We start from the raw sequence: 890131 nt of genomic DNA, 5'->3' as shown, positions 1-890131 counted from the left end.
GGAGGACAGCCCGGAGCTGCTCGGCACTGCGCCACCTCCGTCCTGTACGCGGTGTGCGACGCCGGTCGCGACCGGTACGGCGTCGTCGTGACCCACGAGGTCGAAGGCTCGACATCATCGGGCTGGAGCGAAGCGGCCGTGTGTTCGACCCGAACGCCGGGTACGGTTCACCGCCGACATCTACTCGTCTCAAGCGTGAGGTCCTGGAGTTCCGCAGCGCCGAGGACCCCGCTCGTCCCGGTGCTGCAGGAGATCGTGAAGGGCCGCGTCGCCGAGTGCGGCTCGACCCGCGAGTACTTCCGCGACGTCCTGGACCACCTGCTGCGCGTCGACGAGCAGGTCGACTCGCACAACGAGCTGCTCAACAGCGTCCTGACCGCCCACCTGGCGCTGCTCGGCAAGCGGCAGCAGAACGAGGACATGCGCAAGATCTCCGCCTGGGCCGCGATCATCGCCGTCCCCACCGCGATCGCCGGGATCTACGGCATGAACTTCGACCACATGCCCGAGCTGCACTGGACCATCGGCTACCCGCTGGTCGTCGCGGTGATGGCCGTCGTGTGCGTGCTGCTGTTCCGCCGCCTCCGCAAGAGCGGCTGGCTCTAGGCGTTCTAGGCGCTCTGGTCGCGGGGAGGCAAAGGGGCGGCGAGGAGCACCGCCCAGAGGTGGGACTCGGCGCCCCGGGCCTCGAGGCGCCGCCGCATCCGCTCCACGCCCGAGCGCGTGGGCAGGGCCAGCCAGACCAGCAGCGGGTAGCCGAGGACGAAGCCCACGACGAAGACGAGCTCGCTGTGGGCGACCATCGCGAGCGGGAGGCCGAGGAGGATGACGCCCTCGGCGAGGGCGAACCGCAGCAGGACCGCCTGCCGGAACATCATCAGCGCGGTCAGCGCCGCCGCGCCCTGGTCGGCGCCCGGCGCCATCGGGCGCGGCGCGCGGGGCCCGGCGAGCAGCGCCAGCAGGGCGGCGGCGGCGAGCGGGAGGTGGATCCACGGCGGCGGTCCGCCGTGGCCGTCCTCGACGATCAGCGGCATGATCGCGAGGATCAGCACGGGGGCGGCCAGCAGCGCCAGCATCATCGTGCGCATCCGGCCGAGCTCGGTTCCGCCGCGCAGCGAGGCGAGGTAGCCGGGGTCGTCGCCGGGGCCGGCGCCGAACACCGGCGCCACGCTCGGCCCGCCGTCGCCCTCCGGCGTCTTCGGCGAGTACATCGAGAACGGGGGTGGCGCCATGGCTGCGAACTCTAGCCCGGCGGGGCCCGGCCGCAATAGATCCTCACCAGGATCTTCGTGCCGCCGGCGCGTGCGGCCCGAGCGGTCGCTCGCTTTCCGCGCGGCTCGCGCGGACCGATAGATTGGCCGCCTATGAAGGAGCGTCACCTCGGGCGGAGCGGGCTGCTGGTGTCCCGGCTGGGCCTCGGCACCATGACCTGGGGCCAGGACACCGACCCGGACGAGGCGGCGGCGCAGCTCGTCGCGTCGCGTGGAGGCCGGGGGCACCCTGGTCGACACCGCCGACGTCTACAGCGACGGCGACAGCGAGCGCATCCTCGGCCACCTGCTGCGCGAGCTGGTCGACCGGGACGACCTCGTCGTCGCGACCAAGGCCGCGATCAGGCCGAACGGGCGCTACGACGGTTCCCGGAGGCACCTGCTGCGCGCCCTCGACGCCTCTCTCGACCGCATGGACCTCGACCACGTCGACCTGTGGCAGCTGCACGTCTACGACCCGGCCACGCCGCTGGAGGAGACGCTGTCGGCGCTGGACGAGGCGGTCTCGTCCGGCCGGGCCCGGTACGTCGGGGTCTCCAACTACGCCGGATGGCAGGTCTCCAAGGCGGCGGCCTGGCAGCGGGCCTGGCCGGGCCGCGCGCCGATCGTGTCCGCGCAGCTGGAGTACTCGCTGCTGCGCCGCGACATCGAGCGGGAGGTCGTGCCCGCCGCGCTGGACGCCGGAGCCGGCCTGCTGCCGTGGTCGCCGCTCGGCCGGGGCGTCCTCACCGGCAAGTACCGCACCGGCATCCCCGCCGGGTCGCGCGCCGCCGCCCCGCACTTCGCCGACTTCGTCCAGCCGTACCTGGACGAGGAGTGCGCCCGCATCGTGGAGTCGGTGGTGACCGCCGCCGAGGGCCTCGGCTGCTCCCCGCTCGCCGTGGCGCTCGCGTGGGTCCGCGACCGGGCGGGCGTCGCCGCGCCGATCGTCGGCGCCCGGACCGCCGCGCAGCTCGGCGCGATCCTCGCGAGCGAGGAGGTCACGCTGCCGAACGAGATCCGCGGCGCGCTGGACGACGTCTCCGACGTCTCCGACACGACGTCCCACCCGTGAGCGAACCGCCCGTGAGCGATCCGTCCGCGCGTCTTCCGTCCGCGCGTGTTTCATCCGTGAATCCCAGGACCGTCCGTGGCACCCTCTGGACGGTCCACCGCCGACCGCGACCAGCCGTGACGGGAAGCCCGTGACCGACACCCCTGACACACCACCCCCTCCCCCGCCGAGCGCAAGGCGCGCGCCGAGGCCGCCATGCGCGCCGCCGAGGCCGCCGCCGGCGCGCTCGACGTGCGGGACGCCCCCGAGCCCGCGCAGGCGCCGCCGCCCGAACCCGGCCGGACCCCGGAGGAGGGCCTGCGCGCCCTCGAGGCGCTGCTCGCCGAGACGGGCGCGCCCGCCGCGCTCGCCGCCCGGACCGCGGCGCGGCTCGGCCCGTCCGCCGCCGGCCGGCTGCGCGAGGACCCGTGGCGGCTGCTGAGCGTCCCCGGCGTCCGGCCCGAACAGGCCGACCACTTCGCCCGCGCCCTCCTCGGGGACGGCGCCCGCCCCGACGACCCCCGCCGCGGCGGCGCCCTGGTCCTGCACCTGCTGACGGAGGCGGCCCGCCAGGGCCACACGGTCACGCCCGCCGCCGACGTGCTGTCCGCGCTGGAGCGCCTGCGCTACCCCGACCCGCCGCGCGCCGTCGAGGCGGCGCTGGACGAGGCGGAGGTCCTGTCGCTCACCGAGGAGCCCGAGTTCGACGAGGAGGCGTTCGAGGAGGACGCCGAGCCCGCGGAGCCGGAGGAGACGCTCGGCCCGGCGCGGTGGGCGCTCGCCGAGGAGGCGGCGGCCGAGGGCTTCCAGCGCCTGACGCTCACCGCCGCGCCGCTGGGACGACACGGCGCTGAAGGAGCTGCGCGACGGGGCTCGCCGAGGACCGCTCCCTCGCCCTCACCGCCGCGCTGCGCACCGGCGTCAGCATCCTGCGCGGCACGCCCGACGGGCTCGCGGGCACGGTCGCCGCGATCGCCTCCGCCGCCGCGTCCCAGGGCGTCCGCACGGCGGTGGCGGCGCCCACCGACCGCGCCGCGGCCGACCTCGCCGCCGGTCTCGGCGAGGGCGTCGCGGTGACCAGCCTGCACCGGCTGCTGGAGCCCCGCGAGGACCCCTCGGCCGCGCCCGGGGCCGTCGGCTACGGGCGCGGCGAGCAGCGGCCCTTCGAGCTCGACCTCGTCATCGTGGCCGACGGCGCGGCGCTCGACGTCGAGCTGTGCGCGGTGCTGACCGAGGCGTGCCCCGACGGCGCCCACCTCGTGCTGTGCTGCGAGCCGGACGCCCCGCCGCCCGCCGGTCCCGGCCGGCCGCTGGACGACCTGGAGGCGTCGGAGACCGTGCCCGTCGTGGCGCTTGACGACGGGCCGCCGGCCGGCCCGCTCGGCGAGCTGACCGAGTCGGTGCGCGGCGGCGGGCTGGCCGCCGTGGACGCCCCGGGCCGCGAGGTCGTCATCGTGCCCGCCGAGGGCGCCGCGGAGGCGGTCCACCGGGCCGTCCAGCTCGGTCGCCGACTCGATTCCCCGCGCCCTCGGCATCCCCGTCGAGGACGTCCAGGTCGTCGCCCGGCGGGCGGGCGGCGACGACGCGGGCGCCGGCGCCCTCAAACGCCGCGCTCAAGGCCCGCCTGAAACGCCGGCCCCGGCGCGTTCGGCGGCATGGACCCCGGCGACCGGGTGGTCGTCGCCGCGCCGCTCCCGCACGCCCGCTCGGCGAGGACGGGCGTGGTGGCGGGGCGGCGGCCCGCACGGGCTGGAGGTCGACTTCCCGGGCGGTGCCGCGGGTCGTCTCCCCGGCGGAGGCGTCCCGGCTGCGGCACGGCTGGGCGGTGCCGGTGGCGCTCGCGCGCGGGACCCGGCGTCCCGCCGTGGTCGCGGTCCTGGCGGCGGACGGGCTGTCGCGTCCGCTGGTGGCCACCGCTTTCGGGCTCGCGCGCCGCCACCTGTCGGTCGTGCAGGCGGCCGGACCCGCGCTGGCCAGGGCCGTCCGCGAGGACGGGGCCCCGGCGCGGCGCACCAGGCTCGCACGGCTGGTGGCCCAGTGAGGTACTGACAGGTAAAGAAACCCCGTGTCGCGGTTTACGGGCGGCCCCGTATGGGACACGATGTCAACAAGGGTCAGGGAACGGCATCGGGTGGGTGGAGGAGCGACATGCCCCAGCGGCTCAGGCGGCTAGGTACGGCATCGGCGACGGTCTCGGCGGGGGCGCTCGTCCTGGTGCTCGCCGCCCCGGCGGCCGGCGCGGCGGCGGAGACGTGCAAGAAGGGCGTCGATCCCCAGAGCACGATCGAGAACTGGAAGTGCAACCTCGGCAACCTGCGCGAGGGGCTCACCCCGAAGCCCACTCCGACGCCGGCGCCGACGAAGACCGTGAAGCCCGCCCCGCAGAAGACCTCCAAGAAGACGAGGACGCCGGCCAAGGCGCCCGCCAAGGCCCCGCGCAAGCCGTCCTCCGCGCCGAGAGGCGGCCAGGGGGCGGCCCCGTCCGGGCCCGCCCCGATGACGGCGCCGGGCAGCCTCAAGCCGTACAAGGGGCAGGCCCCGTCCACCGCATCGGGGCTTCCCGGCGTGCTCCCCACGCCGGAGATCGCGGCCGACCCGTACGCGAACGCGGCCGGCGGGACGGCCGCCGCGCCGCAGACCCGGCTCATCTCCCCCGTCGCCGCGTCCGGCCAGGACAACGGCCAGCTGCTGCTGGTCGCCGCCGCGGCCGGGGCCGCCGGCGCCGTGGGCGCGCTCCACGTCAGCGTCGCGGGCCGCGCGCTGCGCCGCCGCCGGGCACGCTGAGGCCGTCGCGGGCCGCGGTCCGCCGCGGCCCGCCGGGCGTCACGCGGACGCGCCGCCGATGGAGTGCAGGCCGCCGTCCACGTGGACGATCTCGCCCGTCGTCGCGGGGAACCAGTCCGACAGCAGCGCCGCGCAGGCGCGGGCCGTGGGCTCGCTGTCCTTGATGTCCCAGCCGAGCGGGGCCGCCTTCGGCCACATGTCCGTCATGCCCTCGAACCCGGGGATGCTCTTGGCCGCCATCGTCGCGAGCGGACCCGCGGCGACGAGGTTCACCCGGATGCCCTGCGGGCCCAGGTACTTGGCCAGGTAGCGGGCGCACGACTCCAGGCCGGCCTTCGCCACGCCCATCCAGTCGTACACCGGCCACGCCTTGGTGGCGTCGAAGTCGAGGCCGACGACGGAGCCGCCGTCCTTCATCAGCGGCAGGCACGCCATCGTCAGCGACTTCAGCGAGTACGTCGAGGCGTGCACGGCGACGGCGACGTCCTCCCACGGCGTCTCCAGGAAGTTGCCGCCGAGCGCGGTCTGCGGCGCGAAGCCGATCGCGTGGACCACGCCGTCGAGGTGGTCGAAGCCGCTGTCGCGCAGGTTCCCGGCGAGGGCGCCGAGCTGGTCGGCGTCGGTGACGTCGAGCTCCAGCACCGGAGGCGGGTTGTCGGGCCCGGACGGCAGCCGCTTGGCGGTCCGCTGGGTGAGGGTCGGCCGCGGGTAGGCGGTCAGGACGACCTCGGCGCCCTGCTCCTGCGCGATCCGCGCGACGTGGAAGCCGATGGAGGCGTCGGTGAGGACGCCGGTGACCAGGATGCGCTTGCCTTCGAGGATTCCCATGACTGTCAGTGCCCCATTCCCAGGCCGCCGTCGACCGGGATCACGGCCCCGGTGATGTAGGCGGCGTCCTCACTGGCCACGAACCGGACGGCCTTGGCGACCTCCTCCGGCTTCGCGATGCGGCCGAGCGGCACCGCGGCGGTGATGGCCTTCTGCTGGTCCTCGCTCAGCACCGCCGTCATGTCGGTGTCGACGAAGCCGGGCGCCACCACGTTGACCGTGATGCCCCGCGACCCGAGCTCGCGGGCGAGCGAGCGCGCGAACCCGACCATGCCGGCCTTGGACGCGGCGTAGTTGGACTGCCCCGGCGAGCCCATCAGCCCCACGACCGAGGAGACCAGCACGATCCGCCCCGTGCGCTTGCGCATCATGCTCTTCACCGCGCGCTTGGCCACCCGGAACGAGCCCGTCAGGTTGGTGTCCAGGACGGAGGTGAACGACTCCTCGCTCATGATCGCCAGGAGGGTGTCCTTGGTGATCCCCGCGTTGGCGACGACCACCTCGACCGGGCCCTGCTCCGCCTCCACCTTGCCGAAGGCCGCGTCGACGTCCTCGGCGCTGGTCACGTCGCACCGGACGCCGAACAGCCCCTCGGGCGGCTCTCCCGACCGGTAGGTGACCGCGACCGCGTCGCCCGCCGCGGCCAGCTCGCGGGCGATGGCGAGGCCGATGCCCCGGTTACCGCCGGTCACGAGGACAGAGCGACTCATCAGGACCCTCTCGTTGTACTGCTCGTTGGCTGCTGCCCGACACTAGCGGCCCCGGCGCCCGCTGCGGATGTGCCGAACCGACAAGATCCCGTCACCTCCCTTTGTTCGGGCGCCTCGCGGCCCGCCGGGACGGGCGCGGACCGGTAGGTTGCGGAGGGTGCATGACATCGATCCCGCCTTCACCGCGCTGCCGCTCCGCGCGCTGGCCGACGCGGCGCTGTCCCGCGCCAGGGAGCTGGGCGCCGAGCACGCCGACTTCCGCCTGGAGCGCATCCGCAGCCAGACACTCCGCCTGTACGACGCCGCTCTGGAGACCGCCCTGGACGCCGACGACGTCGGGCTGTCGGTGCGGGTCGTCAAGGACGGCACCTGGGGCTTCGCCGCCGGCATCGACCTGACGCCCGAGGGCGCCGCCCGCGTCGCCGCGCAGGCGGTGGAGGTCGCCGCCGTCGCCAGGGCCGTCAACCGGGAGCCGATCGAGCTGGCCCCCGAGCCCGTCCACGGCGAGCGCACCTGGGTCTCGGCGTACGAGACCGACCCGTTCGAGGTGCCGACCGCCGACAAGGTCGCGCTGCTGGCGGACTGGAGCCGCCGGCTGCTCGGCGACGACCGCGTCGACCACGTCGACGCCACCATGCTCCAGATCAAGGAGAACAAGTTCTTCGCCGACCTCGGGGGCACGGTCACCACCCAGCAGCGCGTCCGGCTGCACCCCGTGGTGAACGCCGTGGGCATCGGCGACGGCCTGTTCGACACGATGCGCACGCTGGCGCCGCCCGCCGGGTACGGCTGGGAGTGGCTGTCGGGCGCGCACTGGGACTGGGACGGGGAGCTCGCCCGCATCCCCGAGCTGCTCGCCGAGAAGCTCGCGGCGCCGTCGGTGGAGCCGGGGCCCTACGACGTCGTCGTCGACCCGTCCAACCTGTGGCTGACGATCCACGAGTCGATCGGCCACGCGACCGAGCTGGACCGCGCGCTCGGCTACGAGGCCGCCTACGCGGGCACCTCGTTCGCCACCCCCGACAAGCTCGGGAGCCTCCAGTACGGCTCCAAGGCCATGAACGTCACCGGGGACCGGACGACCGAGCACGGCCTGGCCACCATCGGCTACGACGACGAGGGCGTGGAGGCCCAGTCGTTCGACATCGTCTCCGAGGGCGTGTTCACCGGCTACCAGACCGACCGGCGCATCGCCCGCCTCACCGGCGCCGAGCGCTCCAACGGCTGCGCCTTCGCCGACTCCTCGTCCAGCATGCCGATCCAGCGCATGGCGAACGTCTCGCTCAGGCCCGCCGAGGGCGGCCCGTCCACCGAGGAGCTGATCTCCGGGGTCGAGCGCGGCATCTACATCGTCGGCGACAAGAGCTGGTCGATCGACATGCAGCGGTACAACTTCCAGTTCACCGGGCAGCGGTTCTTCCGCATCGAGAACGGCCGCCTCGCCGGGCAGCTGCGCGACGTCGCCTACCAGGCGAGCACCACCGACTTCTGGAACTCGATGGAGGCCGTCGGCGGTCCGCAGACCTACGTGCTCGGCGGCGCGTTCAACTGCGGCAAGGGCCAGCCGGGGCAGGTCGCGTCGGTCAGCCACGGCTGCCCGTCGGCGCTGTTCCGCGGCGTCAACATCCTCAACGCGCTGAAGGAGGCCGGCCAGTGAGCACGATCAGGCCGCAGGAGGCCGTGGAGCGGGCCCTCTCGCTGTCGCGCGCCGACGACTGCGTCGTCATCGCCGACGAGTCGAGCACCGCGAACCTGCGCTGGGCCGGCAACACCCTCACCACCAACGGCGTGACCCGGTCCAGCCGCCTCACCGTCATCGCGCTGCGCCACACGGCGGACGGCGTGGCCGCGGGCGTGGTGTCGCGCTCGGCCGTGGGCGCGGGCGACATCGAGGAGCTGGTGCGCGCCGCCGAGGCCGACGCCGCGGGCAACGAGGCCGCCGAGGACGCGCGGCCGCTGGTCGCCGAGGGGCCGCCCGCCGGCGGCGCCGGATGGGACGACGACCCCGCCGAGACCGGCATCGGGGTGTTCGAGGGCTTCGCGCCCGCGCTCGGCGAGGCGTTCGCCGCCGCGCAGGCCGGCGACCGGCGCCTGTACGGGTTCGCCAACCACGTCCTCACCTCCACGTTCCTCGGCAGCTCGGCGGGCCTGCGGCTGCGCCACGACCAGCCGACCGGCCTGCTGGAGCTGAACGCCAAGGGCACGGGCGGCTCGGCGTGGGCCGGCGTCGGCACCCGCGACTTCACCGACGTCGACGTCCCCGCCCTCACCGGCGACCTCGCCCGGCGGCTGGACTGGGGAGAGCGGCGCGTGGAGCTGCCCGCCGGTCGCTACGAGACGATCCTGCCGCCCTCCGCCGTCGCCGACCTGATGATCTACCTGTACTGGTCGGCGGGCGCCCAGGACGCGCAGGACGGCCGGACCGTCTTCAGCGCTCCCGGCGGCGGCACCCGCGTCGGGGAGCGGCTCGCCGGCCTGCCCGTCACCCTGGCGAGCGACCCGGCCGCCCCGGGCATGCAGTGCGCCCCGTTCGTGATCGCGCACTCCTCCGGCCGCGAGTCGTCGGTGTTCGACAACGGGCTCGCGCTCGGCCCCACCGACTGGATCGCCGACGGCGCCCTCGCCTCCCTCACCCAGACCCGGCACTCCGCCGAGCGCACCGGCCTGCCGGTCACCCCCGCCGTCGACAACCTGGCGATGAGGGGGCCGGAGGGCGGCGCCTCCCTGGAGGAGATGGTGGCCCGCACCGAGCGCGGGCTGCTGCTCACGTGCCTGTGGTACATCCGGGAGGTCGACACGCAGAGCCTGCTGCTGACCGGCCTCACCCGCGACGGCGTCTACCTCGTCGAGAACGGCGAGGTCGTGGGGGCGGTGAACAACTTCCGGTTCAACGAGAGCCCGGTCGACCTGCTGTCGCGGCTCGCCGAGGTCGGCGAGACCGGCCCCACGCTGCCGCGCGAGTGGTCCGACTACTTCACCCGCACCGCCATGCCGCCGGTCCGGGTCCCCGACTTCCACATGTCGACGGTGAGCCAGGCGACCTGACCCGCCGCGGCACCGGGACGGCGGGACGCCCGCGGGCCGGGAGCCGGACCCCGCCGAGGGGCCCCGCCGTCCCGTGGCCGTGAAGGTCCGGACGGCGGGCGCCCCCGGCGCTAGGCCCTCCGCGGGCTCACGCGTCCTCCAGGCGGAAGCCCACCTTCATGGTCACCTGGAAGTGGGCCACCTCGCCGTCCTCGATGTGGCCGCGGACCTCGGTCACCTCGAACCAGTCCAGGTGGCGCAGGGTCTGCGAGGCGCGCCGGACGCCGTTGCGGATCGCGGCCTCGACGGTGTCCGGCGAGGTCCCCACGATCTCGGTCACGCGGTACGTGCGATCGGTCATTCGCTCCTCCAGAAGTTTTGCCCGGTACCGCCGGTGCGGGTCGGACTCCATGGGCTTACCGTGGAATGGTGAAGGTCAATCCCCGCCACCACCGCGAGCCGGCGGTCTACACGGTCACCGACGCTCCCCGCCCCATGTCGGAGGACATCGGCCACCGCCAGCGGCGGTACCTCGTGTCCATGGCCGTCCGCACGCTCTGCTTCGTCGGCGCCGTGGTGGCCGCGGTGGCGGGCGCGCCGTGGTGGCTCGCGGTCCTCATGGTGGTCGCGGCCGCGATCCTGCCCTACGTCGCCGTCGTCTTCGCGAACGGGGGGCGCGAGCCGACGGCCCGGGCGGCCTTCGACGACCGCGCCGGCAGGGAACACAAGCCGGTTTCCGGACAGCGTCCGGAAATCCGGTCGTGACATTCTCTTGACTAACCGCGGGGGGTTTCGGTGTACGATTTGTACCGGCGCTCTGGTCCCCCGTCGGAGCGCCCGTGCCGGTGTTCCGGGCCCCCGTCGGAACACCGATGATGCGGCGCCGGGTGGATTGCCCCCGTATCCACCCGGCGCCGCTTTTCAATGCCCGGGGCGTCCCATGAAGCCGCGCGGTGCCGCGGATGACCCTCCGCGGACCGGCCGTTGACCGCCCTCCCGGGCCGAAGCACATCCTCGCGGAAACGCAAGCGGTCCCGGCTGGCCTGCTCCGGCCAGGGTCCCGAAACCGGGCCCTCCGCCCCTTCCCGCCCTGATCCGCGCGGGGCGCGGCGCCTCCCCCGGCCCCTCCCCGCCGGGACGTCCCGGTCCCCGGCCGATCCCCTCCCCGGGCCCGCCGCGTACTGCTGAGCGGCCTCACCCCGACGCTCCGAAGAGTGGGCCGCCCACCCCTTGACGGAGGGGGACGTTGAGACGAACATCACGTCTGCCCCATTGAGACACATCCGTTCTGTGTCTCACCCGGCGGGCCGTCGACCCACGGCGCGACGCGGCCCGCACCCCCGCCCGGGAAACGGAGACCGGCCATGAGCGCATTCGACGACGTTCCTGAGTGGGCACCCCGGACCCCACCGGAGCCGGGCGGCCCGGAGTCCCCCCACGTCTTCCTCGGCGCCTCCCACCCCGGCCCGCTCCCGCGCCGCGGCAGGGGCGGCTCCGAGGGGGAGCCGTTCGACGCCTTCAAGCGGCCGGGCCGCACACCCCGCCCCCAGGGCCCGGCGCACGCCGCCGCCAAGTCCGCCCGGGGGCCCTGGAGCCTCGGCGGGGGCCGGCCGCCGAGGCGCGTCGGCGGCATCCTGCTCGGGCCGCTGGCCGGCGCGGTCGGTCTCGTGCTCCTCGGCGGATTCGGCGCCTACGCCCTCGCCTCGGCGGGCGGCGGGTGCTCCGGCGGCGGCGCGGTGACGCTCGACGTGGCGGTGGCGCCGGACGTCGCGGCCGCGGTGGCGCGGGCCGCGGACCGGTTCAACGACGCCGGGCACGAGGTGGACGGGCGGTGCGCCCGCGCGCGGGTGCGCGCCACCGATCCGGCCGCGGTCGCGACGCTGCTGTCCGGAAAGGGCGTGGCCGGGGTCGCCCGGCGGCCGGACGTCTGGATCCCCGACTCCTCGCTGTGGACCAAGCTCGTCGAGGGGCCCGCCCAGGCGGCCCCGGCCCCGGGGGACCCGGGCCGCCTGGGCGGGATCGCCTCGACCCCGATCGTGCTGGCGATGCCGCGCGGCCTGGCGACCCAGCTGCGCAACCTCGGCGCGCCGGAGCGGCCGTCCTGGAAGGACCTGCTCGCCGCGGCCGGGACGGCCTCGGACGCCGAGCAGGACCCGGCCGCCGGGCAGGGCGGCGGAGTGATCCCGCCGCGGCTGCTGCGGCTCCAGGTCCCCGATCCGGGCCGCAGCTCGACGGGCATGGGCTCGCTGATCCTGGCCGGCGCGCTGCTCGCGGACGCTCCGGAGGGCGAGGCGTCCTTCACCGGCGTGGTCCGGACGATCCGGGAGGGCGTGGCGCCCTCGGTCGAGGCCGAGCTCGCCGCCTTCACGGCCTTCGACCAGGGCAGGTCCGACCGCTACCCGGTCGCCCTGGCACCCGAGCAGGCGGTGTTCGCCTACAACGCGCGGCGTCCGGCCGAGCCGGCGGTCGCGGTGCACCCGGCGGAGGGCACGGTCTACCTCGACCACCCGGTCACCGTCCTGGCGGAGGACCGGGCCAAGGCCGGCGCCGCGCGGTCGCTGGCCGCGGCGCTCACGGACAGCGCCACCCGCGACGACCTCCAGCGGCTGGGCTTCCGGACGCCCGGCGGGGCGGCGCCCTCGTCGTTCTCCGCGCGGACCGGCCTGGACCCGCGCCCGCCGCGGGCGCTCCCGGACGCGCCCGCCGCGGACGTGCGGCGCACCATGCAGTCGTGGGCCCAGCTGTCGCTGAGCATCCGGATGCTGAGCGTGATCGACGTGTCGGGCTCGATGGACGAGGGGGTCGCGCCGGGGGTGACGCGGTTGCAGTCCACGGTCCGCACGGCCCAGGGCGGGCTCGCGCTGCTGCCGGACGACAGCGAGCTCGGCCAGTGGGTCTTCTCCACCGAGCTGGAGGGCGACCGGGACTGGCGCGAGCTCGTCAGCGTCGGGCCGCTCAACGAGCGGCTCGGGTCGGCGACCCGGCGGCAGCTCGTGCTGAGCGCGTTCGCGCGGATCCGGGTGAAGAAGCACGGCGACACCGGCCTGTACGACACGGTCATGGCCGCGTTCGACTACATGAAGCGGACCTACAAGCCGGAGTACGTGAACTCGGTCCTGCTGTGGACGGACGGCAGGAACGAGGACCCCCGCGGCCCGTCCCTGGAGGAGACCCTCGACCACATCCGCCGCGAGTACGACCCGGAGCGGCCCGTCCAGGTCAACATGCTGGGCTACGGCTCGGGCGTGGACGTCGAGGAGCTGCGGCGCATCGCGGCGGTGACGCACGGGGACGCCTACGTGGCCGAGACGCCCGGGCAGATCCAGAAGATCTTCCTCAGGGCCGTCTCGCGCCGGGTCTGCGAGCCCGGCTGCTGACCGCGCAGGCCGCCCGGCCCCGGCGGGGCCGCCCCTTCCCTCTCGTATTTGATTCTAGAACTCTGTTCGAGTTAACTTAGCGTTCTGTTAGTAACGCAGGCGAGAGGGGCACGGCGTGCGCCGCACCGTTTTCAACGAGGACCACGAGGCCTTCCGGGAGACGATCCGGGACTTCATCGAGGCCGAGGTGGCCCCGGTCTACGAGGAGTGGGAGAACGCGGGCCATCCCCCGCGCGAGTTCTACAACAAGCTGGGCGAGCTCGGCGTGTTCGGCATCCAGGTGCCCGAGGAGTACGGCGGCGCGGGCGAGACCAGCTTCAAGTACCAGGCCGTGGTCTCCGAGGAGTGCGCCCGCGCCGGGGTGAGCTTCGGCGGCTACGGGGTGCACGTCAACCTCGTCCTGCCCTACCTGCTGAAGTACGGCTCGGAGGAGCAGAAGAAGCGCTGGCTGCCGCCGTTCGTGTCCGGCGAGATGATGACGGCCATCGCGATGACCGAGCCCGGCACCGGCTCGGACCTCGCCGGCATGCGGACCACGGCGAAGCGGGACGGCGACCACTACGTCCTGAACGGCGCCAAGACGTTCATCACCGGCGGCGTCCTCGCCGACCGGGTGCTCGTGGTGGCCCGGACGTCCGAGGCCACGCCGGAGAACCGCCGGGCGGGCCTGTCGATCCTGGCCGTGGACACCCGGAGCGAGGGCTACGCGGTCGGACGCAAGCTGGAGAAGATCGGTCTGCGCAGCTCCGACACGGCCGAGCTGTCGTTCAGCGACGTCCGGGTCCCCGTGGAGGACCTGCTCGGCGAGGAGGGGCGCGGGTTCGAGTACCTGACGCACAACCTCGCGGAGGAGCGCCTCGGCATCGCGACCAGCTCCTACGCGTCGGCGGCGGCCGCCGTGGAGTTCGCCCGCCGGTACGTGCGGGAGCGCACCGTCTTCGGCAAGACCGTCTCGTCGTTCCAGAACACCAAGTTCGTGCTGGCCGAGTGCGCCACCGAGGTCGAGGCCGCCCGCTCACTCGTCGACCGCTGCATCGAGGCGCTGGACGCCGGCGAGCTCACCCCCGCCGACGCCGCCGTCTGCAAGCTGTTCTGCACCGAGGTGCAGGCCCGCGTCGTCGACAAGTGCCTCCAGCTGCACGGCGGCTACGGCTACATCCTGGAGTACCCGATCGCGCGCCTGTACGCCGACGCCCGGGTCACCCGGATCTACGGCGGCACCAGCGAGGTGCTCAAGACCATCATCGCCAAGGACATCCAGGTCTGACGGAAGGGCTCGCGCACATGACCGGAACCCGGGTCGCCATCGTCACCGGCGCCGCGCGCGGCATCGGCGCCGCCACCGCCGTCCGCCTCGCCAGGGAGGGCTTCGCCGTCGCCGTCTGCGACCTCGACGAGGCCGCCTGCGCCGGCACCGTCGAAACGATCACCAAGGACGGCGGCACCGCGCTGGCCGTCGGCGTCGACGTCGCCGACACCGCGCGGGCGAACGCCGCCGTCGCGCGCGTCGCCGCCGAGCTCGGACCCCCCGTCGTCCTGGTGAACAACGCCGGCATCACCCGCGACAACCTGCTGTTCAAGATGTCCGACGACGACTGGGACTCGGTCCTCTCGGTGCACCTGCGGGGCTCGTTCCTGATGACCCGCGCCGCGCAGGAGCACATGACGAAGGCCGGATGGGGCCGGATCGTGAACCTGTCGTCGGTGTCGGCCCTCGGCAACCGCGGCCAGGTCAACTACTCGGCGGCCAAGGCGGGCCTCCAGGGCTTCACCAAGACGCTGGCGATCGAACTCGGGAAGTTCGGCGTCACGGCCAACGCGATCGCGCCGGGGTTCATCGCCACCGAGATGACGGCCGCGACCGCCGCCCGCGTCGGCGTCGGCTTCGAGGACTTCAAGGCCGCCGCGGCCAAGGAGATCCCCGTCCGGCGCGTCGGCGTCCCCGAGGACATCGCGGGGACCGTCGCGTTCCTGGTGAGCGACGACGCGTCCTTCGTGTCCGGGCAGGTCATCTATGTGGCCGGTGGTCCCCGCGCGTGACGGGGCGGCCCGCGTGCGGGACCGGGAGGGGACCGAGGAGTCGCTGCGGGCGGCGGCGGTCGCGCTGCTGCGGCGCGGCGGCGTCCTCGCCGGGCTGAACCTGCGCCAGGTCGCCGACGAGGCCGGGGTCAACCGCGGGCTGGTCTACCAGTACTTCGGGTCGCGCCGGGCGCTGCTGCGCTCGGCGCTGTTCCACCGCTCGCGGCCGAACGCCGAGGACGCGGTGGAGGCGGCCGGGCTGCCGCTGCGCGAGCGGCTGGCGCGGCTGTTCTGGACGAGCCTGCGCCACCCCGAGCCGGTCCGGCTGGCGACGCTGCTCGTGCTGGACGGCGACGACCGGCCCCGCGTCCTGCTCAACCGGGGCGCGGGCCGCGAGGACCTCGCCGCGGAGGCGGCGCGGGGGGACCTGCCGGTCGAGGACGTGGCGGCCGTGCAGGCGGCCATCGCCTCCACGATCTACGGGTACACGCTGCTGCGCGAGCACCTGGCGCGGGAGATCGGCGTGCCCGCCGACGAGCTCGACGAGCGCATGGCCCGCTGCGTGGAGGCCATGTTCACCCGCCGCCCCGGCTAGCGGGGGCGGGCCGCGGCGAGCCGTCCGGCGAGAACGGCCGGGGCCTCGACCAGGGACGGGCCGTACCAGGTGAGGAGCCGGCCGCTGACGAGCGCGGCGTCGAGCCCGGGGAAGCACTCCGGGCCGTCGTCCTCGGTGAAGCGGTACGGCTCGTCCGGCAGGACGACGAGGTCGGCGCCGGCCGCGTTCAGCTCGTCCAGCGGGATCTTCGGGTAGCGCTCGGGATGCCCGGCGTAGACGTTGGAGACGCCCAGGCGGGACAGGACGTCGCCGGTGAAGGTGTCGCGCCCGACGACCATCCACGGCCGCCGCCAGATCGGGATCACCGCCGCCCGGGGCTCCCCCGGCGCGACCCGCGACCAGACGCGGGACGCCTCCTCCAGCCATCCGGGCGCCGCAGGCACCCGGCACGCCTCGGCCAGCATGCGCCGCAGCGACGCCAGGGCCTCCTCGACCGTGCGGATCCGCGTCATCCACACCGCGACGCCCGCCGCGCGGAGCGCCTCGACGTCGGCGGGACGGTTCTCCTCGGTGTTGCCCACGACGACGTCGGGCCGCAGCGCGATGATCCGCTCCAGGTCGGGGTTCTTGGTGCCGCGCACGCGCGGCACGTCGAGGCCCTCGGGATGGGTGCACCAGTCGGTGGCGCCGGCCAGCAGCTCCGGCGCGGTCGCCGCGACCGTCTCGGTCAGGGACGGGACGATCGACACGACGCGGCGCACCCGGTCCGGCAAGCGGACCGGGGCGCCGGTGTCGTCGCGGGCGGCCATCGGCGGACGGTCCTCAGACGTTGCGGCGGTACTGGCCGCCGACCTCGAAGAAAGCGTCGGTGATCTGCTGGAGGCTGCACACGCGCGCCGCGTCCATCAGCACCGCGAACACGTTCCCCCCGGACCGGGCCGCGTCCTTGAGCGCGGCGAGCGCGGCCCGCGCCTCGTCCCCGTGCGCCCGCTGGTAGCCGCGGACGCGGTCGAGCTGGGACCGCTTCTCGTCCTCGGTGGCGCGGGCGAGCTCGATCGTCTTCGGGGTCCCGTCGCCGGACTCCGGGGTGCGGAAGGTGTTGACGCCGATGATCGGCAGCGAGCCGTCGTGCTTGCGCTGCTCGTACAGCATCGACTCGTCCTGGATGCGGCCCCGCTGGTAGCCGGTCTCCATCGCGCCGAGCACGCCGCCGCGCTCGCTGATGCGGTCGAACTCCGTGAGCACGGCCTCCTCGACCAGGTCGGTCAGCTCGTCGATGACGAACGACCCCTGGAGGGGGTTCTCGTTCATCGCGAGGCCCCACTCGCGGTTGATGATGAGCTGGATCGCCAGGGCCCGCCGCACCGACTCGGCCGTCGGCGTGGTGACCGCCTCGTCGTAGGCGTTGGTGTGCAGGCTGTTGCAGTTGTCGTAGATGGCGATGAGCGCCTGCAGCGTCGTGCGGATGTCGTTGAAGTGCATCTCCTGCGCGTGCAGGGAGCGCCCGGACGTCTGCACGTGGTACTTGAGCTTCTGGCTGCGCTCGTTGGCGCCGTACCGGTCGCGCATGGCCACGGCCCAGATGCGCCGGGCCACGCGTCCCAGCACGTTGTACTCCGGGTCCATGCCGTTGGAGAAGAAGAACGACAGGTTGGGCGCGAAGTCGTCGATGTCCATGCCGCGCGCCAGGTAGGACTCGACGTAGGTGAAGCCGTTGGCGAGGGTGAACGCGAGCTGGCTGATGGGGTTCGCCCCGGCCTCGGCGATGTGGTAGCCGGAGATGGACACCGAGTAGAAGTTGCGGACCTTGTTGGCGATGAACCACTCCTGGATGTCGCCCATCATCCGCAGCGAGAACTCGGTGGAGAAGATGCAGGTGTTCTGCCCCTGGTCCTCCTTGAGGATGTCGGCCTGCACGGTGCCGCGCACGGTGGACAGCACCCGCGCGCGGATCCGCGCGGCCTCCTCCTCGGACGGTTCGCGCCCGTTCTCCTCGTAGAAGGCGTCCAGCCCCTGGTCGACGGCGGTGTTCAGGAAGAACGCCAGGATCGTGGGCGCGGGGCCGTTGATGGTCATCGACACCGAGGTGGTCGGCGAGGACAGGTCGAACCCGTCGTAGAGCGCCTTCATGTCGTCCAGCGTGGCGATCGACACCCCGGACGTGCCGACCTTGCCGTACACGTCGGGACGCTCGTCGGGGTCGCGCCCGTACAGGGTGACCGAGTCGAACGCGGTGGACAGGCGCGTCGCGGGCTGGCCCTCCGACAGCAGCTTGAAGCGGCGGTTGGTGCGGAAGGGGTCGCCCTCCCCCGCGAACATGCGGGCGGGGTCCTCGTTGTCGCGCTTGAACGGGAACACCCCGGCGGTGAACGGGAACCGCCCGGGCAGGTTCTCGTTGCGGAGGAAGCGCAGCAGCTCGCCGTGGTCGGTGTAGCGCGGCAGGGCGACGCGGGGGATCCGGGTGCCCGACAGCGACTCGCGCGCGAGCGCGGTGTGCAGCTCCCGGTCGCGGATCCGCACGACCTGCTCGTCGCCGGAGTAGGACTCCACCACCGCGGGCCAGCCCTCGACCAGCTGGGCGTTCCCCGGCTCCACCTCGCGGCGCGCCTTCTCCAGCAGGGCCTCGACCTCGGAGGCGTCCGTCAGCTCGGCACGGACCTCGTCCAGCCGCTGGACGCGCCGCACCGCCTCCATCTGCCTCACCGTGTCGGCGTGGTAGCCCCGGACGGTCTCGGCGATGTCGGACAGGTACCGCACGCGGTTCGGGGGGATGACGGTCGCGGCGCCGGTCGGCACCTTGGTCGCGACCTCGGGGAGGGCACCGTCCTCCAGGCGCAGGCCGTGCTCGCCCAGCAGCCCCCCGAGGTGCTGGTAGAGCGCCGTGACGCCGTCGTCGTTGAACGTGGCGGCGCTGGTGCCGAACACCGGCATGTCGTCGGGGCGCCGCCCGAACGCCTCCCGGTTGCGCACGAGCTGGCGGCCCACGTCGCGCAGCGCGTCGGCCGCGCCGCGCCGCTCGAACTTGTTGATCGCCACCACGTCCGCGAAGTCGAGCATGTCGATCTTCTCGAGCTGGGACGCGGCGCCGAACTCCGGCGTCATCACGTACAGCGACACGTCGACCAGCGGCACGATCGCGGCGTCGCCCTGCCCGATGCCGGGCGTCTCCAGGACCACCAGGTCGTACCCGGCGGCCTTGCAGGCGGTGATGATGTCCTCGACGTTCTCGGGCAGCTCCCGCGCACCCCGGGTCGCCAGGGAGCGGAAGAACACGCGGTCGCCGTCCAGGGAGTTCATCCTGATCCGGTCGCCGAGCAGCGCGCCGCCGCCGCGCCGCCGCGTCGGGTCAACGGCGAGGACCGCGACGCGCAGCCGGTCGCCCTGGTCGACGCGCAGCCGCCGCACCAGCTCGTCGGTGAGCGAGGACTTCCCGGACCCGCCCGTCCCGGTGATCCCGAGCACGGGGACGCGCCGCCCGGCCGCAGCCTCGGCGAGCCGCGCGCGGTCGTCCGCGGGCAGGTTCCCGGCCTGCAGGCAGGTGACGGCCCGGGCGAGGGCGCGCCGCTCCCCCGCCAGCACGTCCTCGACCGGCACCGGCTCGGCGGCCAGGTCGACGTCGCACTCGCGGACCAGCTCGTTGATCATGCCGGGCAGGCCGAGCCGCTGGCCGTCCTCCGGGGAGAAGATCCGCACGCCGGCGTCCGAGAGCCGCGCGATCTCCTCGTGCACGATGACGCCGCCGCCCCCGCCGAACACCTTCACGTGCTCGGCGCCGGCCTCCTTCAGGCTGCGCGACAGGTACTCGAAGTACTCGACGTGGCCGCCCTGGTAGGAGCTGATCGCCACGCCCTGAGCGTCCTCCTCCAGGACGGCGTCGACGACCTCCCGCACGGAGCGGTCGTGCCCGAGGTGCACCACCTCGGCGCCCTGGGACTGCAGGATGCGCCGCATGATGTTGATGGCCGCGTCATGGCCGTCGAACAGCGCCGCCGCCGTCACGAAGCGCACCGGGTGCACCGGCGCGTGCAGCTCCCCCGTCACCGTCTCCACCTCAACCCTTGGACATCCAATATTTGGAAGTTAAAGTAGTTTCCGTGCGCGACGCAGTCAAGACGTCATACGGTGGGCCGGTGCCCGACATGCCCGATCCCATCGCCGAGGCCCACCGCCAGTGGAGCGGCCGCTGGCCCGAGCACGCCGACCGCATGGCGGCCGTCACCTCGGTGATGCGGGCCCAGCAGGTCCTGCTCAGCCGGATCGAGGCCGTCCTCAAGCCCTACGGGCTGACGTTCGCCGCCTACGAGGCCCTGCGCCTGCTCGCCTTCACCCGCACCGGAACCCTTCCCATGGGCAAGATGGGCACCCGCCTCATGGTCCACCCGGCCTCGGTGACCAACGTGATCGGCCGCCTGGAGCAGCGGGGCCTCGTCGGCCGCCGCCCCTCCCCCGACGACCGCCGGGTCGTCCTCGCCACCATCACCCCCGCGGGCCGCGACCTCGCCGAGGAGGCCACGCTCGCCCTCAACGAGTCCGGCTTCGGCATCGCCGGCCTCCCCGAGGCCGAGGCCGCCGAGATCACCGCCGCGCTCCGCCGCGTCCGCCTGGCGACCGGCGACCTCGACTGATCCGGGGGACCCGGCGCCGCCGGGACGTGTGACACCTTGGGGGCATGACGAGCGAGACGGTCTTCACCTACGGGGCGCCGCAACTGAAGTTCGGCAGCGGGGCGGCGGACGAGATCGGGTTCGATCTGGCGCAGTTCGGGGCGCGGCGGGTGCTGGTCGTCACCGACCCCGGGATCGCCGCGACGGGCGGGCCGGCGCGGATCGCCGAGGCGATGGGGGCGTACGGGGTCGAGGCCGCCGTGTTCGACGGCGTGCGCGTGGAGCCCACGGACGCGAGCATGCGGCAGGCGGTCGAGCACGCCCGGGAGACCGGCCCCTACGACGCGTACGTGGCGGTCGGGGGCGGGTCGAGCATCGACACCGCCAAGGCGGTCAACCTGCTCACGACGAACGAGGGCGACCTCGCCGACTACCTGAACCCGCCGGTGGGCGCGGGGCGCGCGCCGGAGCGGCCGCTGCTGCCGCTGGTGGCCGTCCCCACCACGACGGGCACGGGCGCGGAGAGCACCACGGTGTGCGTCCTCGACGTCCTGGACCTGCGGGTGAAGACCGGCATCAGCCATCCGCGGCTGCGGCCGGCGCTGGCCGTGGTGGACCCGGAGCTGACGATGTCGCAGCCGCCCGGGGTGACCGCCTCGGCCGGGATGGACATCCTCTGCCACGCCCTGGAGAGCTACACCGCGCGCCCCTACGACGCGTACGAGCGCAAGAGGCCCGAGCAGCGGGTCCCCTACTGCGGGGCCAACCCGGTGTCGGACATGTGGGCGGAGAAGTCGCTGAGCCTGCTGTCGCGGTCGTTCCGCAGGGCGGTCGAGGACGGGGAGGACCGGGAGGCGCGCACCGACATGGCGCTCGCGGCGACGTTCGCGGGCCTCGGGTTCGGCAACGCCGGGGTGCACATCCCGCACGCCAACGCCTACCCGATCGCCGGGCAGGTCAGGGACTTCCGCCCGGACGGCTACCCCGCCGGGGAGGCGATGGTCCCGCACGGCATGTCGGTGTCGCTGACCGCGCCGGAGGCGTTCCGGTTCACCTTCGAGGCGTGCCCCGGGCGGCACGTCCGGGCCGCCGAGCTGCTCGACCCTCGGACGGACCGGCCGGACGAGGCGTCCGAGCACCTGCCGCTGGCCGTGCTGCGGCTTATGCGCGACATCGGCCTCCCGGAAGGGATCGGCGGAGTCGGGTACACCGAGGGCGACGTCCCCGCGCTGGTGGAGGGCGCGATGAAGCAGCAGCGGCTGCTGGCGACCGCGCCTCGCGCGGTGGACGAGGAGGCCGTGGCCGGGATCTTCACGCGGTCGCTGCGCCTGTGGTGAGGCCGCTGTGGTGAGGCCGGTGGTGAGGCCGCTGCGGTGAGGCCCCTCAGCGCTCGCGGACCCAGGCGTCGACGAGGTCGGCGGCCTCGGGCCGGGAGTCCGGCAGGTAGTGGGTGTCCCTGATCCGGTGGAGGGTCCTGTCCGGCGCGGCGAGGGCGTCGAACACCGCGCGGGCGTCGCTTTCGTAGACGCCCTCGTCCGCCGTGGCGTGCACCACCAGGGACGGGGCGGTGATGCGCGCGAGGTGCGGGGCGGCGGCGCACTGCGAGGTGCGCAGGCTCCACATCGACAGCCAGGAGCGCAGCGTGCACAGCGAGCCGATGCCGAACACGCCGTAGTTCGCCTTGGCGGGCTCGCCGAGGTAACAGCGGTTGGGCCGGCGGTCCGACGGCTCGATGGAGGGGTCGATCATCCTCAGGTCGGCCCAGGTGCGGTGGACGGTGAACAGGGTGTCGCGGGCGCGGGTGCCCTTCAGGGCGTCCAGGCGGGCGAGGACGCGGTCGGTGATGCGCTCGTTGCGGGCGCGCTGGGCGGCGCGGTACCGGGCCTGGAACTCCGCGTCGTACGGGGGGCCGTTGCGGGGGTCGAAGGGGTCGAGGGCCGGGTCGACCGACAGCGGGTCGGTCTCGTCGGTGACCGACGGGTCCATCCAGGCGGTGAGGACCTCCGGGCGGCCGGCGTGGGCGGCGAGCGCGACGAACAGGTCCCCGGCGGGCAGGTCCTCGATCGCAGGGACGGGGCGCATCCCCGCGACGGGCGTGATGTTGGGCTCGACGGCCTGCGACTGGTAGGCGGCCATAAGCGAGCCGCCGCCGGAGTTGCCGAGCAGGACGACGCGCTCGGCGCCCGCCCGCTCGCGGAGCCAGCGGACCCCGGTGCCGATCTCGGCGAGGGCGTGGTCGAGCAGGAAGTACGCCTCGTTGCCCCGGAAGCGCGTGTTCCAGCCGAGGAAGCCGTGGCCGCGGGCCGCGAGGTGCTCGGCGAGGTAGTGCTCGGAGAAGTCCACGTTGTAGTGGGCCGCGATGAACGCGGTCTTCGGGGCGGCCCCGGCGGGCCGGTGGTAGACGCCCTGGCACGGGTGCCCGCCCGCGCCCGCCCTGCCCGCGAGCGGTGACGGCAGCCCCACGAACTCCCTGACGATCTCACCCATCCGGCGCCTCCCGGCTCGCTACCGAATCAGGTTCTGATCGTAGGGGGATATGGACTCCGCACGACCACCCAACGCCTGGTCGTACAGATCCATCCCATATGCTGCGGATCACATCCGTTGTGTCGCAAGGAGGCGTGATGGCGGATTCGCCGACGATGACGTACGGCGGCTATCTGAGGCTCGACGACCTGCTGTCCTGCCAGGAGCCGAAGACCCGGGCGCACGACGAGCTGCTCTTCGTGATCATCCACCAGGTCTACGAGCTGTGGTTCAAGCAGATCCTGCACGAGGCCGCGCTGCTCCAGGCCCGCCTGGAGGAGGGCAACAGCGCCGGGGCGCTGCACACCGCCCGCCGCATAGCCAAGATCCTCAAGACCGTGGTCGGGCAGCTGGACGTGCTGGAGACGATGACGCCCCGGCAGTTCGCCGCGTTCCGCGACGAGCTCGGCAACTCCAGCGGCTTCCAGAGCGAGCAGTTCCGCGAGATCGAGGCCGTCCTCGGGCGGCGCTCCTTCCCCGCCTCGGACCTGCGCGGCGACGAGCGGCTCCAGGCGGCCGTGTCGCGCCCGTCGGTGTTCGACTCGCTGCTGCGCTACCTCGCCGGCCGCGGCCACGCCGTCCCGCGGGGGGCCCTGGAGCGCGACTTCTCCCGGCCGTGGGAGCCGGACCCCGGCGTGCAGAAGGCCCTGCTCGCCGTCTACGCGGACGAGACGGGCCCCGCCGCCGAGGTCTGCGAGGCGCTCGTCGACGTGGACGAGGGCATCCAGGAGTGGCGGTACCGGCACCTGAAGATGGTCGAGCGGACGATCGGCGCGAAGATCGGCACGGGCGGGTCGGCCGGCGCCGACTACCTGCGCAGCACCCTGTTCGCCCCCGCGTTCCCCGACCTGTGGGAGGTCCGCTCCCAGACCGAGGAGGTCCCCGTCCATGGCGGCTGAGGCCGGGGAGCGGGTCGCGGTCGTCGGCGCGGGCCTCGCGGGCTGCCTGCTCGCGGTGCTGCTCGGCCGGCGCGGCATCGCGGTGACGGTGTACGAGCGGCGCCCCGATCCGCGCGTGGCGGGCGCCGAGCGGGGGCGCTCGATCAACCTGGCGATCTCCGCGCGCGGCCTGGCGGCGCTGGAGCAGGTGGGGCTGCGCGACCAGTCCCTCAAGCAGGCGCTGCCCATGCACGGCCGGATGGTGCATCCGCTCGCGGGCGCGCCGAACTTCCAGCCCTACAGCGCCGACGGCGAGCGCGCCATCAACTCCATCAGCCGCGCCGAGCTGAACCGGTCGCTCCTGGACACCGCCGAGGGCACCCCGGGCGTCACGCTGCGGTTCTCCCAGCGCGTCACCGGAGTGGACGTCGAGGCCGGAGCCGTCCTGCTGGAGGGCGCCGCCCCCGAGCCCGCCGGCATCGTCCTGGCCGGGGACGGCGCGTACAGCGCCGTCCGCCGGTCGCTGCGCCTGGACGAGGACGCCGACTTCCTGGAGCACGGGTACAAGGAGCTGACCGTCCCGCCGAGGGACGGCGGGTTCGCGCTCGACCCCGACGCGCTGCACATCTGGCCGCGCGGCACCTCGATGATGATCGCGCTGCCGAACCTGGACCGCTCGTTCACCTGCACGCTGTTCTGGCCCAAGGCGGACTTCGCCGCCCTCGACACCCCGGAGGAGGTCACCGCCTACTTCGAGCGGCACTACCCCGACGTCGCGGGCCTGATGCCGGACCTCGCCGGCGACTACGAGCGCAACCCGGTGGGGTCGCTGGTGACCGTCCGCTGCTGGCCGTGGACGCGGTACGGCAAGGGCGCCCTGGTGGCGCTGCTGGGCGACGCCGCGCACGCGATCGTGCCGTTCTTCGGGCAGGGCGCCAACTGCGCGTTCGAGGACTGCATCGAGATCGACCGGTGCCTCACCGAGACCGGCGGCGACTGGGCCCGCGCGCTGTCGCTCTACCAGGAGCGGCGCAAGGCCAACACCGACGCGATCGCCGAGATGGCGCTGGACAACTTCATCGAGATGCGCGACCGGGTGTCGTCCCCGGTGTACCGGGCGAAGCAGGCGGCGGTCCACGCGCTGGAGCGGCGCCTGGCCGGGCGCTATGTCTCCCGCTACGAGCTGGTGTCGTTCTCGACGGTGCCGTACGCGCGGATCCCGGCGCGGATCAGGCGGCAGAACCGGGTGCTAGCCGCGGCCGCCGCCGGCACCGCGGCGGCCCTCGGCCTGGGCCTGCGCGCCCTCCTCCGGCGGCGCTGAGCCCCGGCGGCCGGCGGCCAGGTCGGCCAGGGCCGCCGCCAGCGCCGCCAGCACGAACCCGAGGACGACGATCAGCCCGTGCCGGAACGCGGCGGCCCAGTCCCCGCGCGTCCCGGCGATCGTGGCGAAGAACACCGACCCGACGGCGGCGACCCCCATCGCGGTGCCGACCCGCTGGCCGGTCTGCAGGACGCCGGCCGCGCTGCCGCCCTCGGTGTAGTCCACCTCCGACAGGGTGATCGTCTGGTTCGGCGAGATCACCAGGCCGCTGCCCAGCCCGGCCAGCAGCAGCGGCGCCGCGGTGGCCCAGGCGACGCCCGCGCCGGGCTTCAGCTCCACCGCGAGCCACGCCGCGCCGAGCCCGGCCAGCACCAGGCACAGGCCTCCGGCGACGAGTTGGCGGCCGTACCGCGAGACGGCGCGGCCGCCGAGGGTGGACCCGACCGCGGAGCCGAGCGCGAACGGCGTGATCGCCAGGCCCGCCTCCAGCGCGCTGAGACCGAGGCCCGCCTGGAGGTAGAGCGTGAAGATGAAGAAGACCGCGGTGAATCCGGCGAAGTACAGCAGCGCGATCGCCGACCCCAGCGAGTAGGAGCGGAGCCGGAACAGCGCGAGGTCGACCATCGGCGCCCGGGCCCGGCGCTCCCAGGCGGCGAAGGCCGCCAGCAGCACGGCGCCCGCCAGGACGAGCAGCCACTTGAGGTCGCCGCGCCACTGCTGCTCCTGGACGAGCGGCAGCAGCACGCACAGGACGCCCGCGCCCAGCAGCAGCACGCCGAGGGGGTCCAGGCCCTGCCGCTCCCCGTAGACCGGGGCGGGCAGCAGCCGCCACGCCAGGAACAGCGCCACGACGCCGACCGGGATGTTGACGTAGAACACCCACCGCCAGCCCTCCGCCGGACCGGCGATCGCGATCAGCCCGCCGCCGAGCAGCGGCCCGACGGCGGTGGCGATCCCGATGACGGCGCCGAGCGCCCCGAACGCCCGTCCCCGCTCGGGGCCCCGGAACAGCTGCTGGATGAGCCCGGCGACCTGCGGGTTGAGGATGCCGCCCGCGACGCCCTGCACGAGCCGGGCGAGGACGAGGAACAGGATCGTCGGGGCGATGCCCGCCCCCGCGCTCGCCGCCGTGAACAGCGCGAGCCCGAACATGAACACCGCCCGGCGGCTGCGGGCGTCGCCGAGCCGCCCGGCCGGGACGAGGACGAGCCCGAACGTCAGCGCGTACCCGGACAGGATCCACTGGAGCTGCGCGTCCGACGCGTGCAGGCCCGACCGGATCGACGGCAGCGCCACGTTGACGATGCTGACGTCCAGCAGCGTCATGAACGCCGCGACAAGGCAAACCGAGAGCGCCTGCCACCGCCTTGTCATTGCCTTTGCTCCTCCTTCGGGCCCGGAGGGCCCTCCATCGTCGACAAAGGCGGGCGATCGCTGGCATCGCTCCGTCTCGCCTTGCGGCTCGCTTCGCGATCAGGTTCTCGCTTCGCTCGAACCTGCCTTCGGACGCGATCGCGACCATTGAGGTTGTTGCGTGGTTGCGGCGGTGGTTGAGGTCGGTGTGGGACGGTGCCTTCGGGTCCGGAGCAGAGCACTGCTGAACACAGCAATGCAATAGATTCCCCTGATGAGCGATTCCGACTCGGGGACCGGCCCCGAAGAACTCCAGTGCTCCGCCAAGGGCTGCCGGGCGGACGCGGTGTGGGCGCTGCGGTGGAACAACCCGAAGATCCACACGCCGGACCGGCGGAAGGTCTGGCTCGCCTGCGACGAGCACCGCGAGAGCCTGTCGGCGTTCCTGTCCCGCCGCGACTTCCTGAAGGACGTGGTGCCGGTCGCCGACCGCGACGAGCCCGCCGGGCGCGGTTAGGCCTCGTCGAGGACCGGCGCGCCGCCCTGCTCGGGAGCCCCGCCCTGCTCGGGGACCCCGGCCTGCTCGGGCGCCTCGGCCGGCCAGCCCTCGGCCATCTCCGTCAGCCGGGCGGCGGCGTCGCGCGCGGGCACGCCGCGGCCGACCGCGAGGCCGAGCAGGTAGGCCGTCACCGGCGCGCCGGGCCGCGCGACGTTGTGGGCGACGTCGCGGGCCAGGTCGAGCACCAGGCCCTGGTCGACCTCGCCGCGCTCCAGGCCCAGTTCGAGGCAGGCCGCGTTGATCCAGTCCTCGAGGACGGACATGGTTTCCCCCTTCGAGCGTGGTGCCGGTGGTCTGCCCACTCTCGCACGATCAAAGCAGTCGCTCGGCCGCGGCCAGCTGCTCGGGGGTGTCGCAGTCGAACCACGCCGGACGGACGCCGGCCGGCAGCCTCACCGGCACCGGATCCAGGGGGCCGAGGAACCCGCGCAGGGAGGCGCCCTCGTAGGCGGCCAGCGCCGTCCGCAGGGCGCCCGCGCGCCAGCACCCGGCGAGCCACTGCTCGCGGCCGTCCTCGTCCACCAGGACGGCCCCGTCCCGCTCCCCCATCGCCTCGAGCAGCGCGGCGACGTGGGCGGGGCGCAGGAACGGCAGGTCGGCGGCCAGCAGCGCCAGGACGGGCGCGCGGACCTCGGCGAGCCCGGCGCGCAGCGCGGGCACCGGCCCGGCGCCCGGCGGGTCCTCGCGGACGACGACGGCGTCCGGCAGGACGTCGCGGCGCGGCCCCACCACGACGAGCCGGGACGCCCCGGACGCGGCGGCCGCCGCCCATTCGACCAGCGGGCGTCCCCCCGCGGGGGCGGCGGGCTTGTCGGCGCCGAACCGCCGCGCGCGCCCGCCCGCGAGCAGCACGGCGTCGAACGACGCGCCGGCGCCCACCGGCTCAGCCGCCGATCGCCGACATGGGGCGGGCGGGCTGGAGGAACGACGGGTCGTCGATGCCGTGCCCGGCGCGCTTGGCCCGCACCGCCGCGCGCCAGCGGTCGGCCAGCTCGGCGTCGGCGGCTCCGGCGCGCATCGCGTCGCGCAGGTTGGACTCCTCGGTGGCGAACAGGCAGTTGCGGACCTGTCCGTCGGCGGTGAGCCGCACCCGGTCGCAGGCGCCGCAGAACGGCCGGGTCACCGAGCCGATCACGCCGACGGTCTCAGGGCCGCCGCCGACGAGGAACGACTCGGCGGGGGCGCTGCCGCGCTCGTGCCCGCTGTCGGGCGCGAGGTCGAACTTGGCCGACAGCCGGTCCAGGATCTCGTCCGCGGTGATCATGTTCTCGCGGGTCCAGCCATGCTGGGCGTCCAGCGGCATCTGCTCGATGAACCGCAGCCGGTAGCCGTGCTCCAGGCAGTACCGCAGCAGCGGGACGGCCTCGTGGTCGTTGATCCCGCGCATCAGCACGGCGTTGATCTTGACGGGGGCGAGCCCCGCGCGCCGCGCGGCCGCCAGCCCCGCCAGCACGTCCCCCAGCCGGTCGCGGTGCGCGAGGCGCCGGAACGTGTCGCGGTCGAGGGTGTCGAGGGAGACGTTCACGCGGTCGAGCCCGGCCTCGGCCAGCGGCGCGGCCAGCCGGTCGAGCCCGATCCCGTTGGTGGTCAGCGAGATCTGGGGGCGCGGCGCCTGCTCCGCCGTCCGCCGCACGATCTCCGGGAGGCCGCGCCGCAGCAGCGGCTCGCCGCCGGTGTAGCGGACCTCCGTCACGCCGAGGTCGCGCACGGCGAGGCCGACCAGCCGGGCCACCTCGTCGTCGGTGAGCAGTTCCGGCTTGGGCAGCCAGTCCAGCCCCTCGGGCGGCATGCAGTACGAGCACCGCAGGTTGCAGCGGTCGGTGAGGGAGACCCGCAGGTCCGTCGCGGTACGGCCGAAGGTGTCGACCAGCACGGGCACCCCTTCCTGTCGCGGTCTGGCTCCCCAGCCTATTCCGGTGGTTGACGAACTGATCCACGCGGGAGACGGTGGCCTTCCGCCGATGATCTGTGGAGGGCGCGGTGGCGACGGCGCGGGAGTGGGAGTTCGCGGGCACGCGGGGGGCGGTCACGGCCCGGATCTGGGCGGACGGCGAGCCGCGCTACGTCGCGGTGCTCGTGCACGGCTACGGCGAGCACCTCGGGCGCTACGACCACGTCGCGGCCGTCCTGGTGCGGCACGGGGCCGTCGTCTGCGGCCCGGACCACCTGGGCCACGGCCGCTCGGCCGGCGAGCGCGTGCTGGTCGAGGACTTCGAGGACCTCGTCGCCGACCTGCACACGGTCGTGGAGGCGGCCCGCGGCGACCACCCGGGGCTGCCCGTCGTCATGATCGGCCACTCCATGGGCGGCCTGATCGCCACCCGGTACGCCCAGCTCCACGGCGGCGTCCTCGCCGCGCTGGTGCTGTCCGGCCCGGTCCTCGGCCGCTGGCACGTCGTGGAGCAACTGCTGCCCCTCGACGAGATGCCGGACGAGCCGATCGACACCGCCACGCTCTCTCGCGACCCGGCCGTTGGGAAGGCCTACACCGAGGATCCGCTGATCTGGCACGGGCCGTTCAGGAAGCCCACCGTCCGGGCCCTCGACACCGCCCTCCGCCGCGTCGACGAGCACGGCTCCCTGGGGGCGCTGCCCACCTTCTACGTCCACGGCGACGCCGACGAGCTCGTACGCCCGCGGGACACCCGCGTCGGCATCGAGGCGGTCCGCGGGGACGACCTCACCGAGCGCCTCTACCCCGGCGCCCGCCACGAGGTCTTCAACGAGACCAACCGCGACGAGGTCCTCGCCGACGTCACCGCCTTCATCGACCGGGTGCTGCCGGAGGCGTGAAGCGCCGGTCCGCGCCGCGCCAGGGCCGGTAGCGGATTCGCCTCGCACGGCCCGCTTCGCCTTCTGGGCGCACCTCGTCCTGGTGCGGCCACGAAGTCCTGACCAGGGCGGACACCCAAACAAGGCCGTCCGAAGCATGGCGACTCTCCGTGAAAAGTTCTTTACTTTAAGACATCATTTCCTGGTTCAAGGGGGGACGTACACATGAACCGGATCCAGATCGACGACCGGGCGACCACGACCGGGCACCGCGACCGCGCGGTCCCACCCGAGGGAGGCGGGTCATGACGGTCCTCTGGCCGCTCGTCGGCGCGGCCGTCATCCCGACGAGCGGCCAGACGTGGCAGCAGGCGATCAGCGCGTTCGAGACGCTCACCGGACGGCCGCTGCCGGTCCGCCGCTGCTACGACGGCGCTCCGCCGTCCACGGTGGCCACCTCGCAGATGCGCTACGACCTGGGGGTGCGCAAGAGCGTCTACAGCATCAAACCGACGATGTCGACGCCGCTGGCGACGCTGCAGTCGCTCGCGAACGACATCATCACCACGGGCGCCAAGGCCGACGTGATCATCTACCACGAGCCGGTCGACAACATGAGCGGTCCCGACTTCATCAACCTCTACAAGCGGTCGGCACCGCCGTTCCGCTCGGCCGGGGTGAAGGTGGGGGTCTGCTACACCAACTACTCGTGCAACCTCCCGTACTCCGATTCGCGGTCGGCGCTGAAGTACTACTGGCCGCCCACGGGCCTGGTCGACTTCATCGGGATCGACGAGTACCCGATCGGCGAGATCTCCGCCACCTCGGACGCCCCTCCGATGGACGTGCGCACGCGGCGGGTGTGCCAGTTCGCCGACTCCCTGGGAGTCCCCCTGGGGCTCGCCGAATGGGGCGTGGACGCCTCCTGGCCGGTCACCAAGTCCGTCCAGTGGATGCGGTCGGTCACCGACTGGGGCCGCCAGCGCACCCTGCTCGGCGTCCCGCTGCGGTGGTCGTGCTATTTCAACATCGCGCCCTACGCCATGACGCACGCCGAGTACGTGGACGCCTACGACAACCAGTCCGACCTGCTGATGTAGGGGGACGGCGGGCCCGGCGCCCCGCCTGAGCGGGGCGCCGGGCCCGCGCGCCTTCAGCCCTTGACGCAGATGAGCTGGCGGAGGTGCGCCACGACCTCGACGAGGTCGGACTGGGCCTCGATCACCGTCTCCAGGTCCTTGTAGGCGCCGGGGATCTCGTCGATGACGCCGCTGTCCTTGCGGCACTCGACGCCCCGGGTCTGCTCGACCAGGTCGTCCACGGTGAAGCTCTTGCGCGCCTTGTTGCGGCTCATCTTCCGCCCCGCGCCGTGCGAGGCCGAGTTGTACGCGGTCTCGTTGCCGAGTCCGCGGACGATGTAGGTGCCGGTCGCCATGGACCCCGGGATGATCCCGAGGTCGCCGCTCCCCGCGCGGATCGCGCCCTTGCGGGTGACGAGCAGCTCGACGCCGCCGTACTCCTCCTCCGCCACGTAGTTGTGGTGGCAGGAGATGACCTGCTCCCACCGGCAGCGCTTCTCCCCGAACCGCTTCGTCACGACGTTCTGCGCGAGGGCCATCATGACGGCGCGGTTGCGGCGCGCGTACTCCTGCGCCCAGAACAGGTCGTGCCGGTAGGAGTCCATCTTGGCGGTGCCGGACAGGAACACGGCGAGGTCGTTGTCCGGCAGGTCCTGGTTGTGCGGGAGCCTGCGGGCGGCCTCGATGTGCTGCTCGGCCAGCTCGTTGCCGATGTTGCGCGACCCCGAGTGCAGGACGAGCCAGATCGCGCCGTCGTCGTCCGCGCACAGCTCCAGGAAGTGGTTGCCCCCGCCGAGCGTGCCCATCTGCGAGCGGGCGCGGCCGAGGCGGGACCGCACCGCCGGGTGCAGGTCCTCGAACGCCTTCCAGAAGTCGTACCAGCCGCGCTCCTTCAGGCCGGGCAGCGCGGACGGGTCGACGGCGGTCTTGTGGGAGCCGCGCCCGACGGGGATCGCCCTCTCCAGGCGGCCGCGCAGGCCGGCCAGGTCGTCGGGCATGTCCTCGACGGTGAGCGAGGACTTCGCGGCGGTCATCCCGCAGCCGATGTCCACGCCGACGGCCGCCGGGGACACCGCGTCCCTCATCGCGATCACCGAGCCGACGGTGGCGCCCTTGCCGTAGTGGACGTCGGGCATCACCGCGAGGCCCTCCACCCACGGCAGGGCGGAGACGTTGCGGAGCTGGTCGAGGGCGAGGTCCTCGACGGTGGACGGGTCGGTCCACATCCGGATCGGGACGCGGCCGCCCTTCAGGGTCTGGTACGGCATTTCCCTCTCCTTGATCGACGGAACCGAACCGCGATCTATGACGCCAGAGTCACCCGTCCCGGTTCAACCGGTTTTCGCCCTGGCGGCGCTCGGTCAGGCCGAGGCGGTCGAGGTGGCGCAGCAGGGCGACGGCGGTGTCGCGGCCGGTCCCGAGGGCCTCGCCGGCCTGGGCGGGCGTGAACGGCTGCGGCAGGGCGGACAGGACGCGCAGCGCCTCCTGGTCGGCGCCGGGGAGCAGCACGATCGCGTCGCCGATCCGCAGGAGGGCGCCCGCGTTCTGCGCGCCGGCGAGGATTTCGCCCGTGAGGCCCAGCTCCTCGAGGCGCTCGGCGCTGGGCGGCCGGAAGGGGGTCTCGGCCAGCTCGGCGCGGAGCCGCTCCACGGCCTCGGCCCAGGGCGGCGGCGGTTCCGCGGCCACCGCCGCCCGCGACGGCTCGGCGGCCCGCGCCGGGGCGGGGCCCGGAGCAGGGCCGTAGACCCGCCCGGCGTCCACGCGCAGCGGCGGCCGGACGAGCGCGGCGACGAGCTGGCGGGCGGGCAGGCCGAGCCGCAGCCGGACGGTCTCCAGGGGGATCCCGGGGGCGCGCGGGCTCTGCGCGGCGTGCCGGGCCGTCTCCTCGGCGAGCCGCTCGAACAGCGACCGCCAGTGCGCCGGGTCGGCGACCCAGTCGCCGTTCAGGGCGACGGCGTCCGGCGGTGGCGCGCAGCCCATGACGGACAGCTCCGACCTGCGGAGCACGCCGTGCCGCCGCAGGACGAGGGCGCCGTCCGGGCGGTCCGGCCAGGACGCCAGCTCCCGGGCGCGGGCGGCGCCGGCGCCCGGCCGCACGAGGGTCGGCGGCCGGACGTCCAGGACGCTCACCCCGGCGATCGAGCGGCGCTCGGGGTCGCGCAGGAGCCCGGTGTCGCCGAGGTGCAGGGCGAGCCGGGTGTTCAGGGTCAGGCGCGCGGTGTCGGGGCCGAGGGGCCGCAGCCGGACCGGGACGGCGGCCGACCCGACGTGCAGCGTCATCCGCCGCGCGAGCCTGCCGGACGCCTCGCCGAAGCGGGTGCGGACGTCGACGCAGGTGGTGTGCGTCCAGGCGCCGGGGGTGACCAGGGCCATGCCGGCGTCCACGCGCCCGGCGTCGCGCAGGGTCAGCACGACGCGGGAGACGCCGCCGACCGATTCGCGGGGCTCGCCGGCGCAGCCGATCGTCCGGACGCGGACGCGCTCGCCCGCGGGCATGAGGAGCAGCTCGTCGCCCACCGCGACCGTTCCGGCGGTGAGGGTGCCGGCGATGACGCTCTGCCGCCCGGCGGTGAACGCCCGGTCGGCCCACAGCCGCACCGGGGCGTCCGGGTCGGGCACGGGCAGCCGGGCGGCGAGGCGGTCGAGCGCGGCGGCCAGCTCGGCCATCCCGGCGCCGGTCTCGGCGCTGACCGCGACGGCCTCCGCGCCCCCCAGCGCGCTCCCGGCGAGCCGCTCGCGGATCTGGCGCAGCGCGGGCTTCGGGTCGGCGGCGTCGGCCTTGGTGACCGCGACGACGCCGAACCGGGCGCCGAGCGCGCCGAGCGCCTCCAGGTGCTCGCGCGTCTGCGGCATCCACCCCTCGTCGGCCGCGACGGCGAGCAGGACCGCGGACGCGGGCGCCGCCCCGGCGAGCATCTCCGGGACGGACCGCTCGCCCCCCGGGGCGTCGACGAACGCGACGCGGCGGCCCGAGGGCAGCTCCGTCCAGGCGCCCGGTTCGCCGGGCTCGCTGCCGGTGAGGGCGCGCACGAGCACCGACTTGCCGTGCCCACCGTGACCGGCGGTGGTGACGACCTGCATCAGCGTCCTTTCCGGGCCTGAACGCCGATGGCCGCGCGAGGGCCGGCCGTGCGGGGGATGGCGGTGCGGGGGTTGCGCAGACGAAGGTCCACGAAAGGCAACCCTATGGAGGCCGGGGCCAGGGGCAAACCGCGACGCGCGGGCGCGGCCGGTTCGCCGGCGACACCGCCCCGGACGGTGGGGCCCCGGCCCTCCCCCTGGCTCAGGCGAACCGGCGGAGGGCCGGGAGGTCGCGGACAAGGGGCGCCAACGCGTCGAGTTCGCGGGTGCGGGCGGGCGGTGTGCTGCCGAACCGTTCCGTCTCGGCTTGTCGCCGAGCCCACGCGTTGGCGAAGACCAGGGCGCGCACCGGCGCGGGGGCCGCGGCGAGGCGCTCGGCCCTTGCCGAGGCCTCGGGGGTGTCCGTCTCGGGCTCGGCGGGGCGCGCCGTCCTCGCATGGGCGCCGGCCGGGGACCGCCACAGCGGGGAGCCGTCGTCGACGAGAGTGTCGGCGGGGGCCGTGCCGCAGGCGGCCAGGAGGGCCGCCGTGAGCGGTTCCGGGTCGGCGCAGCCGGTGCCGGCCAGCAGCCCTACCGTGTGCCGCCCGGTCTGCCAGGCGCTGAGGAATTCGGGCCAGGCTTCCGTGGTCAACACGCTCGCGTAGCGTTCGGTGATCTCGCGCATAACGGGTCCGAGCGCGGTGTGCAGCGGCTCCGGCAGCAGCGTGGCGAGGTCGGCGGCGAGACCGTCCGCGACCGCCGGCCGCTCGCCCGGCCGGCACCCGGGCGGCAGCGGCGTGGCCCAGAGGCGGGACAGGTGGAGCCGCCGCAAGTCGACGGTCTGGACTTCACGGCTGACCCTGTCATCACGCGCGCCTCCCGGGCTCCGTGCCCGACCAGGATAGGGGGCGCGTCGGGCCGTACCGGGGCGTCGCGGGGTGATTCCCCCGCTCTACACTTACTTAGGTTAAGTAAGTACATGCCGTGCGCCGGGCTCCGGCGACCGGCCGATGCGGGAGGTTCGCATGACCGGCGCCCCGGCGGCTCGAGGGACAGGGGTCCCGGCGGTGCGCGAGGCGCGCGCCGCGGTGGTCCCCGGAGCCGGCGCCCCGGCCGCACGGCACACTGGCCCCACGCTGCTCGCGCTCTCCGTGGCGGGGATGGTCGTCTCGGTGCAGCAGACGCTCGTGCTGCCGCTGCTGCCGCAGCTCATGGCCCGCTTCGACGCCCCCATCACCGACGTGACATGGGTGTTCACCGCGTCCCTGCTGGCCGGCGCCGTCGCCACCCCGCTGCTCACGCGGTTCGGCGACATGTACGGCAAGAAGCGGATGATCCTGCTGGCCCTGGTGCTGCTGCTGGCGGGCTCGGCGGTGTGCGCGGTCTCCGGCACGCTGCCGGTGCTGATCGCCGGACGCGCCCTGCAGGGCGTCTCGGTGGCGATGATCCCCCTCGCCATCGGCATGATCCGCGACACGTTCCCGCCCGAGCGGGTCACCACGGCGATCGGCATCGTCAGCGCCACCATGGGCGTCGGCGGCAGCGCGGGCATGATCGTGACCGGGCTGATCGCCGCCCGGACACCGAGCCACCACCCGGTCTTCTGGATCGCCGCCGCGCTGGCGGCGGCCGGGCTGGTGCTGGTCGCCGCCACGGCGCGCGACGTCGGCGTCCGCGCCGGGGGCCGGCCCGACCTGCCGGGCGCGGCGCTGCTCGCCTGCTGGCTGGTGTGCCTGCTGCTCGCCATCAGCCAGGGCAACGCGTGGGGCTGGGCGTCCGCCGGGGTCCTCGGCCTGTTCGGCGCCGCGGCCGCGCTGTGCGCGGTGTGGGTCGCGGTCGAACGGAGGGTCCGCGCGCCCATGGTGCGGCTGAACCTGCTCGTCGGCGCCCGGTCGCTGTCGGCCAACGTCGTCTCGGCGCTGCTCGGCTTCTCGATGTTCGCCGCGTTCACGCTCATCGCGGGCTTCGTGCAGGCGCGGCCGGAGGAGGTCGGGTACGGCCTCGGCGGCTCGGTGCTGGACGTCGGGCTCTACATGCTGCCGAGCACCGTGACGATGCTGGTCTTCTCGGCGATGGCCGGGCGGATCGCCGCCCGGCTCGGCCCCGCCCACACCCTCGCGATCGGGTCGGCGTTCGCCGGGCTCTGCTACGCGTGGCTCGCGGTGTCGAACACGCACGTGTACGACATGCTCGCCTTCAGCGCCATCCAGGGCATCGGGTTCGGGATCGCCTACGCGGCGCTCGGCACCCTCGCCGTCCGGCACGTCCCGATGGACCAGAGCGGGATCGCCAGCGGGATCAACTCCCTCGTGCGGACCACGGGCGGCAGCGTCGCGGGCGCCGTCACCGCGTCGATCCTGGCCGGACGGGCCGCCGCGGGCACCGGCGCGCCCGGCCTCGGCGCCTACGAGCTGTGCTTCTGGATCGTCTCGGCGGGCGCCGCCCTGGCCGCCCTCATCGCCGTCGCGCACGCCCTCCGCCACCCCGGGTAGACCTCCGGCGGCGGCGCGGGCCCTTGACGAACCGGCCCCGCGCCATGCCCTATAGGGGTGCGGCCCGAATCGCGGAGACGCCGGTCCGGGCCTCCGCGCAGATCCGGGCCAGGACCCGTCACCGGGAGGACGACATGGGCGCCTACGCGGCCGCGTACGAACGCAGCATCGCCGATCCGACCCGCTTCTGGGGGCTGGCGGCGCGGGACGTGCGGTGGCTCGTCCCGCCCGACCGGGTGCTGGACGACGGGGCCCCGCCCTTCTACCGCTGGTTCACCGGCGGTGAGCTCAACACCTGCGACAACGCCCTGGACCGCCATGTCGAGGAGGGGCGCGGCGAGCAGGCCGCGCTGATCTACGACAGCCCCGTCACCGGGACCGTGCGGACCTACACCTACCGGGAGCTGACCGAGCTCGTCGCGCGGTTCGCCGGAGCCCTGCGCGCGCAGGGCGTCGAGCGCGGCGACCGCGTGGTGATCTACCTGCCGATGGTGCCCGAGGCCGTCATCGCGATGCTGGCGTGCGCCCGGCTCGGGGCGGTGCACTCGGTGGTCTTCGGCGGGTTCGCGGCGCGCGAGCTGGCCGTCCGCATCGACGACGCCCGCCCGAAGGCGGTCGTGTCGGCGTCCTGCGGCATCGAGGCCGGCCGTGTCGTCCCCTACAAGCCGCTGCTGGACCGGGCGCTGGAGCTCGCCCGGCACAAGGTCGAGCGGTGCGTGATCCGCCAGCGCGAGCAGCTGCACGCCGACCTCGTCCGGCCGCGGGACGTGGAGTGGGACGAGGCCGTCGCGGCCGCAGAGCCCGCCGGGTGCGTTCCCGTCGCCGCCACCGACCCGCTCTACATCCTCTACACCTCGGGCACGACCGGGCGGCCGAAGGGCGTCGTCCGGGACAACGGCGGGCACGCGGTGGCGCTGCGCTGGTCGATGGAGAACGTCTTCGACGTGGGGCCGGGCGACGTCTTCTGGGCGGCGTCCGACGTCGGCTGGGTCGTCGGGCACTCCTACATCGTCTACGCGCCGCTGCTCACCGGCTGCACGACCGTGCTGTACGAGGGCAAGCCGGTGGGGACGCCGGACGCGGGCGCGTTCTGGCGCGTCGCCGCGCAGCACCGTGTCAAGGCGCTGTTCACCGCGCCGACCGCGATCCGGGCGATCAAGAAGGAGGACCCCGAGGGCGCGCTGCTCGCCGGGCACGACCTGTCCGCCCTGGACACGCTGTTCCTCGCCGGCGAGCGCCTCGACCCCGACACCTACCGGTGGGCCTCGCGGGTCCTGGAGCGGCCGGTGATCGACCACTGGTGGCAGACCGAGACCGGCTGGCCGATCGTGGCGAACCTGCGCGGGCTGGAGCCGATGCCGGTCAAGGCGGGGTCCCCCTCGGTGCCGGTGCCCGGGTACGACGTGCGGGTGCTCGGCCCGGACGGGTCGCCCGTCCCGCCGGGCGCCGACGGCGACATCGCGATCCGGCTGCCGCTGCCGCCGGGCACGCTGCCCACGCTGTGGCAGGACGACGAGCGGTTCGTCGAGTCGTACCTGACCAAGCACCCCGGCCACTACCTGACCGGCGACGGCGGGCACATCGACGAGGACGGCTACGTGTGGGTGATGGGCCGCACCGACGACGTGATCAACGTCGCCGGGCACCGGCTGTCCACCGGGACGATGGAGGAGGTCATCTCCGCCCATCCGGCCGTCGCGGAGTGCGCGGTCATCGGCGTCCAGGACGCGCTGAAGGGGCAGGTGCCGCGCGGGCTCGTCGTGCTCAAGAGCGGGGTCCTGGCCGAGCCCTCGGAGGTGTGCGCCGAGCTGGTCGCGATGGTCCGCGAGCAGGTCGGGCCGGTGGCCGCGCTCAAGGAGATCTCCGTCGTGCCCGCGCTGCCGAAGACGCGGTCGGGCAAGATCCTGCGGGGCGTGATGCGGGGCATCGCCGACGGGCAGGAGGTGCCGGTCCCGTCCACGATCGAGGACCCCGAGGTCCTGGACGGCCTGCGCCCGGTGCTGCGCCGGCCCTAGGGCTCTTCAGGGGGGCGGCGGCCGGTGTCGCGCGTCGCGGCCCCGCGCTCGGGCCAGAACGCCGCCACCAGGAGGATGGCGGCCACCGGAAGGGCGGACTGGAACAGCGCCTCCCACACGTTCCAGCCGCCGTCGCCGAGGTCGGACAAGTGGACCAGGCCCGTCCCGGCGAACGCCGCGACGACGCCGACCGTGGCCAGCAGCCATGCCGGCACGCGCTTGCGGCCCGCCAGCACGAACCGGCTCAGGACTCCGATGGCCGCGCCCAGGACGACGGCGGCCACGATCCCGCCGATGGTCATGCGTCGCCTCGCCTCCCCCCGTCCCCATGAGGCCAGCCGGGGACCTACCCGCGACCTTGATCGGCGACACGGGGCGGCGCGGGCGGCTAGCGGATGACGAGGGTGTACCGCTGCCGGCCGACGAGCTCCCCGATGACGGGGGCGCCGGGGATCTCCCCGGCGACCAGCAGCCCGCCGGAGGTCTGGGCGTCGGCGAGCAGGAGGCGCTCCTCCTCGGCGATCCGGCGGAAGTCGGTGTGCGGGGAGACCCACCTGAGGTTGCGGCGGGTGCCGCCGGGGACGAACCCGTCCCGCACCGCGGCGCGCGCGCCGTCCAGGTAGGGGACGGCGGAGGCGTCCACGACGGCGGTGACGCCGCTCGCCCGAGCCAGCTTGTACAGGTGGCCGAGCAGCCCGGGTCCGGCGACGTCGGTGGCGCAGGCGGCGCCGCGCTCGAGGGCGGCCAGGCCAGCCGCCGCGTTCAGCTCCGTCATGGCCGCGACCGCGTGCGCGAACACCTCGCCGGTCGCCTTGTGCCGCGCGTTCAGGACGCCGAGGCCGAGCGGCTTGGTCAGCGTGAGCGGGACGCCGGGGCGGCCCGCGTCCAGCCGCAGCAGCCGGTCCGGGTCGGCGATCCCGGTGACCGCGAGGCCGTACTTGGGCTCGGGGTCGTCGATGGTGTGGCCGCCGGCGATCGCGACGCCGGCGAGGGCCGCCGTGTCCCGCCCGCCGCGCAGCACCTCGCGGGCCAGCTCGGCGGGCAGCGCGTCGGCGGGCCAGCCGAGCAGGTTGAGGGCCATCAGCGGCACTCCCCCGACGGCGTACACGTGCGAGAGCGCGTTCGCGGCCGCGATGCGGCCCCAGTCGTAGGCGTCGTCGACGACGGGGGTGAAGAAGTCGGCGGCCGACACCACGGCCCGGCCGCCCTCGATCCGCAGCACGGCGGCGTCGTCGCCGTCGGGACCGCCGACCAGGAGCGCGTCGTCCCCGCCGGTGAGGCCGGCCACGATCCGCTCCAGCTCCCCCGGCGGGATCTTGCACGAGCCGCCGCCGCGCGCGTACTGCGTCAGGCGGGCCACCGGGGCGAGTCGGGTCACCGCAGAATTTAACGCACAACTACCTCAAATGATCAACAAACGGACGGTATGCACTCGGTCACCGATCGGCGACCGGTCCCGCGACCAGCACGGAAAAGCCTCCACCCCCTTGTCCGAACCCTGTTCGGCATGATGCGATCTCCCCTCTGCAAGTCATCACTTACTTCGGTGACCAACGACCACGAGGGGCGACATGGGGATCCAGGAACAGCGGGCCGACCTCGACCGGGCCGTCGCGGGGCAGACGATCTGCACCGCCCTCGCCGCGACCGCCGAACGGCACGGGGGCAGGCCCGCCTATTCCGACCGGATCGACGGCGAGTGGCAGACCCTCACCTGGGCGGAGACGAGGACCCGCGCGCTGGAGACGGCGGCCGGGTTCGCCGCGCTCGGCCTGGAGGCCGGCGACGTCGTCGCGCTGATGATGCCGAACCGCTCCGAGCACGTCCTGGCCGACCTCGGCGCGGTGCACGCCGGCGGGGTCCCCACCACCGTGTACGCGACGCTCGCGCCCGACCAGGTCGCCTTCGTGGCCGGCCACTGCTCGGCGAAGTACGCCGTACTGGACGGCATCGACCAGCTGGGCCGCTGGCTGCCCGCCCTGGACCGCCTGCCCGGCCTCCGCAAGATCATCGTGGTGAACGCCAAGGCGTGCCCGCCAGGCGACCGCTTCCTCAGCTGGGACGCCCTCACCGAGCTCGGCCGCCGGGAGCTGGCCGCCGACCCGCTCGCGATCGACCGGCGCTGGCAGGCGGTCAGGCCCGAGGACACCGTCACCCTGCTCTACACCTCCGGCACCACCGGCGACCCCAAGGGCGTCCTGATCACGCACTCGATGGTGCTGCACGAGGCCGAGATGGTCGAGCGCAGCTCGGTCCTGCCCGAGCACCCCGCCGGGATCTCCTACCTGCCGTTCGCCCACATCGCCGACCGCGTGCTCAGCTACTACCTGCCGGTCCGGCTGGCCTCGCACGTCCATTTCTGCCCCGACCCGGCCCAGCTGACGTCGGTCCTCGGCGCGGTCCGGCCGCACTCCTTCTTCGGCGTCCCGCGCGTCTGGGAGAAGATCATGGCCGGCATCCAGGCCGTGCTGTCGGCCGAGCGGGACGAGGCGAAGAAGCGGGCGGTCGCCGCCGCCCTCGACGCGGGCCGCGCCTACGTGACGGCGCAGGAGCACGGGGGCACGCTCACCCCCGAGATCGCCGAGGCCTTCGAGCGCGCCGACCAGGCCGTCCTCACCCCCATGCGCGCCCTGCTCGGCCTGGACCGGGTCCTCCAGGCGTCCAGCGCCGCCGCGCCGCTGCCCGTCGAGGTGGCCCGGTTCTTCGCCGGCCTCGGCCTGAAGATCTTCGACGCCTACGGGATGACGGAGACGACGGGCGCCATCACCGCCAACCTGGCCGACTCGTTCAAGCTCGGCACCGTGGGGCGCCCCTTCCCCGGCGTCGAACTGAAGCTCGCCGACGACGGCGAGATCCTCGTCCGCGGGGCCACGTGCACCCCCGGATACCTGGACCGGCCCGACGCCACCGCGGACCTGATCGACTCGGACGGCTGGGTGCACACCGGTGACGTCGGCCGCCTCGACGGCGACGGCTTCCTCACCGTCGTCGACCGCAAGAAGGAGCTGATCATCACCGCGGGCGGCGAGAACATCGCGCCGTCCCTGGTCGAGAACCGCCTCAAGGAGCACCCGCTCATCGGCCAGGCCCTCGCCTTCGGCGACCGCCGCCCCTACGTCATCGCCCTCATCACCCTCGACGGCGAGGTCGCGCCCGTCTGGGCGGCGGCCCACGGGATCGAGGCCACCGACCTCGCCGCCCTCGCCGACCACCCCCTCGTCCTGGAGGAGGTCGCCCGGGCGGTCGAGGACGCCAACGCCCGGCTCGCCCGCGTCCAGCAGGTCAAGAGGTGGCGGCTGCTCACCGCCGAGTGGACCGCCGAGAGCGAGGAGCTCACCCCGACCCTCAAGCTCAAGCGCCGCGTCGTGCACACCAAGTACGCCGCCGACATCGACGCCCTGTACACCGGCTAAGATCACCGCCGGAGGCGTGTGAGCGCCTGGTGGCCTCCCCGGCCTTCAAAGCCGACGGTCCCGAGGATCTCGGGACGGCGGGTTCGATTCCCGTACGCCTCCGCCACCCCGCCCCCAGGCGGGGGCGGGGGCGGGGCGAGCCGGTTCGGGCGCGGCGTAACGTGAGGGCATGAGGCGTCGCAAGCTGGCCTACGGGATCATGATGGGGACCTGCCTCACCCTGTTCGTGCTGGCCTGGGCGGTGGTGCGGCTGTACTCGCACACGGCCGCGATCGCGATGACGGTGGTCGCGCTGGTGATCCCCCCGTTCGCCGCGATCGTGGCGAACTGGAACATCGACCGCCGGGACCGGCGCGATTGAGCGGCCAGGGTGTCGCCTGGCTGCTCGACCTCGCCGGGATCTTCGTCTTCGCGGTCTCGGGGGCCCTCGCGGCCGTCCGGCAGCGGCTGGACGTCGTCGGGATGGTGGTGCTGGCGGAGATCACCGCGCTCGGCGGCGGGATCCTGCGCGACCTGCTCATCGGGGCCGTCCCGCCGGCGGCCTTCACCGACCTCGGTTACGTGCTGGTCCCGTTGGCGGCCTCGGCGCTGGTGTTCTTCTGGCATCCGCAGGTGACGCGGCTGCTGCCCGCGGTGCTGCTGTTCGACGCCGCCGGGCTCGGGCTGTTCTGCGCCACCGGGACGGTCAAGGCGCTCGCGTACGGGCTCTCGCCGGTGCACGCGGTGCTCCTCGGGATCGTGACGGCGGTCGGCGGCGGCATCCTGCGCGACGTGCTGGCCGGGCGGATCCCCGCGGTGCTCTACGACCGGCAGCTGTACGCGGTCCCCGCGCTGCTCGGCGCCGCCGCGACCGCCGCGGCAGACGCCGCCGGCCTGCACGGCGGAGCCGTCACCGCGGGCGCCGCCGCGATGGCGTTCGGGCTCCGCGTCCTCGCCATGCGCCAGGGGTGGCGGGCCCCCCGCCCCCGCGGAGTACCGGACTGACCCGCGCGGAGCCCGCGCCCTTCGTTTGCGGCGGGTCGTCGGGGTACCGTCAACGTTCATGGGGCGGATCACCGTGCGCAGGCCCGTACTGCGGCTGAGCGCGTCCGGCGCGCCGGTGCGGCGGCCCGACACGCTCGCGGCGGAGGAGCCGCTGGAGATACGCGTCGCCGGCAAGCCGCTCACGATCACGATGCGCACCCCGGGGCACGACTTCGACCTCGTCGCCGGCTTCCTGGCGGCCGAGGGCGTGGTCGCCCGGGCCGCCGACATCGCGACGATGCGGTACTGCGCGGACACCGAGGAGCAGAACACGCTCGACGTCGTGCTGTCCCCGGGCGTTACACCGCCCGACGACTCCATGACGCGGGCGTTCACCACCACCAGCGCCTGCGGGGTCTGCGGGAAGGCGAGCATCGAGGCACTGCGCTCCGACCGGCCCTACGAGGTGGCCGCGGACCCGGTGCGGCTGACCCCTGCCGTGCTGGCGACGATGCCCGAGCGGCTGCGCGGGGCGCAGCGTGTTTTCGACCGGACGGGCGGCCTGCACGCCGCCGGGCTCTTCGACGCGGACGGCGGGCTCCTGGCCGTGCGGGAGGACGTCGGCCGGCACAACGCCGTCGACAAGGTGATCGGCTGGGCGCTGCGGCAGGAGAGGCTGCCGCTGGCCGGGACGGTCCTCATGGTGAGCGGGCGCGCGTCGTTCGAGCTGACCCAGAAGGCGATGACGGCGGGCGTCCCGGTGCTGGCGGCGGTGTCGGCGCCGTCCTCGCTGGCGGTGGACCTCGCCGAGGACGCCGGGATGACGCTCGTGGGCTTCCTGCGCGGCGAGAACATGAACGTCTACACCGGGGCGGAGCGTATCGCCCTCTGATCGGGGCCGTTTGTCATAAAGGATCGAAAACCGAGCGGTAACTTGTTGGGTTGCCCTCAAGAAACCGCGGGTCCGGCAGGAGTTGACTGCTCTGCCAATGACCAACGCGGCGGCGGGGGCTCGCCGCGCCCGGCGCCCGGACGCGTGGAAGGCGAGGACCGAATGACGAGGCCCCAGGTGAGCGGCGGAGCGGCGCCCATCGACGAGCGCCACCCGCCGATCAAGCCGCGGCGCGTCTCCTTCGACTGGTCGCGGACTCCGCTGCACTGGGTCCCGAACGACCCGGTCGCCACCCACATCATCAACTCCTTCCACATCGTCCTGCCCGAGGGCGAGAAGTGGTTCATCCAGTGCGTCAAGGACGCCCGCCCGCACATCCGCGACGAGCGGCTGCTGGAGGAGATCAAGGGCTTCATCGGGCAGGAGATGGTGCACGCCCGCTCCCACCAGGGCGTGCTCGACCAGATTCTGGAGCGCAACGGGATCGACGTCTCCAAGATCACTGACGCGGCGGGGCGGGGGAACGCCGAGCGCCCCGCGCAGATGGCGGCGCTGAAGGAGCGCAACCCGCGGGCGTGGCGGCGGCGGCTGCGCTTCGAGCTGGCCGCGGTCGCCTCGATCGAGCACTACACCGCCGTCCTCGGCCAGTGGATCATGGACAACGACCGGCTCGACAAGGCCGGCGTCGACCCGACGATGCTGGACCTGCTGCGCTGGCACGGCGCCGAGGAGGTCGAGCACCGCTCGGTGGTGTTCGACGTCTACAAGGCCGTGGGCGGCCGGTACCCGACCCGCGTCGCCGCGTGGGTGGTGTCGCTGTTCTTCCTGTACTGGGCGCTGATCGGCGGTTCGCTCTACCTGCTCAAGCAGGACCCGACGATCAAGGGGCGGGTGAGCCCGCTGCGCGTCTACCGGTCCTACCGGCGCTCCGTCCGGCTCGGCCACGTGCCCGGCATCTTCCGTCTCCTGCTCGGCGAGGCGCCGGTCTACCTCAGGCCGGACCACCACCCGTCGAAGGTGTGCTCCACGCCCCGCGCTCTGGAGTACCTCATGCAGTCGCCCGCCGCGAAGGCCGGGGGCTACGACCCGTACTAGAAGCACGGGATTCCACCGATGCGCGTGGGATTCTCATTCGGTGTACGGTTCCTCCAGACCATCGGCGGCGGACCGGTCAAGGGGCGCCTGGAGGGGCGCTCCCCGGTGGGCCCGACGGGAGACGACCGCATGAAACACCCCGCCCCACCCGCCATCCGGCGGCGCGTCCGCGGCGACGGCGTCGACCTCGCCGTCTACGAGCAGGGCGACCGGTCGCGCCCGACCGTCCTGCTGGTCCACGGCTACCCCGACACCCACGCGGTCTGGGACGAGGTGGCCGCGCGGCTCGCCGAGCGGTTCCACGTCGTCCGGTACGACGTGCGCGGCGCGGGCGCCTCGTCCCGTCCGTTCGGGCGCAGACGCTACACGTTCGAGTACCTGATGGCCGACATGCAGGCGGTGCTGGACGCGACCGCGCCCGAGCGCAGGGTGCACCTCGTCGGGCACGACTGGGGCTCGATCCAGTCGTGGGAGGCGGTCTGCACCATGCAGGACCGCTTCGCCTCGTTCACCTCGATCTCCGGGCCGTGCCTGGACCACGTCGCGCACTGGACGCGCCGGAACCTGGCGCGCCCCACCCCGGGCAACCTGCGGCGGGCGGCCGGGCAGGCCGTCCGGTCCTGGTACATCTACTTCTTCCAGACGCCGGTGCTGCCGGAGCTGCTGTGGCGGGCCGGGATGGCGAAGCCGTTCGCCAAGGCCCTGGAGCTCGGCGAGGGCGTCCCGCCCCGGCACGGCCACCCGGCGAGGACGATGGCGGGCGACGCCGCCGCCGGCGTCGGGCTGTACCGGGCCAACATGCTCCAGCGGCTCCGCCGCCCGCGCGACCGGCGCACGGACGTCCCCACGCAGGTGATCGTCCCGACGAGGGACCTGTTCGTCTCGCCGCACCTGGTGGGCGGGCTCTCGGCCCGCGTGCCGAACCTGTCGCTGCGGCCGATCAAGGCCGGGCACTGGGTGCCGCGCAGCCACCCGGACGTCGTCGCGCGCTGGATCGCCGAGCACGTCACCGGCGTCCAGGGCGGCCCGCTCGGCACGGCCGAGACGCGCGCGCTCAGGCGCGCCCGGGTGTCGCGGAACCGGCGGCCCTTCGACGGGTCCCTCGTCGTCGTCACCGGCGCGGGCAGCGGGATCGGCCGCGCCACCGCGCTCGCCTTCGCCGAACGCGGCGCCGAGGTCGTCGCGGCCGACCTCGACCTGGAGGCCGCCGGGCGCACCGCCGAACTCGCCGGTTTTCTGGGCCCGGCCGGGCACGCGGTCCAGGTGGACGTCTCCGACCGCGGCGCGATGGAGACCTTCGCCAAGACCGTGATGCACGAGCACGGGGTGCCCGACGTCGTCGTCAACAACGCAGGGATCGGCATGGCCGGGCCCTTTCTGGAGCACGACACCGACGACTGGCGCCGGGTCCTGGACGTCAACCTCTGGGGCGTCCTCCACGGCTCGCGGCTCTTCGCCGAGCAGATGGTCGAGCGGGGACAGGGCGGCCACATCGTCAACACCTCCTCGGCGGCCGCGTTCATGCCCTCCCGAGCACTCCCCGCCTACGCGACGAGCAAGGCGGCCGTCCTGATGCTGTCGGAGTGCCTGCGCGCCGAACTGAAGGGCAAGGGGATCGGGGTCAGCGCCATCTGCCCCGGGATCGTCGACACCGACATCACCCGGACGTCCCGCTTCGTCGGCCGGGGCCGGGAGGACGAGGCCCGCAGCCGGGAGCGGGCCGCGCGCGCCTACGCCCGCCGGGGCTACGGGCCCGACCGCGTGGCGAAGCAGATCGTCGCGGCCGTCCGCGACGACCGGGCGGTCGTCCCGGTGACGCCGGAGGCCCGGCTCGGCTACCTCGGGTCGCGCGTGGCGCCGGGCGTGATGCGGCTGCTGGCCCGCCTCGACCTGGGCTGAGCACCGCCCCCGGGGACCCGTAGGGTGATCAAGGGGAGGGATGCCGCATGGCCGATGCCGTGGTGGTCGGGGCGGGGCACAACGGGCTCGTCGCCGCCAACGTGCTGGCCGACGCCGGGTGGGACGTGGAGGTCCTCGAGGCGCAGCCGGAACCGGGCGGTGCCGTCCGCAGCGACCGGGGCGTCCACCCCGACTACGTGAGCGACCTGTGCAGCGCGTTCTACCCGCTCGGCGTCGCGTCCCCCGCGATGCGGGCGCTGGAACTGGAGCGGCACGGGCTGCGCTGGCGGCACGCGCCCGCCGTGCTCGCCCACCCCCTCCCGGACGGGCGCTGCGCCGTCCTCGAACGCGACCGCGACGCGACCGCCGCGGGCCTGGACGCGCTCGGCGCGGGCGACGGCGAGGCGTGGCTGCGGCTCTGCCGCATGTGGGACGAGATGGGAGAGGACGTCCTGCGCGCCCTGCTCGCCCCGTTCCCGCCGGTCCGGGCCGCCCTCCCGCTGCTGGCGTCGGCGCGCCGGGCGGGCGGTCTGCGCGCCCTGCGCACCCTGCTGGCCCCCGTCCGCACGCTCGGGGAGCAGGAGTTCGGCGGGCCCGGCGGCCCCCTGCTGCTCGCCGGGTCGGCGCTGCACACCGACATGTTCCCCGAGTCGGCCGCCGGGTCGATGTTCGGATGGATCCTCGCCATGACCGGCCAGCGGTACGGGTGGCCCGTCCCCGAGGGCGGCGCGGGCGAGTTGACGGCGGCGCTCGTGCGGCGGCTCGAGTCGCGCGGCGGTCGCCTGCGCTGCGGCACCGCGGTCTCGTCCGTCGTCGTGCGCAACGGCCGCGCGCTCGGTGTCCGCACCGCGGCGGGCGAACCGGTGCGCGCCGCGCGGGCCGTCCTCGCCGACGTCTCGGCCCCCGCCCTCTACGGAGGCCTGGTCGGCTGGGCGGACCTGCCCGCCTCGCTCCGCGCGGACATGCGCCGCTTCGTCTGGGACCACGCGACCTTCAAGGTCGACTGGGCGCTGTCGGGGCCGATCCCCTGGGCGTCGGACGGCGCCGGACGCGCCGGGACCGTCCACCTCTCCCCCGGCATGGACGCGATGACCGACTACAGCGCGCACCTCGCCACCGGCCGCGTCCCGGCCGAGCCGTTCGCCCTGCTCGGCCAGATGACGACCGCCGACCCCGCCCGCTCCCCCGCCGGAACCGAGTCGGTCTGGGCGTACACGCACGTCCCGCACCGTGTGAGGGCCGACGCGGGCCCGGACGGCATCACGGGTGCCTGGGACGAGCGCGAGAGCGACGCCATGGCCGGCCGCCTCGAGAGCGTCGTGGAACGCCTGGCCCCCGGTTTCCGCTCCCGCGTCCTCGACCGCCGCGTCACCGCCCCGCCCGCGTTCGGAGACCACAGTGCCAACCTGCGCAACGGAGCCCTCAACGGCGGCACGGCGATGCTCCACCAGCAACTGGTGTTCCGGCCCGTCCCCGGCCTCGGGCGCGCCGAGACGCCGGTCGCGGGCCTGTACCTCGCGTCGGCGTCCGCGCATCCGGGCGGCGGCGTGCACGGCGCGTGCGGCGCCAACGCGGCCCGGGCCGCCCTCGCCCACGCCGGGCCCGCGGGGCGCGTGCTCACCCCGGCCCTGAATGCGGTGACGCGCCTCCTCGCCCCGTGACGGGGGCGAGGAGGCGCGGCGGGACGAGAGGCGGTCAGGGGGGCGGCGGTCAGGCGGGCGCGGGCTCCTCCGCCGACAGCGGCCTGGCCACGTCCTCCAGGGACCGCTGCGCGGCCTCGACGCCGATCGCCAGCTCCACCAGCCCGGCGGCGATCATCAGCCCGGCGCCCAGGTAGTAGCCGTTCACGACGTTGGCCACCTTCTCGGTCTCCACCAGGCGCCCGAACAGCGCGGGGCCGATCACGCCGCCGAGGCCCGTCCCGACCGCGTAGAACGCCGCGATCGCCATCGCCCGGGTCTCCATCGGGAAGATCTCGCTGACCGTGAGGTAGGCCGACGACGCGCCGGCGGAGGCGAAGAAGAACACCACGCACCAGCAGGCGGTCAGCGTCCAGGCGTCGAGCAGGTCCGCGCGGAACAGCAGCCCGGTGCCGATGAGGAGCACGCCGGAGGCCACGTAGGACGCCGTGACCATCGTCCTGCGGCCGACCGTGTCGAACAGCTTGCCCAGGAAGAACGCGCCCAGGAAGTTCCCGACGCCGATCGGGATCAGGTAGTAGCCGATCTTGGCGTCGGGCACGTCGAAGAACGTGCTGAGCACGAGCGCGTAGGTGAAGTACACGGCGTTGTAGAGGAACGCCTGCCCGATGAACAGCGAGAGTCCGAGGACGGTCCGGCGGGGGTAGCGGCGCACGGCCGTCGAGGCGATCTCCCGGAAGGAGACGACCCGGCGCTGCCGCACCCGGATGCTCCCGCGGGGCTCCTCCAGCGCCTCGCCGGTCTCCTCGGTGATCTCGCGCTCGATGCCGCCCACCACGCTCTCGGCCTGCTCCTCGCGCCCGTGGATGAACAGCCAGCGCGGGCTCTCCGGCACCATCCGGCGCACGAACAGCACGCCGAGGCCGAGGACCGCGCCGAGCGCGAACAGGGCCCGCCAGCCGAGGTCCTCGGGGACGAGGTCGCCGTTCAGCACCGGGATCGACAGCGCCGCCGCGATGGAGGTGCCGATCCAGAACGAGCCGTTCACCACCACGTCCACCCGGCCCCGCACCCGCGCCGGGATCAGCTCGTCGATCGCCGAGTTGATGGCCGCGTACTCGCCGCCGATGCCGGCCCCGGTGAGGAAGCGGCAGGCGTAGAACCACATCGGGTTGAACGAGAACGCGGTCGCGACGGTGGCCGCCAGGTACAGCGCCAGCGTGATGATGAAGAGCTTCTTGCGCCCGAACCGGTCGGTCAGGTGCCCGAAGAACAGCGCCCCGAGGCACGCGCCGATCACGTAGATGGACGCGGCCATCCCGACCTGGCCGTCGGTCAGCCCGAGCCCGCCGGAGGCGTCGGTGAGCCGCGGGCCGATGACGCCGACGACGGTCACCTCCAGCCCGTCCAGGATCCAGACGGCGCCGAGGCCGAGCAGGACCGTCCAGTGCCAGCGTGACCACGGAAGGCGGTCGAGCCGCCCCGGGATGTCAGTTTCGATGGTTCGATCCGACGTCATCGTCATGCATCCCTTGGTTCCCGATCTACGGCTTTTATGCCGCCTTTATGTCACCACCTGACCGGGCGGTTCCCTGGCCGGGGGTTTCGCCGGACGCCGGAACATGCGATTTTGGCAGGACCAAGACCCGGCGAGCGGCCCGCCCCCGGCGGCCGCCGCCCCCCGGGTCCGAGACCGGCACCGGGAGCGTGAGGCATGAGGATTCGCGACATCCTGCGGAGGAAGGGAGACGCGGTGGCCACGGTGCGGCCCGACGCCACCGTGCGGCAGCTCCTCTCCGTCCTGGCGGAGCACAACATCGGGGCCTCGGTGGTCTCGCCCGACGGCGCGTCGATCGCCGGCATCGTCTCCGAGCGGGACGTGGTGCGGCGGCTGCACGAGCACGGCGCGGCGCTGCTCGACCGCCCCGTCTCGGAGATCATGACCGCCGAGGTCCGCACCTGCGGCCCCGGCGACCAGGTCGAGGACCTGCGCCGCGCCATGACCGAGCACCGGTTCCGCCACGTGCCCGTCGTCGAGGACGGCCGGCTCGTCGGCATCGTCAGCATCGGCGACGTCGTCAAGAGCGCCATCGACGAGCTGGAGAGCGAGCGCGAGCACCTCGTCGACTACATCCAGCGCGCTCCCTGAGCGCTGTGGGGCGCGGCCCCCGCCCCCACCGGGCGGGGAGGCGTCAGACGTAGGCGGGCAGGGGCCGGGCCGCCGGCGCCGCCTCGGCCTCCCGGTGGGCGAGGGCCAGGCGCCGCACGGCCAGGCGGAGCGTGTCCGGCGGCAGCACGTAGGGCAGCCGCACGTAGTCCTCCAGCACGCCGTCGGCACCGAAGACCGGGCCGGCGACGACGCGGACGCCGAGCCGCTCGGACGCCTCGGCGACCCGGGAGGCGATGGGCGCGCCGATCCTCGCCCACAGCGACATGCCCCCGTCCGGGAGCCGGAACTCCCAGCCGGGCAGCTGCTCGCGCAGCGCCTCGGCGAGCGCGTCGCGCCCGCGCAGCAGGCTCGCGGCGCGTTCGGCGCGGACCTCCTCCACGCGCAGCAGCAGCTCCTTGACGATCAGCTGGTCCAGGGTCGGGCTCGCCATGTCGAACGGCTCGCGGGCCAGCACGATGCGGCGGGCCAGCGGGGCGGTGGCGCGGATCCAGCCGATCCGCAGCCCGCCCCACAGCAGCTTGGAGGCCGACCCGATCGTGACGACCCGGCCGCCGGAGTCGAAGGCCGCCAGCGGCGGCTCGCGCGGCGCCTCGGGGTCGTGGGCGAGCTCGGCGAAGGTCTCGTCGGCGACGAGGAACGCGTCCGCGCGGCGGGCGGCGTCGACGAGCGCGGCCCGCTCGCCGGCCCCCATCAGGTACCCGGTCGGGTTCTGGAAGTCGGGGATCGTGTAGGCCATCCGGACGGCGGCCTGCCGCATGGCCCCGGCGGCGAGCTCGACGTCCCAGCCCTCGTTGATCCCGACCGGGACGAGCCGGGCGCCGCGGCGGCGCAGCGCCCCGAGCGCGTGCGGGTAGGTCGGGCGCTCGACCGTCACGGCGTCGCCCGGCTCCACCAGCAGCTGGGTCAGCAGCGTGAACGCGTGCTGCGCGCCGGTGGTCACGACGATCTGGTCGGCGCGGGTCGCGACGCCGCGCGCGGTGTAGCCGTCCGCGATGACCTCCCGCAGTCCCGCGAGGCCCGCGGGCGCGTAGCCCGGACCCGAGCTGTAGCGGGGCAGCTCGTCGACGGCGGCGGCGACGGCCTCCTGGAAGATCTCGGGCGCGCCGGGAGCGGCGCAGCCGAGGTCGATGAACGAGGGGTCGTCCGGCGCGGGGTGGGCCCTGCCGTACCGGCGGCCCGCGGGGACGGCGTCGCCCGAGGCCCCGCGGAGCCCGCCGTGCGGCTCGGCCGAGGCCATGCGCACCGTGGGCAGCGCCGTCCAGCTTCCCGCGCCCTGCCTGCTCTGGACGTACCCCTCGTCGCGGAGCCGGTCGTAGGCGGTCGTCACGGTGGTGCGGCTGACGCCCAGGGCCGCGGCCAGGTCGCGCTCGGCGGGCAGCCGCGTGCGCAGGGCGAGCCTGCCGTCCAGGACGAGTGCGCGCAGCGACCTGGCCACCGCCGCGTAGACGGGGCGCTCCCCTGACACGTCCCCCAGCAGCCGGGCCAGATGCGGGCCGCTCACGTAGCGCGTGCTCATACGGGCCACTTTCCCATATTGGCTCTACTGATACCAGTCCACTTGCCGCAGAGTGGTCCGTGATGATGGGGACAAATCGAGGGGAAGCGCAGTAATGGCCCTGCTGGTGCGCCGTTTGGTGCAGCTCTACGTCGGATTGGCCTTGTACGGGCTGGGCATCGCCCTCCAGGTGGCGTCCGGGCTCGGCAACGACCCCTGGGACGTCTTCCACCAGGGGCTCTCCCGGCGCTTCGGCCTGTCGATCGGCGCCTGGATCATCATCGCGGGCGCGGTCGTGATGATCGCGTGGTTCCCGCTGCGGCAGCGGCCCGGCATCGGGACGATCAGCAACGTCGTGCTCGTCGGCGCCTTCGCCGACCTGTTCCTGTGGCTGCTGCCCGCCCCGGACGCGCTCGCCGGGCGCTGGGCCTACCTGATCGCGGCCGTGCTGGTGGGCGGCTTCGCCACCGGCTGCTACATCGGCGCCGGTCTCGGCCCGGGCCCCCGGGACGGGCTGATGACCGGTCTCGCGGCGCGCGGCCACTCGATCCGGGTGGTGCGGACGGCGATCGAGCTCACCGTGCTGGCCGTCGGCTGGCTGCTCGGCGGCACCGTCGGCGTCGGAACCGTCCTGTACGCCGTGGCGATCGGGCCGCTGACCCACGTCCTCCTGCCCAGGTTGACCATCGCGCCCCGCGTGCCCGAGCCCGCCCCGGAACCCGAGCCCGCCTGCGCCGTCTAGCGGCGGAAGAGGCGCACCGCCTGCTCGGCGACCGCCTCCAGCAGGGGCGCGGCGCCCGCCTTCAGCTCCTCCAGGGTGCGGGGCCCGTCGGCGAGGCTGAACGCCGCGGTCAGGCCGAGCGCGTGCAGCTCGTCCAGCGGCCCGGCGACGCCGCCGGCCAGGGCGACGCACGGGACGCCGCGGCCGCGGGCGAGAGCCGCCACCGCGGACACCACCTTGCCGCCGGCGCTCTGCCCGTCCACGCGGCCCTCCCCCGTGACGACCAGGTCGGCGTCCTCCAGCGCGGCGGGCAGCCCGACGGCCTCGGCGACGAGCGCGGCGCCGCCCGACGGCTCGGCGCCGAGCAGCCCGACGAGGCCGCCGCAGGTGCCGCCGGCCGCGCCCGCTCCCGGCAGGTCGTGGACGCGGGGGCCGCCGCGCGCGGCGACGGCGTCGGCGAACACGGTGAGCGCGGCGTCGAGCTCCGCGACCTCGGCGGGCGAGGCGCCCTTCTGCGGGCCGAACACGGCGGCGGCGCCGTCCGGCCCGACGAGCGGGTTGGTCACGTCGCAGGCCACCCGGAACCGGGTCGCGCGGACCTCCTCCGACACGCCGGAGTCGTCGATCGACGCCAGCCGGGCGAGAGCGCCGCCGCCCGGCGGCAGCTCCTCGCCCTCGGCGTCCAGGAAGCGGACGCCGAGGGCGCGCAGCAGCCCGGCGCCGCCGTCGGTGCTGGCGCTGCCGCCGATGCAGACCAGGACGTCGCGGGCGCCGCGCCGCACCGCGTCGGCGATCAGCTCACCGGTGCCGGCGGTGCCGGCGTTCACCGGGTCGGGCGGGACGTCCTCGACCAGCGGCAGCCCGGAGGCCGCGGCCAGCTCCACCACCGCCGAGCGCCCGTCGCCCGACAGCGCGTAGCGCGCCTTGACCGGGCGCCCCACCGGGTCGGTCGCGGCGACCTCGACCGCGTCGCCGCCGCGGGCGCCGAGGAAGCAGTCGAGGGTTCCCTCGCCGCCGTCGGCCATCGGCACCGCGGCCACCCGCGCGTCCGGCGCGGCGCGCCGGACGCCGGCCGCCACGGCGGCGCAGACCTCCGCCGCCGAGAGGCTGCCCTTGAACGAGTCGGGCGCGACGACGACCCGCATCAGCGCTCGGCCGCCAGCGTCGCGATCACGGAGGCGAACTCCTCCGGCAGGACGAGCGTGTCGCCCTCGTAGCGGGTCTCCAGGCAGGTCAGCTCGCCGGCGCGCCACCAGTACAGGTACGGGCTGAGCGATCCGGGGCCCTCCTCGTAGGCGCGGTGCGCCTGCGCCTGCAGCTCGGTCGCCGCGGCCACGGCCTCGCGGTAGCGCGCCCTCGGGTGGCCCTCGGCGATCCGGAGCGGGTGGGCGACGATGAGGCTGCGGTTGGGCGCGATGACGAGCGCGCCGTACGGGCCGATCGGCAGGTACTCCTCCAGCCACGCCAGGTGCGTGACGGCGTAGAACGTCCACCCGTGCAGGACGGAGACGCGGACGCCGCCGAGGTCCTGCTCGTCCAGCTGGAGCGGGCCGTCGGCGCGGACGTTGGCGCGCCCGAGCATGAACAGCGCGTCGCCCGACACCGGCCAGCCGCCCATCTCCTCGGTGGTGACCGTGCGGACGGTGGTCGGCGTGTCGACCACCACCACCTCGATCAGGCCGGGCGCGAACGGCCGTGCCGCCAGCACCCCGTTGTCGGCCTCCGCCGGGTAGATGCGGGTGCGCAGCAGGTGCTGGGCGAGGTCGAAGTCGCTGAGGTCCAGCGGCTCCTCGATCGCGGTGACGATCGTGGTGACGTGGTCGGAGACCAGCGCGGGCCAGTCGTCGCGCGGCACGAGCCGGGCGAGCTGCCGCAGGTCGCGCAGGCTGACGTGCAGCCTGTTCGCTCCCTCCAGCAGCATGACCTCGCCGGGCACGCGGCTGCATCGGTAGCCGAGGCTCTCGGCCACGAGGACGAGCAAGGAGTCGAGGGTCCCGTCGTCCCATGGGTCGGGACGGGCATGGCGGCCGCTCATCGCGCACCTCCCGGGGGCGCTTCGAGGGTGAGCGCGCCGGTTTCCGGCACGGCGGGGTGCGGATCTGCGGGGTCGTGGCCCGGCGGGGCCGGGGCGTGCAGCACGGCGGGGGCGCCGAGTTCGAGGGTGTGCTGGCGCGGCCCGTGCCCGGCGGGCAGGCCGGCGAGGACGGGGACGCCGAGCGGGCCGAGCCGAGCGGTGAACACGGCGTCGAGCTCGGCGGGATCGCCGCAGTCCTTCCAGGTGCCGAGCGCCACCCCGGCGGCGCCGTCGAACCAGCCCGACTGGAGCAGCTGGACGAGCATCCGGTCGACCCGGTAGGGCGCCTCGGTGACGTCCTCCAGGAAGACGACGCGGCCCGCGGCGGGCGGCGGCGCGTACGGGGTGCCGAGCAGCGCGGTCAGGAGCGAGAGGGTGCCGCCGGTCAGCGGGCCCTCCGCGCGTCCGGGCCGCAGCGTGTGCGTGCCGGGCAGGGTGACCGCCCCGCCGAACAGGGCCGCGCGCAGGCTCTCCAGCGAGTCGTCCGGGGCCGCCGGGTCGAGGTCGGCGATCACCCCGGCGGGCATGGGGCCGAAGGAGGTGGTGACGCGCAGGCGCGTTCCAAAGGCGCAGTGCAGCGCGGTGACGTCGCTGGAGCCGTGCAGGATCTTCGGCCCGCCGGAGGCGAGGGACGCCTCGGTCGCGGCGCGCAGGGCGTCCCAGTCGAGGTGGTCGAGGACGCGGGTGGCCCCGTAGCCGCCCCGCGCGCAGACCACCGCGCGGACCCGCGGGTCGCACCAGGCGGCCTGGAGGTCGGCGGCTCGGTCGGCGTCGGCTCCGGCCAGCCGGTGCCAGTCGCCGCGCACCGGTCCCGCGGGGCCGAGGTTGACCCGGTCGAGGGCGTGCTTGCCGACCACGACGTCAAGGCCGAGGTCGCGCAGGACGGCGCAGCCGGCCTCCAGCCGCGCGGGCTCGGCGGGGCCGCTGGGCGCCACCACCGCGACGCGGTCTCCGGGCGCCAGGCGCCGGTACCCGCGGGCCTCGCGCGCAGGCTCGCGCCCGCCGGGCGTGCCGACGGCGGGCGCGTCAGGCGGCCCGCCGGCCACCACCGCGCGGGCGCCCCCGCTGTTCAACCCGATCCCTCCTCGCACCGCGACGGATAGAGCTTGTCAGGATCCGGTCGCCAGTGGAAGGGGCGACCGGTCACGACCCGCCAACAGATCATCGACCCGTGCCGAGCGCGAGGCCGGCGAGGCGCGGCAGCGTCTCGCCGATCGGCCGGCGCAGCACCGCGTCGGCCAGCCCATCGTACGGCGTCTGCTCGGCGTTGATGATCACCAGGCGGGCGCCGTGGTCGACCGCCTCCAGGCACAGCCCGGCGGCGGGCTGGACGGTGAGCGAGGTGCCCACCGCCAGGAACAGGTCGCAGGCGCGCGCGGCGGCGACCGCCGCGTCCAGGACGTCCTGGTCGAGGGCCTGGCCGAAGGAGATCGTCGCGGCCTTCTGGATGCCGCCGCACTCGGCGCAGGGCGGGTCGTCCTCCCCGGCGTCGACGCGGGCGATGATCTCCGGCATCGGGGTCCGCAGCCCGCAGGCCAGGCAGACCGCCTCGCGCATGGTCCCGTGGATCTCGATGACCGCGCCGTCGGACGAACCGGCCCGCTGGTGCAGGCCGTCGACGTTCTGCGTGATCAGGGCGCGGAGCCGCCCGGCCCGCTCCAGCTCGACCAGGGCGGCGTGCGCGGCGTTGGGCTCGGCCTTCCAGACGGGGTCGTCGCGCCGGGCCCGCCAGGCGCGGCGCCGCACCCCGGGGTCGGCGAGGTAGGAGCCGATCGTGGACATCGCCTCCGCCGAGGGGTCGCGCGTCCAGACGCCGTTCGGGCCGCGGAAGTCGGGGATCCCGCTGTCGGTGGAGATGCCGGCGCCGGTGAGCACCGTGATCGCCTCGGCCTCCGGCAGGAGGCCGGCGAGCGTCAGGGGAGCTTCCACCCGCCCATGGTAGGTCCAGGGCGGCGCCGCGCGTCCCGGCGGCGGCCCGTCCCCGGCCGAAGCGCGGTCCGCGGCTGTTAACGGATGGGTATCGGCCCGGTCGCACGGAGGGTCAGGGACCGACCGACCCTCAAAAGGTGACAAACTTGCCCCGGTATGAGGTCGACGCCGCACATCCTGGTGATCAACGGCACCAAGGTCCGCCGCCCGGTGTTCATCCTGGGCGCTCCGCACTCGGGTGCGGAGCTTCTGGCGCGCGCGGTCAAGCGCTCCCCCGGGTTCCACCTGACCACCGGCCGGCCGGACGTCCTGCGCGTCACCTACGCCTTCGCCCGGCAGCCCTCGATCGCCGAGCGCGGGGAGGGCGCCGCCCGCGTGCTGCGCGACGCCTACGCGCAGGCATGGCTGGTGTCGGCGCGGGCCTGCGAGGAGTGCCCGGACGAGTGCCGGGAGATGGGCGGGCTCCCGCCGCGCCCGCCCGGCCGGCCGGAGGGGCCCGCGCCCGCCTCCGAGCTGCCCGGCCCGTGCGTGCGCGCCCAGGGGCTCGCCCGGTTCGCCGACGCCTCCCCCGACCTGATCTACAGCGCCGACGTGCTGCTGGACGCCTTCCCCGACGCCCAGCTCGTCCAGGTGATCCGGGACGGCCGGGACGTGGTCGCCGACATGCTGGCCGACGAGCGCTGCCTGGCCTGGTTCAAGCCGGGGCTGGCCAACCTCGACACGGTCTTCCCCAACCCGTTCTTCGGCGTGGAGGACCACACGGACCGGAGCCGGTGGCCGCGCGCCGCCGCAGCCGTCAAGTGCGCCCTGCGCTGGCGGGGGTCGGTGCGGCTCAGCGCGAAGCTCCGCCTCCAGGTGCCGGAGGAGCAACTGGCCACGGTCCGCTTCGAGGAGCTCATCGCCCGGCCGCGGCGCGTCGGCGCCGAGCTGTCGGAGTACCTGGACGCGCCGCTGTCGAAGTCGGCGCTGTCGGGCCTGGTGCGCGCCGGGGCGCGGGACGCCGCGGAACCGGAGGTCGGCGTGTGGCGCGAGCGCCTCACGCCGCGGCAGGCCGCCCAGGTCGAGAAGGTCGCGGGCACCGAGCTGCGGCGGCTCGGCTACCCGGTCGGCTCGGACGCCTGAGCGGCCCCTACTCGGCCCCGAGCGGCCCGGCCCCGAGCGGCTCGGCCCGGAGCTCCCCCTCGGGACCGCTCTCGCGCTGCTGCGAGAACTGCGTGCGGTAGAGCTCGGCGTAGAGGCCGCCCTCCAGCAGCAGCTCCTCGTGCCGGCCGCGCTCGGCGACCCGGCCGCCGTCGATCACCAGGATCTGGTCGGCCTCCCGGATCGTGGACAGGCGGTGCGCGATCACCAGGGAGGTCCGGCCGGCCAGGGCGGTGCGCAGGGCCCGCTGGACGGCCGCCTCGGACTCGGAGTCCAGGTGGGCGGTGGCCTCGTCCAGCACGACCACCGAGGGGGCCTTGAGCAGCAGCCGGGCGATGGCGAGGCGCTGCTTCTCCCCGCCCGACAACCGGTAGCCGCGGTCGCCGACGACGGTGTCCAGCCCCTCGGGCATCGCGGCGACGAGGCCGCCGATGTGCGCCGCCTCCAGCGCGGCGAGGATCTCCTCGTCGGAGGCGTCCGGGCGGGCGTAGCGCATGTTCTCGCGGATCGAGTCGTGGAACAGGTGCGCGTCCTGGCTGACGACGCCGATCTCGGCGCGCAGCGACTCCAGCGTCACGTCGCGGACGTCGACGCCGCCGATCCGGACGGCGCCGTCCGACACGTCGTACAGCCGCGACACCAGGTGCGTGATGGTCGACTTGCCCGCGCCGGAGGGCCCGACGAGCGCCACCAGCTGCCCCGGCGCCGCGGTGAAGTCGACGTCGTGCAGCACCTCCCTGCCGGGCGCGGTGTCGGTGCGCGCGATCGACTCCAGCGAGGCGAGCGAGACCTCGTCGGCCGACGGGTAGGCGAAGCGGACGTGGTCGAACCGGACCGACGGGGCCTTCGAGAGCACCGGGCCCGAGCCGTGGCCGGACGGGGCGCGGGCCTCGGCCAGCTCCCGGGCGTCCTCGCGGTCGCGGACCAGCGGCTTCAGGTCGAGCACCTCGAAGACCCGGTCGAAGCTGACGAGGGCGGTCATGACGTCCACGTGCACGTTGGACAGCGCGGTCAGCGGCCCGTACATCCGCGTCAGCAGGGCGGCGAGCGCGACGAGCGTGCCGAGCTCGAAGGTGCCGTCCACCACGAGGTAGCCGCCGACGCCGTAGACCATGGCGGTGGCGAGCGCGGCGACCAGCGTCAGCGCGGTGAAGAACACCCGCCCGTACATGGCGGCGACGACCCCGATGTCGCGGACGCGGGCGGCGCGGCCGGAGAAGTTCTCCTCCTCTTCTTCGGGGCGCCCGTAGAGCTTGGCGAGCATGGCCCCGGCGACGTTGAACCGCTCGGTCATCAGCGAGCCCATCTCGGCGTCCAGCACCATCTGCTCGCGGCTGACCCGCTGCAGCCGCTTGCCGACCCACTTGGCCGGCAGGATGAAGATCGGGAGCAGCAGCAGCGCGATCACCGTGACCTGCCAGGACAGGATGAGCATCGTCACCAGCACCAGGACCAGGCTGATCACGTTGGACACCACCGACGACAGGGTGGTGGTGAGCGCACGCTGCGCGCCGATGACGTCGTTGTTGAGGCGGCTGACGAGCGAGCCCGTCTGCGTCCGCATGAAGAACGCCACGGGCTGCCGCTGGACGTGCGCGAACACCTGGCTGCGCAGATCGTAGATGAGCCCCTCGCCGATGCGCGCCGAGTACCAGCGCTGCATGAGCCCGAGCACGGCCTCCACCAGGGCCAGCCCCGCCACGGCGCCGGCGAACCAGAGGACGACGCCCGACCGGCCCGGCACGATGCCGCGGTCGATGATCCCCTTGAGCAGCAGCGGGTTGGCGACGACGATCAGCGCGGCCAGCGCGTTCAGCGCCAGGAACAGCGACAGCTCGCGGACGTAGGGGCGGGCGTAGCCCGCGATCCGCCCCACGGTGCCGGGCGCCAGCTTCTGGTGGGTGACGGAGCTGTCCTTGCGGAACGAGGCCATCACCTGCCAGCCGTTGCCCGGCATTCCCGGCATTCCCACGAGCGCCTCCCGGAGCCTCGACGTGACCAGTACGTAATCAAGTAAGCATGTCAGTTCCGGCGGACACAACGCGGCCGCGGCCGCCCGTCTTCCCGGCTCCGCTCACGGCGTAACCCGCCTCTGGACAAGCCGGTCCCGGGGTGTAAGCGTGATCTCCACTTCCAGGCTCACACCCCTCAGGAGCCCCTATGAGACGACGCCTCACCGGCGGCGCCGGCGTGATCACCCTCACCGCCGCGCTCGCCGCGGCCACCGCGCTGCCCGCCGCGGCGGCCGGGCCCACGAAGCCCGAGCCCCGCCCCACCGGCGCCCACCAGGTCACGGTGAAGGACGGGGAGACGCAGCCCGTCTTCTCCCGCGCCGACGCCGTCACCCAGACCGTGAACATCGAGACGACGGCCGACAGCGACCGCGACGGCGTGCGGGACCGCGTGCAGCTGCGCGTCATGCGGCCCAAGGAGACCGACGGCGCGGGCCTCAAGGTCCCGACGATCCTCGAGCCGAGCCCCTACTGGGCGGGGATCAAGGACGTCCCGAACCATCCGGTCGACATCGGCGACGCCAGGGCCCGCTCGCTGACCACGACCCGGCGCGACCTCGCCGAGGTCTTCCCCGGCTACTACGACAACTACTTCCTGCCGCGCGGCTACGCCGTCGCCGACCTCGACAGCATCGGGACGGGCGGCTCGACGGGCTGCCCGACCTCCGGGGACCGCAGCGAGCAGGCGGGCGCCAAGGCCGCCGTGGACTGGCTGAACGGGCGCGCCCGGGGCTGGGCGCCGGACGGCACGCCGGTGCGGGCGACCTGGTCCACCGGGAACGTCGGCATGATCGGCCAGTCCTACAACGGGACGCTGCCGAACATGGCCGCCGCCACCGGGGTCGAGGGCCTGAAGGCGATCGTCCCGATCGCGGGCATCTCCAGCTGGTACGACTACTACCGCGCGGGCGGCGGCGTGGTCGCGCCAGGCGGCTTCCAGGGCGAGGACCTGGACGTCCTGGCCAAGGCCGTGCTGACCCGCCAGAACCCCGAGGTCTGCGCGAAGGTCATCGACGACATCGAGGCGGCGCAGGACCGCGAAACCGGCGACTACTCCAAGGTGTGGGCCGAGCGCGACTACGTCGGGCAGGCGCGCAGGGTGCGCGCCGCCGTCATGGTGGTGCACGGGCTCAACGACTGGAACGTCAAGATCAAGAACTCCGTGCAGTGGTGGAACGCCCTGAAGGAGGCGGGCGTGCCGCGCAAGCTGTGGCTGCACCAGGGCAACCACTCCACGCCCTTCCGGTGGCGGGTCGAGGAGTGGCTGCGCCAGACGCTGCACTGGTTCGACCGCTACCTGTACGGCGTCCGCAACGGGATCGAGCGCGAGCCGAAGGTCGACGTCCAGCACGCGGACGGGACGTGGGAGACGGCGAAGGACTGGCCCGTCCCCGGCACCCGGACCGTGCCGCTCGCCCTCAACGCCGGCCCGTCCGGGCAGCCGGGCGACCTCGGCCCCCGGCCGCGCCCCGGCGCCGCCCAGTCGTTCACGGACGCGGGCAAGACCCGCACCGCCGAGCAGCTCCTCGTGAACGAGGACCGGGCCGACCCGAACCGGCTCGCCTACCTCACCGGGCCGCTGGCGGCGCCCGTCCGGGTGGACGGCGTCCCGTCGGTGTCGCTGCGGGCCTCGCTCGACGGCCGGTCGCCGTACCTGACGGCGCTGCTGGTCGACTACGGCACCGACACCCGTCCCACGGGCGCGCGGGTCACCACGGGCGAGCAGGTCTGCTTCGGCGAGAGCGTGCCGGGCGACTCCGGCTGCACGACGCGGCAGGTGCTGCAGACCGAGACCGCTCCCTACAAGATCATCACGCGGGGGTGGCTCGACGCGCGCAACCGTCACGACTTCGCCCGGACCGAGCCGATCGAGGCGGGAAGGACCTACACCTTCCGCTGGGACCTCGAGCCGACCGACTACACGGTGAAGGCCGGCCACCGGCTCGGAGTGGTCCTGCTGTCGACCGACTACGACTACACGCTCCGCTACCCGGCGGGGACCGAGGTCGCCGTGCGGCCGGGAGTCAGCAAGGTGCTGCTGCCCCTCGCGCGGGGCGGCCGCGAGTCGCTCCGGTAGAGCGGCGCGGCGGGCCGGGGGCCTCCCCCGGCCCGCCGGGCGTCACTTTCCGAAGACCTCGCGCAAGCGGCCGATCTGCTCGCGGCGCTCGGCCGCGCACTGCTCGTCCAGGGTGTTCTCGGCGGCCTGCCACAGCAGCCGCTTGGTCGCGGCGGCCGCGCCGGGGTTCACCGCCAGCAGGGCGCCGGCGAGGTCGCGGACGGCGCCGTCCAGGCCGTCGCGCGGGACGAGGATCTCGGCGAGCCCGATCCGGGCCGCCTCCTCGGCGGGGACCGTCCGGGCGGTGAGGCACAGCTCCAGGGCTCGCCCGATCCCCACGATCTCGACCAGCGGCTTGGTGCCGGTCAGGTCGGGGACGAGGCCGAGCGCGGGCTCCTTCATGCAGAACTTGGCGTCGTCGGCGACGACGCGGATGTCGCAGGCCAGCGCGAGCTGGAATCCGGCCCCGATCGCGTGGCCGTGCACCGCCGCGACGGAGACGATGTCGGGGCGCCGGAGCCAGGTGTAGCCCTCCTGGAGCCCGGCGATGAAGCGGTCGGTCCCCTCGGCGTCGGCGCCGTCGGTGAACCCTTCGCCGCCCCCGCCGCCGGAGAACATGCCGAGGTCGATGCCGGCCGAGAACGAGGGGCCCTCCCCCCGCAGGACGACGACGCGCACGTCCGGGGGCAGGGAGCGCCCGATCGCGGCGAGCCCGCGCCAGGTCGCGAACGTCATGGCGTTGCGCCGCTCGGGCCGGTTCAGGGTGACGGTCGCGACCGCGCCGTCGACGTCGAGCCGCAGGCCCGCCTCGTCGAGGCCGGGTGGAGCGGGCTCCGCCGCCTGCGCCGCCGTGGCCGTTTCCGGCCCGCCGGCCGTGGTCGCGTCCCCCATGGGTCTTCCTTCCGATGAGCGTTCGGGTCCCGCCCCGCCGTCCACAAGACGGGACCCGACAGAACCTGTCCGCCGCCGCGACCGAACCTTACTCGGTCGGTCGCGGCGCCGGGTCAGGCGGTGCGCTCATCCGGGGGCCGGTGTCCGGTCAGGACTTCTTGCCCCGGGTCGCGCCACCGCGACCGCGCAGGTTGACGCCGGACTCGGTCAGAATCCGGTGGATGAAACCGTACGAGCGGCCGGTGGCGGCTGCCAGGGCGCGGATGCTCTCGCCGGAGTCGTACCTCTTCTTCAGGTCCGCCGCCAGCTTGTCGCGCTCGGCACCGGTCACGCGGGTGCCCTTCTTCAGGGTCTCGGCCACGAGTACCTCCCGTAGTGATGTGGTGACCGCTGCGTTATCCCCCGCCATGATCAGTCATTCCCGCCGGTTCGGCTACCCACTCGGCCAGAAAAGATCTGCGGAAGTCACTGCGCAGGTCACGCGAGCGCCACCAGATCGGCAAACTCGTCACTCCAGATGTCTTCCACACCATCTGGGAGCAAAATCACTCTTTCCGGCGCCAGCGCCTCGACCGCGCCCTCGTCGTGGGTCACCAGGACGATCGCTCCGGCGAACGTCCGCAGCGCCGCGAGGATCTCTTCGCGGCTCGCCGGGTCGAGGTTGTTGGTGGGCTCGTCCAGCAGCAGCACGTTCGCGCTGGAGACCACGAGCATCGCCAGTGCCAGCCGGGTCTTCTCGCCGCCGGAAAGCACCCCGGCGGGCTTGTCGACGTCGTCGCCGGAGAACAGGAACGACCCCAGGATCTTGCGGACCTCGACCGGCGCCATGCCGGGTGCGGCGGACTGCATGTTCTCCAGGACCGACCGCTCGACCTCCAGGGTCTCGTGCTCCTGGGCGTAGTAGCCGAGCCGCAGCCCGTGCCCGGCCACGACCGCCCCGGTGTCGGGCTTGTCGACCCCCGCCAGCATCCGCAGCAGGGTCGTCTTGCCCGCGCCGTTCAGGCCGAGGACGACGACGCGGCTGCCGCGGTCGATGGCCAGGTCCACGTCGGTGAATATCTCCAAAGATCCGTACGATTTCGACAAACCCTCCGCGGTGAGGGGGGTTTTGCCACAGGGTGCCGGGTCCGGGAAGCGAATTTTGGCCACCTTGTCGGACTGCCGCTCGCCCTCGACGCCCGCGAGCAGCTGCCGGGCCCGCCGGTCCATCTGCTGGGCCGCCTTCGCCTTGGTGGCCTTGGCGCGCATCTTGTCGGCCTGCGACAGCAGCGCGGACGCCTGCCGCTGCGCGTTCGCCGTCTCGCGCTTGCGCCGCCGCTCGTCGGTCTCGCGCTGGTCGAGGTACTTCTTCCAGCCGACGTTGTAGATGTCGATCACGCTGCGGTTGGCGTCCAGGTGGAACACCCGGTTGACCACCGCGTCCAGCAGCTCCACGTCGTGGCTGATGACGACGAGGCCGCCCTGGTGGCCCTTCAGGAAGTCGCGCAGCCAGACGACCGAGTCGGCGTCCAGGTGGTTGGTGGGCTCGTCCAGCAGCAGGGTGTCGGCGCCGGAGAACAGGATCCGGGCCAGTTCGACCCGGCGGCGCTGGCCACCCGACAGCGTGCCGAGCGGCTGGGTCATCACCCGGTCGGGCAGCCCGAGGCTGGAGGCGATCGAGGCGGCCTCGGCCTCGGCGCTGTAGCCGCCGAGGACGTGCAGCCGCTCCTCCAGCCGCCCGTACCGGCGGACGGCCTTGTCGCGGCCGGCGCCCGTCGCGGTCGCCATCGCCTCCTCGGCGGCGCGCAGGTCGCGGATCACCTCGTCCAGCCCGCGGGCCGACAGGATCCGGTCGCGGGCCAGCTCGGCCAGGTCGACGCCGCGGGGGTCCTGCGGGAGGTAGCCGATCGTCCCGGAGGACGTCACGGCGCCCTGCGCGGGCAGCGCCTCGCCCGCCAGGACCTTGGTGAGCGTGGTCTTGCCGGCGCCGTTGCGGCCGACGAAGCCCACCCGGTCGCCGGGGTTGACCCGGAAGCTGGCGGCCTCGATCAGCAGCCGGGACCCGGCGCGCAGCTCGATGTCTTTCGCGATGATCACAGTGACAGGGCTCCCCTGACGGACGGCTCGGTGGACAGGCACGAAGAAGCGCGCCGCGCGGTCCTGTGACCGGGGCGCGCTGGGCGGCCTGTCAGTTCGGGAGCGGAACCATCCACCAAGTGTACGTGACGACGGGCCGGTCCCGGCCATCGCGGGGCGCGGGCAGGCCCGATGTGTAGACGCGGAGGGTGCGGCCAGGATGGGGAGTGGCGGCGCGTGCGGCGGGACGGCACCGGGGCCACGGTCCCAGGCACGAAGGAGTGTGAGGCAGATGACCCACGTCACGGGCAACGCGCCGGACGGGACGCCCAACTGGCTGGACATCGGCGTCCCCGACCTCGACCGCGCCAAGACGTTCTACGGGACCCTGATGGGCTGGCAGTTCGAGGACACCGGGGAGGAGGCGGGGCACTACCACCTGTGCAACCTGCGCGGCGAGCCCGTCGCCGGGATGATGCGCAACCCCGAGGGCGAGGCGGACGTGTACTGGTGGAGCGTCTATTTCGCCGCCGACGACTGCGACGGTGTGCTCAAGCGCGCCACCGACGCGGGGGCGCAGGTCGTCGTCCCGGCCATGGACGTCATGGACAGCGGCCGCATGGCCGTCCTGCGCGACCCCCAGGGGGCCCACTTCGGCCTCTGGCAGGGCCGCTCCCATCCGGGCTCGCGGATCGTCAACGTCCCGGGGTCGTTCGTGTGGAACGAGCTGGTCACGCGCGACTCGGCCGCGGCCGGGAAGTTCTACAGGGCGGTGTTCGGCTACGAGCTGGAGCCGATGCCGGGCGGCATGGACTACACCGTCCTGCGGCGGGCGGGCGACGGCCGCTACGTCGGCGGCGTCCTCGGCGGCTCCGGGATCGCGCTCGGCGGCGGCGACGATCCCGTCCCGTCCTGGACGACGTACTTCGCGGTCGACGACGCCGACGAGGCGGTCCGCAAGGTCCGCGCGGGCGGCGGCACCGTCGAGTCCGAGCCGGAGGACACCCCGTACGGGCGGTCGGCCACCGTCCGCGACCCGTTCGGGGTCCCCTTCCACGTGATGAAGCCGGCGCCCGAGCCTCAGTCGTGACCCGCCGGGGGGCCGGACGCGCCCGTCCGGCCCCCCGCGGTTCAGCTCTGGCGCTCGGCGGCGAGCCGCTGCGTGATCGTCTGGTGGAGCCGCTGGAGGCCGGAGGTGCCCACCAGCCCGATCTGGCCCTCGAGGTCGCGGAGGAGGACGTCCTCGTTCATCACGACCTCCGACGACTGCATCATCACGGTGCCCTGGCCGGTGAAGTCGAACTGGTGCTCCTCGCCGGACGAGCCGCCGATCCCGAAGATCATCCGGGCGGCGCCGAACGCGCCGCGCATGTAGGAGTGGTCGTAGTGGTGGCAGGGCGAGGGGCAGTCGGCCCAGCCGAGCAGCGCCTGCGGGTCGACGCGGATCGGCGGCTCGACGAAGTGCACGGGCCCGTTGGAGGCGGCGACGAACCGCCCCGTGCCGATCAGGGTCAGGAACCCGGGGATGATCGACTGCTTCAGCTCCAGGCCCGGCTCGAAGGCGAGCAGGTTCCCGGCCCGGACGGTGAGGTTGCCCTCCTCCAGGTCGAAGGAGTTGACGTCGAACCCCCGGTCGGCGAGGACGAGCTTGCCCTGCCCCTGGGCGACGATCCAGTCCTGCGCGTACAGCGGGGAGTTGAACGTGTGCGCGACGAGGGAGTCCAGCGGGCCGGCCGACAGCGCCTCGAACCTGATCTGCCCGTAGTAGGCGATCATCTTGCCCTTCTGCGCGAACCACTGGCCGTTGAGGTCGACGCTGAAGGCGTAGGGGTTGACGTTGTCGTTGGACGGCAGGGTGAAGGCGTTCCAGGTCTGCGTCCCGAACGTGCTCACGGTCAGATCTTCCTCTCGCTGGCCTGGACGTAGACGACGCCGGAGCCGCTCAGCTCCAGCTGGAAGCCCTCGCCGGAGCCGCGCCCGATCAGGTCGCGCAGCCCCACCGCCGTGGTGAGCTTGTTCTGCACCTGGCCGCGGTGGGCCACGTACGCCTGCGGGTCGACGTGGACGGGGCGCTGCGGGGTGATCGGCAGCTCCATCACGCCGCCGTGCGACAGCAGCGCGCACGCGCCGTGCCCGGTGAGCGTCGTGGTGAACAGGCCCTGCCCGGTGACCGCGCCGCGCACGATGCCGCGCACGCCGCCCTGCTCGCCCATGAACATGGTCCCGACCTGCAGGGTCGCGTCGTGCACCAGCAGCCGGTCGGCCTCGGCGTACAGGGTGTCGGCGCCGTTCAGCTCGACGACGGACACGTGCAGCCCGCCGTGGCCGAACATGACGCTGCCCTGGCCGGTCACGTGCATCATCGCGCTGTGCTCGCCGGCGACGGCGCGCCCGAGCGTGCCGCCGATGCCCTGCCCCGCCGTGGCGGTCGGGGCGAACGACACCGGGCCGGTGTAGGCCAGCATGGCGCCGCGCTTGCTGTAGACCTCCTGCCCCGGCCCGATCGGGACCTGGAGCATCTTGGAGTTGATCGACTGGTAGCCGGGCATCAGATCTCCAGAATCCCGCCGCGTTCGGCCGGCTGGACGTAGACCAGCCCGTGCCCCTGGTACCGGAACTGCACGCTCTCCCCCGATCCCTGGCCGATCACCGTCCGCCAGTTGACGTCGGTGACCACGTCCTGCTGGAGCTGCCCGTGGTGGCAGACGTAGGCGTGCGGGTCGACGCACAGCGGCGTCTGCGGGGTCACCTCCAGCGCGATGGCCGGTCCCTCGGACAGGACCGCGACCGTCCCGTGCCCGTCGACCTTGGTGGTGGCGAGGCCCTGGCCCGTGCCCATGCCCCGCAGTCCCACGAACTGGACGCCCGTCTGGAGGCTCCCGTCGAGCGCCAGCAGGCTCTCCGACTCCACGAACAGGGTGTCGCCCGTGAGCTGGACGAGGGTCACCTCCGTCGCCTCGCTCGCCAGGTAGACCGTCCCCTGCCCCGTGATCTCCATGAGGGTCATGCCCTCGCCCGCGATCCTGCGCTTGAGGGCGCCGCGCAGCCCCTCGCCGCCCGTCATGCCCTGCCGCTTGAACGCCATCTGGCCCTCGTAGGCCACCATCGAGCCGTTCAGCGCCCGGATCGTCTCGCCGCCGAGGTCGACGGCGAGCATCTTCGAGCCGTTCATTCGAAATTGCGCCACGAAGCGAGAAGATACAGCCCGGCGCGTTGCCGGTCCCCCTCGTGCGCCGATCGGCAAGGATGAGCACATGTGGATCGCTCCCGAACGCCGCAGTCTCAGCCGGTGGGCCGTCCCAGGGCTCGTCCTGGGCGCCGGTGTGGTGGTCGGGGCCGTGCTGGCCGCCGACGGGCGGTCGGGAACGGCCCTCATCGCACTGGCGGCGCTGGCCGGGTACGCGGCGTACCTGGCCTACCGGCGCAACGAACCGGCGCTGCCGCTCAGTGAGGGGTTCGGGTCGGGCACCCGGGCCCGGGCGCACCTGCGGGCCGCCGCGATGACGGGCGACGTGCTCACCGTCGCGGTGGTCGGCGGCCTCGTGGTGCAGGCGCTGCGCGGCGCCGACATCACCGCCTACGTGTGGCTGGCGGCCGTCGCCGGCGTGACGTACCTGCTGTCGGCCGTCGCCGGCGGGCGCGGGCTCTGACCGGACGCCCGGCCGGCGGTCGCCCGGCGGGCCGGCGCCCTCGACGACGGGGCGCCGGGCGGCCGTGAGCTGGGGAACTGTGGGTTAACTTCTCCCGACAGGTCTGGTTTGCCCGGTCCGCGAGCGGCATGATGCGCCTGTGTCCAGCACCGGCACCCTCGATGCGCTCGTCCCGGCCCGGGCCGTGTTCCACCCCGTGGTCGACCTCGGCACGGGCGCCGTCGTCGCCGTGGAGGCCCACGGCGGCCCGGCCGGCCCCTCCGGCGCGCCCGTGGCGCCCGACCCGGCGTCCGCGGACGTGCGGCGCGCGGTCGAGGCGGCCCGCGCCGCCGCCGGCCTGGGCACGCCGCTGCCGCTCCAGATCGTGCTGCGCGCCGAGACCCTCGCGAGCGGCGATGACCTGCTGGACGAGCTCCACCGCGGCCTCGGCCGCACGGGCCGGCGCCCGCAGGAGATCATCCTGTGCGTCGGCGGGGGCTTCCCGCCCGCGCGGCGCCCGGCCCTCGCCGCCGCGCTTTCGGCGCTGCGCCGCGCCGGATACCTCGTCGGGCTCTCCGGCCTGGGCTCGGCGCACACGCCGCTCGACCTGCTCGTGGAGGGCGCCTCCTACCTGCTCAAGCTCGATCCCGCGCTGGCCCGCGCGGCGGCCGCCGACCCGCGCCGCGCGGCGCTCGTCGCGAGCCTCGTCGAGCTGGCGCACCGGCTGGAGACGCACGTCCTCGCGCCCGGCATGGCCGCGCGCGACCAGGTGCTGCACATGCGCGACACCGGGGTCCGGCTCGTCCAGGGGCCGGCCCTCGCGCCACCGGAGTGGCGCCCGGGGATGCCGGTCAGCATCCCCGTCACCGGCGAGGCCCCGGCCCCCGCCCGGCCCGGTGCCGGGCTCGGACCGCGCGTGTCGGAGTTCACCCTCCCCGCGGTCACGCTGCCGCTGACGGCGACCGCCGACGAGGTGCTCACCGCGCTCACCGCCGAGACCGGCGCCACCAGCGTCGTGCTGGTGGACGAGCGACAGCGGCCGAGCTTCACCGTGGACCGGACGCGCTTCCTGCTCCAGCTGTCGGGCGCCTACGGGCACGCCCTGCACGCGCGCCGGCCCGCCGCGCGTCTCGCCGATCCGCCGCGGCCGGTCCCGCGCACGGTCCCGGCGATCGCCGCGCTGCGGGCCGCCGGGGCGGCGGACGAGCGCGTCTACGACGACCTGGTCGTGGTCGACGAGCTCGGCCGCTGCCTCGGCATCGTCCGGGTGGCCGACCTGATCCGCGCCATGTCGCGCTGAGACCGCCCGTGCGGGCCTAGCCGGCCCCGGACGATCCTCCATGTGGATCAAGCCCGGAGGGCCCCGTGGCGGCCGCCTCCTGCGCGAGGATGGCCGCCTGCACCCGGCTGGCGAGCCCGAGCTTGCCGAGGATGCGGCTCACGTGCGTCTTGGTGGTCGTCTCGGCCATGGCGAGCCGGGCGGCGATCTGCCCGTTCGACAGGCCCTCCCCGAGGCAGGCGAACACCTCGCTCTCGCGCGGCGTCAGCTCCGCCAGCCCCGGCACCTCGGCCGGGGCCGCGGGCCTGGCGGCGAAGGCCCCGATCAGCCGCCGGGTGACCTTGGGGGCGATGATGCCCTCGCCCGCGGCGACCGTCCGCACGGCCTCCACGAGGCTGTCGGCGTCGACGTCCTTGAGCAGGAACCCGGCGGCGCCCGCCCGCAGCGCGCCGAACACGTACTCGTCCATGTCGAACGTCGTCAGGACCAGGACGTCGGTGAACCCGGCGATCTGCCGGGTGGCGGCGATCCCGTCCAGCACGGGCATGCGGACGTCCATGAGCACGACGTCGGGGCGCAGCTCGCGGGCCAGCTCCACGGCCCGCGCCCCGTCGGCGGCCTCGCCGACCACCCGGACGTCCGGCGCGGCTCCGAGGATCAGCACCAGCCCCGCCCGCACGGCCGCCTGGTCGTCGGCGACCAGCACGCCGATCGGGCCGCCCCGCCCCGCGCTCACGCCGCCCCGCTCAGCGAGTCGACGGGCAGCTCGGCGTGCACCCGCCAGCGGCCGCCGTCCGGCCCGGCGTCGAACCTGCCGGCGAGCATCACGGCGCGCTCGCGCATCCCGACCAGGCCGCTGCCGGTGCCGGGCAGCCGGGAGCCCTCCGGGCCGAGCGGGCTGAGCACGTCGATGACCACGTGCCCGGCCGCGTACTCCACCCGCACGTCGGCGCGCCCGGACCCGGCGTGCTTCAGCGCGTTCGTCAGCGCCTCCTGGACGATCCGGTACGCGGCCAGCTCGACCGCCGCCGGCAGCTCGGGCTGCTCGCCGGCGACCTCCAGCCGCGCCGACAGGTCGGGCCGCGCGGTGTGCCGGACGAGCCGGTCCAGCTCCGCCAGCCGCGGCCGGGCGGCCGGGTCCCCGACGTCGCCCTCCCGCAGCAGCCCGATCATCCGCCGCATCTCGGCGAGCCCCCGCACGCTGTTCTCCCGGATGACCTCCATGGCGCGGTTCACCTCCTCGCGGTCGAGGCCCTGCACCTTCAGGACGGCCGAGGAGTGCAGCGCGACCGCGCTCAGGTGGTTGGCGATCACGTCGTGGAGCTCGCGGGCCATCCGGGCGCGCTCGGCGGTCACGGCGGCCCGCCGGTCCATCTCGGCCAGCCGCGCGACCTGCTCGGCGCGCTGCCGCTCGGCCTCGGCCCGGGACCGGTGCTCGCGGACGGCCATCGCGGTCAGCACCGGGGCCACCCACACCACCCCGGCGAGCGACGCCGCGAGCACGCCGACCGCGACACCGCGCAGCAGGAGCGCGGTCGCGGCCGCCACCGCCAGGCTCGCCGCGAGCGTCGTCCCGAGCAGCCACTCCGCCGTCCGGCGCCGGCCGTACAGGCTCGCCGCGTACAGCGCGTCCCCGTAGATCATCGCGGTGGCCAGGCTCGGCCCGAAGGCGACGTCGACGAAGTTGAACGGGGTCGCCAGCAGCAGCCAGGTGAGCGGCGCCGTCCGCCTCAGCGGCATGGCCGCGCACAGCCCGAGCAGCGGGACGAGGCGCACCGCGAACGGCGGGTTCCAGCCCTCGGACCAGACCGTGTGGCCGCGCGCGGCGAGCACCGCGAGCCCACCCGCGAACGCGGCGGCGGCGATCAGCGCGTCCTGGCGGGTGGTGAGACGTCGGAGCCTGTGCACGCGTCCATCTCAGCATCCCGCCGGGGTCCGCACTTCCGTCCGGGTGAGGAGCGCGCGTACATCCTTCGGACGACCCGCGGAACCTCACCGAAGACGACGATCGGCCGCCTCGCCGGGCGGACGATGGAAACCCCGTCGAAAAGGGATTCCCATGCTCCTGGCGGTCATCGCCGCATGCGAGATCGGCTTCTGGGTCCTCCTCGCCGCGGGCCTGCTCGCCCGCTACGCGCTGCGCCTGCGCCGCACCGGCGCGGCCCTCCTGCTGTGCGTCCCGCTGGTCGACCTCGTGCTGCTGGCGGCCACGGCCGTCGACCTGCGCGGCGGCGCGACCGCCGGCACCGGCCACGGCCTGGCGGCCGCCTACCTCGGCTACTCGGTCGCCTTCGGCCACAGCATGGTGCGCTGGGCGGACGAGCGCTTCGCCCACCGCTTCGCCGGCGGCCCGCCGCCCACGCGCAGTCCCAAGTACGGGACGGCGCGGGCCCGCCACGAGTGGCGGGAGTTCGCCAAGGCGGCCCTCGCCACGGCCGTGGCCTGCGGGCTGCTGCTGGCGATGATCGCGCTGGTCGGCGACGCGGAGCGCACGCGGGCCCTGGACGCCTGGCTGGGACGCCTCGGAGTCGTCCTGGCGATCTGGTCCCTCTGGCCGATCACCACCACCATCTGGCCCCCCAAGCCCCGCGACGGGGCCGCCCCCGGCTCCGCCGAGCACGCACGGCCGGAGTGACGGGCAAGCCCTTTCGGAGCGGCCGATCGCGGCCACGTCCGCCGCCCCGCTTGCCCGCCGCCGCGCGGAGGTGTCCCATGGCGGTGATCGAGCGGAAGGGACCGGGATGGACCCACGAGCGCTGCCCGCGGCCGGTGGGCGCCGCTGACGCGGGCGGGCGCGGCGGCCTGACCCAGCGCGCCTCGGCGGGGCCGTTCGGCCGGGTCTTCCAGGCGGGCCGCGACATGGTCGTGTACGGGGCCGAGGACCCGTACCGCCTCAGGTGGTGGCGGCCGCGGGGCTCCCCGCCCTCGGCGGCCGAGGCCCGGGCCCAGCCGAGCCTGCTGCTCCGCGTGTCGAGCGAGACCGTGCCGTTCACCGGGCGCGAGGCCGAGCTGGCGGGCCTGCGCGAGTGGCGGGACCGGCGGGCGGCACTGTCCGTGCGGCTCGTGCACGGACCGGGAGGGCAGGGCAAGTCCCGCCTGGCCGCCCAGGCGGCGCGGCTCTGGAGCGCGGACGGCTGGACGGTCCTCACCGCGCTGCACCGCCACGATCCGGCTGCGCCGCCGGAGTTCGCGCCGGGCGACCTGCGCGGCGCGCGGGGGCTGCTGGTCGTCGCCGACTACGCCGAACGCTGGGACGTCGCCGACCTGCTCAGGATGCTCTCCGACCTGCGCGGCGCGGAGGGGCCCAAGGTGCGGGTGCTGCTGCTGGCGCGCCCGGCCGGCACCTGGTGGCAGACCCTCGCGCACAGGATGGACGCCGATCTCGGGCTGGAGGCCGGGGCGAGCGCCCTCGACGCCCTCGAAACGGGTGCGCACGGCCGCGGCAGGCTGTTCGAGGAGGCACGCGACCGGTACGCGGCACTGCTGGACGTGCCCGGGGCGCACCTCGTCACGGCCCCCGAGGCGGTCATGGAGGACGACGGCTACGGTCAGGTGCTCGCGGTGCACATGGCCGCACTCGCCGCGGTGCTCGCCCATGAGGAGGGCGCCCGGGCGCCGCGGTTGCCCGCGGAGGTCTCGATGTTCCTCCTGTCGCGCGAGCGCGTCCACTGGGAGGAGCTCCACCGCGGCCTGCTGAGCACGGGCGCGGACGTGATGGGCCAGGCCGTCTACACGGCCGCCCTGACCGGCGGCCTTCCGCGCGCGGAGGCGGTGGAGGCCCTGGTCCGGGCCGAGGTGGAGTCCGCCTCGCACCCCGGTCAGATCATCAAGGACCACGCCGTCTGCTATCCGCCGCCGCCCGGGTCCCCCGGCGTCCTGCGGCCGCTCTACCCGGACCGGCTCGGCGAGGACTTCGTCGCGCTGACGACCCCGGGCCACGGCCACCCGTACCCGAGCGACCCCTGGGCCGCCGACGCGGCCGAACGCCTGCTCGGGGCGGGCGGGCAGGCGTGGACCCGCTCCGCCATGACCGTGCTCGTCGAGACCGCGCGGCGCTGGCCGCACATCCGGGACGGGCAGCTCTACCCCCTGCTCAGGGTGCGGCCCGAACTGGCGGTCCAGGCGGGCGGCGCCGCACTCACCGCCCTGGCCGAGCTGCCGGAGCTCGATCCCGTGCTGCTGGACGAGGTCGAGGCACTGCTGCCAGAGCGGCGAGACGTCGATCTGGACCCCGGCGTCGCCGCCATCACCCGCCGCTGGGCCCGGCAGCGGCTCGGCCGGGCGCCGGAGGGTGACGGCGTCCTCGCTGACCGCGCCCTCACCCTCACCAAGCTCACCAGCCGGCTGATCAAGGCCGGGCTCTACAAGGAGGCCGGGGAGTCCGCACGGGAGGCGGTCGCCGCCTACCGTCGGCTGGCGGAACGGCGTTCGGGCGAACACCTGTCCGACCTCTCGGGCGCGCTGGTCAACCTCGGCATCTGCCAGGCGCACCTGGGCATGCGCCCGGAGGCGCTGGAGGCCACCGAGGAGGGGGTGGAGATCGACAGGCGCCTCGCCGAGAGCGGTTCGGCCGCGAGCCTGGAGAACCTCGCCTCCTCGCTGAACAACCTGGGGAACCGGCTCGCCGATCTGGGGCACCGCGACCGCGCTCTGGAGGCGGCCTGGGAGTCGGTGCGGATCCGGCGACGGCTCGCCGAGCATGCTCCGCCCCGCTACCTGGCGAAGCTGGCCGGGGCCCTCGACAACCTGGGCAACCGCCTCGCCGGGCTGGGCGGCACCGAGGACGCCGTCGCCGCCACGGGCGAGGCGGTCGAGCTGTACCGGCGCCTCGCCGCCGACGACCGCGCCGCCCATGTGACCGACCTCGGCATCGCGCTCACCAACCTCAGCGCCCTGCTGGAGCAGACGGGGAAGGCGGAGGAGGCCCTGGAGGCCGGCGACGATGCCGTCCGCGTCCGCCGGGAACTCGCGGAGGCCGACCCGGCCGCCTTCAGCGCCGGGCTGGCGGCGGCGCTGTGCACCCGGTCCGACGCCCTGGCCGCGCTCCGGCGGCACAGCGAGGCCATGAGGGACCTCGAGGAGGCCTTGGAGCTGTTCCGATCGGCCGCGCCGGCCGATCCGGCGGCGGTCAGACGGGACCTCGCGGCCGCCCTCTGCAAGTTCGGTGTGCGGCTGATGGAGAAGGGCCGCCATGCGGAGGCCGCGAACGCCCTGGACGAGGGAGTCGGGCTGTACCGGCCCATCGCCGCGGCGCATCCCGGCGTGTTCGGGGGCGAGTTCACCATGGCCCTGCGCATGCGCCTCGCCGCACATCTGGACGGCGGCGCGGACGGGGAGGCGCTCCGCTGCGCCGCCGACTACGCCGAGCATCTGCTGCCCCTCGCGCGGCGGCTCCCCTGGCGGTTCCGCCGCGAGCTGGACGAGACCCTCGCGGCCGCCGTCCTCCTCCTCGGCCGGACCGGGCGGCTGCGCGAGACCGTCACGATGCGGCAGCGGCTCGGCAAGGCCAGGCGCACCGGCGATCACGCGAATGCGGTCGAGATGCTCAGGCGGATCGCCGGGCCCGGGGACGCGTGAGGCCGCGCCCCGAACGGGGCGCGGCCTCATCGTCCACGTCGAACGGCGCCGCCCGGGCGCGGACCGGGTCCGCGGGCGGGTCAGACGTTGAAGCCGAGGGCGCGCAGCTGGTCGCGGCCCTCATCGGTGATCTTGTCGGGGCCCCACGGCGGGAGCCAGACCCAGTTGATCTTGACGTCCTTGGCGAGGCCCTCCAGGGCGCTGTGGGCCTGGTCCTCGATGACGTCGGTGAGCGGGCAGGCCGCGCTGGTGAGGGTCATGTCCAGGGTGGCGACCTCGTCGGCCAGGTCGACGCCGTACACCAGGCCGAGGTCGACGACGTTGATGCCGAGCTCGGGGTCGACGACGTCCTTCAGGGCCTCGAGGATCTCCTCCTCCGCGGCGGAGAGGGCGGCCTCGGGCGCCTTGGCGGGCGTCTCCTGGGCGGGCGTGTCGGTCGCGGGCGTGTCGGTCATGGTGCCTCTCCGATTGCGCGGGCGGTCGCGTCCTTCCACGCCATCCAGGCGAGCAGGGCGCATTTGATCCGGGCGGGGTACTTCGAGACCCCGGCGAAGGCGACGGCGTCCTCCAGGACGTCCTCGTCGGGCGCGACGTCCTGGCCGCGGGACTGCATCAGCGCCAGGAACTCCTCGCCGACGGCCATCCCCTCCTTGACGGACTTGCCGATCAGCAGGTCGGACATCACCGAGGCGCTGGCCTGGCTGATCGAGCAGCCCATGGCGTCGTAGGACACGTCGGCGACCGTGGCGTCCTGGCCCTCGCCCTCCAGGTGGACGCGCAGCGTCACCTCGTCGCCGCACGTGGGGTTGACGTGGTGCGCCTCCCCCTCGAACGGCTCCCGCAGCCCCTTGTGGAGGGGGTTGCGGTAGTGGTCCAGGATGACCTCCTGGTACATCGCCTCCAGCTGCATGGCGTCCTTTCCAAGCCTTTCTCGCTACAACCCGGACGCGGCGGGACGTGTTCCTCAGGCGGTCCCGAAGAACTTCTGCGCCTGCCGGACCCCGTCGGCGAGCGCGTCCACGTCGGCGAGGGTGTTGTAGAGGTAGAACGTCGCGCGGGTGGTCGCCGGGATGCCGAAGCGGCGGCAGATCGGCCACGCGCAGTGGTGGCCGACGCGCACCTCGACGCCCTGGTCGTCCAGTACCTGCCCGACGTCGTGCGGGTGGATGCCGTCGACGGTGAACGACACGGCGCCGCCGCGGGCCTCGGTGGTGCCGGGGCCGATCACGCGGACGCCGGGGATCTCGGCGAGCCGCTCCAGCGAGTAGCCGACCAGGGCCTCCTCGTGGGCGTGCACGCGGTCCATGCCGATCTCGGCGAGGTAGTCGCAGGCCACGCCGAGCCCGACGGCCTGCGCGGTCATCGGCACGCCCGCCTCGAACCGCTGCGGCGGCGGCATGAAGGTGGTCTCCTCCATGTGGACGACCTCGATCATGGAGCCGCCGGTGATGAACGGCGGCATGGCCGCCAGCAGCTCGCCGCGGCCCCACAGCACGCCGATGCCGGTCGGGCCGAGCATCTTGTGCCCGGAGAACACCAGGAAGTCGGCGCCGAGCCGGGCCACGTCGACGGGCTGGTGCGGCACCGACTGCGCGGCGTCCAGCAGCACGAGCGCGCCGACCTCGCGGGCGCGCGCCGCGATCCGCTCGATCGGCGGGACGGTGCCGAGCACGTTCGACTGGTGCGTCAGCGCGACGATCTTCGTGCGCTCGTTGACGATGCCGTCGAGGTCGTCGAGGTCGAGGCGGCCCTCGTCGGTGATGCCGAACCAGCGCAGGGTGGCGCCCGTCCGCCGGCACAGCTGCTGCCACGGGACGAGGTTGGCGTGGTGCTCCATCTCCGACACCACGATCTCGTCGCCGGGGCCCACCGCGAACCGCTCGGCCTCGGGCCCGGCGGTGGCCGCGTTGCTCATCGCGTAGGCGACCAGGTTGATGCCCTCGGTGGCGTTCTTGGTGAACACGATCTCGGCGGGCGTCGCGCCGACGAACCGGGCGATGGACGCGCGGGCGTTCTCGTAGGCCTCCGTCGCCTCCTCGGCGAGCAGGTGCGCCCCGCGGTGCGGCGCCGCGTTGTGCCGCTCGTAGAACTCCCGCTCCGCGTCCAGCACCCGCACGGGCTTCTGCGACGTCGCCCCCGAGTCGAGGTACACCAGCGGGCGCCCGCCGCGGACCGTGCGCCGCAGCAGCGGGAAGTCCTTCTTCAGCTCCTCGGGCAGAAGGCTCCCAGTTCCGCTCATGCTGTGCCTCGGTGGGGGGGCGACCCCCCACTCCCCCCGGTTCGCTTCGCTCATAGGGACGCGCCCGCCTTCACGTACTTCTCGTACCCCTCGTTCTCCAGCTCGTCGGCCAGCTCGGGACCGCCCTCGGCGACGACGCGGCCGCCGGCGAACACGTGCACGAAGTCGGGCTTCACGTACCGCAGGATGCGCGTGTAGTGGGTGATGAGCAGCACGCCGGTGTCGCCGGACGCGAACCGGTTGACCCCCTCGGAGACGACCTTGAGCGCGTCGACGTCCAGGCCGGAGTCGGTCTCGTCCAGGACGGCGACCTTCGGCCTCAGCATCTCCAGCTGCAGGATCTCGTGCCGCTTCTTCTCGCCGCCGGAGAAGCCCTCGTTCAGGCTGCGCTGCGCGAACGCCGGGTCGATGGACAGGGCGTCCATCGCGGCCTTCATCTCCTTGGAGAACTCGCGGAGCTTCGGGGCCTCGCCGCGCACGGCGGTGACGGCCGAGCGCAGGAAGTTGGAGACCGAGACGCCGGGCACCTCGACCGGGTACTGCATCGCCAGGAACAGCCCGGCGCGGGCGCGCTCGTCGACCGACATGGCCAGGACGTCCTCGCCGTCCAGCGTGACGGAGCCGGAGGTCACCTCGTACTTCGGGTGGCCGGCGACCGCGTAGGCGAGGGTGGACTTGCCGGAGCCGTTCGGCCCCATGATCGCGTGGGTCTCGCCGGCCTTCACGGTCAGGTCGACCCCGCGCAGGATCTCCTTCGCGCCGTCGGAGCCGTCGCCGACGGAGACGTGGAGGTCGCGGATCTCAAGCGTGGCCATAGTGCGTACAGTCCTTCGTGGTGCGGTCAGTCGTCGCCGGCGAGCGAGACGTAGACGTCGCCGCCCTCGACCTTGACCTTGTAGGTGGCGACCGGCTGCGTGGCCGGCGGGTTGGTGGGCTTGCCGCTGCGCAGGTCGAAGCAGGACCCGTGCAGCCAGCACTCGATGGTGCCGTTGTAGATCTCGCCCTCGGACAGCGAGACCTCGGCGTGCGAGCAGATGTCGTTCAGCGCGAACACGTCCTCGCCGCTGCGGGCGATGACGACGGGCGTGCCGTCGACCTCGGCGCCGAGCGCCCCGTCGGCGGGGACCTCGTCCAGCGCGCACACCTTGACGTAGGTCACTTCGCCGCTCCCTGGTCGAGTTCCGCCTCGATCGCCTCGCGCACCTTCTCGCGCACCTCGGCGACCTCGATGCGCTCGACGAGCTGCCCGAGGAAGCCCCGGACCACCATGCGGCGCGCCGTGTCGAAGGTGATGCCGCGCGCCTGGAGGTAGAACAGGTGCTCGTCGTCCAGCCGGCCGGACGCCGAGGCGTGCCCCGCGCCGGCGACCTCGCCGGTGAGGATCTCCAGGTTCGGCACGGAGTCGACCCGCGTCCCGTCGGTGAGGACGAGGTTGCGGTTCAGCTCGTAGGTGTCGGTGCCCTCGGCCTCCGCGCGGATGATCACATCGCCGATCCAGACGGCGTGCGCGTCCCTGTCCTGCAGGGCGCCGCGGTAGTCGACGCGGCTGCGGCAGTGCGGGACGGCGTGGTCGACCAGGAGGCGGTGCTCCAGGTGCTGGCCGCCGTCGACGAAGTACACCCCGTACATCTCGGCGTCGCCGCCGGGCCCCTCGTAGGCGACCGACGGGGAGATCCGCACGACGTCGCCGCCGAGCGAGATGTTGTGCGAGACGAACCGGGCGTCGCGGCCGAGCCGCGCGTGCTGGTGGGAGACGTGGACGCCGTCGTCGGCCCAGTCCTGCAGGCTGATGACCGACAGGCGGGCGCCGTCGCCGACGACGAACTCGACGTTGTCGGCGTAGGTCGCCGACCCCCGGTGCGTCAGCACGACGGTGGCCTCGGCGAACGGCTCCAAGACGACGGTGGTGTGCCCGTAGGCGGCGGCCGAGGCGTCCTCGCCGCGCAGCCGCAGCACGGTCGGCGCCGAGGCGGCGGTCTCCTTCGGGACGGTCACGACCGTGGCCTGGGTGAAGGAGTTCCACGCCTGGGCGCTGACGCGGTCGGCGGGGACGTAGGCCTTGCCGAGGCGCTCGTCGTCGCGGCCGACGGTCTCGACCGACACCTCCGGCGCCGCCTCGACCTCCAGCAGGACCTTGTCGCCGTCCTGCGCCGTGCCGTTGTGCAGGCCGCGCAGGCGGCGCAGCGGGGTGAACCGCCACTCCTCCTCGCGGCCCGTGGGCACCTCGAAGTCGGCGACGTCGTAGGACGCCTTCTCGTGCAGCGTCGAGAGAGGCTTCTGCTCCAGCCCCATCAGCCGACGGCTCCTTCCATCTGCAGCTCGATGAGCCGGTTCAGCTCGAGGGCGTACTCCATGGGCAGCTCGCGAGCGATCGGCTCGACGAACCCGCGCACGATCATCGCCATCGCCTCGTCCTCGGTGAGGCCGCGGCTCATCAGGTAGAACAGCTGCTGCTCCGACACCTTGGAGACGGTGGCCTCGTGGCCCATCTCCACGTCGTCCTCGCGGACGTCGACGTAGGGGTAGGTGTCGGACCGGCTGATCTGGTCGACGAGCAGCGCGTCGCACTTGACCGTGGACTTGCTGTGCTCGGCGCCCTCCTGGATCTGCACCAGCCCGCGGTAGGACGTGCGGCCCCCGCCGCGCGCCACCGACTTGGAGATGATGCTGCTGGAGGTGTTCGGCGCGGCGTGCACCATCTTCGCGCCGGCGTCCTGGTGCTGGTCCTCGCCCGCGAACGCGATCGACAGCGTCTCGCCCTTGGCGTGCTCGCCGAGCAGGTAGATCGCCGGGTACTTCATGGTGACCTTGGAGCCGATGTTGCCGTCGACCCACTCCATGGTGGCGCCCTCGTAGGCGACGGCGCGCTTGGTCACCAGGTTGTAGACGTTGTTCGACCAGTTCTGGATCGTCGTGTACCGGACGCGGGCGTCCTTCTTCACGACGATCTCCACCACGGCGGAGTGCAGCGAGTCGGACTTGTAGATCGGCGCGGTGCAGCCCTCGACGTAGTGGACGTAGGAGCCCTCGTCGGCGATGATCAGCGTCCGCTCGAACTGGCCCATGTTCTCGGTGTTGATCCGGAAGTAGGCCTGGAGCGGGATCTCCACGTGCACGCCCGGCGGGACGTAGATGAACGAGCCCCCCGACCACACGGCCGTGTTGAGCGCGGCGAACTTGTTGTCGCCGACCGGGATCACCGAGCCGAAGTACTCCTGGAAGATCTCCGGGTGCTCGCGCAGGCCGGTGTCGGTGTCGACGAAGATGACGCCCTTCTCCTCAAGGTCCTCGCGGATCTTGTGGTAGACGACCTCCGACTCGTACTGCGCGGCGACGCCGGCGATGAGGCGCTGCTTCTCCGCCTCGGGGATGCCGAGCTTGTCGTAGGTGTTCTTGATGTCCTCCGGGAGCTCCTCCCAGGAGGCGGCCTGCGCCTCGGTGGAGCGCACGAAGTACTTGATGTTCTCGAAGTCGATGCCCGTCAGGTCGGAGCCCCAGGTGGGCATCGGCTTCTTGCTGAACAGCCGCAGCCCCTTGAGGCGCAGGTCGAGCATCCACTCAGGCTCGTTCTTCTTGGCCGAGATGTCGCGGACGACGTCCTCGTTCAGGCCGCGTCGCGCCGAAGCGCCGGCCTCGTCGGAGTCGGCCCAGCCGAACTTGTACCTGTCGAGCCCTTCGAGCTCCGGGTGGGCTGCCGTAGTCATAGGGAGGTCCCTCCGGACTCCTCGTCACTGATCAGATGCTTTCCGGCGGACGCCCCCGCGTCCGCCGCACCCCCGCCGGGGCCGGCGTGGGCGGCCTCGCCGCCCTCACCGGTCTCGCCCGCCCCGCACAGCGAGCGCGAGCTGACGTGGGTGGTGCAGATGCCGTCGCCGTGCGCGATCGTCGCGAGCCGCTGGACCGGGGTGCCCAGCAGCCGGCTGAACGCCTCGGTCTCCGCCTCGCACAGCTGCGGGAACTCCGCGGCGACGTGCGCGACCGGGCAGTGGTGCTGGCACAGCTGCTCGCCGCCGCCCGGCTGCGGCGCCTTGGCCGCGGCCGCCGCGTAGCCGTCGCCCGAGAGGGCCTCGGCCAGCGTGCGGACCCGCTGGTGGGGCGGCGCGTCCTGCACGACGGGCCGGTAGCGCCGCTCCAGGTCGGCTATCTGCCGCCGGGAGAACTCGGCGACCGCGTGGTCGCCGGCGGTCTCGGCGAGGAACCGCAGGGCGCTGGTCGCCAGGTCGTCGTAGGCGTGCACGAAGGCGCTGCGCCCGGCGTCGGTGATGGCGAACCACTTGGCGGGCCGGCCCCGGCCGCGCCGGGACTGCGGGACCCGCGCCTTGCGGACCTCGATCATGCCCTCGGCCAGCAGCGCGTCCAGGTGCCGCCGGACGGCGGCCGGCGTGAGGCCGACGCGCTCGCCGAGCGTGGACGCGGTGACCGGGCCGTGTTCCAGGATCAGGCGGGCCACCCGGGCGCGGGTGTCGCGCTCGGTGCGGCCGGACGGCACGCCGAGAGGGCGCGCTGCGGCGCCCGGCATGCTCGTCTGATCCTCGCCCACGTTTTTCACAACATCAGTGTGCCGTAATTGCTTCCCGCGAAACACCGGATTCCCGATGTCGTAGCTCACGCAGGTAAGCCTTACCTAAACTGGACGTCCTCCCCGGCGGCGGGCGCCCCTGCCCCGCGCGGCAGCACCAGCACCGGGCACGGCGCGGCCCGGACGATCTTCCCGGACCTCTCCCCCAGGAACACCTTGAGCAGCGGCCCGTGGTGGCCGGACAGGCAGGCGAGGATCTCGCCCGGCAGCATATCGACGGCGCCGAGGGTCCCGGCGACCCCGCTCCCGACCTCCGCGAGGCGCTCCACCGGCATCCCGTCCCCGAAGCGCGCGCCGAGCAGGCCGGCGGCCTCCCGCAGGTCCTCGTCGGCCTGGGCGGCCTGCCGGCCCAGCACGCCGTCGACCCCGCCGAGCCTCGACGCGAGGCCGGGCGGGCGCAGGACCAGCGTCAGCAGCCGCACCGGCAGCCCCAGCCTCGCCGCGAGGTCGGCGGCGGCCGTCAGGTCCTCGAAGCCGCGGGGCGGCCAGTACGCCACGGTCATCCGCTCCAGCCGCCGCGCGGGACGGTGGGGGTGCACCCGTCCGTGGTGCGGTGAGTCCTCGGCGTACCCGCGCGGCGCCAGCAGGACCGGCACGGGCGAGTCGTGCAGGAGGCGGTCGGCGGTGCTGCCGAGGGTGATCCGGCCCGTGGGCCCGCCCGGCGCCGAGCCGACGACCACGACGTCCGCGCCGGTCCCGCGGGCGGCCTCGATGAGGCCGCGCCCGCTGCCCTTGTGGGCGTGCACGCGCAGGTCCAGCTCCGTGCGCGGCACCTGGAGCTCGGCGAGCCGCGCGGCGGCCCCGGCCAGCGCCTCCTCCGCCTGGCCCCGGAGGTAGGCGACCCATTCGGCGTCCACCGAGGCGGGGCCGTGCGCGGGCCAGGCGGGCGGATGGACGTTGACGACGGTCAGCGGCGCGGGCCGCCCCGCCCGGTCCGCCGCCCTGACCAGCGCGGCCAGCGCGAGGGCGTCGTCGCCGCGCTCGTCGGGCGAGTACCCGACCAGCACGCGCAGTGCGCGGGGTTCACCGGTGTCCGGTTCGCTCGTGTTCGGTTCGCTCGTGTCCGGTTCACTCGTGTTCGGTTCACTCATGTGGGCTCCCTCCGATGGCCCCCGCGTTCCGGGCCGCCAGGCGCGAGTGGCGGCGGCCGTACAGGAAGTAGGCGGCCAGGCCGACGGCGATCCAGATCGCGAAGACGGTCCAGGTGACGCCGCCGAGGCCGACCATCAGGTAGACGCACAGGGCGACGCCGACCAGCGGCGTGACGGGGTACAGCGGCGTGCGGAAGCTGCGCGGCAGGTCGGGGCGGGTGCGGCGCAGCACGATCACGCCGACGCCGACCAGCGCGAACGCGAACAGCGTCCCGATGCTGGTGGCGTCGACGAGCCGGCCGAGCGGGATCACCGCGGCGAGGAGCGCGATGAACCCCGCCACGATGACCGTGTTGGCGACCGGCACGCGGCGCCGCGGGCTCACCTTCTGGAAGACGTCGGGGACGAGCCCGTCGCGCGACATCGCGAACAGGATGCGGGTCTGGCCGTACATGACGGTGAGGACGACGCTGGCGATGGCGACCACGGCGCCGAGGGAGAGGATCATCGAAGGCCACGCCTGCCCGCTCACCCTGTCCAGCACCTGCGCCAGCGAGGCCTCCGAACCGCTCAGGGAGAACTCCGTCCACTTCATGGCACCGACCGCGGCGAGCCCGACCAGGACGTACAGGGCCGTCACGATGGCCAGCGAGTAGACGATCGCGAGCGGCAGGTCGCGGCGCGGGTTCCTGGCCTCCTCGCCGGCGGTGGAGGCGGCGTCGAAGCCGATGTAGGAGAAGAACACCTTGGAGCCCGCCGCGCTGATGCCCGCCCACCCCATCGGCGCGAACGGGGCGACGTTCCCCGTCCGGAACGCCGTGAAGGCGATCGCGCAGAAGAACAGCAGCACGCCGATCTTCAGCAGGACCATCACCGTGTTCGCGGCGGCGCTCTCGGACGTGCCGCGCAGCAGCAGGAAGGCGGCGAACACCACCACGATCACCGCGGGGACGTTGACCAGCCCGCCCTCCCACGGCGGGTTGGCGACCCGCTCCGGGATCGTGACGCCCAGCGCGCCGTCGAGGAAGGCGTTGAGGTAGGAGCCCCAGCCCACCGCCACGGCCGACACCGACACGGCGTACTCCAGGAGCAGGCACCAGCCGCAGACCCACGCGACCAGCTCGCCCAGCGTCGCGTAGGCGTAGGAGTAGGACGAGCCCGAGACGGGGATCGTCCCGGCCAGCTCGGCGTACGACAGCGCCGAGAACAGGGCGGTGACCGCGGCGAGGACGAACGACAGCACGACCGCGGGCCCGGCGAGCGGGACCGCCTCGCCGAGGATGACGAAGATGCCGGTGCCGAGGGTCGCGCCGACGCTGAACATGGTGAGCTGCAGGAGGCTCATCGTGCGCTTCAGCTCGCCGCCCTCGCCGTGCCCGCCCTCGGCGACGATCCGGTCGACGGGCTTGGTCCGCAGCAGGCTGCGCCCGAAGGACTCCGGCGCGGTCCCGGTGGTCACAGCGTGCTCGCCAGCGGCCAGGTGGCGTTCGGGGTGACGATCGTCCCCGCGGTCCCCTCCAGGATGCGCTCGCACTGGTCGAGCAGCCCGATCGCGGCCATGTCGCCCGTCCGCTCCACGAAGCTCACCGCGGCCTCGACCTTCGGGCCCATCGACCCGGCGGGGAAGTGCTCGCCGCGCAGCTCGTGCGGCGTCGTGTGGGTGATCTCCTCCTGCCGCGGCGTGCCGAAGTTCCGCATCACGCGGGGCACGTCGGTGAGGATCAGCAGCGCGTCGGCGTCCATGCTCTCGGCCAGGACGGACGCGGTGAGGTCCTTGTCGACCACCGCCTCGACGCCCTCCAGCCGCCCCACGTCGTTGCGGAAGACCGGGACGCCGCCGCCGCCCGCGCACACCACCACCGTGCCGAGCCGCACCAGCTCCCTGATCAGCCGGGTCTCGATCACCCGCTGCGGCCGCGGCGAGGGCACCACGCGGCGCCAGCGGTCCCCGTCCCGGCGGACGGTCCAGCCGTACTCGGCGGCGAGCCTGTCCGCCTCCTCCCGGTCGTAGACCTGGCCGACGAACTTGGTGGGCTCCTCGAACGCCGGGTCCACCGCCGAGACGAGCGTCTGGTTGATCATGGCCACCACCTGGCGGCCGGGCAGCGCGTTCTGCAGCGACTGGAGCATCCAGTAGCCGATCATGCCCTGGGTCTCGGCGCCGATCGTGTCCAGCGGGTAGGGCCGGGTCAGGTTCGGGTCGTTGACGCTCTCCAGCGCCAGCACCCCCACCTGCGGGCCGTTCCCGTGCGTGATGATCAGCTCGTGCCGCTCGGCGAGCGGCGCCAGCGACCGCACGGCCCGGTCCACGTTGGCGCGCTGCGGTTCGGCGTCGGGCGTCTCACCCCGCTTGACCAGCGCGTTCCCTCCGAGCGCGACGACCACGCGCATGCTGCCTCCCCCTCCCCGGCGGTCCGCCTCCGGGCTTCAGGCGTCCCGGACGAGCGGGCAGCTCATGCACCGGGGCCCGCCGCGCCCCCGGCCGAGTTCGCTGCCGCGGATCGTGATGACCTCGATCCCGTTCCGGCTCAGGTGGTTGTTGCTGGTGGCGTTGCGCTCGTAGGCGATGACGACGCCCGGCGAGACGGCCAGGACGTTCGCGCCGTCGTCCCACTGCTCGCGCTCGGCGGCGAACACGTCCTGCGTGGGGGTGAGCACCTTGATGTCGCCGGTCCCGGCCGCGGCGGCGATGGCCCGGTGCATGTCCTCCGGCGGATGGTCGGTGATCTTGAGTTCCTTCTCGTTGTCGCCGGGCTCGACGGTGTGCGACGGCAGCATGCCCATCCCCGCGTACTTGGTGAACACGCCGTGGTCGACCATGGTCATGACGGTGTCCAGGTGCATGAACGCCCGCTTGCGCGGCATCCGCAGCGCGACGATCCGCTCGCACGAGCCCGCGGCGAACAGCGACTGGGCCAGCATCTCGACCGCCTGCGGCTGCGTGCGCTCGCTCATCCCGACCAGCACGCTGCCGTTCCCGAGGACCAGCACGTCGCCGCCCTCCAGCGTCGCCGGCGCCATCGCGGTGCCGCGGTTCCACACGTGGTAGCCGCCCTCGGCGGGCCGGTCGTGGCCGGCGGCGAACAGCGGGTGCCAGCGGTAGATCGCCTCCATGTTCACCGTCTCGCGCATCCGGGCCTTCATGCGCATCGTGTTGATGGAGACGCCGTCGTAGATCCAGCAGGACGTGTCGCGGGTGAACAGGTGGTTGGGCAGCGGCGGCAGGACGAACCCGTCCGTCTCGACGGAGTGGAAGGCGATCGACGCCGGCTCCGGCATCCGCTCCAGCATCTCCCGCTTGGTGATGCCGCCGACCAGGAACGCGGCCAGGTCCGCCACGTCCATGGCGTCGAAGCAGTTGCGGATCGCGTCGGTGGCGAGGGGGCCGAACCAGTGCGGGTCGACGACGCGGTCGAGGATGTGGCGGCGCGCCTCGGGGATCGCGACGGTCTCGGTCAGCAGGTCCATCAGCAGGTGCGTGCGCACGCCCTGGGCGCGCAGCACGTCCTCGAACTCCTCGTGCTCCTCCACCGCGCGCCTGACCCACAGCACGTCGTCGAACAGCAGCCCGGCCGCGTTGGAGGGGGTGAGGCGCTTCAGCGAGAGCTCGGGCCTGTGCAGCAGCACCTCCCTGAGCCTGCCGACCTCCGAATCGACGCGGAACGCCATCCCACCTCCCCCGGGGCCCGGCCGCGGCGCCGCTGCTCCCAGATCGCGGATTCCCCGGCGGGCGGCGGCGAAACTAGATCGACTTCCACCGGACGCCTTTGCCGCTCCTTCACGCGGTCCCGGCCGGGACCGGGCGCGGACCTGTCCTCCCCCGGACCTAAACTCGTGAGCATGACACCCCCCGGAGACGGCGCGGTCGAACTGCGCTCCCTCGCCAAGCGCTACGGCGCGGTGACGGCCGTGGACGGCCTGTCGCTCAGCGCCGCCCGGGGCGCGGTCACCGGGCTGCTCGGCCCGAACGGCGCGGGCAAGACCACCACGATCGAGATCTGCGAGGGGTTCCGGCGGGCCGATTCCGGCACCGTCCGCGTCCTCGGGCTGGACCCCGCCGCCGACGGGCGCGCCCTGCGCCCCCGGGTCGGGGTGATGCCGCAGTCCGGCGGCGTGCCGGGCACGGCCCGCGCCGGCGAGTTCCTGCGGCTGGTCGCCTCGTTCCACGCCAGGCCGCTCGACACCGCGGCCCTGCTCGAGCGGCTCGGCCTCGCCGAGCACGCGCGCACCCCGTTCCGGCGGATGTCGGGCGGGCAGCAGCAGCGGCTCTCGCTGGCCGTCGCGGTGGTCGGGCGGCCCGAGCTGGTCTTCCTCGACGAGCCCACCACCGGGCTCGACCCGCAGGCCAGGCACGCCACCTGGGACCTGATCGGGGAGCTGCGCGCCGCGGGGGTGTCGGTCGTGCTCACCACGCACAACATGGACGAGGCCGAGCGCCTCTCCGACCACGTCGTGATCGTCGACGGCGGCAAGGTCGTCGCCGAGGGCGCCCCCGAGGAGCTGACCGGCGCCGAGCGGCAGCTGCGGTTCCGCGCCCGCCCCGGCCTCGGCCTCGAGGAGCTGCTCGCGGCGCTGCCCGCCGGGAGCGCCGCCAAGGAGTCGCCCGCCGGGCACTACCTGATCGAGGCGGAGGTCCGGCCCGAGTTGCTGGCCACGGTCACCGCCTGGTGCGCCTCGCACGGCGTCATGACCGAGGACCTGCGCATCGAGCGCCGCACGCTGGAGGACGTCTTCCTCGAACTCACCGGACGGGAGCTGCGCTCGTGACGACCCCGCCGACCCCGCCGGCCCCGCTGGACCTCGCCCCCGCGCCGGGCGCCGCCCCGCTGCCGCGGATGATCATGGCCCAGGCCGGCTACGAGTTCCGCGCCGTGCTGCGCAACGGCGAGCAGCTGCTGCTCACGCTGATCATCCCGGTGGTGCTGCTGACCCTGTTCAGCGCCACCTCCCTGCTCGACCTCGGCACGGCCCGCCGCGTCGACTTCCTCACGCCCGGGATCCTCGCCCTCGCGGTGATGTCCACCGCGTTCACCGGCCAGGCCATCGGCACCGGGTTCGAGCGGCGCTACGGCGTCCTCAAGCGGCTCGGCGCGACCCCGCTGCCGCGCGGCGGGCTCATCGCCGCCAAGACGCTCAGCGTGGTCGCGGTCGAGGCCGTGCAGGCGGCGGTCGTCTGCGCGGTGGCGCTGGTGCTCGGCTGGCACCCGCATGGCGACCCGCTGTCCGCGGTCGTCCTGCTGCTGCTCGGCACCGCCGCGTTCAGCGGCTTCGGGCTGCTCATGGCGGGCACGCTGCGCGCCGAGGCCACCCTCGCCGCCGCCAACCTCGTCTACATCCTGCTGCTCGCCCTCGGCGGCGTCGTCTTCCCGCTCGACAGGTTCCCCGGGGCGGTGCGCACGGTCCTGGAGCTGCTGCCGATCTCCGCGCTGGCCGAGGGGCTGCGCCAGGTCCTCCAGCACGGCGCCGCGTTCCCCGCCGGGCCGCTGGCGGTCCTCGCCGTCTGGGCCGCCGCGGGCCTCGCCCTGTCCGCCCGCTTCTTCAGGTGGGAGTAGCGCATGGCCCTGTCCGAGGCGCCCGGCTCGTTCGGCGGCGCGTCCCGCCGCGCCCGTTCCCCGCGGTCGCGGGCGCTCTCGCTCGGGTCGGTGCCGCCGCCCGCGCTGATCCTGCTCGGCATCATCTCCCTGCAGGTCGGGGCGGGCCTGGCCAAGCACCTGTTCGACCGGCTGCCGCCGAGCGCCGTCGTGACGATGCGGCTGCTGACCTCGGCGATCGTGCTGGGGTTCCTCGCCCGCCGGGCGCTGCGGACCGTCCTTCGCGACCACTCGCGCTCCAGCCTCGCCATCGCCGCCGGATTCGGGCTGGCGCTGGCGCTGATGAACTTCTCGATCTACCAGTCGTTCTCGCGGATCCCGCTCGGCGTCGCGGTCACGATCGAGTTCCTCGGGCCGCTCGCGGTCTCGATCGTCGCCTCCCGGCGCCCCCGGGACGCGCTGTGGGTCGTGCTCGCCGGGGCCGGCGTCGTCCTGCTGGCCAGGGGCGGCAGCGGCCCGCTCGACCCGGTCGGCATCGCGTTCGCGCTGCTGGCGGGGGCATGCTGGGCGGGTTACATCGTGCTCACCGCCGCGACCGGCAAGCGGTTCTCGGGGACCACCGGCCTGGCGCTCGCCAGCATCGTCGGGACCGCCGCGATCCTCCCGCTCGGCGTGGCGTCGGCGGGCTCCGCGCTGCTCGACCCGCGGCTCCTGCTGATCGGCCTCGGCGTCGGGCTGCTGTCGTCGGTGATCCCGTACTCGCTCGAGCTGGAGGCGCTGCGGCGGATGCCCGCCCGCGTCTTCGGGATCCTCATGAGCCTGGAGCCCGCCGTGGCGGCGCTCGTCGGGGTGGCGCTGCTCGGCGAGATCCTCACCGGGCGCCAGTGGGCGGCGATCTGCTGCGTCATCGTCGCCTGCGCGGGTGCCACGAGGAGCCGGAAGGAGCCGCTCGAGGCGCCCGAGGCCTGACCGGTGGCGGCGGGATGTGGCAGCGTGGAAGGATCGGGACGTCGCGATCATCGAGCCGGAGAGGAGCCGCCGTGATCGGCCGGAGCGAGGACCAGGGGATTCCGCCCGAGTTCTTCGAGGCGGGGTCGGCGTCGTTCGTCGACTTCCTGCGCCTGCACTCCCCCGAGCTGCTGCCCGTCAACCGGGTGCCGGAGGGGGACGCGCCCGAGCTGCCGCACGGGACGACGGTCCTGGCGCTGACGTTCCCGGGCGGCGTCATGATGGCCGGCGACCGGCGCGCCACACAGGGCAACCGCATCGCCTACCGCGAGCTCGACAAGGTGCAGCGCGCCGACGAGCACTCCGCCGTCGCCTTCGCGGGCACGGTCGGGCTGGCGCTGGAGATGGTCCGGCTGTTCCAGGTGGAGCTGGAGCACTACGAGAAGATGGAGACCGTCCCGCTGTCGCTGCCGGGCAAGGCCCGCCGCCTCGGCGCCGTGATCCAGGCCAACCTCGCCCAGGCCCTCCAGGGGCTGGCGGTCGTCCCGCTCTTCGCCGGCGTCGACCCCGAGTCCGGCGAGGGGCGCATCTACACCTACGACATCACCGGCGCCCCGCAGGAGGCCCGCGGCTTCCACGCGGACGGCTCCGGCTCCCCGTACGCGAGCGGCGCGCTGAAGAAGCTCTACCGCGACGACCTGTCCCTGGAGGACGCCGCCACCGCGTGCGTCCAGGCCCTCTACGACGCGGCCGACGACGACACCGCCACCGGCGGCCCCGACCCGACCCGGCGCATCTACCCGACGATCGCCGTCGTCACCGCCGACGGCTACCGGCGGCTGCCGGACGAGCAGGTGGCGGCGATCGCCGACGAGGTCGTGCGCGGCCGGACCGAGCGGCCCGGCGGCCCCGTCGCGCCCCTGCGCTGACGCCGGAAGCGTCGTAGGCGGCTTCTAGACTCGGCCCATGGCACGGGCGAACGACGAGGCTGCGGCCCTCATCCAGGAACTGGCCGACCTGCTGTCCATCACGGGCGGGGACGCGTTCAAGATCAGGGCGTACGAGAAGGCGGCGCGGGCGGTCGCGGGCCACCCCGGCGACATCTCCGGCCTCGACCTGGCCGGGCTGCGCGGGATCCAGGGGGTGGGCGACGCGATCGCCAAGAAGCTCCTGGACTACAACACCACCGGCACGATCCGGCAGGTCGAGGAGCTGCGCACGCAGATCCCGCCCGGGGTCCGGTCCCTCACCGCCATCCCCACCCTCGGCCCGAAGAAGGCCCTCGCCGTCTACGAGGCGCTCGGCGTCTCGTCGGTGGACGAGCTGGCGGCCGCCGTCGAGGAGGGCCGCCTGCGCGGTCTCAAGGGCTTCGGCGCCAAGACCGAGGAGAACATCCTCCGCGGCATCGAGCTGATGCGCGGCGCCGGCGACCGCGTCCTGGTCGACGCCGCGGCGGGCGTGGCCGACGAGATCGTCGCGGCCCTGTCGGAGCTGCCGCAGGTGGAGCGCTGCGCCCACGCCGGCTCGCTGCGCCGCATGCGCGAGACGATCGGCGACGTCGACGTCCTCGCGGCCTCCCGCGACCCGCGCCCCATCATGGAGGCGTTCACCGCGCTCCCGCTCGTCGCGGAGGTCATCGCGGGCGGCGACAAGAAGACCTCGATCCGCACCACCGCGGGCCTGCAGGTCGACCTGCGCGTCGTCCCGCCCGAGTCGTGGGGCGCCGCGCTCCAGTACTTCACCGGCTCGCAGGCGCACAACATCCGCACCCGCGAGATCGCCGTCAAGGCGGGCCTCAAGCTGTCGGAGTACGGGCTGTTCGACGCCGGGAGCGGCGAGCTGGTCGTGTCCAGGACCGAGGAGGAGGTCTACGAGCGCCTCGGCCTGCCCTGGGTCCACCCCGCCCTGCGCGAGGACTCCGGCGAGATCGAGGCGGCGCTGAAGGACGAGCTGCCCCGCCTGGTGACCGTCGAGGACCTTCGCGGCGACCTGCACAGCCACACCGACCTGACCGACGGCGTCGCCTCCCTGGAGGACATGGCCGCCGCCGCGCGGGCCCGCGGCCTGGAGTACTACGCGATCACCGACCACGCGCCGAACCTGGTCATGCAGCGCATGACCGACGAGAAGATGCTCGCCCAGCGGGCGCGGATCGCCGAGTTGCGCGACCGGTACCCCGGCCTCACGCTCCTGCACGGCACCGAGCTCAACATCGACCCCGACGGCGGCGTCGACTGGGACGCCGACTTCCTGTCCGGCTTCGACGTCTGCGTCGCCTCCGTCCACTCCCACTTCACGCAGGACGAGGCGAGCATGACCCGGCGGCTGGTCCGCGCGTGCGAGAACCCCCACGTCCACGTGATCGGCCACCCCACCGCCCGCAGCATCGGCCGCCGCCCGCCGGTCGACGCCGACTGGGACGAGGTGTTCCGCGCCGCCGCCCGCACCGGCACCGCGATGGAGGTCGACTCCTTCCCCGACCGCCTCGACCTGCCCGCCGACCTGATCCGGCGCGCGAAGCGGTTCGGCGTGAAGTTCTCCGTCGACACCGACGCCCACTCGGTCGGCCACCACCGCAACATCCGCTACGGCGTCGGCACCGCCCAGCGAGGGTGGCTGACCCCGGACGACGTCATCAACACCTGGCCGCTGGAGCGCCTGCGCGCGTTCCTGCGCAAGAGCTGAGCGGCGGCCGGGGGCCGCGCCTCAGGCGGGCTGGGGCGCCTCGGCGGCCCGCGGGGCGGCCGGGCCCGGCTCCGCGGCCGCGCGCCCGGGTGCGGGGCCCCGGTCGCGCAGGGCGAAGAACAGGCGGAACGCCGCGATCCACATCAGCACCGAGCCGAGCATGTGCAGCAGGACCAGCCCGGCGGGGACGCCGAGGAAGTACTGGGTGTAGCCGACGGCGCCCTGGAGGACGATCAGCCCGGCGAGCTCGCGGGCGCGCCGGCGGGCGGCCGCGGGCGCGCCCGTGCGGTGCAGCGCCGCGAGGGCGAGCACCGTCAGCGCGATGGTGAGCCACGCCAGCTCGCCGTGGATCCGCGCGACGTCGGTGATGTCGAAGCCGTAGCGGCGCGACTCGGCGTCGCCCGCGTGCGGGCCCGTCCCGGTGACGACGGTGCCCGCGACCATCACGGCGGCGCAGGAGACCAGCAGCGCGGCGGCCAGGCGCCGCGTCCAGGGCCCGGCGAGCGGCCGGGGCGGCGCGTCGCCCTCCCCCGCGCGGACCCACAGCGCGACGCAGAACACCAGCAGGGCGGGCGAGACCAGGAAGTGCAGGGACACCGCGGCCGGATGCAGCTTGGTCAGCACGACGATGCCGCCGATGACCGCCTGGGCGACCACGCTCATCGGCTGGGCCAGCGCCCACCAGACGAGGCTCCGGCGGCGCGGCCGCAGCCGCAGCGCGGCGACGAACACCAGGATGCCGACGCCGAGCACCACGAAGGTGATCAGGCGGTTGCCGAACTCGATCGACATGTTGAGCACGTGGTGCTCGGGGTCGTGGGTGGGCACGAGGCTGTCGCCGGAGCAGCGCGGCCAGTCGGGGCAGCCGAGGCCGGACTTGGTGACGCGGACGGCGCCGCCGCTGACGACGATCACCACGTTGCCGATGACGCCGAGCAGCGCGAGCAGCCGCAGCGACCCGGGCGTCGGGCGCCACACGGCGTTCCAGGTCCGGATCAGGGGGTTGGACGACTCTCGCTCTGCCACGGCACCAATCGTATGGCCGGGTCCCCGCGACCGTGACCCGGCCCCCGCCCACGCGCGTCCACGAGGCGCCCGGCGGCGGCCGGGCCGCGGGCGCCCGGCCGGGTCAGGGCCCGTAGGGGCCCGGCGGCTGCGGCGGCACGAACCCCGAAGGGCCCTGCCGCGCCCACGGCGGCCCGGCCGGAGGGCCCGCGACGGGGCTCGGCGCGGTGCGCAGGAACGCCTGCCTCGCCAGCGCCATCAGCTGGAGCAGGGAGTCGCGGCGGGTGACGAACCAGCGCTGGTCGGCGACGCCCCGGTCGGCGCGCTTGTGCAGCAGCGCCAGCTCGGTCGCGGCGAGCTGGTAGTCGACCATGGCGCGCCCGGCGGGTGCGCCGCCGACCGAGCGGGCCCAGCGGCGGGCCGCGCGGCGCGAGGGGATGGAACGCAGCATCCGCACGTCCTGCGGCGTGACCAGGCCCGTCCCGGCGTACATCGGCAGGTACGCCTCGATGCGGCGCACGGTGCCGCGGCGCTCGACGAACACGATGACGATCAGCGTGACCAGGACGCAGAAGTCCAGCAGGTAGACGACGCCGAGGCCGCCGAGCCCGAACGCGGCGGCGCCGTTCCACAGCCCGTGCAGGACCATCGCGCCGAGCAGACCGGCGAGCGGGGCGGCGATCTGGCCGCGCCGGTGGGTGGCGGCGTAGGCGACGCCGAGCCCCGTCATCGCGGTGAACAGCGGGTGGCTGAGCGGCGCGATCAGGCCGCGCAGGATGAACACCGCCTGGAGCTGCTGCGCGCCGCCGTCGTCGAAGGCCCGCATGTAGTAGGTGATGTTCTCCATCATGGCGAAGCCGAGGCCGACCATCGCGGCGTACATGATCCCGTCGGCGAACCCGTCGATCTCGTTGCGGCGGAACCACAGCATGCCGAACAGGACGGCGCCCTTCAGCGTCTCCTCGATGATCGGCGCCCCGATGGCGGCGCTGACGAAGTGGCCCTCCGTCTCGCCGAAGATGGGCACGGTCACGTACAGCAGTCCGAGGGTGTTGAGCACGAGGGCGCCCAGCACGGCGACCCCCGCGCCCCACATGAACGAGAAGGCGAGGGCGCGCGGCGGCTCGGGCTCCAGCCGGTCGAGGGTGAGCGCGAGGGCGATCAGCAGCGGGATCGGCAGGATCGCCAGGAGCGCCCCCACCCAGAAGCCCGCCCCGCCGAGCACGGCGTAGGTGCCGAGCGCGATGACGGCGCACAGCCCGGACACGGTCATGCCGAGGATCAGCCCCACCGGAGGCCGTCCGGGGACCCGGCCCTCGAGCACCGCCTTGGGATCCATGCTCGCCATAACGCGAAGGGTAACGGCAGGTCGGACCGATCGCTAAAGCGCCGTAAAGCCGTCAGCGCAGGAGCGGGTCGACCGCCACGGCGGTGAACAGCAGCGCCAGGTAGACGTTCGAGAGGTGGAAGAAGCGCATCGGCCGCAGGTGGACACCGGTGACCCCGGCGCGGACCGCCTTCAGCAGGCGGTGCCCCTCGGCGAGGAAGACCAGCCCGAGCACGACGGCGACGGCCCCGTACACCGGGCCCATCCCGGCGACGGGCCACAGGGCCAGCGAGCAGGCGACGGTCGCGTAGGTGTACACCAGGCTCTCGACGACGACGCGGCGCTCGGACGCGACGACCGGCAGCATCGGGACCTTGGCGACGGCGTAGTCCTCGCGGTAGCGCATCGCGAGGGTCCAGGTGTGCGGCGGCGTCCAGAGGAACACCACGCCGAACAGGACGAGCGGCGTCCAGGCGACGCCTCCGGTGACGGCGGCCCAGCCGATGAGGACGGGCATGCACCCCGCGATCCCGCCCCACACGACGTTCTGCGACGTGCGCCGCTTGAGCAGCAGCGAGTAGACGAAGACGTAGAACAGGATCGCGAACAGCGACCCCGCCGCGGCGACCGGGTTCACCGCGAGCAGGAACCCGAGGGTGGACACGGCGGCGAGCGTCACCCCGAAGACCAGGGCGCGGGCCGGGGTCACCTGGTGGCGGGCCAGGGGGCGGCGCCGGGTCCGGCGCATCTTGGCGTCGATGTCGCGGTCGATGTAGCAGTTGATCGCGTTGGCGGCGCCCGCGGACATGGTGCCGAACGCGAGCGTCAGCAGGACGGTGGACAGCGGCGGCACGCCCCCGGCCGCGAGGAACATCACCGGGATGGTGGTGATCAAGAGCAGCTCGATCACGCGCGGCTTCGTCAGCGCCACGTAGGCGCGCACGCTCGCGCCGGGCGTGCGCCGGGCGGCCCGCTCGGCGGGAGGCGGCGCGAGCGGGGACGGGGGCGCCTCCGGCACCTGCTCGTCCAGCTCGATCCCGCGCTTGTTACTGAGCACCGTCACAATCGGGTCCACGTCTGACTAGGGATGAGAAATCGGTACCACCTCGGCGGTGCCCCCGCGATCCGGGCCGGCCTCGGCTGGGTGCGACTTCGGACTGGTCGTCTTGCCGCGGCCTCTGGCCTCAGCCGCGCAATCACTGTAGTCCGCCCCCTCCCGGGGGCGCGCACCGGGTCGCCGGACGCGGCGCGCCGCACGTCCGGCGCCCCGCCGGACCCGGGCGGCCCGGATCACCCGCCGGATCACCCGCGCGGGGGGTTAGTCCGCGAGCCCTTCGGGCAAGGGTGCATGAAGCGTCGCGGCCCGATGCCCGGCGCGCGGCGCCGCGGTCCCCCCGCTCCAGCCTGCGGCGGCCCTCCCGCGCGATAGGCTCGCGGCCAGGGGCGCGGCACGATCTTCGAGGCCGCTCCCCGCGGGCGCACGGGGCAGGGGAAGAGGCGCCGCACCGCCGGACGTTGCCCTTAAGGGGGTTCGCGCGGGCAGTCGGCGCACGAGATTGCAGAGTGTTCTATGACATCGGTTCGAGAGGAGCCTGGCGTTTCCGTGAGCAGGGACAACAGCACGTTTGAGTGGTCCGACCAGGACCGGCGCGCGGTGGACGCGATCCGCGCCCTCGCCATGGACGCGGTCGAGGAGGCGGGCTCCGGTCACCCCGGGACCGCGATGAGCCTCGCCCCGGCCGCCTACCTTCTCTTCCAGCGCTTCCTGCGGCACGACCCGACGGACCCGCAGTGGCCCGGGCGGGACAGGTTCGTGTTGTCCTGCGGCCACTCCAGCCTGACCCTTTACATCCAGCTGTTCCTGTCGGGCTACCCGATGACGCTGGACGACCTGAAGTCGCTGCGCAAGTGGGGCAGCCTCACCCCCGGCCACCCCGAGTACGGGCACACCGCGGGCGTGGAGACGACCACCGGGCCCCTCGGTCAGGGCGTCGCCAACGCCGTCGGGATGGCGATGGCGGCCCGCCGCGAGCGCGGCCTGTTCGACCCTGACGCCCCCGAGGGCGAGTCCCCCTTCGACCACACCATCTGGGCGTTCGCCTCCGACGGCGACATCGAGGAGGGCATCAGCCACGAGGCGAGCGCGCTGGCGGCCCACCAGCGCCTCGGCAACCTGGTCCTGCTCTACGACGACAACCACATCTCGATCGAGGACGACACGGCGATCGCCCTGTCGGAGGACGTGCGCGCCCGGTACGCGGCCTACGGCTGGGACGTCCACCACGTCGACTGGACGCAGGACGGCGACTACGAGGAGAACGTCGCCGCGCTGGCCGCCGCGTTCGCCGCGGCGAAGGCCGAGACGTCCCGGCCCTCCTTCATCGCGCTGCGCACGATCATCGGCTGGCCGGCGCCGAACAAGAAGAACACCGGCAAGATCCACGGTTCGGCGCTCGGCGCGGACGAGGTCGCCGCGACCAAGCAGGTCCTCGGCATGGACCCGGCCGAGAGCTTCCACGTCCCCGAGGAGGTGCTGGCCCACGCCCGCGCCGTGTCCGACCGGGGCCGCGCGGAGCACGCGGAGTGGAGCCGGACGTTCGAGGCGTGGCGGGCCGCGAACCCCGAGCGGGCCGCCGAGTTCGACCGGATCTCGACCCGCACCCTGCCCGCGGGCTGGGAGGACGCACTCCCGGAGTTCGAGGCCGGCAAGGAGATCGCGACCCGCGCGGCGTCCGGCGAGGTGCTCGCGGCGCTGGCGCCGGCGCTGCCGGAGCTGTGGGGCGGCTCGGCCGACCTCGCGGAGAGCAACAACACGACCATGAAGGGCGAGCCGTCCTTCATCCCCGAGGAGTTCCAGACCAAGGAGTTCCCCGGCCACCGCTACGGCCGGACGCTGCACTTCGGCGTCCGCGAGCACGCGATGGCCGCCATCTGCAACGGCATCGCGCTGCACGGCGGCACCCGCCCCTACGGCGGCACGTTCCTGATCTTCAGTGACTACATGCGCCCGGCGGTCCGGCTGGCGGCGCTGATGAAGCTGCCCGTCACCTTCGTCTGGACGCACGACTCGATCGGCCTCGGCGAGGACGGTCCGACCCACCAGCCGGTCGAGCACCTGTGGGCGCTGCGGGCGATCCCCGGCCTGGACGTCGTGCGCCCGGCCGACGCCAACGAGACGGCGGTGGCCTGGCGGACGGTGCTGCGCCACACCGACCGGCCGGCCGGCCTCGCGCTCACCCGGCAGAAGCTGCCGACGCTGGAGCGCGGCGGCGGGCTCGCGTCCGCCGAGGGCGCAGCCAAGGGCGGCTACGTGCTGGCCGACGCCGAGGGCGGGCGGCCCGAGGTGATCATCATCGCGACCGGCAGCGAGGTGGCGCTGGCACTGGAGGCGCGCGAGACGCTCCAGTCCGGCGGCACTCCGACCCGCGTCGTGTCGATGCCGTGCGTCGAGTGGTTCGACGAGCAGAGCGACGCCTACCGGCAGGAGGTCCTGCCGCCCGGCGTGCGCGCCCGGGTGTCGGTCGAGGCCGGCGTGGCGCTCGGCTGGCGCTCCTACGTCGGCGACGCCGGCGAGTCGGTGAGCCTGGAGCACTTCGGCGCCTCGGCCGACTACAAGACCCTGTTCCAGCAGTTCGGCATCACGTCCGAGCGGGTGGTGGCGGCGGCCAAGTCCAGCCTCATCAAGGCCGGGGTGCGCAACGCCGGGCAGGGTGACACGACCGGCAACTGAGCCGCGGCCCATGAGGGCGGGCGGCGCCCTGGCAGGGGCGCCGCCGCCCGGCCCCCCGCGGGGCGACGCAGACGACGTGAAGACGACGAGGAGAAAAGCGATGAGCGAGATTCTGAAAGAGCTCTCGGGCGAGGGCGTGTCGATCTGGCTGGACGACATCAGCCGCGAGCGGCTGCGCTCGGGCAACCTGGCGGAGCTGGTCAAGGACAGGCACGTCGTCGGCGTCACGTCCAACCCGACGATCTTCGCCAAGGCGCTGAGCAAGGGCGACGCCTACGACGAGCAGGTCCGCGACCTCGCGGTGCGCGGCGTGGACGTCGAGGAGGCCTCCCGGGCGATCACCACCTACGACATCCGGTGGGGCTGCGACGTGCTGCGCCCCGTCTACGACCGGACCGACGGCCTGGACGGGCGCGTCTCGATCGAGGTCGACCCGCGCGTGGCCCGCGACACCCGCCGGACGGTCGCCGAGGCCCGCGCCCTGTGGTGGATGGTCGACCGGCCCAACCTGCTCGTCAAGATCCCGGCGACCGAGGAGGGCCTGCCGGCGATCACGGCGGCGCTGGCCGAGGGCATCAGCGTGAACGTGACGCTGATCTTCTCGCTGGAGCGCTACGGCAAGGTCATCGACGCGTTCTTCGAGGGCCTGGAGAAGGCCAGGGAGAACGGCCGCGACCTGTCGACGATCGCCTCGGTGGCCTCGTTCTTCGTCAGCCGGGTGGACACCGAGATCGACAAGCGGCTCGACAAGATCGGCTCGGACGAGGCCAAGGCGCTCCGCTCGAAGGCCGGCATCGCCAACGCCCGGCTCGCCTACGCGCTGTTCGAGGAGAAGTCCGCCACCGACCGGTGGAAGGCGCTGAAGGACGCCGGGGCCCGTCCCCAGCGGCCGCTGTGGGCCTCGACCGGCGTGAAGGACCCCGACCTCAACGACACCCTGTACGTGGACGAGCTGGTCGCGCCGGGCACGGTCAACACGATGCCGGAGGCGACGCTCGAGGCGGAGGCCGACCACGGCCAGGTCCGCGGCGACACCGTCCGGGGCGCCTACGACGACGCCCGCGCGCACATGGCGGCGCTCAAGGACGCCGGCGTCGACTACGACGACGTCGTGCGGGTGCTCGAGGAGGAGGGCGTCGAGAAGTTCGAGGCCTCCTGGAAGGAGCTCCTCGACACCATCACCAGCGAGCTGGAGTCCAAGAAGGCCGGCGCGTGACCTCGGTGGTGACCGCCGGGGGGATCTCGGTCACCATCCGCGGCGCCGTCGTCGACGAGAGCGAGACGGTCCTCGACCGTCTCGTCTCCGACGGCGTGCCGGGTTCGCTGGCGTCCGGCAACGCCAAGCTGTGGGGCCCGGACGCCGCCCCGCTCGCCGCGCGCAGGCTCGGCTGGCTCGGCCTGCCGGAGGCGTCGCGGTACCTGAGGGACCGGCTGGCCGGCCTCGTGCGCGAGGTCCGCTCCGCGGGCCTCGACCGGGTCGTGCTGGCCGCCTCCGGGGGCCCGGCCCTCGCCGCGGAGGCGATCTGCCGGACGGCGGGCGCCGACCTGACCGTCCTGGACACCACCGACCCGCACGAGGTGTCCGCCGTCCTGGCGGGCGGCCTGGACCGGACGCTCGTGGTCGTCGCGGACGAGGGCGTCGAGGCCGACGCGCTGCGGCGCGTGTTCGGCCGCGCCTTCTCCGAGGCGGGGCTGGCGGGCGAGGATCTGGCGCGCCGCTTCGTCGTGGTGGCCGAGGAGGGTTCCGACCTCCAGCGCACGGCTCGCGAGGCCGGGCACCACTTCGTCCCGGCCGAGCCCTATGTCGACGGCCGCTTCGGCGCGCTCGGCGCCCGGGCGCTCGCCCCCGCCATGCTCGCGGGAGTGGACGCCGAGCCCCTGCTGGACGAGGCGTCCCGGCTCGGGGCGGTGCTGCGGCAGCCCTACGACAACCCGGCGCTGGCGCTCGGCGCCGCGCTCGCGTCCTCGGCGCTCGGCGACCGCGACAAGCTGGTGATCGCCGATCTCGGCTCCGGGCAGGACGGCTTCGCCGCGTGGGCCGAGCAGCTGGTGGCCGGGGCGATGGGCAAGGACGGCAAGGGCCTGCTCCCAATCGTGGTGGAGGGCGTCGACGCGCCCGGATTCGAGCTGACCGGCGAGCTGCGCCGGGTCATCCTCGGCCGCCGCCCGGACGAGCCGGGCCCCGGGCGCGAGGCGGGGGTGAGCGTCGCCGGGCCGCTCGGCGCGCAGTTCCTGCTGTGGGAGTACGCGGTCGCGGTGGCATGCCGGGTGATCGGGGCCGACCCGTTCTCCGAGCCCGACACCGGCGAGTCGCGGGACAGCACGGCGGCGCTGCTGCGCCCCGAGGAGGGCGCCGCGCCCACGGTGGTCCACCGGCCCCCGGAGCTGGTCGAGGGCGCGGTGGAGGTCCACGCGCCCGAGGGGGCGCTGCGCGGCGCGCAGACCCTCGCCGAGGCGCTCGACACCGTTCTGGAGGACGTCCAGGACGGCGGCTACCTCGCGCTCCTGGTCTACCTCGACCGGGCGGGGGACGCGGCGGCGGCGGGACTGCGGCCGCTGCTCGCGGCGCGCGGCGCCAAGGTCCGCAAGCATCCGGCCCCCGTCACGTTCGGATGGGGTCCCCGCTACCTGCACGGCGCCGGGCAGTACCACAAGGGCGGCCCGGCGAACGGCGCGTTCCTGCAGGTGACCGGAGCGGTCGGCGGCGACGTGCCGGTTCCGGACACGCCCTACAGCCTCGGCGAACTCCAGCTCGCGCAGGCGTTCGGCGACCTGCGGGTGCTGCGCTCGCTCGGCCGTCCCGCCTTCCGGATCCACCTGCGCGACCGCGCCGAGGGCCTCGCCCAGCTCGCCGCGGCGCTCGGCTGAGCCGGCCCGGGTCCGGCCGTGTCGCGACGAGTCGACACAAAGCGACCGGCCGGATCCGGGACGCGACCAAGAAGATCGACGGAGATGGTCGCGAATGCCCTTTCTCTCCTGAAACGATGGGGGCCGGGAGGGAACGGTGTCCGGATTCGACGTACTGACGCGCGGTGACGTGCTGGACTCGGCGCTGCAGGCGCGAGACTACCTCGTGAGCTGCGGCGTCCCCGGCGCGCTGGCCGCCAAGGACCCCCGGCTGTGGGGGCGGCGGGCGGTCGACCACAGCCGGCTCGGCTGGCTCGACCTGCCGTTCGCCTCCCGCGGCCTGCTGAACCAGGTGAACGGCCTGGTGTCGGAGGCGCGCTACTCGGGCCTCGACCACATCGTGCTGATCGGCGTCGGCGCGGAGAGCCTCGCCGCGCAGGCCGTGATGGAGGCGCACGCGCCCGCGCTGGCGGGGGCCGGCGGCACGCCCGAGCGGCCGTCCGGAGAGCTGACCGTCCTGGACGGCGGCGACACCGCCGCGCTCGCGTTCGCGATGGAGCGGCTCGACCGCACGCTGGTCGTGCTGGCCAGCAAGGCGGGCGTGTCCCTGGAGGGCGACGCCTACCGCCGGATCTTCGCCGCGGCGTTCCGGGAGCGGGGCCTGTCGGAGCGTGAGATCGCGAGCCGGTTCCTCGTCATCACCGACCACGGCAGCCCGCTGCACGACTTCGCCCGCCAGTGCGGGTACCGGATCGGGCTGACCGACCCCTACCTTCCCGGGCACTACGGCGCCCTGTCGGCGTACGGGCTCGTCCCGGCCGTGCTCGCGGGCGCGGACGCCGACCGGCTGCTGGAGGAGGCGGCCTCCCTGGTGCCCTCGCTGTCCAAGGACGAGGACAACCCGGGCCTGCTGCTCGGCGCCGTCATCGGCGGCTGCGCGCAGCAGGGGCCGGGCGGCCTCGCCCGCGACAAGGTGCTGCTGCGCGAGCCGGGCGGGCCCGGCGCGCTGAGCGCGTGGATCTCCCAGCTGCTCGCGGTCGGCACCGGCAAGCGGGGCCGCGGCGTGCTGGCCTTCGAGCCGCCCGGCGCGCGGGGCGAGTTCCCCGACGTGCACGGCGTGTCGGTCAACCCGCGGTCGGCGGCGCAGGACGAGTCCGACACCTCGGTGTGGGCGCCGCTCGGCGCGCAGTTCCTGCTGTGGGAGTACGCGACGGCGGTCGCCGGGTGGCTGCTCGGCGTGAACCCGTTCGAGGCGGGCAGCACGGTCGTCCAGGAGGCCGAGGACGACGCCGCCACGCTGCTGCGCACGGTCGCGGGCGGGTCGCTCACGCAGGAGCGGCCGGTGTACGTCGAGGACGACATCGAGGTGCACGCCGACTTCCCGTGGCCCGCCGGCGCCGAGCTCCAGACCGTCCTCGGCGGGCTGGTCGCCTCCGTGCCCTCCGACGGCTACCTCGCGGTGATGACGTACCTGTCGGGCGACTTCTCGGGGCGCTACCTCGCGCCGTCGCTGGCCCGCGCCTCCGGGCGCCCGGTCGCCTACGGGCCGGGGCCCGGCTACCCGCACGCGACGGGGCCGGTGCACAAGGACGGCCCGGGCAACGGCGCGTTCCTCATCATCACCGGCGAGCCCGCGCCGGGGGACGCGCTCGCCGCGCACCCCGTCCCCGGCCGCCCCTACAGCCTGGCCCAGCTGCAGATCGCGCGCGCCCTCGGGGAGCTGCGGGCGCTGCGCGCGCGGCGGCTGCCGGTGATCCGGCTGCACCTGCGCAACCCGGTGGAGGGCGCGGGGCGGCTGACCGAGGCGGTCCGCGCGGTGGCGGGGGCACGCAGGCCGTGAGCTTCACCGCCGTCGTCTCGGGGGAGACGGCCATCACCGCCCGCGGGGCGCTGAAGGAGGCAGCCGAGCGGGTGCTGGGCCGGTTGTGGATCGACCAGGTGCCCGTCCGGCTCGCCTCGGAGGACGCCTCGCTGTGGCCGTCGGCCGCCACCGCCGGCGTGGAGGGGCGGCCGCTGTGCTGGCCCGGGCAGCCGGGCCCCGGCCGCGCGGTGTTGGACCGTGCCGAAGAGCTGCGCGGGCGGGCCCGCTCGGACGGGCTGACCGAGGTGGTGCTGCTCGGCGGCGGCCCCCCTGCCCGCGCCGCGGAACTGATCGTCCGCGCCCGCGGGCCCGAAGCGCCGCACGGCCGCGGCGGGCTGGCCGTGCTGGACGGCCCGGACCCGGGTCCGCCGCTGCGCGTCCGGGAGGACCCCGACCGGCTGGGCCGGACGGTCTTCGTGGTGACGGGCGACGACCCGGCGACCGAGGTGCTGCGGCAGGTGTTCGCGGAGGCGCTGCGGGAGGCGGACCTGTCCCCCGCCGAGGTCGCGCGGCGGTTCGTGACGGTCGCCGAGCCGCGCGCGGCGGCGGCCGAGCACGCGACGGCGGCGGGGCACGCGCTGGTGGAGGCGCCGGCGCCCACCGCGTTCGGCGCGCTGTCGCCCTACGCCCTGGTGCCCGCCGCGCTCGCGGGCGCCGACGTCGCGGCGCTGCTCGAGGAGGCCACCGCCGTCCTGCCGTCGCTGACGCGGCCGGAGAACAACCCGGGCCTCGTGCTCGGCGCCGTCCTCGGCGGCGCGGCCAGGGCGGGGCGGCGGACGGCCGTGCTCGGCGGCTACCCGGCCGCGCTGCCGGGCGTCGCCCGGTGGGCCGCGCTGCTCCTGGAGGAGGCGGCCCGCGGCCTGCTGACGCCGGTCGTCCAGGACGGGGGCCTGCCGTTGCAGCCCGCCGACGACCTGTTCCTGCTGACGTTCGACGGCCGCCCCCACCAGGACGACGCCACGGTGGCCGGTCCGCTCGCCGCGCAGCTGGTCGTGTGGGAGTACGCGGCCGCGGTGGCGTCCTACCTGCTGGGAGCCGACCCGCTGGTCTCGGCGGAGCGGCCCGCGCCGATGACGCTGGACGACGGGACCGGCGAGCCGCTGTTCGCCGACGGCGACCCCGGCCGCGCCGTCGAGGCGCACACGACCGTCCCGGCGCTGGCGGGCGCGGCCGGGCTCACCGGGCTGCTGGACGCGCTGACCGGTATGGTCGGACCGCGCGAGCACCTCTCGCTCGCCGCCTACCTCGACCCGGACGAGGCGCGCGGCCAGGGCGCGCAGGTGCGCCGGCTGGCGGCGCTGCTCGCCGCCCGCTGCGGGCGCCCGGTCCAGGTGGGCTGGGGCGCGCGGCCGCCCGCGAGCGGAAATGATCATCCGGACGGATGCGTTTACCTTCTGGTGACCGGGAACGTCGTCCGCGACGTGCCGGTCCCCGGCCGGCACCACGGGCTCGGCATGCTGCAGCTCGCGCGGGCGCTCGGGGACGCCCGCGACGCGCGCGCGGCGGGCCGCCCGGTGGTACGGCTCCACCTGCAGAACCGCTGGGCGGGGCTGGCCCGGCTGCTCGACACCGCCAGAGGGGACATATGAGGGCCGAAGCCGGGGACCGGAGACCGCGGCCGGACGGGGGCGGTTCCGAGTCGGGACCCGCGAAACGAGTTGGGGCAGGATGCTTGCAGCAGTAGTCGGACTAGGCGCAGTGCGATCAGAGGCAGTGCGAACAGAGGGGGCCACGTGACCAACCCAGCCAATCCGCTCCGCGACCCGCGGGACAAGCGCCTGCCGCGGGTGGCCGGGCCATGCGTGCTCGTGCTGTTCGGGGTCACCGGGGACCTGTCGCGCAAGAAGCTCCTCCCGGCGATCTACGACCTGGCGAACCGGGGGCTGCTGCCGCCGGGCTTCTCCCTGGTGGGGTTCGCCCGGCGCGACTGGGAGAACGAGGACTTCCGCCAGATCGCCTACGAGTCGGTCAAGGCCCACGCGCGGACCCCGTTCCGCGAGGACGTGTGGACGCACCTCATGGAGGGCATGCACTTCGTCCCCGGCGAGTTCAGCGACCCGGGCGCGTTCGACGCGCTGGCGATGGCGGTCAAGGAGCTGGACGAGAGCCGCGGCACGGGCGGCAACTACGCGTTCTACCTGTCGATCCCGCCGAAGTTCTTCCCGGAGGTCGTCGAGCAGCTGCAGCGCAGCGGGCTCGCCGACCGCGAGGAGGGCTCCTGGCGCCGGGTCGTCATCGAGAAGCCGTTCGGCCGGGACCTGAAGACCGCGCTGGAGCTGAACGACACCGTGCACCGCGTGTTCCCCGAGGAGGCGATCTTCCGGATCGACCACTACCTCGGCAAGGAGACGGTGCAGAACATCCTGGCCCTGCGGTTCGCCAACACGATGTTCGAGCCGATCTGGAACCGCTCCTTCGTCGACCACGTGCAGATCACGATGGCCGAGGACATCGGGATCGGCGGCCGGGCCGGGTACTACGACGGCATCGGCGCCGCCCGCGACGTCATCCAGAACCACCTGCTGCAGCTGCTGGCGCTCACGGCGATGGAGGAGCCGACGTCCTTCGGCGCCGACGCGGTCCGCGCCGAGAAGGCCAAGATCCTTTCCTCGGTCCGGGTGCGGGGCGACCTGGCCCGCTCCACCGCGCGCGGGCAGTACGCGGCGGGCTGGCAGGGCGGCGTGAGCGTCCGGGGCTACCTCGAGGAGGAGGGCATCCCCGCCGACTCGCGCACCGAGACCTACGCCGCGGTCAAGCTGGACATCGACAACCGCCGGTGGGCGGGCGTGCCGTTCTACCTGCGCACCGGCAAGCGGCTGAGCCGCCGGGTGACGGAGGTGGCGATGGTGTTCCAGAAGGCGCCGCACCTGCCGTTCTCGCACACCGACACCGAGGAGCTCGGGCAGAACGCCCTGGTGATGCGGGTGCAGCCGGACGAGGGCATCACGGTCCGGTTCGGCTCGAAGGTGCCCGGCACCTCGATGGAGATCCGCGACGTGAACATGGACTTCGCCTACGGCGAGTCGTTCACCGAGGCCTCGCCCGAGGCGTACGAGCGGCTGCTGCTGGACGTGCTGATCGGCGATCCGCCGCTGTTCCCCCGGCAGGAGGAGGTCGAGCTGTCCTGGAAGATCCTCGACCCGATCGAGGAGTACTGGGCGAGCCGCGGCGGGCTCGACCAGTACAAGTCCGGCGGCTACGGGCCCGACAGCGCCGACGAGCTGATGGCGCGGGACGGCCGAACCTGGAGGCGGCTCTAGATGAACATCGATCTGACCGGCACGACGACCCGCAAGATCCAGGACGCGCTCACGCAGTCGCGGCACCTGATGGGCGGCCCGGCCGTCGGCATGGTGCTCACTCTGATCATCGTGACGGACGAGTCGGCGCAGTACGACGCGGTGCGCGCCGCGACCGAGGCGGCGCGCGAGCACCCCTGCCGGGTGCTGACCGTCATCTCCCGCGACCCGCGGGGCGGCTCGTCGCGGCTCGACGCCGAGATCCGCATGGGCGAGACCGGCCCCGGCGAGACGGTGCTGCTGCGCATGTACGGGCCGCTGGCCGAGCACGCCGACTCCGTCGTCGTGCCGCTGCTGATGCCCGACACCCCGGTGGTGACGTGGTGGCCCGGCGGCAAGGTGCCGAAGGTCCCGGCCAAGGACCCGCTCGGCCGGCTGGCGCAGCGCCGGGTGACCGACGCCTACGCGGCGCGCGACCGGCTCGGGACCCTGGCCCAGCTCGCCGAGGGCTACCGGCCCGGCGACACCGACTTCACCTGGACGCGGCTGACCTCCTGGCGCTCGCTGCTGGCCGCCGCGCTCGACCAGGAGCACGACGAGATCACCGCCGGCGAGGTGATGGCCGAGCCGGACTCCCCGAGCGCGGAGCTGCTGGCCGCGTGGCTGTCGGTCCGCCTCGGCGTCCCGGTGGACCGGACGGTCTCCGAGGGCCCCGGCATCACCGGCGTCCGGCTGGTGACGACGAGCGGCGACCTCGTGATCGACCGCCCGGACGGCCGGGTCGCGACGCTGTGCCGTCCGGGCCAGCCCGACCGGCAGGTGTCGCTGGTGCGGCGGCCGATGGCGGAGCTGCTGGCCGAGGAGCTGCGGCGCCTCGACCCCGACGAGGTCTACCGCGACGCCGCCGCCCGGTTCGCCAAGGACCTCGCGGGCGGGACGCAGAAGCCCGGCGTGGCGAGCGAGCCGGTGTCGGCGACGCCCGACGCCGCCAAGACCGAGACGGCCAAGTCCGAGACCGCCAAGTCCGAACCCGCCAAGAAGCAGGCGACGGGCAGGCAGCCGGCGCGCAAGGGGCGCGGCAAGTCGGGGGACTCGTGACTCCCCCGGCCGTCCTGGTCCACCGCGACCAGGCCCTGCTCGCCGAGGCGGCCGCGGCCCGGCTGGTGACCCGGATCGCCGACGCCCAGGCGGCGCGGGGCTCGGCGTCGGTGGTGCTCACCGGCGGCGGCGTCGGCACGGCGGTGCTCGCCGCGCTGGCCGCCTCCGGCGCCCGCGACGCGGTCGACTGGGGCCGGCTCGACGTGTGGTGGGGCGACGAGCGTTTCCTTCCGGCGGGCGACCCGGAGCGCAACGAGACGGGGGCGCGGGAGGCGCTGCTCGACCGCGTCCCGCTCGACCCGGCCCGGGTGCACGCGATGCCGGCGGCGGACGGCCCGGACGGGGACGACCCCGACGCCGCGGCCGAGCGCTACGCCGCCGAGCTCGGGGCCGCCGCCGGCGGCGGCCCCGTGCCGTCCTTCGACGTGCTGATGCTGGGCGTCGGGCCCGACGCGCACGTGGCGTCGCTGTTCCCGGAGATGCCGGCGCTGCGCGACGAGGGCGCGGTGGCGGCGGTGCGCGGCGCCCCGAAACCGCCGCCGACCCGGCTCTCGCTCACGTTCCCGTCCCTGCGCGCCGCGGACGAGGTGTGGGTGCTCGCGGCGGGCGAGTCCAAGGCGAAGGCCGTCGCGCGCGGGCTGTCCCCTGACGCGGACCCGTTCCAGGTCCCGTGCGCCGGGGCCCGCGGGAGGAGCCGGACCCTCTTCCTGCTGGACCGGGCCGCCGCGTCCGAGCTGCCGCCGGATGCGGGGGGCTTCACCTCCCCGTGAACCCGGCATGAGGAAAGGCCCGTACACCTGGGAGAAGACTGAACGGCAGCGGTGCTTCCGCATGCCCCGCCCGAAAGCGTGCATACCCTAACCAAGGGAAAACCCGCGTCGAGCGTGAGGAGTTCTCAGGTGCTCAAGGGTCGGACCGGGACGGCGAGTGCGGCGGTCATCGGGGCGGCGATGATCGCCGCGGCGGGCTGCTCCTCCGGGGGCGGTGGCGGGAAGGGCGACGGCGGCGGCAGAGCCGAGGACGCGGTGAAGCTCGCCATCACACCCGCGACCGGGACGAAACTGGCAGCTCCCGACAAGCCCGTCACCGTGACGGCGGAGAAGGGCAAGCTGACCAGCGTCACCCTCACCTACGGCAAGAAGGGCGCGAAGGCCGAGGGGAAGCTCGCCTCAGACGGCAGGTCGTGGAAGTCGTCGTGGAACCTGCGGCCGTCCACGACGTACACGGTCACCGCGAAGGGAACCGGTGACGGCGGCAAGGAGACCACCGCGACGTCGACGTTCACGACCCTGACGCCGCAGAAGAAGCTGGAGAGCGGCATGTCGCCGCTGGACGGCGAGACCGTCGGCGTCGGCATGCCCGTGCAACTGCTGCTGTCCAGGCCGGTCGCCACCAAGGACGGCAAGGCGGCGGTGGAGAGGGCCCTCGAGGTCCGCATGTCCAAGCCGGTCGAGGGCGCCTGGTACTGGGTCAGCGACAAGGAGGTCGACTTCCGGCCCCGCGACTACTGGCCGTCGGGGCAGAAGGTGAAGGTCGTCGCGCACCTGGCGGGGCTGAAGGCGGGCGAGGGCCTGTACGGCATGAAGGACCGCAGCGTCGGCTTCACCGTGGGGCCGCGGCACATCACCACCGTCGACGCCAAGAAGCACCGCGCGACCGTGACCGACGGCGGCCGGACGGTCCGCACGATGAAGGTCAGCCTCGGCAAGCCGGGCCACGACAGCTACAGCGGAACGATGATCGCGCAGGAGAAGGCGGCGCACATCGTGATGGACTCGGCCACCACCGGCGACCCCGGCGAGTACCGCATTCCGACGAAGTGGAACGTCCGCCTCACCTACAGCGGGACGTTCGTCCACTCGGCGCCGTGGTCCACCGACGCGCAGGGCAACGACAACGTCAGCCACGGCTGCGTGAACGCCTCCCCGAGCGACGCCAAGTGGTTCTACGACTTCACCAACCGGGGCGACGTGGTGAAGGTGACGGGCACCACGCGGCAGCTCCAGTTCGGGAACGGACCGACGCCGTGGGCGAAGTCCTGGGACGGCTGGCTGGCGGGCAGCGCCCTGGGCAGGCCGGTGACGGGCGCGCCGCTCACCTGACCCGGCGGCGCCGCCGGGGACGCCGCTGGCACACTTGGTGCCATGCAGAAGCTCTCGCTGGACGCACGGGTACGGGACCTGATGAAGCGCGCCGCCGCGGCCTCGACCGGCCGCAGCGCCGACACGGTGTACGGCGGGCACGAGCACGTCCTGCGCCAGACGCTGATCGCCATGACGGCGGGCACGGCGCTGGCCGAGCACGAGAGCCCGGGCGAGGCGACGGTCCTGGTCATGCACGGGCGCGTCCGGCTGGTCGCCGGCGAGGACGCCTGGGACGGCATCGCCGGCGACCTGCTGATCATTCCGGACGCGCGGCACGGCCTGGAGGCGCTGGAGGACTCGGCCGTGCTGCTCACCGTGGCCAAGTCCGGCTGACGGGACCGCGACGGCGCCGGGCCGGGCCGCCCGCTCCTCGGGTGGCCCGGCCCGGCGCCTCCGGCTGGAGAGCGCGCCGCCTCAGTCGCAGGTGAAGTCCCGCGCGGGCAGGCGACCGGTCAGCAGGTAGTCGTTGACGGTCTCCATGACGCAGGAGTTCGGGTAGCCGCGCTGGTAGGGCGCGTGGACGTCGGCGTCCAGCGTGACCATCCGCGATCCGCGCAGCAGCCGGTGCAGCGCCTGGTTGCTGGGGTAGGTGGTCCGCGTGTCACCGGTGGCGGCCACCATCAGCGCGGGCAGGCGCCCCCCGACCTCGGTCGGCCGCTCGGCCGGCCGTACCGGCCAGAACGCGCACGGGTTGACGTTGCGGGTCAGCGGCGCGAACAGCGGGCTGGCCGCCCGGTTCCGCTCGATGTCGCGCCGGTACGACTCCGGGTCGCGCGGCGCGGCGGCGTCGCCGCAGATGATGGCGCTCTGGCCGCTCCCGTACACCGACTCGGCGCCGGTGAGCAGGAACGCCAGTTCGTCGTCCAGTTCCTCGGTCGGCTGGACGCTCTGCCCCGCCGCCGCCTTGGCGAAGACGCGCAGCGACCGCGCCAGCACGTCCCTGGGCTGGTCCTCGTCGGTGCCGAGATTGTCGAACAGCACGTCGGGCAGCACCGTGTCGTCCACGCGGTACTTCCCGACGGCGAGGGGCTTCTCCGCGGCGGCCCTGACGAGCGCGCGCACGGTCCCGAGGACCTCGGCGCGAGTGCCGCCGAGGCCGTAGGCCGCGTCGCGCCTCGCCGCCCACGCCGCCCACGCGCCGAGCGCGTGGTCGTTGGCGCCTTCGGCGCCCGCCAGCAGCCGCGGGCCGTAGCCGGTCGGGTCGACCGAGCTGTCGAGGATGACGCGGTCGAGGCGGCCCGGGAACATCGTCGCGTACACCGAACCGAGGTAGGTTCCGTAGGACGCGCCGTTGTAGGAGACCTTCCGCTCGCCGAGGGCGCCCCGGACGATGTCCATGTCGCGGGCGATGTTGCGCGTGCTGACGTGCTGCAGGACGCCGGAGTCCGTCCGCGCGCACCGGCCCGCCAGGTCCTTGGCGAACGCGGTGGCCCGGTCGAAGGAGCGGCGGCTCTCCCCCGCCGACCTGATCCAGGTCCCCGAGGGCCAGCCGCAGTCGACCCCGGCGCTGCGCCCGAGCGAGCGGGGGTCCATCCCCACCAGGTCGTAGCGCGGGCCGGCCTTCCCCATGACGGAGCGCATGTAGGGCGGCATGTCGATCGCCGGTCCCGGGCCGCCGCCGTTGAGGATCATCGTCCCGATGCGGTGGGCCGGGTCGGAGGCCTTCAGCCGGGAGATCGCGATGGTGATGGTGCGGCCGTCCGGGCGGCGGTAGTCGAGCGGGACGGTGACGCCGGCGCACCTCGCGCCCGCCTCGTCGAGCTCCTTGCCGGTCCCGTCGCCGGGGCCGAGCGTGCACGCCTTCCAGTCCAGCCGCTGGCGGTAGAAGCGAGCGAGTCCGCCCTTCCCGGAGGTGTAAGCGGCCGGTGCGGCGGAGAGCCCGGCGGCGGGTGCTGCGCCCGGCTTGGCGGCCCCGTCGCAGAAGGCCGTCTCGACGAGCCTCATCTGGTCGTCGAACGCCTCCTTGGTGGACGGGTTCTCGTTGAGGTCGACCGTCACGCGGCGTCCGGACGGGGCGACCCCCGAGACGGTGACGTAGCTCTCGATGCCGCCGGCGTGCCCCCACCAGGTGCCGCCGCAGCGCAGCGGGGTCCCGATCAGGCCGAGGCCGTAGGCCGCGCCCTCCCAGATGCGGTCGGGGTCGGCCGGAACGGTCTGCTTCATCTGGGCGAGCATCGCCGGGGGCAGCAGGCGGCCGCCCATCAGCGCGCCGAAGAAGGCGTTCAGGTCCCGCGGGCTGGAGATCAGTGCGCCGCCGGCCCAGGCCACGGTCGTGTTCATCTCGGTGAAGTCGTCCCACCGGACGGCCCCGTCGCGCTCCTCGCGCACGTAGCCGCGCGCGTGCGCTCCCCTGATCCGCGTCTCGTCGCCCGGCCAGTACGTGTCGCGCAGCCGCAGCGGCCGGACGATCCGGCGCCGGACCTCGTCCTCCAGGCTGTGGCCGCTCGCCTTCTCCGCGATGAGCCCGGCGACGACGTAGTTGGTGGTGGAGTAGTGCCACCCGGGGCCCGGGTGCGGGAGCGTCAGTGCCCGCTCGACCAGTTCCTCGGGCTCGAAGTGCTTGTCGCGGAACTCCTCCGGCCCCGCGAAGGTGTCCATGTGGTCGGGCAGGCCGCTGGTGTGCCGCAGCAGGCTCCGCACGGTGATCTTGTGGCCGTCGTAGCCGCCCCGGTCGATCAGGCCCGGCAGGTAGCGCTCGACCGGGGCGTCGAGCGAGACGCGGCCCTCCCGGGCCAGCTGGAGCAGGGTCACCGCCGTGAACGTCTTGGTGACGCTGGCGACCCGCACCCGCAGGTCCGCCCGCATCGGGCGCCCGGTGCGGCGGTCGGCCACCCCGCTCCCGGCCGTCCACGTCCCGCACGCCGGGTCGTCGACGCGCACCGCCGCGCCGGTGAGCTCGTGCGTCCCGGTCATGCGTTCCAGTGCCCGCCGCGTCGCGGTGCGGTCGGCGCAGCCCGCCGGCGCGCGGTCGGCCCGCGCGGGCGCCGGGACGGCGGCGCCCGCGGCGATCGCGGCGCCCGCCGCAAGCACCGCGACCGCCCGCCTGGCGGCCCGGCGCCGCCTCGAATGTGTGGTCGTCATGGTCTCCGACGCTAGGCAGCGGCGGGCGCGGGCACACTGCGGCGCCCACCCGGACCGGCACTACGGCCAGCACGCACCGGCGAGGTGGGGCCAGCCCCACCGGCGCGTGCCGACCAAAGTCGACGGGGCCGCCGACCTGCGGCCGCTGACCGGACCCGGCGGCATGGCTACCGTTGGGCGGGTGGAGCACTTCCGGCGGTCGTGGCGCGAGTGGCTCGGCGACCTCGGCGCCGCCGGGGCGGCGATGGCGCTCGGCTGGGTGCTGCTCCAGGGCACCCTGCAGGACCTGCCCCCGGGTGAGACGATCGCGGTCCGCCGGGACGTGCTGGTCGGCGCCGTCGCCTGCGTGTTCCTCATGCTCTTCCGGCGCCGCCACCCGGTGGGCCTCGCGGTCGTGATGGTGTTCGCTCAGTGGACGGCGACGACGACGCTCGGCGTCGCGGCGATCGCGATGTACTCGCTGGCGATGCTGCGCCCCTGGCGGACCGCCCTGCCGATCGCCGCCGCCAGCCTGGCGCTGATCATCGCCCTGTTCCGGGTCTCGGCGTCCGAGGACGACTTCCTCCAGGGCAGCGTCATCTTCGCGCTGATCTACGCGGTCCTCATCACGACGGGGATGCTGGTGCGGTCCCGGCGGCAGCTCATCGCGTCGCTGGAGGAGCGGGCCCGCGCCGTCGAGACCGAGCAGCGGCTGCGCGTCGAGGAGGCCCGGCTGCTGGAGCGCGAGCGGCTCGCCCGCGAGATGCACGACGTCCTCGCGCACCGCATCTCGCTGCTGGCCGTGCACGCGGGGGCGCTGGAGTTCGGGCCGGGCACGCCCGCCGGCCAGCGGGAGGCCGCCGGGATCATCCGGCGCAGCGCCTACGAGGCGATGGAGGACCTGCGCGAGGTGATCGGCGTGCTGCGCGACGACTCCCCCGGCGCCGATCCCGAGCGCCCGCAGCCGACGCTCGCCGACGTCCCCGGGCTCGTCGAGGAGTCGCGGCGGGCGGGGGGCCGCGTGACCCTGGAGCAGGACGTCCCCGACCCCGGGCTCGTCCCCTCGCGCGTCGGGCGGCACGCCTACCGGATCGTCCAGGAGGGGCTGACGAACGCCCGCAAGCACGCGCCGGGCGCGCACGTCCGGGTCCGCCTCGAGGCGGGGGACGAGCTGGACGTCGAGATCGTGAACGCGATGCCGGACGGCCCGCCGCCCCTGCCGCTGCCCGGTTCCGGCACGGGCCTGGTCGGCCTCGCCGAGCGGGTGGCGCTGCTCGGCGGGACGCTGGAGCACGGCCGCACCGGGGACGGCCGGTTCCGGTTGCGCGCCCGCCTTCCGCTGCGGTCCGCGCATGGCGCCGGGACCGGTGGGAAAGGTGATACCCATGGCAGCGAACTCCTCTGACGGGCCCGTCCTGGAAGAACTCGACCGCGACGAGTGCATGAAGCTCCTCGCCGGCGGCACCATCGGCCGGGTGGCCTTCGACGACGGCGAGGGGCCGACCGTCGTCCCGGTGAACTACGCCGTCGAGGGCGACTCGGTGATCTTCCGCACGTCGGCGTCGGGCCGGCTGAACCGCAACCTGCTGTCGGCGGTCCTCGGCGGGGAGGTCCGCGCGGCCTTCGAGGTCGACAGGTTCGACGAGGCCGACCACGCGGGCTGGAGCGTGCTGCTGCGCGGCGGCGCGCACCCCCTCTCCGAGGCGGAGAAGGCGGAGGTCGCGCAGGTGCGGCCGTGGCCGGGCGGCGACCGGGAGGCGTGGTTCCGGCTGGCGGCCTCGAGCGTCACCGGGCGCCGCCTGCGCCGCCCCTGAGGCGCCCGTAGGGTGGCGGGATGGACTCCCCTCCCGTCCGCGTCCTGATCGTCGACGACGACGCGCTCGTCCGGGCCGGCCTGTCGATGATGCTGGCGAGCGCCGACGACCTGGAGGTGGTCGCGGACGTCGCCGACGGCGCCGAGGTCGTCGCCGCCGTCAACCAGCACCGGCCCGACGTGGTCCTGATGGACATCCGGATGCCGCGGCTGGACGGGCTGGCGGCGACCGCGCTGCTGCGCGGCCGCCGCGAGCCGCCCGAGATCATCATCCTGACCACCTTCGACACCGACGACCACATCCTGCGGGCGATGCGCGCCGGCGCGAGCGGCTTCCTGCTGAAGCACACCCCGCCACCGGAGATCGTCCGGGCGATCCGCCAGGTCGCGGCGGGCGAGCCGATGATCTCGCCCGCGGTGCTGCGCAGGATGATGGCGTACGTGGCCGAGAGCGGCGCCGACCCGCGCCGGGCCCGCGCCCGCGAGCTGCTCGGCCGGCTGAGCGAGGGCGAGCGGGCCGTGGCCGCACTCGTCGGGCGCGGCCGGACGAACAGCGAGATCGGCCGGGAGCTGTCGCTCAGCGTCGCCACCGTCAAGGCCTACGTTTCGCGGCTGCTGACCAAGCTGGAGCTGAACAACCGCGTCCAGATCGCTCTCCTCGTCCACGACGCCGCCCTCGACGACTAGCGCTCGTCGCGCCGGGCCAGCGGGACGTGGCGCAGCAGCAGCGCCGCCGCCAGGCCCGCCGCGGCGAGGGGCAGCGCTGCGACGAACAGGGTGGAGAACGCGTCCGCGAACGCCTCGGCGACGCCGTCGCGCACCGGCGCCGGGAGGGTCGCCAGCACCTCGGGGCGGACGGCGTCCCCGAACTCGGGGACCCGCCCGTCCGGGACCCGCCGGACGACCTCCTCGGCGAACCGGTTCGACACGACGGCGCCGAAGACCGCCATCCCGGCGGCGGTGCCGAGCATCCGGCTCGCGAAGACGCCCGAGCTGGCCGCGCCGAGGTCGCGGCGCGGCGCGGCCTGCTGCGCGATCAGCATGACGACCTGCTGGGAGAGTCCGGCCCCGAAGCCGAGGACCGCCATGTAGCAGCCCGCGGTGACCAGGCCGGTACGGGTGTCCATGGTCGCCAGCAGCGCGATCCCCGCCGCGCTGACCGCCATGCTCGCCGCGGGCAGCCGGTGGTAGCGGCCGGTCCGGTGGATGTGCTTCCCGGCGGCCACGGAGGCGGCCAGCAGGGCGAGCATCATCGGCAGCAGGAGCAGGCCCGACCTGGTGGCGTCCACTCCCCCGACGACCTGGAAGAACATCGGCAGGTAGGTGGCGAGCCCGAACCCGGTGGCGCCGCCGACGGCGGCGACGGCGCAGGCCACGCCGAACGAGCGGTCGCGGAACAGGCGCGGCGGGATGACCGGCTCGGGCGCCGCCCGCTCGGCGAGCACCCACGCGGCGAACAGCACCGCCGACGCCGCAGCCAGCGCGAGGAGCGCCGGCGAGTCCCACGCGTACCGGGTCCCGGCCCAGCTGGTGAACAGGGTGAAGCAGGTGACCGCCGCGCCGAGCAGGACGATCCCGGCGTAGTCGATCCGCGGCCTGCCCTCGGGCGCCGGCAGCCGCAGGAACAGCGCGACCACCGCGGTCGCGGCGATGCCGAGCGGCAGGTTGAGGTAGAACACCCACCGCCAGGACGCGTGGTCGGTGAGGATCCCGCCGGCCAGCGGGCCCGCGATGCTCGACACCGCGAAGATCACCGCCGAGTACCCCTGGTAGCGGGCGCGCTCGCGCGGCTCGAACAGCTCCCCGGTGAGCGCGAACATCGAGCTCATCAGGCACCCGGCGGCGGCGCCCTGGACGGCGCGGAAGACGATCAGCCAGGTCATGCCGGGTGCCGCGCCGCACGCCGCCGACCCGGCGAGGAAGCCGAGCAGGCCGGTCAGCAGGACGCGGCGGCGCCCGAACAGGTCCCCGAGCCGTCCCGACAGCGGGACGGTGATGCTGGTGGCCAGCACGTACGCCGTCGACACCCAGGCGAGCCGGTCAAGCCCGCCGAGGTCCCCGACGATCGTCGGCAGCGCGGTGCCGAGCACGGTCGCGTCCAGGGAGGACATGAGCCCGGCGAGCATGAGCCCGCCGAACACCAGCAGCCGGTGCCGGCCGGTCATCGGCGCGGTCGACTCGATCATATGCACCTCGCAGATCTATGCTTTGAACATATAAATGCTAAGCACACTTAGATGAGTCGCGCAATCCAACTACACTGGCCGCCATGAGCGACGAGGCACTGGATGCGGTCGAGCGGAGCATGGTCAGGCTGCGCCGGGGCATGTCGCGGCAGCGGCTGGGCAAGGCGGCGGTCCGGGAGCACAACCTCCCCGTCGACGTGCAGGTCCTGCACGTCGTCGACATCGTCGACGAGGGCCCCGACCGGCCCGGCGAGGAGATGAGCGTCGGCCTGGTCGCCGCCCGCCTGGGCGTGGACGCCTCCCGCGGCAGCCGGATCGTCGCCGAGGCCGTCAAGTCGGGCTACGTCCGGCGCGTCGCCTCGCAGGAGGACGGCCGCCGCATCCACTTGGAGCTGACCGAAGCGGGCAGGGGCGTCGTCGAGGCCACCCGCCGCACCCGGCAGGAGCACTTCGCCAAGGCGATGAGCGGCTGGACGGACGAGGAGCGCTCGGCCTTCGCCCGCCTGCTGTCCCGCTTCGTCCACACCTACGAGGACTGAGGCCCTCCGGCCGCGGCGACCGGATCGCCGCCGGTTCCGCGCCCGCCGGCGAGGACCGGCGCCTCCGCCTCTGGTAGCAGACCGCGGACGTCCGGATGCGCCCGGAGTTGCGGGTGCGGCCCGGAGGGTGCCGCCGAGCGGAGGAGAGCGCCGCGGACGCCGCCGCCTAGGCTGTGCGGCATGGATCGTCGCCGTGGTCCCGCCCCGCTGCGCGGCCGCGCAGGGGACGCGGCCCTGGCCGGCGTCGTGCTGCTGCTCGTGGCCGCCAGCAGCGTGAGCTCCCTCATCGACGACCGCGCCGAGCCCTGGGGGGTCACCGCCCTCGGCTGGGTGCTCCTCACGGCCACCTGCGGAGCGCTGTACTCCACCCCCCGCCACCCGGTGGCCGTCGGGTCGCTCGTGCTGGTGCTCACGTTCGGCTACTACGTCCTCTCCGCCTACGACGGGGCGCTGATGATCGCGCTCACCGTGGCGCTTTACCAGGTCGCGGCGGCGGGGCGGCTCCAGGCGGCCGTCGCCCTCGGCGCGCTGACGGTGATCGGCACCGGGGCCGGCACGCTCCTCGGCAACAGGGACGTCAACAGCGTCGCGCTGTTCATGCTCTCCGGGTGGGTGGTGGCCATGGTCGCGCTGGGCTGGGTCCGGCACAGCCGCCTGGCCTACCTGCGCGAGGCCGAGCGGCGCGCCGCCGGGGAGGAGCGGCTGCGCATCGCCCGCGAGCTCCACGACGTCGTCGGCCACCACATCTCGCTCATCAACGTCCAGGCGGGGACGGCCCTGCACCGCTTCCACCGGGACCCGGCGAACGGCGAGGCCGCCCTCGCCGCGATCAAGGCGTCGAGCCGGGAGGCGCTGCGCGAACTCCGCGCGACGCTCGGGGTGCTGCGGCAGGCCGACGAGGAGGCGCCGACCGCCCCCGCGCCCGGCCTGGACCGGATCGGCGAGCTGGTGGCCCCGGCGCGGTCGGCGGGCCTGACGGTGCACGTCAGCGTGGGCGACGCCGCCCCGCCCGCCGAGGTCGGCCTGGCGGCGTACCGGATCGTCCAGGAGTCCATCACCAACGTGGTGCGGCACGCCGCCGCCTCCGAGGTGACCGTCAACGTCGAGACCGGCCGCGGGGAACTACTCGTCGAGGTCGCCGACGACGGCCGCGGCCCGGCCGCCGGCGGCGGGCCCGGCAGCGGCGTCGGCGGCATGCGCGAGCGTGCCCGCGCCCTCGGCGGCGAGCTGACCGCGGGCGGCCGCCCCGGCGGCGGCTACCTCGTCCGCGCCCGCCTTCCGTACCCGAACGAGGACCCCTCCTGATGATCAAGGTTCTGCTCGCCGACGACCAGGGGCTCGTGCGGGCCGGGTTCCGGTCCATCCTCGACGACGAGGCCGACATCACGGTGGTCGGCGAGGCCGCCGACGGCGAGCAGGCGGTGGCGGCCTGCCGCCGGCTGCGTCCGGACGTGGCGCTGCTGGACGTGCGGATGCCCCGGATGGACGGCCTGGAGGCCGCCCGCCGGATCACCTCCGACCCCCGCCTCGACGCGGTCAGGGTCGTCATCCTGACCACCTTCGACCTGGACGAGTACGTCTACGGCGCGCTGCGCGCCGGGGCCACCGGCTTCCTGCTCAAGGACACCGAGCCGGAGGAGATGATGCACGCGGTCCGCGTCGCGGCGCGCGGCGACGCGCTGATCACGCCGTCCGTCACCCGCCGGCTGATCGGCGAGTTCGCCGGGCGCGTCGAGGCGCCGGTGCCCGGTGCCCGGCTGAACGCCCTCACCGACCGCGAGCGCGAGGTCATGCTCCTCGTCGCCGGCGGGCTGAGCAACACCGAGATCGCCGGCAGGCTCGTGCTCAGCCCCGCCACGGTCAAGTCGCACGTCAGCCGCATCATGACCAAGCTGGACGCGCGGGACCGCTCCCAGCTCGTCGTGCTGGCCTACGAGTCCGGGATGGTCAACCCCCGCTGGATGCGACCGGAGCGGTAACCGGCCCGCTCCGCCCGCAACCGCTGGGGTGCCCCGGATACCCGCCGCAGGCCGATGCCGCGCGGCCTGCCGCGTCCCGATGCTGGGGCCATGAATCTTCCGGGTGCCATGCTCGGGTTCCTGGTCGGCGGGGCCGCGGGCTTCATGCTGACCGAGGCCGTGGGCGTGTTCTTCCATTTCGTCCTTGACCGGACGCTCGACGTGGGCGGGACGCCGGTCCTGCTCACCGCCTTCATCTCCGTGCCGATCCTGTGCGCCGTGGCCGGCGCCTTCGTCGGCGCCCGCATCAGGACGCGAGGTTGACGTTTCCATGTCCACTCCCCCCGCGGGGTCCGCGCACGCGGCCCCCGCTCCCCCGCCGGGCCGGTTCGGGCGCCTGGCCGCCTGGTCGCAGCGCCGCCGCTGGGCGGCCCTCCTGCTGTGGGTGCTGGTGGTCGCGGCGATCACGGTCGGCTCGCAGGCCGCCGGCGCCGCCTACCACAACGACTTCTCGCTGCCCGGAACCGAGTCGCAGGCCGCCGCCGACCTGATGGAGGAGCACGGCTCCCGCCAGGCGGGCGCCGCGGTCCAGATCGTCGCCGAGGCCCCGGCCGGTTTGAAGGCCCGGCAGCAGGACGTCGGGCGGATGCTCGACGAGGTCCGCCGGCTGCCCGCGGTCGCCGACGTCGGCGGCCTGTCGGTCTCCAGGTCCGGCACCATCGGCTACGCCACCGTCACGCTCGACGGCACGTCGGAGGACGTGCCGAAGGAGCGGGTCGCCAAGATCATCGACACCGCGCAGGCGGCCTCCGGGGACGGGCTGCGCGTCGAGCTCGGCGGCGACGCGGTGCGCGGCGCCGAGGAGGGCGGGGGCGGCGGCGCCGAGGGCGCCGGGATGCTGGCCGCCCTGGTCATCCTCGTGTTCCTGTTCGGGTCCCTCGTGGCCGCGGCGCTGCCCCTGGTCACCGCCGTGTTCGCGGTGGGCGGCGCGGTCGGGCTGATCGCGCTCGCCTCGCACGTGTTCACGGTCGCCGACTTCACCCCGCCGATCATGATGCTGATCGGGCTCGGCGTCGGCGTGGACTACGCGCTGCTGATCTTCTACCGCTACCGGCACGAGCTGGCGAACGGGGCCGACTCGCCGGCCGCGACCCGCATGGCGCTGGACGCGGCCGGGCGCACCGTCTTCTTCGCCGGCTGCACGGTCATCATCGCGCTGCTGGGGCTGATCGCCCTCGGGCTCGGCTCCCTGCAGGGGGTGGCGCTCGCCGTCGCGCTGACCGTGCTGGTCACGATGGCCGCGTCGCTGACGCTGCTGCCCGCGCTGCTGGGAGTCTTCGGCGGCCGCATCCAGCGGCACGTCCGCAAGCGGGCCGCGAAGTCCCGGCCGCGCGAGGGCGGCTGGCGGCGGCTGGCCTCGGCCGTCCAGCGCCGCCCCGTCCCGGCGCTGCTCGCCGCGGTGGCGGCGCTGCTCGCCCTCTCGGCCCCGGCGCTGGACATGCGCCTCGGTTTCGCCGACTCCGGCAACGACGCCCCGTCCTCGACCAGCCGGCAGGCGTACGACCTGCTGGCGAAGGGGTTCGGCCCCGGCTTCAACGGCCCGCTGATCGTGGTGGCCAAGGGCGACGCGGGGCCGCTCCGGGAGACCCTCGCGCGGACCGAGGGCATCGCCGCCGCGACCCCGCCGTTCCCGTCCAGGGACGGCGAGGTGTCGGCAGTGATCGTCTATCCGGCGACCGCGCCGCAGGACGCGCGCACCACGGACCTCGTCCACGAGCTGCGCGACGACGTGCTCCCCGCCCTGTCCGACCGCACCGGCGTGGAGTACCTGGTGGGGGGCACGACGGCCGCCACCCAGGACTTCGCGGACTCGGTCTCGGCGCGGATGCCGCTGTTCGTCGCGGTCGTGGTGGGGCTGTCGGCGCTGCTGCTGATGGTGGTGTTCCGATCGGTCCTGATCCCGGTCAAGGCCGCGCTGCTCAACCTCCTGTCCATCTCCGCGGCGCTCGGCGCGATCGTCCTGGTGTACCAGGACGGCCGGTTCGGCGCGCAGAGCGGGCCCATCGAGGCGTTCATCCCGGTGATGATCTTCGCGATCGTGTTCGGGCTCTCCATGGACTACGAGGTGTTCCTGGTCGCGCGCATCCACGAGGAATGGGAGCGCACCCGGGATCCCTCCCGCGCCGTCCGCGAGGGCCTGGCCGCCACCGGCAAGGTCATCACGGCGGCGGCCGCCATCATGATCGTGGTGTTCGCCGCGTTCATCCTGAGCCCGGACCGGATGCTCCAGCAGTTCGGCCTGGGCCTGGCGGTGGCCGTCCTCCTGGACGCGCTGGTCATCCGCTGCCTGATCGTCCCGGCGGTCATGCAGCTCCTCGGCAGGCACGCCTGGTGGCTCCCCGCGCCCCTCGCGAAGCGCCTCCCGAGGGTGGCTCTGGAAAGGCCCCACGCCTGACCCCCTCCGGCACCGCCCGGCGTGCGGGCTGGAGACGCTCTGGGCCAGAAGCGGGTCGCGGCAGCGCCAGGAAGCCCGATCCTCACGGTGAGTCATCCACCCGTCGCGCACGGGAATGGTCGTGACGTCCGGTCAGACCGGTGCGAGCACGGTGCAGAGGGCGTCCAGGGCGGCCGGGTAGGCGGCGCCGACCGGGGTGCTGTAGCCCACGACGAGGCCCTGCGGGCGTCCGTCCGGCTCCTGCCAGTGGTCGCGCAGAGGCATGAGGGCGAGGTCATGGAACGCGGCGCGGCGCATGATCTCGCCCTCACCCTGCCCGCCGTCCGGGAGCAGGGCGAGGGCGTGCAGCCCGGCGGCGATCCCCTGGACCCCGACATGCGGCGCGCGTTCGCGGAGCGTGGCGACCAGCAGGTCGCGGCGGCGCCGGTAGCGCAGGCGTGCGGCGCGGACGTGCCGGTCGTAGGCGTGGGTGTCGATGAGGTCGGCGAGGGTGAGCTGGGCGAGCGACTGGGTGTGGGCGTCGGCGAGGCGCTTGGCCTCGGCGAAGGGCTCCACCAGGCGCTCGGGCAGGACCAGCCAGGCGAGGCGCATCGCGGGCGCGAGGGTCTTGGACGCGGTGCCGCCGTAGACGACGTGGTCGGGCGCCGTCCCCTGCAGTGCCCCGACCGGCTGGCGGTCGTAGCGGAACTCGCCGTCGTAGTCGTCCTCGACGATCGTCGCGCCCGCCTGGCGGGCCCAGGCGGTGAAGGCCCGGCGGCGGTCAGGCCGCAGGGTCGCGCCGGTGGGGTACTGGTGGGCCGGGGTGAGCACGGCCGCGCCCGCCCGGTCGAGCGGGCCCGGGTGCGCGCCCCGCTCGTCCACGGGGAGCGGGACGATGCCGAGCCCGGCGCGCCGGACGATCTCGCGGTGGAAGAAGTGCCCCGGCTCCTCCATCGCGAACGCCGTCGTCCCGAGGTCCCGCAGGACGGCGGCCAGGAGGCCGAGGGACTGGGCGTAGCCGGAGGTGACCACGATCCGGGCGGGGTCGGCCTGGACGCCCCGGGCACGGCCGAGGTAGCCGGCCAGCGCCTCGCGCAGCTCGGGCCGCCCGCGCGGGTCACCGAGCGCGTGCACGTCGGGCGGGGCGGACGCCAGCACCCGGCGGGTCGAGCGCAGCCACGCCGCGGCCGGGAACGTGCTCGCGTCGGGCCGTCCGGGCAGCAGGTCGTGTGCCGCCGCCGCGGGCGACGGCTCCGCGGCCGGCGGGACGGGTGCGGCGGGGCCGGGGGCGGGACCCGCCGCGACGCGCGTGCGCGAGCCGGGCACGGCCGTGAGGTAGCCCTCGGCCGTGAGCTGGTCGTAGGCGGCGGTGACCGTCCCGCGCGCCAGGCCGAGCTCGGCGGCCAGCGCGCGGGTCGACGGGACGACGTCGCCGGGGGCCAGGCGCCGGGACCTGATGGCGTCGCGGAGCGCGCGTTCGAGCCCGGCGCGGCGGCCACCGGAAGGGTCGAGGTCCAGATGCAGGTCGATCGAACCGGTCCAGTCTTCGCGCATGCGACTGGATCTTAATCCTGGTCCGGTGACCGCCTAGATTCGCGGCATGATTGTTTTCGCGCAGCTCAGCGACACCCATCTGGACGGCGGCGACCACCGGGCCGAACGCACGGCACGCGTCATGGACCATCTGAACGGCGTGCCGCTCGACGCCGTCCTCGTCACCGGGGACGTCGCCGACCACGGCGAGCCCGCCGAGTACGAGCAGGCCCGCAAGGCGCTCGCCTCGCGGCACCCGGTGCTCACCTGCCCCGGCAACCACGACGTGCGCGGCCCGTTCCGCGAGGTCCTGCTGGACGAGCCGCCGAGCGGTGGTCCGGTCAACCGCGTCCACGAGATCGCCGGGGCGACCTTCCTCATGTGCGACTCGACCGTCCCCGGTGCGGACCACGGGCGCCTCGACGACGAGACGATCGGCTGGCTCGACCGGAGCCTGGCCGAGGCACCGGACGCGCCCGCGTTCGTCTGCTTCCACCATCCGCCCGCGACGCTCCAGGTCCCGTACGTCGACGGGATCCGGCAGTTCGGCGAGCGGCGGCTGAGCGAGGTGGTCCTGCGCCATCCGCAGGTCGTGGCCGTTCTCTGCGGGCACGCCCACACGGCGGCGGCCACGACCTTCGCGGGCCGGCCCCTGCTCGTCGCGCCGGGGGTCGTGTCCACGCTCCGGCTGCCGTGGCAGGAGGGCGACATCGCTGACATGGACGCCCCTCCAGGCGTCGCCTTCCACGTCCTGGACGACGAGGGCCGCCTCACCACGCACTACCGCACCTTCTAGGGGCGCCCCGGACCCGGCGTCAGACGTGCTCCATCAGGAAGATCGCGGCCGTGCCGGGGACGAGGGCCTCGAAGACGTGCGGGGCGTCGCCGGGATAGGTGAGGTAGTCGCCGGGGCCCAGTTCGACCGGCTCGGACGAGGGGCCCGCCAGGGCGCGTCCCGCGCCGAGGACGAGGTGCTCGACCGTCCCCGGCGGGTGGGGGTCGGAGACCCGCGGCTCGCCGGGCTCCGCCGTGACGCGGTAGAGGTCGCGGCGGGCGTTGGGCGGGGAGGAGGCCAGCAGCGTGGCCGTGTAGTCCGCCCGGTCGGAGTGCGCGGCCGGCCCCTCCCCCGCCCGGACCACCCGGACGGCCGGGCGGGGCGGGTCCACCAGGCGGCTGAAGGGGACGTTCAGGGCCGTCCCCAGGGCCCACAGCGTCTCGACGCTCGGGTTGCCGGCGCCCGACTCCAGCTGGGAGAGCGTCGACTTGGCCAGGCCCGCGCGCCTGGCCAGCTCCGTCTGGGACATCCCGGCGCGCTCGCGCTCCCGCCGGATCGACGCCGCGATCACCGCGATCAGGTCCACTGGCCGACTCCCGCACCTCGACGATAGTGTTCATCGTAACGGACGATTGTTCGCCACAACGAACAGGACTGAGCATGAGACATCTCGGCATCCTCGCCCACAGCGCCGAGGGCGCGGCACTGTGCCTGCGGGCCTTCTGCCAGGAGGGCTTCCGCGAGCTGGGCCCCGACGACCACCCGGACGTGACGCTCGACCTCATCGCGATGGCGCGCAGCATGCCCGCGTGGGACGCCGGCGACCACGCCCCGATCAGGAAGACCCTGGCCGAGAGCGTCCGGCGGCTCGCCGCGGCCGGCGCGGACTTCTTCGCCTGCCCCGACAACACCGCGCACCTCGCCCTCGAGCACCCCGGCGACGATCTCGCGCTCCCCGGCCTGCACATCGTCCGGGTCGTCGCCGACCAGGCGGCCCGCGAGGGCCGGACGCGCGTCGGCGTGCTCGGCACCCGCTACACCATGGACGGCCCCCTCTACCCCCGCGAGCTGGCCGCGCGGGGCATCGGCGCCGAGGTCCCGGACCCGGCCGACCGGGAGACCGTCAACCGGATCATCTTCGACGAGCTGGTCAACGGGATCATCACCGAGGAATCGCGCCGCCAGTACCTCCGGATCATCGAGGGGCTCGCCGCGCGCGGATGCGACGCCGTCGCGCTGGTGTGCACCGAGATCCCGCTCCTGGTCACGCCCGAGGTGTCGCCGCTGCCCACGCTCGACTCCACCCGCCTGCTGGCCCGCGCCGCCTTCGAGGTCGCGGCGGACCGCGCCCCGCTTCCCACCTGGCGCGGGGGGCGCCTCGACGGGCGCTGAGGCGCCGCGGCCGGCGCTCGTCAGTGCCCGGTGATGCGGTCGGCGAGGCGGGCCAGGCCGGAGGTGTTGCCGGTCGGCGCGGACGCCTCGCGGGCGTCGGCGGCCCGGTAGAGGGCGTACATCGCGTGGACGCCGAGCCACCGCAGCGGTTCGGGCTCCCAGCGGCGGACGCGCCGGTCCACCCACGGCAGCGCGGTCAGGTCGGTGTCGCGGCGCAGCACGAGGTCGCGGAGGGTCCGGCCGGCGAGGTTCGCGGTGGCGACGCCGTGCCCGGTGTACCCGCCGGCGTGGCCGAGCCCGGTCGCGTGGTCGAGGACGACCGTCGCGCACCAGTCGCGGGGGACGCCGAGGACGCCCGACCAGGCGTGCTCCACCCCCACCTCGCCCCCCTCCGCGACGGCGGGGAACATCCCGGTGAGCATCGTCCAGAGGGCGTCCACGGTGGCCGGCTCGGTCCGGCCGCCGTCGTCGACGCGCGAGCCGTACCGGTATGGGCGGCCCCGGCCGCCGAAGGCGATGCGGTCGTCGGCGGTGCGCTGGGCGTACATGTAGTAGTGCGCCATGTCGCCGAGCAGCTCGCGGCGCTCCCACCCGATCGCCTTCCAGGCGCGGGGCGGCAGCGGCGTCGTAACGATCATGGAGCTGTTCATCGGGAGCCAGTCGCGGCGGTGGCCGGGCAGCGCGGCGGTGAAGCCCTCGGTGCCGCGCAGGACGTACTCGGCGGTGACGGCCCCGAACGGGGTGATCGCCCGCGCCGGCCCGTCCGGGCCGCGCGGGTCGATCCGGACGACGGGCGTGCGCTCGTAGATCTCCACGCCGAGCCGCCGGACCGCCCCGGCGAGGCCGCGGACCAGCGCGGCGGGCTGCACGCGGGCGGCGTGGGGGCTCCACGCCGCGCCGGTCGCGCCCGCGACGCGCAACCGGTCGTCGCGTTCGGCGGCGGGCAGCGGGACGAGGTCGTCGTCGCTCCAGCCCCAGTCGCGGGCCTCGTCCACCAGCGCCGCGAGGCGGGCCCGCTGGGCGGCGTTGCGGGCCACGTGCAGGACGCCTCCCTTGACCACCCCGGCGTCGATGTCCTCCGCGTCGGCGACGCGGACGACCTCGTCCACCGCCCGGAACATGGCGTGCTGCAGCGCGACCGCGGCGGGACGCCCGTGGCGGGCGGCGTAGCGCTCCCGGGACCCCGCGATCTCCCCCAGCACCCAGCCGCCGTTGCGCCCGGACGCGCCGAACCCCGCGAACTCGCGCTCCAGCACGATGACGTGCAGGTCGGGGCGGGCGCGCTTGAGGTAGTAGGCCGTCCAGAGCCCGGTGTAGCCGGCGCCGACGACGCACACGTCGGCGGTGCGCGGGCCGGGGAGGCGGGGGCCGGGGGCGGGGCGCCCGGCCGCCCGGTACCAGTGGGAGACACCGCCGTTGGCGAAGCCGGGCGCCAGCGGCGCCCGGCCCGGGGAGGAGCTCATGCGCTCATACTGCTGCATTCCGCAACAAAAGCACCAGTAGGCGACGGATTCTAAGGTACGGCGTCCGCGATTCGACGGGATCCGATCCAGCGCGAGCGTTCGGCCGCGTAGTAGGCGGCGCCGTCGGGGCCGGCGGGGCCCTCCCGCCACCGCCGCATCCCGAGCTGCAGGGCGATGTCCGACGACGCGGGGTTGGCCGTGTCGATCTCGGCGGTGATCCGGTGCACGCCGACCACCCCGAACGCGTAGTCGAGGACGGCGCGGGACGCCTCGGCGGCGAGCCCCCGCCCCCAGTGGTCGGGCTCCAGGCTGTAGAGGATCTCGACGTCCACCCCGTGGCCGAGCGGCCCCTCGTGGTGGCTGAGCCCGGCCACGCCGACCAGCGGGCTGCCGTGCGCCGCCGCGCCGGCGCCCGGGGACCACGAGGCGGGGCGCAGCGCCCACAGCCCGTAGCCCTCGGTCGCGAAGTCCCGCTCGCTGGCCTCGATGATCTCGCTGACCTGCACCGGGGTGACCATCCGGTCGTCGAACAGGTGCCGCCGGACGAGGGGACCCGTCCAGTGCGTCAGCAGGGCGCCGTGGTCGCGCATCGACACCGGGTGCAGGGCCAGCCGCACCGTGCGCAGGACCTCACTCATCCCCGTCCCCCGAAGGGGGCCACTCCGGGGCGTCCTCGCCGTCCGGGACGCCGACCCGGAACACGCGCAACTGGAGCGCGAGCGCCTGGTAGTAGCCGACGAGCGCGACCAGCTCGACCAGGGCGGTGCGGCCGAGCGTCGCCACCGCCTCGGTGTAGACGGCGTCGGCGAGGTCGCCCTCGGCGACGAGCTGCCGCGCCGCCTCGTGCACGACGCGCTCGCGGACGTCGGCGAGCATCGGGGCGCGGCCCTCGCGAAGCGCGTCCATCTCCTCGTCGGCGAGCCCCTGCCGGCGCCCGATGCGCTCGTGGGCGTACCACTCGAAGTCCGAGCGCAGGTGCGCGGCCACGACGAGCGTCGCGATCTCCCGCTCGCGCTTGGTGAATGCCGTGCGGAAGCGCAGCGCCGCGCCGAGGTCCTGCAGCGGAAGCCCGACGGGAGGGCTGTAGAGCATCGCGTTGAACGGGCCCTGGAGGCGCCCGATGTCGTCGGCCAGGGAGAAGGGCGGGTCGCGGTCGACGGCGCGGGGCCCGCCCGTCACCGCCTCGTAGACGGCTCGCTGCTCGTCGCTGAGCGAACCGGGGAGGAGCAGCGGGAGCCTCGTCGGGGACGGGCCGCGCCGCGGTCGGTCGTTGACGCGCTCACCGGTCACGGGGTCGATCACTCACCGCACGCTAGGCGCTCGGCGCGGGCGGCTCAACCCCCGTCCGGAATGTGAAACCCCTGGCACATGATGACGTAGCGGCCGCGTAACACGCGTCGGCGAGCCTTGTCGGCGACCGCACCGGACACGAGCGGGCACTGCCCCGGAGGGAACGTCCCATGCCGCTGCTCCGCATCCGCACCGAGATCGAGGACCGGCCCGGCCGCCTCGCCTCCCTCACGGCCGCGCTGGCCCGGCGCGGCGCCAACATCCTCGGCCTGTCCGTGCAGCTCGATACCGAGGGGGTGGTGGACGAGTTCATCGTCGACGTCCCGCGCGGCGGCCCGGACGCGCGCGCCCTCGCCGAGGCGCTCGGCGCGGCGGGCGGGATCCGGACCGCGGTGCTGCCCGCGCGCCCCCACGAGCTGGTCGACGAGCCGACCCGCGTCCTCGCCCTGGCGGCCCGGCTCCGGGCCGAGCCGCACGCGGTGCCCGAGATCCTCGGGGAGCTGCTGCGCGCCGACGACGCGCGCTGGGACGCGCCGGGCGACGAGGACCCCGACCGGTGCGACCTCCTCGTCCCGGTGCGCGGGCGGTCGGTCCGGCTCAGGCGCGTGGGCCTGCCGTTCACCGCGACGGAGGCGGCGCGGGCCGACGCGCTGGTGCGCGCGGCGCTCCCCACCGTGCCGCGCCCCCGCGCGTCCCGGCGGATCGCGCTGCGCGACGGCACGCAGGTGGTCGTCCGGCCGATCGAGCGGCGCGACGAGGGCGCCGTGCGCGCGCTGCACGAGCGCTGCTCGCTGGACAGCCGCAGGATGCGCTACTTCAGCCCCATGCCGTACCCGCCGCGACGGGCGTTCGAGCGGTTCTGCGATCCCCTGCGCGGCCTGACGCTGGTCGCCGAGGGCCCGGACGGGTCGCTGCTGGCGCTGGCGCACCTCGTCCTCGTCCGCGACCCGGGAGCGGCGGAGGTGGCGTTCCTGGTCGAGGACGCCTGGCAGGGCCGCGGGCTCGGCCGCGGCCTCGCCGGGCTGCTGCTCGAACTGGCCCGCGACCGCGGCCTCGTCGAGGTGCGCGCGACCGCGCTGAGCGAGAACGCCCGGATGCGGCGGCTGCTCACCTCGCTCGGCGGCCGGACGCGGCGCACCGAGGACACCGCCGTCGTGGAGATCAGGCTGCGGCTGGACGGCCGTCCCGCCGAGCCGGGGGCGCTGGCAGGATGGGCGGGTGAGCGGCGTATATGACGACCCCTGGGCGTACGAGCTGGCGTGCTCGTTCCGCGACGTGCCGGCCGAGGTGGAGGTGCTCCTCGGCTGGTGCGCCGAGCGGGGCCTCGCCCCCGGCACGGTGCTGGAGCTGGCCGCCGGGCCCGCCGAGCACGCCCGCGAGTTCGCGCGCCGCGGGCTCGCCGCGACGGCGCTCGACCTGAACCCGCGGATGTGCGCCCACGCCGCCCGCGAGGCCGAGCGCGCCGGCGTCCGGCTGGAGGTCGTCGAGGGCGACATGACGCGTTTCGAGCTGGGCCGCCGGTTCGACCTCGTCGTGACCATGCTGGACTCCACGTCCCACCTCATGACCCTGGACGCGTTCGTGGCGCACCTGCGCCGCGCGGCCGAACACCTGTCCCCCGGCGGCCTCTACGTCATCGAGATGTCGCACCCCCGCGACCGGCTGAGCGACGATCCGAGCGTCAGCACCGGGTGGACGGTCGAGCGGGACGGCGTCCGGGCGAGCGTGCGCTGGGGCGAGCCGTCCGACCGGCTGGACCCGGTCACCCAGATCGCCGACGACCACGTCACGCTGGCCATCAGCGGGGACGGGGCGCGGGCGCGCGTCGTCCGCGACGTCGTGCCCTACCGGTTCTGGACCGCCACCGAGCTGGACGCCGCGATCCGGCTCGCGGGCGGTCTGGAGGTCGCGGCGCAGTACGGCGACTTCGGGATCGGCGAGGAGGCGGTCCCCCTCGCCGATCCCCGGGCCTGGCGCATGATCACACTGCTGCGCCCGCGCTGAGCGTCAGGGCTCCGAACGCCAGCCCGGCATCGGGTAGGCGGCGAGCAGCTCGCGGACCTGCGCGGCGACCCCGTCCAGGACCGACTCGTCCTGCTTGGCGGCGGCCCCCACGACCTCGTCGATCCACGCCGCGATCCGCGGCATGTGCTCCTCGCCGAGCCCCCGGGTGGTGATCGCGGCGGTGCCGAGCCGCAGCCCGGACGGGTCGAAGGGCTTGCGCGGGTCGAAGGGGACGGCGTTGTAGTTGAGCTCGATGCCGGCGCGGTCGAGGGCCTGCGCGGCGGGCTTGCCCGCCACGCCCTTGCTCGTCAAGTCGATGAGGACCAGGTGGTTGTCGGTGCCGCCGGAGACCAGGTCGTAGCCGCGCTCCAGCAGCGCGGCGGCCAGCGCCCGAGCGTTCGCGACGACCTGCCGCGCGTACCCGGCGAAGTCCGGCTGGGCCGCCTCCTTCAGCGCGACGGCGATCGCGGCCGTCGTGTGGTCGTGCGGGCCGCCCTGCAGGCCGGGGAAGACGGCCTTGTCGATCGCCTTCGCGTGCTCGGCCGTCGACATGATCATGGCGCCGCGGGGGCCGCGCAGCGTCTTGTGCGTGGTGGTGGTCACGACGTCGGCGTGCCCGATCGGCGACGGGTGCGCGCCGCCGGCGACCAGGCCCGCGATGTGCGCGATGTCGGCGGCCAGGACCGCGCCGGCCTCCCGGGCGATCTCGGCGAACGCCGGGAAGTCGATGGTGCGCGGGACCGCGGTGCCGCCGCACCAGATCAGCTTCGGCCGCTCCTTCAGGGCGAGGTCGCGCACCTGGTCCATGTCGACGCGGCCGGTGTCGGCGCGCACGTCGTAGCGGACGGGGCGGAACCACTTGCCGGTGGCCGACACCGACCAGCCGTGCGTGAGATGGCCGCCCATCGGCAGCGACAGGCCCATGACCGGGTCGCCCGGCTCCAGGAAGGCCAGGTAGACCGCGAGGTTGGCGGGCGAGCCCGAGTAGGGCTGGACGTTGGCGTGCTCGGCGCCGAACACGCCCTTCGCCCGCTCGATCGCGAGCAGCTCGATGGGGTCGACGTTCTGCTGGCCCTCGTAGTAGCGCTTGCCCGCGTAGCCCTCGGAGTACTTGTTGGTCAGGACCGTGCCGGCGGCCTCCAGCACCGCCTCCGACACGTAGTTCTCGGAGGCGATCAGGCGGATCTTCTCGTACTGGCGGCGGGCCTCGGCCTCCACCAGCGCCGCGATCTCGGGGTCCTGGCCCTGCAGGTGGGGTACGGCCGGTTCGTGCATCGTGAGCCTCCGCGCTGTTCGCGCCGGGACTCGGGCGCCCCGGCGAAGGGGGCCCGTACACCCAGGCGCGCGGTGTGCGGACTACTTTCGCTCCCCGGTGGTCGTCTCCACCTTGACTGCGCCAGTCGCGTGGACGCCATCATACCGGGCGGCCCCTCGCCGCCGCCGTGTTCGCGCCGGGACCGAGACCACGAAGAGCCCGCCCATGAGCAGCACCGACCCCGCCGCGACCGGCGGCGCCATCCGCTCGCCCAGGACGGCGACGGCGAGGCCGGTGGCGACGAGCGGCTCGGCGAGGCTGAGCGTCCCGGCGGTCGCGGCCGCCACCCGGCCGAGGCCGGTGACGAAGAACATGTACGCGGCGGCGGTGGCGGCGAGCCCGAGCCAGGCCACCAGCGCGGCCGAGCGCGGCGCGGCGAGCGCGGGCAGCTCCGGCACCGTCCAGGGGAGCAGGGCCGCTCCGCCGGCGAGCAGCGTCACCGACACCGCGGCCGCCATTCCCGTGCCGGACGTTCCCGCTCCGCGGCCCGTCAGGACCTTGGCCGACACCGTGTAGACGCCGAAGCACGTACCGCCGACGAGGCTCAGCGCGATCCCGGCGGGGTCGGCGTGCACGTCCTCGCCCGGCACCATCAGCAGCGCCACGCCGCCGACCGCGCAGGCCGTCCCGGCCCACCAGCGGCGGCCGAGCCCGGCGCGCAGGACGACGCGCTCGCAGAGGCCGGTCGAGACGGGCGCGAGCCCGAACACCACGGCGGTCGCGACGGCGGCGCCCGTCCGGTCGACCGCGCTGAAGAACGACGCCTGGAAGATCCCGGTCGCGGCCGAGGCCGCCGCGACCGGCGGCCAGGCCCGCCGGGTCAGGGCGCGGAACGCCCGGCGGTCCGCCGCGAGCACGAGGGCGGCGAGCACGAGCCCGCCCGAGAGGATGCGGGCGCCGCCGACGGCGACCGGGCCCGCCGGCGGCCCGGCCAGCACCTGTGCCGGCCCGACCGTCCCCCAGAGCACACCGGCGGCGAGCACCAGAAGCACGCCGGAAGAATGGTTTCGTCGGTCCATGCCGCTGAAGCTAGGCGAACATGCGGGTTTGTACGCTCAGAGCCGTCGTTCATTCGACTCACCGACGCGAGCCCGTCATTCCTTCGGCGTCGGCGAGAAATGACACCGGTCAGCTGTAGCTCGTTCGCCCTTCCTGCCGGTGCGCCGCCGGAAGTTCGGACTGCTCGGCCGGCTGGACGTAGTCGTAGACGACGATGGTGCGGACGTCGACGTACTCCTTGCGCCGCGCCAGCCGGTCGAGGACGAAGTCGCGGAGGTAGGCGGTGCTCGGCACGGCCACGTGGACGAGCAGGTCCTCGTTCCCGGTCACGACGAAGACCCCGATCGCCTCGGGCATCGAGGCCATGCTGTCGCGGGCGGACTCGATGGCCTCGCGCGACTGCGGGCGGATCCTGATGGAGATCAGGGCCTGCACCCCGCGCCCCAGCCGCTCCAGGTCGACCGCCGCGTGGAACCCGGTGATGACGCCCCGCGAGCGCAGCGCCCGCGTCCGCTCGAGGGCGGTGGACGGCGCGATCCCCACCGCCTCGGCCAGTTCGCGGTTGGTCTGCCGCCCGTCCCGCTGCAGGCGCCGCAGGATCGCCTGGTCGACCGCGTCCATGGGGTTCCTCCGAACTGATCGGCGGACGCCGAACTCCCGCGCGGGAACCGCGCCCGGACGTCCCGTTCTCCGAAGATTATTCGCCCCGGGCCGGACCCGCCACCGTGCCCGCTTCCATGCCCCCGGCCCTCGCCGTGCCCGCCAGGGCCAGGAGCGCGCAGGCGCCGACTCCGGCGAGGGCCCACACCGCGCCCGCCGGGCCGAGGTCGAAGAGGCGGCCGATCACCAGGTCGCCCGCGAAGGAGAACATGCCGGCGCAGAACGCCATGACGCCGTAGTAGGAGCCGAAGCGCTCCGGCGGGGCGCGCCGCGCGGTGCGCTGGAAGACCGCCGGCTGGACGAGGCCGTTCGCGATCCCGTTGAGGACGGCCGCGATCATCAGCGGGCCGGGCCGCGTGCCGTCCAGCGCCGCGAGCACGAAGAACCCGGCCGCGGCGCACAGCAGGCCGAGGCGCAGCACCCACGGCCGCTCGCCGCGGCGCCGGACGGCGACGAACGGCTGGACCGCCGCCGCGACCATGGCCAGGAGGGAGAAGGACAGCGTCGCCACCGCGGGCTTGAAGCCGAGGAGCGGCACCGCCGTCATGATGTGGGTGGCGAGCAGCGTCGTGGGCGCGGTCAGCAGCGCGAAGTACAGGAACGCCCGGTCGCCGAGGACCGCCCGCACGCCCGCGAGGACGTCGCACGGGCGCGCCGGCGCGCTCTCGCGGCCCTTCCGCGGCACGAGCAGGAACAGGACCCCGGCGACCGCCCAGAGAGCGGCGGCCGTCCCCGTCAGAAGGGCGAAACCGGGTCCGAAGCCCAGCAGGAGCAGCCCCATCGGCGGTCCCGCGACCGTCGCCAGGTGCTGGGCGACGACATAGGCGGCGAAGCCGCCGGACCGGCCGCCGGGGCCCACGGACGCCAGCAGGCTGTGGGCCGCGGGGTTGTAGAGCGCGCCGCCGGCCGCGAGCGCGACGGCCGCGCAGAGCAGCGCCCCCACGCTCCCGGCGGACCCGAGCAGCACGAACCCGAGGGCGCGCACGGCGCAGGAGATCATCCCCGTCCGGCGCGCGCCGAGCAGGTCGGTGACCGTCCCGACCGGCAGGAGCAGCGCGAACTGCAGGCCCACCCGCACGCCGAGGACCAGCCCGACCGTGCCGGCCAGCAGCCCGAGGTCGTGCCGCAGGTGGGCCACGAGGTGGGCCATCACCGAGAAGAAGCCGAGGCTGGCGGCGAGCTGGATCGCCACGACCGCCGCCACCACCCGGCGGTCGGAGGGGCCGGCGGCGGGCGCGGGCGGCGGGCCGGAGGGCGCGGGCCCGGACGCCGGGGCGGGCGCGGGGACGGAGACGGTCACAGCCCCGCCCGGGAGAGGTCGGAGGCGACCAGCGCCGCGGCCTGCGCGATCAGCGCGTTCTTCGGCGGGGCGCCGTATCCCCGGCGGTCGGACATGACGGCCACCACGAGGGGACCGCCTCGGGGCGGCCACACGACGGCGATGTCGTTGGCCCGGCCGTAGTCGCCGGTTCCAGTCTTGCTCGCCGCCTTCCATCCCCGGGGCAGCCCCGCCTTCACGCGTCGGGCCCCGACGGCCGTGGCGCTGCGTTCGAGCCACCCGCGGACCAGAGCGCGCTTGGCGGGCTCCAGCGCGTCCCCGAGGACGATCGCCCGGTAGTCGGCGGCGATCGCCCTGGGGGTCGTGGTGTCGCGGGGGTCGCCCGGGCGCACCCTGTTCAGCTCGGGCTCGTAGTCGTCCATGCGGCTGACGGTGTCGCCGAGCCCCCGCAGGTAGGCGGTCAGCCCGGCCGGGCCGCCCGCGTCGCGCATCAGCAGGTTCCCCGCCGTCCCGTCGCTGTACCGGATGGCGGCGTCGCACAGCTCCCGGACGGTCATGCCGGTGGCGACGCGGTCCCTGGTGATCGGTGAGATCGAGTCCACGTCGGCCCTGGTGTAGGTGACGCGGTCGTCGAGATGGCCGAGCGGGTTGCCGTGCAGGACCGCCGCGGCCGCGAGCGCCTTGAAGGTGGAGCAGAACGCGAAGCGCTCGTCGGCGCGGTAGGCCACCTCGGCTCCGGTCCCGGTCGCCAGCGCGTACACGCCGAGGCGGGCGCCGTGCCGGCGTTCGAGCGCCGCGAACCGCGCCGGGTCCGGCGACGCGGCCGATCGTCCGGCGGGCGAGGGCGTCGTGAGGGAGGGCGTCGCGGAGGACGGGTGATCCGTCTCGCCGCATCCCGCCAGCGGCAGGAGGGCCGCGGCGGCAAGCAGCGCCCGCCGGGACGGGCCCGACTGCTCGGACGGCATGCGGAGGCACCTGCTTTCCCGGGCGGAGGGCGGACGCCGCCCAGCAGACCAGAGCCGCACTCGCGGCGTCCAATATGGATATCCCTCGTGCCGCCATACCGATGCGGATATCAGAGCTGGTCAGGGCCGGTCCGTCGGGGCGCCGGCGCGGAGACCGGCGATTCCGCCGATGCCGGTGGGGCGCGTGGGTCCGACAATTGGCGGCTCACAGAACCCGGCGGGGGCGGTCGCCGCCGGAGGGCGCCAGGGTCGGCGGGGAGGCGAGGTCGGACGTGAGCGGAGCGCATCGAGGGAACGTACGGCGGGGGCGCCGGTCCATGACGGCCGCGGCCGGGGCGGTGAGCGGGGCGGTCCTCGCGGCCGTGCTCGGGACCTCGGTGTACGCGCTCTCGGAGACCCGGAGCTGCTCCGGGCCCGTGCGGACGCTGGACGTCGCCGTCGCGCCCGAGATCGCCGGGGCGGTGTCGGCGGTGGGCGCCGGGTTCAACCGCCGGGGGCACCGGGTCCAGGGGCGCTGCGTGCGGATCGCCGTGCGGGCGGCGGGCCCGGCCGGGGTGCGGGCGCTGCTGGCCGGGGAGATCCCGCCCGACGCGGGCGTCCGCCGCCCGGACGTGTGGGTGCCCGACTCCTCGCTGTGGCCGCGCATGCTGGCCGCGCCGCCCGCCGTCGCCGGGTCCGCCGCGCGCTCCCCGCTGGTGGCGGCGCTCCCCCGCGCGGAGGCCGCCCGCGCGGCCGGGTCGTGGCGCAGGGTGCTGGACGCGGCCGTGCCCGGCACGAGGGAGTCCCGGTCGTTCCGGCTGACGGTGGCCGACCCGGCGCGCACGGGGACGGGCCTGGCGTCGCTTCTCATCGTCGACGCCCGGTACGGGAGGGCCGCCGCCCCGTTCGCGGCGTTCGCGCGGGACGTGCGCGAGCACGTGGCGCGGGACCCGGAGGCGCAGTTCGCCGCCCTCGCGCGCCGCGGGTCCGGCCGCGTGCCCGTCCTGCTGACGTCGGAGCAGGCCGTGTGGGCGCACGACCGCTCGAACCCCTCGGATCCCGCCGAGGCCGTCTACCCCCGCGGCGGCACCCTCTCCCTGGACTATCCGGTCACGCTGCCCTCCGCCGACCCGGCCGCACGGCTGTTCGGGCGGGCACTGCGGTCCGGCGCGGCCCGCGAGGCGTTCCGGGCCCGCGGCTTCCGCGACCCGGACGGCGCCCCTCCCCCGGCGTTCGGCGGGGCCGGGGGCGTGGCGGCGCGGCGTCCGCCGGAGCTGCCCGCACCGGACGGAGCCGACGTGGTGCGGGTCGCGCAGGCCTGGGCGCGGCTGGCGCTCGCCTCGCGGATGCTGTCGCTGATCGACGTGTCCGGATCCATGGCGCGGCGCGTGCCCGGCACCGGCCTCACCCGGCTGCAGGCGATCGCGCAGGCGTCGCAGCGGGGCCTGGCGCTCCAGCCCGACGACACCGAACTCGCCCAGTGGATCTTCTCGACACGGCTGGACGGCGCCCGGGACTGGCACGAGAACGTGCCGATGGGGCCGCTCGGAGGCCGGATCGGGTCCGCGACCCGCAGGCAGCGGATCCTCAGCGCCCTGGCAGCGCTGCGCCCGATGCCGGACGGCGGCACGGGCCTGTACGACACGCTGCTGGCCGCCGTCCGGTACATGCGCCGCACGTACCGGCCCGAGATGGTCAACACCGTGCTGGTGTTCACCGACGGCCGCGACGACGACCCCGGCGGCCCGGCGCTGCCCGCGACGCTGTCGGCCCTGCGCGCGGAGCGCGACCCGGCCCGCCCGGTGCAGATCATCGTGATCGGGTTCGGCCCGGACGTGGACACCGCCGAGCTGCGCGGGATCGCGGACGCGGCCGGCGGCAGCGTCTACACCGCGCACGCCCCCCAGGACATCCTGCGGATCTTCGGGCAGGCCACCGCCCGCCGCCTCTGCGCCCCGGACTGCTGATCACCGGCCGCGGGAGCGCCCCGGCCGGGAGGGCTCCCGGCCGGGAGGGCCGGAAACGAGGCACGGCCCGGCCCCTGGTCGGGGACGGGCCGCACGGTGCCGCCGCGGCGGGCGTCAGCGCGCCGCGGCCTCCATGGCCTGCCGGACGGCGGCGCGCTTCTGCCGGAGCTTGGCGAGCGCCTCCTCGAGGATGGCCTCGCCGTCCTCGTCGCTGCGCCGCTCCTTCACGTAAGCGAGGTGGGTCTTGTAGGGCTCCGTCTTCGGCGGAGCCGGGGGGTTCTCGGAGTCCTGGCCGGCGGGGAACCCGCAGCGCGGGCAGTCCCACGTGTCGGGGACCGCGACGTCCGTCGCGAAGCTGGGGCGGGTCTCGTGCCGGTTGGCGCAGTAGAAGGTCACCCAGACTCGGGGGGCGGCGTCGCCGCGCTCCGCCTCTCCCATCGGACCGGCCCCGACACGGCTGCCCCGAATCGCGTTGCCACTACCCACGGATTACTCCTCGCTTGGTGTTCCGCCGCCGCCCGTGACCTTCGAGGACGGCGCGGCGCTCGCATGTGTTGGACGGGCGGCTCAGCCGACGCCCTTGTGCTTGAACAGCAGCCCGAGCACGATGACCGCGGCGAACCAGATCACGCCGACGCCGATGGTCAGCCGGTCGAGGTTGCGCTCGACCACCGACGACCCCCCGAGGGACGAAGAGACGCCGCCGCCGAACATGTCGGACAGGCCGCCGCCCTTGCCCTTGTGCATCAGGACGAGGACCACCATCAGCAGGCTCGTGACGATGAGCACGATGGACGTTGCGATGATCACGTTTCTTCAGCGCCTTGTCTGTAGTTCAGGACAGGGGGTCGAGCCGGACCGGGCGTTTACCCGTCAGCTACGAAGGGTACGACGAAGTCTCCGCTGGTTCGGCAAGAACCCCTGGTTCCCCACGGAATTGATCAGTTTTGATCAGACCGGCAGATCCCGGTACCGGCAGATTTTGACGAACTCGCCCGGGTCCAGGCTGGCACCACCGACCAAGGCGCCGTCCACGTCGGACTGCGCCATGATCCCGGCGACGTTGCCGCCCTTGACCGAGCCGCCGTACAGGATACGCGCCTCGTCGGCCACTCCGCCGTCGTACAGCTCGGCGAGCCGCGTGCGGATGGCGGCGCAGACCTCCTGCGCGTCCTGCGGGGTGGCGACCTCGCCGGTGCCGATGGCCCAGACCGGCTCGTAGGCGATCACGGTGCGCCGCACCTGGTCGGCGGGGATCTTCTCCAGACCGCCGTCGATCTGCGCGAGCACGTGCGGGACGTGCGCGCCGGCCTTGCGGACCTCCAGCCCCTCGCCCACGCACAGGATCGGGGTGAGGTCGGCGGCGAGCGCGGCCTTGGCCTTGGCGTTGACGACCGCGTCGTCCTCGGCGTGGTACTGGCGCCGCTCGGAGTGCCCGACCACGGCGTAGGTGCAGCCGAGCTTGGCCAGCATCGCCGCGGAGATCTCGCCGGTGTAGGCGCCGGAGGCGTACTGGGAGACGTCCTGCGCGCCGTACTGGATCGAGTACTTGTCGGCCTCGATCAGGGTCTGCACCGAGCGGAGCGCGGTGAACGGCGGGATCACGGCGACGTCGACGGCCTGGAAGTCGGCCTCCTTGAGCGCGAACGCCATCTTCTGGACGAGCGCGATCGCCTCGAGGTGGTTGTTGTTCATCTTCCAGTTGCCGGCCATCAGCGGCTTGCGGCCGGTCTGCGGGGTCGCGGGGGCCATCGGTCAGTCCTCCAGGGCTTGCAGGCCGGGCAGCGTCTTGCCTTCGAGGTACTCCAGGCTCGCGCCGCCGCCGGTCGAGATGTGGGAGAAGGCCGCCTCGTCGAAGCCGAGCCGCCGGACGGCCGCGGCGGAGTCGCCGCCGCCGACCACGGTGAAGGCTCCGGAGTCGATGAGGCCCTGAGCGACGGCGCGGGTGCCGTGCGAGTAGGGCTCCATCTCGAAGACGCCCATGGGGCCGTTCCAGAACACCGTCTTCGCATCGGCGAGGCGGGAGGCGAACAGCTTGCCGGACTCGGGGCCGATGTCCAGGCCCAGCCGGCCGGCCGGGATCGCGTCGGCGGGGACCACCGCGTGGTCGGCGTCGGCGGCGAACGCGTCGGCCGCGACGATGTCGACGGGCAGCACGAACTCGACGCCGGTCTCCTCGGCCCGCCGCAGGTACTCGCGGACGGTGCCGAGCTGGTCCTCCTCCAGGAGGCTTTTGCCGACCTCGTGGCCCTGCGCCTTGAGGAAGGTGAACACCATGCCGCCGCCGATCAGGATGCGGTCGGCCTTGCCGAGCAGGTTGTCGATGACTCCGAGCTTGTCGGACACCTTGGACCCGCCGAGGGCGACCGCGTAGGGGCGCTCGACGTCCTCGGTGAGCTTGCGGAGCACCCCGACCTCGGAGGCGATCAGCCCGCCGGCGGCGTGCGGGAGCCGCTTCGGCACGTCGTAGACGGAGGCGTGCCTGCGGTGCACGGCGCCGAACCCGTCCCCAACGTAGAGATCGGCGAGGGCCGCGAGCCTGTCGGCGAAGGCGCCGCGCTCGGCGTCGTCCTTGCTGGTCTCCCCCGGCTCGAAGCGCAGGTTCTCCAGCAGCGCGACGCCCCCGTCGGCGAGGCCCTCCGCGGCGGCCCGCGCCGAGTCGCCGACGACGTCGGACGCGAACGCGACCTCCGCGCCCAGCAGCTCGCCCAGGCGGGCGGCGACCGGGGCGAGCGAGAACTCGGGCTTGACCTCGCCCTTGGGGCGGCCGAGGTGGGCGCAGACGATGACCTTGGCGCCCCGGGCCCGCAGCGCCTCGATCGTCGGCAGGCTGGCCCGGATCCGCCCGTCGTCGGTGATCTGGCCGTCCTGCAGAGGGACGTTGAGGTCCGCTCGCAGCAGGACGCGCCGACCGGCGACGTCGAGATCGTCAATGGTGCGCATCGGGATGCGGTGTCCTTCCGTACACGGCCGCGCCGTGGCCGCGCGGACGCGCGGCCACGGCGGTGGCGGCTTCGGTTACAGCTGCGAGCCGACGAGCTTGACGAGGTCGACGAGGCGGTTGGAGTAGCCCCACTCGTTGTCGTACCAGCCGACGACCTTCACCTGGTCGCCGATGACCTTGGTCAGGCCGGAGTCGAAGATGCAGGACGCCGGGTCGGTGACGATGTCGCTGGAGACGATCGGGTCCTCGGTGTAGGTGAGGTAGCCCTTCAGCGGGCCGTCGGCGGCGGCCTTGAAAGCCTCGTTGACCTCCTCGACCGTCACCTCGCGGGACAGCTCGGCGGTGAGGTCGGTGGCCGAGCCGGTCGGCACCGGGACGCGCAGGGCGTAACCGTCGAGCTTGCCCTTCAGCTCCGGCAGCACCAGGCCGATCGCCTTGGCCGCGCCCGTGGAGGTGGGCACCACGTTCAGCGCGGCGGCGCGGGCGCGGCGCAGGTCCTTGTGCGGCGCGTCCTGCAGGTTCTGGTCCTGCGTGTAGGCGTGGATCGTCGTCATCAGGCCCTTCTCGATGACGAAGTTGTCGTGCAGCACCTTGGCCAGCGGGGCCAGGCAGTTGGTGGTGCAGGACGCGTTGGAGATCACCGTGTGGTTCGCCGCGTCGTACTTGTCCTCGTTGACGCCGAGGACGACCGTGAGGTCCTCGTTCTTGGCCGGGGCGGAGATGATCACCTTCTTGGCGCCGTTGTCGGCGTGCACGCGGGCCTTGTTCGCGTCGGTGAAGAACCCGGTGGACTCCACGACGATGTCGGCGCCGACCTCGCTCCACTTGAGGTTCGCCGGGTCGCGCTCCTCGAAGGCCTTGATGGCCGTGCCGCCCACGACGATCTCGTTCTCGGTGGCGCGCACGTCCTCGGGGAAGCGGCCGAGGATGCTGTCGTACTTCAGCAACTGGGCAAGGGTGGCGTTGTCCGTCAGGTCGTTGACCGCCACCACCTCGATGTCGGCCCCGGAAGCCTTCACCGCGCGGTAGAAGTTGCGGCCGATCCGGCCGAACCCGTTGATGCCTACTCGGATGGTCACGGAACGGCTCTCCTCGTACGTCGTATCGCCCGGTGCCAGCCGGGCTGTTACCTACGGTCGATCCGGGGTTCGATCCCCGTCTCAGACCCTATCCAATGACCCGCGGGTAGCCGGACACCGGTTTCGTGGGATCCACGGGTGAGCCGGGCTTCCCCCGGTCGGGGGATCGCCGGCCGGGCTCCGCTTTCACCAAAAAGGACGGTCATCACTACACTCCGGGCCATGTGGCGCGGATGGGCGGTTCTCCTGACGGGGCTGGTGGGAGCCGTGCTCCTCGCCCGTCCGGCCGGCGCCGCGCCCTCGCCGGCGCCCGCCGGAGCGGCGGGCCGCGCCGACGCCATCGCCGCCGCGCTCCGGCGCGATCCCGTCTACGTCACCGACCACGCGCCGCGCGCGCTGCCCCCCGACAGCGCCGCGCGCATCAGGGCGTCCGTCGCCCGGCTCGGCGCACCCGCGTACGTGGCGGTCACGCCGACCGTGGGCATCGGCCGGGAAGACCCCGCCGAATCCCTCGCGGCACTGCTGCGCGACCGTCTGGGCAAGGACGGGGTCTACATCGTGGTCGCCCCGTCCGGCGGCGACGGCGAGGTCCGGCAGTTCGGCGGTGCCCGCCGCCTCCCGCTGGAGGACGCCTGGCAGGCCGCCGAGTTCGAGACCTCCTACGACGCGAGCGCCCCGGAGGTGATCGCGCGGTTCGTGGACATCGCCCTGTCGGGGCACGCCAGGGAGCGCCGCGACCATCCGCGCCCGGCGCCGAAGTCGAAGGTCCGCGAGGCGCTGGACGCCGACGACGCGGCGGACCGCCGCGCCTCGCGCGTCGAGTGGGGCGTGTTCGGCGCCGGCGCCGCACTGAGCGGGGGCTCGATCCTCGCCCTGCTGGTCCGCCACCGCGTCCGGTCGGCCGACCGCGCCCGGCGGCCCGGGAAGAACGCAGCGAAGGCACGCCGATGAAGCGGTTCCCGGCGGCGCCCGCCGCCCTGGCCCTCGCCCTCTCGGGCCTCGCGGCGCCGCTCGGCACGGCCGCCGCGGACGAGCCGCCCCCGCACGCCTACCACCGGCTCGACCGGGTGAGCGCCGCGCTCGCGAAGGACCCCCTCTTCGTCGACCCGGACGTCGCGCGGGCGCTCGGTGAGGCCGACCGCGCCCGGCTCCGCTCGGCCGTCGCCGCGACCGCGAAGCGGCTCGGCACGCCGGCGTACGTGGTGGTGCTCCCGAACCCGGACACCTCGGAGTCGCAGGGCCGCGACGACGCGTTCCTGTTCATGCTGCACGACAGGTCCCGCCGCGACGGCCTCTACGTGATGGCCGACGCCCACGGATGGCTGGAGTCCGAGGCGTTCAACGTGCCGCGCCGCACCCCCTCCCCGCTGGACGAGGAGCCGGGCGAAGCGGGTCCGGCCGACGGCGAGCGCCCCTTCGACGGGCTCGCGGGACGGATCGCCCGGCGGCTGGACGGCTACGCGGCGGCGCCCTCGGCCTCCCCCACCCTGCCGAGGCTGTACTCCAGCCCCGACCCCTTCGGGCAGGAGAACACGCTGACGCCCGCCGAGCCGGAGATCAAGGCGCCGCTGCTGACGGGCCTCCTGCTGGCCGGACCGGCGGGGGCGGCGGTCCTGTACTGGCTGGGCCTCGGCGTCCTGGCGCTGCGCCGCGGCCGGCGGCCGCGATTCCCGAACCGGCACAAGCCCGGACGGCACGCCCCGGCGCGGACCTCACCCGGCACGCGCTGGCTGCGCCGCCACGGGTCCGGTGAGCTGGAGGCGCTCCGCCGCCTGCTCCTCACGGAGGGCGCCGAGCGAGGACGCCCTTATGCCGTCTCCGCCTACGACGCCGCCCAGATCCTCTACGACGACGCCAAGGACGACGACACCAAGGCGGTGGATCTGGTCGGCGCGATCGTCCTGGCCCGCCAGGGACGCATCGCCCTCGCCCGGAACGTCGCCTCCCCGCCTTCGCCGTGCCTGGTGAACCCGCTGCACGGCGGATCGGTCGTGCACTGGCGCGTCCCCAAGCTGGCGAAGGGGAACGACGCGCTGCCCAAGAAGCTGCCGCTCTGCGAGAGCTGCCGGCGGCTCGCCGAACGGGGCGCTCTGGGCGATCGGCACCTCCTGCGGATCCCGGGACCGGAGGGGCACCGGCCGCACACCCTCGTCCCGGGCGTGTGGCGCGACACGGCGTGGGGCGCTCGCGGCGGCAAGACCTTCCTCCCCCGTGTGATGAGGTACCTCGGTGTCGACTGAACCGTCCCCCGGCGAGCGGCTGGCCGCGGCGCTGCGCCGCTCCCCGATCCACGTCGACCCGTCGCTGGCCTCCGCGCTCCCCCCTGGGGAGCGCCGCGCGCTCATCGCCAAGTTCCGCAAGGCGCCCGCGCCGGTCTTCGTCGTGCTGGTCCCCCTCGTCAAGGGCGGCACGTGGACGGACGCCGAGCAGCTCGCGACCGTCGTCCACGACCGCCTCGGCCGCGACGGGATCTACATCACCTTCGACGACGACACCGAGGACCTGAGGGCGCGCGAGTGGGGCGGCGACCATCGCGCCGACCGCGCCGCCTGGGCGGTCACGCTGGACCGCGCCATGGACGACGCGCCGCTCGCCGCCCGGCTGTCCCGCGTCGTCGACCTCATCGTCTCCGGCAAGGGCCAGCAGGAGTACGACCGCGTCTCCGCCGAGATCGACAAGCGCTACAAAGCACGCCACGGCACCCACCCTCCCGCGGCCGGGACAGACGGGGGCGGGCTCGCCCTCCCGCTAGGCGCGGGCGCGGCCGCGGCGGCGGGCGTCGCCGGGCTCCTGCTGTGGCGGCGCCGCCGGATGGCGTCGGTCCGCCGCGAGGGCGAGGGGCTGCTGATGCCCCGCACGGTGTTCGCCACGGCGAACCGCGCCACCGAGGACCAGCTCCGCGAGCAGGCGTCCCGCGAGGTCATCGCGTTCGGGGAGCTGCTGGACGAGAGCACCGTCCCGACCTCGGACGAGCGGACCCGCGCCCTGATGGCCCGCGCCCTCGACGCCTACCAGGCGGCGGGCAAGACCCTGGACGCGGCGCGGGGCGTCCCCGACCTCGCCGGCGTCCTGGTCCTGCTCGACCAGGGCCACGACGCCCTCGCCTCCGCGCAGGCCGTCGCGAAGGGGCGGCCCGAGATCCCTCCCGTCCCTCTCTGCTTCTTCAACCCGCTGCACGGCGACGCGACGAGCGAGCTCGACTGGCGCCCCCTGGGCTCCCGCAGGCGCCTGCACGTCCGGACCTGCCGCCCGTGCGCCCGCGCCGCCCGCGAGAAGCGCCCCCCGGAGGTCCTCACCGACCGCCGAGACGGCCGCGAGGTCCCCTACTATGAGGCCGACCCGTCCCAGAGCATCTGGGCCGAAACCGGCTACGGCCAACTCCGCGAAGACCTGATCCACCGCGTACTGCGCGGCGACAACACCCAGCCCTGACCGTCGCCGGATGTTCACCCGCCCTTCACCGGCGGCGGACCGTCGCGAGAGCGCCTCACAACGGCCTCGACGGGCTGAACCCGGCGGCGCAGGTGCGCACGGGGCGGTTCGCCGCGCCGGGCACGGCCCCCGTCCGCGTCGTCCGCGGAACGCACGCGGACGTCGACCCGGACGGCGACCGGTCGTGGCAGCTCTGGTTCCACTCGCTCGAATGGCTCGGCGGCCTCCTCGGGGAGTACGAGCGGACGGGAGACCGCGCCGCGCTGGACACGGCCGCGGGCATCGCGAAGGACCGGCTCGCCGGCCACGCCCGTCCCGAGCGGTTCGACGCGCACCGGCGCGAGGCGGTCGCCGAGGCGGCCAGGTTCCGCCTCGGCGCCCTCGTGTGCCTCCGGCGGCACCTGGCCGCCCGGTGGCTGGACGAGGCGATCGCCTCCACGCGGAGTGGCCGGCCCGCCCGGAGCACTACTCGGGGCCCTGGAACCACGGCACCGACGAGTCGATGGCGCTCATGACGGCGGGCTGCGGCATCGGGCGGGAGGACCTCGCCCGGCTCGGCTACCGGCGCCTGCTCGACGCGAGCCTCGCCCCGCCCTTTGACGCGCGCCCGGCCGTCGACGAGGAGGGCGCCGGCAACGAGCAGTCCGCGCACTACGCCGTCTACGACCGGGCCCGGTGGCGGCTCGCGCTCCGGGTGATGCGCGCGTGCCGCCGCTCCGTCCCCGCCGAACTCGCCCGCCGGCTCCGGCTGCTGGACGAGTTCATCGCGTTCCAGATCACGCCCGGCGGGGACCTGCTCCAGATCGGCGAGTCGTACGCGGCCAGGGCGTCCGGGATCGGCTCCCCCGGAGCGGGCCCGATCAGGTACATGTCGACGCGGGGCGCGGAAGGCGCCCCGCCCGGGGAGCGGGCGCGGGTCTATCGCGCCGGGTACGTCATGGGCCGGTCCGGCTGGGGCTGGGACGGCCGCCCGTTCACCGAGGAGATGTCCTATACGGCGCGGTTCGGCCCGGGCCGCTACGCGCACGGGCAGAACGACCAGATGGCGCTGACCTTCCACGCGCTCGGCCGGGACGTCCTCGTTCCGAGCGGTCACATCGGCTACAGCGCCACGTCCTGGCGGAGATGGCCGGCCTCGCCGGAGGCGCACAGCACCCTCGTCGTGCGGGGCGTCCCGTCCGCGACGGCGCCGCGACGGCCCTGGTCGCGCACGCCTTCCGGCACGGCGCCGACACGTTGAACAGGCCATACCCAACGCTCTTGGACGTGCCACGCCATAGACCCTCTTGGAGTGGACCTGAGCTGGGACGCGGGTCGGGCGGCCGGAAGGCGCTCTAAGCGCCTGGAGGTCGCCCGACCCGCCGAGCCGGGCGACCGCAGCGCCACGCACCAAACCCGCACGGGCACAACAACCCGCACCGTGGCGGGAGGATCGCCCGGCTCGTAACGGGGGGTTCCAGGGGGGTCGCTCCCCCTGGGTCAACCGAGCATGTCGGCCGTCAGATTCGCCTCCGTGCCCGGGACGCCCTGGTCGCCGGCGCGCTTGTCGGCCATGGCCAGGAGGCGGCGGATGCGGCCGGCGATGGCGTCCTTGGTGAGGGGCGGGTCGGCGAGCTGGCCGAGTTCCTCCAGGGACGCCTGCTTGTGCTCCAGGCGGAGGCGCCCGGCGTTGACGAGGTGCTCGGGGGCGTCGTCGCCGAGGATCTCCAGGGCGCGGGCGACGCGGGCGCCGGCGGCGACGGCGGCGCGGGCGGAGCGGCGCAGGTTGGCGTCGTCGAAGTTGGCGAGCCGGTTGGCGGTGGCGCGGACCTCGCGGCGCATCCGGCGCTCCTCCCAGGCGAGGACGCTGTCGTGGGCGCCGAGCCGGGTGAGCAGCGCGCTGATCGCGTCGCCGTCGCGGACGACGACGCGGTCGACGCCGCGGACCTCGCGGGCCTTGGCGTGGATCTTCAGGCGGCGGGCGGCGCCGACGAGGGCGAGGGCGGCCTCGGGGCCGGGGCAGGTCACCTCCATCGACATGGAGCGGCCGGGCTCGGTGAGGGAGCCGTGCGCGAGGAACGCGCCGCGCCAGGCCGACTCGGCGTCGCAGGCGGCGCCCGAGACGACGTGCCGGGGCAGCCCCCGGACGGGCCGGCCGTTGTTGTCGATGAGGCCGGTCTGCCGGGCGAGGGACTCGCCGTCGCGGAAGACGCGGACGACGTAGCGGTTGCCCTTGCGCAGGCCGCTCGGCGCGAGCACGACGACCTCGGAGGTGTGCCCGAAGACCTCCGCGATGTCCTTGATCAGCCGCCGGGCCGCCACGCCGGTGTCGATCTCGGCCTCGATCACGATGCGGCCGCTGACCAGGTGCAGGCCGCCCGCGAACCGCAGCAGCGTCGAGACCTCGGCCTTGCGGCAGCACGGCTTCAGCACCGTGAGCCTGCTCAGCTCGTCCTTGACCACACCGGTCATCGCCATCTGATGAACCCTCCCCCTATCGGACTTCCAGCAGTGTGGCCGATCCCGGCCGCACCGGTCGTCAGTCGGTGAATATCTGTACGAAGGCTTGGGCCAGACGGGCGGGTTCATGACGCGGCGAGCCGTCGTCGGCGGCGACCTCGGCGAGCACGAGGCGTCCGCCGAGGTCCTGGACGGCCTTGTCGAGGGCGTCCGGGTCGTCCACCACACCGCGGTCGGCGAGGACGACGTCCACGCGCAGGTCGGGCGCGTGCGCCTGCAGGACCTCCAGGTGGGTCTGCGGAGAGAAGTCGTCGGTCTCTCCCGGCTGCTGCGCGAGGTTCAGCGCGACGACGCGGCGGGCGCGGGACGTCGTGAGGGCGCGGGCCAGCGCGGGCACCTTCAGGTGCGGCAGGACGCTGGTGAACCAGGAGCCGGGGCCGAAGACGATCCAGTCGGCGTCCTCGACGGCGGCGAGGGTCTCCGGGCAGGCGGGCGGGTCGGCCGGGACGAGCGAGACCCCGAGCACGCCGCCGGGCGTCCTGGCGCACGCCACCTGGCCCTTGACGTGGGTGATCTCGTCGGGTCTGGCCGGGTCGGCGCCGCGTACCTCGGCGACGATGTCCATCGGGACGGCGGCCATCGGCAGCACGCGGCCGTGCGCGCCGAGCAGCCGGCCGACCCAGTCGAGCCCGGCGACGGTGGAGCCGGGGGAGGCGCCGTCGCCGCCGAGCAGCTCCCACAGCGCGACGATGAGCAGGTTGCCGACGGCGTGGCCCTGGAGGTCGCCCTCGCTGCGGAAGCGGTGCTGGACGACGTCGCGCCAGGTCTGCCCCCATTCGTCGTCTCCGCAGAGGGCGGCGAGCGCCATCCGCAGGTCGCCGGGCGGCAGCACGCCGAGTTCGCGGCGCAGCCGTCCGCTGGAGCCGCCGTCGTCGGCGACGGTGACGATCGCGGTCAGCCGGTCGGTGACGCGGCGCAGCGCCGACAGCGACGCGTAGAGGCCGTGGCCCCCGCCGAGCGCGACGACCTTCGGGCCGAGGGGCTTCACCGTGCCGTTTCTCTCCTCGTCCGAGACCCCCGCCGGGTCCCGGCGCGGGCCGTCATTCGCGGCCGAGGTCACGATGGGCGACCTGCACCTCGATGCCCTCGTCCCGCAGCCGGGCGGCGATCTGTTCCGCCATGGCAACACTACGGTGTTTTCCACCGGTACATCCCACGGCGAGCGTCACGTAGTGCTTGCCCTCGCGTTCATACCCGTCGGCGAGGAGCCGCAGCACCTCGGAGTAGGCGTCCAGGAACTCCTTGGCGCCGCGCTGCCCGAGGACGTAGTCGCGGACGGCGGCGTCGCGCCCCGTCTTCGGACGCAGGTCGGGCACCCAGTGCGGGTTCGGCAGGAACCGGCAGTCGACGACGAGGTCGGCGTCGACGGGCAGGCCGTACTTGTAGCCGAACGACACGACGGTCGCGCGCAGGCTGGACTCGCCGCTGTCGGTGCCGAAGAAGCCGATGATCTTGTTGCGCAGCTCGTGCACGTTCAGGCCGCTGGTGTCGATCACCAGGTCGGCCTCGGCGCGGACCTCGCGGACCAGCTCGCGCTCGCGGGCGATGCCGTCCACCAGGCGGCCGTCGCCCTGCAGCGGGTGGGGGCGGCGGACGCTCTCGAACCGGCGCACGAGGTCGGCGTCGCCGGCCTCCAGGAACACCACCCGCGGGTGGACGCCGCGGGCCTCCAGCTCGGCGATCGAGGAGTGCAGGTCGTCGGTGAACGCGCGGCTGCGGACGTCCACCACGACGGCGATGCGCGGCACCGCGTCCTTCACCCGGCCGCCGAGGTCGGCCATCGTGGCCAGCAGCCCGGGCGGCAGGTTGTCGACCACGAACCAGTCGAGGTCCTCCAGCGACTTGGCCGCGGTGCTGCGGCCCGCCCCGGACATGCCGGTGACGATGACGATGTCCGGAATCTTGGTATCGCTGGTCATTCCCGTCTCCCCCTGTGCTCCCCGCCGTCCCCGCCGGGTCCCTCGCCCGCGCCGCCCGCCGGGGCGGCGCCGCCGTGCAGCGCCGCGACGATGCTCTCGGCGCTGCGCATGCCGATGCCCGGGACCTCGGCGACCTGCGCGGGCGTCGCGTCCTTCAGCCGCTTCAGCGAACCGAAGTGTTTCAGCAGCGCCGCGCGGCGCGCCGGGCCCAGACCCGGAACGTTATCGAGTTCGCTGACCGTCATGGACCTGGACCGCCGCTGCCGGTGGAAGGTGATGGCGAAGCGGTGCGCCTCGTCACGGACCCGCTGGACGAGGAACATCCCCTCGCTGTTGCGCGGCAGGATCACCGGGTCGGCCTCGCCGGGGAGCCAGAGCTCCTCCAGCCGCTTGGCGATCCCGCACACCGCGATGTCGTCGACGCCGAGCTCGTCGAGGGCGCGCTGCGCGGCGGCGACCTGCGGCGGGCCCCCGTCGACGAGGACCAGGTTGGGCGGGTAGGCGAACTTGCGGGGGCGGCCCGTCTCGGGGTCGATCGGCTGGTGCGCGCCGTCCTCCTCCGGGTCGCCGAGGGCGTCGAGCTCGCCGGTCTTCTCGCTCTCGGCGAGGTACCGCTTGAACCTGCGGGTGATGACCTCGTGGATGGAGCGGACGTCGTCCTGGCCCTCCACGGCCTTGATCGTGAACCGGCGGTACTCGCTCTTCCTGGCCAGGCCGTCCTCGAACACCACCATCGACGCGACCACGTCGGTGCCCTGAAGGTTGGACACGTCGTAGCACTCGATCCGCAGGGGCGCGTCGTCGAGCTCCAGGGCCTCCTGGATCTCCTGGAGGGCGCGGCTGCGGGTGGTGAGGTCGGACGCGCGGCGCGTCTTGTGCTGCTTGAGCGCCTCGTGGGCGTTGCGCGCGACCGTCTCCAGCAGGGCGCGCTTGTCGCCGCGCTGCGGGACGCGCAGCCGGACGGGCCCGCCGCGCTGCTCGGCCAGCAGCTCGGCCATGGCGTCCTCCTCGGGGGGCAGGGCCGGGACGCAGACCTCGCGCGGCACCGACTCGCTCTCCCCGTAGATCTGGATGAGGAAGTGCTCGACCAGGTCGGCGGTGGTGACGTCCTCGACCTTGTCGACGACCCAGCCCCGCTGCCCGCGGATGCGGCCGCCGCGCACGTAGAACACCTGGACGGCCGCCTCCAGCTCGTCCTCGGCGAAGGCGATCATGTCGCAGTCGGTGCGGTCGGGGAGCACGACCGCCTGCTTCTCGAGGGCGCGCTCCAGGGCGCGGATGTCGTCGCGGAGCCGGGCGGCGCGCTCGTACTCCTGGGAGCCCGCCGCCTCGCGCATGTCGCGTTCGAGCCGCCTGGTGAACCGGCTGGTGTTGCCGGCCATGAAGTCGCAGAAGTCCTCGGCGAGCAGGCGGTGCTCGGCGGGCGAGACGCGGCCGACGCACGGCGCCGAGCACTTGCCGATGTAGCCGAGCAGGCAGGGGCGGTCGAGCTGGTGCTGCCGCTTGAACACCCCGGCGCTGCACGTCCGGACGGGGAACACGCGCAGCAGCTGGTCGACCGTCTCTCGGATCGCCCACGCGTGGGAGTACGGCCCGAAGTAGCGAACACCCTTGCGCTTCGCGCCCCGCATCACCATCACCCTCGGGAAGTCCTCGTTCAGGGTGACGGCGAGATAGGGATAGGACTTGTCGTCGCGGTAGCGGACATTGAACCGGGGGTCGAACTCCTTGATCCAGGAGTACTCCAGCTGGAGGGCCTCGACCTCGGTGCCGACGACCGTCCAGTCGACCCGGGCGGCGGTGCTCACCATCGTCTGCGTGCGGGGGTGCAGGGCGGAGAAGTCGGCGAAGTAGGAGTTCAAGCGCGAGCGCAGGTTCTTCGCCTTGCCCACGTAGATGACCCGGCCGTGCTCGTCGCGGAACCGGTACACCCCCGGGGATTCCGGGATGGAGCCGGGTGCGGGTCGGTAGGTCGCCGGATCTGCCACGTTCAGAAGCCTAATGGGCGGCACCGACACGCCGTGTCCCCGCGGGCCGGACCCGCCCGGCAGGGCCGCGGAGGGTGACGTAGATCTCTCCCGCTCACCCGGATGTTCGCAAAACGACCGGAAAGGGAGGTTCAAACGGTTACCCGGATCCGAGAAGGGGGTCGTCGCGCAGGTGTCCGCACTCTGGGCATGGATCGTCCTGGCCGCCGTCGTCGGCACGTCCGTCATCGTCGTGGAGGGGGGACGCCGGCTCATCGCCGACCGGTTCGCGCACCGCTGGCCGGGCGCCGGCCGGGTCGCCCGGCGGTGCACCGCGCCCGCCTTCGCGTTCGCGGTGGTGGTGAGCTCCGGCGCCGCGATGCCGTACCAGTTCATCGGCGGGCACGCCGAGGACGCGGTCCGGCACGCGATGCGCATCGCGGCGATCGGCGCCTCCACGTGGCTGGTGCTGCGGATCGCCTACGCGCTGAGCGACCCGCCGCTGGCGCGGCTGATGCGCGTCGAGGGCGACCGCAACCGTCGGGCCAGGCGGGCCCGCACGCAGATGCTGCTGCTGCGCCGCATCGCGGCGGTGATCATCGTGGTGCTCGCCGTCGGCGCGGCGCTGTTCACCTTCCCCGCCGTGCGCGCGGTCGGCGCCGGGGTGCTGGCCTCCGCGGGCGTCGCGGGCCTGGTGGTGGGCATCGCCGCCCGGCCGACCCTCGGAAACCTGCTGGCCGGGCTCCAGCTGGCGTTCAGCGACGCGCTGCGCCTGGACGACGTCGTCGTCACCGAGGGCATCTGGGGCCGGGTGGAGGAGCTGACGCTGTCCTATGTCGTCCTGCAGCTCTGGGACGACCGGCGCATGATCTTCCCGGTGTCGCACTTCACCGAGCAGCCGTTCGAGAACTGGACCCGGCACTCCAGCCGCCTGCTCGGCTCGGTCGAGCTCCACGTGGACTGGGCGGTCCCCGTCGAGGAGCTGCGCGCCGAGCTGTACTCGGCGCTGAAGGAGAACCCGCTGTGGGACCGGCGGGAGTGGATGCTGCAGGTGGTGGACGTGCAGCCGAGCGGCCTCGTCACGGTCCGCGCCCTGATGAGCGCCGCCGACTCGGCGAGCACCTGGGACCTGCGCTGCGACGTGCGCGAGCACCTGGTCTCCTACATCCGCGACCGCCATCCCGAGGCCCTCCCCCGCCTCCGCATCGGCCCCGAGGCGGTCGTGGACGGCGCCCAGCCGGTGGTGGACGGCGCCGGCACCGCGGCGGGCGAGCGGGGATCGGCCGCGGAGGAGCAGGTCGCGGAGGGGCGGCACGCGGACGGCGCGAGGGCCGTCCCCCGCGAGGACGGCCCGGTGCACGCGAAGTCGCTCAGGCGGGCGTGACGCCGCTCAGGCGGGCGTGACGCCGCTCAGGCGGGCATGACGCCGCTCAGGCGGGCGCGGCCCCTCCCGTACCGCTGATCAGGTGACGACGATGCCGTCGCCCTTGGCCTGCACGGGGTACTCCTGGAGCGGCTTCTTCGCGGGGCCCTTCTGCACCGACCCGTCGGCGATCCTGAACTCGCTGCCGTGGCAGTGGCACTTGATCAGCCCGTTCGACACCCCGCCGACCGTGCAGCCCTGGTGGGTGCACACCGCCGTGAACGCCTTGAAGGCGCCGGGGCTCGGCTGGGTCACCACGACCTGCTCGCTCCCGTTGACCTTGCCGCCGCCGACCGGGACGTCGGCCGCCTTCGCGACCTCCTTGCCCCTGAGGTCATCGACGGACTTCGCCCCGCCGCCACCGGACCCGCACCCGGCGAGCGCCGCGGCGCCGACGGCCCCGGCCCCGCACAGCACCGCGCGCCGGCCGATTACTCCGCCCTCAGGGGCCTCGGCGGCCCCGGGCGTCACTTCGTCTGCCATGCCTCCATCTTGGTGGACGGGCCGGACCGCCTCGCACCGGCCCGCCCCCGGCGGCTATTCGAGGATCTTCTTGAGGAACTGGCCGGTGTGGCTGGCCTCGACCTCGGCGACCTCCTCGGGGGTGCCCGTCGCGACGACGGTGCCGCCGCGGGAGCCGCCCTCGGGGCCCATGTCGATGATCCAGTCGGCGGTCTTGATGACATCGAGGTTGTGCTCGATGACGATGACCGTGTTGCCCTTGTCGACCAGGCCGTTCAGCACCCCGAGGAGCTTGCGGATGTCCTCGAAGTGCAGGCCGGTCGTCGGCTCGTCGAGCACGTAGACGGTGCGGCCGGTGGAGCGCTTCTGGAGCTCGGAGGCCAGCTTGACGCGCTGCGCCTCGCCACCGGACAGGGTCGGGGCGGGCTGGCCGAGCCGGACGTAGCCGAGGCCGACGTCGTTCAGCGTCTTCAGGTGCCGGTGGATCGCCGTGATCGGCTCGAAGAACTCGGTGGCCTGCTCGATCGGCATGTCGAGCACCTCGGAGATCGTCTTGCCCTTGTAGTGGACCTCCAGGGTCTCCCGGTTGTAGCGGGCGCCGTGGCAGACCTCGCACGGGACGTAGACGTCCGGCAGGAAGTTCATCTCGATCTTGATGGTGCCGTCGCCGGAGCAGTTCTCGCAGCGGCCGCCCTTGACGTTGAAGGAGAACCGGCCGGGCTGGTAGCCGCGCACCTTCGCCTCGGTGGTCTGCGCGAACAGCTTGCGGATGTGGTCGAACACGCCGGTGTAGGTCGCCGGGTTGGACCGCGGGGTGCGGCCGATCGGCGACTGGTCGACGTGGACGACCTTGTCGAGCTGGTCGACGCCGTTCACCCGCTTGTGCTTGCCGGGGACGGTCTTCGCCCCGTTCAGCTTCTTCGCCAGCGAGTTGTAGAGGATGTCGTTGACCAGCGTCGACTTGCCGGATCCCGAGACACCGGTCACGGCGGTGAGGACGCCGAGCGGGAACGCGACGTCGACGCCGCGGAGGTTGTTCTGCTGCGCGCCCTTGACCGTCACCTCGCGGCCCTTGGTGCGGGGCCGCCGGATCTGCGGGACGGCGATCTCGCGGCGCCCGTCCAGGTAGGCGCCCGTCAGGGAGCGCTCGGACTTCCTCAGGTCCTCGACGGTGCCGGAGACGACGATCTCGCCGCCGTGCTCGCCCGCGCGCGGGCCGATGTCGACGATCCAGTCGGCGGCGGCGATGGTGTCCTCGTCGTGCTCGACGACGATCAGGGTGTTGCCCATGTCGCGCAGCCGGAGCAGCGTCTCCAGCAGGCGGTGGTTGTCGCGCTGGTGCAGGCCGATGGACGGCTCGTCCAGGACGTACAGGACGCCGACCAGGCCGGAGCCGATCTGGGTCGCCAGCCGGATGCGCTGCGCCTCGCCGCCGGCGAGCGTCGCCGACGCCCGGTCGAGCGTGAGGTAGTCGAGCCCGACGTCCAGCAGGAAGCCGAGCCGGGCGTTGATCTCCTTGAGGACGCGTTCGGCGATGTGCCGCTCGCGCTCGTTCAGCTCGAGCGCGAGCAGGAACTTCGCGGCCTCGCCGATCGGCATCGCGGCGACCTCGGCGATCGACATCCCGCCCATGGTGACCGAGAGCACGACGGGCTTGAGCCTGGCCCCCTCGCACGTCGGGCAGGGGATCTCCCGCATGTAGCCCTCGAAGCGCTCCCGGCTGGAGTCGCTCTCGGACTCGGCGTGGCGCCGCTGGATGTAGGGGACCACGCCCTCGTAGGCCGTGTAGTACGACCTCGTGCGGCCGTAGCGGTTCTTGTAGCGGACGTGGACCTGCGTCTCGTGCCCGTTCAGGATCGCCTTGCGCGCCTTGGCGGGCAGCCTGTCCCAAGGGGTGTTCAGGTCGAAGCCCATGGCGTCGCCAAGGGCCGACAGCAGCCGCAGGAAGTAGTCGCTGACGTGGCCGCTGGACCACGGCTGGATCGCGCCCTCGCCCAGCGACAGCTCACCGTCCGGGACGACGAGTTCGGGGTCGACCTCCATGCGCGTGCCGAGGCCGGTGCAGTCGGGGCAGGCGCCGTACGGCGAGTTGAACGAGAACGACCGCGGCTCCAGCTCCTCGAACGACAGGTCGTCGTAGGGGCAGTAGAGATGCTCGGAGTACATCCGGGTGCGGTGCTCGTCGTCCTCGGGGAGGTCGACGAAGTCGAGGACGATCGTGCCGCCCGCCAGGCCGAGCGCCGTCTCCACCGAGTCGGCGAGCCGCTGCCGGGCCGAGTCCTTCACCGAGAGCCGGTCGACCACGACGGAGATGTCGTGCTTCTCCTGCTTCTTCAGCTTGGGCGGCTCGTCGAGGCGGACCATCTGCCCGTCGACCAGCGCCCGGGAGTAGCCCTTGGACTGGAGCTCGCGGAACAGCTCCAGGTACTCGCCCTTGCGGCCGCGGATCACCGGCGCCAGCACCTGGAACCGGGCGCCCTGCTCCAGCTCCAGCACCCGGTCGACGATCTGCTGCGGCGCCTGCCGGCTGATCGGCCGCCCGCACTCGGGGCAGTGCGGGTGCCCGATCCGCGCGTAGAGCAGGCGCAGGTAGTCGTAGACCTCGGTGATGGTCCCGACCGTGGACCGGGGGTTCTTGCTGGTGGACTTCTGGTCGATCGAGACCGCGGGCGAGAGCCCCTCGATGAAGTCGACGTCGGGCTTGTCCATCTGGCCGAGGAACTGCCGGGCGTAGGCCGACAGCGACTCCACGTACCGGCGCTGCCCCTCGGCGAAGATCGTGTCGAAGGCCAGGCTGGACTTCCCGGAACCCGACAGACCGGTGAACACGATCATGGCGTCCCGCGGGAGGTCGAGCGAGACGTCCTTCAGGTTGTGCTCGCGTGCTCCACGCACGATGAGTCGGTCATGCACGGCGTTCTTCCGGTTCCTCTTCTGGGCGCGGCGATATGCGGATGCGGCTCGGTATCAAGGCTAGCCACGGGGTGCGACAGGCTCCCCCGAGTCCTCAACAGCGGCGCGCGCCGCTGCATTTCATGACGCTACCCGGCCGTCCGAGCGGTACGGACGGGACCATCGCACCGTACACGTGTTCGAACGGCCCCCGCCACCGGAACCCCACGGGAACCACCGCGCCCCCGACCACCGGGATCTTCATGATCACCCGTCTGGCGCGGGCCGGGCCGGTGCGACAGGATGGAGGGTCCTTTTCGCCGAGGAGGGTCCATGGACTGGCGCGACGTGATCGACGAGGTGGACGCGGGCGTGGAGCGCCTCGCGGGGACGCTCGAGCGGCTGAGCGACGACGCCCTTCGCGGCGCGTCGGCGCTGCCGGGGTGGAGCCGCGGGCATGTGGCGACGCACGTCGCGCGCAACGCCGACTCACTGTGGAACCTGCTCGAAGGGGCGCGCACGGGGACGGAGATCCCGCAGTACCCCAGCCTGGAGCGGCGCAACGCCGACGTCGCCGCGGGCGCGGGACGCGGCCGGGAGGAGCTCGCCGCCGACGTCCGGGCGACCCAGGAGCGGTTCTCCGAGCAGGCCAGGTCGCTGCCCGAGAGCGCCTGGAGCGTGCCGGTCCGGGCGATGATGGGCTGGCCCCATCCGGCCTGGTACACGGTGTTCCGCCGCTGGAACGAGGTGGAGGCCCACCACGTCGACCTCGCCGCCGGGTACGGCCCCGCCGACTGGCCAGAACCCTACGTCCGCTGGTCCGCGGCGGCCACGCTGGCGGACCTGGCGGCGCTCACGGGCGGGTCCCTCGGCGAGCTGGCCGGGCTCCGGATCACCGCGACCGACTCCGGGGAGACGGCCGATCTCGGCTGGAGGCCCGGTAGCCCGGAGGCGTCCGGCTCCGCGCGGGCGCTGCTGGGCTGGCTGAGCGGCCGGTCGGACGGCGCGGGCGTGCACGTCCGCCCGGACGGGCCGCTCCCGGTGCCGCCGCCCTGGCCCCACGAGCCGTCGGGGTTCCCGGAGGAGCCGGGGCTCTGAGGGACTAGGGGAGGTCGTCGCCGGCGAGCCGGTGCAGGGCGTCCGCCGAGCGGACGGCGATCGCGCTCCGGGCGAAGGTGACGCTGCCGCGCACGGGCTCGGCCGCGAGGATCTGCGCGACCTTGCGGCGGCCCATGCCGGCCCAGCGGCCGAGGTCCTGCTGGGTGACCGGCACCCGGACGAGGACGGCCTCCTCGGTCACGCCGTCGGGGCGCTCCCGCTTGCCCGGGGAGCCGAACCTCGCCGCCAGGCGCAGGATGCGGCCGGCGAGGCGCCGCTCGGGGTCGTCGGGGAAGTGCGCGACGCGCAGCTCGTTGGCGTCCCGGAGCCGCTCGGCGAGGACGGCGGCGACGGCCCACACCGAGCCGGGCTCGGCGTCCAGCACGCCGCGGAAGCGCGCGGCGGGCAGCACGAGGGCGTCGACCCGTGTCATGGCCTCGGCGTTGGCGTGCCGGACGCCGCCGTCCACCGCCTCCAGCTCCCCCACGAGGTCGCCCGGCCCGAGGACGTCGAGGATCGCGATGTCACCCTCCCGGTCCACCCACACCTTCACCGCCCCGGAGCGCAGGACGAAGACCTGGGAGGCGCGGGTGTGCTCGCGCGTCAGGAACGCGCCTGGTCTGATCACCACCGGGGCGCCCGCCCGCCGCAGCGCCTCGCGGGCGCGGGGGCTCAGCGCGTCCCAGAAGCGGGTGGTGTGCATCTCGCCTCCTCACCGGCCCCGGTTCCGGCCGGGCCGCTCCCCTCCATGACCGGGTGCCTCGCGGTCCAGTGAACGCGGCCCCGCGCGCCCCGACCACGTCGTTCGTCACATGTCGAGCGATGTCCGCGACATCTCCGGGGTCGTGCGTCACATGTCGAGGGACCTTTCGGAGGCGAGGAGGCCGTCGAGGGCGCGGACGCGCCGCCCGCAGTCCGCGGCCGCGGCGGGGTCGCCCAGGGCGAACCGGGAGTCGCGCAGCAGTTCCAGCGCCCGCCGCAGCCCCCGCTGGTCGCCGGTGTCGCGGCGGATCGCGATCTCGGCGGTGACGTGCTCCACCGCGCGGTCGTGCGCGCCGACCAGCTGGGACGCGCGCGCCATGCTGTGCAGCGCGTGGGCCTGCTCGCGGGTGGCGCCGAGCTCGGCGGCGAGGTCGAGGGCGCGCCGTCCGGCCGTCAGGGCCTCGCCGGCGCGGCCGAGGTCGAGGTGGATGGCGGCGAGGTGGACCAGGCCGACGGCCTCGCTGTGCCGGTCGCCGACCTCCCCGAGGATCCGCAGCGCCTCCACCTCCCGCTCCAGGGCCTCCTCGGGGCGGCCGGCGCGGCGCAGCACGGCGGCGAGGGTGTCCATGCCGACGCCGAGGCCGTACCAGTCGCCGCCGGCCTCGCGGATGCCGAGGGCCTGCCGCGCGGCGCGCTCGGCGTCCTCGGCGAGGCCGAGCCGCGAGTACGTGCGGGCCAGGCTGCCGAGCGTCCCCGCCATCGCGCTCCGCGCGCCGAGCCGGTGCCACAGGTCCAGCGCCTCCAGCCCGAGGACGAACGCCTCCTGGTGGCGTCCGAGGCGCCGCATCACCACCGAGAGGTGCTCCAGGTCGTGGGCCTCGCCGTGCTGGTCGCCGATCTCCCGGCGGATCTCCAGGGCGCGCAGGAGGTGCTCGCGCGCCTCGCGGTACCGTCCGAGGCGCCAGTGGACGATCCCGATCTGAGCGAGCGTCTCGGCCTCGCCGTGACGGTCGCTCGTGTCGCGGTGCAGCCGCAGCGCCTGCCCGCAGTAGGTGAACGCCTCGGCGAACCGCGTCGCCTCGCACATGAGCATGCCGAGGGTGGTCAGCGCGCGCGCCTCGCCGTGGCGGGCGCCCAGGGCGCGGTAGGTGCGCAGCGCCTGCTCGGCGTCCTGCTGCGCCAGGTCCCGCAGGCCGAGCGCGGCGTTCATCCGCGCCAGTTCCGTCAGCGCCTGCGCGGCACCGTGCATGTCCGCGAGCTCCTGCCGGATGGCGAGCGCCTCCAGGGCGTGCGAGACGGCGCCATGGACGTTCCCCCGGCGGCGGTGCACCTGGGCCACGGTGAGCAGGGTCTCGGCCACGCCCGGCTGATCCTCGGCCCGGCGGCGGACGCCGAGCGCCTCCGCGGCGTGTTCCAGGGCGGCCTCGTAGGCGCCGAGGCCCAGGTGCGCCCGGGCGAGGATGTCGTGGCCCTTGGCCGTGCCCGCGTCGTCTTGCAGCTCCCCGTGGATGGCGAGGGAGCGCCGGGCGTGGTCGATCGCCGTCGGGTAGCGGCCCAGCACCACGTGGACGTCGGCGAGGGTCGCGAGGGTCGCGGCCTCCCCGTAGCGGTCGGGCGGGTCGGCGGCCCGGAAGCCGCGCAGCGCGTCCTCCCCGTAACCGATGGCCTGGACGGAGTCGCCGATCCCGAAGTGCGCCATCGCCAGGTTGTGGAGGATGACGGCCGCGGCCGCCCAGTCCTCCTCGGTGCGGGCGGAGTGCAGGCCGGCCCGGTGGACGGCGACGGCGTCCTCGCTGTAGCGGCGGAACTCCTGGAAGTCGAACAGCGCGTCGGCGAGCTCCCAGCACGTCCGGTGCAGGCCGAGCCGGGCGGCCTGGTGCACCGCGGCGACCAGGTTGCGCCGCTCCGCCTCGAACCAGGCGAGCCCCGCGGCGCGCTCGGCGGCGGTGGAGGGGCGCCGGCGCCTCTCCCCCGGGTGCGCCCTCGGACGGGACCGCCGCGCGAGGGCCTCCCCCGCCGCGCGCGCCTCGGCGAGGTAGCCGGCGAGCAGCCGGCGCTGCGCCGCCTGGAGCTCGCCGTCGGAGTCCTCTCTCAGTCCCCTCTCGCGGGCGAAGTCGCGCAGCAGGTCGTGCATCCGGTAGCGGTCCGGCCCCACGTCGTGCACCAGGTAGGCCTGGCGGAGGCCCCCCAGGCATTCGCGCGCCTCCTCGACCGAGCCGTCCCGCAGGGCGGCGAGGGCGGTCGGCGTGAAGTCGGGTCCGGCGACGAGCCCGAGCCTGCGGAACGCCTCGCGCTGCCCGCGGCGCAGGCTCCGGTAGGCGACGTCGAACGTCGGGCTGAGGACGGCCAGCAGCGCCGTCCCGGACGAGCCGGGCGCCGCGCCGTCGCCCAGGCCCGCCCCCGCGAGGCCCGGCCCGTACGGCGCGGCGTCCTGCCCGTCCCGGGCCGCCAGCTCCCGGACGGTCCCGGCGATCGACTCGCCGGGGTTCTCGGCCAGCCGCCCGGCCATGACGCCGAGCGCGAGCGGCAGGTGGCCGCATTCGCGGGCGAGCCGCTCGACCGCCTTGTCCTCCTCCCGGAGGCGCGGGTCGCCCGGCCCGAGGACGTTGGAGATGAGGTCCACGGCCTCCTGCGTCGCCATCTCCCGCAGCTCCAGCGTCCGCACGTCGGCGCCTTCGAGCAGGGCGGGCAGCCGCCGCCGGCTCGTCACGACCACCAGCCCGGAGGCCATCGCCGCCAGCAGCGGCCTGATCTGCTCGGGGCGCGCCGCGTTGTCGAGGATCAGCAGCATCCGGCGGTCGCCGAGCAGCGACCGGCACTGCGCCGCCAGCTCCGCCTGCGTCCGCGGGACCTGGTCACCGGGCACGCCCGCCGCGCGCAGCACCTGCCCCATGGCCTCGGCCGGGGTGACGGGGTTGCGGGACGTGCCGCGCAGGTCGGTGAACAGGACGCCGTCCGGGAAGCGGTCAGCGACCCGGTGCGCCCAGTGCAGCGCGAGCGTGGTCTTGCCGACGCCCGCCATCCCCTGCACGACGACCGCGCGCGGCCACACCGACTGCCCGACCAGGAGGTCGAGCTTGCCCAGGCTGACCACCCGGCCCGCGAAGTAGGGGTCGTCGGCGGGGAGCCGCACGGCGGGCGGCCCGTCCGGCGCCTTCAGGCGCACCGGTTCGCGCGCCGCGATCCCGGCTCCCGCCTCCCCGGCCGGCGCGTCGCCGGGCGGCCGCTCCGGCTCCGCGGCCGGCCACTCCTCGCCCCAGGGGCTCGCGGCGCGGCGGAGCCGTTCCATGTCGAGGACGGTCAGCGGGCGGGCCCGCCGGTCGAGGATGCCCTTCGCCCGCCACGTCCGGAACCACCGGACGAGCGTCTCGCGGGAGATCCCCGCCCAGTTCGCCAGCTCCGCCTGGCTGAGCCGCAGGGGGATCCGAATCCCCTCGCCGGCGGCGGGCTCGCCGAACCGGTGCGCCAGCTCCAGCAGGTGGTAGGCGAGCCGCTGGGGGTGGTCGGCGGCCCGCACCGCGTGCCGGCGGCCGCCGTAGGTGACGCTCTCGGAGATCGCGTGCATCATCGCCTCGGCGACCGGGGGGCTCGCCGCCAGCAGGTCTCGGAACTTGCGGCGGTCCACGCGCAGCGCCGCCACGTGGTCCAGGGCGGCGACCGTGCCGCGCTGCGGATGCCCCCACGGGCCGAGGACGCCGACCAGGTCCCCCGCCCCGAACAGCTCGATGATCGACTCGTCGCCGTCGCTGGAGTCCACGAACTCCTTGGCCACCGCGTTGCTCGCGGCCCGCGGCGAGGCCTTGAACACCACGTAGACGGCCGGCGCGACCGTCCCCTGGTGGCACAGCATGCCCCCGGGCGGGATGTCGGTGCGCCGGCCCATGGCGCGCAGGGCCTGCCGGTCGCTGGGGGCGAGCCGCTCCCAGAAGCTGCCCGGCCGGACGCCCGGACCGTCGCCGATCATCCGGTCGCCCTCCCGCCATCGCCGGCGGCGCGCCCGGGGAGGTCCTCCGGCCGCTCCCTGCCCGGTCCGGGACGGAACGCGGTCACCGACGCCTCACCGCCCTTCGGGGGTCGAACCTGATCTTCCAGTTCCCATGGTGCGGGGAAGAGGAGGGAAATTCCGTCCGGCAGCGCACGGTTCGGCTGAGTCTGGTGACTCATTTCCGGCACGCGCCCGGGTCGCGGGTGATCGCGGCCCCCGATGATGGAAGATGGCCTTCGGACGATCTACGGGGAGGACCCATGACCTACACCGGCAACGTCGAGGCCGGGGGTCGCCCCGACGTCCGCGAGCTGCCCGGGCTGCGGGTGACGAAGGTGGCGGTCGGCCCGTACGACAACAACGCCTATCTCCTGCGGTGCACCGCGACCGGCGAGCAGCTGCTGATCGACGCGGCGAACGAGGCGTCCCGGCTGCTGGAGCTGATCGGCGACGGCCCCCTCGCGCGGATCGTCACCACGCACCGGCACGAGGACCACTGGATGGCGCTGAGCGAGGTGGCGCGCGCCACCGGCGCGCCCGTGGCCGCCCACCCGCGCGACGCCGGCCCCCTCCCCGAGCCGGTGGCCGAGCCCGTCGAGCACGGCGACACCGTCGCGGTGGGGCGGGCGTCGCTCGAGGTCATCCACCTGCGCGGCCACACGCCCGGCTCGATCGCGCTGCTGTACGACGCCGGCGGCGAGCTGGCCGACCGGCCGCACCTGTTCACCGGCGACAGCCTGTTCCCCGGCGGGGTCGGCAACACCTGGGGCGACCCGACGCGCTTCAGGCAGCTGCTCGCCGACGTGGAGGAGCGCGTCTTCGACCGCCTTCCCGACGCCACCTGGTTCTACCCGGGGCACGGCAAGGACTCCACCCTCGGCCGGGAGCGCCCCTCGCTCCCGGAGTGGCGCGCCCGCGGCTGGTGAGGCTCCCGGTCCGGCCCGGAACAAGCGGTGGGGGGTGTTCGTTTGCCCCAACACACTTCCGGCCCGAGCCCAGGAGTCGACCATCCCCCAACCCCACGAGGCGGACCCGGGTCCCGCGCTGCGCTACCCGGCGGGTTCCCTGGTGCTGGTCGCCGGCCTGCCCGGGGCCGGCAAGAGCACGCTGCTCAACCGCCTGTACGGGCTGCGCGGCGACGAGACGGCCCCGGTGCGCGCCGGGGACGTCCAGGTGATCGACTCACGCCAGTCCCGCAACTGGTGGGCGCGGTTCCTCGGGCCGCTGCCCGTCCGGCTGCGGACGCCGATCGTCCACGCCACCCACGTCTGGCGCATCGGCCGCGCTGTGCTCGCCGGGCACGGAGTCGTCGCCCACACCCGCGGCACCTGGCCGCACATCCTGCACTGCTTCGCCTGGCTGGCCCGCCGCCGCGGCGGGCGGCTGCACCTGATCCTCATCGACGTCGCGCCGGAGACCGCCCGCGCCGGCCAGTACGCCCGCGGCCGCGTCGTCACCTCGACCACGTTCGCCCGGCACTGCCGCCGCTGGCACCCGCTGATCGCCCGGGCCCGCAGCGGCGACCCGCTGCCGCCCGCCGCCGGCGTCACCGTCCTCGACCGCGACGCCGCCGACAGGCTGCGGGCCATCCACTTCAGCTGAGCCCGCCGAACCAGCGCACGATCCGGGCGGTCCCCGCGAGGTTGGAGCCGAGGTGGCGGGAGCCGCCGTAGAGCCGGTCGCCCACGTCGACGACGGGCACGCGGGCGCCGCGGTCCCGGAACCACGCGGCGCAGTGGTCGGTGTTGGCGGTGACCGCCTGCTCGTCACCGGCCATCTTGTAGAGGCGGACGGGGACGCGCGGCGTCCAGCCCTTGCAGACCTCCGCGTCCACGCGCAGAGCCTCGGCGAACGTGCCGGACGGGTGGCGCAGCAGCTCGAAGCCCCGCGGGGTGAGCAGGTCGCCGAGCTCGTCCGGCAGACCGCCGAGCATGACGTCGCCAGGCGTCGTGCCGTCGAAGTACTTCTCGACGCGGCTCGCGTAGGGCTCCTGGAAGACCTCCGAAGGCTCCTTGTAGATGCCCCCGTGGATCCGGTTCCAAGAGGTGAGCAGGTAGGAGGTGTAGGCGACCGACAGCTTCGGCGCGACGTCCCCGTTCAGCAGGGCGGGCAGTTCCGCGCCCTGGAAGTCGTAGGCGCCGCTGATCGGGGCCACCGCGCGGACCCGGAAGTACGGGTCGGCGCCGCCCTGGAGCGCCCGCGCCAGGCCGAGGGCGGACGAGGCGCCCTGCGAGAAGCCGGTGACGAAGACCCGGCCGTCCAGGACGCGGCCCGCGCGCGGCGCGAATTCCCGCGCGGCGCGGAGCATGTCGAGGGAGGCGCTCGTCTCGGACGGCACGTCCTTCCAGGGATGGACGCCGGGCCCCTCGCCCAGGCCCAGGTAGTCGGGGGCGACCGCCGCGAACCCGGCCGCCGCGTAGGTGACGGCCGCGCCGGGGCCCCACACGTCGTCCGCCATCGAGGGGGCGTCCGGCTTGTAGCTCGTGGTGCCGTGCGTGTAGGAGACGGTGGCGAGGCGGCGATCCCGGCTGCGGGGCAGGACGAGCAGGCCGCTGGCGGTCGTCGCGCGGCCCCGGGTGTCGACGGTCCGGTAGACGAGCCGGTAGGTGTCCACGCCGTGGCGGACGGACGCGGTGTCGAAGTCCTCGGACGCGAGCCATGTCCTGACCCGGTCGGCGGGCATGGCGGCGAGGCGGGTGGCGGAGACCAGCCGTCCGCGGGCCGTGCCCTGCTCGGCGGCGGAACCGGCCTGGTGACCGGCGGCCGGGCGCCCGAGCACGCCGGCCGACGCGGGCGCGACCCCGGCGGCCGTGATCGCGGCGGCGGCGAGCACCCCGGCGGTGACGCGGGTCGCGGTGCGTGCGCTGGAGGCGGTGCGCGCCCAATCGATGATGCACGCCCTGTCGATGACGCGTGTCCTGGAGGTGGTGCGTGTCCTGGAGGTGATGGGTGCCATGACGGCAGCCTCGTCCGCGGCCGCCCGGACCCGCATCGCGCGCGGAGGTGATCTCCCGCCCGCTACCTGAGAGGGGGTCCCGCCGGGCGGAACGGAAGCGGGAGGCGGGTGGGGCGTGGGTAGGGTCGGGGGAGGTCGAGACGACGAGAGGCGGCAGCATGGCGCAGCAGGTACGCGGGGTCGTCGCACCCGGCAAGGGACAGCCGGTGCGGATCGAGACGATCGTCGTTCCGGATCCGGGCCCCGGGGAGGCGGTCGTCCAGGTCCAGGCGTGCGGGGTCTGCCACACCGACCTCCACTACCGCGAGGGCGGGATCAACGACGAGTTCCCGTTCCTGATCGGGCACGAGGCCGCCGGGGTCGTCGAGTCGGTGGGCGAGGGGGTGACCGAGGTCGCGCCGGGCGACTTCGTGGTCCTCAACTGGCGCGCGGTGTGCGGCCAGTGCCGCGCCTGCACGCGGGGGCGCCCCTGGTACTGCTTCGACACGCACAACGCGAAGCAGAGGATGACCCTCGAGGACGGGACCGAGCTGTCGCCCGCGCTCGGCATCGGCGCGTTCGCCGACAAGACCCTCGTCGCGGCCGGGCAGTGCACGAGGGTCGACCCGGCGGCGCGGCCCGAGGTCGCCGGGCTGCTCGGGTGCGGCGTGATGGCCGGGCTCGGCGCGGCGATCAACACCGGCGGGGTCGGGCGCGGCGACTCGGTCGCGGTCATCGGCTGCGGCGGCGTCGGCGCGGCGGCCGTGCTCGGCGCCCGGCTGGCCGGCGCGGCGCGGATCATCGCCGTCGACCTGGACGAGCGCAAGCTCGCCACCGCCTCCTCGCTCGGCGCCACGCACACCGTCAACGGAGCGGAGAGGGACGTCGTCGCGACGGTGCAGGAGCTGACCGGGGGGTTCGGCGCGGACGTGGTCATCGACGCGGTCGGCCGCCCGGAGACCTACGAGCAGGCCTTCTACGCCCGCGACCTCGCCGGGACGGTGGTGCTGGTCGGGGTGCCGACCCCCGAGATGAGGCTGGAGCTGCCGCTGCTCGACGTGTTCGGGCGCGGCGGGTCGCTGAAGTCGTCGTGGTACGGCGACTGCCTGCCGTCCCGCGACTTCCCCATGCTCATCGACCTGTACCTGCAGGGGCGCCTGGACCTGGACGCCTTCGTCTCCGAGACGATCGAGCTGGACGGCGTCGAGGCCGCCTTCGAGAAGATGCACCGCGGCGACGTGCTGCGCTCGGTGGTGGTGCTCTGATGGCGGCCCGCATCGACCACGTCGTGACGTCCGGGACGTTCTCGCTGGACGGCGGCACCTGGGACGTCGACAACAACGTCTGGATCGTGGGCGACGACAGCGAGGCGGTCGTCATCGACGCGGCGCACGACGCCGAGGCGATCGCGGCGGCGGTCGGCGGCCGGCGGCTGGTGGCGATCGTGTCCACGCACGGGCACGACGACCACATCGACGCGGCGCCCGACCTGAGGGCCCGCACGGGCGCGCCGATCCTGCTCCACCCGGACGACCTGATGCTGTGGAAGCAGAGGCACCCTGACGCCTCACCCGACGGGGAACTGTCCGACGGGCAGGTGATCACCGTCGCGGGCACGGACCTGACCGTCCTGCACACGCCGGGCCACAGCCCCGGCGCGGTGTGCCTTCACGCGCCGGGCCTCGCGACGGTCTTCTCCGGAGACACCCTGTTCAGCGGCGGTCCGGGCGCCACCGGCCGGTCGTTCTCCGACTTCCCGACGATCATCGCCTCGATCCGGGAGCGGCTGCTGACGCTCCCCCCGGAGACGACCGTGCGCACCGGCCACGGCGACTCCACCACCATCGCGGCGGAGGCCCCGCATCTGGAGGAATGGATGGCCCGGGGCCACTGACCGGGATAGGGTCCCCGGTGGCGGGCGGTCGTCCAGAGCCGGGAGGGTGCGATGCGGCGCAGGGCACCGCTCGCGCTCCTGCTGTGCGGGGCCGTCGCGGGGTGCGGCCAGAACGCGCGCGGCGCGGACGTGCCGCCGCCGGTCGCGCCCCCCGCATCGGCCCCGGCCGTGAGCGCGCCGTCCGCGACCTCCGTCCCCACGGCCACCGGCGGAGCCGCGCCCGGCGATGCCCCGGCCGACGGTGCGCCGGCCGGCAACACCGCCCCGCTCGGACGGGTCCGGGGGTGGCGCATCACCACCTACTACACGGCGCGGGAAAGCCTCTACCACGGCGAACGCGAGGCGGTTCGCGGCTGCGCCCGCTTCCACTGCTCGCACGGCAAGGCGCCGCTCGGCTCGTACCCGAAGGACTTCCTCAAGATCGTCCAGACCGAGGGCAGCGGGCGCATCACCGAGGGGCCCCGGGCGGGCCGCTACCTGAACTGGTCGCACAGCGTCGGCTTCTGGCTGGACGACACGACCCGCGACTCGCGCGGCCGCCCGCTGCGGCCGTGGGCGTCGGCGGCGGCCGACAGGTCGGTCCTCGCACGGGGGCAGCGGTTCGCGATCGTCGACTGCGGCAGGGAGGGCAACGGCCGCGCGGTCGAGGACGAGGTGTGCGCGGCGTTCCGGAAGGCGCGCTGGACGGTCACCGACCTGTTCCGTCCCGGATACGGCGGCGAGGACCACGCCGACGTCTACATCGGCGAGGAGAAGGGCTCGCGGCTGGCCGATTCGCCCTTCTACACGACGCTGAGCCGCGCCACCCTCGGGCCGGCCTAGGAGGCGGCGCGCCGCAGCGCCCGAGAGCCTAGGACGGGACGCGCTCGGCCGGGCGCGGTGAGGCGAGGCGCGTCGCCTGAGTCCTCCCCCGGAGGGTGACCTCGTCGCCGAGCGACCAGTGCGCCGCCTCCTCCGGCCCCGCCTCGGCGAGGAGGGAGCCCGCCGCGAGCACGCGCCCGGGGGTGTTCTTGGCCAGGTCGGTGAGGCGGGCCGCCTCGTTCACCGGGTCGCCGATCACGGTGTACTCGAACCGCTCCTCCGCGCCGATGTGCCCGGCGACGGCCTCGCCCGCCGAGACGCCGACGGCGGCGCTCAGCGCCGGGACGTCCGCGCGCAGCCGGCGGGCCAGCTCGCGGGACGCGGCGAGCGCGCGGGCGGGCGCGCCGTCCAGCGCGAGCGGCGCCCCGAAGATCGCCAGCGCGGCGTCGCCCTCGAACTTGTTGATCCAGCCGCCGTGGTCGCCGACCACCTCGACGACCACGGCGAAGAAGTCGTTCAGCAGCCGGACGACCTCGGCGGGCGGGCGGTCGGCCGCGAGCCGGGTGGAGCCGATGATGTCCACGAAGAGGACCGCGACCTCGCGCAGCTCGCCGCCGAGGTCGATGCCGCGCTCCACCGCGACGCGCGCGACGTCCGCGCCGACCTGGCGGCCGAACAGGTCGCGCAGCCGCTCGTGCTCGCGCAGCCCGGCGGCCATGTGGTTGAACCCGGCCTGCAGCAGCCCGACCTCGCTGGCGTCGTAGACGGGGACCTCGACGTCCAGGTCGCCGCGCTCGATCCGGGCGAGGCCGAGCCGCACCGACTCGACCGGGTCGGCGATGGCGCGGGCGGCGCCGTAGGTGATGCCGAGCCCGACGACCAGCGCGATGCCGCCGAGCGCGAGGACGGCGACGGCGAACTCCCGCACGGTGATCCGCGCGATGAGGAAGGAGCCGACGGCGAGGGTGATCAGTCCGAGGATCGGTACGGCCGTCCCGAGGCCCCAGGCCAGCACCGAGCGGGCGACGACGCCGGGCAGCCCGGTGCGGCGCGGCATCTCGCTGCGCAGCGCCGTGGTCACCGCACGCCGCAGCAGCCGCTCGGTCAGCAGGTAGACGACCGTGCAGGTGGTGAGGCCGCCGAGCAGGCTCGTCAGGCCCAGCTTGACGGCGAGCAGGCCGGAGAACGGGGCGTTGATGACGACCCAGCCGACCGTCCCGATCCCCCACAGCGTCAGGTGCAGGGCCATCAGCCGCAGCGGCCCGTACAGCAGCAGGGAGCGCTCGTGCCGGTCGGGCTCGTCGTGCCGCTCCACCATGCGCCGGACGCGGCGGAAGAACCGCTCGCCGAGGATCAGTCCGACCGGCACCGCGGCGGTGACGTACAGGGTGAACACGACCAGGTTGATGAGCCGGAGCCGCTCGGACACCGCGCCGACGGGGTCGGGGACGACGACGGCGAACGCGAGCACGACCAGTGCCCCGCCGAGGTTCGCCAGGCCGGTGGAGATCCGGACCAGCACCCTGGCCCGGTGGGCGATCTGGGCCCGGGTGTCGTCCGGGCCGCCGTCGATCAGCCGCCACAGGGGACCGAGCATGCTCCCCGGGCGGCGCCTGGTCCGGGGATCGGGCCTCGCCCATTCGGTCGTCATGAGCGAGGACATTATCCGGTCGAAACCCTACAAACCTCACCGCCGGCGAACGACCCGGGCGAGGGATTGCTCACTCAGGTGCGGATAGGCTCCAGCAGCCGGTGCGGTTTGCGCAGGACCATGCTGACCGGGTCGGTGCGGCGGCGGACGCCGGGCCCGGCGTGGATCTCCAGCTCCTCCGGCCGGACCTGCCTCCCGCACACGGCGCAGTGCCCGTCCGGGCCGATCTCGGCACCGCAGGCCAGGTGGACGAAGACGCGGCACGGCTCGGCGGACAGGTGGTCCTCCGCCCAGCGGGCGAGGGTGTGGACGACGGGCCACAGCTCCTTGCCCATCGCCGTCAGGACGTAGTCGTGGCCGTCCTTGACCAGGACGCCGGCGTCCACGAGCGACTGGAGCCGCGCCGACAGCACCGCGCGGGGGATGTCCAGGTGGACGAGGAAGTCGCTGAAGCGGCGCACTCCGTAGAAGGCGTCACGGACGATCAGCAGCGTCCAGCGCTCCCCGACGACCTCCAGCGCGCGGGCCAGCGAGCAGTCCTGCGCCGCGTAGTCCTTGCCGAGTGCCATGCCCACACAGTACCCGCCCGGGGGTTCATTGACTGAACCCCTTCGTGCTACGGTCGGCCCGGTCAGTTCGTTCAATGAACTTGGAGAGACCGCATGACGACTCTGGCGACCCCCCGCACCGCGCGCAGCGCGCCGGGCACCGCCGCCGCGCTGGCACTCCCGGCCGCCGCCACCCTGCTGGCCCTGATGAACTACTGCGCCCCCGCGGCCACGCTGGCCGACACCGCGCGCGGGCTGCACGCCGGGGCGTCCGCGCAGATCTGGCTGATGAGCTCGATCAGCCTCGGTCTCGCGGCGGCGCTGCTCGCCGCCGGCAGCCTCGCCGACGACCACGGCCGCAAGCGCGTCTTCGTGGTCGGCGCGGTGGCGCTCGCCGCCTCCAGCGTCGCGTGCGCCCTCGCGCCGAACTCCGCGGTGTTCATCGCGGGCCGCGTCGCGCAGGGCGCGGCGAGCGCCGCCCTGCTGGTGACCGGGCTCGGCATCATCGGCGCCTCGTTCGCGCCGGGGCCGCGGCGCGCGCGGGCGACCGGCATGTGGGGGGCGATGGTCGGGCTCGGCATCGCGCTCGGTCCGATCGCGGCGGCCGTGCTGACCTCCGCCGGAGGCTGGCGGCTGTGGTACTGGGCCACGGTCGCCGCGTCCGCGCTGCTCGCGGCCGCGGCGGTCCGCGCGCTCACCGAGTCGCGGGCCGACCGCCCGCGCGGCGTGGACGTGCCGGGCCTCGCCACGATGAACCTCGGCGTGGCGGCGCTGGTGGCCGCGATCACCTGGGGCCGCACCGGCTGGACGGCCCCGGGCGTCCTCGCGCTGTTCGCCGCCGCGGCGGTCCTGCTGGCCGCGTTCGTCCTCGTCGAGTCGCGGCGGCGGGAGCCGATGGTCGACCTCGGGCTGTTCCGGCGCCCGGCGTTCCTGCTGTCGGTGACCGGGGCGCTCGTCACCGGGCTCGCCGTGATCGGCGTGATGACCTACCTGGCGACGATGATGAGCCTGGTGATGGGCCTGTCCCCGGTCTCGGCGGCGCTGGTGCTGGCGGTCTGGTCCGCGCTGTCCTTCGTCGTCGCCCTGCAGGCGCACCGCCTCCCGGCGCGGCTGCCCGTCCGGCGCCTGCTGGCCGCCGGGTTCGCGCTCGCCGCCGTCAGCGAGCTCGCGATGGTCGCCATGTCGCCGGACGCGCCCTGGTGGCGGCTCGTCCCGGGCCTCGCCCTCGCGGGCGTCGCGAGCGGCCTGACCAACGCGATGCTCGCCCGGCTGGCCGTGGAGAGCGTCCCCGCCGACCGCGCGAGCATGGGCGCCGGAGCCAACAACACCGCCCGCTACATCGGGGCGTCGCTCGGCGTGGCGATCGTCGGGGCCATCGCGACCGGCTCCGGGCACGATCCGGCGTCGCTGGCGCACGGCACGAACGTCGCGATGGGCGTCTCGGCCGCCACCGCCCTCGCCTACGCCGTCCTGGCCCTGGTGATCCGGGAGCGCGCCCGCTGAACCCGCTAGGCCAGTTCCTCGATGAAGGCGGCCAGCTGGGTCAGGTTCCGGCACTCGTACATGGGGATCAGCTCGCCGTAGCGGGACGCGGCGGAGTCGCCGGTGTCCCACTGGGCGCGCGGCTCGGGATTGAGCCAGTACGCGTGCCGGGCCCGGTCCGCCATCGACCGCACCACCGGCAGGGACAGCTCGCCGTAGTTGGAGCGGGCGTCCCCGAGGACCAGCAGGGACGTCCTGGAGGTGACGGCGTCGCGGTACCTGTCGTCGAACACCTTGAAGGCGTGGCCGTAGTTGGACCGCCCGGTGATCCACACGAGGTCGGCCTCGGCGGCCAGGCGGGTCATCGCGTCGGCCACGTCCGCGCCCGGTGCGAAGTACTTGGTGATCTCGTCGGTGGCGTCGATGAAGGCGAACGCGCGGACCTTGCTGAACTGCTCCCGCAGCGCGAACGTGAGCAGCAGCGTGAAGTGCGCGAACGCCGACACCGAGTCGCTGGCGTCGCACAGCACGACCAGCTCGGGCCGGTGCGGGCGGCGCGGCCGGTGGTGGGTGGTGAGCGGCACTCCCCCGCTGGCCAGGGACGCGCGGACCGTCCGGCGGAAGTCGAGCCTGCCGCGCCGCCCGTGCCGCTGCTTCTGCACGAGCCGCGACGCGAGCTTGCGCGCCAGCGGGTACACCTCGCGGCGCAGCGCCTCCATCTCGGCGCGGGTCGCGCCGGCGAAGTCGAGCCGCTCCAGCGGCGGCCGGACGGCGATGCGCGCGGTCCGCTCCACACCGGTGTCCTCGGCGATGCGGCGCCGGACCTCGCCCGCGACGAGGTCGGAGAAGCGCGCGATGCGGTCGCGGAACGTCCGGCGCGCGACGCGCTCGGCCATGCCGCCCCGCTCCCGCCCGGTCAGGACCGCCTCCAGCAGCCGCGCCATCAGCGTCTCCGGCGACAGGGCGCTCAGCACGCCCGAGGAGAACCACGACTCCTGCCCCGGCGTCCGGCCGTACTCCGCGACGGCCAGACGCGCGAACTGCCGCAGTCCGGCGTCGTCCCCCGCGAGCAGGAGGTCGGCCAGCTCGTCTCGGCGCCGCTGCACCCGCGGGTCGAGCGCGGCCGGGACGGGGCGGCCCTCGCCGTCCACCGTCCGGGCCGGATCCTCGGCGTCCCGCGCCGCTCCCGTGCCGTCCCCGACGGCCGCCGGAAACCACAGGTCGAAGAGCGTGTCGAACGTCGGTCGGTGCTGGGGCCTCTTGACGACCGTCGCCGCGTAGGCGGCGCGCAGCGACTCGCGGTCGAGCAGGTCGACGGCCTGCAGGGCGCGCACCGCGTCGAGCCCCTCGGCGACCGACACCGGCAGCCCGGCCCGCCGCAGCTCCGCGACGAAACCGGTGTGCCGGTCGACGAGTGAGGCCATGTCAGCCGCGCAGCCCGAGTTCCTTGGCGGCGCGCTCCTGGTCGGAGACGTGCTTGAGGACGACGCCGAGCGTGCGGCCCACGGCGGCCTCGTCCAGGTCGTCCAGGCCGAGGGCGAGCAGGGTGCGCGCCCAGTCGACGGTCTCGGCGATCGACGGCGCCTTCTTGATCTCCAGGTCGCGCAGCGTGCCGACGGTGCGGACGAGCTGCTCGGCCAGCTCCGCCTCGATGCCCGGCACCTGCGCGAGGACGATGTCGCGCTCCCGGTCGGGCGCCGGATAGTCCAGGTGGAGGTACAGGCAGCGGCGCTTGAGCGCCTCCGACAGCTCCCGCGCCGCGTTCGAGGTGATCAGCACGAACGGGCGGCGGACCGCCGACACCGTCCCGAGCTCGGGGATCGTCACCTGGAAGTCCGACAGGACCTCCAGCAGCATGCCCTCGACCTCGACGTCGGCCTTGTCCGCCTCGTCGATGAGCAGGACGGTCGGCTCGCTGCGCCGGATCGCCGCCAGCAGCGGCCGCTCCAGCAGGAACTCCTCGGAGAAGATGTCGTCGTGGGTCTCCTGCCAGGCGCGGTCCGAGGGCGCGGCCTGGATGGCGAGGAGCTGCTTCTTGTAGTTGAACTCGTAGAGCGCGCGGGCCTCGTCCAGGCCCTCGTAGCACTGCAGCCGGATCAGCTCCGCGCCGGTCGCCGCCGCCACCGCCTTCGCCAGCTCCGTCTTGCCGACCCCCGCCGGCCCCTCCACCAGCAGCGGCTTGCCGAGCGCCTGCGCCAGGTACACGGTCGTGGCGATCGACTCGTCCGTGAGGTAGCGGACCTCGGCGAGCCTGCGCGCCGCGTCGGCCGGCGAGGCGAACATCGCGTCGGTCATCCCTTGCCCTTCCGTGCGACGGCCTTCTTGTAGGTCTGGTTGGTCCCGGCGAAGACGAACGACGCCTTGTCCTCGCTGAGCGCGACGCCCCAGTAGGACGCGGTCTTGGGGTCGCCGCCGTTCCACGAGAACCGGTACTTGCCCGCCCCCTCGGGAATGGCCGTGCCGCTCCACAGCTTCTGCCTGCCCCGCACCCACACGCCGCTGCCGTCGGCCCGGAACTGGAAGTAGTCCTTGGACGTGCTGATCCAGCGCCCCACCAGCGGCTTCACGTCGGCGGGCCGCACCGCCGGCAGCGGCGCCAGCGTCGTCGGCGACGCGGACGGCGCCGCGTCCGCGGCCTCCTTCTCGCCGCCGCAGCCCGCGAGGGCCAGCCCGGCCGCGGCGGCGCAGGCGGCGAGGACGGTCGAACGGGCCCGCACTGTCACGGAGACCTCCGGATTTCCTGGGACAAGAGCGGAATCCTACCCGCGCGTCCGCTCACACCTGAGGGGTAGCCCGCACATGGCACCGAGGGGTGACGCCTCCGCCGGGTGATTCCGCCTATAACGGTGTCATGACGACCCCACGACTGCCGCGCGAGGACCTCACGGCGGCCATGGCGGCCCGGCGCGAGTTGGGGCCCGACTACGACGACGCCTTCCTCGAGACGGTCGTCGACCGCATCGAGCAGACCCTCGACGCCCGCGCGGCCGCCGCGCCGCGCCCCCGGCGCAGTGCCCAGGCCCCCGAACCCCGCCGCGGCGAACGAGACCACAGCCTGGCCCTGGCGATCCTGTCGCTGCTCGCCGCGATCCCGCTCAGCGCGATAGGCGTCGTCAACGCGGGCCTCCCCGGCCTCATCTTCGCCCTGGCAGGCGTCGTCCTGATCAACTTCACGTACAACTTCCGAAGGTATTAACCCAGGGGGCTGTGTCTTCCCAGGGGGGCGACCCCCTGGAACCCCCGTTGCGAGCCGGGCTGTGCTTGCCCAGGGGTAGCGACCCCCCTGGAACCCCCCGTTGCGAGCCGGGCGATCCTCACGCCACGGTTTCGGTTTCCGTGCCCGTGCGGGTTCGCGCGTGGCGCTGCGGTCGCCCGGCTCGGCGGGTCGGGCGACCTCCAGGCGCTTAGAGCGCCTTCCGGCCGCCCAACCCGCGTCCCAGCTCAGGTCCACTCCAACAGGGTTTTGGAGTGGCACGTCCAAGAGCGTTGGGTTGGTTACTTGCCCGGTTCGGGGTCTCTTGGGAGGCCCAGGATTCGTTCTCCGATGATGTTCAGCTGGACCTCGGTGGTGCCGCCGTAAATGGTCATCGCGCGGCTGAACAGCATCGCGCGGCCGACGATGCCGCTCTCGGCCATCGGGACCTCGGTGGCGGCGGCCGCGCCCTGCGCCGCCCAGCAGTAGTCGGCGACGTCCTGGTTGAACTGGACGCCGAGCAGCTTGCGGACGCTGGCCTCCGCGCCCGGCTCCACGCCGTTCAGCTGCTTGAGCGTGGTGCGCAGGCCGAGCAGGTCGATCGACTGGCCCTGGGCGACGAGCCTGCCGACCTCGGCGGCCGCGACCGCGTCGAGGTCGCGGTCGGCGAAGAACCGCAGCAGCTCGTCGACGCCCATGCCGAGGCCGCCGCCGGTCGACAGCGACACCCGCTCGTTGGACAGGGTGTTGCGCGCGACCTGCCAGCCCCGGTTCACCTCGCCCACCACGCGGTCGTCGGGGACGAAGACGCCGTCCAGGAAGACCTCGTTGAACAGCGCGTCGCCGGTCAGCTCGCGCAGCGGGCGGACGTCCACGCCCTCGGACTTCATGTCCACGAGGAAGTAGGTGATGCCGTCGTGCTTGGCCGCGGAGGGGTCGGTGCGGGCGATGCAGAAGCCCCACTCGGCGTGGTGGGCGAGCGAGGTCCAGATCTTCTGACCGGTGAGCCTCCAGCCGCCCTCGACGCGCTCGGCCTTCATCGACAGCGACGCGAGGTCCGAGCCCGCGCCGGGCTCGGAGAACAGCTGGCACCACACGATCTTCCCGCGCAGCGTCGGCCGCAGGAACCGCTCCTTCTGCTCGTCGGTCCCGTAGCGGACGAGTGAGGGCACCAGCCAGGCGCCGATCCCGAGGTTCGGGGTCCTGACCTTGGCGGCCCTCAGCTCCTGCTGGATGAGGATCTGCTCGACCGGTCCCGCCTCGCGGCCCCACGGCTGCGGGAAGTGCGGGACGGTCCAGCCCTCGTCGCCGAGGCGCTCGGCCAGCGCGTCCTTGTCGTCGATCGCGGCCAGCTCGGCGATCTCGGCGCGGATCCGCTCGCGCAGCGGCTGGGCGTCCTCGTCCAGCTCCAGCACGACCTCGCGGCGCCCGCCCGCCAGCGCCAATGAGGCGATCTTGGCGGCCCAGCCCTTGGACGAGCCGAGCAGCGACCGCAGCGTGAGGGCGCGGCGCAGGTAGACGTGGGCGTCGTGCTCCCAGGTGAAGCCGATGCCGCCGAGGATCTGGATGGCGTCGCGGGCGGTCTGCACGCCCGCGTCGAGCGCGATGACGGCCGAGACGGCGGCGGCGAAACCGGCTTCCTCGGTGCCCTCGTCCAGGGCGCGGGCCGCGTCCCAGGCGGCGGCGCGGGCCTGCTCCAGCGCGATCAGGCTGCGGGCGGCCTTGTGCTTGACGCCCTGGAACTGCCCGATCGGGCGGCCGAACTGCTCGCGGACCTTGGCGTACTCGGCGGCGGTGCCGACCAGCCAGCCGGCGAGGCCCGCGGCCTCGGCGCCGAACAGCGCGGCGGCCAGGTCCTTGACGCGGCCGGTGGTGAGGCCGTCCAGGACGCGGTCGGGGGCCACGGCCGCGCCGGACACCTCGACGGACGCCACGCGGCGGACCCGGTCCAGGCTCGGCACCGGGGTGACGGCGAGGTCGCCGGCGTCGACCGCGACCCACTGCTCGCCGTCGTCCACGGCGACCGGCAGGACGAGCACGTCGGCGAGCGCGGCGCCGAGGACGGTGCCCGCCGTCCCCGTCACCACGAGCGAGTCGCCGTCGCGGCGGCCGGTCAGCTCGCCGTCCAGCGCGACGGCCGCCGTCCGCGAGCCGTCGGCGAGGCCCGGGAGCAGCTCGGCGCGCAGCTTGGCGTTGCTGGAGGCGTCGATGACCGTGCTGGCGAGCACGGTCGGCAGGAACGGCCCGGGCGCGGCGGCCCGGCCCAGCTCCTCCAGCACGACCGACAGCTCCAGCAGGCCGAAGCCCTGCCCGCCGTGCTCCTCGTCCAGGTGCAGGCCCATCAGGCCCTGCTCGGCGAGGGCGGGCCAGAAAGCGGGCCTGGCCTCCTCGTCCGCGTCCAGCGCGGCCCGTACGGCCGCCGCCGGAATGTTGCGCTCGGCGAAGCCGCGCACCGAATCGGCGAGCGCCTCGTGCTCCTCGGTCAGCCCGATGGCCATGCGTCAACCCTCTCTCGACCGTTTTGACCGAGATTCTAGAACAGCATTCGGATGTTGTGGGGACGCGGTCCCGCTCTCAGCCCTCGCGTGTCGCCCCGGTCTCCGTCTCGGCGGCGGGTTCGGCCTTCGCGAGCGGCTCGCCGGAGCGCTTCGGCCCGGCGGCGAGGCTGGCGACGGTGGTGGCGACCAGGGTCCCGGCGATCACGGCGAGGGACAGCCAGATCGGAATGTCGGGCGCCCAGCCGACCCCGTACTCGTGGAGCGCGTGCAGGACCAGCTTGACACCGATGAAGCCGAGGATGAACGCCAGCCCGTGTCCGAGGTAGACGAGCCGGTCGGTGAGCCCGCCGAGCAGGAAGTACAGCTGGACGAGGCCCATCAGCGCGAACGCGTTGGCGGTGAAGACCAGGTAGGGCTCGGTCGTCAGCCCGAAGATCGCGGGGATGGAGTCCAGCGCGAACAGCACGTCGGTGGAGCCGATCGCGATCATCACGATGGCCATCGGGGTGACCACCCGGCGCCCGCCCTTGCGGGTGGTGAACCGGCTGCCGTCGTACTCCTCGGAGGTGGGGATGACGCGCTTGGCCCAGCGCAGCAGCGCGTTCTCCTTGAACTCGTCCTCGTCGCCGCCGCGGACCAGGCCGATCGCCGTCCAGATGAGGAAAGCGCCGAAGATGAAGAAGACCCAGGTGAAGGTCGAGATGGCGGCGGCGCCGACCGCGATGAACGCGCCGCGCAGCACCAGCGCGATCACGATCCCCGCCATCAGCACGGTGTGCTGGGCGTGCTTCGGCACCGCGAACCGGGCGAGGATCACCATGAACACGAAGAGGTTGTCGACGCTGAGGCTCTTCTCGGTGACGAAGCCGCCGAAGTACTGCGCGGCGTACTCCCCGCCGGAGAACAGCCAGACGCCGAGGCCGAAGAGCACGGCGAGGCCGATGTAGACCACCGACCAGAACGCGGCGCGGCGGGTGGTGAACTCCCGCGTGTCGTTGCGGTGGATCAGGAAGAGGTCGGCTGCGATGATCGCGAGGATCACCGCGATGGTGGCGCCCCAGACTAGGGGTGAGACTGACAACGTGAACACCTCCGGCGGACATGAGACGAGCGCCGGAGGTCTCTCCCGCCCTGGACTCGGAACGGGCCGCGGAACCCGGGCCGGCATGGGCCGGCCGTATTGACGAGAACCGCGCGCAGGGATACTCCCCTCCGTTACCTGCTTCAACGCGGCCCGCGCGGGGCCGGTTCCCCGGCCCGTGATTTTTTCGGTCCCGTCCCGAACCTGGGCCCGGGAGGCCGCGTCTAAGGCGCGGTCAGCTCCAGGTACAGCTCCGCGAGCTGGTCGACGGCCTCGTCCTCGCCGGGCAGCAGCGCCGACCGCCGGGCGGCGGCCGAGCCCAGCCTCGCGGCGAGCGCCGGATCGTCCAGGACGCGGCTCACCGCGCGGCCGAGCGCCTCGGCGTCGTTCGGCGGCACCAGCAGCGCCGCGTCGGACTCCGGCCCCTGGAGCAGCTTCCCGCCCTCGGGCCGCTCCTGCGCGCCCAGCATGCCGGGGATCCCGCCGACGCGGGTCGCGACCAGCGGCCGGCCCGCCCGCAGGATCTCCTGGACGACCAGCGGCTGCCCCTCCCACACGCTCGGCACGACCGCCACGTCGCAGGCGGCGAACAGCCCGGCGACGTCGGAGCGGCGGCCGAGCAGCCGGACGGGCAGGTCCTCGGCCTCGATGCGGGCGCGCAGCTCGTCCTCCAGCGGCCCGTCGCCGGCGATCGCGACGAGCGGCGGCGGCGTCCGTCCCGCCCACACCGCGGCGGCGTCCAGCAGCGTCGGCAGGCCCTTCTGCGCGGCGAGCCGGGCCACGGTGACGACCAGCGGCCGCTCCCCCGCGCCGAGCTCGGCCCGCAGGTCGGCGCGGACGGCGGGGCCGGGCGGGGCCTGCGGCGCGGGCGCCGGGACGATCGCGTGCCCCACCGAGCGGGCGCCGAGCGCCCGCATCCGCTTCTCCAGATCGGGCGAGACGCCGAGGACGCGGGTGGCGCCGCGCGCCACGACGCGTTCCAGCGCCCCGTAGACCGCGGCCGTGAAGCCGCCGGTGATGACGGCGTTGTGAAGCGTGACGACCAGGGGCGGCCCGCCCCGCGCGAACCGCAGCGGGCCCGGCACGACGCGCGCGCACGCCGCCGCCGCGAGGGCCCCGGCGCGCAGGCCGTGGGCGTGGACGACGTCGGCGCCGCGCAGCAGCCGGCGAAGCCGGGCGACGGCCCTGGCGTCCCCCGCGGGGCGCGGCCGGTCGGCCAGGTCGACCTCGGCGAACCGGGCGCCGACGGCGCCGAACCCGAACAGCTCCTCGGTGGCCGCGGGCCCGCACACCGCGACGCGGGCGCCGCGTTCGACCAGGCCCTCGGCGACGGACCGGACGTGGCGGCCGACGCCGCCCGCGCTGGTGCCGAGGACGAGCGCGACGCGCAGCCCGTCCAGCTCCTGCCTGTCAGACATTGCGGACGACCTTCCGGCTGAGGACGGCCCGCAGGTCCCGGCCGTCGATCACGAATGCGATGATCAGGAAAACGGCGCCGGCGACCAGCGCGGCGAGCGCCCCGGTCCCGACGTTGCGCAGTTCCCCGGCGGGGCCCGTCCCGCCGAGGCCGAGCAGCGCGGCCGTCGCGTACCCGGCGGCCCCGCCCGCGGCGCCGCCGAGCACCCCGGCGGCCAGCGCCCGCGGCAGGCCGCGCACGGCCGCGGCGCCCCTCGCGCGCACCAGCGTCACGACCAGCAGGACGCCGGCGACGGTCATCCCGGCGGCGTTGCCGACGCCGAGCGCCGCGACGACCCACTGCCGGTCGACCGACAGCACCAGCGCGACCTCGGCGACCATGACGACGGTCCAGCCGGTGACCACGGCGGCGGCGCCCATCCGCCCCCGGTGGCAGGCGTACAGGACGCGGCCGAGGTGCGCGACGAGCCCGTAGCCGAGGAGGCCGGGCGCGAACGCGAGCACCGCGCGCGACAGCACCTCCTGCTGGTCGGGGTGGCCGGGGTTGAACACCGCCGCGACGGGGACGGCGACGGCGGCCAGCGCGGCGGCCCCCGCGCACGACACCAGGACGACCGCACGGGTGGTGGAGGCGGTGACCTGGTCGAAGCGCTCGTGGTCGGCCGCGCTCATCCGCGCCGACAGCAGCGGGAACGCGCTGGTCGCGATCGGCACCGCGAGGATCGCCCACGGCAGCAGGTAGACCGCCCACGCGTACTGGTAGTTGGCGAGCGCGCCGCGGGTGCCCTGCGAGCTGAGCCGGACGATCAGCAGCGTCGCCAGCTGCTGCGCCGCGACCGTCGCGACCCCGGCCACCGCGAGGCGCCGCACCCGCCGCGCCACCCCGTCCGGGAAGCGCAGGGCCGGCCGCAGCCGCAGCCGCAGCCGCCACGCCGCGACCGCCGCCGTGGCGGCCATCGCGACGCCGCCGAGCGCAGTCCCCACCGCGAGCGTCAGTTCGGCTCCGAGCGGGAGCCCGGCCAGGTCGTTCTCGTGCCCCCTGCCGAGCGGGGCGTAGGCGACGTAGGCGCCGATCACCACGACGCTGGAGACCAGCGGCGCGAGGGCGGGCGCGACGAACCGGCGGTGCGACTGCAGCAGCCCGTAAAGGACGACCGCGATCCCGTACATCACCATCTGCACGGACTGGATCGCCAGCATGTCGCCGCCGACCCGCACGACCTCGCCGCGCGAGCACCCCTGCGGGTTCTGGGCCACCGCCAGCTCCATCAGCGGATGGGCGAGCAGCGCCATCAGCACCGACAGCGGCACCATCAGCACGACGATCCAGGTGAGCAGCGCCGAGGCGATCCGGCGGACCTCCTCGCGGTCGCCGCGCTCGGCGGGGCCCGCGAGGACGGGGACGACCATGCTGGCCAGCGCGCCGCCCGCGACGATCTCGTAGACGCTGCTCGGGAGCTGCGTGGCGCTGAAGTACGCCTGGCTGAGGCAGGAGGTGGTGACCGTCTGGGAGAAGGCGTAGGTGCGCCCGAACCCCGCCAGCCGCGCCAGCACGGTGATGACCGCGATGACGACGGCGGCGCCGGCGAGCCCGCCGGCGAGCCGGCGCACGCCCGGCCGCCGCCGGGCCGGCGGTGGCGCTTGTGAAGGGGGCACGGTAGGCGAAGGCACGCTCGTCGAGGTCTGCGGGGGGCCGGGGCGGCTAGGCGGGGTCGGCGACGCCGTCGCCCGCCGGGCCCGCCTGCGGCGGGACGGCCGGACGGTACGCGTCCTCGGTGCGGGGCTTGCCGGCGTCCGGCCCGACGGCGGCGGCCTCCACGTGGCCGGCCTCCACGTGCCCGGTCTCCACGTGGCCAGGGTCCGCATAGCCGGATTCCGCCTGGCCGGATTCCGCGTAGCCGGGCTCCGCCTGGCCGGGCTCCGCCTGGCCGGAGTTGGCGGCCTCCGCGTGGCCGGGCTCCGCCTGGCCGGGGTTGGCGGGCTTCGCGTGGCCGGGCTCCGCGTGGCCGGGGTTGGCGGCCTCCGCGTTTGCGGTGTCCGGCTCCGTGTCGCCGGCGGGGGTCGGCGCGGGGACGGCGGCCGGGCGGCGGCCCAGCATGTCGACGCGGTTCAGCACCGGGCTGCCCGCGATGACCTTGGTGAAGCTGACGAACTCGCTGGCGGCGTTCAGCCCGGCGATCCCGGCGAGGACGGCGAGCCGCGGCCCCCGGCCGAGGCGGGTCGCGGCGAGGCCGAGCAGCGCGCCGAGCGCGTTGGCCCCGGTGTCTCCGAGCATCGCGCGCTCGCCGAGGTCCTCGGGCAGCAGCGCGGCGGCGGCCCCGAGCGGCGCGGCCGCCACGGCGGAGCCGGACCGCGTCAGCGCCAGCGGCGTCCCCGCGATGAGGCCGACCTTCACGGCCCGCCCGGGCCGCAGGTCGAACAGGTTCATCAGGTTCGCGGACCCGGCGATGAGCGCGCCGTTGAGGAGGGTGTCGAACGCGCGCCCGGTGCGGGTCGGGGCGGGCGAGCCGGCGACGGCGGCGGCGGCGAGCCCGGTCGCGCCGATGCCGAGGATCTTCACCGCGCCGCTGGTCACCTCGCCGCGCGCGAGCGCGGTCAGGTGGCCCTTGAAGCCGCGGGAGGACGCCGAGCCGGCGAGGTCGTCGTAGCCGCCGAGCGCGCCGGACCCCGCGCCCGCGAGCAGCGCGGCGGCGCGCATCCGGGCGGTGGCGCCGGGGGCGAGCAGGCCGGCCGCGGCGGCGCCCGCGACGAACGCGGGGCCCTCCAGCAGGGTGACCGGCTCGCCGCGGTGGTTGGTGCGGCCCCAGACCTGCTCTCCGGGCAGCCCGTTCAGGCCGGGGGGACGGCTCGTCAGCGCGGCGTAGGCGGCGCGCGCCGCCACCGCGCCGAGGCCGGCGCCCGCCGCCAGCCGCGTGCCCCTGGCGATGCCTCGTCCCATCAGGTCACCCGTTCTTCCCCGCCGTGGGCGCGGGCGAGGGCAGGTAGCCGCTCACGCCGGCGCCCGTGCCGTACTGCCCGGACTTTCCGCCGATCTCGTTCTGCAGCGCCAGGATCGTGACGACCTGGCCGGACGCGGTGTCCACCACGTCGACGGTGGAGACCGAGTCGGCGGCGTCGGAGTCGCGCAGCGCCGCGATCAGCCCGCCCTCCTGCGCGGAGGTCGACGGGCCACCGACGACGGTACCGCGCCCGGCGCCGTCGAGTGCGGAGGCCAGCGAGATCAGTGCCTTGTTGTCGTCGCCGCCGCCGTCGTAGGCGTACGGGGCGGCGGGGGCGACCATGACGGCGAGGGTGGCGTGCTGGCCGGGCTTGCCGCTGGTGGTGATGTACCCGGCCTGCTTGAAGCCGTTGAGGACGGCGCCTCCGGCGGCGTCCTCCCGGCCGGACTTGGCGGGGTCCTTGGTGACGAGGGCGGCCGCGAGGACCGCGCCCGCCTTGCCGTAGGCGCCCGCGTTCTCCGGGAACTCCACGTCGTCGGTCTTGAGCTGCGTGGCGAGCTCGTCGACGGTGGCCTGCTGGTCGTCCTTCAGGAGCTTGCTCTGGATCGTGACGCGCCCGGTGACGGCGGCGCCGGAGTCCTTGGCCAGCCGGCTGACCTGCTCGATGCTGTCGTTGCCGGCGCCGGGCGTCTCGACCAGCACCACGGACTGGCCCTTGAGCCGGTCGGCGACGATCTGCGGCGAGAGCGCCTTGGTGAACTGCTCGTCGCCGTTCAGCTGGTGCTGGAGGTCGCGCTGCGCCAGCCGGGCCTGCTGGGCCGTCTTGGCGGCCGAGTTCGCCTGCTGGCGCAGGGTGTCGCTCACCGAGTTGGACAGCGTGGTGGAGCCCAGCACGATGCCGAGCGCCAGCGCGAGGAAGATCGCGACGATGGAGACGAGGTGGTATCGGAAATCGATCACGTGAAGAGTCCGGTCAGCCAGAAGAGGAAGGCGTGCCAGCGGTCGGCCAGCAGGGGACTGATGACGTCCCCCGCCGGGGACATGGCGACGGCGGTGACGATGGCGATGAACGCGCCGAGGACGAGGAACAGCAGCGACCAGGTGGAGATCCGGCTGCGGTAGAGCCTGCTGACGCCCTTGGCGTCGACGAGCTTGCTGCCGACGCGGAGGCGGGTGAGGAACGTGCTGGCCATGCCCGCGCGCCCCTTGTCGAAGAACTCCTCCATGTTGGCGTGCGTGCCGACCGCGACGATCAGGGTCGCGCCCTTGTCGTCGGCCAGGAGCATGGCGATGTCCTCGCTGGTGGCGGCGGCGGGGAACACGACGGCGTCCTTGCCCAGCTCGTGGACGCGCTTCAGGCCCGGGGCGCGGCCGTCCCGGTAGGCGTGCACGACGAGTTCGGCGCCGCAGGTGAGCGCGTCGTCGGAGACCGAGTCCATGTCCCCGACGATCATGTCGGGGCGGTAGCCGGCCTCCAGCAGCGCGTCGGCGCCGCCGTCCACCCCGATCAGCACGGGGCGGTACTCGCGGATGTAGGGGCGCAGGGTGGCGATGTCCTCGCGGTAGTGGTAGCCGCGCACCACGATCAGGGCGTGCCGCCCGGCGATCTTCGTGGCCACGTCGGGGACGCCGACGCCGTCGATGAGCAGGTCGCGCTCGCGCTTGACGTACTCCATCGTGTTGGCGACGAACGCCTCCAGCTGGGACGCGAGCCCGGCCTTGGCCTCGGTCAGCGCCTCCGCGATGGTCTCGGCGGTCTGCTCGGTGCCCTTGGCGACGACCTCCTCGCCCCGGTGCACGGCGGTCCCCTCGACGCGGACCTGGTCGCCCTCGTGCAGCTTGCTGAAGATCTCCGGGCCGACGTCGTCGAGCAGGGGGATGCCGGCCTCGATCAGGATCTGCGGGCCGAGGTTCGGGTACCGGCCGGAGATGCTGGGCGCGACGTTGACGACGGCGCCGACCTCGCGCGACACCAGCGCCTCGGCGCTGACGCGGTCGAGGTCGACGTGGTCGATCACCGCGACCTCGCCGGGCTGGAGCCGCTTGGTCAGGTCCTTGGTGCGGCGGTCGAGCCGGACCGTGGCGCTGACCCCTGGCCGCCCGTCGTCGCGCCCGCGACCCAGCGTGAGCACGCGCCGGGGCAGTCTCTGGGCCAGCCGGACGCGTCGCTCTGCGGTGGGTGACGACTCGTTCATCAACTGCCATCCTGCCAGAGCACGGGAGCGGACACCGGAAAGGACGACCTTCCAGGCGTGTTCGTTCAAACACTCTCTGCAATCTTCGCCGGGGCCGACCGGGGCCCGCTCCGGCGCTGACGTGGGGCCTTCGCCCGCCGCTACCGCTCGTCGGCCGCCATGGCGAGCAGTTCCTCGGCGTGCGCCCGGCCGAGCTCGGAGTCCTCCAGCCCGGCGAGCATCCGCGACAGCTCCCGGACGCGGCCCTCCCGGTCCAGGGCGGTGACGCCGCTGCTGGTGACGGTGCCGTCGTCGGACTTCTCCACCAGCAGGTGCTGGTCGGCGAACGCGGCGACCTGCGGCAGGTGCGTGACGACGATCACTTGGGCGTTGCGGGCCAGCCGCGCCAGCCGCCGCCCGATCTCGACCGCGGCCTTGCCGCCGACGCCCGCGTCGACCTCGTCGAACACGAACGTCGGGACGGGGTCGGCGCCCGCGAACACGACCTCGATCGCCAGCATCACCCGGGACAGCTCGCCGCCGGAGGCGCCCTTGTGCAGCGGCAGCGGCGGCGACCCGGGGTGCGGGGCGAGCCGCACCTCGACCTCGTCGACGCCGTTGGGGCCGTAGTCCCCGGTCGGTTCGACGGTGACGACGACGCGGGCGTGCGGCATGGCCAGCGCGGTCAGCTCCTCGGTGACGGCCTCGGAGAACCGCTCGGCGGCCCGGGTCCGGACCGCGGTCAGCTCCGCGGCCTCGGCGGAGAGCCGCTCGGTCAGCTCGGCGTGCTCGGAGCGCAGCTCGTCGATGCGGTCGTCGTCGCCCTCCAGCTCGGCGAGCCGGGCCGCGGACCTGCGCGCCCACTCCAGGACCTCGGTGACCGTCCCCTCCGTCCCACCGTACTTGCGGGTCAGCGCGGTCAGCTCGGCGCGCCGCTCCTGGACGGCCGCGAGCCGCGCCGGGTCGGCGTCCACGGACTCGGCGTAGGACGCCAGGTCGGTGCCGACGTCGGAGACCAGGTAGCCGGCCTCGGTGAGCCGGTCGGCGAGGGCCGCCAGCTCGGGGTCGTGGTCGCGGACGGCGTCCAGCGCGTTGCGGGCCTGGCCGAGCAGGCTGGTGACGTTGGCGGCCTCGAACGCGGCCGCGGGGTCGCCGAGGAGGGCCTCGTGGGCGGTGTCGGCGGCGCCGCGCAGGGCGTCGGCGTGCCCGAGGCGCTCCTCCTCGGCGGCGAGGTCGGTGTCCTCGCCGTCCTTGGGGTCGACCTTCTCGATCTCCTCCAGGCCGAAGCGGAGCACGTCGGCCTCCTGGGCCCGCTCGCGCGCCCGGGTGGTCAGCTCCTCCAGCAGCGAGCTGACCTGGCGGTGCCGCTGGTAGGCCTTGGTGTAGGCGCGCATCGGCTTGGTCAGCGAGCCGCCCGCGTACCGGTCGAGCGCGGCGCGCTGCCGCGACGACTGCAGCAGCCGCTGCTGGTCGGACTGCCCGTGCACGGCGACCAGGTCGTCCGCCAGGGTGATCAGCACGCTGACGGGGACGGACCGGCCGCCGAGGAAGGCGCGGGAGCGGCCCTCCGCCGACACCGAGCGCGTGACGATCAGCGCGCCGTCGTCGAGCTCGCCGCCGGCGTCCTCGACCCGCTCGACCACGCGGCCGCCCGGATCGACGACGATCCGGCCCTCGACCGTGGCGCGTCCCGCGCCGGGCCTGACCCGCTGGGGGTCGGCGCGGCCGCCGAACATCAGCCCGAGGCTGGTGACCACCATGGTCTTGCCCGCCCCGGTCTCCCCCGTCACCACGTTGAAGCCCGGCGACAGATCGAGCACGGCCTCGTCGATCACCCCGAGGCCCTGGATCCGCACCTCATCGACCATCGGACGCACCAGCGTCACAACCCTCCGCAACCAGATCCCCGATCAGCGCCTGTGGAGATTATCCCCTCTGCCCGCCCGCCGCCTCCCCGTCCGGCCCCGGGGCCGCCCCCTCGGGCGGGAAGCCGGGCCCCGGGTAGCCGGCGATCCCGCCCGCCGCGGGGGCGTCCCCGACCTGGGAGTCCCCGAGCGGCGGGGACGGCCGGGACGGCTGGCGGACCCGCCCGCGCCAGCCCGTCACGGGCAGCCCGAACTTCGTGACCAGGCGGTCGGTGAACGGGGTGAGGTGCAGCCGCGCGAGCCGGACCGGCTCGGCGCCGCGGCGGACCTCCACCCGCGCGCCGGGCGGCAGGTCGAGCGTGCGGCGCCCGTCGCACCACAGCACCGCCCGGGGCGTGCCGGGCAGCACCTCGACCGCGACCGACGAGCGCGGCGACACCACCAGCGGCCGCGCGAAGAGCGAGTGCGCGCTGAGCGGCACGACGAGCATCGCCTCCACCTCCGGCCACACGACCGGGCCCCCGGCGGAGAACGCGTAGGCGGTGGAGCCGGTCGGGGTGGCGCACACCACACCGTCGCAGCCCCAGTTGGACAGGGGCCTGCCGTCGATCTCGGCGACGACCTCCAGCATCCGCTCCCGCTCGGCCTTCTCGATGCTGGCCTCGTTCAGCGCCCACGTGGTGCCGAGGACGGTGCCGTTGCGGCGGGCGGTGACGTCGACGGTCATGCGCTCCTCGACGTCGTAGCGGCGGGTCACGACGCGGTCGACGGTGGCGGCGAGGTCCTCGCGCTCGGCCTCGGCGAGGAACCCGACGTGGCCGAGGTTCACGCCGAGCAGCGGGGTGCCGGAGGAGCGGGTGAGGTCGGCGGCGCGCAGCAGCGTCCCGTCGCCGCCGAGGACCATCACGACCTCGGCGCCGTCGGCGGCCGCGGCGCTGCTGGGCATGACCTCCACGCCCGTGCAGCCGATGTCGTCGGCCTCGCCGTCCAGGACCCGCACGCAGATCCCGGCCTCGCTGAGCCGCTCGATGACCAGCTGCGCGCTGCGGACGGCCTCGGGCCGCCCGGTGTGCGCCACGACCAGCACCGACCTTCTGCTCATGCTCTCGCCCCACTCCCCGACGCCCTCCGGTGTACGGACGTCTCGACGAACGCCCACGCGCTGGGCGTTCCCGGTTCGGACGCCCTCTGTACGCGCGGCGCGCCGCCGCCGCTCACTGAGGGCCCTCCGCGATGGCCTTCGCCAGGGCGTCCTCGTCCAGCGGCGGGGCTCCCGCCCGCAGCCACAGGAAGTACTCCACGTTGCCGGACGGCCCTGGGAGCGGGCTGGCCGCCACCCCGAGCACGCCGAGGCCGAGCGTCGCCGCGTGCGCGGCCACGCCGCGCACGGCGCCGGCGCGCAGCTCCGGGTCGCGGACGACGCCGCCCGCGCCGACCCGGTCCTTGCCGACCTCGAACTGCGGCTTCACCATGACGGCGTAGTCGGCCTCGGGGGCCGCGCACCGCTGGACCGGGCCGAGCACGAGCTTCAGCGAGATGAACGACAGGTCGCCGACGACCAGGCTCGGCGGCGCCCCGCCGAGCATCCCGGGCTCCAGATCGCGGATGTTGACCCTCTCCATGACGGTGACCCGGTCGTCGGTGCGCAGCGACCAGGCGATCTGCCCGTACCCGACGTCGACCGCGTACACGTGCGCGGCGCCCGCGCGGAGCAGGACGTCGGTGAACCCGCCGGTGGAGGCGCCCGCGTCGAGGCAGACGCGGCCCTTGGCCTCCAGGCCCCGGAACGCCTCCAGCGCGCCCGCGAGCTTGTGCCCGCCGCGCGAGACGTACTCGGGGCCGCCGCCGTCGTCGGCCACGACGATCGCGGCCCCGGCCTCGACCTGGGTGGCCGCCTTCACCGCGGTCTGCCCGCCGACGCGGACCCGGCCGCCGGCGATCAGCTCCCCGGCCTGCTCGCGCGAGCGGGCCAGCCCGCGGCGCACCAGTTCGGCGTCCAGACGGCGCCGGCTACTCACGGGGGCGCAGGGCGTCGGGGAAGGCGGGCCGGGGCGGCGGCACGGGCCGCTCGTCCTGGCCGGCGGAGGCGAGGAGCTCCTGGAGCCGCTGGTGGACGTCCTCGAAGACCTCCACGTGCGCGGGGACGGACCGCCCGCCCAGCTCGCCGAGGAGGGCGACCGCGGCGTCCACGCGCGGGTCGCCGGTCGGGTCGGGCGGCGGCGCGGCCGGGAACTCCGGCTCCTCCGCGGCCTCGTCGGACATCACGTTTACCTCCCGTTGCCTCCGGAGCGCACGCGACGGGTCGCCTCCGGCTCAACATGAACGCTACCGTCCCTGGACGACATCGATGCCGGACGAACGGGGAACGGCCTGACCATGGCGAACGAGGAGGAGTGCCGTGCGGCGCTGGAGCGTATCGCGGCGCGCCTGGGGAATGTGGACGCCGACCGGCTCGCCGAGCACGTCGTCGAGCGGACGATCAGCTGCCGTGTCGCGGACCTCGGGCTGGCCTACCGCACCCGGCTCCACGAGGGCGGCCTCGACCCGTTCGAGCCCGACGACGACCCCAAGGCCGCGCAGGTGCGCCTCACGGTGGACAGCGACGACCTCGTCGCCATGGCCTTCGACGAACTGAACCCGGCCAAGGCGTGGACCGCCGGGCGCCTGAAGATCGAGGCGAGCATCTTCGACCTCCTCCGCCTGCGCAAGCTCCTCTGACCGGGGGCCGTGCCACGGTCGGCCGTGGCGGATCCCCCGGCCTTCAGAGCGAGAGGGTCTCCAGAGCCGCGGTGAACGCCTCCGGCGGCGGCGGCTCCTCGCTCTCCCAGGCGGCGGAGGCAAGGGCGCGGAGGCCGTCGTAGGGGTCGCCGGATCCGCTGAGCGCGAACGCGCCGTCGTCGCGGCGCGCCGTCCAGCCGCCGCAGCGGTGGGCGCCGTCCTCCAGGACGGTCTCCGGGTGCGGGACGAGCAAGCCGGACAGGTCGGGCGCGAGGTAGGTGGGGCGCCGGTGGGGCGGGGCGGTGAGCGCCTCCAGGTGGGCGGTGACCCCGGTGAAGACGAGCAGGCTGTCGGCGTCGCCGTTGTAGGCGCCCTCGATGTCGGTGTCGAGCCGGTCGCCGACCACGAGCGGGCGCTCGGCCCCGGTGCGCAGGATCGACTCCTGGTGCAGCGGCCGCTCGGGTTTGCCGGTGATGATCGGCTCCACGCCGGTGGCGGAGCTGATCACGCGCAGGAGGGCCCCGTTCCCGGGGTTGGGCGGCCCCTCGTCGCCGGGGATGGTCAGGTCGCCGTTGGACCCGACGAACAGGGCGCCCATGCTGACCGCCCGGGTGCCCTCGGACAGCAGCCCGTAGCCGATGTCCGGGTAGAACCCCTGGACGACGGCCGCCGGCCGCCGCGACGCCGTCGACACCGGGCGCAGGCCCCGCTGGTAGAGCGCGTGGCGCAGCCCCATGCCGCCCACCACGAGCACCTCGGACCCGGCGGGAAGGCGTTCGGCCAGCAGGCGGGCGGCGGCCTGCGCCGAGGTCACCACGTCCTCCGCCTCCGCGGGGACGCCGACCTCGTTGAGCAGCGCCGCGACCGCCGACGGCGTCCGCGACGCGTTGTTGGTCACGAACGCCAGGCGCTGCCCCGCCGCGCGGGCCTTGGCGAGCGACTCCGCCGCCGCGGGGACGGGCCTGCGGCCGACGTAGACGACCCCGTCCAGGTCGAGCAGGGCGACGTCGTACGCCTCGCTCAGGGGACGGTCGCTGCCTTTCATCGCGCTCCTCATGCCTGGGATCGTACGGGGGTTATTACCGGCGGGTAAGGGGCGGGTCAGCGCCGGGCCGCCAGCGTGGCCCTGGCGTGCCGCAACGCGCGGGCGTAGTCCTGGTTCTCCGGGCGCATCGCCGCGGCGAGCGCGAGATGCTCGACGGCGGCCTCGAACTCGCCCATCCGGCTGAGCGACAGCCCGAGCCCGAACCGCGCGTAGTCCTCGGCGGGCTCCTCCTCCACGATGCCGCGAAAGCTCTCGGCGGCGGCGCCGAACTGCCGCGCCCCGAACTGGGCGCGGGCGAGCGCCTCGCGGATGCTGTGCGACTGCGGCTCGGCCTCGGCGGCCCTGGCCAGCAGCTGGAGCGCCGCCGCGGCGCTGCCCGCCCGCAGCAGCTCCAGGCCCCGCGTGTACCACTCGTAGACGCCGCCCTGCGGCGAGGCCGCGTCCCCGTCCGGGTCGTCGCCTGGGGAATCCTCCGGCCGTCCGGGTCCTTGAGTACTCATGTGGACCTCCCCTCGGACATCGATCACTACGACCGTACCCGCCGCGCCGCCGGACGCCATGCGCTGAATAGCATGCCCAGCGTGGACGACGACCTCTCCTCCGGCACGGACCCGGAGGAGTTCAGCGCGCGGATCTTCGGGACGGCGGCTCCGCGGACGGGCGGCGGCCTGGAGCTGGCCCCGTTCCGAGGCGTCCGCTTCGTCCCGGAGGTGGCCGGCGACCTCGCCTCGGTGACCATGCCGCCGTACGACCTGATCGACGAGGCGGCGGCGCTGCGGCTGCTGGCGGAGGGCGGCCACAACATCATCCGGCTCAACCTCCCGCGCGCCGCCGGGGAGACCTACGCCGAGGCGGGCCGGCGGCTGCGCCGCTGGCTGGACCGCGGCGCGCTCACCGTCGACCCCGACCCGGCCCTGTACGTCTACGAGGCGGCCCGCGGCGCGACGGTCCTGCAGCGCGGCCTCATCGGCGGCCTCGGGCTGCGCGCGGAGTCCGAAGGCGTCGTGCTGCCGCACGAGAACGTGTTCCCCGGCCCGGTCCGCGACCGCCTCGCGCTGATGTCGGAGGCGAACGCCAACCTGGAGCCGATCTTCCTGGTGTACGAGGGCGGCGGCGACGCGGCCCGCGTCGTCGACGACGCCGCGGCCGGGGCACCGCTGATGGAGTTCGACGCCGACGACGGGCTGACGCACCGGCTGTGGCGCGTCACCGACCCCGCCCTGCACGCGCGGGTGGCCGCCGACCTGCGCGGCAAGCAGGCCCTCATCGCCGACGGCCACCACCGCTACGCCACCTACCGCGCCCTCCAGGCGCGCCGCCGCGCGGCGGGCGGCGGTCCCGGCCCCTGGGACGCGGGCCTCGCCCTGCTGGTCGACTCGACCCGGTACCCGCCGCACCTCGGCGCCATCCACCGCGTGCTCCCCGGCCTCCACCCGGACGCGGCGCTGGACAAGGCACGCCAGGTCTTCCACGTGTCCTCCTTCCTGAAGGAGGAGGCCGCCCTGGGCGCGCTCGCCCGCACCGAGGGCCCCGCGTTCCTCCTCGGCGGCGGCGACTCCCTGCACCTGCTCACGGGGCCGGACCCGGACGCCCTGCGCGACGCCATGCCGTCCGGGCACTCCCCGCGCTGGCGGGCGCTCGACACCGCCGTCCTCGACCATCTCCTGATCGGCGGCGTGTGGGGCGTCCCGGAGGACGAGAACACCGTCGAGGTGGTCCACGACGACCCGTCCGCGGCCGTCGCCCGCGCCCGGCGCACCGGCGGCACGGCCGTGATCCTCAACCCGCTCCAGGTCGAGGACGTCCTGGCGGTCGCGGGCGGGGGCGAGCGCGTGCCCCGCAAGTCGACCTCGTTCGGCCCCAAGCCCCGCACGGGCCTCGTCCTGCGCCTTCTCGACCCCGACGGCCCGCAGGGGCCATGATCGGGTGATGGACACCGCGACCACCATCACGCCGCTCGGCGGGGACGTCTACGAGATCGACACGCGGATGGCCGGGTACACCGGCATCACCGCCGGATATCTGATCCTCTCCGACCGCCCATGCCTGGTGGAGCCGGGCACGTCCGGGTCGGCGCCCGTCGTGCGGGCCGCGCTGCGCGAGCTCGGCGTCGGGCCCGACGACCTGGCGAGCGTGGTCGTGACGCACATCCACCTCGACCACGCGGGCGGCGTCGGCGACATCGCCGGGACGTACCCGCGGGCGGAGATCGTCGTCCACGAGAAGGGCGCGCGCCACCTGGCCGACCCGTCCCGCCTCATGCGCAGCGCCCGCATGGTCTACGGGGACAGCCTCGACACCCTGTTCGGCGAGCTGAAGCCGACGGACGCGGCCCGCATCCGGGCCGTCGAGGACACCGGCGTGATCGACCTCGGCGGCGGGCGCCGGCTCGAGTCCCACTACTCCCCCGGCCACGCCAAGCACCACGTCGGGCTCATGGACTCGCACACCGGCGACCTCTACGTGGGCGACGCCGCCGGGATCTACATCCCGGAGACGGCCGACGTGCGGCCCGCGACGCCTCCCCCCGACTTCGACCTCGACACCGCGCTGGAGTCGCTCGGCAAGTTCGGCTCACTGGGCCCGCAGCGCCTGCTGTTCGCGCACTACGGGCCCGTGCAGGAGGTCCAGGACACGCTGGAGCGCTCCGCGGAGGAGCTGCGGATCTGGGTGGACGCCGTCCAGGACGCGCACGACCGGGGCCTCGACCTCGACCACGCCGTCGCGATGGTCGTCGACCGGACCCGGGACCGCTACGCGATCACGAAGGACGACGTCGACCCGGAGCTGGCCGCCAAGTACGAGGTCCTGAACAGCACGGAGAGCAACGTCGCCGGCATCATGCACGCCCTGAGCAGGCACGCCTAGCGGCGGAACGGGCCGGTCACCTCGAAGGTGCAGCCGTCCGTGCCCGCGATGAAGCCGCTCTTGCCCCGCTGGGAGGAGAAGTACAGGCGCGACCCGTCGGGGCTGAACGCGGTTCCGGTGATCTCCGACTCGTCGTGGCCGAGGACCCGCAGGAACGGCGTCACGATCCCGTCGGTCGTGATGAGGTTGATCTCCATGTTGTCGCCGTCCTCGGCGACGTAGAGGTCGCCGGACGCCGTGGCGGTCACGGCGTCGACACCGTGCAGCGGAGCCTCGCCGGTGGTGACGAGGTCGTCGTCGTAGGCGATGTCCAGCCGCCCGCCGGCCGCGTCGTAGGCCCACACGCGGTTGTCGCCCTTGGTGGTGAAGTAGCAGACGCCGTGCGTGTAGTAGCAGCCTTCACCCCCGTCGAAGCGCATGGCACCGCTCACCTGGTTCCGGGTCGGCGTCAGCCAGACCTCGGGGTTCGGCACCTTGGCCCACTGGACGGGCCCCGTCCCGGAGCCGACGAGCACTTCGAGCGTCCCGGACGACAGGTCGCCCCACGTCCGGGGCCGGAACCTGTAGAAGCAGCCGTCCTGCTGGTCCTCGGTGAGGTAGACGACCTTCCGCTCGGGGTCGGAGGCCGCCGCCTCGTGTTTGAACCGCCCCAGCGCAGGGCGGGCCACGGCCCCCTTCTGACCGCGCGGATCCGTCTCGTGGACGAGGCCGAGGTCGTGCTCCTCGCACGACAGCCACGTGTCCCACGGCGTCGCGCCGCCGGAGCAGTTCAGTGTGGTGCCGTTCAGGATCCGGTACGCCGAGACGACCTTCCCGGACGCGTCGAACCGCAGGGCCGACACCCCGCCGACCACGGGCACCTCGGAGTTGCTCACGTAGATCCAGCCGTCGCCGTCGCGGAAGCACGCTCCCCCGTCCGGGGCGGGATGCCAGGTGTACCTGGTCCCCTCGACGCGCTGGAGCGAGCGTGCCACGACCCGGCTGGTGAACCCCTGCGGCAACTGCACCCCGTTGCCGTCCGCGGCCAGCAGCGGGCCGTACGGGCTCGGGCCCGGCTGGGCCGGACCCGAGGCGAAGGCCCGCTGCCACAGGGCGCCCGAGAAGGCGGTCGTCCCGCCGGCGACGACGGTGGCGCGCAGGAACGTGCGTCGGTCCAGGGGCATGGCAACTCCAAAGAGTCGATCACCGCCGGACGCGTCCGACGGCCCCCCGAACGGCGCGGTCCCGTGAATATCCGGGAAACCTACCCGCCAGTCAAGTACCGGCCGTCACTCCGCCGGCGGCGGCCGCTCCTCGTCGGCGGGCTTCGGCTCCAGGAACAGCATCGGTGCCTGCGGCGCCCCCTCGTCCGAGGTGTCGCGCACCTCGGGCTCGGCGGGCCTGAACTCGATGTCCGTGGCCGATGCCTCGACCGGCTCAGCCTCCGGCGCCTCGACCGCCTCCGCCTCCCGGCCGGACTCCGTCTCCGGCGCCTGGGCGGACTCGGTCTGCGACGGCCCGGCGGACTCCGGCCCCGGCACTTCGGCCGGCTCCGGCCCCGGCACCTCGGGAGTCTCCGTCTCCGCGAGGCCGGCGGACCCGTCCGCGGGCTCCTCCACCTCGACGGCGTCCTCGTCCTCCTCGGTGTCGAGGATGTGGAGGCCTTCGAGCTCGGCGTACCGCTCGGCTGCGTCGGTCTCCCCGTCCCGGTCGGCCGCGGCGGCCCGCGCGAACCAGTCCGACGCGTCGCTCTCGCGTCCCGCCTCGGCGAGCGCGTCGGCGTAGGCGTAGAACAGCCGCACCGACCACGGGCGGAGCCGCCGGTCGCGCAGCTCGGGGATCTGCAGGGTGACCACGGCCGCGTCGGTCTGGCCCATGTCGCGCCGCACACCGGACTCCACGATGCGCAGCTCGACCCGCCCCATCGGGTCGAGCTTCTCCGCCTCCGGAGACTTGATCAGGTCGAGGGCGCGTTCGGGCCGCCCGAGGCCGCGCTCGCAGTCGGCCATCACGGGCAGGTAGGAGTGGTCGCCGGCGCCCAGCCGGCGCGCGGCCCGCAGCTCGGCGAGCGCCTCCGCCCACTCGCCCGCGTGGTACGCCGCGATCCCGGCGGCCTCACGCACGATCCCGACGCGGGACGCGAGCCGCCGCGCAGCCTTCGCGTGCCGGTAGGACTGCTCCGGCTCGTCCTCGGCGAGGCGGCCGGCCATCACCAGGTGCCGGGCGACCTTCGTCGCCAGGTCCTTCGGCAGGGTGCGCAGCTCCTCGCGGGCCTCCGCGTCCAGCTCGTCCCCGGTCACGTCCTCGGGCAGCAGCGGGTCGTCGTGCTTGGGCGCCGGACGCTCACGCTCCTCGAACCGCGCGGGCCGGTCCCTGCGGTCGCGAGGCGGCCCGTAGGAGCGTCCGCCGTCCTGGGGACGCCGCGGCCCTCCGCGGCCCTTGAACGGCTTGTCCCGGTCACCTGGGCGTCCTTCGTGCCTGCCTTCGAACCGCTGACCTCCAGGACGGCGCTCGTCGCGGTCGTCGCGGCGGCCGCGGAACGGACGGTCCTGCGGACGACCCTCGCCGCGCCGCTCGCCCTGACCGCCACGGCCCTGGAACCCGCCTGGACGCCCGTCCCGGCGCGGCCCACCGCCACCCTGCCCCGCGCGGGGCCTGTCAGAGGACCGGCCTTCCCGGCGCTCGCCGCCCTGGCCGGAGAAGCGGCTGTCTCTGCGCTCGCCGCCCTGACCGGAAAAACGACCGTCCCTGCGTCCACCGCCCTGGCCGGAGAAACGGCCCTCTCCACGCTCGCCGCCTTGGCCAGAGAAGCGACCGCCACGGCGCTCCCCACTCTGACCGGAGAAACGGCCCTCGCGACGCTCACCGCCCTGGCCAGAGAAACGGCCCTCGCGACGCTCACCGCCCTGGCCAGAGAAACGGCCCTCGCGACGCTCACCGCCCTGGCCAGAGAAACGGCCCTCACGGCGCTCACCGCCCTGGCCGGAGAAACGGCTGTCTCTACGCTCGCCGCCCTGCCCAGCGGGCCGACCGTCTCTACGCTCCCCGCGCTGATCCGAGGGCCGGCCTTCCCTGCGGCCGCCGCCCTGACCGGAGAAACGACCGTCCCTGCGCTCGCCGCCCTGGCCGGGGGGCCTGCCCTCTCTGCGCTCACCCCGCGGGCCGGAGAAACGACTCTCTCTGCGCTCATCGCGCTGGCCGCCGAAACGGCTGTCGGAGCGGCCTTCGCGGGATTCTGGACGTCCGTCGTCGGAACGCCTGAACGGACGGCCCGGCTTGCGGTCGTCGCGGTTGCCGCGCGCGTCCCGCTCCTGCCTGCCGCCGGGACGGCCGCGTCCGCCCTGCGGGCTACCGGCGCGGAACGCCCCGCCGCGAGGACCACCGCCCTTGCGGGCTCCGGGCCCTCCCTGGCCGCCGCGCGAGTCGCCCCCACGACGGCCCGGCGTGCTCCGCCGCCCGCTGTCGCCCCGCCGCTCGCGGCTGTCGTCGCCTCGGCCGTCCTCTTCCGCGCTCATCACGTCCGTCACTGTTCTTGATGGTGGTTCGGTCGGTGGACTCTTCACCCTACTTCGGCAGGTCCACGACATGCGTCGAGGGCCGCCCCGCACAATCCGGGGCGACCCTCGACCAATTCAAGTCCGGCGGCGTCCTACTCTCCCACACGGTCCCCCATGCAGTACCATCGGCGCTGAAGGGCTTAACTTCCGGGTTCGGGATGGGACCGGGTGTTTCCCCTTCGCCAAAACCACCGAACGCCTCAACGCACCACCCCGACGGGGCGGGCAAATCAACGTCCGAGCCTTCGACTCGGTATATCCAGTTATCAAGTGACCGCGGTCACCCAGGTTGTTTTCTGGGAACCACACAGGGACGCGAACCATCTCTCGCAGCGACATGCTTTGAACGTTCAGTGTGTTCAAGCCACTCGGCCTATTAGTACCGGTCGACTCCACACGTTACCGCGCTTCCATCTCCGGCCTATCAACCCGGTCGTCTACCGGGAGCCTTACACCCACAAAGGGGTGGGAGAACTCATCTCGAGGAAGGCTTCCCGCTTAGATGCTTTCAGCGGTTATCCCGACCGAACGTAGCCAACCAGCCGTGCCCCTGGCGGGACAACTGGCACACCAGAGGTTCGTCCGTCCCGGTCCTCTCGTACTAGGGACAGACCCTCACAATTCTCCTACGCGCACAGCGGATAGGGACCGAACTGTCTCGCGACGTTCTAAACCCAGCTCGCGTGCCGCTTTAATGGGCGAACAGCCCAACCCTTGGGACCTACTCCAGCCCCAGGATGCGACGAGCCGACATCGAGGTGCCAAACCATCCCGTCGATATGGACTCTTGGGGAAGATCAGCCTGTTATCCCCGGGGTACCTTTTAGCCGTTGAGCGACACCACTTCCACACGTAGGTGCCGGATCACTAGGCCCTGCTTTCGCACCTGCTCGACACGTCCGTCTCACAGTCAAGCTCCCTTGTGCCCTTGCACTCGCCACCTGATTGCCAACCAGGCTGAGGGAACCTTTGGGCGCCTCCGTTACATTTTGGGAGGCAACCGCCCCAGTTAAACTACCCACCAGGCACTGTCCCCCACCCGGATACACGGGTGCGGGTTAGACGCTCAAAACGACCAGAGTGGTATTTCACCAATGACTCCACCCAAACTGGCGTCTGGGCTTCACAGTCTCCCACCTATCCTACACAAGACGCTCCAAGCGCCAATGCCAAGCTGTAGTGAAGGTCCCGGGGTCTTTCCGTCCTGCTGCGCGAAACGAGCATCTTTACTCGTACTGCAATTTCGCCGGGCCTGTGGTTGAGACAGCGGGGAAGTCGTTACGCCATTCGTGCAGGTCGGAACTTACCCGACAAGGAATTTCGCTACCTTAGGATGGTTATAGTTACCACCGCCGTTTACCGGCGCTTAGATTCTCAGCTTCGAAGGAACAAGTCCCTCTAACCGGTCCTCTTAACGTTCCGGCACCGGGCAGGCGTCAGTCCGTATACAGCGTCTTACGACTTCGCACGGACCTGTGTTTTTAGTAAACAGTCGCTTCCCCCTGGCCTCTGCGACCCCACCCAGCTCAGACAGAAAATGCCATCACCAGGCAAGGTCCCCCTTCTCCCAAAGTTACGGGGGCAATTTGCCGAGTTCCTTAACCACAGTTCACCCGATCGCCTTGGTATTCTCTACCTGACCACCTGAGTCGGTTTGGGGTACGGGCCGCCGGTACACTCGCTAGAGGCTTTTCTCGGCAGCATGGGATCACTCACTTCACCTAAAACGGCTCGGCATCAGCTCTCAGGATACGTGAGAGACGGATTTACCTATCTCTCTCCCTACAGCCTTACCCCGGGACAACCACCGCCCGGGCTGAGCTACCCTCCTGCGTCACCCCATCACTCACCTACTACCCCCTCGGGCCCCACGCTCCCCGTGAAACAGGCCCGAAGGCCCGAACCACGGTTCGGGTGGTTAGCATCAGAGGGTTCAGCGTTGGCGCATACCAGCGGGTACGGGAATATCAACCCGTTGTCCATCGACTACGCCTGTCGGCCTCGCCTTAGGTCCCGACTTACCCTGGGCGGATTAGCCTGCCCCAGGAACCCTTGGTCATCCGGCGCACACGTTTCTCACGTGTGATTCGCTACTCATGCCTGCATTCTCACTCCCGCAACCTCCACCCCACGATCACTCGAAGGCTTCACCGGTTACAGGACGCTCCCCTACCCATCAACACCCCCGAAAGGATGTCAATGCCACGGCTTCGGCGGTGTGCTTGAGCCCCGCTACATTGTCGGCGCGGAATCACTTGACCAGTGAGCTATTACGCACTCTTTCAAGGGTGGCTGCTTCTAAGCCAACCTCCTGGTTGTCACAGCAACTCCACATCCTTTCCCACTTAGCACACGCTTAGGGGCCTTAGCCGATGATCTGGGCTGTTTCCCTCTCGACTACGAAGCTTATCCCCCGCAGTCTCACTGCCACGCTCTCACTTACCGGCATTCGGAGTTTGGCTGACGTCAGTAACCTGGTAGGGCCCATCAGCCATCCAGTAGCTCTACCTCCGGCAAGAAACACGCGACGCTGCACCTAAATGCATTTCGGGGAGAACCAGCTATCACGGAGTTTGATTGGCCTTTCACCCCTAACCACAGGTCATCCCCCAGGTTTTCAACCCTGGTGGGTTCGGGCCTCCACACCGTCTTACCGGCGCTTCACCCTGCCCATGGCTAGATCACTCCGCTTCGGGTCTACAGCATGCGACTAAAAACGCCCTATTCAGACTCGCTTTCGCTACGGCTACCCGCCACCGGTTAACCTCGCCACACACCATAACTCGCAGGCTCATTCTTCAAAAGGCACGCCATCACCAACAACAAAGAACAAGTCCTTCGCTGAGGAGGCTCTGACGGCTTGTAGGCACACGGTTTCAGGTACTATTTCACGACCCCTCACCGGGGCACTTTTCACCTTTCCCTCACGGTACTGGTCCGCTATCGGTCATCAGGAAGTATTCAGCCTTACCACGTGGTCGTGGCAGATTCACACGGGATTTCACGGGCCCCGTGCTACTCGGGAACACACCCAGAAGCCACTGAAATTTCGTCTACCGGACTCTCACCGTCTACGGTCGGCCATCCCAAACCATTCGACTATCCCAGCGGTTTATAACTCCTCGGTCCAACGGCAGCTGAACCAGGGTGGTCCCACAACCCCGCACACGCAACGCCTGCCGGCTATCACACGCGCACGGTTTAGGCTCCTCCGCTTTCGCTCACCACTACTCACGGAATCACTATTGTTTTCTCTTCCTGCGGGTACTGAGATGTTTCACTTCCCCGCGTTCCCACCAACCTGCCTATACATTCAGCAGGCGGCGACACCCCATGACGAGTGCCAGGTTTCCCCATTCGGAAATCCCCGGATCAAAGTCTGGTTGCCGACTCCCCGAGGCATATCGCAGGCTCCCACGTCCTTCATCGGCTCCTGATGCCAAGGCATCCACCGTATGCCCTTAAAAACTTGAACACACAAAACGATCAAAACAAATCGCAGATAAACAACAAAAACAACCCGACAGGAAACCCCGAAAGACTCCCCACCAGGCGGCTCTCATCGTTCACCAGAGATGCTCGCGTCCACTGTGCAGTTCTCAAAAAACAACCGGGCCCACCGAGGCCACACGACCCATAACGGAGAAGTGTGGCCAACGGTCCCGCAGTCCGAGGTCACCTGGGCTTGCGCCCGTTCCCTCAGGACTCAACAGCGTGTCCAACCCACCACCCGCCTGAAACCGCCGTTCCCACTCCCCTGGGTTGCCCCGGGGCGGTACTTGCCGGCTCACACGAGCGGTGAGCTGAGTAACCAGTGCTCCACATCTATGAGCAGCCACCTGACAGACATTCGCTGCCAACGGTGGCCACCGACCAGATCCCTCACGGAGAGGCGACCTGGCCAGTTGGTGCTCCTTAGAAAGGAGGTGATCCAGCCGCACCTTCCGGTACGGCTACCTTGTTACGACTTCGTCCCAATCGCCGGCCCCACCTTCGACCGCTCCCCCCACACAAGGTGGTTGGGCCACGGGCTTCGGGTGTTGCCGACTTTCGTGACGTGACGGGCGGTGTGTACAAGGCCCGGGAACGTATTCACCGCAGCGTTGCTGATCTGCGATTACTAGCGACTCCGACTTCACGAAGTCGAGTTGCAGACTTCGATCCGAACTGAGACCGGCTTTAAGGGATTCGCTCCACCTCACGGTATCGCAGCCCTCTGTACCGGCCATTGTAGCATGTTTGCAGCCCAAGACATAAGGGGCATGATGACTTGACGTCATCCCCACCTTCCTCCGAGTTGACCCCGGCGGTCTCCCATGAGTCCCCACCCGAAGTGCTGGCAACATGGAACGAGGGTTGCGCTCGTTGCGGGACTTAACCCAACATCTCACGACACGAGCTGACGACAGCCATGCACCACCTGTCACCGGCCCAAAAAGGACCCACCATCTCTGATGGTTTTCCGGCGATGTCAAGCCTTGGTAAGGTTCTTCGCGTTGCGTCGAATTAAGCAACATGCTCCGCCGCTTGTGCGGGCCCCCGTCAATTCCTTTGAGTTTTAGCCTTGCGGCCGTACTCCCCAGGCGGGGCGCTTAATGCGTTAGCTGCGGCGCGGAATCCGTGGAAGGACCCCACACCTAGCGCCCAACGTTTACGGCGTGGACTACCAGGGTATCTAATCCTGTTCGCTCCCCACGCTTTCGCTCCTCAGCGTCAGTACAGGCCCAGAGAACCGCCTTCGCCACCGGTGTTCCTCCCGATATCTGCGCATTTCACCGCTACACCGGGAATTCCATTCTCCCCTACCTGCCTCTAGTCTGCCCGTATCCACCGCAGACCCACGGTTAAGCCGTGGGCTTTCACGACAGACGCGACAAACCGCCTACGAGCTCTTTACGCCCAATAATTCCGGACAACGCTTGCGCCCTACGTATTACCGCGGCTGCTGGCACGTAGTTAGCCGGCGCTTCTTCTGCAGGTACCGTCACGTTAGCTTCGTCCCTGCTGAAAGAGGTTTACAACCCGAAGGCCGTCATCCCTCACGCGGCGTCGCTGCGTCAGGCTTCCGCCCATTGCGCAATATTCCCCACTGCTGCCTCCCGTAGGAGTCTGGGCCGTGTCTCAGTCCCAGTGTGACCGGTCGCCCTCTCAGGCCGGTTACCCGTCGTCGCCTTGGTAGGCCATCACCCCACCAACAAGCTGATAGGCCGCGAGCCCATCCCCAACCGAAAAACTTTCCACCACCACGCCATGCGACCAGTGGTCATATCCGGTATTAGACCCAGTTTCCCGGGCTTATCCCAGAGTCAGGGGCAGGTTGCTCACGTGTTACTCACCCGTTCGCCGCTCGAGTACCCCCGAAGGGGCCTTTCCGCTCGACTTGCATGTGTTAAGCACGCCGCCAGCGTTCGTCCTGAGCCAGGATCAAACTCTCCATTAAGGTCCAAACGACAGACCAGGGGGCGAACCCCGACCCGCCAAACCTTGGAAACAATCCCAGCATCACCACCCCCCAAGAGGGGCGGCATTGCCTCAAAGAAATCCCCACCACCCCACGAATGGAGCGGCACGGGGCGACCCGACCAGAAAACCGGCCGAGCCGATAAAGGCACTGGCTTTTAACACGCTGTTGAGTTCTCAAGAAACGGACACCCACCGCGCTGGACCCGCTTTCGCGTTTCCCGCTCCGGGGCGACTCGACTTACTTTATCGGATCCGTCCCGACTGTCAATTCGGGGCTTCTCTGATACGCCTTTCCAATCCCGCTTGCGCGGCACCTTCCGGGCGGTGGAGCTATTTCATCAGATCCGGTCCGATTGTCAAAACCGAGCCTTTTCCGACCCATGACGGCAGCGCAGGCACGGCAAAGCCGTGTCGGCTCGTTCGTCAGTGGTTTCCCCGTGCTTCGGCCGGCCGCCATGCGGGCGTCCTGCATCCGTGAGGGGACGAGGGGTTAACTTACGCGGTCGGAGTGCCCGCGTCAAATCAGCGCCCCGGCAGGGCGCGCGCGGCCAGGTTGCGCCGGATTGAGGGGAACCCGGCGTGCCTGAGCAGCATCTACCCTAGGTAGCTTTCCCCTGCCCAGCCACGAAAGGTCTCACATGGCGTACCCACCTGCCCCGCCTCCGCCCCCGCAGTCGAGCCCCGGCACTCCGCCCCCCAACCACCTCCCCTGGGCGATCGCGACCACGATCCTGTGCTGCCTCCCGGCCGGTGTCGTGTCCATCGTCTTCGCCGCCCAGGTCAACTCCAAGTGGCAGGCCGGCGACCACGCGGGGGCGCTCAAGTCCTCCAAGAACGCCAAGACCTGGGCGATCGTGTCCGCGGTCCTTGGTCTGATCGTCGGTGTCATCTACGGCGTCCTCGCCGCGGTCGGCGCCAACAGCAGCTGACCGATGACGCACGAGTCCCGGCCCGCCCCGCAGCTGCGGGGCGGGCCGGTTCCCGAGGCACCGGACGGTGTGCGACGACCCGTCGCCGGGCTTGCCGTCCGCCTGCTGCGGCCCGGCGGAGTCCTGCTCCTCAGCGTCGCGGCCGTCTGCTACGTCGCGGTAGTCGACCCCAACGAGTCGGGGCACTATCCGACCTGCCCCTTCCTCGCGCTCACCGGTTTCCAATGCCCGGGCTGCGGGTCGATGCGCACCGTCCACGCGCTCGCCAACGGCCACGTCCAGGAGGCGTTCGGGCTGAACGTCCTCACCATCGCGATGCTTCCGGTTCTCACGTTCTTCTGGCTCCGATGGGCGAGGGCGAGCGTCCTGGACGAGCCCGTCCGGACGAAGGTGGCGCACCCTGCCCTGATCTGGGCACTGTTCGCCGTGGTGCTGCTCTTCTGGTTGGTCAGGAACCTTCCCGTCGGGTCGTTCCTCGCCGCCTGACCGCGGACACCGGGGTCCACTTCTCCTCGGGCCGCCCTGACGAGCCCGTCTCATCCATGATCACGGACAGCCTCAGCGCGCCGGATCGGGCAGACTCGACCGCGCGCCGTCCACGGCATGTGCGCCGCGTTCGACGACGGCCGCTCGGGACGTCAGGCTGGATCGGTGAAGGCGGGCGGCCGCTTGTCGAAGTAGGCGCGGACGGCCTCGACCTGGTTCGGGCTGCCGCGCAGGGCGCCGAGCGTCCGGGACTCCTCCAGGAACTGGCCGGCCAGGTCGTTGTCGCCGGCGCGGTTGAGCAGGCGCTTGGCCCCCCGGACGGCGTCGGGGCTGTTGCCGGCGATCTCGCGGGCCAGTTCGGTCGCGGCGGCGTGCGGGTCGTCGGCGGCGCGGGTGGCGAGGCCGATGCGGGCGGCGTCCGCTCCGGAGATCATGCGTCCGGTGAAGGTGAGCTCCTTCGCGACGTCCTCGCCGACGAGGCGGATCAGCGCGGCGGTGCCGGTCATGTCGGGGACCAGGCCCCAGCGGATCTCCAGGACCGACAGGCGCGCGTCCGGGGCGACGATCCGGATGTCGGCGCCGAGCGCGATCTGCAGGCCGCCGCCGAGGGCGTGCCCGTGGACGGCGGCGATGACGGGCTGAGGCAGTTCCCGCCACACGTGCACGGCCTGCTGGCCGAGGTTGGTGATGCGCCCCGGCTCGCGCGCCGTGATGTCGCCGGCGCGCCGCCCGTCACCGTCGCCGGCCATGGCGGCGAAGCTCGCGAAGTCCAGGCCCGCGCAGAAGGCGCGGCCCTCCCCCGACAGGACCACGGCCCGGACGGACGCGTCGGCGGCGAGGGCGTCCCCGGTCCGGGCGAGCGCCTCGAACGTCGCGAGGTCGAGGGCGTTCAGCTTGTCGGGGCGGTTGAGCCGCACGTCGGCGACCCCCTCGTGGACGTTCACGGTGACGCGGTCGGTCATGCCGGGGTCCCTCCATCCTCACGGTCGTCTCCCGGGGACGATTCCACGCGGCGCCCCCGCCGGTCGAGGGCGAGGGTCAGACATCCCTGGAGGTTGGATGTCAAGCGGCGAGGTCGTGGTCGTGGTGTGACCAGGCGGTTGCTTGGTCGTAGATGCTGCCGGTTTTGAGGCAGCCGTGGAGGATGCCGACGAGGCGGTTGCCGACCTGGCGGAGGGCGGCGTTGTGGCTGATGTCGCGGGCTTTGAGCTGGTCGTAGTAGGCGCGGACGTGCGGGTCGTGGAGGATCGCGCACGAGGCTTGATTGTGGAGGGCGTCGATGAGCCGGTCGTTGTGGACGAACCGGGCCTGGACGGTCTTGGTCTTGCCGGACTGGCGGGTGATCGGGGAGGTGCCGGCGTAGTTCTTGCGTGCCTTCGCCGAGGCGTAGCGGCCGGGGGCGTCTCCGAACTCGGCGAGCACCCGGGCGCCGAGGATCACACCCAGTCCCGGCTGGGAGAGGATGATCTCAGCGTCCGGGTGTCGGCCAAAATGGGCCTCGACCTCGCCTTGGAGGGTCTTGATCTCGCTGTTGAGGACGGTGATGATCGCGACCAGTGACTTCACCGTGGCCGCGTAGGCGGTCGTGACCAACGGCGCTTGCCCGAGGTGCTCAGCGCGCAGGACGTCCTGGATCGCTGCGGCTTTGTCCGGGATGCCGCGGCGGCCCTTCAGACAGGCCGTGATCTGAGAGATCGTCAGCTTCGCCGCGGCCTCGGGCGTGGGCGCCTTGACCAGCAGCCTCAGCACCGCGTCGCTGGTGAGGTCCAGGGACTTGTAGGCGGCCAGGGCGGCGGGGAAGTACTCCCGCAACGCCGCCCGAAGGCGGAGCATGTGGCGGGTCCGTTCCCAGATCAGTGTCTGATGCGCCCTGGTGACGACCTTGACCGCCTCGGCGATCCCGGAGTCCCCGGCGACCTCGCGCAACTGGTGGCGGCGGGTGCGGATCATGTCGGCCAGGGCGTGGGCGTCACCCTTGTCGCTCTCCGACGCCTCAGCGTCGTCAGCGACGAACCGACCGAGGAGGTCGTGGAACCGGGCGATCCCGGCCATCCCCTCGGCCAGCCGAGCCCGCTTCAACACCCGGCCCGTCTCGTCCTGGACCTCGATGTCGTGGTGGTCCTCAGCCCAGTCATCCCCGACCAACAGCACCCAGACCTCCAACATCGACAACGGGACACAGCAGCCCGCAGGAGCGCGTCGGCGACCTAATGGACCAGTGCTCACCCCAACGTTCGGGGGGCACGACATCCCATCAGCGATCAACAGCCCCTGACCACCGGTGAAGGCACGCTCTGACCCCAGGACTCGAAGTCCAGGTGGCGGAAGTGCTCACTCACCAGCGGCTACCAGGCACCGAGTCTGCCTGAACGGCAACCCCGGCACTTCCCATTAGGTGACGGGGACGATCCGCGCCGCGGTGAGCCTGCCGTCGTGGATGTCGAGGAGACCGAGGGTGCCGTGCGGCTGGCGCCGCCTGTCGGTCGGCGAGCCGGGGTTGAAGATGCGGACGCCGTCGCCGGTCTCGTCCAGGGGGATGTGCGAGTGCCCGAACACGACGAGGTCGGCGCCGGGGAACCAGCGCCGCATCCGGGCGGTGCGGCCCCGGGCCTGCCCGCTGTCGTGGACCATCGCGACGGCGAGACCGTCGAGGTCGAGTTCGAGGCGTTCGGGGGCGCCCCATTCCGCCACGTCCGGCCCGTCGTTGTTGCCCAGGACGGCGTGGACGGGCGCGTACTCGGCCAGCTCGTCCAGTACGGAGGCGACGCACACGTCGCCGGCGTGCAGGATCACGTCTGCGCCCCGCAGGTGCTCGGCCACCCGCGGCGGGCACGACTTCCAGCGCCTGGGCGCGTGGGTGTCGGAAACGGCCACCGCTCTCACATGTCCCATTGTCCCGCAGGGAGCACAATGGGGCGGATGCGGATCGACATCGGCGGCGTGCGCCTCTACTTCGACGTCGAGGGGGCCGGGCTGGTCCCGGACGGTGCGGCGATGGCCGAGCGGCCCGTGATCGTGGCGCTGCACGGCGGTCCGGGGGCCGACCACTCGCTGTTCAAGCCGGTGCTGGGGCGGGCGACCGAGTTCGCGCAGGTCGTCTACCTGGACCAGCGCGGCAGCGGCCGGTCGGACGTGAGCGAGCCCGCGCTGTGGACGTGGGAGCGCTGGGCGGACGACGTCGTCGACTTCTGCGACGCGCTGGGCATCGACGACCCGGTCCTGCTCGGGACGTCCAGCGGGGGGTGGGTCGCGCTGACGATCGCGCACCGCCACCCGGAGCGCGTTCGCGGGGTGGTGCTCGACAGCGTGATGCCGGGGCCCGCCGAGGAGCGGCTGGCCGTCTTCGAGCGGCTCGGCGGCGCGGAGGCCCGCGACATCGCGCGCCGCTACTGGGACGGGGAGGACGTCCACGACGACTGGGAGCGGGTGTGCCTGCCCCTCTACTCGCGGCGGCCGGACGGCGACCCGGACGGGCGGGACAGGCTGGCCCGCATCCGCTGGAACCGCGACGTCATCGAGCATTTCCGGCGCTCGCTCGCCGGCTCGTTCGACCCGTGGCCGCACCTGAACCGGATCGTCCGGCCCGTCCTGATCCTGAACGGGGAGGACGACCCCGTCGCGACGGTCTCGGCCGCGCGAGCGCTCGCGGGGGCGCTGCCGGAGCCGGCGTCCGAGCTGCACGTGCTGCCCGCCACGGGCCACGGCGTCTTCAGGGAGGACCCTGACCGCGCCATCGCCCTGCTCCGCGATTTCGTCGCGCGGGCCACCGCCCGGGGATGAGGCGGCGGGAAGCCGGGCGGCGGGCGCCCACCGGAAGTCGGGTGATTTTGCCACGGCGAGCCTTCGACACACGTGGGAAACAACTGTAAGCACGCTGTCATTACCAAGGACTGACCTGCGGAGTTACGCTCGAATTCCTCGCGCTCGTCCCGAAAGGATTCCGACCGTACGCCCCCGGTCGCTTTCCCGGCACGGCGACCCACCACCGCGAGGGCACAGTGAGGGCGGCCGGGCCCCGAGGAGGATGGACACTCCCTTGCACCGGCCCCGGGATCCGGCCGCCTCTCCGCACGCTCCGCCGGGACCTATGAGGTCAGGTAGAGCTTGCGGTCGAACACCCCGGAGCCCGGCGTGCTCTCACCGCGGGCGATGGCGGAGCCGCTGCCCTTGCCGTTGGAGGGGCACAGCGCGCTGCTGCCCGACTGGCGGACGAGCGTGATGTCGTCGGACCTGCCCTGCGCGTCGTCCTGGGCCGGCAGGGGGCGGTTCGGGTTGTCGCGGTTGTAGACGTCGAAGCGAAGGCCGTCGGTGCTCCCCGTCCGGAAGCCGTAGTAGCAGGTGACGGTGATACCGAGGATCTTGCCTTCCATCTTGAAGCGCAGGCCGCCGTTGATGGACAGGACGCCGTCCCGGCCGCCCGCCACCGGGTCGTAGGCGACCTGGCCGCTCTTGTCCTGCATCTCGCTGAGGTCGAGGTCGGAGGCCGGGGAGCTGAGGCCGTTGGAGGTCCGGCACGCGCCCATCGACGCGGCGGTCAGCTCGCCCGCGCCGGTGGACTGGACGGTGCCCTGGAGCCGGGCGCTGTCGCACGTGCCGGTGATCTTCGCGCCGAGGTAGTCGACGGAGAACTGGAGCGCGCCGACCGTCGCGACCTGCCAGTTGCCGGAGTAGGGCGCTCCGGTGGCGGTCTCCTCGCGGATCGTGGTGGTGGCGGCGGAGGCGGCGGGCACCGCCAGGGCCAGCGCGGCGGCGGCGGCCGTTAAGGGGGCGGCCAGCCTGATGGGAGCCTTCACGGGGTTTCCTCCTCGGGAAGAGGGATTTGATTTTTTCTACCCGAGTGACCGTGAAAAGCAAGGCCTGTGCAGCCGGATATCCACAGTCTAGAGAATTCCGATAAATGTCGGCCGCCGGATACTAGCCGACCGATATACCAATCGCGGAGTCGAGTACTTCCCACACGGACCGGGAGGGCGCGCGGCCGGGCGGGAGGTTATGGACGGATCCCGGCCGCGCGCCTGGCCTGTCAGTGGAACACGGGCTTCATGGCGTACACGCGGTTCGGCTTGTTGTAGCCGAAGAAGACGCGGGTGCCGCGGCCGGCGGGCGCGACCGCCAGCCCTTCGCTCTCCCCGGTCAGCGGTATGGCGATCGCGTCCAGGATGTTCCCCGCGCGGTCCAGCACGGTGATCGTGTCGTTGGTGTAGTAGAGGACCTTGTCGCCGGCCATCTCCAGGCCCTGCGGGACGCCGTGGTAGCCGAGGTCGAAGGTCGAGCGGACGGTTCCGTCGAGACCGGTGAAGGCGAACACGAACGGGCCCTGGTCGCCCGGTCCGGCGTGCACGAGCAGGCCGTCGCGCCGGTTGTCGACCGCGACCAGGCCGGAGTTGCCGAGCGAGGCGAAGTCGATGGTGCGCACGACCTCGGGCTCGCCGCTCCAGTCCACCACGTTGACCTTGGTGGGGTTGGTGCCGCCGCCGGTGGCGACGTAGAGCAGGCCGTCGCGGTCGCGGACGCTGATCTCGGCGGCGTGCCCGACGGCGAGCGGCGCGCTCTCCTTGAGCGTGTTGCCGTCGCGGTCGTACTCGCGGATGACGCCGCGGCCGCCGCCCACGTCGAACCCGACGTAGAACCGGCCGCGGAGGTGGGCGAGGCCCTGCATGTTGTCGGTGTGGGGGACGTCGAAGAGCAGGTCGAAGGTGTATCCGGCGGCCGCGGCGGGGCGGGCGCCCGCCAGGGCGGCGGCTCCGGCGAGCGTGGCGGCGCCCGCGAGGCCGAGGACTCTGCGGCGGGTGGGAGCGGCCTCGCCGAGTCCGGGTCCGTGCATTCGTGCCTCCTTGTTGGGGGGTGGCGGGGAGGAAGGTCAGGGGCGGGCCGGGCGGGGGGCCTCCAGCACCTCGGGGTTCGCGCAGTGGACGAGGGGCTCGCCGCGCAGGTGGCGGCCGACGTCGCGGGCGAGGATGCGGGCGGCGTTGGCGGCGGTCTGCTTGCTGGCCCCGGCCAGGTGCGGCGTGACGATGATGTTCGGGGTGGTCAGCAGCCGCGACCCGGCCGGGATCGGCTCCTCGGGGAACACGTCGAACGCGGCGGCGAACAGGTGCCCGGACTCGGCGGCGTCGCAGACGGCCTCGTAGTCCAGCAGCGACCCGCGCGCGCAGTTGACGATGATGGAGCCGGGCGGCATCGCGGCGATCTGCGCGGCGCCGATCATCCCGGTGGTCTGCGGCGTCGCGCGGGCGTGCAGGGAGACGATCTGCGCGCGCGCCAGCAGTTCGTCGAGCGGGACGAGTTCGGCGATGCCGGCCAGGTCGCCGAGGTCGTCCAGGTAGGGGTCGTGGACGAGGACGCGGGCGCCGAGCGCGGCGAGCATCCGGGCGACGCGGCGGCCGACGGCGCCGCAGCCGACGAGCCCGGCGGTGGAGCCGAGGATCTCGATGCCGACGTCGTCGTAGCGGTAGTAGTCGCCGCGCCACTGCCCCGCCATCAGGTCGACGTGCGTCTGCGGGATGCGCCGCACCGCGGCGAGGATGAGCCCGAGGGTGTGCTCGGCGGTCGCGCCCGCGTTGCGTCCGGGCGCGAAGCAGACGGCGACGCCGTGCTCGGTCGCCGCCTCCAGGTTGGCGTTGACGGGCCCGCCGCGGCTGATCCCGAACAGCCGCAGGTCCGGGGAGGCCTCCAGGATCCGGCGGGTCAGCGGGGCCATCTGGGTGACGCAGACCTCGGCGCCGCGCAGCGCCTCGATGAGCTGATCCTCGGTCCCGGACGCCTCGTCCACCTCGGCGACGCGGCCGAACGGCTCCACCGGCCACGGCAGGGTGACCTCCGAGAACGCCAGGCCGCCGGGCGCCTCGGCGCGCAGGGCGGCGACGAGCAGTTCGTTGCGGACGAAAAGGTCACCGGCCGCGAGCACGCGGGTAGTCATTCATCGCTCCAGTGGGGTGTTGAACTCCAGGAGGGCGGCCTCGCCGCCCCGGAGCCGGATCTCGGTCAGTGCGCAGTTCCCCAGCGACGGGAACCGCCGCCGGTAGTCCTTGAGCGGGATCCCCAGCAGCCGGCACAGCGCGAGCCGGATCGCCGTGGAGTGCGCGACGACCAGGACGCGGCCGCCGTCGTGCTGGCGGGCGATGTCGTCCAGGCACGCGGTGAAGCGGTGCGCGGCGGCGGCCGGGTCCTCGCCGCCGGGCAGGTGCCCGGCGACGGGGTCGGCGAGGAACGCGCGCAGCTCCTCGGGGAACTTTCGCTCCATCTCCGCGCGGGTGAGGCCCTCGCCGTGCCCGAAGTCCAGTTCCCGGAGCCGCCGGTCGACGTGCAGCCGGGCGCCGACCGCCGCGGCGGAGGGCGCCGCGGTCAGCCGGGACCGCGACAGGTCCGAGCACCACACCGCGTCCGGCCGGGCCGCGGCCGCCCAGGCGGCCAGTGCGCGGGCCTGGTCCAGGCCGCGCGGGGTCAGCGCGACGTCGCTGACCCCGGCGTAGCGGTTCTCGGCGTGCCATTCGGTCTCCCCGTGCCGGACGAGGATGAGGCGCGTCATCGGGATGTCCTCTCGCGTGCGTGGGCGGCGGTCTCGGCGGGCAGCCACCCGCGCCTTTCCAGCTCATCGACCAGGCGCAGGTAGGGCGCGTCGAACACGCCGGTCTTTCCCGGACGCGGGTCGATCACCGTCTCGACGGCGACCATCCGCCCGGCGGTCTCGGCGATGTCGCGGCCGGGCGCGGCGGCGAGCACCGCGGCGCCGAGCGCGGGCTCGGCCTGCCGGGGCAGCACGACCGGGCGGCCGAGGATGTCGGCGCGCAGCTGGCACCAGTACCGGCTGCGCGCGGCGCCGCCGGTCAGGGTCAGGTCGCCGCCGGTGGGCGCGCCGAGGAGGTCGAGGTGGTCGAAGCAGAGCCGCTCCAGGTAGCCGACGCCCTGCAGGACGGCGGCGAAGTCGTCGGCCTCGTCGCCCGTGCCGTCCAGCAGGAACCCGCGGGCGTCCGGTGCGAGGAACGGGAACCGCTCCCCCTCCGGGACGAGCGGGTACGCGAGCGCCGCCGCCGGTTCGTGCCGGGCGGCGCGCCGGTCCAGGCCGGCGAGGTCGCGGCCCGGGAAGTCCCTGGAGATCGCGCCCGCGCCGGTGCTGGACGCGCCGCCGGGCAGCCACCGCCCGTCGGGCGCCTTGTGGGAGTAGACGACGCCGAACGGGTCCTGGACGAGGTCGTCGCTGACGCCCTTGAGGACGAGGGTCGTGCCGAGGACGGAGTTCCACGACCCGACGGTGAGGCGCCCCGTCCCGAGCTGGGCGGCGCACCCGTCGGTGGCCCCCGCGACGACGGGGGTTCCCTCGGGGACGCCGGTGGCCTCGGCGGCCGCCGCGCAGACCGTCCCGAGCGGCGTGCCGGACCGTTCCAGCGGCGGGAGCAGGCCGGCGGGGACGCCCAGCGCGTCGAGGACGACGGACGGCCAGTCCTCGGCGACGAGGTCCGCGCCGGTCTTGAGCGCGTTGCTGAGGTCGGCGGCCACGGGATGGCCCGTCAGCCGCCGGTTGACGAAGTCGGCCTGGTGGGCGAGGCGGGCGCCCTCGCTCGGGTGGTCCTCCAGGAGCCAGAGCAGTTTCGGCAGGGCCCAGGCGGGCTGCATGCGCTGGTAGCCGAGGGCGCGCCACACCTCGCCGCCGGCCTCGTTCACCCGCTGGACGTGCCCGGCCGCGCGGGTGTCGTCGTACATGAGCGCCGGGGTCAGCGGGCGCCCGCCGTCGTCGGTGAGCAGGATCGTCCCGGACGTGGCGTCGACGGCGACGGCCTGCACCGCCCCCGCCGGGACGTCCCTCAGTGCCTCGTGGCAGGCGGCGCCGACCGCCGTCCACCAGTCCTCCGGGTCCTGCTCGTGCCGGGGGCCGTCCCGCCGCCCGGTGAGCGCCCGGCTGCCGGCCCCGGCGACGTCGCCCGACGCGGTGACGGCGAGCGCGCGCACGCTCTGCGTCCCCAGGTCGACCCCCACCCAGACCGGCTCGTTCAGGTCGGTCACCGGTCGCCGCCGTCCAGGCCGGTGCGGGCGCGGGCCGCCGCGAGGGTCGGCCAGGCGGGCGCCGTCGCGGAACGGATCGCCAGGAAGTCCTCGTAGGTCCGGGCGTAGTGGTCGGCGCGGCCGGGGTCGGGCGCGTGGGTGTCGCCGGGACGGACGTGGGCGCCCGCGGCCTCGCGGGCGCCGGCGGCCCGCCCGGTGGACAGGAGGCCGACGATGAACGCGCCCCGCGCGCCCGCCTCGGTGTCGGCCGACCGGACGACGGGGACGCCCGTGACGTCGGCCAGCATGCCCAGCCAGACGGGGCTCGCCGAGCCGCCGCCGCTCACCCGCAGCTCGGTCGGGCGGGTCTCGGCCGCGGTCAGGCAGTCGCGCACGACCAGGCTCAGCCCTTCCAGCACGGCGCGGGCGATGTGCTCGCGCTCATGGTGGACGGTGAGGCCGTGGAACGCGCCGCGCGCCCGCGGGTCGAGGAAGGGGGCCCGTTCACCGGCGGGCGACAGGTACGGCAGGAAGACCAGCCCGTCGGCGCCCGGCGACGCCTGCGCCGCCAGCTCGGCGAGCGCGGCGGGGGCGGGGAGGCCGAGCAGGCGGCACGCCCAGTCGACGACCTGGCCGCCCGCCAGCGTCGGGAAGGCCCGCAGGTAGCGGCCCGGCAGGCCCATCGCGACGGTGAGGCCGGACGGGTCGCCGGTGAGGCGCGGGCCGTCCACGACCGTCTCGGTGCACAGCGTGGTGCCGAGGATCGTGCAGGCCTGGCCGGTGTCGACCGCGCCGACGCCGATCGCGGTGGAGGCGATGTCGTAGGGGGCGAGGACGACCGGCAGCCCTTCGGGGAGGCCCAGTTCGTCCGCCGCGTCCCCGGTCAGGGGCGCCGCGCGCCGGTCGTCGCCGCGCAGCTCGGGGAGCAGCCTCGCCGCCCACTCCATGTCGTAGCGGCGCAGGAGGTCGTCGGAGTAGCGCAGGGCGGCGATGTCCAGGAACGGCGCGGACGCGTCGGAGCCGTCCACCGCGATCTCCCCGGTGAGGCGGGAGAAGATCCAGCCGCCGCAGGTGAGGGACGCCGCCGAGCGGGCGATCCGGTCCGGGTCGTGCTCGCGCAGCCAGGTGAGGATCGCGTTCGGCAGCCCCGCGAAGTGCAGCGACCCGTTGACGCGGAACGCCTCCTCCAGCACGCCGGAGGCCGCCCACCGCTCGACGGCCGGGGCGGCGCGGCCGTCGTTCCACAGGATCGCGGGGCCGGTGGGGGCGCCGTCGCCGTCCACCAGCCAGCAGCCGTCGCCCTGCGCGGTGAGCGCCAGGAAGTCGGGGTCGCCGCCGACCCGGGCGAGCACCTCCCGGACCGCGCCGGCGACGGCCCGCCACACCGCGGCCATGTCCTGCTCGGCGTGCCCCGGCGCGGGCCGGGTCACCTCGGTGGGCCGCCGGGCGACGGCCAGTTCGGCGCCGTCCGCGGCGTACCCCACCGCCTTGATCATCGTGGTGCCGGCGTCGACGCAGACGACCGTCATCGGCTTCCCCGTCCCTTGCGTAGCGGTCCCCGGCGCCGTCTCGTCGACGGCGCCGGCCCATCGGTCCCATCAAAGCGTGCGCCGGTCAGGCGCGGCCGTGCGAGGCGCGCGAGCGGCGGGCGACCGAGTCCAGCGCCACGGCGAGCAGCAGCACGGCGCCGGTCACCATGAACCGGTAGGAGGAGTCGAGGTTCAGCAGCGTCAGCCCGCTGGAGATCGACTGGATGACCAGGATGCCGAGCAGCGCCGCGAACGCGTTGCCGCGCCCGCCGAACAGGCTCGTCCCGCCGATCACGGCCGCCGCGATCGCGTTCAGGTTGACGTCGCCGCCGCCGCTGCTCTGGTTGGCCGCCGCGAGCCGCGCCGCCGCGAGGACGCCGCCGATCGCGGCGAGCGTGGTGCACATGACGAACGCCGAGGCGTAGACGGTCCTGACGTTGATCCCGGCGCGGCGCGCCGCCTCGACGTTGCCGCCGACCGCGTACACGGACTTGCCGTACTTCGTCCGGGACAGGACGTAGTGCGTCACCAGCACGAGCGCGAGGAACAGGACGAACATCCAGCCGACCCCGCGGTCGCGGTTCAGGTACCAGACCGCCACGGCGAGGCCGGCCAGCAGGGCGGCGCTGCGGAGGATCAGTGTGCGCTCCGTCGTCGCGGGCAGGCCCGCCCTGCGGCGCTGCGCGGCCCGGCCGTGACCCGTGAGGTACAGCGCCGCCGCGCCCGCGACCACCAGCGCGTAGGCCAGCCACGGCGGGAGGAAGTCGAGCTGGGCGAACGTCACCAGCCGCGAGTCGAACGGCAGGTTGATCGAGCCCTTGGGGCCGAGGATCCACAGCTGCAGGCCGAGCCAGCCGAGCAGCCCGGCCAGGGTGATGACGAAGCTGGGCACGCCGAGCCGGTTGAACACCTGGGCGTAGAACCAGCCGAGCGCGACCGCCAGCACCACCGCCGCCGCGATCGCCAGCCAGGACGGCCAGCCGTGGTCGACGAACAGCACCGCGACCACGGCGGCGCTGAGCCCGCTGACCGACCCCACCGACAGGTCGATCTGGCCGACCAGCAGCATGAACACCACGCCGAGCGCGATCACGCCGACCGGCACGCACTCCAGCGCCAGGTTGACCAGGTTGGCGCTGGACAGGAAGACCGGATTGAGGATCTGCATCACGGTCCAGATCACGATCAGCCCGCCGACCACCGGCGCGACGCCGAGGTCGCCGCCGCGGACCCGGTCGGCCGCCGCCGCCAGCGCGGCGCGCACGCCCCGGCCCCCGGAGTCGCCCGGCAGACCGGTCCTCGCCTCCGGCGGCGCCATGAGGTCACTCATCGCCCGCTCCCTTCCTCAGGCCGCCCGGTGCGACCCGCTCGGGCCGGTCGTCGTCCGGCTCCTCCACCGCGTCCGCGTCCTGTGCTCCCCCGGCTCCGGCCCGCCCGCCCTCCTCGGCGGCGGCGCCGGTTCCGGGGCCCGCCCTGCCCGCGCGGCGGCTCACCACGTTGTCGGCCGCGCCGGTGATGGCGGCGACCAGCTCCTCGGCGGACGTCGTCCGCGCGTCGAAGACGCCGTTGTTGCGGCCGAGGCGCAGCACGGCCACGGTGTCGGCGACGGCCTGGACGTCCGCCATGTTGTGGCTGATCATGAGCACGCCGTGGCCGCGCTCCTTGAGCCGCTCGATGAGGTTGAGCACCTCGGCGGTCTGCGCCACGCCGAGCGCGGCGGTCGGCTCGTCCAGGATGATGACCTTGGGGTCGCCGAGCAGCGACCGGGCGATCGCCACCGTCTGCCGCTGGCCGCCCGACAGCGCCGCGACCGGCACCCCCACCGAGGGGATCTTCGCCGAGAGCTGGGTGAGCAGCTCGCGGGACCGGACCTCCATCGCGACGTCGTCCAGGCGCAGCGCCCGCATCTCGCGGCCGAGGAACAGGTTCTCGATCACGTTGAGGTTCTCGCAGAGGGCGAGGTCCTGGAACACGGTCGCGATGCCGAGCTGCTGCGCGGCGGCCGGCGTCGGGATGCTCACCTCCCGCGACTCGAAGGTGATGGTCCCCGCGTCCGGCGCGTGGACGCCGGACAGGACCTTCACCAGGGTGGACTTGCCGGCGCCGTTGTCGCCGACGAGCGCGACGACCTCGCCGGCGGCGACGTCCAGGTCGACGCCGGTGAGCGCGGCGACGGCGCCGAACGACTTGCTGACGCCGCGCAGCGACAGCAGCGGGCCCGCCGCGCCGGCCGGTGGAGTGGGCGATGGTGACATGACGAACCTTCGGGAGATCGCTACTTGATGCCGAGCTTCGCGCAGGCCGCCGCGTACTCGGCCGTGCAGACCTTGTCGGTCTTGAGGGCGCCGTCCGGTCCGAGGAGGACCTTGCCGATGTTGTCCTGCGTCACGACGGTCGGGGTGAACAGCTCCGACGGCGTGCCGAACAGCGTCGTGTCGCCCTTCGGGCCCTCACCCTGGACGAACTCGTACGCGGCGTTCGCGGCCGCCTCCGCGACGATCTTGATGGGCTTGGAGATCGTGTTGTACTGGTCGCCGGCGATGATCCGCTGGGCGGCGGCGAGCTCGGCGTCGTTGCCGGTCACCGGCGGGACCTCCACCCCGGCGGCCTTGAACGCGGCGACGGCCGCGCCGCCGGTGCCGTCGTTCGCGGCGACGACGCCCGCGATCCGGCCGCGGAACTTGCTGATCTGGCCGCTGACCCACTCCTGGGCCTTCGCGGGCTCCCAGCCGGGCGTGTCGTACTCGGCGAGCAGCTCGAAGCCGCTCGGGTCGACGGAGCTGTGGATGCCCTTCTTGATGAGGTTCGCGGCCGCGTCGGTCGGCGAGCCGTTGACCTCGAGGATGCCGCCCTCGGCCTTGTCCTTCTTGAGGTGCTCGACGAGCGACCGGCCGATCATCGCGCCGATCTTCTCGTTGTCGAAGGAGACGTAGTAGTCGGCCTTGGCCGCCGGGATGGGGCGGTCGTAGGCGATCACCTTCACGCCCCGGGACTGCGCCATCCGGACGATCGACGCCGCCGCGGCCGAGTCGACCGGGTCGATCACGATGGCCTTGACGCCCTGTGCGAGCACCGAGCTGGCCTGCTGCTGCTGTTTGGAGGCGTCGGCGCCGGCGTTCTGGTAGAGCACCGTGCAACCGCCGCACAACTGCTTCATCTTCGCCTTGAACAGCGGGGCGTCGTAGAGCTCGTAGCGGGTGGAGGCGATGTCGGGCATGAGGAACGCGATCTTGGCGTTCTTCGCGTCGCCGCCACCGGACCCAGCGCTCTTGGAGGAGCACGCCGCGGCGGGCGCGAGCACGGCCAGCGCCGCGGCGGCCGCGGCGGCCGTCCTGAGGGAGGGCTTCTTCACAGAGTTCTCCTCGGGGGTACGCCCGTGAAGGGGGCGGGGGAGCCGATGCGGCGGCCGCGCGGCCGGGACCGCCCGGCGACCGCGGTGAGAACGTAACATCACGAACGTTAGAAGTGTCAATACATGGGCGTTAACTAACACGGATGATCGTGAAGAAGGGCGCGAAACGTGGCGGTAAGCCCAGGTCACAGCTCAGCATCGATCCCGTGAGCGCCCTAGGCGCGCACGGGACAGGGGATGTTAGTTTTAACGTCCGTTTCGCCCGGAGGGTCAGTGGCGCGGGCGCGCGGCGACCTCGTGGTCGACCTTGTGGCTCGCCAGCTCGGCCAGCGCCGCCGGGCTCGCCCCGTCGTCCACGACGACCCGCTCGAAGTCGCTCAGCGGCGCGACCCGGTGCAGCGCGGTGCGGCCGAGCTTCGTGTGGTCCACCAGCAGGACGTTGCGGACGGCGCTGCGCAGCATGGCGCGCTTGACGACCACGACCCGCTGCTCCTGGTGGCCCGCGTTGCCGGCCGACACCGCCGACGTCGACACGAAGCACAGGTCCACCTGCAGCGACTCGATCATCTCGACGCACGAGACGCCCATGAACGAGTTGTGCAGCGGGTCGTAGTCGCCGCCGAGGGCGATCAGCCGGATGCCCTGCGCCGGGGCCAGCAGGTTCAGGCCGTCCAGGAAGTTGGTGACGACCGTCAGGGGGCCGATGCCCGGCAGCCGCCGGGCCAGGGCGAGGGCCGTCGTCGAGTCGTCGAGCATGATCGCCATGCCGGGCTCGACCAGCTCCACCGCCCTGGCCGCGATGGCCTCCTTCTCCTCGCGCATCGTCTTGGCACGGTAGGAGACGCTGCTCTCGAAGACCCCGGACCGCTGCGCGGTGACCCCGCCGCGGTACTTGCGCACGATTCCCTGGCGCTCCAGCTCGTCCAGGTCGCGGTGGATCGTCATGAGGCTGACCCCGAAGCGCTCGGCGAGCTCCGCGGCCGTTCCCGACCCCGCGGCGAGGACCGCCTCGGCGATCGCGTCCTGCCGCTGCGCGGGACCTCGCCGCTGCCGGTCGCTCATGACCCGCTCCTCCGTCCGGACGCCAGGCCAGAAGTTAACACCAGGAATGTTAAGAGCTCAACTCACCGGGTCACCGGGCGGCGCCGCCCGACGTCGGCAGGCCGGCCGCGCGCCACGCCTTGAACCCGCCCACGATGTCGGTGGCGCGGGTCAGCCCGAGGTCGTGCAGGGAGGCGGCGGCGAGGCTGGAGGTGTAGCCCTCCGAGCAGAACACGATGACGCGCAGGTCGTGGTCGGTGGCCTGGGGCAGCCGGGCGTCCGAGGCCGGGTCGAAGCGCCACTCCAGGACGTTGCGCTCGACGATCAGCGCGTCCGGGATCTCCCCCTCCTCCGCGCGCTGGGCGGCGGGGCGGATGTCGACCAGCACGGCGCCGTCGCTCATCTCGGCATGGGCCTTGTCGGGCTGGACGCGCGCGAGCCGGTCGCGCGCCTCGGCGAGGATCTCATCAATGGTGCGTGCCATGGATCCAAGCATGGCAGCTCACCGGACCGGTCCGGTCAGCCGGTCAGCTGGGCCTCGGCCGAGGCGAGCACCTCCTGGATGCGCAGGCCGTGGGCGGCGTCCAGCGCCGGGTTCGTCCCGCTCCGGACGGCGGCGGCGAACTCGGCCACCATCGTGGCGAACGCGTCGTCGCCGAGCTGCGACCAGTCGAGCCGCCCGTGGCCGCCGCGCCCGTAGACCTCGACGTGGGCGGGCGGGAGCTCGCCCGTGCCCGCCATCGACACCGACGCCTGGCTGATCGCGCCGCCCTCGTGCTCCAGCGTCAGCCCCAGCCAGCCGAGGGGGTCGCCCTGCGCGCGGACGCCGGTGACCCGGCCGAGCGCGGCGTCCAGCATGTCGACGATGTGGGGGCCGAGGTCGAGCAGGGCCCCCTTCTCCAGCCGCCACGGGGTGGCGAAGGGGCCCCCGCTCAGCACGGAGGAGACGAACGAGCCGTAGCCGCCGAACGGCTCCAGCTCCCGGGTCCGGTCGAGGAAGTCGCGGGCGGCGCGCGAGTAGCGCAGCGTGAGGACCATCTGCGAGACGACGCCGGCCTCGGCGATCGCGCCCGCGAGGCGGCGGGCGCCGTCCAGGTCCATGCCGAGGGGCTTCTCCAGCAGGACGGCCTTGCCCGCCCGGGCGGCCCGGGCGGCGAGGTCGGCCTGGACGTCCGGCGGGACGGAGAACGCGACGGCCTCGCAGGCGTCGAACAGCTCCTCGATCCGCTCGAACGAGGGGGCGCCGTGCTCGCCGGCCAGCGCGGCGGACGCCTCCGGCCGCCGCGCCCACACGCCCGCGAGCCGCGTGGCGGGCCCGGCCGCCAGTGCGGGCGCGTGCACCATCCCCGCCCAGGGTCCCGCCCCGACCAGCCCCACCGCCACCGAATCGCTCATGGGACAAACCTAGACGATCTAGCAGCTTACCGACGTAGTTCCCGGGCGGGGCGCCGCGGGCCGGTCGCGGCCCTCAGCCGAGCTGGACGCCGAAGAACAGGGCGAGGAGCGCGCCGAGGGCTCCGAGCGCGCCCCAGACCGCGAGTCCGGCCTTGGACGTGGCGCGGGTGTGCAGGAAGGCGGCCGCCCCGGACAGCAGGACGAAGACCAGCTTGACCTCCAGGGTCCGCTGCGCGGGGCCTCCCAGGTCGCCCGCGGTGATGTTCCAGATGCCGGTGAGGACGAGGACGGCGAAGGCGGGCCAGGCGATCGTGTTGAACCGGCGGGCGGCGGCCTTGGCGACGCCCTCGTAGCCGCGCAGCGCGGGGACGAGGGCGCCCAGCGTGATCTGCCCGCCGACCCAGATCGTCGCGGCGAGCACATGCAGGAAGATCCGCACGTCGGCGGTGGTGACGGCGAGCACGAGGGGCCTCCGAGGGGCGTGCCTGACGGTGATCGGAAGGGGACGTCCCGGACGTTACCGCCCGCCCCGGCGGCGTCCGGCACCACCCCGGGTCTCAGGTGGCGCGCTCCCACCCGCGGCGGGGGCGGTGCATGCCGAGCTGCTCGTCGCGGCTGCGGTAGACGATGTAGGGGCGGGTCAGGTAGCCGACCGGGGCGGTGAGCATGTGCACGAGCCGGGTGAACGGCCAGATGCCGAACAGCACGAGCGCGCTGAGCGCGTGGAGCTGGAACAGGATCGGCACACCCGTCATCAGGCCGGGATCGGGCCGCAGGTAGAAGATCGACCGGAACCACGGGGAGACCGTCTCGCGGTAGTCGTAGCCGCCGCCGATGATGTTCGCGACGACGGTCGCGGACAGGCCGAGGACGATGGTCAGCGTCAGGACGGCGTACATGAGCTTGTCGTTGCGGGTGGTGGCGGAGAACACCGGTCCGACCGTGCGGCGCCGGTAGACCAGGATCGCCAGCCCGGCCAGGGTGCAGAAGCCGGCGGCGGTGCCGAGCACCACGGCGACGACGTGGTACATGTCCTCGCTGATGCCGGCGGCCCGCGTCCAGCCGTCGGGGATCAGCAGCCCGCCGACGTGGCCGAGCGCCACGAGGAGGATGCCGAAGTGGAACAGCGGGCTGCCGATGCGCAGCAGCCGCCGTTCGTAGAGCTGGGACGAGCGGGTCGTCCAGCCGAACTTGTCGTAGCGGTAGCGCCAGACGTGTCCGAGGACGAACACCGCCACCGCGACGTAGGGCAGGGCGACCCAGAGGAGGATGCCGGCGACGCCGGGGTCGCCGCCGTCCCCGGCGGCGAGGGCGGGCAGGTCACTGGTCATGAGCGGGCTCCAGGAACGGGATCGGGCAGGAAGACGGGCCCCATGGCGGTCGCGTCGGCGCCGTAGGGGGCGAGGCCGACCTCCTCTTCGGGCGGGCCTTCGGCGATGAGCCGGGCGACGGCCTCCTCGGCCCGCCCGGTCAGCGGCGGCAGCGTGGCGGCGACGGCGTCCAGGACGGCCAGCCACGGCGATCCGGACTCGGTCAGGGACAGGCGCAGGAGTTCCAGGCCGGCGCGGTGCTCCAGGAGCAGCCGGCGGCCCTGCGCGAGGTCGCCGGTGGCGGCGAACTCCAGCACGACGGCCAGGTGGTCGGGCAGTTCGCCCTCGTCCAGGTCGAGCCCGGCCGCCTGGTACGCCTGCTTGAACCGCACCAGGGCCATCCCGCGTTTGCGGGTGTCCCCGTACGCGTAGTACGTGAGGTACAGGCAGCAGCGTTTGCGGTGGTCGAACGTGGCGACGTAGTCGGCGGCCAGCTCGCGCGGCGGGGTCGCGTCCAGATGGTCGAGGACGCGGCCGAGCGGCTCCGCGACGGGCGCCGGCAGGCTCGCCACCGCCTCGCGCAGCAGCGGTCGCCGCCCGAGCAGTTCCTCGTCGGGGTAGCCGAGCAGCAGCGAGGCGACCTGCCAGGCGGTGGCCAGCTCGGTGTCGGTGAGGCCCGTTCCGCTCCCGGGCCTGGTCTTCGCGGGCCTGATCCTCATGGCTTGGGCTCCGTCCCGGCGTCGCCCGAATCCGCGGGCGGGTTGGCGCCGTCCGGCCCCGGGCCCTCGCCCCTGCGGGCGGGGAACAGGCCGGAGGGGGCGCCCTTGCCGTCCCAGTTGAGCAGGTTGACGCGCTTGTGCTTGTCGGCCGGGTCGACCGGGTTGTCGGAGGTCTGCCGCTCCTTGAGCATGTGGAAGTTCTCCACCGCGATCGGGCTGGCCCCGCCGGACGCCTCGCCGAACGGCCCCGAGCCGCCGCCCAGGCCCGCTCCGCCCATCCCCGGCCCGCCCTCGTAGTCGAGCGAGCACTCGGTCGCCAGTTCCTCCAGGCCGTGGGCCTGCTCGGCGTGCGCGGTCGGGATCACGTACCGCTCCTCGTACTTGGCCAGCGCCAGCAGCCGGTACATGTCGTACATCTCCTCCCCCGACATCCCGACCCCCTCGGGGATCGCGTCGTCGGGTTCGCGGCCGAGGTTGATGTCGCGCATGTAGGACCGCATCGCGGCCAGCCGCCGCAGCACCGCGTCCACCGGGGCGGTGTCCCCGGCGGTGAACAGCTCGGCGAGGTACTCCACCGGGATGCGCAGCGCGTCGATCGCGGCGAACAGGTTCCCCCTGTCCTCGGCGTCGTGGCCGGTGTCGCGGACGACGTCCACGACCGGCGACAGCGGCGGGATGTACCAGACCATCGGCATCGTCCGGTACTCCGGGTGCAGCGGCAGCGCCACCCTGTAGGTGTTGATCAGGGCGTGGATCGGGGAGCGCTGCGCGGCCTCGATCCAGTCGGCCGGGATGCCGTCGCGCTCGGCGGCCGCCACGACCTCCGGGTCGTTCGGGTCGAGGAACACCTTCCGCTGCGCCTCGTAGAGGCCGGTGTCGTCCGGGGTGGACGCGGCCTCCAGCACCTTGTCGGCGTCGTAGAGGACCAGCCCGATGTAGCGGAGCCGCCCGACACAGGTCTCCGAGCAGACGGTGGGGATGCCGACCTCGACGCGCGGGAAGCAGAACGTGCACTTCTCGGCCTTGCCGGTGCGGTGGTTGAAGTACACCTTCTTGTACGGGCAGCCGGACACGCACATCCGCCAGCCGCGGCAGCGGTCCTGGTCGACCAGGACGATGCCGTCCTCGGTGCGCTTGTAGATCGCGCCGGACGGGCAGGACGCCGCGCAGCTGGGGTTGAGGCAGTGCTCGCAGATCCGCGGCAGGTAGAACATGAAGGTCTTGTCGAACTCCATCTTCACCTTGTCGGAGATCTCCTTGAGCAGGACGTCCTTGCCGCCGTGCTCGACCGAGCCGCCGAGGTCGTCGTCCCAGTTCGCCGACCAGGAGACCTTCATGTCCTCGCCCGACAGCAGCGACTTCGGCCGCGCGACCGGCGTGTGCTCCTGGAGGGGCGCGTTGGTGAGGGTCTCGTAGTCGTAGGTCCAGGGCTCGTAGTAGTCGTCGATGCCGGGCAGCTTGGGGTTGGAGAAGATCGTCAGGAGCTTGCGGAGCCGGCCGCCGCCCTTAAGGGCGAGCCGGCCGCGCCGGTTCAGCGTCCAGCCGCCGCGCCAGCGCTCCTGGTCCTCGTACCGGCGCGGGTAGCCCTGCCCCGGCCGGGTCTCGACGTTGTTGAACCACACGTACTCGACGCCGCTGCGGTTCGTCCACGCCTGCTTGCAGGTGACCGAGCAGGTGTGGCACCCGATGCACTTGTCGAGGTTCATCACCATCGACATCTGCGCCATGACCCGCATCAGTACTGCACCTCCTGGGAGCGGCGGCGGATGACCGTGACCTCGTCGCGCTGGTTGCCGGTCGGGCCGAGGTAGTTGAACGCGAACGACAGCTGCGCGTAGCCGCCGATGAGATGGCTCGGCTTGATCAGCAGCCGGGTGAGCGAGTTGTGGATGCCGCCGCGGCGGCCGGAGGTCTCCGAGCGCGGGACGTCGATCAGCTTGTCCTGCGCGTGGTACATGTACACCGTCCCCTCCGGCATCCGGTGCGACACGATCGCCCTGGCGACGACGACGCCGTTGCGGTTCACCGCCTCGATCCAGTCGTTGTCGCGCACGCCGATCTTCGCCGCGTCCACCCCGCTCATCCAGACCACCGGGCCGCCGCGCGACAGCGACAGCATGAACAGGTTGTCCTGGTACTCGGAGTGGATCGACCACTTGTTGTGCGGGGTGAGGTACCGGACGGTCAGTCCGAGCTCGCCGGTCTCGCCGAGCTCCGGCTCGCCGAACAGGGCGGACATGTTGAGCGGCGGCCGGAACACCGGCAGCTGCTCGCCCAGCTCGGCCATCCAGTCGTGGTCGAGGTAGAAGTGCTGCCGCCCGGTCAGGGTGTGCCACGGCTTGAGCCGCTCCACGTTGATCGTGAACGGCGAGTACCGGCGCCCGCCGGCCTCCGACCCCGACCACTCCGGGGAGGTGATGACGGGCACGGGGCGCGCCTGGGTGTCGGCGAACGTGATCTGCTTGCCCTCGTGCTCGGCGGACAGGTCGGCGAGGCGCTGCCCCGTGCGCTTCTCCACCGCCCGGAAGCCCTGGGTGGCCAGGTGCCCGTTCGTCGTCCCGGAGAGCGCCAGGATCGTCTCGCAGGCGTGCACGTCCCGCCGCAGCGACGGGCGGCCGTCCGCCGGGCCGCCCCGCACCGTGCCGTTCTTGTTCCTGAGGTAGTCGACCGCGCCCTCCAGGTCGAACGTGACGCCCTTGGTGGTGGCGCCGAGCCGCTCGGCGAGCGGGCCGAGCGCGGTCATCTTCGCTGCGACGGCCGGATAGTCGCGCTCCACCGTCACGAGCCTCGGCATCGTCACGCCGGGGACGGGCTCGCATTCGCCCTTCGCCCAGTCGGCGACGCGTCCATGGGGGGTGGCCATCTCATCGGGGGTGTCGTGCAGCAGCGGCACGGCCACGATGTCCTTGCGGACGCCCAGATGCCGCTCGGCGAGCCGGCTGAACTGGGCCGCGATGTCCTGGAATGCCCGCCAGTCGCTCCGGGTCTGCCACGGCGGCGCGATCGCGGGGTTGAAGGAGTGCACGAACGGGTGCATGTCGGTGGTGTTGAGATCGTGCTTCTCGTACCAGGTCGCGGCCGGCAGCACGATGTCGGAGTAGACCGTGGTGCTGGTCATGCGGAAGTCCAGCGACAGCAGCAGGTCCAGCTTCCCGGCCGGGGCCTCGTCCCGCCAGACGACCTCCTTGGGGCGCTCGCCCTGCGGCGTCTCCTCCGCCCGGACGGCGTCGGCGGCGCCGAGCAGGTGCTTGAGGAAGTACTCGTTGCCCTTGGCGGACGAGCCCAGCAGGTTGGACCGCCATACGGTCAGGACGCGGGGGAAGTTCTCCGGGGCGTCGGGGTCCTGGCAGGCGAACCTCAGCCGGCCCGCCTTCAGCTCGTCGACGATGTACTCGCCGGCCGGCCTGCCGGCCGCCTCCGCCTCGTCGGCGAGGGTGAGCGGGTTGCGGTCGAAGGTCGGGTAGGACGGCATCCAGCCCAGCCTGGCCGCCTGCGCTATCACGTCGGCGGTGGACCGTCCGGCGAGCTGCCCGCCGCCCGTCGCCGCCGCCAGGGTGCCCGCGTCGAACTGGTCGTAGCGGAACTGGTCGGTGTGCAGGTACCAGAAGGCGGTGCCGATCATCTGCCGGGGCGGGCGGGACCAGTCCAGCCCGAACGCCAGCTGCGCCCACCCGGTCACGGGGCGGCACTTCTCCTGCCCGACGTAGTGCGCCCAGCCCCCGCCGTTCACGCCCTGCCCGCCGGTCAGCGTGGTCAGCGCCAGGAACGTCCGGTAGATGGTGTCGGAGTGGAACCAGTGGTTGGTGCCCGCGCCCATGATGATCATCGACCGGCCGCGGGACTCCTCGGCGTTCGCCGCGAACTCGCGTCCGATCCGCTCGGCCGCCTGCGCCGGAACGCCGGTGATGGACTCCTGCCAGGCCGGCGTGCCCGGCTCGGAGGGGTCGTCATAGCCGGACGGCCACGAGCCGGGGAGCCCGTCCCGTCCCACGCCGTACTGGGCGAGCAGCAGGTCGAACACGGTCGTGACCAGGTGGCCGCCGACGTTGCGGACCGGCACGCCCCTGCGGAGCGTCCCCGGCGCCCCGTCGACGCCGTCGAACCGGGCCAGCTCGATCTCGACCATCCCGCCGCTTTCGACCGGTCCGCCGTCCTCGAGGGACAGCAGGGGGTCGGCGTCGCCCAGGTCGAGGTTCCACTTGCCGACGCCGGCGTCGCCGTACCGGAATCCGAGCGAGCCGTTCGGCACCAGCGGATGCCCGGTGTTCGCGTCCAGGATCACGGTCTTGAACGCGGCGTGCTCGGACTCCGCCTCGGCGCCCGGCAGGTCGGCCGCGGTGAGGAACTTGCCCGGCACGTGGGTACCGTCGCGCTCCTCCAGACGCACGAGGAACGGCAGGTCGCTGTAGCGCTTGACGTAGTCGGTGAAGTACGGCACCCGCCGGTCGACGAAGAACTCCTTGAGGACGACGTGGCCCATGGCCATGGCCAGGGCGCCGTCCGTGCCGGGCTGGGCGGCGAGCCACTCGTCGGCGAACTTGACGTTGTCGGCGTAGTCCGGGGAGACCGCCACGACCTTCTGGCCCCGGTAGCGGGCCTCGGTCATCCAGTGCGCGTCCGGCGTCCGCGTCACCGGCACGTTGGAGCCCCACATGATCAGGTAGCCGGCGTCCCACCAGTCGCCCGACTCGGGCACGTCGGTCTGGTCCCCGAACACCTGCGGGGAGGCCACCGGAAGGTCGGCGTACCAGTCGTAGAACGACAGCATCGTCCCGCCGATCAGGGAGGTGAAGCGCGCGCCGGACGCGTGCGACACCATCGACATCGCCGGGATCGGGGAGAACCCGGCGACCCGGTCCGGGCCGTACTCGGAGATCGTGTGGACGTGCGCGGCGGCGATCATCTCGGTCGCCTCGTCCCACGACGCCCGCACGAGCCCGCCGCGGCCCCGCGCGCCCTTGTAGGCGCGGGCCTTGTTCGGGTCGGAGACGATCTCGCGCCACGCCGCCACCGGGTCGCCCGTGCGGGCCCTGGCCTCCCGGTACATCTCCAGCAGCAGCCCGCGCACGTAGGGGTAGCGCACGCGCGTCGGCGAGTAGGTGTACCAGGAGAACGACGCGCCCCGGGGGCAGCCGCGCGGCTCGTACTCGGGACGGTCGGGGCCCACCGAGGGGTAGTCGGTCTGCTGCGCCTCCCAGGTGATGATGCCGTCCTTGACGTACACCTTCCACGAGCACGACCCGGTGCAGTTCACCCCGTGCGTGGAGCGAACGACCTTGTCGTGCGACCAGCGGTCCCGGTAGAAGGCGTCCGCCTGCCGCCCGCCCTTCTTGGTCATGGTCCGCAGATCGGGTGAGACCTGCGCGCGGGTGAAGTACCTCCGGGTGCTGACCAGTGCGTCTTCCAGCGGGCCGTCCAGTCCGGGCCGGCCATCGGTCGAGCTCAACTGCGCTTCCCTTCCTCTGCGGGTGTCCCTGCGGGGCATCTGCGGCCTATCCCTGCACGGCCTGGCGGCTCAGCACGGCGCGCCGGACGACCGTGGCGGTGAACACCGCCGCTGCCGCGGCCACGAGCGCGAGCAGCACGAGCCCGGCGGCGTACGAGCCGTAGCTTCCGTAGACGAAGCCCATCACCAGCGGGGGGACGAACCCGCCGAGGCCGCCCGCGGCGCCCACGACGCCGGTGACCGCGCCGACCTTGCTCACCGGGGTGAGCTGCGCGACCAGGGCGAAGGTCGCCCCGCTGCCGGCGCCGAGGGCGGCGGCCATGGCGAGGAACGCGATCGTCCCGACCGGCATCAGCGGGGGCGCGAACGCCTGCGCCGCCGCGCCCGCCACCGTGACGGCCAGGGCGACGACCATCACCCGGGCGGCGCCGACCCGGTCCGACAGCCATCCGCCGAGCGGGCGCATCACCACCGCGAGCAGGACGAAGCCCGCCATCCGGTTCGCGGCGTCCGCCTGCGACAGCCCGTACTCCGTCTTCAGGTAGGTGGGCAGGTACACCGAGAAGGCGACGTATCCGCCGAACGCCACCGCGTACAGCGCCGACATCTGCCAGGTCACGCCCATCCGGACCGTCGCGGCGAGCCTCGCGGTGAGCGGCTCGGCCGGCGCGGTGCGCCCCGGAGCCTCCCGGAGGACGAGCCAGGCGGCCGCCGCGTACACGGCGAGCAGGACGGCCATCACCACGAACGGGAACTCCATCCCGTACCGGTCGACCTCCTTGACGGTCGTCAGCGCGCTGATCGCGGTGCCGCCCATCCCGGCGCCGAAGATCCCGACCGCGAGCCCGCGCCGCCGCGGCGGGAACCAGGCGTTCACGAACGGCACGCCGACCGCGAACGTCGTCCCGGCGACGCCGAGGAAGAACCCTCCCGCGAGCAGCGACGCCAGCGACGAGTGACCGGCCAGGCCCAGGTACAGGACGGGGACGATGGTGAACAGCGAGACCGCGGGGAACATCACCCGCCCGCCGAACCGGTCGGTCAGGGCGCCGACGGGGATCCGTCCCAGCGATCCCACGACCACGGGCACCGCCACGAGCAGGGACTGCTGGAACGACGACAGCTCCAGGGCGTCCTTGAAACGCGGCCCCAGCGGGCTCAGCAGCGCCCATGCCCAGAAGTTCACCGCGAACCCGATCGTGGCCACCACCAGCATGACCATGGGTCTGCCGCCGCCGACCGCCCCGGCCTGCGCGGGGTCCGACTCCGCTGCCCGACGTGTCCCAGTCACCGTGCCCTTGCCTCCGTCAGCCCGATTTCGGTGGGCCTTCCCGGTGCGTCATCCGGATAACCATGATCGGTTTCCGCCGCACCACACTCGTGGAGCGCGGTGACGCGCGGTAGGGACCTTGGTCCCGACGAAGGCCCCGCGGGGGCGGCGGGCGCCCCCGCGACGGGCGGCGCCTCCGATGACCTACCGTGGGGACCGTGACCGACCATCGTGAGCACGGGGAACTGGTCGAGGCGCTGCGGGCCGCCGGGGTCGGCGGGGTCGACGGCTCTCCGCTCGCGCGCTCCATGTACTCCTCGGACGCCTCGCTGTACCGGGTGCCGCCGCGGGTCGTGGTGACGCCCCGTGACGCCGGCGAGCTGCCGGCCGTGCTCGCGGTGTGCCGCGACGCCGGGGTGCCGCTCACGATGCGGGGGGCCGGGACGTCCATCGCGGGGAACGCGGTCGGGCCCGGGGTGGTCGTCGACGTGAGCCGGCACCTGAACCGGGTGCTGGAGATCGACCCCGAGGCGGGGACGGCGCTGGTCGAGCCCGGCATCGTCCAGGCGCGCCTGCACCGGGTGGCGGCCGGGCACGGGCTCCGGTTCGGGCCCGATCCCTCGACCCGGACGCGCGCCACGCTCGGCGGGATGATCGGCAACAACGCGTGCGGCTCGCGGGCGCTCGGCTACGGGCGGACGAGCGACAACGTGCTCGGCCTCGACGTCGTCACCGGATCCGGAGAGCGGCTCCGGCTCGGCGACGTGCCGGGGGCGCGCGCGGACAGCGTGCTGCTGGAGCGGCTGCGGGGCTTGGTGGGCCAGAACCTGGCCCTCGTGCGGACGGAGTTCGGGCGGTTCGGGCGGCAGGTCTCCGGATACTCGCTGGAGCACCTCCTGCCGGAGAAGGGGTTCGACGTCGCCCGCGCGCTCGTGGGCAGCGAGGGGACGCTCGCGCTGACGCTCGCGGCGCGGGTGCGGATGGTCCGTGAGCCGGCGCACCGGGTGCTCGCGGTGCTCGGGTACGGGTCGATGGCCGAGGCGGCCGACGCCGTCCCGGCGATCCTGCCGCACGGTCCGGTCGCGTGCGAGGGCCTGGACTCGCGGATCGTGAACGTCGTGCGGGAGCGGCGGGGCGCCGGCGCGGTGCCGCCGTTGCCGTCCGGCTCGGGGTGGCTGCTGGTCGAACTGGCCGGTCCCGAGCCCGGGGCGCTGCGCTCCGCGGCCCGCGAGCTCGTCGCCGCGTCCGGCTGCGCAGACTCGGCGCTCGTCGAGGACATGGCGCTGGCCGACGCGCTGTGGAGGATCCGCGAGGACGGCTCCGGGCTCGTCGCGCGCACCCCCGCCGGCGAGCAGGCCCACGCCGGGTGGGAGGACGCGGCCGTCCCGCCCGAGCGGCTCGGCGCGTACCTGCGGGAGTTCGAGGCGCTGCTGGCCGGCTACGGGCTGTTCGGCGTCCCGTACGGGCACTTCGGCGACGGGTGCATCCACGTCCGGATCGACTTCCCGTTCGGGCGGGCCGGTGGCACGCGCGTCTTCCGGGACTTCCTGAACGACGCGGCCGTGCTGGCGGCCCGGCACGGCGGCACCATGTCCGGCGAGCACGGCGACGGGCGGGCGCGCAGCGAACTGCTGCCGCACATGTACTCGGCCGAGGCGCTGGCGCTGTGCTCGGCGGTCAAGGACGTCTTCGATCCGGACGACGTGCTCAACCCCGGCATCGTCGTCCGTCCGGCGGCCGTGGACGGCGACCTGCGCGCCGTGCAGACGATCCCGCTGAACCGGGGGCTCGGCCTCGCCTACCGCGACGACCGCGGCGACCTGTCCCGGGCCGTGCACCGCTGCACCGGCGTGGGCAAGTGCCGCGCCGACAACACCGGCGCGGGCGGCGTGATGTGCCCGTCCTACCTCGCGACGCGGGAGGAGAAGGACTCCACGCGCGGGCGGGCCCGGGTCCTCCAGGAGGTCGTCAGCGGCAAGCTCGGCCCGGACGGCTGGCGTTCCGAGGCCCTGCACGACGTCCTCGACCTGTGCCTGTCGTGCAAGGGCTGCGCGTCCGACTGCCCGACCGGCGTCGACATGGCCTCCTACAAGGCGGAGGCGCTGCACCGGCGGTACCGGAGGCGGATCCGGCCGCGCTCCCACTACGCGCTCGGCATGCTCCCCCGCTGGACGCGGCTCGCCGCCCGGGCGCCCGCGACGATCAAGGCGGTCAACGCGGCGCTGCGGTCGCGCGCGCTGAGGCCGCTGCTCGCCTGGGGCGCCGGCATCGACCGGCGGCGGACGCTCCCCGCGTTCGCGCCCGTGACGTTCCGGCGCTGGTTCGCCTCCCATCGCAGCCCCGAAGGGCGCCACGGCGACGTCGTCCTGTTCGTGGACAGCTTCACCGACGCCTTCTCCCCCGAGGTCGGCCGGGCGACCGTGCGGGTGCTGGAGCACGCCGGCTACCGGGTGACGGTGACGGAGCGGCCCGTGTGCTGCGGGATCACATGGATCTCGACGGGGCAGCTGGACGGGGCGCGGGCGCAGGCTCGGCGCACGGTGCGGGCGCTGCTCCCTCACGTGCGGCGCGGCGCCAGGGTCGTCGGCATGGAGCCGTCCTGCACGGGGGTGCTGCGATCCGACGCCGAGGAGCTGCTGCGGGGGGTGGACGCGGCCGCCGCGCGCGAGGTGGCCGCCGCGACCCGCACCCTGGCCGAACTGCTCGCCGAGACCCCGGACTGGACGCCGCCCGACCTGTCCGGCGTCACCGGGATCGCGCAGCCGCACTGCCACCACCACGCCGTCATGGGCTGGGCGAAGGACGCCGACCTGCTGAGGGAGGCGGGCGCCGACGTCCGGCGGCTCGGAAGCTGCTGCGGGCTGGCCGGGAACTTCGGCGTCGAGAGGGGCCACCACGAGGTGTCGGTGGCCGTGGCCGAGCAGCAGCTGCTCCCGGCCGTCCGCGAGACCGGGGACGGCGGCGTCGTCCTCGCCGACGGGTTCAGCTGCCGCACGCAGCTGCGCGAGCTGGCGGACCGCGACGGCGAGCACCTCGCCCAGCTCCTCGCCCGCCGCCTGCCCGAACCCTGACCGCTCGGCGCGGCTAGCCGCCGAGGGTGCGCGACAGGGTGAGCGCGGCGGTGTGGACGGCGGGGGCGACCGCGGCGAGCCGCATCCGGGTCGCCCAGCCCGACACCGAGAGGGCGCCGAGGGCGAGGCCGTCCGGGCCGAGGACGGGGCTGGCGGCGCAGACGATCCCGCGGCCCGACTCCTCCCGGTCGTAGGCGACGCCCTCGCGCCGGATCGCCTCCAGCTCCCGGGCGAGCAGCCCCGGCGCGGTCACGCTGCGCTCGCTGGCCTTGACCAGATCGGACTCCAGGACCCGCTTCACCGCCTCCGGCGGGGAGAACGCGAGGATCGCCTTGCCGACCCCGGTCACGTGCGCGGGCAGCCGCCCGCCCACCTGCGAGGGGAGCCGCGGAGCGCCGGGGGAGCCGAGGATCTCCACGTAGACGACCTCGCGGCCTTCCAGCACCGCGAGATGGACGGTCTGCCGGGTGGCCTCCCGCAGGTCCGACATGTACGGGACGGCGGCGTCCCGGAGCACGCGCTGGCGCGGCACCCGCTGCCCGATCTCGAAGAGCCGCAGCCCGAGCCGCACCCGCGTGCCCCGGCGCTCCAGCAGCCCGGCGTCCACCAGGTCGAGGGCGATGCGGTGCGCGGTCGACCTCGGCAGGCCGCTGCGGCGGGCCAGCTCGGCGGCGCCGAGGCCGTCGTCCTCCGGCCGGAACGCCGACAGCACCGCGACGACGCGGCGCAGGAAGCCCTCGCCGGGCGGGGTCGCCGGGGCGGGTCGGTCGGTCGGCATGGAAGAAGTGTCCCACCACGCGGGACGGGCGCGTTGCCCGCGGTGCCCCCGGCGGGAGAGGCTCGGCCTGCCCATACGACGAAAGGACGGCCCCATGGACCCGGGTTCCGTGGAGAAGGCCGCGGCCGCGCTGCTCGACGCGTACGCCACCGGCACTCCCATCTCGCCGCTGACGAAGGACCATCCGGACATGTCGGTGGTCGACGCCTACGCGGTCCAGCTCGCCCAGGTCGAGGCGTGGAAGGCCGCCGGCGCGCGGATCAAGGGCCACAAGGTCGGGCTGACCTCGGCCGCGATGCAGCGCCAGATGGGCGTGGACCAGCCGGACTTCGGCGTCCTGCTGGACACGATGTTCCTGCCGGAGAGCGCCCCGATCGACACCGGCCGGTTCCTGCAGCCCCGGATCGAACCGGAGATCGCGTTCGTGCTGGGCCGCCCGCTGGCGGGGCCCGGCGCCACCGCGGCCGACGCCGTCGCGGCCGTCGAGTACGTGCTGCCCGCGCTCGAGGTCATCGACTCCCGCATCGCGGACTGGAAGATCACCCTCCCGGACACGATCGCGGACAACGCCTCCAGCGGCGGCGTCGTGCTCGGCACGCGGCCGGTCCGGCTGGACGACCAGGACCTGTCGCTGATGGGCTGCCTGCTGCGCCGCGACGGCGACCTGATCGACACCGGCGCGGGCGGCGCCGTGCTCGGATCGCCGATCAACGCGCTGGTCTGGCTGGCCAACGTCCTCGGCGAGCGCGGCGTGAGCCTGGAGGCGGGGCACGTGGTGCTGCCCGGCTCGATCACCGCGGCCGTGCCGGTCGCGCCCGGGGAGACCCTGACGGCGACGTTCGCCGGGATCGGGTCCGTTACCGCCCGGTTCGGAAAGGAGGAGCTGACATGAGCGAAGCGAACCGGGGGGCGCGGGGGGTCGCCCCCTCGCAGAGAGAAGGCATGAGCAAGCTCACGGCGGCGATCGTCGGGCCCGGCAACATCGGCACCGACCTGCTGGTCAAGCTGAAGCGCAGCGAGCTGATCGACGTCCACTCGATGGTCGGGGTGGTGCCCGAGTCCGACGGCCTGGAGCGCGCCCGCAAGATGGGCGTCCCCGCGTCGGCCGAGGGCGTGGACTGGCTGCTGAAGCAGCCCACGCTGCCCGACATCGTCTTCGAGGCGACGTCGGCGAAGGCGCACCTGGCCAACGCGCCCCGCTACGAGGAGGCGGGGATCACGGCGATCGACCTGACGCCGGCCGCGACGGGCCCCCTCGTGTGCCCGCCGGTGAACCTGGACTCGCTGTCGGACGCCCCCAACCTCAACATGATCACCTGCGGCGGGCAGGCGACGATCCCGATCGTGCACGCGGTCTCCTCGGTGGTCCCGGTGCCGTACGCGGAGATCGTCGCGTCGATCGCGTCCCGGTCGGCCGGGCCCGGCACCCGGGCGAACATCGACGAGTTCACCGAGACCACGGCCCGCGCGATCGAGCAGGTCGGCGGCGCCGGGCGGGGCAAGGCGATCATCATCCTGAACCCGGTGGACCCACCGATGATCATGCGGGACACGGTGTTCTGCGCGATCCCGTCCGACGCCGACACCCGGGCCGTCGCGGAGTCGATCGAGAAGATGGTCGCGGAGGTCGCCACCTACGTGCCCGGCTACACGCTGCGCGTCGAGCCGCAGTTCGACGAGCCCCGCGACATCTGGAACGGGATGGCCCGCGTCGCGGTGTTCCTGGAGGTCCGGGGCAACGGCGACCACCTGCCGCCGTGGGCAGGCAACCTCGACATCATGACCGCGGCCGCAGCCCGGGTGGGCGAGCAGCTCGCGCGCAGGAAGGCCTCAAAATGAGCGAAGCGAACCGGGGGGTGCGGGGGGTCGCCCCCCCGCAGGGAGCAGGCATGAGCGACGTCACCGAGAAGATCCGGATCACCGACTCCACGCTGCGGGACGGCAGCCACGCGATGGCGCACCGCTTCACCGAGGAGCAGGTCCGCGGCGTCGTGCACGCCCTGGACGACGCCGGGGTCGAGGTCATCGAGGTCACCCACGGCGACGGCCTAGGCGGGTCGTCCTTCAACTACGGCTTCTCGCTGGAGGACGACGTCAAGCTCGTCGCCGCCGCCGTGGACGAGGCGACCCGGGCCAAGATCGCCGTGCTCCTGCTGCCGGGCCTCGGCACCGTCAACGACCTGAGGATGGCGCACGACGCGGGCGCGTCCGTCGCCCGGGTCGCGACGCACTGCACCGAGGCGGACGTGTCGCTGCAGCACTTCGCCGCCGCGCGCGACCTCGGCATGGAGACCGTCGGGTTCCTCATGCTGTCGCACCGGGTGGGCCCGCAGGAGCTGGCGCGGCAGGCCCGGATCATGGTGGACGGCGGCGCGCAGTGCGTCTACGTCGTCGACTCGGCCGGCGCCCTCGTCCTCGGCGAGGCGCAGGAGCGGATCAGCGCGCTGGTCAAGGAGATCGGGCACGAGGCGCAGGTCGGCTTCCACGGCCACCAGAACCTCTCGCTCGGCGTCGCCAACTCCGTCCTGGCGCAGCAGAACGGCGCCCGGCAGATCGACGGGGCGCTGTGCGCGCTCGGCGCGGGGGCGGGCAACTCCCCCACCGAGGTGCTGGTCGCGACGTTCGAGCGGCTCGGCGTCCCGACCGGCGTGGACGTGCAGGGCGCGATGGCGGCGGCCGACGACGTGGTGAAGCCGTTCCTGCACCGGCTCCCGTTCGCCGACCGCGGCGCGATCACGCAGGGGTACGCGGGCGTGTACTCCAGCTTCCTGCTGCACGCCGAGCGGGCCGCCGAGCGCTACGGCGTCCCGGCCCACGAGATCCTGCAGAAGGTCGGCGAGGCCGGCTACGTGGGCGGCCAGGAGGACATGATCATCGACGTGGCGCTCCAGCTCGCCGCCGAGCGCGACCGCAAGTCCTAGCGCCCGCTCGGATCAGGGCGCGAGCGGGCTGCCGTCCAGGTCGTCCAGGAGGGCGCGGGGGTCGTCGTAGACGGCCGCCGCGCCCGCCTCCTCCAGCTCGGCGCGGCTCCACCCGCCGGTGAGCACGCCCACGCACGGCATCCCCGCGCGCTGGGCGGCCTCGACGTCCCAGCGGGTGTCGCCGACGAACACGGCCCTGTCCGCGGGCACACCGGCCCGTTCCAGGGCGAGCTGGACGAGGTCGGGCGCGGGCTTGGTCGCGTCCACCTCCGAGCCGGAGGTGGCCTCGTCGATCGCGTCGTCGGCGTCCAGCGCCGCCCGCAGCGCCTTCAGCTCGGGGGTGGCGGCGGAGCTGGCGAGCACGACGCGGCTCCCCTTCCCGGAGCAGGCCCGCAGCAGGTCGGCGGCGCCGTCGAACGCCCGCACCCGCGACCAGTACTGCGCGTACAGGGCCGTGTGCGCGGTGCGGATGCCGTCGTCGGCGTCCCGGTCCCGGTCGCCCGGCAGCAGGTGGTCGAGCAGCTTGTCCGAGCCCATGCCGATCGCCCGGTGCACGTCCGCCATGGGAACGGTGTGCCCGTGCTGGAGGAAAGCCTGCCACCACGTCGTGGCGTGCAGGTAGTTGGTGTCGACCAATGTGCCGTCGACGTCGAAGAGCACCGCATCGATCATGCAGCCGCCCCTACCCCGTCAGCCCTCGGGGAACCGGGGCCCGCGCCGATCTCGATCGGTTGCACGGTGCAAGCGTTGGGATAGCGTGGCGTGATGACCCATGAGGAGCCCCGCGCGTCGACCCCCCGAGGCCTGGCACGCCGGGAGCAGCTCGTGGGGATCGGTCTCGATCTGCTGGCCGAGGGCGGCTGGGCCGCGCTCACGGCCCGGGCCGTGGCCGACCGGGCCCGGATCCGGCCGGGCCTGCTCCACCACTACTTCAACGGGCTGCCGGGCCTGCACGTCGCCGTCGCGCAGCGGGCCAGCGAAACGATCATCGATCCGGTGGTGGACGCGCTGGTCGCGGCGCCGGACGCGGCCGCCGCGCTGCGGGTGCTGCGCGAGCGCGTCCTCGCCATGCTGGCCGGGGAGCGCAACCTCAGGCTCGCCGCCGAACTGCTGGTCCGGGCGCTGCGCGACCCGCGGATGGGCGCCGAGCGGCGGGACTGGGCGCGGGACGTGCGGGCCCGCGTCGCCGGGCGGCTGGAGCACCTGCGCCCCGGCTGGCCCGCCGAGCGCCGCGAGGGCACCGCCATGCTCTTCACCGCCGTGCTGGACGGCCTGATGCTCCAGCTGATCCTCGACCCCGACCTGCCGGCCGACCCCGCCCTGCACGCGACCGAGGCCCTCGTCGCCGACCGCTGACGCGGGGCCGGGGCTCAGTCGTGCCGCGCGGGGACGATCGCGACGGCCCGGCGGGCCTCCCGGAGGATCGCCGTGCTGGTCGAGCCGAGCGGGGCGAGCCCGGCGCCGCGGTCGCCCAGCACCAGCAGCCCGGCCTCGTCCGCGGCGTCGAACAGCGCCCGCATGGGCGGCTCCAGCAGCAGCGAGACCCGGATGTCGAGCTCCGGGTACCGCTCGCGCCACGGCGCGACGGCCGCCTCCAGCTCCGCGGTGCGGGTCTTCTCCAGCAGCTCCCTGTCGTGGAACAGCGCGAGCTCGGCCGCGTCGACCGCGGCGGGCTCCCAGCACGCGTACAGCACGCGCAGCTCCCAGCCGCGCAGCGCCGCCTCGGCGGCGGCGAAGCCCAGCGCCTCGTCGCACCACGCCGACCCGTCGGCGCCCGCCACGACCCGGCGCGGGCCCTCCCCGTCCTTGACGACGACCACGGGGCGGGACGCGCCCGCCGCGAGGTCCAGCACGCCCGCGCCCTCCTCCAGCCGCTCCGGCGCACCGATCACGGTCAGCTCCGCCTCACGGGACTCGCGCAGCAGCGCCTGCCGGGCCGGGCCGCGCAGCAGCCGGCCGTGAACCGTGCCGGTCGCCCCCAGCTCGCGGGCCCGCCGCTTGCCGCGCTCGAGCAGGTTCTCCCCCGCCCGCATCATGACCGCCTCGGCGCGCGGGTCCTCGTGGCCCTCCGGGTAGGGCCAGTGCCAGCAGTGGCACATCACCAGGTCGATGCCGCGCAACCGGGCCTCCTCGATCGCCCAGCGCAGCGCCGTGTCGTTCTCCGCCGTCCCGTCGTAACCGAACAGGACGTGCGCCTGCTCGTTCCTTTGCGCGCCCTCCATGTGCCTGCCCTCCTCCTGCCAGTGTGCGCGCTCGACCGCGCTCACCTGAAGAGCTCGCTCCTACCCACCTGAAGAGCACCATCGCGCACACCATGGGAGCACCGCCTTATCCCGCCCCAAAAGCCCCACCATGCACACCTGGAAAGGCGCGTGCCCGACCGCTCCCGGGAGCGATTACTGTCACGGGCGAAGGAGGAGGAAATGAAAAGGCTTGGACGGGTTCGCCGCCGTTTCGGCTTCGACCACAACGAGCTGCGACGGGGGGTCGACCGCCGCCAGCGGGCGGTCGGCGTCGTCGCCGCACTGCTGTTCACGGTGCTCGCCCCGCCCGCGTGCGTGCTCCTGGCCGCCGACGCCTACCGCAGCGGCGTCCGGGCCGAGCACCAGAACGTCCACCGCATCACGGCACAGATCATCCATACCGACTCCCAGGGCGGGCCCGGTGTGCACCACACCTACGCCGAGCTGGCCTGGACGTCCGTGGACGGCCGGACGCGGACCACCGTGGTCCCGGCCGACAAGTCCGTCCGGTCGGGCATGGGGCAGCGCATCTGGGTGGACGCCGCGGGCAACCCGGTCCAGCGTCCGCAGACCCACGCCGCCACCGTCGCCACCACCGCCGTGGCCGCCGCGGCGGCCGCCGCCACGGCCGGGGTCCCCCTGCTGGCCGTCTACCTCCTCGTCCGCCGCCGCTGCGACCGCCGCCGCCAGGACCTGTGGGACGAGGGCTGGACGAGACTGGCGCAGCACGCCTGATCCGTTCCCCAAGCGGCCCCCATTTCTGGGTCACGGCGACCACCGCGAGACGATCTTCAGCGCCCCCGGGGGTAGGTCGACGGCATCAGACCTCGGGGGAAGGGGAGACCGTGTTCCGGAGGATCGCGGCGGAGCTCGTCGGCACGCTGCTCCTGGTCTACTTCGCGGTGGGCGTGGCGACCCTGTCGTTCGGGTTCGGCGTCGCCGGCCGGAGCCTGTCGGCGGGCGTCGTCGCGACGGCGCTCGCCTTCGGCCTGGTGCTCCTGGTCCTCGTCTACGCGATCGGGCCGATCTCCGGGTGCCACGTCAACCCGGCCGTCACGCTGGGCGTGCTGCTCGCCCGCCGGATCCAGCCGATGGACGCCGTCGGCTACTGGATCGCCCAGTTCGCCGGCGGCATCCTGGGCGCGCTGCTGCTCTGGGCGACCTTCTCGGCCTCACCGCTCTACGACCGCTCCGTGACCGGCCTCGGCGCGGACGGGTGGGGCGCCGCCAGCCTCATCCGCATCGACATGGGCGGCGCGTTCCTCACGGAGGTCGTGCTGACCGCGCTGTTCGTGTTCATCGTGCTGTCCATGACGAGCACGGCGGCCATCCCGTCCGTCGCCGGGGTGGGCATCGGCCTCGCCCTCTCGACCGTCCACCTCGTCGGCATCCCGATCACGGGGACCTCGGTCAACCCGGCCCGCAGCCTCGGCCCCGCCGTGGTCGTGGGCGGGACGGCCCTGTCGCAGGTGTGGCTGTTCATCGTCGCCCCGCTGGTGGGGGCCGTGGTCGCCGCGGCGCTGCACAGCTTCGTCGGGCCGCCGGAGAAGGAGACCCCCCTCCCGCCCGTCGAGGAGGAGACCCCCTAGCCCGGCCGGGTGGACCCCGACCCGGCCGGGGGCGGGCTCAGCCGGTCGGACGCCGAGCCGGTGGAAAAGGCTCAGTCGGTGCCGGATTCCATGGCGGCGCGGTCCAGGAACTCGGCGTCCCCGGAGTCCTTGCCGCGGGACGCGATCATCTCGGCGCCGCCCGCCGGCATCGCGCCGATCAGCCCGGTGGAGGCCGCCTGCGCGGCGCCGATCAGGGCCGGGTGCGAGCTGCCGACCATGCCGAGCCCCGCGTACTGCTCCAGCTTGGCGCGGGAGTCGGCGATGTCGAGGTTGCGCATGGTCAGCTGGCCGATCCGGTCCAGGGGGCCGAAGGCGGAGTCCTCGGTGCGCTCCATGGACAGCTTGTCGGGGTGGTAGCTGAACGCCGGACCGGAGGTGTCGAGGACGGAGTAGTCCTCGCCGCGCCGCAGCCGCAGGGTGACCTCGCCCGTGACCGCCGTCCCGACCCACCGCTGGAGGGACTCGCGGAGCATCAGCGCCTGCGGGTCGAGCCAGCGCCCCTCGTACATGAGCCGGCCGAGCCGCCGCCCCTCGCTGTGGTAGGTGGCGAGGGTGTCCTCGTTGTGGATCGCGTTCACGAGCCGCTCGTAGGCCGCGTGCAGCAGCGCCATGCCGGGCGCCTCGTAGATGCCGCGGCTCTTGGCCTCGATGACGCGGTTCTCGATCTGGTCGGACATGCCGAGGCCGTGCCGCCCGCCGATGGCGTTGGCCTCCAGCACCAGGTCGACGGCCGACCCGAACTCCTTGCCGTTGATCGTCACCGGGCGGCCCTGCGCGAAGCCGATCGTGACGTCCTCGGCGGGGATCTCCACAGCGGGGTCCCAGAACCGCACGCCCATGATCGGCTCGACCGTCTCGATGCCGGCGTCGAGGTGCTCCAGCGCCTTGGCCTCGTGGGTCGCGCCCCAGATGTTGGCGTCGGTGGAGTAGGCCTTCTCCGTGCTGTCCCGGTAGGGCAGCCCGCGGACGAGCAGCCACTCCGACATCTCCGTGCGGCCGCCGAGCTCGGTGACGAAGTCGGCGTCGAGCCAGGGCTTGTAGACCTGCAGTGACGGGTTGGCCAGCAGCCCGTAGCGGTAGAACCGCTCGATGTCGTTGCCCTTGAACGTCGAGCCGTCGCCCCAGATCTGGACGTCGTCCTCCAGCATCGCGCGGACCAGGAGGGTCCCCGTGACGGCGCGCCCGAGCGGGGTGGTGTTGAAGTAGCTGCGGCCGCCGGACCGGATGTGGAACGCGCCGCACGCCAGCGCGGCGAGCCCCTCCTCCACGAGGGCGGCCCGGCAGTCGACCAGGCGCGCGACCTCCGCCCCGTACTTGGCGGCGCGGCCGGGCACCGAGGCGATGTCGGGCTCGTCGTACTGCCCGATGTCGGCGGTGTAGGCGCACGGAACCGCGCCCTTGTCGCGCATCCACGCGACGGCCACCGAAGTGTCGAGACCGCCGGAGAAGGCGATCCCGACGCGCTCACCGACGGGCAGGGAGGTCAGCACTTTGGACATGAGCACAAGTATGCACGCTTCTGCATGAACATGCAACGTCCCCCGTCCGCGCACGTCAGCCCCCCTGCCGACCGCCGAGCCCAAGCCCTTCAGCATCACGCTGCCGCCTCCGGCACCCCCGAGGTGAAGCGTCGGCGCCGCACCAAGGGCCATGCCCACCGGCCACCAGTGCGGGACGCCTCGCCCGGAGGCCGTTCCACCACCCGCACCGCCGGCGGCATCGACATCGCCCCTTCAGGGCCGTTCAACCACACGCCACCGGATTCGCTCCGGTTTCGCACTCGCGGCATTCGCCTCCCGCACTTCTCCATGAACAGGGCGACCGCCGCGAAAGCCCGCACCCCGAGTGGCACCGACTCGAACGGGAATATGCGGCACTCTATTGATGCCCCATTCGTCGCGACTAGAGACAGGACACCGGTACGGCCCGGTTTCATTATCAGCGACCGTGGCACCAACATTTGCCGCGCAAGTTGCACGGCCGGAATGGGAATGACCGTAATGTTCCGCCATGTAGCGGGAGAATGACCGATTGTGGCCGATGATTTTCCATTCCGCGCGGTCTCGCGTTCCCTGGTTCATGGCAGCGACGGCGGTCTGCCGCAGGAGCGGAGGAAGCGTTCCGTCGTGGATCTGCCCGAGCCGGTCCCGCTCGGCCGATCCTCGGGAAGTGATCCTCGGCATGCCGAGCCCGAACGAAATTGTCCGGTTACTCCGGATTGCACAGAAGGGAAGGAGACGCGATGAGGTCGGTTCGGCAAACAGGCGTTACCCGCCAAAGCAGTCGAGAGGTCGTGGAACGCCCGCGCTGCGCGCCGGCGGGGACGGGAAACCCGGGGGGCCCGAAAGCGAAGTGGTTTCTAACGCCGCCGAGAGCTTTCCATCTGTTGGGCTCCCCCCTCTTCCAAAAGACGACCCGGTCACGGGAAGATTGGGACCGGTAACGCAGAGCCACCACCAACGGAAGCCAGAACTGATCATGGACACGCCCGTCAACCCCGCTGACCAGGCGTTAGCCCGTCTCCGCGAGGACTTCCAAGGCCACCGGATCTGGCGCGCGACGCGCTACGACGGAAAGCTCGGCGACTGGGTCGCCACGCTGCACGACCCAAAGGCCGGCATTGACCCGACCGTTATATGCAACAGCGCGGACGAACTCCGCAAGGCGCTCACCAACGAGCTCAGTCGGGCGGCCTGCCGGCCTGCGCACGTGCCCGGTAAGTGGGGGCGCCGGTAATGGGGTGGATCGAACCGAAGAATCTCCACACCGACGCCTCGACAACCTCCATAACAGACCATCTTGACCGACTCGCGCAGGAAGTCGTCCGGCAGGGGTGGGCGGCCGTACCGCGCTACGAGGGGCCCTGTCCGCTCCTGCGCGTCTTCGACCCGGCCGTCCCGGGCTTCGGCGAGAGCATCATGCTCGTCCCCGGGGCGGCGCCGGATCTCTGGCGGTACCGGTCGAGCGCCGGCGAGGATCTGGGCCCGCACACGGATCCGGCCCGCGCGGCCGGGCAGGTCACCCGGATCCTCACGCCGTTCGTGACGGCCGCGCGCGGCGCCTGGGCCCGGCGCACGCCGCGCGGCGCCACGGCGGCCGGCCGTACGGTGTCGAGCCGCACGGTGGTCGGCTGCACGGCGCCCGGCCGCACGGCGCCAAGTCATGCGGTACCCGGCCATACGGGTCCGAGCACGGCCGGTCGTCCGGCGCGTCCCGTGCTCCCGGCGCCACCGCCCGACCCCGATCCGTCCCGGACGCGGACGATCGCCGACCTCCACGCCCGCTTCGGGGTCATCTGCTGGTGGGGCGCCCACACCAAGGAGTGGTGGGCCCTCGTCCCCGGCGCGGCGCGGTGGAGGCTGGTCAGCGCGACCGCGTCGGAGGAGCTCGCCGAGACCATCATCGCCGTCCACGCGGTCTCCCAGTGATCCGGCGGCCGGGGAGGCCGTGCCCCTCCCCGGCGCCCGGAGTCACGTCGAGACGGGGCGGTCGCCCTCCTTGAGGAGGGCTTTGTGGATCTTGCCCACCGGGGTCAGCGGAACGTCGCCGGTGATGACGAACTGGCGCGGGACCTTGTAGTCGGCCAGGCGGTCGCGGCAGTAGGCGGCCAGCTCGTCGGCGGTGGGCGGCTCGGCGTCCGGGCGGGGGACGACGTAGAAGCGCCCGACCTCGCCGAGGACCTCGTCCGGGACGCCGATACCGGCGGCCATCGCGACCTTCGGGTGGGTGGTCAGGACGTTCTCGACCTCGACCGGGTAGACGTTGAAGCCGCCCTGGATGTACATCTCCTTCTTGCGCCCGCGGAGGACCAGGTGCCCGTCGGGCTCCATGGCGACCATGTCCCCCGTGGCGAGCCAGCCGCCCCGGAGGAAGACCTCGGCGGTCTCGTCCGGCATGTCCCAGTATCCGGCGGCGACGCAGGCGCCGCGGATCTGGAGCTCGCCCGTCTCGCCCGCGGGCAGGACGGTGCCGTCGGGCCCCGTCACCCGCGCCTCGAAGTCGCCGATGATCGCACCGAGGGTCCGGGAGACCGTCTCGGGGTCGTCGTCCATCGGGGACAGCACGCAGGCGCCGGAGGACTCCGACAGCCCGTACAGCCCGTAGAGGGGCGCGCCGGGGAATGCGCGCCGGATCGCGTCGGCGAGCGCGGGTTCCACGTTGGAGCCGCCCGCCATGCACAACCGCACGGACGACACGTCGTGCTCGGCGAAGTCGGGCCGGCCGAGCATCAGCACGTACATCGTCGGGACGGCCCCGAGGAACGTCACCCGGTGGCGTTCGATCGCGCGCAGCGCGGCGTCCGGCGAGAACGCGGGCAGGAGCGCGACCGAGCCCCCGCTGACCAGCGCCGCCATGATCGTGCAGGTGATGCCGCCGACGTGGTTGAACGGGAGGTGGCCGAGCAGGACGTCGTCGCCCCTCATCCCGAAGTGCTCGGCCTGCGCCGAGGCCGAGGCCAGGACGCCGCGGTGGGTGATGACCGCGCCCTTCGGACGTCCCGTGGTCCCGGAGGTGTAGAGGATCATCAACGGATCCTCCGGGCCCACACCGGCGCGGGCCGCGGAGAGGGACTCCGGGGCCGGGTCCGTGGCCAGGGCGTCGAAGCCCGCACCGAAGTGCACGGCGGGGAGCCCGGCCGACTCGAAGTACGCCGCGAAGTCGAAGCCGGGCACCGACTCGACGCTGATCACCATCCGGGCGCCGCTCTGGCCGAGCATGTGGGACAGTTCCCGCTCCCGGTAGCGGACGTTGAGCGGGACGACGACCGCGCCGATCCTGGCCGCCCCGAAGAACGCCGCGAGCCACTCGGAGGTGTTGGGGCCGAGGAGGCCGATCCGGTCGCCCCGGCCGATGCCGCGGGCCAGCAGGCCGGCCGCGACCCGGTCGGCCAGCTCGTCGAACCCGGTGAACGTGATGGTGTCGTCGCCTTCGTGGAGGAACGCCCCGTCCCGCGCCGCCGCGGCCTCGAGCGCCCCTCCGACCGTCACTGCCCGCATGTCGCCTTCCCTCGTCCCGGTGGCATCTCATCAGGGAGCGGTCGTGCACACACCTCAGAGCTTGCGGCCGACTCCGGCGTAGAACCAGATCGGCAGGGCCTCCTCGAGCGTGACCGGACGCTCGGGCCGCCACAGCGGCGCCCAGACGATGCCGGGGTCGACCAGCTCGAAGTCGCCGAACAGGCCCGTGACCTGTTCGAGAGTTCGCGGCGTCCCGGGCGCGTTCGTCCGCTTGTAGACCTCCACGACCTTCGCGACGATGTCGGGCACGCCGTCGGCCGAGGCGTGGGTGATCGCCATATGGCTGCCCGGGGCGAGCGCGTCGCGCAGCTCGGCCATGACGCCGGGCGGGTCGTCCTCGTCGGGGATGAAGTGCAGGGTCGCGATCGTCAGCAGCGCGACCGGCTTCCCGAGGTCCAGCAGCCGGGAGATCTCCGGGTGCTCCAGGATCTCGCGGGGCCGGCGGATGTCGGCCTGGACCATCCGGGTTCCCGGCGAGTCGGCGAGGATCGCCCGGCCGTGCGCGACGACCTGGCCGTCGTAGTCGACGTAGGCGACGCGGGCGGCGGGGTTCACCGACTGCGCGATCTGGTGGACGTTCTGCTGGGTGGGCAGCCCGGTGCCGATGTCGAGGAACTGGTCGATCCCCTGCTCGGCCATGTACCGGACGGCGCGGCCCATGAACGCCCGGTTCTCCTTGATCAGGGTGGTCAGGGTCGGGTCGGCGGCCTTGGCCTCCTCGGCGCGGAGGCGGTCGGCCTCGTAGTGGTCCTTGCCGCCGAGGTAGTAGTCGTACATGCGAGCGATGTTCGGAACGCTCGGGTCGAATCCGCCTGGCCGAAGCCGCTCGCCTGCCACCGCGCCTCCCTCGACGACCCGCCCCGTGCTGATCTTCACACGCCACCCTACGGTCTGCAATCGCCCCACCGGACCGGTCCACACCAATGACCGATCACGATTCGGTCCGGCGGCCCGGACGGGGCTGCGGGCCTCCGCCGCGCCGCGGCCGCCGCCCGGGAGCCAGGGCCGGCGAGAGGCCCGTCCGGCGAACCGGACAAGGCCTGCCGCCGCGGCTAGGGGACTGTCTCGAAGTGGCCTCGGCCACGCACGCGAACGCGTGACCTGCCCGGTGAAGCGACGCCGGAGGCGAGCGAAACCGGGCAGATCGCGAAGCGATGCCGCGTTCGCCCAGGCACGGTCACGCAGCGAGCCGCCAGGCGAGCGAAGTGGGCCGGGACTGAGTCAACACAGCTCAGAGCTTGGGGGTGCCCTGAAGGCCCCAGGTCTTGTTCCCGTCGCCGTCGTCGTTGACGTTGGCGACGACGTGCCCGTCGGCGCTGTTGCCGCTGATGTTCACGTAGGAGGCGGAACTCGGCAGCCGGCAGGTGCGCGAGCCGGAGGAGCTGCCGTTGATCGCCGAGGTGAAGTCGCAGGTCCTGGTCTTGACGTCGGCGTCGTTCTGCTCGATCCGCACCTGGACGTCGAAGTTCTCGAACTTGCCCGACCCCGAGTCGCCCCAGCTGACCTCGGCGGTCGCCCACTTGTAGCTGTCACTGCCTCCCGAGCCGCCCCAGTTGCGGTAGATGCAGAGCTTGACCGTGACGTCGGCGTTGAAGCCGTTGGTCGGATACTCCTTGGAACTCGACGCGCACCGCGTGTCGGTCGCGTTCGCGGGTCCCGCCAGCGCCAGCGTCCCGAGACCCGCCAGCGACGTCGCCGCCAGCCCGGTGGCCAGGATCCGGCCCATCCGCTGCTTCACTTGCCCTCCTGTCCTGGAGAGGCCGCGAGGCTCTCCTTGATCACCAACGACCTTACGGACGACCCCAAATCAAGATCAACTTTTTCTCCGACGGCCGCGCCGGACGCCGCCGCGGAGACGCGGGCGACGGCGAGCCAGGCGCACCATGTCAGGCGCTCGTCCAGGAGCAGGAGCCCGGCGAACGCCCCGGCGGCCGGTTCGAGGCTGACCATCACGGCGACCGTGCGCGCGGGCAGCCTGCGCAGCGCCGCCATGTCCAGCGACCAGGGGACGACGGCGGACAGCAGCGCGAGTCCGAGGCCCGCGAGCAGCACCTCCGGTCGCGGCGGCGTCCCGGACGCGGGCGTCGCGAAGGGCATGGCGAGCAGCGCCGCGAACGCCACGGCCCAGGCCAGCCGGGGCACCGTCCAGCGCCCCGGCGGGCTCGTTCAGGACGAGGTAGGCGGCCATGCAGGCGCCGGAGGCCGGCGCGAGCAGGACCCCCGGCGGCCGGCATCGCCGAGCCGGAGGGGCTGTGGAGCAGGAGCACCCCGGTGGCCGCGAGGGCGGGCCCACGGCAGGTCGGCCGGGCCGCGCGCCCTCACGAGCGCCAGCGTGAGCGGCCCGAGGAACTGCAGTGTGGACGCCACCCCGACCGGCAGCCGCGCCATCGCCGGGTAGATGAGGTGCATCCCGGCGATCGCCGCTCCGAGCGCCGCGACGAGGGCCGCCGACTCCCGGGGCGGAGGGCCGGGGCGCTGGACGAGCAGCAGGACGAGGGCCGCGAACGTGGGGCGACGGGTGCTGCGGCACGCCGACGTCCTGGCCGCGCAGTGGGAGCGGGCCCGTGCACATGAGCGAGAAGGAGAGCGAGGACGCCGCCCACCTGCTCCTCGCCCGGCACTGCGACATCGCCGTGGTCATCCCCACCGAGCGGACTCCGGCTCCCGTCGACGCGCGGTTCGCGCAGTGGCCGGTGCTCGACGCGCCGCAGGACCTGCTCGTCCCGGCCGGGCATCCGCTCGCCGCGCGCGGGGCGGCCCGGCTCGCCGACCCGGCGGCCGAGCCCTGGATCGCCTCACCGGACCGTCTCGACCAGGACCAGCTCATGCTCGCCGCCTGCGCCGCCGCCGGATTAACGCCGCCCGTCGCCCACGAGGCCAACGAGTGGTTCGCCGTCTCGGCCCTCGTCGCCCGCGGGTTCGGCGTCGGCCTGGTCCCCCGGCTGGCGCCGCTGCCACCGGACGACGCCGTCGTCCGGGTGCCGCTGCGGGGCCGGCCGTGCCGTCCCGGCGCATCATCGCGATCGTCCGCCGGGGCAGCGAGGCGCAGCCGCCCATCGCGTGCGGTCTGGAGGCCCTCCGCGCGGCCGCGACCTTGAAGATCGAAATGCGTGCGGCCCTACCTTGAGTAGGGCGGGCATACCGGAAAGTAGCGTGCCATACTGGGCGATTCCCCGGTGGCCGCGCGTCACCGCTCGGATGTCAGCTGATTGGAGCAGCCCATGCCCTTCCCCGCGGGGCACGAGCCGCAGGCCTTCGATCCGACGGCGCCCAACGAGAGCCGGATGCACGACTACTTCCTCGGCGGCAAGGACAACTACGCCGCGGACCGGGAGGCGGCGCTCCAGGCGATCGAACTGGCACCGGAACTGCCCGTCCTCGCGCGGGAGGGCCGCAAGTTCCTCGACCGCGTCGTGCGGTTCCTCGCGGGCGCGGGGATCCGCCAGTTCCTGGACCTCGGGACCGGCCTCCCGACGCAGGGGAGCGTGCACCAGATCGCCCAGGCGGTGGCGCCGGACTGCCGGGTCGTCTACGTCGACAACGACCCCGTGGTCCGCGTCCACGCCCAGGCGCTGCTGGGCCGGGATCCCCGCACCGCGGTCGTCGAGGCCGACATGCGCGATGCCGAGGCGATCGCCGGCGATCCCGCCCTGCGCCGCCTGATCGACCTCGACCAGCCGACGGCCCTGCTGTTCTTCCACGTCCTCTACACGATCCCCGACGACGACGAGGTGGCGCAGTGCGTCAGGCGGCTGGGCGAACTGACGGCCCCGGGCAGCTACATGGCGATCTCGCATCCGGTCAGCGACCTGTGCCCGGAGGTCACGGCGCGGCTCGCCTTCCTCTACCAGCAGCAGACCCACGCGATCCGCGGCACGCCCCGGTCCAACGTCCGGACCCGGGCGGAGGTGGAGCGGCTGTTCTCCGGCTGGGACCTGATCGAGCCCGGCATCGTCTACCTGCCCCTGTGGCGCCCCGAGCACGAGACCCTCGAGACGTCCCGGCCGATCTGGAGCGTCGGGGGCGTCGGGCACAAGCCCTGACGCCCGTCACGCCACCGGCGCGCTCCCCCGGTAGCCGACATGCGAAATCCACGCCATTGCCGACGGTTATTTCACTATCAGCTGGAAGTTCACCGGCCGGTTGCCAGGGAATGCCACCGCGCCATTGCCGTCGAGCATCTTGAAACGCACGAAACAGAAGGCCGGGCCGGGTGGCGCGGTCACCTGGGTCCGGATGTCGACGACGCCGCCGGGCGGTGTCTCCGGGATCGGGACGTCCACGATCGTCTGGCACTGGCCGCGGCTCTGCGGCAGGTCGACGCGGTGCAGGGAGTAGCCCCGCCACGCGACGGTGCCGCCGTTCCTGAACCGCCACACCTTCTCCGCCCTGGCACCGCGGACGACGCGGGAACAGTCGGGCAGGGTGACGTCCGCCATGAACACCGCCTGGTCGCCTTCGTGGGCGGGGGCCCTGGGCGGCGGGTTCCGCTGGCGCACGGGGCAGTCGGACGGGGCGACCGGCGGACTGGCGGAGGTCGGCCGGCGGACGACGGTGTTGCCGGTGGCGTCCGGGATCAGGGAGTCCCCGATCAAGGCGGCCGCGGCGACGACGGCGGCCAGGACTCCCAGCGCGGCGTACCTGCGGCGCGACCGCGCTAACCGTCGCGCGCGCCCGGGCTCGACCACGTACGGGACGGCGGCGCTGCCGGGAAGTCGCACCAGCTCGCCGCCCCGGCGCCGCTCGTCCTCAGGCTGCGGGCCCCGGTCCCGTGCGCGTCGGGCGCCCGCCGTCGGCCCGGTCGGCACGGTCTTCTCGGTGGCCGGCCCCGCCTCGACGACGTCGCGCGGAGCGACCGGATCGTTCGGCGCCGCGTCGGCGGACGGCGGCGCCTGCCCGGCGGCGCCCGCCGCGCGGACCAGCCGGTTCGCGGCCGTCCAGCGCTCGCGGTAGACCTCCGGATCGGCGCCGCATGCCTTGACGAACTCGCCCGTCGTCGCCCAGCTGGGAAGCCGGTTCCCCTGGGCGGCCTCGTGCAGGGTCGTGTGCGAGATCGCCCGCGACCGGCCCGCCATCTCGCGGAACGACGGCGTGCCCACCGAGGCGCGCAGTGCCCGCAGCTCCGCGGCGAAGTCCTCGATCGCACGGGCGCGATCGTTCTGCGACCTCCCCGGTGCGCCCGACACGTCCAGCTCCCTCGTCTACCGCACATAGGCGCGACGGCGGCGTCGCGTGGCCCGCAGATTACCGGGCTCCCGGGGTTCTGGGTAGCTTGCCGTAATGTCGGAACGACGTCATTCGGAAGCGGTCATTCGGAAATGGTGTCGAAGAGGTTGGGCAGGCCGGCGCGGTGGCGCCGGGCGTCGAGCCGCTTGAGGCCGTCCAGTTCGGGCGGCTGGTAGAGCCGCCACACCGGGACGCGCTCCGCCTGAGAGCCGGCCGCGTCCAGCAGCGCGTTCACGGCGGCGCGCCCCGACTCGTTGGCACCCTCCATCGTGGCGAGGTCGACGTTCGTGCGGACGTAGTCGCCGGCCATGAACAGGTTCGGGATCCGTGTCCGGGCGCCCGGCCGCTTCTCCCAGCTTCCGACGGTGTTCACCATCAGCGGCTCGTCGTTGGCGTTGCTCCCGGACGCGGGCCGCCAGGTGATCGCGGGATCCAGGAACCACGAGTGCAGCAGGTCGTCCGGGAGGACGGAGCGGCCGGTGTCCTCGAGATGGTCCTTCATCTGCGCCCAGCACTCCTTGGCGATCTGGGCCCGCGTGCACTTCTTGGCGGGTTTCCCGTAGACGATCCCCGGGGTGTCCCAGTCGGAGATGTCCAGGGACAGGCAGTCGGCCACCCGGCCGTCGCCGTAGTCGCGGGTGAAGTCGCGGTCCCAGAGCCTGCTCTGCAGGACCGCCGTGATCTGCCACGGCGAGTCCATGAAGTTGACCTCCTGGTCGAGGCCGCGCGGGGAGCGGCGCAGGAAGAACTGCAGCCCGTTCATCCACTCGGTGCGCAGGTCCCGCATCGACGCCAGGCCCGGGTCGAGCGCGAGGACGTCCGGGGACAGCAGCGCCAGGGCGCGCTCCACCGGCATCGCGCAGACGAACCAGTCGGCGCCGGCGGTGCGGCGGCGGCCCGCCGCGTCCACCAGCCGGACGGAGCGGACGCGCCCGCCGCCCGCCTCCAGTGCCTCGACGGTCTGGCCGACCTCGAAGCGGACTCCGCGTTCGCGCAGGTGGCGCACCCACGGATCGATCCACGCCTCGTTGGTGGGGGCGTTGAGCATGCGGGCGAGGCCGCCGTCGGCGCCGAGCCCGAGCCCCGACAGCAGGAACGCCTCGCCCATGGCGCCGACCGTCCGGGTGCTGGCCACCTCCTCCTTCACCGCGACGAGGCCCCGCGTCAGGAACCGCGCCACGATCGCGCGGTAGTCGCCGGACTTGCCCTCGGCGCGCACGTACTCCCACCACGGGACGTGCTCCCACTGGCCGAGCCTCCGCTCGTCGCTGCTGGTGAGGTAGACGAGGTAGCGGTTGACGAACACCGCCAGCTCGGATGCGGGGATGGCGGCCGCCTGCTGGACGAGGCCGGTCAGCGTCTCCTTCAGGACGTCCAGGTCCACTCCCCCGCCGGGCCCGGACAGCTGCGGGACGATGATGTCCGAGCGGCCGGCGTTGCGGGAGATCCGCGTCGACGAGAGCGCGATCAGGTTGTCGTGGACGCCGCCGGAGTTGCCGGGGAACGGGATGCGGCGCATCGTGTCCGGCACGTGGCGGTAGAAGCCGGGGAAGAACCGGAAGCCGTGCTCGCCCGGCAGGTCGCGCCGCCCGCCCGCGCCCGTGCCCGCGACGGGGATGCTCCGCGCCTTGCCGCCGAGCGCCCGGCGTTCGAAGACGGTGACGGCGAACCCCCGTTCGGCCAGCTCGTGGGCGGCGGCCAGCCCGGCCATGCCGCCGCCCAGCACGGCGACCTCGGGTCGCTTCCGCCCGGCCGCCGCATGGGCGGCCGGGGCGGCCAGCACGGTCGCCGCGCCGGCGGCGGCCGTGCCGTACAGGACGCGGCGCCGGGTGACGCCGCTCGGGTCGCGCGGCTGTGCCGCCGGGCCGGGGGTGTTCTGCTGCGCGTGCGGGCTGGCCATGGTCGCCGTCTCCTCGGGGTGGGTGAACGTGCGGATGAGCGCGCCGGGCGGGAGGGTCCGCCGGTCGGACCGCGGGGACGTCCGCGGGTCAGGACTGCGGCAGCCGCGCCCGCAGCGTGCGGATGTGCTCGATGAGTCCCAGCGAGCCGGGGACGGTGCGCCCGAGCGACTCGGGCAGCGCGAGCAGGCCGGAGTCGAGGACGAACGGGTCCACGACGTGGAAGCTCGTGCGGAGCCCGGGGCGGGTCCCCTTCAGCCCCTGCGGGGTCGCGAGCAGCGAGGACGGGCAGCTGAGCGCCGTCGTCTCCGGGTAGGAGAACAGCCCCGACACCCGCCAGTCCGACAGCTTGATCGTGCTCATGCACCCGTAGGTCTCGCGGGCGGTGACGCGCCCCACCACTCCCTGCCAGGTGCCGTCGCCCTTCACCACGCCGCCGAGGAGGGTGGCCGTCCCGTCGGGCTCGTGGGAGACGCCCCACTCCCAGCCGGAGTAGCGCTGGTCGACGACGCTGAACCGGCCCCAGTTGTGGTCGTGGTAACCGCGCCACCCATTCACGCTGACGCGCGCGGACGCGCCCGGCGGCCGGAGCCAGCCGCGGACCCGGCTCGTCGCGACGGGCGCGCTCCAGTACATCGTCTGGTCGCCGTCGTAGCGGATGGGCCCCCCGGTGACGCCGGGGAGCGCGCGGTCGAACCAGATGTCGGCCTTGGCGAACGTCCCGTGCCAGCGCAGGTGGTAGGCGCCGCGGCCGCGGTCGAAGACCAGGCTCCCGGCGCTGCTCTCGACCACGGGGCCGTCGGCGGCGGTCACCCGCGCGGTCGGCTCCGGCAGGACGGTCTTGGCCCCCCTCTCCGGGTACCAGAAGATCACCGCGGTGGGGACGGGCGCGGTGAACAGCATCGCGATGAAGGTGCGGTGCGTCGACGGATCCATCACGTGCACGTACCACCACTCGGTGGTGGAACCGGGGTGCGGCCCGTCGTCGGACGGTTCGGCGAGCTTGCCGGGCACCTGGGTGAGGTCGGAGCGCTTGATGTCGGTGCGCGGGATCCAGGAGTCCGGCCCGGCCGTGGGAGCCTCCGCCGGCGGAGCGGCCGCGGCCGGGCGGGCCGCGCCCGGGACGAGCGCGGTGGTCGCGAGCGCCAGCGCCGTGGTCGAGAGTGCCAGCGCCGTCGCGGCGCGTTGGACGGTGGAGCGGATCACGTTGAGCCTCCTCGGCTGAACCCCCGTGACGTCCGGCCCCCGCTGCTGTGCGGTGGAAACCGAGTGTGATTCGGTTACCGGAGGCTGTCAAGCACTGTGTCGACACAGTGTCCGATCGGACGCTGTCCGCTCGCGGCCCGCGGGCGTACGCTGCGACCATGGCGACCACCACCCAGCCGCGCAGGAAGGTCCGGGAGCGGCGCGACGACGTCCGGCGCCGCGTGCTGCGGACTGCGGCGGAGATGATGGCCGACGGCACGCCCTACACCGAGCTGCCGATGCAGCGCATCGCCGAGCGCGCGCAGGTGGCGCGCTCCACCCTCTACCTGCACTTCCCGGACAAGAGCCGCCTGCTGCTGGCCCTGGCCGACGAGGCGGTCGACGCGCTGTTCGGCGAGGCCGTCATCTGGTGGCGGGCCGACCATTCGGACGGGGTCGACGGCGTGGCCCGCGCCATGCGCCAGATGATCGCCGCGTACCGCGAGCACCGCCGCGTCCTGCACGCTCTGGGCGAGGTCGCCGGGTACGACCCCGAGGTCGCGGAGTTCTGGCGCGAGCGGATACGGCGCTTCGCCGCCGTCGTGCAGGACCGCCTCGAGGAGGAGCTGCGCGCCGGCAACGTGGACCCGGAGCTGGACGTCCGGACGACGGCCCAGGTGCTGATCTGGACCGTTGAGCGGACGATCTCCGCGCACTGCCACCACGACGAGGGCTCGGGAGACGAGCGGATCGCGCGCACCCTCGCCCGGACGATCTGGCTGACGGTCTACGGCACATCGCCCGCCCCGCCCCCGTGAAACGCCCCGCCCCCGTGAAGCGACCGGCGCCGGTGAAAGGACCGGCGCCGGTGTCGCGTCAGGCGGGGCCGCCGAAGCTGATCTCGTTGCCCTCCGCGTCCCGGAAGATCACTTTGGCCACTCCGTCGTACTCCTCGCGCTTGGCCGGCGTGATGCCGCGCTCGGCGACCGCGGCGACCCGTGCGTCGAGGTCGTCCACGAACGAGAGGACGAGGGCGTTCCCCGCACGCTCGGGGTCCTGGACGATGTAGACGTACCGGTGATCGGCCACCTTCCACACGGCCTCGACGTCGTTGGGCAGGAAGGACGGCTCGCCGCCGAAGAGCCGCTCGTACCACGGCCGCGCCGCCGCGTAGTCGGTGACCGGGATGCCTGCGAAAAGATCGAGTGACATGTCCCTCCTCGCGCGTCGTCGATGCGTCGCCAGTATCGACCATGCGGACCCCGCGAACTCATCGCCCCGCCGGAGGCGGCGGGCGGGCCGCACGACCGTCCCGGCCGGTCGGGCAGACTGGCCACGCGGCCCCCCGAGGCCCGGCCGCGAAGTCTCCGCCTCTCGGAAAGGGATCTCCATGCGCGTTGTCTCGGAGGAGCATCTGGCACGGGTGCTCGCAGGACTGCCGGGACGGCCCCGGATCGTGGCCGGCGGCAACTTCGCCGCCCCCCGCCGGGCCCTCGGGATCGTGGACGCCTCCGTCGGCGAGTACCGGCTGTTCATGCTCAACGCCCAGGCGGGGCTTCCCGACCGCGAGGGGGTGGACCTGGAGACCCCCTTCGTCGGCGCCGGGATGCGCGGCCGATCGAACCTGCGCTACTTCCCGTCCCGGCTGTCGCTGGTGCCGAACCTGCTGAAGGACTCGCTGCCGCCGGACGTGGTGGTCGTGCAGACCTCCCCGCCGGTCGGCGGCACCGTCTCGCTCGGCATCGAGGTCAACATCCTCCCCGCGGCCATCGAGGCGGTCCGCGCCCGCGGCGGCCTGGTCGTCGCCCAGATCAACCCGCGCATGCCCTACACGTTCGGGGACGCGGTCCTCGCCACCGACGAGATCGACCTGGCGATCGAGGACGACGAGCCGCTCGCCACCCCGGTCCCCCGGCCGCCCGGGAAGGTCGCCCACGAGATCGGCGAACGCGTCGCCCATCTCGTCCCGGAGGACGCCACCCTCCAGCTCGGCATCGGGGCCATACCGGACGCCGTGCTCTCCTCCCTCCTCGACCGGCGGGGGCTGCGCGTCTGGTCGGAGATGTTCAGCGACGGCGTGCTGGCGCTGGAGAAGGCGGGCGCGCTCGACACCGGCAGCCCGATCACCGCGTCGTTCGCGTTCGGCGGCCCGGAGCTCTACGCCTGGGCCGACCGCAACGAGCGGATCCGGATGCTGCGCACCGAGAAGACCAACGACCCGAGCCTCATCGCCCGGCAGCCCCGCATGGTCTCGGTGAACTCCGCGCTCCAGGTCGACCTGTTCGCCCAGGCCAACGCCAGCCGCGTCCGCGGGGCCATCTACTCCGGCTTCGGGGGGCAGACCGACTTCGTCGTCGGCGCGCTGCACTCCCCCGGCGGGCACGCCATCATCGCCCTGCCGTCCTGGCATCCGCGCGCCGACGTCTCGACCGTCATCCCGCGCCTCGCCGGCCCCGTCACCTCCTTCCAGCACAGCTACATCGTCAGCGAGCAGGGCGCCGCCACCGTCTGGGGGAACGACGCCGCCTCCCAGGCGCGGCAGATCATCGACGACGTCGCCCACCCCTCCGCCCGCGACGAACTGCGCGAGCAGGGCCGGGAGCTCGGCTTCCCGCTGAACTGAGGACCCTCGCGCCGACCGGGCCCGAGCACACCGCCCCGTCCTCGCGCGCCCGCCCTTTCCGACGGCGCGCACCCCGCTCGTCCTCGCGCGCGACCGCCTATTGGCAGATCGCCAATAAGGGTCTAGGGTTCCGGACTAGCTCAGGAAACCCGGGAGTGTCCGACATCGCGTTCGGGGAGGGCGCTCCCGGCCCGAGGAGGAGCGAGGGCATGGACAGACCCACCAGACGCAACGTGTTGATGACGGGCGGGGCGCTCGGAGCGCTCGGCGCGCTGAGCGTCGCCTCACCCGCGCAGGCGTCCTCTCTGTGGACGTGGTCGCCCAAGGGCTCGGTGGCGGGCGCGGGCAGGGGCGCCGACCCGCGATGGGTCTGGGACCCCGAGGCCGACGAGCTGGTCGCCTCGCTGCTCGACCGCGGGGACGTCCCCAAGGTCAACGAGCTGCTGCGCAAGTGGACCAAGAACGGGCAGCCGCTGCCGGACGGGCTGCCGGCGGATCTGCGCGACTTCATGGAGCGCGCCCGGCAGCTGCCGTCCTGGGCCGACCGGGGCAAGCTGGCCACCGCGTTCGAGTTCAACCAGAAGCGCGGCCTCTACCTCGGCGTCACCTACGGCTTCGCCAGCGGGATGATGAGCACGGCCATCCCCAAGGAGGCCCGCGCGGTCTACTACTCCAAGGGCGGCGCGGACATGAAGGACCGCATCACCAAGACCGCCAAGCTCGGGTACGACATCGGCTCGGAGAAGGCCTTCGAACCCGACGGCGAGATGATCGTGACCTGCGTCAAGACGCGGCTGGTGCACGCCGCCGTGCGGCACCTGCTGCCGAAGTCGCCGTACTGGTCCAAGGCGGCCGACGAGAAGATCCCGATCAGCCAGGCGGACATGATGGTCACCTGGCACAGCCTCCCGACGACCGTCATGAAGAACCTGGTCAAGTGGAAGGTCCCGATCCCGGACGCCGAGTCCGAGGCGTTCCTGCTCTCCTGGCAGCTCGCCGGGCACATGCTCGGCATCCAGGACGAGTACATCCCGAAGTCGTGGGCCGAGGCCGACTCCCAGGCCGAGCAGGTGCTGGACCCGGTGCTCGCGCCGACGCCGGAGGGCGTCAAGCTGGCCGACATCCTGCTCAACCTCGGCTCCACGATCGACGGCGGGATCCTCACCAAGCCCATCCTCGGCTCGCTCACGCGCTACATGCTCGGCGACGAGATCGCCGGGTGGCTGAAGATCTCCCGTGACCCGCTGTGGGACCCGCTCATCCAGACCCTCTGGCCGCCCTTCGTCGCCGTCCGCGAGGGCGTCCTCGACATCACGAAGGCGCCGAAGGAGCTCCGGCAGCTCTACTGGGCCTTCGACGAGATCCTCCGCCAGGGCGCCCTGCTCTACCTGTCCGGATTCAAGATGCCGATCAGCATCGAGATCCCGCAGGCCAACAACCCGCACTACTGACCCGCGGCGCCCTGGACGGTACTCGCGGTCACAGCGGCCGCCCCGTCCCGCTCCCCCATGGTGTGAACGCACGACACGGGCGCCGGGCCCGGAACCCGAGAAGGTTCCGGGCCCGGCGCGATGCCGGACGCCGCTCGCCTGGCGCCCGTGAACCCTCCGGAATCCCGCAGCGGTAAGGCTTCCCCGAGCGGTACAGTCGGCGCTCCAGCGTGGAGGCCATCGACAACGGGAGCCCCCTGATGATCGCCAGAATCTGGCGCGCGACCGCCACCGCCGAGGGCGCGGAGGCCTACCGCGACCACTTCACGGGTTCGGTGCTCCCGGCGCTGCGTTCCGTGGACGGCCATCGGGGCGCGTACCTGTTCCGCCGGGACGAGGGCGACCGCGTCGAGCTGGAGGTGATGACGCTGTGGGACTCCCTCGACGCCATCAGGGCGTTCGCGGGGGCCGACATCTCGACGGCCGTCGTGGAACCGGAGGCCCGGGCCGCCGTCCTGACCTACGACACGACGGTCACCCACCGGACGGTCATGGTCGACACCGTCACCGACCCGCAGTAGGGCGCCGGACTGAGCCGCCCCAGCGGAGGAAACCGCCCCCCCCCGGAGGTTAGGACGCGCTGCGGACGAGGTCATGGACGGCCTCGCTCATGGTGACCGGGTCGACTCGGCCGAGCGGCACCGAGTCCTCGGGTGAGCGGGCCGGGGCCGGTCCCGCCCAGAGCGCGGCGATCTTCTGGTTCTCCCCGTCGCCGTACATGTAGTGGCTCAGACCGGGGCTCAGGACCGCCACGACGTACAGGCCCGCCGGGTCGCGCCGGGCAAGCCACCACCCCGCGAACCCGCCGTCGGCGTCCAGGGACTCCCAGCGCCCCTGGGAGTGGCCCTTGGCCTTGCCGTAGGGCAGGACGAGCCCCTCCACTCGGGCGAGACGATGTGCCGCGCGCTCCTCCTCCGTGAGGCGGTGGACGGGGCGGCCGAGCTGCTCGAACGGCTGGAGGATCTCGTAGTCGGCGAAGAGTCCGGCCCAGGTGCCGACGTCGTCGCCGAGCAGGACGGGATGGGCGATGCTGATGCGGGCGTCCGGCGCGGGAGTGAACGGGTCGTCGTCGACTCCGGCGTAGGCGCGGCTCTCGTCGACGCGGAAGGCGGTCCCGGTGTCGGTGGTCCACACCAGCCGGCGGACGATGTGGCCCAGCAGCGGGTGGGCGACGAACAGGGTGGCGAACTCCTCCGGCGTCCAGCTCCGGCGGGTGATCATGGCCAGTTCCAGGCGCTTGATCTCCTGGTCGGCGATCGTCCGCAGGTCCTTCTTGAGACCGGTGAACAGGGCGTGGGCGGCCGGAGCCAGGGCGGGATCGTCCTTGGGGCCGGGCTTCGGCGCGCTCTTGCGCAGCCCGCCGTTCGGCTCCGCGACCAGCGGCACGAGCTGCTCGTCGAACGCGACGGTGAACCGGCGCGGGCCGTAGTCCAGGACGAGGGTGCCCCGCTCGTCCAGTCCGAAGTCGGGGACGGCGCGGTCGGCCAGCGCGTCACGCGTCAGCCCGCGCTTCGCGGCGATCTGGTCGATGGTGCGGCTCGCCCTGCCCTTGAGCCCCTTGTACTTCCCACGGCGGGTCAGCTCGAACAGGTGGGTGAGCGCCACGTCGGAGCCGATCGCGGCGAGGACGTCCAGCGCGGCCCCGGCCCGGCTGCTGAGGCCCTGGCCCGGCCAGGCCTTGATCAGCGGGCTGAGCCGCCGCACGGTCGTGTCGTCGCCGATGAGCCCGAGCTGCGCCAGCGCCCAGCTGTGCCGGCTCGGCGCGCCGAAGGCGTGCCAGCGCTGGAACACCGCCCAGGAGAACTCGGCCAGCGAGTGCCGGTCGCAGTGCGCGCGGAGCTCCGCCGCCTCGGGGGCCTTCCTGGCGAGCAGGCTCAGCAGGCGCGCGGTCGCGCTCGCGGGCAGCGCCCGGTCGCGGCCGCGGGTGAGGATCCGAGGCAGCAGCGCGGGGTCCGCCCAGTCCGTCTTCGCGCCGCGGGCGGGCTTGCCGGCGAGCATGCGGGGCAGGTCGTCGGCGTCCGGGACGGCCGGTCGCGGCAGTAGTGCCTCGACGCCCGCCGAGGGCAGGGCCTCGGCCAGGCCCGGGTGGGCGTAGAGCAGCCCGCGTACCGTGCCCGCCGCCGCCAGGCCCCTCACCGTGTCGTCGCCGACCAGCGGGGCCAAGGCCCGGAACGCGTGCTCCGGGTATCGTTCGGCCGCCTCCCGCAGAGCGGCGGGCACCCCCTTCAGCCCCATGTGGTCGAGCAGAAGCGGGAAGACCGCCTCGTCCGGGATGCTCGTGAGGGCCTTGAGCAGGATCGGGCGCGTCGCCTCGGCTTGGGCGTACTCCACCTGGAGCTCCCTGCTGAGCAGCGGGAGGGCCCCGGCGCCGAGAGCGTCGAGGAGCGTTCCCAGGACGGCGGGGGTGACCGGGACCGAGGCCCAGCCCACCTTGTCGATCTGTGCCGCGCTGGACAGCGAGCACACCAGGTATTCGCGGCCGAGTCCCCGATGCCCCAGCCCGAAGGAGTCGCCGAAGGCCTCGTCCAGCCAGGCCGTCTCGGCCGGAACCAGGTACACGGCCACGCGCCGCCTCCAAGCGTCGCCGCGATGGCGTGACAGGCGCTCGACGGCCTCGCCGTACTCGCCCTCGGGCGCCGCGGCCAGCATGGTGCGGAGCCGCTTGAGCACCGAGCGGTCACCGACCCACCTGTTCGACGGGAAGGTGTCGTGGGAGGTGACGCGCCGGATCTCGCCCCGCCATCCCCTGGACGCGCCGGCGTGACCGTAGGCGACGAGCCGGACGAGACCGTCAGGGCCGGGTGTCGCGGGCCGCGGCACCGGGCCGAGTCCGACCGAGTAGAGCTCGGTCACGGCGCAGGCGGCGAAGGCGAGCCCGTGGTCCAGCACCCACGCGTCCAGGAAGGCCGGGCCGTGGGTGCCTTCGAGGTACTTCACCGCGACGGCGGCGACGGCCGCCGCGCCCGCCGGATCCGCCTCCCCGTCCAGCCAGGCCCGCGCGGCCCGGCCGAGCTCCGGGTCGGTGCGCTCGTGCTCCAGCATCTCCTCGGCGATCGGACGGGCCTCGCGCAGCAGTTCGCGCGCCGACCGCGCCGCGTCCTCGTCCGGGACGACCCGCGGGCCGGGGACGCCGCCGCGCCTCGGATGGATGTGCTCACGCCACTCGACCGGGATCTCCACCGTCTCGACCATGGCACCGCAAACTAGCGGCAGCGGCCGACATCCTGCCCCGCCCCGTTGCCCCGCGGCGGCCGGGGCCTTCGGTGGTGGCTTCGGTCAGGCTCCCTCGCGGGTCTTGTGGGCCCACCGTTCCGGGTCGGCCTCCAGCGACGCGCGGTCCCAGCCGGCCAGGTCGGCCGCCGCCTCGTAGGTGCCCTGCAGGAACTCCAGGAGGGCCCGGTCGGGGTCGGGATGCTCCCGCACCGCCTCGTAGGGCAGCAGGAACTGGCCGTTCTCCCTGCTGTAGAAGGCGCCGTCGGGTCCCACCGGACGGTCGGCGAAACCGGCGGGCTCGGGGTAGGCGTAGGCGTAGAAGGCGCCCTCCTCGCCCCCTCCGGGCCAGAAGCCGCAGCTGCTGAGCTCCCGCGAGTACCCCTCGACCATCACCCAGTCCCCGCAGTTCGGGGCCCCGCCCGGGTGCTCGGGCGCGTCCCGCCCGGAGAAGCGCGTGCAGGCGAGGTCCATGGCGCCCCAGAAGAAGTGCACGGGGCTGACCTTGCCGATGTAGCGGGACCGGAACTCGCCCAGCACCCGCGCGGCCTGGAGCAGCTGCTGCCAGAAGAGTTGCGCCGCCTCGGGGTCGTACGAGGCGTGCTGGTCGTCCTCCGCGAACGGGATCGCCGGTTCGACCTCGTTCGGATGCGCCTGGATGTGCGTCTCGATCCCGAGATCGTGCAGGGCTTCCATCGTCCGGGCGTAGAACCGCGAGACCGGCATGGGCGCGAGCTCGAACTCCCGGAGGCTGCCGTCCGAGGACCGCATCCGCAGCCGGTGGTCGACGAAGTCGAACTCGATGTCGAACACGCCCCCGTCGTAGGGGATCGCGGACGTGGTCAGCCCGCGCGGGCTGACGTACAGCGTCACGTTCCACCAGTGGTTCAGCAGCGGCGCGTGCGCCAACCGGATCTTGCCGACGATCTGCGTCCACATGTGCAGCGTGTCGCGCGTCTGCGTCCAGTCGGCGACGCGCAGCCGTGGCCAGGACTGTCGCTCCACCAGGGCCCCCTTCCATCCGGATCACCCATGGTCATGCCCCGGATCGGACCGCCGCAACAGTGCGGCGGCCCGGTCGCTAGGCTGAGTTTAGACCTAAACACGAGAGCACCGGGAGGGTTCGGCATGGCGCGCACGATCGTGGTCAGCGGCGGCGGCACCGGCATCGGCAGGGCGGTGGCGGCGCGTTTCGCGGACGGCGGGGACCGCGTCGCCGTCATCGGCCGCCGCGCCGGCGTGCTGGAGAGGGCGGCCGGGGAGATCGGCGGCACGGCGCTGCCGGCCGACCTGGGCGACCCGGCCGAGGTCGAGCGCGTCCGCGCCGAGCTGGCCGAGCGCTTCGGCTCGATCGACGTGCTGGTCAACGGCGCGGGAGGCAACGCCGAGTACCACGGCGGCCCGGACGGCGTCGCGGAACGGTGGACGAGCAACTTCCGCGCCAACGTCCTGACGTCGGTACTGCCGACCGAGGGGTTCCGCGATCTGCTGAACCCCGCCGGGAGGGTCGTGTTCATCTCGTCGGTCGCGGCGCTGCGCGGCTCGCGCGGCACGTCCTACGGCCCGATGAAGGCCGCCCTGCACCCCTACGCGTTCGATCTCGCCGCCGCGCTCGGCCCGCGCGGCATCACGGTCAACGTGGTCGCGCCGGGGTTCATCGAGGACACCGAGTTCTTCGGCGGCTCCATGAGCGACGAGCGCCGCGCGATGCTGGTCGCGCAGACCCACACCGGGCGGGCCGGGACGCCGGGGGACGTCGCCGAGACCGTGCACTGGCTCGCCTCGCCCGGCGCGGGGCACGTCACCGCGCAGATCATCCAGGTGAACGGCGGCGCCGAGCGTGGCCGCTGAGGCGCCGCGCGACGGCGCGGACGCCATCCAGGACGCCTGGCGGCGCGAGCTGCCGGGCGTCCCGGTGGAGTCGATCGGGGTCGTCACCAGGATCTGGTGGGCCGCCAAGGTCTTCGGCGACGAGCGCCGCCGCCTCCTGGCGCGGCTCGGGGTGGACGTCGCGACGCTCGACCTGCTGTCCACGCTGCGCCGGTCCGGCCCGCCCTACCGGATGAGCCCGGGCGAGCTGGCCGAGGCGTGCATGGTGACGCGCGGGGCGATCACCCAGCGCGTGGAGCGGGCGGCGGGGGCCGGGCTCGTCGAGCGGACCACCGCCGGGTCCGGCTTCCACACGCGGGCCGTCACCCTCACCGGGGACGGCAGGGCCCTGCTCGACCGCGTCGTCGCCGACCTGCTCGCGGCCGAGGACCGCCTCATCGGCCATCTCGCCCCCGACCGCCGCGAGCAGCTCGCCGGACTGCTGCGCGAGCTGCTCGCCGGGCTCGGCGGCCCGGGCCCCAAGGGCCAGGTCGGGGACTGACCCGGGCCCCGGCCTGGGTCAGGCGCTGGTGAGGACGACCAGCTCCCGGGTCGCCCGGGTCATCGCGACGTAGCGGTCGACCGCCCCCTCGATTCCCTCGCCGAACGCCTCCGGGTCGACGAGCACGACCAGGTCGAACTCCAGCCCCTTGGCCAGCTCCGGGGTCAGCGACCGGACGCGGGGCGTCGCCGGGAACGCGGGATCGCCGATGACGCAGGCGATCCCGTCGTCGTGCGCGGCGAGCCAGGCGCCGAGGACCGAGTCGAGATCCGCGACCGTGCCGTGGACGACCGGAAGGCCGGTGCCGCGGATCGACGTCGGCACGTTGGCGTCCGGGAGCGCGGCCCGGATGACCGGCTCGGCCTCCGCCATGACCTCCTCCGGCGTCCGGTAGTTGACGCTGAGCGAGGCGAGTTCGATCCGGTCGAACCCGACCCTTTCGAGCCGCTCCCGCCACGACTCGGTGAACCCGTGCCTGGCCTGGGCGCGGTCCCCGACGATGGTGAAGCTCCGGGACGGGCATCGCAGCAGCAGCATCTGCCATTCCGCGTCGGTCAGTTCCTGCGCCTCGTCCACGACGATGTGCGCGAACGGGCCGGCGAGCAGGTCCGGGTCGGCGCCGCCCAGCGCGCTCTCGTCGACGAGGACGTCGTGGAAGTCCTCGCCGCGCAGCATCGTCACCAGCCCGGTGCCGTACTCGTCGTCGGCCACCTCGATCAGGTCGTCCACGACGCGGGCCATGCGCTCGCGCTCGGCGGCGACGGCGGCCTCGTGGCGGCGCCTGCGCAGCGACGCCTCCGGGTCTCCGAGCCGCCGGCGCGCGGCGTCCAGGAGAGGGAGGTCCGACACCGTCCAGGCCTGGGGGTCCTCGCGCTGCAACCCGCGGATCTCGTCGGCGCCGAGCCAGGGGGCGCACAACCGCAGGTAGGCGGGCACCGACCACAGGTCGCCGACGAGGTCGGCCGCCTCGATCAGCGGCCACGCGCGGTTGAAGGCGGCGCGCAGCTCCCGGTCCTGCCGAAGCGACCTGCGGACCAGGTCGGGTGAGGCGTCGCCCTCGTGCTTGTCCGCCAGGATCGTGAGCAGCTCCGCCCAGATCTGGTCGCGCGCCTCGTTGTGCGGCGTTCCGGGCTCCGGCGCCTCGAACGCCTCGGCCCAGTCGGCGGGGCTCAGCCACACGTCTGACCAGTGGGTGGCGATCTCCATCCCCTCGGTGGGCGGGTTCTCGTAGAACCCGACGGCCTTCTCGATCGCCTTCACCATGTCCGCGGACGACTTCAGCCGCGCCACGACCGGGTCGGCCTCGACGGCCGCCTCGGCCCCTTCCGCGACGAGGTCCCGCAGGATGCACGTCTGCACGCCCTCCTCTCCGAGGCTGGGGAGCACGTCGGACACGTAGGCCAGGTAGGGCTGGTGCGGGCCGACGAACAGTACGCCGCCGCGGTGGCGGCCGAGGCGCGGATCGGAGTAGAGGAGGTAGGCGGAGCGGTGCAGTGCGACGACCGTCTTGCCCGTGCCGGGTCCGCCGTCGACGACCAGCGCGCCGCGCGACCCCGCGCGGATGATCGCGTCCTGGTCGGCCTGGATGGTGCCGAGGACGTCGCGCATCCGGTCGGAGCGGTCGCCGCCCAGGCTCGCGATGAACGCGGACTGGTCGTCCAGCGCGGCGTGCCCGGCGAACCCGTCCGCGGTGAACACCTCGTCCCAGTAGTCGCTGATGCGGCCGCCGGTCCAGCGGTACCGGCGGCGGCTCGCCAGCCCCATCGGGTCGGCGTGGGTCGCTCCGAAGAAGGGTTCGGCCGCGGGCGAGCGCCAGTCGAGCAGGAGCCGGCGGCCGGCTGCGTCGGTGAGGCCGAGCCGGCCGATGTAGACGGGCTCGGAGCCGTCCGCGCCGACCATGTGCCCGAGGCAGAGGTCCAGGCCGAAGCGGCGGAGCGTGCGCAGGCGGGCGGTCAGCCGGTGGATCTCCATGTCCCGGTCCATCGCCCCCTGCCCGATGCCGCCGGGCGCCCTGCGCTCGGCCTCGAGGCGGTCGGACAGGTCGCGGACCGCCCGGTCGAGGCTCTCCGCGACGGCCGCGAAGTGCCGCTCGTCACGCTCGATCAGCGCCGGGTCGGCCTTGGGGGACAGGCGCTCCGGGAGGTCGAACACGCTGGCGGTCAAAGGATTCACGTATCGGCTCCGGCTCGTGATCGCTGGTCGTGGTCCCGGCGGGTTCCCGCGCCGCCCCGGGGACGCGCCGGGACACCGCCGCCCCCGCGCGACTCGCATGAATCGCACGGCGACGGCGCCCACCCGCACCACGCCCCCGGTTTCCGCAGGTACCGGCCTCGGCCGACGATTCTGAGGCACGACCCGGGTCTTGCCGCAAGCCCCCCGGTGCGCTATACGTTGAGAGTGGCGGGGAGAGTCGTCCTCCCGCGCACCCGCTGCCCCCGAGCCGCCGGTGCCCTCCGCCTCCGGAAGACGCCCACCCGCTCCCGCGCGCGAAGACCGCGTGACGCGACCGCGCGGCTCGGGCCCTCGGCTCAGACCATGTACTGGTCGTGGCGGTGGTAGAGGTCGTTCCACTCCTGCTCGCTGAGCTGCCGTCCGCTTCCCACGATGTCCGCCAGCTCCTCGAAATAGGACTCGCGAGGCGCGCCGGGGGCGAACAGGACCAGCATCGACGCGGCCCCGTGGGGGTTGTCGAAGGCATGGATCCCGCCGGGCGGGACGAACAGGAAGTCGCCCGGCGCGGCGTCGGTCCAGCGGTCTCCGTCATAGAGGGCGACGGTGCCGTCCAGGACGAAGAACGACTCCGACATCGTCCTGTGGAAGTGCGCGCCCGAGCCGCGACCCGGCTCGCTGCTCATGTCCCACCGGTAGAGCCCGTACTGCCCGCCGGTGGACTCGCCCGTGGCCAGGTAGTGCACCTTCGAGCGCGTGCCCACCAACAGGTCGGGCTCGGACTCGTTCTTCCACAACCTGCCGCTGACCTGGCCCTTGTCCCCGTGGAAGAGCTCTTTCGGATATGACATGCCCGCCTCCTGTTTCGTTCGTTCCCACCTGCCCGCCGAGCCGCGGCGCCGGGCAGAGCCATACTGACCGGGCTGCCGGTCAGTCCGCCAGGGGGCGAACATCCCGGGCTCGTAGGAACCGCCCTGCTGACGGACGATCACGCCGAGCCGGTTGGCCGCGTTGACCATGGCCACCAGGCAGACCAGCGCGGCGATCTGGTCGTCGTCGTAGTGCGCGCGCACCTGCGCCCAGGTCTCGTCCGAGACGCCCTGGTGGGCGTCGGCGAGCCGGGTGCCCTCCTCGGCCAGGGCCAGCGCGGCCCGCTCGGCCTCGGTGAAGACCGTCGACTCGCGCCGACTTCCACACCAAGGAGGGCGCGGCGGCCGGGGCGGCAGCGGTCCGGCTGCACCTGGTCGCCGCGTGGTTCACGGCGGACACACCCGTCGCCGTCGTTAGACACGGGCGAGGTCGGGTAGCCGTATGCGAAGGCCGGAGGAGCCGGCGACTCATTCGACACCGAGGGGGGCGGAGTTGACCACGCCTGAGGAGAACGCTCCGAAGACCGACGACACCGATCAGGTCGAGGCGAAGCCGGGCGGCAAGCCGGGCAAGGACTCCGGGCGGAAGTCCGAGCGGCGGCCGGACGTGCGCACCGAACTGGGCGCCGAGCTCGAGGAAAAGATGTCGGAGAAGGGGCTGTCGCGAGACGACTTCGCCGAATCCTGAGCCGCTCCCCGGGAGCCGGCAGCCTCGCCGGGCCGATGGTGCTCAGTGAGCCCGGCGGCGGTGGACGACGTCAGGACCGGGGAAAGACGAGCCCCGGAGGAAGTGAGGATCCGCGTGATCGCCGAGTTGTACGAGCGGTGGCTGCTGGAGATGTGGGCCGGGGACTTCGACCTCGCCCGCGAGCTGGTCGCCCCGGAGTTCACCGGTCACTGGCCGGGACGGGACGTGCACGGGGCCGAGGAGCTCATCGACATGCTGCGGCAGGGACACGCGCCGTTCGATGACGTCACGGTGACGCTGGACGTGGGACCGATCGTGGACGGCGACCGCGTCGCCGCGCGCTGGACGTTCGGCGGACGGTACAAGGGCGGCATGCCGGGAGCGACCGCCGCCGAGGGGACGGAGGTGTCGTTCAGCGGCCACGACGTCCTGCGCGCCGAGAACGGCCGTTTCACCGAGTACTGGGTGATCTCCGATACCCAGTCCCTCGCCCGCGCCCTCGGCATGGAGTGACCCTCCCCCGCCGCGCGCTCGCTCGCGATGCTCCCGGGTCTCGTCAGTCGGGCACGGGTTGGATGTCCGGGTCGCAGAGGCGGCAGCCGAGCATCGCCAGGTCGAGGACCCGCAGCAGGAACGCCTTCTCGGCCCGCCAGTCCGCCGTCCAGAGCAGCTCGTTCAGGTCGAACCCGGACAGGCCGCGGCCGATGCGGTGCCCGTCCGCGAACAGCAGCACGAGGTTGCGCCGTGTTGCCCACGACCTCGGTTCCCTCGTCAGAGCGTCCTGGCGTTCATCCCGGCAGGACGCCGTCGACAGCCTACGATCCCAGCCGGGCAAGCGGTTCCCACGGAGAAGAGGGCCGCGGGCGCCGCCGTACTGCCGTCGCGACACCCGCGGCCACTCCGTCCACCGGCCGCACGCGGCCGTCTCAGCCGTCTCTGGCGGCGGACCGGCCGGTCTCCACAGCGCCGGGATCCCGCGGAGCCTGGGCGAAGCGGGTGGGCCACCACACCTTGGGGCCGATCATCCGGACGAGCGCGGGGACCAGCAGCGACCGCACCACGAGGGTGTCCAGCAGCACGCCGAACGCGACGATGAACGCGATCTGCGCCAGGAACGACAGCGGGATGACGACCAGCGCGGCGAACGTCGCGGCCAGCACGACGCCCGCCGAGGTGATGACACCGCCGGTCGCCGTCAGTCCCCGCAGCACGCCCTCCCGGACGCCCCAGCGCCGCGTCTCCTCGCGGACCCGCGACATCAGGAAGATGTTGTAGTCCACGCCGAGGGCCACCAGGAACACGAACCCGTACAGCGGCACCGAGGCGTCCAGGCCGGTGAAGCCGAACACGTGCCGGAACACCAGGGCCGCGACGCCCAGCGTGGCGACGTAGTTCAGCGCGACGGTGGCGATCAGCAGGACCGGGAGCGGCAGCGAGCGCAGCAGCAGCACCAGGATGACCAGGATGATCGCCAGGACGACCGGGATGATGAGGTTCCGGTCGTGGGCGGCGGTCTGCTGGGTGTCGTACTGCTGGGCCGTGTAGCCGCCGACCAGCGCGTCGGCTCCGGGGACGGCGTGCACGGCGGCGCGCAGCCGCTTGAGGGTGCTCTTCGCGGCGTCGCTGTCGGCGGACGCCTTCAGCGTCGCGTCGATCCGGACGCGCCCGTCCACGACCTTCGGCGGGCCGCCGGGGCGGCCGGACGCGCCGACCGGAGCGGCCCCCGCGACGCCCTCGGTGCGGGCGGCGGCGTCGACCACGGCCTTGGCCTGCGCCGCGTCGGCGATGATGACCGCCGGCTGGCCCGAGCCGCCCGGGAAGTGCTTGGACAGCGTCCGCTGCGCGGCGACCGAGGGCGCGTCGTTGATGAACGTCTCGTCCAGCGGGACGCCGTGGGCGCGCAGCCCGGGGGCGAACGCGGCGCAGGCGACGAGCGCGATGGCCGTTCCCGCGACGACGCGGCGCGGGTGCAGGTCGACCAGGCGGGCGACGCGGGTCCAGATGCCCCTTCCCCCGCCGGCGCCCTCCCCCGCCGGTCTGGGTTTCGCGGGCCAGAAGGCGACCCGTCCGAAGACGACGAGGGCCGCCGGGAGGAACGTCAGCGCGCTGAGGATGGCGCAGGCGATGCCGATCGCGCCGACCGGTCCGAGCGCCCGGTTGTTGGTGAGGTTGCTGAGCAGCAGCGCGAGCAGGCCGAGCGCGACGGTGGCGCCGCTGGCGACGATCGCGCCGAACGATCCGCGCACCGCCGCCCAGCCGGCGGCGAAGCGGTCGCCGTTTCCGGCGATCTCCTCCCGGAAGCGGGACGCCAGCAGCAGCGCGTAGTCCGTCGCGGCGCCGATGACGAGGATCGACAGGATGCCCTGGACCTGGCCGTCGACCCGCACGATGTCGTTCTTGGCCAGGACGTAGACGACCGCGCACGCCAGGCCCAGCGCGAACACCGAGCCGAGGATGATGACCAGCGGGAGCAGCACGCTGCGGTAGACCAGCAGCAGGATGACCAGCACGGCGACGAGCGCGACGCCCAGCAGGATCCCGTCGATTCCCGCGAAGGCGTCCGACAGGTCGGCCTGGGTGGCGGCCGGCCCGCTGATCTGCGCCTTCGTCCCCGGGACGGTCTTCGCCGCCGAGCGGACCCCGTCCAGCACGGTCGGCAGTTCGTCACCGAGGTCGGGTCTGAGCGGGACGACCCCCTCCAGCGCCAGCCCGTCGTCCGACCGCAGGGCCGGGGACGGCGTTCCGAGCGTTCCGGGCGCGCCCCGCAGACCGGCGAGCGCGCGGGTCGCGGCGTCCCGCTGGGCGTCCGTCACGGGGCCGTTCGCCGTCCACACGACGATGGCGGGGATGGTCTCCTTCTCGTCGAAGGCCTGCTGCGCCCGCAGGACCTGGGTGGACTCGGCGCTGCGGGGCAGGAAGGCCGCCTGGTCGTTGGTGGAGACCTCGCCGAGCTTGCCGGCGTAGGGGCCGAAGGCGCCGCCGACGGCGAGCCAGACCAGGAGCAGCACCGCTGGGACCACCCAGCGGATCGGGCGCGGCGGTGTTCGCATCGGTTCCTCCCCCAGCGAGTTCGACTGCCGCTGCATACCCACAAATACCTCAATCATTAACTATCTCAATGATTGAGTTAATGTAATCTGATCCGCATGGCCGACGGAGCGGAGGGCACGGAGGCGGCCGAGACGCCGCCGGGTCCCGCCGGCCTCCGGTCGTTCGCCGTCGAGCTGCGCCGGATGAACGCCGAGTTCAACCGGATCGCGCACGAGTTCGCGCACGCCAGCGGGCTGCACCCCACCGACGTCCAGGCCCTGGTCGCGATCATGGACGCGCCGCAGCGCGGTCCCGGCCGGCCGATGACCCCCGGCCGGCTGCGCGAGGAGCTGAACGTCACCTCGGGCGCGGTGACCGCCTGCCTCGACCGCCTCGAACGGCTCGGCCACATCAGCCGGGTGCGCGACCCGGCCGACCGGCGGGTCGTCCACCTGCGGTACGAGCCGTCCGCGATGACCATGGCCCGCGACTACTTCCGCCCGCTGTCGGAGAGCACCGAGGCGGCGCGGAGCGGCTTCGCCGAGGAGGAACTCCGCCTCATCCTGCGCTTCCTCCGCGCGATGAACGACGAGCTGTCGGCTCTCCGGGCACGCGGTTCCGAAGGCTGACCGCGGTCACCCGCCCCGCCGCGGAAGCGGGCCGCCGGTCCCGCGGGCACTCCTTCTAGGCGGGGCCGAGCAGGTCCCAGCGGTTTCCGGCGATATCGAGGAAGACGGCGACGCGTCCGTAGGGCTCGGTGCGGGGCGAGGTGACGAACTCGACGCCCGCGGCCGACATGCGTTCGAAGGCGGCGCCGAAGTCCTCCACGCGCAGGAAGAACCCCACGCGTCCGGCGACCTGGTTCCCGACGGCGGTCGCCTGGCGGGGGCCGTCCGCGCGGGCGAGCAGGACGCCCGTCTGAGCACCCGGCGGCCTGACGACGACCCATCGCTTGGGCCGTCCGTCGTTGGTGAGCGAGGGCGAGTCCTCCACCAGGTCGAACCCGAGGGGGCCGGTGAAGAACTCGATGGCGTCGTCGTAGTCGTCCACGACGATCGTGATCAGGTCGAGCCGCATCCTCGCGATCGTACGACCCGCCGCCGCCCGCGGGCCACGGGAATGCGCGATGATCGGGGGCGCCCGCCGCGCACTCGGAGCGCGGGGCGGCGGAGAGGATGGGAGACCCGGCATGGAGGAGACAGAGAGCAGCCGGACCGCCGTGCTCGTCTGCCAGGCCCGGGCCGTGGCGCACGGCCGCCTGGCGCCCGGCCGGTTCGACGACCCCATCGCCTCGGCCCTGCTCCGTCCCGACGAGAGGGCCGCGGTGGAGCGGGTCCGCTCGGACGAACCTCCCCGGGGAATGGGCCCCCGGCTGGAGTTCGAGTTCCTGCGCGCCACGGCCGAGGGACTGGTGCCGCGGACGGTCGCCATCGACGACGCCGTGAGGGAGCGCGCCAGGCCGCAGCTCGTGATCCTGGGCGCCGGGTTGGACGGACGCGCCTGGCGGATGCCCGAACTGGCCGACACCGCCGTGTTCGAGGTCGACCACCCCCGTTCCCAGCAGGACAAGCGGGAGCGCGCCGCGGCCCTGCCCCCGCCCGCCGGGAAGGTCGCCTTCGTCCCCGTCGACTTCACCGCCGACGACGATCTCGGCGAGGCCCTGGAGTCGGCCGGGTACGGGACCGGCAGGCCCACCACCTGGATCTGGGAAGGCGTCGTCCCGTACCTGACCCGCGCCGAGGTGGCGGCCACGCTGCGGGCCCTCACCGAGGCCTCCGCCCCGGGGAGCCGGCTCGTCGTGCACTACCAGGCGCCGTCGCTGGCCGCCTCGATCGGACGGCCGGTGGCCCGGGCGATGAGGCGCCTGTCCCGGCAGCCCGACCCGATGGCGCACGAACCGTGGCGCTCCGCCTGGACCCCGGCCGCCATGCGCGACCTGCTCGCCGGACAGGGCTACACGGTGGCCGACGACACCGACCTGCTCAGCCTGGCCGAGGCGCTCGGCATGCCCGTCCGCACCCCGCGCTCCCTCAGGTCCGGCCGCGTCCTCATCGCCGACCGCTAGACCGGCCGACGTGAGGTTCGGGCCCGTCCGGCACCTGTTCCGGGCCGGCTTTCTCAGGGCGGGTGACACATCGAGGGGCTGTGGCGCTGACAGAGATGTCGGCGGTCATTCGCGTGGCCCGCCGGCGCGGGCCCCGTCTTCGACTCCGCCGGTCACCAGGGCGGGGCCCGCTCGCCCGCCGCATCCCGCGCCTGGCGCCTCCCCGGTCTCCTGATCACTTGGGACCTTCGCCCCCGTCCCGCGGACTTCCGTCCATGCCCTAGGTCACGCCGCCGGCGGAGAGTGGAGGTGGCGCGCCGGGCCTTCGGGGCGCGGGACCCGATGGAGGGGCGATGACGGTACTCGAAACGGGGCGGGACGCCGCGGCGGCCGCGTGGCGCGGCTTCCGGGGAGGCGCCTGGCGCGACGGGATCGACGTGCGCGACTTCGTCCAGCGCAACCACTCCCCCTACGAGGGGGACGCGTCCTTCCTCGCCGGACCGACCGAGCGCACCCGCGCGGTGTGGGCGAAGGTCAGCGGGCTGTTCCCCGAGGAGCGGCGCCGCGGGATCCTCGACGTGGACGCGTCGACGCCGTCCTCGATCACCTCGCACGCGCCCGGCTACATCGACCGCGACCGCGAGCTGGTCGTGGGCCTGCAGACCGACGCGCCGCTCAAGCGGGCGATCATGCCGGCGGGCGGCCTGCGGATGGTGGAGGCCGGGCTCGCCGCCTACGGCCACGAACTCGACCCGGCCGTCCGGAAGGTCTTCACCGAGTACCGCAAGACCCACAACGACGGGGTCTTCGACGCCTACACGCCCGAGATCCTCAGGGCTCGCAAGGCCGGCGTCATCACCGGCCTGCCCGACGCCTACGGGCGCGGGCGCATCATCGGCGACTACCGGCGCGTCGCCCTGTACGGCGTCGACCGCCTCATCGAGGCCAAGCGCGCCGAGCGGGCGCGGCTGGACACCCGTCCCTCGGTGGAGGACGTCGTCCGCGACCGCGAGGAGCTGGCCGAGCAGATCCGCGCCCTCGGCGAACTGAAGCGGATGGCCGCCTCCTATGGGTTCGACGTCTCCGGACCGGCCCGCACCGCGCACGAGGCCGTCCAGTGGCTGTACTTCGGCTACCTGGCCGCGGTGAAGGAGCAGAACGGCGCGGCCATGTCGCTGGGACGCACGTCCACGTTCCTCGACATCTACCTGAGCCGTGACCTGGACGAGGGCCTCATCGACGAGGAGCGCGCCCAGGAACTCGTCGACGACCTGGTCATCAAGCTGCGGATCGTCCGCTTCCTCCGCACGCCCGAGTACGACGAGCTGTTCTCGGGCGACCCGACGTGGGTGACCGAGTCCATCGGCGGGATGGGCGAGGACGGCCGGACGCTGGTGACCCGGACGTCGTTCCGCTACCTGCGGACCCTGTACAACCTCGGGCCCGCCCCCGAGCCGAACCTCACCGTCCTGTGGTCGCCGCGGCTGCCGGAGCCGTTCAAGCGGTTCTGCGCCCAGGTGTCGATCGAGACCAGCTCGCTGCAGTACGAGAACGACGACCTGATCCGTCCCCGCTTCGGCGACGACACCGCGATCGCCTGCTGCGTGTCGGCCATGGAGGTCGGCAAGCGGATGCAGTTCTTCGGAGCCCGCGTCAACCTCGCCAAGGCCCTGCTCTACGCGATCAACGGGGGCCGGGACGAGGTCACCGGCGTGCAGGTGGCGCCCGCGCGCCCGCCCATCACAGGGGACCGCCTCGACTACGAGGAGGTGCGGGCCGCCTACGACGCCATGCTGGACTGGCTGGCCGCCACGTACGTCGACGCGCTCAACGTCATCCACTACATGCACGACAAGTACGCCTACGAGCGCGTCGAGATGGCACTGCACGACCACCCGGTCGCGCGCTCGCTGGCATGCGGGATCGCCGGCCTGTCGGTCGCGGCCGACAGCCTGTCGGCCATCAGGCACGCGAAGGTCACCGCGGTCCGCGACGAGACGGGCCTCGCCGTCGACTACCGCGTCGAGGGCGACTACCCCGCCTACGGCAACAACGACGACCGCGCCGACCGGATCGCCGTCGAGCTGGTCGAGTCGTTCCTGGACAGGATCCGCCGCCGTCCGTCGTACCGGAACGCCGAGCACACCCTGTCGGTGCTGACGATCACCTCGAACGTGGTGTACGGGCGGCACACCGGCAACACCCCGGACGGGCGGCGGGCCGGGGAGCCGTTCGCGCCCGGCGCGAACCCGATGAACGGGCGCGACCGCCGCGGCATGGTCGCCGCCGCGCTCTCGGTGGCCAAGCTGCCCTACGACAAGGCACGGGACGGGATCTCGCTGACCGAGACCGTGACCCCGCTCGGCCTCGGCCGCACGCCGGACGAGCGGATCGGCAACCTCACCGGCATCCTCGACGGCTACACCGACGCGGGCGGGTTCCACATGAACGTCAACGTCCTCGACCGCGCCACCCTGCTGGACGCGATGGAGCACCCGGAGAGGTATCCGCAGCTGACCATCCGGGTGTCCGGGTACGCCGTGAACTTCGTGCGACTCACGCGGGAGCAGCAGCAGGACGTCGTCGACCGCACGTTCCACGGCTCGCTGTGAACGCCCGGGAACGCCTCCTGCGCGAGGCCGACGCCGAACTGCTCGCCGCGGCGGCGCCCGCCCCGGCTCCGCCCGTCCCGGATGAGCGCGCCGGGTTCGCGGGCGCGGTGAGCTCCTGGGACCTGTCGACGGGCGTCGACGGTCCCGGGACGCGGTTCGTCGTGTTCACCGGTGGATGCCCGCTCCGCTGCCTCTACTGCGAGAACCCGGAGACGTGGCGGATGCGCGGCAGCCCCCGCGTCACCGCCGACGAACTCATGGCCGAGATCGCCAAGTACCGCCGCTTCATCTCGGTGGCCGGCGGCGGCGTGACGGTCAGCGGTGGGGAGCCCCTGCTCCAGCAGGCCTTCACCGCCGAGATCCTGCACCGCTGCCGCGGCCTCGGCCTGCACACGGCGCTGGACACCTCCGGGTACCTCGGCGCCCGCGCCGGCGACCGGCTGCTGGCCGACACCGACCTGGTGCTGCTCGACATCAAGGCGGGGACTCCCGCCGTCTACCGCGGGCTCACCGGGCGCGATCTCGCACCGACCCTGCGCTTCGCCGAACGCCTCGCCGAACTCGGCACGCCGGTGTGGGTGCGCTACGTCCTCGTCCCCGGCATCACCGACGCCCCGGAGGAGGTGGACGGCGTCGCGTCGTTCGTCGCCGCGCTGCCCAATGTCGAGCACGTGGACGTGCTGCCGTTCCACCGCCTCGGCGCCGCCAAGTACCGGCGCCTCGGCATTCGCTTCCCGCTGGCCGGGGTGGAGCCGCCCACCGCCGACCTCGTCGCGCGGACCCGGGCGAGATTCGAGGCGCACGGCGTCACCGCCCGCTGACCCCGCACCCGCGGATCCTCAGCGGGCCGCTCGCGGCGGCTCGACCCGGCCCCGCCCCTCAGGCGTGGGACAGGGCGAACGCCGCCAGGAACCCGACGACCATGATCAAGCCGGTGAACAGGTGGGTGTCCTCGTAGGCTTCGGGGATCATCGTGTCAGCGATCATGGTGAGGATGGCGCCGCCGGCCAGCGCGGTGATGCCGGCGAGGAGGTCGGCCGGAGCGCCCCCGAGCGCCGTGCGGCCCAGGACCGCCGCCAGCCCGCTGATCACCGCGATGCCGCTCCACAGCCCGAAGACGTATCCGCGGCCGCGTCCCGCGCGGCGCATCCCCGAGGCGCTCGAGAGCCCCTCGGGCACGTTGCTGATGAACACCGCGACCACGGTGACCAGGCTGACCGCGCCGCCGCCCAGGAGGCTCGTGCCGATCACGATCGACTCGGGCACGCCGTCCAGCAGGGCCCCCAGCGCGATCGCGCTCCCCGATCCGGGCTGCTGCTCCTCCGAGGGCTGCTGTCCTCCCGAGCGCTTGCGGTGCCGCGCGCCCCGCCAGGCGAGGACGGCGTTGGCGCCGGCGTAGAGCACCGCGCCCGCCACCGCCCCGATCGCGGTCGGGGCCAGCCCGCCCTGGTCGTGCGCCTCGGCGATCAGGTCGAAGGACACCGCCGACAGCAGGACGCCGCTGCCGAACGCCATCACGCTCGCCACCACCCGCGCCGGGACCGGGACCAGGAAGCCGACCAGGGCCCCCATCACCAGAGCCGACCCGGCCAGCAGGCCCCACCCTCCGGCCTGCAACGCTCCCTGCACGACTCTCCCCTCCGCCACCCGCCGGCTTTCCGACCACGCCCACTACCCGCCGGTTCCGTCTGAAACGTCCCGGACTGGGAGTCCGTCGCGTCCAGACTGGCATGCCGCGTGATGGTCCGCGAGGCGAGTGAGGTCGGCTAGTAGGGTCGGCGCCATGCCCGCTCGTTCCGCGCCTTCCTCACCGGTGAGAGAGCCCAGACCGCCGCAGATCCCCCGCAGGCTCACGCCCGCCGGGAAGGTCGAGCGGCACATCCGCCACGACGGGAAGTACCTGTCGCTGGAGTACGGCGCGGACGCACTCTCCATGGACGACCCGGACGGGGTCGAGGACGTCGATTTCGAGCGCTGCCGGTTCGTGCGGACCGGCTTCTCCGGGGTCGTGCTGCACCGGGCCGGGTTCGCCGAGTGCGCGTTCGCCGACGCGGACCTGGCGAACCTGCGGGCGTTCGACTCGCGCATGTCCAACGTGCGGATCATGAACGCGCGGATGACGGGGATGCAGCTCGCCGAGGCCGGGCTGCGGGACCTGCTGGTCGAGGGGTTCGGCATCACGATAGAAGACTGACCGGCCGCTCCGGGGCGCGGCGGACCGGACGTTCACCGCTCGGCGGGCCGGTTCATGTCATGCGAGGGCCAGGAACAGCTTCTCCAGCTGCGCGCGGTCGACGGCGGCCTGGTCGGTGCCCGCGTTCTCCGGCATGGCGCAGCGCTCCAGGCCGGTAGCGATGATCTTGAAACCGGCCCGGTGCAGGGCGCGCGAGACGGCCGCCAGCTGGGTGACCAGGTCGGCGCAGTCCCGTCCCTCCTCGATCATGTTGACGACGCCGCCGATCTGGCCCTGCGCCCGCTTCAGCCGCACCACGACGTCGTCGAGCGCGTCCCTGTCCAGCTCCATCCCGCTCCCCCGCTCTCGGCCTGATACCCCTATGGGTATAGGAACCCGTGCCCAGACCCGCCTATTCCTGGGCCGAGACCACCGGCGGGCACCCCAGCGGACGTATGTGATGGATGCATGACAAACCGCCACACGATGAAGCCGCGCAGCCGTGACGGGACCGAACGGTCGCAGGGCGCCCGCGTGGGCGCGGGCCTCTCAGGGAAGGCATCCCCCAAGGGGGGAGCATCATGGACTACGCGATCAGCCTCCGGCTGCACCGGCCGTTCGGCGAGACCGTCCAGCAGGTGCGCGCGGTCCTGGACGACCAGGGCTTCGGCGTGCTGACCGAGATCGACGTGCGGGCCACCCTGCGCGAGAAGCTCGGCGAGGCGATGGAGGCCTACCTGATCCTCGGTGCCTGCAATCCGGGGCTCGCCCATCAGGCGCTCGGCGTCGACCGGCAGATCGGCCTGCTGCTGCCCTGCAACGTCGTGATCCGGACCGACGGCGACGAGACCGTCGTCGAGGCGCTGGACCCGCAGGTCATGGTGTCGGTCAGCGACCGTGCCGACCTGGGTCCGGTCGCCGACGAGGCCAAGGAGAGGCTGGCCACCGCTTTGAGGCGGCTGGACTCCTGACGCCCGTCCTCGCGCGGCGCCATGCCACGCGGAGAGCACTCCTCCCGCGGTGCGCCGCGCTCAGCGGGCCGGAAACTCGATCTCGGCCGTCTGGCCGGCGCCGAGGAGGAAGTACCCGAGGAACGTCACACCCTCCTCCTCGGCGTCGAAGCGCGCGACCCGGGCGCCTTCGGGCTCGTAGAACACGTCCCCGGGGCCGAGGACGGCCGCCGCTTCGCCCTCGATCTGGTAGACCGCCGAGCCGGTCTCGATGCTCCCGAACACCGGACCGTTGTGCACGTGGAGGCCCGCCTCCCGGCCGGGCGCGATGGTGATGCGACGGACCTCGACCCTGTGCGTGCCGCGAGGCGGCGCCAGCACCTGATCGAGGAGCACCGTACGAGTGATCGGCGGGACGCCCCGCGCCGCGTCACCGCGGTACTCGCCGTCGCCGACCGGCTCTCCCGCCTCGGCCGGGTCGCCTTCGGCCGGTATCGGCTCGATGGCCAGATGCGTCATCGGGCGGTCGGGCGCGGCGCCGTGCCAGTGCCATTCGCCGGGAGCGATGCGCACGACGTCGCCGGTCTGGATCGTCTCGACCGGCCCGCCGCGCCGTTGCACGCGCCCGGTCCCCTGGGTGACGACGAGCACCTGTCCGAGCCGGTGCCGGTGCCACACGGTGCGGCCTCCGGGGGCGAAACGGACGCTGTCGATCTGCGTCGGCGCCCCTCCACCGGGCTCGGCCAGCGGCGCGATCCACGCGTCACCGGTGAACCATTCGGGTGGAGCGGCGGCGCCGCCGACGGGTGCGTGGGTTATCTGCATGGCATTCCTCAAGGGGTCAGCGGACGGTACGCGCGTCGAGCAGAGCGAGGATTCCCGCGATCGCCTGCTCGAAGGGCTCGGAGGCACCCGCGGCGCGGGCGAGCACGTATCCGCCCTGGAGGGTGGCGACGATCGCGGCCGCGGTGGAGTCGGGGTCCACGGAGGACTCCAGCTCTCCGTGGTCCGCTCCCTCCTGCACCACCGCCGCGAGCCGGGCGCGCAGCCAGGCGAAAGTCTCCTCGACGGGCCCGCGGAGCGTGGGCGTGGCCATGACGTCGGGGTCCTGGGTGAGCCGTCCGATGGGGCACCCCCGCAGGACGTCCCGCTCCCGGCGCAGGTATGCGGCGATACGCCCGACGGCCGGCCCGGGCCCGGACAGCTGGGCGTCGACGGCCTCGCGCATCTCCTCGGCGGTGCGGTCGATGGCGGCGCGAGCAAGGTCCTGCTTGCTCGCGAAGTGGTGGTACATGCTGCCCTGGCCGGCTTCGGCCCGCTCCTGGATGGTCTTCGGGCTCGTGCCCACGTAGCCGCGCTCCCACAGCAGCTCCCGCGCGCTCTCCACCAACCGCTCCCGTGCACTCACCCCCGCAGTGTACATACCAATAGGTACAGACGCATCACCTGCTCTCCCCGGCCGGCGCCGCGCACCCCGTTCCCGGCGCACTCACTCCGTCGCGGCCGCCCTCGGCGTGGACCGGCCGGACACGATGTCGTCGGCCAGCGGCATCAGCACGGCGGCGATCTCGCCGATGGTCCGCTCCGGGACGCCCGCCGCGGCGAGCGAGGCCGCCAGGTGCTCGACGACCCGGTCGAAGTGGGCGCGCTCGATCCCGAGCCCGAGGTGGACGTCCTTCATCGTGCCGCCCTGGTAGGCCATCGGTCCGCCGAGCGCCTCCCCGAAGAACTCGACCTGGCGGCCTTTCAGCCTGTTGAGCTTCGTGCCGACGAAGAAGCCGCTCAGGGTGTCGTCGGCGAGGATCCGCTCGTAGAGGTCGTCCACGACCGCCGTCAGGGCGGCCTCGCCGCCGATCGACTCGTAGATGCTCATTCCGTCCCCTCGGGTCAGGTGACCAGGCCAACCCCCGTGTGCGCGACTCGCCGCTCGGCCGGATCGCGCACCGCAACCCTAGACCCTTATTGGCGCTGCGCCAATAGATGACGGCCGATGGCGCGATCACTGGCGCGGCCGCGGCTCCTCCTGGGAGACGGCGCTGCGGGCGGCGAGCCAGCGGTCGAGGCCGCGAAGGGGGACGTCGGCTCGGACGACTTCGAGCAGCGTGATCGTCAGGCCCCACTCGCCGACGGCCTCCGCCAGGTCGGGGGTCAGCGGGTCGGTCCGGCCGGAGGCCAGTCCGCCCACCTCGCCCAGGTCCCGGTCGGCGACGTGCCGGCGCAACCGGCCCTCCACGATGACGCTGACCGCCGCCGCCTGCGGAACCGGCCGCAGTGCGTAGCGGGCCGGGTCGGACACCGACACGAGGACCATCGCCTTCAGCCGCAGGAGAACCCCGTCGCGGGTGGGCGCCTCGACCCACACATCCAGCGGGGGCCATCGCAGAGGGACGCGGATCCACCGGTCGACGCCCGGCACCGCCAGCACGCGGCCGGGCCCCCGCACCGTCGGAGGACCGCCGAGCCGGGTGACGACCAGGCGCTCCCCTTCGGGAACCACGCGCAGCGACGCGATGACCAGCATCGTGATCAGGACGAGGAAGGCCAGGGCCGCGAGCGACGTCCAGGTGAGGAAGCCCGGCAGCAGCTCGCCCCGAGGGGACGGGGCGGCGGCCGCCGCGTCGCCCCTCAGGAGGGCCCTGGCCATGTGTCCTCCCCCGCCGGTCCCCGCACGCAGGTCAGCGATACCGATGACCTGAGGTTCCACCATGACCGCCGTCCGGGCGCCCTGCCATCGGGCCCGACCACCAATTCGGCGAAACCGACCGTGCAGACGACCTCCGGAAGGGCCCGTGGAAGCGCTCAGTCGGGGCGGTGGCGGCCCTCGGGAGGGGACTCCGGCGGGACGGGGCGGTCCTTGCCGTGGCTGATGCGGTCCCGCCAGGCGGCGACCCGGTCGATGATCAGCGGATCGGCGAGATCGGATTCCGGCGTGTCCTCGCCCGCGGCGGCGGGCGCCTCGGTGGACGGCGTCGCGGACGGGGTCCCGGGCGGCGTCCGCGGTCCGGACGGCGGGCGGCGGGCCGGCAGGGTGAGGACCATGGTCAGACCGCCGCCCGGCGTCTCCTCCGGCGTGAGGGAGCCGCCCATGGCCTCGGCGAGTCCGCGGGCGAGGGCCAGGTCGACGCCGGTCTCGTCGTCCCGGGCGCCGAGGCGCCGGAGCGGCGGGAAGGGGCGGTCGGCGGGCCGGATGGCGGGACCGCGGTCGACGACCCGGACCTCCACGCGGTCACCGAGCGCGCTGGCCGTGACGAGGACGGGTCCGCCCGGCGGGTTGAAGCGGACGGCATTGGCGATGAGGTTGGCGAGGGCGCGGTCCAGCAGCGCCGGGTCGGCGACGATCTCGGGCAGCCCTTCGGCGATCTGGAGTTCGACGGCGTCCCGGTCTGCGGAGCCGCCGGGGACGGCGCGGGAGACGGCCTCCCCGGCGGCGACCCGGCGCGGGAAGACGCCGAGCGAGCCGGATCGCAGGCGGCTCATGTCCAGCAGGTCGGCGACCAGGTGGTCGAGCCGGGCCAGGGAGCCGGCGGCCGTGGCGACCAGTTCGTCATGGCGTGCGCCGCCCGGAGCGGCGTCCGGGCCCCGCAGGCCGTCGAGGGCTGCCCTCGCGGAGGAGAGCAGAGCGCGCAGATCACGGCTGACGACGGTGAGCAGCGCCGTGCGCAGCTCGTCGGCGGCCTCCAGCGGCCGGACCTGCCGGGCCTTGTCGGCCAGCCGCTGATGGTGCAGCGCCACGGCGGCCTGGGCCGCGAAGGCCTCCAGGACGCGCCGGTCCGAGGCGGGCATGGTCCGGCCCCGAAGGACGAGGGACAGCGCTCCGTCCTCGACGAGGATGTCGGTCTCCCCGGCGTCCGGGCTGGTGCAGGGGTCGCCCCCGGTGCTGGCCACGACCTCCCAGCAGTGCGGGTCGCGGAGGGTGTCGGGCGTCAGCGGCGCGTCGGGGTCGCGCTCCAGCAGCGTGACCGTGGTCAGCGCGAAGGTCTCGCGGAGCCGTTCGAGGATGCTGCCGAGGGCGCCGTAGGGGTGGCCGCGTGCGGTGGCCGCCCCGTGCTCGCCGCGCAGGATGTCCCCGGCGAGGGTGGACAGCACCTCGGCGTCGGCGCGGGCCCGCGCCGCCTCCCGGCCGCGGCGGGCCGTGACGTCCACGACCACGCTGACCGTCACCCCCACCACCACGAAGACGAGGAGCTGGAGCAGCGACTGGGGCCGCTCGACGATGAACCGCCCGATGGGAGGGGTGAAGTAGTAGTTCAGCAGCAGGGAGCCGCCGACCGCCGCGAACAGCGCCGGAAGCAGCCCGCCCACCAGCGCGACCCCGACCACCGCGGCCTGGAAGAGCAGGATATCGCTGGCCAGCGGCACCTGCACGCGCATGTGCGCCAAAAGGACGGTCAGCAGCGGCAGCCCGGCGGCGGCCAGCGCGAACCCGGCACAGCGGCGGACGGCCGGAAGCGCCGCCGCGCGCCGCGCCCTCCAGCGGCGCCCCTGGCCGATCTCCTCGTGCGTCACGAGGTGCACGTCGATGGAGCCGGACCGCGCCGTCGTGGCGACGCCGACCCCCGGCGAGAACAGCTGGGCGGTCTTTCCGCGCCGGGACGCGCCCAGGACGAGCTGGGTGGCGTTGACGCCGGCGGCGAAGTCGAGCAGCGCGTCCGGCACGTTGGAGCCGACGACCTGGTGGTAGCTGCCGCCGAGGCTCTCCACCAGGGCGCGCTGCCTGGTCAGGTGCGCGGGACCCACGTCGGCCAGCCCGTCGCTGCGGGCGACGTGCACGGCGAGCAGGTCGGCGCCCTTGGTGCGGGCGGCGACGCGGGCGGCGCGGCGGATCAGGGTGTCGCCCTCCGGGCCGCCGGTGAGCGCCACGACGACGCGTTCGCGCGCCTCCCACGTCCCGGCGATGCCGTGGTCCGCGCGGTAGCGGTCGAGCTGGTCGTCGACCTTGTCGGCCAGCCACAGCAGGGCCAGCTCGCGCAGCGCGATGAGGTTGCCGGCCCGGAAGTAGTTGCCGAGCGCGGCGTCGATCCTCTCGGGCGGGTAGATGTTGCCGTGCGCCATCCGGCGGCGCAGCGCCTCGGGCGTCATGTCGACCAGTTCGACCTGGTCCGCGCGCCGGACCACCTCGTCGGGGACGGTCTCGCGCTGCGGCACCCCGGTGATCTGCTCGACGACGTCGTTCACCGACTCCAGGTGCTGGATGTTGACGTTGGAGACGACGTCGATTCCGGCGTCCAGGATCCGTTCGATGTCCTGCCACCGCTTGGTGTCGCGGGAGCCGGGCACGTTGGTGTGGGCCAGCTCGTCGATCAGCGCGACCTGGGGGCGCCGGGCGATGACGGCGTCGGTGTCCATCTCGGTGAAGGCGGCGCCGCGGTAGGTGAGGGCCGCGCGCGGGACGATCTCCAGGCCCTCCAGGAGCGCGGCGGTGCGGGGCCGGCCGTGGGTCTCCACGAAGCCGACCACCACGTCGGTCCCGCGTCCGGCGCGGCGCCCGCCCTCGGCGAGCATGGCGTAGGTCTTGCCGACGCCGGGCGCCGAGCCCAGGTAGATGCGCAACCTGCCGCGCCCCATCACACCTCCAGTCGCCGCGTCCGCCGCAGTGGCGCCCGGCGGGACGGCCCCCGCCCGGAAGCGAAGTCCGCGCCTGAGACCGCGGGGCCGGGCCTTCGCGGTCTCAGGCGCGGACCGGGTATCTCCGGTCCAGCACGATGTTCAGTTCGAGGACGTTCACCCGCGGCTCGCCCATGAAGCCGAGGTCGCGCCCATCGGTGCCGTCCTCGACCAGCCGCCTCACCCGGTCTTCGGCGACGCCGCGGGCCGCGGCGACCCGGCGGACCTGGAGGGCGGCATAGGCGGGCGAGATGTGCGGGTCCAGGCCACTGCCACCGGCCGTGACGGCGTCGGCCGGGACGACCGGATCCGCGGGCGCTCCGCCCCTGATCGGGACGACCAGGCCGTCGGCGTAGTCCTCGCCGAACCGGGCCGGTTCCACGGGAACGCCCTTGTAGGTGGCGAGGAACGGCGCCTTCACCATGCCCTGCTCCTCGTTCAGGCTGACCACCCGGGTCGGGTGCGGGACGGTGCCGTCGGGCGTGCGTTTTCCGAACACCGCCAGCACCGCGCCGACCCCGCCCGGAGTGCAGAAGGGACGCGCCCCGCTGACGCCTTCGAGGTCGCCCACGGCCTTGCTCCGTGAGCAGACCCGGGTGAGCAGGCTCTGCCTGCCGCCCCCATCCGCCGGGGGCGGCTCAGCGCCTGGCCCCGTAGTCGGTCTGGGGGCGGGGAGGGTGTCCACGGTGTCCTCGGGTCCCAGGTTACTCGCGGCGGTGGCGGTGGGGTCGTAGCCGCCGCCGGCCTCGGACGGACGGCTCTGGAAGTACCGCCTGAGCGGCGCGCCGTCCCGGCCGGTGAACGACTGGCCGATCAGAGCGCTGCCGACCGTCCGGCCGTGCAGGGAGACGGTCGAGCCGTCCGCGCGGTGCCTGAGGCCCGGCACCTGGGCGACGGCGTACACGGCGAGCGGGTAGGCGACGCCGCACAGGACGGTCAGCACGAGCAGGGCGCGGAGCGCGGCCAGATGCCGCCGGACCCAGATCGGGTTGAACATGTCATGACATCCCTGGAATCAGTTGGATGACGAGGTCGACGAGCTTGATGCCGGCGAACGGCGCGGCGATGCCGCCGAGGCCGTAGACGCAGAGGTTGCGCGAGAGCAGCCTGGAGGCGCTGCTCGGCCGGTACCGGACGCCGCGCAGCGCGAGCGGGATCAGCGCGACGATGATCAGCGCGTTGAACACGACAGCGGACAGGATCGCCGACTGCGGGCTGGGCAGCCGCATGACGTTGAGCGCGTCCAGGCCCGGGTACAGGCCGGCGAACATCGCCGGGATGATCGCGAAGTACTTGGCGATGTCATTGGCGATCGAGAAGGTGGTCAGGGCGCCGCGCGTGATGAGGAGCTGCTTGCCGATCTTCACGATCTCGATGAGCTTGGTGGGGTCGGAGTCGAGGTCGACCATGTTCCCCGCCTCCTTGGCGGCGGAGGTGCCGGTGTTCATCGCCACCCCGACGTCGGCCTGGGCGAGGGCGGGGGCGTCGTTGGTGCCGTCGCCGGTCATGGCGACGAGGCGGCCGCCCTCCTGCTCCTTCTCGATGAGGGCGAGCTTGTCCTCGGGCCGGGCCTCGGCGAGGAAGCCGTCCACGCCCGCCTCGTCCGCGATGGCCTTGGCGGTGAGCGGGTTGTCGCCGGTGATCATGACGGTGCGGATGCCCATCCGGCGCATCTCCTCGAACCGCTCCCGCATCCCCGCCTTGACCACGTCCTTGAGGTGGATGACGCCCAGGACCCTCGCCGCGCCGTGCGCGGCCTCGCCCACGACCAGCGGGGTGCCGCCGGAGGCGGAGATGCCGTCCACCACGCGGCTCAGCTCCGCCGGGGCCGTCCCGCCCCGCCCGCGCACCCACTCGGCGACCGCTCCGGCGGCGCCCTTGCGCAGCATCCGGTCGGGCCCGCCACCGCCCCCGGGTGCGCCCTCCCCGGACTCGCCGTCGCCGGAGGCGCCCAGGTCGACGCCGCTCATCCTGGTCTGCGCCGAGAACGGCACCCAGGTCGCCCGCGTCAACTCCCCCGGGGCGCGCTCCCGCAGGCCGTAGCGCCGCTTGGCCAGGACCACCACCGAGCGGCCCTCGGGGGTCCGGTCGGCGAGGCTGGACAGCTGCGCCGCGTCCGCCAGTTCGTCCTCGCCGACGCCCTGGACGGGCAGGAACGCCGCCGCCTCCCGGTTCCCGAGGGTGATCGTGCCCGTCTTGTCCAGCAGCAGGGTGTTGACGTCGCCCGCGGCCTCCACCGCGCGTCCCGACATCGCCAGCACGTTGCGCTGGACGAGCCGGTCCATTCCCGCGATGCCGATCGCCGACAGCAGCGCCCCGATCGTCGTCGGGATCAGGCACACCAGCAGCGACACCAGCACGATCCCGGTGACACCGTGCGCGTCGAGTGCGGGGGTGTCGCCGACGCCGGGATTGATGGCCCTGGAGAAGATCGCCAGCGGCTGGAGCGTCGCCACCGCCAGAAGGAAGATGACCGTCAGGGCGGCCAGCAGGATGTGCAGCGCGATCTCGTTCGGCGTCCGCCGCCGGCTCGATCCCTCGACCAGCGCGATCATCCGGTCGATGAACGACTCCCCCGGCCGCTGCGTGATCTTCACGACGATGCGGTCCGACAGCACCCTCGTCCCGCCGGTCACCGCCGACCGGTCCCCGCCCGACTCCCTGATCACGGGCGCGGACTCGCCGGTGATCGCCGACTCGTCCACGCTCGCGATGCCCTCGACCACGTCCCCGTCGCCCGGAACGACCTCCCCGGCCTCGATGACGACGTGGTCGCCCTCCCGCAGTCCGGGGGCGGGGACCGCCTCCTCCCGGGCGCCTTCCCGCCCGGCCGTCCAGTCGAGCAGGCGGCGGGCGACGGCATCGGTCTTCGCCCTGCGCAGCGAGTCGGCCTGGGCCTTGCCGCGGCCCTCGGCGACCGCCTCCGCGAGGTTGGCGAAGAGGACGGTCAGCCAGAGCCACACCGTGATCAGCCAGGCGAAGGCGCTCGGGTTCAGCGCGGCCAGGACGGTGGTCCACACCGCGCCGACCTCGACGATCAGCATGACGGGATTGCGCCACAGCGTGCGCGGGTCGAGCTTGGCCACCGCGTCCGGGAGAGAGCTCACCAGCCGCCTCGAGTCGACCAGTCCGCCCCGTCCCCTGTCAGCGCGCTGGCGTTCCGGTGGCCGCGGCGAAGTCTTCCGGAGGCGTGCCTTCCCGAGGTGGGGGCCCCTGGAGCCTGGGGGCCGGCGATCAGGGGGCGGCGCGGTCACGTGTGGAGGCCTTCGGCGAGCGGCCCCAGCGCCAGCGCGGGCAGGAACGTCAGCGCGACGAGGACGACCGTGACGCCGACGACCAGGCCGACGAACTGCGGCCGGTGCGTGGGCAAGGTGCCCTCCGACGCGGGGGCGTGGCCCTGCCGCGCCAGCGATCCCGCCAGGGCGAGCACGAAGACCATGGGCAGGAAGCGGCCGAGGGCCATGCACAGCCCCAGCGCGGTGTTGTACCAGACGGTGTCGGAGGTGAGGCCCGCGAACGCCGAGCCGTTGTTGTTGGACGCCGAGGTGAACGCGTAGAGCACCTCCGACAGCCCGTGCGGCCCGGGGTTCAGGATCCCGGCCCTGCCCTCGCCCGTCGCCATCGCCGCGCCCGCCCCCACCAGGACCAGGACCGGTGTGATCAGGAAGTACAGCGCCGCGAACTTGATCTCGCGGCCGCCGATCTTCTTGCCCAGGTACTCGGGGGTGCGCCCCACCATCAGCCCCGCCACGAACACGGTGATGACCGCCAGGATCAGGATCCCGTACAGGCCCGAGCCGGCGCCGCCGGGCGCGACCTCGCCGAGCATCATGCCGACCATCGTCATCATGCCGCCGAGGCTGGTGTAGGAGTCGTGGGAGGAGTCCGTCGCGCCGGTCCCCGTGAGCGTCGTGCCGGCGGCGAACGCGCCGGAGTCGGGGACCCCGAACCGGACCTCCACGCCCTCCGCCGCGGCGCCGGCCGCGGTCGGGACGGTGCCGTGGTGCATGAGCTGGAAGACCTGGACGAGGACGACGCCGACGATCGCCAGGGTCGCCATCACCGAGACGATGGCGTAGCCCTGCGCGTCGGCGCCGACCATCCGGCCGAACGTCCGCGGCAGCGAGAACGCGATGGCCAGGAGCAGGAAGATCTGAAGCCAGTTCGTCCAGGCGGCGGGGTTCTCGAACGGGTGGGCGGAGTTGACGTTGAAGAACCCGCCGCCGTTGGTCCCCAGCAGCTTGATCGCCTCCTGGCTCGCCACCGGCCCGCCGGTGATCGCCTGGTGCCCGCCCGCGATCGTCGGGGCGACGTGGTCGCCGGCGTTCCAGAAGTTCTGCACCACCCCGCCGGCGACCAGGACGAGGGCCGCCGCGAACGCGATGGGCAGCAGGATCCGCAGGGTGCCGCGGACCAGGTCGACCCAGAAGTTGCCGAGCCGGTCGGTCCGCCTGCGGGCGAAGCCGCGCACCAGCGCGATCGCGACCGACATGCCGACGGCGGCGGACACGAAGTTCTGCACCGCCAGCCCGGACATCTGCACCAGGTCGCCCATCGTGGACTCGCCCGCGTACGACTGCCAGTCGGTGTTGGTCACGAAGCTGACGGCCGTGTTCCACGCCTGGTCCGGCTCGACCGGCGGGAGGCCCAGGCTCAGCACCAGGTGGTTCTGCAGGCGTTGCAGCCCGTACAGGAACAGGATGCCGACGGCCGAGAAGGCGAGGGCGCTGCGCGCGTAGGCGGACCAGGTCTGCTCGGCGTCCGGGGCCGCCCCGATCAGGCGGTAGGCCGTCCGTTCGACTCGCGCGTGCCTCGTCCCGTTGTAGACGCGGTACATGTGGTCGCCCAGCGGCCGGTACGCCAGCGCCAGAGCGACGACGAGGGAGCCGATGAAGACGATCCCGGCGACGGTCGAACTCATCTAGAAGCGCTCCGGGAACAGCAGGGCGACGACCAGGAGGACGGTCAGGAGCACGGCCAGAACGAGCCCGATCGTGTTCTCGACCGTCACAGCCTCTCCAGGCCCTTCACCACGAAGCCGAGCAGGACGAACACCGCCACCGTCAGCAGAACGAACACGACGTCGCCCAAGGCGGCTTTCCCTTTCGCTCCCCGGCGCCGACCACGGCCGCCGCCCCCTGGCCTACCTCCCCCAGGGTTCTTCCAGTGGCAGGCGAAGCAAAGCGCCTGTTGAGGGAGTTTTGGTCGAACTTGGCGAGCACTTAGCGGCCCCGGTCGCCGTGGCCCGCGATCAGGCGCAGGCGAGCGCCGTCCTCGCGCTCGCGCTCCTCCAGGGCGACCTCGATCCGGCCGAGCGCGGCGCGCAGCGTGGGGAGGCGGCGGCGCTCGACCGCGCGGATGCGCTGCCGCGTGGCGGCGACCTCGGCATCGACGGTGGCCGCCGCGGCGGCCGCGGCGGCGTGGGCGCAGGCCGCGTCGAGCGCGGCACGGCAGGCCCGCCGCGCCGGCGCCAGGGCGATGCCGGACGGGGACGGCGCGGGCCGGTCGGCGACCTCGAAGCGGATGCGCCCGGGGTAGCTCACGCCCATGAGCGTCGCGTGCTCCACGGTCAGGCCGGCCTGCTCACCGGTCGCGGCCAGGGGCAGCACGCGGCGTCCACCCAGCAGCGCGGCGCGCACCAGCAGCCTGTCGGCCTCCCGGCAGCGGCGCCGCCATTCCCCGCCCGTGCGGTCGGCGAGCCGGTGGAGGCGGCCCTGCTCGTCCCGGAGGATGGCGAGCTTGCGCTCCAGCAGGTCGAGGGCGGCCTCGGCGGCGGTGATGCGCTGCCGGAGCCAGAGCCGCCCAGCGCGCCCCTGCGGTCCCGTGCTCACGGCTCCCGCCCCAGGTGGTCGTCGATCATCTCGCGCGGCAGCATCGTGAGTTCGCGGCGAGGCAGGGCGGAGAGCGCCCGCCACGCCCTGTCCAGGGTCCGCTCCAGTGGGCGGGACTCCGTCCTCTCCTGGGCGATGAGGGTCTGGCGGCAGGCGCGCTCGAAGTCGAGGTAGTGGCGGTCGGTGTCGCTGAGGGCGTCGGCTCCGATGAGCTCGCCGAGTTCGCGGGCGCGGCGGGCGCCGGCGAGGGCCGCAGTCGTCTGCGCGGCGACGTCGAGGTGATCCCCGCGCGTGCGGCCGGGCCCGGCGGCCTTGCGCATGAGCCGCGAGAGCGATTCCAGCGCGTCGACAGGCGGGTACACGCCGAGCGCGTGCAGCTCGTCGGACAGGACGATCTGGCCTTCGGTGATGTAACCCGTCAGGTCGGGAACGGGGTGCGTGATGTCGCCGCCCGGCATGGTCAGCACGGGGACGAGCGTGACGGAGCCGGGCCGCCCCCGGACGCGCCCGCACCGCTCGTACAGCGAGGCGAGGTCGCTGTAGAGGTAGCCCGGGTAGGCGCGGCGGGCGGGGATCTCCCCGCGGGCGGCGGACACCTCGCGGAGCGCCTCGCAGTAGGATGTCATGTCGCCCATGACGACCAGGACGTGCCGCCCCTCCTCGAAGGCGAGGTGCTCGGCCACCGTCAGCGCGATGCGGGGCGTGAGGGTCCGTTCGATCACGGGGGCGTCGGCGAGGTTGAGCAGCAGCACCAGCTCGCCGGAGGCGGAGCGGCCTTCCAGGGTCTCCCGGACGGCGGCGGCGTCGGTGTGGGTGAGGCCCATCGCGGCGAACACGACGCAGAAGGGCTCGTCGCCCGCGGACGCCTGCGCCGCGATCTGGGCGGCCAGCTCCAGGTGCGGGAGCCCGGCGCGGGAGAAGATCGGCAGCTTCTGGCCCCTTGCCAGCGTGGTGAGCGCGTCGATGGCGGAGACGCCGGTCAGCACCGGCTCGGCCGGTGGTTCGCGGTGCACGGGGTTCAGGGGGACGCCGGCCACCGGGGCGTCGGCGCCGCCCAGCACCGGCGGGCCGCCGTCGAGCGGCTGCCCCATCCCGTCGCAGACCCGCCCGAGCCACGCCGTCCCGACCGGGACGCGCAGCGGCGCGCCGCTGAAGGTGACGCGCATGCCCTCCGCGCGCAGGCCGCCGGTGCCCTCGAGCACCTGCACGAGCACGCGGTCGCGCGCGGTGTCCAGCACAAGCCCATGCCGCTCGCCGCCCGCGGCGTCGTCGGTGTCCGCGGGCTTGCCGGTGTCCGCGGGCTGGGTGGTTCCGGTGGGCTCGTCAGGCGCGGCCACCTGGATGTCGGCGAACTCGTCCCATCCGACGGCGCCTGCGCCCGTCACGACCACGAGCGGTCCGCGCACCCGCGCTATCCCGGTGTAGGAGGGCCTCGGCCAATCGTCGTGTCCCGCCGCCCCTCGCGGCGGCCTGGAGGGTTCTTCCGTCACGAGAGGCCCTCGAGCCTGCTCAGGATCGTGTCGCGGCGGTCTTGGACGTCCGCCACGGTCGGGGCGTCCTCGCGGGCCCGCACGAGGGGCGAGTAGTCCAGGTCCTCGATGGCCGGGACGGCGACGCCCCTCCCGGCCAGGTCCTGGCACCGGTCGGCCACCGCGAGGACGGCGTCGGTCAGCGCGGCGGTGCGCTCGGGAGTGCAGGACGCGTCGGTCGGGCTGAGGGCGCTCTGCTGAAGGACGCCTTCCCGCAGCAGGCGCCCGGCCACGAGCGCCACGCGTTCGGCGGCCGGCAGGGTGCCGGTGCCGACGAGTTCGGCGAGGGCGGTCAGGCGGTCCGCCTCGGCGAGCAGGCCCGCCGTGCGGGCGCGGCGGGCCGCCCACTCCGGGTCTCCGGCGGCGGCGTGGCCGCGGGCCAGGACCGGGACGTCCCGGGCGAAGGACCCCGACCAGGAGACCGCCGGATAGTGCCGCGAGTACGCCAGGTCCTTGTCCAGGCTCCAGCGCGCCCGCACGAAACGTTCGGTGTAGGCGGTGACGGGCTCGGTCATGTCGCCGCCCGGCGGGGACACCGCGCCGATGACGGTGACCGAGCCCTCGGCGCCGTCCCGCGTGCGGACCCGTCCGGCGCGCTCGTAGAAGGCCGCGAGCGCGGAGGGCAGCGCCGCCGGATAGCCCTCCTCGCCGGGCAGCTCCCCTGCCCGGGAGGCGAACTCGCGCAGGGCCTCGGCCCAGCGCGATGTCGAGTCGGCGATGACCACGGCGTCCCTGCCCTGGTCGCGGAAGTACTCGGCCACGGTGACGCCGCTGTGCACGCCCGCCTCGCGGGCCATCATCGGCATGTTGGAGGTGTTGGCGATGACGACGGTGCGCTCGGCGAGCCGGCCGCCCGTCCGCGGGTCGTCGAGCTCCGCGAGTTCCTCGAGCACGTCGGACATCTCGTTGCCGCGCTCGCCGCACCCCACGTAGACGATCACGTCGGCGTCGCACCACTTGGCGACCTGCTGCAGCAGCATCGTCTTGCCCGTCCCGAAGCCGCCGGGGACGGCGACGGTCCCGCCGAACGGCACGGGGAAGAGCAGGTCGATGACGCGCTGGCCGGTGTGCAGGGGCCTGTCCGCGTCGAGCCGCTCGGCGTAGGGGCGGGGCCGCCGGATCGGCCAGTACTCGGCCTCGCGCGCGTCCGCCCGCAGGGCACGGGTCGACGGGTCGAGCCAGACCCCGGCGGCGCTGAGCGGGCGCAGCAGCCCGTCGAAGACGCCGCCGAGCAGGTGGGGGCCCAACGGGGCGGACAGGGCGCGGCCGGTCGCGGCGGCCGCCGCGCCGGGCGCGAGCCCGCCGGTGTACTCGTAGGCCTGGACGGTGGCCGCATCGCCCTCCAGCGCGACGACCTCGCCGGGGAGGCGGGCCGGGCCGAGCTCGACCACGTCGTTCATCGCCGTGCCGCGCAGGCCGGACGTCTCCACGAGGGGGCCGTTGACGCGGGTCACCTCGGCGCCCAAAGCTCCGCCACCTCCGTCCCCAGGGCCGCCATCGCCCGGTCGGTGAGGGCGTCGGCGGACAGGTCCACCTCCGCGTCGGGGACGCGGGCGACAAGACCGCCGCCGCCGGCCCGCCCGATCAGCGCTCCGGTTCCGAGCAGCCCGCGGGCCCTGGCCGTCAGCGCCCGCTCGTTCGCCGGGGCGTCAGGGCCGTCGAACAGGGCCCGGACCTCGCGGCGGATCCGGCGGCGCAGTTCGTCGTAAGCCTGCCTGCGCGCCCGCAGGACGATCGCGCGCGACGCCGCTCGCGCCCGGGAGCGCGCCACCGCGGCGGCCAGTGCCCCGTCGGCGCGTCCGGCCGCCTGCGCTTCCGCCAGGATCCGGGCCGCCTCGGCGCGGGCCCCGCCGGTGGTCGCGGCGGCGTCGCGCTCGGCGTCGGCGACCAGCCGGGCGGCCTCGGTTCGGGCTCTGTCCGCGAGGGCCCCGCGCACCGGTGCGAGCGCGTCCACGATGTCCCGGGCACCGGTCACGGCGGCATCACCACGGTCAGGGTGCCGGGACGCCGGCGGGGTGCGTCCTCCAGGACCGCGGCGGCGGCCGGCGTCAGCACGACGACGGCCACCCGGTCGTCGAGCGACTCCCAGGCGGACCGGACCTCGGCCGGGCCGTCCGCCGGGCTGACCAGCGCCCCGCCGAGACCGTAGCCCTCCACGCGGGCGCGCTCCCCCAGCACGGCGATCCGACCGCGATCGGCGGGCGCGGCGCCACCGGCGGCGCGGTCCGGGCCACTGCCCGCCCCACCGCCTGTGACGCGGTCGGCGGGGCTCATGCCTTCCCGATCAGGATGATGCCGATGATCAGTCCGTAGATGGCGATGCCCTCGGCGAGCCCGACGATGACCATCGCGCGGCCGAACAGCTCGGGGCGCTCGCTCAGCGCGGCGAGCGCCGCGGCGCCGGTGTAGGCGACCGCGACGCCGGCGGCGATCGAGGCCCCGGCGACCGCTATCCCGGCGCCCACGTACGGGGCCCAGTTCGAGGCCGCCACCTGCCCGGCGGCCATCACGCCCGTGGACATGGGGCGTCCACCTCCTCTGCCGTCATGCGAATGTGCCAGGGCCGGAACGGCCGCCCCTGCGCGTTGAAGAGCCGGGAGAACAGCTCGTAGTACTCCAGCCGCAGCGCCTGCACGCCCGCGACGAGCGCCTCCAGGGCGAAGGTCACCTCCGTCCCGAGGACGAAGAGGGCGGCGGCGAGGACCTGCATGACGCCGCCGTGGCGCCACAGGGCGGCGGTTCCCGTCCAGACGACCGCCGCCAGCGCGGCATGCGTCAGGCCGAACGCCGCCAGCCGCGCGAACGAGACCACGTTGGCGCCGAGCCGCACGACCAGGTCGAAGAGCTCCACCCCGGCTTCGACGGCACCCGCGCCGCCGCCGCCCGACCTGGCCAGGAACCCGGTGAAGGCCAGCACCAGGCCGAGGACCGCGACGGCGGCGCCCGCGACGGCGAGGACGGCGCGGTGGAGGTGGAGGCCGCCCGCCGCAGCTCCCAGCCCGAGGAACACCGACGCGCCGGAGATGCCCGAGGGCTCGTACAGTGCCGCGGACCAGCCGCCTTCTCTCCAGCGGTTGACGATGCCCAGCACGTAGGCGCCGGCCAGCAGCGCCGCCCCGAGTCCCACGGCGAACACCATGAGCTCGACCGGGCTGTCGAGCGGCGACAGCCACAGCCGGGGCACGACGTGTGTCGGCCCGAAGAACTCCCCGTACAGGACTCCGAAGACCGTGCCGGCCGCCCCGGCGCCCAGCACGAACGGCCATGCCCGCCGCCACCGTGCCAGCGGGCGGGGCCGTCCCGCCGCCAGCGCCGCGGCGAGCGCCAGCAGCATCAGCCCGTGGCCCGCGTCGCCGAACATGATCCCGAACATCAGGACGTAGGCCGCCCACGCGAGCGGGGTCGGATCGAGGTCGGCATACGGGACGGGTCCGTAGGTCTCCACCAGTGGCACGAGGGAGCCGCGCAGGCTGTCCTTCCGGTCCTCCCCCCGCAGCAGGGTGGGCGCCTCCACGCCGCGCGGGTGCGGCAGCCGCACCAGAGCGGCGCCGACCTCGGCGAGTCTGGCGGCCAGCCCGGCATGGGCCGCACGGGGCATCCACCCGACGACCGCGGCCACGTGCCCCTTCCGGACGGCGGCGGCGGCGTGCTCCTCCAGCCACGCCTCGCCCTCGACCACATCCGGGCGGCTCCGCTCGGCCAGCCACCGCGGATCGGGAGCGAACGGGAGAACGGCCGGTCCGGGTCCTCCCCCGCCCTCCCGCTTCGGTGGGCCGGGGTCGGGCTCGACCACTCCGGCGTCCGCCACCCGCGCCAGGGCGTCGCGCAGCGACTCGGCGGGGGCCACGACCGCGACGCGCGCCATCCGGACCGGCAACAGATCAGGCCACCTCATCGTAGGCCTCCACCGATCCGCCACCGAGCGTCGCCGCCTCCAGCGCCGCGCGGACCCGCCGGACGTCGGCGGCCATCACGGCCACCGCCCCGACGACCTGGTCGACGCCGAACGCCGAGCCGCGCAGCATCGACTCGCCGTCCTGCTCCAGCCGCCGCCAGCACCGGCTCTCGGCCCGCCAGAGGCCGGCGGCGTCCTCGATGCCTTCGAGGGACCAGCGGGCGTTCCGGCCGAGGCGGCCGGCCATGGCGGGCAAGGTGGGCGCCTCCAGCGCGGCCCGCCCGAGAAGCCGCGCGGCCCGCCCGGAGGACCTCTCGGGGAGCCCCCTGCCCTCGCCGAACCGCTCTCCGGCGACGAGCACGGCCGCGGCGCCCGCCGCCCAGTCGCCGGCGCGCGCACCGAGGGAGGAGACGCGCGAGGCCCACGACAGCCTGAGGAACAACCGGATGCCGTACGGGTCGGCCGCCCCGGGGTCGCCCCACGGTGTGGCGGCCAGGCGTTCCCGCACCGACGCCGTGTCCGGCGCGTCCGCCAGGACGGGCCACGCGGTGGCGAGCGCCCCGAGCGCGTACGGCTCCTCGGCGGGACGGCCCGCCAGACGCTGGAGCAGACCGTCGATGTTCGCGACTTCGAACCATCCGGCCATGGTCCGCATGGCGATCACGGCCCGGGGCGGCAGCCAGCCCGCCAGGACACGCAGGCGCCAGAGCAGCGAGCCGGCGACCGCGTGCTGCGCGGCGTCCAGCTCCGGTGCCGCCGGCAGCCCCTTCCCATAGGGCGTCGCCGACAAGCCGGCCAGAGCCTCCGGCAGGGAGCCCGCCTGCGCGACCACTCTGGCCCGCTCCGCGCCGAGCACGTCGCGCGCGAGTGCCCGGGCGCGGACCTGTCCGGCGACGAAGCCCGCGCTCATGGCGCCGCCCTCGTCTCGTCCAGGAAGTCGCCGACGAACCCCATGGCGCGGTCCACCAGACCGTCCAGCCGGGCCGCCGCGGCTTCCCGGATCCGTCGTGCCTCGTCCTCCGCGGAGGCCCTCAGGGCCCGCTCCTCCTCGTCCGCCGCCTGCCGTGCCTCGGCCGCGGCCGACGCCCGCCGTCCGGCGGCCGCGGCCCGCGCCCGCTCCACCAGGCCGGCGGCCTCCTCGCGAGCCGCTCCGGTGAGGGCCCGCGCCCGGTCGCGCGCCGCCGCGACCACGCGCCGCCGTTCCTCCTCGGCCTCCTCCAGGCGGGCGAAGACCGGTTCCAGCTCGTCCTCCACCGGCCGGCGCTCCGACGGGGCAGCTCCTGCGGGCCCTGGCGCCCCCGCAGGACGGAACCGTTGCAGAACGTCGTGGAGTGCCGGCACCCTGCCTCCCCTGGACTCGCCTGCTCGGTCTCCCCATCGGCGGTGAACGCGTCGCAAGCCGCCGCGGCCGGATGACTCCCCTCGCAGCACGGAAGTCCCCTCCACGCGTCAGCACAAACAGCGACCGGCCGATCACTGTCGGCGATCAACGCCGGCCCGACCGGTGATCACGCCGCGTCGGCGCCGGCGCGGTCGCCCGCCGGGGCACCGAGGACGTCCTCCGCGAGGAGGTCCTCCAGAGCGGCCACGTTGCCCCTCTGGGCGGCGTCGAGGAAGACGGCCACGAAGCGCCGGTACTCGGCGACGTCGATCGGTTCGCGCCGGGCGGTGTTCAGGTGCCTGCGGGCGCGGCTCACCAGCTGGCGGACGTTGACGGGGCTCAGCTGGATGATCTCGGCGATCCGCTCGTACGGGTAGACGAAGGCCTCGCGCAGGACGTAGGCCGCCCGCTGGGCCGGGGTGAGCGTTTCCAGCAGGACCAGCAGGGCGCGTTCGAGCGCCTCGCCCCGCTCGGCCCCGGCGGCGGGGTCGGAGCCGGCGTCGACGAGTTCGGGCAACCGGGGGCCCAGGGGAGTCACGCTGCGGACGCGGGCGGACCTCGCGGTGTTGATGGAGAGCCGGGTCGCGATCAGCGCAAGGAACGCCGGCGGGTTGACGATCGTCGCGGGATCGGAGCCCTGCCAGCGCAGCCAGGTCTCCTGGACGATGTCCTCCGCCTCCGCCGGGTCGGCGAGCACCCGGTAGGCGATGCCGAAGAGGCGCGGACGCACCTCGGTGAACGTCGCGGCGGCCTGGTCGAGAGGGTCCGTCCGGTCTCGATCTTCAACGACGATGCTCATTCCAACCTCACGACGAAGGTGTCCGCTTCCGGCTTCCTGACCGGTCTCAGATGGGCCGTTTCCGGGGCGCGAGATTCTCATGCGTTCACCTTCTCGCTTTGGTTCGACCAAGGCATGACATGAATGCATGAGATTGAAGAAGCTCAGGTCAGAGGGGTAGCTCGACAACCGATTCGATTAAATTCCCAGGTACGCGGAAAGGTCGGAACCGCACCGAGAACACGGTTCCGACTTTGTCCTGTTGAATGGTCAGGCCGCGTCGTTCTCCAGGTATGACCGAGCCAATTCAACGCGCGAGTTCACGCCGAGTTTTCGGAAGGCGTGCATGACGTGCGTGCCGACCGTGGCGGGTGACAGGAAGAGCCGTTCGGCGACCTGGCGGTTGGTCGCCCCCTCCGCCACGAGCACGGCGACCCGCCGCTCGGCGGGCGTGAGCGCGCTCCAGCCCTCCGCCGGGCTCGCGGTGGGCGGCCTGCGCGACCTGCGACGCACCGCGGCGGACCCCAGGTCGGGCACCGCCTCGGAGACCGTGTGGGGCAGCGTGTTCGACGCTGCCTCGCGAAGGGCTTCGCGGACGATGTCGTGCCGGAACGTGAGGGGCTCCGTGGGGAGGACGAGACCGGCGTCCACCGCTTCCTGGAGGGCCCCCACGACCTCGGCGAGCGTGCGCCCCGAGAGGTCGGCGAGCCGGCGGGCCTCCAGCTCGCGGCCGCGCGCCGACGCGTGCCGGAGCACGTCCTGGGCGGTCGGGGAAAGATGGCTCAGGAGGCGTTCCACCGAGCCGTACGGGCAGACCGGGGTGGGTGGACCGGTCAGGCCGGCGACCGGGCCCTTCCTGGTGACGGCGTTCTCGCGGAGCAGGCCGCGGACGGTCCCGGTCACCAGGAGCGGCAGGCCGTCGGCCTGCCGGAGCAGGTCGAGGACGTCGCGGCCCGGTTCGGCGCCGAGCAGGTCCCGGGCGATCTCGGCGACCGCGTCCTCCGGCAGCCGGTCGAGGCGCATCGTGCGGGCGCCGGCGTCGGCGAGCCCGCGCAGCGCCGCCCGCACGCCGGAGCCGAGCGGCCCGGTACGGACGGTGATCAGCCAGAGGATCGGGTGGGAGCGGAGCCGGGCCGGGAGGATGCGCAGCGCCAGGAGCGTCCCGGGGTCGCACCGGTGAAGGTCATCGATGACGACGAGGAGCGGTCGCCGCAGAGCCGCCCGCCGCAACCGGTCCTCCACCGTCCGGACGAGCCAGAAGCGCAGCTCTTCCGGTTCGGACAGCGCCCGGAGGTCATCTGCGTCGGGAAGGGAGGGTCCGCCGGAGGCCGGCGCGCCCGTCAGCGCGCTGAACGGGCCGCGCTGCCGCTCCCGCTCCCCCGTCCCGCCGAGGACGTGGATCCCGAGGTGCCTGCCGAGGGACCGCGCCTCCTCCGCGAGGCGGCTCCTCCCGACGCCCGGAGGCCCCTCGACGAGGAGGACGCCGCCGCGTCCGGCGCTCGCCCGCGAGATCCGTCCGGCCACTTCGGTGATCTCGGCTTCGCGACCGCGCAGCGTTCCCGCCTTGCCCTCGACCGCCATGCCCCCTCCGTTCCGCCTCTCGACGGCACCTCTGCCGCCGCCATCACCCACTGTGGCCGGGGCCGCTCGGCGCGCGCATCGGGGAGACCCGTGCCCGACTCCCTAGTGAGTCCCCGGGGGCATCCCTGGTGTGTCCCTGGGGGCCCCGGGACCCCCAGGGACACACCAGGGGTGCGACACTGCGTTGGATGCCAGCTTGTTCGTGGAATCTCCCCGGTGATGTCCGATACGGAGGCAGGGCGGGATGGCGGAGGACGCTGACGCGGGGCGCGGGGGTCCTGCCGCCGGAGCGGGCCTTGGCCTCCCGCGATCACGGGCGGGCTCGGGCGCGCTGATGGTCCCGGGGTCGCGGGTGGGTCCGGGGTCGCTGGTGGGTCCGGGGTCGCGGGTGGGTCCGGGGTCGCTGGTGGGCAGGGACGCGGAGTGCGAGCGGCTCGACCGGCTGCTGGCGGACGTCCGCGGCGGCGAGAGCCGGGTCCTGGTACTGCGCGGCGAGGCCGGGATCGGTAAGACCGCCCTGCTGGACCACCTCACGACGGCCTCGTCCGGCTGCCGGGTCCTCGCCGCCGCGGGGGTGCAGTCGGAGATGGAGCTGCCCTTCGCGGCCGTCCACCAGCTGTGCATGCCCCTGCTGGACCGCCTCGCCTCCCTGCCCGAACCGCAGCGTGACGCGCTCGCCTCGGCGCTCGGGATGCGCACCGGTCCGGCTCCCGACCAGGTCCTCGTCGGTCTCGCGGTGCTCGGCCTGCTGGCCCACGCGGCCGAGGAGCGTCCGCTCTTGTGCGTCGTCGACGACGCCCAGTGGCTCGACCGCGCCTCGGCGCAGGTGTTCGCCTTCGTGTCCGGCCGCCTCCTGGCCGAGGGCGTGGCCTGCGTCTTCGCCGCACGGGACACCGACGACGTCCTTCCCGGCCTGCCCGGTATGGACCTCGGCGGGCTGCCGGACGCCGACGCGCGGGCACTGCTGGGCCGGGCGCTCCGCGGTCCGCTGGACGAGCAGGTGCGCGACCGGATCCTCGCGGAGTCGCGCGGGAACCCGCTCGCCCTGGTCAAACTGGCCGGCGCGGCCTCGGCGGGCGGATATGCGGCGAGCACGACAGGACGCTCGCTGCCGGACCGCATCGAGGACGCCTTCCAGCGGCGCCTGGAAAGCCTCCCGGCCGACGCCCGGATGCTCCTGCTGCTCGCCGCCGCCGACCCTCTCGGCGACCCGGCCCTACTGCGGCGCGCCGCCGCCGTGCTCGGCGTCGACGCCTCGGCGATCGACACGCCGGAGGACGCCCCGGTGGCCGACGCCCCGGTGGCCGGCAGGTCGGTGTCCGACGACCCGGCGGCCGGGGGGCTGATCGACGTCGGCGGGCGGGTGCGGTTCCGGCATCCGCTCGTCCGGTCGGCGGTGTACGCCTCGGCCATGCCGAGCGAGCGCCGGCGGGCCCACAGGGCGCTGGCGGAGGCGACCGACGCCGCGACCGACCCGGACCGCCGGGCATGGCACCGCGCCCACGGCGCCTTCCATCCCGAAGAGGACATCGCCGCCGAACTCGCGCGCTCGGCGGGTCGCGCCCAGGCCCGCGGGGGTCTGGCCGCCGCCGCGGCCTTCCTGGAGCGGGCGGCCGAACTGACCCCCGATCCAGGCCGGCGCGCCGTACGCGCGCTCGACGCGGCCCAGGCCAAGCACCTGGCCGGGGAGCCGGAGCCGGCGCTGGCGCTGCTCGCGGCCGCCGACGCGGGGCCGCCGGACGAGGTGCTCCGCGCCAGGGCCGAATCCCTGCGCGCCGCGATCGCCGTGGCCGGGGCGGGCGACCCGTCCGCGCCCCGGGCCCTGCTCGCGGCCGCCGAACGGCTCGAACCGTTCGACCTCGAACTGTCTCGGGACACCTATCTGGAGGCGCTGCTCGCGGCCATCGGCGTCCTGCCCGACTGGGGCGGGATCATCGACGTCGCGGCGCTCGCGCGGGAGGCGCCTCCCGCGCCCGACCCGCCGCGCGCCGCGGATCTCGTCCTCGACGCCCTCACCCGGTTCTACCTGCGGGACACCGTGACGGCCGAGCCCGCGATGCGGCGCGCCATGGCCGCCGCCACCGACGAGGGGGCCTCCCCCAACGAACGTCTCCGGTGGCTCTGGGTCGTCAACCTCTTCGCCATGGCCCTGTGGGACGAGGACGCCTGCCGAGAGCTGAACGAGCGCCACCTCCGCCTCGCCCGCGAGTCCGGCGCGCTGGTCCTGCTGCCGCTGGTGCTCGGCATGTCCGCATTGCTGCTCCTTTTCGAGGGCGACCTGGTGGAGGCCGAGGTCCTGACCGAGGAGGCGAAGGCGAGCGCGGGCGCCGCCGACCACTGGACGGCCACCGGAGCCATGGCGGGCGGCGGCGACCTCGGCCTCGCCGCGTGGCGGGGGGACGAGGCGGAGACCGAGCGGCTCGCGGGCGCCATCGCGAGGAGGGGGGAGGCGCGCGGGGAGCGGCGGGCGGTGGAGATCGCCCACTGGGCCCGGTCCGTCCTCCACAACGGCCTCGGCCAGTACGAGAAGGCGCTGCAGGCCGCGCTGCGGGCCGGCGTGCACCACCAGGCGCCGGGAGGCTGCGGTGTCATCTGGGCTCCCCTCGAACTCATCGAGGCCGCCGCGCGCACCGGACGGCTCGACCTGGCCTCCGGCGCGCTGGACCGGCTCTCCCTCTCCACCCGGGCGGGCGGCGCGGAGTGGGGTCTCGCCCTTGAGGCCCGCTGCCGGGCGCTGCTCAGCGAGGGAGAGGAGGCCGACCGCCTCTACCGCGAGGCGATCGACCGCCTCGGCCGCACGCGGATGCGCGTCGACCTCGCCCGTGCCCACCTGCTCTACGGCGAATGGCTCCGCCGCGAGCGCCGCCGGGTCGAGGCGCGCGAGAACCTCCGCGCCGCGTTCGACCTGTTCTCAGGGGTCGGAATGAGGGCCTTCGCCGACCGGGCCGCGCGCGAGCTCCAGGCCACCGGGGAGACCGCCGCCCGCGGGCGGGACGCCGAGCCCGCGGGCCGGCTCACCCCGCAGGAGGCGCAGGTGGCCAGGCTGGCCCGCGCCGGCCTGACGAACAAGGAGATCGCCGCGCGCCTGTACGTGAGCCCCCGCACCGTCGAGCACCATCTCCACAAGGTCTTCACGAAGCTCGGCGTCGCCTCGCGGCACCAGCTCGGCGAGGTCCTGTGACCCCGCCTTCAGGGCGCGGAACCGCCTGATTCGTGTGCCAGCACGAGGCGCGCGAGGTCCACGCGGGAGCGGATGCCCCATTTGGCGAAGACGCTTCGCAGGTGGGTGTTGACCGTGTGACCGGACAGGAACAGCTGCTCGGCGACCTGCCGGTTGGTCGCGCCCTGCGCCACCAGCCGGGCCACCCTCACCTCCGCCGCCGTCAGCCCCCATCGGCCGCCCTCCCCCCCGTCGCGGAGGCGAGGTGCCCGGCGCACGCCGAGCAGGCGCAGCCGCCGCCGCACGCGGGCCGCGTCGCGGGCCGCGCCCGCCCGCTCGTAGAGGTCGAGGGCGGAGTCCAGGAAGTCCCGCGCGGAGGGGTCGCCGTCCGCGGCGAGCGCACGGCCCGCGTCCTCGGCCGCCGAGGCGTGGACCAGCGGACGCTCGGCGTCCTTGAGCAGCTTGACGGCGTGCTGGAGCAGGTCCGGGTCGTCGTCGACGATTCCGCGCGCCTGGGCGGCGAGCCCTCGAAGCAGGGGCTCCGCCGGGTCGGGGCCGGTGGAGAGCTCGGCGGCGCGGTCCGCGGCGGCGGCAGCGAGGCCGGGGAGCCCGGCGGCCAGGGCGAGGCGCGCGAGCACGACGTGGTCCGCGGGGTCGGGCGGAGCTCCGGGCGCCGGGCCTGCGGCGTCCGCGCCCTGCCAGGCGTACTCGACCAGCTCGGCGACGCGGGCCGTGTCCCCGAGGGCGTCGGCCGCCAGTGCGGCCAGCCACGCGCCGGTGCGCCGCACCGCCGGCGTCCCGGCGTCCATCATCCGCGCGCCGTCGGCGGCGCAGCGGCGGAGGCCGTCCCGGTCCCCGAGGTGCACGGCCGCCCGGCCGAGCGCGTAACGGGCCGTGATGTCGAAGCCTCCCGGCCCCGGGTCACCGGCGGTGGCGTCCGCCCCTTCCACACCCCGCGCGGCGTCCGCCGCCTGGTTCGTCAGGGAGCGGCGCAGTGCCGCCGGGAGCGCTTCGCAGAGCGCCTCCCGGACCAGGTCGTGCCGGAAGTCGAGGAGAGCGCCCGTCCGGACGAGGATTCTCGCGCCGACCGCCTCGTCCGCCGCCGCGGCGATCTCGCCGGCCGAGGCCCCGGTGAGCGCGGCCAGCTCCTCGGCGGTGAAGGCCCGGCCGAGCACCGAGGCGGCTTGCAGGACGTGACGAGTGAGCGGAACCAGGAGGTCGAGCCGGCGCCGGGCCAGGTCGTGGAACCGGCGAGGGATCGCCTCGGCCGCCGACCGGGCCGCGCCCGCCCGAACGTCGATGAGCCCTTCCTCCCGCATGCCGAGGAGGAGCTCGACGACCAGCTGCGGCAAGCCCCGCGCACGCCGAACCACTCGCATCACGTCGATGTCGGGCTCGGCCTGGAGAAGATCGGCCGCCAGCGCTCGCACATCGCGCTCGTCCAGCGGCCCGAGGACGATCCGATGCGGCCCGTCCCCGCGGGCCCGTTCCAGCAGTGAGATCGTTTCGGCAGCGCCACCCTGGTCGGGGTCAGCTGCGAGCACCCAGAGGAGCGGGGCGTCCGCCAGGCTCACTTGCAACGCGGCCAGGGCCTCCAGCGTCACCGGATCGCACCACCGCACGTCGTCGAGGCAGACGACCAGCGGCCTTCGGCCCGTGCTCCGCGCCAGACCGGCCCGGATCTCCCTCAGCGTCCACGAACGCAGGCCCTTCGCGCCGGCGGCACGCGGCGTGAAGGGGTCCGGCAGTGGATCCGGACCGGTGGACAGGGCCTCCAGCAGCGGGCCGAAGGGGACCGGGAGAGCGCCGGGCACACCGGCGCCGTGCCGGCAGGGCAAGTCCGCGGCGAGGGCAAGCGCTCGGACCTCCGCGAGGAACCTCGTCCTTCCCGAGCCCGGCGGGCCCTCGACCACCAGCACCCCGCCCTCTCCCGCCGCCAGCGCGGCGAGCCGCTCCCGCAGCAGCCGCACCTCGGCCTCGCGGCCGCGCAAGGGAAGATCGTTCCGCCTCGGCACCGGTTCCTCGACCGCCATGACTCCTCCGTTCGCACCACCGCGAATCACCCGTCGGCACGAGCCCGGCGATCCGGCCCTGCTCGTCCGGCCCTGCTGACACGTCACACTGTGGCCCCGCCCGTGGCGCGGTCGCATCGGGGACCTGCCTAGTCCCGGGCCCTGGGGAACACCCGTGCCCCCGGGAGGGGGCCCCGCCCCCGGTCGCAGTGGTCGAAGGCGCTATACCGGTAGTCCAGACCGGCCGCCGCTCGCCGGTTCCCGTTCGCGGAGACGTCGCGCGGAGCCGGGGGGGCGCCCGGCGCCGCGCGGCGCGTCCGCTCCGCTCAGCCTTCCTCGCTGTCGACGGCCTCCAGGATGGAGGCGGCGACGGCGTCGGGCTGGGAGGCGGCGACGGCGTGCGAGGCGCCGGCGATCTCCCGCGTCCCGCGCGAGGAGGCGCGTTCGGCCATGAACCGGATCACCTCGGCGGGGATGTTGCGGTCGCTCTCACCGAAGACGAACCAGGACGGCTTGGTGCGCCAGGCCGGCTCGTCCGTTTCCAGGCCGTCGGTCAGGGCCCGCTCGGTCACCGGGCGCTGGGTCGCCGCCATCAGGGCGGCCTCTCCGGCGTCCAGGTCGGCGCAGAACTGGCCGTGGTACTTCTCGTCGTCGATCCGGAACTCGTTGCCGCCGGAGGCGACCGGGTAGGCGGCCAGCGCGTCGCCCAGGGTGCTGCCCTCGAACTTGGCGGACAGCTGCAGGGCGCTCTCGCCGGTGCTCGGCGTGAAGGCGCCGACGTAGACCAGGGATCGGACGGCCTGGAGGCCGGCCGCCGCCTGGGTGATCACCATGCCGGCGTAGGAGTGGCCGACCAGCACGACCGGCCGGTCGATGCCGCGGATCACGTCCCGCACGTAGGCGGCGTCGCCCGCCAGGTCGCGCAGCGGGTTCGCCGCGGCGACGGCGCGCAGCCCCCGGGCGTGGAGGCGTTCGATGACGCCGTTCCAGCTGGCCGACTCCGCGAAGGCCCCGTGGACCAGGACGACGACGGGCTTGTCGGTATTGGTCATGAGCTTTCCTTTCCGATGTTCAGCGCGGCCTTGAGGGTCGCGATGGCCTGTGCGGTCGCGGCACGTGTGGCGTGGGTGTCGCGGACGGGGTTGAGCATCATGAAGTCGTGGAGCGTGCCGTTGTAGCGGACGCTGGTGGTGGGGACGCCGGCCTGGGTGAGGCGGCGGGCGTAGGCCTCGCCCTCGTCGCGCAGCACGTCGTTCTCGTCCACGATCACCAGCGCGGGCGGCAGGCCCGCCAGGTCCTCCAGCGCGGCCCGCAGCGGCGAGGCGGTGATCTCGGCGCGCTCCTCGGGGCCGGTGGTGTAGGCGTCCCAGAACCACGCCATCGCCGCCGCGGTCAGGTGCGGGCCGTCGGCGAACTCGCGGTAGCTGCCGGTGTCCATCGCGGCGTCGGTGACCGGGTAGTACATCGACTGCTGCACGAAGGTCACATCGCCGCGCCGTTTGGCCAGGATGGCCAGCGCGGCGGTCATGTTGCCGCCCACCGAGTCGCCCGCCACCGCCATCCGGGCGCCGTCGAGGTCCTCGGCGGCACCGTTGGCGATGATCCACTGCGCGGCGGCGTAGGCCTGCTCGATCGCGACCGGGTAGCGGGCCTCGGGCGAGCGGTCGTACTCCACGAACGCCACCGCCGCACCGGTCCCCACCGACAGCTCGCGCACCAGCCGGTCATGGGTGCCGGCGTTGCCCAGCACCCATCCGCCGCCGTGGACGTACAGCACGACCGGCAGCACCCCGGTCGCCTGCGGCGGACGGACGAGGCGGACCCGCACGTCGCCCACCGCGGCGGGCACCGTGATCCACTTCTCGTCCACCTGGGGCATCTCCACCGGCCCGGCCTGGACCTCGTCCAGCAGGTCGCGGGCGCCCTCCACGCCCCGCTCGTACAGCAGCGGCGGCTGCGCGGCCGCCTCGGCGAACCCCTGCGCCGCCGGCTCCAGAACGTGATCACTCATGATCGCCTTCCCTTCTCGGTTGCGCTTCCGCCGTCGGCCGGGCCTGACCGGCCCGTCCCGTCCTCACGGAAGTCGATCTTTCGGTGGGTCCCGTCGCACAGCGGCTTGCCCGCCGAACGGCCGCAGCGGCACAGCGTCACCCGGTTGCGGGTCTCCAGCGGGCGCCCGTCCGCACGCTGGACCGGGACGCCTCCGGTGACCCAGAGCGCGCCGGCGAGCCCGTCCTCCTCCTCGAGGACCGAGACGGCCCGCGGAAGGTCCGGCTCGATCGACTCGCCGCCGCGCCGCAGGGCGTAGGTGTAGGACCCGGAGGGGCAGTGGTCGATCCGCCCCATGATGTTGGAGCGCACGTCGCTGTCCCCGGTGTCGGCGAGCATCGCGGCGATCGGCCTGGTGCGCCCGATGCAGAACGCGGCGTGGATGCACAGCTCGCCGACGCGCTGAGCCGAGATGCCCACGCCGTCGTGCACGTGCTGCAGTTCCCTGTAGGGGCGGACGTCGGCGGACTCGGTGCCGTCGAACCCGATCCGGGCGTGCGTCCCGTCGCAGAACGGCTTGGCGCCCGACCGGCCGCAGCGGCACAGCGCGTAGGTGTCCTCGGTGGCGATGGTCTCGCCCGTGTGCCAGGTCAGCGCGTCGCCCTCGGCCGAGACGATCTTGCGTTTCCGCCTCAGCGGCACCTTGCCGTCGACGAGATAGGGGCCGTCCGGGAGCACGACGATCCGCTGCCGGCCGTCGGTGCTCCACCGGCGCAGTTCGGGCGGCACGTAGGTGAATGCGGGACCGGCCGTCGCGCCCTCCCCGTCCGGCATCCGCATGAGGGCCTGTGCCTGCGACTTGAGCCGGTACATGGTGGCGGTGGCCACCGCCAGGAGCCTCGGGCTGCCGTCGAAGGCCAGTTCCAGCAGGTTCAGGACGGTGCAGTAAGTCTGGTCGAACTCCTCCTGGGCCGTGCGGATCGCGCTGCCCGGAGCGTTGTCGGCGAGTCGCGGGTCGCGCCTCATCGGCAGCACGCCCGCGGGGTCGACGGCGATCGCCTCGCCGGTGGGCCCGGACCGCGGGGTGTCGCCACGCCGGTAGCGCCGCCCGGACCTGAGCTCCTGGAAGCGGTAGTAGTGGGCGACCGCGTCGCGCTCGGGATGGTGGACGTCCCGGTCGCCGTCCCAGACCGCGCCGCCCGACGCCCCCTCCCCCTCCTCGACGATCTCCCGCAGCGCGGTCAGCGCCGAGGCCAGGTCGGCGACCTCGACCAGCCGGCCGGCGGTGTGCCAGAAATGACCGGCGTGCACCTGGCGGGCCGGGTCGCCGGTGAAGACCGCCGGCTCGCCGAGCCGGTCGCACAGGTCGCGAAGCCCGTCCTCGACCGCGGCGTAGAACTGCCCGATCGTCTCGTAGGCGTCGCCCTCCGGCGGGGCCCCGGGAGGGGCGGGCTGTTCGAGCCTGAGGAACATGTCGAGCGCCTCCGGGCCGAACGGAAGCAGCGACAGCTCCAGCGAGGGGTCGGCGTGGGGCAGGCGCCGGGGGTGCGGCGGCAGCATCCGCGGCGTGTCCAGCCGCGGGCGGCCGCCGACGGCGTTGAGCAGGTTCGCGGCCAGCGCCAGGTGGAGCATCTCCTCGACGAAGACCCCGGCCACGAGCTCGGCCGCCTCGGGATTGCGCTCGGCGTCGAGCGAGTAGAGCGCGCAGAGGTAGGGCGGCAGGGTCGCGTGCTCCAGCTCGATCGCCCACTGGAGGTGCTCGCGGAGGTCGTCGAGCGTGGCGATCCGCGGGGACCGGACGGGCGAGGCGGCGTGCTCTCGCGGTACGGAGCCGTCCATGGGCTGTACGGGGTTGTTCATAGCGTCTCGTCTCGGCTGTCGTCGGCTTGCAGTTCCTCGGCGGCGCCGAGGAGGTTGCGGAGCTCGACCTGTTCGCGTTCCGCGTCGCCCGGGTCGAACAGCCACTCCGTCACCGGCTGACCGGCGGCCCGCTCGGCCTCGCTCGACTCGACCAGGTCCAGCTCGGCGCGGACCTCCGTCTCGAACTCGACGAAGAACTCGTTGTCACCGGGCGGCGTGCTCATGGCTCCTCCGTACGTGGCGGGGCGGGAGAAGGCCCCGGGCGGACGCGTTTCCTCGTGGATCGGTCGGGTCGTGCGGATCACCCGCACCGCGCGGAGCGCGCGTCGCGTGGATCACCTGCGTCGAGAGTGGATCAGTCGCATCGAGATCTCTCCGGCGGCGAGCAGACGGGTGAGGCTCTGGCCCTGGCGGACCGCCAGCGAGTGGGCGCGGTCGGTCCCGTGCGCGGCGGCCACCGTCGCCGCGGCCCGCTCGGCGCGCCGTGTCCAGGACAGCGGGGCGCCGCCGGGCCGGTCGATCCGCTCGATCAGGTCGAAGCCCGTACCGGTGAGCAGCTCGGCGAGCTCCCGCCCCGTGGGGAAGAGATTCCCCTCTGGAGCCGGGAGGACCGTCGGGTGCCGGGCGACGACGGCCAGGAGCCCCAGGGGTGCGCCGGGGCGCAGCACCCTGTGGATCTCGCTGAGGACGGCGGCCTTGTCCTGGACGGTGTCCAGCACTCCAAGGCACCACGCGGCGTCGACCGACCCGCCGCGCAGCGGGATCCGGCCGCCCTCCGCCGTGACGACCGGGAGCCCGAACAGCCGGGCGGCGGCCCGGCAGGCCGACGGCATCGGTTCCAGCAGGAGCGGCCGCACCCCGAACCTCTCGGCCGCCCAGGCCGCCGGACCGCCGACCCCGGCGCCCACGTCCAGCAGCCTGGTCCCCGCCGTGAGCTCGCACGCCTCCGCCAGCCAGGCCAGCCCGGCCGGATCCGCGCTGCCGCGGCAGGCCGCCGGAATCGCGTACCTCTCGCCGAGGTGCTCGACGGCGTCGGCGGTCCATCCGGCGACGTCGTCGAACTCCGCGGCCATGGCCGGTGCGATCATGGTGAACTCCCCCGTCCGGTCCCCCTCACCGGCGCGCGCGCCGGCTCCCGGGTCGTGGTGCGGTCGTGCCGTGCGGTTGTCAGGGGCGCCGGGGCGCCCGCAGGTGCGAGCGCCGGGCGAGCTCCGCCTCGTCGACCAGGGCCACCATCGGCTCGCCCGGTTCGCAGAGCATCGTGACGATGAAGCGGAGCGGGAGGTCGTCGCGGTTGTTGCCGTCCTGGTAGTGGACGACGTCGCCACCCGGCTCCCAGAACGCCTCGCCTGCGGGAACGGGTCGCGGCGGCTCCCCCTCGATCTCCAGCAGCATCTCCCCCTCGAGTACGTACCCGAAGGCCGGGCCCGGATGCCGGTGGGGCGGGGCGCCGGGATCGCCGGGCGGATATTCGACGATCAGGATCATCGCGTGCGCGCCCGCGGGGATGAAGGGCGGCCGGGCCTCCTGGACCGTCCTGAACGCGGTCTTCCACGCGGTGGACCGCGCCTTCGGCTCGGCGGCGGCCGGATCGGTGCCTTGCATGGGCGTGTCTCCTTGGCTCTTCTCATGGCTCACGGGCGGGCGAGGGCGGGCCGGGGTGTCACGGGGCGGGGTGTCACGGGGCGGGGTTGGCCGCCAGCCAGTCGGCGTACTTGATCTCACCGAGGGTCGCGCCGCCGTCCGGGACGAGGTCGCGCTCGCGCATCTCGGCTCCGAAGTAGGGCGCGTGCGGGTCGGTGACCACCTCGCGCGGGTCGCCCCAGGCCGCGAGGGCGCCGCGGAAGAACTCGTCCATCCGGAACTGCTCGGGGCCGGCGATCTCGGTCCTCCCGTTCAGCGGGGCGCCGGCCGCGGCCCTGCCGACCGCCTGGGCGACCTCGTCGCCCGCGAGGGGCTGGAACAGCACCGGCGGCATCCGGACCGTGCCGCCGCCCGTGGCCTCGTCGGCGATCCTGCGCGCGAACTCGAAGAACTGCGTCGCGTGCACGATCGAGAACGGGATGCCCGAGTCCTCGATCAGCTTCTCCTGGGCGAGCTTCGCCCGGAAGTAGCCGACGTCGGGACGCCGGTCGGTGCCCACCACCGACAGCGCGACGTGGTGCCCGACCCCCGCCTCCCTCTCCGCGGAGAGGAGGTTGCCGGTGGAGGTCCGGAAGAAGTCCAGCACCGCGGCGTCCTCGAAGGACGGGGAGTTCGACACGTCGACCACCACCGACGCGCCGGCCAGCACCTCGGCGAGCCCCTCGCCGGTGAGGGTGTCGACCCCGGTGTTCGGCGCGGCCGGCACCGCCTCGTGGCCGTGCTCGCCCAGCCTCGCCACGAGCTTCGACCCGATCAGGCCGGTACCGCCGATGATCACGATCTTCATGCCATGCCCTCCTGGTTCCCGGGAATCCGGTTCCGCCCGGTCGGCAGCTAAGACAGGGCATCCGTGCGGCCTGTGACAGCATCCGCGAGGAAACCCGCGGAAGCGCCTGGGCGGCGTTCGCTGTCACAGCCGGGTGCGCTCGCCTGTCTTTGGCGTCAGGACGGGTCCTTCACGGCAGGACGGGCCCACGCGAAGACGGGGGTGAGACCGTGCCGCCAGAGGGTGCCGGATGCCGCATCCGGGTCCGGATGACCGCGCGAGCGATCGACGAGCCGCACCGCGCCTCGAGTCAGCTCGAGCTCTTGTTCGATCTCACGTTCGTGGTGGCGGTGGCGGCCGTCACCGCCGAGTTCGCCGACCACATCGCCGAAGGGCGCGCGCTGGGCGGCCTGGTGCCGTTCCTTCAGGTGTTCTTCGCGGTGTGGTGGGCGTGGATGAACTTCACCTGGTTCGCCTCGTCGTACGACACCGACGACGTCCCCTACCGGCTGCTGACCATGGTGCAGATGGCCGGCGTCCTGGTCACCGCCGCGGGCGTGCCCGCCGCGGCCGACCACGCCGACTACCGTGCCGTCGCCGTCGGCTACCTGGTCATGCGGGCCGCGCTCGCCGTGCAGTGGCTGCGGGCCGGCGCCGAGTACCCGGACGGCCGCCGCACCGCGCTGCGCTACGCCCTCGGCATCACGGTCGCGCAGGCGGGATGGCTGCTCTGGCTCGCCGCGTCGCAGGCGGGCGCCGTCCCGTCGGCGGCACAGGTACCGTGCTTCGTCGGCCTGGCCGCCCTGGAGCTCGCCGTCCCGCGGTGGGCGGAGCGGGCCGCTCCCACCGCCTGGCACCCGCACCACATCGCCGAGCGCTACGGCCTGTTCACGATCATCCTGTTCGGGGAGAGCGTCCTCGCCGCGTCCAACGGGGTCGGCGGGGCGCTCGAAGCGGCCGAGATCGGCGGGCCGCTCGTCGTCATCGCGGGGTCGGGCCTCGTCCTGCTCTTCTCCCTCTGGTGGCTCTACTTCCTCGCTCCCGCCGGCGACGCGCTCAACGCCCGCCGCCACCTCTCCTACGTCTGGGGCTACGGCCACTACGGGATCTTCGCCGGGCTCGCGGCCCTCGGCGCGGGGCTCGAGGTGGCCGTCGAGCAGACCGGGCACCACATCCAGGCGTCGCCGCTCGCGATCTGCTACGCCGTGGCGATCCCGACCGCGCTGTTCGTCCTGCTGCTCTGGATCGTCCACACGCCCCTGCTGGCCGAGCCGGTGCTGCGTCCCGCCGTCGTGCTGGGCGGGGTCGCCGCCGTCCTCCTCCTGCCGCTCGCGGCCCCGCAGGCCGGGGCCGTCGCGGTCGTCGCGGCGATCGCCGCCGTCTGCGCGCTCATGACCGGGATCACCCTCGTCCTCCTTCGGGGAGGGACGCCCGCTCCCACTCGCGGAGGGGAGCCCCCCGGTCGCCGCGCCGGTCGCACCCCGTCCCGGCCGTCGATCGGCCGTCGTCGCGAACGAGCATGAGGAGCCCGGGGATCCGGCTCCAGCCCACGAGATCCATGAGCTCGGCCAGATGGGGTGCGATCGATCGCAGGACCAGCCGCCGGTCCCGCATCCCCAGCCGGCACGCGGCGGCGGCCAGGTGCGGCGGTTCGAAAGTGCCGTCGAGGCGCGGCAGCGCGCTGCGCACCCGCGGACCCCGGCCCGCCCCGAGGGGCCCGGAACCGGTCACGGGCTGCCTCCCCGCCTGCTGATCAGTTCGTCCTTCGTGATCCCGTACCGGGAGAGCAGTTCCGCCGCGCGCTCGTACTCGACCGGGTCGGGCAGCACCCGCTCCGCCTCGCGGGCCACGTGCGGGAGTCCGGAATCGTGGAGTACGCGAACCACGTGCCGCCTGGACACTTCCACTTTCCCCACCCTCTCTTCTCGGGCGCCGGCTCGTCGTTTCGTCATCGGCGTCTCCGGAAGCGCGCCGCAATGGACGGCACCCGTTTCACTGATCGTGCCGCGCCCCCGCGAAGCCGGCTTGTCGCGGTCGCCAGCTAAGACATTTCGGACTCGTGGTCTGTGACGCCGCCGCGCGCTCTCCCCGCAGTGCGAGCCGGCCGGCCGCCTTGGCGGGACCCGGCTGTCGGCGGTGTGTCACAGCGAGCAGAGCCGCCCTGTCTTGAAGGGTGAGCGGACCTTTCACGGCCCCTCGCCAAGGAGGTGTTTCCATGCCGGACACCCCGTCGATGACCTTCGGACGGACGGCGTCGTCCAATGCATGCCATTCGGCGGTTCACATGCCGGAGGAAGTGAGACCGCCCGCCGATCCCGAAACGGCGCAATGGCTCGTCGAGGCGTTCGCGATTCAGGGGACGCTCGCGGCGCGGGGGGCACTCGCGCCGGAACCGGCGGACCGGAGCCGGGAGGACGAGCGGCTGGCCGTGCTGGAGGACCGCGACCGCATCGCCAGGGAACTGCATGACACCGTCATCCAGCCGCTGCTGGCCACGACCATGACCCTGATGAGCGCGATCGAGGTCGCCCGGGGCCCGGGCGTCGCGCCCCGGCTGCGGCGGGCGGCGGACGACCTGGACGCCGCCGTCCGGCGGATCCGCTCGACGGTCTTCGACGTCCCGCCCGCGCCCCATGGCGAGGGGCTGCGCCGGCGGCTTCGCAGGGTGATCGACGACGCGGCCGCCGCTCTCGGTTCCGCCCCATCGGTGCGACTGGACGTCCTGCTGGACACCGCCGTTTCCGGCGGGACGGCCGACCACCTGCTGGAGGCCGTGCGCGAGGCGCTGGCCAACGTCGCCCTGCAACCCCGGGTCACATCGGTGCAGGTGGCCGTCGAACTCGGCGATCCCGGAGTGGTGCTGCGCGTGGAGGACGACGGGGCAGGCGTCCCCGAGGGCAGGCGGCTCAGCGGGCTCGGCACGATGGCCTGGCGGGCGGCGGAGCTCGGCGGCTTCTTCCGGGCGCGGCCCCGCTCGGGAGGCGGCACGACCCTGCTCTGGTGCGCCCCTCTCGACGCCGCGGACCGCCGCTCCGCGGCGGGGTGACCGGCGAAATCCGATGCCGCCCGGGGTGTCAGCCCTCCCAGAAGTAACTGATCCGGACGCGCAGGTCGGTGTTCCATTCGATGTTCGCCCAGACCTGCACGCCTCCCTGGTAGGGCCGGACGTTGTGGATGGTCATGCGGGCGGCACCGATGAACGGTGCGTCGGCGTTGTCAACCTCGACGATGGAGGCGGTGACGCGCGTACTCGGCCGGAACAGGTCCGAGTCGGCGTTGAGGATCACCTGACCGTGCGCGGTGAAGATGGCCGTGGCGGAGAAGACGACGCGGGCGGAGCGCTCGGAGTCGACCTCCATGCCCGACTCGATCGTTTGCAGGTTCATAAGGTCCCCTTCCTTCCGGACGATATGAACAGTGTGCACCCGCGCAATTACTTACAGTTGTATCTTCCTGGCCATAATGCGCTCCGGGTGCCGGCGGTTCGGTGCCCGGATCACCGGATCAGGCAGATCTCCGTGCCGGTGGCCACCGGCCGGCCGGGGCGGGCGTTGAGCGCGGAGACGGTGCCGGCTTTGTGCGCGGTGAGGGGCTGCTCCATCTTCATCGCCTCCACCACGGCGATGGTGTCGCCGGCGGCGACGGTGGCGCCGTCTTCGACGAGCACCTTGACGACGGTGGCTTGCAGGGGGCAGACCAGGGCGTCGCCGTTGTCCTCCTTGGCCCGGGTCCTGCGCGGCCTGGACCGTGAGGGCGATGCCGGAGCGGCTGGGGTGGCGGCGGACGAGTGGAGGACCACCTCTACGCGTCTGCCGTCCACCTCGACGGTGACGGCCTTGCGGGTGGACGGAACGTCGCGGTTCGACGGGTCCGACGTAGCCGAGGAGTCCGGGCAGGGAGGGATCGCGGGCGCCCGGTCGGACTCGATCCAGGCCGTGTGGACGTCGAAGGGCTCGGCCGTGAAGGCCTTCTCCTCGACCACGGCGCGGTGGAAGGGCAGGACGGTGGGGACGCCTTCCACCTCGAACTCCGCGAGGGCGCGGCGGGCCCGTTGCAGGACGATGTCGCGGGTCGCGCCGGTGACCACGAGTTTGGCGAGCATGGAGTCGAACCGGTCGGGGATCTCCTGGCCCTCGGTGTAGCCGGCGTCCAGCCGCACGCCCGGCCCGGAGGGCGGCCGCCAGGTCGTGAGCGTCCCGGTCGAGGGGAGGAAGCCGCGGCCGGGGTCCTCGGCGTTGATCCGGAACTCCATCGCGTGGCCGCGCGGCACGGGGTCGCCGTAGCCGAGGGCCTCGCCGCCCGCGATGCGGAACATCTCCCTGACCAGGTCGATGCCGGTGACCTCCTCGGTGACGGGGTGCTCGACCTGCAACCGCGTGTTGACCTCGAGGAACGACAGCGTGCCGTCGGCGGCGACCAGGAACTCGCAGGTGCCCGCGCCCACGTATCCGGCGGCCCGCAGGATCTTCTTGGACGACTCGCACAGCGTCCGCCGCTGGTCCTCGGTCAGGAAGGGCGCGGGAGCCTCCTCCACGAGCTTCTGGTGGCGGCGCTGCAGGGTGCAGTCCCGGGTCGACACCACGACGACGTCGCCGTGCCGGTCCGCCAGGCATTGCGTCTCGACGTGCCTCGGGCGTTCGAGGTAGCGCTCGACGAAGCATTCGCCCCGGCCGAACGCCGCCTCGGCCTCGCGGACGGCCGACTCGAACCGGTCGGGGATCTCGTCGAGGGACCAGGCCACCTTGAGGCCCCGCCCGCCGCCGCCGAACGCGGCCTTGATCGCCACCGGGAGGCCGTACTCGCGCCCGAAGGCCACGGCCTCGTCGGGCCCGGCGACCGGTTCGGGAGTGCCCGGCGCGAGCGGCGCGCCCTGCTCCCGGGCGACGCGGCGGGCCTGGACCTTGTCGCCGAGGAGTTCGATGGCGGACGGCGGCGGACCGATCCACACGAGGCCCTCGTCGATCACCGCACGGGCGAACTCGGCGCTCTCGGAGAGGAACCCGTAGCCGGGGTGGACGGCGTCGGCACCGGCGTCCGCCGCGGCCTTGAGCAGCTTGCCGATGTCCAGGTAGGTCTCCGCGGGGGCGGCGCCGCCGAGGGCGTACGCCTCGTCGGCCATCCGCGCGTGCGGGGCCGCGACGTCCGGGTCGGCGTACACGGCCGCGCTGGCGAGCCCCGCGTCGCGGCACGCCCGCACGACGCGGACCGCGATCTCGCCCCGGTTCGCGATCAGGATCTTGCGCACGGTTCCTCCGGAGTCAGGCTCGGCAGGGCAGCGGCCCGCCGTGGTAGGTGATCATTTCGCCGAACATCGCGGCGACGTCCATGCGCTCGCCGGGCGGGGCGCCGCGCTCCTCCGCGCAGGCGCGCCGCAGGTTCGGGACGAGCCGCTCGGGGTCGAGCAGCCGCCGGTCCGGCTCGGCGCGGCGCGCGATCTCCAGGGGGTCCAGCCCCTCGGCGAGGCCCCGCTGGGCCAGCTCGCGGGTCCAGCGGAGGTAGTGCTCGGTCTCGTCCAGCACCTCGGGCCCGCCGACCGGCCCGTGGCCGGGCACGACGACGGCCGGGGAGAGGGCGCGCATGGTCTCGATCGCGCGGAGCGAGCCCTCGACGGAACCCATCATGCAGAACGGGGTGACACCCGACATGACGAGGTCTCCGGCGAACAGGATCCGCTGGTCCGGCAGCCATACGACGGTGTCGTCGCGGGTGTGGGCGGGGCCGAGGCGGAACAGTTCGGCGCGCAGGTCCCCGGCGTGGAGCGTCATCCGCCCCTCGTAGGTGAGCGCCGGCGGTTCGAGCCGGAGGTCGCCCCACTCGACGTCCGGCCAGAGGCCCGTCAGGTGCAGGTCCGCGAGGATCGCCTCCTCGCGCGTGCCCTTGTGGGCGACCACGACGGCGTCCGGCGTGAAGACGCAGTTGCCGAACGTGTGGTCGCCGTGGAAGTGCGTGTTCACGACGAGGCGCGGCGGCGCGGACGCCACCTCGCGCACCGCCTCCCGCAGGGCGAGGGCGCGCTTCACGGTCGCGGCGGTGTCCACCACGATCGTGGTGCCGCCGGAGGCGATGACGCCGGCGTTGTTCAGGCACCATCCGCCGTCCGGCTGGACGTAGGCGTGCACGCCGTCCGCCAGCCGCTGCATCCGCGGCTCGGGCATGTGCGGCTCGGTCGTCTCCGGCTCGGTCATCGGGGCCTCTCGAAGATCTGGTCGAGGAAGAAGGTCCGGAGGTCGGCGGCCAGCGGGCCCGGGGCCTCCAGCGCGGGGAAGTGGCCGCCGCGGTCGAACTCCGTCCACCGGACGACCGTGTTCGCGCGCTCGGCGAACGGCCGGATCGCGTGGTCGGTGGGGAAGACCGCCACCGCCGTGGGCACCGGCGAGCGGTCGTCCGGCTCCGCCTGGCCGTGGAAGCGCTCGTAGTAGCTGTGCGCCGCGGAGCCGGCCGTGCCGGTGAACCAGTAGACGCTGACGTCGGTCAGGAGGGTGTCCCTGCCGAGCGCGTCGTCCGGCAGGTCGGCGGTCCCGGTCAGGTCGCGGTAGCGCTCGGCGAACCAGGCGAGCAGCCCGGCGGGCGAGTCGTGGTGGGCGTGCGCGAGGGTCTGCGGGCTCGTGCCCTGGACGCGCAGGTAGGCGCCCTCGTCGTCCTGCCAACGCCGCATCGCCTCGAACCTCTTGCGGTCGGCGTCGTCCAGGGCCTCGACGTCCTCTTCGCCGCCGGGCACGGTGACGAGGGCGTTGACATGGACGCCGCGGACCCGGTGCGGGGCGTCCCGGCCCATCCGCGGAGCCACGAACGCGCCGACGTCGCCGCCGTGCACCCCGTACTCGGCGTATCCGAGGCGGCGCATCAGCTCGTTCAGCGCCCCGGCGGTCCGGTCGTCGGTCCAGCCGGGTTCCGGTGGCGGCCCGGAGAACCCGAACCCCGGCAGGGACGGCACCACCAGGTGGAAGGCGTCCCGCAGGGCGCCGATCAGGTCGCGGAAGTCGGCGACCGACCCCGGCCAGCCGTGCAGCAGCACCAGCGGGACGGCGCCCGGGTCGGCGGAGCGCACGTGCAGGAAGTGCACGGCGGTCCCGTCGATCTCGGTGACGAACTGCGGGTGGGCGTTCAGCTCCGCCTCGTGCCGCCGCCAGTCGTACCCGTCCGCCCAGTACGCGGCGAGGCCGCGCAGGTAGGCGGTGGGGACGCCGCGCGACCAGCCGGTCCCGGGCGGGTCGGGCGCCCACCGGGTGCCGCGCAGCCGGCGGCGCAGGTCGTCGACGTCGGACTCGGGGACCGCGACCCGGTACGGCCTGATGTCGGACATGCGGGACTCCTCGGTGAGCACGGGCTACGGCGTGGTGAGTGCGGTCACGGGGCGGTGAGCACGGCGGCCGAGGCGAAGCCGCCGCGCCCCCGGGCCAGGACGAGCGCCGTCGCGAGCCCGGCGGGCCGCGGTTCGTCCACGACCAGGTCGAGGCGGTCGTCGGTGCGGCCGGGGCGGGTGCCGACGGTCGGCGGGATGACCCCGTCGCGCAGGGACAGCAGCGCGGTCGCCAGGTCCAGCGCCGCGCCGCCCGACAGCAGCCGTCCCGTCATCGACTTGGGCGCGGTGACCGGGACGGCGCGGGCCCCGAACAGCCTCGCCAGCGCCGCCGCCTCCCCGTCGTCCAGGTCGCGGCGGCCCGCCGCGTCGGCGAACACCACGTCGACCGCGCCGGCGGGCACCCCGGCGTCGTCGAGGGCGGTCCGCGCCGCCCGGTACAGGCCGTCGGCGCAGCCGGGCTCCGGGTCGAACGCCGCGCCGTGCCCGGCGACGGCGCCGTAGATCTGCGGGGCGCCGCGCTCCCGGGCGTCGTCGCGGTCCTCGACTATGAGGATGGCACCGCCCTCGCCAGGGACGCAGCCGCCGGCGTCGGCGTCGAACGGCCGGTAGGCCGCCCCGGGGTCGGTGGACGGGCTGAGCTCCCCGCTCGCGGTCTGGATCGCGACGCCGTAGGGGCAGAGCGTGCCGTCCACGCCCCCGGCCACCATCATCGTCGTGCCGGAGCGGATCTTCCGGCGGGCGAAGGCCAGCGTGTCCAGGCCGCCCGACTGCTCGGAGGCGAGGACCCCGCCGGGGCCCCGCATCCCGTTCTGGATGGAGATCTGGCCGGTGTGCACCGCGTAGTACCAGGCGAAGGACATGTAGGCGCTCACGTCGCGCCAGCCGCTCCCCCACAGCTTCTGCAGCTCGCGCTGCCCGAACTCCAGGCCGCCGGACGTGCTCGCCGTGACGACGCCCATCTGGTACTCGGGCACGTCGCCCGGCTTGACCGCCGCGTCCCGCAGCGCCTGCTCGGCGGCGACGAGGGCGAGCCTGGTCACCCGGTCGCTCTGCGGCAGGAGCCGCTCGGGCAGGTCCCGCTCGGCCGCGCACTCGGGGATCTCCCCCGCCACCGCGACCGGGTAGCCGGACGCGTCGAACCTGGTGATCGTGCCGAGGCCGCTCCGCCCGCCGCGGACGGCGTCCCAGTACTCGTGGGCGCCGATGCCGTTCGGGGCGGTCACGCCGAGGCCGGTCACCACCGCCTGGCCGCTCATGCGCTGCTCCCTTCCATGTCGCCGGCCCGCTCCGGGTCGCGGAACACCATCGCGCTCTGGAACCCGCCGAACCCGCTGCCGACGGTGAGGGCCCCGCGCACGCGGTGCTCGCGCGCCTCCAGCGGCACGTAGTCCAGGTCGCACTCGGGGTCGGGCTCGCGCAGGTTGGCGGTCGGCGGCACCACGCCGTGCGCCATCGCCAGCGCGCACGCGGCGATCTCGATGGAGCCGATCGCGCCGAGCGAGTGCCCGACCGCCGCCTTGATCCCGCTGACCGGCACCCGGCGGGCGTGCTCGCCGAGGGCGCGCTTGAACGCCGCGGTCTCGTGCCGGTCGTTCTGCTTGGTGCCCGAGCCGTGGGCGTTGACGTAGTCGACGTCCTCGGGGTTCATCCGGGCCTCGGTGAGCGCGGTGGTGATCGCCTCGCCCATCTCCCGGCCGTCGGGCTTCAGCCCGGTCATGTGGAAGGCGTTGCACCGTGACGCCGCGCCCGCGACCTCGGCGTAGATCCGCGCGCCGCGGCGCCGGGCGTGCTCGTACTCCTCCAGCACGAGGACGGCCGAGCCCTCGCCGAGGATCAGCCCCCGGCGGGTGCGGTCGAACGGGCGGCAGGCGCGCGGCGGCTCGTCGTTGTACACCGACTGCGCCTTGATCACGTCGAAGCAGGTCACGGTGATGGGCGAGATCGGCGCGTCGCTGCCGCCGGTGACGACCACGTCGGCGGAGCCGTCCCGGATCACCTCGGCGGCGTGCGCGACCGAGTCGATGCCGGAGGTGCAGCCGGTCGAGACCACCGTCGCCGGCCCGCGCGCGCCCGTGGTCAGCGCGACCTCGGCGGCCACCGAGCTGGGCAGGAAGTAGTCGTACATGTGCGGGCTGACGTAGGCCGGGTCGACCTTCCAGTGCGCGCCGCCGTCGCTGAGCACGACGTACTCGTTCTCCATGCTCTTGGTCCCGGCGACCGCGCTGCCCATCGCGACGCCGGTGCGCTCGGCAAGGCTTCCGTCCACGGCGAGGCCGCTGTCGTCCACGGCCTCCCGCGCGGCCACCTTGGCGAGCTGGACGAACCGGTCGCTACGCCGGATCTCCTGCGGCGTGAGCCCGGCCGCGGCCGGGTCGAAGTCGCACTCGGCGGCGACCTGGCAGCGGTGCGCGGACGGGTCGAACTGGGTGATGCGGCGCGTCGCCGTCCGCCCCGAGGTGATCATCTCCCAGAAGGGGGCGGTGCCGATCCCGCCGGGGGCGACCACGCCGATCCCGGTGATGACGGTCCTTCTCCGCGACATCAGGTCTCCTCCCGCAGAGTCTCGGCGAGCAGGTCGAGCTCCTCCGGCCCGGACGAGCAGGGCACCAGCACGAGCTCGTCGCATCCGGCCTCGGCGAAGGCGCGGGCGGCCTCGCGCAGCCGCCCGGGCGTCGTCAGGGCCCCCTTGATCATCATGTCGGCGAGCCTGCCCGCGAAGGAGTAGTAGTCGCCGAGGTGCTCGCGGACACGGGCGTCCGCGTCCGCGCCGAGCGCGTAGTACGCCTGCGCGACCACGCGCGGGGCGCCGGGGCGACCGGCCTCCCGCCAGCGGCGGCGGACCTCGCCGGCCCGCTCGGCGAACGTCTGCGGCGGACCCGCGGCGGCGAAGTAGCCGTCGCCGTGGGCGACGGCCCTCCGCAGCGCGGACGGCGCCCTGCCGCCGACGAGGATCTCGGGGTCGCCTCCGGGCGGCTCCGGGCCGATCTCGCCGCCCGCCCAGATCTTGCGCATCTCGGCGAGCATCGTGTCGAGGCGGCGGCCCCGGTCGCCGAACTCGGCGCCGGACGCCGCGTAGTCGTCCGGCCGGGCCCCCACCGCGACGCCCAGCGTGAGCCGTCCGTCCGACAGGTGGTGGACGGACGCGGCCTGCTTGGCGACCAGCGCGGTGCTGCCCCGGTACGGGGCGATGAGGATCCCGGTGGTGAGCCTGATCCGTTCGGTCACGCCCGCCGTGGCGGCCAGGGCGACCAGCGGTTCGTCGTTGCCGTACACCAGGCGGTCGAGCACCGCCAGGTCGGCGAACCCCGCCTCCTCGGCCCTGCGGGCCCACTCCAGCAGGTCGCGCCCCTGCACGCCCTGCACCATGGTGGGCAGAGCCACTCCGTACTCCATAGTCGACTCCTCTCCGGGTCTGGTCACTTGTGGGGGGACGACCCCCCACACCCCCCGCCCGACTCCGTCGGGTCAGGTTCGGGCGGCCAGTGCCTCGACGTAGCCGGAAGCCGCGCGTTCGGGGCGCAGCGCGGCGTGCGAGCAGCCGACGGTCACGTCCCGCCAGCACCGCTGCAGCGAGGCGCCCCGGTCCTGCGCGGCGGTGCCCGCCGACCTCATCAGCGCGTTGACCGCCTCCACCAGCAGGGCCGCCGCGTAGGAGGCGCGGTTGGCGTTCTCGAACGCGCGCGGGCGGCCCTCCCCCGCGTCCAGTGCCGACACGACCTGGTCGATCAGCAGTTCGGCCGCCTCGATCCGCGCGGCGGAGGTCGCGATGTCCACCGAGGCCGGGTCGCCGGCCGGGGGCGGGCCGCCGGTGCGCGGGGCTCCTGCGGGCGGGCCCGCCGCGCGCTTGGCCGCGGCCGTGCGGGTCGCGGAGGCCAGCGCGCCGCGTGCCGCGCCGATCAGCGCGGAGATGCAGGTCAGGCCGCCGACGGCGGGCAGTGGGACGTTGTGCTGCGGTGCCTGCGAGGTGTGGTTCATCCCGCCCATCACCTCCTTGAACAGGGCCGTGCGGTGGTCGGGGACGAACGCCTCGTCCACCACGAGGGTGTGGCTGCCGGTGGCCCGCATGCCGATCGCGTCCCAGCTCGGCTCGAAGGCGAAGTCGGCGCGGGGCACCGCGAAGAAGCGCGGTTCGATGCCGCCGCCCGCGGGCCCGGAGATGAACGCCCAGTCGGCGAACTCGACGCCGCTGACGTACCGCCAGCGCCCGCGCAGCAGGAAGCCGCCCTCGGTCTCCTCGGCGGACCCGGCCGGAACCAGGCCGGGCACGAGCAGCGTGCCCGGCGAGCCCTCCCACAGGTCGCGCTGGCCCTCGATCGGCAGGTGCGCCGCGAACCGGCCGGTGTAGGCGAACATCGCGGCGCACCAGGCCGTGGAGGCGCACGCCTCGCCGAGCCGGACGACCGCGGCGGTCAGCTCGCGGAACGTGGACTCGGCGCCGCCCCAGCGGGCGGGCACGAAGTGGCGGGGCAGGGCGGTCGCGGCCACGGCGGCGACGGCCTCGTCGTTCAGCCGCCCGGTGCGGTCGGCCCCGTCGGCGTGGTCGGCGGCGGCGCGCACGGCGGCGTCCAGGGCCGTGCGCTCGTCGGTCATGGTGGTGGTCACGTTCATCACTCCAGACGGGTCACCAGGTCACGGGCAGCGCCTCGACCCCGTAGACGAGGCCGCCGTCCTTGAAGGACAGGTCCTCGAACGGGACGGCGAGCCGGAGCCCGGGCAGCTTGCGGTAGAGCGTGCGGAAGACGACCTCCAGCTCCAGGCGGGCCAGTTCGGACCCGAGGCACAGGTGGCGGCCGTGGCCGAAGGCCAGGTGCTTGCGGGACCCGCGGGTGATGTCGAGCTCGTCGGGGCGCTCGAACGCCTCGGGGTCCCGGTTGGCGGCGGCGGTGAGCGGGAAGACGCCCTCGCCCTCGCGCACCGGGGTTCCGGAGATCGTCAGGTCGGTGCGCGCGACGCGCGCGGTGGTGAGGTCGGTGACGCTGAGGTAGCGCAGCAGCTCCTCGACGGCCGGCGGCGCGAGGTCGGGGTCGGCGCGCAGCAGGTCGAGCTGGTCCGGGTGGCGCAGCAGCGCCAGCGTGCCCATCGCGATCATGCTGGCGGTGCTCTCGTGGCCGCCGTTGAACAGCAGCCGCGTGAGGTGGACGAGCTCGTCGAAGTCGTCCTCGCGCGGGAAGGCGCCGGTGAGCTTGGAGACGAGGTCGTCCCCGGGGTCGTCGTACTTGGCGTCGACCAGCTCGCGGAAGTAGGCGTCGAGCTGGTTGACCGCCTCCTTGCGCTCGGCCGCCGTGGCCGTCCCGCCGAACATGGTCCGGGTGCGCACGTGCAGGAAGTCCTTGTCGCGCGCCGGGATCCCCAGCAGCTCCATGATCACCGAGATGGTGATCGGCAGGGCGAAGGCCGCGAGCAGGTCGCTCGGCGGGCCCGCGTCCTCCAGCGCGGCCGCCTGCCGGTCGACGATCTCCTCGACGCGGGGCCGCAGCAGCTTCACGCGGCGGACGGTGAAGTCCTTGGCGACCCGCTTGCGGTAGTCGGTGTGCCGGGGCGGGTCCATGCCGAGCAGGGACGAGTTGAGCGTGAAGTCCTTGGGGATCGGGAACGGCGCCGGGAACCCGGGGCGGCCCCGGTCGTTGCCGAGCCGCTCGTCGTTCAGGGCCTCGCGGACCTCCGCGTACCGGGTGACCACCCACGTGGGCTCGCCCGCCGAGCGCGGGACCCTGGTGAGGCCCGGCCGCTCGCGGCACTCGCGGTGCCGGTCCGGCGGGGCGAACGGGCCGGGCCGTCGCCAGGGGAAGGGCGCGCCGCGCGCCTCGGCTTCGTGCGGGTGCTCCCGGTCGGACGCGGGGGCGCCGTCGGGCATGGCTTCGCGGTCAGGCATGGTCGTCTCCTTCGGTGAGGGTGGCGGCGAATCGCGCGAGCGTCTCACCGGGGCTCGGGCCGTCGATGGCCGCGCGGATGCGCCCGGCGGCCTCGCCGTGCCGGGCCAGCTCGACATGGGCCAGTTCCACGCGGGTCGCCTTGGGCCCGCGCCGGGTGAAGGTCACCTCCACGCGGCTGGCCCGCTCGTCGTCCTCGATCGGGCGGAAACCGCCGTCGATGCGCCACGTCAGGACGAGGCGGTCCGGCGGGTCCCAGACCAGGACCCGGCCCCAGTCGAGTTCGGAGCCGTCGGTGGAGCGCTCGTACCAGCGGCCGCCCACCCGGGGTTCGAAGATCACTCGTTCCCGCTCGGCGACCAGCACGTGGCTGCGCGGCCACCAGTCGGTGGGCCGCCGGGTGAAGTGCGCGAAGGCCCGGTCCGCCGGCACCGGGACGTCGACGGACTTGCGGACGGGTGGGACCGTGATGGAGGTCGCTGACTGGCTCGCATCCATGGCCCCAATCTCGCCCGCGTCCGTCGACGTCCTGTCGGGATGCTGTCGAGGCGGTCCCGTCGAGGCGGGTCAGCCGCGCGCGGGCGGCCCGTCGTCCGGGCGGATCCTCGGGACGGCGAGGGCGGCGGCCACGCCGAGGAGCGGGAACAGCGCCGAGACCAGCAGGGCGCGGTCGAATCCCGCGGCGAGGGCCTGCCCGGTGACGTGCCCGCCCCGCGCCACGTCCGAGGTGTGCGCGGCGGCGACGACGGCGAGGATGCCGAGCCCGAGCGCGCCGCCGACCTGGCGGCTGGTGTTCAGCAGCCCTGAGACGAGCCCCTGCTCGCGGTAGCCGACCTCGGAGGTGCCCGCGACGGTCATGGACGCCGACACCAGGCCCTGGCCGATGCCGAGGACCAGCGTCGGGCCGAACAGGTCGGCCACGAAGCCGGCTCCCGCCCCGGCGCGGGAGAGCCAGGCCAGGCCGGCCGCCGACAGCAGCAGCCCGGCGACCAGCAGCGGGCGCGGGCCCGCCTTCGGCACCAGCGGGGCGATGCCGCGCGCGGCGGCGACGATGCCGAGGGACAGCGGCAGGTACGCGAACCCGGTCTCGAGCGGGCTGTAGCCGAGGACGAGCTGGAGCAGCAGGGTGAACAGGAAGAACGTCCCCCACAGGGCGGCGGTGCTCGTGAACGCGACCAGGTTGGCCGCCGTCACCGAGCGGTTGCGGAAGATGCCGAGCGGCACCAGCGGATGGCTCCTGCGGCGCGTCTCGTTCACGGCGAAGAGGACCAGCAGGACGACGGCCAGGCCGAGGCTGACGATGATCTGCGGCGAGTCCCAGCCCTCCTTCTCGGACCGGACGATGCCGTAGACCAGCAGGATCAGCCCGGCCGTGATGGCGAGGGCGCCGGGCAGGTCCATCCGCCGGTCGCCGTCCTCCTTGCGGGACTCGGTGACCGCGTACACCGCGCCCGCCGTCAGCAGGACGCCGACGGGGACGTTGACGAGCAGGATCCACCGCCAGGAGAGCCATTCGGTGATGGCGCCGCCGACGAGCGCGCCGATCGCGCCGCCTCCCGCGGCGACCGCGCCCCACAGGCCGAACGCCCTGGCGCGCCGCTCCCTGTCGGTGAAGGTGGTGCCGAGGACGGTCAGCGTCGCCGGCGCCATCACGGCCGCGCCCAGCCCCTGGACGCCGCGCGCGGCCAGCAGCGAGGCCGGGTTCCAGGCCAGGCCTCCGGCGAGGCTCGCGAGCGTGAAGACGGCGATCCCGCCGAGGAAGACCCGGCGCCGCCCGTAGATGTCGGCCAGCCGCCCGCCGAGCAGCAGGAAGCCCGCGAACACGATCGTGTACGCGTTGATGATCCATTGCAGCGAGTCGGTCTGGAAATGCAGTGCGGTCCTGATGGAGGGCAGCGCGACGTTCATCACCGAGGCGTCCAGCACCACCAGGAACTGTCCGGCGCAGCAGACGGCGAGCACGAGTCCCAGCCGCTCCGACGTGCCTTTCTCGGCCACCGTCGTTTCTGTCGTCACCGAGGATCACTCCTCTTCGGTCGACGAGGCGTTCTCTGACGTCGCGCTTGATAACCGAGCACCGGAGGGGGAAACGCGTTCGCGCCGACCGCGGAGTACTTCTTTCGATACCCCGCGGGGACCGGAAGGCGCACCCGGTGGTGGACGTTCGGGGCCGCACGCCTCACCGAACGACGATGACGCGCTTAGAAAGCGTCTTCCTGGCAAAAAGCGGCGAATGCCGTGAATGACCGCGACCAGATCGACGGAGGTCGAAACTCAGATGCTGCGTTTCAAGCTGCTCGGCCCGCTGGAGGTCGCGGGCGGCGGCGGATCGGCGTTCGCACCGACCGCGCCGCGCGTGCTGAACACGCTCGCGCTGCTGCTGGTGCGCGCGGACCGCGTCGTGCCGCTCGACACGATCATCGAGGAGCTGTGGGGGGACGACCCGCCGCGCAGCGCGGCCCGGACCGCCCAGACGTACGTGTACCAGATCCGGCGGTGGCTGACCTCGGAGGCGGCCGCGGGGCGCGGCGACGAGGACGTCCTGCTCACCCGCCCGCCCGGCTACATGCTGCGGGTCTCCCCCGAGCAGCTGGACCTCAGCCGGTTCGACCGGCTGCTCTCCAAGGGCCGCGGGATGCTGCAGGACGGCCGCTCCGCCGAGGCCGTGGAGCCGCTGTGCGACGCGCTCGACCTCTGGACGGGCCCTCCGATGGCCAACGTCGAACTCGGCCGGGTCCTGGAGAGCCACGCCGCGGCGCTGGACGAGCACCGCGCGCACGCGCTGAACCTGCGCATCGAGGCCGACCTGCGGCTCGGCCGGCACCGCGAGCTCATCGGCGAGCTGCGGTCGCTGGTCGCCCTCAAGCCGTACGACGAGTGGTACCACGCCCTCCTGGTGTGCTCGTTGGCACGTTCCGGACGCCGCTACGACGCCCTGGAGGCCTTCCATTCGGCCCGGCACATCCTCGCCGAGGACCTCGGGCTGAGCCCGTCCCCCGAGCTCAGCGAGGTGCACGCGGCCGTCCTGCAGGGCGAGCAGCCCACGACGCCGCTGACGTGCACGGCACCGAAGGCGGCGGCGGCCCCGGGCCCCGCCGCGACGGCGATACCGAAACCGCGGGCCCCGCGCGACGCCGGACGGCGGCCCGCACCGAACATCCGCTGAACACGACCGAGAAGCACCGCCCAGGAAAGGGGACGCACCATGCCGACCACCCTCGCACCCGCCGAGCTGAGGGCCGACATCGACAACTTCTACGCCCGGCACATGCAGCTCCTCGACGCCGGCAGGGTCGAGGAATGGGCCGACGCCTTCACCCCCGACGGCGTGTTCGACGCCCAGGGCCATCCGGAGCCCGTCCGCGGCCGGGAGGAGATCCGGTCGGCGTCCCGGGTCGTCGCCGACAAGCTCGCCGAGGCGGGGATCGTCCGGCGCCACTGGCTCGGGATGAGCCACATCCTCCCCGAGGACGGGAGCGTCCGGGTCCGCAGCTACGCGCTGGTGTTCCAGTCGAGCAAGGAGAAGGGGACCGTTCTGCACGCGAGCACCACGTGCGAGGACGTGCTCGTTCCCGACGGCGGTTCCTGGCTGATCCGGGAGCGGGTCGTCCGGGTCGACGGAATGTCCTGACCGGACGGCCCGAGGGAACGGCCTGATCCGGCCGGTCCAGATCATCGGGAAGTCGAGAGAAAGAGCCGGTGGCCCGCGCGGGCCACCGGCTCTTTCGCCGTTCCGGGAGATTCCGGAGCTCCAGATCCTCCTCCGGTTTCATATCTACAAATGTAGATTGACAACCGGAGCAGGATCTACACCGTCTCGCCGATCCTGGCGTTGACGAAGTCCAGGTATTCGCGGGGCGTCTTCAGTTCGGCGGTCTCCTCCTCCGGCAGTTCGATTCCGAGCATGCGCTCGACCTGCGCCGTGGTCTCCATGACGGCCAGCGAGTCGTAGCCCATCTCGGAGAACGGCACGTCGAGCAGATCGGCCGGATCGTCGAGGGTCTCCGCCTCGCCCGCCGCCGCGCGCAGGGCGTTCTTCAGGTCGTCCAGGGTCAGTTCCTTCACTTTCCGCTCCTCTCGTCCTCCGCGAACCGCTTCGCGGCGCGCAGGGTCGCCCTGCTGTTGGCGCCGAGCGTCTCGCGGATCCTGTCGCGCACCGCCGGCAGGTCCATCCCGCCGGCGGCCGGTCCCGTCAGGGCCTCGGGGTCGATGACGACCGTGTGCCGGGACGTGACGCGCACCGCGCCGTCCCCGGCCGCCTCGAACAGCCACTCGCCGTTGTGCGTCCGCATGATCGGAGGCGTCGTCGTCTGCTTGTAGACGATGCGCTCACCTCGCACGCACACGCGGCCGGACGCTGTGGTGTGCGTGGAGCCGTCCGGCGACCGGGTGTCCATCTCCATGAACTGGAGGCCGGGCTCGTCCTCGGTCAGGTCGACGCGCGCCACGTGCGGGAGCCGCTCGGGCCACCGGTCGCACTCGTTGACGAAGTCGTACGCCGCCTCCAGCGGCCCGTGGACGAGTTCGTCGTCGCTGAACTCCAGGGTGAGGCCGTCGCCGGCGCCGGTCTCGGCCGCGCGCCTGAGCGCGTCCAGTTCCGCGGTGCTGTTGCTCTCGACGGCCTTGTTGATGAGCGCGAGGCCCTCCGGGTCGTCGTCCACGGCGGCGTAGTCGTGGAGCAGGGCGACGCGGGAGCCGCCGTTCCCGTCCGGCCCGATCCGCCAGGTTCCGCGCATCGCGGCGACGGGGGCGCTCGGCTCGGCCTGCGCGAACTCGACGGTCCGGGCGCCGGCGTCCAGCGCGCGCCGCGACTCCCAGGTGCGGAGCGCGCCGTTGGCGAGCGCCCAGATCCGGATGCGTTCCGCGCGGTCGTCGCCGGAGACGCGGACGGCGTGCACGGTCGGCGGGAAGTGCACCGGCCAGGACGTCACGTCCGCGACGATCCGGTAGACGGCGTCCGGCGGCGCCGCGATCCGCGTTCCGTGCTCGGTGTGGTGCGTCGTGTGGTCGGACCGCCGTGTCGCCGCGGTCTCCTCTCGCAGGGTCATCGCCGCTCCTCAGAAGTTGCCGAGTCCGCCGCAGACGTTGATCGCCTGGGCCGTGACCGCCCCGGTGTCGGGGCCGGCCAGGTAGGCGACCATCGCGGCGACCTCCTCGGGCGTGGTGTAGCGGCCCAGCGGGATCTTGGCCTCGAACCGGGCGAGCACCTCGCCCTCGGTGACGTCCCAGTAGTCGGCGTAGCCGCGCCGGATATTCTCGGCCATGGGCGTTTCGACATAGCCGGGGCAGACGGCGTTGACGGTGACGCCGCTCTTGGCCAGTTCCAGGCCGAGCGCCTTGGTGAAGCCGACGACGCCGTGCTTGGACGCCGAGTACGGCGCGCCGAGGACCACGCCCTGCTTGCCGGCCGTGGACGCGATGTTGATGACGCGTCCCCATCCGGCGTCCTTGAGGCCGGACGCCAGGAACGCGCGGGTCACGCGGAAGACGCTGGTCAGGTTGGTGGCGATGACGTCGTCCCACAGTTCGTCGGGGATCTCGGCGGTCTGCCCGCCGCCTCCCCGGCCGACGTTGTTGACCAGGACGTTGACCGGTCCCGCCGCGTTGGCCTCCTCCACCACGGCCTTGACCTGGCCGGCGTCGCGGACGTCGCAGGCGGCGCCGTCCACGTCCCCGCCCGCGTCCCGCAGCTCCTTGATCGTTCCGGTGACCGCGTCGGCGTCGCGCGCGCAGATGAACACCCGCGCGCCCTCCCCGGCCAGCCGCTCGGCGACCGCGCGGCCGATGCCGCTGGTCCCCCCGCTCACGAAGGCGTGGCGGTCGCGCTGCTCGCTCATCTTCCCTTCTCCTTCTCATCGGCGTTTCCGTCACCGGGCGGCAGGGCCGCCCGGATGACCCCGGCCAGTTCGGCGGGGGTCGGGTTGTCCATGACCGCGGTGGTCGGCAGTTCGATCCCCAGCTCGCGGTTGACGCGGTTGCGCAGGTCCACGCTGAGCAGGGAGTCGAAGCCGAGTTCCTTGAACGCGTCGTCCGGTCCGACGGCGCCGGGCTCGGGGTATCCGAGGATCTCCCCGGCGGTGTCGCACACGGCCGCGGTCAGGACGCGTCCGAGGTCGTCGCCGGAGGCGCCGCGCACGCGCTCGGCGAGGCCCGCGCCGGGCCCCTCGTCCTGCCGGGCGGGCTCCGGGTCGTCGCGGACGAGGTCGGCGAGCATCGGGACCGTGCCCGGCCGCACGTCGCGGACGTCCAGGTTCACCGGCACGAGATGGCCGCGCGGCGTCCGCAGGGCGGCGTCGAACAGCGCGAGCGCGCGCTCGGCCGGCAGCGGCGCGATCCCGGTGCGGCGCAGCCTGCCGACCTGGTCGTCCGACAGGTGGCCGGTCATGCCGCCGCCCTCGTCCCACAGGCCCCAGGAGAGTGAGGCGGCGGGCAGGCCCTGGGCGTGCCGGTGCTGGGCCAGGGCGTCCAGCCAGGTGTTGGCGGCGGCGTAGTTGGACTGCCCGGGCGCGCCGAGCACGCCGACCGCCGAGGAGAACATGACGAACGCCGTCAGGTCCGTGTCCCGTGTCAGCTCGTGCAGGTGCCAGGCGGCGTCCACCTTGGGACGCAGGACCGCGTCCATCCGTTCACCGGTCAGCGTCGCGGCGAGCCCGTCGTCCAGGACCCCGGCGGCGTGCACCAGGGCGGTCGGCCGGTGCTCGGCCAGCAGGCGGGCGACGGCGTCCCGGTCAGCGGTGTCGCAGGCCGGGAAGGCGGCCTCGGCGCCGAGCGCGGTCAGTTCCGCCTCCAGCGCGGGGACGCCGTCGGCGGAGCGGCCCCGGCGGCCCGCCAGGACGAGCCGGCGCACGCCGTGCTCCCGGACGAGGTGCCGCGCCAGCAGGGCGCCGAGCTTGCCCGTGCCGCCGGTGACGAGGACCGTCCCGTCCGGGTCGAGGGGCGCGGGGGGCGGGACCGTCAGGACGAGCTTGCCGATGTGCTCGGCATGCCGCAGGGTCCTCAGCGCCTCCGGCGCCCGCCGCACGTCGTAGGTGTGGAGCGGGAGGGGGTGCAGCGCGCCCTCCTCGTGCAGGTCGAGCACGGTCCGCAGCACCTCGCCGACGCGTTCGGGCTCGACGCTGAGCAGGTCGTACGCGGCGTAACGGACGCCGGGGTGCTCGGCCTCCACGGCGCCCGGGTCGCGGAGGTCGGTCTTGCCGATCTCCACGAAGCGGCCGCCGGGGCGCAGCACGCGCAGCGACGCGTCCACGGTCTCGCGGGCCAGCGAGTTGAGGACGACGTCGATCCGCCCTCGGAACCGCTCCTCGAACTCCAGGTCGCGGGACGAGGCGATGTGGTCGCCGTCGAGGCCGAGCCCGCGCAGGACGTGCTGCTTGGGCGGGCTCGCGGTGGCGTACACCTCGGCGCCGAGGTGCCGCGCGAGCTGGAGGGCGGCCAGCCCCACGCCGCCGGTGGCCGCGTGGATCAGCACGCTCTCGCCGCGCCGCAGCCCGGCGATCTCGGCCAGGCACTGGTAGGCGGTGGCGAAGACGATCGGCACCGACGCGGCGCGGGCGAACGTCCAGCCCGGCGGCATCGGGGCGGCCCGGCGGGCGTCGGCGACCGCGACGGGCCCGTGGGAGCGCTCGAACACGCCCGTGACCCGGTCCCCCGGGCGGAGGGACGTGACGCCCGGTCCGGTCTCGGTGACGATCCCGGCCCCTTCGCTGCCCATGGTCCGCTCGGTGGCGACCAGGCCCAGGGCGACGGCGACGTCCCGGAAGTTCAGCCCGGAGGCGCGGACGGCGACGCGGACCTCGCCCTCGTCCAGCGGCCGCCCGGCCTCGGGGGCGGGGACGAGCGCCAGGTCGCCCAGCGACCCCCGGCGGGTGACGTCCAGCCGCCATGCGCCCTCATCCGGTGGAGTGAGGTCGCCCTCTTCGGGGCGGGCCAGGCGAGGGGCGTACAGGCGGCCTTGCCTGACGGCCAGTTCGGCCTCTCCGGTCGCGAGCGCCTTGGGCAGTGCCTCGTCGGTGTCTCCGCCGGCGTCGATCAGGACGACGCGGCCCTGCCGCTCGGCGCGGATCGTGCGCACGAGTCCGGTCACCGTCGCCTGGGCCAGGCCGGTGACATCGTCGCCGGGGAGGACGCGTTGCGCGTTCCTGGTGATGACGGCGACGGTGTCGGTGTCGGGGATGTCCTGGAGTTCCTTCAGGACGGATTGTGCGGCGTGGTGGGCGCCCTCCGGCATGAGGCCGTCGAGGTCCGCGACGTGCACGACGTGCGCCTCGGGCTGTTCGGGCGGCTCGTCTTCGGCGTCGGCCGAGACCTCACGCCATCGGGTCTCGTAGAGGTCGCCCGACGCGTCCTCGGCGAGCGGGCGCAGGTCGACCGAGTCGACCACGGCGACCACGCGCCCTTCGGCGTCGGCGGCCTCCAGCCGGGCCGTTCCATCCCCGTCCCGGGTCAGCCGGACGCGCAGCACGGAGGTGTCGGCGGGCCGGCAGGAGACGCCCTTCCAGACGAACGGGACCTCCGGCGGGCCCTCCGCGGGCAGGAGCAGCGGGTGCAGGGCGGCGTCCAGCAGCGCGGGGTGGACGCGGTGCGCGCCCCGGTCCTGGTCGGTGCCGACCTCGGCGTAGAGGTCGCCGCCGTCCCGCCAAGCGCGCCGGAGTCCGCGGAAGGCCGGGCCGTAGGCGTAGCCGCGCTCGGCGAGCCGGTCGTAGGCGCCTTCCAGCGGCAGCGGTTCCGCACCGGGCGGCGGCCACTCCCCGGCGCGCGTCTCGGGCTCGGGCCCGGTGTCGTCCTCCAGGATCCCCGAGGCGTGCCGGGTCCAGCCGTCCGCGCCGCCGGATCGGGACTCGATGACGAGCGACCGGTCCGCCCCGGCCAGCAGCCGGACCTCGACCTCGTCGGAGGCGGGGACGGTCAGCGGACGCTCCAGCACCAGTTCGCGCAGGCGCCCGTGGCCGACGCGGGCACCTGCCGAGCAGGCCATCTCGACCTGGGCCGTCCCGGGCAGCATGACCGTTCCGGCGACCTCGTGGTCGGCGAGCCACGGGTGCCGGGCGACCGACAGCCGCCCGGTGCGCAGGAGCCCGCCGCCGGGCAGTTCCACCTCGACGTCCAGCAGCGGGTGCCCCGCCTTCGCCGCGCCCGCGACGCCCGCCGCGGCCGCGGTCCCGGCGGTCCGCCAGTACCGCTCGGGCTCGAACGGGTAGGTCGGCATCGGCACGACGCGGCCCTCGGGGGCGAACGCCTTCCAGTCCACCGGCACGCCGTCGACGTAGGCGGCGGCGGCGCCCGTGAGGAACTGCGCGAGTCCGCCTCCGTCCCGCCGCAGCGTGCCGAAGACGGCCGCCTCGCCGTCGCTGGTCTCGGCGCCGCCCGCCGTGTCGGTGATGGCGCGGGTGAGGACGGGGTGCGGGCTGACCTCTACGAACCGCGTGTGTCCCGCCTCGATGAGCCCGCGCACCGCGTCCTGGAACCGCACGGTGCCACGGATGTTGTCGAACCAGTAGCGCTCGTCCATCGTCCGGTCGAGCGGGCCGCCGGTCAGCGTGGACCACAACGGGACGGACGGCGTGGACGGGGCGAGCCCCGCGAGATCGGCGAGCAGCGGGTCGCGCATCGGCTCCATCGCCTCGGTGTGGGAGGCGTAGTCCACGTCCACGCGCCGGGCGTCGACGCCCTGGTCCTGGAGCCGGGCGACGAACCCGTCGAGCGCGCCGGCGTCCCCGGCGACGACGGTGGAGGACGGCCCGTTCACCGCCGCCGTCCACACCCGGGCGGGCGGTTCGATCTCGCGTGCGGGCAGCGGCACGGAGGCCATGCCGCCGCTGCCCGCGACCTCGCGCAGCGCCTTGCTGCGCAGGCACACCACCTTGGCGGCGTCCTCCAGCGACAGGGCGCCGGACACGCAGGCGGCCGCGATCTCGCCCTGCGAGTGCCCGACCACCGCCGCCGGGCGGACCCCGGCCGACTCCCACACCCGGGCGAGCGAGACCATGACGGCGAACAGCGCAGGCTGGACGACGTCGACCCGGTCGAGCGGGTCGTTCTCCAGCACGTCCGCGAGCGACCAGTCGCAGTGTGCCGACAGGGCCCGCTCGCACTCGGCCATCCGCTCGCGGAAGGCCGCGGACTCGCGCAGCAGTTCCAGGGCCATCCCCCGCCACTGCGCCCCCTGACCGGGGAACACGAACACCGGGTCGGAGGCGTCGCGCGCCTGGGCCCGGACGAGGGCGGGCGACCGGTAGCCGCGCACGGCCGCCGGCACGCGGCCCTCGCGGGCCAGCGTCTCCAGGCCGTCCATGAGGTCGTCGCGGGTGTCCCCGACGACCACGGCGCGCCACCGCATCGGCGTGCGGGCCGCCAGGGTCCGGGCGATGTCGGCCGGACGCTCCTCCGGGTGCGCGGCCATGAACTCGCGGGCCCGTGCGGCCTGGGCGCGCAGCGCGGTCTCGGTCCGGGCCGACAGCGGCAGCGCGGCCGGAGCGGGCCGGTCGTGCTCCCCGCCGGGCCGGGCCTCCTCGACGGGCCGGGCCTCCTCGACGATGACGTGCGCGTTGGTGCCGCTGATGCCGAAGGAGGAGACGGCGGCGCGGCGCGGGCGGTCCGCGCGCGGCCACGGCACCGGCTCGGTCAGCAGGGCCAGGCCGCTGCCGGCCCAGTCGAGGTGCGGGGAGGGCGTGCCGACGTGCAGCGTGCGCGGCAGCCGCCCGGCGCGCAGCGCCTCCACCATCTTGATCAGGCCGCCGACGCCCGCCGCGGCCTGGGCGTGCCCGATGTTGGACTTGAGCGAGCCCAGCCGGACCGGGTCGCCCCCGGCGCGGGCGGCGCCGTAGGTGCGGGCGAGGGCGCCCGCCTCGATGGGGTCGCCCAGCGCGGTGCCCGTGCCGTGCGCCTCGACGGCGTCCACCTCGGCCGGGCCGATCCCGGCGCGGTCGAGCGCGTCGCGGATGACCTGCTCCTGGGCGGTCCCGTTCGGCGCCGTGAGCCCGTTGCTGGCGCCGTCCTGGTTGACGGCGCTGCCGCGCAGGACGGCCAGCACGGGACGTCCCGCGCGCCGGGCGTCGCCGAGGCGCTGCAGGACGACGAGCCCGGCGCCCTCGGCCCACGCCGTGCCGTCGGCGTCGGCGGAGAACGCCTTGCACCGGCCGTCGGAGGCGAGCCCCTGCTGGCGGCCGAAGTCCAGGAACATGCCGGGGGTCGCCAGCACCGTCACGCCTCCGGCGAGCGCGGTGTCGCACTCGCCCTGCCGGATCGCCTGCGCGGCCATGTGCACGCTGACCAGGGACGCCGAGCACGCGGTGTCCACGGTGACGGCGGGGCCGCGAAGGCCGAGGACGTAGGCGATGCGCCCGGAGGCGACGCTGGGCGTGGTGCCGGTGAGCCGGTGCCCGCGCGTGCCGTCCTCGGGCTCGGCGAGGCGCGGGCCGTAGTCCTGCGCGGTCGCGCCGACGAAGACGCCGGTGCGGCTGCCGCGCAGCGTGTCACGATCCAGCCCGGCCCGTTCGAACGCCTCCCACGCGGTCTCCAGCAGGAGGCGCTGCTGCGGGTCGATTCCGGCGGCCTCGCGCGGTGAGATCCCGAAGAACGCGGCGTCGAACTCGGCGGCGCCGTCGAGGAACCCGCCCTTGGCGAGGCCCTCCGGCATTTCGTCGAGGTCCCAGTCGCGGTCGTCCGGGAACGGCCCGATCGCGTCGGTCCCGGCGTCCACCAGGCGCCAGAGGTCCTCCGGCGACCGCACCCCGCCCGGATAGCGGCAGCCCATCGCGACGACCGCGATGTCGTCCTCCCGCTCGCCGGGTCCGGAGACCGGTTCCGGCGGGGCGGCGGCGGGCCGGGCCTCGTCGGGCCGGGCCTCGGGTCCGCGGCGCAGGGCTTCGGCGAGTTCGGCGGCGGTGGGGTGGTCGAAGAGCAGGGAGCCGGGCAGGTCGCGGCCGAGGGCTGCCGAGAGGCGGTCGCGGATGACGACGGCCATCCGCGAGTCCACGCCCAGCTCGCGGAACGGGACGTCGGGCTCGGCCGCTGCGCCGGTCCCGAGGATCTGGTCGAGGGTCTCGGCGACCAGCCGCCGGGTGTCGGTGTCGGGCGCCGCCGGGGCCGCCTCCTGTTCGGCGGTGTCGAGCCAGTGGCGGTCGCGCTGGAACGCGTAGGTCGGCAGGTCGAGCCCGGGGGCGTCCGCGCCGAAGAAGGCGGGCCAGTCGACCCGGCCCCCGGCCAGGTGGATCCCGGCCAGGGCCGTAACCGCGCCCTCCGCCTCGTCCCGTCCGCCCGGCATGCAGGGCAGGGCCGTCACGGCGGGATCGGAGACGTTCGCCGGGAGGAGGTCGGTGAGCGCGGTGCCGGGGCCGGCCTCCACGAACCGCCGCGCGCCCAGGGCGTGCAGGGTCCTGAGCGCCTCGCCGAACCGGACGGTCCTGCGCGCGTTGCCCGCCCAGTGCGCGGGGTCCGCGAGCCGGTCGGCCCCGATCCGCGCGCCCGTCACCGAGGAGACGACGGCCGGGCCCCCGTCCGGCCGCCGCCAGTCGAGCCCGGCGGCCACGGCCCGCAGGTCGTCCAGCAGCGGCTCGACGAGCGGCGAGTGGACGGCGCGTCCGATGCGCAGCCGCTTGGTGCGGCGCCCGGAGTCGGCGAAGTGCTCGGCGGCCGCGGTCACGACCGCCTCCTCCCCCGCGATCACCACCGAGCGGGGGCCGTTCACGGCGGCGACGTCGGCGCGGTCCGGCCGGCCGGCGAGCGCGGCGCGGGCCTCGTCCTCGCCCGCCTCGACCGCGACCGCGAGACCGGGCGCCAAGCCCTCGAACAGCCGTCCGCGCGCCGCCACGAACTCCGCCGCGCCGGCCAGGGGGAGCACCCCGGCGACGTGCGCGGCGGTGATCTCCCCGAGCGAGTGGCCCGCGACGGCGTCCGGCCGGACGCCCCACGACTCCAGCAGGCGGAACAGCGCGACCTCGACGGCGAACACGGCGGGCTGCACCAGTTCCTGGCGGTCCAGCCGGTCGCCCCACATCGCCTCGGTGATCGGCGTGCCGATCACCGGCTCCAGCGCGGCGGCGACCTCGTCGAGCGCCCGCGCGAACGCCGGATAAGTCTCGTAGAGGGCACGGCCCATGCCCGCGCGCTGCACGCCCTGCCCGGGGAAGAGGATCGCGGTGCGGCCGTCGCGCCGCCTGACCCGGACGGCTCCGGGGGCGTCGCGTCCCGCCGCGAGCTCGCGCAGTCCCGCCAGGTGGTCGCCCGTCACGACGGCGCCGTGCTCGAACGCGGTCCGCGACACCGCGAGCGCGTGGCCGGCGTCCCGCGCGTCCGGCCGCGTCCCGGCGAATTCGGCGAGCCGTCCGGCCTGTGCGCGCAGCGCCCGCTCCGAGCGTCCGCTCACCACCCATGGGACGGGCCCGGCGAACGGCGCGCGGCCGGGGCCCTTCTGTCGGGGGACGACCCCCCACGCCCCCCGGTTCGCTCCGCTCAGGGGGCTCGCCTCGTCTCCGCACGGCGGGCCGGCGAGGACCAGATGGCAGTTGGAGCCGCCGAGCCCGAAGGCCGAGACGCCCGCGACCCGGTCGCCGCCCGGCCAGTCGCCGGGGCGGTCGTGGACCCGCAGACGCAGGCCCGCGACGTCGATCTCGGGGTTCGGGGCGGCGAAGTTCGGCGTCGCGGGGAGCCGGCCGCGCGACAGCCCGGCGGCCGTCTTGAGGAGCCCGGCGATCCCGGCCGCGGCCTCCAGGTGGCCGATGTTCGACTTGACCGAGCCGACCAGCAGCGGCCGGTCCGCCGGACGGGCCGCGCCGAGCACCCGGCCGAGCGCGGCCGCCTCCACCGGGTCGCCGGCGCGCGTCCCGGTCCCGTGCAGCTCCACGTAGTGGACCGCGCCGGGATCCACCCCGGCCCGCTCGTAGGCGAGCCGCAGGACCTCTTCCTGCGCCTCGGCGCTCGGCGCGGTCAGGCCGGGCGTGGCGCCGTCGTTGTTGACGGCGCCGCCGAGGATGACGCAGTGCACCCGGTCGCCGTCCCGCAGCGCCGCGTCGAGCGGCTTGAGGACGACCGCGCCGCCGCCCTCGCCGCGCACGAAGCCGTTGGCGTCCGCGTCGAAGGGGCGGCAGTGCCCGTCGGGCGACAGCGCCCCGAGCTCCCGCAGCGCCTCGTGGCTCTCCGGGGCGAGGTTCACCTGCACGCCGCCCGCGACGGCCGTCTCGCAGTCGCCGTCCCGGAGGCTCTGCACCGCCTGGTACACCGCCACCAGGGAGGACGACTGGGCAGTGTCGACGGTGACGCTGGGGCCGCGCAGGCCGAACACGTGCGAGACGCGTCCGGAGATGAAGCCGCGGCGGGTCCCGGTCAGCGTGAAGGGCGACGCCTCGGCGCCGGTGCGGCGCGCGTGGAGGAGCCCGTAGTCGTCGGACATCGCGCCGACGAAGACGCCCGTCCGGCTCCCGCGAAGCGAGGCGGGCAGGACGCGGGCGTCCTCCAGCGCCTCCCAGGCGAGTTCGAGCATCAGGCGCTGCTGCGGGTCGAGTTCGGCGGCCTCGCGCGCGGGGATTCCGAAGAACGCGGCGTCGAAGCCGTCGACCCGGTCGAGGAAGCCGCCGCGGCCGGGCGCGCCCGCGCGGCCCTCGGGGGCGGGGCGGATCGCCTCGCCGCCGCGCCACAGCAGCGACCAGAACTCCTCCAGGCCCGGTCCACCGGGGACGCGGGCGGACATGCCGATGACGGCGATGGGGGTGCTCATGGTGTTTCGGCTCCTCCGGCATCTGGCGTGGTCGGGCCCGTCGGCGGGCCCCGGGAACTCGGGCGGCGCACTCAGCGGCGCGTCAGCACCCGTTCGGTCGCCGACCGCACGGCGTCGCGCTCGGCGCCGTCGCCCCCGCGCCGGTCGGGCGACATCGCGATCACCTGGCTGCGTCCGGCCGCGACCCGTGGATGCCTGCGGGCGAGCATCGTGAGGCTCTGCCCCGGGCCGGTCTCCACCAGCAGGTGGTCGCCGTCCTCCAGCAGCCGGTCCAGCGCGCCGGCGAAGTGGACGGTGCGGGCCGGCTGCCCGGTCCAGAAGGACGGGTCGCACGCACGCTCCGGGGTGAGCGGCGCGGCCTCGTAGGCCGAGTACAGCCGGACGGCGGGCGGCCGGAGGTTGACGCCGGTCCAGCCCTCGCCGGCCCGGGCCGACGCCTCCTCCACGAGCGGGCTGTGGAAGGCCTGCCGGGCGGGGACGCGCCGGACCGTCCTCCCCTCGGCCTTCAGCCGGGCCATCGCGCGCCGGAGCGGCTCCTCCGCACCGGCGAGCAGCAGCTGCCGGGGCGCGTTGACCGCGGCGAGGTGGACGTCCTCGGCGAGCAGCGGCTCCACGTCCCGCACGGAGGCCGCCACCGCGAGCATCCCGCCCGGCTCGGTCGCGGCGAGCGCCGGCAGCCGCCCGGTCATCAGCCGCATCCCGTCGGCGAAGTCGAAGACCCCGGCGAGCGCGCCGGCCACCATCTCCCCGGCCGAGTGGCCGAGCAGCGCGTCCGGGCGCCCGCACCGGTCCACCAGCGTCCGGCCGAGCGCGTAGCCGACCGCGTAGAGCAGCGGCTGCGCCACGGTGACGTCGTCGAACTCCGGCGACGGCTCCTCCGCGAGCCACTGCGCGCGCACGTCCGGGCCGCGCGGGCCCATCAGCTCGAACGCCTCGTCCATCGTGCGGGTGAAGGTCGGAACGGTGCCGTACAGAGACGCGGCCATCCGCGGATGCTGCGCCCCCTGGCCCGGGATCAGCAGCGCGATCGGCAGCGGGCGTCCGGCGCCGGCGGTGTCCTCAGTCATGCCACCTGTCTAGGCCGCCCGCGTCGAGACTCGGCCTAGGGTCATTCGGGTTCGGTCCTCGGCGGGCGGGGCCGGCCGGGCCGGTCCGGCGCCGCGGTGCCGACGGGCGCGACCACCTGTCCTCGACAGCTTCCTGACGGCCGGTTGCGATCCTCGCGGCATGGAGTACGAGGACATCTACGTGGCGGGAATCGGCCGCCACCTGCCCGCAGCGATCGAGACGGCGGACGCGCAGAGACGGGGCCTGTGCGCCCGCAAGGACGTCTGGCGGACCGGGATCGAAGCCGTGTGCGTCGCGGACGAGGCCGCGCCGGTGATGGCCGCGGACGCCGCGCGGCAGGCGATGGCGGACGCCGGCGCGAACCTCTGCGACATCGAGCTGATCCTGCACGCCAGCGTCCACTACCAGGGCCACGACCTGTGGGCCGCGGCCTCCTACGTGCAGCGCGAGGCGGTCGGCAACGCCTGCCCCGCCGTCGAGGTGAGCCAGCAGTCCAACGGCGGGATGGCGGCGATCGAGCTGGCCGCCGCGTTCCTGGCCGGCCGGCCCGCGGGCCGGGGTGCGCTGGTCTCCACCGGCGACCGGTTCGCCCTTCCGGGATTCGACCGCTGGCGCACCGACCCTGGAACGGTCTGCGGCGACGGCGGCACCGCCCTGGTCCTGTCGCGCGGAGCCCCGTCACGCGGCCCTGGCGCGGAGGACGGCCGGGACGCGCTCAGACTGCGCAGCTCCGTGTCCGTCTCGGATCCGGAGCTGGAGAAGCTCGGACGGGGCGCGCGGCCGTTCGCCGACGCCCCGCTCGAGCAGGCCCGCCCGATCGACGCCGAGGCGCCGCGCGAGCAGGCGGTCTCCGAACTCGGCTTCGCCGAGGTCCTGCGGCGGTTGCAGGACGGGCAGTCCCGCGCTGTCGAGGGCGCCCTGTCCGACGCCGGAGTCAAGCAGGAGGACGTCGACTGGTTCGTCCTCCCGCACCTGGGCCTGCCGAAGATGGGCGTGCAGTTCTTCGAGCCGCTCGGCATCGAGCGCGAGCGCACCACGTGGGACTGGGGGCGCCGGATCGGTCACCTCGGCGCCGGGGACCAGATCGCCGGGCTCGGCGAGCTCGTCGCGTCCGGGCGGCTCGCGCCCGGGCAGCGGTGCCTGCTCGCCGGGGTCGGCGCGGGCTTCACCTACTCCGCGGCCGTCGTGGAGCGGACGCGGGCACCGGCGGGCTGAGGCCCTCGGGGTCCCAGCGCGGCCCGGGCCGCCGCTCCGCGTCCCGCGGGGCGGCGGCCCTCCCGTCCGGGCCCTCGCCGCTCCCATGCCCCCCGTGCCCGTTCAGCCCGTGCCCCTTCAGCCCGTGCTCGTGCAGTTCGAGCACGGCGACGAGCGCCGCGAGCTCCTCCCCGTCCAGCCGGCCCTTCACGATCTCGAAATCGGCGCTCATCGCTGCTCACTCCCCTGCCGGGCCGTGCTGACCACGACCGGGCTCACCACGACCGGGCTCACTGCGGCTGGTTCCCGTGCTTGCGTCCGGGACGCGGCACGTACTTGGCGGCCAGCATGTCCAGCGCGTCGACGATCCGGGCGCGGGTCTCGGCCGGGTCGATCACCTCGTCCACCAGCCCGCGCTCGGCCGCGTGGAACGGCCCCATCAGCTCGCGCCGGTAGTCCTCGACGCGGGCCCGGCGCTCGGCCTCCGGGTCGTCGGCGGCGGCGATCTCCCGCCGGTACACCACGTTCACGGCGGCCTCGGCGCCCATCACCGCGATCTCGTTGGTGGGCCAGGCGAGGGACACGTCCGCGCCGATCGACCGCGAGTCCATCACGATGTACGCGCCGCCGTAGGCCTTGCGCAGGACGAGCTGCACGCGCGGCACGGTCGCGTCGCAGTAGGCGTAGAGCAGCTTGGCGCCGTGCCGGATGATCCCGCCGTGCTCCTGGTCCACCCCGGGCAGGAAGCCCGGCACGTCCACCAGCGTCACGAGCGGGATGTTGAACGCGTCGCAGAACTGGACGAACCGGGACGCCTTCTCCGCGGCCGTGATGTCCAGGACCCCGGCCGTCTCGGCGGGCTGGTTGGCCACGATCCCGGCGACCCTGCCCCCGAAGCGGGCGAACGCGCACACCACGGTGGTGCCCCACATCTCATGGATCTCGAACGTCTCGCCGTCGTCGACGATCTCCTCGACGACCTCGCGCACGTCGTAGGCGGCCTTGGGATCGACCGGCACCGTGTCCCGCAGCGCCGGACACGGCCGGTCCGGCGGGTCGTCGGTGGGCTGCTCGGGCGCGAACCGGGTGTTGTCGGACGGCAGCAGGGACAGCAGGTAGCGCACGTCGGCGAGGCACTCCTCCTCGTCGTCGTACATCGCCTCGGCGACGCCGGTCCGGGAGGCGTGCACCTCCGCCCCGCCGAGCTCCTCGTGGGTGATCGTCTCGCCGGTGACCGCGCCCACCACGTCGGGGCCGGTGATGAACATCTGCGCGGTGTCGCGGACCATGAAGACGAAGTCGGTGAGCGACGGCGAGTACGCCGCCCCGCCCGCGCACGGGCCGAGCATCACGCTGATCTGCGGGATCACCCCGGAGTTGCGGACGTTGCGCTGGAAGATGCCGCCGTACCCGGCGAGCGCGGTCACGCCCTCCTGGATGCGCGCACCCGCCCCGTCGCACAGTCCGACCAGCGGCGCGCCCGCCTTGGCCGCCAGATCCATGATCTTGTGGATCTTGCCGGCGTGGGCCTCGCCGAGACTGCCGCCGAAGACCCGGAAGTCGTGGGCGTAGGCGAACACCCGCCGGCCCTCGACCCGGCCCCAGCCGACCACGACGCCGTCCGTCGGCGGGCGCTTGCGCTCCATGCCGAAGCCCTGCGCCCGGTGCCGCCGGAACGTCTCGATCTCGGTGAAGGTGCCCTCGTCGAACAGCAGGTCGAGCCGTTCACGCACCGTCAGCTTCCCCTTGGACTTCTGCGCCTTCGTGGCCTTCTCCCCGCCCGCCTCGGCGGCGGCGAGGCGCTCCGCCTCCAGCTGGGCCACCCGGTCCCGCATCTCAGACATTCCCATAACCTCCGTCGGCGAAGACCAGCGGCCGGGCGTCGCGAAGGCGGCCCGCCGCCACCACCAGCCCCACGACCACGCGGTGGTCGCCGAGCTCGACGGCGTCCACGAGCCGGCAGTCGACGAAGCCCGCGGCGTCGGCGAGCACGGGCGAGCCGGTCTCCGCGGTGACGACGTCCTGCCCGGCGAACCGGTCCACTCCGGGCGCCGCGAAACGGCGGGCGAGCGGTTCCTGGTCGGCGCACAGGAAGCTCACCGCGAAGCAGCCCGCCTCCCGCACCACGGGCCAGGTCCGCGAACCGCAGCCGATGCAGAACAGGACGAGCGGCGGCTCCAGCGACACCGAGGTGAACGAGTTCATCGTCGTCCCGGCGGGCCCGTCCCCGGAGTCGGCGGCGGCCACCGTCACTCCCGTGGCGAAGCCACGCATGACCGAGCGGAACTTGCTGGCCCCCACGGGCTGGATCTGGCGAAGCACGGCGTTCCCTCCGCTGGGCGAACGGTCGCCGACAACGTAGGACGCCCGCGTCGAGCCCGGTTCGCGTCCCGTCAGAGCCCGGTCAGGGGTTGTTCCGGGGCGGGTCGATGAGCCCGGCGAGGGCCGCGCGGTTGACCGCGTCGAGCCGCGATCCGGCGCCGAGCTTGGCGAAGATGTTGCGCAGGTGGCGCTTCACCGTCGCCTCGGTGAGCGAGAGCCGGTTCGCGATCTGCCGGTTGGTGAGCGCCCGCGCGGTGAGTTCGAGCACCTGCCGCTCCCGCTCGGTCAGCTGGACGTGCTGCGCGCCGTTCTCCTCGGGCAGGCTGCGCCGCGAGACGCTGAGCACGATGCGCTCGGGGTCGTCCACCGCCTGGATCGCCGAGACCAGCTCGGTGCGCGTCACGGTCTTCAGCAGGTAGCCGCGGATGCCCGCCTCCAGCAGCGCGCGCAGCAGCTCGGGCCCCTCCTGCATGCTGAGGATGATGACCTTGGTGGCGGGCGAGTGCCGCCGGATCCGCCGCACCGTGGTGACGGCGTCCTGCCCGGCGCCGCCGACCTCCAGGAGGACGACGTCGGGACGCAGGTCGGCGACCGCCGTGAGGGCCGCCTCACCGTCGCCGGCCTCCCCCACCACCTTCAGGTCGGCGTCCTCTTCGAGGATCTCCCGCACGCCCTGCCGGACGAGGGTGTGGCTGTCGACGATCAGCACGGTGCGCGGCGTCAAGACCACCCCCGGAATGCGGCGGTCCCCCGTTCCGACCGATGGCGGTGCCGGCAGAATCCGGCGGCCCGCTCTTTCGCACATTCACTCATGAAGGCTCCGATCGGCACGGCCTCGCCGCACTTCGAACCCGGACGCTCCCGCTCCGCCGCCCATCTCCCCGTATTGTGATATTGAAGTTGGATCGGCTGGAGAAGGCCGTTCCGCCGCCCCTCAGCGGACCAACGGTAACACGCGGCGTTCCGCCCCGCCACCCGCGGATCACCATTCTTAATCCGGTGCGGATGGTTGAAAGTGAACCCTTCCTAACGGCCCGGTTCACCGCCGCCGCCGAGATGATCGCCCGCCCGCCCGGCGCCCGCCCGCACTCGGTCATGCCGGCGGCCGTGGCGCCTGCGCACGGCCCGAAGGCCTGCCGGCGGGGCCCGCGAGCCGGCGGCCCGGCGCCGAGGAGGCGCGCGGCGGACGGCGCCGAAGAGCCGGGAGGGCAAGGGCCCACCGGGATCCGGGCGGCCGGACGCTCCCGCCCGCCGGCCGCCTCACCACCGCCGGCCCGGCCACCACCTGCCCGTACACCGTCCGGCACCATGAACGGGCACCTCTCCGCCTAGACCGCCTCGCTCGCCTCGCCATGGCGCCCGATGCCCAAATTCCGGCCCGTCAATCCTCCGCGAAGAAACCGATCAACGGTCACACAACGGCCTCAAGGATGCGCGCCGAGTCACCTTCCGCAGATTAGGCTCGCCCATCGCCCGCCAACGGATCTTCATCCCCGAGGGGCGATTCTCTGTCCGGACCCGGAAATCCCCAATGATCCGAGTCCCCTTCCCGGATCTTTCCCCTTGCGCCGGACAAGCACATTCGGTAAGACCGCGTCCCGCACTCCCGTCCTCCCGCGCCCCGTTCCTCCACACGTTCGGCCCACTGCGTATACGCCACATACCCCCCGCCACATACCGCCCGGGAAGGCGGGTGGTATGTGGCGGGGGGCATGTGACGGGGGGTTCGTGGCGGGAGGAGGAAGCCGCGTCGCTCAGTTCGCTCCGGTCGCCGCCCGGCGCGCCGATTCCCTCCCTCCGGGGCCGCGGTGGGACGCACTCTCGTTCCACGGCCCCCGGGCGCTCAGTCGCCGGCGTTCCAGAGGTCCGGGCCGAACACCTCGTAGTGGATGCGCTCGTCCGAGACCCCGGCGGCGGTCAGCCCGCGCCGGATCCCGCGCATGAACGGGATCGGACCGCACATGAAGACGCGCGCCTTGCGGGGAAGCGGCAGCGCGGCGACGTCGATCCGGCCGGGCCGGACGTCCGGTCCCTCGGCACCTTCCGCGTCCTCGTACCAGGTCAGCTGCCTGAAGTCGCTCAACCTGGCGCCCGCCTCGGCGACCTGCCGCCGCAGCGCGTGGGTGCGCGGGCTCCGGTCGGCGTGCACGGCCAGGACCGTGCGGCCCGGCTGCGCGGCGGCCAGATGGTCGACCATCGCGGCGACCGGGGTGATGCCGATGCCGGCGCTGACCAGGACGAGCGGATCACCGTCGTCCTCCATCACCACGTCGCCGAACGGCGGGGACACCTCCAGCACGTCCCCGGCCCGGACGTCGTCGAACAGGAACGTCGTGACGGCGCCGTCGGGCGCGGCGCCCTCGCCGCGCACCCGCCGCAGGGTGATCTGGGCCGTGTCCGCCGCCGTCCGGGAGAGGGTGTACTGGCGCGGCTGGCGCAGCCCGTCCGGGAGCGTGACCGCGACGGAGACGAACTGGCCCGGACGGTGCGCGGGCACGCCGCCCCCGTCCGCGGGGGCGAGGACGAGGGAGATCGTGTCCTCCGCCTCGTCCCGCCGCTCCGTGACCTTCCACGGCCGGTAGGGGGCGGCGGGATCGCACGCGGCCTCCTGGTACAGCCGGGCCTCCTCGGCGATCAGCAGCGTCGCGAACAGCCAGTAGACCTCGGACCAGGCCGCGTGCACCTCCGGCGTCACCGCGTCGCCGAGCACCTTCGCGACCGCGTCCATCAGGTGCCGTCCCACGATCGTGTACTGCTCGGGGCGGATGCCGAGCGAGGCGTGCTTGTGCGCGATCCGCGAGAGGATCTGCTGGAACGGGACGGCCGAGTCGGCGGCCACCAGGTGCTGGGCGAACGCCGCCACCGAGCCGGCCAGCGCCCTGCGCTGCTCGCCGTTGGCCTGGTTGCCCTGGTTGAACAGGTTCCGCAGTTCGGGGTGCGCGGCGAACATCGCGGCGTAGAACTCGCCGGTGATCGCGGTGCCGTTGGCGGTGACGGCGGGCAGCGTGGCCCGCACGATCTCGGCGTGGTCGGTCGAGAGCATCAGAGACCTTCCTCTGCGGAGGACGCCGCGGCGGGTGCCGGCGGCGCGAGGGAGAGCAGGACCGGTTCGAGGGGGTCGGTCACGAGATCACCCAGCCGCACCTGGTTCAGCGACGCCAGGAAGGCCTCCTGCGCCGCCCGCAGCGCCCCGCGCAGGCGGCAGCCGCCGCGCAGCGGGCAGGGCGGGTCGTCGCATTCGACCGCCTCGCCGGGGCCCTCCAGCACTCGGACGATCTCGCCGACCGGTGTGGCGGTCACCCCGTCGGCGATGACGACGCCGCCGCCCCGGCCGCGGGTCGTCGCGACGAACCCGTCCCTGCGGAGCCGCTGGACGATCTTCGCCATGTGCTGCGGCGCGACCTGGAGGCGTTCGGCCAGATCGGCGGCGGAGCGCCGCTCGTTCCGCGCGGCCAGCAGCATCAGCACGCGCAGGGCCAGGTCGGTCGACTGGGTCAGGTGCACGGCTTGATCATAGTTTGAATCGGAATCTCGGAGTCCGATTTAGCGCTGTGGGGATCGCCACAGCGCGGCGCCGCAGCGCACGACGACCGCATCCTTGGAGCTCGGGCGCGCACACCCTGCGGCCGGCGGGTTTCGGCTGGACCCGGGAGGCGGATTCGGGCAGCCGGACCCCGGGTAGGAGATCGTCGCGAGAGTCACGGCGGGGGAAATCGTGAATCGGGATGAGCCTTCTCGGGATGGGCGTCGCCGTGGTGGCGGCCTGCCTCATCGGTCTCGGCTTCGTGGCCCAGCAGCACGCGGCCTTCCAGGAGCCGCTGGGACGGATCCTGCATCCGAGCCTGCTGCTGGACCTTCTGCACAGCAGGCTCTGGCTGTCCGGCATCGCCCTGATGATCGCCGGTCAGCTCGTCTTCGCGGTCGCGCTGGACCTCACCAGCGTCACCCAGGCCACGCCGGTGCTCACCGTCAACCTCGTCTTCGCGCTGATCGCCGCGCACGTGATCTACCGCGAGCCGCTCGGCGGCAGGGCACTGCTGGGGTCGCTGATGCTGACCGGCGGGGTCGCGCTGTTCCTCGTCATCGGGCAGCCCCACGGGGGCACGCCGCCCGGCGAGCTCTCCTTCCGCTGGGTGGGCGGAGCCGTGGTGCTGGGCCTCGCCATGCTGGTCGCGGTGGGAGGGTCCCATCGGGACCTGCGCGTCCGCGCGATGCTGCTCGCCTCGGGCGCCGGGCTGCTCTACGGCCTCCAGGACACGCTGACCCGCAGCGTCGTGCTGCTGTTCGACGGGGGCGTCCCCGCCGCCTTCATGACGTGGCAGCCCTACGGCCTGGTGTGCGTCGGAGCGCTCGCGCTGCTCCTCGCGCAGAGCGCCTTCGACGCCGCGCCGCTGCGCATCTCGCTGCCCGCGGCCACGGCGGCCGAGCCGCTGACCGGGATCGCGCTGGGCATCGTGATCTTCGGTGAGCGGATCAGGCTCTCCGCCGGCGACCTGGCCCTGGAGGCGCTGGGGCTGGCGGGCATGGTGGCGGGGATCGTCGTCCTCGGCCGGTCGCCGTACCTCGGCAAGCCGGGCGACCGGGCGGCGCGGGAGGAGGGAGGGGACCTGTGATCGCCGTCGTCCTGGGCCTGCTGGCCGCCGCGTCCAACGCCCTGGCCTCGGTGCTCCAGCGCCGGGCCACCGAGGCCGCGCCCGAAGCCGACGCCTTCAAACCGTCCCTCATCATCGACCTGCTGCGCCAGCCGCTCTGGCTCGGCGGGGTGGGGGCGCTCATCGCCGCGTTCCTCCTGCAGGCCGCCGCGCTGTCGCAGGCGGGACTGGCGCTGGTCCAGCCGCTGCTGGCCGCCGAGCTGCCGTTCACCATGATCATCATCGCCTCCCTGCCGCCGCGCGGGCTGCACCGGGTGCCGTGGACGGGGGTCGTCGCCCTCACCGCGGGCCTGGCCGGGTTCCTCATCGCGGCGGCCCCGAGCGGAGGCCGGAACATGCCGGGCACCGGTGAGTGGCTGGTCGCCACGGTCGCCACGGTGGGTTGCGCCGCCGCCCTGGTCGCGGTGGCGTGGCCCATGCGCGGGCCCGTCCGCGGAGTGCTGCTGGGCGTCACGACGTCCCTCGGCTTCGCGCTGACGGCCGCGTTCATGAGGACGGCCACCCGCGAGTTCCCCGCGGGCATCGGCGCCGTCCTGACGTCCTGGGAGCTCTACGCGATGGCCGCGGCCGGGGTGACCAGCCTGTTCCTGCTCCAGAACGCGCTGCAGAGCGGCAGCCTGGTCGTCGTGCAGCCCGCCCTGACCGTCACCGACCCCGTCGCCAGCATCCTGCTGGGCATCGGCCTCTTCGGCGAGCACCTCAGGGCCGGGATGTGGATCATCATGGAGGCGGCGGGCATCCTGCTGGTCCTGGTCGGCAGCGTGCTCATCGCCCGGTCCCCCATGCTCTACGGGGAGCGGACCGTCACCTCAGCGCCGCGCGGATGACGTGCTCGGCCCCGACGGCGTCGAAGAGCGTCTCCACCCGCCGCGCCCAGGCCGCGCGCGCCCGCTCGTCCGCGAACCGGTCCAGCGCCTCGAGAAGTTCGTCCGGCGACCGCGCGAGAGCGCTCAGGCCCGCCCGCGCCATCGCCTCGGCCCCGTCGCGCCCGTGGCCGGGGATCGGCCGGTAGGAGACCACCGGCAGCCCGCAGGCGAACGCCTCCCGGCACGTCTGGCCCGCCGCGTTGTCGACCAGGGCGTACGCCCCCGCCATCAGTCCGGGCATGTCGTCCACCCAGCCGAGGGCGTGCCCGGCGCCGTCCTCCCGGATCCGGGCGCGCAGCCGCCGGTTCCGGCCGCACAGCACGACCGGCAGGTACCGGCCGGACGCCGCGAGCCCGCGCGCCGTCTCGGTGACCCGGCCGACGCCCCAGGCCCCCGCGGAGACCAGCACGATCCGGTCCCCGGGCCGCGCGCCGGTCGCGACCCGGAGCCGCCCGCCGTCGTCCGCGCGCAGGAACCCGGGCCGCACCACGGGCGCGACCCGGTCGGCCGGACGTCCCGTCCGCTCCGCCACCGCGCACGCCGAGACCTCGTCCGGGCACAGGTAGCGGTCGTTGCCGGGGTGCAGCCACATGCGGTGGGCGGCGAAGTCGGTCACCAGCACGAGCGACGGCGCCCCCAGCCGCCCCCGCGACCGCGTCCGCCCGGCCGCCTGCGCCGCGAGGTGGAAGGTCGACACCACCGCGTCCGGGGGGAGCTCGGAGATCCGCCGCTCGAGCCCCCTGGCGATCAGCGCCGTCAGCGGCGACGCGGGCGGCGGGCGCGGCGACACGAAGAACGCCTGGTAGATCCCTTCGTACAGCCAGGGCGCCCACCGGAGCATCCCCTCGTACGCCGACCTGAGCCCGTGCCCGAGGCGCAGCGGGACGAGGTCCAGCACGTCGACGAGGCGCACCTCGACGCCGAGCGGCGCGACCCGGCGCGCCAGCTCACCGGCGACGGCGTCGTGGCCCTCCCCCATGGCCGCCGTGAGGATGAGGAGTCGTTTGCCCATGCGTTCGATCCCCCTGTGAGACTTGTCCCATGTCGCATCTGACGCGGGGCCTCGCCGGGCTGCTCCTGGCGCACGCCCTGCCGGCGGCGACCTGGCTTCCCCCCGTCCGCCGCCTGACCCCCCGTCTCGCGGGCCGCGGCGAGGCCCGCCATGTCGCGCTCACCCTGGACGACGGGCCCGACGCCCTCTCCACGCCCCTCTTCCTGGACGAACTGGCCCGTCTCGGCTGCCACGCGACCTTCTTCGTCCTCGGCATGATGCTCCAGCGCAACCCCTCCCTCGGGCGGCGCATCGTCGGCGACGGTCACGAGATCGCCGTCCACGGCTGGCACCACGGCAACCCCCTGGTGACCCGCCCCGGCCGGGTCTCCGCCGAGATGCGCCGCACCGTCCGCCTCATCGAGGACGTCTGCGGCGTGAGCCCCTCGTGGTACCGGCCCCCGTACGGCGTCCTGAGCGCCGAGGCCCTCTTCGCGGCCCGTCGCGACGGGCTCCGGCCCGTCCTCTGGACTGCCTGGGGCAAGGACTGGACGGCCTCCGCGACCCCCGGCTCCGTGCTGGTCGCGCTTTCCCGGGGCCTCGGCGGCGGCGCGACGCTCCTGCTGCACGACAGCGACTCCACCTCGGCGCCGCACGCCTGGCGAGCCGCCCTCGGCGCCCTGCCCGGCGTGGTGGCGACCTGCCGCGCCGATGGCCTGACCGTCGGCCCGCTGCGCGACCACGGGGTCCACTCCGCGAGGACGTCACCCGGCCACCCATGACCGGCCGGTCAGTCTTCCCGTTTGCCGAGGGTCTTGTGGATCGCGTCGCGGGCGCGGTCGGCGGCCGCGGTGAACGGGCCGACCACCAGGTTGGCCGCGGGGGACTCGATCCCGACGTGCGGACGGGTGGGCGCCACGGCCTCGGCGGCCCTGACGGCGGTGGCCATCCTGTGCAGATCCCGCTCGGAGGCGTGGGCCCGGATCCGGGGGAACTCCTCTTCCTCCTCGTGCCGGGCGTGGTCCATGACGAACAGGCGCAGGTCGCCGAGCCGCCGGAGGAAGTCAGAACTCGCGGGCCCGAAGTAGTCGGCGTCCGACAGGAGCTGCTTGGCCTGGTTCTCTTCGGCCAGGCGGGCGGCGACCACGTCCCGCCCGTCCTCGATGTGACGGCGGGCGTAGGGGTGCACGACCTCCTCCTCCGCGGTCTCGTGCACGGCCAGCAGCCGGCGCAGCCGCTCGAAGGCGGCGGTCCGCTCGGCCCCGGCGGAGGCCTCGACCCGGTCGAACAGGTGCCGGATCTCGGCGTGCTGCCGCAGCAGCAGGTCGACGACGTCGTGGGCCGCCTCCTGTGGTCGCTCGCTCACTCCTGCCCCCGCAGAGTCGACAGTGCTCGCGAATAGGACCTGCCCCCACTGCGGAGACAAAACCACTCGGGCCGGTCAGCCGGTCGCTCGGGCGCGAGAAGCGGTCTTCCAGGGCCCGCACGCCTCTCACGTCAAGCGCCGTCTCAGCGGGTGAACGTCACCGCCGCCACCCGGTCGATCACCGGTGGAAGGCACACCGTGCGGCTGCAGGCCCCGTACGACACGACGACCTCCGCTGTGCGGCCCGTCCGGCGCACAGGGAGCGAGACCGTCACCGGCCCGTCCGGATAGACCGGGAGCCGGGTGTCAAGGAGCGGCAGGTCCAACCAGCGCACCGGCTTCTCCGCGCGGGGAGCACCCGTGGCCGCCAACCCCGCCCGCACGCCCACCCGCGTGGGGATGCCGAGCCCGCCGGACGGCAGATCGAGACTGTAGATGTGAAAACCGGGACGGGTCGGACGGAAGGTCACCTCCACCTCGCGCGCCGAGGCGGTGATCGCCACGTCCACCTCCCCCTCCGTGAACCGGGCGGCGGCCGACTCCTGGGCCGTCCCGCACCCGGTCAGGAGTACGGCGGCGAGGAGGCCGATCCGCTTCACTTCCAGCGCCGGAGGAACGCGGCGACGTTGGCGGGCAGCAACCGGTCGTCGGAGGAGGCCGGATACAGGCTCCCGTTGCCGGCCGTCCGCACCTCGCCCTCCGGCGAGAGGACGACCAGAGCGGGGATCCCGGTCCGCTTCAGGTCCAGCCCGTACTTCCTGGCGAGGTTCAGATTCCGGTCGATCCCGCCGACATCGACACTCACCAGGTGATAGCCCTCCAGAAGAGGCCGCACGCTCCGGCGGCGGAAGGCGTACTGCAGGCTCGCGCATTCGCCGCACCATCTCGCACCGAAGTCGAGGAGCACGGGGCGCCCGTCCGCCCTGGCCCGCGAGAGCGCGGCCGCGATCTCGGCCCCGGCGTCGGCCTTCGGGTCGTAGGCGCGCGGCAGCCTCGCCGGCGGCGCCGAAGCCGGTGGGGTCGTCGCGACGAACCCGGGGCGCTCGGCCCTGACGGCTTCCCCCGCCGTTCCGCAGGCGGTGGCGGCGAGCAGCGGCGAAACCAGGAGAAGGGCCATTCTGACGGCAGGCATACCCCCATTCTCTCCGCAATGGAGGAATCGGCGCCAGTACGGTCGCGGATGCTCCCCTGCGGAGGTCAGTCGACCATGAGCCAGCCGCGCACCTCCGCCTCGTGGTCGATGAAGCGGTCGCCGGAGACGTCGATGACGACCCTGTCGATGGCGCCGCCGGTGAACCGGAACGGCGGCGCGTAGTCGGGGGTGACGGGCGAGCCGTCGGCGCGGCCCACGCAGAGCCCGTCGCCGGTGGGGCAGAAGTAGCTGGGCTGGGTGATGAGGCGGGCGTCGGCCGCCTCCTGCTCGTCGACGTAGAGGGTGAGGGTCCCGGTGGTGCCGGGCATCTCCCGGTCGGTGCTGCGTTCCCCGGCCCTGAACTCGGCGGTGAACACGTGCCTGCCCGGCTGGAGCGCCAAGTCCGCGCTCACGGTCTGCAAATGGGTGCCCACCCAGTTGTAGGCGTAGTGCAGGCGGCCGTCCTTGATGTAGAGGCTGTGCCCGCCGCCGACGCCGCCCTGGACGAACAGAACGCCCTCGGCGTCGGCCGACCGGATCTCGACCCCGGCCACGACGGAGTACGACCGGCCGGCGAGGACGACGGAGGACTGCTCGGGCACCGGCGCGCAGTCGGGGTAGTAGACGTAGCGCTCGCGCGCCGGGGTGCCCTGCGGGCGTTCGGACAGGGTCTGCTCCAGCGCGGTGCGGTCGTCCAGCGGCAGCCCGTTGTAGTTGCCCGCGAGGTAGTACCACAGGCTCTTCATCCGCTCGAGCCGGCCGGGCTCCCGGTCGGCCAGGTTCGTGGACTGCGCCCGGTCGCGGGTGAGGTCGTAGATCTCCCACACGTCCTCCTCGAACCTGCCCCAGCCGCTCAGCGGGGGATGCGCGGTGCAGGCCAGCCACCCCTCGTGGTAGATCGCGCGCTGGCCCAGCATCGCGTAGAACTGGGTCCGCTTCCCCGGCGCCGAGGGGTCGGTGACCGAGGCGGCGAAGCTCTCGCCCTCGATCGGGCTCTGCGGGCGCCCCCCGAGCACCTCCGGCGGTTCGATGCCGAGCAGGTCGTAGAGCGTCGGGGCCACGTCGACCGCGTGGACGTACTGGTGGCGCACCTCGCCCCGGGCCTTGATCCTGCCGGGCCAGGCGACGATGCACATGTCGGCGACGCCGCCCTCATAGCCGGCCCAGCGCTTCCAGTAGGGGAACGGGGTGTCGAACGCCCAGGCCCATCCGGTGTTGTAGTGGTTGTAGGAGGTGGTGCCGCCGAGTTCGTCGATGCGCTCCAGGGACAGCTCCGCCGGGCTGGGCAGCCCGTTGAAGAACCGCATCTCGTTGAACGTCCCGTCCGGGCCGCCCTCGCCGCTGCCGCCGTTGTCGGAAACGGCCACGATGATCGTGTTGTCGAGCTCGCCGGCCGACTCCAGGAAGTCGATCACCCGGCCGAGCTGGTCGTCGGTGTAGGTGACGTAGCCGGCGAAGATCTCGGCCATCCTGGCGAACAGCCGCCGCTCGCCGGCGTCGAGGGAGTCCCACGGCCGGACGGTGTCGAGCAGCGGCCAGGGCTGCCCGTCCGGTCCGGCGGACTCCGGCTCGCCGTGCGGGTTGATCACCGACAGCCGGGTGTCCTCGGGCAGCAGGCCGATCTCCTTCTGGCGGCGCAGGATCTCGGGCCGGATCGCCTCGTAGCCCTGGTCGAAGTTCCCCTTGTACTCGTCGGCCCATTCCTTGAAGACATGGTGCGGCGCGTGGGCCGCGTCGAGCGAGAGGTACATGAAGAAGGGCTTGTCCGGATCGACGGCCTTGGCGTCGCGGATGAACTGGATGGCCTTGTCGGACAGGTCCTTGGCGATGTGGTAGCCGTCCTCGGGCCTCGCCGGCGCGGCGACCTGGTGGTTGTCGTGGACGAGGGTCGGGTACCAGCAGCTCGATTCGCCGTTGAGGTAGCCGTAGAACCGCTCGAACCCGCACCCGAGCGGCCAGCGGCCCTTGTAGGCGGCCATGCTGGTCTCCCACCCGGGGGCGAGGTGCCACTTGCCGACGCAGTAGGTGTTGTACCCGCGCTCGACCAGGACCTCGGAGACGAATCCGTTCTCCACCGGGATCCGGGTGGAGATCCCCGGGAACCCGGCGCTGAACTCGGCGACCGTGGCCATCCCGTTCGACGTCGCGTTCCGGCCGTTGAGCAGGGAGGCCCTGCTCGGCGAGCACAGCGCGGTGGTGTGGAAGTTGGAGTAGCGCAGGCCCAGGTTCGCGATCCGGCTCATCGTCGGCGTCCGCACCGGGCCGCCGTAGCAGTCCATCGTCCCGTAGCCGACGTCGTCCCACACGATCACCAGGACGTTCGGAGAGCCCTTGGGCGCCCACGGCGACAGGAACGGCTCCCAGTCCGGCTCCGAATCACGGATGTCCAGAGCGATCCTGCCCTTGAAACCTTTCGCCATGACGTCTCCCCCGCAGGCCGAACGCGCGGCGGGCACCCCTGGTACCGGTGCGCGCCGACCGGCGCCGTCGCGTGCGGAGGCCGTGTCCTGCTCACCGGTGTGCCCGTTGCCGCGTTCGTTCCCGCCACGGCGGAAGCGGCACGCGGTCCTCTTCAAGGGATCGCGATGAAACGGTCACTTTCCCGCGTCAGCGCCACCAGCGGAGGCCGGCGGGGGCGGCGCGCAGCGTGTTGGTCCCGCAGTGGATGGACCCCAGGCGCACGTGGTAGTACCACGCCTCCACCCAGCTCACCCGGTACCCGAGCCGGTCGGCCACCGCCTCGGTCCAGGCTTCGAAGAGGTCGACCTTGCGCTCGGGGATCTGGAGCTTGCGCCAGGCGCTCCCCCTGAGGAAGCCCCGCGAGTCGAACGCGCCGGGGTTGGCACGGATGATCTGCCGGCGGATCTCCCTGCGGTCGGTTCCCCTCGGCCAGCCGTCGAGAAACGCCGAGGTCAGCTTCTCGGCGTCGTCTCCGGCGAGGTCGCCCGCCACGGAGCCGGCCCGGGCCCAGAAGACCGTGCGGTCGAGTCCGCGGGCGCGCAGCCACTGCGGGGTGAACCGCGACGCCTTCACGTCCCTGAACTGCTGGGCGACCGTCCGCAGGACGCGGACGGCCGCCTCGACGTCCATCCGCGGGCCGTGCGGCCGCGGGACCAGCAGCCAGGGGGCGGCGACCTGGAGGTTCGCCAGGTTGGGGGTGAAGGCCGCGGTCTGCTCGGCGAGCGCCGACCGGTCGTCGAACAGGACCGGGAGCTTGAGGATCTCGATGGCGCCGTACTCGGTGGTCAGCTTCTCCTCGGTCTCCGTCAGCTGCCCCTTAGCCGGGATGGGCGCCCCGCCCGGCCCCGCCCGGGGACCGGCCGGCTCCGGGTCCTCCAGGTCCTCGTTGGTGCCGTCGCGGAAGTAGTCGAACTCGAAGATCGAGATGCCGGCCGGCAGGGACGGGGTGGTCGGCCGCCAGGGCGAGTCGGGCAGCGGGAGCGGGGAGTTCGGGATCGGTCCGCTGAAGTCGCGGTACCACGTCGCCATCGACAGGTAGATCTCCGGCGGCTCGATCGGCAGGAGCTGCCCCCTCTCGTGCTGGTGCAGCCACTGCAGGCCGCGGAGCAGGTGGGTGACCGGGTTCGCGCCCTCGTAGGTGAGCCGCGCGGCGCGGATGGGCAGCCAGTTCTTGTACCGGGTCAGCTCGCCCGGCGACAGCCCCGCCATGAACTCCTGCCGGGCGGCCTCGATCAACCGGAGCGCGACCAGCGGCGACGAGCGCAGCACCGCGCCCGAAGGGCTCTGGGGGTCGCGCAGGTCGGGCACGAACGCCAGCACCTCGTCGACGTGCCCCACATCCAGCCAGCTGGTGTCGACCTCCAGCACCCGCTGCCCGCTCTGCGTCTGGCCGCGAAGGAAGGCCAGCAGCTCGGGATCCATGTCGGTGGCGGTGGAGCCGTCCGGCTGCCGCGTGGTCTGGTTGCCGACGACGACCACGCCCGCGGGCGCCTTGGCGTGCGGGGGGCCGACCTCGATGTTGCCGCCGAAGTTGTGGCTGGAGTGCCACTGCTGGAGGCGCTTCTCCAGCCGCCCGACCTCCGCCTCCGCCATCAGGAACTCCTGCTGGGGCAGCTTTCCCACGGCCGGCAGCCGCAGTCGGAGCTGTGGCGCGCCCTGCGGGACCGGGATCTCCCGCCGCACCTCCTCGACCTGCTTCTCGGCGTTCTGGACGAGCCGCGCGAGCTTGTCGTGCTGCTTGAACCAGGGCGAGTCCGGCCGGTCGGCCGCCGCCTTCGCGACCTGCTTCAGCCGGCCGGCCAGCGCGGGCAGCTCGTTGCGGGCGCGGAAGAACTCGACGGTCGCGTCCCCGAACACCGCCACGGTCGTGTTCAGCTCGACCTCGGTGCCGATCCGCGCGATGGACTCGAACAGCTGCCGGCGCAGCATCTTCACCCGGATCATGATCACGAGGGCGCGGTCGCTGCCGACGAAGCCGAGCCGTCCGGTGGAGCCGTCCGGGGAGGTGATGGTCAGCTCCCGGTCCCAGAACGACTGGCAGAGCCCGAGGTCCCGGCTCGGGAAGTGGCCGGTCACCACCGAGCTCAGGTTGGGCGCGACGACCCCCTGGGCGGCGTCGGAACGGGTGCGCGGGGTGTGCAGCAGGACCCGCAGCGGGCCGTCCGGGGTCTCGGTGAACCCGAGCTGGTACTGGTCCTGGATCCAGCTGTCGCCGCCGTGCGCCTCCATCGGGATGAGCGTCAGCGGCACACCGATCGTCTGGAGGGCGGCCTGCACCTCGGCGACGGCGGGCTGGTTGTCGTCCAGCGGCCTGGACAGGTCGTCCGAGGTGACCTGGCACATGTAGAGCCGTTCCAGCGCGCCCGCGTTCCCGATCAGGACGAACGGCGACAAGGTGAACAGGACCTCGTCCTCGACCACCGTGCCGCCCGGGTCGTCGCGCTCCAGCCGGACCGTGATCCGGTTGCCCGGCAGCCCGGGGGGCGGCTTGCTCAGCACCGTGTTGCCCGCCGGGACGGCCGGCAGGTCCACCGCCTCCAGGGAGAGTTTGCGGGGGAACGGGCCGACCGGCAGCCGGAAGCGGACCCGGTTCCCGGCACCGGCCCCGGCGAGCCGGCGGCCGGTGGCGTCGATCACCGCGCAGCGGAGCGCGTCCGCGCCCTCCAGCACGACGAACAGCGGACCGGGCGCCGCGGCGACCTCCTCCACGAGGAGGCCGGCCGGCTCGTCGTCCCCCGCGGTCTTCACCGGCAGCTCGCGGTCCAGCTCGACGGGGTCGCCGGGAGTGACCTTCGCGGGCAGCCGCCGGGTGTCGTTGTCCAGGTTGGCGCGGACGAGCGCCCCCGGCGGCGCCAGCCTGCGGGCCCATTCGCCCGGCCGGGCGGAGACCCGGCCGTCGCGGTCGTAGTCGGCGTGCAGCCGGTAGGCGGTCATCGCCCACCGCTCGCGGCGTCGCGACCCGTCCCTGGAGTGCCGGCCGCGGAAGTGGTGCCCGTCGACGAGGTGCCCGTGGAAGGGGTCGTCGAGGGGGTGGTCGTGGGCGTGCTACCCGAGGACGAGGTGGTCGTAGACGGAGTTGTCGTGGGCCTGGTGCTCGCGGGCGTGGTGCCCGTGGGGGTGGTGGTCGTGGGGGTGGTGCCCGTGGGGGTGGTGCCCGTGGGGGTGGTGCCCGTGGGGGTGGTGGTCGTGGACCTGGTGCTCGCGGGCGTGGTGGTCGTGGGGGTGGTGGTCGTGGGGGTGGTGGTCGTGGACCTGGTGCTCGCGGGCGTGGTGCCCGAGGACGAGGTGGTCGTGGACGGAGTGGTCGTGGACGGCGTGGTTGTGGACGTGGTGGTCGTAGACGGAGTGGTCGCGGTCGGGGTGTGCGCGGCGCTGTGGGGGCTCCCCGGTCCGTCGGCCAGCGTCATCGGGGTACCGGGCTTCAGGGCGTCCCGCAGCGGCGGCACGTCCGTGACGTCCTGGACCAGGACCAGGTCGGTCGGGATGATCACTTCCCAGGGCTTGGAGTTCGCCGGGTACGGCACGCCGTTGTCGAGCTTGCCCAGGTTGGTAGTGATCTCGTCGATGATCGGCACGTACAGGTCGTCGTCGATCCGCGGCACGTCGTTGCCGTCCCAGATGTTGCCCGTGTAGACGAAGTAGGCGACCGCGCTCTCGAAGCCGGGCCGCACCGGGACCTGGACCCGCGCGGCCCCGGCGCGCAGGAAGGCGGCGAAGTCGGCGTCCGGGTCGGTGATGTTGAGCGCGGAGATCCACCGGGCCCGCCGCCCCCACAGGTGCGGGTAGCAGACGTAGAGCATGTTCTGCCACTCGAACGCGTTCTCCAGGAACCGGATGAACCTGCCGTTGGCGTTGGCCTTGTCGAGGTCCAGGACCGGCTCGGACGGGCCGCCGGCCACCGGCGCCTTGAAGGAGTCGAGGTCGAGGTCGGGCTTCTTGGCCAGCATCATCACGACCCACTTCTTCAGCTCGTCGCGCTCCACCCGCCGGTTGACGAGCGGGTTGCGGCCGAACTGCCGGTCGGTGCTGCGCTGGAGCTCGCGCTGCGCGGCCCGCTCGTTGTACTCCGCGAGCTGCTGCTGGTAGGCGGCGATGACGGCGTCGTAGACCGACTGCTGCCACCGGGCCTCCGCCTCCGGCGTCACGACGCATCCCACGTCCACGCCGACCGACCACGCCAGCGCCGTCACGACGATCGAGATGGAGATCTCCTTCTCGCCGGACGCGGTCCCGCTCTTGGCGCCGAAGATGTCGGTGTAGACGTAGAGCTGGCCGCCGATCACGATGTGGAAGTTGTGCAGGCCGGCCGCCTCGAACAGGTGGGTGGCCTGCACCGTCACGGTCTTGGCCGCGTACCCCTCCGGAATCTCGATCTTCCCGGCGCGGCCGAAGTTGGTCGTGTTGGTGCCGTCCTGCTTGTCGAAGAAGGTCGCGGTGCGGATCGACGGCGGCGGAGCCGGCGCGTTGGCGACGCGGTACCTGGCGACGTACTCGGTGTAGTTGGCGCGGGTCAGGTACGACGGCCGCAGCGGCTGCCCGTCGGGCGTCGTCGGCGCCTGCGGCTTCACCAGTTCGCTGTCCTGCGGCGGGTTCTCCACCAGCCCGTAGAGGAAGTACGCCGCCGGCTCGGGCACCACGAAGTCGAACATGAACCGCTGGCCGTAGTTGAAGACCTGGGCGTCGTAGACCTTGTTCAGCCAGCGGTAGACGCCGCGGACGTGCTTGGGGAGGCTGTTGCTGAAGGCGTGCCGGTTCGTCTCCTCGAACTCCTCCAGCGTCCGCCGCCGGACGAGGCTGCGGACGCGCTCGCGCACCTTCTCCGCCGTGCGCTGGGTGACCTCCTGCGAGAACGAGGAGGCCTTGCGCTGCGACTCCTCGGTGGAGGCCGAGCTGCCGGCCTTGACGCTGGAGGAGAACGACGCGGCCGGACCGTAGCTGCCGCTGACCTGGAGCCCCGCCTCGATGTCGAGCTGGCTCTTGACGTGCTTCTCCGCCTCGGTCTGCAGTTCGCTCCGCTCGGTGGACTGCAGGTCCCGCTCCTTCTCGGTCTCTGTCTCGGTCTCGTCCTCCGTGGTCACCTCCACCTGGGTGAGCCGGCGGGTCGAGCGGTCCCGGGTCTCGCCCGACATCACGTTCTCGATGTGGGCGAACTCCCCCAGCTCGTAGGCCTTGATCTTCTGCCGCACCACCAGCAGGTCGGCCAGGCCGGCGGCGGAGTGCTGGGGCGCGGGCGGCGGACCGCCGCCGACCCCCCGGGTCCCGGCGCCCATGGCCCGGTGGAACCGGTGCAGGTCGATCTCGCCGCCGTCGAAGGCGAGGGTCCCGGACGGGCCGGCGTCGGCCGCGGCCCGCGCTGTCGCGTCCTGGATCTCGGCCTCCAGCACGGGGATCGCCCGGAACGGCCGCAGGTCGCCCGCGGGCAGCCCGAGCCGGTCGAGGACGCCCCGCGTCCGCTCGCTCAGCCCCGCCGCGGCGGCGTCGGAGAGCCTCGGCTCGGCGTCGGCCGCCTCCGAGACGTCGGGTGCCTCGCCCGGAGCCGCCGCCGCCGTCACCGACGGGAAGTCCAGGTGCGTGCCGTCGTGGACCAGCCTGAGCAGTTCCCGGTGCGCCCGTGCCAGGTCGTCCAGCCAGACGCGTGCCTCGTCGTCCTGCTCCGCCGGTCCATGGCCTTCCGGTGCGTGCTCGGCCGGTGCGGGCGGAGCAGGCACCGGCGCCGGAGCCCCGGGCAGGTGCGCGAGGAAGCCCGGCAGCGTCGCCGGGCGGCTCATGACGTCCCCGAGCGACCGCTCATGTCCGACCGCCCGCGCCGAGGCGGCCAGGCCGAGGAGCTTGGCGTCGAGGAGGTCCCGCTCCGCCGTCCCCGCGGGATCGCCGAGGAGCGCCGCCGCGAGCAGCCGGTCGCTCAACCCGGCCCGCGCGGCGGCGAACTCCGGGGCCTCGACCAGTTCGTTCAGGGAGCGCTCGTACTCGCGCGAGACGAAGCCGTCCAGGTCGGCCTCGCCCAGTGAGCGTTCCTCGTTGGCGTAGAACCAGGCCCTCAGCGGAGCGACGTCCAGCTCGGCGGTGCGCTCGGTCTCGTCCCGCGGGTGAAGACCGGCCGCCGTCTCGCGGAGCCTCCCCCGGTCGGCGCCCGCCGCCGCGGCCTCGGCCAGCCTCCGGTACAGCTCTGACGTCTCGACCATGACCGGCATCCCGGCCAGGGTCGCCTGCTTGCGCGCCGGGCGCACGGTGATGAACCGGAATATGCCTTCACTCGCCATCGAGGTCCCCCCTCGGTGTTCCTGCCGTCGCTCCTGTGGACGGGGCGAGACTCGGCTCCCCGCAGAATGCGCTCAGTAGTCACGAGGTGACATCAGGGAAACCACTTCCATCCCTGGCCGGACCGGGCCATCGCATCGGGGGAAACCCCCGAGTCCCGCAGGCGCGGCCGGTAGGGGGCATGCGTCAATCGGCCTGCCGGGTGATGTCAAGGGACGGTTTTCCGGCCTGCCGGTGGATCGCAGTGGACTGCGCCGCGCCCGAGAATCTGGGGACCAATCCGCGCCCGGCGCGGGAAGGCATCGATCCCCACGAAGGGAACCGCATGCGCCTCAGACACAGGATGCTCGTGGTCGGCACGGCCTGGGCGGCACTCGTGCCCGCCCTGGCCCCCGCCGCCCTGGCCGAGCCCGGCGCCGGCGACGTCCGGGCGGGCGCCCGGGCAGGCGACACGACGAGCCCGGCCGAGAAGAAGCGCGTCGACCGCGTGCCCGCCCCGAAGCCCGCCTGGTACAAGTGCTACGGCTACGCCGAATGCGCGACCGTCCGTCTCCCCCTGGACTACGACGATCCGAAGGGCGCGACCACGGAGATCGCCGTCCTGAGGGTGCGGGCGCGGAACGCCGAGAAGCGGATCGGCAGCCTCTTCCTCAACCCGGGCGGGCCCGGCGGCCAGGGCACCGCCATCGCCTACCAGGCTCCCGACTTCCTCGGCGAGGACGTCCTCGACCGCTTCGACATCGTCGGCTTCGACCCGCGCGGCATCGGGTTCAGCTCCAACGTCGCCTGCTTCCGCTCCACCAGGGACCAGACGCTCGCCATGGCGGGGATGGACGTGGCGTTCCCCCTCGGGGCGAAGCAGGAGGCGGCCTACGTCAAGTCGGCGAAGGCGCTCGGCAAGGGCTGCTCCACGACCGGGAAGAAGCTGGCGGGCGCGATGTCCTCCGCCGAGGCGGCGCGCGACATGGACGTCCTGCGCCGCGCGGTCGGCGACGAGAAGCTGTCCTACCTCGGCTTCAGCTACGGGACCGCGATCGGCCAGTACTACGCGAACATGTTCCCCGACCGGGTGCGCGCCGTCGCCGTGGACGGTGTCATCGACCCCGTCTCCTGGGTCGGCACCCGCAAGACCGCGGGCCGGATCCTGGACGACCGGCTGCGGTCGGCCGACGGCGCCTACAAGGCGCTGCGGGAGATCCTCGTCCGCTGCGGCAAGGCGGGCAAGAAGAAGTGCGAGTTCGCGGCCTACGGCGATCCCGTCAAGAACTTCGAGGTCCTCGCCAAGCGGCTGAAGGCCGGGCCGGTCGACGTCGACGGGGACAAGGTCACCTACGCCGACTTCATCGGCGCCGCGCTCGGCATGCTGTACGACCCGAGCGGCTACGAGATCATCGACGCCATGGCCACCGACCTGTGGAAGGCGACCTCGCCCGCCTCGACGGCGGCGCAGGCCGCCGAGGCGCGCAGGGCGCTCGCCGCCCGCATCGCGCAGCGCCGGGCCGAGGTCAGGCGGCAGAAGGAGGCCGCGCAGAAGGTCTCGGCCAAGGACTTCCCCTACGACAACTCCTTCGACGCGTTCAGCGGTGTCACCTGCACCGACGGCCTGCATCCGAAGAAGGCCGGCGCCTGGCCCGCGTTGACGGCCGCCTCCGACAGGCGGGCGCCCTACTTCGGGCGCGCGTGGGGCTGGGGCAGCGTCCAGTGCGCCGGTGACGCCTGGACGGTCCGCGACGAGGACGCCTACACCGGTCCGTTCAACCGGCGGACGAGCGCTCCCGTCCTGTTCGTGGGGAACTACTACGACCCGGCCACGAACTACAAGGAGGCGGTCTCGTCCAGCAAGATGCTGCCGAACAGCCGCCTGCTGTCCAGCGACAGCTGGGGCCACACCGCCTACGGCACCTCGGACTGCGTGACGAAGGCGGTCGAGGGCTACCTCGTCCGCGTGGCGCTGCCGCCCGCGGGCAAGGTGTGCGTCGGCGACGTCCAGCCGTTCGCGAAGAACCCCGAAACGGTGCTCGAGACCAGGGGGCCGGCGGACGCGAGCGCGATGGCGACCCAGGTGAGCGCCGCCGGGAACGGCTCGAAGCTGCCGCCGGTCGCGGTGCGCGTACCGGCGTCCGTCCTGCTCGGCACGCGGTGAACTGATCGTCCGTGACGCCGGGCGGGTCCCCTGGGCCCGCCCGGCGTTCGCGGGAGCTCTCGTCAGGGCCGGCGGACGGGACGATCGTCGCCTTCCGCTCCGGGAGCACCGTCCCGCGCCTCCCGCACGATCCGCTGGATGACGGAGACGGCTCGGGCCAGGTGCTGTTCCGTGCGGTCGGTCCGGTACGCGATCGCGAGGTCGACGCTCATGGCGGGCCGGACCAGGGGCCGGAAGACGACGCCTTCCAGGGCCAGGGCCGTGACGGGCTCCGGGACGACGGCCAGACCGAGACCGCCCGCGACGAGGGTCACCAGGGTGGAGGTCTCGCCGACCTCGTGGCGGATCCGCGGCTCGACCCCGGCGCCGCGGAACAGACCGAGCACCACGTCGTACATCACCGAGCGGCGGTCGGCGGAATGCACGATGAGGTCGGCGCCCGACACGTCCGTGACCCCCAGCTCCGGCAGCTCGGCCAGGGGGTGGTCGCCGGGGACGGCGACGACCAGCCGGTCCCGGCGCAGCGGCAGCACCGTGAGCGACGGATCGCCGATCGGCGGCCGCAGCAGCGCCACGTCGATCGCGCCGGACCGCAGGGCCGCCGCCTGGTCGGGCACCAGCATCTCGCCGCGGAAGGAGAAGTCGACCCCGGGCAGCTCCGCGAAGAGGCCGCGGGAGATCGCGGGCAGCAGGCTGTAGGTCGCCGAGCCCACGCAGCCGATCGCGAGATGGCCGACCGCCCCGGCCGCCACCCGCCGGGCCTCGTGCGCCGCCTCGGCCACCTCGCCGAGGATCTTCCGGGCCCGCGCCAGGTAGCCGCGGCCCGCGTCGGTGAGCTCGACCCGGCGCGTGGTCCGATGGAGCAGTTCCACGCCGAGGTCGGCCTCCAACCGGCGGATCGCCTGCGACAGGGGCGGCTGGGCCATGGCGAGCCGTTCGGCGGCGCGTCCGAAGTGGAGCTCCTCGGCGACGGCGACGAAGTACCGCAGGTGGCGCAGATCCATATGTCTGGCATCTCAATTGGTGCGAATATTGATACTTCACTGTATCAAGGGAGGTCATCTAGCCTCGACGCCATGAGCTCCTTCCTGTACTCCGCCGTCCGGACCCCGTTCGGACGGTTCAACGGCGCCCTGGCGGGCGTGCGGCCGGACGACCTCGCGGCGGGAGTGATCACCGCCCTGCTGGACCGGGCGCCCCGGCTGGACCCGGCCGCGATCGGCGAGGTCGTCTGGGGCAACGCGAACGGCGCCGGCGAGGAGAACCGCAACATCGGCAGGATGGCCGCGCTGCTGGCCGGGCTGCCGACGAGCGTGCCGGGCACGACGGTGAACCGGCTGTGCGGCTCCGGCCTCGACGCGGCGATGACCGGCTCCCGGATGATCGAGACGGGCGACGCCGACGTGGTCGTGGCCGGCGGGGTCGAGTCGATGACCCGGGCGCCGTGGGTGCTGCCCAAGCCGGCCAAGGGCTTTCCTCCCGGGGACCTCGCCGCGGTCTCCACCACGCTCGGCTGGCGGCTGGTGAACCCGCGCATGCCGGAGGAGTGGACCGTCTCCCTGGGCGAGGCCAACGAGCGGCTCGGGGAGAAGCACGCCGTCGGCCGGGAGCGCCAGGACGCGTTCGCCCTGCGCTCCCACCGGCTGGCGGCGGCCGCCTGGGACGAGGGCTTCTACGACGACCTCGTCGTCCCCGCCGGGGGGCTGGAGCGCGACGAGGGCATCCGCGCGGGCACCTCGCTGGAGAAGCTGGCCGGGCTCAAGCCGAGCTTCCGCGCGGAGGGCACCATCACCGCGGGCAACGCCTCGCCGCTGAGCGACGGCGCCGGCGCCCTGCTGCTCGGCTCCGCCGCGGCCGCCGGCCGGATCGGCCTCGACCCCGTCGCCCGGATCGCCGGACGCGGCGCGTTCGCGCTCGACCCCCAGGACTTCGGGTACGCGCCGGTCGAGGCGGCCGAGCGCGCCCTCGCGCGGGCCGGGATCGGCTGGGACCGCGTCGGCGCGGTCGAGCTCAACGAGGCGTTCGCCGTGCAGTCGCTCGTCTGCGTCGACGCCTGGGGCGTCGACCCGGAGATCGTCAACACCAGGGGCGGCGCGATAGCGATCGGCCACCCCCTCGGGGCCAGCGGCGCCCGCGTCCTCGGCACGCTCGCGAAGGTGCTCCGCGAGCGCCGCGAGCGCTGGGGCGTCGCCGCGATCTGCATCGGCGTCGGGCAGGGACTCGCGGTCGTCCTGGAGAACACGAGTACGGAAAGCACTGGCACGCACAGCACTGGCACGCACAGCACTGGCACGCACAGCACTGGCACGCACAGCACTGGCACGCACAGCACTGGCACGCACAGCACTGGCACGCACAGCACTGGCACGCACAGCACTGGCACGCACAGCACTGGCACGCACAGCACTGGCACGCAGGGCACGGGCCCGCGGGGCGGGGAGGCCGGGGCATGAGCCGAGCGGAGATCCTCGAAAGCGTCGACGAGGCCGTCCGGGGGATCGAGGACGGCAGCACCGTCCTGGTCGGCGGCTTCGGCTTCGCGGGAATGCCGTTCGACCTCATCGACGGGCTGATCCGGCAGGGCGCGAAGGACCTCACCATCGTGTCCAACAACGCCGGGAACGGGGACGTCGGGCTGGCCGCGCTGCTGAAGACCGGGCGCGTGCGGAAGGTGGTCTGCTCCTTTCCCCGGCAGAGCGACTCCCACGTCTTCGACGGGCTCTACCGGGCCGGGAAGATCGAGCTGGAGGTCGTGCCGCAGGGCAACCTCGCCGAGCGGATGCGCGCGGCCGGCGCGGGCATCGGCGCCTTCTTCTGCCCGACCGGCGTGGGCACGCCGCTGGCCGAGGGCAAGGAGACCCGGACCATCGACGGGCGCGTCCACGTCCTGGAGTACCCGATCAAGGGCGACGTGGCCCTGATCGGCGCCCATCGCGCCGACGCGATGGGCAATCTCGTCTACCGCAGGACCGCGCGGAACTTCGGCCCCGTGATGGCCACGGCCGCGACCACCACGATCGCGCAGGTGACCGACGTCGTCCCGGTCGGCGATCTCGACCCGGAGGCGGTCGTCACGCCCGGCATCTTCGTCGACCGCGTGGTGCGGGTCGAGCAACGGCACTACACCGTCCAAGGAGCGCGCTGACATGTCCCGCACGGGTCCCCTCACCCCGGACGAGCTCGCCGAGGTCGTCGCCCGCGACATCCCCGCCGGCTCCTACGTCAACCTCGGCATCGGCAGGCCCACCAAGGTCGCCGACCATCTCCCCGACGGCTCGGGCATCGTGCTCCACACCGAGAACGGCATGCTCAACATGGGCCCCGCCGCCGTGGGCGACCAGGTCGACCCCGACCTGACGAACGCCGGCAAGGTCCCGGTGACCGAGCTCCCCGGAGCGTCGTACTTCCACCACGCCGACTCCTTCGCCATGATGCGCGGCGGCCATCTCGACGTGTGCGTGCTGGGCGCCTTCCAGGTCTCGGCCACCGGCGACCTCGCCAACTGGCACACCGGCGCCGCCGACGCCGTCCCCGCCGTCGGCGGCGCGATGGACCTGGCCATCGGCGCCAAGCAGGTCTTCGTGATGATGACGCTCTTCGACAAGGAAGGCCGGTCCAAGCTGGTCCCCGCCTGCACCTATCCGCTGACCGGCGTCGGCTGCGTCAGCAGGGTCTACACCGACGTCGCCGTCATCGACGTGGGCCCGGACGGGGCGTCGGTCCGGGAGACCTTCGGTCTCACGGCCGGCGAACTCCGCGACCGCCTTCCCGTCCCCCTCACGACCGGCTGAGCGCGGCCGGTCAGCCTCCGGTCTCGCCGGCGGCCAGGGCCTTCACGTCCGCGGTGGTCAGCGGCGTCCCGCCGATGCCCCAGCTTCCGCTGCGGACGTCCTCGATGACCACCCAGGTCACCGGACGCATGTTCTCACCCTCGACGCTGACCATCGCATCGGTCAGCGCACGCACGAGCTCGGTCTTCTGGTCGTCGGTGAACACGCCTTCGATCACCTTCACGTTGATGAGCGGCATCGGTCTCCTCCATCCGTCCGCACGCCGGCCGCGCCTTGCGCCACGCCGCGCGGTGCGACCCCGCGGCCCCTGCGGCCGCTTACCAACCATCCGGCAGCGCCGTGTGAGCCGGCGTGTGACCACGCCTCGCACCCGCGGAAAGAATTCGCTAAAAGAATTCGCTCCGACCGGTCGTGCGGGACGGACCGCGCCGGTCACGCCCCGGCGGGGAACGGGCCGGCGCGGCCGAGAAGGGCGGGGACGGGCTTGCCTAGGCGTTCGCCGAGCCAGGCCGCCGTCTCGGCGACCGCGGACATCCGGACGCCGGTGGCGACGCCCGAGCGGTCCAGGGCGTACAGCAGGTCCTCGGTCGCGATGTTGCCGGTCGCGGCGGGCGCGAACGGGCAGCCGCCGAAGCCGCCCGCGCTGGCGTCCAGGGCGCTCACCCCGGAGTCGACCGCGGCGAGGGCGTTGGCGTAGCCGGTGTTGCGGGTGTTGTGGAAGTGGCAGCGAAGGGGGACGCCGGGGGCGATCCCGGCGGCACCCGCCAGCAGCGCGCGGACCTGGGCGGGAACGCCGACACCGATCGTGTCGGCAAGGGCGATCTCGTCGGGTTCGCCTTCGGCGACCCGACGGACCAGGTCCAGCACGCGGGCCGCGGGGACCTCGCCCTCGAAGGGGCAGCCGAAGGCGGCGGCGATCGTCACGGTGCGGCGCACCCCGGCGGCGCGGGCGTCCGCCGCGATCGCGGCCCAGGCGGCGGCGCCCTCCTCGACCGTGCAGCCCTGGTTGCGGCGGCTGAACTCGTCGGTGGCCACGACGACGACGTTGATCTCGTCCACTCCGGTGGCGAGCGCGCGGTCGAGCCCGCGCCTGTTGAGGACGAGCCCCGCGTAGCTGACGCCCTCCGGCCTGGGGAGCCGCTCCATCACGGCCTCGGCGTCGGCCATCTGCGGGACCCGCTTCGGGTTCACGAAGCTGACGGCCTCGATCCGCCGCAGGCCCGCCGCGACGCTGCGTTCGACGAGCCGCACCTTGTCCGCGGTGGCGAGGACCGCGGACTCGTTCTGCAGCCCGTCCCGGGGCGCCACCTCGATGAGTTCGACCATGAGCATCCTTTGTATGCAATCCAGAGCCATCTGCAGGATTGTCCTGGGAAGTCTCTTGTGTCAAGGCTCACGTTCGGCCTATCTTGCATGCAATCGATCGGAGGAGGTTCGGATGGTCCGTGCCGTGGACCGTGTCTACACACGGCTGCGCGCCGACATCCTGGACGGCGTCCACCCGCCCGGGGCGCGGCTCGGCGAGGCCGAGCTCGCCGAGATCACCGGCTCCAGCCGGACGCCCGTCCGGGAGGCGCTGCGGCGGCTGGAGGTCGAGGGCCTGGTGGAGGTGCTGCCTCATCGCGGCGCCCGGGTCCCGGACTGGACGCCCGAGGATCTCGAGGAGATCTACGACCTGCGGATGCTGCTGGAGGGCGCCGCCGCCCGGCGCGCCGCCACCCGCGTGACCGCCGCGGACACCGGCCGGATGGACGAGCTGTGCCGCCTGATGGAAGAGGCCGTCGAGCCGGGCGCGGGCCAGGACCTGGACCGGGTCGCGACGCTCAACGCCGAGTTCCACGACATCATCCGCGCCGCCGCCGCGAGCGGCCGGCTCGTGTCCATGCTCAACGCGGTGGTCCAGCTCCCGCTCGTGATGCGGACCTTCCACCGCTACTCCCCCGCCGACCTCGCCCGCAGCTCCGCCCACCACCGCGAGCTGGCCGCTGCCCTGCTCGCCCGCGACGGGACGTGGGCCGAGTCGGTGATGCGGGCGCACGTGCTCGCCGCGAAGGCGGTGCTGCTGCGCACCGCCCGCACCCCCAACGACCCGAACGACCCGAACGACCCGAACGACCCGAACGACCCGAACGACGACATGGAAACGAGGACCGGCTAGATGTCAACGCACGACGGTGCCGCGCCGGACGCCCGGGGCCCCCTCGCCGACCTGCGCGTCGTGGAGATGGGGCAGCTGCTCGCCGGGCCGTTCTGCGGCCAGCTGCTCGGCGACTTCGGCGCCGAGGTGATCAAGCTGGAGTCGCCCGGCGCCGGCGACCCGATGCGCCAGTGGGGACGCGAGAAGCCGCACGGCAAGTCCCTGTGGTGGCCGGTGGTCGCCCGCAACAAGAAGTCGGTGACCTGCGACCTGCGCACCCCGGAGGGCCAGGACCTCGCGCGGCGGATCATCGACCACGCCGACATCGTGGTCGAGAACTTCCGGCCCGGCACGCTGGAGCGCTGGGGGATGGACTTCGACCGGCTCCGCGAGAGCAACCCCGGCCTGATCCTGGTGCGCGTGTCCGGGTTCGGGCAGACCGGCCCCTACGCGCCCCGGGCGGGGTACGGGTCGATCGGCGAGGCCATGGGCGGCATCCGCTACGTGACCGGCGATCCCGGCGGCGCGCCCGCCCGCGCCGGGATCTCGCTGGGCGACTCGCTGGCGGCGGTGTTCGCCACCATCGGCGCGCTCGTCGCCGTCCACCACCGCTCCGCCACCGGACGCGGCCAGGTCGTCGACTCGGCGATCTACGAGGCGGTGCTGGCGATGATGGAGTCGCTGCTGCCCGAGTGGGCGGTCGCGGGGTACCAGCGCGAGCGGACCGGTTCGGTGCTGCCCAACGTCTCCCCCAGCAACGTCTACCCGACCGCGTCGGGCGAGATGATCCTCATCGCCGCCAACCAGGACACCGTGTTCGGACGGCTCGCCAGGGCGATGGGCCGGCCCGAGCTGAGCGCCGACCCCCGGTTCGCCGGGCACGCGGACCGGGGCCGGAACATGGCCGAGCTGGACGGCGTCATCTCCGCCTGGTCGGCCGGGATCGAGACCGGGGACCTGCTGGAGCTGCTGCACGCCGGAGGCGTCCCGGCCGGCCGGATCTACACCGCCAAGGACATGTTCGACGACCCCCACTTCGCCGCCCGCGAGGCGATCGTGCGCCTGGTCCACCCGGACTTCGGCGAGCTCCCGATGCACAACGCGTTCCCCAGGCTCAGCGAGACCCCGGGGTCGGTGCGACGGCCCGGCCCCGGGCTCGGCGAGCACAACCGGGAGGTCTACGGCGGCCTCCTGGACCTTCCAGAAGACGAGATCGCCGCGCTGTCGGAGCGCGGCGTCATCTGAGCACAGCACCGGGAGAGCAGATGGGTTATCGACTGGGCGTCGACGTGGGCGGCACGTTCACCGACGTGCTGCTCGTCGACGAGCAGACCGGCGTCAGCCACCGCGCCAAGACGGCGTCCACTCCGGCGGACCAGTCGGAGGGCGTGCTGAACGGCATCCGCAAGGTGTGCCGGGACGCCGGGATCGAGATGGACGAGGTGGCGCACGTCCTGCACGGCACCACCGTCGCGACCAACGCGATCCTCCAGGGCCGGGGGGCGCGGGTCGGGCTGGTGACCACCGAGGGCTTCCGGCAGGTCCTGCAGATCGGCCGCTCGTACGTCCCCGGCGGCCTCGCCGGCTGGATCATCTGGCCGAAGCCGGAGCCGCTGGCCCGGCTGGAGCACACCGTGGAGATCCCCGGCCGGATCGCCGCGGACGGCACGATCGTCACCCCGCTGGACGAGGAGCGCGCGCGTGCGGAGCTGCGGCGGCTCGGCGGGGCCGGCATCGAGGCACTGACGGTCTCATTGATCAACTCCTACGCGAACGGCGAGCACGAGCGGCGGGTGGCGGAGATCGCCGCCGAGGAGCTGCCCGGCGTGCCGGTGTCGCTGTCCAGCCGCGTCCTGCCGGAGATGCGGGAGTACGAGCGCACGGTCACGACCGTGGCGAACAGCTACGTCCAGCCCGAGGTGTCCCGCTACGTGCGCAACCTGGACCGCTCGCTGAGCGCCAGCGGAATCGACGCGCCGCTGTCGGTGCTGCGCAGCGACGGCGGGCTCACCAAGGCCGCCAAGGCGGCCGAGGACCCGGTCTCGCTGCTGCTGTCCGGCCCGGCCGGCGGGGTGACGGGGGCGGTCTGGTTCGCCGAGCAGGCCGGGTTCCCCGACTTCCTCACCTTCGACATGGGCGGCACGTCCACCGACGTGGCGCTGGTGCTCGGCGGGCGGCCCCGGATCGGCCGGGAGACCACCGTCGGCGACCTCACCGTCCGCGCCACCAGCGTGGACGTCCGCACGGTCGGCGCGGGAGGCGGCTCGATCGCGCACGTGCCCGAGCTGACCAGGGCACTGCGGGTCGGCCCGCAGTCCGCGGGCGCCGACCCGGGCCCGGCCGCCTACGGGACCGGCGGCACCGACCCGACGGTCACCGACGCCAACGTGGTGCTCGGCTACCTGCCGACGCGGCTCGCCGGCGGGGAGATCGCGCTGGACGTCGAGGCCGCCCGCAAGGCGATGCGCTCCATCGCCGACGCGATGGGCCTGCCGAGCGTCGAGGCGGCGGCGGCCGGCGTGATCGACATCGTCAACGAGAACATGCTCGGCGCGCTCCGCCTGATCAGCGTCCGGCAGGGCTACGACCCGCGTGACTTCGCGCTGATGTCGTTCGGCGGCGCGGGCCCGCTGCACGCCAACGCGCTCGGCAGGCTGACCGGCTCCTGGCCGGTGATCGTGCCGCCGTCGCCGGGCGTCCTGTGCGCCTACGGGGACGCGACCACCTGCCCGCGCGACGAGAGCGCCCGCACGATGGTGCGCCGCTTCTCCACCCTCGACGACGACGAGCTGCGCACCGCGCTCGCCGAGCTGGCCGACGCCGCCGCCGGGCGGCTGGAGGCCGAGGGCGTGCCGCGCGCGAGCCAGACCGCGACGTACCAGATCGACCTGCGCTACCACGGGCAGGGCTTCGAGATCCCGGTCGAGGTGGACCGTGCCACCGTCGACGGCGACCTGCTGGCCGGGCTCGGCGCCGCGTTCGACGCCGAGCACGAGCGGCTGTTCTCCTTCCTGCTCGACAACGAGCGCGAGGTGATCAACCTGCGGGTCACGGTGAGCGGGCCGCGCCCCGAGGTCGCCTGGCGCGTCCTGCCGGAGGGGACGGGCGACCCGTCGGCCGCCCTGATCCGCGAGACCGAGGTGTGGATGGACGGCGAGACGGCGCCCGCCCGCATCTACGACCGCTCCAAGCTGCTCTCCGGTGACGTCGTGGAAGGGCCGGCCGTGGTGGTGGAGATGGACTCCACGACCCTCGTGCTGGCCGGGCACTCCGCGTCCGTGCACCCCAGCGGCAGCCTGCTGATCCGTCCGCTGAACGAGGAGGGCTGATGGCCGAGATCCTGCAGACCGAGACCGCGCCGGCCGGGCGGGTCGACGTCGACCCGGTGACCCTGGACATCATCGAGAACGCGCTGCGCAACGCCCGCCACGAGATGGACGAGGTGCTGTTCCGCACCGCGCTGTCCCCGGGCATCCGCGAGCAGCACGACGAGTTCCCGCTGATCGCCGACCCGTCCGGGAAGATGGTCGTCGGCCAGTTCGGGCTCTCGGTCCCCGACTTCCTGGAGAACTTCGACGGGACGATCGGCGAGGGCGACATCCTGATGACGTCCGACCCCTACGCCTGCGGCGCGGCGATCAGCCACGCCAACGACTGGCTGCTGGTGGTGCCGATCTACCACGAGGGCCGCCTGGTCGGATGGTCCTCGATGTTCGGGCACATGTCGGACGTGGGCGGCAAGACGCCCAGCTCGATGCCCGCCGACGCCCGCACCATCTACGAGGAGGGCGTGGTCGTCCCGCCGTTCAAGCTGTACGAGGGCGGTGTGCTGAACGAGGCCGCGCTGCGCATCATCCTCAACCAGGTGCGCATGCCCGACTGGAACCGGGCCGACCTGAACGGCCTGGTCGCCGCGTGCACCACGGCGGCCCGGCGGGTCTCGGAGCTGTGCGCCCGGTTCGGCGTCGAGACCTACCTGTCCGCGCTGGACGCCCTGCTGGACCGCAACTACCAGGCCATGAAGGTGCTGCTGGCCACCCTCTTCGAGGACGGCCGGACGCTGGAGTTCGCCGACTACATCTGCGACGACGGCTGCGGGTACGGCCCGTACGAGCTGAAGATCTCGCTGACCCGCACCGGCGAGAAGATCCATCTGGACTTCTCGCACGCGGCCCCGCAGGCCGTCGGGCCGGTGAACTACTTCATCAACGAGAACCTCGTCCGGATGTTCTTCGGCATCTACGTGATCACCGTCGCGGACCCGCAGATCCTCTGGAACGACGGCTTCTACCCGCTGATCGACGTGACGATCCCCGAGGACTCGTTCTGGAAGCCGCGCCACCCCGCCGCGCTGAACGCCCGCAACCACGGCATCGGCCGGGTCTTCGACCTGTTCGGCGGGCTCCTCGGCCAGACCAACCCGGAGATCCTCAACGCGGCCGGCTTCTCGTCCTCGCCGCACTTCATGTACTCGGGCCACTACACCTCGGGTCCGCGCGAGGGCGAGTGGTTCCAGCTGTACTCGATCGGCTTCGGCGGGGTGCCGGGGCGCCCGGTCGGGGACGGCCCGGACGGGCACTCGCTGTGGCCGTCGTTCGTCAACATCCCCTGCGAGTACCTGGAGTCCTACTACCCGCTGCGCGTCGAGCGGTGGGAGACGATCGCCGACTCCGGCGGCGCGGGCCTGCACCGGGGCGGCAACGGGGTCGACGTCGCGTACTGCTTCGAGCAGCCCGGCACGATCGCGATCCACGACGACCGCTGGCTCACCTACCCGTGGGGGGTGAACGGCGGACGTCCGGGCGCGCGGGGCCGCAAGTGGATCGAGCGGGCGGACGGCACCCGGGAGGTGCTTCCGAGCAAGATCCACGACGTACCGGTCCGGCCCGGCGACGTCCTGCACTTCGTGACCTGGGGCGGCGGAGGATGGGGCGACCCGCTCGCCCGTCCCGCCGAGCTGGTCGCGCTGGAGGTGAAGCGCGGCCTGGCCACCGCGGACGGCGCCCGCGCCGGGTACGGCGTGGTCTGCACCGGCGAGGGCGTCCTCGACGAGGAGGCCACCGAGGCGCTGCGGGCGTCGATGGCCGCCGAGCGGACCGAGATCCCGGTGTTCGACATGGGCCCGCCGCTGGAGCAGATCCTCGCCCGCTGCGAGGAGGAGACGGGCCTTCCCGCCCCGCGCCCGCCGGTCGACGTCCGGTCCGCCGCCGCGCTGGGCGACCGCAGGTGAGCGACCTCGCCGCCGACTACCGCGCCTCGGGCTTCGGGCACGGCCTCGGCTGCGGCCGGTCGCCCGCGGTGCTGGTGGTGGACCTCGTCCGCGCCTACCTGGTGGACGGGTCGCCGCTGCGCGCCCCGGTCGAGGACGCGGCGGCCGCCGCCGCGTCCCTGATCGGGGCGGGCCGGTCGGCCGGGCTGCCCGTGCTGTTCACCCGGGTGGAGTACCGGCCGGGCGGGGCGGACGGCGGGCTGTTCCGCCTCAAGATCCCCGCGCTGCGCGTGTTCGAGGAGGGGAGCCCCCTCGGCGACTTCGCCGAGGGGGCGGCCCCCCGTCCCGGCGAGACCGTGGTGACCAAGCAGTACGCCAGCGCGTTCCACGGCACGTCGCTGGCGTCCACCCTGACCGCGTCCGGCGTCGACACCCTGCTGATCTGCGGGCTGACCACCAGCGGCTGCGTCCGCGCGACCGCGACGGACGCGCTGCAGCACGGGTTCCGCCCCCTGGTGGTGGACGAGGCCTGCGGCGATCGGGACCCCCGCCTCCACGAGGCCAACCTGCTGGACCTCGGCGCCAAGTACGCCGACGTCCTGTCGCTCGACGAGGCGCTCACCACCGTGCGCGGGTTCTCACCGCGCGGTGGGGAAGGCCATTGAGGACGCCTCGTCGGTCGCGGCGGGGGCGGGCCAGCGGGAGGTGACGGCCTTGGCGCGCGTGTAGAACCGCACCCCTTCGGCCCCGTGGACGTGGGTGTCCCCGAACAGGGACGCCTTCCAGCCGCCGAAGGAGTAGAACGCCATCGGTACCGGGATGGGGACGTTCACTCCGATCATCCCGACGTGCACGGCGCGCTGGAACCGCCGCGCCGCCTCCCCGGAGGAGGTGAAGACCGCCGTGCCGTTGCCGTAGGGGTTGGCGTTGATCAGCGCGATCGCCTCGTCGAGCGTCTCGGCGCGCAGCACCAGCAGCACCGGTCCGAAGATCTCCTCCTGGTAGGCGGCCATGTCGGTGGCGGCGCCGTCGAGCAGGCACGGGCCGACGAAGAACCCGGGGCCGTCCAGGCCGCGCCCGTCCACGACGAGCTTCGCCCCGGCCCGCTCCGCCTCCTCGACATGCCCGGTGACGCGCTCCCGCGCCGCCTCGCTGATCAGCGGCCCCATCTCGCTCGCCGGGTCGCCGCCCGGCCCGACCCTGATCGCGCGGGCCCGCTCGGCGAGCCGCTCGACCAGCGGATCCCCGGCGGCGCCGACCGCGACCGCCACGGAGACCGCCATGCAGCGCTGGCCCGCCGATCCGTACGCCGCGGCGGTGATCTGCTCCGCGGCCAGGTCGAGGTCGGCGTCGGGCAGGACGACCGCGTGGTTCTTCGCGCCGCCGAGAGCCTGCACCCGCTTCCCGGCGGCGCCCGCCGCCTCGTGCACGTGCCGCGCCACGGGCGTGGATCCGACGAACGACACCGCCGCCACGCCGGGGTGCGTGATCAACGCGTCGGCGGTGACGTGGTCGCCGTGCAGCACGTTGAACACCCCGTCCGGCAGGCCCGCCTGCGCGTAGAGCTCGGCGACCAGGTTGGACGCGGAGGGCACGCGCTCGCTCGGCTTCAGCACGAACGTGTTGCCGCACGCGATGGCGATCGGGTGCATCCACAGCGGGACCATGACCGGGAAGTTGAACGGGACGACTCCCGCGCACACCCCGAGCGGCTGCCGGAACGAGAACGCGTCCACCCCGGACGACACCTGGTCGGAGAACTCGCCCTTGAGCACCTGCGCGATCCCGCACGCGAACTCGACGACCTCGCGCCCCCGGACGACCTCTCCGCGCGCGTCGTCCAGGACCTTGCCGTGCTCGGCGGTGACCAGGCGGGCCAGCTCGTCCTCGTGCCGCTCCAGCAGGTCGCGCAGCGCGAACATGATCCGCGCGCGTCGGCTGAGCGACACCTCCGACCACGTCTCGAACGCTCGCGCCGCGGCTCCCACCGCCGCGTCCACCTCGGCGCGGCGCCCGAGGACGACCTCGCCGGCCTGCCGACCCGTCGCCGGGTCGTGCACGGCCGCCGTGGTGCTCCCGCCCACCGGGACACCCCCGATCCAGTGCTGGATAGAACGCATCGGTTTCCTTTCACAGGTAACGGCGCTGGGCCTTCTTGTCGTCTTCGTAGCGGGCGCGGGCCTGCCGGGTCTGCTCCAGCGCCGAGACCTCTGCGACCGGGACGTCCCACCAGGCCTCGCTGTCCGGCGCCGGAGCCAAGGGGTCGGTCTCCACGTGGACGACCGTCGTCCGGGGTGAGGCGATCGCCTGGCGGAGCGCCTTCCTGAAGCCGTCGGCGTCGTCGGCCCGGATGACGTCGGCGCCGAGGCTGGCGGCGTTGGCGGCCAGGTCGACCGGGATGGGGTCGCCGTCCAGGCCGGTGGGGGTGCGGAGGCGGTGGCGGGTGCCGAACCGTTGGGCGCCGACCGATTCGGACAGGTTGCCGATGGAGGCGTAGCCGTGGTTCTGGACCAGGACGACGACGAGCTTGATGCCTTCGGCGGCGGCGGTGGTGAGTTCCTGGGCCATCATCAGGTACGAGCCGTCGCCGACCATGACGAACACCTCGCGGTCGGGCGCGGCCATCTTCACCCCCAGGCCCCCGGCGATCTCATAGCCCATGCAGGAGTAGCCGTACTCGACGTGGTAGCCCTTGGGGTCGCGGGCCCGCCACAGCTTGTGCAGGTCACCGGGCATCGACCCCGCCGCGCACACCACCACGTCCCGCGGCCCGGACTCGGCGTTGACGATGCCGATGACCTCCGTCTGCGCCAGTGGCGTTCCCCGGCGCCCGCCGAACGCGGCATCGACGACACCGCTCCACCGCCGCGTCCGCTCGCGCACCTCGTCGCGATACGACTCCGGCACGGTGTAGCCCTCCAGCGCGGTGTCCAGTGCGCGGAGGGCTTCGCGGGCGTCGGCCACCACCGACACTCCCCCGAGCTTGACCGCATCAGATCTGGCGACGTTGATGTTGACGAACCTGACGTCCGGGTCGGCGAACAGGCTGTGGGAAGCGGTGGTGAAATCGCTGTAACGCGTCCCGATCCCCACCACCACATCGGCCTCGCGCGCCAACGCGTTGGCCGCCGTCGTCCCCGTCGCCCCGACCGCGCCCACCGAGCACGGGTGATCCCACGCCAGCGCGCCCTTGCCCGCCTGCGTCTCGGCCACCGGCACACCGGTCCGCTCGGCCAGCACCCCCAGCACCTCGCTCGCACCGGAGTAGATCACCCCACCCCCCGCCACGATCAACGGACGCTCCGCCGCCCCCACGATCGCCGCCGCCTCCTCCAGCGCGGCGGGCTCGGGCACCGCACGCGCGACCCGCCACACCCGCTCGGCGAACAACTCCTGCGGCCACTCGAACGCCTCGGCCTGCACGTCCTGCGGCAGCGCCAACGTCACCGCACCGGTCTCGGCCGGATCGGTCAGCACCCGCATCGCCGCCAGCAACGCCCCCGGCAACTGCTCAGGACGATTGATCCGATCCCAGTACCTCGACACCGGCCGCAAACAATCATTCACCGACACGTCGTAGGAGCGACCGTCCTCCAACTCCTGCAGCACCGGATTGGCCGGACGCGTGGCGAACACATCCCCGGGCAGCAGCAGCACCGGCAACCGGTTGATGGTGGCCAGCGCCGCACCCGTCACCAAGTTCGTCGCGCCCGGCCCGATCGAGGTCGTGCACGCCAACGTCGACAACCGATCACTCATCCGCGCATAACCGGCCGCCGAATGCACCATCGCCTGCTCGTTGCGCGCCATGTAGTACGGCAACTCATCACCGTGCTCCAGCAGCGCCTGACCGACCCCCGCCACATTGCCGTGCCCGAAAATCCCGAAACACCCGGCGAAGAACCGCCGCCGCTCCCCATCCCGCACGCTGTACTGCGCAGCCAGGAAACGCACCAGAGCCTGCGCCACCGTCAACCTCATGACCGTCCCTCCATGCCGTATGCCAGGGGCGACGGCGGCCGCGGCTCCACCGGCCGCACATCCCGGCTCTTCCGGATACGCGCCGGCCCGGCCGGCACATGCGGGTGACGCCGGCCGCAACCCGGCACTGCCCTCGGTTCGTCGTTCACAGGAGTTCCACTGCGGCGTCCACGGCCGCGGCGACGTCGCCGTCCGCCGGGTACAGCAGGGAACGGCCGATCACCAGGCCCCGGACCGTGGGGAGACGCAGCGCGCGGCGCCAGCCCTCCCGCGCGGCCGCGGGATCGGCCGCCACTTCCCCGCCCAGCAGCAGCGCGGGCAGCGTGGAGGCGGCCATGACGCGCTCCATGTCCTGCACCACCGGCACCTTCAGCCAGGTACGTGCCGACGTCGTGCCCAGTCCGGAGGCGATGGCGATCGCCCGCGTCATGGCCTCCGGCGACAGGTCGTTGCGGACCCGCCCGTCCACCCGGTGGGAGATGAACGGCTCCACCATCGCCATCAGCCCGTGCTCGGCCAGCTCCGACACCGCGCGGGCGCACCCCTCAAGAGCGCGCGCGGTGGCCGGGTCCGCCTCGTCCACCCGCAGCAGCATCTTGCCGCCGTCCAGACCCGAGGCCGCGATCGCGCCGGCGCCGTAGGCGGTGAAGCGGTCGTCGATCTCGAACGAGGACCCGGCCAGCCCGCCCCGGTTCATCGACCCGATCACGACCTTGCCGTCCAGTACGCCCAGCAGCAGCAGATCCTCGATCACATCGGCCGTGCCCATCACGCCGTCCACGCCCGGCCGCTCCAACGCGGTGCACAACCGGTCCAGCAGCTCTCCCCGGTCGGCCATCGCCAGCGGATCGCCCCCGGCGGCCAGGGCCCCCCGCGCCGGGTGATCGGCCGCCAGGAGCATCAACCGCCCGGTCCCGCCCAGCAGCGACCCGCGCCGGGCACGGCGCCCCGCCGCCTCGGCGATCGACTCCGGACGCACCGCCCGCGCCTCGGCCAGCCCCGCGATCCGCTCCGCCCTCGCATCGGCGGAGGGCGCCGGCATCTCCGGCGTCATGCGGCCACCTCCTCGGTCCGCGATAGCACCTCGTCCGTCGTGGGCATCGCCGCCGAGCACGCCAGCCGGGACGCGACGATCGCGCCCGCCGCGTTGGCGAAGCCGAGGACGCGCGGCAGGTCCCAGCCGCAAAGCAGCCCGTGGCAGAGCGCGCCGCCGAACGCGTCGCCCGCGCCGAGGCCGTTGACGACCTCGACCGGCACCGGCGGCGACTCGGCGGTCCGGCCCTCGGCGTCGACGGCGAGGACGCCGTCCGGTCCGCGCTTGACGACGGCGAGCCGGACGCCCCGGTCGAGCAGCGCGCGGGCGGCGGCCAGGGGGTCGCTCTCCCCCACCGCCACCTCGCACTCGGCGGTGTTCCCGACGGCGACGGTGGCGTGTTCGAGGGCCTCGCCCGCCCAACGCCGCGCCTCGTCCCGCGACTCCCAGAACACGGGCCGGTGGTCGAGGTCGAGGACGGTGAGAGCGCTCCGGCGGCGGGTGCCGAGGGCGGCCAGGGTCGCCGTCCTGGACGGTTCGGCGCACAGGCCGGTCATCGTGACCCACAGCACCCCGGCGGCCTCGATCGCGGGCCGGTCCAGCTCGTCCGCGCGGATCTCCAGGTCGGGGGCCTTCGGGAAGCGGTAGAAGTACAGCGGGAAGTCGTCGGGCGGGAACAGCTCGCAGAAGGTCACCGGGGTAGGCAGGCCGGGGACGTCGGCGACGTAGCGGTCGTCGACGCCGTACTCGGCGAGCGCCCGCCGGACGAAGCGGCCGAACGGGTCGGCGCCGGTCCGGGTGATGACGGCGGAGCGGCGGCCGTGCCGGGCGGCGGCGACCGCCACGTTGGTGGCGCTGCCGCCGAGGAACCTCGCGAACGTCTCGACCTCGTCCAGCCCGACGCCGGAGGTCAGCGGGTAGAGGTCGACGCCGACGCGGCCCATGGTGATGACGTCGAAGGACGCGGCGCCGCTCATGAGCCGATCCCGGCGAGGTACTCGACACAGGCTCGGACGTCGGCCAGCGGGCCCTCGCCCGGCGCGGGTTCGCGGTCGAGGACCGTGTCCTGCTCCAGGACGTACCAGCCGTCGTAACCGGCGGCTTCGAGGGAGCCGACGATGTCCGCTATGTCGATGTCGCCCGCACCGAGCGGGCGGTAGAGCCCGGCCCGTACGGCGTCGGTGTAGGGGGTCCGGCCGTCCCGCACGCTCTCGGCGAGGTCCGCGTCGACGTCCTTGAGGTGGACGTGCGCGATCCGTCCGGCCGCGCTCGCCGCCAGCTCGACCGGGTCGGTTCCGCCGACCAGCAGGTGGCCGGTGTCCAGGCACAGCGGCACGCCGGACCCGGCGAGAACGCGCCGCACTTCGCTGGAGCGTTCCACCATCGTCCCGACGTGCGGGTGGAGCACGGCCCGGACCCCGCTCTCCCCGGCGAGCGCGGCGATCCGCTCGAGATTGGTCAGGAGCGCCGTCCACCCGACGGTGTCCAGGGAGGGGCGCTCGTCGTAGCCGCGCAGCCCGTGGACGGCGGCCAGCACCAGCGCCGGTTCCGGCTTGGAGCGTTCCATTTCGAAGCCGGACAGGATCCGGCGGACCTCGGGCAGCGGGTCGCGATCCGGGTCGTGCAGTACGACCGGCGCGAAGCCGCCCACCGGACGGAGACCGTATCCGGCGAGCAGGGCGGCGCGCTCCCCGGCTTCGGCGGGCAGGAAGCCGTCCGGTCCGAACTCCGTGGCGGCCAGCCCGAGTGCGCGCATCTCCGCCAGCACCCGTCCTGGATCCATCTGGTGGCCCCAGCCCGGGACCTCGCACACCCCCCACGAGATCGGGGCTCCCGCTACGCGGTCGTTGATCATCGGCTCACCGTCTCCCTGGGACGCACCCGGCTCCGGACTCGGCATGGCCTCGCCGAGTCTGCTGAAGACCAGGAAGGTATGTCAACAGTTTGTTATGACATTATGAGGTAATGAGCTAGCGCCCGGCGGCGGGTACGATCGTCCCTGACGTGAGGAGGCGGCGGGTGTACAGACCGCGCGTGACCGTGGACCGCAGCATCCCCGTGCCGCTGTACTACCAGCTCGCACAGCAGCTGGAGGCGGCGATACGGGCGGGTGAGCTGTCCCCTGGCACCCGTCTGGAGAACGAGGTCGAGCTGGCCGACAGGTGCGGGCTGTCGCGCCCCACCGTCCGGCAGGCGATCCAGCACCTGGTGGACCGGGGGCTGCTGGTACGCAAGCGCGGCGTCGGCACGCAGGTGGTGCAGTCGGAGATCCGCCGCCCGATCGAGCTGACCAGCCTGCACGACGACCTGGCGGCGGCCGGCCGCGAGCCGCGCACCGAGGTGCTGGAGCTGGGCACCGTCCCCGCCGGGGACCAGGTGGCCAAGGAGCTCGGCGTCCCGCCCGGCACCGGGGTCACCCGGATGCGCCGCGTCCGGTTCACCGGTGACGAGCCGCTCGCCCTGCTCACCAACCACCTGCCGCCCGAGCCGTTCAGGATCACCGAGGCCGACCTCGCCGAGCACGGCCTGTACGAGCTGCTCCGCGCCAGGGGCGTCAACCTGCGCATCGCGAACCAGACGATCGGCGCCCGCGGCGCGACGGCGGCCGAGGCCCGGCTGCTGGACGCACGGCGCGGCGTCCCGCTCCTCACCATGACCCGCACCGCCTATGACGACAAGGGCGGCGCGGTCGAGTACGGCCGCCACGTCTACCGCGCCGACCGCTACTCCTTCGCCCACACCCTCGTCGAGCGCTGACCGGCATGAGCGCCGCCGGGGTGCGCACCGCCGAGTGGATCGTCACCGATCTGGACGGGACCCTCGTCGGGCGCGACCTGAAGATCGTCGAGCCGAATCCGACCGCGGTGCGCCGCTTCACCGCCTCCGGCGGCACCGTCGTCATCGCGACCGGGCGCGGCGAGGACTCGGCGCTGCCGTACTACCGGGCGCTCGGCCTCACGACCCCGGCGATCCTCTACAACGGGGCGCGCGTGGTTGACCTCAGCACCGGCGCCGTCCTGCACCGGCGCAGCCTCGACATCGCCGCCTGGACGAGCCTCACGATGCTGTTCGCCGAACTGCCGGCGGGAGTCCGTCCGGTCGCCTTCAGCCGGGGCCGCGCCCACGTCACCCACTCCTCACCGGCACTGCGCGAGTACGCCCACCGCGACGGCATCGAGCTCGCCCGCATCGGCTCCTGGGACGCACTGCCCCCCGACGACATCGTCAAGGTCATGCTCATCTGCGACCACCCCGAGCTGATGGACCCCGCCGAGGGGACGGTCTCGGCGGCCGTGTCGAGCGTCACCCTCGTCAGGTCCGAGATCACCTACTTGGAGGTGCTGCCCGCAGGCGCGTCCAAGGGCGCGGCGCTACGCGAGCTGGCGGCGTCCCACGGCGTTGCCCTGAGCACCATCGCGGCGATAGGCGACAACCCGAACGACCTGGACATGATCCAGGCCGCCGGGCTCGGCGCCGCCGTAGGCGACGGCCACGAATCCGTCCGAGCCGCCGCCGACGTGGTCGTGGCCCCTTGCGCCGACGGCGCCGTAGCCGACCTCGTCACCCGCGTCCTCCCGTGACCTGACCGTGGTCGGCTGCTCGGGCTCGGTCCCGAACCGCCCGATCGTCCCCGTCGACCCCGGCTCTGCCCCCGCAAGGCCGGGTTCCGACGATGCGGCCGCGCTTGGGCCGCCTGCTAGCGGGCTGCCCCGGTCGCCGTGGTGGCGGTGTGGCGTAGGGAGGTTGCCGCTGGGGTGGGGAGTACGCGGTCTGCTATGGCCAGTACGGCCGCCAGCGCTTGGGGTGGGGCCGTTCGTGCCATTCCGGCGACCAGGCCCTCGCGGGTCGGGCGGTCCAGGGCGGGCAGGAGGAGTTCCATGGTGGTCGCGGTGATCTCCGGCGGGGTGGCGGCCATGAACGCGGCCCGGGCGGCGCCGATCTCGGCGTCGTCGCAGTGCGCCCAGATGCGCGGCATGATCAGGGTCTCCTCCTCGTGCAGGTGCGGGAGGTAGGCGGCGGTGAAGCGGGCCAGGTCCCGGTAGAGGGCGAGGCCTGCGGCCGCCTCCGGGGCCGCGAGCACGGCCTCGAACCGTCCGGCGAGGTCGTCCAGCAGGTCGTCGAGGTCCCGGTGCTGCTCCTCGGTCGGCTCGGCGGAGCCGGGCTCGTGCGGGTCCAGCAGGCGCAGGATGTGCTGGTCCTCGTGCTCGGTGTGGCTGCGCAGCAGCGCCAGCAGGCGTCGCCACCGCTCCCCCAGCGCGGCGACCTCGGCCGCGTCGGTCCAGTCGGTGGCGCCGGCCTGGACGGTGACCGCGAACAACCCGTTGCGCAGTGCCTTGTGGATGTGGGTGAACAGGTCGTCGCGGCCCTCGAGACGTTGGTCGTCCATGTCGGTCTCTCCTTCTCGTGTCCGGTCGCGCCGGGTCCGGATCGGGCTCGGCGGCCGTCCTGAACGTAAGGTCGGGGGCGCTGACCTGCGTATCCCTGGAATCTGGGGGTGGTGATACGGTCCCGCACCCGCGATGCTGGGGGCATGGAACTCCTGGACCGGATCCACCGGCTGGCCGCGCGCGGTGACGATCTGACCCGGGTGCGCGCCGAGGTCGACCGCCTGCTGCGCCGCGCGGTCGGGTACGACATCGCGGCCGTCTCCACGGTCGACCCGGCGACGCTGCTGTGGACCAGCTGCTTCGTCAGCGGGCTCGACGCGCGGGGGGCGGTCGAGCGCGAGCGCGTCCTGTTCGGCCTGGAGTTCCAGGGCGGCGACCCCAACGGCTACGCCGAGCTCGCGGCGGCCGCCTCGCCCGTCGCGAGCCTGCACCGCGCCACCGGCGGGGACCTCTCGCAGGCCCGGCGCTACCGGGTCCTGCTGCGCGGGCTGGACGTCACTGACGAGGCGCGGGTGGTCCTGCGCTCGCGGGAGGGCTGCTGGGGCTCGCTCACCCTCTACCGGCGCGCGCCCGCGCCGCCGTTCACCGATGACGAGCTTGCGCTGCTGGCGGCGGTCTCCACGCCGATCGCCGAGCTGTTCCGGCTCACGCTGCTGCGCGCCGCGCTCGCCGCCCCCGAGGGCCTCGACCACCCGCCGGGCATGCTGCTGGTGACCGGGTCGGGCGAGGTCGAGGTCAGCAGCGCGGACGCGCGGGCATGGCTGGAGGCCGTCGACGACCGGGGGCGGCTGCCGAGCGCGCTGCGGGCCGTGGCGGCGGCCGCCGCCGGCGGTGACGGCCTGGCCAGGGCGGCCCTGCCCGCCAGGGACGGGCGCTGGGTGGTCCTGCACGGTTCACCGGCGTCCGGCGGGGACGGAGCCGGAGACCGCGTGGCGGTCATCATCGAGGGGGCCAGGCCCGCGGTACTCAGCGAGGTCATCGCGGGCGCGTACGGGCTGACGCCCCGGGAGCGGCAGATCACCGGCCTCGCCGCCCAGGGGCACAGCACCCGGCAGATGGCCACCGCCCTGGGGATCTCACCGTTCACGGTGCAGGACCACCTCAAGGCGGTGTTCGGCAAGGCCGGCGTGCGCAGCCGCGGCGAGCTGGTCGCGGCGATCTACGCCCGGCACTACGCGCCCCGCGCGGCGGCGGGCACGGCCCCGGGCCCCTACGGCTGGTACCTCGACGAGCACCTCACCGCCTAGGAGACCCGGGCGCGGGCGGCGGCCTCGCGGTCAGGCGACGCGCACTCCCCCGGCGAAGGGCCGGCCGGCGATCGGGGCGATCTTGACGACGTCGCCGGTCTGCGGCGCGTGGACCATGTTCCCGTTGCCGATGTACATGCCCATGTGGTGCAGGTCGCTGTGGAAGAACACCAGGTCGCCGGGCTTGAGCTGGCTCATGCTCACGTGGGTCCCGGCGTTGTACTGGCTGCCGGTGTAGTGCCCCAGGGTGATGCCGACCTGCGCGTAGGCGTACAGGGTCAGGCCCGAGCAGTCGAAGCCCTTGATGTTGGCGCCCTGCGCGGTGCCGTAGGTCGGCCCGGACGCGTTGCCGCCGCCCCAGGAGTAGGGCACGCCCTGCTGGCTCAGGGCGGCCCGGACGGCCGTCATCGCCTTGGCCGAGGCTCCGCCGGAGCTGATGTTGGGGATGGAGCCGGACCGTGAACCGGGACCGTTGAAGGTGCCGAGCTGCTTCTCGACCTTCTTGAGCTTGATCTGCAGTTCGCGCCGCTTCTTCTTCGCCTCCTCGGTGAGCCCGCGCACCTGGGCCGCGCGCTGCTCCGCGGCCTTGCGGGACCGGTCCGCGCCCTGCATCACCTGGAGCATCTGCGTGATGCGGACGTCGTTCTGCTTGGCGAAGTAGTTGAGGGTGGCCGACTGGTCGAGGACGGCCTGCGGGTCGGAGGAAGAGGCGAAGCTGATGGCCGGGTCGACCGGGCCGTTCTTGTAGCTGTCGGCGGCGATCTTCGCCATGCGCTCGCGCGCCTCGTCCAGGGCCGCCTTCTGGCGCCGGGCGTCGGTCCTCGCGGCCTTGGCGGCGTGCTCGGCCTGCTTGAGGCGTTCGCGCAGGCCGTTGTACTGCTCGCTGAGCTTCTCGGCCTCGTCGGCGAGCTTCTCCTGCTGGGCCGTCAGCTGCTTGCGCGTCGGCTTGGGCTCGGCGTGGACGGGCGCAGGCGTGAGAAGCCCCGTGGACAGCGCGATGGCGGCCGTCCATGCCGTGCTGGTGACGATCCGGCGGGTGGCCGCCGGTCGGGGGCTGGCAGCGCGTCGCTGCATGCGTCGTCCTCTCCAGTACCGCCTACCGGGTGAGCTGTCGGGTTCGGGCCGGAGTCGCCCTACCGTCCCGCCGGGACGGATTCACCCCTGGAGATCGGGTCCCCGGTTCCCCGGACGGAGCCGTCCGCGGGATTCGGCGTGGCCGCCGGCCGCCCCCGGCGGGGACGTCGGACCGCAGCCTCCTACGGAGCGTAGGAGATCATCGCGCCCTTCGCCACTCAAGTCACTCAAGTCACTCAAGTCACTCATTTCACCCGGAGCCCAGGCCCGCCCTAGCAGGTCCTCGCCAGTTCGGCGATCGCCACCGCCCCGGCCAGGAGCGGCGCGGTGACCGCCGCCGCCGCGAAGAGGCCGGCCACGAACCGGGCGGCGGGGCGCGGCCCCGCGGGGTCGGCGGCTTCCAACCGCAGCATCCGCTCCGCCGGCGCGCCGGTGGCCGGCGCTCCCACCGCCCCCAGCGCTCCCCCGGCGGCGGGCACCGCCGAGAGGCGGCGCAGCGCGTCCACCAGCGCCTTCCTGCCGTGGACGCGGACCGCGGCGTCGTCCGCGGCCATCTCCAGCAGCAGCGGCAGCCGCGCCTTCGCGCGCCGGACGGTCGGCAGCCACGGCAGCATGGCGTGGCCCAGGTCCACCGCCAGCAGCAGCAGATGGTGCCGCTGGCGCAAGTGCGCCCGCTCATGGGCCAGGACGGCGCCGAGTTCCTCGGCGGTGAGCGCCTCCAGCGCCCCGGTGCTCAGCACGATCGCGCGGTGCCGGGACGGCAGCGAGTACGCCACGGGCACGGGGTGGTCGAGGACGAGGACGTCCGCGTGGCGGCGGTGCTCGCGGGCGACCAGCCGCAGCGCCTCCCGGTGCCGCCGCCGGCGGCGCACGGCCCGGCCGAACCGCGGCAGGCCGCGGGCGAGCACGGCGCCGCAGGCCGCGGCGAGGGCGGCGCTCGCGGCGGCGGCGACGGCCGTGGCGAGGCGGCCGTGATGGGGCAGGCAGTCGCTCAGCCACTCCAGGAATCCGTGGCCGGGCCCGGGCGGCGTGAGCAGGGCCGCCGCGGCGGCGCCCGCGGCGGCGATGAACGTCCCGGCGAGGGCCGCCGACCAGCAGGCGATGGCCGTCCCCGGCCCGAGGGCCGAGCGCCTGAGCAGGTCGAGCGCGGGCCCCGCCGCGCATCCCAGCAGGACCACCGAAACGACCAGGCCGGCCGCCACCCAGGTCACGGGATCACGCGTCCTCGCCGGCGGTCCGCCGCCGCAGCGCGTCGAGGAGATGCCGGGCGTCCTCCGGCGGGACGCTCTCGGCGAACCTCGCCAGGATGGCCCCGTGGTCCGCGGCCTCGCTCAGCGCGTCCATCATCAGCTCGACCGCGTACTCCTCCCGCGCCCGCGTCGGGCCGTAGCGGAAGGCCGTCCCGTCCGGGGTGCGTTGCAGGAGCCCCTTCTGCGCCAGGCGCTCGGCCACGGTCTGGACGGTGTTGTAGGCCAGCGCCTTCTCGGCGGTCTCGTTCAGCTCCGCCAGCAGTTCGCGGACGCGCAGCGGACCGGGCGCGGCCCAGAGCACGTCCATGATGGAGCGTTCGAGCGAGCCTCCGAGTGCGGACATCCGGTCACCTCCGTCCCGTCCACATCATGCCGGACGGCTTCGCGACCGGCCCTCGCGCGGGGATCCGGAACCGCGAAGCGGTCAGGTCGCGGCGGGAGCCAGGCCCTGGGCTATCAGGCGGAGGCCGAACTCGAACTGGTCCGAGGACGCGAGCGTCGGCAGGTCCGCGGAGAGCCTCACCGTGCTGGGGAAGCGGTCGGCGGGCAGGCCGGCGTAGAAGTGGCGGCGCTGGCGGCGGGCCTCCGGGTCGTCGCCCCAGGTGCGGGGCGTCTGGTAGCCGGAGAAGCCGAGCGCGTAGGTGATGAGGACGCCGTAGGCGCGGGTGGCGTCCGCGCCCTTGAGCCCTGCGGACTCCAGGCGGGCGAGGACGGCCTCCATGGCGCCGTCCAGGGCGTCGATGCTGTCGGAGACGCGGGTGGACAGGAGCCGGACGACGCAGGGGTGGGCGAGCATCATCGCCCGGAAGGCCCGCCCGCATCCCACGAGGACGTCGACCGGGTCGTCCGTCGCGGCGGGAGGGACCTCCATCCCGCCGAGGACGTGGTCGGCCATCGCGTCGAGGATCTCCTCCTTGTTGCGGAAGTAGCTGTAGAGGGTCATCGCGCCGACACCGAGCTCGCCCGCCAGGCGGCGGACGGTCAGGGTGTCCAGGCTCTCGGAGTCGCCTATGCGCACGGCTGTCTCGACGATGCGTTCGCGGGTGAGCGTCCGCGTGTCCTTCTTGGCCATGCCGCTCCGTGTCTCGACGGTTTTTCCCGAGCGAGGGTAGCGCCTACCGCTTGTACGGCTGGACGTTCGGCCGGCTCTGCTCGACCTTGCGCCGCCACGCGGTGAGCGAGAGGTCGGGGCGGTAGAGCTTCTCGGGCGGGGCGTCCATCACGTCGACCATCCAGGCGTCCTGCGCGGTGAACTGGCCGTGGAACAGCCAGCGGACGGCGGCGAGGTACTTGAGCTTGAACAGGCCCGCGCGGGCGCCGGTCTCGAAGCGCACCATGAGCTGGACGTACCTGACGTTGTCCGCATCCACCGGGACGTACCACTCGTAGTGAATGAACTGCGGGTAGGCGACGCGGAGGATGCCGGGCAGCCGGATCGAGACGAAGCCGGGCAGGTCGAGGCCCTTGATCACGGGGTTGGCCTTCTCGGCCTTTCCGGGCGCGTCGGGCAGCGGCATGCGCTTCCACCAGCGCTTGTTGGTCCACAGGCCGAGACCGGGCATGTCGGCCTCCCAGTGCACCTCGTCCTGGACGCGGACGAGCCACTCGCCGCGCTCGACCACGCGGGTCTTGTTCCAGGCGGGCATGACCTTGAACAGCCGCCACAGCGCCGTGTTGTGCAGGTATTTGGCGTGGCCCTCGTCGAAGCCGTTCTCGGCCGCGAACCGCCAGTTGCCCTTGCGGACGTCGGTGCGCCCGCCGATGACGAGGGCGTTGTGCCGCAGTTCCTCGGGCAGGTCGTCGTTCAGCGGATGGGGCTCCCCGTCGCCGATGTAGACCCAGATCAGGCCGAAGCGCTGCCGGACGGGGTAGGTGCGGACCCTGACGCGGCCCTTGATCGGCGAGTCCGGGCCGTCGGTGAGGACGCCGCAGAGGTTGCCGTCCTTCAGGTCGTAGGTCCACCCGTGGTAGGGGCAGGAGACCGTGCCGGGGAACTGGCGGCGGCCCAGGGAGAGGGGCACGCCGCGGTGGGGGCACCGGTCGTGCAGGGCGTGGATCTCATCGCCCTCGCGGACGAGGGCGATGCTCTCGCCGAGCACGGTGACGGCGACGGGCTTCCTGCCGACCTGCTCGGTCCACAGGACGGGGTACCAGTGGTCGCGGAACCCGAGGACGGCGCTGTCGTAGGTCGGCCAGGACGACCAGTCCTGGCCGGGCTGGCGCCGCTCGGACCGGGGGCGGCCCGGGGACGTGGCGTTGGTGGTCAACGGTGCCTCCTTAACAATGTTACGTACTTTGTACGGCAAGTTTGCCCCTGTCAACCCCCGGCTCTTGACGTGTCTGCAAAGTACCGTACATAGTACGAGCCATGCTGGACAACGAACGCGAGCTGATCGTCCGCTCGATGACCTGGGAGGCGGCCGGGGTCCTGTCGGTCACGCTGGCCGACCCCGGCGGAGCGCCGCTCCCGCCCTGGGAACCGGGCGCCCATCTCGAGCTCGACCTCGGCAAATGGGTCCGCCAGTACTCGCTGTGCGGAGAGCCCGGTACGCCCGGGACCTACCGGATCGCCGTCCTGTACGAGCCCGACGGCCGGGGCGGGTCGGCGTTCGTGCACGAGGAGCTCCGCCCCGGCCGCACGGTGCTGGTGCGCGGCCCGCGCAACCGGTTCGCGCTGGAGGGCGCGCCGCGCTACCTCTTCGTGGCGGGCGGTATCGGGATCACGCCGCTGCTGCCGATGGTCGCGCGGGCGGCCGGGACCGGCGTCCCCTGGCGGCTGGTCTACGGGGGGCGCAGCCGGAGCTCGATGGCGTTCCTGCCCGAACTGGCCCGGTACGGGGACGCGGTGACCGTCGTCCCCGAGGACAGCGACGGCCGCCCCGACCTCGACGCGCTGCTCGGCGTGCCCGAGCCGGGCACGGCGGTCTACTGCTGCGGGCCGGAAGGCCTGATCGCGGCGGTGGAGCGGCGGTGCGAGGCGTGGCCTGCCGGGAGCCTGCACGTCGAGCGGTTCGCCGCCGCGCGCGACCCGGAGCCGGACGGCGAGGACACCGCCTTCGCGGTGGAGTGCGCTCGATCGGGGGTGACCGTCGAGGTCGGCGCCTTCGAGACGGTGATGGACGCGCTGGAACTCGCCGGGATCCAGGTCCCGAACGCGTGCCGCGAGGGCATCTGCGGCAGCTGCGAGACGTCCGTGCTGGCCGGGGTTCCGGACCATCGGGACGGGCTGCTGACCGATGCGGAGCGGGCGGCCGGCAGGTCGATGATGCCGTGCGTCTCGCGCTGCCTCTCCGACCGGCTGGTGCTGGATCTCTGACCCGGAATCCGCTTGCGGGGCATTGACGTGCGACCTAAGTAGTGTACATAGTACGCATCACCCGTTATTCGTGGCTTCAGCTCGACTTTCTCGGACCGCGGCCCTGCTCGAAGGGCCGCCGGGAGCCTCCGTGAGGAGGCCGGAAGAACCGGAGAACACTCCATGACCGCATCGACCGACGGCGCCCGGCACACCGTGCTCGGCACCGCGCTGCGGGTCCGCGCGTTCGGCGAGGGAGCGCCCACCGTCCTGCTGCACGGCGGAGGCCCCGGCTGCTCCGCCTGGACCGACTTCGCCGCGCTCGTCCCGGCGCTGCCAGGCCGCCGGCTCCTCCTGGTGGACCTGCCGCAGTACGGCGGCTCCGGCGCGCCGCGAGCCGACCGGCCGCTGTTCTCCTTCCACGCGCGGTACGTCACGGCCCTGCTCGACGACCTGGGCATCCGCCGCGCCGACTTCGTCTGCCAGTCCCTCGGCGGGTCGGTCGCCCTGCTGATCGCGGCGCGCGAACCGCACCGCGTCGGCCGCCTCGTCCTCACCGGCAGCCGCCCCGCCGACCTCGGCGGGGCGCCCGGAGCCGGCGGGGCGGAGATCCGCGCGGCCTACTACGGCGGGGCGGGCCCGACCCCGGACAAGATGCGCGATCTCATCGCTCATTACGAGTGGAACGATCCCGCGATGATTCCGGAGGCCACTGTCCTTGAGCGGTTCCGCAACAGCGTCAGCCCAGCTTCTCTTGCTCTTGGAACGGATACCGAGGCGCGCGGCCGGCCCGAGGATCTCGGTCCCCTGCTCCCGGAGGTCGACTCCCCAGTCCTGCTGCTGTGGGGCTCGGCCGACCCGTTCGCCGACGTCGGCTACGCGGCCCGCCTGGCCGCCGCGCTGCCCGCCGCCGTCCTGGAGGTGCTGCCGGACACCGCGCACCATCCCCAGGAGGAGCGGCCCCGCGACTACGCCCGGCTCGCCGAGGCGTTCCTGCTCGACCCCCGGCCCGCCGTTCCACGGCCCGCCGCTCCCCGCCCCACCGACCCCCGGCTCGCACCTGTGGAGGCCGCCCGATGCGAATCCTGATCATCCTCGCCGTCCTGCTGGCCGCCGTCTTCGGCGTCCCCCCGGTGCGGCGCCGCGCCCTGGCGGCGTTCGTGCGCGGCACCGGGACGGCGGTGCGGACGGAGCCCGCGTCGTGAGGGCGCCCGCGGTCGCCGCGCACGGCGTCACCAAGCGGTTCGGCCCGTTCACCGCGCTGGACGGGGTGGACCTCGACCTCGTGGCCGGAGAGGTCCACGGGCTCATCGGCTCCAACGGCGCCGGCAAGTCGACCCTGATCAAGGTGCTGTGCGGCGCGTACGCGCCGGACGCCGGGCGGCTCGAGGTCGAGGGCCGGAGGGTCGGCAACGCGACGCCCGCGCAGGCCGAGCGCGCCGGCATCACCGTCGTCCACCAGGAGACCCAGCTGTTCCCCGAGCTGACCGTCGCCGACAACATCGTCGTCGCCGCGCCGAACCGGCGCGGCCGGCTGCTGCGGGACCGCCGCGCCGACCACGCCGAGACGGCGGAGCTGCTCGGCACGCTCGGCGTCGACCTCGAACCCGCGCGGCGGGCGGGCACCCTCGACCTCGCCGAGAAGAAGCTGCTGCAGGTGGCGCGGGCGCTGCGCGCCCGGCCGAAGCTGCTGATCCTCGACGAGCCCACGGCGGCGTTGGAGCCGCGGCAGTCCCGGCTCATCATCGACCTGGTGCGGCGGCTCGCGGGCGACGGCCTCGCGGTCCTGTTCGTCAGCCACGACCTCGACGAGGTCCGCCTGCTCTGCGACCGGATCACGGCGCTGCGCGACGGCCGGATCGTCGCCCGCCTCGGCCGCGGTGAGGCCACCCCCCACGGGCTGGTCGAGCTGGTCGCGGGCCGGGCCCTCGCCAACGCTCCCGACCGCGCGCCGCACGAGCCCGGTGACGTGCTCGTCCACGCGGACCTGCCGGGCGCGCCCGAACTCGACCTGCGGCACCGCGAGGTCGTCACGATGACCGGCCTCCTCGGCTCGGGCGCGGGGCGTTTCGCGCGCACCCTCGCCGGGGCGGGCCGCCCGCCCGGGCGCGAGCGCGCCGAGGTCACGGTCGGCGGCCGTCGGGTCAGGCCGCTCAACCGCGTCGCGGCCGTCGCCGCCGCGATCGGGTTCGTGCCCGAGGAGCGCAAGCGCGACGGCGTCCAGCCGCTGCTCAGCATCGAGCGGAACATCGCGCTCGGCGACGTGGGGGCGTTCAGCCGGTTCGGCGTCCTGGACCGGCGCCGGATGCGCGCCACGGCGCTGCGGCTGATCGCGGACCTGGACGTCCGCCCGGCCGACCCGGCGTTCCCCGCCGGGCTGCTGTCCGGCGGCAACCAGCAGAAGGTCCTCATCGCGCGGTGGCTCGCGGCGGGCGCCCGGGTCCTCGTCGTGGAGGAGCCCACGCACGGCATCGACATCGGGGCGAAGGAGCACGTGCTCCGGCAGCTCCGCGCGTTCGCCGACGAGCGCGGCTGCGTCGTCGTCGTGGCGCTGGAAAGCGAGGAGTTCCGCTCCATCACCGACCGCTACCTGGCGTTCCGGCGGGGACGCCTGGTCGCCGAACTCACGGCCGACGTCACGCACGCCGAACTCATGACGGCGTGCCTGGGCGAACACCCGGAAGGTCTTGCCTCATGAAGAGAACCGCCCCCGCGCTGGAGGACGCGTTCGTCCCGCTGCTGCTGGTCGTCCTCGCCGTCGCCCTGACGTTCTCGACGGACTCGTTCCTCAGCAGCGGCAACATCCTCAACGTCCTCAGCTCGATGGCGATCCTCGCGATCGTCGCGTTCGGGCAGACCTTCGTCATCGCCGGCGGCGGGTTCGACCTGTCGGTGGGGGCCCAGGTCGCGCTGCACGGCGCGGTCGGCGCGATCGTCATGCGGGAGACGCAGAGCATCGCGCTCGGCCTCGCCGCGGCGGTGCTGTCGGGGATCGTGTTCGGGCTGCTCAACGGGCTGCTCGTGATCGCGCTCAAGGTCCACCCGTTCATGATCACGCTGGGCACGTCGGTGATCGGGGTGGGCGCCACGCTCATCCTCACCCACGCCGAGTCGGTCGGCGGGCTGCCCGCGGGCATCGCCGGGTTCGGCGTCGGGCGCCCGCTGGGCGTCCCGTGGATCGTCTGGGTGATGGTCGTCTGCTTCGCCGTCTCGGCGTTCCTGCTGAGCGTGAGCCCGTTCGGGCTGCGCGTGCTGTCCAGCGGCGGCAACCGGGAGGCGGCGCGGCTCGCGGGCCTGCGCGTCGAGCGGACGATCGTCGCCACCTTCGTGCTCGCCGGGGCGTTCGCCGCCGTGGCCGGGATGGCGACGACCGCGCGGCTCCAGTCGGCGCAGCCGACCGTCGGCGAGGGCCTGGAGCTGTTCTCGGTCGCCGCGGTCGTGCTCGGCGGCAGCGCCCTGCACGGCGGGCGGGCCGCGATGTGGCGGACCCTGCTCGGCGTCCTGGTCATCTCCGTCATCCAGAACGGCCTGAACCTCAACGGCGTCGGCGACGCCTGGCAGGAGGTCGCGGTCGGGGTCGTGTTCATCCTCGCGATGTCGGCCGAGCTGCTGCGCCGGTTCTCCCGCCTGCGCACCGGGAGAAAGGAGGCGCCGCCGCGCACGACCCCCGCGGACGCCCCGGCCAAGGCCGGCGTCACCTAGCGAGCCCGTCACCCGACCGCTCCGGCCCCCCGCCTCCCACCGAACCCCGCAAGACCCGCAAGAGGAGACCCATCATGCGCATGACCCGACTTCGCGGGATCGCCGCGGCGGCGCTATGCATCGGCCTGGCCGCCACCGGCTGCACCGGCTCGGACGCGTCCGAGAAGGGCAGGAAGACCATCGGCGTGAGCTTCGCCGCGCCCAGGATCGCCCTGTACGCCGGGATCCAGAAGGGCATCCAGGCCGAGGCGAAGAAGCTCGGCGTCGACGTCGTGTTCACCGACGCCGGCGGCGACCCGCTGAAGCAGGCCAACGACATCAACGACCTCATCGCCAAGGACGTGGACGGCATCCTCGTCTCCGCGATCGACGCCAAGGCGGTCGTCGCGCCGCTCAACGCGGCGAAGGCGGCCAAGATCCCGGTCATGACCGTCGCCCGCGACGTCGAGGACAAGTCAAGCCGCGCGTCCTACATCGGCAACGACTGGGGCAAGTCCGGTACGCAGATCGCCCAGTGGACGTGCAAGAACGTCGGCAAGGGAAAGATCATCATGATCAAGGGGCCGTCCGCGGCACCCTACGTCCAGGAGATGACGAAGGCCTACAAGGCCGTCGTCGGCTCGGCGGAGTGCCCGGGTATGACGGTCGCCCACGAGGTCAACGTCACCGCCCTCACCTCCGAGGAGGGGCTCAAGGCGGCCAAGGCCTCGCTGTCGGCGGTCCCGGACGCCAAGGTCGTCTACGCCAACCTCGACGACTTCCTCCCCGGGGTCGTGCAGGCGATCAACGAGTCCGGCAAGACCGGCCAGATCACCGTGACCGGCTTCGACGGCATCCCCGCCACGCTCGCGATGGTGCGGGACGGGCGGGTCGGCTACGAGATCGCGCTCCAGCCGAAGAAGTGGGGCGCCACGGCGCTCCAGACCATGGTCGGCGAGCTCGACGGGAAGGACACCCCGAGCGTGGTCAACATCGAGACCCGGCCGTTCGACAAGACCGACGCCGGCGACCTCACCGAGGCCGACCTGGAGTAGCACGCCGTCCCGTCCGCACCTCCTCCTTCTGGGGTCCTTCATGAACATCACCGTCAACGGGCGGACCGGCGACGCCGCCGCGCCTCCCGGGACCGTCCTCGCCGCCGTCCTGCGGGAGCGGTTCGGGGCCACGTCGGTCAAGCTCGCGTGCGAGCGCGGCGAGTGCGGCGCCTGCACCGTGCTCGTCGCCGGGCGCCCCAGGCTCTCCTGCGTCACGCCCGTGGAGCTGGTCGACGGCGAGGTCACGACGGCGGAGGGCCTCGCGGAGGAGTCCGCGGACCTGCGCGCGGCGTTCGCCGACCTGGGCGCGTTCCAGTGCGGCTTCTGCACGCCCGGCCAGGTCGTCCATGCCACCGCCCTGCTCCGCGCCGGCCTCCCCGCCGACGCGGAGCAGGCGCGGGCCAGGGCGCGGACGGAGCTGTCGGGCAACATCTGCCGGTGCACCGGCTACGCGGCGATCGTCGAGGCGGTGTGCGCGACGGCCCGCGCGCGGGCCGAGGCGCGGAGGGAGCCGGAATGACCGACCCGATCGGGCGCAGCGTCCGGCCGCTGGACTGGCGGGACCGGTCCCTCGGACGCGTCCCCTACGTGAGCGACCTCGCCGGGCCGCCGCACCTGCACGCCGCGGTGCTGCGCTCCCCCGTCCCCTACGGCCGGATCACCCGCCTTGACGCGGACCGCGCGCTGCGGATGCCGGGGGTGCGCGGCGTCATCACCGCCGACGACTTCCCGCCCGGCATCACCTACCTGCATCGCGGCGGGCACATGTCCGACCGGCCGCCACTGGCGGCGGGCGTCGTGCGCTACGTCGGGCAGGAGATCGCGGCCGTCGCCGCCGACACCGCCGAGCAGGCCAGGGCGGCGGTCGCGGCGATCCGGCTGCGCATCCGCCCGCTCCGGGCACCCCTCACCATCGCGGAGGCGTTGGCGCCGCGTGCCCGCGCCCTCCACGAGCGCCCGTCGGAGCGCAACGTCGCGATCCGGTGGAACAGCGTGTGGGGCGACCCCGACGCCGGGATCGCGGCGTCGGACGTGATGGTCGAGGGCGACTTCGTCTACCCGAGCGTCGCGCACGCCTGCATGGAGCCCAACGTCACCCTCGCCCGGTGGGACGCCGACCGCGAGGTGATGGAGCTGTGGACCTCCACGCACGCGCCCTACTTCATCGCCAAGGAGGTCTCGCACCTGCTGGGGCTGGAGCACCGCCAGGTGGTGTGCCGCGAGGTCGCCACCGGCGGGAGCTTCGGTTCCAAGTCCAAGGCGTCCGAGCACGAGATCCTGGCGGCGGCGCTGGCACGCAAGACCGGGACACCCGTGCTGATCTCGCTCACGCGGGAGGAGGAGTTCGCCTCCAACAAGCCCCGGCACCGCTTCGAGACGCGGCTGCGCACCTACGCCGACGCTGAGGGGAACCTGCGCGCCTTCGAGACCGAGCTGAACGTCGACAACGGCGCCTACTCCCACATGGGCTCGTCGGTGATGCGCGTCGGCGTCATCGCCCTGGGGTCGGTGTACCAGGCGGACGGCGTCCGGTACGACGCCCGGCTGGTCGACACCGCGACGCAGCCCGGCGGGCAGTACCGCGGATACGGGACGCCGCAGGTCGCGCTCGCCATGGAGTCCCAGCTCGACGAGATCGCCGAGCGGCTCGGGATGGACCCGATCGACCTGCGCGTCCGCAACGCCGTCGAGCCGGACACCGAGACGCTGTGCGGATACCGGGTCACCACGGCGCGGCTCGTCGACTGCCTGGAGACCGTCCGGCGGGAGCTGGACTGGGACGCCAAGCGCGCCGCGCGGATCCCCGGCCGGGGCGTCGGGGTCTCCAGCGCGGCGCACGGGTCGGGCGCCTACGCCTACCCGCTCTCGAACGTCAGCGAGGCGGGCGTGGACGTCGACGGCGACGGCCGCGTGCGGGTCCGGTTCGGCGGATCGGACGCGGGCACCGGCCAGAAGACGATCCTCGCCCAGATCGCCGCGGAGGAGCTCGGCGTCGACCCCGAGGACGTCGACGTGCTGTCGATGGACGGCGAGCTGACGCCGCTGGACCTCGGCGCCTGGTCGTCGCGCGCCACGCACATGTCGGGCATGGCCACCGGCCAGGCCGCCCGGGAGATGGCCGGACGACTGCGCGCGCTGGCGGCGGACAAGCTCGGCTGCGCCCCGGCGGACGTCGAGCTGCGCGGCGGCGAGGCCCGCCACGGCGGCCACGCGATGAGCTTCGCCGACCTCGCCGGCGCGCACGGCGGCCTCAGCCTGGAGTCGCGCTACGAGCTGGACGGCACCGAGACGATCACACCCGGCGAGGACAGGGCGAACCTGTCGCCCACCTACTCCTTCGCCGCGCACGGGGCGGAGGTCGAGGTCGACGTCCGGACCGGCGAGGTCACCGTGCTCGACTACGTCGCCGCGCACGACGTCGGGCGGGCGATCAACCCCGTCATGGTCGAGGGCCAGATCATCGGCGGGGCGGTGCACGGGCTCGGCGCGGCGCTCGGCGAGGAGCTGATCCGCGCCGAGGGATGGGTGGTCAACCCCGCCTACATCAACTACGCGATGCCGCGCGCCGCCGACGTCCCGAGCGTCCGGCCGTTCATCGTCGAGGGCCACGACGACGCGGGGCCGTACGGCGCCAAGAGCGTGGGCGAGATCCCGATCATCCCGCCGGGCGCGGCGATCGCCAACGCCGTCCACGACGCGGTCGGCGTCCGCATCCGCGACCTGCCGATCACGCCGGACAAGGTGCTGCGGGCGCTGGCGGACAGGGAGGGCCGGGTCCGCGACCACCGGCTGCGGCGGCGCCCCTCGCGCTGGTGGATCGCGCTGATGAGGGCCGCGTACCCGCGCGGCGTCCACGCGCTGCTCCACCGGTGGGGTACGCGCCTCGGCCGCCAGGGCCGCTACCCGGACCTGGCGCCGCCCGTCCCGGACATCACCGAGATCGTCCGCCCGGAGGGCATCGCGGAGGCGCGCGCCGCGCTGCGGAGCGGGACCGCCATCGGCGGCGGCACCGACGTGCTGCTCCAGCGCCGGCAGCGGCTGAGCACGGCGGACCGCCTCGTCTCCACCGCGCTGATCCCGGGGCTGCGCGACATCACCGAGGAGCCGGACGGGACGGTGGTCATCGGCGCGGCCGTGACGCTGGCCGAGGTCTCGGCCCGGTTCGCCGGATCGGTCCCGGCGCTGGCGCGGGCCGCCGACTCCATCGCCTCGCCGCAGGTCAGAAACGCGGCGACGGTCGCGGGGAACCTGCTGCAGGCCAAGCGCTGCTGGTTCTTCCGCAACGGGTTCCCCTGCTACAAGCGCAACGGCGCCTCCAGCCCCTGCTACGCGATCCTCGGAGACCACCGCTTCTACCACACGGCCGTCGACGGGCACCGCTGCCAGGCGGTCACGCCGTCCGACCTGGCCACCGTGTTCGCGGCGCTGGACGCCGCCGTCGAGCTGTCGGACGGGCGCCGGATCCCCATCGGCGACCTCTACACCGGCCCCGGGGAAACGGCCCTGAAGCAGACCGACCTGGTCGTCTCCGTCCGCATCCCGGAGCCGGGCCGGGCCTGCGTGTTCGAGAAGCTCGCGCTCTGGCAGGGCGACTTCGCCGTGGTGTCCGTGGCCGCGTCCAGCCGGTCGGCCGCCCGGTGGGACGACCCCCGGATCGTGTTCGGCGCGCTGGCCCCGACGCCGTGGCGCTCCGCGGGCGCCGAACGCGCCCTCGACGGCACGCCGTTCTCCCCCGCCGCGCTCCGCGAGGCCGTGGACGCCGAACTCACCAGGTACGGGCATCCCCTGCCCGGGAACGCGTGGAAGCTCGACGCCGCCGCGGGACTCGCGGAACGGGCCGCCGAACGGCTCACCCGCGCCCTGGAGGACCACGACAAGGAGGAACCGGCATGACGGCGCTGGACGAGGAACGCCTGGCCCTGCTGCGCGACGCCGAGAAGCTCGTCGATCCCGAGCGCCTCGCCGAGATCATCACCGGAATGACCGCGATCCCCAGCCCCACCGGCGAGGAGGGCGAGCTGGCCCGCTGGGTCGTCGGCACCCTCGCCGCCTCCGGGATCGACGCCGCCTACCAGCCGATCGACGACTCCCAGGGCAACGCCGTCGCCCGGCTGCGCGGCGACGGCACGGGACCGGACCTGCTGCTCTACGCCCCGATCGACACCCTGACGACCGGGAACCCGGAGGAGGACCTGCCCCGGGTCGGCACCTCGCTGCGCTACGACATGGTCCCCGAGCCGGTCCGGGACGGCGACCACGTCATCGGCCTCGGCGCGAGCAACCCGAAGGGGCACGCGGCGTGCCTCGTCGCGGCGCTGGAGATCCTGCACCGGGCCGGAACGCCGCTGCGAGGCGACGTCGTCCTCGGGCTCGGCGCCGGCGGCATGCCGACGAACAAGCGCACCGCGCCCCACGTCCGCCGGTACAACGCGGGGCAGGGCAGCGGCTGCTCGTTCATGCTGGAGCAGGGCGTCTGGGCCGACTACGCGCTGATCGCCAAGCCCGGCTGGGCCGTGTCGTGGGACGAGGTCGGCCTGTGCTGGTTCGAGGTCACCGTCGGCGGCACCTACGCCTACGCGGGCAGCCGCCACCGCATCGACTACCGCAACGCGATCCTCGGCGCGGGCACCGTCGCCGCGGCCCTCGAGGAGTGGTTCGCCGAGTACACGGCCCGGCACACCTCCGGGACCGTCGCCCCCCAGGGCAACATCGGCGCGATCGAGGGCGGCTTCATGCGGATGCCCGCCGTCTCCCCCGCGTCGTGCCGGTTCGTCCTCGACCTGCGCACCTCCCCGGCGTCGACGCCGATGAGCGTCAAGCGGGAGTTCGCGGGCGCCGTCGCGCGGATCGCCGCCGCCCACCCCGGGCTGGAGATCGGCTGGGACATGACCCTCGCGATCCCCGGCACGGCCACCGACGCCGGGTCGTGGATCGTCCGGGCGGCGATCGAGGCGTGGGAGGCCGAGGAGGGGCGGGCGCACGAGCCGATCCTCGGAAACAGCGGCGCGACCGACGCCAACATCCTGCGGAGCCGCGGCCTGCCCACGGCCCGGATCGGCATGACCAGGGCTGGAGCGGAGGCGCCGCTGCCCGTCGACTTCCCCATGGGGATGAACGTGGTCGACCTCAGGGAGATGTGCCGCCTCACCCGGCACGTGATGCGCACCACGATCAACACCTGTACCCGGACAACGGCGGACGTGGGCCTGTGATCCGGGAGAAGATCGAGCGGAGAAGAGTTCAGGACCTTGGGCGAGACGGAGCGAAGAGTGACGACACGGCGGCCCCCGCCCCGAGGACGCCGTCCGGCCAAGGCGCTCACGGCGCAGGACATCGTGGACGCCGCCATCGCGATCGGCGACCGGGAGAGCCTCGACGGGCTGACCATGCGGCGCCTCGCGGGCGAGCTCGGCTTCAGCACGATGGCCCTGTACCGCCACTTCAAGAACAAGGACGACATCCTCGACGCGATGGCGGACCAGGTGCTCGGCAACCTGCGGCTTCCCGAGGAGATCGGGCCCGACCCCGTCACCGAGGCGCGCCGCATCGCCGAGGCGCTGCTGGCCATGATGCGCGAGCACCCGAGCGTGGTCAGGCTGCTGTCCACCCGGACCACGGCGAGCCGCGGCTCGCTGAGCGGCGCGTTCGAGCGCGTCCTGGCGCGGCTCCGGCAGAGCGGGCTGCCGCCGGCGGACGCGGTCTGCGTCTACGGGCTCCTTCTGACGTACACGCTCGGCTTCGCCGCCTACCAGATGCCGCGGCCGTGGGGCGGGGACGGCGAGGACGCGGCCGAGCTGCGCAGGCAGCGGGCCCACTTCTACTCGGCGCTGCCGGCCGGCGAGTTCCCGAACATGATCGAGCTGTCCCCGGAACTGGCCTGGCTCCCCACGGACCGGCAGTTCCACGCGGGACTCGACGTCCTGCTGAGAGGGCTCGCGGCCGGGCGCCCCTGACCCGCGATCCGGCCGCCCCGCGCGGGCGGACGGCGACGACCACCCCGAGGACGGGGCGGATCGCCGCCCCGTCCGTCCTGCGCTGGAGGAGCTGATGAGCGACATCGTGCTCGGCGTGGGTGCCTCCCACAGCACCCTGATGAACACCGACTGGGACAAGGTCGACCACCTGGAGGGCGCCCACCGCTTCCGGGACGGGCTGGAGCGCGCCCGCGACCGGCTGCTCGCCGCCGCCCCCGACACCATCGTCATCATCGGGTCGAACCACTTCCGCGGGTTCTTCCTCGACATGATGCCCGCGTTCACCCTCGGCGTCGGCGAGGTGCTCGGAGCCGGCGAGGCCGGGACGCCCGGCGGCCCGCTGCCCGCGGACACGGAACTGGCGCGGCACCTGGTCACCTCCCTCGTGGACGACGGGTTCGACCCGGCCTTCTCCCTGCGGCTCACCGTGGACCACGGCATCACCCACGGGCTCCAGCACCTGGTGCCGGACCTGGACGTCCCCATCGTCCCGATCGTGATCAACATGTTCGCGCCGCCGCTGCCGTCGCCGCGGCGCTGCCACGACCTCGGCGCGGCGCTCGGCCGCGCCGTCGCCGCCGACGGCGCGGGCAAGCGCGTCGCCGTCGTCGCCTCCGGCGGGCTGTCGCACCGGCTGCCGTGGCCGAAGTGGTTCGAGACCCTCTCCGACGACGACCGCTTCCTGGTCGAGGCGTGGCTGAACGGGCGCGGCTCGTGGGGTGACTACGAGGTCCGGCGGCGGCAGATCATCCGCGCCGCCGAGGCCGACGTGAACCCCGCGTTCGACGAGGCGTTCCTGAAGCTCGTCGAGGGCGGCGACCTCGGCCCCGTCCTGGGCCGGACCGCCGCCGACATCGACGCCGAGGCCGGCAACGGCGCCCAGGAGATCCGCTCCTGGATCGCCATGCTCGCCGCCCTCGGACCCGGCGCGCGCGGCGAGACCCTCGCCTACGCCGCCATCCCCGAATGGCTCACCGGAATGGGCGTCGCCGTCGTCGAGCCCGCAGCCGCCGAGGAGCCCGCAGTGACCAAGGAGCACGCATGAGCATCTGGACCGACCTCACCGGCGTCGACCACGCCGTCCGCTTCATCGACGCCGGCGGCGTCCGCACCCGGGCGCTCCAGGCCGGGACGGGAGAGGCCGTCGTGTTCCTGCACGGCACGAGCGGCCACCTGGAGGCGTTCGTCCGCAACATCCCGGCGCACGCCGAGCGGTACGCCTGCCACGCCGTCGACATGCTCGGGCACGGCTACACCGAGGGCGTGGACGAGCCGTACCGCATCCCCCGCTACGTCGACCACGTCCTCGCCTACCTGGACGCCTGCGGCATCGACCGCGCCCACTTCGTCGGCGAGTCGCTGGGCGGCTGGGTGGCGGGCCGCCTCGCCGCCGACCACCCGGACCGCGTCGGGCGGCTCACGCTCGTCGCCCCCGGCGGGACCGTCGCCAACCCCGCGGTCATGGAACGCATCAAGACCAGCACCCGCAAGGCCGTCGCCGAGGACGACATCGACCTGACCCGCAAGCGCCTCCACCTGCTGATGCACGACCCGGCGAAGGACGTGTCCGAGGAGCTCGTCGAGGTCAGGCACGCGATCTACCACCGGCCCGAGTTCGTCAAGCGCGTCGACAACCTGCTCTGCCTCCAGGAGATGGAGAACCGCGAGCCCGACCTCCTCACCGCCGAGCAGATGGGCAGGATCAGCGCCCCCACACTCATCGTGTGGGGGGCGCAGAACCCCTTCGGCGACGTCCCCGAGGCGCACCGGATGAACGACAGCATCCCCGGCTCCCGGCTGGAGGTCTTCGGCGAGTGCGGGCACTGGCCCCAGCACGAGCACGCCGCCCGCTTCAACCGCCTCAACCTGGACTTCCTCGGGGAAGCGCGGTGAAGGTCGGCATCCGCATCCCGGCCTGCGACCGCCCGGACCGGCTCGCCTCCGTCGCGGCCCGGGCCGAGGGCCTCGGGTTCGACGAGGTCTGGTTCCCCGACTCGCAGCTGCTGTGGCGGGACGTCTTCTCCGTCCTGTCGGTGACCGCGCTGCGCACCGAGCGGATCGGGCTCGGCACGGCCGTCACCAACGTCGCGACCCGGCACCCGTCCGTCGTGGCCTCCGCCGCCCGGACCGTCGCCGAGCTGGCGCCCGGACGCTTCACCCTCGGACTCGGCGTCGGGAACAGCTCCGTCGTGCCGATCGGGCTGCGCGCCAGCACCCGCGCGGAGCTCAAGGAAGGGCTGGCCCAGCTGCGGGCCCTCCTCGCCGGGGAGGAGTGGGACTACGGCACGGTGCGGTCGCGGCTGCGCGACCCCGCGCCGGCCGTGCCCGTCCACCTCGCCGCGAGCGGGCCGCGCAACCTGCGGCTGGCGGGCGCCGTCGCGGACGGCGTCGTCCTGCTCAGCGGCGTCTCGCCCGAGACCCTCGCCGCCGCGGCGGCGCAGGTCCGCGAGGGCGCGCGGGAGGCCGGCCGGTCCGGCGACGTGCCGCTGACGGTGTCGGCGTTCTGCGAGGTCACCGACGACGTCCTCGCCTCGGCCCGGAAGCTGAAGCCCATCTGCGCGTCGATCGCGCAGAACGGCGGCGCCCCCTTCCTCGCCCTCGCGGGGATCCGCCTCTCGGTCCCGGACCGCATCGACGAGGTCTACCCCGACATCGGGCACGCCGAGGACTGGGAGCACGCCGTCAAGGTCGCGGACCGCTGGGTGTCCGACGAGGACGCGCTCGCCTTCGCCCGCGCCTTCTGCCTGATCGGCACCGCCGAGCAGGTCGCGGCCCGGCTCCGGGAGACCTTCGAGGCGGGAGCGTCCGGCGTGTTCCTCCAGCACGTCGGCTCCTACGAGCCGCCGCACGACCTCATCGAGGCCGTCGGCGGCGACGTCCTGCCGCGCCTGTGAGCACGCTCGGCGACCTCGCCGCCCGGGCCGCGCGGGCTCCCCGGGCGGCGGCGCGGGACGTCCGCCGTCTCGCGGCCCTGCACGTCCTGGACACGATGGGCTGCGTCGTCTCCGGCTCCGCCCACCCGATCGCGGGGACCCTGGCCGGGCACTTCGGCGACTCGCCGCGCGACCGCGTGCTGCGCTGGTCGGCCCAGGCGCACCTGGACGAGTTCGACGCGCTGCACGCCGGAGCCGCCGTCGTGCCCGCGGCGGTCGTCGTCCCCGCGGCGCTGCTGGTCGCCGAGCGCGAGGGGCGGCCGGGCGCGGCGGTCGTCGACGCGGTGCTCGCCGGGTACGAGGCGGTGGTGGAGGCCGGCCTGCGGTTCGGCGGCGCGGCGCTGTACGCGTCCGGCTGGTGGCCGACGGCCCTGTTCGGTCCGCTCGGCGCCGCCGCCGCGACCGCCGTCCTGCTGGACCTGGACGAGGAACGGACGGCTTCGGCGCTCGCGGTGGCGGCGGCCGGCCTCGGCGGGCTGCTCTCGTCCGGGACCTTCGGCGAGGCCCACTACCTGCTCCCCGGCCGGGCCGCCGCGGACGGCGTCGAAGCGGCCTACCTGGCGCGCGCCGGAGCGACGGGCAGCCCGGGCCTGCTGGACCGCCCGGCCGCGTCGGCGCTCGCCCGTCCTCCCGCGCCGCCCTCTCCCGCAGCGGGCGTCCATCTCGAGCACTGCGGCTTCAAGCCGTACCCGTGTGCCCGCCCGCTGCACGCCGTGATCGACGCGCTGCTCGAACTGGGCGTCCGCGACGCCGCCCGCGTCGAGGTGGCGCTTCCGTCCGGTCTGATGTCGTTCGTCAACGCGGACAGGGAGGTGCCGGGCCCCGCCGAGGCGTCCGCCGGAGCGGTCTTCGCGGTCGCCGCCGCCCTGTCCGGCGCCCCTGAGGACGTGTCGACGTTCCGCCGGGCCAGGCTGACCGACGATGTGCCGCCCGTGACGCTGGTTCCGGACCCGGCCCTGGACTCCTTCCTCCCCGACCACTGGGCCGCCCGCGTGACGGTCGAAATGCCCTCCGGAACGGCTTCCCGGCGTGTGGTCGACGCCCTGGGCTCCCCGGACCGCCCCCTCCCGAAGGAGGCGGTCCTCAGGAAGTTCGACACCCTGACCGCGGGCGCGCTCACCGGTTGGCGCGACCGCTGCCTCCGCCTGGACGACCTGGGCGACACCACAAGCCTCACCCAGGACATCGCGGACGCGATGGAAGACCGAGGCCCCCGGTAGTCCGCGCGGATCGTCTCGGGCAGCGGCTCACGCCCACGGGCGCGGGAAGGCGTCGCCGTCCAGCCGGGTTCCCTTGGCGAGGCCCAGGGAGTCGGTCACGGGGTGTGAGCCGCCGCTGAAGGCGGTCTCCGCGTCCATGTAGATGACGACGTGCGCGAGCCTCGCCAGATCGGTCGAGTTCGGCAAGGCCATGTGACCGGTGTAGCCGCTGTGGAAGGTGCAGTCCCCCGCTCGGAGCGGGACGGTCACCCGCGGGATCCACCGGAGCTCCGGATCCACCGCGAACAGGTCGTCCTCGTCGTGGAGATCCTGCGCGCGCAGGCCGCTGCGGTCCTGGGTGCCGGGCAGGAACGTCATGCACCCCCGTTCGGGCGGGACGTCGACCAGCGCGATCCACGCCGAGAGCGGGAGCCGGTCACCGGCGTGCGGCCAGTACGGCCGGTCCTGGTGGAACTCCGTGGCGGTGTTGCTGTGCGGCTCCTTCACCAGCATCTGGTCGTGCCACAGCCGCACCGGAAATCCGGCCAGCTGCTCGGCGATCCGGCCGAGGCGCCGGTCGAACGTGAGGTCCCGCAGGTCCTGGTCGGCCTGCCAGACGTTGACCAGCTGGCTGAAGGCGCCGCCCTTCTCCAGGCTGTCCCCGCGGTGGCCTTCGAGGTACGCATCCGCAGCCGCCCCGAAGCGCTCGACCTGCTCGGGCCCGAGCACCCCGCGGACTCGTACAAAACCGTGCTCCCGGTAGCCGTTGACGAGATCGTCGGGGAGGCGTCCGTCCGGACCGATGTCTGTCTCTCTGCGCATGCCGACAGCCTCCCGGCACCGTGCGCCCGCGCCTAGGCGGATCCCGTCCAGTACTCGTACGATTCCGACATGGCGACGGTGCTGCACGAGCAGGGGCTGTTCGCGGACGGTCCGGTCTGGGGAGGCGTGCACCGGCTGTCCTCGGACGTCCGAGCCCACGCACACGACTTCGTCGAGATCGCCGTCATCGGGACCGGCCAGGGCACGCACGTGACCGCCCGAGGGGAGCACCGGCTGCGGCACGGCCAGGCCGTCGTGCTCCGGCCGGGCGCGTGGCACTCCTTCGAGGACTGCGCGGACCTCGTCGTCGCCAACTGCTGCGTGTCGGCGCAGGCGCTGCGTTCCGAACTGGGCGGCATGTACCAGGTCCAAGCGCTTCGCCGCCTGTTGTGGACCGAGCCGGTGGCGCCCGGCTCCAGGGGCGTGGCGGTGACCGTCCTCGGGCCGGACGCCGCCGACGAGGCCATGGAGCAGATCGGGCTTCTCGATGCGGACATGGCAGGGCCGCGTCCGCGTACGGGCCGAGCGCTGGGCAGGCTCGTCACCGTCCTCGGCATCCTCGCCGACGCGAGCGCACCGGGCGACACCGCGCCCGCCCCGCACCCGGCGGTCGCCGCCTCGATCGCCCGGATGGAGGAGGCGCCCGCCGACGCCTGGAGGCTGGACGGCCTCGCGCGCGCCGCCGGCCTCGACCCCGACTACCTGGGGCGCCTCTTCGTCCGGCACGTGGGGGTGTCCCCGCTGAACCACCTGGCCCGGATCCGGGCCGAGCGGGCCGCCGACCTGCTCGCCGGCTCCGACCTCCCGGCCGCGCGCGTCGGCGCGGCCGTGGGATGGGACGACCCCACGTATTTCGCACGGCGCTTCCGTGAACTCGTGGGGCTGACGCCGACCGAGTACAGAGCCAGGGCCAGGTCGGCCAGAGACGCCGGAGCCCGTTCCCGGTCATGAACCTTGCAGGCGGCGTCCGATCGGGCCGGAGCCCGGGGTCAGGTGGACGGCTCAGGGGTGAGGCTGGGCCGTTCGGCGGGGCCGTCGGGCGGCAGGACTCCGTCGGCGCCGAGGCGGGCGCGGGCATGGGCGATCGCGTCGGGGGTCGTGGGGAAGACCAGGCCGTCGCGGCGTAGGTGCTCGGCGACGCCGAGGGCGGCCAGGATCTGGTCGTGGCCGGGCCTGACGCCGGAGACCAGGACGGTGATGCCGCGGTCCTCCAACCGGGTGATGGCGTCGCCGAGGACACCGGCGCCGGTCGCGTCCAGCGCCGAGATCCGCGACATCCGCAGGATGACGATCCGGACGTCGCCGACCTCCGACAGTTCCAGCAGGAAGCGGTGCGCGGCGGCGAAGAAGAGCGGGCCGTCGAAGCGGTAGGCGACGATGTGCTCGTCCAGGAGCCGCTGCTCCTCGGCGGAGTGGTCGCCTTCGGTGCCGCCGTCCCTGAGGGGCACCTGGTCGAGGCGGCCGGAGGCGGCGACGGCGCGCAGCGCCACCACGACGGCCAGCGCGACGCCGACGGCCACCGCGGTGATCAGGTCGAACACGACGGTGACCGCGAAGGTCAGGACCAGCACGACCGCGTCGCCGCGGGTGGCCCGCGCGATCGCGCGCAGCGACCCGGCCTCCACCATGCGGACGGTGGTGGCCAGCAGCACCCCGGCCAGCGCCGCCAGCGGGATGCGGCCGACCAGGCTCCCGGCGGCCAGGACGATGGCGGCCAGCACGGCGGCGTGGGTGAGGGCGGCCAGCCTGGACCGGGCGCCGGCCCGGACGTTGACCGCGGTGCGCGCGATCGCCGCGGTCGCGGGGACCCCGCCCAGCAACGGCGCGGCCAGGTTGGCGACGCCCTGCCCGAACAGCTCGCGGTCGGGGTCGTGCCTCTCGCCGACGCTCATGGCGTCGGCGACCGTGGCGCACAGCAGGCTCTCCAGCGCGGCCAGCGCCGCCACCGCCAGCGCCGAGGGCAGCAGCGCCGCCGCCGCGCCGGCGTCCAGGAATCCCAGGGTCGGCGCGGGCAGTCCGGCCGGCAGCGCGCCGATGCGGGCGACGTCCAGCGAGGCGGCCTCCGCGACCAGGGTGGCCCCCACGATGCCGATCAGCGAGAACGGCACGGTCGGACGGATCCGGGCACCGGCCAGCATCAGCGCGGCGACCGCCACCGCCATGGCCGGGGCGGCGGCGGTCGGATGCTGGGCGAACCGGACGGCGGCCTGCCCCGCGGCCTGCCACACCTTCTCCGCGTGCGGGCCGGTCACCCCGAGCGCGGCGGGCACCTGCTGGAGGGCGATGACCACGGCGATGCCGGCGGTGAACCCCTCGATGACCGGGGTGGGGAGCAGCGCGGCGAACCGGCCCGCGCGCAGCGCCGCCATCCCCAGCAGGATGATCCCCGCCATCAGCCCGACCATGAGCACGCCGTCGGCCCCGTGCTCGGCGACGATCGGCGCGAGCACGACCGTCATCGCGCCGGTCGGCCCGGACACCTGCAGGTTGCTGCCGCCGAACACCGCCGCCAGCGTCCCCGCCACGATCGCGGTGACCAGGCCGGCCTGGGCGCCGAGCCCCGAACTGATCCCGAACGCCAGCGCCAGCGGCAGCGCCACCACCGCCACGACCAGCCCGGCCGTCAGATCCCGGCCGGGCGACCGGCGCGCGGGCGCCCAGTCCGACCGGCGGGGCAGCAGCCCGCGCAGCCGCCGGATCGCGGAGCCCGTCACCGGGCCTCGGCCTGGAGTTCGGCCAGCAGCCGGCCCTGGTCGGCGAGCAGGTCGGTGAGGATGCGCCGGGCCGCGCGCATCAGCTCCGACACGTCCCCGCCCGCCAGCTCGTAGGTCACCGTGGCTCCCTCGCGGCGGGCGGTGACGATCCCCGCCCGCCGCAGCACCGCCAACTGCTGGGACAGGTTGGACGCCTCGACGTCGATCGCCGCCAGCAGGTCCCGCACCGGCATCGGCCGCTCGCACAGCAGTTCCAGCACCCGCACCCGCACCGGGTGCCCCAGCGTCTTGAAGAGCTCCGCCTTGGCCTGGTGCAGCGGAACCGGCATCAGCGGTCCCCGTCCGAGCCGTCCGAGCCGCTCTTCTCCTCCGCCTCATCGGCGCCCTGCTCCGGGGAGTCGCCGGCACCCAGCTCGCGCCGCAACCGCTCCAGATCGCCGCCCCCACCGCCGTACTTCAGCCGCCGCGCGACCTTCGTCTGCTTCGCCTTCGCGCGCCCACGTCCCACGCCACCGCTCCTCTCACCCCGCGGCCGCCCCGCACGGCCCGTCCACCAGATTGCAAGCCTAGCAAATTGAACAATCCTTCAACTCATGTACGCTTCGTTTCCCGCGCACCACACGCCGATGTGGGGCACCACCTCGGAGAGCGGCCGATGCGCTCCGGTGATCCGTCCTTCGGTCTCGGAGGGGCGTCAGCAGCCGACGGGCGGGATGCCCGCCCGCGCGGTGGAGGGCCGGAACTCCAGTCGTACCGAGTCGGAGCGGGGCAGGACGATGGCGACGCCTCGACCGCGCGACCACTGAACGGGCAGCAGCAGATACTGGTCGCTGGAGAACCGCACCAGCCGCAGCCCGTCATAGCGATGGCGGTAGACCGCGTCCTGTGCGCGGCAGCGCGTCTCACGCACACCGGGAGCGTCGATGCCCAGATTGCGCTGGCTGTAGAGGACGACGGGGGGCATGGACGGCAGGCTCCGGACCAGTTCGGCGGCCCGCCCGCGCCCCACCTCGGCGGCGTAGCCGGCGGCGGCCCAGAAGAGGCAGATGCCGACGATCGCGAAGACCAGCGTCCATTCCGCGGCGAGCCGCCAGGCGGGCGCCTCCGTGCGCCGCGCGCCGATGGACCGCCACAGGTGGACCGCGTACCCGAGCAGCAGCACACCGGCCGCCAGGACCGACGGAGCCGCCACGACATGGTTGCGCAACGGTGTCGGGAAGTAGACCGTCCACAATCCGGCTCCGGCCAGGGCGACCCCCAGGCCCGTCATCGCCGGGAGGGCGATCCGCAGCAGGCGGTCGTGCGGCCGGGCCGCCAGCCGGACGCGCAGGGCCGCATGCCCCCAGAACACCAGCAGGGCCCCCGCCGCCGAAATGGTGACGGGCGCGAACAGCGCATCGACGCTGTTCACGAAATAGTCCGTCACGCTCGGGTTCAGCACGGTCGAACTCACGCCGAGGTAGTCGAAATAGTAGAAGGCGTACAGCCAGCCGAAGTAGTACGCGAGCGCCGTCAGCAGGGTGGTGGGCGCCACGACGGCGCCGACCACCTTGAGCAACTGCTGCAGCCCCGAGGCCGCCGGCGAGGCGCCGGCCGGCGCCTCGTTCCCGGCCGGTTCCGCAACGCTCACGGAACGCTCGCCGGGGAGGTCTCGCCCTCCACCGGCGCCGGACTCTCGACCGGCGGACTCTCGACCGGCGGGCTTTCGACCGGCGGACTCTCGATCGGCGTGCTCACCTCGGGTGAAGGCCCGCTCGTCCCGGAGCACGGCGCCGAGCCCAACGCCACGATGGTCTGCCCGTACTCCAGGGGCGTACCGGCCGCGGGTTCGGTCCCGAAGAGCTTGCATCCGCTCGCTCGCCCGTCGTAGGGCTGATACCTGCGCTCCACGTGGACGCACTCCGTCCCGCCGGGGCAGGGCTCCAGGAGCCATTTCCGAACCTCCGCCCACTGCTCCGGATCGGCGAGATCCGCCCCATCGACCTCCGCACCGTAGTTCGGAACCCGGTAGGGCGCCCCGTGCCCCTGCGGCTGCTCGCCGGTTCCGGTGGCACCGGGCGGGCCGGACGGATTCCCCGCCCCGAACGGCGCCCCTTCCGCCCCCTTGTCTCGCGAGCCGCCGCAGGCCGCGAGCATGACGCAGAGCACCGGGACCATTATCAACCGTAACGACCGCATCGCGTGCCCCTAGAAACAAAGATCACAAATCGCCGCGTCCCCAAGAAAGCCCCGATCCAATATGCCACCATGCCGCTTACGGGGATAGAGGCCCGAAAGAGACCGACAGCGCGGACCAGCCCGGTACACGGCCGGCTCGTGCGGGGTTCTCGATACGTCCGCGATATGCGGCGACTCGTAGCATCGGGGCATGCGCGTGCTGATCGCCGAGGACGAGCCCTACATGGCCGAGGCCATCCGCGACGGCCTTCGCCTGGAGGCGATCGCCGCCGACATCGCCGGCGACGGCGACACCGCTCTGGAGCTGCTGAGCGTCAACGCCTACGACATCGCCGTCCTCGACCGCGACATCCCCGGACCCACCGGCGACGAGGTCGCCCGGCGCATCGTCGCCTCCGGCAGCGGCATGCCGATCCTCATGCTGACCGCGGCCGACCGCCTCGACGACAAGGCCTCCGGCTTCGAACTCGGCGCCGACGACTACCTCACCAAGCCGTTCGAGCTCCAGGAGCTCGTGCTCAGGCTCAGGGCGCTCGACCGAAGGCGCGCGCACTACAGGCCTCCCGTACGGGAGATCGCGGGCCTGCGGCTGGACCCGTTCCGCCGCGAGGTCTTCCGGGACGGCCGCTACGTCGCGCTGACCAGGAAGCAGTTCGCCGTGCTCGAAGTCCTCGTCGCCGCCGAGGGCGGAGTCGTCAGCGCCGAGGAACTCCTGGAACGCGCGTGGGACGAGAACGCCGACCCGTTCACCAACGCCGTCCGCATCACCGTCTCGGCACTGCGCAAACGCCTCGGCGAACCCTGGATCATCGCCACCGCGCCGGGCGTCGGCTACCGCATCGACACCGGAGCGGAGGCGGGAGAGGCGCCGCGCCACCAGTAGCGCGATGCCAGGGCGGCGAGCCCGGCCCCCGCGGTGTTGAGCAGTACGTCGTCCACCGACGACACCCGGTCCAGCCGCAGGACGTACTGCGCGGTCTCGACCAGCACCGAACAGCCCGCAGCGAGCGCCATGACGCGCGGCACCGACGCCAGCGCCGCGAACCGCAGCGGGGCGAGGAACCCCAGCGCCGCGAAGACCAGCAGGTTTCCGACGATCTGGCCGGTGTCCATCGCGAGCAGGTCCCGCAGCGGCACCAGGTTCACGACGGCGCCGTTCTCGTCGCCCGGCAGCAGGATCATCCACACCCACGGCACCGTGCCGTAGACGAGCCCGACCTCGGCCAGCGACATCCGCCACGCCGAGGGGACGCCCGCGGCCCTGCGGCGGCGCGCCAGGAGCCAGACCGCCAGCGCGGCCACCGGCAGTGCGGCCACCGTGATGAGTCCCACGCCGTTGAACGTGCCGACCAGGACATGCGGCTCCGGCCTGCGGAGCGGCATGGCCAGCATCCTCAGAACCATGCCGACCGGGCCGAACGCGGCGACCGCCGCTGCGAGGACCACCAGACCGGCGACCACGATCACGCGTGTACGACGGGTCGAGGCTGACGGTGATGCGCTGGGCTCCATGCCCTGCATTGAAGACGGCGGACCGTATCGCGAGCGTATGCGTTACCCGCCGGCCTGGCGACGGACGCGGATTCGACCGTGGAGTCCGGCGCGGAAGCCCGCCCGGCTCAGTCGCGGGCGGGGGCCGGGTCGAGGCAGGCCCGGGCGATGCGGCGGGACTGGGCCAGGAGCCGCTCGACGGGGTGGTCGTCCGGCTCGGTGAGGCGCAGGCGGACGAGCTCGTCGGCGAGCGCGTGCAGGACGCGGATGCTCAGGTCGGGGTCGTCCTGGTGGCCGGTGATCTTGTGGAGGTGGGAGCGCGTCACCGCGCGGGCCTCCGCCAGCCGCTGGTGCAGCTCGGGCGGGCCGCCCTCGGCGGGCAGCATGAACATCCGCCAGGTGGCGGGAGCGGCGTCGACGGCCTCCAGGACACCGGCCAGGCCGGCGGTGAAGGGGTCCTCGCCCGGCGGGACGGGACGCGTGACGGCCTGGCGGAAACCCCTGAAGGCGTGCTCGACCTCGCGGTCGATCAGTGCGACCAGGAGCCCGGGCAGCGTGTCGAACTGCTGGTAGAGGACGGCGCGGGTGACGCCGCACTCCGCCGCGACCCGCTCGAAGGTGACCGCGTGGTAGCCCTGCTCGACCACGATCCGGCGGGTGACGTCCAGGATCTGGGCGCGCCGCTCCGGTCCGCTCAGCCGTCGGCGTGTGGCCATCCGCCGGATGCCCCCTCCCCCTTGCCGCGCTAACTTACGATCTGTAAGTTAGCGCCCCGTCCGGCGGATCGTCCAGACCGGGCGGGAGCGAGGACGAGCGATGGGCAGGGCTTACCGGGTGGTCGTCTGGGGTCCGGGAGAGGTGGGCGGGGCCGTCGCCAGGGCCGCCCACCGCAGGCCGGACATCGAACTGGCCGGTGCGAAGGTGTTCAGCGAACGCAAGCACGGCGCGGACCTGGGCGACCTGCTCGGCCTCGGCCCGATCGGGGTGGCGGCGACCACGTCGGCGCGGGAGATCCTCGCCCTGGACGCCGACTGCGTGATCGTCACGCCCCGGCCCGACGCCCTCGGGGCGAAGCTGGACGCCGACGTGATCGCCCTGCTGGAGTCCGGCAAGAACGTCATCTCCACGGCCGCCTACCACAACGCGGCGATGCCGAACTGGCTGACGGCGTCCCGCCCGCCGCCCTCCCGGCTGGTGGAGGCGTGCCGGACGGGCCGCGCCACGCTGCACGGCACCGGCGTCCATCCGACGTTCATGATCGAGCGGGTCGCGATGACGATGGCGCGCGGCGTCTCGGCCGTCTCGCACGTGCGGTGCGTTGAGGCGGTCGACTTCGCCGCCGCGGCGGGCGCGATGTGGGGCGGGCTCGGCCGCATCGGGTTCGGCTCCGACCCGGCCGAGCTGGGTGCCGGCAAGCCGCTGGCGCTGTTCGGCGACCTGTACTACGGCGACCTGACCGGCAACGTCGCCCACCACCTGTTCGGCGCGTCGATGGACGAGGTCCGGGTCGTCCACGACCTGCGGGGCATCCCGGCGGCCGAGCGGTTCCAGACCCGGTCCGGCTTCACCGTCGAACCCGGCCGGACCGCGGCACTGCACCTCACGCACAAGGGCTACCTGGGCGACCGCTGCTTCTTCACCAACGAGGAGTGCTGGTACCTCGGCGCCCCCAACGCCTTCCGCGGCGACGACCTGCCCTACCCCGACCGCGAGGGCCACAGCCCGGTCGACTACACCATCGAGATCACCGGCGACCCGTCGACCCTGCGGACCCGGCTCACCTTCGACCCGAGCCCCGGCGCGTCCGGCACCGACCGCACCAACCCCGTCACCGCCGCCTCGGTCCGCGCGATCCTCGACGCGCTCCCCGCCGTGTGCGCGGCCGAGCCGGGGATCCTCATCGACGACCCGACGCCGCACTACGTCCTTGACGACCGAGTCCGTCCCTGACCGCGACCTCTTCCCCGGAGCGACCATGACGCACCGCAGTGTCCAGTACGCGCCCGCCGCGCGCCCCGGCGAGGCGGCATGACCGCCGAAGCGCAGGCCTGGGCCGAGCTCGTCGACGCGCTGGCGGCGGCGGGACGCCGGCTCGACGACGACGCCGGCGACCTGTCCGAGGACGAGCGCGCCGACGGCTACCGGGCGCTGCTGCGCGGCCTGCACCACCAGCTCGCCCGGTTCGAGGCCGACCGCGACCGGCCCGAACTCGTCCCGTTCAACGGCTGGCGGCAGAAGTTCTTCATGGACAACCCCGACACCCGCTACTGGGTCGCCGACGTGCGCGGCGACCGGCGGTACCGGGTGACCGGCCACCCCGGGGACGCCGTCTACACCTCGATCACCGCCTACACCGCCTCCTCCGGCGGAGCGGCCGCCGCGGCCCGGATCGACGGCGACGAGCTCACCGCGGGCCCGTCCGGCGAGTTCTCCCTGCTCGTCGGCGGTGAACGGCCTCGGTCCGGCCCCTGGCTGCCGCTGCCCGAGGGCAACGGGCAGCTGTGGGTCCGCCACTTCCACGACGACGTCGCCACCGACCGGCCCGGCTGGTGCGCCATCGAGCCGCTGGCCCCGCCCCGGCCTCCGCCGCCGATCGAGGCGGCGCGGTTCCGGCACCGGCTGCGGCGGCTCGCCGGGACCATGCGGATGATGCCGGACGTGTTCGCGGCGGTGGACGGCCAGGTCGAACCCAACACCGTGCACCACTGGGCGGAGATGGCAGGCGGCGCCGCCTACACCGAGCCCGGCATCCACTACCAGCGCGGCGCCTGGCGGCTCGGCCCGGACGAGGCCCTCGTCATCGAGGGCGAGGCCGTCCCCTGCCGCCACTGGAACGTCCTGCTCTACAGCAGGTACCTCAACTCCCTCGACTACCGGCACCGGACGGTGTCGCGGACCGGCGGCAACGCCACGCTCCGCGACGGCCGCTACCGGCTCGTCCTGGCCTCCCGGCGCCCGGACGCCCCCGGCTGCGACTGGCTGGACACCGAGGGCCGTCCGTCCGGGCTGGTCGTGCTGCGCTGGCTGCACGCCGAGCGCCCGCCGCCGCCCCCGCGCGTCCGCACCTGCCGGATCGACCGGTTGGGAAGCGGCTCATGACCACTTGGCACCCGCCCCGGCGCACTCCGCGGGCCGACGAGGTCCACGCCGCGGCCGAGGCCGACCGCGCCGCCCGCCCCGACGCCTACGCCCTCGACCCCGGCCCCGTCATCGCCGCCGCTTTGCGCGGCAACGACCCCGCGGGGCTCGGAGACCCCGCGGTCTGGCGCGAGGCCCTGGAGCGGTACCTGGCCTCCGCGCGCGACGACGGCCGCCTCAACGCCGTCGGCGCCCGCATGGTGCGCGGCACCGCGGTCGCCGGTCTGCGCGCCCGCCTCGCGATGAACCGCCTCCCCCGCGCCGACCGTCCCCTCGACCGGCCGCCCATCGTCATCACCGGGGGCTGGCGCACCGGGACGACCTTCCTCTACCGGCTCCTGGCCACCGATCCCCGCCTGCGCGCCCCGCTCCCCGCCGAACTCGCCCTGCCCTGGAAGTTCGCCGGAGCCTCCCCGGAGCGGCGTGAGGAACTCGTCCAGGCCGGCTCGGCGGCCAACGACCTGCTGAACCTGCTCAACCCCGCCCTGGCGACCGTCCACGACCACGGCCCGCGCCTGCCCGAGGAATGCGTCGTCGCGATGAACCCCGGGTTCCGGAACTGGGGCTTCAGCGCCACCGTCCGGCTGGAGGGGTACAGCCGGTGGCTCGCGGGCCAGGACCTCACCGGCACCTACCTGGACTACCGCCACGCCCTGTCCACGCTCGACGCCGCCGACGGCCGCCGCTGGCTCCTCAAGGCCCCCGCCCATCTCGCCGAGCTCCCCGCCCTCGCGGCGGCCTTCCCCGGCGCCACCGTGATCGTCCTGCATCGCGACATCGTCCGGACCGTCGCCTCGGGCGCCAGCCTCTTCTGCGTCTTCCGCTCCACCTACAGCGACCACGTCGACGCCGCCGACGTGGGCCGCTTCCTGACCGACCAGACCGAGCTGTGGCTCCGCCGCGCCCACGCCTTCCGCCGCGGCCCGCATGCCGGCTCCGTCGGACTCCTCGACATCGCCTACGACGACCTCGTCCAGGACGCTCCCGCCGTCCTCCAACGCATCTACGCCGCCGCGGGCCTCGCCCCCGGCGACCCGGCCGCCCTCACCGACCGCTACCACGCCGCCCATCCCCGTTCCGCCAAGGGCGCCCACCGCTACACCCCCGACGACTTCGGCCTTGACGAAGCAGCCCTTCGCGCCCGTCTCACCCCCTGGACCCGGCCCGCCTCCTGAACACCGGTGAAGCGGGCGCGGGCTCGGCGCCGAGGGGCGTGATCTTCGTCATCATGCTCGACCGTTCGTGCGCGGCGACGGCACGATGGACTTCGGTGGGGGCGCCCGAGCGGGACGCCCCCGCGACGGAGGAGGGGACATGGGCGTGGAGACCCGGCACCGGCTACTGCCGGTCCTTGCGGAGCGGGCCGCCGCGGGCAGCCGGCCGGGCGCCCGGGAGGACGGGCACCGCGTGGCGCTGGCCATCGAGGGCGGCGGCATGCGCGGCACCGTTTCGGCGGGCATGGCACTGGCGGTGCACGAGCTCGGACTGCTGCCGCTGTTCGACGCGGTCTACGGCTCGTCGGCGGGCGCGATCTCGGCGGCCTGGCTGCTCAGCTCCACCCCCGAGGGGCTGCGCGGCTGGACCGACCCGGTCTTCGCCCGGACGCTGATCCGCAAGCGCAATCTGCTGCGCGGGCGTCCGATCGTGGACGTCGAGCAGCTGGTCGAGGAGGTGTACATCCGCCGGTTCCCGCTCGACTACGCCTCGGTGCTGGCCGGCCCGGTCGAGTTCCATCCCCTGGCCACCGACGTCGTCACCGGCGGCGTGGTGGACCTGCACGGCGCCCTCGTCGACGAGACCGCGCTGCGGCTGGCGCTGCGGGCCAGCGCCGCGCTGCCCCTGCTGTCCGGACGGCCGGTCGCGGTCGGGCCCGGCCTCTACTACGACGCCGGCGTCGCCGAGGCGATCCCCTTCGGCCAGGCGCTGCGGGACGGGGCGACCCACGTGCTGGTCCTCCGCTCGCGCAGGCTGGGCGACCGGGCACCGGAACGCCGGAACCCCTCGATCGGCTCCCGGCTGGTCGCCGACGTCGGGCTGCGCCGCTTCACGGCGGAGTTGAAGGCCACCTTCCTCACCCGGGACGCCCGGCTGGCCGAGGCGGACCTGCTGCTCGCCCGGCACGACGCCGACCAGGACCACGGCGGGCCCGCCGTGCTGTCGATCCGCCCTCCGGAGGACTCCCCGCGCATCGGCCGCCTGGAGTCGGACGGCGCCCTCCTGCACACGGCCTTCGAGGCGGGCCGCGCCGCCGCGACCGCGCGGCTGGCCGCCGCGGGCACCGGCCGCGCCAGGGCCGGGGAGCCGTGACCGAGCGCACCGCCGCCGGCCGAGTCCCGGACCCCTTCGGCACGCTCGACCGGATCCTGTGGATCGGCGGCGGGCAGTGGGCGGGCAAATCCACCGTGGCCCGGCTGCTGGCGCGACGGTACGGGCTGACCGCCTACAACTACGACTACCACGACGCCCGCGGCCACAACGACCGCCGGATCGCCCGCCGGGTCGGGCTCGGCCATCCGCCCGCCGATCCGGACCCCGACGCCGTCTGGGTGAACACGACCCCGGAGGAGATGGCCGCCGAAACGCTCGCCGGCTTCCCCGTCCGCTTCGAATGGGTCCTGGACGACCTGCGCGCGCTGGTCGCCGGGCGCCCCGTCATCGCCGAAGGCTGGGGGCTGCGCCCCGAGCTGGTCGCACCGATCATCGACTCGCCCCGGCGGATGGCCGTCATGGTGCCCACCGAGGCGTTCCGCGACCGGCAACTGCGCGAGCTCGGCCGGGCCGCCGCCGTCGGGACGAAGGTCAGCGACCCCGCCCGGGCCCAGCGCAACCGGGTCGAACGGGACCGCCTCGTCGCCGACGACGCCGTCCGCGCCGCCCGGCGCCTCGGCATCCGCGTGATCGAAGTCGACGGGACCCGCGATGCCGAGACCGTCGCCGGCATCGTCGCCGACCACTTCCGCCCCTACCTCCCGTCCCCGGAAGATCCGGACCGACCGCTTAGGCTTCAGGCGTGAACCACAGGGAACTCGAGGCCGAGGTCCTCCGGCTGATCATCGAGGCGGCCGAGGACGACGTCCGCGCCTTCGCAGAGGACACGGTCACCCGTCTGGTGCGGCCGGAGCCGCTGCGCGGCGCGGCCGAGGACGAGCTCACCGACGACGCCCGGGCGGCCCTCGCCACCGCCTGCGAGAACGTCCTGACGATCAGCGCCGCCGAGTTGCAGGACCTGCTCGCGACGGTCCATGACGGCATCCTCGTCGACGACGATCTGGACGGCGGAGTCCTCACCGCCATCATGGCGTTGACGCACTGGCAGAGCTACCTGGAGCAGAACCGGCGCGGCGAGCTCTACGAACTCGCCAACCGCTCCATCGAGGAGGTCGACCACGAGGTCTCCGCCGATCTCGACGACTTCCTGGCGACACCGGAGATGGCCGCCGAGTACGACCGCATCCGCCGGCTCCTGGCCCCGGGCGACGCGATCCCCCAGCCCCTCCCCTAGCCGGTCGCGGGACGGTCGGCGAAGACGCCGTGGAGCATGCCCGTGGCCTGCCCGACCTCGATGAGATAGCCGTCAGGGTCGCGCATGTAGCAGCGGATCTCCGCCTTGCGGTCCAGCGGCTCGGTCAGGAACTCCGCGCCCCGGGCGGTGGCCGCGGCGTAGAACGCCTCGATGTCGGCGACCCGGACGTTGAGGAAGGTCGACACCGGATCGCCGGGTTCGGGCGGCCTCAGGACGACATCGGGCTTGTCCGGGGTGGGGCCGCCGCCGGGGTTCATGATGATCCAGGTGTTGGCCACCTGCACGATGGCCGGGTTCTCCGGGAGCACCACCGTGCCGCCGAGGACGTCCGCGTAGAAGTCCCGGGAGACGGCCACGTCCCGGACGGTCAGGAAGTGCGTGAGCACGAGCCCCTGGCTCGGCGCCGGAAGGCTGCCTTGGTCCGGCATTCGGATTCCTCCTTGTCGCGGGCACTGCCTCTGTCACCGCCTGTACGGCAAGGGAGAATTCCCGTTCGCGCGGCTGCGATGCCGCGCGTGCGGCGTTTTCGGGTAGCCGGCCCGTCAAGCTCTGGCTAAGCGCTCGCATCGAGGGGCGGCATGCCGGCGGTGGACGCACGGGCCTCGCCGCAGAGGGGCATCCACGTACCCGGACCGGAGTGAAACCGTCCGGAACGGCAATACCGGAGGACACGTCCCCCCGGAGGTGCGCATGATCTGGCTCGGTCTCATCCTCCTCGTCGCGGGTGCCGTTCCGGCACTCACCGTGGACGGCGACCTGGGCGGCGTCGACATCACCCTTGCGGGAGCCGCCGTCATGGCCGTCGGCGCGGTCCTGCTGATCGCGGGCATCCTCCGCCTGCGCAGGCGCCGCCGTGGTGGGCCCGCGGGCTCGGCCGCCCAGGCCTACTACCGGACCTCGACCGGCAAGATCGTCGCGATGGTGGTCGCGGTGGTCTACATCGTCTCCCCGGTCGACCTCATCCCGGACTTCTTCCTGCCGTTCGGCATCGTCGACGACGCCTCCGCCCTCACATGGCTGCTCTTCGCCCTCGGCCAGGAGTACACGCGAAGGTCCCGCACCGAGCGCCGCATCCCCTGAGCCCGGTACCGGCGGCCCGCCGTCCTGCCGGCGGCGTGGTCCCCGGGTCGCGTGCGGTCCGCCTTCCGCCGCACCCGGTCCTGGCCAGAGTGAACGACCGGCGGCTTGGAGGACAAGAAAAAGCCGTCCATTCCGCGACAGGCGGCAGACGGCGCGGAGACGGCAGAAGATCACGCCGACGGGCTTGCGAAGAATGGTGGCGGGAATGGGTGTGGGGACTGGCCCCGAGGCATCGCCGGCGCTGTTGGACCGGGAGCGGGAACGCGCCGCGCTCCACGACCTCCTGCGGGATCTGCGGTCGGGACGCGGGCGGGCGCTGATGGTGCGCGGAGAGGCGGGGGTGCGACCCGCATCGAGCGCAGTGACTGGGCGCTGGGATTCTACGCGCGTGCCCGGGCGCTGCTCAGCGAGCGCGAGGACGCCGAGTGCTGGTACCGCGAGGCGGTCGACCGGTTGCGCCGCACCGGCTTGCGGCGCGAACTCGCCCGCGCGCACCTGCTCTACGGCGAGTGGCTGCTCGGCGAGGGCCGGCAGGCCGACGCGCGGAAGGAACTGCGCACCGCGCACGAGATGTTCGCCACGATCGGCATGCGGGCGTTCGCCGAGCGGACCCGCCGCGAGCTGCTGGGCACCGGTGAGACGGCCCGCTAGCGCTGCCGGGCAAGAGCCGCGATGGGAGTGGTGCGTGACCGGCATCCGCCTCGATCACGGTGCCGCGTGGCCGCGCCTTCCGTGCCCGTCCTGGAGCGGCGGGGCGTCCACGGCGCAGTGGAAGCCCTGCGATCGCGGCGGCCGGGGCGGGTTGCGGACGGCGGCCGCCGCCAGGAGCCCCGCGAGGACGCAGAGGCACGCGGCGAGGAGGGCGGCGGTGTGGAAGCCGGCGGAGAACGTCGCGGGGTGCAGGTAGGCGCTTCCGGTGATTCCGGCGAGCGCCGGGAAGACCGCCACGGCGACGAGTGAGGCGGCGCGGGCCACGTCGTTGTTGACGGCCGAGGCCATCCCGGCGTGCTCGGCGGGAACGGCGGCGAGGACCGTGGCCGTCAGCGGCGCGACGGTGATCGCCAGTCCGAGTCCGAGGACGGTGACGGCGGGCAGGGTCTCGGTGAGGTAGTTCCCCGACGGGCCGATGCGGACGAACAGGCCGAAGCCGGTACCGATGACGATCGGGCCCAGGCCCATCTGCAACCGGGGGCCGACGCGGGCCGCGAGGGCGCCGGACCGGGCCGACAGGGCGAGCATGACCGCGGTGACCGGCAGGACGGAGACGCCCGCCTCGAACGCGGAGTAGCCGGAGACCTGCTGCAACTGGATCGGCAGCAGGAACAGGGCGCCGCCCAGCGCCCCGTACACGACGAAGGTGACGGTGTTCGTCACGCTGAACTGCCGGGAGCGGAAGAGGCCGAGCGGCAGCATCGGACGGCGGATCCGGCCCTCCAGCAGGACGAAGCCGGTCAGCAGCAGGGCGCCCGCGACGATCGCCGGGACCCCGGACACGCCCTTGATCAGCCCGTAGGTCAGGCCGACGAGGCCCAGGGTGGCGAGGGCGCCGCCGGCGACGTCGATCCGGCCCGCGGAGTCCGGGTCGCGGGACTCGGGGACGTGCCGCAGCGTCAGGGCGACGACCACCGCTGCCACCGGCAGGTTGATCAGGAAGATGAGCCGCCAACTGGCCGCCTGGACGAGCCAGCCTCCGATGAAGGGGCCGGCGGCCGCCGCGACGCCGCTCAGCCCGGACCATGCGCCGATCGCCCGGGAGCGGTCGTCGGGATGGAACGAGGCCTGCAGGATCGCGAGGCTGCCGGGGGTGAGCAGCGCCGCGCCGACGCCTTGCAGGGCACGAGCGGCGATGAGGGTGCCGGGGGTCGGCGCGATCGCGCAGAGGGTGGACGCGAGCGCGAACCAGACGACCCCGGCGAGGAACACGCGGCGGCGGCCGTACCGGTCGCCGAGGGCGCCCGCGACGAGCAGCAGCCCGGCGAGGGTGAGGGTGTAGGCGGTGACGATCCACTGCAGGGCCGCCAGGCCCGTCCCGAAGTCGCGGCCGATGGCGGGCAGGGCGATGCCGACCACGGTCGCGTCGAGCGAGGCGACCGCCGATCCGAGGACGGTGGCGGCGATCACCCACCGCCCCTGCGCCGTGGCGTACCGCAGGCTCGTCTCGTCAGCCCGCGATCGGGGCGGCGTGCCAGCGCCGCTGATCAGGTTCTCCATTGCGCCCGCACCTCCACGATGGGCCTGGACCCGCCTGGTCCGGCCGGGCGTCCGCCAGCTAAGACAGGACCGCCCGCCCATCTGTGACAGGCCCCCGCGCGGCCCGGGGGCCCTTACGAACACGTCCGGCCCGGGGCCGTAGGGACCCCGGGCCGGACGTGGCCCCCGCGCGGACGCTCCGCTAGCGGATGCTCGCCCGCTCGGCGCGCTCGATCTCCTGGACGACGGTCCTGGGGTCCGTCATCAGGCCGAGGTGCCCGGCGTCGTATTCGGTGACGGTGGAGCCGGCCCTCTTGGCCATGGCCCGCTCGGCGGAGGCCGGGATGATCTTGTCGTTCCTCCCGATGAGGTACCAGGACGGGATCTGCTTCCAGGCGGGGGCCCCGGACACCCCGTTCAGCGCGCCGAGCGCGGCCGGCCGCTGGGTCGCCACCACGAGCGCCTTGTCCTGCGCGCTCAGGCCCGTCGCGAACGATTCGAAGACGGTCGACTTCTTGAGGTAGAGGTCGGTCGCCTCGGTGGGCGGAAGGGTGGCGGGGACGAAGTCCAGCACGGTGGTGGGGTCCGGGACCGAGAGCGCGGAGTCCGGCCCGGCGAGCGCCGTCGGGGTCTCGCCCTCGTCCGGCGCGAAGGCGTTGACGTAGACGAGCGCCTTGACGTTCGGATTCCCCGTGGCGGCGTTGGTGATCACGGCGCCGCCGTAGGAGTGGCCGACGAGGACGATGGGCCCGTCGAGCGACTCCAGGTAGGTCCGGACGTACGCGGCGTCCCCGGACAGCGATCGCAGGGGGTTGGCCACCGCGGCGACCCTGTACCCGTCGCCCTGGAGCCTGGTGACGACCTTGTTCCAGCTCGAGGCGTCGGCCCATGCTCCGTGCACGAGCACGATCGTGGCCTTCGCCCTCCCCGAGCGGTGCTCCTGGGAGAAGGCGCTCTGCGTCGGGCTGAGGCTCAGCACGACGCCGGCGAGCGCGGCGAGGACGATCGCCGGGGCGACGGGCCGCCTCCGGAGGAGGAAGGCCGCGCGGGTGGGAGGACTGGTCATGGTTCTCTCCTGTTCCATGCAACGGATCGGTCCAGACGGCCACCGAGCCCGAAATGGCATGTGCGCGGACACGCCTTTCCCGCCATTGGCCGAATTCCGTACCGGGCCGACCGCGTGCCGGCCGACTCACAGATATGACCGGACAGCCACCTGGCCTGTGACACCTATTTACCGGGGCTCCCGGGATCCGTATCTGCCAGAAATCAATGCCGCAAAGGCGTCACAGATCTCTGCACCGCCCCTCTCCAAAGCAGTCGGGTGCACGTCCTCAGCACCTCGCCTCCCGCCGGACCGACCGAGGTCCCGCCGTCCAGGACGCCGCGGTCGGCGTCCTGGACGAGCTTGACGAACCCCTCGTTGCCGGGTCCGTGGATCAGGCCGCGCGCGGACGAGGCGATCGGCGCCGAGCCGGTGCGCACGCGCAGGCCCCGGGCGCGCGCCTGGCGCTCCGTCAGCCCCACGGCCCCGATCTCGGGGTCGGTGAAGGTGACGCGGGGCAGCGTCCGGTAGGCTCCCCCGGACCTGCGAGCCGGAGGCAGCCCGGCTACCGGAGGCCACCGGGATCACGGCCGGACCGGTCTAGCTGTACTGCCCACGGAGGTTGGGAACACGGCGGCACGGTTGGATGATCTTGATATGAGGGAGGGCCTCCGGGTTCGGTGTGGATTGCGACATCTGCACCGGCACCACAGGAGGCCCTCATGCCCCACCGTAATGCCCCGCTGACCGAGACCGGACGCCTGCGCCTGGCCCGCTGCGTGGTCGATGGCCGCTGGCCGCTGCGGCGGGCCGCCGAACGGTTCCAGGTCTCGGTCGGCACCGCCCGGAGATGGGCCGCGCGGTATCGGGAGCTGGGCGAGGCCGGGATGGCCGACCGGTCCTCGCGCCCGCACCGCAGTCCGCGCCGTACCCCCACCCGGACCGAGCGGCGGATCATCAAGGTGCGGGTACTGCGCCGGTGGGGACCGGCCCGCATCGCCTACCTGCTCGGCCTCAACCCCGCCACCGTCCACCGTGTCCTGACCCGCTACGGCCTGCCCCACCTACGGCACCTGGACCGCGCCACCGGCCGCACCGTCCGCCGCTACGAGCATCCCGCGCCCGGCGACCTGGTCCACGTCGACATCAAGAAACTCGGCAACATCCCCGACGGCGGCGGCCACCGCGTGCACGGCCGCGCCACCGGCGGCCGCAACTCCTCGGCCCACCGCGACCCCCACCGGTCCCGCACCGTGCACGGCCGCCCCAACCTGGGCTACGGCTACCTGCACAACGCCGTAGACGACCACTCCCGCCTGGCCTACACCGAGATCCTGCCCGACGAGACCAAAGAGACCGCCGCCGCGTTCTGGCAGCGGGCCCAGGCATTCTTCACCGACGCCGGCATCACGGTGCAGCGCGTGCTGACCGACAACGGCTCGTGCTACCGCTCACGGCTATGGCACGACACCCTCACCGCCGCCGGCATCGCCCACAAACGCACCCGCCCCTACCGGCCCCAGACCAACGGCAAGGTCGAACGGTTCAACCGCACCCTTCTCGACGAATGGGCCTACAACCAGCCCTACCCCTCAGAGACCCAACGCCGCCAGGCACTCCCGCACTGGCTGCACACCTACAATCACCACCGCGGACACACCGCACTCGGCGGCCACCCACCCGCCAGCCGCGTCCCCAACCTCACGGGACAGAACACCTAGCGCGTGCGGGAGAACCACCGCCGGGAACGACGCCGCCGCCCGATGGAGGTGTGCCAGACCAGAGGCTCCAGCACGTTCACCGGGTCGATCCGGCCTCGTATCCTCCAGGCGCCGGACTCGTCGGGTATCACGTTCTGCAGGTCGTCCCGGCTCACCGCGCTCGAACCCTCGGCCCGGTAGAAGCCGGTCGCGGATGTGAAGAAGTACGCTGTCGCGCTCCGCGCGAAGTGCCCGCGGACCAGCCCCGGGATGAGGTCGGAGTTCGGGATGAACCCCGCATCGCACATGGCCTCGAACAGTTCCTCGGCCGCGGTGACGGTCGGTCTCGCCCGCTCGTCGGCCGCGAGGAGGCCGAGCCGTTCGGCATGCGCCAGGATCCTGACGTCGTCGGCCTTCGAGACGCAGACGCTGAGGCTCTGCGGGAGTACGGCTCCGGGCTCTCTCGATGCTTCCAGTTCCAGCCGCATCAAGACCCTCTGCAGGAAGCCGTAGGCGTCGGATCCCTTCTCCTCCAGGAAATCGACCAGGTAGACCAGCCCATCGCAGGCCGCCAGCCGGCCGATCTCGGCGGCGGAAGGGTCCTCGCCGGAGATCTCCACGAGTTCGATGCGGACCCACGTGTCGCGGCCCTGGGCACCGCGGTGCCGTAACTCGCAGGCCAGTTCCCGCGGAGGCGCCGGTACCCGGAACGTCTTCTCGACGGCGAGCCGGTAGGCCCCCTCCGTGAGGAAGCCGGCGGATGCATCGTCGGTGCCGACGACCGTCCACGTGCCTCCGCTGCGGGCTGCGGCGATGCTCATCGCGGCCAGGAAGGCGCTCTTGCCGCAGCGGGCGGCACCGAAGACGCCGATGCGCAGCGGACGCTCGCGATCGCCGCCGGCAGCGGAAGGCCTCTCGTCCATCCTGGCGATGTCCAGGGCCAGCTGTCGCAGTTCACGCCGCCCTGTGGCGAGGTCCTCCTCGGCCGCTCGCATCATCGCCGGCTCATCCTGCAGATCGTCCGTCTCGCTCCAGACCTCCCGTGGCCTGGCATCGGCCTCGACCAGGACGAAGGCGTCGGCCTCACGGCCCTCCCCCGGAACGGTGGGGCGGACGGAATCGGCTCCACCCGTGCTGGAGCGTCCAGCCCCGCCCTCTCCCCGGCCGGCCGCCTTCTCCCGCAGGAACTCCGCACGAGCGTGCTGGAGATGGGCTTCTTCGAGAAGGCCTTCGGCATGGGACCGCCGGGATTTGACCTCCTGAACGCGCTGGGCCGTTCCCTGGAGGGCCGCCAGGGCCTCGGTGGCGTCACGCAATGCCGCCCGTTCGGCCAGGAACCGGTCACGCCACTCGTCCCGCTGGGCGGTCAACGTCGCGATCCGGTCGTTGAGCCGCCGCAGGGCATGGGCGAGGCCGGCGATCGTCCGCTCGCTGCGCCGCGCGGCCCGGTCGGCGCGCTCCTGGAGTTCCGCGGCGAAGACCGCCGCCGCCTCGCCGTCACCGATCCGGATCTCGATGCCGCCGGTGACGACCACGCCGTTGTTCCCGGTGATCACATCGCCCTGCGGCTGGTTGACGTCCCCGCCGACGAAGGAGTCGAGCACGTTGCGCACGCCGCCCGGCGCCGCCCGCCGCCGCGGGCGCCACCCCCTCAGGACGGCCGCCCTCGTTCTCGGACGTCGACCGCGCCCGCGTCCACCCTGCTGCTCATCAGCACCCCCCGGCGCCCGGCGTCACGCCCGACCAAACCTACTTCGGCCGGTCGCCGAACAGCACCGCATACGCCGTCCAGGCCGGAACAGGACGCCGGTACCGGGCAGCGGGAAGCGCATGCGAAGCCTGGGTAGGAGTCCTCCATCCACCGGCGGCGCGGGAGGCATCAGTGGTTCAGAGGGCCAAGCGGGGCATCGCGGCGGCGGGAACGGTGGCGATCGCGGCGGCGGTGAACGTGGCGACCGGCATGCTGACCCAGCATTGGGCCATGGCCTGGTGGGCGGCCGCGGGAGTGCTGGTCGTGGTCGGCGGCGGCCTGCAGGCCTGGCTGACCATCGGTGACGCGGGTGGCGGCGGTGACGGGGGTGGGGGCGAGCAGCGGGTGGACGACGTCACAGTGGGCGCATCCCTGAACCAGAAGATGGCCGGCCCGGGCAGGCAGTCGGTGACCGGGTCCCGGATCGAGCACGACCTGAACCAGACCCAGGGGCCGGAGACGACCTGACCGGAGGCCGTCGGCCCACCGGCGACGTCGGCCGCCGGCGGCGGCAGCGGTATCCGCAGTGGCCGGGCTCGGCGAGGAGTATGGGCACGATGATGCTGCGGAACATGCGGCGGGCGATGCGCGGTTGGTGGCTTCTGATGGCCGCCGCGGCGGCCGGAGCCGTGGCGTCGCTGCTGGCCTCGTCGCTGCCCGCGTTGGCCGGTTCGGCGCTGGTGGCCCTGACCAGCGCGGTGGCGGGGACGCTCACCGTCCGCGCGGAGCGCTCGATCGACCGCCGGTCACCGCTGGAGCCGGCGCACGAGCGTCGCGGCCCGGTGCGGCGCGTCCGGGACCTGGACGATCCGCTGGCCGTGGGCGTCCACCCCGCTTTCACGCTCGTCACGGACACCGGAGAGATCGACAGATGCCCGCCCTTCATCCGCCGTGAGCGCAGTGGCGAACTGGAGGACGCGCTGCGGTTCACCGGGTTCGTCCTGGTGGTCGGAGAGTCCACCGCAGGCAAGACAAGAGCGGCTTATGAGGCGATGCGAACGTGCCTGCCCGATCACGTCTTCGTCCGTCCCCCTACGCGGGACGACCTGCCGAGCGCGCTGGCCTCGGCCGCCCGGCACGGCAAGAGCGTGCTGTGGCTGGACGACCTGGAGCTCTACCTGGGCGCGAAGGGGCTGACGGCCGAGATGGTCAGCTCGCTCCTGGCCACACCCGGAGGCCACCGGATCGTGCTGGCGACGATGCGCTCGCACGAACGGGCCCGTTACAGTTCACGACTCGTGCGCCCCGAGGGAGACGAGGAGCAGCACTCCCTCCGGCAGGCCGCCGGGGTACTGGACCTGGCCCGCGAGATTCGCATCGAGCGTCTGTGGTCGACCGGGGACCGCCGGGAAGCGGCGAACGAGGCCCACGATCGCCGGATCGCCAAAGCGTTGGAGCAGGCCGAGCATTTCGGGGTGGCGCAGTACCTGGCGGCGGGGCCGGAGCTCTTCAGGGAATGGCAGGACGCCCGGGGTTCGTGGCCGGAGGGCAGGCCGCGCGCGGCCGCGCTGGTCACGGCCGCGGTCGACGTCCGCCGCGCCGGATACCACCTGCCGCTCCCCGTCGCGTTCCTTCAGTCGATGCATCAGTCGTACCTGGAGGGGGCGGCCCGCTTCCATTTACGGCTGGAATCCTGGGAGCAGGCATTGGAGTGGGCGACAGAGCCGCTGCACACGACCAGCAGCCTGCTGGTGCCCGCGCCGGACGATCATTACGTCGCTTTCGACTACCTGGCGGACGCGGCCGATGACACGCCCTCCTTTCCGGACGTCCCACCGCACGCATGGCAGGCCGTGGTCGCCTTCGTGCCGCCCGCCGACGCCATCAACGTGGCCTGGTCCGCCTTCCTGCGCCATCGACTGGATGTCGCCGAGCAGGCGCTGACCAAGGCGTTCGTCGGCGGCCACTACGAGGCCGCGCACGACTTCTCCCTCATGATGCGCGAGACCGCCCGGGACGAGGACGTGGTCTCCTGGCTGGAGCGAGCGGTGCGTGCCGCGTCGCGGGCCGGGGCCCCGCCAGAAAAGATCATTCGGCTGCGCGCCCAGATCGCCTGGTGGGTCGGCCGCCGGTACGAGAACCACGGTGACGTCCAGGCCGCGTACGAACTCGCCGAAGCCGTCGTGGCCGACAGCACGCGGATCCTCGGCGCCGAACATCCGTTGACCCTGGACAGCCGCATCATGTTCATCCGCCAGTTGGGGGACGTGCGCAGCCCCGGCGAGGCCCTGGCCATGGCTCGCGAAGTCGCGGACACCGCCGCCCGTGTTCATGGCACCGGCCACTGGGTCTACCGGAACGCCCGGTTCGAGGTCGCGGTATGGACGCTCTACTGCGGCGATCGACGCCGTGCAGTGCGCTGCTGGCGGGACCTGGTGGAGGACTCACTCACCGAGGAGCCAGAAACCGTCGAGGATTCCCTGCGCAACATCACCGCGGTCCTGATGCGATTCGACGACCCCGCCCTAACCGCTGAGGCGGTTCGGTGGCTAGAGGCACTCACAGACGGTGCGCAGAGGAACGATGACGTCGATCACCAGACCCGCATCCTGCTGCTCACGATGCTCGCCGCATGGACGGGGCGAGAGGGCGATCACTCACGTGCCCGCGACATAGCGCGGCGCGCGATGGAGGACAGCGAGAAAGCCCTCGGCGCGCTCCATCTCCGCACGATCGATGCGAAACTCGCCCTGGCCCACGAGGAGGGAGAGCTCGGAGACGTCCCTCGGGCACGGGCCCTCGCCGAGGAGGCCGAAGAGGTCGCCGCCCGTGTCTACGGCGAATCGCATCGGATGACGGTCTGGGCTCGTGAGGAAGTGCACCAATGGACCCCGGACCCCAGACCGTCTGAGGGCAGGTCAGCGGACTGACCGAGCACTCCGTCCGCGGGCGGGAGCGGGTCAGGCGCAGGAAATGCAGAGCGCCGCGGCGGGACGGGCCTCCAGCCTCCCGGCGCCGACAGGGCCGCCGCAGGACGTGCAGACGCCGTAGGTCCCCGCGGCGAGCCGTTCGAGAGCGCGGTCGAGATCGTCCAGACGGCCCCGGGCCGAAGCGAGCAGCGCCTCGACGTGAGCGCGCTCGAACCCCAGCGTCGCGCCCTCGGGATCGTGCTCGTCGTCCACGGCCGACAGCCGGGCCGACTCCACGATCCCCTCACGGTCGCGCTCCAGCGCGCGGACGGCCGCGAGCGTGCGCTCGCGCTCACCCTCCAGCACCTCGCGCGTCCGCGCCGCCCCCGCGCCCGTCCCTTCACTCATCACCGTTAGAACTCCCTGAAAGAAGGGCACATTCCCCCGGACCGGCCCCCGGAGCCCCTGATCCGGCGGCTCCGTTGCCTGCGCGAACGACCGCGTGCGAGGCTGAATCGTCCCCCACCGGGAAGGGAGCACACAGTGATCACCGCGGGTGCGAGCGACAGTCCCACCGATGTCTGATCGCGCGCGGGGGACGGCCGCCTGGCATGGGCGCATCGAGCATGTCCGCGGCGCCGACCTGGATCCCGATACCGCCCAGACCTCGGGGATGCGCAGGTACGAGGCGATCTCGGGCAGGAGCGTTGGCTCGGAACGGCTCTGGATGGGCCGTACCCACGTCGGGCCCGCGACCAGCTCCGGCGACCACCACCACGGCGAGGCGGAAACGGCGATCTACATCGTCTCGGGCCACCCGGTCTTCGTCTTCGCCGAGGGCTCCGAGGAGGTCCGCGTCGAGACCGGGCCGGGCGACTACATCTTCGTCCCGCCCTACGTCCCGCATCGCGAGGAGAACCCCTCCCCCGACGAGGAGGCGGTCGTGGTCATCGCACGCAGCACGCAGGAGGGGATCGTGGTCAACCTCCCCGGCCTGTGGGCGGACGTCGAACGCCCCGCGGAACCCTGACGGCCATGAGGACCGACGAGCACGGACTCGCCGTCGGTGCGGCCGGCCGCACCGCGCTCGAACACTACGACAGCGCGATCCATGAACTGATGCACTTCCGCCCGGAGGTGGACGCCGAGGCGAAGCGCGCGCTCGAAGCGGATCCCGACTTTCCGCTGGGCAACGTCCTGTCGGTGTACCTCGGGCTGCTGAGCACCGAATCCGACCACGCGCGGACCGCGGCGGAGCGGTTCCGGACCTTCCGGTCGCGCGTGGACGACGGCGGGCTCCTTCCCCGGGAACGGGCCCACGTCGCGGCGCTCGAACGCCTGGTGCTGGGCGACCTCCTCGGCTGCGGCCGCCTGCTGGGCCGGATCAGCGAGGAGTACCCGCGAGACGCCCTGGCGCTGTTCGTCGGCCACCAGATCGACTTCTTCACCGGGGACGCCCGCGCGCTGCGCGACCGGGTCGGCGGTGCGCTGACGGCGTGGACCGAGGCCGACCGGCATTTCGGTCAGCTGCTCGGCATGTACGCCTTCGGGCTGGAGGAGGCGGGGCACTACGACCGGTCGGAAGAGGTCGGCCTGCGCGCGGTCGAGCTCGACCCGAAGGACGTGTGGGGCATCCACGCGGTCGTCCACACCTACGAGATGCAAGGCCGGTTCCGGCGAGGGACCGCCTACATGGACGAGCGCCTGACCGACTGGTCGACCGGCACGTTCCTCAACGTGCACGCGTGGTGGCACTACGCGCTCTACGCACTGGAGGCGGGGGACGCGGCCCGGGCACTGGAGATCTACGACGCCGTGCTGCACGGTCCGGAGTCGACGGGCACCGCGATGGAGCTGCTGGACGCCGCCTCCCTGCTCTGGCGGCTGCTTCTCGAAGGCGATGACCATACCGCGCGGTGGAACGCTCTGGCCGACGCCTGGGCGCCCAAGGTCCAGCAGCCGTTCTACGCCTTCAACGACATGCACGCGGTGATGTCGTTCGTCGGCGCCGGCCGCTTCGAGGAGGCGGACCGGCTGATCGCCGACCGTGAGGCCTACCTGGCCTCCCCGCTGCCTGGCGCCACCAACCAGGCCATGACGGCACGCGTCGGCCTCCCGGTCTGCCGCGCCCTGGCGGCCTACGGCCGCGGCGACCACACCGCCGTCGTCGACCTCCTCGCCCCCATCAGGCACCACGTCTACGAGTTCGGCGGCAGCCACGCGCAACGCGACGCGGTGCAGAAGACCCTGCTGCAGGCCGCCCTCCGCTCCGGCCGGCTCACTCTGGCCCGCGTCCTGGTCAGCGAGCGGATCAGCGCGCGACCAGACAGCCCATTCAACTGGCTCAAGCACGCCGACGTCGCCGAAGCCCTCGGCGACAAGGCCACCGCGACCACCGCCCGATCACACGCGGCGAGACTGCGCCGCCCCTGACCCCCTGCTAGCCGGGGCGGGCCGGGGCGGCGTCCCGTGCCCGGCCCCGCCGCTGCGTGCGCCCATATTGCGGAATTAGTGCTGCGCGGCCAACTATGTCCGCACCCGCAGGCGCGCACTAGATCGGGGGACCGGACCGGCTCGCACACTCCGGCGCCCGCGAGAAGACGCCCCGCCCGAACCCGCCTCGCCTCAGCCCGGGGTCAGAGCGTGCTCGCTGGGCGGCAGGACGTCGCGCAGCTGCCTGCGAGAGGTGATCGACAGCTTCGCGAAGACCTTGCGCAGGTGCCACTCGACCGTGCGCGGGCTGATGAAGAGCCGGGTGCCGATCTCGGGATTGGTCAGCCCTTCCCGCACCAGCAGCGCGATCTGCCGCTCCTGCGGCGTCAGCTCCTCGCCGGACGAGACGTCGGCCGTGCGTTTGCGGACGTTCTCCCCCGTGGCGAGCAACTCGCGGTGGGCCCGCTCGGCGAACGCCTCCATCCCGATCGAAGCGAACATGTCGTAGGCGGTCCGCAGCCGGTCCCGCGCCTCGACCCGCCGGCGGCTCCGGCGCAGCCACTCGCCGTAGAGCAGGTGGGCGCGCGCGAGCTCGGGCCGCAGCTGCGTGCGGCCCAGCCGCTCGATCGCCTCGACGTGGAGCTCCTCCGCGGCCGCCCCGTCGCTCAGCAGGGCCCTCGATCGGGCGAGCACGCCGAGCGCCCAGTCCGTGCCGGACGGCTCCGTCGCGTCCGCCAGGTCGTCGAGCGCCGCACGGGCGATGTCGTCCTCCCCGGCCCGCACCGCCGCCTCGACCAGTTCGGGCAGCGCCCAGACCGACACCCAGAGCTCGGCCATCCGGGTGCAGACCTGGGCCGCCGCCAGCGCCTGCCGGTAGCGGCCGAGACCGTTGCAGAGGACCGCCGCCGCCCACTGCGCGACCGTGACGCCCATCAGCTGGCCGCCCGCGCCGACCTCCTCGATCGTGGCGGCGATCAGCGCCTCGGCCTCGGCCTCCCGGCCGCGCAGCGCGTTCAGCCGGAGCTCGACGTGCGGCGCGATGGGCACCCCGGTCGCCGCGGAGACGTCCTCGATCTCCGCGACGATCGCGGCGGCGGCGGTGAAGTCCCCGGTCCAGGCGACGGCTATCCCGAGGGAGGTCAGGCAGAACGGGAGCTCGGTCAGGGCGCCCGCGGCCCGCACCCCCTCGACGACCCGGCCGACGAGGACGCGCATCGCCCGGTCGTCCCAGACGGCGGCGCTGACGCCGTTGGCCACCCAGCCCCATTTCAGGACCTCGCGCACCGGCAGGTCCGCGAGCGCGGCCAGCGCCCGCCGCAGCGCCGGGGCGGCGGCGGCGCGACCTTCGGTGACGAGCAGCGCGTAGCCCTCGAGCACGAGGTCGAGGGCGTCCGGGGCCCCCTGCGGGGCCGGGAGCGCCCTCATCGCCTCCGAGATCGCCACGAGGCTGTCGGAGTGCGCGGCGATCAGCGCCGCGGTGCCCCACGCGATCAGGTAGGTCTCGCGCGCGAGGTCCATGTCGAACGGCTCGAGACGCTGCGCGGCCGTCAGCAGCAGCGGCGGCGCCTCCTGGTCGAGGCCGGCCGCGAAGGTGATGTGGCTGCGGACCAGATGCGCCCGGACGCGCTGGAACTCGTCCCGGGCGTTGCGGTCGGCCATGTCGGCGAACCGGCGCGCGGCGTCGAGGTCGCCGGCCTGGAGGGTGGCGTCGGCGGCGGCCAGCGCGCGCTCCGCGCGCCGCGCCGTGTCGACGGTCAGCGTGACGCACCGCTGCAGGAACGCCGCGGCCGCGGCCAGCCCGCCGCGCGCCTGCGCCCGGTCGGCGGACCGCTCCAGTTCCGCTGCGACGGCCTCGTCCGGCGCGGGCGCCGCGGCCGCGAGGTGCCAGGCGCGCCGGTCCGGGTCGACCTCGGGGTCGGTGACCTCCGCCAGCGCCAGGTGCACCGCCCGCAGGTCCTCCTTCGACGCCGACCGGTAGAGCGCCGAGCGCACGAGGGGATGGCGGAACGTCACGCGCGCGTCCAGCGACAGCCACTCCCGCGTCCCGTCGGCGAGCGCCTCCGTCCGCGCCACGCCGAGCCTGCGGGCGGCGCCCCACACCAGGGTCGGGTCGCCGACCGGCTCGGCGGCGGCGATCAGCAGGAGCAGCCGCGCCTCCTCGGGCAGGCCGCCGATCCGGGCCAGGAAGCTCTGCTCGATCCGGCCCGGCAGCGTGTCCGAGCGCAGGAGACCGAACCCGCCCGCCATCTGGGTCACGCTGAGCCCGCGCGGAAGCTCCAGCAGGGCCAGCGGATTGCCCCGGGTCTCGGTGACGATCCGGTCGCGGACGCGCTGGTCGAGGCGGCCGTAGGTGACCGAGTCCAGCAGGGTCTGGGCGTCGGCGTCCCGGAGGCCGGCGACCTCCATCTCGGGGAGTCCGCGCAGGTCCTGGGAGCGCTCCCGCGCACCGAACAGCAGGACGACCGACTCCGCCAGCAGCCGCCGGGCCACGAAGCCGAGGACCTGCAGCGACGCCTGGTCCACCCAGTGGGCGTCATCGACGACGCAGAGCAGCGGACGTTCCTCCGAGGCGTCCGACAGGAGGCTGAGCACCGCGAGCCCCACCAGGAACCGTTCGGGCGGCGCCTCCGACCGGATCCCGAACACGGTCTCGAGCGCGGCGCGCTGTGGCGCGGGGAGGTGCGGCAGCCGGTCCAGCAGCGGCGCGCACAACTGGTGGAGCGTGGCGAACGGCAGCTCCATCTCCGACTCGACGCCGGCCGCGCGCAGCACCCGCATGCCCGTCGCCGCGTGCTCCGCGTAGCCGAGCAGCGCCGACTTCCCGACGCCCGGCGCGCCGTGCACCACGAGCACCCGGCTCTCGCCCATGTCGACGGCCGCGAGCATCTCGTCGACGACGGCGAGCTCCGGTCCCCGCCCGAGCAGCGCGACGTTCCCCCCGTGGCCCGCGCCGTGCCTGCGTTGTTCCACCGCTACCGCCTTCGTCGCGCGCCCGGGCTCCGCTCGACCGCGTCCCGGGGCGCCCTTGTCGCGCCCCGGGATGATCGGCCGCACCGATTCCATGATCCCAGTGTGGGCGGCCTCCGTGGCGGCTCCGGTGGAAGCGCGGCCGTCCCCGGCCCGCGCCGGTTCACGCCGCGTCGGCCCGGGTGCCAGGTCGAGCGGGCTCGGCCGCCGGGCGGGCCCGTCTCCGGGCGGCGCGGAGACGGCGGCGCTCACCCGGGGTGGTGCCCGCCCAGATGCCGTCCGGCTCACCCGTGGTCAGGGCCCATTCCAGGCAGAGGCTCGCCGCGGGGCAGGCGGCGCAGACCCGGCGGACCACCGCGATCTGCGCCGCGTAGACGGTCTCGTCGGCCACGGGGAAGAACAGGTCGGGATCGAGCGATCGGCATGCCGCCTCCTCCTCCCAGTGCAGGGTCGTCCTGGTCATGGCCGCACCCGCGCGGGAAGAGGCCGTCCGGCGCGGCCTGCGCCGTAGCTGGTCGTCACTGGTCCCTCCAGTCACTGCTTCGCCTCAGGGCGACATCAACAGGGGGTCGCCAGTGAGAGACAGGCGATACGTCCGGGCTGTGACAACTCCAGCGAAAGCCCGCACGCGCCGACCTCTGCGCGGCACCTGTCACGGATCCGCGAGCTGCCCGCTCTTCTCAGGGGACCGATTCATGGAACCCTGCCGAGCGAGCCGTGGTCGCGGATCGCGGCGCAGGACCGGGCGGCCATGGCGAGGAACATCTCGTCGCCGCGCTCGGTGGGAGTGCCGTAGGCACAGCCGAGCACGGTGATCAGGGGGCCTTGGAGGAAGGCGAAGACGTAGTCGTCCCAGCACTGCTCGAAGGAGTAGCCGGTCACGCCGTGGCCGGCCAGAGCGCGGTGGTAGGCGGAGACCAGATCACGCTCGTGGGTGCGGCGATCCGAAACGGTGAGGCCGGTGCCCAGGAAGTAGGCCAGATCGCGGGCGGGCAGCCCCACGGTGAGGGTCTGCCAGTCGACCGCGGCGACGCCGGGCCCGCCGCCGGCCCCGAAGATGATGTTGTCGAGGCGGTAGTCGCCGTGGACGGGGGCGAACCGCTCCGGTCGCGCCGTGATCCACCGGCCGGCGTGGACGGCGACGGCCCGCAGCGTCGCCTTGTCCTCGGCGGCCAGCCGGTCCGCGAAACGGTCGATGAAGATCTCGGTGGCCGGGCCCAGCGCGCCGGTCACCGCGTCGCCGTCCTGCGGACCGGTGCGGTGCAGCCAGTCCAGATCCAGCAGGGCCTGGTCGCACCAGCGGGGACCGTGCAGTCCGGCGAGGTTGACCACGCAGTCCAGCACCTCTCCGGCGGCGCACCCGGTGAGCTGGTCGCCCTGCTCGCCGGGATGCAGGTCCTCCAGGAGCAGGACGAAGTCGGTGGCGTCCTCGGTGAGCGTCCCGTACCGGCAGGCCGGGGTGCGCACGGCCACCGTCGGGGCCAGGTCGAGGTAGAAGCGCACCTCCGTCCGGTAGATGCCCTTGAGCATCTCCCGTGTCGCCTGGTCGGCGGCCGGGAGCTTGGCCACCAGCCGTGCGGGAACTCCGTCGCCGGTCAGCTCGCCCCGGAAGCAGCCGCTCATCTGCCCCGTCCCGACCGGCCGCCACCGGACGCCGGTCACCGTCGCGCCGAGCACCTCGCTCAGCCACGCGGCGTCCAGCCGGGCGGGCTCGCCGGTCACGATGCCCCCGCCTGGGCACGGCCCGGGTTGCGGGGCAGCCCCTCGAACCGCTCGGCGGGTCGCACCGCCCGGTACGCGTCGACCACCGGGGCCAGCTCGGCGGGGGTGGCGCCGTGCAGGACGACGCTGTCGGCGCCGGCGTCGAACTGGGCGAGGACGCGCCGCGCGCACTGCTCGGGAGAGCCGGTCGCCGCCGCCTCCAGCCATTCCTTGGGCAGCAGCCCGGCCAGGTGCCGGAGTTCGTCCGGCGTGGCGAGCGCGTCGAAGGCGCCGGGGTAGCCCTGGACCAGGTCGTCGGCGCGGAATCGGGCCAGGTCGGCCGGATCCCAGCCGTTGACCCGGACCAGCAGGTCACCGTAGCCCTGCAGGTAGGTGGCCAGGCGTCCGACGAGCTTGCGCAGGCGGGCCTCCTCGTCCAGATGGTCGCCGACCGTGGCCAGGACCGACCACACCCGTACCGAGGCGGGGTCGCGGCCCACCGCCGCGGCGCCCCGGCGGATCGAGGAGACCGCGCGGACCAGGGTCTCGTCGGTGAAGAAGGTGTGCAGGACGACCCCGTCGGCCACCCGGCCCGCGAACTCCAGCGTCCGCTCGCCCATCGCCATGAGCACGACCGGGATGTCCTCGCGGAACGCGGAGTCCTGGCTGAGGTACGGGTAGTTCCCGGCGGGGCCGTCGTGCCCGGCGACCGCCTCTCCCCGCCACAGCCGGCGCATGATGCCGATGAAGTCGTCGAGCTGGGCCTGGGTGACGCGGGGCAGGCCCATCACGTCGAAGAGCATGTCGAAGCCCCGCCCCAGACCGAGCGCGAACCGCCCACCGGTCATCCGGTGCATCGTAGTGGCGAGCGTCGCGGTCACCAGGGGATGCCGGGTGTTGTGGTTGGTGGCCGCGGTGGCGATGCCGATCCGGGTGCCGGCCGCGGCCGCGGCTCCCGCCAGCACAGCCGCGTCCTTGGTGTTGAAACGCTCCGACAGGAACACCGAGCCGAGCCCCATGGCCTCGGCCTCGGCGACCTCGCCGAGCAGGTCGCGCGGGGCTCCCGAATGCCCGGCCAGCCCGTAGAAACCGAGCTCTGGCAGATCGTCCACCGGCCCTCCTCCGCCGTGACGGGCCTCGACCGTACCCGAATTGGACACCTGTCCGAAAGCCTGTCCAGCTTCGAGATGCCCTCGCTCAGCCCTGGCGGGCGGGGCGGATGGTCAGGTCCCCGATCTCGACGTCGTCGGGTTGGTCGATCGCGAAGGCGATGGCCCGGGCCACCGCCGCGGGGTCGATGCCGAGATCGGCCATGTCCCGCCTGGCCTGCTCGCGCAGGGCCGGATCGTCGACGGCGTTGTCTATGAACTCGGTGCGGACGTAGCCCGGGGAGATCGACGTCGTCCGCAGAACCCCGTCGGTGCTCTCCTGCCGCAGGCCTTCCAGGAGGGTGCGCACCGCGTTCTTCGTCCCGGCGTACACCGCCTGGGTGGGGACGATCTTCAGGCCGGAGGTCGAGACGACGGTGACGAGATGACCGCCGCCCTGACGGCGGAACACCGGCAGGGCCGCGGCGATCCCGTTCAGGACGCCCTTGACGTTCACGTCGACCATCGCCGACCAGCCCTCGACGTCCAGGTCCGCAATGGGGCCGATCTTGCTGATCCCGGCGTTGGCGACCAGGACGTCCAACCGACCGAAGCGCTCGACCGCGAGGGAGACCAGCGACCGGAGGTCGCCGGGCTCGGTGACGTCCACGCGCATGGCGGCCGCCTCCCCGCCCGCGGCCCGGATCTCGGCGACCAGCCGGTCCAGCCGCTCGGTGCGCCGGGCGCCGAGGACGACGGCCGCACCGAGGGAGGCGAGGTGACGGGCCGTCGCCTCCCCGATTCCGCTGCTGGCTCCCGTGACAGCGATGACCTTGCCGTGAACGCTCATGACGTACCTCCGCCTAGAATGGGACACATGTCCGGTTATGCCGACAACCTTAGCGGACACGTGTCCGCTTCTGACCAGGGCCGCGGAAAGCGGCGTGCGGATGCGCAGCGCAACCGCGAGCGGATCCTCCAGGCTGCCCGCGATCTCGTCCGCGAGCCGGGAGAGCTGAAGCTCAACGCGGTCGCGAAGGCCTGCGGCATCGGCCAGGGCACGCTGTACCGGCACTTCGCGACGCGCGAGGACCTCCTTGCCGAGGTCTACCGCCGGGAGGTGGAAGAACTGGTCGCCGAGGCTCCGCGGCTGCTCGCGACCCACCGGCCGCTCGACGCGCTGGCGGCGTGGTTCGACCGGGTGGCCGCCTACGCCCGGGTCAAGCGCGACATCTTCGCCGCCGTCGAGGCCGCGACGTGGCAGGACCTCACCGCCCACAGCCTCGGCCCGATCGGCGAGGCGCTGGAACTCCTGCTGGCCGCGGGCCGCTCGGCCGGCAGCGTCCGCGCCGACGCCGAGGCCCGCGACGTCATCGTGCTCATCAGCTGGCTGTCACGGCTGGACGACACCGAACTCGACGCGCGAGCACCGCGCCTGCTCTCGATCCTCGTAGACGGCCTCCGCACCCCCCGCCCCTGACACGGAACGCGGGTGCGGCGGCGGCGAGGTCAGAAATCGCGGGTGGGCAGCACGCCTTCGAGCGGGGCGGGGATGGGGAGGTCCTCCCCCAACGCGACGGAGACGATGTGGGCGTAGTCGTCGCCGCGCGGCTCGGAGAAGATCGTGGCCTTGCCGTCCAAGCGGTCGATGAGCAGGTAGAGCGGGATGTCGGCGGCGGCGTAGCCGCGCCTTTTGGGCCCGCGATCACGTTCGGCACCCTTGCGGTCCCGCCGACTCCCCGACGTCACCTCCAGGACCATCGCCACCCCGTCGGGTTTGCTGTGCCACTCGCGGCCCGCGAACGCACCCTTGGGAGCGGCGATCCCGTCAGGCACGTACTCCCCCTCCGGACTGATCAACGTCAGATTCCGATGCAACCGCAAGCCATGGACGTCACGCACCCAGTCATCGACCGCCACAATGATGGTCTCGTGCTGCCCATCGGGGGTCGGGGACACGATGATCTCTCCATCTACCAGCTCGGCACGGAAACCCGGCATCACGTCGAGCGCGGCGAGCGCTTCTCGAAGGTCGTCACGGACGAACGGCGGCTCTTCAGGCATCGCCGTCATCGGAGGTCTCCTCATGGTCTCAACGGGTGCTGGCGCCTCACCCACAAACTAGCATCCGGGCCAGCTCAGGAACTGCCTCTCCCATCCGGGGCCTCCCATCGGCGCACTCGCCTGGCGGGTCTCAACCCAGGTCGAGATGCCCGCCCTTGACCCGGCCCGCGAACGCCTCCCACGCGGCGGCACCAAAGACCAACTGCGGCCCGCTCGGGTCCCTGGAGTCCCGCACCGCCACCGCCGCCGCCAGATCCGCCACCTCGGCGCAATGGGCTCCAGTGTCGTCACTACCGCTGCGCTTACGCCAATCAGGCGAAGTTGCCCTTATAGACGCCAGCTCAATGCACTGGTCCCCGGTGTCGGTGCTGTAGCTGCTTTTTCGCCAATTCGGGGACTCGAACCTAGCCTCAACCCGCTGCCCTCGAGTGTCACCACTGCGGCGGCGGGCCCACCTTTGCGCGGCCTGCGGGTCTTGTGGGTTCATAGACTCTCCAAGATCGTCTGGAAGAGGCCCAGAGAATCCTCAGCGCACATCGCCGAGGCTCTGATCAAATCGAAACGTACCCCATACTTCCGGACAACCACAGGGTGATCGACGAGCTGACCACCTACATGCCCCTCGACGCGCACGGCATCTGGTGCGTCTTGAAAAGCCAGGATCGTGAACGCACCCGGCAGCCCCGGGTAGGCTCCCTTAGCCGTCGGGACGATCTGGATCGTGACGTTGGGCAGCTCCGCCAGGTCCATCAGGTGCTGAATCTGCCCCCGCATCACGTCCGAGTTTCCGATTGGGCGACGAACGGCACCTTCGTCAAAGATCGCGAAGACGTGGGGCGCGTCCTCCCGGTCGAGGATCGCCTGTCGCTCCATCCTCGCTGATACAAGTTGCCCCACCGCCTCGGCGGTCTTCCCCAGCTTGAGGACCTCGTGCGCGTACTCGGGCGTCTGGAACAGTCCCGTGATGACCATGGTCTCGAAGATGCGGATCACCTCGGCCTCCCGCTCGCGTACGACGAAGTCCGGGAACCCCGGCGGGAGGACCTGGAGGCGCCCGAAGTCTCGGGTCCACTCCCAGATGCGGTAGAAGGTCCCGTTGGTCTTGAAGTAGGTGTCACAGTCCTTGGCGAACTCCTCCGAAGGTCCGTTTTTACCTGACTCGACCTGGCCAATCCATTGCGGGGTGTATCCGAGCCTTTCGGCGAGTTGCGGTCGAGACAGGTCAGCAGCCTCCCTGCAGGCTCGCAGCTCCGTACCGAAGTACTCGACCGGAGAGGACGGAACACCAGGATCGCGGGGGCGGCGCGGCATGACGGTCTCCAAGATCCGAAAGCAGGGCGATTTTCCAACGCCCCACCAAGGGGTTTCTCTCGTTGGACTTCTTACTCTTCCCAAAGATAGTCCGATCACAGCAAGATACGGAGCCATAACGGAGAGAAATCGCACACGAAAGTTCAACGATCATGGAGACGCCCGTCAACCCCACTGAGCAGGCGCTAGCGCAACTCCGCGAAGACTTCCAAGGGCATCGCATCTGGCGCGCCAGACGCCAGGACGGAAATGCAGGCGACTGGGTTGCCACTCTGCGCGACCCCAGGGAAGGCGTAGACGCGACTGTTGTATGTGGAAGCGCAGAAGAGCTACGTAAGGCTCTAGTCCACGAACGCAGTCGCGCGTCCACCCGACCTAGCAGCCAACCCAGTAAGTGGGTGAGCTGGTAAATGAAATGGGCCGAACCGAAGCAGCGGAACGTCGGCGCCCCAGCTTCGGCTATAACGTGCCGTCTCGACCGACTTGCCGAAGAAGTCGCCCGGCAGGGCTGGGAGGTCGTCCCGCGCTATGACGGACCGCACCCGCTCGTCCACGTCTTCGACCGCGACGTCCCGCAGTTCGGCGAGAGGATCACGCTCGTCCCGGGATCGACGCCGGGAGTGTGGTGGTTCAGGTCAAGTACCGGCGAAGACCTCGCCCCGCACACCGACCCCAGCCACGCGGCCAGGCAGATCACCCGCATCCTCATCCCGTATGTGACCGCCATCCGCGCCGCCCGCTCGCACCGAACCCAGAGATCCGGGACCCCATATTCCACTCCCCCGGCCGCCCCAGACCCTGCCCACGTGACGACGATCGCCGAACTGGAGAAACGGTTCACCGGCGTCGTGTGCTGGTGGGGCCGCTACACCTACGAGTGGTGGGCGATCGTCCCGGGCGGAACCCAGTGGACGATCGTCAACGCCGAAGAACCGGACTCCCTGCTCCAGGAGATCCTCAAGGCACGGAGGCGCCGGTAACGGGCACCCGCCTCGCCTTCGGCGGATTCTGCAGCTACAGGGCCCCCCGGGCACCTTCGTTCTCCTCGGGGCCCGGCTCCGGAGTCTCGGGACGGTCGGCCGGCGGTGGCGGGCGCTCTGGCCCCGACGTCTCGTCCGTGCCCTCCGTGCCGGTCTCGTACCCGCCGGGCCGGTCGACGTCGGGGGCGGCGGGCATGGTGGGGGCGTGCGGGGGCAGGTTTCGGCTTGACTTCAAGCGCTTCAAGTATCCGAGAGTGGACGCATGGCAGCGACACAGAACGTCGAGGACGCCGCTCAGCTGACGATCCAGGAGGTCTCCAGGCTCAGCGGCCTCTCGGAGCCGACGCTGCGGTACTACGAGAAGATCGGCCTCATCGACCCGGTGGACCGCGACGAGAGCAGCGGCCACCGGCGCCACGACCCGGCGGCGGTCCGGACGGTCGAGGCGCTGGGCTGCCTGCGGGCGACCGGCATGAGCGTCCAGGACATGCGCTCCTATCTCGGGCATCTGGCCGAGGGAGGCGGGGAGGCCGCGCAGCTGCGGGACCTGTTCCTCCGCAATGCCGAGCGGGTCGACGAGGAGCTGGAACGCATGCGGATCCGGCTGCGGTACCTGCGGCTGAAGGCCGATCTGTGGGACGCGAGGGAGCGCGGCGACCTCGAGGCCGAGCACCGCGCGGTCGACGCGCTCCTGCCGGTCATGCGCGAGCTGCGCTGACGCGGCCCCACCACGGCGCGGCAGCACCGCCGCGCCGCGATGCGGCCTGCCCTGGGCCACTCCGAAAACAGCACGTCAACAGGGGGAGAACATGACAGGCGAAACTTCACACGACCGGGTCCTGGTGACCGGCGGAACGGGCTATGTCGGAGCTCACGTCGTCGGGCGCCTGCTGCGGGACGGCCACCGCGTCCGCACCACGGTGCGGTCCCTCGACCGCGCCGCGGAGGTGCGGGCGGCGCTGAACGTCCACGGCACCGACCCGGACGGGCGGCTCGAGATCGTCGCGGCCGACCTCGCGGCGGACGGCGGCTGGGACGCCGCGGTGGCGGGCTGCGCGCACGTCCTGCACGTCGCCTCACCGTTCCCCGCCGCGCGGCCCGCCCATGACGACGACGTGATCGTCCCCGCACGGGACGGCGCGCTGCGCGTGCTGCGGGCCGCACGGGACGGCGGCGTGCGGCGGGTGGTGCTGACCTCGTCGTTCGCCGCGATCGGCTACAGCCGGAGGGCGGACGGCCGCGCGTACGACGAGACCGACTGGACCGACCCCGCCGACGACAACTCCGCGTACGTCAGGTCGAAGGCCATCGCGGAGCGGGCCGCGTGGGACTTCGTGGCCGCTGAGGGCGACGGCCTGGAGCTGGCGGTCGTCAACCCGACCGGGATCTTCGGCCCGGTGCTCGGGCCGCGCCTGTCCGCCTCCGCCGCGATGGTGAAGGCGATGCTGGCGGGGGCCATGGCGTCCGTCCCGCCCCTGTACTTCGGCGTGGTCGACGTGCGTGACGTCGCGGACCTCCACGTGCGGGCGATGACCTCCCCCGCCGCCGCCGGCGAGCGCTTCCTCGCCTCCGCCGGCGAGGCGATCAGCTTCCTGGGAATGGCGCGCATCCTGGCCGAGAGCCTGGGCGGCCGCGCAGCCCGGGTGCCGACCCGCGAGCTGACCGCCGACCAGGTGCGCGAAGCGGCCCGCACCGACCCCGCGATGCGCGAGGCCGCCGGCCGGCTGGGCGAGGTCCCCGCCCTGAACACCGCGAAGGCCCGCACCGTCCTCGGCTGGACACCGCGTGACACCGCCACCACCATCATCGACACCGCCGAGAGCCTTTTCCGCCTGGGCCTCGTCGACACCCCGGCCCCCAACTGACCCAACCACCATCAGCGCGGTGGGCCGCGAGGCGCCGATCGACGTCCTGCTGCAGGCACGCCCGTCTGCCGCCCGGTGGACAAAGCTCTTACTGTCCCGGATTTGTAACGGGTCCTGTCGGTCCGGCGTGTTTCGATCCTGACCACGGTCCCGTCATCGCGGACAGGAGGGGTCACATGGAGCACGGCCGGGCCGGGGAGGAGTTCGGGAACGTTCGCCCTTGGTGGCTGCCCGGCTGGTTCGAGTTCCCCACAAGACCGCGCAGCCCCCAGGGATGGGCCTTATGGGTGATCCTGGCGCTGGCCCTGGTCTGGGTTCTGTTGTTCCTTTGGCGCCTGTCGACCACCTACTGGTATCTGGCCTTGCCCGCGCTGGCAGTGATCGCGTTCGGCACCGACCGCTACTGGCGATCGCTGTGGGCCGCCGAACAAGAGCGCCGGGAGCGGATCAGATCCTTCAGTCTGACCTTCGAGCAGATGCGGGACATGCACTGGCGGGAGTTCGAGCTCGCCGTCGTCCACCTGATGGTCCGCGACGGGATCCCCGCGGAGCACAACGGGAAGGCGGGCGACTTCTCCGGTGACGTCATCGCCTACGACGCCGTCCTCGGCGAACGCTGGATGGTCCAGGTCAAGCACTACGGCCCGAACAACAAGGTCAAGTCCGACGACGTCCAGAAGGTCGCCGGGGCCGCCTGGCACATCTACCAGGCCCGGCTGAAGCTCGTCGTCACCACCAGTGGGTACACCCGCGACGCCCGCACCTTCTCCGCCAAAGCCGGAATCCACCTCATCGACAAGGCCGCCCTCATACGCTGGGCCACCGACGGCGTCCACCTGCATGACGTCCTCGGCATCACCCCGAGCACCCGCTGACGATCACGCGGCCCTACAGCGAGGGCCAGGTTCGAGCACCGTCCGGTGGTCAAGCCGGTTGGGCGGTGGCGGCCGGGTGACGGTGGAGTCGTCTTGTCCGCAGCAGTGGCCGGGCGAGGAGTGGCAGCATGCACACCATGGCCGTCGCGGCCGCGGCGAGCATCGCCGCTCGCAGGCCGAACGCGGTGCCGACGAGCCCGGCGGCCGCCGAGCCGACGGGGAGCGTGCCCCAGGTGAGGAAGCGGTGGACCGCGGTCGCCCGGGTGGCCAGTTCCGGCGGTGTGGCCAGGTGCCGGATGGTGATGGCGTTGACGGCGAACATGCCCTGGCCGATCCCGTTGACGAACGTCCCGGCGGTCAGCAGCACGGCCGGCCACGGGCCGGCGGCCGCCGCGCCGACGGCCAGCCCGAGCACCGAGGGCACGCCGGCGATCGTCAGTGACGGCCCGATGCCGAAACGGTTCGCCACGGGGCGTGCCAGCAGGCCGCCCAGCGGGAATCCGCTGCCGCCGATCCCGAGGGCCACGCCGAGCAGCCAGGCGTCCAGGCCGAGGTGCTCGACCGCGAACACCGCGAGGAGCGAGTCGTACATGGCGACGCCGAGGTTGTACAGCGCGCCGCAGACCATGATCGGACGTAGCACCGGGTGCCGCGCCACGAACCGCAGCCCGTCGAGCACTTCCCGGCGCACGGGGCGCCGTGCCGCCGGTACCTCCGGTTCCGGGTCGCGCTGCGCGATCAATGCCAGGGTCAGCACGCTGACGAGGTAGCTGCAGGCATCGGTGAGCAGCGCCCGCGCGGCCCCCAGGCCGCTGACGACGACCCCGGCGATGCCCGGGCCGACGAGCAGCGAGGTCGACTCGGAGACCGAAAGCCGGGTGTCGGCGGCGTGCAACCGGTCGTCGTCCGTGATCAGCGTGGGCGTGTAGGACTGGTAGGCCACCTGGAAGAACACCATGCCGATCCCGGTGACCAGCGCGACCAGCAGCAGATGCGGCAGCGTCAGCACGTCCAGCCAGGCCGCGACCGGCAGCGACAGGACGGCCAGGGCGCGCACGAGGTCGGCGCCGAGCATCGATCGCCGCATGCCCAGCCGCGCCACCCAGACCCCGGCCGGGAGCCCGATCAGCAGGAACGGCAGCCTCCCGAGCGCGGCGAGGACGGCGATCTCCATCGTGCCGGAGTGCAGTTCCTGCAGCGCGGCCAGCGGGAGTGCCAGCAGAAAGACCTGGTCACCGACCAGGCTCACACTCTGTCCAGCCCACAGCAGGCGGAAGTCCCGCCATGACCGGCGGTCGGACGACACGGGGATCTCGCTCGGCATCGCACCAGCATCTTGGCCGCGGCGACGCCGCAGAAGTGGCGCGAATGCCAACGACCGCCGAGATCCCGCCACGAGGCACCGAGCCCCTGCGGCTACCGGCTGGGCCGCGTTAGCCGGGGCGGAGGAGGGGGGCCGCGGGACCTGCCCGACCTCGGCGAGCCTGGCGAGCAGGGCCAGGACCGGCCCGGCGACCGCGCCGACGATGAGGCCGATGGAGCAGGGGACTCACGGCAGTCAGCTTGCGAGAGATGATCTAGTAAGTCAATAGGAAATATATGAATATACGAGGCCCATCGGGAAGCAGGCCGGATGCACGCGGCCGATGGCCTGGCGCGCCGCCGGGGCCCACCGGAGGCAGGTCGGCCCCGGGGACGACCGGTGCAGAGCTGACGCTTCCAATACCTCTTCGCGGACCTCCCTGGGTAGAGGGTGAGCATGGACGACCTGACTGGCGGGGAGGCGGGTCCCGGGATGAGCGGGCTCGGGGTGGCGGCGGTGGCGCGCCGGCTGGGTGTGGCGCCCTCCACGCTGCGCGACTGGGACCGCCACTACGGCGTGGGCCCGACGGGCGGCGGCCCTGGCAGGCATCTCCGCTACACCCCGGCCGACATCGCCCGGCTGGAGACCATGCAGCAGATGATCTCCGCCGGGACGCCCCCGGCGGAGGCCGCCGAGGCGGCCCTGCACACGCCGCACGGACGGGGCGAGGGGCCGCGGAGCCACGGTGCCGCCGGCAGCCGCGATGCTCTGGACGACTCCGCCGCCGAGCACGGCCCTTCGCCGGCCACGCGGATCAGGAACCTCGAGGATGCGGCGATGGAACTGGACGAGCTCGCGATGACCGGCATCCTGGAGTCGGCCCTGCGGCACGAGGGCGTCATCGCGGCGTGGGAACAGGTGATCGCACCGGTGCTCGTCGACCTCGGAAGCAAGCATGCGACCACCGGCCGGTACATCGAAGTGGAGCATCTGCTCTCGGCCGCGGTATCGCGCTGTCTCCTCGCGGTGACGTCGCCTCAGGCGCAGTTCTCAACCGGCAGGATCCGAAGTCCCGTGATCCTGGCATGCGCCCCGAATGAGCAGCACGTCCTGCCGCTCCTCGTACTGGCGGCCGCCTTGGCCGAGACCGGCGCGGCACGACTCATGCTGGGTGCGCGAGTGCCTCCACCGGCCCTGGCGGCCGCGGTCAAACGGTCCGGGGCGCACTCGGCGTTCGTGTGGTCGCAGACCTCCGAGACCGGTGACCCGTCCTGGCTCACCGACCTGGCCGCCCAGCATCCTGCACTGCAGACGGTGGTCGGAGGCCCCGGCTGGGACCGTGACCGGCTCCCGCCCGAGGTGCCCTTCGCGTCATCGGTGTCCACGGCGGTCGGCGCGCTGCTCGCGGCAGCCTCCCGCGAGCACTGAGGCGATCAGCTTCGTCTTCGACTCCACCCGGATCATCGCCGCCGGCCGGCCCCATCGTCCTGCCCGGAACCAGTGGAAGAGGCGCCTACGGCTTGTGCGCGGTGGTCAGGAAGTCAAGGACGAGGGGGCTGGCGTGGGTGCGGAACTCCTCGAAGTAGGCGTGCCGGGCACCCGGGACCAGGTGCAGTCGGGCGCCGGGGATGCGGTCGGCGAGCAGGGGCGCGTTGGCGGCGGGGTTGAGCCGGTCGTCGCTTCCGTGGACGACCAGGGTGGGGGCGCTGATGTCCGGCAGGAGGTCCCAGGCGTCGTGCTGGTTGCTCGCCGCGAGGTGGCGGCGCCGGGCGTGGGCAGGCATGCGAGGGTCGCCGAGGGTGTGGTGCGGGCCCGGATGGGAGGCGAGCCATCGAGGGGTGTACATCAACTCCAGCAGGGCCTGCCGCACGGCTTCAGGCTGAGGTTGCGCCAGGGCTTTGCGGACATCGTTGCCGCGTACGACGCTGTGCGGGCCGCCGGGCGAGGTGCAGCCGAGAACGAGGGCGCCCACACGGTGGGGATGGCGGGCCGCGATCTGCTGGGCCACCCGTCCGCCCATGGACGTGCCGTAGACGTCGGCCCGGTCGATGCCGAGTTCGTCGAGGACGGCGATGACGTCCTGCGCGAACAGTTCGGTGCTGTAGGGGGCATCGGGCTTGTCGCTGTCGCCGGTGCCGCGGTAGTCGAGCGTGAGAGTGCTGCGAGCCGAATGGAAGTCGGCACGCACAGCATCCCACCAGTGGTGGTCGTTGGCCTGGCCCGCCAGCAGCACCAGCGGCGCCCCCTGGCCCTGGAGCTGGTAGGCGACGCGGGTCCCGTCCGATGTCACGGCGTACGTCATCGGCTCCCTCGTTTCCGTGCCATCGGGCAGAGTATCCGGGTGGCCCCGGGGCGGTGGCAGCGGTGTCCGGTCGTCCGGGCGGCGTGTGTCACCGTCGGGCGGCTTGGGGGGTGAGGCGTCCGATGCCGGGCAGGAACCGTCCGACCCTCGCGGCGTAGAGGGCGTATGCGTCGCCGTGGGCGTGCAGCAGGTACGGCTCTTCGACGGCGCGGACCTGCATCTGGACGGCGGCCAAGGTCAGGACGAGGCCGCACAGCGCGATCACGTTGGGGACCATGACGGCCAGCCCCGCGGCGGTGACGGCCATCGTGGTGAAGATGGGGTTGCGGGCCAGTGTGAACGCGCCGCCGGTGACCAGTTCGGTGCGTTCGTCCTCCTCGACACCGATGCGCCAGGACGTTCCCATCGAAGCCTGCGCGGCCAGCGTGCCCGCCACACCGGCGAGTGCCAGCACGATCCCGGCCGCCTGGACGGCGGCGTCTTCCAGAGCACCGAAGGCGGGGAGCCCGGCCAGCGCGGCGACCGGGCCGGCGGCACCGACGATCAGCGCGCCGGTGAACAGGATGCGAGCCCACCATTGCACCGTGCCCTTCTCCAGGCCGCCGCCGCGGAAGCCGGTGTCGCCGGTGCGGCGCCACTGCAGAAAGGTGCGCAGCCCGAACGCCAGCACGGCCCAGAGCAGGTAGATGACCAGTGCGCTGATCGCCACGGCGTCCTCCAAAATCCTTCGCCTCGGTAGGTCAGGAACCCATCGGCTGATCGCATGCGGTGCCGTAGGTCGGGCATAGCGCGACGGCGCGGTCGGTGGCCGACAGCAGGCGCTCTGCCGAGCGCAGCAGGTCCAGCAGTTCCGGCGCGGCGATGAAGTAGAAGGACTGGCGGCCCTCGGCGCGGTAGTCCACAAGCTTGCAGCCGCGCAGGCAGGCCAGGTGCTTGGACACCGTGGACTGCGCCAGTTCCAGCTCGCGGGTCAGGTCCACCACCCTCGCCTCCCCCAGCGCCAGCCGCTGCACGATCGACAACCGCACCGGATCGGCGAGGGAGTGGAACAGCGCCGCGGCGGGCGCCAGCCCGTCCAAAGAAGACATTCCATATCTGGAATCAATCGCCATACTGGAATGATAGCTCTGAAGCACGATCAGTCAAGCCGCCCTCGTCCGGTGAACCGTCGAGGAGTCCCTGGCGTACCGGTCTTCGACAATCCGTAAAGGACCTGCCAACGGGCCGGTTCCAGCCATTCGAGGGGCGACGATGAGGACCCTGCGCCATGGACTCCGCGTCGCCGTGTCGCTGGGAGCGGGCGCCATGGTGTTGGCCATGGGCACAGGCTGCGGCACTGGCGGTTCCGCCGACGGCGGGGCGAGGCCCTCTCAGGCTGACGGCCCGGAAACCGCTCCAGCGAGCATCGAACAGATCGGAAGCAAGATGGGCTGCACTCCGCAGGTGCGCGGCAAGGCGGTCGACTATCGGCAGGCCATCTGCACGACGGCGTCGGGGAAGTACGTGCTCAACACGTTCGCCTCCGACAAGGCCCAGCAGGACTGGCTCGAATACTCCTCGATGTACGGCGGGACGTACCTCGTCGGGACCCGGTGGGTCGTCGTCTCCAGCCCGCAACTCCTGGAGGCGGCACGTCAGAGGCTCGGCGGCCGGGTTCAGGACGCGGAGTCCCTTCACCGGCGGAGCGGCGAGCCCCCGAGCACCACGGGAACAACATGACCTGTCGCCAGCGGCTGATCGCCGATTCGACAGCTGACCGGCGCCGGCGCCGGCCCGATCAAGGTCGCTCGGAGACCGCGGCCGGGGCGGTGATCGTCCCGGCCGCGGCCCGGGAGGCCGGCGCCGGTCAGGGGATGATGCGGCGGTCGCGGAGGTCGGTGAAGATGCCGAGGAACATCTTCTCCGTGTCGATGTACTCGTGGAAGCCGAAGCGGCGGGCCTTGGAACCGTCGGCGAACATGTCGTAGTCCCATGAGAAGACGAAGTCGCCGAAGGGCCACGAGACGAGGTGCTCGTACGGGTGCGGCTCCAGGGCGTGCTTCTCGGTCATGGAGGACCAGAGGGGGCCCTTGTCGGCCATCACGGTCTCCAGGCTCATGGGGAGGGGATCGGACGCCTCCAGGTCGAAGAACCGGGCGATCTTGGGCCACAGGGCGTTCCAGCGGAAGAGGTCGCCGTTGTTGATGTTGAACGCCTGGTTGGCGCAGCGTTCGTCCGTCGCCGCCCAGACGGTCGCGCGGGCGAGCAGGCCGGCGTCGGTCATCTCCAGGAGCTTGTCGTAGGCGCCCGGCTTGCCCGGGAAGCGCAGCGGCAGGCCCAGTTCCTTGGAGATCGCCGCGTAGACGGCGATCACCATGGCCAGGTTCATCGGGTTCCCGAGGGCGAAGCCGCAGACCACGGACGGGCGGATGGCCGACCATGTCCAGGAGGCGCCCTGCTGGCGGCTCTCCAGGAAGTCCTGCTGGTCGACGTTGAACTCGGGCGGCATGTGGCCCGGGTCGTCCTCCCGGGCCGGGGTCCTGAACGGACCGAGGTGCGCCCCGTAGACCTTGTAGCCCTGCATGAGGCTGATGTGGCGGAGGCCCTTCGCGACGGGCTCCACGGCGTCGACCACGTTGACGAGCATGGCCAGGTTGGGGGGCACCAGTTCGGCCCATGTCGGCCGGTCCTGGTAGGCGGCGTAGAAGACATGGGTGACGTGGGTCAGCTCTCCGAGCCGCTTGGCGCAGTCGTCGCGGTCCAGCAGGTCGACCGACAGGTGGCGGACCCGGCCGGAATCGGTTCCGCCGCGGCGCGACAGACCGATCACGTCCCAGTCGCCCGCCTCCGCCAGGTGTTCTACCAGCCGGCGGCCGATGACTCCTTGGGCTCCTACGACCAGGGCCACCTTGGGCGGTGTGTTCATGGTTTCCTTCCGGTTCTCATAGAGGCGGGTTCGAGGGCATGAGGGTTCGGGCGGCCTCGCGGGCGGTCTCCTCGATGAGGACGGCGGTGCGGTCCAGAACGCCGTCCATCAGGAAGAAGGCGTGGATCATCCCGCTGTAGCGCCTGTGCGTGACCGGTACGCCCGCCTCTGCCAGCCGGGCCGCGTAGAGTTCGCCGTCGTCGCGGACGGGATCGCATTCGGCCGTGGCCACGAAGGCGGGGGGCAGGCCGCTCAGGTCGGCGGCCCGCAGCGGCGAGGCATACGGGTGAGCGCCGTCGGCGCCGCCGCCCAGGTAGTGCTTCCAGTACCAGGTCATGGTGTCGCGCCGCAGGCCGTAGCCCGTCCGGTAGGCGTCGTATGAGGACGTCGCGCAGGCGGCATCGGTGACGGGGTAGATCAGCGCCTGGAACGCGACGTCGGGCCCGCCCTCGTCGCGCGCTCGCAGGCAGGCCGCCGCCGCGAGGTTGCCGCCGGCGCTGTCCCCGGCGACGCCTATCCGCGAAGGGTCGATTCCAAGACGGCCGGATTCGCGTCCGACCCAGCGGATCGCCTCCAGGCAGTCGTCCAGCGGTACGGGGAAGGGGTGCTCGGGCGCCCGGCGGTAGTCGACGGTGACGACCGCGCATCCGGACGCGTTCGCCAGCCGCCGCGCGGGCCGGTCGTGGGTGTCCAGGTCGCCGGTCACCCAGCCGCCGCCGTGCAGCAGGACGAGGCAGCCGAAAGGAGCCTCCCCCGCCGGGTAGTAGACGCGGGCCCGCCGGCCGGAGCCGGGAACGACGGCCCCCTGGACCATGGCGACCGGCTGGGGCGCGGCCTGCAGCCCGATCAGGCCGCGGGTGCGCGCGCGGGCCTCGGAGACCGTCACCTCATCGGCGGCGCGCGCGCCGGGCCGCCGTCCAAGGGCCTCCACCACGGCCGCGGCCTGCGGGTCCAGCGTCATGATCGTCCCCGCGCCGCGGCGGGGACGGGCCGCCCGCGCCGGGGACGTGAGCGCTGCAGGCGCACGCCGCCGACCAGGGTCGCCAGCCCCGCGACGCCCATCATCACCATCATCGGGACCGGTGATCCGTCGTAGTGGCCGACCGCCGCGAGCGCGGCGAGGGGCATCAGTCCGCCGCCGACCAGGGTGCTCACCGCGATGGCGACCGCGACCCCGAGGTAGCGCACCTCGACGGGGAACAGGTGCGCCATGGTCGCCGGGACGACGCCGCCGAACAGGCCGTAGCCGATCGCACCGATGATCATCGCCAGCCACAGCGCCGCCGGGACGCCGGTCTCGATCAGCAGGTAGGAGGGGACCGCCCAGAGCGCCGTGAGCAGCCCCGAGCCGATCACCACCCGCCCGCTCCCCCACCGGCCGCCGTACAGGCCGCCCGTCAGCACCAGGAGGACGAGGACCGCCGCGGTCAGCACGAGTCCCGACTGGACCACGGTCGCCGAAAGTCCCGGCTCGTACTTCTTCACATACGCCAGCAGGCTGGTCAGGAAGGCATAGCCGAAGGTGACCGGCCCGATCCACATCAGCACGCACGTGAGCAGCGGCCGGTGCGCGTCCCGCAGCAGCCTGCCGAGGGCCCCCGGCTCTTCGCGACCGGCCGCGACCCGCTCGGACGCCTCGACGAACTCCGGGGTCTCGGCGAGCCGCATCCGCAGGGCCAGGCCGAAGAGGACCAGGATCGCACTGGCGCAGAAGGGCACCCGCCATCCCCACGCCTGCCAGGTGTCCGTACCGACGGCCAGGCTCGTCACCAGCATGGACACCCCGGCCAGCAGGATGCCGAGCATGTTCCCGATCTGCGGCAGGGCACCGTAGAGCGTGGCACGTCCGGGAGGCGCGTGCTCGACGGCGACCACCACCGCCCCCGGATACTCTCCGCCCACCGCCAGCCCCTGCGCCAGCCGCAGCACGACGAGCGCGACCGGTGCGGCGACGCCGATGGTCGCATAGGTCGGCATCACCCCGACGCCGACTGTGGCGACCCCCATCAGCAGCAGTGAGGCCAGCAGCGCGGGCCGCCTGCCGAGCCGGTCCCCCACCCGCCCGAACACGACCGCGCCGACGGGCCGCGCGAGGAAGCCCACGGCGTGCCCGCTCAGCGCGGCGAGGGTCCCGAGCCACGGTTCGAAACCCGGGAAGAACAGCGGGCCGAACACCGTGGCCGCGACGAAGGAATAGAGCATGAAGTCGTACAGCTCGATCGCGTTCCCGAACATCGCCGCGCATCCGACCTGGCGTGGTGTGAGGGGACGCGCGGCCGGGGCCTGAGCGAGGGTCCGGTTGGTGACTGTCATGGGGTGGCCGCCTTTCCGTGGGCTCTCAGGCGAGTGACAGCGGTCGGTTCGCGCTTTCCAGCAGTTCCACGGTGATGAAGGCCAGCGGCCCGTCACCGATGTTCTCCAGGTCGTGCAGCAGGTAGGAGCCCGCGCCGAAGTCGTACGCGCGCGTCTCCCCGCGCCGGTAGGAGACCTCCCTGGTCGTGCCGTCGTCGATGTGCTGGCGGCTGTGGCCGTCGGTCAGGGCCGTCCAGAAGTAGTCCAGGACGTGCCGGTGCGCCGGCAGCCGCTCGCCCGGGGCGAGGCGTATGTCCCAGACGCGCACGCGGTCGGTCTCGCGGAGCAGCAGGCCGCCGACGTGCCCGTTGAAGGCGTTCCGGTCGAACTCCTCGCGAACGGCGTCGGACCAGCCGGCGAAGTCCTTCGCTACGACCTCGCCCGCCAACCGAAGGCTGCCAAGAGAGCCCATGTCAGATCTCCTCACCGGGGGGTGGCATCATTCCGGTCCCCAAAGTCTCGGCTCACCTGGTGTCATAAGTCCAACTCATCTTTTTCATCTTCTCGATAGAATCTGTGCATGCTCAGTCTGCGCCAGCTCCAGTACCTGGTCACCGTGGTCGACGAGGGATCCTTCACCCGGGCGGCCGAGACGCTCCACGTCACGCAGCCGGCCCTGTCCCACCAGATCCGGGCACTGGAACGGGCGGCCGGCGCGCCCCTCCTGGAGCGGCTGCCGAGAGCGGTCGGGCTCACGCCCGCCGGCCGGGCGATGCTCCCGCACGCGCGGGCCGCCCTCGCCGACGCCGCGAAGGCCGAGTCCGCCGTCCGGCAGGCGGCCGGACTGACCGCCGGGGAACTGCGACTGGCGACGGTCTACTCGGTCAGCATCGGCGTCCTGCCGGCCACGCTGCGCGCCTGGAGCCGGAGGTACCCGGGGATCGACGTGCGGCTGTTCGAGCACCGGCACGCCGACGAACTGGCCGAGGCCATGACGGTCGGGCAGGCCGACCTGGCCATCGGCCCGCCGCCGCCGGGCTGGACGGGGCCGGTGCGGCGGCTCGGCACGGAGGAGTTCGTGGTGGCCGTCCCCGCGGACGATCCGCTGGCCGTCCAGGGCGCGACCGAGGTCGAGTTCGGAGCGCTGCGCGAACGCCGGTGGGTCCACTACGGGCCGGACAACGGCCTGGCCGCCGTCCTGGACCGGGCATGCCTCGACGCCGGATTCCGGCCGCGAGCCGCGGTGCGTGCCGAGCAGACCGCGTCCGCCCCGATCCTGGCGGCCACCGGCCTCGGCCCCGCGCTCTTCCCCGCCAACCTCGTCCCGGAAGGCTACGAAGGCCACATCCTCCACCCCAGCCCCGCCATCACCCGCGTCCTGGCCGCCTACGCACGCACCCGCATGGACGACCTGAGCAGCGCGTTCCTGACCGTCCTGATCGACAACGCCTCAGGCCTGCTCACGACATCCGGAACCGGCTAACGGTCACCGCCACCCGCCCGGCACCCCCCGTCCGCCTGTCGACGGCCGTCCCGACGATGTCGCGCATCCGCGCGGGCCCGGTCCTCCTGGGCCGGGTCCGCGCGGCTCCGGGTCCGCCCGTCAGACTTCGAGGACCCGGATCGACGGGTGGTCCCTGGTGCTCAGGTAGAGCTTGTCCTTCGTGCCGTCCTGCTCCAGTTCGAGGAGGAGGCGGTAGCGGTACAGCCCCGGTCGGGCGGTACTGAGAACGGCGCCCGCCCAGTAGTAGTAGATCGGCGTGTAGGGCGAGCGCATCAGATCCGGCATCCCGTAGATCTTCAGCTCGGTCATGACGCGGCGTTCGGCGACGTCCTCCTCGTCGCCCCGCTCGGTGTCCAGGAACACCAGGTTGTTGATCTTCGGCATGGGCGGCCAGGTGCCGTCGGGCCGCTTGTGCATCTCGATCGGGCGGATGATCCAGTTGATCACCTGCCCCTGCTTGCAGATCGTCTCGAGGTGGTCGGTGCCCTGCCCGACTCCGCCGACGCTGTTGTCCATCATGTAGAGCGCGTCGTCGAGCGTGCCGGTCTCGGCCGCCCGTTCCATGTTGACCAGCGTGACGACGTTGAGCTGGACGGAGTTGAGCTGGCCGCGGGTCTCGGTGGTCATCGGCGCTCCGTCCCGGTGGCGTGCCGGCCGACCAGCGCCGGCGTCGATATGGCGTAGGGCTCTGTGACGGTGCCTAGACGGAACTCCAGCCGGTACGGCACGGGCTCGGTGACGTGCCGCTTCACCGTCGCGGTCCAGTAGGCGATGTCGGTGTTGGGGTAGACCTTCCGTTCGGGCGTGCAGATCTTCTCGTCGATCGCGATCCCGTCGAGGGCGGCGTAGGTCTCGCACTCCAGGACGACGACGTTCCAGATGATCCGGTCGCCGGAGCGCACCCGGGTGCGCAGGTCCAGCGTGCCGAAGCCGGTCGACCCCTCGGCCTTGTTGGTGTCGTACAGGTACAGGTTCCCTTCCAGGGCGCCGGAGGCGAGGGCCGCGACCGGGTCGATCACCGCCGTGATCGACACGGGCCGGGACTCGGGCGGTCTGGCCTTGCTGGGCATCGGCTTCTCCGTTTCGGTGCGGGGCTCGGGGGGACGCGGGTTCAGGGCATCGGCAGCACGCCGAGGCCCGCCCCGGTGAAGGCGTTGCGCTTGGGGTCGCTGATGACCTTGATGGCGGAGTCGCAGGTGAAGTCGACCGGCTCCCAGGACGGCTCGTCGTCGCGCCACACCAGCTCGTGCAACTGGATGTGCATCGTGTAGCGGTAGGTGCCGGGACGGGCCGTGTCGACCGATGCCGCCCAGTACCAGCCGTCCGACACCATGTCCGGCGAGCCGTACTGGGCGGGGTACATGACCTTCTCTTCCACGGCCTGCCCGGTGATGTCGGTGATCACGGGATTCGGGTGGTTGTGGGCCTGCCCCTCGCCGGTGACGACGTTCCCGGTGACGTCCAGGACCTTGCCGGTGGCAGGGGCGCGGCCGCCGCGCGGCCGCCGGGCGCGGGCGCCCACGCGGCGACGCAGGCCCTCCAGTTCGGCCGCCGTGTCGACGGAGGGGTCCCCGGCCCGGTCGGCGACCCCCGCGATCTCCTCCAGCGCCTCCTGGTCGGTGGCCTGCGCACGGTCGGCGTGGTAGCTGCGAGGGACGGTCGGGGGGATGGAGCCGAGGCTGGCGGGCAGCCAGTTCAGCACCTGCTCGGTGGCCTGCGACCCGTCCGCCCAGTACGTGCCGGGGCAGATGGTCACGAGGTCCGCGGTGCCCTGTCCGGTCGAGCCGAGGAAGGCCATGTTGTCGAAGAGGTAGACGTTGCCGGTCAGCGTCCTGGCCTGGAGCGCGTTGGCGATGTCGACGAGGACGATGATCCCTTGCTGCTGGGCCATGGATGCGCCTTTCGGATCACTGGTGGGGTCACGCGCACATCAGCGCGGGCGAGTCGAGATGCAGGACGCTGTGGCGGCCCTCGTGCATCTGCACTTCCAGCCGGTAGTGGTAGGGGACGCCGCGGACGAGGTGGGCGGGGACTATGCCCTCCCACACCTTGAGGTCGAGGTTCTCGTGGCCTCCGGGCCGCCCTTCCCAGGCCGGCGCCCGCTCCGGGGCGGCTCCGCCGGGCGGCAGGAAGGTGAGGGCGGAGATCTCGGCGGTCGTCTGGACGTCGACCGCGATCGCGGTCCACTGGACGACCTGCCCGGGCACGACGATCGTGCAGAGGTCGACGGTGCCCTGCCCGTGGCTTTCGAAGGGCCCGTCGTCCACCAGGGAGAGGTTGCCGTTGTGCAGCGTCCCGTCGGACAGGGCTCCGACGGCGTCCACGAGGACGACGATATTGACGTGGGGTTTCACTGGCACTCCTGTTCTGGTCGGTCGCCGTCTCTCAGCCCCGGTCCCGGACCAGGGGGACCTTGCCGACGGCCGTCCGTTCGATCTCGGGCGAGGACCGGGGCACGAACACGAGCTGGAAGCGGTAGCCGGTCCGCTCGACCGCCTCCGGGGTGGCCTCCCGGTCGTTGAAGAGCGACAGGGAGCGGAGAAGCGCGCTGACGAAGACCTGGTGGACGCCGGTGGGGCCGAGCGCGGCCGACAGCGCGCAGGTGAGACCGTCGGCGTCGTCGACCGCCGCGAGCAGCGTGATGGTCTTGTGCTCGCGGTGGTTGACGAACTGGATGTCGTGGGCGGCGGCGTCGAGGTCCACGCCGGTGGTCTCGCGCAGCCGGTCGCGGAGCGCGGCGTAGGCGATCGCCGCCGAGTACTGGCTGTCGTTGATGTGCAGCACGTCGCCGGTGCGGCCGGCGAACTCGAACCGGCCGGTCTTCAGTCCGGGCCCGTCGAGGGCGGGGCGACGGATCATCCGGTCGCCGAGCTTGAGCCGCAGCAGCGGCGCCTCGTGCGCGTGCAGCCGGGTGACGACGAGCTCGCCCTCCTCGCCCTCGCCGACCGCGCGGCCCCGTTCGTCCACGATCTCCACGAGGTGCAGGCCGGGCACCGCGGCCAGCCAGGGCGAGTCGTCGCTCAACTGGAGCCCGACGGTCTCGGCCTGGGTGGCGGCGAAGTAGCTGAGGATCGCGACGTTCGGGAAGACCGCGCGCAACTCGGCGCGCTTGCGCTGCGGCAGCACCCCGCTGCCGTACAGCGCGACGCGAAAGCTCTCCCTCGCCTGGCGGCTCAGCCCGCCGCCGAGCTCGCCGAGGATCGCGATGCCCGCTGAGATGCCCATCATGGCCTTGGGCCCGGGGTAGGAGAACATGTGCTCCAGCACGGGGCCGGTGACGGGGCCGGCGCCGATGTAGTTGACGCCCGGCACCTGCTGCAGGACGCCGCCGACCATGGTTCCGCTGCTCCACATCTGGTAGTCGGCGAGGTTGGTGAACAGCCATTTGGGATCGCCGCCGGCGAGGTGGTCGCGGAGCTGGTAGGTGCCCATGAAGGCGCCGGCGATGCGGTAGGTGTCGTGCAGTTCCCGCAGCGAGTAGACGATCTCCAGCGGCAGCCCGTCGCTGGTGCCCCCGCTGGCGACCACCTCGAACCCGCCATGCGTGAGCGGCACCACCATCCCGGGGCGCGTGCCGGTGAACATGTCGCGCTGGACGGTCTTGTCCGACAGCGGCACCTGCTCCCACTCCGCGAAGGTGGCGGGCGGGCCGGTGACACCGGAGGCGGCCAGCCGCTCCCGCCACAGCGGGTTCAGCAGCGCCGTATTGATCATCTGGCCGAGACGGCGCAGGACCAGAGCGTCCTGGACATCGTGCGGCGTCTCGGCGTAGGGGACGCCGCAGAGCCGCTCGCACTCGCGCAGCTTGCTCGCGAAGGAGGGCAGCGCCGGGACGGTGTCCACCGACCAGGGCCGCATCTCCTCCTCGGGGATCAGCCGCGCCGCCAGTTCCGGGCCGTCCTCGGGCGCCCGGCCGACCGGCGTGAGAATCGTCGAGGTCATGTCGCGCTCCTGTTCGTCACGGGGGGTTCGTCATGCGGGGGGTTCGTCATGCGGGGGGTCGCCGCGGAGCAGCCGCTGACCGGTGCTCCTGATCTCGGTGAGGAGCAGGAGAAAATGCTCGGCACTGATCTGGTGGTTCATGAAGACGATGCGAAGTGCCGCGGTTCCCTGCACGTCGACCTTGGAAATGAAGAACCGTCCGGCCAGCCTCACCTGTTTCCTGATTTGCAGTTGCAGGCGGTGGACTCGTCCGGCGGCGATGCCTTCCGGCCGGTAGCGGAAGCAGAGAATGTTGGCTTCCGGTTCGTGCAGCACCTCGAAATCGGGTTCGCCGAGCAGGATGCGGTGCGCCTCGCATGCCGTCCGGCACAACTGCTCTATCTTCTCGGCGAAGAGCGCGCGCCCGTACACCGCCCACAGCGCCCACAGCGGCATGATCATCGGGCGTTTCGTGCACTCGAGATTCTTGTCGCCGGTGTCGAACGCGCAGTGCGCGTCGGGCTCCTCGTCGAGAACGTAGCTGGCGGCGCCGCGGCCGAACGCCTCGGGGGCGTCCCGCGCGTCGCGGTAGAACAGCATGGTGCAGGGTGCGGGGACGAACATCAGCTTGTGCGCGTCCCATGTCAGCGAGTCGGCCTTGTCGATCCCGCGCAGCCTCGGCCGCAGCGCGTCCGACACCAGCAGGCTCGCGCCGTGCGCTCCGTCGACGTGCAGCCAGATGCCGCCCTCGGCCGCGATGCCCGCCAGTTCGTCGATCGGGTCGAAGGCGCCGAGCGCGGTGGTTCCCGCGGACGCCACCAGGCAGAAGACCTCAAGGCCGCGGCGCTCGGCGGCGGCGAGCACCGCGGGCACCCGGTGCACGGCGATGCGCCCGCGCGCGTCCACCGGCAGCCGGACGAGCCGGCTCTCGCCGATGCCGAGGACGCCGGCCGCGCGGGTCACGCTGTAGTGAACCTCCTCGCTGACCGCGATGGCGGGCAGGCCGCGAGCGCCATGCTCGCCGCGCGCCCAGATGTCGGGATAGGCGCGGTTCCTGGCGGCCAGCAGCGCCGTGAGGTTGGCCAGCGAGCCCCCCGACGTGGTGACCATCGCGAAGCGGCCCGGGTCCCATCCGATGAAGCGGTTGAGCTCCTCGGCCATGATCCGTTCGGCCGTGATCGGCAGCTGCCCCGCCTCGTAGTAGGACGAGGGCTGGTTGACCACCGAGCCGACGAAGTCGATGACGCCGGCCAGCGGGACGGTGCCGGAGAACTGCCGTCCCATGTATCCGGGCGAGTGCACCTGGATACCGGTACGAAGATAGAGATCGACGATCGCGGCCAGCCGTTTCTCGTCGAAGTCGGCGATGCTCTCTCGCTCGGCGGTCATCAACGCCCGCGCCGCCCTTGCCAGGACGTCCGGATCCGCGAGGTCCAGTCCCCGGACCGACCGGTCCGCCAGATGCGATTCCAGGCGCGCGGCGACCGCTTCGGAATTCCTTCGGAAGAGGACCGGATCGAATGCGGCGAACAACGAGTCCTTTGGCGCCGCCCATCGCGACATGGACGACGAGCATTCTTTCGACACGTCGGTCACGCTTGCCCTTCCATTCCTCTGAGTTCTCCAGAAACTCACTGGACCCGGGCGAGTGTAGGCAGAATTCAAAGGAGCCAGCAAGGGCATGTACCGCTAACCGTCTGGATACCGCATACTTTGACCACCCAGGAACACAATTAAATCCAGTTGGCCAACTTTTGTCTGGAATCAGGATATTTTTGTCATATAGCCGAATCACAAAAGCACCCAGGCCCGGCAAAGCGTCATTCTCATCCGGGACTCGCGTGACCGGCCATGTGTCGGCCGGCGCCGGACTCGCGTCATCGCTCGGGGCAGGGGGTAGGAGGTGTCGCGAGGCCGTAGCGTCCGGTGGACCCATGACCACACGGATCTCCCGTGACGTGGCGCTGCCGTTCACACAGACAAGCGCTTCACTAACGTGAGGAGTGTTCATGTCGAATTCTCTCGCCGCCGCCCACGTCCGGGTCCTGGGCGGACCCACCGCACTCATCGAGATCGGCGGGTTGCGCATCCTGACCGACCCCACGTTCGACGAGCCGGGCGACTACGAGGTGGGCCCCGGTATGGTCCTCAGCAAGACGCAACCGGCCGCCGCCCAGGTGAACGAGCTCGGCCGCCTGGACGCCGTACTGCTCTCTCACGACGAGCACCCGGACAACCTCGACAACGCCGGCCGGGACCTGTTGCCGAACGTTCCGGTGGTCTACACGACCCGGAGCGGCGCGCAGCGCCTGGGCGGCAACGCGCTCGGCCTGGCACCGTGGGACGTCCATGAACTCCCCCGCCCCGACGGCGGCCGGCTCACCGTCACCGGCGTCCCGGCGCGCCACGGGCCTGAGGGCTGCGAACCCGTCACCGGCGACGTGATCGGCTTCGTGCTCTCCGCACCGGATCTTCCCAGCGTCTACGTCAGCGGCGACAACGCCTCGCTCGAACTCGTCCAGGAGATCGCGGACAGACTGGGGCCCGTGGACACCGCGGTGATCTTCGCGGGCGCCGTCCGCACGCCCCTCCTCGACCAAGCTCTGCTCACACTGGACAGCGAGCAGGCGGCCACCGCCGCCGCGATGCTCGGCGCGCGCCGGATCGTCCCGGTGCACATCGACAGCTGGACCCACTTCGCCGAGGGCCCCGACGACGTCCTGGCCGCATTCACCGCCGCGGGCCTGGCCGAGCGCCTCTCCCTCGGCTGAACGGGGAACGATGCATGGTTCAGTCGGCCGGCCTGGTGAGCGCGGCCGGGGGTTCAGGCGGTTTTGAGGGCGTTCTTGGTGAGGCGGATGGTGGCGGCCTCGGCGGGGAGAGGGGCCGGTCGGTATCCCTCGCTCTGGTAGAGCGCGATGTTGCTCCGGCTGCCCGCTCCAGTGGACAGCACGATGCGATCGCAGGCCGGGTCGGCGGCGGCCTCTGCCGTCCGGAGCAGCCAGCGTCCGAGGCCGCGTCCTCGCAGGTCGGGGGCGACGCCGAGCCGTCCGACGTGCCATTCCGCATCGTCGCGGCGGGTCCGCACCATGCCGAGGAGCCGGCCGTCCCGCCACAGCCCGATCGCGTGCCAGGCCGCGAGCCAGTCGCGTACCTGCTCCACGGTCTCGTGCAGCGCGGGGACGGTCAGGGGGTCGTTGGCGAGGGCCTCGTCCACCCAGCAGCACCGCTGCAGGACGGTCACCTCGGGGGCGTCGTCCGGCGTCAGTCGCCGCAGGTAGGACCCCGGCTCGGGTCCGGCCTGCGAGGCGGGCCGCGCCCGTTCGCGCATCGGCCGGAGCGCGTGCGCGACCCGGACCAGCTCGTCCAGGACGCCGAGCGCGGCCTCGTCGGCAGCGGCGGCGGGGCGCACCTCGCCGTCGCGCACGGTGTCGGCGATGCGCAGCGCGACCGTGGCCCCCAGAGGCACCAGGCGCAGCGTGGTCACCACCTCCTTGGCGTGCTGCACGGCCCTCGTGCCCGCCGAGGTGTTGCCGTAGCTGACGAAACCGACCGGCTTCCACGCCCACTCGCGTGAGAGGTAGTCCAGCGCGTTCTTCAGGGACGCCGGCATCCCGTAGTTGTACTCCGGCGTCACGACGATGAAGCCGTCCGCCTCGTCCACGATCGCGCTCCACCTGCGCGTGTGCTCGTTGCGGTACACGCCCGACGACGGATGCTCCTCCTCGTCCAGGAACGGGAGGTCGAGGTCGGCGAGGGCCAGCGGCACCAGCTCGGCGCCCAGTTCGGCGGCGCGGGGGGTGATCGCCTTGGTCAGCCACTCCCCCACCGCGGGGCCGAGGGCACCGGGACGGGTACTGCACACCAGCACGAGGACGCGCACCTGTTTCGTTGACATGTAAATGAACATAGGGGATATGTTGTTTACATGTCAAAGAAACCGTCGGACGAACCCGTGCGCTGGCTGACCCCGGAAGAGGAACGGGCGTGGCGGGCCTTCCGCCGCATGGTGATAGCGGTCCAGACCGGCACCGCGCGCGACCTCTCCCGGGCCGGCCTCTCCGAGCCCGACTACGAAGTGCTCAGCACGCTGTCGGAACGCCCGGACCACTCCGGGACCCTGCACGAGCAGGCCGCGAAGATGGGCTGGTCGCGCAGCCGGCTCTCCCGGCACGCCACCCGTATGGAGGCGCGCGGCCTCATCCGGCGCGCACCCGACCCCGCCGACGGGAGGGGCTGCCTCCTCGTCCTCACCGACCACGGCCTGGACACCCTGGTCGACGCCGCTCCCGCGCACCTGGAATCGGTGCGCCACCACTTCATCGACCGCCTCGCGCCGGAGGACCTCACCGCCCTGGAGCACATCGCCGGGAAGGTGGAAACCCGAGACGACCGGGGCCCCTGGTCGGACGGGTGATCTGCCTCGCCCGCACCCGAGGAAGCTCGACGCCGCGGCCGCCCGTCCCCTAGGTTCGCGGACCGGCTTCCAGCAGAGCGGCGAGCTCACCGAACCCGCGCACGACCAGGTCGCTTTCCACGTCGTCCGCCCGGTCGGCGGTGAGGGAGGGCCCCTTCTCCAGCGGACGCTCCAGGAACGCGGTGGCGAGCCCGGCCCTCTTCGCGCCGTCGATGTCCCACTTGTGCGCGGCGACCATCAGCACCTCCGCCGGTTGCACGTCCAGCAGCCGCGCGGCCGTCAGGTACGCCTCCGGCTCTGGCTTGTACGTGCGGGCGAGCTCCGCCGACAGGATGCAGTCGAACGGCAGAGCCGCCCCCTTGACCAGGTTCGTCAGCAGGGCGAACCCGCCGTTGGACAGGGCCGTCACCACGTACCTCTCCCGCAGCCTGGCCAAGCCGTCCACCGTGTCGTCCCACGCGGGCAGGCGATGCCAGGACCGGACGAGCCGCCGCCGCGCCTCCTCGTCGATGGCGTCCGCGGCGCCGTGCAGTTCCAGCAGCTCGTCGAGCGACTCCCGGTGCAGCGTGTCGAGGTACGCCCACTCCCGCTCCCCGGTGGCGACCCGCCGCATCGACGGCAGGTAGCGCTCGCGCCAGGCGTCGGCGAAGGCCCCGCCGTCCAGCGCGACGCCGCGCTCCGCGGCGATCGCCGCCACCTGCCCGGCGACCCCCGTCCGCCAGTCGACGGTCGTCCCGAAGATGTCGCAGGCCACCACCCGGATCGCTCCAACGTCGAATCCCACCGGCACTCCCTCGCCCAGGAGCGCCCGGGATGGTGCTCCACTCCAGTCCTAACACGCCCGTCCTGGAAAGGCTTGTGCGCGGGCCTGACCGAAGGAGCGCCCGGCCCGCGCACTCGGTGCGCCGACCGGGCGCTCCCGCCGGTCAGGCCGTGATGGTCACGCAGGGCAGGCCGACGCTCCTGCCGTCCAGCCACCCCTCACCGCAGAGCCGCGTGCCCGCGGGAAAGTGGCGCTGCGGGTAGACGTAGCCGCGGTAGGTGGTGAACTTGCCGACCGTCTCCCGCTTGGTGTTGGCGCTCCAGCCGTTGGTGGTCCAGACACGGCCGGTGACGGTGCCGCCGAGGCTGCTCGACCACACGTTCAGCTCGACGCGGCCCAGGTAGGTGCCGGTGTCGTAGGTCTCGATGCAGACCCAGTTGTTGCACCATTCGCCCGCGGCGTGTGCCGGAGCACTGGCCACGACGGTGGCGCCGGTCAGCGCGGTCGCCGCGGTCAGCATGACACCGAGTCTCTTGAACGCGCTCTTTCCGATTCGCACAGAGATCCCTTCTTGGATGCCGACTTCGCGCACAGCCAAGCAGGCACCGGCTTCACCACCGCTTCAGGACTGCTTCACCGCGCCGTGACGGCGTCCGCGATCTTTCGCAGGAGTGCGAACTGGCGGGCCCGCTCGGCGTTGCCGGTCGACACGGGCGACAGGTTCAGCTGGTCCACGCCTGCAGCTGCGTAGGCCGCCAGCCTCTGCTCGACGTGGTCCGGTCTCCCGACGAGCGCGATGCCGTCGACGAGCGCGCCGGGGACGGCCGCGGCCGCCGCGTCCTTGGAGCCGCCCAGGTAGAGGTCCTGGATCTCGTCCGCTGCGGCGCCGAAGCCGAGGCGGGTGACCAGGTGGTGGTAGAAGTTCTTGCCGCGGGCGCCCATACCGCCGATGTAGAGGGCGAGGGCCGCGCGGACCTCGGCGCGGGCCGCCCCGATCTCGTCCTCGTCGTCGCCGACGAAGAACTTGGCGTCCGCGATGACCCGGAGGCCGGCCAGGAGCGGGTCGCGCTTGGCGCGGCCCTCCGCGAGCGGGGCGCCGAAGACCTCGTCCGCGGACTCGGGGTGGTAGAAGATCGGCTGCCACGCCTCGAACAGCTCCGCGGCCAGGGCGATGTTCTTCGGTCCCAGTGCCGCGAGGATCATCGGGATGCGCGGTCGCACCGGCGCGTCGACGAGCTTGAGCGACCTGCCGAGGCCGCTGCCGCCGCGCTCGGGCGTGAGCGGCACGTCGTAGTGGCGGCCGTGCAGTTCGAGCCTCTCCCGGCCCCACACCTGCCGGCAGATCGCCACGATCTCCCGGGTGCGGCCGAGCGGCGCGTGGAACGGGACGCCGTGGAAACCCTCGACGACCTGGGGGCCGCTCGACCCGATGCCGAGGGAGAAGCGGCCGCCCGAGACGTGGTCGAGGCCCGCGGCCGTCATCGCGAGGAGGGCGGGCGTGCGCGAGTAGATGTTGAGGATCGAGGTCGCGAGCTCGACCCTGCTGGTCCGCGCGGCGATGTAACCGAGCCGGCTGACGGCGTCGAAGGTGTACGCCTCGGGGACGGTGACGACGTCGAGCCCTACGTCCTCCAGAGCCCGGAGCCCTTCGACCGCCTGCTTGAAGCCGGCGGCGTACGGGATCGGCATTCCGAACTTCATCGGGCATCAACTTTCCGGAGAGCGGACGCTCGGTGGTGGGCGGCGTCCCGACGTGCGGGACGGGCCCGTGCCGCCGAACTCGACGACACGGACGCCGTCCGGAAGGCGCGGGACGCCTTCGCTCATCCGGCGACGGAGCCGCAGCTCGCCGCGGCCTCGGTGAACCGGGTGTCGACGAGGTCCGCGGAGTCGAGCGGTTTGTCGTACTCCAGCTCGCCGCGCTTGAGAGCGAACGCCTGGAGGTCGTCCGCGAACTTCTCCGTCCCCGCCATCGAGAACGACGGGTCGAACGCCAGGAGCGCCGACTTCTTGATCGTGGTCTTGTCGACCTCCTCGGCGGCCGAGAGCAGGTCCACCGTCTCGGCGTTCTTGCGGTAGTCGCCGTCGAGGTGCTGCTTGGTGACCTTGCTGAGGACCTGAATGAACTTGACGGCGACCTCGGGACGGTCGAGGAGCGTCCGGCCCGCCATGATGGCGGTGCCGGTCACGCCCGGCGGGTACCCCGCGATCGGGACGAGGTCGGGGTTCTTGGCGGCCTCGACCTCCAGCGGAGCGGAGATCCAGGCGGCCTTGACCGCTCCGTTCGCGAGCGCGTTGAGCGCGTCGGGGCCGACCAGCGGCTGGGAGAGCTTGACATCGTTGACGCCCAGCCCCACCTTGCGCAGAGCGTTGTCGAGGATCAGGCCGCTCACGCCGGTGCCGCCGGTGGGGGTGCTGACGGCGCCGCCCTTGAGCTTGGAGAGGTCGGGGGAGGTGGCACTGCCGACGATGTCCTTGCGGGACCAGTAGCCGGGCACCGGGGTGCCGGCCGGGATCTCCTGCTGCTTGTCCATCGGAACGATCCAACGTACGTTGACGCCGTCGTTCAGCGTGTTGAAGTGGGACGAGCTCAGCGAGGTCATCTGCGCGTCGAGCTGGCCGCGGGCGACCAGCGGCAGCGATTCGGCGCTCGGGATCTTCTCGATCTTGACGTCGAGCCCGGCCCGCGCGAACTCCTTGGTCTGGACGCCGAGCAGGAGCGGCGCGAACACGGCGAGCGGGGAGCTCATGCCGATCTTGATCGTGCCCTTGGTCTCGGCGGTCGGGCAGATCTGCGCCGCCGACTTCTCGTCCGCCCGGCGGTCGCCGCTCTGGGGGTTCGCGCATGCGGCCAAGGCACCCGACAGCGCCAGCACTGTGGCAGCGGCAGTGGTCACCGAACGCGCAGGGACTCGACGCATCGTGGCCCATCTCCTTGCTCATCGATCATTTCCTTCAGTGGAACTTTATTCCACTGTGTGCAATCCTGTGACCGCGATCACTGGTCTGTCAAGGCCCGTGCCGACATTCGGCCGCATTCACTTCGGAGGAGACCCGTGAGCGACGCCCACGAAAACGCGCCCTCTGCCACGCCGACCGAGGAGTTCGGAGCTCCTGAGGTGCTCGTCGAAGACAGGGAGGGCGTGCTGGTCATCACCCTCAACCGGCCGCAGGCGAAGAACGCGATGACGCTGAACATGGCGCGGCTCATCGCGGGCGCCCTCGACCGGCTGGACGGCGATCCGGCCCTGCGGCTGGCCGTGATCACCGGCAGCGGAGGCGGCTTCTGCGCGGGCATGGACCTCAAGGGCTTCCTGCGCGGCGAGCGGCCGAGCATCCCGGGGCGCGGCTTCGGCGGAGTGACGGCGGCACCGCCCCGCAAACCGCTCATCGCCGCGGTCGAAGGATGGGCGCTGGCCGGCGGCTTCGAGCTCGTGCTCGCCTGCGACCTGGTCGTAGCGGCGTCGACCGCGCGGTTCGGCGTCCCCGAGGTGAAGCGCGGCCTGGTCGCCGCGGCGGGGGGCCTGCACCGCCTGCCGGACCGGTTGCCCGAGGCCGTCGCCATGCAGCTGGCGCTGACCGGTGACCCGGTGGGCGCCGAGCGGCTGCACGCCCTCGGCCTGGTCGGCACGCTGACGGACGAGGGAGGAGCACTGGACGCCGCACTCGCCCTCGCCCGGACGATCGCCGCCAACGGACCGCTGGCGGTCGCGGCGAGCAAGCGGATCATGGTCGAGTCCCGCGCCTGGCCCCGCGAGGAGCGGTTCTCCCGCCAGCAGCCGTACGTCGACGAGGTGTTCGCCTCCGACGACGCCAAGGAGGGCGCCCGCGCCTTCGCCGAGAAGCGGCCCGCCGACTGGACCGGCGGCTGAGCCCCGGTACTAGGCTGCCGCCGTGGAACTCCACCAGCTGCGGGCCTTCCTGAGCGTCCGCGACACCGGCAGCGCGACGGCCGCCGCCGCGCGGCTCGGCGTCCGGCAGTCGACGGTCTCGGCCGCGATCCGCGCCCTGGAGCAGGAGCTCGCGGCCCAGCTGTTCCACCGCGTCGGCCGCGGGATGTCGCCGACGCCGGCCGGCCACGCGCTGGTCGGGCCGGCGCGCCGGATCCTGCGCGACTGCGGGCAGGCCGGGGAGACCCTGGCCGCGGCCGGCCGGGGCGGCCGGCTGGAGCTCGCGGCCCTGTCGCCCGTGGTCGGCGGACCGTTCTCGGCGCTCGTCTCGGCGTGGCTCGGCGCCGCGCCGGGACGGGCGGTCCGCGTACACGACCTCGACCGCGAGGACGCGGTGGCCGAGGTCCTGACCGCGGGCACCGCGGAGATCGTCTGCACCCGGCTGCCCGTGTCCCCGCCGGTGGATCGCGCGCTGACGGTGTTGCCGATCGGCTCGTGGGGGTGGCAGGTCGCCTTCCCCCCGAGCTCCGAAGGCGTCCCGGAAGGCGCGGTCACGATGCGGGAGCTGTCCGCCGTGCCGACGGTGCTCGTCGCGGCGGGCCGCAACTCCTCCCTCGAGCGCGCCACGGCCCGCACCCCACTGTCGGCGGCCGTGGTCGCCGACCAGCGCGAGGCCCGCACCTCGCTGATGCTGGCGGGCGTGGGCGCCACGATCGTCGGCCCGCGGCTCGCCGCGGACGCGGCCGCCGCCGGCGCGCACGTGCGGCCGCTGGACCCGCCGTTCACCCAGTCGGTCGGGCTGGTCTTCGACCCGGCCCGCCTCTCACCGGTCGCCCGGGGGTTCGTCGCGGCCGCAAGCGAGTTCCACGAGGGCGGCGCCGGCGGGTGACAGCGCCTGCTCGCGCCACACCAGGTGGGCGTCCCGCCAGAGCGGCGGGTCGAGCGAGCGGAGCGACGCCCAGGGCATGACGGCCTCCGCCGTGCGCCTGCCGGCGAACGTCGCGACCGTGCCGCCCCTGACCAGCTCCCACAGCATCGCCCGGTGGGCGCACTGGGCCCGTACCCGGCCCCCCATCGACGCCACGGCCGTCGCGGCGGCGCTCGCGGAGTCGAGGTCGGACGGGACCACCCCGAGGTCGAGGTCCGCGATCCTTGCGCGCGCGACCGGCTCCGGCAGCCCCGCGGCGAACCCCGGACTCGCCACCAGCACGATCTCCTCGGCCCCGAGGCCGCATCCACCCCATCCCGCGTCTGGGGGCATGACGTCGGCCACCCCCAGCTCGGCCTCGCCCGAACGCACCAGGTCGAAGGTCCCGGCGGCGGTGCTCGCGTCCCGGACGTGGATCTCGAGTCCGGGATGCCGCCCGCGGAGCGCCGCGACGAGCGGGGTCAGCGGGTGCACCGCGAGCGTGGTGGACGTCGCGACGACCAGCCGGCCGACCTCGAGACCGGCTACCTGCCGGACGCGCTCCCTGGCGCCGTCGGCCTCGGCGATCACCTGGCGCGCCAGGCCGAGCAGCCGCGCGCCGTCGGCCGTGGGACGGGCGCGCCGCCCGGACCGGTCGAGGAGCCGGACGCCGAGCTCGTCCTCGAGCCGGCGCATCGCCAGGGAGAGCGACGGCTGGCTGACGAACAGGGCGCGCGCCGCCTGGGTGATGCCGCCCTCGTCCACGACCGCGACGAAGTAGCGCAGCGTCCGGAGGTCCATGGCCGCCCACCCTAGCCGGACCATAGGAACGACCGATGGGACCTGCGAACAACAGGTCTTTGCGCATATGCCTTCCGGGGCGCGACAGTAGGAGCCGAGACACCCCTACAGTGTCATGACCTCGCAGAACACCGGAGAACCCATGACCGAACGCCACGTCACCGTCGAGCGGCAGGGCCGCGTCGGCCTGGTCTTCCTGGACCGCCCGGACCGCCGCAACTCCTACACGCCGCTGATGGCCCTCCAGCTCCAGGAGGCGCTGGTCGCCTTCGACGCCGACCCGGAGGTGGCGGTGGTCGTGGTGAGCGGGCGCGGCGAGCATTTCGGGGTCGGCGCGGATCTCGACATGAACTGGCGCGACGAGAGGACCCACGGCGTCGAGACCCTGACCGAGCCGGAGAAGGCGCCGTGGAACCTGAGCACACCGATCATCGCGGCCATCAACGGTGACGCGATCGGCGTGAGCCTCACCTGGGCGATGCAGGCCGACATCCGCGTGGTGGCCGACTCCGCCCGGCTGGCCTTCTCGTTCAACCGGGTCGGCATCATGCCCGACCGCGGCTCGACCTGGCTCCTGCCCCGGCTGGCGGGCTTCGGCGTCGCGATGGACCTCCTGCTGACCGGCCGGACGATCGACGGCGCCGAGTTCGAGCGCCGCGGCCTGGCGACCCACATCGCCGCGCCGCGGGAGGTCCTCGGGGTCGCCGTGGACCTCGCGACCGACATGGCCGAGCGCTGCGCGCCGGTGTCGATGACCGCGACCAAGCGCCTCATGTACGAGTTCCTGGAGTCGACCGACCGGGTCGCGGCGTACAACCGCGAGCGCCGCGTCCTGACCTGGATCCGCACCTGCGGCGAGACCCTGCGCGGCATTGCGGCGTTCAAGGAGAAGCGCGCCCCCGAGTGGGGCACCACCAAGCACACCCGCGTCCCGGCCGAGTTGCGGTGAGGGCGGACGTGACGAACAAGCCCGGCCTCCAGGTTCCCGACCTGCGTCCCCTGCTCTCCCCCGCCACCGTCGCCGTCATCGGCGGGACGTCGAAGGACACTGGCCTCGGCGCCCGCACCCTGCGGCACCTGCGCGAGGCTCGGTTCGGCGGCGAGGTGCTGACGCCCGCCCCCCGGGACGGTCTCGACCGCGACGTGGACGTCGCGCTGCTCTGCGTGCCGGCCGCGGCCGCGCAGGAGGTCCTCGACCGGATCGACGGGCGCGCGAGGTTCGCCGTCGTGTTCGCCTCCGGGTTCGAGGAGACCGGCGGCGGCCCGCTGACGACCGCCCGGGGCACGATCGTCCTGGGCCCGAACACCGTCGGGCTCTACCACGCGCCCGACCGCGCGGTGCTGACCTTCGCCCAGGCCTTCGACGGCCTCGTCGACCGCCGGCACGGGAGCGGCGCCTTCCTCGTCTCCCAGAGCGGCGCCTTCGGCGCCCGCGTCGTCACGGCCGCCGCCCGGTACGGGTTCCACCTCGACGGCTTCGTCGGCAGCGGCAACGAGACCCAGCTGGACGCCTGCACCCTCGCCCGCGGCGTGCTCGCCGCGGCCGAACCCCGGGTCCTGATGCTCTACCTGGAGGGCGTCCGCGACGCTGGAACGCTCCAGGCCCTGCTGGCGGACGCGGCGGGCCGCGGCGTGCCGGTCGTGTGCCTGCTCGGCGGCCTCTCCGAGGCCGGGTCCACCGCGGCCGCGTCCCACACCGCTGCGGTGAGCACGGACACGGCGGTGACCCGCGAACTGTTCGAGGCGTACGGCGCCACGCTCGTCCGCTCCGACCGGGAGCTGGTGCTCGCCGGGCTGAGCCTGTCCCTGATGGGCCGCGCGGCCGGACGCCGCGCCGGCATCGTGACGGGCTCCGGCGGGGCGGGCGTCGTCGCCGCCGACCTGCTCAGCGGCGCCGGCCTGGAGGTCCCCGCCCTCAGCGCCCGGCTGCGGGAGCGCCTGATGGCGCACCTGCCGGGCATCGCCTCGCCGCGCAACCCCGTCGACGTGACCGCGCAGACGATCGGCGACGACGCGACGCTCGAGAAGGTCTGCGCGACGCTCCGCGAGAGCGGCGAGGTCGATCTCGTCGTCGTGATCGGCCGCGAGGACCAGGCCGCCGCCGCGGGCGCCCGCGCGGGCGCCGCACCGCCCACGGTCGTCGCCACCCTCGACCGGGAGCCGGCCGCCGTCCGGCCGCGCATCGAGGCCGGCGAGGTCGTCCTCCCCGATCTCGACTCGGCGTGCCGCGTCCTCGCGTCCTGCGCGCCGCCGAGGTCGAGCGGCGTCCCCGTCCTCCGGCCGGCCGCGGCCGGGCCCGGCTCCCTCGGCTCCGGCCCGACGGCTTCGGAGAGCCTCCGGCTCGTCGCCGGTGCCGGGGTGGACGTGGCCGGCTGGGGCGCCGCGACCACGGTCGCCGAGGTGCTCGCCCGCGGCGAGGAACTCGGCTGGCCGGTCGTCCTCAAGTCCGACGTCGCGGCCGGCGTCCACAAGGCGCGCGCCGGCGGGGTCCGGCTCGACGTCACCGCGGCCACCGCCCGCGAAGCGGCGGCCGAGCTCCTCGCGAGCGGCGTCCCGCTCATCGTGGCCCGCCAGCTCCGCGCGTCGATGGAGCTGTTCGCCGGCGTCCGGCGCGACGCCCAGTGGGGGCTGGTCGTCTCGGCGGGCCTCGGCGGCGCCCACGTCGAGCTGCTGGACCGGACGGTCGCCATGCCCGCGGCCCTCGGCGCCGAGCACTTCGCCCGGCGGCTCGCGGCCGAGCTGTTCGACCGCGTGCCAGGACGCTACGGCGGGCTGGCGGCGGGGCTCGCCGCGGCGGCGTTCGCCCTCGCCGACCTCGCCGACCGCACCGGTGCCGCGCTCGTCGAATGCAATCCGCTCGGGGTGGTCGACGGCCGGATCGTCGCCCTCGACGCCAGGGTCGTGCGATGAGCGCCGCACCGCGGCTGGAGGAGCTGCTGCGGCGGGTGCTGCCCGCGCGCTGGACCGAGCTGGTGGACGCCGGTGACCGCGACGGCCTGGCCGACCACCTCGCCGGCCTCGACGCCGAGGTGACCGGCGATCTCGTCCGCACGGTCGCGGCCGACGGCTGGCTCGTCCCGGAGTGGCCGGTCCACCTGGGCGGACGCGCGCTGCCGGCCGACGAGGCGGTCGAGGTCCGCCGCACCCTGGCCCGCTGGCGGGTGGGCACGGTGGAGAGCGCCATCGGCACCGGCTGGGTCGGACCCGCGATCCTGAAGTTCGCGGACGGCGACGTCGCCGCCGAGCTGCTCCCCCCGATCGCCCGCAACGAGGTCCTCTGGTGCCAGCTCTTCAGCGAGCCGGAGGCCGGTTCCGACCTGGCCTCGGTCCGCACCCGCGCCCGCCGCGACGGCGACGGCGACGGCGACGGCGACGGGTGGCGCCTCACCGGCCGCAAGATCTGGACCAGCCGCGCCGACCGGGCCGGCTGGGGCCTCGCGGTCGCCCGCACGGACGTCGACGTCCCCAAGCACGCCGGGCTGACCTGCTTCCTCGTGGACCTCTCGGCGCCCGGCGTCCAGGTCCGGCCGATCCTGCAGATGACCGGCGACGCGGAGTTCTTCGAGGTCGCCCTCGACGACGTCGTGGTGCCCGACCGTTACCGCCTCGGTGCGACCGGCCAAGGGTGGGAGGTCGTGCGCGCGGTGCTCCAGCTGGAGCGCGTGGCCGGCTCGGGGGCGGGGGCCGCCACCCCCGGCTCCGTCGTCGGCCGCACCGTGGACGAGCTCGTCACCGAGCGCCTGCCGGGAGCCGGCGCCGTCGAGGCCGACGCGATCGTGCGCCTGTACGTCGAGTCCCAGGCGATCGCGCTCAACAACCGGCGCAACGCCCTGCATCGTGCGGAAGGCCTCCCCCCGGTGGCGAACGGCACTCCGTACAACAAGGTCCTGCAGGCCGAGCACACCAAGCGCCTGCAGCGCGGCATCCTCGGCGGCGGCGGCCTCGGCGCGGTCGCGCACGCCCCCGGCGACCGCGCCCGCGCCCACGACGCGTGGGCCTTCCTGCGCGTGCAGCCGAAGACCATCGCCGGCGGCACCTCGGAGGTGCTCCGCGACCAGATCGCCGAGCGCGCCCTCGGCATGCCGCGCGGGGCGGACCCGAGCAGGACCGTCTCCTGGCGCGAGTTCACGAGTTCCCAGGGAGAAAAGGCATGAGGCTGGCATCCCCCGAGCAGACGGACTTCGCCGACAGCGTCAGCGCCCTGCTCCGCAAGCGCGACCCCCTGGAGCGGATGCGGCACGCGCCGGGGCCCCGGAAGTTCGACGCGGGGCTCTGGGGCGAGCTCGTCGCCAACGGGCTGCTCGAACCGGCGGAGGCGGGCGACGTGGTCACCGCGTGCCTGGTCGCCGAGGCGCTGGGCCGGGCCGCCGCTCCCCTGCCGTTCCTGAGCGCCTCGGTCGCGGGCGCCCTCATCGGGCCCGCCGGCGGCGGGGCCGCCGGCCTGGCGACGTACGGGCTGCTGGCCGAGGACGGCACCTGGTCGGCGCCCGCGCTCGACCTCCGTGACGGCCTGGTCCACGGCACCCTCCCCTTCGTCCCGGACGGGGACGTCGCCGACATCGTCGTGGCGCCCGTGCAGGCGCCGGACGGTCGCCGGCTCGCGCTGGTGCGGACGAGCGACACCGCCGTCGAGCCGCTGGAGAACCTCGACGCGACCCAGCCGCTCGTCCGGGTGGTCTGCGACGGCTCCCCCGCCACCCTGCTGCCGGCCGGCGGCGACGCCCTGGCAGCCGTCGTCGGGGAGGCGCGGCTGCTGGCGCTGGCGCTGCACGGCGCGACGCTGCTGGGACTGGCGACCTGGCTGCTCGGGACCACCGTCGAGTACGCCGGGCAGCGGGTCCAGTTCGGAATGCCGATCGCCGCCCGGCAGGCCGTCAAGCACCGGTGCGCGGGCATGCTGATCCAGGTCGAGTCCATCCGTTCGATGGTGCTCGAACTGGCCGATGCCATCGAGTCCGGCGCGGGCGATCGCGCCCTCGTCGCCGCGACCGCGATGGCCTGGACGACGGAGGCGGCCGAGGAGGTCGCCGGCGGCGCCCTGCAACTGCACGGCGGCATCGGCTTCACCTGGGAGCACGACCTGCACCACTACTTCAAACGCTGCACCGTCGGCGCCCTCCTGCTGGGCACGGCCGCCCACCACCGCGCGAAGATCGCGGCCGCACTCCCCGCCTGACCTGCAATTCAATTCGACTGAGTAAAATTTGCGCTAGGCTCCGGGGGAACTGTCCCGCGGATGTCAGGAGGCCGAGCGGTGGCCGAGGGTTCGATCGCACGGACGCTGCGCGTGCTCGAGGTGGTCTGCGAGCACGGCCCGGAGACTCTCAAGGTGCTCAGCGAGCGCACCGAGCTGGCGCCGCCGACGCTGCTGCGGATCCTGCGCCTGATGGCGGACGAGGGCTACGTCGTGCAGCAGTCCGACCGGACCTGGCGCGGGACGATGCTGGTCTGGCGGCTCGGCTGCGCGGTCAACACGTCGGTCGGCCTCTCGGCCATCTCCCGCGAGCACACCGACCGGCTGACCGCCGAGCTGGACGAGACGTCGGTCTACGCCGTCTACGAGCAGAGCGCGGTGACCTACGCGGCCCACTCCGAGCCGATCAAGCCGGTCCGGGCGCACGTGCGCCTCGGTCAGCGGTACCGCCTCCTCGCGGTCACCACCGGCCAGGCCGTGCTGGCGCAGCTCGACGAGCCGGCCGTCGAGCGGGCCGTCGCCGAGCAGGCCGAGAACGGCGATCCCCGCGGCCCCGAGCAGGTCGCGGCCATGCTGGCCGAGATCCGGCGGCGCGGCTACGCGGCCGGCCCCGGCGTGCGCTGGCCCGACCTGTGGGGGTGCGCCGCACCCGTCTTCGACGCCACCGGAGACGTCGTGGGCGCCCTTGGCGTGTCCATCCCGACCGCGCGCGCCGAGGAGATCCGCGACCGGGTCGTCGCCGGCGTGCTGCGGGAGGCGGAGGCCATGAGCACCCGCCTCGGCCGCCCGGCCGTCGTCCGGGAGGCCTGACCGCGCGCCCTGCGGACGGGTGACGCGCGAAGCCCCTGCCCCACCCTCCGGGAACGGAGCGGCAGGGGCTTTCACGTGGGCGCTCTCGCCTTGGTCAGGTCAGCTGGAGCGTCCGGGCGATGATGCTCTTCATGACCTCGCTGGTCCCGCCGTAGATGCGGGCCACCCGCGCGTCGGCGTACATCCGGCAGATGTGCTGCTCCCAGACGTAGCCGTAACCGCCGTGCAGTTGCAGGCAGGCATCGGCCACCCGGCCGTGCAGCTCGGTGCAGAACAGCTTGACCTGGGCCGCCGCCGGGGGCGCGAGCTCGCGACGCTCGTGCCGGGCCATGGCCTGGTCGACCAGCGCCTGGCCGGCCGCGATCTGCGTCGCCTGCTCGGCGAGGACGAACCGGGTGTTCTGGAACCCGCCGAGCCGCTGCCCGAACACCTCCCGCTCGCGCACGTAGCCGCAGGTCAGGTCAAGCGCCGCGACGGCCTGGGCCTGGGAGTTCACCGCGATGGACAGCCGCTCCTGGGCCAGGTGGGAGGACAGGTAGCGGAACGCCTGGCCCTCCTCGCCGAGCACGTTGGCCGCGGGGATGCGCACGTCGTCGAAGAAGAGCTCGGTCGTGTCCTGCGCCCTGAGGCCGAGCTTGTCGAGTCTGGCGCCGCGGGCGAAGCCCGGCATGCCCGCCTCGACCACGACGAGGGTCAGCCCGGCACGGCGGTCGCCACCGGACGACGAGGAGCGGGCGACCACGAGGACCAGGTCCGACTGCGCGCCGCCGGTGATGAAGGTCTTCGCCCCGTTGAGGATCCAGTCGGCCCCGTCCCGGCGCAGCGTGGCGCGCATGCCGGCCAGGTCGGAGCCCGTCCCCGGCTCCGTCATGGCGATCGACGTCATCAGCTCGCCGCTCGCCATCCCCGGGAGCCAGCGGCGCTTCTGCTCGTCGGTCGCGAGGGACAGGACGTACGGGGTGACGACGTCGGTGTGCACGCGCAGGGAGCCGAGGGTCACCCGCTCGTAGGCGACCTGCTCGGTCACGACGCAGTTGAAGAGGAAGCCGTCCTGCCCGCCGCCGCCGTACTCCTCCGGGATCTGGAGGCCGACCAGGCCGAGCTTCCCGGCGGCCCGGTAGACGTCCCGGTGCACCATCCCCGCGGCCTCGAACTCGGCGACGCGCGGCGCCACGTTCTCGCGCAGGAAGGCTCCGACCATGTCGGCGAAGTCCCGGTGCTCGTCGCCGTAGACCGTCCGGTCCAGCTGGGGTCGCAGAGCCACGTCACCTCCTCCGCTGGCTGCCGCTGACGCCGAGCACCTGGGCGCCGAGCACGTTGCGCATCACCTCGGGCGTCCCGCCGCCCATGGTGAGGCCGCGCCCGTCGCGGAAGTAGCGCTCCACGGGCCAGCGGCGCGAGTAGCCGCGCGCGCCGTGGACGCCGATGGCCGCGTTGGTGACCCGCTGCACCATCTCGCTGCTGTGCAGCTTGGCCATGAGGGTCGCCGTCTGGTCGGGGAAGCCCCCGTCCCCGCTGCGGGCGGCCCGCCACAGCAGCATGCGCGACACGTGCACGTCCAGCGCCATGTCGGCGATCTTCCACTGGAGGCCCTGGAACTCCGCGAGCGGGCGGTCGAACTGGCGGCGGGCGTTGAGGTGGCCGACGCTCGCGTCCAGGGCGGCCTGGCCGAGACCCGTGCACATGGCGGCGTTGCCGCACCGCTCGGGGTTGAACTGGTTGACCAGGATGCCGGTGCCGTTCTTGGAGTGCTCCTCGGGCATGACCAGGACGTCCTCCGGGTCCACGCGCACGTCGTCGAAGTGCACCAGGCACTCGGCGACGCCCCGGATCCCCATCTTCGGGTCGATGTGGAACTCGCCCACCCCCTCGGGCCGCCCGGTGAGTACCACGGCGCCGATGCCGTAGGGGCCGGAGGTGCCGGCCAGGCGGGCGAACACGATGATGGTGTCCGCGACGTGGCCGCCGGTGATCCAGCACTTGGTGCCGGTCAGCCGGAACCCGTCGCCGTCCGGGGTCAGCGTGGCCCGCAGGTCGGTGCCGGCGCTGCCGGCGGCCGGCTCGCTCATGGCGATCGCGAAGTGGTTCGTGCCGGCGGCGACCCCGGGGAGCAGCCGGTCCTTCATCTCCTCGGTGCCGAGCACGTTGATCGCGCGCCACGGCCCGTTCAGGAACGGCTGGACGGACATCGCGGTGCTCAGGCAGGCGCGCGCCAGCTCCTCCACCACGATGCACCCTTCGAGCAGGGTCTCGCCCTGGCCGCCGTACCGCTTCGGGATCGTGAGGCCGACGAGCCCCGCGTCGAGGACGGCCTCGAACGTCTTGCGCGGGAACTCCTCGGTCTCGTCCCAGTGCGCGGCCATCGGGCGCAGCTCGCGGACGGCCACCTCGCGGGCCCGTTCCCGGATCTCGCGCTGGTGCGGCGTGAGCTCCGCCCACATGCCGTCGTACGCCGGCTCCGGGTCGAGCAAGGCCGGGTCCCAGACGTCGCGGACGGAATCGAACATCGGCTCCTGCCCTGCCGGGCCGTCCCCCGCCGGGGGTCCGCCTGCGGGAACCGTGGTGTCGACGCTCATGGAGGGCTGCCTTTCAGAGGGAGGGAGCGAGGGCTCGGCCGACGTCATCGCGGCGCCATCCTGATGGCGCCGTCGAGCCGGATCGTCTCGCCGTTGAGCATGGGGTTGGCGAGGATGTGGGCGGCCAGGGACGCGAAGTCCGCGGGATCGCCCAGGCGCGCCGGGTGCGGGATCGAGGCGGCCAGGCGGTCGCGGACCTGCTCCGGCACGCGGGAGAGGATCGGGGTGTCGAACAGGCCCGGGGCGATCGTGTTGACGCGGACATGGCTCCGGGCCAGGTCGCGGGCGGCGACGAGCGTCATGCCGACCACGCCGGCCTTGGACGCGGCGTACGGCAGCTGGCCGATCTGCCCCTCCCACGCCGCGACCGAGGCGGTGAGCACGCACGCGCCGCGCTCGCCGCCCGGCAGGTCGTCGAGCGCGACCATCGCGGCGGCCGCGTGGCGCAGCACGTTGAACGTCCCGATCAGGTTGGTCTGGACCACGTCCTGGAAGCGCTCCATGGAGCCCGGCGCGCCGTCCTTCTCGACCACCCGGACGGGCCCGCCCCGGCCGGCGCAGTGCACGAGCGCGCGCAGCTCGCCGAGCTCGGTCGCGGCCTCGACGGCCGCGGCGACCTGGCCCGGGTCGGTCACGTCGGCCGCGGCGAACCGCACCCGGCCCGCGGCGCCCGCGCCGAGCTCCCCGGCGACGCGCTCGCCGTCGCTGCTCTCCAGGTCGAGGAGGACGACGTGCGCCCCGGCGGTGACCAGCTCCCGCGCGGTCGCCCGGCCCAGGCCGGACGCCGCCCCGGTGACGAGGGCCGCCTTGCCCCGGATGTCCATTCGTTGTGCCCTTCGTGTCGTCGGTGCGCCGTCACGAGATCCGCTCGAGGACGGTCGCGTTCGCGAGGCCGCCGGCCTCGCACATGGTCTGGAGGCCGCGGGTGCCGCCGGTCTGCTCCAGGTGGTTGAGGAGGGTGACGAAGAGGCGGCAGCCGCTCGCGCCGAGCGGGTGGCCGAGCGCGATCGCGCCGCCGCGCGGGTTCAGCCGGGCGTGGTCGGCCCCGAGTTCCCCGGCCCAGGCGAGCGGGACGGAGGCGAAGGCCTCGTTGACCTCGAAGGCGTCGAAGTCGTCGAGCCCGAGGCCGGTGCGCTCCAGGATCCGCCGGGTCGCGGGGATGGGACCGGTCAGCATCATCTCGGGGTCGTCGCCGACGACGGACGAGCCGGTGATCCGCGCGCGCGGGGTGAGGCCGAGCCGCTCGGCCCTGTCCGCGCTCATCAGCAGCACCGCCGCCGCCCCGTCGGTGAGCTGGGAGCTGTTCCCGGCGGTGACCGACCAGGTGCGGCCCGGCAGGAGGTCGGCGTAGTCCTCGGACTCGAAGACGGCCTTGAGCCCGGCGAGCCGTTCGACCGTGGTGGCCGGGCGGATGGTCTCGTCGGCGGTCACCTCGGTGCCGTCCGGCAGGGTGATCGGGACGATCTCGTCGTCGAAGCCGCCGGACTCGGCGGCGGCCTGCGCCCGCCGGTGGGAGTCGGCGGCGAACCGGTCCTGCTCCTCGCGGGTGATGCCCCATGTCTCGGCCACCCGCTCGGCGGCGACGCCCTGCGGGACCAGGCGGAAGCGCCCGGCGACACCGGGACCCCACGGGTCCTGCCCGATGCGGGCGACGCCCATCGGGACGCGGCTCATCGACTCGACGCCCGCGGCGATGACGACGTCGTGCGCGCCCGTCGCGATGCCCTGCGCGGCGAACTCGATCGCCTGCTGCCCCGACCCGCACTTGCGCTCGACCGTGGTCGAGGGGACGTGGACGGGGAAGCCCGCCGAGAGCCACGCCATCCGGCCGGGGGTCGCGGACTGCTCGCCGGCCTGGCTGACGCACCCCACGATCACGTCGCCGACGGTGCCCGGATCGATGGACGTCCGCGAGACGAGGTGGGCGAGGGTCTGGGCGAGGAGCTCGACGGAGTGGAGGCCGCTCAGGGCGCCCCCTGGCTTGCCCTTGCCCATCGGGGTGCGGCATCCGTCGACGATGACGACGTCACGAAGCTCGGCCACGGTTCACGCCTCCCGTCCGCCGGGGGCGGCCCCGCGCCGTGCCGGGCGCTGGTCGAAGGAGCGGCCGAGCAGCTCGGCGGCGATACGGGTGCGCTGGATGTTGGGCGTGCCGCCGGCGAGCGCCCAGCCGTGCGCGTCCCGGTGCATGCGCTCCAGGCCGTACTCCTCGGTGTAGCCGTTCGCGCCGTGCAGCGTCATCGCCATGTCGGTGACGCGCTTGGCCATCTCGTTGGCCGCGCACTTGGCGAGCGAGACGTGCAGGGTGCTCGGGGCGCCGGCGTCGAGCCCGGCCACGGCGCGGTCGCGGAGCATGCGCACCGACTCGACCTCCAGGAGCATGTCCGCGAGGGTGACCTGGACCGCCTGGAACTCCGCGATGGGCCGGCCGAACTGCTCGCGCTCCTGGACGTAGGCGATGGTCCTGTCCAGGGCGGCCTGCCCCAGCGCGAGGCTCATCGTCGTGTTGCCCAGCCGTTCGATGGAGAACATCGAGAACAGGTCGCGGAAGCCGTCGGGGGGCCGGGCGACGATGTTCTCGACCGGGACCTCGACGTCGTCGAGGATCACGTCGGCGGACGGCAGGCCCCGGAAGCCCATCAGCCGCTCGCGCGCCCCGAACGAGACGCCCTCGCGGTCGGCCTCGACGATCACGGCCCCGATGCCCTTGGCGCCCGGGAGGTCGCCCATCCGGCAGTAGACGAGGTAGCGGTCCGCGTCCCCGCCGTTGGAGATCCAGCGCTTCAGCCCGCGCACCACGACCGTGTCGCCCTTGATCTCCGCGCGGGTGACCATGTCGGTGGCGGCCGATCCGGCGTCCGGCTCGGAGATGCCGATGGCCATCGCGTTGGCGCCGCTGATCACGCCGGGCAGGAAGCGCCGCTTCTGCTCCTCGGTGCCGAGCCGCACCAGGTGCTGCGCCGGTCCGACGTTGGCCTCGAAGACCTGGAAGGCCGCCGGCGGCCACACCTTGGCCAGCTCCTCGACCACGGCCAGCGCTTCGGCGAACGTCCCTCCGGCGCCCCCGTACTCCTCGGGGAGGGCGATGCCCAGCCACCCGAGGGACCCCAGGTAGCGCCGCTCGTCGTGGGTGATGACGGTCCGGTCGCGGTCCCACTGCTCGACGTGGGGGGCGTACCGCTTCTCCGCGACCTGGCGGGCGATCTCGCGCAGCTCGGACAGGTCGGTCTGCTGGGCGGCGGGGGCCGGATCGGCCGGCCGCGGGTCGGATCTCGTGGTCATGCGCTGTGCTGCTTCCCCGTCTGCGGGAGTGCGGGACCGTCCCGGCGCTCGTCGTGGAGCGCGGGCAGGTCCTGCGTGATGGATGGGATGTGGGCGTTGCGGCTACGGCCGGGTCAGCGGCTCTGGGCGTACTCGCTGTCCGCCCAGCGCGACAGGCGGGAGCCGAGCAGCCCGACCAGTCCGCTGAACAGGACGCCGACGATCGAGATGGTCACGACGCCGACGTACATCCGGTCGGGGACGAAGACCTGCCAGGCGTGCCAGGTGTAGTAGCCCAGGCCCTCGTGGGCGTTGACGAACTCGACGGCGACGACGAGCAGCATGGAGATGCCCGAGGCGAGCTTGAGGCTGGAGACGATCTGGGGCGTGATCGCCGGGACGATCATCCAGCGGAACCGCTGGCCGGGCGACAGGCCGTAGGACCGCGAGACCTCGTGGAACGCGGTGGGGATCATCATCGCGGCCGACAGCGTCGTGAAGGCGACGATGTAGAAGGTGCCGAGGGAGATGAAGACCAGCTTCGGCACCTCGCCGAGCCCGAACAGGAGCAGGAACAGCGGCAGCAGCGCCAGCTTGGGGATGACGTAGAGCGCGCGGATCAGGGGCTCCAGCATCCAGCGCAGGACCTTCACCTGGCTCATCAGCAGGCCGATGAGGACTCCGGCCAGCGATCCGACGACGTAGCCGGTCACCAGCCGGACGATGGTGATCCTGAGCTCGGACCAGAGCAGCCCGCTGCGCAGGTCCTCCCCCGCCTTCGACGCGACCGCGCTCGGCTGGCTGAAGAAGCGGGCGTCGATCCAGCCCGACCTGGCCGAGATCTCCCAGGCGACGAGCACGCCGACCGGGAGCACGAGGCCGAGCAGGAGGCGCAGGACACCGTCGCGCCTCGCCTGGTCGGCCGCCGACCGCTGCCTGGGGTCGGGCCGGCGCTCGACCCAGCCGTCCTCGTTCCGGGAGACGCCCCGGTCCATCTGCACGGTCACTGGACGGCCCCCTCGATCGCCTCGACGTCGCCCTTCAGGTCGGCCCAGAGATCCTCCTCCAGCCGGGCGAACTGCGGGTCCTTCCTCAGCTCCGCCGATCGCGGGCGCGCGAACGGGACGTCCACGATGCGGCGGACACGTCCCGGACGGGCCGACATCAGGGCGATCCGGTCGGACAGGAGGATCGCCTCGTCGAGGTTGTGGGTGACGAAGAAGACCGTGTAGCTGTGCTCGCGGACGATGGCGAGCAGCTCCTCCTGGAGGACCTTGCGCAGCTGCGCGTCGAGCGCGGCGAAGGGCTCGTCCATCAGCAGGATCTCGGGCTCGACGACGAACGCGCGGGCCAGGGCGACGCGCTGCTTCATGCCGCCGGACAGGTTGCCGGGAAGCGCCTTCTCGAACCCGGCGAGACCGACCCGCTCGATCCACTCCTGGGAGCGGCGGCGCGCCTCGGCGCGGTCCACACCGGCGGCGTCCAGCCCCAGGCGCACGTTCGCCTCGACCGTGCGCCACGGAAAGATGGAGTACTCCTGGAACACCGGGGCGCACAGCGGGCGGTCCCGGTGCTCGCGGCGGACCCGGACGACGCCGCCGGTGGGCTTCTGCAGCCCCGCGATCACCCGGAGCAGCGTCGACTTCCCGCACCCCGACGGCCCGGCGACCGAGAGGAACTCGCCGCGGCCGACGGTCAGGTCGACGTCGTCGAGCGCGACGACGTCCTCCCTGCCGCGACGGCGGTAGCGGTAGGACAGCCCCTCGATGCGGATCTTGTCGGCGCTCGGCCCGACGTCGCCCGCCGGGGGCGACTCGGAGCGCACGGCCTCGGTCATGGGGCCCCTCCCAGCATCGTCACGACCATGAATTCTATTGAACGGAATCTGATTACCCTGGTATGAATCATGTGTGTGATCCGAGGTTATGTCAAGGGTCGCCGGCCCGACGGAGAGGAACGACCATGCGCCTGTGCGCCAACTGGCTCCCCATTTCCCCCGGCCTGACCCGGGAGGTGGCCGCCCGGTGCGAGGCGGCCGGCCTGTGGGGCATCGGCATCGGCGACTCCCCCAACTACGGGGAGCTCTACTCCGCCTGCACCGACGCGCTCGGCGCGACGTCCTCCCTGGTCGTGAGCACCAGCGTGACCAACCCCGTCACCCGGCACTGGTCGGTGCACGCCAGCGCCGCGCGGACCCTGACCGCCGCCCACCCCGGACGGTTCCGCCTGGGGTTCGGCCGGGGCGACTCGGCCGTGCACACCTTCGGCCTGCGGCCCGCGTCCCTGGCCGCCCTCGAGGACTTCGGGCGCTCGGTGGCCGGGTCCGCGCGGGCGGCGGGCGTCGACCCCTTCCTGCTCGTCGCGGCTAGCGGCCCCGCGACCGCGCGCAGCGCCGGGCGCGTCGCGGGCGGCGTCATCGCCGGTGTCGGCGGGGATCCCGTCGCGCTCGGCACGATCCGCGAGTGCGCGCGGGAGTCCCGCGACGCGGCCGCCGCTCCGCCGGAGATCTGGGCCTCGATGCGGATCGCCGTCGGACGTGACGACGACGAGGTGCGCGAACTGCGGCGGCGCCTCGTCCCGCGCGCGGTGAGCGCCTCGCACTTCGCCTTCGCCTCGACCTTCGAGGGCAAGAACGTGCCCGCGGAGTACGCCGGGGTGCTGGCCGAGCGCTACGCCACCTACGACTACGGCTCGCACGGCCGCTCCGGCGCGACCTCGAACGCGAGGATGTTCGCGGACCGGCCCGACATCGAGGACTACCTGCTCGGCCGCTTCGCCGTCGTGGGCCGCGCGGACGAGTGCCGGGCCCGGCTGGAGGAGCTCTCGGCGCACGTCGACGGCGTCTACCTGTCGCTGCTCTTCGAGGACGCCCTACCCCAGATCGACCGGATCGGCGCGATGCTCGCATAGGCACGGGACGCCCCTGGTACCGCGGCACGTCTTGCTCGGCGAACACCGCACCGCCCTGCGCCCTGGGGGCCGCCTTGTGACCATCCATCGCGCGACGATAGATTCCGTTCAGCAAAAGCAGATTGGAATGAATAGAACAACCAGGGGGAGAGCCCGTGCGCGCGCTGGTCTGGGACGGAACAGGGCTCCACGTCGACTCGACGGTCGAGGTCCGCCCGCCGGGCCCGGGCGAGGTCGCCGTCGACATCGCCATGGCCGGCCTGTGCCACAGCGACCTCAGCCCGATGGAAGGCCGCATCCCCCAGCCCGCGCCCGCCGTCCTCGGCCACGAGGCCGTCGGCGCGGTCACCGCGGCGGGACCCGGCACCGACGTGCCCGCGGGGCAGCGGGTCGTGCTCACCGTCCTGCGCCGATGCGGCGAGTGCCGCCACTGCCGCGAAGGCCGTCCGACCCTGTGCCCCGCCTCCGGCCGGTCCGCCGCCAGCCCGTTCTCCCGCGCCGGCGACGTCGTGCACCAGTTCGTCAGGCTCGGCGCCTTCGCCGAGCGGATCGTGGTGGCCGAGGAGCAGGTCATCCCGATCCCCGCCGAGATCTCCGACCCGGTCGCCGCCATGCTCGGATGCGCGACGGTCACCGCGTTCGGCGCCGTGGAGGACCGCGCCCGGCTCCGCGCCGGCGAGACCGTGCTCGTGACCGGCGCCGGCGGGATCGGGCTGAACGTCGTCCTCGCCGCCCGAGCGGCCGGCGCCGACCGCATCGTGGTCGTCGACCGCAACCCGGCGAAGGAGAAGATCGCCCGCACCTGCGGGGCCACCGACTTCCTCGTCCCCGGCGATCCGGCCCAGATCGTCCCGGCCGTCCGGTCGCTGGTGCCCGGCGGTGTGGACGCCGCGTTCGAGTGCGCCGGCCACACCGGGCTCCTCGAAGCCTCCGTCGAGGCCCTCGCCTGGGGCGGACGGGCCGTCATCCTCGGGCTGCCGCCGACCGGCGCGTCCATCGACCTCGTGGTGCGCGACCTGTTCCACGACAAGTCCCTGCTCGGCTGCCGCATGGGCTCGGTCGACCCGCGCCGGAAGCTGCCCGACCTCGCCGAGCGCGTCCTGCGCGGTGACCTCGACCTGACCCCGCTCGTGTCGGCGGTCGTGCCCCCGGAGGACGCGGAACGACTCGTCGACGACCTCCGCCACGGCCGTATCGACCGCGGCTTCCTCCGCTTCGGGAGCACCTCGTGACCGCGACCGCCCACCACCTCATCGCCGGCGACAGGCTCAGCACCTCGGCGACGTACGACATCACCGACCCCTACACCGAGCAGGTCATCGCCGCGGTCGCCGACGGCGGCCGCGCCGCGGCCGACGCCGCCGCGGCGGCCGCGGCCGACGCGCGCGACGCCTGGGCGGCGACGCCGGTCGAGACCCGCCGCCGCGTGCTCGGCCGCGCCGGCGAACTGCTCGGAGCCCGGCGCGCCGAACTGGTCGACCTGGCCATCGCCGACACGGGCGCCCGCCGCGCCGTCGCCGAGCAGACCCAGGTGGACGCCGCGCTGGCCCGGCTCCGGCACTGGTCGACCCTGCCCGCCGACCTGCTCACCGTCCCGGCGGAACCCGTCGCATCGGGGCTCGCGGGAACGGTCACGCGCGCCCCGGTCGGCGTGGTCGCCTGCATCAGCCCCTACAACTTCCCGCTGCTCGCGATGGTCGGGAAGATCGCGCCCGCCCTGTTCGCCGGCAACACCGTGGTGATGAAGCCGGCCCCGCAGGACCCGCTGCTCGTCATCGCGCTCGCCGAGGCGCTCGACGAGGCCCTGCGGGCGGAGGGCGCCCCGGCGGGCGCGGTCAACCTGGTGACGGGCGCGGGCGCCGAGCCCGGCGCCGCGCTCGTCGACCACCCCGAGGTCGGCGCGATCAGCTTCACCGGCAGCACGGTGGTCGGCACCGAGATCTACCGGTCGGCGGCGCCCGGCATGAAGCGGCTCCTCCTCGAACTCGGCGGCAAGGGGGCCCTCGTCGTCCGCGCCGACGCCGACCTCGACGCCGTCGTCGCCGGCGCGACCAGGGCGTGGACGGTCCACTCCGGGCAGATCTGCGTGACGCCCGCCCGCGTCATCGCCGACACATCGGTGCACGACGAGCTGGTCGACCGCCTGCGCACCGCGCTGGGCGGCCTCGTGCACGGCGACCCGCGGGACCCCGCGACGACGACCGTCCCCCTGATCAGCGAGGCCCAGCGCGACCGCGTCGCCGCGCTGGTGGCCGGCGCCCGCGCCGAAGGCGGAACGGTGCACACCGCGCCGGACGTCCCGGACCGCGGCTACTTCCACCCCGCCACCCTCGTGACGGGCGTCGGCCCCGAGACGACGGTCATGCAGGAGGAGGCGTTCGGCCCGGTCATCTGCGTCACCCCGACGTCCTCGGACGACGAGGCGGTCGCCATCGCCAACTCGACGCGCTACGGACTGACCGACCAGGTCTACTCGCGCGACCTCGACGCGGCGCGCCGCGTGGCCGCCCGGCTTGCCGCGGCACAGGTCGGCATCAACACCTGCGCCCGCCGGGGCGACCTGCCTTTCGGCGGCACCAGGGCCAGCGGCCTGGGACGCAGCGGCGGCACCTACGCGCTCGACTCCTACACCGAACTGCGCGCGACGGTGCACCCAGCCGACTGACGGCTCAGTGGCCGTGAGGTCGGCCGTGCTGGAATCTCGCAGGCGCTGGGCTGGTTGGTGTCGGTGTGAAGAACATCGGTTTTCTCTCCTTCGGCCACTGGAGCGACGGCGCGGGCTCGCGGACCCGGTCGGCGGCGGACGCGCTGCTGCAGTCGGTCGATCTCGCCGTGGCCGCCGAGGAACTGGGCGCCGACGGCGCCTACTTCCGGGTGCACCATTTCGCCAGGCAGCTGGCCTCGCCCTTCCCGCTGCTGTCCGCGATCGGCGCGAAGACCTCGCGCATCGAGATCGGCACCGGCGTGATCGACATGCGCTACGAGAACCCGATGTACTTCGCCGAGGACGCCGGCGCGGCCGACCTGATCTCCGGCGGGCGGCTGCAGCTGGGCATCAGCCGGGGATCACCGGAGCAGGTCGTCGACGGGTGGCGGTACTTCGGGTACGAACCGCCCGAGGGCGACACCGACGCCGACATGGCGCGCAAGCACACCGAGGTACTGCTCACGGTCCTGCAGGGCAGGGGCTTCGCCGAACCGAATCCGCGGCCGATGTTCCCCAACCCGCCCGGCCTGCTGCGCGTCGAGCCGCATTCCGAGGGGCTGCGCGACCGCATCTGGTGGGGCTCGGGCTCCAACGCCACCAGCGTGTGGGCAGCCCGGCTGGGCATGAACCTGCAAAGCTCCACGCTCAAGGACGACGAGACCGGCGAGCCGCTGCACGTCCAGCAGCGCAAGCAGATCGAGGCCTACCGGCAGGCGTGGAAGGACGCCGGACACCGGCGCGAGCCGCGCGTGTCGGTCAGCCGCAGCATCTTCGCGCTGACCAGCGATCTGGACCGCGCCTACTTCGGCCGCAACGCCGACTCCGGCGACCACATCGGAATGATCGACGAGAACACCAGGGCCATCTTCGGACGCTCCTACGCGGCCGAACCCGACGTACTGGTCAAGCAGCTCGCGGACGACGAAGCCATCCAGGCCGCCGACACGCTCCTGCTCACCGTCCCCAACCAACTCGGCGTCGACTACAACGCACACGTCCTGGAGAACATTTTGACCCACGTCGCACCCGAACTCGGCTGGCGCTGAGGCCGCCCCCAGCCGGGCGTGAGGGTCACTGTCGAAGTCCAGCCATCAGTGCCGGAAGGCTGGACTTCGACGCGCGTTCGTTCCGTGGAAACCCGCGGAGGCGCTCAGCAGGGTCACCCCGCGACCCGGAGCCCCTGGCGCCAGGTCGGGTGGGCCGGGTGCCAGCCCAGTTCGCGCTTGGCCTTGGCATTGGACGCGCCGCGCAGTTCGGTCATGAGCACGACACCGGCCTGTCCGGCGGCCAGCCGTCCGATGAACCGCGGTACGCGCATCGGCTTCTTGGCGCCCAGCATCGCCGCCAGTTCCGGCAGCCATTCGGCGACCGGGGCGGGGTCGTCGTCGACGATGTTGTAGACACCGCGGCCGCCGTTCTCCACGGCTGCGACCGTGGCCTCGGCGGCATCGGCGACGTGGACGAAGGACCACACTCCGCCGCCGTCGCCGACGACCGGGAACCTGCGCTTGCGGATCATCTCGAACTGCGCGGAGTCCGGTGCCATGGAGGTGCCGGGTCCGTAGAACGCGCCGTAGCGCAGCACGACGCCTTCGGTCCAGGCGGCGCCCAGCACGGCCTTCTCCAGGTGCTCGACCGCGGCGATCAACGCGACCATCTGGCGGACCGGTGAGCGATCCAGAGGGTCCTGCTCGGTCTTGACCGACCCGCCGGTCCGGTCATAGGTGAAAGCGCCGTTGCTCTGGGCGACGAACCGTCGTACCCCCGCGGCGCGTGCGGCCGCGAGCAGGTTGTCGGTGCCCTCGGTGCGCAGCCGGTTGGTGGCGGCGAAGCTGCGTTCGAAATGGCGGGTGTCGATGTCCCCGATGGCGGTCAGCTGATGAACGATCACCTCCGGGGCCGCCTCGCGCACGGCCGCCTCGACCTGGGCGCGATCGAGCGCGTCGGCGATGACCGGTACCGCCCCCAGCTGTGACGCCGTCTCCTTCTTCGACTCACTGCGGATCATGGCGAACACCTCGTGCCCCGCTTCGACCAGACGCGGCACCAGCTGCTTGCCCATCGCTCCGGTCGCCCCTGCCACCAGCACTCTCATCGTCAACTCCTGTCCGGTTCGGATTCGTCACTTGAACCGGACGGCCCGCCGTTTCCTGACAGGAGGCCGACGTGTTCCACGTCACATCACGAGCAGGGGCTCGCCGTGGTCGCCCGCCGCCCATCGCTCGGTCGCGCGTTCGAGCTTGTCGGGGTTCGCCTGGGTATGGCAGGCAGCGATGCCCTCGGCCGTGACCTCCAGGCACATGACGGCGACGACCCGTCCGTCCACGACGGCCACGAGGGCGGGGTCGCCGTTGGCGGTCCAGGCGTACATCTCGGGCGAGCCGCCGACGATGGCGCGCTTGGCCTCGGAGGGCTTGAACAGGCCCCACACGAACTTCGCGACCTCGACGGCTCCCTCGACCGCCCGGGTCCGCGCCGGAACCTTCCCGCCGCCGTCACCGACAGAGACGGCGTCCTTGGAGAGCAGGCGTACGAGCTCATCGGTCCGGCCACTGGTGGCGGCCGCGAGGAACTCCTCCACGACCCGCCGGGCGGCGGCCTCGTCGATTTCAGTACGGGCCTTGCCATACGCGACGTGCTTCTTGGCGCGGTGAAAGATCTGCTGGCTGGCCGCCTCGGTGATGTCGAGGATCTCGGCGATCTCCCTGTGCGGGTAGCCGAACGCCTCCCGCAGCACGTACACGGCCCTTTCGCCGGGAGACAGGCGCTCCAAAAGCGTGAGGACCGCGTACGAGACCGATTCGCGTTGCTCGGCGGTGTCCGCCGGGCCGAGCATCGGGTCCCCGGCGAGCAGCGGCTCGGGAAGCCATCGGCCCACGTAGGTCTCGCGTCGCGCCCGCGCGGAAGCGAGCTCGTTGAGGCACAGGTTGGTGAGGACCTTCGTCAGCCAGGCCTCGGGAACCTCGATGCGGCGAACGTCGGCGGCCTGCCAGCGCAGGAATGTCTCCTGCACGACGTCCTGCGCCTCGTCCGCGGAGCCGAGAAGACGGTAGGCGATGGCCTGTAGACGCGGCCTCGCCGACTCGAACCGGTCGACGTCGTCCGCTGTCAGAGGCATTGCCTGATCGTATCGCCCGCACGCTCCCCGGCCCCGCCGGGTAACGGCGATCAGGGCCCGTGAGCCGGCGGCGGAAGGCTCGACGCCCGGCTTCCGCCGAGCGGGAATCTCGCCCGCTTCCCATCCAGCGGGAACGAGGACGCGAGGATCACGGCGGCGGGTTCGCAGACTGATCCCGTGCTTCGACTGACCTCTCTCCTCGCGAGCGGCACCGTCCTGCTCGCGGCCTGCTCGACGGCGGACGCCGGGCGGCCTCCGGGCTCCTTCACCGCGGGGCTCGCCGCACCGGTGAGCTGCCTCGACCCGCACCAGACCCCGCAGACGCCGAACCTCCAGGTGTCGCGCCAGCTCGCGGACTCGCTCACCGACCAGGACCCGCGCACCGGAAAGATCGTGCCGTGGCTCGCGACGTCATGGAAGGTCGACGAGCGGGCCGAACGGTTCACCTTCACTCTGCGCGAGGGCGTCACGTTCAGCGACGGCGCCCCGCTGGACGCCGCCGCGGTCGTCGCCAACCTCGACGACATCTCCGAGCTCGGCGCGCGGTCCCCGCTCGGATCGGGCTATCTGGCGGGGTACGAAGGATCCTTCGCTCTCGACGCGAAGACGGTCGAGGTCCGGTTCAGCGCCCCGCGCGCAGTTCCTCCAGGCCACCTCGATGGTCACGCTCGGCATCCTCTCCCCGGGCACGCTCAGGAAGTCTCCTGAGCAGCGCTGCGCGGGTGCGCTCGCCGGCTCCGGGCCGTTCGTGCTGGACCGGGTCGCGCTCAACGAGGAAGTACGGCTCTCCGCACGCACGGGATACGCCTGGGCGAGCCAACTGGCCGCGCACAAGGGCGTCCCCCGCATTCGCGAGCTGACCTTCGCCATCGTCACCGACCCGAGCGCCAGGCACGGCAGCCTCTTCTCCGGGCAGCTCGACGCCGACCTGCAGGTGCTCCAGCAGGACCAGCGCTCCTTCGGCAGGCGGGGCCCCGGCTGCTGTCCGCCACCCGTCCCGGCATCGTGTTCACGCTGCTGCCGAACGAGTCGCGGCCCCCTCATGCAGGCGGCGGCCGTGGTGCTGGCGGCCTACACCTTCACCTTCGCGGCCTTCACCGTCCTTCCCGCCGATCCCGTGCAGATCATGATCGGCCCGCAGAACGGCGTGGACGAGGCGCGGGTGGCCGCGCTGCGCACCGAGTAGCTGGACCGCCCGGCGGCGGAACGCTATGCCGACGGGCTGCTCGGCGCCCTGCACGGAGACTTCGGCAGGTCCTTCCAGACGGGGCGCGGCGTCGGCGCGGTGATCGCCGAGGCCGCGCCGCGCACGCTCGAACTCGCGGGCGGTGCGCTGCTGGCGGCGCTCCCGCTCGGGTTCCTGATCGCCTGGTCGGCCGCGCACACCCGGCACGTGTGGCTGCGCCGCCTGCTCGGCGCGCTGCCCGGCCTGTCGCTGTCCGTCCCGACTCCTCGGAGTACGCCGCGATCACCTCGGCCCGGGGCGGGAACCCCTCGGCGGCGGTCGGCACGATGCCGAGCTCGGCCAGGCCGAGCAGGTCCTCGTCGTCCCGCTCGTTCCAGCCGACGAGCAGGGTCGCGAGGTCGGCGAGCGGCTTCCCCAGGGTGCAGGTCTCCCAGTCCAGGACGGCACACACCTCGCCGGTGCCCCCGACCACGCAGTTGCCGAGCCGGAAGTCGCTGTGGACCAGGGCCGGCGCGGAGGTCGGGAGGCATCGCCGCCGCCAGGGCGTCGTGGGCCCATTCGAGGAACGCCAGGTCCTCCGCGGCGTCCGGCTCGGTCCCGACCGAGCGGTGCAGCTGGCCGCGCCAGCGCTTGAGCGAAGAACTTCGGGTCCAACTTGTCGATCTCGTGCGGGCCCTTGAGCGGAGTGACGGCGTTGACGACGGCATCCTGGCCGGCGACGAGCCGGTCGACGTCCTCGGCCCGGGAGATGCCCCCTGCACGACGGTGACCCCGTCACCGTCAAGGTCCGAGTGGGCGGCCGGTTCGCGGACGACCGCGGTCACCTCATGGCCACGGCCGGATGCCTCCGCCACGACGGCCCGGCCCGCCCTGCCACCGCCACCGGCACGGCCTGGACGACCGATGCGATCCGATTGAAGTAGGCGCGAAGATCACCGTTTACGGGGTTCCTCCTACCGCCAAGGAGCGGTGCGTGGCCTGGCAGGCGCGAGCACGGCAGGTGACACCGCGACCTGCGCGGGGGTTAGAACTCAGTCGCCGTGGACAACCTGCTCCAACCCCTCCGGGAGTTCGAGATCTCCTACACCCGGGCATCGTCCCCGGCACGGCATCGGCCAAGCCAACGCCGGACCGCTGCGGCCGTTTCGCGCTGCGGAGCCAGCCCGCTGAAAGGTCTGCCTGATGACAAGAGGGACGGAAGAGCAGGGATCGGCATGGTTCAGGGACCAGCGGGACTACTGGTGGAACGAAGACTTCCTGGCTCTCCTCGCCCAAAGATGGCGACTCTGCGATGTCGAGTCCCTGGCTGATATCGGATGCGGCCTGGGACATTGGTCACGACTTCTCTTCCCGTACCTGAGTCCCGATGCCCGACTACTTGGAATCGATCGACGGTTAGAATGGATTCAGCGTGCCCGGCAGAGCTTTGATGACGCCTACCCAACTCCTGTAGCGGCAGGGAAGGTAGCGTTTCAGCAAAGCGACGCCACCGCCCTCGCGATATGCAGCGACACTTTCGACGTTGTCACTTGTCAAACCCTCCTGATGCATCTTGCCGAACCGTTTGACGGCCTCAAGGAGATGATCAGGATCACCAAACCGCAGGGGCAGGTTATCTGCGTTGAGCCCAGCAATCTCTTCAATATGATGTCATTCGACTCGCTCACACCAGAAGAGGATACCGAGACGCTCGTCAAGAGCTTCGAGTTTTGGTTGCGTTACCAGCGAGGAAGGATTGCGTTGGGCAAGGGAGATATCTCCATAGGCGAACTCTTGCCGGGGATGTTCGCCCAGGCTGGTCTGACGGATATCCGCGTCTATCTGAGAGATACGGCGTTCCCGCTGTATCCGCCATATGCGGACCCGGAGCAGAGCGCGACACTGGAGCCGACGCATGCCTGGAAGACGAGTGCGACCGGGCCATGGGATTACGATCAGGTCCGCCGATACTTCCTAGCCGGAGGAGGATCTGCGACCATGCTGGATACTCAGTTCTCAACACTGCGCGAACAATCACAGCGCCAACGCAGGGCCCTCTCCGAGGGCCGGTACAGTGCAGCGGGCGGAGCAATCGTTTACCTCGTTTGCGGAAGAAAGCCCTGAACTCGAGATCAGCGTCAGCCTTGATCGCCCACACGCGAGCGGACCAGACATGACCCCGTTCAGGTGGTTTGTGACCTTTAGCCAGTTATCGCCGGCAAGTAAGAGTCCGGCGCGGGGCCGACAAGATCCGGAACGACCGTTGCCATGTTGACACGGGCGTTGTTCCATCAACTGCATTACCGCCCGGTCGGCCTTGAATTCAAAGTGAGCATATGCATACGATGGAAACATGAGTCCAGCTGCGCCGATCAATGGCACTTGGGAGATCAAGGTCGTGCCGGGAGGCGACCAAGCCCAGCTGACCCTTCACCGGGCCACGCCCGGCGACCACGGCTTCACCGTCTCGCTGCTCCTTCCTCTGGCATCCCTCTCGGGCCTGTCGCACGAGGCGCTCCTCTCGGAAGGCGCGCAGGTGAATTTCGAGTTCGTTCGTGACGCTGGAGTACTGGCGTTCAATGGTCGTGTGAGCCAAGGCCAGGGTGACGGCGGCTTCGTGTTCAAAGCCAGCACGGATTTCATGGAAGACCTCCAAATCCTGGGCTACGAGAGCCTTACCGACGAAAGCCTCTTCACTCTGGCAAGTTACGACGTCACCCGGACCTTCGTCAGAGAGCTCAACGCGCTGGGCTATGAGCGGCTCCCTGTCGCCCAGCTCGTGGAGATGCGCATCCACGGGGTCAGTCCCGAGTTCGTCCGAGAACTCCATGCCCTCGGCTACGAGCACCAACCGGTCGACCAGCTCATCACCATGCACATCCACGGCGCCAACCCCGACTTCATCCGCCAATTCCGGGATCTGGGCTACGACCGGATCCCCGTCGCCCAACTCATCGAGATGCGCATCCACGGGATCAGCCCCAAGTCCGTACAAGAACTCCACGCCCTCGGCTACGAGCACCAACCGGTCGACCAGCTCATCACCATGCACATCCACGGCGCCAACCCCGACTTCATCCGCCAATTCCGGGATCTGGGCTACGACCGGATCCCCGTCGCCCAACTCATCGAGATGCGCATCCACGGAGTCAGCCCCAAGTCCGTACAAGAACTCCACGCCCTCGGCTACGAGCACCAACCCGTCGACCAGCTCATCACCATGCACATCCACGGCGCCAAACCGGATCCTGCCCGCTCGCGGCGGCGTTGACGCAACGGGTGCACGTACTTCCGTATAGGCCACGATGAGGATGTCCGCCGATTCGACCAAGTACCAGCGGGACGCCGGCCTCCAGACCTCGCTGCAACGCGCCACGATGGAGATTGCCGAGGTACTGCGGGCAAACGCTCGTGTCACGTCGGACGGGAGCATGTACTGGCGCCACCCAAGCCGGCCCAGTCCCTCCCTCCAGCCCCTTCCCGTCGGACCCCACCTATACGCCGGCGCTACAGGGATCGCCTTGTTCTTTGCGGCGATGTGGAGCGTCCACGGCGGCGACGACCTGCGGGATATCTCCCTTCGAACGATCGCTCCACTGCGAGCCGACATCCGCGAGATATCCGTAGATAGAGAGCGAGTTAGGCGCCTCCACCAGCCGATAGGGGGACTTACCGGCCTCGGCTCAGTCATCTATGCACTCGTCCGAATCGGCGACCTGTTGCGAGACGAGACAATTGCGGACGACGCGCAGCTCGCGACCGCGATGCTCACCTCTGATCATATCGCCGCAGACCAGAAGCTCGACGTCATGGTCGGGAGCGCGGGGGCTGTGCTCGCGCTCCTTGCCCTGGCCGAGCGACGGCCGGGAGAGGCCCTCAATGGAGAGCCGCCTGTAGAACTTGCCCTACGCTGCGCCCGTCATCTTCTACACAATGACAGGTGGATAACATCCAAGAGTCGAGGTGCGGAAGGCTTCTGCCATGGCAGGGCCGGAATTCGCACAGCTTTGGCGAAGCTCTACCAGAAGACCGGTCACCACCAGCTTTGTGAGGTTCTGCAACGATGCCTCTCCTTCGACGGTTCTCACCTGCCGCCACTCGACGATGGCCAGCGAGTAGCGCCACCCACTGCCCCTTCCCGCCGCTCTTGGTGCAAAGGAGGCGCTGGGATCGCACTCGGGCGCATGGCATTGAACAAAATTCGGCCCGGCCTTTCTCGAACAAGCGACCTCATCTCCTTGCTCGAAGACACGGCCACTCCGTCTCTATCCGATACGGACGACCTCTGTTGCGGCAACTTCGGGCGCGTCGACGTTCTCGTCCATGCCGCGAACGTACTGCGGGAGCCGACCTACCTGGGTAAGGCCCTCGACCTGACGAGCAGAGTGCTGGAGCGAGCACAACGCCAGGGACGTTACTCATTGAGGTTTGACCAGAGCGCGGGCGTTGACCTGAGACTCTTCCCAGGAATCGCCGGGATCGGGTATTCCTTGGCGCGCCTCCAGGCCACCAGCACCATTCCATGCGTTGTGGCGATGGAATAGGCCGATCGGGCGGCGTGTCCGATTCACGTGGCGAGGGTCAGGGGCGTGACCGCCCATCCTGCACGGCCCGTCCCTCCAGCCGATTGCTTATCGATAGCGGTCAGCTATCGCGACCGTCAAATCGTCCGCAAGGGGGTCCGGCGCCGTCATCGCCGGAGGGTGCGCAGGTCTTCCTTGAGGTTCTTCGGGTTGCGGCGGTAGTAGGCCGCTTCTCCCGATCCAGCGCTCGCGCGGGCGTCCAACACCATCCGGGCCACGTCGTCCAGGCCGTGCGCGTCGCGTCCCAGCAGCTCACACGTGATGACGACCGCCTCGACGAACGGGACCTGGTCCTCCATCAGCCGCGTCTGAACGGCGGGCAGACCCTGTTCGGAGAGAAGCGGCCGGAGCCGGGTGATCCGGTCGCGCAGGAGTTCCGCGCAGCGCCCGTACCCGTCATCGGGAAGCTGCGACACCTCGGCCAGGGCGGGTGTCAGGGCGTCGGCCAACTCCCGCAGGTAGTCGGCGGCGTCGCCGGGCACGTCCGGATACTCCTTGCGGAACTCGCTCCAGTCGGCGTCCAGGCCGATGATTCGTTCGGCTGAAGGGAGCCGCCGCGCGAAGGAGGCGTTCGCGGCCACGAGCGTGTCGGTCAGCAGCCGGAACGAGGGCGTGACGTGCCGGGCCAGCAGCCAGGCGTCATACAGGTCCTTGCCCTGCGGGTACGGGTCGTCGAACAGCCACAGCAGCTTCCACGCCAGCGACAGCTCCGGTGTGGCGGCGTTCAGCATCACGGAATCGCCGTAGTCCGCGCACGAGATCGGCGTCGGCTCGGGCGGGACGGGAAGCTCCTCACCGAAGACGAAGTCGAGTTGCACCGTGCCGCTCGGCAGGCCGTCGGACTGCCAGAGCAGGAGGAGGCGGCGGCCTGGAACGCGGTCATAGGTCCAGATGTCCTCGACGACCGTGCTGTCCGCGTCCAGCCGCACCTGCTCGTACTCGGACGCCTCGGCCGCGGCCTCGGCGATGCCGTCCAGCATCTGGCGCGTGCGGTGCTCGGCCATGCGCCAGGACGGCGGCACCACCACGAAGTCGAGATCGCCGGGCTCGCGCGCGGCCTCGCCGTACCAGGCGCGCAGCAGAACGCTGCCACGCAGCACGAGGTGGTCCACCCACCGCGAGTGGGAAATCGCGGCGAGCACATGGCCGACCGCGCGACGGCGGGCCGCGTACCAGCGCGTCCCCTCCTTGACAGACGCGAACTGCGGCTCACCCGTCCGCATCGCCTTGGTGAGGTGTTTGAGTGCGGGGTCGAACACCGGCCGCTGGACGGCGCCGGGCACGGGCCGCAGCGTCGCGGGCAGGCCGAGGCGACCGCGCGTCCGGTCGTCGGGTGGGGTGTGCGGGACCTCCGCGCCGTCCGGCCAGGGGCCGAATCCAAGATCATCCCATCTGCCCGTCATGGCGCGCCCTCCGTGATCCATCCGTCGTCGAGGGAGGCGTTTCCGTCGAACACCACGAACTCGCGTTCCACCGACGCGATGTCGTGGCCGTTGGCGCGCAGCACGGAGGTGAGCGTGTCCAGGCGCTGCCCGGCCGTCCGCGCGCCGACGCGATGACAGCGCTGGGTGACGAACCGCTCGGACCTGCCGTCCGCTCGAACACGGCGTGCGTTGCGCGACAGGTGCGCGCCGTGCGGGACGACGGTCTCGGCCAGGGCCGCGGTGTCGTCGCCGGGGTCGAGCAGGAGCTTGATGTGGTGCTCGAAATAGCACAGGCCGTCGGCCTCGGCGTCGGACGCGGGCACGCCCTCGTTCCAGGGCGCCGCCTCGATCTTCGTCCTGCTCACCAGGAAGCCGTCGAGACGCAGCGCGTCGGCGATGTGCTCGGCCTTGGACCTGGCCTGGGTGAAGGTGCCTTACATGCGCAGCGTCAACATGGGCTGGGACGGTACACGGCCACGGTCGAGCACGATGTGAGCGAATTTCAGTCCGCGGTGGTCGGCATAGCAGGCAAGGGCTTCGATGTCGGCGTCACCGTGGCACCGCACGGTGAAGTGCGCCTCGAAGTCGCCGGCTAGTTGCATGAACCGGATGATCCCAGACCGCTTTGCCTACGGGCATCCGAATTCCCGGCCAGGCGGTCCCTGCGAGTACCCCCGGCACCGGAGCTGCTGCTGCTCACCGTCACCAAGGCTCGCAAGATCCATCCCGACGGGATCCATTTCCAGGGCCTGCGTCATCTCGACCCGGTGCTGGCCGCCTATGTCGGAGAGCACATCGCCGTCCGCTACGACCCGCGGGACATGGCCGAGATCCGGGTGTTCATCGACACGGGGTTCTTGTGCCGGGCGATCTGCCCACAACTCGCCGGTACGACCGTCAGCCTTAGGGACATCACCGCGGCCCGCAACGCCCGCCGCCGCGGCCTTCGCGAGCGCGCCAGCGTCGTTGACCGGCTCCTGGCCGCTCACCAGGAAGAGCCCCCACCCGGCAAAGTGTCGCTCCGGCGGCTTCGTCGGCGTGGCCGCGAATCAGCGGATAACTGCGGGGCTGAGTGTGATGGGCGGTATCAGCGGACCAGCCCCAGCGAGGTGGTCGCGCTGTGGCCGGGCGCCGTGCCGTACACCACGGCGGCGTGCGCGTCCGCGGCGGTCTCGGCCGAGCGATCGGCCGCCGCAGGCCGCGCCCGGGCCGACGTCGAGCGGCACTACTACCGAGCCATCCTCAGCCCGTACACGGTGCGGGCGTACCGGCCGACCCGGCAGGCATTCACGGCCTGCCGGATGTTCACGGCCTGCCGGACGTTCACGGCCTGCCGGACGTTCACGGCCTGCCGGATGTTCACGGCCTGCCGGATGTTCACGGTGTGGCTGGTCGAGCGGGGCGGCGCCGAGTTGCATCCGGACGCCTTCGCCAATGTGCTCGGCGCGGAGGTCGCGGCGCCGCCTGGCGCCGGTCACGCTCGGACGCGCGCGCCTCGGTCGCCACGATCGACCAGGGGCGGGCGGCGGTGGCACTGATGTACGAGTTCGCAAGCCTGCGTCAAGGCATGCGCGTTCCGCCGCCCGGCGAGCCGGACGCCCTGTCCGAGCGGCAGGCCGGCGCGGTCGAGCGCGCGCCCACGCGGCGCGGCGCGAGGGACCCAGCCATCGTCGCCGCACTGCCGTACTCGGGGCCCGGGTCGAGGAGTGCGCCCAGCCGCGGGTGGAGGGCGTCACGGTGACCGCGCGGACCGGGACCGCGCGGCTGCACGGCAAGTGCGACCAGGCGCGCACTGTGCCGATCCCTGCGCCGGCCCGCGCCGCGCTGCTGGTCTATCTCGCCGAGTGCGGCCGCACCGACGAGACGCTGCGGCTCGGGCAGCGCGGACCCCTGACGATCTCCGGAGCTACACGAGTGCTGCTCGCGGTCGGCGAGGACGCCGGGGTCGCGGACCTGCGGCGGCACCGCCTCCGGTACACCTACGGCACCCGGTTGCGCCGCGACGGCGCCGACCCTGCCCAGGTGCGATACCGCCTTGGCCACGCCGGCTCAAACCGCCGGCCGCCCTTTCCTGGCCAGCCAACGCGAGGTCACCGAGCCGGTCTACAGGGACTGTGTAGGCACCCGCCCCGCCCCCACCCCGCAAGCACTGGAGCGAACCCCATCCACGTGGACGCCAACGGCATCAACAACGATGATGGAACGGAGAGGCATGACCGCCCCCAAGAGTCACGAAGACTGGACAACTTGGTGATTCCGGAGGGCCGCGCGGGCTGCGGTTTCTTCCCATTCAAGAGGCGCCCGTCCGGCGCTGGCGGCGGCATCGCGCGGCCTGCTCGGCACGCTGCTCTGCCGCATCCGCCTCAAGGATCAGGACTCGCCGAGCTTGAACCCCGGCCCAAGGCAAGCCGGGGCTGCGCGCCGACAGCGCGCCTGTCCACCTGACAGGGTGTGAGCCCCAACTGGTCCACCATTCCAGCCCGGCCGCGCACTTGCCCCCTGTCCGCGTGGCAGCGTCCGCCTGGCGCCCGCGTCGCTGGCTGGTGGCCAGCGCGGCGCTGAGAGAAGGAGAGCGCAGTAGCTGCACGTCGCGCATGCGCTCGCCGACGTGCCACTCAACGTCACCTGCTCAACAAGCTCGGCCCGCCCAGCGCGAAGGTCGACCACGCGCTACGGCGCTCACCCACCAGCAGAGACATCAAGCGGCCATGTCGAACTAGCTCGGATTCACCCATAAATGGACACGACGTAGGTGACGGCGCGCGATCACACAGGTCTCAGCAGACCATCGCGGACCAGCCGCCGAACCAAGGTGAGCTTACCGTCCAAGCTTGTCGAACCGGGTAGATCGCAGATGCGGAACTTTCGGTTGTCGCGTATGAACTCCAGAGTTGAAAAGATCTCTTTCGGGCCTTGGACACGCTTCGGCCCAAAAATGATGGCGGTCGTTCCTCCCGAGCTTTCCACCAGGCAGGCGAGGCCCAGCCTCCTTTCGACCACCGAATCGAGACCGATCTCCCGCATACCGGCCAGCACAGAGAAGTGCCCGTCCGCTGGAAACGGGCGAGCGCCGACGTGCTCTTCGACCAGCGACCCGAGGGCCGCATCGAAGGAGAGCTTCTCGCTGAACCGGGCCAGCAAACGCGCGAACACGATCGACATGTTCTGCTGCGCCTCAGGGTCCCCAATGAAACCGGGGGGCAGATCCTGACGAAGCTCCACATCTTCCAACGCGGCTAGTTCCAGCGCCCGACCGAAGAAGTCCACCCAGTTGAGCGGATGGAAGGAAATGGTCAGATGCAACGAGAATTCATCTACCGCAACGGCCTTATGAAAAAATCCGCGCGGGAGGTAGATGAGATCTCCGGCTTCGAGGAGGGGCTTGTGGCGAAGCTTGAGTTCCTCCTCCGTCCACCTCATCTTCGTGATGTGCTGGAATGAACGTGGCGAGTCCATCGGCCGCTCGTAGATCGGCTCCCAGATATGCCATTGCTTGGAACCCGCCACTTGAATGATCAGCGAGTCCAGCACATCGACGTGGGCCGGGAACCCCTGTGAACCCGGAGGTGTCAGAAAGAGATTGAAACCGATATTCATATCGAGTGCCTCTTGCAGGCCGGCCGCAAGCCGTCCGAAAGGAGGCCAGACCTTCTCGACCCCGATCAAGCGAATAGTGTCACCGGACAGGTAGGCTTCATAAAGGCGGTCCTTGGAGAGCCCGGCTACCGAGGTCAGCATCCCGCTACGTCCACTGTCCGGCGCAGGGATTATCTGAAGAATCTTCGAGGACCTGTTTGCCGCCGTCATCAGGCACGAGTCCAGGTCCGCGAGGGAGAACAGATCGCGGAAGTAGTCATGGTCGTGCCGATGCAGGACCAGTGTCGACTTTCCCCAGTACAGGTCTATGAACTCCCGCCGCGTGACGGGGTGAATCAGACTTTCAAAATTGTCGACCTCTCGCTGCACCATGATGAGTGAGTCCTTTCTCGGGACTTCGAGTTCTTGTTCTCGTGCTCGGACTCCGGCTTAGCTGGTGGTCTTTACCTCGCTCGGTTCACCCAGGATCAGCACCGATGGGACCCGATCGGGTTCGGCCAGGCGCAACAGCCCATAGCCGATACCGGCTAGCCCGTCCATCATGCCGGGGGTCTCCACGTCCAGCGGCGTGCCGCAACGCCAGCCGTGCTCTTCCATGGTGGCGAGAGTCTGCGATGCGCGTTCGGATAGACGGGTTTCCCAGGCCGCCTTCGGGAAATAAAGGCCGGCTTGCAGGATGAAATCGAGAGAGCCCAGATCGCCGTGGCAGAGCGAGTGATTCCTTCCGAAGCCATCTCGGTACGTCGTTTGCAGAGCGACATCCAGATCCTCCTGGATGATCTCGTCGCTGAGCGCGGTTCGCATCCGCAGGCGACTCATGCCGATCCCGCACGCGCCGTGGCACCAGGCAGCCATACCCCGAGAATTCTTCGCCTGCGAGGAACGCCTGAGATCCGCCCAGTTTTGTGACGTCGGCGAAAAGTGGCCACGCTCGAATGTGACCGCTTGCAGCGCGGTCCGCGCATAGGCCTCTTCACCCGTGCTCGCAAATAGTTCCGTCAACGCCCAGGCGAACCCGGATGCGCCGTGCGAGAACCCGGTCAGAGGTCGAACGGGGAACAATCTGCCAAGCCAGCCAACGCCTCCGTCACATGGTTGTGCCCGCTCGACGAGGCGGTCACCGAGCCTACGGGCGATGTCGAGTGGCCGCACGGCGCCCGTCATCCTGTGCAGTGTCAGGAGCGGGACGATCGCTCCCGCTGCTCCCTGGACGACATCCATGTACTCGTCAAGATTCGCAAGCATCTCGACACGGGCGACCATGGCGTCCGCCTCGGCCAACAGCTCGTCGCTCCTCCAGAGGTGGAAGAGATGTGTCCACAAATAGATGAGACCGCCCCACCCATCAAAACCGCCGACGGTGTCCAACCGGGCGTGCCGGTGATTCATCTGGTTCCGAAGGGTCGCCAGTGCACCTCTCGAGACGGATCTGAACTCGTCGCGCCCGGTCAACTCCTCCGCATATGCAAGAAACAGGATGATTCCTGGCAGTCCGCTGTACAGGTCCGTCTGCAACGGATTCAGCTGCCAACCACGGCTTTCTCCGAACGAAAGCCCGATCCATGATGCGCAGTCGTTCTTCCATTGAGCGAGCTGAACGATGCGGTCGGCTATGGCCGATGCTTGGGCGAGGAGCCGGCTGCGATCAACCGGTCGGATACCAGTAGCCGTCTTGTAGCTTCTGAACACGGGCTCGTTGTTGAGCGCCAGCGTGCTCATCGAGGCTTGGATGTACCAGAGCTGGCGGCGGAGGTCCTCTTCGCCGAAGTGCGCCAGCCGGTCACGGACCATGTCCCAGCCCGAGCGGATGAAGAACCGGTCGAGACAGCGGCCGTCGCTCGTCCAGAGATCCTGTGAGCCCACACGCGTGGCGAAGTACGGGACCTCGCCGCGCCATAGATCCCGGCGTTCGCTCCGCAACAGGCGCCGCGCGACGTGCGGGAACTCCGTTCGATCGATGCCGAACCAAAGACGATCGAACAGGCATTCACGGTCGAGGGCGTCGCCCAGGTAGTCCGGATGGTAACTCTGGCGCAGGATCTTGTCATAGAACCGGGTAGCCCGGAACACCACGCGCACCTCGTCGTCGCGCATGGCGGACAGCGGCCCCTCGGGAGACAGGAGGTCCTTGCGGAACGCCTCGATCAGCCGGTACATCGAGGCGAAGCCGGCTTCGATGTCCCCAACGAAGTCGAAGGCGTTCAGGGGCGACCCATCAAGTTGAGGTCGGTTGTGCCTCCCCGACACCTCACGGCGCCGGAATGCCAGTTTTACTTGATCGGTGCCGATGTGCTCCCACTGAGGCAGGGGGTCGTTCGACAGCTGCCCTTCTCGGGCGCCGAGACCGCTGCGGTCGACCGTGCCACCATGCTCGCCTTCCTGGATAAGCGGCAACAGCATTGTGCCGAGCACGGAGTTCTTAAGTTCGAACTCCGTGTATGAGCCATAAAAACCCTCCTGCGCTTGCCCGAAATCCGGACCGCAGAGGGTTTCAAGGTCGATTGGAACCGGGTAGCCGCCCGCGGCGATCAGATTCTCGTCGTGAAAGTCGCTGGCATTCAGAAGGTAGAGGACTGCGAGGAGCGACCCCTGACGTACGTAAAACTGGCATGCTTCCTCCCGATCGCGGCAAGGAGCGTGGAACACGAACTCGGACCAACCATATTCGCCGCGGTCCAGCATTCTGGGAACCCGCAACTCCGGTGCACCTCTCTCGTGCAGCCACCTCAGCAACTGCGCGAAGTGCTGGTCGATCCGAAGCGACCGCGGTTTGTAGAGCAACCGCCTGGTTGAGCCAAAGTGCAGGGTGCACACCTCGTGACCTTTACGGTGCAGGTCACCCAGTCCCAATTCGATCTTCGTCAGCGGCCCGCTGTCGCAGTTCGGCCAGAACGTTGCGTGGATCCGTTCCCAGTCGATGCAGATTCGCTCCAGCAGTTCTCCGGCCGCCTCGGTCCAATCAACAACGGAATCGATCAGTATCCTGGCGAGCACCGGGTACTGTCGCAGGAAGAGCAGCGCCTCGCCGGGGTCGCGTAGACGCCCCAGAAAGCCTCGGAAGCGTCCACCGGGGTCTGTGCCCGTCAGCGTCCCTCGCAGTGTGGCCACACGCATCTCGAGGACCACCGCGCGACTGATCCGTTCATCGAGCCGAGAGATCATCGCAGAGACCAGCTGCTCGACTACGGACCCCCACCGAACATCCACCCCTGGCCACGCGTCCGATAGCTCTTCGGCCTTCCTCCTCAGAACGGCGCGCGTTTGGGCGATCAAGGGACCGACGACTGGCAGACCCTCAACAGGAGAGTCTCCTGATGCTTGGAAGGCGTGCTCGAGACGCTTGAGCCAGGCAGGGACCTCTGGCAGGCGGCGCTGGAGAGAGGCTGAAGATTCGCCGAGCAGGGCGAAGAAGGATGCTTCGTCCAGGTCATCGAGTGCAAGGCGAGCAAGGAAGTGATCCTCACTCCCAAAGGGAGACTGGGACCTCCATTGCCCCAAGCGGCGCTGCGCGGTTGCAAGTCTTTCGGGCACCGAGGATTCCGGCAACCGTGATCCACGGCCGCTGCATCGCTCGTCCAGCGTCAGCGCACGCCACCACACTGCGTCGAGCGACAGGGGATCCATAGCCATGCGGGGTCCCTAGGTAGAAACCGGTGCGGCTGCGTGACTTTATGGCTGTTTCGTTCAGGGGCGGGGGCATTTCGGCGGGCGCGTCGCCGCTCGGATGTGACCGACGATGATCGGGCACTGGTGGAGTCGTTGCCGACGTCTACGGCAGAGCATAAGAGAAAGTGCTCCGGATGAGCCACGGTCATCTTGGACCACGGGCATCTGGGGCACTTTCTCCGCGTTGGTCAGCAGGTGCAGATGACCATCAGGTGGGCCGCTTCCTCGGTCGCGTCGGTCCCCGTGTACAGCATCTGCGTGCCGCCTTCCAGCCCGCTGCTGACGGACTCGAGACTCTCGTCGCTGATATCGCCGGCGCCGATTCCGCCCGTGGCCACCACGGCTTGCTGCTCCGCGGGTTGGAGTGACTGGAAGTAGTCCTTGTCCTTGAGCGCTCGTGCGATTTCGAGTTGGTCGAGCATGATGCGCCTCCTTGAAGTCTTCGCGACACCGCCGCGCGATCTTTTCAGGCTCCCCGGGTGGACCACCGATTGAGATTATAAAGAGCGTAACACCGGAGCCGTTCCATTGATAGACCGGAATGGGAGCCGGGTATTATTTCCCTTTCTTGCCCAAATTGTCGATCCGCCCGCCCTGCTCGGATCTCTCCTGGTTGAAAACGGAATGTTCCTCATGACAGGAGCACGCGGCGGCGGATTCCCACGGGGCGAGGCGCCATGCAGAGTAACCGATCTCCGGCTCCCGCCCGAGCCCAGGGCGGCGGGACATGGAGTCTTGCCGCTGATGGTCGGGCGTGTACGGCGCTGATCGTGCAGACCCCCAGGGCAGCCGACGTCAGGATGGGAGAGCGAGGCGGCTCCGGCTACGTCGGACCCGAGAGCGCTCCGGGCTGATCGCATTTTGTCCCGGCTACCCTCGCCGCCATTGGATGCCGTACGGTCCTGAGCCCAGCGGAGCGTTCGACCGTTGAGATTCCGCCCACGGAGGGCGGCTGCGACAACCACGGGAGATGCCGACCGATGCCGCACCCACAGGCCAAGGTCCACCGAATGGCCGAGCTCATCGAGCCGATCGCCACCGTCACCTTCTCCGAGGTGCCGACCGAGGCGTTCCTGGCCCTGGGCATGCGCAACTACTGGGACGGTTACTTCGCCGGACGGGCCGCGCCGCTGGGACAGGCACCGGCCGAGGTGGTGCACGCGGTCTTCTACAACTTCGCCGAGGGCGAGGTGGCACGGCACATCCCGTGGGTCTGGGGTAAGACCACCCCGCAGGAGGCGATCGCCGTACGCGAGCGGGGCAGCGCCGCCGCGCTCCGGCAGCGGATCGGGCAACTCGCCGACTCCCCCGGCCTGGTGCGGGCCGCCGACCTCGCCACCCGGGCAGCGGTCGGCGCACCGACCGAGGGCCGAGCACTGTACGCCGGACTCCGGACGCTCGACATCCCCGAGGAACCGGTGGCCAGGCTCTGGCATGCGACGACGCTGCTGCGCGAACACCGCGGCGACGGCCACAACGCCGCTCTCCTGGCCCACGGCATCGGCGGCACCCAAGCCCACGTCCTCATGGCCCTCTCCCTCGGCATGAAGGCTGAGGAGTTCGGCCGGATCCACCACCTCCCCGGGGCGCAACTGGCCACCGTCATCGACGGCCTGCGAAGCCGGGGCCTCGTGGACACCGACGGCGGATTCACCGACGCCGGCCGGGAGACCAAGGACCGGATCGAGACCCTCACCGACGAACTGGCGACACCGCCGTACGACGTGCTCAGCGAGGAAGAACTCGACGAACTGATCATGGAACTCGAGCCGATCGCCGCCGCCGCTCAGGACGACGACTGAGCACGCAGATACAACAGACGCCAAACCACCGGCCCAGCCACCAAGGCACACGGTGTCCCTGAAAGACGGGAGACCTATGCTCGAAGACGATGTGTACCCTGCGTCGCCCCTCACGGCTGCGCGGACTTCGGGACGCCGGTGACCTGGTTGCACACGGAGTGCGCGCGGCATCGCCCCCAAGCCCGCGCGGCAGTGGCGGTCCGATCGACCAGGTCGGCGCGGGTGTCGGAGACGGCCATTCGGACGACGGCAGCCTCGATGAAGAGCCGGGCCGCGATCGAAGCCGGCTCACCGTCATCTCCGGTGGAACCACGCCTCGATCGACTGTTTGTATCCCTCGGGCATGCGCAGGCCGTGGACCTGCCCGGCGGTGAACAGGCCGAGCTGCTGGTGCTCATGGCTCACGACGGGTTCGGTGTCGGGAGTCAGGACGGTGCACCCATAGGTGACGATGACAACGCGCCGCTCCGGCGCCGTTTCGGGCAGCGGCTGATAGATCCACACGTCCAGGAGCGGACCTGCTTCGACGCTCCAGCCGGTCTCTTCCCGGATCTCTCGCTCCACCGCCGCCTCAGGGCTGCCATCACCGGGTTCCAGGCGCCCTCCGGGCAGCTCCCACTCGTCACGTTCGTTCTTCACCAGCGCCACGCGACCGCCGACCACTGCAACGCCCTTGACGGATACCGGCCAAGTCGGGGACTTGTTCACCACGCCAGTCCTCGCAGTCAGCGCCCAGGGCTCGAATGGGCTCGTGCGGATAAATTCTGCACGACCGGGGGCGGGTGTGACGATATGAGCCTCCTCTCCGGCCGCTGGGTTCCCGCACGACCGATGCGGTGCCAGGCTCTACGAGCCCGCAACGGCAACTCCTTGGCGCCGACCGCACCCGCGGGTCAGGGACGATGCCAGTTCCTCAGCTTGGCGGGGTTCAGCACGATCCAGACGGCGATGACCTCGTCGCCCACCGTGCTCACGCCGGCCACCGCCACCACCCGTCCTTCGCGGCGCAGCAGCGCCGGAGCGGGATCCCGCCGTACGCGAGGTACAGGCCTCGGGAACGTTGATGCGCTACGGCCCGTCGCCGGAGGTCAACCGCGCTCAGCCGGCGAAACATACTCGAAAAGTGGGGCCGGCCGTGGTGCCGTCGCCGTCGGGCGTGCGCATCAACGCCTGGGCCTGCGCCTTGAGCCTCTACATGGTGGTGACGGCGGCCGCGAGCTGCCCCGGGCTGCCGTTGAACGCCTGCTCCAGCAGGTGCAGGAGAGTGCAGTACGTCCGGTTGGACTCCTCCTGGGCCGCGCGGACCGGGCTGCCCGGTGCGTGGTCGGCGATCTTCTTGGGGTTGGGCCGCATCGGCAGGACGCCGGCGAAGTCCACGCCGACCGGCTCGCCGGTCGGCCCCGACCGCGGTGTGTCGCCGCGGCGGTAGCGGCGGCCGGCCCTGAGCTCCTGGAAGCGGTAGTAGTGGGCGACCTCGTCCCGGTCGGGATGGTGGACGGCGGGGCCGCCGTCCCAGACCGCGCCGCGGGACGTGCCCTCGCCCTCCTCGACGATCTCCTCCAGTGCGGCCAGCGCCGAGGCCAGATCGTTGACCGCGATCATCCGTCCGGCGGTGTGCTCGAAGTGCCCGGCGTTGACCTGGCGTGCCGGATCGCCGGAGAGGACCTCCGCCTCGCCGAGCCGGTCGCACAGGCCGCGCAGCCCGGCCTCGATCGCGGCGTAGAACTGCCCGATGGTCTCGTAGCGGTCGCCTTCGGCGGGAGCCCCGGGCCGTGCCGGCCGCTCCAGGCGCAGGAACATGTCGAGCGCCTCGTCGCCGAACGGGAGCAGCGACGGCTCGAGCGAGGGGTCACCGTGCGGCAGCCGCCGGGGGTGCGGCGGCAGCAGCTCCGGCGTGTCCAGCCGCGGGCTCCCCCGACGGCGTTGAGCAGCCCCGGACGTGACGACCCCGCTCTCGTCCAGGACGAGAGCGGGGCCTGTGGTGGGGCTCGGCGCGGCTGGGGAGGGTGTATCCGACGGTTCTGGTCAGCCGAGGGGCTTCGGGGCGCCCTTCTTGCCGGCGCCGTGGCCCCAGGACAGGACCTCGTACTTGACGCCCTTCAGGTGGCCCGCCGAGGTGCCCGTGTCGTACTTGCTGTTCGGCTTCTTGCCGTCCACCAGGTGGCGGAAGGTGTAGGTGTCGAGGTCGAGCATGACGCCGCGGTGGGACGGCTCGCCCGGTCCGCGGTCGCCGACGAAGCCGGTGACGCTGCGGTCCTTGTAGGTCACCTTGACCTTGGTGTGCATGGGCCAGCTCGGGCTGGCGAACAGGCCCTTCTGCATCGGCTTGCCGCCCGCCGGGGCGCCGGTGTCGCCGTTCACGCCCGACCCGTCGTCCCAGAAGTAGGACGCGGTGGTCTTGCCCGCCAGCACGGCGTGGCTCTTCGGCGCGGCCTTGCCGGTCATATGGCGGGGGCTCTTCGCGCCGTGCTGTCCGGTCGCCTGCTGTCCGTTGACCTGCTGCTCGGTCGTCTTCTGCCCCTTGAGCTGGTGTCCCGTGAGCTGCTGTCCCGTGAGCTGATGCCCGGTGACCTGCTGCCCGGTGACCTGCCCGGTGAACTTGTGCGCCGCCGGGTTGTCCTCCGGGGCTCCATGGGCGGCGCTTCCGACTGCCACTCCCGTGACCAGCACGCCCGCGAGGGCGGTACTGATCAGGGCGACTCGCTGCTGCATGTTCATCCTTTGCTCGGTGGTCCGGGCGCCGGGTCACGCCTCGGGCGTGAGGGGATCGCCGTTCGCGCATGACGGATCCGGCGCACGGCACGTGGGCGTGCTCGCGACGTGGGGTGTGATCGCGCGGGGGATGGAGAAGGGGGGCACCGCTGGACGACGGTGCGGGCGAGGGGCCGCTGAGCGGCCCCGGCTCACCGGTACTCGGGGTAGCCGTAGCCGGCGACGGTGGAGGTGTCGCGGACCTTCTGCTTCACCGCGTCACCGGAATTGCCCTCGATGGTCTTGATGGTGCCGTCGTGGTTGTCCTTAACGACGATGCCGACGTGCTCGACACCCTTGATGCCGCCGCCGTTCCAGGCGAAGAAGACCACGGCGCCGGGCTTCGGGGTGTCGCCGAAGCGGCCGGTCTTCTTGAACCACTGGGCGTGGCTGACGGTGTAGGCGTCGGCGCCCATGCCCTTGGTGCCGGTGTGCTGACCCAGCCAGGACACGAACATGTCGCACCAGGACTGGCCCTTGTAGACCGAGGCGCTCTCGGCACCGATGCGGTGGGCGTTCTGCTCGCCCAGCGGCGAGCCGACGTACCAGTCGTTGAACTTGCTGTTGCCCGAGGCGTCCTCGTGGGTGCCGACCTGCGTGCGGGCGAGCTTGATGACGTCCTGCGCGGAGGCGCCGGCCTCGGCGCTCTGGCCGTCGGCCGTGCCGCCGTTGGCGTCGGCCTTGGACACGGAGGCGACGTGCGCGGTGTTCGCGGGCCTGGTGTCCGCCTGGGCGGACGGGGCCAGGGAGGCGAAGCCGAAAGCACCTGCCAGGGAGAGGACGGCTCCTGCGGCGACGCGGGCGCCCATGCGCTTGGTCAGGTCGAAGGTACGAGCGGTCATGCGAAGGTTCTCCTGAGTTCTTCCAGTCCGCCTACCGGGTTAGCTGTCGGGTTCGGGCGTGGAAGTGGCCCTACCGCGGCCCCGCGCATGCGGGGGTGCGGATTCACCCCGGTGTTTCGGTGGGTCCCCGGCTCCGCTAGGCCGTGATCGGCGCTCTGCGGACTCGGCGGCGGACGTGCCTTGATCGGCCGTCCTGATGATCAGGGACTCGATGCGCCCTTCAAGATCTGGTCGGACGCCCCGGACGGGCTTCCCCGTCGGTCACACATCCACAACAGGTTCAAGCGGCCCCATATTTCGTCAAGCACGTCCCAAGTACCTAGCCGACCTGCAAAGACTCCCCAAAACCCCCTAAACGCAAGGGCTCCGGTCCAGTCAAGCCGAAGCATGATTTTCTGTCCGCCCCTCCGCTCAACTGCCCCCACGCCCATGGCTCTGTCAGGTCGTGGTGTTCTCATGAAGGCGCGGGGCCGGGCTCGCAGGCCGTGACGTCTCGACGCTCTTGCTCAGCCAGAGGCCCGTGAACACCGCTGTGACCAAGGTAACGACCCCAGCGACGACGAAGGCGCTGGTGAGCCCCTCCTCGAAGGAGGCACCACCGGACTCCCGCGTGCGGACGACGGCTCCGAGCACCGCCACGCCGAGGACCGCGCCGATCTGCCGGGTGGTGCTGCTGACCCCCGACGCCAGACCGCCCTCCTGCGGGCTGACCGACTGGATGGCGGCGCCGGTCAGCGGGGACATGGTCAGGGCGAAACCGAGACCGACGACGGCCAGCCGCCACCACACGTTCGTGTAGCCGGTGTCGGCGCGCACGAAGCCCAGGGCCACCAGTCCCAGCCCGGCCAGCGTCAGGCCGAGGGTGACCATGATCCGGAAGCCGTACCGGGCGGCGAGCCGGCCCGCGAACGGGCTGATGACGACCATCGCGAGCGTGGCGGGCAGGGTCTGCGCCCCGGCTCGCAGGATCGAGCTGCCCTGGACGTAGACGAAGAACTGGGAGAAGAAGAACGACGAGCCCATGAGCGCGAAACCGACCACGATCATCGCCGTGTTGGAGACCGTGAACAGCCGTTCCCGGAAGAGCCGCAGCGGCAGCATCGGAGCCGAGACCCGTCCTTCGACGACCACGAAGCAGGCGATGATCACGGCCGCGGCGGCGAAACTGCTCAAGATCACAGGCGCGGTCCAGCCGCGGGAGCCGCCCTCGATCAGCCCGTAGGTGAGCGTCCCCACGCCCAGGACGGACAGGACCGTTCCCGGGACGTCGATCCCCGGCGCGCTCGGGTTGCGGGACTCGCCCAGCGCGCGCAGTCCGGCGACCAGCAGGACCGCGCCGACGGGCACGTTGACGAGGAAGATGGCAGGCCAGCCGAAGGCCTCCACCAGGACGCCGCCGGCCAATGGTCCGGCGGCCAGGCCGATTCCACTGAATCCGGCCCACAGCCCGATCGCCCTGACCCGTTCCTGCGGACCCGGATGCGCGGCGACGAGCAGGGCCAGCGAGGCGGGGCTCAGCGCCGCGGCCCCGATGCCCTGGAGCACCCGCCCGACGATCAGCCAGCCGATCGAGGGCGCGGCGGAGCACAGGACGGACGCGGCGGTGAACACCACGACGCCGGACAGGTACATCCTCTTGCGGCCGAAGCGGTCGGCGAAGACGCCGCCGGACAGCAACAGCATGGCGACCAGCAGCACATAGGCGTCGACGATCCACTGCAGCCCGGTCAACTGGGTGTGCAGCCGCTCCTGCATGTCGGGCAGCGCCGCACCGACGATCGTGTTGTCGAGCAGCACCATGAACTGCCCCAGGCAGGTCACCGTGAGCAACGCCGCCCGGTTCGGCACGGCCACCGGCGGTGCAGACCTCATCATTTCCCCCTAAAGCAGTGCTCTACTGCGTTAGGAATCTAGACAGTGGAGCCCATAAACGCAACTGGGAACTGCGCTAAGGTGCGGGCATGGAGGAACGACGGCCGGTCCGGAGGCCCGGCGGGCGCAGCGCCCGTGTCCGGGCGGCGGTGCACGACGCCGTCACGGACCTGGTCGCCGAGCGCGGCTACGGCGAATTCACGGTCGGTGACGTCGCGGCCCGCGCGGGCGTGGCCGACACCAGCGTCTACCGCCGCTGGGGCACCCTGGAGGCGCTGCTCACCGATGTGGTGCTCACGCGTCTGAACGCCCAGTCGCCGATGCCCGACACCGGGACTCTGGCCGGTGACCTGCACGCCTACGCGGCCCAGGTGGCGCGCGAGATCACGGGACCCGACGGCCTGGCGGTGCTGCGCCTGACCGTCGCCCTGTCGAACAGGGGCGAACGGGGGCTGCGGGCGCGCGACGACTTTCTCGCCGAACGCACCCGGTTCGTGCAGGCCATGCTCGACCGCGCCGCCGAACGCGGCGAGCGTCCCCCTGAGGTGCTGGGCGTGCTCGACCACATCATGGCCCCGATGTACATCCGCGTCCTGTTCGGCGCGGGCCCCCTCACCCCGGACTACATCGCCGGGCTGGTCGACGGGTTGCTGGAGCGGGCCTGATCCCCGCCTCATGGCAGAGACGCCGATCAGCCGGACGGTCCATACCTCGCAGTCCGGATGGCGCCACGGTCATCACCGGGTCGCACCTCGGCGCTCGCCCGCCGGAAGACGCCTAACGGGCGTCCAGGTATGCGAGCACCGCCAGGACGCGCCGATGGTCGTCGTTGGTGTCACCGAGCGGGAGCTTGGTGAGAATGCTGTGCACGTGCTTCTCGACCGTTCCCTCGGCGACCCAGAGCTCGCGGGCTATGCCGACGTTGGAGAGCCCCTGCGCCATCAGCGCGAGGACGTCGCGCTCGCGCGGGGTGAGAACGCCCAGGGGATCATCGCGCCGCTGGGCGGCGACGAGTTCCTGCACCAGTGACGGGTCGACGACCGAGCCGCCTCTGATGAGCCGCTGCAGCGTCTCGATGAACTCCGCCACGTCGGTGACGCGGCTCTTGAGCATGTAACCGATCCCCCGCCCGCCGGCGAGCAACTCCATCGCGGGCTCCACCTCGACGTACGCCGAGAGCACCGCGATGCTGATCTGGGGATGCCGGTCCCGGATCGTCCGCGCCGCCCGCAGTCCCTCGTCGGTCTGCGTAGGGGGCATGCGTATGTCGACGATGGCCAGGTCGGGCCGGTGCTCGCCGACAAGGGCGAGCAACTGCGAGGCGTCCTCCGCCTGTCCCACCACATCGAAGCCGGAGCGGCCCAGCAGGCTCGCGATGCCCTCGCGGAGCAGGACGTCGTCGTCCGCCAGCACCACGCGGGTGGGCGCCGAGCCGTCATCGCCCCGCGTCGTCCTGGTGCCTTCGACTGCGTCCATGCAAGGACCAGAATATATGGGCCGTCCGAAACCAGGAAATATGCTGGCCAGATGGTGAGGATTCGGACGAGGCGCGGCAATGGAGCATCGCCCCCGTCCGGTGTGTCCGGGATGGACGGGCCCCGTCGCCTGCGCCTCGCCTTCATCGCGCCGGCGCCCCTCGGAGCCGATCGGGTGATCTCGCCGTGGCCGGCCGCCCACGAGGCACCGGCCGTCCAGGCGGCCCTGGCCTCGGGGACGGGCCCGGTCTTGGCCATCGTCATCATGGCGATCGTCTTCGCCGGCCTGGGGCTCGGCCTGCTTTGCCGGGCGATCATCCGGCGAGGGGGGCCGGCGGCCGTGGACGACCGGTCCACTCCCGGTCCCTCCGGCTCGAGCACGTCCGAGGACCACCCCGGACAGGGCCGGCACCCGCATCGCCCGCCGGACGCCGGGCCCGGCGTGTTCGCGGAACATCCGGCGGAGCCGCCCTTCGAGGGCGAGCAGGCCGCGTTGCGGCGGATCGCGACGCTCGTCGCATCCGGGGCACCGCCGTCCGAGGTGTTCGCCGCGATGGCCAAGGAGATCGCGCTGGCGGCGGGGACCAACGGCGCCTCCCTCTCGCGCTTCGAGGCCGACCGGACGGTCCTGGTGGTGGGCAGGTACAGCCGGGTCGGATCAGGCCTCCCGCTGGGCCGGGTGTCGACCGAGGGCCAGAACCTGGCGACCGAGATCCTTCGCACCGGCAGGCCCAGCCGGATCGACAGCTACGACGACGCCCCTGGCGACCTCGCCGCCGCCCTCCGGCGGTACGGCATCCGCACGGCGGTGGCCGTGCCGGTCGTCGTCAACGGCCGGATCTGGGGGCTCGCCGCCGCCTCCAACCGCGAGGATCCCCTGCCCGACGGGATCGAATGGCGGCTCTCCCGGTTCACCGACCTGCTCGGCACCGCCATCGCCAACGCCCAGGCGCGTGACGACCTGATCGCCTCCCGGGCGCGGGTCGTGGCGGCGACCGACCAGACCCGCCAGCGCATCGAGCGCGACCTGCACGACGGCACCCAGCAGAGACTCATCTCCCTGGCGCTGGATCTGCGCGCCGTGGAGGCCGTCATCCCCGCGGAACTGCCCGAGCTCCGGTCGAGGGTCGCGGCGATCGCCAGCGGGCTGGCCGCCGCGCTCGAGGAGTTGAGGGAGATCTCCCGCGGCATCCACCCCGCCGTCCTGACCGAGGGAGGCCTGCGGCCCGCGCTCAGGGCACTGGCCCGGCGGTGCCCCGTCGCCGTGGATCTCGACGTGCGGATCGGGGGCAGGCTCCCCCAGGCCACAGAGGTCGCCGCCTACTACTTCGTGGCAGAGGCGTTGGCCAACGTCGCCAAGCACGCGCGCGCCACGTCCGTCCGCGTCCGGGCCAAGGTCAGGGACGACGGGCTGGCCCTGTGCGTGAGCGACGACGGCCTGGGAGGCGCGGACCCCTCGGCGGGCTCGGGGCTGGTCGGCCTCACCGACCGGATCGAGGCGCTGGGCGGAACGATCGCGATCAACAGCCCTCCCGGCGGCGGCACCCGGTTGGACGCCCTGCTGCCCGTCGGCCCCGCTCCGGCCGCGCATGCCGGGTAGCAGGTATCCCGCGTACCCGTTCGCCCCCGCTGAGGGTTGGCGGCTGGCCCCGATGACGCGAGGGCCTGCGAACGACCAGGCTGGCGGTATCGCCGGCAACGTCGACCGCGAGGGGCCCGGCAGCGGCCGCAGCCCCTCGGGGCGCGCGGGCCGGGCATCCGGGTCGCAAGCGAGGGAGCCATCATGATCAAGAACATCGTGCCTCGGCGCGGCGGCGCGGCGGAAGGGAAGGTGGAGGCCCTCGGCCGCCGCCCGGCCGTCCGCCCCTTCGACCGCGGGCAGGAGCTTCGGGAGGTCGCGGACTCGCCACTGTCCATCGCCGTGGCCGGGCTCCGCGGCAAGACGTGCACGGGCGCGATGCTCGCCCATATCCTGAGCGTCCTCGAAAGCGCGCCTTCCTGGATCCTCGGGGCAGACCTGGTCGGCTACGGTCTCCGGTCGCGGGCCGAGCAGGGCGCAGGGGGTCCGCTGATTCTGGAGGCCTCCCCGTCCGCGGTGCCCGAGCCCGCACCCGACCTTTGCGTGTTCGGCGGGGCCGGTCCCGGCGAGCCGCCTCCATGGATCGGCCAGGTCGCCACGGTGATCGCCCCTCACAGGGAGAAGGCACGGCTGGAGGGCCTCGCGGAGGGCTTCGGCCTCGACAACCTGGTGACCTACGGTCCCGGTCCCGGAGCGACCTGGACCGTGGACTCCCGGTGGTCCGGGAGCGGGTGCCGCATCGTCGCCCGGGGCCCGAACCGCGAAGTCCTCTGGGCGGACGTGCCCGTGCCCGCACACGCCGACAACGCCATGGGGGCGCTGGCCGCCGCCATGGCTCTCGGGATAGCCCCCATGGAGGCGGCCGGGGCCCTGGAGAGCTACCAGGGGGTGCGCCGGCACCTGACCATCGCGGGCCGGACGCGCTCGGTGACCGTGATCGACTCGGTGGCCCGCCACCATGACTCGATCAGCGCGGACCTCGCCGCCGCCCGGGAACTGGCGGGCGGGCAGGGCCGGGTCCGCGTCCTGGCGGTCGCCGATCCCCCGCTCGCGCACACCGTCACGGCCTCCGCGGGGCGGGCCGCCGAACAGGTCGTGACGCTTCGGCCCGCCGGGTCCTCGCGCGGCATCGACCGCATCGTCGGTGCCCGGCGCTCCCACACAGGCCGGGCGGTCAGGGAGATCACCGATCAGGCCCGGCCGGGGGACGTGGTCGTGGTCCTCGGCACCGAGCCGCCCGTCGAGCACCTCGCCGGTGAGGTGCTCGAGGGCCTCGGCGGCGCGGGGCCCCGGGCCTACCGGATGGCCTCCTGAACCGACGGCCCACGGGCCCGCACCGTCCGGGGCCGCCCGGCCACGACTACCGGCGCGCGCGGCTCCGTCGCCGACCGCCGCCACGGGCGTCCCGGAGCACCTGCCGCGCGGTCAGACGCCCGGACGCCGCGTTGGTGCCGGCGCCCGGCCAGGTCGCCGCGCCGGTCAGGTAGAGCCCGGGGACCGCGGTGCGGTAGCGGCTGTGCCCGGCGAGCGGACGGGACATGAAGTTCTGGGTGAGGTGGTGGCTGCCGGCCCCGTTGTCTCCGCCGACCAGGTTCGGGTTCGCCTCCTCCAGATCCCGGGGGGTGAGCGCGGCGGACGCCGCGACCAGGCCGGTGACACCGGGCGCGTACCGCTCCAGCTTCGCCAGCACCCGTTCGGTCATCGCGTCGGCGACGTCCGGCCATTGCCGCCCCCGGACGACGCCGGCGGCGTCGCCGCGGATCTCCGCCGGCACCGCGCGGACCTGGACCCACAGCGTGTCGCGGCCGGCGGGCGCGCGGCCGGGGTCGATCGCCGAGGTCTGCCCGACGACGAGCAGCGGATCGGCGGGCAGCAGCCCGGCCTGCGCCTCCGCGTAGGTGCGGGCCAGGTCGTCGACGTACGGGGCGATGTGGACGTAGCCGAAACGGGAGAGGTCTCCACCCGCGGCCCACGGCACCGGGCCGTCCAGCGCCAGGTGGAGCATCAGCGTTCCGGGACCGTTCCGGTAGGCGCGGACCCCCCGCCGGACACTCGCGGGAACCGCCGCCGGTGGGAGCAGCCGTTCGTAGAGAGCGCGCGGCCCGACGTTGGCGATCACCGCTCGGCGCGCCGCCAAGCGGGTGCCGTCGGTCGTGCGGACCCCGACCGCGCGCCCGTCGCGGCACAGGACGCGGTCGACCTCCACCCCGGTGCGGACGGTCCCGCCGTGCTCGGCGACGACCGCGGCGAGCGCCTCCGGCAGGCGTCCCGCCCCTCCCTCCACCACGGCCATCCCGGTCTCCATGTCAGAGAAGATCTCCAGGATCGGGAATACGGCACCGCCCGCGACGTCGGGGGCGAAGTCGAGATGCATCCCCCAGCAGGCCGCCATCGCCCGCGCCTCCGGGGTGGCGAACCGGGACTCTCCCAGCTCCCGGGTGCTCATCAGCAGCGTCCGTACCAGCTCACCCGTCCCGCGGAGCCTGTGCCGCGCCAGCAGGCGCACCGCCTCACGGGCGGCCGCGGCCGACGGCAGGGCACAGCCGTAGAACCCGAACAGGTGCGGGGCGAACCGCTGGTAGAAGCGGTACAGGTCGGCGAACCCTTCGGCGTCAGCGGCGTCGTGCGCGGCCAGCCCGTCGAGGGTGCGTTCGTAGTCGCGGTAGACCCGCAGGCTCCGGCCACCGGGGAACGCGTTCGCGAACGGCCGGTCGCAGACCCGGAAGCGCAATCCGTGGCGGGCCAAGTCGGGGCCGAAGTCGGCGTGGGCCCGGGACGCGACGAAGAGGTTCTGGTTGGTGGCGTACAGGTCGTGCACGAACCCCGGAAGGGTGACCTCCCCGCTGGCGATGGCACCGCCGACGGCGCCGGCCTGTTCCAGGACGGCGACCGACCAGCCGGCGCGCACCAGGTAGAGCGCCGCCACCAGCCCGTTATGGCCGCCTCCGATGACGACGGCGTCGTACTCTTCCATCTGCCTCGTCACTCCCTTCTACCACCCGAGCAGCGCTTCGGCGTTGCCCACCCCGGCGCGCCGGATGAACGCCGTTCCGCGGTGGGCGACGAGGCCGGCCGGGTCGGCGGTCCCCATCGGGAACGGCCAGTCGCTGCCGAGCACCATCCGGTCGGCCCCGAAGACCGTGACGGCCAGGTCGACCACGGCCGGGTCGTGGGCCAGGCAGTCGACGAAAAGCCGCCGGAGTGCGTGCGCGGGGGGTTCGATCTCGGACGGTACCCCCGGCCTGGCGGTGTCCGCGCCGCGCTGCCACCGGCCGGCCACGGCCGGCACGACGCCCCCGCAGTGGACGAGGAGCACCTTGAGCGCCGGGTGACGCGACAGCACGCCGCCGAACACCAGTTGCGCCGCCGCCAGCCCGGTCTCGGACGGGTTGCCGAGCAGGTTCCCGAGGTAGAACTCGCGCAGCCGGATGTCGGGCGACGCCCCAGGGTGCAGCAGGAGCGGGCGTCGGTCGGCCTCCAGCGCCGCCCAGAGCGGGTCCAGGCGGGAGTCGGCCAGGGACGCCGAGAGGCCTCCGGCGGCCGCCGCCACCCCGACGAAACGGCGGTCGCGCCCGATGCGCCGGTACTCGGCGATGGCCGCCTCGGGGTGCTCCAGCGGAAGGTACGCCAAGGGGGCCAGCCGCGGTGCCCCAGCGACGGCGGCGAGCAGCCCTTCGTTCGCCACGCGCACCCAGGCGGGCGTCCATTCGATCGGCAGCGTCTGCCGGAAGAAGGGCGGTGGCAGCGAGACCACCGCGCCGTCCAGGCCGGCCTTGTCCAGGTGCTCCTCCAGGCGTTCCGCGTGGTAGAGGTCCACCGGTCCGACGGGGCGGCCGTCGACCGCGAGGGCGCCGTCCGGCGCGCGCTCGATCCCCGGCGGAAGCTCTCCGAGAGCCGGGGCCAGATGGGTGTGCAGGTCGTAGCCGGGCATTGGTCGGTCAGTCCTCCTTGTCTTCGCCGCGGCCGCCGATCGCGCGATCGGTGCGCGCGGCGCGGGGCGGACGGTGAGCCGCGGGCCGCGCGGCCCGCTCAGGCCAGGAAGCGGCCGAGCACGGAGGCCAGCTCGCGGGGCCGTTCCAGGGGGACGAGATGGCCGCACCCCGCTATCTCGGCCAGCACCACGCGCGTCCCCAGCCCGATCATCCGTCCCGCGTCCTCCCCGCTCAGGACGGAGCTGTGCTGTCCACGGACGAGCAGCGTCTCCCGCTCGTTGCGCCGCCACGTCTCCCAGTGGTCCTCGTCCTGGAACTGCCACCGCACGAGCAACGCGGGATCGATCTTCTTCTGGAACCCCTCAGGGCAGGGCGCCGTCGAGAGGAAGGCCTCGCGTTCGGCCACCTCCGGCGCCGCCCCCGGCGCGATGGCCATCACGGCCTCCACGCCGTCGGCGGCGGTGCGGAACGTCCCTCGCAGCGGCGGCAGCTCCAGGGCGGACCGGCTCGACGAGGGCGGTATGTCGATCACCGCGATCCTGTCGACACGGCGGTCGCGTTTCGCCAGTTCCAGGGCGATCAGCCCGCCCCAGGAGAAGCCGACGACCCGGACCCGCCGGAGGCCGAGCCGGTCGATGACCGCGGTGAGCTGCTCGGCCTGGGCGGCGGACGAGTAGTCCCGGTTCTCGATCCATGAGCTGTCCCCGTAGCCGAGCAGGTCGGCCGACGCCCACCCGAGCGTGCGCGGCAACGCGTCGATCGTCGCCTCGAACGTCCAGGCGGAGCCGCCCGCGCCGTGCAGGAACAGCGTGTCGATCAGACCGTCACCGTGCAGGACGTGGCTCCGGCGGTCACCGACCGAGACGTAGCAGTGGTTCACCCGCATCGCATTCTCCCTTGGGTGCCCGTCCGAAGGCCGTGGGCGGGATCACAGGTCCAGTACCAGCCGCGGTCCCGCGGCGCGGGAAACGCAGATCATCATCCGGTCTCCGGCCGCCCGCTGCTCGTCGGTCAGATAGGCGTCGCGGTGGTCGACCGCCCCGTCCAGCACCGGGGTCTCGCACGTGCCGCAGGTCCCCTCCGAGCACGAGTACATGACCCCGACCCCGGCCTCCTCGGCGACGTCGACGATCCTCTCGCCGGGCCCGACGACCAGCGTGACGCCGCTCAGCTCGCAGACGACCTCGAACGGGGCGGCCCCCGCGGGTTCCGCGGCCGCCCGGTTGCGGAACCGCTCGATGCGGAGGGTGTCCCGCGGCCAGGGGGCGGCGCGGCGTGTCACCGCCTCCAGCAGCCCCTCGGGGCCGCAGCAGTAGACGAGCGTGCCATCCGCCGGCGTGCCCAGGATCGCGTCCAGGTCGAGCAGGCCGCAGACGTCCTGCGGGACCAGCGTCACGCGGTCGCCATAGCCCGCCAGCTCCTCCAGGAACGCCATCGAGTCCCGGGATCCCCCGCCGTAGTAGAGGTGCCAGGCCGCTCCCCGCCGCTCCGCCTCGGCCAGCATCGGCAGGATCGGGGTGACGCCGATCCCTCCGGCGACGAAGACGTATCGCCGCGCCGCGGCGAGGGCGAAGTTGTTCCGCGGCCCGCGGACCCGCACCTCGTCGCCGACCTGGAGGACGTCATGGACGTGGGCGGATCCGCCCCTGCTGTCGGTCTCCCTCAGGACGCCGATCCGCCACACCGTGTTCCGGCGCGGGTCACCGCACAGGGAGTACTGCCGGATCAGGCCGTTCTCGAGAACGAGGTCGATGTGGGCGCCGGGTGACCAGGCGGGCAGCTCTCGCCCGTCCGGCGCGGTGAGTTCGAGGACGGCCACGCCGCGCGCGGCGGCGGCCTTGCCGGCGACGCGGAGGGTCAGCTCGGCCTCGCCGGTTCCCGCGGCGGGTTCGCGGTCGCGCGCGGCGGCGGAACTGGTGATCGCGCTCGCGGTCACGCCGCCTCCGCGTCCCAGACGAGCGTCAGCTTCTTGAAGCCTCTCGCGAAGAAGATGGTGTCCCGGACGGCGGCCTCCGCATCGTGGTCGAGCCGCAGACCGGGAAGGCGCTCGAGAAGCCGGGGGATGGCGATCCTCAACTGGAGCCTGGCGAGCGGCGCGCCGAGGCACGCGTGCACGCCCTTCCCGAAGGCCAGGTGGGTGGCCGCCGAGTCGCGCGCGACGTCGAAGGCGTCGGGATCGGCGAACACGCTCTGGTCCCGGTTTCCCGAGCCCCAGTGCACCATGATCCGCGCTCCGGCAGGAAGGGTGACGCCGCCCAGCACGGTGTCCTCGCGGACGGTGCGGAACAGCCCCTGCGCCGGCGACTCGAACCGGAGGACCTCCTCGACCATCGTCGGGATCAGGGCGGGGTCACGGCGAACCCTCTCCAGCTGGTCCGGAGCCGCCAGCAGGGTCGTGAGAGCGTTGCCGATGGCACGGGTCACGGTGACGTGACCGGCGATGATCAAATTCATCGGGACCCGCATCGCCTCCACCATCGTGAGCGGATCGCCGCCGGCGATGCGGGCGGTGAGGAGTTCGGCCATGAGGTCCGAGCCGCCCTCGCGCTCCCTCCGGCCCAGCTCTTCCATGAAGTAGCGCTGCATGGAGACGACGTCCAAGGCGCAGGCCATCAGCTCCTCCAGCGGATCGGTCGCCTGCATCAGCCGCAGCCAGCTGTAGCTCCAGCGGTGGAGCAGCGGGACGTCCTTCCTGGGGACGCCGAGGATGTCGGCGATGGCGGCCAGCGGCAGGTGCCACGCGAACCGCTCGATGATGTCGGCCCGCCCCTCGGCCACGAAGCCGTCGATGAGCTCGTCGGTCATCCGCCGGACCGGGCCCTCCATCTCCTGGATGCGCCGGGGGGTGAACGCCTTCGAGACCAGCAGCCGAAGGCGGCGGTGCACGTCTCCGTCGCTGTCGGTCAGGGTCGGCGACAGCGGCCATCCCTCCGCGAGGACCGCGAGCACCGGAGCCGGAAGGGGCCGTACCGATGCCCGCACCGCGTTCTCGGAGGAGAACGTCTTGGTGTCCCTGACGACCGCCAGCACGTCCTCGTGCCGGGTGACGATCCACAGATCGTGCTCCTGCGCGTAGAACACCGGGCACTCGGCGCGCATCCGGGAATAAAGGGGGTAGGGGTCAGCCAATTGCTCGGGCGAGAGCGGGTCGAAGTGGACCGGGCACTCATTTATCACTGGACACCTCCGGGTCGCGATTGAGGAAGAATTCGTACGGAATGTTCGATACGAACATCGACGCACTTCTCCTCAGCGTATGCATTAATCCCGTCACGCGGAAACAATCATCACCGATATCGGCCATTGACCCCGATGATGATCCTGGGGAGGAGGGGGCCCGCCACGGCGCGCGAGCGGTTCAGGCCACCGCGACGGATCCCGGCGCCACGTGCGGGCGGACCGGGCGGCCTAGCCGCTCGCCTGCCCGAGCGCCGCCGCGGCACGCCTGCGCCGCTGGGCGCTGAACTGCGCTATCGCCACCGCGATCAGCAGAGCGCAGCCGTTGAAGAACTGCTCGATGTAGAACGCGGCTCCGAGTTGCTGCAACCCGGTTATCCCGGTCGCCAGGAAATACACGGCGATAAGTGTTCCCCAGGCGTTGAACCGGCCTGGGCGAAGTACCGCCGCGCCGAGGAAGACACCGGCGAACGCCGGGAGCAGGAACTGCCCGCCGACCTCCGGGCTCGCGGCGCCGAGAATCATCACCTGCAGTACCCCGGCGAACCCCGAGATGACACCGGCGATGACGAAGGACGTGATCGTCATCCGCCGGACGTTGATTCCGGACAGCAGCGACGCGCGGGAATTGCCGCCCACGGCGAACGCCCGCCGCCCCCAGCGCGTGTACTCCAGCAGGGCCCACAACGCCAGGACGATGACGAGGACGTACACGAACGGCAACGGGACCCCGGCCGCGCTCGACCGGCCGGCATCGGTGAAGGCGCCGGGGAACGCCCCGATGATCTGGCCGCCGCCCGTGTACAGCTGCGTCAGCCCCACGGCGAGCGTTCCGGTGGCGAGGGTCGTGACGAACGCGTTGATCCGGACGACCGCCACGAGCAGGCCGTTGACCACGCCGAAGACGCCGCCCACCACCAGGACGACCAGCAGCGCGAGCCCGGCCGGCAGCCCCTGCTTCACGATGAGCCCCGCGCACAGCGCCTGCGCCAGCCCGAACTGGGAGGCCACGGACAGGTCGAACTGGCCGACCACCAGCGGCACCAGGGCGGCCAGCGCGAGGATGGCGACGACGGCCTTCGTCGAGGCGATGGTCTGGGCCGTCAGCGGTCGCAGGAACACGTCGGTGTTGAGGACCGCGAAGACGACGATGAGAAGCGCCCAGACGACGAGCAGCCCGTACCGCGCGCCCATCCTGGCCACGAGGTCGCGGGAGGACCCCTGCGCGCCGCCCGCCGATCCGGACGGCGCGTCCTGCTTCGCCGTGGCCCTTGAGGTGGTCATGCGACCTCCCGTGCTCGGTAGCTCTCTGAGATCAGACGCTGTTCGGTGAGGTCGGCGCCGCTCAGCACGGCGCCGACCCGGCCCTCGCGCATGACGACGGCGCGGTGCGCCTCGGACACGACCTCGGTGAAGTCCGTCGAGGCGAGCACCACCGGCACTCCCGTGTCCGCCGTCTGCCGGATGAGTCGGTGGATCGCCACCCGGGCCCCGATGTCCACGCCGACGGTCGGATCGTCGAGCACGAGCAGCCCGGGGGCGCCCGACAGGGCCCGGCCGATCGCGACCTTCTGCTGGTTGCCGCCGCTCAGCGTGACCACCGGCAACTCGGACGCCTGGGGCGGCCGGACGTCGTAGCGGGCGATCAGGTCGTCCGCGGCCCGCCGCTCACGGCGCGGCCGCAGGACCCGTCCGCCGTGGCAGTAGTGCGCGAGGAAGAGGTTCTCCCGGACGCACAGGTCGGGCGCGATGCCCTCCTGCCGGTCCCCCGCCACGTAGCGGCTGCCCCGGCCCGCCGCGCCCACGGGGTCGCCGAGGGGGAACCGCCGCCCGCGCAGCGACGCCGTCCCCTCCTGGGGGCGCTGGGCCCCGGCGAGGCAGCGCACCACCTCGCGAGCACCCGAGCCGACCAGTCCGGTGAACGCGACGACCTCGCCCGCGCCGACCGTGAAGTCCAGAGGGGCGTGGTGGGCCGTGGCGCGCAGATCCTTGACCCGCAGCACCGGCGTGCCCGAAGACGCGTGCGACTCACCGCTGCGGGGCGCCAGCGCGGCGACGTACCGGCCGACGAGCCATTCGACCAGCTGGTCGTGCGTCACGTCGGCGGGGCGCGCGGACGCGACGCGCCGCCCGTCCCGCAGCACCGTGACGGCGTCCGCCATGTCGAACACCTCCCCCAGCCGGTGCGTCACGAAGAGGAAGGCCGTGCCCTGCCGGCATGCCTGGTGGAGCAGGTCCTTCAGCCGCGCGACCTCGGGTGTGGGAAGGCTGGCGGTCACCTCGTCGAGGACGATGAGGTGCGCCTCGGCCGAGAAGGCCCGCGCGACCGCCACCATCACCTTCTCGGCCTGGGCGAGGTCGCCGACGCGCCGGCGCGGATCGATGTCCACGCCCAGCCGGCCGAGCACCTCGCGGACCCGGCGCCGCGAGGCTCCGAAGCGGATGAGTCCGCCCCGGGAGCTGAAATCCGACGTGAGGCAGATGTTCTCGGTGACGTCCAGATCGTCGACGAGGCCGAGGTCCTGGTGCACGAACCGCATCCTGGCCGCGGCGGCGTCGGCGAGGCGGTGCCGCGGCCGCAGCGGCCTGCCCGCCACGGTCACCCGGCCCGCGTCCGCCGCATGGACGCCGGCGAGGATCTTGATGAGCGTGGACTTGCCGGCCCCGTTCTCACCCAGCAGGGCGTGGATCTCGCCCGGGGCGATCCGCAGGTCCACGCCGTTCAGGACCGTCTGGCCGAGGAACGACTTGGTCAGGCCGTCGACGCGCAGGGCCGGTTCAGTCATTCGCCGCAGTCCCCGTCGTCCAGCGCTCGGTGAGGTGCTTCCTGAAGTCGGCCTCGGTCTCCCACAGCTCCGCGGGCATGGTGCCCTTGGTGAACAGGCGGCTTGGCAGGACGTAGTCCCGTCCCGGCTCGCCGCTCAGCGCCCTGATGAGCAGGTCGGCGGCCAGCCAGCCCTGGAGCGAGTAGCTCTCGACGATGTCCATCGCCTGGACGCCGGTCCGCACGAGCCGGTAGTTCGGGCTGTTGCCGTCGTAGCCGACGAGCTTGACGGCGCCGGCGCGGCCCGCCATCTGGATGCCCTGGGAGGCGAACAGCGAGTGGTTGTCCGTGGCGCCCACGACGTACCCGGCGTCGGGGTGCTTCTGGAGCGCGGCGGTGATCGCGCCCGGCAGCCGGGTCGACAGCGTCGCGAGCGTCGAGTTGACGGTCGCCACCACCTCGCACCCGCCGCACTTCTTCAGCCGGGAGTTGAACGCGGTGCTGCGCTGGCCGAGCTCGACGAACTCCGCGTCGACGACCTCGATGACCTTGGCCTTGCCCTTGGAGTCGGCGATGATCCAGTTGGCCGCGAGCTCGCCCTGGGCGGGATGGTCGGGCCTGACGTGGCCGTAGATCCCATCGCCCGCGACGACCGGCTGGAACATCGTCACCACGGGGATGTCGGCGGCCTCGGCCTTGGCGAGGGCGTCCTTCACCAGCGCCGGCGCCACCGCGGACAGGACGATCGCGTCGGCCTTGGTGGTGATCGCGTTGAGGATCGCCGAGTTCCACACCGCCGGATCGCCCTTGCCGTCGATAACCTTGACCTCCCAGCCGAACTGGCGGGTCGCCTCCCCGACGGCCTGGGCGGACAGCGGGCAGCCGTCCCCCTCGTTCGTGCACGTGACCGCGACGATGCGCTTGTTCCGCGGGGCCTTGGGGGACTTGTCCGGAAGCGTCAGCGAGGTCACCGGCGCGGACCCGGCGGTGACGGCCTTCACGGCCTCGGGGACGATCGAGCCGCCGGCCTCGCCGGCCGGTGCACCGGAGCCCGATCCCTCACCGGACGAGCAGGCGCCGAGTGCGAGGGCCCCGGCGAGGAGCACCGCCGCCCCTTTCCATCGATACATTTCGAGCCTCCTAGGTCACCACGCAGCGGATCGGATGGTCGAGCACCTCTGGACGGGGGCGTCCGGCTCGACGGCTACTCGTGTCCGGCCGGGACGGCCGGAGAAAACGGAGGGGAGCCCGTCAGGGAGAGGGGTCCGGCGTGGGGCGGGCATTCGGCATCCGCGCGCCACCCACCGAACGAAGTGGTCGGCGAATCGTCCTGGGGTCCGGGTCGTGTCAGCCCGGACATGGTGGCGGGCGTCAGATCATCGGATGATCCGGGATGCCCGCTCTCCGTTCTCATCGTTCGACACGGACTCTAAGGCCGACAGATCAGTGGCGGAAGCGCGTGCTGTCGATACACATCATCACCACCGCTGATACCGGGGAGCCGTTTCCGCGGACCGCCGGCCAGTTTCGCGCGACCTCGGTTCCGGGGGTCACAGGCTCCGCGCGAGTTGGACGATCCGGCCCCGCAGCCATCGGTGGGCCGGGTCCTCCGTTCGCCGGGGGTTCCAGTAGAGCGTCTCGTGAATGGAGCGCAGGGGCAGCGGGCAGTCGACGATGCGGAGCCGTGCCACGTCGGCGAGCTGCTTCGCGAGCCGCTCCAGCGCGAAGCTCGCCAGCCGGGTGCCCCCGACCAGGAACGAGGCGACCACGAACTCCTGCGCGGTGACGTCGACCTGGAGCCGCAGCCCGAGCGCCTCGAGCTCCGAGTCGACGATCGACAGGATGCCCGCGCTGTAGGCGACGAACCGCAGGGAGGCGAGCTGCTCGACCGTCACCGTCTCCCCCACATCGGGGTTGTCCCGGTCGACGATCAGTACGTAGCGATCGGTGAACAGCGGCTCGTACGGAAAGGCGACCCTGCCCCGGGACAGCTCGGTCGGGATGATGACCATGTCGGCATGGCCCCGGCGGAGCCGGTCGGCGAAGTCCGGCTCGAACGACCGGACTCCGATACGGACGTGCGGCGCCTCTTCCGCGATCGCCGCCAGCAGCGGGCGCAGGAGAACCATGGTGACGTAGTCCGCCGCCATAATGGTGAACGCCGCGTGGTCCTTTCGCGGATCGAAGTCCGGGGAGCGCACGAAGACCGCCTCCGCCGCAGAGAGCGCCTCCCGCACCGGATCGACCAATGTCTCGGCCAGCGGCGTCCGCACCAGGTTTCGCCCCTGTCTGATCAACAACTGGTCGTCGAAATGCCTCCGCAGTCTGGCCAGTGACGCGCTCATCGCGGGCTGGCCGACGGAGGTGCGCTCGGCCGCCCGCGTGACGTTGCATTCACTGAGCAACGCGTCCAGGGCGACGAGAAGGTTGAGATCGATGCTCGCGAGCCCCACGGCGCCCCCCAGCGAGACCATCGGCCGGATCGATGACATCCATCGATATCAATCGTTTCTGATCCACCAACGCTACCAGTACGTTCATCGCCGAGACCTGGCGAAAGGACGGCCCGATGGAGCACAGGCGAGAGAACGACGAAGTGGTCATCGTCACGGGCGGCGCCAAGGGCATCGGCCTGGCGTACTGCGAGGCGCTCGGCCGGGCCGGCTACCGCGTCGCGGTCGCCGACATCACCGACCCCGGGCAGGTCGTGGCGCTGATCAACGACGCCGGCGGGGAGGCGATGGCCGTCGAGGTCGACGTCACCGACGAGGCGGCCACGTACCGGATGGCCGAGGCGGTCGCCGAAAGATGGGGCCGGATCGACGGACTGGTCAACAATGCCGGATATTTCTCCTCCATCGAGAAGACGCCGTTCGACCAATTGGACGTCGACGAGTGGGACCTGGTATTCCAGGTCAATGTCCGCGGCACCTGGCTGTGCTGCCGATCGGTTTTTCCCTATATGCGGGACCGCGGTTACGGAAAGATCATCAACACCTCGTCGATGACCGTCGCCACCGCCGTTCCCCACTTTCTTCACTATGTCGCCTCCAAATCCGCGATAGTGGGGCTCACCCGGGCTCTGGCGCGCGAGGCCGGGGCGTACGGAATCGCGGTGAACACCATCTCCCCGTGCTACGTTCCGCACGATCCGGCCTATGCGTCCCGGCAGGACGCCGCCATGGGAGAAACGATCATCAGGGAGCGCTGCCTCCAGCGCGAGATGACACAGGACGACCTGGTCGGCACGATGCTCTACCTCATCGGCCACGGCTCGGACTTCGTCACCGGCCAGAACCTCTACGTCAACGGCGGCCGGGCGTTCACCTGAGCAGTCCGGTCGCGCACACCAGGGCCGCGCGCCGTCTCGACGGCGCCCCATCGCATACATCCGCAGGGGGGAACATGGCGGGCACCACGACAGTGCCGGCGGACTGGCTCATCGATACGGTGACCGGCGTCTTCCGCGGCGGTGGCCTGTCCGAGCGCGCCGCGAGGACGGTCGCCGAGTCGCTCGTGGTCGCCGACATGCGCGGCACGGCCTCGCACGGCGTGCTGCTGGTCCCGATGTACCTGCGGCGGCTGCGCGACCGTTCGGTGACCACCCTGGAGCGCGCGGAGGTCGTGGTCGACTGGGGCGCGGTCGCCGTCCTGGACGCGCGGCATGCGCTGGGCCAGCTGACCGGCGACCAGGCCATGGAGATCGCGGTGGCCAAGGCGCGCACCCACGGCGTCGGCGCCGTCACGGTGCGGCACGCCTTCCATTTCGGTGCCGCCGCCCGGTACGCGGCGACGGCCGCCGCCGCGGGCTGCGTCGGGGTCGCGGCGGCCAACACCCGGCCGCTGATGCCGGCGCCCGGAGGAGCGGAACCGGTGACGGGCAACAATCCCCTGGCGATCGCCGTCCCCCGCTCCGGCCGCGCTCCGGTCGTGCTCGACATGGCGCTGTCCGAGGCGGCGCTCGGCAAGATCCGGCTCGCGGCGCAGGAGAACCGGCCGATACCGGCGCACTGGGCCACGGACGCGCAAGGCCGGCCGACGACCGACCCGCAGGCGGCACTGGCCGGAATGCTCCTGCCCGCGGCGGGCCCGAAGGGTTACGGGCTCGCCCTGGCGATCGACGTGCTCGCCGGGGTGCTCTCGGGCGGCGCGTACGGCTCGGGAGTGAACGGGCTGTACAAGGACACCGCTGTGCCGAACGACTGCGCCCACTTCTTCCTCGCCTTGGACGTGGCCGCCTTCGGCGACCCCGGGCGGTTCGCCGAGCGCCTGGAGGACCTGCTCGGCCAGGTCACCGGTGCCCGGCGGGCGCCGGGAACGGACCGGCTGCTCCTGCCGGGGCAGCTGGAGGAGTCGCGTGCCGCCGCCGCCCGCGAGAAGGGCGTGCCGGTCTCGGACGGCGCGCTGCGGGCAGTGTTGGAGGAGGCGGAGCGGGCGGGGCTCGCCCTCCCTCTCCCGCCGGGTGTCGCGGTAGGCGGACAGAGGAGAGCGGATGACTGACGTGACAGACGCGATCGTGATCGGTTCCGGGGTGAACGGGCTGGTGGCCGCGGCCGAGCTCGCGGGCTCCGGCTGGTCGGTGACGCTGGTCGAGGCGAACACCCGGCTGGGCGGCTTCATCGCCACGGACGAGCGGACGCTCCCCGGCTACCTCCACGACACGTTCTCCTCCTGGCACCCCCTGTTCGTCTCCGGTCCCGGCTACGCGCAACTCGGCGAGGAGCTGCACCGCCACGGCCTGGCGTACCGCAACACGGACGGTCCGCTCACCGCGAGCGTCGCCGACGACGGGCGCGTCGTGGTCGCCGACCGCGATCCCGAGGCGACCGCCGCCGGCTTCGCGGACGCCGGGGACCGCCGGCGCTACCTGGCGGCGCTCGGGCGGCTCGCGGACAACGCCGACCAGATCGGCGCGCTCATGGGATCGGAGATCACCACCACCGCGCTGCTGCGTAACGCCGGCGCGATGGTCCGCCGCCTGGGCAGGGCGGACGCGGAGGCCTGGGCGCGCGACCTGGCCACCAGCGGCCGCGCCTGGTGCCGCCGCGAGTTCACCGGCCCGGAGGTCGACCACCTGTGGGCGCCCTGGCTGCTGCACGCCGGGCTCTCCCCCGACCACGCCTCGGGCGGTTTCATGATCCCGGTCCTGGCGGCGACGATGCACGGAGCCGGACTGCCGGTGGTGGAAGGGGGCGCCGGTCGCTTCGTCGCGGCCTTCGAGTCGCTCCTCCGCGCCCGCGGAGTGGAGATCCTCACCGGCACGACCGTGGAGCGGATAGTGGTCGAAGGCGGGCGCGCGACCGGCGTCGTGGCCGGTGGCCGGACCCTGCGGGCTGCCCGCGCCGTCGTCGCGTCCGTGACTCCGACGGCGCTGTACGGGCGGCTGCTGCCGCCCGGCTCGGTCAGCGAGACGGTGCTGCGCCAGGCGCGCGGCTTCCGGTACGGACGCGGCGAGATGCAGATCCATGTCGCCCTGTCGGCACCACCCAGCTGGCGCGACGACCGGCTGGCCCGCATCCCGCTCCTGCACGTCTCCGACGGCTCCGCGAGCACGGGCATCGCCTGCGCCCAAGCCGAGGCCGGGTTGCTCCCCGACCGGCCGACCGTCGTCGTGGGCCGGCAGGACGTGCTCGATCCGTCCCGGGTGCCCGAGGGCGCCGCCGCCCTGTGGTTCCAGCTCCAGGAGACGCCCTTCGCACCGGTCGGCGACGCCGCCGGCGAGCTGGACGCGGCGGGCGCCTGGACCCCTGAACTGGCCCGGGGGTATGCCGCGCGTGTGCTCGACCGTGTCGAACGGCATGCCCCCGGCCTCCACGAGAAGGTCCTCGCCATCGACGTGATCACTCCGGCCGACCTCGCCGCGGGCAACCCGAACGCCGAGTTCGGCGATCCCTACGGCGGCTCCGCCGAGCTGGACCAGAACTTCTTCTGGCGGCCGCTTCCCGGCGCCCGGCGCCACGGCACCCCCGTGCGCGGGCTCTGGCACATCGGGGCCTCGACGCACCCGGGGGCGGGTCTCAACGGCGCGTCGGGGCACCTCGTGGCCGGGGCGCTGACCGCGCCCCGCCCGGCCGGCGCCCGCGCCCGCGTCCGCGCCGCCGCGCGCCTCGGCCGCCGCCGCACCGCCCGCTGACCACCCGACCGACCGCCAGGAGGCGCAAATGAAAGCCGGCTTCGACGCCACGGGAGAGGTGCTGCTCGTCACCGGCGGTGCGAGCGGCATCGGCGCCGCCGTCGCGGGGGCCTACGCCGCCGCGGGCGGGACGGCCGTCGTGCTCGACACCGCCGCGCCCATGCCGGGCCCCCCGTCCCGCGACCGTGTCGAGCGGCACCGGGTGGACGTGGCGGACCGGGACGCCGTGTTCTCCTGCGTGGCGGACGTCCTCGACCGGCACGGCCGGATCGACGGGCTGATCGCCGGTGCGGCGATCCAGCCGCGCCAGGACGTGGCGGCCATGGACCCGGGCGAGTGGCGGGGCACGCTGGCCGTCAACCTCGACGGGGTGGTGTGGGCCTGCCAGGCCGTGCTGCCGGCGATGATCGAGCGGCGGTCGGGGTCGATCCTGGTGTTCTCCTCCGGTCTCGCCCACGCCGGACGCGCACAGGCGTCGGCGTACGCCGCGAGCAAGGGCGCGCTGATCCCCTTCGCCAGGTCGCTCGCCGCGGAGGTGGCCGAGCACCGGGTGCGGGTCAACATCGTCCTCCCGGGGGTGATCGACACCCCGCAGTTCCGCATGGCCAACCCGGAGGGCGGCGAACGCGAGCACTGGGAGCGGACGACGGGGATCGGGGCACCCGACGACGTGGTCGGCCCACTGATGTTCCTGCTGTCCGACGCCGCCACGATGACCGGCTCCCAACTGAGCCGCGACCGTGCCCTCAGTAAGGAGTGACGCCATGACCGTTCCGCCGGAGGACCTTCCCGTCGCCGTGATCGGGGCCGGGCCGGTCGGCCTCACGACGGCCCTGGGGCTGGCCCACTACGGGGTGCCCGTGGCGGTCTTCGAGGAAGACGCCGACCTCTCGCTGGACACCAAGGCGGGAACGGTGCTCACACGGACGCTGGAGGTGCTGCACCGTTACGGGGCGCTCCCCGGGGTGCTCCAGGCGTCGTTGCGGCTGGAGGAGATCGGCGACATCGACCGCGCCACCAACACGTCGGCGCGCAGCGTGCGGACCGGCACGCTCGTCGACGACACCCGGTTCCCCTTCGTGATCAACATCCCCCAGCACGAGCTGGAGCCGGTGCTGAGGGCGGCACTCGACGAGCGGTGCCCGGGCGCGCTGCGGATGAACCACCGCCTGACCGGGTTCACCCAGAAGGACGACCATGTGGAGCTGCGGCTCGACACCCCGGACGGTCCGCGCGCCGTCCGGGCCCGATACGTGCTCGCCTGCGACGGCGGGCGGTCGCAGGTGCGGGACCGGCTCGGCATCGCCGTCAGCGGGAGGACGCTGGACGAGCGCTACATGCTCGTCGATCTCAAGGTCGACCTCGACGTGGCGAACCCCCGCGACTATCCCTACCTCGCCTACTTCGGGGATCCCGAGGAGTGGATGATCCTCGTGCGCCAGCCGCACTGCTGGCGGTTCCTGTACCCCCTCGCGCCGGACCGGCCCGAGCCCACCCGGCGGGAGCTGGCGGACAAGTGCCGCAGGTTCATCGGCGACGTCTCGGGGCTGGAGGTCATCGGCACCAACGTCTACACGGTGCACCAGCGGGTGGCCGACCGGTGGCGGGACGGGCGGATGTTCCTCATGGGCGACGCCGCCCACCTGATCACGCCCATGTGGGCGCTCGGCCTCAACACCGGCGTCCTCGACGCCTCCAACCTGCCCTGGCGGCTGGCGTGGGTGCTGCGCGGCTGGGCCGGCGAGGAACTGCTCGACGGATACGAGAGCGAGCAGGCACCGGTCGCCGTCCAGGGGGCCGGGCAGATGGCCGAGGCCGCACGCGTCTACATGGCACGGCGTTCCAACGGCGTCGAGGCGATGGGCGACGGCGACTGGGGCAACGCGTTCACCCGCTCCCTGCTCGGCGTCCGCCTGGACGTCGACGGCACCGGCGACTGGTCGATGGTGAAGTCGGGGCCGGCGCCCACCGCGGTCCGGGCGGGGGACCGCGCGCCCGACCTCCCGCTCTTCGGCCACGAGGGAATGCTCTTCCTGCACGACCTGGCCGCGGACGGCTTCGTCGCGCTGTACTTCACCGACACGCGCCGCGGGCCCCGCGTCGTCGGCCCGGAGTCCCCGGCGCTGCGCCGCTTCGTCGTCAGCCGGTGGGACGCACCGCACGACTCCGGCCTGCGGCGGCGTGCGCTCTTCGATCCCGGCGGCCGGGTCGAACAGCGGTTCGGCGTGCCTCCCGACACCGTCGTGCTCGTCCGGCCGGACGCGCACGTGGCGGCGATCGCGCCGTTCGCCCCGCACTCCGGGCGCGACGTCGCGGCCGAGCTGTACGCCCGCGCCGTCGGCCGCCCCATCCCCGTCGCGCCCGAGCACTCCAGGAGAGAGGAAGCCCATGTCAGCGGATGAGATCGCCATCGCCCCGGACGGTTCCGAGGTCACCCTCGGGGAGGTCGGCCAGCGGATCGTCTTCGAGAACGCAAGCGTCCGGATCTGGGACATCGTCCTCGAACCGGGCGAGCGGCAGACGTGGCACCGGCACGGCAACCCCTACCTGGTCATCGCGCTGGCCGCCGCGGACAACCGGATCGATCCCCTCGACGGCGGCGAGCCGCGGCTCGTGCACGAGCCGTTCGGCGGCGTCGTGTACCGCGAGCCCGGCGAGGTCCACATGCTGACGAACCGCGGGACCACCCGGTATCACAGCAGGCTCGTCGAGCTGAAGGCGCTCGGGGAGGACGCGGCGGACGGTCCGCGCGCGGCCGGAAGGGGACCCGGACATGCCTGAGCCGCTCGTCGCACCACGCCCGCCGTGCCCCGCGGGCATGTCCGAGAAAGAATGGGCGGACAACGTCTCCGATCCCGCCGCGTACTCCGGTGCGGCACCGGACCGGTCCCGCGAGCAGCTCGTCACGGACGGCCAAGGGGACGTCCTCGGCCGGTTCCGTGAGGTCCTGCTCCGCACGGACGACCTGGAGTGGGTGGACAAGACGCTGGCCGGGCTCTCCCAGCGGCTGCTGTGGCGCGACGACGCGACAGGCGCGTCCATCGCTCTCGTCCGGTTCCGGAAGGGCGCCGGGATCCCGTCCCGCCACTCCCACGCGTCCAACCAGTTCATGTTCTGCCTGACCGGGCGGTACACGTACCTGCCCACCGGGCTGACGCTGACCCGGGGCTCGTTCTACTGGAACCCGAAGGGCAGCGTGCACGGCCCGACCCTCGCCGAAGAGGAGTCGGTGCTGCTTGAGACGTACGACGGGCCGCACTATCCGACGCAACCCGAGTGGTACACCGACCCCGCCGACGCGCGGTAGTCACGGAGCCCCGGCCGGCTCGTTCGCAACCCACCCGAAAGGCGGGCGTCCATGCCCAAGCAGGAAGTGAGATCCGCTGACCTGGCCGTCCCGAACGGTCATTTCGCCCAAGCCGTCTCGGCAAGTGCCCAAGGGCGACTGGTCTTCGTGTCCGGGATGACCGCACGCACCAGATCCGGCACGGTCGAGGGAATCGGAGACATCACCGCGCAGACTCATCAGGTGTGCCGGAACCTCAGGGCCGCCATGGAAGCGGCCGGGGGCACGCTGGACGACATCGTGCGCGTCGACGTCTACGTGCGCAACATGGAGGACTTCGACGCGATCCACGCCGTACGCCGGCAGTACTTCACCGGCGTACCTCCCGCGTCGACGCTGGTGGAGGTCTCGAAGTTCGTGAACAAGGACTACCTGATCGAGATCAACGCGATCGCGGTCCTCCGGGACGGCCGGGGAGGGGACGCGTGAGGCTCGCCGCGGTCCACCACGCCGACGGGGCCCGCATCGGGCTGGTATCGGCGGACGGCGAGACGGTCGCGCTGCTCCCCCCGGGATCGGGCACTCTCGACGACGCCGTCCGCGGCGGCCCGTCCGCTCTGCAGGCGCTCGCCGAGGCAGCGGTGGACGCCCCGCCGCGCCCCCTGGCCGAGGTGACGCTCACCGCCCCGCTGCGACGCTTCAACCGTGACATCCTCGCCACCGGCTGGAACTACTGGGACCACTTCGACGAGTCGCTCGGGAAACGCGAAGGGCAGGACCCGGAGTCGCGGCCGACCCGGCCGACCTTCTTCGGCAAGGGGCCCGGCACCGTGATCGGACCGTACGACGACATCGCCTTCGACCCGGACCTGTCCACGAAATGGGACTACGAGGCCGAGGTCGCGATCGTGATCGGAAAGGACGGCCGGTCGATCCCCGAGGAGACCGCGCTCGACCACGTCTTCGGCTACTGCGTGGCCAACGACGTCTCGCAGCGCGACCTGCAACGGGCCCACGGCGGGCAGTGGCTGAAGGGCAAGAGCGTCGACGCGACCATGCCCCTCGGACCATGGATCACCACCGCCGACGAGATCGCCGACCCCTACGCGCTGCGCGTCCAGTGCGAGGTCAACGGGAAGCTTCTGCAGGACGCCTCGACAGGACAGGTCGCCTTCCGCTTCGAACGTCTCATCGCCGAACTCTCCCTGGGCATGACGCTCCGCGCCGGCGACGTCGTTCTCACCGGCACGCCGAGCGGAGTCGGCAACGCCCGCGACCCGCAGATCTTCCTCGCCGACGGCGACCTCGTCGTCACCAGGGTCGACCGCCTCGGCGAACTACGAAACCACGTAACCCGCACCACCCTGACCTGAACCTCCAGCGCGGCACACGCAACCCGGTCGCCGTCCAAGAGCCGCGCGCCGGCCGAGAGATCGCGGCGAACTCCCCGGCCACTCCCGAGATCACTTTCCTGGGCGCGGTCGAGGTCACCGCCTGCTCCAGGACGACGGGGGCGTGCATGTCGAGTACGCCGATCCGGGCTCCGGATCCATCGCGGCCTGCCGCGCCGGACCGTGCTGGGGTGTCGACGGCGCCAACAGCCTCGTCCGCCGATCCACCCGCGCGGTCATGCGCGACCTGAAGTTCGACCAGCGATGGCTGGTGATGTTCCGGCTGCTGCCCGCCCCCACGCGCACATCCACCTGACCACCGACGAGAACCGCGACCGCCACTCCTTCACCCACGACATCACCTCATGACCCCCGCCGCTCGACACGCGCCCCCAAAAGACCGCAGCGCCCCCATCCAAGAACCCGCCAATACGCCTCAACCGCCAGCGACGGATGATGGCATTCGCTGGTCGGCGCGGCGTGAACGGCGTCCTGATCTTCCACGCAGCGGGGCAGCGTCTGCCACTCTTGGGGCAACAACTTCAGCGACTACATCGCCTGCAACCTACTCGCCACAACGGTCAATGATCGCGCCCGTCCGTCGGCGGCTGGACACCCGGCCGAATCAGCGGGAAGGATGTCGGACCGGACCGCCGGATCGCCGGGTCACGGCTCGTTTCCCCGGGGTTTCTGCTGCCTCTTGACCCCTGCGGGAGATGATCGATGCGGGTTCTGCTGGTGTCGGACAACTACCTGCCGAACCGGGACGGAGTGGCCGCCTCCGTCGCATGCCTGGCCGCGGGGCTGTGCGAGCTGGGCCACGAGGTCACCGTGCTGGCTCCCCGCGCGGCCGCCGCGGTGCCCGCCGCAGGTCACCGCGTCCACCTGGTGCGTTCCTTCAGGACTGGGCAGGGCGGTTACAGATTCGCCCTCGTGTCCCCGAAGGCACTTGGCCGGGCGATCAGGGATCACCGTCCAGACGTGGTCCACGTCCACACCCTGGGCTCACTGGGGATGCTGGCGGCGGCGCATTGTCGGCGAACGAAGTTGACATGCGTGCTCACCTGGCATACAGATTTGATGGCCTACCGCAAAGCATATCCGGTCATGAACCTGGCCATTCCCACCATGCATGCGATCGGACTCATGTCCGGCAGGGCGGCCGAAGTTGGCAGAGCACTCGGAGGAACAGCGCGGGCGGTCGCGGCCGGAACCGACCTCTCATCGCACCATCGGCACATGCTTGCCCAGACATTGATGCTGTTCGACCAGCTCATCGTACCGTCCGAAAAGGCTTGCGCTGCCATTTCTGAAATGGTTCCGTCCCATGCCCCACATGTCATCCCTTCTGCGGCGGCCCGGCATGGTCCACTCGATGCTCGGGCCGTCCGGCGACTCCAAGCGGCGAGGGAACGCATCCATCACGGCGATTCGGTCGTCACCTGCGTGGGCCGTCTGTCTCCCGAGAAGAACGTCGGCGCGCTACTCCGAACTTTCTCGCGTCACGTCCTGCCGGCCGTTCCAGACGCTAGACTGAACATCATCGGGGACGGCGGTTCGAAAGGCGCCCACGAACGACTCGTCTCCCGGCTCGGGATCTCCCATGCCGTGGCGTTCGCGGGGTCGGTTCCGCCGGAACTCATCGGTCCCTTGCTCGCGTCGAGCGCAGTGCTCGCTCACCCCTCCCTGACGGAGACACAGGGACTCGTCATCGCCGAGGCCGCGTTGGCGGGCGTGCCCTCGGTCGTTCTGGACGACGCACTCGCGGACGTGGTCCGTCATGGTGAGACCGGGTACATCGCGGGCTCCACGGCCTGTTTCGGCGCCACGTTGGCTCTTCTGCTGGAACGGCCGGATATCAGGTTCCGCCTGGCCTCGGGTGCGCGCCGCACTGCCGCAGAATACACACCGGTGCGATACGCGTCACGAGTAGCCCAGGTCTATGACGATGCGAAGGGCTCCAGTCCAAAATTGGCCTGACGCTTGCTCCGCGATAGGGCACCTACTAAGCTCTGACGTCCGCCAGGTCCAAAGGGAAGGCACAGTATGCGGATCACACTAAGGCAGCCTTCCAACAATGGACAGGTATCCCGTCCCACGCCCTTCGCGGTGGACGCAACGGTCGGCGAGTCCACGGATGACCAGGTTCTGCGGGTCCTGCTCGCCGAGGTGGCTGATCTTACCAAGGCCATGCGCGAGCTGCTCATGACGGCCGACCGATTCATCAACTTCTCGGGCCTGATCGCGGTGGGTGCACTCACGTTGGGTGTCATCAAACACGACGAGGGCAAGAACTGGTTGGCCATCGTCTTCGCCCCCTACGGGCTGGCCATCACATTCGGGTACCTGATCCAGCTCTATACCGAGGTTGAGAAACGGGCGGGTTACAAGAAATTCCTGGAGGCGCGCGTCAACGACCTCATGCGAAGCCCGGTGCTCCTGGAGTCGCAGGTGAACACCCGGGTTGAACGAAACCGGAAGAGCGTCATCGGAATGCAGGCCATGAACGGCCTGGCTTACCTCGTCTTCGTCGGGGCGAGTACGTTCGAGACATACGACAGGTACTCCGGCAAGGGCCCGGAAGTGTTGGGATGGCATCTTTTCAACCTGAGCACGCTCAATATCGCGGTGCTTGTGCTCGCTACTTTCGTCCTCGCTGGGGCACTCTGGGAGAATAGTCGGGCGAGCGACCGTGCTTACTCGCACGCGGTCAGTGTCCAGGCATCCTACATGCCCCCTGCGCCATAGCGCCCTTGCGGGGAGGACGAGTGCTCAAGGTGAACGTCGTTTCAGAATCCGCTCTTACGGTGGGCGGCCATGGGGTGCACTCCGCTTATCTCGAGCATGTCTCCATGCTCCGCCAAGTGGCCGATGTCACGACAAATGTCGCGCGTCGCGTCGATGTTCAGCATGCGCACACGATCGGCCCGTACGCGAAGAGCCTGCTGATGACCGGCCGCCGCCGTGTCGTCACGGCACACCTCACTCCCGGGTCGGTCGTCGGCAGCCTCCGCGCCCACCGGCACTGGAACGCAGCCTTCACTCGGTATCTACGCGCGTTCTACAACGGGGCCGACGCCGTCCTGGCCGTGAGTCCGGCAGTACGCGACGAACTCGTCCAGATGGGCGTCGACCAGCCGGTGCACGTCGTGCCCAACACGGTGAACGTCGCGGCGATACGTGCGCGGTCCCCGTCCAGCGGAGAAGCGCGGGAGCGGCTTGGGGTCCCCGCCGACGCATTCGTGGTCCTCGGCGTCGGGCAGGTTCAGCCCCGGAAAGGGATCAGCACCTTCGTAGAGTGCGCCCGAGCGTTGCCGGACCTGTCGTTCTACTGGGTCGGGGGGATCATCTTCGGCCCGCTGGCCGACCGCCGATCCGAAATGCGGCGCCTGATGAGCAACGTTCCTTCCAACGTTTTCTTCACGGGCCCGCGTTCGCGCTCGACCGTCTTCGACCACCTCGCCGCCGCAGACCTCTTCTTTCTTCCCTCGCTCCAGGAGAATTGCCCGATGACGGTCCTGGAGGCCGCCGCGTTGCACAAGCCGATTTTGCTGCGTGACCTCCCTCAGTACAAGGACCAGTACGGCGACGATTGCACCTACGGTGACGACGTGAGCTTCGCCCAGTTGATCGACCGGCTCAGAGGCGACCGGGATGCGGTCGCGCAGCGGTCGGCAGGCGCGGCGGCACTAGGAGCGAGGTTCGACTCCCGGGCCAATCTTCAGCGGCTCCTAGACATTTATGAAGCCATATAGGCGGGTCAGGGACGGAGGGCAGCGACCAGGGGGGAGGGCCGGTTCGGCGGTCTCGTCCGGGGCCAACAACCGGCGTCCGGACAAGGTCGTCAAGGAGCTGGAGGCCGAGAGACCGCGAACTAAACGGCCGAGGACAGGTTGTTCAAGGGGCTCAAAGAGCGCGACGTCCAGACGGTCACCACCAACCGCATCCTCGCCGAGAAGCACGTCATCCCCTACCCGACGGGGCCAAGCTCAGCGAGCTCCGCGCAGCCGCCGTGGACGGGTCGCTCGACGGACTCACCGGCGAGCTGTGCACGCGCTCCCTGCAAGGAGTCCACTCGCCCCTCAAGCGCTCGATCCGGCACGCGCCGCCCCGAGACAAAACCGCACGCAACGTGGCAGAACTCGTCACAACGCCTCGCCGGAAGGCCGGGCGGCCGAGCAAGGCGCTCACGCTCGCTCAGGCCCACGCCGTCCTGGAAGCCCGAGTCGTACGCACTGCACGCCTACGTGGTGCTCAGCCTGATGGTCGGCACCCGCGCCGAAGAGGCACGTGCTCTGCAATGGGCGCGCGTCATCGGCTCCGGCGCGATGCTCGGTCGTCCATCCGCGTGCGGATGCGTTCGGCGACGGCGTTGAGCAAGGGTTTGGACGGGGACGGCTTCGCCGATCTCCTACGCTCGACCTCGGTGTACCGAAGGCTCGATCACGACGGGAACGGGTCGGGTACCAGCGGACGATCGTCGAGCCGGACAAGCCGCCGGGGTCGTCGACCAATCCCCAACCCTCTCCGTTGGCGTGCGCGTGATCCTCGAATGGCGGCGGTCGTAGAGCTCCGCCACCTCGTTGAACACGCGCCCCAGGCCACGTCGGCTCGGCTTCGCCATCGCACCATTGTGTCTCAGCTGTCGCGGACGCCCTCGCGATCGCAAGCGCACCCGTTCCTCGGCTGCGGCGCGCACCCCGCTGCAGGGTACTGAGGGAATCGCGGTCGTGCCCTAGGTGGCCGGCGTACCTGCTAAGAGGCCTGGCGGTTGCCGTCTGGCAGCCACATGCGCGGGTCCCCGGGCGACGGCACGAGACGCGCCGCCCTGACCGTCCTCCTGCTCTAGGAGCGTCACCGGCACTCTTGACGCGAAAGTACTCGCTGTTGCAAAGTACTTTCCAAGCACAAGATGCTGGAGGCGTCATGGATCCACAGTCCCCCGACCAGATACTCGACGAGGTGGCCAGGCTGCGTCGGCTCACCCGTGCCCGTGCGCGCGGGGCGGCGGTCCCACTGATGATCTTCGGCCTGCTGACGGTGGCCTCGATCCCCCTGTACTCCCACCCCTTCCACGCGATGGAGACGCTGCCGGACGGCGGCAGCGCGAGCAGACCCGGTTCGACAAGCGGTTATGCGGGGCTGAACGGCTTCGACCGATCGGGAGCCCTCTCGATCGCGTTCTGGCTGATCACGGGACCGCTGAGCTACCTGGCATGCGCCTGGTGGTACCGGCGACGGGCCGCCCGCGTCGGCCTCACCGTGCGGTGGCGGCCCTGGGCGTACACGGGCACGGCGCTGTTCGCCGTGTTCTTGCTCGCCGTGTTCGCTCAGGACCACGGCGCACAGGATGCGTCTTCGCCCCTCGGCGATGGTTTCGTGGCGAGTGCCGTGGTCAGTCCTCTGCTGGCGATCGCGGTCGGGTTGCTGGTCCTGGCCAAGGTGGAGCGGAGCCCGGGGGTCGCGGTCTGCGGTCTCGTGTACGGGGGGTTGTGCGTCATCATGAACGGCTACGGCCTCGGCCAAATCCCCCCTTGGCTCATGCCCCCGTACGGCGGCATGATCGACGGAATGCTCAACCCGGCACAGAACCTGATCCTGCTGGCCGCCGTCCTGCTGGTCGGCGCGCTGATCGTCCAGTTGCGGGCGTGGGCGCGACTGCGTTCGGTCACCGCCGCGGCCCCAGTCCAGGCATGACGGAGACGAGCGGGCCACCAGGGGCTCCGCACCCCACGCAAGGCCTCAACGACACCGTCCACCACCGCACCCGCCTCGGCATCATGACGGTGCTGCACGAAATCGACCGTGCCGAATTCGGGTATCTGCGCGACACCCTGAACCTCACCGACGGCAATCTGTCCCGACATCTACGGACGCTGGACGAGGCCGGCTACATCGACATTCACAAGGGCTACCACGGCCGCCGTCCCCGGACCTGGCTCAGTTTGACCCCGAAGGGGTCACGTGCGCTGGCAGAGGAGTTGGCCGCCCTGCGCGATCTGGTCGCCAGGCTCGACGGCATCGCGGACTCCACAAAGACACCCGAAGGCGAATGATGTGGTCGGCCTCTCGAAACCTACGGCCGGTGCTGCGCAGTGCTTGCGGGGCGCGGTGACTCCCCGGAAGCCGTGGCTGCGCGTCGGACGCGGGGAGCGCGCTTGACCTCGGAGAGCGTGGAGCCGGCGTGCACGCCGCGCGGAGTGCGGGTGCGGCGGGGTGAGTGGATCATCGCGACCCCGTCTTCAGGATGATCGACCGTCCGCGTGAGCGCTTCGGGGAGCTGCGAAGCTCGGCTTCAGGTCGTCCAGACGGTTGAAGTGGCGCCGCCCACTACGCGGCCTCGCTTGATGGTGGTTCGGTGGCCGGGGGCATTCCGGAGCACGTCGCTGAGGTGGGTGGCCGAGAACAGCACCAGGTCCGCCACGGCTCCCACATGGATGCCTTCGGCGGGTGCGCCGACATAGTGCGCCGCGTTCACCGTCACCATGTCGAAGACCTGCCTGAGCTGCTGGTCCGACCACATGCGGGCGGCGATGGCGGTCACCATGGCGACCTCCGCCGGATCGAGGCGGCCGAACGGGAACCACATGTCGTTCATGTTGTCGCCTCCCGCGGCGACGGGGACACCCTGGGCGAGCAGGGACCTGAGACGGGCCACTCCCCTGCCTGGGGGGCAGGCGGAGTCCCCCACCAGCAGCAGGTTGCCCATCGGGCAGACGCAGACGGCGATCCCTGCGGCGAGCACTGCTTCGACGACCTCGGTGGCGGTCGTTTCGTCGTAGGCGTCCAGGGCGCAGCAGTGGCCGGCCCGGACGCGGCCGATGAGGCCGGCGTCGATGGTTCTGCGCGCGAGTTCCTCCAGGTCGCGCTGGGCGGGGTCGTAGCTGTAGTCGCAGTGGACGTCGAGGTCCGCGCCGGTCTCCGCGGCCAGTTCGACGAGCAGGTCGAGGTGCCGGAGCCGGTCTTGGGGCTCCTCCACGTCGGGGGCCCCGCCTAGTACGTCGGCGCCCGAGGCCAGGGCTTCGCGGAGGAGCGGAAGTGCTCCGGGGTCGCGGACGATGCTCTCCTGGGGAAACGCCACGAGCTGGATGTCGATCAGGTCGCGGTGGCTGTCCCGCAGGTCGGCCATGACGCCGAGGGCCGACAGTCCGCCCACCGGGTCGACGTCGACATGGGCGCGCAGCGTTCCCACGCCGTGGCCGACGGCGAGCCGGATCGCGGTGGTGGCGCGGTCCCTCAGATCCTCTGGGGTGTAACGGACTTTGGCGTACCGGGTGCGCTCGAGCGCGGCGTCCAGAGGGTGGTCATGGTCGCTCGGTGGCAGGTCCGGGTGTGTGAGCGCCTTGTCCATGTGGAAATGGGGTTCGACGAAGGCGGGCGCCAGGAGCCCGCCCTCGGCGTCGATGATCTTCGCGGCCGGCGGGGCCGGGAGGTCGCCGATCGCGGTGATCCGCCCGCCGGCCAGGTGGACGTCGACCGGGGCGGTCGAGTCGAGCAGGCGGGCGCCGCGGATCAGCAGCGGTTCAGGTTCCGGTGGCATCGGGCCGGCCCTGTTCCGTGCCGAACCCGTCCAGAGCGCTGCGCTCCTCCAGGGTCGTCAGTTCCTCGAACAGCGTGATCTGCACGCCGCCGGGCGCGTCCAGGCGGGCGTTGAGCGACTGCCAGGGGGTGACGGTGGGCGGGGCGACGGGTTCGGCGCCCGCGTCCAGCAGCCGGTCGTTGACCGAGCGGGTGTCGCCGACCTCGAACGCGACCCGGAACTTCGGTGCGACCTGCCGGCCGACCTCCACTTCGTCGATGAGCCGCTTCTGCGCCGGGTTGGCGATCTCGAGCGTGGCCCGGCCGGCGTCCAGGATCACCACCTGGGCGTCGCCCTCGCCGGAGAACGCGGCCTGCTCGGGGAGGCCGAGCGCGTCGCGGAAGAAGGCGACGGCGGCCTCGTAGTCCTCCGCCTCGATCACGAGACGCAGTTGGCGGACGGTCGGGGCGTCATCTCCATCGGCGGTCATGGCAACTCCTCTGCTTCGGGGTGTGCGGACGTCATTCCGACAAGGCCCCGGCCCAGGGTGGCGGGGTCCCTGGGCGCCCACCGGCCGTGGGTGACCTTGTCCAGGAAGTCGTCGAGCACCGCGTTGAACGCCGCGGGCTCTTCGAGGTTGAGCGTGTGGCCGGTACGCGGCAGCACCGCCAGGGCGGCCCCGGGGATGGTCCGCTTGAGCATGACCTTGACGTCGAGGCAGCCGTCGTCCTCGTCGCCGACGACCAGCAGCACGGGGGTCCGCACCACCGCCAGGCGGTCGCGCAGGTCGTACAGCGAGGGACGTTCGGCGAGGACCTGGGAGAACGTCAGCGACATGCCGATCGGGTCCCGTCCGGCCAGCCGTTCGCCGAACGACCGCCATCCGTCGGGGTCCTTGAGCCGGTACTGCACACGCGTGGGCCCGTTCTGGTAGGCGTCCGCGGCAGCCCGCACGTCCTCCCGGAACATGCGGGCGGCCGTGCGCGCCTCTTCGGTGAACCCGGCCCGCTGGTGCGGCGCCGAGCCGTACCCGGCTCCGGCCACCGTCGCGCTGAGGCAGCGTTCCGGGTGCTGCAGCGTCAGGTGGACGGCGCAGAAGCCGCCCATCGAGAGGCCTACGACGTGGGCGGCGTCGAGGCCGAGCCCGTCCAGGACGGCGATCGCGTCCTGGACGGCGATGTGCTGCCCGTAGCTGTCCGAGCCGACCGGGACGTCGGACGGCGGGTAGCCGCGCGCGTTGTAGCGGACGCAGGTGTACCGGTCGGCGAAATGCGCCACCTGCGCTCGCCAGTCGTGCAGGTCACCGGCCACCTCGTGCAGGAAGAGCAGGGGCGGGCCGGCCCCTGCCACCTCGACCGCCAGGCGGGTGCCGTCGGGGGTCGTCACGGTGGTCATTCCGGTGCCTCCCCCGCCCGGGCGGCCTTGAGCGCGGCCCACGCCGGCCACACATGCCGCATGAGCTGGAACGCCAACGCGGTGACGGGCATGGGGAAGTCGCCACTGTCCGCTTCCCGCTGCACCGACCGCATGTCCTTCAGGAGGATGTCGAGGTCCTCGCCGGGCACGTAGTGCTCCCACCAGGGCTTGACACGCCGCCAGTTGTCCACGACCCAGCTGCCGCCCACGCTGACCGAGAGCATCTCCATCAACTGGTCTTCACCAACCCCGAACTCGTCGGCCAGACGGATCGCCTCGTACACGCCCATCATGTTGACGCCGAAGGTGAGCTGCACGGCGAGCTTGGCCGCCTGGGCGGTGCCCACCTCCTCGCCGACATGGAAGATGTTGCGGCCCATGAGGTCCAGGAGGGGGCGAAGCCGCCCGAACACCTCGGGTGCGGCCGACACCATCAGCGTCAGTGCGCCCGCCTCGGCGCCCCAGGGCCCCCCGGACATGGTCGCGTCGACGGCGGTCACGCCGTGTCCGCCGAGTTCGGCCGCCAGCGCGCGCATCGTGGCGGGGTCGAGGGTGCTGGCCACGACGACGGTGAGCGGACGGCCCTCCCGGGCGACGCCGTGCTCGCCGAGCAGGACCTCGCGGGTCTGCGCGGCGTCCCGCACCACGGACAGGACCACGCCCGAGGACGCCCTGGCCGCCTCCAGGGGGGAGGCCACCAGCCGGACGCCCGCCTCGGCGGCCTTCTCGCGGCGTTCCGGCGAGGGGTCGTATCCGTGTACTTCGTGGCCGCCCTTGACGAGGTTGCCGGCCATTCCGAGCCCCATCGCGCCGAGGCCGATGAAGCCGATGCTCTCCGTCATGTCCGCTGCGCTCCCTGGGATGCGAGGCCGGTGGCGGCCGCCGGCAGGTCGACGACCAGCACCGAATCGGCCGCCGCGGGCAGTTCGCGGGCCAACTCGGCGTGCCGGGGGTTTCGAAGGTAGGCGTCACGGGCGCGCTCACCGGGGAAGGCGATGGCGAGCCCGGTCGTGTAGCCGCCGCCGAACGGCTCGATGCTCACGTCGGGGCCGGCGTAGACGTCGCCGGCGCCCAGTTCGGCGGCGAGCGCGGCGAGCCGGGAGGTGAGGTCGTCCGCCCGTGCCTCCTGCCCGTCCCGGGGCCTGACGAGCACGATGTGGACGAGGCTCATCGGGCCGACTCCGCTCCGGCGAACGGGCTCACGCGGGGTTCTCCGCGGAACTGCACCGTCTTGTACTCGGTGAACTCCCGCATCCCCTCCTCGCCGCCCTCGCGTCCGAAGCCGGACGCCTTCACGCCGCCGAACGCCAGCGCCGGTGACCCGTCGCTGGCGGTGTTCACCCAGACGGTGCCGGCCCGCAGCTCGCCGCTGACCGCGAAAGCGCGGTCGAGGTCCCTGGTCCACAGGGACTGGGCGAGGCCGTACTCGGTGGCGTTCGCCAGCTCGACGGCCTCCCGGTCGGTGCCGAACGTCGTCACCGACAGGACGGGCCCGAAGACCTCCTTCTGGAACACCGGCGACTCGCGGTCCACGGAGGCGATCACGGTCGGCCGGTAGAAGGCGCCCTCCGCCAGTTCGGGGTCGTCGGGTGGACTCCCCCCGGTCAGGACCTTCCCGCCGGCGTCGACCCCGGCGAGCACGGCCGCGTGGACCCGGTCCCGGTGCTCGTGGTGGATGAGCGCCCCGATGTCGGCCCGAGGGTCGTCGGGCATCCCCACCCGCAGCGCGGACGCGCGGGCGGCGACGGCGGCGGTGAAGTCGTCCGCCACGGTCTCGTCGACGAGCAGCCGCGAGCTGGCGACGCACGACTCCCCCTGGTTGGCGAAGGCGGCGAAGACGATGCCGTCGGCCGCGGCTTCCAGGTCGGCGTCGGCGAAGACCACGTTGCCGGTCTTGCCGCCCAACTCCAGCCCGACCCGGGTGAGGGAGTCGGCGGCCGCGCGCATCACCTCCCGGCCGACGCGCGTCGATCCGGTGAACGAGACGTAGGAGACCAGGGGGTGGGTCACCATGGGCAGCCCGGCGCCGGGCCCCGTGCCGGTGACCACGTTCACCACCCCGGGCGGGAAGCCCGCGTCCTCGCAGCGGGCGGCGATCTCCAGCGCGCTGCCGGAGGTGAACTCCGACGGCTTGACCACCACGGCGCATCCGGCGGCCAGGGCGTAGGGGAGCTTCTGCAGGAGGACGAGCGCCGGGAAGTTCCACGGGATGATCAGCGCGGCGACCCCCACCGGTTCCCGGGTCGCGAGCGCGGTGTACGCGGGCGCCAGGCCGGTGTAGGCCTCACCCTTGGACGTGCGGGCGAGCGCCGCGGCCTGCCGGACGTGCGCGATGCCGAGTTCGATGTCGCCGCGCGCGAACGCCAGCGGCTTCCCGACCTCCTCGGAGTCGAGGGCGGCGAGCCGGTCGGCGTCGTGTTCCAGAAGTGCGGCCAGGTTCTCCAGGAGCCCGGCTCGGGCCATCGCGGGGGTGCGCCGCCATTCCGCGGATGCGAACGCCCGGGCGGCGGCGCAGGCCGCGGCGTCCACGTCGTCCGCCGTGCCGGCGGCGTAGCGGGCCACGACCCTGTTCGAGGCGGGGGCGCGTCGTTCCAGGAGCGGGCCGTCGACCCGCTCTCCGGCGATGTGGTGGCCGTGGACGCGGACGGCGGTGTCAAGGGAGCTCATCGGCTCAGCTCCACGATCTCGCTGCCCGCGATGTGCGGAACCTGGCCCCGGCCTGCCTCGACGACCGCCTGCCATTCGGGATCCTCGCGGAACGCCGTCCAGCGGGTCTCGCGGTCGTGCTCGTCGGCGAACTCCAGGACGTAGACGAGTTGCTCCCCCTTGGTCAGCCGCCGCAGCCAGGGGCCGTGCGCGGTGATGCCGTGCTTGGCGAACAGGGGCAGGCTGGTGCCGGTGAACTGGTCGAGCAGCGCGTCGGTGTGGCCGGGCGTGATGGTGTAGTAGCGCAGTTCTGCGATCATGTGGCCTCCTCGTCGGATTCGGTCAGGTCCAGGCGGCAAGGACGTCCCCGGTCGCCGCCACCACGGCGAACCGGCTCTCGGCGGTGCGGAGCGCCGCGGCGTGCAGACCCATGTCCCACGACGCGCAGGCGTCGGCGGCGATCGTGACGTAGAAGTCGCGGGCGAACGCCTCGCGGGCGGTGGTGTCCACGCAGACGTTGGTGGAGACGCCGCAGCAGAGGACGCTGTCGCGTCCCAGGCTGCGCAGGATCAGTTCCAGGTTGGTCCCGGTGAAGCCGCCGTAGCGGTACTTCTTGACGACATGGTCTCCGGGGCGGGGCGCGACCTCCTCGGCGATCTCCTGCCCCCAGGATCCGTCGAGGCAGATGTCGGGGGCGGAGTACGCGGCGCGTGAGCGCGCGTCCCGCCACACCGGTGAGTCGCCGGCGCCGCCCGGCAGCGTGGTGTGCTGGCTGTGGATCACGGTCACCCCGGCGTCGCGGGCGGCCTCCGCGAGGTCGGCGGCGACGGGCAGGATCCGCTGGGCGTGGCCGACGTCCCGGCCGCCCACGGTGGCTGTCTTGCCGCGCGGGTGGACGAAGTCGTTCGACAGGTCGATGAGGATGAGCGCCGTCCGGTCCGGCCGCAGCCGGTCGGCCAGCGCGGCGGTCGCCGTCATGACAGTGCCTCCGCGGCTCGCTCGACCGGGTTCGACCGCCGCTCCTCCCGGCCGGGCGGCGGGGTCCGGCCTTCCGCGGTCGGGAGCGCGGCGACGAGCCACCGCCGGCCGAGCCGGTCGGCCGCGGCGGCCGGGTCCGCGGCGGGTGCCATCAGCGCGTACAGGCCGCGCCTTCCTTCCAGGCCGGTGACGGGAGCGGTCATGCCCGCGCCGGCGAGCCGTGCGGCCTCCAGTCCGTTGCGGGCGGCCATGCGTCGCTGGAACGTTCCGAGCGGGGTGTCCGACAGGATCTCCAGTCCGGACGCCTGGGTGACGGCGATGCCGACCGCGCGGGCCGTCGCCTCCCCGTCGAGGCCGTCGTGGCGGGCGGCGGCGCAGGCGGACCCGACGAGCACGGCCGCGCCCACCGGATCCCACCCGCCCACGACGTGGCCGTCCAGCGAGCCGCGCACCCGCAGAGCGGGTTCCAGCCCGGCGGCCAGACTCTCCGTCGCGCGGGCGTCGGCGCTGCCGGCGTGATGCAGGACCGCGCAGGCGACCCAGTAGGCGACCGCCGCCCGCTGGTCGCGGACGGACGCTGACTCCAGCCCGGACAGGTTCTCGCACAGAGCCGTCGCGGCGGCGGCCACGGCCGGCGGCACGGGCGTCCCGGCGACGAAACCGGCGATGCTCAAGGTCGTCCCGGTCATCGGGCCACCGCCTCCCTCCGGGTCTCCTCCAGCAGCGCCTGGACGGTCCCCGGTCCGGACCCCTCCCCCAGGCGCGCGACCGCCTCCCAGATCGCCCTCGCCCGTCCGGGCGCCAGGGCCTCGGCCTTGCCGATGAGCTCGTCGTCGGTCAGCGGGCGCAGCAGGCTTCCCCGCGCGTGCTCGACGGCCGACACGACGGTTCCCTGCTCGACGGTGTGGATCTCCAGTACGGCCGATTCCCGCGGCATGCGGGGTTCCGGGCACAGCTCGACGCGCGCCCGCAGGCGGGCCAGCACCGGGTCGGCCACCGCCGCGTCGCCGAACTCGGCGAGCCCGCCGGTGCCGCGGGCCAGGCCGGCGGCCACCCCGTGCACCGCCGAGAAGCGCGCCTGCAGACCGGTCCGCGGGTCGAGCCGCCCCATCAGCTCCGGAACCAGCGGGTGGCAGCGGTAGCGGATCCGGACGACGTCCGCCGGGGCCACACCGCGGTCGTGGGCTCCGACGGCCGCGTCGATGCCGGGGTGCGCGACGATGCCGCAGGGGTAGGGCTTGAAGGTGTTGTCGGCGAGCTCCCAACGCGTCCCGAACCCGTCGAGAAGGCGGCCAGGGGACCGCCCCCCGGGCGCGAGGGCGCGCAGCAGCCCGCCGGTGTCCGGGAGGACGGCCGCGGCGCCCGCGGTGAACCGGCCGCGGACGGCCTCCGCGGCGGCCAGTACCCCGCCCGCGGCCGCCTTCCCGGCGTGGAAGGGCTTGACCTCGGTACCGAACGCCTCCCGGTGCCCGAGCGTCTGAAGGGACGCCAGCCGGAGTGCGGCCGCCAGCCGGTCGCGACCGGCCGCGCCGAGCAGCCCGGCGGTGACCGCGGCTCCGACGACCCCGCAGGTACCGGTGATGTGCCAGCCCCGGTCGTAGTGCTCCGGACTGACCGCCAGGCCGAGCCGCAGCTGCACCTCGCAGCCGAGGGCGAAGGCCGCCGGCAGGTCCCGTCCGGAGGCGCCGGCGGGCCAGCCCGCCGCCCATGCCGCACCGAGGACGCTCGCTCCGGGGTGGATGACCGTCACCAGGTGGGTGTCGTCGAAGTCGTCCAGGTGCGCGGCGAATCCGGTGATCAGCGCCGCGTCGGCCGGGCTCGCGTTCCCGCGCACCCCGGGAGCCGCGGGCACGCCGGTCGGTGCGGCCAGGGCGGCGGCGAGTCTGCCGACCTGGGGGGAGCCGGACGCTCCCAGGGCCACCGCCAGGACGTTGAAGAGCGTCCGGCGCGCGGCCTTCGCCACCTCGCCGGGGAGCGGCCGGGAGGCGGCGTCGAGCACCGCCTCGGCGATCTCCTCGTAGGAGGGTTCGGCACCGGTGGTCATGTGCTCGGCTCCAGCCAGGTGATGGCGCCGAAGGAGACGGCCAGCTGGGCCAGCCCGGCGTCGGAGGCCCCGTGCCAGTGCTCCTCTCCCGGCTCGATCCACACGATGTCGCCCCCGGTCACCTCCAACGGGTCGCGGCCGCGGCGCCCGACGAAGCCGGATCCCGCCACGATGTGGATCACCTGGCCGTCGGCGTGGCTGTGCCAGTGGCCGCGCACGCCCGGGTCGAGCCGGATCAGCGCGGTGGTCGCCTTGCCGGTGGGGCACCCCTGGACGGAGGAGCTGAACGCGGCGCCGGTGAAGCGTTCCGGTTCGGGGACCGGTGCGGGGTCCTTCAGCAGATCCGCGGTACGGAAGAGCTTCACGCCATGACCTCCCTCTCGTGCGGGCCGTCGGCGGCGGGTTCGACGGAGACCTCGGTGAAGCGCCGCATGGTGTCGACGAGGGCGGTCTCCGCAGGCAGCCGCTCCATGCTGGACGCGCCCAGGAAACCGGCCGCCCCCGGGACCATCCGCAGCACTTCCTGAGCGTCGCCGGGCGTGGCGATCGGTCCTCCGTGGCACACGACCAGCACGTCCTCGCGCGCGGACTTGGCCTCGTCGCGGATCTCCCGCGTCCGTGCCGCCGCGTCCGCCAGCGACATGGGGGACCTGGCACCGATCATCCCCGCGGTCGTCAGCCCGACGTGCGCCACGACGATGTCGGCGCCCGCGGCGGCCATGTCGCGCGCCTCCTGCTCGGTGCGCACGTAGGCGGCCGTGATCAGGTCCATCTCGCGGGCGGTGCGGACCATCTCCACCTCCTTGTCGAAGCCGTAACCGGTGGCCTCCAGGTCCGCCCGCACGCTGCCGTCCAGGAGGCAGACCGACGGGAAGTTCTGCACCCCCGCGAACCCGAGTTCCTTGAGCTGCCGCAGGAACAGCGGGATGTTCTTGAACGGGTCCGTGGCGCAGACGCCGGCGAGCACCGGTGTCCTGCGCACCACCGGGAGGACCTCCGCGGACATCTCCACGACGATGTCGTTGGCGTTGCCGTAGGGCATCATCCCGGCCATCGACCCGCGCCCGGCCATACGGAACCTGCCCGCGTTGTAGATGACGATGAAGTCGACACCGGCCTCCTCCGCGCATTTGGCGGACAGTCCGGTGCCGGCGCCCGCGCCGATCAGGGCGCGGCCCGACCTGACCCGCTCGTGGAACAGGGGAACGTGCTGCTGGCGGCTCATTGCCGTTACCTCCAAGTGGGTGTGGGACGGGCTTCCTCCCCGCCCGGTCACGGGCGGCGCTCCGGCGGTGCGTCGGGGGGCAGCCGGTAGAGGGGCGCGCGTTCGGCGACCGGGTCGAGCAGGCCCTCCTCGACCACGACCGCGATCTCTCGCGGATCGACGATCTTGGCTTCCTGGAAGGGGTACTTCAGCAGCGCGGCGACGCGCGGCGACATCAGGTAGCCGCCCGCGACGACCAGCGTCAGCACCTCGTGCAGTTCCGGCCGCCGTTCGGCCAGCCGCTCGACCGCCGCGAGGTCGAGGGCGGGTCCCAGCTCGTCCAGCGCCCGCAGCAGCGGCGGGACGAGGTCGGGCCGCGCCTTGACCACCTGGTCGAGCAGGCCGGTGTGCACACCGGCCTGCGTCCCGGACGGAAGCCCCGCGCCGGCCTCGATCAGCGCGTCCGCGACCTGCCCGAGCCTCCGGCGGGCCTCCGGCGGCACGGCCCCGTCCTGTGTCTTCCCACTCTCCGCGCTGGTCATGAGGCCACCTCCACTTCGCGGCGGCGGGCGACCAGGGACCGGGCGCAGCGCAGCGCGTTGGCCGCGATGGTCGCGGTGGGGTTGACGCCGGAGGACGTCGGGAAGACCGAGCCGTCGAAGACGTAGAGGTTGGGCACGTCATGGCACTGGCCGTGCGGGTCGACCACGGAGGCCTCACGGTCCTCGCCCATCACGGCCGTGCCCATCAGATGCCATCCGGTGCCGCGCAGACCCGAATTGAGGATCTTCTTGGTGGCTCCCATGGCGTCGAGCACCTCGGAGAGGCGCTCCAGGTGCCAGGCCATCATGGCCCGCGTGTTGTCGGACGTGCGGTACTGGATCCGCGCGCCCGGGACTCCGTCCGCGGTGGTCGCGTCGTCCAGCAGCACCCGGTTCGCGGGGTCGGGCAGGTCCTCGCAGATGACGCCCCAGATCGCCGAGCGGCCCAGCCGTTCGCGCAGCAGCCGGGTGAAGTTCGGCCCCCACACCGGTTCGTCCCCCCAGGTGCCCGGGAGCATGAACGACAGCGGCGCGCCGGAGGGGATCAGGTTCCATTTCGCGCCGCGCACGAAGCCGCGCGACCGGTCGGTCTCGTAGAACTCCAGGGAGTGCAGGTACTGGCCGAGCGGCCCGCGCCAGGACTCCAGGTCCTCGTCGAAGATCCCGATCGCGTTGCCGAACGGGTGCATCATGAGGCGCCTGCCGACCAGGCCGCTGGAGTTGGCGACCCCGCACCCGTCGGCCGACGCGAGCATGATGCGGGGCGTGCCGATCGCGTTGGCGCACAGCACCACGACGCCGGCGCGAACCTCATGGCGGACTCCGCCGGCGTCGAGGTAGGTGACGCCGGCGGCGCGGCCCCGGTCGTCCAGGAGCACCTGCTCGACCGTCGCCCGCACCGTCAGGCGCACCTGGTCCTTGGCAAGGGACTGCCAGTGGGTGCGGTCCGCGGACGCCTTGGCTCCGGTGGGGCAGCCGAACGGACAGGCCGTCCGCTGCGCGCACGCGTGCAGGGGGCCGTACTCGGCGGTGGCGATGGCGTTGCTGCCGGGCCACCAGTGCCAACCGAGCCTGTTCAGCGCCTCCGCGCCCCGCCGGCCGAGCTTGTTGAGCGGCACGGGCGGCAGCGGCGGCGGCGTGCTCGGAGGGAGGGCCGGGTCGCCCTCGAGCCCGCTGACGGCGAACTGCCGCTCGACTTCGTCGTAGTAGGGCTCCAGGTCCCAGTACCCGATCGGCCAGTCGTCGCCGACACCGTCCATGGTGCGGGTGCGGAAGTCCGAGGGCAGGAAGCGTTCCCAGTGCGCCGCGTACAGGACGGTGCTGCCGCCGACACCGTTGTACATGAGGGCGGTGACGTCCGACTCGGCGTCGTCGATGGGATAGTCACCGCCGGCGCGGCGCTGGTTCGGATCCCAGTTCCAGTGCTTGCGGGACACGAGTTCGAAGTCGGCATGGCCCGCGCGCGCCTTCTCGTAGTCGGGCCAGTCACCCTGTTCCAGGCACGTGACCCGCATCCCGGCGCGGGCGAACTCCTGGGCGGCGACCGCGCCCGAGGGGCCGGCGCCGACGATCAGGACGTCGCAGTCGTCGCGCACATCCCCGTCCTTTCCTTCGTTTTCCTCCGGGCCACCCGCACCAGTCGTTTGGGCGGGATGTCCATCACGGTCGGCGGCTACCGCTCCGCCGGCGTCCCGGCGAGCCGGGCCAGCAGCAGTCGCGCCGCCTGCTCGCCGAACGCCGGGGTGTTCAGTGCCGCCGGGGAACGCTCCACGGCGACGTGGGGGGCCAGGGAGCCCAGCAGCGCTCGTTCGAGCGCCGCGTCCGCCTCGGGCCAGTGGAACGCGCCGCCAGGCTCCGACAGGGCTGACGTCCCGCCGGTGGGCAGCAGCAAGACGACCGGTCCGCGCGCGGCCGACAGCTTCGTGCCGAGCCGCTCGCCGAGGACGGCGGCCTCCCGCGGATCGGTGCGCATCAGCGTCGCCGTCGGGTTGTGCGAGTAGAGCCGCCGCTCCCGGTACGGCTCCGGTACGGTCTCCGGCGCCCCGAAGTTGACGACGTCCAGCGCTCCGGTGGACACGACCTGCGGGATCCCCCGCCGGCCGGCGGCGGTCAGGCGGTCCGGCCCCGCACTCGCCACGCCGCCGGCGAGGTCGTCGGCCAGCTCCGTCGTCGTCAGATCGAGAACCCCCGACAGCCATCCGTCCTCGGCCAGCGACTCGAGGGTCCTGCCGCCGAGCCCGTTGGCGTGGAAGACCAGGACGTCCAGGCCCCGCGACTCCAGTAGCCGGCAGGCTCGCGACACGCCGGCGGTCGTCACCCCGAACATGCTGGCGGCCACCATCGGCGTTCCGTCCCCACCCCTCGCGGACGGCACCGGGTGCCCCAACTGGGCCGCCAGCATCGCCACCGAGCGTTCGAGGACGAAGCGGCTCACCGTGTTGAGCCCGGCGATGTCCACGATGGAAGGGACCAGGAGCAGATCGCTGGCTCCCACGTGGGGGCGGGTGTCACCGGAGGCCATCGTGGTGACGATCATCTTGGGCACCCCCAGCGGCAGCGCCCGGAAGCCCGGAGCAAGCACGCTCAGCGCCCCCGAGCCGCCCATGCCGAAGGCGGCGTCCGCCTCGCCCGCATCCCGCAGAGACCCGAGCAGGGCGGCCACCCCCTCGGCCATGGCTTCCAGCGCCTCCGCCCGGGTGGCGAGCGCGGCGATCTCCCGGTGGTCGCGGGACGCGGCCCGCGCCACCTCCGAGCGGGTCACGTCGGGCCGGGTCTGCGGCTCCCCGCGGACACCCGTGTCGACCAGCAGCGGACGCATGCCCGCGGCCGCCAGCAGGTCCCGGACGTAGGCGTACTCGGCGCCCTTGGTGTCGAGCGCTCCCGCGAGGACGACCCGGCTCACAGCGTCCGCTCCATGATCACTGGTGGCTGCTCTCCCCGGCGCCGCTTGATCACGACCGTGGCCGAGATGGCGGCGATGGTCGCCGCGTAGGGCAGCATGAGCACGAACTGCGGCGGCAGGACGCCGTTGAAGTCCAGTTGCGACTGGATGCCGAAGGCCAGCGCGGTCCCGAAGAACAGCGCCGCGGCCGAGACTCCGACCGGGGCCAGCCCGCCGAGCAGGACCGCCGCGAAGGCGAGGTAGCCGCGGCCCTGCGCGATGTTGTCGGAGAAGGACCGCACCTGGGCCAGCGACAACTCCGTGCCGGCCAGCGCGCACAGCAACCCGGCGACCTGCAGCGCCGCCATCCGGTAGAGGTCCACCGGGACGCCGGCGCTGCGCGCCGCGAACGGGTCGCTGCCGCAGGCGCTGAGCTTCAGCCCGGCCCGGGTCCGCCGGAGCGTCCACCACGACAGCCAGGTCAGCGCGAACGCCGCGAACGTCAGCACCGACAGGTCGGCGAGCGGCCCGCCGAGCGCGCCGAGCGGCCGCGGCAGCCCGACGGGCGACTCGATGGCCGCCTCGGTGTCGAAGAAGGCCACCAGGGCGTAGCCCGTCGCCCCGGCGGCGGTCATCGACAGGCCGAGGCCGACGATAAGCACGTTCGCCTTGAAATGCGTGACCAGCACCCAGAACAGCAGGGACAGCAGCACGTTCACGACGATGGCGGCGGCGATGGCCGCGAGAACCGACCCGGTGCGGATGGCGGTGGCGGTCGCGACGAACGCGCCGCTGAGCATCAGCCCCTCCAGGCCGAGGTGCAGGACGCCGCTGCGCTGGGCGAACATTCCGGCGAGCGCCGCCAGCCAGATGGGCGTGGCGGCCTGCAGGCAGGTCCCCAGGAAGTCAACCACGGGAGTTCACCACCTCCGGATCGCGGCGGGCGGGCCCACCGGACGGATCGCCGGCGCGGGCCGCGGCCCGCGTCCGCCGGCGTCTCAGCAGGGCGGGCACCGTGGACACCGTGATCCACAAGGCGACCATCCCGTTGAGCATGTCGAGACCCGCCTGCGGCAGGTCGCTCACGACCGGCAGATAGATCGTGGCGGCGCGCAGCGCGCCGAAGAACACCGCGGCCAGCAGCGTGCGGAGCGGACCGAACGTGCCGACCAGCGCCACGATGACCGCCATGAAGCCGACCATCGGCGAGAACCCGACCCGCAGGCCGCCCGACGGGCCGTACGCCTCGACGGCGCCCGCGAGCCCGGCCGCCGCACCGCTCAGCGCGAAGACCACCAGGCCGACCCGGGAGGCGCGGATGCCCATCCACTGCGCCATCACCGGGTTGCGTCCGACGAGGCGGATCTCCAAGCCGAGCCGCGTACGGCCGGTCAGGACCACGGCGCCCGCCACGAGCAGGGCGCACAGGATCAACAGGGCGGGCGAGACGCCGCTGCCGTCGCTGAGCCGGAAGGCCCCCGGCAACTGGTCGGTCGTGGCCGCCTGGCCGGTGCCGTCGCGGCTCTTCAGCGGGCCGGTGCAGACCCACTCCAGCAGCAGCACGGCGATGAAGTTCATCATCAGGCTGGTGACGACCTCGTCGGCACCGAGCCGCGTCCGCAGCACCCCGGGCAGCAGCGACCACAGCGCGCCGAGCGCGATCCCCACCGCGAAGGCGCAGGGGACCACGACGAGCGCGGGACCGTCCCGCCACCCCAGGCCGACGACGAGGGAGCCGATCGCCCCGACGTACATCTGTCCCTGGGCGCCGATGTTGAAGTAGCCGGCCTGGAAGGCGAGCCCGACGCCGAGCGCGATGATGAGCAGCGGAATGGCCCAGCGGATCGTCTGCGTCCACGCGGCCGGCGAGCCGACGCTGCCGTCGATCGTCCCCGCGCCGATCGCCCCCACGTCATAGCCGGACACGGCGAATATGCCGAGGACCAGCAGCAGGGACGCGCCGATGACCGCGACGGGCCGGGCCGCGGCCGGCCTTGGCCGAAACCTCACGCCGCCTCACCCCTCACCATGGCGCCGCCCACCCGGTCCAGATCGAAGGGCCGGTCGAACTCGGCCACCACGCGCCCGGCGAACATCACCAGTACGCGATGGCACACCTCGAACATCTCCTCCAGGTCCGCGCTGACGACGAGGACGGCGGCGCCGGACGCGGCGGCGTCCACCAGCGCCGCCCGCACGTCACCGGCCGCGGCGATGTCCAGCCCGCGTGTCGGGTGCGCGGCGATGAGGACCCGCACGTCACCGGTGATCTCGCGCGCCAGGACGGTCTTCTGGACGTTGCCGCCGGACAGGTTCCCGGCCGGCTGGGTCTCGGCCCGGTACGCGACCCGCCAGCGGTCCAGCGCCTCCCGGCACCGTTCCCGCAGGGCCCTTGGATCGAGCATCGGCCCGTCCCCGGCGCGCCGCGGGGCGGCGTGGTTCTCCCACAGGGCGCTGCTGAGGCTGACCCCTTCCACGTTGCGTTCGAAGGGGATGACGCGCAGGCCGCGGTCGCGGCGCCGCCGCACCGAGGCCCCCGAGACGTCGGCGCCGGCCAGGGACACCGTCCCGCCGCGCAGCGGCGCCATCCCGACGAGCGCCTCGACGAGGCTGCGCTGCCCGTTGCCCTCGACACCGGCGACGCCCACGATCTCTCCTGCGCGGATCTCCAGCGACACGTCGACCGCGGCCGCGTCGTGCGACCCGGACCGCGCGTTCAGCCGGGTCGTGCTCAGCACCGCCGGGGCGTCCGGCGCGGGTTCGGCGACGGCCGGCACCTCCTTGACCGATGCGCCGCCGATGATGGCCCGCGACACGTCCGCCGGCTCCAGGTCGCCGATGGGCGTCGGCTCCAGGACGAGCCTGCCGGCGCGCAGCGCGGTGACGGTGTCGGCGACCGCGAACACCTCGTCCAGCTTGTGCAGCACCACGATCACGCACAGGCCCGCGGCGGCCAGGTCGCGCAGCCGGTCGAACAGCCCGCGCATCGCGGGCGGCGGCAGGACCGCCGTGGGTTCGTCCAGGACCAGCACGCGGGGGCCGGAGGCGAGGGCGCGGGCGATCTCGACCGCCTGCATCGTCTCGATCGGCAGCCTGCCGATCAGGGCGTCCGGGGCCACGGCGGCTCCCCCGTCCTCCAGCAGCGTCCGCGCCCTGCGGTGCAAACCTGCCTTGGAGAAGCCGCCGAGGGGGCGGTGCTCGTCGTTGAACAGTTCCAGTGCCTGGGCGACGGTGAAGTCCGAGGGCAGCGCGAAGTGCTGATGGACCAGTTCCACGCCCTGTCTGCGGGACTCGGCGACATTCCCTCCGGCGAGCAGGTGCTCTCCCACCCGGACGGTGCCACCGGAGGGTTCGACCAGACCGGCCAGCACCCGCGCGAAGGTGGTCTTGCCGGCGCCGTTCTGGCCGACGATGGCGTGCACCTTGCCCGGTGTGAAGGTCCCGCTGACTCCGTCGAGGGCACGGAAGTCACCGAAAAGTACCGAGACGTCCTGGCAGGTGACGGGTGCTCCGGCGCGGTGCGCGCCGCCCGCCGCGGCGGGTCCGGTTCTCTCGTGTGGTCGGGCTCGCATGGCTCGCTCACACGTTGTCGGTGTTGACGGGCACGTCGACGGAACCGTCGATGATCTTCTGCTTGGTCTCGCCGACCTTCTGGAACGCCGAGTCCAGGTCCGGGGCCCCGGCGCCGGCACGGAACATCTTGGCGCGTTCCAGGAAGGTGCCGTCGTCGGCGAGACCCGCTTCGCTGCCACCGGGCTTCCAGGACCCGTCGGCGATGGTGAGCACCCGCTTGGCCATGGTGGCGCCGTAGTGCTGCGACGCGACCGCGATCACACTGGTAGCGGTCTGGGCGCTCTCCGCGTTGTCGTAGATGACGAAGGCCTTGGCCTGGTCGGCGGCCTTCACGACGCCGACCGAGGAGCCGCCCGCGTAGGCGAGGACCACGTCGACCTTGTTGTTGAACATGGTCTGGGCGATCTGCTGGCCCTTCACCGGGTCGCCGAACGACCCGACGAACGCGCTCTTGACGGCGATGCCGGCGCGGGTGGCCTTGGCCCCCGCCTCGAAGGCGTGGTAGTCGGCGTTCAGCGAGGGGATCGCGGTTCCGCCGATGAACCCGACGACGCCCGTCTTCGACACGGTGGCGGCCAGCACGCCGGCCAGGTACGAGGGGCCCTGCGTGTCGAACGAGACCGTCTGGACGTTCGGCATCTCGGGCTTGTACGGGTCGGAGTAGATGTGCACGAACCTGGTCTTGGGGAAGTCGGGCGCCACGGTCTTGAGCACCTGCGTGAAGTCCGAGAACGACACGACGATCACCGGCGTCCCCGACTGGGCCAGGCTGCGCAGCGTCGACTCGTGCGAGGAGGGGTCGGGCGCGGCCACGTGGCGGGTGGTGTAGCCGGCCGCCTTCAGCGTGTTCAGACCGGCGATCAGGTTGTCGGTCGGCCCTCCGTCCCCGGCCTTCTGCGGGGTGACGAGCGCCACCGACTTCTCGTCTCCGCCTCCCCGCTGGTCTCCGGTCCCGCATCCGGTGAGCGCGAGAGCCGATGCCAGGCTCGCGGCGACGAGGAAACGACGGCGGTTCAGCGGCCCTGTTCCGAGACGCATAACAGGCTCCGTTCTGTCGGCCCGTTCACCGACACGGTCCTTCGTCCGCCGGGTCCTGCGCCCGACGGTTCTGCGAACGTACACGGCTGTCATCCTGGTGTCTAGAGGATGTATGCATAACAATCAGTACGCTTGCTCTGGAACACCTGGCCGCAGCAGACGGAGAGGCCGTGCCCGCGGGGCGTCGCACCGGCGCGGGCACGGCGGGCGGGATTCAGCCGGTGACGGTCACGCGAGCGCCGTCGAACGCGATGACGGTGTCGAGATCCGCCGACTCGACGGCCAGCCGGTCCGCTATACGGCGGGCGTTCTCCGGATCCGCCAGGACGGGGAGCCCGTGGTCGGCCGTCATGATCGGCACCAGTGACACCTGCGGGACGTCTCCGGCGGCCAGGTCGACGACCGTGATGAAGGCGTCCCGGCTGAACGCGTCGTAGATCTCCTCGATCTCCGGGGTGATGTTCTCCCTCGGCTGCTGGGCGACGAAGTTGCCCGGGCTGTACACGATGACCCGGTCCCGGTACACCTCCACCCCCTGCGGGGCGTGCACGTGATGGCCGAGGACGAGGTCGGCCCCCGCGTCCACGAGCGCGTGTCCGAACACCCGCTGGTACTCGGCGCGCGCACTGCCGAACCCGAATCCCCAGTGCACGGTGACCACCACGACGTCGACGCGTTCCCGCAATTCGCGCACGCGGCCGATGACCCGCTCGTGGTCGGCCGCGCGCACCCGAGTGCGGATGACCGGGGGCACGCCCGGTTCCTCCAGTTGGAACTCCCCGTTCACCACCCACTCGGTCTCCACGTGCACGGGAGAGATGCCCGGCTTGGACGGGCCGGCCGCGGCCCCCAGCGGCAGCAGGCAGGACCACGCGAGGAAACCCACGCGGCGGCCGGCGAGCTCCAGGACGGCGGCCTCCTCGGCGGCCGCGAGATCCTCTCCCGCACCGATCGCCGTCACTCCCGCCGAGCGCAGCCTCCGCACGGTGTCGTCCAGGGCGTCCCAGCCGTAGTCGGAACTGTGGTTGTTGGCGAGCGTCGCCACCTTCAGGTTGAAGGCGGCCAGCTCATGGACGAGCTCCGGACGCGCTCGGAAGTTGAGGATCCGGTCGGAGGGGTGACCCCGGTCGGAGAAGGGCAGCTCGACGCTCGACAGCACGCAGGAGGATGCTCCGAGCACCTCCTGAAGCGCGGTGAAGCCGGGGTCGGCGGGTACCTCGGCCAGGGACTTGGTGAGGACGATGTCACCGGTGGCGGTCAGATGGGAGATCACGGGCGGCGCCTTCCTGCACTGCGGATGGTCGCCGTACCGGCGCGCACCGTCGAAACGGCGGTCATGTCCGGCAATGCCGGACCAGACGGTACGGCGGTGAGAACGGACGTAACGGTGTCACGCTCGCCTAACACAGTCAATACGTTAGGAGTACAATCAGCGCGCGTCTCCAGCCACGGTCCCAGCCCCGGCACCGCACACCCCGGGGAGGAGCCGAGTCCGCGAAAGGCCCTGGCGCAAGGGGCTTACAGCAGGCATCGGGCGCTCCCGGATCCCGGTTGGCCCGCCATCAGTTATGCGTACTGGTAAAGTGTTTGCGTGATGCTTGAGGTGCAACGGCGGATGGCGACCCTGCGAGACTCATCGGGGAACGGGCGGCCGCTCTACGAACGAGTGGCGCACGAGATGTCCCAGGCGATCCGGGCAGGCGAGCTGCGTCCCGGTGAGCGGCTGCCCTCCGTCCGGCAACTGGCGACCGACCTGGGCCTCAGTGTCACGACCGTCATGAGCGTCTACGCCCGGCTCGGCGACCTCGGCCTGGTCCACGGGGAGGCCGGCCGCGGCACGTTCGTCAGCGAGGCTCCCGACCTTCCGCAGACGGCGCCGCCCCCCAGCGGCGGTGAGACCGTGGCGCCCGTCCGCGGGGGGAGCGCCTGGCGACGCCAGGTCCTCGCCCAGACCGAGGCGCGCCTGAAGCACAGCCATCCCACCGCGCGCGACCTCACACGCGGCGGCCCGGACCCGCGGCTGCTTCCCTTGGCCGTCGTCAAGCGCGCCTACCGGGACGTCGCCGCCCGGTTGCGGGCGCAGGACCTGGAGTATCCGGCGACGCTGAGCACCGAGCCGGAACTGGCCGATGCCCTCGCCGAACGGCTCGCCCGCGACGGGATCGAGACCGATGCCGACGACATGCTCGTCGCCAGTTCCACGCAGCAGTTCCTGGCGCTGCTCGCCATGCTGCTGCAACGGCGCTCCCCTGGCGAAACCGTCCTGGTGGGCGTCGAGGAGCCCGGTTACCAGACCGCCATGGACACCCTCGAATTCCACGGACTGGGACTCGTCCCCATGCCGATGGACGAGGCGGGGGTCACCGTCGAGGGCCTGCTCGGTGCCGTCGACGCGGGTGTCTCGGCCGTGCTGTTCACCCCGCGCGCCCACAGCCCGACCGGCTGCTGCTGGACGGTGCAACGCCGACGCGCGCTGGCAGACGCCCTCGCGCCCCATCCCGACGTCTGGATCATCGAGGACGACCAGTTCGCCGAGGCCGCGACCCTGCGACCAGGCTCGCTGTACACCGATCCCCGGCTACGGGACCGCGTCGTGTACCTCCGCTCATTCTCCAAGTCCATCGCCCCTGACATGCGGCTGGCGGTGGCCCTCGCCAAGCAGCCGATCCGCCATCCGCTCACGCTGGCCAAGTCCTTCGCCGACGGATGGACGTCCCGGACGTCCCAGCGCGTACTCGCGGCGACGCTCACCGACCCCCGCCTCGACGAACTTCTCACGGAGGCGCGCACCGAGTACGCACACCGCCGGGCCGCCGTCCGCGAAGCCCTGCGGCAGACCAGCGCCTCCCGGCAGATCGGCCTGTTCGTCCCCGAGTACGACACCGACGGTCTGCACGTCTGGGTCACGCTCCCCGGTGGTTGCGATGCCGATCGGGTGGTGGAAGCCACGGCGCAACGAGGGTTCTTGCTGGCAGCAGGGCAGCCCTTCTTCCTGTCCCCCGGTCACCAGCGCCACCTGCGGATCAACGCGGGCGCACTTCCCGCGGAGCACGCCTCGCAGCTCGCCGCGGCGATCGGCGAGGCCGTCGTCGGCCTGATGGGCCAGCCCACCGCCCTGCTCACCCCCTGACTCGGCAACCGACCGCAGGGCGCCTCCTTCAGCTTTCGTTCGCGGGCTAGCGCGGCGGCTGCCGTGCCTGCTTGCGGAACTGTGCGGGCGATGAGCCGACCACGCGGCGGAACGCGGTGCTGAACGCGCTCTCGGACGGGTAGCCCGTGGCCCGTGCGAGCTCGGATATCGACAGAGTGGCGCGGGCGAGGGCGTCGCGCGCGAGGCGTGCGACAACCACGTTGCAGCAGGTCACCCGGGCCATAGCCTCAGTCCGCAGGGCGGACTGGGGCGTTGTGCGCGACGTGGTGGGCCCCGCAGAGTGTGACGCACGACGCAACGCGATCGTCATATCGGCGACATATCGCGTTCGGTCGAACGTCTCTTTGTCGACTGTGGTGGGGAAAGCGTGGTCAATTCATCGGGTTTCAGCCCGCGGTTCTTCGTGGGCACGGACGTCGGCGGGACGTTCACCGATCTCGTCGTCCTGCGGGACGGGCGCCCGCCGCGGCTGTTCAAGTCGCCGACGACGCCGGACGACCGCTCCCAGGGCGTGGTCAACGCCCTGGGGCTTGCCGCCGAGTCCTACGGGCTGGACCTCGCGGGATTCTGCGCCGCCGTCGTCTACTTCGCGCACGGCACCACCGCGGCGACCAACGCGCTGATCGAGCGGAAGGGCGCGCCGACCGCGCTGCTCACCACCCGCGGGTTCAGCGACACCATGCTCATCCAGCGGTCGATGACGTCCTGGGTCGGGATGGGTGCCCGGACCGGCCACTACAGCCGCCGGCGCAACCCCGACCCGATCGTCCCGCGGTCGCGGATCGTGGAGATCACCGAGCGGACCGACGCAGCGGGGACGGAGATCGTCGCGCTGGACGAGGACGAGGTGCGCGCGACGCTGCGCCGGCTGCGGGCCGAGGGCGTGCGGGCCCTGGCGGTGTCGTTCCTCTGGTCGTTCGTGAACGGCGCGCACGAAGAGCGGACCGCCGAGATCATCGCCGAGGAGTGGCCGGAGGCGTACGCGACGCTCTCGCACGAGGTCGCGCCGGTCATGGGCGAGTACGAGCGGTCGGCCACGACGGTCGTCAACGGCTACCTCGGCCCGGTCATCCGCGGCTACGTCGCCGATCTGGAGGGCCGGCTGCGCTCCGCCGGGTTCACCGGCGACTTCTCGATCATGGACTCTGGCGGCGGCGTCATGCGGGCCGGGGACGCGGCCCGCCGTGCGGCGTCGATGCTCACCTCCGGGCCCGCCGGGGGCGTGCTGGCCTCGGCGGCGCTCGCCGAGCGGCTCGGGCACCGCAACGTCATCACGTCGGACATGGGCGGGACCAGCTTCGACGTCGGCCTCATCATCGATGGCGAGCCGCTGGTCGAGCGGGTCGGCGAGGTCGGCGACCTGCATCTGGCGCTGCCGCGGATCAAGGTGACCGCGATCGGCGCGGGCGGCGGCTCGCTCGCGGCGGTGGACGAGTCCGGCGTGCTCGTCGTCGGCCCGGAGAGCGCGGGGTCGGTGCCCGGTCCGGCCTGCTACGGCCGCGGCGGCGACCGGCCGACCGTCACCGACGCCGACGTGGTGCTCGGCATCATCGACCCCGCCCGTTTCCTGGGCGGCCAGATGCCGCTGGACCCCGCGCTGGCGGAGAAGGCGATCCGGGTGCACGTCGCCGACCCGCTCGGCCTCACCGTCGAAGAGTCCGCGGCCGGCATCAGGAAGGTCGCCGACAACCAGATGGCCGACCTGCTGCGCAAGGTGACGGTCGAGCAGGGGCGCGACCCGCGTGATTTCGCCGTCTACGCCTACGGCGGGGCGGGTCCCACCCACGCCTACGCCTACACCGAGGCCGCGGGCATCGCGACGCTCGTCGTTCCGCCGACCTCGACGGTCCACTCCGCGTACGGCACCGTCACCTCCGACCGGTACCGCGCGGTGCAGACGACGGAGGTGCACCGGACGCCGCCCGGCGCCGAGGACCCCGCCGCCCATTTCGACGCCGAGCGCATCTCCGCCGCCCTGGACGCGCTCGCCGCGCGGTGCCGCGCCGATCTGGACGACGACCCGCGGATCCGGCTCTCGCGCGTGGCGTACCTGAAGTTCCGCCGCCAGTCGCACGAGCTGCCCCTCACCGTCCCCGACGGCCCCGTAACCACGGACGTCCTGCGCGCGCTGATCGAGGATTTCCGCGCCGCCTACGAGCGGATCTACGGCGCGGGCACCGCCCTGCTGGGCGCCGGTGTGGAGATCCACACGCTGCGCGTCGAGGGCCGGGTCAAGATCACCGACGTCCGGGAGGGGCAGTACCCGGGCGCCGCCGACGCCGATGCGGCCCTCATCGGGGAGCGCGAGGTGCACTTCCCCGAGACCGGCCGGATCGCCACCCGGGTCTACCGGGGCGAGGGGCTGGGCAGCGGCGCCGCCCTGCGCGGTCCCGCGATCTTGGAGTTCGCGGGCACCACCGTCGTGCTGGGCCCGACCCAGACGCTGGCCGTCGACCACCACAGCAACCTCGTCATCGACTGCAAGGGGGAGGCGTGACCACCGCCATCGAGACCGGCACCGCCATCGAGACCGGCACCGCCATCGATCCGATCACCTTCGAGGTGATCCGGCACCGGCTGCTCGCCATCACCGACGAGCAGGGCGCGACGCTGGCGGCCATCTCCGGTTCCACCCACGTGGTCGAGGCCAGCGACTACAACGTCGGTCTCTACCTGCCGGACGGCTCCGTCGCCGCGATGGGCCGCACGATCCTGTCGCACGCCTCCTCCATGGCGGCGATCACCCGTTCGGTCATCGCGGACTGCACCGAGTCCCCCGGCATCCGTCCCGGCGACATGTTCATCGTCAACGACCCCTGGAAGGGCACCGTCCACGCCCAGGACGTCGGCCTCATCGCGCCGATCTTCTTCGACGGGGAGCTGCTCGCCTGGACCGGCGCGATGTGCCACATGGTCGACGTCGGCGGCATGACCCCTGGCAGCTTCTGCATCGACGCCACCGACTCCTACCAGGAGGGCTTGCAGATGCCGCCGACGAAGCTCGTCGACGGCGGCGAGGTGCGCACCGACGTGTGGAACCTGATCCTCGGCCACACCCGCATGGCCCCGACCGTCAACCTGGACCTGCGGGCGCTCATCGGCGCGAACAACACCGCGATCAGGGCGATGACCGCGCTGGCCGGCAGGTACGGCGCGGGAACGGTTCGCACGGTGATGGCCAACCTCATCGGCCTGTCCGAGCGCCGCCTGCGCAACCGCCTCGCGCTGCTGCCCGACGCCCGGCTGCACTCCCGCGCCTTCCTCGACAACGACGGCGGGCTCGCCCAGTCGTCGGAGAACGCCACCTACGAGGTGGACCTGGTGCTCACCAAGCGCGGCGCCACCCTGCACTTCGACTTCTCCCGATCCTCGCCCCAGGCCAAGGGGTACATCAACTGCGCCTACTCCGGGATGATGGCCGGGGTCGCGGCGGCGCTGCTGCCGACGCTGGCCTTCGACGCGCCGTGGAACGAGGGCCTGTTCCAGCCGATCGAGGTCGAGTGTCCTGAAGGTCTGATCTGCAACGCGGCGCGCCCGGCGGCCGTCAGCGGCGGCGCGCTGGAGGCCGGCTGGCTCGTCGAGATGACGGCCCTGGAGTGCCTGTCGAAGCTCGCGGCCTGCTCCGACGAGCTGCTGCGCGAGGCCCAGGCGGGTCCGGCGGGCGGCCCCGACAAGTTCGTCCTCACCGGAACGGGCGAGAACGGCGCCCGCCAGACCTACGTGATCATGGACTGCCTCGCCACCGGCGGCGCGGCCTACGCGCACCGCGACGGCGCCTGGACGCAGGGCCAGCACAACATCGAACGGCAGAAGATCTCCAACGTCGAGGCCGTCGAGATGGACTCGCCGCTGCTGTACCTGTGGCGCGGCCTGGTCGCGGACTCCGGCGGCGCGGGCCGGCACCGCGGCGGCATGAGCATGGGCGCGGTCTACACCGTGCACGGCGGCCGGGACGTCACCGCGCTGAACTCCGCGCACGGCTGGGAAGTGCCGAACTCCACGGGCATCTTCGGCGGCTACCCCGGCGCGCAGAACACCCGCACCGTCGTGCACGGCAGCGACGTCAAGGCACGGCTGTCCGCCGGGACCGTCCCCGCGGTCGGCGACCTGTCCGGCGAGCGTCCGGTCATGCGGGGCCGCCAAGGCCTCTACCACCTCGGCGACGACGACGTACTGGCCACCGTGCCGCAGGCGGGGGGCGGCTGGGGCGACCCGCTCGACCGGCCCGCCGAGGCGCTCCAAGCCGACCTGGACTTCGGAGCCGTCACGCCGGATGCCGCCGTCCGCCTCTACGGCGCGGTCCTCACCGAGGACGGCCTGGTCGACGCCGCCGCCACCGCCGTCCGCCGCGACGGCCTGCGCGCCGAGCGCCGGGCCCTGCCCGCCGAACAGCCCCTCCCCGAGCAGCCACGCGGCGAACGCACGCGGGTCCACCCGATGGGCGACGGCCTCGAGGTCGTCGAGGCCGACGGCCGCAGCTGGATCGCCTGTGTCTGCGGGTGCGTCCTGTCCACCGCCGACGAGCCCTGGCGAACCCGCGCGTCGCTCCACTCCAGCGGCGACATCCACGCGTTCAGCCACGCCACGCGCCTGGACGAGGGCCTCGAACTGCGGGCCTACTCCTGCCCGTCGTGCGGCCGACTTCATGCCACCGACGTGGTCCGGCGCGGCGCCGCCCATCCCGACGACATCCGCCTGCTCACCGGAGGGGAGGACTGATGGGGCATCTCGCGTTCGCCGCGGCGACCTCCCATGTCGGCGCGATCGTCAAGAATCCCGGCGCCGACCCGGAGCTCTCCGGCGTGCTGCACGAGGCGTGGCGACGGCTCGACGCCGAGATCGCCGCCGCCCGCCTGGACGCCGTCGTCCTCGTCGCCACCGACCATTACGAGACCTTCGGGCTGGAGAACTACCCGGCCTTCTGCCTCGGCGTGGCCGACGAGCACGAGGGATGGGCGGAGTTCGGCAACCCCGGCGGCACCGTCGCGGGGCGGCCCGCCGTCGCCGAGGCGCTGCTCGCGGGCCTCACCGCCCGCGAGTTCGACCTGGCGCGCTCGCACACCATGGCACTCGACCACAGCTTCATGGTCCCACTGGCGAAGCTCCCGGCGGCCGCGGCGGCCGGGGTGGTGCCGCTGTTCGTCAACTGCAGCACCCCGCCGCTGCCGACCCTGCGCCGCTGCCTGGATCTGGGCGCGGCGCTGCGGGAGGCGGCGCGGGCCCTGCCCGGCGACCCCCGGGTCGGCGTGATCGGCACCGGCGGCCTGTCGCACTGGGTCGGGCTGCCGCGCTTCGGCGACATCAACGACGAGTTCGATGGCCGGCTGCTGGGCCTGCTGGAGCGGAACGAGGCCGAGAACATCCTCGGCTGGGACGACGCGACGATCCTGGAGGAGGCGGGGAACGGCGCCCTGGAGATTCGCACCTGGCTCGTCGCCGCGGGTGCGGCGGGCGGCCCGGCCCGGGTCCACGCCTACCGGCCGATGCCCGCCTGGACCGTCGGAATCGGCATCGCCGCCTTCGAGGTGGCCGCATGAGCGTCGTCGCCCTCAACCGGCTGGCCCGGGAACTGGAGCACTCTCCCGGCCTGCTCGCACGCTACCGGGAGTCTCCGGAGACCGTCCTCGACGGGTACCGGCTGAGCGGGCCGGAGCGCCGGGCGGTCACCGAGAAGGACGCGTCGTGGCTGCTCGCCGCCGGGATGAACCCGGTCGCGCTGCGCAACCTGATGGTCGTGCTCGGCGTCGCCCACCAGGACATGTACCCCGCACCGAAGGACGGCGCCTGACATGGCCGTGTCCGATGCGAAGGGAACACCGGCGGGCCTGGACGAGCGGTCCGCGGAGGGCGTCCCAGTGCTGGAGCTGCGCGATGTGCGCAAGGCCTTCGGCGGGGCGCAGGCCCTCGCGGGCGTCGACTTCACGCTGCGGCCCGGCGAGGTGCACGCGGTCGTCGGCATGAACGGCGCCGGCAAGTCGACCCTGGTCGAGCTGATCTGCGGCTCTTTCGCCCCGGACGGAGGCGACATCCTCGTCGACGGGCACCGCCAGGGTACGCTCACCCCTCGCCGCGCCCACGCGGCGGGGGTGAGCATCGTCCACCAGCGGCGCACGCTCGTGGCCGGGCTGAGCGTGGCCGAGAACCTGCTGCTCGGCCGGCTCCCCACCCGCGCGGGACGGGTGCTGTGGCGGAGGGTCCGCGAGGAGGCCGCCTCCGCCCTCGCCGACCTCGGACTGGACATCGCCCCCGGCGCGCTCGCCGGGGACCTCGGCCCCGGCGAGCAGACGCTCGTCGAGATCGCCCGGGAGGTCCATCACGGCGGCCGGGTCCTCATCCTGGACGAGCCGACCGCCTCGCTCGGCGGCCCGGACGCCCGACGCGTCCACGGCCTCGTCCGCACCCTGCGCGCCCGTGGCACGGCCATCGTCTACATCTCGCACCACCTGGACGAGGTCCTCTCCCTCGCCGACCGCGTCACCGTCATGCGCGACGGCCGGGTCGCCGCCGTCGAGGACCGCGCGGCGCTCGACCTGCCCGTCCTGGTCCGGGCCATGACCGGCGACCGCCTGGTGCAGGGCAGGCCGGAGGCCCGCCGGACCCCCGGCGCTCCGGTGCTGACGCTGTCCGGGCTCTGCGGCGGACGGCTCCGGCCGTTCGACCTGGAGGTCAGGTCCGGCGAGGTCGTCGCCGTCCTCGGCCCGGCGGGCGACGGCCAGTCGGAACTGTTCGGGCTGCTCAGCGGGCTGCGCCGGGCGCGGAGCGGCACCGTCGCCGTGCGCGGCGCGCAGATCCGCTCCGGCAGCGTCGCCGCCGCCCTCGGCGCCGGGCTGCGCTGCGTGACCGGGGACAGACTCTCCTACGGGCTCGTGCCGGGCCTGGGCGTCGACGAGAACCTCGACCTGGTCCGGCGCGGCAGGCTGCGGCCCTGGCTGGTCCGCTGGCGCGACCTGCGCGCACGCGCCCGGTCGTCCCGGGACCGCTACGGCGTCACCACGATCCAGGACGACCCGCCGGTGGCCGCCCTGTCCGGAGGCAACCAGCAGAAGGTCCTGCTGGCGGCGTGGCTCGACGGCGACCTCGCCGCCTGCTTCCTGGAGGAGCCGACCACCGGCGTCGACATCGCCGCCAAAGCCGACATCCACCGGATCGTCGACGGCCTCGCCGAGCGCGGCGCCGCCGTCCTGCTCGGCTCCTCCGACATCGACGAGGTGATCCGGCTCGCCGACCGCGTCGTCGTCGTGCGCGCCGGCCGGACCGTCGCCGACCTGCCCATGGACCAGGTGAGCCGGGACGACCTCGTCACGCTCATCGCTGGAGGGGACCAGTCATGACCGCACTGACCGCACCGAAGGGGCTCCTGCGGCTCGGCCTGCCGCCGGGCCTGTCCCGCCACCTGGGCCTGCTGGCCGTGCTCCTGATCATCGGGGCCTTCACCGCCCTGCGCAGCGACGCCTTCCTCACCGGCCCGAACCTGCTCAACGTGTCCCAGCAGATCGCCGTCGTCGCCGTCCTGGCGGCCGGGCTCACCCTGCTGATGACGGCGGGCGGCATCGACTTCTCGCTCGGCGCGATCGCCGCCGTCACCCACGGCGTCACCGCGCAGCTCATCGTCGCGGGCGTCGCCGACTGGACCGCCGCCGCGCTGGCGGTCGCGCTGGGCGCGGCGATCGGCCTGGTCAACGGGCTCGTCGTGACGTACCTGCGGGTCGCGCCGTTCGTGGCGACGCTCGCCACCTCGACGGTCCTCGGCGGCGCCGCCCTGCTCATCATCGACGGCAAGAGCGTCTCCATCGGCGAGGCGCTGGTGCCGCTCGGGTTCGGTGAGGTGTTCGGCCTGATCCCCGCCCTGGTCGTCGTCGCGATCGCCGGCTGCGTCGCCGCGGGCCTGGTGCTGCGCTGGACGGCGTTCGGCCGCAACGCCTTCGCCATCGGCGGCAACGAGCAGGCCGCCCGTCTGGCGGGCATTCCCGTCGCCCGGACCAAGCTGCTGCTCTACACCCTCGGCGGGCTGCTCGCCGGTCTCGGCGGGGTCATGCTCGTGGCCCGGCTCGGCGCCGCCAGCCCCGGCACCGGCGGCCTGCACCTGGAGCTCACCGTGGTCGCCGCGGTCGTCATCGGCGGCACCGCCCTGAGCGGCGGCAGCGGCACCCTCGTCGGCACCGCCCTCGGCGTCGTGCTGCTGGGCGTGGTCGCCAACGCCATCAACCTGCTCCAGATCAACGCCCACTACCAGGACGTCGCGCTCGGCGCCGTCCTGCTCATCGCGGCCGTCACCAACCACCTGCGCGGCCGAACCCACTGACCGGCTCCCGGCCCTCCGCCGCCACCCCCACCCATCCCGACCGGGAGGAATCCACCATGTTCGCCAACCCGGGCACCGTCCCCACGGCCACCCGCGCGAAGGCCACGGCCCTCGTCCTGGCCGCCGGCCTCGCACTGTCGGCCTGCTCGGTCGACGAGGGAGGCGCGGCCGCCACGCAAGCTCCATCGGACAAGGAACTGACGATCGGCTTCGTCAACGGCAACTCGATCGAGTTCCACACCTGCCTCCAGCGGGCGCTGCAGGCCCGCGCCAAGAGCGCCGGGGTCAAGGTGCTGACCGCGAACTCGGCCATGAACCCGGCCACGGAGCTGTCCAACATCGACGACATGATCGTCAAGCGGGTCGACGCGATCGTCGTGCAGACGGTCAACATCGACTCGCTGGAGGGCGGGATCGGCCGCGCCAACCGCGCCGGCGTCCCGATCTTCCTGACCTCCGTCGCCTCGGTGGACCAGAGCAAGATCCTCGGGGCGGTCGTCACCGACGTGCAGAAGGTCGGCCGCGACCTCGGCGCATGGCTCGCCGAGGACGGCGGGGGCAAGCCCGTCGAGGTCGGAATCATCGGCGGCGCGCCCGGCGCCGCCGCCGACCTGATGAACAACGCCTTCAAGCGGAGCCTCGGCGATGACGCCGAGGTCGTCTTCGACCAGCCCGCGTTCTGGCAGCGGGCCAAGGCGCAGGACGTCGCCGACAACCTCCTCCAGGCCCACCCGAAGGTCACCCACGTCTTCGTCCACAACGAGGACATGGCCTTCGGCGTGCTCGCCGCGTTCAAGGCCGCCGGACGCGACGACATCAAGATCCTCACCAACGGCGGCAGCGAGGCCGGCGTCAAGGCCGTCAAGGACGGGGAGTTCGCGGTCACCGTCAGCAACACCCCGAAGAGCGTCGGCGAGATGGCCGTGGACAACGTCGTCGGCCTGCTGCGCGGCACGCAGGGCGTCCAGAAGATCGCCACCGTGCCCGACATGGTCGTGACCAGCGACAATGCGAGTAAGGCTCCGCCCTACTGCTCGTGAGGCACCATGACCGACTCTTCTCACTCCCCTTCCGCCGGCGACCCCGCTCGCCGCCGCGGAGTACGCTCCGTCGACCGCGCCCTGGACGTGCTCAGCGCCTTCAGCGCGGCGCACCCCCGCTTCCAGCTCACCGAACTGGCCGAGGCCGCCGGGGTACCGAAGACCAGCACCCACCGCATCGCGGTGACCCTGGTCGAACGCGGGTTCCTCCGGCAGGAGGCCGACGGCGCCTACATCCTGGGCAACCGGCTGCTCGAACTGGGCAGCCTGGTCTCGACGACGACCGCGCTGTCCCACCTGACGCAGGGAGTCGCCGAGGAGCTGATCCGCTCGACGGGCGAGACCGTCCTGATCGCCGAGATCGACTGGCGGGACAGGTCGCTGCTCATCACCGGCAAGCGGGAGGCACCGCATTCTCCGGAGTCGCTGTCGCCGCTCGGACGGCGCTCGATGCTGGCCAACGGCTGCATCAGCCGCGCCATCCTCAGCGGCCTGCCGCGGGAGGAGAGCGAGGAGATCGTCACGCGGCTGCCGCTGGCGCAGCGCACCCCCGCCAGCATCACCGACCCCGACGTCCTCCGGCGCGAACTGGACACCGCCCGCCGGTACGGCTACGCCGTCGAGATCGGCGAGTTCATCGCCGGCATCGCCGGCGTCGCCGTCCCGGTGATGGTCGGTGGCAGGCCCGCCGGCGCGATCGCGGTCTGCGGGCGCATCACCCGCATGCCGCGCCGGCGGCTCGAAGCCCTCGGCAAGCACCTCAAGCACCTGCTCGGTCAGACCGCGGCCGAGCATCCACCCTCCCCGCCACGCGGGGGCTGACCCTGGAGACCCCACCATGCGGAAGACCCGCGAAGCCCGATGGGTGACCTTCCCCAGCGGTTCCGACGAGATCCGCGGCTATCTGGCCCTGCCCGTGCGCCCTCCCGAAGACGCCTCACCGCCGGTGGTCGTCATGGCACACGAGAACCTCGGTGTCACCGCCCATCGAGAGCGGGTCACCGAGCTCATCGCGGACGAGGGCCTCGCCTGCCTGACCGTCGACCTGTACAGCAGGATCGGGGGCCGCCCCCCGCAGGACTTCACGACCCCCGAGGAGCGCCGCGCCAAGGCGTTCCTCGCCGCCCGCGACGAGCGGGCGCTCCCCGACCTCGAAGCGGGGCTGGACTACCTGGCCGGCCGCGGCGACGTCGACGCCTCCCGCGCCGCCGTCGTCGGGTTCTGCCTCGGCGGCGGCCTCGCGCTCGCCTGGGCGACCCGGACCGACCGGCTGGCCTGCGCCGTTCCGCTCTACGGACTGCCCGAACTGCCGCCCTCCTACAGCCCCACCGGCCAGGTGCGATCCCGCATCACCATCGCCGACGGCGTCCGCTGCCCCGTCCAGTGCCACTTCGGCGGCGCCGACGAGGTCATCCCGCTCGACCAGGTCGCCCGCCTCGGCGACGCCCTGAAACTGTCCGGGCGGGAGACCGAGATCCACGTCTACGAGGGCGCCGGGCACGCCTACCACGACGACACCCACCCCAACCACCACCCGGAGGCCGCACAACTCACCTGGGAGCGGACCCTCGCCTTCCTGAGGAAGCACCTGTGAGCCTGTGGACCGACCTGCTCGGCGCCGAGATCCGGCACGTCACCGCCGCCGGGGTCCCGACACGCGTCGCCGGGCTCGGCTCGGGCGCCCCGGTCGTCCTGCTGCACGGGCGAGGCGGCCACCTGGAGACCTTCGCACGCACCCTTCCCGCGCTCGCGGGGACGGGACGCCGCGCGATCGCCTTCGATCTTCTCGGCCACGGGCTCACCGCACCGTCGCCGTCCGGCTCCTACACGGTGGAGGAGTTGACCGGCCACGCCCTGGCCGTCCTGGACGCGCTCGGCCTGGACGCCGTCGACCTCGTCGGCCAGTCCCTGGGCGGTTGGGCCGCCGTGCTGGCCGCGCTGCGCGCGCCGGAACGGGTGCGGCGGCTCGCCCTCATCGAACCGGCCGGGCTCCAGGCGGAGACCGAACGGCTCGCCGACCCCGCGGTGCGGAGAGCCTACGAGCGCGGCGGCCGGGCCTACGCCGAGCCGACGCCCGACGCCGTCCGGACCCGGCTCGCCGGGCTGCTCGCCGACCCCGCAGGGGTCGATCCCGAACTCGTCCAGGTGCGGACCGAGCTGTACCGGCCCGAGGAGGCCCGGCGGGTGCACCGGCAGGTCCGGGCGGCCGACAACGGACCCTCGCTCCTCACACCGCAGCGGCTCTCCGCCCTGAAGGCGCCCACCCTCTTCATCCGCGGCGAGCACGGGCACACCCCCGCCGGCGTCGTCGAGGCGGCGGTATCCGCGGTCCCACATGCCCGCCTCCTGACCGTCCCCGAAGCCAAACAGTGGCCGCAGTACGAGCGGCCCGACCTCGTCAACGCCTCCCTCATCGACTTCCTCAGCAAGGAGGACCACGCATGAGCCTGTGGACCGACTCCCTCGGCACCGAGACCCGCTTCCGCGACGCCGCCGGCTGGCGCACCCGATCGATCGAGGCCGGAGAGGGCGACGCCGTCATCCTCATGGGCGGGCTCACCGGCCACGCCGAGGGCTTCCTGCGCAACGTCGTCCCGCTGTCCGAGCGAGGCCTGCGCGTCTACGCGGTCGACGTGCTCGGCCACGGCCTGACCGCCCGTCCCACCGACGTCACGTACCACGCGCCCGTCTTCACCCGGCACCTCGTCGGCTTCCTCGACGCCATCGGAGCCGAGCGCGCACACCTGGTCGGCCAGTCCCTCGGCGGCTGGATCGCCCTGCACACCGCCCTGCATCACCCCGACCGCGTAGGCAGGATCGTGTCCGTCACCGGCGCCGGGCTGCTCCTGTCCGACCCCGGACGCGCCGCCGAGAGCGAACGGGTGCACGCCCAAGTCAGGGCCGTCACCACCAAGGCCGCCTCGACACCGACCCGCGAAAGCGTCCGCGAACGGCTGGAATGGCTGATGCTCGACCCCGCCACCGTCACCGACGAACTCGTCGAATGCCGCTACCGCTACTACACGCTGCCCGGCACCGAGAAAGCCCTCGCCAAGCTCGTCGCCGAGCAGCCCAGCGAGGCCAACCGTGCCCACATGCTCGGCGAGGACGACCTCGCCCGCATCGACCACGAGACCCTCATCCTGTGGAGCGACCACAACCCCACCACCCCCGCCGAGGTCGGCCGCCGCGCCAGCGAGATCCTGCCCAACGGCGCTTTCGACATGATCACCGGTGCGGGGCACTGGCCCATGTTCGAGCAGCCCGCCCAGTTCAACCGCATAGTCGGCGACTTCCTCGCCAAGGACTCCCGGTGACGCCCGCCGAACAGGTCTCCGTCGGCTGCCGTGTACTGGCGGCGCACGGCAACGCCGACCTCATCTGGGGCCACCTCTCCCTCCGCGACCCGGACGGTGCGGGCGTCTGGCTCAAGGCCGCCGGCTACGGCATGGAAGAGATCACTCCAGACCGTGTCGTGCTCATCGACCGCGACGGAACACGCCTCGACGGCGACGGCCGCGTCCACCTCGAATACCCCGTCCACACCGAGATCATGGCCGCCCGGCCCGACGTCGGCGCGGTGGTCCACAGCCACGCCGAGTCGGCCGTCGCCTTCGCGGCCACGGGCCTTCCCCTCCACCCGGTCGGCCACGAGGGCACCCTGTTCTGGCCACCTGACATCGCCCGCTTCACCGCCACCGGAGACCTCATCCGCGACCGCGCCCTCGGCGGAGCGGTCGCCGAAGCCATCGGCGACCGCAACGCCCTACTCCTCCACCGGCACGGGCTCGTCACGACGGGACCCGACGTGCCCACCGCCGTCATGACCGCGATATTCCTGGAGAAGGCCTGCCGGCTCCAGCTTCAGGTCGCCGCGGCCGCCGGCACCTACGACCACTCGGACGAGGCCGAGGCTCTCGCCAAGCGGGCTCGCTGCTACGGCCCCGCGCAACTCGAGTCCGCATGGGCGTACCTGGTCCGCCGGCTGCCCCGGTGACCGGAGAGGGTTCTTCCGCGAAGGGTTCAGCCGCGAAGGACGGCGCTGGGCCCGGAAGCCCTCACGAAGCTCATGTCCATCCAGTGCCGCCAGTTCGAGCCGTCGTCAGTGCGCTCCCATTCGGCCGCCATGGACTCGCCGTCTTCGGCGATCACCAGCGTCGCCCGCTCCGTCTCGCCGGCGAACGTCCAGACACCCCTGTCGTCGACGCTTGCCCACATGGTGGCGAAGTTGCCTTGGTTGTCGAAGGAGCGCATGGGATAGGTCCGGCTCGCTGGATCGTAGGGCCCGATCATCTCGATGACCTCGACGTGTTCCTCGTTCATGCGCACGTCCACGCGATGAATGAGGAAGTGCTCGCCTGCCAGCCATTCGTAGGTGTCCGAGCCGGCGATGCGGATCGCCGGCTCGATCGCGGTGGCCGCTGTGCACCCCTGCGAACGCCAACGGCCGACCAGCGCGTTCAGGCGCTGGTTCTCCGATCGCGGGGCACGGGCGTTGTCGTCTCCTGACATGGCGGATCCTTGCCATCCGTAGTGTGTAAGATATTGCTTAAACACTTACATACCGTCCCGGTAGCACGCAAACGAAGGCGGTGGCCCATGGACGACGCGCTTCGCGCCGTGGCGGACCCGACCCGCCGCGCCATCCTCGTCCTGGTGCGGGATCGCGAGGTATCGGCAGGCGAGATCGCCGAGCGCTTCCCCGAGATCAGTCGCCCCGCGGTATCCCAGCATCTGCGAACGCTGGCAGCGGCCCGTCTCGTGGATGTCCGCCGCGCCGGCAACCGCCGCTTCTACCGGCTGCGTCCCGAGGGGTTGGCCGAGGCGGTGACGTTCCTGGAAACGATGTGGTCCACCTCGCTCGGCCGCCTCCAGCACGAAGCCGAACGAGAAGAACGCGCGCACACCCGCGACCAGGACATGAAGGGATCGCTATGAGCAGGACGATTGAGCACACGTTGCACATCCGCGCGCACCCGGAGACGGTCTGGCGGTACTTCACCGACCCGGTACGCCTGTCGCAATGGTGGGGAGCGGCCGAACTGGACGCCCGCCCCGGCGGCACTCTGCAGGTCGCGATGCACGAGGGCCCACGCCCGGTGATGCGAGGTCGATTCGTGGAACTCGTACCGTACGAACGTCTCGTCTTCACCTTCGGCTGGGAACCCACACCAGGAGCGCCCGACATCGCGCCAGAGGCATCCCGCGTCGAGGTAACCCTGACACCGGACGGCGACGGCACCAAGCTCACCCTTCGCCACAGCGGTCTGCCGGCCGCACTCGAAGAGGAGACCCGCGACGGCTGGGCACACCTGCTCCATCGTCTGGGCGAAACAGCAGAACGCCAGGAAGATCAAGTCGTTCGCACTCTCCACTGTTGACGTCCTGCCGGGATCGGAAGCGTGCAACCCACCGTGCACGAGGAATTCCGGTCGGTCGCCCGGCGCCGAGCTTGTCAACGGCAGCGCTACAGCGGGGTCAGCCTGAACGAGGCCGAGCCGACCACGGACAGAGTGACCTGGCCCAGGCGTTCGGCGGCAGGACCGTTCTCGTAGCCCTGGTTCGGATAGACGTCGGCCAGAAACCCCCTTGCCAGTGGATCCGCCACCAGCCCGACCAGTCGATTGGCGTTGACCGCCGCCACCGGCTCGAAGTTGGCGCCCTGCTCCGCCTGGGTGGGGCCCGACCAGTATGTGAGCACCATCTGGGTCTTGTAGTCGTGGTGGCCGGTCCAGTCGATCGGGACCATGTAGGTCTGGTTCTTGTCGGTGACCGGTGTCTTGGGCACGTTGACCGTTCCCTTCGGGTTGTTCGGATCCGGCCCGACGATGCTGAACGCGAAGGAACCGTCCGTGGGGATACCGGTGAGCTGGACGCCCGCGTAGAACCTGCCGCCGGTGGGTGGTCCCGTGAGCCACATCTGCTGGGTCCAGGTCGCGTTCGTTTCGGTCGGTACCTGGACGACGTTCCTCCAGCCCAGGTTGGGGTGGCCGCTGATGAACGCGGCCAGCTCCGCCATCGTGCCGATGGAGCCGATCCTGCTGCGCGGGTCGTCCGGATTCTCGTCCGGGTCGTTCTCCACCCAGGCCACCAGGCAGTAGTGGCCGTCGAGCGGCACGGCGTCCCAGACGAACGGCGGGTAGGTGTAGTCGACGTCGTTGAGCGTGGCGGAGGCCACGTCGATGTAGCCGTGACCGGTCTCGACCGCCCTCAGGCCGTTGTTCAGCCAGTTGTTCGGCCACAGGATCAGCGAGGTGTCGCCCTCGCCGTTGAGGTAGTACAGCCACACCCGTGCCCTGTGCCGCCCGTCGACCGTATTGAGTCCGCGGACGTAGATGAAGTTGGCGGCGCCCTTCGCGGAGGTGAAGACCTGGTTCGGCGAAGCGTTCCCGTAACCGCCGACCAGGGTCACCGCCGGGTCCTTCAGCGGCTGCTGCCCAGAGGGCCAGATGTCGGGGCAGTCGCTGAGCACGCCGGCGGGCGTGCCCCCGGCCGGAGTCTGCCCGAGCTGGTCGCGGAGGAAGAGGCCCTGGTAGGGGTCGGCGCCGAACCGGGTCCGGACACTCGGCTCCTGCGGCCCGGCCACCGGACTCGCCGCAGCCTGGACCTGGTCGATCACACCCAGGTTGCCGGTCTTGGTGTTGGCCGTGAAGATCCGGCCACCGTCGGGGCTCACGGCGATGCCGGACACGAACTGCGCGCCCGAACCCCAGCTCACCGACTGGACCAGCCGCAGCGAGGCGGCGTCGAAGATCCGCACGCCGGGATTGATCAGGTCGGTGGCCATCACCCTGTTCCCGTCCGGCGAAACGGCCAGGTCGGCCAGTTCGATCAGGCCGTTGGAGGGCAGCACCACGGTGCGCACGGCGCGTGTGTCGGTCCTGACCGCGACCAGGGTTCCGTTCTCGGTCCCACCGCACGCCACGTACAGGTGGCTCCCGTCAGGGGACAGAGCCGAGGAGTTCGGGTAATCACCGATCGGTACCGGCTGGCCGGACATCGCGTACGCTCCCGACCCGTCCTTGGCCACCACCAGCACGGTGCCCCCGGTCTGGTCGGTGATGTAGGCCCGCGTCCCGTCGGGGGCGGCGGTGAGGGTCAGCGTCGCCCCCGGCGCGACCGAGGCCGTCACCGTGACCGTGCCGAGCGGCGCCCATGCGGGCGGGTCGCCTACACGGTGGAGGACGATCAGCCGGGCTCCTTCCTGGCTGCCGGCGGCCAGCACGAACAGCGTGTCGCCGTCCGCGGACACCGCCAGCGCGACCAGGCCGCCCATGGTGTGGCCGGCGAGGTCGATGGAGCCGGTGACGGTCCAGTTCGCGGTGTCGACCATCTTCACGGCCCTGGTGTCCGGACCGATCAGGAAGGCGGTCGCGGCCGTGGCGGACGGCCGGTAGGCGACGTCGATGATCTCGGTACCCGCCAGATGCTGGACCACCGTGCGGGTGGTGACGTCGTAGGCGAACACGCCGGTGGACGGCCTGCCGCCCGAAATCCACTTCAGTTTGCTGTGCCAGGCCAACGCCGTGCGGCCGTCGGGGGAGACGCGGACGTCGGTCGGCTGGCCACCGACGGAGGGCAACTCCCCGGTGATCTCGTACTCGGCCAGGGTGGCCACCAGCAACCGGTCCGCCCCGCCCAGCATGACCAGGCCTCCGTCCGGGGCGACCGCGGCGGCCGAGGTGCCCGCGCCCACGTTGATCCTCGGGTCGAGCACCGCGCACTGCGCCGGTGTGCTGCCGACCGAGACCAGGGCGACGCCGTCGCCGGCCGAGCTGGTTACCACCGCGTAGGCGCCACCGGGAAGCATGGCCAGTTGCTGCGGCGCGGTACCGACGACAAGGGGGGCGGACTGGACACGGGGGCGCGCCACGTCGATCGCGGTCACCGAGTTGGTCTTCGGGCAGGTCGTCAGCAGGACGTCGCCGTCGCCGCTGACCGCCACGTCGGCGGGCGAGTCGACCCCCGTGATCGACGGGGCGGGCCGGTGCACGCCGTCCCCGCCCCGGCCGACGACCGAGATCGTCTTGTCGGCCGAGTCGGCCACGAACACCTGCGCTCCCGAGGGCAGGACCGCGACGCCGCGGGGCGCGTGCCCGACGGGCAGGGTCGTGACGATCGCGGGCTCTCGCCCGGTGGAGAGCACCGCCAGCTCTCCGGCCTTGGTGCCCTTGTCCACCGTGACGTACAGGTACGCTCCGTCAGGGGACAGAGCCACCTGTTGCGGGCTCCCCCCCACTCTGACGGTGGCCGTAGGGGTGAAGGTGTACCCGTAGGCGCCCGCCTTGGGCGCGACGGACAGGACCGAGACGGTCCCGTCGCCCGCGTTGGCGACGTAGAGGACGGTGCCGTCGGCCGAGAACACCATGCCGGCCGGCTGACGCCCGACCGGCACGTCGTCGCTGACCGGCCGGTATACGAACGTGTCCAGCGCCCGCACCTTGGACACGCCGTCCCCGACCAGCACGTAGCCGGCGTTCGGCGCCGCGGCCAGGTAGCGCGCCGCGCCCGTCGACCAGTCCCGGACCTGCGGGGTGAAGGCGGAGATTACGACGCTCTGCTCCACCACCGGCCCCTGGGGCCGGCCCAGCGGCAGCAGAGTGAACATCTGCGGCCGGGTGACGTTCTTGCTGATCGTCCCCTCGGGCTGGTACTTGCAGGGATCGGGCGGCCCGACCGAGGACAGCAGGCGGAGATCGCCCGGCGTGTTGACGTTCCAGCTCAGGGCGACGTCGCGGGGCAGATCCCCGGCGTACACCGCCCTCGGCCGGGCCGTGAACGAGTTGATCACCGGCAGGACGTCCGCGGTGGCGTTGGCCAGCGCGATGTTGCCCGCGCTCGCCAGGACCCTGCCCTGCGCGGTGAGGCTTATCGGGGTGGTGTCGGTGATGGTGGCGGTGTAGTCGTCCTTGCCGGTCACGTCCACGTTGAACGGTGCCAGTGTCATCGTGCCCTCGTCTTCCACCGTCCAGGAGATCCTGACCTCGGCGGCACCGTCCTTCAGCACCGAGACGGGAGGGGTCACCGTCAGCGCCGTGACGCGCACGTGCGGCTGCTTGGTGATCAGCAGGCTGTACACCCCGTCGGCGTAGCCGGGCAGCCCGGAGTACGACACCAGGGCCACCGTCGGCCCCGGCTGGAAGGTCGTCACCACGTGCTCGACCAGGAAGCCGACCACCGACGGCGCGCCGGTGCCGACGATCGGGAAGTCAGGGGGTGGCCGCAGCGTCCAGGACGGGTACTGCTGCCCGCTGTTCGGGGTGATCGTCCAACCCGACGCGTGCGTCCCCGCGACCACCCTGATCTGTCTGCCCTGGCCGGCGGTGCACAGCGCGCCGTGCCCGGACGGGTCCGAGGAGTATCCGAAACCGATCGTGAACTGGGTGTCGGCCCCCGCCTTCACCTGCCGACCGCGCGGCCCCGGCGCGAACGCCAGGCTGAGCTGGTTGACCACCGGCTCGTAGCCGGGCACGGTGTTGACCACATCCGGCGTCGCCAGATGCAAGGCGAGGTCCTGGGCGAGTTGCTCGCCGGCGCGGGGCGGTGTGACCAGTGCTACGGGCAGGTTGATCGGGAACGACAGATTGCCGACCGTCACCGGCGCGACGCGGTATGCCGTCAGGACCAGCGAGACGCTCGCTCCGGTGGCGTGCGGGCCGGCCACCGGCCCGATCCTGAGCGAGGCCGTCCCGCCCGGCGCCACCGACAGCGGGCGAGTCGGCGTCATGCCCAGGAGCCTCTGATCGGTGAATCCGACGACCGTCCAGTCCGGGTCGGCCGGCTTGATCGACGCGAACTCGGCGTCCGTCAGGCCGAGCGGGGTCAGGTCGAGGTAGAGCAGCGAGCCCGTCGCCGTGGCCGCGTGCGTCTTGTCCACGACCTGCGGGGCCGGCTGGTACACCGCCGGGCCGGCGGCCGAGCTGCCGATCTTGAGCTGAACGTCGTTCGACTGCCCGACGTAGATCGTGTACCTCGCCCCCGCGCTGTCGATCTCCCCGGTCAGGATCGGAGACCTGGCCTGCTCGGACATCAAGATCCTCCATAACGTGTCGACGCTCCATGGCCGAACATGTCGCGGGTTCTAGCGGGCCGGCTTCGGGGCCGCCCGCGCGACCGTCAGGGTGCCGGTCCATACTCCGTCGTCGATGCCTTCGACGAGGTGGTAGCCGGCCCGGACCTGGGCCTGCGCGGCCGACGAACCGGGCACCAGGCCGGTCACGGCGACCTGCAGCCGTTCACCCGGAGCCAGCGGCACCGCGGCGTCCGCGGCCGCCGCCCAGTACGTCCCGTACTCGGCGCTGCTGAACGTCCGGAAGCTCCATCCCGGCGCGGTGAGGCTGATCCGCGCCACCGCGTCCTGGGCGACGAGCGTGCCGAAGTGCAGGAAGAACACCGAGCCCCCAGGAGGCTCGCCTTCGGCGACCGGCGCGCCCGGCAGGAACGTCACCCGCCGTCCGGCCCGGTTGATCACCGTGAGCGTCAGGTCGTTGGGCCGCCCGTCATGGACCAGCGGTCGCCCGGCCGCGTCGGCGAATACGAACTCCAGGACTACCGGGTTGAGTCGCAGCCAGCCCTCGCGCACCTCCTGCGGGGAGTAGGCCCATACCGCCTCTCCCCGCGGATCAGTGATCTCGGGCGTCACCACCCAGTTCAGGACGCCCTGCCGATCGTGCCCCACCTCGGCGTAGGAGACGGCGTAGCCGGCCTCGGCCGGAACCGGGATCGCCAGCTCGGTGGCACCGCCCAGTACGGGGGCGGCGAACAGGGACAGGTCCAGTACGCTCGCCGTGGCCTGGCCCTGCTCTGGCGGCAACGCCAGCGCTGCGGTGGGCAGGATGCCGGTGGTCGCGTGCACCTGGGCACGCGGATCGACCAGCATCAGCACGTGCTGGGTCAGCGCTGCCAGGTCAGGCGGTTCGTGCTCGCCCCCCGGGTCGAGCGGCGGAGCCGGTCGCAGCAGCAGGGTCTCCTGGGTGGGACGGACGATCCGCGAGGTGCTACCCGCCTCGGCGCCCTGGGAGTAGAAGGTGTTCATGTCGTAGTCACCGGCGGGGACGGCCTGGCGGTAGAAGCCGATGAGGCCGTCCGACAGCTTGGCCAGGTCACCGACGGTGACCGGGAACCGGACCCCGGTGAGCGCCGCGTCGGAGTCCTGCCCCGCCCGATCCCAGCCCAGGTCCAGGAAGGCCGCGCCCTTGAGCTCCAGGCGCAGTGCCGCCGCCACGATGGCCACCGGCCGCCCTACCAGCACCGACAGATCCGAGTCGGTGGTCAGGGGGCCCGGTTCGACGCGCTCCCCGACCGTGTCGATCAGCTTCCACATGGCCTGGAAGTGGGCCCTGGTGGCCCGCGGGCCGCCGAGCGCCAGCGCCACCTGTGCGAGCCGCGGGTTCTGGAAGGCCATCGCGGTCGCCAGATCCTGGCCCAGCCCCGCGGTGTTGCCGGGCGCGGTCTGCCAGGCCACCTCGGCTGGCCCACCGTGGGTGGGCGACAGCGTGCCCAGGGCGCGGCTCTGCTGGTCGTATATGGCCAGGGAACTGTCCAGGTGGCCGGGCACCAGCCAGCCGCACACCGGCGTGGTGGCCGGGTTCCCGGTCATCTCCTCGCTCCCGCTGCCGTCGGCGGCCAGCCACCGGAACGCGAGCCGGCTGGGCTGTGCGATCCGCGGCGATAGCTGGGCGACCGACGGGACCGGCCTGCCGCCGGCCACGGTGCGCATGGACTCCGCGCAGGCCATGTCCCCGCAGTCGACGGTCCGTTTCTGACCGAAGACGTCCACCAGGGTGAGCTTCAGCGTGAGGTAGCCGGCCCGCAGCGGGTTGAACGGCGCGTTGAAGTCCGGACCTCCCGCCTGCGGCGCGGCGCCGATGATCGGCGCCATCGCCCGGGTCAGTTCTTCGTACTCGCTGCCGGCCGGCACCCGCACACCGAGCTGGATGCCGGGGAACCGCTGGAGCAGCGCATCGGACAGGCCGTTGAGCGGCGCCACCACAAAGCCCGCCCCGCCTGTCAGCTCCGCCAGGATGTCGCTGAGCGTCCGGTCGGCATGCGAGGCCAGGTAGCCGTTCAGCGATCTGGCCAGGGTGGCCGCCGGGGTCGGGGTCAGGTTTCCGGTCCCGGTGTAGCTCTGCGGGAACCCGGACCTGGCCGGGTCGATCGTGATGCTGCCCTTGCCGCCGTCGGGCGCGTAGTCGAACGTACCGCCCGCATCCTGGTCGAGGCGGTAATTGGCGTTGACCACCCGCGAGTCGTAGTCGACGGGTTCGCCGCCGCGTTCCGTCGGCGCCAGCGGCAGGTAGCCGATCTCCCAGTGGGCGTAGACCGGCAGCCACTGGTCGGCGGGCTGCCAGGCCACGCCGACCGGCGAAGGCGGCGTGCCGGCGAAGGAGCAGGCCTCCTGCGGCGTGCCCTCCAAGGCGGCCCGCAGTGCTCGGCGCAGATCGGCGTCGGCGCGCCCGGTCAGGGCGGCCAGCAGCACGGTGTTGAGGAGGCAGCCCTCCCGCAGCAGCGCCGTGAGCAGTTCGGGACGGGGCAGCCCGGCCGGGGCACTGATCCCGGTCAGAGCACCGGCCTCCAGCGTGGCATCACCCACCGTGACGGAGGTGAGCAGGTCGCCGCCGGTCCGGCAGACCAGATGGCCCTCGACCGTGAATCGCCCGTCGCCGCCGTAGCGGGCCGGGAAGTCGACCGCGTCGCCTGTGATCAGCACGGCCGGATCACTCGGCTGGACGAAGGCGCACGCCGGTCCGGCCCGCAGCCGCATGTCCGGGAAGAGCATGCCGTTCACCAGCTCGTACTGCTCCTGGGCGGCCGCGGCCGTACTGTCGCACCTGGCCTTGAGCGCCTCCCAGCCGCCGTAGCGCCGGGCGGCGACGGCGTAGGCCTCGGCCTGCCGGTCGGGCGCGATTTCAAAGATCCGGTACCAGTCGGCGAACATCTGCCAGCGGTACCAGTCGGCGTGGAAGGCGCACTGGTCGGCCTGCTCCCGCAGCACGTTGAGCCGATCGAGAGCGTCCGCCAGCGGGGCGGGCAGATCGATCAGCTCACCGGAGCCGGCCCGGGGACCCTCGGTGGCGACGATTGAGTAGACGGTCCCGCCGTCGCCGCCCGCGAAGCGCTGGTCGTGCACCGCTTCCCGGAGGCGCGTGAGACCGCCGGGCGAGGGCTGCTTGAACGACTCGATCAACCCGTACTGGAAGCCGTTCAGCAGAGTCTCGAACAGCGGGTCGTCCGGCCGGTCGCGGGCGGTGAAGTAGGCGGAGAGCGCCTCGGCGGCGGTGTTGCCGACAGCCACCCTGGCCGGCAGCGGGCGCTGCACCGGCCGCCCCGCGACGTAGCGGACGTCCGGGCTCCACGAGATGCCCTGCAACACGCCCGCGTACACGCTGCCGTGCGGTGCCGGGCCGGTCGCCGCGAACGTCCAGCCGCGTGCCGCCTGGAGCTGCTGCGGGGTGGTGCCGGGCTGGACCGGGTCGGCGGCCGGATCGCCGTACCAGCCGGTCACCGCGTAGGCCAGCCGCGCGGGCCGGCCGCCGGGCGGGGCCATGTCCTCCAGGGCGTCGTGGAAGCCGAACACACCGCGGCAGCTGGGATAGTAGGCGGCGAATCCCACCTCGCCGTTGCTGACCGCGTTCAGCGTCACGCCCGCCGCCTGCGCGATGTCCGGCCCGCCCAACGCACGCTCGGCCACCCAGCCTTGGGTGATGTCGTAGGAATGGCCGAGGTAGGCGAAGGTGTTCGGCAGCTGCGAGGTGGGACGCACCGGCAGCGTGACCGACGAGACGCCGGGCGGCGGCGGGGCGGCGCTCAGCGCGTCGCTGTGGACCAGCCAGGACCGGGCCGCCACCGGCGTCCCGCCCTCGATGGACAGGCGGGTGACCAGCCAGCGGTCCGGCACGGCTGGGAAGTCCAGCTCATGGCCGGGGCCGCCACCCCTGGTCAACCCGTCGGGGAGCGCCCAATGCAGGTGCACTCCCTCCTCAAGCTGGTCCCAGGGCGGGTCCGCCAGGTTGCGGTTGACGTTGCCCCCCAGGAAGGCGTCGCGCGTGGGAGTCGTCTGATCGGTGTACACGGCGGTCGCTCCGGCGAACCGGCCGGTCGCCTGCTGCGCGTCGTCCCGGCCGACGCACAGGCCGGCCACGTCGAGCGGCACGACCAGCGTGGTGCCGGCCTCAGCGCTGCCTGAACTCAACTTCGACCACCCCCTGGACCATCTCCAACGCGAACTCGGCCGAGGTGAACCGGCTGAGCCCCTGCGCGAACCGGGTGTTGAGGATGTTCTTCATGCCGGCGGCGCAGGCCGCGGCCTGGATCGTCCGCTGATCGGCGCGGGTCGGCACCGGCGCCACGCCCTCGGGCGGGTCGTACTGGTGGCCCGGCCGGTCGCCGGTCACCTCCCGAAGCGTCGTGGTGTGGGCACCGGGGGCGCCTTCGACCCCGCAGTGCAGTTGCCCCGGCGGTTCGTGCAGCGCCACGGCCCGCACCACACCGTCGAACAGGACCAGCAGGACGTCGTCGCCGAGCCGGACCGACCGCAGCAGCTCCACCGGGATGCGCCGCTCGATGTCGGCCCAGCCGGCGGCAGCGGCGGCGGGCCATCCGGCCACCGCCGCGGACCGGACCAGGAATCCGGTGATCTCGGTCGAGCCGGAGTCCTCCGACACGGCGCCGGTCTCCGCCGATGGTGGTGTGGGCCGCGGGTTGCGTCGGACGAGCCGGCGGCGACCGTGTACCAGCGTCCGCATCGAGCTCTGCCGGACGGCGTCCAGGGCGGTGTCCGCCGACGTGATCCGTCCGACGCTGAACGCCCCGTCGATGAGGGCGTCGATCCAGGCGCGGTCCAGGTGGAAGACGCGCAGCGACTCCGGCGGCAGCATCCGTTCGTCGGGCACCAGGTAGTTGAACGGCACGCCGTCCAGCAGGGCCAGTTTCGCCAGCCAGTTCACGACCTCGTCGGGTGGCCGGTCGTCGGCGGTTGCCGCCAGCCGTGCTGCCCGGGCGCCGAGCACGCTGGGAAACGCGTCGCCCAGAGCCTGTTCGATGGCGTCGTGCTCGACCTGGGCGGCGGCCTGGACGGCCAGGCGCCGGCGCCAGTTGTAGAGGGCGAGGGCGTAGCCGCGGTTCTGCAGCGCCAGCAGCAGCCCGATCTGCCAGGCGGCGGCATAGGACACGTCGAACATGCCGGTCTGCGGGTCGTAGCGGCTGACCGCGTCAGGACAGGGGATCGGCGTGGACACCGTGGCGGTCGCCGGCAGCGGGACAAGCGGGCCGCGGTACCAGGACAGCGTTCGGCCGCCCCGGCGCAGCCGGTGCACCAGCGGCACGTAGCCCAGCGCGAAGGCGTTGTGCGTCAGCGTCAGGGCGTCCGCCGCGGTCAGGTCGCCGGCCGCCTGGGCGTTCAGGGCCTGCCGGACCTCGGCGCGCGTGGGCCGAGGACCGGTGAACGGCACCTGCAGGCTGGACAGCGGACCGTCCTGGCCGTCAGGCACCGCGTTGACGGCGTCCAGCAGTTCGGCGAACGACGCGGCCTGGTGCGCGTCGGGAGTGAACGTCCACCACCGGTAGGTGATCAGCCTTACCGTTCGGATGCCGTCCAGCCCGGGCGAGGGCCTGCCGTCGTCGTCGGGCAGCAGCGGACCCATGTTCTCCAGCGAGACCAGGTAGGCGCGGGCGGCGGCGCCGTCACGCGGCACTCGGTTGCCCACCACCACCGCCACCGCGCTGCTCCCCTCGGCGGTGTCGTGGGTGTCGACGGTGTCGGTCTCCCGGATGTGGGCCAGCAGCGGCAGGTCGGCGGCGGACGGTGCGACCGAGCTGAACGACTCGGTGCTCAGGTCGATGGTCATGCAGGCGTCGTCGGGCGCCTCACCGTAGTCCAGGCGGTTCAGACCGGGGCAGGAGGCGAAGCGGGGGGGCAGCGTGCCCGTCCCGGTCTCGCCCGAGCCCGCCACGGTGATCATGGTGCCGTCCGGGACCAGGTCGGCGGCAGTGCGCCGCACCGGCACCGGGGCCTGCTCGGCGTCCACCAGCAGGACGGCCAGCCAAGGCGCCTCAGGGCGGCCTGCCACGCTGCCGCGCTCCCACGGCAGCGTGCGGCGGCTCAACAGGACATGCGGCAGGACCCCGCTCAGCTCGCCGACGGCGAGGTCGGGCGGGAACACCGCGTCCAGTTCGGCCGGGTCGATCGCGAACCGCTCCCCCGCGACCGCGAACCGGCGCGTGTACTCGAACGGCGGCCGGTCGTCCTGGTTGGTGGACTGCCGGGCGATGATCGTGTACTCCCCGGCTTTGACCGCCGGAGCCTGGTTCTCGACGAAGGTGACGAGCCGCTCCGCCGGCGCCACGGGCCGCGGGCCCGTGCCGCGCGCCGCCCTGCCGATGTTGATCAACGCTGCTCCCCCAGCAGTCGCAGGACCGGGTCGGCCAGCAGGTCGTAGACGGCCTTGCCGGCCAGCTCGGTCACGTCGGCGGGGGCGGGAACCGGCCATCCCTGCGCGGCGACGGCCGCGGCCAGCCGGCCGCGGACGGCCTGCGGGCCGGGCGCGCCGATCGTCTCCCAGACGGTCTGCCCGCCGAAGGGGTCGGTGGCCGGTCCGGTCGCGTCGGTCCAGGCGATGTCGCGGATCGGCGAGGCGACCGCGTAGTCGAGGTCGGCGACCGGGATCGGCAGGGTGTGCTCCCTCGAGGTGGCCAGCGGCGTCAGTGTGAAGCCGGTGTAGACCCCCTCCACGGTGGTCCCGTTCAGCGGGTCCAGGTTCTTCGGCACGGCGTTGTGGTCGAAGTCGCGGGTCTGCCAAAGCGCGGTGGGCACGTTGCCGACCACCGGGTCGGCCCGGAACAAGCTGGGCTCGCCGGTCGTGATCTCGATGCGGTGCGTGGAGGAGAACCGGGCACCGGCCACGCCGACCGGGCCGACGCCGAAGTCGGTGTTGGGTGGGGGCGCGTCGGGTGCCAGCCGCACGTTGTCGCTGAACTCCCAGTCCTTGACCGGGATGGCCGTCGCGGTGGCCAGCCGCAGTTCTTCGCCGTTGAACACCCAGTTGAGGTCGCCGTCGGTGTCGCTGAGGCGCTTGACCAAGCCGCCCTGCGGCACGATCTGGACGATCGCCACGGGCTTGCCGCCGTCGGCGGCCATCGTGCCGCCGTACCCCTCGGTCAGTGGCCGCGGGATCCGGCGGCCACGGGGCAGCCCGTCCGCCGGACCGGGCTGCGGCGCGGCACTCGGCATGAACTTGTCCAGGAAATCCGCCCAGCCGATGGTCGTGGCGGTGTTCCTGCCGCTGGAGCCGAAGCCGATCGTGAACGAGATGATGGACAGGTCGACCACCGCCCGGCCGGTGAAGGCCGGTCCCCACAGCTCCAGGGTCACACCCAGGTGGACGCTCACGGTGAAAGACGTGAACAGCAGGTTCACGCTGAACGATGCGCCCAGGTGGACGCCGGCCGAGAGGTGGTAGTGCAACGGCTCGAACACCAGCACGAAGTCGGCCTCGACCTCGAACCAGGCCCGGATCCCGCCGCCCTGCCACACCGCCGACAACCTGCCGCCGGCCATCACCGCGCTGGAGGTCAGCGCGAAGTACAGGTCGCCTCGGACGGTCAGCTCGTCACTGACCGCCCAGGCCAGACCCAGGCGAGGAACGGCAGGGTAGTGAGCGGGCTTGTCGAAGCGCGGGCTGTAGCCGCCCAGGCTGATCACGAACTGGCCCGCGTGGTCGCCGCTGAACCAGGCCGCCAGAGCGAACCCGCCGGTCAGGTGACAGTCGGGCGACAGCACGAACGACTCGGGGGTGAGCAGGCCGCTCACCGAGAGCGTCCCCTCGTCCGGAACGAAGGCCGCCTTGAGTGCCAGCTCGGCGCGCGCCATCGGCGAGGCAGGCGCAGGCGGCAGCTGCACCGTCGACCGGCCGAGTAGGTCGACCTCGAACTGGCGGCCGCGCTCGACGGTCAGCAGCGCGAAGGAGTGGACCAGCTCGAAGGAGGTGAACCGTACCCCGAGGGCCAGCCAGTGGTCGCCGACCGACGGGGCGACCACGCCGGAGCCCGACAGTTCACTGACGACCTCGGCCACGGCTTCGGCGATGGAGCCGGGGTTCATCGGCGGCCCGCCGGCGCCCTGCGCCCACCGGACCAGCGGGAACGCCGCCACCTGCTCGACCGATGGAGTCACCAGCCGGCGGTTGTAGCCGAAGCCCGCCGCCAGACCGGTGACGAAGAGGAAGGCCGGTCCGCCGATCGGGTAGTCCAGCACCGCGTACAGGAAGAACGACGGATGGCCCTCGACCTCGGTGTAGCCGCCGAGCGCGGCCATCTGCAGCTCCCCGGCGCCGAGGACCAGCTCGCCGTAGAACTCGACCCTCGGCTCGATCGCGCCGACCAGCGCGCCGCTGAGCGCCACCGGCCCCTCGGCGTAGGTGATGGCCAGGCCGTCGATGGTGAAGCCAGGTCGGAAAGTGGTCAGCGGCGACTCGGCGCCCAGGCCGAGGACCGTGATGGCCAGGCCGCCCGCCCCGAGCTCGGCATTCATGAGGACGGCCAGAGTCGCGTCCTGGCCGTCACCCGAGCTGCGGTAGCGGATGCCGATCTTCTGAAAGGTGACCGGGCCGAACTGCTTCTGCAGGCTGTACCAGTAGGTCCGTCCCGACGGCGCGGCCGGAACCAGGGGGCTGCCCGGTCCCGGGACGGGTTGCTCGGGAGGAATGGCAGCGGGCCCGGCGGCCCTCTCGGCGCCCGGCGCGGCGATGGCCAGGCTGAGCGGCGCGGTGTAGTCGCCGGCCTGGAAGGACAGCGAGAGCGCCAACCCCGCGTCCATGCCCTTCGCCGGCACCTGCGGCAGGCTCGGCTGCCCGAGCAGCATGTTGACCGCCGCAGCGGCGGTCTCGTCCAGGTGCTCGGAGGCGATCACCACCTGGATGTCGCGGATGCCCACGCTCTGGTCCCGGCCCAGCACACCGTGGATGAGCGGCAGGTCGGTCAGGTCGACCGTCCCGGGGACCAGGAGACCGAAGAAGTACGCCCCGGCCCGGGCCACGAACACGGCGCTGCCGTAGTACGGGTTCTTCGACACCGCGGTGATCACCAGCGTCCCGTCGCCGAAGTCATGGCTGAGCGTCGCCGCGACCAGGTCGAGATCGAGCGCCTCCGGGATCGGCGGTACGTCGGTGAAGCCGAAACAGGCGGCGAGGTCGGCGAAGCCGAGGGGCGACTCGGCGTCCTCCCACGAGGCGGTGAACGTTGACGGTGACTTGCCGAACGCCAGCGTGAACGTGGCTTCGCCCACCCGCAGCGAGCCGTCGACGACCACGGAGTAGCCGCCCTCGGCCTGATCACGGGTGAAGGCCGTCATCACGGTCAGGCCGACCGGTGTGCCGTTGACGTCGAAGTCCAGGCCGAAACGCCCGCTGGCGTCGTGGGTAGCGGTGTCGAAGGCGAACTCGAAGTCGTTCAGCGTGAACGAGGCCAGCGCCTCCGGCAGGGTGACGCCGAACTGCGCGGCCAGCCCTCCGACGAGGTGCCCGATCGGGACGCCACTGCTTTTGCCCAGATAGCCGCTGAACTTCCAGCCGCCCGTGGCCGGGTGAAGCGCGGACACGCCGATGTCGACCGACCCGAGCTTGCCCACGGCGGTGATCTGTCCGCCTACCTTCGCGGTGCCCATCGGGTCGGTGATGTCCAGGTCGATGGCATAGCGGTCCAGCGTGAAGTGGCCGGGGATGATCGGCCATCCGGCGCCGCCTTCGGCGTCCTTGCCGATCCGCACCCCGATCTGCTTCAGCGTCCGCGCGGCCGGGTCGAATCCGATCAGCAACTGCCGCAACGAGAACCCGGGGAGATCGTCGATGGTCGCCGGGAGGCGGATGGCATGGGCCCCGCCGCCGAAGACCGCGAGCGCATCGTTGATCGTGGGCAGGACGACCGCGGAGGTGTCCAGGCTGGCCAGAAGGGCGCCGATGGGATCGGCGCCGATCACGATCGGGATCGGGGTCCTGCTCCCGTCACCGGCGATCAGCACTGTGGTGGCGAGCGCCAGCGAAGCCTGGGGGACGAGCCCGGTCCCCCGCGCGGTGGCCGGCTCGGTCCGCGCGCGGATCTGGAAGCGCCCGAGCGACAGCCAGGGCACGCCGGGCATATCGAGGGCGACGGTGTCGGGCGCGGCCAGGGTGACCGCTACGGCGTGGCCCGCCGTAGCAGTGGGATCGGCCGACACCGTGATCGTGGCCCCCGTCCCGGGCATCAGCTCCCAATCCACGATGCCGGCGATGGTCAGCACCTCATCGGCCCCCTGACCTGACAGCGTGAGCCGTGCGTCTCTGATCGGGTGATCGGAGATCGGCGGCAGCTCCTCAATGACCAGGCCGAAGTCGGCGACCGACTCGCCGATCGCGGCGAAGCTCAGGCTCCCCGCGGTGATCCGCGCCTCCAACTCGCTTCGGAGGTCCTGCAGTGACATGGGTTCCCCGCCTCGTCAGATGCACCGCATGTTCAGCCGCGCCTTGGCGATCTGCTCATTCGGCTGCAGCGGGCTGTAGACCGGGCGCTGGACGGGGCCGGGCGGGGGCCAGGTGTTGCTCGGGTCGAGCCCGTGTACCGCCGCCCAAGCGCCGCGCACGGCGTTCTCGGTGACGGGATCCCCTGCGAAAGGTCCGATTCCGGTGAACTTCAGCTCGGCCGCGGTGGTGTCGTAGCTATAGATCTCGTAACCGGGAGACCTGCCGCGCGTGTAGTGCCACGCATGCACCAGCTCGTGCGCAAGCCCGATGGCCGGTGGGCGGAATTCGGGGTCGTCGTGGTGGTTCATGTCGGCGTTCTGGGTGAAGAAGCCCACCCGGGCCCCGTTCCCCGTTCCGGCCACTGCCACGGGGAGCAGCACCACGCCAAGTGCGAGGAGGAAGAACTCCAGCGGGGCGACCCCGTCGGCGGCCGGCACGCTCATGGCACGCAAGGCGGTCTCGAAGGCCGCGTGGCCCGCCGGGCTGACCCAGCCATGCAGATCGTTGCCGGTGAGCGGGCCGCCGTGGTACTCGAAGTTGTGCTGCAGATAGGCGTGCTGGAAGTTGGCGGCGGTATCGAACAGCGTGTACAGCGGCGCCGCGTTCATGGCCGTCGCGAGCCGGTCGTACTCGGCTGGGCCGTTGCCGCCGTAGGCGCTCCGGACCGCCGCGTCAATGGCGGCTTTGGGAACGGGACCGCCTCGCGCGTACTCGGCGAGTTCCCGGGTCAGAGTGGTCACGGCCGAGTCACCACCGCCACCGGTCTGATTGCCGGCAAGCCCCGGTGTGATGAGGGTCGTCCTGGCCGGATCGGCGCTGAGGTCGTTCAACAGCTGATGTCCGGCGTTCGTCTGGCCGATGAGATCGAGGCAGAGCGCAACGTAGCTCAAGTAACCGTCGACGTCGCGGAGCCGAACCTGGTCGGGGGTCTTCCAGACAAGGCTCTCGCCTAACGGCGGGTTGCGTGCCACGGATGCGACGAGGGCGTCCAACGCCGCGGACACCGCTCCTGGTGCCGCGAAGACGGGCCCGGGCCCGGCGGTGCGCCCGAAGTAGTCCGCTGTGACGTCCAGGGCGGTCCCGGTAAAAGCGATGTAGAGCCCGGGCGGGACGCTGCCGCTCATCACGTCATAGATGTTCAGTGCGTTCGGCATGCCTTTACCTGGCTGCCAGCGGTAACCGTATACGGCGCCGGCCGGAGGGCGCGGGTAGACGAACTGGCTGATGTAGTCTCGCAGCCGTTGGCCCCACGGGAGCGTGCAGGCCATGACCGTTCCCCTCCCAGAGAATGCCGCCAGTCCGCAGAGGCGCAGCGGGCATTATCAGGCGCGAATCCCAACACCTATCCAGCAAAAGGCCATTAAGACTTGGTTCCGAAGATGGCCGAACTGCCTACCGGATACTCCTTATGGAGCGCACGGCCGAGCCAAGGCGCAGAAGTAATTCTCGTCGACACTGCGAGCTATGACGCCAACATTAGCGCGAGCACATTAAACTTTGAGGCTGCCGCAATTAATTCTCCAGTCACTTCTAGCTAACGCGGATCCGAGCGAGCCAACGAGGTCCTCCAAAGCAGCAAGTGCGGCTTTCACCGCCGACCGCACCCCCCGGATGGCGCACTCAGGATGATCGACCCCCTGCGTGAGCGCATCGGGAATCTGGCGAAGCGTACGAATTGGCTCCCCGGCTGGCTCCGAGACTACGAAGCGCTCACCGGGACACCCGGATCACACTACTGAAAACGCTCTGACCTGCGGAAACTTGAGATGGGCGACACTGGGTTCGAACCACCCGGAGCCCATCAGCCTTGAACACCTCATCGAACGCGGTGATGAGGAGCGGGATCGGCGAATCCCGTCGGTCACCCGTGGAGGTCCCGTGCCCTGGGGCCGAGGCGAATGTTAGAGTAACGTACTAGTTCGTCCATAAGAGGAGGGCGCATCGCGGTATGCGCAGGTCAATCGCGACCGTGTCGCTCAGCGGCACGCTGGCCGACAAGCTGACGGCCATCGGGGCCGCGGGGTTCGACGGGGTCGAGATCTTCGAGAACGATCTTCTCGGCAGCGACATGAGCCCTGAGGAGGTGCGCCGCCGCGCGGCCGACCTCGGCCTGGCCATCGACCTCTACCAGCCGTTCCGCGACTTCGAGGCGGTGCCGCCCGACGTGCTGGCCGCCGGGTTGCGGCGCGCGGAGCACAAGTTCGCCGTGATGGAGCGGCTCGGGGCCGCGCGGCTACTCGTCTGCTCGAACGTCTCCCCCGCGGCGATCGACGACGACGCCCTCGCCGCCGAGCAACTGGGGCTGCTCGCGGAGCGTGCCGCGGAACACGGCATCGAGATCGCCTACGAGGCGCTCGCCTGGGGGCGACACGTCGACGACTACTTCCACGCCTGGCGGATCGTTCGCGCCGCCGACCACCCCAACCTGGGGGTGTGCCTGGACAGCTTCCACATCCTGGCCCGCGACGTCGACCCCTACGCGATCCGCACGATTCCCGGCGACAAGATATTCTTCCTCCAGCTCGCGGACGCGCCGACGCTGCCGATGGACGTCCTCTACTGGAGCCGGCACTACCGCTGCTTCCCCGGGCAGGGGGACCTGGACGTGACGGGGCTCGTCGAGCACGTCCTGCGGACCGGGTACGACGGCCCCCTGTCGCTCGAGGTCTTCAACGACATCTTCCGGCAGGCCGCGGCGATGCGCACCGCGCAGGACGCCATGAGGTCCCTCCTCGCCCTGGAGGAGGAGGTCGCGCGGCGAGCGGGCGGTTCGGCGTCCGCCGGCGGGGCGCTCCCCCCTCCGGTCGCGCCGACCGGGTTCGCTTTCGCCGAGCTGGCCGTGCCGTCGGACGGGCCGGTCGGCGAGGTACTGGACGCGCTGGGCTTCGTCCGCGGCGGGCGGCACACCGGCAAACCGGTGGAGCTGTGGGAGCAGGGGGCGGCGCGCGTTCTGGTGAACAGCGGGAGCGCGGAGGGCCCGGACGGGCCGGCGCTCGGCGCCATCGGGCTGGAGACGCCCGACCCGGCCGCGTCGGTCAAGCGCGCCGAGGCGCTCCTGGCCCCCGTCCTGCCCCGCCTGCGCGGTCCTCGGGAAGCGCCGCTGGACGCCGTCGCGGCGCCGGACGGGACCGAGGTGTTCTTCTGCCGCACGGCCCGGCCGGACCATTCGAGCTGGACCGACGACTTCGCGCGGGACCGCCGTCCCGCCGGTGCGACGACGGGCGAGATCACACATATCGACCATGTGGCGCTCACCCAGCCCTGGCACCACTTCGACGAGGCGTCCCTGTTCTACCGGAGCGTGCTCGGGCTCCGGCCGCACGACAGCCTGGAGTTGCCCGACCCCTACGGGTTGATGCGCAGCCGTGCGGTGTCCACCGAGGACGGCGGGGTCCGAGTGGCGCTCAACGTGGCCTATGTCGGGGCGCACGACGGCAGGTACGACCTGGCATGGCAGCACGTGGCGCTGGCGAGCGCGGACATCGTGGCGACCGCGCGACGGATGCGTGCGGCGGGGGCCGCGACGCTCGCCGTTCCGGACAACTACTACGACGACCTCGAAGCCCGGTACGACCTGGGCGCGGACCGGCACCTCCTGCTCCGGGAACTCGGGCTGCTCTACGACCGGGACGACTGCGGGGAGTTCCTGCACTTCTACACCGCGACCATCGGCCGGGTGTTCTTCGAGATCGTCCAGCGGCTGGGCGGCTACCGGGGGTACGGCGCGGCCAACGCGCCGGTCCGGCTCGCCGCGCAGCACGCCCGCCGAACCCGCCGCGGGCCACAATAGGATCTGGTCCGTCAGCCACCACCTTTGCGGAGTCACATGTCGACGCGGTCCGTCACACCCGCCTCGGGAGAGCGTCAGCGCGACGCCGACCGCACCCGGGCGGAGATCCTGGACGTCGCTCAGCGGGAATTCGCGCGGCACGGTTACGCCGGTGCCCGGGTGGACGACATGGCGGCGCTCATGCGCACCACCAAGCGGATGATCTACTACTACTTCGGCGGCAAGGAAAAGCTGTACCTCGCCGTGCTGGAGAAGGCCTACGCCGAGGTCAGGAAGCTGGAGTCCGCCATCGACGTGCGGCATCTGGCACCGGTGGAGGCGATCCGCACACTGGCCGAGCTCACCTTCGACCACCACGAGGCGCATCCCGACTTCATCAAGCTCGTCAGCATCGAGAACATCCACCGGGCCGAGCACCTGCGCGAGTCGCGGATCCTCGCCGACCTCAGCGGCCCGGCCGCCGACCTGATCTCGCAGATCCTCGACGCCGGCCGCGCGAGCGGCGACTTCGTCGCCGACGCGGACGCCGTCGACGTGCACATGATGATCAGTTCGTTCTGCTTCTTCCGGATCGCCAACCAGTACACGTTCGGGGTCCTGTTCGGCCGCGACATGACGGCGCCGGAGCACCGGGAACGGCACCGCGAGATGATCGGCGACATGGTCGTCGCCTACCTGACCGGTGCCGGGCGCGGAGAACCCCGGGAAGGCCGGGGGTAGTCGGGCGAGCGTCCGCCGGTCGGCCGATCCCGGCGGGGAAGGCGTCGGCGACCGACACCGCGTCCCGGAGAACCGGTCCCCAGGGAGTTATGGCGCCCCAGATCGTGCACTGGTCCGGTGATCGGCCGCCCTCCCTGAGCCACTCCGCGATGTGGGCGACGCGCGGGAGTCCGGCGCCCTCGACCTCGGGAAGGCGGGGCGCGCGTCCGGTGGCGACGATGACCGCGTCCGGCCGCAGCGAGGCGAGGACCGCCGCGTCCACCGCGGCGCCGGTGCGGACTTCCACGCCCAGCCGGTCGAGTTCGCCTGCGTACCAGTCGAGGACGCGGTGGTGGCCGGGGTTGCAGTGGAGCGCGGCGGCCAGCCGGAACCTGCCGCCCGGCTCTCCCGTTCGATGAGGCGCACCTTCGGCCCGCGTCCGGCCGCCAGGCGGGCGGCCTCCAGGCCCGCCGGGCCCGCGCCCACGACGACCACGCCGCCGCCGGACGGCCCACGCCGCAAGGCCGGCCGGGCGGCCCGGCCCCGCCGGGACTCGGCCGCGCCGGCGTCCGGGTTCACCGAGCACGGGAAGATCCGGCGCGACCGGCGGCAGCCCGCTGACCCGGCTCTGCACCGTGCGTCCACCGTGGTTGAGTTCGACGCCCGCCAACGCGCCGTGCCGATGGACCGCCTCCGCCAGGGCGGCGAGTCCGGGAGTGTGCCGGTCCTCGGCGGCGCCCGCCTGGCGCGCGCGTCCCTTGCCGTCGGCCCGGACGTAGGAGGCCTCGCTGAAGACCAGTGCCGCTCCGCCCTCCGCGCGAGCCGCCAGGTAGTCGACGTACGCCCGCGTGATCTCGCCGTGGGGCTTGCCGGGTACCTCATGTCGCCCGGCCGGTTTCGGCGGCGCTCCCGCACAGGGACTCCAGCGCGACGCCGTATCCGCGCCAGCCGAGCCCGGCGATGGAGACGGTGGCGAGGTCGCGGAAGAGGTCGACCGCGTCCCGGCCCTCGAAGCGGTAGAGCTGGGTGATGTGGACGATCGCGAGGGGCAGGCCGGTGTCGGCGAGCCCGTCGCGCAGCGGCCTGCCGAAGGGCGTCAGGCCCGCCGGGTTGACGATCAGGGCGTCGAGACCGTCCTGCCGGTCGTGCAGCCAGTCCAGCAGCGCGCCCTCGTGGTTGGACTGGACGTGGGAGACGCGCGCGCCGAGCCGCTCGGCGACCGCCTCCAGGTCGGCGACGATGGCGGCCAGCGTCCGCGTCCCGTACCTTTCGGGGCGGCGCTTGCCGAGGCGGTCCAGGTTGGGTCCGTTGAGGACGCCGACGTGCATCACTGCTCCTGTGTCGCCGGGAGGCGCGCGGCGGCTCCGGGCCTGCGGTAGACGAAGCCGGGCCGCGCGCCCGCGTCCCGGGCGGCGGCCATGGCGGGCTCGCGCACGAGGTCGTGGTCGGGGGAAAGGGAGCAGGCGGGGTCGGTGCGCGCGGCGTCTCCGGTGAGCGCGAAGGCCTGGCAGCGGCATCCGCCGAAGTCGGTCTCGCGGCGCGGGCACTCCCGGCACGGGCCGGTCATCCAGCCGGTTCCCCGGTACGCGTTGAACGCCTCGGACTCGGTCCAGATCCAGGCCAGCGAGCGGTCGCGGACGTTCGGGGGGCGCAGGTCCGCCATGGCGTACGCCGCCGGGCATGGCAGTGCGGTCCCGTCGGGCGCGACCGTGATGGAACGCGCTCCCCATCCGCCCATGCAGGGTTTGGGCACGCCTTCGTGGTAGTCGGGCATCACCCATACGAGCTCCGGCCCGCCCCCGGCCATCCGGTGTTCGGCGACCGTGGCCTTGGCTCGCTCCAGTTGCTCCCGCGACGGCAGCAGGGCGGTCCTGTTCCGCAGCGCCCAGCCGTAGAACTGGGCGTTGGCCAGTTCGATCCGGTCGGCGCCCCAGCGCGCGCCCAGTTCCAGGATCTGGGGCAGGCGGTCGAGATTGTGCCGGTGCAGGACGACGTTGAGCCCGAACGGCAGCCCGGACGAGCGGATCAGCTCGGCTGCGCGGGCCTTCGCCGCGAACGAGGTGCGCCCGGCGATGAGGTCGGAGTTCGTCCGGTCCGCGTCCTGCACCGAGAGCTGGACGCCGTTGACGCCGGCGTCGGCCAGGGCGCCCAGCCGTTCGCGCGTCAGGCCGAGGCCGCTGGTGACGAGCTGGGTGTAGACGCCCGCCCGCCCCGCCGCGGCCGCGATCTCCTCCAGGTCCTCGCGGAGCAGCGGTTCGCCGCCCGAGAGGTGCGCCTGGACGACGCCGAGCCCGGCCGCCTCGGCGAAGACGCGCGCCCACTCGTGCGCCGTCAACTCGGTGCTGCGCCGGACGAGTTCCAGAGGATTGGAGCAGTAGGGGCAGTGCAGCGGGCACGCGTGGGTCACTTCGGCGAGCAGCGCCCAAGGTGCGGCGGGGTCGTTCAACGCAGCCACCCCTCCGTGCGGATCCTGGTGAGGAAGTCGGGGACGTCCCTGTCGAGCGGGGCGTCCGGGTAGGCGCGGGCGAGTTCGGCGATGATGTCGGGTAGGGTGCGCCGTCCGTCGCAGAGCCGCACGATGCGGCCGCCCTCCTCGCTGAGAAGGACGGCGCGTTCGGGCATGAGCAGGAGTTCGGCGCCGCGGACGCGGTCGTACCGCAGGAGGACGGACCGGGCGAGAGCCGGCCGCCAGGGAGCCGCCGGTCCGGGAGCGATCGTAACGCTGTCAGCGGCCACCGACCGCCCCCGTACGCCCGGAGGAGGCCTGCTCCACCGCGTCCAGCAAAGTCCAGAGGACATCGCACTTGAAGGTGAACGCCGCTAGGACTTTCTCCTGGTCGGCGCGGGTCTCGGTCCACCGGTGCACGAGGGCGAGCGCCTCGTCGGCGTCGCGACGGCCCTGCTGGACCCGGACCTGGAAGTAGCGCAGTCCCTCGGGCTCGATCCACGGGTGGTGGCGCTCCCAGGCCCCGATGCGCGTGACCATGAGGTCCGGTGCGAACAGCTCCGTCAGCGACGACGCGACGGCTTCGAGGGGCGAGCCTTGGCGGCAGAAGTCGAGGTATCCGTCTACGGCGAATCGCACGGCGGGCAGGACGCCCTCGCCCGACAGCAGCAGTACGCGGTCCAGCCCGGCGGCCTCGCCGAGCCGCAGCCACCGCTCGATACCGCCGGCGTCGTCGGGAGCTCCCCCGTCTCCGTCCCGGCCGTCGTGGTCGTGGATGCGCCGGATCCAGCTCCGCCGCAGCTCCCGGCTGTCCAGCTTGGCCAGGATGATCGCGTCCTTGATCGGGATGTTGCGCTGGTAGTGGAAGCGGTTGAGGATCCAGCAGCGCAGTTCCTCCCGCGACAGCAGGCCCTCGTGCATGCGCAGGTTGAAGGGGTGCCGGTGGTGGTAGCGCTCGGCGGCGGTCTCGCGGAGGCGCCGCTCCAGCTCGTCAGGCGTCCAGGGGCGGGTACGGGAGCCGCCGCGCGCGGGACGGGACGGGGCCGTGCTCACAGTTCGATCACCAGGCCTTCCGGTGCCACCTCGACGCCCATCGCCGCGAGGGTGCGATGCCCCTCGTGGCCCGGGTCGACGAGGGGGTTGGTGTTGTTCAGGTGGGTGTACAGGCGCCGGGCCGCGGGCAGCGCCGCGAGCCGCTCCGCCGTCCCGCCGGGACCGGTGATCGGCAGGTGACCCGTCTCGGTGGCGGTCTTGCGGGTGAAGCCGGACCGGCGTGGTTCCTCGTCGTCCCAGAAGGTCCCGTCGACGATGACGCAGTCCGCGGCGGCGAGCGCGGCGGCGAGGCCGGGTGACCAGTCCGCGACCGCCGGGGCGTATACGAGGCTCCTGCCGCTGCCCCGGTCGGTGATGTGAAGGGCCACCGACCAGGGGCCGTCGGGGATGTCGAGAGCGGCCGCATAGCGGGGGCGCTTGCCCGACACCCGCACGCACCTGATCTCCAGGTGGCCGGAGCCGTCCAGCGGGACGGGCCCGTCATCCGGCAGGTCCGTCCAGGCGAGGTCGGCATAGGGAGCGAGGACGCGATCGAGGCGCAACCCGCGCTCCAGGGCGGCGCGGACGGTGGCGGTGGCGGTGACCCGCAGGCACTGCGCCTCCCGGAGCCGCAGGAGGCCGAGCGTGTGGTCGAGTTCGGCGTCGGTGAGGATGACCCCCGCAACGGGGCTCCGGTCCCGGGACTGCGGCCGAAGCGCCGCACTCGATTCGATCTGCCCGGCGATGTCGGGCGTGGCGTTCACCACGTGCCACCGGCCCTCGCCCGCCTCGACCGCGACCGAGGCGTGCAGGCGGCGCCATCGCGGGTGCGCGCGGGCGGCGGCGCACCCGTGGCACGCGCAGTTCCACTGGGGGACGCCGCCGCCCGCGGCGGTGCCGAGTATCCGCACCCGCATCGTCACGAGGTCAGAGCTCGGCGCCGAAGTAGGCCGTGACCTCCATGGAGGTCTCGACGATCTGGTAGCCGGGCGTCGACCAGGCGGAGCCCTGCTCACCGGCCGGGGCCGCCGGTCGGGCCTGCCTGGTCTCGGTGGTCGCGGCCTCGGTGTCGGTGGTGTGCGCGGTCATCGCTGCTTCCCTTCCGTTGATGGATCCGGTAGGCCCGGGGCACCGCCCCGGGCGGCTCACTGGACGACGATCTTCCCGGTGCTCTGCGGGAAGACGGGGTCGTTGTAGAAGTACTCGCCGCGCCCGGTGAACCTGTGCTTGTAGGACTCACCGGGCTTGAGCCGCCCGCTGTTGAAGACGTGCTCGAAGAACGACGCGGCGCCGTGGGAGTGCTCGTTGCCGGCGGGGTTGACGAAGGTGACCTCGGTCCCGACCGGGACCGTCAGGTGCTGCGGTGACATGGCGTTCTGGGCGACGGTGTTCTCCTCGCCGCCGGGCGCGCCGGCCGCGGGGTCCCAGATCCGGCCGAGCGTGACGGTGTCGTTCACGGCGCTGCCCGCGACCGCGGCCGTGCGGATCTGGTTCCGCTTGGACGGCGGCGTGGGCGCGGGCGCGGGGCCGACCCTGCCGTCGAGTTTGAACGCCCACAGGTGGTCGCCCTTGGGGATGTCGGGGTAGGGCAGCCCGCTGCCGCCGGCGAAGACCGCGATGTACTGCTCGCCGTCGATCTCATAGCTGATCGGGCTGGTGTGGACGCCCGCGCCGCACTGCCACGTCCACAGGTCGCGGCCGTCGGTGTCGTCCATGGCGACGAGCACCCCGTCCGGCCTGCCCTGGAACATCACGCGCCCGGCGGTCGTGAGAATGCCGTTGCCGTGGGCGAGGGACCATTCGCCCTCCTTGCGCCACACGGGCTTGTTCGTGCGCGGGTCCACGGCGGCGAGTCCGCCGGAGAAGTACTCCCCGAGGGGGCGCGCGGTGTTGACGCGCCCGCCGTCGGTGTTGGAGTAGGACGAGTTGATCAGCCCGTAGCCGACGTAGACGAACCCGGTGTGCGGGCTGAACGACAGGTACGACCAGTCCGCGCCGCCGCCCGCGCCGGGGAACAGGATGGTCGCGTCGTCCCAGAACGGCGTGAAGATCCCACCGGTCGGGTAGTAGGGCACCGGCCTGGTGGTGTCGTGGAAGCTCGGGGCCTGGTGGACGAACGGCTCGCCGCCGGGGAAGGGCTGGGTGGGCCAGGTCTTCTGGCGCGGCTCCTGCGGGACGGGCCGCTCGGTGATGCCGTGCACGGGCCTGCCGGTCGCACGGTCCAGGATGTAGTACATCCCGACCTTGCTGCCGTAGACCACGACCTTGCGCTTGCGGTGGCCGACCTGCAGATCGATCAGTACCGGGGCCATGACGTTGTCGTAGTCCCAGATGTCGTGGTGGACGGACTGGAAGTGCCAGCGGCGCTTCCCGGTCTTGGCGTCGATGGCGACCAGGCAGTTGGAGAACAGGTTCGCGCCGCCCCGGGTGGAGCCGTTCGTCCGGGGGTAGGGGTTGCCGAACGTCCAGTAGACCAGGCCCAGCTCCGGGTCGACCGCGGGGTGGATCCAGCAGACGGCGCCGCCGGTCTTCCAGGTGTCGCCCTCCCAGGTGTCGTTGCCGTACTCGCCGGGGCCGGGCGTGCCCCAGAACGTCCAGGCGACCTCGCCGGTCCGGGCGTTCAGCGCGTAGCCGCGGCCGCGGGCGCCGGCCGTGCTGCCCTCGGTCCCGACGTAGATGAGGCCGTCCCAGTAGACGATGGCCCCGGCGAGCCCGCCGCGGTTGCCGCCGCACTGCCCCTCCTGAGGGTCGCAGGACGGATCGCCCTCCCCCGCGATGAGCAGCTCGCGCTGCCAGACGACGGCGCCGGTCCTCTGGTCCAGGGCGTAGACGATGTTCTCGCCGGAGGTCGTGAAGACCAGCCCCTCCCCCAGCCCCACCCCGCGCATGTTGGTCTGCCGGGCGCCGACGCCGGTCCGCCACTTGACCTCGCCGGTCCGGCCGTCGACGGCGAACACGTTCTGCTGGGCGGTCTGCACGTACAGGACGCCGTCCTGGGCGACGATCGTGCTCTGCTGCGAGCGGCCGGAGGTGCTGCCGCCTTCGAGGTTGACGTGCCAGGCGCCGCCCAGGTGCCTGACGTTGCCGCGGTTGATCCCGCGCAGCGTGGAGTGGTTCTGGTTGGCGAGGTTCCCGCAGACCTTCGGGAAGTCGCGTCCGGTGGGACCGAACGCGGCCGGCTGGCGGGGCACCGGCAGCGCGAGCCGGGAGCCGGCCGTCTGGGCCTGCGCCTCCGGGGCACGGAGCGGCGCGAAGGCCATGGTGCCGCCGACGGCCGCGGCCGCACCGGTCAGGAAGTTCCGTCGTTCCATGCCCGCTTCCTCTCATGGTCCACTAGACGGACTTGAAGGTCCATTGAACGGACGCCACGGTAAGTCGATTTCCCGCCCCTGACAAGAGGCGCCCAAGGAACTCGTCGCGCCAAACCATTGTTTCGTCGCAGAGAAGAGCCGCAGGAGCCGCAGTATGTGGTCGGGTATTGCCGCCGCCAAGCTTCACATGAGATGTTCCTTGAACCTCTTGACGGTCCAACTTGACCGCTAGACGGACCACAGAGGCCGCTTGCCAGGAAGGAACCCGTTCCATGAGGAGACCCTCGTCCCGCCTCGCCACCGCGACTGCCGCCGCACTCGGCACGGCCGCGGTGCTCGTCACCACGTCGCTGCTCACCGGGGTGCCCGCCACCGCGGGCGGCGCGCTCGCCGGACCCAAGGACCGCGGCGCCCAGGAGCTCGGCGACCCCGACTACGGCGTGTGCCGCGGCACCGACCCGCGCTGCTACCACGACTGGGGCAACTTCGACGCGTCGAAGGGCTACAGGGTCCTCGTCTACAGCCGGACCGCAGGGCCCCGGCACGCCAACCTCGGGCCCGCTCTCCCGCCGGGCATGAACCCCCCGCTCGGCGACGCGAACGCGGCTCAGAAGGCCCTGGTGGAGATGGGCCGGAACAACGGGTTCTCCGTCGACTGGACCGAGGACGTGGCGCAGCTGGCCTCCCCGGCCAGGCTCTTCGGCTACAACGCGGTCGTGTTCCTCAGCACCAGCCGCGACACCCTCGACGACGCGGCCCAGACGTCCTTGCGCCAGTACGTCCGGGGCGGCGGCGGATTCGTCGGCGTCCACAACGCGTTCGGGACCGAGTACAACTGGCCGTGGTACGAGGGCCTCCTCGGCGGCGCCAACTTCTACGACCACCCGCGAGAGCAGCCCGGAACGGTCCAGACCGTCGACCGCAAGGACGTCTCCACCGCGGGGCTGCCGAGCCGCTGGGCCTTCACCGACGAGTGGTACAACCTCGTCCCCTTCCCGAGCCGCGTGCGGTTCCTGGCGACCGTGGACGAGGGGACCCTGACGCAGGGGATCGCGGGCAACATGAACCACCCGGGCCACGGCTCGCTCCACCCGGTGGCCTGGTGCCAGTACTACGACGGCGGACGCGCATGGCTCACCACACTCGGCCACGACGCCAAGGCGTTCACCGATGACGGCGGCTCCTTCGCCGGGGCGAAGGAGTTCCAGAGCCTGCTGCTCAACGGGATCGAGTCCGCCATGGGCAAGAAGCCCTTCTGCCGCTGACGCACGCGGGGCCGGCGCCCCACCGTGCCGCCTCCCCCGCCTGTCGCCGCCCGGATCGCGTTCCGGGCGGCGACAGGCGGCGCGGGTGCCGAGCGGGAACGTGCGACCGCGCCTCAACGTCCGCAGGCGCGGTGTCCAGTGCCCGCCCGCACTACAGGCCCAGGTAGATGCGGCGGACGCGGACGTCGTCGCGCAGCTCGGCGGAGGTGCCGGTCATGGCCACCTCCCCGTTCTCCATGACCACGCAGTCGCTCGTCGCCTCGAAGGTCAGCTTGGCGTTCTGCTCGACCAGCAGCAGGCTCAGCCCCTCCCCGCGCAGCCGCAGCAGCACGGCGAGGATGTCCTCCACGAGCTTCGGTGACAGGCCCATGGACGGCTCGTCCAGCAGGATCAGCCGCGGCCGGGCCATCAGCGCCCGGCCGACGGCCAGCATCTGCTGCTGCCCGCCGGACAGGGCGCCGGCGAGCCGGGACCGCATCTCTCCCAGCACCGGGAACAACTCGTAGACCTCGGCGAGGCTCTCCCTGGTCCCGGAGTCGCGCCACGACCGGGCGTAGGCGCCCAGCATCAGGTTCTTCTCGACCGTGAGGCCGGGGAAGACGTGCCGCCCCTCGGGGACGTAGCCGATGCCGTGCCTGACGACGTCGCGCGCCCTGACCTTCGCCAGGTCGGTCCCGCCGAAGGTGACGCGGCCGCCGCTGCGCGGCACCAGGCCCATCAGCGCCTTGAGCGTGGAGGTCTTGCCCGCACCGTTCGCGCCGATGATGCCCACCGACTGGCCGGGCTCGACGGTGAAGCCGATCGAGCTGACCGCGCACACTCCCCCGTAGTGGACGGACAGGTCCTCCACGGTGAGGGTCGCCCCCTCGCTCTCCGGAGGCGGCTTCTCGCGCCTGGTTCCGGCGGAGGTCGTGTCGGCGTTCATGAGGTCACCTCGCTGGTGTCCGGGAGGGGCATGCCTGCCATGGCGGAGTCTCCGAGGTAGGCCTCGATCACCGCGTGGTCGGCGACCACCTCGGCGGGCGTGCCCTCGGCGATCACCGAGCCTCCGGCGAGCACGGTGACCCGCTCGCACAGTGACATCACGAGGCCCATGTTGTGCTCGATGAGGACGACGGTGACGCCGCTGTCGCGGATCGAGCGGACGATCTCGGCGAGCTGGCGGACCTCCTCGCCGTTCAGCCCGGCCGCCGGCTCGTCGAGCAGCAGCAGGCGCGGCCCGGACGCCATCGCGCGGGCGATCTCGATGCGCCGCTGGATGCCGTAGGGCAGCGCTCCCGGCGCGGCCCCGGCGAACCCGGTCAGCCCGAACCGGTCGAGGAGCTCGTCCGCCCGCCGGTGCAGCCGGCGCTCCTGCCGCCAGATCCCGACGGGCCACAGCGCGTACCGCCAGATCGCGCGGGTGCGGGACCGGTCCAGCGCGACCAGGAGGTTGTCCCGGACGCTCAGCTCCCCGAACAGCCGCAGGTTCTGGAAGGTGCGGGCCACGCCCAGCATGGAGAGCCGGTACGGGCGCGATCCCGACACCACCCGGCCGTCCAGCAGCACCCGGCCCCCGGACGGTCTGTAGAAGCCGCTGATGACGTTGAAGAGCGTCGTCTTCCCCGAGCCGTTCGGGCCGACGATGCCGCGGATCTCGCCCCGCCGCACCGTCAGCGAGACGTCCTTCAGCGCCTTGAGGCCGCGGAAGTGCTTGGCGATCTCCCTGATCTCCAGGACCGGCTCTCCGTCCGGCCCGGTGCCGCCCTCGGCGGGTCGGTACGGCCGGAACGGGCCCAGGGCGGTGCGCTCGGCGGTCCGGCCCCGGCGGCGGTCCACCATGGTCCTCACCCGTGCCGGGATCCCGGCGAGACCCGTCGGCGCGAACACCACCATGAGGACCACGACGACGCCGAAGCCGAGCTGCGCGTAGGTGGGGTAGTCGACGAGCCGTTCGCGGATGAGCGTCAGCCCGACCGCGCCGACGACGCAGCCGACGAGGCTCTGCCGACCGCCGATCACCACCATGGCGAGCAGCAGGAACATGTTGGCGATGTTGAAGGTGTCGGGCGCGACGTAGCGGATGAGCCCGGCGTAGAGGATGCCCGCGAGGCCGCCGAAGACGCTGGAGAGCATGAACGCGGTCATCCGCAGCAGCGGGATCTGCGCGCCGACGGCGCCGGCGGCCAGCGGGTCGTCCCGCATGGCCATCATCCTGCGCCCGAGCCCGGTCCGGACGACGAAGAGCCCGAAGGCCAGCGCGGCCGCGAACACCACCACCTCGACGTAGTAGTACAGGTACTCGCTGGACAGGTCGACGCCGAACATCGGCGGGACGGGGATGGCGGAGATGCCCTCGGCGCCGCCGGCCATCTCGGCGTTGGTCGTCCAGTTGATGAACCCGAGCGCGAGACCGAGGGTGACGATGCCGAGGTAGTGCGACTGCATGCGCAGTGCCGGTATGCCGACCAGCAGCCCGATCAGGGCGGTGGCCACGAGCGCGATCAGGGCGGCGGGCCAGAACCCGAGCCCCTCGTGGGTGGTGAGGATCGCGGTGGCGTAGGCGCTGACCCCGAAGAAGGCCACCTGCGCGAGGTTGATCTGGCCGGCGATCCCCATGGCGAGGCCCATGCCTACGGCCAGCAGCGCGAACACCAGCGCGATGTCGACGACGTGGATGGCGTACCCGCCGAGTTGGTACGGCAGCAGCCAGGCGATCAGGCCGAAGGCGGCGATCGTGGCGAACCGCGGGGTGCGGCGGTGGCGCAGGAGTGCGTTCATGCCCGGCTCACCGTCGTCTCGCCGAACAGGCCGGTCGGCCGGACCATGATGGCCACGGTGAACACCAGGAACACCACCAGTTCGGAGTAGCCCTGGAAGTGCCCTGCGGCGAACGAGTCAAGGATCCCGATGAGGAAGCCGCCGGCGATCGCCCCGGGCACGTTCCCGCAGCCGCCGAGCATGGCGGCGGCGAAGCCCTTGATCCCGATGGTCCCGCCCATCGTCGCGTTCACGTACAGCAGCGGGCCGACGAGGCCGCCGGCCAGCGCGGCGAGCCCGGCGCCGATGGCGAAGGCGATCGCGTTGCTGCGGCCGACATGGATGCCGACCGCGGTGGCCGCCTCGTGGTCCATGGCGACCGCCTGCATGGCCGCGCCCATCTTCGTCCGCTGGAGGAAGCCGACGAGCAGCAGCACCGCGACGGCCGCGATGAGCAGCACGACGAGGTCGTAGGTGCGCACCCGCAGCCCGAGGAACTCCAGCGGCGCCGCCTTGACCGGGGACGCGACGGCGCGGCCGGTGGCGCCCCAGATGAGCACCGCGACGGCCTGCAGGACCATCCCGAAGCCGATCGTGCCGATCAGCATCAGGGTGAAGTCCTTGTTCTCCAGCGGGCGCAGGACCCGCTCGATGAACAGGCCGATGAGCGCGGTGATCGCGATGGCCAGGGCCATGGCGACCGCGAAGGGCAGCTTGCTGGACATGTAGAACGTGGAGGCGGTGTAGGCGCCGATCATGAGCACGTCGGCGTGCGCGAAGTTGACCAGGCCCATGGTGCGGTAGACGAGGGAGAACCCCATCGCGACGAGGGCGTAGATCGCGCCGAGGCTCAGCCCGCCGATGAGTGTCTGGAGGAAGACCTGCATGGTTCTTCTTTCTGACGCGGGCCGGCGGAGGGGCCGGCCGGGGACGCGGGGCGGGCGGCCGGGCACCGCGTGCGTGCCCGGCCGCGGGGGCCCGTCACGGTCGCCGGATCAGACGCCGGCCTCGACGACCGTCCCGTTCTTCATGATCCCGATCGTGGTGGCCTTGATGCCGACACCCGTCTCGTCGTAGGCGAAGTCGCCGAGCAGGCCCTGGTAGCGCACCGCGCGGATCGCGTCGGCGAGCTTCCTGCCGGTCGCGACGCCGCTGCTCTGCAGCGCGGTGAGCAGGATCTGCGCACCGTCGTAGGCCTTCGCGCCGTGCAGTTCGGCGTCCTCGCCGTAGGCGGCCTTGTAGGCGGCCGCGAACTTCTTGGACGCCTCGCTCACCTGGTTGCCGAGGTAGGGCGAGCTGACGATGGTCCCCTCGGCGTTCTTGACGCCGGCCGTGTCGCGGTACACGGGGGTCCCCTGCGGCGCCGCTCCCGCGAACGGCACGGTGATGCCGAGGTCGCGGGCCTGCTTGACGATGAGGCCGGACTCCACTTCCTCGGCGCCGAGGAAGATCACTTCCGGAGACTTCTGCCGGACCTTGGTGAGCTGGGCGCTGAAGTCCTTCTGGTCGGTGGTGACGACCTCGTCGGCGACGGGCTTGAGGCCCCGATCGCCGAGCGCCTTGAGGAAGGCGTCGTGCTCGCCCTTGCCGTAGGACCCGTTGTTGCTGATCATCGCGATCTTCTTCATCTTCTTCTGATCGACGACGTACTTGGCGAGGGTCTCGTCGTAGGTCGTGCTCGTGGGCCCGTTGAGGAAGAGGAAGGGGCTCTTCAGCGCCACCATGCCCGGTGACTGCCCCGAGGCGATGTTGGGGATCCCGGCCTGCCTGAGCGAGGGCGCCATGGCGATCGTGACGGCGCTCTCGGCGGTGCCGAGCATCGCGATGTACCCCTGGCTGTCGATCTTGCGGGCGAGGTTCGTCCCGACCGTGGGGTCGCCCTGGTCGTCGAAGACGTCGAGCTGGATCTTCCGGCCGTTGACGCCGCCCTTGGCATTCCACTCGTCGACGGCGAGCTTGGCGCCCTTGTGCTCCCACTTGCCGAGCGAGCTCAGCTGCCCGCTCTGGGCGTCGACGACGGCGATCTTGATCGGTCCGCTGCCGCCGGAGCCGGAGTCCTTCGACTCCCCGGGGGCGCCGCACGCCGCGGTCAGGCCCGCGGCGAGGACTCCGGCGGCCAGGGCGGTGACACGGAGTCGGGGGATAGTGAACATTGCTTCACCTCGGTGGGTGGATGTCGGGGTGGGTGGGGGTCGGTGGGCTCAGGAGGTGGGCAGCGTGGGGTGACCGCTGTCGCCCGGGAAGACACCCTGGTAGATGTCGTTGATGTTCCAGTGCCCGGGTGTGGGCACGGGCTCGTTGACCATGGGCACGTCGAGGACCGCCGGACGGCGGGCGGCGACGGCCGCGCGCAGCGCCGGCAGCAGCGCCTCCGGCGCGTCGATCCGGTGTCCGTCGGCTCCGCACGCCTCGGCGAGAGCGGCGAAGTCGGGGCTGTAGGGCCGGCCGTCCGGGTCGCGGAACTCGCAGCCGTGGCTCGCGCCGAAGTTGGCGGCCTGGAGGTCTGCGATGGTGCCGTGGGCGCGGTTGTTCATCACCACGAACACGACCGGCAGGCCCTGCTCGACCGCCATCGGGACGGCCGGCAGTTGAGCGCTCATGCCACCGTCGCCGACCAGCGCCACCACGACCCTGCCGGGGGCGCCGATCTGCACGCCGACGGCCGCGGCGGGGCCGAAGCCCATGGTGGACGCGCCGCCGGGGGTGATGAACCGCCCCTCGGCGGGCAGCTCGTAGCACTGGGCCACGCCGTTCTTGTTCCAGCCGACGTCGGTGACCAGCATGGCGTCGGGCGGCAGCGCCTCCCGCAGGTCGGCGAGGATGCGCTCGGGCCGCAGCGGGAAGGCCGCGTCGCGACCGCGCTCGCGGCTCCGCTCGAACAGCTCCGAGCGGGCGGCACGGATGCGCTCGCGCAGTCCCGGTCGTGCCGCCGGCTCGGGCCGGACCTTCCGCACGGCCGCTTCGACCGCCTGCACGGCGAGCGTCACGTCCGCGACGGCGCCGATCTCCACCGGGTAGTTGCGTCCGATCTCCGCGGGGTCGATGTCGATCTGGATGAGCCGCCCCGGGGTGTCACCGTCCGCGCCGGCCGCTCCGAGGTTCCAGGTGTGGCGCGGGTCCCATGAGCTGGCGTCGGTCTCGGCGAACCGAGTGGCCAGGGCGAGCACGACGTCGGCCGAGCGGGCGTAGTCGTTGGTCGCGCGCAGCCCCCAGAAGCCCGGCATGCCGAGCAGCAGCGGGTGGTCGTCCGGCACGGTGCCCTTGCCCATGAGCGAGTGGGCCATGGGGATGTCGAGGTGTTCGGCGAGCGCGAGCAGCGCGCGGCGGCCCGCCGCGGCGCGCAGCCCGCCGCCAAGGTAGATCAGCGGCCGTTCGGCCTCGGCGAGCAGCACGGCGATCCGCTCGGCGACGTCGGCGGGCAGGGCGGGCGCCGCCTCGTGTGCCGGGAGTGGATGCCCGGCCGGGGCGACGCGCCGCGAGAACAGGTCCATCGGCACGTTGAGCAGGACCGCGCCGGGGCGCCCGGAGGAGGCCGTCCAGAACGCGCGCTCGGTGAAGCGGGCGAGGTCCTCGGCGCGGTGGACGTGCCAGGCGCGCTTGACGAAGGGCCGGTAGATGGCGGTCTGGTCGGCGTCGGCATGGAGGTTGACCTCCTGGTGCGGGTGCCGGCCGTGGTAGTAGGACGGGATGTCGCCGGCGATGGCGACCAGCGGCACAGAGTCGAGTGCTGCGGTGGCCACGCCGGTGACGGCGTTCATCATGCCCGGCCCGACGTGGACCAGCAGGACGCCCGGCTTGCCGGAGGCGCGGGCGTAGCCGTCGGCGGCGTGGGCCGCGGCCTGCTCGTGGCGCGCGATGACGAAGGTGATGGGGCTGCGACCCAGCGCATCCAGCAGGGCGATGTTGGTGTGGCCGCAGGTCCCGAAGACGTACTCCACGCCGTAGCCTTCGAGCTGCCGGACGAGCGCCTCCGCCGCGGACACCGACACGGCGCTGTCGTCACGGGGGTGGACGTCCACGGTCATGAGGCGTTCTCCTCGGTTCGGGGCATGCTGATCCAGGTCTTGCCGGCGATCTCGGCCGCCCGCGCGAACGCCGTCGGCGCCTCGGCGAGCTCGAAGCGCTCGCGCAGCACCCTTCCCAGGTGGAGGTCGTGCTCGGCCATCGTCGCGATCGTGCGGGGGAAGTCCGCCGGGTGGTCGTAGATGAGGCAGCCGCGCAACGTCAGGCGCCGCTGCACGAGGGTGAGGGTGGACAGGCGGGCGCGCCGGCCGCTCTGGCCGACGGCGATGAGGGAGCCGCCCGGGGACGTGCGCTCCAGCGCCTGCTCGAACGCCTCCGGAACGCCGGAGGTCTCGATCACCACCGGGAAGGTCGTCCCCGACGGGGGGTCTGAGGCGTCCTCGGCGCCCAGTTCCCGTGCGAGCGCCAGGCGCCCCGGATGGGGCTCGACGACGAACGGGACGCCCCCGGCGTGCGTTACGGCCACCGTCACCAGCAGCCCCTGGGAGCCCGCGCCGACGACCAGGCACCGGTCCCCCAGGGTGAGGCCGCTCATGCGGACGGCGTTCAGCGCCACTGTGAACGGCTCCACGCAGGCGACGTCGGTGTCGTCCCAGCCGTCCGGGACGGGCCAGGTGAATCGGGCCGGCACCGCGACGCGCTCGGCCAGCAGCCCCGGCTCGGAGATGCCCGCCGCCCGGCGGTTCCGGCAGCCCGCCGTCGCGCCCGACCGGCACGGCGCGCAGCGCAGGCACGGGTAGTTGGGTTCGACGACGACGCGCTGCCCGGGGAACCGGTCGACGACCCCGACGCCGGCGGCCACGACGACGCCGAACGCCTCGTGCCCGAGCACCCACGGCAGTGCGGGCACGGGGCGATGGCCCGAGACGACCGCCAGGTCCGACCCGCACAGCCCCACCCCGTGGACCGCGACGACGACGTCGTCCGGGCCGCAGGCAGGCTCGGGCAGGTCGTCCACGACCGCCACCGTCCCGGGCGCGACGAGCGCGCCCCCCTTCACGCGGCGCCCCACAGCGAGGTGCCGCGGAGCATCAGCGTCTTCACGACCGTGAAATCCTCGATCATGCAGCGAGGCGACTCGCGCCCGAAGCCGGAGTCCTTGACGCCGCCGAAGGGCACGTGGTCCAGGCGGTAGTTGGACGAGCCGTTGACGACGAGCCCGCCTACCTCCAGCTCGCGCCACGCCGTGACGATCCGGTCCACGTCACGGGTGAACAGGCCCGCCTGGAGGCCGTACCGGCTCTGGTTGCAACGCTCGACGACGCCGCCGAAGTCGTCGTACGGCATGACCGCGACCAGCGCGCCGAAGACCTCCTCGCGGACGAGCGAGGCTTCGGGCGGCGGATCGGCCACGACCGTCGGCAGCGCCGTGGCCCCGTCCCGGCTGCCGCCGAGGAGCACGCGCGCACCCTGCTCGGCGGCCTCCGCGCTCCAGAGAACCACCCGTTCGGCGGCGTCCTCGTCCACCATCGAGCCGACGTCGGTGTCCGGATCCAGCGGATCGCCCACGGTGAGCGACTCCACCTCGGCGGTGAAGCGGCCCAGGAACTCCTCGAAGCGCGAGCGGTGGACGTAGACGCGCTGGACGGAGATGCAGCTCTGGCCGGAGTTGCTGTAGCCGGTGCGAGCGCAGATCCGGGCGGCCTCGGCCATGTCGGCGTCCTCGCACACGATCGTGGCGGCGTTCCCACCCAGTTCCAGCACCAGGCGCTTGGCCCCGGCCGCCCTGGCGACGGCCGCCCCGGTGGCGGCGCTGCCGGTGAAGCTGATGACGGCCACCTCCTCCGCCGCGCACAGCTCGGCGCCGACCGCGCCGTCCCCGTGCAGCAGCTGGACGGCCTCGACGGGCATCCCCGCCTCGACCAGCAGCGCGACGACCGCCGTGGAGACCGCGGGAGCCTGCGGCGGCGCCTTGACGATCGTGGTGTTCCCCGCGGCGAACGAGGCGCCCAGCTTGTGCGCGAGGAGGTTCGCCGGCGCGTTGAAGGGGGTGATGGCGAGCGCGACGCCCGCCGGGGCCCGGTAGGTGAAGGCCGTGTCGCGGGCCCCGCGGGCCCATCCGGCGACGGGAAGGGTCTCTCCCCCGATCTGCCGCGCCTCGGCGGCGCAGACGGCGAAGGTGTCGGCGACGCGGTCGATCTCGCCCAGGCCGTCCCTGACGGGCTTGCCCAGCTCCAGCGCGAGCAGCCGGGCCAGGTCCCCGCGATTGTCGGCGGCGGCGCACGAGGCCCGCTCCAGCACCTCCGCCCGCGAGGCGGGCGTCAGCCGCGCCACCGTCCGGGCGTAGTCGCGCGCGTGGCCGCGGACGGCGGCGACGTCGGCGGGCCCGGCGGCCGGAGCCCGGCTGACCGTCGTACGCAGATACGGTCCGACGCGTTCGCTCTGCGGACCGTCCGTACTCCACCGGCCGCCGACGAGAGCAGCCGCCTGTACCGGCCCGCCCTCGGTGGCCGCCGCGAGCACCGCTTCCAGCATCCATTCCTCCTGATCCATCAAGCGGACTTCTAGTGCTATCATGCGGACTTCGGGTCAACGTAAGGGCCGCCGCCGGGCACTGACAAGGGCCGCTGGGGAGAAACTTTCGCGGCGCGACTCGGCAACGAGGGGCTCCCGCATGGCTCATCACCTCCGCCGCTCGGCCCGGTCCGTAATGTTCGAACCAGTGAGTTAGTTATAGGTGCCCGAGCTGACAAGGGGAAGGGCGCGGGGGAAAAACTTCGCCATCGGTTCCATTTGAGACCGACTGACGGTCCAACTAGACCGCTGTATGGACTGCGTGTAACGTACGGACCGTCCCTGCCCAGGGGCGCGGTCTTCGCCGGTTCCGCGCCTCCCGCCGGCGGAAAAACCGGGACACTCGTGCTTCCACCGTCCCGGACCAGAATCGGGGAGAACCAGTGAGCCCAGCGAAGAAGAACGGCGGCGAGCAGGCGGCCGACGCCGGAGGCGTCCGCAGCGTCCAGCGCGCCGTGGAGATCATGTCCCTGCTCGGCGAGGAGCGCCCGGTCATCTCGATCCGCGAGATCGTCGAGGCGACGGGCCTGGCGAAGACGACCGTCATCCGCCTCGTCCAGACCCTCGAGCAGAACGGCCTGCTCTGGGCCGCTCCCAACGGCTACCTTCCCGGGCCCGGCCTGTGGCGGTGGGCGCACCTGGCGCGCAGCAGCTGGGAACTCCCGCCGGAGACCCGCAAGTTCATGCGGGACCTCGGCGCCCGCCGCCGCGAGACGGTGAACCTCTACATGGTCCGCGACATCTACCGGGTCTGCGTCGCCCAGCAGGAGAGCCCGCAGCCGCTCCGGCACGTCGTGCACATCGGCGACGAGCTGCCTCTCTGGTCCGGCGCGTCCTCCAAGGTCCTGCTGCGCGACGCGCCCGACACCCTCCTGCGCCGCGTCGCCCTGTCCTCCCCCTACGGAGAGGGCCACGTCCAGCGGCTCCAGGGGTGGATCGACGAGGCCGCCCACCGTGGCTGGGCCGCCAGCCACGGCGAGCGGGAGGAGGGCCTGTCCGCCGTCGCCGTCCCGGTCGTCGGACGGTCCGGAACCGTCGTCGCCGCCCTGTCTCTCAGCGGCCCCACCGTCCGCTTCCCTGACGAGGTCGTGGAGGAGTGCGCCGCTGATCTGCGCCGGGTGGCCGAGGAGATGTCCGAACGCGGCTTCGACCACCCGCTCAGCCCCGCGCGCTGAACCCGCGCGGGGGCCCGCGTGACCTAAGGAGCTACCGCATGCCACAGCGACCGCTCAGCGGCGTCCGGGTCCTCGACCTGACCAACGTCCTGGCCGGACCGTACTGCAGCTACCAACTGATGCTGCTCGGCGCAGAGGTCGTCAAGATCGAGGTTCCGGGGCAGGGCGACCTCGCCCGGCGCCTCGGCCCGGACGCCGAGCTGAACCGGACCGGCATCGGCGCCTCGTTCCTGGCGCAGAACGCGGGCAAGAAGTCCGTCGAGATCGACCTCAAGGACCCCGCCGACCGCGCCGACTTCGAGGACATGGTGCGCGGCGCCGACGTGCTCCTGGAGAACTTCCGCGCGGGCGTCCTCGCCCGGCTCGGCTTCGGCTGGCCGCGGCTGCGCGAGCTGAACCCGCGGCTGGTCTACTGCGCGATCTCCGGCTTCGGGCAGACCGGGCCGATGAGCCGGGCTCCCGCCTACGACCAGATCATCCAGGGCCTGTCCGGGATGATGAGCATCACCGGCACCGCCGAGACCGCCCCGCTGCGCATCGGCTTCCCCGTCTGCGACACCGTTGGCGGGCTGACCGCCGCCCTCCACATCTGCGCCGTCCTCGCAGGCCGCGACCGCACCGGCGAGGGAACGTTCCTCGACGTGTCCATGCTGGAGTCGGCGGTGTCCGCCATGGGTTGGGCCATCTCCAACTACCTCGTCAGCGGCGTTCCGCCCCAGCCCATGGGCACCCAGAACGCCACCGCCGCCCCCTCCGGCACCTTCGAGGCCGCCGACGGCCCCCTCAACATCGCCGCGAACCGCCAGCGGCAGTTCGAAACGCTGTGCGCGCTCACCGACCGGCGCGACCTCCTGGACGACCCGCGCTTCATCGACCGGGAGCAGCGCAAGCTGCACCGCGACGAGCTGACCGGCGAACTCAACCGCGCCCTGCGCCACCGCACCGCCCAAGAATGGGAACGGCTCCTCAGCACCGCGGGCGTCCCGGCGGCCCGCGTCACGACCGTCCCCGAGACGGTCGAGCTCGACCAACTCGACCATCGCGGCTTCTTCACCGAACTACCGTTCCCCGACGGCTCGGACCGCGTGCTCAAGGTCGTCGGCAGCGGCGTCCTGCACGACGGCGAACCGCTGCGCCCCACCGGCCCGCCGCCCCTGCTCGGCGAGCAGAACCCCGAACGCGGCGCCCTGGGGGGCCGCTGGAACGGCCGGAGCGCCGTCACTCCATGACGAACCGCCGAACACAGGAGGCTCCCGTGAACGACATCGATCCGACGGGGGCCGTCGCGGGATGGTGGGCGACCGCCATCACCCGCATGGAACCCGGCGTCATCCAACTGCGCGGCCGCCCCGTCCAGGACCTCATCGGCACCACCGGCCTCACGTCCATGATCTGGCTGATGCTGCGCGGCGACCTCCCGGCCCCGCGGCAGGCGGCCCTGCTGGACGCGGCGCTCGTCGCCGCCGTCGACCACGGCCCCCAGGCCCCGTCGATCGCCATCGCCCGCATGGCCGCCACCTGCGGCGTCGGCCTCAACAACGCCGTCGCCAGCGCCGTCAACACCCTCGGCGACGCCCACGGAGGAGCGGGCGAACAATGCGTCCGGCTCCTGGACGACGTCCTCGAACGCGAGGCCACCGGCCTCGACCTCCGCACCGCGACCCAGCAGACCGTCGCCGCCTGGCCCCGCTACCTCCCCGGCTTCGGCCACCGCTTCCATCCCCGCGACCCCCGCCGCGACCCACTGATCGACCTGGTCCAGAAGGCGGTCCGCGACGGCGTCGTCCCCGGCGACCACCTCCGCGCCGGCAAATGCGTGGAGGCACTCCTCGCCGAAGGCCGGGACGCCCCCGTCCCGATGAACATCGACGGAGCCACCGCCATCATCTACGCCGAACTCGGCTTTCCCGCCCCACTCGCCCGCGGCCTGTTCGTCCTCAGCCGCAGCATCGGCATCCTCGCCCACGCCTGGGAGGAGTCCCAGAGCGGCCAACGCAACAAGGGCCCCATCCCCCGCACGATCCTCCCCACCTCGACCCCCACCCCGCCCAAGTCCTGAGCGGCCACCCGACCAGCTCGCAGAGACGATGCCAGGTGTCGTCCTCACGGACGAAGATCGTCATCCGCAGGGCCGGGCCTTGCAGCTTCATGAGCGGTTTCTCCCATGGCGCATGGTGAACGTCACCAGCAAGCGGGTGCCGCGCACGCCGGCGATCAGCAGGCATCCGCCGATGTTGGTCCCGATCAACGACGTCCAGAAATCCGAGCACCATATCGGCGACCTCGCCGCTGACCGCGGCGAGCCCGCCTAGCGGTCCTTGTCCCCGTGCCGGATCTCGAAGGCTTAACCCGTGCGGCCGAGGGGACGTCCGCGCCGGCGAGGCGGCGGGCCTGATTCTGTCTGGTCAGCGGCCCGGCGGCGGAGGGTCGGGCCTGGACCGCCACCGGGTACGGCCTCGCAGTTGCGCGCCAGGCTCACGCATGGTCTTTAGGGCATGGATATGGCCCGAATTTAGTTTGGGCATCCATTATTACATGTTGCTGTATGATTTGTTCTTTTGATACATTTCGCACTCCTCGGACGTCCGCACCGCGGAGATCTGCGCGAGCAAGGATGGCCTTCTCCAAATAAGTGCACCGCATATCCGATTTCCTTAAATTAGCCCCACTGAGATCCGCATCATGTAGATTCGCATTCTTGAGAAACGCTTTGGAAAGATCTATTTCTCGCAAACTCGCAGTTCCCAGATCTGCGCCCCCCAGGTTGGCGTTGGACAGTTCTGCCTTGGAAGGCAGGTGGAGGTGGGGCACACGGACCTGATGAAGGTCGAGCTGCGGGGACTTGTCGGGGTCCTGAGGGCGGCGGGACAGGACGGCAAGGGCGGCACTGACGTCGGTCTCGGGTTCGGGAGGCAGTTGGCCATCCTCCACTTTGAGGGACGGATCATGCTCGCGTACATAGGCACCGAGCAGGTCGCGGATCGTAATTGCGTCTCGAGGCGAATCTGCGGCCACTTTCTCAAGGGCATAGATTGCAGCAATTCGAACTTCTCTTCTGCTAGAGCTCAACTGCTCCGCGGCTCTGCCGTACCGCTCTGCGACCAATCCTTCGCGCGAAAGCTGAAACTGCTGTCGATCTCCCCGAATCGTGACTGCAGTAGCGACCAGGCCTCCCGACGCCAAGAACGCACTGATCACTAAGACCACGCTGTTGATCCACTGGTGGCGGCTCTGGCGACGATCCTCTTTCTGTGACCAGTACAGGTCTATACGCTTATCCGCTTCGAGACCGTCCAGGTCCTGTTGGCTGGGTGGGGAGACTCGCGGCCCTGACGCCACCGGTACCTCCGACGAGATTGCTCACCTGACGCCTAAGTGCGCCCAAAGATACCGAAAGCACCGCTTCCTCCAGGAGATTGGAAGATGCTGGCTTCGGGGGAAGGAAACCCTTCTGTTGCGGGAATCCTGGTGAAGTACCGAACGACTACACGCTCCTTTACGCCTGGGCGAAAGTAGCGGCCGCTGGTAGCGACCGAGGCGTGCCCGAGCAGGTAGCGCGCATTCATGCAGGGCCCGCTAATCGCCGGAGTCGTGGGGATCTTGGCCCTTCGCAGCGCCCGGCGCGCAGCCGCGCCCGGTCCCTGGGCCGCCCGCCCGGAGGGCCTCGTCGCGGGCTGGCCTCCTTGAAGGCTCAGTATCGTCGGTCGGCATCCGGGGCAGTGAGGACCTCGCCAGGACTCGGCAGCTCGCCCCCGTACGCCGTCGCGTGGGACGGCCCGGGGTGCGGGTCACCCTCGGTTCCGCCGCGCGCTCCGAACTTGGTGCGTTCGTCCACCCTGATTAGACATCCGCTCATTTGGCTTGGTGGCAGCTGCCGCCGGTGTTCGAGCCGTCGGCCCTACCGTGACAAAGGGGGAGCTGACAGGCCCGAATCCTGTCGACCGCGGCAAGCGTGGGTCGAAGATCCATCTGCTGGTCGATCGTGCCGGACTGCCGCCGTCTGTCGGGATCTCGGCGGCCAACACCCACAACAGGCTCGCGCTGGAGCCGCTGGTGCGGGGCATCGCACCCATCCGCTCCCGGTGCGGACCGCAGCGCCGCCGCCCGGCAAAACTGCACGGTGACAAAGGCTACGACTACACCGACCTGCGGCACTGGCTACGCGAGCGAAGCATCACCCCGCGCATCGCCCGACGCGGCATCGAGTCCTCCGACCGGCTCGGCCGACACCGCTGGGTCGTGGAACCGACGGTGTCCTGGCTGAGCGGCTGCCGCCGACTGCACCGCCCCTACGAACGCTAACCCGAGCGCTTGCTGGCCTTCGTCGGCATCGCCGCCGCCCTCATCTGCCACCGCCGCCTCACCAAGTGAGATGACGTCTTAGTTTCCCGCCCTGTCGGCTCGCTTGATACTGCGGTAGCGGGTGACCCATGGCACGATCACGGCGGTTGCCAACGGTATGCACAGCATGATCTTCTCGCCTGTGGTGACGCCTCCCATCGCGAACACCGGCAAGGCCGCCGCCGCACCGGCGGTGATACCGAGAGCAGGCCACCACGAGCCATTGAACGTCACTCGGGCGCCCAGTCCGACCGCCGCTAGCACCCCCAGGAAGAGTCCGGTCATCGCCGCGGCGAAACTGTCCATTCCCTCGTCCGGCACTCCGCAGACGCTCCGGCCGCGGCTGTCGAGGCGGTGATCGCACCCGGCGTCGATGCCCCCTGCGATCCCCCAGCTCACCAGGAGGGTGGCTCCAGCCAGGGCGACCATGATGCACCACCCGGCGGCGACGGATGGAAGCCATTTTTCTCCAGGGAGGAGCTCCTGGGATGGCAAACGCCTGTTCTGGCCGGAAGGCGGCATTGAGGCTCCTCGTTCTCGCCCGGTGCGTATCTCGTATCCAGTCCCCCCTCGGACGTGGGTGCCCTTCGCCGTCGTTCCGCTTTTCGAGATCACCGTAATTGGAGGTGGAGAGTCAAGGGTGTCGGCACGCCTGCCTCCCTGGTAACGCACACATCGCAAGTACGTGAGCTGGCATCATGCCACTCCGCCGGCGCACCCGAGCCGGACCCGGCGGCGTGGTGACGAGCAGAAGCGGGTCCAGGATTTGCTGGACCCGCTTCCTGTGTCAGGCCGCCACCAGGCGGTCGGTCCGCCAGGGCGGGCGCGCCGCATCCGAAGCCGCGAGGGAGCCCCACAGCCTGGAGCAATCTCTGCCGACTGCGACGTTGGCCCCTGGCTGTGGGTGCGCCTCTCGGCTCAGTGCCGGCTCAGGAGCCGAGGGAGAAGTTGCTGACCTTGGCGGCGTTGTCCTTGTTGACCAGGACGCAGTCGACGGACTGCTTCTCCGGCTGGCCGGTCGAGCCGGTCTTGATGTACTTGTCGGCCTGGTCGACGGCCATCTGGGAGATCTTCGCGGCGGGCTGCAGGACGGTGGCCCTGACGCCGTCCTTGAGGACGGAGGAGACCACGTCGGGGCTGCCGTCGAAGCCGGTGACGATCACGTCGGTCTTCTTGGCGGCCTGCAGGGCCGCCCAGGCGCCCAGCGCCATCGTGTCGTTGCCCGCGATGATGCCCTTGACCTTGGGGTGGGCCTGCAGCATGGTCTGGACCTTCTGCAGCGCCTCGGTCTGGTCCCAGTTGGCGCTCTGCTGGGCGACCATCTTCATCTTGGGGAACTGGTCCAGGACGGAGTGGTAGCCCTTGGAGCGGACGCCGGCGTTGGTGTCGGTCTCCTTGCCGGTGAGTTCGAAGTACTCGCCGGACTGGTCCATGGCCTTGGCGAACTCCTGCCCGCCGAGCGTGGCTCCCTGGGAGTTGTTGGAGACGATCTGGGCCTTCGCGATGCCGGTCTGGTTGATCTCGCGGTCGATCAGGAAGCTGGGGATGCCGGCCTTGGCGGCCTTCTGCAGCGCCGTGACGGTGGAGTCGGCGCCCGCGTTGTCGAGGATGATGGCCGCCGCCTTCCGGGAGATGGCGGTGTCGATCTCCTGGCTCTGCTTGGTCGGGTCGTCGTCGTGGCTGAGGACGAGTGTGGTGTAGCCGAGCTTCTTGGCCTCGGCGTCGGCCGCCTGCTGCTCGGCCTTGAAGAAGACGTTGTCGGGCGAGGGCGTGATGATCACGATCAGCTTGGAGCCGCCGTCCTTGCCCGCGGCAGGCTTGGAGTCGTCGCCGCACGCGGTGAGGCTCATCGCGGCGAGGGTCACGGCGGTCACTCCGGCAAGGGAACGGCTGAGGAAGCGGTGCATCGTGGACGTCCTTTCGGGCCGTACGGCTCCAGGGGTGGTTTGGAAAAGTCGTGCGGAAAGGCTGTTAGGCGGCCATGCGCGCCTTGACGCGTTCCTGGGTCTGCTCCAGGACCACGGCGAGCACGATGACGGTGCCCTTGACGACGAGCTGCCAGAAGGTCGAGACGCCGACCAGGACGAGTCCGTCGCTCAGGAAGCCGATGACGAAGGCGCCGACGATCGTGCCGACGATGGTGCCCTTGCCGCCCGACAGCGAGGTGCCGCCGAGGACGGCCGCCGCGATGGCGTTGAGCTCGTAGGTCGTCGCGGTGTCGGGGTAGGCGGCGCCGAGTTCGGAGGTGAGGATGAGCCCGGCCAGCGCCGCGCACGCGCCGGAGATGACGTAGACGGCGAGCTTGACGCGGGCGGTGCGGATGCCGGCCAGCTCGGCGGCGCGCTCGTTGCCGCCGACGGCGTAGACGCGGCGGCCGAACGGGGTGCGGGTGGTGACGAGGATCGCCAGCGCCGCCACCACGACCATGATCCAGATGGCGACGGGGACCCCGAGCAGGCTCTGGCCGCCCATGACGTCGAAGCCGGTGTTGTGCCGCGCGGGCGTCCCGGCGAGGTTGGGGAAGGTGCCGCCGTTGCTGCGCAGGTCGGCCAGTCCGCGCGCGGCGTACAGGACGCCGAGGGTTGCGATGAACGGGGCGACGTTGAGCCTGGTGACCAGCAGGCCGTTGACCGCCCCGACGGCGGCTCCGACCAGGACCCCGATCGCGACCACCATGACGGTGGAGAACCAGACGGTGTCGCCGCCGGGCAGCTTCAGGCCCTCGTAGAGCAGCCCCCCGGAGATCATTCCGGCGAGGCCGGCGATGGATCCGACCGACAGGTCGATGCCGCCGGTGAGGATGACGAAGGTGACGCCGATGGCCAGCAGCGCGGTGATGGACACGTGCTTGCTCATCAGCAGCAGGTTGCTCGTGGTCAGGTAGTCGCGGGAGATCAGGCTGAACATGATCACGAGGGCGACCAGGACGATGAGCGTCCTGCCCTGCAGGAGGGCCAGTGCGAGCCGGGTCCCGCGGCCTCCCCCGCCGGCCGGGGCGCCCGGTCCGGCGGCCACGCTGCCTTCGACGTCGCTTCCGGTGCTGGTGCTCATGGGCTCACCTTCATGGCGGTCGTTGATGCGGAGGCGTCGACGAGGCGTTCCTCGGTCGCCTCGGCGCGCGGCAGGTCCGCGGTGATTCGGCCGCGTGCCATGACGAGGATCCGGTCGGACATGCCCATCACCTCCGCCAGTTCCGAGCTGACGAACAGGACGCCGAGCCCCTGGTCCGCCAGGTCGCTCATGACGCGGAAGATCTCGGTCTTGGCGCCGATGTCGATGCCGCGGGTCGGCTCGTCCAGCAGCAGGACCTTGGGGCCCGTCCGCAGCGCGCGGCCGAGGACCACCTTCTGCTGGTTGCCGCCGCTGAGCTGGGTGACCTGGGCGTCGACCCCCGGCGCCTTGATCTGCAGGTCCGCGACCTGCCCGGCGGCCGCCCCGCGCTCGCGCACCGGCGACAGCAGCCGGTATCTGGTGAGCGTCCGCAACGTGGACAGCAGCAGGTTCGCGCGGACCGACAGCGCCTGGACGAGCCCGTCGCGCTGGCGGTCCTCGGGGACGAGCGCCAGGCCCAGCGCCAGGCGGCCCGGGACGCGCCTGTCGTCGGCCCGCCGCCCGTCCACCCGGATCGTGCCGGTGTGGTGGCGCAGGCCGATCAGGGCTTCCATCAACTCGGTGCGCCCCGCCCCCATGAGCCCGTAGATCCCGACGATCTCCCCCGCCCGGACGTGGAAGCCGACGTCGTCGACCGGCGGCGCCGGCTTGCCGGGCACCGTGAGGTGCTCGACGTCGAGCAGCACGGCCCCGGTCTGGCCTGCCGAGCGGGTGAAGAGGCTGTCCTGCGAGCGGCCGACCATCTGCTGGACGATCCAGCCCGTGTCGGTCTGGCTCATGGGCGCCTCGGCCACCACCGCCCCTTCGCGCAGCACGGTGACGTGGTCGCCGATCCTGCGGAACTCCTCCAGCTTGTGGGAGATGTAGATGACGGTGACGTTCTGCGCCCGCAGGTCGTCCATCACCTCGAACAGCACGTCGACCTCGGCGTTGCTCAGCGCCGAGGTCGGCTCGTCCATGATCAGGATCCGGACGTCCTGGGACAGCACCCGCGCGATCTCGACGAGCTGCTGGGTGCCGATCGGCAGGTCCCCCACCAGGGTGTCGGGGTCGATGTCCTGCCGCAGCCGCTCGAGTGCGGCCTTGGCCTGGCGGCGCTGCTCGGCGACGCCCCTCAGGTGCGCACGGTTGCGCAGTTCGCGCCCGGCGAAGATGTTGTCGGTGATGCTGAGGTTGGGGAACAGGCTGAGTTCCTGGTGGATGATCCCGATCCCGTGCGCGAGCGCCGCGCGGGGCGTGGGGAACTCCACCGCCTCCCCGTCGAGCAGGATCCGGCCGCCGGTCGGCTGCTCCGCCCCGCTGAGGATCTTCATCAGCGTCGACTTGCCCGCACCGTTCTCCCCCACCAGCACGTTCACCGCCCCGGTACGCCCCCGGAAGGTGACGCCGCGCAGCGCTTGCACGCCGCCGTAGGTCTTGGTGATGTCCTCGGCGAGAAGGACCGGTGGTGCGGCCGCGGGGTCGTCCGGCGCCGGGCCGTCCGGGTTCTCCGGCCGGGCTTCGGCCGGAGGGGTCGGCTCCGTCACGGGGCCACCTCCAGCGTGATGGGGGTGATCATGACGCTGGAAGGGGCCACGAGCTGGAACGCGCCCGTGAAGGTGACCTTCTTGCCCTTGACCGACGCCGGGTCCAGGCCGCGGACGACGGTCGTCTTGACCTTGTTGTTGAGCGCGGCGGCCGCGTCGGCGTAGTCGATCTGGTTGTTGAACTGTCCGAAGCCGATGAAGCCGACGGCGTCGCGGACGGCGGTGCCCACGAAGGCGGGTCCGATCGCCAGGTTCACGTCGGTCTTCCCGGCGCCCGGGACGTCGAGTTGAATGCTGCCGACGGCGTTGCCGCTGGTCACGTCCTTGACCGTGCCGGTTCCCTTGATCAGAAACGAGTAGGGCGAACCGGCGCCGGCCTGCTTGCCGTAGCGGGCGCCGGCCCCCTGCTGGTCCGCGCGCAGTGCGGGCAGCAGGGTCGCGGCGTCCTGGGCGTTCTTCTGCGCGGTCGGTACGACCTTCGAGGCCCAGACCTGCTCGGCGTAGGCGGTCGCGTTGAACTTCCCGCCTCCGCCCGCCCCGGAGCTCGCGCGGCCGGCCTTCTCGACCACGTAGACGCCGGGGACGCCTGAGCAGCCGGCCAGCGAGAGGACGAGCATGACGACCGCGGGAACCCGCAGCCCGCGGGCCCGCCTCCCGTGCCGGGCACTCGCTGCGTGAGCCATGGCACCACCTCGACGATCTGAATTAATATTCAAGCTCTGTTGTCTATGCCGCAAGCTAACGCAGCCGAAATCCGGTGTCAATAACCCCTTGGATCACGACCCGATCTCGACCGAGCAGGTCAGATGCGGCGTCGCCCCGGATGAGGCGCGGCGCGGAGGGGCCCGGCAGCCCTCACTCCCGCGCCCGGCCCGACTCCCGGGCCGCCTCGAACGCCCCAAGACGGCGACTAGGCAAACGTCCATGAATGATTATTCTCAGGCTCTGCACGGTCCTCACCGCGTTTGCCCGCGACGCGATCCGCGCCTCAGGGCCGCGGCCAGGGCCGGGCGTCCGGCCGATCGAGCGCCGGGCCACGGAGACGGCGGCGGCGAGGGAGGCCGAGGGTGTGGACAGAGAGGCGCCGAGCATGATGAACGGTCCCGGGGCGCTGCCCCTGAGCGACATCCCGCCGGATCAGATCCGGCTGCTGACCAAGGTCGCGCGGATGTACCACGAGCGCGGAATGCGCCAGCCCCAGATCGCGGCACAGCTGCACATCTCCCAACCGCGGGTGTCGCGGCTTCTGAAGCGGGCGGCCCAGCTCGGCATCGTCCGCACGACGGTCGTCACCCCCCGCGGAGTCCACGCCGATGTCGAGGAGCGGCTCGAACAGGGCTACAAGCTCAGCGAGGTCGTCGTCGTGGACACCGGCGACCAGGCGGACGAGCCGCACGTGCTGCCCGCGCTCGGTTCGGCCGCGGCCGCCTACCTGGAGACCACGCTGATGGGCGGCGAGCGCACCGGAGTCTCCTCCTGGAGCTCGACGCTGCTGGCGGCGGTGGAGTCGATGAGCCCCCGTCCGGCGGCGGACGCGGGCAGGGTGGTCCAGATGCTCGGCGGGGTCGGCAACGTCACCGCGCAGGCGCAGGCCACCCGGATCACCGGACGGCTGGCCCAGCTGACCGGAGCCGCCCCGGTGTTCCTGCCCGCTCCGGGCCTGCTGGGGTCCGGATCCATGCGCCAGGTGATCGTCACCGACCCCAACATCGAGTCCGCGCTGGCGGCCTGCGACGACCTCACCATGGCCCTGGTGGGCATCGGGAGCCTCACCCCCTCGCCGCTGCTGCGCGACAGCGGCAACGCCTTCGCCGACAGCGAGTTGCCCGAGCTCCGCGCGGCCGGCGCCGTCGGCGACGTCTGCCTGCGGTTCTTCGACGAGCACGGCAGGCACCTGCGGACGAGCCTCGACGAGCGGATCCTCGGGATCGCCCCGGGCACACTGCGCCGGGTGCCGCGCCGGATCGGCGTGGCGGGCGGCGAACGCAAGCGCACCGCGATCAGGGCCGCCCTGCTGGGCGGCTGGGTCAACGTCCTGATCACCGACTACCAGACCGCCCTGTGGCTGGCCGCCGCCATTGACACGCCCGATCAGCCCCACATACGGTATTGCTAATCGCTTACGAATAAATATTCCTCCTAGTCGAGGATCAGGTGCCCGAGCTCGCTGAGAGCGCCGGCCCCAGGCTCGAGAGGAGCTGCGGGGCTCCCTCCGGCGCGGTACCTGAACGGGTGGGAAAGGGACCACATGCTGACCACCGACGACGCCCAAGCCGACCACTATCTGCGGCTGCGGCGCAGGCTCGCCGAAGGCAGCGCGGCCGACGCGGCGGAGGCGCTCGCCGATATCGCCCGCGAGGTCCGCCGGACCGACCTCGCCATGATCCGCCAGGCAGGGCTCGGCCACATCGGCAGCGACTTCTCGGTCATCGACATCCTGGTCACGCTCTACGGGGCCGTGCTGTCGGTCGATCCGCGCGCTCCGCTCGACCCCGACCGGGACCGGCTCATCCTCAGCAAAGGGCACACCGCCGGAGCGCTCTACGCGGTTCTGGCCCAGTTCGGGTTCTTCCCCCGGTCGGCCCTGGAGACCTTCGCCGGACCGCTGTCGCCGCTCAACGGCCACCCCAACCGCACCAAGGTCCCGGGCGTGGAGACCAACACGGGTCCCCTCGGCCACGGCTTCCCGGTCGCGGTCGGCGTGGCTCTGGCTCACAGGCTTCGCGGTTCCCGGAGCCGGACGTTCGTGGTCCTGGGCGACGGGGAGCTCCAGGAGGGCAGCAACTGGGAGGCGGCGATGACCGCCGGCCACCACGGGCTGTCGGCCCTCACCGCCGTCGTGGACCGCAACAGGCTGCAGCAGGGCGCCCGCACCGAGGAGACCAAGCAACTCGAACCGCTGGCCGACAAGTGGCGCAGCTTCGGCTGGGACGTCCGCGAATGCGACGGACACGACCACGGCCGCCTGCTGGCCGCCTTCACCGAGCCCGCGGGCGACCGGCCCGTCTGCGTCATCGCCCACACCACGAAAGGCAAAGGCGTGTCGTTCATGGAAGACCGCGTCGAATGGCATCACAAGGTCCCCTCGGCGGAGCAGGCCGCCTCGGCGTTCGAGGAGCTCGCGCGATGACCGACACCGTCGCCGCGGCGCCGCTGTTCGACTGCAGGAAGGCCTTCGCCGAGGAGCTCGCCGAACTGGCCGCGGCCGACGAGCGCGTCGTCGTGGTCTGCAACGACTCGGTCGGCTCCAGCAACCTCGTGCGGTTCCGCGAGGAGTTCCCCGACCGGCTGGTCAACGTCGGCATCGCCGAGCAGGACCTCGTCGGCGTCGCCGCCGGCCTCGCCAACGGCGGCATGCTGCCCTTCGTCAGCGCGGCCGCGCCGTTCCTGACCGGCCGCGCACTGGAGCAGATCAAGGCCGACATCGCCTACAGCCGGGCCCGGGTCGTGCTGTGCGGGCAGAGCCCCGGGATGGCGTACGGGGAACTGGGCCCCACCCATCACTCCATCGAGGACCTGTCATGGATCCGGGCGGTCGCCGACCTGCCCGTGATCGTCCCGGCCGACCCCGCCGAGACCCGCGCCGCGCTGCGCTGGGCGGCCGCCCACGAGGGCCCCAGCTTCCTGCGGATCGGCCGGTTCGCCGTCCCCGCCGTGCACCCGGACACCATCAGCTTCTCACCGGGCTTGTCGCGGCAGCTCGCCGACGGCGACGATCTGACAGTGATCGCCGTGGGGACGATGGTGTCGCGGGCGCTCGATGCGGCGGCGCGGCTGCGGGAGGAGGGGATCGCGGTGCGCGTGATCAACATGGCCTCGATCGAACCGCTCGACGAGGCGGCGGTGCTGCGCGCCGCCGCGGAGACCCGCGGGGTCATCACGGTCGAGGAGGCCACCGTGACCGGCGGACTGGGCGCCGCGGTGTCCGGCCTGCTCAGCCAGCGGCGGCCCACGCCGATGAAGATCCTCGGCGTCCCGCGCACCTTCGCGCCGACCGGGAGCACCGAGTTCCTGCTGACCCACTTCGGCCTCACCGCGGACGGGATCGCCGCCGCGGCCCGGCAGCTGGCCGGCGATGAGCGGCGATGAGGTGATCCTCGCCCTCGACCAGGGGACGAGCTCCACCAAAGCGCTCCTGGTCGACCGGCATGGCCGCGTGCTGGCCCGCGCGTCCCATCCGCTGGGCCGGAGCCATCCCCGTCCCGGCTGGGTCGAGCAGTCTCCGGACGAGATCTGGACCAGCGTGCGGACCGCGACCCGCCGCTGCCTTGACGGGTACGACCCCGCCCGCGTCACCGCGGTCGGCATCAGCAACCAGCGCGAGTCGATGCTGCTGTGGGACCGGCACACCGGCGACCCGGTCACCCCCGTCCTCGGCTGGCAGGACCGGCGCACCGCGGCGCGCTGCACGGACCTGCTGGCCGCCGGATACGGGGAGAAGGTCTGGGAGGTCACCGGGCTGCCCTTGGACCCGATGTTCTCCGCGACCAAGGGCGCCTGGCTGCTCGACCACGCCGACCCCGACCGGAGCCGCTCCCTGCGCGGCGACCTGTGCCTCGGCACCATCGACTCCTGGCTGCTGAGCCGGTTCGGCGGCGAGCACGTCATCGAGATCGGCAACGCGGCGCGCACACAGCTGCTCGATGTCCGCACCGGCCGGTGGGACCAGCGGCTGCTGGAGCTCTTCGGCATCCCGCCGGAGGTGCTGCCCCGCGTCGTCGCGTCCACCGGACCGTTCCCCTCCGTCCGCGGCCTGCCGCCCCTGCCGGACGGCGTCCCGGTGGCCGCCGTCCTCGGCGACTCCCACGCCGCCCTGTTCGCCCACGCCGGCTGGCAGCCCGGCCGGGTCAAGGCGACCTACGGCACCGGCTCGTCGGTGATGGCGCTGCGCTCCGGCACCACCGCCGTCGGCACCGGGCTGTGCCTCACCATCGCCTGGTCCACCGGCACCGGCTCCGGTCCCGGCGAGGGCACCATCGCGCACGCGGTGGAGGGCAACATCCTCTCCACCGGGGCCACGCTGCGATGGCTCGCCGACACCGTCGGCCGCACGCCCGCGGAACTCGCCGGCCTCGCCGACGGGGCGAGCAGCGACGGCGTGCATCTCGTGCCCGCGTTCGGCGGCCTGGCCGCCCCCTGGTGGGACTCCACCGCCCAGGCCGCGCTGGTCGGCATGACGCTGGCCACCGGGCTCCCCCAGCTCGCCCGCGCCGCGCTGGAGTCGATCGCGTTCCAGGTCGAGGACGTCGTCGCCGCGGCCGGCCCGCACGAGACCCTCCTGGCCGACGGCGGCGCCGCCGCCAATCCGTCCCTCATGCAGATCCAGGCCGACATCAGCGGGCGGCAGGTCCATCAGTCCCTGGTCAGCGACCTGTCGCCGATCGGGGCGGCGCACATGGCCGGTCTCGCCTGCGGCCTGTGGACCGAAGGTCGGCTGGAGGATCTCGACCGACCCGCCCGCGTCTTCTCCCCGCGAACCGGCGCCGACGAACGCCGGCGCATGCGCTCCGCATGGCACCAGGCGGTGTCCCGCGCACGAGCCACCGCCCCGTCGGCGGACGCCGACGTCCCACCCCCAGGAGGCATTCAATGACGAACCAGCCGAAGTCCGAACCCCTCTACGGCGCCGGCCTCTGGCACTTCGGGCAGTTCCGCGACCGCTACGCCACCGACGGGTACGGGCCGCCCGTCTCCACCTTGGAGGCCATCGACCGGGCGGGGGACGTCGGCGGCCTCTCGGTCGTCGACATCAACTACCCGTTCAACCCCGCCGAGCTGGACATCGCCGCCGTCGAGGACGCGCTCAAGGCCGACAACCTGCGCGCCATCGCCCTGACCCCCGAGATCTACACGCGGACGTTCTGCCGGGGCGGCTTCACCAACCCCGACCCGGAGATCCGCCGCCAGGCCATCGAACTGGTCAGCGACGCGGCCGACCTCACCCGCCGGCTCGGCGGCGACTACGTGAAGCTCTGGCCGGGCCAGGACGGCTGGGACTACCCCTTCCAGGCCGACTACAAGGCACTGTGGGCCATGTCGATCGACGCGGTCCGCGAGCTCGCCCAGCGCCACCCCGACCTGCGCTTCGCGATCGAGTACAAGCCCCGAGAACCGCGCAACCGCATGACCTTCTCCTCCGCCGCCCGGACACTGCTGGCGATCGAGGAGATGGACGTGCCCAACGTCGGGATCCTGCTGGACTTCGGGCACTCGCTCTACGGGCTGGAGTCGCCCGCCGAGGCCGCCCAGATGATCATGGCGCGGGACAGGCTCTACGCCATCGACGTCAACGACAACTTCCGCGGCTGGGACGACGACATGGTCGTCGGCTCCGTCCACCTCGTCGAGACCCTCGAGTTCTTCCACGCCCTCACCCAGGCCGACTGGCAGGGCGTCTGGCAGCTCGACCAGTTCCCGTTCCGGGAGAACGCCGTGGAGGCCGCCCGCGCGGGCATCGAGATGATGCGCACGATCTGGCGCGCCTTGCAGGTCCTCGACACCGAGGCCCTCGCCGAAGCCCAGGCCCGGCAGGACGCCCTCGCCGCCCAGCGGATCGCCAAGCGCGCGCTCCTGAGCGCCCAGACCGAGGAGGTGGAGCGCGGCTACTGACCGACGGGCTCCTGGGCGAGCCGTCGCGCGACGTCCAGGTCGGTCACCAGGACGTCCACCCAGCCGCCGCGCAGCGCGGCGCGGATCGCCGTGTACTTGCGGGCGCCGCCGGCGATCGCGACCACGCGCGGGATCGAGCGCAGCGTGGCGGCGTCGATGCCCAGGACCCGCTCGTCCAGCTCGGACTTGACGACCTCGCCCTCCTCGTCGAAGAAGCGCAGGCAGATGTCGCCGACCGCGCCGAGCTCGCGCAGCGCGTCCTGCTCGGCGTCGGCGATGGCGTTCCCGCTCTCCACCAGGAGCGGCGAGGGTTCGAGGCTGCCCACGCCGGCGAGCAGCGTCGTCAGGCCGCCGTAGGTGGCGAGGACCTCGCTGATGTGCGGATCGGCCATCAGCACGTCGCGGGCCTCCAGTGAGGAGGCCAGGCCGGGGGCCGGCAGGAAGACCGCCTCGGCCCCGGTGAGGATGGCCAGCCGGTCGGCGAGCCGGGTGGCGTAGACCTGCGAGGTGCTGTTGCCGACTCCCCCGATGACCTGGACCACCTGCTCGGCGACAGGGGTCGGCCGGGGGTGCATGGCGTCGACGGTGGCCAGCAGCGTCGAGCTCCACGACGAGATGCCGATGCGGTCGCCGCCGGTCAGCGTCGTCTCCAGGTAGACGGCGGCGGCGGCGCCGATGGCCTGCAGCGTGGAGCGTTCGCTGGGCGAGGACTGACCCGGGTCGGCCACGACCACGTCGCGCAGGCCGAAGCGCTGCTCGATCTGCTCCTCCAGCTCGGCGTGCACGCCGGCCGGGGTCACCACCGTGGTGCGGACGATGCCCAGCTCCGCGGCCTGCTTCAGCAGCCGCGAGACGCGGGGCTGGGAGATGTGCAGCTGCTCGGCTATCCGGGGCTGCCGCATGCCGTGTTCGTGGTACATGCGGGCGACCTTGGTCAGCAGTCGTAGCTGCGTGGTCGCCACACCGCCGATGGCTGGCTCTCGCCTGCGATCGCTGGGCACGAGACTCCTCTGCGGACCGGGGGCGGGGCGCCGGACAACACCCGCGATCTCATGCTAGCTGAATGTCCATTCACGCCTGAGTGGGCGTGACGAACGGTGTCCCGCGCCCAGATGGCTTGAATGAATATTCATATGTGAAACATTATGAAAGAGGCCATTGCGGCAGGTGTCTCCCGGAGGGACGATCTCGGCGGCCCCCTCCCGGGGCCAGGCACTGAGCGCCTCCTCCGAGGCGGCCAGGCAGGTCACGAGCCACCCCACGGCCGTGGCGGGAAGGAGCAGGTCTCATGAGACTCGTCCGGCCCGGAGCCGCTCGCTCCCGGCAGCGCCGCGTCGCCCTCGCCGCAGTACCGCTGATCGCAGGCGGCCTCGTCACCGGGGTGTCCGCGATCCACGCGCAGGCGGCCGCCGGCTGCGCGGTGACCTACACCACCAGCGACTGGGACGGCGGCTTCACCGCCGGCGTCAGCGTCAAGAACCTCGGTGACGCGATCAACGGATGGACGCTGGGCTTCACGTTCCCCGATTCCGGCCAGAAGGTGAGCAACGGCTGGTCGGCCGGCTGGAGCCAGAGCGGCCGGAACGTCACCGCCAGGAGCATGGACTGGAACGCCGCGATCGCCTCCGGCGGCTCCGTCGAGATCGGCTTCAACGGCCTCTCGTCCGGCCCGAACCCCGAGCCCGCGTCCTTCACCCTCAACGGCGCTGCCTGCAACGGATCCACCGGCCCCGGCTCCCCCACTCCCACGCCGACCGACACCCCGCCCCCGGGCTCAGATACCTGCGACACAGCCCTCTTCGGCTGGGCTGCCGTCGCGGGAGCCGGCCGCAACACGACGACCGGCGGCGGCAACGCGACCCCGCAGACCATCACAACGCTGGGGGACCTGCAGAAGTACGCGGGCGACTCCACGGCACGCGTTCTCCGGATCTCCGGAACGATCAACACCGGCACCAGCGCCGTGAACATCGCGAGCAACAAGACACTGGTCGGGGCCGACAAGAACGCCACCATCCAGGGCGGGCTCAACATCGAGTCCGGCAACGGCAACATCATCGTCCGCAACCTGAACATCCGCGGCGCCGGGTACGGCCGCTACCCGGCCGACACCCTCGCGGCGCGCGGCTCGGACCACCTCTGGTTCGACCATCTGAACGTCCAGGACGCGGGCGACGGCCTCTTGGACCTCACCAAGGGCTCGGACTTCCTCACGGTGTCCTGGGTGAAGTTCTGGTACACCGACCGCGACAACTCGCACCGCTTCGCCAGCCTGATCAGTGCCGGCGCCGACCACGATGCAACGGACGCGGGCAAGGAGAACGCGACCTTCCACCACAACTGGTTCGCCGACCTGGTCGACCAGCGGATGCCGCGGATGCTCTTCGGCAAGGGGCACGTCTACAACAACTACTACACGGCCACCGGCAACACGTACGCCGTCGGCGTGGGCGCGCTCGCTTCGGTCCTGATCGAGAACAACTACTTCAAGGGCACGCACAACCCCCACCAGTTCATGTACGACCGCCCGTCGTACATCACGGCCCGCGGCAACGCCTACGACGACACCAGCGGCAAGCGCGACAGCGGAGCCGGCGGCACCGGAGGCGGCGTCACCCCGTTCACCAGCCCTCCGTACGGCTACAGGCCGGACAGCGCGGCCGACGTCCCCGGCATCGTCGGCCGCTGCGCCGGACCGCGGTGATACCCGTTCGGACTCCCGGCCCCTCCGGCACTCCGCCGGTCCAGCGCGTATCCCTGGAATCAATGGTGGAGCCCGAACGCCGTGAAACGGCGCTTTGAATTTCTATTCAAGCCTGAATAACGCCTTGTCGATGTCGGTCCCCTGTGTAATCATCACGGGCAATCCAAGGAATCGAAGGCAGTCCACTCGCCGGGAGTTCGATGGCGCGAGTCCCCAAATCCGCGGAGCAACAAGCGTCACACGACGAGAACCGCCGGTAGTCGGCATGCCCGCGCACCGTCGATCGGAAAATCACCAAGAAGCCAGTTCGGAAGTGTCCGCCATCAACAATCGGATGATGTGCGAGATGACGTTCCTTGCCTGAGTCGCGTCGCGCATGTCGTCTGGTCTGCACAGAAAGGGATGAATGTTGCCCAGGAGACATAGGCCGTTCGTGGTCCTGTGCACGGCCGTCGCCACGGTGATGCTGCTGTTGCTGCAAGGCATCGGATCCGTGGAGGCGGCGGCGTCCAGGGACGGTTGGTCGAGGATCGAGGCGGAGAGCTACACCGGTTCGGGTGGCTCGCTGCAGACCTGCAACGGCGTGCTGTGCTACGTCTCAGCCAACGCCTGGGTCCAGTACAACGGCGTGGACCTGCACACCGGCACCGACACCATCCAACTCAACGCCGCCAACGGCGGCGGCGACAGCAAAGTCCAGGTCTGGATCGGTGGGACCAACACCGCCACCCTCACCATCAGCGGCACCGGAGGCTGGGACACCTACCAGACCAAGTCCCTCCCCCTGCCCGCCCAAAACGGCGTCCAGGACGTCAAACTCGTCTTCGTCAACGGCAACCTCAACCTCGACTGGCTCACCTTCTCCGGAACCTCCACACCCCCGCCAAACGACGGCACCGCCTTCGCCGTCAACGCCGGCGGCAACGCCTACACCGCCACCGACGGCACCAAATTCGCCGCCGACACCGGCTTCACCGGAGGCACCACCTACACCTCCACCAACCCCATCGCCGGAACCACCGACGACCCCCTCTACCAAACCGAAAGATACGGAAACTTCAGCTACAAGGCCACCGTCCCCAACGCCGCATACCTGGTCACCCTCTACTTCGCCGAGACCTACCACACACAAGCAGGAAAACGCAGCTTCGACGTCCAAATGGAGGGCACCGAACGCATCACCGACCTCGACATCTACGCCAAAGCAGGCGCCAACACCGCCTACACCACCCAAACCCCCGTCACCGTCACCGACGGAGCACTCGACCTCAAGTTCATCTCCAACATCGAGAACGCCAAAGTCAACGCCATCAAGGTGACCACGGCCGGACCCGCCGAGGACCCCGTCGCCGCCTTCACCGTCTCCCCCGAGCGGCCCAAGCCCGGCGAGAACGTCACCGTCGACGCCTCCGGCTCCTTCGACCCCAACGGCACCATCACCGCCTACAAGATCGACTTCGGAGACGGCACCACCGCGAACACCGCGACCGCCACCCACAAGTACACCGGCGAAGGCGACTACACCATCACCGTCACCGTCACCGACAACGACGGCCGCACCGCCTCCGCCAAGAAGACGATCTCTGTATCCCAGAAGCAGAAGTACCGGATCGTCGTCTCGTCGGACTTCCCGACGCTGGACGGAGCGAACAGCGACCCGGACGACGTCCAGTCGATGGTCCGCTTCCTGATGTACAGCAACGAGTTCGACATCGAGGGAATGCTGGCCACGGCCGCCACCTCGCGCAACGTCGCCAACAAGCAGAACATGCTGGCCGCGATCGACAAGTACGCCCTGGTGTACCAGAACCTCAAGAAGCATGACCCCGGCTACCCCAGCCCCGACTACCTGCGTTCGATCGTCCACCAGGGCCGCAACGGCACATGGGGCGGATCGACCGGCAACAACATCGGGGCCGGCAAGGACAGCGACGCTTCCGACGCGGTCATCAGCATCGTCGACAAGGCCGATTCCCGGCCGGTGTGGTTCTCGATCTGGGGCGACAACAGCCAGGTGGCCCAGGCGATCTGGAAGGTGCAGAACACGCGCAGCCAGGCCGAACTGGACCGCTTCCTCAGCAAGATGCGCATCTTCGCCATCGCGCACCAGGACGACACGATCGACTGGATGAAGCAGAACTTCCCGAACCTGTTCATCATCCACTCGAACACCACCTATGGCGGGATGTTCTGCAACAGCGGCGACACCTCGCTGTGCAACCTGGCGTGGCTCGACGCGAACATCCGCAACAACCACGGGCCTCTCGGGGCCGTGTATCCGCCGAGGGGTTGCTGCATCACAGGGGTCCAGGAGGGCGATTCGCCGTCGTTCCTGCACCTGCTCAGCGCGAACCGCGGGATCAACAACCCCGAGGATCCCACGCAGCCCAGCTGGGGCGGCCAGTACAGGCGCGACGGGTCGACCAATCACTGGGTCGACGGGCCCGGCGGAGGAACCATCTCCAGGTGGCGCGCCGACTTCCAGACGTCCTTCGCCGAACGCGCGGACTGGAACCTCCCATGAGCGCCGGCTGACGCAAGGACGCAGTTCCGCCAGATCCGGGGGCCTGAAGGCGTTGAAAGGCGACGCCTTCAGGCCCTTCCCATGACGGGAGGCGGCCATATCGGCAGGTCGGCTCCGCTACTAGAGCGGATTCAAGTTTCTCATCCTCAAATAGGAAAGGGTTCTAATGTTGTCAACGAGGCATAGGCCGTTCATGGTCCTGTGCACGGCAGCCGTCACAGCGATGCTCCTACTGCTGCAATGCGTCAGTTCCGTTCCGCGGGCCTCGGCCGCGGCCACCATAGATGGTTGGTCGAGGATCGAGGCGGAGAGCTACACCGGTTCGGGTGGCTCGCTGCAGACCTGCAACGGCGTGCTGTGCTACGTCTCAGCCAACGCCTGGGTCCAGTACAACGGCGTGGACCTGCACACCGGCACCGACACCATCCAACTCAACGCCGCCAACGGCGGCGGCGACTCCAAGGTCCAGGTCTGGATCGGTGGGACCAACACCGCCACCCTCACCATCAGCGGCACCGGAGGCTGGGACACCTACCAGACCAAGTCCCTCCCCCTGCCCGCCCAAAACGGCGTCCAGGACGTCAAACTCGTCTTCGTCAACGGCAACCTCAACCTCGACTGGCTCACCTTCTCCGGAACCTCCACACCCCCGCCAAACGACGGCACCGCCTTCGCCGTCAACGCCGGCGGCAACGCCTACACCGCCACCGACGGCACCAAATTCGCCGCCGACACCGGCTTCACCGGAGGCACCACCTACACCTCCACCAACCCCATCGCCGGAACCACCGACGACCCCCTCTACCAAACCGAAAGATACGGAAACTTCAGCTACAAGGCCACGGTCCCCAACGCCGCATACCTGGTCACCCTCTACTTCGCCGAGACCTACCACACACAAGCAGGAAAACGCAGCTTCGACGTCCAAATGGAGGGCACCGAACGCATCACCGACCTCGACATCTACGCCAAAGCAGGCGCGAACACCGCGTACATGACTCAAACTTCGGTCACCGTCACCGACGGAGCACTCGACCTCAAGTTCATCTCCAACGTCGAGAACGCCAAAGTCAACGCCATCAAGGTGTCCCTCGCCGGGCCGGCGGCAGCCTTCACCTACACCCCCGCCAAGCCCGTCCCGCACCAGACCGTCACCTTCGACGGCTCGACCTCCACCGACTCTGACGGGACCATCGCGGCCTACGCCTGGAACTTCGGAGACGGCACCACCGGCACCGGGCAGAAGGCCACCCACGCCTACACCGCCGCCGGCGACTACAAGGTCACACTGACCGTCACCGACGACGACGGCAAGAGCGGAAGCCAGAGCCAGACGGTCAGGGTCTACTCCGGCGACCCTGTTTCCGCCTTCACCGTCTCCCCCGAGCGGCCCAAGCCCGGCGAGAACGTCACCGTCGACGCCTCCGGCTCCTTCGACCCCAACGGCAACATCACCGCCTACAAGATCGACTTCGGAGACGGCACCACCGCGAACACCGCGACCGCCACCCACAAGTACGCAAGCGAAGGCGACTACACCATCACGGTCACCGTCACCGACAACGACGGCCACACCGGCTCCGCCAAGAAGACGATCTCCGTCAGCAAGGCGACGTCCCTCAAGCCGCGCGTGGTCGTGCTGACGGACATCTCCACCTGGGAGCCGGATGACCACGAGTCGCTGACGCGGCTCCTCGCCCATGCGGACATGTACGAGATCGAGAGCATCGTCCTGACGACCGGCTGGAGCATCGACACCCTCAACGACCCCACCAAGAGCGGCTTCATCAGCATCATCAACGACACGATCAACGCGTACGAGAAGGACCTGCCCAACCTGATGAAGCGCTCGAACCAGGTGGGCTTCGCAGCCGATGAGAGCAGGCAGGAGATCGGGTACTGGCCGAGCGCCCAGTACCTGAGGAGCCGGGTCATGACCGGGAGCCGGAATCGGGGTGTCCAGTTCCTGGGAGCCTCCAACGACTCCCCCGGCAGCAACGACATCATCAAGCTGGCGGACGAGAACGACGCCCGTCCGCTCTACGTCACCGTCTGGGGCGGCGGGAACACGGTCGCCCAGTCCATCTGGCGCGTGAAGCAGGACCGGACGCAGGCGCAGTTGGACGCGTTCCTCCGCAAGCTCCGCGTGTACACCATCACCGACCAGGACAGGGACTCCTCCCAGCCGCTCAGCTACAGCTCGCACCAGTGGATGCGCAGCGTCTCGGGAGGCAACCTCCTCTTCATCTGGGACGAGTGCGCCTGGAAGTTCCAGAACGGAACCGGAAAGGCGAACTGGAGTCAGTACGCGACCGATATCCAGGGCCACGGAAACCTCGGCAGGCAATATCCCAAGTACGTGTACGGCGTAGAGGGCGACACTCCGTCCTTCCTCTACGTCACGCCCACCGGCCTCAACGACCCGGACCATCCCAACCAGGCCAGCTGGGGCGGAACATACAAGGGAGACTCGAACAACGTGTGGACGGATGCCAGTACCTGCGGGACGTACAACAACCGCTTCTACTCGGCCTCCTACAACAACTTCGCGGCGCGGATGGACTGGGCGCAATCCGGCTCCGGCAACCGGAACCCCGTCATCGTCCTCGACGGCGACGACGGCGTCAGCGTCCTGAAGAAGACTCCACGCCAGGGCACCGCGGTCACGCTGGACGCTTCCAAGACGACCGACCCGGACGGGAACAACCTCACCTACAGCTGGTGGGTCCAGTCCGATGCCGGCACCTACCCCGGTACGGTCAACATCTCCAACAGCTCTTCAAGCACCGCCACGATCAACGTGCCATCCGATTCCGCAGGAAAGACCTTCCACGTGATCCTGGAGGTGAAGGACAACGGCGAGCACAACCTCAGCGACTACCGCCGAATAGTCTTCGAACCGACCTCGTAGCACTTCGTCATCGCCGGGGACAGGCCCCCGGCGAGCCCTGACGGCGGGCGGCCACCGCTGTGATCACGTGGATCTCCAGGAACCTCCGATCCGCGGTGGCCGCGCCGTCCTCATGCCGAACCCTCAGAAGTCCCCACTGACCCGCGTATCGGCTTACGGACGGATCGGGGACTGCATACGAAGGCGCGCGGCAAGCGCCGCCGCACCTCTGGCGGCCAGGGCGAGGCTGGTCAGCGTGGGCGCGTCCGCGAGTAGCGCGAGCGCGGTGTCGGCCTACGGTGATTCGGTGAACGCAAAGTGGGTGGTGTGCAGCAACCGCTCGGCGGGATCCATGAAGGCGACGAGCTCGGTGCCGGTCAGCCGGGGAGAGGCGCAGGTCCAGTGTGCGCCTGCCCGCCCACGCAGGTGGAGACGGCAGCCGCGGGCATGCCGCCGAGCCTTTCGCCGGGCGCCCGATGCGAATTCCTCCCGCCGAGCCGCCGGTGGCCGCCCCCGGATGCCAACAGGCCGCCCTGCGGGAGCGAGGTCGCGCGCCGCCGGTTCGAACCCGTGACCTCTTCGGGGCTGCGACAACGCCAAAGAGGCCTGCTCTTCATACGAGCAAGCCTCTGACCTGGCAAAACGTGGGCGATCGCGACGACTCGGTTGTGCAGGTGTGGATGGCAACCTGCACACCACCTCTGTCGGTAGGTCCGCTCGCCACACAAGGCGCGTGCCATTGGGGCGGCGAGCTCGCCGCGTGTCGGAGGTCTTCGGTCAGCGCCGCCCGCACCAGGCGTAGTAGCGGGAGACGGCGCGGTAGGCGGCCTTCGGCCGCCATGGCAGATTTCGGTACCCGCGCCCGCTCTCGAGAGGGCTGACCAGGCCGAACGAGGCCATGTCGACGTCCAGCCGCGGGTCGGGGCGGTGCGGCGCGTTGCGTGAGACGAAGGTGCAGATGAACGCGCTGTCCACCACGCCGGTCTCGTCGAAGATGTCCAGCAGTTCCATCAGGTAGTCGGCCTGCTCCTGCTCATCGCGGACGTAGTCGCCGTTCAGCCGGACGCCGATGTTGGTGACCGGGTCCCACTCGATGGCGTCCGTACCGGTGCCCGCGTTGGCCGAGGCGCCGTCATAGGAGGTGCAGCCGAACTCGGTGATGACGACCGGCTTGCCGTGCTCGGCCAGGTCGAGCACCTGCTGCCGGGTGTTCGCCGGGAACTCCCCGTCCACCATGTTCGGGTAGTAGTCGAAGCCCGCGTAGTCGAACGGCGTCCAGTCGACGCCTTCGAACGGGAGCGAGGCGTAGCCGACCGGGCCGTGGAAGTGCGCGCGGACGGCCGCGACCGCCCGGGCCAGGAACGCGTTGATCTTGCCGGGCAGCTGCGCGAAGACCTGGCCGCGGCGCGGGTCGCCGGAGGTCAGGAACGCGACCCGCTCCAGGAAGGTGTCGCCCGGAATGAAGCCCTTCATCGTGAAAGCGATCTCCGCACCCGTGGTGAGGACGACCCGATGCCCGCGGTTGCGCAACCGCTCGCAGGTCTTGGCCGCCTCGGTGAGGAAGTCCAGCATCTCGTCCTGGTCGAGGTCGTTGGTGAACGGGGAGTACCAGACCTCGAGGCCGGCTCGGGCGGCGAGGGCGGCGGCGACGTCCAGCCGGTGCCGGTCGCTGCCGAAGAGGCGGACCGCGTTGCAGTGCAGGTCCTGACGGATCACCCGCATCTCGCGCTCGACCAGTTTCGGGTCGAAGGGTTCGTGCGTGCTGGGCTCGAGGCCGGCCTGGAAGAACCCGGTGTCGTAGTGCACGCCGCGGCCGCGCAGACCGGCGGGCCGCCCGGGATCCGCGGTGGCCGGGTTCGCGCCGATCCCGGTGAAGGCCAGGGCGCTCGAGGAGGCCAGGGCGCCGGCGAGGACCGCCCGGCGGCCGATCCGCTGCGTGCGAGGCTCGGTCATGGAGTTCACACTACTTTCATATCTTGATAATCAGTTTGATACTGTGAGAAAGTAGCGAGGCCCGGCCGACCCGTCAAGAGGTCGGCCCGCACGGTTGGTGAACGCAGATGACAGCGATGCGAGAGCACACGGACGACGGCGCCGCCGGGGTCCGTCCGCGGGTTCAGTCGGTGGCCCGGGCGGTCCAGATGGTCGACCTGGTGGCACGCAGCGAACGGGGGCTGAGCGCGAAGCAGATCAGCGCCCTCACCGGCGTCAACCGTTCGGCCACGTACCACCTGCTGTACACGCTCACCCAGACCGACGTGCTCAGCCGCGATGGCAGCCGCTACCTGATGGGGCCGCGGGCGGGGGTCTTCGCCGCCGGCACCGGCCGGCACCGGCCGCACCGCGATCAGGTGACCGCGAGCGTCCAGGCACTGGAGCGGGCCACCGGCCAGACCGTCGTGGTCGCGGCCTGGGGCCAGCCGGGGATCACCGTCGTCGGGCGGACCGGCACCCCGGTGATCGCCCGGGAGCTGAGCCCCGGCTTCGCCCGCTGGGGGCACGCCCGGGCCTCCGGCAAGCTGCTGCTGGCCCTCGGTTCCGAGCGGGACCGCGAGCGCTTCCTGGCCACCCACCGGCTGGAGGCGCGTACCGCGAACACCATCGACGACCGCCGCCGCCTCGTACGGGAACTCGACAAGATCCGGGAGCGCGGGTACGCCGTCGACGACGAGGAGTTCCTGCCCGGGATCTCCTGCTTGGCCGGTGCGCTCCACACCGTCCGCGGGAAGCTCGCGCTCTGCGTGGTCGCCCCCACGGCGCGGTTCCGTGCGGACGTCGACCTGTTCGCCGCCGAGCTCCGCCGGGTGGTGGACGGCTTCGATCCGGCCCCGCTGACGCTGGCCCAGTAGCCACGCCGAAGCGAGCGGCCGATCAAAGGGACCAGGATCGGACGGAAAGCGCCTCCACCCGCTCCCAGTCAAGCGGGACGTCCACTCCCGGGTCGGCTCCCATTGTCAGCCGACCGTCCTCGATCAGCAGCCGCGCCTCCGGGCAGAGCTCGGCGAAGCGGTCGCCGGTGTCGACCGGGGCCGCCACCTCGACCGCTGCGACGACCGGCGACACCGCCGCGAGCTGGGCTCCGATCCACGGCGAGCCATGCGGCAGTACCGGCGTCCCCGCCCGCCCGGCCGCCGCGATCCCGTCGAGCGCGTCCTCCACGCCTCCGCAGGTCGAGGCGTCGACCCGGAGCAGCCGTACCGATTCCAGCAGGTCGGCGTACGCCACCGGGTCGACCACGTCCTCGCCGGCGGCGAGCGGCGTGGCGATCCGAGCGGCCAACGCGCGCAGATCCCGCCACCGGTGCGGCCCGAAGACGTCCTCGATGAACGCCAGGCCGAACTCCTCGAGCGGCGCGCAGAGGGCCACCGCCTCCTCGAGGCCGACGACCGAGTAGTGCAGATCCAGGGAGAGCGCGACGTCGTCGCCGGCCGCCTGCCGGCACCGGGCGAGGAAGGCGTGCATCCAGGCCGGCTCCCGGGCGCCGAGCATCAGCTTCACCTGGCGGAAGCCGCGCTCGACCAGGCCGGTGAGCTCCTCGACGACCGCGTCCTCGCCCCGGACGTCGATCAGATAGCCGGCGATCGCGACCAGCTCGACCGACGTCCGGGACGGTTCGCAGCCGAGCAACGCGGCCAGCGGCCGCCCCGCGCTCCGGGAGAGGACGTCCCACAGCGCCAGGTCGGCCAGAGATCGGGCGCGGACCGACGCCGCCTGCGCCGGCACGTTCTCGTGCCGCAGCCCGCGGACGGTGTCCAGCCCGGCAGCCGCACCCGAGCCGACCAGGCGCTGCGCCACCGGCAGCAGCGACTCCAGCAGCGGCGTGTCCCTGGTCAGCGCCGCGCCGTAACCGGTGGCCCCGTCGGTCCGGACCCGGACCAGCACGTAGTCGCGGCGGTGGTAGGCGGCTCTGCCGAATCGGATCGGATGCCGAAGCGGGAAGCTGCACAACGCCGCGTCGATCCCGGTCACCCGCACCTCGGGCAGACCGCCCTTGTCGATCACGGCCAGCCCGCTCCGGGGACGGCGACCTCGACGGCGAGCACCCGCCCGCACCGGTCGACGCCCGGCTCGATCCGGCCGAGACGGGCGTTGGCGCAGATATAGAGGGTACGGCCCTCGGGACCGCCCAGTGCGACCGCGTACGAGCCGAGCTCGCCGGTCGGGATCCGGTCGAGGACCCGGCCGCCTTCGGCGACCCGTATCACCTCGTGGCCGACCGGGTCGGAGACCCAGACCGCCCCCTCGGCGTCCAGCGCGATACCGTCCGGGATCGTCGTCCCCTGGGCGACGATCTCGGCGAAATCCAGGCTGGGCGCCTCGCCGAAGCTCGCCCAGACCCGGCGGTTGGACAGGGCGCCGTTCTCGTCGACGTCGAAGACGGTCAGGCGCAGCGCGAACGACTCGGCGACGATGAGGGTGCGCTCGTCCGGGGTCAGGACCACCCCGTTGGGGAAGACCAGATCCTCGGCCGCGACCACCGCGGACCCGTCCGGGTCGACCCGGACCAGAACGGTCGGCGTCAGTGGCTCGCCGCCGGTCAGGTCGGAGCCGAAGTTCCCCACGTAGGCGCGGCCTGAGCCGCCGACCACCATCTCGTTGAGGGGGCCGCCGACCAGGCCGCCGAGCGCGGACACCTCCGTCACCTGCTCGCCGAGCGCGACCAGCCGCCGGTCGTGCATCGAGACGACCAGGTGCGTACCGTCCGGACGCCAGCCCATGCCCGAGGCGCCTTCGGGCAGGGTCGCCAGCAAGCGCACGGCTCCGTCCGGCTCGACGACGTTCACGTGCCCGTCCAGGTGGTCCACGAAGTAGAGCCTGCCGTCGTGCCAGCGCGGTCCCTCCGGAAATGCCAGCCCTTCGGCGATCACCTGCGGTTCCGGCATCAGTCCATCACCAGCCCGCCGTTGACGTTGATCTGCGCGCCGGTGATGAACCTGGCGCCCTCCGACGCGAGCATGACCACCACCGCGGCGATGTCCTCGGCGGTGCCGTTGCGCCGCAGCGGCGTCATCGCCCGGATCGCTTCCTGGTCCCCTGCGGCGATCTTGTCGGTCATCGGGGTCTCGATGAACCCGGGCAGGATCGCGTTGACGGTGACGCCGTGCGGCCCGGCGTGCTTCGCCAGCGACTTGGTCAGACCGAGGATCGCGGACTTGGAGGTCACGTAGGCCGGACCGGCGGCGCCGCCACCGGTGTGCGCCGCCATCGACGAAAGGGTGATCACCCGGCCCCAGCCGTGCCGGGCCATCTCCGCGATCGCCGCCCGGGCGCACATGAAGGTGCCGGAGACGTTGATCGCGAGGGTGCGCTCCCACTCCTCGTCGCTCATCTCGACGCCGGTCGTCTCGTAGACGCCCGCGCTGGTGACCAGGACGTCGAGGGACCCGAAGCGCTCGACCGTCTCCCGCACCGCCCTGCGAGCCTCATCGGGCACCGAGATGTCCCCGGTCACGGCGTGCACGTCCTGCGACCGCAGCGCGCCCAGTTCCGCGAGCGCTGCGTCCGGACGCAGGTCCGCGAGGACGATCCGGCAGCCCTCTTCGAGGAGGGCCCGGGCGGAGGCGAGGCCGATGCCGCTGGCGCCCCCGGTGATCAGCACCACCTTGTTCTCGAGTCCGGTCTTCACTGTGCGAGCCTCCCCATCCTGTTCATGCGGTCGCGACGGCTCGTCCGCCGCTGTTCGCCGCCCGTGGTCCCGCTCATCTCCCGGCTCCCAGCAGCGGATGGGCGCCGGCCGTTCTGGTGATCTGCCAGCCCCCGTCGACGGCGAGCGTGGCGCCGGTGACGAAGGAAGCCTGCTCCCCGTCGAGCAGGAACGCGCACGCTCGCGCGACCTCGTCCGGTTCGGCCAGCCTGCCCATGGGGGTGCCGACCGCGAACCCGTCGTCCGCGGGAGCCCGCCAGCCGGCGACCACGGTGTTCACCGCGACCCCGGACTGGCCGAGTTCCGCCGCGGCGACCTGGACCAGGGTGCTGAGGAAGGCGCCGCCGACCGCGACCAGGCCGGCGTTCTCCATCGCCCTCAGCACCGGCGGGTCGACCAGGACGACGGCCCGGCCGCGGGCATCCCGTGCGAGAAGCCGGGCGCCGTGGTCGCGGAGGGCGAGGGACACCGCCCGCACGCGGGTGATCATCGCGTCCCAGCTCTCCGGGCCGAGCCGGAGGACGGGGGTGCCGTCGAGTGGAAGGCCCAGGCCGATCGCGAGCAGCTCGGCCTCCGCCGGTTCGGCCGCGGGCGCGTGCCCGGCTTCGGCGAGGCGCCGGTCCAGGGCCGAGGTGAGCGCGTCGTCGAGGAACTGGAGGTGGTATCGCATCTCAGTACTTCCCCACGACCAGGCCGCCGTCGACGCGCAGGAAGGCGCCGGTCACGTAGGCGCCGTCCTCGGAGCACAGATAGGCCACCGCTCTCCCCATCTCGATCGGCTCGGCCGCCCGGCCGGCCGGAATGGACCCGATCACCTCGCGGACGGCGTCCTCGTCCTCGAGAACCGCGTTGTTGAGGTCGCTGTTGACCCAGCCCGGGCCGAGATGGTTGACGGTGATCCCGGCCGGCGCCAGTTCGAGGGCGAGGGTCTCGGTGAGTGCCCGGATCGCCTGCTTGGTCGCGCCGTAGACCGCCATCAGCGGAAACGGCATCTGGGCGTGGACCGAGGAGGTGAACACGATCCGGCCGCCCTGGCCGCGGGCGACCATGCGCCGGGCCGCCGCCTGCGCGACATGGAACGATCCGGTCAGATTGACCCCGACCACCGCGTCGAAGTCGCTCTCCGGGATCTCAGCGAACGGCGCGAAGCGAGCGATGCCGGCGTTCGAGCAGACCAGCTGGACAGGGCCGAGGTCGCCCTCGATCGCGGTGAGCATCCCCTCGACCGCGCCCCGGTCGGTGACGTCCGCCCGGTAGAACCGCGCGTTCACTCCGGCCGCCTGGAGTCCGGCGACGAGTTCGGCCGCCTCGTCCTCGGCGGCGACGTCGTTCACGGCGACCGCGGCCCCTTCGGCGGCCAGCGCCTCGGCGATGCCGCGCCCGATCCCCCGGCGCCGCGCGGCGCCGGTGACCAGGGCCACCTTGCCTTCCAGCCTCACGTTCTCCCCTCCCTGCCCTTCTCGACGGTGAGTCCCGCCGTGGCGGGTTCGATGCGGTAGATCCGGCGCGCGGTCCCGGCGAAGAGCGCGGTCCGCTCGGTGTCGGTGAGATCGGCGGTGAACTCGGCGTAGGCGGCCCACAGTTCCCGGTAGCCGATCGCGGGCCGGTCGACCGGAAAGTTGCTGCCCAGCACGCAGCGCTCCGGCCCGAAGATCTCCAACGCCTCGCGGACGATCGGGCCGACCTCCGCGAGCGACCAGGACGGCGAGACGAAGCTGAGCGCGGAGATCTTCAGCACCGACGCCGGGACCGCCGCGGCGAACGCGCGCAGGCCCCGCCGCCAGACCTCCAGTCCCGGCGCCGAGCGGTCGACCGGAACGCCTGCGTGCTCCAGGACGACCTGGAGGCCCGGCTTCCGGGCGAAGATCCCGGCCGCCTGCTCGAGCTGGGTGCTCCACACCAGCAGGTCGAAGGTCAGTCCCCGGCGGGCCAGCTCGTCGAGCCCGCCGATCCAGGCCGGATCGTCGAGCAGATTGAACCGGGGCACGTCGGCCCGTCGGGAGGCGGGATCGAACCAGGCCTCCTGGCGGATCCCCCGGAACAGCGAGAACTCGCAGTGGCGGTCCAGCACGTCACCGAGATCGGGCGCTCGCAGATCGGCGTAGCCGACGCAGACGGTCGGCGTGGAAGGCCGGCCGGCCGCCGCCAGTTCTGCGAGCCAGGCGGTCTCGAGCACGGGGTCGAGCGCGTGGTCGAGTTCGGCCTGCACGTGGACGGTCGTACTGACACCGGCGCCGGCGGCGTCCCGGGCCCAGTCCTCGACGAGGTAGTTCCAGCGCAGCCCCTCGGCCCCGGGGTCGTCCAGCCACGGATAGCGGAACCGCCCGATGTCCCACAGGTGCAGGTGCGTGTCGACGATGTCCATCGGTCAGCCGAACTCGTAGGTCGCCTGGCCGTCGGGGCTCATCGAGGCGAGCCCGCCGTCCACCAGGAGGTCGTTGCCGGTGACGAACGATGCGTCGTCCGAGGCGAGGTAGGCGATCGCGGCGGCGACCTCGCCCGGCTCGCCGCAGCGCCGCTGCATGCAGAAGGCGCCCCAGACCGGCTCCCAGGCTGCCCGGTCGCCTCCGGCGCCCCGGTCGAGGACCTCGGTCCAGATGTAGCCCGGGCTGACGCTGTTCACCCGGATGCCCCGGTCGGCGAGGTCGAGCGCCTGGCAGCGGGTCAGCGCGAGCACCGCCCCCTTGGCGGTGTTGTAGGTCTGCCGGTCGCGCTGGCCCACGTGCCCGGAGATGCTGGCCACGTTCACGACCGCGCCGTGCCCGGACGCGGCCAGCGCATCCGCCGCGACCGCGGTCAGCTGCGCCGGGGCGAGCACGTTCACCTCCAGCGTGCGCGACCACTGCTCGGGCGTCGCGTCGGTGCCGGCGAGAAGGAAGACGGCGGCGTTGTTCACCAGCACGTCGAGGCCGCCGTCCGGCCCGAGCGCGCTCGACACGAGGGCGCGCTGCGCCTCCGGATCGGTGATGTCGGCCTCGACCGGACGGAACCGGGCGGCGCCGGCGCCGAGCCGCTCCCGGGTGGCGGCCAGGCCGGCGGCGTTGACGTCGGCTCCGGTGACGGTGGCGCCCTCCTCGACGAAGCGCCGCGCGGTCGCGGCCCCGATGCCGCTGCCGGCGCCGGTGACCAGCACGTGCAGGCCGGCGAAGCGGCCGGCGGGAGGCTGTATCGGCTGCGGGTCCATGTAGACGGTGAGGGAGGCGATCCGGTCGCCCCGGCGCCGCATGATGTTGGTCCCGGAGGCGTTCACCTCGGTCCCCGCCGGGTCGGTGAACACCGCGCTCCACTCGATCGCCGCCTCGTCGTCGCCGCCGAGCACCCGGCCCACGGTCACCACCAGGCCCGGGAAGGCCTCGGCACTGGCGGCGTAGAAGGCGCCGATCTCGGCCGGCCCGCGGGCGCTGAGCCCGGGCGCCGACCAGTCCGCGTCGTCGGTGAAGTACGTGAGGATCCGGCCGACGTCCCGAGACTCCTCGGCGCGCCAGTAGGCGCGGGCGATCTCTTCGATGCTGGTCATTGGTTCTCCTGGTCGGGATTCGTTCCGGTGGCGACGGCGCGGCCGCCGGTTCACCAGGGGGCGAACGGCTGCGCCACCACCACGGTGTCGAGGACGTGGACGCCGGGCGGAGCAGTGGCGGCGTGCACCACCGACCGGGCCACCGCCTCGGGGGCGAGCAGGTAGGGCTTCGCCTCGGGAGGGAGCTGCTGGATGGTGGTGTCCACGCCGCCGGGGTCGACCTGGCATATCCGGATCCCGGTGCCGTCGGCCTTCATCTGCTTGGCCACCGCCAGGGTGAGCGCCCGGAGCGCGAACTTCGTGGCCGGGTACAACCCCGACTCTCCCTGCGCGGTCCAGTGCGCCTCGGTCGAGCCGATGTTCACCACGACGCCGTCCGTCGAGGTGCGCCGCATCAGCGCGACGGCGGCCCGCATGCACGCGTACGGCGCGATCGTGTTCAGCTCCAGCATCGCGCGGAGCGCGTCGGCGGGGACGTCCTCGATGGGCCCGAAGCCGACGGTGCCGGCATTGTTGACCAGGATGTCGAGCCGTCCGAGCCGGCGCTCGGTCTCGGCGAACAGCCGCTCGACGAAACCGGGCTCGACCAGGTCGCCGGCGACCGTCTCGGCCGCGCCCCCGGCGGCGCGGATCTCCGCGGCGAGGGGCTCCAGCTCCGCGGCGGTGCGCGAGGTGAGCACCAGGCCGGCCCCGCGGGCGGCGAGGGCCCGGGCCGTCGCCGCTCCGATCCCGCGGCCGGCGCCGGTGACGAGGGCGACCTTCCCCGACAGGCTCTGCTGCACTGCGTGCCCGGTCATCGGAGGAACAGCTCCACGACCGGGATCTCCACCTCGGGTTTGGCGATCGGGAGGTCGAGCCAGAGGGCCTCGGGATCGGGCGCGTGCAGCTGCGCCAGCGGGTCCGTCGGCCGGGAGAGCTCGGAGCCGTCGTGCAGCAGCTGCGCGTACGCGACCCTGTCCCGCAGTCCGGGCAGCACCAGCGGTTGCGACGGCCAGCGCAGCAGATGCACGTAGAGACGCCGGGTCTCGGGGTTGTAGGTGGCCCGGGTCGTGTCCGGGAGCGCGGCGATGAGGTCGTCGGGCGGCCGGGTGCACCCGTGGATCGAGCGCGAGTGCAAACGCATCCACGCACCCACTCCGTCGAGGACGGCGAGGGCCTGCGGGCCGAACTCGCCACGCCCGTCGGGCCCGACGTTGAGCAGCAGGTTGCCGCCCTTGCCGACCACGTCGACGAGCATGTGGATCGCCTGCTCGACCGACTTCCAGCGGGCGCCGTCCCGGTTGTGGCTCCAGCTGCCGGTAAGGGTCTGGCAGGTCTCCCAGAGCGCGAACTCCTCCCCGACCATCGGCCAGCGCTCCGGCACCGTCGACTCCGGGGTGGTGACGTCCCAGCCGTCGTCCAGGCCGAGCCGGTCGTTGACCAGGATGCCGGGGGCGAGCCGGCGGACCATCGCGAGCAGGCCGGCGGCGTCCCAGTCGGCGGCGCCCTTGCCAGGGTCGGCGTCCTTGTCGAGGCCTGCCCTGTAGGAGGCTCGGAAGCTCTCGCTGGTGGCCATCCGGATGATGGCCTCGCCGTCGAAGCTGTAGTCCGGCCAGATGATGTCGACCGGCCCGTACTGGGTGAGCAGCTCCTCGATCTGTCCCTTCACGAACGCCCGGTACTGCTCCATGTCCCGTCCGCGGTTGAGGGCGGCCCGGTCATGCGCGGCGAGCGGGTGTGACCTGTCGACGATGTAGTGCGGGTGGTGCCAGTCCAGCAGCGAGTAGTACAGGCCGACCCGCAGGCCGCGGTCCCGGAACGCGTCGAGCAGGGGCCGGAGCAGGTCACGGCCCGCGGGGGTGTTCACCGCGGTGAAGTCGGTGAGCGCCGAGTCCCAGAGGCAGAAGCCCTCGTGGTGTTTGGCGACCACCACCATGTACTTCATGCCGGCACGGACCGCGGCGTCGGCCCAGGCTTCGGGGTCGTAGAGGTCGGGATCGAAACGGCCGAAGTAACGCTCGGCGTAGCTCTCGGTGGACTCCGCCATCCGCTGCTGGTGGTCGAAGTCGCGCGCCGCCATGGAGTACAGGCCCCAGTGGATGAACATGCCGAAGCGCGCCTCCCTGAACCAGGTGGAGTCCCCGGGCGTGGCCCGAGGGACGTTCACGACCGACATGCACGGCTCCTAGCGACGAATCCTTGACCGGCGTTCGACAGCACCGTAGCTTCCTTTCATATTCAGGTACAGACTTAAAGGTTATGAAAGTAGGAATCGTCAGATGACTCCGTTTCCGCCCGACCGCGCACCCGCGCTGACCATCCCCGAGACCGGCCGGGTCCGGCTCGCCGAGCGCTCCGTGCCCCGGCCCGGCACCGACCAGGTGCTGGTCCGGGTCGACTGGTCCGGGGTGAGCATCGGCACCGAGCTGTGGATGGCGAGCGGGAAGATGACACCCTGGGAGCCGATGCCGTACGTTCCCGGCTACCAGGCGGTGGGACGCGTCGTCGCCACCGGGGGGACGAGCGCGGACTGCACCGGCGAAGCGGCCGAGCTCGCGGTCGGCGACCTGGTGGCCTGTTTCGCCCCCGGCACCCACAGCCGCTACGTGCCGGCGCGCCGGGAGTTCACGCACCGGTTCGCCGCGCCCGAGCTCGCCGCGTCGGGCGCCCTCTTCGTCCAGGGCGCCACCGCCGCCAACGCCCTCAACAAGGCCGGGCTCAGGTCCGGTCAGACCGTGCTGGTCATCGGCATGGGGCTGGTCGGACAGGCCGTGGCCGCACTGGCCCGGCTGCGGGGCGCCTACGCGATCGGCACCGAAGTCTCCCCCGAGCGGCTGGCGGCCGCCGCGCACTGCGCCGACCGGGTGCTCGACGTCTCGGTGACGCCCGCTTCCGAGCAGCTCCGGGAAAGCCACCCGGACGGCGTGGACGTGGTGGTGGAGTCGACCGGGATGGTCGCGCTCCTGGACGACGCACTGGCCTGCGTCCGGAACGAGGGCACCTTCGCGTTCCTGGGCGTCTATCCGGACGGCGTCCGCTTCGCCTTCGACGCGCCGCACACCAAGCAGATCACCGCGGTCTTCCCGTGGTTCATCGGGGACCGCGGCAACCGCGGCGGGGTGCTCCGGCTGATCGAGTCCGGAGCCCTCGACCTGGGGCCGCTGATCAGCGACGTGGTGCCGTGGCAGGAGGCCGAGCGGACCTACCGGCGCCTGTTCACGCCCGAGCGGAACCGCCTCAACGGGATCGTCTTCGACTGGCGTGACGCGGACTGACCCGGACGCCCGGGGTCACCGGCGGCCGCGGCGCCGCCGGTGTTCCCCGGCGATCGCGTGGAAGGCCGCCTTAGGTTCCCAGCGGGGCCGCAGCGCGGCGTCGGCGCCGTTGCCGCGGAAGCGGACCAGGCCGTACCCGGCCCGGTCGAGGTCGGTCTCCGGGTCGTCGCGGTGCGCCATGTGCCAGAACCCGAAGGTGTGCACGAACGTCGCCGCCACCCCGACCCGGTCGAAGACGCCGAGCAGATCCACGAGGTTCTCCGCCTGCTCCCGCTCGTCGCGCTCACAGGGGACCGCGAGCCGGACGGGGTCGACGCCCTCCCACACCACCACGTCCTCGGCCAGGGCTCCCTTGGCCGCGGACCCCGTGTAGGTGGAGGATCCGAACTCGGTGACCGCCACCGGCTTGCCGAGTGCGACCAGGCCGGCCAGGACCTCCTCGAAGTCCGGGGTACCGCCGGCGGACCGGTAGGCGTCCACTCCGACGATGTCGAACGGTCTCCAGTCCACCCGCTCCGCCATCGTCGAGGCGTAGCTCAGCGGGCCCCCGAACACCGCCCGGACGGCGGGGACGGCGGTGGCGAAGAACGCGTTCAGCCGGTCGGCGGCGTCGGCCGGCAACGGGGTCGTCGCATGGATCGCGGGCAGCAGGGGGACCCGGTCCTCGATCCGCTCCCCCGGCAGGATGCCGATGTTGACGAAGCTGAGCTCGGCGCCGCAGACGAAGATCACCTCCCCGCCGGCCTGCCGCAGCCGCTCGGCCCGGCCGGCGCCGTCGATGAGGAAGTCGAGCGACTCGTCCGCGGTCAGGTCGCAGGTGAACGGCGAGTACCAGACCGCGAGACCGGCCTCGACCGCCAGCCGCGAGACCAGTTCCAGCCTGTCCTGGTCACCGCCGGTGGGGCGGACCGCGGTGCAGTGCAACCGGTCGCGGATGACGGCGAGGTCGTGCCGGACGGCGTCCGGGTCCAGCACGCGCAGGGTGGCGATACCGGCGTTGACGAACCCGGTGTCGTAGGTGATGCCGCGAGCCGTCATGGGCGAGGGTTCATTTCAGGGATCCGGCGAGCAGGCCGCGCTCGAAGAAGCGCGAGAAGGCCGCGTAGCAGGCGACGGTGGGCAGCGAGATCAGGAAGGTCGCGGCGTACAGCTTGGGCAGGTCGGCACCGAACTGCCCGACGAAGTAGCTCGGCAGCAGCGTGATCGTCTGTTTGTCGGTCTCCTGCAGGAACAGCAGCGGCAGCAGGTACTCGTTCCACGACCCGACGAACGCCCACACGATGATCACCGCCGAGATCGGCCGGGTCATCGGCAGGATGATGTGCCTGAACACGCCGAAGGTGGACGCGCCGTCGACCCGGGCCGCCTTGAGGATCTCGTCGGGGATCTCGGCCATGAACGCACGCGCGAGGAAGATGCTGAAGGCTATGCCCAGGGCCGCGATCGGGAGGACCACGGCAAGTGGGTTGTCGTACAGGTCGAGGCTGCGGATCGCGATCGAGAGCGGCACCGTGAGCGCCGCCGTCGGCAGCGCCAGCGCCCCGACCAGGAGGTAGAAGGCCACCTCGCGGCCGCGCACGTGCAGGCACGCCAGGGCGAACGAGGCCAGCATCGTGCAGACCCAGGTGAGCAGCACGGCCCCGAGCGCGATCACCAGGCTGTTCCGGAAGAAGTGCAGGAACTCGGGCCGCTCGATGACCGCCCGGTAGTTCGCCACGAAGCCGTCGCCGCCGGTGGAGCGGTAGAAAGTGATCGCCAGCGGGGCGATGAACGGCACCAGCGCGACCGTCGCCAGCACCTGCGCGGCGATCCGCCCGCCGCGGGTTCGTATCTCGATCACTTCACGCCTCGCTCTCGGACCGTCGGGCGAGCCAGAGCTGCCACCCCGCGACGGTCGTGCACAGCACCACGAGCACCACGGTGAGCGCGGCTCCGTAGCCGGCCTCGTAGTCGGTGACGCCTGCCTGGTAGATGTGGGTGGCCGGGAACTGGGTCGAGTTCGCCGGGCCGCCGCTCGTGATGATCTGCGGCAGATCGAAGACCTTGATGGTGAAGATCGTGATCAGGATGATCAGGGTGAGATGGGTGGCCCGCAACGCCGGGACGATGATGCTGACGAACGTCCGCACGTTGCCGGCCCCGTCGACCCGCGCGGCCTCCAGCATCTCGGTGTCCAGCTGGGTCAGCGCCGCGTAGTAGAGCACGAAGCAGAACCCGGCGCCGCTGCAGAAGCCGATCGCGCCGAGCGCGTAGATCGCGGTCTTGGGGTCGGCCAGCCAGGCATGGCTGAGCGCACCGAGCCCGATGTGCTCCATCAGGGTGTTGATCTGGCCGGACGGGGACAGCAGTTCCCGGTAGATCGGCGCGATGGCGGCCGGCGCGATCACCACCGGCAGGAAGAAGCAGACCCGGTAGACCAGCCCGAGCCGCACCTGGCCGTGCAGCAGCAGCGCCAGCGCGAGCCCGGTGAGCATCTGCACCAGGCCGAGCACGATGAAGCCGACCACGTTGACCAGCGAGCGCCAGAAGACGTGGTCCTCGAGGGCGGCACGGTAGTTGGCGACACCGACGCCGACCCGGTTCGGGCTGAAGCCGTTCCAGTCCTGCGTGCTCAGCCACGCGGTGTAGCCGATGCTGAAGTAGATCAGCCCGACCACCAGCACCAGCGCCGGCACCAGATAGACGTAGTCGGTGAGGCTCCGGGCGCCGGGCGCGACCCGGTCGCCCGGGCCGCGCCCAGACCGGCCGGCCCCGGCCCGTGGACGTCGCTTGCTCATGTCCGGTCAACGGCCGCGGAGGCCGCCTGCAACTGCTCGGTGACGCTCTTGGAACCGGTCCCGGAGGCCGACTGCTGCAGCGCCAGGCCGAGCGCGGTGATCAGCTTCGGGTAGGTGATCGCCCGGACCTCCTTGACGTCGGCCATCTGCTCGCTCAGGTAGGCGATCGACGGGGCGACCAGATCCGGGTAGGCGAGCCCCTTCGGCTCCGCCTTGACGCCGCGGATCGAGGCCGGGCCGACCAGCGTGTCCGCCGCGTGCTTCGGCTCGCCCTTGGCGTCCAGCGCGTACCAGTTGACCCAGGCGGCCGCGGCCGCCTTGTTCTTGCCGCTGGAGTTGATAGCCGTCCCCCAGGACGCCGAGGCGAAGACGTCGACGGGCGTGCCGCCGACACCCGGGAACCTCTCGACGGTGGTTCGCAGCGGTTTCGGGTTCTTGACACCGGCAGCCTTCTGGTACGCGATGCTGTTCTCGGTGGTGAAGTTCTGCGCGATCCAGGTGCCCATCGCCGAGGCGACGTACTTGCCCTGGATGAAAGCCTGGTCGGTGTCGGGGTACATCGCCATCGCGAGGGCGCCGTCCTGGACGATGCGCTTGTCGAACAGCTGCTGCCAGAGGTCGAAGGCCTTCACCAGGGTCGGGTCCGTCCACGGGGTCTTGCCCTCGACCGCCTGCCGGAAGACGCCCGGCTTGATCGAGTTCGCCAGTGCCTGAAGCACGTCCTGCGACACCCACTCGTCCTTGGCCCCGACGCCCAGGCAGCCCTTGCCCTTGGCGCGCACCTGGGCGCAGAAACCGGCGAGCTCGTCGATCGAGGTGATGTCCGCCGGCCAGGTCAGCCCGAGGGACTTGAGCAGGCCCTGGTTGACGATCACGGTGCCCGCGCCGGTGATGTTGCCCGGAGCGCCGACCCGGCGACCCTTGTGGGTGCCCTCCTCGACCATCGCGGGAAGCATCTTGGACTCCCAGTCCTTGCCGAGCGCGCTCTCGTAGAGCGGGGTCAGGTCCTCGCTCAGCGGCCCGAACTGGGGAATCATGTCGATGCCCAGGTTGTACACGTCCGGGCCCTTCCCGGAGGCGAGCGCGGCGCTGAGCTTCTTGACGTACTCCGGCAGCGCCACGACCTGGAACTTCATCTCGATGTTCGGGTAGGCCTCCATGAACCGCGCCGCGATGCCGTCCGCGATCTCCTGGTTGTCGCCCCATGCCCAGGCGACGACCTTCCCCGAGGCCTTGTGCGGATCCGCGGAGGCCCACCCGGTCTCCTTGGAGCTTGACGAGCTACCTCCGCCACAGGCGCCGGCCACCAGGGCCGTGACCAGCGCCAGGCTCGAGAGAACCGTCCCGCGAGTACGTCTTGACATTCGTCGTCTCCTTCGCTGAAGCCCGCAAGGGCGAACGCAAAACTTTCATAATATGAGGTTAACTTTCACATATAACAAGTACAAGAGATGGCGGGCAACCTCCTACGCGCCCGACGCGAGGCGCTCGCGCAGCACCCCGACGAGCCGGTCGGCCCTCCCGTCGGCACCGAGCGGGAACAGGTTCGTGAGGAACGCGAACCCGACCCCGTGCCGCGGATCGGCGAACGCGAGCTGCCCTCCGAAACCGGCGTGGCCGAAGCTCGCCGGGGTGAGGAGCCGATGGGTGGGCGAGTCGAGCTCGAAACCCATCCCCCAGCTCAGCCGGAAGTCGGGAAGGGCCGACAGCGACGACCCCGCGGACTGGACGACCGTGGCGCGTGCGACCAGGTCGGGATCGAGCAACCGGACGCCGCCGGTGTCCGCCACCGCGGCCGACCAGACCTTCGCGAGCCCCCGCGCGGTTCCGAAGCCGCCCGCTCCGGGCACCTCCGCCCGCTGTATCTCCGGGTCGTTGAACCCGGTGCCGGGTCCGATCATCGTCTCCGGCAGCGCGCCCCCGAGGGTGACCGCGTGCGCGCCCCAGGGGACCTCGGGCAGCTCGTAGCCACGGACGAGCGGCGGACCGTCGTCGAAGCGCATCACCGCCACGCGGTGCTGCTGCTCCGCCGGGACGCCGATCCACACGTCGGCCTCCAGCGGTCCGGCGACCCGGGCGGCCAGCTCGGTCCCGACCGTGCGGCCGGTGATCCGCCGGACGAGCTCTCCGACCAGCCAGCCGAAGGTGAGCGCGTGGTACTCGTGACCGCTTCCCGGCGTCCAGTAGGGCGCCTGCTCCTGGAGCTTCCTCACCACCGGCGCCCAGGCCAGGAGCTCCGCGCGGCTGACCGGCTCCCGCGGGGCGGGCAGTCCCGCCCGGTGGGCGAGCAGGTCGCGCACGGTGGTGGCCTCCTTGCCGGCGCAGGCGAACTCCGGCCAGTACCGGCCCACCGGGTCCTCGTATTCCAACCGCCCTTCGGCGACCAGTTGCCCCACGACGATCGCGACCAGTCCCTTGGTGCAGGAGAACAGCCCGGTCGCCGTCCCGGAGCGCCACGACCGGCCGCGGCCGTCGGTCCCGGCCCAGAGATCGGCCAGGACCTCGTCGCCGCGCCGAACCGCGAGCGCCGCACCGGCACGCGGGTCCGCCGCGACGATCTCGGTGAACGCCTCGGCCAGAGGCTCGAACCCCGGCGCCACGGCCCCTTCGGCCCTCATCGGTCTAGCTCCACCGCAGGACCACCTTGCCGGACTCCTTGGCGACGAACCGCCGGTAGGCCGAGGCGATCTCGTCCGCGCCGAACCGGTGCGTCACCATCGCCGAGACCGGCAGGCCGTCCTCGTACAGCTCGACCATGCCCGGGTAGTCGGAGTCGGCGTAGTACCAGGTGCCGGTGTAGCCGACCTCGTTCCGCAGCACCGTTGCGGCCGGGTCGACCCGCACGTCCGTGCACCAGCCGGACTGGAGGACGGTGCCGCCGGGCGCGGCCATCGCCAGCGCCTGCCGGATGCACTGCGGCACGCCCGTCGACTCGATGACGAGATCGGGGGCCCATGGCAGGCCCGCACCCGGTTCGATCACCGCGGCCGCACCGAGCCGGGCGGCCAGATCGCGGCGGTACGGGGACGGCTCGATCCCGACGACGTGCGCGCCCAGGTGGGCCCGCACCAGCACGTGGGCGAGACCGACCGGGCCGAGCCCGATCACCGCCACCCGTCCGGACCGCGGCGTCGGCACCCGGTGCAGAGCCCTGATCGGGACACCGCACGCGTCTCCGGTGAGCAGGACGGCGTCATCCGCCGAAGTCCCGGAGGGCAGGCGGCGGAGCGCCGCGACCGGCACCGCCGCGAAGTCGGCGTGCAGGCCGCTCAGCACGGTCACCGTCCGGCAGTACACCTGCTCGCCGGCCTGGCAGTAGGCGCAGGTGCCGCACCCCACCACCGCCGAGACGCCGACGCGCTCGCCGACCGCGATGCCGCTCTCGCCGCGGATGAGCTCGACGATGCCGGCGGCCTCGTGACCGGGGTTGGAATCCGCGGGCGCCTCGAGCTCGCTCCCGCAGATGCCGCTGGCCTCGATCCGGACCAGTGCCTCTCCGGTCTCCGGCTCCGGCACCGGGACCTCGACCAGGCGCACGTCCCGCGGTCCTCCGAAACAGAGCGAACGCATGTTCAGCCTCCGATCCTCAGCGTGCTCGGGCCGTCGGGTGCCGCCGCGATCGCCTCCACCAGTTCCATGGCCGCGACGCAGTCGGTGATCGACGGGGTGACCGGCTCCCCCGCGAGGAGGGCGTCCGCGAACGCGACGACCTCGCCGGCATAGCCCTGGAGCCAGAGCGAGTCGGCCTGCTGGTACGGGATCGCGAACTCGGGATGCCATACCGCGACCGCGCCGGGATTGACCGCCATCGAGTCCGCTGGACGCGAGGCCGGGGACCACTTCCGGTACTCGACCAGGTTGCGCACCGAGATGAGCTGGCCGGCGCCGGAGATCTCGACCCACTCCTGCACGTGCGGGTCCGTGCCCGAGAGGTTCAGCACGGCCGCCGCGCCCGACGGCGAGGAGAGGGTGAGCACGCAGATGTTCATCCCGTCCGCGGCGGTGTGCTTGAGCAGCTGCACCTGCTCCAGCTCGCCCAGGAAGAACCGGGCGAGGTCCAGGCCGTGCACGCTGAGGACCGCCAGATGGTGCCGCCAGTCCTGGACCTGCCAGTGCGAGTAGTTGACCTTGAGCAGCCGGATCCCGCCGAACGCGGGTCGCGACGCCTCCTCGCGAGCGAGCCGGTAGGCGGTGGCGAAACGCTTCTGGAAACCGACCTGGACGCGGACGCCCCTGGAGGCGGCCGCGGCCTGCAGCTCCCGAGTGCCGGCCAGATCCATCGCCGGCGGTTTCTCCACGAAGAGGTGCTTGCCACTCTCGATCGCGCGCAGGCCGAGCTCATGTTGCATCGGTGGCGGGCCGATCACGAAGACGGCGTCCACGGTGTCGTCCGCCAGCACCTCCTCGACCCGGTCAGTCGCCCGTTCGGCCCCGAAGCGCCTGGCCACCTCGGTGGCCTTGCCGAGGTCTCGAGAGAACGCGTACGCGATCTCGACGCGCGCGTACCGCAGGCTCGGCCAGATCGACTCGACGGCGAAACCGCCACAGCCGACGAACCCGACGCGCAACCGCTCAGACATCTTCCGTCCGCCTTCCGGTCAGCCGCGCACCAGGACGCGGGCGGCGTCCGCGACGGTGGAGGCGGTCGGAACCAGCGCGGCCTGGAGCGCGGGCGCGGCCGGCATGGGCACGTCCGGGGTGGCCACCCGCCGGACCGGAGCGCGCAGGGCGCGGCCGAGCCGCTCGGAGATGCCGGCGGCGATCTCGGCGCCGAAGCCGCCGGTCAGCACCGCCTCGTGGGCCACCACGACGCGCCCACCGCTGGCCGTCACGGCCTCGTCGATCGTCTCGGTGTCCAGCGGACTGAGCCAGCGGAGATCGACCACGGTGGCGTCGACGCCCTCGGCCGCGAGCAGGCCGGCCGCCTCCTCGGCCGCGTTCGCCATCGGGCCCCAGCTCACCAGCGCCACGTCGGTGCCGCGCCGCCGCACGGTGGCCCCGCCGATGGGCCCGGCGGTCGCGGTCACCTCGACCGGTCCCCTGACCTGGTAGAGACTCCGCGACTCGATGATCACTACCGGATCCGGGTCGGCGATCGCGGCGCGCAGCATCGCGTAGGCGTCCGCCGGGGTCGCCGGCAGACCGACCCGGAGGCCTGGGATGTGTGCGAGCAGCGCCTCGACGCTGCGGGAATGCTGAGCACACGAGCCCGGGGTGACACCCTGCTGGGTGCGGACGACGAGCGGCACGCCGGCCCGCCCCCGCGAGATGTAGCGCATGTTCGCCGCCTGGTTGACCAGCTGGTCCAGGGCGACGAACAGGAAGTCGGCCCACATGATCTCCACCACCGGGCGCATCCCCTCCAGAGCCGCTCCGACGGCCGAGCCGAGGATGGCGCTCTCCGAGATCGGGGTGTCGAAGACCCGGTCCTCACCGAAGTCCTTCTGCAGCTTGCGGGTCACTCCGAAGATGCCGCCCGCATGGCCGACGTCCTCGCCGTAGACCAGCAGTTCCGGCCGCGCGTCCAGCTCGGTGCGCAGCGCCTCGTTCACCGCTCGCCAGTACTGCCATTCGCGCCGCTCGACCACCTCCACCGCCGCGGGTGCGGCCGGGGCCGCGACCACGTGGTCCCGGCTCGTCGCCGGATCGGGCGCCGGCAGCGCGACCACCTCGCGGACGGCCGCGTCGAGCAACTCGTCGACGTCGCGCTCGCAGGACTCGAGCAGCGCCGCGGGGACACCGGCGTCGAGCAGCCGCCGGCGCAGCCGGGGCAGCGGGTCGAGCCCGCCCGACCGCTCCTTGTCCGCCGAGGTCCGGTAGTGCTCGATGTCGCGGTTGTAGTGGGCCATCAGCCGGACGGTCTTCGCCTCGATGATCGTCGGACCGTCGCCACGGCGGGCCCGGTCCGCCGCCTCGGCCACCGCGGCCTGGACCGCATCCGGGTCGTTGCCGTCGACGGTGACGCTCGGGATCTCGTAGCCGGCCGCGCGCTCGGCCAGATTCGCGACCCGCGCCGTCGCGGCGATCGGGGTCATCTCGGACCAGCCGTTGTTCTCGACCACGAACACGACGGGCAGGTTCCGGACCGCGGCGAAGTTGAAGCCCTCGTGAACGGCCCCCTGGTTGGTGGCGCCGTCCCCGATGCTCACCACGCAGACTCGGCCCGTGGCCAGCGACTGCGCCGCCAGGGCGACCCCGTCGGCGATCGGCACCCCCGCGCCGACGATCGAGTTCTCGCCGATGAACCCGCTCTCCGGCACCATGAAGTAGGGGCTGCCTGCACGGCCGCCGTTGACCCCGTCCGCGCGATGAGCGATCTCGGCGAGCACGTCACGGACGTCCAGGCCCCAGGCGAGCGCCCAGCCGTGGCCTCGATAGGTGGCCACCACCCGGTCGCCGTCGCGGAGCGCGGCGCGGGCACCGACCGGAATCGCCTCCTGGCCACCGCAGAAGTGCATCGACCCGGCGATGGTGTCGACGCCGAGGGCCAGACAGCGCTCCTCGAACCCCCGGATCAAGATCATGACGCGGTACGCGTCGATGCCGGTGCGCTCATACGAAGCGGTCGTGATGTCAGGCATGCGCTGCTGACCCCCTGCTGCTTGGCCGGTCGAACCCGTTGGTGCGGGCACGCTATCTCTAACTTTCAAATTCTGAAAGTGAAGTATCTTATTGTGATAGTCGCCGATCGGCTTCCTCGAGCGGATGCGCCGCGAGCGGCTGCACCTCGACCGACATCCACGGGAACAGGGGAAGCGAGGCGAGCAGCTCATGAAGTTCGGAGACCGACGCCGCCGCCCAGATCCCGATGTTCGACCTGCGTCCGGGCACCCGCCAGATCCGGATCAGGTGACCCGCGTCGCGGAGCTCGGTGCCACGTTTGCGCTCCCGGCCGCGCAGTTCCTCCGCCTCGGCGGCGGGCATCTCCCCCGGCAGCTCGATCTCGATCCTGACCAGGAACTCGCTCCGCGCCACCGTCACTCCAGCCCCAGCGCCGCCAGGCGGGCGCCGCTCGGTTGGAGGAGTTCGATCGTGCACCCGTCCGGGTCGTGGAGGTAACAGGCCCAGCCGCCCGCGTTGGCTCCCTCGGTGATCTCCACCGGCGGGTTGCGGAACCGCGTCCCCTGAGCCAGCATGCGCGCGTACCGCTCGTGGATGTCGGTCACGAGCAGTGCCAGGTGAGCGACGCCCACCTGGTTCGTCGGGAGTGAGGACGGGCACGCGCCGCGCGCCCCGACGTACTCGATCAGCTCCAGCATGTGCGTGGAGCAGGCCGGCGCGAGGCCCGGGATCTTCAGCTGCGCGACCTCGAGGACCGCGCCGTCGATCCCGACGAGCTTCTCGGTGTAGGCGTTCTCCTGCCGCTGCCGGTGCACCAACTCCAGGCCGAGCACGTCGGTGTACCAGGCCACGGAGCGGTCCAGGTCGCTCACCGTGAACGAGAAGTGCAGGACGTCGGCGATCATGGGATTTCACCGTTCCTCTGCGCCACCGCGCAGGTCGGGGACGAGGGACGAACTCAGGCGGAGAAGTCGAAGGACGCGAGCAGGCCGCCGTCCACCGTGACCGCGGATCCGTTGATCCCGCTGGCGGGCGGCGAGAGCAGGTAGTCGATCGTCGCGGCCACCTCTTCGGGGCTCAGGATGCGCCCGGACGGGTGCCGGCCCTCCTTCTGGGCGAGGAAGGCGGCCGGGTCCGGTGCGGCGTCCACGTGCCGGCGGAAGAACGGCGTGTCGATCGCCCCCGGGCAGACGCAGTTCGCCCGGATTCCCTGCCGGGCGTGGTCGACGGCGACGCAGCGAGTGAGCTGCAGCAGCGCCCCCTTGGAGGCGCAGTACGCGGCGAGCCCCTGCTCGGCGACGAGGGAGGCGGTGCTCGCCACGGTCACGATCGCGCCGCCGCCGTGCTCGATCATGCTCGGCAGACACGCGCGGACGGCACGGTAGGCGCCGACCACGTTGACCTCGAGCGTCTCGCGCAGGTCACCGGCATCGACGTCGAGCACGGTGCCCACCACCAGCCGGGCGGCGTTGACCACGAGCTTGTCCGGCGGACCTCCGAGCGCGTCGGCCGCGGCCAGCGCCTCCGTCCACGTCGCCTCCGCGACCACGTCCCCCACCACGGCGAGGGACTCGCCTGGCACCCGGTGCTCGGCACGGTCGACCGAGACCACCCGGACGCCGCGGGCGACCAGGGCCTTCACGGTGGCCGCGCCAACGCCGGAGGCGCCTCCGGTCACGATGGCGACACTCGAGCGATCCATGACACCTCAACTCATATTGTGAAAGTTGGTTTCGCAGTATTAGATCGAGTCGAGGCGTACTCGTCAACGGTGAGGGCCGACCGGCCCGGCGGAGCGGAGGTGCGCCGGGTAAGAATCAGGGGCTGGGAGCGGGCCTGGACTGCTCGACCGCGTACCCGTGCTTGCGGATCTCAGCCGGTCGCTTGCGCAGCGCGGTCTCGCTGCGCACCGTCGCCTTCGTGCGCCGGGACGGTTCGTGCGACTCGATGCAGACGTCCAGCGCGGCTGGGGCGGGATATGCGCGGGCAGCGACTTGCCCGACGCGCGGGTGCTCGTTGCCGCGCGGGTTCACAGTGGATCCGGCCCACCCGGACGTGGCCCATCCCCTCGATCGTCGCGAGGGCGACCACCTCGCCGTTCCGCCGGAGAGATCCCCGGTCTCCCCGGTCTCCTCGGCCGGCTCCCGGACGGCGGCGAGCGGCGCTCGGACGGGCCGACCACGGTGAGGCCGGCCGGTCCGGCGAAGCGGAGATGAACCAGGAAGGGATCAGGAACTGGAGGCGGACCTGCCGACCGCAAGGACCGCGTCGATCAGTTCGTCGCGGTGAGCGTTGAACCGGTCCAGAGGAGTCGAGACGGTCAGGCAGCCGTAGACGGTCGCCCCCTCCGTCACCGGCGCTGACACGCAGCCGACGCCCTCGGTGAACTCGCCCTCCTCGACCGCGTACCCGCGCCTGCGGATCTCGGCCAGTTGCTTGCGCAAGGCGGCCTCGGTGCGCACCGTCGCCTTGGTCAGCCGGGCCAGTTCGTGCGACTCGATGTAGGCGTCCAGCGCGGCTGGGTCGAGATGCGCGAGCATCAGCTTGCCCGACGCACGCGCGTGCTCGTTGCCGCGCAATTCGGAGTGGATCCGGCCCACCCGGACGGCGCTCGTCCCCTCGATCGTCGCGAGGGCGACCACCTCGCCGTCCCGCCAGCCGGAGAGATAGGCGGTCTCCCCGGTCTCCTCGGCCAGTTCCCGGACGGCGGCGAGCAGGCGCTCGGACGGGCCGATCTTGGAGTACGCCATCGACAGGGTCGCGATCTTGGGGCCGAGCCGGTAGCGCCGTGCCGAGTCCCGGGTGAGCATTCCCTCGGCGAGCAACGTGTTGACCAGGTGATAGGCGGTGGCCAGTGGGATGCCGGCCTCACGCGCCAGGTCCGCGACGGCGATCCCGTCCGAATCGGCGATCAGAAGCAGTAGCTGGGTCGCCTTGACCACCGAGCGAACGGTCTGGTGTGCGGGAACGGAGTTGTCCAGGGAGCTTCCGTCCTTGACGCCTTTCACCATCTAACACTCCGACTCAGAGGCTGAAAGCGATCGTACCCTAACCGGAATCATGCCATGCGCGCGGCCGGCTGTCGCGGCCCGAGAGGCGGGGCCGCCGGCCCGTGCTCGTCAGATGGTGATCCCGTGATGGACGCGCGGCCCCGGCGCTGGAACGCTCGCGCGCCATCATGAGCGAACGATCTGAATCAGGGAACCGTCCGGCCGGCGACCGCGGGGAGCTCCGCGTACTCCGTTCGGCGAACTTCGAGGGGGTGGCCCTCGCCCCCGGGAGGCATGCCGACCAGGTCGAGGAGGCCTGCGAGCTGCTCTTGGGGATCCCGGCCGACGCACTGCTCTGGCCGTTCAGGGTGCGCAAGGGGCTGGACGCGCCCGGGGTACCGCTGCGCGGCTGGTACGGCGAGGGCCTGTTCAACAATCTCGGGCAGTTCCTGACCGGGTACGCCCGGCTCCACGCCGCCACCGGGCGCCGCGAACTCGCCGACCGGGCCGCGTCCCTGCTGCGCGGATGGGCGGAGACCATCGACGAGGACGGCTTCTTCCTGAATTCATTGGGGGCCGGGGCGAAGGAGTACTCCTTCGACAAGCTCGTGTGCGGACTCCTCGACCTGCACGAGTATCTGGGCCTGGACGAGGCCCTGCCGCTGCTGCACCGGATCACCGTGTGGATGAGGCGCAACGGGGATCCGGCCCGGCCGTACGCATGGAGCGGCTTCGGGCCGCTGGAGTGGTACACCCTCCCGGAGTACCTGCTCCGTGCCTACGCGGTCACCGGCGATCCCCTGTACCGCGAAGTCGCCGAGAGCTACCGGTACGACGCGTTCTACGACGCGGTCCTCACAGGCGACCTCGACGAGGTGATGCGCCGGGCCGACGAGGCCGGGAACTTCTACCAGGCGCACAGCCACCTGAACACGCTGAACAGCGCGGCGGCGTTCTACGAGACCACCGGCGATCGCACCTACCTGGACGCCGCCGCCGCCGGCCACGACCTGATCCGCGGCACCCAGACCTTCGCCACCGGGATGTTCGGCCCCCTGGAGGCGCTGATGAAGCCGCGGCAGCTGATCGAGGTTCTCCACTCCGAGGTCGGCCATGCCGAGATCTCCTGCCCGTCCTGGGCCTTGATGCGGCTGGTCCGGCATCTCGTCGAGCTGACCGGCTCCGCCCGCTACGGCGACTGGATGGAGCTGAACGTCTACAACGGGATCGGGGCCGCGCCCCCGACGCGGGCCGACGGCCGGGCGGTGCAGTACTTCGCCGACTACGGCCACACCGGGGCCCGCAAGACCTGGGGTCTGGAGTGGACCTGCTGCTCGGCGACCAACCTGATCAGCATGGCCGAGTACGCGAACCAGATCTACTACCTCGGCACCGACGCCGTTCACACCTGCCTCTACCTGCCCTCGTCCGCCGAGTTCGACTTCGCCGGCGCCCGGCTCCGGCTCACCCAGAGCGGCGACTTCCCCGTCGGCGACGAGGTCGAGTTCGGCCTGGCCCTCGACCGCACCGCGCACGGCACGCTCGGCTTCCGGCTGCCCGAGTGGACGACCTCCGCGCCGGTGTTCACGCTGAACGGGGAGCCGGTGACCGCGGTGCCGCGCGACGGCTGGGGCACGATCGAGCGCGACTGGCGGGACGGCGACCGGCTGACCGTCCGGTTCCCGATGGGGTTGGACGTGCTCCCCGTGGAACCGGACGTCTCTGACAGCCCGGTCGCGTTGCGGTGGGGGCCGGTCGTGCTGGTCCAGCCCGAGGGCCCGGCGCCGGCCCCACTGTCCCGGACAGATCTGGCATCGGTCGTCGCGACGTTGCGCCGGACCCGCGCGGATCGCCTCTCGTTCGCCGGCGACACCACCGACGGTCGCACCGTCGTCCTGGTCCCCTATTCCGAGATGCCGCCGGAGGCGCCGTACGCGATGCACTTCGGCGACGAGGCGGACCGGATCCCCGTCGAGGGGCTGGCCTGTGCACCGGCGACCGCGTGGCAGCAGGTCGACGCCGAGGAGTACCTGCTCACCGAGCGGCGGCGCTACGCGGTGACCGAGGCGCCGGGCGCCTCCTTCGAAGTCGCGTTCGCCGGGACCGGCGTCGTCTGGACCGGGTACCGCTCACCGCGTGCGGGCTTCGCCGACGTCTTCGTCGACGGCGTCCCGGTCGGACGGGTCAGCCAGTTGGCCCGCTCCAGCCTTCAACCCTTCTGCTGGAGCCACCTCGGCCTCGCTCCCGGACCGCACCTGCTCCGGGTGGTGCTGTCCGCCGACCGACCGGAAGGCTCGCGTGGACAGGAGCTGAACGTCAAGCACATCCGGATCGTCCACTGACCCGCGCCGGCCGTTTTCATCACCATCTGACGCTCGACGCCGGAGGGCTGGGAGCGGGCCGGGTGCCGTTGTTACGGTCTCGCCCATGCCGACGCAGATCCCTCTCTCCTGTGGTGACCACTCCTTCCGGCTGCTCGAGCACGAGCACGCTCTCGCGCTGATCAAGATGCTGGGCATCGACCGGCTGGACCTGGCCGTGATGAGCAACGTCTCCCATGTCCGACCGGAGGCGGTCAGCGCCGACGTGCCGGGCTGGGCCGACCTCGTCCGCGCCCGGCTGGACGCCGCCGGCCTGGAACTCGCCGACGTCTTCGTGATCCCGGGCCCGGACTTCGCCACGCGGGCCCCGAATCATCCCGACCCCGCGGAGCAGGCCGCGTCCCGGGCGATGTTCTCCGCGACGCTCGACCTGGCCGACCGGCTCGGGGCACCCGGGATGACGATGCTGCCGGGGCTCGCCTGGGAGGACCGTGAGGCCGACCTCGCCCGCTCCGCCAAGGAGCTGCAATGGCGCGCCGAGGCAGCCCGGGAACGCGGACTGCGGTTCTCGATCGAGCCCCACCTGGAGTCGATCGCGGACACCCCCGCACGCGCCCTCGCCCTGCTCGAGCAGGCACCGGACCTGGAGCTGACCCTCGACTACAGCCACTTCGTCGCCCAGGGCATCGATCCAGAGGAGGTCCACCCGCTCATCCCGCGCACCCGCCATCTGCACGCCCGCGGCAGCCGGCCGGGAAAGGGCCAGTGCGGGCTGCGGGAGAACACCATCGACTATCGCGACCTGGTTGGCCGGCTGCAGCGGTCCGGCTACGGCGGCCATATCGCCGTCGAGTACGTCTGGACGCTGTGGGCGGAGATGAACAGGTGCGACAACCTCTCCGAGACGGTGCTGCTGCGGGACGCCCTCCGCGCATGGCTGGCGGACGAGGACTGGAGCTACCCTGACCACGCCGCCTGACGGCCGGGCGGCTCAGCGCGTGCCACGCCCGCGTACCAGCGGAAGGTAGACCTCGTCGACGATCTCGACCAGCACCGAATCCGGCGCGGTCGGCACGCCGCGGGTGACGAACTCGTTGCGCAGCATCACCACGGGGAGCGTCGCCACCCGGGGGTGCAGTGCCTCCGGCGGCGCCTCTCCGCGCGCGACCGCACGGCCGAGCACGGTCAGCCAGAGCGAGGCCGCGTAGTCGGCGGACTCGTCCTGCAACCGGCCGAGCAGCGCCGGGGCACCACCGGCCGCGGCCATCAGGTCGCGCAGCACCCCGCCCAGCGGCGAACTCCAGTGCTCGTTCGCGCCGCGAAGCAGGGCCAGCACGTCGCCGCGCAGTGACCCGGTGTCATCGGGAACGACCTGCCTGGTCAACTGGCCGTAGGCGGCGATGGCGAGCTCCAGGCGACCCGCCCAGCGGCGGTAGATCGCGTTCTTGTTGGTCCGCGCCCGGGCGGCCACCCGGTCCATGGTCAGCCGGGCGTAGCCGTTCTCGACGAGCTCGTCGGCGGCGGCCCGGAGGATCGCCTCTTCCAGCACCGCACCCCGGCGGCGGGTGGCTCGCAGCTGCGAAGAAGTCGTGTCCGGCATCGCCTCGACCACCCCCCTCGGACTGCGGTGCGCCTGATCTGATGCGACCCTACCAGGCACTTCCCACAATTAAGGTACGCCGTCGTACTCTATTCGCCCACGGTGGAGGGGGATCACGCCGGCGCCACGGTCGCAGACCGCGTCGGCGAGGGGCACGGCGAGCGATCCCGACCGGGCTGGGCTTCAACTCCCGGTCACGCGCCGGGCGGCCTCCACGTGCCGTTGTCGAAGGCCTTTCCTTCCGGATAGGAGACCAACTCGAACTGCATGCCCCACGGGGCCAGGAAATACACCCACCGCTGCCCTTCACTCGGACCGCGGCTCGAAGTCGGCTCTCCCAAGACCGTGACACCCCGGGAGCGGAGGTAATCAACCGCCTCGTCCAGATCATCGACATAGAGGGCCACGTGATGACCCGCGACGTCACTGTTTCGCGGTGATTCGAGACTCTGGTCGGGGGCTTCGTACTGAAAGACCTCGAATACCGCCTGTCCGCCGCACCGGAAGAACTTGAGTTCACGCATGACCGCACGCGGATGAACATTCAGACGGGTCGACATCCAGTCGTCCTCATGGGCGAACGGCCCCACTGAGTACATGAACTCACAGCCCAGCACATCCACGAGAAACCTGCTTGCCGCCTCCAGATCGGGAACGGTGAACCCGACGTGGTCCAGCTGCCTCAGTCCAGGCAGACCACGGTGTTCCATGAGACCTCCTCGGTCGCCGTCTCATCGGCCGGCCGGTGCCGCCCATGCACCTGTTCCGCCATCGCCTGCGCTCGATCGATCAGGACACGATTCGCAGCGGGTGCTCGAGGATCTCGACGAACGTCCGCATCCACGCCGCCGCGAGTGCGCCGTCGACCGGGCGGTGGTCAGCAGAGAGGACGAACCTCAGCATGCTGCGCACCTTGGGCCTCCCCTTCACCGCGACCACCTCGTCACGGACGGCGCCAACCGCGAGGATCGCCGCATGGGGCGGGTTGATGATGGCGGAGAACTCCTCGGTTCCGTACATGCCGAGATTGCTGACGCTGAAGCTTCCGCCTTCGAGCTCGTCCTGGCGCAGCTTTCCGTCGTTGGCCCGCTGGACGAAATCTCGAACCGCTGCCGCGATCCCGGTGAGAGGCATCGATTCGACACCGCGCAGCACCGGGGTGACCAGTCCGCGGTCGCCGGCGATGGCCACGGCGATGTCGACGCGATGGTATTGCCGCACCGACTCCTCGGCCCATGTCACGTTCATTCCCGGGTGCAGCACGTGGGCGGCAGCCGCGGCCTTCAACACCAGGTCGTTGAACGACACCTTCACGGGTGAGGACGCATTGATCTCCGCGCGCATCCTGACCAGCCGATCGACCCGGGCACTACCACGGACATAGAAATGCGGGATCGTCTGTTTGCTCTGGGTCAGGCGATTCGCGACCGCGCGTCGCAGCCTGGTGTGCTCGACGAGATCGTAGGTCGCCTCGCTCGACGTGCGGCGCTGTGCGGGATCGAGAACATCCGCTCCCCGCCGCCCCCCGAGGTCTTGCCCGGCGCCTGAGGCGGTCGGGCGCATCTCGGCTGTGGCCGGCGGCCGGTCGGCGCGCCTCTCAAGCGCGGCATCGACGTCTCGTCTGCGGATCCGCCCGTTGGGTCCGGTGCCGGTGAGGGTCGTGACATCGAGTCCTGCCTCCTTGGCGAGCCTGCGTGCCAGCGGGCTTGCGAAGACACGACTGGTGGGACCGCCTTGGCCAGGGCGAGCCCCGACTGCCGTGTCCGAGCCGGGGCTGCCGAGCCGTTCGGCCCTGCCATCGGCCGCTCGAGGCTCCCCGTCTTCCACCTCCACCACGACGGAGCCGGAGGCCTCTTCGGACCCGGCGGCAGCGGTGGGGGCCAGTTCGGAGAGGATGGCGTCGATGTCTCCGACGGATTCACCCACCTCCGCGAGGAGTGCGATCGCTTGACCGACAGGGACGGTCATGCCCGGGGCCGCGAGGATGCGCAGGAGGGTGCCTGCCGCTTCCGCTTCGATCTCGACCACGGCCTTGTCCGTCTCGATCGTGGCGAGCGTGTCCTCGGCCGCGAAGGCGTCCCCCTCCGCGATCTCCCAAGCCTCCAGGAACGCCTCGGTGGCGTCAGCCGTGACGCCGGGCATGCGCAGCAGGTGTGCCACGGTCACTTCCCCTCGATCTCGGTGAGCTTGGCCGCGACTTCCTCTGCCTTGGCGAATGAGGCTCGTTCGAGCACCTTGCTGATGCTGGGCGATGCCTCGCTGCCGGTCACGCGCTCGATCGGCGCGTCCAGCCAGTCGAAGAACCGCCGTTGGATCTCGTCGGCGAGCCAACCGCCGTAGGAGGTTCCACTGGCGCCCTGTTCGACGATCAGTACGTTGCCGGTCTTCCTGATGCTTTTCTCGATGGTGTCCCAGTCGATGCTGGCTCGGTCCAGCCAACGAAGGTCGATCACTTCGGCGTCCACGCCCACCTGGTCGACCGCCTCGATGGTGTACTCCGTCATGACGAGGTAGGTGAGGATGGTCAGCGCCGCCCCTTCGCGTCTGACCGCGGCCTTGCCCACGGGGAGGCAGAAGTCCAGGTCGTCGGACGGGACGGTCTCGGTGCGGTTGTACAGGTCGACGTGTTCCAAGACGAGGACCGGGTCGTTGCACCGCATTGCGCTGTTGAACAGGCCGATGTAGTCGACCGCGTTCGAGGGAGCGACGATGCGCCAGCCGGGAGAAGTGGCGACGATGCCGGCCGGGTCCATGGAGTGCTGCGACCCGTATCCGGCGCCCATCGCGACCTTGGTTCGAAGCACCAGGGGCACGTTGTCGTCGCCCCCGAACATATGCCGTACCTTGCCGATCTGGTTGAACAACTGATCCGCCGCCACCCACATGAAGTCCGCGTACATGAACTCCACCACCGGCTTGTAACGGCCGTCCACAGCCACGCCTCCGGCGAGGCCGACGAAGGCGTTCTCACATATGGGCGTGCCGAGAACCCGGCCGGGGAACTCGTCCTTCAGCCCCTTGGTCGCCCCATCGGTCCCGCCCCTGAGGCGGTGAACGTCCTCGCCCAGCACGACGACGGATCCGTCGGTCGACATGCGCCGGCCCATCACCGAAGCTATGGCGTCGACGAACCTGCCCTCCTCGGTCCCACCGCTGAACTCTCCTGCGAGCACCCGGGCGCCGTCGAACTCGCTGAGGTCGCCGCGCACGCCGACGTCCACGAAGGCGGGATCCGGCCACTCTCCCGGCTTGATGCGGCGCTCTCCCGGCTTCCCGCCGGGGAGAGGCTCGAAGATCACCGAACCGATCTCATCCATGAGGGCGTCGGCGGCCTTGACGAAGCCGTCGAGGTCCGCCTGCCGGGCCAGGCCCCGGCGAAGGATGTGCTTCGCTACGAGCGCGATGGGATCGCGGGCACGCCACTCCTTCTCTTCGGCCTTGGTCCGGTAACCGAACGCAGAGCCCGGGAAAGGGCCGTTCTGGTGAAAGTAGCGGTAGACGTCCGCCTCGATGATGGCGGGGCCGTGGCCCTCACGCATGTACCGCACGGCCTGCGCCATCGCCAGGTAGGTGGCGAGCGGGTCCATGCCGTCGACTCTCCAGCTGGCGATGCCGAACCCGGGCCCCCGTGCGGACAAGCGTGCTTCGCCGGTCGCTTCGCGCACGTTCGTGGCCACGGCGTACTGGTTGTTCTCGATGAAGAAGCAGATCGGCAGCTTCCAAGCCGCGGCGAGGTTGAAGGTCTCCAGCGTGGAGCCGATGTTCACCGCCCCGTCCCCGAAGTAGGTCACCGCGACACGGTCGGTCCCGGCCTGCTTGTGCGCCCACGCAGATCCGGCAGCTGGAGGGACACCGCCGCCGACGATCGCGTTGGTGCCGATCGCCCCGGCCTCCTTCCACTGCAGATGCATCGATCCACCGCGTCCGTGGGAGAAGCCACGGTCCAGGCCGCTGATCTCGGCCAGCCCGCGGAGCAGGAGAGCCTCGACATCCTCAGGGAACGCGCCGCTCAGGGGGAGCCCCTTCGGGGCGACGTGCTGCAGTGCCTTTGCCAGGAACTGGTGGTGGCCACGGTGTGATCCGTTGACGGTGTCACCGGCGCCCAGAGCGAGCACCGACCCGACCGCGCCACCCTCCTGACCGATGCTGGAGTGCGCCGGGCCGTGGATCAGTCCGGCACGCGCGAGTTCGAGGACGCGCTCCTCGAACGACCGGATCACCTGGAGCTGGGTGTACATCCCCAACAGCGTCTCGGGCGGCGCCTCGTCCCAGTCGGCCTCAGTCGCGACGATCTCGACCCATGGCGCTGCCACCTCGAGCCGACGTACTTCAGGCATCGCTCCTCCTCGTGCTGGACCTCAAGCAGACTTCCGAGAAGTGGATCCCATATCAACTTTTTCGTCAGATCATGAACCTGATCCAGGGCATAGTGGATCCAATAGAGGTAACGTCGCACCGTGATCTGGTGGCCGCCAGAGCTTCGCAGGTGCGGCAGTGCTTGGTCGGCCCGACCTCGCACGCGCCTCAGGGGCAGAGGCCCTGGCTTGCCTGATGGCGATACTCCTGCCGGAGGGGTTCTGGTGATCGAAACGACTCTGACGAGCGCGTCACACCGCTCGGCCAGTGAGCGGATCGCCGCCGAGTTGCGAGCCGCGATCCTGGCCGGCGAGCACCCGCCGGGAGCCTGGATCCGGCAGGCCGATGTCGCCGCCAGGTACGGAGCAAGTCGTCTGCCCGTGCGTGAGGCGCTCAGGATGCTGGAAAGCCAAGGACTGACGGAGTACCACCCGCACAAAGGTGCGCGGGTGCCCGTGTTGTCTCTTCACGAGGTCGACGTCGCCTACCAGATGCGGGAGCGCCTGGAACCGTTGGCGCTGTCCGAGAGCCTCGCCGGGCTGACCCATGCCGACCTGGCCGCTCTCAAGGACCTGCAACGTCGCATCGAGCTCGATGACGACTTGCGCGACTTCATCGATCTCGACCGCGAGTTCCACTTGCTGACCTACTCGCGTTGCACGATCGATCACCTGATGGCCACGGTGCATCGGCTCTGGAACTCGACACAGCCCTACCGGCGCCTCTACGTCTCCTCGATCGCGAAGCCGGCTCTGTGGATCATCCATGCCGAGCATCGACTCCTCATCGAGGCCCTCGAGCGACGGGACCCGGTCGATGGCGAGCGGCTGCTGGGCGGCCACATTCGACGGACGCGAACGGAGTTGATTTCGCGTCCGGACTTGTTCACCTCGTCGTAGGCGCCGCCCGTCGACGTCCCAGCACCAGCGGAAGACCAAAGGCGAGACATCGCCGCGCGGGCCGTCGGTGGCCGGGAGCGGGACCGCCACATGGCCGTCACCTCGGACACCTCGCGGCTCCCTTCCACAGAAGGTACTAGCAGCACCTTATTGTCCCTATAGGCAGCACTGACCGCTGAAAACTAAGGTACGGTTAGTACCGCAAAGCGACCGAGCAGGGTCCTGCCTCGGCTGAGCGACCGCGACCGAAGCGAGCCCCACCGGCACCGCCCCACCAGCCATGCGCTTCAGCGCTCTGTCCGTCCTGCCCTTTCCGTGAACATTGGAGAACACGTGATCACAGATGTCGTCATCGCCGGCGGCGGCCCGAACGGGCTGATGCTGGCCTGCGAACTGAGCCTGGCAGGGGTCCGGGCGGTCGTCCTGGAGCGGCTGCTGGAGCCGAGCCAGGAACCGAAAGCGAACGGATTGCTCGGCCAGGTCGTGAAGATGCTCGACCGCCGGGGGCTGCACGAGCGGCTCAGCGGTAGCCCGGAGCCGCCGCAGCCGAACTTCACCTACTTCATGTTCGGCGCGATGGGCCTGGACCTGAGCCTGCTGGAGGACAGCCCCGTCCACGCTCTGCCGGTGCCGCAGCGGCGCATAGTGCAGGTCCTGGAGGAACGCGCCATCGAACTGGGCGTGGAGATCCGCCGAGGGCACGAGGTCGTCGGCCTGTCGCAGGACGACGACGCGGTCACCATCGACGTCGCGGGGCCGAACGGGGCCGACCGGCTACGGGCCCGCTACCTCGTCGGCGCGGATGGAGCACACAGCACCACGCGCAAGCTCTCCGGCATCGAATTCCCCGGCGTCACCTACGACCGGATGACCGTCTTTTCGGCGCACGCGACGGTCCCGGCGGACTGGGTCGATCCCGCGACCGGCGCGCTGAACGTGCCCGGCTACGGCGCCATTCCACCGTTCCTGCCCCACCGCACCGAGGGCGGCGGGTTCGCCTACGCGCCCATGCCCGGCCATCCGCCGCTGATCAGCGCCACAGAATGGGACCGGCCCGACACCGACGCCCCCATGACCCTGGAGGAGCTGCGGGCGAGCATCCGCCGCGTCCTCGGCGTCGACGTGCCGCTCGGCCCGCCCGACGGCCAAGGACCCCACGTGCTGCGCCGCCTGACCGGCGGCAACACCCGGGTCGCCGAACGGTTCCGCGACGGCCGGGTGTTCCTGATCGGCGACGCCGCCCACGTGTTCGCGGCCACCGGGGGCGGCCCCGGGCTCAACCTCGGCCTCCAGGACGCGGTCAACCTCGGCTGGAAACTCGCCGCCGTGATCCGCGGCGACACCCCGGCCGCGCTGCTGGACAGCTACGGCACGGAGCGACGGCAAGCCGCCCACCGCATGGTCCTGAACGCCCAGGCACAGTCGGCCCTGATCGCCCCCGGCGGCGACGTCACCGGACTGCGCGAACTGTTCACCGAACTGCTCCGTGACCAGAGCACCGTGCAGCGCCTCGCCGAACTCACCACAGGCGCCGACGTCCGCTACGACATGGGCGCACCCGACACCCACCCCCTGATCGGCCGATTCGCCCCGGACATGGAACTGCGCACTCCGACCGGCCCCGTCCGGCTGGCCGAGCTCACCAGAACCGCGCGCCCCCTGCTCCTCGACCTGACCGAGAAGGCATCACTAGCGGAGACGCTCACCCTGCGGCACGACCGAGTCGACATCATCACCGCGCGCCCCCAGACCGCAGCGCCCGCCGCCCTGCTTCTTCGACCGGACTGCTATGTGGCCTGGGCATCCGCATCGCCCCAACCAGGTCCCGCAGAAAAGGAAGAACTTCGGGCAGCCCTGCAGCGGTGGTTCGGCGCAGCCGACCGGCCGTGAAGACTGTCTGAAAGTCTCACGAAGCGCTGCCGGCCTGGACCTGCCGTCCTGGGCCCAGGTACGGGACCGTCCTGAAGATCGTGGGGTGGGGAGGTGACCCTGAAGGCCAAGGCGGCAGCCCGGCCGGGAAGTCCATCTGTGAGCGACGACGAGCGGTCGGGCGGGCTGGGATGTCCGGGCCTCCGCCGAGCTGATCGAACGGGCCCGGGCCAGGGGTGTCGCTGGCGGGCCCGGACGGGATGCCGCCCGGTGCCACCAAGACGGTGCTGCGGGCCGCACTAGAAGCGGAGATGTCCGAGCATCTCCACCAGTCCCGGCACCCAACCCGAGACCGAATCCACTGGTCACGCTGGCGACGCCGCCACCACGCCCGCGCCCGCCGGTGCCACTACCAACGACGACCCCGCCTCATCGATCACTGAATGCGGCTGGAGTATTGACAGACCCTGGGAACGATCCAGGTGCCGCGCAAGACCGGTGTGCTGGCCGCGGATTCCAACAGCGACCCGAACGGGCCGTACCCGATGGGCCCTTCAACTCATACGCTGGCCGACCATGGCGATCTTCTTACTCGGAGACCCCACGCCCCCGCCCGAAGGGTGGATCGAGGGGCTCTCCAGTAATCCCGCCGCCTCCGATGACGTCGTTCTGCGGCTGTTGGCCATCGGCGCCATCAGCTTCTACACCAGGAAGGAATGGAACGACACAGTAGCGGAGGCGGCGTTGGATCACGCCGACCCGAAGGTGCGGCGGAACTTCGCGGCCTACGGCGGAGACCAGCGGTTCCGCCTGGCCACAGACCCGGACGTGCAGGTTCGCCGGTCGCTCGCGTGGTGTTGGGAGCACGGAAGAGGGCTCCCGGAGGAGGTTCTGGAGATCCTCGCGGACGACCCGGACGTCCACGTCCGTTGGGGGGTGGTGGGTCACTCGAACGTGCCGAGGCAGAGCCAGATCAAGCTTCTCTCAGATCCCATGCCCGACATCCGCGCCGAGGCCCGCGAGCGCTTCGAGGAAGCGCCCGCGAGACCGCCCGGCGGCTGGACGTCGATGACCGCTGAGGAAGCCGACGAGCTCGTCGCGTCCGGGGACGCCGCGGCACGGGAACGCGTGGCCCAGAATCCGCTGCTGCCCGTCGAGGTGGTGCGGAGGTTGACACGCGACCCGGAGTTGCGGGTGCGGGTGGCGGCATCGTCCCATCCGGCGCTCACCGAGGACGAGCGCGCAGCGATCGGCGTCGAGATCGACCCGGGGATCAGGTACCGCCTGCCCCGGTGGACGCTGCTGCTCCCGCTCGACGCTGTCGAGGTTCGCCGCCATGCGTCGTCCGCGCACGTGCTGATCCGACGCGGGCTGGCCAGACGCAAGGACCTCCCGCAGGACGTGAAGGCGCGGTTCGCCACCGACGAGGACTTCGCGGTGCGTCTGCTCCTCGCTGAGAACAGCGTGGATGTGCCCGTCGAGCTGCTCTTGGAGATCTGGCGCGAATGGGACGGACTGTCGCAATGGGAGATCAAGAAACGCATCCCGCACGAAGGGCTGCGCCGGTTCGCCGACGATCCGCACCCCCGGATGCGGGCGCTGGCCCTGGACGACCCGCAGACACCGCCGGAACTCCTCGACAGGCTGAGCCGCGACGAAGAGCCATGGGTGCGGTGGCGCGCCTTGCGTGCCCCTCGGCTCCCGGCTGAACGTGTCACCGAGCTGCTGGAAGACGACAACCCGAACCTGCACCGAAATGCCGCAGCCGACCCCAGGCTTCCGCTGCCACGTCTGCTGGAGTCATTGGAGGAGACGCGGCTGGCAGCTGCGGCTGCTCGCAATCCGGCACTTCCCACCCACGTCATGCACGAACTGCTGGACCGAGCAGGCGTAACCGGTCGCCCCGACAACTGAACCCCGGCCCCGGGGTAAGGCTCGCCGTACCCGGTCGCCGCGGTCGGGCAACGGGTGGAGTCGTAGCGACGCCGCCATCAACAACGCCGGATGGATCCCGCCAGAATGACGACTGGCGGATCTGGCCGTTGAGACGCTGCGCCGGGCCATGGACGTCAACCTCACCGGTCCACGACGCGGGATGTCAGTGACGGCGACGGCGCGATACGGGGGTGTCCGTGAACGGTGGGCAGCCTGTAGCGGCGTGAGGTCTCCACGCCGTGGCCGAGGAGTTCGGCGACGACGACGAGGGCCGAGCCGACGGTGATTCTCCGCAGCGGTGATCCAGACCATCGAAGAGGCAGGGTCGTCCGCGAGGGACGCCAGCTGGGTGAGCACCGCGCCGGCCCCGGGCGCATCACGGTAGGGGCCGCGGTCGGAGTGCCGGTCACCTAGCCTCGGCCGTCCTGCTCCGGTCCGGCGCCCGGACCTTGGTCGCGAAGGATCTCACACGGTCCGCTCGCAGATGACGACGGGGATCTCGCGGTCGGTCCATGCCTGGTATCGGTCGAAATCGGCGTACAGAGCCACCAGCCGCGGCCAGAGCTCGGCACGTTCGGCCGGGCCGGCGATGCGGGCCCGCATCCGCCGGACATCGCGCTTGATCTGAACGGTGACCTCCGGGTCGGCCTGCACGTTCGCATACCACAGCGGGTTCTTCGGCAGCCCGCCCTGCGACGCCACCAGGATCACCCGGTCGCCGTCGACCAGATGGAGCAGCGGCTGGGTCCGCGGCAACCCCGTCTTACGCCCCTTGGTGGTCAGCAGGCAGACGGGCACGCCACGGGGGAACGCGCTGCCGATCCGCCAGGTCCCGCCGATCCGCCCGCCGGTGGCCCGGTACACCCGCACGTTCACCCTCGACGCCCATTTGATGATCTTCGGCACGATCGGTGAGTCGAGCCCCTGCGGACGTCCCACAGGCGACGGAGCCGCCCCGTTGCCGTCGTTCATATGACCTCATCCCGTTCGGTGCAGATGCCGTGGCCGCCCGCTCGTCCCGGAGCCGCGATGATCCACGGCCCCCTCGCGCGACTCACAGGAACTCGGCGGTGGTGCCGCCCAGCGGCAGCGGGTCCAGGCCGAGCTTGCGGTGGTCCCACGACCGGATGCGCTCCACGTCGACGCGCACCGCGACCCGCTTGTGCAGCATCACCTCCACCAGCGGCCGGACCTCGTCGCTGTAGGGACCGTTGTAGCGCTCCCAGACGTTCACGCCGACCGCCCAAAGCGCGTCAGGGTCATCGACGATCACGGCGCGCCCCTCCAGCGCGACGCCCCGGAGAGCGTCGTAGGTGTGGCCGGCCTCGACCATGATCGTGACCCGGTCGTCCCGGCGCAGGTTCGTGGCCTTCTGCGACTTGGCCTTGGTCTCGAACCACAGCACGCCGTCGATCACCGCGTACCACATCGCGACCAGATGGGGATGGCCCGACGGCCCGTTGGTCGCCAGCGTCGCGACCCGCTGCTCGCTCAGGAAACTCGCGATCTCGTCGTCGGTCATGACGATCTGACTGCGCTGGTTCACACCCATGGTGACCGCTCCTTCGGCAAGACGGGGCGCAGCGCGGGCCACCGTGCGGCGCGCCGCGTTGCACCCGAATAAGACGGAGTCCACAATGAGACTATGGCTCAAATTGAACCGGATGGGCTTCGAAACCGCAAGAGACGCGCCACCGCCGCCCGCATCGCCGCGTCGGCGGCCAGGCTCGCCGCAGAGCGGGGCCTGGCAGGCACCACCATCGATGAGATCGCAGATGACGCGCAGGTGGGCCGCGCCACCTTCTTCCGCTATTACCAGACCAAGGAGAATGCCGTCGCCGAGGGGATCACCGGCCCCTGGCTGAACCTGATCACCGACGCCATCGCCCGCCAGCCGGCTCACCTCGACGCGACCGAAGCCATCCAGGCCGCGTTCGCCGAGCTCGCCGACGAGCTGTCCGACTACCGTCACCAGATCCGCGAGCTCGCCGAACTCACCCGCACCTCCACCGCCCTGGCTGCCTGGACCCTGCGCACCTACCACCGGTACGAAGAGGCCATCGCCGGCCTGGCGGCCACCAGGACTCGCGACGCGACCGACGGCGACCCACGCCCCCGCATGATCGCCGCCCTCACCGTCGCCGCCGTCCGGATCTCCGTCGACGACTGGATCCAGCACGGAGGATCACTACCGGACCTCATCCACGCGGCCCTGGCATCCATCACCATCAGACCCGGGAGCGCACCACCGACCATGAAACGAGCCAGGACAAGCTCATGATCCACGGGGTTTCACACCGCGCTCAGCGTGAGCTTCCCCCGGTTCCTTGCACCCACCGTCTGAGCACCGCACTCGTCCATCGGACCTGGCTGCAGGCCGTGAACCCCCGTGCTCAAAGATCGTCCGGTTCGGCAGCGTGGAGATGCAAGGTGGTAGACCGGCTCAGGAGCAGGATCGCCGCATCATCGTCCAGCGGTGCGCCCACGTAACGGACCAGATCCTCCTGGAGCCGATCCAGAACCGTCTCGGGGTCGCCGTCGGCGAAGTGGCCGATCCGATCGATCAGGGGGTAGAACGTCCCCGACCGGTCGCGTGCCTCGACCACCCCGTCGGTGTACAGCAGGATCTGCTCCTCCTCGCCCAGGTTCACCACGTAGGGTTCGGCACCTTCGTCGAGCAGATCGCCCAGCCCCAGAGGCGGGGCCGGCGACGGCGGCTCCAGCACGCGGACGTCTCCATCGGCGCCGAGCAGCAAGGGCGGCGGGTGCCCCTGGTTGAGAAGCAGGAGCCGCCCCTCCCCCACTTCGGCCATGATCACGGTGACGAACTGCTCACCGGTCAGCCGCCGTGCCAGGGCGCGGTCGATCCGATCGGCCACGCCGGGCAGCCCCGGTTCGTCATAGGCGGCCTCGCGGAAGGCGCCCAGCACGACCGCGGCGGTCTCGACCGCCTCCAGCCCCTTCCCCTGCACGTCACCCACGATCACACGGACGCCGCTGGCGGTCATGACGACCTCGTACAGGTCACCGCCGATGCGGGATTGGGCGGCGGCCGACACATAACGGACAGCGGCACGAACGGGCCCGACCCGCCGGGGCACCGGCCGCAGCAGGACCCGCTGGGCCGCCTCGGCGACGACCCGCACGTCGGCGAGTTCGCGTTCGTTGCGCTCGCGGAAGGCACTGGCCAGCATCCCCGCGGCGATGACACCGCATATCGAGGCGAAGGTGAGTGTGTTGGTACGCGTGCCCAGGATCTGGTCGTAGGCCGCTAGCACGGCGCAGAGGACCAATGCGAGAACGCCGACCGCCGCCGTCCGGCGTACGGTGCACGACACACTGGCGAATGCGGGCCCGAGGGACAGCAGTGGCAGGTAGCCCACCTCGGGGCCGGCCGAGAGGTCTACCAGAGCGACCACTGCCATCACAGCGAAGGGCAGACCGCCCAGGAAGGAACCGGCGCTCCGCCCGCGCAGCACGTGCAAGCGCCGGTAACCGGGGCGGCCCTTGCGGCGAGAGGACATGGTGCTCATTCGGTTACAGAGAGAGGAGGGCTCTCGAGACGGCCGGTGCAGGACTGCATGAACTCGCCCCTCCTACCCGCTTGTCGCGCTGTGTCACCGCCCCGGTCCGGTTTATCGCGAGGATGCTTCACCTTTCCGGTGAGTTCGGGCCAGTGGCCGGGACGTCGGCGGAGCCGTTCGCCGGCCCCGGATCAAGGATCCGCTCCATCATCAGCCCATCCACCAGCGCGGCCAGCAGCGACGCGGTGCGATCGCGGTGCTGCGGGGTCCATTGCGGATGCATGTCCGCCAGCCGTACGGCGACTTCCTCATGCCCCTGCCGGAGCCACCTGTAACGCTGCGCTCCCATGGTCGGGTCCCGCAGGGCCCGCCCGAGAACCTCACGTGCGAGCCGCAGGTCGCGCGTATCCGTGAACCGCGTCGCCACCACGTGCGGCGCGCTAGTGGCGACGGTCGCCACGTCCGGCACCGCGAGGACGGCGTTGAGCAGCGGCTCCGTCACCAACGCATGGGCCTTCGCCGCGACTGCGATGTGGAAGCCCGGCAGGCCCCCGAAGTAGTGATGCAGAAGCCCCGGCTTGATACCACCGCGTTCCGCCACCGCCCGGGCCGTGACCGCCGGCCATCCCCCCTCGGCGAGAAGGTCCAACCCGATCTGCAGAAGCTGCTCGCGGCGTCGCCGCCCGCGATGAGTCTCGGTCCGGCGCCCCTCGTTGGTCATGCGGCCCTAGGGTACTCAATCGTTTGCACTGTGCAAGACCGCGTTTGCGCTGCTCAGGTAACCCGACAAGCAGCGCCCGCAAATTGCCGGCCGCCTGACGGGCCGGACACCCGAAGGCGCGGGCCTGGCCGGCCGGGGTCGAAGCAGGACGCGAAGCGTTGCATACTGCAATAGTCGGCTCGGTAGGTATCGGCAAGGAGGCTCGCAGGTGGGCAGCACCTCGGAAGGCGGCCGCATCATACCGGTCGAATCGAGCGCTCGCGGCCTGGTGGCCGGCGTTCGCGAGACCCAGTGGGGTCTGGTCGTGCTGGCTCTGCTGGTCGGATGCGGGGCCGGGGTGGGAGCCGTCGTCTTCCGTGAGCTCATCGCGCTGTTCACCCATCTCTTCACCGGGCACGGCGACTACTCCGCGGCCGGACGCGCGGCCAACCCGGATCTGCCATGGCTGGGGCCGTTCTTCGTGCTGCTGGTTCCCGTGGTCGCGGGGCTGGTGTACGGACCGCTGGTGCACCGGTTCGCCCCTGAAGCGCGCGGCCACGGCGTCCCGGAGGTGATGCTGGCCGTCTCGCAGCGCGGTGGACGCATCGGCGCGCAGGTCGCGGTGGTGAAGTCGCTGGCCTCGGCGCTGACCATCGGTTCCGGCGGCTCGGTCGGACGCGAAGGCCCCATCGTGCAGATCGGCGCGGCGCTCGGCTCCACGCTCGGACGCATCGCGCGGGTGGCCGAGAGCCGGCTGCGCATCCTGGTCGCGTGCGGTGCGGCCGGCGGAATCGCCGCCACCTTCAACGCGCCGCTGGCCGGGGTGTTCTTCGCGATGGAGCTCATCCTGCGCGACTACACCGTCGAGTCCTTCGGCGTGGTGGTGCTGGCGAGCGTGACGGCCAGCGTGATCGGCCGGGCCGTGTTCGGATCGGCGTCGTTCATGTCACCGCCGGACTTCCACGTCGCCCACCCGGTCGAGTACATCCTGTTCGCGGTGCTGGGACTGCTGGGCGCCCTGGTCGGGGTGGGGTTCACTCGCGTCCTCTACGGGATGGAGGACCTGTGCGACCGGCTCTGGCGCGGGCCCGAGTGGCTGCGCCCCGCCGCCGGCGGGCTCCTGCTGGGCGGGCTGCTGCTGGCCGTGCCGCAGATGTACGGCGTCGGCTACCCCGTCCTGCAGAACGCCGTGAACGGCAGGTACGTGATCGGGTTCCTGCTCCTGCTGCTGGCGGCCAAGATCCTCGCCACCAGCCTGACCATCGGGATCGGCGGCTCGGGCGGGGTGTTCGCGCCGAGCCTGTTCATGGGCGCGATGCTCGGCAGCGCCTTCGGCGCGGCGGCCCACCAGCTCGCTCCCTCGATCACCACATCCCCGGGCGCCTACGGGCTCGTCGGCATGGGGGCCGTGTTCGCCGGCGCCGCCCGCGCCCCGATCACCGCCGTGGTGATCCTTTTCGAACTGACCGGCGAGTACTCCATCATCCTGCCGATGATGACCGCGATCGTGGTGGCCGCCCTGGCCGGCCGCGGGCTGTCGGACAGCACCGTCTACAGCCTCAAGCTCCGCCGGCGCGGCATCGACCTGGACAAGCCGCCCGCCGACCCGCGCCTGACCCGCCGCGTCGCCCACGTGATGGAGCCCGTCCCCGGCCCGCTGCCCGGTGCGGTTTCCCTGGAGGACGCGTCGCGGCGGCTCGCCCTCTCCGAGCACGGCGCGTTGCCGGTGCTCGATGAACAGGGCGCCTACCAGGGCGTCGTCACCGCGCGCGCGGCCGCCGAGGCCCTGGCCGACATCGAGTCTCAGACCGACGCCGCCCATGACCCGCCGACCGCCGGCGCGCTGGCGCAGATGCCCACGCCCCTCACCACCGAGATGCCGCTGGCCGACGCGCTCCATATCCTGACCACCACCGACGGCACCGGCCTTCCGGTCCTGGACGGCGAACGCACCCTTCTCACCGGGTGGGTCACCCACCAAGCCGTCCTCCGCGCCCTCTACGCCCCCTCCAACGCACAGCCGTCCGCTGGGCGGACCCACCTCGCCTCCACCATCCCCTGAGTACGCACGGTTCGGCCGCGCCTGCTGCCGGCCACCGCCCTCACCGCGCTGCTGATCGCGGCGGCGTTCCGGCTGCCGGCCCGCCGCGAGTTGGGCGCCGGTCTTCCCGCGGTGCGCCTCGGTCCCGGCACCGCCGCACCCTCGCTGATTCGAGACTCGGATCGCGCGATGCCCGACGCGCGGATGGAGGGGTCGAGTCAGCCTGCCAGGAAGGCGGTGATGGCGGCGGTGATGGCGGGGTAGTCGTCGCCGAGCCAGATCATGTGGCTGGGGGCGGTACTGGCGATCAGGCGGGCGTCGGGGATGGTGCTCGCCAGGGACTCGGCCTGGGCGTAGGGGACCGCCCCGTCGTCCCGGGCGGCGATCACGAGGGTGGGTTGACGCAGCCGGGCGGCATGCTCGGCCAGGGTGTTCAGATGGCGCGGTGCGGTCATGTGGCGGATGTCGTTGGTGAATCCGGCACCTGACCGCATCCGGCCGAACAGCTCCAGCAGTGCGGCATGCTGAGCGGTGGTGAGTGCGGCGACCAGGTCGTCGACCGGGCGGCGGGACAGGCCGGGCAGCAGCGTTCTCAGGCCGAGGCCGGGAGCGCGGCGCATCAGTATGTGGAGCAGCGCCCAGGTGACCGGTTCGGCTCGGGCGTGGAAGACGATGCTCGCGCCCGCCCGGGTGCGTCGACCGGGCCAGGGCAGGAGCCCGACCGGGCTTTCCAGGATGACCCGACCGGGCTTTCCAGGATGACTCGTTCGACTAGACCGGGTTGGCGGGCCGCCAGCGTCACCGCGGTAGGGCCGCCGGCCGACTGTCCGACAGCGGCGGTCAGGGAGGCGATGCCGAGCCTGCGGCACAGTTCGCCGACAACAGCGGCGAACTGGTCGGGGGCGGTGCCGGTGGCCAGCGGGGTGCGGCCGTAGCCCGGGCGCGAGACGGCCAACACGGTGCAGCCCGCATCGGCGAACACCTCCTCGCCCAACGGCAGCCCGGCACGCATGTGCCCGCCGTGCAGCATCAGCACCACACGCGGGCCGCGCCTCTCCAGCCGGTACTCCACCGGTCCGGCCGAGAGATCGATCAGCGTCGTGGCTCGCTCCATGGGGTGCTCCCGCTCGGTGGTCAGGGGCAGGGATGCCGTGGTCTGCGGCCCCGCGGCCGACTTCGGCTGATCGAACGGCCGAGGTCGTCCGGCGGCGACTTCTAGTCCGCGGTCGGTCGGGGCAGGAGCCGGTCGAGGAGGTGCGCGACGGTGATGACACCGATCATCGGGGCGTCGGTGCGGTCGGGCGCACTGCTGACCGCGACGACGGGGCTGCGGTTGGCCGCCATGATGCTGGCGATCTCCATGGCGGTGGCCTGGGCGTCGACGGCGGGCAACGCCGTCCGCTCCTCTGCGAGGAGGTCGGCGACGCTCTTCCCGGCGAGCTTGGCGCACAGTCGGTCGGCGTGATGCTCGTCGTAGACGCGGGCCAGGGCGGGGTCGTCGCGGACGTGCGGCGGAATGATGTACCGCAGGAGCTGTGACCCCGGGATCACCGCGATGGGCCAGCGGTCGGAGTCGACGACGATCAGACCCGCGAGCCGGTGTTCGGCCACCAGTCTGGCCGCGTCCAGCGCGCTGCTGTCCGGCTCGACGATCGGGTACTCGACGGCGAGGTCTCGTGCGCGCATCGCCCCAACGTAGCCGACGGCGCGGGGCGAGGGCGCTCACGGTGGGGGCCGTGTGGCAAGCGCGCTGGGATCCGGTTAGGGTCGTGGCCGGTGAGCCGGGAAGTCTGGTCGGCGCTTCGTCCGCCATTCCCGAAAGAGCTTCGGTATGACCAACCTTCTGCTCGCCTTCTCCGCCATGCTCCTGCTGGCGGTTCTGGTGTCCAGCCTCGCGCATCGCACCGTGCTGTCGACGGCGGCGCTGTTCCTGGTCGGAGGGTTCCTCCTCGGCGACGGTGTCTCCGGGCTGATCACTCTGAAGCCGGGCGACACGCTGGTGTCCGAGTTGGCGGAGCTGGCGCTGTTCGCCGTGCTGTTCACCGACGGCATGCACGCCGGCTGGCAGGACCTGCGCAGCGCCTGGCGCCTGCCCGGACGCGCCCTGGGCTGGGGTCTGCCGCTGACCCTGCTGGTCACCGCCGTGCTCGCCCACTACGTCGTCGGCCTCGGCTGGGTGCAGTCGCTGCTGATCGCGGCCATCCTCACTCCCACCGACCCGGTCTTCGCCGCCGCGCTCGTCGGCAACGACAAGGTGCCGCCCCGGCTGCGGCACCTGCTGAACGTCGAGTCGGGCGTCAACGACGGACTCGTCCTGCCGTTCGTGGTGCTGTTCCTGGCGATCGCCCAGGGCGAGGAGAGCCTGCACCTCGGGGAGCTGGGCGCCGAACTGGCCGGCGGCCTGGCCATCGGCGTGGCGATCCCCTGGGCCGCGATCATGCTGGTGCGCACCCGGTGGTTCGCGATCGCACCCAAGTACGAGCCACTGAACGCCGTCGCGATCGGACTGCTCGTGCTCGCCACCGCCCAGGCCACGCATGGCAACCTGTTCCTGGCCGCGTTCGCCGCCGGCGTCACCGTCGCGACGGTCGGGCACACCCACCGCGAGGCGTTCGAGCAGTTCGGCGAGCTGGTCGCCGAACTGCTCAAGCTCGCCGCGCTGCTGGTGTTCGGTGCGCTGCTGTCCCCCGCGTTCCTCGGCGATGTCGGCTGGACCGGGTGGGCCTTCGCCGTGCTCGCCCTGGTCGTCGCGCGCCCGGTGGCGATCTGGGTGTCGTTCCTGCGCTCCGGGCTCACCGCCCGCGAGCAGGCCGCGGTGATGTGGTTCGGACCCAAAGGCTTCGCGTCGGTCGTCTACGGGCTGCTGGTCCTGGAGTCGGGCATCCCGGCCGGCGAGAAGATCTTCCACCTCGTCGGCGTCACCATCACCCTGTCGATCCTGGCGCACTCCTCCACCGACATCGTCGTCGCCCGCGGCTTCGATGAGGAACGCGAAGTACCGGCCTGGTTCGAGCGCACCCGCGCCCGCATCCGACGTCCGGGAGCCGCCGGCAAGGCGCGGGACGGAGCCTGCCCGCCAGCGCAATCTGAAGATCATTCCCGTGACCGTCAGCAATGACCAGGAGCCTTCTTGGCAATCGCCGCCATCGGCGTTTTCGTCGTCGCCTACGTTCTGATCGCATCAGAGAAGATCCACCGCACCGCCGTCGCGCTCGGCGGCGCGGGGCTGATGCTGCTGTTCCACATCACCGACGCGGAGAAGGCGTTCTTCTCCACCGAGTCGGGCGTCGACTGGAACGTCATCTTCCTGCTGCTGGGCATGATGGTGATCGTCTCGGTGCTGCGGCAGACCGGGGTGTTCGAGTTCGTGGCGATCTGGGCCGCCAAGCGCGCCCGCGGCAAGCCCTACCGGCTGATGGTGATGCTCACCGTCATCACCGCGCTCGCCTCGGCGCTGCTGGACAACGTCACCACCGTGCTGCTGATCGCCCCGGTCACGTTCCTGGTCTGCGAACGACTCGGCCTGAAGGTCGTGCCGTACCTGATCGCCGAGGTGATGGCGTCCAACATCGGCGGTGCCGCCACGCTGGTCGGCGACCCGCCCAACATCATCATCGCCAGCCGCGGTGACCTGTCGTTCAACGACTTCCTGGTCAACCTGGCCCCGCTGATCGTGGGGCTGATGGTGGTCTTCTGCCTGCTGTGCCGCTGGCTGTTCCGCAGCGCGTTCGTCTACGACGAGGACCGCGCCTCCGCCGTCATGGCCCTGCAGGAGAAGGAGGCCATCACCGACCGGCGGCTGCTCTGGCAGAGCCTGGCCGTGCTCGGGCTGGTGATCGTCGCGTTCGTCCTGCACCCGGTGCTCCACTACGAACCGTCCGTGGTCGCCCTGCTGGGCGCCGGACTGCTGGTGGCCGCCACCAAGGTCACCACCGAACAGGCGCTGGAAGAAGTCGAGTGGCCGACGCTCGTCTTCTTCGCCGGCCTGTTCGTCATGGTCGGCGGCCTGGTCGAGACCGGCGTCATCGGCGACATCTCCCGCGCCGCCGCCGACGCCACCGACGGCCGCCTCGGGTTCGCGACCATGCTCCTGCTGTGGGCTTCGGCCGTCCTGTCGGCCATCGTGGACAACATCCCCTACGTCGCCACCATGAGCCCGATCGTCTCCGACCTCGTCCAGCAGCAACCCGCCGGAGACGGCACCGTCCTGTGGTGGGCACTCGCCCTCGGCGCCGACCTCGGCGGCAACGCCACCGCCATCGGCGCCAGCGCCAACGTCGTCGTCCTCGGCATCGCCGCCCGCAACGGCACCCCGATCAGCTTCTGGCAATTCACCAAATACGGCCTGATCGTCACACTCGTCACCGTGGCGCTGTCGGTGCCCTACCTCTGGCTCCGCTACCTGTGACGAGCGGTGATCCACCCATCCAGCGGACCGCCTGCGCGCGATGGGCGAGGTGCGTCTGACGGCCACCGCGCCCGCTGATGCGCTGGAAGATCTCGCCAGCATCCTTGACCAGCGTTTCCTCCACGCGAAGGGCACGTCCACGAAGGTGTTTGCCGCGTACGCCGCGGAGCATGGCCGCGCTCTTCCCGAATCCTGGGCTTCCTGCCCTTGCCTACGGCGTCCCGCGAGTCGGCCGGGAGGGCGAACGCCGCCCGGTCCGGCACTACTGACGGTGCTTGCGCAGTTCGGTGGCCAGTTCTGCGGAGAACTGCTCGGCGTCTGAAAGACGGGCGCGGATCTTCCGGCAACGTTCCTCCACCAGCGAGCGGTAGACCGCCAGGCGTTTGGTGAGATCGGTGCGCGTGGCCTCGTCGGTGCCTGGGGATTGCAGCTGGTCCAGAATGGTCAGCAGGTCGCGCATCTCCTCGAGGGTGAAGTCGAGCGGCTTCATCCGCTTGATGACCAGCAGGCGCGTGACGTCGGCGTCGCTGTAAAGACGGAAACCGCCCTGGGAACGCGCCGTGGGGAGGGCGAGGCCGACCTCCTCGTAGTGGCGGATGGTGCGCAGGCTGAGTCCGGTCCGGTCCGCGACCTCGCCGATCTGCATATGCCTGCCGTCCATCGGGCTCCTCCTCACGCCACCGGCCCACTCCGCCGGCGACGGATGATCCATATCGTGGGTCAAGCTTGCCATCTTCCGTCCTGCGGTGCGGGTCCGAGGCCATGGCGTGGAGCTTCCACTGCCTCGCTCCTCGCCTTGGTGACGGTCTCCCGACCCGGCGGTTTTCCCACTGGGCTCCCGCTTGGGCAGCCCAGATGAACATTCAGGGGCCGTGGCTACCAGGCCGAGCGACGGGCTCGCCTCCTGTGATGGTCGTCTCCTCCGGCACGGACGACCCTTCTGTCACGTTAGAGTAGGGACGTGCCGCACCGATCGCCGCTGCGGCCGCCCACCGCGGCCCGGGCCATGTGACTTCCGCCGGTGAACCGGACGAGTTGACCGTTCACCACATTCCGTGACCCTGACCACTCGGACGCCGTCCACGGCGTTCTCATCGTCGGCATCGAAGCCGGGCCCCGTACGCCTTGTGCTCACACTGTGAATCGGCACGAGTGACCCATGTCTGGAGTGTTTTGAGTCTGCCTGCCGTCCTGGCACGCCACCTGAGGCCCGCCCTCACGCCTGCGCATCCGATCACCGCCAAGCTGCTGCGGACCGAGGTGCTGGCCGGGCTCGTGGTCGCGCTGGCGCTGATCCCCGAGGCGATCTCCTTCTCGATCATCGCCGGGGTGGACCCGCGGATCGGGCTGTTCGCGGCCTGCACGATGGCCGTCACGATCTCGGTCGTCGGCGGGCGCCCCGCGATGATCTCCGCGGCGACCGGTGCCGTCGCCCTGGTCGTCGCGCCCATCGCACGCGAGTACGGCGTCGGCCACCTGTTCGCCACGGTCGTCCTCGCCGGGATCTTCCAGGTGATCCTCGGGGCGCTGGGGGTGGCCCGGCTGATGCGGTTCGTGCCGCGCAGCGTGATGGTCGGCTTCGTCAACGCCCTGGCCATCCTGATCTTCCTGGCCCAGGTCCCCGAGCTGAGCGACGTCCCCTGGCCCGTCTACCCCCTGGTGGTCGCCGGTCTGGCGATGATGGTGATGTCTCCCCGCGTCACCAAGACCGTTCCGGCGCCGCTGGTATCGATCGTCATCCTTACCGTCATCACCGTCGCCGCGGGCATCGCCGTCCCGACCGTCGGCGACAAGGGCGCGCTGCCCTCCTCCCTGCCCGCCCTCGGCATCCCCGACGTCCCCTTCACCCTGGACACCCTCACGCTCCTCTCCCCCTACGCGCTGGCGTTCGCGCTGGTCGGGCTGATGGAGTCGCTGATGACCGCCAAACTCGTCGACGACATCACCGACACCCGCTCTAACAAGACCCGCGAGTCCATCGGCCAGGGCATCGCCAACATCGTCACCGGGTTCTTCGGCGGCATGGGCGGCTGCGCGATGATCGGCCAGACGATGATCAACGTCAGGAGTGGGGCCCGGACCAGGCTGTCGACGTTCCTGGCCGGTGCGTTCCTGATGACGCTGTGCATCGCGTTCGGCCCGGTCGTCTCCGACATCCCGATGGCCGCCCTGGTCGCGGTCATGGTCCTGGTCTCGGTCGGCACCTTCGACTGGCACTCGGTCCAGCCGTCCACCCTCAAGCGCATGCCCCTGGGCGAGACCATCGTCATGGCGGTCACCATCGCCGTGGTGGTCGTCACCCACAACCTGGCCATCGGCGTGGTCGTCGGCTCGATCACCGCCATGGTCGTCTTCGCCCGCCGGGTCGCGCACCTGGTCAACGTCTCCGCCGTCACCGACCCCGACGGCGGCCAGGTCGTCTACGCCGTCACCGGCGAACTGTTCTTCGCCTCCAGCAACGACCTGGTCCACCAGTTCGACTACGCCGGCGACCCCGACCGCGTCACCATCGACCTCACCGACGCCCACGTCTGGGACGCCTCCACCGTCGCCGCCCTCGACGCCGTCACCACCAAGTACGAACGGCACGGCAAGACCGTCGAGATCGTCGGCCTCAACGAGCACAGCGCCCGCATGCACGGCACCCTGTCCGGCGAACTCGCCGGAAGCCACTAGCAGGGCCCTTCATCTCGGGATCGAGGCCCCGTCGCCGCTCCACCGGGCTACCGCCGGCCCTGGACGCGATCTTCGAACAAGGCCTGCTCGCCGTCGGAACGCACACGGAGCCCCTGCACCGTCTGCGGGTGCCGGGGCTGGATCCGGTAGGTGGGCATGATTTCGGGTCGCCCTCCGCCCGCTGACACGTGCTGAAGAGGGGGCGGTGACCGACCCGTTCCGAAACCCAATCTACTCTTACGTTAAAGGAGGCATGTGGCTCGGTTGAGCACGGACGCGCCGCGACGACGGCCGGGCGGCGCCCCAACAGCCGCGCGCGGCGCCGACCCGTGGGACTCAATCGCGGACCGCTCAGCGCCACCGCCGTGCTGGCACCGACCGGCCCCGGCCGGCGCCCCTGCCGGCCCCCGGTCCGAGCGCCGCGATGACCGGGTTGCCGCCCGGCGCGGCCGGGAACGAACTCCGCACTCCGGAAGCCTCGATCGTCCCGCCCTATTTCGGTACCGCGCACCTTGGCACGCCGCGCGGCATCATGCACGGCGCGACGGTCGCCTCCACCACCGTCGGCCCGGTCCTGTGCCACCGGGTCACGACCTGGCCGACTCGTACACGCTCGCGCTGATGACCTCCGCACCGCCTGGGCTGATCGGAGTACACGTCGCCCTGGTACGTCCGTCACGCCTCCCGGCGGCCGGTGACGATGCGGCGGGCCGCGGCGCCTCGCGGTGAAGGGCTCAGCAGGCTGTCAGAGGTACAGTTCGGCGATCGCCGTGATGATGCGGTCGCGTGCCGTCTCGGATCCGGTGAGTCCGATCAGGACGTAGTAGGCCAGGCCCTCAGCGTGCGCGACCAAGTCGACCGCGGCGCTGCCGGGATCGGTGGCGGCGCCGATCAGCCCCGCGTCCTGGTCCTTGGCCACGAGGTCGGCGACCTGCCGGTGGAAGCGGGTGTAGTCCGCCCGCATCCGCCGCGCGATGACCTCGTCGGTGAGGGCCAGGGCGGTGAAGGACTGGCGGACGCGCAAGTGCGCCCTGGTCTCGGCGTCGTGGGCGATGAGCTCGGTCAGCGCGGCGGTGAGCACCGCGCGCGGCTCGGCGCAGTCGAGGTCCTGGCCCACCAGGGACCTGATGCGGGCGCTGCTCAACTCGTTGCCGCGGTCGAAGGCGGCCTCGATGAGCTTCCGCTTGGTGGGGAAGTAATGCTGGACGCGTCCCGCCGACACTCCCGCCTGCGCCGCGACCTCGGTCAGCGACACGGCCGGCAGCCCGCGCTCGGCGACGACCGCGAGCACAGCGTCAGCGATCTCCCGCCGCCGCACCTCATGCTGGGCTCCCACCCCCCGAGTGCGCTGCCGCATCGACAACCCTCAACTTCTCAATGTGACCACATCGAATTGACCGCCGAGTGTATCGGACCTTACCGTGGCACCCGGTAAACCAATGTAGTCACACTGATTTAACCGGGGCGGAGGACGATGACGAGGACCGAAGCCGCCGACGCTCCCAGAACCGTCCCGCACTCGTCGCCGGGCCTCGTGCTCGTTCTGGCCTGCGTCGCCCAGTTCATGGTGGTGCTCGACGTCTCCGTGGTGAACGTCGCGCTGCCCTCGATCCAGACCTCCCTGGACTTCGCGGCCACCGACCTGCCCTGGGTCGCGGGCGCCTACACTCTCGCCTTCGCCGGATTCCTGCTGTTGGGCGGCCGCCTCGCCGACCTCTACGGAACAAGGCGCGTCCTCGTCGCCGGCCTCGTCCTGTTCTCCGTGCCCAGCCTGGCCGGCGGACTGGCGGCCGCTCCCGCCACGCTGATCGCGGCTCGCGCGGCGCAGGGACTCGGCGCCGCCCTCCTCGCCCCGGCGACCCTGACCCTCCTCACCACCACATTCCCCGAGGGACCCCGGCGCACCCGTGCGCTCGCCATCTGGACGGCGGTGAGCCTGGCCGGCGGCGCGACCGGCAACCTCATCGGCGGCGTCCTCACTCAGACGCTGTCCTGGCGCTGGATCCTGCTGATCAACGTGCCGATCGGCGCCGCCGCCATCGGCGCGGCGGTCCGCATCCCCGCCCGCCACCGTCGGGACGGCACCGCCGCCCGCCTCGACCTCCCCGGCGCCGCGTCGGTCACCGCCGGTCTGGCCCTGCTCGCCTACGGCATCATGCGAGCCGGACCGCGCGGCTGGGGCGATCCGTTGACGGCCGCCGCGCTCGCGGCCGCGGCCGTCCTGCTGGCCGGGTTCGTCCTCATCGAGACGCGCCTGACCCGTGATCCGCTGATCCCCCTGCGACTGTTCCGCCTGCGGACCGTCTCCGCCGGCAACGCGATCATGCTGCTGGCCGGCGCCTGCTTCCAGGTGCCGATGTGGTACTTCCTGACCCTCTACATGCAGGACGTCCTCCACTACACAGCGCTGCAGACCGGCCTCGGCTTCCTCCCGCACACACTGCTCACCATGGTGATCGGCCTGCGCATCACGCCGCGGCTCATGAAGCGCGCCGACGACCGGACCCTCGTCATCACCGGCGCCCTCGTCGCGGCGGCCGGTTTCCTCTGGCAGAGCCGCATCGGCCCTGGGAGCGACTACCTCTCCGGCGTGCTCGGCCCGGCAATCCCGATCTCCCTCGGCGGCGGCCTGCTGAACACTCCCCTGACCACCACCGTCACCTCGGGCGTCGCCGGACGAGACGCTGGTGCGGCCTCCGGGCTGATGAACACCGCCAAGCAGGTCGGCGGCGCTCTCGGCCTGGCCGCCCTCACCGCCGCCGTCGCGGGCCGCGCCACAACCCCGCCCGCGCTCGCCGGAGCCTACGGCGACGCCTTCCTGATCATGGCAGCGATGGCCGCCGCCATCGCAGCCGCCTCCCTCACCCTCCCCGCAAGAAGTGACGCAGCCGCGGCGACCGAGGAAGGTAACGGCTAACCGCCCTGGACCCCGCTCTTTCGACTGGACGCCGCCTGCGGCATCGGATTTACAGAGAGTGACCCCACGACGATGGGATCTGGTGACCTCATTCGGACGGGAGAAAGGTGATCTCCCAGATTCCTCCCGGCTGAACGCACTGGCCCTCCTGTGAGGCCGTGGAACGCCCGTGCTGCAGGGGTGGGCGCCAACAGCGGCATCCCCTGGCTCCAGGCTCCGAGATAAGACATATGCACGCGCAACGGGAGGCAATACACGAACACACCGTCAGGCGTCACCCCTCCCCGCGGCAAGAGCGGCGCCAACACCCTGGCGGCGCTGAAGTCCATCCGCGCCGCACGCCCTGACGGCGCGCCCGTCTACGTCATCCCGGACAACCTGTCGGCGAACAAGACCCCGCAAATCAGAGCCTGGGCGGCCCGCAACAACGTTGAGCTGTGCCTCACCCCGACCTATGCCTCGTGGGCCAACCCGATCGAGGCGCAGTTCGGGCCGCTGCGCACCTTCGTGATGGCGGGCTCCAACCATCCCGACCACACCGTGCTCGCTTGGGAGGTCCAGGCCTACCTGCGCTGGCGCGACGCCAACGCCCGCCACCCCGACGTGCTGGCCGCCCAACGCCGCGAACGCGCCCGTGTCCGCAGCGAACGCAGGCAGCGCTGGGGACGACCCCGCCCCAAAGCAGCATGACCAGACCCGGCGAACGTTCGTGGTCACCGCACTAGATGCCAAGTCCCAGTGCGACATCGTCGACGGCTGGTTCCGCGCCATGACGATTCCGGCCCACGGTGAGGGCCGTCCCCTGGAAGAACTGATGGCCGAGTTCGCCGCCGTCAACGACACCAGGGCCGAGACCGTTGACCTGGTCTCGGCCCTGCTGCCCGGGGAGGCCCACGACCTGCACGAAGCAGAACGTGCCCAGAGCGGGGGCAGCCGACGCAATGGCGCATCGCGGCATCCCGTCGAGGCACGGACGATCATGCGTGACGGGCGGGGGCGCGTTGGGGGGGAGGGGCGGGGGGGGAGTTAAAGGTCAGCGCCCCTATGACGGCCGTGACAGGCCCGTCATGACGCCGCGTGACGCGGGCGCGTGACACGCGCTTGACAAGATCATCCGAGCGCGGCGCGCTGCCCACGGGCAGCCGCCGCACGCGCGCTATGCCGCCCCGGTTCGGGCAGCCGCAAACGCGCGAACGTCACGCACCTGGAGAAGAAGCGCCGCGCAGCCGGTGATCCTCCACCGGCATCGGGGCTGAACCCCAGCGGTCGCAGCAGCACGCACAACCCGTCCTGTGCCTGCTGCTGCGGCCGCTGCCCCATCATTCACGGCTGCTCCGATGCGCCACCCTCGCCGGCGCCGGGCAACGCCGACAGCAGCCATGCCGGTGGGCCGTCGTAGGCGGCCACCGTGGCTGGTTCGCCATATCTACGGTGGGAGCTCTTGTCGGCGGCCTCCCCACCGTGCCGGAACTGGTCGACGTGCTTGCGGAGGACGGGGTGCCGATCTGCGCGTTCATCTCGTTCAGAAATAGACCCAGCCTTGGTAGGCGTTGCTTGTGCTGCAGGACGCCATCCAGGTGCCGCCGCCCCCGGTCGCTCCTTGCATGCACTTGCCGGTGCCGACGTTCTGCAGCAAGGCGCCCGACAGGCGGTACCACATCTGGTTGTAGGCGCCGGTACACGCCAGCAACAAGGAACTCCCGTTCTTATCGGTCAGGCAGCGCCCGCTCGTGGTGTTGACGATGCGTGCGCCAAAGTCATCCTGGACAGCTTGCCAGTAGCGGCGGCCGGTCGCGCAGCTACCGGTCCAGGCGCCGGACAGGTCGGGGGTATCGATCAGGCAGCGACCAGAGCCGTTGTTGTAGAGACGGTCCCCCGCGGTGGCCGCGACGTCCTCGGTCGCGGTGCCCGTGTGCGCTTCGGCCGCGAGGGGCGCCGTGCCGAGCGCCAACCCGGCCGCGGCAACGATCGGCGCGACACGCCGCGCAATCTTTGTGCTCATGGCTGTTCGCCCTTTCCCATTGTCGTGACTCCGCTGCCGTTTAGACAGCGACCGCCAGCCAAACATTCAGTCGCTTCAGATCGGCTTCAGATCGGCTTCAGATCGCTTTGTGCTACCGGTCAACCGTGTCGCGCGAGATCAGCGAGAACGGCGTCGGCGGTGGGGCCGGTGTCGGCGGTGAAACGGACGCAGGTCATTCACCGAGCTTGACGCCACCGTCACCGGCGGAGATGTCGGTGCCTTCCTCGGCCGTCACCTCCACCACCGCGAGCGGTCGGGCGAGCGTCAGGCGTGCACGAGTTCGCGATCGTCGTCCAGCGGGGACAGGTCCACGATCGTCCACGTCTTGTTGCCGCCGGACCGCGAAGCGGGTCTTCTTGCGCACGATCGTCGGCTCCGGGTCGGAGGCGGTGAACGGCTTTCGCCGGTAGCGTGGCGGTGCCTGAGCCAGTCGTGCAACAGGCCGCGGGCGCGCGGCCGGGGGCATCGGCTCGGCGTCGTCCTGGTCGGTCTCCAGTCCGTCGGCCTCGGCCTGGCTCGGCGCCTGGATGATCATCGCCCCGGCGGACCCGGATCGACTCGTGCTTGCCCCGCCGGATGATCTGCTGCAGCCGGCGCCCCTCGTCCTCGGTCAACCGCCGTGCTCTGACCGGCTCTGCCACCAGCCCGCCTCCCCTCTCGACAACGACCTGTCGTCATCGACGGTGGAGCCGATCAACCGCCCCTTCCCGGACCCCGTCCGGCGTGTCACGCGCTGGACGAACAGAGCGTGGTGGTGCCCGGCACCGAGGCGGCAGCGCTGATCGTCCCGAGCCTGGCCGGATCCCTGGCCACCGTCCTTGACCAGCGCAGACTCCTGGCCGGGCGGATCGAGGAACTCCTGGATGCCACCCTCTTTCGAAGGTCCTGACCTCGATGCCGGGAATCGGCGTCAGGACCGGCGCCCGGATCCTGATCGAGGTCGGGGCCGGCAGCACCTTCCCGACCGCAGGCCACCTCGCCGCCTACGCCGGACTTGTCCCTGCGACCCGCGGTTCAGGTTCCTCAATCCGCGGCGAACAGCCATCCAGACGAGGAAACAAGCCGCTCAAACGGGCCTTCTTCCTCTCCGTGTTCGCCGCCCTCGGCGACCCGGCATCGCGGGCCCACTACGACAAGAAGATCGCCCAAGGCAAGCACCACACCCAAGCAGTGCTCTGCTTCGCCCGACGCCGAGCCGATGTCCTCTTCGCCATGCTCCGGGACGGAATCTTCTACGAATCGCGACCGACCGCAGTGGCATGAGAGGGCTCACGAGTCGCGCTGAATGGTCGTTGAGAGGGGCGACTCGCAGTCGAAATCGAAGGTCTCTACGGCGGCGTCGGCAGGGAACTCTGGGTGGTCGCGCCAAATTCCGGCCAAGGCGACCAGCAGGTTCCACGAGGCGGCTGCATGCAACTCCGTCTCTCCTGCATGCTCAGCCGGAGAGTTTCGGTGGAAGATCACCGCCGCGATCTGTTTGTCTGCGGCCAGGCGCAGGGCTGCGGCCGTGCGGCGGGCTTCGCCTTGAAGCGGAGCCGATTCGGGGATGCGTGCCGACACAAAACCGACCAGCCGTGCCACCTGGTCCTCAGTGATCCGTTCCACTCATATCCCCTGCAGTTGACAACCCTATTCGCCTGGACGGCACCAACTATCGCACCGCGCCGACACCACCACGGGCGACCGGAGGCCCAAAGAGCTTGACCAAAGACATAGGGGCACCCCCGCCGGAACTCGGACCAGTGGCGATGGCAGCCGGTGATGGCGGTGCCGCCGGATGGGCGGTGGAGGTGGCCGCTTCCCAGGACTTGGCGAGGTAGCGGGACGGCTCGTTCTGCCAGGGTGACGGGCGGGTCGGCGTCCAGCAAAGACGTCCCGGTATGTGTGGGTGAACGCGAAGCGCAAGTCGATCCAGATGCACCCAGCCCGTGGACTCAGTGCAGTTCATCAAGCCTTGGCGCGTTCGGCGGGCATGCCAGGGCCGATCACGGCCTGGATCTCGGCCGGGTCGTCCACGCTGTCGCAATGGGCGCACACCGTCCACTGGGCGATCCCGGCGCCGCAGACCGACCGCAGGAGGCGTTCGAGGCCATCACCGATGTCCGCGGCCGTTGGTCCCAGGAGATCGAGGGCGTCACCAACGAGGTCGGCGGCGAGTTCGACTCCCACTTCAAGGACGTCCACCGCTGCCTGGGTCCGCGTCACCGAGTTCGTCCCAGGGCGCAAGGTCGCCTGGCGCGTCCTGGACAAATTCTTCGACTTCATCGAGAACCAGACCGAATGGAAGGACACCGAGGTCGTCTTCGAGATCTCCGAGAAGGACGGCGGCGCCGAGGTCCGCTTCACCCACGTCGGCCTCGTCCCGCAGTACGAGTGCTACGACGTGTGCTCCAACGCCTGGGCCGGCTACCTCAGCGGCAGCCTGCCCAGCCTCATCACCACCGGGAAGGGACAAGCCCAACCCGAAGGAGGACGGCGACGCCCCGGCCCACCAGGACACCGCCACCGCGCTGCGCACCAAGCCCTCCCCCCAGGCCGCCGACCCGGCCGGCACCGAATCGAACGGCGCCTGAGACAGCCGCGATCACAGGCAAGACCGTCCTCATCGCCGGCGCCAACCGAGGGATCGGCCAGGGGCGGCCGGCACGGCTGCCGGGCGGTCGCTGCCGCCCCTGCCCCTGGCCGCCGGATCCGTCCGAATCCCGCGGCGGGTGCACGCCACCGGCTGCTGCATGGTGTACAAGCAGGCCAGTGCGGCCTCGTCTGCCGTACTCGGCCGACCAGGACGATGTCACGGTGATCGAGTGTCTGGGTGAGCGCTTCGGGAATCTCCGAAGCGAACGTGGCTCCCGAAACCGGCTCCCGTAGCTCCCCGACTGCATGAGCGGATATCCATATCGCTTTCAGCCCGCATACGATCTATCAAGCGCTGGGCCCTCACTCCGGCCTCGGCGCTCAGGCGCTCCGGCTGCGCTGCGCAGGTGCACTGGGCGCCGCCGAGGCGATCGCCGCCGAACTCAGCCACGGGCGCACGACCGCACGTTGGACTAGGCCGAGGCCCCCCTCTCGTCGGCGAGCGGCTCAGTGTAGGCGAGGCGGGACAACCCGTCGATCGCCGAGTGCGGGGAGGTGTGGCCGGGCCAGCGAGCGATGATCCTGCCCTTCTTGCGGTTGGAGTCACCGTTCGGGTCGAGGAACCGTCGATGATTCAGCCCGAGGTGGACCAGGTGTCGTGACGGTACGGCGGTTGAGTCGGATGCCCTGGTCGGCCAGTTCGCGGGTAATCCGCCGTGTTGACCATTTCCTCTCGCGCCGCCAGACCCCGATCTGGGCGACTGCCTCTGCCGGTGTCGCGGTGGGGGTGTGACGCGGTGTGAAGGGTCGGTCGAGCGGGCCAATCTCGCCGTGACGCCGCCATCTGTTGCCCCGCTTGCTCGCGCAGGCACGGGAGATGCCCATCTCAGCTGCGACGTGGGCGATGGGTCTGGTGCGGCATCTCTCGATGAGCCGACGGCGCCCTTCGACGGTCAGCGGCGCATTCTTGTGCGTCACCGGGCCGCGCCGGGCGCGGACGCTCGGCATGTGATGTCGCGGTTGTCGATGGCCTGGTGAACCTCGTTGATGGCCGTGCGAATGGTGGCGCCGTAGGCATCGTCGGGCAGCGCGGAGGTGTGCTGCTGGGCGCTGTTGATGTGCTCGGCGGCTGCTCCGAAGGAGCCCAGGCGGCGGAGGTTGTCGGCGAGGTTGAGGTAGAGGCTCGGGTAGAAGCCGGCGACGTGGAGCGTTGCGTGGTGTTGCTGGGCGCGTTCCTCAGTGAGGGCGTCGGCGGCATCGAGGGCGCGGACGTCCCAGATGAGTGCCTCTGCGGCGTCTTCGTAGAGGTCGGCCAGGTAGTGAGCGAGCGTGCAGCGGTGGAACGGGTCGCCTGCGACTCCGATCTGTTGCCAGATGGCGAGCAGGTCGCGCCGGGCCGATTCGATGTCGCCCTCGCGTCCGAGGACCACGGCGTTGCCAATGGCTTCCATCGTCGGGTCGGGCGCGGCGGCAGTTGCGGTCATGAGAGCGGTTCAGTCCTTGTCATCTTCGGTGGCGGTCGCGGCTTTTGGGCCGTCGTTCAGGTCTTGGGGCCGTCGGTCACGGCGCAGGGTCTCGGCACGGCATGACGAGCGTTGTGAGGTCGCCGTCGTTGGCTGATCGAATCGTGGCCGGCTGGTCAGGCCCGCGGAGGTCGACCATCAAGTCGCTGCCGAGGGCGTGGCTCAACGCGGGATACAACGTGGTCAGCTCGAACCAGAGCGTCAGATCGGGACCAGTCGCCGTGCCGTCGAGGTCCACGGTGCTGCCGGGCAGCAGGACGGTCGGTCGGCCGCCTGCGACTCGCAGACCTACCTTCTCTGGTGCCTGTTGCTCCAGCGCCTTGAGGATCTGATGCTTGTCGACCGTGACGCGATGCGTCGCCGCGGGGAGTGACCCGATCAGAAACCGGTAGTCAGGGAAGACCTCAGTCAGCAGGCGGCAGTGCATCACGGCGCCGTCGACCATGCGGAAGCCCAGAGTCCGTTCGCCCGCTTCCAGCATCACCTGGGGGGTTCGTCGGAGCCGCGAGGTTGTGGCCTGGAGATCGTCTCCGGCGAGCGTCCCTGCCCAAGATGCGGCAGACGGTCGGCTCGGCACCAGCGTCCGCGTGGCGAGGCGGTAGCGATCGGTCGTGGTCAGCGAAATGGCGTCGGGGTCTGCTTCCACCCGCACACCACCCAGGACCGGGACCTCGGCGTCGCGAACGGTGGTGGCCAGGACCTGATCGACCGCCGTAGCGAGGACCGGACCCGGCAGCACGCAAAGGTTGAGGCAAGCGCCCTCGCCAAGGGACGCCTTGAGCGCCGCGGCTGTTCGTTGAACCCCGATGGCCTCCGCGGCGACCTTGGCCACCTGATCGTCGATCAGCCGCGCCGCGTCCTGGGCACTGACGGTGAAGAACCTGGCGATGTCGGGCAGCGGCATCCCGATCTCACGCAGCCGGCGCAGCTGCGAGGCCCGCCCGAGCTGCGACTCGCTGTAGAACCGGTACCCCGTCAGCGGGTCGACCTGCTCGGGACGGAGTACATCGGCATCGTCGTAGAACCGCAACGCGCTCGCTGTCAGTCCGGCGAGTTTGGCGAACGCGCCGATCGACATCAACTCCGGGTCAGTCACTCGAACATCGTCGGGCCTCAAGCAACTCGAAGGTCAACCGAGCCCGCCAGCCGTTAACAACGTCTCGTCCCGCAACAGCTAGCCGGCGTGACCGGAGCGCCGTGCTCCTAATCGCTTCTGCATCTCCCAGTAGGACACCCGGTCGGCCTCGCGGCGCATCGTCTCGAACACGGTCCCGGCACGCGGACTGAAGAAGTCGGCCAGGATCGGCTCAGTCAGCACCTGAAGCAGCAGCTTCACCGACTTGCCCCGCCACGCCTCGTACGAGGGGAACCCCCAGATGTCGTCGGGGCGCGCTCCGGCGTCGGAGCGGATCCACTCGCCTGCGGGCAGCTGCGACACCCGCGTCAGGTACTCCCACGACTGCCACGGCGCGTCCCGACTGGAGAGCACCCGGATCGAGCCCGCCGGAACACCCTGAATCAGGCCAGGGCCGCCGCCGCTCCGCTGCCCGCCGGTGTCACCATCCGCAGCGATGTTCCGCGTGATGCCGTCGCCACCACGCGCGGGGAAGCCATGGTCACCCGATCGGCCTGGGCCAGCAGCAAGAACCCGCGAGGGTCGGCGAGACTGCCTGCCAGCCAGCGAGCCGCAAAGATCACCCTCCGCATACTCGGCAACGGCAGGAAGGTCGACTTCCAGGTGCTTCCCGGTCAGGCCGGGGTCGCCCGCACCGTCCAAGGAGGCGCACTTTCCCCAGCACTGCCTCCCCCCGCGAAACTTTCCAAGAACAAGACGATGCAGAGCCAGGGAACTGTAGAGGGCGAGCGCTACTGCTCGGTCCCCCGCAACGACCCCGCCAAACAAGCCATGCAACCCAAACCGCGGCAAGTCGAGTGGGCGGTCAACATGGCTGTCACCAATAACCTCAATCAGCACATCTACCGGCCCGCCAACTGGAAGAACCTGGGGATGGCTGCTTACCATCCCCAGGACTCCGACATGTTTCCGCTGACGCCATTGGCGGGCGGAGGTCGCATTCCGATGCAGGTGATGCTCGGCGTCACCGCACAGGAATCTAACATGTGGCAGGCGTCCCGCGTGGTCGTTCCCGGCGTAACCGGCAATCCTTTGATCGGGAATTACTACGGAATCGCCTACACCTCTTCCGGGCAGCAAACCGACCCATGGGCCATCAACTGGAGCGACGCCGACTGCGGATATGGCATCACCCAGGTCACCGACGGGATGCGCGTCCACGGCAAAGAGAAGACCGGCGAGACGCCCAAGACCACCAAACAGCAAGAAGCGATTGCGCTGGACTACACAGCCAACATCGCCGCTGGCGTCAACATCCTGGTGGAAAAATGGAACCAGACCTACAACGCTGGCCTCAGAATCGGCAACGGCAAACCCCAACGCCTAGAGAATTGATACTTCGCTCTCTGGGCCTACAACTCAGGGTTCTACCCTCAAGCGGACGCTGCCGAGAACGGCGGCGTCTGGGGAGTAGGGTTCACCAACAACCCCGCCAACCCGCTGTGGAAGGCCAACCGCACCCCGTTCCTGTCCAACGCCGATGGAACCGGCGACGACTACTCACACGCGGCACACCCCCAGGATTGGCCCTACCAGGAGAAGGTGCTCGGCTGGGCCGCACGCCCCCTCCAGGCACTCGAGGCCCCCAACACCATGGTGGTGGGCTTTCGCCCGGCATGGTGGACCAACAACGCCGCCCGCATGACCGTCAAGGCACCCGAGGACCTGTTCTGCACCTCCGCCAACGAGTGCGACCCAGCAAAATCGGACCGAACGACTCCAATGACCCCGGCATGGGCGCATGCAACCGTACCGACCTCAAGTGCTGGTGGCATCAGCCGACCAGCTGGAAGAACTGCGATCAAAACCTGTGCGGAAACGAAATCTGGCGGTTCGACCCACCCGCCAACTACCCCGAGCAGGCTGACGGCACCGCCTACCCGCCAAACTGCACCACCGCCGGCCTACCTTCGAACGCGCTCATCATCGATGACGTCCCAGACAGCACGCCGATCCATCGGCCGGGTTGCTCGGTTCCCAAAACAACTAGCGGAAGCTTCAACTTCACCTTCGGATCCGACTCATCGAGGATCGACCTCCACCAGCTCGGCGCGGGCTATAGCGGTCACTTCTGGTTCGCGCACACGCGCATGGAAGACGCGGAGGGCAACCGGCTGAAGGTCACCGGTGAATGGAAGCTCGGTCAGCAGATCAACGGGCAGGCGAAGGTATTCGTCCACATCCCGGACCATGGCGCGCAGACCGGACTGGCAACCTATGAGGTCGTCAAGAAGAGTGGGGTGTCTCGCACTTCCATCTCCCAAAAAGGTTCTGCGAATCGGTGGGTTGAGCTAGGCACCTGGATCTTCGATGACGAGGCGCCGACAGTCCGCCTCACCAACCACACGTCCGACGGCACCGGCGACGAGGACATCGCCTATGACGCTGTCGCGTTCGCGCCGGGTAACTATGTGTCCATGCCCCGGGTCAGCGCGCCCGACGGCGTACCCAACTCACCCGACCCCGACTGGAACACCCCAACACCACTCCCAACGACACTGAGCGCACGGAGCAGCGCGAACTCTCACACCTGCAAGAAGCAGACGGATAACCAGGAGGTCTGCTTGACGGTGAGGCCACGGGCAACGGCCCGAACGTCCTCCCTGAAAGCGGCTGCCGGGCCCGAGTCCATCTGTAACGCCGTGAACGGCGGCGGATATGACAGGTTCATGTCGTGCCAGCCCTTCGAGATCACGGCCCGATGGACATCTACCGGGCACGCGGCAGTGAGCCTTTTTCAGCGTGATGCGGTCTCGCGGAGTTGCAGGGCGTGGACGGCTTTGGCGAGGCGGCCGGCACGGTGGGGGCAGCAGCGCAGCTTCCGCAGGATGCGCCAGGACTTGAGCTGGGCATTCGCGCGTTCGCCGGGTCCACGGAGCCTGGCATGTGCACGGTTGGCGTCCCTTTGCGGCTCGGGCTTGTCGCGTCCCTTGTAGGGCGTGAGGATGTGTGCGCCAGCCCCCTGGTACGCCTTGTCGGCCAGCACCAGCAGGCCGGTGGCGGCCAGTGCCCGGATGACGCCCCAGATCCGGGCCGCGGTCAGGTCGTGGACCGAGCCGCGCAGCGGTCCCGACACCCACAGCAGTGTCCCGTCCGGTGCGGCGATGACCTGGAGGTTCATGCCGTGGCGGCGATGCTTTCCCGAGTAGTAGGGCCGGTCGGCGGCGACCCGGTCGATCGAGACCAGGGTGCCGTCCAGCACCAGGTAGGGCAGCCCGGCTTTGACCGCTCTGGTCAGCGCGGCACCCAGCTTGGGTGCGCGGGCGGCGAGCAGGTCGACGGCCTCGTTGACATAGCGCCACGCGGTGGTGGTCGATACTCCGAATCCAGCGCCCAGCTCGGCGTAGGTCTCGCCCTTGCGCAGGTAGACCAATGTCATCAAGGCCTGCATGCCTGGAGGTAGGCGCCGGCCTTTGCTGCCGAGGGCCTGGCGGTGGCGGCGGACGACACCGGTGGCGTAGGCCAGGGTCCGGCGCGACAACGGCAGCGAAGCACGGTACAAAAGCATGCGAGGCCTCTAGTGGGAACGGGACGTTGTGAGAGACCAACCGTCCTACCAGCGGCTTCTTGACGTCCGGCACCGTCCATGCCGTCCGCGATCATGATGTGATCAGCGCACACGAATCTGCCGCTGAAAAAGGCTCAGTGTTCGACGTCCTCCGGACGATCGAACTGAAATCCTCAAGCGGCGAGTTCATCGAGAAGAACCTGATCCAGCCAGTCGCTATTTCGGCCGGACTGACCGCCATCACACTGGTACTCGATGGTGACTGCACAGGAGAATGCTCCACCGTCCGGCAAATCCAAGGGTCCACCGTATGGCCGCTGCCTACCAGCCAGACTCCTGTGACGATCACGGACACCCACACCTGGCAGCGCAGCAGCACCAGCAATGTTCGAGATGACATAGTGCTCGACCAGTCATTCAGCCTGAAGGCGATGATCAACGGGCAGATGACGACCACCACCAAGTCCAATCTCGGGCGCCCTGAACTCAAGGTCCGATGTGACAGTGAGGTGCTCGGCTATCCTGGCTGCGTCTTCAGCGGATACATCGCCAACCTGACGGTCGACACGGCCGAATATCCTGTGGCTGCCAGCATGTACTGGATCCTCCAGGAGAAGCTCAAAAATCACCCAGGCAGCATCAAGTACGGCTCGCCGGTACACCGGCTCGCCGACACCACCAAGCATAAGAGTAACCGCGACGTCATGTGCGACTTGAGAATCGCAGCATTCGACCCGTACCCAGGACGCGGAACCCCAGGCTTCCCGTTGCCCGAGATGCCGGAACCATCATGCGATGAATATCCGTTCGCCGCAGTCCGGGAGAGCGGGGGCATGACCCTTACTTCGGGATCCCAATGCGTACAACTCTACGCACACAAGGTGAGCGGTCGCTGGACCATAGATTTCGACCCGCGTTACAGCCTTCCGAAGGTCGTGAATGGCCTGTGGGACAACATCTGCGGACGAGGAACCATCCCCCTGGACCAGAACCGCGCCGCAGGCGGCGGAGTTGGCGGCATCGTGTCGAAGTACCGGGTCCTCGACAACGAGCCGTATTATGTACGGCTACCCGAGGTCGAGAGTTGCGGAGCGGACACTACCTGCAACGTCGACTGACACCGTAAGACAATGCTTCCGTAAGGACCGGCCGCCGGGCGCCATGCCCGCATTCGCGAGAGCAGGGCGCCCGGCGGCCGCCACCGGGGCACCAGCCCGCGCGGAATTGATCGTCATGAGAGGAGTGGACGAGTTATCATGTCAGCGCTCCGCGAAGCGTGGCTCAGGCTGGAGTCCTGGCTATCGGAGAACACCCCCGCCGATTTCGCCGCACTCCGGCCCCCCGCCGGGGCTGGCCCAATCTCCGCCTTGGAGCGACGGCTCGGTTTCCCGTTGCATCCCGACCTCACAGAATTGCTTAGGCTCCGAGACGGGGTCAGGCAGGAAACTCTTGCCGGCGCATTCTTCCTGAACGCTCGGCTTAACAACACAGAAAGGATCGAGGCGGAGCATCACAACCATCTCACCTTGGTCAGTCGGATGGCCGACATGTACGACCACGACTACTTCGAGCACGCTGTCCGGTCATCCGGAATAAGAAACTGGGTTCCCATTGCACTTTTCAACAGTGGCACTATCATCTACGTGAACCATCGCTTCGGAGAGGAATGGGGCACCGTCGGGCAATTCTCCCCGGATATGGGGTTCGACATCACCCAGCTGGCGCCGAGCCTTGGTGAGCTCATTTCCGGGATGACTCTGGCACTGGAGACGCTTACTCCATTTAAAGGGAAAATTCCCCACCTCCATGAAACGAGCATGGATGGCCGCCTTCTCGAGTGGATTTGAGCGAGGCGCATGTTTTTCAAATATCATGTCCGCGCAAACCAGCCGCATGTTCTATTGATTTACCTTTTCACCCCCCGCACCCTTCTTCGGATCCTCAGTTAAGTGAGGAAAATTCAACCTGAGTCCGCAGGTCACGGGCTGGTTGCGTCCAGCGCGGCGTGAGCGACAACAAGAGAGCTCCTGGTAGATCGAGATTTGCGACGATCTTGACCACCAGGAGCTCCGATGCTGTTCTATCGCGCTGCCCTCGATCTGTCTCGCTCGGCCCGCAGGTTCGTGGCCGATCTGATCCGCAGGCATCGGCACCGGGTCGGGTCGCGGTGGCGGCGGTTGCCGCCAGACCGCCAAGCGCTGCTGGTCCTGGTGCACCTGCGCCGCAACGAGACCTTCGCCGCCCTGGCGGCGGCGTTCGGCGTTGGGGCCGCGACCGCGCACCGCTACGTCACCGAGGTGATCGAACTGCTCGCCGACCTGGCTCCCGACCTGCGGCAGGCCATGCGGATCGCCCAGCGCAAGGCCTACGTCATCCTGGACGGCACGCTGGTGGCCACCGACCGACTGTCGGGCGCCGACGACCGGCTCCACTACTCGGGAAAACACCGCCGACATGGCATGAACGTCCAGTTCCCCACCGACCCGCACGGCGAACTGATCTGGGCGTCGCCGACCCTACCGGGGGCCACACACGATCTGACCGCCGCCCGCCAGCACTGCATCATCGACGCGCTGACAGACCGGGCGATCGCCTGCTACGCCGACAAGGGGTACGTCAGCGCCGGCGGCGCGGTCGCCACCCCCTACAAACGCAAGAAACACCGCAAGCTGGACCAACGCAAGAAGCTGTTCAACCAGCACCACGCCAAGGTCCCCGCTCTGGGCGAGCGAGGCGCCGCCGCGCTCAAGGGATGGCACATCTTGCGGAAGGCCCGCTGCTCAACCAGCCCCCTATCCACCATCGTGCAGGCCATCCTCACCCTCCATCACCAGGACAGATGAGGATGGGATCAGCTCATTGATTGATCACAACATTGGTCTCCTCTACGCTGTACCGCTCTCCGCGAGAAGGAGCGGGAGCGTAGGCAAAGGCCGCTGGTATCCAGCGCTGCTTCTCGTCGGTCAAGCCGGAGCGGGAAGGCGGTGAGGACAGCGTTAGTCCGATGGCTGGCCGGTTCCGCCAGCGGACATCGCCCCCATCGCACGAGACGACGGTGCTGGCGGGGTGCACGGTAGTGGTGACGGCCTCGGGTTTTGGCGAGGCAGCGGACGCTCGTTCGAGCACGGTGACCGGCGGGTCTGCACCCGGCAGGACGTCCCGGCATGCGCGGATGCCCGCGAAGCCGGAGTAGGTGAAGGCCGTGCCGTACCAGCGGGCCTTCCTTCGGACGGTCAGACGGTTCGACGTAGCAGCAGCGACGCCTCCAGACAAGCAGCAAGTACTCAACCCGACTTCGACCATTCAGAGTGACTGGTAGCACGGTTTCTTGTGGCACCGTTCGCGGCGGGAAGGATGATCTCCCAAATTCCTCCCACCGGGCACCCGTGGCCGCCCCTGGAGTCCAAGAGACCGTCCCGCGGGAGCGAGATCGCGCGCTGCCGGCTCGAAACCCGTGACCTCTTCGGAGCTGCGACAACGCCAAAGAGGCCTGCTCTTCATCCGAGCAAGCCTCTGAGCTGGGGAAACGTGGGCGATACTGGGTTCGAACCGTGGCCGCGGCCGGGACGGTGGCGATCGTCCCAGCCGCGGCCACGGGGCGCCGACGCCAGCCAGGTGTTCGTCAGGGTTCTTGCGGGAGGCCGTGGAGCGGGAGTTCAGAGGTGCTCGGTGAACCAGACCGCTGCCACCTTCGCCGTCTCGCGGCGCACCTCGACGTTCTCGTAGAGGGTCAGGTGCGTGGAGCGAGGGACCACGTGGAACTTCTTGCGCGGGCCGGGGATCGCGTCGAACGCCTCGGCTGCGAGGTCCCAGTGCGTGTGGTCGTCGCCCTCGGCGACGCACATGAGGGTGGGTGTGGCGACGAGGCGCGTCAGGAACGGGCGGACGCTGTAGGCGAGCAGCATCTCTGTCGACTGGGCCGTCGCATTGCCCACATAGCCGGGCGCCTCCGTCCCCTTGATCCGGGCGAAGGTGTCGCGGCTCGCGGGGAAGGGGAACGTCCCGACGGCTCCGAGTTCGACCGGCTGGTGGTCGATGTACGTGTGCTCGCCCGTCACGAACAGCCGGGTGCGCGCCTCCTCCAGGGCGCTTCGCAGGGCGCGGAAGCTCACCGTGCCGTGCGAGAGGCGAAGGTTGTCCCATCCGTCGATGACGGGGACGACCGAACAGACGGCACGGACGCGCGGGTCGACGGCGCCGAGGATGAGGACGTGCCCGCCGCTGTAGGAGATGCCCCAGGCGCCGATCCGGGTGCCGTCGATGTCGTCGAGCGCCTGTAGGTAGGAGATCGCGTTCCGATAGTCCTCGATCTGCCGCCAGGGGTCGATGTGGCGTCGCGGCTCCCCCGTACTCTCGCCGAAGTGGCGGTAGTCGATGACGAGCGCGGCGAGGCCGGCCTGCGCGAAGACCTCCGCGAACAACGGCTGGGCCACTTCCTTGACGTAGCACCACCCTCCGGCGAGCACGACGGCGGGATGCGGGCCGGGCCCCTCCGGCAGGTAGAGCGATCCGCTCAGCTGGTCGCCATCGCTGGGCACGGTCACAGCGCGTGGTTCTGCCATTCCGGCTCCCTGGTCGTTTCGTGGGTCCCAACATCTAGCCTTATGCGGTCAGATGCACGGATGATGAACATAGCGCAGACGCGCTACCGAGTCATGGGGCCGCCTGCCTCCGAGCGCACATCGACGGAGGCAGAACCCCCTTCTATGCACAGGAGGCGCCATGCCCGCCCTCTTGACACCTTCCCCAGAGTGCTCATAATACGTACCTATGTTCGCCAACCGTGCATTCGAGGAGACGAGATGAACCGTGGTCCGGTCCGGATAGGCCTGTGCGGCCTCGGCAGCATCGGCAGTGCGGCCGCCCGTCTACTGCTGGAGCACCGGACGGGGTTCGACATCGTCGGTGCGGCGACCAAGGAACCCGACGCGGTGGGCCGTCCCCTGCACGAGGCGGTGGGCTCGGCCGTTCCGGGCGGGCCCACCGTCACCGGTGACCTAGAGGACGTGCTGGCGGCCGATCCACAGGTCATCGTCTACGCGACTGGTTCGTTCCTGCGCGACACCGAGGACGACATCGTGGACTGCGCCCAAGCCGGTGTGGACGTCGTCTCGCCCTGCGAGGAACTGGCCTTCCCGTTCACCCGGCACGCCCCCGCGGCCGCGCGGATCGATGCGGCCGCACGTGCGGGCGGTGCGACGGTCCTCGGTACCGGGGTCAACCCCGGCTTCCTCTTCGACTCGCTCCTGGTCGCCGCGACGGGCGTGTCGTGGGACGTCCGGACGATCCGCGGGCAGCGCGCCGTGGACGTGTCCGGCTTCGGGGAGAACATCCACCGCCGCCTCGGGATCGGATACACCCCCGAGGAGTTCGAGAAGGGCCACGAGGCAGGCACCATCGCCGGGCACGTCGGGTTCCCCGAGTCGATCGAGCTCGTCTGCGAGCGACTCGGGCTGCTGCTCGACGGCCCGGTCACCGAGCGGTTCGAACCGTTCGTCGCCGAGACTCCGGCCCCGACCCGGTACGGCGAGGTGCCCGCCGGCCGCACCGAGGGCTTCCTGCAACGGGCCACCGGGTACGTCGGCGGGGATCTCTTCGTCCAGATGGATCTGGTCCTGCACCTGCGTCCCGAGAGCGCCGGGTTCAAGACCGTCGACTCGCTCGCCATCGAGGGCCGGCATCCGGTCAACCTCACGCTGTCGCCCGGAATGGACGCGATCCCGGCGACGTCGGCGCAGCTGGTGAACAGCATCCCGGGGGTCCTCGAGGCGGCTCCCGGTCTCAGAACCGTGAAGGACCTACCCGCCGCCGGCGCCTGGCACGACCTGCAGACCCATCCGTTCCGGTGAAGTGAGCCCCCATGACCCAGACAGCAGCGAACTCGCACGGGCCGGCGCAGGCCTTCACCGGCCTTCCCGTCGGCGAAGCGGGCCTGGCCGAGGCACACGCGCTCTACCGAGGCATGACGGTCGTGCGCGCCGTCGAGTTGGAGATCGAGAAGATGCACCGGCTCGGGCGCATGTCCGGGTCGTTCCATTCGTCACTCGGCCAGGAGGCCGCGGCGGTCGGTGTCTGCGCGGCGCTGCGCGACGGCGACATGGTCACCAGCACCCACCGGGGGCATGGGCACGCGCTCGCCAAGGGCGTGCCCATGGAGGGCGTGTTCGCCGAACTCTTCGGCCGGACGTCCGGTGTCAGCGGCGGGCGCGGCGGCTCGATGCACCTGCACGACCGGCGGAGCGGATTCCTCGGCGAGAACGCCATCGTCGCGGGCGGCCTGCCCTGGGCGGCCGGAGCGGCGTGGGCTCGCCGGCGCCGAGGCGGCGACGACATCGCGGTGGCCTTCATCGGCGACGGCGGGTTCGCCCAGGGCGTCACCCACGAGACCCTGCTGCTCGCGCGGTTCTGGGCGAGCCCGTGCCTGATCGTCTGCGAGAACAACGGCCTCGCGCACTCGATGCCTTCCGACCGTCTCTTCGGGGCGTCGGGAAGCATCGCGCGCATCGTCGAGGGGACGGGGATGCACGCGCGCTACGTGGACGGCCGGGACGTGATCGCCGTCGCGGAGACCGCCAGGGAGATGGTCGCGCAGGTGCGGGCGGGGTCTCCGGCCTTCCTCGAATGCGGCGTGTACCGCGTCCGGCCGCACAGCCTCTCCGACCCCGACTACCGGTACCGGCCCAAGTCGGCCGGCCGCGACTGGCTGGCGCTCAACGATCCGATAGCCAACCTCCGCGCGCGGCTGGATGCGTACACCGCCAACCGGGTCGCCCAGATCGACGCCGAGGTGGCCGCGGAGGTCGAGGCCGCGCGGACCCGGGCCGAGGCGGCGGAGCGCCCGCCCGCCACCGCGGCGAAATCATTCGTCTACACCTCCCCGGAGCTGCAGAACCATGCGTGAGGTCAAGTACGCCGAAGCGGTGCGCGCCGCTCTGGAGGCCGAGATGGCGGCCGACGAATGCGTCGTCGTCATGGGCGAGGAGGTCGCGGCGCTCGGCGGGGTCTTCACGGTCACGCAGGGGCTGGCCGAGAAGTTCGGGGACGACCGGGTCCTGGACTCGCCGATCTCCGAGGCCGGCGTGGTGGGATTCGCGATCGGCGCCGCCGCGGAGGGCATGCGCCCGGTCGTCGAGATCATGTTCTCGGACTTCGTCCTGCTGGCCCTCGACCAGATCGTCAACCTGGGGGCGAAGATCCGCTATATGAGCAACGGCCAGTTCAGCGTGCCGTTGACCATCCGGATGCCGGGGGGCGGGGGCACCAACCACGGCCCCCAGCACTCGCAGAGCCTGGAGAGCCTCTTCGCGCACGTACCGGGGCTGGTCGTGGCGATGCCCGGCAACGTCTCGGACGCCTACTGGATGCTCCGGCACGCTATACGTTCCGACGATCCCGTGATTTTCTTGGAAAGCAAAAACCTGTATTTCCGCACTTCAGGGGATATCGATGAGCGCTCCGGACCGGACGGCTTCGGCGCGAGCGTCGTGCGCCCCGGGGGCGACATCACCGTCGTGTCGGCCGGCCGGATGGTCGAGCGCTGCGTGCTGGCGGCCGAGGAGCTCGCCGCCGAGGGCGTCGCATGCGAGGTTATCGACCTCCGCTACCTGTGGCCCCTGGACACCGCCTCGATCGAGGCGTCGCTGAGGCGGACGGGCAAGCTCGCCGTGGTGTACGAGGCCGTCGAGTTCTGCGGTTGGGGCGGCGAGGTCGCCGCGTGGGCCGGCGAGCACTGCTTCGAGAGCCTCGACGGACCGGTCGTGCGCGTCGGCGCCGAGCGCGTCCCCATCCCCTATGGGCACGCGCTGGAGGACGAGATCGTGCCCACCACCGAACGCATCGCCGGCGAACTGCGCAGGCTCGCGATCTACTGACCGTCGCCGCGGCGACCTGAGAGCAGGAACGTCTCCATGAGGTTTGCAGTCGACACCGGTGGCACTTTCACCGACCTCGTCATCGAGGACGAGGGCCACCTGAGCGTCCACAAGAGCTCCACCGTGCCCGCGGACCCGGTACAGGGCATTCTCGACGCCTTCGAGGTCGCCGCCGCCGAACGCGGTTGCTCACGGCGCGAGCTGCTGGAGCGGGGGACCATGCTCGTCCACGGCACCACGCGCGGGCTGAACGCCGTCCTGACGAAGAAGGTGGCCCGGACGGCGTTCCTCACCACCGAGGGCCACCCGGACATCCTGCTGCTCCGCGAGGGCGGCAGGCGCGACATCTTCAACCAGCGCCAGCCGTACCCCGAGCCCTACGTCCCGCGCTCGCTGACCTTCGAGGTCCCCGAACGCATCGGCGCCCAGGGGGAGGTGGTCCGGGAGCTCGACGAGGAGGCCGTGGCCGGCCTGGCCGCCGCGCTGCGCCGGGAGCGGGTCGAGGCCGTCGCCGTCTGCCTGCTGTGGTCCATCGCCAACCCCGCCCACGAACTGCGGGTGGGCGAACTGCTGCGGGAACTGCTGCCGGACGTCCCGGTGACCCTCTCGCACCAGCTCAACCCCTGCGTCCGGGAGTACCGCCGAGGCTCGGCGACCGCGATCGACGCGTCGCTCAAGCCGCTGATGACCGCGTACATCAGCGGGCTCCAGGGACGCCTGCGCGAGGCGGGCTTCGCCGGCCGGGTGCTCATGGTCACCTCCGCCGGCGGCGCGCTGGACGCCGAGGACGTGGCGGCGTCCCCGATCCACTCGCTGAACTCCGGCCCCGCGATGGCCCCGGTCGCCGGGCGGTACTTCGCCGACCTGGACACCACCGCGTCCATGGCGATCGTCGCCGACACGGGCGGGACCAGCTACGACGTCAGCGTCGTCAGGAACGGCCGGATCCCGTGGACGCGCGAGTCCTGGATCGGCGAGCCGTTCCGCGGCCACATGACGGGCTTCCCGTCCGTCGACGTGCGCAGCGTCGGCGCCGGCGGCGGCAGCATCGCCTGGGTGGACGAGGGCGGGCTCCTGCACGTCGGGCCGCAGAGCGCCGGCGCCGACCCCGGTCCGGTCTGCTACGGGCGGGGCGGCACCAGCCCGACGATGACCGACGCGTGCCTCGTTCTGGGCTACCTGGATCCCGGCTACTTCCTCGGCGGGCGTTCGGCGCTGGACCTGGAGGCGGCCCGCGAGGCGATCAGGACCCGGGTCGGCGAGCCGCTCGGGCTGGACGTGCTGGAGGCCGCGGGCGCCGTGTACCGGCTCGCGACCGAGCGAATGGTCGGCGCCATCGAGGAGATCAGCGGGCAGAAGGGCATCGACGTGGCGCAGGCCGTTCTGGTGGGAGGCGGCGGCGCCGCCGGGTTCAACACCGTGGCCATCGCGCGGCGGCTCGGCTGCCGGGAGGTCATCGTCCCGGTCATGGGGCCGGCCCTGAGCGCGGCGGGTGCGCTGATCTCCGACCTGTCGCGCGGCTTCGAGACGACGTTCCGGACCACCACCGAGGCGTTCGACTTCGAGGGCGTCAACGCGGTGCTCGCGGACCTGGCGGTCCGGGCCCGCGACTTCATCGCCGGGCCGGGCGCCGGCGCCGTCGAGACGTCCGTCGAGTTCTCCGTCGAGGCGCGCTATCCGAGCCAGGTCTGGGAGCTGGAAGTGCCGATGGGTGCGGAGGGGTCGCTGGACGGCGAAGGGCTCGAACGGTTGGAGAAGGCGTTCCACGAGGTGCACAGGGACGCCTTCGCCGTTGACGATCCCGGCTCGCCGATCGAGTTCGAGAGCTGGCATGTCAGGGCGCGCTGCCGCATCACCGACCCGGTCCTGCCCGAGGCGGGGACCGGCGACGGCGTGCGCCGGGAGCGGGAGATCTATCTGCCGGGCGTCGGGCTGACAGGCGCGGAGGTCTGGCGGCTGGAATCGGTGCCGGTCGGCGCGGAGCTGCGGGGACCGGCGATCGTGGAGTCGGCGACCACGACGGTCGTCATCGATGACGGCGCCGTGTTCACCCGGCGCCCGAGCGGCACCATCCATGTCGTCCCAGGGAGCGGGGCGGCGACCGCCCCGGCCGCGGACGCCGGAACCGGACGAGGGAGGAACTGACGATGGACGGCGTGCGCATGGCGGTGATCAGCAACCGCCTGAACGTGGTGGTGGAGGCCATGATGAACACGGTCTTCCGCTCCAGCCGGTCGGGGGTGCTCAACAGCGCCCACGACTTCTCCTGCTGCATCGTCAGCGCCGGCCACGAGCTGGTGATGGGGGCGGAGAGCCTGCCCATCCACATGATGAGCGGGCCCGACCTGATCTCGAAGGCGGTGCTGCGGTTCCATCCCGAGATGCGGCGCGGTGACGCGTACCTGCACAACTCGCCGTACAACGGCAACTCGCACGCCGCCGACCACGCGATGCTGGTGCCGGTCGTCGACGACGAGGGCGTCCACCGCTTCTCGGTCCTCGCGAAGGCCCATCAGGCAGACTGCGGCAACTCCAAGCCGACGACCTACATGACGGACGCCCGCGACGTCTACGAGGAGGGCACCCTCCTGTTCGACGCCTGCCGCGTCCAGACCGGCTACCAGGACAACGACGACATCCTCCGCATGCTGCGGCTCCGCGTCCGCGTGCCCGAGCAGTGGTGGGGCGACTACCTCGCGCTGATCGGCGCGGTGCGCCTCGGGGAGCGCCGCATCCTCGAACTGGGCAACGAGCTCGGCTGGGACCTGCTGCAGGAGTTCGTCGACGAGTGGCTCGCCTACAGTGAGGGCCGGATGCGCGCCGCCATCGCGGACCTCCCCGCCGGACGGCTGAGCCTGACCACCAGGCACGACCCGTTCCCCGGGATCCCCGAAGGGCTGGACATCAAGATAGGCATCGACGTCCGGCCGGAGGACCAGGAGATCCATGTCGATCTCACCGACAACGTCGACTGCCTGCCGAACGGCCTGAACCTCACCGAGTCGACGGCCGCCACGGCCGCCCTGATCGGGGTCTTCAACTCCATCGGCGAGGGCGTGCCGCCGAACGCCGGAAGCCTGCGCCGCGTGAAGGTCCGGCTGAGGGACGGCTGCGCCGTGGGCGTCCCGACGCATCCGCACAGTTGCTCGGCCGCGACCACCAACCTGGCCGACCGGGTGACCAACGCCGTGCAGCGGGGCATGGCGGAACTGGCCGAGGGCGTCGGGCTGGCCGAGTGCGGCGCCGTCATTCCCGCCGCGGCGGCGGTGGTGTCGGGCGTCGACCCGAGGTCGGGCGGGCGGCCGTTCGTCAACCAGATCTTCCTCGCGGTGACCGGCGGGGCCGCCACCCCGTGGTCCGACGCCTGGCTGACGATCTTCCATGTGGGCTGCGCGGGCATGCTGCGCCGGGACAGCGTGGAGATCGCGGAGATGACGCACCCCATCCGGGTGAGCCGCCAGCGGCTCCTCCAGGACACCGAGGGCGCGGGCCGGTTCCGTGGCGCACCCTCGGCGGAGGTGGAGTACGGGCCGGTGGGCACGTCCATGACGGTGGCCTACGGATCCGACGGCGCGGTCTACCCGGCGCTCGGCGTGCGCGGCGGGGGCGAGGGCGGCCTCACCCGGCACCTGCGCCGTGACCGCGCGGGCGACCTCACCGAACTGCCCTCGCAGGGCTTGGTCGAGCTCGATGACGGCGAGCGCATCGTGTCGATCACCGCCGGAGGAGGCGGGTACGGGCCGGCGGCCGACCGGGACCCCGTACACGTGCGGGAGGACGTGCGGGAGGGCTGGATCAGCCCAGAGCGCGCGCGGGACGTCTACGGCGTCGCCCTGCACGCGGACCTGTCGATCGATGAGGCTGCCACGGCGCGGTTGCGCGCGGAGCCGGCGTCCAGTTGACCGCCTTCCAAGGCTTCTTGAGAGAGGGCTCCGCGCATGGCAGTCCCCGTCACCATGCCGCAACTCGGTGAGAGCGTCACCGAGGGCACCGTCACCCGCTGGCTGAAGCGCGTGGGCGAGCACGTCGAGGCCGACGAACCCCTGCTGGAGGTGTCGACCGACAAGGTGGACACGGAGATTCCCTCGCCTGCCGCGGGAATCCTCCAGTCGATCCTGGTCCAGGAGGACGAGACGGTCGACACCGGCACCCACCTCGCGACGATCGCCCAGGCCGACCCGGCGACCACACCGCCCGCCGGCCCCCCGGATGGACCGGCCGCCGTACCGCAGCCGGTGCTGCCTGCTCGGAGCCATGGCGGCGTCCCCCAACGGGAAAGGGCGGATTCGAGGGCGTACGTGACACCTTTCGTCCGCACGCTTGCGCGTGAGCACGGGGTGGACCTGGCATCGCTGCGGCCGGCCAGAAGCGGGGACCGGATCCGGAGGGACGACGTCCTGAGAGCCGCGCGTTCACCGCGCGCCCCGCAGGCGGCGCTCACTCCGCCCGCCCCCCGAGCGACGCCCGCTCCCCCGGTGGCGACGCCCGCTCCCCCGGTCCCCGTCGCCGAACGGGCACCTGTCGAGGACGAGCGGGGAGGGACGGTCGCGGAGATCGGCCCGGCGCGACGGGCCTTCGCCGCGAGCGTGCTGGAGTCGCTGCGCACCAGCGCGCACCTGACCACCGTCGTGGAGGCCGACGTCACCGAGACCGTCCGGTCGTGCGAGGCGGCCGCGGCGTCCTTCGGGGCGCGCGAGGGCGTCGAGCTGACCCTGCGGCCGTTCCTCGCATCCGCCGTACTGAAGGCGCTCAAGGCGCACCCGGTCCTCGGAGCGCGCGCGGACCTGGAGCGGAAGGTGATCGTCCACCCGGACGGGACGCACCTCGCGTTCACGGTCGCCACCCCGCAGGGCCCGGTGTCGCCGGTCATCCGGAACGCCGGGGACCTCAATCTCGCCGGGCTGGCCCGCTCGATGGACGATCTCCAAGAACGGGCGCGGACCGGCAGCCTCGTCCCCGAGGACCTGAGCGGAGCCACGTTCACGCTGGACGACCGGAGCGCGGAAGGGGCGCTGTTCTCCACCGCGGTCATCGCGCAGCCCCAGGTCGCGGTCCTCGGAACGGGCGCGGTCACCCGGAGGCCCGTGGCCGTGGCGCATCCGCTGCTGGGCGAGGTCGTCGCGGTGCGGTCGATCCTCTGTCTCGCGCTCACCTACGACCACCGGTTGATCGACGGCGCCGACGCCGCGCGCTTCCTGGCGGCGGTGACGGAGCGCCTGGAGGGCGGCGGCCTCACCGCCGGCCTCGACATCTGAACAACGGCCTCCCGGACCGTCCGGGAGGCACCCCAAGGGACGCACCGGGCTCGGCCGCCGAGCCCGGTGCGCCACCCCTTCACATCACCCATCCGTGGCTCGCGTGGCGCACCAGGTGCGCCACGCGAGCGCCGGCCCCTTCCACCAGGAGTTCTCGATGAAGTTCGGTCTCGCCGTTTTCGCGACGGATCAGGGCCTGACGCCGGCGGATCTCGCCCGGCTCGCCGAGGACGGCGGGTTCGAGTCGCTGTTCCTCCCGGAGCACACGCACATGCCCGTCGAACGCACGGCGCATTTCAAGGCGGAGGGCGGTGAGGTGCCTCCCGAGTACGCGAGGACCCTCGACCCGTTCGTCGCGCTCGCGGCCGCGGCGTGCGCGACCCGCACGCTGAAGGTCGGCACCGGCATCTGCCTGGTGTCCCAGCGAGATCCGATCACCACGGCGAAGGAGGTCGCGACGCTGGACCATCTGTCCGGCGGGCGGTTCCTGTTCGGCGTGGCGGCGGGGTGGAACCGCGAGGAGCTGCAGAACCACGGCACCGACCCCAGGCGGCGCCTGTCGGTGATGGCGGACCGGATCAAGGCGATGCAAGCGATCTGGGCCCAGGACGTGGCCACCTATGCGGGACCGCATGTGACCTTCGACCGGATCCAGTCGTGGCCCAAGCCCGTCCAGGCCCCGGTCCCGGTTCTCATCGGCGGCAACGGCCCCACCGTGCTGGACCGCGTCCTGGCCTACGGGACCGAGTGGCTGCCCGAGCCGGCCCCCGACCTGACCGATCGCATCGCGGAGTTCCGCGAACGGGCGCACGCCGCAGGCTGGGTCGATGCGCCGGTGACCGTCTACGGCTGCGACCCCGCCGACGTCGCCCGCTACGCGGAGGCAGGGGTGCACCGGTGCGTCTTTTGGCTGCCTCCCGGGGACGCCGCCGGAGCCCGACGACGGGTGTCCGAGCTCCGCGCCTCCCTGGGCCTGGACGGGCAGGGCCGGAGATGACGCGGGCACCCGGCCTCCGACGGGGAGCAAGCCGTGCCGGGCGAGGCGGATCACTCCCCGTCTCCAGCGTGACCGCTAGCGCATTCAGAATGAATGGATGGTCGCATGGTGAATCCTCTGGCGTCGCAAGAAGTTCGCCGATCACCCAAATTGATCGTGCTTCCTGCACTGATATCGGGAAGCCGACAGTCTTGACCGAGAAAAACCCGCACGTTAGCGTGAGTTCACTTCGCGAACATGCGCACGCATGTCGATCGCAACTGGAGGAGCCATGTCGCATCCACACCTCATGAGGCGCCGGTGGCCGGCACTGGTGGCCGCCGGAGCGACGCTGGCCGGGGCGGTCGCGTGCTCGACCGCCTCGGAGGCCAAGGGAGGCGGCGCGGGCTCCCTCGCCTGCCGGGACGGGAAGATCCTGGTCGGCATCGCCAAGGCCGACAGCGGGTTCGCCTCGTTCTTCGACGTCGCCGGCAAGCGCGGCCTCCAGGTCGCCATCCAGGAGATCAACGCCAGGGGCGGCATCAAGGGCTGCCCGATCCAGACCGTCACCGGCGACACCAAGTCCGACCCCGCGATCGCCGCACAGGTCGCGCGATCGCTCATCGCCAAGGGCGCCCAGATCCTGGTCGTCGCCGACGACTTCGACACGGGGGTCGCCGCCGCCCGCATCGGCCAGCGGGAGGGACTTCTGACCCTGTCGCTCGCGGCCTCCTCGACCGTCTTCGGCAAGGCCGTCGGCGACCGGTTCTTCAGCGGTGGGATCACCACCACCGAGCTCGGGCTGGCGCAGGCCAGGTTCTCCCTTGACCGCAAGTGGCGGACCACCTTCCAGGTGCTCGACCCCGGCCTGGCCTACTTCACCGAGCAGGACACCGCCTACCGGAAGCTGTACGAGGCCGGCGGCGGCAAGGTGAGCGGGGTCGACCGGGTCGACTCGCTCGGCGGGCAGTCCGACTTCAGCTCCACCATCTCCAAGATCAAGGCCGCCGACCCCGACGTCGTCCAGGCCCTGGCGGTCTTCCCCGCGGTCGGCACCTTCGTCAAGCAGCTGCGCGCCGCCGGCGTGGACACGCCGGTGCTCGGCAACATCACCCTGCAGACCCGGGAACTGCCCAAGCTCGTCGGAGCCGACCGGGCCGACGCGATCTACTACGCCGCCCAGGTCTACTTCGACGGGGCGGGCACCGACCCGAAGACCGATCCGGCCGTCGCCAGGTTCGCCGAGGCCTACCAGAAGATGTTCGGGCACTTCCCCGAGCAGGCCAACGCCCCCGGCGCCTACCAGACCTTCCTGGTGATCGACACCGCCCTCCAGCGCAAGGACGTCACCGACGCCGCGTCGGCCGCCAAGGCGATCCGCGAGCAGCGCGGCCTCAAGGTCCCTGGCGGCACCCTCGACCAGTGGAAGGACGGCTACGCCGTCTGGAATCCGACGATCGTCGGGCTCGAGGGCGGCAAGCTCAAGTCCTTCACCGCCTACAACGCGACCGCGATGAGGAACGAGGCGTCGTGAGCACCGCACCCGTGCCCGCCTCGCGGCACCCGAGCACCGGCCCCCGCGCGGAACCACCGCTCCTGCAGGTGACCGGCGCGGTCAAGCGGTTCTCCGGGCTCACCGCGCTGGACGGCGCCGACCTGTCCCTGGCGGCCGGCGAGGTCCTGGGCCTGATAGGCCCGAACGGCTCGGGCAAGACCACACTCGTCAACTGCGTCTCGGGAGCGCTCCGGATCGACCAGGGCGCGATCCGGTTGCGCGGCCGCGACATCACTCGCGCGTCCCGTGCCCGCCGCGCCAAGAGCGGGATCGCCAGGACGTTCCAGAACCTCAAGCTGTTCGGCGAGCTGACGGTGCGGGAGAACGTGCTCGTGGGCCGCAACGCCTCCCCGGGCGCCTCGTCCCCGAAAGACGTCGAGGGCCTGCTGCGGAGCCTGCGCCTGGACGGGGTCGCTCGCGAGACCGTCTCCACCCTGTCGTACGGCACGCAGCGCCGCGTGGAGATCGCGCGAGCGCTCGCCGGCGATCCGCGGGTGCTGCTGCTCGACGAGCCCGCCGCGGGCCTGAACGACGGGGAGACCGCCGAGCTGAGGGAACTGATCCACCGGATCCGGAGCGAGCGGGGATGCGGTGTCCTCGTCATCGACCACGACATGAACCTCGTCCTCGGCATCAGCGACCGGGTCCAGGTCCTCGACGAGGGCGCCGTCATCTACGAGGGCGCGCCCCAGGAGGCGTTCAAGCAGCCCCGCGTCGTCGCGGCGTACCTGGGGGCCGAGTGAGCATGGATCCGCTGCTCCAGGTCTCGCACCTCGTGGTCGGCTACGGCGCCACCAAGGTGCTCAAGGACGTCTCCCTCACCGTCGCTCCGGGCGAGGCCGTGGCCGTGCTCGGCGCGAACGGGGCGGGCAAGTCGACGCTGATGAAGGTGATCTCCGGCCTGCTCGCCCCCTGGGAGGGCACCGTCCGGTTCGGCGGCGAGGACGTCACGGGCATGCCCGCCGAGGAGCGCGCCGCCCTCGGGATCGCGCTCGCGCCCGAGGGCCGCGGCGTCTTCGCCTCCCTGTCGATCGAGGAGAACCTGCTGATCGGCGCCACCTGCCTCCGGCGGCGGATGTCGCCCGCCGAGCGGCGCCGGCACGAGCGGGACGTGCTCGACAGGGTGTACGCGACGTTCCCGGTCCTGGCCAAGCGGCGCACGGCCAAGGGGAGCGACCTCTCCGGCGGCCAGCAGCAGATGCTGGCGATCGGAAGGGCGCTGATGGCCGCCCCGAAGCTGCTCGTCCTGGACGAGCCCTGCCTGGGCCTCGCGCCGAAGATGGGAAACGAGGTGTACACCGTGCTCCGAAGTCTCCGCGAGGCAGGGCAGAGCCTGATCGTGGTGGAGGAGTCGTCCCGGCGGGCCCTCGACTTCGCCGACCGCGCCTGCTGCCTGAAACTCGGCGAGAAGGTCCTGGACGGCGACGCCGGGCAGATGAAGGCCGATGAGCTGCTCATCGAGGCGTACTTCGGGCTCAAGGGGGCTGGGCAGCGATGACCGCCCTCGTCCAGCACGTGCTCGACGCTCTGAGCGTCGGCTCCACCTATGCCCTGCTCGCCCTCGGCCTGACGCTGGTGTTCAGCGTCATGAACCTGATCAACTTCGCCTACGGGCTGCTGCTGGTGTGGGGCGGCTACGCGGCCTGCGTCCTGGTCGACGCCGGCCTGCCGTTCGCCGTGGTGGTCCCGCTGTGCGTCCTGTTCGTCACGCTGCTGTCGATGGCGATGGGGCGGGTCGCGTTCCGGCCCTTCATCGGCGCACCGCCGATCACCCTGCTCATCACCTCGTTCGGCGTCCTCCTGATCATCCAGTACGTCGCGATCCTGGTCTTCGGTGAGAAGCCGCGAGTGCTGAACGCCCCGGACTTCCTGACCGGCGTCATCGCCGCCGGCGGGCTGCGCGTCCCCGTCCTCCAGGTCGTCACCATCGCAAGCGGCGCCATCGTCGTCGCCGCGTTCTACGGGCTGCTCCACCGCACCCCGTTCGGCGCCCAGCTGCGCGCCGCCGCCGAGTCGCCCGAGACCGCCCGCCTGATGGGCATCCGCCCCGACCGCGTGCTGATGATCGCTTTCGCGATCAGCGGCGCGATCGCCGGGGTGGTCGGACTGCTCTGGTTCGCCAAGGTCGGCGCGGTGACCCCCCGGTCCGACCTGGAGCCCACCCTGAAGGCGTTCATCGCGATCGTCCTCGGCGGCCTCGGACGCACCTCGGGCGCCATGCTCGGCGGACTCGCCCTCGGCGGGATCGAGGTCACCATGAACGTCGTGCTCCCGTCGGGGGCGATCACCTACGCGCAGGCGATCGTCTTCGCGGTCGTCATCGCACTGCTCGTGCTGCGGCCCGGCGGGCTCAGCGGGGCCAGAACGGAGGCCGCATGATGGTCAGGCTCGCATTGCGGAACGACAGTCCGCCCGGCCTGCGCGGACGCCTCGGCGCGACGGCCGGGGCACTGCTGGCGGCGGGCGTGGTGACGCTGCTCGGAGGCCTGCTGTTCCTGGCTCCGACGATGGCGGAGATCGTCCTGCTCTTCGGCATCAACGCCATCCTGGTGATCGGCTTCCAGGTGTTCGTCGGCAACACCGGCATCGTCTCGTTCGGCCATGTCGCGTTCATGGCCGTCGGCGCCTACGCGGGCGGGATCGCGGCGATGCCGGTGATCGACAAGGAGGTCGTCCTGCCGGACCTGCCGGGGGCGCTCGCGGGCTTCGAGGTCGGGTTCCTCCCCGCGCTGCTGGTCGGCGGCGCCGCCGCCGCGCTCCTCGCACTGCTCACCGGGCCGGCGCTCATGCGCCTGTCGGGGGCGGCGGCGTCCATCGCGACCCTGGGGCTGCTGATCATCGTCAGCAACGTGCTCGCCCAGGCGACCCCGCTGACCCGCGGCCCGCAGTCGCTGTTCGGTGTTCCGGAGAACACCACGTTCCTCGGGGTCTACGCGAGCCTCGCCGTGATGGTGGTGTTGAGCGCGTGGTTCAAGTGGTCGGGGGCGGGACTGCGGGCCCGCGCCGTCCGGGACCAGCCCGCCGCGGCGGAGGCGGCCGGGGTGTCGGTCCTGCGCTCCCGCCTCTGGGCGTTCGTCCTGTCGGCGTTCATCACCGGTGTCGCCGGCGCCCTGTACGCCCAGCTGCTCACCGCCTTCTCCCCCGGGTCGTTCTACATACCGCAGCTCGTCCTGGTGATCGCCATGGCGATCGTGGGAGGCGCCGGCGGCATCAGCGGGGCGCTGCTCGGAACGGCCGTGATCACCGTCATCAACGAGGTGCTGCGCAAGGTCGAGAGCGGTGTGTCGGTCGCCGGCGTCGAGATCCACGCGCCGAGCGGAATCTCCTTCGCCGCCCTGGGCGTCGCCCTGATCCTGATGCTCCGGTGGCGTCCCAGCGGCCTGCTCGGGGCCTCGGAGGTGCAGTTCGAGACCCGGGCGCCTGCGACCGAGCCAGACGCGGCGCGTGCCGCCGGTGAGGAAGCACCGGCTGTCACCACCGATCGGCCGGCCGCCGAGGCCGCCGCGGAGGAGTGAGGCGGGAGAAAGCCGGAGGGGGAGGCGTGTGGACGCCTCCCCCTCCTTCGTTTCGGGCTCTAGACGTCCAGGACGATCTCCGGGGTGGCGGCGCGGGAGACGCAGGCGTGCATGCGGTCCACCGTGTCGGCGGTCAGGAGGGAGTCCCGGTGCTGGGGGATGCCGTCCAGCACTGTGACGGCGCACGAGCCGCACACCCCCTTCAGGCAGCCCCCGGCCATACGCACACCCTCGCGGCGAAGCGCGGTGAGAAGGCCGGTCCCGGCGTCCACCCGCACCCGCACGTTCGAGCGCGCGCACACGGCCTCGAACGGTTCGCCGGGGCCGAAGTCCCTCGGAGCCGGGACGAAGCGTTCGACATGGAAGGCCCCTGCCGGCCATCCGGCGACGGCCTCCTCCGCGGCCTCGACGAAGCCGGGGGAACCGCAGCAGTAGACGGCGGTCCCCTCCTCGAACGTCCCCGCGTACTCGCGGAGATCCAGTCGGTCCTCGGTGCTCGTGGCCCGCAGCGTCACCGCTCCGCCCAGCTCGGCCAGCTCGTCGCGGAACGCGGCCTCCTCCAGGGTCCGGACGCTGTAGGCCAGCTTCCAGGGGATGCCGGCGTCCCGGGCCCGCATGACCATCGGCAGGATCGGCGTGATCCCGACGCCGGCGGCCAGGAAGACGTAGCGCTCCGCGGGCCGCAGAGCGAAATGGTTGCGCGGCTCCCACACGCGCACCTGCTTGCCGACGCGCAGGTACGAGTGCACATAGGCGGACGCGCCGCGGGACAGGCGCTCCTTGAGCACCGCGATGCGGTAGCGGAACCTGTCGGCGGGGCTCCCGCACAAGGAGTACTGGCGGAGATGGCGTGTGACCAGTTGGACGTCGATGTGGGCGCCCGGCTCCCACTCCGGAAGCGGGTCTCCCGTCGGGTCCGCGAGGTGGAGGGCCACGACGTCGCGGGCCGGGTGGTCCATCTCCGTAACGGTCAGGAGGCGGCCGCCCTCTCGGGTCATCATCTCAGTAGAGCTCCTGGTAGCCGTTGTCGAAGACGCGGTCCAGCCGTTCGGCGTCCAGCCCCTCCGTGGCCGCCGCGTCCGCCCAGAAGGTTCCGGGAGAGGGGACCTCCCGCGCCAGGTCGCGCATGTCCTCCTCCCAGAGCCGCGACCTCAGCAGTGCCCGGCCGCAGTGCAGGTAGGCTTCGTCGACCTCGACGACGGTGGCCATGTCAGGACGCACGTCGTCCTGCTCCAGCATCGTCCGCAGGTCCTCGTCGTCGGTGATGTACGCGCGTCCGTTCACCCGGAGGGTCTCCACCACCCCGGGAACGAAGAACAGGAGCCCGACATACGGGTTCTCGGCGATGTTGGAGAAGGAGTCGCCCAGCTTGTTGCCGAGCCGGTCGGGGATGACGAGCGTCCGCTCGTCGAGGGCGCGGACGAATCCGGGATAGTCGCCGCGGGGACTGCAATCGGTCGCGCCGGAGGCGTCCGCGGTGGCCAGGCAGCAGAACGGTGAGTGAGCGATGAAGGTCAGGCAGTTCCGATCGAGGTGATCAAGGATTTTCAGCCGGGTCTCCGGATCGGGGTCGCCCAGCAGGCCGCGCATCTCCGCCGCTCCCAGCCGCCGGTGATCCGTCCTCCACGGCCCCGCGACCGCGCCGCCGGCCCCGATCCCCCGCCGCCGCTCGGATGCGAGTCGGAGGTGTTCACGATTCGACTGCACGTTCATATGGCGAGCATACTCCGGCTGATCTGGCGAGAGAAGGTTCCAACACGGTCCGGATCGATCGATCGGGACCGCCGCCGCAGAGCTCGCGGAGCGCCTCCTGGCTAGGGCCATAGCCCTCCTCAATCCGAGGATCGAGGAGGGCTGCGGCACGGGAGTGAACCATGTGCCGCAGTGGGCTAACATCTTGCCTGTGGCTCGTACAACGAACAGTCCTTCGCCTGGTGATGTCGAGGGCGGCAAGAAGGACGGCATCCAGTCCGTCTCGCGTGCTCTCGCGATCCTGGAGCTGTTCAACGAGAGGCGCCCCGAGCTCACCACGAGCGAGATCGCCTCGTTGACCGGACTCAACCGCGCGACCGCGTACCGCTTCTGCCAGACGCTGCTGAGTCTCGGTTACCTGGAGGAGATTCAGTCCAGGACGTTTCGTCCCGGTCTCAAGGCGATCTCGCTGGCGCGTGCGGCGCTGAGCAGCCGGGAACTGCCGGAGATGGCGCGCCCTCATCTCCAGCGGCTGCGCGAGAGCACCGGCGAGACGGTCAACATGGCTCTTCTGAGCGGCGCGGAAGTGGTCTACGTCGCGCGCCTGCTCAACGACGACCTCCTCGCGCTGCGGCTGTTCGTCGGAAGCCGTCTGCCCGTCCACGCCACCTCACTGGGGCGCGCGATCCTCGCGTTCCTGCCCGGCGAGGAGGTCGAGCGGATCCTCGGCGACCGCGCGCTGGAGGCCGTGACCCAGTACACGATCACCGACCGCGACAAGCTCACCCAGGAGCTCGACCGCATCCGCAGCCGCGGATACTCCCTGAACGACGAGGAGATGGTCCTGGGCATCCGCGGAGTCGGCGCCCCCGTGTTCAACGCGTCCGGGCGCCCCATCGCCGCGATCAACGTCTCGATCGCCCGCCCGCTGGACAAGGCGGAGCTGAGGGACGTGATCGCCCCCCAGGTCGTCGAGACCGCCCGCGCCATCAGCACCCTGGTGACCGAGCTGGCGATCGACTCCGACCACCGCTGACCGGGCCCCCTCCCCCACCCGCCCGTGCCCCGGGCACGGGCATGTCCGCCGGCGGTCAGAGGTGTTCGGCGAACCAGTCGCGGCACACGTGCGCGGCGAGGGCCGTGCGCTGGGGCTCCTGGTAGAGCTGGTGGTGGTCGTTTCCGGTCATCACGTGCAGCTTCTTCACCGGGGTGGGGACCCGGTTGAACGCCTCCACCTCGAGGTCCGACCAGGTGAAGTCGTCGCTGTCGGCCAGCACCATGAGAACCGGCGTGTCCACCAGCTGCCGCAGATGCGGCTCGACGAAGTACTCCATGAGCATCTCCGTCGACGCCACGGTGTTGCGGTTCTCGTAGAACGGGGCCTCGGTCTCCTTCAGCATCTGGAAGAGCGGCGCGCTGCCGGGGAACGGCCATGTGCACAGCTCCTCAGACGGTGTGGTCGAGGAGTGCTTCATGTAGTCGTACTCGCCGGTCGCCCAGAGTTCGCGCCCGCTGTCGAGCACGGCCTTGGTGAGCCGGCGGAACCCCATGGTGCCGTGGGCGCGGCGCATGGTCTCCAGGCCGTCCACGACGGGGACCACCGAGACGACGACCTTCACGCGCGGGTCGAGGGCGCCGACGATCAGCGAGTGGCCGCCGCTGTAGGAGATCCCCCAGACACCGATCCGGTCGGCGTCCACGACGTCGAGCGACTCGGCGTAGCTGATCGCGTCGCGGTAGTCGGCAATCTGCCGGTGGGGTTCGAGGTGCTGGCGCGGTTCGCCGCCGCTGCCGCCGAAGCACGACTTATGCCGTGCTGCCATCGGCAGCTTGTGACCCACCGTAGCCAGAGGAGGCCCGATCCGTAGTACTGCGCGGCGAGCGCACGCCTCCAACCCGGACCCGAACATTGCGATGCGCCATGATTTGAGCTGGGCGTTCGCGCGTTCGCCGGGTCCGCCGAGCTTGGCGTGTGCGCGGTTGGTGTCCTTTTAAGGTTCGGGCTTGTCGCGTCCCTTGTAGGGCGTGAGGATGTGCGCGCCGGCACCCTGGTAGGCCTTATCGGCCAGCACCAGCAGGCCGGTGGTGGCCAGTGCCCGGACGACGCCCCAGATCCTGGCCGCGGCCAGGTCGTGAACTGGGCCGCGCAGCGGTCCCGACACCCACAGCAGGGTTCAGTTCGGTGCGGCGATGACCTGGAGGTTCATGCCGTGGCGGCAATGTTTCCCCGGGTAGAAGGGCCGGTCGGCCTTCACGCGCCCGATCGGGATGAGCAGGCCGTCCAGAACCAGGTAGAGCAGGCCGTCATTCTTGGCCTTGGCCAGCGCCCGGGTGAGTTTGGGTGATCGGGCCGACAGCAGCGTTACCGTCTCGTCGACGTAGCGCCAGGCGGTGGTGGTTCCGCCCCCGAAACCCGGCGCCGAGCTGCGCGAACCTCTCGCCGTTCTTCAGGTAAGCCAGCGTCATCAGCGCCTGCATCCCCGCTGGTAGAGCCCAGCCCTTGCTGCCGACCTGCCTGCGGTGCCGGCCGACGAACCCGGTCACGTACTGCAGCGTCTGACGCGACAACCGCAGCGAAGAACGATAGAAAAGCATGTGAAATCCCTGGTGGGGGCGGAGGGTTGTGAGAGATCACCCTTCCTACCAGGGCTTCTTCATGTTTCAGGGCCTGCCACGCCGCCCGCGATCATGCTGTGATCACCCACCCACAGACGTGGTGGAAAAGGCTCAGTGAGCGAGTGCCAGTCATCGCCGAGTTGGTGTGAGGGCGATTCGCACTCGATCGTGCCTGAACTGGATCTTCGCGCCGACCGTCCGTAGAACCTGCTTCTTACGGGCGCCACGGAGAAAGCGCATGCCGCGCAGTGGGAAATCGCCGCGCAACCGCAGTTGCACGAAGACCAGCGCCGTGCGCCAGATGTCGGAGATTCCGGCCGCCGTCCCCAAGCCCAGGATTGTGCTGAGACCGACGAACGCGGTGATCCCTGCGACCAGGCCGTGAGCGCGGCCGTTCTGGATGCCGAGCGCCAGCCCGATGGGAACCGCGGCCGTCAGCGCCACCAGCAGAGTGCGGCTGCGATCCTGTTTCCAGTGGGTCTCCGGGTCGGGTGGTGTCTCGGTATCGGAAGTCGGGCGCGCCATGCTGGTCATGAAGCCGAAAGTGGATCCGGTGAGCAGACCGGCGACGGCTCCGAACTCCGGGCTCTTGGTCAGGCCGTAGGCCAATCCGATCGGCACACCGATCGTCGACGAAGCCAACAGGTCCGTCAGGTTTGGGCCCAGTCTCGCCCATCGGCGCCGCATACTGGAAATACTGCGAACGCGCGTAGCCGCGTGTCCTGATGCACAACTGGCGACGACCCCGGCGAGCAGACCGAACAGCAGATGGCCGCTCTGGTTGCGGACGGCCATGGTCACCACGGCGAGAATGAGCAGTGCGACCGCGGGGTTGACAGCGCGCGGCACTCTGTCCGGGAACCCGGGCAGCACCCTTCGGCGGGCTCCGGAACGTCGATCCGATCTCCGCTCGGGATCCTTGGGGCGGGGATCGCGGGCCTCGGAGACGACCGTAGCCAGAAAGCCGAACACGGAGCCCATCGCGGCGCCATAGCTTAGACCGAAGAGCGTCCCCGTGTGTCCGGTGACCGTGTACTGTCCCACCGGCCCGAAGACCATCAGGCCGGTAACACTCGTGATCAGTGCGCCCGCGAGGGTGTTGAGCACGTACCGCTCCCAGCGCGGAACCCAGTGGTGCATACGCCACCAGGAGAGATCCTCGCCGTCCATCTGGACGGCGAGGTAGCCGAGATACCGTTTCGCCTCTGTAATGCGCCTCTGGTCGGGTCCGTAGGCAACGCTGACGACGCGGCCGAGGAGGAGGTCCTCCACCTTTTCCCGCGTCTCGATCGGGCCTGCGGTCGACAACTCGTCGACGACCTGAGGGTCCGCGCTGAGGAGGGCGAGGTTGAAAGGCGTGTCGAGCGCCCGGCCGATCGGATGCTCAGGATCAGTCTCCAGCTGTTCGATCACCTTCCGCAATGGATCGTCGTCCGGAGCAGGGAAGGGCTGATAATCCTTGAGATACGAGATCGCGAGATCTGGCGTGACCGGTCGCAACTCCAGTGCGACGGCACCGTGTACATGGCGGTGCCCCGCCTTCACGGCCGCCGTGAAGTCCTGGGTGCGAGTCAGTAGCACCAGCCGAAAGGTCTGGCTCTCCCGGTTGATCGAGTGGATCGCCTCGATCTGTCGCTCCGGGTCCAGCTCGTCAAAAGCATCCAGGAACAGTGCGACCCGGCCCTCGCGGACCAGTCGCCAGGCGGCGTCGGGTCCGTACTCGGCAGACCCCAGAAACGTGTAGGTAGTCGCCAGTTGCTGGGCGAACCAGGCACTGAGACTCTGCTCGGGAAAGTTCCAGTCCTGGGCGGTGAGAAGCAGCGGTACGGGTGTCTTTCTGCTCGTGTCCCGCGTTAGACCGATGCGACGGTCCAGTTCGTGGAGCAGCAATAGGATTGCGGTGGAGGTCTTGCCACTGCCGTAATGGCCCATCAGGATGATCCGGCCGGAGCCAAGGCCGGCGTAGATCTCGAACAGCTCCTTGAGCCCACCCTCTTGGATGGTGTCGGCTGTCGCCCGCTGGGTCTCGGGCAGTTCCCGGAACCGGCCCGGCTTGTCCGGGTCGCCGACCGCGACACTGACGCGCCCCGCGACCGGGCGCTCAGTGCGAGTCCAGCGCGGTGGGATGGGAGGGGGCATGACGAGCCCGCGGTAGGACGCCTCAGAGTCCCATTGCCCGTAGAGGTTCCTGGCCAGTGCGGCGACTGCTTTGTCCAGCGGACCAACTGATGCACCCACGCCCGTTCCTTCCCAGCGGATCTCTTCTGCAGGAAGAGGCACCGGTCGCGATGGAGCCTCCTGCGGAGCAGGATGCGGTTGTTCCGGCCCGTCCATCACCGCAGGAACCGGCACCCCCTTGCGGAGTCGGTCCACCCTGCCCCACCAGCGCAAGAATTCTTCGTGGTCACCGAACTCCGAACCGACCATTTCCAGGAAGGATGCGACCGCCGTTCTCCGCGGCAGGCTGGCGCCGTTGAACCAACGAGTGATCGTTGCCGGGTTCACCCCCAGTATCCAAGCTATCTCGTTATTTCTGGGTTCCCAGTCGGGCCCCTTGCCGGCCTTCGTGCGCGCAGCATCGCGTATGAGCGTCTTCAGGACACTGCGGAACTTCGCGATCTCATCGTCGGCTTGACCCATCTCCCACTCTCCTGTGTAGGCGGTGGAGGGACTCTACACCGATCACGAAGACCGCAGGGGACAAGTCTGACATATCAACCAGGGCACGCGATCGATGCGGCCATCCGGTACGCACCACCGGCCTTTCGGCTGCGACGCAGTTGCAATGCAATTTGCAAAAGCGCAGGTCAGGCGCCATATGGATTGCCTCTCGGTTTTTCTTTCGGGTTCGGCTTCCGCGGCACGCCGATCCCTGGTGAACTGATTTTCGCAACGACCAGAAAGGAGCTGATCAATGGCTATCAGCACAGCTTCCCGGAGCCCGCACGAGAACCCCGAGGAATACCGCCGCCGGGTGGACGGAGCGGACGATCTTCAACGAATGATCCAGAAGATGCGTCGGCGCCCCACCCACCGGGAGGGGGACGTCCCTCTCCCGACCCTGGAAGTCAGCGGGCCGCAGACGGCGACGAGCGCCGTTATCGCGGCGGTCCACCGACTGTGCAGCGGCGCACCCCACGCACGGATCACACCTTCCGCGTCTCCGACAGGCCAGCCGGGGTACACCGCGATCTCCGCGCAATTGCACGCGGCGGCGGAAGGCCTGTCGGAACAAGCGCCACGCTTCGAACCCCGGCTGCGGTTCCCCCTACTGAACATGGTCGTCTGGCTGGCAGAGCCCGAGCGGGAGCACGATCTACCCAGCAACGAGCCGGACCGGCTGGACAAGCGGGTCGGGGAGATGCTCCGGCAGCGCGGCAAGACTCTCAACCCCCGCATAGACCAGCGCACGTTCTGGGCGAACGTGCGCGCCTACGCCGAGGGGCCGCTGCCGGCCTGGGCGGCGGCAGGAACAATACTCAGCGCAGTGTGGGCGGCGCAGGCCCGCATCCTGCTCGGCGTGATCACTGTCCTGCTCAGCATTCTGCTGTGGGCCGCACAAGTGTTCCTGCTGTCACGCGCCTGGGCGGGCAGGAGACGATATCGCTGGTTGTTCCGCTCCCAGCCCTACCCACGGAACGGAGGGGAAGAGAGAGCCCACACACTCCGTGATTTCGCGGTACGGGTGGTGCGCACTCGACGCGCGGCTGACGGGAATCCCTCATCCGCGGACGAACAAGCCGCGGACAAGGCGAACTCCGAACTGGAGCACCTGCTGGTCAACGCCTTCCTCGAAGACCTACGGCAGGGCTACCAGCGGGACTGGCGGATATGGCGGCGGGTCGCCTGGGCGCGCACTAGCTACCCCACCCTGGTGGTGGACGGTCCCGGGGGAGCTCTCGTCCAGCGCATCGAAGAGGTGCGGAACGAAACAGCAACGTGCGACCCCCTGCTCGTCATCTACATCCACAACGACGAGCCCCAGGGCACGCACACGGCCGACGACGGTGCACACCCGTCACCGGAACAGGTGCCCACCGCCGAGGCGGGCAATCTCTGGGAAGAGTGGAAGCGGGCCCTGGCCCGCGATCGTGAGCTCGGCTCGAAGCGAGTACTGCGAGTGGGCTTGGACGCCGCCGATGCCGAACTCTTCAGCAACACCCCGGATCCGATCCAGCGGCGGAAACCGATACTGGCCAATCCCTTCTTTCCGTGGGTGGCGGCGTCGGTGCTGCTGATCGCCCCGCTCACCCACCTCGTCACGTCCACCGCGGGAAGCTGCGCCCCGGGCATCTCGCGCGTCAGCACTGGAGAGTGCATCGGCATCAGCGATGGCGACTTCGCCTTCCACCCGCGCCTTAAAAGGGCGCTCTCCCAAATTCATGACGCGAACAGCCGGGTGACCGCGAGCCGCCAACCGTACGTCACGATCGTGTACCTCGGTGCCCTCAGCCTCCCCGACGGAGCAGTCGAGGGCTCCGACGACCTACTCGCCGACGTGCATGGTGAACTGGCCGGCCTGGCTCTCGCCCAGTCCGAGCTGATCAGCAACAGCGGATCCGGCAACGGACGGCTCCAGCTTCACATCCTGATCGCCAACGCCGGCCACGGGTACCGGTACGCCTCGACCGTCACCAGCTCGATCCTGGCGAAGGTCAACGAGAACGAGAAGGTCATTGGCGTGGTCGGGTTCGGGGAGAGCCGAAGCCCGGTGAACCAGGCGATCATCGATCTCGGCAAGCGCTCCATCCCCATGATCGGCACCGCCGGGACCTTCGACCGGCTCGGGATCGGCTCGACGGGACGCGTCGTCCCCTCGTACTTCCCCTTGTCACCTCCCAACAGCCGACTGGCACGGCATGTCGTCGAATGGGTCCGGAAGGGGCTCCCCGCGCAGGGGGTCAAGTCGGTACGCCGTCCGTTGGTGCTGTTCGACGGGACCAACGGCGACCTGTACACCAAGGACCTCGGTGAACAGTATCTCCGTGTCTTCGGAGGCGGCATGGACGGGGAACGATATGACAGCACGACAAGCCTGGACAGCAAGGTCACCGATATCTGCAGCCGGCCAACACCACCCGACGCCATCTTCTATGCCGGGCGGGCGGCCCAGTTCGGCTGGTTCATCGATGCGCTCTCGGAGTCCCGGTGTCACGACGTGACAGTGGTGGCCGGAGACGCGGTGACACAGTACGTCAACGACCATGCCAAGGAGATTGGACGCAACCACCGGGTACGGGTGCTGTACACACCTTTGGTGTCGGCCGCCGCCTGGCAGGGTGTCCCCGCCACCAACAGCACCGACTTCTACGCGCGCCTCGACAGAATGCTCGCTGACCTGGAGATCTCGAAACCGGGTGAGACCCGGGCCCCGTCGCACGCGTTCGCCGCCCTGGCCTATGACGCGGTCCGTACTCTGCGCGGTGCTGCCCAAACTGTGTATTCTCCGCAACCGGAGCAGACCGGTGACCTTAACCGGGGAGGCGTCCTACTGGCCTTGGAGAATCTGCAACCCGTCGATGGGAGCAGCGGGGTTGTCAAACTCCACGGCGATGTAGAACGTCACTACGCGGCAGACCGTCCCGTCATGCTCGTCTCCATCGACGGGGCCGGGGCGCAGCATCTCGTCAAGCAGTGCGGAAAACTGTACAACGCCCAGCAGACGGGCTGTTGACACCGCGCGGTCGGGCGGTCGTCGGCGTACACCGTCCGAGCCTGCTCGTGCTTGTCATCGCGTTTGTTCTCCGCTGGATCCGGTCGATGGCCTTGCGGGTGGCGGTGCTGGTCAACCAGCCGCCGGGGCCGGACGGCACGCCATCGGCCGGCCATCGCAGAACGGCGGCAGCAAACACCTCGGCGGCCGATTCCTCGACGATGTCCAGGTCACCGAAACGCTTGGTCAGGGACACAACCACTCGGCCCCATTCCTCGCGATGGAGAGGGCTGATCGCCTCCCGGACGCCGGCCTCGTCGGCTGGAACGGCCGCACCCCGATCCCTCCGATCGCGGACCTTGGCGAGCTTAGCGCCACGTCCAGATCAGGGGCCTTCCACACCCAGTGCGGTGACCACAAACGTTCACCGGGTTGGGTGACACGCCGGACAGGATCCGTGGACGGGGAGGTTGATGGGCTCCACCCTCGTTGACGACAGGTCGTTGTCCAGATGGGAGGCGGCTGGTGGCAGAGCCGGTCAGAGCACGGCGGTTGACCGAGCACGTGCAGGAGGCCCTCGAGCGAGACGTCGATAAGGAAGACCACCGCGCTCCCCGGCCCAGGCAGCAGAGGCAGCGACGCCTCCAGACGAGCCAGGGTGACCTGCTACCCGCACCCGCAGAAACAGGACGCGGGCCCCCCGTGCACACGGGCCTGTCGGGCATGCCGCGAGGCAGACTCCGGCCCACCCCGGCTCGTGGTTCCTGAGCGGAGATGCGGCGAGCACTCAACCCGACTTCGACCGCGCAGAGTGACTGCTAGCGCGGTCTTCTTGTGGCCTCGTTCGCGGTGGGAGAAGGAAGATCTCCCAAATTCCTCCCACCGGGGCACCAGTGGCCGCCCCCGGAGCCCAAAAAGCTGCCCTGCGGGAGCGAGGCCGCGCACTGCTGGACCGAAACCCGTGACCTCTTCGGAGCTGCGACAACGCCAAAGAGGCCTGCTCATCGTCCGAGCAAGCCTCTGAGCTGGGAAAACGTGGGCGATACTGGGTTCGAACCAGTGACCTCTTCGGTGTGAACACGATCAATCAAGCCCAGGACGAGCCGCTTCTCGCCATCGCCGCAGGTCAGCCAGCATCCTTCACCGCGCCACAGCGCACCTCAGAGAAGATCGAGTCCGTTGCGCTCTCCCGCAACTGACGCCTCGCGGCCACAGACGGCGCGTGACCCCCTGTAGCCAGAGGGGAGTCCGGTTCCTGACTTAGGCGCACCCTCATCCTATGGATTGAGGTCGGTCGCCCATGCTCGTCGAGGTGGCCGCATTCGTTGATGGTTCGCATCTGGCGCGATCTTCGTCCGCACCTGGACGGCGGGGCGGAGTCGGGGAGTTCGTCTGCGTTTGGGATCGAGCCTTTCCAGACTAGCCCCAGACTAGCCCCATGTGTCGGCGTCAGCCCGATTCGCGGTGACGAACGAGACGGCGGCGACCACTGCCAAGACACCGACCGCACACCAAAGAGGTGCCTCCACCGCGACCTTCCTGATGAGCACCGCACCGGTCGCCGCGCCTATCAGGAGGGCCGCGATCGACATGGTCCGGCGGACCACGCGTTCCTTGGCCTCGCCGCGGTCGGCGACCAGGGCGGTGAGGGTCGTGGTGACGACGATCGTCCGGAAGTCGGGCACGTCCAGGCGCCGGACGATGGCATATTGCCAGCCCATCGAGACGGCGAGAATGGCGATCGCCGCGAACCGGGCGGATTGCTGGATGTGACCGAAGTTCGTGACGATCAGCGCAACGGCGATGAGGGCCCACGTCTGCACGGCGGTGGCCGCACCCAGGAGCCGGCCCCGATGCGTGATCCCGTTGAAGGCCAGATGCCCGCCGACGGCCGCCCCGCCGCAGAAGAACACGGTCGACAACGTGGTCGGCACGATGTCGCCTGCGACACCCGAACTGCCGCCGATTCCCAGGCCGAGAAAGATGATGTTTCCCGTCATATTCGCCACGAAAACATTACCGAGCTCCAGGAAGCTGACCGAATCCACCAATCCAGTCATAACTGTGAGGAGGACGAGCAGCGGGGGCAACGGCCCGTGATCACGCGGTTCGGACACCCGTTAATTCTCGCAAACGGCCAGGTGTAACGGTGGCTTCCGCAGTGGCGTGTCGGAATCAGCAGGCCGTCCCGACTCTTTTGAATGGTCCGGAGCTCAGGAACCGGTCACGGTCGGCGCTTTGGCGGATTGAACGGGCTGCTCTTCGTTCAGGCATCTTGGTGCGAGCGCGCCGAACACCAGACCGAGCACGGCCCAGGTGACCGCGAGTGTGCCGAGTGAGGCGAGCCTGAACCTCCACAGCACAGCGGCGGGAAAACCGACCGGAACCTCATTGACGGCGGGCAGTGCCGCGTAGGCGACGCCCAGCAGCCCGACGAACACCGCCCCGCCGGCAACGGTCGCGTTCCAGCCGCCGAGGCGGACGGCCAGCCGGTGTCCGACCTGCGCGGCGACGACCGCGGCGACGACGCTGATGGCGATCAGCGCCAGGTAGAGGACGGTCCGGTCGCCGACGGTGTCCTCCTTGCCGACCGCAGGCGGATTCGCGGGGTACTTCAGGAAGGGCGCGAGGCCTACGATCACGAACCCGGCGCCCGCCAAAAGCGCCGCAGTCGGACGGGCGGTGAGAGCGCCGAGACGTCCGTAGAAGCCGGCGAAGACCAGCGCGAATACGCCGCCGATCGCGATGCCGAAGAGCCCGAGCGCGACCGACAGGCCAAAGGTCTCCTGCACGCCGCGGGAGACGACGACCTCGGCGGTGTCGTGGAGGTGCCCCCCCGCGGCGGTCACGTGCTCGTGGCCGCCGCTCGCCTCGTGCCCCTTCTCGAAAGCGATCGCGGCGCGGATCTGCGGTTCACCGACAATCCAGGCGAACACAGCGGCGACCACTCCGCCGGCGAACCCGGCCAACATGCCGCGAACGAGAAGTGCCCGGATCATGAGCCGCTCCCGGTGGCCGTCAGTGGCAGGGCGATCCGAGAAGGTGCCGGCCGTCGTGCATGAACTCGTGAATCCCTGTGCCGCCGAACAGCGACACCGCGCCCTGCTCGGCCCCGACGAAGTAGAGGATGACGAGTCCGAGGACCGCGGCGAAGACGGCCCACGGCACGATCTCCCGCAGCGGCACTCGAACGGGAACGGGACGGGTTGGTGCGGTCGGCACTACCGCTTCGGCCATGGAATCTCCTTCTCCACGGGGCCGGTCAGACGCCCGGACAACCTGATCTTCACCGTTCCGGGTCCGGCCGATTCAACGAAAGGCTAACACGACCACAACACCCAGTCACTGATCAACATATTCGGTCAAGCCATCGGAAACCGGCGTAGAACCGAAAAGTGAATTTCTCGATCCCATCAGCCCTGAGAGTTGCTCGTCCCAGCTCACTGGTCCCTGAAGCAGGCGATGTGGAAGGAGCGCGGTGCGGGTGACCCGTCCGCTGCGAAAGTGCGTACTCGGAGTTCGTTCTGCTGATCTCCGAGACCCACGGTGACCAGGCCAGGTTCCACGGGCTCGCTCTCGGCACTGCCGATCGTACCGGCGAAATTCGTTCTCGCTTCGCCGCCAAAGAGGGGGGCCTTCCATGTGACGATGTACTCGTTAGTGCCGTCGAAGTCGCAGCCTTCGACGAGATACCCGCGCACGACGCGGCCTTCGGCATCGATGACACAGGCCAGTCTCTTCCTGAATTCCGCCACAGCTTGCTCCCCTCGTCGATAGCGGCGCCTTACCACGACCGCACCCGCAAAGTTGCCCCTGGGGACGCACCCATAATCACCAAAAACGGTATGCCGAATCCCATCAGGGCGGATCAGGTCCCGTGGAGGACTCGTCCCGGGACGGTCGTCAACGGCCGTGCCTCGGCGGTTCGAACGCGTAGAGATCGATAGTGGCCGGGGGGCGCGACAGTCCTGGTCCGCCGGCGTTCGCCCATACGGTGATGTCGTCGACGGCGCCCTCGTCGAGGACATGCCCGATCCACGTCGTTCGCCCGCCGGCCGTACGGCCCTCCGCGGAGGGGTTGATCACGATGACGTTCGCATTCGTGCACGGACCGAGACAGTCGGTGTAGCGAACGCGGACGTCATGGGCCAGCCGATGGCGGAGCCGCCGTTCCAGTCCGTCGTGGTCGATGCCCGCGTTCCGGCGGTCGGTGCCGCAGCAGCAGCCCCGGCATATCGTGACCGTGCACCGTGGTCTCGGCGGCGCGGGTGCACTCTCCCCGCGCGCGGTCAACAGAGTCCATCCGGACTGCTCCCGCCGTCCCGTCTGGGCCTCTTCCGCCCCTTCTCTAGCATTCACGATCGCCTGCCCCCATGTGGATACTAACTTTTCCGAAAAGCAGGGATTTGGGCGTTTCATCCTGCTCAGCGGAGACTCCGACCGCCGCGGTCGCCCTGGACGACGCATACCCCCGGTCGGGGCCGTGGCCTACATGGAAGGACATCGTGGCAAGGTCAAGGATGCTTTGCGCAAACTTACCCGCGGTCTTCGATTGCGGGAAAGGTCAGGGGTACATCTCCGGGCGTCCGATGCTCTTCATCGGAAAGGAGATTCACGACGATGCAGTATTCCACGCTTATGGAGCGAGTCCGCCATCTGGCGCCGGAAGAGCGCAATGTGCTCGACTCGCCCTACACGATCTCGAACGAACTCTACGCGGCTCTCCGTTCGGTACTGCACGACGTCGGCGGCCAGCCTGATGCCCCCGCTCCCTTCCTGGAAAAGGGTGAGGAGGAATGGGAGATGAACACCTACCTCACCTGCGAGGTCATCTGCTGGCGCACCGGCTGGAACGCCGAGATGCGGCGGCGGTCTGAGAACGACCTCGGCGCCACGATGTACTTCGGGCTGCCCTACTACGCCCGTTGGATCACCGGTGCCGCCCGGTATCTCGTGGATGCCGGCCTGATCACCACCGACGAGCTCGGCCGGAAGATCGACGAGATCCGGGCCCGGCAGGAAGCGAGGACCTGATGGCCAACCCCAAATTCTCGATCGGCGACAAGGTCACCGTCCGCGACGAGACCACTCTTTTCCACACCCGCACGCAGAAGTTCGTCCGCGGGCGCACCGGCGTGGTGGTCGAGCACCGCCCCGAATGGGTCATTCCTGAGGACGAGGCGTTCGGACGAGTTGACAACGGGCGCAAGGAGCCGTTCTACGTGGTGCGTTTCAAGCAGACCGACCTCTGGCCCGGCTACCCCGGCCAGTCCATCGACACACTCGAGACCGAGTGCTCCGAGCGCTGGCTGGCCCCGGCGCAATAGAGAGGAAGAAATGACTTCAATGCACGACGGGCACGACGGACACGACGGCCACAACGCCTTTCCGGTGTCCTCGAAGGTCAGCGAATTCGAGATCCTCGAACTTGCGGTCCGTGAACTGTCCATCGAGAAGGGCATCTTCTCGGCCGAGGACCACCGCCGGTTCTCGGAGTGGGCGGACGGCGTCGGTCCGCACGGCGGGTCCAAGCTCGTGGCCAAGGCGTGGTCCGACCCGGCGTTCAAGGAGCGGCTCCTCAGCAACGGCACCGAGGCGTGCAGGGAGGTGGGCATCGACTGGCTGCATCCGACGGGGACGGGGACGCCGAGCGACTACACCTTCTTCTACGTCCTGGAGAACACGCCGAAGGTGCACAACGTGATCGTGTGCACGCTGTGCTCCTGCTACCCGCGACCGGTCCTCGGCATGTCGCCGGACTGGTACCGGACGCCGGCCTACCGTCGCCGCATGGTGAACCGGCCCCGCGAGGTGCTCGCGGAGTTCGGCCTGCACCTGCCGGAGGACGTCGAGGTGCGGGTGCACGACTCCAATCAGAAGTCCCGGTTCATGGTCATGCCGATGCGGCCGGAGGGGACGGAGGGCTGGAGCGAGCAGCAGCTCGCCGAGATCGTCACCCGGGACACCATGATCGGTGTGGCGCTGCCCAGGACGGACGTGCGGGTGCCCGTCCCGGCCGGGGAGGTGCACAAGTGACGCTGAGCGAGTACGACGTCCTCGCTGAGACTCTCGCCGACATCGGGGAACGCGGCGACATCTCGCTCCGCTGCATGGAGCATGAGCCCGAGGTCTGGGAGACGCGAATGCAGGTGACGTGCGAGTGCCTGTCCAAGGGCGGCGTACTCGACAACCTGGAGCGCCGTCACCTGGAGGACGAGCTGGGGGAGACCGTGTACGTGCGCTTCCCCGTCCAGGCGCGCTCGGTGCTGACGGTCGCCCACACCCTCATGGACCGGGGGCTTTTCGAGGAGGACGAACTCCGCGCGAAGATGCGCGAGGTCCGCGAAAGGATGTCGGAGGTCTGACGATACGCGCAGCCGGGCATGGCGATCATCCATACGCGGAAGCCGCGTCACCGTGTCCGATCGCCTTGCCCGGAGGCGTTCCCGCGGTTCTGCCGCCTTCCAGGCAGCATGAGGAACGCGCGTAGGTCGGCGCTCTTCAGTCGAAGATCCGGCAGCTTCGGCAGCTCCTTCCGGATGGGCTGGACGGCATCGGGCCCGGCGACCTCGCCGCACAGGGCCGTCAGCGCGCTGACGGTCCTTTCCGCGAACCAACGGCCGGCCAGGGCGTGCTGAACTTTCCGTGCGTGTGCAGGCCGCAGCAGTTCCGCGCCCGCCAGGTGCTCAAGAAAGGATCCGAGGTCGATCAGGGCTTCGCTGAACGGACGGTACTCGGGGGCGGGGCCGTGCAGCACCGCGACCTGGTCGTCGGGGATCATCTGCTCGACGAAGCGTCGGTAGACCACACCGAACCCCTTCATTCCATGGTCGTGCAATTCCGCTGCGCGGATCGCTCCCATCGACGACACCCCCCATACCGTCCAGCCCGCATCCAGGGCGGCGAGGATCTCCCGGTGACCCACCGCGAGGACATCGCCGAAACGGCCGTCCACGATGACGATCTCGCCGGGAGGGCCGCCCGTGTCCAGCAGTGCGGCCACAGCACCGCGCCGGGCAGGCGGAAGGACGGTCATGCCCTCAACGTCGAGGAGTTCGCGTGGCATGCCGTGTCCGGTTGGGCCGAGGAAAAGGAATGTGCCCGGACCGTTCATCGGCGGGCCATCCGTTCGGCGGCCTCGCCGAGGCGGGGGCCGACACGGCGGCTTCCCTGCGTGAAGTGCTCGGCGAACGGGACGCTGACGCGTACCACCTCGAATGGGCTCGCCAGTGGCGGATACCGGTACGCCCCCACACGTTCGAACCCATGGCGGCGGCAGCGGTCGAGCAAGCGGTTGAGCATTTCCCGGGGCCGGGCCGGATCAGATGTGGGGATGTCGTCGAAGGCGGCCGTACGGTCGGCACTGGCGAATCCGGCGACCAGTTCACTCCGGTAGCGCTCCTCCCCCTTCGCGCCGAGGGAGCGGACGAGGGCGGCGGTCTCATCCAGATCATCACGGGCGCCCTGGATGAAGGCCAGTCGCGACTGGGCGGCCTCGCTCACCGCGCGGACGGCCGCGATCTCCGCCACAGGATGGAATCCGTATCCTCCGTTGCAGGCCAGCGGGGATGTCAGGTCGGGGTCGGCGATCAGGCAAGAGAAGCAGACGCCGAGCGGGGTCGGAATCCAGCGCAGCCATGCTTGAAGTCCGGCCGCGCGGACTCGCTTGATCATCGCGGCGGGGCCGGGCGGCAGTTCCCCGACCACCAGGACCGAGGACGAGCGAAGAGACTCGAAAGAGATCACGTCGCGCTCCAGTACCTCGCAGAGCCCGTGCAGAAGCGCTTCGTCGACGCCGTTCCCGGACGCCAGTCCTGTCGTGGTCGAGCCCCAATACCCGGCCTGCCACTCCTTCGGACACGGATGGAAGACCAATTCCGCGGGGACCGGAATTCGCGTCCCGGAAATCAGATCCTCGGCCCCGACCCAGGAGATCTCGCGATCGACGTCGAGTTCCCGTCCGAGCGCGGGGCACATGCTGAAGAGCGTCGGACCGCCCTCCGCCACGATGTCGCGAGGGGACGCCCATCGGAGGTCGCCACGCTCGGCCGCCCACCGCGGCGACCACTCCGCGACCGCCTGTTCGATGGCCTCCATCAGAGCGCCGGCGCGCGACTCCTCGACCGTCCCGCCCTTCCCCGCGGTGACGATGACGGCGGCAGCGTTCGGCCTGGTCGCTGTGTGCACGGGGATCCCGATCCGGTCGAGCCAGGTCGTCTCGGCACAGCGCGTGACACCGAGCCCGCGGGCCACCGGCCACGCACGGCGCACCGTCACCGCGGCCGGAACCGAACGGACACTGCTACCGAGCACGGGCATACGCGCCGCCCCTCACGTCCACGTCGTCGGCATATTCGCGCAGGCCGCGCGAAAAGCACCAGGAATTCACCGGATTAACACGACGGCGCATGCACTTACCGATCTTGAAGGACTCCCGCTCCCCCAGAGAAACATACGACCGCCCGTGCCACAAGTAAGCATCGAGATCGACGCTGCATCTCTCTGGCATCTGTTTCATCCGCGTGAAAAATGGTACGCTTCGGCGCACATGCGCAGGCCGCCGGCCGTTACGGCGCATAACGGCGCAGGCGACGGCGGAGTACGGAAGACCACTGCGACGAACGGAAGTGTCATGCACGGTCAACAGGGCAGCAGTTTCACCGACCTGGCCACCCCGGGGGCCGCCGACGTCGCCGGCGGCACGCTCAGCGAGGCCGCCGCGTCCTACCTCGCTGCGCGGCTCGCGCAGGGCCTCGTCGTTCCCGCATCCGCCCACGACCACACCACCGTGAACGAGCCGGACGCCGCAGCGAACTAGGGCTCGATCAACCCCGAAGAGAGCCACCTCCCAACGTTGCCGCAGCTCAAGCAGCGTCCTTCATGACTTCACGGAGGACCGCAGGGAGTTCGGGGTCTGTCTCCCGACGAGCAGGTCACGGCGACTTCACGTGGTGACAGGCCACCGCATGCCCGGATGCGATCTCTCGCAGCCCGGGTTCGGAGGCGGCGCACTGGTCGGTGACCTGGAGGAAACGGGCGCGGAAGCGGCACCCCGTCACGGGGAGGGCGGTTCGACGTCCGGGCATCGGCGGACGGTGCCGCCGCCGAGGCCGGTCAGCTCCAGTCCGTCGAAGAGCACCGCCCCGAAGTCGGCGCCGGGAACTGCATGATCGCGCGGGCGGCGGTCGCCCTGCCGTAGCCCGACTCGCCGAGGGCCGCTCCCGGCAGCAGGCCGAGGGCGAGCGTGCACGACCTGGCCGCGGCCGACCAGGGACTCAGCCGCCGCAGTGCACTGTCGCGGTTGTGGCCCCGGCCGCGCTTGTGGCGGTAGGTGCGTCCGGTGCGGAGCAACTGGCGGTCGACCGGTCCGAAAGGCCGAGGTAGGCGGCGGCATAGATCGCCTCGTCACACAGGTGCCGCGTGGTGGGACCGTCCTGAAGATCGTGTGGGTGGGGTGGTGACCCTGAAGGATAGGGCCGTTGCCCCGGCCGGGAAGATTCATCTGTGAGTGACGACGAGCGGCCGAGCGGGCTGGATGTCCGGCCCGCGCCGCCGAGATGATCGAGCGGGCCTGGGCCAGGGATGGCGCCGGTACGCCCGGAAGGGCTGTTGCCCCGGGTGCCACCAAGTGTGGCGAGCACTCAGCTCGACTTCGACCGCGCAGAGTGACTGGTAGCGCGGTCTTCTTGTGGCCTCGTTCGCGGTGGGAGAAGGAAGATCTCCCAAATTCCTCCCACCGGGTCACCAGTGGCCGCCCTCGGAGCCCAAAAAGCTGCCCTGCGGGAGCGAGGCCGCGCACTGCTGGACCGAAACCCGTGACCTCTTCGGAGCTGCGACAACGCCAAAGAGGCCTGCTCATCGTCCGAGCAAGCCTCTGAGCTGGGGAAACGTGGGCGATACTGGGTTCGAACCAGTGGCCTCTTCGGTGTGAACGAAGCGCTCTCCCACTGAGCTAATCGCCCCTGTGGAACGTGTGTTCCGACGTCGGAAACTCTAGCGCATGTGCCGGGGTGGTCGCGCGTTGGTTTTCGGGTGGGGTCAGGTCCAGAAGGTGGGGTCTTCTATGTTCCAGGGGAGGGTCGTGCCGTAGAGGGCCAGGTAGGCGGTCAGGGCGGCGGCCAGGGCCAGGGCGGTCAGGGTGCCGAGGATGGTGTTGCGGCGGCGGGCGCGGGGGTCCAGGGCTTTTTCCTTGGCGCGGTCCGCGGCGGTCTTGGCGCGGTGGAGGGCGCGCTGGGCCCAGGCGAACTCGGTGGCGAGGATGGCGAGGCCGATGACGATGCCGAGGAGGCCGGGGCCCGGGGTCACCATCATGATCAGGCCGCCGACGAGGACGGCGGCGCCGGTGAGGAAGACGCCGGCGCGCCAGGCGGTGTTGAGGAGGGGGTTGCGCCGGATCCGGGCGCGGAGGCGGTGGATGGGGCGGGGCTCGGGCGGCGGCGCTTCCTTTTCATGATTTATTGCCACGGTTTTACTCTAAGGCAGCGGATGGGGGCTCGGGGGCCCGGGGGAGCGGGTGGATCTGCCTGCGGGGCGGGCCGGCGGGGGCGAAAGAAACTTGCGAATGATCCGCTTTTGCGCAGGTCAGACGCGGGTTTTGCTATGGTGAGATGGATCACAAACGCCGGGGACGCCGGAATGTTCGGCCGAGTTCAGGCAGTTAGGCGTCATAGATCGCGGGGATGTCGGGGAGGAGGGAGAACTCCTCACCGCAGCACCCCGTGAGCCAGCGGGACCGACGTAAGAGGGAATGGCCATGAACAGCAGTACCACCGTCTCAGCAGAGCTGGGCCTTCGTCTCGTCGTCCCCGACCGCACGACCGTCCCCTTGCTGGCCGGGCTGGAGTACGCGGCCGACGACCCGTACGCGATCCGGATGGCCTTCTACGTGGGCGACGACGAGCCGGTTGAGTGGATCTTCGCTCGGGAGCTGCTCACGGTCGGCATCGTGCGCAAGGTCGGGGGCGGGGACGTCGAGGTCTGGCCGGGCGAGGACGACGGCACGCTGAACATCGCGCTGTCCTCCCCGTTCGGGGACGCGCTGTTCGAGGTGCCGCTCTCCCCTCTCGCCGACTTCCTCCACCGGACGTACCAGGCGGTGCCCGCCGGCGAGGAGAGCGAGTTCATCGACATCGACGCCGAGCTCGAGAACCTGCTCTGGCCGTCCTAGCCGGACAGGCGCGCGATGTGGCGCATCTTGTTCATCGCGTCCAGGGCGGCGACCTTGTAGGACTCGGCGAGGGTGGGGTAGTTGAAGACGGCGTTGACCAGGTAGTCGATCGTGCCGCCGCAGCCCATGACCGTCTGGCCGATGTGGACGAGCTCGGTGGCGCCGGTGCCGAACACGTGGACGCCGAGGAGCCGCCGGTCCTCGGGTGAGACGAGGAGTTTCAGCATCCCGTAGGAGTCCCCGATGATCTGGCCGCGGGCGAGCTCGCGGTAGCGGGACACGCCCACCTCGAAGGGGACCTTGGCCTCGGTCAGGGCGTCCTCGGTGCGGCCGACGAAGCTGATCTCGGGGATGGTGTAGATGCCGATGGGCTGGGTCTCGTGGATCTGCGAGACCGGCTCGTCGCAGGCGTGGTGGGCGGCGAGGCGGCCCTGCTCCATCGAGGTGGCCGCGAGGGACGGGAAACCGATCACGTCCCCCACCGCGTAGATGTGCGGGACCTCGGTGCGGTAGTGCTCGTCGACCTTGATCCGGCCGCGTCGGTCGGCGCTGAGGCCCGCTGCCTCCAGGCACAGGTCGCCGGTCATGCCGTGGCGGCCGGCGGAGTACATGACGGTGTCGGCGGGGATCCGCTTGCCGCTCTCCAGGATGGTGATCGCGCCGCCGCCCGTCCGCTCGACGGACGCGACGCTCTCGCGGAAGCGGAACGTGACGGCCAGGTCGCGCAGGTGGTACTTGAGGGCCTCCACGATCTCCAGGTCGCAGAATTCGAGCATGCGCTCGCGGCGCTCGACCACGGTGACCTTGGTGCCGAGCGCGGCGAACATGGAGGCGTACTCGATGCCGATCACTCCGGCGCCGACGACGACCATGGTCTCGGGGATGCGGTCCATGTGGATGATGCCGTCGGAGTCGATGATCGTCCGGTCGTCGAAGTCGACGGTGTCGGGCCGGGCGGGGCAGGTGCCCGTGGCGATCACGATGCGGTCGGCGGTGACCTTCTGCTCGCGGTCGCCAGTGCCGCTGACGGCGATCGTGTCGGGCTCCAGGAAGCGGCCGGTGCCGGGCAGCACGGTGACGCGGTTCCGGGCGAGCTGGCTGCGGACGACGTCGGTCTCGCGGCCGATGACGTGCTGGGTGCGCATCCCGAGGTCGGCGACGGTGATCTCCTCTTTGACCCGGTAGCTCTGCCCGTACAGCTCGCGCTGGTTGAGCCCGGTCAGGTAGAGGACGGCCTCGCGGAGCGTCTTGGACGGGATCGTCCCGGTGTTGATGCAGACGCCGCCCATCATGTCGCGGCGGTCGACGATGCCGACCCTGCGGCCCAGCTTGGCCGCGGCGATGGCCGCGCGCTGCCCGCCGGGACCCGAGCCGAGGACGAGGAGATCGAAGTCGTTCACTCCCCCAGTCTGACGGCCCGGCACCGCGGTGATAAGGGGTTTCGCCGGATCTATCCCGATCCCAGGAGGCCGGCGGCGAGGGCGTCCAGACCGGACTTGACGCGGGCGAGGGGCATGCCGCGCGTGCGGCGCTGGTGGAGGAACAGGTTCGCGGCGAGGGGGGCGAGGAGGGCGTCGGCCAGGTAGGCGGCGTCGGCGCCGGGGCGGATCTCGTGGAGCAGGATCGCCAGATGCCGGTGGTAGAGCCCGTAGGAGCCGTCGCGGAAGCGGGCGTCGGGCGGGTCGGACTCGGCCATCAGCAGCAGGTCGGCCTGGGCCTCGGTGCGGTCGGCCAGGGCGTGCAGGAAGGCGCGGACGCGGTCGGCGGGGGCGGCGCCCGGGCCGAGCGGCGGCGGGCCCTGGATGAAGGCGGCCTGGAAGTCGCGCTCGCGGTCGTCGATCACGGCGAAGACGAGCCGGGCCCGGTCGCCGAACCGGCGGTACACGGTGCCGACGCCGACCCCGGCGGCCCGCGCGACCTCGTCCATGGAGACGGCCTCGGGCCCGCGGGTGGCGATCACCTCCGCGGCGGCGCGCAGGATGCGGCGGCGGTTGTGCGCGGCGTCCGCGCGCTCGGCGGGCGGCCGCCCCACCACGGGCAACTCCCGCATCCAGCCCCCTTCAGGCACGGCACACCAGCGTAACGGGTTTGTATCCGGAAAGTTCTCCGGTTAAGCTCCGTAACCGGAACTTTCTCCGGTTAGTGGCGGGAGCGTGGGATGACGGCGGATCTGGCTGGACGGGCGGCCCTGGTGACGGGCGGCGGGCGCGGGATCGGGGCGGCGATCGCGCGCCGGCTGGCGCGGCAGGGCGCGGACGTCGCGGTGACCTACGTGCGGGCCCCGGAGCGGGCCGCCGGAGTCGTCGCGGAGATCGAGGCGGCGGGCGGGCGCGGGCTGGCGATCGCGGCCGACGCGGCGGACCCGGCGGCCGTCGTCGCGGCCGTCGACCGGGCGGCGGCGGAACTGGGCCGGCTCGACATCCTGGTCAACAACGCCGGGATCGCCCCCTACGGGCCGCTGGAGGACGTGTCGGCCGCCGAACTCGACCTGACGCTGGCGGTCCACGTCCGGGCCGTGTTCGTCGCGTCGCAGGCGGCGGCCCGCCATCTCGGGCCGGGCGGGCGCATCATCAGCATCGGCAGCAGCCTCGCCGAGCGCGTCCCCTATCCCGGCTGGACGCTGTACGCCATGAGCAAGTCGGCGCTCACCGGGCTCACCCGCGGCCTGGCCCGCGATCTCGGGCCGCGCGGGATCACCGCGAACGTGGTGCAGCCGGGCTCGACCGACACCGAGATGAACCCGGCCGACTCCCCCGACGCCGAGTTCGAGCGCGGGTTCACCGCGCTCGGCCGGTACGGGCGCGCCGAGGAGATCGCCGCGATGGTCGCGCATCTCGCGGGTCCGGGCGGGGACTATGTCACCGGTGCGGCGATCGCCGTGGACGGGGGGTATGCAGCCTGATGGCCTGGGTGTTCCTGTTGATCGCGGGGCTGACCGAGCTGGTGTGGGCGACGGCGCTCAAGCAGTCGGACGGCCTGACGCGGCTCTGGCCGACCGTCATCGGCCTCTCCGTGGCGCTGCTCAGCGTCGTCGTGCTTTCGCTCTCGCTGCGCTCCCTGCCGGTCGGGACGGCGTACGCGGTCTTCGTCGGGCTGGGGGCGCTCGGCGTCGCGGTCGTCGGCATGGTCGCGTTCGGGGAGAGCGCGTCGCCGGCGCGGCTGGCGTTCCTCGGCCTGATCGTCGTCGGCGTGGTCGGTCTCCAGGTCCTGGAGGGCTCTTAGCCCGGTCAAGATCGGGCAGAGTACGGGCATGGCGAGGGAGATGCTGGGGATCGACATCGGCGGTTCGGGGATCAAGGGGGCGGTGGTCGACCTGTCGGACGGCACGTTCACGCGGGAGCGGTTCCGGGTGGACACGCCGCAGCCGTCGAAGCCCAAGGCGGTCGCGAAGGTGCTCGCGCAGGTCGTGGAGCACTTCGAGTGGGACGGGCCGATCGGGGTCACCTATCCGGGCGTGGTGATCGACGGGGTGACGCTGTCGGCGGCGAACGTGTCCAAGCGCTGGATCGGGCTGGAGGCGCGCGCGCTGGTCGCCGAGGCGACCGGGTGCGAGACCACGCTGCTCAACGACGCGGACGCGGCCGGGATCGCGGAGATGCGGCTCGGCGCGGGGCGCGGGCGGCACGGCACGGTCGTCGTGCTCACGCTGGGGACGGGCATCGGCAGCGCCCTGTTCACCGACGGGGTCCTCGTCCCGAACACCGAGTTCGGGCACCTCCAGGTCGACGGCGAGGACGCCGAGATCCGCGCGGCGGCGAGGGCGCGGGAGGAGGAGGACCTCAGCTGGAAGAAGTGGGCGAAGCGGCTCAGCGTGTACCTGGGCCACCTGGAGGCGCTGATCTCCCCGTCACTGATCATCGTGGGCGGCGGGGTGAGCAAGAAGTCCGAGCACTTCCTGCCGCTGCTCAAGGGCGTCCGGGCGGAGATCGTCCCCGCGCGGCTGGTGAACAACGCGGGGATCGTGGGGGCGGCGATGGCGGCGGACGCCGCGCGCTCCCTGGAGGCCGCACGCTAGGCCCTCCTGAGCCGGACGGTCGCGATCTCCCAGGGCCGCAGCGCGAGCGCGGCGGTCCCCTCGTGCACGTCGAGCGGGATGCCGGGGCGTCCGCGCAGGTCGACGCGGGTCGCCCCGGTGAGGCCGCCCTGGATGACGGCCGTGGTGGGGTGCGCGCACTGGGCGACCACGCGGGTCTCGATCCAGCCGTCGCGGAGGCGCAGCGAGGTCATCGCCACGCCGTCGCCCGTGATCGAGATGCCCGGCCTGGACGGCGGGACGGGCGTGGCGGCCCGCCCGTAGCCGGCGGCGGTGAACAGGTCGTGGCGGTAGGCCTCGGCCGCCCGCAGTACATCGGTTCCTGGCGCTTCGCCGGAGTACGGCATGACCGCGAGGCCGACCGTGCGCTCGCCCCGGCACTGGGCCAGCGGCGTCGGGAGCTGGGGTCCGGCGGGCTGGTCGCGGTAGGCGTTGCGGTCCCGCGACAGGTAGCCGATCGAGCGCAGCAGGGTGATCGCCATCTCCCGTCCGCCCAGGACCTCGTACTCGGTCGCGTGCTCCAGCAGGACGGCCAGGCCGCCCGCGGCGGCGAAGCCGGACGCGGGGAACGTCGGCACGGGGCGCTCGCCGAAGCCGCCCTCGGCGGTGAGCCCCCGCTCGACGATCGCGAACTGGCCCTCGGCGAAGGACGAGGCGGCCTCGCGCGGCAGTGGCAGGTGCAGCCGGACGCGATGGTCGTCGCACCGGTTGTCGAATGTGACGCGCAGCCGCAGGAAGGGCTCCCCGGCGCGGAGTTCGGCGCGGGTCGTGACGGTCACGTCCTCTTCGGCGGTGGACCGGGCGCCGCCCGGGACGTCCCCGGACGCGGGCCACCGGTAGGTCCGGACGATGTCGAGCGCGGCGACGAGCGGCCCCTCCCACACGGTCCGGACGTCCACCGCCCGGGGGTCGCCGACGACGCGGTCCTCGGCGGGCGGCGCGTAGTTGTAGGAGTCGCCGAGGTCGCCGCCGTCCACGATGCGGCCGGCCCCCTCTACGACGTGGCCGGACGGGGTGCGCAGCTGGAGCGTGCCGTCGTCCCGGACCTCGGCGCGCAGCAGCCCGTTGTCCAGGACGTTCCCCTCGGCCCTGACCCGCCCCTCCGGAGCGGCGCCGGAGGCGGCGGGCCGGACGGCGGTGAGCCCGAGCGGGGGCACCTCGACCAGCGCGGCGACCGTGCGGCGCGGGTCGGCCAGGATCCGGACGCGCCAGTCGCCGTCCGCGCCGCGCAGCGCCCCGCGCACCTCGCCGATGTCGAACGGCAGGTCGGCGCGGGCCGTGACGTGGAAGGTGAGGGTGCGGTCCGCCGGGGACACCGACCAGTCGCGGATCTCCTGCCCGAACAGCACCCGCCCGTACACCCGCTCCAGCAGGATGGGCAGCTCCGAGGCCGGGTGGAGCGCGTCGTCCAGCACGGTGGGGGCGGTGTCGAGCGTCTGGACGGGTACTGGCCGCCCGTCCCCCGTCTCCAGCCCGGGTTCCCCTTCGCCTGGGACGTCCAGGGTGACGAGGCCGGTGCGCGTCGCGGGGGTCGGGTTGAACACCAGGTGCGAGCCGAGCGGCACCGTCCCGGCGCGCTCGGCGGTGACGAGGTCGCAGACCGCGCGGCCGAGCTGCTCGGCCTCGGCCATGCGCGCCGCGACCTGCTCGGCGGTCTCGTCGCTGCCGCAGCCGGTGACCGAGTCGTGGCAGCTCACCTCGATGAGGTTCCGCCAGGCCAGGTCGAGGAACCGCTGCGCGTCGCCGGTGTACCAGAGCGCGGTCAGCGGCTCGGCGTAGCGCTCCACGAGCCGTTCGGCGCGTCCCATCAGCTGCTTGAGCCGGACGCGGGCCGACAGCACGCCGGGCAGGATGTTGGCGCGCGCGTGGGAGCGCAGCTCGCCGCGGACGCGCGGCAGGCCGTCCACGGACGGCTCCTCCCCGGCGAAGTACCCGGCGAGGGTGTCCAGCCGCATCGCGCGCCCGGCGGAGGCGACCCGGTCGGCGAGGTCGGCGGCGGGCGCGGTGTGGTCGGCCCCGTACATGGCCAGCAGGGGGCCGCCGCCCGGGTACCAGCGGCCCATCGACTCGGCGAACCCGGCGACGCGGCCGGTCAGCAGCGAGGCGCCGTCCTCGAACTCCTCGAACATCGAGGCGGCGTTGCCGTAGCCGCCCTCGGGGAGGTACTGGGTGCGGATCGCGGTCCCGTCCGGCGCCTCCCAGGCGAACGCGCGGGTGCGGACCCGGTCCGGGACGCCGCGCCACACGCAGGCGTGCTCGATCCCCGCGAGCCGCAGGATCTGCGGCGTCTGCGCGCAGTGCCCGAACTGGTCGGGCAGGTAGCCGACCATCATGGCGGCGCCCAGCTCCTCCGCGCGCCGCAGCCCGAGCTCCAGGTTCCGGACGATGTTCTCCCCCGAGCACAGGAACTCGTCGTGCAGGATCTGCCAGGGGCCGACGGCGAGGCGGCCCTCCCGGACGAGCGCGGCCACACGGTCCCGCCGCTCGGGGCGGATCTCCAGGTAGTCGTCGACGGCGGCCATCTGCCCGTCCAGCGTGAAATGCCAGCGGGGGTCGGCCTCCATGCCGTCGACGACGCCGTCCAGCAGCGACACCAGGCGGAGCCGGAAGCGCTGGAACGGCAGGTACCACTCGCGGTCCCAGTGGGTGTGCGGCACGACGACGATCTCGGATTCCTCGGTCCGGCCTTCTACCCGCACAGTGCGATCACCTCGTTCTCGTGGGTCTCCAGGCGGTGCATGCCCGCCCCGTCGGCGGGCATCCGGACGCGGTCGCCGCGGACGGCGGCCCGCCGCCCGTCCGGCCGGACCAGCACGGTCCCGTCCGCGCCCATGGCGGTGAGCTCGTCGCCGGCGCGCAGCAGGACGGGCGCGTCCAGGCCGGCGGACACCGAGGTCCGGCCGGCGGCGAGCCCGCCCAGCACGTCCTCCCCCTCGGTGAGGACCCAGGTGACGGGCTCGCCGAGGCTCTTCTCCTGCGCCGGGTCGTGGAAATCGCTGCCGCCGAGGGGCACGACGCCTCCGGGCCGCCACAGGTCCGCCCAGGCCAGCGGGGCGCCCCAGCGGCGGTCCCACCAGGAGGAGTGCCAGATCTCGGCGAGGCGCGGCCGGTGCCCGGCGGGCAGGGGGCGGCGCCAGGCGCAGTCGCCGCTCAGCGGATGGTTGATCGACATGAGCCCGCCGCGCGCGGCGGAGGTGGCGGCCCAGTCGGCGCTCGGCCCGCGGAAGTCGATCCAGCCGGTGTCGCCGAAGACGTTCGCGTGGCCGAGGTCGGTGGTGACCTCCTGGCCGGGCAGCAGGAGAACCCCGGCGTGCGCACCGGCGGCGGGCAGCTCGGGGTGGTGGCTGACGGTGTTGTGGTCGGTCACGGCGAGGAAGTCCAGCCCCCGGGAGGCGGCGAGGCAGGCCAGCTCGGTGACGGTGAGCGTGCCGTCGCTGTGGACGGTGTGCGCGTGCAGGTCGCCGGCCAGCCACCGCATCCCGGGCGGGGCGGGCAGCTCCCGGCGGGGCGGCCGCTCCGGCCGTGGCGGCGGCGGTTCGTCCGGGCGGTCTGGGGCAGCCCCTGAGGTCGTGACGGTGACCTCGTAGGGGACGCCGTCCGGCGGGATCCGGTGCAGTCCGAGCCAGACGTGCCAGACGCCGGGTTCGAGCTCGCCGGGAAGGTAGCCGGGCGTCGCCCAGCCGGCCCCGATGGTGAACTCGCGGCGCGCCCCGCCGGACCAGCCGCGGAACCCGTCCGGCCCATGGCAGCCCAGGTCGATCACACCGCCGTCGAAGGAGAGCCCGACCGTGACGGACGCCGTGCCCGGCGGGACCTCGAAGGGGAGCTCGCGCAGGCCCTGCTCCAGACGGTCTTCCAGGCTCCACCGCCCGCTGTGCACGGTCATCCGCGCCTCCCGTCCTTGGTCAGGGGCACCGCCGCCTGCCCGGCCTCGGCGCCGCCGCCCGTCACCAGCTCGCCCTCGCGGTAGAGCAGGACGCGGCCCGGACGCGGCAGCGCCCACCCCTCCGCGTGGGAATGGGCCTCGAAGTCCTCCCCCACGACGGCCCGCACGGTCTCGCCGTCGACGTCCAGGGTCACGAGGGAGGCCCCGCCGAGGTTCTCCACGACGGACACCCTTCCGTGGAACGCCCCGTCGACCGGCTCGGCGCTGAACTCCATGTACTCGGGACGTACCCCGCACACGACCTCCTGCCCGTCCAGCGCGAGGCCGCGCGCCTCCTCCGGGACGGGCAGCCCGGTCCCGCCGACCGCGACGTCCCCGCCCCGGACCGTGCCGGGCAGCAGGTTCATGGGGGTCGAGCCGATGAACGAGGCCACGAACAGGTTCGCCGGGCGCCGGAACACCTCCGTGGGCGTCCCGATCTGCCGGATCCGCCCGGACTCCATCACCGCGATCCTGTCGGCGAGCGCCAGGGCCTCCGCCTGGTCGTGCGTGACGAACACCGTCGTGACCGCGACCCGCTGCTGGAACCTCTTCAGGAAGGTGCGGGCCTCGAGGCGGAGCCGCGCGTCCAGGTTGGACAGCGGCTCGTCCAGCAGGAGGACCCGCGGATCGGCCACCACGGCGCGGGCCAGCGCGACCCGCTGCTGCTGGCCGCCCGACAGCTCCCCGGGACGCCGCTGCTCCATCCCCTTCAGGCCGAGCTCGCCGACGGCCTCGGCCGCGCGCCGGTACCGGGCGGCGCGGCTCTGCTTCCTGACGCGCAGCGGGTAGGCGATGTTGTCCATGACGGTCATGTGCGGGAAGAGCGCGTAGTCCTGGAACACCATGCCGACGTCGCGGCGGCCCGGCTGGAGCCGCGTCACGTCCTGCTCGCCGAGGCGGACCGTCCCGCCCGCCGCCGCCTCCAGCCCGGCGATCGTGCGCAGCAGCGTCGTCTTCCCGCAGCCGGACGGGCCGAGCAGCGCGAAGAACTCGCCCGTCCGGACGTCCAGGTCGAGCGCGTCCAGGGCCCGGACACCGCCCGGATAGACCTTCGTCAGCTCCCGAATGGTGATGGACGCCATCAGCGCTTGATCCCTCCGTGGAAGCGGAACCCGTACCGGCGGCTGACGAACAGGTACATGAGCACGACCGGCAGGGAGTACAGGAGCGAGAAGGTGGAGATCAGCGGCAGGTCCGGCTGGCCGCCCTCGGTGTAGAACGTGTACATGATCACCGAGGCGGGGGCCTTGTCCGGGTTTCGCAGCAGCAGGAACGGCATGAGGAAGTCGCCCCACACCTGCGCGACCGTCCAGACCGCCACGGTGGCGAGGCCGGGCCGGATCACCGGGACGACCACGTGCCGCAGGACCTGCAGCGGCGAGGCCCCGAACACCCGCGCGGCCTCCTCGTAGGACGTGGGGGTGGCGTCGGTGAAGTCCTTCAGCAGGAAGATCGCCGCCGGCAGCAGCCCGCCGGTCAGCACCAGGACCACGCCGAGCCGCGAGTCGATCAGGTGCAGGTTGAAGGCCAGCAGGAACACCGGCACCATCGCGGCCGTCCCGGTGATGATCGACGACAGCAGGAGCAGGACGTAGAGCAGCAGGTCCCGGCCGGGGACCCGGACCCGGCTCAGCGCGTACGCGGCCAGCGACGCGGTCGTGACGACGAGCGCGGCCGTCCCGGCGGCCAGCAGCACCGAGTTGCGCAGCGAGGCGAGCGCGTACGGGTTGTCCATCAGGACCCGGAAGTTGTGCAGGGTGAACTCGGGCAGCGACGCCGCGATGCCCGGGTTCGCGTCGAACGGGGCGAAGGCCAGCCAGAGCAGCGGCAGCGCGAAGAACCCGAGGACGGCCGAGACGAACACGGCCAGGCCGATGCGGCGCAGCAGCTCGCGGACGGTGTCGTTCACGCGGCCGCCCCCTCCGCCGCGCCGGCGTCCGGCGTGCCGGTCGTCTCCAGGCGGGCCGGCTCCTTGCGGGCGCGGTCGCGCAGCGCCCGCAGGTAGAGCAGCGCGATCACCAGGTTGACCAGGATCATGACCAGCGAGATGGCCGCGCCGAAGCCGAGCCGGCCGTCGCCGAGCGCCGTCCGGTAGACGTACACCGACATGATCTCCGAGCGCCCGTCCGGGCCGCCGGCGGTGATCAGGAACGGGGTGAAGTCGTTGAACGTCCACAGGCTGACCAGCAGCAGGCTCGTCAGCACGTGGCCCCTGATGCGCGGGAGCACCGCGTCGCGCAGCGTCTGCCACGTCGAGGCGCCCGCGAGCCGCGCCGTCTCCAGGTGGGACGGTGGAACGTTCCCGATCGCCGCGCCGTAGAGCATCATCGAGAACGCGGTCCCGCGCCAGACGTTGAACACGACGATGCACGCCATCGGATGGTCCAGCAGCCATGCCGTGCCCGGGGTGCCGAGCACGGCGTTGAGGGTCCCGCCGTCGCGGTCCAGCAGCGCGATCCACAGGAACGCGATGACCGAGGACGGCAGGATCCAGGCCAGCAGCACCAGCCCCTCGACCAGGCGCCTCAGCGGGCCGGACCGGTCGCGCATCACCCAGGCGATCGCGAACCCGAGCACGGTCTGCCCGACCACCGCCGACCCGAGGACGAACTGGAGCGTCAGCCACAGCGACCGGTGGAAGTCGCCGTCGCCGAGCACCTCCCGGTAGTTGCCCGCCCCGACGAACCGGGGCTCGCTGGCGGCGATGCCCGTGAGCCGGTAGTCGGTCGTGCCCAGGTAAAGCGTCCAGAGGGCGGGGAACACCAGGAACACCGCGACCAGGACCAGCGCGGGCGCGACGAAGGCCGCCGCGCGCCCCCGGCCCAGCCCGGCCGCGTCGTCCCCGGGGGACGGCGCGGCCGCGGGCACGGCGTCAGCGCGGGGTGACGTGGGCGGCGCCACCGACGATCCCCTCCAGCTTCCTGGTGTACTCGGCGGCGGCCTGGTCCGGGGTCCTGCCCGACACCACGCTCGCGGTGGCCTCCTGCAAGGCCGTCGAGACCTGCGGGTAGGCCGAGAGCCCCGGACGGTAGGACGTGACGGGCAGCACCTTCTCCGACACGAACGTCAGGAACGGGTCGCCCGCGAGGATCTCCTTGTTCACGTCCGTCCTGGACGTGATCTCGGGGGTGCCCGCCGTCCGCGCCTTGACCATCTCCGGGGAGTTCATGAAGGCCAGCAGCTCGAATGCCTGCTGCGGGTACTTCGTGTTCGGGTTGAGGACGGTCACCGCGCCGCCCGACATGCTCACGAACGACTGCCCGCGCAGGCCGCGCCCCGGGGAGACGGCGGGGATCAGCGCGTAGCCGACGTCCTGGTCGCGGGTCTTCATCTTCGCGACGCCCGTCTTCGGGTTGAGGACGTCCCGCCAGAAGTAGTCGCCCTCGAACAGGATCCCGATCTTGCCGGCCGCGAACTCCTCGAACGACTTGTCGCGCCCCTTGGCCTCCTGCTGGAGCTTGGGGTCGCCGAGGCCCTCGCGGCCGTAGACCTGCGCGTACAGGCCGAGGACCTGCTTGAGCGCCTGGCCGCCGCCCGCCCACTTGCCGTCCGCGTAGACCTCGGCGCCGGCCCCGGCGAGCAGCGGGAGCGCGCCCTGCATGCTCGTGGCCTCGCCCATCGCGGTGCCCGCGTTCAGCTGGATCGGCGTCACGCCGGAGATCCTCTTCAGGGCGCGCCCCGCCGTGAGGATGTCCTCCCAGCTCTTCGGCTGCCAGTCGCCGGGCAGGCCCGCCTGGGCGAAGAGCTTCTTGTTGAAGAAGATGACGCGGCCGTCGGTCGCGGGCGGGACGCCGTAGCGCCGGTCCTCGAACATCGCCAGCCGTTGGACCGCTCCAGGGATCTGCGACCAGCCGTCCCACGCGTCAGCGGGGGCGCCGACGGCCTCCGACAGCGGCTGGAGGTAGCCGGCCTGGGCGAACTCACCCACCCAGATGCCGTCGATGTCCATGATGTCGGCGCCCGAGCGCGACTTCAGGTCGAGCGCCAGCTTCGTCTTGTACGCCTCGTCGTCCACGCCCTGCCCGCGGAACGTCACCTTCGCGGTGACGCCCTTGGCCTTCTGCGCCGCGACGAACTTCGGGATCATCGTCCTGGCGATCCACTCGGCCTCTTCGGTGTTCTTGCCGCCCTCGATGGCGTTGCGGGTGATCGTCAGGGAGAAGCTCTTGGCGTCCTTGCCCCGGTCGGGGTCGGTCGGGGACCCGCCGCCGCAGCCGGCGAGCGCCGCGCCCGCCAGCACGAGCGCGGCCGCCGCGCCGATCCGCCTCCTGGAGAAGTCCCTACTGGAGAAGACCATGGGTGACCTCCTACAAGCGTCACCACATAACGTGACCGAAGAAATCGATCACGTAAAGACTCCGGAGATCGTTTTCTTGGTTCAGGGGTCCATCAGCTCGGCGGACCGTGCCGTGAACGCCTCCATCGCCTTCGCGGTGATGGGGCCGGGGGCCGCCGGGAGCACCGTTCCGTCCACGGCCCGGATCGGCTGGACGTCGCGGGTCGTGGAGGTCAGGAACGCCTCGTCCGCTCGGTAGAGGTCGTCGAGCGCGACGTCCTCCTCCTCGCCGCCGCACCACTCCAGCGTCAGCGCGCGCGTCACCCCGGCCAGGCAGCCGGACGACAGCGGCGGCGTCACCAGCCGTCCGCCGAGCACGACGAAGATGTTGCTCCCCGTCCCCTCGCACAGGTTCCCGGCGAGGTTGCCGAAGATCGCCTCGCCGCCGCCGCGCTCCTGGGCGTAGGCGAGCGCCAGGGCGTTCTCCGCGTAGGACGTGGTCTTGAGGCCCGACAGCGCGCCCCGCTCGTTGCGCGGCCACGGCACGACCGTCACGTCCGCCGCGGGCGGGAACGGGTCCTGCGGGCCGACGATGATCGACACCGTCGGGCCCTGGTCGCCGCGCGCCGAGCCGAGCGGGCCCGGACCGCTCGTGTAGGTGATGCGGATGCGGGCCAGCGGCCACCTCGGGGCGGCGGCGAGCACCTCCAGGGTCCCCTGCGCGAGCGCGTCGTGGTCGGGCTCGGGCAGGCCGAGGCCGGCCGCCGAACGGGCCAGCCGGCGCAGATGCCGGGTCAGCGCGAACGGCTCCCCGTTCGTCGCCTTCACGGTCTCGAAGATCCCGTCCCCGACGAGCATGCCGTGGTCGAAGACCGACACCGTCGCCCGCTCAGGGTCGAGCAGTTCCCCGTTCAGCCAGATCCTGGCCCGCTCCGTCACCTGCCGCCACCTCCAAAAGCCGAGCCGCCTTCAGCTCGGTCTCGCGCCACTCGCGGTGTGGGTCGGACCCCCAGGTGATGCCGGCGCCGGTACCGAACCGCAGGAGGCCGTCCTCCGCCCAGAAGGTCCGGATGCCCACGGCGAGGGCGCCGCGCCGGGAGTCCGCGTCCACCCAGCCGATGGCCCCACAGTACGGCCCCCGGGGGACGGGTTCGAGCCCTTCCAGCAGGCTCAGGGCGCTCGACTTCGGGGCGCCCGTCACCGAACCGGGAGGAAACGTCGCGGCGATCAGCTCCGGCCAGCCGCCCCCCGCGAGCCGCGCCCGCACGGTCGACACCAGGTGGACGAGCCCCGGATGCTCCTCCAGCGCGCACAGCTCCGGCACGCTCATCGAACCGGTCTCCGCGACACGTCCGAGGTCGTTGCGGACCAGGTCGACGATCATGACGTTCTCGGCGCGGTCCTTGGGCAGGAGGTCGTCCGCCGTCCTGCCGGTGCCCTTGATCGGACGGGACTCGACGATCCGGCCGTCCCGCCGCAGGTACAGCTCCGGCGACGCGGAGGCGACCTCCAGGCCCGGCAGCTTGAGCGTCATCGCGTGGGGCGCGGGATGCCGCTTCGCCAGCCTCGACCCCAGACCGGCGATGTCGGAGCCGGGGAGCAGTTCGGCGGAGAGCACGCGGCAGAGATTGGCCTGGTAGACGACACCGTCCGCTATCGCGTCACGGATGCGCTCCACGCCCGCCACGTAGGCGGCCTCGTCCAGAGAACTCGTCCACTCCCCCGGCCCGGCCCACGCGCCCCCCGGATGCGGCGCGGGCCTCACCGTCTCGAACCTCGCGCATGTGGCCTCGCCCTCATAGGTCACCACGACCGCCCACCAGCCGCGCGAATCCAGCGCCGCCAGGTCGGAGGTCACATCCGCGAGACCGGTGGCCAGCAGGCCCCCGGCATAGGCGAAGCTCACCCCAGCACGCACCCGAACGAGTCGGCCAGGCCCGCCAGCCCGGCGTCGGTCACCACCAGCGCCCGCCGCGTGGAGCCCCGCTCGAACCAGCCGAGCTCGATCATCCGGCTCGTCAGCGCCGCACCCAGCGCACCGTTCAGATGCGGGCGGCGCTCCGTCCAGTCGAGGCAGTGCCACGCGAACCTGCGCCGCGACCCCCGCAGCTCCTCCAGATCCAGACCCAGGCCCTGCAGCCGCTCCTCGCCCTTCTCCGTCACCTCGTAGGCGTCGCCCTCGGCCGCCTCGATCAGGCCGCCGTCCAGCAGCGCGGCGAACAGCGTCACTCCGGCGATTCCGGCGAGATGGTCGTAGCACGTGCGCGCCTCGTGCAGCCGCCGCGCGTCCCGGGACTGCCGCAGGCTGTTCACCCGCACCGGCGGGCTGATCCGCGACAGCGCCTCGATCACCTGCGCGACCTCGCTCCCCCGCAACCGGTAGTACCGGTGCCGCCCCTGCTGGACGACCGTCACGAACCCGCCGTCCAGCAGCCGCGCCAGATGCGCGCTCGCCGTCTGGGCGCTCACCCCCGCCGTCCTCGCCAGCTCCCCCGCCGCGAGCGGGCGCCCGTCCAGCAGCGCCGTCAGCATCGCGGCCCGCGCCCGGTCCGCCAGCAGAGCCGCGACCGGCGCGAAGTCCACACTCACGACCTGTTCCGAGCCCATGGCACCGAGCCTAGGCGACCCACCCTTCGACCAGCGTCGAAGCGACCGCCCCCCGCCCGGCGGGGAAACCGGTTCGCGGAACCGCCACGGACGCGCTAATCTTTTCCACGTCGCCGCAGGGCGCAAGCGGAAGTGGCTCAGGGGTAGAGCATCACCTTGCCAAGGTGAGGGTCGCGGGTTCAAATCCCGTCTTCCGCTCTGAGGGGCCTTTCAGGCTATGACCCAGAAGGTCTCCTTCTGGTGGAGTGGCCGAGAGGCGAGGCAACGGCCTGCAAAGCCGTGTACACGGGTTCAAATCCCGTCTCCACCTCAACCCCGTACCTCCCCCCGGAGGGCACGGACTAGGGCGATTAGCTCAGTGGGAGAGCGCTACCTTGACACGGTAGAGGCCACTGGTTCAATCCCAGTATCGCCCACGAGTCGGGCCACCATGGTCGGCGCCTTTGGCGCCTTCCCCGGTGGCCCGCAGTGCTTTCCTGGGGGGCGACCCCCAGACCCCCGATGTGGGGGACTCCGTCCCCCACGCAGCGGGTCGGCATGCTCAGTGAGCCTTTGGCTCACTCTCGCCGAGGCCCGCAACGCTCTTCTGGGGGGCGACCCCCAGACCCCGATGTGGGGGACTCCGTCCCCCACGCAGCGGGTCGGCATGCTCAGTGAGCCTTTGGCTCACTCTCGCCGAGGCCCGCAACGCTCTTCTGGGGGGCGACCCCCAGACCCCGATGTGGGGGACTCCGTCCCCCACGCAGCGGGTCGGCATGCTCAGTGAGCCTTTGGCTCACTCTCGCGGAGGCCCGCAGTGCTTTTCTGGGGGCGACCCCCAGACCCCCGATGTGGGGGACTCCGTCCCCCACGCCCCCTGCGTGCGGGGCTCGGTTGAGTGCGCATCCTTAAGCCATCGGTCGGCTCTGGTTCATACCTTCGAGTCCGGGCTGTTCAGTCAGCCTCCCGCCGTGGTCGATCCTCCTTGGGCCATCGGGCGGTCGGTCCCGCCGCCGTGGCAGCTCCCCTTCTTGCGACGTCTTTCTGGCGGCACGCCTCAGGTTCTTTGGGCATGGGGGGCTGCCTCTTATGCGCGCCTGCATGGGACAAGCCCCTGCAAGCCAACGTGAACTGGTAGCCCCCTGATCGGCGCGCGGGGCTTCGGGCAGAGGGCGGTGGTGGCGTTCGCTCGGCCGTGTTTCTTGATCGGCATCGGGGCGCTGCCAGGGCCGTGAGCTGGGCTCTTGACGATAGGCAGGTGTTTACCTGCATAATGGGGGGGTGGACGATGATCCGGGAGTGATGGACGCGGTTTTCAAGGCGTTGGCGGACCCCACGCGGCGGCTTCTGCTCGATCGGTTGCGGGAGCAGAACGGGCAGACGTTGCGGGAGTTGTGCGAGCGGCTGAACATGGCGCGGCAGTCGGCTACGCAGCATCTCGACGTGCTGGTGGGGGCCGGGCTCGTGACCGTCGTGCGGCGGGGGCGGGAGCGGCTCCACTATCTCAACCCGGCGCCGATCCACGAGATCGAGGAGCGCTGGATCTCCGGGTTCGACAGGCCGCGCCTGCGAGCACTCAGCGCCATCAGGGACCGAGCAGAGGAGTACGCCATGACCGTCGAGACCACGACCGTGCCGACCTACGTCTATGTCACCTACATCCGCGCCGGAGCGGAGCAGGTGTGGAAGGCCCTGACCGACGCGGACCTGACGGCGCGTTACTGGGGGCACGCCAACGTCTCGGACTGGCAGCCGGGGTCGGCCTGGGAGCACCAGCGCACGGACGGGTCAGGGGCGGTCGACGTCGTCGGGCGGGTGCTCGCGGCCGAGCCGCCGACGCGGCTGGTCGTCACCTTCGAGGACCCCGGCGCCGAGCCCGCCGAGGACCCGTCGGTCGTCACCTTCCTCGTCGAGCCGCACCAGGACATCGTCCGGCTCACCGTGACCCACGAGAAGCTCACCGACGCGGAGATGCTCGACGGCGTCTCGCAGGGATGGCCGGCCGTCCTGGCGAACCTCAAGTCGCTGCTGGAGACCGGTGACGTCCTGCCGGAGGCGCTGTGGGAGTTCTCCGGCAGGCCCGCCTGAAGCTACGGGGCGGTGCCGGCGCGGGAGTGGGTGCCGAGGACGTGGGCGAACAGGGCCGGGGCCCTGGTGCCGCCCACGGTGTCCGGGAGGACCTCGGGGGTCAGCGTCCATTCCGCGCCGACCCACGAGTCGGCGATGGAGCCCTCGCTCGAAGGCAGGTCGTTGCAGGACTGCCGGAGGCGCATGGCGCGCACCGACTCGGCCGCGGGCGTGTCGGTCTCCACCAGGATCACCGGGACGCCGACCAGCGGGCCGTCCTCGACCAGGCGCAGGAGGTGGTGCGACTCCTCGCCGTCGAGCGCGGCGCCCGCGTCGAGGACGACGACCAGCCGCAGCGGGGGGCCGGCGGCCGGTCCGTCGTCGCCTCCGATCCGGCGCAGGTCGACCAGGTCGAGGAGGCGGCGCATCCGCTGGGCGGCCCCCGCGCCGATCGCCACGCCGCCGCCGAGCAGGCGGGACGTGGTGGCCTGGTCGAACCCGTGCAGCCAGCCGGCGCCCGACAGGCCCGCGGCGTCGATCACCTCTAGCCCGGCGACGCCCGGCGGGACGGCCGCCAGGAACCGCGTCACCAGCGACCAGGCGTAGGCGGCCGAGTCTCCCGGCATGGTGCCCTGCGAGATCCACACGGCGCGCCGCCACGGCAGCCGCAGGACGAGCGGCACCCGCAGGTCGGGCAGCTCCGCGGTGGACAGGCGGCCGAGCAGCACGCCCTCGGCCAGGTCGGCGCGGGGCTGCCAGGTCAGCCAGGACGGCGCGTCGAAAGGCGCGACCTCCGGGGTGACCTGGGGCTCCACCCGGGCGAGCTCGTCGCGGAGCTGTGCGGCGTCGTCGCGGAGCCGCTGATGGGCGGCGTCCATGAGCCGCTGGAAGCCGCCGGGCGGCTTGCGTCCGGCGATCTCCTCGTTGCGCAGGACGAGCGCGTGCTCGGTGGACGAGTGGAACGCCGCCATCGACCGGCTCGCGTCCTCCCAGACGAGCCAGCAGCGCTCGACGTAGCCGACCTCCGAGGTGGGTGGCGGTGCCGGAGGACGCGAGCTCGCCGGGGGCGGGCTCGCGGGAGGCGGTACCAGCGGGGGCGGGCCCGCCTGCTGCGGGGGCGGGCCGACGGCGGGGGCGGGCTCGGGTTCGCCCGGGTCGTCGACCTCGATGCCGTGCGCCTCGAGCAGCTCGGCAAGGCCGCCGGCGTAGCCCTGGCCGACGGCCCGCACCTTCCAGCGGCCGTCGCGGCGGTAGAGCTCGAGCCCGATGATGGCCCTCTCCGGACCGAGCCCCGGGACGGTGAACTCGACGAGCGGGTCGCCGGTGCCGGTGGTGAGGTCGAGCCGGGGCGCCGGCATGGTGCCGAAGGTGGTCGCGCCGGTCAGGCTGACCGCGATCAGCACCGCCGCGGCGTCGGCGTCGACCGCGTCGAGGTCGACCTCGACGCGCTGGCGGCCGTCGCCGGACCAGCGCACGCCCGGGACCTCGGGCGCGTTGTAGAACACCAGGTCGGCGTCGGAGCGCGCCCGCAGGCCGGGCCCGACCAGCAGGGCGCTGACGTCGACGGGGACGGCGCAGGACGCGGTGGCGACGACGCGCCTGACCGGCAGCGCGGCGTTCGCGCCGGGCGAGAGTGCGGCCATCGGCGGTCAGGCGAGACCGATGATCGTCGGCAGCATGTCCTGGAAGGTGCGGCCGTGGCACGGCTCGCCGATCGCGTTCATCTTCCAGGCGTCGCCGTGCCGGTAGAGGCGGGCCATCACCATGGCGGTGTGGGCGCCGCCGCCGGTCAGCGTGTAGCGGGCCAGCTCGCCGCCGTCGATCTCGTTGACCAGGCGGCAGAAGGCGTTCTCGACCTCGTTGAACGTCTGCCCGTTGAAGGAGCTCACGGTGAACACCAGCGAGGTGACGTGCACGGGCAGCCTGGCGAGGTCGACGATGACCGACTCGTCGTCGCCGTCGCCCGCCCCGGTGAGGTTGTCGCCGGTGTGCCGGACCGAGCCGTCGTCGCTGACGAGCTTGCCGAAGTAGACGACGTCGGCGAGGTTCCCGTCGGCGAACAGGACGCAGGACGCGTCGAGGTCGATCTCCCGTTCCCGGGAGCCGAAGAAGCCCTTCTTCTTCACCGCGTCCCAACCGAGGCCCATCCGGACCATGCTGAGCGCACCGCCCGGCTTCTCCAGCGAAATCCGCTGGCCTTTCACCATTGAGACGGTCACTGCCGTCGCCTCCTCGCTGTCCCTGAAGGCACCCCGAACACGGTGCGCGCTCAGCCTTTCAGCCGATCCGCTCGTTGTCATCCGAATCGGGGCTCAGGTGTCGCAGGCGATGCCGTCGCCGTCACGGTCGAGGTCGTAGATGTCGCTGCCCACGACGCGGACGGGGCCGGCCACGTAACCGGGGCCGTCGCCGCTGCCGCCCGCGCAGTCGACGTCGCTCGCGATCGGCACGCAGGCGCCGGTGTAGTTGGGGTCGCACCGCCGCGCCCGCTTCGTGCCCACGGCGACGACGCGGGTGACCGCGCGCTTGGTGACCACCGTGCGAATCAGTTTCCGGTCCGTCTCGACGCCATTGGTGAGAGTGACCTCATAGGTGAGGGTCTTGAGCCCGGCGGCCCCGCGAGTGCGTACCTTGGTCGCGCCTTTGGCGAGGGCCGCGTCGTTCACCTTTCTCGTCCTGAACGGGATCTTCCGTGTTCTCGTGACCGTGCGTTTCGTCGTCGTGGGGGTGGCCTCCGCGACCGTGCTCGCGCTGGTGGACGGCGACGCGCTCGCCGCGGCCTTCGACGGGCGCGCCGCGGCCGGGGCGCCCTCCGCCCCGCAGGCGCCGAGCGGCACGAGCGCGGCGGAGGCCAGCACAACGAGAATGGATCGCTTCATGAATTTCCCCCATACGTAGGGGAAAATCGTGCTTCTGACCGTTAATCCGCGTCAATGACACGGTCGAAGAATCCCGGGCCGGATCCGGCCCGGGATTCTTCGACGCGGCTGTCAACCGATCTCGGCGCCGAAGACCTGGAGGGCCTCGGTGACGGGCTGGAAGAAGGTGACGCCGCCGGTCTGGCAGTCGCCCGAGCCGCCGGAGGTGAGGCCGAGTGCGGTGCTCCCGGCGAAGAGGGGGCCGCCGCTGTCGCCCGGCTCCGCGCACACCGTCGTCTGGATCATGCCGGTCACGGTGCCCTCGGCGAAGTTCACGGTGGCGTTCGTGGCGGTGACGCTGCCGGAGTGGACGCCGGTCGTGCTGCCGCTGCGGAACACGCGCTGGCCGACCACGGCGTCGCCGGCCTCGGTGATCTGCTGCGCCTGGCCGTTGTAGAGGTTGACGGCGCTCTGGCCCTCGGCGCCCTGCTCGGTCTGGACGAGCGCGAAGTCGTTGCCGGGGAAGTCGCTCTCCACGGTGGTGCCGAGGGCCTCGGCGCCCTGCTGGTCCGCGGCCCAGTTCTGGATCTCGTTGCCGCAGTGCCCGGCGGTGACGAAGAAGTCCTGCTGGGCGCGCTTGACGTTGAAGCCGAGCGAGCAGCGCGCGCCCTGGCCGAAGATGGCGTCGCCGCCGAGGGCGAACGTCCGCAGCCTGCCCGGGATGCGGACCATCCGGACCGCCGCCCCCATCCGGCCGGTGGTGCGCCGGACGGCCGCCATCCGCGTGCCGGTGACCGTGTCGTCGGTCCACACCGTGACCTTGGACGTCGCGGGATCGACGGCCCAGCCGGTGCCGGGGATGTCCGCGACCGCGCGCTGCAGCGCGCCGGTCATCCGCCTGAGCGTCGCCGGGCTCCGCTGCGTCATCTTCGGGACCGCGCCGGCCGCGCGCACGGCGGCGGCGTCGGTGGCGTTGGTGACCGTGACGACGGGGCGTCCCGAGGAGTCGACGTAGGCGCCGGTCGTGCGGTCGCCGAGCCGGCCCGCGATCCTGGCGGCCCTCGCGGCGGCCTGCCCGGTGGCGGGTGCGGCGGTCCTGCGGCCCGCCTGGGAGTCGCCCGCGAGCCTGGCCTCCTGCCCGCCGGACCGTCCCTCGGCGTGCACGACGTACAGCGAGCCGGCCAGGAGGCCGGCGGATCCGGCCGCCACCGCGGTCGTGGTGACCGCGGTGCGCAGCCGACTGTTCCTCACGCTCTTCCGGCGCCTCATGAACCCTCCCGGTTCCGGGGTGTCGATCTACGCGTGGGGGTACGCGCCCCGGCGGGAGGGAGTTCAACGCGGTTCGTTGGGAAATGCCGCCGGGCCGGGGGGCGGGACCGCTCCCCCGGCCCGGCGGTGTCATCTCGGCCTGCGGGCCGGTGCCGGTTCAGCCGGTCAGGCGGACGGCGCCGCTCGCGGTGCCTCCCTTCGCGGCCTCGAAGGCGACGGTGAGGGTGCCGGTCGCGCCCGGCACGGTCACGGTGGTGAGCCCGGCCCTGCGGATCTCGACCTCCTTGGTGCCGAGGAGCCTGCCGTCCCACACGTGGACGTGCGCGGTTCCGGGTCCCGTCGCGAGCAGCCGGACGGTGGTCGAGCCGCCGGAGACCGAGGGGCGCCCGACGATCCTCGCGGTGTCCGAGCGGGGGGCCGCCGGGCCCGCGGCCAGCGGGACGCCCGTGCGCACCGCCTGGATGATCGACTCAGGGGCGTTCACCGACCGCGTCGCGTCGGTCGGCATGACCGGCGGCGGGGGCGTGGTCGGCATCCCGGCCGGCGGGGTGTGGCCGGGCAGGGACACCAGGCCCCACCGGTACGGGTCGCCCTGGACGCCGCCCCAGGTCGACCAGCCGATCCGGGTCTGGCCGGTCTTGTCCTGGGTGTCGGAGTCGTAGACGAAGACGTTCAGGCCCATGCGCCGCGGGTCCACCGCGGTCGGCAGCGCCGTGAACGGGATCTCCGCCTCGATGACGTACCCGTCGTAGGGGTCGGCGACCGTGGAGGCCACGCGCATTCCGGGCGCGGTCTCCTCCCCCGGGCCCTGGTGCGCGTCCGCGTCGCGCTCGAAGCACGGCTTCCCGTCCGACATCTTCGGGAAGATCCCGGTCTTGAACGTGGTGGAGGTGTTCTCGGAGTCCCCGCGCGGGTCGATCCCGATCTCGACCGAGTCGGTGCGCCAGTGCCGCTTGCAGTCGTCGGCGCCGAGCACCGTGCCCTGCTTGTCGTCGCGGACCTTGACCAGCACGTGCAGCGCCTTGTCGGTCCAGGTGACCTTGCCGGTGGCCGAGCAGTCGTCGGCGGACTCGCACGCCGAGCCCTCCCAGCGCCGGGACAGGTTCAGCTCGGGCCCCGGGTACTCGCCGGGCGACTCCTTGCCGTCGACCGCCGGCGCGGCCGCGGCCTTCGGGAGTTCGGCCGTGGGGACCAGTTCCAGGGCCCCCTTCTGGACGTCGGCCTCGCCGGAGGAGGAGGTGGTGGTGATGGTCAGGTCGTAGTCGCCGTCGGTGCCGCCCTCGTTGGAGGTGGGCAGCGACTTGTCGGTGTTGGTGACGGTGAAGACGGCCGAGCCGGTCTTGCCCGCGTCGAGGGTGTAGGGCTTGGACGCGGCGTCGGCGGTGAAGCCCGCCGCCAGGTCCAGCTTGACCGTGCCGGTCTGCGCCGACGCGCTCGTGTTGGACAGGTCCACGCGCACCTGCCGGGACGCGCCGGACGCCAGCGTGAGCACCCGCTTCACCTGCCCGGTCAGGGCCGGGACACCCGTCCTGTCCGCCCAGGTGTCGAAGTCCGACACGCGGGGCAGCGGCTCCAGGACGCCGGTCACGGCGGGCCTGACCTCGACCGCCGTGGCCGTCTGGCCCTTCGCGGCCCCCGCGGACAGTGTCGCCGCGATTTGCGCGCGGCCCGCCTTGACGCCGGCCGGAGGCGTGACGGTGAAGGTCGCGGTGCGCTCGCCCTTGCCGACCGTCCCGAGGTCACCGGAGCCTGTCACGTTCCAACCGGCCGGGACCGCGAGCGTCGCCTTCGCCGCCCGCAGCCGCTTCGGCGAGCTCGCGTGCGCGGTCACCTTGAAGGGGCGCCCGGCGGTGATGCCGAACGCGTCCGTCGTCAGCGAGAACCGGCTGCCGAGCGGGAGGCCGCCCTTCGCGGGCAGCAGCGCGCCCTCCAGCATCGCGGTCGGGTCGGTGTTGCCGAGCGTGAACGGGACCCGGCTGTGGATCTGCCGGTAGTAGTCGCAACCGATCTGGGCCGGATCGGAGGGCACGTCCGGGAACCCGCCCCAGCCCTGGCTGACATAAGTCCGCTGGGCCTCGCGCTCGACCTGCGCCCACGACTTGCCGCCGTTGCGTGCGGACGCTCGGCCTCCCCACACCCCGTAGGTGACCGCCGCCGCGGCGGACGGCGTCCCCTGGGCGGCGCACCCGGAGCCGGCCGGCCCGGACGCTCCGCCGGTCTGGAAGAGGCGTCCCGGCGCCCAGGTGCCCAGCCCCTCGCGGCTCAGCTGCGCGGGGTAGGACTTCGGGTCGGCGGCGGCGAAGTAGGCCTCCGTCGCGAGGCGGGCGGCCTGCTGGTGGTTGCCGTGCTGGCCCGGCAGCGGCGCGGGGACCATGGTGACGATCACCTTCGGCCGCGTCTCGCGGACGAGCCGGACGACCTTCTCCAGGGTCTTGTCGTGGTCCCAGGTCTCGGCGGTGAGCGGCGTGCTCACCGTGTAGTAGAAGTCGACCTTGTCCAGGTAGTGGATGTCGGTGACGCCGGCCTTGCCGACGGCGCGGCGCTCCTCGTTCTCGCGGAGCAGCCCGAGCGCCGGGCCCTCCTCGGTGCCGGAGGCGTTGCCGCCGCCCTCGCCGCGGGTGACGGTGAGGACGCCGACCTTCGCCTTGTCGAACTCGTTCCACTGGCCGAGGGTCGACAGCGCGCCGGCCTCGTCGTCGGGGTGCGCCCCGACGAACAGGACGTCGAGCCGGCCGTCGGACGAATCGGTGCCGCCGGGGCCGGCCGCCTGTGCGGGCGGGGCCGTGAAGGCGACGGACATGGCCGCGAGCGCGGCGGACAGGACTGCGGGTAGGGCGAGTCTTCGCATGAACTCTCCTGTTCTTTCCCTACTCCTTGACGGCCCCCGAGAGCATTCCTGCGATGAACTGGCGCTGCAGGAAGACATAGACGATCACGATGGGCGCGGCGATGATCAGCGCGCCCGCCATGAGCAGTGAGTAGTCGGTCTTGTGGGTGCCCTGGAAGAAGGACAGCCCGAGCGGTGCGGTGCGCAGCCCCTCGTCGGAGTTGACGATCACCAGCGGGAGCAGGAACTCGTTCCAGGTCCACATGGTGGTGAGCAGCAGCATGGTGAGGATGGCCGGGCGGCCGACCGGCACGAGCACGCGCCACAGCGTCGTCCAGCTGGACGCGCCGTCGATGCGCGCCGCCTCCAGCAGCGACCGCGGGACGCTGCGGAAGTAGGCGCGCATCCAGAACGTGCCGAAGGCCACCGACATGGCCACCTGCGGGAGGATGAGCCCGGCGTAGGTGTTGTCGAGCCCGGCCGAGCGCAGGTCGAAGTACAGCGGGACGACGATGGCCTCGGTCGGGATGGTCAGCCCGGCGACGAACAGCAGGAACAGCGCGCCGGAGCCGCGGAAGCGCATGGTGCCGAGCGCGTACCCCGCCATGATCGACAGGACCGCGGCCGCGACGACGGTGACGGCGGTGACGATGACGCTGTTGCGCAGGTACGTGGCGAAATGCCCCTCGCGCCAGGCGGTGCCGAAGGTGGACACGTCCGCGTGCGGCAGCTGGAGCGCCTGCGCGACGACCCCGATCATGGGGAAGATCGCGATGACCGCGAAGAGGACGAGGATCGCGTGGTTGACGAACCGTTCCGCCCGGACGTTCATGCGTCCTTCCCTTCCACGAGCCGCCGGACGCCCGCCGTGACGGCGAACGCCAGCACCGCCAGCGTGACGCCGATCGCGCAGCCGAGGCCGACCTCACCGGTGTTGAACGTGCGGTTGTAGACCTCGTAGGCGGGGACCTTCGTCGCGTCGCCCGGCCCGCCCGACGTGGCCATGTAGATGAGGTCGAAGTTGCGGATCGCCATGATGGTGGTCAGCGTGAGCGCCACCGCCAGCTCGCGCCGCAGGCCCGGCAGGGTGACGGCGAGGAACTCGCGGACGGCCCCGGCGCCGTCGATCCGGGCGGCCTCGTACAGCTCCCGCGGGATCTTCTGCACCCCGGCGAGGAACAGCACCATCGCCAGGCCGATGCCGACCCACGTCCCGACGACCCCGATCGCGGGCAGCGCGAAGGTGAAGTCGCCCAGCCAGCCGTGGCGCCAGTCCGGGAGGCCGAGGGCGTGCAGCCAGCCGAGGACGGTGTTGACCGGCCCGTCGGCCGAGTACACCCACCGCCACGCCACGGCCACCGCGACCATCGCGACGACCTGCGGCAGGAACAGCACGGTCCGGAAGAAGGTCAGTCCGCGGATCTTCGTCCGCGACATGGCGCCGACCAGCACGAACGCGATGCAGCACGGCAGCACGGAGTAGAACACGATGAGGACGAGCAGGTGCCCGAAGGCGCCGCGCAGCGTGGGGTCCGACCAGGTGGCGGTGTAGTTGGAGAAGCCCGCCCACGTCGCCTCGCCCAGGCCGTCCCAGTGGTAGAGGGAGAACTGCGCCCCCCGCGCCAGCGGCCACAGCAGGAACGCGCCGTAGACCGCCAGGGCGGGCAGGGCGTACAGCCAGCCGATCCGGCCGGGCTCCCCGGGATGGCCGGAGGCGGCCCGGCCCCGCGGCCGTGCCGCGGTACCGGACGCGTCATGCCCGGACTTCGAGGTCTTTCGCCGCGCGACGGTCGTCATGTGCGGGCTCCTTGGGTCGTGCGTCCCGGCGCCGCCCCGCCTCCGGCCGCGCCGCGGGTGAGGCGCGGCCGGGGGCGTGCGGGCCCGATCCCTACTTCTTCTTCTGGAAGGCGGTGTAGTCGTCCTGCGCCGCCTTCATGACCTCGTCGGCGGGCTTGCGCCCGGCGACGAGCTCCTGGAGCGGCCCGCCGAACGCGTCGGCGAAGGTCGGCGTCGCGTAGTCGATGTACGGGGTGATGCCGTCGTTCTTGCTCAGCTCGGCCCACGCCGTCGACACCTCCTTCAGCAGCGGCTCGGCCGGCTGCTTGGAGGGCGCCGCGAGCGCCGGGAGGTTGCCGGTCTCGACGGAGACGTCCATCGCCTCGGGGGAGGTGATGAAGTTGATGTAGGCGGCCGCGACGTCCGGGTTCTTGCTCTTGCCGGTGATGGACCAGGGCAGGCTCTCGCCGCCCATCGTCGCCGTCGGCGAGCCGGCCTGCGCCGCGGGCGGCAGCATGAAGCCGACCTTGTCCTTCATCTTGTCGTTCAGCTCGGACGCCCACCACGTCCCGCCGAACATGAACACGCCGTCGCCCTTGGCGAAGTTCACGGGGGTGTCGTCCCACTTGACGGCGTTGGCGTCCTTGGTGAGGTAGCCCTTCTTCGACCAGTCGGCGAGCTTCTGCGCCGCCTGGACGTTCGAGGCGTCGGTCCAGGAGCCGCCGCTGCCGAACACGAGCTTGCGGACGGCCTCCTTGTCGGTCACGCCGTCCTGGAGGATGCCGTAGAGCTGCATCGCGGGCAGCTTCTCCAGGTTGCCGAACGCGATCGGGACCTCGCCCTTGCCCTTGGCCGTGGCGAGCGCCTGGTCGAACTCGGCCCAGGTCTTCGGCGGCTGGACGCCGAGCTTGGCGAGCTTCTCCTTGTTGTAGTAGAGGCCGACGATCTCACCGTTCAGCGAGACCCCGTACAGGTTGCCGGACCCGATGAGCTTGCCGTCCTTGGTGACGCTGTTCAGGTCCGTCAGGCCCTTGGGATAGCGCTTGCGCCACCCGTAGACCTGGTCGTAGGAGTCGAGCGGGAGGAGCATCCCGGCCTTGACGTACTGCGCCATGGACCCGTAGCCCTGGTTGGCCTCGACGACGTCGGGAGGGTTGCTCCCCGACAGCGCGAGCCGGAGTGTCTTCTGCAGGTCGCTGAACGACCGCGACACCCGGTTGATCTTCACGTTGGGGTACTTGGCCTGGAACCGCTTGTTCAGTTCCTCGATCTGCTTCTTCTGCCCGCCCTGGACCTCCTGGTCCCAGACGGTGAGGGTCACGTTCCCGGCCTTGGCCACGTCGGTGTTCACCGCGGCGGGCGCCTTGCTCTCCGGCTCGTCGCCGGACGAGCCCGGTGCGCACGCGGCGGCGAGCACGGTCGCGAGGGCCGCGACCGCCGCGGCCGCCCCTCGCCTCGTCGATGTCGGCATTCCTGCGGCTCCCTTTTCGTTCCCTGGACTGCTGTGATCGCGCCGGTCGGGGCGGCGCTAGTGGTCGGCCCGGAGGGTGGGCTCGGCCCTGACGACGGTGTCGGTCGCCGAGTCGGGGATGAAGTCCACGACGAAGGCGTACGGCTCGAGGACGGACTCGGGCACCTCGCCGGACTCGCCGAACGCGGCGATCTCCCCCCAGCACGGCGCGCCGAGCGATCCGCTGCGGTGCCGGACCGAAAGGCCCGCGCACAGGTTGGCGAACCGCAGCCGCTCCAGGAGCGGAAGGCCGGCGAGCGTGCCGAACAGGAACCCGGCGCCGAACACGTCGCCTGCGCCGGTCGCGTCGAGCGGCCGCACCGGCAGCGCGTCGGTCTCGGCGACCTCCCCCGTCGCGGAGTCGATCGCGATGGCGCCCGCGCCGCCCCGCTTCACGACGACGACGGGGACCCGCTCGGACAGGACGCGGGCCGCGTCCTCCGGCGTGGTGGTGCGGGTGTAGGCCATGGCCTCCACCGCGTTCGGCAGGAACACGTCCACGTGCTCCAGCCGGTCGAGGACCTCGCTGGACCACGTCTCGGTGGCGTCCCAGCCGATGTCGGCGAACACCGTGGCGCCCGACCGCCGCATCTCCTTCGCCCAGCCCGGCACCGGATGCTCGATGTCGATGAAGCAGGCGCGCGCGGCCGGCGGCGGGGAGCCGAGCACCGCCTCCGCGTCGCCCGTCTCACCCGGATCGAGGTCCGGCAGGGGCCTGGCGTAGGTGACCATGCTGCGGTCGGAGTCGTAGGCCAGCGACACCGTGACCGGCGTCGGCCAGCTCTTGATCCGGCGGGAGTGCCCGAGGTCGATGCCCTCCTGCTCGGCGAGCGTCCGCCACAGGTAGGAGCCGAACATGTCGTCCCCGAACGGGGCCGCGAGCCCGACCCGCAGGCCGAGCCGGCTCATCGCCACCGCGATGTTGGCGGCGCCGCCGGGCGCCGAGCCGAGGCCCTCGGTGAACACCTCGGTGCCGGGCGGCGGCAGCCCCGGCAGCCCGGTGAAGATCATGTCCATGAAGACCTGGCCGCTGAGGAAGACGTCCAGTTCCGCCGGGCCCGGGAGGTCGCCGCCGCGCAGCAGCTCGCCGGCCGGGACGCGCTCGCGGCAGGGGTCGGCCATGGACGGCTCGGGCGGCTGCCCGGGGGCCGCGGCCCCGCCCGGCCCCGGGTGCTCCACCGGCGGGGCGCCGTCCAGGGTTTCCACTCTCATGACGACTCCTCACGGGTGAAGACGGCGGCGACCTCGGGGATCCGGTCGATGTAGCCGTCGAGCAGCTGCCGGCCGATCCGCGCCGAGTCGACCAGGGGGTGCAGGGCGAAGGCCTTGGCGGCCTCGGTGCGCGAGCCGGTCACGGCCGCGCCGACGGTGAGCCGCTCGACGGCCTTGACCTGCTGCATCAGCCCGGCCTGATGCAGGTCGGGCTGGTCGAGCGGGAGGGGGTGGACGCCGGTGGCGTCGACGGTGACGGGCACCTCGACGACCGCGTCCGGGGGCAGCGCGGCGACGGTCTCCCCGTTCCGCACGTTGAGGATCATGGTGGCGGGCTCGTCGCGGCTGATCGCGGCCATCACGTTCAGCGCGACCCTCGCGTAGCCCTCGTCGGCCGGGTCGATCCCGGAGTGGCCCTCGACCGCCTCGCCGGTGGGCGCGCCCTTCATCTCGGCCATGTAGCTGGCGCTGCGCGAGGCGACGGTCTCGCGCCACAGGTCCATGGCCGCGCCGCCGGAGGCCGCCGCGATCCGCTCGTAGAACGCCTCCTGCTGCTTGAGCAGGAACTCGCCGCGCGTCTGCGGCGCGTCGAGGGTGGCGCGGACCGCCTCGCGGTTGAAGTAGTAGTAGTACAGGTACTCGTTGGGGATCAGGCCGAGGTCGCGCAGCCACTCGCGGCCGAAGACCACGCCCTCCTCCAGGCTCCCGAGCAGGTCGTCGTCGGCGAGCAGGCGGGGAAGGACGTCCACGCCGTCGTGCAGGACGCGGCGCATCCAGCCGAGGTGGTTCAGGCCGACGTAGTCCATCTGGACGCGGTCCGGGTCCAGGCCGAGCGCGGCGGCGACCCGCATGCCGAGGCCCGAGGGGGTGTCGCAGATGCCGAGCACCCGGTCGCCGAGCACCCCCTGCATCGCCTCGGTGATCATCCCGGCGGGGTTGGTGAAGTTGATGACGTAGGCGCCCGGCGCCAGGGCCTTCACGCGATGCGCGATGTCGAGCATCACGGGGATGGTGCGCAGCCCGTAGGCGATCCCGCCGGGACCGGTGGTCTCCTGGCCCAGGACGTTCAGGTCCAGCGCGACGCGCTCGTCGCAGACCCGGCCCCGGAGGCCGCCCACCCGTACCGCGGCGAAGACGAAGTCGGCGCCTTCCAGCGCCTCGTCGAGCCCCGTGCTGGTGAACACGCGGGGGGCGTCCTCGGCGCCGCCCGCGAGCGCCGCGAGGACCTCGGCCATTCCCGCCAGGCGGCCTGCGTCGGAGTCCTGGAGCCAGACCTCCTCGATGCGCGGGGAGCCGGGGTCGCGCAGCAGGGCCTGGTACACGTACGGCACCCGGAACCCGCCCCCGCCGAGAATGGCCAGCTTCATGCGATGTACACCTTCCCGCCCGCCTCCCGGCAGACCTCCAGAGTCCGGGGGTCGGCCCCCGCCGTCGTGACCAGAGCGTCGATCCGGTCGAGTGAGCACACCCGCAGCGAGCCGGTGCCGGGGAACTTGGCCTCGGAGGCGACCAGCACCACCCGGTCCGCCGAGTCCAGCATCGCCTGCTTGATCGGGGTCTCGACCTCCATGTCGTCCATGACGTGGCCGTCCGGCCGCACCCCGGTGCAGCTCAGGAACACCAGGTCGGCGCGGACCTGGCGGAGCGCGGTCTCGGTGAGCGAGCCGACGAGCGAGAGGTAGTTGCGCCGCAGGACGCCGCCGAGCAGGCACAGCCGGACGGCGTCGTCGTCGCGCAGCTCGTCCAGCACGGCCAGGTTCGCGGTGATGACGGTGACGGGCCGGCCCCGCAGGTGCCGGGCGAGGAGCCGCGTGCTGGTGCCGATGTCGAGGACCACGACCATGTCGTCCTCGACCAGCGCCGCCGCACGCTCGGCCACCGCCGCCTTCTCGGCGCTGTCGTGCTCGGCCGACGCCGCGAAGGAGATCTCCGGGGCGGCCGGGCGCGGGGACAGCGCCGCTCCCCCGTAGGTGCGCAGCAGCTCGCCGTTGCGGTCGAGCACGTCGAGGTCGCGGCGGATCGTGGACTCGCTGACCTGAAGCGTCTCGGCCAGTTCCCGGACCGAGGCGGCCCCCTTGGCGCGCAGGGAGGACACGATCTGCGCCCGTCGCATGCTCGATGTCACGCGGTGGAACGTAACACCCCTGCTCGACATCCGTCATCACCCTGGCGGAAACCTGCTCGAAGTACGTCATTCGCTTCGCTGACGTGCGCGGATCCAGTCAGGACGGCGGTTGAGTCAGCACCAGCTGTCGAGGCTTCGGAACGTTCCACAAGCGTCGGGGCCGGAGAGGGCCGCGGCGGCGCGGACGCTGTCAGGACGCGAGGTCAGACCGGCGGGCGGACGGTCCCTCCGCCGCACGAAATTTCGTCCGTCGCTCACGATGCGAAAGAAACCGCCGGGCGGGCCAGCAGGGGCCGGAACCTTGCCCCCCGCCCTCACGGTCGTCCCCCGGACGCCTACGCGCGGCTCACCCGGCGCCGCCGGCTCGCGCCGCTACCCGCCCGCGGGCCGCGACGCGGTCGCCGCCGAGGTCGCCCGCCTGCTGGAGGTCATCCGAGCGGGCGGCCGACGCGGTAGGTCACGTGGGTGACCAGGGGGGTGCGGGACGTCTCGACCGGCTCCAGCACCAGGTCGCCGACGCCCTCGAAGAGGCGCTCGCCCTTGCCGAGGACGATGGGCGCGATGTGCAGGCGGAGCTCGTCGATCGCTCCCGCCGCCAGGTACTGGTTCACGGTGCTCGCACCCCCGGCGACCGAGACGTCCCGGTCCCCCGCGGCCCGCCGGGCCTGGGCCAGCGCCGACCCGATCCCGTCGGCGACGAAGTGGAACGTCGTGCCGCCCTTCATCGAGAAGCTCTCCCGCGGGTGGTGCGTCAGCACGAACACCGGCGCGTGGTAGGGCGGCTCCTCACCCCACCAGCCGGTCCAGTCCGGGTTCCACGACGGGCCGCGGTCGGGGCCGAACATGTTGCGCCCCATGATGAAGGCCCCGGCCGACGTGATCTTCTCGAGCACCTCGGCGTTGGCGTCGGCCTCCTCGAACATCCACCGGTGCAGCCGCTCGCCGTCCTCGCCGAGCGGCTCGGCCAGGCTCTGGTTCGGTCCGGCGGCGAAGCCGTCGACGGAAATCCCGATGTCGCAGGTGACCTTGCTCATCTCCGGTACCTCCTTGGCGGGCGCCCCGCGGCGCCTCTCACCAGTGGATCGGAACCGCGCCCGCGTTCTCGACATCCCGGGCGCCGCGAAGATGAGATCTTTTGAACCCGTGGGTGCGGGATGCCCGTGCTTCGGGGTGTCGCGTGCGCGGCGGGGGGCCGAACCTGGGAGGACGACCTGTCCATTGACAGCCGCTTGGAGCGGAGCACAGAAGAGGACGTGCCGGCCGGCGCCCCTGAGGCGGGCGAGCGGCCGAGACGGCGGCGGGTCGCGGCGCGGGCGGCGACCGGTGCGGCGTTCCTGCTCGTGCTGGCCGCGCTGGTCACGCCGGCGGAGTTCGCGCGGCTCGGCCTCGGGGCCTTCGCGCGCATCCCGATCGAGGGCGTGGTCGGCGTGGCGCTGATCCTCGTGGTCCCGGCCAGGGCCAGGCGGTACGCGGCGGGGACGGCCGGGGCCGTCCTCGGGCTGCTGCTCGTGCTGAAGGTGCTGGACATCGGGTTCGACGCGGTGCTCGTCCGGCCGTTCGACCTGGTGCTCGACTGGCCGCTGCTGGGGCCCGCCGTCGAGTTCGTCAAGGAGTCGTCCGGGCAGGCGGGGGCGGTCGCGGCCGTGGTCCTCGCGGTGGCGCTGGCGGTCGGCGTGGTCGTGCTGACCGCCCTGTCGACGCTGCGCCTGAGCCGCGTGGCCGTCCGCCACACCCGGTCGGCGGCCTGGGCCGCCGGGGTGCTGGGAACGGTCTGGATCGCCTGCGCCGTGCTCGGCGCGCAGTTCGTCCACGGCCTGCCCGTGGCGTCCAGGAGCGCGGCCGTCCTCGCGTACGACCACGCGCGGCAGGTGCGGACGAGCCTGAACGACCGCAAGGAGTTCGAGAAGGCCGCGGCCGTGGACGGGTTCCGCAACACGCCGCCCGACAAGCTGCTGACCGGGCTGCGAGGGAAGGACGTCGTCCTGGCGTTCGTGGAGAGCTACGGGCGGTCGGCGGTGGAGAGCCCGCGGTACGCGCCGCAGGTCGGCGCCGTCCTCGACCAGGGGACGCAGCGGCTGCGCAAGGCGGGGTTCTCCGCGCGCAGCGGATGGCTCACCTCCTCGACGGCGGGCGGCGGCAGCTGGCTGGCGCACGCCACGCTTCTGTCGGGCCTTTGGGTCAACAACCAGCAGCGGTACCGCGCGCTGGTGAACAGCGACCGGCTGACGCTGAACGGGGCGTTCCACCGCGCGGACTCCCGGACGGTCGCGCTGATGCCGGCGATCACCCGGGCCTGGCCGGAGGCCTCCTTCTACGGCTACGACAAGGTCTACGACGACCGCAACCTCGGCTACCGCGGCCCGCGCTTCAGCTTCGCCACCATGCCCGACCAGTACACCCTGTCGACGCTCCAGCGCACCGAGCTCGCCAAGAAGGACCGGGCGCCGGTGATGGCCGAGACGGCGCTGGTGTCGAGCCACGCCCCGTGGGCGTCGATCCCGCGGCCGGTCCCGTGGGACCAGGTGGGCGACGGCTCGGTCTTCAACGGGATGGGCAAGGGCTACGACGCGCCCTGGCCGCAGGCCGGCCGGATCCGCGACGAGTACCGCAAGTCGATCGAGTACACGCTGAACACGCTCGTCTCGTACGTGGAGACGTACGGGAACAAGGACTCCGTGCTGGTCTTCCTCGGCGACCACCAGCCCGCGCCGCTCATCACCGGGCCGGGCGCGAGCCGGGACGTCCCGATCACGATCGTTGCCAAGGACCCCGCCGTGCTGGACAGGATCTCCGGTTGGGGCTGGCAGGACGGCCTGCGCCCCGGCAGGAGCACCCCCGTGTGGCCCATGAGCGCGTTCCGCGACCGTTTCTTGACCGCGTTCGGAGGCTGACGGCGGATCAAGAAGGCGCCTCCGGGGAGGGGAAGGGGATGAACAGCGTCCTGCGCGCCGCGAGGGCGGCGCTGTGACCTCGCTGTCCGCGGAGCCCGGACGGCCCGCCGCGGCCCCGGCCGAAGCGGAGCCGACCCGGTTCCGGGCGCTGCGCCGGAGCTGGGTGCTCGCGGCGGTCGTGGTGGCGCTGCTGGTCCAGATGGCCGCCGCGATGGCCACCACGGCGGTGCGGCAGAGCCCGACCGTCGACGAACCCGTCTACGTCAGCGCGGGCGTGACCTACCTCCGCGACCACGACCTTCGCCGCAACGCCGAGCATCCGCCGCTCGGCAAGCTGCTCATCGGCGCCGGTGCGGTGCTCACCGACCCGCACCTGCGCGCCTCCTTCGACGGCGGCGACTACAGGTTCGGGAGGCAGTTCCTGTACCGGTGGGGCAACGACCCGCAGCGGGTGCTGCTCGCCGGGCGGCTGCCCGTCATCGCGCTGACCCTGCTGTTCGGGCTGGTCGTCTTCGCGTTCGCCCGCGATCTCGCCGGCCCGGCCGGGGGGCTCGCGGCCCTGGCCCTTTACGCCTTCTCCCCCGACGTCATCGCGCACGGCTCGCTGGCCACGCTGGACGTCCCGGCGGCCGGGCTCCTGCTGACGTCGGTCTGGCTGCTCTGGCGCGCGAGGCGGAGGCCGCGGCCGTACCTGCCGCTCGCCGGGCTGGCGCTCGGGGCGGCCGTGGCGACCAAGATGAGCGCGCTGCCGGCCGTCCCGGTGCTCCTGGCGCTGGCGGCGGTGTCGGTCTGGACGTCCCGACCGTCGCGCCGCCCCCTGCCGACCGCCGTGCTGTCGGCGGCGGGAGTCGGGGTCCTGGCCGTCGCGGTGGTGTGGGCGAGCTACCTCGCGGTGGACCCGCGGCTGCGCTGGACGGCGCCCGCCGATCTGCCGACCGTCGGCGGCCTGCGCGGGCAGGCCGCGGGCTGGCTGCCGTTCCCCCGGCCCTTCCAGGACGGGATGCGGGCCCAGTTCGGGTTCGAGGACAGGCGCTGGACGGGCTTCCTGTTCGGCCAGGTCTACCACGGCTCCCGCTGGTACTACCTCCCGGCCGCGCTGCTGGTGAAGACGCCGCTGGGCATGCTCGCCCTGTGGGCGGCGGGCGTCGCGGCGACGCTCACCCTCCCCCGGCTGCGCCCGGCCGCGCCGTACCTTCTGGCGCCCGCGGCCGTCCTGCTGGCGGGGGCGATGACCGGGTCGCGCGACCTCGGCGTCCGGTACGCCATATTCGTCCCGATCTTTCTGGCGGTGGCGGCGGGCTGCGCGGTCCTCGTCCGGTGGCCGTGGGCCAAGGCCGCGACGGTCGCGCTCCTGCTGTTCGTCGCCGTCAGCTCGCTGCGGACCTTCCCCTACTACCTGCCGTACTCCAACGAGGCGTTCGGCGGCCCGTCCAGGACGCACCTGCGCCTGCACGACTCCAACGTCGACTGGGGCCAGGACCTCGGGCGGCTCGCCGACCGGCTCCGGGAGCGGTATCCGGACGAGCCGGTCTGGCTCGTCTACAAGGGCAGCGGCAGCCCCTCCTACTACGGCATCCGGGCGAGGGACCCGCTCACCGCGCCCCCCGGCCGGGTGCGCGGGCTGCTGGTGGTGTCCGACAGCTGGATCGTCAAGAACGACCCGCGGCTGACGCCGCTGATCCGCTCCAGCGAGCCGATCGACGAGGTCGGGCACTCCATCACCATCTTCCGCCGGCCCGCCCGGGCTCCCTAGCCCGAGCCGCGCGGGTCAGCGGCGGCGGGTGTGGGCGCGCGACCAGAGCGCGGTCCAGCCGCCGTGCGCGAGCCAGGACGCCGGGACGCGGAGGCCGTGGGCGGCGATCTCCTCCCAGAACACGGTGGTGTCGGCGCCCAGTTCGCGCGCGTCGGGGAAGGCCCGCTGCCAGGGCCCCTCCTCGTCCTCCAGGGTCGTGGCCGGGTAGCCGGGGACGGTGGTGGTGCGTGGCGGCATCACCGGGACCAGGACGGCGTCCGGTGCGGCGCAGGTGATGGCGACGGCGAGCGCGCACAGCAGCGGCTCCGTCGCGGACCTGGCGAGGGCGCGGGCGATGACGGGGTCGTCTCCGGCGGCGAGCACGCCGACCGCGCGGCGGATCCGGCGCGCGACGAGGTCGAGGGAGTAGGCGTCGGCGATGGCGGGCGGCTTGACGAGCCTGCGCAGCACCTTCGGCAGCGGGGGCTCGCCGAGCAGGAGCGGAAGCTGGTCGTAGCGGTCGCGCAGCGCCGGGTCGAGGGCGTCGAGGGCGGAGCGCAGGGGGCGGTGGCCCGAGGCCGCCCAGAGCCCGACGAGATCGGTGGCGTCCTCGTCCAGCGCGCGGCGGACGGCCCCGGTCAGCTGCGGGCCGCCGAAGCGGCGCAGCCTCGCGAGCGCGGCGTCCGGCCGGGTGCCCGCCACGGCCGCGACGGCGCCGAGCGCCGCCGGGGCGGCCCGCGCCCACGACCGGTCGGCGAGCTCGCCGAGGGCGGGGCCCGCCTCCTCGACGAGGCGCGGCGCGGCGCGCCGCCGGGCCGGGCGGACCGGTGGCAGCTCGTCGGGCACCGGTGCGGTCTCGTCCTTGACGGCGCCGGGGAGCGTGGCCGTCCACTCGCGGAACCGCTGTTCGAGGGCCTCCTCCGGCGTGTCGTTGAACCGCGCGGCGATCTCGCTGACCCGCCAGCCCCGGGACGCGGGCCGCAGCGGGACGAGTTCGGCGTTGGCGACCAGCAGTCCTTCCGCGTCGTAGAGGCCCGCGAGTCCGCTCCGGCCCGCCCTGGCCTCCTCGACGTAGGCCGGTCCCGCGATGCAGTTGCCCATGTAGTCCGCCCATTCGGCGGTGTCCCGGGCACTGCGCGCGATCATGAACCGGAGACCGGTCCCGGGCACGGCCGCGCCGTCCACCGCGGCGAGCGGCGCCGGGACGGCGAAGTCGCCGGTGAGCGCCTCGGCGATCGCGGTGGCCGACATCAGGCCGGCGGTGAAGTCCGCCCACGTGCGGGGCGCCCGGGGCGGGACGCCGCCGAGCGCCACCAGCTGCGCCGCGCCGGAGACGGCGCCGCTGATCGAGTCGAGGCGCGGGGTCAGCGGCTCGACGGCGGTCGGCGGGTCGTGGTCGAACCACGGCTCGCCGGTGCCGGGCGTGGGCTGCGCGAACTCGTGCCCGTGCAACCGGGCGAGGGCGTCGATCAGGTCGGCGTACCAGAGCAGGTCGCCGGCGGTCTCCACGTCGGCGGGGTCGTCCCCGGGAGCGAGCCTGCGGCGCAGCGGCTCCGCGTCCCCCAGCAGCGGCCCCGTCCACGTCGGGATGCCGTCCCACTCCGCCGGAGGGCGGTCGTAGCCGGCGACCTCGCGCCACGGCCGCAGGTCGGTCGTCCAGCCTCGCAGGACGGCGTCCCGCCTCCCGAGCAGCTCGCGCATCAGCCGCCCGAAGTCCTCGGCGACGACGAGCGCGAAGTCGCGGGCACAGGCCAGGCGCGGCCGGGTGTGACCGGCGAGCTTGGTGGCCTTCCCGCCCCCGTCGAGCCTGCGCACCAGATCGCGGACGTACACGACGGGACGCGCCGGAAGGCCGGTCTGCCCCCGCACGCGGCCCCCCCGCTTGGCGGCGCGGTCGGACGTCACGGACGCGGCCGCGCGCAGGAGCGGGGCCGAGCGCTCAAGGCCGTCCTCCAGCCCGTGGTCGGCGACGGCCGCGGCGGTCCGGAGCAGCGCGGTGGCGCCGAGGGCGTCCTGCAGGAGGTCGGTGAGCCCCGCATGCCAGTACCGGTCGTCGGGGACCCAGCGCGCGGCGTCGGCGAGGGACGGCTCCCGGCTCGGGTAGTACGAGCGCACCCGCGCGAGGACCCGTTCGTCCTCGTGGCGGCGGCGGCACTCGCGCAGGTCGGGGACCCGGTCGTGGCGGCTCTGCGTCGCCAGCCGCGCCTCGCGCCGGGCGAGGCCCGCCCGGTGCTCGGCGACCCGCTCCCACAGGTCCAGCAGCAGCGCGAGCCGGCGGGGCGCGGGCAGCCCCTCGAACACCTGCCGCAGGTACCGGGCGAGAACGGACGGCGGGCCGCCGGGGGTGAGGTCGAGGCCCGCGGGAGCCTCCAGGGCGAGGACCCGTTCGAGCTGCTCGGGTCCGAGGACGTCGCTGGCCGCCGACGCCAGGTGCAGCGCGGTCCACCGCCCGTCCTCGATGGCGCGCGCGGCCGCCGCGCCGACCCGCCTGGTGACCGCGGGCCCGAAGAGCGCGACCAGCACCCCGGCCCGGTCCCCGAGGCGGTGCGCGCCGCCGAGGCCGACCGCGCGGAGCGCGGCGAGGACGGCGTCCCGCTGGTCCCCGCGGGCCCCCTCCAGCCGCGCGGACCGGAACCCTCCGCCGAGGTCGACGCCCGCACCGGCCGCGGCGGCGCCGCCGTCGGCGACGAGCAGCGAGAGCGCCCGGAGGGCCTCCGCCACGTCCTCGTCCGGGGCGTCCTCGGGGCCCAGCGCGACGGGAGTCCCCGGGCGCGCGTCCGCCCCGTCCAGCAGCCGGAGCGGACCGGAGGGCCGGGCGATCCAGGCATGGCGCCCGGAGGCCACCACTCCCCCAGAAAGCCGAATCTTCACCCGCACCATGATCCTCCCGGCGCCCGTCCCCCGCCAACGGGTTTCCGCGCCTCCGCCGGTCAGTGTGGTTTTCTGTGGTCATGTACGACGTGGTCATCGCGGGCGGCGGGCACAACGGGCTGGTCGCGGCCGCCTACCTGGCCGGCGCCGGGAAGCGCGTGCTCGTGCTGGAGCGGCTCGGGCACTTCGGCGGTCTGGCGGTCTCGGCGCGGATCTTCCCCGGGGTGGACGCCCGCGTCTCGCGGTACTCCTACCTGGTGAGCCTGCTGCCGTCGCGGATCGTGCGCGACCTCGGCCTCGGCGTCGAGCTGCGCGGGCGGCGGTACTCCTCCTACACGCCCGCCGGGGACGGCGGGCTGCTGATCGACAACGGGGACCCCGCGCGCACGGCGGCGTCCCTGGGGGCCGACGCCGGCGCGTGGCGCCGGTTCTACGCGATGGCCGGCCACGTCGCCGAACGCGTCGCGCCGACCCTGCTGGAACCGCTGCGCGACCGCGCGGGGCTGCGCGAGGCGGTGGACGACGAGGAGGCCTGGCGCGACGTGTTCGAGCGGCCCATCGGCGAGGTCGTGGACGAGCGCTTCACCGACGACACCGTGCGCGGGGTCGTCCTCACCGACTCGCTCATCGGCACGTTCGCCGACACCTCCGATCCCGCGCTCCTGGCCAACCGGTGCTTCCTCTACCACGTCATCGGCGACGGGACCGGCGACTGGAACGTGCCGGTCGGCGGTATGGGCGCGGTCACCGGGGCCCTCGCCGAAGCCGCCCGCGCGGCGGGGGCCGAGCTGCGGTCCGGGATGGAGGTCCTGCACGTCGACCCGGCCGGGGAGGTGGCGTTCCGGGACGCCGAAGGGGCCGAGCACACCGTCTCGGCCAGGTGGGTGCTGGTCAACATGCCCCGGGAGCGTTCGGCCGAGGGATCGCAGCTGAAGGTGAACATGGTGCTCTCGCGTCTGCCGCGGCTGCGCGACCTGTCCGTCCGGCCGGAAGAGGCGTTCGCGGGCACCTTCCACATCAACGAGGGCCGGCGGCAGCTCGACACCGCCTACCGGGAGGCCCGCGAGGGCCGCGTTCCGGCCGTCCCGCCCGCCGAGGTGTACTGCCATTCGCTGACCGACCCGTCCATCCTCGGACCGGAGCTGCGGGAGGCCGGGGCGCACACGCTGACGCTGTTCGGCCTGCACATGCCCGCGCGGCTGTTCCGGCCGGACCCCGCGGGCGTGCGCGCCGCGGCGCTGCGCGCGACGCTCGCGTCCGTCGACTCGGTACTCGCCGAGCCGATCGAGGACTGCCTCCTGCGCGCCCCGGACGGCACGCCGTGCCTGGAGGCCAGGTCGCCCGTCGATCTGGAGGACGAGGCCCGCCTCCCGGGCGGCCACATCTTCCACCGCGACCTGTCGTGGCCGTTCGCGGAGGCGGCCGGAGAAGTCGGGCGGTGGGGCGTCGAGACCGAGCATCCGCGCGTGCTGCTGTGCGGGGCGGGCGCCCGCCGGGGCGGCGGCGTCAGCGGGATCCCGGGCCACAACGCCGCCCGCGCCGTCCTGGAGGCCGGTTAGGCGCGGCCGCAGGCCCGGTGCAGGGCCGCGACCGCGGCCGCGGGATCGTAGGACGGGAGCACCGCGGCCAGGTGGCCGTCCGGGCGTACGACGTGCACCGTGCCGGGGCCGGAGCGCAGGGCCGTCCGCAGCGACCCTTCCGCGTCGATGGCGTCCAGCGCGTGGACCCGGTGCGGGACGTCGGTCGGCAGCCTCTCGGCGTGCCCGCCCTGGGTGAGGACCACGAACCGCGTGCCGAACAGGCGGCGCAGCCGGGTCGGCTCGCCGTCCACGACGCACGGGCCGTCCGGGCAGAGGACGCCCGGCACCGGCGGCCGGGCGGCCCCGGGTCCGCGGGGGAAGTCCTCCAGCGGCCCGGCGGGGGTGGTCAGCGGCGAGTCCAGGTACCAGAACGGCTCGGCGAGCCGGCCCGAGTCGATGATCGTGCGGGGGTCCGGGTGCGTCCGGGCCGCCTCCAGGGCCTCCGCCCGCCGCGCCCGCTGCCTCGCGGTCCGCGGGACGAGGAACTCCATCGTCCGCGTCGTCACCCGCAGGTTCTCCTCGGCGGCGGCCCGGCGCTCGGTGTCGTAGCTGCGCAGCAGCCCTTCCGGGGCCCAGCCGCGCCGGACGAACGCGAGCTTCCACGCGAGGTTCTCCGCGTCCTGCACGCCGGAGTTCAGGCCGCGTGCGCCGAACGGCGCGTAGAGGTGGGCCGCGTCCCCCGCCAGGAACGCGCGGCCGGACGCGAACGCCGCCGCGCACCGCTCGTGGAACCGGTACACGGTGGCCCACACGATCTCGTACGGGACGTCCCCGGTGATCCGGCGGATGCGGGCGTCCAGCGCGCCCGACCCCCGCTCGGCGTCGAGGTCGAGGTCGGCGGGGACCTGCCAGTCGATGCGCCACGTCCGGTCGGGGCACTGGTGGACCAGGACCTGGCGGCCGGGGTTCCATTCCGGGTCGAAGTAGAACCGCCGCTCGCTCGGGAACGGCAGGTCGGCCCGGATGTCGCAGATGAGGAACCTGTCGGTGAAGGTGCTGCCGGGGAAGCCGATGCCGAGCAGCTCCCGGACGGCGCCGTGCCCGCCGTCCGCGCCGACCAGGTGGGTGCCGCGCACGGTGCCCCCGCCTTCGGTGCGGGCCTCGACGCCCTCCTCGTCCTGCCGCACGCCGCTGACGCGGTGCCCGTAGCGGACGTCGACGAGGGGTTCGGCGGCGGCGAGGTCGCGCAGCCTCGCCTCGACCTCCGCCTGGGAGATGTTGATCCAGGGAGGCACGGCGCTCTGCCCGGCGCCGGTGAAGGTGACGGCGAACAGCTCGTCCCCCCGGTGGTAGGTGCGGCCGGTCGTCCAGGTCACCCCGCGCTCGATCATCGGCTCGGCGCAGCCGACCCGGTCGAGCACGTCGAGGACGTCCCGCTGGAAGCAGATCGCCCGGGACCCGGACACGTCGCGCCGCGCGGCGGCCTCCAGCACCACGGCCGGCACGCCGTGCCGGGCCAGCAGCAGCGCCGTGACCAGGCCGACGGGCCCCGCGCCCACGACGACGACCGGTTCGCTGTCGCTCACGGCTCCACCCGATCACGTCGCGGCGTTCCCGGCCACCTCCCGCGCGTCCGCGGCGGCCCGCTCGATCGTCCGGTCGGCGTCCCGCCGGTCCTGCCAGCCGCGCACGTCGGTGCCCTTGCCGGGCTCCAGGCTCTTGTAGATGTCGAAGAAGTGCGCGATCTCGTCGAGGACGTGCTCGTGGACGTCCCGCAGGTCGCGGATCCCGGCGTACCGGACGTCCCCGGCGGGCACGGTGAGGATCTTGGCGTCGGGGCCGCCCTCGTCGTGCATCCAGAACACCCCGACGCTGCGCACCCTGATCACGCAGCCGGGGAAGGTGGGCTCCTCCAGCAGCACCATCGCGTCCAGCGGGTCGCCGTCCTCCGCGCGGGTGTCCGGGATGTAGCCGTAGTCCACCGGGTACTGCGTCGAGGTGAACAGCATCCGGTCGAGCCGGATGCGGCCGAGCCGGTGGTCCATCTCGTACTTGTTCCGCGATCCCCGGGGGATCTCGACGATCATGTCGATCTCCATGTATCCCTCCCCAAAGGGAGCACTACCCCACAAGCCGCCCGCACCACGTCGCGCGGCGCCGCTTTTCGGCGGGCTGCGGTTCCGGGTCCCAGGAGCGGGGCTCAGTGGGCGGCGGCGTTCCAGTCGGGGCCGGAGCCGATGGCGACCTCCAGGCCGACCGTGAGCGGGTAGGCGGTCGTCATCCCGGTGCGGACGATCTCCCGCACCGCGTCCTCCTCGCCGGGCGCCACCTCGAGGACGATCTCGTCGTGCACCTGGAGCAGCAGGCGGCTCGCGAGCCCGGCCGCGGTGAGCGCCTCGTCCACCCGCAGCATCGCGATCTTGACGATGTCGGCGGCGGAGCCCTGGACCGGGGCGTTCAGCGCCATCCGCTCGGCGGTCTCGCGACGCTGCCGGTTGTCGCTGTTCAGGTGGGGCAGGTAGCGGCGGCGGCCGAGGACCGTGCGGGTGTGGCCGGTGGCCCGGGCCTCGGCGACGACGTGGTCGAGGTAGTCGCGTACGCCGCCGAGCCGCTCGAAGTAGGCGTCCATGAGCGGGCGCGCCTCGGCCACCGGGATGCCGAGCTGCTTGGCCAGGCCGAAGGCCGACAGCCCGTACGCCAGCCCGTAGGACATCGCCTTGATCTTGCGGCGCATGTCCGGCGTGACGGCGCCCGGGCCCGTCCCGAAGACCCGCGCGGCCATCGTGGTGTGCAGGTCCTCGCCGGTCTCGAACGCCGCCAGCAGCGTCGGGTCCTGCGACAGGTGCGCCATGACGCGCAGTTCGAGCTGGCCGTAGTCGGCCGTCATCAGCGACGCGTAGCCCTCGCCGGGCGTGAACGCGCGGCGGATGCGCCGGCCCTCCTCCGTCCGGACGGGGATGACCTGGAGGTTCGGCTCGGTGGAGCTGAGCCGGCCCGTCGCGGCGACGGTCTGCTGGAAGCTCGTGTGGATGCGGCCGTCCGCGCCGATCTCCCGGAGCAGCCCGGCGACCGTGGAGCGCAGCCGCGCCTGGTCGCGGTGCCGCAGCAGGACCTGAGGCAGGCCGTTGTCGGTCCGGGTGGCGAGCCAGGTCAGCGCGTCCAGGTCGGTGGAGTACCCCGACTTGATCTTCTTGGTGCGGGGCAGGTCGAGCTCGCCGAACAGCACCTCCTGGAGCTGCTTGGTCGAGCCGGGGTTGAAGCGGCGCCCGGCGATCTCGGCGGCCTCGTCGGCGGCGCGCTCCATGGCGTCCGCGAAGTGCCGTTCCAGCTCGCGCAGGAGACCGGCGTCCACGTGGACGCCGGCGCGTTCGGCGCGGGCGAGCAGCCGGGACAGCGGCAGCTCGACGTCGCGCAGGACCTCGTCCATGCCCGTGGACGCCAGGTCGGCGGCGAACACCCCGGCCAGGTCGAGGACGGCGCGGGCGCTCTGCATCAGCCCCGCCGCGCCCTCGTCGGACGGGCGCCGCCCGAGGTGGCGGCCCGCCAGGTCGGCGATCGTGTAGGCGGCGAGGCCCGGCAGCAGGAGGTAGGCGGCCATCGCGGTGTCGGTGGCGATCCCGTCGAGGCGCGGGCCGCGCTCGCCGAGGGCGCGCAGCAGGGACTTCACGTCGTGCAGCGCCTTGGGGCGGTCCGGGTCGGCCAGCCAGGCGGCGAAGGCGCGCTCGTCCCGCTCGGTGAGGGCGGACGGCTCGAACGACGCCGCGTGCCCGTCCCCGGCGGCCAGCGCGATCCGCGCGAGACCGCCCGCGCCGCGCTCCCAGGTGAGATCGGCGGCGAGGCCCGTCAGGGCTGTCGCGTGGGCCTCCAGCCACCCGGCCAGCTCGCCCGGCTCCAGCTCCCGCCCGAGGACGGGCTCGGTCCCGTCGTCCTCCGGGGGGCGCCCTCCGCCGGGGTCGGCGGCGAACAGGCGCTGGCGGAGGCTGGCGTTGCGGAACTCCAGCTCGTCCAGCAGGGAGGTGAAGGCGGCCAGGTCGTAGGGGCGCCGCCGCAGGTCGGCGGGCGCCGCCGGAAGGTCCAGGTCGCGGACCAGCTCGGTCAGCCGCCGGTTCAGCCGGACCGCGGCCTCGGCGGCGCGCAGCTTCTCCCCCGCCTTGCCCTTCACCTCGCCGGCGCGTTCGAGCAGGGCGTCCAGGGACCCGAAGTCGCGGATCCACCTGGCGGCCGTCTTCTCCCCGATCCCGGGGATGCTCGGCAGGTTGTCGGACGGGTCGCCGCGCAGCGCCGCGAAGTCGGGGTACTGCGCCGGGGTCAGCCCGTACCTCTCCTGGACCGCGGCGGGCGTGTACCGGATCATCTCCGACGCCGTCCGGTAGTAGTACAGGACGGTGACGGCGTCGCTGACGAGCTGGAGCGCGTCCCGGTCACCGGTGACGATCAGCACGTCCATGCCGCCCGCCTCCGCGGCCGCCGCCAGCGTCGCGATGACGTCGTCGGCCTCGTAGCCGGGGGCGCGCAGCACCGGCATGCCCATCGCCGCGAGCAGCCGGTCGAGGATCGGGAGCTGGCTGCCGAACTCGCGCGGCGACCGCGACCGGGTCGCCTTGTATTCGGGGAACGCCTCGGTGCGGAACGTCTGCCGGGAGACGTCGAAGGCGACGGCGGCGTGCGAGGGGCGCTCGTCCCGCAGCACGTTGGCGAGCATGTTCGCGAACCCGTACACGACGTTGGTCGGCTGCCCGGAGGTGGTGCTGAAGTTCTCCACCGGCAGCGCGTAGAACGCCCGGTAGGCCAGCGAGTGGCCGTCCAGGAGCAGCAGGCGGGGCCGGTCGGTCATGTGTCACATCCTGGCACCGGGGGAACGGGCATGAAACCGCCCGCCGGGATGTTGGGGAAGGGCATGACCAAGATCGAACTGGGCCGGCTCGGGATCTGGTGCCCCTGGCCGCTCCTGGACCCGGAACTGGCCAAGGACGTCGAGGAGCTCGGCTACGGCACGATCTGGATCGGCGCGTCGCCGGACGATCCGGACATCCCCGGGCGGCTCCTCGCCGCGACCGAGCGCGTCGTGGTCGCCACCGGCATCGTCAACATGTGGAGGACGCCGGCCGAGGAGGCCGCCGCGGGCTACCACCGGCTGAACGCCGCCCACGGCGGCCGGTTCCTGCTCGGCGCCGGCATCGGCCACCGGGAGGCGACGCAGGAGTACCGCAGCCCGTACGAGACGATGGTGGGCTACCTCGACCGGCTGGACGCCGAAGGCGTCCCGGCCGAGGGGCGGGTCCTCGCCGCGCTGGGGCCGAAGGCGCTGCGGCTGGCGGCCGAGCGCACCGCCGGCGCCCACCCGTACCTGACCACCCCCGAGCACACCCGGTCGGCGCGGGAGATCCTGGGGGCGGGACCGCTGCTCGCGCCGGAGCAGAAGGTCGTGCTCGAACCCGACCCCGTGCGCGCCCGCGCGATCGCCAGGCAGACCCTGGGCCGCTACCTGGCCCTGCGCAACTATGTCGCCAGCTTCGAGCGGCTCGGGTTCACCGGCGACGACTTCGCCGGCGGCGGCAGCGACGCGCTCGTGGACGCCCTGGTCGCGCACGGCGACGTCGCGGCGGTGGCGGCGCGGCTGGCCGCCCACCTGGAGGCGGGCGCGGACAATGTCGCCGTCCAGGTGCTGACCGAGGCGGGCGGCGACCCTCGTCCCGCGCTGCGGGCGATCGCCGGCGCGCTGCTCTGACCCGGCTCGCCGGGCCCGCGTGGCACACAGGGCGAGGGACGCGCCCGGCGCCGGGCGCGTCCCTCGGTCAAGCGGTGCTACCGGGTCGCGCGGTTGCCGATCTCGTCGGGGACCACGCGCTTGCGTGGCTGCGCCTGGCGGCGGGCCAGCTCGTTGCCGTTGACCGTCAGGGTGCTGTGCGCGAACAGCTCGGTGACGGCGGAGGTGGCGTCGATCATCTGGTCGAAGCCCTTGAGGTTCACGTTGTCGTAGCGGTCGCACGCCTGGTGGTAGCACGGGTCGTAGGCGAGGCCCGCGGTGCCTCCGTAGCGCTTCGCCTGCTCGGGGGTCTTGATGCCCTCGGCGCCGGTGAACAGACCGCCGGCGGGGATGCCGACGCTGATGAACGCGTCGTAGTCAGAGCGCCCGTTGAACGGCGTCGGGTCGGTGGGGAGCCTGCGCTTGGCGAAGTAGTCGGTGAACGCCTTCTCGATCGCTCCGGAGCCCGCAGGGGCCTCGACGTTGTTCTCACCCGCGCTGTTGTCGCCGTCGTAGACGAAGTTCACGTAGTTGGGCGAGGCGAGCATGTCGAAGTCGAGCATCAGGGCGACCTTGTCGCGCCCGGCCTGCGGGAGGTTGTCGACGTAGTACTGCGAGCCGAGCAGGCCCTCCTCCTCGGCGCCCCAGAAGGCGAACCGCACCTTGTTGCGGACCTTGGAGCCGAGCTTGTTGATCTGCTTGGCCATCTCCAGCAGCGTCGCGGTGCCCGAGCCGTCGTCGTTGATGCCCGGTCCGGCGGTCACGCTGTCGTTGTGCGCGCCCAGCACCACGACGTTGTCGGCCCTGCCGCGCTTGGTGTCGGCGATGACGTTGGCGGCCTGGCGCTTCTGGTTCAGGGTGTCGGTCTTGACCCGGAGCGTGACGCCGCCGTTCTGCGCCTGCTGGACGAGGGCCTTGCCGACCGCGTTCGTCGGGCCGACCACGGGGATGTCGTAGGGCGTGGTCAGCGTCCCCCCGACCGGGCCCGGCTGGTCGGGCAGCTGGTAGATGACGACGGCGGAAGCGCCGGCGGCGATGGCGTTGTCGGTCTTCACGGAGAAGAAGCAGCCGCCGCGCTGGATCAGCGCGATGCGGCCCTTCGGGAACCCGGCGAAGTCGCCGGCCTCGCACCCGCTGCCGTCGCCGGTGGCCGCCGGGTCGACGGCGGTGGCGGGGGCGGTGACGTCGCCCGACCCGGAGTACTGGAGCGTCTCGAAGTCGCTGTGCGGCGCGAACGTCTTCGGATCCGGCGCGGTCTCCGCGAGGACCGGCTCCGACTGCTCCTGCCAGAAGTCGAACTCGAAGTCCTGGACCGTGGGGGTGTACCCCGCCCGCTTGAGCTGGTCCGCGATGTACTTGATGGTGATCTTGTTACCGGGCAGCCCGGCGGCCCGGTTGCCGCCGTTGGCGTCGGCGATCTTCTGCAGGTTCAGCTGGTGGTGCCGGACGTTCTTCAGCGTGACCAGCTTGGCCAGCTTGGACTGGGCCGGGCCGGCGGCTTGGGCGGGCACTGCGGCCACGGTGGTGGCGGCGAGTGACATCCCGGCGAGGACGGCTAGCGCGGCTCTGCGCATGCTCGGTCTCCGTTGGTGGGGGGACAAAGTAAACCGAAGCCTGACATGCGTCATTTCCTGCAACAAGACACGACTCTGCATCGAAACGGCCAATATTGGCCTAGTTTTTCACGGGGTTCACACGGTTGACACACCTCCCCGGATTCCTCGGTAAGTGCTCCATGACACTCCCGCCCACTTGATCACGAAGGCGCGGGGAAACGGGCCATTGCAAGATCATTCAATCCGGCCCGCCGTACTGACCTGCGATGACATTGGCGAGCGGGCGGGCGGTGCGCGGCCGGGACCCCCGGCGCCGGGGCTGGGGCCGAGGAGGGCGCGGACACGCCCGGCAGGCGCACGTTCACGCGGCGCAGGCGGGCGGTCACGAGTCGCCGCAGGTGAGACCTCTGGTCCCCGGCAAATCGATGTAAGTATGCTCCGGTCCCGCCGGGTCGTCACGGACGACCGGGGTCGAAACGATCAGGAGTGTGGGCCGGTGACGAAGCCCGAGCAGGTGGTTCATGGCTCCCATGAGCGGCCGCGCACGCTGCCGGTCGGACGGCGGATCGCGATGCTGCTCACCATCCCGCTCGTCGCGCTGGTCGTGCTGTGGGTGTTCTCGGCGGGGACGACGCTGTCCGCCGCGCTGCAGCGCTCGGAGTTCACGCGGATGTACAAGGACGTCGGGCTGCCGGCCGGCGCCGTCATCGGGGCGATCCAGCGCGAGCGGGCCGCCGCGGTGGGCGTCCTGACGACGCGGAGCGAGGCCGGCAGGCGGGCCTACGAGGACCTCGCGGGCAAGACCGACGGCGCCGTGGCGGCCTTCCGCTCGGCGGCCTTCAAGCCCCGCCTCAAGGAGGGGATGGGCCCCGAGTTCTGGGAGCGCTTGGAGGCGCTGAACGACAGCCTCGACCAGCTCGAACCGCTGCGGAACCAGATCAACGAGGGCGCGGCCAGCACGGTGCAGGCCATCAACGCCTACAGCGGCTTCTCCGACTCGACGTTCCGGCTGCTGACGACCTTCATCAGCGTCAACGACACGTCGGTGTTCCGGCAGAGCGCCGGGCTCACCCACTTCTCGTGGGCGAGCGACTTCATGCTGCGCGAGGACGCCCTGATGTCGGCGGCCGGCGCCCGCCGGCTGAACGCGGCCGAGCGCATGGCCTTCTCGGGCTGGGCGGGCAACCGCGAGCAGTTCTTCGCCCTCGCCCGCATCGAGGTGAGCGGCGAGCTGTCGCGGATCGTCGAGGATCTCGCCACGTCCTCCGCCTACGGCAGCTTCGCCTCGCTCGAGAGCCAGATCCGCTGGCAGGGCCTCAATCCCGGCGTCCGGCAGTGGCGGGCGAGCACGCAGGAGCTGACGCCGATCTGGTTCAGCTCCTCCTCCCGCCTCGGCGAGGTCCTGAACAACGACGTCGTCACGCCCGCGGGCGACCGGATCATGCTGCGCTTCTACCTGGCCTGCATCGCGGGCCTGCTGATCGTGGCGGCGTCGATCGCGCTGTCGGTGCTGTTCGCCCGGCGGCTCGGAGGGGAACTGCGGAGCCTGCAGGCGTCGGCGCAGCGGCTCGCCCACGAGCGGCTGCCCGCGGTCGTGGCCCGGCTGCGGCGCGGCGAGCGGGTCGACGTCGACGCCGAGGCGCCGCGGCCGGAGCGGGGGCGCACCAGGGAGATCGCGCTGGTCGCCGACGCGTTCGACGCCGTCCAGCGGACCGCGGTCAGCACCGCGGTCGGCGAGGCCGAGCTGCGCGCCAGCATCAACCGGGTCTTCGTCAACCTGTCGTGGCGCAGCCAGTCGCTGCTGCACCGGCAGCTGCGGCTGCTGGACCAGATGGAGCGGCGCGCGTCCAGCCCCGAGGAGCTGGACGACCTGTTCCGCCTCGACCACCTGACCACCCGCATGCGGCGGCACGCCGAGGGCCTGGTCATCCTGTCCGGCTCGCCGACCGTCCGCGCCTGGGACCACCCGGTCGCCGCCGAGGACGTGGTCCGCGCCGCGATCGCCGAGGTCGAGGACTACACGCGGGTGGAGGTGACCGGCGCGTCGTCGGCCGCGGTCACCGGCGACGTCGTCGCCGACGTCATCCACCTGCTCGCCGAGCTGATCGAGAACGCGGCGTCGTTCTCCCCGCCGGCCACCGAGGTCACCGTCAAGGTCGAGACCGTCGCCAACGGCCTGGCCGTGGAGGTCATCGACCGGGGCGTCGGCCTGGAGCCCGACGAGCTGGAGGAGCTGAACCGGCGGCTCGCCAGCGCCGTCGAGTTCGACCTGGTCGACACCGAGCGGCTCGGCCTGTTCGTCGTCGCGCGCCTCGCCGCCCGGCACGGCATCCAGGTGTCGCTGCTGCCGTCGCCCTACGGCGGGACGACCGCGATCGTCCTCGTGCCGCACGCGCTGGTCGTCCTCGACGACGACTGGCACCTGTCGCGCGGCCGCGCGGGCGGGGCGCCGCAGCCGGTCGGGTCGGCGGCGCCGGCGAACCTGGGCCCGGCGCGGCTCGGCCGCCCGGCGCGTCCGGCGCTGCCGGGCCGGATCGTCCAGGACCGGACGCCGGGCGAGCCCGCGGGGCTGCCCGCCGGGCGGGGCGCGGTGCCGCCGTCGCCGCCGCCCGAGCCGCCGGTCGAGCCGTCCGAGCCGTCCGAGCCGTTCGAGCCCTTCGAGCCCTTCGAGCCCTTCGCGCCGTTCGCGGAGCGGGCGCGGCCGAACGGCGCCGGGACGGAGCAGGGCGGGGTGGAGGACAGCGAGGTCACGGGACGGCTCCCGCGCCGTGTCCGGCAGCGCTCCCTGGCCCCGCAGCTGCGCGAGCGGTCCGCGCCGCGGCACGCCCAGCCCGCCGCGGCGGGCGAGGACGACTTCGAAGAACCGAGCCCGGAGCTCAGCCGCGACCTGATGGCGTCGCTGCAGTCGGGATGGCTGCGCGGCAGGGTGGACGACGAGCCGGGCGAACTGGATCCACGCGATGAATGGGGGGAGTCATGATGCGGCAGGGCAACGCCAGCGGTGAACTCGACTGGCTGCTCGACGATCTGGTGCAGCGGGTCGGGGAGGTCCGCCAGGCCGTCCTGCTGTCCAGGGACGGACTGGTCATGGGCGCCTCCGGGGACGTCACCCGCAAGGACGCCGAGTTCCTCGCGGCGCTGTCGTCGGGCTTCCACAGCCTGGCCAACGGCGCCCGCGAGCACTTCCAGGCGAAGCAGGTGCGCCAGACCGTCGTCGAGCTGGACGGCATGCTGTTCTTCGTCATGCCCGCGGGCAACGGGAGCTGCCTCGCCGTGCTGAGCGACGCGGGCGGCAACGCGGGGCTGGTCGCCTACGAGACGACCATGCTGATCAAGCGGGTGCGCCGCACGCTGGCGGCCCAGCCGCGCGGCGCCGAGTCGCAGGATCCGCCGGTGCGCTCGGGCGCGTCAGGCTAGAGCCTGCCGTGGAGAGCCCGAGAGAGCGCTGGGTCGGGTCGGAGGCCGGCCCGGTCGTGCGGCCCTACGCGGTGACCCGCGGGCGCACCCGCCCCCGCGGGCTCGTCCTCGACCTGGTGGCCGTCCTCGTCGCGACCGGCCGGACCCCCGCCGACCGGGTCTGGCTGTCGCGCGAGCAGCGGCGGCTGCTGGAGCTGTGCCGGCGCCCCTCCACGCCCGCCGACCTCGCCTCGGAGACCGACCTTCCGCTGCGGGTCGTGCAGATCCTGCTGGAGGACCTGTACCAGTACGGCCTGGTCGAGGAGATGCCGCAGGCCGCGCAGACCGAACGTCCCGACCCCCGCATCCTCATGAGAGTGCTCGATGAACTCCGCCGCCTCTGAACCGACCGCGCCCCCGCACGGGCGGGACGACGACGTCCCCCTGCACACCCTGAAGGTCCTGGTCGCCGGCGGCTTCGGCGTCGGCAAGACGACGCTGGTGGGCGCGGTGAGCGAGGTCCGCCCGCTGCGCACCGAGGAGGTCCTCACCGACGCGTCCGTGGGCGTCGACGACCTCGGCGGCGTCGAGGGCAAGACCACCACGACCGTGGCGATGGACTTCGGCCGGCTGACGTTCTCCGGCGGCGTGCGGCTGTACCTGTTCGGCACGCCGGGCCAGGAGCGCTTCTGGTTCATGTGGGACCAGATCGCCTACGGGGCGGTCGGCGCCATCGTCCTGGTCGACACCCGCCGGCTCAGCACGAGCTTCGCGGCCATCGACTTCTTCGAGCGGCGCGGGCTCCCGTTCGTCATCGCGGCGAACCGCTTCGAGGGGGCCCGCCGCTACACCGTGGAGGAGATCCGCGACGCGCTCGACGTCGACCCGGAGGTCCCGGTCATGATGTGCGACGTGCGGAGCCGGGAGGTGGCGCGGGGCGTGCTCGTGGCGCTCGTCGAGCACGCCCTGCAGACGGCGCGGAACTAACCGGCCGCCATCCGGGCCACGATGAGGGACGCGAGCGCCGCGTAGGCGGCCGAGTCGTCCAGGCCGGTCTGCGCCTTGATCTCGCCGCGGTGGATCGACTCCATCACCTGCCCGGCGACGGCGCCGACGAACGCGGCGTCGGTGCCGGGGGCGGCCTCCAGCACGAGGCCCTGCACCCGCCGCACCGCGTACCGCGTGTTCGCCTTGTAGATCTCCCTGGCGGGGGCGAACGCGTCCAGGTCGGCGAAGAACGCCGCGGACGCGGGGGCCAGCTCGACCGAGATCGCCCGCAGGTAGGCGCCGACGCGCTCGCGCGGGTCGGCGCTGCCGTCGACCGCGGCCTCCACGCGCTCGGTGGCCCGGCGGAAGAAGGCCCGCACGACGGCCGTGACGATCTGCTCCCGGCTCGCCGCGACCGAGTAGAGCGTGCTCTTGGAGCAGCGCAGCAGCGCGGCCAGGTCCGCGACGCCGAGGTCGGCGAACCCGCGCTCCAGGAAGAGGTCCATGAGCCGGTCGATCAGGGCCTCGCGCCGCCGCGACGCCCGGGTCTCCCGCTCGTCCACGGAGGTCATGACGGCGACAGTACCAAAATGAGTTCGCCGGTACTGGTTTTGGTACTGTTGGCCTGCCGAAAGGAGACCGCCCATGCCCGCCACCCGGCACCTGCCGACCTCCGAGTCCGAGGACCTGATCGCGCTCACCCGCGAGATCGCGGCCACGGAGCTCGCGCCGCGCGTCGCGGACGCCGAGCGCACCGGGACGTTCCCCCGCGAGGTGTTCACCACGCTGGGCCGGGCGGGCCTGCTGACGCTGCCGTACCCGGAGGAGTTCGGCGGCGGCGGCCAGCCCTACGAGATCTACCTCCAGGCACTCGAGGAGATCGGGTCGGCCTGGGCGAGCGTCGGCGTCGGCGTGAGCGTCCACGCCCTGTCCTGCTCCCCCCTGTTCGCCTACGGCACCGACGAGCAGCGCGCCCGGTTGCTGCCCGACATGCTCTCCGGCGAGCGCCTCGGCGCGTACTGCCTGTCGGAGGCGCACGCGGGCTCCGACCCGGGGGCGATGCGCGCCAGGGCCGTCCGCGACGGCGACTCCTACGTCCTCAACGGCGCCAAGGCCTGGACGACCCACGGCGGCGAGGCCGACTTCTACACCGTCATGGCCCGCACGTCGGCGGAGAAGTCGCGCGGCATCTCCTGCTTCCACGTGCCCGCCGACACGCCCGGCCTGGAGTTCGACGAGCCCGAGGACAAGATGGGCCTGAGGGGCTCCACCACCGCGACCGTCCGGCTGGTGGACGCGCGGATCCCCGCGGACCACCTGATCGGGCACGAGGGCCAGGGCCTGTCCATCGCCCTCGCCGGCCTGGACGCGGGCCGCCTCGGCATCGCGGCCGTCGCCACCGGCCTGGCCCAGGGCGCCCTCGACACCGCCGTCGCCTACGCCAAGGAGCGCGAGGCGTTCGGCAAGGCGATCATCGACCACCAGGGGCTCGCCTTCGTGCTGGCCGACATGGCCGCCGCCGTCGAGTCGTCCCGCGCCACCTACCTGTCGGCCGCCCGCCTCAAGGACGCCGGCCGCCCCTACGGCCGCGAGGCCTCCATCGCCAAGCTGGTCGCCACCGACAACGCCATGAAGGTCACCACCGACGCCGTCCAGGTCCTCGGCGGCGCCGGCTACACCCGCGACTTCCCCGTCGAGCGCTTCATGCGCGAGGCCAAGGTCATGCAGATCTTCGAGGGCACCAACCAGATCCAGCGCCTGGTGATCTCCCGCCACCTGGCCCGCTAGCGGGGCTGCGCGCCGCGTGCCCGGAGCTCGCGGCGGATCTCGTCGGCGGTGAACGGGGAGCCGTCGGCCAGCTCCTCGGGGCCGAGGCCCTCGCGGGCCGCGGCCGCGTAGGCGTTCAGCAGGTCTTGCTTCGCGGCCTCGACCTGCTCCACCAGGTCGCAGTACCGGGTGGTGGCGAGCTTGACCTTCGCGTCGGCTTCCTCAGGACCCATGCGGCGGACGGTACCCGGAAAAGGTCGCGATGTTCATGACTGGTTTGTGCGGCGTGTCACGGTCTGGCCGCGGCCCGGAACCTACCGTCGGGTCATGTGGCAGTTCGTCGTGTGGGGGCTCATGGGGGCCGCGGCCAACCGCACGCTGGCGTTCCTGGAGGCGAACCGGCGCGTGAAGGGGCCGCCGTGGCGGTACCCGAAGGGGCCCGGCGGCCGGTACTACCTGTTCGCCTGCGCCCTGCACTGCATGCTCGCCGCGATGGTCACCTCGGCGGCCGCGGCGAGCGACCTGATCAACGCTCCGTGGCTGGCGTTCGCGTGCGGTGCGAGCGCCCCGGCCGTCATGGCGAAGCTCGGCCGGTACGCCCTCTGGGCGCTGCCGCCGGGCCCCGGCGGCGACGTTGAGGACGACGGGCCTGGTCAGGCCGGATGAATGGGGGATGCGATGCCGAGACCTGATCGCGGCTGGAAGAGACTGCTGGAGGCGTTCTCGGACGCGCCGGGCGCCGGGGGGCCGGAGGCGGCGGCGCCCGGCGGAGCGGGCCGGGCGCGGCGCCTGCTGGAGGCGTTCTCCGACGCCTCACCCGCGTTCGCCCCGGACGGCCCCGGGCCCGCGCCCATGGCCGCCGCGGCGGATCCGGGCCGGGCGCTCGCGCGGGGGGTCGTGCTGTTCGGCGTCCTCGGGGCGGCGTGCACGGCGTGGGCGGCCGCGGAGACCGGGACGCCCGCGGCGGCGCTGCTCGCCGCCTTCACCTTCGCCGTCCTGGCCCTGCTGATCGCGCCGCTGGTCGAGTCGGCGCGCGCGAGGGCCGCGGCGGCCCGCGCGCAGGGGGTCCGTGCGCGGCCCGCCGGCCGGGCCGAGCGGCTCAGGGACAGCTTCTGGCACTCGCTGGGCCCGGGCGAGCGCGACGCCGTCCGCGGCGTCGCGCGCCCGCGCACCTTCGGGCCCGGCGCGCCGATCCTGCGGCAGGGGTATCCGGCCGGCTACGTCGTGGTCATCCGGTCGGGCTGGACCAAGGTCCGCGTGGACCGGGCGGGCGAGGAGCTGATCGTGGCCGTCCGCGGTCCCGGCGACCTCGTCGGCGAGCGCGCGCTCTTCGAGGACGACGCCTGGTCGGCCACCGTCATCGCGCTGGACACCGTCGAGGCGCTCGTGGTCGGCGCGGCGGACTTCCGGCGCGTCGTGGAACGGTACCCGGGCGTGCAGTCGGTGCTGGAGAAGCAGGCGCACGACCGCACGGTCGAGGCGGCGGCCCGCACCTCGGGCACCGAGATCGCCGACACCGAGCGCCGGCTGGCCGCGCTGTTCACCACGCTGTCGCGGGCGCGGGACGGGGTGCTCCCGGTGACCGGCACCGAGCTCGCGGGCTGGACGTCCTCGTCGCCCGCGGCGGTGGCCAGCGTGCTCAGCGAGTGGGACGGCGCGGGCCTGGTCCACACCGGGGACGGCACGATCGACGTCCTCGACCCGGTCCGGCTGGAGCGGCTCACGGCGGGCGGCGAGCCCCGCGCGGAAGCGGTGTCGGGGTCCCTGTTCCTCACGGGCCAGGACTGCACGGTGCTGTTCACCGATGTGGTGGGCTTCGGCTCACCGGACCGGACCGAGGCGGACCGGGCGGCGATCCGGCACGTGCTGTTCCGCGCCCTGGAGGAGTCGTTCGACGCCGCCGGGGTGTCCTCGGCGGCCTGCCACCGGGAGGACCGCGGGGACGGCGTGCTCCTCGTCGTCCCGCCCGGGGTCCCGGTGAGCGCCCCGGCGGATCCGCTGGTGCGGGCGCTCGCCGAGCGCATCGGGCGGCACAACGAGGGCGCGCCCGAGGGGCGCCGCTTCCAGGTGCGGGTCGCGGTCGACACGGGCCCGGTGCACGCGGGGCCGGAGGGCGTCACCGGGGCGGTGCTGTCGCGCGCCGCCAGGCTGCTGGAGTCGGACGTCCTGCGGCGGCGGCTCTCGGCCGTCGCCGCCGTCACCGGCCTGATCGTCTCCCCGCCCGTGCACCGGGGGATCGCCGGGGCCGGACCGGAGTTCGAACCCGTCGAGGTGCGCGGACCGGGGGCCGGGACCGCGTGGCTGCGGCTCTTCCCCGCGGCCGGCTAGAGGCGGACGTACTCGTAGTCGAAGGGCCGCCCGTTGATGCCGGTCCGGGGCGGGGCGATCCAGGCCGCGATCCTGCCGCGCTCGTGGACGGGCCGCATCAGCGACCGCACATGGGTCTTGTCGACCTCCGTGGGGAGCCAGGCGTCCCTGCGCCGCTCCCACTCGGCGGCGTCGAGCAGCTCGCCGTCGGGGGCGGCCTCGATCCCGGCGAACGCGCCGACCTTGCGGTTGAAGGCGATGCTCGGCAGCCGGAACCGCTGCGGGAGGCCCGCCTCGGACAGGATGCGGTTCCAGCGGTTGACGCCGCTCTGGCAGTCGGCGATGTAGGCGCGGCGCAGGTCGGTGTTGAGGCCGACGAGCGCGGCGACCTCGGTCTGGCCGACGGCGCCGTCGACGAGGGCGTCCACCATGGCGGCGTCGTCGGTGAGGCGGTGGTCGTCCTTGCGGCGGTCCTCCATCCAGCGGCCCTTGAGCCCGGCCGTGTAGTAGTTCGCGACGTTGCTGGACGTCTCTGACCCGAACAGGTCGAGCGAGACCGAGTAGTGGAAGTTCAGGTACTTCTGGAGGACGTCGAGGGAGATCCCGCCGTGCGGCGCGACGTCGTCGGTGTCGTGCTCCTTCATCAGCTGGACGGTCCGCTCGACGACCCGGTCGATGCCCGTGGTGCCGACCATCATGTGGTGGGCCTCCTCCTTGAGCATGAACTCGCAGGTCCGCGACAGCGGGTCGAAGCCGGACTCCTTCAGCGTGCCGAGCTGGTACTTGCCGTCCCGGTCGGTGAAGTAGGTGAACATGAAGAACGAGAGCCAGTCGGGGGTCTCCTCGTTGAAGGCGCCGAGGATGCGGGGCGACTCCTCGCTGCCGGAGTTGCGGTGCAGCAGCTCCTCGGCCTCCTCGCGGCCCTCGCGGCCGAAGTGGGCGTGCAGGAGGTAGACCATCGCCCACAGGTGGCGGCCCTCCTCGACGTTCACCTGGAACAGGTTGCGCAGGTCGTAGAGGCTGGGGGCGGTGGCGCCGAGGTTGCGCTGCTGCTCCACGGACGCGGGCTCGGTGTCGCCCTGGATGACGATGAGGCGCTGCAGGTCGGCGCGGTACTCGCCGGGCACCTTCTGCCAGACGGGCTCGCCCTTGTGGGCGCCGAAGCCGATGCGGCGGTCGCCGTCGCGCTCGGCCAGGAAGATGCCCCACCGGTAGTCCTTCATGGCGACGTGCCCGAAGTGCGCCCAGCCCTCGCGGCCCACGTTCACCGCCGTGCGCAGGTAGACCTCCTGGGTCGGCAGCGCCGGCCCCATGGACTCCCACCAGGTCAGGAAGTTCGGCTGCCAGGACTCCAGCGCGCGCTGGAGGCGCCGGTCCTCGTGCAGGTCGACGTTGTTGGGGATCTTCTCGGTGTAGTCGGCGGTGGTCGCCATCGGTCAGACCCGCTTTCGGTCGAAGTCGGCGCGCCGCCCGGTGCCGTAGCGGCGCAGGGCGCCGTCCGGGCCGGACGCGTTCGGGCGAGTGAAGATCCAGTTCTGCCAGGCGGACAGCCGTCCGAAGATCTTGGTCTCCAGCGTCTCGGGGCCGGGGAAGCGGTAGTTGGCCTCCAGGCCGGTGAGCGCGTCCGGGCTGAAGCCGGCCCGCTCCTCGACCGCGATGCGGACCTCCTCGTCCCAGTCGATGTCGTCGGGCGCGAACGTGACCAGGCCGATGCGCTCGGCGTCGGCGGCCTCCAGCGGCTTGCCCGCCGCGTCGCCGGCGGCGGCGAGGGCGCCGTCGTCGCCGAGGAACCGGGTCGCGAGGCGGGTGAGGCCGTTGCCCATCGGGAGCGGGCCGAGGTTCATCGCGTCCACGGTGACGGCGGCGGGATCGGCGTCCGGGTCGACGTCCTCGAAGACGCCGTCGAGCTGGTAGGAGCGGTCGGCGGCGAGGGCGATCTCCAGGAGGGAGCCGGCGAAGCAGCTGCCGGGCTCGATCAGGGCGATGAGGCTGCGGCTGGTGACGTCCAGCCGCTTCAGGGTGCGCTTGAGGTAGTGCACGATCTCGTTGGCGAGCCAGTCGCCGGCGTCGTCGAGCAGCAGCCGGTCGTGGGCGAGGACGTGCTCGGCCTTCCCCGTGGTGCGCAGCACCCATGTGCCGAGCTCCGGCTCGTTGGTGCGCAGGTCGAGGACCAGGTCGTCCAGTTCGCGGGTCATGGCGAGCGTCCAGAAGTCCGCGCTCCGGAGGCCCCCGGGGGCCTCGTCCGGGCCCGCGACCGTGATCTCGGCGGTGCCGGCGTCGCGGTCCAGCCGCGCCGAGACGTGACGGTAGGCGATCGAGGCGCCGGTGCGCTCCTTGGCCAGCGGCGTCAGCGCGATCCCCTCGGCGTCCCGCGGGCGGGTCGAGCGGGCCGCCAGTTCCCGGGCGCGCTCGGCGACCGTCTGGTCCCAGGCGGTGCGGGGGACGGCCTCGTCCACCAGGCCCCACGCGACGGCCTTCCTCCCGCCGAGCCCCTCGGCCTTGGTGGAGAAGTAGTCGGCGCGGTCGCGGCGGACGCGCCGCTTGTCCGACACGCGGGTCAGCCCGCCGGTGCCCGGCAGGACGCCGAGCAGCGGCAGCTCGGGCAGCGACACCGCCGAGGAGCGGTCGTCGACGAGCATGATGTGCTCGCAGGCCAGGGCCAGCTCGTACCCGCCGCCGGACGCGGTGCCGTTCACCGCCGCCAGGTAGGTCTGGCCGGAGTTCGCCGTCGCGTCCTCGATGCCGTTGCGGGTCTCGTTGGTGAACTTGCAGAAGTTGACCTTCCAGCCGTGCGGGGAGGCGGCCAGCATCCGGATGTTGGCGCCCGCGCAGAAGACCTTCTCCTTGCCGCTGGTGACGACGACCGTGCGCACCGCGGGGTGCTCGAAGCGGAGCCGCTGCACCGCGTCGTACAGCTCGATGTCGACGCCGAGGTCGTAGGAGTTCAGCTTCAGCTCGTAGCCGGGGACGAGGCCGCCCTGCTCGTCCACCGCCATCGTGAGGGTGGCGATCTGGCCGTCGACGTCCAGGCGCCAGTGCCGGTAGCGGGACGGGTCCACCCGGAACTCCACGTGCGGGCCGCTCATGCGCTGTCCTTCCGCCGGTGCCGTCTCCACCATGCTCTACAGATGCAGTTAGCAACGTCAAGACTTTGTAGCATTTCAGCTCGCGCGGCCACCCGGTGCGGGAGCGGCCCGGGCGGGCGGGTCAGGGCGCGGCGAGCAGGGTCGAGGCGATCTCGCGGACGGCGAAGCGCCGCAGCTTGCCGGTCGGCGTCGTGGGCAGCGCGTCCACGATCAGCACCTCGCGGGGGCGCTTGAACGAGGCGAGGCCCGCCCGGCAGAACGCGATCAGCTCGGCCGGGTCGGCGGCCGAGCCCTCCTTGAGGACGACGCAGGCGACCGGCTTGTCCAGGCCGTCGGCGTCCGGCAGCCCGACGACGGCGGCCATCGCCACCGCGGGGTGCTCCAGCAGCCGCCCCTCCACCTCGGCCGGCGACACCCAGATGCCGCCGGCCTTGAGCATGTCGCCCGTCCGGCCGAGGCAGGTGTAGTAGCCGTCCTCGTCCACCACGTAGGTGTCGCCCGTGCGCAGCCACTCCCCCTGGAACACCTGCCGGGTCGTCTCGGTGCGGCACCAGTAGCCCGTCGCGATCGACTCGCCCTTCACCAGCAGCGAACCGGGCGTCCCCGGCGGGGCGTCGGCGCCGTCGGCGTCCACGACGCGCAGCTCGTAGCCGGGGACTGCGGTGCCCGTCGTGCCCGGCCTGACCGCGCCGGGGCGGTTGGACAGGAAGATGTGCAGGCACTCCGTGGAGCCGATGCCGTCGATGATCTCCACGCCGTACCGCGCGGTGAAGCGCCGGCACAGCTCCGCGGGCAGCGGCTCCCCCGCCGACACCGCCAGCCGGACGGACGCGAACGCCTCCACCGGGACCTCGGCGTTGAGGATCGCGGCGTAGAAGGTCGGGACGGCGAAGAACAGGGTCGGCCGGTACTCGGCCAGCCGCCGGGCCACCGAGGCGGGGGTCGGGCGGTCCGGGTCCAGGACGGCCGTCGCGCCCGCCGCGAGGGGGAAGAACAGCGAGTTGCCGATCCCGTAGGCGAAGAACAGCTTGGCGACCGAGTAGCAGCGGTCGTCCGGCCGGATGCCGAGGACCTGGCGGCCGTAGGTCTCCACGACGTGGCGGATGTTGGCGTGCCGGTGCATCGCGCCCTTCGGGCGGCCCGTCGTGCCGGACGTGTAGAGCCACAGCGCGCTGGAGTCGCCGGACGTCGCGTACGGCTCGGCCGGGGCGCCGCCCTGCGCCCGCCCCTCGCCGACCAGCTCCTCGAACGAGCCGACCAGGACGCCGGCCGGGGCCCGGAGCTTCGTCTCCCCCTCCACCGCGACGCGCCGGACACGGGGCGCGTGCGTAAGGGCCGGCTCCGCGGCGGCCGCGAACCGGTCGCTGACCAGCAGCACCCTGGCGCGCGCGTCGGCCAGCAGGGCGCCCAGCTCCGTGCCCGTCAGCATCGTCGAGACGGGGACCGGGACGGCGCCGAGCCGCATCGCGCCCAGGATCGCGGCGGCCATGAGCGGGCCGTCGGCCATGAACAGCACGACCCGCTCCTCTGCGCGCAGGCCCCACCGTTCGAGGCCGGCGGCGATGTCGCCGGCCAGCCTCGCCAGCCCGGCGTAGTCGAGGTCGCCGCCCGGGCCGGTCAGCGCCGTCCGGCCCGCGGCGCCCGGCTCGGACGCCGCCCGGAGCAGGTAGTCGCAGGCATTGAACGTCTCGGGCGGGACCGGTGCGGTCGCCGTTTCAGCGGTCATCGGGGACTCCCCTCGCCGGAACCGTGCCCCCAATGCTCTACATGGACGAAACGCTAGTCAATAGACTTGTGGAACGATGAGTTCTCGCGCGAGTCCGGCCCGGCGCCGGGGCGCGCTCGCACGATACTGGTCAGCGTTCCATGGACGGTCGCGCCCCAGAAGGGCCCGAAGGAGGAGCACATGGCCCGAACCGGCGAGGACGCGGCGGACCCGGAGCCGACGTTCCGGCGGCGGCGCGAACTCGGCGCCGCGAGCGCGCGGTCGCTGCTGCTGACCGTGCTGGGCGAGTTCGTCCTGCCCGGCGGCGAGCCGGTGTGGACGGCGGCGTTCCTGCGCGCGCTCGGGCTCCTCGGCGTCGAGGAGAAGGCCGTCCGGCAGGCGCTCGCCCGCAGCGCCGCCGAGGGCTGGCTCGCCGGGGAGCGGCACGGCAGGCGCACCGCGTGGCGGCTCACCCCGGCCGGGGAGCGGCTCCTCACCGACGGCACCGACCGGATCTACGGCTTCGGCCGCCCGGTCGGCGCGTGGGACGGGCGGTGGCTGCTGGTGCTGGCCACCGTCCCGGAGACCAGCCGCCGGCTGCGCCACCTGCTGCGGACCCGGCTCGCCTGGAGCGGGCTCGGCAACCTGTCCCCCGGCGTGTGGGTCAGCCCCCATCCCGAGCACGAGGCCGAGGTCCGGGAGGTGCTCGCCGGGATCGGCGTCGCCGAGGGCTCCACGCTGTTCGTGGGGCGCCTCGGCGACCTGGCCGAGGCGCGGCGCGCGGCCCGCCGCGCGTGGGACCTGGAGGAGATCGAACTCGCCTACGAGGACTTCCTCGACGCCGTCCGCGCGCTTCGTCCCGCCGACGATCCGGGGACGTTCGCCGCGCACACCAGGCTCGTCCAGGAATGGCGCCGGTTCCCCTTCCTCGACCCGGGCCTGCCCGCGGCGCTCCTCCCGGACGACTGGAGCGGTTCGCAGGCGTTCGCGCTCTTCCACGAGCGGCACGACACCTGGCGCCCCGTCGCCGACCGCCAGTGGAAGGCGATGACCGCCTGACGGCGCCCGGCGCGACGGAGCGGGTGTGTAGGCGGCGCGGCCCCGGGAAGTCGGGTAGGGGCCGGCGTCGTCGATGGGAGTCGTGGAAATGGGCAGCTTGGTAGGCCGGAACCTGCTCGCCGGGGCGGACGTCGCCGCCGACTCGGGCTACGCCGACCACCCGCCCCGCATGGGGTTCTTCACCGACACCTCCGTGTGCATCGGCTGCAAGGCCTGCGAGGTGGCGTGCAAGGAGTGGAACGCCGTGCCCGAGGACGGCCTCGAGTTCACCGGCATGTCCTACGACAACACGCAGGGCCTCGGCGCCGACACCTGGCGGCACGTCGCGTTCATCGAGCAGAGCAAGCCGATCGGCCAGGACGAGACCGGGATCGACCACGGCGCCGCGCAGGGCGCCGGAGGCATGCGCTGGCTGATGGCCTCGGACGTGTGCAAGCACTGCACGCACGCCGCCTGCCTCGACGTGTGCCCCACCGGCTCGCTGTTCCGCACCGAGTTCGGGACGGTGGTCGTCCAGGAGGACATCTGCAACGGCTGCGGATACTGCGTGCCCGCCTGCCCCTACGGCGTCATCGACCAGCGCAAGGGCGACGGGCGGGTCTGGAAGTGCACGCTGTGCTACGACCGGATCGGGGTGGGGCAGGAGCCGGCGTGCGCCAAGGCGTGCCCCACCGACTCGATCCAGTACGGGCCGCTGGACGAGCTGCGCGAGCGGGCGGCGATGCGCGTCGACCAGCTCCACGACCTCGGCGTCGAGGACGCGCGCCTCTACGGGCACGACCCGGACGACGGCGTCGGCGGAGACGGCGCCTTCTTCCTGCTGCTGGACGAGCCGGAGGTGTACGGGCTGCCGCCGGACCCCGTCGTCACCACGCGCGACCTGCCGTCCATGTGGCGGCACGCCGGCGCGGCCGCCGCCGTGCTGCTCGGCGGGCTGGCCGCCGTCTTCGCCGCCCACGGCCGCGAGGGAGGGGCCCGATGAGCTCGTCGGAGGTCGGCAAGGAAGGCGTGCGCGGCGAGCGGCCCGGCCGGGAGGCCGAGGTCGGCGCGGGCCTGCGCCGCCAGGGGCGGCGCGGGCGGCGCCGCGGCGGTCGCGGCGAGAAGGCCATGGTGCCCGAGGCCGAGTTCACCTCGTACTACGGCAAGCCCATCCTGAACCCGCCGGTGTGGAAGTCCCTCGACATCGCCGGGTACTTCTTCCTCGGCGGCCTGGCCGGCGCGGGCTCCGTGCTCGCCGCGGGCGCCGAGCTCACCGGCCGCCCGGCCGCCGCGCGGGCGATGAAGATCGCCTCGCTGGCCGCCATCGGCGGGTCCACGGTCGCGCTGGTCCACGACCTCGGACGGCCGGAGCGGTTCTACAACATGCTGCGCGTGCTGAAGCCCACGTCGCCGATGAGCGTCGGCTCCTGGCTGCTGGCCGCCTACGGCCCCGCCGCGGGCGCCGCCGCCGCGACCGACCTGACCGGGCTTTTCCCGCGCGCGGGCCGCGCCGCGACCGCCGGCGCCGCCCTGCTCGGCCCGGCCGTCGCCGCCTACACCGCCGTGCTCGCCGCCGACACCGCCGTCCCCGCCTGGCACGAGGCGCACCGCGAGCTCCCGTTCGTCTTCGCCGGCTCGGCCGCCGCCGCCGCGTCCGGCATGGCGCTGGTCGCCGCTCCCGTCCGGGAGAACGGCCCGATGCGCACGGCCGCCGTGTTCGGCGCCGGCCTGGAGCTGGCCGCGGCGAAGCTGCTGGAGCGCCGGGCCGGGCTAGCGGCGGAACCGTACAGGCGGGGACGCGGCGGGGCCTACATGCGCGCGGGCGAGGTCCTTTCGGCGGTGGGCACCGCGGGCTGCGTCCTGTTCGGCGGGCGCGGCAGGGCCGCCGCGGCACTGAGCGGGGCGGCCCTGCTGGCGAGTTCGGCCTGCACGCGTTTCGGCGTCTTCCACGCGGGCGTGCAGTCGGCCGAGGACCCCAAGTACACCGTCGTTCCCCAGCGGGAACGCCTCGCCACACGCGGCGCGGCGTCCACCTCCTGAGGGTGCCGACTTTCTGCAAGTTGATTGAAATCTTGCGCAAGCTCTTGACCTGACTGCAAGAAGAGAGCATTCTCGCGTTGCTCGCGGACGGCCGTCCCCCACCCCCTCAGGCGCCCGCCAGGCGCCCTGTGACAGGAGTTCGCCTCAATGTCTGCCAACGCCCCACGCGCGGTGACCTCCCGCGCCAGAGTCCCCCGCCGCCGGTCTTTGCTCGCCGCCGGCCTCCTCGTCCTCGCCGGGACTGCGCCCGTCGCCGCCCTGCTCCCCGACCGCCCCGCCAGTGCCGCCGCGTCCCTCAACGCGAGCGACGTCACCGCCAACCTCTGGGAGTGGAACTGGCCGTCCGTCGCGGCCGCCTGCACCGACCACCTCGGGCCCGCCGGATACGGGGCCGTGCAGGTCGCGCCGCCCGCCGAGTCCGTCAGCCTGGCCTCCAGCAACGACGGCGCGCACCCGTGGTGGGAGGTGTACCAGCCCGTCTCCTACGGGCTGACCAGCAGGCTCGGGAACCGCGCCCAGTTCTCCTCCATGGTCTCGGCGTGCCACAACGCGGGCGTCCGCGTCTACGTGGACGCGGTCGTGAACCACATGGCGGGCCATAACAACACGCTCAACACCACCTATGGCGGCTCGACCTTCGATCCCGGTGGGTTCGCCTACCCGGCCGTCCCGTACGGGTACGGCGACTTCCACCACGCCAACGACGGGTACTGCAACGACGACGACGCCGGAATCGACGACTGGAACAACACCTCCGAGGTCCAGAACTGCGAGCTGGTCTCGCTGTCGGACCTCAAGACCCAGTCGGGCTACGTCCGCGACAAGATCACCGGCTACCTCAACGACCTGATCGGCCTCGGCGTGGACGGGTTCCGGGTCGACGCCGCCAAGCACGTCGCCCAGAGCGACTTCGCCGCCATCAAGAGCGGCCTGCACGCCACCACCGCCGAGGGCAGAGCGCCCTACATCGCGCAGGAGGTCTTCCCCGGGTCGAACACGGCCGACCTGAAGCCGTCGGCGTTCACCGGGAACGGCGACGTGCTCGGCTTCTCCTACGCCCAGGGACTGAAGACGCAGTTCCAGAACGGGACGCTGTCGAACCTGTCGGGCATCCCGTCCTGGTCGCTGGACGCGGACGGATCCAGGACCTACACGATGATCACCAACCACGACACCGAGCGGGACGGGTCCACGCTCAACTACAAGAACGGCTCCGACTACACACTGGCGACCTACTTCCTGCTGGCCTACCCGTACGGCAGGCCCTCGGTGTACGACGGGTTCACCTGGTCGTCGGCGGGGCAGTCGCCGCCCGCCGACTCCCGCGGGTTCGTCACCGGCGCGAACTGCTCGAGCGGCTGGCAGTGCATCACCCGCTCGACCGGGGTGAAGGGCATGGTCGGCTGGCACAACGCGACGGCATCCGCCGCGTCGGTCGGCAACTTCACGGCGACCGCGTCGAACGTCATCGGGTTCAGCCGCGGCTCCAGGGGCTGGATCGGGCTCAACGACTCCTCCGCCCCGTCCACCGCGTCCTACCGGACCGGGCTCGCCGACGGCGTCTACTGCGACGTCATCACCGGCGGCCTCGGCTCGAACGGCTGCCAGGGCACCGCCGTGACCGTGTCGGGCGGGACGGCGACCGTGACGATCCCGGCGAACGGCGCCGTCGCGATCCACGCGGACGCGCGGTCCGGCCAGACCCCGCCGCCCACGTCCGACCCCGGGACCGTGTCCGACACCTTCAACGTCAACGCCACCACGACCTGGGGGACGAGCGTCTACCTCGTCGGGGACGTCCCGGCGCTCGGCTCGTGGGACACCTCCAAGGCGATCAAGCTCTCACCGTCCGCCTACCCCGTGTGGAACGGCACGGTGACGCTGCCCGCCAACACCAGGATCGAGTACAAGTACATCAAGAAGACCGACGCCGGGGCCGTGACGTGGGAGAGCGGCGCCAACCGCACCTACACGACCGGCACGTCCGGCCACACCGCGAACGACACCTGGAGATAGCGGCACCGCCGGGGCCGGTCTCCCTCGTGTGCGGGAGGCCGTCCCCGGCGCGTGTCAGGCGCGCGGCGTGCGGAAGAGGGTCTCCTGGGTGAGGCTCGCGACGAGCACGCCGTTTCGGGTGTGGATCGTTCCGGTGTACCAGCCGCGCCCGGCGGCGACCGTCTGCGGGACGAGGTCCATCAGCACCCAGTCGTCCATCCGGACCGGCCGGTGGAACCAGACGGCGTGGTCGAGGCTGGACCCCGACCGGGCCGCGCCGTCGTGCAGCGCGATGACCCCGCTGGAGATGTCGGACAGGTAGGTCAGCACGCAGGCGTGCAGGAGGTCGTCGTCCGGCAGGGGCTCGGTGCAGCGCGACCACAGCCGCGTCGGGAAGTCGGCCGCCGGGTAGGGCTGCGGCGGCACGCGGCTCTCCATGGAGAACAGCCGCGGGACCGGGGACGCCGGAAGGCTCTGCGGCCCCGGCGTCTCCGGCGCCGGATGGACCTGCCGGTCCACGTCGTCGGCGGGCCGCTGGAACGACACCGACATGTTGAAGATGACCTCGCCGCCCTGGAGCGCCACCACGCGGCGCGCCGAGAACGACCGTCCGTCGCGGTCCCGGTCCACCCGGAAGATCGTCGGCCGGGCCGCGTCGCCGCCGCGCAGGAAGTAGCCGTGCAGCGAGTGCGGGAGCCGCCCCTCCGGGACGGTGCCGCCGGCCGCGCGCAGCGCCTGCGCCGCGACCTGCCCGCCGTACAGCGGGTACGGGTCGTCGAACACGAGGGTGCCCCGGTAGAGGTCCCGGTCGAGCTCTTCCAGGTCCAGCAGGTCGAGGACGGAGTGCAGGGATTCCAACCGCGCTTCGGGCTCTTCGGAGATCGAGGGTCGCACGCTCGCGACGTTATCCGACCCGGGCGGGGCCCGGCCGGGCGGGGAGGAGCCGGTCAGCCCTCCGGCGTCCCGGGGGAGCGCGCGCCCGGCCGCCAGAAGACCGCCAGCAGGAGGGCGGCGCCGAACCCGCCGGCGAGGGCCGTGACGGCGAGGCCCGTCCAGCCCGACAGGTCGTCCTCGATCCCGAGGACGCGGTCCAGGGACACCGCGCCGCCGCCGACGGCACCGAGCGCGCACGCCACCATGATGATCATGACGACGTACTCGTAGCCCTGGCCGGGGCGGAAGATGAAGAAGCCGTTGCGCAGGTGGGCGGTGACGAGCGCGACCGCCATCGTGCCCACCGCGCCCGCGGCGGCCAGCGGCGTGAGCAGGCCGAGCAGCAGCAGGACGCCCGCTCCGAGCTCGGTTCCGGTGGCCGTCAGCGCGTGCAGGCGGCCCGGCCGCAGCCCCATCGACTCGAACCAGCCCGCCGTGCCCTCGATCTTCCCGCCCCCGAACGCGTGGTTCCACCCGTGCGCGATCAGAGTGCCGCCGACGGACACCCGCAGGAGCAGGGAGGCGATGTCGATCCCCGCCACGTCGACGGCCATTCCCGGCCCCCTTCTTGGTGAGCTCGCTGAGGACGTCCAGCAACGTACCGGACGGGGAGGCCCGGGGCGAGGGGGCGCAGGCGACCGCGCTCTCCCCCCGGCATATCCCGCCGACCGTGGGGCAGATCACAGAAAGTCAGGCCCCACTTCGCGTCACATTCAGGCGCGCCCGCCCATCTGTTTCAGTGACCGGCGCGGGCGCGGAGAGCTTGGGAGGCGGCATGGACAGCGTGGCGAGGAACTTCGACCTGACGATGCTGTACGCCGCGTACGACGCCTTCCGCCGCGACGCGGCGCGGCTGGAGGCCGCCGCCGGGTCGGCCTCCGCCCTCGGCCGGGTCGCGAACGGCTGGCCCCTTTTCACCTCCCACTGGCAGCTCCAGGACCGCGCCGAGAAGAACGCCCTCTGGACGGTCATGTACGCCAAGGACGCCGACGCCCCCGGGCGGGTCGGCGTCGTCCTCGACGCCATGGCGTCGCAGGCGTTGAGGGTCGTCCCGCTGATCGACGGCCTGGACGCGTCGCTGGAGCACCGCGACCGCGCCGCCTTCGCCCGGTACGCGCGCGACCTCCGGGCGTCGGTGGAGGCGCTGCTCGACTTCAAGGAGTCGAACGTCCTGCCCCTCATCCAGGAGACCCTCACGCCGTTCGAATGGGGCACCTTCGACGTGGAGTTCCGCCGCGAACTGGGCATGCGCGGGCTCGGGGTCTTCCTGCCCTGGCTGCTGGACGGCGCCCCCGGCGGCACCCGCCGGGCCGTGCTGCGGCTGCTCCCGCCGCCGATCCGGCTCTGCTACCGGGCGCGCTGGCGTCCCCGCTACCTGCGCCGCGGCGGGCTCGCCGCCCCGGCGTTCTGACCGCCGCGCCCGCCGGCGTCCGGGCGGCTCCCCCGCCGGTGTGACGCGGTCCACATCCAGGGATGTCACATTCGCTCGCCGGCGTCGGTCTCATGTCCAGACGCGCAAGTCCCCAGAGCGCGACGGAGGGATGCGGACGATGGCGGGAACGAGGACGCCCGGCGGGGCGGGGGCCGGCACGCGCAGGCCGCCCAGAGCACTGGACGCCACGGCGCGGGCGCTGGACGAGCGGTTCGGCACGGCCGGCTTCGCGCGCAAGGCGATGCGCAAGGCCTTCCCCGACCAGTGGACCTTCCTGCTCGGCGAGATCGCGATGTACTCCTTCGTGATCATCCTGCTGACCGGGGTGTACCTGACACTGTTCTTCAAGCCGAGCATGCACGAGGTCGTCTACAACGGCTCGTACACGAAGCTGAAGGGCGTGGAGATGAGCGAGGCGTACGCCTCCTCCCTCAAGATCAGCTTCGACGTGCGGGGCGGCCTGCTCGTCCGGCAGATCCACCACTGGTCGACGCTCATCTTCATGGGCGCGATCCTCGTGCACCTGCTGCGCAACTTCTTCAGCGGCGCGTTCCGCAAGCCCCGCGAGCTGAACTGGCTCATCGGCATCCTCATGTTCATGCTGGTGATGCTGAACGGCCTGTTCGGCTACTCGCTGCCGGACGACCTGCTGTCCGGCACGGGCCTGCGCATCCTGGAGGGCGTGCTCGCCTCGCTCCCGCTGGTCGGCTCGTACGCGGTGATGTTCCTGTTCGGCGGCGAGTACCCGGGCACCGACATCATCCCGCGCCTGTACGTCATCCACGTGCTGCTGATCCCCGGCATCCTGGCCGCGCTGATCCCGCTGCACGCCGTCGTGCTGACCTGGCGGCAGACGCACACGCAGTTCCCGGGCAAGGGCAGCTCGAACACGACCGTGCGCGGCTACCCGTTCTTCCCCGTCTTCATCGCCAAGACGACGGCGTTCTTCCTCTGGGTCCTCGGGGTGACGACGCTGCTGGCCGCCTTCGTCCAGATCAACCCGATCTGGCTGTTCGGACCCTACGACCCGGGCGCGATCAGCTCGGGCTCCCAGCCCGACTGGTACATGGGCTGGCTGGAGGGCGCGCTGCGGATCATGCCGGCCTGGGAGATCAGCGCCTGGGGCCACACCGTCGCGATGAGCGTGGTCGTCCCGGCCCTCGTGGTGCCCGGGCTGCTGTTCACCGGCCTCGCCGTGTACCCGTTCCTGGAGCGCTGGGTGACCGGCGACTCGCAGATCCACCACCTGCTCGACCGGCCGCGCGACGTCCCGGCGCGCACCGGCATCGGCGCCGGCGGCATCGTCTTCTACGGGACGCTGTGGATCGCGGGCGGCAACGACGTCCTCGCCCATACCTTCGACATACCGCTGTTCTGGACGACCTGGATCTTCCGCTTCCTCATCGTCCTCGGCCCGGTGCTGGCCTACATCGTCACCTACCGCATCTGCGTCGGCCTCCAGCGCCGCGACCTCGGCCTGGTCCAGCACGGGCTGGAGACCGGTGTCATCCGCCAGTCGCCGGAGGGAGGCTACAGCGAGGTCGAGCGCCCGCTCCCGGACGAGGCGATCGCCGCGATCACCGATCCGCGCCCGGCGCCCGCCGTCGACCTGGACGTCCCGCCGCCCGTCGGCGGCGTCGACAGCCCGCGCGGCCGCACCGCCGGAGGGCGCCTGCGCGCCGCCCTCAACCGCCGCTTCCGGGCCGACCTCGCCGCCGTCCCCGCGCCCCGCGCACCCGAGCCGGGCGCGCTCGAAGCGGGCGCCGAGCGGTCCGGCGCCGAGGAGAAGATCTCCTCACGCTGACCGGGAGCGCTCGAAGAGGAGGCGGATGACCGGGTCGGCGGCCTTCACGGGGTCGTCGCCGAGGTCCACCAGGGCGCCGCTCAGCCACAGGTGGGCGAAGCCGTGCACGATCGACCAGGCGGCGATCCGGGCCGTCCGGTCCCCCGCGGGGCGGTCCGGCGCCGCCCCGCGGACGCCCTCGGCGAGGACCCGGCCGGCGCGTTCGCGGGCGGCGCTCACCGCCGGGTCGTCCGGACGGTAGAGCGCGGGGGTGAACATGACCTCGAAGTGGGCCCGGTGCTCGACCGCGAACCGCACGTAGGCGAGCCCGACGGCGTGCAGGTCGCTCCCGGCGGCCTCCAGGGCGTCCGCGAACCGCGTGTACCCGTCGGCGGCGACCGCCGTCAGCACGCCGGTCTTGTCGCCGAAGTGGTGCGCGGGCGCGGCGTGCGACACCCCGGCGCGGCGCGCCAGCTCGCGCAGGCTCCACGCCGCCGGCCCCGCCTCGGCGATCGCCTCGACCGCGGCGTCGAGCACGGCACGCCTCAGATCCCCGTGGTGGTACCCGTCACGCCCCATGCCCGAGGTCAGTCCTGGTCCTTGGCGAACTCGCGGAGGCGGGCGAGGTCGACCACGGTGATCTTGCGCCAGCCGGTGCGGATCAGGCCCTCGCGGCGCAGCCCGCTGAGCGCGCGGGCGACGGTCTCGCGGGAGGCGTCCATCCAGCTGCCGAGCTCCTCCTGCGACAGCGGCGGCCCGATCTCGATCGACCCGTCCGCCGCGGGCGGGGTGTGGTGGACCGAGCGCTCGGCCAGGTCGGCGAGCAGGGCCGCGAGGCGCTGCGGGCCCCGGCTCGTGATGTGCGCGGTCAGCCGGCGGTCGGAGTCGTCCATGCGGCGCACGAACGTGCCGGTGACGAGCATCCACACGTCCGGGTGCGCGTCCAGGAACCCGGTGAAGCGGGCCGCGGGCACGACCAGGGCGCGGATCGGGGACAGCGCGGTGACCGTCGCGGCGCGCGGCCGGCCGCCGAGCACCGCGCTCTCGGCGAGCAGGTCGCCGGGGCCGCGGACGGCGAGCACCACGTCATGGCCGTCCTCGGTGGAGGAGGTGACCTTCGCCCAGCCCCGCTCGATGATGATCACGTGGTCGGACTCGTCGCCCTGGTAGACCAGCGGCGCCTTCACCGGGAACGTGCGGGGGCGCGCGGCGGCGCGCAGCGCGGTCCGCTGCGCGGGCCCGAGCGCCGCCCAGAACGCGGGAGGCGGAGGGGACGCCGCGTACGGTGCCAACTGCCGCCTCCTTTTCTCGGGGTCACCTGAACTGTAAACCCCCAGGCCCTCACTTGGGGACGGCGAGCAGGCGCACGGCGAGCCCCGTGAACACCGTCCCGCTGAAGATGTTCAGGCCGCGTGCGACGCGGCGGCTGCGGCGCAGCAGGTTCGCGAGGCGGCCGGAGAGAAGGCCCACGAAGGCGTCGACGGCGAGGCCGATCAGGACGAGGGTGATCCCCAGCAGGAGCAGCTGCATCATCGTGTGCCCCAGGGAGGGGTTCACGAACTGGGGCAGGAAGGCGATGTTGAACAGGATCACCTTGGGGTTCAGCAGGTTCGTGACGACGCCCTGCCAGAACGCGCGGATCCGACCGGGGCCGACGGGGGCCGTGCCCTCCTCGCCGGGTTCGCCGCGGTCCCGGAACGACTTGACGGCGAGGTAGAGGAGGTAGGCGGCGCCGGCCCAGCGCAGCACGTGGTAGAGCGTGGGCATCGCGCTGAACAGGGCGGAGAGCCCGAGCGTCGCGGCGACCGCGTGCGTAAGGGCGCCGGTGGCGACGCCCGCCGCGGCCATCACGCCCGTGCCCGGGCCGCCGCGCCCGCCCATCGCGACGATGAACATCATGTCGGGTCCGGGAGTGACGCAGAGCACGAAGGCCGCGACGACGAACGCCGCGTAGAGGGAGGTGTCCACCATGCCGAAATCATGCGCCAGGACGGTCCGCATTGCGAACGCATAAACGCCGCCCAGCCCACTCGCGCCACCCGCCCACGCGACCCGAGACATCAGCCGACCAGCGACCGCCGCGCCTCGAACGCCAACCCCCCGCGGACAAGAAGGCGCATACCCAGGCCGCCCGAAGCATCAGCCGGGCGGCGGTCACCGCGCCTCGGACGCCGGCGCCCCGGGGCGAAAAGTGGGGGCCCGGTGGCTCAGGTGTCAGCTGAGGGGTGGTTGGGCTTCTATGGTCAGGGCCTCGTGGTCGAAGGAGAGGTAGCCGGCGATCTTGGCCGCGTCCTCCAGGGGCTCCTCGTAGGACCAGGCCGCGTCCTCGGCGCCGGGCAGGGACCAGTACGTCGCCTGGCCCTTGTAGGGGCAGAAGGTCCGCTTCTCGCTGCGGGTCAGCAGGTCGTGGCGGACGTCCTCGGCCGGGATGTAGTACCGGTTGGGCAGGCCGGTCTCCGACAGGAGCTTCGGCCGCGCGGTCTCCGCGACCACCTCGCCGTCCAGCAGGACCCGGACGCGCCGGGACGTGGCGCGGGCGTCGACGCGGTGGAACGGGTCGCGCAGATGGCCGTGGACCTCCTCGTCCTCGTCGAGCCAGGCGTCCATCCGGCCCCAGTAGAAGGCCATGTGGCCGCGCAGCCACGCGGCCTCCGGCTTCGGGTCGGGATACGCCCAGACCGCGTTCTCGGCCGCCCGCTCCCCCACCCGCACCGTCCAGTACACGGCGTCGCCCTTGAACGGGCAGTGCGTGGTGTGGACGGACTTCCCCAGCAGGTCGGTGCGCACGTCGTCCTCGGGGACGTACAGGACGGGCAGCAGCCCGGTCTCGTGCAGGAGCTTCCCGCGCTCGGTGTCCAGCACCGTCTCCCCGGCGAACCGGGCGCGCACCCGGCGCGGGAAGTCGTGCATGAACAACCGGTGCGCCGGTCCGTCGATCGTGAAGTTGACCTCCTCGCCGGGCGAACCGGCGAGCGGGCCCGGCTGCATGGTCAAGGACATGGCGCGGCTCCTCGGTGAGTCCTAGACGCCGGTCGGCATCGTCTCCAGTTCACCACGGCGCGCCGCCTCCAGGTGCAGCGGCTGGAGCGCCGAGGTCGTGCGGAACCAGCACAACGCGTCGTAGCGGTCGGCGAGCCGCGTGGGAACGTAGTGGCGCCGGTCCAGGTCCGGGTCGTACACGACGCCGATCGCGCGGTGGCCGAGCGTCTCGGTGAGGAAGGGGGGCTTGTCCGGCTCCGGCGGCACGATGAACATCCCCCGGTGCAGCTCCGACTCCGCAAGCACCTCCTCCAGCGAGCCGGGCTCCGGCGGCGGGACGTGCATCACCTCCATCGGGCCGCCCCAGTTCTGCGCGGCGACGACCTCGCCGGGGCCGCCCGCGAACCCGACCAGCACGACGCCCTCCGCCCCGTGCCGCTCCCTGGCGAGCTGGCCGAGGTTGACCATCCCGGCGGCGGCCATGTCGGTCGCGCGCGCGTCGCCCACGTGCGTGTTGTGCGCCCACACGACGGCCTTTCCGCCGTGGAAGTCCATCAGCCGGTCCAGCGTGTCGGCCATGTGGACGTCCCGGACGTTCCACGACTCCGGCCCCCCGTGGACCATCGTGCGGTAGTAGCGTTCGGCGCCCGCCGCCACCTCGGCGTTCTGGCGGGCGTCGAACTCCACTTCCGGGTCGCCGGCGTGCTCGGGCGGGGCCGGGCCGCGCAGCCTGCTCAGCAGCGCCAGGATCTCCGCCGTGCAGCCGTCCGGGACGAGGGACGCGCTCCGCCCGTAGGAGCGCGGGTCGTGGCCGTGCGGCTCGAAGCAGTGGTAGGCCTCCAGCGCGGTGGCCAGGTACTCGGGACGGTGGCTCGCCAGGTGGTCGACGACCGCCCGCAGCGACTCCCACAGGCTGTAGACGTCCAGGCCGTAGAAGCCGGCCCGCTCGTCCGGCGGGAGCCCCGCGTTGCGGTCGCGCATCCAGTGGCAGAAGCGGGCGGTCTCCTCGTTGGCCCACATCCACGTCGGCCACCGCTCGTAGCCGTCCAGGACGGCGCGCGGATCATCCGGCGCTCCGGGCGCGAGCGTCACGCAGCGGCCGACCCGGCGGCAGTCCGGCCAGTCGCCCTCGACGGCCACGAACGTGAACCCGCGCTCGGCGATCAGCCTCCTGGTCAGCGCGGCCCGCCACGCGTAGTACTCGTGGGTGCCGTGGCTGGCCTCTCCGACCAGCACGTACCGGGCGTCCCCGATCCGGTCGAGGAGCGGGTCCAGGTCCTCGGCGTACTCCAGCGGCAGTGCCGCCCCGTGCACCTCGGCGGCGTGGCGTCCCGGGCGTTGCATGGCGGCGTCCCCCTCATGTCCTCCAGCGTTTCGGCTCCTCTTCCTCGCCTTCCCGGGATCGGGACGTCCGACTCGTTTTGCCCCGGGATCGGCGGCTAGGCGCCGTCCCGGATGCCGGTGGCGCGGGCGCGGTACTCGCTGGGGGTCTGCCCGTAGGCGGCGCGGAACGCCCGGCTGAAGGCGGCGGGGTCCGCAGGCCCCAGCGTCCGGCGATCGCGCCGATCCGCTGCGCGCCGAGGAACGGGTCGCCGAGCTCGCGGCGGCAGTGCTCCAGGCGGCGCGTGCGGATGTAGCGGGCGACGGTCGTGCCGGTCGGCTGGAACACCCGGTACAGCTGGCGGACGGAGATGTGGTGCGCGGCGGCGATCGCGGCCGGGCTCAGCGACGGGTCGTGCAGGCGCGCCTCGATCCACTCCTCGATCGCCCGCAGCATCTCCGCTCCCTCCGGCGACGGGGACGGCGGCACGCCGCCCAGCCGCTCGCCGACGAGCCGCCCGGTCCGGTCCCGCCCGCCGAGCAGCGTGCCGCCGGTCCGGCGGCCGATCAGGTGGCGCCAGTAGTCCGCCTGGTCGCGGGCAGGGCGGTCCGAGGTGTCAACGAGCGTGGGCATGACGCTCCTCCGGTCGGGGGCGGGGTCTCGGACGCCGACAGCAAGGCTTCTACGGCCCGTCAGGAAGGTCAATGAGCGAGTCAGCACGACGCTCCGGCCGCCCTTTGGCACTCGCCGCCAAAGCCCCGCACGCAGCAGCAAGACCGCCCCTGTCGTGGCAGGGCGGCAGGGGGGCTCTCGCGCTGTGAGCGCGGGCGCCCGCGGGGGTCGGCGCGGGGCTCTCGCCTGCGGCGTCCTGCGGCGTCGCTCGTCGGCCCGTCCGGCGGCCCGTGCCGATTCACCGGGGAATGGGACCGAGACGTGATGCGAATCGGCCACGAAACGGCAAAGGAATGGATAGTCTCCCACCGATCACTTTTGGTTGTGTAAGGAATCTGGGAGCACACGCCGCATGAGCGCTGCCAACCGGGCACAGGTCATCACACGGTGGGGGGCCATCGCCTTCATGGCGGCCGCGGTCCTGACCGCCACCGCCGGTGGCTTCGCCCAGTCATACGCCGGTCTCTACCACTGGGCCCTCGAACACGGCCTGCGCGGCTGGAAGGCCGAGTCCTTCCCCCTGCTGGTCGACCTGTTCATCATCGTCGGCGAGCTCGGGCTGTTCCTGCTGGCCATCGACGCCTTCGTCATCAAGCGCCGGGCCCTGATGAGCTGGCTCGACTTCTGCCTGCCGCTGACCATCGCCCTCGCGGGCTGGACGGCCAGCCTCATCTTCAACGTCGGCCACGTCGGCCACAAGACCTTCTCCTTCCAGGCGACGGCCGCGGTCCCGCCGATCGTGTCGATGCTCGGCCTGTTCGTCCTGCTGCGGACGCTGCACCGGTACGTGTCGCAGAAGACCGAGGAGGCGGCCAAGCAGCCCGAGCCGCAGGCGCGCGCGATCGCCGGGCCGGTCACGCTGAACCAGATCACGCTGATGCCGCTGCGCAACACCGGCCCGTTCCCGCAGATCCAGGTCCCCGGGTACTCCGGCAAGGCGCTCGAGTCCGGCACCGGCAGGGCCGAGCCCAAGGCCGCCCCCACGGGCGAGGCCGCGCAGGCTCCGCAGGCTCCGGCCGCCTCCGCTCCGGCCGCGGCCCACGCCGCGCCCGAGGCCCCGGCGCCGGCGCCGGCGCCCGCGCCTGCACCTGCCCCCGCGCCCGCACCGGTCCCCGAGCCGGAGCCCGAGCTGGCCGTGGTCAGCGCCGCCTCGCGCGGCAGCCTCAACGGCCGCAGCTCCTACGGCACCGCCGCCGAGGAGGAGGCACCGGCCGCGATCACACCGGAGAACCTGCGGTCCCTCGTCATCGACATACTCGAACGCCGCCACGGCGACGTCGCCGCGACGCTCGCCGAGGTCAGGGCGCAGGGCCACCGCTGCGACGAGGCCGAGATCCAGCGGATCAGCGACAACCACTGGTTCCCGTACGCGGTGTACCGGCTGCTGGCCAAGCACCACGGCGACGGCGAGCTGGTCGCCCAGGAGCTGAACGCCCAGGGCATCGTCTACGACCAGGCGACGCTGGACGCGCTCGTCCAGTCCTGGCGCGTCTGACACCGCGCCTTCCGGCCCGGTCGCCCGCCATCGCGGACGGCCGGGCCGCGCCCGTCCTGGCGCGGTGAGCGCGCGCGCTAGGAGTCGTGCCGCCCCTCCTCGGACGGCCGCGGGAAGCAGCAGGAGCAGCACCCGGTCGACGCCGCGCTCGGCGAGCCGGTGCCGCAGGCCGCCGCGCCGGGGCGGCCGCGCCTCCGGGCGGGCGGGGGCCTCAACCGCCATCGCGCACCCCCGCCTCTCCCAGTGCCTCGGCGCCGGGCCCGTCGAGCGCCTCCGCCGCTTCCCGCACGCTCTCACCGAAGACGAGCACGCGCTCCGGAGGGACGGTCAGCGTGACCCGCTCGCCGGGCGCGACCCGTTCCGGCGACCTGAAGTGGATGACCCGCCCGCCGTCGGTCACGCCCTCGGCGGCGACCTCGCGCCCGTGGAACTCCGACACCTCGACCCGGACCGCCACGAGGTTCTCGCCCGCCGCGGTGCCGGGCGGGCCCGCGACCTGGAAGTCCTCCGGCCGGACGGCCGCGACCGCGCGCGGACCGCCGACGGGCCGGCGGCTCCGGCCGGTCAGGGTGAGGCCGTCCTCGCCGCCGAGCCGGACCTTCCCGTCACCGGACGACAGGACCGGCAGCTCCAGCAGGTTCCGGTAGCCCATGAACCCGGCGATGTAGGTGCTCACCGGGTGGGTGTAGACCTCCTCGGGCGTGCCGATCTGCTCCACCTTCCCCGATCGCAGCACCACGACGCGGTCGGCGAGCGCGAGCGCCTCCTCCTGGTCGTGCGTCACGTACACCGTGGCCAGCCCGAGGTCCTGGTGGATGCGCCGGATCTCGGTGCGCATCTGGACGCGGAGCTTGGCGTCCAGGTTGGACAGCGGCTCGTCCATCAGCACGAGCCTCGGCCGCAGCACGATGGCGCGGGCGATCGCCACGCGCTGCTGCTGACCGCCCGACAGCTGGCCGGGGAGCTTGTCCGCGTGCTCGGTGAGCTCGACGGTGCGCAGCGCCTCGTCGACCCGCCGCGCCGTCTCCGCCTTCCCGACGCGCCGCACCGCCAGCCCGAACGCCACGTTCCGGCGGACCGACAGGTGCGGGAACAGCGCGTAGTTCTGGAACACCATCCCGAAGCCGCGCCGCTCCGGCGGGAGCGTGTCGATGCGCTCCCCGTCCAGCCGGATCTCGCCGTCGGACAGCGGCAGGAGCCCGGCCAGGCAGTTCAGCGCGGTCGACTTCCCGCACCCGGACGGCCCGAGCAGCGCGATGAACTCGCCGCCCTCGATCCGCAGGTCGAACCCGCTCAGCGCGGTCGTCCTGCCGAACCGCCGGGTGACGCCGTCCAGCCGCAGGCGCCCGATCCCGGCCCGCGCGTCCCGCTCCGTCGCGGCGCCCGCCGTCATGACTTCTTGACCTTCTGCCCGCCGACCTCGCGGTCCCAGCGGTCGAACGCGGCGACGAGCGCCTTGGCGTCGAGCGGCGGGGCCGTGGGGTGGCCGGCGCTGAGCGCGTCGTACTCGGGGCGGCCGTACTCCCGGATCGCCTTCTGGCTCTCGGGCGGGGCCATGTCGAGCGTCACGCCCTTCACCGCGGGGCCCGGGTAGAATTGACGTCCTCTCCGCTTATAGGGCGGAGATTCCCTCCACGCTGAGCGCGGTGAGCGCGGCGTCAAGGTGGGTTACCGCCTCTTTGCGCGCTGCCGGCGCGGGTGCCGGTCTTACGTGCGCTCCACGGTCGTTTAGGCTCTCCGCCCGTCCGGCGGCGAGCACGTTGATGGCGGCGTTGAGGTCCCGGTCGTGGGTGCTGCCGCATGGGCAGTGCCACGCGCGGACGTCGAGCGCCATCTTCTGGTTGATCCGTCCGCAGTCCGAGCACATGCGGGTGGAGGGAAGGAACCGGTCCACCCGGGCGAACCTCCGCCCGTACCTTTGGGCCTTGTACTCCAGCATGGCGGTGAAGGCGGCCCATCCGGCGTCGTGGACGCTCTTGGCGAGCCGGGTCCGGGCCAGACCGGCCACGCACAGGTCCTCGACGTAGACCGCTTGGTTGTCGCGGATGATCGCCGTGGACAGCTTGTGCTGCCAGTCCCGCCGGGAGTCGGCCACCCGCCCGTGAGCCCGAGCGACCTTGATGGCGGCCTTCTTGCGGTTGGCCGAGCCCTTCTGCTTGCGCGACAGGGCCCGCTGCAGCCGCTTGAGCCTTCGAACGGCACGGCGCAGGAACCTGGGCGCGGTCACCTTCGTGCCGTCCGGCAGCACCGCAAAGTGCGTCAGGCCCAGGTCGATCCCCACCTCGCAATCCAAAGTCGGCAGCATCTCCTCCTGGCCGGTCTCCACTACGAACGAGGCGAAGTACCGTCCGGCCGCGTCCCGGATCACGGTGACCGAACTGGGAGCCGACGGCAGCGGCCGCGACCAGTGCACCCGTACCTCGCCGATCTTGGGCAGCCTGAGCCGACCGTTGTCCAGCACCCTGAAGCGGGCATTCCGGGTGAACCGGATGGCTTGCCGGTTGTCCTTGCGGGACCGGAAGCGGGGCAGGCCCACCTTGCGCCCCGTCCGGTCGCCGCGGATTGAGGCGAAGAAGTTGCGGTAGGCCGCGTTCAGGTCGGCCAGTGCCTGCTGCAGCACCACCGCCGACACCTCATCCAGCCACGCCCGCTCGGAGGTGGCCTTGGCCTGGGTGATGACCCGCTTGGACAGCTCGGCGTCCGACAGGTGCGGCAAGCCCTGCTCGCGGGCGTCCAGCCGCGCGCGCAGCCCGTCGTTGAACACCACCCGCGCGCACCCGAACGCCCTTGCCAGCGCGATCCGCTGACCAGGCGTGGGATACACACGGTAGTTGTAACGCAACTGCACACCCGCACCGTACCGGTTTATGACCGAACCCGAAGGCAATCGCACAGACGGGCACCGGGACGCCGCGCGCGGTGAGCCGGGACAGGACGCCGAGCGCGACCAGGTCGTTGCAGGCGAACACGGCGGTGGCGCGCGCGGCGAGAACCTCGTCGGCCGCCCGGTAGCCGCCGGTGAAGCGCGGCTCGTACGGGCCGAGGTCCACCAGCTCGATGCCGCGCTCGGCGCAGGCGGCGCCGAGGAACCTGCGCCGCTGCCGGTTGGACCAGGAGTTGGCGGGGCCGGACAGGTACGCGCAGCGGTGGTGCCCGAGCGCGTGGACGTGCGCGACCGCCTGCTCCATGCCGGGCCGGAAGTCCAGCAGGACCGACGGCGCCACCCGGCTGGTCCGGTTCGCCAGGACCACGGCGGTCCTGGCCGCGACGGCGCGCAGCCTGGCCCCGGTCATGCGGGGGGCGCACAGGATCAGCCCGTCCACCCGCTCGACCATGGCCTCGGCCAGCCTGACCTCCGTCGCCGCGTCCTCGTCGGTGTCGGCCAGGAACACCGCGTACTCGGTGTCCCGGAAGTAGGCCTCGACGCCCTTGATGAACGGCGCGAAGAACGGGTTGGCGATGTCGGGGACGATCAGCCCGACGTTGCGGGTCCGCCCGAGGACCAGCGACTGCGCCGCCCGGTTCGGCCGGTAGCCCAGCCGTTCGGCGCATTCGAGCACGCGCCGCCGGGTCTCGGCGCTCACGAGCTCGGGACTGTTCAGGGCGCGCGACACCGTGGAGGGCGACACTCCGGCGAGGTTCGCCACGGCGCGGATCGAGGCCCGGGGGCCCTCGGCGCGCCGGCGGCCGGTCCCGCCCGCGCCGGTGCCGGTGCCCTCCATGCCGTGGATTATGAAAACGTTTGCGCAGTGTCAATAGCAGGCGGCGAAAAGCCCCCGGCCGGGGGGCCGGGGGCTCTGCGCGGGACCGGGTCAGGCGGTGCCGCGGCCCGCCTTCTGCAGCGCGGGCTCCCCGGCGGCGTCGTCCTCGTGCACGTACCGGCTCCCGCGCAGCAGCGAGACCAGCGCCGCCACCAGCGACATCGCGATCGCCATGCCGAACACGATCACCAAGCCGTGGTGGAACGGCTCGGAGATCAGGTGCGGGAAGTACGAGCGGCCGGTGAGGGTGGCGACGTCGTCCGGCGCGAGCCCGCCGAGCACGTGGAACGGCGCGAGCAGGTTCTGGATCGGGTTGTAGCCGAGGAACGCCGCGAACAGCGTGCCGACCGGCGGCAGCTCGCCCACCCGCGCGGCCGGCCCGGCCGGGACGCCGTGCTCGGTCAGCCCCCGCGTCAGCGTCCTCGGCAGGGTGTCGGCCAGGCCCGCGATCATCAGCGAGAAGAACACGCCGATCGACAGCACCATGCCGGCGTTCATGAAGGTGGCGCGCATCCCGGAGGCCACGCCGCGCTGGTCCGCGGGCACCGCGTTCATGATCGCGGTGGTGTTGGGGGCGGCGAACAGCCCGGAGCCGATCCCGTTGAGGAAGATCAGCAGCGCGAAGGTCGGGTACCCGAAGTCGGTCGGGATCACCAGCAGCCCGGCGAACGCCAGCGCCGACAGCACCAGCCCGCCGGAGGCGAACGCGCGGGCGCCGTGCCGGTCGGACAGGTGCCCCGAGATCGGCCCGGCGACCAGGAAGCCCGCGGTGAGCGGCAGCAGGTAGATGCCCGCCCACAGCGGCGTGTCCTCGTAGTCGTAGCCGTGCAGCGGCAGCCAGATGCCCTGGAGCCAGATGATCAGCATGAACTGCATCCCGCCGCGGGAGATCGCGGCGAGCAGCCCGGCCAGGTTGCCGGCCGCGAACGCCCGGATGCGGAACAGGCGCAGGTGGAACATCGGCTGCTCGACCCTGGTCTCGATCCAGCAGAACAGCGCGAGCACGGCCGCGCCGCCGGTCATCCCGGCGAGCACCCACGGGTTCGTCCAGCCCATGTCGTGCCCGCCGTAGGGCTGGATGCCGTAGGTGATCGCGGCGAGCAGCGAGGTCAGCCCGACCGCGAACGTCACGTTGCCGAGCCAGTCGATCCTCGCGGCGACCGCCCGCGTGGCGGTCTCCACCAGGCTCCGGTAGGCCCAGAGCGTCCCGGCGATCCCGATGGGCGCCGACGCGAAGAACACCAGCCGCCAGTTGATCTCGCTCAGCAGCCCGCCGGCGACCAGGCCGAGGAACGTCCCGGCGATGCCCGCGACCTGGTTGACGCCCATCGCCATGCCCCGCCGGTGGGCGGGGAAGGCGTCGGTGAGGATGGCGGCCGAGTTCGCCATGAGCATGGCGCCGCCGATCCCCTGGAACACCCGCCATCCGATGAGCCAGAGCGCCCCGGGTCCCCCCTGCAGCGGGTCGAGCGCCAGGACGAGCGTCCCGACCGTGAAGACCGCGAACCCGGCGTTGTACATGCGGACGCGCCCGAACATGTCCCCGAGCCGCCCCAGCGTCACCACCAGCACGGCGGAGACGAGCATGTAGCCCATCAGCATCCACAGCAGGTAGCTGACATTGCCCGGTTCGAGGGGGTTCAGGTGGATGCCGCGGAAGATCGCCGGCAGCGAGATGATCACAATCGAGGAGTTGACCGTGGCCAGCAGCATGCCGAGCGTCGTGTTGCTCAGCGCGATCCACGGATAGTGCTTGGACGGCACGCCGCCCCCTCCCCGTTTCAGATAGTTTCTTACGCTAACTAATCATAAGCCCCTCGAATCCGGCTAGAGCCGAACGGTCCGGATAGGCTTGCTCCGGTGGACGGACGACACCGGCTGGACCCGGCCGACGAGGGGCTCATCGCCTTCTGGCGGGAGCGCCACCTGTGCACCCTGGTCACCCTCCGCCCGGACGGCACCCCTCACTCGGTCCCCGTCGGCGCGACGCTGGAGGGCGGCACCGTCCGGGTGATCACCTCGGCCTCCTCGGCGAAGGCCCGCAACGTCCGCGCCGCGGGCGCGTCCGGCCTGCCCGTCGCGGTCACGCAAGTGGACGGCCGCCGCTGGTCGACCATCGAGGGCCGCGCCGTCCTGCGAACCGACCCGGCCTCCGTGACGCACGCGGAGGAGCTCTACACCGCCCGCTACAGGCCCCCGCGCCCCAATCCGAACCGCGTCGTCATAGAGATCACCGCCACCCGCGCCCTGGGCAACCTCTGACGCCTGCCCTGCGGCGGTCAGTGCCGGTGCGCCTCGTGGAGCGGCAGACCCGCCAGGCGCGCCTCGACGAGGCTCCGCGCGTTAGGGCAGTCCCGGAAGTCGGGATGTGAGCAGCGCAGGCCGTGCTCGATGGCGTCCCGGGCCGCCTGTGCCCTGGCGATCTGCGCGTCGAGTTCGGCCTGCTTGCGCCGGGCGAGACGCCGCCACTCGTCCATGTCACCGGCGCGCGAGGCCAGGAGCGCCTTCTGGTCGGCGAGCGAGAAGCCGGCGTCCCGCAGGAGCAGGATGAGCCCGACCTTCGCGACCGTCTCCTCGGGATACATCCGCCGCCCCGACACCCTGGCGGGCGAGGGAAGCAACCCCTGCCCCTCCCAGTACCGCAGCGCGGAGGCGGCGACACCGGCGCGCCGCGCCAGCTCCCCGATGCTCAGCGATGTTTCGGACATGGCGCCGCCAACGTTAGTCGAAGGCCCCGAACGCCCGCCGCCGAAGAGAGCGATCCGTTGATCTTCGAGGCTGCCCGTCCGGGGGGGTGGGTGCGGGGATCGGCGAAACGCTCGGGGCGGGAGTCAGGCGCGGGCGGTGGCCACGGCTGCTTGGCCGAGGCTTATGCCGCCGTCGTTGGGTGGGACGCGGTGGTGGGTCAGCACCTCGAAGCCCGCGTCGGTGAGCCCGGTGACGGCGCGGTCGAGCAGGAGCATGTTCTGGAACACGCCACCGGAGAGCGCGACCGTGCCGATGCCGGTCTCCGACCTGAGGCGCGCGGCCGCCGCGACGACCAGGGCCGCCACGCCGTTGTGGAACCGGGCGGCGATCGTCGGGACGGGGACGTGCGACCTGAGGTCGCTCACCACCGCGTCCAGCAGGTCGGCGCCCGCGACGGTGAAACCGGCCGTGCCGGTCAGGGCCGCCGGATAGGCGCCGCGTTCGGCGGCGTCGGCGCGCTGCTCCAGTTCGATCGCCGCCTGCCCCTCGTAGTCGACCCGGTCGCGGACGCCGAGGACGGCGGCGACCGCGTCGAAGAGGCGGCCCATGCTGGAGGTCGGCGGGGCGTTGACGCGCCGCCGGGCCAGGGCCGTCACGGCCGCCCACTCGGGGCGGCGGGCCACCGGCAGGTCGTCCGGGACCCCGTAGGCCGCCGCCATGCGCCACGGCTCGCGGATCGCGGCGGCGCCGCCCGGCAGTGGAACCGGTTCCAGATGCCCTAGGCGTTCGAAGCCGCGCAGGTCGGCGACCAGGAACTCGCCGCCCCACAGGGTGCCGTCGGTTCCGTAGCCCGTGCCGTCGAACGCGACGCCGATGACCGGGCCGGCCGCGCCGTTGTCGGCGAGGCAGGACGCGATGTGCGCGTGGTGGTGCTGGACGGCGGTCACCGGTAGGTCCCGGTCGAGCGCGTACATCGTGGACAGGTACTCCGGGTGCGGGTCGTAGGCGACGAGTTCGGGGGTGATGTCGAACAGGCGCGTGAAGTGCTCGATCCCCTCTTCGAAGGCGCGCAGGGTCTCGCGGTTCTCCAGGTCGCCTATGTGGTGGGACACGAACGCCCGGCCGTCGCGGGCCAGGCAGAACGTGTTCTTCAGCTCCGCGCCGCACGCCAGAACCGGCGGCCCGGCGGGGACCGGGATCGGTTCGGGCGCGTACCCCCGCGACCGGCGGACGGGCAGCGGCCGCCCGCGGAACGCCCGGACCACCGAGTCGTCGGTGCGGGTGTGGATGGGCCGGTCGTGCAGGAGGAAGGCGTCGGCGAGGCCGGAGAGCCGCTCGAGGGCGTCCTCGTCACGGTAGGCGATCGGCTCGTCGGAGACGTTCCCGCTGGTCATCACGGTCGGCTCGGTGACGAGCAGGTGGTGCAGCGGCGTGTAGGGCAGCATGAGCCCGAGGTGCCGGTTGCCGGGGGCGACCGCGTCGGCGAGGTCCGCGGCGGGACGGCGGCGCGCCAGGACGATCGGGCGCCGTGGGCTGGTGAGCAGGTCCTCCTCGGCCTCCGAGAGGACGCAGAGCGCCCGGGCGGCGGCCAGGTCGGGGACCATCACGGCGAACGGCCTGGCCTCGCGGTGCTTGCGGGTGCGGAGGGCGGCGACCGCGCGGGCGTCCGCCGCCCTCGCCGCGAGGTGGTAGCCGCCGAGGCCCTTGACCGCGAGGACGGCGCCGTCCGCGAGCACCGCCCGCGCGGCCTCCAGGGGCTCGGCGGCGCGGGGTCGCGAGACGAGGGCCGGGCCGCACGACGGGCAGCACACCGGCTGTGCGTGGAACCTGCGGTCGGACGGGTCCCCGTACTCGGCGGCGCAGGGCCCGCACATCGCGAAGCCCGCCATGGTGGTGTTGGGACGGTCGTACGGGACGTCCTTGACGATCGTGAAGCGCGGCCCGCAGTCGGTGCAGTTGATGAACGGGTACCCGTGGCGCCGGTCGCCCGGATCACGCATCTCGCGCAGGCAGGCGTCGCAGGTCGCCGAGTCCCAGGAGACGAGGGCGCGGCGCTCCCCCGACGCCTCGCTGCCCACGATGGCGAAGCCGCCGCGCCCCCCGGCGGCCAGCTCGCGCGTGGTGACGCGCTCGACGACGGCGAGCCGGGGCGGGCGCGTGCGCAGGCCGTCCAGGAAGCGCCCGACCACGTCGGGCGCGCCCTCGACCTCGATGAATACGCCGCCCGCATCGTTGCCGACCAGCCCCGACAGTCCGAGACCGGTCGCGAGCCCGTGCACGAACGGCCGGAACCCGACGCCCTGCACGATCCCCTCGACGCGGACACCGACCCTGACGTCCACCCCGCCATTCTGCCCCGCGGGTCACCGCCGGGACCCCAAGGCCGTCACAGGGCGTGTCCAAGCGACTCCGATCGGGACCCGGGGTCAGCCCGCCCCGGTGTACGCGGCGATGGTGCGGTCGGCCGCGGCGCGGGCGGTGGACTCGTCGGCGCCCGAGGCGACGTCGGCGGCGAACCAGCCCTCTCCGGCCTGCCGCGCGAACTCGCGGCCCTCGTCCGACATGGCCCAGACCTGGCCGAACTCGCTGCGGATGTCCCCGCCCGTCTCCAGGTGGAGGGAGAGGCCGAGGACCCCCATGTCCCAGCCGATCCCGACGGCGCCCGGACCGAACTCGTCCCAGTGGTCGCCGACGAGGGCGATGTGCTCCAGCTCGAACCGGGTCCGGCCGCCGTCCTCGGGGGTCAGCCGGACCTCGATCCAGCTCGTCTGGCCGCCGAACTCCCAGGTGGCCGAGAAGCCCTTCGGCGGGTCGCAGCGCTCGACCGTCCCGGAGGCGTTGCCCTCCAGGTGGTAGCGGCCGCCCGGACGCAGGTCGCCGGAGACCGGCAGGAACCAGCGGGAGATCCGCTCGGGGTCGGTGACGGCCTCCCACAGGTCCTCGGCGTCGGTCTCGTAGACCCGGCTCACCACGGCGGTCTTCGCGGTGCCGGCCTCCAGCACCCGCTCGCCCACCCTGCGCTCGACCGCGTTGACGTGGCCCGTGACATCGATCATGTTTCGCTCCCTGGTTCGTCCCTTTGCGTGCGCCGTGCGCGCCTGCCGCGGGCGACCTCGGTCGCCAGGGCGTCCAGATGCGGCGTCCAGTACCGGCGGAAGCGGTCGAGCCATGCGTCGATCTCCCGCAGCGGCGCGGAGTCGACGGCGTAGAGCCTGCGCGTCCCCTCCGCCCGCACGACCGCGAACCCGGTGTCGCGCAGCACCTTCAGGTGCTGCGAGACCGCGGGCTGCGAGATCCCGAACTCCTCCCGGATGACCGCCGTCACCTCGCCGGACGAGCGCTCGCCGCCGGCGAGCAGCTCGAGGATCCGGCGCCGTACGGGGTCGCCCAGCACATCGAATGCGTGCACGGCGACCAAGCTACAGGCTCGGCTTATATAAGCCAAGCCTTAATCTCAGGGTCCGGCGAGGAGCCGCTCGAAGGGCACGGGCGCCTCGTAGGGGTCGTCCTTCGCCGGAGCCGGGCGGGCCTCCACCAGCGCGGCCAGCTCGGCGCCGGCGCGGGCGATGCGGTCCGGCAGGCCGCCGTCGGCGCTCCCCCAGTCCTCGGACGCCGCGAAGACGCCGGTCGGGACGGCGCTCGCCCGCAGGTAGGCGAACATGGGCCGCATCGCGTGGTCGATGGCCAGGGAGTGCCGGGCGGTGCCGCCGGTGGCTCCGAGCAGCACCGGCGTGCCCTCCAGCGAACCGTGCTCCAGGACGTCGAAGAACGTCTTGAACAGCCCGCTGTAGGAGGCGTTGAAGATCGGCGTCACGGCGATGAGGCCGTCGGCGTTCACCACCGTCTCGACGGCGGCGCGGAACGCCCCGGACGGGAAGCCGGTGAGGGTCGCGTCGACGATGGCGTGCGCGTGGTCGCGCAGCTCGACCGTCTCGACGGCGGCGTCCCCTCGCAGGGCCTCCGCCGCGGCGGAGGCGAGCCGGTCGGCCAGGAGCCGGGAGGACGACGGCTGCCCGAGCCCAGCTGAGACGACGGCGATGGCGGTCATCGCACCCCCTCGGCGAGTCGGGACGCGTGGGTCGGGGCGGTCGCCGGGACGTGCGCCGGGCGCAGGGACTCGAACTCCTTGCGCAGCACGGGGACGACCTCCTCGCCCAGCATGTCGATCTGCTCCAGGACGGTCTTCAGCGGCAGCCCGGCGTGGTCCATCAGGAACAGCTGGCGCTGGTAGTCGCCGAAGTGGTCGCGGAAGGTCAGCGTCTTGTCGATCACCTGCTGGGGGCTGCCGACCGTGAGCGGCGTCTCGGAGGTGAACTCCTCCAGCGACGGCCCGTGCCCGTAGACGGGCGCGTTGTCGAAGTAGGGGCGGAACTCGCGGACGGCGTCCTGGGAGTTCCTGCGCATGAACACCTGCCCGCCGAGGCCGACGATCGCCTGGTCGGCCGAGCCGTGGCCGTAGTGCTCGTAGCGCCGCCGGTACAGGCCGATCAGGCGCTGGAAGTGGTCGGTCGGCCAGAAGATGTGGTTGGCGAAGAAGCCGTCGCCGTAGAAGGCGGCCTGCTCGGCGATCTCCGGGCTGCGGATCGAGCCGTGCCAGACGAACGGCGGGACGCCGTCCAGCGGCCGCGGCGTCGAGGTGAACGACTGCAGCGGCGTGCGGTACTTGCCCTCCCAGTCGACGACGTCCTCACGCCACAGGCGGTGCAGGAGGTGGTAGTTCTCGATGGCGAGCGGGATCCCGTCGCGGATGTCCTTGCCGAACCACGGGTAGACGGGGCCGGTGTTGCCGCGCCCCATCATCAGGTCCACCCGGCCGTCCGCGAGGTGCTGGAGCATCGCGAAGTCCTCGGCGATCTTCACCGGGTCGTTCGTGGTGATCAGCGTGGTCGCGGTGGACAGGATCAGCCGCTCGGTGCGCGCCGCGATGTAGCCGAGCATCGTCGTCGGGGAGGACGGCACGAAGGGCGGGTTGTGGTGCTCGCCGGTGGCGAAGACGTCGAGGCCGGCTTCCTCGGCCTTGAGCGCGATCGCGACCATGGCCTTGATCCGCTCGGCCTCGGTCGGGACGCGCCCGTCGGTCGGGTCCGGGGTGACGTCGCCGACCGTGAATATCCCGAACTGCATGCCGGCCTCCAGATAGTAGAACTTTCAATTATCCTACCGAACCGCGGCCCGCCTGCGCGTATTCCTGCCCCGGCGGCGGCCCCCCGGTCAGGCGGCGGGGAGGGGGCGCAGGGGTGCCGGGCGCGGCGCGGCGGGCAGGAACAGCCGCCCGCTGAGCGCACCGCGGACCGTCCTGACCCCGGCGACCGCCCAGGCCGTGACGAGCAGGAGGTAGAGGAGCACGGCCATGCCGGCGAGCGCGTCCAGGCCGGTGCTCCGGAAGAGGCCGGACGCCCCGGTCACGCACGTTCCCACCGGGAAGGTGAACGCCCACCACGTCATCGCGAACGGCATGCCGCCGCGCAGCGCCCGCAGGTTCGCGGCCCCGGCCAGGCCCAGCCAGAGCAGCGCGAAGCCCATGACCGGCGCGCCGTAAAGGACGGCGAACGCCCGCGCGGCCGCCGCGTACCCGGGCGCGGCCTCGGCCGCCGCGTCCGCGATCTGCACGACGGCCGTGGTGGACTGCCCTAGCGGCCCCAGCACCAGGAACAGCGTCGGGGTCAGCGCGACCGGCGACGGCGGGCCGCCCGCGAGCCGCGACCAGATGCCCGGCAGCAGCACCAAGGTGGCCAGCAGGCTCGCGCCGAACATGCCGTAGCAGCCGAACAGCAGCGTGGCGCGTGCCTGCCCCTCCGGCAGGTGCGGGACGAGCGCGGGCCCGAGCGCCGCGGCGACCATGGGCGCGACCACGGGCAGCAGCCACGTCGGGTTCGCCGAACCCGGCTCCGGGCGGTGCCTGGTGATCATCAGGTAGGGGACGCCTGCGGCGGCCAGCAGGGCGTAGAGCGTCCCGAGCGTCCAGAGGACGGCGTCCAGGGCGACCGCCGCCCGCATGCCGATCACGGCGGGGCCGAGCGCGAGCGTCCCGTAGCCGACCGCGAGCAGCGCCATCGGCGGGCACCCGTAGAACACGGCCGTCGCGGGATTGTCCAGGAGCTGGGACCGCGCCACGTCCGCGTGCCGGGTGAGGTGGACGGCTCGCGCCGCCATGAGCGCCAGGAGCATCAGGAACGAGAGCGCCCATATGGCCACCGCGAAAGCGTGCAGGCCGGGGACGTCCACCGGCAGCGCGTTCGCGCCGTTCGCCACGATGGCCGTGCCCATGACGGCCGCGTACCAGTTGGGCCCGAGATGACGGAACACCTCGGCGGGGCGGTCCAGCTCGCCCAGCAGGTCGCCGTTCGCGGCGGGAAGGCTCATGGCGTCCAGGTTCCGCCCCGTCCGGAGCCATCAGTAGAGGTCATGACCCTATGGCCCCATAAGGTGTCCTTATGGGTTCGTAGAATCGCGGACATGGCCGTCTCGCACCGCGTCCCCGACCTCGGCGCCCTCGAACTGCTGCTCGCCGTCGTCCGGCTGGGCAGCGTCGGGCGGGCGGCGGCCGAACTCGGCGTCACCCAGCCCGCCGCCAGCGCCCGGATCCGCTCGATGGAGCGGCAGATCGGCGTGGCGCTGCTCGAACGGTCGCCGCGCGGCTCGCGCCCCACCGAGGAGGGCGCGCTGGTCGCCGAGTGGGCCCGGCAGGTGATCACGGCGGCGGAGGCGCTCGGCGCGGGGATCGGCGCGCTGCGCGAGCGGCGGGACGCGCGGCTGCGCGTCGTGGCGAGCCTCACGGTCGCCGAGTACCTGATGCCCGGCTGGCTGGTGACGCTCACGACCGTCCATCCCGGCGTGGCGGTGACGCTGCGCACCGCCAACTCGACCGTCGTCGCCGAGCAGGTCCGCGGCGGCGCCGCGGACCTCGGGTTCGTGGAGGGGGCCCGCACCCCGCCCGGCCTGAGCGGCACCGTCGTCGCCACCGACCGGCTCGTCGTCGTGGTCGGCCCGCGGCACCCCTGGGCGCGGCGGCGCTCGGGGGTCGCGGCGGCCGAGCTGGCGGCGACACCGCTCGTCCTGCGCGAGGAGGGGTCGGGGACGCGCGAGGTCCTGGACCGGGCACTGGCCGCACACGGCGGGACGGCGCCGCCGCTGCTGCAACTGGCGTCCACAACCGCGCTCAAGGCGGCGGCCGTCTCCGGCGCCGGCCCGGTCGTGGTGAGCGAGCTGGCCGTCGCCGACGAGGTCGCCTCCGGGCGGCTGGTCCGCGTCCCCGTCCCGGAACTGGACCTCTCGCGGCCGCTGCGCGCGGTCTGGCCGGCCGGCCGGCGGCCCGTCGGCCCCGCCCGCGACCTGCTCGGCCTGACCCTGTTCACACAGCCCCGGCCCACTCCGCTCGCCTAGCGGCTGTGTTTACTACAGTCCCGGCCCACTTCGCTCGCCTGGCGGCTCGCTGCGTGACCGTGCCTGGGCGAACGCGGCATCGCTTCGCGATCTGCCCGGTTCCGCTCGCCTTCGGCTTCGCTCCACCGGGCAGGTCACGCGTTCGCGCGCGTGGTTGCGGCCACTTCGCGACAGGCCCTCGCCGGGGACGGGCCCTCAGGTTCCGGGAGACTGGTGGTCGAGTTCGGGGTCGTGGCGGCGGCCGGGGGTCTCGGCGGGGGCGAAGACGGCCTGGATCTCCAGCGCGATCGCGATCTCGTCGCCCAGCATGACCCGGTCGCCCTGCAGCGGGATGTTGAACTCGATGCCGAAGTCGCGGCGGCTGATGGAGGCGGTCGCGGTGAACCCCGCGCGCACCCCGCCCCAGGGGTCGGGGCCCACGCCGTGGAACTCGGTCAGCAGGCGGACCGGGCGGGTCACGTTCCTGATCGTCAGGCCGCCGTCCAGGTGGTAGCGGGGCGTACGGGCGCGGCGGCCGATCTTGGCACGTTCCACGCCGGAGCCGCTGAAGCTCATCACCGGGTGGCGGCGCACGTCCAGGAAGTCGGCCGAGCGGACGTGCTCGTCGCGTTCGGCGCTGCGGGTGTCGATCGAGGCCATCCGGATCTCCGCGCGGGCGGCGGACTCGAACGGATCCTCCCCGATCACGACCTCGCCCTCGAAGTCCGGGAAGGAGCCGCGGACCGTCGTCATCAGGTGCCGGACCGAGAAGGTGATCTCGGAGTGGACCGGGTCGATGGTCCAGCGGCCGGCTTCGAGGTCGGGCACCTCGATACCCATCAATCCCCCCAAAAATCAACAATCCGGCAAAAGTACCCCAAAGCACGCACTGGTCTGTCCGGCCCCTCAGGGGGAATGCTTCGGTCATGATCGGTGAACACGTGCTCGCCGGATACGTCCCCGAGGCGGGCGGCCGGGAGGCGCTCGACCTCGCCCGCGGCATCGTCGCGCTGACCGGCGGGCGGCTGAGCGTCGCGACCGTCCATCCGCCGGACCTCCCGGCCGCGGCCGGCGAGGCCCGCGCGGCCCTGGACCAGCTGGCGGACCTCCTGGACGGGGAGCCCGCGGACCTGCTCGTCCACGAGGGCCGCAGCGTCGGGCGGGGCCTGACCGTGCTCGCCAGCCGGATCGGCGCCGACCTGATCGTGGTGGGGTCCCCGGAGGGCGGCGCCCACGGCCGCATCGGCGTCGGCGCCGCCGCGGACCACCTGCTCCACTCGGCGACCGAGGCCGTGATGCTCGCCCCGTCCGGCTACCGGCCGCCGGACGAGCTGAGCCGGATCACGGTCATGTACGTCCGGCGGCCCCAGTGCGAGGAGGCGGTCATCCGCGCCGCCCAGGCCGCCGACCGGCTGGAGGTCCCGCTCCGGCTCGTCACCCTGGCCATCGGCGACGTCAACCCCGAACCGCTCCGCGACGACCTGGCCCTCGCCATCCGGCTCGCCCTGGACTCCGCCGACCTGCTCCCCGAGGACGTCACCGCCGAGATCGCCGAGGGCGACGACGTCGCGGACGCCTTGGGCGACGTGGACTGGCCCGAGGGGGAGCTCCTCGTCTGCGCGTCCAGCGAGGACGCCGCCGCCCACCGCGTGTTCCTCGGGGAAGTGGCCCTCAAGGTCCTGCGCGCCGCCCCCTGTCCGGTCACCGTCCTCCCGCGTGGCTACTACTGAGTAGTCCCTTATGACCGTTTCCATCGAACGGCTTGCCGCCTGCCGTTTACCTCGGCTAAATTCCGTCGAGATCGGAACGTGACCTTGGAGTGGGGCGCGTTCCGTCCCCCGGTCGGGCGCCACCCTTGCCCGAACGAGCGAGGCGGCGGCAGGGAGCGTGATGGACCCGATCGGCAAGAAGCTGCTCGACATCGCCACGAAGGAGCTCGGTTACACCGAGAAGGGCGATGGCTACACCAAGTTCGGCGAGTGGTACCGCAAGAACCTCGACGGCGACCACGACGAGTACTTCTCGACGGCGCCCTGGTGCGACATGTTCCTCGCCTGGGCCGCCGACAAGGCCGACGTCACCGGCCAGGCCGGGCAGTTCGCCTCCACCGTCGACCACGCCAAGTGGTTCAAGAAGAACGACGCCTGGGGCCACCGCCCCGAACCGGGCGCCATCGTCTTCTACGACTGGAACGGCTCCGGCGACATCGACCAGATCGACCACGTCGGCATCGTCGAGAAGGTGGACGGCCACACCCTCCACACCATCGAGGGCAACGCCGACGGCTACAAGCTCATGCGCAAGACCCGCGACATGGACTCCGTCGTCGGCTTCGGCTACCCGTCCAAGGTCAAGGTCGAGGCCACGTACACCCCGAGGCACGCCGCGCCCGCCCCCACCGTCGACAAGGTCGGCGCACCGGTCGCCTCGACGAACACCCACGAGCAGGAGCACTCCCCCGCCCCCGAGCACGTCCCCTCCCAGGAGGTCGTCCTCGGCGGCATCCTCGCCTTCGTCCTGTGCGGCACCGTGGCCCTCGCCGCCGGCCGCGCCGCCGCCGCCAAGGCCCCCACGTCGCCGCCCATCCGGGTCCGCAAGCGCGGCAAGCACCACCGGCCGTCCACCCCCGTCGCCCTCCCGGCCGACGTCACCCCCGCCGACCTCGACGCCGCCGACGCCGGCACCACCGTGATGCCCGCCCTCTCGCTCGCCGCCGCCCACGAGGCCGAGGACCGCGAGTTCTGGGGCCGCATCGCCCACCTCGAAGAGGACAGCGAGCTCGACTTCTGGAACACCCTGCACGCCGAGCTCACCGACTCGGCATCCGACCAGTACGCAAGCACTCCAGGATTCCGCTAGAGTTGTGCATGCGAGCCCGGGGGGCGACCCCCGGAGCGGCACGCGGACGTGGCTCAGTTGGTAGAGCATCACCTTGCCAAGGTGAGGGTCGCGGGTTCGAATCCCGTCGTCCGCTCTGAGAGGCCCCCGTCAGGCCTCGCTCTGGTGGAGTGGCCGAGAGGCGAGGCAACGGCCTGCAAAGCCGTGTACACGGGTTCAAATCCCGTCTCCACCTCGCAGCACGCACAAGGGCGATTAGCTCAGTGGGAGAGCGCTACCTTGACACGGTAGAGGCCACTGGTTCAATCCCAGTATCGCCCACGAGTCGGGCCACCATGGTCGGCGCCTTTGGCGCCTTCCCGGTGGCCCGCAATGCTTTCCTGGGGGGCGACCCCCAGACCCCCGATGTGGGGGACTCCGTCCCCCACTCCCCCTGCGCGCGGGGCTGGGCTTCTAGCGCGTCATCTGGGCCTCAGGTGGCCGGTCATTCGTTGTTATGGACGCGTCTCGTTCGGGCGTGGGGTGCGGCCCGTTGAGTTGTCGGGGCGGACTTGCCGCTCACCTTGGACGGTCTGGCCGATCACTTGGTCGGCGCCGCCGTCGGGGAGAGGCCTGAGTCCTTCGCCGTCTCCGGGTTCTCGCTGGGCGTTCCCGTCGCCGTCCTGGCCGTCGTCATTTCCACCACGCTCGATCAGCTCGTGGCCCGCCCCGCGAGGAATGGGCCATGCTCGTTCCTGGATTTCTGGGTCAGGAATCCAGGACTGCGGCGACGGCCTCGATCTCTACCAGTTGGGCTTCGTAGCCGAGGACCGTGACGCCCATCAGTGTGCTGGGGACGTCGTGGGCGCCGAACTCGTCGCGGACCACCTGCCAGGCCGTTCCCAGGTCTTGCTGCCGGGGGGACGCCACCAGTACGCGGGTGCTGATCACGTCGTGGAGTTCCGCGCCTGCGTCCGCCAGGGCGGTTCGCAGGTTCTCCATCGCTTTGGCCGCCTGGCCCGCGTAGTCGCCGATCGCGGCGGTGGAGCCGTCCTCGTTCAGCGGGCACGCGCCGGCCAGGAAGATCAGCCGGGCCTCGGCCGGGGCCGTCGCCGCGTAGGCGTACTCGGCCACGGCGGACAGGGACTCGGAGCGGATCAGGGTGACGGTGCGGGGCATGTCCACGACCTTTCCAAAGATCCATCCGGCAGTCGACTCATTTGCCGCATCATGGGCGACACTGCTCGTCGACAGCTTGGGGGGACGGCCATGCCTGAAGCGTCGCGCCGTGTCGTCATCGGGGCGGCGGTCGTGGCCTTGTTCCTCGGGGTGGTCGCCGCGCCCGTCCGGGCGGCCACCGGCACCGAGGCCGCGGACGTCGACCGGTTCGTGCGGGGGCGGCTCGCGGGTGCTCGGTTGCCCGGGGCGGCGCTCGCCGTCACGCGGGGAGACTCGACCGTTCTCGTGCGGGGGTACGGCAGGGACGGCGAGGGTGACCGGATCGGTCCGGAAACCCGGTTCCGTGTCGGCTCGCTCAGCAAGTCCTTCACCGCGTTCGCCGTCATGCGCAGGGTCGAGGCCGGGCAGATCGGGCTCGACCAGCCCGTCCGCCGCTACCTTCCCGGGTTCAGGCTCGCCGACGCTGAGGGCGGGCGGATCACCGTCCGGGAGCTGCTGAACCAGACCAGCGGGCTCGGTGACGGCGGTTTCCTCAGGATCGCCCGCGACCGGCAGACCAGCCTGGCGGGACGGGTCGCCGACCTGCGGCACGCGCGCCTCGTCGACTCGCCTGGTCGCGCCTTCCACTACTGCGACCTGAACTACCAGGTCCTCGGGAGGGTCCTGGAGGTCGTCTCCGGGCGGTCTCTTTCCGAGGAGCTGCGCCTGTCGGTGTTCGAGCCGCTCGGGATGCGCGACACGGTCTCCGTCACGGCCGCGCAGGACGGGAGGCGTCTCGCCCATGGCGGGATCGTGGTGTTCGGCTTCCCCGTCGGGCGGCCCGAACTCCCCGGGCTGGTGGGCGGCTCCGGCGGGGTCATCACCACCGCCCGCGACATCAGCCGGTGGCTGACGCTGCACGCGGGCGGAACCTCGCCCCTGCTCAGCGCGGCCGGGATGCAGGCCCTGCACACGCCGCCGCCCGGGGTGGACGGCGGGTACGCGATGGGCTGGTTCAGCCCGCCCGGCCGCCCGCGGCGGCTGGAGCACAACGGCGTCCTGTCGACGTTCTACGCCGACCAGGTCGTCCTGCCCGAGAGCCGGGTCGGCGTCGCTCTGCTGTACCCCGTGAACGACTCGCTCGCCGACACGAACGGGATCAAGGAGGGCCTGGTCGCGCTCATGTCCGGCCGCCGTCCCGCCGCGGCCCGGTTCCCGGACGGACGGGCCACGGCGGTGCTGCTCGGCCTCCTCACCCTGGGCTCCGCCGTCCTGCGGACCAGGGCCCTGGTCCGGCTCCGCCGCTGGACGGAGCGGGCCCGCGCCCGGGGGCGGTGGCGGACGCTCGCCCTGACGGCGCCGCAGATCGCCTGGCCGGTGGTGCCCGCCGTCCTCGTGATCGCCCTCCCCCGGCTGATGCTGCTGTTGACCGGCCGCGCCTTCTCCTACACGCAGCTGTTCCTAGCCATGCCCGCCGCCGAGGTCTGGCTCGTCACCGCCGGGATACTCGGACTCGCCCTCGGCACCGCGCGGGTCGTCGCGCTGCCCCGGCGGCCCGCCCGTGCGGCGGACCACCGGTAGCGGGCCGGGTCAGCGCGCGACCTGCGGGGTGAACGCCGCCGCGCGGGCGTAGAGCTTGTACAGCTTGAACTGGCCGGCGAACGGGAGCCCGCAGGCGTTGTCGAGGACCTTGGTCGCCTTCGGGTTGCTGAGCGTGGTGCCGCGCGCCCCGGGGTGGTCGATCTGGCCGCCCATGAACACCGCCATCTTGTCCAGCATGTGGTTGCGCTGACCGCTGTCCATCTCCTGCCAGGAGTGGCAGGTCACGGCCGCGAGCAGCGCGTCGTTGAGCTCCCCCGCCGCGCCGTGGTCGTGGTCGTCCGCGGGCGCGGCCTTCGCGGCGGCGGCCGGGGACTTGAACCAGGGGCACGGGCCGCCGGGCTTCAGGTCGGACATGCACACGAACAGCTCGGCCTCGTTCTCCAGGTTGCCGAGCCCGATGCTCAGCCAGGGGAGCTTGCCGTTCAGGCAGTCGGGCAGGCTCTTCGGCGAGCTGGTGGCCTTGCCGTTGGAGTACCAGCAGTTGCCCACGTTGCCGGGGAAGGCGTCCCACCAGAAGTCCACGCCGTTTCCGCTCATCGCGTTGCCGCTGAACGAGTTGCGGTGCGAGGTGGACAGCTTCAACGGATCGCAGCCGGTGATGGGGCTGTTCCCCGGACCGCAGACGAAGGCGTCGGGGACGGCGAACAGCATGGCGCCGCGCCTGCGGTTGTCGTGGAAGCGGTTGTTGCGCACGACGTTGTCGTCGCCGCCGGCGATCCACATGCCGGTGCCCACGGGGACAGGCACGGACGGCACGACGTCGCTGCCGGGCAGGTAGGGGTTGAAGTTGTTGCCGTAGAAGTCGTTGTTCTCGATCAGGTCGCCCTGCTGCGGGAAGCCGGGGTGGCCCGCAGCGGTGAACACGTCGGTCGTGAAGCCCAGGGCGTTGTCGTAGAAGTTGTTGTGGTGCAGCCATGTGGCGCTGCCGTCGGTGCCGGAGTAGCCGCTGGTGTTGTGGTGGGAGTCGCAGTAGCGGATCTCCTGGCTGTAGCGCGCCTTCGGATAGACCTTCGGGTCGCGGCCCGCCGAGGTCTTGGCGCCCGACCCCGGATAGAGCCCGGAGTCGCCGCTGCCCGCCGCCTCGCAGTTCTGCATCACGCCGTGGTCCTCGACGAAGGTGAGGACGCCGTACTCGCCCGCGTAGAAGGCCTTGAACCGGTCGAGCAGGTAGCCGTTGGTCTCCAGCACGTAGATGTCGTGCTCCTCGGCGTGCCGGACGGTGACGTTCCGCAGGACGAAGCCGTCGGCCCGGTCCGCGCGGATGCCCACGTCCTTCGCCGAACGGCGCGGGCCGCCGTTGCCGGAGGCGGGGTCGCCGGCCTCCACGACCACGTCGTCCGCGCTGACGCCCGACCCCTCCAGCTGGAGGTTGCAGCGGACGCACTTGCCGAGGTTGGGGACGCCGTGCCGGTCGACCAGGGGCGGGTCGGGGTCCTTGCCGGAGCCGGGCGAACGGCCCAGGACGGCGACGAGGTTGGCGTCGTTCGGGCACATGTACTCGCCGAGGTAGGAGTACGCCCCGGTGCTCAGCTTGTACGGGTCGCACGCCTTGTCGTGCGTGGGCTTCTGGCGCGCGGTGGGCTCGGTGTAGACGCCCGGCAGGACCACGACCCTGTCGTTGTTGCCCGAGTCGTTCACCGCGGGCTGGATCTCGCTGTACCGGCACCGCGAGGCCAGGGCCTTGTTGACGCGCGCCAGTTCCCGCGCCTCCGCGGCGCTGAAGCTCCGGTGGTCGTGCGGCCTGATGTTGTAGCCCGACTTCCGCGCCCGCTTGATCGAGGCGTCCAGCAGCTTGAGCGAGTCGGGCCTGCACACGACGCGGGTCGTGCTGCCCTTGGTCGTCTCGATCGACGAGGCCAGGCTCCGGGCCTTGGGCACCGCGCCGCCCGCGCAGGGGCTGACCGAGCAGTCCGGGCCCGGCAGCGGCCAGTAGGAGGGGCGCTCGATGTGCGCGCCCGCGCTCGCCATCAGCCCGAGGACCAGCCCGGACGCGGTGACGACGATCAACCAGAGCCTGCCGAGAAACCGTCTGCCCATCAGCCAACCCTCGTCCCCGGGACCTCAGCCGAGCGCATGCTCGCGCCGCGTCCCGCAGTGCGCAGAAATGAGTGTGTTTCACGTTCAATGTAACTTCGGACACATTGAAAGATCCCGTCACACGTCCACAACCGGCCACCGCCGGCTTTCGGCGGGCGGAGGGCTCGGAGCGCGGGCGAGTACGATGGCGCCGCAGTGCCTGGGTCCGCGATCGCAGGGCCCGGGGAAAGGTCACCTCTTGGACGGCTGGGCCCTCTCGCTCGTTCTCGTCGCGGCGGCCGTGCACGCCTTCTGGAACTTCTCCGCGAAACGGGTCGGGAACGGCGGAGCGTCCTTCGTCTTCCTCTACTACTCCGTTGCGGCCGCCGTGTTCGCGCCGGCGGCGGTGGTCTTCCTGGTCCTGTCCCCTCAGCGTCCCGAATGGACCTGGCTCATCGCGGCGCTGGTGACCGCGGCCCTGCACGTGGTCTATGGAATCGCTCTCCAGCGCGGCTACGCGGTCGGCGACCTGTCGGTCGTGTATCCCCTGGCCAGGGGCACGGGACCGCTGCTGTCGGTGCTGGCGGCGGTCCTGTTCCTCGGTGAGGACCCCGGCGCGCCGGGGCTGGTCGGCGCGCTCCTGGTGATCGCCGGTGTCCTGGTCGTCAGCAGCGGCGCGCAGGCGCAGGACGGCGCCTCGCCCGCGCGGCGCCGCGCGGGCGTCTTCTACGGGGTGCTGACGGGCGTCCTGATCGCCGGCTACACGCTGTGGGACGCCCATTCGGTGACCGGGCTCGCGGTCCCGCCGCTGGTCTACTTCGGCTCCGGCGCCCTCGTCCAGAGCCTGCTCCTGGCCCCGGTCGCGCTGCGGGACAGGGCGCGGGTCGCCCGGCTGTGGCGCGACCACCGCCGCGAAGCGCTGACCATCGGCCTGCTGTCGCCGGTGGCGTACCTGCTCGTGCTCTACGCGCTCCAGGTCGCGCCGGTCAGCCTGGTCGCCCCGGCCCGCGAGCTGAGCATCGTGCTCGGCGGGCTGGCCGCGTGGCGGGTGCTGGGCGAGGCGCACGCCGTCCGGCGGCTGGCGGGCTCGGCCGTGGTGCTGGCCGGGATAGCGGCCATCGCGATGGCCTGACCGCCGGCGTCAGAACGCGATGGCGACCTTGCCTCGGGCGCGGCCGCGCTCGAGGTAGCGGAGCGCCTCGGGGATCTCGGCGAACGGGTAGGTCCGGTCGATGACGGGCGTGACCCGCCCCTCCTCCATCAGCCCGGCCAGGAACCGCAGGTCGGCGGAGTTCGGTTTCCAGCTGACGGCGGCGATGCGCTGGCTGACGAACGGCGAGGCCAGGGCCCCGCGGACGATCTGCCCCGCGGGCCCCAGCAGCCCGCCGCGCGGCGAGGCGATGCCGCCGACGATCACGAGCGTCCCGCGGGAGGTCAGGCAGCGCCGCAGCCGGGCCAGCGAACGGTCGCCCACGATGTCCATGAGCAGGTCGTAGCGCGCCTCCCGCCCGGTGAAGTCGTCGCGGGTGTAGTCCACGACGTGGTCCGCGCCCAGGGAGCGGACCAGTTCGAGGTTGCGGGTGCTGCACACTCCGGTGACCTCGGCCCCGAACGCCTTGGCGAGCTGGACGGCGAACGTGCCGATGCCGCCGGAGGCGCCGTTGACGAGGACCCGCTGCCCGGCGGAGATCCTCCCGGTGTCGCGCAGTCCCTGCAGTGCGGTGTGCGCGGCCATGGAGACCGACGCCGCCTGCTCGAAGGTGAGGCGTGCGGGCTTGACGGCCAGCCGGTCCGCCGGGACGGCGACGGCCTCGGCGAACGAGCCCAGTCGGACCTCCCCGAAGACCTCGTCGCCGTGCCGCAGCCCGGTGACCGCGTCGCCCGTCCGCTCCACGACGCCGGCGAGGTCGGCGCCGAGGACGAGGCCGGGCCTCGGCCGCCGCAGCCCGCAGCTGAGCCGCACCAGCTTCGGATCGGCCCGCATGTGGCGCCAGTCGTAGGGGTTGACCGACGCCGCCCGCACCCGCACCAGCACCTCGTCCGGGCCGATGGAAGGCTCGGCGACGTCCCTGAGCGTCAGCACGTCGGTCGGGCCGTAGCGGTCCCAGGTCCAGGCCTTCATGGCGGCTTCCTTCCGGTGCTCCTCCTGGCGGGTGTCGGGCCGTTCGAGCGTCGTACGCCGTAAGGTTCTCATACGTCGTAAGGTAATCGTACGACGTAAGGCAGTCAAGGGGGGAGATAGGGAGACATCGGGTGTGAACGGGGTCTTGGCCGGTTCAGCGGGGCCGCTCAGGAGCCGGCGGCGCGGCGCCGTTCCAGGCCCTCGAGGATCAGGTCGAGGGCGAACTCGAACTCGAACTGGTCGTCGCAGAAGCCCAGGGTGCCGTCCGGGTCGTCGTGGACGGCGTCCGCCAGCATCCCGGCGAGGTTCGGGAACCGGTCGGCCATCTGCTCCATCATCGCGGCGTCGGCGGCGGCCGGGGCGTCGCCGGGCTGGAACAGCTCCTGGGCGAACCCGAGTGCGCGGCTGCCCAGGACGTGCAGCGCGCGGTGGGCCAGGTCGAAGGAGAAGCCGCCCGCCCGGAGGAGGCCCACGACGTGGTCGTAGTAGGCGATGACGGCGGGGCTCATGTCGGGCCGGGCGGCGAGCAGTTGCGGGGCCCAGCGGTGGCGGAGGAGGACGACCCTGGCGGCGAGGATCCGCGCGCGCAGCGCTGCGCGCCAGTCCTGCTCGGGGGGCGGGGCGTCGGCCGCCTCCACCGCCGCCATGATCTCGTCGAGGACCGCCTCGACGAGGCCGTCGTAGACGGCCCCCTTGTTGGCGACGTGGTGGTACAGCGACATCGCCTCGACCCCGACCTCCTGGGCGAGCCGGCGCATGGTGAGCGAATCGAGCCCGTCGCGGTCGGCGAGCGCGACGGCCGCACGCAGCACCCGCCTGCGGCTCAGCGGGATGCGCGGCCGCTCGGCCACCTCGTCGGCGTCGGTCCGTGGGGTCATGGATCTTCCTCCCGACGCACTCTACCCGTACACGGTAAGTCTCCCCCGGGCCGCGCTTCGTTCAGTGCCGCGGGAGGGGGCGGGCGCGGTCGGGGCGGTAGGGGGCGAGGGACGGGGACGGGGTGCCGTTGATCTCCTGGGCGACCAGGGCGGCCAGGTGGGGGGCGAGGGTGATGCCGCTGTGGGTGACGACCGTGTAGAGGCCGGGGGCCTGGACGCCGACGAGCGGGTAGCCGTCCGCCGGCAACGGGCGGACGCAGCGCCGCACTTCGGCGACGTCCGCCGTCAGGGTCGGGATGAGCGCGCGGGCGCGGGCGTGCAGTTCGCCGCCCACCGCCTGGACGAGCTCCGGGGAGGCGGACTCGTCGACGCCGGCGTCCAGGTCGTCGGCCTCCAGGTTCAGTCCGCCGGTCTCGGACTGCCGGACGGACAGGCCGGGGGCGTGGACGAGGCCGTTGACGACGGTCCGCGACGCGGACGTGATGGCGACGAGGCAGGGAGCCGCGGAGCCCGGCTCGGACGGGTCGACCAGCGGGAGGGTGACTCCGGCGGTGGCCAGGAGCTTGGGGCCCCGCCATCCCGCGGCGCAGATCGTGAGGTCGGCGTCGAGGTCGCGGCCGTCGTCCAGGCGCACTCCGGTCACGCGGTCGCCGCCCGTGTTGAGGCGCGTCGCGCGGTGGCCCGTCACGAAGACGGCGCCCGACTCCCGGGCGCGGTCGGCCAGCGCTCGCGCGGCGGGGCCTCCGAACACGTGGCCCTCGTCGGGGTAGTGCGCGATGAGCGCGTCCTCTGGCACGCGGATGTGCGGCTCCCTCTCACGCGCCTGCTCGGGGCCGATCAGGTCGGCCGCGTACCCGAGGGCCGTGAGACGGGTGACCCGGTCGGCCAGCCGCTCCCCGGCGTCGTCGGTGGCCGCCCAGGTGATGTTGCCCGACGGGCGGTACCAGGCCGGGTCGCCGAACTCCGCCGCCAGGTCGCGCCAGGCGGACATCGCCGCCGTCCGGAACCGGTGGTAGGACGGGTCGAAGGGGTTGTTGGCGTTGATCCAGGCGTAGCTCGTACCGGACGTCCCGGCGCCGGGCTCCTCCGCCTCCACCACCGTGACCTCGGGCACCGGGTGCGCGGGTCCGCCGGCCGCCGGACGGGTGAGCCGGTCCACGAGGGCGGCACCGATGATCCCCGCACCCACGACCAGTACGCGCATGCCCCCAGAATGGCACCCGTTTCCAGAGGAGGCGAGGGCCGCCCGGCCCTCGGGGCCGTTCTGCGGTGGGCGGAATTCCTGGGACCGGCGGGATCGCCGATCTACGATGTGCGCATGGCCGAGACCGCGCGACCGCTCACGCCCGCCGACGACATCGAGACGCCCCGCGAGCCGTCCGCGGAGCGCGGCCCGGCGGAGCCGCTGTGGCGCGACGCGCTCGGCCAGTGCCTGCGGCGGCTGCGGCTCGAACGCGGGGAGATCCTGGTGGAGACCGCCCGGCGGGCCGGGGTCTCGCCGCAGTACCTCTCCGAGATGGAGCGCGGCGTCAAGGAGCCGTCGAGCGAGATGATCGCAGCGGTCGCCGGCGCCCTGGACGTGACGCTCGGCGATCTGACGCTGGCGATCGCGACGACCCTGCTGGCCGTGCCGGCCGGATCGGCTCCGGCCGGCCCGACCTGCCAGGCGGCGTACGCCCTCGCCGCGTAGCCGGCCCGGTCACGCGGGCATCGGCTGCCGTTCCTCGAGGACGTGGTCGATGAGGCCGTACTCCAGCGCCGCGTGCGCGGTGAACACCCGGTCCCGGTCGGTGTCGGCGCGCAGGGTCGCGATGTCCTGCCCGGTGTGCCGGGAGAGGATGCTCTCGATGTCGGCGCGCACCCGGACGACCTCGTCGGCCTGGAGGATGAGGTCCGGGATGGCCCCGCGGCCCTGCCCTATCGGCTGGTGCAGGACGACGCGGGTGTGGGGCAGCGCCGCGCGCTTGCCGGGGTTCCCCGCGGCCAGCAGCACGGCTCCGACCGCGACCGCCTGCCCCACGCACGTCGTGGCCACCGGCGCCCGGATGTAGCGCAGCGTGTCGTACACGGCGAGCATCGCGCTCGGGTCCCCGCCCTCGCAGTTGATGTAGAGCTGGATGTCGCGCTCGGGGTTGTCGGACTCCAGGTACAGCAGCTGCGCCACGAGGGCGTTCGCGACGCCCGCGTCGATGGCCGTGCCGAGGTAGATGATCCGCTCGGTCAGCAGGTGCGAGTAGACGTCCATGATCCGTTCACCGCGGGGGTGCTGCGCGATGACGTTCGGGATCGTGTAGGTGCTCATCGGGCGTCTCCTCCGGACGGCGCGCCGAGCCCGACGGGCCGGCGGCGGGTGGGCATGACCTCGTCGAACGTGCTGACGATCGCGTCGATGAACCCGTACTCCATCGCCTCGCGCGCCGTGTACCAGCGGTCGTGCAGGGAGTCCTCGAATACGCGCTCGATGGGCTGGCCGGTGTCCTCGGCGATGAGCCCGAGCACCGTGTCACGGGTGTGGCGCAGGTCGTTGGCCTGGAGCTCGATGTCGACGGCGGCGCCCCCGATCCCGGCGGACCCCTGGTGCATCAGCACGCGGGCGTGGGGCATGGCGCGGCGCTTGCCGGGGGTGCCGGACGACAGCAGGAACTGCCCGGCGCTGTAGGCGATGCCGAGCACCAGCGTGGACACGTCGCACGGGATGAGCCTCATGACGTCGCGGATCGCGAGCATCGACGGCACCGACCCGCCGGGCGAGTGGATCCACAGCGCGATGTCGGTCGAGGAGTCCTCCCTCGCCAGGGTCATCAGCTGCGTCGCCAGCAGGGTGCCGTTGTCGTCGTCCAGTGGGCCGTCCAGCACGAGGACGCGCTGCTGGTAGAGCTCGCGCCGTACTCGTTCGTTGAACATCGGGATTGCCTGTTCCTCGCTCATGCCCTTCACTCTGCGCCCGCGCGCACACCGGTCACAGCCCGATCCGCCCTCGGCGGATCCGCTCAGAGCAGCGCCACCGTGCCCGGGACGGGACGGCGTTCCTTCGCGCGCCGGCGCTTGTTCCCTGGTCAGAGCGGGTATCAGGAGGTTTCCGGACGTGGGGTCGAGACGGACGCGGGGGGCGGCTTTGGGCGAGGAGACCAGCGGCATGGACGCCGGGCGGGACGTCGAGCGGCGCGTCCAGCGCGTCGGCACCGGCGCGAGCGACCGGCCCGGGACGCTCGAGACGGAGGCCGGGCCGGGCGGCGGCGCCGACGCCGACGTCCGGGAGCGCGTCCAGCACCTCGGGACGGGCGGGCACGGCGCCCTCGGGGACCGTGCGCCGGAGTCCGAGGGGGCGCAGGCCCAGGAGGACGTGCGGCGGCGCGTCCAGAGCGTGGGCACGGGTGCGAGCGGGGCCGCCGGGACGCTCGGGACGGACCCGGCGCCCGAGACCGGCGGCGCACGCAGGGACGTCGAGCGGCGCGTCCGGCACCTCGGGACCGGCGCGAGCGGCACCGCCGGGGACAGGACGGCCGGCGAGGAGTGAGCGCCAGGAGGCGCGCGCGTCGGCCTGGGCGGGGCCGGCGCGGGGCGGGCCGGTGACCACGCCCGTCCTCAGTCAGGAGGCCACCCGCACCTGGTCCCCGCACATACCGCCTGGTGTCAGGAGGGGTTCGCCGCGGTGAGCGGCGACCGGGCTGCCAAGGTGGGCGCGGTCGTCGCGTCGAAGGAGGCGTAGCGATCGGCGGCGCTGGGCGGGAGCCCGCCGTCCTCGTCGCCGGGCAGGTTCTCGGGCACGGACGCCTGGTCGCCGAAGGGCTGTTCTGAAGGTGGCATGGCTAGTCTCCCCGAGCGACCGAAGCAGTCGCTCCGCTCTACCGCTCCTTCCCCCGTCTAAACATTCCCCTGGTCTCCGGCCCGGCGCGCGCGCACGGCGCCGATCCGCCGTGGCTCGTCACCGCCTCCATCGACTTCGGCATCGTCCGCGCGCTGGACGCCACCTGGTGCCGGAGCCGGACTGAGCGCATCGGCTAGGGGCTCGCGATCAGGGTGGCGGCGTGGGCGGCGGCCGCGAGGTGGGACGGGTCGCCTGTCCGGTCGAAGGCCTCCAGCGCGGTGTCGGTGAACTTCAGGACGTGCTCGTCGCCGTGGTGGGCCGCGCGTTCCAGCGCGGCCGACGCGGTCAGCCCGGCGGGTTCCGGGTGCGGAGCCGGGTCCGCCGGGGCGTAGGTCGCGACGATCGCGGCGGCCGCCGCCCACGCGGCCGCGAGGCTGCCCGTCCACAGCCGCGCCGGCAGCACCGGCAGGACGTGCCGGACGGCGTTCGGGGCCGTGGCGGCGTGCACCAGCAGCACAGGGGCCGCGTGGCCGAGCCCGAGGTAGGCCTCGACCGCCGCGTCGACCAGGGATTCGAGGCGCTCGGGCACCTCCTCCGCCGACCCCGCCCCGCGGAGCCGGCGGACGCTGGAAGGCCAGCCGGGCGTCCCGGCGAGCCGGTCCAGCCGGTGCGCGATGTATCCGCTCTGGTCCGCCAGGCGCGCGACGCCGCGCAGGGCGTCGGCCGGTGCGAGCGCTCCCGCCGGAGGGACGGCTCCGGGCAGCTCGCGGTACCGGGCGGCCCAGAAGGCGAGCCCGTGCGCGAGCTCATCGAGCGCCTCCGGCGCGGGCGGGACGCCGGGCGCGGCGCGCAGGGCCCGTACGGCGTGCCCGACCCGGATGACGCCGTGGGTCGAGCCGGCCACCATGCCGGGGAGCAGGCGGGGCCACCACTCGGTGAGCACGTCCGTCCACGGCCGCTCGCGCAGTTCGGCGCGGAAGAGGCGCGTCCAGGCCGGAAGGCGGCGGGCGGACCCGAGCGCCGCGCGCCAGTCGCGCCGGGAGATCTCCGTGCCGGACGGGGGGAGCTCCGCGAGGCGCCGCACGTAGCGGTCGAGCCAGCGGTCGACGTCGACGTCCAGGCCGCGCCGCACGATGACCTCGACCGCCATCGGCCCGTGGTTGGTCAGCCCGTGGTTCCCCTCCTCGTCGCCGCCGAACTCCGGGCCGTAGGCGTGGAGGCGCTGGTAGGACTCGAGGAGCAGGTCATGCGAAGTGGTCATGCGGGCAGTGTCCGCCCGCCCTCGGGGCGGGCGCGACGATTAGGCTGTGTCCTCATCGAACGGGGGCTGCCAGTGATCCACCTGCATTTCACGGCGGCCGACCTCGGCCGGGTCCGGTTCGCGTCGTCGCCGCTGTGGGAGTGCGTCGCCAGCCTGCGCGCCCTCCAGACGGCGCGGGACGGGTGGCACCTGCACCGCGCCTGGTGCGAGCGGGCCCGCGCCCGGCTCGGCGAGCGGCTGCCGGCGGATGCCGTCGAGTTGCTCACGGCGCTGGTGCGGCCCGCCGGCTACATCCCCGACTTCCTGGTCCCCTCGCCGCCCCGGCGGACGGTTCCGTTCGAGGACGCCCTGGCGCAGGTCGCCGCGTCCGACCCCGAGGTGGTGGCCCGCGAGCTCGCGCACCTCGCCCGCCACCGCGCGGCGCAGCGCGGCGAGGGGCGGGAGCGGCGCCGGGCCCTGCTGCAGTCGCTCGTCGACCGGCCCGACGCCGGGATCGGGCCGGTCACCGATGCGCTCGCGGCCTACTACCGGGCGGCCGTCGCGCCGGAGTGGGCGCGGATCGAAGCGGTGCTCCACGACGACGTCGCCCACCGGCTCCAGGCGCTCGCCGACGGCGGCGTCCAGCGGATGATGCGCGACCTGCACCCGTCGGTCGGCTTCGCGGACGGCACCATCCGGGTCGTGAAGGACTACGAGGGCCACGCCGACCTCGGCGGCCGGGGCCTGGTCCTGGTGCCGTGCGCGTTCGCCTGGCCGGACGTCATCGTCCTCACCGCGCGGCCGAACGTCCCGACCGTGTCCTACGCGCCCCGCGGCGTCGGCCGGCTCTGGACGTCACGGCCGACCCCGGCCGCCGCCGCGCTCGCCGAGGTGCTCGGGCGGACGCGCGCGGCCCTGCTGGCGCAGCTGGACCTCCCCATGTCGACCACCCAGGCCGCCGCGCAGCTCGCGCTCTCGGCGCCCTCGGTCAACGCGCACCTCCAGGCCCTGCGGGCGGCGGGCCTGCTGACGGCGCGGCGCGACGGGCGGCGCGTCCTGTACTCCAGGACGGAGCTGGGCGACCGGCTGCTGGCGGGCCGCTGAGCCGCCGGGTCACCGGGCCGTGCTCTGCGTGGCGCGGTAGTGGGAGGGCGAGACGCCGTAGAGGCCGCGGAACGCCTGGCGCAGCGCCTCCTCGCTGCCGAACCCGCAGCGCGCGGCGATCGTCTCCACGGTCAGCGTCGTGCCGGTCAGCAGGTGCGCCGCCGCCTCGCCCCGCGCCCGGCGCACGAACCGGCCCGGGCTCATGCCGAGCTCGGCCATGAACAGCCTCGCCAGATGACGCCGGCTGATCCCCGCCCGCGCCGCCAGCGCCGCCGTCGAAAGGTCCGCGCCGGGGTTGCCGGCGATGTGCGCGACGGCGTCCTGGACCAGGGAGTGGCGCGCCGAGGGCGCTGTGAACATGCTCATCTGCGCCTGGTTGCCGGGCCGCTGCAGGTACGTGACGAGCTGCCGCGACACGTTCCGGGCCAGGTCCGGGCTCACGTCGGCCTCGATGAACGACAGGGTGAGGTCCAGGGCGGCGGTCACGCCGGCGGACGTGCAGACCCGCCCGTCGGACACGAAGATCGGCCCGCTGTCGAACTCGACGGCCGGGAACCGGCCCGCCAGGAAGTCGGCGTGCTCCCAGTGCGTCGACGCGCGCCGCCCGTCCAGGAGCCCGGCGGCCGCGAGCACCCCGGCGCCGGTGCACACCGAGGCCACGCGGCGGGACTCCAGGCCGAGCCTGCGCACGTGCGCGACGAGCCGCCCGTCCTCCATCGCGTCGACATAGCCGATGCCCCCGGACACCACCAGGGTGTCGAGCGGCCCGGTGACGCGCTCCAGCGAGCACTGCGCCTGGAGCGTCAGGCCCGTCCCGGTGTGGATCGGCCGGCCGCCCGGCGAGGCGAGCGAGACCTCGTAGACCCCGCGCCGGTTCAGGAAGTTGGCCGTCTGGAGCGCCGAGACGACGCAGGCGATGTCCAGCAGCTCGGCCGCGTGGTATCCCACCACGAGGACGCGGCGCAGTTCGTGCATACCGCCACGTTAAGGCCCGCCGGCGCACCTATCGCCTGTGTCCGGTAGACGGGTACCCCAAGTTTTCGGACCTCCCCGCGTCCGGTACTGGCCCGCGGCTCCCCGGCACGCCGAAAGTGAGGCCATGGCTACCCGAACTCTGGACTCCGATATGCGGACTCCCGCCCCCGCCCCCGGCCCCGCCCCCGCGCGCGCCGCGTGGTCGCGCCTCGCCCTGCACTACGTCGAGATGGTGCTCGCGATGTTCGCCGGGATGATCGTCTTCGGCGCGCTCCGCGGGCTGCTCGGGCTCACGGTCGCGTTCGACTCGCACCCGGGCGCCCACTACCTGCTCATGGCCACCGACATGGCGGTCGGCATGGCCGCCTGGATGCGTCTGCGCCGCCACGGCTGGGCCTGCACGCTGGAGATGTGCGCCGCGATGTACGTGCCGGCGCTGCTGGTCCCGCTCGTCTGGGCCGGCGCCATGAGCGGGATGGCGTTCATGACGGCCGCGCACGTCCTGATGATGGTCGCGATGCTCGCCGTGCTGCTCCGGCGCCGGCGCGAGTACCACCACTGAGCCGCCGCCATGACCACTCCTGAGATCGAGGTCGTCATCCCGCTGTACGACCGCTTCACCGCCCTGGACGTCGTCGGCCCGTACCAGATGCTCGCGCTGACCCCCGGCGTGCACGTGGTGTTCGCCGCCGAGCGGGCGGGCCTCGTGCGCGACGACTGCCGAGCCCTCCAGTTGCCCGCCGTCGGATTCGGCGAGGCACCGCGACCGGACGTGGTGGTCGTCCCCGGAGGCCCCGGCACCGTGCACGTCCTCGAAGGGACGCTCACGGACTGGCTCCGCGAGGTCCACGCCACGACCCGCTGGACGACCTCCGTCTGCTCCGGGTCGCTCATCCTCGGTGCCGCCGGCCTCATCAAGGGGCTGCGCGCGACCACCCACTACCGGCACCTGGACAAGCTCCCCGTCTTCGGGGCCGTCCCCGCGCAGGAGCGCGTGGTGGTCGAGGAGGAGGCCCGCATCGTCACCGCCGCGGGCGTCTCCAGCGGGATCGACATGGCACTGCGCCTCGTCGAGCTCCTCACCGACACCCGGACCGCCCAGGCCGTGCAGCTCTGGGCCGAGTACGACCCGCGGCCTCCGTTCGACGCGGGTTCTCCGGCGCGCGCACCCGAGGACGTCGTGGAGCTGGCCGCCGAGTACGAGGCGGCCGCGCTGGAGGCCGCGACACGAGGGCGATGACCGGCGCCCCGGCGGCCGCGGGGGCGCCGCCGGGGGCGCGTCCCGGCCGCGCCGCGGGCGGCGGCGCCCCTACAATTCCACGGGTGACCGCCTACAATGATCTTGATCCGTTCGGGGACCTGGACGCCTCCGCGCTGCCCCCGCGCCAGCAGCGGATCCTCGCGATGATCCGCGACTGGGCGGTCCGGTACGGGTACGCGCCGAGCACCCGCCAGATCGGCGACGCCGTCGGCCTGCGGTCGCCCTCGTCGGTCTCGCGCCACCTGGCGAGCTTGGAGGACAAGGGGTTCCTGCGGCGCGGCGCCGCGGTGGCCCGGCCGATCGACGTGCGCATGTTCCTGCCCGAGCGTCCGGCGCGGGAGTCCGGCGACGGCCCGGTGACCGTCCCCGTGGTCGGGGACATCGCGGCCGGCGTGCCCATCCCGGCCGAGGAGCACGCCGACGACACGCTGGTGCTGCCCCGCGAGCTCACCGGGCGCGGCACCGTGTTCGGCCTTCGCGTGCGGGGCGACTCGATGATCGATGCCGCGATCTGCGACGGCGACATCGTCGTGGTGCGCCGGCAGCCGGAGGCCCACTCGGGCCAGATCGTCGCCGCCATGATCGACGGCGAGGCCACCGTGAAGGTGTACCGGCGCCGCGACGGCCACGTCCTGCTCGAACCGCGCAACCCCGCCTACGAGGTCATCGACGGCGACGAGGCCGCCGTCCTCGGCATCGTCGTCTCGGTGCTCCGCAACGTCTGACCGCGATCCGCCGCCGGCCGGAACGGGTCCGGTCGGCGGCGGGTGCGGGTGTCAGCGGCGTCCGCCGAACTCCCAGGCGTGGACCTCGACGGCGGCGTAGCGGTCCTCGGTCAGGACCGTGCGGGCCGTGTCCGGGTCCGGGGCGCGCAGCAGGGCGACCGTGCCGAGCCAGGCGGAGCCGTCGTCGGAGAGCAGGGGGCCGAAGGCGATCAGGTCGTCGTTCGGCGGAGCCTCCAGGTCGGCGGCCTCCCCCTCCCCCAGGCCGATGACGAGGAAGCGGTCGCCGCCGGTCCGGCCGCCGGGGAACTCCCACATCGTGCGGCCCAGCGTGTTGCGCCACCGGCGCACCATGACGTCCCGGTACGCCCCGGCCTGGTAGCAGGGCTCGTCGAACGCGAACGCCCGGGCGGCGGCGGGGTCCGGCAGGTCGACGATGTGGATGCTGCCGGTCAGGACGTCGCCCGCGAAGGTCGGGCCGCGAGCGATCAGTTCCTTGTCGAACCGGTCCATGTAGGACCAGTGCTCCTCCAGCAGTTCGTGGCGCAGCCGCTCCGAGCCGGGGCGGTCACGGTGGTAGCAGAAGAACTCCATCCGGGATTTCTACCAGCCGCCGGGCTCAGGCGGGCTCGCGCGGGCGCACGGTCATGTGGATGTCCTCGGCGGCCCAGAGGACGAACCGCTCGATGGGCGTGACCGTCCGGTCCGGCACCGGCCGGAACGCCAGGCGCCTGAGCAGGACGGCCAGGACGAGCTGGGCCTCCACCATCGCGAGCGCGGCGCCCTCGCAGCTGCGCGGGCCGATCCCGAAGGGGATGTAGGCCAGGCGCGGCCGCCCGGCGGACGCCTCCGGCGCGAACCGCTCCGGGTCGAACGTGTGCGGGTCGGGCCAGTGGTCGGGGTTCGTGTGCACGGCCCAGAACGGATAGAAGATCGTCGTACCGGCCGGGACGGTGTACTGGCCGAGCTCGACGTCCTCGGTGGCCTCCCGCGCGCCGTAGGGTCCCGGCGGGTACAGCCGCATGGTCTCGCGGACCACCATGTCCAGGTAGGTCAGCCGCCTGAGGTCGCCGTACTCGGGGACGGGCCGGTCGCCGAGCACCCGGTCCAGCTCCTCGACGACGCGCTCGGCCACGTCCGGGTGCCGGCCCAGCAGGTACAGCGTCCAGGAGATGGCGACGCCGGTGGTGTGGTGGGCGGCGAGCATCGTCATGAGGACCGTGTCGCGGATCCGGGCCGGGGACTCGCCCGCCTCGGCCAGCGCCGCGATGAGGTCGCTGCGCCCGGCCTGCGCGGAGCCGCCGCGTTCGCGGTGCGCGGTGAGCACCTGGTCGACGGTGGCGCGCAGGTAGGCCAGGGCCTCGCGGGCGCGGCTCCCCTCCCCGTCCCCGGCCTGCCCCATGTACTCGGTGAGGACGGTCTCGAACGCGGACACGACCCGCGCGGCCGAGTCCGGGGACTCCAGGACGCTGCCGAGCGCGTACCGGCAGATCATGCGCAGCGACAGCTCGCTCAGGTCCTGCTGGAGCGCGACCGGCCCCTCCTGCGCCTCCCAGCGGTCGGCCAGCTCGGCGGCGAGCGCGGTGAAGCCCTCGAAGTGCGCCTCGTGCGAGGGGCGCCCGGCCAGCACCGACAGCATCACCCGCCGCCAGGGGCCGTGCTCGTCCGCCGGGATCGTCTGAAGGTTGCCCGACTCCTGGAGGGGCGCCAGGAACTCGAACAGCTTCTCCGGACGCTTGTCGATCCTGGCGGTCGCCTCCAGAAGGACCGGATCGGCCACCGACACCGCCAGGCCCGCTCCGGGCAGCGGGAACCGCACCACCGGCCCGTACTCGGCGTGCAGCCTCAACTGGTACTCGTGCAGCCCTCCGGCCGCCGCGATGGCGGCGGACCCGTCGTCCCGCGCGGGCGGGCCGGGGATGTGCGATGGGGTGCCGGCGTCGCCTCGCATTAGCGCTCCCGCATTGGCATCGTCGTTTCGGTTGTTTCCGAGTTGATCACAATGCTTACATGTCCCGGGTAACTTCGCGACATTTCCCAGGCCGGAGGTCGCGACGCCGCGAGCCGGGGAGAGGACGCTGGACACCGTCGATCCGCACACGCCGAACGTCCCGCGAATGTACGACTACCTCCTGGGCGGCAAGGACAACTACGCCGCCGACCGGGAGGCCGTCGAGGAGGTGGTCCGGCACGCCCCCGACACCCCGTTCATGGCGCGCGAGAACCGCGCCTTCCTGCGGCGCGCGGTGCGGTTCCTCGCCGAGTCGGGGATCCGGCAGTTCGTCGACATCGGCTCGGGCCTGCCCACCCAGGGCAACGTGCACGAGATCGCGCACCAGGTCGCGCCCGGTGCCCGCGTGGTATACGTCGACGTGGAGCCGGTCGTGCTGGTCCACGGGCGGGCGCTGCTGGCGGGGACGCCGCACGTGACCGTCATCCAGGGCGACGCCCGCCGGCCGGGCGAGATCCTGGCGAACGCCGAGCTGAACGGGCTCATCGACTTCGACCGGCCGGTCGCCGTGCTGATGCTGGCGGTGCTGCACTTCATCGGCGACGGCGACGACCCGCCCGGGATCGTGGCGCGGCTCCGCGACGCGATGGCCCCCGGCAGCTACCTGGCGGTCTCGCACGTGACGGGCGACTTCGACGCCGACAGCAGGGTCCGGCACGCGGGCGCGGTGTACGAGCGGGCCACGTACCAGATCACCCTGCGCGGCCGCGCGGCCGTCACCCGGCTGTTCGACGGTTTCGAACTCGTCGAGCCCGGCCTCTCCACCCTGTCGATGTGGCGCCCCGATCCGGGGTCGGTCGTGCCGCCGCGCGCGGACCGCCAATGGTGCTACGCGGGGGTGGGCCGAAAGCGCTGACCCCCGGCCCGCGAACCATTGTGACGGCATTTCGGACAAGCCCGGAAAAAAGGGTTAAGGCATCCCTTTCAGGGACGGGCTGCCCGTATCTAGCGGGGCCTCTGCCGTATACCTTGCAGCGCACGGTATATGGCAGAGCGCGAGGGCCCCTACGAGAGGCGCGCTTGAGCCGGGCTACGCCTTGCGTGCGTCGCGCAGCGCCCGAGGGAGGGCGGTGGCCGCCCGGCCGACCTTGAAGCTGACCGAGCCGCGGACGTCCGCCAGTTCCTTCTGCGCGCGCGCCAGCCCGGCCTTCGAACGGGCGAGCCGCCTCTCCGCCTCCACGAGCCGCTCCTTCAGCCTGGTCGCCTCGTTGCGCGGGCGCGTCGCGCCCTTGCCCCTGACGCGGACGAGCCGGCGACCGGCGACCTGCTGGACCTCGTGCCAGGCGTCCTCCCGTCCGGCCAGCCACTCCAGCAGGTCGTCCTGGACGGCGTCGGCGTCGCCCCAGGTGCCGTAGAGCTTCTGCGTGGTGACGCAGATCGGGCGCAGGCCGTCGAGGGCCACCGACCTCCACACCGCCGCGGCCACACCGGGAGTGTGCTCGGACCGGTAGTCGTCGCAGACGATCAGGCCCCCGGCGGGCAGCATCACGTGCGCCGCCTCGATGTCGGCCTTCACGTGCTCGTACAGGTGGGAGGCGTCCACGTGCACGAACCGGCAGGTCTCCGGCTGGACGTGGTCCAGGATCAGCGACGTCGGACCCTGGACGATCTCCGGCAGGCGGTCGTGGAAGGCGCGGTAGTTCGACTCGAACGCCCGGCGGGTCAGGGTCGAGTACGACCCCCGCATCTCCGCCTGGTTGGAGTCGTCGGGTGCGTCGCCGTCGAACAGGTCGCACACGGTGAAGGTCTCGCCCTCCCGCAGGTGGCGGCCCATCAGGATCGCGCTCTTGCCGAGGTAGGAGCCGAGCTCCACCAGGTCTCCGCGCTCTCCGAGGCGCTCCTGCCGTTCCAGCAGCCAGGTGAAGAGCAGTTGGTCGATCTTGGGGAACCACCCCTTGACGTCGTCGAGGGAGGCGGGGGGCGCGGTCTCTTGGCTGATCATGTGCGGGGCTCCAACGTCGGTTTCGGGAGCGGAGGACGCGGGACGGGTTGGCCATGATAGGCCAGTCGTACTTCATGGCCACAAGGCCGGACATCAGGTATTACGCGCGTTCTTCCTGGTCTGCGAGCCCTCCGGTGGAGCGCCGCCGGGGAAGCCCTCGCCGGGGAGTGGCGGCAGGGCGCCCGGAGAGGGGTTGTTGACAGGGCGCTCGCACGGCCCGTAGCGTGCGCCTGATTCACGGTTGCCCGAGGGAAATCCGGTGAGATGCCGGTGCGGACGCGCCACTGTATCCGGGACGACGATCCCGGGAGCCAGGTCGCTCGGGTGATCGCGACCTCATTGTCCGGGACGCGCTAGATCCCCTACGGAGGCTCCGTGAGCACGCTGTCTGCTCCCCACATCCCCCTCTCCCGCCTCGTTCCCTGGCTGCTCGCGGTGCCCGCGCTGCTGCTCCTCGGCTACCTCGTCCTGATGGACAACGGCGCCGTGTCGCAGACCGGCGGCCACCTCCACGAGCTGATGCACGACGGGCGGCACCTGCTCGGCGTGCCCTGCCACTAGGCCGCCGCATGGTGCGCACCCTGCTGGTCAGGGGCCTTCTCCTGGGCCTGCTGGCCGGTCTCGTCGCGGGCGTCTTCGCCTTCGCGGTCGGCGAGCCCCGAGTGGACGACGCGATCGCCCTGGAGAAGGCCGCCGCAACACGGGAACACGAATCCGCAACACACGAACACGAAGCGGCACACGAGCACGGCGCGGAGGTGGGCCGCGGCACGCAGAAGGCCGGGCTCTTCCTCGCCACGGGCCTCTACGGCCTCGCGGTGGGCGGCGTCTTCGCGCTCGCCTTCGCGGGCCTGCGGGGACGGGTGGGGCCGCGCTCGGACGGCGGGCTCGCGCTCGCCGCCGCCGGCACGGCCTTCGCCGCCGTGATCGTCGTGCCGTTCCTGAAGTATCCGGCGAACCCGCCCGCGGTGGGCGACCCGGAGACGATCAACACCCGGACCGTGCTGTACCTGGCGATGATCGGGGTCGGGCTCCTGTCGGCCGCGATCGCGGTGACCACGGCGCGAAGCGTGCGCGGCGGGCCGTGGGCGCGGTGGCCCGCGGCCGTGCTGGCGTTCGTCGTCCCGGTGGCGGTGGCGTCGCTGCTGCTCCCGGCCGTGGACGAGGTGCCGGACGGGTTCCCGGCCACGCTGCTGTGGCAGTTCCGCATCACCTCGCTCGGGACGCAACTGGTGTTCTGGGCGTCGTTCGGAACCCTGTTCGGGTGGTTCTGCGACCGGGCCGCCCGTGCCCCGGCGCCGGCGATGAGCGGGCCGGCCTGACCGGGCTGCTGCTCGTCCGGCACGCCACGTCGGCGGAGATGCGGCAGGCCCGCTTCCCCGCCGGCGGGGCCGCCGACCCGGCGGGCCTGGCCAGGGCGCGCGCCCTGGCCGGCGCCCTGCCGGACGGCGAGGCGTGGACCTCGCCCGCCCGCGCGGCCCGGGAGACCTGCGCCGCGCTCGGCCTCGACGCCCGCCCGGTCGCGGCGCTCGCCGAGGCCGACCACGGCTCCTGGGCGGGCGCCCGCCATGCCGACATCGCCCCGGACGCGCTGGCCGCCTGGCTGGCCGACCCGGACGCCGCGCCCCACGGCGGCGAGAGCCGGTCCGCCCTCGCGGCGCGGGTCGCGGCATGGCTCGGCGGCGCGCCGTCGGGCGTCGCCGTCTGCGACGCGGGCGTGATCCGCGCCGTGCTCGCCCACGCGCTGCGCGTCGGCGTCCCCGCGGCCGACCGGTTCGACGTCGCGCCGCTGTCCACCACGAGGATCGCCCCCGCCGGGAACGGCTGGCGGGTCTCCCACGTCAACCGGAAGGTCCAGGTGTGAACGTCGCCTATCCGTTCAGCGCCGTCGTCGGGCTGGACGACCTGAAGCTGGCGCTGCTGCTCAACGCCGTCTCGCCGCGGGTGGGGGGTGTGCTGGTGCGCGGCGAGAAGGGCACCGCCAAGTCGACGATCGTGCGGGCCCTGGCCGGGCAGCTCCCCGCCGTGGACACGGTGGCGGGCTGCCGGTTCGCCTGCGACCCGGCGGCGCCCGACCCGTCCTGCCCGGACGGCCCGCACGAGCCGGGCGGGCCGGCCGAGCGGCGGCCGTCCGCGCTGGTGGAGCTGCCGGTGGGCGCCTCGGAGGACCGGCTCGCCGGCTCGCTGGACGTCGAGCGCGCCCTGACCGAGGGCGTCAAGGCGTTCGAGCCGGGCCTGCTCGCGGCGGCGCACCGGGGCGTCCTGTACGTGGACGAGGTGAACCTCCTGCACGACCACCTGGTCGACCTGCTGCTGGACGCCGCCGCGCTCGGCACCTGCTACGTGGAGCGCGAGTCGGTGTCGGTGCGGCACGCGGCCCGGTTCCTGCTGGTCGGGACGATGAACCCCGAGGAGGGCGAGCTGCGTCCCCAGCTCCTGGACCGCTTCGGGCTGACGGTCGAGGTGCGGGCTTCGCGGGACCCGCGGGAGCGGGCCGAGGTGGTCCGGCGGCGGCTGGCGTTCGAGGCCGACCCCGCCGCGTTCGCCGCGCGCTGGCGGGACGCCGAGGCCGGTCTGGCGCAGCGCATCGCGGCCGCGCGGGAGAGGCTCGCCGGGGTCGCGCTGCCGGACGAGCGGCTGGAGCAGATCGCGGCCGTGTGCGCGGGCTTCGAGGTCGACGGGCTGCGCGCCGATCTCGTCACGGCGAACGCCGCGCTCGCGCACGCCGCGTGGCAGGGCCGCGCCGAGGTGGCGGCCGAGGACGTGCGCGCGGCGGCCCGGCTGTCGCTGCCGCACCGGCGCCGCCGGGACCCGTTCGACGCCCCGGGCCTGGACGAGTCGCTGCTCGACGAGCTGCTCGACAGCACCTCCCCCGGCGACGCCCCTCCCCCCGACGGCGGCGGCGGGGGCGGGAAGACCCCAGGCCCTCCCCAGGGACCGGCCCCGTCCCGAGAGGCGGACTCCGAGCAGGACGCGGATCCGTCCCAGGACACGGGCCGCGAGCAGAAGGCGAGCCCATCACAGGACGCGGGCGGGTCGCAGGCCGCGGGCCCGGAGCAGGACGGCGGTCCGGCACGGGACGCGGAGCGGTCAATGGACGCGGGCCCCGAGGGGGGCGAGCGGCCCGGGGGCGGTGAGCGGGTGGCCGCGGTCGCCGCGCCGCACGCCGTGCCGCTGCTGGAGGTGCCGGGCGTGGGCGAGGGCTCCGCGGGACGGCGGTCGCGGTCGCGGACGGCGCGGGGCCGGGTCACCGGGGCGCGCCGACCGGCGGCGAAGGTCCGCGACCCCCACGTGGTGGCGACGCTGCTCGCCGCCGCCCCGCGCCAGCGGGAGCGCGGCCGTCGCGGCGCGGGCCTCGTGCTGCGCCGCGACGATCTGCGGGAGGCGGTCCGAGAGGGTCGTGAAGGGAACCTCGTGCTGTTCGTCGTGGACGCCAGCGGCTCGATGGCCGCCCGGCGCCGCATGACGACGGTGAAGACGGCCGTCCTGAGCCTGCTGCTGGACGCCTACCAGCGCCGCGACAAGGTCGGCCTGATCACCTTCCGGGGACGGACCGCCGATCTCGTCCTGCCGCCGACGTCGTCGGTCGAGGCGGGCGCGGCGCGGCTGCGGGCCCTGGCCACCGGGGGCCGCACGCCGCTCGCCGCCGGGCTCGCACGCGCCGCCGAGGTGCTGCGCGCCGAGCGGCTGCGCGACCCGGCGCGGCGCCCGCTGCTCGTGGTCGTCACCGACGGGCGGGCGACCGCGGCCGGCGACGTGGACCGGGCCGCCGGGCCGCTGGCGGGCACGGCCGGGATCGTCGTGGACTGCGAGGACGGCCCGGTCCGGCTCGGCCTGGCGGGGCGGCTCGCGGCCCGGCTCGGGGCGCGGCTCGTCCCGCTCGGCGACCTCGACGGAATCGTCCGCGCGCACCGCGGGCGCGAGCACGGAAAGGCGGCCTGAGATGCCCCAGGGGAAACCCGTGTCCATCCCCGACGACGGCCTCACCACGCGGCAGCGCCGGAACCGGCCCCTGCTGATCGTCCACACCGGTCCAGGGAAGGGGAAGTCGACGGCGGCGTTCGGGATGGCGCTGCGGGCGTGGAACCAGGGCTGGCCGGTCGGGGTGTTCCAGTTCGTGAAGTCGGCGAAGTGGCGCATCGGCGAGGAGCGCGCGCTGCGCGTGCTCGGGGACAGCGGCGAGGGCGGCCCGGTCGCCTGGCACAAGATGGGCGAGGGCTGGTCGTGGATCCAGCGCCCCGGCGCCGAGGAGGACCACGCGGCGGACGCCCGCGAGGGCTGGGCGCAGATCAAGAGGGACCTGGCCGCCGAGACCCACCGCTTCTACGTGCTCGACGAGTTCACCTATCCGATCAAGTGGGGCTGGCTCGACCTGGACGACGTCGTCGAGACCCTCACCTCGCGTCCCGGGAACCAGCACGTCGTCGTCACCGGGCGGGACGCGCCCGAACGGCTGGTCGGGGCCGCCGACCTGGTGACGGAGATGGGCAAGGTCCGGCATCCGATGGACTCCGGGCAGAAGGGGCAGCGGGGCATCGAATGGTGATCCCGCGGCTGGTCGTGGCCGCCCCGGCGTCCGGCAGCGGCAAGACGACCGTGGCGACCGGGCTGATGGCGGCGCTGCGGGCGCGCGGCCTCGCGGTGTCGCCGCACAAGGTCGGCCCCGACTACATCGACCCCGGCTACCACGCGCTCGCGGCGGGACGGCCGGGCCGCAACCTCGACCCGTGGCTGGCCGGCGAGGAGAAGGTGGCGCCGCTGTTCCTGCACGGTGCCTCCGGCTGCGACGTGGCGGTGGTCGAGGGCGTCATGGGCCTGTTCGACGGGCGCGGCGACACCGGGTTCGCGTCCACGGCGCACGTCACGCGCCTGCTCGCGGCGCCGGTGGTGCTGGTCGTGGACGCCGCGCGGCAGAGCCGTTCGGTGGCGGCGCTCGTGCACGGTTTCGCGACGTTCGAGCCGGGCGTGCGGATCGGCGGCGTCGTCCTCAACCGGGTGGGTTCGGAGCGGCACGAGGAGGTGTGCCGCTCCGCGCTGGAGGCGACGGGCGTACCGGTGCTCGGCGCGATCCGGCGGGACGACGCGGTCGTGACACCGTCCCGCCACCTCGGGCTGATCCCGGCGGCCGAGCGGGGCGCGGAGGCCGTCCGGGCCGTGGAGCGGCTCGGCGCGCTGGTGGAGCGCTCCTGCGACCTGGACGCACTGCTGCGCCTGGCGGCCACCGCTCCCCCGCTGCCGGGGCCCGCGTGGGACCCGTCCGAGCATGTGGCGCCGGTCGGCGGCGGGCCGGTCGTCGCGGTGGCGGGCGGGGCGGCGTTCACCTTCTCCTATGCCGAGCACGTGGAGCTGCTGCGCGCAGCGGGCGCCGAGGTGGCCGTCTTCGACCCCCTGCGCGACGAGTCCCTGCCGGACGGGACCGGCGCGCTCGTCGTCGGCGGCGGCTTCCCGGAGGTGCACGCCGCCGAGCTGGCCGCCAACGCGCCGATGCTCGCCGAGGTGGCGGCGTTCCCGGGCCCGATCGCCGCCGAATGCGCGGGTCTCCTCTATCTATGCGAGGAACTCGACGGCCGGGCGATGTGCGGGCGGGTGCCGAGGCGGGCGCGGATGACGTCCCGGCTGACGCTCGGCTACCGGGAGGCGGTGGCGGTGGCGGAGTCGCCGCTGACCCGTCCGGGCGAGCGGTTCCGGGGCCACGAGTTCCACCGGACGGAGCTGGAGACGGTGCCGGAAGACCAGGCGGGGCCGGACGACCAGGCCGGGCCGCTGTTCCGGTGGCGGGACGGCCGCGACGGGTACGGCGACGACCGGATCACCGCCTCCTTCCTCCATCTCCACTGGGCGGGGTCCCCGGAGGCGGCTCAGCGGCTGGTGTCGTCCTCCAGGTCGCCCTCCGCCTTGAGGTACACCTCTTGAAGCCCTCGAAGAACCTCTGGGTCGGGGTGCTCCCACATGCCGCGCTCGGCCGCCTCCAGCAGCCGCTCGGCGATGCCGTGCAGCGCCCACGGGTTCGACTCGGCCATGAACGCGCGGTTCTCCTCGTCCAGGACGTAGGCGGCGGCGAGCCGGTCGTACATCCAGTCGGCCATGACGCCGGTGGTGGCGTCGTAGCCGAACAGGTAGTCCACGGTGGCGGCCAGCTCGAACGCGCCCTTGTAGCCGTGGCGGCGCATCGCGGCCAGCCACTGCGGATTGACGACCCGGGCCCGGAAGATCCGCGCGGTCTCCTCCGAGAGGGTGCGGGTGCGGACGGCGTCCGGGCGGGTGCTGTCGCCGACGTAGGCCTCCGGCGCCCGGCCGGTCAGCGCCCGGACGGTCGCGATCATCCCGCCGTGGTACTGGAAGTAGTCGTCGGAGTCGGCGATGTCGTGCTCGCGGGTGTCGACGTTCTTGGCGGCGACGGCGATCCGCCGGTAGGCGCTCTCCATGTCGGCGCGGGCGGGCACTCCGTCGAGTCCGCGGCCGTAGGCGTGGCCGCCCCACACCGCGTACACCTCGGCGAGGTCGGCGTCGTCGCGCCAGTTGCGGCTGTCGATGAGCGGCAGCAGCCCGGCCCCGTAGGCGCCCGGCGCGGACCCGAACACGCGCATCGTGGCGCGCCGCTCGTCGCCGTGCCGCTCCCGGTCGGCCCGCACGTGCGCGCGGACGTGGTTGTCGGCGTCCGGTTCGTCCAGCCCGGCGACGAGCCGGACCGCGTCGTCCAGCATCGCGACGACGTGCGGGAACGCGTCGCGGAAGAAACCGCTGATGCGGACGGTCACGTCGATGCGCGGCCGTCCGAGTTCGGCGAGCGGGACGGGCTCCAGCGCCGTGACGCGGCGGGACGCCTCGTCCCAGGCCGGGCGGACGCCCAGCAGCGCGAGGACCTCGGCCACGTCGTCGCCCGCCGTGCGCATGGCGCTCGTCCCCCACACCGACAGCCCGACCGAGCGCGGCCACTCCCCGTGGTCGGCGCGGTAGCGGGCGAGGAGCGAGTCGGCCATGGCCTGGCCGGTCTCCCAGGCGAGGCGGCTCGGGACGGCGCGCGGGTCGACCGAGTAGAAGTTGCGGCCGGTCGGCAGGACGTTGACGAGCCCGCGCAGCGGCGACCCGCTCGGGCCCGCCGGGACGTAGCCGCCGTCCAGGGCGTGCAGGACGTGGTCGAGCTCGTCGGTCGTCCGGGCCAGGCGCGGGACGATCTCGGCGGCGGCGAACTCCAGGACCCGCGCCACGGTCTCGCGGCGCTCCCGCGGCACGTCCCGGGCGGCCTCGCGGGCGGCGCCGACGTTCCAGTCCGCGTCCTCCATGGCCTGGACGAGGGAGCGGGCGGCGGCCTCGGCGGCGTCCACGTCGGCGAGCGCCTCGCCTCCCGCCTCGCTGAGGCCGAGCGCCTCCCGCAGGCCGGGGAGCGTCTCGCGGCCCGACCACATCTGGCGTGCGCGGAGCATGGCCAGCACGAGGTCGACGCGGGTCGCGCCCGTCGGCGCCTGGCCGAGGACGTGCAGCCCGTCGCGGATCTGCGCGTCCTTCACCTCGCACAGCCAGCCGTCGACGTGCAGGAGGAAGTCGTCGAACTCGGTGTCGTGGGGACGGTCGGCCAAGCCGAGGTCGTGGTCGAGCTTGGCGGCCTGGATGAGCGTCCAGATCTGGGCGCGGATCGCGGGCAGCTTCGCCGGGTCCATCGCGGCGATCGTCGCGTGCTCGTCGAGGAGCTGTTCCAGGCGGGCGATGTCCCCGTAGGTCTCGGCGCGGGCCATCGGCGGGACCATGTGGTCCACGAGGACGGCGTGCGCGCGGCGCTTGGCCTGCGTGCCCTCGCCCGGGTCGTTGACGAGGAACGGGTAGACCAGCGGGACGTCGCCGAGCGCCGCGTCGGTGCCGCACGACGCGGACATGCCCGCCGCCTTGCCCGGCAGCCACTCCAGGTTGCCGTGCTTGCCGACGTGGACGATCGCGTGCGCGCCGAACTCGTCCGACAGCCACCGGTACGCGGCCAGGTAGTGGTGGCTGGGCGGCAGGTCGGGGTCGTGGTATATCGCGATGGGGTTCTGGCCGAAGCCGCGCGGCGGCTGCACCATGACGACGACGTTGCCGGCGCGCAGGGCGGCGAGGACTATGTCGCCGTCCTGGACGAACAGCTCCCCGGGCGGCGGGCCCCAGTGCCGCTCCATCCCCTCGCGCAGGCCGGCGGGCAGGGTGCGGTACCAGCGCTCGTAGGACGCGGCGGAGATGCGGACGGGGTTGCCCGCGAGCTGCTCCTCGGTGAGCCAGTCCTCGTCCTGGCCGCCCGCCGCGATGAGCGCGTGGACGAGGGCGTCGCCGTCCTGCTCACCGACGCCGGGGAAGCCCTGCCCGAGGTCGTATCCCGCGTCCCTGAGCCGGGCCAGGAGCCGGACGGTGCTCGCCGGGGTGTCGAGGCCGACGGCGTTCCCGACGCGGGAGTGCTTGGTCGGGTACGCCGACAGCATCACCACGAGGCGGCGGTCGGCGGCGGGGGTGTGGCGCAGCCGGGCGTGCCGGACGGCGATGCCGGCGACCCGCGCGGCCCGTTCGGGGTCGGCCGCGTAAACGGTGAGACCGTCCTCGTCGACCTCCTTGAACGAGAACGGGACCGTGATGATCCGGCCGTCGAACTCGGGGATCGCGACCTGGGAGGCCGCGTCCAGCGGGGAGAGGCCGTCGTCGCTCGCCTCCCAGGCGGCCCGGCTCGTGGTGAGGCAGAGGCCCTGCAGGATCGGGACGTCCAGCGCGGCGAGGGCGCCCACGTCCCACGCCTCGTCGTCGCCGCCCGCCCCGGCGGTCGCGGGGCGCGACCCGCCCGCCGCGAGCACGGTCACCACCAGCGCGTCCGCCCGGCGGAGCGTGCCCAGCAGGCCGGGCTCGGCGGTGCGCAGCGAGGAGCAGAACACCGGCATGGCGCGCCCGCCCGCGTCCTCGACGGCCGCGCACAGCGCCTCGACGAACGCGGTGTTGCCCGCCATGTGGTGGGCGCGGTAGTAGAGCACGCCGACCACGGGGCCGGCGCCGTCCCGGGCGGCGCGGTCGAGCCGTCCCCAGGCCGGAGCCGGGGCGGGCGGCGCGAAGCCGCGGCCGGTCAGCAGCACGGTGTCGGACAGGAACGCGTGCAGCTCGGCGAGGTTGGCGGGGCCGCCGTGCGCGAGGTAGGCGTGCGCCTCGGCGCACACCCCGCCGCTGACCGTGGACAGCTCCATCAGCTCGGCGTCGGGGGCCTGCTCGCCGCCGACGACGACGACCGGGAGGGGGCCGGCGAGCAGCGCGCCGAGCCCCTCCTCCCAGGCGCGGCGCCCGCCGAGCAGCCGCACCACGACGAGGTCGGCGCCCTCCGTGAGCTCCGGGAGGTCCTCCACGGTGAGCCGGGCGGGATTGCCCAGGCGGTAGGCGGCGCCCGACGCGCGGGCGCTCAGCAGATCGGTGTCGGACGTCGACAGCAACAGGACCGTGCGGTCGTGTTCGGGCACGGCGCATCCTCCCCCTGGGGTCCTCGCCCCGGTCGCGGGTGTCGCGACGGCAGGAGTCTCCTGGCTCCCGGATCGACGCTCGCCCCGGCCTTCCCGTCCGCTCTCGCGGACAGTGGCCTACGGCGGGGTTCGCTCCCCGGTCACAGTGGCGGGACCGCGCCGGATTCGCACCGGCTTCCTCCCATTGCCATCGCCTGGGCAGCAGAGTACGGCAGCGCGGTCCGCCTGCAAACTGTGGTTAACATCCTCCCCGTGCCGAATGTCAGAGCCCGCGACGACGCGTGCCCCGGGGCGCTGCGGACCCACGACGCCGCCGACGGGCCGCTGGCCCGCGTCCGCGTCCCGGGCGGCGCGGTGACGGCCGCGCAGCTCGCCGTGCTCGGCGCCGCCGCCCGCGAACTGGGGCGCGACGTGATCGAACTCACCTCCCGCGGCAACCTCCAGGTGCGCGGCGTCCGCGACACGGCGGCCCTCGCGGCCCGGCTCGAAGCAGCGGGGCTGCTCCCGTCGGCGACGCACGAGCGGGTGCGCAACATCGTCGCGTCACCGCTCGGCGGGCGCGGCCCGCGCGGCGTCCTCGCCACGGACCCGCTGGTCACGGCGCTGGACGAGGCGCTCTGCGCGCGTGCGGACCTGGCCCGGCTGCCGGGCCGGTTCCTGTTCGCGCTCGACGACGGCAGCGGCGACACGGCCGCGCTGGCCGCCGACGCCGCGCACGCCCCCGGCGGCCTCCGGCTGGCCGGGTCGCGGCTCGAACCGCTTCCCGGCGACCCGGTCGCGGCGCTGCTCGCGGCGGCCGAGGCGTTCCTGGAGATCCGGGGCGACGCCTGGAGGCTCGCGGAGGTGCCGGACGGCGCGCGGCGCGTCGCGGACCGGATCGGCGCGGTCGTGCGGGAGACGCCGCCGCGCCCGGATCCGGCGCCGCCGCACGCCGGGATCCTCGCGCAGCGGGACGGGCTCGTCGCGCTGGAGGCCGTGCCCCCGCTCGGCCGGCTGTCCGGCGCGCAGGCCGAGGCGCTCGCCGCGGCCGCGGACGAAGTGCGGGTGACGCCGTGGCGCAGCGTCGTGCTGCGCGACCTGGACCGCGACGAAGCACGCCGCGCGGCGGTCGCGCTCGCGGCGGCGGGGTTCGCGACCGATCCCGCGTCGCCCTGGGTCGGCGTGACGGCCTGCACGGGCAGCCCCGGATGCGCGAAGTCGCAGGGCGACGTGCAGGGCGAGGCGCGGCGCTTCGTGGACGGCCTGAGCGGCGCACCCGAGACCCCCGTCCACTGGACGGGATGCGACCGGCGCTGCGGGATGCCCCGCGGCCCGGTCGTCCTGAGGACGGCGGAGGGACGGCAGTGATCGATTACGTCCGGGACGGCGCCGAGATCTACCGGCGGTCGTTCGCGACCATCCGGGCGGAGGCCGACCTGTCGGGACTGCCGCCGGACGTGGCGCGGGTCGCGGTCCGCATGATCCACGCCTGCGGCATGACGGACCTGGTCGGGGATCTGGCCTGGTCGCCGGGGGTGGTGGCGCGGGCGAGGGCGGCGCTGCTGGCCGGCGCGCCGGTCCTGTGCGACGCGCGGATGGTCGCCTCCGGCGTGACCCGCGCGCGGCTGCCCGCCGGCAACGAGGTCGTGTGCACCCTGGGCGACCCGGGCGTGCCGGAACTGGCGGAGCGGCTCGGCACCACGCGGAGCGCGGCGGCGCTGGAGCTGTGGCGCGACCGGCTCGGCGGCGCGGTCGTCGCGGTCGGCAACGCGCCGACCGCGCTGTTCCGGCTGCTGGAGCTGGTGGCGGAGGGCGCGCCGCGCCCCGCGGCGGTCCTCGGGGTCCCGGTCGGGTTCATCGGGGCGGCCGAGTCCAAGGAGGCACTCGCCGCGAGCGGCCTGGACCATCTGGTGGTGCGCGGGCGGCGCGGCGGCAGCGCGATGGCGGCGGCGGCGGTCAACGCCGTCGCCAGTGAGGCGGAGTGATGGCGGGACGGCTGTTCGGCGTGGGCGTCGGGCCCGGGGATCCGGAGCTGGTCACGGTGAAGGCGGCGCGGCTGATCGGCGAGGCGGACGTCGTCGCGTTCCACAGCGCGCGGCACGGCCGCAGCATCGCCCGGACGATCGCCGAACCGTACCTGCGGGACGGCCGGATCGAGGAGCAGCTCGTCTACCCGGTGACGACGGAGGCGACCGACCACCCCGGCGGCTACCAGGGGGCGCTGGAGGAGTTCTACGCCGGCTGCGCCGCCCGGCTCGCCGCGCACCTCGACGCGGGGCGGACGGTCGTGGTGCTGAGCGAGGGCGATCCGCTGTTCTACGGGTCGTACATGCACCTGCACAAGCGGCTCGCGCCGCACTACCCGGCCGAGGTGGTGCCGGGCGTGACGTCGGTGAGCGCGGCGGCGGCGGCCGCGGGGCGCCCGCTGGTGGAGCGGGAGGAGACGCTGACCGTCCTGCCGGGGACGCTGCCCGGCGGGGAGCTGGCCGAGCGGCTGCGCACCGCGGACGCCGCGGCGGTCCTCAAGCTCGGCCGGACGTTCCCCAAGGTCAGGCAGGCGTTCGAGGACGCGGGCCGGCTCGGCGACGGCTGGTACGTCGAGCGGGCCGCCACCGACCGGCAGCGGGTCCTCCCGCTCGCCGAGGTCGACCCGGCGGACGTCCCCTACATGTCGCTCGCGCTGCTGACGAGCCCAGCGGAGCGCGCGTTCGAGGCGCCTCCCCCCGCGCGGCCGGAAGGGTCCGGCGGGGTGTGGGTCGTCGGGCTCGGGCCGGCGGGGCGGCCCTGGCTGACCCCGGAGGCGCAGGACGTCCTCGCGTCGGCCACCGACCTCGTCGGCTACGGCCCCTACCTGGACCGGGTGCCGCCGAACCCGAGGCAGCGGCGGCACGGGTCCGGCAACCGGGTGGAGGCCGACCGGGCCCGGCACGCGCTGGAACTCGCGTGCGAGGGAGCCCGGGTCGCCGTCGTCTCGTCCGGCGACCCGGGGGTCTTCGCGATGGCGACGGCCGTGCTGGAGGCGGCGGCAGACGACGAGTTCGCCGACGTGCCGGTGCGGGTCGTGCCGGGACTGACTGCGGCGCAGGCCGTGGCCGCACGGGCGGGCGCGCCTCTCGGGCACGACTTCTGCGTGCTGTCGCTGTCGGACATCCTCAAGCCGTGGGACGTGGTGGAGCGGCGGCTCAGGGCCGCCGCCGAGGCCGACCTCGTGCTGGCCATCTACAACCCCTCGTCGAGCCGGCGCAGGCACCAGCTCCCGGCGGCGCGCGACCTGCTGCTGGGGTACCGCTCCCCCGAGACCCCGGTGGTGGTCGGGCGCGACGTCGGCGGTCCGGAGGAGAGCGTGACGGTGACGACGCTCGGCAAGCTGGATCCCGACCAGGTCGACATGCGGTGCCTGCTCATCGTCGGGTCGTCCGCGACGCGGGTGACCGACCAGGGCGTGGTCTACACCCCGCGCCGCCACTCCTGAACCCAGGCCTGCGCCGCCGCCACGTCGCCGGTCTCCCTGACGCCCTCGGGAAGGGCCGGGCGGTCGACCATGACGACCGGCAGGCCCGCCTCGCGCGCGGCGGTGAGCTTGGCGCGGGTCATCGCACCGCCGCTGTCCTTGGTGACGAGGACGTCGATGCGGTGCTCGCGGATCAGGGCGCGCTCACCCTCCACGGTGTAGGGGCCGCGCGCCAGCAGGACGTGCATGTTGGACGGGACGGGCGGCTCCGGCGGGTCCACCGACCGGGCGAGGAACCACGCGTCGGTCCGAGCGGCGAAGACCGGGATGCTGCGGCGGCCGGTGGTGAGGAACACGCGGGCACCGGTCGCGAGGGCGGCGGCCGCGTCCGGCAGGGACGGGACGCGCCGCCAGCCGTCGCCGTCCTCCTCGTGCCAGCCGGGGCGGCGCAGCGCCAGCAGCGGCACGCCCGTCAGCCGCGACGCGCGCGCGGCGGAGGCGCTCATCCGCTCCGCGAACGGGTGCGTCGCGTCGACGAGCCGGTCGATCCGCTGCTCGCGCAGCCACGCCGCGAGCCCTTCGGCGCCCCCGAACCCGCCGATGCGGACCTCGCCCGCGGGCAGGCGCGGGTCCGACACCCTCCCGGCGAGCGAGGACACGACGTGGATCTCGGCCTGGCGCGCGGGCACGCCGGTCAGCCGGGCCGCGAGGGCGCGCGCCTCCGCCGTCCCGCCGAGGATCAGGACGCGCCGCACGCCCGGTCCCGCGCGGCGCTGTAGAGGTGGCTGTCCGGGAACGCCGACGCGGTGAGCACCCGCCCGACGACGATCACCGCGGTGCGCCGGACCCCGGCCTCGCGCACCCGGCCCGCGATGTCGGCGAGGGTGCCGCGCAGGACGAGCTCGTCCGGGCGGCTCGCGCGGGCGACGACGGCGACCGGGCAGTCCGCGCCGTAGCGGGGCAGCAGCTCGGCGGCGACCTCCTCGATGCGCTGGACGGCCAGGTGCAGGACCATCGTGGCGCCGCTGGCGCCGAGGGCGGCGAGGTCCTCGCCGTCCGGCATCGGGGTGGCGCGGACGGCGGTGCGGGTCAGGATGACCGTCTGGCCGACGCCGGGGACGGTCAGCTCGCGCCCGAGGGAGGCCGCCGCGGCCGCGAACGCCGGGACGCCGGGGACGACCTCGTACGGCACGCCCGCCGCGTCGAGGCGGCGCATCTGCTCGGCGACCGCGCTGAACACCGACGGGTCGCCGGAGTGCAGGCGGGCGACGTCCAGGCCGTCGCGGTGGGCGGTGGTCAGTTCGGCGAGGATCTCGTCCAGCGTCATGTTCGCGGTGTCGACGAGCCGGGCGCCGGGCGGGCACGCCTCCAGCAGCTCGGCCGGAACCAGCGACCCCGCGTACAGGCAGACGGGCGCGGACTCCAGCACGCGCAGCCCGCGCACGGTGATGAGGTCGGCGGCGCCGGGACCCGCGCCGACGAAGTACACCGTCATGCCCGGTCCTTGCGGACCGTCCAGACGGTGACGGGCATCGCCGGGCGCCAGGCCGTGAACCCGCCCAGCGGCCCGGCGCGCTCGACGCCGACACGGACCAGCTCACCGCCGCGCGACCGGCGCGCCTCGACCACCCTGGCCTCCGATTCGATGGTCACGGCGTTGGCGACCAGGCGCCCGCCCGGCTTCAGCGCGTCCCAGCAGCGCTCCAGCAGGCCGGGGGCGGTGAGGCCGCCGCCGATGAAGACCGCGTCCGGCTCGGGCAGGCCGTCCAGCACGTCCGGAGCCTCGCCCTTGACGACCTGGACGCGCGGCACGCCCAGCGCGGCCGCGTTGGCGCCGATCCGCTCGGCCCGGCCGGGGCTGCTCTCGATCGCGATGGCCTCGCAGGCCGGGTGCGCCCGCGCCCACTCGATCGCCACGCTGCCGGAGCCGGCGCCGACGTCCCAGAGCAACTCGCCGGGCAGCGGCGCGAGGCGCGACAGCGTCACCGCGCGGACCTCGCTCTTGGTGATCTGCCCGTCGTGCTCGAAGGCGTCGTCGGGCAGCCCGGGGGTGCGGGGCAGCGGCGCCGCGTCCGGGCCGGGGACGCACTCGACGGCGGTGAGGGTCAGCGCGGACGCGGCGGGCTCGGTCCACTCCTCCGCGACGCCGTGCCGGATCGTCTCCCCGGCCGAACCGAGGTCGCACAGGGCGGTCATCCGGCTCGGGCCGAAGCCGCGGCCCGACAGCACCGCGGCGACGATGATCGGGGCCTCCCGTCCGGCGCCGAGCACGATCAGCCGCCGCCCGGGGGCGATGAGCGCGTTCAGCGCCGCGGCGGGACGGCCCACGACGCTGAGGACGTCCACCCGGTCCAGCGGCCAGCCGAGCCGGGCGCACGCGAGCGACGCCGACGAGGGGTGGGGCAGCACGCGGAGGCGGTCCGCGCCGAGCATCCCGGCGAGGGTGGAGCCGATCCCGTGGAACATGGGGTCGCCGCTCGCCAGCACGGCGATAGCGCGCCCCTCGTGCCGCTCGACCAGCTCCGGCAGCGCGGGGAGCAGGGGCGACGGCCAGGCGACCCGCTCGTGGTCCTCGCCGGGGACGAGGTCGAGCTGCCTGGGGTTGCCGAACAGGACCTCCGCCTTCCGGAGCGCCTCGCGCGACTCCTCCGCGAGCCCGTCCCATCCGTCCGCGCCGATTCCCACGACGGTGATGACACGCGCGTCCACTGGCCTCCTCGGTCGAACGGGGAGATCAACCCTATAGGAGCGCTCTGGCACACTTGGCGCCGTGAAGCGGCTTTTGATCATCGGCATCGGCGCGGGCGACCCGGACCACCTGACGTTCCAGGCGGCCAAGGCCATCGCCGCGGCCGACGCCTTCCTGATCGTCGACAAGGGCGAGGCCAAGCACGACCTGGCCGGGCTGCGGCACGAGCTCATCGCCGCGCACGGGCGGCACCCGTACCGGGTCGTGGAGGCCGCCGATCCCGACCGCGACCGGGACGCCGCCGCCTACACCGCGGCGGTCGAGGACTGGCGGGCGCGGCGCGCGCGGATCTACGAGTCGTTCGTCACCGGCGAACTGGCCGACGGGGAGACCGGCGCGCTCCTCGTCTGGGGCGACCCCGGCGTCTACGACAGCACTCTCGCGGCGCTGGACGAGGTGGACGCCGAGTTCGAGTACGAGGTGATCCCCGGGATCAGCAGCGTCTCCGCGCTCACCGCCCGGCACCGCGTCGGGCTGACGCGGGTGGGGCGCCCCGTCCACATCACCACCGGCCGCCGCCTCGCCGCCGAGGGCGCCACCGCCGACGACGTCCTCGTGATGTTGGACGCGCACTGCGCGTTCGCCGAGGCGGGCGAGGGCTACCACATCTACTGGGGCGCCTACCTCGGCACGCCCGACGAGATCCTCGTCTGCGGCCCGGTCGCGGAGGTGGCCGAGCGGATCCGGGCCGTCCGCGCCGAGGCCCGCGCGCGCAAGGGGTGGATCATGGACACCTACCTCCTGCGGCGCGAGTCCCCGGCACGGGCCTGACCCGCGCCGGTCGTCAGGCCTTGGAAGCGGCGCTCTCCACGGCGGGGGCGGCCTCCTCCTCCGACACGGCGGTCACCGAGCGCCCGCGCCCGGGGATGGCCAGCGCGATGGCCCCGGCGAGCAGCGCCACACCGCAGCCGATCAGCAGGCCGGCGCGGAAGCCGTCCTCGGACGGCAGCACGCGCCCGCCGAGGTCGATGGTCAGCTGGGACAGCACGACCCCGACCACGGCCGCCGACACCGAGGTGCCGACCGAGCGCTTGACTTCCTCCCCATACCTGAGGGCGGGGGATTCCCGTGGGTGAGTCGCGTTCACGCGGCGTCCCTTTCGGGTGGTTGGCGCTTCGCAGACCGCCCGGCGGCGAGGTCTCCACGCCCTGTCACCGCCAGCCCGGCGGCGAGGATGTTCTTCGCTGCGTTCACGTCGGCATTGCCGGTGTAGGCGCAGGAGGTGCAGGCGAAGACCGCTTGGCTCTCGCGGGACTTCGCATCCACCAGCCCGCACACCGAACAGCGCTGCGAGGTGTACGCGGCGGGCACCCGCACGATGCGGGAGCCGTTGTAGCGTGCCTTGTGTTCCAGTGCCGTCAGCAGAGCGCCCCAGCCCTTGGCGAGGATCGCCCGGTTCAGTCCGGCTTTCTGCCGGACGTGAACGCCAGGCGCCTCGAGGGTGCCGCGCGCTGAGGCGGTCATGCTGCGGACCTTCAGGTCCTCGACGGCCACCAGTTCGTGGTCGCGGGTCAGCCTGTTCGCGGTCCAGGCCAGGAAGTCGGTGCGGCGGGCGCGGACACGGGCGTTCAGCGCGGCGATCCGTGCCCGCGTGGCGGCACGACGGTTGGATCCCTTGCGCTGGCGGGCGAGCTTGTGCTGAAGCCGTTTGAGCCGCGCGGCCTCGCCGGGGGTGATGAACGCGCGGTCTCGCAGATGCCCGTCGGAGGTGGCGACGGCGGCCTTGACGCCGCGGTCCACGCCCACGGCCGGTCCGCCGTTCGGGCAGGCCTCTGCCATTCCGTCCTGGACGCAGAACGAGACGTACCAGCGTCCGCCGTCCTTCAGGACGGTGGCGTTGCGCAACTCGCCGCCCAGCGGCCTGGTCCAGCGGAACCGCACCCATCCGAGTTTGGGCAGCCGCACGCGGCCCCACCGGCGGCAGAGGCGTTCCACAGCGATGTGCTTGGGATCGGGGAACCGAAACGACGGCGCGGTCTTGCTCTTGGACCGCCACCGGACCCTGAACGTGCCGTGGGTCCCGCACGCGCGCTCCAGGTCGCGGAGCGTCTGCTGAAGCGTGTGCGACGGCGCCTCGGCCAGCCACGGGAAGTCGCGTTTGGCCTCGGCCATCTGCCGGGCCTGCTCGACGTAGCCGACAGACGCGCCCCGGCGCCGGTAGGCGCGGCGCTGCTCCAGCCCGACGTTCCACACCGTCCGGCACGCGTCGCCGATGAGCCCGGCGAACTGCTCCTGCTCGGGAGTGAGCGCCAGAAGGTAGCGCCGGCCGGTCAGCATTCAACGGCCCTTCTGCTGCTCGACGTAGCGCTCCACCGCGGCCGGCGGCGCGCCACCGACGGTGGCCACGAAATAGGAGTTGGTCCACAGTGTCGGGAGCCGCGACTTCAGGTGCGGGAACTCCTCGCGCAGCACGCGGGAGGAGCGGCCCTTGACGGCCTTCACCAGCCGGTGGACGCCGAACTGAGGGTCGACCTCGACCACCAGGTGGACATGGTCGGGCATGACCTCCAACTCCACCAGCCATGCCCCTTTATCCTCGACGCCCTCGCGAATGAGGTCCCTGAGTCGTTCCTCGACCCGGCCGCCGAGCACAGGCCGCCGGTACTTCGGGCACCACACCACGCGGAACGCACATCGAAAGACGACGTTGCCGTTCGACCGCAGGGCTACAGCCACACAAAGACTATATAGCTGAGGGCTACCTAACGACCGGGAGTCGAGAAAGATGGGCTGACCCCACGACTGAAGCCGGGATCTGCGCCCAAGAAACTCGATCAATGCGACGCTGCCCGGCCGCCCCGAGGGCATGAACGTCACCCACCCACATGTGGAGGGCAACGTGCTGACCGCCGAGCAGCAGGGAAGCTGCGCCTCGTCGCCGAGACCGCCCAGGAGATCTGGGGATGAGCATGGACGGGGTCCGTCCCGCAGGCCCCGGCGCCCGGGGTCTTTCCCGGCGAGCCATTGTCCGCCCTTGGGAACGTGCCTAAGGCGTCATCTCATTTGGCTAGTCGGCGGTGGCAGATGAGTGTGGCGGCGATGCCGACGAAGGCCAGGAAGTGTTCGGGCTTGCGTTCGTAGCGGCGGTGCAGGCGGCGGCAGCCGCTCAGCCAGGACACCGTCCGTTCCACCACCCAGCGGTGCCGTCCGAGCCGGTCGGAGGACTCGATGCCGCGGCGCGCGATGCGCGGGGTGATGCCTCGCCCGCGTAGCCAGCGCCGCAGGTCGGTGTAGTCGTAGCCTTTGTCGCCGTGCAGTTTTGCCGGGCGGCGCCGGCGCGGCCCGCGCCGGGAGCGGATCGGCGCGATGCCCCGCACCAGCGGCTCCAGAGCGAGCTTGTCGTGGGTGTTGGCCGCCGAGATCCCGACAGACAGCGGCAATCCGGCACGATCGACCAGCAGATGGATCTTCGACCCACGTTTGCCGCGGTCGACAGGATTCGGGCCCGTCAGCTCCCCCCTTTGCTCGCGCGGACGCTGACGGAGTCGATCGCGCAGCGCGACCAGTCCAGCTCGCCGCGCGCACCCAGCTCGTCCAGCACCAGGCGGTGCAGCTTGGCCCACACTCGCGCGGCCGTCCACTCGGTGAAGCGCCGGTGCGCGGTCGGGCCCGACGGCCCGAACACCGGCGGCAACTGCTGCCATGTACAACCGGTGGTCGCCACAAAGATGATTGCCGCCAGCACCTCACGATCTCCGTGCCGACGCCTGCCACCGCCCTGCGGCCGCGTCGGAGCGGGCGGCACCACCCGCTGGAACAGCTCCCACAACTCCTCTGGCACCAGCCGCTCGACCATCTCCACGACCGTAGGCTACTGCCACCAATCCAAATGAGATGACGTCTAAATTGGCCGTAGTGATCAACGCGCCTCCGGAGGGAGCGAGCCATGCCCGAATCCGTCCGAAACCGGCCTCCGTTTCGGGCCGACCATGTCGGCAGCCTCCTGCGTCCACCCGCCCTCCTGACCGCCCGCGAGGAGCACGCCCAGGGGCGCATCGACTCCGCGGCCCTGGCGGAGGCGGAGGACGCCGCCATCCGCGAGGCCGTCCGGATGCAGCGCGAGGCCGGGCTCAGGTCGGCCACCGACGGCGAGTTCCGCCGCACGTCCTGGCACATGGACTTCATCTACCGGCTCGGCGGCATCAGCCCGGCGGACGAGAAGATCAAGGTGCGGTTCCACGGCGCGGCCGGCGACATCGAATTCACCACCGCGGCGCTGCGCGTGCACGACCGGGTCCGGCTGGAGGACACGATCTTCGCCGACCACTTCGCCTTCCTGCGGGACGCGGTCGGCGAGGGCGTCACCCCGAAGCTGACGATCCCGTCGCCGAACATGGTCCACTACCGGGGCGGGCCCGCGGCGATCGATCCCGAGGTCTACCCCGACGTCGAGGAGTTCTGGGCCGACCTCGCCGCCGCCTACGCCGAGCAGGTGCGCCGGCTCGGCGCCATGGGCTGCCGCTACCTGCAACTGGACGACACCAGCCTCGCCTACCTCAACGACCCCGCGCAGCGGGCCCTCGTCACCGAGCGCGGCGACGACGCCGAGCACCTGCACCTGCGCTACATCCGGCAGATCAACGCCGCCGTGGCGGGCCGCCCCGAGGGCATGAACGTCACCACCCACATGTGCCGGGGCAACTACCGCTCGTCCTGGACGGCCGAGGGCGGCTACGACTTCGTCGCCGAGGCGCTGTTCGGCGAGCTCGACGTGGACGGGTTCTTCCTGGAGTACGACGACGCCAGGTCCGGCGGCTTCGAGCCGCTCCGGTTCGTCCCGCCGGGCAAGATGGTCGTGCTCGGCCTCGTCACCACCAAGCGGGGCGAGCTGGAGTCCAAGGACGACCTCAAGCGCCGCATCGACGAGGCGTCGCGGTTCGTCCCGCTGGAGCAGATCTGCCTGTCCCCGCAGTGCGGGTTCTCCTCCACCGTGGAGGGCAACGTGCTGACGGCCGAGCAGCAGGCCGCGAAGCTGCGTCTCGTCGCGGAGACCGCCCAGGAGGTCTGGGGCTGAGCATGTCCGGAATCGGTCGTATCGGTTAACGGCGGGTGAAGTTATCGGCCTCGCGACGGGACCCGCCCGCGGGGCGGCAGTAGGCTCGGCGCGGAGCAAACGCAGGTCGGAGAGGAACCGGGTACTTGAGCGTGATCAATGTCGGGCAGGCGGTCGTCCTCGGGATCGTGGAAGGCCTGACCGAGTTCCTCCCGGTCTCCTCGACCGGCCATCTGAAGATCACCGAGGGCCTGATGGGCATCCCGGTGGACGACCCGTCCGTCGTCGGGTTCACCGCGGTGATCCAGGTCGGCGCCATCGCGGCCGTGCTGGTGTACTTCTTCTCCGACATCGTCCGGATCGTCAAGGCGTGGGGCGTCGGGATCGCCCGGCCGTCCGAGCGCTACCACCACGACTACAAGTTCGCCTGGTGGGTCATCTACGCCACCATCCCCGTCGTGATCGTCGGGGTCGCCGCCAAGGACCTCATCGAGGGCCCCCTCGCCTCGCTGTGGGTGGTCGCGGGGTCGCTGATCGTCGGCAGCGCCGTGATGTTCGCCGCGGACCGGCTCGGCACGCACAAGCGCGGCGAGGACGACACGTCCCTCACCGACGCGATGCTGATCGGCTCCTCGCAGATCCTCGCCCTGCTGTTCCCCGGCTTCTCCCGGTCGGGGGCGACGATGTCGACCGGGCTCATGCTCGGCCTCGACCGGGTCGCCGCGACCCGCCTGTCGTTCTTCATGGGCATCCCCGCCCTCACCGGCGCCGGCATCTACGAGCTGCCGAGCGCGCTCGGCACCGGCACCGGCGCGCTGCCGCTCGCCGTGGGCACCGCGGTGTCGTTCGTCGTGGCCTACGCGTCCATCGCGTGGCTCCTGCGGTTCGTCGCCCGGCACAGCTTCACCTCGTTCGTGGTCTACCGGGTGGTCATAGGCCTCCTCCTGTTCGGCCTCCTCGGCGCGGGAACCTTGAACGCCTGAGCCTCGGCGGGTATGCGGGAGACTGTCACGGTCCGCACGCCGGGGGAAGCACGGCGTGCGCGCACACCCCGCCGAGGAACGGAGCGCCGAGGTCATGAACGACGCGATGTGGGCCGGAACGGTCGCCATCACCGGGTACGGCAAGGACGAGCTGGAGGCGTACCTGGCGCGGCCGCTGGGCGACGCCCCGCGCGGCGGCGTCGTGGTCATCCACCACATGCCCGGCTACGACCCCGGCACCAAGGAGTTCGTCCGGACGTTCGCCGCGCACGGGTACGCCGCGATCGCCCCGAACCTGTACTCGCGCGAGGGGGCCGGGGTGAGCCCGGACGACCAGGCCGCCGCCGCCCGCGCCAAGGGCGGCGTCCCCGACGAGCAACTCGTCGGGGACGTGGCCGGGGCCGCCGCCCACCTGAACTCGCTCGACCACGCCAGCGGGCGGATCGGTGTGATCGGCCACTGCTCGGGCGGGCGGCACGCGTTCCTCGCGGCCTGCGAGCTGGACGTCGACGCGGCCGTCGATTGCTACGGCGCCTTCGTCGTCAACGATCCGCCCGAGGACTACCCGGCCTCCGCCCGGTCGATCCTCTCCAAGGCGCCGGGCCTGTCGTGCCCGCTGCTCGGCCTGTTCGGGGAGGAGGACAAGTTCCCCTCGCCCGAGGAGGTCGCCGTACTGGACGCGGAGCTGACCAGGCTCGGCAAGGAGCACGAGTTCCACACCTACCCCGGCGCGGGGCACGCGTTCTTCGCCGTCGAGCGGCCCGCGTTCCGGCCCGCCGCCGCCAAGGACGGCTGGGGGCGGATCTTCGCCTTCTTCGACCGCCACCTGAGCGCCTGAGAGAGGAGACCCCCATGTGCACCTACCAGACGGTGAAGGTGGAGCTGGAAGGCGCGGCGAAGGGCGCGACCGGCTGGTTCACGCTGACCGGCGGCGCGGTCTACGTCGACCACCCGTACCACGCCTGCCACGAGCACACCGTGAACATCGACTTCACCAACGCCGGGGAGGGGCCGTCCGCACGCGTCGCGGTCGAGCTGACCGAGGAGTCGGCGCTGGCGCTGGTCGAGGCGATCCAGCGGGCCCTCGCCGCCGCCCCGCCCGGCCTCGCCTCGGCAGGCGGCCGGCCCGCGGGCGCGGCCTGAGCGGGGCCGGGGCCCGCGGGCCGGCCGGCCGCCGCTGAACCGGCGCCCCGGAGGGCGCGTACCCCCTTGCGTGCCATCGGACCAGATCGATCCGAGCCTGCTGCGCCGGAGCGCGCACAGCCCGTCCTTCTTCGCCCTCCAGCGTGCCTCGCCCGGACGCCAGGACCTCATCGACTTCTGCATCCCGTGCAACCCGTACTTCCCCACGCCGGGGATGTTCTCCCAGCTCGCGGGCTCGCTCGAGCAGATCCTGAAGTACTACCCGAGCGACGCCGACACGATCACCGCCGAGCTGTGCGCGGTGCTCGGGCACAACCCGCAGACGGTCGTCATGGGCAACGGCTCCACGGAGCTGATCACCTGGATCGACCACCTGCTGGTGCGCGGGAGCCTCGCCACGCCGATCCCGACGTTCGGCCGCTGGACGGACCAGCCGCTGGAGACGGGCAAGCGGGTGGACATGTTCCAGCTGCACGAGCTGCTCGGCTTCGAGTTCGACGTGGACGCCTTCGTGCGGTTCGTGCGGGCGCGGGGGTCGCGGACGGCGGTCGTGTGCAACCCCAACAACCCCGACGGCGGGTACGTCCCCCGCCGCGAGATCGTCCGGCTGCTGGACTGCCTCATCGACCTGGACCTGGTCGTGGTGGACGAGTCGTTCCTGGACTTCGTGGACGCCGAGGCGAACCCGAGCGTCGCCGACGAGGCCCGCATCCGGCCGAACGTGATCGTGCTGAAGAGCCTCGGCAAGAACTTCGGCCTGCACGGCGTCCGGTTCGGCTACATGGTGGCGAACCCGGCGCTGGCGCGGACGGTCCGGGCGGCGCTGCCGAAGTGGAACCTCAACTCCTTCGCCGAGTTCGTGGTGTTCCTGCTGCGCGAGCACGGCGCCGAGTACCGCGAGAGCCTGCGGCTGCTGGCCCGCGACCGGCTGCTGATGGCGCAGCAGCTCGCGTCGCTCCCGGGCCTCAAGGTCTTCCCGTCCCAGGGCAACTTCGTCATGGTGAAGCTGCCGGACGGCAAGGACGGCGTCGGCCTGCGCGACCACCTGATCGCGCACCACGGGGTGTTCGTCCGCGAGTGCGGGAACAAGCTGGGGTCGACGAGCCAGTTCCTGCGGCTGGTCGTCCGGCCCCAGGCCGACGTGCAGCGGCTGCTGCTCGGGCTCGGCTCCTACCTGTACGGCACCGCGTCCGAGGCCCCGCCCGACAACGTGGTGGCGCCCGGCCACGGGTGGGGCGAGGGGGACCACCTCCAGCACACCGAGACCCGCCCGGAGGATTTCCGCGCGGCCATTTAAGGAAAGGCCGAAACAGGCGAAGTGCGTCCGTTTCCAGGTGAATTGGCGGTATAACGCCGAGACCTCTACGTTGGCAGCGTCGCTCATCGCACGCACGCCATTACGGATGCGTTCCAACCCCTGCCTGGAGAGGCCCCAAATGGAGACACCGCTCGTCATCGACCCGGCCGGCAGCGACGTCCAGGGAGAGGCCGCGAAACTGCGCGCCCGGGGGCCGGTGACCCCCGTGGAGCTGCCCGGCGGGGTCGTGGCGTGGGCGGTGACCGGCCAGGAGCAGCTCAAAAGGCTGCTGGCCGACCCGCGCGTCTCCAAGGACCCGAACCGGCACTGGACGAAATGGATCGACGGCGAGATCGCGGAGGACTGGCCGCTGAGCCTGTGGGTCTCGGTGCGGAACATGTTCACCGCCTACGGCGAGGACCACCGGCGGCTCCGCACGATCATCTCGCGGGCGTTCACCCCGCGCCGCACCGAGGCGATGCGGCCCGACGTCGAGGAGATCACCCGGTCCCTCCTGGACGGCCTGGCGGCCTCCCCCGGCGGCCGGGCCGACCTGCGCGAGGCGTTCGCCTACCCGCTGCCCATCGAGGTGATCTGCCGGCTGTTCGGCGTCCCGGTCGAGACGCGGCCCGCGCTGCGCCGCTGCGTGGACGGCATCTTCAACACGGCGCTGACGGCCGAGGAGGCCATCGCCAACCAGACCGAGATGTACGGCATCCTGCAGGACTTCGTGGCGTTCCGGCGCCGGGAGCCCGCCGACGACCTGGCCGGCGTGCTCATCTCCTCCCGCGACGAGGAGGGCTCGCGGCTGAGCGAGCAGGAGCTGGTCGACACGCTGATCCTGATGATCTCCGCCGGGCACGAGACGACGGTGAACCTGCTCGACCAGGCGATCACCGCGCTGCTCACGCACCCGGCGCAGTACGCGCTCGTCCGGTCCGGCGAGGTGCCGTGGGCCGAGGTGATCGAGGAGGCGCTGCGCTGGCAGGCGCCGGTCGCGAACCTGCCGCTCCGCTACGCCGTGGAGGACATCGACGTCGACGGCGTGACGATCGGCAAGGGCGAGGCGATCCTCGCGGCCTACGCCGCGGCGGGGCGCGACCTGTCCCTGCACGGCGACGACGCCGACCTGTTCGACGTCCGGCGGGCGAACAAGGAGCACATCTCGTTCGGGCACGGCGCGCACTTCTGCGTCGGCTCGCACCTCGCGCGGCTGGAGGCCGAGATCGCGCTGCCCGCGCTCTTCGCCCGCTTCCCCGGGATGGAGCTCGCCGTCGACCCCGCCGGGCTGAGGCCGGTGGAGTCGTTCATCTCCAACGGCCACCGCACCCTCCCCGTGGTGCTCGGCCCCTGAGCGCTAGCCGTTCCGACGGGCACGGGCACGGCGCTTGCCCTCGTGCATCGCCTGGACCCGGGCGATCGGGATCGTGTGGCCCTGCTCGACGAGGTCGGCGGGGACGGGCCGCGGCTCCGGCATGAGGTCGGCCCAGACGTCGCGGCCCGCGAGCAGGGCGGGGGCCGTCCTGATCGTGAAGTCGGACGGCGACACGCGGTCGAGGTCGTCCCAGGGCACGGGGAAGGAGACCGGCGCGCCCGGCCGGATCCGCGGGCTGTAGGCGGCGACGACGGTCGCGCCGCCCGCGCGGGTCGAGTCGAGGAACACCTTGCCGCCGCGGTCTTCGCGGATGAACGCCGTGGTGGCCAGGCCGGGGTCGAGCCGCTCGGCGCGGGCGGCCAGGGCGCGGGTCGCGGCGGCGACGTCCTCGGCGGAGGCGGCGCCGTCCAGGGGGACGAACACGTGGACGCCCTTCGCGCCGCTGGTCTTGACGGCGCCCCGCAGGCCCGAGTCGTCCATCGCGCGGCGGACGAGGCGGGCCGCGGCGACCGCTGCGCCGAACTCCTCCGAGCCGGGCGGGTCGATGTCGATGACCAGGTGGGTAGGCCTGTCCCACGCGTCGGCGCGCACGAGGGGCGGGTGGTACTCGACGGCGCGCTGGTTGGCGAACCACAGCAGCGTGCGGCGGTCGTCGCACAGCGCGTAGGAGACCTCGCGCTGGGACGTCTCGGCCCACACCGTCACCGTCCGCACCCAGGACGGCGTGTACTTCGGCGTGTTCTTCTGCATGAAGGGCTTCTGGCCGCGCAGCACGCGCTTGACCGACAGGGGACGCCCCTCCAGCTGCGGGATCAGGCACCCGGAGACGACGTCAAGGTAGTCGACCAGGTCGCGTTTCGTCGCGTCGGCCCCATCGAACAGGGGCTGGTCGAGGTTCGTCAGCCGAACCCCGTCACGCTCTTCCTCGGCGCTCACCGGTCCAGCTTCGCACGCGGCACCGACAACCCCCTGCGGTAGCGTCGCGTCCATGTACGTACCGGCGCATTTCTCGGCGGGCGACGCGGAGGTCAGGGAGCTGCTGGCCGGGTGCGGGGCGGCCGACCTCGTCACCGCGGGTCCGCGCGGTCTGATCGCGACCTATCTGCCCGTCCTGTACGACCCGTCGGTGGGCGAGCACGGCGCGATGCTGGCCCACGTGGCGCGCAACAACGACCAGTGGCGCGAGCCCGCCACCGGGGAGGCGCTGCTCATCGTCCACGGGCCGGACGCCTACGTGTCGCCGTCGTGGTACCCCTCCAAGGCCGAGCACGGGCGCGTGGTGCCGACGTGGAACTACCTCACCGCCCACGTCTACGGCCGCCTCGTCGTGCACGACGACCCGGCATGGGTCGAGTCGATGGTCCGCCGCCTGACCGACCGCCACGAGCGGGGCCGGGCCCCCTCCTGGGCGGTCGACGACGCCCCGGCCGCGTTCGTCGGCGGCCAGCTGCGCGCGATCGTGGGCCTCGAACTGGTCGTCACCCGTATCGAGGCCAAGGCGAAGATGAGCCAGAACCGCCCCGAGGCCGACATCGCCGGGGTCATCGAGGGCTACGAGGCCCAGGGCGACACCACCATGGCGAACGCCGTGCGGGCGGCGACGGGGCAGGGCACGCCCGAAAGCTGAGCCCCGCGCCCGTCGCGATCGCCCGCCCGAGGAACGCGGATCGTCAGCGCGGGCGCCAGGGGGAGTCCGGGGAGGTCGGACGCGCGTCGGCCGCCACCCTGAGGGCGTAGGTGGGGGCGGGGGCGCCGTCCACGGGGCCCAGGTAGTCGTGGCCGGTCAGGTGGCACCACGCGGGGAGGTCGATGGGGGCCGCCGGGTCGCTGGCGATCAGGTGGACGACGGTGCCCGGCGCCAGGTCCGCGATATGGCCGCGCAGTTCGAGCAGGAGGCGCACGCAGGAGCGGTCGCCGCCGTCGATGACGACCGGTTTCGAACTCATGACCCACCCCCGGGTCCGCGAGGCTAGCAGGGCGCAGGGGGAAATATAGGGCTTTAGTGCGACAAGGACGGCAACCAGGTCGGAGGTTCGGCGGGCTCGAACCCGCCGCCCGCGGCCGGCGAGGCGGGTCGACGGGGCCCGCCGGCGAGGGGTTCCGCCCCCGCGGCTCACATGCGACAAACCGGGATCAATCGCAAGTGAACTGGATCGCGCGCGATATGGCCGAGGGAGGTCTTAGACTTGACTCTTTCTTTCAGGTTTCGTCCAGCTTTGGAGCTTACAGTCGCAGTGAAGTACCCCCCGTTGTCATCCAGGTGAGGAAATCGGCTTTGGGGCGAGTCATGGATCTCGGAGTGGGACGAGTGGAGCGCACGGAGACCTGCGGGACGCTGTCGTTCCCGGACGAGGTCGACCTGAGCAACGGCGAGGCGGTCCTCGCGCAGGCCGAGCGGCTCCTGGAGTCCGGGACGCCCGCCCTGATCCTCGACCTGACCGGCTGCACGTTCTGCGACTCCAACGGCCTGAACGTCATCACGCGGTCGCAGATGCGCGCCACGGAGCTGGGCGTGCCGATGTGGGTGGTGCTGCCGCCGCGCGGGATCGTCCGCAGGGTGTCGGAGGTGGCGGGGCTGCAGCGCCGCGTCGCCATCGCGCCGGACGTGGCGACGGCCCGCGAGGCGCTGGCCGCGTCGACGGGCGGGTGAGCGGGGCTCAGCGTTCCAGGGCGCGGTCGATCCACTCGTCCGCGACGCCGAGGAGCAGGTGCCCCGCGCCGAGGATGCTGGCGTCGCGGCCCGCGCGGGAGGTGGCGATCTCCAGGTTGCGGGTGGCGAGCGGCAGGCACCGCTCGTAGATGACCCCCCGGATCGTCGCGACGAGCGGCTCGGCGTTGGACAGGCTGCCGCCGATGACCAGGGCGTCGGGGTTGAAGAAGTTCACGAGCGCGGTCAGCACGTCCCCGATGAGGCGCCCCGCGGTGCGCACCGCGCTGGTCGCCTGCGGTACTCCGTCGGCGACGAGGTCGACGATCCGGGACGGGCTGTCCGCGTCGATGCCCTGCGCGGCGAGGGAGGCGGCGAGCGCGGCGCCGCTGGCGTGGGCCTCCAGGCAGTCGGGATGGCCGCAGGAGCAGTCGACCGTGGCCTCCGACAGGATCCGGACGTGGCTGATGTCGCCCGCCGCGCCGCGGCCCCGGTGCAGCCGCCCGTCGACGATGACGCCGCAGCCGATGCCGCTGCCGAGTTTGATGACCATGACATTGTCGAGGCCCGGCCATGACCCGCGGTGCTCGCCGACGGCCATGAGGTTGGCGTCGTTCTCGACCAGGGCGGGGACGCCGGCGGCGCGCGTCACGTAGTCGCGGACGGGGAAGTCGTTCCAGCCGGGCATGCGCGAGGGCGACACCACCTGGCCCGTCCCCGGGTCGACCGGCCCGGGCAGCCCGATTCCGACGCCGCGGACGGGGACGTCCTCCAGGCCGTGGTCGCGGGCGAGGCCGCGCAGCCCGGCGAGGACCGCGGTCAGCGTCTCCTCGGGCCCGACCGCGATGTCGCACGCCAGGTCCGAGAGCGCGAGGGGCGTGCCCGCGAGGTCCACGACCGCGAGGCGGGCGTGGTGCGCGCCGAGGTCGGCGACCAGGTACACGCCCGCCGCGCGGGCGAGCCGAAGGCGGCGGGGCCGCCGGCCCCCGCGCGAGGCCCCGGCGCCTTCCTCGGCGAACAGGCCGGCCTCGATGAGCTGCTCGACCCGCAGCGAGACGCTGGAGGCGGCGAGGCCGGAGAGCCGGGCGAGCTCGGCCCGCGACTCCGCTTGGCCGGTCGCCACCAGCCGCACGAGTGCCGCCGGTCCGTCGTCTCTGCTGTTGCGCACCCCAGATAGATAGCATGCGCGAACTTGGTACGGCAACGCGTTGACTTACGTCGATTTGACGTTCTATCGTCCCGCTTGACTTCGATATCGAAGGAAGTTGGGACGTAGGTGACCGAATGATCGAGGTGCGCGGCCTGTACAAGCGCTTCGGCGACCACACCGCGCTGCGCGACGTGGACCTGGACGTCGCCCGCGGCGAGGTCGTCGTGGTGATCGGCCCGTCCGGGTCGGGCAAGTCGACGCTGTGCCGGTGCCTGAACCGGCTGGAGACGCCGGACGCGGGCGTCGTCCGCTTCGACGGCGAGGAGCTGCCCGAGGAGGGGCGCGCCCTCGCCCGCCTCCGCGCGGACGTCGGCATGGTGTTCCAGTCGTTCAACCTGTTCCAGCACAGGACCGTCCTTGAGAACCTGACGCTCGCGCCGACCCGGGTGCGCGGCGTCTCGCGCGCCGAGGCCGAGCGGACCGCGCGCGAGCTGCTCGACCGGGTCGGCATCGGCGAGCAGGCGGGCAAGCTGCCCGCGCAGCTGTCCGGCGGCCAGCAGCAGCGCGCGGCCATCGCCCGCGCGCTCGCGATGCGGCCGAAGGCGATGCTCTTCGACGAGCCGACCTCGGCGCTCGACCCCGAGATGGTCGGCGAGGTCCTCGACGTCATGACGGGCCTCGCCCGCGACGGCATGACGATGGTGGTCGTCACCCACGAGATGGGCTTCGCCCGCCGCGTCGCCGACCGCGTCGTGTTCATGGCGGACGGCGAGGTCGTCGAGACCGGAGCGCCGGCCGCCTTCTTCGACTCCCCCGCCGGCGACCGGGCCCGGGACTTCCTGGCCAAGGTCCTCAGCCACTAGCGACCCCCCGGCGCGCCGCCCATGGCGCGCCATCCGAGAAAGGTTGATGATCATGGTGCGTACCCCTGCGGGGATGCGGCGGGCGGCGGTGGCCGCGGTGGCCGCGCTGTCGCTGGCGGGCCTCGCGGCCTGCTCCGGCGGCGACTCGGACTCGGCGGTGCCCGGCGCCGGCGGCGGCAAGGGTGACGACCTGGCGGCCTCGGCCCCGGTCGCCGCGAACCTGCCCGCCGGCTCCACCATGGAGAAGATCAAGCAGCGCGGCGAGCTGGTCGTGGGCGGCTCGCTGGACGCGCCGCTGCTGTCCCAGCAGAACCCGGCGACCAAGAAGGTCGAGGGGCTGGACGCCGACTTCGGCCGGCTGCTCGCCAAGTACATCATCGGCAAGCCCAACGTGAAGATCGTCAACTCGGCGTCGGAGACCCGCGAGGCGCTGCTGGCGAACGGCACCGTGGACGTGGTCTTCCAGACCTACAGCATCACTCCGGAACGCGCCGAGCAGGTCGCGTTCGCCGGGCCGTACTACAGCTCCGGTCTGGTCATCGCCACCAAGAAGGACGAGACCGGCATCAAGGTCCCGGCCGATCTGAAGGGCAAGACCGTCATCGCGGGCGCCAACACCCCGGCGATCCCCGCCATCAAGAAGGCCGCCCCGGGCGCGAAGATCGTCACGTTCGGCAGCGACCCCGAGTGCGTGCAGGCGCTCAAGCAGGGACGCGGCGACGCCTACGTCCAGGACGAGGCCGTGCTGCTCGCGACCGCCAAGCAGGACCCCTCCATCCAGATCCAGGGCAAGCCGTTCACCAGCGACCCGTACGGCATCGGCCTCAAGCACGGCGACGCGCAGATGAAGCAGTTCGTCAACGACTGGCTCAAGCAGATCCAGCAGTCGGGCCTGTGGGCGAAGGTCTGGAAGAACTCGATCGGGACGGTCGTGCAGGGCGAGGCCCCGCAGCCGCCCGCGATCGGCTCCGCGCCGGGCTCGGAGTGAGCGGAGGCCCCGCCCTGTCATGAACGTCATCACCGACCACCTCGGGGAGTTCGGCGACGGCCTCCTGCTCACCGTCGAGCTGACGCTGCTGGCCCTCGCCGGGGCCCTCGCGACCGGGACCGCGGTCGCCGCGATGCGGGTCAGCCCGGTGCGCGTGCTGCGCGCCGCCGGGATGGCCTACGTCGAGGTGCTGCAGAACATCCCGCTGCTGGTGTGGCTCGTCATCGCCGTGTTCGGGCTGCCCGAGATCGGGGTGATCGCCGGGCTGTTCACCACCTCGGTCGTCGTGATCGCCCTCTACCAGGGGGCGTACACGGCCGAGGTGATCCGCTCCGGGATCAACGCGGTGCCGGCGGGGCAGGGCGAGGCCGCCCGCGCGCTCGGGCTGACCTTCGTCCAGTCGCTGCGGCTGGTCGTCCTGCCGCAGGCGCTGCGGACGGTCGTCCAGCCGCTCGGCAACATCGCGATCATGACGCTGATGAACACGGCGCTGGCCGCCGCGGTCGGCGTGGTCGAGCTGACCGCCGCCGCGAACCGGGTCAACCTCGCCGAGGCGCGGCCGATCTGGATCTTCGTGACGGCGGGCCTGGCGTACATGGCGCTGTCGGCGGTCTTCGGCCTGGTGACCGGCGGCCTGGAACGGAAGCTGGCGGTCCTGCGATGAGCTCCTCGCGCCTGCTGTTCGACGAGCCGGGGCCGCGCGCCCGGCGCCGCGTCCGGATCGCCACCGCGCTGACGCTGCTCGCGGGCGCCGTCCTCGTGGCGCTCGCGCTGCGCCAGTTCGGCGAGAACGGCCAGCTCGCCGCCGACCGGTGGCGCCCCTACGGGACGTGGCCGATGTGGCGGTACCTGCTGGAGGGGCTGCGCTCCACGCTCTACGCCGCGGCCGTGTCGATCGCCCTCGCGATGGCGGCCGGCGTCGCGCTCGCGCTCGGGCGGCTGTCGCCGGCCCGGTGGCTGCGCGTCCCCTCGGCGGCCTACGTGGAGATCGTCCGGACGGTCCCGGCGTTGCTGCTGGTCTACGTCGTGCTGTTCGCGCTGCCGAAGTACGGCCTCGACCTCCCGCTGTTCTGGAAGCTCGTCGTCCCGCTGTCGGTGTCCAACGCCGCCGCGTTCGCCGAGATCTTCCGGGCCGGGATCCGGTCGGTGGAGCGCGGCCAGCTGGAGGCCGGGCTCGCGCTCGGCCTGACCCGGGGGCGGGCGATGCGTCTCGTCGTGCTGCCGCAGGCGGCGCGGCGCGTCCTGCCGTCGCTGGTCAGCCAGTCCGCCGGGCTGCTGAAGGACACCTCGCTCGGCTACGTCGTCAGCTACGCCGAACTGCTCTACAGCGGGAAGGTGCTGGCGAACTACAACCACCTGCTCATCCAGACCTACCTGGTGATCGCGCTGATCTACCTGGTGATCAACGCGTCGCTGGCCAAGCTCGCGCGGACGCTGGAGGCGCGGCAGCGGACCCGCCCGTCCCGCGCCGTCCGCGAGGCCGTCCCGGCGGCGCGACCGTGAGGACCGACATGTACGAAGTACTGGCCGAGGTCGTGCGCAACGGCTTCACCGAGAGCCGCCACTACGGCAGCGTCGCCGGGTTCGCCCCGGACGGCTCCCTCGCCCACACGCGGGGCGCCGCCCACGAGACGGTGCTGCCGCGCTCCACGACCAAGCCCTTCCAGGCCCTCGCCTGCCTCAAGGCGGGCGCGCCTCTGGATGGGGAGCGCCTGGCGATCGCGGCGGGCAGCCACACCGGCGAGGACTTCCACGTCAAGGCCGTCGAAAACATCCTGTCGGACGCGGAGCTCGGCGCGGACGCGCTCCAGTGCCCGCCGTCCTGGCCCGAGGACGAGGCGACCAAGGCAGCGCTGATCAGGGCGGGCGAGGGCGAGTCGCGGGTGCGGATGAACTGCTCCGGCAAGCACGCCGCCATGCTCGCCGCCTGCGCCGCGAACGGCTGGCCGCTGGACACCTACCTCGACCCGTCGCATCCCCTGCAGCGGCTCGTGCGGCAGGTGATGGCCGACTGCGCCGGGGAGGACCCCTCCCCAGTCGCGATCGACGGGTGCGGGGCACCGCTGTTCGGGCTCACCCTCGCCGGCCTGGCCCGCGCCGCGCGGTCGCTCGTCCTCGCGCCGGACGCCCGGCCCGTCGCGGACGCCATGCGCGCCCACCCCGAGTACGTCGGCGGGACCGGGCACGACAACACCGAGTTCATGCGGGCGCTGCCCGGCTCGGTCGCCAAGGGAGGCGCGGAGGGCGTGTTCGTCGCCGCCACCGCCGAGGGCCGCGCCGTCGCGGTGAAGGTCATCGACGGCAGCCCCCGCGCCACCACCGCCATCGCGCTGCGCGCGCTCGCCGCGCTCGGCGCCGACACCACCCCGGCCGGCCCGCTGGGCACCGTCCCCGTCCTCGGCGGCGGGCGCCCGGTGGGCGAGATCCGCACCACCCCGGAAGGACGTACGTGAGCCTCACCTACGAGATCTGCATCGACGGCGTCGCGGGCGCCGTCGCCGCCGAGAAGGCCGGCGCCCACCGCGTCGAGCTGTGCGCGGCGCTGTTCGACGGGGGGCTCACCCCGACGCTGGGCACGGTCCGCGCCGCGCTCGCGGCGGTGTCGTCGATCAGTTTGAACGTCATCATCCGCCCGCGCGGCGGCGACTTCATCTTCGACGAGCACGAGGTCGCGGCGATGGAGCACGACGTGGCGCTCGTCCGGGAGGCCGGCGCGCACGGCGTGGTGATCGGCGCCCTCACCCCGCAGGGGACGGTGGACCTTCCGGTCGCCGAGCGGCTCATCGCGGCGGCGGCCGGGCTGCCCGTCACCTTCCACCGGGCCTTCGACATGGCCGCCGACCCGTTCGGCACGCTCGACGTCCTCGCCGGCCTCGGTGTGGCCCGCGTCCTGACGTCCGGGCAGGACGTCAGCGCGCTGGAGGGCGCGCCGCTGATCGCCGAGCTGGTGCGGCACGCCGGCGACCGGATCATCGTGATGCCCGGCGGCGGCGTCACCGACCGGAACGTGGCGCGCGTCGTCGCGGCCACCGGCGCCCGCGAGGTCCACTTCGCCGCGCTCAGCGAGGAGCCGAGCCCGGCCGTGCACCGCAACCCGTACCCGTTCATGGGCGGGGAGCTGCGGCGGCCGGAGTACCAGCGGCTCGTCACGACCTCGGGCGGCATCGCCTCGGTGATCCGCGCCGCCGGCTAGTGCGCCGTCCGCCCCCGCGCGGGGAGCGTCAGGGTTTGCGGGCCACGGCGGCGTAACCGGCCACCTCGGCCGGCTCTCCCCAGGGAGTGTGCTCGGGACGCCACCGGGACATGGAGACGACCCCGGGGTCCAGGAGTTCGAGGCCGTCGAAGAAGCGGGTGACGGCCTCGCGCGTGCGCGGCACCATCGGGTTGGCCGACTTCTCGTTCCAGTCCTGCTGCGCCTCTGCCTGGGCGGTCTCCCCCGCGTCGAAGTCCAGGGTGGCGTGCGTCATCACCAGGTGGCTTCCGGACGGCACGGCGTCCAGCAGCACGTCGAGGACGCGCCGCGCCTCGCCGTCGTCGTGGACGAAGTGCATGATGCCCAGCAGCATGACCGCCACCGGCCTTCCGAAGTCGAGCGTCGCGGCGGCCTTCGCCACGATGTCTCCCGGTTCGC

At 72.6% G+C, this 890131-nt stretch carries 796 protein-coding genes, 8 tRNA genes, 3 rRNA genes, 13 pseudogenes and 5 riboswitches (1 of these 825 only partly in view); of the genes and pseudogenes, 347 read left to right on the top strand and 473 right to left on the bottom strand.

What is annotated here, in order from left to right:
• The first annotated feature begins 195 nt into the window (after window positions 1–195).
• Window positions 196–606 (top strand): CorA family divalent cation transporter, encoded by a 411-nt coding sequence (locus FKD65_RS43855; RefSeq protein ID WP_240809901.1) that lies wholly within the window; start codon window positions 196–198, stop codon window positions 604–606.
• A 5-nt stretch (window positions 607–611) separates the two neighbouring features.
• On the opposite strand, the gene FKD65_RS43850 is transcribed toward FKD65_RS43855, so the two are convergent.
• Entirely contained in the window at window positions 612–1232 is a 621-nt protein-coding gene (locus FKD65_RS43850; RefSeq protein WP_240809900.1) for a hypothetical protein, read from the bottom strand.
• 132 nt (window positions 1233–1364) lie between these two features.
• Here FKD65_RS43850 and FKD65_RS43845 point away from each other — a divergent pair.
• The 5 genes and pseudogenes from FKD65_RS43845 to FKD65_RS43835 all read left to right on the top strand — a co-directional run bounded on the left by FKD65_RS43845 (window position 1365) and on the right by FKD65_RS43835 (window position 5088).
• Window positions 1365–2325, top strand: a pseudogene (locus FKD65_RS43845) (aldo/keto reductase).
• A 195-nt stretch (window positions 2326–2520) separates the two neighbouring features.
• Window positions 2521–2826, top strand: a pseudogene (locus FKD65_RS46775) (helix-hairpin-helix domain-containing protein); the annotation flags it as partial.
• 386 nt (window positions 2827–3212) lie between these two features.
• On the top strand, window positions 3213–3932 hold the full coding sequence (locus tag FKD65_RS46095; RefSeq protein ID WP_368367280.1) for an AAA family ATPase: 720 nt from the start codon (window positions 3213–3215) through the stop codon (window positions 3930–3932).
• 143 nt (window positions 3933–4075) lie between these two features.
• Window positions 4076–4345 carry a hypothetical protein gene (locus tag FKD65_RS46090; protein ID WP_240809898.1) on the top strand — a complete coding sequence of 90 codons (270 nt, stop codon included), beginning with the start codon at window positions 4076–4078 and terminating at the stop codon, window positions 4343–4345.
• Between the two features lie 107 nt (window positions 4346–4452).
• A complete protein-coding gene (locus FKD65_RS43835; protein ID WP_141575012.1) occupies window positions 4453–5088 on the top strand; it encodes a hypothetical protein in 636 nt (211 codons plus the stop codon).
• Window positions 5089–5127: 39 nt separating this feature from the next.
• Here FKD65_RS43835 and fabI read toward each other — a convergent pair whose 3' ends face one another.
• Both fabI and FKD65_RS43825 read right to left on the bottom strand, forming a co-directional pair.
• Window positions 5128–5916 (bottom strand): enoyl-ACP reductase FabI, encoded by a 789-nt coding sequence (gene fabI / locus FKD65_RS43830; protein WP_141575010.1) that lies wholly within the window; start codon window positions 5914–5916, stop codon window positions 5128–5130.
• A 5-nt stretch (window positions 5917–5921) separates the two neighbouring features.
• Window positions 5922–6626 carry a beta-ketoacyl-ACP reductase gene (locus FKD65_RS43825; RefSeq protein WP_141575008.1) on the bottom strand — a complete coding sequence of 235 codons (705 nt, stop codon included), beginning with the start codon at window positions 6624–6626 and terminating at the stop codon, window positions 5922–5924.
• Between the two features lie 157 nt (window positions 6627–6783).
• On the opposite strand from FKD65_RS43825, the gene FKD65_RS43820 reads away from it, so the two are divergent.
• Complete coding sequence (locus FKD65_RS43820) at window positions 6784–8283, top strand: TldD/PmbA family protein (protein ID WP_205718487.1); 1500 nt, start codon at window positions 6784–6786, stop codon at window positions 8281–8283.
• 5 nt (window positions 8284–8288) lie between these two features.
• On the top strand, window positions 8289–9671 hold the full coding sequence (locus tag FKD65_RS43815) for a metallopeptidase TldD-related protein (protein WP_141586181.1): 1383 nt from the start codon (window positions 8289–8291) through the stop codon (window positions 9669–9671).
• A gap of 127 nt (window positions 9672–9798) precedes the next feature.
• Here the strand turns inward: FKD65_RS43815 and FKD65_RS43810 are convergent, their stop codons facing one another.
• Complete coding sequence (locus FKD65_RS43810; protein WP_141575004.1) at window positions 9799–10011, bottom strand: dodecin; 213 nt, start codon at window positions 10009–10011, stop codon at window positions 9799–9801.
• Window positions 10012–10079: 68 nt separating this feature from the next.
• On the opposite strand from FKD65_RS43810, the gene FKD65_RS43805 reads away from it, so the two are divergent.
• From FKD65_RS43805 to FKD65_RS43785, 5 genes are all read left to right on the top strand, one after another.
• Window positions 10080–10415: a DUF3099 domain-containing protein gene (locus FKD65_RS43805; protein ID WP_168221393.1), complete on the top strand. Its 336-nt coding sequence runs from the start codon at window positions 10080–10082 to the stop codon at window positions 10413–10415.
• A gap of 599 nt (window positions 10416–11014) precedes the next feature.
• Window positions 11015–13027: a substrate-binding domain-containing protein gene (locus FKD65_RS43800; RefSeq protein WP_141586172.1), complete on the top strand. Its 2013-nt coding sequence runs from the start codon at window positions 11015–11017 to the stop codon at window positions 13025–13027.
• A gap of 115 nt (window positions 13028–13142) precedes the next feature.
• On the top strand, window positions 13143–14294 hold the full coding sequence (locus FKD65_RS43795) for an acyl-CoA dehydrogenase family protein (protein ID WP_141574998.1): 1152 nt from the start codon (window positions 13143–13145) through the stop codon (window positions 14292–14294).
• Between the two features lie 17 nt (window positions 14295–14311).
• Complete coding sequence (gene fabG, locus FKD65_RS43790; RefSeq protein ID WP_141574996.1) at window positions 14312–15067, top strand: 3-oxoacyl-ACP reductase FabG; 756 nt, start codon at window positions 14312–14314, stop codon at window positions 15065–15067.
• Between the two features lie 13 nt (window positions 15068–15080).
• Complete coding sequence (locus FKD65_RS43785; RefSeq protein ID WP_168220894.1) at window positions 15081–15641, top strand: TetR/AcrR family transcriptional regulator; 561 nt, start codon at window positions 15081–15083, stop codon at window positions 15639–15641.
• Here FKD65_RS43785 and FKD65_RS43780 read toward each other — a convergent pair.
• A complete protein-coding gene (locus FKD65_RS43780) occupies window positions 15638–16411 on the bottom strand; it encodes a helical backbone metal receptor (RefSeq protein WP_141574991.1) in 774 nt (257 codons plus the stop codon). The two genes, FKD65_RS43785 and FKD65_RS43780, sit on opposite strands and share 4 nt — an antisense overlap.
• 13 nt (window positions 16412–16424) lie before the next feature.
• Window positions 16425–19643 carry a fused isobutyryl-CoA mutase/GTPase IcmF gene (icmF, locus tag FKD65_RS43775; RefSeq protein WP_141586179.1) on the bottom strand — a complete coding sequence of 1073 codons (3219 nt, stop codon included), beginning with the start codon at window positions 19641–19643 and terminating at the stop codon, window positions 16425–16427.
• A 98-nt stretch (window positions 19644–19741) separates the two neighbouring features.
• Here icmF and FKD65_RS43770 point away from each other — a divergent pair, with 98 nt between their 5' ends.
• Complete coding sequence (locus FKD65_RS43770; RefSeq protein WP_141586177.1) at window positions 19742–20227, top strand: MarR family transcriptional regulator; 486 nt, start codon at window positions 19742–19744, stop codon at window positions 20225–20227.
• 44 nt (window positions 20228–20271) lie between these two features.
• On the top strand, window positions 20272–21543 hold the full coding sequence (locus FKD65_RS43765; protein WP_141574989.1) for a hydroxyacid-oxoacid transhydrogenase: 1272 nt from the start codon (window positions 20272–20274) through the stop codon (window positions 21541–21543).
• Window positions 21544–21589: 46 nt separating this feature from the next.
• Here FKD65_RS43765 and FKD65_RS43760 read toward each other — a convergent pair whose 3' ends face one another.
• Window positions 21590–22693, bottom strand: coding sequence for a lysophospholipase (locus FKD65_RS43760; protein WP_141574987.1), 1104 nt, complete (start codon window positions 22691–22693; stop codon window positions 21590–21592).
• Between the two features lie 137 nt (window positions 22694–22830).
• Here FKD65_RS43760 and FKD65_RS43755 point away from each other — a divergent pair, with 137 nt between their 5' ends.
• Window positions 22831–23631, top strand: coding sequence for a tryptophan 2,3-dioxygenase (locus FKD65_RS43755; protein WP_141574984.1), 801 nt, complete (start codon window positions 22831–22833; stop codon window positions 23629–23631).
• Window positions 23621–24931 (top strand): NAD(P)/FAD-dependent oxidoreductase, encoded by a 1311-nt coding sequence (locus tag FKD65_RS43750; protein WP_141574981.1) that lies wholly within the window; start codon window positions 23621–23623, stop codon window positions 24929–24931. The genes FKD65_RS43755 and FKD65_RS43750 overlap by 11 nt, the downstream gene beginning before the upstream one ends.
• Here the strand turns inward: FKD65_RS43750 and FKD65_RS43745 are convergent.
• On the bottom strand, window positions 24860–26305 hold the full coding sequence (locus FKD65_RS43745; RefSeq protein WP_141574979.1) for an MFS transporter: 1446 nt from the start codon (window positions 26303–26305) through the stop codon (window positions 24860–24862). The two genes, FKD65_RS43750 and FKD65_RS43745, sit on opposite strands and share 72 nt — an antisense overlap.
• Before the next feature lie 253 nt (window positions 26306–26558).
• Between FKD65_RS43745 and FKD65_RS43740 the strand changes: the two genes are divergently transcribed.
• Window positions 26559–26801, top strand: coding sequence for a hypothetical protein (locus FKD65_RS43740; protein WP_141574977.1), 243 nt, complete (start codon window positions 26559–26561; stop codon window positions 26799–26801).
• Here the strand turns inward: FKD65_RS43740 and FKD65_RS43735 are convergent.
• Genes FKD65_RS43735 through moaA form a run of 3 tightly spaced genes read right to left on the bottom strand, consistent with a single transcriptional unit; the run spans window position 26798 to window position 28716 of the window.
• On the bottom strand, window positions 26798–27106 hold the full coding sequence (locus FKD65_RS43735) for a DUF6457 domain-containing protein (RefSeq protein WP_168220893.1): 309 nt from the start codon (window positions 27104–27106) through the stop codon (window positions 26798–26800). The genes FKD65_RS43740 and FKD65_RS43735 overlap by 4 nt on opposite strands.
• A gap of 49 nt (window positions 27107–27155) precedes the next feature.
• Window positions 27156–27722, bottom strand: coding sequence for a molybdenum cofactor guanylyltransferase (locus FKD65_RS43730; protein WP_141574974.1), 567 nt, complete (start codon window positions 27720–27722; stop codon window positions 27156–27158).
• 4 nt (window positions 27723–27726) lie between these two features.
• Entirely contained in the window at window positions 27727–28716 is a 990-nt protein-coding gene (gene moaA, locus FKD65_RS43725) for a GTP 3',8-cyclase MoaA (RefSeq protein ID WP_240809896.1), read from the bottom strand.
• Between the two features lie 107 nt (window positions 28717–28823).
• On the opposite strand from moaA, the gene FKD65_RS43720 reads away from it, so the two are divergent.
• Both FKD65_RS43720 and FKD65_RS43715 read left to right on the top strand, forming a co-directional pair.
• Window positions 28824–29636, top strand: coding sequence for an alpha/beta hydrolase (locus FKD65_RS43720; protein WP_141574970.1), 813 nt, complete (start codon window positions 28824–28826; stop codon window positions 29634–29636).
• Window positions 29637–29920: 284 nt separating this feature from the next.
• Window positions 29921–30715 carry a hypothetical protein gene (locus tag FKD65_RS43715; protein WP_141574968.1) on the top strand — a complete coding sequence of 265 codons (795 nt, stop codon included), beginning with the start codon at window positions 29921–29923 and terminating at the stop codon, window positions 30713–30715.
• A 53-nt stretch (window positions 30716–30768) separates the two neighbouring features.
• Here FKD65_RS43715 and FKD65_RS43710 read toward each other — a convergent pair whose 3' ends face one another.
• From FKD65_RS43710 to FKD65_RS43700, 3 genes are all read right to left on the bottom strand, one after another.
• Window positions 30769–31962 carry an RtcB family protein gene (locus FKD65_RS43710; protein ID WP_141574966.1) on the bottom strand — a complete coding sequence of 398 codons (1194 nt, stop codon included), beginning with the start codon at window positions 31960–31962 and terminating at the stop codon, window positions 30769–30771.
• A gap of 49 nt (window positions 31963–32011) precedes the next feature.
• A complete protein-coding gene (locus FKD65_RS43705) occupies window positions 32012–33775 on the bottom strand; it encodes a selenocysteine-specific translation elongation factor (RefSeq protein WP_141586170.1) in 1764 nt (587 codons plus the stop codon).
• A gap of 202 nt (window positions 33776–33977) precedes the next feature.
• The gene (locus FKD65_RS43700) at window positions 33978–34586 is read right to left on the bottom strand and encodes a hypothetical protein (protein WP_141574964.1); all 609 of its coding nucleotides are present in this window, start codon (window positions 34584–34586) and stop codon (window positions 33978–33980) included.
• A gap of 193 nt (window positions 34587–34779) precedes the next feature.
• On the opposite strand from FKD65_RS43700, the gene FKD65_RS43695 reads away from it, so the two are divergent.
• Together FKD65_RS43695 and FKD65_RS43690 are read left to right on the top strand one after the other, a co-directional pair.
• Window positions 34780–36246 (top strand): MFS transporter, encoded by a 1467-nt coding sequence (locus tag FKD65_RS43695; RefSeq protein WP_141586168.1) that lies wholly within the window; start codon window positions 34780–34782, stop codon window positions 36244–36246.
• A 44-nt stretch (window positions 36247–36290) separates the two neighbouring features.
• Window positions 36291–38261, top strand: coding sequence for a propionyl-CoA synthetase (locus FKD65_RS43690; RefSeq protein ID WP_141574961.1), 1971 nt, complete (start codon window positions 36291–36293; stop codon window positions 38259–38261).
• On the opposite strand, the gene FKD65_RS43685 is transcribed toward FKD65_RS43690, so the two are convergent.
• Window positions 38258–38563, bottom strand: coding sequence for a GlsB/YeaQ/YmgE family stress response membrane protein (locus tag FKD65_RS43685; RefSeq protein WP_141586166.1), 306 nt, complete (start codon window positions 38561–38563; stop codon window positions 38258–38260). The two genes, FKD65_RS43690 and FKD65_RS43685, sit on opposite strands and share 4 nt — an antisense overlap.
• A gap of 86 nt (window positions 38564–38649) precedes the next feature.
• Complete coding sequence (gene selD / locus FKD65_RS43680) at window positions 38650–39639, bottom strand: selenide, water dikinase SelD (protein WP_141586164.1); 990 nt, start codon at window positions 39637–39639, stop codon at window positions 38650–38652.
• Window positions 39640–39832: 193 nt separating this feature from the next.
• Between selD and FKD65_RS43675 the strand changes: the two genes are divergently transcribed.
• The 8 genes from FKD65_RS43675 to FKD65_RS43640 all read left to right on the top strand — a co-directional run bounded on the left by FKD65_RS43675 (window position 39833) and on the right by FKD65_RS43640 (window position 48184).
• On the top strand, window positions 39833–41674 hold the full coding sequence (locus FKD65_RS43675) for a long-chain fatty acid--CoA ligase (protein WP_141586163.1): 1842 nt from the start codon (window positions 39833–39835) through the stop codon (window positions 41672–41674).
• Between the two features lie 10 nt (window positions 41675–41684).
• Window positions 41685–41780 (top strand) — tRNA-Sec (locus FKD65_RS43670).
• 63 nt (window positions 41781–41843) lie between these two features.
• Entirely contained in the window at window positions 41844–42035 is a 192-nt protein-coding gene (locus tag FKD65_RS43665) for a DUF3099 domain-containing protein (RefSeq protein ID WP_141574955.1), read from the top strand.
• The gene (locus tag FKD65_RS43660; protein WP_141586162.1) at window positions 42032–42658 is read left to right on the top strand and encodes a trimeric intracellular cation channel family protein; all 627 of its coding nucleotides are present in this window, start codon (window positions 42032–42034) and stop codon (window positions 42656–42658) included. The genes FKD65_RS43665 and FKD65_RS43660 overlap by 4 nt, the downstream gene beginning before the upstream one ends.
• Window positions 42659–42716: 58 nt before the next feature.
• Window positions 42717–43529, top strand: a complete 813-nt coding sequence (gene fdhD, locus FKD65_RS43655; protein WP_141586161.1) for a formate dehydrogenase accessory sulfurtransferase FdhD — start codon at window positions 42717–42719, stop codon at window positions 43527–43529.
• 162 nt (window positions 43530–43691) lie between these two features.
• Window positions 43692–44624: a metal-dependent hydrolase gene (locus FKD65_RS43650; RefSeq protein ID WP_141574953.1), complete on the top strand. Its 933-nt coding sequence runs from the start codon at window positions 43692–43694 to the stop codon at window positions 44622–44624.
• A 129-nt stretch (window positions 44625–44753) separates the two neighbouring features.
• Window positions 44754–46523 carry an SDR family oxidoreductase gene (locus tag FKD65_RS43645; RefSeq protein WP_141586160.1) on the top strand — a complete coding sequence of 590 codons (1770 nt, stop codon included), beginning with the start codon at window positions 44754–44756 and terminating at the stop codon, window positions 46521–46523.
• 47 nt (window positions 46524–46570) lie between these two features.
• Window positions 46571–48184 (top strand): NAD(P)/FAD-dependent oxidoreductase, encoded by a 1614-nt coding sequence (locus FKD65_RS43640; protein WP_141586159.1) that lies wholly within the window; start codon window positions 46571–46573, stop codon window positions 48182–48184.
• Between the two features lie 49 nt (window positions 48185–48233).
• On the opposite strand, the gene FKD65_RS43635 is transcribed toward FKD65_RS43640, so the two are convergent.
• Window positions 48234–49682, bottom strand: a complete 1449-nt coding sequence (locus FKD65_RS43635) for an MFS transporter (protein ID WP_240809894.1) — start codon at window positions 49680–49682, stop codon at window positions 48234–48236.
• A 195-nt stretch (window positions 49683–49877) separates the two neighbouring features.
• Between FKD65_RS43635 and FKD65_RS43630 the strand changes: the two genes are divergently transcribed.
• A complete protein-coding gene (locus FKD65_RS43630; RefSeq protein WP_141586157.1) occupies window positions 49878–50312 on the top strand; it encodes a CBS domain-containing protein in 435 nt (144 codons plus the stop codon).
• 43 nt (window positions 50313–50355) lie between these two features.
• On the opposite strand, the gene FKD65_RS43625 is transcribed toward FKD65_RS43630, so the two are convergent.
• Window positions 50356–51849 (bottom strand): PLP-dependent aminotransferase family protein, encoded by a 1494-nt coding sequence (locus FKD65_RS43625; RefSeq protein WP_141586156.1) that lies wholly within the window; start codon window positions 51847–51849, stop codon window positions 50356–50358.
• Window positions 51850–51943: 94 nt separating this feature from the next.
• Here FKD65_RS43625 and FKD65_RS43620 point away from each other — a divergent pair, with 94 nt between their 5' ends.
• Window positions 51944–52570 carry a YitT family protein gene (locus FKD65_RS43620; protein WP_141586155.1) on the top strand — a complete coding sequence of 209 codons (627 nt, stop codon included), beginning with the start codon at window positions 51944–51946 and terminating at the stop codon, window positions 52568–52570.
• Here the strand turns inward: FKD65_RS43620 and FKD65_RS43615 are convergent.
• From FKD65_RS43615 to FKD65_RS43600, 4 genes are all read right to left on the bottom strand, one after another.
• A complete protein-coding gene (locus FKD65_RS43615; protein WP_141586154.1) occupies window positions 52567–53694 on the bottom strand; it encodes a glycerate kinase in 1128 nt (375 codons plus the stop codon). The two genes, FKD65_RS43620 and FKD65_RS43615, sit on opposite strands and share 4 nt — an antisense overlap.
• Window positions 53694–54584: a hypothetical protein gene (locus FKD65_RS43610; RefSeq protein WP_141586152.1), complete on the bottom strand. Its 891-nt coding sequence runs from the start codon at window positions 54582–54584 to the stop codon at window positions 53694–53696. Before FKD65_RS43610 ends, FKD65_RS43615 begins: the two co-directional genes overlap by 1 nt.
• The gene (locus FKD65_RS43605) at window positions 54581–55696 is read right to left on the bottom strand and encodes an LD-carboxypeptidase (RefSeq protein WP_240809893.1); all 1116 of its coding nucleotides are present in this window, start codon (window positions 55694–55696) and stop codon (window positions 54581–54583) included. The genes FKD65_RS43610 and FKD65_RS43605 overlap by 4 nt, the downstream gene beginning before the upstream one ends.
• A gap of 88 nt (window positions 55697–55784) precedes the next feature.
• On the bottom strand, window positions 55785–56552 hold the full coding sequence (locus FKD65_RS43600; protein WP_141586150.1) for a Sir2 family NAD-dependent protein deacetylase: 768 nt from the start codon (window positions 56550–56552) through the stop codon (window positions 55785–55787).
• A gap of 156 nt (window positions 56553–56708) precedes the next feature.
• Here FKD65_RS43600 and FKD65_RS43595 point away from each other — a divergent pair, with 156 nt between their 5' ends.
• Window positions 56709–57674, top strand: a complete 966-nt coding sequence (locus tag FKD65_RS43595; protein WP_141586147.1) for a sulfotransferase — start codon at window positions 56709–56711, stop codon at window positions 57672–57674.
• Window positions 57675–57681: 7 nt separating this feature from the next.
• Here FKD65_RS43595 and FKD65_RS43590 read toward each other — a convergent pair whose 3' ends face one another.
• Complete coding sequence (locus tag FKD65_RS43590) at window positions 57682–59649, bottom strand: ABC transporter ATP-binding protein (protein ID WP_141587450.1); 1968 nt, start codon at window positions 59647–59649, stop codon at window positions 57682–57684.
• Between the two features lie 203 nt (window positions 59650–59852).
• Between FKD65_RS43590 and FKD65_RS43585 the strand changes: the two genes are divergently transcribed.
• Entirely contained in the window at window positions 59853–61781 is a 1929-nt protein-coding gene (locus FKD65_RS43585; protein ID WP_141586145.1) for a Xaa-Pro dipeptidyl-peptidase, read from the top strand.
• Window positions 61782–61823: 42 nt separating this feature from the next.
• On the opposite strand, the gene FKD65_RS43580 is transcribed toward FKD65_RS43585, so the two are convergent.
• The 3 genes from FKD65_RS43580 to FKD65_RS43570 form a co-directional block, all read right to left on the bottom strand.
• Window positions 61824–62651, bottom strand: coding sequence for an enoyl-CoA hydratase/isomerase family protein (locus FKD65_RS43580; RefSeq protein ID WP_141586143.1), 828 nt, complete (start codon window positions 62649–62651; stop codon window positions 61824–61826).
• A gap of 148 nt (window positions 62652–62799) precedes the next feature.
• On the bottom strand, window positions 62800–63012 hold the full coding sequence (locus FKD65_RS43575; RefSeq protein WP_021596738.1) for a helix-turn-helix domain-containing protein: 213 nt from the start codon (window positions 63010–63012) through the stop codon (window positions 62800–62802).
• A 116-nt stretch (window positions 63013–63128) separates the two neighbouring features.
• Complete coding sequence (locus FKD65_RS43570; RefSeq protein WP_141586141.1) at window positions 63129–64727, bottom strand: ABC-F family ATP-binding cassette domain-containing protein; 1599 nt, start codon at window positions 64725–64727, stop codon at window positions 63129–63131.
• 271 nt (window positions 64728–64998) lie between these two features.
• Here FKD65_RS43570 and FKD65_RS43565 point away from each other — a divergent pair, with 271 nt between their 5' ends.
• Window positions 64999–65796 (top strand): VOC family protein, encoded by a 798-nt coding sequence (locus FKD65_RS43565; protein ID WP_141586138.1) that lies wholly within the window; start codon window positions 64999–65001, stop codon window positions 65794–65796.
• A 41-nt stretch (window positions 65797–65837) separates the two neighbouring features.
• On the opposite strand, the gene FKD65_RS43560 is transcribed toward FKD65_RS43565, so the two are convergent.
• From FKD65_RS43560 to FKD65_RS43550, 3 genes are read right to left on the bottom strand one after another with little or no spacing between them, the layout of a single operon-like run.
• Window positions 65838–66599, bottom strand: coding sequence for an AIM24 family protein (locus FKD65_RS43560; RefSeq protein WP_141586135.1), 762 nt, complete (start codon window positions 66597–66599; stop codon window positions 65838–65840).
• Between the two features lie 2 nt (window positions 66600–66601).
• Window positions 66602–67255: an AIM24 family protein gene (locus FKD65_RS43555; protein WP_141586133.1), complete on the bottom strand. Its 654-nt coding sequence runs from the start codon at window positions 67253–67255 to the stop codon at window positions 66602–66604.
• Complete coding sequence (locus tag FKD65_RS43550; protein ID WP_240809892.1) at window positions 67255–67893, bottom strand: AIM24 family protein; 639 nt, start codon at window positions 67891–67893, stop codon at window positions 67255–67257. The genes FKD65_RS43555 and FKD65_RS43550 overlap by 1 nt, the downstream gene beginning before the upstream one ends.
• Window positions 67894–67960: 67 nt before the next feature.
• Between FKD65_RS43550 and FKD65_RS43545 the strand changes: the two genes are divergently transcribed.
• Together FKD65_RS43545 and FKD65_RS43540 are read left to right on the top strand one after the other, a co-directional pair.
• Window positions 67961–68356, top strand: coding sequence for an ABC transporter permease (locus FKD65_RS43545; protein WP_141586129.1), 396 nt, complete (start codon window positions 67961–67963; stop codon window positions 68354–68356).
• Window positions 68357–68495: 139 nt separating this feature from the next.
• Window positions 68496–69635 carry an EAL domain-containing protein gene (locus tag FKD65_RS43540; RefSeq protein ID WP_240809891.1) on the top strand — a complete coding sequence of 380 codons (1140 nt, stop codon included), beginning with the start codon at window positions 68496–68498 and terminating at the stop codon, window positions 69633–69635.
• A 16-nt stretch (window positions 69636–69651) separates the two neighbouring features.
• On the opposite strand, the gene FKD65_RS43535 is transcribed toward FKD65_RS43540, so the two are convergent.
• Window positions 69652–70350 (bottom strand): response regulator transcription factor, encoded by a 699-nt coding sequence (locus FKD65_RS43535; protein ID WP_240809890.1) that lies wholly within the window; start codon window positions 70348–70350, stop codon window positions 69652–69654.
• Entirely contained in the window at window positions 70347–71522 is a 1176-nt protein-coding gene (locus FKD65_RS43530; protein WP_141586127.1) for a sensor histidine kinase, read from the bottom strand. The genes FKD65_RS43535 and FKD65_RS43530 overlap by 4 nt, the downstream gene beginning before the upstream one ends.
• 151 nt (window positions 71523–71673) lie before the next feature.
• Between FKD65_RS43530 and FKD65_RS43525 the strand changes: the two genes are divergently transcribed.
• Both FKD65_RS43525 and FKD65_RS43520 read left to right on the top strand, forming a co-directional pair.
• Entirely contained in the window at window positions 71674–72249 is a 576-nt protein-coding gene (locus FKD65_RS43525) for a hypothetical protein (RefSeq protein ID WP_141586125.1), read from the top strand.
• Between the two features lie 77 nt (window positions 72250–72326).
• Window positions 72327–75191 carry a tetratricopeptide repeat protein gene (locus tag FKD65_RS43520; protein ID WP_141586123.1) on the top strand — a complete coding sequence of 955 codons (2865 nt, stop codon included), beginning with the start codon at window positions 72327–72329 and terminating at the stop codon, window positions 75189–75191.
• A gap of 80 nt (window positions 75192–75271) precedes the next feature.
• On the opposite strand, the gene FKD65_RS43515 is transcribed toward FKD65_RS43520, so the two are convergent.
• The 12 genes from FKD65_RS43515 to FKD65_RS43460 all read right to left on the bottom strand — a co-directional run bounded on the left by FKD65_RS43515 (window position 75272) and on the right by FKD65_RS43460 (window position 86769).
• Window positions 75272–75646, bottom strand: a complete 375-nt coding sequence (locus FKD65_RS43515) for a metal-sulfur cluster assembly factor (RefSeq protein ID WP_141586121.1) — start codon at window positions 75644–75646, stop codon at window positions 75272–75274.
• A complete protein-coding gene (gene sufU, locus FKD65_RS43510) occupies window positions 75643–76101 on the bottom strand; it encodes a Fe-S cluster assembly sulfur transfer protein SufU (RefSeq protein ID WP_141586119.1) in 459 nt (152 codons plus the stop codon). Before sufU ends, FKD65_RS43515 begins: the two co-directional genes overlap by 4 nt.
• A gap of 54 nt (window positions 76102–76155) precedes the next feature.
• A complete protein-coding gene (locus tag FKD65_RS43505) occupies window positions 76156–77430 on the bottom strand; it encodes a cysteine desulfurase (RefSeq protein ID WP_141586117.1) in 1275 nt (424 codons plus the stop codon).
• A 50-nt stretch (window positions 77431–77480) separates the two neighbouring features.
• Window positions 77481–78245 (bottom strand): Fe-S cluster assembly ATPase SufC, encoded by a 765-nt coding sequence (gene sufC, locus FKD65_RS43500; RefSeq protein WP_141586115.1) that lies wholly within the window; start codon window positions 78243–78245, stop codon window positions 77481–77483.
• A gap of 26 nt (window positions 78246–78271) precedes the next feature.
• A complete protein-coding gene (locus FKD65_RS43495) occupies window positions 78272–78589 on the bottom strand; it encodes a non-heme iron oxygenase ferredoxin subunit (RefSeq protein WP_141586113.1) in 318 nt (105 codons plus the stop codon).
• Window positions 78586–79722: a Fe-S cluster assembly protein SufD gene (gene sufD, locus FKD65_RS43490; RefSeq protein WP_141586111.1), complete on the bottom strand. Its 1137-nt coding sequence runs from the start codon at window positions 79720–79722 to the stop codon at window positions 78586–78588. The genes FKD65_RS43495 and sufD overlap by 4 nt, the downstream gene beginning before the upstream one ends.
• Complete coding sequence (sufB, locus tag FKD65_RS43485; RefSeq protein ID WP_141586109.1) at window positions 79722–81134, bottom strand: Fe-S cluster assembly protein SufB; 1413 nt, start codon at window positions 81132–81134, stop codon at window positions 79722–79724. The genes sufD and sufB overlap by 1 nt, the downstream gene beginning before the upstream one ends.
• The gene (locus FKD65_RS43480; protein WP_141587447.1) at window positions 81131–81949 is read right to left on the bottom strand and encodes a metalloregulator ArsR/SmtB family transcription factor; all 819 of its coding nucleotides are present in this window, start codon (window positions 81947–81949) and stop codon (window positions 81131–81133) included. The genes sufB and FKD65_RS43480 overlap by 4 nt, the downstream gene beginning before the upstream one ends.
• A gap of 101 nt (window positions 81950–82050) precedes the next feature.
• Window positions 82051–83100, bottom strand: a complete 1050-nt coding sequence (locus FKD65_RS43475; RefSeq protein ID WP_141586107.1) for a universal stress protein — start codon at window positions 83098–83100, stop codon at window positions 82051–82053.
• Window positions 83093–84559 carry an amino acid permease gene (locus FKD65_RS43470; protein ID WP_240809889.1) on the bottom strand — a complete coding sequence of 489 codons (1467 nt, stop codon included), beginning with the start codon at window positions 84557–84559 and terminating at the stop codon, window positions 83093–83095. Before FKD65_RS43470 ends, FKD65_RS43475 begins: the two co-directional genes overlap by 8 nt.
• Complete coding sequence (gene arcC, locus FKD65_RS43465) at window positions 84556–85491, bottom strand: carbamate kinase (RefSeq protein ID WP_141586105.1); 936 nt, start codon at window positions 85489–85491, stop codon at window positions 84556–84558. Before arcC ends, FKD65_RS43470 begins: the two co-directional genes overlap by 4 nt.
• 36 nt (window positions 85492–85527) lie before the next feature.
• Window positions 85528–86769, bottom strand: coding sequence for an arginine deiminase (locus FKD65_RS43460; protein WP_141586103.1), 1242 nt, complete (start codon window positions 86767–86769; stop codon window positions 85528–85530).
• A 171-nt stretch (window positions 86770–86940) separates the two neighbouring features.
• Between FKD65_RS43460 and FKD65_RS43455 the strand changes: the two genes are divergently transcribed.
• The 5 genes from FKD65_RS43455 to polX all read left to right on the top strand — a co-directional run bounded on the left by FKD65_RS43455 (window position 86941) and on the right by polX (window position 92264).
• Window positions 86941–87867, top strand: coding sequence for an ABC transporter ATP-binding protein (locus tag FKD65_RS43455; RefSeq protein WP_141586101.1), 927 nt, complete (start codon window positions 86941–86943; stop codon window positions 87865–87867).
• Between the two features lie 68 nt (window positions 87868–87935).
• The gene (locus FKD65_RS43450; RefSeq protein WP_141587445.1) at window positions 87936–88652 is read left to right on the top strand and encodes an ABC transporter permease; all 717 of its coding nucleotides are present in this window, start codon (window positions 87936–87938) and stop codon (window positions 88650–88652) included.
• Between the two features lie 3 nt (window positions 88653–88655).
• Window positions 88656–89600, top strand: a complete 945-nt coding sequence (locus FKD65_RS43445; protein WP_141586099.1) for a DMT family transporter — start codon at window positions 88656–88658, stop codon at window positions 89598–89600.
• A 71-nt stretch (window positions 89601–89671) separates the two neighbouring features.
• The gene (gene prcB / locus FKD65_RS43440) at window positions 89672–90508 is read left to right on the top strand and encodes a proteasome subunit beta (RefSeq protein ID WP_141586097.1); all 837 of its coding nucleotides are present in this window, start codon (window positions 89672–89674) and stop codon (window positions 90506–90508) included.
• A 37-nt stretch (window positions 90509–90545) separates the two neighbouring features.
• Window positions 90546–92264, top strand: a complete 1719-nt coding sequence (polX, locus tag FKD65_RS43435; protein ID WP_141586095.1) for a DNA polymerase/3'-5' exonuclease PolX — start codon at window positions 90546–90548, stop codon at window positions 92262–92264.
• Between the two features lie 21 nt (window positions 92265–92285).
• Here the strand turns inward: polX and FKD65_RS43430 are convergent, their stop codons facing one another.
• From FKD65_RS43430 to FKD65_RS43420, 3 genes are all read right to left on the bottom strand, one after another.
• The gene (locus FKD65_RS43430) at window positions 92286–93290 is read right to left on the bottom strand and encodes a heme A synthase (RefSeq protein ID WP_240809888.1); all 1005 of its coding nucleotides are present in this window, start codon (window positions 93288–93290) and stop codon (window positions 92286–92288) included.
• 103 nt (window positions 93291–93393) lie between these two features.
• Complete coding sequence (locus tag FKD65_RS43425; RefSeq protein WP_141586091.1) at window positions 93394–94617, bottom strand: PrsW family intramembrane metalloprotease; 1224 nt, start codon at window positions 94615–94617, stop codon at window positions 93394–93396.
• 52 nt (window positions 94618–94669) lie between these two features.
• Window positions 94670–95614, bottom strand: coding sequence for a heme o synthase (locus tag FKD65_RS43420; protein WP_141587444.1), 945 nt, complete (start codon window positions 95612–95614; stop codon window positions 94670–94672).
• Window positions 95615–96166: 552 nt separating this feature from the next.
• On the opposite strand from FKD65_RS43420, the gene tkt reads away from it, so the two are divergent.
• From tkt to FKD65_RS43370, 10 genes are all read left to right on the top strand, one after another.
• On the top strand, window positions 96167–98326 hold the full coding sequence (gene tkt, locus FKD65_RS43415) for a transketolase (protein WP_141586089.1): 2160 nt from the start codon (window positions 96167–96169) through the stop codon (window positions 98324–98326).
• Window positions 98327–98426: 100 nt separating this feature from the next.
• Entirely contained in the window at window positions 98427–99542 is a 1116-nt protein-coding gene (tal, locus tag FKD65_RS43410) for a transaldolase (protein WP_141586087.1), read from the top strand.
• The gene (locus tag FKD65_RS43405; RefSeq protein WP_141586085.1) at window positions 99539–101194 is read left to right on the top strand and encodes a glucose-6-phosphate isomerase; all 1656 of its coding nucleotides are present in this window, start codon (window positions 99539–99541) and stop codon (window positions 101192–101194) included. Before tal ends, FKD65_RS43405 begins: the two co-directional genes overlap by 4 nt.
• Window positions 101195–101330: 136 nt before the next feature.
• Window positions 101331–103013, top strand: a complete 1683-nt coding sequence (locus FKD65_RS43400) for a phosphoheptose isomerase (RefSeq protein WP_141586083.1) — start codon at window positions 101331–101333, stop codon at window positions 103011–103013.
• Window positions 103010–104623, top strand: coding sequence for a hypothetical protein (locus FKD65_RS43395; protein ID WP_141586081.1), 1614 nt, complete (start codon window positions 103010–103012; stop codon window positions 104621–104623). Before FKD65_RS43400 ends, FKD65_RS43395 begins: the two co-directional genes overlap by 4 nt.
• Before the next feature lie 144 nt (window positions 104624–104767).
• The gene (gene zwf / locus FKD65_RS43390) at window positions 104768–106294 is read left to right on the top strand and encodes a glucose-6-phosphate dehydrogenase (protein WP_141586079.1); all 1527 of its coding nucleotides are present in this window, start codon (window positions 104768–104770) and stop codon (window positions 106292–106294) included.
• The gene (gene opcA, locus FKD65_RS43385; RefSeq protein WP_141586077.1) at window positions 106295–107371 is read left to right on the top strand and encodes a glucose-6-phosphate dehydrogenase assembly protein OpcA; all 1077 of its coding nucleotides are present in this window, start codon (window positions 106295–106297) and stop codon (window positions 107369–107371) included.
• Window positions 107368–108141: a 6-phosphogluconolactonase gene (gene pgl, locus FKD65_RS43380; RefSeq protein ID WP_141586075.1), complete on the top strand. Its 774-nt coding sequence runs from the start codon at window positions 107368–107370 to the stop codon at window positions 108139–108141. The genes opcA and pgl overlap by 4 nt, the downstream gene beginning before the upstream one ends.
• Before the next feature lie 129 nt (window positions 108142–108270).
• Window positions 108271–109473, top strand: coding sequence for an Ig-like domain-containing protein (locus FKD65_RS43375; protein WP_240809887.1), 1203 nt, complete (start codon window positions 108271–108273; stop codon window positions 109471–109473).
• Between the two features lie 42 nt (window positions 109474–109515).
• On the top strand, window positions 109516–109848 hold the full coding sequence (locus FKD65_RS43370; protein WP_141586073.1) for a cupin domain-containing protein: 333 nt from the start codon (window positions 109516–109518) through the stop codon (window positions 109846–109848).
• An 81-nt stretch (window positions 109849–109929) separates the two neighbouring features.
• Here the strand turns inward: FKD65_RS43370 and FKD65_RS45235 are convergent, their stop codons facing one another.
• Window positions 109930–112596, bottom strand: coding sequence for an alpha/beta fold hydrolase (locus tag FKD65_RS45235; protein WP_205718485.1), 2667 nt, complete (start codon window positions 112594–112596; stop codon window positions 109930–109932).
• A 181-nt stretch (window positions 112597–112777) separates the two neighbouring features.
• Here FKD65_RS45235 and FKD65_RS43360 point away from each other — a divergent pair, with 181 nt between their 5' ends.
• From FKD65_RS43360 to FKD65_RS43350, 3 genes are read left to right on the top strand one after another with little or no spacing between them, the layout of a single operon-like run.
• The gene (locus tag FKD65_RS43360; RefSeq protein ID WP_240809886.1) at window positions 112778–113980 is read left to right on the top strand and encodes a sensor histidine kinase; all 1203 of its coding nucleotides are present in this window, start codon (window positions 112778–112780) and stop codon (window positions 113978–113980) included.
• The gene (locus tag FKD65_RS43355) at window positions 113961–114389 is read left to right on the top strand and encodes a pyridoxamine 5'-phosphate oxidase family protein (protein ID WP_141586068.1); all 429 of its coding nucleotides are present in this window, start codon (window positions 113961–113963) and stop codon (window positions 114387–114389) included. Before FKD65_RS43360 ends, FKD65_RS43355 begins: the two co-directional genes overlap by 20 nt.
• A 20-nt stretch (window positions 114390–114409) precedes the next feature.
• The gene (locus FKD65_RS43350) at window positions 114410–115075 is read left to right on the top strand and encodes a response regulator transcription factor (RefSeq protein ID WP_141586065.1); all 666 of its coding nucleotides are present in this window, start codon (window positions 114410–114412) and stop codon (window positions 115073–115075) included.
• On the opposite strand, the gene FKD65_RS43345 is transcribed toward FKD65_RS43350, so the two are convergent.
• Entirely contained in the window at window positions 115072–116574 is a 1503-nt protein-coding gene (locus FKD65_RS43345) for an MDR family MFS transporter (protein WP_141586063.1), read from the bottom strand. The genes FKD65_RS43350 and FKD65_RS43345 overlap by 4 nt on opposite strands.
• An 83-nt stretch (window positions 116575–116657) precedes the next feature.
• On the opposite strand from FKD65_RS43345, the gene FKD65_RS43340 reads away from it, so the two are divergent.
• The 5 genes from FKD65_RS43340 to FKD65_RS43320 all read left to right on the top strand — a co-directional run bounded on the left by FKD65_RS43340 (window position 116658) and on the right by FKD65_RS43320 (window position 121526).
• On the top strand, window positions 116658–117113 hold the full coding sequence (locus tag FKD65_RS43340) for a MarR family winged helix-turn-helix transcriptional regulator (protein ID WP_141586061.1): 456 nt from the start codon (window positions 116658–116660) through the stop codon (window positions 117111–117113).
• 180 nt (window positions 117114–117293) lie between these two features.
• Window positions 117294–118418: a sensor histidine kinase gene (locus tag FKD65_RS46470; protein ID WP_141586059.1), complete on the top strand. Its 1125-nt coding sequence runs from the start codon at window positions 117294–117296 to the stop codon at window positions 118416–118418.
• Complete coding sequence (locus FKD65_RS43330; RefSeq protein WP_141586057.1) at window positions 118418–119092, top strand: response regulator transcription factor; 675 nt, start codon at window positions 118418–118420, stop codon at window positions 119090–119092. Before FKD65_RS46470 ends, FKD65_RS43330 begins: the two co-directional genes overlap by 1 nt.
• 90 nt (window positions 119093–119182) lie before the next feature.
• Complete coding sequence (locus tag FKD65_RS43325) at window positions 119183–119395, top strand: hypothetical protein (protein ID WP_141586054.1); 213 nt, start codon at window positions 119183–119185, stop codon at window positions 119393–119395.
• Between the two features lie 7 nt (window positions 119396–119402).
• The gene (locus FKD65_RS43320; RefSeq protein WP_141586052.1) at window positions 119403–121526 is read left to right on the top strand and encodes an MMPL family transporter; all 2124 of its coding nucleotides are present in this window, start codon (window positions 119403–119405) and stop codon (window positions 121524–121526) included.
• A gap of 132 nt (window positions 121527–121658) precedes the next feature.
• Here the strand turns inward: FKD65_RS43320 and FKD65_RS43315 are convergent, their stop codons facing one another.
• On the bottom strand, window positions 121659–123059 hold the full coding sequence (locus FKD65_RS43315; RefSeq protein ID WP_141586050.1) for a PLP-dependent aminotransferase family protein: 1401 nt from the start codon (window positions 123057–123059) through the stop codon (window positions 121659–121661).
• 46 nt (window positions 123060–123105) lie between these two features.
• Between FKD65_RS43315 and FKD65_RS43310 the strand changes: the two genes are divergently transcribed.
• On the top strand, window positions 123106–123834 hold the full coding sequence (locus FKD65_RS43310; protein WP_141586048.1) for a metallophosphoesterase: 729 nt from the start codon (window positions 123106–123108) through the stop codon (window positions 123832–123834).
• A gap of 19 nt (window positions 123835–123853) precedes the next feature.
• Here the strand turns inward: FKD65_RS43310 and FKD65_RS43305 are convergent, their stop codons facing one another.
• Window positions 123854–124399: a helix-turn-helix domain-containing protein gene (locus FKD65_RS43305; protein ID WP_240809885.1), complete on the bottom strand. Its 546-nt coding sequence runs from the start codon at window positions 124397–124399 to the stop codon at window positions 123854–123856.
• A gap of 74 nt (window positions 124400–124473) precedes the next feature.
• Between FKD65_RS43305 and FKD65_RS43300 the strand changes: the two genes are divergently transcribed.
• Entirely contained in the window at window positions 124474–125205 is a 732-nt protein-coding gene (locus tag FKD65_RS43300; protein WP_141586045.1) for an aspartate/glutamate racemase family protein, read from the top strand.
• A 20-nt stretch (window positions 125206–125225) separates the two neighbouring features.
• Here FKD65_RS43300 and FKD65_RS43295 read toward each other — a convergent pair whose 3' ends face one another.
• The 3 genes from FKD65_RS43295 to FKD65_RS43285 are packed head-to-tail and all read right to left on the bottom strand — an operon-like array spanning window position 125226 to window position 127970.
• Window positions 125226–126668: an FAD-binding oxidoreductase gene (locus FKD65_RS43295; protein WP_141586042.1), complete on the bottom strand. Its 1443-nt coding sequence runs from the start codon at window positions 126666–126668 to the stop codon at window positions 125226–125228.
• 50 nt (window positions 126669–126718) lie between these two features.
• Window positions 126719–127306, bottom strand: a complete 588-nt coding sequence (locus FKD65_RS43290; protein WP_141586040.1) for a GNAT family N-acetyltransferase — start codon at window positions 127304–127306, stop codon at window positions 126719–126721.
• A complete protein-coding gene (locus FKD65_RS43285; RefSeq protein ID WP_141586038.1) occupies window positions 127299–127970 on the bottom strand; it encodes a carboxymuconolactone decarboxylase family protein in 672 nt (223 codons plus the stop codon). Before FKD65_RS43285 ends, FKD65_RS43290 begins: the two co-directional genes overlap by 8 nt.
• Window positions 127971–128128: 158 nt before the next feature.
• Here FKD65_RS43285 and FKD65_RS43280 point away from each other — a divergent pair, with 158 nt between their 5' ends.
• Complete coding sequence (locus FKD65_RS43280; protein ID WP_141586036.1) at window positions 128129–129193, top strand: GNAT family N-acetyltransferase; 1065 nt, start codon at window positions 128129–128131, stop codon at window positions 129191–129193.
• A complete protein-coding gene (locus tag FKD65_RS43275; protein WP_141586034.1) occupies window positions 129177–129962 on the top strand; it encodes a bifunctional 2-polyprenyl-6-hydroxyphenol methylase/3-demethylubiquinol 3-O-methyltransferase UbiG in 786 nt (261 codons plus the stop codon). The genes FKD65_RS43280 and FKD65_RS43275 overlap by 17 nt, the downstream gene beginning before the upstream one ends.
• A 3-nt stretch (window positions 129963–129965) precedes the next feature.
• Here FKD65_RS43275 and glyA read toward each other — a convergent pair whose 3' ends face one another.
• From glyA to bla, 5 genes and pseudogenes are all read right to left on the bottom strand, one after another.
• Window positions 129966–131237 carry a serine hydroxymethyltransferase gene (gene glyA, locus FKD65_RS43270; RefSeq protein WP_141586032.1) on the bottom strand — a complete coding sequence of 424 codons (1272 nt, stop codon included), beginning with the start codon at window positions 131235–131237 and terminating at the stop codon, window positions 129966–129968.
• Window positions 131238–131289: 52 nt separating this feature from the next.
• Window positions 131290–131376, bottom strand: a riboswitch (ZMP/ZTP riboswitch).
• Window positions 131377–131480: 104 nt separating this feature from the next.
• Window positions 131481–132296, bottom strand: a pseudogene (locus FKD65_RS46770) (DMT family transporter); the annotation flags it as partial.
• 109 nt (window positions 132297–132405) lie between these two features.
• Complete coding sequence (locus FKD65_RS43260) at window positions 132406–132897, bottom strand: Lrp/AsnC family transcriptional regulator (RefSeq protein ID WP_141586027.1); 492 nt, start codon at window positions 132895–132897, stop codon at window positions 132406–132408.
• A 76-nt stretch (window positions 132898–132973) separates the two neighbouring features.
• A complete protein-coding gene (locus tag FKD65_RS43255) occupies window positions 132974–134236 on the bottom strand; it encodes an MFS transporter (protein WP_141586025.1) in 1263 nt (420 codons plus the stop codon).
• Window positions 134233–135180: a class A beta-lactamase gene (gene bla / locus FKD65_RS43250; RefSeq protein ID WP_141586023.1), complete on the bottom strand. Its 948-nt coding sequence runs from the start codon at window positions 135178–135180 to the stop codon at window positions 134233–134235. Before bla ends, FKD65_RS43255 begins: the two co-directional genes overlap by 4 nt.
• Before the next feature lie 317 nt (window positions 135181–135497).
• Between bla and FKD65_RS43245 the strand changes: the two genes are divergently transcribed.
• Window positions 135498–137126: a substrate-binding and VWA domain-containing protein gene (locus tag FKD65_RS43245; protein WP_168221391.1), complete on the top strand. Its 1629-nt coding sequence runs from the start codon at window positions 135498–135500 to the stop codon at window positions 137124–137126.
• 114 nt (window positions 137127–137240) lie between these two features.
• Here FKD65_RS43245 and FKD65_RS43240 read toward each other — a convergent pair whose 3' ends face one another.
• The 5 genes from FKD65_RS43240 to gap form a co-directional block, all read right to left on the bottom strand.
• Window positions 137241–137612, bottom strand: a complete 372-nt coding sequence (locus FKD65_RS43240; RefSeq protein WP_141586019.1) for an RNA polymerase-binding protein RbpA — start codon at window positions 137610–137612, stop codon at window positions 137241–137243.
• Window positions 137613–137693: 81 nt separating this feature from the next.
• Window positions 137694–137936 (bottom strand): preprotein translocase subunit SecG, encoded by a 243-nt coding sequence (gene secG, locus FKD65_RS43235; protein WP_141586017.1) that lies wholly within the window; start codon window positions 137934–137936, stop codon window positions 137694–137696.
• 141 nt (window positions 137937–138077) lie between these two features.
• Window positions 138078–138878 carry a triose-phosphate isomerase gene (gene tpiA / locus FKD65_RS43230; protein WP_141586015.1) on the bottom strand — a complete coding sequence of 267 codons (801 nt, stop codon included), beginning with the start codon at window positions 138876–138878 and terminating at the stop codon, window positions 138078–138080.
• 3 nt (window positions 138879–138881) lie between these two features.
• The gene (gene pgk / locus FKD65_RS43225; RefSeq protein ID WP_141586013.1) at window positions 138882–140069 is read right to left on the bottom strand and encodes a phosphoglycerate kinase; all 1188 of its coding nucleotides are present in this window, start codon (window positions 140067–140069) and stop codon (window positions 138882–138884) included.
• Between the two features lie 75 nt (window positions 140070–140144).
• Window positions 140145–141149 (bottom strand): type I glyceraldehyde-3-phosphate dehydrogenase, encoded by a 1005-nt coding sequence (gene gap, locus FKD65_RS43220; protein WP_141586011.1) that lies wholly within the window; start codon window positions 141147–141149, stop codon window positions 140145–140147.
• A gap of 222 nt (window positions 141150–141371) precedes the next feature.
• Here gap and FKD65_RS43215 point away from each other — a divergent pair, with 222 nt between their 5' ends.
• From FKD65_RS43215 to FKD65_RS43195, 5 genes are all read left to right on the top strand, one after another.
• Window positions 141372–142100, top strand: coding sequence for a hypothetical protein (locus tag FKD65_RS43215; RefSeq protein WP_141586009.1), 729 nt, complete (start codon window positions 141372–141374; stop codon window positions 142098–142100).
• Window positions 142097–143389 carry a hypothetical protein gene (locus FKD65_RS43210; RefSeq protein WP_141586007.1) on the top strand — a complete coding sequence of 431 codons (1293 nt, stop codon included), beginning with the start codon at window positions 142097–142099 and terminating at the stop codon, window positions 143387–143389. Before FKD65_RS43215 ends, FKD65_RS43210 begins: the two co-directional genes overlap by 4 nt.
• Window positions 143379–144581 (top strand): hypothetical protein, encoded by a 1203-nt coding sequence (locus FKD65_RS43205; RefSeq protein ID WP_141586005.1) that lies wholly within the window; start codon window positions 143379–143381, stop codon window positions 144579–144581. Before FKD65_RS43210 ends, FKD65_RS43205 begins: the two co-directional genes overlap by 11 nt.
• 92 nt (window positions 144582–144673) lie before the next feature.
• Complete coding sequence (locus tag FKD65_RS43200) at window positions 144674–145096, top strand: hypothetical protein (RefSeq protein WP_141586003.1); 423 nt, start codon at window positions 144674–144676, stop codon at window positions 145094–145096.
• Entirely contained in the window at window positions 145084–145821 is a 738-nt protein-coding gene (locus tag FKD65_RS43195) for a heparinase II/III family protein (protein WP_141586001.1), read from the top strand. Before FKD65_RS43200 ends, FKD65_RS43195 begins: the two co-directional genes overlap by 13 nt.
• Before the next feature lie 239 nt (window positions 145822–146060).
• On the opposite strand, the gene whiA is transcribed toward FKD65_RS43195, so the two are convergent.
• The 4 genes from whiA to uvrC form a co-directional block, all read right to left on the bottom strand.
• On the bottom strand, window positions 146061–147038 hold the full coding sequence (gene whiA, locus FKD65_RS43190; RefSeq protein ID WP_141585998.1) for a DNA-binding protein WhiA: 978 nt from the start codon (window positions 147036–147038) through the stop codon (window positions 146061–146063).
• Between the two features lie 61 nt (window positions 147039–147099).
• On the bottom strand, window positions 147100–148068 hold the full coding sequence (yvcK, locus tag FKD65_RS43185) for a uridine diphosphate-N-acetylglucosamine-binding protein YvcK (protein ID WP_141585996.1): 969 nt from the start codon (window positions 148066–148068) through the stop codon (window positions 147100–147102).
• A 52-nt stretch (window positions 148069–148120) separates the two neighbouring features.
• Window positions 148121–148999, bottom strand: coding sequence for an RNase adapter RapZ (gene rapZ, locus FKD65_RS43180; protein ID WP_141585994.1), 879 nt, complete (start codon window positions 148997–148999; stop codon window positions 148121–148123).
• Window positions 148996–150987 carry an excinuclease ABC subunit UvrC gene (gene uvrC, locus FKD65_RS43175; protein WP_141585992.1) on the bottom strand — a complete coding sequence of 664 codons (1992 nt, stop codon included), beginning with the start codon at window positions 150985–150987 and terminating at the stop codon, window positions 148996–148998. Before uvrC ends, rapZ begins: the two co-directional genes overlap by 4 nt.
• A 172-nt stretch (window positions 150988–151159) precedes the next feature.
• Between uvrC and FKD65_RS43170 the strand changes: the two genes are divergently transcribed.
• Window positions 151160–152350: a mechanosensitive ion channel family protein gene (locus FKD65_RS43170; protein WP_240809882.1), complete on the top strand. Its 1191-nt coding sequence runs from the start codon at window positions 151160–151162 to the stop codon at window positions 152348–152350.
• Window positions 152351–152428: 78 nt separating this feature from the next.
• Here FKD65_RS43170 and FKD65_RS43165 read toward each other — a convergent pair whose 3' ends face one another.
• Window positions 152429–152872 carry a Rieske (2Fe-2S) protein gene (locus FKD65_RS43165; protein WP_141585990.1) on the bottom strand — a complete coding sequence of 148 codons (444 nt, stop codon included), beginning with the start codon at window positions 152870–152872 and terminating at the stop codon, window positions 152429–152431.
• Window positions 152873–152926: 54 nt separating this feature from the next.
• Window positions 152927–155764: an excinuclease ABC subunit UvrA gene (uvrA, locus tag FKD65_RS43160; protein ID WP_141585988.1), complete on the bottom strand. Its 2838-nt coding sequence runs from the start codon at window positions 155762–155764 to the stop codon at window positions 152927–152929.
• Between the two features lie 312 nt (window positions 155765–156076).
• Between uvrA and FKD65_RS43155 the strand changes: the two genes are divergently transcribed.
• On the top strand, window positions 156077–156841 hold the full coding sequence (locus FKD65_RS43155) for a maleylpyruvate isomerase family mycothiol-dependent enzyme (RefSeq protein WP_240809881.1): 765 nt from the start codon (window positions 156077–156079) through the stop codon (window positions 156839–156841).
• 4 nt (window positions 156842–156845) lie between these two features.
• Here the strand turns inward: FKD65_RS43155 and FKD65_RS43150 are convergent, their stop codons facing one another.
• Window positions 156846–157544 (bottom strand): Crp/Fnr family transcriptional regulator, encoded by a 699-nt coding sequence (locus tag FKD65_RS43150; protein WP_141585984.1) that lies wholly within the window; start codon window positions 157542–157544, stop codon window positions 156846–156848.
• A 147-nt stretch (window positions 157545–157691) separates the two neighbouring features.
• Window positions 157692–161507, bottom strand: coding sequence for a tetratricopeptide repeat protein (locus tag FKD65_RS43145; protein WP_141585982.1), 3816 nt, complete (start codon window positions 161505–161507; stop codon window positions 157692–157694).
• A gap of 281 nt (window positions 161508–161788) precedes the next feature.
• On the opposite strand from FKD65_RS43145, the gene FKD65_RS43140 reads away from it, so the two are divergent.
• Window positions 161789–162454, top strand: coding sequence for an MBL fold metallo-hydrolase (locus tag FKD65_RS43140; RefSeq protein ID WP_141585980.1), 666 nt, complete (start codon window positions 161789–161791; stop codon window positions 162452–162454).
• 142 nt (window positions 162455–162596) lie between these two features.
• The gene (locus FKD65_RS43135; RefSeq protein ID WP_240809880.1) at window positions 162597–163130 is read left to right on the top strand and encodes a GTPase domain-containing protein; all 534 of its coding nucleotides are present in this window, start codon (window positions 162597–162599) and stop codon (window positions 163128–163130) included.
• Here the strand turns inward: FKD65_RS43135 and FKD65_RS46465 are convergent.
• Complete coding sequence (locus tag FKD65_RS46465; RefSeq protein WP_205718483.1) at window positions 163123–164484, bottom strand: hypothetical protein; 1362 nt, start codon at window positions 164482–164484, stop codon at window positions 163123–163125. The genes FKD65_RS43135 and FKD65_RS46465 overlap by 8 nt on opposite strands.
• A gap of 158 nt (window positions 164485–164642) precedes the next feature.
• On the opposite strand from FKD65_RS46465, the gene FKD65_RS43125 reads away from it, so the two are divergent.
• From FKD65_RS43125 to FKD65_RS43115, 3 genes are read left to right on the top strand one after another with little or no spacing between them, the layout of a single operon-like run.
• Entirely contained in the window at window positions 164643–165728 is a 1086-nt protein-coding gene (locus FKD65_RS43125) for an S-(hydroxymethyl)mycothiol dehydrogenase (RefSeq protein WP_141585978.1), read from the top strand.
• On the top strand, window positions 165725–166357 hold the full coding sequence (locus FKD65_RS43120; protein WP_240810417.1) for an MBL fold metallo-hydrolase: 633 nt from the start codon (window positions 165725–165727) through the stop codon (window positions 166355–166357). The genes FKD65_RS43125 and FKD65_RS43120 overlap by 4 nt, the downstream gene beginning before the upstream one ends.
• Before the next feature lie 51 nt (window positions 166358–166408).
• Window positions 166409–167179 carry a hypothetical protein gene (locus FKD65_RS43115; RefSeq protein WP_240809879.1) on the top strand — a complete coding sequence of 257 codons (771 nt, stop codon included), beginning with the start codon at window positions 166409–166411 and terminating at the stop codon, window positions 167177–167179.
• A gap of 28 nt (window positions 167180–167207) precedes the next feature.
• Here the strand turns inward: FKD65_RS43115 and FKD65_RS43110 are convergent, their stop codons facing one another.
• Together FKD65_RS43110 and FKD65_RS43105 are read right to left on the bottom strand one after the other, a co-directional pair.
• Window positions 167208–168809 (bottom strand): adenylate/guanylate cyclase domain-containing protein, encoded by a 1602-nt coding sequence (locus FKD65_RS43110; protein ID WP_141585973.1) that lies wholly within the window; start codon window positions 168807–168809, stop codon window positions 167208–167210.
• Window positions 168810–168883: 74 nt separating this feature from the next.
• On the bottom strand, window positions 168884–169378 hold the full coding sequence (locus FKD65_RS43105; RefSeq protein WP_141585971.1) for a helix-turn-helix domain-containing protein: 495 nt from the start codon (window positions 169376–169378) through the stop codon (window positions 168884–168886).
• Between the two features lie 93 nt (window positions 169379–169471).
• Here FKD65_RS43105 and FKD65_RS43100 point away from each other — a divergent pair, with 93 nt between their 5' ends.
• A complete protein-coding gene (locus FKD65_RS43100) occupies window positions 169472–170860 on the top strand; it encodes an MFS transporter (protein ID WP_141585969.1) in 1389 nt (462 codons plus the stop codon).
• 5 nt (window positions 170861–170865) lie between these two features.
• Here FKD65_RS43100 and FKD65_RS43095 read toward each other — a convergent pair whose 3' ends face one another.
• The 3 genes from FKD65_RS43095 to FKD65_RS43085 are packed head-to-tail and all read right to left on the bottom strand — an operon-like array spanning window position 170866 to window position 173562.
• Window positions 170866–172263 (bottom strand): VWA domain-containing protein, encoded by a 1398-nt coding sequence (locus FKD65_RS43095; RefSeq protein WP_141585967.1) that lies wholly within the window; start codon window positions 172261–172263, stop codon window positions 170866–170868.
• 1 nt (window position 172264) lies between these two features.
• The gene (locus FKD65_RS43090) at window positions 172265–173134 is read right to left on the bottom strand and encodes a MoxR family ATPase (protein WP_141585965.1); all 870 of its coding nucleotides are present in this window, start codon (window positions 173132–173134) and stop codon (window positions 172265–172267) included.
• Window positions 173131–173562, bottom strand: coding sequence for a hypothetical protein (locus FKD65_RS43085; RefSeq protein ID WP_240809878.1), 432 nt, complete (start codon window positions 173560–173562; stop codon window positions 173131–173133). Before FKD65_RS43085 ends, FKD65_RS43090 begins: the two co-directional genes overlap by 4 nt.
• A 128-nt stretch (window positions 173563–173690) precedes the next feature.
• On the opposite strand from FKD65_RS43085, the gene FKD65_RS43080 reads away from it, so the two are divergent.
• Entirely contained in the window at window positions 173691–174035 is a 345-nt protein-coding gene (locus FKD65_RS43080; protein ID WP_141585962.1) for a hypothetical protein, read from the top strand.
• 299 nt (window positions 174036–174334) lie between these two features.
• Here FKD65_RS43080 and FKD65_RS43075 read toward each other — a convergent pair whose 3' ends face one another.
• The 11 genes and pseudogenes from FKD65_RS43075 to FKD65_RS43025 form a co-directional block, all read right to left on the bottom strand.
• Window positions 174335–176530 (bottom strand): acyl-CoA dehydrogenase, encoded by a 2196-nt coding sequence (locus FKD65_RS43075; protein ID WP_141585960.1) that lies wholly within the window; start codon window positions 176528–176530, stop codon window positions 174335–174337.
• A 76-nt stretch (window positions 176531–176606) separates the two neighbouring features.
• Window positions 176607–177611 carry a TerC family protein gene (locus FKD65_RS43070; protein ID WP_141585958.1) on the bottom strand — a complete coding sequence of 335 codons (1005 nt, stop codon included), beginning with the start codon at window positions 177609–177611 and terminating at the stop codon, window positions 176607–176609.
• 224 nt (window positions 177612–177835) lie between these two features.
• On the bottom strand, window positions 177836–179029 hold the full coding sequence (locus tag FKD65_RS43065) for a glycosyltransferase family 4 protein (RefSeq protein ID WP_205718482.1): 1194 nt from the start codon (window positions 179027–179029) through the stop codon (window positions 177836–177838).
• Window positions 179022–180638, bottom strand: coding sequence for a murein biosynthesis integral membrane protein MurJ (murJ, locus tag FKD65_RS43060; RefSeq protein WP_141585956.1), 1617 nt, complete (start codon window positions 180636–180638; stop codon window positions 179022–179024). The genes FKD65_RS43065 and murJ overlap by 8 nt, the downstream gene beginning before the upstream one ends.
• Before the next feature lie 463 nt (window positions 180639–181101).
• A pseudogene (locus FKD65_RS43055) lies at window positions 181102–181965 on the bottom strand (hypothetical protein); the annotation flags it as partial.
• 4 nt (window positions 181966–181969) lie between these two features.
• Entirely contained in the window at window positions 181970–182926 is a 957-nt protein-coding gene (locus FKD65_RS43050; protein ID WP_141585954.1) for a copper transporter, read from the bottom strand.
• Entirely contained in the window at window positions 182923–184161 is a 1239-nt protein-coding gene (gene steA, locus FKD65_RS43045) for a putative cytokinetic ring protein SteA (RefSeq protein ID WP_141585951.1), read from the bottom strand. Before steA ends, FKD65_RS43050 begins: the two co-directional genes overlap by 4 nt.
• A 140-nt stretch (window positions 184162–184301) precedes the next feature.
• Window positions 184302–186008 carry a DNA repair protein RecN gene (gene recN, locus FKD65_RS43040; RefSeq protein WP_141585949.1) on the bottom strand — a complete coding sequence of 569 codons (1707 nt, stop codon included), beginning with the start codon at window positions 186006–186008 and terminating at the stop codon, window positions 184302–184304.
• 217 nt (window positions 186009–186225) lie between these two features.
• Window positions 186226–187107 (bottom strand): annotated as a pseudogene (locus FKD65_RS43035) (NAD kinase); the annotation flags it as partial.
• Window positions 187108–187219: 112 nt separating this feature from the next.
• Complete coding sequence (locus FKD65_RS43030) at window positions 187220–188023, bottom strand: TlyA family RNA methyltransferase (protein WP_141585945.1); 804 nt, start codon at window positions 188021–188023, stop codon at window positions 187220–187222.
• Window positions 188016–188267, bottom strand: coding sequence for a hypothetical protein (locus FKD65_RS43025; protein ID WP_141585943.1), 252 nt, complete (start codon window positions 188265–188267; stop codon window positions 188016–188018). The genes FKD65_RS43030 and FKD65_RS43025 overlap by 8 nt, the downstream gene beginning before the upstream one ends.
• Window positions 188268–188381: 114 nt before the next feature.
• Here FKD65_RS43025 and FKD65_RS43020 point away from each other — a divergent pair, with 114 nt between their 5' ends.
• Window positions 188382–188723, top strand: a complete 342-nt coding sequence (locus tag FKD65_RS43020) for an SCP2 sterol-binding domain-containing protein (RefSeq protein WP_141585941.1) — start codon at window positions 188382–188384, stop codon at window positions 188721–188723.
• A 43-nt stretch (window positions 188724–188766) separates the two neighbouring features.
• Here the strand turns inward: FKD65_RS43020 and FKD65_RS43015 are convergent, their stop codons facing one another.
• Both FKD65_RS43015 and FKD65_RS43010 read right to left on the bottom strand, forming a co-directional pair.
• A complete protein-coding gene (locus tag FKD65_RS43015; protein WP_141587434.1) occupies window positions 188767–189768 on the bottom strand; it encodes an HAD-IIA family hydrolase in 1002 nt (333 codons plus the stop codon).
• 56 nt (window positions 189769–189824) lie between these two features.
• Entirely contained in the window at window positions 189825–190268 is a 444-nt protein-coding gene (locus tag FKD65_RS43010) for a tetratricopeptide repeat protein (protein WP_141585939.1), read from the bottom strand.
• 72 nt (window positions 190269–190340) lie between these two features.
• Between FKD65_RS43010 and FKD65_RS43005 the strand changes: the two genes are divergently transcribed.
• Entirely contained in the window at window positions 190341–191690 is a 1350-nt protein-coding gene (locus FKD65_RS43005; protein WP_141585937.1) for a DUF1015 family protein, read from the top strand.
• Between the two features lie 7 nt (window positions 191691–191697).
• Complete coding sequence (locus FKD65_RS43000; protein ID WP_141585935.1) at window positions 191698–192636, top strand: MBL fold metallo-hydrolase; 939 nt, start codon at window positions 191698–191700, stop codon at window positions 192634–192636.
• Here the strand turns inward: FKD65_RS43000 and FKD65_RS42995 are convergent.
• Window positions 192633–193799 (bottom strand): alkaline phosphatase PhoX, encoded by a 1167-nt coding sequence (locus FKD65_RS42995; RefSeq protein ID WP_205718480.1) that lies wholly within the window; start codon window positions 193797–193799, stop codon window positions 192633–192635. The genes FKD65_RS43000 and FKD65_RS42995 overlap by 4 nt on opposite strands.
• A gap of 105 nt (window positions 193800–193904) precedes the next feature.
• Window positions 193905–194915 (bottom strand): hypothetical protein, encoded by a 1011-nt coding sequence (locus FKD65_RS42990; protein ID WP_240809877.1) that lies wholly within the window; start codon window positions 194913–194915, stop codon window positions 193905–193907.
• A gap of 174 nt (window positions 194916–195089) precedes the next feature.
• Here FKD65_RS42990 and FKD65_RS42985 point away from each other — a divergent pair, with 174 nt between their 5' ends.
• Window positions 195090–196151: a hypothetical protein gene (locus FKD65_RS42985; protein WP_141585933.1), complete on the top strand. Its 1062-nt coding sequence runs from the start codon at window positions 195090–195092 to the stop codon at window positions 196149–196151.
• A 100-nt stretch (window positions 196152–196251) separates the two neighbouring features.
• Here the strand turns inward: FKD65_RS42985 and rrf are convergent.
• The 3 genes from rrf to FKD65_RS42970 all read right to left on the bottom strand — a co-directional run bounded on the left by rrf (window position 196252) and on the right by FKD65_RS42970 (window position 201612).
• Window positions 196252–196368: ribosomal RNA gene (gene rrf, locus FKD65_RS42980) — 5S ribosomal RNA — on the bottom strand.
• 159 nt (window positions 196369–196527) lie between these two features.
• A 23S ribosomal RNA gene (locus tag FKD65_RS42975) occupies window positions 196528–199647 on the bottom strand.
• A gap of 444 nt (window positions 199648–200091) precedes the next feature.
• A 16S ribosomal RNA gene (locus FKD65_RS42970) occupies window positions 200092–201612 on the bottom strand.
• The 16S, 23S and 5S rRNA genes sit together here, the layout of an rRNA operon.
• A 661-nt stretch (window positions 201613–202273) precedes the next feature.
• On the opposite strand from FKD65_RS42970, the gene FKD65_RS42965 reads away from it, so the two are divergent.
• On the top strand, window positions 202274–202564 hold the full coding sequence (locus FKD65_RS42965; RefSeq protein WP_141585931.1) for a CD225/dispanin family protein: 291 nt from the start codon (window positions 202274–202276) through the stop codon (window positions 202562–202564).
• A 3-nt stretch (window positions 202565–202567) separates the two neighbouring features.
• Complete coding sequence (locus FKD65_RS42960; RefSeq protein WP_240809876.1) at window positions 202568–203050, top strand: DUF2752 domain-containing protein; 483 nt, start codon at window positions 202568–202570, stop codon at window positions 203048–203050.
• Window positions 203051–203202: 152 nt separating this feature from the next.
• On the opposite strand, the gene FKD65_RS42955 is transcribed toward FKD65_RS42960, so the two are convergent.
• From FKD65_RS42955 to FKD65_RS42945, 3 genes are all read right to left on the bottom strand, one after another.
• Window positions 203203–204012, bottom strand: a complete 810-nt coding sequence (locus tag FKD65_RS42955; protein WP_141585929.1) for a crotonase/enoyl-CoA hydratase family protein — start codon at window positions 204010–204012, stop codon at window positions 203203–203205.
• Window positions 204013–204112: 100 nt separating this feature from the next.
• Window positions 204113–205201: a transposase gene (locus tag FKD65_RS42950; protein WP_141585926.1), complete on the bottom strand. Its 1089-nt coding sequence runs from the start codon at window positions 205199–205201 to the stop codon at window positions 204113–204115.
• Between the two features lie 240 nt (window positions 205202–205441).
• Window positions 205442–205924, bottom strand: a complete 483-nt coding sequence (locus FKD65_RS42945; protein WP_240809875.1) for a metallophosphoesterase family protein — start codon at window positions 205922–205924, stop codon at window positions 205442–205444.
• A gap of 45 nt (window positions 205925–205969) precedes the next feature.
• Between FKD65_RS42945 and FKD65_RS42940 the strand changes: the two genes are divergently transcribed.
• Entirely contained in the window at window positions 205970–206830 is an 861-nt protein-coding gene (locus tag FKD65_RS42940) for an alpha/beta fold hydrolase (RefSeq protein WP_168221389.1), read from the top strand.
• 305 nt (window positions 206831–207135) lie between these two features.
• Here the strand turns inward: FKD65_RS42940 and FKD65_RS44670 are convergent, their stop codons facing one another.
• The 18 genes from FKD65_RS44670 to FKD65_RS42850 all read right to left on the bottom strand — a co-directional run bounded on the left by FKD65_RS44670 (window position 207136) and on the right by FKD65_RS42850 (window position 228112).
• A complete protein-coding gene (locus FKD65_RS44670; RefSeq protein WP_168221388.1) occupies window positions 207136–207843 on the bottom strand; it encodes a hypothetical protein in 708 nt (235 codons plus the stop codon).
• 230 nt (window positions 207844–208073) lie between these two features.
• Window positions 208074–208874, bottom strand: coding sequence for a hypothetical protein (locus FKD65_RS42930; protein ID WP_141585920.1), 801 nt, complete (start codon window positions 208872–208874; stop codon window positions 208074–208076).
• A 36-nt stretch (window positions 208875–208910) separates the two neighbouring features.
• Complete coding sequence (locus FKD65_RS42925) at window positions 208911–209969, bottom strand: 2-hydroxyacid dehydrogenase (protein WP_141585918.1); 1059 nt, start codon at window positions 209967–209969, stop codon at window positions 208911–208913.
• Complete coding sequence (locus FKD65_RS42920) at window positions 209970–210578, bottom strand: histidine phosphatase family protein (protein ID WP_141585916.1); 609 nt, start codon at window positions 210576–210578, stop codon at window positions 209970–209972.
• Window positions 210575–212050 carry an FGGY-family carbohydrate kinase gene (locus tag FKD65_RS42915; RefSeq protein WP_141585914.1) on the bottom strand — a complete coding sequence of 492 codons (1476 nt, stop codon included), beginning with the start codon at window positions 212048–212050 and terminating at the stop codon, window positions 210575–210577. Before FKD65_RS42915 ends, FKD65_RS42920 begins: the two co-directional genes overlap by 4 nt.
• Window positions 212047–213558, bottom strand: a complete 1512-nt coding sequence (locus tag FKD65_RS42910) for an FGGY-family carbohydrate kinase (protein ID WP_141585912.1) — start codon at window positions 213556–213558, stop codon at window positions 212047–212049. Before FKD65_RS42910 ends, FKD65_RS42915 begins: the two co-directional genes overlap by 4 nt.
• Before the next feature lie 85 nt (window positions 213559–213643).
• A complete protein-coding gene (locus FKD65_RS42905; RefSeq protein ID WP_141585910.1) occupies window positions 213644–214888 on the bottom strand; it encodes a sugar ABC transporter permease in 1245 nt (414 codons plus the stop codon).
• Window positions 214881–215813 (bottom strand): ATP-binding cassette domain-containing protein, encoded by a 933-nt coding sequence (locus FKD65_RS42900; protein ID WP_141585908.1) that lies wholly within the window; start codon window positions 215811–215813, stop codon window positions 214881–214883. Before FKD65_RS42900 ends, FKD65_RS42905 begins: the two co-directional genes overlap by 8 nt.
• A gap of 20 nt (window positions 215814–215833) precedes the next feature.
• Window positions 215834–216910 carry a substrate-binding domain-containing protein gene (locus FKD65_RS42895; protein ID WP_205718479.1) on the bottom strand — a complete coding sequence of 359 codons (1077 nt, stop codon included), beginning with the start codon at window positions 216908–216910 and terminating at the stop codon, window positions 215834–215836.
• 270 nt (window positions 216911–217180) lie between these two features.
• The gene (locus tag FKD65_RS42890; protein WP_141585904.1) at window positions 217181–217972 is read right to left on the bottom strand and encodes a DeoR/GlpR family DNA-binding transcription regulator; all 792 of its coding nucleotides are present in this window, start codon (window positions 217970–217972) and stop codon (window positions 217181–217183) included.
• 70 nt (window positions 217973–218042) lie between these two features.
• A complete protein-coding gene (locus tag FKD65_RS42885) occupies window positions 218043–218435 on the bottom strand; it encodes a rhodanese-like domain-containing protein (protein ID WP_141585902.1) in 393 nt (130 codons plus the stop codon).
• A 35-nt stretch (window positions 218436–218470) separates the two neighbouring features.
• Window positions 218471–219346 (bottom strand): Gfo/Idh/MocA family protein, encoded by an 876-nt coding sequence (locus tag FKD65_RS42880; protein WP_141585899.1) that lies wholly within the window; start codon window positions 219344–219346, stop codon window positions 218471–218473.
• A gap of 73 nt (window positions 219347–219419) precedes the next feature.
• A complete protein-coding gene (locus FKD65_RS42875) occupies window positions 219420–219809 on the bottom strand; it encodes a hypothetical protein (protein WP_141585897.1) in 390 nt (129 codons plus the stop codon).
• A gap of 94 nt (window positions 219810–219903) precedes the next feature.
• The gene (narI, locus tag FKD65_RS42870) at window positions 219904–220677 is read right to left on the bottom strand and encodes a respiratory nitrate reductase subunit gamma (RefSeq protein WP_141585895.1); all 774 of its coding nucleotides are present in this window, start codon (window positions 220675–220677) and stop codon (window positions 219904–219906) included.
• A complete protein-coding gene (narJ, locus tag FKD65_RS42865; RefSeq protein WP_141585893.1) occupies window positions 220674–221375 on the bottom strand; it encodes a nitrate reductase molybdenum cofactor assembly chaperone in 702 nt (233 codons plus the stop codon). The genes narI and narJ overlap by 4 nt, the downstream gene beginning before the upstream one ends.
• The gene (narH, locus tag FKD65_RS42860) at window positions 221372–223111 is read right to left on the bottom strand and encodes a nitrate reductase subunit beta (protein WP_141585891.1); all 1740 of its coding nucleotides are present in this window, start codon (window positions 223109–223111) and stop codon (window positions 221372–221374) included. The genes narJ and narH overlap by 4 nt, the downstream gene beginning before the upstream one ends.
• A complete protein-coding gene (locus FKD65_RS42855) occupies window positions 223111–226860 on the bottom strand; it encodes a nitrate reductase subunit alpha (protein WP_141585888.1) in 3750 nt (1249 codons plus the stop codon). Before FKD65_RS42855 ends, narH begins: the two co-directional genes overlap by 1 nt.
• A gap of 7 nt (window positions 226861–226867) precedes the next feature.
• Window positions 226868–228112: an MFS transporter gene (locus FKD65_RS42850; protein ID WP_368367189.1), complete on the bottom strand. Its 1245-nt coding sequence runs from the start codon at window positions 228110–228112 to the stop codon at window positions 226868–226870.
• 197 nt (window positions 228113–228309) lie between these two features.
• On the opposite strand from FKD65_RS42850, the gene FKD65_RS42845 reads away from it, so the two are divergent.
• Window positions 228310–231162 carry an FAD-binding and (Fe-S)-binding domain-containing protein gene (locus FKD65_RS42845; RefSeq protein WP_240809874.1) on the top strand — a complete coding sequence of 951 codons (2853 nt, stop codon included), beginning with the start codon at window positions 228310–228312 and terminating at the stop codon, window positions 231160–231162.
• 13 nt (window positions 231163–231175) lie between these two features.
• Here the strand turns inward: FKD65_RS42845 and FKD65_RS42840 are convergent, their stop codons facing one another.
• On the bottom strand, window positions 231176–231940 hold the full coding sequence (locus FKD65_RS42840) for an IclR family transcriptional regulator (RefSeq protein WP_141585886.1): 765 nt from the start codon (window positions 231938–231940) through the stop codon (window positions 231176–231178).
• 94 nt (window positions 231941–232034) lie between these two features.
• Between FKD65_RS42840 and FKD65_RS42835 the strand changes: the two genes are divergently transcribed.
• Genes FKD65_RS42835 through dmpG form a run of 3 tightly spaced genes read left to right on the top strand, consistent with a single transcriptional unit; the run spans window position 232035 to window position 234861 of the window.
• A complete protein-coding gene (locus FKD65_RS42835) occupies window positions 232035–232832 on the top strand; it encodes a 2-keto-4-pentenoate hydratase (RefSeq protein ID WP_141585884.1) in 798 nt (265 codons plus the stop codon).
• 50 nt (window positions 232833–232882) lie between these two features.
• Window positions 232883–233779 carry an acetaldehyde dehydrogenase (acetylating) gene (locus FKD65_RS42830; protein WP_141587428.1) on the top strand — a complete coding sequence of 299 codons (897 nt, stop codon included), beginning with the start codon at window positions 232883–232885 and terminating at the stop codon, window positions 233777–233779.
• Between the two features lie 50 nt (window positions 233780–233829).
• Entirely contained in the window at window positions 233830–234861 is a 1032-nt protein-coding gene (gene dmpG, locus FKD65_RS42825) for a 4-hydroxy-2-oxovalerate aldolase (RefSeq protein ID WP_141585882.1), read from the top strand.
• A gap of 12 nt (window positions 234862–234873) precedes the next feature.
• Here the strand turns inward: dmpG and FKD65_RS42820 are convergent, their stop codons facing one another.
• Window positions 234874–235533, bottom strand: a complete 660-nt coding sequence (locus FKD65_RS42820; RefSeq protein ID WP_141585880.1) for an HAD family hydrolase — start codon at window positions 235531–235533, stop codon at window positions 234874–234876.
• 93 nt (window positions 235534–235626) lie between these two features.
• Between FKD65_RS42820 and FKD65_RS42815 the strand changes: the two genes are divergently transcribed.
• A complete protein-coding gene (locus FKD65_RS42815; RefSeq protein ID WP_205718478.1) occupies window positions 235627–236217 on the top strand; it encodes a TetR/AcrR family transcriptional regulator in 591 nt (196 codons plus the stop codon).
• 14 nt (window positions 236218–236231) lie between these two features.
• Here FKD65_RS42815 and FKD65_RS42810 read toward each other — a convergent pair whose 3' ends face one another.
• Window positions 236232–237128 (bottom strand): universal stress protein, encoded by an 897-nt coding sequence (locus FKD65_RS42810; protein WP_240809873.1) that lies wholly within the window; start codon window positions 237126–237128, stop codon window positions 236232–236234.
• Between the two features lie 156 nt (window positions 237129–237284).
• Here FKD65_RS42810 and FKD65_RS42805 point away from each other — a divergent pair, with 156 nt between their 5' ends.
• Both FKD65_RS42805 and FKD65_RS42800 read left to right on the top strand, forming a co-directional pair.
• Complete coding sequence (locus FKD65_RS42805) at window positions 237285–237839, top strand: hypothetical protein (protein ID WP_141585878.1); 555 nt, start codon at window positions 237285–237287, stop codon at window positions 237837–237839.
• A 110-nt stretch (window positions 237840–237949) separates the two neighbouring features.
• Entirely contained in the window at window positions 237950–238693 is a 744-nt protein-coding gene (locus FKD65_RS42800; protein WP_141585876.1) for an aquaporin, read from the top strand.
• 71 nt (window positions 238694–238764) lie between these two features.
• Here the strand turns inward: FKD65_RS42800 and argG are convergent, their stop codons facing one another.
• Complete coding sequence (gene argG / locus FKD65_RS42795) at window positions 238765–240213, bottom strand: argininosuccinate synthase (RefSeq protein WP_141585874.1); 1449 nt, start codon at window positions 240211–240213, stop codon at window positions 238765–238767.
• 979 nt (window positions 240214–241192) lie between these two features.
• Between argG and FKD65_RS42790 the strand changes: the two genes are divergently transcribed.
• Both FKD65_RS42790 and FKD65_RS42785 read left to right on the top strand, forming a co-directional pair.
• Entirely contained in the window at window positions 241193–241450 is a 258-nt protein-coding gene (locus FKD65_RS42790) for a hypothetical protein (RefSeq protein ID WP_141585871.1), read from the top strand.
• Window positions 241450–242142: a hypothetical protein gene (locus tag FKD65_RS42785; RefSeq protein WP_141585869.1), complete on the top strand. Its 693-nt coding sequence runs from the start codon at window positions 241450–241452 to the stop codon at window positions 242140–242142. The genes FKD65_RS42790 and FKD65_RS42785 overlap by 1 nt, the downstream gene beginning before the upstream one ends.
• Window positions 242143–242184: 42 nt before the next feature.
• Here FKD65_RS42785 and FKD65_RS42780 read toward each other — a convergent pair whose 3' ends face one another.
• From FKD65_RS42780 to FKD65_RS45230, 4 genes are all read right to left on the bottom strand, one after another.
• Window positions 242185–243711, bottom strand: a complete 1527-nt coding sequence (locus FKD65_RS42780) for a class I adenylate-forming enzyme family protein (RefSeq protein ID WP_141585867.1) — start codon at window positions 243709–243711, stop codon at window positions 242185–242187.
• A gap of 54 nt (window positions 243712–243765) precedes the next feature.
• Window positions 243766–244608, bottom strand: coding sequence for an SAM-dependent methyltransferase (locus FKD65_RS42775; RefSeq protein WP_240809872.1), 843 nt, complete (start codon window positions 244606–244608; stop codon window positions 243766–243768).
• 355 nt (window positions 244609–244963) lie between these two features.
• A complete protein-coding gene (locus tag FKD65_RS42770) occupies window positions 244964–245470 on the bottom strand; it encodes a hypothetical protein (protein ID WP_141585865.1) in 507 nt (168 codons plus the stop codon).
• Complete coding sequence (locus FKD65_RS45230; protein ID WP_205718477.1) at window positions 245467–245874, bottom strand: EamA family transporter; 408 nt, start codon at window positions 245872–245874, stop codon at window positions 245467–245469. Before FKD65_RS45230 ends, FKD65_RS42770 begins: the two co-directional genes overlap by 4 nt.
• A gap of 428 nt (window positions 245875–246302) precedes the next feature.
• Here FKD65_RS45230 and FKD65_RS42760 point away from each other — a divergent pair, with 428 nt between their 5' ends.
• Complete coding sequence (locus tag FKD65_RS42760; RefSeq protein ID WP_205718476.1) at window positions 246303–246830, top strand: LysR substrate-binding domain-containing protein; 528 nt, start codon at window positions 246303–246305, stop codon at window positions 246828–246830.
• Window positions 246831–246953: 123 nt separating this feature from the next.
• Window positions 246954–247775: an SAM-dependent methyltransferase gene (locus FKD65_RS42755; RefSeq protein ID WP_141585863.1), complete on the top strand. Its 822-nt coding sequence runs from the start codon at window positions 246954–246956 to the stop codon at window positions 247773–247775.
• Window positions 247776–247841: 66 nt separating this feature from the next.
• Here the strand turns inward: FKD65_RS42755 and FKD65_RS42750 are convergent, their stop codons facing one another.
• From FKD65_RS42750 to FKD65_RS42740, 3 genes are all read right to left on the bottom strand, one after another.
• Window positions 247842–248918 (bottom strand): NBR1-Ig-like domain-containing protein, encoded by a 1077-nt coding sequence (locus tag FKD65_RS42750; RefSeq protein ID WP_141585861.1) that lies wholly within the window; start codon window positions 248916–248918, stop codon window positions 247842–247844.
• A gap of 122 nt (window positions 248919–249040) precedes the next feature.
• Window positions 249041–250858, bottom strand: a complete 1818-nt coding sequence (locus tag FKD65_RS42745; RefSeq protein ID WP_141585859.1) for an FAD-dependent oxidoreductase — start codon at window positions 250856–250858, stop codon at window positions 249041–249043.
• 88 nt (window positions 250859–250946) lie between these two features.
• Complete coding sequence (locus tag FKD65_RS42740; protein WP_141585857.1) at window positions 250947–252062, bottom strand: hypothetical protein; 1116 nt, start codon at window positions 252060–252062, stop codon at window positions 250947–250949.
• Window positions 252063–252220: 158 nt separating this feature from the next.
• Here FKD65_RS42740 and FKD65_RS42735 point away from each other — a divergent pair, with 158 nt between their 5' ends.
• Complete coding sequence (locus tag FKD65_RS42735; protein ID WP_141585855.1) at window positions 252221–252859, top strand: TetR/AcrR family transcriptional regulator; 639 nt, start codon at window positions 252221–252223, stop codon at window positions 252857–252859.
• A gap of 58 nt (window positions 252860–252917) precedes the next feature.
• Here the strand turns inward: FKD65_RS42735 and FKD65_RS42730 are convergent, their stop codons facing one another.
• Complete coding sequence (locus tag FKD65_RS42730; RefSeq protein WP_141585853.1) at window positions 252918–253253, bottom strand: VOC family protein; 336 nt, start codon at window positions 253251–253253, stop codon at window positions 252918–252920.
• Window positions 253254–253431: 178 nt separating this feature from the next.
• On the opposite strand from FKD65_RS42730, the gene FKD65_RS42725 reads away from it, so the two are divergent.
• The 3 genes from FKD65_RS42725 to FKD65_RS42715 all read left to right on the top strand — a co-directional run bounded on the left by FKD65_RS42725 (window position 253432) and on the right by FKD65_RS42715 (window position 256675).
• Complete coding sequence (locus tag FKD65_RS42725; RefSeq protein ID WP_141585851.1) at window positions 253432–254664, top strand: acetyl-CoA hydrolase/transferase family protein; 1233 nt, start codon at window positions 253432–253434, stop codon at window positions 254662–254664.
• Between the two features lie 209 nt (window positions 254665–254873).
• Entirely contained in the window at window positions 254874–256115 is a 1242-nt protein-coding gene (locus tag FKD65_RS42720) for an oxygenase MpaB family protein (protein ID WP_141585849.1), read from the top strand.
• A gap of 239 nt (window positions 256116–256354) precedes the next feature.
• Window positions 256355–256675: an antibiotic biosynthesis monooxygenase gene (locus FKD65_RS42715; protein ID WP_141585847.1), complete on the top strand. Its 321-nt coding sequence runs from the start codon at window positions 256355–256357 to the stop codon at window positions 256673–256675.
• 49 nt (window positions 256676–256724) lie between these two features.
• On the opposite strand, the gene FKD65_RS42710 is transcribed toward FKD65_RS42715, so the two are convergent.
• Together FKD65_RS42710 and FKD65_RS42705 are read right to left on the bottom strand one after the other, a co-directional pair.
• Window positions 256725–259346 (bottom strand): DUF4132 domain-containing protein, encoded by a 2622-nt coding sequence (locus tag FKD65_RS42710; RefSeq protein WP_141585844.1) that lies wholly within the window; start codon window positions 259344–259346, stop codon window positions 256725–256727.
• 84 nt (window positions 259347–259430) lie between these two features.
• Window positions 259431–260369 carry a DUF5996 family protein gene (locus FKD65_RS42705; protein WP_240809871.1) on the bottom strand — a complete coding sequence of 313 codons (939 nt, stop codon included), beginning with the start codon at window positions 260367–260369 and terminating at the stop codon, window positions 259431–259433.
• 123 nt (window positions 260370–260492) lie between these two features.
• On the opposite strand from FKD65_RS42705, the gene FKD65_RS42700 reads away from it, so the two are divergent.
• Together FKD65_RS42700 and FKD65_RS42695 are read left to right on the top strand one after the other, a co-directional pair.
• Window positions 260493–261215, top strand: a complete 723-nt coding sequence (locus FKD65_RS42700) for an SDR family NAD(P)-dependent oxidoreductase (protein ID WP_141585840.1) — start codon at window positions 260493–260495, stop codon at window positions 261213–261215.
• Window positions 261205–261735: a MarR family winged helix-turn-helix transcriptional regulator gene (locus tag FKD65_RS42695; RefSeq protein WP_141585838.1), complete on the top strand. Its 531-nt coding sequence runs from the start codon at window positions 261205–261207 to the stop codon at window positions 261733–261735. The genes FKD65_RS42700 and FKD65_RS42695 overlap by 11 nt, the downstream gene beginning before the upstream one ends.
• Before the next feature lie 18 nt (window positions 261736–261753).
• Here FKD65_RS42695 and helR read toward each other — a convergent pair whose 3' ends face one another.
• Together helR and FKD65_RS42685 are read right to left on the bottom strand one after the other, a co-directional pair.
• Window positions 261754–263907, bottom strand: coding sequence for an RNA polymerase recycling motor ATPase HelR (gene helR, locus FKD65_RS42690; protein WP_141585835.1), 2154 nt, complete (start codon window positions 263905–263907; stop codon window positions 261754–261756).
• Window positions 263908–264263: 356 nt separating this feature from the next.
• The gene (locus FKD65_RS42685; RefSeq protein WP_240809870.1) at window positions 264264–264977 is read right to left on the bottom strand and encodes a cupin domain-containing protein; all 714 of its coding nucleotides are present in this window, start codon (window positions 264975–264977) and stop codon (window positions 264264–264266) included.
• A 289-nt stretch (window positions 264978–265266) separates the two neighbouring features.
• Between FKD65_RS42685 and FKD65_RS42675 the strand changes: the two genes are divergently transcribed.
• Window positions 265267–265461, top strand: a complete 195-nt coding sequence (locus tag FKD65_RS42675) for a hypothetical protein (protein ID WP_141585833.1) — start codon at window positions 265267–265269, stop codon at window positions 265459–265461.
• A 114-nt stretch (window positions 265462–265575) separates the two neighbouring features.
• The gene (locus tag FKD65_RS42670) at window positions 265576–265974 is read left to right on the top strand and encodes an ester cyclase (protein ID WP_141585831.1); all 399 of its coding nucleotides are present in this window, start codon (window positions 265576–265578) and stop codon (window positions 265972–265974) included.
• 43 nt (window positions 265975–266017) lie between these two features.
• Here FKD65_RS42670 and FKD65_RS44665 read toward each other — a convergent pair whose 3' ends face one another.
• Both FKD65_RS44665 and FKD65_RS42665 read right to left on the bottom strand, forming a co-directional pair.
• On the bottom strand, window positions 266018–266194 hold the full coding sequence (locus tag FKD65_RS44665) for a hypothetical protein (RefSeq protein ID WP_168221387.1): 177 nt from the start codon (window positions 266192–266194) through the stop codon (window positions 266018–266020).
• A 193-nt stretch (window positions 266195–266387) separates the two neighbouring features.
• Entirely contained in the window at window positions 266388–268511 is a 2124-nt protein-coding gene (locus FKD65_RS42665) for an MMPL family transporter (RefSeq protein ID WP_141585829.1), read from the bottom strand.
• A 96-nt stretch (window positions 268512–268607) separates the two neighbouring features.
• Here FKD65_RS42665 and FKD65_RS42660 point away from each other — a divergent pair, with 96 nt between their 5' ends.
• Window positions 268608–269120 (top strand): MarR family winged helix-turn-helix transcriptional regulator, encoded by a 513-nt coding sequence (locus FKD65_RS42660; RefSeq protein WP_141585827.1) that lies wholly within the window; start codon window positions 268608–268610, stop codon window positions 269118–269120.
• 55 nt (window positions 269121–269175) lie between these two features.
• On the opposite strand, the gene FKD65_RS42655 is transcribed toward FKD65_RS42660, so the two are convergent.
• The gene (locus FKD65_RS42655) at window positions 269176–269568 is read right to left on the bottom strand and encodes a VOC family protein (protein WP_141585825.1); all 393 of its coding nucleotides are present in this window, start codon (window positions 269566–269568) and stop codon (window positions 269176–269178) included.
• Between the two features lie 112 nt (window positions 269569–269680).
• Here FKD65_RS42655 and FKD65_RS42650 point away from each other — a divergent pair, with 112 nt between their 5' ends.
• The 3 genes from FKD65_RS42650 (at window position 269681) to pflA (ending at window position 273968) form a co-directional block, all read left to right on the top strand.
• A complete protein-coding gene (locus FKD65_RS42650; RefSeq protein WP_141585823.1) occupies window positions 269681–270556 on the top strand; it encodes a class I SAM-dependent methyltransferase in 876 nt (291 codons plus the stop codon).
• Window positions 270557–270888: 332 nt separating this feature from the next.
• Entirely contained in the window at window positions 270889–273147 is a 2259-nt protein-coding gene (gene pflB, locus FKD65_RS42645; RefSeq protein WP_141585820.1) for a formate C-acetyltransferase, read from the top strand.
• Window positions 273144–273968 carry a pyruvate formate-lyase-activating protein gene (gene pflA, locus FKD65_RS42640; RefSeq protein WP_240809869.1) on the top strand — a complete coding sequence of 275 codons (825 nt, stop codon included), beginning with the start codon at window positions 273144–273146 and terminating at the stop codon, window positions 273966–273968. Before pflB ends, pflA begins: the two co-directional genes overlap by 4 nt.
• 58 nt (window positions 273969–274026) lie before the next feature.
• Here pflA and FKD65_RS42635 read toward each other — a convergent pair whose 3' ends face one another.
• Entirely contained in the window at window positions 274027–274776 is a 750-nt protein-coding gene (locus FKD65_RS42635; protein ID WP_141585818.1) for a ZIP family metal transporter, read from the bottom strand.
• 184 nt (window positions 274777–274960) lie between these two features.
• On the opposite strand from FKD65_RS42635, the gene FKD65_RS42630 reads away from it, so the two are divergent.
• Window positions 274961–275341, top strand: a complete 381-nt coding sequence (locus FKD65_RS42630) for a pentapeptide repeat-containing protein (RefSeq protein ID WP_168221386.1) — start codon at window positions 274961–274963, stop codon at window positions 275339–275341.
• Window positions 275342–275398: 57 nt separating this feature from the next.
• On the opposite strand, the gene FKD65_RS42625 is transcribed toward FKD65_RS42630, so the two are convergent.
• Window positions 275399–275671, bottom strand: coding sequence for a metal-sensitive transcriptional regulator (locus tag FKD65_RS42625; protein ID WP_141585813.1), 273 nt, complete (start codon window positions 275669–275671; stop codon window positions 275399–275401).
• Window positions 275672–275901: 230 nt separating this feature from the next.
• Here FKD65_RS42625 and FKD65_RS42620 point away from each other — a divergent pair, with 230 nt between their 5' ends.
• The gene (locus tag FKD65_RS42620; RefSeq protein ID WP_141585811.1) at window positions 275902–276291 is read left to right on the top strand and encodes a DUF302 domain-containing protein; all 390 of its coding nucleotides are present in this window, start codon (window positions 275902–275904) and stop codon (window positions 276289–276291) included.
• A gap of 60 nt (window positions 276292–276351) precedes the next feature.
• Here the strand turns inward: FKD65_RS42620 and FKD65_RS42615 are convergent, their stop codons facing one another.
• The 20 genes from FKD65_RS42615 to FKD65_RS42520 form a co-directional block, all read right to left on the bottom strand.
• The gene (locus tag FKD65_RS42615; protein WP_141585809.1) at window positions 276352–277095 is read right to left on the bottom strand and encodes a cupin domain-containing protein; all 744 of its coding nucleotides are present in this window, start codon (window positions 277093–277095) and stop codon (window positions 276352–276354) included.
• 16 nt (window positions 277096–277111) lie between these two features.
• On the bottom strand, window positions 277112–277678 hold the full coding sequence (locus FKD65_RS42610; RefSeq protein ID WP_240809868.1) for a TetR/AcrR family transcriptional regulator: 567 nt from the start codon (window positions 277676–277678) through the stop codon (window positions 277112–277114).
• An 81-nt stretch (window positions 277679–277759) separates the two neighbouring features.
• Window positions 277760–278143, bottom strand: a complete 384-nt coding sequence (locus tag FKD65_RS42605) for a group 1 truncated hemoglobin (protein WP_141585805.1) — start codon at window positions 278141–278143, stop codon at window positions 277760–277762.
• Between the two features lie 126 nt (window positions 278144–278269).
• On the bottom strand, window positions 278270–278914 hold the full coding sequence (locus FKD65_RS42600; RefSeq protein WP_168221385.1) for an SPFH domain-containing protein: 645 nt from the start codon (window positions 278912–278914) through the stop codon (window positions 278270–278272).
• Window positions 278915–279069: 155 nt separating this feature from the next.
• Window positions 279070–281835: a DUF4118 domain-containing protein gene (locus FKD65_RS42595; RefSeq protein WP_141585801.1), complete on the bottom strand. Its 2766-nt coding sequence runs from the start codon at window positions 281833–281835 to the stop codon at window positions 279070–279072.
• A 103-nt stretch (window positions 281836–281938) separates the two neighbouring features.
• Window positions 281939–282871: a potassium-transporting ATPase subunit C gene (locus FKD65_RS42590; RefSeq protein WP_141585799.1), complete on the bottom strand. Its 933-nt coding sequence runs from the start codon at window positions 282869–282871 to the stop codon at window positions 281939–281941.
• Between the two features lies 1 nt (window position 282872).
• Entirely contained in the window at window positions 282873–284981 is a 2109-nt protein-coding gene (gene kdpB, locus FKD65_RS42585; protein ID WP_302931577.1) for a potassium-transporting ATPase subunit KdpB, read from the bottom strand.
• 143 nt (window positions 284982–285124) lie between these two features.
• On the bottom strand, window positions 285125–286795 hold the full coding sequence (gene kdpA / locus FKD65_RS42580) for a potassium-transporting ATPase subunit KdpA (RefSeq protein ID WP_141585795.1): 1671 nt from the start codon (window positions 286793–286795) through the stop codon (window positions 285125–285127).
• Entirely contained in the window at window positions 286796–286885 is a 90-nt protein-coding gene (kdpF, locus tag FKD65_RS42575; protein ID WP_141585793.1) for a K(+)-transporting ATPase subunit F, read from the bottom strand. It lies immediately after the preceding gene.
• Window positions 286886–287096: 211 nt separating this feature from the next.
• Window positions 287097–287705 (bottom strand): V-type ATP synthase subunit D, encoded by a 609-nt coding sequence (locus FKD65_RS42570; RefSeq protein ID WP_168221384.1) that lies wholly within the window; start codon window positions 287703–287705, stop codon window positions 287097–287099.
• Window positions 287702–289120 (bottom strand): V-type ATP synthase subunit B, encoded by a 1419-nt coding sequence (locus FKD65_RS42565; protein WP_368367279.1) that lies wholly within the window; start codon window positions 289118–289120, stop codon window positions 287702–287704. Before FKD65_RS42565 ends, FKD65_RS42570 begins: the two co-directional genes overlap by 4 nt.
• A 71-nt stretch (window positions 289121–289191) precedes the next feature.
• Window positions 289192–290700 (bottom strand): V-type ATP synthase subunit A, encoded by a 1509-nt coding sequence (locus FKD65_RS42560; RefSeq protein ID WP_205718474.1) that lies wholly within the window; start codon window positions 290698–290700, stop codon window positions 289192–289194.
• Complete coding sequence (locus FKD65_RS42555) at window positions 290685–291209, bottom strand: hypothetical protein (protein ID WP_141585787.1); 525 nt, start codon at window positions 291207–291209, stop codon at window positions 290685–290687. Before FKD65_RS42555 ends, FKD65_RS42560 begins: the two co-directional genes overlap by 16 nt.
• Entirely contained in the window at window positions 291206–291508 is a 303-nt protein-coding gene (locus FKD65_RS42550) for a hypothetical protein (protein ID WP_141585785.1), read from the bottom strand. Before FKD65_RS42550 ends, FKD65_RS42555 begins: the two co-directional genes overlap by 4 nt.
• Entirely contained in the window at window positions 291505–291756 is a 252-nt protein-coding gene (locus FKD65_RS42545) for an ATP synthase subunit C (RefSeq protein WP_205718473.1), read from the bottom strand. The genes FKD65_RS42550 and FKD65_RS42545 overlap by 4 nt, the downstream gene beginning before the upstream one ends.
• On the bottom strand, window positions 291741–293129 hold the full coding sequence (locus FKD65_RS42540) for a V-type ATPase 116kDa subunit family protein (RefSeq protein ID WP_141585783.1): 1389 nt from the start codon (window positions 293127–293129) through the stop codon (window positions 291741–291743). The genes FKD65_RS42545 and FKD65_RS42540 overlap by 16 nt, the downstream gene beginning before the upstream one ends.
• Window positions 293116–294039, bottom strand: coding sequence for a hypothetical protein (locus FKD65_RS42535; RefSeq protein WP_141585781.1), 924 nt, complete (start codon window positions 294037–294039; stop codon window positions 293116–293118). Before FKD65_RS42535 ends, FKD65_RS42540 begins: the two co-directional genes overlap by 14 nt.
• Window positions 294036–294383: a hypothetical protein gene (locus tag FKD65_RS42530; protein ID WP_141585779.1), complete on the bottom strand. Its 348-nt coding sequence runs from the start codon at window positions 294381–294383 to the stop codon at window positions 294036–294038. The genes FKD65_RS42535 and FKD65_RS42530 overlap by 4 nt, the downstream gene beginning before the upstream one ends.
• 254 nt (window positions 294384–294637) lie before the next feature.
• Window positions 294638–295309: a sigma-70 family RNA polymerase sigma factor gene (locus FKD65_RS42525; RefSeq protein WP_141585777.1), complete on the bottom strand. Its 672-nt coding sequence runs from the start codon at window positions 295307–295309 to the stop codon at window positions 294638–294640.
• Between the two features lie 249 nt (window positions 295310–295558).
• Complete coding sequence (locus FKD65_RS42520; RefSeq protein ID WP_141585775.1) at window positions 295559–296869, bottom strand: helix-turn-helix transcriptional regulator; 1311 nt, start codon at window positions 296867–296869, stop codon at window positions 295559–295561.
• Window positions 296870–297275: 406 nt separating this feature from the next.
• Between FKD65_RS42520 and FKD65_RS42515 the strand changes: the two genes are divergently transcribed.
• Entirely contained in the window at window positions 297276–300050 is a 2775-nt protein-coding gene (locus tag FKD65_RS42515; protein WP_240809867.1) for an AAA family ATPase, read from the top strand.
• 8 nt (window positions 300051–300058) lie between these two features.
• Here the strand turns inward: FKD65_RS42515 and FKD65_RS42510 are convergent, their stop codons facing one another.
• The 8 genes from FKD65_RS42510 to FKD65_RS42475 form a co-directional block, all read right to left on the bottom strand.
• Window positions 300059–302062 carry a LuxR family transcriptional regulator gene (locus FKD65_RS42510; RefSeq protein ID WP_168221383.1) on the bottom strand — a complete coding sequence of 668 codons (2004 nt, stop codon included), beginning with the start codon at window positions 302060–302062 and terminating at the stop codon, window positions 300059–300061.
• A 305-nt stretch (window positions 302063–302367) separates the two neighbouring features.
• On the bottom strand, window positions 302368–303093 hold the full coding sequence (locus FKD65_RS42505) for an alpha/beta fold hydrolase (protein ID WP_141585771.1): 726 nt from the start codon (window positions 303091–303093) through the stop codon (window positions 302368–302370).
• Complete coding sequence (locus tag FKD65_RS42500) at window positions 303090–304052, bottom strand: alpha/beta hydrolase (protein WP_141585769.1); 963 nt, start codon at window positions 304050–304052, stop codon at window positions 303090–303092. Before FKD65_RS42500 ends, FKD65_RS42505 begins: the two co-directional genes overlap by 4 nt.
• Complete coding sequence (locus FKD65_RS42495; RefSeq protein WP_141585767.1) at window positions 304049–305890, bottom strand: ferritin-like domain-containing protein; 1842 nt, start codon at window positions 305888–305890, stop codon at window positions 304049–304051. The genes FKD65_RS42500 and FKD65_RS42495 overlap by 4 nt, the downstream gene beginning before the upstream one ends.
• On the bottom strand, window positions 305887–306114 hold the full coding sequence (locus FKD65_RS42490) for a hypothetical protein (RefSeq protein WP_141585764.1): 228 nt from the start codon (window positions 306112–306114) through the stop codon (window positions 305887–305889). Before FKD65_RS42490 ends, FKD65_RS42495 begins: the two co-directional genes overlap by 4 nt.
• Window positions 306115–306225: 111 nt before the next feature.
• Complete coding sequence (locus FKD65_RS42485; RefSeq protein ID WP_141585762.1) at window positions 306226–306978, bottom strand: class I SAM-dependent methyltransferase; 753 nt, start codon at window positions 306976–306978, stop codon at window positions 306226–306228.
• 79 nt (window positions 306979–307057) lie between these two features.
• Window positions 307058–307495 carry a cupin domain-containing protein gene (locus FKD65_RS42480; protein ID WP_141585760.1) on the bottom strand — a complete coding sequence of 146 codons (438 nt, stop codon included), beginning with the start codon at window positions 307493–307495 and terminating at the stop codon, window positions 307058–307060.
• Between the two features lie 73 nt (window positions 307496–307568).
• Window positions 307569–308321 carry an SDR family oxidoreductase gene (locus tag FKD65_RS42475; protein ID WP_141585758.1) on the bottom strand — a complete coding sequence of 251 codons (753 nt, stop codon included), beginning with the start codon at window positions 308319–308321 and terminating at the stop codon, window positions 307569–307571.
• Window positions 308322–308569: 248 nt separating this feature from the next.
• On the opposite strand from FKD65_RS42475, the gene FKD65_RS42470 reads away from it, so the two are divergent.
• Window positions 308570–309823 carry a low temperature requirement protein A gene (locus tag FKD65_RS42470; RefSeq protein ID WP_141585756.1) on the top strand — a complete coding sequence of 418 codons (1254 nt, stop codon included), beginning with the start codon at window positions 308570–308572 and terminating at the stop codon, window positions 309821–309823.
• A gap of 204 nt (window positions 309824–310027) precedes the next feature.
• On the opposite strand, the gene FKD65_RS46460 is transcribed toward FKD65_RS42470, so the two are convergent.
• On the bottom strand, window positions 310028–310150 hold the full coding sequence (locus FKD65_RS46460; protein ID WP_302931576.1) for a hypothetical protein: 123 nt from the start codon (window positions 310148–310150) through the stop codon (window positions 310028–310030).
• Between the two features lie 434 nt (window positions 310151–310584).
• Between FKD65_RS46460 and FKD65_RS42465 the strand changes: the two genes are divergently transcribed.
• Entirely contained in the window at window positions 310585–311346 is a 762-nt protein-coding gene (locus FKD65_RS42465) for a sensor histidine kinase (protein ID WP_141585754.1), read from the top strand.
• A 28-nt stretch (window positions 311347–311374) separates the two neighbouring features.
• On the opposite strand, the gene FKD65_RS42460 is transcribed toward FKD65_RS42465, so the two are convergent.
• From FKD65_RS42460 to FKD65_RS42410, 11 genes are all read right to left on the bottom strand, one after another.
• Window positions 311375–311686, bottom strand: a complete 312-nt coding sequence (locus FKD65_RS42460) for a hypothetical protein (RefSeq protein ID WP_141585752.1) — start codon at window positions 311684–311686, stop codon at window positions 311375–311377.
• Between the two features lie 110 nt (window positions 311687–311796).
• Window positions 311797–313545 carry a biotin carboxylase N-terminal domain-containing protein gene (locus FKD65_RS42455; RefSeq protein ID WP_141585749.1) on the bottom strand — a complete coding sequence of 583 codons (1749 nt, stop codon included), beginning with the start codon at window positions 313543–313545 and terminating at the stop codon, window positions 311797–311799.
• Window positions 313546–313558: 13 nt separating this feature from the next.
• The gene (locus FKD65_RS42450) at window positions 313559–314485 is read right to left on the bottom strand and encodes an MBL fold metallo-hydrolase (RefSeq protein ID WP_240809866.1); all 927 of its coding nucleotides are present in this window, start codon (window positions 314483–314485) and stop codon (window positions 313559–313561) included.
• Window positions 314482–315603 carry an epoxide hydrolase family protein gene (locus FKD65_RS42445; RefSeq protein WP_141585747.1) on the bottom strand — a complete coding sequence of 374 codons (1122 nt, stop codon included), beginning with the start codon at window positions 315601–315603 and terminating at the stop codon, window positions 314482–314484. Before FKD65_RS42445 ends, FKD65_RS42450 begins: the two co-directional genes overlap by 4 nt.
• A gap of 44 nt (window positions 315604–315647) precedes the next feature.
• Complete coding sequence (locus FKD65_RS42440; protein ID WP_141585745.1) at window positions 315648–316859, bottom strand: ketosynthase chain-length factor; 1212 nt, start codon at window positions 316857–316859, stop codon at window positions 315648–315650.
• A complete protein-coding gene (locus FKD65_RS42435; RefSeq protein ID WP_141585742.1) occupies window positions 316856–318145 on the bottom strand; it encodes a beta-ketoacyl synthase in 1290 nt (429 codons plus the stop codon). Before FKD65_RS42435 ends, FKD65_RS42440 begins: the two co-directional genes overlap by 4 nt.
• Window positions 318145–318996, bottom strand: coding sequence for an LLM class flavin-dependent oxidoreductase (locus tag FKD65_RS42430; RefSeq protein WP_141585740.1), 852 nt, complete (start codon window positions 318994–318996; stop codon window positions 318145–318147). The genes FKD65_RS42435 and FKD65_RS42430 overlap by 1 nt, the downstream gene beginning before the upstream one ends.
• A gap of 72 nt (window positions 318997–319068) precedes the next feature.
• The gene (locus FKD65_RS42425; RefSeq protein WP_141585738.1) at window positions 319069–320205 is read right to left on the bottom strand and encodes a hypothetical protein; all 1137 of its coding nucleotides are present in this window, start codon (window positions 320203–320205) and stop codon (window positions 319069–319071) included.
• A 19-nt stretch (window positions 320206–320224) separates the two neighbouring features.
• On the bottom strand, window positions 320225–321475 hold the full coding sequence (locus FKD65_RS42420) for a cytochrome P450 (RefSeq protein ID WP_168221381.1): 1251 nt from the start codon (window positions 321473–321475) through the stop codon (window positions 320225–320227).
• A complete protein-coding gene (locus FKD65_RS42415; protein ID WP_141585734.1) occupies window positions 321468–321971 on the bottom strand; it encodes an SRPBCC family protein in 504 nt (167 codons plus the stop codon). The genes FKD65_RS42420 and FKD65_RS42415 overlap by 8 nt, the downstream gene beginning before the upstream one ends.
• Window positions 321972–322040: 69 nt before the next feature.
• Window positions 322041–323489, bottom strand: coding sequence for an MFS transporter (locus FKD65_RS42410; RefSeq protein ID WP_141585731.1), 1449 nt, complete (start codon window positions 323487–323489; stop codon window positions 322041–322043).
• Window positions 323490–323751: 262 nt separating this feature from the next.
• On the opposite strand from FKD65_RS42410, the gene FKD65_RS42405 reads away from it, so the two are divergent.
• Complete coding sequence (locus FKD65_RS42405; protein WP_205718471.1) at window positions 323752–324639, top strand: AfsR/SARP family transcriptional regulator; 888 nt, start codon at window positions 323752–323754, stop codon at window positions 324637–324639.
• Window positions 324640–324678: 39 nt separating this feature from the next.
• Complete coding sequence (locus tag FKD65_RS42400; protein ID WP_141585727.1) at window positions 324679–325104, top strand: nuclear transport factor 2 family protein; 426 nt, start codon at window positions 324679–324681, stop codon at window positions 325102–325104.
• A gap of 176 nt (window positions 325105–325280) precedes the next feature.
• On the opposite strand, the gene FKD65_RS42395 is transcribed toward FKD65_RS42400, so the two are convergent.
• The 5 genes from FKD65_RS42395 to FKD65_RS42375 form a co-directional block, all read right to left on the bottom strand.
• Window positions 325281–325538 carry an acyl carrier protein gene (locus FKD65_RS42395; protein ID WP_141585725.1) on the bottom strand — a complete coding sequence of 86 codons (258 nt, stop codon included), beginning with the start codon at window positions 325536–325538 and terminating at the stop codon, window positions 325281–325283.
• Window positions 325535–326521, bottom strand: coding sequence for an aromatase/cyclase (locus FKD65_RS42390; RefSeq protein WP_141585723.1), 987 nt, complete (start codon window positions 326519–326521; stop codon window positions 325535–325537). Before FKD65_RS42390 ends, FKD65_RS42395 begins: the two co-directional genes overlap by 4 nt.
• 9 nt (window positions 326522–326530) lie before the next feature.
• Entirely contained in the window at window positions 326531–327310 is a 780-nt protein-coding gene (locus FKD65_RS42385; RefSeq protein WP_141585721.1) for an SDR family NAD(P)-dependent oxidoreductase, read from the bottom strand.
• The gene (locus FKD65_RS42380; protein WP_141585718.1) at window positions 327307–336183 is read right to left on the bottom strand and encodes a type I polyketide synthase; all 8877 of its coding nucleotides are present in this window, start codon (window positions 336181–336183) and stop codon (window positions 327307–327309) included. Before FKD65_RS42380 ends, FKD65_RS42385 begins: the two co-directional genes overlap by 4 nt.
• 71 nt (window positions 336184–336254) lie before the next feature.
• Complete coding sequence (locus FKD65_RS42375) at window positions 336255–337250, bottom strand: acyltransferase domain-containing protein (protein WP_141585716.1); 996 nt, start codon at window positions 337248–337250, stop codon at window positions 336255–336257.
• A gap of 160 nt (window positions 337251–337410) precedes the next feature.
• Here FKD65_RS42375 and FKD65_RS42370 point away from each other — a divergent pair, with 160 nt between their 5' ends.
• On the top strand, window positions 337411–338466 hold the full coding sequence (locus FKD65_RS42370) for a ketoacyl-ACP synthase III family protein (RefSeq protein ID WP_141585714.1): 1056 nt from the start codon (window positions 337411–337413) through the stop codon (window positions 338464–338466).
• Here the strand turns inward: FKD65_RS42370 and FKD65_RS42365 are convergent.
• From FKD65_RS42365 to FKD65_RS42340, 6 genes are all read right to left on the bottom strand, one after another.
• Window positions 338417–338677: a hypothetical protein gene (locus FKD65_RS42365; RefSeq protein WP_168220892.1), complete on the bottom strand. Its 261-nt coding sequence runs from the start codon at window positions 338675–338677 to the stop codon at window positions 338417–338419. The genes FKD65_RS42370 and FKD65_RS42365 overlap by 50 nt on opposite strands.
• A 58-nt stretch (window positions 338678–338735) precedes the next feature.
• Window positions 338736–340280, bottom strand: coding sequence for an acyl-CoA carboxylase subunit beta (locus FKD65_RS42360; protein WP_240810416.1), 1545 nt, complete (start codon window positions 340278–340280; stop codon window positions 338736–338738).
• A 1-nt stretch (window position 340281) separates the two neighbouring features.
• Window positions 340282–340767, bottom strand: coding sequence for a flavin reductase family protein (locus FKD65_RS42355; protein ID WP_141585708.1), 486 nt, complete (start codon window positions 340765–340767; stop codon window positions 340282–340284).
• 82 nt (window positions 340768–340849) lie between these two features.
• Window positions 340850–341491 (bottom strand): response regulator transcription factor, encoded by a 642-nt coding sequence (locus tag FKD65_RS42350; RefSeq protein ID WP_240809865.1) that lies wholly within the window; start codon window positions 341489–341491, stop codon window positions 340850–340852.
• A 1119-nt stretch (window positions 341492–342610) separates the two neighbouring features.
• Entirely contained in the window at window positions 342611–343810 is a 1200-nt protein-coding gene (locus FKD65_RS42345; protein ID WP_141585703.1) for a globin domain-containing protein, read from the bottom strand.
• Entirely contained in the window at window positions 343810–344271 is a 462-nt protein-coding gene (locus tag FKD65_RS42340) for an Rrf2 family transcriptional regulator (RefSeq protein ID WP_141585701.1), read from the bottom strand. The genes FKD65_RS42345 and FKD65_RS42340 overlap by 1 nt, the downstream gene beginning before the upstream one ends.
• A gap of 221 nt (window positions 344272–344492) precedes the next feature.
• Between FKD65_RS42340 and FKD65_RS42335 the strand changes: the two genes are divergently transcribed.
• Together FKD65_RS42335 and FKD65_RS42330 are read left to right on the top strand one after the other, a co-directional pair.
• Complete coding sequence (locus FKD65_RS42335) at window positions 344493–345380, top strand: DMT family transporter (RefSeq protein WP_141585699.1); 888 nt, start codon at window positions 344493–344495, stop codon at window positions 345378–345380.
• Window positions 345377–346246, top strand: a complete 870-nt coding sequence (locus FKD65_RS42330; protein ID WP_141585697.1) for a DMT family transporter — start codon at window positions 345377–345379, stop codon at window positions 346244–346246. Before FKD65_RS42335 ends, FKD65_RS42330 begins: the two co-directional genes overlap by 4 nt.
• Here the strand turns inward: FKD65_RS42330 and FKD65_RS42325 are convergent.
• Window positions 346224–347297: a hypothetical protein gene (locus FKD65_RS42325; RefSeq protein ID WP_141585695.1), complete on the bottom strand. Its 1074-nt coding sequence runs from the start codon at window positions 347295–347297 to the stop codon at window positions 346224–346226. The two genes, FKD65_RS42330 and FKD65_RS42325, sit on opposite strands and share 23 nt — an antisense overlap.
• Window positions 347298–347326: 29 nt before the next feature.
• Here FKD65_RS42325 and FKD65_RS42320 point away from each other — a divergent pair, with 29 nt between their 5' ends.
• Window positions 347327–348058, top strand: a complete 732-nt coding sequence (locus tag FKD65_RS42320) for a polysaccharide deacetylase family protein (RefSeq protein ID WP_141585692.1) — start codon at window positions 347327–347329, stop codon at window positions 348056–348058.
• 8 nt (window positions 348059–348066) lie between these two features.
• Here the strand turns inward: FKD65_RS42320 and FKD65_RS42315 are convergent, their stop codons facing one another.
• The 6 genes from FKD65_RS42315 to FKD65_RS45225 form a co-directional block, all read right to left on the bottom strand.
• A complete protein-coding gene (locus FKD65_RS42315; protein ID WP_141585690.1) occupies window positions 348067–348642 on the bottom strand; it encodes a hemerythrin domain-containing protein in 576 nt (191 codons plus the stop codon).
• Window positions 348643–348785: 143 nt separating this feature from the next.
• Complete coding sequence (locus FKD65_RS42310) at window positions 348786–349241, bottom strand: protein-disulfide reductase DsbD domain-containing protein (protein WP_141585676.1); 456 nt, start codon at window positions 349239–349241, stop codon at window positions 348786–348788.
• A complete protein-coding gene (locus tag FKD65_RS42305; RefSeq protein ID WP_141585674.1) occupies window positions 349238–349774 on the bottom strand; it encodes a thioredoxin family protein in 537 nt (178 codons plus the stop codon). Before FKD65_RS42305 ends, FKD65_RS42310 begins: the two co-directional genes overlap by 4 nt.
• 65 nt (window positions 349775–349839) lie before the next feature.
• Window positions 349840–352194, bottom strand: coding sequence for an arylsulfatase (locus tag FKD65_RS42300; protein WP_141585660.1), 2355 nt, complete (start codon window positions 352192–352194; stop codon window positions 349840–349842).
• Between the two features lie 187 nt (window positions 352195–352381).
• A complete protein-coding gene (locus FKD65_RS42295) occupies window positions 352382–355168 on the bottom strand; it encodes a protein-arginine deiminase family protein (RefSeq protein WP_141585658.1) in 2787 nt (928 codons plus the stop codon).
• A complete protein-coding gene (locus tag FKD65_RS45225) occupies window positions 355165–358494 on the bottom strand; it encodes a hypothetical protein (protein WP_205718470.1) in 3330 nt (1109 codons plus the stop codon). Before FKD65_RS45225 ends, FKD65_RS42295 begins: the two co-directional genes overlap by 4 nt.
• 323 nt (window positions 358495–358817) lie before the next feature.
• Between FKD65_RS45225 and FKD65_RS42285 the strand changes: the two genes are divergently transcribed.
• Window positions 358818–360635: an alpha/beta hydrolase gene (locus tag FKD65_RS42285; RefSeq protein ID WP_205718469.1), complete on the top strand. Its 1818-nt coding sequence runs from the start codon at window positions 358818–358820 to the stop codon at window positions 360633–360635.
• A 62-nt stretch (window positions 360636–360697) separates the two neighbouring features.
• Here the strand turns inward: FKD65_RS42285 and FKD65_RS42280 are convergent, their stop codons facing one another.
• Window positions 360698–361639 (bottom strand): LysR substrate-binding domain-containing protein, encoded by a 942-nt coding sequence (locus tag FKD65_RS42280; RefSeq protein ID WP_141585656.1) that lies wholly within the window; start codon window positions 361637–361639, stop codon window positions 360698–360700.
• A gap of 72 nt (window positions 361640–361711) precedes the next feature.
• On the opposite strand from FKD65_RS42280, the pseudogene FKD65_RS42275 reads away from it, so the two are divergent.
• From FKD65_RS42275 to FKD65_RS42265, 3 genes and pseudogenes are all read left to right on the top strand, one after another.
• Window positions 361712–362872: pseudogene (locus FKD65_RS42275) on the top strand (acetyl-CoA C-acyltransferase); the annotation flags it as partial.
• Window positions 362873–363084: 212 nt separating this feature from the next.
• Window positions 363085–363780, top strand: coding sequence for a 3-oxoacid CoA-transferase subunit A (locus tag FKD65_RS42270; RefSeq protein ID WP_141585654.1), 696 nt, complete (start codon window positions 363085–363087; stop codon window positions 363778–363780).
• A gap of 1 nt (window position 363781) precedes the next feature.
• On the top strand, window positions 363782–364426 hold the full coding sequence (locus FKD65_RS42265) for a 3-oxoacid CoA-transferase subunit B (RefSeq protein ID WP_141585651.1): 645 nt from the start codon (window positions 363782–363784) through the stop codon (window positions 364424–364426).
• 10 nt (window positions 364427–364436) lie between these two features.
• Here FKD65_RS42265 and FKD65_RS42260 read toward each other — a convergent pair whose 3' ends face one another.
• Both FKD65_RS42260 and FKD65_RS42255 read right to left on the bottom strand, forming a co-directional pair.
• A complete protein-coding gene (locus tag FKD65_RS42260; protein WP_141585649.1) occupies window positions 364437–364664 on the bottom strand; it encodes a 4-oxalocrotonate tautomerase family protein in 228 nt (75 codons plus the stop codon).
• A 194-nt stretch (window positions 364665–364858) separates the two neighbouring features.
• Window positions 364859–365752: a hydroxymethylglutaryl-CoA lyase gene (locus tag FKD65_RS42255; RefSeq protein ID WP_240809864.1), complete on the bottom strand. Its 894-nt coding sequence runs from the start codon at window positions 365750–365752 to the stop codon at window positions 364859–364861.
• A gap of 112 nt (window positions 365753–365864) precedes the next feature.
• Here FKD65_RS42255 and FKD65_RS42250 point away from each other — a divergent pair, with 112 nt between their 5' ends.
• Genes FKD65_RS42250 through FKD65_RS42230 form a run of 5 tightly spaced genes read left to right on the top strand, consistent with a single transcriptional unit; the run spans window position 365865 to window position 372437 of the window.
• Entirely contained in the window at window positions 365865–366584 is a 720-nt protein-coding gene (locus FKD65_RS42250; RefSeq protein ID WP_141585644.1) for a GntR family transcriptional regulator, read from the top strand.
• On the top strand, window positions 366585–367808 hold the full coding sequence (locus FKD65_RS42245) for a CaiB/BaiF CoA-transferase family protein (RefSeq protein ID WP_141585642.1): 1224 nt from the start codon (window positions 366585–366587) through the stop codon (window positions 367806–367808).
• 20 nt (window positions 367809–367828) lie between these two features.
• Window positions 367829–369892 carry a hydantoinase/oxoprolinase family protein gene (locus tag FKD65_RS42240; protein ID WP_141585640.1) on the top strand — a complete coding sequence of 688 codons (2064 nt, stop codon included), beginning with the start codon at window positions 367829–367831 and terminating at the stop codon, window positions 369890–369892.
• Window positions 369892–371793 (top strand): hydantoinase B/oxoprolinase family protein, encoded by a 1902-nt coding sequence (locus FKD65_RS42235; RefSeq protein ID WP_141585638.1) that lies wholly within the window; start codon window positions 369892–369894, stop codon window positions 371791–371793. The genes FKD65_RS42240 and FKD65_RS42235 overlap by 1 nt, the downstream gene beginning before the upstream one ends.
• Window positions 371790–372437: an isochorismatase family protein gene (locus FKD65_RS42230; RefSeq protein ID WP_141585636.1), complete on the top strand. Its 648-nt coding sequence runs from the start codon at window positions 371790–371792 to the stop codon at window positions 372435–372437. The genes FKD65_RS42235 and FKD65_RS42230 overlap by 4 nt, the downstream gene beginning before the upstream one ends.
• Here FKD65_RS42230 and FKD65_RS42225 read toward each other — a convergent pair.
• From FKD65_RS42225 to FKD65_RS42205, 5 genes are all read right to left on the bottom strand, one after another.
• Complete coding sequence (locus FKD65_RS42225) at window positions 372411–373892, bottom strand: CoA-acylating methylmalonate-semialdehyde dehydrogenase (RefSeq protein WP_141585634.1); 1482 nt, start codon at window positions 373890–373892, stop codon at window positions 372411–372413. The two genes, FKD65_RS42230 and FKD65_RS42225, sit on opposite strands and share 27 nt — an antisense overlap.
• A 10-nt stretch (window positions 373893–373902) precedes the next feature.
• Complete coding sequence (gene iolD, locus FKD65_RS42220; protein WP_141585631.1) at window positions 373903–375753, bottom strand: 3D-(3,5/4)-trihydroxycyclohexane-1,2-dione acylhydrolase (decyclizing); 1851 nt, start codon at window positions 375751–375753, stop codon at window positions 373903–373905.
• 145 nt (window positions 375754–375898) lie between these two features.
• Window positions 375899–376807: an aldolase gene (locus FKD65_RS42215; protein ID WP_240809863.1), complete on the bottom strand. Its 909-nt coding sequence runs from the start codon at window positions 376805–376807 to the stop codon at window positions 375899–375901.
• Window positions 376804–377763 (bottom strand): 5-dehydro-2-deoxygluconokinase, encoded by a 960-nt coding sequence (gene iolC, locus FKD65_RS42210; RefSeq protein ID WP_141585629.1) that lies wholly within the window; start codon window positions 377761–377763, stop codon window positions 376804–376806. The genes FKD65_RS42215 and iolC overlap by 4 nt, the downstream gene beginning before the upstream one ends.
• Window positions 377760–378641 (bottom strand): TIM barrel protein, encoded by an 882-nt coding sequence (locus FKD65_RS42205; protein ID WP_141585627.1) that lies wholly within the window; start codon window positions 378639–378641, stop codon window positions 377760–377762. Before FKD65_RS42205 ends, iolC begins: the two co-directional genes overlap by 4 nt.
• A gap of 164 nt (window positions 378642–378805) precedes the next feature.
• On the opposite strand from FKD65_RS42205, the gene FKD65_RS42200 reads away from it, so the two are divergent.
• Both FKD65_RS42200 and FKD65_RS42195 read left to right on the top strand, forming a co-directional pair.
• Window positions 378806–379543 (top strand): GntR family transcriptional regulator, encoded by a 738-nt coding sequence (locus FKD65_RS42200; RefSeq protein WP_141585625.1) that lies wholly within the window; start codon window positions 378806–378808, stop codon window positions 379541–379543.
• Between the two features lie 5 nt (window positions 379544–379548).
• Window positions 379549–380367 (top strand): Cof-type HAD-IIB family hydrolase, encoded by an 819-nt coding sequence (locus FKD65_RS42195; RefSeq protein ID WP_141585623.1) that lies wholly within the window; start codon window positions 379549–379551, stop codon window positions 380365–380367.
• A gap of 116 nt (window positions 380368–380483) precedes the next feature.
• Here FKD65_RS42195 and FKD65_RS42190 read toward each other — a convergent pair whose 3' ends face one another.
• A complete protein-coding gene (locus tag FKD65_RS42190) occupies window positions 380484–381173 on the bottom strand; it encodes a hemerythrin domain-containing protein (RefSeq protein WP_141585621.1) in 690 nt (229 codons plus the stop codon).
• A 144-nt stretch (window positions 381174–381317) separates the two neighbouring features.
• On the opposite strand from FKD65_RS42190, the gene FKD65_RS42185 reads away from it, so the two are divergent.
• Window positions 381318–382421, top strand: a complete 1104-nt coding sequence (locus FKD65_RS42185) for a helix-turn-helix transcriptional regulator (RefSeq protein ID WP_141585619.1) — start codon at window positions 381318–381320, stop codon at window positions 382419–382421.
• 30 nt (window positions 382422–382451) lie between these two features.
• Here FKD65_RS42185 and FKD65_RS42180 read toward each other — a convergent pair whose 3' ends face one another.
• The 5 genes from FKD65_RS42180 to FKD65_RS42160 form a co-directional block, all read right to left on the bottom strand.
• The gene (locus FKD65_RS42180; protein WP_141585617.1) at window positions 382452–383495 is read right to left on the bottom strand and encodes an NlpC/P60 family protein; all 1044 of its coding nucleotides are present in this window, start codon (window positions 383493–383495) and stop codon (window positions 382452–382454) included.
• A 3-nt stretch (window positions 383496–383498) separates the two neighbouring features.
• Window positions 383499–383644, bottom strand: a riboswitch (cyclic di-AMP (ydaO/yuaA leader).
• A 123-nt stretch (window positions 383645–383767) separates the two neighbouring features.
• Window positions 383768–384706: a M56 family metallopeptidase gene (locus tag FKD65_RS42175; protein WP_141585615.1), complete on the bottom strand. Its 939-nt coding sequence runs from the start codon at window positions 384704–384706 to the stop codon at window positions 383768–383770.
• 4 nt (window positions 384707–384710) lie between these two features.
• On the bottom strand, window positions 384711–385088 hold the full coding sequence (locus tag FKD65_RS42170) for a BlaI/MecI/CopY family transcriptional regulator (protein WP_141585613.1): 378 nt from the start codon (window positions 385086–385088) through the stop codon (window positions 384711–384713).
• 81 nt (window positions 385089–385169) lie between these two features.
• Window positions 385170–385817, bottom strand: coding sequence for a TetR/AcrR family transcriptional regulator (locus FKD65_RS42165; protein ID WP_141585611.1), 648 nt, complete (start codon window positions 385815–385817; stop codon window positions 385170–385172).
• 43 nt (window positions 385818–385860) lie between these two features.
• Window positions 385861–387012 carry a Rieske 2Fe-2S domain-containing protein gene (locus FKD65_RS42160; RefSeq protein ID WP_205718466.1) on the bottom strand — a complete coding sequence of 384 codons (1152 nt, stop codon included), beginning with the start codon at window positions 387010–387012 and terminating at the stop codon, window positions 385861–385863.
• A gap of 101 nt (window positions 387013–387113) precedes the next feature.
• On the opposite strand from FKD65_RS42160, the gene FKD65_RS42155 reads away from it, so the two are divergent.
• The 14 genes from FKD65_RS42155 to FKD65_RS42095 all read left to right on the top strand — a co-directional run bounded on the left by FKD65_RS42155 (window position 387114) and on the right by FKD65_RS42095 (window position 402904).
• Window positions 387114–388061 carry a PDR/VanB family oxidoreductase gene (locus FKD65_RS42155; RefSeq protein ID WP_141585609.1) on the top strand — a complete coding sequence of 316 codons (948 nt, stop codon included), beginning with the start codon at window positions 387114–387116 and terminating at the stop codon, window positions 388059–388061.
• 162 nt (window positions 388062–388223) lie between these two features.
• Window positions 388224–389129 carry an alpha/beta fold hydrolase gene (locus FKD65_RS42150; protein WP_141585607.1) on the top strand — a complete coding sequence of 302 codons (906 nt, stop codon included), beginning with the start codon at window positions 388224–388226 and terminating at the stop codon, window positions 389127–389129.
• A complete protein-coding gene (locus tag FKD65_RS46455; protein WP_302931575.1) occupies window positions 389117–389245 on the top strand; it encodes a hypothetical protein in 129 nt (42 codons plus the stop codon). The genes FKD65_RS42150 and FKD65_RS46455 overlap by 13 nt, the downstream gene beginning before the upstream one ends.
• Window positions 389242–390738: a sugar ABC transporter ATP-binding protein gene (locus FKD65_RS42145; protein WP_168221380.1), complete on the top strand. Its 1497-nt coding sequence runs from the start codon at window positions 389242–389244 to the stop codon at window positions 390736–390738. The genes FKD65_RS46455 and FKD65_RS42145 overlap by 4 nt, the downstream gene beginning before the upstream one ends.
• Entirely contained in the window at window positions 390735–391742 is a 1008-nt protein-coding gene (locus FKD65_RS42140; protein ID WP_141585602.1) for an ABC transporter permease, read from the top strand. Before FKD65_RS42145 ends, FKD65_RS42140 begins: the two co-directional genes overlap by 4 nt.
• A 74-nt stretch (window positions 391743–391816) precedes the next feature.
• Complete coding sequence (locus tag FKD65_RS42135; RefSeq protein ID WP_141585600.1) at window positions 391817–392776, top strand: substrate-binding domain-containing protein; 960 nt, start codon at window positions 391817–391819, stop codon at window positions 392774–392776.
• A gap of 40 nt (window positions 392777–392816) precedes the next feature.
• Window positions 392817–393296: a (2Fe-2S)-binding protein gene (locus FKD65_RS42130; RefSeq protein ID WP_141585598.1), complete on the top strand. Its 480-nt coding sequence runs from the start codon at window positions 392817–392819 to the stop codon at window positions 393294–393296.
• Window positions 393293–396670, top strand: a complete 3378-nt coding sequence (locus FKD65_RS42125; protein WP_141585596.1) for a molybdopterin cofactor-binding domain-containing protein — start codon at window positions 393293–393295, stop codon at window positions 396668–396670. The genes FKD65_RS42130 and FKD65_RS42125 overlap by 4 nt, the downstream gene beginning before the upstream one ends.
• Complete coding sequence (locus FKD65_RS42120; RefSeq protein ID WP_141585593.1) at window positions 396667–397989, top strand: M20 family metallopeptidase; 1323 nt, start codon at window positions 396667–396669, stop codon at window positions 397987–397989. The genes FKD65_RS42125 and FKD65_RS42120 overlap by 4 nt, the downstream gene beginning before the upstream one ends.
• A gap of 57 nt (window positions 397990–398046) precedes the next feature.
• Complete coding sequence (locus tag FKD65_RS46450) at window positions 398047–398730, top strand: TetR/AcrR family transcriptional regulator (RefSeq protein WP_205718465.1); 684 nt, start codon at window positions 398047–398049, stop codon at window positions 398728–398730.
• Between the two features lie 94 nt (window positions 398731–398824).
• Entirely contained in the window at window positions 398825–399796 is a 972-nt protein-coding gene (locus FKD65_RS42110; RefSeq protein WP_141585591.1) for a catechol 1,2-dioxygenase, read from the top strand.
• Window positions 399793–400644, top strand: coding sequence for an alpha/beta fold hydrolase (locus tag FKD65_RS42105; RefSeq protein WP_141585589.1), 852 nt, complete (start codon window positions 399793–399795; stop codon window positions 400642–400644). Before FKD65_RS42110 ends, FKD65_RS42105 begins: the two co-directional genes overlap by 4 nt.
• Window positions 400641–401645, top strand: a complete 1005-nt coding sequence (locus FKD65_RS42100; RefSeq protein WP_141585586.1) for an LLM class flavin-dependent oxidoreductase — start codon at window positions 400641–400643, stop codon at window positions 401643–401645. The genes FKD65_RS42105 and FKD65_RS42100 overlap by 4 nt, the downstream gene beginning before the upstream one ends.
• Window positions 401642–402904 (top strand): MmgE/PrpD family protein, encoded by a 1263-nt coding sequence (locus FKD65_RS42095; protein ID WP_141585584.1) that lies wholly within the window; start codon window positions 401642–401644, stop codon window positions 402902–402904. Before FKD65_RS42100 ends, FKD65_RS42095 begins: the two co-directional genes overlap by 4 nt.
• Before the next feature lie 27 nt (window positions 402905–402931).
• Here FKD65_RS42095 and FKD65_RS42090 read toward each other — a convergent pair whose 3' ends face one another.
• Window positions 402932–403705, bottom strand: a complete 774-nt coding sequence (locus FKD65_RS42090; protein WP_141585582.1) for a phytanoyl-CoA dioxygenase family protein — start codon at window positions 403703–403705, stop codon at window positions 402932–402934.
• Between the two features lie 69 nt (window positions 403706–403774).
• On the opposite strand from FKD65_RS42090, the gene FKD65_RS42085 reads away from it, so the two are divergent.
• Window positions 403775–404656, top strand: coding sequence for a helix-turn-helix domain-containing protein (locus tag FKD65_RS42085; RefSeq protein ID WP_141585580.1), 882 nt, complete (start codon window positions 403775–403777; stop codon window positions 404654–404656).
• A 38-nt stretch (window positions 404657–404694) separates the two neighbouring features.
• Here the strand turns inward: FKD65_RS42085 and FKD65_RS42080 are convergent, their stop codons facing one another.
• From FKD65_RS42080 to FKD65_RS42060, 5 genes are all read right to left on the bottom strand, one after another.
• On the bottom strand, window positions 404695–406419 hold the full coding sequence (locus tag FKD65_RS42080) for a SulP family inorganic anion transporter (protein WP_141585578.1): 1725 nt from the start codon (window positions 406417–406419) through the stop codon (window positions 404695–404697).
• On the bottom strand, window positions 406416–406748 hold the full coding sequence (locus FKD65_RS42075; protein WP_141585576.1) for a helix-turn-helix transcriptional regulator: 333 nt from the start codon (window positions 406746–406748) through the stop codon (window positions 406416–406418). The genes FKD65_RS42080 and FKD65_RS42075 overlap by 4 nt, the downstream gene beginning before the upstream one ends.
• The gene (locus FKD65_RS42070; protein WP_141585574.1) at window positions 406748–406927 is read right to left on the bottom strand and encodes a DUF3073 family protein; all 180 of its coding nucleotides are present in this window, start codon (window positions 406925–406927) and stop codon (window positions 406748–406750) included. The genes FKD65_RS42075 and FKD65_RS42070 overlap by 1 nt, the downstream gene beginning before the upstream one ends.
• A 186-nt stretch (window positions 406928–407113) precedes the next feature.
• Window positions 407114–408049, bottom strand: coding sequence for a hypothetical protein (locus FKD65_RS42065; protein ID WP_141585572.1), 936 nt, complete (start codon window positions 408047–408049; stop codon window positions 407114–407116).
• Window positions 408046–408567: a hypothetical protein gene (locus FKD65_RS42060; RefSeq protein ID WP_141585570.1), complete on the bottom strand. Its 522-nt coding sequence runs from the start codon at window positions 408565–408567 to the stop codon at window positions 408046–408048. Before FKD65_RS42060 ends, FKD65_RS42065 begins: the two co-directional genes overlap by 4 nt.
• Before the next feature lie 220 nt (window positions 408568–408787).
• On the opposite strand from FKD65_RS42060, the gene FKD65_RS42055 reads away from it, so the two are divergent.
• Window positions 408788–409480: a response regulator transcription factor gene (locus FKD65_RS42055; protein WP_141585568.1), complete on the top strand. Its 693-nt coding sequence runs from the start codon at window positions 408788–408790 to the stop codon at window positions 409478–409480.
• Here the strand turns inward: FKD65_RS42055 and FKD65_RS42050 are convergent.
• Together FKD65_RS42050 and FKD65_RS42045 are read right to left on the bottom strand one after the other, a co-directional pair.
• Window positions 409429–410064 (bottom strand): VanZ family protein, encoded by a 636-nt coding sequence (locus FKD65_RS42050; RefSeq protein ID WP_205718464.1) that lies wholly within the window; start codon window positions 410062–410064, stop codon window positions 409429–409431. The two genes, FKD65_RS42055 and FKD65_RS42050, sit on opposite strands and share 52 nt — an antisense overlap.
• Window positions 410065–410216: 152 nt before the next feature.
• Window positions 410217–410804, bottom strand: coding sequence for a TetR/AcrR family transcriptional regulator (locus FKD65_RS42045; RefSeq protein WP_205718463.1), 588 nt, complete (start codon window positions 410802–410804; stop codon window positions 410217–410219).
• A 100-nt stretch (window positions 410805–410904) separates the two neighbouring features.
• Between FKD65_RS42045 and FKD65_RS42040 the strand changes: the two genes are divergently transcribed.
• From FKD65_RS42040 to FKD65_RS42015, 6 genes are all read left to right on the top strand, one after another.
• On the top strand, window positions 410905–412038 hold the full coding sequence (locus FKD65_RS42040) for a hypothetical protein (RefSeq protein ID WP_141585566.1): 1134 nt from the start codon (window positions 410905–410907) through the stop codon (window positions 412036–412038).
• A gap of 78 nt (window positions 412039–412116) precedes the next feature.
• Window positions 412117–413187: a DUF1214 domain-containing protein gene (locus FKD65_RS42035; protein ID WP_141585564.1), complete on the top strand. Its 1071-nt coding sequence runs from the start codon at window positions 412117–412119 to the stop codon at window positions 413185–413187.
• Entirely contained in the window at window positions 413184–414401 is a 1218-nt protein-coding gene (locus FKD65_RS42030; protein ID WP_141585561.1) for a sulfotransferase, read from the top strand. Before FKD65_RS42035 ends, FKD65_RS42030 begins: the two co-directional genes overlap by 4 nt.
• Before the next feature lie 139 nt (window positions 414402–414540).
• Entirely contained in the window at window positions 414541–415533 is a 993-nt protein-coding gene (locus tag FKD65_RS42025; protein ID WP_141585559.1) for a patatin family protein, read from the top strand.
• Window positions 415530–416240 carry a hypothetical protein gene (locus FKD65_RS42020; RefSeq protein ID WP_168221378.1) on the top strand — a complete coding sequence of 237 codons (711 nt, stop codon included), beginning with the start codon at window positions 415530–415532 and terminating at the stop codon, window positions 416238–416240. Before FKD65_RS42025 ends, FKD65_RS42020 begins: the two co-directional genes overlap by 4 nt.
• Window positions 416237–416728, top strand: coding sequence for a hypothetical protein (locus tag FKD65_RS42015; protein ID WP_141585557.1), 492 nt, complete (start codon window positions 416237–416239; stop codon window positions 416726–416728). The genes FKD65_RS42020 and FKD65_RS42015 overlap by 4 nt, the downstream gene beginning before the upstream one ends.
• Here the strand turns inward: FKD65_RS42015 and FKD65_RS42010 are convergent.
• Complete coding sequence (locus FKD65_RS42010) at window positions 416725–417177, bottom strand: VOC family protein (RefSeq protein WP_141585555.1); 453 nt, start codon at window positions 417175–417177, stop codon at window positions 416725–416727. The two genes, FKD65_RS42015 and FKD65_RS42010, sit on opposite strands and share 4 nt — an antisense overlap.
• Before the next feature lie 262 nt (window positions 417178–417439).
• Between FKD65_RS42010 and FKD65_RS42005 the strand changes: the two genes are divergently transcribed.
• A complete protein-coding gene (locus FKD65_RS42005; protein WP_141585553.1) occupies window positions 417440–417829 on the top strand; it encodes a YkvA family protein in 390 nt (129 codons plus the stop codon).
• A 453-nt stretch (window positions 417830–418282) separates the two neighbouring features.
• Window positions 418283–418480, top strand: coding sequence for a hypothetical protein (locus FKD65_RS42000; protein ID WP_141585551.1), 198 nt, complete (start codon window positions 418283–418285; stop codon window positions 418478–418480).
• A gap of 54 nt (window positions 418481–418534) precedes the next feature.
• Here FKD65_RS42000 and FKD65_RS41995 read toward each other — a convergent pair whose 3' ends face one another.
• The 3 genes from FKD65_RS41995 to FKD65_RS41985 form a co-directional block, all read right to left on the bottom strand.
• Entirely contained in the window at window positions 418535–420040 is a 1506-nt protein-coding gene (locus FKD65_RS41995) for an MFS transporter (RefSeq protein WP_141585549.1), read from the bottom strand.
• A 181-nt stretch (window positions 420041–420221) separates the two neighbouring features.
• Entirely contained in the window at window positions 420222–421085 is an 864-nt protein-coding gene (locus tag FKD65_RS41990) for an alpha/beta fold hydrolase (protein WP_141585546.1), read from the bottom strand.
• Between the two features lie 203 nt (window positions 421086–421288).
• Window positions 421289–421585 carry a hypothetical protein gene (locus FKD65_RS41985; RefSeq protein ID WP_302931628.1) on the bottom strand — a complete coding sequence of 99 codons (297 nt, stop codon included), beginning with the start codon at window positions 421583–421585 and terminating at the stop codon, window positions 421289–421291.
• A 201-nt stretch (window positions 421586–421786) separates the two neighbouring features.
• Here FKD65_RS41985 and FKD65_RS41980 point away from each other — a divergent pair, with 201 nt between their 5' ends.
• Window positions 421787–422785, top strand: a complete 999-nt coding sequence (locus FKD65_RS41980; RefSeq protein WP_141585542.1) for an IS481 family transposase — start codon at window positions 421787–421789, stop codon at window positions 422783–422785.
• On the opposite strand, the gene FKD65_RS41975 is transcribed toward FKD65_RS41980, so the two are convergent.
• A complete protein-coding gene (locus tag FKD65_RS41975) occupies window positions 422782–424377 on the bottom strand; it encodes a hypothetical protein (protein ID WP_141585540.1) in 1596 nt (531 codons plus the stop codon). The genes FKD65_RS41980 and FKD65_RS41975 overlap by 4 nt on opposite strands.
• 269 nt (window positions 424378–424646) lie before the next feature.
• On the opposite strand from FKD65_RS41975, the gene FKD65_RS41970 reads away from it, so the two are divergent.
• Window positions 424647–424982: a hypothetical protein gene (locus tag FKD65_RS41970; RefSeq protein WP_141585537.1), complete on the top strand. Its 336-nt coding sequence runs from the start codon at window positions 424647–424649 to the stop codon at window positions 424980–424982.
• Window positions 424983–425086: 104 nt separating this feature from the next.
• Entirely contained in the window at window positions 425087–427384 is a 2298-nt protein-coding gene (locus tag FKD65_RS41965) for a hypothetical protein (protein ID WP_141585535.1), read from the top strand.
• A gap of 30 nt (window positions 427385–427414) precedes the next feature.
• On the opposite strand, the gene FKD65_RS41960 is transcribed toward FKD65_RS41965, so the two are convergent.
• Window positions 427415–427771: a TraR/DksA C4-type zinc finger protein gene (locus tag FKD65_RS41960; RefSeq protein WP_141585533.1), complete on the bottom strand. Its 357-nt coding sequence runs from the start codon at window positions 427769–427771 to the stop codon at window positions 427415–427417.
• 169 nt (window positions 427772–427940) lie between these two features.
• Here FKD65_RS41960 and FKD65_RS41955 point away from each other — a divergent pair, with 169 nt between their 5' ends.
• Entirely contained in the window at window positions 427941–428393 is a 453-nt protein-coding gene (locus FKD65_RS41955) for a cupin domain-containing protein (protein WP_141585531.1), read from the top strand.
• Between the two features lie 5 nt (window positions 428394–428398).
• Window positions 428399–429796: a tetratricopeptide repeat protein gene (locus FKD65_RS41950; RefSeq protein ID WP_141585529.1), complete on the top strand. Its 1398-nt coding sequence runs from the start codon at window positions 428399–428401 to the stop codon at window positions 429794–429796.
• Between the two features lie 192 nt (window positions 429797–429988).
• Here FKD65_RS41950 and FKD65_RS41945 read toward each other — a convergent pair whose 3' ends face one another.
• From FKD65_RS41945 to FKD65_RS41925, 5 genes are all read right to left on the bottom strand, one after another.
• Entirely contained in the window at window positions 429989–432766 is a 2778-nt protein-coding gene (locus FKD65_RS41945; RefSeq protein WP_240809861.1) for an AAA family ATPase, read from the bottom strand.
• Between the two features lie 160 nt (window positions 432767–432926).
• Complete coding sequence (locus FKD65_RS41940; RefSeq protein WP_141585524.1) at window positions 432927–433226, bottom strand: WhiB family transcriptional regulator; 300 nt, start codon at window positions 433224–433226, stop codon at window positions 432927–432929.
• A 230-nt stretch (window positions 433227–433456) separates the two neighbouring features.
• Complete coding sequence (locus tag FKD65_RS41935) at window positions 433457–434485, bottom strand: ecdysteroid 22-kinase family protein (RefSeq protein WP_240809860.1); 1029 nt, start codon at window positions 434483–434485, stop codon at window positions 433457–433459.
• Window positions 434482–435576, bottom strand: coding sequence for a TIGR03857 family LLM class F420-dependent oxidoreductase (locus tag FKD65_RS41930; protein WP_141585522.1), 1095 nt, complete (start codon window positions 435574–435576; stop codon window positions 434482–434484). The genes FKD65_RS41935 and FKD65_RS41930 overlap by 4 nt, the downstream gene beginning before the upstream one ends.
• A gap of 85 nt (window positions 435577–435661) precedes the next feature.
• The gene (locus tag FKD65_RS41925; protein WP_141585520.1) at window positions 435662–436402 is read right to left on the bottom strand and encodes an SDR family oxidoreductase; all 741 of its coding nucleotides are present in this window, start codon (window positions 436400–436402) and stop codon (window positions 435662–435664) included.
• 60 nt (window positions 436403–436462) lie between these two features.
• On the opposite strand from FKD65_RS41925, the gene FKD65_RS41920 reads away from it, so the two are divergent.
• On the top strand, window positions 436463–437032 hold the full coding sequence (locus FKD65_RS41920) for a TetR/AcrR family transcriptional regulator (RefSeq protein ID WP_240809859.1): 570 nt from the start codon (window positions 436463–436465) through the stop codon (window positions 437030–437032).
• Between the two features lie 29 nt (window positions 437033–437061).
• Here FKD65_RS41920 and FKD65_RS41915 read toward each other — a convergent pair whose 3' ends face one another.
• The 3 genes from FKD65_RS41915 to FKD65_RS41905 all read right to left on the bottom strand — a co-directional run bounded on the left by FKD65_RS41915 (window position 437062) and on the right by FKD65_RS41905 (window position 438939).
• On the bottom strand, window positions 437062–437625 hold the full coding sequence (locus tag FKD65_RS41915) for a Uma2 family endonuclease (protein ID WP_168221377.1): 564 nt from the start codon (window positions 437623–437625) through the stop codon (window positions 437062–437064).
• A gap of 121 nt (window positions 437626–437746) precedes the next feature.
• Window positions 437747–438103 carry a DUF397 domain-containing protein gene (locus tag FKD65_RS41910; protein WP_141585513.1) on the bottom strand — a complete coding sequence of 119 codons (357 nt, stop codon included), beginning with the start codon at window positions 438101–438103 and terminating at the stop codon, window positions 437747–437749.
• Entirely contained in the window at window positions 438100–438939 is an 840-nt protein-coding gene (locus FKD65_RS41905; protein ID WP_240809858.1) for a helix-turn-helix transcriptional regulator, read from the bottom strand. Before FKD65_RS41905 ends, FKD65_RS41910 begins: the two co-directional genes overlap by 4 nt.
• Window positions 438940–439337: 398 nt before the next feature.
• Here FKD65_RS41905 and FKD65_RS41900 point away from each other — a divergent pair, with 398 nt between their 5' ends.
• Window positions 439338–439907, top strand: a complete 570-nt coding sequence (locus FKD65_RS41900) for a hypothetical protein (protein WP_141585510.1) — start codon at window positions 439338–439340, stop codon at window positions 439905–439907.
• 34 nt (window positions 439908–439941) lie between these two features.
• On the opposite strand, the gene FKD65_RS41895 is transcribed toward FKD65_RS41900, so the two are convergent.
• Entirely contained in the window at window positions 439942–440142 is a 201-nt protein-coding gene (locus FKD65_RS41895; RefSeq protein ID WP_141585508.1) for a hypothetical protein, read from the bottom strand.
• A gap of 27 nt (window positions 440143–440169) precedes the next feature.
• Between FKD65_RS41895 and FKD65_RS41890 the strand changes: the two genes are divergently transcribed.
• The 3 genes from FKD65_RS41890 (at window position 440170) to FKD65_RS41880 (ending at window position 442647) form a co-directional block, all read left to right on the top strand.
• A complete protein-coding gene (locus FKD65_RS41890) occupies window positions 440170–440625 on the top strand; it encodes a MerR family transcriptional regulator (protein WP_141585506.1) in 456 nt (151 codons plus the stop codon).
• A gap of 91 nt (window positions 440626–440716) precedes the next feature.
• Complete coding sequence (locus tag FKD65_RS41885) at window positions 440717–441772, top strand: aldehyde reductase (protein WP_141585502.1); 1056 nt, start codon at window positions 440717–440719, stop codon at window positions 441770–441772.
• A gap of 176 nt (window positions 441773–441948) precedes the next feature.
• Window positions 441949–442647 carry a restriction endonuclease gene (locus tag FKD65_RS41880; protein ID WP_141585500.1) on the top strand — a complete coding sequence of 233 codons (699 nt, stop codon included), beginning with the start codon at window positions 441949–441951 and terminating at the stop codon, window positions 442645–442647.
• A 49-nt stretch (window positions 442648–442696) separates the two neighbouring features.
• On the opposite strand, the gene FKD65_RS41875 is transcribed toward FKD65_RS41880, so the two are convergent.
• A complete protein-coding gene (locus tag FKD65_RS41875) occupies window positions 442697–443971 on the bottom strand; it encodes an MFS transporter (protein WP_141585498.1) in 1275 nt (424 codons plus the stop codon).
• 435 nt (window positions 443972–444406) lie between these two features.
• Here FKD65_RS41875 and FKD65_RS41870 point away from each other — a divergent pair, with 435 nt between their 5' ends.
• Complete coding sequence (locus FKD65_RS41870) at window positions 444407–445378, top strand: MerR family transcriptional regulator (RefSeq protein ID WP_141585496.1); 972 nt, start codon at window positions 444407–444409, stop codon at window positions 445376–445378.
• A gap of 85 nt (window positions 445379–445463) precedes the next feature.
• Here FKD65_RS41870 and FKD65_RS41865 read toward each other — a convergent pair whose 3' ends face one another.
• From FKD65_RS41865 to FKD65_RS41855, 3 genes are all read right to left on the bottom strand, one after another.
• The gene (locus FKD65_RS41865; protein WP_141585494.1) at window positions 445464–446252 is read right to left on the bottom strand and encodes an alpha/beta fold hydrolase; all 789 of its coding nucleotides are present in this window, start codon (window positions 446250–446252) and stop codon (window positions 445464–445466) included.
• Window positions 446253–446340: 88 nt separating this feature from the next.
• Window positions 446341–446961, bottom strand: coding sequence for an isoprenylcysteine carboxylmethyltransferase family protein (locus FKD65_RS41860; protein ID WP_141585491.1), 621 nt, complete (start codon window positions 446959–446961; stop codon window positions 446341–446343).
• A 31-nt stretch (window positions 446962–446992) separates the two neighbouring features.
• The gene (locus tag FKD65_RS41855) at window positions 446993–447340 is read right to left on the bottom strand and encodes a helix-turn-helix transcriptional regulator (protein WP_141585489.1); all 348 of its coding nucleotides are present in this window, start codon (window positions 447338–447340) and stop codon (window positions 446993–446995) included.
• Between the two features lie 337 nt (window positions 447341–447677).
• Here FKD65_RS41855 and FKD65_RS41850 point away from each other — a divergent pair, with 337 nt between their 5' ends.
• Entirely contained in the window at window positions 447678–447971 is a 294-nt protein-coding gene (locus FKD65_RS41850) for a hypothetical protein (protein WP_141585487.1), read from the top strand.
• A gap of 127 nt (window positions 447972–448098) precedes the next feature.
• Here FKD65_RS41850 and FKD65_RS41845 read toward each other — a convergent pair whose 3' ends face one another.
• From FKD65_RS41845 to FKD65_RS41830, 4 genes are read right to left on the bottom strand one after another with little or no spacing between them, the layout of a single operon-like run.
• Window positions 448099–449157, bottom strand: a complete 1059-nt coding sequence (locus FKD65_RS41845) for an SDR family oxidoreductase (RefSeq protein WP_141585485.1) — start codon at window positions 449155–449157, stop codon at window positions 448099–448101.
• A gap of 16 nt (window positions 449158–449173) precedes the next feature.
• Complete coding sequence (locus tag FKD65_RS41840; protein ID WP_141585483.1) at window positions 449174–450118, bottom strand: alpha/beta hydrolase; 945 nt, start codon at window positions 450116–450118, stop codon at window positions 449174–449176.
• The gene (locus FKD65_RS41835) at window positions 450115–451470 is read right to left on the bottom strand and encodes an MFS transporter (RefSeq protein WP_141585481.1); all 1356 of its coding nucleotides are present in this window, start codon (window positions 451468–451470) and stop codon (window positions 450115–450117) included. Before FKD65_RS41835 ends, FKD65_RS41840 begins: the two co-directional genes overlap by 4 nt.
• A gap of 25 nt (window positions 451471–451495) precedes the next feature.
• Window positions 451496–451921 (bottom strand): hypothetical protein, encoded by a 426-nt coding sequence (locus FKD65_RS41830; protein ID WP_141585479.1) that lies wholly within the window; start codon window positions 451919–451921, stop codon window positions 451496–451498.
• A gap of 108 nt (window positions 451922–452029) precedes the next feature.
• Here FKD65_RS41830 and FKD65_RS41825 point away from each other — a divergent pair, with 108 nt between their 5' ends.
• Window positions 452030–452932, top strand: a complete 903-nt coding sequence (locus FKD65_RS41825; RefSeq protein WP_141585477.1) for a LysR family transcriptional regulator — start codon at window positions 452030–452032, stop codon at window positions 452930–452932.
• Between the two features lie 120 nt (window positions 452933–453052).
• Here the strand turns inward: FKD65_RS41825 and FKD65_RS41820 are convergent, their stop codons facing one another.
• Genes FKD65_RS41820 through FKD65_RS41795 form a run of 6 tightly spaced genes read right to left on the bottom strand, consistent with a single transcriptional unit; the run spans window position 453053 to window position 458470 of the window.
• A complete protein-coding gene (locus FKD65_RS41820) occupies window positions 453053–453580 on the bottom strand; it encodes a hypothetical protein (RefSeq protein ID WP_141585475.1) in 528 nt (175 codons plus the stop codon).
• The gene (locus tag FKD65_RS41815; protein ID WP_141585473.1) at window positions 453577–454023 is read right to left on the bottom strand and encodes a hypothetical protein; all 447 of its coding nucleotides are present in this window, start codon (window positions 454021–454023) and stop codon (window positions 453577–453579) included. The genes FKD65_RS41820 and FKD65_RS41815 overlap by 4 nt, the downstream gene beginning before the upstream one ends.
• 41 nt (window positions 454024–454064) lie before the next feature.
• Window positions 454065–454844, bottom strand: coding sequence for a hypothetical protein (locus FKD65_RS41810; protein ID WP_141585471.1), 780 nt, complete (start codon window positions 454842–454844; stop codon window positions 454065–454067).
• Window positions 454845–454872: 28 nt separating this feature from the next.
• A complete protein-coding gene (locus tag FKD65_RS41805) occupies window positions 454873–455307 on the bottom strand; it encodes a hypothetical protein (protein ID WP_141585469.1) in 435 nt (144 codons plus the stop codon).
• Between the two features lie 31 nt (window positions 455308–455338).
• Window positions 455339–456895 (bottom strand): hypothetical protein, encoded by a 1557-nt coding sequence (locus FKD65_RS41800; protein WP_141585466.1) that lies wholly within the window; start codon window positions 456893–456895, stop codon window positions 455339–455341.
• 30 nt (window positions 456896–456925) lie between these two features.
• Window positions 456926–458470 carry a pyridoxal-dependent decarboxylase gene (locus FKD65_RS41795; RefSeq protein ID WP_168221376.1) on the bottom strand — a complete coding sequence of 515 codons (1545 nt, stop codon included), beginning with the start codon at window positions 458468–458470 and terminating at the stop codon, window positions 456926–456928.
• 413 nt (window positions 458471–458883) lie between these two features.
• On the opposite strand from FKD65_RS41795, the gene FKD65_RS41790 reads away from it, so the two are divergent.
• Window positions 458884–459645 carry an MBL fold metallo-hydrolase gene (locus FKD65_RS41790; RefSeq protein ID WP_141585461.1) on the top strand — a complete coding sequence of 254 codons (762 nt, stop codon included), beginning with the start codon at window positions 458884–458886 and terminating at the stop codon, window positions 459643–459645.
• Between the two features lie 53 nt (window positions 459646–459698).
• On the opposite strand, the gene FKD65_RS41785 is transcribed toward FKD65_RS41790, so the two are convergent.
• Complete coding sequence (locus tag FKD65_RS41785; RefSeq protein ID WP_141585459.1) at window positions 459699–460772, bottom strand: bifunctional NAD(P)H-dependent oxidoreductase/GNAT family N-acetyltransferase; 1074 nt, start codon at window positions 460770–460772, stop codon at window positions 459699–459701.
• 30 nt (window positions 460773–460802) lie between these two features.
• Between FKD65_RS41785 and FKD65_RS41780 the strand changes: the two genes are divergently transcribed.
• Window positions 460803–461291, top strand: coding sequence for a MarR family winged helix-turn-helix transcriptional regulator (locus FKD65_RS41780; protein WP_141585457.1), 489 nt, complete (start codon window positions 460803–460805; stop codon window positions 461289–461291).
• Between the two features lie 49 nt (window positions 461292–461340).
• On the opposite strand, the gene FKD65_RS41775 is transcribed toward FKD65_RS41780, so the two are convergent.
• From FKD65_RS41775 to FKD65_RS41760, 4 genes are all read right to left on the bottom strand, one after another.
• Complete coding sequence (locus FKD65_RS41775; RefSeq protein ID WP_240809857.1) at window positions 461341–462075, bottom strand: haloacid dehalogenase type II; 735 nt, start codon at window positions 462073–462075, stop codon at window positions 461341–461343.
• A gap of 142 nt (window positions 462076–462217) precedes the next feature.
• Window positions 462218–462574: a hypothetical protein gene (locus FKD65_RS41770; protein ID WP_141585452.1), complete on the bottom strand. Its 357-nt coding sequence runs from the start codon at window positions 462572–462574 to the stop codon at window positions 462218–462220.
• Window positions 462575–462687: 113 nt separating this feature from the next.
• Complete coding sequence (locus tag FKD65_RS41765) at window positions 462688–463755, bottom strand: LLM class F420-dependent oxidoreductase (RefSeq protein WP_141585449.1); 1068 nt, start codon at window positions 463753–463755, stop codon at window positions 462688–462690.
• Window positions 463756–463877: 122 nt separating this feature from the next.
• A complete protein-coding gene (locus FKD65_RS41760) occupies window positions 463878–464975 on the bottom strand; it encodes an ABC transporter substrate-binding protein (RefSeq protein WP_141585447.1) in 1098 nt (365 codons plus the stop codon).
• A gap of 198 nt (window positions 464976–465173) precedes the next feature.
• Here FKD65_RS41760 and FKD65_RS41755 point away from each other — a divergent pair, with 198 nt between their 5' ends.
• Window positions 465174–465926 (top strand): crotonase/enoyl-CoA hydratase family protein, encoded by a 753-nt coding sequence (locus FKD65_RS41755; protein WP_205719001.1) that lies wholly within the window; start codon window positions 465174–465176, stop codon window positions 465924–465926.
• A 22-nt stretch (window positions 465927–465948) separates the two neighbouring features.
• Window positions 465949–466833 carry a LysR family transcriptional regulator gene (locus tag FKD65_RS41750; protein ID WP_141585443.1) on the top strand — a complete coding sequence of 295 codons (885 nt, stop codon included), beginning with the start codon at window positions 465949–465951 and terminating at the stop codon, window positions 466831–466833.
• Here FKD65_RS41750 and FKD65_RS41745 read toward each other — a convergent pair.
• Entirely contained in the window at window positions 466768–467652 is an 885-nt protein-coding gene (locus FKD65_RS41745; RefSeq protein WP_168221375.1) for a LysR family transcriptional regulator, read from the bottom strand. The two genes, FKD65_RS41750 and FKD65_RS41745, sit on opposite strands and share 66 nt — an antisense overlap.
• A gap of 142 nt (window positions 467653–467794) precedes the next feature.
• Here FKD65_RS41745 and FKD65_RS41740 point away from each other — a divergent pair, with 142 nt between their 5' ends.
• The 5 genes from FKD65_RS41740 to FKD65_RS41720 all read left to right on the top strand — a co-directional run bounded on the left by FKD65_RS41740 (window position 467795) and on the right by FKD65_RS41720 (window position 473656).
• Window positions 467795–468601 carry an enoyl-CoA hydratase/isomerase family protein gene (locus tag FKD65_RS41740; protein WP_168221374.1) on the top strand — a complete coding sequence of 269 codons (807 nt, stop codon included), beginning with the start codon at window positions 467795–467797 and terminating at the stop codon, window positions 468599–468601.
• 8 nt (window positions 468602–468609) lie between these two features.
• Complete coding sequence (locus tag FKD65_RS41735) at window positions 468610–470562, top strand: acetate--CoA ligase family protein (protein WP_141585420.1); 1953 nt, start codon at window positions 468610–468612, stop codon at window positions 470560–470562.
• Window positions 470559–471806 carry an acyl-CoA dehydrogenase family protein gene (locus FKD65_RS41730; protein ID WP_168221373.1) on the top strand — a complete coding sequence of 416 codons (1248 nt, stop codon included), beginning with the start codon at window positions 470559–470561 and terminating at the stop codon, window positions 471804–471806. Before FKD65_RS41735 ends, FKD65_RS41730 begins: the two co-directional genes overlap by 4 nt.
• Window positions 471803–472828 carry an acyl-CoA dehydrogenase family protein gene (locus FKD65_RS41725; protein WP_141585415.1) on the top strand — a complete coding sequence of 342 codons (1026 nt, stop codon included), beginning with the start codon at window positions 471803–471805 and terminating at the stop codon, window positions 472826–472828. Before FKD65_RS41730 ends, FKD65_RS41725 begins: the two co-directional genes overlap by 4 nt.
• A gap of 78 nt (window positions 472829–472906) precedes the next feature.
• Window positions 472907–473656, top strand: a complete 750-nt coding sequence (locus FKD65_RS41720; protein WP_168221372.1) for an IclR family transcriptional regulator — start codon at window positions 472907–472909, stop codon at window positions 473654–473656.
• Between the two features lie 94 nt (window positions 473657–473750).
• On the opposite strand, the gene FKD65_RS41715 is transcribed toward FKD65_RS41720, so the two are convergent.
• The 7 genes from FKD65_RS41715 to FKD65_RS41685 form a co-directional block, all read right to left on the bottom strand.
• Complete coding sequence (locus FKD65_RS41715; protein WP_240809856.1) at window positions 473751–474920, bottom strand: acyl-CoA dehydrogenase family protein; 1170 nt, start codon at window positions 474918–474920, stop codon at window positions 473751–473753.
• Between the two features lies 1 nt (window position 474921).
• Window positions 474922–476232, bottom strand: coding sequence for an acyl-CoA dehydrogenase family protein (locus tag FKD65_RS41710; protein ID WP_205718461.1), 1311 nt, complete (start codon window positions 476230–476232; stop codon window positions 474922–474924).
• A gap of 44 nt (window positions 476233–476276) precedes the next feature.
• A complete protein-coding gene (locus FKD65_RS41705; protein WP_141585411.1) occupies window positions 476277–477056 on the bottom strand; it encodes an SDR family NAD(P)-dependent oxidoreductase in 780 nt (259 codons plus the stop codon).
• 31 nt (window positions 477057–477087) lie between these two features.
• Window positions 477088–478275, bottom strand: a complete 1188-nt coding sequence (locus FKD65_RS41700) for a thiolase family protein (RefSeq protein ID WP_205718460.1) — start codon at window positions 478273–478275, stop codon at window positions 477088–477090.
• 3 nt (window positions 478276–478278) lie between these two features.
• Window positions 478279–479514, bottom strand: coding sequence for an acyl-CoA dehydrogenase family protein (locus FKD65_RS41695; protein WP_141585409.1), 1236 nt, complete (start codon window positions 479512–479514; stop codon window positions 478279–478281).
• 113 nt (window positions 479515–479627) lie between these two features.
• The gene (locus FKD65_RS41690) at window positions 479628–480500 is read right to left on the bottom strand and encodes an ABC transporter permease (protein WP_141585407.1); all 873 of its coding nucleotides are present in this window, start codon (window positions 480498–480500) and stop codon (window positions 479628–479630) included.
• Window positions 480497–481330 (bottom strand): ABC transporter ATP-binding protein, encoded by an 834-nt coding sequence (locus tag FKD65_RS41685; RefSeq protein ID WP_141585405.1) that lies wholly within the window; start codon window positions 481328–481330, stop codon window positions 480497–480499. The genes FKD65_RS41690 and FKD65_RS41685 overlap by 4 nt, the downstream gene beginning before the upstream one ends.
• Before the next feature lie 125 nt (window positions 481331–481455).
• Between FKD65_RS41685 and FKD65_RS41680 the strand changes: the two genes are divergently transcribed.
• The 4 genes from FKD65_RS41680 to FKD65_RS41665 all read left to right on the top strand — a co-directional run bounded on the left by FKD65_RS41680 (window position 481456) and on the right by FKD65_RS41665 (window position 486156).
• A complete protein-coding gene (locus FKD65_RS41680; protein ID WP_168221371.1) occupies window positions 481456–482403 on the top strand; it encodes an LLM class flavin-dependent oxidoreductase in 948 nt (315 codons plus the stop codon).
• Between the two features lie 155 nt (window positions 482404–482558).
• Window positions 482559–483635: an alcohol dehydrogenase catalytic domain-containing protein gene (locus FKD65_RS41675; RefSeq protein ID WP_141585401.1), complete on the top strand. Its 1077-nt coding sequence runs from the start codon at window positions 482559–482561 to the stop codon at window positions 483633–483635.
• A complete protein-coding gene (locus tag FKD65_RS41670) occupies window positions 483632–485068 on the top strand; it encodes an aldehyde dehydrogenase (protein WP_141585399.1) in 1437 nt (478 codons plus the stop codon). The genes FKD65_RS41675 and FKD65_RS41670 overlap by 4 nt, the downstream gene beginning before the upstream one ends.
• A gap of 65 nt (window positions 485069–485133) precedes the next feature.
• Window positions 485134–486156, top strand: coding sequence for an LLM class flavin-dependent oxidoreductase (locus FKD65_RS41665; RefSeq protein ID WP_141585396.1), 1023 nt, complete (start codon window positions 485134–485136; stop codon window positions 486154–486156).
• Between the two features lie 113 nt (window positions 486157–486269).
• Here the strand turns inward: FKD65_RS41665 and FKD65_RS41660 are convergent, their stop codons facing one another.
• Both FKD65_RS41660 and FKD65_RS41655 read right to left on the bottom strand, forming a co-directional pair.
• Entirely contained in the window at window positions 486270–487205 is a 936-nt protein-coding gene (locus tag FKD65_RS41660) for an NAD(P)-dependent oxidoreductase (RefSeq protein ID WP_141585394.1), read from the bottom strand.
• Between the two features lie 81 nt (window positions 487206–487286).
• Window positions 487287–488228: an RNA polymerase sigma-70 factor gene (locus FKD65_RS41655; RefSeq protein WP_141585392.1), complete on the bottom strand. Its 942-nt coding sequence runs from the start codon at window positions 488226–488228 to the stop codon at window positions 487287–487289.
• A gap of 177 nt (window positions 488229–488405) precedes the next feature.
• On the opposite strand from FKD65_RS41655, the gene FKD65_RS41650 reads away from it, so the two are divergent.
• On the top strand, window positions 488406–488936 hold the full coding sequence (locus FKD65_RS41650; protein ID WP_168221370.1) for an ABC transporter substrate-binding protein: 531 nt from the start codon (window positions 488406–488408) through the stop codon (window positions 488934–488936).
• Window positions 488887–489414 carry an ABC transporter substrate-binding protein gene (locus FKD65_RS41645; RefSeq protein ID WP_141585387.1) on the top strand — a complete coding sequence of 176 codons (528 nt, stop codon included), beginning with the start codon at window positions 488887–488889 and terminating at the stop codon, window positions 489412–489414. The genes FKD65_RS41650 and FKD65_RS41645 overlap by 50 nt, the downstream gene beginning before the upstream one ends.
• Here the strand turns inward: FKD65_RS41645 and FKD65_RS46055 are convergent.
• Window positions 489353–490192 carry a phosphotransferase gene (locus tag FKD65_RS46055; protein WP_240810414.1) on the bottom strand — a complete coding sequence of 280 codons (840 nt, stop codon included), beginning with the start codon at window positions 490190–490192 and terminating at the stop codon, window positions 489353–489355. The genes FKD65_RS41645 and FKD65_RS46055 overlap by 62 nt on opposite strands.
• A 404-nt stretch (window positions 490193–490596) precedes the next feature.
• Between FKD65_RS46055 and FKD65_RS41635 the strand changes: the two genes are divergently transcribed.
• From FKD65_RS41635 to FKD65_RS41625, 3 genes are all read left to right on the top strand, one after another.
• A complete protein-coding gene (locus FKD65_RS41635) occupies window positions 490597–491517 on the top strand; it encodes a class I SAM-dependent methyltransferase (protein ID WP_141585385.1) in 921 nt (306 codons plus the stop codon).
• Window positions 491518–491746: 229 nt separating this feature from the next.
• Complete coding sequence (locus FKD65_RS41630) at window positions 491747–492664, top strand: hypothetical protein (protein WP_141585383.1); 918 nt, start codon at window positions 491747–491749, stop codon at window positions 492662–492664.
• Between the two features lie 34 nt (window positions 492665–492698).
• Window positions 492699–493937 carry a lanthionine synthetase LanC family protein gene (locus FKD65_RS41625; protein WP_141585381.1) on the top strand — a complete coding sequence of 413 codons (1239 nt, stop codon included), beginning with the start codon at window positions 492699–492701 and terminating at the stop codon, window positions 493935–493937.
• 146 nt (window positions 493938–494083) lie between these two features.
• Here the strand turns inward: FKD65_RS41625 and FKD65_RS41620 are convergent, their stop codons facing one another.
• The 3 genes from FKD65_RS41620 to FKD65_RS46040 form a co-directional block, all read right to left on the bottom strand.
• Window positions 494084–495379: a nucleotidyl transferase AbiEii/AbiGii toxin family protein gene (locus tag FKD65_RS41620; RefSeq protein WP_141585379.1), complete on the bottom strand. Its 1296-nt coding sequence runs from the start codon at window positions 495377–495379 to the stop codon at window positions 494084–494086.
• Window positions 495376–495765: a hypothetical protein gene (locus FKD65_RS46045; RefSeq protein WP_240809855.1), complete on the bottom strand. Its 390-nt coding sequence runs from the start codon at window positions 495763–495765 to the stop codon at window positions 495376–495378. Before FKD65_RS46045 ends, FKD65_RS41620 begins: the two co-directional genes overlap by 4 nt.
• A 69-nt stretch (window positions 495766–495834) precedes the next feature.
• Complete coding sequence (locus FKD65_RS46040) at window positions 495835–496002, bottom strand: hypothetical protein (RefSeq protein WP_240809854.1); 168 nt, start codon at window positions 496000–496002, stop codon at window positions 495835–495837.
• Between FKD65_RS46040 and FKD65_RS41610 the strand changes: the two genes are divergently transcribed.
• Both FKD65_RS41610 and FKD65_RS46765 read left to right on the top strand, forming a co-directional pair.
• A complete protein-coding gene (locus tag FKD65_RS41610) occupies window positions 495997–496938 on the top strand; it encodes a Mu transposase C-terminal domain-containing protein (RefSeq protein WP_141585377.1) in 942 nt (313 codons plus the stop codon). The genes FKD65_RS46040 and FKD65_RS41610 overlap by 6 nt on opposite strands.
• Window positions 496835–497845 (top strand): tyrosine-type recombinase/integrase, encoded by a 1011-nt coding sequence (locus tag FKD65_RS46765; protein ID WP_368367184.1) that lies wholly within the window; start codon window positions 496835–496837, stop codon window positions 497843–497845. The genes FKD65_RS41610 and FKD65_RS46765 overlap by 104 nt, the downstream gene beginning before the upstream one ends.
• Window positions 497846–498166: 321 nt before the next feature.
• Here FKD65_RS46765 and FKD65_RS41600 read toward each other — a convergent pair whose 3' ends face one another.
• The 3 genes from FKD65_RS41600 to FKD65_RS41590 all read right to left on the bottom strand — a co-directional run bounded on the left by FKD65_RS41600 (window position 498167) and on the right by FKD65_RS41590 (window position 503085).
• Entirely contained in the window at window positions 498167–499369 is a 1203-nt protein-coding gene (locus tag FKD65_RS41600) for a cupin domain-containing protein (protein ID WP_141585375.1), read from the bottom strand.
• Window positions 499370–499426: 57 nt separating this feature from the next.
• On the bottom strand, window positions 499427–502627 hold the full coding sequence (locus FKD65_RS41595) for a type 2 lanthipeptide synthetase LanM family protein (protein WP_141585372.1): 3201 nt from the start codon (window positions 502625–502627) through the stop codon (window positions 499427–499429).
• A gap of 224 nt (window positions 502628–502851) precedes the next feature.
• Window positions 502852–503085: a hypothetical protein gene (locus FKD65_RS41590; RefSeq protein WP_141585370.1), complete on the bottom strand. Its 234-nt coding sequence runs from the start codon at window positions 503083–503085 to the stop codon at window positions 502852–502854.
• A 588-nt stretch (window positions 503086–503673) separates the two neighbouring features.
• Between FKD65_RS41590 and FKD65_RS41585 the strand changes: the two genes are divergently transcribed.
• Window positions 503674–504465 (top strand): MarR family transcriptional regulator, encoded by a 792-nt coding sequence (locus FKD65_RS41585; RefSeq protein ID WP_168221368.1) that lies wholly within the window; start codon window positions 503674–503676, stop codon window positions 504463–504465.
• Between the two features lie 294 nt (window positions 504466–504759).
• Here the strand turns inward: FKD65_RS41585 and FKD65_RS41580 are convergent, their stop codons facing one another.
• The 5 genes from FKD65_RS41580 to FKD65_RS41560 form a co-directional block, all read right to left on the bottom strand.
• A complete protein-coding gene (locus FKD65_RS41580) occupies window positions 504760–505173 on the bottom strand; it encodes an NUDIX domain-containing protein (RefSeq protein WP_141585365.1) in 414 nt (137 codons plus the stop codon).
• Between the two features lie 483 nt (window positions 505174–505656).
• Window positions 505657–506367: a ferritin-like protein gene (locus FKD65_RS41575; protein ID WP_302931627.1), complete on the bottom strand. Its 711-nt coding sequence runs from the start codon at window positions 506365–506367 to the stop codon at window positions 505657–505659.
• A 123-nt stretch (window positions 506368–506490) separates the two neighbouring features.
• Window positions 506491–507177, bottom strand: coding sequence for a septal ring lytic transglycosylase RlpA family protein (locus FKD65_RS41570; RefSeq protein WP_240809853.1), 687 nt, complete (start codon window positions 507175–507177; stop codon window positions 506491–506493).
• Window positions 507178–507368: 191 nt separating this feature from the next.
• Window positions 507369–508058 (bottom strand): CHAP domain-containing protein, encoded by a 690-nt coding sequence (locus FKD65_RS41565; RefSeq protein WP_141585361.1) that lies wholly within the window; start codon window positions 508056–508058, stop codon window positions 507369–507371.
• Window positions 508059–508072: 14 nt separating this feature from the next.
• Window positions 508073–508221: riboswitch (cyclic di-AMP (ydaO/yuaA leader) on the bottom strand.
• Window positions 508222–508496: 275 nt separating this feature from the next.
• Window positions 508497–509930 carry an MFS transporter gene (locus FKD65_RS41560; protein WP_205718459.1) on the bottom strand — a complete coding sequence of 478 codons (1434 nt, stop codon included), beginning with the start codon at window positions 509928–509930 and terminating at the stop codon, window positions 508497–508499.
• 89 nt (window positions 509931–510019) lie between these two features.
• Here FKD65_RS41560 and FKD65_RS41555 point away from each other — a divergent pair, with 89 nt between their 5' ends.
• On the top strand, window positions 510020–510595 hold the full coding sequence (locus tag FKD65_RS41555; RefSeq protein WP_141585353.1) for a TetR/AcrR family transcriptional regulator: 576 nt from the start codon (window positions 510020–510022) through the stop codon (window positions 510593–510595).
• A 112-nt stretch (window positions 510596–510707) separates the two neighbouring features.
• On the opposite strand, the gene FKD65_RS41550 is transcribed toward FKD65_RS41555, so the two are convergent.
• Window positions 510708–511406: a response regulator transcription factor gene (locus FKD65_RS41550; RefSeq protein WP_141585351.1), complete on the bottom strand. Its 699-nt coding sequence runs from the start codon at window positions 511404–511406 to the stop codon at window positions 510708–510710.
• Between the two features lie 111 nt (window positions 511407–511517).
• Here FKD65_RS41550 and FKD65_RS41545 point away from each other — a divergent pair, with 111 nt between their 5' ends.
• Together FKD65_RS41545 and FKD65_RS41540 are read left to right on the top strand one after the other, a co-directional pair.
• Window positions 511518–513005 (top strand): GAF domain-containing sensor histidine kinase, encoded by a 1488-nt coding sequence (locus FKD65_RS41545; RefSeq protein ID WP_168221366.1) that lies wholly within the window; start codon window positions 511518–511520, stop codon window positions 513003–513005.
• 183 nt (window positions 513006–513188) lie between these two features.
• A complete protein-coding gene (locus FKD65_RS41540) occupies window positions 513189–514298 on the top strand; it encodes a hypothetical protein (RefSeq protein WP_141585346.1) in 1110 nt (369 codons plus the stop codon).
• A gap of 46 nt (window positions 514299–514344) precedes the next feature.
• On the opposite strand, the gene FKD65_RS41535 is transcribed toward FKD65_RS41540, so the two are convergent.
• The 9 genes from FKD65_RS41535 to FKD65_RS41495 all read right to left on the bottom strand — a co-directional run bounded on the left by FKD65_RS41535 (window position 514345) and on the right by FKD65_RS41495 (window position 525349).
• Window positions 514345–515958 (bottom strand): NAD(P)/FAD-dependent oxidoreductase, encoded by a 1614-nt coding sequence (locus FKD65_RS41535; protein WP_141585343.1) that lies wholly within the window; start codon window positions 515956–515958, stop codon window positions 514345–514347.
• Between the two features lie 18 nt (window positions 515959–515976).
• A complete protein-coding gene (locus tag FKD65_RS41530) occupies window positions 515977–516915 on the bottom strand; it encodes an amidohydrolase family protein (protein ID WP_141585341.1) in 939 nt (312 codons plus the stop codon).
• Between the two features lie 98 nt (window positions 516916–517013).
• The gene (locus FKD65_RS41525) at window positions 517014–517802 is read right to left on the bottom strand and encodes an alpha/beta fold hydrolase (protein WP_141585338.1); all 789 of its coding nucleotides are present in this window, start codon (window positions 517800–517802) and stop codon (window positions 517014–517016) included.
• Window positions 517803–517844: 42 nt separating this feature from the next.
• Window positions 517845–518852: a PDR/VanB family oxidoreductase gene (locus tag FKD65_RS41520; protein ID WP_240809852.1), complete on the bottom strand. Its 1008-nt coding sequence runs from the start codon at window positions 518850–518852 to the stop codon at window positions 517845–517847.
• Window positions 518849–520015: a cytochrome P450 gene (locus FKD65_RS41515; protein ID WP_141585336.1), complete on the bottom strand. Its 1167-nt coding sequence runs from the start codon at window positions 520013–520015 to the stop codon at window positions 518849–518851. Before FKD65_RS41515 ends, FKD65_RS41520 begins: the two co-directional genes overlap by 4 nt.
• A gap of 309 nt (window positions 520016–520324) precedes the next feature.
• Window positions 520325–521377 (bottom strand): ABC transporter permease, encoded by a 1053-nt coding sequence (locus tag FKD65_RS41510; RefSeq protein WP_141585334.1) that lies wholly within the window; start codon window positions 521375–521377, stop codon window positions 520325–520327.
• Window positions 521374–522879: a sugar ABC transporter ATP-binding protein gene (locus tag FKD65_RS41505; RefSeq protein ID WP_141585331.1), complete on the bottom strand. Its 1506-nt coding sequence runs from the start codon at window positions 522877–522879 to the stop codon at window positions 521374–521376. The genes FKD65_RS41510 and FKD65_RS41505 overlap by 4 nt, the downstream gene beginning before the upstream one ends.
• Window positions 522872–523987 (bottom strand): substrate-binding domain-containing protein, encoded by a 1116-nt coding sequence (locus FKD65_RS41500; RefSeq protein WP_141585329.1) that lies wholly within the window; start codon window positions 523985–523987, stop codon window positions 522872–522874. The genes FKD65_RS41505 and FKD65_RS41500 overlap by 8 nt, the downstream gene beginning before the upstream one ends.
• A 420-nt stretch (window positions 523988–524407) precedes the next feature.
• A complete protein-coding gene (locus tag FKD65_RS41495) occupies window positions 524408–525349 on the bottom strand; it encodes a LysR family transcriptional regulator (protein WP_141585326.1) in 942 nt (313 codons plus the stop codon).
• Window positions 525350–525426: 77 nt separating this feature from the next.
• Here FKD65_RS41495 and FKD65_RS41490 point away from each other — a divergent pair, with 77 nt between their 5' ends.
• The 15 genes from FKD65_RS41490 (at window position 525427) to FKD65_RS41420 (ending at window position 539723) form a co-directional block, all read left to right on the top strand.
• Window positions 525427–526188: an SDR family NAD(P)-dependent oxidoreductase gene (locus tag FKD65_RS41490; protein ID WP_141585324.1), complete on the top strand. Its 762-nt coding sequence runs from the start codon at window positions 525427–525429 to the stop codon at window positions 526186–526188.
• A gap of 74 nt (window positions 526189–526262) precedes the next feature.
• Window positions 526263–527357, top strand: a complete 1095-nt coding sequence (locus FKD65_RS41485; protein WP_141585321.1) for an Ldh family oxidoreductase — start codon at window positions 526263–526265, stop codon at window positions 527355–527357.
• The gene (locus tag FKD65_RS41480; RefSeq protein ID WP_141585319.1) at window positions 527350–528990 is read left to right on the top strand and encodes an NAD(P)/FAD-dependent oxidoreductase; all 1641 of its coding nucleotides are present in this window, start codon (window positions 527350–527352) and stop codon (window positions 528988–528990) included. The genes FKD65_RS41485 and FKD65_RS41480 overlap by 8 nt, the downstream gene beginning before the upstream one ends.
• A gap of 28 nt (window positions 528991–529018) precedes the next feature.
• Window positions 529019–529750, top strand: a complete 732-nt coding sequence (locus tag FKD65_RS41475) for an SDR family NAD(P)-dependent oxidoreductase (protein WP_141585317.1) — start codon at window positions 529019–529021, stop codon at window positions 529748–529750.
• Between the two features lie 4 nt (window positions 529751–529754).
• On the top strand, window positions 529755–531392 hold the full coding sequence (locus tag FKD65_RS41470; RefSeq protein ID WP_141585315.1) for an FAD-dependent monooxygenase: 1638 nt from the start codon (window positions 529755–529757) through the stop codon (window positions 531390–531392).
• Entirely contained in the window at window positions 531379–531771 is a 393-nt protein-coding gene (locus FKD65_RS41465) for a hypothetical protein (RefSeq protein ID WP_141585313.1), read from the top strand. The genes FKD65_RS41470 and FKD65_RS41465 overlap by 14 nt, the downstream gene beginning before the upstream one ends.
• Window positions 531772–531808: 37 nt before the next feature.
• Entirely contained in the window at window positions 531809–532297 is a 489-nt protein-coding gene (locus tag FKD65_RS41460) for a cupin domain-containing protein (RefSeq protein WP_141585310.1), read from the top strand.
• Window positions 532298–532348: 51 nt separating this feature from the next.
• The gene (locus FKD65_RS41455) at window positions 532349–532765 is read left to right on the top strand and encodes a RidA family protein (RefSeq protein WP_141585307.1); all 417 of its coding nucleotides are present in this window, start codon (window positions 532349–532351) and stop codon (window positions 532763–532765) included.
• Window positions 532762–533649, top strand: coding sequence for a fumarylacetoacetate hydrolase family protein (locus FKD65_RS41450; protein WP_141585305.1), 888 nt, complete (start codon window positions 532762–532764; stop codon window positions 533647–533649). Before FKD65_RS41455 ends, FKD65_RS41450 begins: the two co-directional genes overlap by 4 nt.
• Before the next feature lie 142 nt (window positions 533650–533791).
• The gene (locus FKD65_RS41445) at window positions 533792–533983 is read left to right on the top strand and encodes a hypothetical protein (RefSeq protein ID WP_141585302.1); all 192 of its coding nucleotides are present in this window, start codon (window positions 533792–533794) and stop codon (window positions 533981–533983) included.
• 407 nt (window positions 533984–534390) lie between these two features.
• Window positions 534391–535647: a glycosyltransferase gene (locus tag FKD65_RS41440; protein ID WP_141585300.1), complete on the top strand. Its 1257-nt coding sequence runs from the start codon at window positions 534391–534393 to the stop codon at window positions 535645–535647.
• Window positions 535648–535776: 129 nt separating this feature from the next.
• Complete coding sequence (locus FKD65_RS41435) at window positions 535777–536415, top strand: hypothetical protein (protein ID WP_141585298.1); 639 nt, start codon at window positions 535777–535779, stop codon at window positions 536413–536415.
• Window positions 536416–536435: 20 nt separating this feature from the next.
• Window positions 536436–537422 (top strand): glycosyltransferase family 4 protein, encoded by a 987-nt coding sequence (locus tag FKD65_RS41430; RefSeq protein WP_141585296.1) that lies wholly within the window; start codon window positions 536436–536438, stop codon window positions 537420–537422.
• Between the two features lie 1171 nt (window positions 537423–538593).
• Window positions 538594–539364, top strand: coding sequence for a hypothetical protein (locus FKD65_RS41425; RefSeq protein ID WP_141585294.1), 771 nt, complete (start codon window positions 538594–538596; stop codon window positions 539362–539364).
• On the top strand, window positions 539361–539723 hold the full coding sequence (locus FKD65_RS41420) for a transcriptional regulator (protein ID WP_141585291.1): 363 nt from the start codon (window positions 539361–539363) through the stop codon (window positions 539721–539723). The genes FKD65_RS41425 and FKD65_RS41420 overlap by 4 nt, the downstream gene beginning before the upstream one ends.
• A 239-nt stretch (window positions 539724–539962) precedes the next feature.
• Here FKD65_RS41420 and FKD65_RS41415 read toward each other — a convergent pair whose 3' ends face one another.
• The 20 genes from FKD65_RS41415 to FKD65_RS41320 all read right to left on the bottom strand — a co-directional run bounded on the left by FKD65_RS41415 (window position 539963) and on the right by FKD65_RS41320 (window position 558781).
• Window positions 539963–541207, bottom strand: coding sequence for an amidohydrolase family protein (locus tag FKD65_RS41415; protein ID WP_141585289.1), 1245 nt, complete (start codon window positions 541205–541207; stop codon window positions 539963–539965).
• The gene (locus FKD65_RS41410; RefSeq protein ID WP_141585287.1) at window positions 541191–541676 is read right to left on the bottom strand and encodes a VOC family protein; all 486 of its coding nucleotides are present in this window, start codon (window positions 541674–541676) and stop codon (window positions 541191–541193) included. The genes FKD65_RS41415 and FKD65_RS41410 overlap by 17 nt, the downstream gene beginning before the upstream one ends.
• The gene (locus FKD65_RS41405) at window positions 541673–542581 is read right to left on the bottom strand and encodes an alpha/beta fold hydrolase (RefSeq protein WP_141585284.1); all 909 of its coding nucleotides are present in this window, start codon (window positions 542579–542581) and stop codon (window positions 541673–541675) included. Before FKD65_RS41405 ends, FKD65_RS41410 begins: the two co-directional genes overlap by 4 nt.
• Window positions 542578–543444, bottom strand: a complete 867-nt coding sequence (locus tag FKD65_RS41400) for an NAD(P)-dependent oxidoreductase (RefSeq protein ID WP_141585282.1) — start codon at window positions 543442–543444, stop codon at window positions 542578–542580. The genes FKD65_RS41405 and FKD65_RS41400 overlap by 4 nt, the downstream gene beginning before the upstream one ends.
• Window positions 543441–543773, bottom strand: coding sequence for a Dabb family protein (locus FKD65_RS41395; protein ID WP_141585280.1), 333 nt, complete (start codon window positions 543771–543773; stop codon window positions 543441–543443). Before FKD65_RS41395 ends, FKD65_RS41400 begins: the two co-directional genes overlap by 4 nt.
• Window positions 543770–545269 carry an aldehyde dehydrogenase family protein gene (locus FKD65_RS41390; protein ID WP_168221365.1) on the bottom strand — a complete coding sequence of 500 codons (1500 nt, stop codon included), beginning with the start codon at window positions 545267–545269 and terminating at the stop codon, window positions 543770–543772. The genes FKD65_RS41395 and FKD65_RS41390 overlap by 4 nt, the downstream gene beginning before the upstream one ends.
• Window positions 545266–545568 (bottom strand): NIPSNAP family protein, encoded by a 303-nt coding sequence (locus tag FKD65_RS41385; RefSeq protein ID WP_141585276.1) that lies wholly within the window; start codon window positions 545566–545568, stop codon window positions 545266–545268. Before FKD65_RS41385 ends, FKD65_RS41390 begins: the two co-directional genes overlap by 4 nt.
• Before the next feature lie 22 nt (window positions 545569–545590).
• Window positions 545591–546226 (bottom strand): cysteine hydrolase family protein, encoded by a 636-nt coding sequence (locus FKD65_RS41380; protein ID WP_141585273.1) that lies wholly within the window; start codon window positions 546224–546226, stop codon window positions 545591–545593.
• The gene (locus FKD65_RS41375; protein WP_141585271.1) at window positions 546223–546915 is read right to left on the bottom strand and encodes an MmgE/PrpD family protein; all 693 of its coding nucleotides are present in this window, start codon (window positions 546913–546915) and stop codon (window positions 546223–546225) included. The genes FKD65_RS41380 and FKD65_RS41375 overlap by 4 nt, the downstream gene beginning before the upstream one ends.
• Window positions 546912–548270 (bottom strand): MmgE/PrpD family protein, encoded by a 1359-nt coding sequence (locus FKD65_RS41370; protein ID WP_141585269.1) that lies wholly within the window; start codon window positions 548268–548270, stop codon window positions 546912–546914. The genes FKD65_RS41375 and FKD65_RS41370 overlap by 4 nt, the downstream gene beginning before the upstream one ends.
• Entirely contained in the window at window positions 548267–548635 is a 369-nt protein-coding gene (locus FKD65_RS41365) for a cupin domain-containing protein (protein ID WP_141585267.1), read from the bottom strand. Before FKD65_RS41365 ends, FKD65_RS41370 begins: the two co-directional genes overlap by 4 nt.
• The gene (locus FKD65_RS41360) at window positions 548632–549495 is read right to left on the bottom strand and encodes a phosphoenolpyruvate hydrolase family protein (RefSeq protein ID WP_141585265.1); all 864 of its coding nucleotides are present in this window, start codon (window positions 549493–549495) and stop codon (window positions 548632–548634) included. The genes FKD65_RS41365 and FKD65_RS41360 overlap by 4 nt, the downstream gene beginning before the upstream one ends.
• Window positions 549496–549542: 47 nt before the next feature.
• Complete coding sequence (locus FKD65_RS41355; protein ID WP_141585263.1) at window positions 549543–550016, bottom strand: hypothetical protein; 474 nt, start codon at window positions 550014–550016, stop codon at window positions 549543–549545.
• A complete protein-coding gene (locus FKD65_RS41350; RefSeq protein ID WP_205718458.1) occupies window positions 550013–551611 on the bottom strand; it encodes a GMC family oxidoreductase in 1599 nt (532 codons plus the stop codon). Before FKD65_RS41350 ends, FKD65_RS41355 begins: the two co-directional genes overlap by 4 nt.
• A gap of 77 nt (window positions 551612–551688) precedes the next feature.
• On the bottom strand, window positions 551689–552918 hold the full coding sequence (locus tag FKD65_RS41345) for a Tm-1-like ATP-binding domain-containing protein (protein WP_141585261.1): 1230 nt from the start codon (window positions 552916–552918) through the stop codon (window positions 551689–551691).
• Window positions 552915–553811, bottom strand: coding sequence for an ABC transporter permease (locus FKD65_RS41340; RefSeq protein ID WP_141585259.1), 897 nt, complete (start codon window positions 553809–553811; stop codon window positions 552915–552917). The genes FKD65_RS41345 and FKD65_RS41340 overlap by 4 nt, the downstream gene beginning before the upstream one ends.
• Window positions 553804–554907, bottom strand: coding sequence for an ABC transporter permease (locus FKD65_RS41335; protein WP_141585256.1), 1104 nt, complete (start codon window positions 554905–554907; stop codon window positions 553804–553806). The genes FKD65_RS41340 and FKD65_RS41335 overlap by 8 nt, the downstream gene beginning before the upstream one ends.
• The gene (locus FKD65_RS41330) at window positions 554904–556469 is read right to left on the bottom strand and encodes an ATP-binding cassette domain-containing protein (protein WP_141585254.1); all 1566 of its coding nucleotides are present in this window, start codon (window positions 556467–556469) and stop codon (window positions 554904–554906) included. Before FKD65_RS41330 ends, FKD65_RS41335 begins: the two co-directional genes overlap by 4 nt.
• A gap of 7 nt (window positions 556470–556476) precedes the next feature.
• Window positions 556477–557508 (bottom strand): BMP family ABC transporter substrate-binding protein, encoded by a 1032-nt coding sequence (locus FKD65_RS41325; protein ID WP_168221364.1) that lies wholly within the window; start codon window positions 557506–557508, stop codon window positions 556477–556479.
• Between the two features lie 214 nt (window positions 557509–557722).
• On the bottom strand, window positions 557723–558781 hold the full coding sequence (locus FKD65_RS41320) for a CapA family protein (protein ID WP_168221363.1): 1059 nt from the start codon (window positions 558779–558781) through the stop codon (window positions 557723–557725).
• Window positions 558782–559123: 342 nt separating this feature from the next.
• Here FKD65_RS41320 and FKD65_RS41315 point away from each other — a divergent pair, with 342 nt between their 5' ends.
• Window positions 559124–560638 carry a PLP-dependent aminotransferase family protein gene (locus FKD65_RS41315; RefSeq protein ID WP_168221362.1) on the top strand — a complete coding sequence of 505 codons (1515 nt, stop codon included), beginning with the start codon at window positions 559124–559126 and terminating at the stop codon, window positions 560636–560638.
• 46 nt (window positions 560639–560684) lie between these two features.
• Here the strand turns inward: FKD65_RS41315 and FKD65_RS46035 are convergent, their stop codons facing one another.
• Window positions 560685–560858 (bottom strand): AraC family transcriptional regulator, encoded by a 174-nt coding sequence (locus FKD65_RS46035; RefSeq protein ID WP_240809851.1) that lies wholly within the window; start codon window positions 560856–560858, stop codon window positions 560685–560687.
• Window positions 560859–561026: 168 nt separating this feature from the next.
• On the opposite strand from FKD65_RS46035, the gene FKD65_RS41305 reads away from it, so the two are divergent.
• From FKD65_RS41305 to FKD65_RS41250, 12 genes are read left to right on the top strand one after another with little or no spacing between them, the layout of a single operon-like run.
• The gene (locus FKD65_RS41305; protein WP_141585245.1) at window positions 561027–563156 is read left to right on the top strand and encodes a hydantoinase/oxoprolinase family protein; all 2130 of its coding nucleotides are present in this window, start codon (window positions 561027–561029) and stop codon (window positions 563154–563156) included.
• Window positions 563153–565378, top strand: coding sequence for a hydantoinase B/oxoprolinase family protein (locus FKD65_RS41300; RefSeq protein WP_168221361.1), 2226 nt, complete (start codon window positions 563153–563155; stop codon window positions 565376–565378). The genes FKD65_RS41305 and FKD65_RS41300 overlap by 4 nt, the downstream gene beginning before the upstream one ends.
• On the top strand, window positions 565378–566196 hold the full coding sequence (locus tag FKD65_RS41295; RefSeq protein ID WP_141585240.1) for a 2,3-dihydroxyphenylpropionate 1,2-dioxygenase: 819 nt from the start codon (window positions 565378–565380) through the stop codon (window positions 566194–566196). The genes FKD65_RS41300 and FKD65_RS41295 overlap by 1 nt, the downstream gene beginning before the upstream one ends.
• Window positions 566193–566447, top strand: coding sequence for a hypothetical protein (locus tag FKD65_RS41290; RefSeq protein WP_141585237.1), 255 nt, complete (start codon window positions 566193–566195; stop codon window positions 566445–566447). Before FKD65_RS41295 ends, FKD65_RS41290 begins: the two co-directional genes overlap by 4 nt.
• A 1-nt stretch (window position 566448) precedes the next feature.
• Complete coding sequence (locus tag FKD65_RS41285) at window positions 566449–567990, top strand: sugar ABC transporter ATP-binding protein (RefSeq protein ID WP_141585234.1); 1542 nt, start codon at window positions 566449–566451, stop codon at window positions 567988–567990.
• On the top strand, window positions 567987–568961 hold the full coding sequence (locus FKD65_RS41280; protein WP_141585232.1) for an ABC transporter permease: 975 nt from the start codon (window positions 567987–567989) through the stop codon (window positions 568959–568961). Before FKD65_RS41285 ends, FKD65_RS41280 begins: the two co-directional genes overlap by 4 nt.
• Before the next feature lie 56 nt (window positions 568962–569017).
• Window positions 569018–570001, top strand: a complete 984-nt coding sequence (locus FKD65_RS41275; protein ID WP_141585230.1) for a sugar ABC transporter substrate-binding protein — start codon at window positions 569018–569020, stop codon at window positions 569999–570001.
• Between the two features lie 6 nt (window positions 570002–570007).
• Window positions 570008–570823, top strand: coding sequence for an IclR family transcriptional regulator (locus FKD65_RS41270; RefSeq protein ID WP_141585228.1), 816 nt, complete (start codon window positions 570008–570010; stop codon window positions 570821–570823).
• A gap of 16 nt (window positions 570824–570839) precedes the next feature.
• Complete coding sequence (locus FKD65_RS41265; protein ID WP_141585226.1) at window positions 570840–571595, top strand: dienelactone hydrolase family protein; 756 nt, start codon at window positions 570840–570842, stop codon at window positions 571593–571595.
• A complete protein-coding gene (locus tag FKD65_RS41260) occupies window positions 571592–572446 on the top strand; it encodes an alpha/beta fold hydrolase (RefSeq protein ID WP_168221360.1) in 855 nt (284 codons plus the stop codon). The genes FKD65_RS41265 and FKD65_RS41260 overlap by 4 nt, the downstream gene beginning before the upstream one ends.
• The gene (locus FKD65_RS41255) at window positions 572443–573318 is read left to right on the top strand and encodes an alpha/beta fold hydrolase (RefSeq protein WP_141585221.1); all 876 of its coding nucleotides are present in this window, start codon (window positions 572443–572445) and stop codon (window positions 573316–573318) included. The genes FKD65_RS41260 and FKD65_RS41255 overlap by 4 nt, the downstream gene beginning before the upstream one ends.
• Window positions 573315–573998, top strand: a complete 684-nt coding sequence (locus FKD65_RS41250; protein ID WP_141585218.1) for a class II aldolase/adducin family protein — start codon at window positions 573315–573317, stop codon at window positions 573996–573998. Before FKD65_RS41255 ends, FKD65_RS41250 begins: the two co-directional genes overlap by 4 nt.
• Window positions 573999–574024: 26 nt before the next feature.
• Here FKD65_RS41250 and FKD65_RS41245 read toward each other — a convergent pair whose 3' ends face one another.
• Entirely contained in the window at window positions 574025–574513 is a 489-nt protein-coding gene (locus tag FKD65_RS41245) for a DUF1579 family protein (protein ID WP_141585216.1), read from the bottom strand.
• Window positions 574514–574600: 87 nt separating this feature from the next.
• On the opposite strand from FKD65_RS41245, the gene FKD65_RS41240 reads away from it, so the two are divergent.
• Both FKD65_RS41240 and FKD65_RS41235 read left to right on the top strand, forming a co-directional pair.
• A complete protein-coding gene (locus FKD65_RS41240) occupies window positions 574601–574939 on the top strand; it encodes a helix-turn-helix transcriptional regulator (protein WP_141585214.1) in 339 nt (112 codons plus the stop codon).
• Window positions 574936–575382: an SRPBCC domain-containing protein gene (locus tag FKD65_RS41235; protein WP_141585212.1), complete on the top strand. Its 447-nt coding sequence runs from the start codon at window positions 574936–574938 to the stop codon at window positions 575380–575382. Before FKD65_RS41240 ends, FKD65_RS41235 begins: the two co-directional genes overlap by 4 nt.
• 86 nt (window positions 575383–575468) lie before the next feature.
• On the opposite strand, the gene FKD65_RS41230 is transcribed toward FKD65_RS41235, so the two are convergent.
• From FKD65_RS41230 to FKD65_RS41210, 5 genes are read right to left on the bottom strand one after another with little or no spacing between them, the layout of a single operon-like run.
• Window positions 575469–580031, bottom strand: a complete 4563-nt coding sequence (locus tag FKD65_RS41230; protein WP_141585209.1) for a YncE family protein — start codon at window positions 580029–580031, stop codon at window positions 575469–575471.
• A gap of 51 nt (window positions 580032–580082) precedes the next feature.
• Window positions 580083–584192, bottom strand: a complete 4110-nt coding sequence (locus FKD65_RS41225; protein ID WP_141585207.1) for a hypothetical protein — start codon at window positions 584190–584192, stop codon at window positions 580083–580085.
• Entirely contained in the window at window positions 584173–586389 is a 2217-nt protein-coding gene (locus FKD65_RS41220) for a hypothetical protein (RefSeq protein WP_141585205.1), read from the bottom strand. The genes FKD65_RS41225 and FKD65_RS41220 overlap by 20 nt, the downstream gene beginning before the upstream one ends.
• The gene (locus FKD65_RS41215; RefSeq protein WP_141585203.1) at window positions 586386–590450 is read right to left on the bottom strand and encodes a DUF6603 domain-containing protein; all 4065 of its coding nucleotides are present in this window, start codon (window positions 590448–590450) and stop codon (window positions 586386–586388) included. Before FKD65_RS41215 ends, FKD65_RS41220 begins: the two co-directional genes overlap by 4 nt.
• Window positions 590451–590465: 15 nt before the next feature.
• Complete coding sequence (locus FKD65_RS41210; RefSeq protein ID WP_168221359.1) at window positions 590466–591644, bottom strand: M91 family zinc metallopeptidase; 1179 nt, start codon at window positions 591642–591644, stop codon at window positions 590466–590468.
• Between the two features lie 794 nt (window positions 591645–592438).
• On the opposite strand from FKD65_RS41210, the gene FKD65_RS41205 reads away from it, so the two are divergent.
• Both FKD65_RS41205 and FKD65_RS41200 read left to right on the top strand, forming a co-directional pair.
• On the top strand, window positions 592439–594280 hold the full coding sequence (locus FKD65_RS41205) for a bifunctional sugar phosphate isomerase/epimerase/4-hydroxyphenylpyruvate dioxygenase family protein (protein ID WP_141585199.1): 1842 nt from the start codon (window positions 592439–592441) through the stop codon (window positions 594278–594280).
• 36 nt (window positions 594281–594316) lie between these two features.
• Window positions 594317–595000, top strand: coding sequence for a TetR family transcriptional regulator (locus tag FKD65_RS41200; protein ID WP_141585196.1), 684 nt, complete (start codon window positions 594317–594319; stop codon window positions 594998–595000).
• Between the two features lie 87 nt (window positions 595001–595087).
• Here the strand turns inward: FKD65_RS41200 and FKD65_RS46760 are convergent, their stop codons facing one another.
• The 9 genes and pseudogenes from FKD65_RS46760 to FKD65_RS41160 all read right to left on the bottom strand — a co-directional run bounded on the left by FKD65_RS46760 (window position 595088) and on the right by FKD65_RS41160 (window position 601768).
• Window positions 595088–595465 (bottom strand): hypothetical protein, encoded by a 378-nt coding sequence (locus tag FKD65_RS46760; RefSeq protein WP_368367278.1) that lies wholly within the window; start codon window positions 595463–595465, stop codon window positions 595088–595090.
• A gap of 154 nt (window positions 595466–595619) precedes the next feature.
• Window positions 595620–595832: pseudogene (locus FKD65_RS46755) on the bottom strand (NADH:flavin oxidoreductase/NADH oxidase); the annotation flags it as partial.
• Window positions 595833–595857: 25 nt separating this feature from the next.
• The gene (locus tag FKD65_RS41190) at window positions 595858–596307 is read right to left on the bottom strand and encodes a type II 3-dehydroquinate dehydratase (RefSeq protein ID WP_141585194.1); all 450 of its coding nucleotides are present in this window, start codon (window positions 596305–596307) and stop codon (window positions 595858–595860) included.
• Window positions 596307–597434: a pyrroloquinoline quinone biosynthesis protein PqqE gene (pqqE, locus tag FKD65_RS41185; protein WP_141585192.1), complete on the bottom strand. Its 1128-nt coding sequence runs from the start codon at window positions 597432–597434 to the stop codon at window positions 596307–596309. Before pqqE ends, FKD65_RS41190 begins: the two co-directional genes overlap by 1 nt.
• Window positions 597422–597715: a pyrroloquinoline quinone biosynthesis peptide chaperone PqqD gene (gene pqqD, locus FKD65_RS41180; protein WP_205718456.1), complete on the bottom strand. Its 294-nt coding sequence runs from the start codon at window positions 597713–597715 to the stop codon at window positions 597422–597424. The genes pqqE and pqqD overlap by 13 nt, the downstream gene beginning before the upstream one ends.
• Window positions 597705–598478 carry a pyrroloquinoline-quinone synthase PqqC gene (gene pqqC / locus FKD65_RS41175; protein ID WP_141585188.1) on the bottom strand — a complete coding sequence of 258 codons (774 nt, stop codon included), beginning with the start codon at window positions 598476–598478 and terminating at the stop codon, window positions 597705–597707. Before pqqC ends, pqqD begins: the two co-directional genes overlap by 11 nt.
• A complete protein-coding gene (gene pqqB / locus FKD65_RS41170; RefSeq protein WP_141585186.1) occupies window positions 598475–599374 on the bottom strand; it encodes a pyrroloquinoline quinone biosynthesis protein PqqB in 900 nt (299 codons plus the stop codon). The genes pqqC and pqqB overlap by 4 nt, the downstream gene beginning before the upstream one ends.
• A gap of 10 nt (window positions 599375–599384) precedes the next feature.
• Window positions 599385–599546 carry a pyrroloquinoline quinone precursor peptide PqqA gene (gene pqqA, locus FKD65_RS41165; RefSeq protein WP_141585184.1) on the bottom strand — a complete coding sequence of 54 codons (162 nt, stop codon included), beginning with the start codon at window positions 599544–599546 and terminating at the stop codon, window positions 599385–599387.
• A gap of 56 nt (window positions 599547–599602) precedes the next feature.
• Entirely contained in the window at window positions 599603–601768 is a 2166-nt protein-coding gene (locus tag FKD65_RS41160) for a PQQ-binding-like beta-propeller repeat protein (RefSeq protein ID WP_141585181.1), read from the bottom strand.
• 272 nt (window positions 601769–602040) lie between these two features.
• Here FKD65_RS41160 and FKD65_RS41155 point away from each other — a divergent pair, with 272 nt between their 5' ends.
• A complete protein-coding gene (locus tag FKD65_RS41155; RefSeq protein WP_141585179.1) occupies window positions 602041–603033 on the top strand; it encodes a ThuA domain-containing protein in 993 nt (330 codons plus the stop codon).
• Window positions 603034–603184: 151 nt separating this feature from the next.
• Here the strand turns inward: FKD65_RS41155 and FKD65_RS41150 are convergent, their stop codons facing one another.
• From FKD65_RS41150 to FKD65_RS41120, 7 genes are all read right to left on the bottom strand, one after another.
• The gene (locus FKD65_RS41150) at window positions 603185–603958 is read right to left on the bottom strand and encodes an ABC transporter ATP-binding protein (protein WP_141585177.1); all 774 of its coding nucleotides are present in this window, start codon (window positions 603956–603958) and stop codon (window positions 603185–603187) included.
• Window positions 603955–605793, bottom strand: coding sequence for an ATP-binding cassette domain-containing protein (locus tag FKD65_RS41145; RefSeq protein WP_141585175.1), 1839 nt, complete (start codon window positions 605791–605793; stop codon window positions 603955–603957). The genes FKD65_RS41150 and FKD65_RS41145 overlap by 4 nt, the downstream gene beginning before the upstream one ends.
• Window positions 605790–606659: a branched-chain amino acid ABC transporter permease gene (locus FKD65_RS41140; RefSeq protein ID WP_141585172.1), complete on the bottom strand. Its 870-nt coding sequence runs from the start codon at window positions 606657–606659 to the stop codon at window positions 605790–605792. The genes FKD65_RS41145 and FKD65_RS41140 overlap by 4 nt, the downstream gene beginning before the upstream one ends.
• A 108-nt stretch (window positions 606660–606767) precedes the next feature.
• Window positions 606768–607925 (bottom strand): ABC transporter substrate-binding protein, encoded by a 1158-nt coding sequence (locus FKD65_RS41135; protein WP_141585170.1) that lies wholly within the window; start codon window positions 607923–607925, stop codon window positions 606768–606770.
• Between the two features lie 48 nt (window positions 607926–607973).
• Entirely contained in the window at window positions 607974–609797 is a 1824-nt protein-coding gene (locus FKD65_RS41130) for a thiamine pyrophosphate-binding protein (protein ID WP_141585168.1), read from the bottom strand.
• Window positions 609794–610795 (bottom strand): zinc-binding dehydrogenase, encoded by a 1002-nt coding sequence (locus FKD65_RS41125; RefSeq protein ID WP_141585166.1) that lies wholly within the window; start codon window positions 610793–610795, stop codon window positions 609794–609796. The genes FKD65_RS41130 and FKD65_RS41125 overlap by 4 nt, the downstream gene beginning before the upstream one ends.
• Window positions 610792–612288: an aldehyde dehydrogenase family protein gene (locus FKD65_RS41120; protein ID WP_168221358.1), complete on the bottom strand. Its 1497-nt coding sequence runs from the start codon at window positions 612286–612288 to the stop codon at window positions 610792–610794. Before FKD65_RS41120 ends, FKD65_RS41125 begins: the two co-directional genes overlap by 4 nt.
• Window positions 612289–612692: 404 nt before the next feature.
• Here FKD65_RS41120 and FKD65_RS41115 point away from each other — a divergent pair, with 404 nt between their 5' ends.
• From FKD65_RS41115 to FKD65_RS41100, 4 genes are read left to right on the top strand one after another with little or no spacing between them, the layout of a single operon-like run.
• Window positions 612693–613484: an IclR family transcriptional regulator gene (locus FKD65_RS41115; RefSeq protein WP_205718455.1), complete on the top strand. Its 792-nt coding sequence runs from the start codon at window positions 612693–612695 to the stop codon at window positions 613482–613484.
• Window positions 613485–613522: 38 nt separating this feature from the next.
• Window positions 613523–614713, top strand: coding sequence for a CaiB/BaiF CoA-transferase family protein (locus FKD65_RS41110; protein ID WP_141585162.1), 1191 nt, complete (start codon window positions 613523–613525; stop codon window positions 614711–614713).
• A 26-nt stretch (window positions 614714–614739) separates the two neighbouring features.
• The gene (locus FKD65_RS41105; RefSeq protein WP_240809850.1) at window positions 614740–615543 is read left to right on the top strand and encodes a citryl-CoA lyase; all 804 of its coding nucleotides are present in this window, start codon (window positions 614740–614742) and stop codon (window positions 615541–615543) included.
• A 28-nt stretch (window positions 615544–615571) separates the two neighbouring features.
• A complete protein-coding gene (locus FKD65_RS41100; RefSeq protein WP_141585157.1) occupies window positions 615572–615796 on the top strand; it encodes a hypothetical protein in 225 nt (74 codons plus the stop codon).
• Between the two features lie 163 nt (window positions 615797–615959).
• Here FKD65_RS41100 and FKD65_RS41095 read toward each other — a convergent pair whose 3' ends face one another.
• A complete protein-coding gene (locus FKD65_RS41095; RefSeq protein ID WP_168221357.1) occupies window positions 615960–616682 on the bottom strand; it encodes a pentapeptide repeat-containing protein in 723 nt (240 codons plus the stop codon).
• A gap of 711 nt (window positions 616683–617393) precedes the next feature.
• On the opposite strand from FKD65_RS41095, the pseudogene FKD65_RS41090 reads away from it, so the two are divergent.
• Window positions 617394–617855 (top strand): annotated as a pseudogene (locus FKD65_RS41090) (IS5 family transposase); the annotation flags it as partial.
• A gap of 9 nt (window positions 617856–617864) precedes the next feature.
• Here FKD65_RS41090 and FKD65_RS41085 read toward each other — a convergent pair.
• From FKD65_RS41085 to FKD65_RS41065, 5 genes are all read right to left on the bottom strand, one after another.
• On the bottom strand, window positions 617865–618254 hold the full coding sequence (locus FKD65_RS41085; protein WP_141585151.1) for a hypothetical protein: 390 nt from the start codon (window positions 618252–618254) through the stop codon (window positions 617865–617867).
• A gap of 500 nt (window positions 618255–618754) precedes the next feature.
• A complete protein-coding gene (locus FKD65_RS41080; RefSeq protein WP_205718454.1) occupies window positions 618755–619699 on the bottom strand; it encodes a D-ribose ABC transporter substrate-binding protein in 945 nt (314 codons plus the stop codon).
• A gap of 97 nt (window positions 619700–619796) precedes the next feature.
• On the bottom strand, window positions 619797–620876 hold the full coding sequence (locus FKD65_RS41075) for an ABC transporter permease (RefSeq protein ID WP_141585147.1): 1080 nt from the start codon (window positions 620874–620876) through the stop codon (window positions 619797–619799).
• Complete coding sequence (locus FKD65_RS41070) at window positions 620873–622462, bottom strand: sugar ABC transporter ATP-binding protein (protein ID WP_141585145.1); 1590 nt, start codon at window positions 622460–622462, stop codon at window positions 620873–620875. Before FKD65_RS41070 ends, FKD65_RS41075 begins: the two co-directional genes overlap by 4 nt.
• Window positions 622459–623145, bottom strand: coding sequence for a DUF2291 family protein (locus tag FKD65_RS41065; RefSeq protein WP_141585142.1), 687 nt, complete (start codon window positions 623143–623145; stop codon window positions 622459–622461). The genes FKD65_RS41070 and FKD65_RS41065 overlap by 4 nt, the downstream gene beginning before the upstream one ends.
• A gap of 386 nt (window positions 623146–623531) precedes the next feature.
• Here FKD65_RS41065 and FKD65_RS41060 point away from each other — a divergent pair, with 386 nt between their 5' ends.
• From FKD65_RS41060 to FKD65_RS41040, 5 genes are all read left to right on the top strand, one after another.
• Window positions 623532–624578 carry a sugar-binding transcriptional regulator gene (locus tag FKD65_RS41060; RefSeq protein WP_240809849.1) on the top strand — a complete coding sequence of 349 codons (1047 nt, stop codon included), beginning with the start codon at window positions 623532–623534 and terminating at the stop codon, window positions 624576–624578.
• Between the two features lie 132 nt (window positions 624579–624710).
• Entirely contained in the window at window positions 624711–625592 is an 882-nt protein-coding gene (locus FKD65_RS41055) for a transketolase (protein ID WP_141585140.1), read from the top strand.
• A complete protein-coding gene (locus tag FKD65_RS41050) occupies window positions 625589–626551 on the top strand; it encodes a transketolase family protein (protein WP_141585138.1) in 963 nt (320 codons plus the stop codon). The genes FKD65_RS41055 and FKD65_RS41050 overlap by 4 nt, the downstream gene beginning before the upstream one ends.
• Window positions 626538–628055, top strand: coding sequence for an FGGY family carbohydrate kinase (locus FKD65_RS41045; protein WP_141585136.1), 1518 nt, complete (start codon window positions 626538–626540; stop codon window positions 628053–628055). The genes FKD65_RS41050 and FKD65_RS41045 overlap by 14 nt, the downstream gene beginning before the upstream one ends.
• Window positions 628052–629071: a sugar phosphate isomerase/epimerase gene (locus FKD65_RS41040; RefSeq protein ID WP_141585134.1), complete on the top strand. Its 1020-nt coding sequence runs from the start codon at window positions 628052–628054 to the stop codon at window positions 629069–629071. The genes FKD65_RS41045 and FKD65_RS41040 overlap by 4 nt, the downstream gene beginning before the upstream one ends.
• On the opposite strand, the gene FKD65_RS41035 is transcribed toward FKD65_RS41040, so the two are convergent.
• Window positions 629065–630033: a sugar-binding transcriptional regulator gene (locus FKD65_RS41035; protein WP_141585131.1), complete on the bottom strand. Its 969-nt coding sequence runs from the start codon at window positions 630031–630033 to the stop codon at window positions 629065–629067. The two genes, FKD65_RS41040 and FKD65_RS41035, sit on opposite strands and share 7 nt — an antisense overlap.
• Before the next feature lie 326 nt (window positions 630034–630359).
• Here FKD65_RS41035 and FKD65_RS41030 point away from each other — a divergent pair, with 326 nt between their 5' ends.
• The 3 genes from FKD65_RS41030 to FKD65_RS41020 all read left to right on the top strand — a co-directional run bounded on the left by FKD65_RS41030 (window position 630360) and on the right by FKD65_RS41020 (window position 637210).
• Complete coding sequence (locus FKD65_RS41030; RefSeq protein WP_141585129.1) at window positions 630360–631775, top strand: cellulose binding domain-containing protein; 1416 nt, start codon at window positions 630360–630362, stop codon at window positions 631773–631775.
• 433 nt (window positions 631776–632208) lie between these two features.
• Entirely contained in the window at window positions 632209–634299 is a 2091-nt protein-coding gene (locus FKD65_RS46445) for a nucleoside hydrolase-like domain-containing protein (RefSeq protein ID WP_168221356.1), read from the top strand.
• 223 nt (window positions 634300–634522) lie between these two features.
• Entirely contained in the window at window positions 634523–637210 is a 2688-nt protein-coding gene (locus FKD65_RS41020) for a nucleoside hydrolase-like domain-containing protein (RefSeq protein WP_205718453.1), read from the top strand.
• Window positions 637211–637966: 756 nt separating this feature from the next.
• On the opposite strand, the gene FKD65_RS41015 is transcribed toward FKD65_RS41020, so the two are convergent.
• On the bottom strand, window positions 637967–639142 hold the full coding sequence (locus FKD65_RS41015; RefSeq protein WP_205718452.1) for a hypothetical protein: 1176 nt from the start codon (window positions 639140–639142) through the stop codon (window positions 637967–637969).
• A 107-nt stretch (window positions 639143–639249) separates the two neighbouring features.
• Between FKD65_RS41015 and FKD65_RS41010 the strand changes: the two genes are divergently transcribed.
• On the top strand, window positions 639250–640038 hold the full coding sequence (locus FKD65_RS41010; RefSeq protein WP_141585121.1) for an IclR family transcriptional regulator: 789 nt from the start codon (window positions 639250–639252) through the stop codon (window positions 640036–640038).
• Window positions 640039–640060: 22 nt separating this feature from the next.
• Here the strand turns inward: FKD65_RS41010 and FKD65_RS41005 are convergent, their stop codons facing one another.
• From FKD65_RS41005 to FKD65_RS40965, 9 genes are all read right to left on the bottom strand, one after another.
• Complete coding sequence (locus tag FKD65_RS41005; protein ID WP_141585119.1) at window positions 640061–641191, bottom strand: mandelate racemase/muconate lactonizing enzyme family protein; 1131 nt, start codon at window positions 641189–641191, stop codon at window positions 640061–640063.
• A complete protein-coding gene (locus tag FKD65_RS41000; RefSeq protein ID WP_141585117.1) occupies window positions 641188–642072 on the bottom strand; it encodes an SMP-30/gluconolactonase/LRE family protein in 885 nt (294 codons plus the stop codon). The genes FKD65_RS41005 and FKD65_RS41000 overlap by 4 nt, the downstream gene beginning before the upstream one ends.
• On the bottom strand, window positions 642072–642815 hold the full coding sequence (locus FKD65_RS40995; RefSeq protein ID WP_168221354.1) for an SDR family NAD(P)-dependent oxidoreductase: 744 nt from the start codon (window positions 642813–642815) through the stop codon (window positions 642072–642074). Before FKD65_RS40995 ends, FKD65_RS41000 begins: the two co-directional genes overlap by 1 nt.
• 73 nt (window positions 642816–642888) lie before the next feature.
• Entirely contained in the window at window positions 642889–643503 is a 615-nt protein-coding gene (locus tag FKD65_RS40990; RefSeq protein WP_141585113.1) for an SDR family oxidoreductase, read from the bottom strand.
• A 1-nt stretch (window position 643504) separates the two neighbouring features.
• Entirely contained in the window at window positions 643505–644272 is a 768-nt protein-coding gene (locus tag FKD65_RS40985; RefSeq protein ID WP_168221353.1) for an SDR family NAD(P)-dependent oxidoreductase, read from the bottom strand.
• On the bottom strand, window positions 644269–645198 hold the full coding sequence (locus FKD65_RS40980; protein ID WP_141585109.1) for an amidohydrolase: 930 nt from the start codon (window positions 645196–645198) through the stop codon (window positions 644269–644271). Before FKD65_RS40980 ends, FKD65_RS40985 begins: the two co-directional genes overlap by 4 nt.
• Before the next feature lie 3 nt (window positions 645199–645201).
• Complete coding sequence (locus FKD65_RS40975) at window positions 645202–646350, bottom strand: SDR family oxidoreductase (protein ID WP_168221352.1); 1149 nt, start codon at window positions 646348–646350, stop codon at window positions 645202–645204.
• 50 nt (window positions 646351–646400) lie between these two features.
• Complete coding sequence (locus tag FKD65_RS40970; protein ID WP_141585104.1) at window positions 646401–647147, bottom strand: SDR family oxidoreductase; 747 nt, start codon at window positions 647145–647147, stop codon at window positions 646401–646403.
• The gene (locus FKD65_RS40965) at window positions 647144–648505 is read right to left on the bottom strand and encodes an alpha-L-fucosidase (protein ID WP_141585102.1); all 1362 of its coding nucleotides are present in this window, start codon (window positions 648503–648505) and stop codon (window positions 647144–647146) included. The genes FKD65_RS40970 and FKD65_RS40965 overlap by 4 nt, the downstream gene beginning before the upstream one ends.
• A gap of 103 nt (window positions 648506–648608) precedes the next feature.
• On the opposite strand from FKD65_RS40965, the gene FKD65_RS40960 reads away from it, so the two are divergent.
• Window positions 648609–649604: a zinc-binding dehydrogenase gene (locus FKD65_RS40960; RefSeq protein ID WP_141585100.1), complete on the top strand. Its 996-nt coding sequence runs from the start codon at window positions 648609–648611 to the stop codon at window positions 649602–649604.
• Window positions 649605–649619: 15 nt separating this feature from the next.
• Here the strand turns inward: FKD65_RS40960 and FKD65_RS40955 are convergent, their stop codons facing one another.
• The 13 genes from FKD65_RS40955 to FKD65_RS40895 form a co-directional block, all read right to left on the bottom strand.
• A complete protein-coding gene (locus tag FKD65_RS40955; protein WP_141585097.1) occupies window positions 649620–650642 on the bottom strand; it encodes a hypothetical protein in 1023 nt (340 codons plus the stop codon).
• A gap of 10 nt (window positions 650643–650652) precedes the next feature.
• Window positions 650653–651444, bottom strand: coding sequence for a carbohydrate ABC transporter permease (locus tag FKD65_RS40950; RefSeq protein WP_141585095.1), 792 nt, complete (start codon window positions 651442–651444; stop codon window positions 650653–650655).
• Window position 651445: 1 nt separating this feature from the next.
• Complete coding sequence (locus FKD65_RS40945; RefSeq protein ID WP_141585093.1) at window positions 651446–652381, bottom strand: carbohydrate ABC transporter permease; 936 nt, start codon at window positions 652379–652381, stop codon at window positions 651446–651448.
• The gene (locus FKD65_RS40940) at window positions 652378–653745 is read right to left on the bottom strand and encodes an ABC transporter substrate-binding protein (RefSeq protein WP_141585090.1); all 1368 of its coding nucleotides are present in this window, start codon (window positions 653743–653745) and stop codon (window positions 652378–652380) included. Before FKD65_RS40940 ends, FKD65_RS40945 begins: the two co-directional genes overlap by 4 nt.
• Before the next feature lie 102 nt (window positions 653746–653847).
• Window positions 653848–654999 carry a serine hydrolase gene (locus FKD65_RS40935; protein WP_141585088.1) on the bottom strand — a complete coding sequence of 384 codons (1152 nt, stop codon included), beginning with the start codon at window positions 654997–654999 and terminating at the stop codon, window positions 653848–653850.
• Between the two features lie 4 nt (window positions 655000–655003).
• The gene (locus tag FKD65_RS40930; RefSeq protein ID WP_168221351.1) at window positions 655004–655918 is read right to left on the bottom strand and encodes a zinc-binding dehydrogenase; all 915 of its coding nucleotides are present in this window, start codon (window positions 655916–655918) and stop codon (window positions 655004–655006) included.
• 35 nt (window positions 655919–655953) lie between these two features.
• Window positions 655954–656961 carry a Gfo/Idh/MocA family protein gene (locus FKD65_RS40925; protein ID WP_141585084.1) on the bottom strand — a complete coding sequence of 336 codons (1008 nt, stop codon included), beginning with the start codon at window positions 656959–656961 and terminating at the stop codon, window positions 655954–655956.
• 18 nt (window positions 656962–656979) lie between these two features.
• Window positions 656980–658962, bottom strand: coding sequence for a thiamine pyrophosphate-dependent enzyme (locus FKD65_RS40920; protein WP_141585082.1), 1983 nt, complete (start codon window positions 658960–658962; stop codon window positions 656980–656982).
• Window positions 658963–659050: 88 nt separating this feature from the next.
• Window positions 659051–659356 (bottom strand): muconolactone Delta-isomerase family protein, encoded by a 306-nt coding sequence (locus FKD65_RS40915; protein ID WP_205718451.1) that lies wholly within the window; start codon window positions 659354–659356, stop codon window positions 659051–659053.
• Window positions 659357–659358: 2 nt separating this feature from the next.
• Entirely contained in the window at window positions 659359–659847 is a 489-nt protein-coding gene (locus tag FKD65_RS40910; RefSeq protein ID WP_141585080.1) for a VOC family protein, read from the bottom strand.
• A gap of 53 nt (window positions 659848–659900) precedes the next feature.
• On the bottom strand, window positions 659901–660644 hold the full coding sequence (locus FKD65_RS40905; protein WP_141585078.1) for an SDR family NAD(P)-dependent oxidoreductase: 744 nt from the start codon (window positions 660642–660644) through the stop codon (window positions 659901–659903).
• Between the two features lie 115 nt (window positions 660645–660759).
• A complete protein-coding gene (locus tag FKD65_RS40900; protein WP_141585075.1) occupies window positions 660760–660975 on the bottom strand; it encodes a hypothetical protein in 216 nt (71 codons plus the stop codon).
• A 195-nt stretch (window positions 660976–661170) separates the two neighbouring features.
• Window positions 661171–661953 (bottom strand): IclR family transcriptional regulator, encoded by a 783-nt coding sequence (locus tag FKD65_RS40895; protein WP_141585073.1) that lies wholly within the window; start codon window positions 661951–661953, stop codon window positions 661171–661173.
• Between the two features lie 167 nt (window positions 661954–662120).
• Here FKD65_RS40895 and FKD65_RS40890 point away from each other — a divergent pair, with 167 nt between their 5' ends.
• The gene (locus tag FKD65_RS40890; RefSeq protein ID WP_141585071.1) at window positions 662121–664274 is read left to right on the top strand and encodes a beta-L-arabinofuranosidase domain-containing protein; all 2154 of its coding nucleotides are present in this window, start codon (window positions 662121–662123) and stop codon (window positions 664272–664274) included.
• Between the two features lie 85 nt (window positions 664275–664359).
• Window positions 664360–665232, top strand: coding sequence for a sugar phosphate isomerase/epimerase (locus FKD65_RS40885; RefSeq protein ID WP_141585069.1), 873 nt, complete (start codon window positions 664360–664362; stop codon window positions 665230–665232).
• Window positions 665233–665244: 12 nt separating this feature from the next.
• Here the strand turns inward: FKD65_RS40885 and FKD65_RS40880 are convergent, their stop codons facing one another.
• The 4 genes from FKD65_RS40880 to FKD65_RS40865 all read right to left on the bottom strand — a co-directional run bounded on the left by FKD65_RS40880 (window position 665245) and on the right by FKD65_RS40865 (window position 670073).
• On the bottom strand, window positions 665245–665853 hold the full coding sequence (locus FKD65_RS40880; protein WP_141585067.1) for a TetR/AcrR family transcriptional regulator: 609 nt from the start codon (window positions 665851–665853) through the stop codon (window positions 665245–665247).
• Between the two features lie 194 nt (window positions 665854–666047).
• On the bottom strand, window positions 666048–666563 hold the full coding sequence (locus FKD65_RS40875) for a VOC family protein (protein WP_141585065.1): 516 nt from the start codon (window positions 666561–666563) through the stop codon (window positions 666048–666050).
• Between the two features lie 79 nt (window positions 666564–666642).
• Window positions 666643–668013 (bottom strand): dihydrolipoamide acetyltransferase family protein, encoded by a 1371-nt coding sequence (locus FKD65_RS40870; protein ID WP_141585062.1) that lies wholly within the window; start codon window positions 668011–668013, stop codon window positions 666643–666645.
• Between the two features lie 2 nt (window positions 668014–668015).
• Complete coding sequence (locus FKD65_RS40865) at window positions 668016–670073, bottom strand: thiamine pyrophosphate-dependent enzyme (RefSeq protein ID WP_205718450.1); 2058 nt, start codon at window positions 670071–670073, stop codon at window positions 668016–668018.
• A gap of 360 nt (window positions 670074–670433) precedes the next feature.
• Here FKD65_RS40865 and FKD65_RS40860 point away from each other — a divergent pair, with 360 nt between their 5' ends.
• From FKD65_RS40860 to FKD65_RS40850, 3 genes are all read left to right on the top strand, one after another.
• Window positions 670434–671108, top strand: a complete 675-nt coding sequence (locus FKD65_RS40860; protein ID WP_141585058.1) for a GntR family transcriptional regulator — start codon at window positions 670434–670436, stop codon at window positions 671106–671108.
• 333 nt (window positions 671109–671441) lie between these two features.
• Window positions 671442–672998, top strand: coding sequence for an FAD-dependent oxidoreductase (locus tag FKD65_RS40855; protein ID WP_141585055.1), 1557 nt, complete (start codon window positions 671442–671444; stop codon window positions 672996–672998).
• Between the two features lie 555 nt (window positions 672999–673553).
• The gene (locus tag FKD65_RS40850) at window positions 673554–674891 is read left to right on the top strand and encodes a hypothetical protein (protein WP_141585053.1); all 1338 of its coding nucleotides are present in this window, start codon (window positions 673554–673556) and stop codon (window positions 674889–674891) included.
• Window positions 674892–675377: 486 nt separating this feature from the next.
• Here FKD65_RS40850 and FKD65_RS40845 read toward each other — a convergent pair whose 3' ends face one another.
• Window positions 675378–675884 carry a nitroreductase family deazaflavin-dependent oxidoreductase gene (locus FKD65_RS40845; RefSeq protein ID WP_141585050.1) on the bottom strand — a complete coding sequence of 169 codons (507 nt, stop codon included), beginning with the start codon at window positions 675882–675884 and terminating at the stop codon, window positions 675378–675380.
• A gap of 82 nt (window positions 675885–675966) precedes the next feature.
• Window positions 675967–676464, bottom strand: coding sequence for a pyridoxamine 5'-phosphate oxidase family protein (locus FKD65_RS40840; protein ID WP_141585047.1), 498 nt, complete (start codon window positions 676462–676464; stop codon window positions 675967–675969).
• A gap of 93 nt (window positions 676465–676557) precedes the next feature.
• Here FKD65_RS40840 and FKD65_RS40835 point away from each other — a divergent pair, with 93 nt between their 5' ends.
• Window positions 676558–677193 (top strand): TetR family transcriptional regulator, encoded by a 636-nt coding sequence (locus FKD65_RS40835; protein ID WP_141585045.1) that lies wholly within the window; start codon window positions 676558–676560, stop codon window positions 677191–677193.
• Window positions 677194–677305: 112 nt separating this feature from the next.
• On the opposite strand, the gene FKD65_RS40830 is transcribed toward FKD65_RS40835, so the two are convergent.
• Both FKD65_RS40830 and FKD65_RS40825 read right to left on the bottom strand, forming a co-directional pair.
• Entirely contained in the window at window positions 677306–678445 is a 1140-nt protein-coding gene (locus FKD65_RS40830; RefSeq protein ID WP_205718449.1) for a PP2C family protein-serine/threonine phosphatase, read from the bottom strand.
• Between the two features lie 118 nt (window positions 678446–678563).
• Entirely contained in the window at window positions 678564–679157 is a 594-nt protein-coding gene (locus FKD65_RS40825) for a TetR/AcrR family transcriptional regulator (protein ID WP_141585043.1), read from the bottom strand.
• A gap of 208 nt (window positions 679158–679365) precedes the next feature.
• Between FKD65_RS40825 and FKD65_RS40820 the strand changes: the two genes are divergently transcribed.
• Window positions 679366–681198, top strand: coding sequence for a chloride channel protein (locus FKD65_RS40820; protein ID WP_141585040.1), 1833 nt, complete (start codon window positions 679366–679368; stop codon window positions 681196–681198).
• Window positions 681199–681395: 197 nt separating this feature from the next.
• On the opposite strand, the gene FKD65_RS45215 is transcribed toward FKD65_RS40820, so the two are convergent.
• From FKD65_RS45215 to FKD65_RS40810, 3 genes are all read right to left on the bottom strand, one after another.
• Window positions 681396–681797 carry an alpha/beta fold hydrolase gene (locus tag FKD65_RS45215; protein ID WP_205718448.1) on the bottom strand — a complete coding sequence of 134 codons (402 nt, stop codon included), beginning with the start codon at window positions 681795–681797 and terminating at the stop codon, window positions 681396–681398.
• On the bottom strand, window positions 681797–682291 hold the full coding sequence (locus tag FKD65_RS45210; RefSeq protein ID WP_205718447.1) for an alpha/beta fold hydrolase: 495 nt from the start codon (window positions 682289–682291) through the stop codon (window positions 681797–681799). Before FKD65_RS45210 ends, FKD65_RS45215 begins: the two co-directional genes overlap by 1 nt.
• A 101-nt stretch (window positions 682292–682392) precedes the next feature.
• On the bottom strand, window positions 682393–682863 hold the full coding sequence (locus FKD65_RS40810; RefSeq protein ID WP_141585038.1) for a CBS domain-containing protein: 471 nt from the start codon (window positions 682861–682863) through the stop codon (window positions 682393–682395).
• Window positions 682864–683008: 145 nt separating this feature from the next.
• Here FKD65_RS40810 and FKD65_RS40805 point away from each other — a divergent pair, with 145 nt between their 5' ends.
• Together FKD65_RS40805 and FKD65_RS40800 are read left to right on the top strand one after the other, a co-directional pair.
• A complete protein-coding gene (locus tag FKD65_RS40805; protein ID WP_141585036.1) occupies window positions 683009–684295 on the top strand; it encodes a sodium:proton antiporter in 1287 nt (428 codons plus the stop codon).
• A 12-nt stretch (window positions 684296–684307) separates the two neighbouring features.
• Window positions 684308–685585, top strand: coding sequence for an SLC13 family permease (locus tag FKD65_RS40800; RefSeq protein WP_141585034.1), 1278 nt, complete (start codon window positions 684308–684310; stop codon window positions 685583–685585).
• A 262-nt stretch (window positions 685586–685847) separates the two neighbouring features.
• On the opposite strand, the gene FKD65_RS40790 is transcribed toward FKD65_RS40800, so the two are convergent.
• The gene (locus tag FKD65_RS40790) at window positions 685848–686246 is read right to left on the bottom strand and encodes a MerR family transcriptional regulator (protein ID WP_141585031.1); all 399 of its coding nucleotides are present in this window, start codon (window positions 686244–686246) and stop codon (window positions 685848–685850) included.
• 530 nt (window positions 686247–686776) lie between these two features.
• Here FKD65_RS40790 and FKD65_RS40785 point away from each other — a divergent pair.
• The gene (locus FKD65_RS40785; RefSeq protein ID WP_205718996.1) at window positions 686777–688261 is read left to right on the top strand and encodes a SulP family inorganic anion transporter; all 1485 of its coding nucleotides are present in this window, start codon (window positions 686777–686779) and stop codon (window positions 688259–688261) included.
• A 745-nt stretch (window positions 688262–689006) separates the two neighbouring features.
• On the opposite strand, the gene FKD65_RS40780 is transcribed toward FKD65_RS40785, so the two are convergent.
• On the bottom strand, window positions 689007–689597 hold the full coding sequence (locus FKD65_RS40780; protein ID WP_141585029.1) for a TetR/AcrR family transcriptional regulator: 591 nt from the start codon (window positions 689595–689597) through the stop codon (window positions 689007–689009).
• Between the two features lie 138 nt (window positions 689598–689735).
• Between FKD65_RS40780 and FKD65_RS40775 the strand changes: the two genes are divergently transcribed.
• The 3 genes and pseudogenes from FKD65_RS40775 to FKD65_RS40765 all read left to right on the top strand — a co-directional run bounded on the left by FKD65_RS40775 (window position 689736) and on the right by FKD65_RS40765 (window position 692208).
• Window positions 689736–691178, top strand: coding sequence for an MFS transporter (locus FKD65_RS40775; protein WP_141585027.1), 1443 nt, complete (start codon window positions 689736–689738; stop codon window positions 691176–691178).
• A 255-nt stretch (window positions 691179–691433) separates the two neighbouring features.
• Window positions 691434–691868, top strand: a pseudogene (locus FKD65_RS46750) (transposase); the annotation flags it as partial.
• A 19-nt stretch (window positions 691869–691887) separates the two neighbouring features.
• Window positions 691888–692208, top strand: coding sequence for a hypothetical protein (locus FKD65_RS40765; protein WP_141585025.1), 321 nt, complete (start codon window positions 691888–691890; stop codon window positions 692206–692208).
• Window positions 692209–692700: 492 nt separating this feature from the next.
• Here FKD65_RS40765 and FKD65_RS40760 read toward each other — a convergent pair whose 3' ends face one another.
• Both FKD65_RS40760 and FKD65_RS44655 read right to left on the bottom strand, forming a co-directional pair.
• Window positions 692701–693180, bottom strand: a complete 480-nt coding sequence (locus FKD65_RS40760; RefSeq protein WP_168221350.1) for a ricin-type beta-trefoil lectin domain protein — start codon at window positions 693178–693180, stop codon at window positions 692701–692703.
• Between the two features lie 193 nt (window positions 693181–693373).
• A complete protein-coding gene (locus FKD65_RS44655; protein WP_168221349.1) occupies window positions 693374–693736 on the bottom strand; it encodes a hypothetical protein in 363 nt (120 codons plus the stop codon).
• A 195-nt stretch (window positions 693737–693931) separates the two neighbouring features.
• On the opposite strand from FKD65_RS44655, the pseudogene FKD65_RS40750 reads away from it, so the two are divergent.
• Window positions 693932–694464: pseudogene (locus tag FKD65_RS40750) on the top strand (transposase); the annotation flags it as partial.
• Between the two features lie 6 nt (window positions 694465–694470).
• Here the strand turns inward: FKD65_RS40750 and FKD65_RS40745 are convergent.
• From FKD65_RS40745 to FKD65_RS40715, 6 genes and pseudogenes are all read right to left on the bottom strand, one after another.
• Window positions 694471–694806, bottom strand: a complete 336-nt coding sequence (locus FKD65_RS40745; RefSeq protein ID WP_141585021.1) for a hypothetical protein — start codon at window positions 694804–694806, stop codon at window positions 694471–694473.
• A gap of 342 nt (window positions 694807–695148) precedes the next feature.
• Window positions 695149–695406, bottom strand: a complete 258-nt coding sequence (locus tag FKD65_RS44650) for a hypothetical protein (RefSeq protein WP_168221348.1) — start codon at window positions 695404–695406, stop codon at window positions 695149–695151.
• Between the two features lie 845 nt (window positions 695407–696251).
• Window positions 696252–696753, bottom strand: a pseudogene (locus FKD65_RS40730) (leucine zipper domain-containing protein); the annotation flags it as partial.
• The gene (locus FKD65_RS40725) at window positions 696750–697259 is read right to left on the bottom strand and encodes a hypothetical protein (protein ID WP_141585017.1); all 510 of its coding nucleotides are present in this window, start codon (window positions 697257–697259) and stop codon (window positions 696750–696752) included. The pseudogene FKD65_RS40730 and the gene FKD65_RS40725, both read right to left, overlap by 4 nt.
• Window positions 697260–697335: 76 nt before the next feature.
• The gene (locus tag FKD65_RS40720; RefSeq protein ID WP_141585015.1) at window positions 697336–698394 is read right to left on the bottom strand and encodes a MerR family transcriptional regulator; all 1059 of its coding nucleotides are present in this window, start codon (window positions 698392–698394) and stop codon (window positions 697336–697338) included.
• 78 nt (window positions 698395–698472) lie between these two features.
• Complete coding sequence (locus FKD65_RS40715) at window positions 698473–698787, bottom strand: hypothetical protein (protein WP_141585013.1); 315 nt, start codon at window positions 698785–698787, stop codon at window positions 698473–698475.
• A gap of 123 nt (window positions 698788–698910) precedes the next feature.
• Here FKD65_RS40715 and FKD65_RS40710 point away from each other — a divergent pair, with 123 nt between their 5' ends.
• Window positions 698911–699768, top strand: a complete 858-nt coding sequence (locus FKD65_RS40710) for a hypothetical protein (RefSeq protein ID WP_141585011.1) — start codon at window positions 698911–698913, stop codon at window positions 699766–699768.
• Between the two features lie 686 nt (window positions 699769–700454).
• Here the strand turns inward: FKD65_RS40710 and FKD65_RS44645 are convergent.
• Both FKD65_RS44645 and FKD65_RS40705 read right to left on the bottom strand, forming a co-directional pair.
• Window positions 700455–700613: a hypothetical protein gene (locus FKD65_RS44645; RefSeq protein ID WP_168221346.1), complete on the bottom strand. Its 159-nt coding sequence runs from the start codon at window positions 700611–700613 to the stop codon at window positions 700455–700457.
• A 557-nt stretch (window positions 700614–701170) separates the two neighbouring features.
• Window positions 701171–701941 carry a transposase family protein gene (locus FKD65_RS40705; protein ID WP_141585008.1) on the bottom strand — a complete coding sequence of 257 codons (771 nt, stop codon included), beginning with the start codon at window positions 701939–701941 and terminating at the stop codon, window positions 701171–701173.
• A 59-nt stretch (window positions 701942–702000) separates the two neighbouring features.
• Between FKD65_RS40705 and FKD65_RS40700 the strand changes: the two genes are divergently transcribed.
• The 3 genes from FKD65_RS40700 to FKD65_RS40690 all read left to right on the top strand — a co-directional run bounded on the left by FKD65_RS40700 (window position 702001) and on the right by FKD65_RS40690 (window position 704784).
• Entirely contained in the window at window positions 702001–703059 is a 1059-nt protein-coding gene (locus FKD65_RS40700; RefSeq protein WP_141585006.1) for a hypothetical protein, read from the top strand.
• A gap of 138 nt (window positions 703060–703197) precedes the next feature.
• Window positions 703198–703788 carry an SMI1/KNR4 family protein gene (locus tag FKD65_RS40695; protein ID WP_141585004.1) on the top strand — a complete coding sequence of 197 codons (591 nt, stop codon included), beginning with the start codon at window positions 703198–703200 and terminating at the stop codon, window positions 703786–703788.
• Between the two features lie 225 nt (window positions 703789–704013).
• Complete coding sequence (locus FKD65_RS40690; RefSeq protein WP_141585002.1) at window positions 704014–704784, top strand: transposase family protein; 771 nt, start codon at window positions 704014–704016, stop codon at window positions 704782–704784.
• An 813-nt stretch (window positions 704785–705597) separates the two neighbouring features.
• Here FKD65_RS40690 and FKD65_RS40685 read toward each other — a convergent pair.
• On the bottom strand, window positions 705598–706503 hold the full coding sequence (locus FKD65_RS40685; RefSeq protein WP_141585000.1) for an alpha/beta hydrolase: 906 nt from the start codon (window positions 706501–706503) through the stop codon (window positions 705598–705600).
• Between the two features lie 240 nt (window positions 706504–706743).
• On the opposite strand from FKD65_RS40685, the gene FKD65_RS40680 reads away from it, so the two are divergent.
• The 12 genes from FKD65_RS40680 (at window position 706744) to FKD65_RS40625 (ending at window position 721113) form a co-directional block, all read left to right on the top strand.
• Window positions 706744–707790 (top strand): NADP-binding protein, encoded by a 1047-nt coding sequence (locus tag FKD65_RS40680; protein ID WP_141584997.1) that lies wholly within the window; start codon window positions 706744–706746, stop codon window positions 707788–707790.
• 11 nt (window positions 707791–707801) lie between these two features.
• Window positions 707802–708842 (top strand): thiamine pyrophosphate-dependent dehydrogenase E1 component subunit alpha, encoded by a 1041-nt coding sequence (locus FKD65_RS40675; RefSeq protein WP_141584995.1) that lies wholly within the window; start codon window positions 707802–707804, stop codon window positions 708840–708842.
• Window positions 708835–709812, top strand: a complete 978-nt coding sequence (locus FKD65_RS40670; protein WP_141584993.1) for an alpha-ketoacid dehydrogenase subunit beta — start codon at window positions 708835–708837, stop codon at window positions 709810–709812. Before FKD65_RS40675 ends, FKD65_RS40670 begins: the two co-directional genes overlap by 8 nt.
• 36 nt (window positions 709813–709848) lie before the next feature.
• On the top strand, window positions 709849–711957 hold the full coding sequence (locus FKD65_RS40665) for a hydantoinase/oxoprolinase family protein (RefSeq protein ID WP_141584991.1): 2109 nt from the start codon (window positions 709849–709851) through the stop codon (window positions 711955–711957).
• A 2-nt stretch (window positions 711958–711959) separates the two neighbouring features.
• A complete protein-coding gene (locus FKD65_RS40660; protein WP_141584988.1) occupies window positions 711960–713714 on the top strand; it encodes a hydantoinase B/oxoprolinase family protein in 1755 nt (584 codons plus the stop codon).
• A 36-nt stretch (window positions 713715–713750) separates the two neighbouring features.
• Window positions 713751–715067, top strand: a complete 1317-nt coding sequence (locus FKD65_RS40655) for a 2-oxo acid dehydrogenase subunit E2 (RefSeq protein WP_141584985.1) — start codon at window positions 713751–713753, stop codon at window positions 715065–715067.
• 94 nt (window positions 715068–715161) lie between these two features.
• Complete coding sequence (locus FKD65_RS40650) at window positions 715162–716064, top strand: LLM class F420-dependent oxidoreductase (RefSeq protein ID WP_240809847.1); 903 nt, start codon at window positions 715162–715164, stop codon at window positions 716062–716064.
• Between the two features lie 271 nt (window positions 716065–716335).
• Window positions 716336–717577, top strand: coding sequence for an ABC transporter substrate-binding protein (locus FKD65_RS40645; RefSeq protein WP_168221345.1), 1242 nt, complete (start codon window positions 716336–716338; stop codon window positions 717575–717577).
• Window positions 717574–718341: an ABC transporter ATP-binding protein gene (locus FKD65_RS40640; RefSeq protein WP_205718444.1), complete on the top strand. Its 768-nt coding sequence runs from the start codon at window positions 717574–717576 to the stop codon at window positions 718339–718341. The genes FKD65_RS40645 and FKD65_RS40640 overlap by 4 nt, the downstream gene beginning before the upstream one ends.
• A gap of 2 nt (window positions 718342–718343) precedes the next feature.
• A complete protein-coding gene (locus FKD65_RS40635; RefSeq protein WP_240810411.1) occupies window positions 718344–719096 on the top strand; it encodes an ABC transporter ATP-binding protein in 753 nt (250 codons plus the stop codon).
• Window positions 719093–719977: a branched-chain amino acid ABC transporter permease gene (locus tag FKD65_RS40630; protein WP_141584979.1), complete on the top strand. Its 885-nt coding sequence runs from the start codon at window positions 719093–719095 to the stop codon at window positions 719975–719977. Before FKD65_RS40635 ends, FKD65_RS40630 begins: the two co-directional genes overlap by 4 nt.
• Complete coding sequence (locus FKD65_RS40625) at window positions 719974–721113, top strand: branched-chain amino acid ABC transporter permease (protein WP_141584977.1); 1140 nt, start codon at window positions 719974–719976, stop codon at window positions 721111–721113. Before FKD65_RS40630 ends, FKD65_RS40625 begins: the two co-directional genes overlap by 4 nt.
• Window positions 721114–721172: 59 nt before the next feature.
• On the opposite strand, the gene FKD65_RS40620 is transcribed toward FKD65_RS40625, so the two are convergent.
• A complete protein-coding gene (locus FKD65_RS40620; RefSeq protein WP_205718443.1) occupies window positions 721173–722114 on the bottom strand; it encodes a PDR/VanB family oxidoreductase in 942 nt (313 codons plus the stop codon).
• 1 nt (window position 722115) lies between these two features.
• Complete coding sequence (locus FKD65_RS40615; RefSeq protein WP_205718442.1) at window positions 722116–722826, bottom strand: MSMEG_1061 family FMN-dependent PPOX-type flavoprotein; 711 nt, start codon at window positions 722824–722826, stop codon at window positions 722116–722118.
• A gap of 190 nt (window positions 722827–723016) precedes the next feature.
• Between FKD65_RS40615 and FKD65_RS40610 the strand changes: the two genes are divergently transcribed.
• On the top strand, window positions 723017–723841 hold the full coding sequence (locus FKD65_RS40610; RefSeq protein WP_141584975.1) for an IclR family transcriptional regulator: 825 nt from the start codon (window positions 723017–723019) through the stop codon (window positions 723839–723841).
• Between the two features lie 55 nt (window positions 723842–723896).
• On the opposite strand, the gene FKD65_RS40605 is transcribed toward FKD65_RS40610, so the two are convergent.
• The 3 genes and pseudogenes from FKD65_RS40605 to FKD65_RS40590 form a co-directional block, all read right to left on the bottom strand.
• On the bottom strand, window positions 723897–724628 hold the full coding sequence (locus FKD65_RS40605) for an alpha/beta hydrolase (protein WP_168221344.1): 732 nt from the start codon (window positions 724626–724628) through the stop codon (window positions 723897–723899).
• 90 nt (window positions 724629–724718) lie between these two features.
• Window positions 724719–725400: pseudogene (locus FKD65_RS45995) on the bottom strand (transposase family protein); the annotation flags it as partial.
• Between the two features lie 150 nt (window positions 725401–725550).
• The gene (locus FKD65_RS40590; RefSeq protein ID WP_141584967.1) at window positions 725551–728061 is read right to left on the bottom strand and encodes an NACHT domain-containing NTPase; all 2511 of its coding nucleotides are present in this window, start codon (window positions 728059–728061) and stop codon (window positions 725551–725553) included.
• A 274-nt stretch (window positions 728062–728335) separates the two neighbouring features.
• Here FKD65_RS40590 and FKD65_RS40585 point away from each other — a divergent pair, with 274 nt between their 5' ends.
• Entirely contained in the window at window positions 728336–731095 is a 2760-nt protein-coding gene (locus FKD65_RS40585; RefSeq protein ID WP_141584965.1) for an ABC transporter substrate-binding protein, read from the top strand.
• Window positions 731096–732147: 1052 nt separating this feature from the next.
• Window positions 732148–732273: a hypothetical protein gene (locus FKD65_RS46440; RefSeq protein WP_302931573.1), complete on the top strand. Its 126-nt coding sequence runs from the start codon at window positions 732148–732150 to the stop codon at window positions 732271–732273.
• Window positions 732274–732504: 231 nt separating this feature from the next.
• On the opposite strand, the gene FKD65_RS40575 is transcribed toward FKD65_RS46440, so the two are convergent.
• From FKD65_RS40575 to FKD65_RS40560, 4 genes are all read right to left on the bottom strand, one after another.
• A complete protein-coding gene (locus FKD65_RS40575) occupies window positions 732505–733191 on the bottom strand; it encodes a YoaK family protein (RefSeq protein ID WP_141584962.1) in 687 nt (228 codons plus the stop codon).
• A 96-nt stretch (window positions 733192–733287) separates the two neighbouring features.
• Window positions 733288–734073, bottom strand: a complete 786-nt coding sequence (locus FKD65_RS40570) for a CbtA family protein (protein ID WP_141584960.1) — start codon at window positions 734071–734073, stop codon at window positions 733288–733290.
• Window positions 734074–734092: 19 nt separating this feature from the next.
• Window positions 734093–734311: a CbtB domain-containing protein gene (locus FKD65_RS40565; protein WP_141584957.1), complete on the bottom strand. Its 219-nt coding sequence runs from the start codon at window positions 734309–734311 to the stop codon at window positions 734093–734095.
• Between the two features lie 203 nt (window positions 734312–734514).
• Window positions 734515–734829, bottom strand: coding sequence for a hypothetical protein (locus FKD65_RS40560; RefSeq protein ID WP_141584955.1), 315 nt, complete (start codon window positions 734827–734829; stop codon window positions 734515–734517).
• A gap of 865 nt (window positions 734830–735694) precedes the next feature.
• On the opposite strand from FKD65_RS40560, the gene FKD65_RS46120 reads away from it, so the two are divergent.
• Genes FKD65_RS46120 through FKD65_RS40535 form a run of 4 tightly spaced genes read left to right on the top strand, consistent with a single transcriptional unit; the run spans window position 735695 to window position 737439 of the window.
• Window positions 735695–736108, top strand: a complete 414-nt coding sequence (locus tag FKD65_RS46120) for an SH3-like domain-containing protein (protein WP_141584951.1) — start codon at window positions 735695–735697, stop codon at window positions 736106–736108.
• Complete coding sequence (locus FKD65_RS46115) at window positions 736108–736401, top strand: SH3-like domain-containing protein (protein ID WP_141584949.1); 294 nt, start codon at window positions 736108–736110, stop codon at window positions 736399–736401. Before FKD65_RS46120 ends, FKD65_RS46115 begins: the two co-directional genes overlap by 1 nt.
• A 10-nt stretch (window positions 736402–736411) precedes the next feature.
• Window positions 736412–737110 carry a thiocyanate hydrolase subunit gamma gene (gene scnC / locus FKD65_RS40540; RefSeq protein ID WP_240809846.1) on the top strand — a complete coding sequence of 233 codons (699 nt, stop codon included), beginning with the start codon at window positions 736412–736414 and terminating at the stop codon, window positions 737108–737110.
• On the top strand, window positions 737107–737439 hold the full coding sequence (locus FKD65_RS40535) for a nitrile hydratase subunit beta (protein WP_141584947.1): 333 nt from the start codon (window positions 737107–737109) through the stop codon (window positions 737437–737439). Before scnC ends, FKD65_RS40535 begins: the two co-directional genes overlap by 4 nt.
• Before the next feature lie 47 nt (window positions 737440–737486).
• Here FKD65_RS40535 and FKD65_RS40530 read toward each other — a convergent pair whose 3' ends face one another.
• The gene (locus tag FKD65_RS40530; protein ID WP_141584945.1) at window positions 737487–738188 is read right to left on the bottom strand and encodes a TfuA-like protein; all 702 of its coding nucleotides are present in this window, start codon (window positions 738186–738188) and stop codon (window positions 737487–737489) included.
• Complete coding sequence (locus tag FKD65_RS40525; protein WP_141584942.1) at window positions 738185–739393, bottom strand: YcaO-like family protein; 1209 nt, start codon at window positions 739391–739393, stop codon at window positions 738185–738187. Before FKD65_RS40525 ends, FKD65_RS40530 begins: the two co-directional genes overlap by 4 nt.
• Before the next feature lie 313 nt (window positions 739394–739706).
• On the opposite strand from FKD65_RS40525, the gene FKD65_RS40520 reads away from it, so the two are divergent.
• Complete coding sequence (locus tag FKD65_RS40520) at window positions 739707–739892, top strand: hypothetical protein (RefSeq protein ID WP_141584940.1); 186 nt, start codon at window positions 739707–739709, stop codon at window positions 739890–739892.
• 296 nt (window positions 739893–740188) lie between these two features.
• On the opposite strand, the gene FKD65_RS40515 is transcribed toward FKD65_RS40520, so the two are convergent.
• The 3 genes from FKD65_RS40515 to FKD65_RS40505 all read right to left on the bottom strand — a co-directional run bounded on the left by FKD65_RS40515 (window position 740189) and on the right by FKD65_RS40505 (window position 741538).
• Complete coding sequence (locus FKD65_RS40515; RefSeq protein ID WP_141584938.1) at window positions 740189–740425, bottom strand: hypothetical protein; 237 nt, start codon at window positions 740423–740425, stop codon at window positions 740189–740191.
• 539 nt (window positions 740426–740964) lie between these two features.
• A tRNA-Val gene (locus FKD65_RS40510) sits at window positions 740965–741036 on the bottom strand.
• Between the two features lie 76 nt (window positions 741037–741112).
• Window positions 741113–741538: a TIGR02611 family protein gene (locus FKD65_RS40505; RefSeq protein WP_141584936.1), complete on the bottom strand. Its 426-nt coding sequence runs from the start codon at window positions 741536–741538 to the stop codon at window positions 741113–741115.
• 289 nt (window positions 741539–741827) lie between these two features.
• Between FKD65_RS40505 and FKD65_RS40500 the strand changes: the two genes are divergently transcribed.
• Window positions 741828–742241, top strand: coding sequence for an SsgA family sporulation/cell division regulator (locus tag FKD65_RS40500; protein WP_141584934.1), 414 nt, complete (start codon window positions 741828–741830; stop codon window positions 742239–742241).
• Here the strand turns inward: FKD65_RS40500 and sthA are convergent.
• Both sthA and FKD65_RS40490 read right to left on the bottom strand, forming a co-directional pair.
• Window positions 742238–743641 (bottom strand): Si-specific NAD(P)(+) transhydrogenase, encoded by a 1404-nt coding sequence (gene sthA / locus FKD65_RS40495; protein WP_141584932.1) that lies wholly within the window; start codon window positions 743639–743641, stop codon window positions 742238–742240. The genes FKD65_RS40500 and sthA overlap by 4 nt on opposite strands.
• A gap of 50 nt (window positions 743642–743691) precedes the next feature.
• Window positions 743692–744291, bottom strand: coding sequence for a TetR/AcrR family transcriptional regulator (locus FKD65_RS40490; RefSeq protein WP_141584930.1), 600 nt, complete (start codon window positions 744289–744291; stop codon window positions 743692–743694).
• A 108-nt stretch (window positions 744292–744399) separates the two neighbouring features.
• Here FKD65_RS40490 and FKD65_RS40485 point away from each other — a divergent pair, with 108 nt between their 5' ends.
• The 3 genes from FKD65_RS40485 to ppgK are packed head-to-tail and all read left to right on the top strand — an operon-like array spanning window position 744400 to window position 746256.
• A complete protein-coding gene (locus tag FKD65_RS40485; protein ID WP_141584928.1) occupies window positions 744400–745143 on the top strand; it encodes an SDR family NAD(P)-dependent oxidoreductase in 744 nt (247 codons plus the stop codon).
• On the top strand, window positions 745143–745463 hold the full coding sequence (locus FKD65_RS40480; protein WP_141584926.1) for a multidrug efflux SMR transporter: 321 nt from the start codon (window positions 745143–745145) through the stop codon (window positions 745461–745463). The genes FKD65_RS40485 and FKD65_RS40480 overlap by 1 nt, the downstream gene beginning before the upstream one ends.
• A gap of 28 nt (window positions 745464–745491) precedes the next feature.
• Window positions 745492–746256: a polyphosphate--glucose phosphotransferase gene (gene ppgK / locus FKD65_RS40475; protein WP_141584924.1), complete on the top strand. Its 765-nt coding sequence runs from the start codon at window positions 745492–745494 to the stop codon at window positions 746254–746256.
• Here ppgK and FKD65_RS40470 read toward each other — a convergent pair.
• The 9 genes from FKD65_RS40470 to FKD65_RS40430 all read right to left on the bottom strand — a co-directional run bounded on the left by FKD65_RS40470 (window position 746253) and on the right by FKD65_RS40430 (window position 757085).
• Complete coding sequence (locus tag FKD65_RS40470; protein ID WP_141584922.1) at window positions 746253–748973, bottom strand: glycoside hydrolase family 38 C-terminal domain-containing protein; 2721 nt, start codon at window positions 748971–748973, stop codon at window positions 746253–746255. The genes ppgK and FKD65_RS40470 overlap by 4 nt on opposite strands.
• Complete coding sequence (locus FKD65_RS40465; RefSeq protein ID WP_141584920.1) at window positions 748964–750160, bottom strand: CehA/McbA family metallohydrolase; 1197 nt, start codon at window positions 750158–750160, stop codon at window positions 748964–748966. Before FKD65_RS40465 ends, FKD65_RS40470 begins: the two co-directional genes overlap by 10 nt.
• Window positions 750157–751284, bottom strand: a complete 1128-nt coding sequence (locus tag FKD65_RS40460; RefSeq protein WP_141584918.1) for an ABC transporter ATP-binding protein — start codon at window positions 751282–751284, stop codon at window positions 750157–750159. The genes FKD65_RS40465 and FKD65_RS40460 overlap by 4 nt, the downstream gene beginning before the upstream one ends.
• On the bottom strand, window positions 751284–752111 hold the full coding sequence (locus FKD65_RS40455; RefSeq protein ID WP_141584916.1) for a carbohydrate ABC transporter permease: 828 nt from the start codon (window positions 752109–752111) through the stop codon (window positions 751284–751286). The genes FKD65_RS40460 and FKD65_RS40455 overlap by 1 nt, the downstream gene beginning before the upstream one ends.
• Window positions 752108–753070 (bottom strand): carbohydrate ABC transporter permease, encoded by a 963-nt coding sequence (locus FKD65_RS40450; protein WP_205718441.1) that lies wholly within the window; start codon window positions 753068–753070, stop codon window positions 752108–752110. Before FKD65_RS40450 ends, FKD65_RS40455 begins: the two co-directional genes overlap by 4 nt.
• Window positions 753071–753074: 4 nt before the next feature.
• Window positions 753075–754499 (bottom strand): extracellular solute-binding protein, encoded by a 1425-nt coding sequence (locus tag FKD65_RS40445; RefSeq protein WP_141584911.1) that lies wholly within the window; start codon window positions 754497–754499, stop codon window positions 753075–753077.
• 81 nt (window positions 754500–754580) lie between these two features.
• Window positions 754581–755417 carry an aminotransferase class IV gene (locus FKD65_RS40440; protein ID WP_240809845.1) on the bottom strand — a complete coding sequence of 279 codons (837 nt, stop codon included), beginning with the start codon at window positions 755415–755417 and terminating at the stop codon, window positions 754581–754583.
• Complete coding sequence (locus tag FKD65_RS40435) at window positions 755368–756384, bottom strand: chorismate-binding protein (protein WP_240809844.1); 1017 nt, start codon at window positions 756382–756384, stop codon at window positions 755368–755370. The genes FKD65_RS40440 and FKD65_RS40435 overlap by 50 nt, the downstream gene beginning before the upstream one ends.
• The gene (locus FKD65_RS40430) at window positions 756381–757085 is read right to left on the bottom strand and encodes a helix-turn-helix transcriptional regulator (RefSeq protein WP_141584907.1); all 705 of its coding nucleotides are present in this window, start codon (window positions 757083–757085) and stop codon (window positions 756381–756383) included. The genes FKD65_RS40435 and FKD65_RS40430 overlap by 4 nt, the downstream gene beginning before the upstream one ends.
• A gap of 126 nt (window positions 757086–757211) precedes the next feature.
• On the opposite strand from FKD65_RS40430, the gene FKD65_RS40425 reads away from it, so the two are divergent.
• The 4 genes from FKD65_RS40425 (at window position 757212) to FKD65_RS40410 (ending at window position 759152) form a co-directional block, all read left to right on the top strand.
• Window positions 757212–757283, top strand: a tRNA-Gly gene (locus tag FKD65_RS40425).
• A gap of 41 nt (window positions 757284–757324) precedes the next feature.
• A tRNA-Cys gene (locus FKD65_RS40420) sits at window positions 757325–757395 on the top strand.
• Window positions 757396–757429: 34 nt separating this feature from the next.
• A tRNA-Val gene (locus tag FKD65_RS40415) sits at window positions 757430–757501 on the top strand.
• A gap of 844 nt (window positions 757502–758345) precedes the next feature.
• Entirely contained in the window at window positions 758346–759152 is an 807-nt protein-coding gene (locus tag FKD65_RS40410) for a metalloregulator ArsR/SmtB family transcription factor (protein WP_240809843.1), read from the top strand.
• Between the two features lie 2 nt (window positions 759153–759154).
• Here FKD65_RS40410 and FKD65_RS40405 read toward each other — a convergent pair whose 3' ends face one another.
• The 12 genes from FKD65_RS40405 to FKD65_RS40350 form a co-directional block, all read right to left on the bottom strand.
• Window positions 759155–760774, bottom strand: a complete 1620-nt coding sequence (locus tag FKD65_RS40405; RefSeq protein ID WP_141584905.1) for a TerD family protein — start codon at window positions 760772–760774, stop codon at window positions 759155–759157.
• 6 nt (window positions 760775–760780) lie between these two features.
• Window positions 760781–761350 (bottom strand): TerD family protein, encoded by a 570-nt coding sequence (locus FKD65_RS40400; protein ID WP_141584903.1) that lies wholly within the window; start codon window positions 761348–761350, stop codon window positions 760781–760783.
• A 93-nt stretch (window positions 761351–761443) separates the two neighbouring features.
• Window positions 761444–762010 carry a G5 domain-containing protein gene (locus FKD65_RS40395; protein ID WP_205718440.1) on the bottom strand — a complete coding sequence of 189 codons (567 nt, stop codon included), beginning with the start codon at window positions 762008–762010 and terminating at the stop codon, window positions 761444–761446.
• A gap of 111 nt (window positions 762011–762121) precedes the next feature.
• Window positions 762122–763240: a S1 family peptidase gene (locus tag FKD65_RS40390; RefSeq protein ID WP_205718439.1), complete on the bottom strand. Its 1119-nt coding sequence runs from the start codon at window positions 763238–763240 to the stop codon at window positions 762122–762124.
• A gap of 175 nt (window positions 763241–763415) precedes the next feature.
• On the bottom strand, window positions 763416–766106 hold the full coding sequence (locus FKD65_RS40385; RefSeq protein ID WP_168221340.1) for a sugar-binding protein: 2691 nt from the start codon (window positions 766104–766106) through the stop codon (window positions 763416–763418).
• A 19-nt stretch (window positions 766107–766125) separates the two neighbouring features.
• Entirely contained in the window at window positions 766126–766917 is a 792-nt protein-coding gene (locus FKD65_RS40380; protein ID WP_141584896.1) for a carbohydrate ABC transporter permease, read from the bottom strand.
• Window positions 766914–767882, bottom strand: a complete 969-nt coding sequence (locus tag FKD65_RS40375; protein ID WP_141584894.1) for a carbohydrate ABC transporter permease — start codon at window positions 767880–767882, stop codon at window positions 766914–766916. Before FKD65_RS40375 ends, FKD65_RS40380 begins: the two co-directional genes overlap by 4 nt.
• Before the next feature lie 91 nt (window positions 767883–767973).
• Window positions 767974–769332, bottom strand: coding sequence for an extracellular solute-binding protein (locus tag FKD65_RS40370; RefSeq protein ID WP_141584892.1), 1359 nt, complete (start codon window positions 769330–769332; stop codon window positions 767974–767976).
• Window positions 769333–769389: 57 nt separating this feature from the next.
• The gene (locus FKD65_RS40365) at window positions 769390–770583 is read right to left on the bottom strand and encodes a carbohydrate kinase family protein (protein ID WP_240809842.1); all 1194 of its coding nucleotides are present in this window, start codon (window positions 770581–770583) and stop codon (window positions 769390–769392) included.
• Complete coding sequence (locus FKD65_RS40360; RefSeq protein ID WP_141584890.1) at window positions 770580–771950, bottom strand: 6-phospho-beta-glucosidase; 1371 nt, start codon at window positions 771948–771950, stop codon at window positions 770580–770582. Before FKD65_RS40360 ends, FKD65_RS40365 begins: the two co-directional genes overlap by 4 nt.
• Window positions 771947–772708, bottom strand: coding sequence for a DeoR/GlpR family DNA-binding transcription regulator (locus FKD65_RS40355; RefSeq protein WP_205718438.1), 762 nt, complete (start codon window positions 772706–772708; stop codon window positions 771947–771949). Before FKD65_RS40355 ends, FKD65_RS40360 begins: the two co-directional genes overlap by 4 nt.
• A gap of 428 nt (window positions 772709–773136) precedes the next feature.
• Entirely contained in the window at window positions 773137–773742 is a 606-nt protein-coding gene (locus tag FKD65_RS40350) for a dihydrofolate reductase family protein (RefSeq protein ID WP_141584888.1), read from the bottom strand.
• 195 nt (window positions 773743–773937) lie between these two features.
• On the opposite strand from FKD65_RS40350, the gene FKD65_RS40345 reads away from it, so the two are divergent.
• Both FKD65_RS40345 and FKD65_RS40340 read left to right on the top strand, forming a co-directional pair.
• Window positions 773938–775599 carry a sulfatase gene (locus FKD65_RS40345; protein WP_205718437.1) on the top strand — a complete coding sequence of 554 codons (1662 nt, stop codon included), beginning with the start codon at window positions 773938–773940 and terminating at the stop codon, window positions 775597–775599.
• 73 nt (window positions 775600–775672) lie between these two features.
• Entirely contained in the window at window positions 775673–777352 is a 1680-nt protein-coding gene (locus tag FKD65_RS40340; protein ID WP_205718436.1) for a glycosyltransferase family 39 protein, read from the top strand.
• Window positions 777353–777367: 15 nt separating this feature from the next.
• Here FKD65_RS40340 and FKD65_RS40335 read toward each other — a convergent pair whose 3' ends face one another.
• Window positions 777368–780202 carry a hypothetical protein gene (locus tag FKD65_RS40335; protein ID WP_141584886.1) on the bottom strand — a complete coding sequence of 945 codons (2835 nt, stop codon included), beginning with the start codon at window positions 780200–780202 and terminating at the stop codon, window positions 777368–777370.
• A gap of 80 nt (window positions 780203–780282) precedes the next feature.
• Between FKD65_RS40335 and FKD65_RS40330 the strand changes: the two genes are divergently transcribed.
• Window positions 780283–781761: an NAD(P)/FAD-dependent oxidoreductase gene (locus FKD65_RS40330; protein WP_141584884.1), complete on the top strand. Its 1479-nt coding sequence runs from the start codon at window positions 780283–780285 to the stop codon at window positions 781759–781761.
• Here the strand turns inward: FKD65_RS40330 and FKD65_RS40325 are convergent.
• From FKD65_RS40325 to polA, 3 genes are all read right to left on the bottom strand, one after another.
• Window positions 781758–783308 (bottom strand): FAD-dependent monooxygenase, encoded by a 1551-nt coding sequence (locus tag FKD65_RS40325; RefSeq protein ID WP_141584882.1) that lies wholly within the window; start codon window positions 783306–783308, stop codon window positions 781758–781760. The genes FKD65_RS40330 and FKD65_RS40325 overlap by 4 nt on opposite strands.
• Before the next feature lie 12 nt (window positions 783309–783320).
• Window positions 783321–783821, bottom strand: coding sequence for an inorganic diphosphatase (locus FKD65_RS40320; RefSeq protein WP_141584880.1), 501 nt, complete (start codon window positions 783819–783821; stop codon window positions 783321–783323).
• A 101-nt stretch (window positions 783822–783922) separates the two neighbouring features.
• Window positions 783923–786556: a DNA polymerase I gene (gene polA, locus FKD65_RS40315; RefSeq protein ID WP_141584878.1), complete on the bottom strand. Its 2634-nt coding sequence runs from the start codon at window positions 786554–786556 to the stop codon at window positions 783923–783925.
• Window positions 786557–786619: 63 nt separating this feature from the next.
• Here polA and FKD65_RS40310 point away from each other — a divergent pair, with 63 nt between their 5' ends.
• Complete coding sequence (locus tag FKD65_RS40310) at window positions 786620–787450, top strand: LLM class F420-dependent oxidoreductase (RefSeq protein WP_141584876.1); 831 nt, start codon at window positions 786620–786622, stop codon at window positions 787448–787450.
• A 77-nt stretch (window positions 787451–787527) separates the two neighbouring features.
• On the opposite strand, the gene FKD65_RS40305 is transcribed toward FKD65_RS40310, so the two are convergent.
• Window positions 787528–789042: a M20/M25/M40 family metallo-hydrolase gene (locus FKD65_RS40305; protein ID WP_141584874.1), complete on the bottom strand. Its 1515-nt coding sequence runs from the start codon at window positions 789040–789042 to the stop codon at window positions 787528–787530.
• 478 nt (window positions 789043–789520) lie between these two features.
• Between FKD65_RS40305 and FKD65_RS40300 the strand changes: the two genes are divergently transcribed.
• From FKD65_RS40300 to FKD65_RS40285, 4 genes are read left to right on the top strand one after another with little or no spacing between them, the layout of a single operon-like run.
• Window positions 789521–792004, top strand: coding sequence for a nitrate- and nitrite sensing domain-containing protein (locus FKD65_RS40300; protein ID WP_168221339.1), 2484 nt, complete (start codon window positions 789521–789523; stop codon window positions 792002–792004).
• The gene (locus FKD65_RS40295; RefSeq protein ID WP_141584869.1) at window positions 792004–792441 is read left to right on the top strand and encodes a roadblock/LC7 domain-containing protein; all 438 of its coding nucleotides are present in this window, start codon (window positions 792004–792006) and stop codon (window positions 792439–792441) included. Before FKD65_RS40300 ends, FKD65_RS40295 begins: the two co-directional genes overlap by 1 nt.
• 8 nt (window positions 792442–792449) lie before the next feature.
• On the top strand, window positions 792450–792824 hold the full coding sequence (locus tag FKD65_RS40290) for a DUF742 domain-containing protein (protein WP_141584867.1): 375 nt from the start codon (window positions 792450–792452) through the stop codon (window positions 792822–792824).
• Window positions 792805–793407, top strand: a complete 603-nt coding sequence (locus FKD65_RS40285) for an ATP/GTP-binding protein (protein ID WP_141584865.1) — start codon at window positions 792805–792807, stop codon at window positions 793405–793407. Before FKD65_RS40290 ends, FKD65_RS40285 begins: the two co-directional genes overlap by 20 nt.
• Here the strand turns inward: FKD65_RS40285 and FKD65_RS40280 are convergent.
• A complete protein-coding gene (locus FKD65_RS40280; protein WP_141584863.1) occupies window positions 793404–793979 on the bottom strand; it encodes a TetR/AcrR family transcriptional regulator in 576 nt (191 codons plus the stop codon). The genes FKD65_RS40285 and FKD65_RS40280 overlap by 4 nt on opposite strands.
• A 73-nt stretch (window positions 793980–794052) precedes the next feature.
• On the opposite strand from FKD65_RS40280, the gene FKD65_RS40275 reads away from it, so the two are divergent.
• A complete protein-coding gene (locus FKD65_RS40275) occupies window positions 794053–795195 on the top strand; it encodes an acyl-CoA dehydrogenase family protein (protein WP_141584861.1) in 1143 nt (380 codons plus the stop codon).
• On the opposite strand, the gene FKD65_RS40270 is transcribed toward FKD65_RS40275, so the two are convergent.
• Window positions 795192–795407: a hypothetical protein gene (locus tag FKD65_RS40270; protein WP_141584859.1), complete on the bottom strand. Its 216-nt coding sequence runs from the start codon at window positions 795405–795407 to the stop codon at window positions 795192–795194. The two genes, FKD65_RS40275 and FKD65_RS40270, sit on opposite strands and share 4 nt — an antisense overlap.
• 94 nt (window positions 795408–795501) lie before the next feature.
• On the opposite strand from FKD65_RS40270, the gene FKD65_RS40265 reads away from it, so the two are divergent.
• Window positions 795502–795840 (top strand): hypothetical protein, encoded by a 339-nt coding sequence (locus FKD65_RS40265; RefSeq protein ID WP_141584857.1) that lies wholly within the window; start codon window positions 795502–795504, stop codon window positions 795838–795840.
• 12 nt (window positions 795841–795852) lie between these two features.
• Window positions 795853–797502 (top strand): cyclic nucleotide-binding domain-containing protein, encoded by a 1650-nt coding sequence (locus tag FKD65_RS40260; protein ID WP_168221337.1) that lies wholly within the window; start codon window positions 795853–795855, stop codon window positions 797500–797502.
• On the opposite strand, the gene boxB is transcribed toward FKD65_RS40260, so the two are convergent.
• The 3 genes from boxB to FKD65_RS40245 all read right to left on the bottom strand — a co-directional run bounded on the left by boxB (window position 797499) and on the right by FKD65_RS40245 (window position 802293).
• On the bottom strand, window positions 797499–798914 hold the full coding sequence (gene boxB, locus FKD65_RS40255) for a benzoyl-CoA 2,3-epoxidase subunit BoxB (RefSeq protein WP_141584853.1): 1416 nt from the start codon (window positions 798912–798914) through the stop codon (window positions 797499–797501). The two genes, FKD65_RS40260 and boxB, sit on opposite strands and share 4 nt — an antisense overlap.
• 3 nt (window positions 798915–798917) lie before the next feature.
• A complete protein-coding gene (gene boxC, locus FKD65_RS40250) occupies window positions 798918–800567 on the bottom strand; it encodes a 2,3-epoxybenzoyl-CoA dihydrolase (RefSeq protein WP_141584851.1) in 1650 nt (549 codons plus the stop codon).
• Window positions 800568–800688: 121 nt separating this feature from the next.
• Window positions 800689–802293: a benzoate-CoA ligase family protein gene (locus FKD65_RS40245; RefSeq protein WP_141584849.1), complete on the bottom strand. Its 1605-nt coding sequence runs from the start codon at window positions 802291–802293 to the stop codon at window positions 800689–800691.
• Window positions 802294–802473: 180 nt separating this feature from the next.
• Here FKD65_RS40245 and FKD65_RS40240 point away from each other — a divergent pair, with 180 nt between their 5' ends.
• The 4 genes from FKD65_RS40240 to FKD65_RS40225 all read left to right on the top strand — a co-directional run bounded on the left by FKD65_RS40240 (window position 802474) and on the right by FKD65_RS40225 (window position 807366).
• Window positions 802474–803331: a PaaX family transcriptional regulator C-terminal domain-containing protein gene (locus FKD65_RS40240; protein ID WP_141584847.1), complete on the top strand. Its 858-nt coding sequence runs from the start codon at window positions 802474–802476 to the stop codon at window positions 803329–803331.
• Between the two features lie 169 nt (window positions 803332–803500).
• Window positions 803501–804313, top strand: a complete 813-nt coding sequence (locus FKD65_RS40235) for a 4Fe-4S dicluster domain-containing protein (RefSeq protein WP_240810410.1) — start codon at window positions 803501–803503, stop codon at window positions 804311–804313.
• Window positions 804310–805350: an NrfD/PsrC family molybdoenzyme membrane anchor subunit gene (nrfD, locus tag FKD65_RS40230; protein ID WP_141584843.1), complete on the top strand. Its 1041-nt coding sequence runs from the start codon at window positions 804310–804312 to the stop codon at window positions 805348–805350. The genes FKD65_RS40235 and nrfD overlap by 4 nt, the downstream gene beginning before the upstream one ends.
• A 147-nt stretch (window positions 805351–805497) precedes the next feature.
• Window positions 805498–807366, top strand: coding sequence for a carbohydrate-binding module family 20 domain-containing protein (locus FKD65_RS40225; protein WP_141584840.1), 1869 nt, complete (start codon window positions 805498–805500; stop codon window positions 807364–807366).
• Window positions 807367–807420: 54 nt separating this feature from the next.
• On the opposite strand, the gene FKD65_RS40220 is transcribed toward FKD65_RS40225, so the two are convergent.
• The gene (locus FKD65_RS40220; protein WP_205718434.1) at window positions 807421–808239 is read right to left on the bottom strand and encodes an acyl-CoA thioesterase II; all 819 of its coding nucleotides are present in this window, start codon (window positions 808237–808239) and stop codon (window positions 807421–807423) included.
• A gap of 53 nt (window positions 808240–808292) precedes the next feature.
• Entirely contained in the window at window positions 808293–808832 is a 540-nt protein-coding gene (locus FKD65_RS40215; protein ID WP_168221335.1) for a DoxX family protein, read from the bottom strand.
• Between the two features lie 221 nt (window positions 808833–809053).
• Between FKD65_RS40215 and FKD65_RS40210 the strand changes: the two genes are divergently transcribed.
• Both FKD65_RS40210 and FKD65_RS40205 read left to right on the top strand, forming a co-directional pair.
• A complete protein-coding gene (locus FKD65_RS40210; protein WP_141584838.1) occupies window positions 809054–809689 on the top strand; it encodes a hypothetical protein in 636 nt (211 codons plus the stop codon).
• Window positions 809690–809828: 139 nt separating this feature from the next.
• A complete protein-coding gene (locus tag FKD65_RS40205; RefSeq protein ID WP_141584836.1) occupies window positions 809829–811514 on the top strand; it encodes a ubiquinol-cytochrome c reductase cytochrome b subunit in 1686 nt (561 codons plus the stop codon).
• Here FKD65_RS40205 and FKD65_RS40200 read toward each other — a convergent pair.
• The 6 genes from FKD65_RS40200 to FKD65_RS40175 all read right to left on the bottom strand — a co-directional run bounded on the left by FKD65_RS40200 (window position 811506) and on the right by FKD65_RS40175 (window position 816426).
• Window positions 811506–812072 (bottom strand): TetR/AcrR family transcriptional regulator, encoded by a 567-nt coding sequence (locus tag FKD65_RS40200; protein WP_141584834.1) that lies wholly within the window; start codon window positions 812070–812072, stop codon window positions 811506–811508. The genes FKD65_RS40205 and FKD65_RS40200 overlap by 9 nt on opposite strands.
• Before the next feature lie 8 nt (window positions 812073–812080).
• Window positions 812081–812785 carry a Crp/Fnr family transcriptional regulator gene (locus FKD65_RS40195; protein ID WP_141584830.1) on the bottom strand — a complete coding sequence of 235 codons (705 nt, stop codon included), beginning with the start codon at window positions 812783–812785 and terminating at the stop codon, window positions 812081–812083.
• A 49-nt stretch (window positions 812786–812834) separates the two neighbouring features.
• The gene (locus FKD65_RS40190; RefSeq protein ID WP_141584828.1) at window positions 812835–813464 is read right to left on the bottom strand and encodes a LysE family translocator; all 630 of its coding nucleotides are present in this window, start codon (window positions 813462–813464) and stop codon (window positions 812835–812837) included.
• 243 nt (window positions 813465–813707) lie between these two features.
• The gene (locus FKD65_RS40185) at window positions 813708–814493 is read right to left on the bottom strand and encodes a DUF427 domain-containing protein (protein ID WP_141584825.1); all 786 of its coding nucleotides are present in this window, start codon (window positions 814491–814493) and stop codon (window positions 813708–813710) included.
• Window positions 814494–814514: 21 nt separating this feature from the next.
• Entirely contained in the window at window positions 814515–815816 is a 1302-nt protein-coding gene (locus tag FKD65_RS40180) for an erythromycin esterase family protein (protein WP_141584823.1), read from the bottom strand.
• 13 nt (window positions 815817–815829) lie between these two features.
• Window positions 815830–816426, bottom strand: coding sequence for a helix-turn-helix domain-containing protein (locus tag FKD65_RS40175; RefSeq protein WP_141584821.1), 597 nt, complete (start codon window positions 816424–816426; stop codon window positions 815830–815832).
• Window positions 816427–816817: 391 nt separating this feature from the next.
• Between FKD65_RS40175 and FKD65_RS40170 the strand changes: the two genes are divergently transcribed.
• Window positions 816818–817960: a DUF2637 domain-containing protein gene (locus tag FKD65_RS40170; RefSeq protein WP_141584819.1), complete on the top strand. Its 1143-nt coding sequence runs from the start codon at window positions 816818–816820 to the stop codon at window positions 817958–817960.
• Between the two features lie 211 nt (window positions 817961–818171).
• On the opposite strand, the gene FKD65_RS40160 is transcribed toward FKD65_RS40170, so the two are convergent.
• The 5 genes and pseudogenes from FKD65_RS40160 to FKD65_RS40140 form a co-directional block, all read right to left on the bottom strand.
• Complete coding sequence (locus FKD65_RS40160) at window positions 818172–819353, bottom strand: ABC transporter ATP-binding protein (RefSeq protein ID WP_141584816.1); 1182 nt, start codon at window positions 819351–819353, stop codon at window positions 818172–818174.
• A complete protein-coding gene (locus FKD65_RS40155) occupies window positions 819350–819529 on the bottom strand; it encodes a hypothetical protein (protein WP_205718433.1) in 180 nt (59 codons plus the stop codon). The genes FKD65_RS40160 and FKD65_RS40155 overlap by 4 nt, the downstream gene beginning before the upstream one ends.
• Before the next feature lie 43 nt (window positions 819530–819572).
• Window positions 819573–820808, bottom strand: coding sequence for an RNA-guided endonuclease TnpB family protein (locus tag FKD65_RS45985; protein ID WP_141584814.1), 1236 nt, complete (start codon window positions 820806–820808; stop codon window positions 819573–819575).
• A 43-nt stretch (window positions 820809–820851) separates the two neighbouring features.
• Window positions 820852–821682, bottom strand: a pseudogene (locus FKD65_RS40145) (LacI family DNA-binding transcriptional regulator); the annotation flags it as partial.
• A gap of 90 nt (window positions 821683–821772) precedes the next feature.
• Complete coding sequence (locus FKD65_RS40140; RefSeq protein ID WP_141584810.1) at window positions 821773–823485, bottom strand: MFS transporter; 1713 nt, start codon at window positions 823483–823485, stop codon at window positions 821773–821775.
• Window positions 823486–823581: 96 nt separating this feature from the next.
• On the opposite strand from FKD65_RS40140, the gene FKD65_RS40135 reads away from it, so the two are divergent.
• Entirely contained in the window at window positions 823582–823983 is a 402-nt protein-coding gene (locus FKD65_RS40135) for a PPOX class F420-dependent oxidoreductase (protein WP_141584808.1), read from the top strand.
• A 17-nt stretch (window positions 823984–824000) separates the two neighbouring features.
• On the opposite strand, the gene FKD65_RS40130 is transcribed toward FKD65_RS40135, so the two are convergent.
• The 7 genes from FKD65_RS40130 to FKD65_RS40100 all read right to left on the bottom strand — a co-directional run bounded on the left by FKD65_RS40130 (window position 824001) and on the right by FKD65_RS40100 (window position 830772).
• Window positions 824001–824429, bottom strand: a complete 429-nt coding sequence (locus tag FKD65_RS40130) for a MerR family transcriptional regulator (protein ID WP_141584806.1) — start codon at window positions 824427–824429, stop codon at window positions 824001–824003.
• 123 nt (window positions 824430–824552) lie between these two features.
• The gene (gene hypF / locus FKD65_RS40125) at window positions 824553–826751 is read right to left on the bottom strand and encodes a carbamoyltransferase HypF (protein ID WP_141584804.1); all 2199 of its coding nucleotides are present in this window, start codon (window positions 826749–826751) and stop codon (window positions 824553–824555) included.
• 84 nt (window positions 826752–826835) lie between these two features.
• Window positions 826836–827465 carry an SRPBCC family protein gene (locus tag FKD65_RS40120; RefSeq protein ID WP_141584800.1) on the bottom strand — a complete coding sequence of 210 codons (630 nt, stop codon included), beginning with the start codon at window positions 827463–827465 and terminating at the stop codon, window positions 826836–826838.
• Window positions 827462–827818, bottom strand: a complete 357-nt coding sequence (locus FKD65_RS40115; protein ID WP_141584798.1) for a helix-turn-helix transcriptional regulator — start codon at window positions 827816–827818, stop codon at window positions 827462–827464. Before FKD65_RS40115 ends, FKD65_RS40120 begins: the two co-directional genes overlap by 4 nt.
• A gap of 45 nt (window positions 827819–827863) precedes the next feature.
• On the bottom strand, window positions 827864–828457 hold the full coding sequence (locus FKD65_RS40110) for an FMN reductase (protein WP_141584796.1): 594 nt from the start codon (window positions 828455–828457) through the stop codon (window positions 827864–827866).
• Window positions 828454–829533: an LLM class flavin-dependent oxidoreductase gene (locus tag FKD65_RS40105; protein ID WP_141584794.1), complete on the bottom strand. Its 1080-nt coding sequence runs from the start codon at window positions 829531–829533 to the stop codon at window positions 828454–828456. Before FKD65_RS40105 ends, FKD65_RS40110 begins: the two co-directional genes overlap by 4 nt.
• Window positions 829534–829620: 87 nt before the next feature.
• Window positions 829621–830772 (bottom strand): TDT family transporter, encoded by a 1152-nt coding sequence (locus FKD65_RS40100; protein ID WP_141584792.1) that lies wholly within the window; start codon window positions 830770–830772, stop codon window positions 829621–829623.
• Window positions 830773–830865: 93 nt separating this feature from the next.
• On the opposite strand from FKD65_RS40100, the gene FKD65_RS40095 reads away from it, so the two are divergent.
• A complete protein-coding gene (locus FKD65_RS40095; RefSeq protein ID WP_141584790.1) occupies window positions 830866–831792 on the top strand; it encodes a LysR family transcriptional regulator in 927 nt (308 codons plus the stop codon).
• A 195-nt stretch (window positions 831793–831987) separates the two neighbouring features.
• Here the strand turns inward: FKD65_RS40095 and FKD65_RS40090 are convergent, their stop codons facing one another.
• Window positions 831988–832611 carry a YceI family protein gene (locus tag FKD65_RS40090; RefSeq protein ID WP_141584788.1) on the bottom strand — a complete coding sequence of 208 codons (624 nt, stop codon included), beginning with the start codon at window positions 832609–832611 and terminating at the stop codon, window positions 831988–831990.
• Window positions 832612–832697: 86 nt separating this feature from the next.
• Between FKD65_RS40090 and FKD65_RS40085 the strand changes: the two genes are divergently transcribed.
• The 5 genes from FKD65_RS40085 to FKD65_RS40065 all read left to right on the top strand — a co-directional run bounded on the left by FKD65_RS40085 (window position 832698) and on the right by FKD65_RS40065 (window position 834930).
• Complete coding sequence (locus tag FKD65_RS40085) at window positions 832698–833501, top strand: universal stress protein (protein ID WP_141584786.1); 804 nt, start codon at window positions 832698–832700, stop codon at window positions 833499–833501.
• Between the two features lie 160 nt (window positions 833502–833661).
• Window positions 833662–834630: a CHAP domain-containing protein gene (locus FKD65_RS40080; RefSeq protein ID WP_141584782.1), complete on the top strand. Its 969-nt coding sequence runs from the start codon at window positions 833662–833664 to the stop codon at window positions 834628–834630.
• Between the two features lie 42 nt (window positions 834631–834672).
• Window positions 834673–834745, top strand: a tRNA-Gly gene (locus FKD65_RS40075).
• 28 nt (window positions 834746–834773) lie between these two features.
• Window positions 834774–834844, top strand: a tRNA-Cys gene (locus FKD65_RS40070).
• Window positions 834845–834858: 14 nt separating this feature from the next.
• A tRNA-Val gene (locus FKD65_RS40065) sits at window positions 834859–834930 on the top strand.
• A gap of 426 nt (window positions 834931–835356) precedes the next feature.
• On the opposite strand, the gene FKD65_RS40055 is transcribed toward FKD65_RS40065, so the two are convergent.
• Window positions 835357–835767, bottom strand: a complete 411-nt coding sequence (locus FKD65_RS40055) for a RidA family protein (RefSeq protein ID WP_141584779.1) — start codon at window positions 835765–835767, stop codon at window positions 835357–835359.
• Between the two features lie 90 nt (window positions 835768–835857).
• On the opposite strand from FKD65_RS40055, the gene FKD65_RS40050 reads away from it, so the two are divergent.
• Entirely contained in the window at window positions 835858–837327 is a 1470-nt protein-coding gene (locus FKD65_RS40050; RefSeq protein WP_168221334.1) for a serine hydrolase, read from the top strand.
• A gap of 9 nt (window positions 837328–837336) precedes the next feature.
• On the opposite strand, the gene FKD65_RS40045 is transcribed toward FKD65_RS40050, so the two are convergent.
• Window positions 837337–839385 (bottom strand): right-handed parallel beta-helix repeat-containing protein, encoded by a 2049-nt coding sequence (locus tag FKD65_RS40045; RefSeq protein WP_141584775.1) that lies wholly within the window; start codon window positions 839383–839385, stop codon window positions 837337–837339.
• Between the two features lie 238 nt (window positions 839386–839623).
• Between FKD65_RS40045 and FKD65_RS40040 the strand changes: the two genes are divergently transcribed.
• Window positions 839624–840496: a DMT family transporter gene (locus FKD65_RS40040; protein ID WP_141584773.1), complete on the top strand. Its 873-nt coding sequence runs from the start codon at window positions 839624–839626 to the stop codon at window positions 840494–840496.
• A gap of 9 nt (window positions 840497–840505) precedes the next feature.
• Here the strand turns inward: FKD65_RS40040 and FKD65_RS40035 are convergent, their stop codons facing one another.
• The 3 genes from FKD65_RS40035 to FKD65_RS40025 all read right to left on the bottom strand — a co-directional run bounded on the left by FKD65_RS40035 (window position 840506) and on the right by FKD65_RS40025 (window position 843568).
• Complete coding sequence (locus FKD65_RS40035; RefSeq protein WP_240809841.1) at window positions 840506–841558, bottom strand: NAD(P)-dependent alcohol dehydrogenase; 1053 nt, start codon at window positions 841556–841558, stop codon at window positions 840506–840508.
• A gap of 95 nt (window positions 841559–841653) precedes the next feature.
• Window positions 841654–842364: a TetR/AcrR family transcriptional regulator gene (locus FKD65_RS40030; protein ID WP_141584770.1), complete on the bottom strand. Its 711-nt coding sequence runs from the start codon at window positions 842362–842364 to the stop codon at window positions 841654–841656.
• 61 nt (window positions 842365–842425) lie between these two features.
• Window positions 842426–843568 carry an FAD-binding oxidoreductase gene (locus FKD65_RS40025; RefSeq protein ID WP_141584767.1) on the bottom strand — a complete coding sequence of 381 codons (1143 nt, stop codon included), beginning with the start codon at window positions 843566–843568 and terminating at the stop codon, window positions 842426–842428.
• 114 nt (window positions 843569–843682) lie between these two features.
• Here FKD65_RS40025 and FKD65_RS40020 point away from each other — a divergent pair, with 114 nt between their 5' ends.
• Window positions 843683–844054 carry a helix-turn-helix domain-containing protein gene (locus tag FKD65_RS40020; RefSeq protein ID WP_141584765.1) on the top strand — a complete coding sequence of 124 codons (372 nt, stop codon included), beginning with the start codon at window positions 843683–843685 and terminating at the stop codon, window positions 844052–844054.
• 9 nt (window positions 844055–844063) lie between these two features.
• On the opposite strand, the gene FKD65_RS40015 is transcribed toward FKD65_RS40020, so the two are convergent.
• Window positions 844064–844666, bottom strand: coding sequence for a ClpP family protease (locus tag FKD65_RS40015; RefSeq protein WP_141584762.1), 603 nt, complete (start codon window positions 844664–844666; stop codon window positions 844064–844066).
• The gene (locus FKD65_RS40010; RefSeq protein WP_141584760.1) at window positions 844663–845292 is read right to left on the bottom strand and encodes a ClpP family protease; all 630 of its coding nucleotides are present in this window, start codon (window positions 845290–845292) and stop codon (window positions 844663–844665) included. The genes FKD65_RS40015 and FKD65_RS40010 overlap by 4 nt, the downstream gene beginning before the upstream one ends.
• Window positions 845293–845500: 208 nt before the next feature.
• Between FKD65_RS40010 and FKD65_RS40005 the strand changes: the two genes are divergently transcribed.
• Window positions 845501–845881, top strand: coding sequence for a hypothetical protein (locus FKD65_RS40005; protein WP_141584758.1), 381 nt, complete (start codon window positions 845501–845503; stop codon window positions 845879–845881).
• Window positions 845882–845997: 116 nt separating this feature from the next.
• On the opposite strand, the gene FKD65_RS44640 is transcribed toward FKD65_RS40005, so the two are convergent.
• Together FKD65_RS44640 and FKD65_RS40000 are read right to left on the bottom strand one after the other, a co-directional pair.
• Window positions 845998–846171, bottom strand: a complete 174-nt coding sequence (locus FKD65_RS44640; RefSeq protein ID WP_168221332.1) for a hypothetical protein — start codon at window positions 846169–846171, stop codon at window positions 845998–846000.
• Between the two features lie 194 nt (window positions 846172–846365).
• Window positions 846366–847433 carry a questin oxidase family protein gene (locus FKD65_RS40000; RefSeq protein ID WP_141584756.1) on the bottom strand — a complete coding sequence of 356 codons (1068 nt, stop codon included), beginning with the start codon at window positions 847431–847433 and terminating at the stop codon, window positions 846366–846368.
• Window positions 847434–847505: 72 nt separating this feature from the next.
• Here FKD65_RS40000 and FKD65_RS39995 point away from each other — a divergent pair, with 72 nt between their 5' ends.
• Entirely contained in the window at window positions 847506–848516 is a 1011-nt protein-coding gene (locus FKD65_RS39995; protein ID WP_205718432.1) for a DUF5937 family protein, read from the top strand.
• A gap of 9 nt (window positions 848517–848525) precedes the next feature.
• Here FKD65_RS39995 and FKD65_RS39990 read toward each other — a convergent pair whose 3' ends face one another.
• Window positions 848526–849491, bottom strand: coding sequence for a GlxA family transcriptional regulator (locus FKD65_RS39990; protein WP_141584751.1), 966 nt, complete (start codon window positions 849489–849491; stop codon window positions 848526–848528).
• Window positions 849492–849615: 124 nt separating this feature from the next.
• Between FKD65_RS39990 and FKD65_RS39985 the strand changes: the two genes are divergently transcribed.
• The 3 genes from FKD65_RS39985 (at window position 849616) to lexA (ending at window position 851477) form a co-directional block, all read left to right on the top strand.
• Complete coding sequence (locus FKD65_RS39985) at window positions 849616–850053, top strand: LPXTG cell wall anchor domain-containing protein (protein ID WP_240809840.1); 438 nt, start codon at window positions 849616–849618, stop codon at window positions 850051–850053.
• A gap of 9 nt (window positions 850054–850062) precedes the next feature.
• Window positions 850063–850731, top strand: a complete 669-nt coding sequence (locus FKD65_RS39980; RefSeq protein WP_205718431.1) for a DJ-1/PfpI family protein — start codon at window positions 850063–850065, stop codon at window positions 850729–850731.
• Between the two features lie 83 nt (window positions 850732–850814).
• A complete protein-coding gene (gene lexA / locus FKD65_RS39975) occupies window positions 850815–851477 on the top strand; it encodes a transcriptional repressor LexA (RefSeq protein ID WP_141584749.1) in 663 nt (220 codons plus the stop codon).
• A gap of 51 nt (window positions 851478–851528) precedes the next feature.
• Here the strand turns inward: lexA and FKD65_RS39970 are convergent, their stop codons facing one another.
• Both FKD65_RS39970 and FKD65_RS39965 read right to left on the bottom strand, forming a co-directional pair.
• Window positions 851529–852068 (bottom strand): YciI family protein, encoded by a 540-nt coding sequence (locus FKD65_RS39970; protein WP_141584745.1) that lies wholly within the window; start codon window positions 852066–852068, stop codon window positions 851529–851531.
• A gap of 25 nt (window positions 852069–852093) precedes the next feature.
• The gene (locus FKD65_RS39965; RefSeq protein ID WP_141584743.1) at window positions 852094–853425 is read right to left on the bottom strand and encodes a cytochrome P450; all 1332 of its coding nucleotides are present in this window, start codon (window positions 853423–853425) and stop codon (window positions 852094–852096) included.
• Window positions 853426–853552: 127 nt separating this feature from the next.
• Between FKD65_RS39965 and FKD65_RS39960 the strand changes: the two genes are divergently transcribed.
• Complete coding sequence (locus tag FKD65_RS39960; protein ID WP_302931626.1) at window positions 853553–854341, top strand: SAM-dependent methyltransferase; 789 nt, start codon at window positions 853553–853555, stop codon at window positions 854339–854341.
• Window positions 854342–854515: 174 nt separating this feature from the next.
• On the opposite strand, the gene FKD65_RS39955 is transcribed toward FKD65_RS39960, so the two are convergent.
• The gene (locus FKD65_RS39955) at window positions 854516–855427 is read right to left on the bottom strand and encodes a class I SAM-dependent methyltransferase (RefSeq protein WP_141584739.1); all 912 of its coding nucleotides are present in this window, start codon (window positions 855425–855427) and stop codon (window positions 854516–854518) included.
• Window positions 855428–855682: 255 nt separating this feature from the next.
• Window positions 855683–855743, top strand: a riboswitch (cobalamin riboswitch).
• Window positions 855744–855802: 59 nt separating this feature from the next.
• Here FKD65_RS39955 and FKD65_RS39950 point away from each other — a divergent pair.
• Genes FKD65_RS39950 through FKD65_RS39925 form a run of 6 tightly spaced genes read left to right on the top strand, consistent with a single transcriptional unit; the run spans window position 855803 to window position 861340 of the window.
• Window positions 855803–855988, top strand: a complete 186-nt coding sequence (locus tag FKD65_RS39950; protein WP_141584737.1) for a CbtB-domain containing protein — start codon at window positions 855803–855805, stop codon at window positions 855986–855988.
• Window positions 855989–855996: 8 nt separating this feature from the next.
• Entirely contained in the window at window positions 855997–856749 is a 753-nt protein-coding gene (locus FKD65_RS39945; RefSeq protein ID WP_141584735.1) for a CbtA family protein, read from the top strand.
• Complete coding sequence (locus FKD65_RS39940; RefSeq protein ID WP_240809839.1) at window positions 856692–857291, top strand: histidine phosphatase family protein; 600 nt, start codon at window positions 856692–856694, stop codon at window positions 857289–857291. Before FKD65_RS39945 ends, FKD65_RS39940 begins: the two co-directional genes overlap by 58 nt.
• Entirely contained in the window at window positions 857288–859369 is a 2082-nt protein-coding gene (locus FKD65_RS39935) for a VWA domain-containing protein (protein ID WP_141584733.1), read from the top strand. The genes FKD65_RS39940 and FKD65_RS39935 overlap by 4 nt, the downstream gene beginning before the upstream one ends.
• A 1-nt stretch (window position 859370) precedes the next feature.
• Window positions 859371–859973 carry a cob(I)yrinic acid a,c-diamide adenosyltransferase gene (gene cobO, locus FKD65_RS39930; RefSeq protein ID WP_141584731.1) on the top strand — a complete coding sequence of 201 codons (603 nt, stop codon included), beginning with the start codon at window positions 859371–859373 and terminating at the stop codon, window positions 859971–859973.
• Window positions 859967–861340, top strand: coding sequence for a cobyrinate a,c-diamide synthase (locus FKD65_RS39925; protein WP_141584728.1), 1374 nt, complete (start codon window positions 859967–859969; stop codon window positions 861338–861340). The genes cobO and FKD65_RS39925 overlap by 7 nt, the downstream gene beginning before the upstream one ends.
• On the opposite strand, the gene cobN is transcribed toward FKD65_RS39925, so the two are convergent.
• Window positions 861286–864882, bottom strand: a complete 3597-nt coding sequence (cobN, locus tag FKD65_RS39920; RefSeq protein ID WP_141584726.1) for a cobaltochelatase subunit CobN — start codon at window positions 864880–864882, stop codon at window positions 861286–861288. The genes FKD65_RS39925 and cobN overlap by 55 nt on opposite strands.
• A 53-nt stretch (window positions 864883–864935) precedes the next feature.
• Window positions 864936–865063, bottom strand: a riboswitch (cobalamin riboswitch).
• 71 nt (window positions 865064–865134) lie between these two features.
• Between cobN and FKD65_RS39915 the strand changes: the two genes are divergently transcribed.
• From FKD65_RS39915 to FKD65_RS39905, 3 genes are read left to right on the top strand one after another with little or no spacing between them, the layout of a single operon-like run.
• Complete coding sequence (locus FKD65_RS39915) at window positions 865135–866229, top strand: precorrin-3B synthase (RefSeq protein ID WP_168221331.1); 1095 nt, start codon at window positions 865135–865137, stop codon at window positions 866227–866229.
• Window positions 866226–866846, top strand: coding sequence for a precorrin-8X methylmutase (locus tag FKD65_RS39910; RefSeq protein WP_205718430.1), 621 nt, complete (start codon window positions 866226–866228; stop codon window positions 866844–866846). Before FKD65_RS39915 ends, FKD65_RS39910 begins: the two co-directional genes overlap by 4 nt.
• Entirely contained in the window at window positions 866846–868333 is a 1488-nt protein-coding gene (locus tag FKD65_RS39905) for a precorrin-2 C(20)-methyltransferase (RefSeq protein ID WP_141584722.1), read from the top strand. The genes FKD65_RS39910 and FKD65_RS39905 overlap by 1 nt, the downstream gene beginning before the upstream one ends.
• On the opposite strand, the gene FKD65_RS39900 is transcribed toward FKD65_RS39905, so the two are convergent.
• The 3 genes from FKD65_RS39900 to cbiE are packed head-to-tail and all read right to left on the bottom strand — an operon-like array spanning window position 868309 to window position 871021.
• Complete coding sequence (locus FKD65_RS39900) at window positions 868309–869067, bottom strand: cobalt-precorrin-6A reductase (RefSeq protein WP_141584719.1); 759 nt, start codon at window positions 869065–869067, stop codon at window positions 868309–868311. The two genes, FKD65_RS39905 and FKD65_RS39900, sit on opposite strands and share 25 nt — an antisense overlap.
• Window positions 869052–869807: a precorrin-4 C(11)-methyltransferase gene (cobM, locus tag FKD65_RS39895; protein WP_141584717.1), complete on the bottom strand. Its 756-nt coding sequence runs from the start codon at window positions 869805–869807 to the stop codon at window positions 869052–869054. The genes FKD65_RS39900 and cobM overlap by 16 nt, the downstream gene beginning before the upstream one ends.
• The gene (gene cbiE / locus FKD65_RS39890) at window positions 869804–871021 is read right to left on the bottom strand and encodes a precorrin-6y C5,15-methyltransferase (decarboxylating) subunit CbiE (protein ID WP_240809838.1); all 1218 of its coding nucleotides are present in this window, start codon (window positions 871019–871021) and stop codon (window positions 869804–869806) included. Before cbiE ends, cobM begins: the two co-directional genes overlap by 4 nt.
• 61 nt (window positions 871022–871082) lie before the next feature.
• Between cbiE and cobF the strand changes: the two genes are divergently transcribed.
• Window positions 871083–871832 (top strand): precorrin-6A synthase (deacetylating), encoded by a 750-nt coding sequence (gene cobF / locus FKD65_RS39885; RefSeq protein WP_205718429.1) that lies wholly within the window; start codon window positions 871083–871085, stop codon window positions 871830–871832.
• 13 nt (window positions 871833–871845) lie between these two features.
• Here the strand turns inward: cobF and FKD65_RS45205 are convergent, their stop codons facing one another.
• The 4 genes from FKD65_RS45205 to FKD65_RS39865 all read right to left on the bottom strand — a co-directional run bounded on the left by FKD65_RS45205 (window position 871846) and on the right by FKD65_RS39865 (window position 874857).
• The gene (locus FKD65_RS45205) at window positions 871846–872148 is read right to left on the bottom strand and encodes a hypothetical protein (RefSeq protein WP_205718428.1); all 303 of its coding nucleotides are present in this window, start codon (window positions 872146–872148) and stop codon (window positions 871846–871848) included.
• Window positions 872145–873338 carry an RNA-guided endonuclease TnpB family protein gene (locus tag FKD65_RS39875; RefSeq protein ID WP_141584715.1) on the bottom strand — a complete coding sequence of 398 codons (1194 nt, stop codon included), beginning with the start codon at window positions 873336–873338 and terminating at the stop codon, window positions 872145–872147. The genes FKD65_RS45205 and FKD65_RS39875 overlap by 4 nt, the downstream gene beginning before the upstream one ends.
• Window positions 873339–873737 carry an IS200/IS605 family transposase gene (gene tnpA, locus FKD65_RS39870; RefSeq protein WP_141584713.1) on the bottom strand — a complete coding sequence of 133 codons (399 nt, stop codon included), beginning with the start codon at window positions 873735–873737 and terminating at the stop codon, window positions 873339–873341.
• A 323-nt stretch (window positions 873738–874060) separates the two neighbouring features.
• Window positions 874061–874857, bottom strand: a protein-coding gene (locus FKD65_RS39865) for an IS5 family transposase (protein WP_240810296.1) whose coding sequence is annotated in 2 segments (ribosomal slippage) — window positions 874061–874515 and window positions 874515–874857 — 798 coding nt in all. Because the reading frame shifts where the segments join, the coding sequence is not laid out codon by codon here.
• Between the two features lie 90 nt (window positions 874858–874947).
• On the opposite strand from FKD65_RS39865, the gene FKD65_RS39860 reads away from it, so the two are divergent.
• From FKD65_RS39860 to FKD65_RS39835, 6 genes are all read left to right on the top strand, one after another.
• Entirely contained in the window at window positions 874948–876075 is a 1128-nt protein-coding gene (locus FKD65_RS39860) for a 5-methyltetrahydropteroyltriglutamate--homocysteine S-methyltransferase (RefSeq protein WP_141584710.1), read from the top strand.
• 131 nt (window positions 876076–876206) lie between these two features.
• Window positions 876207–877037: an undecaprenyl-diphosphate phosphatase gene (locus FKD65_RS39855; protein WP_240810408.1), complete on the top strand. Its 831-nt coding sequence runs from the start codon at window positions 876207–876209 to the stop codon at window positions 877035–877037.
• Between the two features lie 55 nt (window positions 877038–877092).
• Window positions 877093–877875, top strand: a complete 783-nt coding sequence (locus tag FKD65_RS39850) for a dienelactone hydrolase family protein (RefSeq protein ID WP_240809837.1) — start codon at window positions 877093–877095, stop codon at window positions 877873–877875.
• Between the two features lie 14 nt (window positions 877876–877889).
• Entirely contained in the window at window positions 877890–878180 is a 291-nt protein-coding gene (locus FKD65_RS39845; protein WP_141584705.1) for a DUF6295 family protein, read from the top strand.
• A 70-nt stretch (window positions 878181–878250) separates the two neighbouring features.
• Complete coding sequence (locus tag FKD65_RS39840) at window positions 878251–879477, top strand: histidinol-phosphate transaminase (RefSeq protein WP_141584703.1); 1227 nt, start codon at window positions 878251–878253, stop codon at window positions 879475–879477.
• Between the two features lie 139 nt (window positions 879478–879616).
• Window positions 879617–880831, top strand: a complete 1215-nt coding sequence (locus FKD65_RS39835; RefSeq protein WP_141584701.1) for a cytochrome P450 — start codon at window positions 879617–879619, stop codon at window positions 880829–880831.
• Between the two features lie 3 nt (window positions 880832–880834).
• Here the strand turns inward: FKD65_RS39835 and FKD65_RS39830 are convergent, their stop codons facing one another.
• Entirely contained in the window at window positions 880835–881788 is a 954-nt protein-coding gene (locus FKD65_RS39830; RefSeq protein WP_141584698.1) for a DNA polymerase domain-containing protein, read from the bottom strand.
• Window positions 881789–881840: 52 nt separating this feature from the next.
• On the opposite strand from FKD65_RS39830, the gene FKD65_RS39825 reads away from it, so the two are divergent.
• Window positions 881841–882479: an FMN-binding negative transcriptional regulator gene (locus FKD65_RS39825; protein WP_141584696.1), complete on the top strand. Its 639-nt coding sequence runs from the start codon at window positions 881841–881843 to the stop codon at window positions 882477–882479.
• A gap of 43 nt (window positions 882480–882522) precedes the next feature.
• Here the strand turns inward: FKD65_RS39825 and FKD65_RS39820 are convergent, their stop codons facing one another.
• Window positions 882523–882798 carry a sulfurtransferase TusA family protein gene (locus tag FKD65_RS39820; protein WP_141584694.1) on the bottom strand — a complete coding sequence of 92 codons (276 nt, stop codon included), beginning with the start codon at window positions 882796–882798 and terminating at the stop codon, window positions 882523–882525.
• Between the two features lie 353 nt (window positions 882799–883151).
• Here FKD65_RS39820 and FKD65_RS39815 point away from each other — a divergent pair, with 353 nt between their 5' ends.
• Window positions 883152–883502, top strand: coding sequence for an STAS domain-containing protein (locus FKD65_RS39815; protein ID WP_168221330.1), 351 nt, complete (start codon window positions 883152–883154; stop codon window positions 883500–883502).
• A gap of 7 nt (window positions 883503–883509) precedes the next feature.
• On the opposite strand, the gene FKD65_RS39810 is transcribed toward FKD65_RS39815, so the two are convergent.
• Complete coding sequence (locus tag FKD65_RS39810; protein WP_205718426.1) at window positions 883510–884667, bottom strand: ROK family protein; 1158 nt, start codon at window positions 884665–884667, stop codon at window positions 883510–883512.
• Window positions 884668–884783: 116 nt separating this feature from the next.
• On the opposite strand from FKD65_RS39810, the gene FKD65_RS39805 reads away from it, so the two are divergent.
• Genes FKD65_RS39805 through FKD65_RS39780 form a run of 6 tightly spaced genes read left to right on the top strand, consistent with a single transcriptional unit; the run spans window position 884784 to window position 889693 of the window.
• On the top strand, window positions 884784–885512 hold the full coding sequence (locus FKD65_RS39805) for an amino acid ABC transporter ATP-binding protein (RefSeq protein WP_141584690.1): 729 nt from the start codon (window positions 884784–884786) through the stop codon (window positions 885510–885512).
• A 52-nt stretch (window positions 885513–885564) separates the two neighbouring features.
• Entirely contained in the window at window positions 885565–886500 is a 936-nt protein-coding gene (locus FKD65_RS39800; protein ID WP_240809836.1) for a glutamate ABC transporter substrate-binding protein, read from the top strand.
• Window positions 886501–886519: 19 nt separating this feature from the next.
• Entirely contained in the window at window positions 886520–887164 is a 645-nt protein-coding gene (locus FKD65_RS39795) for an amino acid ABC transporter permease (RefSeq protein WP_141584687.1), read from the top strand.
• On the top strand, window positions 887161–888003 hold the full coding sequence (locus FKD65_RS39790; RefSeq protein WP_141584685.1) for an amino acid ABC transporter permease: 843 nt from the start codon (window positions 887161–887163) through the stop codon (window positions 888001–888003). Before FKD65_RS39795 ends, FKD65_RS39790 begins: the two co-directional genes overlap by 4 nt.
• 8 nt (window positions 888004–888011) lie before the next feature.
• Entirely contained in the window at window positions 888012–888953 is a 942-nt protein-coding gene (locus FKD65_RS39785) for an asparaginase (protein WP_141584683.1), read from the top strand.
• Window positions 888950–889693, top strand: a complete 744-nt coding sequence (locus FKD65_RS39780) for a copper homeostasis protein CutC (protein WP_141584680.1) — start codon at window positions 888950–888952, stop codon at window positions 889691–889693. The genes FKD65_RS39785 and FKD65_RS39780 overlap by 4 nt, the downstream gene beginning before the upstream one ends.
• 28 nt (window positions 889694–889721) lie before the next feature.
• Here FKD65_RS39780 and FKD65_RS39775 read toward each other — a convergent pair whose 3' ends face one another.
• Window positions 889722–890131, bottom strand: the 3' portion of a protein-coding gene (locus tag FKD65_RS39775) for an SAM-dependent methyltransferase (protein WP_240809835.1). The gene runs 391 nt beyond the window's last position; the window shows 410 of its 801 coding nt (coding positions 392–801); its start codon lies beyond the right edge, outside the window; the stop codon is at window positions 889722–889724.

The sequence above is a fragment of the Actinomadura sp. WMMA1423 genome, from assembly GCF_006547145.1.
Lineage (GTDB): Bacteria > Actinomycetota > Actinomycetes > Streptosporangiales > Streptosporangiaceae > Spirillospora.
This window is presented reverse-complemented; position numbering and strand designations above follow the sequence as displayed.

Bases quoted from the DNA above. Each gene is read 5' to 3' on its own strand.
- FKD65_RS43850 (WP_240809900.1), bottom strand. From the start codon at position 1,232: ATGGCGCCACCCCCGTTCTCGATGTACTCGCCGAAGACGCCGGAGGGC.
- FKD65_RS43835 (WP_141575012.1), top strand. From the start codon at position 4,453: ATGCCCCAGCGGCTCAGGCGGCTAGGTACGGCATCGGCGACGGTCTCG.
- fabI (WP_141575010.1), bottom strand. From the start codon at position 5,916: ATGGGAATCCTCGAAGGCAAGCGCATCCTGGTCACCGGCGTCCTCACC.
- FKD65_RS43825 (WP_141575008.1), bottom strand. From the start codon at position 6,626: ATGAGTCGCTCTGTCCTCGTGACCGGCGGTAACCGGGGCATCGGCCTC.
- FKD65_RS43810 (WP_141575004.1), bottom strand. From the start codon at position 10,011: ATGACCGATCGCACGTACCGCGTGACCGAGATCGTGGGGACCTCGCCG.
- FKD65_RS43800 (WP_141586172.1), top strand. From the start codon at position 11,015: ATGAGCGCATTCGACGACGTTCCTGAGTGGGCACCCCGGACCCCACCG.
- fabG (WP_141574996.1), top strand. From the start codon at position 14,312: ATGACCGGAACCCGGGTCGCCATCGTCACCGGCGCCGCGCGCGGCATC.
- FKD65_RS43780 (WP_141574991.1), bottom strand. From the start codon at position 16,411: ATGGCCGCCCGCGACGACACCGGCGCCCCGGTCCGCTTGCCGGACCGG.
- FKD65_RS43770 (WP_141586177.1), top strand. From the start codon at position 19,742: ATGCCCGATCCCATCGCCGAGGCCCACCGCCAGTGGAGCGGCCGCTGG.
- FKD65_RS43765 (WP_141574989.1), top strand. From the start codon at position 20,272: ATGACGAGCGAGACGGTCTTCACCTACGGGGCGCCGCAACTGAAGTTC.
- FKD65_RS43760 (WP_141574987.1), bottom strand. From the start codon at position 22,693: ATGGGTGAGATCGTCAGGGAGTTCGTGGGGCTGCCGTCACCGCTCGCG.
- FKD65_RS43755 (WP_141574984.1), top strand. From the start codon at position 22,831: ATGGCGGATTCGCCGACGATGACGTACGGCGGCTATCTGAGGCTCGAC.
- FKD65_RS43750 (WP_141574981.1), top strand. From the start codon at position 23,621: ATGGCGGCTGAGGCCGGGGAGCGGGTCGCGGTCGTCGGCGCGGGCCTC.
- FKD65_RS43745 (WP_141574979.1), bottom strand. From the start codon at position 26,305: ATGACAAGGCGGTGGCAGGCGCTCTCGGTTTGCCTTGTCGCGGCGTTC.
- FKD65_RS43740 (WP_141574977.1), top strand. From the start codon at position 26,559: ATGAGCGATTCCGACTCGGGGACCGGCCCCGAAGAACTCCAGTGCTCC.
- FKD65_RS43735 (WP_168220893.1), bottom strand. From the start codon at position 27,106: ATGTCCGTCCTCGAGGACTGGATCAACGCGGCCTGCCTCGAACTGGGC.
- FKD65_RS43715 (WP_141574968.1), top strand. From the start codon at position 29,921: ATGACGGTCCTCTGGCCGCTCGTCGGCGCGGCCGTCATCCCGACGAGC.
- FKD65_RS43710 (WP_141574966.1), bottom strand. From the start codon at position 31,962: ATGCCGTACCAGACCCTGAAGGGCGGCCGCGTCCCGATCCGGATGTGG.
- FKD65_RS43705 (WP_141586170.1), bottom strand. From the start codon at position 33,775: ATGCAGGTCGTCACCACCGCCGGTCACGGTGGGCACGGCAAGTCGGTG.
- FKD65_RS43695 (WP_141586168.1), top strand. From the start codon at position 34,780: ATGACCGGCGCCCCGGCGGCTCGAGGGACAGGGGTCCCGGCGGTGCGC.
- FKD65_RS43690 (WP_141574961.1), top strand. From the start codon at position 36,291: ATGCCCTATAGGGGTGCGGCCCGAATCGCGGAGACGCCGGTCCGGGCC.
- FKD65_RS43685 (WP_141586166.1), bottom strand. From the start codon at position 38,563: ATGACCATCGGCGGGATCGTGGCCGCCGTCGTCCTGGGCGCGGCCATC.
- FKD65_RS43675 (WP_141586163.1), top strand. From the start codon at position 39,833: ATGGGGATCCAGGAACAGCGGGCCGACCTCGACCGGGCCGTCGCGGGG.
- FKD65_RS43665 (WP_141574955.1), top strand. From the start codon at position 41,844: ATGAGGCGTCGCAAGCTGGCCTACGGGATCATGATGGGGACCTGCCTC.
- fdhD (WP_141586161.1), top strand. From the start codon at position 42,717: ATGGGGCGGATCACCGTGCGCAGGCCCGTACTGCGGCTGAGCGCGTCC.
- FKD65_RS43650 (WP_141574953.1), top strand. From the start codon at position 43,692: ATGACGAGGCCCCAGGTGAGCGGCGGAGCGGCGCCCATCGACGAGCGC.
- FKD65_RS43645 (WP_141586160.1), top strand. From the start codon at position 44,754: ATGAAACACCCCGCCCCACCCGCCATCCGGCGGCGCGTCCGCGGCGAC.
- FKD65_RS43640 (WP_141586159.1), top strand. From the start codon at position 46,571: ATGGCCGATGCCGTGGTGGTCGGGGCGGGGCACAACGGGCTCGTCGCC.
- FKD65_RS43635 (WP_240809894.1), bottom strand. From the start codon at position 49,682: ATGACGTCGGATCGAACCATCGAAACTGACATCCCGGGGCGGCTCGAC.
- FKD65_RS43630 (WP_141586157.1), top strand. From the start codon at position 49,878: ATGAGGATTCGCGACATCCTGCGGAGGAAGGGAGACGCGGTGGCCACG.
- FKD65_RS43625 (WP_141586156.1), bottom strand. From the start codon at position 51,849: ATGAGCACGCGCTACGTGAGCGGCCCGCATCTGGCCCGGCTGCTGGGG.
- FKD65_RS43620 (WP_141586155.1), top strand. From the start codon at position 51,944: ATGGCCCTGCTGGTGCGCCGTTTGGTGCAGCTCTACGTCGGATTGGCC.
- FKD65_RS43615 (WP_141586154.1), bottom strand. From the start codon at position 53,694: ATGCGGGTCGTCGTCGCGCCCGACTCGTTCAAGGGCAGCCTCTCGGCG.
- FKD65_RS43610 (WP_141586152.1), bottom strand. From the start codon at position 54,584: ATGAGCGGCCGCCATGCCCGTCCCGACCCATGGGACGACGGGACCCTC.
- FKD65_RS43595 (WP_141586147.1), top strand. From the start codon at position 56,709: ATGAGGTCGACGCCGCACATCCTGGTGATCAACGGCACCAAGGTCCGC.
- FKD65_RS43590 (WP_141587450.1), bottom strand. From the start codon at position 59,649: ATGCCGGGCAACGGCTGGCAGGTGATGGCCTCGTTCCGCAAGGACAGC.
- FKD65_RS43585 (WP_141586145.1), top strand. From the start codon at position 59,853: ATGAGACGACGCCTCACCGGCGGCGCCGGCGTGATCACCCTCACCGCC.
- FKD65_RS43580 (WP_141586143.1), bottom strand. From the start codon at position 62,651: ATGGGGGACGCGACCACGGCCGGCGGGCCGGAAACGGCCACGGCGGCG.
- FKD65_RS43565 (WP_141586138.1), top strand. From the start codon at position 64,999: ATGACCCACGTCACGGGCAACGCGCCGGACGGGACGCCCAACTGGCTG.
- FKD65_RS43555 (WP_141586133.1), bottom strand. From the start codon at position 67,255: ATGCCCGGCTACCAGTCGATCAACTCCAAGATGCTCCAGGTCCCGATC.
- FKD65_RS43545 (WP_141586129.1), top strand. From the start codon at position 67,961: ATGTGGATCGCTCCCGAACGCCGCAGTCTCAGCCGGTGGGCCGTCCCA.
- FKD65_RS43525 (WP_141586125.1), top strand. From the start codon at position 71,674: ATGCTCCTGGCGGTCATCGCCGCATGCGAGATCGGCTTCTGGGTCCTC.
- FKD65_RS43520 (WP_141586123.1), top strand. From the start codon at position 72,327: ATGGCGGTGATCGAGCGGAAGGGACCGGGATGGACCCACGAGCGCTGC.
- FKD65_RS43515 (WP_141586121.1), bottom strand. From the start codon at position 75,646: ATGACCGACACGCCCGCGACCGACACGCCCGCCCAGGAGACGCCCGCC.
- sufU (WP_141586119.1), bottom strand. From the start codon at position 76,101: ATGCAGCTGGAGGCGATGTACCAGGAGGTCATCCTGGACCACTACCGC.
- FKD65_RS43505 (WP_141586117.1), bottom strand. From the start codon at position 77,430: ATGAGCGGAACTGGGAGCCTTCTGCCCGAGGAGCTGAAGAAGGACTTC.
- sufC (WP_141586115.1), bottom strand. From the start codon at position 78,245: ATGGCCACGCTTGAGATCCGCGACCTCCACGTCTCCGTCGGCGACGGC.
- sufD (WP_141586111.1), bottom strand. From the start codon at position 79,722: ATGGGGCTGGAGCAGAAGCCTCTCTCGACGCTGCACGAGAAGGCGTCC.
- sufB (WP_141586109.1), bottom strand. From the start codon at position 81,134: ATGACTACGGCAGCCCACCCGGAGCTCGAAGGGCTCGACAGGTACAAG.
- FKD65_RS43480 (WP_141587447.1), bottom strand. From the start codon at position 81,949: ATGCCGGGCGCCGCAGCGCGCCCTCTCGGCGTGCCGTCCGGCCGCACC.
- FKD65_RS43475 (WP_141586107.1), bottom strand. From the start codon at position 83,100: ATGAGTGAACCGAACACGAGTGAACCGGACACGAGCGAACCGAACACG.
- arcC (WP_141586105.1), bottom strand. From the start codon at position 85,491: ATGCGCGTGGTCGTCGCGCTCGGAGGGAACGCGCTGGTCAAGCGGGGT.
- FKD65_RS43460 (WP_141586103.1), bottom strand. From the start codon at position 86,769: ATGGCGTTCCGCGTCGATTCGGAGGTCGGCAGGCTCAGGGAGGTGCTG.
- FKD65_RS43455 (WP_141586101.1), top strand. From the start codon at position 86,941: ATGACACCCCCCGGAGACGGCGCGGTCGAACTGCGCTCCCTCGCCAAG.
- FKD65_RS43450 (WP_141587445.1), top strand. From the start codon at position 87,936: ATGATCATGGCCCAGGCCGGCTACGAGTTCCGCGCCGTGCTGCGCAAC.
- FKD65_RS43445 (WP_141586099.1), top strand. From the start codon at position 88,656: ATGGCCCTGTCCGAGGCGCCCGGCTCGTTCGGCGGCGCGTCCCGCCGC.
- polX (WP_141586095.1), top strand. From the start codon at position 90,546: ATGGCACGGGCGAACGACGAGGCTGCGGCCCTCATCCAGGAACTGGCC.
- FKD65_RS43425 (WP_141586091.1), bottom strand. From the start codon at position 94,617: ATGGCGAGCATGGATCCCAAGGCGGTGCTCGAGGGCCGGGTCCCCGGA.
- tkt (WP_141586089.1), top strand. From the start codon at position 96,167: ATGACATCGGTTCGAGAGGAGCCTGGCGTTTCCGTGAGCAGGGACAAC.
- tal (WP_141586087.1), top strand. From the start codon at position 98,427: ATGAGCGAGATTCTGAAAGAGCTCTCGGGCGAGGGCGTGTCGATCTGG.
- opcA (WP_141586077.1), top strand. From the start codon at position 106,295: ATGAACATCGATCTGACCGGCACGACGACCCGCAAGATCCAGGACGCG.
- FKD65_RS43370 (WP_141586073.1), top strand. From the start codon at position 109,516: ATGCAGAAGCTCTCGCTGGACGCACGGGTACGGGACCTGATGAAGCGC.
- FKD65_RS45235 (WP_205718485.1), bottom strand. From the start codon at position 112,596: ATGACGACCACACATTCGAGGCGGCGCCGGGCCGCCAGGCGGGCGGTC.
- FKD65_RS43355 (WP_141586068.1), top strand. From the start codon at position 113,961: ATGGCAGCGAACTCCTCTGACGGGCCCGTCCTGGAAGAACTCGACCGC.
- FKD65_RS43350 (WP_141586065.1), top strand. From the start codon at position 114,410: ATGGACTCCCCTCCCGTCCGCGTCCTGATCGTCGACGACGACGCGCTC.
- FKD65_RS43345 (WP_141586063.1), bottom strand. From the start codon at position 116,574: ATGATCGAGTCGACCGCGCCGATGACCGGCCGGCACCGGCTGCTGGTG.
- FKD65_RS43340 (WP_141586061.1), top strand. From the start codon at position 116,658: ATGAGCGACGAGGCACTGGATGCGGTCGAGCGGAGCATGGTCAGGCTG.
- FKD65_RS46470 (WP_141586059.1), top strand. From the start codon at position 117,294: ATGGATCGTCGCCGTGGTCCCGCCCCGCTGCGCGGCCGCGCAGGGGAC.
- FKD65_RS43330 (WP_141586057.1), top strand. From the start codon at position 118,418: ATGATCAAGGTTCTGCTCGCCGACGACCAGGGGCTCGTGCGGGCCGGG.
- FKD65_RS43325 (WP_141586054.1), top strand. From the start codon at position 119,183: ATGAATCTTCCGGGTGCCATGCTCGGGTTCCTGGTCGGCGGGGCCGCG.
- FKD65_RS43320 (WP_141586052.1), top strand. From the start codon at position 119,403: ATGTCCACTCCCCCCGCGGGGTCCGCGCACGCGGCCCCCGCTCCCCCG.
- FKD65_RS43315 (WP_141586050.1), bottom strand. From the start codon at position 123,059: ATGCGCGAAGACTGGACCGGTTCGATCGACCTGCATCTGGACCTCGAC.
- FKD65_RS43310 (WP_141586048.1), top strand. From the start codon at position 123,106: ATGATTGTTTTCGCGCAGCTCAGCGACACCCATCTGGACGGCGGCGAC.
- FKD65_RS43300 (WP_141586045.1), top strand. From the start codon at position 124,474: ATGAGACATCTCGGCATCCTCGCCCACAGCGCCGAGGGCGCGGCACTG.
- FKD65_RS43295 (WP_141586042.1), bottom strand. From the start codon at position 126,668: ATGAGCTCCTCCCCGGGCCGGGCGCCGCTGGCGCCCGGCTTCGCCAAC.
- FKD65_RS43290 (WP_141586040.1), bottom strand. From the start codon at position 127,306: ATGAGTGAGGTCCTGCGCACGGTGCGGCTGGCCCTGCACCCGGTGTCG.
- FKD65_RS43280 (WP_141586036.1), top strand. From the start codon at position 128,129: ATGCCGCTGCTCCGCATCCGCACCGAGATCGAGGACCGGCCCGGCCGC.
- glyA (WP_141586032.1), bottom strand. From the start codon at position 131,237: ATGCACGAACCGGCCGTACCCCACCTGCAGGGCCAGGACCCCGAGATC.
- FKD65_RS43260 (WP_141586027.1), bottom strand. From the start codon at position 132,897: ATGGACGCGGTCGACCAGGCGATCCTGCGGCGCCTGCAGCGGGACGGG.
- bla (WP_141586023.1), bottom strand. From the start codon at position 135,180: ATGCCGTCCGAGCAGTCGGGCCCGTCCCGGCGGGCGCTGCTTGCCGCC.
- FKD65_RS43245 (WP_168221391.1), top strand. From the start codon at position 135,498: ATGACGGCCGCGGCCGGGGCGGTGAGCGGGGCGGTCCTCGCGGCCGTG.
- tpiA (WP_141586015.1), bottom strand. From the start codon at position 138,878: ATGGCCCCCGCGACCCCGCAGACCGGCCGCAAGCCGCTGATGGCCGGC.
- pgk (WP_141586013.1), bottom strand. From the start codon at position 140,069: ATGCGCACCATTGACGATCTCGACGTCGCCGGTCGGCGCGTCCTGCTG.
- FKD65_RS43215 (WP_141586009.1), top strand. From the start codon at position 141,372: ATGTGGCGCGGATGGGCGGTTCTCCTGACGGGGCTGGTGGGAGCCGTG.
- FKD65_RS43210 (WP_141586007.1), top strand. From the start codon at position 142,097: ATGAAGCGGTTCCCGGCGGCGCCCGCCGCCCTGGCCCTCGCCCTCTCG.
- FKD65_RS43195 (WP_141586001.1), top strand. From the start codon at position 145,084: ATGGCGCTCATGACGGCGGGCTGCGGCATCGGGCGGGAGGACCTCGCC.
- whiA (WP_141585998.1), bottom strand. From the start codon at position 147,038: ATGGCGATGACCGGTGTGGTCAAGGACGAGCTGAGCAGGCTCACGGTG.
- rapZ (WP_141585994.1), bottom strand. From the start codon at position 148,999: ATGACCAGCGATACCAAGATTCCGGACATCGTCATCGTCACCGGCATG.
- FKD65_RS43165 (WP_141585990.1), bottom strand. From the start codon at position 152,872: ATGGCAGACGAAGTGACGCCCGGGGCCGCCGAGGCCCCTGAGGGCGGA.
- FKD65_RS43155 (WP_240809881.1), top strand. From the start codon at position 156,077: ATGGACTGGCGCGACGTGATCGACGAGGTGGACGCGGGCGTGGAGCGC.
- FKD65_RS43150 (WP_141585984.1), bottom strand. From the start codon at position 157,544: ATGCACACCACCCGCTTCTGGGACGCGCTGAGCCCCCGCGCCCGCGAG.
- FKD65_RS43145 (WP_141585982.1), bottom strand. From the start codon at position 161,507: ATGATCGGCGACGGTCCGGGCGTCCGGCCGGGCAGCTTCTGGGAGCGG.
- FKD65_RS43140 (WP_141585980.1), top strand. From the start codon at position 161,789: ATGACCTACACCGGCAACGTCGAGGCCGGGGGTCGCCCCGACGTCCGC.
- FKD65_RS46465 (WP_205718483.1), bottom strand. From the start codon at position 164,484: ATGGCACCCATCACCTCCAGGACACGCACCACCTCCAGGACACGCGTC.
- FKD65_RS43125 (WP_141585978.1), top strand. From the start codon at position 164,643: ATGGCGCAGCAGGTACGCGGGGTCGTCGCACCCGGCAAGGGACAGCCG.
- FKD65_RS43115 (WP_240809879.1), top strand. From the start codon at position 166,409: ATGCGGCGCAGGGCACCGCTCGCGCTCCTGCTGTGCGGGGCCGTCGCG.
- FKD65_RS43110 (WP_141585973.1), bottom strand. From the start codon at position 168,809: ATGACGACCGAATGGGCGAGGCCCGATCCCCGGACCAGGCGCCGCCCG.
- FKD65_RS43105 (WP_141585971.1), bottom strand. From the start codon at position 169,378: ATGGCACTCGGCAAGGACTACGCGGCGCAGGACTGCTCGCTGGCCCGC.
- FKD65_RS43100 (WP_141585969.1), top strand. From the start codon at position 169,472: ATGACGACTCTGGCGACCCCCCGCACCGCGCGCAGCGCGCCGGGCACC.
- FKD65_RS43095 (WP_141585967.1), bottom strand. From the start codon at position 172,263: ATGGCCTCACTCGTCGACCGGCACACCGGTTTCGTCGCGGAGCTGCGG.
- FKD65_RS43090 (WP_141585965.1), bottom strand. From the start codon at position 173,134: ATGACCGACGCGATGTTCGCCTCGCCGGCCGACGCGGCGCGCAGGCTC.
- FKD65_RS43080 (WP_141585962.1), top strand. From the start codon at position 173,691: ATGACGACCCCACGACTGCCGCGCGAGGACCTCACGGCGGCCATGGCG.
- FKD65_RS43075 (WP_141585960.1), bottom strand. From the start codon at position 176,530: ATGGCCATCGGGCTGACCGAGGAGCACGAGGCGCTCGCCGATTCGGTG.
- FKD65_RS43065 (WP_205718482.1), bottom strand. From the start codon at position 179,029: ATGTCTGACAGGCAGGAGCTGGACGGGCTGCGCGTCGCGCTCGTCCTC.
- steA (WP_141585951.1), bottom strand. From the start codon at position 184,161: ATGAACGAGTCGTCACCCACCGCAGAGCGACGCGTCCGGCTGGCCCAG.
- recN (WP_141585949.1), bottom strand. From the start codon at position 186,008: ATGGTCGATGAGGTGCGGATCCAGGGCCTCGGGGTGATCGACGAGGCC.
- FKD65_RS43025 (WP_141585943.1), bottom strand. From the start codon at position 188,267: ATGTCCGACGAGGCCGCGGAGGAGCCGGAGTTCCCGGCCGCGCCGCCG.
- FKD65_RS43020 (WP_141585941.1), top strand. From the start codon at position 188,382: ATGGCGAACGAGGAGGAGTGCCGTGCGGCGCTGGAGCGTATCGCGGCG.
- FKD65_RS43015 (WP_141587434.1), bottom strand. From the start codon at position 189,768: ATGAAAGGCAGCGACCGTCCCCTGAGCGAGGCGTACGACGTCGCCCTG.
- FKD65_RS43010 (WP_141585939.1), bottom strand. From the start codon at position 190,268: ATGAGTACTCAAGGACCCGGACGGCCGGAGGATTCCCCAGGCGACGAC.
- FKD65_RS43005 (WP_141585937.1), top strand. From the start codon at position 190,341: ATGCCCAGCGTGGACGACGACCTCTCCTCCGGCACGGACCCGGAGGAG.
- FKD65_RS43000 (WP_141585935.1), top strand. From the start codon at position 191,698: ATGGACACCGCGACCACCATCACGCCGCTCGGCGGGGACGTCTACGAG.
- FKD65_RS42995 (WP_205718480.1), bottom strand. From the start codon at position 193,799: ATGCCCCTGGACCGACGCACGTTCCTGCGCGCCACCGTCGTCGCCGGC.
- FKD65_RS42965 (WP_141585931.1), top strand. From the start codon at position 202,274: ATGGCGTACCCACCTGCCCCGCCTCCGCCCCCGCAGTCGAGCCCCGGC.
- FKD65_RS42960 (WP_240809876.1), top strand. From the start codon at position 202,568: ATGACGCACGAGTCCCGGCCCGCCCCGCAGCTGCGGGGCGGGCCGGTT.
- FKD65_RS42955 (WP_141585929.1), bottom strand. From the start codon at position 204,012: ATGACCGACCGCGTCACCGTGAACGTCCACGAGGGGGTCGCCGACGTG.
- FKD65_RS42940 (WP_168221389.1), top strand. From the start codon at position 205,970: ATGCGGATCGACATCGGCGGCGTGCGCCTCTACTTCGACGTCGAGGGG.
- FKD65_RS42930 (WP_141585920.1), bottom strand. From the start codon at position 208,874: ATGCACGGACCCGGACTCGGCGAGGCCGCTCCCACCCGCCGCAGAGTC.
- FKD65_RS42925 (WP_141585918.1), bottom strand. From the start codon at position 209,969: ATGACTACCCGCGTGCTCGCGGCCGGTGACCTTTTCGTCCGCAACGAA.
- FKD65_RS42920 (WP_141585916.1), bottom strand. From the start codon at position 210,578: ATGACGCGCCTCATCCTCGTCCGGCACGGGGAGACCGAATGGCACGCC.
- FKD65_RS42910 (WP_141585912.1), bottom strand. From the start codon at position 213,558: ATGACGGTCGTCTGCGTCGACGCCGGCACCACGATGATCAAGGCGGTG.
- FKD65_RS42905 (WP_141585910.1), bottom strand. From the start codon at position 214,888: ATGAGTGACCTCATGGCGCCGCCGGAGGCGAGGACCGGTCTGCCGGGC.
- FKD65_RS42900 (WP_141585908.1), bottom strand. From the start codon at position 215,813: ATGTCACCATCGCCCACTCCACCGGCCGGCGCGGCGGGCCCGCTGCTG.
- FKD65_RS42890 (WP_141585904.1), bottom strand. From the start codon at position 217,972: ATGAGCGACCGGCAGCGGCGAGGTCCCGCGCAGCGGCAGGACGCGATC.
- FKD65_RS42885 (WP_141585902.1), bottom strand. From the start codon at position 218,435: ATGGCACGCACCATTGATGAGATCCTCGCCGAGGCGCGCGACCGGCTC.
- FKD65_RS42880 (WP_141585899.1), bottom strand. From the start codon at position 219,346: ATGAGCGATTCGGTGGCGGTGGGGCTGGTCGGGGCGGGACCCTGGGCG.
- narI (WP_141585895.1), bottom strand. From the start codon at position 220,677: ATGACCAGTGACCTGCCCGCCCTCGCCGCCGGGGACGGCGGCGACCCC.
- narJ (WP_141585893.1), bottom strand. From the start codon at position 221,375: ATGAGGATCAGGCCCGCGAAGACCAGGCCCGGGAGCGGAACGGGCCTC.
- narH (WP_141585891.1), bottom strand. From the start codon at position 223,111: ATGCGGGTCATGGCGCAGATGTCGATGGTGATGAACCTCGACAAGTGC.
- FKD65_RS42855 (WP_141585888.1), bottom strand. From the start codon at position 226,860: ATGCCCCGCAGGGACACCCGCAGAGGAAGGGAAGCGCAGTTGAGCTCG.
- FKD65_RS42840 (WP_141585886.1), bottom strand. From the start codon at position 231,940: ATGCCGACCGACCGACCCGCCCCGGCGACCCCGCCCGGCGAGGGCTTC.
- FKD65_RS42835 (WP_141585884.1), top strand. From the start codon at position 232,035: ATGGACCCGGGTTCCGTGGAGAAGGCCGCGGCCGCGCTGCTCGACGCG.
- FKD65_RS42830 (WP_141587428.1), top strand. From the start codon at position 232,883: ATGAGCAAGCTCACGGCGGCGATCGTCGGGCCCGGCAACATCGGCACC.
- dmpG (WP_141585882.1), top strand. From the start codon at position 233,830: ATGAGCGACGTCACCGAGAAGATCCGGATCACCGACTCCACGCTGCGG.
- FKD65_RS42820 (WP_141585880.1), bottom strand. From the start codon at position 235,533: ATGATCGATGCGGTGCTCTTCGACGTCGACGGCACATTGGTCGACACC.
- FKD65_RS42815 (WP_205718478.1), top strand. From the start codon at position 235,627: ATGACCCATGAGGAGCCCCGCGCGTCGACCCCCCGAGGCCTGGCACGC.
- FKD65_RS42805 (WP_141585878.1), top strand. From the start codon at position 237,285: ATGAAAAGGCTTGGACGGGTTCGCCGCCGTTTCGGCTTCGACCACAAC.
- argG (WP_141585874.1), bottom strand. From the start codon at position 240,213: ATGTCCAAAGTGCTGACCTCCCTGCCCGTCGGTGAGCGCGTCGGGATC.
- FKD65_RS42790 (WP_141585871.1), top strand. From the start codon at position 241,193: ATGGACACGCCCGTCAACCCCGCTGACCAGGCGTTAGCCCGTCTCCGC.
- FKD65_RS42785 (WP_141585869.1), top strand. From the start codon at position 241,450: ATGGGGTGGATCGAACCGAAGAATCTCCACACCGACGCCTCGACAACC.
- FKD65_RS42780 (WP_141585867.1), bottom strand. From the start codon at position 243,711: ATGCGGGCAGTGACGGTCGGAGGGGCGCTCGAGGCCGCGGCGGCGCGG.
- FKD65_RS42760 (WP_205718476.1), top strand. From the start codon at position 246,303: ATGAGCGAGAAGGAGAGCGAGGACGCCGCCCACCTGCTCCTCGCCCGG.
- FKD65_RS42755 (WP_141585863.1), top strand. From the start codon at position 246,954: ATGCCCTTCCCCGCGGGGCACGAGCCGCAGGCCTTCGATCCGACGGCG.
- FKD65_RS42745 (WP_141585859.1), bottom strand. From the start codon at position 250,858: ATGGCCAGCCCGCACGCGCAGCAGAACACCCCCGGCCCGGCGGCACAG.
- FKD65_RS42735 (WP_141585855.1), top strand. From the start codon at position 252,221: ATGGCGACCACCACCCAGCCGCGCAGGAAGGTCCGGGAGCGGCGCGAC.
- FKD65_RS42730 (WP_141585853.1), bottom strand. From the start codon at position 253,253: ATGTCACTCGATCTTTTCGCAGGCATCCCGGTCACCGACTACGCGGCG.
- FKD65_RS42725 (WP_141585851.1), top strand. From the start codon at position 253,432: ATGCGCGTTGTCTCGGAGGAGCATCTGGCACGGGTGCTCGCAGGACTG.
- FKD65_RS42720 (WP_141585849.1), top strand. From the start codon at position 254,874: ATGGACAGACCCACCAGACGCAACGTGTTGATGACGGGCGGGGCGCTC.
- FKD65_RS42715 (WP_141585847.1), top strand. From the start codon at position 256,355: ATGATCGCCAGAATCTGGCGCGCGACCGCCACCGCCGAGGGCGCGGAG.
- FKD65_RS42710 (WP_141585844.1), bottom strand. From the start codon at position 259,346: ATGGTCGAGACGGTGGAGATCCCGGTCGAGTGGCGTGAGCACATCCAT.
- FKD65_RS42700 (WP_141585840.1), top strand. From the start codon at position 260,493: ATGGCGCGCACGATCGTGGTCAGCGGCGGCGGCACCGGCATCGGCAGG.
- FKD65_RS42665 (WP_141585829.1), bottom strand. From the start codon at position 268,511: ATGCGAACACCGCCGCGCCCGATCCGCTGGGTGGTCCCAGCGGTGCTG.
- FKD65_RS42660 (WP_141585827.1), top strand. From the start codon at position 268,608: ATGGCCGACGGAGCGGAGGGCACGGAGGCGGCCGAGACGCCGCCGGGT.
- FKD65_RS42655 (WP_141585825.1), bottom strand. From the start codon at position 269,568: ATGCGGCTCGACCTGATCACGATCGTCGTGGACGACTACGACGACGCC.
- FKD65_RS42650 (WP_141585823.1), top strand. From the start codon at position 269,681: ATGGAGGAGACAGAGAGCAGCCGGACCGCCGTGCTCGTCTGCCAGGCC.
- pflB (WP_141585820.1), top strand. From the start codon at position 270,889: ATGACGGTACTCGAAACGGGGCGGGACGCCGCGGCGGCCGCGTGGCGC.
- FKD65_RS42625 (WP_141585813.1), bottom strand. From the start codon at position 275,671: ATGGAGCTGGACAGGGACGCGCTCGACGACGTCGTGGTGCGGCTGAAG.
- FKD65_RS42620 (WP_141585811.1), top strand. From the start codon at position 275,902: ATGGACTACGCGATCAGCCTCCGGCTGCACCGGCCGTTCGGCGAGACC.
- FKD65_RS42615 (WP_141585809.1), bottom strand. From the start codon at position 277,095: ATGCAGATAACCCACGCACCCGTCGGCGGCGCCGCCGCTCCACCCGAA.
- FKD65_RS42605 (WP_141585805.1), bottom strand. From the start codon at position 278,143: ATGAGCATCTACGAGTCGATCGGCGGCGAGGCCGCCCTGACGGCGGTC.
- FKD65_RS42600 (WP_168221385.1), bottom strand. From the start codon at position 278,914: ATGGCCAGGGCCCTCCTGAGGGGCGACGCGGCGGCCGCCGCCCCGTCC.
- FKD65_RS42595 (WP_141585801.1), bottom strand. From the start codon at position 281,835: ATGGGGCGCGGCAGGTTGCGCATCTACCTGGGCTCGGCGCCCGGCGTC.
- FKD65_RS42590 (WP_141585799.1), bottom strand. From the start codon at position 282,871: ATGTTCAACCCGATCTGGGTCCGGCGGCATCTGGCCGCGCTCCGCGCC.
- kdpA (WP_141585795.1), bottom strand. From the start codon at position 286,795: ATGAGTTCGACCGTCGCCGGGATCGTCTTCATCGGCTCCCTCGTCGTC.
- FKD65_RS42550 (WP_141585785.1), bottom strand. From the start codon at position 291,508: ATGAGCCCCGCCGACCGCGTCACAGGCGGTGGGGCGGGCAGTGGCCCG.
- FKD65_RS42545 (WP_205718473.1), bottom strand. From the start codon at position 291,756: ATGTCCACGGGCGTGATGGCCGCCGGGCAGGTGGCGGCCTCGAACTGG.
- FKD65_RS42540 (WP_141585783.1), bottom strand. From the start codon at position 293,129: ATGAGGTGGCCTGATCTGTTGCCGGTCCGGATGGCGCGCGTCGCGGTC.
- FKD65_RS42535 (WP_141585781.1), bottom strand. From the start codon at position 294,039: ATGAGCGCGGGCTTCGTCGCCGGACAGGTCCGCGCCCGGGCACTCGCG.
- FKD65_RS42525 (WP_141585777.1), bottom strand. From the start codon at position 295,309: ATGAGCATCGTCGTTGAAGATCGAGACCGGACGGACCCTCTCGACCAG.
- FKD65_RS42520 (WP_141585775.1), bottom strand. From the start codon at position 296,869: ATGGCGGTCGAGGGCAAGGCGGGAACGCTGCGCGGTCGCGAAGCCGAG.
- FKD65_RS42510 (WP_168221383.1), bottom strand. From the start codon at position 302,062: ATGGCGGTCGAGGAACCGGTGCCGAGGCGGAACGATCTTCCCTTGCGC.
- FKD65_RS42505 (WP_141585771.1), bottom strand. From the start codon at position 303,093: ATGACCAATACCGACAAGCCCGTCGTCGTCCTGGTCCACGGGGCCTTC.
- FKD65_RS42500 (WP_141585769.1), bottom strand. From the start codon at position 304,052: ATGAGTGATCACGTTCTGGAGCCGGCGGCGCAGGGGTTCGCCGAGGCG.
- FKD65_RS42495 (WP_141585767.1), bottom strand. From the start codon at position 305,890: ATGAACAACCCCGTACAGCCCATGGACGGCTCCGTACCGCGAGAGCAC.
- FKD65_RS42490 (WP_141585764.1), bottom strand. From the start codon at position 306,114: ATGAGCACGCCGCCCGGTGACAACGAGTTCTTCGTCGAGTTCGAGACG.
- FKD65_RS42485 (WP_141585762.1), bottom strand. From the start codon at position 306,978: ATGATCGCACCGGCCATGGCCGCGGAGTTCGACGACGTCGCCGGATGG.
- FKD65_RS42480 (WP_141585760.1), bottom strand. From the start codon at position 307,495: ATGCAAGGCACCGATCCGGCCGCCGCCGAGCCGAAGGCGCGGTCCACC.
- FKD65_RS42475 (WP_141585758.1), bottom strand. From the start codon at position 308,321: ATGAAGATCGTGATCATCGGCGGTACCGGCCTGATCGGGTCGAAGCTC.
- FKD65_RS42470 (WP_141585756.1), top strand. From the start codon at position 308,570: ATGACCGCGCGAGCGATCGACGAGCCGCACCGCGCCTCGAGTCAGCTC.
- FKD65_RS42465 (WP_141585754.1), top strand. From the start codon at position 310,585: ATGCCGGAGGAAGTGAGACCGCCCGCCGATCCCGAAACGGCGCAATGG.
- FKD65_RS42460 (WP_141585752.1), bottom strand. From the start codon at position 311,686: ATGAACCTGCAAACGATCGAGTCGGGCATGGAGGTCGACTCCGAGCGC.
- FKD65_RS42450 (WP_240809866.1), bottom strand. From the start codon at position 314,485: ATGACCGAGCCGGAGACGACCGAGCCGCACATGCCCGAGCCGCGGATG.
- FKD65_RS42445 (WP_141585747.1), bottom strand. From the start codon at position 315,603: ATGTCCGACATCAGGCCGTACCGGGTCGCGGTCCCCGAGTCCGACGTC.
- FKD65_RS42440 (WP_141585745.1), bottom strand. From the start codon at position 316,859: ATGAGCGGCCAGGCGGTGGTGACCGGCCTCGGCGTGACCGCCCCGAAC.
- FKD65_RS42435 (WP_141585742.1), bottom strand. From the start codon at position 318,145: ATGTCGCGGAGAAGGACCGTCATCACCGGGATCGGCGTGGTCGCCCCC.
- FKD65_RS42430 (WP_141585740.1), bottom strand. From the start codon at position 318,996: ATGGAGTACGGAGTGGCTCTGCCCACCATGGTGCAGGGCGTGCAGGGG.
- FKD65_RS42420 (WP_168221381.1), bottom strand. From the start codon at position 321,475: ATGCCTGACCGCGAAGCCATGCCCGACGGCGCCCCCGCGTCCGACCGG.
- FKD65_RS42415 (WP_141585734.1), bottom strand. From the start codon at position 321,971: ATGGATGCGAGCCAGTCAGCGACCTCCATCACGGTCCCACCCGTCCGC.
- FKD65_RS42405 (WP_205718471.1), top strand. From the start codon at position 323,752: ATGCTGCGTTTCAAGCTGCTCGGCCCGCTGGAGGTCGCGGGCGGCGGC.
- FKD65_RS42400 (WP_141585727.1), top strand. From the start codon at position 324,679: ATGCCGACCACCCTCGCACCCGCCGAGCTGAGGGCCGACATCGACAAC.
- FKD65_RS42390 (WP_141585723.1), bottom strand. From the start codon at position 326,521: ATGACCCTGCGAGAGGAGACCGCGGCGACACGGCGGTCCGACCACACG.
- FKD65_RS42385 (WP_141585721.1), bottom strand. From the start codon at position 327,310: ATGAGCGAGCAGCGCGACCGCCACGCCTTCGTGAGCGGGGGGACCAGC.
- FKD65_RS42380 (WP_141585718.1), bottom strand. From the start codon at position 336,183: ATGAGCACCCCCATCGCCGTCATCGGCATGTCCGCCCGCGTCCCCGGT.
- FKD65_RS42375 (WP_141585716.1), bottom strand. From the start codon at position 337,250: ATGACTGAGGACACCGCCGGCGCCGGACGCCCGCTGCCGATCGCGCTG.
- FKD65_RS42370 (WP_141585714.1), top strand. From the start codon at position 337,411: ATGGAGTACGAGGACATCTACGTGGCGGGAATCGGCCGCCACCTGCCC.
- FKD65_RS42365 (WP_168220892.1), bottom strand. From the start codon at position 338,677: ATGAGCGCCGATTTCGAGATCGTGAAGGGCCGGCTGGACGGGGAGGAG.
- FKD65_RS42360 (WP_240810416.1), bottom strand. From the start codon at position 340,280: ATGCGGGACCGGGTGGCCCAGCTGGAGGCGGAGCGCCTCGCCGCCGCC.
- FKD65_RS42345 (WP_141585703.1), bottom strand. From the start codon at position 343,810: ATGCTCTCGACCGACCACGCCGAGATCGTGCGGGCCACGCTGCCCGCC.
- FKD65_RS42335 (WP_141585699.1), top strand. From the start codon at position 344,493: ATGAGCCTTCTCGGGATGGGCGTCGCCGTGGTGGCGGCCTGCCTCATC.
- FKD65_RS42325 (WP_141585695.1), bottom strand. From the start codon at position 347,297: ATGGGCAAACGACTCCTCATCCTCACGGCGGCCATGGGGGAGGGCCAC.
- FKD65_RS42320 (WP_141585692.1), top strand. From the start codon at position 347,327: ATGTCGCATCTGACGCGGGGCCTCGCCGGGCTGCTCCTGGCGCACGCC.
- FKD65_RS42305 (WP_141585674.1), bottom strand. From the start codon at position 349,774: ATGCCTGCCGTCAGAATGGCCCTTCTCCTGGTTTCGCCGCTGCTCGCC.
- FKD65_RS42300 (WP_141585660.1), bottom strand. From the start codon at position 352,194: ATGGCGAAAGGTTTCAAGGGCAGGATCGCTCTGGACATCCGTGATTCG.
- FKD65_RS42295 (WP_141585658.1), bottom strand. From the start codon at position 355,168: ATGACCGCCTACCGGCTGCACGCCGACTACGACCGCGACGGCCGGGTC.
- FKD65_RS45225 (WP_205718470.1), bottom strand. From the start codon at position 358,494: ATGGCGAGTGAAGGCATATTCCGGTTCATCACCGTGCGCCCGGCGCGC.
- FKD65_RS42285 (WP_205718469.1), top strand. From the start codon at position 358,818: ATGCGCCTCAGACACAGGATGCTCGTGGTCGGCACGGCCTGGGCGGCA.
- FKD65_RS42280 (WP_141585656.1), bottom strand. From the start codon at position 361,639: ATGGATCTGCGCCACCTGCGGTACTTCGTCGCCGTCGCCGAGGAGCTC.
- FKD65_RS42270 (WP_141585654.1), top strand. From the start codon at position 363,085: ATGAGCCGAGCGGAGATCCTCGAAAGCGTCGACGAGGCCGTCCGGGGG.
- FKD65_RS42265 (WP_141585651.1), top strand. From the start codon at position 363,782: ATGTCCCGCACGGGTCCCCTCACCCCGGACGAGCTCGCCGAGGTCGTC.
- FKD65_RS42260 (WP_141585649.1), bottom strand. From the start codon at position 364,664: ATGCCGCTCATCAACGTGAAGGTGATCGAAGGCGTGTTCACCGACGAC.
- FKD65_RS42255 (WP_240809864.1), bottom strand. From the start codon at position 365,752: ATGGTCGAACTCATCGAGGTGGCGCCCCGGGACGGGCTGCAGAACGAG.
- FKD65_RS42250 (WP_141585644.1), top strand. From the start codon at position 365,865: ATGGTCCGTGCCGTGGACCGTGTCTACACACGGCTGCGCGCCGACATC.
- FKD65_RS42245 (WP_141585642.1), top strand. From the start codon at position 366,585: ATGTCAACGCACGACGGTGCCGCGCCGGACGCCCGGGGCCCCCTCGCC.
- FKD65_RS42240 (WP_141585640.1), top strand. From the start codon at position 367,829: ATGGGTTATCGACTGGGCGTCGACGTGGGCGGCACGTTCACCGACGTG.
- FKD65_RS42235 (WP_141585638.1), top strand. From the start codon at position 369,892: ATGGCCGAGATCCTGCAGACCGAGACCGCGCCGGCCGGGCGGGTCGAC.
- FKD65_RS42225 (WP_141585634.1), bottom strand. From the start codon at position 373,892: ATGCGTTCTATCCAGCACTGGATCGGGGGTGTCCCGGTGGGCGGGAGC.
- iolD (WP_141585631.1), bottom strand. From the start codon at position 375,753: ATGAGGTTGACGGTGGCGCAGGCTCTGGTGCGTTTCCTGGCTGCGCAG.
- FKD65_RS42215 (WP_240809863.1), bottom strand. From the start codon at position 376,807: ATGACGCCGGAGATGCCGGCGCCCTCCGCCGATGCGAGGGCGGAGCGG.
- iolC (WP_141585629.1), bottom strand. From the start codon at position 377,763: ATGAGCGGCGCCGCGTCCTTCGACGTCATCACCATGGGCCGCGTCGGC.
- FKD65_RS42205 (WP_141585627.1), bottom strand. From the start codon at position 378,641: ATGATCAACGACCGCGTAGCGGGAGCCCCGATCTCGTGGGGGGTGTGC.
- FKD65_RS42195 (WP_141585623.1), top strand. From the start codon at position 379,549: ATGAGCGCCGCCGGGGTGCGCACCGCCGAGTGGATCGTCACCGATCTG.
- FKD65_RS42190 (WP_141585621.1), bottom strand. From the start codon at position 381,173: ATGGACGACCAACGTCTCGAGGGCCGCGACGACCTGTTCACCCACATC.
- FKD65_RS42185 (WP_141585619.1), top strand. From the start codon at position 381,318: ATGGAACTCCTGGACCGGATCCACCGGCTGGCCGCGCGCGGTGACGAT.
- FKD65_RS42180 (WP_141585617.1), bottom strand. From the start codon at position 383,495: ATGCAGCGACGCGCTGCCAGCCCCCGACCGGCGGCCACCCGCCGGATC.
- FKD65_RS42170 (WP_141585613.1), bottom strand. From the start codon at position 385,088: ATGTCCGCACTCGGAGGCTCGCTCGAACGCTCCATCATGGACGTGCTC.
- FKD65_RS42165 (WP_141585611.1), bottom strand. From the start codon at position 385,817: ATGGCCAAGAAGGACACGCGGACGCTCACCCGCGAACGCATCGTCGAG.
- FKD65_RS42155 (WP_141585609.1), top strand. From the start codon at position 387,114: ATGCTGGACAACGAACGCGAGCTGATCGTCCGCTCGATGACCTGGGAG.
- FKD65_RS42150 (WP_141585607.1), top strand. From the start codon at position 388,224: ATGACCGCATCGACCGACGGCGCCCGGCACACCGTGCTCGGCACCGCG.
- FKD65_RS46455 (WP_302931575.1), top strand. From the start codon at position 389,117: ATGCGAATCCTGATCATCCTCGCCGTCCTGCTGGCCGCCGTCTTCGGC.
- FKD65_RS42140 (WP_141585602.1), top strand. From the start codon at position 390,735: ATGAAGAGAACCGCCCCCGCGCTGGAGGACGCGTTCGTCCCGCTGCTG.
- FKD65_RS42135 (WP_141585600.1), top strand. From the start codon at position 391,817: ATGCGCATGACCCGACTTCGCGGGATCGCCGCGGCGGCGCTATGCATC.
- FKD65_RS42130 (WP_141585598.1), top strand. From the start codon at position 392,817: ATGAACATCACCGTCAACGGGCGGACCGGCGACGCCGCCGCGCCTCCC.
- FKD65_RS42125 (WP_141585596.1), top strand. From the start codon at position 393,293: ATGACCGACCCGATCGGGCGCAGCGTCCGGCCGCTGGACTGGCGGGAC.
- FKD65_RS42120 (WP_141585593.1), top strand. From the start codon at position 396,667: ATGACGGCGCTGGACGAGGAACGCCTGGCCCTGCTGCGCGACGCCGAG.
- FKD65_RS42110 (WP_141585591.1), top strand. From the start codon at position 398,825: ATGAGCGACATCGTGCTCGGCGTGGGTGCCTCCCACAGCACCCTGATG.
- FKD65_RS42105 (WP_141585589.1), top strand. From the start codon at position 399,793: ATGAGCATCTGGACCGACCTCACCGGCGTCGACCACGCCGTCCGCTTC.
- FKD65_RS42090 (WP_141585582.1), bottom strand. From the start codon at position 403,705: ATGCGCAGAGAGACAGACATCGGTCCGGACGGACGCCTCCCCGACGAT.
- FKD65_RS42085 (WP_141585580.1), top strand. From the start codon at position 403,775: ATGGCGACGGTGCTGCACGAGCAGGGGCTGTTCGCGGACGGTCCGGTC.
- FKD65_RS42075 (WP_141585576.1), bottom strand. From the start codon at position 406,748: ATGCCGGTTCCGCTGCACCAGGCCAAGGCGGAGCTCTTCAAGACGCTG.
- FKD65_RS42055 (WP_141585568.1), top strand. From the start codon at position 408,788: ATGCGCGTGCTGATCGCCGAGGACGAGCCCTACATGGCCGAGGCCATC.
- FKD65_RS42045 (WP_205718463.1), bottom strand. From the start codon at position 410,804: ATGGCCACACGCCGACGGCTGAGCGGACCGGAGCGGCGCGCCCAGATC.
- FKD65_RS42040 (WP_141585566.1), top strand. From the start codon at position 410,905: ATGGGCAGGGCTTACCGGGTGGTCGTCTGGGGTCCGGGAGAGGTGGGC.
- FKD65_RS42035 (WP_141585564.1), top strand. From the start codon at position 412,117: ATGACCGCCGAAGCGCAGGCCTGGGCCGAGCTCGTCGACGCGCTGGCG.
- FKD65_RS42030 (WP_141585561.1), top strand. From the start codon at position 413,184: ATGACCACTTGGCACCCGCCCCGGCGCACTCCGCGGGCCGACGAGGTC.
- FKD65_RS42025 (WP_141585559.1), top strand. From the start codon at position 414,541: ATGGGCGTGGAGACCCGGCACCGGCTACTGCCGGTCCTTGCGGAGCGG.
- FKD65_RS42010 (WP_141585555.1), bottom strand. From the start codon at position 417,177: ATGCCGGACCAAGGCAGCCTTCCGGCGCCGAGCCAGGGGCTCGTGCTC.
- FKD65_RS42005 (WP_141585553.1), top strand. From the start codon at position 417,440: ATGATCTGGCTCGGTCTCATCCTCCTCGTCGCGGGTGCCGTTCCGGCA.
- FKD65_RS41995 (WP_141585549.1), bottom strand. From the start codon at position 420,040: ATGGAGAACCTGATCAGCGGCGCTGGCACGCCGCCCCGATCGCGGGCT.
- FKD65_RS41990 (WP_141585546.1), bottom strand. From the start codon at position 421,085: ATGACCAGTCCTCCCACCCGCGCGGCCTTCCTCCTCCGGAGGCGGCCC.
- FKD65_RS41980 (WP_141585542.1), top strand. From the start codon at position 421,787: ATGCCCCACCGTAATGCCCCGCTGACCGAGACCGGACGCCTGCGCCTG.
- FKD65_RS41965 (WP_141585535.1), top strand. From the start codon at position 425,087: ATGCGGCGGGCGATGCGCGGTTGGTGGCTTCTGATGGCCGCCGCGGCG.
- FKD65_RS41960 (WP_141585533.1), bottom strand. From the start codon at position 427,771: ATGAGTGAAGGGACGGGCGCGGGGGCGGCGCGGACGCGCGAGGTGCTG.
- FKD65_RS41955 (WP_141585531.1), top strand. From the start codon at position 427,941: ATGTCTGATCGCGCGCGGGGGACGGCCGCCTGGCATGGGCGCATCGAG.
- FKD65_RS41950 (WP_141585529.1), top strand. From the start codon at position 428,399: ATGAGGACCGACGAGCACGGACTCGCCGTCGGTGCGGCCGGCCGCACC.
- FKD65_RS41940 (WP_141585524.1), bottom strand. From the start codon at position 433,226: ATGACCAGGACGACCCTGCACTGGGAGGAGGAGGCGGCATGCCGATCG.
- FKD65_RS41925 (WP_141585520.1), bottom strand. From the start codon at position 436,402: ATGAGCGTTCACGGCAAGGTCATCGCTGTCACGGGAGCCAGCAGCGGA.
- FKD65_RS41915 (WP_168221377.1), bottom strand. From the start codon at position 437,625: ATGACGGCGATGCCTGAAGAGCCGCCGTTCGTCCGTGACGACCTTCGA.
- FKD65_RS41910 (WP_141585513.1), bottom strand. From the start codon at position 438,103: ATGAACCCACAAGACCCGCAGGCCGCGCAAAGGTGGGCCCGCCGCCGC.
- FKD65_RS41900 (WP_141585510.1), top strand. From the start codon at position 439,338: ATGAAATGGGCCGAACCGAAGCAGCGGAACGTCGGCGCCCCAGCTTCG.
- FKD65_RS41890 (WP_141585506.1), top strand. From the start codon at position 440,170: ATGGCAGCGACACAGAACGTCGAGGACGCCGCTCAGCTGACGATCCAG.
- FKD65_RS41885 (WP_141585502.1), top strand. From the start codon at position 440,717: ATGACAGGCGAAACTTCACACGACCGGGTCCTGGTGACCGGCGGAACG.
- FKD65_RS41880 (WP_141585500.1), top strand. From the start codon at position 441,949: ATGGAGCACGGCCGGGCCGGGGAGGAGTTCGGGAACGTTCGCCCTTGG.
- FKD65_RS41875 (WP_141585498.1), bottom strand. From the start codon at position 443,971: ATGCCGAGCGAGATCCCCGTGTCGTCCGACCGCCGGTCATGGCGGGAC.
- FKD65_RS41870 (WP_141585496.1), top strand. From the start codon at position 444,407: ATGGACGACCTGACTGGCGGGGAGGCGGGTCCCGGGATGAGCGGGCTC.
- FKD65_RS41865 (WP_141585494.1), bottom strand. From the start codon at position 446,252: ATGACGTACGCCGTGACATCGGACGGGACCCGCGTCGCCTACCAGCTC.
- FKD65_RS41855 (WP_141585489.1), bottom strand. From the start codon at position 447,340: ATGTCTTCTTTGGACGGGCTGGCGCCCGCCGCGGCGCTGTTCCACTCC.
- FKD65_RS41850 (WP_141585487.1), top strand. From the start codon at position 447,678: ATGGGCTGCACTCCGCAGGTGCGCGGCAAGGCGGTCGACTATCGGCAG.
- FKD65_RS41845 (WP_141585485.1), bottom strand. From the start codon at position 449,157: ATGAACACACCGCCCAAGGTGGCCCTGGTCGTAGGAGCCCAAGGAGTC.
- FKD65_RS41840 (WP_141585483.1), bottom strand. From the start codon at position 450,118: ATGACGCTGGACCCGCAGGCCGCGGCCGTGGTGGAGGCCCTTGGACGG.
- FKD65_RS41835 (WP_141585481.1), bottom strand. From the start codon at position 451,470: ATGACAGTCACCAACCGGACCCTCGCTCAGGCCCCGGCCGCGCGTCCC.
- FKD65_RS41830 (WP_141585479.1), bottom strand. From the start codon at position 451,921: ATGGGCTCTCTTGGCAGCCTTCGGTTGGCGGGCGAGGTCGTAGCGAAG.
- FKD65_RS41825 (WP_141585477.1), top strand. From the start codon at position 452,030: ATGCTCAGTCTGCGCCAGCTCCAGTACCTGGTCACCGTGGTCGACGAG.
- FKD65_RS41820 (WP_141585475.1), bottom strand. From the start codon at position 453,580: ATGACCACCGAGACCCGCGGCCAGCTCAACTCCGTCCAGCTCAACGTC.
- FKD65_RS41815 (WP_141585473.1), bottom strand. From the start codon at position 454,023: ATGCCCAGCAAGGCCAGACCGCCCGAGTCCCGGCCCGTGTCGATCACG.
- FKD65_RS41810 (WP_141585471.1), bottom strand. From the start codon at position 454,844: ATGGCCCAGCAGCAAGGGATCATCGTCCTCGTCGACATCGCCAACGCG.
- FKD65_RS41800 (WP_141585466.1), bottom strand. From the start codon at position 456,895: ATGACCTCGACGATTCTCACGCCGGTCGGCCGGGCGCCCGAGGACGGC.
- FKD65_RS41790 (WP_141585461.1), top strand. From the start codon at position 458,884: ATGTCGAATTCTCTCGCCGCCGCCCACGTCCGGGTCCTGGGCGGACCC.
- FKD65_RS41785 (WP_141585459.1), bottom strand. From the start codon at position 460,772: ATGTCAACGAAACAGGTGCGCGTCCTCGTGCTGGTGTGCAGTACCCGT.
- FKD65_RS41780 (WP_141585457.1), top strand. From the start codon at position 460,803: ATGTCAAAGAAACCGTCGGACGAACCCGTGCGCTGGCTGACCCCGGAA.
- FKD65_RS41770 (WP_141585452.1), bottom strand. From the start codon at position 462,574: ATGCTGACCGCGGCGACCGCGCTGACCGGCGCCACCGTCGTGGCCAGT.
- FKD65_RS41765 (WP_141585449.1), bottom strand. From the start codon at position 463,755: ATGAAGTTCGGAATGCCGATCCCGTACGCCGCCGGCTTCAAGCAGGCG.
- FKD65_RS41760 (WP_141585447.1), bottom strand. From the start codon at position 464,975: ATGCGTCGAGTCCCTGCGCGTTCGGTGACCACTGCCGCTGCCACAGTG.
- FKD65_RS41745 (WP_168221375.1), bottom strand. From the start codon at position 467,652: ATGGACCTCCGGACGCTGCGCTACTTCGTCGCGGTCGTGGACGAGGGC.
- FKD65_RS41740 (WP_168221374.1), top strand. From the start codon at position 467,795: ATGACCGAACGCCACGTCACCGTCGAGCGGCAGGGCCGCGTCGGCCTG.
- FKD65_RS41730 (WP_168221373.1), top strand. From the start codon at position 470,559: ATGAGCGCCGCACCGCGGCTGGAGGAGCTGCTGCGGCGGGTGCTGCCC.
- FKD65_RS41725 (WP_141585415.1), top strand. From the start codon at position 471,803: ATGAGGCTGGCATCCCCCGAGCAGACGGACTTCGCCGACAGCGTCAGC.
- FKD65_RS41710 (WP_205718461.1), bottom strand. From the start codon at position 476,232: ATGAGCGTCGACACCACGGTTCCCGCAGGCGGACCCCCGGCGGGGGAC.
- FKD65_RS41705 (WP_141585411.1), bottom strand. From the start codon at position 477,056: ATGGACATCCGGGGCAAGGCGGCCCTCGTCACCGGGGCGGCGTCCGGC.
- FKD65_RS41695 (WP_141585409.1), bottom strand. From the start codon at position 479,514: ATGACCACGAGATCCGACCCGCGGCCGGCCGATCCGGCCCCCGCCGCC.
- FKD65_RS41685 (WP_141585405.1), bottom strand. From the start codon at position 481,330: ATGACCGAGGCCGTGCGCTCCGAGTCGCCCCCGGCGGGCGACGTCGGG.
- FKD65_RS41680 (WP_168221371.1), top strand. From the start codon at position 481,456: ATGCGCCTGTGCGCCAACTGGCTCCCCATTTCCCCCGGCCTGACCCGG.
- FKD65_RS41660 (WP_141585394.1), bottom strand. From the start codon at position 487,205: ATGAGAGTGCTGGTGGCAGGGGCGACCGGAGCGATGGGCAAGCAGCTG.
- FKD65_RS41655 (WP_141585392.1), bottom strand. From the start codon at position 488,228: ATGCCTCTGACAGCGGACGACGTCGACCGGTTCGAGTCGGCGAGGCCG.
- FKD65_RS41645 (WP_141585387.1), top strand. From the start codon at position 488,887: ATGGTCACGCTCGGCATCCTCTCCCCGGGCACGCTCAGGAAGTCTCCT.
- FKD65_RS41635 (WP_141585385.1), top strand. From the start codon at position 490,597: ATGACAAGAGGGACGGAAGAGCAGGGATCGGCATGGTTCAGGGACCAG.
- FKD65_RS41630 (WP_141585383.1), top strand. From the start codon at position 491,747: ATGAGTCCAGCTGCGCCGATCAATGGCACTTGGGAGATCAAGGTCGTG.
- FKD65_RS41625 (WP_141585381.1), top strand. From the start codon at position 492,699: ATGAGGATGTCCGCCGATTCGACCAAGTACCAGCGGGACGCCGGCCTC.
- FKD65_RS41620 (WP_141585379.1), bottom strand. From the start codon at position 495,379: ATGACGGGCAGATGGGATGATCTTGGATTCGGCCCCTGGCCGGACGGC.
- FKD65_RS46040 (WP_240809854.1), bottom strand. From the start codon at position 496,002: ATGCAACTAGCCGGCGACTTCGAGGCGCACTTCACCGTGCGGTGCCAC.
- FKD65_RS46765 (WP_368367184.1), top strand. From the start codon at position 496,835: ATGTGCTCGGCGCGGAGGTCGCGGCGCCGCCTGGCGCCGGTCACGCTC.
- FKD65_RS41600 (WP_141585375.1), bottom strand. From the start codon at position 499,369: ATGGTGCAGCGAGAGGTCGACAATTTTGAAAGTCTGATTCACCCCGTC.
- FKD65_RS41595 (WP_141585372.1), bottom strand. From the start codon at position 502,627: ATGGCTATGGATCCCCTGTCGCTCGACGCAGTGTGGTGGCGTGCGCTG.
- FKD65_RS41590 (WP_141585370.1), bottom strand. From the start codon at position 503,085: ATGCTCGACCAACTCGAAATCGCACGAGCGCTCAAGGACAAGGACTAC.
- FKD65_RS41585 (WP_168221368.1), top strand. From the start codon at position 503,674: ATGGCCGAGCTCATCGAGCCGATCGCCACCGTCACCTTCTCCGAGGTG.
- FKD65_RS41570 (WP_240809853.1), bottom strand. From the start codon at position 507,177: ATGCAGCAGCGAGTCGCCCTGATCAGTACCGCCCTCGCGGGCGTGCTG.
- FKD65_RS41565 (WP_141585361.1), bottom strand. From the start codon at position 508,058: ATGACCGCTCGTACCTTCGACCTGACCAAGCGCATGGGCGCCCGCGTC.
- FKD65_RS41560 (WP_205718459.1), bottom strand. From the start codon at position 509,930: ATGAGGTCTGCACCGCCGGTGGCCGTGCCGAACCGGGCGGCGTTGCTC.
- FKD65_RS41555 (WP_141585353.1), top strand. From the start codon at position 510,020: ATGGAGGAACGACGGCCGGTCCGGAGGCCCGGCGGGCGCAGCGCCCGT.
- FKD65_RS41550 (WP_141585351.1), bottom strand. From the start codon at position 511,406: ATGGACGCAGTCGAAGGCACCAGGACGACGCGGGGCGATGACGGCTCG.
- FKD65_RS41545 (WP_168221366.1), top strand. From the start codon at position 511,518: ATGGACGGGCCCCGTCGCCTGCGCCTCGCCTTCATCGCGCCGGCGCCC.
- FKD65_RS41540 (WP_141585346.1), top strand. From the start codon at position 513,189: ATGATCAAGAACATCGTGCCTCGGCGCGGCGGCGCGGCGGAAGGGAAG.
- FKD65_RS41535 (WP_141585343.1), bottom strand. From the start codon at position 515,958: ATGGAAGAGTACGACGCCGTCGTCATCGGAGGCGGCCATAACGGGCTG.
- FKD65_RS41530 (WP_141585341.1), bottom strand. From the start codon at position 516,915: ATGCCCGGCTACGACCTGCACACCCATCTGGCCCCGGCTCTCGGAGAG.
- FKD65_RS41525 (WP_141585338.1), bottom strand. From the start codon at position 517,802: ATGCGGGTGAACCACTGCTACGTCTCGGTCGGTGACCGCCGGAGCCAC.
- FKD65_RS41515 (WP_141585336.1), bottom strand. From the start codon at position 520,015: ATGCGCGCCGAGTGCCCGGTGTTCTACGCGCAGGAGCACGATCTGTGG.
- FKD65_RS41510 (WP_141585334.1), bottom strand. From the start codon at position 521,377: ATGACCACCTCAAGGGCCACGGCGAAGCAGGACGCGCCGTCCGGATCG.
- FKD65_RS41505 (WP_141585331.1), bottom strand. From the start codon at position 522,879: ATGACTGAACCGGCCCTGCGCGTCGACGGCCTGACCAAGTCGTTCCTC.
- FKD65_RS41500 (WP_141585329.1), bottom strand. From the start codon at position 523,987: ATGTATCGATGGAAAGGGGCGGCGGTGCTCCTCGCCGGGGCCCTCGCA.
- FKD65_RS41495 (WP_141585326.1), bottom strand. From the start codon at position 525,349: ATGTCATCGATCCGGCCGATGGTCTCGCTGGGGGGCGCCGTGGGGCTC.
- FKD65_RS41490 (WP_141585324.1), top strand. From the start codon at position 525,427: ATGGAGCACAGGCGAGAGAACGACGAAGTGGTCATCGTCACGGGCGGC.
- FKD65_RS41485 (WP_141585321.1), top strand. From the start codon at position 526,263: ATGGCGGGCACCACGACAGTGCCGGCGGACTGGCTCATCGATACGGTG.
- FKD65_RS41480 (WP_141585319.1), top strand. From the start codon at position 527,350: ATGACTGACGTGACAGACGCGATCGTGATCGGTTCCGGGGTGAACGGG.
- FKD65_RS41475 (WP_141585317.1), top strand. From the start codon at position 529,019: ATGAAAGCCGGCTTCGACGCCACGGGAGAGGTGCTGCTCGTCACCGGC.
- FKD65_RS41470 (WP_141585315.1), top strand. From the start codon at position 529,755: ATGACCGTTCCGCCGGAGGACCTTCCCGTCGCCGTGATCGGGGCCGGG.
- FKD65_RS41465 (WP_141585313.1), top strand. From the start codon at position 531,379: ATGTCAGCGGATGAGATCGCCATCGCCCCGGACGGTTCCGAGGTCACC.
- FKD65_RS41460 (WP_141585310.1), top strand. From the start codon at position 531,809: ATGTCCGAGAAAGAATGGGCGGACAACGTCTCCGATCCCGCCGCGTAC.
- FKD65_RS41455 (WP_141585307.1), top strand. From the start codon at position 532,349: ATGCCCAAGCAGGAAGTGAGATCCGCTGACCTGGCCGTCCCGAACGGT.
- FKD65_RS41440 (WP_141585300.1), top strand. From the start codon at position 534,391: ATGCGGGTTCTGCTGGTGTCGGACAACTACCTGCCGAACCGGGACGGA.
- FKD65_RS41425 (WP_141585294.1), top strand. From the start codon at position 538,594: ATGGATCCACAGTCCCCCGACCAGATACTCGACGAGGTGGCCAGGCTG.
- FKD65_RS41420 (WP_141585291.1), top strand. From the start codon at position 539,361: ATGACGGAGACGAGCGGGCCACCAGGGGCTCCGCACCCCACGCAAGGC.
- FKD65_RS41415 (WP_141585289.1), bottom strand. From the start codon at position 541,207: ATGCCACCGGAACCTGAACCGCTGCTGATCCGCGGCGCCCGCCTGCTC.
- FKD65_RS41410 (WP_141585287.1), bottom strand. From the start codon at position 541,676: ATGACCGCCGATGGAGATGACGCCCCGACCGTCCGCCAACTGCGTCTC.
- FKD65_RS41405 (WP_141585284.1), bottom strand. From the start codon at position 542,581: ATGACCACCGTGACGACCCCCGACGGCACCCGCCTGGCGGTCGAGGTG.
- FKD65_RS41400 (WP_141585282.1), bottom strand. From the start codon at position 543,444: ATGACGGAGAGCATCGGCTTCATCGGCCTCGGCGCGATGGGGCTCGGA.
- FKD65_RS41395 (WP_141585280.1), bottom strand. From the start codon at position 543,773: ATGAGCCTCGTCCACATCGTGCTCGTCAGGCCCCGGGACGGGCAGGAG.
- FKD65_RS41390 (WP_168221365.1), bottom strand. From the start codon at position 545,269: ATGAGCTCCCTTGACACCGCCGTCCGCGTCCACGGCCACCACATCGCC.
- FKD65_RS41385 (WP_141585276.1), bottom strand. From the start codon at position 545,568: ATGATCGCAGAACTGCGCTACTACACCATCACGCCCGGCCACACCGAC.
- FKD65_RS41380 (WP_141585273.1), bottom strand. From the start codon at position 546,226: ATGACGGCGACCGCCGCGCTGGCCGACCGGCTGCGGCCGGACCGGACG.
- FKD65_RS41375 (WP_141585271.1), bottom strand. From the start codon at position 546,915: ATGACCGGGACGACCTTGAGCATCGCCGGTTTCGTCGCCGGGACGCCC.
- FKD65_RS41370 (WP_141585269.1), bottom strand. From the start codon at position 548,270: ATGACCACCGGTGCCGAACCCTCCTACGAGGAGATCGCCGAGGCGGTG.
- FKD65_RS41360 (WP_141585265.1), bottom strand. From the start codon at position 549,495: ATGAGCCGCCAGCAGCACGTTCCCCTGTTCCACGAGCGGGTCAGGTCG.
- FKD65_RS41355 (WP_141585263.1), bottom strand. From the start codon at position 550,016: ATGACCAGCGCGGAGAGTGGGAAGACACAGGACGGGGCCGTGCCGCCG.
- FKD65_RS41330 (WP_141585254.1), bottom strand. From the start codon at position 556,469: ATGCGAGCCCGACCACACGAGAGAACCGGACCCGCCGCGGCGGGCGGC.
- FKD65_RS41325 (WP_168221364.1), bottom strand. From the start codon at position 557,508: ATGCGTCTCGGAACAGGGCCGCTGAACCGCCGTCGTTTCCTCGTCGCC.
- FKD65_RS41315 (WP_168221362.1), top strand. From the start codon at position 559,124: ATGGCGACCCTGCGAGACTCATCGGGGAACGGGCGGCCGCTCTACGAA.
- FKD65_RS41295 (WP_141585240.1), top strand. From the start codon at position 565,378: ATGGGGCATCTCGCGTTCGCCGCGGCGACCTCCCATGTCGGCGCGATC.
- FKD65_RS41290 (WP_141585237.1), top strand. From the start codon at position 566,193: ATGAGCGTCGTCGCCCTCAACCGGCTGGCCCGGGAACTGGAGCACTCT.
- FKD65_RS41285 (WP_141585234.1), top strand. From the start codon at position 566,449: ATGGCCGTGTCCGATGCGAAGGGAACACCGGCGGGCCTGGACGAGCGG.
- FKD65_RS41280 (WP_141585232.1), top strand. From the start codon at position 567,987: ATGACCGCACTGACCGCACCGAAGGGGCTCCTGCGGCTCGGCCTGCCG.
- FKD65_RS41275 (WP_141585230.1), top strand. From the start codon at position 569,018: ATGTTCGCCAACCCGGGCACCGTCCCCACGGCCACCCGCGCGAAGGCC.
- FKD65_RS41270 (WP_141585228.1), top strand. From the start codon at position 570,008: ATGACCGACTCTTCTCACTCCCCTTCCGCCGGCGACCCCGCTCGCCGC.
- FKD65_RS41265 (WP_141585226.1), top strand. From the start codon at position 570,840: ATGCGGAAGACCCGCGAAGCCCGATGGGTGACCTTCCCCAGCGGTTCC.
- FKD65_RS41255 (WP_141585221.1), top strand. From the start codon at position 572,443: ATGAGCCTGTGGACCGACTCCCTCGGCACCGAGACCCGCTTCCGCGAC.
- FKD65_RS41245 (WP_141585216.1), bottom strand. From the start codon at position 574,513: ATGTCAGGAGACGACAACGCCCGTGCCCCGCGATCGGAGAACCAGCGC.
- FKD65_RS41240 (WP_141585214.1), top strand. From the start codon at position 574,601: ATGGACGACGCGCTTCGCGCCGTGGCGGACCCGACCCGCCGCGCCATC.
- FKD65_RS41235 (WP_141585212.1), top strand. From the start codon at position 574,936: ATGAGCAGGACGATTGAGCACACGTTGCACATCCGCGCGCACCCGGAG.
- FKD65_RS41230 (WP_141585209.1), bottom strand. From the start codon at position 580,031: ATGTCCGAGCAGGCCAGGTCTCCGATCCTGACCGGGGAGATCGACAGC.
- FKD65_RS41215 (WP_141585203.1), bottom strand. From the start codon at position 590,450: ATGTCACTGCAGGACCTCCGAAGCGAGTTGGAGGCGCGGATCACCGCG.
- FKD65_RS41210 (WP_168221359.1), bottom strand. From the start codon at position 591,644: ATGCCGAACGCACTGAACATCTATGACGTGATGAGCGGCAGCGTCCCG.
- FKD65_RS41205 (WP_141585199.1), top strand. From the start codon at position 592,439: ATGCGCAGGTCAATCGCGACCGTGTCGCTCAGCGGCACGCTGGCCGAC.
- FKD65_RS41200 (WP_141585196.1), top strand. From the start codon at position 594,317: ATGTCGACGCGGTCCGTCACACCCGCCTCGGGAGAGCGTCAGCGCGAC.
- FKD65_RS41190 (WP_141585194.1), bottom strand. From the start codon at position 596,307: ATGCACGTCGGCGTCCTCAACGGACCCAACCTGGACCGCCTCGGCAAG.
- pqqB (WP_141585186.1), bottom strand. From the start codon at position 599,374: ATGCGGGTGCGGATACTCGGCACCGCCGCGGGCGGCGGCGTCCCCCAG.
- pqqA (WP_141585184.1), bottom strand. From the start codon at position 599,546: ATGACCGCGCACACCACCGACACCGAGGCCGCGACCACCGAGACCAGG.
- FKD65_RS41160 (WP_141585181.1), bottom strand. From the start codon at position 601,768: ATGGAACGACGGAACTTCCTGACCGGTGCGGCCGCGGCCGTCGGCGGC.
- FKD65_RS41155 (WP_141585179.1), top strand. From the start codon at position 602,041: ATGAGGAGACCCTCGTCCCGCCTCGCCACCGCGACTGCCGCCGCACTC.
- FKD65_RS41150 (WP_141585177.1), bottom strand. From the start codon at position 603,958: ATGAACGCCGACACGACCTCCGCCGGAACCAGGCGCGAGAAGCCGCCT.
- FKD65_RS41145 (WP_141585175.1), bottom strand. From the start codon at position 605,793: ATGAACGCACTCCTGCGCCACCGCCGCACCCCGCGGTTCGCCACGATC.
- FKD65_RS41140 (WP_141585172.1), bottom strand. From the start codon at position 606,659: ATGCAGGTCTTCCTCCAGACACTCATCGGCGGGCTGAGCCTCGGCGCG.
- FKD65_RS41135 (WP_141585170.1), bottom strand. From the start codon at position 607,925: ATGTTCACTATCCCCCGACTCCGTGTCACCGCCCTGGCCGCCGGAGTC.
- FKD65_RS41130 (WP_141585168.1), bottom strand. From the start codon at position 609,797: ATGACCGTGGACGTCCACCCCCGTGACGACAGCGCCGTGTCGGTGTCC.
- FKD65_RS41120 (WP_168221358.1), bottom strand. From the start codon at position 612,288: ATGGATCAGGAGGAATGGATGCTGGAAGCGGTGCTCGCGGCGGCCACC.
- FKD65_RS41110 (WP_141585162.1), top strand. From the start codon at position 613,523: ATGCCACAGCGACCGCTCAGCGGCGTCCGGGTCCTCGACCTGACCAAC.
- FKD65_RS41100 (WP_141585157.1), top strand. From the start codon at position 615,572: ATGCCAGGTGTCGTCCTCACGGACGAAGATCGTCATCCGCAGGGCCGG.
- FKD65_RS41085 (WP_141585151.1), bottom strand. From the start codon at position 618,254: ATGGTCGCCCTGGCTGGAGCCACCCTCCTGGTGAGCTGGGGGATCGCA.
- FKD65_RS41075 (WP_141585147.1), bottom strand. From the start codon at position 620,876: ATGAGCACCAGCACCGGAAGCGACGTCGAAGGCAGCGTGGCCGCCGGA.
- FKD65_RS41065 (WP_141585142.1), bottom strand. From the start codon at position 623,145: ATGGCTCACGCAGCGAGTGCCCGGCACGGGAGGCGGGCCCGCGGGCTG.
- FKD65_RS41055 (WP_141585140.1), top strand. From the start codon at position 624,711: ATGCTGACCACCGACGACGCCCAAGCCGACCACTATCTGCGGCTGCGG.
- FKD65_RS41050 (WP_141585138.1), top strand. From the start codon at position 625,589: ATGACCGACACCGTCGCCGCGGCGCCGCTGTTCGACTGCAGGAAGGCC.
- FKD65_RS41045 (WP_141585136.1), top strand. From the start codon at position 626,538: ATGAGCGGCGATGAGGTGATCCTCGCCCTCGACCAGGGGACGAGCTCC.
- FKD65_RS41040 (WP_141585134.1), top strand. From the start codon at position 628,052: ATGACGAACCAGCCGAAGTCCGAACCCCTCTACGGCGCCGGCCTCTGG.
- FKD65_RS41030 (WP_141585129.1), top strand. From the start codon at position 630,360: ATGAGACTCGTCCGGCCCGGAGCCGCTCGCTCCCGGCAGCGCCGCGTC.
- FKD65_RS41020 (WP_205718453.1), top strand. From the start codon at position 634,523: ATGCTCCTACTGCTGCAATGCGTCAGTTCCGTTCCGCGGGCCTCGGCC.
- FKD65_RS41015 (WP_205718452.1), bottom strand. From the start codon at position 639,142: ATGACCGAGCCTCGCACGCAGCGGATCGGCCGCCGGGCGGTCCTCGCC.
- FKD65_RS41010 (WP_141585121.1), top strand. From the start codon at position 639,250: ATGACAGCGATGCGAGAGCACACGGACGACGGCGCCGCCGGGGTCCGT.
- FKD65_RS41000 (WP_141585117.1), bottom strand. From the start codon at position 642,072: ATGCCGGAACCGCAGGTGATCGCCGAAGGGCTGGCATTTCCGGAGGGA.
- FKD65_RS40990 (WP_141585113.1), bottom strand. From the start codon at position 643,503: ATGCGATACCACCTCCAGTTCCTCGACGACGCGCTCACCTCGGCCCTG.
- FKD65_RS40980 (WP_141585109.1), bottom strand. From the start codon at position 645,198: ATGGACATCGTCGACACGCACCTGCACCTGTGGGACATCGGGCGGTTC.
- FKD65_RS40975 (WP_168221352.1), bottom strand. From the start codon at position 646,350: ATGACCAGCATCGAAGAGATCGCCCGCGCCTACTGGCGCGCCGAGGAG.
- FKD65_RS40970 (WP_141585104.1), bottom strand. From the start codon at position 647,147: ATGACCGGGCACGCAGTGCAGCAGAGCCTGTCGGGGAAGGTCGCCCTC.
- FKD65_RS40965 (WP_141585102.1), bottom strand. From the start codon at position 648,505: ATGTCGGTCGTGAACGTCCCTCGGGCCACGCCCGGGGACTCCACCTGG.
- FKD65_RS40960 (WP_141585100.1), top strand. From the start codon at position 648,609: ATGACTCCGTTTCCGCCCGACCGCGCACCCGCGCTGACCATCCCCGAG.
- FKD65_RS40955 (WP_141585097.1), bottom strand. From the start codon at position 650,642: ATGACGGCTCGCGGCATCACCTACGACACCGGGTTCGTCAACGCCGGT.
- FKD65_RS40945 (WP_141585093.1), bottom strand. From the start codon at position 652,381: ATGAGCAAGCGACGTCCACGGGCCGGGGCCGGCCGGTCTGGGCGCGGC.
- FKD65_RS40940 (WP_141585090.1), bottom strand. From the start codon at position 653,745: ATGTCAAGACGTACTCGCGGGACGGTTCTCTCGAGCCTGGCGCTGGTC.
- FKD65_RS40935 (WP_141585088.1), bottom strand. From the start codon at position 654,999: ATGAGGGCCGAAGGGGCCGTGGCGCCGGGGTTCGAGCCTCTGGCCGAG.
- FKD65_RS40925 (WP_141585084.1), bottom strand. From the start codon at position 656,961: ATGTCTGAGCGGTTGCGCGTCGGGTTCGTCGGCTGTGGCGGTTTCGCC.
- FKD65_RS40920 (WP_141585082.1), bottom strand. From the start codon at position 658,962: ATGCCTGACATCACGACCGCTTCGTATGAGCGCACCGGCATCGACGCG.
- FKD65_RS40910 (WP_141585080.1), bottom strand. From the start codon at position 659,847: ATGATCGCCGACGTCCTGCACTTCTCGTTCACGGTGAGCGACCTGGAC.
- FKD65_RS40905 (WP_141585078.1), bottom strand. From the start codon at position 660,644: ATGGATCGCTCGAGTGTCGCCATCGTGACCGGAGGCGCCTCCGGCGTT.
- FKD65_RS40895 (WP_141585073.1), bottom strand. From the start codon at position 661,953: ATGGTGAAAGGCGTCAAGGACGGAAGCTCCCTGGACAACTCCGTTCCC.
- FKD65_RS40890 (WP_141585071.1), top strand. From the start codon at position 662,121: ATGAGCGAACGATCTGAATCAGGGAACCGTCCGGCCGGCGACCGCGGG.
- FKD65_RS40885 (WP_141585069.1), top strand. From the start codon at position 664,360: ATGCCGACGCAGATCCCTCTCTCCTGTGGTGACCACTCCTTCCGGCTG.
- FKD65_RS40880 (WP_141585067.1), bottom strand. From the start codon at position 665,853: ATGCCGGACACGACTTCTTCGCAGCTGCGAGCCACCCGCCGCCGGGGT.
- FKD65_RS40875 (WP_141585065.1), bottom strand. From the start codon at position 666,563: ATGGAACACCGTGGTCTGCCTGGACTGAGGCAGCTGGACCACGTCGGG.
- FKD65_RS40850 (WP_141585053.1), top strand. From the start codon at position 673,554: ATGGCGATCTTCTTACTCGGAGACCCCACGCCCCCGCCCGAAGGGTGG.
- FKD65_RS40845 (WP_141585050.1), bottom strand. From the start codon at position 675,884: ATGAACGACGGCAACGGGGCGGCTCCGTCGCCTGTGGGACGTCCGCAG.
- FKD65_RS40840 (WP_141585047.1), bottom strand. From the start codon at position 676,464: ATGGGTGTGAACCAGCGCAGTCAGATCGTCATGACCGACGACGAGATC.
- FKD65_RS40835 (WP_141585045.1), top strand. From the start codon at position 676,558: ATGGCTCAAATTGAACCGGATGGGCTTCGAAACCGCAAGAGACGCGCC.
- FKD65_RS40830 (WP_205718449.1), bottom strand. From the start codon at position 678,445: ATGAGCACCATGTCCTCTCGCCGCAAGGGCCGCCCCGGTTACCGGCGC.
- FKD65_RS40825 (WP_141585043.1), bottom strand. From the start codon at position 679,157: ATGACCAACGAGGGGCGCCGGACCGAGACTCATCGCGGGCGGCGACGC.
- FKD65_RS45215 (WP_205718448.1), bottom strand. From the start codon at position 681,797: ATGCGCCGCGCTCCCGGCCTCGGCCTGAGAACGCTGCTGCCCGGCCTG.
- FKD65_RS45210 (WP_205718447.1), bottom strand. From the start codon at position 682,291: ATGGAGCGAGCCACGACGCTGATCGATCTCTCGGCCGGACCGGTGGAG.
- FKD65_RS40810 (WP_141585038.1), bottom strand. From the start codon at position 682,863: ATGCGCGCACGAGACCTCGCCGTCGAGTACCCGATCGTCGAGCCGGAC.
- FKD65_RS40805 (WP_141585036.1), top strand. From the start codon at position 683,009: ATGACCAACCTTCTGCTCGCCTTCTCCGCCATGCTCCTGCTGGCGGTT.
- FKD65_RS40790 (WP_141585031.1), bottom strand. From the start codon at position 686,246: ATGGACGGCAGGCATATGCAGATCGGCGAGGTCGCGGACCGGACCGGA.
- FKD65_RS40775 (WP_141585027.1), top strand. From the start codon at position 689,736: ATGACGAGGACCGAAGCCGCCGACGCTCCCAGAACCGTCCCGCACTCG.
- FKD65_RS40760 (WP_168221350.1), bottom strand. From the start codon at position 693,180: ATGAGCACAAAGATTGCGCGGCGTGTCGCGCCGATCGTTGCCGCGGCC.
- FKD65_RS44655 (WP_168221349.1), bottom strand. From the start codon at position 693,736: ATGATCATCCAGGCGCCGAGCCAGGCCGAGGCCGACGGACTGGAGACC.
- FKD65_RS40725 (WP_141585017.1), bottom strand. From the start codon at position 697,259: ATGACCGCAACTGCCGCCGCGCCCGACCCGACGATGGAAGCCATTGGC.
- FKD65_RS40710 (WP_141585011.1), top strand. From the start codon at position 698,911: ATGGTCACCCGATCGGCCTGGGCCAGCAGCAAGAACCCGCGAGGGTCG.
- FKD65_RS40705 (WP_141585008.1), bottom strand. From the start codon at position 701,941: ATGCTTTTGTACCGTGCTTCGCTGCCGTTGTCGCGCCGGACCCTGGCC.
- FKD65_RS40695 (WP_141585004.1), top strand. From the start codon at position 703,198: ATGTCAGCGCTCCGCGAAGCGTGGCTCAGGCTGGAGTCCTGGCTATCG.
- FKD65_RS40690 (WP_141585002.1), top strand. From the start codon at position 704,014: ATGCTGTTCTATCGCGCTGCCCTCGATCTGTCTCGCTCGGCCCGCAGG.
- FKD65_RS40685 (WP_141585000.1), bottom strand. From the start codon at position 706,503: ATGGCAGAACCACGCGCTGTGACCGTGCCCAGCGATGGCGACCAGCTG.
- FKD65_RS40680 (WP_141584997.1), top strand. From the start codon at position 706,744: ATGAACCGTGGTCCGGTCCGGATAGGCCTGTGCGGCCTCGGCAGCATC.
- FKD65_RS40675 (WP_141584995.1), top strand. From the start codon at position 707,802: ATGACCCAGACAGCAGCGAACTCGCACGGGCCGGCGCAGGCCTTCACC.
- FKD65_RS40670 (WP_141584993.1), top strand. From the start codon at position 708,835: ATGCGTGAGGTCAAGTACGCCGAAGCGGTGCGCGCCGCTCTGGAGGCC.
- FKD65_RS40665 (WP_141584991.1), top strand. From the start codon at position 709,849: ATGAGGTTTGCAGTCGACACCGGTGGCACTTTCACCGACCTCGTCATC.
- FKD65_RS40660 (WP_141584988.1), top strand. From the start codon at position 711,960: ATGGACGGCGTGCGCATGGCGGTGATCAGCAACCGCCTGAACGTGGTG.
- FKD65_RS40655 (WP_141584985.1), top strand. From the start codon at position 713,751: ATGGCAGTCCCCGTCACCATGCCGCAACTCGGTGAGAGCGTCACCGAG.
- FKD65_RS40645 (WP_168221345.1), top strand. From the start codon at position 716,336: ATGTCGCATCCACACCTCATGAGGCGCCGGTGGCCGGCACTGGTGGCC.
- FKD65_RS40635 (WP_240810411.1), top strand. From the start codon at position 718,344: ATGGATCCGCTGCTCCAGGTCTCGCACCTCGTGGTCGGCTACGGCGCC.
- FKD65_RS40630 (WP_141584979.1), top strand. From the start codon at position 719,093: ATGACCGCCCTCGTCCAGCACGTGCTCGACGCTCTGAGCGTCGGCTCC.
- FKD65_RS40625 (WP_141584977.1), top strand. From the start codon at position 719,974: ATGATGGTCAGGCTCGCATTGCGGAACGACAGTCCGCCCGGCCTGCGC.
- FKD65_RS40620 (WP_205718443.1), bottom strand. From the start codon at position 722,114: ATGATGACCCGAGAGGGCGGCCGCCTCCTGACCGTTACGGAGATGGAC.
- FKD65_RS40615 (WP_205718442.1), bottom strand. From the start codon at position 722,826: ATGAACGTGCAGTCGAATCGTGAACACCTCCGACTCGCATCCGAGCGG.
- FKD65_RS40605 (WP_168221344.1), bottom strand. From the start codon at position 724,628: ATGGCAGCACGGCATAAGTCGTGCTTCGGCGGCAGCGGCGGCGAACCG.
- FKD65_RS40590 (WP_141584967.1), bottom strand. From the start codon at position 728,061: ATGGGTCAAGCCGACGATGAGATCGCGAAGTTCCGCAGTGTCCTGAAG.
- FKD65_RS40585 (WP_141584965.1), top strand. From the start codon at position 728,336: ATGGCTATCAGCACAGCTTCCCGGAGCCCGCACGAGAACCCCGAGGAA.
- FKD65_RS40570 (WP_141584960.1), bottom strand. From the start codon at position 734,073: ATGATCCGGGCACTTCTCGTTCGCGGCATGTTGGCCGGGTTCGCCGGC.
- FKD65_RS40565 (WP_141584957.1), bottom strand. From the start codon at position 734,311: ATGGCCGAAGCGGTAGTGCCGACCGCACCAACCCGTCCCGTTCCCGTT.
- FKD65_RS46120 (WP_141584951.1), top strand. From the start codon at position 735,695: ATGCAGTATTCCACGCTTATGGAGCGAGTCCGCCATCTGGCGCCGGAA.
- FKD65_RS46115 (WP_141584949.1), top strand. From the start codon at position 736,108: ATGGCCAACCCCAAATTCTCGATCGGCGACAAGGTCACCGTCCGCGAC.
- scnC (WP_240809846.1), top strand. From the start codon at position 736,412: ATGACTTCAATGCACGACGGGCACGACGGACACGACGGCCACAACGCC.
- FKD65_RS40530 (WP_141584945.1), bottom strand. From the start codon at position 738,188: ATGAACGGTCCGGGCACATTCCTTTTCCTCGGCCCAACCGGACACGGC.
- FKD65_RS40525 (WP_141584942.1), bottom strand. From the start codon at position 739,393: ATGCCCGTGCTCGGTAGCAGTGTCCGTTCGGTTCCGGCCGCGGTGACG.
- FKD65_RS40520 (WP_141584940.1), top strand. From the start codon at position 739,707: ATGCACGGTCAACAGGGCAGCAGTTTCACCGACCTGGCCACCCCGGGG.
- FKD65_RS40500 (WP_141584934.1), top strand. From the start codon at position 741,828: ATGAACAGCAGTACCACCGTCTCAGCAGAGCTGGGCCTTCGTCTCGTC.
- FKD65_RS40490 (WP_141584930.1), bottom strand. From the start codon at position 744,291: ATGCGGGAGTTGCCCGTGGTGGGGCGGCCGCCCGCCGAGCGCGCGGAC.
- FKD65_RS40485 (WP_141584928.1), top strand. From the start codon at position 744,400: ATGACGGCGGATCTGGCTGGACGGGCGGCCCTGGTGACGGGCGGCGGG.
- FKD65_RS40480 (WP_141584926.1), top strand. From the start codon at position 745,143: ATGGCCTGGGTGTTCCTGTTGATCGCGGGGCTGACCGAGCTGGTGTGG.
- ppgK (WP_141584924.1), top strand. From the start codon at position 745,492: ATGGCGAGGGAGATGCTGGGGATCGACATCGGCGGTTCGGGGATCAAG.
- FKD65_RS40465 (WP_141584920.1), bottom strand. From the start codon at position 750,160: ATGACCGTGCACAGCGGGCGGTGGAGCCTGGAAGACCGTCTGGAGCAG.
- FKD65_RS40460 (WP_141584918.1), bottom strand. From the start codon at position 751,284: ATGGCGTCCATCACCATTCGGGAGCTGACGAAGGTCTATCCGGGCGGT.
- FKD65_RS40445 (WP_141584911.1), bottom strand. From the start codon at position 754,499: ATGGTCTTCTCCAGTAGGGACTTCTCCAGGAGGCGGATCGGCGCGGCG.
- FKD65_RS40430 (WP_141584907.1), bottom strand. From the start codon at position 757,085: ATGGGCTCGGAACAGGTCGTGAGTGTGGACTTCGCGCCGGTCGCGGCT.
- FKD65_RS40405 (WP_141584905.1), bottom strand. From the start codon at position 760,774: ATGGCCGCACTCTCGCCCGGCGCGAACGCCGCGCTGCCGGTCAGGCGC.
- FKD65_RS40395 (WP_205718440.1), bottom strand. From the start codon at position 762,010: ATGAAGCGATCCATTCTCGTTGTGCTGGCCTCCGCCGCGCTCGTGCCG.
- FKD65_RS40385 (WP_168221340.1), bottom strand. From the start codon at position 766,106: ATGCGAAGACTCGCCCTACCCGCAGTCCTGTCCGCCGCGCTCGCGGCC.
- FKD65_RS40380 (WP_141584896.1), bottom strand. From the start codon at position 766,917: ATGAACGTCCGGGCGGAACGGTTCGTCAACCACGCGATCCTCGTCCTC.
- FKD65_RS40375 (WP_141584894.1), bottom strand. From the start codon at position 767,882: ATGACGACCGTCGCGCGGCGAAAGACCTCGAAGTCCGGGCATGACGCG.
- FKD65_RS40370 (WP_141584892.1), bottom strand. From the start codon at position 769,332: ATGCCGACATCGACGAGGCGAGGGGCGGCCGCGGCGGTCGCGGCCCTC.
- FKD65_RS40365 (WP_240809842.1), bottom strand. From the start codon at position 770,583: ATGAGAGTGGAAACCCTGGACGGCGCCCCGCCGGTGGAGCACCCGGGG.
- FKD65_RS40360 (WP_141584890.1), bottom strand. From the start codon at position 771,950: ATGAAGCTGGCCATTCTCGGCGGGGGCGGGTTCCGGGTGCCGTACGTG.
- FKD65_RS40350 (WP_141584888.1), bottom strand. From the start codon at position 773,742: ATGAGCAAGGTCACCTGCGACATCGGGATTTCCGTCGACGGCTTCGCC.
- FKD65_RS40330 (WP_141584884.1), top strand. From the start codon at position 780,283: ATGTACGACGTGGTCATCGCGGGCGGCGGGCACAACGGGCTGGTCGCG.
- FKD65_RS40320 (WP_141584880.1), bottom strand. From the start codon at position 783,821: ATGGAGATCGACATGATCGTCGAGATCCCCCGGGGATCGCGGAACAAG.
- polA (WP_141584878.1), bottom strand. From the start codon at position 786,556: ATGACCGACCGGCCCCGCCTGCTGCTCCTGGACGGCCACTCGCTGGCC.
- FKD65_RS40310 (WP_141584876.1), top strand. From the start codon at position 786,620: ATGACCAAGATCGAACTGGGCCGGCTCGGGATCTGGTGCCCCTGGCCG.
- FKD65_RS40305 (WP_141584874.1), bottom strand. From the start codon at position 789,042: ATGCGCAGAGCCGCGCTAGCCGTCCTCGCCGGGATGTCACTCGCCGCC.
- FKD65_RS40295 (WP_141584869.1), top strand. From the start codon at position 792,004: ATGCGGCAGGGCAACGCCAGCGGTGAACTCGACTGGCTGCTCGACGAT.
- FKD65_RS40285 (WP_141584865.1), top strand. From the start codon at position 792,805: ATGAACTCCGCCGCCTCTGAACCGACCGCGCCCCCGCACGGGCGGGAC.
- FKD65_RS40280 (WP_141584863.1), bottom strand. From the start codon at position 793,979: ATGACCTCCGTGGACGAGCGGGAGACCCGGGCGTCGCGGCGGCGCGAG.
- FKD65_RS40275 (WP_141584861.1), top strand. From the start codon at position 794,053: ATGCCCGCCACCCGGCACCTGCCGACCTCCGAGTCCGAGGACCTGATC.
- FKD65_RS40270 (WP_141584859.1), bottom strand. From the start codon at position 795,407: ATGGGTCCTGAGGAAGCCGACGCGAAGGTCAAGCTCGCCACCACCCGG.
- FKD65_RS40265 (WP_141584857.1), top strand. From the start codon at position 795,502: ATGTGGCAGTTCGTCGTGTGGGGGCTCATGGGGGCCGCGGCCAACCGC.
- FKD65_RS40260 (WP_168221337.1), top strand. From the start codon at position 795,853: ATGCCGAGACCTGATCGCGGCTGGAAGAGACTGCTGGAGGCGTTCTCG.
- boxB (WP_141584853.1), bottom strand. From the start codon at position 798,914: ATGGCGACCACCGCCGACTACACCGAGAAGATCCCCAACAACGTCGAC.
- boxC (WP_141584851.1), bottom strand. From the start codon at position 800,567: ATGAGCGGCCCGCACGTGGAGTTCCGGGTGGACCCGTCCCGCTACCGG.
- FKD65_RS40245 (WP_141584849.1), bottom strand. From the start codon at position 802,293: ATGACCGCTGAAACGGCGACCGCACCGGTCCCGCCCGAGACGTTCAAT.
- FKD65_RS40240 (WP_141584847.1), top strand. From the start codon at position 802,474: ATGGCCCGAACCGGCGAGGACGCGGCGGACCCGGAGCCGACGTTCCGG.
- FKD65_RS40235 (WP_240810410.1), top strand. From the start codon at position 803,501: ATGGGGTTCTTCACCGACACCTCCGTGTGCATCGGCTGCAAGGCCTGC.
- nrfD (WP_141584843.1), top strand. From the start codon at position 804,310: ATGAGCTCGTCGGAGGTCGGCAAGGAAGGCGTGCGCGGCGAGCGGCCC.
- FKD65_RS40225 (WP_141584840.1), top strand. From the start codon at position 805,498: ATGTCTGCCAACGCCCCACGCGCGGTGACCTCCCGCGCCAGAGTCCCC.
- FKD65_RS40215 (WP_168221335.1), bottom strand. From the start codon at position 808,832: ATGGCCGTCGACGTGGCGGGGATCGACATCGCCTCCCTGCTCCTGCGG.
- FKD65_RS40210 (WP_141584838.1), top strand. From the start codon at position 809,054: ATGGACAGCGTGGCGAGGAACTTCGACCTGACGATGCTGTACGCCGCG.
- FKD65_RS40205 (WP_141584836.1), top strand. From the start codon at position 809,829: ATGGCGGGAACGAGGACGCCCGGCGGGGCGGGGGCCGGCACGCGCAGG.
- FKD65_RS40200 (WP_141584834.1), bottom strand. From the start codon at position 812,072: ATGGGGCGTGACGGGTACCACCACGGGGATCTGAGGCGTGCCGTGCTC.
- FKD65_RS40190 (WP_141584828.1), bottom strand. From the start codon at position 813,464: ATGGTGGACACCTCCCTCTACGCGGCGTTCGTCGTCGCGGCCTTCGTG.
- FKD65_RS40185 (WP_141584825.1), bottom strand. From the start codon at position 814,493: ATGTCCTTGACCATGCAGCCGGGCCCGCTCGCCGGTTCGCCCGGCGAG.
- FKD65_RS40180 (WP_141584823.1), bottom strand. From the start codon at position 815,816: ATGCAACGCCCGGGACGCCACGCCGCCGAGGTGCACGGGGCGGCACTG.
- FKD65_RS40175 (WP_141584821.1), bottom strand. From the start codon at position 816,426: ATGCCCACGCTCGTTGACACCTCGGACCGCCCTGCCCGCGACCAGGCG.
- FKD65_RS40170 (WP_141584819.1), top strand. From the start codon at position 816,818: ATGAGCGCTGCCAACCGGGCACAGGTCATCACACGGTGGGGGGCCATC.
- FKD65_RS40160 (WP_141584816.1), bottom strand. From the start codon at position 819,353: ATGACGGCGGGCGCCGCGACGGAGCGGGACGCGCGGGCCGGGATCGGG.
- FKD65_RS40130 (WP_141584806.1), bottom strand. From the start codon at position 824,429: ATGTCCGAAACATCGCTGAGCATCGGGGAGCTGGCGCGGCGCGCCGGT.
- FKD65_RS40120 (WP_141584800.1), bottom strand. From the start codon at position 827,465: ATGATCGATGTCACGGGCCACGTCAACGCGGTCGAGCGCAGGGTGGGC.
- FKD65_RS40110 (WP_141584796.1), bottom strand. From the start codon at position 828,457: ATGACCGCCATCGCCGTCGTCTCAGCTGGGCTCGGGCAGCCGTCGTCC.
- FKD65_RS40105 (WP_141584794.1), bottom strand. From the start codon at position 829,533: ATGCAGTTCGGGATATTCACGGTCGGCGACGTCACCCCGGACCCGACC.
- FKD65_RS40100 (WP_141584792.1), bottom strand. From the start codon at position 830,772: ATGAGCCTTCCCGCCGCGAACGGCGACCTGCTGGGCGAGCTGGACCGC.
- FKD65_RS40095 (WP_141584790.1), top strand. From the start codon at position 830,866: ATGGCCGTCTCGCACCGCGTCCCCGACCTCGGCGCCCTCGAACTGCTG.
- FKD65_RS40090 (WP_141584788.1), bottom strand. From the start codon at position 832,611: ATGGGTATCGAGGTGCCCGACCTCGAAGCCGGCCGCTGGACCATCGAC.
- FKD65_RS40085 (WP_141584786.1), top strand. From the start codon at position 832,698: ATGATCGGTGAACACGTGCTCGCCGGATACGTCCCCGAGGCGGGCGGC.
- FKD65_RS40080 (WP_141584782.1), top strand. From the start codon at position 833,662: ATGGACCCGATCGGCAAGAAGCTGCTCGACATCGCCACGAAGGAGCTC.
- FKD65_RS40055 (WP_141584779.1), bottom strand. From the start codon at position 835,767: ATGCCCCGCACCGTCACCCTGATCCGCTCCGAGTCCCTGTCCGCCGTG.
- FKD65_RS40050 (WP_168221334.1), top strand. From the start codon at position 835,858: ATGCCTGAAGCGTCGCGCCGTGTCGTCATCGGGGCGGCGGTCGTGGCC.
- FKD65_RS40045 (WP_141584775.1), bottom strand. From the start codon at position 839,385: ATGGGCAGACGGTTTCTCGGCAGGCTCTGGTTGATCGTCGTCACCGCG.
- FKD65_RS40035 (WP_240809841.1), bottom strand. From the start codon at position 841,558: ATGAGAACCTTACGGCGTACGACGCTCGAACGGCCCGACACCCGCCAG.
- FKD65_RS40030 (WP_141584770.1), bottom strand. From the start codon at position 842,364: ATGACCCCACGGACCGACGCCGACGAGGTGGCCGAGCGGCCGCGCATC.
- FKD65_RS40025 (WP_141584767.1), bottom strand. From the start codon at position 843,568: ATGCGCGTACTGGTCGTGGGTGCGGGGATCATCGGTGCCGCCCTCGTG.
- FKD65_RS40020 (WP_141584765.1), top strand. From the start codon at position 843,683: ATGGCCGAGACCGCGCGACCGCTCACGCCCGCCGACGACATCGAGACG.
- FKD65_RS40015 (WP_141584762.1), bottom strand. From the start codon at position 844,666: ATGAGCACCTACACGATCCCGAACGTCATCGCGCAGCACCCCCGCGGT.
- FKD65_RS40010 (WP_141584760.1), bottom strand. From the start codon at position 845,292: ATGAGCGAGGAACAGGCAATCCCGATGTTCAACGAACGAGTACGGCGC.
- FKD65_RS40005 (WP_141584758.1), top strand. From the start codon at position 845,501: ATGGACGCCGGGCGGGACGTCGAGCGGCGCGTCCAGCGCGTCGGCACC.
- FKD65_RS44640 (WP_168221332.1), bottom strand. From the start codon at position 846,171: ATGCCACCTTCAGAACAGCCCTTCGGCGACCAGGCGTCCGTGCCCGAG.
- FKD65_RS40000 (WP_141584756.1), bottom strand. From the start codon at position 847,433: ATGACCACTTCGCATGACCTGCTCCTCGAGTCCTACCAGCGCCTCCAC.
- FKD65_RS39990 (WP_141584751.1), bottom strand. From the start codon at position 849,491: ATGCACGAACTGCGCCGCGTCCTCGTGGTGGGATACCACGCGGCCGAG.
- FKD65_RS39985 (WP_240809840.1), top strand. From the start codon at position 849,616: ATGGCTACCCGAACTCTGGACTCCGATATGCGGACTCCCGCCCCCGCC.
- FKD65_RS39980 (WP_205718431.1), top strand. From the start codon at position 850,063: ATGACCACTCCTGAGATCGAGGTCGTCATCCCGCTGTACGACCGCTTC.
- FKD65_RS39970 (WP_141584745.1), bottom strand. From the start codon at position 852,068: ATGGAGTTCTTCTGCTACCACCGTGACCGCCCCGGCTCGGAGCGGCTG.
- FKD65_RS39965 (WP_141584743.1), bottom strand. From the start codon at position 853,425: ATGCGAGGCGACGCCGGCACCCCATCGCACATCCCCGGCCCGCCCGCG.
- FKD65_RS39955 (WP_141584739.1), bottom strand. From the start codon at position 855,427: ATGATCAGCCAAGAGACCGCGCCCCCCGCCTCCCTCGACGACGTCAAG.
- FKD65_RS39945 (WP_141584735.1), top strand. From the start codon at position 855,997: ATGGTGCGCACCCTGCTGGTCAGGGGCCTTCTCCTGGGCCTGCTGGCC.
- cobO (WP_141584731.1), top strand. From the start codon at position 859,371: ATGCCCCAGGGGAAACCCGTGTCCATCCCCGACGACGGCCTCACCACG.
- FKD65_RS39925 (WP_141584728.1), top strand. From the start codon at position 859,967: ATGGTGATCCCGCGGCTGGTCGTGGCCGCCCCGGCGTCCGGCAGCGGC.
- FKD65_RS39905 (WP_141584722.1), top strand. From the start codon at position 866,846: ATGGCGGGACGGCTGTTCGGCGTGGGCGTCGGGCCCGGGGATCCGGAG.
- cobM (WP_141584717.1), bottom strand. From the start codon at position 869,807: ATGACGGTGTACTTCGTCGGCGCGGGTCCCGGCGCCGCCGACCTCATC.
- FKD65_RS39875 (WP_141584715.1), bottom strand. From the start codon at position 873,338: ATGCTGACCGGCCGGCGCTACCTTCTGGCGCTCACTCCCGAGCAGGAG.
- FKD65_RS39860 (WP_141584710.1), top strand. From the start codon at position 874,948: ATGCCCGAATCCGTCCGAAACCGGCCTCCGTTTCGGGCCGACCATGTC.
- FKD65_RS39845 (WP_141584705.1), top strand. From the start codon at position 877,890: ATGTGCACCTACCAGACGGTGAAGGTGGAGCTGGAAGGCGCGGCGAAG.
- FKD65_RS39835 (WP_141584701.1), top strand. From the start codon at position 879,617: ATGGAGACACCGCTCGTCATCGACCCGGCCGGCAGCGACGTCCAGGGA.
- FKD65_RS39825 (WP_141584696.1), top strand. From the start codon at position 881,841: ATGTACGTACCGGCGCATTTCTCGGCGGGCGACGCGGAGGTCAGGGAG.
- FKD65_RS39820 (WP_141584694.1), bottom strand. From the start codon at position 882,798: ATGAGTTCGAAACCGGTCGTCATCGACGGCGGCGACCGCTCCTGCGTG.
- FKD65_RS39805 (WP_141584690.1), top strand. From the start codon at position 884,784: ATGATCGAGGTGCGCGGCCTGTACAAGCGCTTCGGCGACCACACCGCG.
- FKD65_RS39800 (WP_240809836.1), top strand. From the start codon at position 885,565: ATGGTGCGTACCCCTGCGGGGATGCGGCGGGCGGCGGTGGCCGCGGTG.
- FKD65_RS39795 (WP_141584687.1), top strand. From the start codon at position 886,520: ATGAACGTCATCACCGACCACCTCGGGGAGTTCGGCGACGGCCTCCTG.
- FKD65_RS39790 (WP_141584685.1), top strand. From the start codon at position 887,161: ATGAGCTCCTCGCGCCTGCTGTTCGACGAGCCGGGGCCGCGCGCCCGG.
- FKD65_RS39785 (WP_141584683.1), top strand. From the start codon at position 888,012: ATGTACGAAGTACTGGCCGAGGTCGTGCGCAACGGCTTCACCGAGAGC.